The sequence below is a fragment of the Pseudomonas maumuensis genome (assembly GCF_019139675.1).
GTDB classification, from domain to species: Bacteria; Pseudomonadota; Gammaproteobacteria; order Pseudomonadales; family Pseudomonadaceae; genus Aquipseudomonas; species Aquipseudomonas maumuensis.
In genome coordinates, this window is record NZ_CP077077.1 from 4719838 (window position 1) to 5642583 (window position 922746).

The window sequence follows — 922746 nt, forward strand, 5'->3', positions numbered from 1 at the left end:
CGGCCAGGTCGAGGGCCAGGGCGCCGCGTAGCGACCAGGAGGAATACAGCTTGTCGCCGATGATCAGGTGATAGCTCATGGTTCGGCTCCATAGAATTCGGGATATTGGGGCTGCTGTGCAGCCCCTATGACATCAGGTGCGGTATTCGGCGTTGATCTTCACGTACTCGTGGGACAGGTCGGTGGTCCAGATGGTTTCGCTGCACTGGCCACGGCCGAGGTCGATGCGGATGGTGATCTCTTCCTGGGCCATCACCGCCGAGCCCTGCGCCTCGGTGTAGCTCGGGCTGCGCCCGCCTTTGCTGGCGATGCACACGCTGTCCAGATACACGTCGATCAGGCTGACATCCAGCTCGGGCACGCCGGCGCGACCGACAGCTGCGAGAATGCGGCCCCAGTTGGGGTCGGAGGCGAACAGCGCGGTCTTGATCAACGGCGAGTGAGCCACTGCATAGCCGACGTCCAGGCACTCCTGGTGGTTGCCACCACCGTTGACCTGCACGGTGACGAACTTGGTGGCACCTTCGCCGTCACGGACGATGGCCTGCGCCACTTCCATGCACACTTCGAACACCGCCTTCTTCAGCGCTTCGAACAGCGCGCCGCTGGCCTCGGTCACTTCCGGCACATCGGCCTTGCCGGTGGCGATCAGCATGCAGCAGTCGTTGGTCGAGGTGTCGCCGTCGATGGTGATGCGGTTGAACGACTTGTTGGCGCCGTCGAGCATCAGGTCCTTCAACACCGCCGGGGCGACCTTGGCGTCGGTGGCGATGTAGCCGAGCATGGTGGCCATGTTCGGGCGGATCATCCCCGCGCCCTTGCTGATACCGGTGACGGTGATGGTCTTGCCGTCGAACTGGAACTGACGGCTGGCGCCCTTGGGCAGGGTGTCAGTGGTCATGATGCCGGTGGCGGCTTCGGCCCAGTTGTTTTCCGACAGGTTGTCCAGGGCGGCCTGCAGCGCGCCCTCGATCTTCTCGACCGGCAGCGGCTCGCCAATCACGCCAGTGGAGAACGGCAGGACCGACTCGGCCGGCACGCCGGCCAGTTCGGCCAGCTTGGCGCAGGTGCGCTCGGCGGCGGCCAGGCCCGGTGCGCCGGTGCCGGCGTTGGCGTTGCCGGTGTTGGTCAGCAGGTAACGCACGGTGCCCTGCACGCGCTGCTTGGAGAGGATCACCGGGGCCGCGCAGAAGGCGTTGAGGGTGAACACGCCGGCGACGCTGGAGCCTTCGGCGCAGCGCATCACCACCACATCCTTGCGCCCTGGGCGCTTGATGCCCGCCGAGGCGATACCGAGTTCGAAACCGGGAACCGGGTGCAGGGTGGGCAGGGGACCAAGACCAACAGCCATTAGAGCGCTCCTAGATAAATCGGTTGAGAACAAAAAGCGGGGCCGCAAAGCGGCCCCGGATGTGTCACGTTACTGCAGGTGGTTCAGATCATTCAATCTGACCATGGCAATGCTTGAATTTCTTGCCCGAGCCACACCAGCAAGGCTCGTTACGGCCCAGCTTCATGTCGTTGCGCACAGGGGCCGATGCGACGGCGACTTCAGCGCCCTCCTCGGCCAGTTGCTCGCCTTCCAGGCCAGGTGCGGCGGCGTGCTGGAACTGCATGCGGCTGGCCAGTTCCTCGGCCTCGCGGCGCAGACGGGCTTCCTCCTCGACCGGGTCTTCGCGACGGACCTGAACGTGCGACAGCACGCGGATGGTGTCGCGCTTGATCGACTCGAGCAGTTCCTGGAACAGGGTGAAGGATTCGCGCTTGTACTCCTGCTTCGGGTTCTTCTGCGCATAGCCGCGCAGGTGGATACCGTGGCGCAGGTGGTCCATGGTCGACAGGTGGTCTTTCCACAGGTCGTCCAGCACGCGCAGCAAAATCTGCTTCTCGAAGGTGCGCAGGGCGTCGATGCCGGCCTGGTCTTCCTTCTCGTTGTAGGCGTCGGTGATTGCCTTGAGCAGCTTCTCGCGCAGGGTCTCCTCGTAGAGGTGATCGTCCTCGTCGAGCCACTGCTGGATCGGCAGCTTCATGGCGAAGTCGCTGGACAGCGAGGCCTCCAGGCCGGCCACGTCCCACTGCTCGGGCAGCGACTGCGGCGGAATGTGCTGGCTGATGGTGGCATCGAGCACTTCCTGGCGGAACTCGGCGATGGTGTCGCCAATGTTTTCAGCCGCCAGCAGGCTGTTGCGCATGTGGTAGATCACCTTGCGCTGTTCGTTGGCCACGTCGTCGTATTCGAGCAGCTGCTTACGAATGTCGAAGTTGCGACCCTCGACCTTGCGCTGCGCCTTCTCGATGGCGTTGGTCACCATGCGGTGCTCGATGGCCTCGCCGGACTGCATGCCCAGGGCCTTCATGAAGTTCTTCACCCGGTCGGAGGCGAAGATGCGCATCAGGCTGTCTTCCAGCGACAGGTAGAAGCGGCTCGAGCCGGCATCGCCCTGACGGCCGGCACGGCCACGCAGCTGGTTGTCGATACGGCGCGATTCGTGGCGCTCGGAAGCGATCACGTGCAGGCCACCGGCCTCCAGCACCTGCTGGTGACGCTTCTGCCAGTCGGCCTTGATCTGGGCGATCTGCTCGGCGCTCGGGTTTTCCAGGGCGGCGACTTCGGCCTCCCAGTTACCGCCCAGCAGGATGTCGGTACCACGACCGGCCATGTTGGTGGCGATGGTCAGGGCGCCCGGCGCACCGGCTTGCGCGATGATCTCGGCTTCTTTCTCGTGGTACTTGGCGTTCAGGACCTTGTGGTCGATACCTTCCTTCTTGAGCAGGTTGGACATGTGCTCGGAGGTTTCGATGGTCGCGGTGCCGACCAGGACAGGACGGCCCTGGGCCATGCTTTCCTTGATGTCGGCGATGATCGCCGCGTACTTCTCGTCGGCGGTCAGGTACACCAGGTCGTTGAAGTCCTTGCGCGCCAACGGCTTGTTCGGCGGAATGACCATCACGTTGAGCGCATAGATCTGCGCGAACTCAAACGCCTCGGTGTCGGCGGTACCGGTCATGCCGGACAGCTTGGTGTACAGGCGGAAGTAGTTCTGGAAGGTGGTCGAGGCCAGGGTCTGGCTCTCGGCCTGGATGTTCAGGTTTTCCTTGGCCTCGATGGCCTGGTGCAGGCCTTCGGACAGGCGACGGCCCGGCATGGTGCGGCCGGTGTGCTCGTCGATCAGGAGGATCTGGCCGTCCTGGACGATGTACTCGACGTTGCGGTGGAACAGCTTGTGCGCACGCAAGCCAGCGTAGACGTGGGTCAGCAGGCCCAGGTTGTGCGCGGAGTACAGGCTCTCGCCCTCGGCCAGCAGGCCGGATTGGGTGAGCATGTCCTCGATGAACTGGTGGCCGGCCTCGTTCAGTTCGACCTGGCGGCTCTTCTCGTCGATGCTGTAGTGACCCTCTTGGGTCACCTGGCCTTCGACTTCCTCGATGTGCTGGGTCAGGCGCGGGATCAGGCGGTTGATCTCGATGTACAGCTTGGAGCTGTCCTCGGCCTGGCCGGAGATGATCAGCGGGGTACGCGCTTCGTCGATGAGGATCGAGTCGACTTCGTCGATCACCGCGAAGTTCAGTTCACGCTGGAACTTCTCATCCTGGCTGAACGCCATGTTGTCGCGCAGGTAGTCGAAACCGAATTCGTTGTTGGTGCCGTAGGTGATGTCCGCGGCGTAGGCGGCGCGTTTCTCTTCCGGCGGCTGGAAGGCCGAGACGATGCCCACGGTCAGGCCGAGGAACTCGTACAGCGGGCGCATCCAGTTGGCGTCGCGGCGGGCCAGATAGTCGTTCACCGTGACCACATGCACGCCCTTGCCGGACAGCGCGTTGAGGTAGACGGCCAGGGTACCGACCAAGGTCTTGCCTTCACCGGTACGCATTTCTGCGATCATGCCTTCGTGCAAGGTCATGCCGCCGATCAGCTGGACATCGAAGTGACGCATGCCCATCACGCGCTTGCCGGCCTCGCGGGCCACGGCGAAGGCTTCGGGCAATAGCTGGTCGAGGGTCTCGCCTTTGGCCAGGCGCTCTTTGAACTCTGCGGTCTTGCCCCGCAGCTGCTCGTCGGAGAGGGCCACCATCTTCTCTTCGAAGGCATTGACGGTGCTCACCGTCTTGAGCATGCGCTTGATTTCACGCTCGTTCTTGCTTCCAAAAAGTTTTTTTAACAAAGGCGCAAACATATCGGCAGGATCTTCCACACGTAGGGATGGAGGGCGGCCCCATGAGTCGCCCGTGCAGCCCAGAGGCCGCATGCGAACGAGCATTCTACCCGGAAACGATGGTGAGGAAAGTGGTGGATTTCCACGATGCTGGCACAGCGCTTTTAGGGGGCCTGACTAACATAGGGGCTTTTTCGCCAAGTTCAAGGTGGCGAAAGATGAAACGTATCGAGAATGACTTGCATCAAAGTACTGGAACATCGGCTGCCTTTTCGGGCGCTGTAGCCGGTGCCGGCAACGCATCTGTTAGACTGCCGGTCTTGTAACCAACTGCGTATTCCATGGCCTACAAACCAACCCCTGCCCGCCTACCGGCCGAACTGCTGCGCAAAGCCCGCCCACTGCGCCTGCTGCTCAACCAGGCCGAGCGCATCGAGCATCTGCAGCGCCTGCTCGAAAGCCAGCTGCAACCCGCCGCCCGCGAGCATTGCCATGTAGCGTCCTGGAAGGAAGGGACCTTGTTGCTGGTGGTTACCGACGGCCATTGGGCCACCCGCCTGCGCTACCAGCAGAAGCGCCTGCAACGACAGCTCCAGGCCATGGAAGCCTTCGCCAACCTCAGCCGCATCCAGTTCAAGGTACAGCCGCCGCTGGTGCCGGCCAGGCGTGAAGGTCATGGGCCTGAACTGTCGAGCAATGCCGCCGAGAGCATTCGTGGTTCCGCCGAGGGGATCAACGATCCCAAGCTGCGCGCCGCCCTGGAACGCCTGGCCGCGCATGCGCAGGGCAAAGGTAACAACTGAGGCGCTCGAGCCTGCCCACGGGTTGCCACCTGTTCCTCAACGGCACCAGGCCAACTCCGCGCCATAAAAAAGGCCACCCGAAGGTGGCCTCAATCACTAGAGAGAGTGTTCGAACTTACACAGCCGCAACAGGGCGCATGTACGAGATCGGTGCCGTGCTGGCATCTTCGAAGGTGACCACTTCCCAGGCGTCGGTTTCCGCGATCAGCTTGCGCAGCAGCTGGTTGTTCAGCGCGTGTCCGGACTTGTAGCCCTTGAACTCGCCGATCAGGCTGTTGCCCAGCAGGTACAGATCGCCGATGGCGTCGAGGATCTTGTGCTTGACGAATTCGTCATCGGAACGAAGGCCGTCTTCGTTGAGCACACCGGTTTCGTCGACGACGATGGCGTTCTCGACACTGCCGCCCAGCGCAAGGTTGTGCTTGCGCAGGTACTCGATGTCACGCATGAAACCGAAGGTACGGGCACGGCTGACTTCCTTCACGAACGAGGTGCTCGAGAAGTCGACGACCGCGCTTTGGGTCTGGCCCTTGAGGACCGGGTGATCGAAGTCGATCTCGAAGCTCACCTTGAACCCGTCGAAGGGCAGGAAAGTGGCGCGCTTGTCGCCCTCTTCCACTGTCACTTCACGCAGGATGCGGATGAACTTCTTCGGTGCGTCCTGTTCTTCCAGGCCGGCCGATTGGATCAGGAATACGAAGGGTCCGGCACTGCCATCCATGATCGGCACTTCCGAGGCGGAGAGCTCGACGTAGGCGTTATCGATGCCCAGGCCCGCCATGGCGGAGAGCAGGTGCTCGACCGTATCGACTTTGACGTCACCGTTGACCAGCGTGGTGGACATGGTGGTCTCGCCGACGTTGGCCGCGCGCGCCGGGATTTCGACCACAGGGTCGAGGTCGGCGCGACGGAAGACGATGCCGGTGTCGACAGGCGCAGGCTTGAGGGTCAGGTAGACCTTCTCCCCGGAGTGCAGGCCGACACCTGTGGCACGGATGGTATTCTTCAGGGTGCGTTGTCTAATCATGGCATTGGCCGCTTCAGCGCAAATTGCGAACAGGTATCAACAAAGGCTGGGGATGATAACAGACCCGGCCTTTGCTGAACACCAATCACCCTTATACCCCTGATAAATTCCATTAATCGGCCTGACGACGCAGGAACGCCGGGATATCCAGGTAGTCCAGATCATCCTGAGGGTTGAGTTTAGCGGCTGCCGCAGCACCTGCATGGGCCTGGTTGCGCATCACGGTCGGACGCTCCAGGTCACGGTAGTTGACGGCCGACTGCTCCTGGCGAACCGGGGCCGGATTGGAAGCCTCGTACGCCTGCTGGGCGGTCTGCAGGGTGTTGTCGACCACCTTGACCGGTTTCTCGATGCGCGCGCCCAGGCCGGTGGCCACGACGGTCACGTGCAGCTCGTCGCGCATGTCCGGGTCGATCACGGTGCCGACCTTGACCATCGCGTGGTCGGAGGCGAAGGCCTCGATGATGCTACCCACGTCGGAGTACTCGCCCAGCGACAGGTCAGGCCCTGCGGTGATGTTCACCAGGATGCCGCGGGCGCCCTGCAGGTTGACGTCTTCGAGCAACGGGTTGCGGATCGCCGCCTCGGTGGCTTCGCGAGCACGGTTCGGGCCGCTGGCGCAGCCGGTCCCCATCATCGCCATGCCCATCTCACCCATCACGGTGCGCACGTCGGCGAAGTCGACGTTGATCATGCCCGGACGCTTGATGATGTCCGAGATGCCGCGCACGGCGCCGGCCAGCACGTCGTCGGCCTTGGCGAAGGCGGACAAGAGGCTTGCATCCTTGCCCAGGATGGTCAGCAGCTTCTCGTTGGGGATGGTGATCAGCGAGTCGACGCTTTCAGCCAGCATGCGGATGCCTTCGTCGGCGATCTGCATGCGCTTGCGGCCTTCGAACGGGAACGGACGGGTCACCACCGCAACGGTGAGGATGCCCATTTCCTTGGCCACTTCGGCGATGATCGGCGCTGCGCCGGTACCGGTACCGCCACCCATGCCGGTGGTGATGAACACCATGTTGGTGCCCTGCAGCACTTCGGCGATGCGCTCACGGTCTTCCAGCGCGGCCTGACGGCCGACTTCCGGATTGGCGCCAGCACCCAGGCCCTTGGTCACACCGGTGCCCAGTTGCAGGATGGTGCGCGCGCCGATGTTTTTCAGCGCCTGAGCATCGGTGTTGGCGCAGATGAATTCCACGCCCTCGATGCTGCTCTTGACCATGTGGTTGACGGCGTTGCCGCCGCCACCGCCGACGCCGATCACCTTGATGACCGGACTTTGCGGGACGTTGTCTACGAGCTCGAACATTTTCCCTCTCCTTACAGTTCTCTAGTTGTCGCGCCTACCACTACTGCTTTGAAACTCAGAAGTTGCTCTGGACCCAACGCTTGAGTCGCTCAAGCACTGGACCCTTGGGTTCATCGCCATAGCTGTTGTTGCTGCTGTTGCTGTTGCTGATACCGGTCAGGGACAGGTCCTCGGACTGCTTCTGCAGGCCGTAGGTGAGCAGACCCACGCCGGTGGAATAGATCGGGTTGCGGACCACGTCGCTCAGCCCGCGGACGCTGTGCGGCACGCCCAGGCGTACCGGCATGTGGAAGATTTCCTCAGCCAGTTCCACGGCACCTTCCATCTTCGCGGTGCCGCCGGTGAGGACGATGCCGGCCGGAACCAAGTCCTCGTAGCCGCTGCGGCGCAGCTCGGCCTGGATCAGGGTGAACAGCTCGTCGTAACGAGGCTCCACCACTTCGGCCAGGGCCTGGCGCGACAGCTCGCGCGGCGGGCGATCACCCACGCTCGGCACCTTGATGGTCTCGCCGGCACCGGCCAACTTGGCCAGGGCGCAGGCGTAACGGATCTTGATTTCCTCGGCGTACTGCGTGGGGGTGCGCAGGGCCATGGCGATGTCGTTGGTGACCTGGTCGCCGGCGATCGGGATCACCGCGGTGTGACGGATCGCGCCTTCGGTGAAGATGGCGATGTCGGTGGTGCCACCACCGATGTCCACCAGGCACACGCCCAGCTCTTTCTCGTCGTCGGTCAGCACCGAGTAGGCCGAGGCCAGTTGCTCGAGGATGATGTCGTCGATTTCCAGGCCACAGCGGCGCACGCATTTTTCGATGTTCTGCGCCGCGTTCACCGCGCAGGTAACCACGTGGACCTTGGCTTCCAGGCGCACGCCCGACATGCCCAGGGGCTCGCGCACGCCTTCCTGGTTGTCGATCACGTAGTCCTGCGGCAGGGTGTGCAGCACCCGCTGGTCGGCCGGGATGGCCACGGCCTGGGCTGCGTCGAGCACGCGCTCGAGGTCGGCGGTGCTGACTTCGCGGTCGCGGATGGCGACGATGCCGTGGGAGTTCAGGCTGCGGATATGGTTGCCGGCAACACCGACGAACGCCGAATGGATGCGGCAGCCGGCCATCAGTTGGGCCTCTTCGACGGCGCGCTGGATCGACTGCACGGTCGATTCGATGTTCACCACCACGCCCTTCTTCAGGCCGCGTGACGGATGGGTGCCGATGCCGACGATCTCCAGGGTACCGTCCTCGCCGACTTCACCCACCAGCGCCACCACCTTGGAGGTGCCGATGTCCAGCCCGACGATCATTTTGCCGCTATGCGCGTTTGCCATGGTCCTGCCTCTCTCTAATTCTTCGCAACGGCGGGTTGGGCCGTCGTCGGTGCATTCGGTTCCCGCCAACCAACGGCAAGTCCGTTGGAATAACGCAGATCGATGCGGGCGATATTGGTGATCTGGTCTTTAAGCGATTTGTCGTAAATGGCAATGAAACGGCGCATCTTCTCCACCAGATGGTCGCGCCCCAGCAGCAGCTCGATGCCTGGGCCGGCGCTACCCGCGCCAGTGGTCAGGAACCAGCTGCCTCGCTCGCGCAGCTCCAGGCGAGCGATGGAAAAGCCCATGGGGCGCAGCATCTGGCTCAATACCTGATACTGCTGCATGACTTGTTGCTGAGCGCGCTGCGGCCCGAACAGCTGCGGCAGGTGCTCGTAGTTGGCCAGTTCGCGCGGGGTGAAGGCCTGGCCCTGGTTGTTGAGCAAGGCCTCGTCACCCCAGCGCGCCACCGGCAACTGTTCTTCCAGGCGGATCACCACCTCGTCCGGCCACACCCGGCGCACTTCGGCGTGGGCGATCCAGGGCATCTGCTCGAGCTCGACGCGCATCGCCGCGAGGTCGACGGTGAAGAAGCTCGCCGCCACGTAGGGCGCGATCCGCTGTTGCACCGATTGCTGGCTGATGTAGCTGAGGTCGCCCTGCACGTCGATCTTGGTGATCGGCCGGTCGGCGTAGGGCATCAGGCGAATGGCACCCTCATAGGCGCCAAAGCCGGCGGCCACCAGCAACACCGGCCACAGCAGACGCTTGAGGCCGCCGAAGCTTGGCCGCGGCAGGCGCGCCGATACGGGCTCGTCGGCCACCAGTCGGCTGGCACCACGCGGTACCGGCTTGCTACGGCCGGTAACGGGTGGCTGCTGACGTATCATCGCGCCTTGCATGGCTATTAACCTCTCGTCGCTACGCTGTCGGCCAGGATCGCCAGCACCAGCTGCTGGAAGTCCAGGCCGGCGGCACGGGCCGCCATGGGCACCAGGCTATGGTCGGTCATGCCCGGTGCGGTGTTGACCTCGAGCAGCCAGAAACGGCCCTGCTCGTCCTGCATCACGTCCAGACGGCCCCAGCCCTCGATGCCAACGGCATCGCAGGCGCGCGCGGTAAGGTCGATCAGCTCCTGCTCCTTGACGCTGTCCAGGCCGCACGGGATGCGGTACTGGGTGTCATTGGCGATGTACTTGGCGTCGTAGTCGTAGAACACGTGCGGCGTGCCCAGCGCGATCGGCGGCAGCACCTGGCCACGCAGCACGGCGATGGTGAATTCCGGGCCGTGGATCCATTGCTCGACCAGGACTTGCGAATCGTAGTTGGCGGCGTCTTTCCAGGCGGCGACCAGCTCTTGCTCGCTGTTCACCTTGGCCATGCCGATGCTCGAACCTTCATGGGCTGGTTTGACGATCAACGGGAAGCCCAGTTCCGCACTGGCGGCCACGCAATCCTGCTCGCTGGCCAGCACGGCGTGACGCGGCGTGGGGATACCCAGGCTCTGCCACACCTGCTTGGTGCGCAGCTTGTCCATGGCCAGCGCCGAGGCGAGGATGCCACTGCCGGTGTAGGGAATCCCCAGGCACTCGAGCAGGCCCTGCATGCTGCCGTCCTCACCGCCACGGCCGTGGAGGATGATGAAGGCGCGGTCGATCTTCTCGCTCTGCAGGCGGGTCAGCAGGTCGTCGCCGACGTCGATGGCGACTACGTCGACACCAGCGTTGGTCAGCGCCTCGATCACTGCCTTGCCCGACTTCAGGGAAACCTCACGCTCGGCACTCTTGCCTCCGTACAGCACGGCGACGCGGCCAAAGGCCTTGACGTCCAGGGTCGAGTGCAACTTGTCGTAGGCGCTGGTCATTTCGACTTCTCCTGCTTGGCGCCTGCGAACAGCGGGCTTTTCATCAATTGCGGGGCCAGGCCGCCGACATCGCCGGCACCCTGGCAGATCAGGATGTCGCCGGCACGCAGCAGCGGCTTGACCAGCGGCGCGAGCTCGGCGCCGCGTTCGATGTAGATCGGGTCGAGCTTGCCGCGCTGGCGGATGCTGTGGCACAGCTGGCGGCTGTCGGCGCCGGGGATCGGCTCTTCGCCGGCCGGGTAGACCTCCATCAGCAGCAGCACGTTGGCATCGCCCAGCACCTGCACGAAATCGTCGTACAGGTCGCGGGTGCGGCTATAGCGGTGCGGCTGGTAGACGATCACCAGGCGGCGGCTCGGCCAACCGCCACGCACGGCCTTGATCACCGCGGCGACCTCGGTCGGGTGGTGGCCATAGTCGTCGACCAGCATCACGCTGCCACCCTCGACCGGCAGTTCGCCGTATACCTGGAAGCGTCGACCGACGCCCTGGAAGCCGGACAGGCCCTGGACGATGGCCTCGTCGCTGATGCCTTCGTCGGTGGCGATGGCGATGGTCGCCAAAGCGTTGAGCACGTTGTGGTTCCCCGGCATGTTTACCGACACTTCCAGCGGCTCGCAGTCACGGCGCAGCACGGTGAAGTGGGTCTGCATGCCCTGCTGGCGCACGTTGATGGCGCGGATGTCGGCCTCTTCGCTGAAGCCGTAGGTGACCGTCGGGCGCTTGACCTGCGGCAGGATCTCGCGCACCACCGGGTCGTCCAGGCACATCACCGCCAGCCCATAGAACGGCAGGTTGTGCAGGAACTCGACGAAGGTCTTCTTCAGCTTGTTGAAGTCGCCTTCGTAGGTGGCCATGTGGTCGGCGTCGATATTGGTGACCACGGCGACCATCGGCTGCAGGTGCAGGAAGCTGGCGTCGCTCTCGTCGGCTTCGGCGATCAGGTAACGGCTGGTGCCCAACTGCGCGTTGGTCCCCGCCGCAGTCAGACGACCACCGATGACGAAGGTCGGGTCCAGGCCACCGGCGGCGAACACCGAGGCCAGCAGGCTGGTGGTGGTCGTCTTGCCGTGGGTACCGGCCACCGCCACACCATGGCGATAGCGCATCAGCTCGGCGAGCATCTCGGCACGCGGCACCACGGGGATACGGCGCTCCAGTGCGGTGGCGACTTCCGGGTTGGCCGGATTGATCGCGCTGGACACCACCAGCACATCGGCGTTGGCGGCGTTCTCGGCGCGGTGGCCGACGAAGATCTCGGCGCCGAACGACTCAAGGCGCTCGGTGACCGGCGACACCTTGAGGTCGGAACCGGACACTTCATAGCCGAGGTTCAGCAGCACTTCGGCGATGCCGCACATGCCCACGCCGCCGATACCGACGAAGTGGATGCGACGGATACGGCCCATCTTCGGATGCGGCATGGCTTTCTGGCTCTCAACCATGGGCCACCTCCAGGCAGATATCCACCACGGTGCTGGTTGCGGCAGGTTTGGCCAGGCGGCGGGCGGTGCCGGCCATGGCGTTGAGTTTCTCGGGTTGCATCAGCACCTCGTTCAGGCGTTCAGCGAGCTGCGCTGCGCCAGTAGTCGCTTGTGGCATCAGGAAGGCGGCGCCTTCACGTGCCAGGTATTGGGCGTTGTGGGTCTGGTGGTCGTCGATGGCATGGGGCAAGGGCACCAGCATCGAGGGCAGGCCCGCCGCCGCAAGTTCGCTTACGGTCAGGGCGCCGGCCCGGCACACCACCATATCGGCCCAGCCATAGGCATGGGCCATGTCCTTGATGAACGGTTCGACCTGGGCCTCGACACCCGCCTCGTGATAACGCTCGGCGGTGACGGGGGCATGGTTTCTCCCAGCCTGGTGGAACACCTCGGGGCGCAGGTTTTCCGGCACTTCGGACAGGGCCTTAGGCAACAATTTGTTCAATGGTTCCGCACCCAGGCTACCGCCCATGACCAGCAGCCGCGCACGGCGCTCGGCCAAGGGCGCGCGCGCCGCGTCCATGAACAGCTCCGGGCGCACCGGATTGCCGGTGGTGCGCAGCTTGTCGCTGGCGGCAAAGGTGTCCGGGAAGGCTTCGCATACCCGCGCAGCCAACGGCAGCAGCAGGCGATTGGTAGTGCCGGCGCGGGCATTCTGCTCGTGGATCACCAGCGGCACCCCGCACAACCGGGCGGCGACGCCGCCCGGGCCGGTCACATAGCCACCAAAACCGATCACGCAGACCGGCTTGAGCTCACGGACGATGCGCCGCGCCTGCAGCACGGCCTTGACCAGGGTGAACGGCGCCTTGAGCAGCGACAGCTTGCCCTTGCCGCGCAGGCCGGTGACCTGGATCAGGTGCAGCGGCAGACCGGCCTGGGGCACCAGGTCGTTCTCGATGCCACGCGGAGTACCCAACCAATGCACGCTGTAGCCGCGCGCCTGGAACTCGCGGGCACAGGCCAGGGCCGGGAACACGTGGCCCCCGGTGCCACCGGCCATGATCAGGACGTTCTTGCCGTCAGCGGCCATGGCTGGTCTCCTCGGCAAAATCGCTCTCCTTGAATTCGTGTTCCTCGCTGCCCAGATGGGTGCGGCTCTCCCACTCGATGCGTAAAAGCAGCCCGACACAGGCGCAACAGATCACCAGGGAGCTGCCCCCGTAGCTGAGGAACGGCAGGGTCAGGCCCTTGGTCGGCAGCAGGCCGACGTTCACGCCGATGTTGATCAGGAACTGGCCGATCCACAGGAATGACAGGCCAAAGGCCATGTAGGCGGCGAAGAACTGCTTGGCCTTCTCGGCCCACAGGCCGATGTACAGGGCACGCACGGTGATGAACACGAACAGCGCGATGGTCAGCAGCGAGCCGACCACCCCCAGCTCTTCGGCCAGTACCGAGAACACGAAGTCGGTGTGCGCCTCGGGCAGGTAGAACTGCTTCTGCACGCTGTTGCCCAGGCCCACGCCCAACCATTCGCCACGCCCGAAGGCGATCAGCGCCTGGGTCAGCTGGTAGCCGGAGCCGAACTGGTCGCTCCAGGGGTCGGTGAAGGTGATCAGCCGCGCCATCCGGTAAGGCTGGGCCTGGACCAGCACCACCACCGATATGACCGCCAGCACCACCATCAGCGAGAAGCGGAACAGCCCCACCCCGCCGAGGAACAGCATGGCCGCCGCAGCGCCCATCATCACTACCGTGGCGCCGAAGTCCGGCTCCATCAGCAGCAGGCCGGCCATTGGCAGCAGCACGATGAACGGTTTGAAGAAGCCCATCCAGCTCTCGCGCACCTCGGTCTGGCGACGCACCAGGTAGCCGGCGAGATAGATGACCACGAAGACCTTGGCGATCTCCGACGGCTGGACGTTGAAGAAGCTGAAACCGATCCAGCGCATCGACCCGTTCACCTCGCGGCCGATACCGGGCACCAGCACCAGCACCAACAGGCCGAAGGCACCGATCAGCATCATGAAGCCCATGCGCTGCCAGGTGGCGATCGGCACCAGCATGGTCATCAGCCCGGCGCCCAGGCCAAGGGTGACGTACACCAGGTGGCGGAACATGTGGTACAGCGGGTTGCCCGACTGCACCGCAGCCACTTCGGAGGAGGCCGAGGTGATCATCACCAGGCCCAGGCCGAGCAGCGCCAGGCAACCGGCCAGCAGCGGGAAGTCGAGGTCGATGCCACGGCCGCTGATCAGCGGCGACGGGTAAGGCTTGAGGATGCCGAAGATCATGCCAGCCCCTCCGCTGCCTGGGCGAACAGGCGCCCGCGTTCTTCGAAGTTCTTGAACATGTCGAGGCTGGCGCAGGCCGGCGACAGCAGCACCGCGTCACCGGCGCGGGCCAGCTCGGCGCAACGCTGCACGGCCTCATCGAGGGTCTGCACAGGCACCAGTTGCACGGCGTCCTTCAGGGTTTCGGCCAAGCGTGCGGCATCGCGGCCGATCAGCACCACGGCGCGGCAATGCTGCGCCACCGGGGTACGCAAGGCCGCAAAATCGGCGCCCTTGCCATCGCCGCCGGCGATCAGCACCAGTTTGCCCTCGATATCGGCACCCAGGCCTTCGATGGCCGCCAGCGCGGCACCGACGTTGGTGGCCTTGGAATCGTCGTACCAGTTCACGCCGCTGCGCTCGCGCACCCACTGGCAACGGTGGGCCAGGCCCTTGAATTCGCGCAGGGCTTCGAGCATTGGCTCGAAGGGCAGGCCGACGGCGTGGCCGAGAGCCAAGGCGGCCAAGGCATTGCTCTGGTTATGGGCGCCGCGAATCTTCAGCTCGCGCACCGGCATGAGGGTCTGGAACTCGAACGCCAGGTATTTCTCGCCATCCACTTCACGCAGGCCGAAGGCCTTGAAGTCCGGTGCGTTGAGGCCAAAGGTCCAGCTCGGCCGGCCTTCGACCGGCAACGGACGACTCAGGGCATCCTGACGGTTGACCACCACCTGGCGGGCGCCGCGGAAGATCCGGTGCTTGGCCAGGTGATAGGCCGGCAGGCCGCTGTAGCGGTCCATGTGGTCTTCGCTGATGTTCAGTACGGTGGCCACTTCGGCGTTGAGTTGGTCGGTGGTCTCCAGCTGGAAGCTCGACAACTCCAGGACGTACAGCTCGACGTCGTTGGCCAGCAGGTCGAGGGCCGGCGTGCCGAGGTTGCCACCGACTGCCACACGTTTGCCTGCCTTGGCGGCCATTTCGCCGACCAGGGTGGTCACGGTGCTCTTGGCGTTGGAGCCGCTGATAGCGATGATCGGCGCCTTGGCGTGGCGGGCGAACAGCTCGATGTCGCCGGACAGCTTGACGCCGCGCGCGGCGGCCTGCTGCAGGGCAGGCGTGGCCAGGGCCAGGCCGGGGCTCACGTACAGCTCGTTGGCTCGGCACAGGAAGTCCACGTCCAGCTCGCCACAGCGCACTTCCACCTGCGGGTAATCACGGCGCAGGGTGTCCAGTTCCGGCGGTTGCTCACGGGTGTCGGCGACCGCAAAGGCAATGCCCCGGCTCGCCAGGAAGCGAACCAGGGACATGCCGCTCTTGCCGAGGCCGACAACGATGCGGAATTGGTCGGAAGCGATCAGTGACACGCTCGTTTACCTCAGTTTCAGGGTGGCAAGGCCAATCAGCACGAGAATCACGGTGATGATCCAGAAGCGGACGATCACCCGTGGCTCGGGCCAACCCTTGAGTTCAAAGTGGTGGTGGATCGGCGCCATGCGGAACACGCGCTTGCCGGTCAGCTTGAACGAGGCCACCTGGATGACCACCGACAAGGTTTCCATCACGAACACGCCGCCCATGATGAACAGCACGATTTCCTGGCGGACGATCACCGCGATGGTGCCCAATGCAGCGCCCAGCGCCAGCGCGCCGACGTCGCCCATGAATACCTGGGCCGGGTAGGTGTTGAACCACAGGAAGCCCAGGCCCGCGCCGATCAGCGCGCCGCAGAACACGATCAGCTCGCCCGCGCCCGGCACGTACGGGATCAGCAGGTATTCGGCGAACTTCACGTTGCCCGACAGGTAGCAGAAGATGCCCAGCGCGCCGCCGACCATCACCGTCGGCATGATCGCCAGGCCATCGAGGCCGTCGGTCAGGTTGACCGCGTTGCTCGAGCCGACGATGACGAAATAGGTCAGCACGATGAAGCCAGCGCCCAGCGGGATGGCCAGGTCCTTGAGCATCGGGATGATCAGTGTGGTCTCGACGCTGGTCGGCGCGGTCTTGTAGAGGAAGATCGCCGCGGCCAAGCCGAACACCGACTGCCAGAAATACTTCCAGCGGCTCGGCAGGCCGCGGGAGTTCTTCTCGATCACCTTGCGGTAGTCGTCGACCCAGCCGATGGCGCCGAACGCCAAGGTGACGATCAGCACCACCCACACATAGCGGTTGCTCAGGTCGGCCCACAGCAGTGTGCTGATGGCGATGGCGGAGAGGATCAGCGCCCCGCCCATGGTCGGGGTGCCGGACTTGGACAGGTGCGATTGCGGGCCGTCGTTACGCACGGCCTGACCGATCTGGCGGATCTGCAGGGTACGGATCATCCACGGGCCCAGCCACAGGGCCAGGGACAGCGCGGTCAGCACACCCAGGATCCCGCGCAGGGTCAGGTACTGAAAGACCGCGAAGCCTTTGTGGAACTGTTGCAGATACTCAGCCAACAGCAGCAGCATTAATGTTTCTCCCCGCTGGCACCGCACAGTGCGGCCACGACGTTTTCCATCGCAGCGCTGCGCGAGCCCTTGATCAAGATAGTGGTGTCGCTGGCGGTCTCGGCCTTGACGGCTTCGATCAGCTCAGCTTGAGTGGCGAAATGGCGACCATTGGTACCGAATGCCTGAACGGCGTAGGCCATATTGGTGCCCACCGCGTACAGCGCATCGACCTTGCCACGTGCATAGTCACCTACCTGGCGGTGACCTTCCTCGGCCCATTGCCCCAGTTCGCCGATATCCCCGAGCACCAGGACGGTGCGGCCGGAAAAGCCGGCGAGTATATCAATGGCGGCACACATCGAGGTGGGATTTGCGTTGTAGCTGTCGTCGATCACCCGCGCGCCGCTAGGCGCAATCTGCGCAACGGTACGGCCCTTGACCGGTTGCACGGCGCCAAGGCCGGCGGCGATGCCGCTCAGGCTCAGACCAACGGCATAGGCTGCGGCGGCGGCGGCCAGGGCGTTGCTGACGTTATGGATGCCGAGCAGGTTCAGTTGCACCGGGACGCTGCCGTCCGGGCCGTGCAGGGTGAACGAGGGGCAGCCACGGGCGTCGCGGCCGATATCGCTGGCGTGGAAGTCGGCCTGCGGATTGTCCAGCGCGAAGCTGAGAACACGGTGCTGCCCGGCGCGCCGGCGCCAGATGTCGAACGCCTTGTCGGCCAGGTTGAGGATGGCCGTGCCGCCCTCGCCCAGGCCTTCGAGGATCTCGCCCTTGGCCTCGACGATCTTCTCCGGGCCGCCGAACTCGCCAACGTGGGCGGTACCGGCGTTGTTGATGATGACTACCTGCGGCCGGGTCAGGCCGACGGTGTAGCGGATCTCGCCGATGCGCGAGGCACCCAGTTCGATCACCGCGGCGCTGTGCTCCGGGGCGATCTCCAGCAGGGTCAGCGGTGCGCCGAGGTCGTTGTTGAGGTTGCCACGGGTGGCATGCACCGGCCCGCGGGTACGCAGGATCGCGGCGAGCATTTCCTTGACCGTAGTCTTGCCGCTGGAGCCGGTGATGGCCACCACCGGCTTGTCGAAGGCTGCACGATTCAGCGCACCGAGCTGGCCAAGCGCTACGCGGCAGTCGGCGACCACCAGTTGCGGCAGATCGACACCGGCGATTTCGCGCTCGACCAGCGCGGCGACCGCCCCCTTGGCCTTCACATCGGCCAGGTAGTCATGGCCATCGAAGCGCGGCCCGCTGAGGGCGACGAACAGTTGACCGGCAGCGACGCTGCGGCTGTCGATGCTGACGCCGGTGAAGCTGGCGTCGGCGCCTGCCAGGCGCGCATTCAAGGCAGCAGTCAACTGGCTGAGCATCATGGGCTTAAGCATGTGGAGCCTCCCAGGCGGCAAGGGCCTTCTCGGCTTCGACCAGATCGGAGAAGTCATGGCGCTCGCCATTGATCTCCTGGTAATCCTCGTGGCCCTTGCCGGCCAGGACGATCACATCCTCGGCAGCAGCAGTGGCGACCAGGTGGGCAATGGCCTGGCCACGGCCAGCGACGAATTCCACGCTGTCGGGCTGGGCAAAGCCGGGGCGAATGTCATCGAAGATGCGCTGCGGATCCTCGGTACGCGGGTTGTCATCAGTCACCAGCACACGATCGGCCAGGCGCTCGGCGACTGCCGCCATCAGCGGGCGCTTGCCGGCGTCACGGTCACCACCACAGCCGAACAGGCACAGCAACTTGCCGTGGGCGTGCGGGCGCAATGCCTCGAGCACCTTTTCCAGGGCATCCGGGGTGTGGGCGTAGTCGACCACCACCAACGGCTTTTTACCGCCACCCAGGCGCTGCATGCGGCCGACCGGCCCATGCAGTTGCGGGGTGACCTTGAGAATTTCGTCCAGCGGGTAATCCAGCGCCATCAGCGTGGCTACCGCCGCCAGCATGTTGCTCAGATTGAAACGCCCCAGCAGGCGGCTACGCAGGACATGCTCACCCTGTGGGGTAACGATCACGGCGCGCACGCCATCATCGTTGAAGACTGCCTCTTTGCAGAACAGCGTCGCCGCCGAATCCTGCAGGCTGTAGCAGATCAGGCGCGATGTGGCAGGAGCGTCTGCCAGGCGACGCCCAAAGTCATCATCCAGGTTGACCACCCGGGCACGCAGGCTCGACCAGGCGAACAACTTGGCCTTGGCGGCCTCGTAGGCCTCCATGCTGCCGTGGTAGTCCAAGTGGTCGCGGGACAGGTTGGTCATCACCGCGATATCGAAGTCCAGCGCGGCGACCCGACCCTGCTCGAGCGCATGGGAGGATACCTCCATGGCCACGGCCTTGGCCCCGCCCTTCTTCAGGTCGCCCAAGGTCGATTGCACAGCGATCGGGTCCGGCGTGGTCAGGCGGCCGCTCTGCAGTTCGCCATAAAAGCCGGTGCCGAGGGTGCCGATCAGGCCACAGCGCTTGCCCAGGGCGTCAAGCGCCTGGGCCAGCAGTTGGGTCACGCTGGTCTTGCCGTTGGTACCAGTCACGCCGACCAGGTCGAGCTGACGACTTGGCTCGCCATAGAAGCGCCCGGCAATCTGCGACAACTGGCCGATCAGGCCCTTGACCGGAATCAGAGGCGCATCAGTGAGCGGCAGCACGCTGGCGCCCTGCTCTTCATAGGCCACCGCAGCGGCGCCACGGGCCAGGGCATCGGCAATATGCGCGCGGCCATCGACCTTGGCTCCCGGCACCGCCAGGAACAGGTCACCCGGACGCACGGCGCGGCTGTCCAGGGTCAGCTCGCGGATCAACGGATCGCGGCTGGCATGGGCGAACAGTTTACTCAATGGCATCGTCATCAACCTCGCCCTCCCTTGGCGGGTACTGCGCTGGCTTGCTGCGTCGAGGGCGGCAGGTTGTCCGGCGGTACATTCATCAGGCGCAGGGTGCCCGACATCACTTTGCTGAATACGGGGGCCGAGACCAGGCCGCCGAAGTAGCCGCCCTTGCTCGGCTCGTCGATGACCACGACGATGGCGTAGCGCGGGTCGCTCATCGGGCCAAAGCCAGCGAACAGCGAACGGTAGGCGTTCTCGGTGTAGCCCTTGGAGCCGACGGTGGCTTTACGCGCCGTACCGGACTTGCCACCCACGTGGTAGAACGGCACCTGGGCACGGAATACCCCGCGCGGTGCTTCGATTACCTGCTGCAGCATGCCCTGCACGGTTTCGGCGGTTTCCTTGGGGATCGCCTGGACCGCTTCCGGGGTCTTGTCGACCTTTAGGATCGACAGCGGCACCATCTTGCCGTCGTTGGCCAGGGCGGCGTAGGCATGCACCAGTTGCAGGGCGGTCACCGACACGCCGTAGCCATACGACAAGGTTGCGGTCTCGGCCTTGCGCCACTCGCGGTGGTTGGGCAGGTTGCCGACGCGCTCGCCCGGGAAACCGAGGCCGGTGTACTGGCCCAGACCGACTTGGGACATCACCCGGTAGATGGCCTCGCCACCGATATCGAAGGCGATCTTGCTCATGCCGACGTTGGACGAGTTGATCAGGATGCCGGTCAGGTCGAGGATCGGGCCCTCGCTGCGCGAAACGTCCTTGATGGTGTAGCGGCCGATCTGCAGGCTACCCGGGTACACCTCGACCTTGTCGGTGGGCTTCCAGCGACCACTTTGCAAAGCGGCGCTCATGGAAATCGGCTTGACCGTCGAGCCTGGCTCGAAAACGTCGATGATCGCCCGGTTGCGCATCGCCGCCGGGAACATGCTGCGGCGGTTGTTCGGGTTGTAGGTCGGCTGGTTGACCATGGCCAGGACCTCGCCGGTCTTGACGTCCATGATCACCAGGCTGCCAGCCTTGGCTTCCTGTTCGGCAATGGCGTTGCGCAGCTCGCGGGTGGCCAGGTACTGCAGACGCAGGTCTATCGACAACGCCAAGGTCTTGCCGGCCTTGGCGTTCTTGGTTACCTGGATGTCCTTGATCAGCCGGCCACGCCGGTCCTTGATCACCTGCCGCTTGCCGGGCACCCCGGCGAGCCATTCGTCGTAGGCGAGCTCGACGCCTTCACGACCATGGTCATCCAGGTCGGTGAAGCCGACCATGTGCGCGGTGACGTCACCGGCCGGATAGAAGCGGCGGAACTCTTCGAGGCCGTATACGCCCGGAACCTTCAGGTCGAGCACGTGCTGGCCCTGCTCAGGGGTCAGGCCGCGGACCAGGTAGATGAACTCCTTGCTGGCCTGCTGGGTGAGGCGCTCGCTCAACTGCTGTGGGTTCTGCCCAAGCGCAGCCGCCAGCTGCGGCCAGCGGTCCTTGGCCGCCTGCATTTCCTTGGGGTTGGCCCACAAGGTGGTGACAGGCGTACTGACAGCCAGCGGCTCGCCGTTGCGATCGGTGATCAGGCCGCGGTGCGCGGGGATGGGAATATGGCGCAGGCTGCGAGCGTCGCCCTGCCCCTTGAGGAAGTCGCGGTCGACGACCTGCAGGTCGATGATGCGCCAGCAGATGGCACCGACCATCAGCGCCAGCAAACCGACCACCACCCGGAAGCGCCAGGGGTAGAGTGCGCCTTCGAGCTTCATCATGGCGCGACCATCCGCACTTCGTCGGCGGCGGGCACACGCATCCTGAGCTGTTCCGAGGCCAGGCTCTCGATACGGCTGGAGGCGGTCCAGGTGCTTTGCTCGAGGATCAACCGGCCCCACTCGGCCTGAGCCTTGTCGCGCTCGTTCAATTCACCGTACAGGGTGTTGAGCAACTGACGGTTCCAGTGGGCGCTGTAGGAAACGGCGATCGACGAAATCAGGACGGCGACGAACAGCAGAAGCATCAGGAAGCTTCCGCCTGGCAGCGGCTTGGCAAACAGCCTGCTCACCGCAATTTCTCCGCTACCCGCATGACGGCGCTACGCGACCGCGGGTTGGCCTTGAGTTCGGCTTCGGAGGCGAACTGCGCCTTGCCGATCAATTTGATCTTCGGCTCGAAGGCCTTGTGCTGGACCGGCAGGTTGCGCGGCAAATTGTCTGCCTCGCCCTTGACCAGCTTGCGCATGAACAGTTTGACGATACGGTCTTCCAACGAGTGGAAGCTGATCACTGCCAGGCGGCCACCCACCTCAAGGGCGTCGAGCGCGGCTTCAAGGCCGGTCTCGAGGTCGCCAAGCTCGTTGTTGACATGGATACGCAGGCCCTGGAAGGCGCGGGTCGCAGGGTTCTTGCCCTTTTCCCAGGCCGGGTTGGCGACCTTGAGCACTTCCGCCAGGTCGGCGGTACGGGTGAACGGCTGCTTCTCGCGACGCTCGACCACCGCGCGCGCCATACGACCGGCGAAGCGCTCCTCGCCGTACTCCTTGAACACGCGGGCAATCTCTTCGACGGGGGCGGTGGCGACGAACTCGGCGGCGCTGATGCCCTGGCCCGGGTTCATGCGCATGTCCAGCGGGCCGTCGTTAAGGAAGCTGAAGCCACGCTCGGGGTCGTCCAGTTGCGGCGAGGATACGCCCAGGTCGAGCAGGATACCGCTGACCTTGCCATCCAGGCCGCGGGCGCGCACCTCGTCGCCGAGTTCGGCAAAGCTGCGCTGCACAATGACAAAGCGGCCGTCTTCGGCCGCCAGCGCTTGCCCGGTGGCAATCGCCTGAGGATCCTTGTCGAACCCCAGCAACCGCCCTTGCGGCCCGAGCTTGCTGAGGATCAGGCGGCTGTGGCCGCCACGCCCGAAGGTGCCGTCCAGATAGCAACCGTCGGCGCGCAGGGCCAATGCCTCGACGGCTTCGTCGAGGAGGACGGTGATGTGGTTGAAGCCGCTATCTATTGTCACAGGATCAGGTCACGCAAATCATCGGGCATGGCGCCCGGTTGTTGAATAGCTGCAAGGTCGGCTGCCGAAACCGCGTTCCAGGCATCCTCGTCCCACAGCTGGAATTTGTTCAGCTGCCCCACCAACATCGCCTTCTTGTCCAACTTGGCGTACTCACGCAGGCGCGGCGGCACCAGGAAACGCCCGCTGCCATCGAGCTCCAGGTCCACCGCATTACCAATCAGCAATCGCTGCAGGCGACGGTTTTCCTCACGCAGCGACGGCAAGGCACGCAACTTGGCTTCTATCTGTTCCCACTCATCGAGGGGGTAAACACACAAGCAGGGGTCAACGGCGTCGATGGTCACGATCAGTTGACCATTGCAACGCGAATCGAGCTCGTCACGGTACCGGCTCGGCATGGCGAGACGGCCCTTGGCATCGAGGCTGACGGCGTTGGCTCCGCGGAACACGGCTGCGATTCCCCACAATGTTAGCTTTTTTGTGCCAGAAAACCCACTTCATCCCACTTTCTGCCACTTGCGCACACTATAGGAATCCGCCCGCCACACCGTCAAGGCACGTTCATAGGGAAATCCCTTACAGGACGGCGATTTAGCTCAACAAAGGAAGGTGGAAGGAGTACAAGAGAGAAAAACTGACGGAAAAAATCAAGCACACTCAAGTGGATAGAGTGGGAAGTTAAAGTAAATTATTAAGAGTAAGATTTTTTCGGTATTACCAGGACGCATCTGCTATCGATTCAAGCAGGAAAGGAAGAGGTGGAGAGTCGATCTGTAAGCCGGGTTTTGTCGAGGACAGTCATTCCTCTACGACGGCCATCACTGGACGCCTCTAGCAACCTACCCGGTTCCGACGCGGGCCACGCCGTATGGAACCCTATTTGGTCTTGCTCCGAGTGGGGTTTACCTAGCCACGGACTGTTGCCAGCCGTGCGGTGCGCTCTTACCGCACCTTTTCACCCTTACCGGCACCGAAGTGCTTAGGCGGTTGTTTTCTGTGGCACTTTCCGTAGGCTCGCGCCTCCCAGGCGTTACCTGGCACTCTGCCCTATGGAGCCCGGACTTTCCTCCCCCGCCTTTTGCGGAACAAAAGACGGCAGCGACTGTCCGATCGACTCTCCGCGAGCAAGGTTACCGGTAGCCACGCTCAAGAACAAGCGGCGCGATGAATAATACCATTGCGCCACTATTGGGATTTCTGCTTTTCCAGGGCCAACTGATAGAGCAGATTCTTGCGCACGCCAGTAATCTCGGCAGCCAATGCCGCAGCCTTTTTCAGTGGCAACTCCGCCAGCAGCAGGTCCAGTACCCGCTGCGCCTCGGCGCTGATCGCCTGCTCACCCTCCGGCGCACTCCAGCCAGCCACCAACACCACACATTCACCACGCTGCTGGTTGCTGTCGCCCTGTACGAATGCGCGCAACTCGGCCAGCGGTAAGCCTTTGAGGGTCTCGAAGGTCTTGGTGATCTCGCGCGCCAGCAGCGCCGGGCGCTCGCCGCCGAACACCGCCTCCATGTCTTCAAGGCACTCGAGGATCCGGTGTGGCGCCTCGTAGAAGATCAGGGTGCGCGGCTCTTCCTTGACCTGCTCCAGACGCGCACGGCGCCCGGCGGCTTTGGCCGGCAGGAAGCCTTCGAAGATGAAGCGGTCCGACGGCAACCCTGCCGCCGACAGCGCGGCGATCAACGCACAGGCACCCGGCACCGGCACCACCTGCACGCCCGCAGCACGCGCCTGGCGCACCAGGTGATAGCCCGGATCGGAAATCAGCGGCGTGCCGGCATCGGACACCAGCGCCACATCGTCGCCAGCCAGCAGGCGGGTGATGAAGCGCCCGCCCTCGTCACGCTCGTTGTGCTCATGGCAAGCGGCCAGCGGCGTGTCGATGCCGAAGTGTTGCAGCAGGCGCACCGAGTGACGGGTGTCCTCGGCGGCGATCAGACTGACATCCGCCAGCACCTTCAGCGCCCGGGCGCTCATGTCGTCGAGGTTGCCGATGGGCGTGGCAACGACGTAAAGCTTGCCCAACGTGGATTTCGAAACCCCTGCAACATCAGTCACTGCGCACACCTGCTTTCCGGATCAAAGGTCGCCATTGTAGCCCGAGCACCGGTAACAGGGCGCAAAGAACTTCGCCCCGGGCACACCACGGGCCACCTATAGTGAAGGTTCGTTGTCGGCGAGATCGCGCCGTGCCCCCCGCTTGGGTACAATTGCCGGCCAACTTGATCGAGTAACAGGACCTTTACATGATCGCTTGTCTGCGGCTGCTCACAGCCCTCTGCCTCGCTGCCCTGCTGGCAGCCTGCGCCAGCTCGCCCTCATCCAGCCTGGGCGAACTGCCACGCACCCCGGACGCCAGCATCGAGCAACTGCTCGAGAAGGCGGCCTCCAGCAAGTCCGCCGAGGATGCAGCCCTGCTGCGCTTGAGCGCCGCGGACCTGGCATACAAGCAAAAGGACTTCCCACGCGCCGCGCGGATTCTCGAGCAGGTCTCGCTGGAGCCGCTCAAGCCCGCCCAGCAGGTGTTCGCCTCCACCCTGGCCGCCGAGCTCGCCATGAGCCGCAACCAGCCCAAGGCCGCCCTGACCGCCCTCGCCCACCCGAGCCTGCAACGCGTCGGCGAACTACCGACCGAGCAGCAGGTCCGCACCTACAGCGTTCACGCCGCCGCCCTCGAAGCGGACGGCCAGGCCCTGGCCGCCGCCCAGCAGCGCGTACTGCTGGCCCCCCAGCTCAGTGGCCAGGCTGCCGCTGGCAACAATGACGCGATCTGGGCCCTGGTCGCCTCGCTGCCCGCCGAGCAGCTGCAGCAACCGGCCACCAACGAGACACTGGCCGGCTGGACCAGCCTGGCCCTGGCCGTGAAGCGCGCCGGCACCCTCGAACAACAACAGGCCGCCATCGACACCTGGCGCCAGCAGCACTCCGAGCACCCGGCGGCCAAGCAATTGCCGACAGCCCTGGTCAAACTCAAGGAGCTGGCCAGCCAGCCACTGACTAAGATCGCCCTGCTGCTACCCCAGGAAGGTGCCCTGGCCGGCGTCGCCCGAGCCCTGCGTGACGGCTTCATGGCCGCTCACTTCCAGGCCCAGCAAGGTGGCCAGCCCGCCCCTGCAGTACAAGTGTTCGACAGCTCGCGCATCACCTCGCTCGACGACTTCTACCGCCAAGCCCAGGCTGCCGGCGTGCAACTGGTGGTCGGCCCGCTGGAAAAGCCGCTGGTCAAGAAACTCGCCGCCTACCCGCAACTGCCTATCACCACCCTGGCCCTGAATTACGCCGACGCCGGCCAGAAAGCGCCGCCACAACTGTTCCAGTTCGGCCTGGCCGCCGAGGACGAAGCCCGCGAAGTGGCACGCCGTGCCCGCGCCGATGGCATGGTTCGCGCCGTGGCCCTGGTACCGAGCGGTGAATGGGGCGACCGCGTGCTCGCCGCCTTCCGCCAGGACTGGGAAGGCAATGGCGGCACCCTGATCACCGCGCAGCGTATCGCCCAGCCCGTCGCCCTCGCCCAACAGATCGCCGATCTGTTCCAGCTGCGCCAGAGCGAAGGCCGCGCCAAGAGCCTGCAGAGCACCGTCGGCGGCACCATCGCCGCGCAACCTTCGCGCCGCCAGGACATCGACTTCATCTTCCTCGCCTCGACGCCACAGCAGGCCCAGCAAATCAAGCCGACGCTGAACTTCCAGTACGCCGGCGACGTGCCGGTCTACGCCACCTCCAACCTGTACAGCGCCAGCGGTGACGTGAACCAGTACAACGACATGAACGGCATCCGCTTCTGCGAAACGCCTTGGCTGCTGGACACCACCAACAGCCTGCGTCAGCAAGTCGTGCAGCAGTGGCCCCAGGCCGCCGGCAGCCTCGGTCGCCTGTACGCCATGGGCGTCGACGCCTACAGCCTGGCTCCGCGCCTGGGTCAGCTCAAGGCACTGCCGGACAACCGCATCGAAGGCCTGTCCGGTAGCCTGAGCATGAACCCCAGCCAGCGCATCGAACGCCAGCTGCCATGGGCCGAATTCGCCGGCGGCCAGGTCAAGCGCCTGCCGGACACCCCTCGCTGATGCCCGGCGCATCGCCCAGCCTTGCCGGCCAGGCAGCCGAAGATCACGCCCTTGAATACCTTCAAGGGCAAGGTCTGCGGCTGCTGGAGCGCAACTGGCGATGCAAGGGGGGCGAGCTCGATCTGGTCATGCTCGATGCCGATACAGTAGTATTCGTCGAAGTCCGCTACCGGTTGCATGCGGAGTTCGGCGGAGCGCTCGCCAGTATCGATGGGCGCAAGCAGCAACGACTGGCGCTTGCCGCCAACCTCTTCCTGCAGCACGAACCCCGCTGGGCCACCCGACCCTGCCGCTTCGACGTTGTCGCCCTGCAGGGCCGGGGGCATGCGGGGCAACCGCTTCAATGGCTGAAAAATGCCTTCGAATGCTGAACCCATTTCGATTTTCTAGCTCTATGTTTCGCGGGCTGGTCACTGTTGCGCGTAGCAAAGGCCACCGCCCCTCTTAAGGTCACCCAGATGGACATGCAATCCCGAATTCGCCGGCTGTTCCAGGCCAGCATCGACACCAAGCAACAGGCAATGGACATCCTGGCACCCCACATCGAGCAGGCCAGCCTGGTCATGGTCAACGCCCTGCTCAACGACGGCAAGATGCTCGCGTGCGGCAACGGCGGCTCGGCAGGCGATGCCCAGCACTTCTCCTCGGAGTTGCTCAACCGCTTCGAGCGTGAGCGCCCGAGCCTGCCGGCCATCGCCCTGACCACCGACAGCTCCACACTGACCTCGATCGCCAACGACTACAGCTACAACGAAGTCTTCTCCAAGCAGATCCGCGCCCTGGGCCAGCCCGGCGATGTGCTGCTGGCGATCTCCACCAGCGGCAATTCGGCCAACGTGATCCAGGCGATCCAGGCCGCCCACGACCGCGAAATGATTGTTGTCGCCCTGACCGGGCGCGATGGCGGCGGCATGGCCTCGCTGCTGCTGCCCGAGGACGTCGAGATCCGCGTCCCCGCCACGGTCACCGCGCGCATCCAGGAAGTCCACCTGCTGGCGATCCACTGTCTGTGCGACCTGATCGACAGCCAACTGTTCGGGAGTGAAGAATGATCTCCAAGCGTATCGGCCTGATGGCCCTGACCCTGTGCCTCGGCGTATCGGGCTGCAGTTCCGTGCTCACCTCGGCGCGCAACTCGCCTATCGAGGATGACCGCGGCACCCGCACCATCGGCAGCAAGATCGACGATTCGCTGATCGAGACCAAGGTCTCGGTCAACATCGCCAAGGCCAACCCAGAGCTGGACAAAGGCTCGCACATCGTCGTCAGCAGCTACAACAGTGTCGTGCTGCTTGCCGGCCAGACACCACGCGCCGACCTCAAGTCCCTCGCCGAGCAGACCGCAGGCCAGGTGCAGCGAGTCAAGAAGGTACACAACGAGCTGCAGGTGATGCAGCCATCGTCGATCCTGGCACGCAACAACGACGCCTGGCTGACCACCAAGATCAAGACCCAGATGCTGACCGACGAAAGTGTCCCTAGCTCGCGCATCAAGGTGATCACCGAAAACGGCATCGTCTACCTCCTCGGCCTGGTCAGGCAGCAGGAGGCAAACGCCGCCACCAACGTGGTGCAGGGCGTGTCGGGTGTGCAGAAGATCGTCAAGCTGTTCGAATACATCGACTGACTACCATGCGGCGGGTGTCGTGACACCCGCCTTTCCCTCTGATCCAGGAAGTACCCCATGAAAAATCTGCTGCTGCCCGCCCTGCTGATCGGCACCTTCGCCACCCTGGCTGGCTGCTCCACTCCGAGCGTGATCACCCTCAACGATGGCCGCGAACTGCAGACCACCGACACGCCGCATTTCGATCGCAATTCCGGTTTCTATGAGTTCAAGCAACTTGACGGCAAGCCGACCCGCATCAACAAGGACCAGGTTCAGAGCATCAAAGACCTGTAATTGCGGCAGTAATGAAAAAGGCGATCCCTGCGGATCGCCTTTTTTGTCTCTGCCTGTTACTTCACGACTTTCAGGCTCGGACGACCACTGGGGCGCGGCGGCTCGGGCGGACCATCGTCATCCGGCTCGACGCCGTCGTCCTCAAGGTCATCCTCATCCGCGAGCGGCGGCTCCAGCTCGAACACCATGCCCTGGCCATTCTCCCGGGCATAGATCCCCAGGATGGCACCAATCGGCACATACAGCGAGTGCGCCACGCCACCGAAGCGCCCTTCGAAGCTCACCGCCTCGTTGTCCATATGCAGGCTGCGCACGGCACTGGGGGAGATGTTCAGGACGATCTGGCCATCACTGGCGAAACCTTGTGGCACCTGGACCGCCGGGTACTCGGCATTGACCAGCATATGGGGCGTGCAATCGTTGTCGACGATCCACTCGTACAGCGCGCGAACCAGATAGGGGCGACTGGAGTTCATCAACGGCTCCTCTTTAAACCTTGCGCATTTCACGTTCAGTAGCAGACAGGCTCGCCTGGAAAGGCTCGCGGGCGAACTGTCGCTCCATGTAATCCAGCAGCGGCTTGGCCTGCCGCGGCAATTCGATACCCATCACCGGCAAGCGCCAGAGTATGGGCAGTAGACAGCAATCGAGCAGGCTCTGCTCCTCGCTCATGAAACAGGCCATTTCGCCGAAAAGCGGCGCAACGCCAGTCAGGCTCTCGCGCAACTCCTTGCGCGCCTGGGCCCGTGCCGCGTCGCTGCTGCGCGAGTCCAGTACGGTGTCGGCCAGGCTGCACCAGTCACGCTGGATGCGGTACATCAGCAGGCGAGTGTTGCCACGGGCCACCGGATAGACCGGCATCAGCGGCGGGTGCGGGTAACGCTCTTCGAGATACTCCATCACCACAGTCGACTCGTACAACGCCAGGTCACGATCGACCAGGGTCGGCAGACTGCCATAAGGATTCACTTCGACCAGCTTGGGCGGCAGGCGATTGCGGTCGACATCGATGATCTGCACCGCGACGCCTTTCTCCGCGAGCACCAGGCGTACCCGATGAGAGTAATGGTCAGCGGGGTCGGAATAGCAGGCTAACCTGTTGGTTGCGCCCATGTAGCGCCTCCTCGCACGGGATGCTTGTAAAACTGCAAATGAAAACGCGCCCGGGGCACCCCAGCGACTTGGCTGGGGCACCCCGGGCGCGTTCAACTACCAGAAACTACTGCGTGATCAGTGCACGTCCTTCCAGTATTCGCGCTTGAGCAAGTAGGCGAACACGAAGAAGAAAGCCAGGTACAGCAACACGTAGGTACCGATGCGCTGGCTTTCCAGTTTGACCGGGTTGGCCGAATAGGCCAGGAAGGTCACCAGGTTCTTGACCTTCTCGTCGAACTGCTCGGTCGTCAGGGTACCGGATTTCTCCTCGACGGTCAGCTGGTCGCACGCTTCATGGGTCAATGGGCTGCCGGTTAGCGGGTCGTACTGCTTCTTGCCGTCGACCACACTCTGCACCTGCTTGCAGCCAATCACTTGGTTGCCCTGCAGGCCAACCAGCACGTTTGGCATGCCGACATTGGGGAAGACCTTGTTGTTCACCCCGTATGGCCGCGCCTTGTCTTCATAGAAGCTGCGCAGGTAGGTGTATAGCCAGTCGTTGCCACGCACCCGAGCCACCAGAGTGAGGTCGGGCGGCGCGGCGCCGAACCAGGTCTTGGCATCGTTGGGTTGCATGCCGATCTTCATGTGGTCGCCGATCTTGGCGCCAGTGAATACCAGGTTCTCGAGCATCAGCTCGTGGGGGATCCCCAGGTCGTCGGCGACACGCTCGTAACGCTGGAACTTGGCGCTATGGCACCCCATGCAATAGTTGGCGAAGGTGCGCGCACCATCCTGCATCGCGGCCTTGTCAGTCAGGTCGATATCGACCTTGTCCAGCTCCAGGCCGTGTTCGGCGGCGAACGAGAGGCCAGGCATCAATGCCAGCAAGCATACTGCAATAAACTTTTTCATCAGCCAGTCACCCTTTCCGGAACCGGTTTGGTCTTCTCAAGCCTTGTGTAGAACGGCATCAGCAGGAAGTAGGCGAAGTACAACACCGTGCATAGCTGCGACAGCAAGGTACGTCCCGGGGTCGGCGCCAGTACGCCCAGCACGCCAAGGATGACGAAGGACACGCAGAACACCAGCAACCAGATCTTGCTCAGCCAGCCCTTGTAGCGCATGGAGCGCACCGGACTGCGGTCAAGCCAGGGCAACACGAACAGCACCGCGATCGCCGCGCCCATGGCGATCACCCCGAACAGTTTGTCCGGCACCGCACGCAGAATCGCGTAGAACGGCGTGAAGTACCACACAGGGGCGATATGCTCAGGCGTCTTGAAGGCGTTGGCCTGCTCGAAGTTCGGTTTTTCCAGGAAGTAGCCTCCCATTTCCGGGAAGAAGAACACCACCGCGCAGAACACGAAGAGGAACACCACGACGCCGGCGATATCCTTGACCGTGTAGTACGGGTGGAACGGGATGCCATCCAGCGGGATGCCGTTCTCGTCCTTTTTCTTCTTGATGTCCACGCCATCTGGGTTGTTCGAACCCACTTCGTGCAGCGCCAGGATATGCAGCACCACCAGGCCCAGGATCACGATCGGCAAGGCCACCACGTGCAAGGCGAAGAAGCGGTTCAGGGTGATCCCGGAGATCAGGTAGTCACCACGGATCCACTGGGTCAGGTCATCACCGATCACCGGGATGGCGCCGAACAGCGAGATGATCACCTGGGCCCCCCAGTACGACATCTGGCCCCAGGGCAGCAGGTAGCCCATGAATGCCTCGGCCATCAGCGCCAGGTAGATCAGCATGCCGAACAACCAGACCAGCTCGCGCGGCTTCTGGTAAGAGCCGTAGAGCAGCCCACGGAACATGTGCAGGTAGACCACGATGAAGAACGCCGAAGCGCCGGTGGAGTGCAGGTAGCGCAGAATCCAGCCGTATTCGACGTCGCGCATGATGTACTCGACCGAGGCGAAGGCCTCTTCCGCCGAGGGGGTGAAACTCATGGTCAGCCACACGCCGGTGACGATCTGGTTGACCAGCACCAGCAACGCCAGCGAGCCGAAGAAGTACAGGAAGTTGAAGTTCTTGGGCGCGTAATACTTGCTTAGATGGTCTTCCCACATCTTCGTCGCGGGGAAGCGCGCATCGATCCACTCCATGAACTTACTCATCATGCGTTCTCCTGATCGACGCCGATGACGATGATTTCGTCCGACTCGTACGAGTGCGGTGGCACTGGCAGGTTGAGAGGCGCCGGCTGGGATTTGTAGACACGCCCGGCCAGGTCGTAGTGCGAACCGTGGCAGGGGCAGAAATAGCCACCGACCCATTTCGGACCCAGGTCAGCCGGAGCGACTTCAGGGCGGAAGGTCGGCGAACAACCCAGGTGCGTGCATAGGCCGACCAGGATGAGAATCTCGGGCTTGATCGAGCGAACTTGCGGGTCGACGTAGGTGGGCTGCACCGACGCCTTGGATTCAGGGTCGGACAGCTCGCCGGTGATCTTTTTCAGATTGCCGAGGATCTCTTCAGTTCGCCGCACGATGAATACAGGTTGCCCACGCCATTCAGCGACCATCTGCTGGCCAGGTTCGACCTTGGCGATATTGACCTTCACCGGTGCCCCTGCAGCTTTCGCCTTGGCACTGGGAAACCATGACCCCACGAACGGTACCGCTGCCCCCACTGCCCCCGCCGCCCCGACCACGGATGTCGCGGCTACGAGGAAGCGGCGCCGGCCTGCGTTGACGCCGTCATTGCTCATTCAGTCCTCTCCCATCAGCTTACTTGGCCTGTTTGAACAGGCATCTACTTAGGTACGTCTGTGGCACTAAAAATTGGCCGCAATGGTAAGGAACAAATCCACACGCTGACAAGGTGATTACCCGCTCGTCGGGCCACTACCCTCGCTTTGCTTGATCTGTGTCTATGCGACAAACGGCCACGGACTAGCAGACAGGTTAGTTGAAGACATAAAAAAAGCCCGGTTCCAAAAAGGAACCGGGCTTTTTTCGACTGCCGAAGCGCTATTAACGCTTGGAGTACTGAGGACGCTTACGCGCTTTACGCAGACCCACTTTCTTACGCTCAACTTCACGAGCGTCGCGGGTAACGTAACCAGCACGACGCAGAGCGCCACGCAGGGTTTCGTCGTATTCCATCAGGGCGCGGGTGATACCGTGGCGGATTGCACCGGCCTGACCGCTGACACCACCACCGGAAACGGTGACGTAGATGTCGAACTTCTCAACGGTTTCGGTCAGTTCCAGCGGCTGGCGAACAACCATGCGAGCGGTTTCGCGGCCGAAGAACACGTCCAGAGAACGGTTGTTGATGGAGATGTTACCGGTACCTGGACGCAGGAAAACGCGAGCGGTTGCGGTCTTGCGACGGCCAGTGCCGTAGTTTTGAGTCGCCGACATAATGAACTATCCCGTTAGATCTTCAGTTCTTGAGGCTGCTGAGCAGTGTGTGGGTGAGCAGCACCCGCGTACACTTTCAGCTTGCGGTACATGTCGCGACCCAGCGGGTTCTTCGGCAGCATGCCTTTGACCGCGGTTTCGATAACACGCTCAGGGGCCTTGGCGATCAACTTCTCGAAGTTGATTTCCTTGATACCGCCCGGGAAGCCGGAGTGGGAGTAGTACATCTTGTCGGAAGACTTGGCACCAGTCACACGGATCTGCTCGGCGTTGATGACGACGATGTAGTCGCCGGTGTCAACGTGAGGGGTGTATTCTGGCTTGTGCTTGCCACGCAGGCGGCTAGCGATTTCGGTAGCCAGACGACCCAGGGTCTGACCAGCGGCGTCGACTACGAACCACTCGCGCTTTACTGTTTCCGGTTTAGCAGTAAAAGTTTTCATTCTCTAAAGCCTCAGAGGCCGCCCAGCGAAAAATAGACGGCGAATCTTACTGGATAGTGCACAGCTTGCCAAGGGCAAGCGCGCAGCCGAACGCTGACGCTTTTGGGGGCTCGGGTCGGGCACGCCAATGTTCGACAAGGGTTCCCTGCATGGTGGTGCATCACTTCCGCCACACGGAGAGGGGCAGAATTATCCAGATTGCAGGAAAAATTTCAACCTGCTTTTATGGGTCTCTTTGCCACGGAGCGTCTTCCCGATGGAATACCGCAAGCTTGGTCGTACCGACCTCAACGTCAGCGCCCTGTGCCTGGGCACCATGACCTGGGGCGAGCAGAACACCCAGGACGAAGCCTACGCCCAGATTGCCATAGCCAAGGCCAGTGGCATCAACTTCATCGACACCGCCGAGATGTACCCGGTACCACCGCGCCCGGAGACCTACGCCGCCACCGAACGCATCATCGGCAACTGGTTCGCCGCCAACGGCGACCGTGACGACTGGATCCTCGCCAGCAAGGTCGCCGGCCCCGGCAACGGTATCAGCCATATCCGCGACGGCCAGCTCAAACACAACCGCCAGCACATCGTCGCCGCGCTGGACGAGAGCCTCAAGCGCCTGCAGACCGACCGCATCGACCTCTACCAGTTGCACTGGCCCGAGCGCAGCACCAACTTCTTCGGCAAGCTCGGCTACCAGCACCTGCCCCAGGACATCTTCACCCCGCTGGAGGAAACCCTGGAGGTGCTCGATGAACAGGTGCGCGCCGGCAAGATCCGCCACATCGGCCTGTCCAACGAAACCCCGTGGGGCACCCTGAAATTCCTGCACCTGGCCGAAACCCGCGGCTGGCCCCGTGCGGTGTCGATCCAGAACCCCTACAACCTGCTCAACCGTAGCTTCGAAGTGGGCATGGCAGAGGTGGCAATCCGTGAGCAGTGCGGTTTGCTGGCCTATTCGCCGCTGGCCTTCGGCATGCTGTCGGGCAAGTACGAAAACGGCGCCCGCCCGGAAAACGCCCGCCTGACCCTGTTCAGCCGTTTTGCCCGCTATTCCAACCCGCAAACCGTGGCCGCCTGCGGCCGCTATGTGCAGTTGGCCCGCGAGCATGGCCTGGACCCGGCGCAGATGGCGCTGGCGTTCGTGACCCGGCAGCCGTTCGTAACCAGCAACATCATCGGCGCGACGAACCTCGAGCAACTGCGCAGCAACATCGACAGCCAGGCGTTGAACCTGGGCGATGAACTACTGGCGGCAATCGAGGCGGTCCATCAGGAGCAGCCGAACCCCGCGCCTTGATGCAACGCAGGCGCTGCACTGCTCTTTCGTGGGGTAGACACAATCGCCAAAAAATAAGACGATCCAGCCGGTGATTGACCACTCTACCCTATAAGAACAATGACAATGATGTTTACCCAACCCTCCGCGTCCTTGCGGCGCGTTAGCATCCTGGCCGTGGACAAAGTGTTCGCGTCGACACTCATGCAGGCCAAGGATTTCTTCCATTTGGCCAGCTTGCGCTACAGCAAGCAGCTGGGCCTGGGCCTGCAGCCGATGTTCGAGATCGGCCTGGTGAGCCCGGACGGTTTGCCCGTGGACAGCTTCAGCAACGTGCAGTTGCCGGTCGACAGCGGCCTCAACGATGCCGACGTGATCATCCTGCCGGCCTTCTGGGACGACTTCGACAACCTGCTGCAACGCTATCCGCAGGTGCTGCCCTGGCTGCGCGCGCAACATGCCCGCGGCGCGGTGCTGTGCGCCGAGGCCAGCGGCGTGTTCTGGCTAGCCGAGTCGGGGCTGCTCGACGGCAAGGAGGCGACCACCTACTGGCGCTTTTTCAGCAGCTTCGCCGAGCGCTTCCCGAAGATCCGCCTGAACCAGGACAAGCACCTGACCGACGCCGACAATCTCTACTGCGCCGGCGGCACCACCTCGGCCTGCGACCTGTACATCTACCTGATCGAACGCTTCTGCGGCGCCAACGTGGCCCGTGCGGTGGCCCGCGACATCCTCTACGAGGTGCAGCGCAGCTATACCCCGGGGCGGATGGGCTTCGGCGGCCAGAAGCTGCACCAGGACCTGATCATCCTGCAGATCCAGCACTGGCTCGAAGAACACTTCGCCGACAAGTTCCGCTTCGAGGATGTGGCACGCAACCACGGCATGAGCATCCGCAACTTCATGCGCCGCTTCCAGAGCGCCACCGGCGACAAGCCCCTGCACTACCTGCAGCGCCTGCGCATCGAGACCGCCAAGGGCCTGCTGTCGAGCACGCGCAAGAGCATCAAGACCATCAGCTACGAGGTGGGCTACGACGACGCGAGTTTCTTCGCCCGGCTGTTCCGCCAGCACACCGAACTGTCGCCGAACCAGTATCGCCAGCAGTTCATGCAAGAGGCCTGAATACGACAAGGGCCGCTTCGCGCCCCATCGCCGGCAAGCCGGCTCCCACAAGTTACGTACTGATCTTGTGGGAGCCGGCTTGTCGTGGCGACGAACCGCAGCGATAGGGCGCGAAGCGGCCCCGTTTCATCAGCCCTTAAGGCTTGTGCGCCCGCGACAGGAACTCGTGGGACTGCATTTCCAGCAGACGGCTGAGTGTGCGCTGAAACTCGAAGCTCAGGCGCCCGCCGGTGTACAGGTCCTTGAGCTCCACTTCGGCCGAGATGATCAGCTTCACGTTGCGGTCGTAGAACTCGTCGACCATGTTGATGAAGCGCCGGGCGATGTCGTCGGTGGTCACGCCCATCTGCTCGACATTGCTCAGCAGCACGGCATGGAAGATCTTGCCCAGCTCGATGTAATCGTTCTGGCTACGCGGCCCGTCGCACAGGGCGCGGAAGTCGAACCAGGCGACATCGTCGCAGGTGCGCAGGGCATGAATCTCACGGTTCTCGATCATCAGCACGTCGTTCTCGACGGCCTGGGTGCACTCTGGGGTCAACGCCTTGAAGCTGGCGCGCAGGCTTTCATGCGCAGCGTCATCGAGCGGGAAGTGGAACAGCTCGGCCTGCTCCAGGTGACGCAGACGGTAGTCCACGCCGCTGTCGACGTTCACCACATCGGTGTACTGCTTGATCATGGCAATGGCCGGCAGGAAGCGCGCGCGCTGCAGGCCGTCCTTGTACAGGCCATCGGGGACGATGTTGGAAGTGGCCACCAGCGACACGCCGTTCTTGAACAGCTCTTCCATCAGGGTGCCGAGGATCATGGCATCGGTGATATCAGAGACGAAGAACTCGTCGAAGCAGATCACCTTGGCTTCGTCGCTGAAACGCTTGGCGATGATGGTCAGCGGGTTCTTCTCGCCCTTGAGGGTCTTCATCTCCTCGTGGACGCGCTTCATGAAGCGGTGGAAGTGCGTGCGCATCTTCTGCTTGAACGGCAGCGCTTCATAGAAGGTGTCGACCAGGTAGGTCTTGCCCCGGCCCACGCCGCCCCAGAAGTACAGGCCCTTGACCGGCGTCTGCTCCTTCTTGCCGAACAGCTTGCCGAACACGCCCGGCTTGTTGTTCTGCGCTTGTACCAGGTCGTCGTACAGGCGCTGCAGGTGACGCACCGCAGTTTCCTGCGCCGCGTCATGGAAGAAGTCGGGGCGTTTCAGATCGGCTTGGTATCGTTCTAGGGGCGTCATGATTTCGTTAGCGAGGCAACAAAAAACGGGCCGTCACTGTAGCGACCGGCCCGCTTAATGGCAATCAGACTTGCGTCAAAGTGACTCAGTCCGCCTGTGGCGCCAGAGCCTCGCGCAGGCTGGTGATGGCCGCGTCACGGGCCTCGGCGGCCTCGAACTGCGGCCCGTCGGCAACTTGCTCACCGTTCAGCCAGAGCGAGAAGCCCAGGCCCTCGACCCGCACGTCGGCCTCGCCGCCCTGTTGCAGTTGCTTGCTCACCGCCCCCGCGCTCTTGCCATCGGCGAAGCTGCGCGACAGCAGCAATTGCTCGCCATCGGCGGCCAGCAGGCGGAAGCGGAAGCTGCCATCCTCGTCACGGAAGCTGACGAAGCGGGCGCTCTTGGCGGCCTTTTTCTTCACCTCGGTGCTGGCCTGCACGGTGGTGCGGAACGAGCGCAGGCCAACTGCCTCGCGCAGTTGCTCGAGGAACGGCGTGGCGATCTTGCGGGCCTTGGCGGCGCCGGTCAGGAGGATGTCCTCGAGGTCCGACGGGCGCGAGATCAGCTGGTGATAGTGCTCGCGCTTTTCGGCCAACTGCCCGTCGAGCAGCTGGAACAGGCGCTGCTTGGCATCGCCCCAGCCCAGGCCCTGCAGCAGCTCTTCGCGGAACTCGGCGCATTGCGCCGGTGTGGAGAAGGCCTGGAACAGGGTGAACAGGTGCGAATTGTCCGGATCCTTGGCCTCGCCAGGGGCCTTGGAGTCGGTGACGATGCGCGAGATCGCATCCTTCATGTCCTTGGCGCTGGTGAACAGCGGGATGGTGTTGTCGTAGCTCTTGGACATCTTGCGACCGTCCAGGCCCGGGAGCGTGGCCACGCTCTCCTCGATCACCGCCTCGGGCAGGGCGAAGAAGTCCTTGCCCTGGCCGAACAGGTGGTTGAAGCGCTGGCCGATATCGCGGGCCATCTCCACGTGCTGGATCTGGTCGCGACCAACCGGCACCTTGTTGGCATTGAACATCAGGATGTCGGCGGCCATCAGCACCGGGTAGCTGAACAGGCCCATGGTCACGCCGGCGTCCGGGTCTTCGCCGGCCTCGACATTCTTGTCCACCGACGCCTTGTAGGCGTGAGCGCGGTTGAGCAGGCCCTTGGCGGCGACGCAGGTCAGCAGCCAGGTCAGCTCCGGGATCTCGGGGATGTCCGACTGGCGGTAGAAGGTCACTTTGGCCGGGTCCAGGCCACCGGCGAGCCAGGTGGCGGCGATCTCCAGGCGCGAACGCTGGATGCGCTGCGGGTCGTCGCACTTGATCAGGGCGTGGTAGTCGGCCAGGAAGTAGAACGAGTCGACGCCGGGCTGCTGGCTGGCGAGGATGGCCGGGCGGATGGCGCCGGCGTAGTTGCCCAGGTGCGGGGTGCCGGTGGTGGTGATACCGGTGAGGATGCGCGTGGTCATGGGGGTTCGCTTATTCAGGCTTGGCTCAGTTCGAAAGGCGCGGCAGCAGCAGATCCTTCAGATCGGTCAGCTTGCCATGGAAGAAGTGTCCGCATTCTGCCACTTTCAGCAGCTCGTGGGGGCGCGACAGCGTATTTGACCACTCGTAGACCAACTGCGGATCGACCACTTCGTCGGTGTCCGGCTGCACGACGGTCAGCGCGACGCGCTCGGGCAGCGGAAACTGTTCGCTCAGGCGCATCACCGCCGGGGCGATCATGAACAGCTGTTGCAGCTCGACATCCGCCGCCTCCAGGCGACCGGCCAGGCTGGCGGCAACGAAGCCGCCGAAGGAGAAGCCCATCAGCACCAACGGCAGCTCGGGATGCTGCTGGCGCAGCCAGGCTGCGACAGCCTGGGCATCGTCCACCTCGCCAGCGCCCATGTCGTGGCTGCCGGCGCTCTGGCCAACGCCGCGGTAGTTGAAGCGCAGGGTGACGTAACCTGCATCACGGGCGGTACGCTGCAGGGTCGAGACCACCTTGTTGAGCATGGTGCCGCCCTGGACTGGGTTGGGGTGGCAGATCAGCACCGCGCCACGGGCATCGGCCACGTCCAGGTACAAAGCCTCGAGCTGGCCGGTCGGGCCATCGATGAACAAGGGGGTTTCGCGGATAAGCAAGGTACTACTCCGTGACCTCGTGAAGGGTCGACTCGTCTAGCAAAGGAATTCTGTTCTGATTTGCGATCGCTCGCGGTATACAGCGCAGGTCTGAGCCGTTAACGTAAAGCAAAGCCGTTTATAGAGGAAGGACTCGTGGAACACTCGCTCCTTGTTTGGTTGCTACCGACCCTGGCCCTGGTTGTCGGTGTCGTCGTCGGTTTCGCGCTGGCCCGCCTGCTGCCCAACGCGGCACCGAGCAATACCCAACGCCAGCTGGATGACATCCAGCAGCGCTTCGACAATTACCAGAACGAAGTGGTGACCCACTTCAACAGCACTGCCTCGCTGGTCAAGAAACTGACCCAGAGCTACCAGGACGTGCAGGATCACCTGGCCGACGGCGCCAACCGTCTGGCCCTCGACGAGCTGACCCGCCAACGCCTGCTGGCCGCGCTGCACTCCGAAGCCGCGCAAGGCCCGCGCGATCGCCTGACGCCGCCGAAGGATACCGCCGAAGTGCCACGCGACTACGCACCGAAGTCGCCGAACTCGCCGGGCATGCTCGATGAGAGCTACGGGCTCAAGCGCTGAATCGATGACATGAAGAAGGCCTCGCAAGAGGCCTTTTTTGTGGGCGTCTACTCGCCCTATCACCCCGCGACTGGCCGACCCAGATCACCTCAGCGATACCAGGCCGCCCCCTCCTCGCCGATGCCATAAAGCACCCGCGCCTGCCCCAGCACATCCATCGGCAACATGCCCTGGCACACCAGCCCATGCAACGCTGCCAGCACTACGGCATACCGGTCCACCTCGAAAAGCCGTCGCAGCTGCTGGCGCGTATCGCTGCGCCCGAAACCATCGGTGCCCAGGGTGGTATAGGGCGCCTGCACATACTCGGCGATCAACTGCGGCCAGGCGCGGACATAGTCGCTGGCCGCGATCACCGGGGCATCGCCGGACAGGCAACGACGCACATGGCAATCCGCCTGCTGCCCGGTCATCGCCAGGCGTTGCGCATCCCTGGCCCCACGCGCCAGTTCGCTGAAGCTGGTGACGCTGAACACCTCACTGTCGACCTGCCAGTCACTGGCCAGCAACTCGCCGGCGGCAATCACCTCGCGCAGGATGGTGCCCGAACCCAACAAGCGCACCTGGCCACGGGGTGTGCCCGAGGAATGCCGGGCAAAGCGATACATGCCTCGCAGTACATCGTCGTGCATGTCTTCGGGCAACGACGGCTGCGGGTAGTTTTCATTCATCACCGCCACATAGTGGAACTCGTCCTGCAGCTCCACCAGCATGCGCCGCGCGGCATGGTCGAGGATCACCGCCAGCTCGCCGGCAAAGCACGGATCCCAGGCCCGACAGTTGGGCACCATCGACGCCATGACCAGGCTCGATCCATCTTGGTGCTGTAGCCCCTCGCCACCCAGCGTGGTGCGCCCTGCGGTAGCCCCCAGCAACAGGCCCCGGGCGCGCTGGTCGGCGGCGGCCCAGATCAGGTCGCCGACCCGCTGGAAGCCGAACATCGAGTAGTAGATGTACACCGGCAGCATCGGCTCGCCATGCACCGCGTAGGCGGTCGCTGCCGCGACCCATGAAGAGATCGCCCCGGCCTCGGTGATGCCCTCCTCCAGCAACTGGCCGTCCCGCGCCTCCTTGTAGACCAGCAACGAGCCAGCGTCCTCCGGCTCGTAGCGTTGCCCGTGGGGCGAATAGATGCCGATCTGGCGGAACAGGCTGGCCATGCCGAAGGTGCGCGCCTCGTCGGCAACAATCGGCACCACTCGCGGCCCCAACCCCGGCGCCTTGAGCCAGTTGCCCAGCAAGCGCACCGCGGCCATGGTGGTGGACATCTCCTTGCCCTCGGCGTGCAGGGCAAAACCGCCGAACGCCTCCAGTTCCGGCACGGGCAAGGTGGCGCAGTCGTTGCGCCGCAGCGGCAGCGGCCCACCCAGTGCCTGGCGGCGCTGGCGCAGATAGACCATCTCCGGGCTGTCTTCGGCCGGGCGATAGAAATGCAGTTGCTCCACCGCCTCATCCGACAACGGCAGATGGAAACGTTCGCGGAAGGCCAGCAGCGCCTGCACGTCGAGTTTCTTGGCCTGGTGCGCGGTCATCCGCGACTCGCCGGCACTGCTCATGCCATAGCCTTTCTTGGTCTTGGCCAGGATCACCGTTGGCCGGCCCTTGCAGGCCCTGGCGGCGGCATAGGCGGCATGCAGCTTGCGAAAATCATGACCACCGCGCTTGAGGGCGTTGATCTCTTCGGCGCTCATGTGTGCCACCAGGCGCTGCAAGGCCGGGTTCTGCTTGAAGAAGTGCTCGAGGTTGTAGCTGCCGTCCTTGGCGCCGAGGGTCTGGAACTGACCGTCGGGCGTCGCCGCCAACTGGCGCAGCAGCGCATGCTCGTGATCGCGGGCGAACAGTGCGTCCCACTCCGAGCCCCACAGCACCTTGATCACGTTCCAGCCGGCACCGCTGAACAACGCTTCGAGTTCCTGGATGATCTGGCCATTGCCGCGTACCGGGCCGTCCAGGCGCTGCAGGTTGCAGTTGACGATGAAGGTCAGGTTATCCAAGCCTTCGCGGGCAGCCAGGGTCAGGCCGGCGGTCGACTCCGGCTCGTCCATCTCGCCATCGCCGAACACGCCCCAGACATGCCGGGCAGAGGTGTCGAGCAGCCCGCGATGCTGCAGGTAGCGCATGAAGCGCGCCTGATAGATCGCATTGAGCGGGCCGATGCCCATGGAACCTGTGGGAAACTGCCAGAAGTCCGGCATCAGCCAAGGATGCGGATAGGAGCACAGCCCGTTGCCGCCGACCTCCTGCCGGTAGTTGGCCAGCTGTTCCTCGCTCAGGCGCCCTTCAAGAAATGCGCGGGCATAGATGCCAGGCGCCGAGTGCGGCTGGAAGAACACCAGGTCGCCGCTGCGCTGCACGCCACCGCCCTCGCCGCGAAAGAAATGCTGGAAGCCGACCTCGAAGATCTCCGCCGCCGAGGCGTAGCTGGCGATATGCCCGCCCAGCTCGCCATAGGCGTGGTTGGCCCGTACCACCATGGCCAGTGCGTTCCAGCGCAGGATGCCGGTAATACGCTCGTCCAGCTCAAGATCGCCGGGATAAGCGCCCTGCTGCTCCACCGGCACGGTGTTGCGGTAGGCCGAGAAGGCCTGGGCCTCGCGTTCCAGGCCCAGCTCCAGGGCATGGGCCTGCAGGCGCTGCAGCAGGTAGCGGGCCCGCGCCGGGCCGCAGTGGGCCAGGGTCGAGGCCAGCGCCTCGCACCACTCGGCGGTTTCCGTTGGATCGCTGTCCAGGGCGGCATCAAGGGCCGTCAACGGCTCGTTCGGGTTCATCATCGCTACCATCGCGCAGGCCTCGTCCGTGGCGATTCAGGCACAGGCCTTCAGGGCCTGGGTAATGTCGGCAAGCAGGTCGTCGATGTCTTCCAGCCCCACCGACAGACGCACCAGTCCTTCCGAGATGCCATGCTCGGCACGCTCCTGCTGGGTATAGCTGGAGTGAGTCATGCTCGCCGGGTGCTGGGCCAGCGACTCGGCATCGCCCAGGCTCACCGCGCGGCTGAACAGCTCCAGGGCGTTCATGAAACGGCGCCCGGCTTCGATCCCACCCTTCAGCTCGAAGGCGATCATGCCGCCCGGCAGGCGCATCTGCCGTTTGGCCAGCGCGTACTGCGGGAAGGATGGCAAGCCTGGGTAATGCAGCAACTCGACCTGTGGCTGCTGCGCCAGGAACTCGGCCACCTGCTGGGCATTGGCGCAGTGGCGGTCCATGCGCAGGGCCAGGGTCTTGATGCCGCGCATCAACAGCGAGGCGTCGTGGGGCGAGAGCACGGCGCCGGTCATGTCCTTGAGCCCTTCCAGGCGGATGCGGTCGATCAGCGCCTTGCGCCCGACTACCAGCCCGGCAGTGATGTCACCATGCCCGGACAGGTACTTGGTGGCCGAATGCACCACCAGGTCGACGCCCAGTTCCAGCGGGCGCTGCAGGTAGGGTGTGCAGTAGGTGTTGTCGACCACGATGCTCAGGTCATGGCCCTGGGCAGCCTCGACCACCGCGGCGATATCCACCAGCTGCATGTTGGGATTGGCCGGCGACTCGAAGTAGATCATCCGCGTCTTGGCGGTGATCGCGGCCTTGAGTGCCGGGATATCGTTGAGGTCGACATGGCGGATCTTCACGCCGAACTCGCCGATGCCGTGGTGCAGGTAGGCGAAGGTGCAGCCATACAGGGTGCTGCCGACGATCAGCTCGTCACCCGGGCGTAGCAGGGTCCATAGCGTGGCGGTGATTGCGCCCATCCCGGAGGCCAGCGCCAGCCCGGCCTCGCCGCCTTCGAGCGACGCCATGCGTTGCTCCAGCAGGGCCAGCGTCGGGTTGGAAATACGGCTGTAGAAGTGCCCCGGCTCTTCGCCGGCGAAGCACGCGGCGCCGTACTCGACAGTCGGAAAAGCATAGGTGGCGGTCTGGTAGACCGGCGGCACCAGCGCGCCGCCGTGGGACATCGGGTCATAGCCATGGTGAATGGCCCGGGTGGAGAAACCGGTGTTGTTGTTGGAGTCGCGCATGGCAACAGCCTCTTGTGGTTTGTTATAAGCTTATGCCACCAAGCTGCCGCGCTTTTTCCAAACTTGCCCACGCAATCAGGCATGTTTTGAAAGAAAAACAACAAAAATAAAAACAGGAGGGCAAGATATGCCTTCAGCTCTCGACCGTACCGACCGCGCCCTGCTCGCCGCCCTGCAGGACAACGCCCGCCTGACCGTTTCCGAGCTCGCCGACCAGGTCGCCCTGACCACCTCGCCCTGCTGGCGGCGGGTCAAGTTGCTCGAGGACAACGGCTACATCACCGGCTACCAGGCCATTCTTTCGCCCAAGTCACTGGGCTTCGGGGTGACCGCGTTCGTCAGCATCATGATGGACTCGCACACCAAGGAAATGGCCCTGGCGTTCGAGAAACGGCTGATGGAGATCCCCGAGATCGTCGCCTGCCACAACATTTCCGGGCGCTATGATTTTTTGCTGGAGATCCTGGCGCGGGACCTGGAATCGTTTGGCGAATTCACCCGGGAGGTGCTGCAGCGGTTGCCGGGGGTGAAGGAGATCTATTCGAGCTTTTCGTACAAGGCGGTGAAAGAGCGGCGGGTGATTCCGGTGTCGGAGAAGCATATCTAAGGCCGCAAAGCAGCCCCAAAATCCTGCCTACCGACGTCATACAAATGAAAAACCCCGCCGAAGCGGGGTTTTTCACATCAGGCAATCAATCAGATCGCCCCACGCTGACGCAGCACATCCAGCACCAGCTTCACGCCTTCATCGACGCTGACCGACTGGGTGTCGATCACCAGGTCCGCATCCAGCGGCACATCGAACGGGAAGCTCTCGCCCGGGATGTTGTCGCCACCGGCGGCGTACAGGCCCTGCGGGTCACGCTCGCGGCAGGCCAGCGGCGATGCCTGGACGTAGACCGTCACCAGACGCTCCTTGCCGATCAGCGCCTTGGCCTGTTCGCGGCCTTCGGCGTCCGGGGCCACAAATGCAGCCAGGGTCAGCAGGCCGGCTTCGTTGAACTGGCGCGCCACATGGGCGGCGCGGCGCCAGTTCTCGGTGCGCCCGGCGCGATCCTGCGGCAGGCCCTTGTTCAGGTCGTGACGCAGGTTCTGGCCGTCGAGCACGTAGACGGCACGGCCCATGTCGAACAGCTTGCGCTCCACGGCGTAGGCCAGGGTGCTCTTGCCGGCGCCCGACAGGCCGCTGAACAGCACGGTGGCTGGCTGCTGGCCGAAGCGCAGCGCGCGCTCTTCGGTGGACACATGGGCCAGCTTGCCGTGTTGGCCAGTGCCGCCGTGTGGCAGGACCGGCGGGGCGATGATCATGCCGGCGCCGACGGTGCCGTTGGTCAGGCGGTCGATGACGATGAATGCGCCGGTGGTGCGGTTGCTCTCGTAACCGTCCAGGGCGATGGCGCTGTCCAGGGCGACCTTGACCCGGCCGATCTCGTTGAGTTGCAGCGCGCTGGCGGCGCCCTGCTCCAGGGTGTTCACATCGACCTTGTGGCTGATGCTGGCGATCGAGCCCGGCACATAGCTGGTGGCGCGCTTGATGTCGTACTTCTTGCCCGGAAGCATCGGCTCCTCGGCCATCCACACCAGCATGGCGTCGAACTGGTCGGCCACCGTTGGGACATTGTCGGCATGCACCAGCAGGTCGCCACGGGAGATGTCGATCTCGTCTTCCATGGTAAGGGTCACCGCCTGGCCAGGCCCGGCGTTCTCCAGTTCACCTTCGTAGGTGACGATGGACTTGACCCGGCTGCTCTTGCCCGACGGCAGCACGACGATCTCGTCGCCCTTGTGCACCACGCCACCGGCGATGGTGCCGGCGAAGCCGCGGAAGTTGAGGTTCGGGCGGTTGACGTACTGCACCGGGAAACGCAGGTCGGTGACATTGCGGTCGGCGGCGATCTCGACAGTCTCGAGGATCTCCATCAACGCCGGGCCCGTGTACCACGGCGAACGCTCGCTGCGGTTGACCACGTTGTCGCCCTTGAGCGCCGACATCGGCACGAAGTGCAGGCTGCTCGGCTTGAGGTCGATGCCCTCGGCGAACTTCAGGTAGTCGGCCTTGATCGACTCGAAGACCTGCTCGTCGAAGCCCTTGAGGTCCATCTTGTTGACCGCGACGACGATGTGCTTGATGCCCAGCAGGGAGGCGATGTAGCTGTGCCGGCGGGTCTGGGTCTGCACGCCGTAGCGGGCGTCGACCAGGATGATCGCCAGGTCGCAGGTCGAGGCGCCGGTGGCCATGTTGCGGGTGTACTGCTCGTGGCCCGGGGTGTCGGCGATGATGAACTTGCGCTTGGCGGTGGAGAAGTAGCGGTAGGCGACATCGATGGTGATGCCCTGCTCGCGCTCGGCCTGCAGGCCGTCGACCAGCAGCGCCAGGTCGACTTCCTCGCCGGTGGTGCCGGACTTCTTCGAGTCACGGGTGATGGCCTCGAGGTGGTCCTCGTAGATCATCTTCGAATCGTGCAGCAGGCGCCCGATCAGGGTGCTCTTGCCGTCGTCCACGTTGCCGCAGGTGAGGAAACGCAGCAGTTCTTTGCGCTCGTGCTGAGCCAGATAAGCGAGGATGTCTTCGCTGATCAAATCGGATTGGTGCGACATGGAGTAACCCTGAAAATTAGAAGTAGCCCTGACGTTTCTTGTCTTCCATGGAGCCTGCGCCATCGTGGTCGATGACCCGGCCCTGACGCTCGGAAGTCCGCGTCAGAAGCATTTCCTGGATGATGTCGGTCAGCGTTTCGGCTTCGGACTCGACCGCACCCGTCAACGGGTAGCAGCCCAGGGTACGGAAACGCACCTTCTTCTTGACGATGCGCGCCTTCTCTTCCTCGGAGAGGTGCTCGAGGATGCGCTCGTCGTCGATCATGATCAGGGTGCCGTTCTTCTCGATCACTTCACGCTCGGCGGCGAAGTACAGCGGCACGATCGGGATGCCTTCGAGGTAGATGTACTGCCAGATGTCCAGCTCGGTCCAGTTCGACAGCGGGAACACGCGGATCGACTCGCCCTTGTTGACCTTGCCGTTGTAGATGTTCCACAGCTCCGGGCGCTGGTTCTTAGGGTCCCAGCGGTGCTTGCTGTCACGGAACGAGTAGACGCGCTCCTTGGCCCGAGACTTCTCTTCATCGCGGCGCGCGCCACCGAAGGCGGCGTCGAAGCCGTGCTTGTCCAGCGCCTGCTTCAGGCCCTGGGTCTTCATGATATCGGTGTGCTTGGAACTGCCATGGGTGAACGGGTTGATGCCCTGCGCCACACCCTCGGGGTTGACGTGGGTGATCAGCTCCAGGCCCATATCTTCGACCATCTTGTCGCGGAAGCGGTACATCTCCTGGAACTTCCACTGGGTGTCGACGTGCATCACCGGGAACGGCAGCTTGCCCGGGAAGAACGCTTTGCGCGCCAGGTGCAGCATGACCGCGGAATCCTTGCCGATCGAGTACAGCATCACCGGGTTGTCGAACTCGGCGGCCACCTCGCGGATGATGTGGATGCTCTCCGCCTCCAGCTGTTTCAAGTGCGTCAGATTGTCGACCATGGCTACTCACGAAAAACGATCTTATGGACGGCCTGCGGGCCGTGTTCGAGCGAGCCACTTTATCACAGCACCTGATTCTATTTAGGAGGCTGCCTAGATCGAAACAATCTAACGATATGACTGGGGGTTTGGGGCATCTTCACGGCCCAATCGCCGGCAAGCCGGCTCCCACAATGACAGCGCTGCCCCTGAGAATGGCGCTATCCCTGTGGGAGCCGGCTTGCCGGCGATTGGCCATTAACGCTAGATCGGGTTGGGGCAATCGATGAACAAATGCTCCAGCGCAAACCGCCGCGCCAGGTAATCACCCAAGGCCTGCACGCCATAGCGCTCGGTGGCGTGGTGGCCGGCAGCGATGAAGCTGACGCCGTTCTCGCGGGCACTGTGGAAGGTCTGCTCCGACGCCTCGCCACTGATGAACAGGTCGACCCCCGCGGCGATGGCGGTGTCGATGTAGCCCTGCCCGCCCCCGGTGCACCAACCGACCCGGCGGATCATCTGCTCACCCTCGATGAGCAGCGGCTCACGCCCCAGCGCCTCCTGTACACGGCGGGCGAAATCCCGCGCCGATACCGGTTCGGCCAGCGAACCGACCAGGCCGACCACCTTGGGATTGTCCGGGTCCAAGGGGCCTTCGACGGTGATATCCAGCTGGCGCGCCAACTGCACGTTGTTGCCCACCTCCGGATGCACGTCCAGCGGCAGGTGGAAGGCCAGCAGGCTGATGTCGTGCTTGAGCAAAGTTTTCAAGCGCCGCTGCTTGATGCCGGTGACGCAGGGGTTTTCGCCCTTCCAGAAGTAGCCGTGATGGACCAGTACCAGATCAGCCTCGGCCTCGACTGCGGCGTCCAGCAGCGCCTGGCTGGCGGTCACGCCGCTGACGATGCGGCTGACCTGGGGGCGGCCCTCGACCTGCAGGCCATTGGGGCAGTAATCCTGGATCCTCGCGCTGGCCAGGTAGCGCTCGGCTTCCTCGACCAGGGTATTGAGGGCTACGGCCATGAAAAATCTCCTCGAATTCGGCGTTGCGGCGGGCGTCAGGCCCTATAATGGCCGCCATTATGGGCCGTCGCCGGCGCGGGGGAAACCGCTGGCGAGCGCTCGGGGTGTCCAGCCATCGCCGTTCGGTTTCTTCAGGTGTATGATCGCGCCCGCTCGCGCCCCGGGCCACATTGACACGGCCCCCGCCCTACTCCCAGGATCGATTCATGCTCAAGGCTCTGCGTTACTTCGGCTGGCCCCTGCTCACCGGTGTGCTGATCGCCATGCTGGTCATCCAGCGCTTCCCCGAATGGGTTGGCCTGCCCAGCCAGGACGTCAACCTGCAACAAGCCCCACAAACCACCAAGCTCATGCAGGGCCCGGTCTCCTACGCCGATGCCGTGACCCTGGCCGCGCCCGCGGTGGTCAACCTCTACACCACCAAGGTGGTGAACAAGAGCGCCCACCCGCTGTTCGAGGATCCACAGTTCCGCCGCTTCTTCGGCGACAACCTGCCCAAGCAGCGGCGTTGGGAGTCGAGCCTGGGCTCGGCGGTAATCATGAGCCCGGAAGGCTACCTGCTGACCAACAACCACGTCACCAGCGGCGCCGACCAGATCGTCGTGGCCCTCAAGGATGGCCGCGAAACACTCGCGCGGGTGATCGGCAGCGATCCGGAAACCGACCTGGCGGTACTGAAGATCGACCTCAAGAGCCTGCCGGCGATCACCATCGGCCGCTCCGACAGCATCCATATCGGTGACGTGACCCTGGCCATCGGCAACCCCTTCGGTGTCGGCCAGACCGTGACCATGGGCATCATCAGCGCCACCGGCCGCAACCAGCTGGGCCTGAACAACTACGAAGACTTCATCCAGACCGACGCTGCGATCAACCCGGGCAACTCCGGCGGTGCGCTGGTGGATGCCAACGGCAACCTGGTGGGTATCAACACCGCGATCTTCTCGAAGTCCGGCGGCTCCCAGGGCATTGGCTTCGCCATCCCGGTCAAGCTGGCGCTGGAGGTGATGAAGTCGATCGTCGAGCATGGCCAGGTGATTCGTGGCTGGCTGGGCATCGAAGTGCAGCCGTTGAGCCAGGAATTGGCCGACTCGTTCGGCATGCAGGGCCGCCCCGGTATCGTCGTGGCGGGGATCTTCCGCGATGGCCCGGCGGCGCGCGCCGGGTTGCAGCTGGGCGACGTGATCCTGAGCATCAATGGCGAACCGGCCGGCGACGGGCGCAAGTCGATGAACCAGGTGGCGCGGATCAAGCCCAACGAGAAGATCACCATCGAGGTGGTGCGCAATGGTCAGCAGCTCAAGCTGGTGGCCGAGGTGGGGTTGCGGCCACCACCAGCGCCGGTGACCGCAAAAGAAGAGAAGTAAGGCTACAGGAGTGGGAGCAACTGCCCTGTGTCGTTTGCAAGGGCCTCATCGCTGGCAAGCCAGCTCCCACAGGAACGGCGCTTGACTCGAGGGCAGCGCGGTCGGAGTGGGAGCCGGCTTGTCGTGGCGACGAACCGCGGCGAAAGGGCCGCGAAGCGGCCCCTGGTACATCAATGCAGGATCTGGCTCAGGAACAGCTTGGTCCGGTCACTGCGCGGTCGGTCGAAGAAATCATCCGGCGCCGCCTGCTCGACGATCTCCCCCTTGTCCATGAAGATCACCCGGTTCGCCACGGTGCGGGCAAAGCCCATCTCGTGGGTCACGCAGAGCATGGTCATGCCATCTTCGGCCAGGCTGACCATGGTATCCAGCACCTCTTTGACCATCTCCGGGTCCAGCGCCGAAGTCGGTTCGTCGAACAGCATGATCTTCGGTTTCATGCACAGCGCCCGGGCAATCGCCACCCGCTGCTGCTGACCGCCGGACAACTGCCCTGGGTACTTGTGCGCCTGCTCCGGAATGCGCACGCGCTCGAGGAAGTGCATGGCGATTTCCTCGGCCTTGCGCCGCGGCAGCTTGCGCACCCACATGGGCGCCAGGGTGCAGTTCTCGAGGATGGTCAGGTGCGGGAACAGGTTGAAGTGCTGGAACACCATGCCCACCTCGCGGCGGATCGCCTCGATCTGCTTGAGGTCGTTGGTCAGCTCGACGCCGTCGACGACGATACGCCCCTGTTGATGCTCTTCCAGCCGGTTGAGGCAGCGGATGGTGGTCGACTTGCCCGAGCCCGAAGGCCCGCACAGCACGATGCGCTCGCCCTGGCGCACATTCAGGTTGATGTCCTTGAGCACATGGAACTGGCCGTACCACTTGTTCACGCCCTGCATCTGGATGATGCCTTCGGGGCCGGCAGGCTGCTTGATCGCTTCACTCATTTCGAAACTCCTAACGCTTGTGGCCAGTGTCCAGCTTGCGCTCCAGATGCATGGAGTAGCGGGACATACCGAAACAGAAAATCCAGAACACCAGGGCGGCGAACACATAGCCCTCGGTCGCCATGCCCAGCCAGGCAGGGTCGGCAGCGGCCTGCTTGACGCTGTTGAGCAGGTCGAACAGGCCGATGATGATCACCAGGCTCGTGTCCTTGAACAGGGCGATGAAGGTGTTGACGATGCCGGGGATCACCAGCTTGAGCGCCTGGGGCAGGATCACCAGGCCCATCGCCCGCCAGTAGCCCAGGCCCATGGCTGCGGCGGCTTCGTACTGGCCCTTGGGGATGGCCTGCAGGCCGCCGCGCACCACCTCGGCGATGTACGCCGACTGGAACAGGATCACGCCGATCATCGCCCGCAGCAGCTTGTCGAAGCTCATGCCTTCGGGTAGGAACAACGGCAGCATCACCGAGGACATGAACAGCACGGTGATCAGCGGCACGCCGCGCCAGAACTCGATGAAGGTCACGCAGACCACCTTCACCGCCGGCATGTTCGAGCGCCGCCCCAACGCCAGCAGGATGCCCAGTGGCAAGGCGCCGACAATGCCGACCGTGGCGATCACCAGGGTCAGCATCAGGCCGCCCCATTGGCTGGTGGGCACTGTGTCCAGGCCCAGCGTGCCACCGTGCAGCAGGATGTAGGCCAGGATCGGGTACAGCACCAGGAAGCCCAGGCCGTACACGGCCTTGCGTGGGAAGCGCTTGATGAACAGCGGGGCAGCGCCGAGCACGGCGAGCCACACCGTCAGGTCGACGCGCCAGCGCAGTTCCGTCGGGTAGTAGCCGTACATGAACTGGCCGAAGCGCTGCTGGATGAACACCCAGCAGGCGCCCTCCTTGGTGCAGTCGGCGCGGGTGGTGCCGACCCAGTTGGCGTCGATGAACGCCCACTGCACCAGCGGCGGCACGATCAGCCACACCAGGTACAGCGCGAACAATGTCAGCAGGGTGTTGAGCCAGCTGGAAAACAGGTTGGCCCGCATCCAGGCGAGCACGCCAACGGTCTTCACCGGTGGCGGCATGTCGGGTTTGAAAACATGGGCTGTCACGGAAGTACCCTCACCGTTCGATCAGCGCAATGCGCTTGTTGTACCAGTTCATCAACAGCGAAATGCTGATGCTGATGGCGAGATAGACGCTCATGGTGATGGCGATCACCTCGATGGCCTGGCCGGTCTGGTTGAGCACGGTACCGGCGAACAGCGAAACCATCTCCGGGTAGCCGATACCGGCGGCCAGCGACGAGTTCTTCGCCAGGTTCAGGTACTGGCTGGTCAGCGGCGGGATGATCACCCGCAAGGCCTGGGGAATGATCACCTTGCGCAGCGTCGGGCCTTCGCGCAGGCCCAGCGAGCGGGCCGCCTCGGTCTGGCCGTGGCTGACCGAACGGATGCCCGAACGCACGATCTCGGCGATGAACGCCGCGGTGTAGATGGTCAGCGCCAGGGTCAGCGCCAGCAGCTCGGGGATCAGCACCCAGCCACCAACGAAGTTGAAGCCCTTGAGCTGCGGCACTTCCCAATGCACCGGGCTGCCGAACAGCAACGCGCACACGCCGGGGATGCCGATCAGCAGCAGCAGGCCCACCCAGAACTTGTGGAATGGCTGGCCGGTTTCATCGAAACGCTTGTTGGCCAGGCGCACCATCAACACGATGGCGACGATCGCCAGTACCAGCGCGATCACGAACGGCCAGAAGCCCTCGGCCATCGAGGCGCCGGGCATGTTCAGGCCACGGTTGCTGATGAAGAAGGTGTCGTCGATATTGATGCTGCCCCGTGGCCCCGGCAGGGTCAGGAACACGGCGAAGTACCAGAACAGGATCTGCAGCAGCGGTGGAATGTTGCGGAAGGTCTCCACGTACACCGTCGCCAGCTTGTTGATCATCCAGTTCGGCGACAGCCGCGCCACGCCGATGATGAAGCCCAGCAAGGTTGCCAGGATGATGCCGATGAAGGTCACCAGCAGGGTATTGAGCAGACCGATGACGAACACCCGGGCGTAGCTGTCCGATTCCACGTAGGGGATCAGGTGCTGGGCGATGCCGAAGCCAGCGCTGCGCTCGAGGAAGTCGAAACCAGAGGTAATGCCCCGGTGCTGCAGGTTGGTCTGGGTGTTGTGGAACAGGTACCAGCCCAGGCCCACCACGAACACCACGGTGAGGATCTGGAACAGCCACGCGCGCACACGTGGATCGCTAAGGGAAAACCCTTTCCGTGCGCCGATTTGATTTTGCATGAAGTGCCCCGAAAAGAAGGGATTCGAACGACCCGCGGCGGCAGGATGCCGCCGCGGGTGCAGCCATCAGCGCACAGGTGGCGCGTACTGGATGCCGCCGTTGTTCCACAGGGCATTCATGCCACGGTCGATCTTCAGGTCGGTGCTCTGGCCCAGGTTCTTCTCGAACACTTCGCCATAGTTGCCGACTTGCTTGACGATCTGCACTACCCAGTCCTTGGGCAGCTTGAGGTCCTTGCCGTACTCGCCATCGGCGCCCAGCAGGCGGGCGACGTCAGGGTTCTTGGTGGACTTGGCCTCGGCCTCGACGTTCTTCGAAGTGACCCCTGCTTCTTCCGCGTTGAGCATGGCGAACAGGGTCCACTTGACGATGCTGAACCATTCCTCGTCGCCCTTGCGCACGACAGGGCCCAGGGGCTCCTTGGAGATGGTTTCCGGCAGCACCACGTACTCGGTCGGCGCGGCCAGCTTGGAGCGCTGGGCGAACAGCTGCGACTTGTCCGAGGTCAGCACGTCGCAACGGCCGGACTCCAGCGACTTGGCGCTCTCGTCGGAGGTGTCGAAGGTGATCGGGGTGTACTTCAAGCCATTGGCACGGAAGTAGTCGGAGACGTTCAGTTCGGTGGTGGTACCGGCCTGGATGCAGATGGTGGCGCCGTCGAGCTCCTTGGCGCTGGAGACACCGAGCTTCTTGTTGGCGAGGAAACCGACGCCGTCGTAGTAGGTGACGCCGGCGAACACCAGGCCCATGCCGGCATCGCGCGAGCTGGTCCAGGTGGTGTTGCGCGACAGCACGTCGACCTCGCCGGACTGCAGCGCGGTGAAGCGCTCCTTGGCGTTGAGCTGGCTGAACTTGACCTTGGTCGCATCGCCGAACACGGCGGCGGCCACGGCGCGGCACACATCGGCGTCGATGCCGACGATCTTGCCCTGTGCGTCAGGCACCGAGAAGCCGGGAAGACCATCGCTCACGCCACACTGGACGAAGCCCTTCTTCTTCACCGCGTCGAGGGTGGCGCCGGCCTGGGCGAAGCTGGTGGCGCCCAGCGCGGCGGCGGCGGTCAGGACTGCCAGGGTGGTTTTCAACATCTTCATCAACAACCTCCAAATCGCTCTTGTTGTATGAGCCGGAATTGCACCGCACCCTTATGAGGCGCATCCGACCCCTTGTTGGCTTGTTTTTGGGTCAATTGGCGCAATGGGCTGTTCTATGACAGCCTTCGATCCACACGAGGGGTGTTACCGGGACCGGCCCACCTCTTCGCATGGCAAGGACATAGCAAAGGGCGTACCACAGTCGAAGGCTTAAGCGATTAAGCGGTAGTCAAGTAGTAAAAGTTGTAGAGTTGCGACATCTTTTTCTGGCATTAACCGCCAATGCCTTCTTTTTACGCACTACATCAGTACGCAAGCACTCTTTCGGAGCAGTCATGACCAACCCGCTGATTCTCGAACCTCAGAAAACCGCCGACGCCTGTGTGATCTGGTTGCACGGTCTGGGGGCCGACCGTTACGACTTCCTACCTGTGGCGGAATTTCTTCAGGAGCGCCTGCTGAGCGCTCGCTTCATCATGCCCCAGGCCCCCACCCGCCCCGTGACCATCAACGGCGGCTACGAAATGCCCAGCTGGTACGACATCAAGGCCATGACCCCGGCGCGGGCCATCGACGAAACGCAGCTGGAGCAATCGGCTGATCAGATCATTGCCCTGATCAAGGCGGAACAGGCCAAGGGCATCAACTTGTCACGCATCTTCCTCGCCGGCTTCTCCCAAGGCGGCGCCGTGGTGCTGCACACCGCCTATATAAAGTGGCAGGAGGCGTTGGGCGGGGTGATCGCGCTCTCGACCTACGCGCCAACTTTCACCGATGGCCAGCAACTGAGCGCCTGCCAGCAGCGCACACCGGCACTATGCCTGCACGGCGTGCATGACCCGGTGGTGATCCCCGCGATGGGCCGCACGGCGTTCGAGTACCTCAATACCTGGGGCGTGGCCGCCCAATGGCATGAGTACCTGATGGAGCACGAAGTGGCGGTGGCGGAGCTGAACGACATCCACGATTGGCTGAGCCGTCAGTTGCAGTGATTCTGTAGCCCACCCTGCATTGCACTACGCCGCGCCCGATTCTTGCATTACACTGCCCGGCGTACATTCCTTAACCAGTTGACGAGACGACCGTGCTCAAGGCACTCAAGAAAATTTTCGCCAAGGGAGACGCCGCGCCACAGGCCGCCGAGCCCGTCGCCGCGACCCCGCCCGCGCCAGCCGCGCAACCGGTTGCCGCCAAGGCCCCGGCGCGCCAGTCCGCCAAGCCCAAGGCCGCCTCCAAGGCCCAGTCCGAGCCGCAGCCAGCAGGCCAACCACGTGCCGAGCAAGCGCCCAAGGACAAACCGCGCCGCGAACGCAAGCCCAAACCCCAGGCCAGCCTGTGGAAGCCCGAGGACTTCGTGGTCGAGCCGCAGGAAGGCAAGACCCGCTTCCACGACTTCAAGCTCTCCAACGAGCTGATGCATGCCATCCACGACCTCGGCTTCCCCTATTGCACGCCGATCCAGGCCCAGGTCCTGGGCTACACCCTGCGCGGCCAGGACGCCATCGGCCGGGCCCAGACCGGCACCGGCAAGACCGCCGCGTTCCTGATCTCGATCATCTCGCAGCTGCAGCAGACCCCACCGCCCAAAGAGCGCTACATGGGCGAGCCGCGGGCGCTGATCATCGCCCCGACCCGCGAGCTGGTGGTGCAGATAGCCAAGGATGCCCAGGCCCTGACCAAGTACACCGGCCTGAATGTGATGAGCTTTGTCGGCGGCATGGACTTCGACAAGCAGCTCAAGTCACTGGAAGCACGCCATTGCGACATCCTGGTGGCCACCCCGGGCCGCCTGCTGGACTTCAACCAGCGCGGCGAGGTGCACCTGGACATGGTCGAGGTGATGGTGCTGGACGAGGCCGACCGCATGCTCGACATGGGCTTCATCCCCCAGGTCCGCCAGATCATCCGCCAGACCCCGCCCAAGAGCGAGCGCCAGACCTTGCTGTTCTCCGCCACCTTCACCGACGATGTGATGAACCTGGCCAAGCAGTGGACCACCAACCCGGCCATCGTCGAGATCGAGCCGGAAAACGTCGCCAGCGAAACCGTCGAACAGCACGTCTATGCCGTGGCCGGCAGCGACAAGTACAAGCTGCTGTACAACCTGGTCACGCAGAACAAGTGGGAACGGGTGATGGTGTTCGCCAACCGCAAGGACGAGGTTCGGCGTATCGAGGAAAAGCTGGTGCGTGACGGCATCAACGCCGCCCAACTGTCGGGCGACGTGCCGCAGCACAAGCGGATCCGCACCCTGGAAAGCTTCCGTGAAGGGCGTATCACCGTGCTGGTGGCCACCGACGTGGCCGGCCGTGGCATCCATATCGACGGCATCAGCCATGTGATCAACTTCACCCTGCCGGAAGATCCGGACGACTACGTGCATCGCATCGGCCGCACCGGCCGCGCCGGTACCAGCGGCGTGTCGATCAGCTTTGCCGGTGAGGACGATTCGTACCAGTTGCCGGCGATCGAAGAGTTGCTGGGGCGCAAGATCAAGTGCGAGATGCCGCCGGACGAGCTATTGAAGCCCGTGCCGCGCAAGCATCACTGAATGGCAGGATCGGGGCCGCTACGCTGCCCTATCGCCGGCAAGCCGGCTCCCACAGAGATACGCGCTCCTGTGGGAGCCGGCTTGCCGGCGATCCGGGGCGCCGCCCCGGCCAGCGAATAGAGCATCACCAGCGGCCCGCCGCATCCTGGTCGCTCTGCTTGCCTTCCACCCAGCGCGGCCCTTCCTGGGTATTCTCCTTCTTCCAGAACGGCGCCCGGGTCTTCAGGTAGTCCATGATGAAGTTGCAGGCATCGAACGCTGCCTGCCGATGCGCGCTGGCCACGCCGACAAAGACGATCGGCTCGCCCGGTTCCAGGGCGCCGATGCGGTGCAGTACCTCGACCTTGAGCAGCGGCCAGCGCCCTTCGGCCTCGACCACGATCTTGGCCAGGGCCTTCTCGGTCATGCCCGGATAGTGCTCGAGGAACATCCCCGCCACCTCCCGGCCATCGTTGAAGTCACGCACATAGCCGACAAAGCCGACCACCGCGCCCACGCCGACATTGGCGGCGTGCATGGCGTTGACTTCGGCGCCCGGGTCGAAGGCCGCCTCCTGAACGCGCACGGCCATGGTCAACCTCCGGTCACGGGTGGGAAGAACGCGATCTCGTCACCCTCTTCCAATGGCTCATCGAGCCGGCACAGCTCTTCGTTGCGGGCACACATCAGGTTCTGCTCGGCCAGCACCGCGTAGTGCCCACCCTTGCCCGCCAAGGCCTGGCGCACGTCGTCCAGCACCTTGAAGTCGCCTTCCAGGCGCTCGGCGTCGATGCCCAACAACTCACGGTAGCGGGCGAAATACATGACCTTGACCTTCATCACCCCTCCACCTTGTAGTGCCCGCTCTTGCCACCGGTCTTCTCCAGCAGGCGCACCTGCTCGATGACCATGCCTTTGTCCACTGCCTTGCACATGTCGTAGATCGTCAGCGCGGCGACGCTGGCGGCGGTGAGCGCCTCCATTTCAACGCCGGTCTGCCCGGCCAGCTTGCAGCGCGCGACGATATGCACCACGTCCTCGCCCTCGGCGGCCAGCTCGACCTTGACGCCGGTGAGCATCAGCGGATGGCACAGCGGGATCAGGTCGCTGGTCTTCTTCGCCGCCTGGATGCCGGCGATGCGCGCCACGGCGAACACGTCACCCTTGGGGTGTTGGCCATCGACGATCATGCGCAGGGTGTCCGGCAACATGCGCACCCGTGCCTCGGCAATCGCCTCGCGGGCGGTCACGGCCTTTTCAGTGACGTCGACCATGTTGGCGCGCCCCTGGGAATCAAGATGAGTCAGCACTGCTCTGCTCCTGGGAAGGGATAACAGAGTGTAAACCTGCCGGTCAGCTTTGAGCAGAGGGCAGAACAGCGCATCGCGGGGCAAGCCCGCTCCCACGGTGGGAACGGGCTTGCTGGCGACAGGTTACAGGTGCGATTCGGCGTACTCGGCCAGTACCGAGCGTGGCACGCCCTGCAGGGTGATATGAACGCCGTGGGGGAAGTCCTTGAAGCGCTCGGTGAGGTAGGTCAGCCCGGAGCTGGTGGCCGACAGGTAGGGGGTGTCGATCTGTGCCAGGTTGCCCAGGCAAACCACCTTCGAGCCGGTCCCGGCACGGGTGATGATGGTCTTGATCTGGTGCGGCGTGAGGTTCTGGCACTCGTCGATGAGGATCAGGCTCTGCTGGAAGCTGCGCCCACGGATGTAGTTCAGCGACTTGAACTGCAGCGGCACTCGCTCGAGGATGTACTCGACACTGCCGTGGGTGCTCTCGTCATCCATGTGCAAGGCTTCGAGGTTGTCGGTGATGGCGCCCAGCCAAGGCTCCATTTTCTCCGCCTCGGTGCCCGGCAGGAAGCCGATCTCCTGGTCCAGCCCCTGCACGCTGCGGGTGGCGATGATGCGCCGGTAGCGCTTGCTGACCATGGTCTGCTCGATGGCCGCGGCCAGCGCCAGGATGGTCTTGCCCGAGCCCGCCGCGCCGGTCAGGTTGACCAGGTGGATATCCGGGTCGAGCAAGGCGAACAGCGCCAGGCTCTGGTGGATATCACGTGGCTTGAGCCCCCAGGCCTCCTGGTGCAGCAGCGGTTCCTGGTGCAGGTCGAGCAGTAGCAGCTCGTCATTGCGGATGCCCTTGATCCAGCCGACGAAGCCCTGTTCGTCGATGATGAACTCGTTGACATGTACCGCCGGCAGGTTATCGATCAATTGCACCCGATGCCAGGTACGGCCACGCTCCTGGCGAGTATCGACCTTGCTCACACGGTCCCAGAATGAGCCCGTGACCGAGTGGTAGCCCTTGGACAGCAAGGACACATCGTCGACCAACTGGTCGGTGCTGTAGTCCTCGGCGGCGATGCCGCAGGCACGCGCCTTGAGGCGCATGTTGATGTCCTTGGTCACCAGCACCACGTCGAGGTCCTTGCGCTTGGCGCGCAGGTCCAGCAGCTGGTTGATGATGATGTTGTCGGCGAGGTTCTCGGGGAGCAGGCGGTTGGGCTCGTTGCGCGTGCTCATGAGGATGGACAGGAAGCCCTTGGGCCCGCTCTTGCCGCGCTGGATCGGCACGCCCTGCTCGACATCGCTGGGCGAGGCGTCGCCGAGGGTCTGGTCGATCAGGCGGATGGCCTGGCGACATTCGGCGGCGATCGTCTGTTTACCGGTCTTGAGCTTGTCGAGTTCCTCCAGCACCGTCATCGGTATGGCGACGTGGTGCTCCTCGAAGTTGAGCAGGGCGTTGGGGTCGTGAATCAGGACGTTGGTATCGAGCACATACAGGATTGGCTGGTTGGAGGAAGCGGTGCGTCCTTGGTCATCCATACTCGTTCACCTTATGTGAAAGCCACACGGCGCGAACGGCTGCGCCGCAGAGTGACTGCCGTTCTCCCCGTATCCGCGTCGTTACGGGCGGGAAGCTCACCTGGCAAGGAGGGCGTGGATGACGCCACCTGTGCTGCAGGGTTCGGCTGTCTGGTTCCTTGATACCGCAAAAACCATGACCGAAAAAAGTCTTTTTACGCTCAGGTGAAGTTTATTTTTCGGATTGACGAACAGGGCTTGGCGTGGGCCTGGAGCAGGACTACAGTCAAAGATCAGGTGCCGCAACAAGCCCATTCACGCGCGTACGAAACGCTGACGCAGCACGTCGCTCAGGGCATCCACCAACAGCACCAGCAGCAGCATGGCAACGATCACCGTGCTGGCCTGGGCCTCCTGGAACAAGCTCAAGGTCGCGTAGAGCATCTGCCCCAGCCCACCCGCGCCGACGAAGCCCAGCACGCTGGCCATGCGGATGTTGTTCTCCCAGCGATACAGGCTGTACGCCAGCAACTGCGGCCACAGGTTGGGCAAGGTGCCGAAGCAGAAGGCCGCCACTTGGCTGCCGCCCTGCAGGCGTATCGCTGCTGCCGGCTCGGGCGGTGCATTCTCCAGCGCCTCGGCGAACAGTCGCCCCAGTACCCCGGCGGTGTGCAGCGCCAGCGCCAAGGTGCCGGCATTCGGCCCCAGGCCTGCGGCCAGGACCGTGAGCGCCGCCCAGACCAGCTCCGGAACAGCCCGCAGCGCATTGAGCAGCAGCCGCGCCACGCCCTGCAACGGCCAACCGAAGCGACCGGCGGCGGGCAACGCCAGTAACAGGCCGAGCAGCATCGCCAGCAAAGTACCCAACCCAGACATCGCCAGGGTTTCCAGCGCGCCACGGCCTACGGCGCGCAAGTGTTCGAAGGAAAGATCCGGCTGCAGGAAGCGTCCGGCGTACTCCGCCATCTGGCCGAGCCCGCCATTACCGATTACTCCGTGCAGGTCCAGTTCCAGGTAGGCGAACGAAGCGCTCACCGCCACCGCGATTCCCAGCAGCACCAGCAGGTTGATCGCCCGGTTCATGCCAGCCTCCCGCGCAGCAGGCGGCTGAGCAGGTCGGCCAGCACCACCAGCACCAGGAACGCCAGCAACATGCTCGCCACCTGGTCGCCAGCGAACATGCGCATCGACAGGTCGATCTGCTGCCCCAGGCCACCGGCACCGACGAAGCCCATCACCACGGAAGCCCGCACCGCGCACTCCCAGCGGTAGACGGTGTACGACACCACCTCCGCCGCGGCGTTGGGGAGGATGCCGTAGCAGAACGCCGACAAGCGACCGCTGCCGGCCTGCAGCAAGGCATGCGCCGGGCGCTGGTCCACCGACTCGAAGATTTCCGCGTAGACCTTGCCGAGCATGCCGCTGTAGGTGATGGCGATGGCCAGCACCCCGGCGGTCGGCCCCAGGCCCACGGCGCGAACGAATAGCAGCGCCCAGACGATCTCCGGCACGCTGCGCAGGAACACCAGCAGGCCACGCACCGGCAGGCGCAAACCCCGTGACCAGAAGCCAGGGCGACCGCCCTGGGACGCCGCACGCAGTGACAGCGCGCGGCTGGCCAGCAGACTGGCCGGCACCGCCAGCAACAGGGCCAGGGCCATGCCGGCAGTCGCCACGGCCAAGGTCTGCAACGTGGCAGCCCAAAGCAGAACGAGAAAATCCGCATCATGGGCCGGCGGCCAGAAGGCGCCGACGAAACTGGCCATCTGTTGACGGTTTTCCGCCTGCAGCAGCACGCCGGGGTTCAGCTCGCTCAGGTGAAGTCCCGGCCACAGCAGCGCCAGGCACAGCAGCGTCAGCAGCAGACGAGGCAGCGCCGCGGGGTCGCGGGCGTCAGCGTTCAGCATCGCGGAATCTGCACGCTAAGGGCCGCTCCCGCACTGACCGGCGAGGCCAACTGTTCATTGGCATACAGCGCCTCGAGCAGGCTTTCGCTCACCGCCTGGGCCGGGCAGTCGAAGGCCACCCGCCCTTCGCGGATACCAATGACCCGTGGGAAGTGCGCCAGCGCCAGCTCCACCGCATGCAGGCTGGCGACCAGCGTCACGCCGTGCGCCTGGGCATGCCGGTTGAGCAGCGCCAGGCTATGATCGGCCAGGACCGGGTCCATCGCCGAAACGGGCTCATCGGCCAGCAGCACCTCCGGACGCTGGTACAGCGCCCGGGCGATGCCGACCCGCTGCAGCTGCCCTCCGGACAACTGCCCGCACTGGACGAACAGCTTGTCCGCCAGCCCCAGTTCAGCCAGGACCTGACGAGCCCCCGGCACATCGCCCGGATGCACCAGGTTGAGCAGGCCGCGCAACGTGCTCCATTGCCCCAGCCGACCGGCCAGCACCGCCGTCACCACACGCTGACGCGGCGGCAACGGAGGCGCCTGATGCACCAGGCCGATACGCGCGCGCAGGTGCTGGCGCGCGCGCGCCGACAACGCCCACGGCTGCGCGTCGAGCACATCGAGCTGCCCGGCGCTGGGCCTGGTGGCGGTGGCCATCACGTGCAGTAGGCTGGATTTACCGGCCCCGGAGGGCCCGATGATCGCAACCCGCTCACCCTTGTCGATACGCAGGTCGACAGCATTCAGGGCCTGTACCTTGCCGTGGCGCAGGCTGGCCTCGTGCAGACGAATACTCACTTCAGCAGGCCGGCCTCGCGTGCGGCCTGCTCGGTGCCCTGGTAGTTCTCAGGCTTGGTCTCGATGAAGCGGCTAGCGGCCTGCAGGTCGAGGATCGCCTTGTCCGAGGGTTTTGCCGGATCGAGGGCGAGGAAGGCTTGCTTGATCTTCTCTTTCAGCGCCGGGTCCAGATTGCCGCGCACGGTCCAGTTGTAGTCGTAGTAGGTCGGGGTGGTGGCGAATACCTTCACCTTGCCGGTATCGACCTTGCCAGCATCGACCAGTTTCTGCCATACGCTGGCGTTGAGTACGCCTGCATCGACCTTGCCCGCCGCCACCCAGGCCACGGTGGCGTCATGGGCACCGGAGTAGGCGACACGGCTGAAATAGCTCTCAGGCTTGATGTTGTCTTCCTTGAGCATGAAGTAGCGCGGCATCAGACTGCCGGAGGTGGACGAGATCGAGCCGAAGGCGAAAGTCTTGCCCTTCAGGTCGGCCAGACTCTTCACCTCCGGATTGGCGGTGATGAACTTGGAGGTGAACTGGGCGTCCTGTTCGCGCTGCACCAGTGGCGTGGCGGTCGGGTCTTTCAGGTGTACCTGGACGAAGGTGAAGCCCCCCAGCCAGGCCAGGTCCAGGCGATTGCTGGCCAGCGACTCGACCACCGCCGGGTAGTCGGCGACCGGCACGAACTGCACCTTCATGCCCAGTTGCTGCTCGAGGTATTCACCCAGCGGCTTGAATTTGCGCAGCAGTTCGGTCGGCGCTTCATCAGGGATGGCGCTGACGCGCAGGACATCGGCGGCCTGGGCGACGACCGCGCAGCAGGACAGGACGAGGCCGGCAGCGAGTGCCAGTGGGCGTTTGAGCATGGGGGTTCTCCGGTTGCATAGCGGGGAAAGCAGCCTGAAGCCTGGGCTTGCGACTGATCGAGGGAAGTATAAGAGCCGAAGGCACAAAGGTCAGCTTTGCTACAATCGCGCATCACGAAAATCCGAGGTGCGTATGAGCGAGCCGATTCGTCTGACACAGTACAGCCACGGCGCCGGCTGTGGCTGCAAGATTTCTCCCAAGGTGCTGGATGTAATCCTCGCCGAGAGCGGTACGCAGGCGCTGGACCCGAACCTCTGGGTCGGCAACGCTTCGCGCGACGATGCCGCGGTCTATGCCCTGGACGACGAACGCGGAGTAGTGTCGACCACCGATTTCTTCATGCCCATCGTCGATGACCCGTACGACTTCGGTCGCATCGCCGCCACCAACGCCATCAGCGACATCTACGCCATGGGCGGCGACCCGCTGATGGCCATCGCCATCCTCGGCTGGCCAGTCAACGTGCTGCCCCCGGAAGTGGCCCGCGAGGTGATTCGCGGTGGCCGCGCGGTCTGCGCCGAAGCCGGCATCCCGCTGGCCGGCGGCCACTCCATCGACGCCCCCGAACCGATCTTCGGCCTGGCCGTCACCGGCGTGGTGAACAAGCGCCACCTCAAGCGCAACGACACCGCCAGCGTCGGTTGCCGCCTGTACCTGACCAAGCCACTGGGCATCGGCATCCTCACCACCGCCGAGAAGAAGGCCAAGCTGCGCGACCAGGACCAGGGCCTGGCCCGCGACTGGATGTGTACCCTCAACACCCCGGGCAGCCGCTTCGGCAAGCTCGACGGCGTGCAGGCGATGACCGACGTCACCGGCTTCGGCCTGCTCGGCCACCTGGTCGAAGTCGCCGAAGGCAGCGGCCTCACCGCACGCCTGCAATTCGCTGCGGTGCCGCGCCTGCCCAGCGTCGAGCATTACCTGGCCGAGGGCTGCATCCCCGGTGGTACCCTGCGCAACTTCGACAGCTACGGCCATAAGATCGGCGCGCTGAGCGACCAGCAGAAGCACCTGCTGTGCGACCCGCAGACCAGCGGTGGCCTGCTGGTGGCGGTCAGCCCGCAAGGCGAGGCCGAGTTCCTCGCGGTGGCCCGAGAGCTCGGGCTCGAACTGGCGCCGATCGGCGAACTGGTCGAGCGACAGAGCCACGCAGTCGAGGTGATCTGATGCGTCCCGACTGCACCGAGCTGAAACAGCTGTTCCTCGACGACGTGCCGCTGATGGACATGCGCGCGCCGATCGAATTCACCAAGGGTGCCTTCCCCGGCGCGGTCAACCTCCCCCTGATGACCGACCAGGAACGGCAGAAAGTCGGCACCTGCTACAAGCAGCAGGGCCAGGCTGCCGCCATCACCCTGGGCCACCAGTTGGTCAACGGTGCGGTGAAGCAGCAACGCCTCGACGCCTGGGCGGCATTCGCCCAGGCTCATCCCGACGGCTACCTCTACTGCTTCCGTGGCGGCTTGCGCTCACAGATCGTCCAGGGCTGGCTGCAGGAAGCCGGTATCCAGTACCCCAAGGTGGTGGGCGGCTACAAGGCCATGCGCAGCGTGCTGCTGGAGACCACCCAGCAAGCGGTGCAGCACTGCGACTTCGTGCTGGTGGGCGGCCTGACCGGCACCGGCAAGACCGACGTGCTGCTCCAGCTGGACAACGTGCTGGACCTGGAAGGCCATGCCAACCACCGCGGCTCCAGCTTCGGCAAGCGCGCCACCGCGCAGCCGGCGCAGATCGATTTCGAGAATGCGCTGGCCATCGACATTCTGAAAAAACGTGACCGGGGCATCGGCCAGTTCGTGCTCGAGGACGAAGGCCGTGTGGTCGGCAGCTGCGCGGTGCCGCTGGAGCTGTACCAGGGCATGCAGCGCTATCCGCTGGTGTGGCTTGAGGACAGCTTCGAGCATCGCGTGGAGCGCATCCTGCGCGACTACGTGATCAACCTGTGCGCCGAGTTCATCGCCGTGCATGGTGCAGAGGCCGGCGGCGCGCTGTTCGCCGAACGCATGCGCCAGAGCATGACCAACATCTACAAACGCCTGGGCGGCGAGCGCTTCCAGCGATTGTCGGCGTTGCTCGACCAGGCGCTGGACGAGCAGTTGCGCAGCGGCGACGTGAGCCTGCACCGAGGGTGGATAGAAGGGCTGCTCAAGGAATACTACGACCCGATGTACGCCTACCAGCGTGCGGCCAAGGCGCAACGGATCGAGTTCGCCGGAGACGGGGTGCAAGTGCGTGAGTACCTGAAGGCCCGGGCGCTGCGTGAGCAACGCAGCACCTGATTCGCGGATGGCACATCACTGCCCCGGGCTGAGCACCCGTTCCAGCTCAGCCGCCCGGTCCTTGCTCATGTCCATCTCGCACATCGCACCTTCGATGCGGTAGATGCTGCCGTTGCTCAACTTGCCGTGGAACGCACAGTTGCCATCGCGGTATTTCATCCAGGTGCGCTGTACTTCGCGCAGGTCCTTCTGCTGCTGGCTGTCGAGCTTGGCCATGAGCTGCTTGTAGACCCGGTTCAGCCGGTCATCCTGCAACTGGGTTTCGGCCTGGATGCAGGCGCCCATGGCCAGGGTGCTGGAGGCCTTGTCCATGCACTGGGTGTAGGTGGGCGAATAGTCCTCGGCCTGGGCGCCGGCAACGATCAGCAGGGCGGCGGCGCCGACCAGGCAATGCTTGAACATGGGCTTTCCTTTTCGCGGATGAGTGCGGCACAGCCTAGCACCCTGCCGCGTCGTCGTTCACGCACAGCGCCTGGATTTGCGTCCGCAGCCAGCGGTGCCCGGCATCGCCGTCGCGCCGCGAGTGCCAGGCCTGGGCGAAGGCGAACGGCGAGATCGCCAGGGGCGGCGCGAACTGGCGCAGGGCGGGGTCCAGGCGAGCACCGGCGAGGCTGCGCCGGGCCACGGTGAGCACCAGGTCGGTCCCGGCAATGACACTTTGGGCCACGCCCCAATGCGGCAGGGTCAAGGCGATGCGCCGACGCGCGCCCAAGGTGGCCAGAGCCTGGTCGATCTCGTTGTCGATGCCGGGGCGCACCGCCACCAGCACGTGGGGCCGCGCCAGCCACGAGTCCAGCGCCAGGCCGCCACGGGACGGCAGGCTGGCGCGGTCGGCCAGGCAGACGAAGGACTCCTCGAACAGCACCTGCTGGGCCATTTCCGTCGGCAGCTCGGGAAACACACCCAACGCCAGGTCCGTCTCACCGTCGATCAGTTGGCCGAGCATCGCTTCGCGGCTGCCCTGGGACACCACCAGGTCGATACCTGGCGCTTCGCGGCGCAGCTGGCGCATCAGCGTCGGCAACACCACGCGGGCTCCGTAGTCGGACATGGCCAGGCGAAAGGTACGCCGAGCCCGCGCCGGCTCGAAGCCCGGCGTGCCGAGCAATCCGTCGAGTTGCTGCAAAGCCTCCTGCAAAGGTGCGTGCAGGGATTCGGCGCGGGCAGTCAGTTGCAGGCGGCCACCGCGTCGCACCAGCAGCGGATCGGCGAAGATCTCGCGCAACTGCGCCAACGCATGGCTGACCGCCGGTTGGCTGCGGTGCAGGCGCAATGCCGCACGCGAGACATGCTGCTCGCTGAGCAGGGCGTGCAGGGTCAGCAGTAGATTGAGGTCGATACGGCGCAAATCATCCATGCTACGAATACAGCCTGTGCAAAATTCGAATTTCCATCATTGAAGTGCATAGCGAAGACTAAGGCCAGTGTTTTGATCAGGAGTAGACACCATGCCCGCCAACCTCTTCGCCACCCTCCCCTTGCTCATCGCCCTGCTCGCCGGGGCGGCCGTGCCGTTTCAGGCGGGCAGCAATGCCGCGCTCGGGCGCCTGCTCGGCCATCCGCTATGGGCGGCCGGGGTGTCGTTGCTGGTCAGCCTGCTGATGCTGGTGCCGGCCCTGCTGCTGATGCGCGCGCCTCTGCCACAGGTGCAGCAACTGGCCCATGCGCCCTGGTGGGCCTGGTTCGGCGGGGTTGCCGGGGTGCTCTACATCACCGCCGCGCTGGTGCTGACGCCACGGCTGGGAGCCGCGGGGTTCATCGTTTGCGTGGTGGCCGGGCAGGTGCTGTCGTCGCTGTTGATCGACCAATTCGGCTTGATGGGGTTGCCGGAACGGCCGGTCAACCTGCTGCGGTTGGCCGGGGTGGGGATGATCGTGCTGGGAATGATCGTGGTGCAGTGGGGGACGGCGCGCTAAGACCATCACAAGGTTTGCGGCTGCTCCGGGGGCACGATCACCTTGTGCGGCTCGAAGCGCAGCGACGGCATCTGCGTACCGGCATACAGCGTCACGCTCAGCGCCGCGATCAACGCCACATCGAGCCAGCCCCAGCCCGGTACATCCGCCGCCGAACGGGCCTTCCAGCACCACCAGAGCTGCCCCAGGCAGAACAACAGAATCGCCAACAACCACAGGTAGAAACCCGCTCCGAAGCCCGTCACATCCTGGAAGGCATAACTCTGGTTATCCGGCAGCCGTTCGATGGTAAAGCTGCTAACCGCCAGGTACAACGCCAGCAAGCCGCAGCCCAGCGCCAGGCGCCGGAACCGCCGGTGGGCGAGGATCGCCAGTGCCAGCAGGGGGTTGGCCAACCACTGGTAGAGCCCGAAGGCGATGCCCCAAGGGCCGTAGAGCAGCATCTGCAAGGCCGGCACATGCCGCCCGGCGCCCGTCAGGGCGCCGTCGAAGGCCAGGCTCAGCAGGTACAGGGCGAGGCTGGTGGTCAGGTAGAAAGCGGGCAAGTCAGGCACCTGCTGAAAGCGGACGAGATGCGACCTTAACCCAGCACCTGCTGGCTTTCCAAACCCAAGACTGCCTGTGCCTGCTCCATCGGCTCATCGGAACTGCGAATTTGCACGCCTAGGCTGGGCATCTTGGTCGCCACGTAGATCGTGGTCATGAGCACCGCGATCAACAGCACATCGAACCAGCGCCAGCGCGGCATATCCTGCGCCGTTTGCGCCTTGCGGCACCACCACCCCTGCCCCAGGCAGAACAGCAGGATTGCCAGTGTCCACAGGTAGTAGCCGGGGCCGAAACCGGTCAGCGGCAGGAATTCATAGCTGCGGTTGTCCGGCAGCCGCTCGATACCCAGGCAACTGAGCGCCAGGCCCAGGGCGATCAGGCCAGCGCCAAGCGCCACCCGGCGAAAACGCCGACGGGCGAGGATCGCCAGCCCCAGCAACGGATTGGCAAACCACTGGTACAACCCGAAGGCAATGCCCCATGGGCCCATGACCAGTATCTGCAACGCCGGCATATGCCCGTCGACGCCCATCAGCAGGCCATCGAAACACAGGCAAAGCAGGAACAGCACAAGGGTGAACAGCACATACAAAGCAGGCACGCGCAGGCTCCATCCAGCAGCGAAAGGCGCGACCATAGCGCAAGCGGGCGTCAGGCGACAGGCGGCTCGAGCAGCAGACCATAAAGCCCCGAGTCAGACAGCTCACCGGCCACGCACCAGCGCGCACGCAAAGTGCCTTCCAACACGAAACCCTGGCGCTCCAAGGTGCGCGCCGAGCCCTGGTTACGCGGGTCGATTTCCGCCTCCAGGCGGCGCAGGTGCAGGGTGTGGGCGAGGTAGTCGATGAAGCAGGTCAGCGCTTCGTCCATGTAGCCCCGGCCCTGGGCGGACTTGGCCAGGCAGTAGCCGATCTCGCCCCGGCGCGAGCCCTCTTCGAGGTTGAACAGCTGGACCATGCCGATCAACTCGCCGTTGTCTCGGCGGTACATGCCCAGCTTGAGCAACTGGCCGGCGGCATAGGCCTCGCGGTCGGCGGCCAGGGCGCTCTCGGCCTCGGCCAGGGTCTGCCAGGGGGCGTGGTACCAGTAACGCATCACTTCCGGGTCGGCCATGATGGTCAGCCACTGCTGCGCATCGCCATGGCGCATGGGGCGCAGCTGCAGGCGTGGGCTGTCGAGGCACAGGTCGCTGGGGAAACTGCGGGGGTCGGGCACGCCGGGACTCCTGTCCGGTGGTGAGGAGATGACAGTCTAACGACAGTGGCTCGGTCTGGCATCCCTGGGGCCGCTTTGCGGCCCTTTCGCCGGCAAGCCGGCTCCCACAGGCATTACACAAAACCCGGTGGGAGCCGGCTTGCCGGCGAAAGGGCTGCGCAGCAGCCCCCATTCACCGCGCTCGATTCAACCCCAATTCCATGTCATCGATCAGCCCCTTGGCCAGCCCACTGAGAATCCGTGCGGCACTGCCGGCCATGAGGTCCCCTTCCATCTCCGCCTCGGTGGTGAAATGCGCCACGCAGCCGAGCAACACCGACAGGTCGCCGAAGGCGTGGTCGAACGGGATGCCGGGCTGGATACAGAAGATCGCGAGGCAGGTGGTCTTGCCCTGGGTCGGGCCGGGTTTGAAGTCGTCGCTCATACCGGCGCCCCCTTGGCCCGGGCGTGGCGGACCAGCGAGATGACCAGTTGGCCGAGGATCTCGATGCTGTCCATCATCACGTCGAGGCGCGCGTCGCGCTGGCAGACGGTGTAGGCGTGGACGGTGTCGCTGAGGATGTGCATCAGCTTGTTGGCATGGGCCATGGCGTCCTCGGGGTCGAGGTCGCTGATGATGGTGACGAAGGGGATTGGATAGGGTGGGTCGGGTACAAGTTTTTTCATGGTTACTCCTCGAAATTGAAATTCAGGAACAACCACCTTGATCCTTCTCACAGATTAGGGTGGCAGTCGTACGCATGGTGAGAAGCCCGTGTGTAACCATGAATCCACGGTCAGGCCAAAGCCTGCACGCGCACGACCGCCATTGACGAAATCGACATGGTTCACACAACGGGCTTCTCACACCCGGTCGCCATATGTGACGACCCAGTGACGGTACCCCTGATGTATTTCCCGGCCAATTCAGAGCCTTCCGGCAGGCGCGAAGGATAGGTCCGAAGCGCTGGCTGGCTGAAGGATTTGGTTTCAAATTCGGAAATGTCTTACGGGTGTGGGTCGAGGTTTTGATCGCGTTATGGCGGCCAGGTGCTTGACGATGGCCTTGCAGCGCCTATGAGACCGAGCGCCGCCCGCGCGGCGCATCGCTGGCAAGCCAGCTCCCACATTTGTTTCCGGCCAGTCTGTCCTGTGAAGTTGTCGCTGTCCGCCTTGGTGCATGTCTTGAGACAGGTGGGACACCAGTGGCGCCCACACTGAAACCGCGTCGTACCCACAAGGCGTACAGCCGCGGCAGCGCAGGCATAACTGGCCCGAAACAAATGTGGGAGCTGGCTTGCCAGCGATGCGCCGCGCGGGCGGCGCTCGATCTTGTAGGCGCTGCAAGATTTGCGGCGAACACCTGGTGGCCCTGATGCGGTCAACAACCCCCGCAGCCAAAAACCAGGAAAAGGCCGAACTTGAGGTCGCCGGGGACTACAAAGCAGCCCCCCGCAAACTACCTCAGAACCCCATGCTGAAGCTCACCACCACGCCATGGTCACGGTTCTCGCTGGACAGCTGCCCGGAGTACCCGACCCCGAGCTTGCCGCTCGCGCCCACCGACAGGTCCACCCCGGCCTCGACCACCGCCGCGTCCTTGGCAATCGGCACACCCTCGGTGCTGAAACCGTCGCCGCCACCGATGAAGCGCAGATCGGCATCGGGCTTGTCGTCACCGAAGGCATGACGCCAGCCCACCGACAACCGCGGCGTGATGGTGCTGCCGTTGTCGAGCAGGATGCGCTTGCCAGCCCGCACGCCCAGGGTGGAGAAGGTCACATCCTGGTCGACCTTGCCCTCCAGCCGCCCTGCCCCGCCCTTCTCATGGGCGGTGTCGCTGTCGTAGTTGACATACGCCAGCCCGGCGAACGGCTCCAGGGCAATGCCGCCGGCATCGATGGCGTAACCCACCTCACCGAACACCTGGGCGCTGCGCGCCTTGTACTTGGCCTTGAGGCGGTCGTCGTAGCTGCCGACGGTGACATCGCGCTTGGTGTCGATGTCGTGCCAGCTGTAGGCCACGCCCAGGCGAGCGGCGAAGGCATCCAGCTGGTAACCGAGATAGGTGGTCAGGTGGTAGCTGTCCACCGTGGCGTCCGAGCGGCGACGGTGCGCGTCGATGCTCGAGCGGGTGTAGCCGGCGGCGGCACCCACTTTCCACTCATCGTCCAGCGCGCGGTCCACACCGAGCATGAAGCCCGACAGGTCGCGGTCGACGCTGGCATGGCTGCTGCTGCCGTCGTAGGTGCCCCAGCCGCCGATGGCACGGATCCAGCCCACGGCCTGGCCCTGGCAGCCTTCGCTGGTCAGTTGCTGGTTGGCGGTCGGCGCCAGGGTGCGACGCGGGTCGTCCTGGTTGGTGCAATCGGCCTGACGCAGGCGGTCATTGACCGCGTCGCGGACGTAGCGTGAGTCCTCGATCAGCACGGTCGCGGTGCTGGCGTGGATCTCGCCGGACAGGCTGTCGAACGCCGCCTGGGCGCCCTGGCGGTCCAGCGGCAGCAGGTTGTTGACCAGTTCGGCCGGCGCTCCGGCACTGGCCAGCGCGGTGGCCACGCCACGCTGGTTGCCAGTAGCGGCGACATCGGCGAAGGAGTTGCCGTTGCGGCTGACGGACAGGGTCACCTGGTTGGCGCCGTAGTTCAGCGAGCTGTTGAGGAACGCCGAGTTGGCCAGGTTGGTGGTGGCGAAGGTGCCGTTCACCCCACCCGCCGCGCTGACCACGGTGTACTGGCCGTTGCCACTGGCCAGGTTGGCGACCATCAGGCTGCCGCCGAGGTTGGCGGTGCCGCCCACATTCAGGTAGTTCACCGGCGAGGTGCCGAGGTCGATCACCAGGGTGCCGGTGGCGCCGTTGGTGAAGTTGCCCGACACGTTCAGGTTACCGGCAGGCCCTGGCAGCACGGTGCCGTTGTTGGTCAGGCCGGCGACGGTGCCGTTGCCGGTCAGTGCGGCGCCATTGGCCACTGTGACCTGGGCTGCGAGGTTGCTGCCCGGATTGGCCGCATCGCCCACCTGCAACACGCCTTGGTTGACGTTGAAGGCGCCACTGAACGGCTGGTTGCCAGTCAGCAGCAAGGTACCACCGCCCTGCTTGGTGGTGGTGCCAGTACCGCTGAGAGTGCCGTTGAAGGTGCCATTGCTGCCTTGGGCGAAGACCAGGTTGGCATTGTTGAGGATGCTGCCCTGCAGGCTGGTGGTGTTGCCGACCAGGGTACCGCCACTGACGGTGGTGCCACCGCTGTAGGTGTTGGCGCCCGAGAGGATCAGAGTGCCAGCGTCGAGTTTCTCGATGCCGCCGCTACCGACCAGCGGCACGCTGACGGTGGCGGTGGCACCAGCGTTGACACGCACCGACGCCAGGCTGCCATCGGCACCGTTGACCGGCGTCAGGCTACCGCCAGCGCCAGGCACGACCTGGTAGCCGTTGCTGAGGAACTGCAAGCCCTCGAACGACTGGTTGCCGACCACGGTGACGGTGCCAGAGGTACCGCCGAAGACCGCGTAGCCACCACTCCAACCTTCGCTGCTGGTGCCACCGGCGTTGGTCCACCCGGTATTCGGCCCCCAGGTTCCGCTGCCACCGCCGATGCTGCCGTCGGGATTGATCTTGCCGCCATTCCAGAACTGCAGCTCTTCGCCGGCGTTCTGTACCACCAGGTTGATCTGGTTGGCGATGGCAGTCTGCAGGCTCAGGTCACCCAGAACCACGCTGCCCGGAATCGCACCGAACACCAGGCCGTTGTCGGTGAGCGTGCCGCCGTAGCTGAACAGTTGGTAGACACCGGTGCCGAAGCCACCGGCATCAGTGATGTTCAGCGTGCCGTCCAGCACCAGGTTGCCGTTGACCTTGACCACGGTGGTGGAGGCCGCCGGGGCGCCGAGGCTGAAGTCCAGGGCGCTGCCCGACGCCAGGTCGAGGCTGCCGACGGTGAGCGGCGTGGCGCTCTGGCCGGCGGCCAGGGTGGCGCCATTGGCGATCTGCACCGCGCCGCCATAGGTACCGCTGCCGCCCAGGCGGGCGCCGGTGGCGACCTGCACGGTGGCACTGTCGAGGCGGCCATTGACCAGCAGGCTGCCGGCGTTGACCTGGGTCGCGCCGGTCAGGCCATTGATGCCGGTCAGCAGCAGTTCGCCAGTGCCGTTCTTGGTCAGGGTGCCAGTACCGGTGAGGTTGCCGGTGTAGCTGCCGTTGGCGTTCTGCTCGAAGGTCAGGGCCGCGTTGTTGAGGATCGCGCCTTGCAGGCTGGTGGTATTGCCCACCACGCCGCCTGCGTTGACCTGGGTGCCGCCGGTGTAGGTGTTGGCACCGTTCAGTGTCAACAGGCCAGCGCCATTCTTGATCAGCCCACCGGTGCCGCTGACCACGCCGTTGAGGGTCAGGGCGTTGCTGCCGCCGATGGCCAGGGCGCCGTTGAGCACGGCATTGTTGGCCAGGGTCACGGCGGTGTTGCTGTCCAGCGTGGTGCCGCCCGCGGCCGTCAGGGCGCCACTGCCCAGCGCGCTATCGTTGCCTAGCACCAGAGTGCCGCCGTTGAGGGCGGTACCGCCGCTGTAGCCATTGGCAGCGTTGAGCACCAGGGTGCCGCCGTCTTGCTTGGCGACGCTGCCGGTGCCGTTGAGGGCGACGTTGAGGGTGGCGGTGACGCCGCTGTCGACCCGCAGGTTGGTGGTGCCGTTGCCCAGCAGTTCACCGGCCGTCCCTGCATTGAGCACGTAGCCGTCGGTGACGAACTGCAGGCCGGTGATGTTGTGGCTGCCGTTCACGGTGACGGTGCCGGGGGCGCCCTGGAACACGGCGAAGGTGTCGTTCCAGGTGCCGTTGAGCACGCCGTTGGCGTCGGTCCAGTTGGTGTTGGTGGCATCCCAGACGCCGCTGCCGCCCTCGATCACACCGTTGGCCACGGTCTGGCTGCCGTCCCAGAACAACACGTTGCTGGCGCCACCGACCACCAGGTTGACCTGGTTGGCCACGGCGGTCTGCACCGTCAGGTCGGTGACCGGCACCGGCGTGGTGCCGAAGCTCATGCCGTTGTTGGTGAGGCTGCCGCCGTAGGCGAACAGTCGATACACGCCGGCGCCGAAGCCGCCGATGTCGGTGACGTTGAGGGTGCCGCCCAGGGTCAGGTCGTTGGCCACGTTGACCAGCGGTGTGCTGCCAGCCGACGGTGCGCCCAGCGAAGCGTTGAAGTTGGCGCCGCTGTCGAGCACCAGGCTGCCGGCATTCAGGGTGCTGCCGCCGATGGCCGCCAGGTTGCCGCCATTGGCCACGGTCACCGCACCACCGAGGCTGCCGGCACCGCTGAGGGTGGCGCCGCTGGCGACGTTGACCGTGCCGCTGGCCAGGGACCCATCCACCTTCAGCCCGCCGCCTTGCACGTTGGTATTGCCGGTGTGGCTGTTGGCGCTGCGCAGCGCCAGGGTGCCGGCGCCGAGTTTGTTCAGGGTGCCAGTGCCACCGATATTGCCATCGAAGGTGCCGCCTTCGACGTTCAGGCTGTTGCCAGCGGCGATGGCGATCGCACCAGTGCCTCCTATGTCACCCAGTGTGGTGTTGCCGTCGAGGTTGAGGCTGGCGCCACTGCTGACGTTCAGCTCGCTCTGGGTGCCCAGGGCGGTGGTGCCGACGGTGCTCAGGCTGCCGGACAGGATATTGAGGATGCCGCTGAAGGTGTTGTTGCCCGACAGCGTCAGGTCAGCCAGGCCGCTCTTGTTCAAGGTACCTGCACCACTGAGCACGCCGGCCAGGTGCAGGTCGTTGCTGCCCAGCACGTTGAGCACGTCGCTGACATTCACCGAGTTGGCCAAGGTGACGGCACTGGCACTGTCGAGGTTGGCGTTACCGGTGACGTCCAGGCCACCGCTGCCAAGGGCGGCATCGTTGCCCACCACCAAGGTGCCGGCCTGCAGCTCGGTACCACCGCTGTAGGTGTTGGCGCCCATCAGCGCGAAGCGGGCGACGCCGGCCTTGAGCAGGCGGCCGCTGCCGCCGACGGTGCCGCCGAGGGTCAGGTCGTTGCTGCCCAGGATCGTCAGGTCACCGGTGGCGTTGACGTTGTTGGCCAAGGTCACGGCCTGGCTGCTGTCCAGGCTGGTGCCGGCCACGGTGTTCAGGCTGCCGCTGCCCAGTGCGGTATTGGAGCCCAGCACCAGGGTGCCGCCGTTGAGCGCGGTGTTGCCGGCATAGGTGTTGTTGCCAGCCAGCGCCAGCCGGGCGCTGCCAGCCTTGACCAGGCCACCGGCGCCGCCGATGTTGCCGCCCAGCGCCAAGTCGTTGCTGCCGGCGATGTTCAGCGGCCCCGCCAGGGTGATGGCATTGGCCAGCGTGACCGAGGCATTGCTGTCGAGGGTGGTACCCGCCGCGGTTTCAAGCGCACCGCTGCCCAGGGCCGTGTTGCTGCCGACGATCAAGGTACCGCCACTGAGCACGGTACCGCCGCTGTAGCTGTTGCTGCCGTTGAGCACCAGGGTACCGCTGTCGAGCTTGTTGAGCTTGCCGACGCCGGTCAGGCCGACATCGAGGGTCGCCGTGGCGCCCGGATCGACCCGCACGCTGGTGTCGCCACTCGCGCCGTTGATCAGGTCGAGCGCACCGGCGGTGCCCGCCAGCAGGCGGTAGCCATCGCTGACGAACTGCAGGCCGTTGACCGTCTGGCTGCCGTCGACGGTGACATCGCCGGCAGTGCCCTGGAACACCGCGAAGGTGCTGCCCCAGGTGGTGTTGGTCAGGCCGTTGAGGTCGGTCCAGTTGGTATTGCCGGCGTTCCACACGCCGGCACCGCCGTCGACCTGACCGTTGGCCACGTTCTGGCTGCCATCCCAGAACTGGATATTGAGCCCCGCAGCGCTGACCAGCAGGTTGACCTGGTTGGCCAGGGCGGTCTGCAAGCTCACGTCGCCCAGGCCCACACCCAGCGGCAGGCTGCCGAAGTCCAGACCGTTGTCGGTGAGGGCGCCGGTGTAGTCGAAGACGCGGTACACACCGTTGCCGAAGCCGCCGATACTGCTCACGTTGAGCGTGCCGTCGAGGGTCAGGTTGCCACCGACGTTGAATAGCGCGGTGCCGCCAGTGGACGGCGAGCCGAGGCCGATATCGACGATCGAACCGCTGTTGAGCACCAGGCTGCCGAGGCCCAGGGTCGCGCCGCTCTGCCCGGCCAGGTGGCCACCGTTGTCGATCACCACCGAGGAATTGGCGGTGCCGCTGCCGGTGAGGGTCGCACCACTGGCCACGGTCAGCAGGTTGCTGCCCAAGGTGCCATCGACCTTCAAGGTACCGGCGTTGACCAGCGTGTTGTCGGCCAGGTTGCTGGTGCCGGTCAGGGTCAGGGTGCCGCTGCCGACCTTGGTCAGGCCGCCCAGGCCGTTGAGACCACCGGCGAAGGTGCTGCTGAGGTTGTTGCCGCCCAGGCTCAGGACGCTGCCGCCCCCAACATCGACCAGGCCGCTGCCGGTCAGGCTGCCGAGGCTGGCGTTGCCGTTGAGTTTGAGCTGGCCGCTGGCGCCGACGTTGAGGGTGTCGACGTTGGCCAGCACACCGCTGCCGAGGGTGGTGAGGGAGCCCGCCTGGATGTCGACGTTGCCGGTGAAGGTCTTGACGCCGACCAGGGTGAGGTCGGCGACGCCGGTCTTGACCAGGTTGCCACCGCCGCCAAGGTCGCCGCTGAGGATCAGCGCATTGGCGGCTTCGATAGTCAGGTTGGCACCGTTGCTCAGGGCGATGGTGTTGCCCAAGGCCATGGCCGAGCTGTTGGCCAGGGTGGCGTCGGCGGTGACCGCCAGGGTGCCGGTACCCAGTGCGCCGCTGCTGCCCAGGGTCAGGCGCCCGGCGTTGAGCTGGGTGCCGCCCTGGTAGCCGTTGTTGCCATTGAGGGTCAGGTTGCCGCTGCCGTTCTTGGTCAGGCCTGCCGTGCCGTTGATCACGCCGTTGAGGGTCAGGTCATTGCTGCCATCGACTGTCAGGCCAGCGTTGAGGGTGACGTTGTTGGCCAGGGTGGTGCTGGCGCCGCTGCTGAGGGACGAGACCCCGGCGACGGTCAGGGCGCCCTGCCCCAGCGCGTTGTCGTTGCCGACCACCAGCCGGCCTGCACCGAGGGTGGTGCCGCCCAGGTAGCTGTTGGCGCCGTTGAGGGTCAGGGTGCTGGCACCGGCCTTGTTCAGGCCGCCGACGCCATCCACCACGCCGGTGAGGGTCAGGTCGGCGCTGCCCGGCAGGTTGAGGGTGCCGCCCAGGTGCACGTTGTTGGCCAGGGTAGCGCCCGCACCGCCAGCATCGAGGCTGGTGTTGGCGCCGGTGCTGAGGTCGCCGCTACCCAGCGCGGTGTTGCTGCCGACCACCAAGGTGCCGGCGTTGAGGGTGGTGCCGCCGCTGTAGGTGTTGTTGCCGTTGAGGGTCAGGCTGGCGGCGCCGTTCTTGACCAGGCCATTGCTGCCGGAGACCACGCCGTTGAGGGTCAGCGCCTGGCTGCCGCCGAGGGTCAGGTTGCCACCGGCGAGATTGACGGCATTGGCCAGTGCCAGTGCCTGGCTCGCGTCGAGGCCGGCTGCGCCGGTGACGGTCAGGGCGCCGCTGCCCAGGGCGCCGGCGTTGCCCAGCAGCAGGCTGCCGGCCTGCAGCGAGGTGCCGCCGGCGTAGGTGTTGCTGCCATTGAGCACCAGTTGCCCGGCACCCAGCTTGTTCAGCGCACCGGCACCGCTGATGACACCATCGAGGGTCAGGGCCTGGGTGTTGTTGACGCCGAGAGTGGTACCGGCGCCGAGGCCGATGGCGTTGGTCACCTGCAGCACGCCGGTGGTGGCCAGGGTGCTGTTACCGGTCACCGACAGGCTGCCCGTGCCCAGGGCGGTATTGTTGCCCAGCGTCAGGGTGCCAGCGCCTAGTGTGGTGGTGCCTTGGTAGGTGTTGGCGGCGCCGAGGGTCAAGTTACCGGTACCGGTCTTGGTCAGGCCGCCGGTACCGCTGATCACGCCGTTCAATGTCAGGTCGTTGGTGCCGGTCAGGCTCAGGGTGTCGTTCAGCGCCACCTGGTTGGCCAAGGTCAGGGCGCCGGTGGTGGCCAGGTTGCTGGCGCCGCCGACGGTCAGGCTGCCGGTACCCAGGGCCTGGTTGTTGCCCAGGGTGAGCGTGCCGGCATTGAGGGTCACGCCGCCAACCAAGGTGTTGGCGCCACTGAGGGTGAGGTTGCCGGCACCGTTCTTGGTCAGGCTGCCGGCCCCCGTGACCAGCCCGCCCAGGCCCAGGTCGTTGCTGCCGGCGATGGTGAGGTTGCCCCCCAGGTTGACGGTGTTGCCGATAGTGATCGTCGAGGCGCTGTCCAGGGTGGTCCCGGCAGCCGCGTTGAGCTGGCCGAGGCCGAGGGCGCTGGAGCTGCCGAGCACCAGGGTGCCGGCATTGAGATTGGTGTTGCCCAGATTGCCATTGGTGCCGTTCAGGGTCAGGGTGCCGCTGCCGGTCTTGGTCAGGCCGCCGACGCCGGTGACGTTGCCGCCCAGGGTCAGGTTCTGCGCCCCGGCGACGGTCAGGTTACCGGCCAGGTTGATCAGGTTGGCCAGGGTGACGTTGGCATTGCTGCTCAGGGTAGTGCCGCCGGCTGCGTTCAGGGCACCCGTGCCCAGCGCCGTGTTGCTGCCGACCACAAGGGTTCCGCCGTTCAGGCTGGTAATGCCCTGCTGGCTGTTGCTGCCGTTGAGGGTGAGCGTGCCGGCACCGCCCTTGATCAGGCCACCGGTGCCGCTCAGCGCACCGTTGAGGGTAAGGTCGTTGCTCCCCGGCAGGGTGAGGTTGGCGTTCAGGGCGATAGTATTGCCCAGCGCCAGGTTGCCGGTGGTGGCCAGGCTGGCGGCGCCGGTCACGGTGAGGCCGCCAGTGCCCAGGGCCTGGGCGTTGCCCAGGGTCAGGGTGCCGGCACCCAGGCTGGTGCCGCCGCTGTAGGTGTTGGCATTGCCCAGGGTCAGGTTGGCGCCGCCGTTCTTGATCAGGCTGCCAAGCCCCGAGACCACACCGGACAGGCCCAGATCGGCGGAGCCGGCGACGGTCAGGGCACCGCTGAGGCTGAAGGCGTTGCCGAGGGTGACGGATGTATTGCTGTCCAGGGTAGTGCCGTTGGCGGTGCTGACCGCGCCGGTACCGAAGGCGGTGTTGTTGCCGACCACCAGCGTGCCGCCATTGAACAGGGTGCCGCCGGTATAGCTGTTGGCGCCATTGAGCACCAGCGTGCCACTGTCGAGCTTGGCCAGTTGGCCGCTGCCAGAGAGGCCGACGTTGAGGGTCGCGGTGACACCCGGGTCGACACGCACGGCAAAGGCGCCGTTGCTGCCGTTGACCAGGTCCAGGCCACCAGCGCCGATCAGGCGATAGCCGTTGGTGACGAACTGCAGGCCAGTGACGGCCTGGGTGCCGACCACGGTGACATCGCCCGCAGTACCCTGGAATACCGCAAAATCGCTAGCCCAGCTGCCGTTGAGCACGCCGTTGACATCGGTCCAGTTGGTGTTGCCACCGTTCCAGGTACCGGAACCGCCATCGATCACGCCATTGGGCACGGTCTGCGCGCCATCCCAGAACTGCACGGTGCCACTGGCGCCGCCGACCAGCAGGTTGATCTGACTGCCAATGGAGGTCTGCACCTGAAGGTCGCCGGGCAACATGACGCCCGGCACGTTGCCGATCAGCAGGCCGTTGTCGACCAGCGCGCCAGTGTAGTCGAACAGGCGGTAGATACCGGTGCCGAAGCCGCCGAGGTCGGTGACGTTGAGAGTGCCGTCCAGGGTCAGGTTGCCATTGACGTTGACCAACGCGGTGCCGCCGGTGGCCGGCGATGCCAAGCCGAAGTCGAGGATCGAGCCGCTGTGCAGGGTCAGCGCACCGGTGCCGAGGGTCGCGCCGCTGTTGGCCAGCAGGTGCGCGCCGTCGGCGATGTCGACCGCGCCCAGCAAGCTACCGGTGCCGCCGAGGCTGGCGCCGCTGTTGACCTGCACGTTGGCGCTGGCCAGCGAGCCGGTGACGTTGAGCAGGCCGGCATTGACCGTGGTATTGCCGCCGAGCACGTTGACGCCGGACAGTTCGAAGCTGCCGGTACCGGTCTTGACCAGCCCGCCACTGCCGGCCAGGGCACCGCTGAACACGCTGTTGAGGTTGTTGCCGCCCAGGGTCAGGGCACCGCCGCCGGCGATGTTCACCGTGCCGGCCCCGCTCAGGCCACCGATGGTGGCGCTGGCGCCGAGATTGAGGCTGGTGCCGGCGCCGACGCTGACCGCCGAGGTATTGCCCAGGGCCGTGCTGCCGACCGTGGTGATGCTGCCGCCGAGCAGGTCGATGGCGCCGCTGAAGGTGTTGTTGCCAGTGAGTGTCAGGTCGGACACGCCGTTCTTGATCAACCCGCCGGTACCACTGAGCACACCGCCCAGGGTCAGGTTGTTGCTGCCGCCGAGGGTCAGGTTGGCGCCGAGGTTGACGTCGTTGCCCAGGGTCATCGCCACGCTGTTGGCCAGTGTCGAGGCGCTGCCGACGTTCAATGCGCCGGTGCCCAGCGCGGCGGCGTTGGCCAAGGTCAGGGTGCCGGCATTGAGGTTCAGGCCACCGCTGAAGGTATTGGCGCCGCTCAGGGTCAGATTGCTGCTGCCGTTCTTGGTCAAGGCCCCGGCACCGCTGATTACGCCGCCCAAGGTCGTGGTGTTGTTGCCTGGCAGGGTCAGGGTAGCGCCGTTGCCAAGGGCGATGGCGTTGCCGAGGTTGAGGGTGGCGCTGGAGTCGAGGCTGGCATTGCCGCCCACGCTCAAGGCGCCACCACCGATGGCGTTGTTGTTACCCAGGACCAGGGTGCCGGCATTTAGGGTGGTACCACCGCTGTAGGTGTTGTTGCCGTTGAGGGTCAGCGCGGCGCTGCCGTTCTTGACCAGCGCACCGCTACCGCTGATGAGACCGCCGAGGGTGGTGGCGTTGCTGCCCAGCACGGTCAGGGTATTGGCGCCGAGGTTGATGCCGTTGGTCACGGCGACGGCGGTGCTGGCGTCGAGGTTGGCGTTGCCGCCCACGGTCAGGGCGCCGATGCCCAGCGCGGTGTTGCTGCCCAGGGTCAAGGTGCCGGCATTGAGCTGGGTGCCGTTGGTGTAGAGGTTGTTGCCGCTCAGGGTCAGGTTGGCGTTGCCATTCTTGACCAGCGAACCGATGCCGCTGACCACGCCGCTCAGGCCCAGGTCGGCGCTGCCATCGATGGTCAACGGGCCGGCGATGTTCACGTCGTTGGCCAGGCTCACCGCCGTATTGGCATCCAGGTGGGTACCGGCCAGGGTACTGAGGGTACCGGTACCCAGCGCAGTGTTGCTGCCGACCACCAGGGTACCGGCGTTCAGGCGGGTGATGCCGCTGTTGCTGTTGTTGCCGGTCAGGGTCAGTGTGGTGCCGCCATTCTTGGTGATGCCGCCGGCACCGGCGATGACGCCGCTCAGGGTCAAATCGTTGCTGCCGGGCAGGATGAAGTTGCCCGCCAGGTTGAGCGCGTTGCCAAGGTTCAGCCCGGCCACGCTGGTGTCCAGCGTGGTGTTGTTGGCGGCGTTGAGCGCACCGGTGCCCAGTGCGGTGTTGCTGCCGACCACCAGGGTGCCGGCGTTGAGGGTGGTGGCGCCACTATGGGTGTTGTTGCCGCTCAGGGTCAGGGTGGCGCTGCCATTCTTGACCAGGCCGCCAGTGCCGCTGAGGGTGCCGGCCAGGGTGAGGTTGCTGGTGGTCGGCAAGGTCAGGTCGGCACCGAGGTTGACGGCGTTGTTCAGGGTCATCGCCGCCGAGTTGGCCAGGGTCGACGCACCACCGACCGTCAACGCGCCGGTTCCCAACGCGGCGGCGCTGGCCAGGGTCAAGGTACCGGCATTGAGCGTGAGGCCGCCGCTGAAGGTGTTGGCGCCGCTCAGGGTCAGGTTGGTGGCGCCGTTCTTGACCAGTGCGCCGGTACCGCTGATCACACCGCCCAAGGTGGTGGTGTTGCTGCCTGGCAGGGTCAGGGTGTTGCCGGCGAGGTTGATGGCGTTGCCCAGGTTCAGGGTGCCGCTGCCGTCGAGGCTGGCATTGCCGCCCAGGGTCAGGCCGCCGGTGCCCAGGGCATTGCTGTTGCCCAGGGTCAGCAGCCCAGCGTTCAGGGTGGTGCCGCCACTGAAGGTATTGTTGCCATTGAGCGTCAGGCTGGCACTACCGCTCTTGACCAGGGCGCCGGTGCCGCTGATCTGCCCGGTCAGGGTGGTGGCGTTGCTGCCCAGCACGGTCAAGGTGTTGCCGCCCAGGCTGATGCTGTTGGTCGCCGAAACGGCGGTACTGGTGTCCAGGTTGGCGTTGCCGCCCAGGGTCAGGCCGCCGATGCCCAGTGCGGTGTTGCTGCCGAGAATCAAGGTACCGGCATTGAGCTGGGTGCCGTTGGTGAAGGTGTTGCTGCCACTCAGGGTCAGGCTGGCATTGCCGTTCTTGACCAGCGAGCCGATGCCGCTGATCACGCCGCTCAGCCCGAGGTTGGCAGTGCCGTCGATGGTCAGGGGGCCGGCGGCAATGACGTCGTTGGCCAGGCTGACCGCGGTGCTGGCATCCAGGTGGGTACCCACGGCGGTGTTGAGGATGCCGGTACCGAGCGCCGTGTTGTTGCCGACCACCAGAGTGCCGCCGTTGAGGAAGGTGGAACCGCTGTTGGTGTTGGCGCCGGTCAAGGTCAGCGTGGTGTTGCCGGCCTTGGTCAGGCCGCCGCTGCCGGCGATGACGCCACTCAGGGTCAGGTCGTTGCTGCCGGGCAGGTTGAGGTTGCCGGCCAGGTTCAGGCCGTTGCCGATGTTCAGCCCGGCGACGCTGGTGTCCAGGCTGGTGTTGGCCGCGGCGTTGAGCACGCCGGTGCCCAGCGCGGTGTTGCTGCCCAGCACCAGGGTGCCGGCGTTGAGCGCGGTGGCGCCGCTGTGGGTGTTGTTGCCGCTGAGGGTCAGGCTGGCGCTGCCGTTCTTGACCAGGCCGCCGGTGCCGCTGAGGGTCCCGGCCAGGTTGAGGTTGTTGGCGCCTGTCAGGGTCAGGTTGCCGCCCAGGTTGACGGCGTTGCCCAGGGTCAGCGCCGCCGTGTTGGCCAACGTCGACGCGCCGCCTACGGTCAGAGCGCCGGTACCCAGCGCCGTGGCGCTGGCCAGGGTCAGGGTGCCGGCGTTGAGGGTGAGGCCACCGCTGAAGGTGTTGGCGCCGCCCAGGGTGAGATTGGTGCTGCCGTTCTTGACCAGCGCGCCGGTGCCGCTGATCACACCACCCAGGGTGGTTGCGCTGGTGCCAGGCAAGGTCAGGGTGTTTCCGGCCAGGTCGATGGCATTGCCGAGGTTCACCGCCACGCCCGCGTCGAGGCTGGCGTTGCCGCCCAGGGTGAGGCCGCCGGTGCCCAGGGCGTTGTTGTTGCCCACGGTGAGGACACCGCTGTTGAGGGTCGTGCCACCGCTGAAGGTGTTGCTGCCGTTCAGGGTCAACCCGGCGCTGCCGTTCTTCACCAGCGCGCCGGTGCCGCTGATCACGCCGCCCAGCGTGGTGCTGCTGGTGCCCAGCAGGTTCAGGGTATTGGCGCCGAGGTTGACGGCGTTGCCCAGGCTCACGGCGGTGCTGGCGTCCAGGCTGGCGTTTGCGCCAAGGGTAAGAGCGCCGGTGCCCAGGGCGTTGCTGTTGCCGACGGTGAGCTTGCCGGCATTGAGGGTGAGGCCACCGCTGAAGGTGTTGTTGCCGTTCAGCGCCAGGTCCCCTGCCCCGCTCTTGACCAATGCACCGGTACCGCTGATCACGCCACCCAGGGTGGTGGCACTGGTGCCGAGCAGGTTCAGGGTGTTGGCGCCAAGGCTGATGGCGTTGCCCAGGCTTACCGCGCTGCTGGCATCGAGGCTGGCGTTGCCACCCAGGGTCAGCGCGCCAGTGCCCAGCGCACTGCTGTTGCCGACGGTAAGCTTGCCACCCGCCAGGCTGGTACCGCCGCTGTAGGTATTGACGCCATTGAGGGTAAGGTCGGCGACGCCAGCTTTGGCCAACGCACCGGCGCCGCTGATGATGCCGCCCAGGGTGGTGGCATTGTTGCCGGCGAGGGTAAGCGTGCCGGCACTCAGGGCAATCGCGTTGCCCAGGTTGAGCGCCGAGGTGCTGTCCAGGGTGCCGCTACCGGTCACGGTCAGGGCACCACTGCCCAGGGCCGTGTCGCTGCCCAGGATCAGCGTCCCGCCATTCAAGGTGGTACCGCCGCTGAAGGTGTTGACGCCGTTCAAGGTCAGGTCACCGGTACCGCTCTTGACCAGTGAGCCGGCGCCGCTGAGCACGCCGCCAAGGGTCAGCGCGTTGCTGCCGGGCAGCGTCAGGGCCGCGTTCAGCGCTACCGCATTGTTCAACACCAGCGGCACGCTGCCTTGCAGGCTGCCGGCGCCACTGACCGTGAGCCCACCGCTGCCGAGCGCCGCGGCGCTGGTCAGGTTGAGGCCGCCGGCGGCCAGGGTGGTGCCGCCACTGTAGGTGTTGCTGGCGCCAAGGGTGAGCAGCCCGGCACCGGTCTTGGTCAAGCCGCCGACACCCGAGACCACGCCATTGAGGGCCATGTCGGTGGCGCCGCCCACGTTCAGGCCGGCATTCAAGGTCAGCGCGTTGTTCAGGCCCAGGCCTGCCACTGTGCCCGCGAGACCACCGCCGTTCACCGTGATGCCACCGCTACCGAAGGCACTGGCGTTGTCGAAATTGAGCAAGCCACCGTTGAGGGTGGTCTGGGTGGTGCCGTTGAGCAATTGCCCGATCAGCGACCAGGTACCGCTGTCGACGATCAGGCGGTTGAAGTTGATGTAGTTCGAGGCGTTGATGGTGCCGCTGCCCGTGGTGCCACTGCCGCCACCGATGGCGTTCTGCAGCGCCAGGGTGTTGGTGCCGCCGGCACCGCCGTCGACCACGCCAGCAGGCGCGAAGCCCAGGTTGGGGTTACTGGTGACCAACAGCGACACACCAACACCCGCCCCCGCGCTTAGGCTGGAGCCAGTGATGGCGTTGAAGCGGTTGGTGCTGCCCGCGCCCATGGACAGGCTGCCGGTCAGGCTCCCGGCGTTGGTGAAGGTGTTACCGGCCGCGGACGCCTGAAATGCCGTGCGCCCCAGCACGGTGCCGGTGTTGGTGAAGTTCACCGTGCCGCCACCGCTCACGGCGATGACCGGGGTGTCTTCGCTCACGATCGTCAGGCTGGCCAATGCCGTGGAGCCGATGCTGCCGGCGTTGCTGATGGTGGTGACACCACCGGCTGCGTTACGCACGTCCATCGCCATGCCGGTGAGGTTCAACAGGCTCGCGCCGAGCACCGCGCCGGTGCCGCGGATCACGCCCGTGGCATTGTTGGTGATGTTGATGGTACTGGCAGTGCTGGTGTTGCCAATCACGGCACCGGTGGACTGGATACTCAGGATCCCCAGCAATGACGGGTTGACGGTACCGGAGTTGTTCAACGTGATGTTGTTGCCGGTGAGCGACAGCGCGGTGCCGCCCACGCCCAGCAGCACGCCCAGGGAAGCACCGGTGTTGACGTTGACGGTAAGGCCACTGCCGCTGTTGGAATAGCTCGGCGCGAGCGGGTTGGCCGCGCCGCTACAGGTCACCGTGGAACCGGCCAGGCTGCAGGCGGCCAGCGCCTGTTCACCGTGCAGACCAAAGGCCATGGCAGTCACGGCCAGGCTGACGGCCAGTGACAGTTGCGAGAAACGGGCGGGCGAACGGGGGGCGGCACATCTGTCCACGGAGAGCTCCTTCGTGGATCAGGCACTTCAGTCCTTGAATGCGTGCACAGCGGGCGAAGAAAGAGCAGTGGAACACGCGACGGCCGAAACGCCTGATCTATGGCTACGAATATCCTTTGAGGAAATGTGTAGCCGCTCAGGCGCGGGCGGTAGGGCGCATGGCACGGTCAAATGGTGTTAATACTTTGTCGAGGCGGCACGTGTTTAGCGGGTTTCAGCCGCTTGCCCATTGGATCCAACCGACGAACGGTCATAGCCAATGGCCAGAATGCACGCCCAGGCCTTTTGCAGGCCTGGATGGCAGATCCCTCCTCAGGCGACCTCTGCTCCCTCGTTTGGCCAATGCGGCTCGTTAGCGCCCGGCGGCGTCAACGGTGGCAGGCCGTAGGCCGCCCGAGCAGCGTCACAGCTGGGGTTGTGTTCACCGTTCTCCCAGGATGCCTCGAACTCGCGGCACGGGCTTGAACGATTTTCGTAGATCGAGCACGCCACTTGCGTGCCGATCTCGCCGCCGAGGCTTACGCAACGGCAGGGCTTGGCGTCGGTGCCGATCATGGCGACGCGGGTCGGATTGATCTGCACGACCAGGTCGTCGGGCACCAGGCCACCGGCGGACTGGCACTCACCCCAGAAGAAAGACACACGAAAGTAGCCGCAGCAGGCGCCGCAGGTCAGGCAAGGGTTCTGTTCGGACATGATGGCCAGGGAAGGAGGTTGTTGTTATCGGGGCGAGCGCCCGCGGCGCTATTTGTAATCCAGGCGCGAACGGCTGAGAAGAGGGGTGACGCAAAAAAAGATCGCCGCTGATCGGCGCTCTGCAAGTCGTGATCGATATCGCCTGTACCGACCCATCGCCGGCAAGCCGGCTCCCACAGGGTCCGCTGCCATCCTGCGGGAGCCGGCTTGCCGGCGATGAGGTCGGACCTGCTTACCTGCTGGTCAGTCCATCGCTCCTGAACATCTGGCGGATCCCGCGAATAGCCTGGCGGATACGGTCCTGGTTCTCGATCAGGGCAAATCGCACATGATCATCGCCGTAGTCGCCAAAGCCGATCCCCGGCGACACGCAAACCTTGGCCTCGGCCAGCAGCTTCTTGGAAAACTCCAGCGACCCCAGGTGAGCGTACTGCTCAGGGATCTTCGCCCACACGTACATCGAGGCCTTGGGGTTCTCGACCATCCAACCCAGTTCATGCAGCCCCTTGACCAGCAAGTTGCGGCGCTGGCGGTACTGCTCGGCGATATCGCGCACGCACTGCTGGTCGCCTTCCAGGGCGGCGATGGCCGCCACCTGCAGCGGGGTGAAGGTGCCGTAGTCGTGGTAGCTCTTGATCCGCGCCAGGGCGCTGACCAGCTCGGGATTGCCGACCATGAAGCCGATCCGCCAGCCGGCCATGTTGTAGCTCTTGGACAGGGTGAAGAACTCCACCGCAATGTCCTTGGCGCCTGGCACCTGCATGATCGACGGTGCCTTCCAGCCGTCGTAGACGATATCGGCATAGGCCAGGTCGTGGACCACCAGCACATCGTACTGCTTGGCCAAGGCCACCACGCGCTCGAAGAAGTCCAGCTCGACGCACTGGGCGGTGGGGTTGGACGGGAAGCCGAGGATCATCATCTTCGGCTTGGGGATCGATTCGCGGATCGCCCGCTCCAGCTCGTTGAAGAAGTCCACGCCCGGTACCAGCGGCACGGAGCGTACCTGGGCGCCGGCGATCACCGCGCCGTAGATGTGGATCGGGTAGCTGGGGTTGGGCACCAGGACCGTATCACCGTGGTCGAGGGTGCCGAGCATCAGGTGCGCCAGGCCTTCCTTCGAGCCGATGGTGACAATGGCTTCGCTTTCCGGGTCGATGTCGACCTCGTAGCGCTCCTTGTACCAGTTGGAAATGGCGCGGCGCAGGCGCGGAATGCCACGTGAGGTGGAATAGCCATGGGTGTCTTCACGCTGGGCGACCTGCACCAGCTTCTCGACGATGTGCGGCGGGGTGGCACCGTCGGGGTTGCCCATGCTCAGGTCGATGATGTCCTCGCCACGGCGGCGGGCGGCCATCTTGAGCTCGGCGGTGATGTTGAAGACGTAAGGGGGGAGACGATCGATGCGCGCGAAGCGGCGCGGCGAACCTGGGTTGGCCATGGTTTCCTCTGAAGACGTAAGCGCCCGGAACCGTCCGAGCGACGCTGGCCGCTGCGGCGGCCGAAACAGAAGATAGTGCCGAAATAGTATTCTCGTAAAGGATAATTTCCTGTTTTGTTAGATCGTTTCAGATTGATTACTCGAAAATACAGAATTTATATTTTTCAGGCCCGACCCTATCGCCGGCAAGCCGGCTCCCACAGGGTTTTGCGATCCCTTGTGGTAGCCGGCTTGCCGGCGATGAGGCCAGACCAGGCAACCCAGCCGCAGGCCGGAACACAGGCATAAAAAAACCCCGGCACATGGCCGGGGTTCTTGGTGTAACAGCCCGCTGTATCAGCGTGCGTAGGTCATCAGCACGTCGGCCGCGGTCTGGCTGTCCACGCCCATCATCACGCTCAGGGCAGTGACGGTGAGGATGGAGAAGCCGAACACCTTGCGCGCCCACTTGCTGTCGTCCTCGGCCTTGTAGCCGCCCCAGGCCATGTACAGCCAGTACAGGCCCATGGCGGCCGCCACGGCGAGATAACCCAGGCCGGCGTAACCGCCGAGGGTCAGCATCAGGGTGGCGAGGACGAAGGCCAGCACGTACAGCACGATCTGCTTCTTCGCCGCGAGGATACCGCGCGCCACCGGCAGGACCGGGATGTTGGCGGCGCTGTAGTCCTTGAAGCGGAAGATGGCGATGGCGAAGCTGTGCGGCATCTGCCACAGGCTGAACATCACCAGCAGGGTGAACGCGGCCAGGTCGAAGCTGTTGCTCACCGCGCAGTAGCCGATCACCGGAGGCATGGCACCGGACAGGCTGCCGACCAGGGTGCCATGCACCGATTTGCGCTTGAGCCACAGGCTGTAGAAGCCGACGTAGACCACGAAGCCAACCAGGGCGCAGAACGCCGACAGCGGGTTGGCCTGGACATACAGCAAGCTGAAACCCGCCACCCCGAGCAGGGTGGCGTAGATCAGCGCCAGGGGCAGCGACATGCCGCCCTGGACCATGACGCGGTTCTTGGTGCGCTCCATCTTGTGGTCGATGTCACGGTCGATGCAGTTGTTGAACACGCATCCGGACGCGACCACCAGGGACGTACCGATCACCACCGCCAGGAACAGGGCGAAATCCACATGCCCCTTGGCGGCAAGGAAGAAACCGCCTGCCACGGAAAGCACGTTACCGAAAATGATCCCCGGTTTGGTGATTTGGATAAAGTGCTTCACGGACATGCAGTCTTACCTCACTTGGCCAGCATTTCGAAGTGGATGCTGAACATGATCCACAGCGACAGGCCGACCAGCAGTGCAATTACCAGAACGGTGAACAGGAACGTCGACACGTTGGAGCGCTGCTCTTTCGAGCGGTCCATGTGCAGGAAGTACACGAGGTGTACCACCACCTGGATGACGGCCATGGCCACCACGATCAGGACGGTCAGGTTCTTCGGCAGGCTTGGGTACATCACCAGGCCGAACGGGATCGCGGTCAGGATGATCGACAGTACGAAGCCGATCATGTAGGACTTCACGCTACCGTGATTGCCTTCGTGATGAGTGTCGTGTGCGCTAGCCATTACAGAACCCCCAGCAGGTAGACGACGGTGAACACGCAGATCCAGACCACGTCGAGGAAGTGCCAGAACAGGCTCAGGCAGCTCATGCGGGTCTTGGCGGTCGGCGTGATGCCGTGCTTGTTGATCTGGTACATCATGATTGCCATCCAGATCAGACCGGCGGTCACGTGCAGGCCGTGGGTACCGACCAGCGCGAAGAACGCCGACAGGAAGCCACTGCGCTGCGGGCCGTAGCCTTCGGCGATCAGGTGATGGAACTCATAGATTTCCATCGCGATGAAGCCTGCACCGAACAGGAAGGTCACAGCCAACCAGCCCAGTACACCTGCCTTGTTGCCGGCGAACATCTTCAGCATGGCGAAGCCGAAGGTGATCGAGGACAGCAGCAGGAACGCGGTTTCGACCAGCACGAAGTCGAGCTGGAAGATGTCGTGACCCGACGGGCCGCCGGCGAAACCGCCGGACAGCACCGCGTAGGTGGCGAAGAGCGACGCAAACAGGATGCAGTCGGTCATCAGGTACAGCCAGAAACCGAGTACGGTCATCTGGCCCGAGTCGTGGTGGTGGTCATCGTGCGCATGGTCATGACCATGCGCGCCACCGTGGATTACTTGACTGGACATTGATTACACCCGTTCAAACGATTCGACACGTGCGCCGCCGGCAGGCAGTGCACCAGCGTTGGCCAGCGCTTTCATGCGCTCGCCTTCGATGCGCGCCACTTCTTCGGCCGGCACCATGTAGCCCTGGTCGTCACGCGCGGCGTGGCGAACGAAGACAGCGATGGTCGCAACCAGGCTCGCACCCACCAGCCACCAGATGTGCCAGATGAAGGCGAAGCCGAACACGGTCAGCAACAGACCCATGAACAGACCGGTGGAGGTGTTGCTCGGCATGTGGATCGCTTCGTACTTGGCCGGAGCCTTGTAGGCGGCGCCGGCTTGCTTGGCTTCGTGCCAGGCGTCCAGGCCAACGTGCTCAGGCATGTGGGCGAAGTTGTAGAACGGAGGTGGCGACGAGGTCGACCATTCCAGAGTACGGCCGCCCCATGGGTCGCCGGTGACGTCCATGTTGTCCTTGCGATCGCGAACCGAGACGTAGATCTGGATCAGCTGGCAAGCGATACCGAACAGGATCAGCACGGCGCCGACCACGGCTACGTACAGGTAGGGTTCCCACAGCGGGTTGTCGGAGTGGTTCAGACGACGGGTCATGCCCATGAAGCCCAGGGCGTACAGCGGCATGAACGCTACGTAGAAGCCGGAGATCCAGAACCAGAAGGCAGCCTTGCCCCACTTCTCGTTCAGGGTGAAACCGAAGGCTTTCGGGAACCAGAAGGCGAAGCCGGCGATGTAGCCGAATACCGCGCCACCGATGATCACGTTGTGGAAGTGGGCGATCACGAACAGGCTGTTGTGCAGAACGAAGTCGGCACCTGGAACAGCCAGCAGAACGCCGGTCATGCCACCGATGGAGAAGGTGACCATGAAGCCCAGGGTCCACATGATCGGCGCGGTGAAGCGCAGACGGCCCTGGTAGATGGTGAACAGCCAGTTGAACAGCTTCACACCGGTCGGAATGGAGATCAGCATCGTCGCCAGGCCGAAGAAGGTGTTGACGCTGGCGCCGGCACCCATGGTGAAGAAGTGGTGCAGCCAGACCGCGAAGCCCAGGATGGCGATCGCGCCCGATGCGTAGATCATCGAGTGGTGACCGAACAGGCGCTTGCCTGCGAAGGTCGAGGTGACTTCCGAGAACACGCCGAAGGCCGGCAGGATCAGGATGTAGACCTCAGGGTGACCCCACGCCCAGAACAGGTTGACGTACATCATCGGGTTCCCACCAAGCTCGTTGGTGAAGATGTGGAAGTCCAGATAACGGTCAACAGTCAGCAGTGCGAGTGCGGCGGTCAGGATCGGGAACGAAGCGACGATCAGCACGTTGGCCCAGGTGCAGGTCCAGGTGAAGATCGGCATGTCCATCAGCTTCATGCCAGGGGCGCGCATCTTCATCACGGTGACGAGGAAGTTCACGCCGGTAAGCGTCGTACCCAGACCTGATAGCTGTAGCGCCCAGATGTAGTAGTCGACACCCACCCCAGGGCTGTACTGGATACCCGCGAGCGGCGGATAGGCAACCCAGCCGGTCTTGGCGAATTCACCAACGCCCAGCGAGATGTTGACCAGCAGCACGCCTGCCAGCAGCAGGTAGAAGCTCAGGGAGTTCAGGAACGGGAAGGCAACGTCACGTGCACCGATCTGCAGAGGAACCGCAAGGTTCATCAGGCCGGTGAAGAACGGCATCGCCATGAAGATGATCATGATCACACCGTGGGCGGTGAAGATCTGGTCATAGTGTTCAGGCGGCAGATAGCCTTCGGAGCCACCGGTGGCGGCGGCCAGCTGGGTACGCATCATGATGGCGTCGGCGAAGCCGCGCAGCAGCATGACCATAGCGACGATGATGTACATCACGCCGATTTTCTTGTGGTCGACCGTGGTCAGCCACTCGGTCCACAAGTAGGTCCACTTGCGGAAATAGGTGATGGCACCAACGACAGCGATACCACCGAGCGCGATCATGGCAAGCGTCACCATGACTATCGGCTCGTGATACGGTATCGCCTCCAGAGTTAATTTACCGAACATCTCTTACTCCTCTGCACCGGCAGCTGGTTGCATACTCGATTCCACACCCTTGGTAGTGGCCAGGTCTTTGCTGCCTGCTTCTTCGTGGTTCGGACGACCGCGGTTCATGCCTTCGTACTTGTCGACGATGCGCTGGAACTGGTCAGCCTGAGCCTCGCTGTACAGCGCGACTGGGTTGTTTTCGCTTGCTTTGGCCAAGGCGTCATATTCGGCCTGGTCCAGTTTCTTCGGCGAAGCCTTCACCTCGGCGACCCATGCATCGAAGTCGGCCTGGGAGGTGGCAACAGCCTTGAATTTCATACCGGTGAAGCCGGCGCCGCTGTAGTTGGCGGAGATACCGTCGAACTCACCGTTCTCGTTGGCGATCAGGTGCAGTTTGGTGGTCATGCCAGCCATGGCGTAGATCTGGCCACCCAGGCCCGGGATGAAGAACGAGTTCATCACGGCGTCGGAGGTGACACGGAAGTTGACCGGGGTGTTGGCCGGGAAGACGATCTTGTTGACCGTGGCGATGCCCTGTTCCGGGTAGATGAACAGCCATTTCCAGTCCAGCGCGACCACGTCGATCTGCACCGGCTTCACATCGGAATCCAGTGGACGGTACGGGTCCAGCTTGTGGGTGGAGTGGTAGGTGAAGTAACCCAGGGCGATGATGATCAGGATCGGGATGATCCACACCGCGGCCTCGATCTTGGTCGAGTGCGACCAGTCGGGGGTATAGGTGGCGGCCTTGTTGGACGCGCGATACTTCCAGGCGAACGCCAGGGTCATGATGATCACGGGCACGACCACCAGCAGCATCAGGCCGGTGGCGATCAGGATCAGGTTCTTCTGCTCAATGCCGACCTGGCCCTTCGGATCGAGCAGGGTCCAGTTGCACCCACTGAGTAAAAGCATGCCTAAAAAGGGCAATATGCCAAACAGTCTGGGGTAACGCTTTTTACTCATCTCACGACCTCTAGATCAGCTTGCTTCAATGCAATTTGTGTTTTGGTAGCCAACACTTCGTCCTGCCAAGTGCGGCAATTGGCGCCCGTACTCGCCCCTGCCAGGGATCCGACTGCTGGATCTTGGCGTCAAGCGGGTTGGCGGTGCTTATGGTTTCGTAGGCAACAGGCCTGTACTTCAGACCAAGTCCATTTGGTGCGGGAAAACGCGGAGGGGTGTCCGCCCGGTATCGCCGTTGGGCGAAACTTGTCGAAGTCAGCAAATGGAAAGCGCTGCGGCTCCCATCAATCCTGCGACTCGCAAGCAGTGCCGAACGGAAATTGGGGGCGATTGTAGATAGGTCGCCCCACGATGACTATGACTTATTGAGCAACAGTCTTTTACAGGATTCGCAACAATACTGGTCAAAAAATCAACTTCGCGACAGTTTGTCGCACCCCGCCTAGTAGCCCTGAAACCCTTGTCGCGCAAGGGTTGGTGGCTGACCTGGATCAATCATCCGGAGCGTTTGGCAGCTTATCCAACCGCGCAATAGACCCAGGTCAATTCGGGACTTTGGTCTAAGCGCGACGACGGTTTCGGTAGATTCCCAGAGGCACCAGAACCGCCGTCAGCACGAACGCCACCAGCGCCCACTGCGCGAGGGACAGGCCGAGAATCGGTGGGTAGGGCGTGGAGCAGAAACCATCGACCTGGAATGCCAGCGGCCAGAGCTTGGCCAGCGGCAGGTCGTCGACGATGGGCTGCAAGGTGTCGATACCGCAGCTGACCATCGGGTTGGCGAGTATATACACATGATTGCCGGCGGCAACGATGCCACCGATGGCGCTGAGCACCACCAGCGCCTCGAAGAACGTCAGGCTGCGGCGCCCGGGCATGGCGGCGGCGATGAAGGCGAAGATGGCGATGAACAGCAAGGCATAGCGCTGCAGGATGCACAGTGGGCAGGGGGCCTCGCCCAGCACCACCTGCATGTACAGGGCGCCGCCGATCAGCGCCAGGCAGATCACGCCGAGGAGCACCAGAAAGCGCCGTTCCCGATTCAGGCGCGATGAGAGTTCGTTCATTGCCGATTCCTTCGATGGAGAGTGGCAGCGCGGGCTGCCCGAGGGGCGCCCAGTCTACACGCTGGAGATGACCTTTGAATGCATCGAGGAGGGGCGTGCGCGGCTATCCACTGATGACCTAGGACCGAGCGGGTCGGTTTCGGTTCACTGGCCGACATGAAAAATGCGCCAGCCCGAGCGCCAGACAGGGGCAAGCCCCTCGACACCCGGGAGTGAAGGATACAGTGATTAAAGGAGGATTAAAGATGAAAGCGGGTGTAACCGCATTCATCTCTTCCTTATATAGAAGATCGGCTTTGGGCCCAATCGCTGCGGTTCGGCGCTCGGCCAGGCCAACAGCACCGAATGCCATCGTCCGCTTCGTTCTCGATTACCCACGGCCGGGAGCATCCGTGTGCTGGCGGCCCGACTGAACGCCGAACCGCAGCGATTGGGATGAATTACTCGTGGCCTGTCCCGGCCCCATCGCCGGCAAGCCGGCCCCACAGGTATCGCTGAACCCTGTGGAGCCGGCTTGCCGGCGATGGGGCCCGCCAGGCCTATCGCTTACTCCAGCGCCGCAGCCGGCCCGAAGAACTCGTAGCGGCTCTGCCCTTCCGGCACACCCAGGCCCTTGAGCTGACGTTTGATCGCCGCCATGAAGCCCTTGGGCCCGAGGAAGTAGGCGTCGATATCGCGCTCACGCGGCAGCCATTCGGCCAGCAGCTCCTGGTCCAGCAGGCCCACCGCATCGGCGGCCTGGCTGCCATCCTCCTCGGCGTAGCAGTAGAAGCGCTTGAGTTGCGGGTGGCGCGCCGCCAGGCCATCGATCCAGTCGCGGAAGGCATGCACCGCGCCGTTGCGCGCGCAATGGATGAAATGCACCGGGCGTTCTGTCTCGAGCGCCGCTTCAAGCATGGCCAGGGTCGGCGTGATGCCCACGCCGCCGCTGATCAGCACCAGCGGCTTTTCGCTGGCGACCAGGGTGAAATCACCGGAAGGCGGGAACAGTTGCAGGGTATCGCCGACCATCAAGCCATCATGCAGGTAGTTGGAGACCTTGCCGCCCGCCTCGCGCTTGACGCTGATGCGGTACTGCTCACCGTCGCACAGGGCCGACAGCGAATAGTTGCGGCGCTGCTCCTGGCCATCGATCTCCAGCTTCAAGCCGATGTACTGGCCCGGCTCGGCCTTGAGCACCGGCTTGCCATCGACCGGAGCGAAGTAGAACGAGACGATCTCGCGGCTTTCCTGCTCGCGGCGCACCAGGCGGAATTCGCGAGTGCCGCGCCAGCCGCCGGCGGCCTCTTCCTTCTGCTTGTACAGGTTCTCCTCGGCGCCGATGAGGATCTCGGCAAGCTGGCCGTAGGCCGCCGCCCAGGCGGCGATCACCTCGGCGGTGGCGATCTCTTTGCCCAGCACTTCCTCGATCGCGCGCAGCAGGCAGCTGCCGACGATCGGGTAGTGTTCAGGGAGAATCTGCAAGGCGACGTGCTTGTTGATGATCTGCCCGACCAGGCCACCCAGCTGCTCGAGCTGGTCGATATGCCGGGCGTACATCAGCACGCCGTTGGCCAGGGCACGCGGCTGGTCGCCGCTGGCCTGGTGGGCCTGGTTGAACAGCGGGCGTACCTCGGGGTACTCGCTGAGCATCAGTTTGTAGAAGTGGGTGGTCAGGGCCTCGCCACCGCTTTCCAGCAGGGGCACGGTGGCTTTGATGATTGCACGCTGTTCGGCATTGAGCATTACGACAACTCCTGAGCCTGTGGCTTCGAATGGTTGCGTAGACCATTTCAGCAATCGTGCCAACTTCGAACCTCAGTAAAACCGGGGGTTTTCATTGATCGATGTCAAAAGGACACACTCAGGCGTATAGTCATTCCGACCAACAGGAGTCCATATGACTGCAAAGCCCCTGCTCACCGCCCTCCTCCCCCTGGTGAGCGACTTGTCCCGCGACCTCCCCGACCAGGAACGCTACCGCCGGCTACTGCAGGCCATGCGCGGCCTGCTGCCGTGCGATGCCGCGGCGCTACTGCGCCTGGACGGTGAATGGCTGGTGCCGCTGGCGGTGGATGGCTTGTCGGCGGACACCCTGGGCCGACGCTTCCGGGTCAGCGAGCACCCGCGCTTCCAGGCCCTGCTCAGCCGCCCCGAACCCACCCGCTTTCCCAGCGACAGCCCGCTGCCCGACCCTTACGACGGCTTGGTCGACGCCGCCCATGTGGATCTCGAGGTCCACGACTGCATGGGTTGCCCGCTGATGGTCGACGAACGCCCGTGGGGCCTGCTGACCCTCGACGCGCTCGCCGCCGGCCAGTTCCAGAGCCTCGAACTCGACGCCCTGCAGGCCTTCGCCAGCCTCGCCGCCGCCACGGTGACCGTGGCCGAGCGCATCGAGCACCTGGCCCTGCGCGCCGAGGACGAACACCAGCGCGCCGAGGTATATCGCCAGGCCAGCGGCCAAGACCGCGAGCTGATCGGCCAGAGCAAGGCGCACAAGCGCTTGGTCGAGGAAATCCGCCTGGTCGGCGGCAGCGACCTGACCGTGCTGATCACCGGCGAGACCGGTGTGGGCAAAGAGTTGGTGGCCCAGGCTTTGCACCATGCCAGCCAGCGCGCCAGCAAGCCGATGGTCAGCCTCAATTGCGCCGCCCTGCCCGACACCTTGGTGGAAAGCGAACTGTTTGGCCATGTGCGCGGCGCCTTCACCGGCGCCCACGGCGAACGCCGCGGCAAGTTCGAGCTGGCCAACGGTGGCACGCTGTTCCTCGACGAGGTCGGCGAGCTGCCCTTGGCGGTGCAGGCCAAGCTGTTGCGGGTGCTGCAGAGCGGGCAGTTGCAACGCCTGGGGTCGGACCGCGACCATCAGGTCGATGTGCGCCTGATCGCCGCGACCAACCGCGACCTGGCCGAAGAGGTGCGCAATGGCAACTTCCGCGCCGACTTCTACCACCGGCTGAGCGTCTACCCGCTGCAGGTTCCGCCCCTGCGCGAGCGAGGCCGCGACGTGCTGTTGCTGGCGGGTTTTTTCCTCGAACAGAACCGCGCGCGCCTGGGCCTGGGCAGCCTGCGCCTGTCCACCGATGCCCAGGCCGCCCTGCTGGCGTACGGCTGGCCGGGCAACGTGCGCGAACTGGAACATCTGATCGGTCGCTCGGCCCTCAAGGCGCTGGGGCAGCACGGGCGGCGGCCGAAGATCCTCACTTTGGAGGCGGCTGACCTCGATCTACGCAATGTGGCACCGACTACTCGGGTAGAAACCGAGGCACCGTCGGCTGACGCGCCATTGCCCGAGGGTGGGCTGCGCGAGGCGGTGGATGATTATCAACGGCAGATCGTCGAAGCGTGCCTGGATCGTCACCAGGACAACTGGGCAGCCGCAGCTCGCGAGTTGGGGTTGGATCGGGCCAACCTGAGTCGGTTGGCCAAACGATTGGGGCTGCGCTGATGGGGCCGCTTCGCAGCCCATTCGCCGGCAAGCCGGCTCCCACAGGGATGGCGCTTGGCTGAGCTCAGCACAGCCGGCGAAAGGGTCGCAAAGCGACCCCACTGCAGATCCAATAGCAAACTAAGCTAAAGCCTGGCGCCAGAAAGCCGATAACCCGGCATCCTCCCCCTCATTCATAGCGAAGGTTGTCCATGGCCACGCAAAAAGCCCGCGCGGACTCGCTGTCCCTGCTGCTGTTCACCCTGCGCAGCGGCAAGCTGATGGCTATCAACCTGCTCAAGGTCAGCGAGATCATCCCCTGCCCGCCGCTGACCAAGCTGCCGGAGTCCCACCCGCACGTCAAAGGCGTCGCCACCCTGCGCGGCAACTCGCTGTCGGTGATCGACCTGTCCCGCGCCATCGGCGAAATGCCCCTGGCCGACCCCGACGGCGGCTGCCTGATCGTCACCGAGATCAGCCGCTCGCGCCAGGGCCTGCACGTGCAAGCGGTGAGCCGTATCGTCCATTGCCTGAGCACCGACATCAAGCCGCCGCCCTACGGCTCGGGCAATCGCTCGTTCATTACCGGCGTCACCCGGGTCGACAACACCCTGGTGCAGGTGCTGGATATCGAGAAGGTCATCCATGGCATCGCCCCGCCGCCCCACGAACCACACCCAGGGGAAGTCAGCGAAGAAGATGCGAGCCTGCTGGCCGCCGCCAACATCCTGGTGGTGGACGACAGCCAGGTCGCGCTGCAGCAGTCGGTGCATACCCTGCGCAACCTTGGCATCGAGTGCCACACCGCGCGCAGCGCCAAGGATGCGATCAATGTGCTGCTGGAGCTGCAAGGCACCGAAAGAGAGATCAACATCATCGTCTCCGACATCGAGATGTCCGAGATGGATGGCTTCGCCTTCACTCGCACCCTGCGCGAAACACCGGATTTCCAGCATCTCTATATTTTGCTGCACACCTCGCTGGACAGCGCGATGAGCGGTGACAAGGCCAAACTGGCCGGGGCCAATGCCATCCTCACCAAGTTCTCCTCGCCGGAGCTGACCAACTGCCTGGTGACGGCAGCGCGGGCGGTGGTGTTTGCCGAGCACTGACATATCAAGTCAGGATTTTCCTGACTTGATGAAGAAAAGGGTTCGGGCATAATTCGCGCCCTTCGCAGGTCCATTGCCGGTGTCGCGTATGAAAGTTCTCAATTCGCTCCTGATCCTTTGCGCCCTCGCCAGCGGCGCAGCCCACGCTTCGAGCAACCAGGCCTGGAGCGACCAGCGCCAGCACATGCTCAAGGCCTGCCTGGCCGCCAGCCAGTTCAAGGATGCCCATGCCTTGGGCAAGCCCGCCGAATTCGACGACCAGGTCGGTTACAGTGCGCTGCTGATCGAGGGCAGCTACCCCCAGAAGCACATGCAGAACCGCACCGGCACCGAGTTGTGCCTCTATGACCGCCAGCGTCAGCAAGCCTTCGTCACCGAATGGGAAGCCGGCAAGCGATGAGCGACAGCATTCGATTCGCCTGCACGGGTTGCGGCAAATGCTGCACCGGCCATCACGTACCGCTGACCCTTGCCGAGGCCCAGCAGTGGGCGATCTCCGGCGGCCAGGTGGTGGTGCTGATCGAAGGTTTTCTCGCCGATGGCCCCGGCATGCCGACCGACCAGCGTGAGCATGTGCTGCGCCGTTCGCACCCGGTGCCGTGCGGCGCCGGACAGTTGCAGGTGTCGATAACCTTCGCCGCATTCAACCCCGGGCGCTGCCGCAACCTCGATGACAATGACCTGTGCGGCATCTATGAAAGCCGACCGCTGGTCTGTCGCATCTACCCGGCGGAGATCAACCCACACCTGCCGTTGCGCCCGGAAAACAAGGACTGTCCGCCCGAAGCCTGGACGCAAGGGCCGCAGCTGATTCACGGCAGTCTGCCGGTGGATGAGGCGCTGCGTGCCCTGATCGAGGCCTCACGCCAGGCGGACCGCGACGATATCGCGGCCAAGGTGGCGATCTGTCAGGCGCTGGGGATGACCACCAGTGCGCTGAAGGGCAATGGGTTTACTGCCTGGTTGCCGGACATGGCGGCATTTGCCTCGGTGCTGGAGCAGGCGCCACAGGCGGTCGATGGACCGTGGGCGGTGCATGTACAGGACGAGGCGCTTGCGGCCGGTCTACAGGAACATCGGCTACAGGTGACGGGCGAAGCGCCGGTCTACTATGCGTTCATCGGTTTCTAAGCCATTTGTAGGAGCGGCTTCAGCCGCGATCACCCGCGAAGCGGGTGCCACAACGGCGTTGCCCGCATCGCGGCTAAAGCCGCTCCTACAAGCGCCGCCAGAACTCATCCGCCAGACGCCTTAGGTCCTTGGCCAGGTCCGCCACATCACTGGCGCTGCTGTGGCTGCGCTGCCCGACGCTCACCGTCGCCTCGCTGGCCTGGCGGATGCTGGTGATGTTGCGGTTGATGTTCTCGCTGACCTGGCTCTGCTGCTCCACCGCCGCGGCGATCTGCAGGCTCATCTCGTTGATCTGGTTGACCCGCACGCTGATGCTGTCCAGCGCATCGCTGGCCAGTTGCGCCTGCTCGACGCTGTGCCCGGCATGGGCGCTGCTCTGCTGCATCACCTGCACCGCCGCGCGGGCACCGTCCTGCAGGGCGCCGATCATGCGCTGGATATCGTGGGTCGACTGCGCGGTGCGCTGGGCCAGGCCACGCACCTCGTCGGCGACCACCGCGAACCCCCGCCCCTGGTCGCCCGCACGCGCCGCCTCGATGGCGGCGTTGAGGGCCAGCAGGTTGGTCTGCTCGGCGATGCCGCGGATCACGTCGAGCACCCCGGAAATCTCGCTGCTGTGGTTCTCCAGTTGCTGGATCACCTCGCTGGCCTCCACCAGCGAGCCGGCCAGGTCCTGGATCGCGCAGCGATTGCGGTCGACCAGTCGGTGCCCGGACTGGGTCTCGTCCTCGGCCTGGTCGGCCGCCATCGCCGCCATCTGCGCGCTGCTGGCCACCTGGGCGACACTGGCGCTCATCTGGTGGATCGCCGTGGCCACCTGGTCGGCTTCGCTCTGTTGCTCGAGGCTGTTGGCGTGGCTGCTGTGCAAGGCCTCGACCAACGAGCCCGAGTGCCCGGCCAGGCGCGAGGAGGTGTCACCGATACGCCCGACCACCGCGCCCAACTGTGCCTTGAGCATGCGCATGGCGAACTCGATCTGCCCCAGGCCGTCACGCCGACCGGTATACAGTCGCTGGCTGAGTGGGTTGTCGGCGATCGCCTGGGCTTGCTGGCGCAGCCGCTCATACGGGCGCAGCAACAACATGATCGCCAGGCTGCTCAAACCAATCGCCGCCGCCACCTCCAGCACCGACTCCAACAGCGGCGCGTCCAGCCACCACTGCCCAGCGCCCATCACCAACGCCAGCACCGAACCGACCGCCAACGACAGGCGGGTACCCAAGCCGAGCACCGGCAGGCGCTCGAGCCAACCACGCCGACCTTCACGCAAACGCGCATAGGCACGTTCGGCCGCCGCTACCTGTTCGGCGGCGGGCTTGGTCCGCACCGACTGGTACTCCAGCACCTGCCCACCGCTGCTGATCGGCGAGACGAACGCGCTCACCCAATAGTGGTCACCGTTCTTGCAGCGGTTCTTCACCAAGCCCATCCACGAACGCCCGGCCTTGAGCGTCTGCCACATCTGGGCGAAGGCCTGGGAAGGCATATCGGGGTGGCGGACGATGTGGTGGGCATTGCCCAGCAGTTCCTCGCGCACGAAACCGCTGACCCGCAGGAAATCTTCGTTGGCATAGGTGATGCGGCTGTCCAGGTCGGTGGTGGACAGGATATTGGCATCACCGGGGTAATCCACTTCGCGACCGGTAACAGGCATATTGCACTTCATCGGAGGCACTCGTTGTTGTTCGGGAGAATCGGCAGGGCGTACGACTCTAGGGGTAAACACCCGCGAACTATTGATCCACGGCAGGGTATTGGCACTTGGCCACCAACCCATCGAAACTGACAGCCATGACAGCCTGGCGTCACGCTGGTGACCCGGTCCGCGCGCTATAACCCTTTCACACCCGACTACCTTCCCTGCCCTCTCGGCCACGGTGCCCGCCCGATGCGACGTCCATCCCGCCTCCTCGTCCTTACCGCCCTTGTCCTCGTTCTGTTGGTCGCCATCGGCACCTGGCTGGGACAGCGCCGCGAAGCGCCGGCCAACCGCGGCGCCAGCGCCATACCGGTGCGCGTGGTGGCGGTGGCCCAGCAAGACGTTCCACGCTATTTGAGTGCCATCGGCTCGGTGCTGTCGCTGCACAGCGTCGAGGTGCGTCCCCAGGTCGAGGGCGTACTGACCCAGGTGCTGGTCAAGGAAGGCCAGTGGGTCAGGCAAGGCGACCTGCTGGCCACCCTCGATGACCGGGCGATCCGCGCCAACCTCGACCAGGCCCGCGCCCAACTCGGCCAGACCCAGGCGCAGTTGCAGGTGGGCAACGTCAATCTCAAGCGCTACCAACTGCTGAGCACCGATGACGGCGTATCCAAGCAGACCCTCGACCAGCAGCAGGCGCTGGTGAACCAGTTGCAGGCGACGATCAAGGGCAACCAGGCGGCCATCGACAATGCCGCGGTGCAACTCAGCTACACGCAGATCCGCTCGCCGGTGACCGGCCGCGTTGGCATCCGCAACGTCGACCCCGGCAATCTGGTGCGCACCAGCGACACCCAGAGCCTGTTCAGCGTTACCCAGATCGACCCTATCGCCGTGGCATTCGCCCTGCCCCAACAACAACTCCCGGTCCTGCAGGGTCTGCTGAAATCACCCACACCCGCCGAAGTCGAGACCTACCTGGACGCCGACGGCGAACGCAGTCTGCTCGCCAGGGGCCACTTGACGTTGATCGACAACCAGGTATCGGCCACCACGGGCACGGTGCGGGTCAAGGCCGAGTTCGACAACAAGGACGGCCGCCTGTGGCCCGGCCAACTGGTCAGTGTGCGCCTGCGCACCGCCGTGGACGAAAGCGCTCTGGTGGTGCCACCACCGGTGGTGCAACGCGGCCTCGACGGCCACTTCGTCTACCGCCTGGAGGGCGACAAGGTCACGGCAGTGCCGGTCAAGCTGGTGTACCAGGACAGCACATTGAACGTCATCGCCGGGGTCAAGGCCGGGGACCGCCTGGTACTCGATGGCCAATCGCGGCTCAAACCCGGTTCGACGGTGGAAGTCGTGCCCGATGCCGCAGCCCCCGCCGAAGTCGCCGACAGCAGGAGCCAGCCATGAACACCCGCAACGGCGTCTCGGCCTGGTGCATAGACCACCCCATCGCCACCCTGCTGCTGACCTTCGCCCTGGTACTGGTGGGGGCCATCGCCTTCCCGCGCCTGCCAGTGGCGCCGCTGCCCGAGGCTGACTTCCCGACCATCCAGGTCACCGCCCAGTTGCCAGGCGCCAGCCCTGAAACCATGGCCTCTTCGGTCGCCACCCCGCTGGAGGTGCAGTTCAGCGCCATCCCCGGCATGACCCAGATGACCAGCAGCAGCGCCCTGGGCTCGACCAACCTGATCCTGCAATTCACCCTCGACAAGAACATCGACACCGCCGCCCAGGAAGTCCAGGCAGCCATCAACACCGCCACCGCCCGGCTGCCCCAGGACATGCCCAGTCCGCCGACCTGGCGTAAGGTCAACCCGGCCGACAGCCCGGTGCTGGTACTGACGGTCAGTTCAACACAGATGCCCAGCAACGAATTGAGCGACTATGCCGAAACCTTGCTGGCTCGCCAGCTCAGTCAGATCGACGGCGTGGGTCTGATCAACATCACTGGGCAGCTGCGTCCGGCGATCCGCGTGCAAGCCCAACCAGAGAAGCTCGCCGCCATCGGCCTGACACTGGCCGACATCCGCCAGGCGGTGCAACAGACCAGCCTTAACCTGGCCAAGGGCGCGTTGTATGGCGAGCACAGCGTCTCGACGATCGCCGCCAACGACCAGTTGTTCCACGCCGAGGACTACGCCAGGCTCATCGTCAGCTACCGTAACGGCGCCCCGGTACACCTTTCCGACGTGGCCACGGTGATCTACGACGCCGAGAACGCCTACGCCAAGGCCTGGTCCGGCGACAAACCGGCGCTTAACCTGGTGATCTTCCGCCAGCCCGGCGCCAACATCGTCGACACCGTGGACCGGATGATGGACGCCCTGCCACGCCTGCAGGAGATGCTACCGGCGTCGGTTGAGGTGTCAGTGCTCAACGACCGTACCCAGACCATCCGCTCCTCGCTGCACGAAGTAGAGCTGACGCTGATCATCGCCGTGGTACTGGTGATTGGGGTGATGGCGCTGTTCCTGCGCCAACTGTCGGCGACCTTCATCGTTTCCAGCGTGCTCGGCGTATCGCTGATCGCCACTTGCGCCTTGATGTACGTTTTCGGCTTCAGCCTCAACAACCTGACCCTGGTGGCCATCGTCATCGCCGTGGGCTTCGTGGTCGACGACGCCATCGTGGTGGTAGAGAACATCCACCGTCACCTGGAGGCGGGGGACGACAGTCGCACCGCGGCGCTCAAAGGCGCCGGCGAAATCGGCTTCACCGTGGTATCCATCAGCCTCTCGCTGATCGCCGCTTTCATTCCGCTGCTGTTCATGGGCGGCGTGGTAGGCAGGCTGTTCAAGGAGTTCGCCCTGACCGCCACCGCCACCATCCTGATTTCGGTGGTGGTTTCGCTGACTCTGGCCCCGACCCTTGCCGCCCTGTTCATGCGCCGTCCGCAGCATGAACACAAGGATGGCCTCGGTCAGCGCCTGGTGCGCTGGTACGAGAAAGGCTTGGACCGCGCCCTGGCGCACCAGCGCATCACCCTAGGCGTGTTCGGAGTCACCCTGGCCCTGACGGTTGCAGGCTACATCGCCATTCCCAAAGGTTTCTTCCCCATGCAGGACACCGGTTTCATCCTCGGCACCACCGAGGCCGCGGCGGATGTGTCCTATTCATCGATGATCGAGAAACACCAGGCGCTGGCGAAAATCGTCGGCGCCGACCCGGCGGTGCGCGCCTTCTCCCATGCGGTCGGCGTCACCGGCAGCAACCAGACCATCGCCAACGGCCGCTTCTGGATTTCCCTCAAGCCCCGAGGTGATCGCGATGTGTCGGTCAGCGAATGGATCGACCGCATGCGCCCCCAACTCGCCCAGGTCCCGGGCATCGTCCTGTACTTGCGCGCCGGCCAAGACATCAACCTCAGCTCCGGCCCCACGCGCACCCAGTACCAGTACGTGCTCAAGAGCAACGATGGCGAGGCGCTGAACCTGTGGACCCAGCGCCTGACCGAGCGCCTGCGCGAAAGCCCGGCGTTACGCGACCTGTCCAACGACCTGCAGCTGGGCGCCAGCGTCACCCACATCGACATCGACCGCCAGGCCGCCGCGCGCTTCGGCCTGACCACCACCGACGTCGACCAGGCGCTGTACGATGCCTTCGGCCAGCGGCAGATCAGCGAGTTCCAGACCGAGACCAACCAGTACAAGGTGATCCTCGAACTGGACGCCCGTCAGCGCGGCAAGGCCGAGAGCCTCAACTACTTCTACCTGCGCTCGCCGCTGTCCGGCGAGATGGTGCCGCTGTCGGCCCTGGCCCATGTCGCGCCGCCCAGCACCGGGCCCCTGTCGATCAGCCACGACGGCCTGTTCCCAGCGGCCAACCTGTCATTCAACCTGGCGCCCGGCGTGGCCCTGGGCGATGCGGTGCGGATCCTCGAACGCACCCAGCGCGAACTGGGCATGCCCGACTCCATCGCCGGCAACTTCCAGGGCGCCGCCCAGGCGTTCCAGAGCTCGCTGTCGAGCCAACCGTACCTGATTCTTGCCGCGCTGGTGGCGGTGTATATCATCCTCGGCGTGCTCTACGAGAGCTTCGTACACCCACTAACCATCATCTCCACCCTGCCCTCGGCGGGCCTGGGCGCGCTGATCCTGCTCTGGGCCATGGGCCAGGACTTCACCATCATGGGCCTGATCGGCGTGGTGCTACTGATCGGCATCGTCAAGAAGAACGGCATCCTGCTCATCGACTTCGCCCTCGAAGCCCAACGCAACCACGGCATGACGCCCGAGCAGGCCATCCACCAGGCGTGCCTGGTGCGCTTCCGCCCGATCATCATGACCACCCTGGCCGCACTGCTTGGCGCGGTACCGCTGATGTTCGGCTTCGGCGCCGGTGCCGAGCTACGCCAACCGCTGGGCATCGCCGTGGTCGGTGGTCTGCTGGTGAGCCAGGCCCTGACGCTGTTCACCACCCCGGTCATATACTTGGCCCTGGAGCGTCTGTTCCACCGCCGCCAGGCCTCCGTCGCCCCCGCGCCGACCGCCAGTTGAGACAAGACCATGCGTGTGCTGATCATCGAAGACGAAGAAAAAACCGCCGACTACCTGCACCGTGGCCTCACCGAGCAGGGCTTCACCGTCGACCTGGCGCGCGACGGCGTCGACGGCCTTCACCTGGCGCTCGAAGGCGACTACGCGGTGATCGTGCTCGACGTGATGCTGCCCGGCCTCGATGGTTACGGCGTGCTGCGCGCGCTGCGGGCGCGCAAGCAGACGCCGGTGATCATGCTCACCGCCCGCGAGCGGGTCGAGGACCGCATCCACGGCCTGCGCGAAGGTGCCGACGATTACCTGGGCAAGCCGTTTTCGTTCCTCGAACTGGTCGCCAGGCTGCAGGCCCTGACCCGGCGCAGCGCCATTCATGAACCGTTGCAGATCCAGGTCGCCGACCTGTGGATCGACCTGATGGCGCGCAAGGCCAGCCGGGCCGGCCAGCGCCTGGACCTGACCGCCAAGGAGTTCTCGCTGCTCAGCGTGCTGGCGCGGCGCCAGGGCGAGATCCTGTCCAAGACCGCCATCGCCGAGCTGGTCTGGGACATCAATTTCGACAGTGACGCCAATGTCGTCGAAGTGGCGATCAAGCGCCTGCGCGCCAAGCTCGACGGGCCGTTCGACACCAAGCTGCTGCATACCATTCGAGGCATGGGCTATGTCCTGGAAAACCGTGGGTAGAGCGCGCGACATTACCCGCCCCCGCAATTGCGAAGGGCAATCGGAGATGACGCATTTGCGCACAACCCCCTGCAACTCCATTGCCCTGCGCCTGTCGGCCCTGTTCGCCCTGGTGGCTCTGGCCGTGTTCGTGCTGATCGGCAGCGCACTGTACCGCCAGGTCGACCACAGCCTCGACCTGCTGCCGGCGGCCGAGCTGGACGCGCGCTTCAGCGTGCTCGAGTCCACCCTCAACCGCTATGGCACTCCTGAGCATTGGGCCAAGATCAACAACAAGCTCAACCTGCTCGGCGAGGAAGACCGACGTATCCGCTTCTGGGTGGTGAGCGGCAATCCGGCCTTCGAGTATGGCCACCCCAGCGAGCAAGTCCGGGGTTTGGCCAAGGGCCCGGTGGGCATGCGCGACCTGCGACTGGCCGATAGCCCCTATCCGTACAAGGTACTGGTCAGCGCCCTGCCGGCACAGGGTGAGCGCCCGCCACTGCGTTTCCTGATCGGCATCGACACCGAGACGTTCTGGCATGCCCAGCACAGCCTGTTGGTGGCCATCGTCGGCCTGGCGGCCTTTGGCGTGGTACTGGCTTCGCTACTTGGCTATTGGGTGGCGCGCATTGGCCTGCGGCCACTGCGCGCCCTCTCCGACGAAGCCCAGGCCCTGGCCCCGCCGCGCCTGGACGGCCGCCTGCAGACCCGCGACCTGCCACCCGAGCTGGCCCGCTTTGCCGACGCCTTCAACGCAGCCCTGGACCGGGTCAGCCAGGCCTATTCACAGCTGGAAGCCTTCAACGCCGACGTCGCCCACGAACTGCGCTCGCCGCTGACCAACCTGATCGGCCAGACCCAGGTCGCCCTCACCCGCGGGCGCAGCGCCGAGCACTACTTCGAGGTGCTGCAATCGAACCTCGAAGAACTCGAGCGTTTGCGCAGCATCATCAACGACATGCTGTTCCTGGCCAGCGCCGACCAGGGCAGCAAGGCCACCGCCCTGACCCAGGCCTCACTGGCCGAGGAAGTGGCCACCACCCTCGACTACCTCGACTACATCCTCGAAGACGCCCACGTCAGCGTCACCGTCAGCGGCGATGCCCAGGCCTGCATCGAAAAGGCCCAGTTGCGCCGGGCACTGATCAACCTGCTGAACAACGCCGTGCAGCACACCGCGCCGCACCAGGCGATCCAGGTGCGCATCGAGGCGGATGACGAGCAGGTCAGCATCGCCGTGAGCAACCCGGGGCCGGCGATCGACGACGAACACCTGCCGATGCTGTTCGAACGCTTCTATCGGGTCGACGCGGCCCGTGCCAACAGTGGCGGCGGCAACCACGGACTGGGCCTGGCCATCGTCAAGGCAATCGCCTTGATGCACGGCGGCAGTGTTTTCGTGCATAGCGAGGCCGGGGCCAATACCTTCGGTATCAACTTGCCGAGCGCTCAACTACGCGGGTTTTCGGTAAAGGTCTGAGTGTTTTTGTTGCGATAATTACTTTTTACGCAACAGTGCTTATCTGAACAGCCTCTGTTTCCCCGCTGTTTACAGGACTAACTTCAGCCCTGTCTCCATTAGCACTTGCCCCGCAAGAAGGTTGTTTCAAATGTCCAACAGTATGGGTATTGCCAGCGTCTTCGTCCTGTCTTCCCTGTTGTTGTCGCCCCTGGCCATGGCGGAAGAATCCCCGGCCTTCGTCGCCCGCAACGCCGAACTCGCCGCGGTTCACCAGGAGGCGCGTGACGCCTACGCCGCGCAGCAGTCCGATGCGGCTAAAGACGCACAGCAGACCGCTTCCAAGGTATCTGTCGAAACCGATGCCGATAGTTGACCGGCCACGTCAGCTGTTTCCAGTTTTCCCTGGGCTACACCATGGGCACTGCCTGTGACGATATGTTAGCCTTTCAAAGCCGCTGCCTTTCAGCGGCTTTTTTTATGCGTCGAAAATCTCAGCCTGGCTGTTACGTCTCTAATAAGAACTTGCAGACACGACAATAAAAAACTGCCCCATCGCTTGACCAAAGGAGTTTGTACCGGTGTCTTTCGCGTTTCGTTTCACCCCGTTGTTCGTTGCATTGGCCGCAACGATGCCCGTGGCCGCACAGGCCGATGAAGACAAGGCTGATGGCTTCATCGAAGGCTCCACACTGAACCTGCATTTGCGTAATGCCTACTTCAACCGCAACGAGAAGAATGCCTCGACCAAGGACAAGCGCGAGTGGGGCCAAGGCGCCGTGGCGCGCTTCGAGTCCGGCTACACGCCAGGCGTGATCGGTTTCGGGCTCGACGCCCACGCCATGATCGGCCTCAAGCTCGACGGCGGTGGCGGCCGCGCCGGCACCTCGATCCTGCCGAGCGCACCGGAAGACAAGGCCCGTCACGCCTTCTCCACCGCCGGCGGAGCGATCAAGCTCAAGGGCTTCGACACCGAGTTCAAGGCCGGTGACCTGTTCCTCACCAACCCGGTGATCGCCGGTGGCGAAAGCCGCATGCTGCCGCAGACCTTCCGCGGCGTCGCGCTGACCAACAACAGCATCGACGGGCTGATGCTCGAAGGCGGCAAGGTCAGCTTCACCAAGCCGTACAACCAGAGCGGCCACCGCCGCATCAACACCTACTACAGCAACCAGACGCCCGAGCAGGACAGCCAGAACCTGAGCTGGGCCGGCGCGTCGTGGAGCGGCACCGAGGGCGTCACCGCCAACCTCTACGCCGCCGAGCTGAAGGACATCTGGAACCAGTACTACGCCGACTTCGACTACACCTACGCGGTCAACGACCTGGTCAGCCTGAACCCGGGCGTGCATTTCTATCACACCCAGGACACCGGGCAATCGAAGCTGGGCAGCATCGACAACAACACCTGGAGCGTGCATTTCACCGTCGCCGCCGGGTACCACAGCGTCACCGCCGCCTACCAGCGGGTCAACGGCGACACGCCGTTCGACTACATCAACCTGGGCGACAGCATCTTCCTCGACAACTCACGCATGTACTCGGACTTCAACGCGCCGAACGAGCGTTCGTGGAAGCTGCAGTACGACTACGACTTCGCCGGCCTCGGCATCCCAGGCCTGAGCACCTCGCTGTCGTACTCGCGCGGCAAGGCCGACCTGACCAAGGCCAGCCAGGACACCGAGTTCTATACCTTCTACAACGCGGACGGCAAGAATGCCCGGCACTGGGAACGTGACTTCGACCTGAAGTATGTGTTCCAGGAGGGTCAGATGAAGGACCTGTCGGTGCTGCTGCGCTATGCCACGCATCGGGCCAACGCGGCGTACTCGGGTGAGCAGGACAACAACGAATTCCGCGTGATCGTGGATTACCCGCTGAACGTGTTCTGATCCATCATCGCGGGCGAGGGCTACGCCCTCGTTTCGCCGGCAAGCCGGCTCCCACAGGTACAGCGCTATTTTTTGTGGGAGCCGGCTTGCCGGCGATGCTCTGCTTCAACTGTTTCTTTTCAGTCCTGTTTCCAGGTCATTGATCAGCGCCTTGGCCATGGCACTGAGCATCCGCGCCGCACTCCCTGCTTTCAGGTCCCCTTCCATTTCCGCCTCGGTGGTCAGGTGCAGGATGCAATCCTGCAATACCGACAGCTCATCGAATGCCCGGCTCAAGGGCACACCCGGCAGCACGCGATAACATTCCAGGAAGGTCTCGTCGCCAGCGGTGACGGGCATATCGGGCTGCTCGCTCATGGCTGCACCTCCAGCGACCTGGCGTGAGCCATCAGGCAGCTCAGCAGCCGGCTGAGGATGGAAATGTTCTCCACCAGGATCTCGGGACGCTCATCCACGGGAAAGGCCATGTAGACATCGCAGGTGCGGGTCATCATGGTCATCAGGACTGCGGCATGCTCCCAGACTTCGGCGAGGGGCAGATGGTCGATGATGGAGATGTAGGGGATGGGTGGGTCAGGTACCAGCTTTTTCATTTTGAATGGCTCATGTCGATTGAGGAAATCGCCACTTGAACCTTTCTCACGGGATTAGGTGGCAACCGTGCACGGGGTGAGAAACCGAGGACATGGAACCCGGCCAGACCAAAGGTCTGCCCGAACACGGCTGCCATTGAGTGGCCGAAAGACATATCGTCAGGTTCTCACACCCGGTCACCAAATTTGGCGACCCAACGACGTTAGCCCTGATGCATTTCCCGGCCTATCCAGCTCCTTCTGGCAGCCGCGTAGGATAGGTCGCAAGCACAGCGCGACTGAAGCACTTGGTTTCAGATTCGGAAATGTCGTACGCCGTATGGAAGCCGGCTTGCCGGCGATGGGCCGCAAAGCGGCGCCTGATACCCGAAATAAATCCCCCACTGAATCAATTCCGTCGGGCAAATCCGCTTTGATCTTGTCCGACAATCCCGCCTTGCCTAAAATACCGCCGCCGCTTTCCGGCCCACTCCCCATGGATCCCGGGGCTTATGCAGTTGCGAGCATGACGTTGCCCACCCGATCACCACGATCCGCCCTGTACAAGTCGCACCCCGAGCTGGTCCTCAACCTGGGCAGCTGCCTTGCCGTGCTCGCCATCGTGGCCATCGTCAGCTACCTGCTGGCCCGCGAGCGCGACAGCGTCGAGCAATCAGCGATGCGCTCGTCGAGCAACATCGTGCAGCTGATCGAAAGCGACATCCTGCGCAACGTCGAACTCTACGATCAGTCGCTCAAGGGCCTGATCTGGGCCGTGCAACACCCCGAGCTGCTCAACGTGCCGACCAAACTGCGCCAGCAGATCCTGTTCAACCAGGCCTTCTCCGCCCCGGTGCGCGGCGACATCCTCTGGCTCGATGCCAAGGGCGACGTGCTCGGCGACTCCACCAGCGCGGTGCCGCGCCAGGCCAACTTCGCCGACACCGTGGCCTTCCAGGCCCACCGCGACCGCCCGGGCCTGGGCCTGCTGATCAGCCCGCCGTTCAAGGCGCGGCTGGGCAACCTGGACTGGTGCATCAGCTTCAGCCGGCGCATCTCCGGCGCCAACGGCGAGTTCCAGGGCCTGGCCGCCGGTGCTCTGCGCCTGTCCTATTTCAATGAACTGTTCCAGCGCCTGGACATCGGCGTGGACAGCAGCATCAACCTGCTCAACACCGATGGCCAGCTGCTGGCGCGCCAGCCGACCCGGCCACAGGATCCACTGATCGGCACCAGCTTCAGCCAACGCCCCAACTTCAAGCGCATCCTCGGCGAGCGCAGCGGCAGTTTCACCGCCCGCTCGACGGTCTATGAAGGCCAACGCATCTACACCTTCGCGCGGGTCGCCGACCTGCCGCTGATCGTCCTGGTGGCCCATTCGGCCGATGAAGTGTTCCAGTCATGGCGGCGCACCGCGATCGTGGTCAGCGTAGCCACCAGCGTGTTGTGCATCGCCATCCTGTGGCTGACCTTGCTGCTGGGCCGCGAACTGCGTCGGCGCCACGATGCCGAACTGGGTTTGGCCACCCTAGCCGCCACCGACAGCCTCACCGGCCTTGCCAACCGCCGCCGCCTGGATCAGGTACTGCGCCAGGAATGGGCGCGCGCCCAGCGCAACCGCAAGCCGCTGGCGGTGCTGATGGTGGATGTGGACCACTTCAAGGCGTTCAACCAGCGCCATGGCCATGCCGGCGGCGACCATGTGCTGCGCGAGGTGGCCACCACCATCGAGCGGTGTATCCGCCGCCCCGCAGACTTGGCGGCGCGCTATGGTGGGGAGGAGTTCCAGGTAGTCCTGCCGGAAACCGAGCTGGCTGGCGCGCGTTTGCTGGCCGAGCGCATTCGCGCCAGTGTCGAGGCGATGCCGCCGTTCGGCGATGACGAGCGGTCGGTGACAGTCAGTGTGGGGATTGGTCTGCACACTCCAGGCAGCCATCAAGACCTGACGGCGCTGCTGGGTGATGCGGACGAGGCGTTGTACCGGGCCAAGGCCAATGGCCGGAATCGAGTGGAAGGGCCTGAGGGTTGAGTCATGGGGCCGTTACACGGCCCTTTCGCCGCGGTTCGTCGCCACGACAAGCCGGCTCCCACAGGGTTCGCTCCAGCTTCCAGCCATGCGCGATCCTGTGGGAGCCGGCTTGCCGGCGAAAGGGCCGCTCAGCGGCCCCTTGCTACTTACGACCGAGCGCGGGCTGCGTTACGCAGAGCCTTCACCTGGTCATGATTGCGCTGCACGCCCTGCAGCTGTTTCTCCACCAAGGCATACGAAGTGTCATTGGCCGAGCGCCCCAGTTTGACCAGCTTCTCGCGGGCTTCCTTGTAGGCCTTCAGCGCATGGTCTTCACCACGCTCCACTTCATTGAGCACCGCTTCTTCATCCTTGCCGGTTACCATCGACTTGAGGTTGACCCAGCCACGGTGCAGGTCGCCACTGATGCTGGTGCTGGTTTCCGGATCGCCGCCCAGTCGGCGCACTTCACTTTGCAGCTCGGCTGCGGCGCTGGCGCACTCGCTGGCGCGCTGCACGAAGAACGCTTTCAGTTCAGGGTTCTTCACATCCTCGGCAGAGGTCTTGAAGCCTTTCTCACCATCCTTGCTGTACTCGATAAGGTCGTTGAGTACGTCGATCGTGTCTTTGTTGGGATTACTCATGGCAACAAACTCCTTGGCAGGTGATAGTCACCTTGATCGGAGCAGGCTTCGTGCCAGGCCTAGTAAATAAAAATAATTCATGTAAATCAGTAACTTGAGGATTTCATAAACATGCCGTTCAACGGCGTTCTGCATGATCGCCGCTTGGGTCGTCGTGCAGTTTGCAGTAAGGTCGCGCTTCAACCGCCACAGGCCACCGCCCCGATGAAACCCGAAACCCTGCAACTGCTGGTCACCCGCACCATGCCTTTTGGCAAGTACCAGGGGCGGATCATCGCCGACCTGCCCGGGGACTACCTGGCATGGTTTGCCCGTAAAGGTTTCCCGCCCGGGGAGCTGGGCGGGTTGCTGGCGCTGATGCACGAGATCGACCACAACGGCCTGGGCGACCTGCTGGTGCCGCTGCGGGCAAAGATGCCACGCCGCTGAACGATCAAGAGCCCACGCCACCTGCCGAAACAATTAACATCGTTAACTCAAGGACGAACCACCGCTCATGCAAGCTCGCCAATCCGCCTCCTCGGCTTTCGTCATCTCGCTGCTCGTCGCCGGGTGGGGGCTTTACTACGTGGGCCGGCTGCGTTGGGCATTGATACTGCTGGGCCTGATCCTCACCGACTTTTTGCTGATCGGCCTGTTCGCCACGCCCAGGGCATTGATCGTCGGCCTGGGAGTCGCTCTGGCGCTGAAGTTCGGCTCGGCGTGCCTGGCCGCAGGCCTTGTGTGGCGCGGCCGCGCTGGGGCTGAACCCGCCGGCGCACGCCTGGTTGCCTACGCTGCGGCGGTGATAGGCGTGGCCGCCCTGCTGCTGGTGCTACGCGGGCCACTGTTCGGTTACCAACTCAGCCAGATCCCTTCGGGTTCGATGGAGCCGACGCTGCAGATCGGCGATCACATCATCAGCGACACGCGCTTGAGCGCAGCGCCCAAGGTGGGGGATATCGTGCTGTACCGCTATCGCAATGGCGAGGCATTCAAGCGTGTGGCGGGGGTTGCCGGCGACCGGCTGGAGATCGTCAATGGCGAATTGATCGTCAATGGGCGCAACCTGGGGCTGTTCCATGCAGCGCCCGAGCATGTACGCCGTCCTGAGTCGCTGAGCCTGGCGCCGACGGTGATCGAGCCCGGGCACATCTACCTGCTGGGTGACCGCCGCGACAACAGCAACGACAGTCGCTATGACGGCCAGGTAGCGGTAGCAGACGTGACGGCAAAAATCACCGGGATCTGGTACTCGAAGAACCGCCAGCGTATCGGCACCACCTTCGAGTAACCATCGCGGGGCCCTGCCGGATTAGCCCTTGGCCGGCGCCACGACCATCTCCACCTGCTCGCTCTTCTTGATCAGCGCGTACACCACCGCCGTCAGCAGGCTGCCGGCGACGATGGCCAGCAGGTACAACAGCGCATGGTTGATCGCGTTGGGGATCAACAGCACGAACAGCCCGCCATGGGGCGCCATCAGCTTGCAGCCGAAATACATCGACAAGGCCCCGGTCAGCGCGCCCCCGGCGATGCTCGCCGGAATCACCCGCAGCGGGTCCTTGGCGGCGAACGGGATCGCGCCCTCGGAGATGAAGCACAGGCCCAGCGCCAGCGCCGCCTTGCCGGCCTCGCGTTCGCTCTGGGCGAACTTGCGCCGGGCCAGGAAGGTGGCGATGCCCAGGCCGATCGGCGGCACCATGCCGGCGGCCATGGTCGCGGCCATCGGCGCGTAGCTCGACGAGGCCAGCAGCCCCACCGAGAAGGCATAGGCGGCCTTGTTGATCGGCCCGCCGAGGTCGACGCACATCATGCCGCCGAGCAGCAGCCCGAGCAGGATGGCGTTGGTGGTGCCCATGCTGTCGAGGAAATGGGTCAGTCCCTCGAGCATGGCCGCCACGGGCTGGCCGACCACGTAGATCATCACCAGGCCGGTGAACAGGCTGGCCAGCAGCGGGATGATGAGGATCGGCTTGAGCGCGTCGAGGCTGCTGGGCAGGCGTACCCAGCGGGCGATGGCCTTGGCGCTGTAGCCGGCCAGGAAACCGGCGACGATACCGCCGATGAAGCCGGCCCCAAGCGTGCTCGCCAACAGGCCGCCGATCATCCCGGGCGCCAGGCCCGGGCGGTCGGCAATGGACCAGGCGATATAGCCGGCAAGCAGCGGCACCATCAACTTGAACGCCGCCTCGCCGCCGATCTGCATCAAGGCGGCGGGCAGCGTGCCGGGTTCCTTGTAGGCCTCGATGCCGAACACGAACGACAAGGCGATCAGCAAACCGCCGGCCACCACCATCGGCAGCATGAACGACACCCCGGTCAGCAGGTGCTTGTAGACGCCGGTCTTCTCGGCCGGCGGCACTGCGCCGGTCGTCCCCGTCGCCTCCACCTTGCCCTCGGCCAAGGCCTTGTCCAGCGTAACGCGGGCCTGCTTGAGGGCGATGCCGGTGCCGCAGCGGTAGATGCGCTTGCCGGCGAAGCGCGCAGCCGGTACTTCGATATCAGCGGCCAGCAACACCACATCGGCTGCGGCGATAGCCTCGGCCGGCAGCGGATTGCGCGCGCCGACCGAGCCCTGGGTTTCCACGGTGAGCTGGTAGCCCATGGCCTGCGCCGCTTGTTGCAGGGCTTCGGCGGCCATGAAGGTGTGGGCCACGCCGGTCGGACAGGCGGTTACCGCGACAATCTTCGGCGCACCCTGCACCGGGGTTTGCGCCACTTGCACCTGGGCGCCAGCAGCGGCCTCGTCGAGGAAGCCTTCACGGTCGGCCAGCGCCTGGGCCGGCGTGCTCTGGTACAGGCGCTTGCCGGCAAAGCGCGCCAGGTCCACCGGCCCGGTGCTGACCACCAGCACCCAGTCGGCCTCGGCGATCTGCGTTGGCGTCAGGCGCAGCTCCGGGTGTTCGGCGTCATGCACCTCGACGCAGGTTTTCCAGCCCCGACGCTGGGCAGCGGCGGCCAACAAGCGGGCGCTGAGCACGCTGGACACCTGGCCGTTGGGGCAGGCGGTGACAATGGCAATGTTCATCAGCAGCCCTCTTCTTGTTGTTCTGTAAGGCGCACGGCGGCTTCCAGGCGCTCCAGTTGCTCACGGTCGTGAATGCCGAAGCCGACCTGGGTGACTGCCTGGGCGGCGATGGCGGTGGCGCGGCGCAAGGTAGCGGCGGGCGCTTCGGCCTGGAGCAGGCCATGGACCATGCCGGCAACCAGCGAATCACCGGCGCCGACGGTACTGGCGATGCGCACTTTCGACGGTTGCGCATGCAGCGCCAGGCCAGCGGCGAACCAGTTCACGCCCTGCTCGCCCTGGGACACCACCACATGCTCGACTCCAGTGGCGAGCAGCCGCCGTGCGGCCGCGCGTTGCTCGTCCGCGGCCTGCACCGGCAGCCCGAGGACTTCACCCAGCTCCTCGGTGTTGGGCTTGACCAGCCAGGGTGCGGCCTGCAGGCCTGCGCGCAAGGCTTCGCCGCTGCTGTCCAGGGCCACCTTCAGGCCCTGCGCCTTGAGCATCAGCAGCAGCTCGCGCAACCACTCGGGGCTGATCCCCCGTGGCAGGCTGCCGGCCACCACCACGGCGTCATGCCCCGGGGCCACGTGGGCCAGACGTTGCAGCAAGGCGTCGCGGGCGGCCTCGTCGACCTGCGGCCCTGGCCCGTTGATATCGGTGACCTGGCCATCGGCCTCGACCAGCTTGATGTTGCTGCGGGTCTCGCCCGGCACGCGGACGAAGCAATCGGCGAACCCGCGCCAGGCAATCAGCGCCTCGAACGGCGCCAGGTTGTCCTGCCCCAGGAAACCGCCGACGGTGACGCTGTGGCCCAGGTCGGCCAGCACCTGGGCGACGTTCAGCCCCTTGCCGGCGGCATGGCTGTGCTGGGCCTCGCTGCGGTTGACCGCGCCGGCTCGCAGGCGGTCGAGGCTGATGGTGATATCCAGCGCCGGGTTGAGGGTGAGGGTGAGGATCTTGGCCATCAATAACGCTCCACCAGCGCCCGGACTGCCTCGGCGCTGTCTTGTTGCAGGGCCTCGCGCGCCAGGGCGCGGGCCGTCGAAAGATCGGCCTGGCGCACCAGGGCCTTGACTTCAGGAATGCTGCGGGCGGCGACGCTCAGTTCGTCCACCTCCAGGCCCAGCAGCACGGCGACCGCCTGCGGGTCGGCCGCCAGCTCGCCGCACACGCCCACCCACTTGCCCTGGGCATGGGCGGCGCGCACGGTCATGTCGATCAGGTTCAGCACTGCCGGGTGCAGGCCGTCGGCCTGGGCCGACAGGCTCGGGTGACCGCGGTCGATGGCCAGGGTGTACTGGGTCAGGTCGTTGGTGCCGATGCTGAAGAAGTCCACTTCACGGGCCAGCTGCGGTGCCAGCAAGGCGGCCGACGGCACTTCGACCATGATGCCTACCTGCAAGTCGGCCACCGGGATCTCCTGACGCAGGCGCTCGACCATGGCCTTGGCGGCGCGCCACTCATGGAGCTGACCGACCATGGGGAACATGATGCGCAGCGGGCGGTTGTCCGCGGCACGCAGCAAGGCGCGCAGTTGGTCTTCCATCACCTGCGGGCGTTGCAGGGTCAGGCGCACGCCGCGCACGCCGAGGAAGGGGTTTTCCTCAGCCGCAATCGGCCAGTACGGCAAGGGCTTGTCGCCCCCGACGTCGAGGGTGCGCACCACCAGTGGCCGTCCGTCCAGGCCATCGAGCACCCGGCGGTACTCGGCTTCCTGGGTCGCCACATCGGGCAGTTGCGGGTGGGCCATGAAGATCAGTTCGGTGCGTAACAGGCCGATGCCTTCGGCGCCTTGCTCCACCACCTTGTCGATGCCGTTGCTCTGGCCGATGTTGGCGAACACTTCGACGGCATGGCCGTCGCGCGTCCGCGCGGGCTCATGGCGGTTGGCCCAGGCGATCTGCAGCCGGCGCTCGCGGGCGTCACGCTCTGCCAGGGCTCGTTGCAACTCGACCTCGGCTGGCGCAACCACGACCCGCCCGCGCTGACCATCGAGCAGCAGCGGCGTGCCGGTCTCCAACAACAGCACGGCCGCCCCGGCCCCGACCACCGACGGGATGCCCAGGGCGCGGGCAACGATGGCGCTGTGTGCGGTGGCGCCGCCCTGGGCGGTGACGATACCGGCGACCCGTGCCGGGTCCAGGCGCGCCACGTCCGAAGGGCCGACTTCGGCCATCACCAGCACATAGGGCTGCTCGGGCTCGGCGCTGTCCTTGACGCCGCACAGTTGCGCCAGCACCCGCCGACCGATGTCGCGCAAATCGGCGGCCCGCTCGGCCAGCAACGCATCGTGCAGTGCTTCCTGCTGACGGGCGGCGGCTTCGATCACCGCCATCCACGCAGCGGCGGCGCTTTCGCCCTGGGCCAGGCGCAGCTCGACGTCGTCGGTCAGGGCTGGGTCGGCGAGCATTTCCTGATGGGTGACGAAAATTTCGCCGATGGCCTTGTCGCTGCGTTGCACCAGGGCCTGAAGATCGGCATGCACCGTGTCGATGGCCTGGCGCAGCCTGGCCCGCTCCTGGGCAGGCGACTCGCCGCGCAGCGGGTAGTCGATCTCGCGCTCGACCTGGACATGGGCCGGGCCGCTGGCGATACCCGGCGCCGCAGCAACGCCTTGCAGCGTGCTGCCTGGCAGCGGAGCCTGCAGGGCTGGCAGCGCTGCCTCGTCCTGCATCGCTGTGGGCGGCAGTGCCTCGACCTCTTCGCCCAGGCCCTGCTCGATGGCCGCCAGCAGCACCGGCAAGGCATCGGCGGCGATACCGGGCTCGGCGATCAGCTCCAGGACCTGGCCACGGCGGGCACCCAGACTGAGCAGCTTGCTGAGGCTCTTGACCGAAACGGCGGGTTGGGCGCTGTCGTGCAGCCGTATGCGGATCTCGCCCTCGAAACCTTTGGCCAGCTGCGCCAGTACCTTTGCAGGGCGAGCATGCAGGCCATGGGCGTTGGCCAATACTATCCGGGCGCTGGGCCAGTCGGCGGGCGCCTCGCCGCCGAGCACTTCGAGCACGGCGCGGCTACTGGTGGCCTGGTAGAGCATCTGCCCACGGCCCTCGATCAGCACCTCGCACAGGCGCTCGAGCAGGGCTTGATGCGCCGCTCCGAGGCTGGCAAGGCAGAACAGGCCATTGAGCGGTTGATCGCGGTAGCGCAACGGTTGCTGCGGGGTGACGAAGGCCAGCCCCGGCTGGCGCACCTCACGTTCGCTGTGCAGCCACCACAGGCCCTCGCCCAGCGGCAGCGGCTCGGTCTGCTGCAGCACGGCGGCAAAGCCGCTGTCGGCACAACCGGCGCGTTGCAGCAGACGAGCGCCGCGCCAGGCCAGTTCGTCGAAGTCTTCCGCCGCCAGGTTGAGGCCGACCAGCTGGGCATCCAGCGCCAGCTCGCGTGGCGCCCCTTGCAGTAACTTGAGCAGTGCCTCGGCGCTGCCGGAGCGACGCAGCGCCTCGGCCAGGTCGGTTTCACCTAGGGCGCGGGTCAGCAGTTGCAGCAGGCGCAGGTGTTCGTCGGAGCGCGCGGCGATGCCGATGGCCAGGTAGACGATCTGGCCGTCGCCCCAGTCCACGCCGTCGGGAAACTGCAGCAAGCGCACGCCCGTGGCGAACACCAGCTCGCGGGTCTGCGGCGTGCCGTGGGGGATGGCGATGCCTTGGCCGAGGAAGGTCGAGCCCTGTGCCTCCCGGGCCTGCAGCCCCGCCAGGTAACCCTCGGCGACCAGACCATCGGCAACCAGTCGATCGGCCAGCAGCGCCAGTGCCTCACCCTTGTCGGCGGCATGCTGGCCCATGGCAATCTGCTCAACGGCAAGCTCGAGCATGACCCTCTCCTTTTGCGGCAGCCCCGTCGGCTACCGAGGTATTGTTGTGGAATTCGACGGCAAAAGCCGCCAAAACGATCAGCACAACGGGCAAATGCGCATTTCCAGGCAGGAAATTTCGTTTCGCTGAAACGTTTAATCTGACCAAGCGGCCACGTTACTCGATAATCTGCCAACGAAAAAGCCCCATCCTGTCGGACAATTGCGACAATGGTCGTCTGCGCGCGGGCCCGTCGATGGGTGAAACTAGCCGGTCAAGCCCCGCAGGCAGTCCCGGAAACAACAAGGAAAATTCGGTGAAACTCAGCGATATCGCCCGTCTGGCCGGTGTGTCCGTGACCACCGCCAGCTACGTCATCAATGGCAAGGCCGAACAGCAGCGCATCAGCAGCAGCACCGTCGAGCGCGTGCGTGCGGTGGTCGAGGCCCACGGCTTCACCCCGAACCCGCAGGCCGCCGGCCTGCGCAGCCGCCACACCCGCACCCTGGGCTTCATTCTCCCGGATCTGGAGAACCCCAGCTACGCCCGCATCGCCAAGCAACTGGAGCAAGGCGCCCGTGCCCGTGGCTACCAGCTGCTGATCGCCAGCAGCGACGACCAGCCCGACAGCGAACGCCAGTTGCAGCAGCTGTTCCGTGCCCGGCGCTGCGACGCGCTGTTCGTCGCCAGTTGCCTGCCGCCGGAAGACGAGAGCTACCGCGAGCTGCAGGCCAAGGGCCTGCCGGTGATCGCCATCGACCGGCGCCTGGACCCGGCGCACTTCTGCTCGGTGATCAGCGATGACCGCGACGCCAGCCGCCAGCTGGCCCAGAGCCTGTTGAAAACCCGCCCGCGCAGCATCGCCCTGATCGGCGCCCGCCCCGAGCTGTCGGTGAGCCAGGCCCGTGCCGGGGGCTTCGACGAAGCCCTGCAAGGTTTCGACGGCGAAGTGCGCCGCTGCCAGGGCGAAGCCTTCAGCCGCGAGTGCGGCCAACGCCTGATGCAACAGCTGATCGATGAACTGGGTGGCCTGCCGGATGCATTGGTGACCACGTCGTACGTGCTGCTGCAAGGCGTGTTCGACACGCTTCAGGCGCGCCCCGAGGACTCACGCCAGCTGCAGTTGGGCACCTTCGGCGACAACCAGTTGCTCGACTTCCTGCCGCTGCCGGTAAACGCCATGGCCCAGCAGCATGGCCTGATTGCCGCCACCGCGCTGGAACTGGCCCTGGCCGCCATCGAGGACAAGCGCTACGAGCCCGGCGTGCACGCCATTGGTCGCACCTTCAAGCAGCGGATCGCCAAGGCCTGAGCATGCGCCTGATCGACACCCACACCCACCTCGACTTCGCCGACTTCGACGCCGACCGCCCGCGCCTGCTGGCCAACGCGGCGGCGCGCGGGGTGGAGCGCATGGTGGTGCTGGGGGTGTACCAGGACAACTTCCAGCGAGTCTGGGACCTGGCCTGCGCCAACGAAGGCGTGCATGCGGCGCTGGGGCTGCACCCGATCTACCTCGAGCAGCACCTTCCTGAGCACCTGGCGCAGTTGCGCGACTGGCTCGAACGCCTGCGCGGCAATCCACGGCTGTGCGCGGTGGGTGAGTTCGGCCTGGACTTCTATCTGCCCGAACTGGACCCGGCGCGCCAGCAAGCGTTGTTCGAGGCCCAACTGCAGCTGGCCTGCGACTTCGAGCTGCCGTCGCTGCTGCACGTGCGCCGCAGCCACGCCCAGGTGATCGCCACGCTCAAGCGCTACAAGCCGGCGCGGGCGGGGATCATCCATGCCTTTGCCGGCAGCTACGAGGAGGCGCGCGAGTACATCAAGCTGGGGTTCAAGCTGGGATTGGGCGGCGCCGCGACATGGCCGCAAGCACTACGCCTGCGCAAGACCTTGCCGCGCCTGCCGCTGGACAGCGTGGTGCTGGAGACCGACGCGCCGGACATGGCGCCGGCGATGTTCCCGGGGCAGCGCAACAGCCCGGAGCACCTACCCGAGATTGCCGGGGCGCTGGCCGAAGTCATGGGGATCGAGACAGCGCTGCTGGCAGAAGCCAGCAGTCGCAATGCCTGCGAGGTGTTTGGCTGGTAGCGCGTTGCGATCCCTGCAATGCGTCGCCCCTGATTAAACCCTGAACGCCCCGATCAGCCGCTTGAGCTCCACCACCTGCGCCGACAACGCGCGGCTCGCATCCTCGGTCTGACAAGCGCCTTCGGTGGTGTCCTGCGCCGCACGGTTTATCGCCACGATGTTCTGGTCGATGTCGTGGGCCACGGCGGTCTGCTGCTCGACGGCGGCGGCGATCTGCTGGTTCTGCTCGACGATACCGCCGACCGCGCCAAGGATATTGCCCAGTGCCTGCTGCACCTGCCGCGCCTCGTCCACCGTACCGGCGGCCATCTGATGGCTGCTGCCCATCACCCGCACCGCCGCGCCCACACCATCCTGCAGGCGCTGGATCATCTGCGCGATCTCCTCGGTGGAGTCCTGGGTACGCCTGGCCAGGGTGCGCACCTCGTCGGCGACTACCGCAAACCCCCTGCCCTGCTCGCCGGCCCGGGCCGCTTCGATGGCGGCGTTCAGGGCCAGCAGGTTGGTCTGCTCGGCGATGCTGCGGATCACTTCCAGCACTCGGCCGATGGCCTGGCTGTCGCCCGCCAGCTGATTCACCGCCGCCACGCTCTGGTCGATCTCGCCCGCCAGGCGGGCGATGCTGCCCTGCTGGCTCTCCACCAGGTCGCGGCCCGAGGCGCTCTCATGATTGACCCGCTGCGCACCTTCGGCGGCCAGGGCCGCGCTGCGGGCGACCTCCAGCGCGGTGGCGCTCATCTGGTTCATGGCCGTGGCCACCTGTTCGATCTGCTCGCGCTGGCCACTGACCGCCTGGTTGCTGCGACTAGATACCGACAGCACCTGCCCGGCCTGTTCCTCGACCGTGGTCACGGTCTTGCCGACCTGCTCGATCAGCCCGCGAATGCGCCTCACCGTCTCGTTGAAGCCACGCCCCAGTTCACCCAGTTCGTCCCGGCTGCGGGCCTGGAAGCTGATGGTCATGTCACCGGCGGCCACCTTGTCCATGGCGTTGCCCAGGTTACCGAGGGTTTCCCGAGTGGAGACGTAGAAGCCGCTGTACAGGTAGATGATCAGCGCGAAGACGCTGGCCAAGGCCGCCACCAGCGCGACCGTGCGCAGGCGGTGCTGACCGAGGCGCTCTTCCAGTTGCCCGTGCAGATGGGCCAGCACGGCATCGTTCAAGCGGTAGGTCTGCGCCATCAGGTCGCTGGTCTGCTGGTAGAAACCGGCCCACGGCGCGTCCAAGCTCTCGGCCACCACCACCTGGTCCTCGAACAGGGTCGCCGCCTGCTTGACGGTGGCCTGGCTGGCCTGGGCGCTGCTGGCGAGCGCGAGCTTGAGCCCTGCATCGGTTGCCAGGGCGTCATCCAGGCGAATGGCGTAATCGGCGGACAAGCGCTCCAGGCGCTGCAGCAGGTCTTCGAAACGCGCGCTGCCCGAGGAGTCCATGAAGCCACGGCCCAGGGCCACCGCGCCCATTGCCCGGCCCTCACCAATGGCCTGGGTCACCTGGGCCGTGGCATTGCCGAGCAGCTCGCTCAACTGACGCACCGAGGCCTGGCTGTCTTGGCTGAGGCCCGACTGGCTGGCCACCAGCTTGCCCAGCACCTGGGCCTGGGCCAGCAACTTGTCGAACAGCGCCGCCTTGTTCTGCAGCGAGCTTTCGTCTCGGGCACTGGCGAAGGCCTCGGCCAGCTCGGCACGCTTGGCCTCGAGCGCAGGGTCGCTGCCTTTGAGGCTGTCGAGCCGGGCCTGGACCTTGTCCTGCAGCGCCGCGATGCGGCTTTCCACATCGCCGGCCTGGCCCGACTGGCCCAGCACGGCGTTGATCTGCAGCAGGTTGCCGAGGGTCTCCAGGTCGCCGCGCAACGTCAGGCTCTCGGACAACGGCGCCAGCCCCTGCAGTTCGCCATGGGTGGCCTGGAGCTGGTTGTAGGCGTCGCGTACCAGATAAAAGCTGGTGACCAGCATGGGCAGGAAGAACAGGACGCTGATCAGGCTGAACTTCATGCCGAAGCTCAGCCGGTTCATCAGTGCGATGGCCGGATAGAGCAGACGCTTCACAGGTCACCTCCTTGAATTCTTGTTGTTCTGCGGGGTAGCACTAGGCCATCTAGGGCCAGTGGCTTTGTATAGCGCAGATTGGAATCAAGGTTTGTAACTTATGGTTAAGCGATCGAACTCAGACCAGCACGGTCCACAGGGCAAAGCAGGCATACCACAACACCGCGCAGCGCAGCAGCAGCTCCCACAGGCTGTCCAGCCGCTCCAGGCCGCGCTGGCGGTCCTCTTCCTCGGGAATGTCGTCGGCCACCCGGCCAACCTTGGCCACCAGGTGTCCGGCGCTGACGTGCCAATCGAGCAGTTCGTGCAGCATCACGCGGGTCACCGCGACGAAGTTGCCGACCAGGGCGAAACTCACCGTCATCACCCGTACCGGCAGCCAGTCCATGGCGTGGCGCAGTTGCCCGGCCAGGGTCTGCAAGGCCGGCTGGCGACTGTTGTCCATGGTCAGCGCCAGCAGGCGGTAGGCCAGTGCCGCCGCCGGACCGAGCAGGAAGTACCAGAAGATCACCGCGAAGAAGCTCTGGTAGGCCTGCCACAGCAGGTGGCCCTGAACCCGCTTGATCAAGCTCTGGGCGTCGTCGGCGGCCAGCCCCAGGTCGCGCTCGGCCACATGCAGCGCGGCCTGTTCGTCACCCCGGCGCCAGGCGTCGCGAAACGGCCCCAACGCCGCCTTCACATCGCCGCGCCCCAGGCTGTAGACCAACACCAGCAAATGCACCGGCAGCGCCAGCAAGCCGTAGGCCACCGGCTCCAGCACATGCAAAAGCAGCACGAGCAGCGCCACCGGCGCCAGGATCAGGATACTCAGCGTCCACCACGGGTGGACCTTGCCGCTGTGCTCCAGGCGTACCAGCTCGCCCAGGTAGAAGCCGTCGCGCTGCAACCGCTGGCGCAGGGCCGAGAATTTCTCGACCCACAGCGCCAGCACCAACACCAGAAAACTCATGCCTTGTCCTCGTTGCGTTGCAGCGCGGCCCGGTAGCGCGGCCAGTCGAAGGCCGGGCCCGGGTCGGTCTTGCGCTGCGGGGCGATATCGTTGTGGCCACAGATGCGCTGGGCGTCGATCACCGGCCAAGCCGCACGGATCTCGCGGGTCAGCAGCTCCAGGGTGGCGTACTGCGCATCGGTATAGGGCAGCTCGTCGGTGCCCTCCAGCTCGATACCGATGGAAAAGTCGTTGCAACCCTCGCGCTCGCCGAAGCGCGACACACCGGCGTGCCAGGCGCGGTCGAGCAACGAGACGAACTGGGTTACCGCGCCATCGCGCTCGACGAACAGGTGCGCCGATACGGTCAGATGGTTGATGGTCGCGAAATACGGATGCTCGTCCGGGTCCAGGCGGTTCTGGAAGAACTCTTGCACCTTGCCGGTGCCGAAGCAGGCCGGAGGCAGGCTGATGTTGTGGATGACCAGCAGCGAGATGGCCTCGCCTTCGGGGCGGGCATTGAAGTTCGGCGAGGGGCAGTGGCTGACGCCGGTGAACCAACCGGTCGCGCGGTCCAATTGCATGGTGCAGATCCTGAAATGACGCCTGAGACAGGGAGCCAGTATGCCGTGGGCGACCAGCGCTTGCATGTAAATGATTGTGTAGGAAGATTCAGCTTTGCTGCGCCTGCTGTCCACGCAACCGCTCCAGCACCGCCTCTAGCGCCCGCTCGAACAGCAGGCCATCGTCCAGCAGGCGTACCTCGCCACGGCGCAGTGCCATGGCCAGCCCCATGCGGTTCCATTCGCGTACCTTCATGCCGGTGCGGTTGCTGAAGACCAGCCGGTCGTTGCTGTCGATACGCGCCACCAGCTTGCAACGCAGCGGCTCGTCGTCGTCCATCACCTCGACCCAGCTACCAACCTGCAACCGCTGTACCTGATGAACGGCAGGGTCATGCTCGTCGAGGGGCAAGCCAGTGTCCAACTCGGACTCATCGCTGACCACCAGCACGATATCGTCCTCCACCCAAACGTCGTCCAGCGCCGCATCCGCCTGCGGTGCGCCGCCACAGGCGCGCTGGTGCAGCTTCTCCAGTTGCAGGAAGAAGTCACGGGTGGCGGCGGAGTCCAGCGCCACCCCCGCCAGTCCGTTGCGCAGCGCCTTGAGCAGGCCCGGCACCTGCTCCAGCAGGCGTTGCGGCTCCCGGTACGGGGCAATGCTGACCAACAGATCATCCACGGTCGCCAGGGCTTCGGCCCAGGCCGCCGAGGCCTCGCCCTGCTTGAGCCAGGCCAGCAGCAGCACCTGGCTCCAGGACTGCACCAGCATCTGCACCACCACCTGCGGCAGCACCCGGCCATGCAGGCGGTCGTTCAGCTCCTGCTGCACACGCTGGCGGGCCAGCAGCGTACGGGCGCGGCCCTCCTCGGCGTCGCGGGTGCGCTGCTCGAGCAGTTCGTTGCGCCGACGTTCATCCTGGCTGAAAGCGAGAAACTCTTCGAGCAACTCGTCAAACACCACGCAATCATCGGAAAAGTCATTGAGTAGGCGCTGGACGATGCGCTCGACGCGCAGGTGCAGGCTATCGCGCAGCCCTTCGGCCTCGGCCTCCCAGCCAATGGCTGCGGCGGCGATTTCGTTGAGCAGGCGGCGCGCCGGGTGGCTGCCGCGGCTGAACACGCCCTTGTCGATCAACGCAACCTTGAGCATTGGGATGTGCAGGCGGGCGATCAACGCCCGCAGGCTAGCCGGCAAGTTGTCGTCGTCTTGGATGAAAACGAACAGCAAGTCGACCAGATTGATCGTGTCTTCGTCATCGACGGCAATGCGCCGCCGCGTGCCACTGCGCACACTGACCCGCAGCAGCAGTTGCTCCAGCTGCTGACCGAGGTTGAAGTCATCCGGCTCGCCAGGGGCCGGTACATAGTGCTGCAAGTGAGTGAGCAAACGCAGCAAGTCGCCGGTACTGGTCGGCTGCGCGGAACCTGCCGCCTGTAGCCGCGGCGCGACACGTCCGCGCACCGGTGCCAGCAGCGCCTGCACCGAGGCGAAGAACGCCTGCCCGGCGGAGTCGGGCAGCCCCCCCGGCAAAACGCTGGCCGGCACGCGCCTGGCAATGCCGCGCCGGTCTTCGGCACGGCGTCGTGGCGCGGGCAACAGGTCCGGCAGCACCCCAGCGCTGGCGAGCAACTGGCTGGCCTCGCCGTAGAGCAGGTCGAGGTCGCGCAGCACATAGCGCTCGAACAGCTTGAGCAGCACCATCTTGACCCTGGCGCCAACCCCCAGGTTGCGCCCGGCATCCAGGAAGTAGCCACAGAGGTTGCTGGGCCCAAGCGGATTGTTCGCGGCCTCCAGCGGCACCTCCAGCAACGTGGTGAAACGCAGATTCAGTTGCTCCAGCAGAAACCCGTCACGCGACAGTACCCGATCGACCATGGCCTGCACGGCGACCGAACGCTCCAGCATCGACTTGTCCCGGATCTGCGACCTGACCAGGGCCTCGAGCCCACCGCCCTGGCCAATTCGCGTGAAAGCGTCGTAGAAGGTATCGAGGAAACCCCGCTCGATGCTCTTGCGCTTCAGGCGCAGGTCACGCATGGCTTCGAAGTAGAGGTTCTGGTCGAGGCGGCCACTGGCCTTGTCGGCCATTTCGAACAGGGTGTCGTCAGCATTGTCGAACAACGCCTGCAAACCCTGGCGCAATTGCAGCGCGGCCTTGTCGCGCACTTGCAGGAGCAAGACCGGAAGGCAGGGCGAGGGCGCGCGCGCACCCCGGTCGATGGCAGCCGCCAAGGGCACCACCTTGCCTTCATCATGCATCCCGGACTCCTTGCTGGATGTTGCGTTGTTCGACTGGAAGGGGGATCGTCAAAGCTATGACGCCAATTACAAGGCGCTATTATCAGTGAAAATCCTGACAGCTGCTAGCACGCCGTTCGCGCGCCTCAACTGACAATGCATTCACGCGATTGCTCAAATCCCCTGACCAAAGGTCATCGACCCGGCAGCTGTACACGCCGCCCCCCTGCCCTATAATCGCCGGCACCTAGCTTGTGGAGCCGACCATGCCGAACCTACGCCTCGCCGACCTGACCGCCGAAATCGAAGCCAACGTGCGCCGCGCGCTGCTCGAGGACATCGGCAGCGGCGACATCACCGCCCAGCTGATCCCGGCCGAGCGCCTGGCCAAGGCGACCATCATCACCCGCGAAGACTGCGTGATCGCAGGCACCGCCTGGGTCGATGCGGTGTTCCGCCAGCTCGACCCGCGGGTGGCGGTGCATTGGCAGGTGGCCGATGGCGAACGCGCCACCGCCAACCAGGCGCTGTTCCACCTCGAAGGTCCGGCACGCTCGCTGCTCAGTGGTGAACGCTCGGCACTGAACTTCCTGCAACTGCTCTCAGGCGTGGCGACTCGCGCGCGCTTCCTGGCCGACCTGGTCGAGGGCACCCAGGTGCGCCTGCTCGATACCCGCAAGACTCTGCCGGGGCTGCGCCTGGCGCAGAAGTACGCGGTTACCTGCGGCGGCTGTCACAACCACCGCATCGGCCTGTACGACGCGTTCCTGATCAAGGAAAACCACATCGCCGCCAGTGGTGGCGTGGCCGAGGCCGTGGCGGCGGCGCACCGCATCGCCCCGGGCAAGCCGGTGGAAATCGAGGTGGAAAGCCTGGACGAACTGCGCCAGGCGCTGGCGGCGGGCGCCGATATCGTCATGCTCGACGAACTGAGCCTGGATGAAATGCGCGAAGCGGTACGCATTACCGCGGGCAAAGCCAAGCTCGAGGCCAGCGGCGGGGTCAACGAGACCACCCTGCGGGTGATCGCCGACACCGGTGTGGACTACATCTCGATCGGTGCGATGACCAAGGATGTGAAGGCGGTCGACCTGTCGATGCGCCTGAGCCTGTGAGCTGAATCGCAGGTACAAAAAAACCGGCCTGATGGCCGGTTTTTTCATTGCGGGGCAAGCCCGCAAAGGCTGGATCAGTGCGCGGCGTTGGCCAGGCCGTCCAGGTAACGCTCGACGTCCAGGGCCGCCATGCAGCCGGCACCGGCCGAAGTGATGGCCTGACGGTAGACGTGGTCGGCCACGTCGCCGGCGGCGAACACGCCCTCGACGTTGGTGGCGGTGGCGTTGCCTTCACGGCCGCCGTGGACCACCAGGTAGCCGTCCTTCAGGGTCAGCTGGCCTTCGAACAGCGAGGTGTTCGGGGTGTGGCCGATGGCGATGAACACACCGTCGACCTTGATTTCGTCGAAGCTGCCGTCGTTGTTCTTCAGGCGCGCACCGGTCACGCCCATGTTGTCACCCAGCACTTCGTCGAGGGTGGCGTTGAGCTTGAGCTCGATCTTGCCTTCGGCGACACGGGCGTGCAGCTTGTCGATCAGGATCTTCTCGGCGCGGAAGGTGTCGCGACGGTGTACCAAAGTCACCTTGCTGGCGATGTTGGCCAGGTACAGCGCCTCTTCCACGGCAGTGTTGCCGCCGCCGACCACGGCGACTGGCTTGTTGCGGTAGAAGAAACCGTCGCAGGTGGCGCAGGCCGAAACGCCCTTGCCCATGAAGGTCTCTTCCGACGGCAGGCCCAGGTAGCGGGCGCTGGCGCCAGTGGCGACGATCAGCGCGTCGCAGGTGTAGGTGCCGCTGTCACCGCGCAGGGTGAACGGCTTGTTGGCCAGGTCGACGGCATTGATGTGGTCGAAGACGATCTCGGTCTCGAAACGCTCGGCGTGCTCCTGCATGCGCTGCATCAGGGCCGGGCCGGTCAGGCCGTGGGGATCGCCCGGCCAGTTGTCGACTTCGGTGGTGGTGGTCAGCTGGCCGCCGGCCTGCATGCCAGTGATCAGCAGCGGCTTGAGGTTGGCGCGGGCGGCGTACACCGCGGCGCTGTAACCGGCAGGGCCGGAACCGAGAATGATGACGCGCGAATGACGTACTTCAGACATGTCGAACTCCTGTCGAGCGGGCCGCACGGGGCCGGCATCCGGGTGCCGGTTGCGCCAGCTGGAATTAAAAGGGACCCACGCAGCACTTGGGGAAGGCTACAACGCGTTGGTCCAAAACCGAAAAAGTTGAGCGCACTGTAGCGAGGCCGCAGAGATTAAGGAAATATCCTTCGACAATCCACCTTATAGACAGTCTCTATCCGCTGAGGAAATCCATAGGCATTGTCACCGCCCTTTGTTACACGCCGTTTCCCAAACGCGCCACGCCTTTCGTCGGCGCACCAAACTCGGTAAGGTCAGCGCGTTTTCCTCAAGCGGAGCACTCCGATGCAAGCCCCCGTCCTGTCCGGCCCGCAGTACCTGCGCGAAGGCCTGAAACTGATCCTGAGCCCGGGCCTGCGCCTGTTCGTACTGCTGCCCCTGGCGGTCAACCTGCTGCTGTTCGGCGGCCTGATCTACTTCGCCGGTCACCAGTTCAGCCTGTGGGTCGATGCGCTGATGCCCACCCTGCCTGACTGGCTGAGCTTTCTCACCTACATCCTGTGGCCGCTGTTCGTCGCCCTGGTGCTGTTGATGGTGTTCTTCACCTTCACCCTGCTGGCCAACATCATCGCCGCGCCGTTCAACGGCTTCCTCGCGGAAAAGGTCGAGGTGGTGGTGCGTGGCCAGGACAACTTCCCACCCTTCAGCTGGGGCGAGCTGGTAGCCATGGTGCCACGCACCCTCAGCCGCGAGATGCGCAAGTTGGGCTACTTCCTGCCACGGGCCATCGGCCTGTTCATCCTCTCGTTCATCCCGGTGGTGAACGTGATCGCCGCGCCGCTGTGGCTGGTGTTCGGTATCTGGATGATGGCCATCCAGTACATCGACTACCCGGCGGACAACAACAAAATGAGCTGGCAGGACATGCTCGCCTGGCTGCGCCAAAAGCGCTGGCAATCGATGGGCTTTGGCGGGATCACCTATCTGGCGCTGATGATTCCGGGGGTCAACGTGCTGATGATGCCGGCGGCAGTTGCCGGGGCGACGTTGTTCTGGGTGCGTGAGCGCACTTGAAAGGGCCGGGGGCGCGTTGCGCCCCTTTCGCCGGCAAGCCGGCTCCCGCAGGCACAGCACAACCCTCTGTAGCAGCCATCTCGCCGCGGCAGCTAAAGCAAGACGCTGAACGGATCAGTGGCTCAGCTGGCTGGAAAACTGCCCCACCGCATCCACCACCTTCTTCGCCCCTTCCTGGATCTCGACGATCACTCCACCGGTATCGGCGGCCAGAGCCAGCCCCTGCTCAGCCTGGCGCTTGCTGGTGTCGATGATATCCACCGCGGCCTGGGCCAGCTGTTCGTTCTGCTGCACCACCTTGGCGATTTCCTCGGTGGCGCTGCTGGTGCGCGAAGCCAACTGGCGCACTTCGTCGGCGACCACGGCAAAGCCACGCCCCTGCTCGCCGGCACGGGCGGCCTCGATGGCGGCGTTGAGCGCCAGCAGGTTGGTCTGCCCGGCGATATCGCTAATGGTCTTGATGATCGCGCCGATCACTTTCGACTGCTTGTCCAACGCCTGGATGCCCTCGGCGGCGTCCTGCATCGAGCCTTCCAGGCCACGCATCACCTCGACGGTCTGGGTCACCACGTCGGTGGCCTTGCGCGCACTGTCGTCGGTTTCCAGCGACGTGGTGTAGGCGATGTCGGCGGCCTGGGCCACGGCCAGTTCCTGGTTGACCTGGTCGGTGATCACGGTGGCGAACTTGACCACTTTGTAGAGCACGTCATGAGCGTCGATGATCGGGTTGTACGAGGCCTCCAGCCATACCACCCGGCCATGGGCGTCGATACGTTTGAAGCGCTCGGCGACGAATTCGCCGCGACGCAGCCTGTTCCAGAACTCCTGGTAACCCGCCGAGTTGGCCTCTTCCGGCTCACAGAACATGCGGTGCGACTTGCCGCGAACCTGCTCCAGCGTGTAGCCCATGGTCTGCAGGAAGCGGTCGTTGGCGGTCAGCACCTGGCCTTCGAGGTTGAACTCGATCACCGCGGTGGAGCGCATCAGGGCCTTGATCAGGCTCTCATGCTCGCGAGAAGTCTCGATGGTGCGGGTCAGGTCGCTGGAGTGCAGGGAGAAGTACTTGATACGCCCGTCACCATCCTTGACCGGCTGCAGGATCGAACGCAGCCAGGCCTCGTCGCCGTTGCCACGCAACAGGCGGAAAGCACCGTTGAGGTGTTCGCCACGGGTGATGGCATGCTTCATGCGCTGGTAGAAATCGAGCTTCTTCACATGGGCCGGGACGATTTCCTCGATATTGCGGCCGATCAACTGCTCGGCGCGATAACCCATCTCTGCCTCGAAGTTGCCATTGACCGACTCGATGCGCCCCTGGGGGTCGAGCTGGAGCACCAGCATCTCGCTATCGAGGCTGTTCTTGACCTGCTCGATGGACATCAGCTCTTCGCGCAGTTGCTGGATTTCTTTCTTAAGTTTGCTATTGAACATGGCCGCTCTCCCGGAGCGCATTCCCGTAGTCGAATGCATCTGCATCGGCTGCGTCCCGAGAGTTCTTGAGTACGCTGCAAGGAAATATTCATACAGACGAAACTGCCGGGAATCAGGCGTCATCCGCACGTCACAAAGACGTCATATAGCCGCAACGGAGGCGTCGGAGACTTTTCGTCATGAACACACCTTCCTTGCGCATCACCCTGGTCAGCGAAACCTTCCCACCCGAGATCAACGGCGTGGCCAACACCCTGGGTCGCCTCAGCGAGGGGCTGCGCCAGCGCGGTCACCAGGTCGAGCTGATCCGCCCGCGCCAGGCCTGCGACCATGCAACGGGCAGCGATGACGCGTTGCTGCTGTGTCGGGGCTGGCCACTGCCCGGTTACCCCGGCCTGCAGTGGGGCGAAGTATCGATGCACAAACTATGGCGTCGCTGGCGCCGGCAGCGTCCGGACGTGCTGTACATTGCCACCGAAGGTCCGCTGGGCCTGAGCGCCCTGCGCGCCGCCCGGCGCCTGGGCGTGGTGGTAGTCAGCGGTTTTCACACCAACTTCGCGCAGTACTCGGGGCAATATGGCCTGGGCCTGCTATCGCGGCTGCTCACCCACTACCTGCGCTGGTTCCATCGGCGTACCGCCATCACCCTGGTGCCCAGCATCAGCCAGCGCCTGGAACTGGAACGCCGCGGCTTCGAACGCCTTGGCCTGATGGCTCGTGGGGTTGACGCCAGCCTGTTCACCCCGGCAAGGCGCAGCCAGGCACTGCGCGAACAGTGGGGGCTGGGCATGGATGAGCTGGCCGTGCTGCATGTCGGGCGGCTGGCCGCGGAAAAGAACTTGGCGCTGCTGCGTCCCTGCATGGAAGCCCTGCACAAGGCCTATCCAGACCAGCGGCTGCGCCTGGTGATCGTCGGCGATGGCCCACTGCGCGGCCAGCTCGAACAACAGCTGCCCGATGCGGTGTTCTGCGGTGCGCAGCGCGGCGAGGTGCTGGCCGAGCACTACGCCAGTGGTGACCTGTTTCTGTTCCCGAGCCTGACCGAGACCTTTGGCAACGTGGTACTAGAGGCGCTCGCCTCAGGCCTTGCCGTGGTCGCCTACGATGAAGCCGCCGCCGCCCAGCACATCCGCCATGGCCACAGCGGCGCGCTGGCCATGCCGGGTGATCAGGCGGCGTTCATCGACGCAGCCTGCTGGTTGCTGGAGGAAAGCGAAACCCTGCGTCGGGTACGCCTCAATGCCCGCCAGCACGCCAGCCGCCAGGGCTGGCCGGCGATCATCGAGCAGTTCGAGGGTTACCTGTACGATGCCTGCCGCGGGTTGCAGGATACCCGCGAACAGCCGTCGCCCTTGATGATCAAGCCAGGGTCGTCAGCGCCTCACGGCTGAACGGCAGCACGTCTCCCTCGCGCCCCTCTCGAACCTTGCGCGCCCATTCGGCATCCACCAGCAAGGCACGGCCCACGGCCACCAGGTCGAACTCCTGGTCCTGCAAGCGTTGCAGCAAGCCTTCGAGGCTGGCCGGCTTGGCCACTTTGTCGGTGGCGACCATGAACTGCAGGAACTCGCCATCCAGGCCGACACTGCCCACGGTGATGGTCGGCTTGCCGGTGAGCTGGCGGGTCCAACCGGCCAGGTTCAGCTCGCTGCCCTCGAATTCCGGCTCCCAGAAGCGCCGGGTAGAGCAGTGGAAGATATCCACACCCGCGTCACACAAGGGCTTGAGGAATGCCGCCAGGGCCTCCGGGGTCTGTACCAGGCGTGCGTTGTAGTCCTGCTGCTTCCACTGCGAAAAGCGCAGGATGATTGGGAAGTCCGGGCCGACGGCTGCGCGCACCGCCTGGATAAGCTCGATGGCGAAACGCGAGCGTCCGGCCAGGTCACCGCCGTATTCGTCGTCGCGACGGTTGCTGGCCTCCCAAAAGAACTGGTCGATCAGGTAGCCGTGGGCACCGTGGATTTCCACGCCGTCCATGCCGATGGCCTGGGCATCGCGCGCGGCCTGGGCGAAGGCGGCGATCACCTCGCGAATGTCGTCGTGGCTCATCTCCTGAACCAATACCTGGCCATCCTTCTCCTTGCCGCTCGGCCCGTAGCCAGGCACCTCGGCATCCGGCTCGGTGCCCAGGCGGCGCACACTGCCCACGTGCCACAGTTGCGGCACGATGCGCCCGCCTTCGGCATGTACCGCGTCGACCACACGCTTCCAACCGGCCAGGGCATCTTCGCCATGGAAGCGCGGCACATTGGCGTAGCCATTGGCGGCCTTGTGCCCGACCGTGGTGCCTTCGGTGATGATCAACCCGACACCGGCGGCGGCGCGGCGACGGTAATAGTCGACCACTGCGTCATGGGGTACGCCACCGGGGCAGAAGGTACGGGTCATCGGTGCCATGACCACGCGGGTCGGCAGATCGAGGGTGCCGAGGGTGAAGGGCTGGAACAGAGGGTTGCTGGACATGCGGCGCTCCCGACGGGTGAGTAAATGCGCCTGAGCTTAGGGGCCGCCTGGCGGATGGCCCAGCATTATTGATTGCAGTGATCGGCTGTCATCGTTGTGAGCGGAACGAATTGCAACAGGAAATTTATTTTCAGAAAGGGCTTGAATTCGTCCGGCGCTTGCCTGACTTTAGAGTCAAGAGGCGCAGAAAAACCAACGCCCTCAGTGGCCTAGGCGCGCCTCTCGCGAGCAAGCTGAATAAGGATTGAATCATGCAAATCCAGGTCAACAGCAGCAACCATATCGAAGGCAACATCCGTCTCGACCAATGGGTCCGCAGCACTCTGCAAAGCAGCCTCGAACGTTACGAGGACGACCTCACCCGCATTGAAGTCCACCTGCGCGACGAAAACGGCGCCAAGCCCGGTCCCCACGACAAACGCTGCCAGATGGAGGCTCGCCCGAAGGGTCACCAACCGATTTCCGTGACCCACACCGCCACTTCGCTGGAACATGCCGTCGATGGCGCCGCCAGCAAACTGAACCACGCCCTGGAGCACTTCTACGGCAAGCTGCGCAGCAAGCGCGGCGCCCTGGAACTGAGTGACCCAGACGCCTGACCGACAACGGTTCAGACAAGAACGCCCGGCCTTGCGCCGGGCGTTTTCATTGTTCACCGATCAGCGGGCCTGAACCAACCTCGGCCGCGCCCGGTCAACTTCTGCAATCACTCATTGCAGAACCCGACCATGAACAACCCTTTCGATCACATCAGCGCCGCCTTCGCCCCGGAGTACCGGGTCAACCTGAGCATCGAACGCCTGGACGGCAGCATCATGCTGACCCTCTCCGACGACAGCGGCGTGGTTGCCAAGCGCCTGATCAGCCAGGCCCAGCGCAATGACCCGGTGCGCCTGCAGCGGGTCATCGACAGCATCCGCCTGGGCCTGGCCATCGAGCTGGGGCAGAACCCGCTGGAAGTGCTCGCCGCCCTGACCCGCCCCGCGCACAGCGAGCGCCGCTTCCCTGGCGCCGGTCTGGCCAACTGAGGGCTATTTGCCCTCGTCCACTTCCTTGCCGCTGGCATCCAGCGCCTTGGTCGACGGGTAGCGGTACGACGCATAGCGCACCACCAGGATGGCGAAGGCCAGCAGCAGGATACCGCCGCACACATACAGCAAGCCGACATCCGGCGCCTTGTGGTGCGAGACATCGCCGATCAACAAACGCGTAAGCGCGGTGATCGCCACGTAGAGCAGGAAGCGGATCGGCATGTGGTTGGTCTTGAAGTAGATCCCCACCATCGCCCCCAGCTCCAGGTAGATGAACAGCAGCAGGATGTCATCGACGCTGACCCCGCCCTTGCCCAGCATGTCCAGGAAGGTCACCACTGCCGCATAGGCGGTGATCGCGCCGATACCGAACAGCGCCAGGTAGTGGAAGGCCTCCACACACAGGTTGCCCAGCGAGTCGGCGGAGCCGTGCAGGCCCTTGCGCAGCTTTTCTGCCCATTTGATGTTCACGATGTTCGATTCCCCGATACGGCTGAAAGTCTTGTGCCATGCAGTTAAAGGGCCACGGCCCCTGTCTTGGAAGGCGGTCGATTGCCGCAGGGCACCTGTGGGCTACGCTGATTTTCAGTTTGCCTGGCCATCATTGCGGTTGCAGGGTGATGGCCTGGCGATGTACTGTATAAAAATACAGTTATCCGCAACCCAATCAGCAAAAAGGCACAGAGGTGATGAATGGCCGTCGAAGTGGTGTACCGCAGCAGCCGCGACCCGGAGCGCTTGTTCATGGATAAGGCCGAAGCAGACCGTCACGACAAGATGCTCGAGCTGGCCGAACGCCTGGCCGAGGTATTGCACAAGGCCGTGCCTTCGATGAGCGAGCAGCAGGTCGAGGAAGCCGGCATCTACATGGCCAAGAACCGCGATGTGTTCGCCCGGGCATTCAAGAGCCAGCCCGATGCGCTGGCGGAGCTGCTCGAAGGCGGCGCGGTGGAATGACGCCATCGCGGGGCAAGCCCGCACGGCCCGCATCCATGGAAAATCTCGTGGGCGCGGGCTTGCCCCGCGAAATGGCTTTCAGCCGTACAGCAATCTTTCCGCCAGCATCTGCGCCACCCGTGCCGGCGAACGTTTCTCCGCCTGGGCATGGGCGAACACTTCGGTCAGCCGCGAAGGTATCCGCGCGAGGTGCGCGGTAATGGTCCCCAGCCCCTCGCCCCGATGGGTCAGCGCCACATAGATCAGCCCACCGGCATTGATCACGTAATCCGGCGCATACAGGATGCCCCGGCTCTCCAACTGGTCGGCCACCTGCAGCGTGGTCAACTGGTTGTTCGCCGACCCCGCCACCGCCGCGCAGCGTAGTTGCATTACGCTCTGCCCATTCAACACCGGCCCAACGCCACACGGCGCAAAGATATCGCACGGCGTACTGATCAAGGCCTCATGGGCCACCGGGTGGGCATTGAGCTGCTCCACCGCCAGGCGAACCTTGCCTGAATCCAGGTCGCTGACCAGCAATTCGGCACCCGCCGCATGCAGTTGCTCGGCCAGCGCATAGCCGACGTTGCCCAACCCTTGCACCGCCACTCGCAGCCCCTCCAGGTTGTCACTGCCAAGCCTGGCCATGGAGGTGGCGCGGATGCCGGCGAACACGCCCAGCGCCGCATGGGGCGAAGGATCGCCCGAGGCAGTGGTGCTGGTGACGTAGGGAGTGGCCTGGGCGATGCAGTCCATGTCGAGGGTCGAGGTGCCGCTGTCCACCGCAGTGATGAAACGTCCCTGTAGCGTGTCGACGAAGCGCCCGAATGCCTCGAACAGCGCTGCACGGTTCTCCACATGCGGATTGCGCACGATCACCGCCTTACCGCCGCCCATCGGTAGGCCAGCCAAAGCCGCCTTGTAGCTCATGCCCTGGGCCAGGCGGATGGCATCGGTCATGGCGCTCTCGTCATCGGCATAGGGCAGGTAGCGACAGCCGCCCATGGCCGGGCCCAGTTGCTCACTGTGAATCGCCACCACTGCCTTCAAACCCGTGGGCGGGTCGATGAACAGGTGCAGTGACTGGGTGCGGGTGCTTTGCATGAGCGCGAACATCGACGGGCTCCCCCGAGAGGTGCTCCCACCAGTATAAACAGGTCAAGGCCGCACACCGCGCCGGCGGACCACTGGACGAAAAGCCGCGCCAGGGCTACAAGTTAAGCGTGATGGAGAAGCCCCATGAACCCACGCCAAGCCTGCCTGGCCTGCCTGGAACGCGAGCCGGTCGCCCTGCTGGAAGCCGCCCTGTGGATCGCCGCCGAGCATGACCGCACTGTCGAGCCCGCGGCCAGCCTGGCCAGGCTGCATGAGCTGCAACGCGAAGTCAGCACCAGCCTGCCGATGCTACCGGTCAACGAACTGGCCCAGCCCCTGCTGCGTCAACTCAACGCACTGGGCTACCAGCAGGACGAGTACCACCCGTTGCGCCCACACGTGGCCTTGATGGACAAAGTGCTGCAACGCCGACGTGGCCAACCTCTGCTGCTGGCGATCCTCGCCCTTGAACTGGCTCGCCGCCTGTCGATCCCCCTGGAGGGCGTGAACTTTCCCGGCCACTTCCTGCTGCGCGTGCCCGGTGCCGACCACCTGCTCGACCCTTGCGGCGGCCGGCGCCTGTACCCCAACGACTGCCGCGAACTGCTCGCCCGCCAGTTCGGCCCACAGCTGCCGCTAACCGCCGAACACCTGCGCAGCGCCTCGCCGATGCAGATGCTCCAGCGCCTGTCACGCAACCTTCGACAGTTGCATATCAGCAACGACAACGACCTCGCGGCGCTGGTCGATGCCGAACGGGTCATGCAACTGGGCCCGGCACAGGTCGGCGACTACCTGGCCCGGGCCACGCTGTACCAGCACCTGGACTGCCCCCAGGCAGAGCGCTTCGACCTGGAGCACGCCCTGCTGCTGACCGACGACCCGGTGCAGCGCCTGAAACTCACGGAACGCCTCGGCCAGTTGCCCAACGGCAAGCGCTCAATCCACTAATGCCTCGCCCTTGACCGTCGCTTCGCGCGGCTGCGGTGCGCGTACCCGGCTGATCAGCAGCGCGCCGAGCAGCGCCGGCACGGCGCAGAAGAAGAAGATCTGCTCCACAGGCATGTGCAACGTCAGCAGCAGACTGCCAAGCAACGGTCCGAGGATCGAGCCGAAACGCCCGACACCCAATGCCCAGCCGGTACCGGTGGCGCGCACCTGGGCCGGATAGAAGTTGCTGACGAAGGCATTAAGCGTCAACTGCCCGCCAATGATGCAGAACCCGGCGGCGAACACACTGGGCACCAGCCAGCGCGGGTCGTCATGATTGAGGCCGACCAGTACGCTAAAAAGCGCCGCACCCAGTAGCACACCGGCCAGCAGATATGCCTTGTTGGCCATACGGTCGGCACACCAGGCCAGGCACACCGCGCCGAAGGTGCCGGCGAACAGGAACAGCGAGGTCACCAGGTTGGCCTGGTTCAGCGCCAGCCCGCTTTCCTGCAGCAGCGACGGCAGCCAGCTGATCATGAAGTACAACAGGATCAGGCTGACGAAGAAAGTGCTCCACAGCAGCAGGGTCGGGCGGGCAAAACCGTCGCGGAACAACGCCACCACGGTGAGCTTGCTGTCCGTCGGCTCGTCGGTGGCGATGCGCGCCGCCGGCACCTGCCAGCCCGGCAGCAGGCGAGCGGTAACCCGTTGCAGCCGTGCATAGGGCGGGGCGTCGCGCAGCAGGCGCGGCAGCGACTCGGGCAGGAACAGCGCCAGGAACGGAAACAGCAGCAAGGGCGCCACGCCGCCGGCGAGGAACACTGCCTGCCAGCCGTAATGATCGATGAAGCCCGCGGCGACGAAGCCCCCAGCAGCGCCACCCAGCGAGAAACCGCAGGCCGCCAGGGTGACCATCAAGGTGCGCAGTCGGGGCGGCGCATAGTCGGCCATCAGCGCCATGGCGCTGGGCATCGCGCCGCCCATGCCGATACCGCAGAGAAAGCGCGCCAGCATCAGGCTGTCGAGGGATGAGGCGAACACCATCAGCAGCGTCAGGCTGGCGTACAGCAGCACGCAGCACAGCAGCACCCGGCGCACGCCGAAGCGGTCGGCCAGTGGCGTCACCGCCAGCGAACCGACCGTCAGCCCCAGCAGGTTGGCGCTAAACACCGGCCCGAACGCGGCCTTCTCCAGGCCCCAGTCCTGGGCCAGCGCGGGGATCACATAGCCCAGCACCTGGGCGTCATAACCATCGGTGACCAATAGCAGGATCAACAGCAGCAGCAGGCGCCACTGGTAGGGTGACACCGGGCGCGCGTCGAGCGCCGCGCGAAAGCTGGCTATCTGGTTGTGCATCGCAAGGTCCCTGTCTTTTGTTGTTATGAGTGCAGGTGCGGGCGGTGGCGATCAGTCGGGCGTGTCGGGCTGCCTCGCCGGATGGGCCTGATGGAAGGCCGGGTGCTGCTCGGCCAGGGCGGCCACCCGGCGAATGCGCGGGTAGCCACCGAGGTCGATGTTGAAACGCTCGGCCGCGTACAACTGCGGGATCAGGTAGACGTCGGCCAGGCCTGGCGTCGCCCCGAAGCAGAAGCCCTCATCGCCGATCAGCTGCTCCACCGCCGCCAGCCCCTGGCTGATCCAGTGGCCGATCCACTGGTTGACCTGGGCCTCGTCGTGCCCCAACTGACGCAGCTGGTTGAGCACGCTGACGTTGTGCAACGGATGAATGTCGCAACCAATGATCGCCGCCACGCCGCGAACCTTGGCCCGAGCCTCGGCAGCGGCCGGCAGCAGCGCCGGCTGTGGATACGCCTCTTCGAGGTATTCGATGATCGCCGGCGACTGCACCAGCAACTCGCCAGCGTCAGTACGCAGGGCCGGCACCCGCCCTTGCGGATTGAGCGCCAGGTAGTCCGCGCCGCGCTGCTCGCCCTTGAGCAGGTTCACAGGCTCGGCCTGGTAATCCAGGCCCTTGAGCGCCAGGGCGATGCGCACCCGATACGAAGAGGTGGAGCGGTAGTAGGTGAACAGTTCCATCGCCCTGCCCTCCTCAGCCGGCCGCGACGATGGTGCCACGGCATTCGCCGAAGCCGATGCTGGCCACGCCATCGCGCACGCAACGGGCGCGCAGGATGATCTCGTCGCCGTCCTCGAGGAACTTGCGCACTTCGCCGCTGGCCAGCTCCACCGGTTGCTTGCCGCCTTCAGTGATCTCCAGCAGGCTGCCGAACGAGCCCGGCGCCGCGCCCGACAGGGTGCCCGAGCCGAACAGGTCGCCCGGTTGCAGCTGGCAGCCGTTGACGCTGTGGTGGGCGACCATCTGTGCCACGGTCCAGTACATGCTGCGGGTGTTGCTCAGGGTGAGGCGGTGGGCCGGCAGGCTCTGCTCGCGCATGTTCGCGGTCAGCAGCAGCACTTCCAGTTCGATGTCGAAGGCGCCGCCGGCCTGGTCGCGCTTGTCCAGCAGGTACGACAGCGGCTGCGGGTCACCCTCCGGACGGGCCGGCTGGGCGCAACGGAACGGCTCCAGGGCTTCGGCGGTGACCACCCACGGCGACACCGTGGTGATGAAGCTCTTGGACAGGAACGGGCCCAACGGCTGGTATTCCCAGGCCTGGATATCGCGCGCCGACCAGTCGTTGAGCAGGCAGAAGCCGGCCACGTGTTCGGCGGCGTCACCGATCGGGATCGGCTGGCCCATGTCGTTGCCCTGGCCAATCCAGATGCCCAGTTCCAGTTCGTAGTCCAGGCGCGCACACGGGCCGAAGCTCGGCTCGGCCTGGCCCGCCGGCAGGGTCTGGCCCTTGGGCCGGCGCACGTCGGTGCCGGACGGGCGGATGGTCGAGGCGCGGCCGTGGTAGCCGATCGGCACGTGCTTGTAGTTGGGCAGCAACGGGTTGTCCGGGCGGAACAGCTTACCGACGTTCTTGGCGTGCTCGATGCCGACGTAGAAGTCGGTGTAGTCACCGATCTTCGCCGGCAGGTGCAGCTGGCATTCATCAGCCGGGTACAGCGCGGCCTTCAGCGCCGCCTGGTCCTCGCTACCCTCGCCCAGCAGCACCAGCAGGCGCTCGCGCAGGGCGACACGGGCCCCGCGGCCAAGGGCGAAGAAGGCATTCAGCGCACCACCGACGGTGGCTTCGACGGCAGCCTTGGCCGCCCCCTCGAACAACCCGGCGGCCAGCACGGCCTCGAGGTCGAGGATCGCGTCACCGATGGCCACGCCGCAACGTGGCGCCTGCCCTGGGCGGCTGAAGATGCCCAGGGGCAGGTTCTGCAACGGGAAGTCGCGGTGCCCGTTGGCGTGCTCGACCCAGCTACGGGCAATGGCGGTATGGTTCATCGGTTATCTCCGGTTCGGGTTGAAGGTGCTCGGCAAGGTGGCCCAGCAACTATCGTAGTCGGCCTGCAACTGCGGGCTTTCGAGGGCCTGGCGGCTCGGGCGCAGCACCTGGCTGGTCTCGAACATGAAGGCCATGGTGTTGTCGATCTTGTGCGGCGCCAGGTCCACCGAGATGGCCTTGTCGCAGGTCTCGGCGTCGGGGCCGTGGGCGCTCATCACCCCGTGCAGCGAAGCGCCACCAGGCAGGAAGCCTTCGGCCTTGGCGTCGTAGGCACCGTGGATCAGGCCCATGAACTCGTTCATCAGGTTGCGGTGGAACCATGGTGGACGGAAGGTGTTCTCGGCCACCATCCAGCGCGGCGGGAAGATCACGAAGTCCATGTTGGCCATGCCATGCACGCTGGTCGGCGAGGTCAGCACGGTGAAGATAGACGGGTCGGGGTGGTCGAAGCTGACCGTGCCGATGGTGTTGAAGCGGCGCAGGTCGTATTTGTACGGCACGTTGCTGCCGTGCCAGGCGACCACGTCCAGGGGCGAGTGCTGCAGCTCGCAGGCCCAGTGTTCGCCGAGGAATTTCTGCACCAGCTGCACCGGGCCGGTGCTCTCTTCGTAATGGGCGACCGGGGTGAGGAAGTCACGCGGGTTGGCCAGGCCATTGCTGCCGATCGGGCCAAGGTCAGGGATGCGCAGCGGCGCGCCGTGGTTCTCGGCAATGTAGCCACGGGCCTGGGCATCGAGCAGTTCGACCCGGAACTTCATGCCCCGCGGGATCACCGCGATCTCCAGCGGCTCGACCTCAAGCACGCCCAGTTCGGTGGCGATGCGCAGGCGGCCTTGCTCGGGCACCAGCAACAACTCGCCATCGGCGTTGAAGAACACCCGCTCCATGGAACGGTTGGCGCGGTAGATGTAGATGCTCACCCCGGCAGGTTTTTCCGACGCCGAGTTAGCCACCATCGGCAGCCAGCCGTCGATAAAGTCGGTCGGTTCGGACGGGATCGGTTGCGGGCTCCAACGCAGGCGATTGGGATTGACGCCTCCCAACGGCCCGGTCAGCGGCTGGCGCTCCAGACGCTCGAAGCGCGGGTGCAGGGCCGACGGACGAATGCGGTACAGCCAGGTACGGCGCAACTCGCTGCGGGTCATGGTGAAGGCAGTGCCCGACAGCAGCTCGGCGTACAGCCCATAAGGGGCCTTCTGCGGCGAGTTCTGCCCGATCGGCAGGGCGCCGGGCAAGGCTTCGCTGGCGAATTCGTTGCCGAAGCCGCTCAGGTACTCGAGTGAAGGGAAAGTGTCGCGGGTCATCGGTGCCTCCGGGCTGCTGGGAGCCGTTTCAGGCAGCTGGCTGCGCAGCCCGATCCTGAAACCGGCACCAAGGGCGGCAGCGCGTCTGCATTGTTTTTATCGTAATCAGATTACGAATAACGTAATTTGCCCGCGCGCAGGCGTCAAGCTATAAAGGCGCCACCCCATGAAATCTGCATAGAAGTCGCCCATGGCCAAAGCCAGCAGTAGCACCGACAACGGCAAACAGAAGGTCCGCTCGGCGGAAGTCGGTACCGACATCCTCAAGGCTCTGGCCGAACTCTCCCCCTCCACCTCGCTATCGCGCCTGGCCGAACATGTCGACATGCCGGCGAGCAAGGTGCATCGCTACCTGCAGGCGCTGATCGCCAGTGGCTTCGCCGAGCAGGATGCGGCCACCAACCACTACGGCCTCGGCCGCGAGGCACTGCGCGTTGGCATGGCGGCACTGGGCAGCATCGATGTGCTGAAGGTGGCGGCGCTGCCGCTGTCGCAACTACGCGACGAGCTCAACGAAAGCTGCTTCATCGCCGTGTGGGGCAACCAGGGCGCAACGGTGGTGAGCATCGAGCCGGCGGTGCGGGCGGTGACGGTGGTGACCCAGATCGGCTCGGTGCTGCCGTTGCTCAGCTCGTCCACCGGGCTGGTGTTCGCCGCGCACCTGCCCGAGCGCGAGACCGTGGAGTTGCGCGACCGGGAACTGGCTGCGCTCGGCCAGACGGCGAACGACTATGCGCCCCTGCTCGAGCAGATCCGCCAGCGCGGCCTGCACCATGTACATGGCTTGCTGATGCCGGGAGTGGACGCACTGTCCGCGCCGGTGTTCAACGCCATGGGCCAGATCGCCGCGGTGATGACCGTAGTTGGCCCTACCTCGATCTTCCATGCTGACGAGCACGGCCCAGCTGCGCGGCGTCTACTTGCCGCCACCCAGGCCACCAGCTGGCGAATGGGATACGGCGCGGATCAGTGAAATGGCTTACAAAGCATTACGGACTTTTCCTGCGAAGGCTGACTATAGTTCGCCTCGCACTTTTACCCGAAACGTAAAGGTGAATGTCATAAGCCACTATTTTTCCCACGGGATCATGCGCTTATTCTGATGTCACTGGCCGGCACGAAGGGCTCTCCCCCCTGCTTTTCGGGCCCGCCCAGGTTCACCGACGTTGATTTTGAAGCTCCTTGATCTAACGTCTCGATTGGCCGCTGCGATTGCAGCGGCCTTTTTTATTTCTGCAAGAATCGCAAGGTCGGCGCCAGGCTCATCACCGGCAAGCCGACCACAAGCTGGTGCGATCTCTGTGGGAGCCGGCTTGCCGGCGAAAGGGCCGCAGCGCGGCCCCGGCATTGTTCAACCCAACGGATACTTCTGCAGGTTCGCCATCATCTGCTGCAACGCCTGCAGGCTGTCCTGCGGGTGCCCTGCTCCCTCGAAATCACCAATCCGCGCCCAGTTGTCCGCCACCTGCTCGGGCGTGAACCCTTCACGTGGATCGAAGCCCACACCCTGGCTGCGCTCCCAGCGCAGCTTGCCCACCCAGCCGCCACCCACCTCGAACAGCTCACCGCTGTCCTGGCACTGCTCGCTGCCCAGGTACACCACCAACGGGCTGATCAACTCAGGCTGCAGCCGGTCGAACACCTGCGGCGGAATCAGCCCCTCGGTCATGCGCGTGCCACCGGTCGGGGCGATGGCGTTGACCAGGATGCCGTGCTTGCGGCCTTCGATGGCCAGGGTGCGGGTCAGCCCGTAGAGGCCGAGCTTGGCCATGCCGTAGTTGGCCTGGCCGAAATTGCCATAGATGCCCGAGGTGGACGAAGTGAAGATCACCCGCCCCCAGTTCTGCGCCCGCAGGTGCGGCCAGGCGGCGTGGGTGACCTTGTAGGCGCCTTCGACATGCACGCGGTAGACCAGCTCCCAGTCGCTGTCTTCCATCTTGTGGAAGGTCTTGTCGCGCAGGATGCCAGCGTTGTTCACCAGTACATCGACCCGGCCAAAGGTGTCCAGGGCCTGCTCGACAATGCGCGCGCCGTCGGTCACCGAGTCATGGTTGGCGATCGCCGAACCGCCCGCGGCGCGGATTTCCTCCACCACGCGATCGGCCGCCGAGGCGTTGGCGCCTTCACCATGGGTCGACCCGCCCAGGTCATTGACCACCACCCGCGCGCCGCGCGCGGCGAACAGCAGCGCATGGGCCCGGCCCAGGCCGCCGCCGGCCCCCGTGACAATGACCACTCGATCCTGCAGACGTACTGGCTCGCTCATGCTCAAGGCTCCTGGCAATGAAGGGATGCAACGCAGTCTCCGCCAGCCGCCCGGGCCGGGCAATCAAGCGCACCATGGCGAATGCCGCCCGATAACGCCCGACGATGATCACCGTTCAGGACCACGCGACCTTCAGCGGCACATAACTCATCGGCTGTTCACGAAAGGCCAGATAATGGCGCAGCACCTGCACCGGCGCCTCGGTATGCGGATAATGGCCAATGCCCTGCAGCACCACGGTGTCCGGGTCCGGGACGATTTCCCGGTAGCGCTCGACCATATGCGCGCCGGACAACGGATCGACCGCGCCATTGATGAAGCGCAGCGGCACGCCCGGGCGTTGCAGCGCGGCAACCCAGCGCTCGCGCTGAACCCGGCGCTCCGGCAGGAAGCTGACCAGTTTATGCAAGATCCGTGGGCCACGGTTGGAGGCGATCAGGCTCCAGTAGTCATCCAGGGCGCTCTCGCTGGGATGGGTGCATGGGCCATAGATCTGGGTGACGTTACGCACCAGGTCGTCACGCCCGAACGAGCGCCCGACCAGCCAGCCGAGGCGGCTAAGCAGCAGTTTCTGGACCAGCAGCACCCGGCAGCTCTCGGGGAAAAGCCCGCTGTTGAGGAACACGCAACTGGCCACCTCGAGCCGCCGTTCGTGGTGCCGGGCCAGTAGTTCCTGGGCAACGCTGCCGCCGTAGTCGTGAGCCAGCAGATGCACCGGTCGGTCGATATGCAGGTGCGCCAGCAACGCTTGTTGCAGGTCGGCCTGCTCGAGCAGGCTGTAGTCGTGGTCCGCGGGCTTGGCCGAATCGCCAAAGCCGAGCATATCGCAGGCCACCACGCGAAAGCGCTGGGTCAGGGGTGCCCACAGGTAGTGCCAATCCCAGCTGGCCGTGGGGAAACCGTGAAGCAATAGCAGGGGCTCTCCTTGCCCTGCCGTCCAGTAGCGGATGCTCTGGCCCCGGAAGGTGAAACCCTGGCTCCGGGTGCGCCAGACGCACAATGGAATTTCGGCCAGTGGCATCACGGTCGTCCCGGTGGATAAGTGTTGGAAGAAGGCAAGGCTGCGTTCATTGCATGGCACCTCGGCACTTACATGTGCTCTCTATGTCGAGGCTCAGTCTAGAAGCCAATACGAAGGTGATAAGTCGCCTTGGCAGCCAGCCTGATGACCGTACGAGTCAGTGGCACGAACGGTCAGATCAGCTTCATCAGCAACGGCGCGGCCAGCAGGTTGAGCAGCCCGGTCAGGACCATGACCAGCCCGGCCACCGAGCCCTCCTCGCGACCGACCTCCTGGGCGCGGCTGACCCCCGCGCCATGGGCACCGACGCCGAACAGCGCGCCCCGCGCCAGCGGAGTGCGCAAGGGCAACCAACGCAGGAGGATGCCGCCGAACAGCGCCCCGAGCACGCCGGTGAACATCACGAACACTGCCGTCAGCTCCGGCACGCCGCCCAGGTCCTGGGCCACGGGCATGGCGAAGGGCGTGGTGATCGAGCGCGGCAGCAACGACAGGCTGACCGAGTCGTCCAGCGCCAGCAGGTGCGCCAGCGCCCAGGAGCTGCCGATGGACGCCACGCTGCCGGCCAGCATGCCCATCAGCAGCGCCGGCCAGTGCCGCGCCAGCAGTGCTCGTTGCTGCCAGATCGGCACCGCGAAGGCGACGGTGACCGGGCCCAGCACGCCCATCAGCCAATGCGTGTTGCGGGCGTACTCGGCGTAGGCGGTGTGCAGCGGCACGGCCACTGCCAGCAGCAGCGCCGGCACCAGGATCAGCGGCGACAGCAGGTAGCGCCCGCTGCGCCGGTACAGCCAGCGGCTGCCCAGGTAGGCGCCCAGGGTCAGGGCCAGCCAGAACAGCGGCATGGGTTCAAGGCTCATGGCGCAACCTCCAACGGCACACCAGCTCGACCGTGACCGCGGTGACCACCATCACCAGCAGCGTGCTCAGCGCGATCACCAGCAGGATGCGCCAGCCTTCGCTGCGCAGCAGGCTGCCGTAGTCCAGCAGGCTCATCAGCGCGGGAATGAAGAACAGCAGCATCTCGGCCATCAGCCAGCCGGCACCCAGTTGCAACGTGGCCGGTTTGAGCAGGCCGGTGGCGAACAGTGCCAGCAGTAGCGCCAGGCCCATTACGCCACCAGGAATCGGCCAGCCAAGCCAGGCGGCCAGCTGGCCACCGATCAGGAACAGCGCCAGCAACACTGTCAGCTCGGCGAGCAGGCGCAAGGTCTTTTTCAATAATGCAGGATTCATGGGCGGGAGTTCCTCGACAACGGGCCCATTGTAAAAGTCGGTCCCCTAGGCCAGAAGCGAATTGTTAGACTGGCAGTCATTCCAAAACGGAATCCGGCATACATGGAATTCAAACAGCTGCGCAGTTTCATCGAAGTCGTCCACAAAGGCGGCTTCACCCAGGCGGCGGGTACCTTGCACATCAGCCAGTCGGCGGTGAGCAAGCAGGTCGCCCAACTGGAGCAGGACATCGGCCAGCCACTGCTGGAGCGCCAAGGCTCACAGTTACTGTTGACTGCCGCCGGGCGCATCGTCCTGGAACGCGGCGAGGCGCTGCTACGCCAGCGCCAGGAACTGCTGAGCGAACTGGACGACCTCAGCCAGATGGCCCGCGGCGAACTGCGCCTGGGCCTGCCGCTGCTGGGCAGCGATGCGCTGTTCGCCGGGTTGTTCGCCGAGTATCGGCGGCGCCATCCGAATATCTCGATCCAACTGCTCGAAGGTGGCAGCCGCATGGTCGAGCAGGCGGTCAAGAATGGCGAGCTGGAGCTGGGCGGCAGCCTTACACCGAACGATCCGGCGTTCGACTACCAGCCGTTCTGCAATGAGCCGCTGGAGGCCTTGTTACCGGCTGACCACCCTTTGGCCGGGCAAGCGGACGTCGCCCTGGCGCACCTGGCCGACACGCCATTCCTCTTGTATCAGCGCAGCTTCGTGCTCAACGATCGGCTACTCAGCGCCTGCCAGCAGGAAGGCTTCACGCCCAAGGAGGGTGGGCGTAGCGGCCAGGCGGACTTTCTTGCCGCGCTGGTGGCCGCCGGGCAAGGGGTGGTGCTGCTACCGGCAATCGTCGCAAGGGCGCTGGAACGGCCCGGGGTGGTGCGCTTGCCGTTGCGCGCACCGGATTACCTTAGGTGGGACATCGCCTTCATCTGGAGGCGCGGGGCGTATCTGTCGCGGGCGGCGCAGGCGTGGCTGGCGTTGTTGCGTGAGGACTCCGCCATGCATTGAGGCGACCGACCCTATCGCGGGGCCGGTCCAGGCAATATCAGCCTTTCAGCGCAGCCGCAAACTCCGCCAGCCACGGTTCGGCATCGGTCTCCGGTGTTACGGTCTCACTGGCATCGAGTCGCAGCATCGGCAGCACTTCGATTACCCCAAGCTCGGCAAACAGTTCGCGCATCTGCTCGCCACCGCCGCAGTAGGTGTCGCCATAGCTCGAATCGCCCAAGCCGATCACCGCTCCCGGCAACCCGCGCCAGGCCGCCGGCAGCACGTCACGAATGGTGCTGTATAGCGGCATCAGGCTGTCGGGCAGTTCACCCATGCCAGTAGTCGATGTCACCGCCAGCAACGCGTCCGGGCCAAAGCCCTCGATGTCCTGCAAGGTGGCGCGTGCCGCGTGCCAGGCTTCAAGGCCGGCGGCCTTGAGCAACGACTCGGCGTGACGGGCGACTTCGTCGGCGGTGCCGTACACCGAACCGGAAATAATGGCGACTTTCATCGGGTGAGGATTCCGAAACTGAGTGAAAACGTAGGATACTAGCACTCGACAGTGGCAAAAGGCCGCATCCGGCTAAAGTCACAAGCTTCAGGATTATCCGACGAATGACAGGAACGAAGCAGACCGGCCACTGTCCACCGCCGTGAAGCAAATCGCCGTTACCGATCGACCCTTCGAGTCAGACCATGCAAGCAGACGCCCTACTCTCCCAGGACGAACTGGATTTCATCCAGGACATGCAGCATTCGCCCCAGTTGAACCTGGCCGACCCTATGTCGAGCCTGCTGGTCAATGGCGACCGTCGTCTGAAAGACCTGCTCACCCGTCTGGTGGCCAACGAGCAGGTAACCCTGCAGGCCAGTTTCAATAACCAGCAATTGAGCTTCCCCCTGCAACTGGTCGAGGACGAGTTCCACGCTCTGCACCTGCAACTGGGCTCGCCGGATATCTACGAGGACGGCCCCATGCTGAGGCCCTGGCGTCTTTCGCTGCAGCAGCCGACCGCGTTGCTGGACGATCACGGTCAGGCCAGCGACCTGTGGGTACGCGACATTTCCTTCAAAGGTGTGCTGCTGGAAGTGCGCGGTGGGGCTGAAGCCCCTGCGCAATTCAACCTGCGCTTCGCCGCCGAGGACATCCCGCCGATCGGCCTGCACGGCGCGCTGCGCAGACGCATCGGCCCGCGCCTGGCCGCCTACGACCTGACCCACACTCCGGCCGAAGAGGTCGAGCGCCTGCGCGAGTACATCCTCCAGGCCCACCGCAAGGCCCACCCCGAGCTGCACGCCCAGGCTCCCAACACCTTCTGACGACCGTCCACCCCCTGAAACTGACCGGTCATGATTGATCGGCGATAATCCGTGCCCGATTCTTGCAAGCCCGCCTGCGCCGCCCACCACCCCGGGCCGCAAGCCAAGGGGCCGGCTACCCGCCAGCTCCGTCGCCAGGAGATACACGATGTCTACCCCACCCGTCACCTTGATGGTGTCGCGCCGCGCCGCCTGCGGCCGCTACCAGGACCTGCTGGCCTGGCTGCACGAAGGCGAGCAGTTGGCCACCGACTTTCCCGGCTACCTGGGCTCGGGCATTCTCGCCCCGCCGAGCGAGGGCGACGAATTCCAGATCATCTTCCGCTTCGCCAGCGAACAGACCATGCACGCCTGGGAGCATTCTGCCTCGCGCAGGGCATGGCTGGAGCGCGGCAACGGCCTGTTCGAACGCCCCAAAGAGAGGCGCGTGAGCGGTATCGACGACTGGTTCGGCACCAATACGGTGCAGAAGCCACCGCGCTGGAAACAGGCCACCGCCATCTGGCTGGCGTTCTTCCCGGTCTCGCTGCTGTTCAACCTGCTGTTCGGCCACTGGCTGGCGCCACTCGACCTGCTGCCCCGTGTGCTGCTCAGCACCCTGGCCCTGACGCCATTGATGGTGTACCTGTTCATCCCGCTGTCCACCCGACTGCTGGCCGGCTGGCTGAACGCCACACCACGCGCCGCCGGGCGTTCCCAGGAGCTGCGCAGCCGCTGAGGTGCAGGCTCGCAAGGCCGTGCAGTTCGGGTATGCTGGGGCATCACGCACGGACAGACGAACAGACCGCCCGAACATGAACAGCCCAATCCTCATCACCGGCGCCAGCCAGCGCGTCGGCCTGGCCCTGGCCCTTGAGCTGGCCCAGGCCGGCCACACGGTGGTCAGCGCCAGCCGCACCTTGCAGGGGCAGGCTACCCACCCGAACATCCGGCAGTTCCAGGCCGACCTGACCCGCAGCGAAGATCGCCAGGCCCTGATCGAGTACCTGCAACGTGAGTACGACGGCCTGCGTGCGATCATCCACAATGCCTCGCTGTGGCTCGACGATGGTCTGGACAACCTCGATACCATGTTCCGCCTGCACGTCGAGGCGCCCTACCACCTCAACCTCGCCCTCGGCGAGCTGCTGAACAAGGTGGACAAGGCCGACATCATCCACATCTGCGACGAGACCTCCTCGCGCGGCAGCAAGAGCCATATCGGCTATGCGGCGACCAAGGCCGCGCTGCAGAACATGGTGCTGTCGTTCGCCGAAAAGTACGCGCCGAAGGTAAGGGTCAACGGTATCCTGCCGGGCCTGCTGATCCTCAAGGAAGGCGGCGACGAACAGTACCGCCAGCAGACCCTGAAGAAAGCCCTGCTCGAATTCGAGCCCGGCGCCCGCCCGCTGATCGACGCCGTGCTGTTCCTGCTGCAAAGCCAGTACAGCACCGGCAGCCAGGTGGTCATCAACGGTGGCCGCCATCTGAAGAACCGCATGACCTGAAGAGATCGCCCATGACCCCACAACAACAGCTCGAACTCGAAGCCGCCGCGTTCCGGCGCCTGGTCGACCACCTGCAAAAACGTACCGACGTGCAGAACATCGACCTGATGAACCTCTCCGGCTTCTGCCGCAACTGCCTGTCCAAGTGGCTCAAGGCCGCCGCCGACGATCGCCAGATCGAGCTGAGCCTGGACGATGCCCGCGAGCAGGTATACGGCATGCCCTATGCCGAATGGAAAGCCCAGTACCAGAACGAAGCCAGCGCCGAGCAGAAAGCGGCGTTCGAACAAGGAAAAACCCGTGACTGACCTGAACACCCTGCGCAGCAGCCTCGCCAGCGGCGAACACGTTTTCGCCGACACCCTGGCGTTCATCGCCGCGAACTACAGCTACCAGCCCCAGGCCTTCGACAATGGCGACGTGCATAACGCCGCCGGGCAGAACGAGGGCTCGTGCAAGACCCTGGGCCTGGCGCTGCTTGAAGGGTTGAGCGATCAGGAAGCACTGCTGGCCTTCGGTGAGCACTACCGTAGCGTGGTCGCCACGCCCGAGGGCAGCGACCATGGCAATATCCGTGCGCTGATCAAGCATGGGCTGGCCGGGGTGAAGTTCACCACCCAGCCACTTGCGCGCCTGGGCTGATAGCAAATGGGGCCGCTGTGCGGCCCCAACCAGACATCAACTGATGAGCCGGCCTGGTGTACCAGCCTCAAGGCGCCCCTTGTGCAACCACTCCAGCGCAATCGGCCACAGACTTTCGCGAAACCGATCGTGAAAGAACGCGAAGTGTCCGATCTCCCCGACCGAGATATCCACAGGCGCCACCCGCAGATGCCGCCGCTCGCCCGTTTGCAGGTACCCCAACAACCGTTCAGTGGCCGCCACCGTGCCAAACGGATCGTCGGTCAGGCTGATGGCCAGGGTCGCCGCCTGTACCTGGGCAAATGGCGTAGCCGACAATAGACGCCCACTGGGCCGCTGCTCGTAGCGCGGCGTACGGGCAACCCAATCGCGCACCACGCCGGCCGGAGTGTCTTCCAGCCAGCCCAGGCGCTTGCCGGGGAAATAGCCGAACATCCGGGTCAACAGCGGCATCACCACGTGCCATTTGCCGAACAGCTGCCAACGCTGCTCCGGCGCATAATCGCGCCAGTAGGCGAACTGCGCGCCCACCAGCAGCGCATGGCGCACCTGCCCCGCCGACGGCGCCAGCCCGAGCGCCCAGCCGCCGAAGCTGTGGCCGACCACATGCATCGGCTGGCCCGGATGCTCGGCGGCGGCCAGTTGCAACATCGCTTCGAAGTCCAGCCGGCCCCAATCGCTCCAGGACGCCTGGAAACCGCGCAGCGTGGCCGGGCGCGACTCGCCGATGCCGCGATAATCGTAGGTGAGCACGTCAAAGCCCTGGGCGAACAGGTAGTCGGCGAAACGCGAGTAGTAGCGGCAACGCACCGAGGTGGCGGCGTTGATGATCACCAGTGGACGCAGAGGGTCGGGTTCGGCGTGGCGCCAGCGAAATCCACCGAGGCCATAGCCGTCGGCGGCGACATGACGAAAGGCACAGGCGGGTTGGGTGAGGCTGCTCATGGCGCGCTCCCTGCGGCGTCGCGCCACGGTGGCGGACGGGCTGTTGTCGTGCGCCAACGCTAGCAAAAAAATTCCCGAACAGCTCAAGTTCCTTGTAGGAGCGGCTTCAGCCGCGATCACCAGCGAAGCTGGTGCCATACACCACGTTGGCTTCATCGCGGCTGAAGCCGCTCCTACAGGTCCTGTGCCCTCAGGTAGTCGGCAGCGCCCGCGCCACGCCCGGCTTGCGCAGCACCGCCAGGCGCGAGCCGTGGTAGCGGGTTTCGCGGAACAGCTTCCAGCGACCGAACAGGCCATACACATGCATCACCCGGCCCTGCTCGTGGTAGCCCATGCGCAGGTGCAGTTTCATTGCTGGCACGTTGTGGGTCTCCACCACGTCCACCACCTTGTGGCAGCCCTTCTCGCGCATGGTGTTCCACAGCTCGACCTGGGCTGTCACCGACAACTCGCTGCCAAAGTACGGCCGGGTCATCTCGCCGCCGAACTCGAAGAACTCACCGGGTTTCACCGGGAAGGTGCAACCGTAGTAATGCTTGTCGTGGTAATCGACCACGCTGGCCCAGATGAATGCCACGGCATCGCCCTGCTCATCCAGGTACATGTGCCCGGTATGGCCCTCGGCGGCCAGTTCGCGCATGGTCTCGACCCGGTCGCCGAAATACCGGGCGAAGGCATCGGCGTTGGCTGTGGTGATTTGCACCAGAGTGACCGGCGCATGCGCCTTGAGGCTGTGCGGTGGCACTGGACTGATCAGGTCGCGCTCCATCCACAACAATTCCCAGTGGAAAAACACGTAGCGCTCGAAAAAAGTCTTGAAGGTGCGCTTGAGGCCCTTCTGGCGGATGCGTTCTTGTAGTTTTTGCAGTACGCCCATTGCTCCCTCCTCGGCGCCAGCGAAATTGCCAGGCCAATAGCTGGGGTATAGATCAGGCGGAGGGTGCCCATGGCAAAGGGCCAGCGGGGGATTTGTTTCAGAATATTAACAAGTCGTCGGCGGGAACCGCGCAGCCGCCATGAACGGCTGCGCGGTCAAGGACTTGCTTACAGCTCGACGCAGTCGAACCGTACGTCGGTGGCCACGTCTTCGTCGTAGTTGACGTCAGCGCGCTCGAAACCGAACAGGTTGAGGAACTGCTTCTTGTAACCGGCGTAGTCGGTCAGCTCGAACAGATTCTCGGTGGTCACCTTCGGCCACATGGCACGGCAGGCGTCCTGCACGTCATCACGCAGCTCCCAGTCGTCCAGACGCAGACGGCCTTCGTCGTCCAGGGCAGCCGGCTCACCGTCCGCACGGTACATGCGCTCACGGAACATGCGATCCAGCTGGTGCTGGGTACCTTCGTGGATACCCTTCTCCTGCATGATCTTGAACACCATCGACAGGTACAGCGGCATCACCGGGATGGCCGAGCTGGCCTGGGTAACCACGGACTTGAGCACAGCCACGTTGGCACTGCCACCGACTTTCTTGCTCAGGCGCTGGGCGGTTTCGTCCAGGTCCTGCTTGGCCTTGCCCAGCGCGCCGTCCCAGTAGATCGGCCAGGTGATGTCGGAGCCGATGTAGCTGAAGGCCACGGTACGGGCCTGTGGCGCCAGAACACCGGCGGCATTCAGGGCGTCGATCCACAGCTCCCAGTCCTGGCCACCCATCACGGTGACGGTATCGGCGATTTCCTGCTCGGTGGCCGGCTCGATGCTGGCCTCGATGATGGTGTCCTTGTTGGTGTCGATGGCGGTCGACTTGTACGGCTGGCCGATCGGCTTCAGGGCCGAGCGGATCACTTCACCGGTCTGCGGCAGCTTGCGCACCGGCGAGGCCAGGGAGTAGATGACCAGGTCGACCTGGCCGCCCATTTCGTTCTTGATCAGCTCGATGACCTTGGCGCGGGCTTCGTCGGAGAAGGCGTCACCGTTGATCGACTTGCTGTACAGGCCTTCGGCCTTGGCGAACTTGTCGAAGGCGGCGGCGTTGTACCAGCCGGCGGTACCGGCCTTGGTCTCGGTGCCCGGTTTTTCGAAGAACACGCCCAGGGTGTCGGCCTTGAAGCCGAACGCCGCGGTGATGCGGGCAGCCAGGCCGTAGCCGCTGGAGGCACCGATCACCAGGACTTTCTTCGGACCATCCTCGCGCACGCCCAGCTTGCGGGTGGCTTCGATCTGGTCACGGACGTTGAGCTCGCAGCCCTTGGGGTGAGTCGTGGTGCAGATGAAACCGCGAACCTTGGGATGAATGATGGCCAATGTCTGTACCTCGTCAGGTTTAGGCTGGGGCAGCGCCCGGATTCGGGGTGCTGCCGTTTGATCTAGAGGGTGAGACTACCCTCGCAAGTCATCCGACACATATTACGGGGTGATCGGAGCAATGAAAAACCGCAGCGGCTCCAACAAGCGCTACGCCTGCGCCAGCGCGGCCTTCAACCACGCCAGGAACTGCCGAGCCAACGGATCCTCCTGGCTTTCCCAATGCACCAGGCAGCTCCACACCGGCCCGCGTACCCGCTGTGCCGACAGCGCCTGCAAGCGACCCTGCTCGACCAGCCGCCGCGCCAGCAACTGGCTGACCAGGGCGATCCCCAGCCCCTCGCCCGCGGCCTCCAGCAGCAGCCCCGGGTCAGAGAAGTTGAGCCCCTTGCCCTGCTGCCCTACCTCTTCGCCGCCCTCCAACTGCCAGTGGCTCCAGTCCATCTCCCGCTCGCCATGCAAGGTCGTGCGCCCGGTGTCGGGCAATGCGGGATGGCAAGCCGGATACAGCATGTCCTGATGCAACACGGTGAAGCTGCATTCGGCCTGCGGCCCGATATCGTCACGAATCGCCAGGTCGATGGTCTCGTTGGCCATGTCCGGCACCTCGAAGCTGGTGAACAGCCACAGGTCCACATCCGGGTGATGCTGGTGGAAATCCGCCAGGCGCGGCAATAGCCAATGCCGGGCGAAGGCCGGGGTGGTGTTGACCACCAGTTGGTTGGGTTTGCGGTACTGATCCAAGCGACGGATGCCCACCGCCAGTTGCTGCAACAGGGCCTGGGTGGTGCTAAGCAGATCGTGCCCGGCGTCGGTCAGGCTGACGCTGCGCCCGCTGCGGTGGAACAACGGTTGTTCCAGGTAACCCTCCAGGCTGCGGATCTGCTGGCTGATGGCCGACTGGGTGAGGTTCAGGGCCTCGGCGGCCTTGTGGAAGCTGCCCAGCCGGGCAGCGGCTTCGAAGCCGCGCAGGGCGTTGAGCGGGGGCCAATGCTTGAGCATGCTGATAAGCCTGACTGATCAGAAATACGCTAAATCTATCGTTTGTCGCTGCGTTTTCCCAGCCATAACATGGGCAGCAACACCCGCGACGGCGGGCTTCGTTGATAACAATCCCTAATAGATCGGAGTTCACTATGACCCTGTCCCTCGACAGCGGCTGGCGCATGCCCGCCGAATGGGCCCGCCACGCCGCCACCTGGATGATCTGGCCACACAACCAACCGCTGTGGGAGTCGGGCTGGGGCGTGACCCTGGCCGATGTGCAGCGCGACTACGCCCGGGTGGCCGCCGCCATCGCCCGCTTCGAGCCGGTGAAGATGGTGGTCGATCCGTCGGCCATGGCCATCGCCCGCGAACTGTGCGGCCCCGGCATCGAGCTGGTCGAGCTGGCCGTGGACGACAGCTGGTGCCGTGACAGCGGCCCGACCTTCCTGACCCACCCGCAACACGGCGTGGCCGGCCTAAGCTGGCGTTTCAACGCCTGGGGCGGCAAGTCCGAGCATGGCAAGGACCGCAGCCTGGCCCGGCGCATCCTCGATCACCTTGGCCTCGAAGGCCTGAGCACTCCGCTGTGCAACGAAGGCGGCGCCATCCATGTCGACGGCGAAGGCACCCTGATCACCACCGAATCGGTGCTGCTCAACCCCAACCGCAACCCGGGCCTGAGCAAGGCTGACTTCGAGGATTGCTTCGCCCGCCTGCTGGGCATCCGCAAGACCATCTGGCTGCCGGGCGACCCACAGTACGTCACCGGCGACATGACCGACGGCCATGTCGATGGCGTGTGCGCCTTCGCCCGCCCCGGCGTGCTGCTGGTCGACGCCACCCACGACCAGGGCTCGGTGTATGCCGAAGTGGCCCGCGAAAACCGCCGCGCGCTGGAACTGGCCACGGACGCCCAAGGCCGTTCGTTCGAACTGCTCGACCTGTTCGAGGCCACCGCGGCCGTGGACACCGAAGCCGAGGTGTTCTGCGCCTCGTACACCAACTTCTACCTGGCCAACGGCGCGGTGATCATGCCGGCCTATGGCATCGACGCCGACCAGGCCGCCGCGCAGCAACTGGCCCTGGCCTTCCCCGGTCGCGAAGTGGTACCGGTGCGCATCGACCATATCGCCCACGGCGGTGGCGGCATCCATTGCATCACCCAGCAGCAGCCGGCCTGGCAGGGAGCGCGCCCATGAGCACGCTGCGCATCGCCACCACGCAGATGGCCTGCAGCTGGGATCTGCCCGCCAACCTCGACCACGCCGAACAACTGGTGCGCCAGGCCGCTGCCAAGGGTGCCCAGGTGATCCTGTTGCAGGAGCTGTTCGCCACCCCGTACTTCTGCATCGAGCAGTGCCACAGCCACCAGGCCCTGGCCCAGGACTACCACGACAGCCCGCTGCTCAAGCGCTTCGCCGCGCTGGCCAAGGAACTGGGCGTGGTCCTGCCGCTCAGCTGGTATGAACGGGCCGGCAACGCCTTCTTCAACTCGCTGACCGTGGCCGATGCCGACGGGCGCCTGCTGGGTGTGTACCGCAAGACCCACATCCCCAACGCCATCGGCTACCAGGAAAAGGAATACTTCAGCCCCGGCGACACCGGCTTCAAGGTCTGGGACACCGCCTTCGGTCGCCTGGGCATCGGCATCTGCTGGGATCAGTGGTTCCCCGAGACCGCCCGCTGCCTGGCCCTGATGGGTGCCGAAGTGCTGCTGTTCCCCACCGCCATCGGCTCGGAGCCCGGCGCCGCCGAGTTGGACTCACGCGACCATTGGCAGATGGCCATGCGTGGTCACGCCGCCGCCAACCTGCTGCCGGTGGTCGCCGCCAACCGCGTCGGCCACGAAGTGGCCCGCACTGACGACAACCTGTCGATGCGCTTCTATGGCTCGTCGTTCATCTGCGACCACAAGGGCGCGATGCTGCAAGAGGCCGACCGTGACAGCGGCGGCGTCTGGCTGCACGACCTGGACCTGGCGCACATGCGCGAAGATCGCCTGAGCTGGGGCATCTACCGCGACCGCCGCCCCGATATGTATGCGCCGCTGCTGACCCTTGACGGCCGTACCCCACAGACCGCGAGGGCCTGAACCATGCCAAGCCGCCCATCGAAACTACTCGCCATCGCCGCCCTGGTGGCCTGCGCCGGCGTTGCCCAGGCCGAGCAGGACGCCCTGCGCCTGTACAACTGGGCCGACTATTTTGCCGAGGACACCCTCAAGCGCTTTACCGCCGAAACCGGTATCCCGGTGATCTACGACGTCATGGACGGTAGCGAGGTGCTCGAGGCCAAGCTGATGTCCGGGCGCAGTGGCTACGACCTGGTCTTCCCCGGCGATACCGTAGCCGAGCGGCTGATGCGTGCCGGCAGCCTGCGCACACTGGACCGCAAGCAACTTAGCGCGCTCGACGATATCGAGCCCGGCCTGCGCCAGTTGCACGACCGCTACCCCAAGGCCAGCCAGGCCACCGTGCCCTACACCTGGGGCACCATCGGCCTGACCATGGACGCGAAGAAGATCCGCGAGCGCATGCCCGACGCTCCGCTGAACAGCCTCGACCTGCTGTTCAAACCGGAGCTGGCGGCCAAGTTCGCCGACTGCGGCATCTCGATGATCGACTCGCCCGACGAAGTGCTGGCCGTGGTGCTTCACTACCTGGGTCGCGAGCCGCGCAGCGCCAAACGTGAAGACCTGGCCGCCGCCAGCGAGCTGCTCAAGGGCATTCGCCCCTATGTGCGCAAGCTGCAGTCGCAACCGGTCACCGAGCTGGTCAACGGCAACACCTGCCTGTCGCTGGGCTACAGCGGCGACGTGATCCAGGCCCAACGCACCGCCGAGGCCGCGGGCAAGGCCATCGACTTCCAGTACCGCGTGCCCCGCGAAGGCACCACGGTGTGGATGGACACCATGGCCATCCCCGCCGACGCCAAGCACCCGGAATACGCCTATCGTTTCATCAACTTCGTCATGCGCCCGGAAAACATGGCCGCGATCAGCAACTTCACCGGCTACCCCACCGCCAGTGCCAAGGCCCGGTCGCAGGTGGACGCGCGCCTGCGTGACAACCCGGATATCTACCTCAGCGATGCCACCTTCACCCGGTTGATCCCGGGCAAGGACATCCCCCAGGCCGACATGCGTGCGCGCATGCGCGTCTGGACCCGCTTCAAGACCGCACAGGACTGACCCCATGCCCACTCGCCGCACCTTCCTCCAACACATGAGCGTCGTCGCCGGCCTCGGTGCCGCCGCCAGCTTCGGCCTGCCCTTCGCCAGCAACAGCGCCCGCGCCGCCGAAGCGGGGCGCTGGTTCATGCCCGACGAGGGTGAAAAGCACCAGCGCGCCTACATCGCCTTCGGCGCCCAGGACGCCATCTGGGAAGACTTCACCGAAGACGTCCAGGCCGCGCTCGGGCGCATCGCCCGCGCCATCGCCGCCTACCAGCCAGTGACGGTGTTCTGCCGCGCCAGCGAGCGCGACATCGCCGAGGAGGAATGCGGCAGCCACAACATCACCTATGTCGAGACCGAACTGGACGACATCTGGATGCGCGATATCGGCGCCAACTTCGTCGTCGATGACGATGGCGCCCTGGGCGCCGTGGACTTCAACTTCAACGGTTGGGGCGGCAAGCAGCAGCATCGCTATGACGCCAAGCTTGCGGCCCGCGTTGCGAAGTTGGCCGGCGCCCAGTACCAGCGCAGCGAATTGGTGGGCGAAGGCGGCGGCATCGAGGTGGATGGCCACGGCACCGGGATCATGACCGAAAGCAGCTGGATCAACAGCAACCGCAACCCCGGCTGGAGCAAGGCCCAGGTCGAAGAGGAATTGAAGGAGCGCCTGGGGCTGCGCAAGATCATCTGGCTGCCGGGCATCAAGGGCAAGGACATCACCGACGCCCATGTGGACTTCTATGCGCGCTTCGCGGCGCCCGGCGTGGTGGTGGCGAACCTGGACAACGATCCGGATTCCTACGACCACGAAGTGACCCTCGAGCACCTGGAGATCCTGCGCAACGCCACCGATGCCGATGGCCGCAAGCTGCAGGTGCATACGATGTCGCCGCCATTGAAGCCACGACGCAGCAAGTTCAACGAGGACAATCCGGACTTCGCGGCGGGGTACATCAACTACTTCGTCATCAATGGCGCGGTGATCGCGCCGCAGTTCGGTGACCGCAGTGCCGACGAGAAGGCACGGGCGTTGCTGGTGAAGCTGTATCCGGGGCGCAAGGTGGTGCAGCTGGATATCGATGCGATTGCGGCGGGTGGCGGCGGGATTCACTGCGTTACCAATCAGTGTCCGGCGGTGTAGGCACGATTGCCGGGGCTGCTGCGCAGCCCCAGTTTCACGAGGCCTCGCGCCCCGTCATTGAGGGAAACCCGCCAAGCTTGGCCTTGCCAGATTGAAGGCAGCGCCGCGCGCCAATCATTCATTTGAATTTCAGATCAATGGCAAAGAAAAACAAACTTCTCAAATAAGCCCCGGGCGCGGATGCTGTGGGGATCACGCCCGCATCCCGGAGAACAACAATGAACGAAGTCGTCATCGTCGCCGCCACCCGTACTGCCATTGGCAGTTTCCAGGGGGCCCTGGCCAATGTGTCCGCCGTGGAACTGGGCGCCGCGGTGATCCGCCAGCTGCTGGCCCAGACCCAGCTGGACCCGGCCCAGGTCGACGAAGTGATCCTCGGCCAGGTGCTCACCGCTGGCGCCGGGCAGAACCCCGCCCGCCAGGCCGCCGTCAAGGCCGGCCTGCCCTACGAAGTGCCTGCCCTGACCCTGAACAAAGTCTGCGGCTCGGGCCTCAAGGCCCTGCACCTGGCCGCCCAGGCCATCCGCTGCGGCGATGCCGAGGTGGTGATCGCCGGTGGCCAGGAGAGCATGAGCCTGGCGCCCTATGTGATGCCCTCGGCACGTACCGGCCAGCGCATGGGCCACGGCCAGCTGGTCGACAGCATGATCAGCGATGGCCTGTGGGACGCCTTCAACGATTACCACATGGGCATCACCGCCGAGAACCTGGTGGACAAGTACGGCCTGACCCGCGAGCAGCAGGACGCCTTCGCCGCCGAGTCGCAGCGCAAGGCCGTGGCCGCCATCGAGGCCGGTCGTTTCAAGGACGAGATCACCCCGATCCACATCCCGCAGAAAAAAGGCGAGCCGCTGGTGTTCGACACCGACGAGCAGCCACGCCCCGGCACCACCGCCGAGTCCCTGGGCAAACTGCGCGCCGCATTCAAGAAAGACGGCAGCGTCACCGCCGGCAACGCCTCCAGCCTCAACGACGGTGCCGCCGCGGTGCTGCTGATGAGCGCTAGCAAGGCCAAGGCCCTGGGCCTGCCGGTGCTGGCGAAGATCGCGGCCTACGCCAGCGCCGGCGTGGACCCGGCGATCATGGGCATCGGCCCGGTGTCGGCAACCCAGCGCTGCCTGGACAAGGCCGGCTGGCAGCTCGCCGACCTGGACCTGATCGAAGCCAACGAAGCCTTCGCCGCCCAGGCGCTGGCGGTGGGTAAGCAGCTGGAATGGGATGCGGCGAAGGTCAACGTCAATGGCGGCGCCATCGCCCTGGGCCACCCGATCGGCGCGTCGGGCTGCCGGGTGCTGGTGACCCTGCTGCACGAAATGATCAAGCGCGATGCCAAGAAAGGGCTGGCTACCCTGTGCATCGGCGGCGGCCAGGGCGTGGCCCTGGCAATCGAGCGTTGATCTGAAGGCCCTCTCGCGGCTTGCCCCGCGAGAGGGCCGGCACAGGCAAGCCTTATTCAGCCACTTGCAGCATCGGCCACAACCTCAACCAATCCTTCTCCCGCATCCGCTTGGCCATCGCCTCACGCTTGCCCGGCGTAGCACGCACCACCATGCCGAACAGATCCTCCAACCCCAACGGCGCCAGCACCTCGCACCGGTCATCCTGCGTGCGCCGCACCGCTACCGCCGTGGCAGTCTCGGCCCAGTAGCACATGGCATCACGGGTCGACGCATAAGGCGCCTGGCCGTGACGCAAGTGCATACGCGCCTGGTTCTTCACCGACCACAGCACCTCCGGCGCCCAGGCCTGCAACCGAGCTTCCAGTTGCACATCCTCGGCCGAATCGCTGCGCCCCCGGTCGAACCACAGCACGTCCACATCCCCTTGCGGCGCGGTGATGGCCCGGCCATGCAGATAATCCCACACGGCATTGCGCACGAAACCCGCGCCGATCCACGCATCGGGCAAGCCAAGATCACGCACCAGCGCCAGCAACCGCCAGCGCACAGGGTCATTGTGAATCAGCGTCTGGATCTGTTGTTCAAAGCGCATCTCAGAAGCGCTCGTCGCGCAAGGCGGGCAAGGTGATGTCGCGCACATAGCTGGCCGACGACAGGTTCAGCATCATCCGGCACACCTGCACCACATCGTGCAGCGGGATCAGCGAGCCCTCGCCACGCCGTTCGGCCTCGGCCAGCGGCACGTCCAGGCCATCCTCGGTGTTCAGGTAGCCCAGGTTCAGGCAACTCACCCCCAGGCCCTGTTCGCGGAAGCCTTCGCGCAGGCTTTCGGCGATGCCGCGCAAGCCGAACTTGCTGGCACCGAAGGTCACCTCTGGGCGACCGCTGCCCGGCAGGCCGGAGGTGGAGCCGGTGAGGATGATCCGTGGGCGGGCACTCTGCAGCAGCAGCGGCAGCAGGCGCTTGATCAGCAGCAGCGGCGCGGTGATGTTGGTGTCGACCATGCGCTCGATCTGCGCCTCGTCATCATCGAGGAAGCTGTAGCCCTCCTCGAAGGCCTGCGCCTCCCAGATGCCGACGTTGTACACCAGCACGTCCAGCCCACCGTCGGCCACCGCCTCATGGATGATCGCCGCGGCCTGGCGCGGCTGGCCGAGGTCGGCCTCGATCCACTGCGCCGCGCCCGGCAACGCCACCGGCCTGCTGCGTGACACACCGATCAGCGTATCGCCATGCCCCCCCAGGCCCTGCACCAGCGCCTGGCCCAATCCCTTGCTTGCACCGACCACTAGAATTCGCATCGAATCACTCCCTATGGACTGCGCCGGATAGTACCCTGCCTGCCCCAGTAATTCAGTCGGAAATGCCAGGCAGCCCGTGAACAGAGAGCAACTCGAGCAAAACCAGATCCCCCTGTACTTCATCGCCGTGGCGCTGGCCGCCGTGTTTGGACTGCTCGCACCCGGCGGCGCCAGCGCCCTCGAAGCGCTAGTGACTCCGGCCATCGCCGTGCTGATGTACGCGATGTTCCTGCAGATTCCCTTCCTCGACCTGCGCGCAGGGCTTGGCAACCGGCGCTTCATGGCCGCGCTGTTGCTGGCCAACTTCGTGCTGGTGCCGCTGCTGGTCTGGGCTGGAACCCGCGGGCTGGTCGAGCACCCCGCCGTGCTGGTCGGCGCCCTGCTGGTGCTGCTGACGCCGTGCATCGACTATGTGGTGGTGTTCACCCACCTCGGCAAGGGCGACGCGCGCCTGACCCTGGCCGCCACGCCGGTGCTGTTGCTGGTGCAACTGGCGCTGCTGCCGCTGTACCTGGCGTTGATGCTCGGCGGCGCCAGCCATGTGGAGATTTCCGTGGTGCCCTTCGTCGAAGCCTTCGTGCTGCTGATCGCGCTGCCACTGCTGCTGGCCGTCGCCACCAGCGCCGGGGCGCGGCGCTCTGCGCTGGTTTCGAAGTGGAACGACGCCTGGGCGTGGCTGCCGGTGCCGGCCATGGCCCTGGTGCTGATCGCGGTGATCGGCTCGCAGATCGGCGTGGTGGCCAGCCGGCTGGACGACCTGCTGCCGGTGGTGCCGGTGTATGTCGGCTTCGCTTTGCTGGCGCCGCTGCTTGGGTGGTTTGTGGCGCGGATGTTCAGGTTGTCCACAGGCGAGGCCCGGGCGGTGACCTTCAGCGCCGCCACGCGAAATTCGCTGGTGGTGCTGCCGTTGGCATTGGCGCTGCCGGAGTCGATCCGGGCATTGGCAGCGGCGGCGGTGATTACCCAGACGCTGGTGGAACTGGTCAGCGAGCTGGTCTACGTTCGTGTTGTGCCGAGTTTGGTACGGGCCGATCATTCAAGCTGATGTCGTCGGGGCCGCTTCGCGCCCCTTTCGCCGGCAAGCCGGCTCCCACAGGGATGGCACTTGGCTTGTGAGCAGCGCGGTCGGGGTGGGAGCCGGCTTGCCGGCGAAAGGGGCGCGGAGCGGCCCCACAATACTCAGCCCAGTCGCACCCGCCATTGACCGTAATGGCTGAAGCGCAAGCAGGCCAGGGGCTGCACATCGATGCAATGGAAAGAGGTGAAAGGCGCGCCCAGCGCATGCAGCATTGCGGCGCGGATGACGAAGGGGTGGGTGACGGCTATCCACTCACCTTCGCCCAGGGCGCTGTCCATCCAATGGGCAACTCGCTCGCACAGCGCAGCCAGCGATTCGCCGCCGTGAGGCGCGGCATGGGGGTCGCTCAGCCACGCCTGCAACGCGGCTTCATCCAGATGCTTGAGCGGCTGACCTTTCCAGGTGCCCAGGTCGCAATCGCGCAGCCCCTCATCAACCGTCGCCCTCAGGCCCTCGGCTGTTTGCCGGGCACGCAGCTCAGGTGCGCTGAGGTAGCGGACCGCCGGTTCAGGCACAAGCGAGGGCAGCTCCAGCAACGGCTCGCCATCCTGGGCGAAGCGCCCCACCCTTTGCGCCTCGGTGCGGGCGTGGCAGATCAAGGTGAGGTGGATGGGCTTCATGGCAGGGCTTCGGCGGGAATGTCCGGGCACTCTAGCCGAAGTCCGGGGAACATGCGCAAGCCCTGCCAACCCCACTATCAGGCCGAAGCGCGCAACTCGCGGGCGGCGGCGACCATGTTCACCAACGCCGCCTCGGTCTCTGGCCAGCCACGGGTCTTCAAGCCGCAATCCGGGTTCACCCACAACCGCTCGGCCGGAATCCGCTGGGCGGCCTTGCGCAGTAGCGTGACCATCTCTTCCCTGGCGGGCACCCGCGGCGAATGGATGTCGTACACGCCCGGGCCGATCTCGTTCGGGTAGGCGAAACGCTCGAACGCCTCCAACAGTTCCATGTCCGAACGCGAGGTCTCGATGGTGATCACATCCGCATCCATCGCCGCGATCGACTCGATCACGTCGTTGAACTCGCTGTAGCACATATGGGTGTGAATCTGCGTCTCGTCCCGCACCCCCGAGGCACACAGGCGGAACGCCTCGGTGGCCCACTCCAGGTAGCACGGCCAGGCACTGCGGCGCAGCGGCAGGCCCTCGCGGAAGGCGGCTTCGTCGATCTGTACGATCCTGATGCCGGCGACTTCCAGATCGACCACTTCGTCACGAATGGCCAGCGCCAGCTGGCGTGCCTGCACTTCGCGGCTCACGTCCTCGCGTGGGAACGACCACATCAGCATGGTCACCGGGCCCGTCAGCATGCCCTTCATTACCTTGCGGGTCAGACTCTGGGCGTACGTGATCCAGGCCACGGTCATCGCCTTCGGGCGGCTCAGGTCACCGAAGATCACCGCTGGCTTCACGCAGCGCGAACCGTAGCTCTGCACCCAGCCGAATCGGGTGAACACGTAGCCGTCCAGCTGCTCGGCGAAGTACTCGACCATGTCGTTGCGCTCGGCCTCGCCATGCACCAGCACGTCCAGACCGAGGTTTTCCTGGATCTCAACCGCATGGCGAATCTCGCTGTGCATGGCCTCGATATAGTCGGCCTCGGTCAGCTTGCCCTGCTTGAAGGCCTGACGCGCCAGGCGGATGGCCGCGGTCTGCGGGAACGAACCGATGGTGGTGGTCGGAAACGCCGGCAGGTTGAGCCCGGCGCGCTGCTTGGCGATGCGCTGCTCGAAAGCGCTGGCGCGCTGGCTGTCGGTTGGCTTGATCGCGGCGACACGGGCCTGCACCGCCGGCTTGTGAATCCGTGGCGAGGTGGCGCGGCTGTGCTGCACGGCGCGGCTCTGCGCCAGCGCCGCCAGCACCTCGTCGGCCTCGGGCTGGTTCAGTGCCTTGGCCAGCAACGCCACTTCCTGGCACTTCTGCACGGCGAACGCCAGCCAGCTTTTCAGTTCGTCATCGAGCTGGTCTTCACGGGCCAGGTCCACCGGGCTGTGCAACAGCGAGCACGACGGCGCCACCCACAGGCGGTCGCCCAGGCGCTCATGGGCATGGCGCAACACCTCCAGCGCCTTGTCCAGGTCGCAGCGCCAGACATTGCGGCCGTTGACCACGCCCAGCGACAGCACCTTGTAGGCCGGCAGGCGGTCGAGGATGGTCGGGTACTGGTCCGGGGCACGCACCAGGTCGATGTGCAGGCCATCGACCGGCAGGTTGGCAGCCAGGCCGAGGTTGTCTTCGAGACCGCCGAAGTAGGTGGCGATCAGTTTTTTCAGCGGGGCGCGCTGGAGGATGTTGTAGACCCGCTCGTAGGCGTTCTTCCAGTCCTGCGGCAGGTCGAGGGCGAGGATCGGCTCGTCGATCTGCACCCACTCCACGCCCTGCACCGCCAGGCGGTTGAAGATATGGTCATACAGCGGTAGCAGGCGGTCGAGCAGCTCCAGCTTGTCGAAGTCGGCGCCCTTGGCCTTGCCCAGCCACAGGTAGGTCAACGGGCCGATCACCACCGGCTTGACCGCGTGCCCCAGGGCCATGGCTTCCTCGACCTCCTCGAACAGTTGCTCCCAACTCAGGGCGAACTGCTGGTCGGCGCTGAACTCGGGGACCAGGTAGTGGTAGTTGGTGTCGAACCACTTGGTCATCTCCTGGGCGTGAGCACCACCGCAGCAGCTGTCGCTTCGGTCCGTCGCCACGGCGCCTCGGGCCATGGCGAACAGGGTCTGCAGGGTCGGCTTGGCAGCGTCCTTGGCACGGAAGCGTTCGGGGATCACGCCAAAGGTCAGCGAGTGGGTCAGCACCTGGTCGTACCAGGCGAAGTCGCCGACCGGCAGCAGGTCGATGCCGGCATCCTTCTGCACCTGCCAGTGGGCGGCACGCAGCTCACGGCCCACGGCGCGCAAGCCGGCTTCGTTCAGCTCGCCCTTCCAGAACGCTTCCTGGGCTTTCTTCAACTCACGGTCGCGGCCGATGCGTGGGAAACCCAAGTTGTGTGCCAGTGCCATGTCGTGGTCCTCGAACCTTAAAATGAATGAGGGCGATTCTGGGCTGCGGTTTAATGTGAGACAAACTCATTAAATTTGAGATGAACTCAAGATTTGTTCATAGTGCCTTTTGGATGCCGTCGGCCCGGGCCCATATGTCTCAATCAACACATTCCCCCGCGCATTCAGACATGCCAAAGCCGCCCACCTGTCGCACACTGCCACCCTGCCCCAACCCGGTAGCCCACACCCCATGAGCCTGCTGAAAACGACCCTGGACGCCAACGCCTTCGCCTGCATCCTCGAGTTCGTGCCCAAGCCCAGCGCCGAGCGTTTCGCCACCCTCGACACCCTCATGGCCCGCACCCAGCTGTGCGGCTGGCCGCTGACCGTGGCCATCGGCGACCGCGTCGGCAGCGCCCTGGACATGTCGCCGCTGGACGCCTTCAACAGCCTGGCCGAGCCCGTCCCCACCCTGCTGCACTTCTCTGGCAAGGACCGCGAGCGCCGTGAGCTGCTGGCGCAATTGCAACGCATGGACGCCGCCGGCCTCGACCAGCTCCTGCTGCTTACCGGCGACCGCCTGCCCGGCCACGTCCCCGGCGAGCGCCCGGTGCGCTACCTCGAATCCGTCGCCGCCCTGCAGATCGTCCGCCAGGCCCGCCCGCACTGGCTGCTGGCCGCCGCGCTCAATCCGTTCAAGTACCAGGAGGCCGAAGGCGGCGCGCAGTACAGCAAGGCCGAGAAGAAACTCGCCGCCGGCGCCGACCTGTTCATCCTGCAACTCGGTTTCGATATCGACAAACACCAGGAAGCCTTCGACTGGATGCAGCGCCAGCCCCGCCCCAAGCCGCTGATGGCCTGCATCATGGCGCTGACCGAGGGCCGTGCCGGGATGCTCGAGCATGTCGCCGGGGTGACCGTCACGCCATCGATGCGCGCACTGCTGGCCGCCGAGGCAGCGGTTTCCAAGAGCTACGCCAAGGAGCGCGCCAACCAGCGCCTGGCCTTGCAGGTGATCGGCCTGAAATTGATGGGCTATGCCGGGGTGCATTTGTCCGGCATCCACGAGGTGGCGCAGTTCGAGGCGCTGGAGCAGGCCATCGCGGTGCTGCAAGCGCAGTTCAGCTCACTGCAGGACTGGACTCCGGCCTGGGAAGCGGCCTGGCAGGCACCTGGCCTGACGCCGGTCACCTTCCATCCACCCGGGCACGCCTGGCGCCTCGGGCAACGGCAGATCACCGCCTCCAACAAGGAAAAGGTTCGCTATCACCTGCTGTCGGCGATGCACCACCAGTTGTTCAGCCGCACCACCGCCTTGAGCAAGGCCTTCGGCTGGGCCGTGACCCGGCCGCTATGGGCCAACCCCACGGCAGCGCAGTGGCTGCACCAGCTGGAACGGCGTATCAAACGGCCGATGGTGGGCTGCGATACCTGTGGCAGTTGTCGGCTGGAGGACACGCTGTATATCTGCCCCGAGACTTGCCCCAAGGGGCTGGCAAACGGGCCGTGCGGCGGCACCAGCCTGGACCGTTGCGAATTCGGCGATCGGGAATGCGTGCACAGCGCCAAGTACCGGCTGGCGGTGAGCGTGGGCAGGACCGAGGTGTTGCGTGAGCGGCTGATTCCCTGTGTGCAGGTGGAGAACCGGCAGCGTAGTTCGTGGCCGGGGTGGTTCGAGCCTGCGCCGCTTGCCACGGTCGAGCCTACACTCACGAACGACGACGACCTGCTTGCCAAAACGCGGGATCGCCTGGCGACGCCACGACGCGAGAGAGTCTCGCTGGATGACCTGTAACCAGGAGCAAGCTGATCAGCCGCTGTGGTGAGACAGCAAGACCTCCAGCCCCTGCCAATCCCCAGCCTGCCCGGTAACGACCAGCAGCCGATTGCCGACGCCTGAAGAAGCCGCCACACACCGCCCCTGCTCGTCCCAGAACGCGCTGCGCCCTGCCGCCGCCCAGCCTCCCGTGCTACCACCATGGTTGGCCATGAGCACCGCCATGGCATGCCGCTGAGCGTGCCCCTGCAGCAATGCGCTATCCGTCGGATACCCGCCCTCCCCGATCAACACTCCCGTCGCATACACCTGCGCGCCACGCTGCGCCGCCTCGGCGGCATGCTCGGGATGGGTGAAGTCGGCGCACACCGACAAGGCCACCGACAGCCCGGCGAACGACAACAGTTCGCCCCCGCTCCCCGCGTCGAAGAACGCGTCCTCGCCGGTATGCAGATGCTGCTTGGTATAGGCCGCAATCGAGCCATCCGGGTGGAGGATGCAGGCTGCAATCCGCGGCTTGTGCTGGCCCGGCACCTTGAGCGGCATGCCGACCACCGTGGTCATGCCCGCTTCCTGGGCGAACTGTCGCAGGGGTGCCAGCAGCGGCGTGTCCAGCTCCTGCGCCAGGCCGCTGGCTACCGAAAGCGCGTAGCCGGTGAGGGACAGTTCGGGGAAGAGCAATAGCCCCACGCCGTGCTCGTGGGCCTGGCGCATGAACGCCAGGTGCAGGGCCAGGTTGGCAGGGATGTCGCCATCATGAATGGAGCATTGGGCAGCGGCGAATACGGCGTTTGGCATGGGCGACTCCTGTCGAAGGTGGCAGAACTTTGCTCGCCCTTCATCCAGAAGACAATATCTGCATCAACGCTGCGGGCCCTGCGCGGCAGGGAAGAGCGTGGGAGATTATTGTTGCTGCCCGTCAACGGCAGCAACAGTGCCGGGCAAGGCCCCCCTGGCCGGCAACCAAACAGTGAAGGTAGTGCCATAGGCCGCATCCGAGCGCATGCCGATCCTGCCGCCATGCGCCTCGGCAATCTGCTTGACGATGAACAAGCCCAAGCCCACCGAGCGCAGCGGATCCTCGCGCTCACTGCCCCGCGTCATCGGCTCGAACAGCGTCGGGATCAACGCATCAGCAATGGCCGGCCCGTGATTGTGAACGCTCAAGGTCGCGCCTTCATCCTTCAAGTCGGTGGTCACGGTGATCGGCAAGCCCGGGTCGCCATAGGCCACGCTGTTGGCGACCAGGTTGCCGAGCATCTGCTGCAAGCGGTCCTGGTCCACCTCGAAGGTGCCATGCCCGCGCGAATAATGGCGAATACTGGCCTGGGCGAAGGCCACCCTGAGCTCGCTCACGCACTGGTCCACCGCCTGGCGCAAATCGACCTGCTGACGCGTCACGCGGATGCCCTGCCCTAGCCTGACCGAGGCGAAGTCCAGCAGGTCGACGATCATCCGCTGCGCGCGGTCGGCGGCACTGCCGATGCTACCCAGCAAGCGCCGGGCCCGGTCGCTGTCGGCATCACGCTCGAGCAGTTGGGTCGCCATCTTGATGGCCGTCATCGGGTTCTTCAGGTCATGGCTGGCGACCGCGACCATCTGCTCGGCGAGGACGGCGCGGCGCTCGGCGTTTTCATAGGCAGCGGCAAGTTCGGCCTGTGCCCGTTGCAGGGCGGCCTCGGCGCTGACCTTCTGCGCCAGCAGCTCTTCGGCGCGCTGCATGGCCACGAGCGCCGCACGTTCGTTGCGATCCCGCTCACGGGTGCCGACCAGCGCCAGGTGGTAGCGCACCCCCTCGGCGGTTTCACGCCGCACCCCGTTGAGCAGCATGGCCAGCAGGTGCCCATCGCGATGGCGCAGCTCGAGCTTCACCTCCGACACCGAGCCCTGCAGGTTCATCAACGGCCCCCAGTGCGTGAGCTGGAACGCCCGCCCCGCAGCCGTCAGCAGCTGATCGAAACTGCGCGCCTGCAACGCCGCCGGGTCATGCCCCAGCCACTGGCTGAACGTCTGGTTGCAGCGCAGCACGGTGCCATCCGCGGCCATGACGACCAGCCCGCACGGCGCGTGCTCGAACAACGACTCATCGAACAACAAGGCAGCGTCATTCATGGCCAAACCCATGCTTTGAGAAGAAGGCATCCATCGCCGCCGCGCAGGCCCCTGGGGCGCTCAGCTGCGGGTAATGGCCCATGTTGTCGATAAGGCTCAGCTGGCTGTCGGGGAGCACGCGATGCAGGTACTCGCCCACGGCCACCGGCACCACCGGGTCGCCCGTACATTGCACGATCAGCGTCGGCACCGACAGGCCGCTGACCTCCTGGCGGTGGTCGCAGAGGAAGATGACCCGGGCAAAATGCCGGGCGATCTGCGCGTCGGTGCGGCAGAAACTGCTGGTCAGCTCCGCCTGCAGCAACGGTTGCCCTGGCGTGCCCATCAGCGTCGGGGCCATGGAACTGGACCAGCCGAGGTAGTTGTCATCGAGGGTGGTGAGCAGCGCCTGGATTTCATCCGGCGCAAAGCCACCGGTGTACCCCGTCGAATCGATGTAGCAGGGCGAGCCGCCGATCATCACCAGCCCGGCAATCCGCCCAGGCCGCTGACGCTCCGCCAGCACGCCGATCATCGCGCTCACCGAGTGCCCGACCACGATCACCGGCCCCTCGGCGTACGCATCGATGAGCTCGTTGAGGTCCGTGGCATAGCCCCAGAGCGACGCATATTTTTCCGCCGTGTAGGCCGCAAGGTCGGACTGACCGGCACCGACCAGGTCGTAGCTGACCACGCGAAAGCGCGTGACCAGATGAGGCAACAGGCAGCGCCACATCGACTGATCGCAGCCGAAGCCGTGCGACAGGATCAAGGTGGCACTGCCGTTGCCAGCGACGTGCACGTTGTTACGCTTTTGCAGGGTCATTACCTATCCCGATGTCGTGCAACGTTGTGCTGAGCAGTGCCGAGCGGTCCATGCTGCTGGTGAGAATAGTCGAGGCGTGGGGCGGGTGGCTTGGATTGGTCGGCAGGTTGGGGCGGCCAATGGAGCAGCGGTGCGCGGGGCTCGACGTCACGGGCGCACCGGGTGGATCAGGGTTGAACTGGTGGACACCATACGCGATATGGGTGGAAAGAGGGCGGATTCTGCGGCAAATAGCCGGGCGAACAGCGAGTTCAGCATTAGCGGCTCGGGAGCAGGATCGTGGAAGAGGACTTGCCCCACGATTGGGTCGACGAAAACCAACACGCGCGAGCTCAAAAAGACATCACTTATCGATAAAAATCATCCAGCCGTTGATGAGCAACTACCCATGGCAGGCGCCGCGCATTTGCCTGCATCCGCATATAGGCATCATGGGCCTGATCAACAGTGATCACCCCCTCTCGAACAAGCTCCTCAACCACCCAGAGCGTCCCCTTCACCTCAACGTTCTCCAGCAACGCCGCTTTGCGCAACGCCTCATCACCGGACAGCAGCGGGCATTTCTCCTGCCTGGCCAGCGCCAGGGCGAAGCAATCATTACGACTAGGCCCCCTGACCCGGCCAACCAACTCCACGGCGTAAAGCATGGTGGCAGCGTTGAGTTCAGCCAACTTGAGCCCTAGGCCCATCAGATGCCCATGCTGGGCTTCGAGCTCATCGAAGTAGAGGATATCTGGCACAGTGAACTGGTAAGGCAGCGTGAAGAGTTGAGCCAGCAGCTCGCCCTCTTCAAGGTCGATCAGGATGTTGGCATCACTGATGAGCAGCTGCATCCAGTAACTCCAATTTACGCGCCTGGTGGAACTGATAGACCGTCATGCCTAGCAACTCCGCCGCCTTGGACTCACTGAGGATCCCCTCCCCCAAGGCGCGATAGACCAGTTGCTGGAACAACCGCGTGGTTTCCTGCCGATACGCTGGTCCTGGCTCCTGCTTGCGCCAGCCCTGTTTGACGAACACCATGAACAGCCGCTCACGCACCGCCTGCGGGATGATCTCCAGGTCGCCAGCGCGATACAGGCAGCCCTGCATGCTGAGGCCAAATTCCGCCTTGAGCAGATACAACTCGCGCACCTCCAGCATGTGACGCTTGTTGCCCAGATGCTGCCGCATGGCGCTGGCCGGCACCAGCAATGCCGAGGCAAAACGGTTACAGGCCTTTTCCTCATCCAACCCCTCGGCCAACCGACCGTGCATCAGCAGATGGCCGAGCTCGTGGGCCAGGGTGAAACGCTGCCGGTCCCCCGGCCAGTCAGCCGACACCACGATGACCGGCTGCCCCGCCACGCTGGCCTGCAGGCCATCGAACTTCGCCTGCGCATCGACCTGGGTGATGATCACCAGAATCCCATGCGTCTCCAGCACGTCGATCAAATCGGGTATCGGGCTAGACCCCAGCCCCCACAGCTGCCGCACCTGGTCTGCCAGGTTGTCGACCGCCTGTAACGATTCCAACTGCGCAGGCAGCCCCGCCGGCGCGCTGAAGGCCTGCACGGGATAGTCCGGCCATAGGTTGATCAGCTCTTGCCAGCGCTCCGCCTGATCCAGCACATCAGCCTCGATGCGCTTCAGGATCGCCTTCGGCGTGCTGCAACGCTTGCGATATTCGACCCCCGCCAGCTCGACCTTGGCCGGACGGAAGAAATACTCGGCGCGCACCGACAGCGCCTTGCACAAACGCACGAGCACGCCAGAACTGGGCATGCTCTGATCATGTTCGTACTTCTTGATCATGTTGGCGCTCACGCCCACCTGCTCACCTAGCGCCTGCATCGACAGGCCAGCAGCAGCGCGGGCACGTTTGAGCCGCTCGCCGATCATCGGCGGCCTCCCTCGGTTTACGAAAAATAGAAATTCCAAAGAAATATAAACCTGATAACACTACCCGTCGAGACTTGGGCGACGACCGTTCTAGCGAGGCCGTGCCAAGGACTGGGCCAGTCACACTCGCCCGCTGATTCATCTGCGTCTCAAAAGAATGTATAAAGCGTCAGCGCCCTGCGACCCCGACGTCCGCACAAGGAAACCCCTCCATGCTTCGGCTCACCATGCCGGCCCTGCTCCTGGCTGTAGCCGGCTGTGCCACCAAGCCTCCCGCCAACCCCGAGAACCTCTGCGAGATCTTCCGCGAGAAGCCGAAGTGGCACGAGGCGGCGTTGAAGATGCAGGCGCGCTGGGGCGCCCCGGTGCAGGTGCCGATGGCGATGATGTACCAGGAGTCCTCGTTCAAGCACGACGCCCTGCCGCCGCGCTATTACTTCCTCGGCTTCATCCCCTGGGGCCGGGTCAGCACCGCCTACGGCTACGCCCAGGCCAAGGACGAGACCTGGGCCGACTACAAGCGCGAAGCCGGCGGCTGGGGCGCCGCCCGCGACGACTTCGCCGACGCCCTCGACTTCATGGGCTGGTACATGCAGAAGAGCCAGCGGGTGAATGGCACGTCCAAGTGGGACGCCTATGGCCAGTACCTGAATTACCACGAAGGCTGGGGCGGCTACCGCAACCGCAGCTACGACGCCAAGCCGTGGCTGAAGAACGTGTCGCAGAAGGTGCAGGCGCGGGCGTCGGTGTTTGGGGCGCAGTATCGGAGTTGTGAGCAGGAACTGGCTCGGGGTGGGTGGTTCTGGTAGGCGCTGATTCGGGGGTGATGAAACACCGGGCGAGCGATGCGTTGCTGACCGGGCACGCTCTTGCAAGACGCGATGGTTCAAGTGGAGTCCGCTCAGGACACACCCCGCAATAGGGCCGCAAAGCGGCCCCGATGATGTGCAGCATCAGCCTGTAGAAACACCCTCTTCTTTCATCACCTCCAGCTTGCCGAACTGCTCGCTGGCCAAGCGGCTGATGATCCGGATCGCCTGGTGAATGCCCGCTGTGTTGCGAAAGCTCAGTTGCGGGTTGTGCTCGCACTCGAGCACCTCGTCATGCTGGACCAGCGCCTCACCTAGCAGTTCGAGGGTCCAGACGTAGCTTTGCAGGGTAGACATGCGTTCGTGGTCAGTCATGGGGCACCTCGCGATTGGCGCGCTCGGCGAGGGACTGGCTGTCGATCGGGTAGAAGGTTGGGGATGGGGTGGCCGCACGGGTTGGGCGGCGGAGAGCGGATGCGAGGATCCTGTACAGATTTGCGATGAGCATGCATGAGGTCCTTTTCGGTTAAAGCACCACACCATCGTCGCCAAACGAATAGGGTGGCAGCTGTACGCAGGTTGGCGAACCGAGGAAAAGGAACCCGGCAGACCCGAAGGTCTCCCACGCACAGCCGCCATTACACGGAACTGCGGACACAAAAAAAGCGCCTGCAATCGTGATCGGGGCGCCGTTGCGCCTTTTTCGGTCGGGTCGCCAAACCCGGTCGCGGAAGTGGCCGCGACGGAGGGAATTTATTCCTTGGGGGCCGCTTATGCAAGCTTAGGATGCTTGGGAAAAGGCAATGGAGACTGCGGGAAATTGCCTACATCGTAGAGAGCGGGCAGTCGGCCTGTCATGAGACAGGCCCAACCTCACCACCTAGAGCTGAATCGGAGAAAGACACCCAGTGCAGAAACAGTAATAGTATCTAAATAATCTAAATTAAATGGTTAGTATTCTTCAGCGCAAGATTCTGTGCGGACGCATCATACTTTTTCAACTTGCCATTTAATCTGACGCCGCGCTGTGGCGATGACATCTGCGAACAAAAGACACCTTACGTTCGGTTCCACATAATGCACAGGGTAATCATGCGACCTCCGACCGCCTAGCATCAAGACAGTTATCGGCTTCGCTGTATACTTTGCAAATTCATGTCTATATTTTGTAGCTTGCTGGTAATCCTCATGGTTCAGAGCATGGGAAGGTCTCTTGAACTCGATGAGCAAGTACTCACCATTCAAATTCTCGTTGAGGAGGAGGTCTGGTCGATCAGCACCAGACCTACCTTGGTAAGTCACACCTAAGTATTCCTCAACCTGCCTCTTGAGCCCTTCGTTAGAGCTAAATGCAGTGTATTCCGCCCCAATGATCCAGAGAGCCTTTTCGATAGCTTTGTGAACCGTAGCCTCAAGACAGGACTTGTTTTCTACCAAGCTTTCCAACCAGTCGAGGAACGCTAGTCGAGCCTTTGCCTGCTCCACGAGGATAGCCATATCCGCGAGACCAAACTGCTCCAACGCCTCAGCGATTGCTGCAACGTCTGCCTTCTTCGCTTCGGCTAGATGTTCAATTACGGCTGCGTAGTCAGAGCGCTCTATGGCCTGAAGCACCACAAATGCGATTGCCTCGACCTTGTGCTCAGGCTCGTCGTAGTACTTGTCTAAGACCTTCTTGATAGCCTCCTCAGCAAACTGACGTTTGTGCTCAGGAAGTTTCGACATGCTCAGGTTCAACGCCTTTTTCAACCTGGCGTGCGCGAGCTGCATCTCCTGGGCATGAGATCGATGGAGCGCCTCCTTCACCGTCTGCTGGACATATTCAGCGACCCGCTGGTAGCTCTCGCTGTTCTCAATTACAGAGTCCCAACCGGCTGTGATGTAGTCCCTCAAGCCATCTGCATTGATTTCACCATAAAGCTTGCGCAGCAGCTTCGGCGGAACGTCATCGCATCCATCCAATCCAAAGAAACCGGGTTTACCGATGGCCTTACCATCGACGAGCAGCGTGATGCCTGGCTGTCGTAACCCCGCCTTCTTGTTGCTGATAGAAAAACGTAGCGATACGTTGCCCGCTGATGGCAGCGACTCGGATTCTTCTTTGTAGGTTCCTTCGAGGTCATCGATACCTAACGGCTTTCCATTGATGATGATGGCAAAGCCAGGTTGCCGGCCATATTCCTTGATAAGCTCTTGCCGAAGCTGGATAGGATTTGGGTAGCTGAGATCTTGTCGGAGATGCGAAAGGTGGATCGAAGTGCCATGCTCTCCTTCCCCACAGCTCGACACTGCTAACTCGATGGGAAGGTGCTCAATGTCAGCAGCCTGCTGAAGGCTGTCGACGCTCAAGGTGAATGACGCGGACTGGCCACGAGCCCGAGTGCTCAGGGTCATCACCGACGCAGCCATTAGACCAGCGAATTTCCCGATGCCCTTTCGACCTTTAATGACCCTCTGCTTTCCTAAAGTCCGCTCCCCTCGCCTGAGACGGCAATCGGATGCGATCTTCATGTACTGAGATTTCAGCTCGATCACAGTCATGCCATTGCCGTTGTCGTTGACGACGATGGGTTGATCGCTCAAGGGTTCCGGTAGAACGATGACGACTTCGTCTGCATCGGCATCCCATGCATTATCCACCAGCTCCTTAAGAGCTTTTTCTGTCGAAGAGTAACCCTGCCCTAGCAGAGTGGCCAGACGCGCATCGACCTGGAAATTGGCTTGCTCCATCACTCATCCTTGGATCCAATAATGGATGGCAATTTAATATTGCAATGCAGAGCATGTCACTACCCTTCGATCAGCTTTGACAGTCAAAGGTTTGCCCACTCCTAAGGGCGAGAAAGTGGCGACGGATCAGGGCATACCACGCAGTAGGGCCGCAAAGCGGCCCACGATGATGCCCTGCATCAGTCTTCGGAAACACTCTCGTCTTTCATCGCCTCCAGCTTGCCCAACTGCTCGCTGGCCAACCGGCTGATGATCCGGATCGCCTGGTGAATCCCCGCCGTGTTGCGGAAGCTCAGCTGCGGGTTGTGCTCGCACTCCAGCACCTCGTCATGCTGGACCAGCGCCTCGCCCAGCAGTTCGAGGGTCCAGACGTAGCTTTGCAGGGAAGACAGGCGTTCATGGTCAGTCATGGGGCGTCTCCCGGTTGGCGCGGTCGGCAAGGGACTGGCTGTCGATCGGGTAGAAGGTTGGGGATGGGGTGGCCGCACGGGTTGGGCGGCGGAGAGCGGATGCGAGGATCCTGTACAGACGTCTGATGGTCATGCATGAGACTCCAAGTTAGGTTGGAACCACCACGCACTGTCGCCAAACAATGGGTGGCAGCTGTACGCAGGTTGGCGAACCGGGAACTTGGAACCCGGCAGACCCGAAGGTCTCCCGCGCACAGCCGCCATGGCACGAGGCTGCGGACGCAAAAAAAGCGCCTGCAATCGTGTGGGGCGCTGCTGCGCCAAGTTTATCCGGGTCGCCAAACCCGGTCGCGGAATTTGCCGCGACTGGAGGGGAATTTATTCCTTGGGGGCTTCTAGTGCAAGGTTCTTGGAGATGGGAAATGGCGATTGGAAGCGTAGGAAATGGCTTGCACGACGGGGCTGGGTGGCAACAGTACGTGGGTTGGCCGACCGGGACGAAAGGAACCGGCACACCGGAGGTGTCCCACATACTGTCGCCATGATAGAAACGTGCCCGATATGGAAAGCCCCACGTGTGGAGGGGGGTGGCAGCTGTACACAGATTGGCGAACCGAGGAAAAGATAACCCGGCAGACCAGATGGTCTCCCGCTCACAGCAGCCATGTCACAGCAGACTCGTGCAGGTTAGCTACATCTGGAAATTAATGAGGCCTGCTGAGATAGCTAGAAACAAACGTCCGCGCTGCAAGGACGGCGGTAACTTCTAAGTGCTGGTGCGGAGACAGGAGTCGAATTAGGGACCTATAGACCCAGTTTTTATTGACCTTTGTCCACTATAGATCCGAACCGTATACCTAACCATATACCCAAAATCCAACTCACCCTCCCCTCCGCCTCGGAGGAGAGTCATAGCGCTAATGGCAATGTGCTCTATAGTGACTGAGTCATCAGGGAGGGGTGGTCAAAATGGCTGCGCATAGTGATGCAACAGGTTATCTTTTAGCTCACCGAGATTCGGTCAAAGAAGCATGGTTTCACGCGGTGTGTGAAGCCGCAATCAACTCAGACGGAGGCAACCTATCTCCAGATGAGCTTGAGCGCCTCTGGAGGCTGTTTTGCGGCCTGGAAACCTTTGCACCTGCGGCAGCTACTCCCCCGGCGCTGAAGGCATATGCACGCGACGCAATCCAACCGTTCCATCTGGAGAGTCTGTCGGACTTCTCCGGATTCAAGAAGTTAGGCGGCATGCTAAGGTTGGATCTATCGAAGCGTATCACACTAGTGTTTGGTCGGAATGGCGCAGGGAAATCGAGCCTATGCCAGGCATTTAAAATCTTGGCAAATCCTGAGAAGCCGAAAGAGCCCCTGAATAATGTTCGTTCTGCTAGCAAGGTTCTTCCGTCCTTTAGCTATAAGCTACGGGGCGGCTCTGTACAAAATTGGACAGAGCTGGACGGTTTTGGTGGCCAGGCTCAGGCTCTGAAATATTTTGATTCCGCAGTTGCATACAAACACGTCAATAGCTCTATCTCACCAGAAGCTGTCGTGGAGTTGAGTGCGTTCCGACTAGAGTGCTTCGATTATGCACGTGAGTATTTGAAGCAGTTTCAGGCTTACGGTGGATCTAAAATTACGGAGTACCGGCAGGATGTCGATAGGAAGATTGCCGAAATTAAGCTGGCCGTTCATGCAGTTATAGATACAAATACTGGGGTTTTTAAGGATTGGAGTGCAACCAATTGCGAGCCTATGCTTTCTTGGATAGGGACGGTGAGCTTTGGTGAAGAAAAGCGCCTGCAAAAGGCAGAAAAGCAGGCACGGCTAGATCAGCTTAAGGGTGCGTCGAGCGCCGAGGGGCAACAAGCCCTCACTCTGAGGAAAAGCCTGTTAGGCCAAGTAAAACAATCATTGGCCAATTTCGTTCAGCAGTGCGGGGGGTTTTCATACTCTGCCTACAATCAGATTCTGCTCTCAATCCAGCAAAAGCAGGCTGCAAGCATTGAGCTTGCAGGTGCTGTATTTTCCAAAGACCTGGATGTGGCAGGCCAGCAGAAGCTTCTCTCTGCAGCTGCTGCATTGCGGCCATTTGTTCCTGCTGAAAACTGCCCGCTGTGCCGTCAGACCCTAGAGAGTGATGCTAAGGCCCTCTTCTTGGCCTTCCATAATCACTTGATTTCAACGGTTCAAACGGAGCTATACGCCCTAAATACTAAACAGCAGGCTGAGCACTCCAAGAAAAGAATGATCGAGGGCTTCGCAGAGATAAATTACTCACAATATTCGAATGTGTTGAATGCCGATTTCTTGCGTGCAGCCTCGGATCTGATCACCTCAGTCAAAGCCTCATTGCAGGCACCTCTAATTGATCAGGCTGCGCTCGATGCTTACTCTCGTTACGCCGAGCTGAGTACTTATACCGAAGCGGTTAATACAGAGTACAACAAGGCGGACTCAGCTTTGACGTTAGCGTCGAATGGGTTGCAAGCGCTGAACGGGGAGATTTCAAAGCTCACAACAGAAATTGGTGTACTGAGCATCGATGAAACCGCATCTTCCGTGCGCCCTCAAATCGAAACGATTTGCCAAAACTCGATTTCCTTTGCTGGCATCGCCAATGTGGTGGAGTCCTATAACTTCACATCACGCCTGTCCGCGCTGACCGCGCGAAAGAAGGATGCGCACGCAGCACTCGTTCTAGGTTCGTTTGTACCGTATTTGGATGGAGAGTATCGCCGTCTCTGTGGTGCCTCGCTGGAACAAATTGGTGTCCGCCTGGCCAACCAAGGAGCTGATACGATAGTTCTTCCGAAAATAGGAGATGAACTGGTGAATCGCGTGCTGAGTGAAGGCGAGCTTAAGGTTCACGCACTTGCCTTGTTCATGTGTGAGGCGAGCGTCGCACCGCACCAAGTCCTGATTCTGGATGATCCAGTCACCAGCTTTGACTACAACTATATCTCTAATTTTTGTGAGCGCCTGCGTGACTACGCGAAGGATAATGCACAGTCGCAACTGATCGTATTGACACACAATTGGGACTTCTTTGCGAACCTCCAGAATACGCTAAATGGTTCAGGCCTGAGTGGCGCCTTCTCCGTGCAGGTGCTGGAAGACTGTGCGACGATATCTGAGTACGTAGAGAAATGGGAGGAACTATGTGAGCAAATTGATGGCTACATTGGCCCACAAGTCGAGATCAGTCCTGATGAAAAGTCCAAGCTTTCTGCTCTGCTAAGACGCTTGGTTGAGAGGTTAACGAACTCCTACGTATTCAATGAGCAACGTCACCAGTACAAAATCAGAACCTTGCAGGTTTCCAACTTTAAGGATTTCGTGAAGTTGGTGCCATTGCTTCCGACAGAGGCGGACAGGCTTAAGGACTTATACGCTAATCTGAGCCCGCTTGAGCATGATGATGTGCGCAACTATTACTCCACCAAATCCATCTATCAATTTGGCACCTGGTACGATGAGATTAAATCAATAAAGAATGCAGTTGAGGGACGGCGCACCTAACGTGCAACGTCCTTGGCAGATGGCGGTGCGGCTTTATCTATTGGTCAGTCGCCCGCATCAGAAAGCTCGCGGCCAAGAGGAATGAAGTACCCAGAGCTAGCTTGCACAGCGAAAAAGAGCGAAAAAGGGGACGAAAAAGGGGACAGGCCCAAGATTTATTTTCTCGCTTCGCAGTAGGTAAGCGAATCATTCAGGTCGTTCAGACGCACACGGCCGAGGAAGCACCACAGGGAAACACTCGGCAAATGTTCTCCAAGGAGCCCTGCCTCCATTTTTCCTTACCATAGCGGCCAGCAAAGGAGCCGCCGTGGTCACCACCCCCTCCCCCATTTTCAAGATGAAACCAGCCGCCCTCGTGGAGCACCCCACGGGCGGCATCGTCTTTGGCGTGATCCCTCCGATTTCAGCCATGAGTCTCAACCTCGCTGAGGGAAGGGTTTACGTCAAAGTCGGCCAGCATCACCAGGGCAAGGGCGTTCGAGCAAGTGGCCATGGGCTTCTGCACATCTGGCATGGCAAGAAAGCGTTTCTACGCAAAAGGGGGATCAAAAGCCCGGACCAACTGGCGGCTTTCATCGCATCACTCATGGCAAGGGGCACCGAGATCTACCACGACGCCAGTCATCCTCTAGCGGCTAAAAAGCGCATCACACTGTTGCGAACGGTAGACGGGACGCTGGCGCTAGAGCCGCGGGAAGGAGATCGCGTACTCGGATTCCACTACTCGGTAGTGACCTGGACGCCCCAACCCACTCCACGAGAAACCAAAGTCGGTGAAATCATGATTGATTGGGCAAAAGAAAAGGCGACCCTTGTGGGGTCGCCTTCGGATGTTAATGAGGCTGTAGTCGCAGCAATTCTTTAGTTTCCGGATCTACGATCCTTAAGGTCAGAACCCAGTCAAATCAACGGCCATATGGTGGGGCCTATCGACTGTCCCTACGTCAGTGAGTGCCAGCTTCACTGCTGCCAGATTCGGGGGGCCAATTACTGGCAAGCCATGCCCAAACATGCGCGGTTGCAGTCCTCGGTGCTCATTCTCGAAGATTTGCCTGGATAGGTCAAACCACCGGCACTCGGTAATTTGTTTCAGCGGGCAACTCGATTGCCCTGGACCTATCGCCTTTTTCGAGGCACAAAAAAGGCCTGCATCGCTGCAAGCCTTCTTGATATCTGGTGCCGGAGACAGGAATCGAACCTGCGACCTTCGCGTTACGAGTGCGCTGCTCTACCGACTGAGCTACACCGGCGTGTTGCGCAACGTACCACTGCCGTGTCGGTTACGCAAACCCCTGTTTCACCTCACTTTCATTGCACCGTGCAGCCGTTGGGCGCGAGGTCTTCCTCCACCGTGGTCACGCAGGTCCAGCCTGCCTGGGTACGCGCCAGGGTCACGGTCTTGCCCAGCACATTGGCCGGTGCGTCGGCCAGGGTGCAGGCGATGCTGGCGGTGCCGTCGGCCGCCGTGCCGCTTGCGGTGATCGCGCAATGGGCGGTGGTAGGCTGGCCGCCGAGGCTGGCGACGTCGGGCACGTCCTTGCCTTCGTTCAGGCTGATGTCCATCGGCGTTTTCAGCGCGGAGATTTCCAGCAGCGCCGCCGCGGCTTTGGCCCTGGCCTGGTGGTTGGTGTACATGGGGATGGCGATGGTCGCCAGGATGCCGATGATCGCGACGACGATCATCAGTTCGATCAGGGTGATACCTCGTTGCCCTTTCATGAACGGTCTTCCTTCGTAATACATGGAGGCGCGGTCGGCGCATGTTCATCTTTTCGGCGCCCCGGCCGGCAGGCGCGCAGTAGGCCTGAACCGACACCTTTTGTCACCCCTGCACGGCAGGGCGTCATCTTCGCTGAACTACTCTAGTGAGCGTCATGGAAACGCGCCCGCCCTCGGGCCCGGCAAGCTGTTACGGGGCTTGTCGCCGCACTGCAAAGGACCTTCGCATGCCACCGTCTACCCGCCTCTACGCCTGGGAGGGCATCGATGCCTCCGGCGCTCGTCAACACGGCCAGCAACCGGGGCGCAGCCCGGCGTTCGTGCAGGCCTGGCTGCAACGCCAGGGCATCCGGGCCACGCGGGTGAGGTTGGCGGGTGGGTTGCAGTGGCGCTGGCCGCAGCGGGCGGGCAAGGCGGATGCGCCGGGGTTCAGCCGCCAGCTGGCGACCTTGCTCACGGCGGGGGTGCCGCTGTTGCAGGCGTTCGAGGTAATGGCGCGCAGCACGGTGAACAGCGCCATGGCGGCGTTACTGGCGCGGTTGCAACAGGATGTGGCGGCGGGGTTGGGTTTGGCGGATGCCTTGCAGCGTCATCCGGCGTGGTTCGATGCGCTGTACTGCAACCTGGTGCGGGTAGGCGAGCAGTCGGGCACGCTGGACCGGCAGTTGGAGCAGATGGCGACCATGCTGGAGAAACGCCAGGCGCTGCGGCAGAAGGTGCGCAAGGCGATGCTGTATCCGGCGCTGTTGCTGCTGACGGGGTTGGGGGTGGCGGCGTTGTTGCTGCTGGAGGTGGTGCCGCGGTTCCAGGGGTTGTTCGCCAGTTTCGACAAGGCGCTGCCGGCGTTCACCCAGTGGGTGATCGATTTATCCACAGGGCTGGGCAATCACGTCGGGTGGTTGGTGCTATTGATAACAGCGCTGGGATTTGGCATGCGGGCGTTGTACCAACGGCATCTGCCGGCGCGCCTGTGGATATTGCGCGGGGTGTTGCGGGTGCCGGTGGTGGGCACCTTGCTCGGGCAGGCGGCGTTGGCGCGCTTTGCCCGCAGCCTGGCGACCTCTTATGCCGCCGGAGTGGCGTTGCTGGATGCGCTGGCCACGGTGGCGCCGGTGAGTGGGAACAGCCTGCACGAGCGGGCGATCCTCAAGTTGCGCCAGGACGTGGCCGGCGGCATGGGGCTGCAGCAGGCGATGGAGGCGGATGCGCTGTTCCCGCCGCTGTTGCGCCAGCTGGTGGCGGTGGGCGAAGCCAGCGGCACCCTCGACCGGATGCTGGACAAGGCCGCACTGCATTACGAAGAACAGGTGAGCCAGGCGCTGGAGCAGTTGACCACGCTGCTGGAGCCGGCCATCGTGCTGATCCTCGGGCTGCTGGTGGGGGGCCTCGTCGTGGCGATGTACTTGCCGATCTTCCAGTTGGGTAGCCTGATCTGAACATGAATGCCTGGACCGTAATCGTCGATCATCCGCCGTTCTTCTATACCTTGGCCGCGGTGCTGGGGTTGCTGGTGGGCAGTTTTCTCAATGTGCTGGCGTACCGCCTGCCGATCATGCTCGAGCGCCAATGGCAGCGGGAGGCGCAGGAGGTGCTGGGGCTGCCGCAGGCCGAGCATGAGCGCTTCGACCTGTGCCTGCCGGCTTCGCGCTGCCCGCACTGCCAGCGCCAGATCCGTGCGTGGGAAAACATTCCAGTGCTGAGTTACCTGGCCCTGCGCGGGCGGTGCGCGGGATGCAAGGCGCGGCTCAGCCTGCGTTATCCCCTGGTGGAGCTGGGCAGCGCCCTGCTCTCGCTGTTGGTGGCCTGGCATTTCGGGCCGGGTGTCGAGGCGCTGGGGGTAATGCTGCTGACCTGGGGGCTGATCGCCTTGAGCCTGATCGATGCCGATCACCAGTTGCTGCCGGATGTGCTGGTGCTGCCGCTGTTGTGGCTGGGGTTGATCGTCAACGCCTTCGGGCTGCTCGTGCCGCTGAGCGATGCGCTGTGGGGCGCGGTCGCGGGTTACCTGAGTTTGTGGTCGGTGTACTGGGTCTTCAAGCTGATCACCGGCAAGGAGGGCATGGGCTTCGGCGACTTCAAGCTGCTGGCCATGCTCGGTGCCTGGGGCGGTTGGCAGATCCTGCCGCTGACCTTGATGCTGGCGTCCTTGGTGGGGGCGCTGATCGGGCTGACGCTGGTGCGTTTCAAGCGCACGCAAATGGGCGCGGCATTGCCTTTCGGGCCTTATCTGGCCATTGCGGGGTGGATCGCATTGCTCTGGGGTGATGAAATAGTCGCCTCATACCTGCAACTGCTTGGAACCTGATGAGCACAGCGCCCTTCACACCCTGGATTCTTGGCCTCACTGGCGGCATCGGTAGCGGCAAGAGCGCCGCCGCCGAGCGTTTCGTCGAACTGGGCGTACACCTGGTCGATGCCGACCAGGCCGCGCGCTGGGTCGTCGAGCCGGGGCGCCCTGCCCTGGCCAGCATCGTCGAGCGCTTTGGCGCCGGCGTGCTGCAGGCGGACGGCCAGCTCGACCGTGGCGCCCTGCGCCAGCTGATCTTCGCCGACCCGAGCCAACGGCAATGGCTGGAACAACTGCTGCACCCGCTGATCGGCCAGGAGATCTTCAGCTACCTGGCCAAGGCCGAGACGCCCTATGCGGTGTACGTTTCGCCGCTGTTGATCGAGTCGGGGCAGCACCAGAAGACCCAGCGCATCCTGGTGATCGACGCGCCGACCGAGTTGCAGGTGCAACGCACCTTGGCCCGCGACAACACCAGCGCGGAACAGGTGCAGGCGATTCTCAAGGCCCAACTGGCCCGGGAAGAGCGCCTGCGCCATGCCGATGACGTGGTGGTCAATGATCGTGACCTGCAATCGCTGCACGACGAGATCGACCGCCTGCACCACTTTTACCTGACTTTACGAGGAGGCCAGCCATGAGCCAGCCGATGACCGTTGATTGCCCGACCTGCGGGGCGCCCGTGGAATGGGGCGAGCAGAGCCCGTTCCGGCCATTCTGCTCGGACCGCTGCAAGTTGATCGACCTGGGTGCCTGGGCGGCCGAGGAGCACAAGATCGCCGGGGCGCAGGAGTCCGAGGACGAGTTGTATTCGGGGGATCTGGAGCCACGGCACTAAACGGATCGCGCAGCCTTGACAACAGCTGCTGCTTGAATCCTGGGGCCGCGTTGCGGCCCATCGCTGGCAAGCCAGCTCCCGCAGGGACGGCGCTTGGCTTTAGGTTTACGCGGTCGGTGTGGGAGCCGGCTTGCCGGCGAGAGGCCGGGACAGGCCACTGGATAACGCTTTAGCGCTCTTCATCCTTCCACGGCGCCTGCAGATAGCGGCTGCGGTTGAAGGTCTCCAGCCACTCCGGGCAGAACACCACCAACGCACTGATCACCGTGCCGTTGATAAATGCCTCGGGGAACATCATCAGCCATAGGTAGCCAACGAAGTCGCTTAGCCATTCCGGCATGGCGAAACGCTCGTCCATCCACAGCAACCCCAACCCTGCCATCAGGCACAGCAACACCGTCAACGCCGCCGGGAAGAACCCGCAACAGAAGATATAAACGAACAGGTTGCGCGGCTGGGCGCGCTCGACCAGGATCGCGCACACCTCGGTGACCAGCACCGGCAGGCCGACGATCAGCAGGCCGTTGACGCCGATGGCGGCGAGGTCCTGCCGGCCCATCAGCAACAGGCCGAGCTGGGCGAGAAAGCCCCCGAGCACGGCCAATGGCCAGTCCAGCAGCAAGGTGACGGCGGTCATGCCGATGAAGTGGTACGACACCCCGGTATCGAAGTCGCGGCGCACCAGCCAGAGTATGAACAGGCAGAACACGGTGCCGAACAGCAGGTGCTGGCGGCGGGTGTCGGTGAACAGCTCGACCCAGCGGGTGCGGCTGGCGGCCCAGATCAGCAGGGGCACGTAACCTATCCAGCCAAGGGTAAGGCTGGTGCTGGACAAGACTTGTGCGCTGATCACCTGAACAATATCCCTGTCGGCCATGTGGACAAGCCTGAGTCTACACCCATTCTCCCTTGCCACCGGTTGCTATAGGCTGGCACCTCCTCTCGATGCAGGACGCATCCGCCATGCCTGAAGGACTTAACCTACCGCTGCTGCTCGGCGCGGCGTTCAGCGCCATCGCCGGCGTGCTTCACCTGGCGGTGATCGCCATTGGCCCGCGTTGGTACCGCTTGTTCGGCGCCGGCGAGCGCATGGCCAGGGCGGCGGAGCAAGGCCGCACCTACCCGGCCCTGGTCACTGCGGCGATCGCGGCGGTACTGCTCGTCTGGTCGGCCTATGCCTTGTCGGCGGCCGGGCTGATGCGTCCGTTGCCCTTGCTGTTGCCGGTGATCTGCCTGATCACCCTGGTGTACCTGGCGCGGGGCCTGCTGGGGCCTCTGGTGCTGGCCGGCACCGGGCGCAGCCGGCGGTTTATCGCGGTCAGTTCGGCCATTTGCCTGGGCGGTGGGCTGTTGCATCTGCTGGGGGTGGTGCAGCAATGGCTGGTGCTGGGCTGATTCCTGCGCACAAACAGCATCTTACCGTCATCAATTAGCGACTAAGCTTGTCCCCATGGATGACTCAGACTACCTCCGCCTGCTTACCATCCAGGCCGAGCAAGCCAATGCGTTCCTGTCCAATGCCCGCAAATGGGAGCGCGAGCGTTGGGTCTGCCAGCGCCTGCTGCAAGGGCTGAACATCCCCTACCGCAGCGAGGACTTCACCCCGGCCGGGCAAGAGCCGCCGGACGTGCTGTTCCGCGACGCTGCGTTCGAGGTGTTCTTCGTGCTCGACGAGGGCCGCCGGCTCAACGACGAATGGCGCGAGGAGCTGCAACGGCGGCGCAGCGCCTTCTCCCTGGCCCAGCTGGTGCGCCGCGAGCAGCGGCCCCGGCGCATCAGTGCCCAGGAACTGCTGGCGCGCCTGGCGCCGACCCTGCGCAAGAAGTCGCACAACTACCGCGAGCGCGGGCTGGACCTCAGCGAGCTGGACATCATCGCCTTCGCCAGCCTCAAGCGCGAGGTGCTCGACCTCAACAGCCACTTCCCGCCACCCACCGAGTACCTGCGCCAGGGCTGGCGGTCATTGTCGCTGGTGGGGCCGACCTTCGCCCGGGTGCTGTTCGCCCACCCGGACGCGCCGGATTTCCTGCGCGGCAACCTGGGGCGCAGCATCGTGTTCGACGTAGGCATCAGTCTTTGATCCAGTGCCGGGTGTCTTTGCGATCACGTACACTCGGCGCCAGGGATAGAAAGCATTATCATTCGACCCATGCGTTTGCGTGAACGCTGTGGCGTACACGCAGTCACGAACGTCTATCTGACGAGGCCCACCATGACCAGCCGCCTGAATCCTGAAGATCAGCGTCGCGTCGATGAGTATCTGAGCGCCCCCCAGCATCAAGTCGAGCGCCGGCCCTTCCGGCCGTGGCTGCTCCTGTTGCTGGTGGTGGCCGTGACCATCGGTCTGGGCCTGTTGAGCCGCCTACTGAGTGGACTGGTGCTATGAGCTGCCTTGCGCTCGCCCGCCCCTCATGCCGGATGCGGCCGGACCTTGTGTCCACGAATTCCGTAAAACTTGTGAGATATCCCCATGACTCATCGCATCGTGATTGTCGGCGGCGGCGCCGGCGGCCTGGAACTGGCGACCCGCCTGGGTAAAAGCCTGGGCAAGCGCAAACAGGCCGAGATCACCCTGGTTGATGCCAACCTGACGCACATCTGGAAGCCACTGCTGCACGAAGTGGCGGCCGGCTCACTGAACTCCTCGGAAGACGAACTGAACTACGTGGCCCAGGCCAAGTGGAACCACTTCAACTTCCAGATGGGGCGCATGAGCGGCCTGGACCGCGAAAGCAAATTGATCCAGCTGGCCGCGACCCTCGACGACGAGGGCCGTGAGCTGCTGCCTGCGCGCACCATCGGCTACGACACCCTGGTGATCGCCGTGGGCAGCAACACCAACGACTTCGGCACCCTGGGCGCGGCGCAGCACTGCCTGTTCCTCGACAGCCGCAAGCAGGCCGAGCGCTTCCACCAGCAACTGCTCAACCACTATCTGCGCGCCCATGCCGGTGATGTGGCCAGCGAGCAGATCAGCGTGGCCATCGTCGGCGCCGGCGCCACTGGCGTGGAGCTTGCCGCCGAGCTGCACAACGCGGCCCACGAGCTGGCGGCCTATGGCCTGGACAAGATCCAGCCGAAAGACATGCACATCACCATCATCGAAGCCGGCCCACGGGTGTTGCCGGCGCTGCCGGAGCGCATCAGCGTGCCGGTGCACAAGACCCTGGAAAAACTCGGGGTGACGGTGATGACCAACGCCGCGGTCAGCGAAGTGACCGCCGATGGCCTGAAGACCGCCTCGGGCGAAGTGATCCAGGCCAGCTTGAAGGTCTGGGCGGCGGGCATTCGCGCGCCGGGCTTCCTCAAGGACATCGACGGCCTGGAAACCAACCGCATCAACCAGCTGGTGGTGCGCCCGACCCTGCAGACCACCCTGGACGACAACATCTTCGCCTTCGGCGACTGCGCCGCCTGCCCGCAGCCGGGCACCGACCGCAATGTGCCGCCACGGGCCCAGGCCGCGCACCAGCAGGCCTCGCTGCTGGCCAAGAGCCTCAAGCTGCGCCTGGAGAACAAGGCGCTGCCGACCTACGAGTACAAGGACTATGGTTCGCTGGTATCGCTGTCGCGCTTCTCGGCGGTGGGCAACCTGATGGGTAACCTGATGGGCAGCGTCAAGCTGGAAGGTTGGCTGGCGCGGATGTTCTATGTGTCGCTGTATCGCATGCACCAGATGGCGCTGTACGGGACGTTCCGCACCTTGATGCTGATGCTGGGCAGCAAGATTGGCCGTGGCACCGAGCCGCGCCTGAAGCTGCACTGAGGCTTCAAGATCCTGGGGCTGCTGTGCAGCCCTTTCGCCGGCAAGCCGGCTCCCACAATCAATTCAGCGCACGATCCTGTGGGAGCCGGCTTGCCGGCGATGGCCTCGACGCGATTTATCTGACCACGCGATACGTGCTCTGTACGAACCCGCTCTCGTAACTGGTCGTTCTCATGTGCTGCAACAGCACATCCTTCGCCAACTCGCCGAACAACGGTATCCCCTGCCCCAGCAGCACGGGGATGCGGGTGATGGTCAGTTCATCCACCAGCCCCTCGCGCAAGAACCCCTGAATCAGCTTGCCGCCATCCAGGTACAGGCTCTTTGCGCCCGTGGCCTGCAGGTGCTCGAGCAACGCCGGGATCGGCCCCGGGTGCAGCTCGACGCGCTCCGATGCGCCCCTGGGCAGCGCCTCGAGGGTACTGCTGACCACTACCACTCGCGTATCCGGATAGGGCCACTCGCCAAAGGTCATGACCTTGTCGAAGGTGCCGCGCCCCATCACCAACGTATCGACACCCGCCATGAACCCGGCATAGCCATGGTCGTCAGCGGACTGGGTGGCGCCCATCAACCAATCGAGGCCGCCATCTTCACGGGCGATGTAGCCATCCAGGCTGGTGGCGATGAAAACACTGGCTTTGAGTGGCATGCGCGGGCGCTCCTGCGGGCAAAGGCCACAGGGTAGCAAAGGGCGGGGATATAAATCGCGGACAAAAGAAAAAGGGCATCTCAGTCGAGATGCCCTTTTTACATGGTGGGTCGTGTAGGATTCGAACCTACGACCAATTGGTTAAAAGCCAACTGCTCTACCAACTGAGCTAACGACCCGGAAAATGGTCGGGGTGAGGGGATTCGAACTCCTGACATCCTGCTCCCAAAGCAGGCGCGCTACCGGACTGCGCTACACCCCGAGATTGGCTCCGCGACCTGGACTCGAACCAGGGACCCAATGATTAACAGTCATTTGCTCTACCGACTGAGCTATCGCGGAACTGAACTTCGGTACATCTTTACTGCTTCGAAGTCTGTGTTAGCTTCGATCTCTTTGGCTATCCGCTTTCGCGTTGTCGCTGCTGAGGCCGGCTATTCTACATTCTTCGTTTTGCTTGTCAACCACTTTTTTTCGTTCAACTTACTGATTTGTAAGTTATTTTCAGATCGTCGGTGTTGCTGGCGATCTGCTCAGTGCCTGACAGCGGGGCGAATATTAGGGGCACTCTGATTTTTGTGCAAGCACTTTTTTCAAAATTTTCAGCAAGTTAGCTGGGAAGCCGAAAAATCAGGGGTTTGCGTCGCATGGACTGTCCTTATCACGGGGCAAGGCCGGACAGCGTGCATAAAAAAGCCCCGCTTACGCGGGGCTCTTCGTTTACTGCAGGTCAGCCAAAGACGATCTCGTCGCCCTCCACCTTCGCGGTGATCGCCGCACCCGGCAGGAACTCGCCCGCCAGGATCAGTTGCGCCAGCGGGTTCTCGATCCAGCGCTGGATCGCACGCTTCAATGGCCGTGCGCCGTACACCGGGTCGTAACCGACGGCGATCAGCTTGTCCAACGCCTCCGGGCTCAGGCTCAGCGACAGCTCGCGCTCGGCCAGGCGACCACGCAGGCGGCCAAGCTGGATCTCGGTGATACCGGCGATCTGCTCGCGGCCCAGCGGTTCGAACACCACCACTTCGTCGATGCGGTTGATGAACTCCGGACGGAAATGCGCGCCCACCGCGTCCATCACCGCCGCACGCTGTGCCTCGCGGTCACCGGCCAGTTCCTGGATCTGCGCCGAGCCCAGGTTGGAGGTCATCACGATCACGGTGTTGCGGAAGTCCACGGTGCGGCCGTGGCTGTCGGTCAGGCGACCATCTTCAAGCACCTGCAGCAGCACGTTGAACACATCCGGGTGGGCTTTCTCCACCTCGTCGAGCAGCACCACCGAGTACGGCTTGCGGCGCACGGCCTCGGTCAGGTAACCGCCCTCTTCATAGCCCACATACCCTGGCGGGGCACCGATCAGACGCGCCACGGAGTGTTTCTCCATGAACTCGGACATGTCGATGCGCACCATGGCCTCTTCGGTATCGAAGAGGAACTCGGCCAGCGCCTTGCACAGCTCGGTCTTGCCCACCCCGGTGGGCCCAAGGAACAGGAACGAACCACTCGGGCGGTTCGGGTCGGACAGCCCGGCGCGGGAACGGCGTACGGCGTTGGCCACGGCGGTCACCGCCTCGTCCTGGCCGATCACCCGTTCGTGCAGCAGGCTTTCCATCTTCAGCAGCTTCTCACGCTCGCCTTCGAGCATCTTCGCCACCGGGATGCCGGTCCATTTGGACACCACTTCGGCAATCTCTTCCTCGGTGACCTTGTTGCGCAGCAGCTGGTTGTCGGTCTTGCCGTGCTGGTCGACCATCTGCAGGCTGCGCTCCAGGTCCGGGATCACCCCGTACTGCAGCTCGGCCATGCGGCTGAGGTCGCCCTTGCGGCGCGCGGCTTCCAGCTCCTGGCGGGCCTGCTCGATCTTCTGCTGGATCTGCGCCGAACCTTGCACCTCGGCCTTTTCCGAAGCCCAGATCTCTTCGAGGTCGGAGTACTCGCGCTCCAGGCGCTCGATTTCCTCGGTCAGTTTCTCCAGGCGTTTCTTCGCCGCTTCGTCTTCTTCCTTCTTCAGCGCCTGGGATTCCACCTTCAGCTGGATCAGGCGACGGTCGAGGCGGTCGAGCACCTCAGGCTTGGAGTCGATCTCCATGCGGATGCGGCTCGCGGCTTCGTCGATCAGGTCGATGGCCTTGTCCGGCAGCTGGCGATCGGTGATGTAGCGGTGACTGAGCTTGGCCGCGGCAATGATCGCGCCGTCGGTGATGGCCACCTTGTGATGCACTTCATAGCGCTCTTTCAGGCCGCGCAGGATGGCGATGGTGTCTTCCTCGCTCGGCTCCTCGACCAGCACCTTCTGGAAGCGGCGCTCCAATGCGGCGTCCTTCTCGATGAACTGGCGGTACTCGTTGAGCGTGGTGGCGCCGACGCAGTGCAGCTCGCCACGGGCCAGGGCCGGCTTGAGCATGTTGCCCGCGTCCATGGCGCCCTCGCCTTTACCGGCGCCGACCATGGTGTGCAGCTCGTCGATGAACAGGATGATCTGGCCTTCCTGCTTGCTCAGTTCGTTGAGCAGGCCTTTGAGGCGCTCTTCGAACTCGCCACGGTACTTGGCGCCAGCGATCAGCGCGCCCATATCCAGCGCCAGCAGGCGCTTGCCCTTGAGGCCGTCGGGCACTTCGCCGTTGATGATGCGCTGGGCCAGGCCTTCGGCGATGGCGGTCTTGCCGACGCCGGGCTCGCCGATCAGCACCGGGTTGTTCTTGGTGCGGCGTTGCAGCACCTGGATGGTGCGGCGGATCTCGTCGTCGCGGCCGATCACCGGGTCGAGCTTGCCTTCCTCGGCGCGCTTGGTGAGGTCGACGGTGTACTTGTCCAGGGCCTGGCGCGACTCCTCGGCGTTGGCGTCGTTCACCGCCGCGCCGCCGCGCAGGTTGTTGATGGCGTTTTCCAGGGCCTTCTTGCTCACGCCCTGGCCGAGCAGCAGCTTGCCGACCTTGCTGTTCTCGTCCATGGCGGCGAGCAGCACCAGCTCGCTGGAGATGAACTGGTCGCCCTTCTGCTGGGCCAGGCGGTCGGCCTGGTTGAGCAGGCGCGCCAGGTCCTGGGACATGTTCACGTCGCCGGTGGGGTTCTGGATTTTCGGCAGCTGGTCGAGCTCTTTGGTCAGCGCCTTGCGCAGGCTGTTGACGTCGAAGCCGACCTGCATCAGCAGCGGCTTGATCGAGCCGCCCTGCTGGTCGATCAGCGCCTGCAGCAGGTGCAGGGGCTCGATGGCCGGGTGGTCCATGCCCACAGCCAGGGATTGGGAATCGGATAACGCGAGTTGCAGCTTGCTGGTCAGTCGGTCTATTCGCATGGGGGATACCTTCCTTTAAAGGGCAGGCGGAGCGATGGACAGCACCTGTAATGAAGAACCTGCCTGAGATGACCAATAGATAAGGGTAATTCTGGAAGATTCAAGCGTAGCGGGGTTGACGGAGGTCAGCAGGGTGGTGGTGGGATTGATATTGCCGGGGCTGCTGCGCAGCCCAATCGCCGGCAAGCCGGCTCCCACAGGGGCAGTACAGACTTTGGCATGTGGGAGCTGGCTTGCCAGCGATTGGGCCGCGAAGCGGCCCCAGGCTTAGCGAGGGCTGAGCCACACCAGTGAAGCAAACCGCCCACCCTGAGGAGTGCGGCGGTAGGAGAAGAACCGCGGGTCGCTGACCGTGCAGAAGCCACCACCATAAACGGCAGTAACCCCACGCGCGCCCAGGCGGATCCGCGCCAACTGGTAGATATCGGCCATCAGCTTGCCCGGCCGCTCGCCGTCGACGAACGCCGCGGCTGCCTCGGGATGCACGGCGGTAAAGGCATCGCGCACTTCCATGCCCACCTCGAACGCCTGCGGCCCGATGGCCGGGCCCAGCCATACCAGCACCTCTTCGGGTGGCAGGGCCAGGCGATCGAGGGTGGCTTCCAGCACGCCACCGGCCAGCCCGCGCCAGCCGGCATGGGCAGCGGCCACGCGGGTACCGGCACGGTCGCAGAACAGGGCCGGCAGGCAATCGGCGGTCATCACGGTGCAGGCGATGCCCGGCTGGTCGGTCCAGCTGGCATCGGCCTCGGCGACCACGGCGGGATCGGCGTCGGCCACCACCAACCCATGCACCTGCTTGAGCCAGGCGGGCTGGATGGCGAATTCATCGCTGAGGCGACGACGGTTCTCGGCAACCGCAGCGGGATCATCGCCCACATGGTCGCCAAGATTGAAGGATTCATAGGGCGGCAGGCTGACGCCGCCCTCGCGGGTGGTGACACAGGCGCGTACCGAGGCCGGGGCCGGCCAGTCGGGAACGATCAGCGCCTGCGTCAGGCCACTCATCCGATAAAGCTCTCGCGGTCGTCGTTGAGCAGCGACAGCAGCCAGAGGAAGTCGTCCGGCAGCGGCGAAGCCCATTCCATGCGCTCACCGGTGGTCGGGTGATCCAGGGCCAGGAAGCGGGCGTGCAGGGCCTGGCGCGGGAAGTTCTTCACCGCCTCGACCATGGCCACGCTGGCGGCCGGCGGAATGCGGAAACGCACGCCGTAGGTCTGGTCGCCGACCAGCGGATAACCGACATGCGCCATATGCACGCGGATCTGGTGGGTGCGGCCGGTTTCCAGCTTGACCCGCACATGGGTGTGCGAGCGGAAGCGCTTGAGCACGCGGTAGTGGCTGACCGCCGGCTTGCCGCCGTCGGTGACCGCCATGCGCTGGCGCTCGCCGCCGTGGCGGCCGATCGGGGCGTCGATCTTGCCGCCGGCGATCACCACGCCGACCACGATGCACTCGTAGATGCGGCTGACCGAGCGCTTCTGCAGTTGGTCGACCAGGTTGGTCTGCGCCTGCAGGGTCTTGGCCACCACCATCAGGCCCGTGGTGTCCTTGTCTAGACGATGCACGATACCGGCGCGCGGTACGTTGACGATGTCCGGCACATGGTGCAGCAGGGCATTGAGCAGGGTGCCGTCGGGGTGGCCCGCCGCCGGGTGGACCACCAGCCCGGCCGGCTTGTTGATCACCAGGATCTGGTCATCTTCATAGACGATGTCCAGCTCGATGTCCTGAGCCACCCATTCGCCCTGGGCCTCCTGCTCGGCCTCGAGGGCCAGGATGGAGCCGGTGTGGACGGTGTCGCGCGGCCGCAGCACCGCGCCATCGACGGTCAGGCGGCCATCTTTGATCCACGAGGACAGGCGCGAACGCGAGTACTCGGCGAACAATTGGGCGGCGACCTGGTCGAGGCGTTGGCCGCCCAGTTCGGACGGGACCTCTGCGCTAAGTTGAATGATCTCGGACATGCTCGAATCGACGGGCGTTCAGCCTTTGGTTTCGGCTGCGCGCTTGTGGTTAAATACGGCTTCTTTTGCCCCGGGGTTTGGCCGGGGGCGCTCATCATAACAGGACGGCACCGCCCAAGACAGCGGCCGTCAAAGGGACGCAAGCCGCCATGCAAGTGAAACACCTGCTGCTGATCGCCATCCTCGGGCTCACCGCTGCCTGTTCCTCGAACAAGGAAGTCATTGACGAGAACCTCAGCGAGGCCGAGCTGTACCAGCAGGCGCAGGCCGACCTGGACAACTCCAGCTATACCAGCGCCGTGAACAAGCTCAAGGCCCTGGAGTCGCGCTACCCGTTCGGCCGCTATGCCGACCAGGCCCAGCTCGAGCTGATCTACGCCAACTACAAGAACTCCGAGCCCGAGGCCGCCAAGTCGGCTGCCGAGCGCTTCATCCGCCTGCACCCGCAGCACCCGAACGTCGACTACGCCTACTACCTCAAGGGCCTGACCTCGTTCGACCAGGACCGCGGCCTGCTGGCGCGCTTCCTGCCGCTGGACATGACCAAGCGTGACCCGGGCGCCGCCCGCGACTCGTACAACGAGTTCGCCCAGCTGACCAGCCGCTTCCCCAACAGCCGCTACGCCCCGGACGCCAAGCAGCGCATGATCTACCTGCGCAACCTGCTGGCCTCCTACGAAATCCACGTGGCCAACTACTACCTGAGCCGCGAGGCCTATGTGGCCGCCGCCAACCGTGGCCGCTACGTGGTGGAGAACTTCCAGGAAACCCCGTCGGTGGGTGACGGCCTGGCGGTGATGGTCGAGTCGTACCAGCGCATGCACCTGGACGAGCTGGCCGCCACCAGCCTCGAGACCCTCAAGCTCAACTACCCGGACCACCCGAGCCTGGTCGATGGCCAGTTCGTCACCAAGGTCGACGAAAACGGCAACCGCTCGTGGCTGTCCAAGGCCACCCTGGGCCTGATCGAGACCAAGGCCCCGCTGCCGCCGGGCGAGACCCGCGCCAACCAGGACGTGGTCAAGCAGTTCCAGGACGCCCGCTCGGAAATGCCCGAGGAGCTGCTGCCCAAGGACGAAAACGGCGACCCGATTCTGCCGGAAGGTCCGAAGGAAGCCGAGAAGGACCGCAGCTGGTTCAGCTACATGACCTTCGGTCTGTTCGACTGATACACCGCATGCGCAGAAAGGGAGGCCCAAGGCCTCCCTTTTTTATTGGCCGCGTCCTAGACTGTCGCCTTCTTCATTCGACAAGCTGGACACCATGGTTCGCCTACTCTTCTGGATCGCCCTGATCGCCGCCGCGTTCTGGCTGTGGCGCAAGTTCAAGACCAGTCAGCAATCGCCTGCTGAGCCGCGCCTGCAGGACCCGCTGCAGATGGTGCGCTGCGCCCATTGCGGCGTGCATCTGCCCAATGACCGAGCGTTGCAGCTGGGCAAGGAGTGGTACTGCAGCCAGCAACATCTGGAGCAAGGGCCGGGGCAACAGCGCTGAGCGAGGGCCGCCCTGCGGCCTTTCGCCGGCAAGCAGGCTCCCACAAGGTTCGAAGCCAGCACAGTCATTGTGGGAGCCGGCTTGCCGGCGAAAGGCCCGTATAACGGACCCGACGAACTTAAGCCAAACGCCCTTGCAGCGCATATGGCGCCGGATCGATGATCGGCGCACGCCCCAGCAGCAGGTCGCTGAACAGCTGGCAAGACGCCGGCGCCAGCACCAGCCCGTTGCGGTAATGGCCGCAGTTCAGCCATAACCCCTCATGCCCCGGCACCGCGCCAATGTAGGGGATGCCTTCCGGCGACCCAGGGCGCAGGCCAGCCCAGTGGCCCACCACCTCGGCATCCGCCAGCGCCGGCAGCAGTTCCACCGCCGAAGCCTTCAGGCTCTCAAGCGCATCACCGGTCGGGGTCTTGTCGTAGCCGGCATGCTCCAGGGTGCTACCAACCAGGATATGCCCGTCGCGGCGCGGGATCGCATAACGGCCCTTGGCCAGGACCATGCTCGGCAGGAAGTCCTCGGCGCACTTGAACAGGATCATCTGCCCTTTCACCGGCTCCACCGGCAGGCTCAGGCCCAGGGTCTGCAGCAGGTCGCCGCTCCAGGCTCCGGCACTGAGCACCACCTCGTCGGCAGTCAGCACGCCCTGCTCGGTGCGCACGCCGGCGATACGCCCGTCTTCATGGACGAAACCGCTGATCTGGCAATGCTCGCGCAGGGTCACGTTGGGCAGCTCCAGCAGTGCGGCCTTGAGCGACTTCACCAGGCGTGGGTTACGTACGTTGGCCACGCCCGCCATGTAGATGGCATGGCGGTAGCCTGGCCCGAGCATCGGCACCGCGTCGTAGGCAGCCGAGATATCCACGGCGCTGAGCGGGCGTTGCTCGCGGGCGGCCCAGGCCAGGGCCTCGGCTTCGTCGTCCAGGTCCAGCCAGTACAGCCCGGTGGTGTGGACCTCAGGGTCGATGCCGGTGCTGGCGAACAGGCGCTCGCCCAGCTGTGGATAGAAATCCTGCGACCAATGCGCCAGCGCCGTTACTGCAGGGCTATAGCGCCAGGGATACAACGGCGAGACGATGCCGCCACCGGCCCAGGACGACTCACGCCCTACTTCGCCCTGGTCGCACACCACCACCCGGTCGACGTCCGTCGCCAGGTTCAACGCCGTCAGCAGGCCGATGACGCCACCGCCGACAATCACTACTTGCTTGCTCATCGTTCGATCCAACACCTGAAGTAATTCCACGGTGCGCGGGCACCTTTTGATCTTCAGCTTCCCCAGCACGTCTGCTCGTCTTCGCTGCCGCCCGGATTATCACGCACGCCAGCGTGATCGAGGCGGAAGTCGCCACAGCGATCGTCCACCATGAACGTCTCCGTCACACGGCGGGCAAGCAGTATGAAAGCGTCTTCGTCGCGCTGTGCCTGCAGGCGGTAGTAGCGGCTGCCAGCCGACAATACCGTGACAAGTTGCTCGGTATCGGCATAGCCGCCGACATACGCGCGATGCTGTTCCAGGCGCAACGCCGCATCCTGCAGCAGCCCGACCACCTCGCCGCGCGCGGCACGGCGTAGCTGGTCGCTGTAACTGGGGTAGGCAATGGTTGCCAGCATGCCGATCAGCGCCACGACAATCAATAATTCGATCAGACCAAGACCCCGCTGCATGTCAGCCCTCCTCCAGGCGCTGACGCCAACTGATGCGCCCGATATTGCCCTGCCCGTCCACGGCATAGACCGCTTCCAGGAATTGCCGGCCCCGCAACTGACGGCTCAGCGCTGTGATCCGCACGAGGTCGACCCGCTCGTCCGGCGGCAGGCCGACGGCGCGGAGGGTTTGCCCCAGGTGCTGGAGCAGCACGTAGCCACTGTCGGTGCTTCGCCACGGCGCGGCAGGCGATACCGTCGGCAACTCAGGCGGCAGGCAGTTAATGCACAGCGCAGGCAACCCGCCTTGCAGCAATGCGGCCCCTTCCACCAGGCTCGCCTCGGCCTGCTCGAAAGCCTGCGCCCTACGCCATTGTTCGCCAACCTGCCGTGCCTGCAGCAATGCCTCGCGCATGCCCAGCGCGGTCAACAGGCCAAGCAGCAGGCTGAGGTTCAGGGCCAGCAACAGGACCACACCGCGCTCGCGACTCATACGCCTCCCTCAGGGTTGCGTACAGCCACACTCAACGTATGGCGCTGCTCCAGACCGTGATCGCGGTCCTGCATGAGCAGCTCGATATCGACACGACCGTCGTCATGGCGTATCCGCAGGGCCTGGACATTGTCGACCAAGCTGGCGTGCTGGACATTACTGGTAAACAACAAGCTGCCATTGCGCACCCGGTAGGTAACCCGGCGCACTGGCAAAGCCAGCAAGGCATCACCAGACACATGCTGCCCACGCTGGACCCGCGCCCAACTACGACAGTCGGTGAGCACGGTCCAGTCCGGCGCACCGAGCAACCCCGGTAGCTCGGCGCCCACCAGCGTCAGGCTGTCCGCGTTGACTTCGATCGGCCTGGCGAACGCCAACGCAGCCTCTGGATCGGCGAAGTCCGCCGCGTCCAGGCGCAGACAGCCGAACATGCCCGCCATACGGATATCCTCGGCCAGGCGCTGCAGGACCAAGCGAGCATCGTCCTGCAGCCTCGCCGAGGCGCCGTGCAGCCGCCAGGCCTGATAGGCCTGGCCGAACAACTGGCCCGCCGCCACCAGCAACAACGCTCCCAGAGCCACGGCCAGCAACACCTCGACCAACCCGACGCCCGCTTGCCCACGTCTCATGGCAGCACCCTGCCCTGTAGCTGCAAGGCAGGGCGCCCCCCAGGCAAGGCAGGCCAATGCACCTCGAGCGCCAGCATGTCGGCGTGACGCCTGATTCTCCCTTGCGCCGAGGTGCCGAGCGCCTCGGTGACCCGCACCCGCCAGGCACTCTCCTCCCCCGCGTCGAGCGTGCCGCTCGCCCTCACCCGCTCGAGCATGCCCTGGGCCAACTGCAACGCCTGACCGTCGCGCTGGGCACGCTCGACCGCCTGCATGCCGCGCACCTGCAAGGCCGCCGCGGCGAACATGCCAAGCGCCAGCACCATCATCGTCAACAGCACCTCCAGCAGCGTCATCCCGCCTTCCTTCGCTCGCATCATCACCCTCCAGGGATCTTTCCTCGCCCTCTGCCCGAACCGGCTGACTGGTGCCTTACACGGCCAGACCGGAAGCTACAGCGAAGCACTTCCAGGGAGGAATGCACGGTGAGGCAACAAGGCGTAACACTGCTACAAATGATGTGCGCACTGACGATTGGCAGTCTGCTGACACACCTAGGGATAACGGCCTACACAAAGCTCGGCGAAACCCTGCAACTGGCCGCCGTGGCCCGGGAACTGGCACAGGCGTTACGTGCTGCGCGTAACCAGGCCGCGCTGCAACGGCAGGCGCTGACGGTTCACCCATTGGAAGGTGACTGGGGCAAGGGTTGGCGTGTGTCGCAGGAACGCGACGGCCAGGTATTGCGCGAACATCGTCTGGCCAGGCCGGTGAAGGTAGTGGCCAGTTCCACGCGGGAGGTGCGCTTCAGCCGGCGGGGGGCGCCGGTAGGGGTCGGCTTTGGCGGCATCACGCTGAACATCTGCCAACGCAGCGGGCCTGGCAGCCAGCATCAGGTGGTGCTGAGCCCCAGTGGCCGGGTCAGCCTGCGCAGCGACGAGGGCCGCCGCTGTGCAGGTGACTGAGTCAGATCAGCGAGCGAACCCGCAGCTCCTTGGGCATCGAGAAGGTAATGTTCTCTTCGCGCCCGTCGAGCTCTTCGGCGCCGGTGGCGCCCCAGGCCTTGAGCTGCTCGATCACGCCACGCACCAACACCTCGGGCGCCGAGGCACCGGCGGTGATACCGATGCGTTCAGCACCGTCGAACCAGCTGCGTTGCAGGTCCTCGGCACCGTCGATCAAGTAGGCCGGCGTGCTCATGCGCTCGGCCAACTCGCGCAGGCGGTTGGAGTTGGAGCTGTTGGGGCTGCCGACCACCAGCACCACGTCACATTCGTCGGCCAGTTGCTTGACGGCGTCCTGGCGGTTTTGCGTGGCATAGCAGATGTCGTCCTTGCGCGGGCCGCCGATGTTCGGGAAGCGTGCGCGCAGGGCATCGATCACCCGGCTGGTATCGTCCATCGACAGGGTGGTCTGGGTGACGAAGGCCAGGTGATCCGGGTCGTTCACCTGCAACTGGGCGACATCCTCCTCGTCCTCGACGAGGTAGATGGCGCCGCCGTTGCTGGCGTCGTACTGGCCCATGGTGCCTTCGACTTCCGGGTGCCCTTCGTGGCCGATGAGGATGGTCTCACGGCCGTCGCGGCTGTACTTGGCAACTTCGATATGCACCTTGGTCACCAGCGGACAGGTGGCGTCGAACACCTTCAGGCCACGGCCGGCGGCTTCCTGGCGCACGGCCTGGGAAACACCATGGGCACTGAAGATGACAATGACGTCGTCCGGCACCTGGTCCAGCTCTTCGACGAAGATCGCGCCACGGTTGCGCAGGTCTTCGACCACGAACTTGTTGTGCACGACTTCGTGGCGCACATAGATCGGCGGGCCGAAGACTTCCAGGGCGCGGTTGACGATCTCGATCGCCCGGTCGACCCCGGCGCAGAAGCCGCGCGGGTTGGCGAGTTTGATTTGCATGCTCGGCTCCAGGCTCACACGGCCTTCACGTCGAGGATCTGCACCTCGAAGTTCAGGGTCTTGCCAGCCAGTGGATGGTTGAAATCGATGGTCACCTGGTTGTCGTCGAACGCTTTGACCACACCCGGCAGCTCGGTGTTGGCGGCGTCGTTGAAGATCACCAGTAGCCCTTCGGACAGCTCCATGCCTTCGAACTGCGAGCGCGGCATCACCTGCACGTTCTGCGGGTTGTGCTGGCCGAAGGCGTTCTCCGGGGCGATGCTCAGCTTGCGCTGGTCACCGGCCTTGAAGCCGAACAGGGCGTTCTCGAAGCCCGGCAGCAGGTTGCCGTCGCCGACCTTGAACGTGGCCGGGGCCTTGTCGAAGGTGCTGTCGACGGTGTCGCCGTTTTCCAGGTGCAGCGCGAAGTGCAGGGTGACTTCGGTGTTCTGGCCGATACGGGTCTCAGTCATGGACGGCTTCCTCGGACTTCTTGCTCTTGAACATATCCAGCGCCAGCATCACCGCGCCCACGGTGATGGCGCTGTCGGCCAGGTTGAAGGCCGGGAAGTAGTAGCGGTTCTGCCAATGCACCAGGATGAAGTCGACCACATGGCCGAGCACCACGCGGTCGTACAGGTTGCCCAATGCACCGCCCAGCACCAGGGCCAGGGCCACGGCCAGCCAGGTTTCGTCACGCCCCAGGCGCTTGAGCCAGACCACCAGCACGGCACTGACCACCACGGCGATCACGGCGAACAGCCAACGCTGCCAGCCGGAGCTATCGGCCAGGAAGCTGAACGCCGCGCCGGTGTTATAGGCCAGGGTCCAGCTGAAGTAGTCGGGGATGACCACGATCTGCTGGTACAGGCTCAGCGCGCCCTCGAAGTAGACCTTGGTGGCCTGGTCGAGGACCAGCACCACCAGGCTCAGCCAGAGCCAGGCAAGGCGCCCGAAGCGCCCCGCGGAAAGCTTAGGCATAGTGGCGCACCTCACCGGAACCGCTCAGGTTGTCGACGCAACGGGCGCAGATTTCCGGATGCTCCGGGTGGCTGCCAACATCGGCGCGGAAGTGCCAGCAACGGCCGCACTTGGCATGGCCAGACTTGACGACCTTCAGCTTGAGCCCTTCGACCTCGGTTGTCACGGCATCGGCCGGGGCCTGGACGAACGGCACCACGCTGGCCGCGGAGGTGATCAGCACGAAGCGCAGCTCGTCGCCGAGCTTGTTCAGGTCGGCGGTCAGGCCCTCTTCGGCGAACAGGGTGACCTCGGCCTGCAGGTTGCCGCCGATGACCTTGGCGGTACGCTGGTTCTCCAGCTCCTTGTTGACCGCCGCCTTGACTGCCATCACGCGGTCCCAGTAGGCACGGTCCAGCTCGGCGTCGGTCGGCAGTTCCGTCAGGCCCTGGTACCAGGTGTTGAGCATCACCGACTCGTTGCGCTCGCCCGGCAGGTACTGCCAGATCTCGTCGGCGGTGAACGCCAGGATCGGCGCGATCCAGCGCACCAGCGCCTCGCTGATGTGGTACAGCGCGGTCTGGCAGGAGCGGCGGGCGACACTGTTGGCGCCGGTGGTGTACTGGCGGTCCTTGATGATGTCGAGGTAGAAGCCACCGAGTTCCTGCACGCAGAAGTTGTGGATCTTCGAGTAGACGTTCCAGAAACGGTACTCACCGTAGTGTTCTTCCAGCTCGCGCTGCAGCAGCAGGGTGCGGTCGACCGCCCAACGGTCCAGGGCCAGCATGTCCTCGGCCGGCAGCAGGTCGCGGGCCGGGTCGAAGCCGGACAGGTTGGAGAGCAGGAAGCGCGCGGTGTTGCGGATGCGGCGGTAGGCGTCGGCGCTGCGCTGCAGGATCTGCTCGGAAACGGCCATCTCACCGGAGTAGTCGGTGGCGGACACCCACAGGCGCAGGATGTCGGCACCCAGGGTGTTGTTGACCTTTTCCGGCTCGATGGTGTTGCCCAGCGACTTGGACATCTTGCGGCCGTTCTCGTCCACGGTGAAGCCGTGGGTCAGCAGCTCGCGGTACGGCGCGTGGCCGTCGATGGCGCAGCCGGTCAGCAGCGAGGAGTGGAACCAGCCACGGTGCTGGTCGGAGCCTTCCAGGTACAGGTCGGCGCGCGGGCCGGTGGCGTGGCCGATATCGTGGGAGCCACGCAGCACGTGCCAGTGGGTGGTACCGGAGTCGAACCAGACATCGAGGGTGTCGGAAATCTTGTCGTACTGGCCGGCTTCATCGCCCAGCAGTTCTGCAGCATCCAGCTTGAACCAGGCCTCGATGCCTTGCTGCTCGACGCGCTTGGCCACTTCCTCCATCAGCTCGACGGTACGCGGGTGCAGCTCACCGGTCTGCTTGTCCAGGAAGAACGGGATCGGCACGCCCCAGTTACGCTGACGCGAGATGCACCAGTCCGGGCGGTTGGCGATCATCGAGTGCAGGCGCGCCTGGCCCCAGGCCGGAACGAACTTGGTCTCTTCGATGGCCTTGAGCGAGCGCTCGCGCAGGTTGTCGCCGCTGGTGGGCTGCTTGTCCATGCCAACGAACCACTGCGCGGTGGCGCGGTAGATCAGCGGGGTCTTGTGGCGCCAGCAGTGCATGTAGCTGTGGCTGATGGTCTCGGTGTGCATCAGCGCGCCGACTTCGCTGAGCTTGTCGACGATGGCCGGGTTGGCCTTCCAGATGAACTGGCCGCCGAAGAACGGCAGCGACTCGACGTACACGCCGTTGCTCTGCACTGGGGTGAGGATATCGTCGTTGACCATGCCGTAGCGCTTGCAGGTGACGAAGTCGTCTTCACCATAGGCGGGCGAGGAATGCACCACGCCGGTACCGGCGCCCAGCTCGACGTATTCGGCCAGGTAGATCGGCGACAGGCGATCGTAGAACGGGTGACGGAAGTTGATCAGCTCGAGGGCCGAACCCGGGGCGGTGGCGATCACCGAACCTTCCAGCGCATAGCGCTTCAGGCACGACTCGACCAGCTCCTCGGCGAGCACCAGCAGGCGCTCGCCGGTATCGACCAGGGCGTAGGTGAAGTCCGGGTGGATGTTCAGCGCCTGGTTGGCCGGGATGGTCCACGGGGTGGTGGTCCAGATCACGATGGCGGCGGGCTTGGCCAGCGCGGCCAGGCCGAAGGCCGCGGCCAGCTTGGCCTCGTCGGCGACCGGGAAGGCGACGTCGATGGTCTGGGATTTCTTGTCGGCGTACTCGACTTCGGCTTCGGCCAGGGCCGAACCGCAATCGAAGCACCAGTTCACCGGCTTCAGGCCCTTGAACACGAAGCCTTGCTTGACCATCTCGGCCAGGGCGCGGATCTCGCCGGCCTCGTTGGCGAAGTTCATGGTCTTGTACGGGTTGTCCCAGTCACCCAGCACACCCAGGCGGATGAACTCGGTCTTCTGCCCCTCGATCTGCTCGGCGGCGTACTCGCGGCACAGCTCGCGGGTGCGGTCGGCGGTCAGGTGCTTGCCATGGGTGACCTCGACCTTGTGCTCGATCGGCAGGCCGTGGCAGTCCCAGCCCGGTACGTACGGGGCGTCGAAGCCCGACAGGGTCTTCGAACGGACAATCATGTCCTTGAGAATCTTGTTCAGCGCATGACCGATATGGATCTTGCCGTTGGCATAGGGCGGGCCGTCGTGCAGGACGAACTTCGGACGATCCTTGCCAATTTCGCGCAGCTTCTGGTACAGGCCAATGCTGTCCCAGCGCTGCAGGATCTGCGGTTCGCGCTGAGGCAGGCCGGCCTTCATGGGGAAGGCGGTGTCCGGAAGGTTAAGCGTGGCTTTGTAGTCGGTCATTTCAGGCTCTTCGTTAGCGGTTGAGCGTGCCAGTGGGCACGTGCGGCGGCGATGTCCGCGTCGATCGCCGACTTCAGCGCCTCCAGGGAGGCGAAACGCTGCTCTTCACGCAGCTTGTGGTGGAATTCCACCGTCAGGCGCCGGCCATAGAGGTCACCGGCGTAGTCCAGGAGATGAATCTCCAGGTGAGGACGCCCGTCACCGGCGACGGTGGGACGTACTCCGATATTGCCGACACCCGGCCACTGCTGGCCGTCGATCTCGATGCTGGCCAGGTAGACCCCGGACAGCGGCACGCGACGGCGCTTGAGCTGGATATTGGCGGTAGGTGTGCCGAGCTGGCGGGCCAGCTTCTGGCCATGCAGCACGCGGCCGGTAATGCGGTACGGGCGGCCCAGCAGATGTTCGGCCAGCTCGAAGTTGCCATCGGCCAAGGCCTTGCGCACTTCGGTGCTGCTGACCCGCAGGCCGTCCTGGATGACGGTGTTGGCCGCCTCGACGCTGAAACCATGGCGTTTTCCGGCTTCGGTGAGGAAGGCGAAATCACCGGCGCGGTCGCAACCGAAGCGGAAGTCGTCGCCCACTTCTAGGTGGCGCACGCCCAGGCCATCGACCAGCACCGCCTTGACGAACTGCTCGGCGCTGAGCTGGCTCAGGCGCTGGTTGAACGACAGGCACAGCACCCGGTCGATGCCCTCGCCGGCCAGCAGCTCGACCTTGTCACGCAGGCGCGCCAGGCGGGCCGGCGCGGTGTCCGGGGCGAAATACTCGCGAGGCTGTGGCTCGAAGATCACCACGCAGGTGGGTAGGCCGAGTTCCTGGCCACGTTCGCGCAGGCGTGCGAGGATCGCCTGGTGGCCGCGGTGGACCCCGTCGAAGTTGCCAATGGTGGCGACACAGCCCCGGTGCTCGGGGCGCAGGTTGTGAAGACCTCGAACCAGCTGCATAACGCGCTTCTTGCTCATAAAGTGGCCGATTATAACCACACCCGGGCGCTGGTGACAGGCAGCAGCGCCACCCTGGAGTGTGGAATGCGAAAAACCGACGCCTGACCCTTTTCGCGCCTCAGTGCAACGCCTTGCGGGCGAAGTGCCGTGGGCGGAAACCACACAGGTACAGGCAACCAAAGTAGGTCACCACGCCGGCGACGATCAGGGCACCCAGGCGCACGAAGCGCTCGAGCATGTTGCCCTGCTCCCAGGCCGGCAGGTAGTGCATGCCCAGCAACAGCACGCCCGACATCAGCGCCACCGCCAGCACCAGCTTGAGCAGGAACATCGCCCAGCCAGGTTGCGGCTGGAACAGTTGCTGGCTGCGCAGCCTCCAGTACAACAGGCCGGCGTTCAGGCAGGCACCCAGGCTGATCGCCAGGGCCAGCCCGGCATGGGCCAACGGGCCGACCAGGGCCAGGTTAAGCAACTGCGTGCAGACCAGGGTAAAGACGGCGATCTTCACCGGTGTGCGGATATTCTGCTGCGCATAGAAGCCAGGTGCCAGCACCTTGACCAGGATGATCGCCATCAGCCCCACCGAATACGCGACCAGCGCGCGCTGGGTCATCGCGGCGTCGAAGGCAGTGAACTTGCCGTACTGGAACAACGCCACGGTCAGCGGTTCGGCGAGGATGCCCAGGGCCAGGGTGCAGGGCAGCACCAGCAGGAAGCACAGGCGCAGGCCCCAGTCGAGGATCCGCGAATACTCCTCACGATCCTTATTTGCGTAGGTCTTGGCCAAGGTCGGCAGCAGGATGGTGCCCAGGGCCACGCCCAGCACGCCGGAGGGCAGCTCCATGAGGCGGTCGGCGTAGTACATCCACGATACCGAGCCGGCCACCAGGAAGGAGGCGAAGATGGTGTTGATGATCAGCGAGATCTGGCTCACCGATACGCCGAGGATCGCCGGCAGCATCTGCTTGAGCACGCGCCACACGCCGGTATCGCGTAGGTTCAGGCGCGGCAGTACGAGCATGCCGATCTTCTTCAGCGCCGGCAGCTGGTACAGCAGTTGCGCCAGGCCTCCGGCCAGCACGCCCCAAGCCAGGGCCATGATCGGTGGGTCGAAGTAGGGAGTGAGCAGCACGGCGAAGGCGATCATCGCCACGTTGAGCAGCGTGGGGGTGAACGCCGGCACGCTGAAGCGGTTCCAGGTGTTGAGGATCGCGCCTACCAGCGACGACAACGAGATCAGCAATATATAAGGAAAGGTCACCCGCAATAGCGACGTGGTCAGCTCGTATTTCTCCGCGCTGTCGACGAAACCCGGTGCCGTGACCCAGACCACCCAGGGCGCGGCGAGGATGCCAATGGCGGTGACCAGCGCCAGGATCAGGGTCAGCAGGCCGCTGACGTAGGCAACGAACGTACGCGTGGCCTCCTCGCCCTGCTGGGTCTTGTACTCGGCGAGGATCGGCACGAAGGCCTGGGAGAACGCGCCTTCGGCGAAGATCCGCCGCAGCAGGTTGGGTAGTTTGAAAGCGATGAAGAAGGCGTCGGTGGCGATGCCGGCGCCAAACACCCGCGCCAGGATGGTGTCGCGTACGAAGCCGAGCACCCGGGAAATCATGGTGATGGAGCTGACCGCGGCCAGGGATTTGAGCAGGTTCATCGAAAAGTTTCACGCCAGGGGCAGAGGACGCTGCCAGACAGCGTCCGAATGTGCGATACTCCCGCGCCTTCGCAGGGTAGCCAAAACTCCCGAGTTTACAGGTCGTGCGACAGAAAGGAATATTTCCCTCCTGTTGGCTCACCACTCGGCGGAACCTTGCAGGTGGCCTTGACATCCGCTCGACTCATCGGCATGATTCGCGGCCTATTTTGTTTGCTATTTACCTAAAGTCTTTCGAGGAGCTCGACGGTGGCCAACTCACCTTCCGCCAAGAAACGTGCAAAACAGGCTGAGAAGCGTCGCAGCCACAACGCCAGCCTGCGTTCCATGGTCCGTACCTACATCAAGAATGTAGTCAAGGCCATCGACGCAAAAGACGCCGAAAAAGCGCAAGCCGCTTACGTTCTGGCTGTACCTGTAATCGACCGTATGGCCGACAAGGGCATCATCCACAAGAACAAAGCTGCTCGCCACAAAGGCCGTCTGAATGGCCACATCAAGGCACTGAAAGAAGCTGCAGCTGCCTAAGCGACGTTCTTGTCGAAAAAACCGACCCTAGGGTCGGTTTTTTTATGCCTGTGATTGTCTCGTTACTCGCCAAACCTGCATCAGCGTTAGTGCCTTTGAGTTAGCCGGCAAGCCTGCGGCGACAGAATGTCGTATGGCCTGAGCCCTACGCGGTCGGTGTGGGAGCCGGCTCGCCGACGAAAGGGCCGCATAGCGGCCCACTCCATCATTACTTGCCGATCTGAATCTTCGGCGCCCACTGCATCCACTCATCCTCCGGCTTGTCGAACAGCGCGAAGGTCTGTTGCGGGCGCGCCGGGTTACCCATCTGCTCGCCATCGGGCGTGGCGAAAGCAATCCCACCCTCGATCAAGGTCTCCACCGACTCGGTGCGCACCGTGGCGCCCTTGAACAAGCCCCAGTCGAAGCCGAACCCACTGCTGTTCCAGAAGCGGCTGCCGCCACGCACCAGGCCGGCGTAGCGGGGCTCGATAAGGATGTGGATAAGTACCCGGTCGGCGGTCTGGCCCAGCTCGAAGCCGGTGACCTTGCCCACTGCGATCTCACGGTAGGTGACCGGCACGCCCGGCTTGATCGAGCCACGACGCGCCGCGCTCAAGGTCAGCGGCAGGCCGACCTCCTCGCCTTTCACCTCGGGAGCATCGCTCAGGGCGATGAAGTCTCGCTGCGGCCCCTTGTCCTTGAGCGCTGGCAGCACCTCCAGGTATTGGCCGCCGATCAGCGTGTCGAGATTCTGAGTACGCACCAGCCCCAAGGCAGGCTTGACCACCCAGAACTGCGTACCGGTGCGGGCGATACGCTCGGCCGCCTGGGTAATCCGCGCACGGAGCAGGACCGCCTGCAGGTCGCCGGTCAGGTCGACGCTCTCGACGCTGCCCACGTCCAGGCCGCGGAAGCGGATCGGCGTGCCCGGCTTCAGGCCATCGGCGCGGTCCACGCGAATGGTGATCAGGGTACCGGCCCGGTTGGCCGCGTCCTGGCTTTCATGCAGGCGGAATCGCGGAATACGACGCTTGAGCGGTACATCCGGCTTCGGCGTGTCGAAGGCGATACCACCGGCCATGAGCGTCTGCAGCGACTCACTCTTGACCTGGATACCCGACAGGCCACCGGTCAGGGTGATGCCACTGGCATTCCAGAAACGCGTGGAACCGTTGACCAGGTTGGCGTATTCCTTCTCGATATGCACACCGATCAGGATGCGCTTGCTGTTGCGGGCGAACTGGTAGCTCTGCACGCTGCCCACGCGCACCTGGCGGTACATCACCGGGCTGCCCACTTCCAGCGAGCCCAGGGTGTCGGCGAACAGCACCATATGCAGGCCAGGGGCCTTCAGGTCCAGTGGTGGTGCCTTGGGACGCGCCTCGAACTCGCGCAGGGGCTTGGCGCCCGGCTCGCCCGGGCGCACCGCAATGTAGTTACCCTTCACCAATGCCTCGAGGCCTGTGATCCCGGCAAGCGAGATCGACGGCTTGACCACCCAGAACTGCGTGCCTTCGACCAGGTAGTCCTCGGCCAGCGGATCCAGGGTCAGCTCGGCCGTTGCGCTGGTAAGATCACCTTCGACCTTGAGATCCTTGAGCGTGCCCACCTGGATGCCCTTGTACAGCACCGGTGTACGCCCCTTCTGCAAGCCTTCGAAGTCACTGAGCTTGACCTTGACGCGGATGCCGGCCTGGGCCGCGTCGAAGTCCTCGTACAAGCGGAACGGCAGGCTTGGATCGGTGGGCGGGCTGTCCTTGCGATTCTCCGGCGTTGCAAAGGCGATGCCCCCGGCCACGATGCTCGACAGCGATTCAGTGCGCACCTTGACCCCGGACAGGTCGGCATCGATGCTGACGCCGCTGGCGTTCCAGAAACGCGTGTGCTTGCGCACCAGGCTGGCGTAGGCCGGTGCGATGAACACCTTGATCTCCACCGTGCCCTGATCCTCGGACAGGCGATAGCTCTTCACCCGACCGACCTGGATCTGCTTGTAGAAGATCGGGCTGTCGCGGTTTAGCGAGCCCAGTCGCTCGGCCTTGAGCGTCAGGTGCAAGCCAGGCTCGGCATCGGACAATGGCGGTGCTTCCTTGAGCGCGGTAAAGCGCTTGGTCGGTTCACCCTCCCCGGGATCGACGGCGATGTAGTTACCTGAAACCAGCGTCTCCAGGCCCGAGATACCTGCCAGGCTGACGCTTGGCTTGACCAGCCAGAAGCGCGTGCCCTTGGTCAGGTGCGGACCGGCTTCCTTGCGCATCTCGATGGTGGCGACGACGCCACGGTTGTCCCCTTTGTCATCCAGCACCAGGGCGACCACCTTGCCCACCGACATGCCTTTGTAGATGACCTCGGTCTTGTTGGCGACGATGCCCTCGCCACTCTCGAAGCGTACCTGGATCTCGATGCCGGCATCCTTGTAGGCTTGCCAGGCCAGCCAGCCACCGATCGCCAAGGCAATCAGCGGCAGGATCCAGATGGCCGACCAGTTCGAAGCTGGGCGGGTTTTAGCCGTAGGCAAGTCACTCATGGTCGTCATCCGACTCCGTGTTGTCCCAGATCAGTCGGGGATCGAAAGTTAAAGCGGCGAGCATCGTCAGGATCACCACGGAGGCGAAGGCGACGGCGCCCAGGTTGGCTTCGACACTGGCGATGCGGCCGAAATTCACCACGGCCACGAGAATGGCGATGACGAAGATATCCAGCATCGACCAGCGGCCGATGAACTCGATGAAGCGGTACATCAGGATGCGCTGCCGCGCCGACAGCGGCTGGTGGCGTTGCACCGAATAGAGCAGCAGGGCGATACCCACCAGCTTGAAGGTGGGCACCAGGATGCTGGCGATGAACACCACCGCGGCGATCGGCAACATGCCGTGCTTCATCAGGGTGATGACGCCAGACATGATGGTGTCCGGGCTGCCCTGCCCCAAGGCGCTGACGGTCATGATCGGCAGCACGTTGGCCGGGATATAGAGGATCATCGACGTGATCAGCAGCGCCCAGGTGCGCACGATGCTGTTGGGCCGCCGAGCATGCACCACCGCCCCGCATCGGGTGCAGGTCTGCGAGGTGCTGCCGGGCTCATGGCGGTTCAGCTCATGGCATTCATTGCAGACCAGGATGCCTGCATCAATCGCCCGCATGGACGTCCTCCCCCGACAAGGCCACCCAGATCTGGTGCGGCGACATCACCACCTCGAGCCAGACCTGCACCAGCAGCAGGCTGATGAAGCAGAACAGGCCCAGGCCGATGCTCAGCTCGGCCAGGTCGACCAGCTTGACGATGGCCACCAGCACGCCCATGAAGTAGACCTCGAGCATCCCCCACTCACGCAGGTGGTGGTAGATACGATAGATCAGCAGGCCATAGCTGCGGCCGAAGTCGAGCCGGATGCTCAGCAACACCGCTAGCTGGCACAGCAGCTTGAGCAGGGGAATGGCCATGCTGCACAGGAACACGACCACGGCAATGCCGCGCATCCCTGAATTGTACAGGCCGAGCACGCCGCTCCAGACCGTGTCGTCGGAGGTCTGGCCAAGCAGGTGCAACTGCATGATCGGCAGGAAGTTGGCCGGCACGTACAGCAGCAGGGCCGTCAGCACCAGGGCGAGGCTGCGGTTGACCAGGTTGTGGCGATGGGCATACAGCTCGTAGCCACAACGTGGGCATTGCGCCTTTTCGTCAGTCTGCAGCGAGACTTTGCGCATCAGCAGGTCGCACTCGTGGCAGGCCACCAGTTCATCCAGCGGCAGCTGCGCGAGCGCTTCGGGTTCGACAGGGTTAGGCATAAAGGGGTTCTGAATGGATGCGTCGGCTCTATTCTAGTGTTCCGACTCGAATTGTGGGAGATGGCCAGTATGAGGAACTGTATCGGTATTCGAGTCACATTTTCCGTGAGCACGACGCATCGCCGGCAAGCCGGCTCCCACAGTGTTTTCCAGGCACAAAGACAAAACCCCTACCTGCTCGCGCAGATAGGGGTTTTGCGAAATGAATCTTGACGATGACCTACTCTCACATGGGGAAACCCCACACTACCATCGGCGATGCATCGTTTCACTGCTGAGTTCGGGATGAGATCAGGTGGTTCCAATGCTCTATGGTCGTCAAGAAATTCGGTTGCCAGTATGTCCTTGCAGACATGCCAGCCAATTCGGATATGCGATATTTGTGGTCTTACGAATCTTCGGTTGCTTCGTCTTCACCACCACAATTCGGCTTACGCGCAAATTGCTTGGGTGTTATATGGTCAAGCCTCACGGGCAATTAGTATTGGTTAGCTCAACGCCTCACAGCGCTTACACACCCAACCTATCAACGTCGTAGTCTTCGACGGCCCTTCAGGGAGCTCAAGGCTCCAGTGAGATCTCATCTTGAGGCAAGTTTCCCGCTTAGATGCTTTCAGCGGTTATCTCTTCCGAACATAGCTACCCGGCAATGCCACTGGCGTGACAACCGGAACACCAGAGGTTCGTCCACTCCGGTCCTCTCGTACTAGGAGCAGCCCCTCTCAAATCTCAAACGTCCACGGCAGATAGGGACCGAACTGTCTCACGACGTTCTAAACCCAGCTCGCGTACCACTTTAAATGGCGAACAGCCATACCCTTGGGACCGGCTTCAGCCCCAGGATGTGATGAGCCGACATCGAGGTGCCAAACACCGCCGTCGATATGAACTCTTGGGCGGTATCAGCCTGTTATCCCCGGAGTACCTTTTATCCGTTGAGCGATGGCCCTTCCATACAGAACCACCGGATCACTAAGACCTACTTTCGTACCTGCTCGACGTGTGTGTCTCGCAGTCAAGCGCGCTTTTGCCTTTATACTCTACGACCGATTTCCGACCGGTCTGAGCGCACCTTCGTACTCCTCCGTTACTCTTTGGGAGGAGACCGCCCCAGTCAAACTACCCACCATACACTGTCCTCGATCCGGATAACGGACCTGAGTTAGAACCTCAAGGTTGCCAGGGTGGTATTTCAAGGATGGCTCCATGAGAACTGGCGTCCCCACTTCAAAGCCTCCCACCTATCCTACACAAGCAAGCTCAAAGTCCAGTGCAAAGCTATAGTAAAGGTTCACGGGGTCTTTCCGTCTAGCCGCGGATACACTGCATCTTCACAGCGATTTCAATTTCACTGAGTCTCGGGTGGAGACAGCGCCGCCATCGTTACGCCATTCGTGCAGGTCGGAACTTACCCGACAAGGAATTTCGCTACCTTAGGACCGTTATAGTTACGGCCGCCGTTTACCGGGGCTTCGATCAAGAGCTTCGCTTGCGCTAACCCCATCAATTAACCTTCCGGCACCGGGCAGGCGTCACACCCTATACGTCCACTTTCGTGTTTGCAGAGTGCTGTGTTTTTAATAAACAGTCGCAGCGGCCTGGTATCTTCGACCGGCGTGGGCTTACGCAGCAAGTGCTTCACCCTCACCGGCGCACCTTCTCCCGAAGTTACGGTGCCATTTTGCCTAGTTCCTTCACCCGAGTTCTCTCAAGCGCCTTGGTATTCTCTACCTAACCACCTGTGTCGGTTTGGGGTACGGTTCCCAGTTATCTGAAGCTTAGGAGCTTTTCTTGGAAGCATGGCATCAACCACTTCGCGCTCTAAAGAGCACTCGTCATCAGCTCTCGGCCTTAAGATCCCGGATTTGCCTAAGATCTCAGCCTACCACCTTAAACTTGGACAACCAACGCCAAGCTGGCCTAGCCTTCTCCGTCCCTCCATCGCAATAACTGGAAGTACAGGAATATTAACCTGTTTTCCATCGACTACGCTTTTCAGCCTCGCCTTAGGGACCGACTAACCCTGCGTCGATTAACGTTGCGCAGGAAACCTTGGTCTTTCGGCGTGCGAGTTTTTCACTCGCATTGTCGTTACTCATGTCAGCATTCGCACTTCTGATACCTCCAGCAAGCTTCTCAACTCACCTTCACAGGCTTACAGAACGCTCCTCTACCGCATCACCAAAGGTGATACCCGTAGCTTCGGTGCATGGTTTGAGCCCCGTTACATCTTCCGCGCAGGCCGACTCGACTAGTGAGCTATTACGCTTTCTTTAAAGGGTGGCTGCTTCTAAGCCAACCTCCTAGCTGTCTAAGCCTTCCCACATCGTTTCCCACTTAACCATGACTTTGGGACCTTAGCTGACGGTCTGGGTTGTTTCCCTTTTCACGACGGACGTTAGCACCCGCCGTGTGTCTCCCATGCTCGGCACTTGTAGGTATTCGGAGTTTGCATCGGTTTGGTAAGTCGGGATGACCCCCTAGCCGAAACAGTGCTCTACCCCCTACAGTGATACATGAGGCGCTACCTAAATAGCTTTCGAGGAGAACCAGCTATCTCCGAGCTTGATTAGCCTTTCACTCCGATCCACAGGTCATCCGCTAACTTTTCAACGGTAGTCGGTTCGGTCCTCCAGTCAGTGTTACCTAACCTTCAACCTGCCCATGGATAGATCGCCCGGTTTCGGGTCTATACCCAGCGACTAAAGCGCCCTATTAAGACTCGCTTTCGCTACGCCTCCCCTATTCGGTTAAGCTCGCCACTGAATATAAGTCGCTGACCCATTATACAAAAGGTACGCAGTCACCTAACAAAGTAGGCTCCCACTGCTTGTACGCATACGGTTTCAGGTTCTATTTCACTCCCCTCTCCGGGGTTCTTTTCGCCTTTCCCTCACGGTACTGGTTCACTATCGGTCAGTCAGTAGTATTTAGCCTTGGAGGATGGTCCCCCCATGTTCAGACAAAGTTTCTCGTGCTCCGTCCTACTCGATTTCACTGGCAAGAGATTTTCGTGTACGGGGCTATCACCCACTATGGCCGCACTTTCCAGAGCGTTCCACTAATCTCAAACCAGCTTAAGGGCTGGTCCCCGTTCGCTCGCCACTACTAAGGGAATCTCGGTTGATTTCTTTTCCTCAGGGTACTTAGATGTTTCAGTTCCCCTGGTTCGCCTCTTGCACCTATGTATTCAGTACAAGATACTCAGCTTATGCTGAGTGGGTTCCCCCATTCAGAGATCTCTGGATCACAGTCTGTTTGCCGACTCCCCAAAGCTTATCGCAGGCTACCACGTCTTTCATCGCCTCTGACTGCCAAGGCATCCACCGTATGCGCTTCTTCACTTGACCATATAACCCCAAGCAATCTGGTTATACTGTGAAGACGACATTCGCCGAAAATTCGTACGTCGCGCTTTCGCGCAGAACTCACAAATTTTACCTTAGCCTGATCCACCAGCAGTGAAACTGGTGTTCAGTCTATTTCTATCACATATCCGAATTTTTAAAGAACGATCTGACAAAAGTCAGAAATCAACATTCATCACCGAATGTTCATTTCTAAGTTCTGAGCAGTGCTGCGAAACCTGAAAGAGTGGTGGAGCCAAGCGGGATCGAACCGCTGACCTCCTGCGTGCAAGGCAGGCGCTCTCCCAGCTGAGCTATGGCCCCATTGACCAGCCGCACCAAGTAATTGGTAGGTCTGGGCAGATTTGAACTGCCGACCTCACCCTTATCAGGGGTGCGCTCTAACCAACTGAGCTACAGACCTATAACAGGGTCGCGTTACAGCATCGTCTTTACACAATGAATCAAGCAATTCGTGTGGGAGCTCATCAGCAGGCTGATGTCTTCGATTAAGGAGGTGATCCAGCCGCAGGTTCCCCTACGGCTACCTTGTTACGACTTCACCCCAGTCATGAATCACACCGTGGTAACCGTCCTCCCGAAGGTTAGACTAGCTACTTCTGGTGCAACCCACTCCCATGGTGTGACGGGCGGTGTGTACAAGGCCCGGGAACGTATTCACCGCAACATTCTGATTTGCGATTACTAGCGATTCCGACTTCACGCAGTCGAGTTGCAGACTGCGATCCGGACTACGATCGGTTTTGTGAGATTAGCTCCACCTCGCGGCTTGGCAACCCTCTGTACCGACCATTGTAGCACGTGTGTAGCCCAGGCCGTAAGGGCCATGATGACTTGACGTCATCCCCACCTTCCTCCGGTTTGTCACCGGCAGTCTCCTTAGAGTGCCCACCATAACGTGCTGGTAACTAAGGACAAGGGTTGCGCTCGTTACGGGACTTAACCCAACATCTCACGACACGAGCTGACGACAGCCATGCAGCACCTGTGTCAGAGTTCCCGAAGGCACCAATCCATCTCTGGAAAGTTCTCTGCATGTCAAGGCCTGGTAAGGTTCTTCGCGTTGCTTCGAATTAAACCACATGCTCCACCGCTTGTGCGGGCCCCCGTCAATTCATTTGAGTTTTAACCTTGCGGCCGTACTCCCCAGGCGGTCAACTTAATGCGTTAGCTGCGCCACTAAAATCTCAAGGATTCCAACGGCTAGTTGACATCGTTTACGGCGTGGACTACCAGGGTATCTAATCCTGTTTGCTCCCCACGCTTTCGCACCTCAGTGTCAGTATCAGTCCAGGTGGTCGCCTTCGCCACTGGTGTTCCTTCCTATATCTACGCATTTCACCGCTACACAGGAAATTCCACCACCCTCTACCATACTCTAGCTCGCCAGTTTTGGATGCAGTTCCCAGGTTGAGCCCGGGGCTTTCACATCCAACTTAACGAACCACCTACGCGCGCTTTACGCCCAGTAATTCCGATTAACGCTTGCACCCTCTGTATTACCGCGGCTGCTGGCACAGAGTTAGCCGGTGCTTATTCTGTCGGTAACGTCAAAATTGCACGGTATTAACGTACAACCCTTCCTCCCAACTTAAAGTGCTTTACAATCCGAAGACCTTCTTCACACACGCGGCATGGCTGGATCAGGCTTTCGCCCATTGTCCAATATTCCCCACTGCTGCCTCCCGTAGGAGTCTGGACCGTGTCTCAGTTCCAGTGTGACTGATCATCCTCTCAGACCAGTTACGGATCGTCGCCTAGGTGAGCCATTACCTCACCTACTAGCTAATCCGACCTAGGCTCATCTGATAGCGCAAGGCCCGAAGGTCCCCTGCTTTCTCCCGTAGGACGTATGCGGTATTAGCGTTCCTTTCGAAACGTTGTCCCCCACTACCAGGCAGATTCCTAGGCATTACTCACCCGTCCGCCGCTGAATCAAGGAGCAAGCTCCCGTCATCCGCTCGACTTGCATGTGTTAGGCCTGCCGCCAGCGTTCAATCTGAGCCATGATCAAACTCTTCAGTTCAATACTGCTTGGGTTTTTAAGAAACCCTAAACTTGGCTCAGCAATCTCAAATGACTATGTGATTTCTCGCATGGCCACTTGTGATGCTGATAATCTTGGCGACTATCAGTCCATACTCACAAGCACCCACACGAATTGCTTGATTCAATTTGTTAAAGAGCGTTTGGTTAAGAGCTTTTCGCCTCAACCGAGGCGCGCATTCTACGCTTTCCTCATTTGCTGTCAAGCGTTTATTTCGAAGTATTTTGCGAGAAACCCGTTCAACTTCAAACACTTGACTCGCTGCGATCTCTCGTAGCGGGAGGCGAATCATACAGCGTTACAACCTGCTGTCAACTGCCTTTTTCACCGCTGCCGATCAGATGATCGAAGCACCTCCGCAACCCTCTTGATCGATCAACTAGTTGATATTCAAGGAGTTTTTCGTTCCGATGTCGCTGGAAGTGGGGCGCATTATAAGGGGATCTGAGAGGGCGTCAACCTTTTATTAAAGAAAGATTTCAGGCCGCCCTCCCCCGCCCCGCCAGCCGTGGAACACGCCGCCACACCGGGGGTATACGCAGCACCAGCAAGAAGACCCCGATAGCGGCATACACCGCCCACTCCTTCAGGTCCGAGCGTACGATCCACAGGAAGTGCAACAGTCCAAGCCCGAGAACCACATAGACCAGCCGATGCAGTTTCTTCCATCGCGCCCCAAGGCGCCGCTGGCTATACCGGTTGGACGTGACCGCCAACGCCAGCAAGCCAAGAAAACCCAATGCACCGACAATGATGTAGGGCCGCTTGCGCAGCTCGACGCCAAACTGCCCCCAGTCCAGCCCCAGGATGAACACCAGGTACGCCGTCAGGTGCAGCACTATATAAGCAAAGCACCACAACCCCAGCTGCCGCCGCACCACGATCCACCCCGACCACCCCGTCAACCGCTGCAGCGGTGTCATGCTCAGGGTAATCAACAGGAACACCAGCGCCCCCAGGCCAAGGCGATCGACCATGATCTTTCCCGGATCCGGGCCGAGCGCCCCCATGGCTGCCTCATACAACCACCACACGGGAAACAGACACCCGATCACGAAGATCACCAGGCGCAGCCACGGATAGCGCATCAATAGTTCTTCCGCAGGTCGAGGCCGGTATACAGCGACGCCACTTCATCGGCATAGCCGTTGAACATCAGCGTATCGCGCACATTGGGGCTGAACAGCCCGCTGGGCAGGCGCCGCTCGCGGGCCTGGGTCCAGCGCGGGTGGTCGACCGTTGGGTTGACGTTGGCATAGAAGCCGTACTCATCCGGCGCCAGGCCCTGCCAGGTAGTTGCAGGCTGCTCCGCCACCAGGCTGATGCGCACGATCGACTTGATGCTCTTGAAGCCGTACTTCCAAGGCACCACCAGGCGTAGCGGCGCGCCGTTCTGGTTGGGCAGTTCACGGCCATACATGCCCACCGCCAGGATCGCCAGCGGGTTCATCGCCTCATCCAGGCGCAGCCCTTCCACATAGGGCCAGTCGATCAGGGCGAAGCCGGAGCGCTGCCCAGGCATGCGCTTGGGGTCTTCCAGGGTTTCGAAACGGATATAGCGCGCCTTGGAGGTTGGCTCGACCTGCTTGAGCACCTCGGCCAAAGGGAAGCCCAGCCAGGGAATCACCATCGACCAGGCCTCCACGCAGCGCAGGCGATAGATGCGCTCCTCAAGCTGGTACGGTTTGACGAAGTCCTCCAGCGCATAACGCCCGGGCTTGGCCACTTCGCCATCGACCACCAGGCTCCACGGCTCGGTCTTCAGGCTGCCGGCATTGGCCGCCGGGTCGCCCTTGTCGGGCCCGAACTCATAGAAGTTGTTGTAGTGGGTGGCGTCCTTGAACGGCGTGATGGCTTCGCCGCTGACGGTGACCGCCTGCCAGCGCGTGGCGCCGAGCTTGTCGCTGAACCAGCCAGGTGCGTTGCCCGCCTCGACATCGGCATAGCGGGAAACCTCCGCCGCGGCGCCCAATCGGGGCAAGGCGCCCAGGGCTGCACCTGCAAGGCTGGCGCCCAGCAGCTTGCGACGGGAGAGGTAGAAACTTTCGGGGGTGATCTCGGACGACTTGCAGTCGCTGGACCGGGGAAGCTTGATGAGCATGGCGGCTCCACAGTACGGGTAACTGATGTACACGTAAGACTATGGAGCCGGCAGGTTATTCCGCGATTAAATCCTTGTCAGGATTTGCGACGGCGCGCCCGCAACAGAAACTGGATCGGCCCCGATGCAGCATAGGCGAGGAAGATCAGCAGCAGGATGCGCGGCGGATCGCTGAACACCACGGCGAACACCAGCACCACGGCAAGGATCGCGACAAAGGGCACGCGGCCCTTGAGGTCGAGCTCCTTGAAGCTGTTGTACTTGATGTTGCTGACCATCAGCATGCCGGCGGCCGCCACCAGCAGCGCCACCAGGAACGACAGCTTGGAACCCTGGATGCCGTAGTCGCTGAACGCCCAGACGGTACCGGCCACCACGCCGGCCGCCGCCGGGCTGGCCAGGCCGATGAAGTAGCGTTTGTCGGCGGTGCCGACCTGGGTGTTGAAACGCGCCAGGCGCAGGGCCGCGCCGGCCACATAGATGAAGGCGACCATCCAGCCGACCTTGCCCATGTCGCCCAGGGCCCAGCCGAACGCCAGAAGCGCCGGGGCCACGCCGAAGGCGACCATGTCCGACAGCGAGTCGTACTCGGCACCGAAGGCGCTTTGCGTGTTGGTCATGCGCGCCACGCGGCCGTCGAGGCCGTCGAGGACCATGGCGACGAAGATGGCGATGGCGGCGAAGGCGAAGTACTTGCTCGCCTCGCGTGGATCACCCGCGCTCAGGGCGCTCTGCGCGCTCATCGAGCTGATGATGGAATAGAAGCCGGCGAACAAGTTCGCGGTGGTGAACAGGTTGGGCAGCAGATAGATACCGCGGTGACGCACCTTGCGCCCTTCGGCATCGTGGCCTTCTTCAACGTGCTCATCGACAGGTAGCAGGCTTTCGGCGTCGGAGGGCTTGTTCGGCTCTTCGGGACGTTCGCTCATGAAAAGTACCTTGCAACAGGGTGGAATATGTTCGACATGGGCCCGGGAAAACGGTTCTAACAGCGAGCCACTGGTCGCTTTATACCAGAAGCTGACCGCGCAAACGAAAAAACGCGGCCGAAGCCGCGTTTTTCATTATCGACGCAAGACTCAGTTCTTGGTCTTGTCGACGATCTTGTTGGCCGAGATCCACGGCATCATCGAACGCAGTTGCTCGCCGATGATCTCGATGCCGTGAGCGGCGTTGTTGCGGCGCTTGGCGGTCATCGAAGGATAGTTGGTGGCGCCTTCGCTGATGAACATCTTCGCGTACTCGCCGTCCTGGATGCGCTTCAGAGCGTTGCGCATGGCCTTGCGGGATTCTTCGTTGATGACTTCAGGGCCGGTGACGTACTCACCGTACTCGGCGTTGTTAGAGATCGAGTAGTTCATGTTGGCGATGCCGCCTTCGTACATGAGGTCAACGATCAGCTTCAGCTCGTGCAGGCACTCGAAGTAGGCCATTTCCGGGGCGTAGCCCGCTTCGACCAGGGTTTCGAAACCGGCTTTGACCAGCTCGACGGTACCGCCGCAGAGAACGGCCTGCTCACCGAACAGGTCGGTTTCGGTCTCGTCCTTGAAGGTGGTTTCGATGATGCCGGTACGGCCGCCACCGACGCCAGCGGCGTAGGACAGGGCGACGTTCTTGGCGTTGCCCGAAGCGTCCTGGTAGATGGCGATCAGGTCAGGGATGCCGCCGCCTTTGACGAACTCGGAACGCACGGTGTGGCCCGGGGCCTTCGGCGCGATCATGATCACGTCGAGGTCGGCACGCGGCACGACCTGGTTGTAGTGGATCGAGAAGCCGTGGGAGAAGGCCAGGGTGGCGCCCTTCTTGATGTTCGGCTCGATCTCGTTCTTGTACAGCTGGCCCTGGAACTCGTCCGGGGTCAGGATCATGACCAGGTCGGCGGCAGCGACGGCGGTGGCCACGTCGGCCACTTTCAGGCCGTGGGCTTCTGCCTTGGCAACAGTGGCCGAGCCTTTACGCAGACCGACGGTAACGTCCACACCGGAGTCCTTCAGGTTGCACGCCTGGGCGTGACCCTGGGAGCCGTAGCCGATGATGGCGACTTTCTTGCCCTGGATGATGGAGAGGTCGCAGTCTTTGTCGTAGAAAACTTTCATGAAAATACCCCTGGTTATATCTCGGCCCCTGCGGAGCCATCGCTATTTTTGAAGTTAGATGCTGAGCACTTTGTCGCCACGGGCAATGCCGGTGACGCCACTGCGCACGGTTTCGAGAATCGATGCGGTGCCGATAGCCTGGATGAAGCTGTCCAGTTTGTCGCTGGTGCCGCTCAGCTGCACGGTGTACACGCTGGCGGTCACGTCGACGATCTGGCCACGGAAGATATCCGTGGTGCGCTTGATCTCGGCGCGCTGGGCACCCGTGGCCTTGACCTTGACCAGCATCAGTTCGCGCTCGATATGGGCGCTTTCCGACAGGTCGACAAGCTTGACCACTTCGACCAGCTTGTTGAGGTTCTTGGTGATCTGTTCGATCACTTCGTCATGGCCAACGGTGGTCAGCGTCAGACGCGACAGGGTCGGGTCTTCGGTCGGCGCCACGGTCAGGCTTTCAATGTTGTAGTTGCGCTGGGAGAACAGGCCGACCACGCGAGACAAGGCACCGGGTTCGTTTTCCAGCAGCAGGGAGATGATGTGCCGCATGTCAGGTACGCTCCGTCTTGCTCAGCCACATGTCACGCATCGAGCCGTCCTTGATCTGCATCGGATAGACGTGCTCGGTCCGGTCGACCGCGATGTCGATGAACACCAGGCGGTCCTTCATCGCGAAAGCCTCTTCCAGTTTCGGCTTGAGGTCTTTCAGGCTGGTGATGCGAATGCCCACATGGCCATAGGCCTCGGCCAGCTTGACGAAGTCCGGCAGCGACTCGACGTAGGAGTGCGAGTGGCGACCGTTGTAGGACATGTCCTGCCATTGGCGAACCATGCCCAGCACACCGTTGTTCAGGTTGACGATCTTCACCGGCAGGCCGTACTGCATGCAGGTGGACAGCTCCTGGATGTTCATCTGGATGCTGCCTTCACCGGTAACGCAGGCCACGTCCTGGTCGGGGAAGTTGAGCTTGATGCCCATGGCCGCGGGGAAACCGAAGCCCATGGTGCCCAGGCCACCGGAGTTGATCCAGCGGTTGGGTTTGTTGAAGCGGTAGTACTGCGCCGCGAACATCTGGTGCTGGCCCACGTCGGAGGTGACGAAGGCATCGCCCTTGGTCACTTCGCACAGGGTCTCGATGACCTGCTGCGGCTTGATGATGTTGCCGTCGCCCTTGTCGTAGGGGAACAGCTCACCGTCGCCACGCCATTCGTCGATCTGCTTCCACCAGGCATCGAGCGCTGCCTTTTCGGGCTGCTCGCCGATTTCCTTGAGGATGCCGAGCATTTCGCTCAACACGCTCTCGACCGGGCCGACGATCGGCACGTCGGCCTTGATCATCTTCGAGATCGACGCCGGGTCGATGTCGATGTGGATGATCTTGGCGTTCGGGCAGAACTTGGCCGGTCCGTTGACCACGCGGTCGTCGAAACGCACACCGACAGCGAAGATCACGTCAGCGTTGTGCATGGCCAGGTTGGCGGTGTAGCTGCCGTGCATGCCGAGCATGCCGAGGAACTGGCGGTCGGTGCCGGGGAAGCCACCAAGGCCCATGAGGGTGTTGGTGACCGGCAGGTTCAACGACTTGGCGATTTCGGTCAGGGCTTCGGAGCCGCCGCCGAGAATCACGCCGCCGCCGGAGTAGACCACCGGGCGCTTGGCCGCGAGGAGCATTTCGGCTGCCTTGCGGATCTGCCCGGAATGGCCGCGCAGGGCCGGGCTGTAGGAACGCAGCTTGACCTTTTTCGGGTAGATGTACTCGAACTTCTCGGCCGGGTTGGTCATATCTTTTGGAATGTCGACCACGACCGGGCCGGGACGGCCGGACTGCGCCAGATAGAAGGCTTTTTTCAGGACTTCGGGGATTTCCGAGGCGTGCTTGACCATGAAGCTGTGCTTCACGATCGGTCGGGAGATACCGATCATGTCGGTTTCCTGGAACGCATCGGTGCCGACCATGGTGCTGGGCACCTGGCCAGACAGGATGACCATCGGGATGGAATCCATGTAGGCGGTGGCAATGCCGGTGATGGCATTGGTCGCGCCTGGGCCGGAAGTCACCAGTACCACGCCGGCCTTGCCGGTGGCACGGGCGTAACCGTCCGCCATATGGGTGGCAGCCTGCTCGTGACGAACCAGGATGTGCTGGACTTCCGGTTCCTTGAACAAGGCATCGTAAACATGAAGGAGAGCACCGCCAGGGTACCCGTAGATGTGCTTAACGCCTTCGTCGCGCAAGAAGCGGACGACCATTTCAGCGCCGGATAAGAGCTCCACGTTGTTCACCTCTAAAACGCCAGAATACCGCCCTCACTGAGCGGGTCTTATTAGGTTTACTGCCAAGCAGAGCATGAGCGAACGTCAGCACTGACTGAGCAAGTATTGGGAATACCCTGGTGTGTTGCGGGCCTTCCCACCCAGCGCGAGGTAACGCGTTGCGGGGTGTTACAAGTCGGCGCGGGTGTGCGCCTCATGATCTGCTTAGCGGGTCTGCTTCTGGCAGTCCCTCTACAGCGGAATCTGGATTCTTGTGATTCGGCGCTCACAAGTCAAGAGAAATTATTGCCAATTTTTCATCAAGATGAATTCTCACCACCACTAATAGCGCGAGCAGCAGCAGGAAAAATAAGATTTCCATAAAAAAGGGCCACAATCTGCGGCCCTTGAAGAAAAAACGGTAGAAATCAGGCGGAAGGCGCGATCAATTGGTCGAAGATTGCGAGCAAACGCCGTAGCTCGCGGCTTTGTTCCGGGCGGTCGACGAACACCGTCTCGGCCATCACCAGGATGCCCGAGGCGTTGGGCAACGGGTGCCCGTGCTCTAGGATCAGCTTCATGCGCGGCAGGAAGATCCACTGCAGCCATTGTTCGAAGCTCATGCGGTCCACCGCGAACGGCTCCACGCTGGCCAACGCATCGGCACTGGGGGTGGCGTCGCTCCACCAGCCCTGGACCTTGAGTTCCTGCTCGATCAGCAGAAGCTGATCGGCGATATCGAGAATGCGCTGCTCCATCACAGGTTGACCCGCGCCTTCTGCCGCGCCAGGGCGGCACCTGCGCTGTCACCTTGTTTTTCACGGGCCTGGGCGATGGTGTTCCACAGCTGGGCCTGCAGGTCTGGGCGACCGTTGGCGTAGGTCAGGGCACGGCGCGCCAGTTGCTCGGACTGCGCCGCATCGCCCTGGGACAGGCGCACCTGGGCCAGGCGGAACAGCACCTGCGGCTCACGCGGGGCGATGCGCTGGGCACGCTCCAGGCTCGAAGCGGCACCGTTGAAGTCGCCGCTGCCCTGCTGCTGCTGGGCAGTGGTGAGCAAGGCCAGCACCGGGCCGTCGAGCTGCTCGTCGGCCGACAGGCCACCACTGGAGGCGTTGCCACGCGGGATACCAGTCGGGGCACTGGTCACCGGCGCCGGGTTGCTCATCGAGGCGATGTCGAACGGTTCGTCGGCGATCGGGTTGGGGTTGGTCGTGATCGGCCCGCTGCTGACCGGGCCCGGGGTGATCGGGCCGGTGCTGATCGGCGCAGGCCCGGTGCCTGCCGGGAACGACTGGATCGGCGCGCCGCCTGTCCCCTGCGGGATCATCACGGTGACGCCGGAGTCTTCCGGCAATGACTGGGCCTGGCTGCTGCCGCCGCTGGTCGGATAGGCCGACGTGCGGTTGGCCGAGACGCGCTCGCTGTTGGAGACACGGGTGCTCGAATCGACCACCGGAATGTTGCCACGCGGGACGCTGGCACAGCCGTGCAGAACGGTCACTGCCGCCACGGCAGGAATCCACCACTTGTTCACTTCACACCCTCTTCAGAAGCTCGCGCTCAATTCATCCAGCCCTTGACCCAGTCCATCACCTCTTCGGCCGGGTTCTGCTCGCCGCCACAGGCGGCGCCTGCGGGCGGTTCACTGCCACGAATATACGGCATCTGCACCGCTCCCGGACAGCTGCCGTCGGAACCCTGGCCGCTGTAAGGGTCGATCCAGGCCTGCACCACGTTGTCCGGCTGCGGCATGTCCAGCGGCAGCGGGTCGGCCTTCTTCATGAAGCTGGTCCACACCTGCAACGCGCCGGTGGCACCGGTGAACGGTGTCTTGCCGTTGTCGTCGCGGCCCAGCCAGACCACCGCCAGCAAGTCCTGGCTGAAGCCGGAGAACCAGCTGTCGCGCGAGTCGTTGCTGGTGCCGGTCTTGCCGGCCAGGGTCAGCGAGCTCGGCAGCGTGCTGTAAACCGAGCGCCCGGTACCTTCGCGCATCACCCGCTGCATGGCGTTCTGCACCAGGTAGATAGAGCCCGGGTCGAAGGTCTGCTGGATCTGGAACGGGTAGCGCTTGAGCGGCTCGCCTTCGGCGGTGAGCACGCTGCGGATACCGCGCATCGGCGTGTTGAAGCCGCCGTTGGCGATGGTCTGGTACATGGTCGCCACCTGCATCGGCGACATGCCGCCGGCACCCAGCAGCATCGACGGGAACGCCGGCCAGTCGACCTGCACGCCGAGCCGGGCGATGGTCTTGATCACGTTGGGCACGCCCACTTCAAGGCCCAGCTTGGCGGTGGACAGGTTGTAGGAGTTGGCCAGGCCCTGGTACAGGTAGATGGTGCCATGGGGGCGACGGTCGTAGTTCTGCGGCCGCCATACCTGGCCGTCGGCGCCCTTGACCGAAAACGGCTCGTCCTGCACCCAACTGGTGAGGGTGAATTTGCTCGGCTGTTCCAGCGCGGTCAGGTAGACCGCCGGCTTGACCAGCGAACCGATCGGTCGCACCGCGTCGATGGCCCGGTTGAAGCCGGCGAAGCCCGACTGGCGGCTGCCGATCAGCGCCTGCACTTCACCGGTTTCCGGGTTGGTGACGACCATCGCCGATTCGACTTCGTCGGCGCCCTTGCGCCCGGCCAGGCGTTTGAAGGTCTCGCTCATGGCGGTTTCGGCCTTCATCTGCAGGATCGGGTCGAAACTGGTGAAGATGCGCAGGCCTTCTTCGGTAAGGTCTTCGTCGCGGTAATCCTGGCGCAGCTGACGCTTGACCAGGTCGAGGAAGGCCGGGAACGAGCTGTCGGCCAGGCTGCCGCGCTTGGTCACGCCCAGGGGCATTTTCTTCGCCGCGTCGACCACGTCCTGAGTGGCCACGCCTTGCTCGGCGAGCAAGTCAAGCACCAGGTTGCGCCGTTGCAGGGCGCGCTCGGGGTGACGGCGTGGGTTGTAGTAGGACGGGCCCTTGACCATGCCCACCAACAGGGCGATCTGGTGCAGCTTGAGCTCCTGCAGCGGCTGGCTGAAGAAGAACTGGCTGGCCAGACCGAAGCCATGCACGGCGCGCTGGCCGTCCTGGCCGACGAATACCTCGTTGAGGTAAGCCTCGAGGATCTCGCGCTTGTCGTAATGCACCTCGAGCAGCACCGACATCATGGCTTCGGTGAGCTTGCGGCTGAGGCTGCGCTCGTTGGTGAGGAAGAAGTTCTTCACCAACTGCTGGGTGAGGGTACTGCCGCCCTGGCGCATGGCCCCCGAAGAGGTGTTCACCCAAACGGCCCGGGCGATGGACTTGGGCGACACGCCGAAGTGGCTGTAGAAGTCGCGGTCCTCGGTGGCGATCAGGGTTTCCACCAGATACGGCGGCACCTGGTCGATCTTGACCAGGATGCGGTCTTCGAGGTTCTTCGGGTAGATGCCGCCGATCATCAGCGGCTCAAGGCGCACCACGTCGAGCTTGCCGCCATTGGCGCCGCTGAGGCCCGCGACGTAATCACCGGAGAAGCGCACGCGCACGAATTGCGCCGGTTCCATGCCCTCGTAGAACTGGAAGCCACGAGTATTGAGGTCGACGGTATTGCCGTTGACCGACGCCGCGCCCGGGCCGTTGGCCGCGCTTTCGCGACGGTAGCCGAGGGCATCGAGTTCGGTGAGGAAGTCGTTGCGGCTCAGTTTCTGGCCGACGAACAGCTCCAACGGCCGGGCATACACCTTGGCCGGGATGGTCCAGCGCTTGCCGGAGAACTTCTCCTGGACAGTGGCATCGAGGTAGACCGCGAAGCCGGCGATCAGTACCAAACCGACCAGGCTGAGCTTGAGCGCCCAGCCCAGCCAGGCACGGGCGCGGCCGGGCGGGCGTTTTTTAGGGGTGCGGGAATTTCGGGTACGAGTCATGGCGGCGGATTATACGCACTTTGGAAAAGGGAGGCAGACGCCCCTCGGCGGTTTGCAGGGACGGCACCATTGACCATAATGTTCGATTCGAATTCCCTGACCCCTGAAGGATGATCCGTGAGCCAAGCCCTGATCAGCGCGCTGCAGAACCCCGCCCTCTATCCGCACCCTGTCGCGGGCTTCGAGCTCATCGAGACGCATATCTCCTGGGTCCTGCTGACCGGCGAGTTTGCCTACAAGATCAAGAAGCCGATGAATTTTGGCTTCCTCGACTTCACCGGCCTCGACCAGCGCGGGCATTTTTGCAACGAAGAACTGCGCCTGAACCAGCGCCTGACCGAAGGTCTGTACCTGGAAGTTCTGCCGATCACCGGCAGCGTTGAAGCGCCGCAGATCGACGGCGAAGGCCCGGCGATCGAGTACGCGCTGAAAATGCGCCAGTTCCCCCAGGGCCATATGCTCAGCACCCTGCAGGCCAATGGCGAGCTGAATGCCGGCCACATCGACCAGATGGCCCGGCAGATCGCCGAGTTCCACCTGCAGGCGCCAAAGGTGCCTGTCGAGCACCCACTGGGCACCCCGGACGCGGTGATGGCGCCGGTGCAACAGAACTTCGAACAGATCCGCCCGTTCCTCAGCGACAAGGCCGACCTGCAGCAGCTCGACGCACTGCAAGCCTGGGCCCAGGACAGCTTCAAACGCCTGCACGGCCTGCTGGAGGCGCGCAAGGCCAACGGTTTCATTCGCGAATGCCACGGTGACATCCACCTGGGCAACGCCACCCTGATCGACGGTAAGGTGGTGATCTTCGACTGCATCGAGTTCAACGAGCCATTCCGTCTTACCGACGTCTACGCCGACGTCGGCTTCCTGGCCATGGACCTCGAGGACCGCGGCCTGAAATGCCTGTCGCGCCGCTTCGTCAGCCAATACCTGGAGCTGACCGGCGATTACCAGGGCCTGGAACTTCTAAATTTCTACAAGGCATACCGCGCCCTGGTACGGGCCAAGGTCGCGCTGTTCAGCATGCCGGCCGAGGCCGACGGCGTGCAGCGCGCCACCACCCTGCGCACCTACCGCAACTATGCCAACCTGGCCGAGAGCTACAGCGCCATCCCCTCGCGCCTGCTGGCCATCACCCAAGGCGTCTCGGCGGTAGGCAAGAGCCACGTGGCAATGCGCCTGGTCGAGGCTCTCGGCGCCGTGCGCGTACGCTCGGACGTGGAGCGCAAGCGCCTGTTCGGCAAACAATCGGCGGCCGATGCCGGTCACCTGGAGGCCGGCATCTACGACAAGCAGGCCAGCGTTGCCACCTACCAGCGCCTGCACGAACTTGCAGAGATCATCCTCCACGCCGGGTTCCCGGTGGTGCTCGACGCCACCTACCTCAAGCATGAGCAGCGCAAGGCCGCGGCCGAGGTCGCCAGCGAGACCGGCGTGCCGTTCCTGATCCTCGACTGCCAGGCCCCGGACGCGGTGATCGCCAGCTGGCTGGCGCAGCGTCAGGCCGAGGCCATCGACCCGTCGGATGCCACCCTGGAGGTGGTCAAGGCGCAACAGGCCAGCCGTGATCCGCTCGATGCCGAGGAGCAAAAGCACAGCAAGCGGGTGAACACCCAGGAAAGCGCCAGCATGGACCAGTTGATCGAGCAGATCCGCCAGCACTTCCCCGGCTTTTGAGCCGTCAGGCGTGAAGCAGTCGACAGTTCACGCCTGAAGTCCGGCGCCCCTCCAGTGATGTCATTACAATATCATCACACCCCACGGAGGAGGCGCCGCCATGAATCAACCCCGTCAGCTGGACAACGTCCTGTACTCGATGATCCGCGACGAGAAGATCGCGGCGTTCAATCGCGAGAAGCCCAGCGACTCACCGATCGACTTTCGCGCCGGCGATTTCCGCGGCCTCGACCTGCGCGATCTGGATGTACGCGGCATCGACTTTTCTGACGCCTACTTCCGCGCCGCCGACCTGCGTGGGCTCGACCTGCGGGAAAACGGCCTGGAGGGGGCGAGCCTCGCCCATGCGCAGATCTCCGGCACGTATTTCCCGGCCGAGCTGAGTGCCGACGAGATCCTGATGTCGGTGAAGTTCGGGACACGGATGCGCTATCGCAGCCCACACCAAAGGTAAGCGTCTGGCCTGTACCAGGCTGTGGGAGTGAGCCCGCCCCAACAAAGCCCACTCCCATACGACCCCATCCCGCCACGTACTGCATCCCGTCGGCGCCGATGGCAAAAGGCCGCGTAATCCACAACCCCCGCTACACTCCTCATTGACCTGCTCGCGATTTATCCCCACGACCCGTTCAGCCATCGCAAGGAGGCTCGATGAACGATGAATTGCAGCATCTGAAAAACCTTGGCAAGACCTCCGCGCAATGGCTGCATGCCGTCGGCATCCACAGTGCATCGGACCTGCGCCGGCTCGGCGCGGTGGGTGCCTATCAGGCCGTGAGAACGCGAGGATTCCGGGCTTCGAAGGTGTTGTTGTACGCCATCGAGGGCGCCCTGCTGGACATGCACTGGAATGACCTGCCGGTCGAACGCAAACAAGCGCTGAACCAGCAGCTCGATGCCAAGTACACAGCCCAATCACAAAAGAACGAAAAATAATTGTGCAAAGGCATTGACTCCGAAATGAGAATCGTTATGATTATCACAACTGGTCGCGAGACTGGTTGGGTAACCTGAATGCTCCCTGGTTCGGACGCTCAGATTATCTCCTCATCAGGCTAATCACGGTTATTGACCCGGCTTTTTGCCGGGTCTTTTTTTGCCTGCGATTCAGTGTCCCTTGCGCAGTTGGGCGCAGTAGTCCTGCTCCGGTGTCGCCGGGGTGTACCAGACGAAATCAGCCATGGTCGGCTCGACCGTCTCCCCCACTTCCGCCAGCAACAGCACCTTGTCCTCGGGCTTGGCGTCGAGGTCGGCCAGGTGCAGCGGCACGCCCAAATCCTTGCGCGCATGGTAGCTGCCGGTGAGCAGCAGCGCCGGCTGCGGCGCGGCCAGCAAGCGCTCGGCGATGCGCCGGTCACGCTGCTGCTGCACCGCCAGCATCGCCGGCAGCTGGCTTTCCGGTAGCAGGTTGCAGTGGCCGGCACGCACCTGAGCCAGCAGCGCCTGCACCACTGCCGGCGCATTGGAGCGTTCGCCAGGTGGTGTCGCTGGCTGGCGATAGGCCTGGCGGATTTCATCGGGCGACAGGTTCGCCGCCAGTAGCGGGTATGGCTGGCCAAGGGCCTCGCGCACGATAGGCCCGTACAGCGCCCAATCCCAGCCGGGTTGCCAGGCGAGCGCCTTCGGCAGGTCGGCTGTAGGCGTTACCTTGCCCTTCTGCGCATCGACCAGCGCCTGCTGTTGCGGCTCGAGCATTTCCAGCAGCAGGCTGCCCTGTGCGCGGCGGCTCTCCAGGGCGCGCAGCAGCCACAGCTGCAAGCGGTGGTGGTCGGGATTGTCGTGCTTTTCACCAACCAGCACCCGTGGCGCATCGGCCAGGCGCTGGACCAGTTGCCCAGGGCCCAATACCTGGCCGCTGGACAACTCGATGATCTGCCCCAACTGGACGTTGTCGCGGCCCTCGGTCCCCTGCCAGGCCGGCACGGGCGGCAGACTCGCCTGGCAACCGCCGAGCGCCAGCGCCAGGCAAATGGACAAGCCGGACAGCAAGGGATGGCGCATGGCGAATGGCTCCTAGCGAGTGATGATCAGCGGATGGCCGCGCTCCGGGTGAGGTTGCACCAGGACGTCGATACCGAACACCGCGCGCAGCGCCGTCGGAGTCAGCACTTGTTGCGGTGTGCCCAGTGCATGGCTGCGGCCCTGCTCCAGCAAGAGAATATGGTCACAGTAGCGCGCCGCCAGGTTCAGGTCATGCAGGATCACCAGCACCGACGCGCCTCGGTCGGCGAAACTGCGTACCGCCTGCAGCGTGGTGTGCTGATGCAGCGGGTCCAGCGCAGAAGTGGGTTCATCCAGCAACAGCGTGGTGCCGGGCTCGCCCGGCCACAGCTGGGCCAGCACCCGCGCCAGATGCACGCGCTGACGCTCCCCGCCGGACAGCGCCAGGTAGCTGCGCTCGACCAGGTGCTGAGCATCCGCCGCCGCCAGCGCCGCCTCGACGATTTCCCTGTCGCGCTGACGGCCGCTGGCATGGGGCAGGCGGCCGAGACCGACCACCTCCGCGACACTGAACGCAAAGCCAAGGCTCGACGCCTGCGGCAGTACCGCCAGGCGCCGGGCCCGCTCCTGGCCCGGCCAATCGCCCAGTCCACGGTCCTCGAGATGCACGCGCCCGGCAGTGGGCGCCAGTTCGCCACACAGCACGCCGAGCAGGCTGCTCTTGCCGGCGCCATTGGGCCCGAGCACGCCGAGCACCTGCCCTGGCCGCAACGTGAGGTTGATGTCGTGCAGCACCTGGCTGCCACCACGTTTGAGAGACAGCCCTTGGACGTCGAGCATCAGTTGCGCACCTTCACCAGCAGGAACAGGAAGAATGGCGCCCCGATAAAGGCGGTGACGATGCCGATCGGCAACTCTGCCGGGGCCAGGGCCAGGCGCGCGATCAGGTCGGCGAACAGCAGCAAGGTACCGCCCGCCAGCAACGAGGCCGGCAGCAGCACCCGGTGATCCGGCCCCGCCACCAACCGCACCAGGTGCGGCACCACCAGGCCGATGAAGCCGATCAGGCCGGCCGCGGCAACTGCCGCCCCCACACCGAGCGCGGTGCAGAACACCAGCTCGCGCTTGAGCTTTTCCACCTCGATACCCAGGTGCCGGGCCTCCGACTCGCCTAGCAGCAAGGCGTTGAGCGCCTGCGCCCGGCGCGGCAGCCACAAAGCCACGGCCGCCGCCACCAGCAGCAAGGGCCACAGCCGCTCGTAGCTGGCGCCATTGAGGCTGCCCAGGTTCCAGAAGGTCAGGGTGCGCAGGGTGGCGTCGTCGGCCAGGTACGTGAACAAGCCCACCGCCGAACCGCCCAGCGCGGTCATCGCGATACCGGCCAGGAGCATGGTCGCCACGTTGGTCTGGCCGTCGCGGCGCCCCAGGCGATAGACCATCGCCGTCACGCCCAGGCCACCGACGAAAGCACACAACGACAACAGATAAGGCGCGAACCAGTCAGGAATACCGCCCAGCCAACTGCCGCCGACGATCGCCACCGCAGCTCCCAGGGCGGCGCCACTGGCGACACCGACCAGCCCCGGATCGGCCAGCGGGTTGCGGAACAACCCCTGCATCGCCACGCCGGACAACGCCAGCACCGCGCCGACCGCCAGCCCCAGCAGGGTACGCGGCAGGCGGATCTGGCCGAGGATCATCTCGGCCTGTTCCAGGCCCTCGCCACTGACCGGCACCCCGACCAGGCGCAGGCCGGCGCGCAGCGTATCGAACAACGGCAGGCTGACCGGCCCCAGCGCCAGCGACAACCACACCGCCAGCAGGCACAACAAAGCCAGGGTAATGAACAACGTACGTGGTCGAACCCGCGGCATCATGGATTGAGGCTGGCCTTGGCGGCGGGATAGAAGCTGACGGCCAGCTCATGCAGGGTAGCCGGCAGGCGCGGGCCGAGGCCGCCGACCAGCAACGTCGGGTCGAGCGACAGCAGGCGCTTGTCGCGCACCGCACGGGACGTCGCCAGGGCCGGGTTTTCCTTGATCAGTGCCTGCAAGGCCTGTTCGCCACTGAGGGCCCGGTCGGAGAACACCACCACGTCCGGGTTCAGCGCGGCGAGGGCCTCCACCGAGAAGTTCTTGTAGCCCTGGTGGTCGGCGAGATTGCGCCCTCCCGCCTGACGCAGCACCCAGTCCCCGGCAGTGCCCTGCCCGGCGATCATCGGCTTGGCGCCGGCATGCCCGACCAGCAGCAATACGCCAGGCGCCTTCTGCCCGACCTGGGCCTGCTCGACCCGTTTGTGCAACGCCTCCAGCTGCTGGCGGTAATCGGCAGCCAACGCATTGGCCTTGGGCTCGTCGCCGAGCAATGCCCCCAGGTGCTTGAGGTTCTCGTCAACCGCGCCCACTTCGGCCTTGCTGGAGAACAGCTCGACCCGCACCCCGGCCTTGCGGATCTGCGCCAGCACCGGCGGTGGCCCCATTTCCTCGGTGCCCACGAGCACGTCAGGGCGCAGGCTGAGGATGCCTTCGGCCGACAACTGGCGCTGGTAACCGATGCTGGGCAGCGCCTTGAGCGACTCGGGGTGCTGGCTGGTGGTGTCGACGCCGACCAGGCGCTGCTCACCGCCCAGGGCGCTGATCCACTCGGTCAAGGCACCGCCGGCGCTCACCCAGCGCTGTGGCAGCTCGGCGGCCATGGTGTGGGTAGACAGGGCAAGACCGGCGCACAGGGCAATCAAGGCAGCGGGACGGCGCATCATCGGATTCCTTTGCAGAGGGCGGGCAGCACACCTTGTGGCGGGCGGCACAAGTGCGCACCATAGACAGCCTGGCGCGACGAATGCGGGCAATTTGATAATTATTCGCATTGAAGCGTCAAGCCATCCCTTTGTCACACGGCTTAACCGGAAGACTCCGCTGCAATGCATTTTCTCTGCACTTCCAACGACCTCGCCGAGGGCCACAGCCGCGCCTTCAGCGTAGCCGGCATAGCGCTGTTCGGCGTGCGCCGCCAGGGCGCGGTCCACCTCTACCGCAACCGCTGCCCGCACCGGGGCATCCCGCTGAACTGGGCGGCGGACAGCTTTCTCGATGACAGCGCAAGCCTGATCCAGTGCGCCCATCACGGGGCCCAGTTCCTGGTAGAAAGCGGCGAATGCATCACTGGCCCCTGCGCGGGCGAATGGCTGGAGGCCCTGGGCTGCCGAGAAGACAGCCAGGGCATCTGGCTTACGGATTGAGCAATACCGGCAGCGGCCGGTCGATGACCAGTTGTTGGGCATCCAGGCGCGTGCCATAAGCCAGCACCTCGACCCCTTCCGCCACCGCGGCGCGCAGTGCCTGGGCGTAGGCGGCGTCGATCTCCTGGGCCGGGCGCACGGCCTCGATGCCGGTCAGGTTCACGCAATACAGCTGCACCGCACGGATGCCCTGGCGTGCCAGAGCGGCCAGCTCGCGCAGGTGTTTGGCCCCACGCTGGGTGACGGCGTCGGGGAACGCCGCCACGGCGGTATCGGGGTAACCGAGGGTCACGCTCTTGACCTCGACATAGGCCTTGTCGCCATTGGCGAACTCCAGGTAGAAGTCGATACGGCTACGCTCCTCGCCATACGCCACTTCACGCTTGAGCGTGGTGAACCCGGCCAGTTCGCTGATCACCCCGGCCCGCAGTGCTTCCTCCACCACCGCATTGGCGCGCCCGGTGTTGACGCAGGCCAGCCGCCCCTGGGGCGTTTCGCTGATCTCCCAGGTACCGGGCAGCTTGCGCTTGGGGTCGTTGGAGCGGCTGAACCAGACCTGCCCGCCCTCGCGCATGCAATTGAGCATGGAGCCAGTGTTGGGGCAGTGAATGGTCAACTGCTCGCCAGTTGCCAGTTCGATGTCGGCCAGGAAGCGTTTATAGCGGCGCAGCAGGCGCGCCTGTTCCAGTTGCGGAAACAGCATCCGTCAGCCCTGCCAGCTTTGCAGGCCACGGGCGATGCGCTGCACCGCCTCCTCCAGGCGCGACAGGCTCTGGGTGTAGGCAAAACGCACATGGTGGCCGGCCTGGTGACGACCGAAGTCCAGCCCCGGGGTGAATGCCAGGTGCTCGGTTTCGAGGAAGTGCCGGCAGAACGCGAAGGCATCGCCACCGAACGCGCTGATATCGGCGTACAGATAGAAGGCGCCTTGCGGCTCCACGGCGATACCGAAGCCCAACTCACGCAATGCCGGCAACAGGTAGTCGCGGCGGCGGGCAAACTCGGCGCGGCGCTCCTCGAGGATGGCCAGGGTTTGCGGCTCGAAGCAGGCCAGCGCGGCATGCTGGGCCATGCTCGGGGCACTGATGTAGAGGTTCTGCGCCAGCTTTTCCAGGTCCGCCACCGCCGACGGCGGCGCCACCAGCCAGCCCAGGCGCCAGCCGGTCATGCCGAAATATTTGGAAAAACTGTTCAGGACGAAGGCCTCATCGTCGACTTCCAGCACGCTCGGCGCATCCATGCCGTAGGTGAGGCCGTGGTAGATCTCGTCCACCACCAGATGCCCATGGCGCTCGCGGGTGGCCGTGGAAAGGCTGGCCAGCTCGTCGCGGTCGAGCACCGTGCCGGTAGGGTTGGCCGGCGATGCTACCAGCGCGCCGACGGTGTCCTTGTCCCAATGGCGATCGACTAGGTCGGCGGTCAGCTGATAATTGACTTCAGGCCCCACCGGCACCAGCTGCGCGCCGCCTTCGACCAGGCGCAGGAAGTGGCGGTTGCACGGGTAGCCCGGGTCGGCCAGCAGCCAGTGCTTGCCCGGATCGACCAGCAGGCTGCTGGCCAGCAGCAGCGCGCCGGAACCGCCTGGGGTGATGAGCACGCGCTCCGGGTCGAGGTCCACACCGTAGCGTTGGCCATACAATCCAGCGATTGCCTCACGCAGTTGCGGCAAGCCGCGGGCTGCGGTGTAACGGGTGTGACCATCGGCCAACGCCCGCTGGCCCGCGGCGACGATCGGCGCGGCGGTGGTGAAGTCCGGCTCGCCGATCTCGAGGTGGATCACGTCGTGGCCCGCAGCCTGCAACTCGTTGGCACGCGCCAGCAGGGCCATCACGTGGAAGGGTTCGATGGCGCGACTGCGCGCACTGTGTGGCTGAGCCATGGGCCTTCTCTCAATTGGGTCTAAACTGGTGATTCTACCTGTGCACCGCAGCGAACGTGCCGCCCGCCCTGCTGTCAATAGCAGGCATAGGGCGGGGTAGCGCACCCCGGATCTATCTGGTAAGTTCGGCGGCTCGCAGTCGCAGGGCCGGCGGGTGCCGGCGATGGAAGCAAGCCTGCGCATTGGATCAGATGAGTGAGAGGCGGTCTATTCATGTCCACCGTAGAAAAGCAAAAAGTCCAGACCATGTACGGTGTCGAACCCTACGTAGAGACCAAGGGTGAGGAGTACATGGGCGAGCCCATGAAGAAGCACTTCATCAAGCTGCTCAGCGCTTGGAAAGGCGAGCTGATGGTCAGTGTGGATCGCACCGTGGACCACATGAAGGACGAAGCAGCCAACTTCCCCGACCCGGCCGACCGTGCCAGCCAGGAAGAAGAGTTCGCCCTGGAACTGCGCAACCGCGATCGCGAGCGCAAGCTGATCAAGAAGATCGACAAGACCCTCGACAAGATCAAGGCCGACGAGTATGGCTGGTGCGACTCCTGCGGCATCGAGATCGGTCTGCGCCGCCTTGAAGCTCGCCCGACCGCCGACCTGTGCTTCGACTGCAAGGAAATTGCAGAGAAGAAGGAAAAGACTGTCGGCAAAGGCTGATCCCGGATCCCTCGCAGACGGGGCGTATCGGTTGTGGAAGCGGGTTTGCTCGCTTCCACGGCTGGTACGCCCCGTCTTCATTTATATAGCTGTGCAATACCATGATCGACTCCCGCTACATCGGCCGCTTCGCTCCCACCCCCAGCGGCTTCCTGCACTTCGGCTCGCTGGTGGCCGCCCTCGCCTCCTGGCTCGACGCCCGCGCCGTCGGTGGCCGTTGGCTGCTACGCATGGAGGACACCGACCCGCCCCGGGAAATGCCTGGCGCCCGTGACGCCATCCTGCAGACTCTGGAGCGCTACGGCCTGGAATGGGACGGCGAGGTGGTATTCCAGAGCCAGCGCCACGAGGCCTATGCCGCCGTGGTCGACCGTTTGTTCAGCATGGGCCTGGCCTATGCCTGCACCTGCTCGCGCAAGCAACTGGAAGGGTACGACGGTATCTACCCAGGCTTTTGCCGTAACGCCGGGCATCCCCGGCAAGGCGCGGCCATTCGCCTGCGCGTGCCGGAACTGATCTACCGCTTCACGGATCGCGTCCAGGGTACTTTCGAACAGCACCTGGGGCGCGAGGTGGGCGACTTCGTCATCCAACGCCGCGACGGGCTCTATGCCTACCAGTTGGCAGTGGTACTGGACGATGCGTGGCAGGGCGTCACCGACATCGTGCGCGGCGCCGACCTACTGGACAACACACCACGCCAGCTGTACCTGCAGGAGCTGCTGGGCTTCTCGCAGCCGCGCTACCTGCATATTCCATTGATCGTGCAACCCGACGGACACAAGTTGGGCAAGTCGTATCGCTCGCCGCCACTCGCGACCGACCAGGCCACGCCCTTGCTGTTGCGAGCGTTGCGTGCGCTGGGGCAGCAGACCGATCCAGCACTGGCGGGAGCCAGCCCGGCCGAGGTGTTGGCGGTGGCGCGCCAGCAGTGGCGACCGGAGCACATCGCTCGACAGATGACGGTACCCGAAGCCAATCTGCGCTAAGGCGCAGAGCGCTACGCAACTTCAAAAGCCCAACAAATTCAAACCCTTGGCTAACAGCCCCGATTCCCGCTAGCATCGCCCCAGCCATTTGCGCCAATAATAAGTCCAAACCGCAGCGCCCAACCCTTCGAGGCCAGCATGTACATCTATCGTTTGGTCCTGCTTCTGGTGGTGGGGATCTACCTGTTCTCCCCCGCCATCATGGACTGGTGGATCGAGCCGACCGGTGCCTGGTACCGCCCCTACCTGCTCTGGCTGATCCTCATCGTCGTCACCTTCATTCTGCAGAGCCAACGAGATGCCGATGAGCTTTAGCCTGACTCAGATGATCCTGATCAGCGCCGCCTACCTGCTGGTGCTGTTCGGCGTGGCTTGGGTCAGCGAGCGCGGGCTGATCCCGCGGGCGATCATTCGCCACCCCCTGACCTACACCTTGTCGCTGGGCGTCTATGCCAGTGCCTGGGCCTTCTACGGCTCGGTCGGCCTGGCCTATCAATATGGCTACGGCTTCCTTGCCTGCTACCTGGGGGTGTCCGGGGCCTTCCTGCTGGCCCCGGTGCTGCTCTATCCGATCCTCAAGATCACTCGTACTTACCAGCTGTCGTCACTGGCCGACCTGCTGGCGTTCCGTTTTCGCAGCACCTGGGCCGGCGCGCTGACCACCATCTTCATGTTGATCGGCGTGCTGCCCTTGCTGGCGCTACAGATCCAGGCAGTGGCCGATTCGATCAGCATCCTCACCGGCGAGCCGGTCAAGGCGCGGGTGGCTTTCGCCTTCTGCATGCTGATCATCCTGTTCACCATCTTCTTCGGCTCACGCCATATCGCCACCCGCGAGAAGCATGAAGGCCTGGTGTTCGCCATCGCCTTCGAATCGGTGATCAAGCTGTTGGCCCTGGGCGGTGTCGGCCTTTACGCACTGTACGGTGTGTTCGGTGGCCCCCATGGGCTGGAAGTCTGGCTGTTGCAGAACCAGACCGCTCTCGCCGCCCTGCACACACCGCTGCAGGAGGGCCCATGGCGCACCCTGCTGCTGGTGTTCTTCGCCTCGGCCATCGTCATGCCGCACATGTACCACATGGCCTTCACCGAAAACCTCAGCCCGCGCTCGCTGGTCAGCGCCAGCTGGGGCCTGCCGCTGTTCCTGCTGCTGATGAGCCTGGCCGTGCCGCTGGTGCTGTGGGCGGGCCTGCGCCTGGGCGCCAGCACCAACCCGGAATACTTCACCCTGGGCCTGGGCATCGCCGCCAACAATGAAGCGCTGGCGTTGCTGGCCTACGTCGGGGGATTGTCGGCCGCCAGCGGGCTGATCATCGTCACTACCCTGGCGCTATCGGGCATGGCCTTGAACCACCTGGTCCTGCCGCTGTACCAGCCGCCGGCCGAAGGCAACATCTACCGTTGGCTGAAGTGGACCCGCCGGGCGCTGATCGTCGCCATCATCACCGCTGGCTTCGTCTTCTACCTCACCCAGAACAATCACCAGAGCCTGGCCAACCTCGGCATCGTCGCCTTCGTCGCCACCTTGCAGTTCCTCCCCGGGGTACTCTCGGTGCTGTACTGGCCGACCGCCAACCGACGAGGGTTCATCGCCGGGCTGCTGGCCGGCATGCTGGTGTGGATGGTGACCATGCTGCTGCCGTTGCTGGGCAACCTGCAGGGCTTTTACATCCCGTTGCTGGACATGATCTACGTGCTGGACGACACCAGCTGGCATATGGCGGCCATCGCTTCGCTTGCTGCCAACGTCCTGCTGTTCACCCTGATCTCGCTGTTCACCAATGCCAGCAGCGAAGAGGTCAGCGCCGCCGAGGCCTGCGCGGTGGACAACGTGCGTCGCCCGCAACGCCGCGAACTGCACGCCGCCTCGCCCCAGGAGTTCGCCACCCAGCTGGCCAAGCCGCTGGGCGCCAAGGCCGCGCAGAAGGAGGTCGAGCAGGCCCTGCGTGATCTCTACCTACCGTTCGACGAGCGCCGCCCCTACGCCCTGCGGCGCCTGCGCGACCGCATCGAAGCCAACCTCTCCGGCCTGATGGGCCCGAGCGTGGCGCAGGACATGGTCGAGACCTTCCTGCCGTACAAGTCCGGCAACGAAAACTACGTCACCGAAGACATCCACTTCATCGAGAGCCGCCTCGAGGACTATCACTCGCGCCTGACCGGCCTTGCCGCCGAGCTCGACGCCCTGCGCCGCTACCACCGCCAGACCCTGCAGGAGCTGCCCATGGGCGTGTGCTCGCTGGCCAAGGACCAGGAGATCCTGATGTGGAACAAGGCGATGGAGGAACTCACCGGCATCGCCGCCAAGCATGTGGTCGGCTCACGCCTGGTGACCATCGCCGAGCCCTGGCGCGGCCTGCTGCAAGGCTTCATCAACGTGCCCGACGAGCACCTGCACAAACAGCGCCTGGTCCTCGACGGCCAGCCGCGCTGGCTGAACCTGCACAAGGCGGCCATCGACGAGCCACTGGCTCCGGGCAACAGCGGCCTGGTGCTGTTGGTCGAAGACCTTACCGAGACCCAGGCGCTGGAGGACAAGCTGGTGCATTCCGAGCGCCTGGCCAGCATCGGCCGCCTCGCCGCTGGCGTGGCCCACGAGATCGGCAACCCGATCACCGGCATCGCCTGCCTGGCACAAAACCTGCGTGAGGAGCGCGAGGGCGATGGCGAGATCATCGAGCTGTCCAGCCAGATCCTCGAGCAGACCAAGCGCGTGTCGCGCATCGTTCAGTCGCTGATGAGCTTCGCCCACGCCGGTGGCAGCCAGCAGAACAGCGAGGAGCCGGTGTGCCTGGCCGAGGTGGCGCAGGATGCCATTGGTCTGCTGGCATTGAACCGGCGCAATTTCGAAGTACAGTTCTTCAACCTTTGCGACCCGGAACACTGGGTCGAAGGTGACCCGCAACGCCTCGCCCAGGTGTTGATCAACCTGCTCTCCAACGCCCGCGACGCATCAAATCCCGGCAGCGCCGTGCGCGTGCGCAGTGAAATCAGCGAGCACACCGTCGACCTGGTGGTCGAGGACGAAGGCAGCGGTATCCCGAAAAGCATCATGGACCGCTTGTTCGAACCCTTCTTCACCACCAAGGACCCAGGCGAAGGAACCGGACTGGGGCTCGCGCTGGTCTATTCCATCGTGGAAGAGCATTATGGGCAAATCACCATCGACAGCCCGGCCGACATCGAGCGCCAACGTGGTACCCGGATCCGCGTGACCCTGCCCCGGCATGTCGTAGCGACGTCCCCTGAAATTCGAGACCGTCGAGAGAATTGAATCAATGCCGCACATTCTGATCGTCGAAGACGAAACCATCATCCGCTCGGCCCTGCGTCGCCTGCTCGAGCGGAACCAGTACCAGGTCAGCGAAGCCGGCTCGGTGCAGGAAGCCCAGGAACGCTTCAGCATTGCCACCTTCGACCTGATCGTCAGCGACCTGCGTCTACCGGGCGCCCCGGGCACCGAGCTGATCAAGCTTGGCCAGGGCACGCCGGTACTGATCATGACCAGCTACGCCAGCCTGCGCTCGGCGGTGGACTCGATGAAAATGGGCGCGGTGGACTACATCGCCAAGCCCTTCGACCACGACGAGATGCTCCAGGCCGTGGCGCGTATCCTGCGCGACCGGGTGAACGCCCCAGCCTCGGCGCCGGCCGGCGAACCCCGGGCCGCCAATGGCAAGGCCAGCACGGACAAGGCCAGCCCCGCCGCCGCCAACGGCGAGATCGGCATCATCGGCTCCTGCCCGCCGATGCAGGACATGTTCGTGAAGATTCGCAAGGTCGCGCCAACCGATTCCAATGTGCTGATCCAGGGTGAATCCGGCACGGGTAAAGAGCTGGTCGCCCGCGCCCTGCACAACCTCTCGCGCCGGGCAAAGGCACCGATGATTTCGGTGAACTGCGCGGCGATCCCGGAAACCCTCATCGAGTCGGAACTGTTCGGCCACGAGAAGGGCGCCTTCACCGGCGCCAGCGCGGGCCGTGCGGGGCTGGTCGAAGCCGCCGATGGTGGCACCCTGTTCCTCGACGAGATCGGCGAGCTGCCACTGGAAGCCCAGGCCCGCCTGCTGCGCGTACTGCAGGAAGGCGAGATCCGCCGGGTGGGCTCGGTGCAATCGCAGAAGGTCGACGTGCGCCTGATCGCGGCCACTCACCGTGACCTGAAGAACCTGGCCAAGGCCGGGCAGTTCCGTGAAGACCTTTACTACCGCCTGCATGTGATCGCCCTGAAATTGCCAGCCCTGCGCGAGCGCGGCAGCGACGTCAACGAGATCGCCAATGCCTTCCTTGCTCGCCAGAGCGCACGGATTGGCCGCGACGACTTGCATTTCTCCCACGATGCCGAGCAAGCCATCCGCCACTACAGCTGGCCGGGCAACGTGCGCGAACTGGAAAACGCGGTGGAGCGAGCAGTGATTCTCAGCGAAAGCGCGGAAATTTCCGCCGACCTGCTGGGCATCGACATCGAGTTGAGCGACCTGGAAGACGACGACATGCTGGACAACCTGCCGGCGCTGGCCAGCAGCAACAGCGCCAGCCATGAGCCGACCGAGGACCTTTCGCTGGAGGATTACTTCCAGCACTTCGTGCTCGAGCACCAGGACCACATGACCGAGACAGAGCTGGCCCGCAAGTTGGGCGTCAGCCGCAAATGCCTGTGGGAACGCCGCCAGCGCCTGGGCATCCCCCGGCGCAAGAGCAACGCCACCAGCGACAACTGATTCAGCGTAAAAGCATCGCGGGGCAACCCCGCTCCCACAGCGCGTGGGAGTGGAGTTGCCCCGCGATGCGTTTGGGCGGTAACACATCAGTTCCCGGGAAAATCTGTTACCCACCCTGTCAGCCGTAACATCCCCCGAGGCGTAAGGTAACGAAATTTCTACATTTGCCCCGCGGCAAAACCTGCCTGAAACGCTGAAACCCCCGATTTCACTGGATTTTCAAAAGTTGGCACGGCACCTGCTATATGTCTGGTACAAGAACAATAACAAGCACTGCAACTCAGAATAAGAACAAGACGAAACGGCTCACGCACAATAAAAACAAGACGGCGGAGGCGCAGCTAACTGATTCTTTTGGAGAGGCGTTGTGTTTGGGGCTTGCCCCACGATCAGGCAGAGAACAACAAAAACTGCACTCAAAAGCAGCACCTGAACTGATTGGATCGACAGATCAGCATCAACTCGGCGACCAAAGCAATCCGTTTGCTCTTCACCCCCGGTTTGGGGGGCGTCCACAAGCTTTGTGATTTGTGGACAGGGCATTCAACAAAAACAAAAAGCCCAACAGAAGAACAATAAGAGCACGCAACGACTTGATGGGGAGCTTCGGCTCCCCATGTCGTTTCTCACATCTGCATCACCCTTGCCACACCGCCTACACCATTCCCCCAGTAAATGCTAGAATCCCCGCCCATCATGCGGCCATTCTCCTATCCTTGGCCGATCATTCCTTCAAACAGTGCATCCCATGCTGAAGAAGCTGTTCCAGTCGTTCCGCCCGCCCGTTCGTGGCCAGCACCACAGGCGCACCACGCCTGAAGTGATCAACAAGAGCCAGCACTCGCTGCAACGCAGCCAGTTCAGCCGCCATGCCGTGAGCATCGTCGAGCGTCTGCAGGCAGCCGGTTACCAGGCCTATTTGGTCGGTGGCTGTGTGCGCGACCTGCTGTTGGGCATCACGCCCAAGGACTTCGACGTCGCCACCAGCGCCACGCCCGAGCAGATCCGCGCGGAATTCCGCAACGCCCGCATCATTGGCCGGCGCTTCAAGCTGGTCCACGTGCATTTCGGCCGTGACATCATCGAGGTCGCCACCTTCCGTGCGCCTCACTCCGATGACGACCAGTCCGACAGCCACCGCTCGTCGCACAATGCTAGCGGTCGCATCCTGCGCGACAATGTGTACGGCACCCTGGAAGAAGACGCGCAACGCCGCGACTTCACCATCAACGCCCTGTACTACGACCCGGTCAGCGAACGCATCCTCGATTACGCCAACGGTGTCCACGACATCCGTAACCGGCTGCTGCGCCTGATCGGCGATCCGACCCACCGTTACCAGGAAGATCCGGTACGCATGCTGCGCGCCGTGCGCTTCGCCGCCAAGCTGGACTTCGGCATCGAGAAGCACACCGTGCAGCCGATCCGCGAGCTGGCGCCGATGCTGCGCGACATCCCGCCCGCGCGCCTGTTCGAGGAAAGCCTCAAGCTGTTCCTCAACGGCCAGGGCGCGATCACCTTCGAGATGCTGGTCGACCTGCAACTGTTCGAGCCGTTGTTCCCGGCCAGCAGCCACGCCCTGGAAGAACGCCCGAGCTACACCCACAGCTTGATCAGCCAGGCATTGGCCAACACCGACCTGCGCGTCAAGCAGGGCAAGCCGGTGACGCCCGCCTTCCTGTTCGCCGCGCTGCTCTGGCCAGCCCTGCCAAGCCGCGTACTGTACCTGCAGAGCCAGGGCGTGCCGCCGATTCCAGCCATGAACGGCGCGGCCCACGACCTGATCGCCGAACAGTGCGCACGCATCGCCATCCCCAAGCGTTTCACCCTGCCGATCCGCGAGATCTGGGACATGCAGGAGCGCCTGCCAAGACGTAGTGGCAAGCGCGCCGACATGCTGCTGGACAACCCGCGTTTCCGCGCCGGCTACGACTTCCTGCTGCTGCGTGAAAGCGCCGGCGAGGAAACCGATGGGCTGGGCCAATGGTGGACCGACTACCAGGATGCCAACGACAGCCAGCGCCGCGACATGATCCGCGAGCTGGGCAACCGTGACGACGCCGCTGGCGCCGGTGCCGGCCCACGCAAGCGCAAGCGCAGTGGCGGCAAGCGCAAGCGTGACGACGAGCAGGCCTGGGACTGAGCATGACCACCCGTGCGTACATCGGCCTGGGCAGCAACCTGGATGAGCCCGCCGAGCAGCTGCGCAGCGCCCTGCAGGCGCTGGACCTGATCGCCGAGACCCGCCTGGCGGCGGCCTCGGCGCTCTACACCAGCGATTCGCTGCTGCCGGGCCAGCCACGCTATACCAACGCCGTGGCGGCCATCGACACGGCGCTGGCGCCGCTGGACCTGCTGGACGCCCTGCAGGCCATCGAGAACGGCCAGGGCCGCATACGCAAGGAACGCTGGGGCCCACGCACCCTCGACCTGGACATGCTGCTGTTCGGCGACCAGGTCATCGACGTGCCGCGCCTGAAAGTACCGCACTACCATATGCAGGCCCGCCCCTTCGTGCTGTACCCGCTCGCCGAGCTGGTCCCCGCCACCTTCTGCCTTGCCGACGGCCGGCCCCTGGCCCAGTTGCTCGAAGGCTGCCCGTTCGTCGGCCTGGAACGCCTGTAATTCGGGCGTTTCAAACGACGGTAACGCCAGTAACACCCACGCCGTAACAATGCGGTAACACGGCTGGTTGACTTCCCCCACCTCGCTCACGACTATAGGCGTCCCGCGGCGCCACTATGCCGCAATCACCCATTTAGGCTCGGACGGACCTGTGCCCGAACATCACGACCGATGATGTGCCGCTCCGGAAGATGAATACACGCGTTGTACGCAGTTGTTGTTCACAGCGCCTGAACGAGGACTCCCCTACATGCCTGAAGTAACCCTGACCACCCTGCACGGCCTGAAGGCCAAGGGTGAAAAAATCACCATGCTGACCTGCTATGACGCGACCTTCGCCAAGGCCGCCAGCCAGGCCGGCGTGGAAGTGCTGCTGGTGGGCGACTCCCTGGGCATGGTCCTGCAGGGCCATGACAGCACTCTGCCCGTCACCAACCGTGACATGGCCTACCACACCGCCTGCGTCAAACGCGGCAACGATGGCGCATTGATCCTCGCCGACCTGCCATTCATGGCCCACGCCACCCCTGAGCAGGCCTTTGCCAACGCCGCCGAGCTGATGCGCGCCGGCGCCCACATGCTCAAGATCGAAGGCGCCGCCTGGCTGGGCGAGACCATCCGCCTGCTGGCCGAACGCGGCGTGCCGGTGTGCGCGCACATGGGCCTGACCCCGCAGACAGTCAACGTGCTGGGCGGCTACAAGGTCCAGGGGCGCCAGGAAGCCCAGGCGCGGCAGATGCGCGCCGACGCCATCGCCCTGGAACAGGCCGGCGCGGCCATGCTGCTGCTCGAGTGTGTGCCCAGCGAACTGGCCGCGGAAATCTCCCAGGCCGTGGGCATCCCGGTGATCGGTATCGGCGCCGGTAGCGCCACCGATGGCCAGGTGCTGGTACTGCACGACATGCTCGGCCTGTCGCTGAGTGGCCGCGTGCCAAAGTTCGTGAAGAACTTCATGGCCGGCCAACCGGACATCCAGAGCGCCCTGGCCGCCTATGTCCGCGCGGTCAAGGAAGTCAGCTTCCCCGGCAGCGAACATGGGTTCAGCGCATGAATACCGTCAAGACCGTCCGTGAACTGCGCGCCGCCGTGGCCCGCGCCCGCGGCGAGGGCAAGCGCATCGCCTTCGTGCCGACCATGGGCAACCTGCACAGCGGCCACGCCGCCCTGGTGACCAAGGCCGCCCAGCGCGCCGACTTCGTGGTCGCCAGCATCTTCGTCAACCCGTTGCAGTTCGGCGCCGGCGAAGACCTGGACAAGTACCCGCGCACCCTCGCCGCCGACCAGGAGAAGCTGCTCCAGGCCGGCTGCCACCTGTTGTTCGCCCCCACCGTCGAGGAAATGTACCCCGACGGCATGACCGTGCAGACCCGCGTCAGCGTGCCGCAACTGTCCGAAGGGCTGTGCGGCGCCAGCCGTCCTGGCCACTTCGAAGGCGTGGCGACCGTAGTCAGCAAGCTGTTCAACATGGTCCAGCCGGACCTGGCCGTGTTCGGCGAGAAGGATTTCCAGCAACTGGCCGTGATCCGCGCCATGGTCCGCGACCTGAACATGCCGATCCAGATCATCGGCGAGCCGACCGTGCGCGCCGAGGATGGCCTGGCGCTGTCGTCGCGCAATGGCTACCTGACGCCGGAACAGCGTGCCGCCGCGCCGGCGCTGTACCGTGTGCTGGGCGACATGGCCGAGGCCCTGCGCCGCGGCCAGCGCGACTACGCGGCGCTGATCGCCGAGGGCCAGGCGCAACTCGAAGCCGCCGGGTTCCGTAAGGATTACCTGGAAGTACGCCATGCCGTCACACTGCGCCCGGCTCAGGTCGATGACCGTGACCTGGTGGTGATCGCCGCGGCTTACCTGGGCAACACCCGGCTGATCGACAATCTCTATCTGCATCTGGAAGAGCAGACCGCCTGAGCTCGACGCGTGGGAGCGGCTCGATGCCGCCCCACGCGTGCCTTGGGTATCAGGCCGGTGACAATTTTTAATCCGCGCCGCCCGCCTCCCCCCATTCCCGCCTTGGCGCCAATGCCTATAATGTCCAGCTTGCAACCGGCAATGACTGCCGCTGTCCAAGCCTGACCATGCAACAAGGAAACCACCCGCAATGGCGTATTACCGTACCCCCCACGATGTGACGGCGCTGCCCGCCTGGCAGGCGCTCCAGCAACACCGCGACGCCATGCAGGGCTTCAGCATGCGCGAAGCCTTCGCCGCCGACGGCAAGCGCTTCGAACAGTTCTCCTTGAGCAGCTGCGGCCTGTTTCTCGACTACTCGAAGAACCTGATTACCGAGCAGACCCGAGACCTGCTGGTCAACCTGGCCAAGGAAGTCGACCTGGAAGCGGCCATCAAGTCGATGTTCAGCGGCGAGATCATCAACGCCTCCGAAGGCCGCCCGGTGCTGCACACCGCCCTGCGTCGCCCGGTCGGCGACAAGCTCAGCGTGAACGGCGTCAACGTGATGCCCGAAGTGCATAAGGTGCTCAACCAGATCACCGAACTGGTCGGGCGCATCCACGACGGCCTGTGGCGCGGCTACAGCGAGAAGCCGATCACCGACGTGGTCAACATCGGCATCGGCGGCTCGTTCCTGGGCCCGGAGCTGGTCTCCGAGGCTCTGCTGCCCTACGCCCAGCGCGGCGTGCGCTGCCACTACCTGGCGAACATCGACGGCAGCGAGTTCCATGAACTGTCGGCCAACCTGCGCGCCGAGACCACCCTGTTCATCGTGTCGTCGAAGTCGTTCAACACCCTCGAAACCCTGAAGAACGCCATGGCCGCGCGTACCTGGTACCTGGCCCAGGGTGGCTCGGAAGCCGAGCTGTACCGCCACTTCATCGCCGTGTCGAGCAACAAGGCCGCGGCCGTGGCCTTCGGCATCCGCGAAGAGAACATCTTCCCGATGTGGGACTGGGTCGGCGGGCGTTACTCGCTGTGGTCGGCCATCGGCCTGCCGATCGCCCTGGCCATCGGCACCGCCAACTTCAAGGAGCTGCTGTCCGGCGCCTACACCATGGACCAGCACTTCCAGACCGCGCCGTTCGAGAAGAACATGCCGGTGCTGCTGGCCCTGCTGGGCGTGTGGTACGGCAACTTCTGGGGCGCCCGCAGCCACGCGATCCTGCCGTACGACCACTACCTGCGCAACATCACCAAGCACCTGCAGCAGCTGGACATGGAGTCCAACGGCAAGAGCGTGCTGACCGATGGCACGCCGGTGCAGACCGAAACCGGTCCGGTGATCTGGGGCGGCGTCGGCTGCAACGGCCAGCATGCCTACCACCAGCTGCTGCACCAGGGCACCCAGCTGATCCCGGCCGACTTCATCGTGCCGGTGGTGAGTTTCAACCCGGTGGCCGACCATCACCAGTGGCTATACGCCAACTGCCTGTCGCAGAGCCAGGCACTGATGCTCGGCAAGACCCGCGAGGAAGCCGAGGCCGAACTGCGCGCCAAGGGCCTGAACCAGGACGACATCGCCAAGCTGGCGCCGCACAAGGTGATCCCGGGCAACCGCCCGAGCAACACCCTGGTGGTCGAGCGCATCAGCCCGCGCCGCCTTGGCGCGCTGGTGGCAATGTACGAACACAAGGTGTTCGTGCAGAGCGTGGTCTGGGGCATCAACGCCTTCGACCAGTGGGGCGTGGAGCTGGGCAAGGAACTGGGCAAGGGCGTGTACCAGCGCCTGGTCGGCGCCCAGGAAGACAGCGCCGAGGATGGCTCGACCCAAGGCCTGATCAACTACTTCCGCGGCCGTCATCGCGGCTGATCGACCAGTAGCCGTCAATCGCGGGGCAAATCGCATCGGTGCGCCGATGCGGCTTGCCCCGCGATGCTTTCCGCCCGGGAACACCCCCACCCTCTACACTGTCCATCGAATAGCCGTTGCAGTCCCTCGCCCCTAACAAGAGCAGGACCACCCGCCATGTTCGATATCCGCGACTATCCCGAGGCACTGGCCGTCAGCCAGGCCGCCACACTCTCCGACGACGACTACGGCCGCCTCTATCGCCAGTCGGTTGACGACCCCGACACCTTCTGGGCCGAGCAGGCCAAACGCCTGGACTGGATCAAGCCCTGGTCGAGCGTGCAGCAATGCGACCTGAAGACCGGCACGGCGCGCTGGTTCGACGGCGCCCAGCTGAACGTCAGTCATAACTGCATCGACCGCCACCTGGCCACCCGCGGCGAGCAGACCGCCCTGCTCTGGGAAGGCGACGATCCCAACGACAGCAAGGCCATCAGCTACCGCGAGCTGCACCGCCAGGTGTGCCGGCTGGCCAATGCCCTGAAAGCCCGGGGCGTGAACAAAGGCGACCGGGTGTGCATCTACATGCCGATGATCCCCGAGGCCGCCTACGCGATGCTCGCCTGCACCCGCATCGGCGCCATTCACTCAGTGGTGTTTGGCGGCTTCTCCCCCGATGCCCTGCGTGATCGTATCCTCGACGCCGATTGCCGTACCGTGATCACTGCCGACGAAGGAGTGCGCGGCGGCAAGCGCATACCGCTCAAGCAGAATGTCGACAAGGCGCTGGCCAGCTGCCCGGCCGTCAGCAGCGTGCTCGTGGTCAAGCGCACCGGCGGCGACGTCAGCTGGAGCGAAGGCCGTGACCTCTGGTACCACGAGGCAACGGCAAAGGCCGGTGACGACTGCCCACCCGAACCGATGAACGCCGAGGACCCGCTGTTCATCCTCTACACCTCCGGCAGCACCGGCAAACCCAAGGGCGTGCTGCACAGCACCGCCGGCTACCTGCTGCAGGCCACGATAACCTTCAAGGTGGTGTTCGATTACCGCGACGGCGAGGTGTTCTGGTGCACCGCCGACGTCGGCTGGGTCACCGGCCACAGCTATATCGTCTATGGCCCGCTGGCCAACGGCGCGATCTCGCTGATGTTCGAAGGCGTGCCCAACTACCCCGACACCTCGCGTTTCTGGCAGGTGGTGGACAAGCACCAGGTGAACATCTTCTACACCGCGCCCACCGCGTTGCGGGCCCTGATGCGTGAAGGCTCCGGTCCGCTGCAGGGCACCTCGCGCCAGAGTCTGCGCCTGCTCGGCAGCGTCGGCGAGCCGATCAACCCAGAGGCCTGGGAATGGTACTTCGAGGCGGTCGGGCAGAAACGCTGCCCCATCGTCGACACCTGGTGGCAGACCGAGACCGGCGGCATCATGCTCACGCCCCTTCCCGGCACACAAAGGCTCAAGCCCGGTTGCGCCACCCAGCCGATGTTCGGCGTACAGCCGGTGCTGCTGGATGAAAAGGGCAAGCTCATCGAGGGGCCAGGCGCCGGCCTGCTGGCGATCAAGGCCAGCTGGCCCGGGCAGATCCGCAGCGTCTACGGCGATCACCAGCGCATGGTCGACACCTACTTCAAGCCCATGCCCGGCTATTACTTCACCGGCGACGGCGCCCGCCGCGACGCCGATGGCGACTACTGGATCACCGGGCGCATCGACGACGTGATCAATGTCTCCGGCCACCGCATCGGCACCGCCGAGGTGGAGAGCGCGCTGGTGCTGCACGACAGCGTCGCCGAAGCCGCGGTGGTCGGTTATCCCCATGACCTCAAGGGCCAGGGCGTCTATGCCTTCGTAACCCCCATGAACGGCATAGAACCGGATGAGGCGCTCAAGGCCGAACTGCTGGCCCTGGTCAGCAAGGAAATCGGCAGCTTCGCCAAGCCCGAGCTGATCCAGTGGGCGCCCGCCCTGCCCAAGACCCGTTCGGGCAAGATCATGCGGCGCATCCTGCGCAAGATCGCCTGCAACGAGCTGGACAACCTGGGGGATACGTCCACCCTCGCCGACCCCAGCGTGGTCCAGGGGCTGATCGACAAACGTCTCAACCAGTAGAACCCTCGGGGCGGCCACCGCCGCCCCGATCATCGTTTCCCACATTGACATATCGGTAAATCCCGATATTATCGCGCCATGGAACTGCTCGACATATTCAAGGCACTCTCGAACCGTACCCGTCTCGAGATCCTCAAAGGCCTGAAAGACCCGGTGAAACACTTTCCTCCCCAGGACGAAGGTGACGTTCATACGGTCGGCGTCTGTGTGAGCAGCATCCAGGAAGGCGTCGGGCTGTCGCAGTCGACGGTGTCCGACTACCTGGCCACCCTGCAGCGCGCAGGCCTGGTCGAAGTCCGGCGCATTGGCCAGTGGACCTATTACAAGCGTAACGAAGCAGCCATCAGCGCGCTCGCCGAGCTGATCGGGAGCGAGTTGTAGGTTTTACTTTTATCTTTATTCATCGACTTTTCTCGATATCCCGTTTTATCGAACTCAAGGAGGCAATAACTGCGGCACCTGGCAGGTGCCAAGGCACAGAACAGCAACTTCGCTCTACTTGATACATCGATATTTCCCGATATCCCTTTTTATCGAAACGAGGAAACACCATGAACGCGTTGATACTGGATTCCTTTGGCGGCCCGGACGCATTCGCCTATCGCGATGTCGCCAAACCGGTGCCGCAGGCCGGACAGGTGCTGGTCCGGGTGCATGCCACCTCCATTAATCCCCTGGATTACCAGGTTCGGCGTGGCGACTACCCTGACCTGGTGCCCCTCCCGGCCATTACCGGGCACGACGTTTCCGGCGTCGTCGAAGCCGTCGGGCCGGGCGTGACCGCGTTCAGGCCAGGCGACGAGGTGTGGTACACACCGCAGATCTTCGACGGGGCGGGCAGCTATGCCGAGTACCACGTCGCCGCCGAAGGCATCGTCGGCCTGAAGCCACCTTCGTTGAGCCATCTGGAGGCCGCCAGCCTGAGCCTGGTCGGCGGCACGGCCTGGGAGGCCCTGGTCGTGCGTGTGGCGCTCAGGGTGGGCGAGCGCATTCTGGTTCACGGCGGCGCAGGCGGTGTCGGCCACGTGGCGATCCAGCTGGCCAAGGCCATGGGCGCCAGGGTGTTCACCACCGTGCGCGAGGCCAATGCCGAATTCGTGCGGCAAATGGGCGCTGACGTGGTCATCGACTATGAGCATCAGGATTATGTCGATGTCGTCCTGCGGGAAACCGGGGGCCAAGGCGTCGACGTGGTCTTCGACACCATCGGTGGCGATACCCTGGCACGCAGCCCGGACGTCCTGGCACAACTGGGGCGCGTGGTGTCGATCGTGGACATCGCGCAACCGCAGAACTTGATCCAGGCCTGGGGCCGCAACGCGAGTTACCACTTCGTCTTCACCCGGCAGCACCGCGGCAAGCTCGACGAGTTGAGCGCGCTGGTCGAGCGCGGGCAACTGAAGCCACACGTGGGCGCCGTCTACACCCTCGCTGAGGTTCCACTCGCCCACGCCCGGCTGCAAAGCGCCAACAATGGCCTGCAGGGGAAGATCGCCATTGCGGTCGTGCCCATGGCCGATCCCGCCAGCGCTTGAAGTACCTGCCACTCTTTTCGACTTCAAGGACCGCCATGATCTACGAAATTGCCCTGCTTCCCATTCGTCCGTCCCACGTCGATGCCTTCAAGCACGCATTCGCCGAGGTCGCCCCGTTGCTCAGCCGAGCCAAGGGTCACGTCAGCCATATGCTCGCGCAAGGGATCGAGAGTCCCCATCAATTCAACCTGATCGTGCAATGGCAAACACTCGAGGACCACGCGCCGGGTTTCGAGGCCAGTGAAGACCACCAAGTCTTCATGGCCCACCTGACACCATATTTTTCCGCGGAGCCCACGGTTTATCATGTGCAGGGCGGCGCGTTCGAAACGCACGCGCCCACCAGCCCGGACAGTGCCCGACTGGACGACAATCGCCCAATCCCTTAGACGGCCGCCATGGCGGCCAGCACAGGTCGCCATGGAAGCCTTGCGTCGCCGCATCGAAACCCAAGTCATGAGCCTCACCGGGCTGGCCCTCGGCCAGCTCGACCTGGAGTCGCCCAAGGGCGATCCCGGCCTGTTCGGCCCACAGAGCATCAGCTGGCAGGTGCATGGCGACTTCCCCAGCATGCTGGTAGGCGGGATCAGCGCGCTGATGCTGCAACTACTGCATCCGCTGGCCCTGGCCGGGGTCTGGGACCATTCGAACTTTCGCCAGGACCTGCTCGGCCGCCTGCGCCGCACCAGCCAGTTCATCTCCGGCACCACCTTCGGTTCGACCCGTGACGCCGAGTGGCTGATCGACAAGGTCCGCACCATCCACCTCAAGGTAGTCGGCACCGCGGCCGATGGCCGCCCCTATGCCGCCAGCGACCCCGACCTGCTGACCTGGGTGCATGTGGCTGAAGTCAGCAGCTTCCTCGCCGCCCACCTGCGCTACCGCAATCCTGGCCTGCCGCGTAGCGCGCAGGACGCCTACTACAACGAGATCGCCCTGATCGCCGAGCGCCTGGGCGCGCGCGACGTGCCCCGCTCCTGTGCCGAGGTCGATGCCTACCTGCAGCGCATGCGCCCGCAGTTGCAGTGCGATGCGCGCAGCCTCGAGGTGGTCGATATCCTGCTCAAGGCCCCGGCCCCCAGCCGCCTTGCCGAGCCGGTGGGCAAGCTGATGCTCAAGGCCGGCATCGACCTGCTGCCGGATTGGGCCAGCGCAATGCTCGGCCTGCATCAGGGTGCGATCGAGCGGCGCATGATCCGTCTGGGCCTGAGCAACACCGCGCCGGTGCTGCGCTGGGCCATGCGCAATGGTTCGGCGCACCGCGCCAGGCGGCGCATGGGCGTCGAATGAGGTATTTTGGCCCGTTCATCGGAACCGATTTAACGTGCCATACTCCAAGCACTCCAGCCTGATACAGACGAAGCGACACATGCCCAAAGGATTGACCCGCGCTATTGGCGCACTGCTGGCCCTCGTGGCCCTGTACGGCCTGCTCGGCTTTTTCATTCTCCCCGGCGTCGCCCTGCGCATCGCCAACCAGCAACTGGCGCAGTACGCCACGGTGCCGGCGCACCTGCAGCGCATCGAACTCAATCCGTTCAGCCTCGAGCTGACCCTGTGGGGCCTGCAGATCGGCGAGCCCGGCAAGGAGCAGGTCGGCTTCGAGCGCCTCTACGCCAACCTGTCCCTCGACAGCCTGTGGACCAAGGCCCTGCGCCTTGACGCGGTGGAACTGGACAAGCCGCGCACCGAGCTGCTGTTCGCCAAGGACGGCAGCCTCAACCTGGCCCAACTGTTCAAGATCCCCCCCAGCGAGCCCAAGGCCGAAGAGCCGCCAAGCGACCCGTTCCCGCTGCGCATCGCCAGCATCAAGCTGAGCGAGGGCTACCTGCACTTCCAGGACCTGCGCCCGAGCGAGCCGATCGAGTTTCTCTACGACTCGATGAACCTGGAGCTGAAGAACCTCAGCACCCTCCCCGACGACAACGCCGACATGACCCTGGTGGCCAACGGCCCGGCGGGTGGGCGTATCGACTGGAGCGGCACGCTCAGCCTGACGCCAATCGCTTCCGAGGGCACGCTGAAAGTCACCGACGGCAAGATGAAGCTGTTCTGGCCTTACGTGCGCGACGCCGTGCCGCTGGTGCTGGAAGACGGCACGGTCAGCCTCGACACCCACTACAAGCTCAACCTTTCCAAGGAAACCGAGCTGCTGCTCGACAACACCTCGGTGCGGGTCGCGCCCTTCGCCATCAAGGCCCCGGACGGCCGCCCACTGGCGCGCCTGGCCAGCCTGGAGGTCAGTGAAACCTCCATCGACCTGGCCAAGCAGCTGGTCACCGTCGGCAAGATCCGCAGCGACAAGCTGGAAACCTGGGCAGCCCTGGAGAAGGACGGCCAGCTCGACTGGCAGAAGCTGTTCGCCAGCCAGCCGGCCAAGGCCACGCCAAAGGAAAAGGCCGAGCCCGCCGCCGCCGAACCCACCCCGGAAGAACAGGCTGCCAAAGAGCCGAGCAAGCCCTGGCAGGTCCTGCTCAAGGACGTGCAGGCGCGCAACTACATGGTCCACCTGGCCGATCGCAGCCAGAAAGAGCCGGTGGCCCTGGATGTCGGCCCGCTCAACCTCGACCTGCAGAATTTCGACAGCCTCAACCAGTCGCCCTTCACCCTCAAGCTCGACACCGGCGTGGGCAAGCAGGGCAAGCTGCAGGCCGCAGGCCAGGTCAACCTGGCACCGGTCTCGGCCAAGCTCGACGTTGCCACCCGCGATATCGACCTGCGGGTGGCCCAGGCCTACATCAGCCCGTTCATCCGCCTGGAACTGCGCAGTGGCATGCTCTCCAGCGACCTCAAGGTCGACCTCAAGAGCACCGAGCCCCTGGCCTTCAGCATCACCGGCAAGGCCCAGGCCAACCAACTGCACACCCTGGACACCATCAAGAACCGCGACTTCGTCAAATGGCAGCAGGTCAACGTCGATGGCCTGTCGTACGTGCATGGCGATGCCCTGTCGATCGACAAGGTCACCCTGCTGCAACCTTACGCACGCTTCATCATCAACGAAGACCGCACCACCAACGTCGACGACCTGCTGATCCCGCAACCCGCCGACAAGCCTGCCCCGGCCCCGAGCAAGCCCGCCGCTGCCGGCAGCGGCAAGGAGCTGGGCATCCACATCGGCCAGATCAGCATCAACGACGGCTCGGCCAACTTCGCCGACCTGACCCTGACGCCCAACTTCGCTACCGCAGTACAGCAGCTCAACGGCCAGATCGGCACCATCGACAACCGCAAGCCGCTACCGGCCAAGGTCGATATCAAGGGCAAGGTAGACCGTTACGCACCTGTGACCATCAAGGGCGCGCTCAACCCGTTCAACCCACTGGCCAGCCTCGACATCGCCACCAGCTTCAAGCGTGTCGAGCTAACAACCCTGACGCCCTACTCCGGCAAGTTCGCCGGTATGCGCATCCGCAAGGGCCGGTTGAACCTCGACCTGCATTACCTGATCACCAACGGCCAGCTCAAGGCCGAGAACAAGGTGGTGATCGAGCAACTGCAGCTGGGCGAGAAGGTCGACAGCCCGGATGCCGTGGACCTGCCGATCCGCCTGGCGGTGGCCTTGCTCAAGGATACCGAAGGCAAGATTTCCATCGAGTTGCCGGTGTCGGGCGACCTCAACAACCCGCAGTTCAGCGTGATGCCGATCGTCTGGCAGACCTTGCGCAACCTGGTGCTGCGCGCGGCGCAGGCGCCGTTCAAGCTGCTCGGCGGGCTGGTCTCGGGGGGTGGCGCGGAAGATCTCGGCAACGTGTCTTTCGCCGCCGGCTCGAGCGACCTTACGCCCGAGGTGCAAACGTCCCTGGACAAGCTCGCCTCGGCTCTCAAGGAGCGCCCTGAACTGCGCCTGGAAATCGAAGGCACGGCGGCCCAGAGCAGTGACGGCCCGCTGATCGCCCAGCAGCGCCTGGAGCGCGAGTACCAGGCGACCTGGTACAAGATCCTCCAGCGTCGGGGCGACAAGGTGCCAGCCAATGCTTCGTTGCTGGTGGTGGACGACAGCGACAAGCCGGCGATGCTCGAGGGCATCTACCGTACCCGCCTGAAACAGCAGCCCCCGGCTGAATGGCAGGACCTGGGCCGTGACGAGCGTAGCGCCAAGCTGCGCGAGGCAGTCATCAAGTCCTGGGCGGAAAGCACCGTGTTGCTGCGCAACCTGGGCCAGGAGCGGGCCAGCAGCATCAAGGACTATCTGGTGGACAAGGGCCAGTTGGAAGATGACCGGGTGTACTTCATCGACACCAACCTCGGCCAGGCCGAGAGCGATGGCCGCGTGGTGACGCCGATGCATCTGGATGCCGAGTAAACCTTCTCGACCGAGTCGCCCTCATCGCCGGCAAGCCGGCACCCACAGATACAGACTGTACCTCTGTGGGAGCCGGCTTGCCGGCGATGAGGGCAGCTCAGGCGATCAATACCATCAGGCCAGCCGTTGCCCCGATACCGCCGGGTGATACAGCGGCTGCACCTTGTTCCCCGCCGGGTCCAGCAAATGGAAGCTACGCGCGCCATCGCCGTGGTTGAACGGGCGATCCAGCAGCGTCACGCCATGGGCCTTGAAGTACTGGTACCAGGCTTCCAGCTCCTCCACGCTGTCGACGATGAAGCCATAGTGATCCAGGGTCTGCAGCCCGTTGGCCGCGCCTGCGCCGCGCCCGAGCGACAGGTTGTCGTTGCCGCAGGTGAGGTAGACCAAGTCTTCGTTGGCACGGTTGAGCACCTCCATGCCCAGCACATCCACGTAGAAGCGCTCGCACTCCTCCAGGTTGGGGACCAGCAGGGCGATGTGCCGCAGGCCATTGAGACGGCCTGGGCGGGCAGGTAGATCGGACATGAGTGCGGCTCCTTTTTTGTATACAATTCACAATAGAATTTAAAACAAAAGGAATGTCATGTGTACTGCCTATTTATCAAGACGCTGGTGAAACCCGGCACCGCCGATGCCTTCCTGGCAGCCATCAATGCCAACGCCGCGGCGTCGGTCGCCACCGAGCCGGGTTGCCTGGTATTCGATGTCTCGCAGGACCGGGAGGATGCCAATGTCATCTACCTGTACGAGATCTACCAGGACGATGAGGCGTACGAGGCGCATACCCGGACCGCGCATTTTCGCGACAGCCGCCCCTTGGTGGAGCCGCTGATCGAAGAGCAGGTGTGCTTCGAGAGCAATGTGATCGCCCGAAACCCGGTGAGCTGAAGCCGGCTTCCTGAATGCCAAAAGAAAAGCCCCGGCGATGGCCGGGGCTTTTGCTTGAAGGGGTGGCCAAATCCTTTTGGCCGACGGGACAATCCTTATTCGGCTTTCAGGCCATCAGCCGAGACGGCCTGTACGCCTTTGATCTTCTTGGCGATGGCAACCGCCATGTCTTTCTGTGCATCGGTAATGGCCACGTCCGAAGACAGGGACACTACGCCTTTGTTGGTTTCGACCTTGATGTCACTGCCAGGCACGCCTTTCTCGGTCATCAGGTCAGCCTTCACCTTGGTGGTGATCCAGGTGTCGGAAGTGGCTTCCTTGGCTTTGGTCACCTCACCGGCCGCAAGCGTCATCGGGGCCTGGGTGGACTGGGCAGCAAATGCCGCGTTAGCCATGGTCAGGGTCAGAGCGGTAGCAGTAGCGGCAGCAATGGCGAACTTCTTCATGTGGGTCACTCCTGTTTTTTCGAAAGGTCTGCGCCTTGGTTCCTGGCGTCAGGTAGTAAGGTAGTTGCAGGGGCTGTGCCAGTTTTTGCACACCCTATAAACCCTTTGAAATCAATGAGTTAAACAAAGCAATCAGAAGCCCGTACCGTGCATTTTGCAATCCCGGCAAAAAAGCCACGTGCAAGATGCATGCTCTCAACTATTTTGCGGCAGGCATAAAAAAAGGACCCCGAAGGGTCCTTCCTTTAGCCTCGAAAGGCTTAGACGCCCGATGCCTTGGCAGCGGCAACGTCCTTGATCGACAGCTTGATACGGCCGCGGTTGTCCACGTCCAGTACCAGTACTTCGACTTCCTGGCCTTCCTTCAGCACGTCGGTGACCTTCTCGACGCGAGCATCGCTCAGCATGGAGATATGCACCAGGCCGTCCTTGCCCGGCAGGATGTTGACGAAGGCACCGAAGTCAACGATGCGCTCGACCTTGCCGACGTAGATCTTGCCAATCTCGGCTTCGGCAGTGATGCCCAGGATGCGCTGCTTGGCAGCGTCCGCGGCTTCCTTGGTTTCGCCGAAGATCTTGATCGAGCCGTCGTCTTCGATGTCGATCGAAGCCTTGGTCTCTTCGCAGATGGCGCGAATGGTGGCGCCGCCTTTACCGATGACGTCACGGATCTTGTCGGTGTCGATCTTCATCGCGATCATGGTCGGTGCGTTGGCCGACAGCTCGGTACGCGACTCGCCGATGATCTGGTTCATCTGGCCGAGGATGTTCAGGCGCGCTTCCAGGGCCTGGCCCAGGGCGATTTCCATGATCTCTTCGGTGATGCCGTTGATCTTGATGTCCATCTGCAGCGCGGTGACGCCTTTGGCGGTACCGGCTACCTTGAAGTCCATGTCGCCGAGGTGGTCTTCGTCACCCAGGATGTCGGTCAGTACGGCGAACTTCTCGCCTTCCTTGACCAGGCCCATGGCGATACCGGCAACCGGCGCCTTCATCGGCACGCCCGCGTCCATCAGCGCCAGGGAGGCACCGCAGACCGAAGCCATGGAGCTGGAGCCGTTGGACTCGGTGATTTCCGATACCACGCGGATGGTGTACGGGAACACGTCAGCGGCCGGCAGCATGGCCTGTACCGAACGACGGGCCAGACGGCCGTGGCCGATTTCACGACGGCCAGCACCGCCCATGCGACCACACTCGCCTACCGAGAACGGCGGGAAGTTGTAGTGCAGCATGAAGGGGTCTTTCTTCTCGCCTTCGAGGGTGTCCAGCAGCTGGGCATCACGGGCGGTACCCAGGGTCGCGACGACCAGGGCCTGGGTTTCGCCACGGGTGAACAGGGCCGAACCGTGGGTCTTCGGCAGAACGCCGACTTCGATGTTCAGCGGGCGCACGGTCTTGGTGTCGCGACCGTCGATACGTGGCTTGCCGTTGACGATGTTTTCGCGAACGGTGCGGTATTCGATCTCGCCGAAGATGTCTTTGACTTCACCAGCCGATGGCTGGCCTTCTTCACCGGAGAACTTGGCGATCGCTTGATCGCGCAGCTCGCCCAGGCGCGCGTAGCGGTCGGCCTTGACGGTGATGGTGTAGCCCTGCGACACCGCTTCGCCGAACTCGGCGCGGATGGCGTTGAACAGCTCGGTGTTGGCAACGGCAGGTTTCCAGTCCCAGGTCGGCTTGGCGGCTTCGGCAGCCAGCTCTTTGACAGCCTTGATCACGGCCTGGAATTCGTCGTGGGCGAACAGCACGGCGCCCAGCATCTGGTCTTCGGTCAGCTCTTTGGCTTCCGATTCAACCATCAGTACGGCCGACTCGGTACCGGCAACGACCATGTCCAGGCTCGAAGCGGCCTGCTGCTCGTAGGTCGGGTTCAGCAGGTAGCCAGTGCTTTCGTGGAAGGCAACGCGGGCGGCGCCGATCGGGCCTTCGAACGGAATGCCGGAGATGGCCAGGGCAGCCGAGGTACCGATCATCGCAGCGATGTCCGGATCGGTCTTCTTGCTGGTGGAAACCACGGTGCAGACAACCTGCACTTCGTTCATGAAACCTTCAGGGAACAGCGGGCGGATCGGACGGTCGATCAGGCGCGAAGTCAGGGTTTCTTTTTCGGATGGGCGGCCTTCACGCTTGAAGAAACCACCTGGGATCTTGCCAGCGGCGTAGGTCTTTTCCTGGTAATGCACGGACAGCGGGAAGAAGCCCTTGCTCGGATCGGCATGCTTGGCACCAACCACGGTCACCAGCACGGTGACATCGTTGTCGACGGTGACCAGCACGGCGCCGGTGGCCTGACGGGCAATGCGGCCCGTTTCGAGGGTAACGGTCGATTGACCGAACTGGAATTGCTTGATTACCGGGTTCACGGTTTCCTACCTTTTTCAGTGGCTCTTGGGGGAACTGGTTCTTGCGAATTCTTGGGCAGAACGGGGAATCGGCCCCATTGACCGTCCAGATACAACACGAGGCTGGGAGCCTGGCGCCGGGCGGATAAACCGCTCGGCACACCAGGCTGCCAACCTCGCAGATCGCGTGGCGTGTCCAACGGCGACGCTGACAGGCAGCGTTGCCGAAGAATGCGACACACCATGCAACACCACTGGCCAGGCCGCTATTAGCGACGCAGGCCCAGGCGACCGATCAGGGCGCTGTAACGAGTGGTGTCTTTGCCCTTCAGGTAATCCAGCAGCTTACGACGCTGGTTGACCATACGGATCAGACCACGACGGGAGTGGTGGTCTTTATCGTTGGCCTTGAAGTGGCCTTGCAGCTTGTTGATGTTGAAGGTCAGCAGGGCAACCTGTACTTCCGGGCTACCGGTGTCGCCGGCGGCTTGCTGATAGTCTGCAACGATCTGAGCTTTTTCTTCGACGCTGAGGGCCATTTGGCTTCTCCTGATATACGGATCCCGCGAACGGTCTCCAATAGGCCGGGAACAAGTCCCGTATTAGTAAGAAGAGGTGTGACCGTGCCTAATAACAGCCACCCTCGTATCCACCGGTTTCGGCCGAAGCCTCTGCCGGTGGTATCGGTCATTCCGACCGAATCAGTCGACGTGGCGCAATGCGCCCGTCTTCGCTCACTTCACCGATACCGATGAAGCGACCATTGTGATCCTGTACGCGGACCATGCCGAATTGCGGCGCGTCCGGCGCACGTACTGCCTGGCCATGCAGCCAGTAAAACGCGCTGTGCTCGGACAGCTGCACCAGCGGCCAGTCCTGCAGCCCGCTATCTGACGGCATCAGGAAACGATCAAGCGCTTCGTTGCCACCTTCGGCATGGGCCTGCTCGAGCTCCTCGAGCGTCACGGTCTGTGCCAGCGCGAAAGGCCCGGCCTGGGTGCGACGCAGTTCGGCGACGTAGGCACCACAGCCCAACGCCTCACCGATATCCTCCACCAGGGTGCGGATATAGGTGCCTTTGCTGCACCCGACAGACAGGCGCGCACGCGTGCCTTCGCACTCGAGCAACTCCAAGCGGCCAATAGTAACAGAACGCGCCTCGCGCTCCACTACCTCTCCTGCACGGGCCAGCTTGTACAGCGGCTGACCGTCACGCTTGAGGGCAGAGTACATCGGCGGTACCTGAAGGATTTCACCGCGAAAACGCGGAATGACCGCTTCGATGTCGGCGCGACCAACGGTCACGTCGCGGGTCTTCAGCACCTCGCCCTCGGCGTCACCGGTGTTGGTAGTCTGCCCCAGCTGCATGACCGTTTCGTAGCCTTTGTCGGACTCGAGCAGGTACTGTGAGAACTTGGTCGCCTCACCAAAGCACAGTGGCAGCACGCCGGTGGCCAGCGGGTCGAGGCTGCCGGTGTGGCCGGCCTTCTCGGCGTTGAGCAGCCAGCGAACCTTCTGCAGCGCGGCGTTGGAGGTGAACCCCAGTGGCTTGTCGAGCAGGATGATGCCGCTGACGTTGCGGCGGATACGTTTGACCTGGGCCACCGCTTACTCCTTGGTGTCCAGCTCGTCGGCATCCTTGTGCAGGCGGTCTTCGGCCACCGCACGCTCGATCAGTGCAGACAGGTGGACACCTCGGCTGACACTCTCATCGAAGTGGAAATGCAACTGCGGCACGCTGCGCAGTTGCATGACGCGGCCAAGGTGCAGGCGCAGGAAGCTCGCGGCACTGGTCAGGGCCTTGAGGGTCTGCGGCACGGCATCGGCTCCGTCCTGGCCCATCACGGTGATGAACACCTTGGCATGGCCCAGGTCACGACTGACATCCACAGCGGTGATGGTGACCAGACCGACACGAGGGTCTTTGACTTCACGGCGGATCAGCTCTGCCAGCTCACGCTGCATCTGATCCCCGATACGTTGGGTACGGCTGTATTCTTTTGCCATTCTTGCTACCTGTATCTTAAAGCGGCAAACGCCCGGTCAAGCTCGAAGCCTGACCGGGCGCCACCTTCAGAGGTACAGGCAACCGCCCTGGGGCGGGGCCTGCACCACGCTCGGCCCTTACAGGGTACGAGCCACCTGGACTTTCTCGAACACTTCGATCTTGTCGCCGACCTTGACGTCGTTGTAGCTCTTGACGCCAATACCGCACTCCATGCCGTTGCGTACTTCGGACGCATCGTCCTTGAAGCGACGCAGCGATTCCAGCTCGCCTTCGAAGATCACCACGTCGTCGCGCAGAACGCGGATCGGACGGTTGCGGTACACGGTACCCTCGATGACCATACAGCCAGCGATGGCGCCGAACTTCGGCGAACGGAACACGTCACGGACTTCGGCGACACCCAGGATGTTCTCGCGAACATCGCTGCCGAGCATGCCGGTCAGGGCTTTCTTGACGTCTTCGATGATGTCGTAGATCACGTTGTAGTAACGCATATCCAGACCTTCCTGCTCGACGATCTTGCGCGCGCCGGCATCGGCACGCACGTTGAAGCCGAACAGTACAGCATTGGACGCCAGCGCCAGGTTGGCATCGCTTTCGGTGATACCACCGACGCCGCCACCGATGACGCGAACCTGAACTTCGTCGTTGCCCAGGCCGCCGAGCGAACCTTGCAGCGCCTCGAGGGAGCCGCGCACGTCGGTCTTGAGGACGATGTTGAGGGTCTTCTTCTCTTCCTGACCCATGGTCTCGAAGATGTTTTCCAGCTTGCCGGCATGAGCACGGGCCAGCTTGACCTCGCGGAACTTGCCCTGACGGAACAGCGCAACTTCACGCGCTTTCTTCTCGTCGGCAACCACCGACATCTCTTCGCCAGCGTCGGGCGTGCCGTCCAGGCCGAGGATCTCGACCGGGATCGACGGGCCAGCTTCCTTCACAGGCTTGCCGTTCTCGTCGAGCATGGCACGCACGCGGCCATAGTTGGAGCCGACCAGGACCATGTCGCCCTGACGCAGGGTACCGTCCTGAACCAGGATGGTCGCCACCGGGCCACGGCCCTTGTCCAGACGCGACTCGACCACCACACCACGACCAGGTGCGGTCGGAGTGGCCTTGAGTTCGAGGATCTCGGCCTGCAGCAGGACCGCTTCGAGCAACTCGTCGACGCCGGTACCCATCTTCGCCGAAACCTTGACGAACGGCGTGTCACCACCCCATTCCTCGGAGGTCACGCCTTCGACGGACAGCTCGTTGCGGATGCGGTCGAGGTCTGCGCCTGGCTTGTCGATCTTGTTCACTGCAACGACCAGCGGTACGCCAGCTGCCTTGGCATGCTGCACGGCTTCGCGGGTCTGCGGCATCACGCCGTCGTCCGCCGCCACCACCAGGATGACGATGTCGGTCGCCTTGGCACCACGGGCACGCATCTGGGTGAACGCAGCGTGGCCTGGGGTGTCGAGGAAGGTGACCATGCCACGGTCGGTTTCGACGTGGTAGGCACCGATGTGCTGGGTGATACCACCGGCCTCGCCAGCAGCAACCTTGGCACGACGGATGTAGTCGAGCAGCGAGGTCTTGCCGTGGTCGACGTGGCCCATGACGGTCACGACCGGCGCACGCGAGGTGGTCTCGCCTTCGAACTTCAGCGATTCGGCCAGGGAGTCTTCCAGGGCGGTGTCGCTGACCAGGGTGACCTTGTGGCCCAGCTCTTCTGCTACCAGCTGAGCGGTTTCCTGGTCGAGCACCTGGTTGATGGTCACCGGGGTACCGAGCTTGAACATGAACTTGACGACTTCAGCGGCCTTGACCGACATCTGCTGCGCCAGTTCCGAGACCGTGATGGTCTCGCCGATGGTCACGTCACGGATGACCGGACCGGTCGGGCTCTGGAAGCCATGCGCGTTGCGCTTCTTGCCTTTGCCCTTGCCACCGCGACCGCGACGGAAACCATCGCTTTCTTCATCGGTGGTGCGTGGTGCGGCGCGCGGAGTCGGAGCCTTTTCCTTCTCCTTGACCTTGACCTTGACGGACATGCGCGGCGCATCGCCACGACCGGCAGCGGCTGGGCCACCACCGCGACGATCGTCATCACGGGTACGGCTTTCGTTGCGACGGGTCTCGTCTTTCTTGCGCTCGGCAGCACGCGCGGCGGCGTCTTCGGACACCGGTGCGTTGGCCACTACCGGGGCAGCGGCAGGTGCCGGCTCGGCCTTGGGCGCTGGCGCGGCGGCTGGAGCCTCGGCGGCCTGACGGCGTGCCTGCTCCTCGTTGCGCTGGCGAACTTCGGCTTCAACCTTCTCGCGCGCGGCGTTTTCCGCGGCGCGACGCTCTTCCTGCTCGCGTTTCTGCTCAGCCTGGATCTCTTCCGGGCTGCGCTGCACGAAGACTTTCTTCTTGCGTACTTCTACGCTGATGCTCTTGCTACCGGCGACACGCAGAGTGCTGGTGGTCTTGCGCTGCAAGGTAATCTTGCGCGGCTCTTCCGCCTTGCTCTTGTGGCTGCTCTTCAAATGAGTCAGCAGGGTCTGCTTCTCATTGTCGGTCACTACCTGACCGGCGTCGGTGTGCGGCAGACCTGCCTCACGCATCTGCTGCAGCAGGCGCTCTACCGGTGCCTCGACCTCTTGGGCCAGTTCTTTCACCGTGACTTGCGTCATGCACTTCTCTCCTCAGGCCGCGCCTAATTACTCGAACCAGTGGGCTCGGGCGGCCATGATCAACTTGCCGGCACGCTCTTCGTCGATGCCGTCGATGTCGAGCAGGTCGTCGATCGACTGCTCGGCCAGGTCTTCGCGGTTAACCACGCCGCGCACCGCCAGTTCCGCCGCCAGGTCCTTGTCCATGCCCTCGAGGGAGAGCAGGTCTTCGGCCGGATGGGCGTCTGCCAGTTTTTCTTCGGTAGCGATGGCCTTGGTCAACAAACGGTCCTTGGCTCGAGCGCGGAGCTCATTGACGATTTCCTCGTCAAAGCCATCGATGTTGAGCATTTCTTCCAACGGTACGTAGGCAATTTCTTCGAGGCTGGTGAAGCCTTCGTCGACCAGCACTTGTGCCAGCTCCTCGTCGACTTCCAGTTCCTCGACAAAATTACGCAGGATGTCGCCGGTTTCAGCTTGTTGCTTGGCCTGGATGTCCTTCTCGGTCATCACGTTCAGGGTCCAGGCGGTCAGCTGGCTGGCCAGGCGGACGTTCTGGCCGCCACGGCCGATCGCCTGGGCCAGGTTGTCCTCGGCAACGGCGATATCCATTGCATGGGCGTCCTCGTCAACGATGATCGCGGCAACCTCTGCCGGCGACATGGCGTTGATGACGAACTGCGCCGGGTTCTCGTCCCAGAGGACGATATCCACACGCTCACCACCCAGCTCGCCGGATACGGCCTGGACGCGCGAACCACGCATGCCGATACAGGCGCCTTGCGGGTCGATGCGCTTGTCCTTGGAGCGGACGGCGATCTTGGCGCGCGAACCCGGATCACGGGAAGCGGCCATGACTTCGATGAGGCCTTCGGCGATTTCCGGCACTTCGATGCGGAACAGCTCGATCAGCATCTGCGGCGCGGTGCGCGACAGGATCAGCTGTGGGCCGCGGTTCTCGGTGCGGATTTCCTTGAGCAGCGCGCGCAGACGCACGCCGACACGGAAGGTCTCACGGGGGATGATGTCTTCGCGGGCCAGCAGCGCCTCGGCATTGTTGCCCAGGTCGACGATGACGTTGTCGCGGGTGACCTTCTTCACGGTACCGGAGATGATCTCGCCCACGCGCTCGCGGTAGGCATCGACCACCTGGGCGCGCTCGGCCTCGCGGACCTTCTGCACGATGACCTGCTTGGCGGTCTGGGCGGCGATACGACCGAACTCGATCGACTCGATCTTCTCTTCGATCACGTCACCGATCTTGGCATCCGGGTGCGTGTCCTGGATCTTTTCCAGCCAGGTCTCGATTGCCGGATCGTCCAGGTCGTTTTCGTCGACCACGGTCCAGCGGCGGAAGGTCTCGTAGCTACCGGTGTGGCGGTTGATTTCCACACGCAGGTCGACTTCGTCCTCAAAACGTTTTTTGGTCGCAGTGGCCAGGGCCACTTCCAGCGCTTCGAAAATGACGCCGGGCGGTACACCTTTTTCGTTGGATACCGATTCAACAACCAGCAGTACTTCTTTGCTCATCGTACGCCTCGCCTTGCGCAAGCCATTGGGCCCGGAAAGTCCGCCGGGCCCGGCACGTCTCAGTCAAAACTGGGAATAATATTGGCCTTGTCGATCGAGTCGATCGGCAACAGGAACTCGTGTTGGTCCACTTGCACCACCACATCCTGCTCCTCCACACCGCGGAGAAGGCCCTGGAAGTTACGACGGCCCTCGAAGGGCGTACGCAGCTTGATCTTCACCTGCTCGCCGGCATGCGCTGCAAACTGTTCTAAGGTGAACAGCGGGCGGTCCATGCCTGGAGAGGAAACCTCGAGGGTATATTCAGAGCTGATCGGATCTTCCACATCGAGGATGGCGCTGGCCTGACGGCTGACGGCTTCGCAGTCTTCCACCAGGATACCGCCTTCCTTGTCGATATAGATACGCAGTACCGAATGCTTGCCTTGGGAGACGTATTCGATCCCCCAGCATTGGTAGCCCAGGCCCTCGACAACCGGGGCCAACAAGGCCTGCAACTGTTCTAGCTTGCTCGACACCTGAACCCCCTCGTGCATGCTGTGCAAATAAAAAATGGGCGAAGCGCCCATCCCTGAAAGCGCCGTTGGACAACGACGCCTAAAACTGTTCGGCTAGCAAAAAGCCCCTGAAAAGGGGCTCTGCTGAAGCTGGTTGCGGGGGCTGGATTTGAACCAACGACCTTCGGGTTATGAGCCCGACGAGCTACCAAGCTGCTCCACCCCGCGACAAAGCTGGGGCGAAAGTATAAGACTGAACCCTGTGCAGGGTCAATCCGACCTCCACCTGCAAGAAAGCCCGCTCAAAGCGGGCTTTCATGCTTCAATTGGTACCGAGAAGGGGACTCGAACCCCTACACCCTATGGGCACAACCACCTCAAGGTTGCGTGTCTACCAATTCCACCACCTCGGCAATACTACATTTGAAACCCGTTACTGCTGCTCTTTGGCTGGAGGAGGTACATCACCAGAGTTGGTGGTTTCGCTCTTCTGCTGCTGGAGCACCGGTACATCATCATTGACTGCCGGCTTTTGCTCTTTGACTTCCAGCACTGCTGGATCTGGCAGACCAGCTTGAGTCAGCTGGTGTGCTTGCTGCTTGGCGAAGTATCCTAACCCAAGTGCAGTCAAAAAGAAAGTGGCAGCAAGTATAGCAGTAACTTTACTCAAAAAGGTAGCGGAACCTTGGCTTCCGAACACAGTATTTGAAGCACCTGCGCCGAAAGATGCACCTGCTTCCGCACCTTTACCCTGTTGCAACAACACCATAACTACCAGTGACAGTGCCGCCAACAGATGAAAAACAACTACGACTGTTTCCAGCATTTTTCAGTTTCCTGCGGCGCGACAAATTGCACCGAATTCGTCTGCGTTCAGGGACGCTCCACCAATGAGCCCCCCATCGATATCCGGCATGCCGAACAGTTCGGCCGCATTAGCCGCCTTCACGCTGCCGCCGTAGAGAAGCTGCACCTTACGGGCAACTTCGGCGTCCTTCTCCGCCAACTGCTTGCGGATGGCTGCATGCACATCCTGGGCTTGTTGGGGCGAGGCCGTCAAACCTGTACCAATGGCCCATACAGGCTCATAGGCAATTACTGCATTGGCAAAAGCAGCGATACCGAACGCGTCGATCACACTGCTTAGTTGACGCCCTACAACTTCGAGCGTCTTGCCTGCTTCACGCTCGGCGAGAGTTTCCCCTACACAGAGCACTGGCGTCAAACCACTTTTTTGTGCGGCTGCAAACTTTTGATTCAGCACTTCGTCACTTTCGCCGATAATCTGGCGACGTTCCGAATGGCCGATCAACACCAACTTGCAACCGACTTCAGACAACTGACTCGGTGCAACTTCACCGGTCAATGCACCCTGCTCGGGCTGCACTGCAGAATTCTGTGCTCCAACGATGATTCCCTTGCCTTTCAGCCCATCAACAACGTCATTGATGAACAGGGCCGGTGGAAACACCGCAACTTCGATACCGTCGGGAATGAGCATTTTGCCCAACCCCTGAGTCAGCTCAGCGACGCTGGCGCGGGTACCGTGCATCTTCCAGTTACCAGCTACCATGGGGCGACGCATGCTTTACCTCGTCGGTCAAAGTGGGCGCAGATCTTACCCAACCCGATCTGCGCTGGCAAGCCTCTTTCAGGCACAAACTTCTTCAACGAGCTTGGCCAGGGCTTCGGCATGGCCGCGCACCTGGGTTTCGTCGTCACCTTCGACCATCACCCGCACCAACGGCTCGGTACCGGACTTGCGCAGGAGCACACGGCCGCGACCGGCCATTGCCTCGGTCGCCTTGGCACTGGCTTCCTTGATCAATGGATTCTCCAAGGGGTCGTTCTTGCCCGCAGCGAAACGCACGTTGATCAGCACCTGAGGACACTTACGCACGGCTTGACGCGCCTGGGCGAGGTTCTCGCCACGACGCTTGAGCGCCATCAACACCTGCAGCGCGGCGATGATCGCATCGCCCGTGGTGGTATGGCTGCCGCACACCACGTGCCCGGAGTTCTCACCACCCAGCAACCATTCGCGCTCGAGCAGTTCGGCCATGACATAGCGATCACCGACCTTGGCCCGCACGAACGGAATATCCAGTTCCTTGAATGCCAATTCCAGGCCCAGGTTGCTCATCAACGTGCCGACCACTCCACCCTGAAGCTTGCCGCGCTCCTGCATGTCGCGACCAATGACGAACAGCAACTCATCACCGTCGACGATCGCACCGGTATGGTCGACCATCAGCACCCGATCGCCATCGCCGTCAAAGGCGATGCCCAGGTCAGCATGACCGACCAGCACCGCCGCCTGCAGCGACTCGATATGGGTCGAACCACAACTTTCGTTGATGTTCAGACCATCCGGCGCAGCGTGCAGCACGGTAACATCGGCACCCAGCTCACGGAACACACTCGGGGCCACCTTATAGGTCGCACCATGGGCGCAGTCGACGACGATCTTCAGACCTTCAAAGCTGGTGCTGCTGGGCACACTGCTCTTGCAGAACTCGATGTAGCGCCCCGCCGCGTCGTTGATCCGCGAAACCTTGCCCAGCTTGCTCGACTCGACCACGCTCATCGGCTGATCGAGGAGTTCCTCGATCATCAGCTCGACTTCGTCCGGCAACTTGGTGCCGGCACCGGAGAAGAACTTGATGCCATTGTCGTCGTGCGGGTTGTGCGAGGCACTGATGACGATGCCGGCTTCGGCATGGAAGGTGCGGGTCAGATAGGCGATGGCCGGCGTCGGCATCGGCCCGAGCAGCATCACGTCGGCACCGGCCGCGGAGAGACCGGCCTCCAGCGCGGACTCGAACATGTAACCGGAGATACGCGTATCTTTGCCGACCAGTACACGGCAATTACCCTGCTTACGGAAGGCCATGCCTGCCGCCCAACCGAGTTTCAGCATGAAGTCCGGCGTGATGGGGAATTGGCCGACGCGACCACGGATACCATCGGTACCAAAGTATTTTCTGCTCATAGTGACTCCAATGTTCTTATTCGGCGCTCTGCACGGCCGCAATCATGCGCACCACGTCGACGGTTTCCGTCACGTCATGCACCCGCAGGATGCTGGCACCCTTGGTCATGGCCAATGCCGCCAGCGCCAGGCTGCCGTATAGGCGCTCACCGACGGGACGACCCAGCGCGAGGCCGATCATGCTCTTGCGAGAGACGCCCACCAACAACGGTCTTCCCAAGCGGTAGAGCGCTTCCATGTGTTTGAAAAGGCTAAGGTTGTGCTCAAGGGTCTTGGCAAAGCCGAACCCCGGGTCGAGGATGATGCGCTCAGCCCCGATGCCAGCCGCCGCACAGGCAGCCATACGCCGTTCAAGATAGCGCGTAACATCAGCTGTCACATCTTCATATTGCGGATTGTCCTGCATGTTGCCCGGCTCGCCGCGCATGTGCATGAGGCAGACCGGGAGACCGGCATCCGCCGCTGCATCAAGCGCGCCGTCGCGCTCCAAGGCACGCACATCGTTGATCAATCCGGCGCCAAGACGCGCAGATTCGCGCATGACCGCAGGCGTCGAGGTATCGACCGAGATGACCACATCGAGCCGACTGTTGATCGCCTCGACAATCGGCGCTACACGCTCCAGCTCCTCGGTAGGAGAGACGGCGCGGGCACCGGGACGGGTAGACTCGCCACCCACGTCAATCAGGGTCGCACCGGCCGCGACCATTTCCTCGGCATGACGCAGGGCCGCATCGCGCTGGCTGAAGCGCCCACCATCGGAGAATGAGTCTGGAGTGACATTGAGGATACCCATGACATGGGTACGGGACAAATCAAGAACCCGGTTGCCGCAAGGCAACCGGGTCGGGTACTGCACTGAGCTCATAGGTGCCCTTAGTGTTGAGCCGCTGGACCGCCGATCGGCGACTCCGGACGATCATCCTGGGACGCCTGGTTGCCGGAGGTGCCAGAATCATTATCCCAGTCACGAGGCTCACGCGGAGTGCGACCAGCCATGATGTCGTCGATCTGATCGGCATCGATGGTTTCGTACTTCATCAAGGCCTCGGCCATGGCATCGAGCTTGTCGCGGTTGTCAGTGAGAATTTGTTTGGCCGTGGCATAGCACTGGTCGATGATGCTGCGCACTTCGGAGTCGATCATCTTCGCCGTCTCACCGGAGACGCTGGCATGCTGGCTACCTGCGCTACGTCCCAGGAACACCTCGCCCTCTTCCTCGGCGTACATTAGCGGCCCGAGCTTTTCGGAAAGACCCCACTTGGTGACCATATTGCGGGCAATCTGGCTCGCACGCATGATGTCGTTGGAAGCGCCAGTGGTCACACCATCGAAGCCCAGGGTCATTTCTTCGGCGATACGACCGCCATACAGCGAGCAGATCTGGCTGATCAACGCACGCTTGGACAAGCTGTAACGGTCTTCTTCCGGCAGGAACATGGTCACGCCCAGGGCACGACCCCGCGGAATGATCGACACCTTGTACACCGGATCGTGCTCGGGCACGACACGACCAACGATGGCGTGGCCAGCCTCGTGGTAAGCGGTGTTCTGCTTCTCCTTCTCGGACATGACCATGGTCTTGCGCTCGGCGCCCATCATGATCTTGTCCTTGGCCAGCTCGAACTCCTTCATCTCGACCACACGCTTGCTGGCACGCGCAGCGAACAGCGAAGCCTCGTTGACCAGGTTGGCCAGGTCGGCACCGGAGAAGCCAGGCGTACCACGAGCGATGACCGCAGCGTTGACGTTCTCACCGATCGGCACTTTGCGCATGTGGACTTTGAGAATCTGCTCACGACCACGAATATCCGGCAGGCCAACCACCACTTGGCGGTCGAAGCGGCCGGGACGCAGCAGCGCCGGGTCGAGTACGTCTGGGCGGTTGGTAGCCGCAATGACGATGATGCCATCGTTCATCTCGAAACCGTCCATTTCGACCAGCAGTTGGTTAAGGGTCTGCTCACGCTCGTCGTGACCGCCGCCCATGCCGGCGCCACGGTGGCGGCCAACGGCGTCGATCTCGTCGATGAAGATGATGCATGGTGCGTGTTTTTTGGCCTGCTCGAACATGTCGCGCACGCGGCTGGCGCCCACGCCGACGAACATCTCGACGAAGTCGGAACCGGAAATGGTGAAGAACGGCACCTTGGCTTCGCCGGCGATGGCCTTGGCCAGCAGGGTCTTACCGGTACCGGGCGGGCCGACCATCAGCACACCACGGGGGATGCGGCCACCCAGGCGCTGGAACTTGCCCGGGTCACGCAGGAACTCGACCAGCTCGCCAACCTCTTCCTTAGCCTCGTCGCAACCGGCGACGTCAGCCAGGGTAGTCTTGACCTGGTCTTCGGACAGCAGGCGCGCCTTGCTCTTGCCAAAACTCATCGGGCCACCCTTGCCGCCCGCCCCGCCTTGCATCTGGCGCATGAAGAACATGAAGACGGCGATGATCACCAGGATCGGGAAGCTGGCGACCAGCAGCTGCGTCCAGATGCTCTGCTGCTCCGGCTGCTTGCCTTCGACAGTGACGTGGTTATCGACCAGGTCGCCGATCAGGCCGTTATCCGTGATGGCCGGGCGGACGGTCTTGAAGTTGTCGCCGTCGGTACGCTTGCCGGTAATGATGTAGCCGTCGACGGTCACGCGCTCGACCTTGCCATCCTTGACCTGCTGAATGAAGTCGGAATAGTTGAGGGTCTGCGGCTCGTTAGGGCTCGAGAAGTTGTTCATCACCGTCACCAGGACGGCGGCGATGATCAACCAGAGGATCAGATTCTTTGCCATGTCGTTCAATTCGCTACCCTCTGAGGCCGGCGCACGACGCAGCCGTGCCTCGCATGATATTCATCGCCCTAACTTACTACATTGCCCACGCATCCGCAGGCACCGTCTGTAACCCTTTGTGAAAGCTAGACTACACGAAGTTCGGACGATCCAGACGGGGCAGCCGATTGGAAATAACTATCGGCAACCCCGCAGCACACCTTTCATGCTCCCTTGAAACCTTTGCCCAACAGGTACTGTTCACGGGAGCGATCCCGCGAGGACGACGGCTTGCGCATCTGCACCTTGTCGAACTTGGAGCGCACGTCCTTCAAGTACATGTCGAAACCTTCGCCCTGGAAGATCTTGATCAGGAAATCCCCGCCGGGCTTGAGCACGCGGGTCGCCAGATCCAGGGCCAGTTCGCAGAGGAACATGGCACGCGGCATGTCCACCGCAGGCGTACCACTCATATTGGGGGCCATATCGGAAATCACAAGGTCTACGTGCGAATCACCGACCGCCTGCAGGATCTGTTGCAGTACTTCATCCTGGGTAAAGTCGCCCTGAATGAAGGTAACGTCCGGGATCGAGTCCATTTCCAGGATGTCCGAGGCGATCAACCGCCCTTGGCCGCCAATCAGACGACTGGTCACCTGCGACCAGCCACCTGGCGCTGCGCCGAGGTCGATCACGCTCATGCCAGGGCGGATCAGGCGGTCTTTCTCCTGGATCTCCAGCAGTTTGTAGCTCGCACGCGAGCGGTAGCCATCCTTCTGCGCTTGCTTCACAAAAGGGTCGTTGAAATGTTCGCGCAGCCAGTTGGCGCTGCTTTTGGAACGTTGTACCACGGGGCACCTCGATGATATGCGTCGTGTTTGACTGGGCGGAGCCGGGGGCCCTCGGGTAAAATGCCCGTCAATTTTACAGAATCAGACGAAAAGGGTCAGATTATGCCGCTCAATAACGAGCAGAAGAAGCAATACAAGTCCATTGGTCATGACCTGAAGCCGGTCCTGATCGTTGCTGGCAACGGCGTGAACGAAGGCGTTGCCGCCGAACTGGAGCGCGCCCTGGCCGATCACGAGCTGATCAAGGTCGAAATCCGTTCCGAGGATCGCGAAGAGCGTGCAGCCGCCATCGCGGAACTGTGCAAGGTCGGCCGCGCCGAACTGGTGCAGACCATCGGCAAGAAGGCGCTGATCTACCGTAAGAACCCGCAGCCAAACAAGCAGCTGTCCAATATCCACCGCTACAAGTAACGGTGGCTCCGCTCAGTGGCGCGCATGCCGCGCCCTGACCGGGACCGGCTGGGCCACCAGCACGATGCCGGAGAAGCCCAGCACCAGGATGCAGAACATCTGCCAGCGCTCACCCACGGAGATCCCGTAGCGTAGCGTGTAATAGCTGACACAGGCGCCGAAACCGAGCAACAGCATCTGACCGCGGAATTGCCGCCACCAGGCCGCCAGGCCATCCACCCTCGCCAATACCGCCAGCTGGGTCAACAGCCCGAGCAGCGCCACGCCAATCAACCAGCGGTCGATCTGCACGGCGATATCCTGCACCAGCAACGGCGCCAGGCTACTGACTTTCAGCGCCGGCACCAGCCCCACATGGAACACCCACAGGCCGCCAACCCAGAAAACCTGGGCCAGCTGCCAGAGGATCCCCTCGAGGGATGGCGCCCGCAGGCGCCGGTCAGATGTGTTTGACTTCGACAATCTCGTACTCGACCGTACCGTTCGGCGTCTTCACCACCACCGTGTCACCTTCTTCCTTGCCGATGATGGCACGGGCGATAGGCGCACCGCTGGAAAGCTTGCCCTTCTTCACGTCGGCTTCATCTTCGCCAACGATCTGGTAAGTCACCTGATCGCCGGTTTCAGTGTTCTCCAGATCGACAGTGGTGCCGAAGATGACCTTGCCGGTGTGGGCAATGGTGGTCACGTCGATCACCACCGAGTTCTGCAGGCGGCCTTCGATATCGCGAATACGCGCCTCGACCATGCCCTGCTCCTCACGGGCGGCATGGTATTCGGCGTTTTCCTTGAGGTCGCCCAGCTCGCGGGCCTCACCGATCGCCTGGCTCAGGCGCGGGCGCTCGGTCTTGCTCAGGAACAGATGCTCTTCTTCCAGGGCGCGAGCGCCCTGGACGGTCATCGGGTACTTGGTAATGCTCATGCTTTGAGTCCTGCATGCAGATCCTGCAGGCGACGAACGGTCTTTTCCGGACCGAATTTCAGCGCCTCGCAGATGGCTTCACCGGCCGCAATGGTGGTGGTGCAGTAAATCTTGTGCTGCAGCGCATTGCGACGAATCGAGTAGGAATCGGCGATCGACTGGCGGCCTTCGGTGGTGTTGATGATCAGCGACACTTCGTCGTTCTTGATCATGTCGACCACGTGCGGGCGACCCTCGGTCACCTTGTTCACACGGCGCACTTTCAGGCCGGCCGCCTCGATAACCTTGGCGGTGCCTGCAGTTGCAACCACTTCGAAGCCCAGGGCGATCAGGTCGCGGGCAACGCCAGCCACTTGTGGCTTGTCGTCGTCGCGCACGCTGATGAACGCGGTACCGCCGGTCGGCAGCACTTCGCTGGCGCCCATCTGGGCCTTGGCGAAGGCTTCACCGAAGCTGTCGCCGACACCCATGACTTCACCGGTGGATTTCATCTCAGGGCCGAGGATCGGGTCAACCCCCGGGAACTTGGCGAACGGGAAGACGGCTTCCTTGACGCTGTAGAAGTTCGGGATGATTTCCTGGGTGAAGCCCAGTTCTTTCAGGGTTTTGCCTGCCATGACGCGTGCGGCGATCATCGCCAGCGAGGTGCCGATGCACTTGGACACGAACGGCACGGTACGCGAGGCGCGCGGGTTGACCTCGATCACGTAGATCTTGTCGCCCTGCAAGGCCAGCTGCACGTTCATCAGGCCGACCACGCCCAGTTCCAGGGCCATTTTCTTGACCTGTACGCGGACTTCGTCCTGAACTTCCTTGCTCAGCGAGTAAGGAGGCAGCGAGCACGCCGAGTCACCGGAGTGAACGCCGGCCTGCTCGATGTGCTGCATGATCGCGCCGATCACCACGTCGGTGCCGTCGCAGACCGCATCCACGTCCATCTCGATGGCGCAGTTGAGGAAGTGGTCGAGCAGCACCGGGCTGTCGTTGGACACTTGCACCGCTTCACGCAGGTAGCGCTTGAGCTCGTCCAGCTCATAGACGATCTCCATCGCACGGCCGCCCAGTACATAGGACGGGCGCACCACCAGCGGGTAGCCGATAGTGCCGGCGGCCTTGATGGCTTCGTCTTCGCTGCGCACGGTGGCGTTTGGCGGCTGCAGCAGATTCAGGCGCTGAACCATCTGCTGGAAACGCTCGCGGTCTTCGGCGCGGTCGATGGCGTCCGGGCTGGTGCCGATGATTGGCACGCCGGCTTCTTCCAGGGCACGGGCCAACTTCAGCGGGGTCTGGCCGCCGTAGTGGACGATGACGCCCTTCGGCTTCTCGACGCGGCAGACTTCCAGCACGTCTTCCAGGGTCAGCGGCTCGAAGTACAGACGGTCGGAGGTGTCGTAGTCGGTGGAGACGGTTTCCGGGTTGCAGTTGACCATGATGGTCTCGTAACCGTCTTCACGCAGTGCCAGAGCGGCATGCACGCAGCAGTAGTCGAACTCGATGCCTTGGCCGATACGGTTCGGGCCACCGCCCAGGATCATGATCTTGTCGCGGGTCGACGGGTTGGCCTCGCACTCTTCCTCGTAGGTCGAGTACAGGTAGGCGGTGTCGGTGGCGAACTCGGCGGCGCAGGTGTCGACGCGCTTGTACACCGGGAACACCTCCAGCTTGTGGCGGTGACGGCGCAGGTTCTTGTCGGTGATGCCGAGCAGCTTGGCCAGGCGCTGGTCCGAGAAGCCCTTGCGCTTGAGGCGCAGCATGTAGTCCTTGTCGATCGCCGACAGGGCCAGGGTCTTGACCTTCTCTTCTTCCTTGATCAGGTCTTCCATCTGCACCAGGAACCACAGGTCGATACCGGTCAGTTGGAAGATTTCCTCGATGGTCATGCCCGAACGCATGGCGTCGGCCACGTACCAGATACGCTCGGCACCCGGCACGGTCAGTTCGCGCTTGAGGATGCTGGCGGCTTCCGGGTTGGCCAGGTCGACTTTCGGGTCGAGGCCGCAGGCGCCGACTTCCAGGCCGCGCAGGGCTTTCTGCAGGGATTCCTGGAAGGTACGGCCGATGGCCATGACTTCACCGACAGACTTCATCTGGGTGGTCAGGCGGGCGTCGGCCTTGGGGAATTTCTCGAAGGCGAAGCGTGGCAGCTTGGTGACGACGTAGTCGATCGACGGTTCGAAGGACGCCGGGGTACGGCCGCCGGTGATGTCGTTCTGCAGTTCGTCGAGGGTGTAACCGATGGCCAGTTTGGCGGCGATCTTGGCGATCGGGAAGCCGGTAGCTTTCGAAGCCAGAGCCGAGGAACGCGATACGCGCGGGTTCATCTCGATCACGACCATGCGGCCAGTGTTCGGGCAGATACCGAACTGCACGTTGGAACCGCCAGTCTCGACACCGATCTCACGCAGCACCGCCAGCGAGGCGTTGCGCATGATCTGGTATTCCTTGTCGGTCAGGGTCTGTGCCGGAGCAACAGTGATCGAGTCACCGGTGTGTACGCCCATCGGGTCGAAGTTCTCGATCGAGCAGACGATGATGCAGTTGTCCTTCTTGTCGCGGACCACCTCCATCTCGTATTCCTTCCAGCCGATCAGCGATTCGTCGATCAGCAGCTCTTTGGTCGGCGACAGGTCCAGACCACGGGTGCAGATTTCTTCGAACTCTTCACGGTTGTAGGCAATACCGCCACCGGTGCCGCCCATGGTGAAGGACGGGCGGATGATGCACGGGAAGCCGAGCTTCTCGAGGACCGCATTGGCCTCTTCCATGCTGTGGGCGATACCCGAGCGCGGGCACTCAAGGCCGATGTCCTTCATGGCCTTGTCGAAGCGCGAGCGGTCTTCGGCCTTGTCGATGGTGTCGGCGTTGGCACCGATCATTTCCACGCCGAACTTTTCCAGAACGCCATGGCGCTCCAAGTCCAGGGCGCAGTTCAGCGCGGTCTGGCCGCCCATGGTCGGCAGGACGGCGTCCGGGCGCTCTTTCTCGATGATCTTGGCCACCGACTGCCATTTGATCGGCTCGATGTAGGTGGCGTCGGCCATGGCCGGGTCGGTCATGATGGTGGCGGGGTTGGAGTTCACCAGGATGACGCGGAAACCTTCCTCGCGCAGGGCCTTGCAGGCCTGGGCGCCGGAATAGTCGAACTCACAGGCCTGGCCGATCACGATCGGGCCAGCGCCGAGAATCAGGATGCTTTTGATGTCTGTACGTTTTGGCATGGTGGTCACTCAAATCCGGGGTCAGTCGGCAAGCCGCTTTGAACAATCTGGGTCAGGCGCTTCCGGGCGCGGCACACGCCGGCCCGGGGCCTTGAAGCAGGATGCTCAGCGGCGCTTGGCCATGGCATCGGTGAAACGATCGAACAGTGGCGCGACGTCGGTCGGGCCCGGGCTCGCTTCAGGGTGGCCCTGGAAGCTGAACGCGCTCTTGTCGGTGCGCTCGATACCCTGCAGGGTGCCGTCGAACAGCGACTTGTGGATGGCGCGTACGTTAGCCGGCAAGGTGGCTTCGTCGACGGCGAAGCCGTGGTTCTGGCTGGTGATCATGACCACGCCGGTGTCCAGGTCCTGGACCGGGTGGTTGGCACCGTGGTGGCCATGGCCCATCTTCACGGTCTTGGCGCCGGAGGCCAGGGCCAGCAGTTGGTGGCCGAGGCAGATGCCGAAGACCGGAATCTCGGTTTCGAGGATTTCCTTGATCGCCTGGATGGCGTAGTCGCATGGCTCCGGATCACCAGGGCCGTTGGACAGGAACACACCATCGGGGTTGAGCGCGAGCACTTCGCTGGCCGGAGTCTGGGCAGGCACCACGGTGACGCGGCAACCACGCGCGACCAGCATGCGCAGGATGTTCAGCTTGACGCCGTAGTCGAAGGCAACCACGTGGTACGGCAGGTCGGCAGCGTCGATGGTCGGGTGGCTGTCGGTCTTCAGTTCCCACACGCTGGAACGCCACTCGTAGCGCTCCTTGGTGGAGACGACCTTGGCCAGGTCCATGCCCTTAAGGCCCGGGAAGGCACGGGCAGCGGCGATGGCCTGCTCTTCGGTGATGTTGTCACCGGCGAGGATGCAGCCGTTCTGGGCGCCCTTTTCACGCAGGATACGGGTCAGACGACGGGTGTCGATGCCGGCGATGGCGACAACGTTGTTGGCCTTGAGGTACTCAGGCAGCGACTGGGTATTGCGCCAGTTGCTGGCCAGCAGCGGCAGGTCGCGGATGACCAGGCCGGCGGACCAGACGCGGTTGGATTCGGCGTCTTCCGGGGTGGTGCCGGTATTGCCGATGTGCGGGTAGGTCAGAGTGACGATTTGCTGCGAGTAGGAAGGGTCTGTAAGGATTTCCTGGTAGCCGGTCATAGCGGTGTTGAATACCACCTCGCCAACGGTCTGACCGTCGGCACCAATAGCTTCACCGCGAAAAATACTGCCGTCGGCAAGGGCGAGTATGGCTGGCTTTGTCAAGAAGACCTCCCGTAAATCAAGCATGAAAGGGCGATCGCAGGTTGCAAAAAAGCGGAGTGACGTATGGACACGTCACCCCGCTTTTAAGTGCTGAATTCAATTCGCTGCGCGCTTTTAGTGGACACACTAAAGCTGTAGCTTACAGAAAAGTGCGTTTTCGGTCTACCGTAGATGTGTCTCTAAAACACACCAATGCGACAAGGGGCTGCCAGGCAGCCCCGCGACATCAACGCAGTTCGAGTACGTCCTGCATGTCGTACAGGCCAGGCTCGCGCCCTTCCAGCCACAGCGCAGCGCGCACGGCGCCCTTGGCGAACGTCATGCGGCTGGAGGCCTTGTGGGTGATCTCCAGGCGCTCGCCTTCGGCGGCGAACAGCACGGTGTGGTCACCGACCACATCACCGGCACGCACGGTGGCGAAACCGATGGTCTTGCGATCACGGGCACCGGTCTGGCCTTCACGACCGTAAACCGCCACTTCCTGCAGGTCGCGCCCCAACGCATTGGCAACCACTTCACCCATGCGCAGCGCGGTCCCCGACGGCGCGTCGACCTTGTGCCGGTGATGGGCCTCGATGATCTCGATATCCACATCGTCGCCCAGCACCCGGGCCGCCATATCCAGCAGCTTGAGGCTGAGGTTCACGCCCACGCTGAAGTTCGCGGCGAAGACGATCGGGATCTCCTTGCCCGCCTCCGCCAGCAGCTCTTTCTCTTCCGGCGTGAAACCGGTGGTGCCGATGACCATGGCCTTGCCCGCCTTGCGGCAGAACGCCAGGTTCTTCAGGGTCACCGAAGGATGCGTGAAGTCGATCAGCACATCGAACTCGTCGGCGACCTTGGCCAGGTCATCGGAAATCGGTACGCCGATACGCCCAAGGGCCGCCAGCTCACCGGCATCGGCCCCGACCAGCGAGCTGTCCGGGCGATCGATCGCCGCGGTCAGCCCGGTCTGGGGCGCCTGCTGCTGCACAGCCTCGACGAGGGTCTTGCCCATCCGCCCCGCCGCGCCCATTACCGCAATACGTCGCATAGCCTGTTCCTTCTCAGAGATCGCCGAAGAAGCGCTTCATACCCTCGAACCAGCCGCTGGCCTTGGGCGAATGGGAGCTGTCGCCTTCCAGCGAATCGCGCAGCTCTTCGAGCAGCTCGCGCTGGCGACGGCTGAGGTTGACCGGCGTTTCCACCGCCACACGGCACAGCAGGTCGCCTGCCGCGCCACCGCGCACCGGTGCCACGCCCTTGCCGCGCAAGCGGAACTGCTTGCCGGTCTGGGTGCCTTCGGGGATCTTCAGCTTCACGCGACCATCGAGGGTCGGCACTTCCAGCTCGCCACCCAGGGCGGCATCGGTATAGCTGATCGGCACTTCGCAGTAGAGGTGCTTGCCGTCGCGCTGGAAGATCGGGTGCTCGCGCACATTGACGACCACGTACAGGTCGCCGGTCGGGCCGCCATGGGCACCCGCCTCGCCTTCGCCGGACAGGCGGATGCGATCGCCGGTATCGACGCCAGCCGGCACCTTGACCGACAGGGTCTTGTATTCCTCGACACGACCTTCGCCGTGGCACGAGCCGCAAGGGTCGGTGATGATCTTGCCCTGGCCATGGCAGCGCGGGCAGGTCTGCTGCACCGCGAAGAAGCCCTGCTGCATGCGCACCTGGCCGATACCGCCACAGGTCGGGCAGGTCGACGGGGTCGAACCCTTCTTGGCGCCGGAGCCGTCGCACGGCTTGCAGTTGACCAGCGTGGGGACGCGGATATTGACCGTGGTACCGCGCACCGCCTCCTCGAGATTGAGCTCGAGGGTGTAGCGCAGGTCGCTGCCACGCTGGGCGCCGCCACGACCACCACCACGGCCACCGCCGAAGAAATCACTGAAGACATCGCCGAAGATATCGGAGAAGTTGGCACCACCGAAGCCGGCACCGCCACCACCCATGCTCGGGTCGACGCCGGCATGGCCGTACTGGTCGTACGCCGCACGCTTGCTGGCATCCGACAGCACTTCGTAGGCTTCGTTGGCTTCCTTGAACAGGTCTTCGGACTCTTTATCACCCGGGTTACGGTCAGGGTGGTACTTCATCGCCAGACGGCGGTAGGCCTTCTTCAGATCACCTTCGCTGGCGCCACGCTCGACACCCAGGACCTCATAAAAATCACGCTTTGCCATAGGTCATATGCACTCTTGGGGGCGTTCGGCATACCTCGGCGCATCGTGCGCCATGCCACCAGCACCTGCCGCCATAGGCGAAAACGCCCCGACAGATGCCGTAAATAATTCTCGTGTTCCAGACACGCCAACGCGGGAGCAAGCTCCCGCGCGGCGACATCCTACCAGCTCACCGACAAACGACGGTGAACTGGGCGACAACATGCAGGAATTACTGCTTGTTGTTGTCTTTTACTTCTTCGAACTCGGCGTCAACCACGTCGTCGTGCTTGGCTTCCGGCTCGGCCTGCTGGGCGCCGCCCTGCGGTTGCTCGGCCTGCTGCTCGGCGTACATCTTCTGGGCAACAGGGGCCGAAACCTTGGACAGCTCCTCGACCTTGGCGTCGATGGCAGCCTTGTCGTCGCCCTTGACGGCGGCTTCCAGGGCAACCACGGCGGCCTCGATGGCAGTCTTCTCTTCGGCAGTGACCTTGTCACCCGCTTCAGTGACCATCTTGCGGGTCGAGTGGACCAGCGCGTCACCCTGGTTACGGGCGGCGGCCAGCTCTTCGAACTTGCGGTCTTCCTCGGCGTTGGCCTCGGCGTCACGCACCATCTTTTCGATTTCTTCGTCGGACAGGCCGGAGTTGGCCTTGATCACGATCGACTGGGCCTTGCCGGTGGCCTTGTCCTTCGCACCGACGTGCAGGATGCCGTTGGCGTCGATGTCGAAGGTCACTTCGATCTGAGGCACGCCACGTGGTGCTGGCGGAATATCGGCCAGGTCGAACTTGCCCAGCGACTTGTTCTGCGAAGCTTGCTTGCGCTCGCCCTGCAGCACGTGAATGGTCACGGCGCCCTGGTTGTCGTCGGCGGTCGAGAACACCTGCGACTTCTTGGTCGGGATGGTGGTGTTCTTCTCGATCAGCGCGGTCATCACGCCACCCATGGTTTCGATACCCAGGGTCAGCGGGCTGACGTCCAGCAGCAGTACGTCCTTCACGTCACCGGCCAGAACGGCGCCCTGGATGGCAGCACCCATGGCGACGGCTTCGTCCGGGTTGACGTCCTTGCGCGCTTCCTTGCCGAAGAAGTCGGCAACGGCTTTCTGCACCATCGGCATACGGGTCTGGCCACCGACCAGGATCACGTCGTCGATCTTGCTGGCATCGATACCGGCGTCCTTCAGGGCGATGCGGCATGGCTCGATGGTACGGTTGACCAGGTCTTCGACCAGCGACTCCAGCTTGGCGCGGGAGATCTTCACGTTCAGGTGCTTCGGACCGGTTGCGTCTGCAGTGATGTACGGCAGGTTGACGTCGGTCGACTGGGCCGAGGACAGCTCGATCTTGGCTTTTTCAGCTGCTTCTTTCAGGCGCTGCAGAGCCAGGGGATCGTTCTTCAGGTCCATGCCGGACTCTTTCTTGAACTCGTCGACGAGGTAGTCGATCAGGCGCATGTCGAAGTCTTCGCCACCCAGGAAGGTGTCGCCGTTGGTAGCCAGTACTTCGAACTGGTGCTCACCGTCGACTTCGGCGATTTCGATGACCGACACGTCGAAGGTACCGCCACCCAGGTCATAGACGATGACGGTGTGGTCGCCCTTGCCCTTGTCCATGCCGTAGGCCAGCGCGGCGGCGGTCGGTTCGTTGATGATGCGCTTGACGTCCAGGCCAGCGATGCGGCCGGCGTCCTTGGTCGCCTGGCGCTGGCTGTCGTTGAAGTAGGCCGGCACGGTGATGACCGCTTCGGTGACAGGCTCGCCGAGGTAGTCTTCGGCGGTTTTCTTCATTTTCTTCAGGACTTCGGCGCTGATCTGCGGCGGAGCCATTTCTTTGCCGGAAGCTTCGACCCAGGCATCACCATTGTTCGCCTTGACGATCTTGTAAGGCACCAGCTTGATGTCTTTCTGAACGACGTCTTCTTCGAAGCGGCGGCCGATCAGGCGCTTCACTGCGAACAAGGTGTTGTGCGGGTTGGTGACTGCCTGGCGCTTGGCCGACTGGCCAACCAGGATTTCGCCGTCGTTGGCGTAGGCGATGATCGAAGGCGTGGTACGCGCGCCTTCGGCGTTCTCGATGACCTTGGCGGTGCCGTTTTCCAGCACGGAGACGCAGGAGTTGGTGGTCCCCAGGTCGATACCGATGATTTTACCCATGATGATTCTCCCGAAACTTGAATTTGGTAGCAGTGACTGCTTTGGCCATCTGCGCTAATACTTGAAGGCTTGACACCTAGATGGGGGCGCCCGGAAAGATTTCAAGCCTTTTCATTGATCGAAGGCTGTGGAGCGCTCGGCGCCTTGCTGACCACCACCATGGCGGGGCGCAGCAGGCGGCCGTTGAGCAGGTAACCCTTCTGGAACACGTTGATCACGCTGTTCGGCTCAACATCGGCGCTTTCCTGCATGGCCATCGCCTGGTGGTGTTCGGCGTTGAACGGCTGACCGTGCGGATCGACGGCTTCAAGGTTGTAGCGCTTGAGGGTGTCCTGGAACATCTTCAGGGTCAGCTCGACACCTTCACGGATCTTCTTGACGTTCTCGTCTTCGGCGCTGGAGTGCGCCAGGGCCAGCTCCAGGCTGTCGATCACCGGCAGCAGGTCGGAGGAGAATTTCTCCAGGGCGAACTTGTGCGCCTTCTCGACGTCCTGCTCGGCACGGCGACGGATGTTCTGCAGATCGGCGGCGGCGCGCAGGGATTGGTCCTTGGCGGCGGCCAGCTGCTCTTCGAGCTCCAGAACGCGCGCGTCGGCGGTTGCTGCACCGGCTTCTTCGGAATTCAGGTTCTTCTCATCCAGCTGTTCGTCAGCCATTGGGTTTCTCCTCCACGATTTCTGTCGTGCGAGCCAGGCTCGCCATGTCTTGCCGGCTATATGGGGTCGGAAAAACCAGGTTCAAGGGGGCAGGCGCTTTTCCACATTCGTCGACCGGCTATTGGCAGACTCGCGAAAAGCACTGTATAAATATCCAGACACGACCCCTCGGGAGCCGCCCCAATGCTGGTGCACCTGTCCATCCACAACTACGCCATCGTCGAACACCTCGACCTCGAGATCGCCCGAGGCATGTCCGTCATCACTGGTGAGACCGGGGCCGGCAAGTCGATCATGCTCGACGCCCTCGGCTTGGCCCTTGGCGATCGCGCCGACAGCGGCGTGGTGCGCCCGGGCACCGACAAGGCCGACATCCTCGCCACCTTCGACCTGGTCGACATCCCCGAGGCGCATGCCTGGCTCGCCGAACGCGACCTGGAAAGCGACGGCCCGTGCATCCTGCGCCGGGTGATCACCGCCGAGGGCCGAAGCCGCGGCTACATCAATGGCACCCCCTGCCCGCTGGGCGATCTCAAGGCCCTGGGCGAGCTACTGATCGACATCCACAGCCAGCACGAACACCAGTCGCTACTGAAAACCGACACCCACCGCCGCCTGGTGGACGAGTACGCCGGCGCCACCGACCTGGCCCGCCAGGTCCAGCTGGCCGCCAAGCGCTGGAACCAGACGCGCCAGGAGCTGGAGCGCCTGAGTAGCTCCGGCGACGAGCAACGGGCACGCCACCAGCTGCTCAGCTACCAGCTGGAAGAGCTGGACAACCTGGGCCTTGGCGAGAACGAGCTGGAACAGCTGGAGCAGGAGCACAAGAACCTGACCAACGCCGAGGCACTATTCGGCATCTGCCGCCAGGTCATCGACCAGTGCAGCGAAAGCGACTCGGGCAACGTACTGAGCGCCCTGACAGTCAGCCTCAACCGGCTCACCGCGGTCGTCAACGGCCCCAAGGCACTGGGCGAGGCGGTCAACCTCATCGCCAGTGCGCAGATCCAGGTGGAGGAAGCCGTCGGCGAGCTCAACCGCTTCCTCGACAACTTCGACGCCGACCCGATGCGCCTGCAGGCCCTGGAAGAGCGCCTGGACACCATCTATACCCTTGCCCGTAAGCACCGCATGCACCCTACCGAGCTGCCGAACCTGCAACAGCGCCTGATGGAGGAGCTGGAAGGCCTGAACGCCAGCGACGAATCGATCGAGCGACTGGGCGAGGAGCTGGCGGCCTTCGCCCAGCACTATAAAGAGAAGGCCATCGAGCTCAGCACCCTGCGCCAGCAGGCGGCCAAACAGCTGGCCACCGCCGTGGAGCAGGAAATCCAGCGCCTGGGCATGCCCGGCGGGCGTTTCTGTATCGAACTCACCCCCTTCGAAAGCACAGACCTCTCCCCCCACGGCCTGGAGCAGATCGAGCTACTGGTCAGTGCCAACCCCGGCCAGCCGCTCAAGGGCCTGGCCAAGGTCGCCTCGGGCGGTGAGCTGTCGCGCATCAGCCTGGCGATCCAGGTGATCACCGCACAGACTTCACGTATTCCGACACTGGTATTCGACGAAGTGGACGTGGGGATCGGCGGCCCGACGGCAGAAATCGTCGGCCAACTGCTCCGCCGCCTCGGCGAGCGCGGCCAGGTGCTGACCGTGACTCATCTGCCACAGGTAGCCGCCCAGGGGCATCACCACCTGTTCGTACACAAGGTGCGCAACAGCGACACTACACACACCGCCGTGGCCAGCCTGGGCAAGCGCGAGCGGGTCGAGGAAGTGGCGCGGATGCTGGGCGGCATCGACCTCACCAAGGAGTCGCTGGCCCATGCGCGCAAGATGGTGGTGACCAGCAAGAGCTGAGCGACCGAAGCGAGCCCAGGCCAGAAAACACAAAGGCGACCCGAAGGTCGCCTTTGTCGTCAATAACGATTAAATCGTTACTTCTTTTTACGCACATAGAGGACCAGATTGTGGTCCACCAGCTCGAAGCCATGCTCCGCCACGATCTCTTTCTGGCGCTTCTCGATTTCGGCATCGAAGAATTCAATGACTTCACCGCTGTCCACGTTGACCATGTGATCGTGGTGCTTGCCATCCGCCAGCTCGAACACCGCGTGGCCGCCATCAAAGTTGTGGCGCTCCACCAGGCCCGCCGCTTCGAATTGGGTCAGTACGCGGTACACGGTCGCCAGACCGACATCCTCGCCAGCTTCCATCAGCGCCTTGTACACATCCTCGGCACTCATGTGACGCTGCTCGGCGGAGTCGAGCATCTGAAGAATCTTTACTCGAGGCAGGGTTACCTTGAGGCCCGCTTTGCGCAATTCGCTATTTTCAACCATGGTCAGCTTTCTCGCCGATGCTGCTTCGCAGCTTCTCTTAATACGGGTATGATCGGGGTTTACGTTGTCCAGCCAAGATAGTGGAAGTCGCCCACCGATGCAAAACACCAAGCTCTTGCTAACCAGCCTCACCCTCGTGGGACTGCTCGCACTCGCCGGTTGCTCGTTTCCCGGGGTTTACAAAATCGACATCCAGCAGGGCAATGTCGTCACGCAGGACATGATAGACCAATTGCGTCCGGGAATGACCCGCCGACAAGTAAGGTTTATCATGGGCAACCCGCTGCTGCAGGACACTTTCCATACCAATCGCTGGGATTATCTCTACAGCCTGCAGCCTGGCGGCGGCCAGCGCCAGCAAGAGCGCATGAGCATTTTCTTCAACGAGAACGACCAGTTGGTCAACCTTTCCGGCGACTTCATGCCAGGCGTCAGCCGCGACCAGGAAATCCTCGGCGGCAGCGGCGACACCACGGTCAACCCAGACCAGCAGCCGAGCCAACCCGAGAAGCCAGCCAAGCCAGGCTCGCTGGAAGACTCGCTGCAAAAAGAAATCGACAACGTCGAGACCACCCCGGTACCGACACCAGCACCGCTGGAAACTTCGCCGCAGTAAATGCGCCGACACTAAAAAGCCCGGACAGGATCCGGGCTTTTTATTGCCTGCATGAATGGCGGGGTTTACTCACCCGCCACTTGCACCCTCAACCATTGAGCTGCTTGGCCCGCTGGCAGAAGGCATCGACCATCGTGTTGGCCGCCTGGTTGAACAGTGGCCCCAAGGTGGCCCGCACCAGGGCACCGGCGTAGTCGAACGAAAGGTCGAGGCTGATCTTGCAGGCCTTTTCTCCCAGCGGCTTGAACACCCAAAGCCCATGCAACTGGGTGAACGGCCCCTCTTCCAGATTCATCTCGATCGACTGCCCCGGCACCAGCACATTGCGCGTGATGAACTGCTGGCTCATGCCACCCTTGGCCACTTCCAGCCTGGCCCGCATGTGCGTGTCACTGGTCTCGAGCACCGTGGACGCCGAGCACCAGGGCAGGAACTCCGGGTAGCTCGCCACATCGTTGACCAGGTCGTAGAGCGCCTGGGCAGGGTACGGCAGCAGAGCGGAGCGTTGAATATGGGTAGTCATCCAGGCGTCACTTCCAAACTGGGCGGCAGCGCTTGTCAGCGCCTTGAAAACGGCTCTGCGCGGCAGAGCGTGGGTTGCATTGTCCGGGATTCACACAACAGGCTCAAGCGCAGCTAAACCCCGTAGCCGAGGACGCGGCGACTGCCTATAATGCCGCCCCTATGGCTAAACAAAAGAAGCATCCGACCGGGACCATCGCGCAGAACAAGAAAGCGCGACACGATTACTTCATCGAACACAAGTTCGAGGCCGGGCTGGTCCTGTCCGGTTGGGAAGTAAAAAGCCTGCGGGCCGGCAAGGCGCACCTGACCGACAGCTACGTGCTGCTCAAGGATGGCGAAGCCTGGCTGTTCGGCAGCCACATCACCCCGCTGAACACCGCCAGCACCCACGTCATTGCCGACCCCATCCGCACCCGCAAGCTGCTGCTGAACAAGCGCGAGCTCGAGCGCCTGGAAGCGGCCGTGGCGCAGAAGGGCTACACCTGCGTGGCGATGTCGCTGTACTGGAGCAAGCACCTGATCAAGTGCGAGATCGCACTCGGCAAGGGCAAGAAAGAGTTCGACAAGCGCGATACCGTGCGCGAGCGCGACTCCAACCGCGAGCTGCAGCGCACGATGCGCAACAAGGGCAAGGAAGAGTAAGCAGCCCTTCGCATTGCGGCCTGCCTCGCGGATGAATCCGCTCCTACAAGTTTCACCCCCTGTAGGAGCGGATTCATCCGCGATAAGCCACGATGCTCAGCGCCCGCTGCGCCGCTCCGCCCGCGCCACCCGCTGCGCTTCCTGCTGCGCCTCCTGCAGCACTTCCTGCACATACAGAATGTGCCGGCTGGACACCTCCCGCGCGTCCTCAGCACGCCCCTCGACAATCGCCAGATACAACTCGCGATGCTGGCTGATCAGCATGTCGCGGGTCTCCGTGCGTTGCTGGTACATGCCGCCAATGTTGGTCACCACATTGCGCTTGAGCAGGTCGAACAACCCGCGAATGGTGTGCAACAACACGGCATTGTGACTGGCCTCGGCAATGGCCAGATGGAAGCGCGCATCCGCCGCCCCCTCCTCTGCCCGGTCCACTTCACCGACACGGTTGTAGCAGTCCTGCAACGCATCGAAGGCAGTCTTGAGCCGCTCGCGATCCGGCTCGGTGGCGCGCTGCGCCGCGTAGTAGGCACAGGACGCCTCCAACGTGTGGCGAAACTCCAGCAGGTCACGCTGCGCCTCAGGACTGGATTCGAGCAGCTTCAGCAAGGGGTCGCTGAAGGTCGAGCCCAATGACTCGGCCACATAGTTGCCACCGCCCTGACGACTGACCAACAACCCTTTGGCCACCAGCTTCTGGATCGCCTCGCGCAACGACGGCCGCGACACGCCGAACTGCTCGGCCAGGGCGCGCTCGGCCGGCAGGCGCTGACCCGAGGTGAGGGTGCCTTCGAGAATCATCCCTTCCAACCGATCGACGATGTCGTCGGACAGGCGCCGCTGGCGGACCTGATCAAAAACCATCACATGCTCTCCACGAACCCCGGGGATGCGAATCCGGGGGCGCCTATTCTGCGCCTATCCGGCTTGCGCCGACACCCGTCAGGCGGCGTTTTTCCCAGCCAATCAGATGCCCGCTCATCGGCATCCGACCAAAGTTTCCCACAGGACAAATTGACACACCCTGCGTGGCGCTCTTAACCTAGCGACCAGCCATTGTAAATTGGTCTTACCAATTATCCAATGCCAGTGCCTTGACCAACAACAATTAGGGGCCACCCCATATGCAAACCTGGCAACAACTCTATACCCCGCTTGGTAGCCTTGGCCTGTCCGCGCTGGCGGCGGTCATCCCAATCGTGTTCTTCTTCCTCGCCCTCGCCGTGTTCCGCCTCAAGGGCCACGTCGCCGGCAGCATCACCCTGGCACTGTCGATCCTGGTGGCGATCTTCGCCTTCCAGATGCCTGTCGACATGGCGCTGGCCGCTGCGGGCTATGGCTTCCTCTACGGCCTGTGGCCGATTGCCTGGATCATCGTCGCCGCGGTGTTCCTCTACAAACTCACGGTCAAGAGTGGCCAGTTCGAAGTCATCCGCAGCTCGGTACTGTCGATCACCGACGACCAGCGCCTGCAGGTGCTGCTGATCGGCTTCTGCTTCGGCGCCTTCCTCGAAGGCGCGGCCGGCTTCGGCGCCCCGGTGGCGATCACCGCCGCGCTGCTGGTGGGCCTGGGCTTCAACCCACTGTACGCCGCCGGCCTGTGCCTGATCGCCAACACCGCCCCGGTGGCCTTCGGCGCCCTGGGCATCCCGATCATCGTCGCCGGCCAGGTGACTGGTATCGACGCCTTCCACATCGGCGCCATGACCGGTCGCCAGCTGCCGCTGCTGTCGCTGTTCGTGCCGTTCTGGCTGGTGTTCATGATGGACGGCGTGCGCGGCGTGAAAGAGACCTGGCCTGCCGCCCTGGTGGCCGGCCTGAGCTTCGCCGTCACCCAGTACTTCACCTCCAACTTCATCGGCCCGGAGCTGCCCGACATCACCTCGGCCCTGGCCAGCCTGATCGCCCTGACCCTGTTCCTCAAGGTCTGGCAGCCCAAGCGCGCGTTCGCCGAGGCCAAGGGCAGTGTCGGCGCCGCCGTCGTGCAGTCGAGCGGCAGCCAACCGAGCCCGTACAGCTTTGGCGAGATCTTCAAGGCCTGGTCGCCCTTCCTGATCCTCACCGTGCTGGTGACCATCTGGACCCTGAAACCGTTCAAGGCGGCCTTCGCCCCGGGCGGCGCGATGTACAACTTCGTGTTCAACTTCGCCATCCCGCACCTCGACCAGCTGGTGGTCAAGACCGCACCGATCGTCACAGCGCCCACCGCCATGCCGGCGGTGTTCAAGCTCGACCCGATCTCCGCCACCGGCACCGCGATCTTCCTCTCGGCACTGATCTCGATGTGGGTGCTGAAGATCAACTTCAAAACTGGTCTGACCACTTTCAAAGAGACCTTCTGGGAACTGCGCTGGCCGATCCTGTCGATCGGCATGGTGCTGGCCTTCGCCTTCGTCACCAACTACTCGGGCATGTCCTCGACCATGGCCCTGGTGCTGGCCGGCACCGGCGCGGCGTTCCCGTTCTTCTCGCCGTTCCTCGGCTGGCTGGGCGTGTTCCTGACCGGCTCGGACACCTCGTCCAACGCCCTGTTCAGCTCGCTGCAGGCCACCACCGCGCACCAGATCGGCGTCAGCGACACCCTGCTGGTGGCGGCCAACACCAGCGGCGGCGTGACCGGCAAGATGATCTCGCCGCAGTCGATCGCCGTGGCCTGCGCGGCCACCGGCCTGGTCGGCAAGGAATCCGACCTGTTCCGCTTCACCGTCAAGCACAGCCTGTTCTTCGCCACCATCGTCGGCCTGATCACTCTGGTCCAGGCCTACTGGCTCACTGGCATGCTGGTTCATCACTAAAGTGACAGGGGCCGGGCGCCTTGACGCGCCCGGCACTCCCCACAAGCAACGCTGCGAGAATCCATGATCATTTCCGCCTCCACCGACTATCGCGCCGCGGCCCAACGCAAGCTGCCCCCCTTCCTGTTCCACTACGCCGACGGCGGCGCCTACGCCGAGCACACCCTGCGCCACAACGTCTCGGACCTGGCCGGCATCGCCTTGCGCCAGCGCGTACTGAAGAACATGTCCGAGCTGAGCCTGCAGACAAAACTGTTCGACGAAACCTTGAGCATGCCCGTGGCCCTGGCCCCGGTCGGCCTCACCGGCATGTACGCCCGCCGTGGCGAAGTGCAGGCGGCACGCGCAGCGGCGGCACACGGCATCCCGTTCACGATGTCGACGGTATCGGTGTGCCCGATCGAGGAAGTGGCCCCGGCCATCGACCGGCCAATGTGGTTCCAGCTGTATGTGCTCAAGGACCGCGGCTTCATGCGCAACGCCCTGGAGCGCGCCAAGGCCGCCGGAGTGAAGACCCTGGTGTTCACCGTCGACATGCCCGTGCCCGGCGCCCGCTACCGCGATGCCCACTCCGGCATGAGCGGCGCCAACGGCCCGCTACGCCGCGTGCTGCAAGCCATGACCCACCCACAATGGGCCTGGGACGTCGGCGTGATGGGCCGCCCGCACGACCTGGGCAATATCTCCGCCTACCGCGGCAACCCCACGGGCCTGGCCGACTACATCGGCTGGCTGGGCAACAACTTCGACCCGTCCATCTCCTGGAAAGACCTGGAGTGGATCCGCGAATTCTGGAACGGCCCGATGATCATCAAGGGCATCCTCGACGCCGATGACGCCCGTGACGCGGTCAAGTTCGGCGCCGACGGCATCGTCGTCTCCAACCACGGCGGCCGCCAGCTCGATGGCGTGCTGTCCAGCGCCCGCGCCCTGCCGGCCATCGCCGACGCGGTGAAGGGCGATATCAAGATCCTCGCCGACTCCGGCATCCGCAGCGGCCTCGATGTGGTGCGCATGATCGCCCTGGGCGCCGACAGCGTGCTGATCGGCCGCGCCTTCCTCTATGCCCTGGCCACCCATGGCGAAGCCGGGGTGAAGAACCTGCTGGAGCTGTTCGAGAAGGAGATGCGCGTGGCCATGGTGCTGACCGGCGCCAAGTCCATCGGCGAGATCAGCAAAGACTCGCTGGTCCGCGAACTGGGCGCCTGAGCGCGCCCGCCAACGCCTGAATACCCGGGGCACGCCGCGCGCCAGACGCCGCGGCCCCGCGAGGAGACTGCATGAGCCTGCCCGCCGCGTTCCTGCGTGATGCCGAGCGCCTGATCCCCGCCGAACGCCGCTTCGACGACCCGACCTCGACCCTGGCCTTCGGCACCGACGCCAGCTTCTACCGGCTGATCCCCAAGCTGGTGCTGCGCGTGGAGTCCGAGGACGAAGTGGTCGAGCTGATCCAGCTGGCACAGCGCGAGCGGGTGCCGGTGACCTTCCGCGCCGCCGGCACCAGCCTGTCCGGCCAGGCCATCAGCGACTCGGTGCTGATCGTGCTCGGCGACAACTGGAATGGCCGGGAGATTCGCCACCAGGGCGGGCAGATCCGCCTGCAACCCGGTGTGATCGGCGCCCAGGCCAATGCCTGGCTGGCCCCCTATGGGCGCAAGATCGGACCGGACCCGGCGTCGATCAACGCCTGCAAGATCGGCGGCATCGTCGCCAACAATGCCAGCGGCATGTGCTGCGGCACCGCGCAGAACACCTACCACACCCTCGCCGGCCTGCGCCTGGTGCTGGCCGATGGCACCCGCCTGGACAGCGAAGACCCAACCAGTGTCGCCGCCTTCGAGCACAGCCACGCCGGCCTGCTGGACGAACTGGCCCGCCTTGGCCGCGAGACCCGCGCCAATACCGCGCTGACTGAGCGCATCCGGCACAAGTACCGGCTGAAAAACACCACGGGGCTATCACTCAATGCACTGGTGGACTACGACCAGCCGCTCGATATCCTGCAGCACCTGCTGGTCGGCTCCGAAGGCACCCTTGGTTTCATCAGTGCCGTCACCTACAACACCGTGCCCGACCACCCGCACAAGGCCAGCGCGCTGCTGGTGTTCCCCAGCGTCGAAAGCTGCTGCCGCGCCGTGACCGTGCTCAAGCGCCAGCCTGTCTCCGCCGTGGAGCTGCTCGACCGCCGCAGCCTGCGCTCGGTGCAGGAGATGCCGGGCATGCCGGCATGGGTCAAGGGCCTGTCGGCCAACGCCTGCGCCCTGCTGATCGAGTGCCGCGCCGCCAGCCAGAGCCTGCTGCACGAGCAGCTCGAGCAGGTGATGGCGTCCATCGACGACTACCCGCTGGAGCAGAAGGTCGCGTTCAGCGAAGACCCGGCGGTGTACAACCAGCTGTGGAAGATCCGCAAGGACACCTTCCCCGCCGTCGGCGCCGTGCGCCAGACCGGCACCACGGTGATCATCGAGGACGTGACCTTCCCCATCGAGCAACTGGCCGAAGGCGTCAACCGCCTGATCCAGCTGTTCGACAAGCACCGCTACGACGAGGCGATCATTTTCGGCCACGCCCTGGAAGGCAACCTGCACTTCGTCTTTACCCAGGGCTTCAACAGCGCCGAGGAAGTGGCGCGCTACCAGGCCTTCATGGACGACGTGGCGCAGCTGGTGGCAGTGGAATTCGGCGGCTCGCTCAAGGCCGAGCACGGCACCGGGCGCAACATGGCGCCCTTCGTCGAGCTGGAATGGGGGCATGACGCCTACCAGCTGATGTGGAAGCTCAAGCGCCTGCTCGACCCCAACGGCATCCTCAACCCCGATGTGGTGCTGAGCGAGGACCCCGACATCCACCTGAAGAACCTCAAGCCGCTGCCGGCTGCCGACGAGATCGTCGACAAGTGCATCGAGTGCGGTTTCTGCGAGCCGGTGTGTCCGTCGAAAGGGCTTACCTTGAGCCCACGCCAGCGTATCGTCATGTGGCGCGACATCCAGGCGAAGAAACGCGCCGGCGTTGATACCCGCGAACTGCTGCGCACCTACCAGTACCAGGGCATCGACACCTGCGCCGCCACCGGCCTGTGCGCCCAGCGCTGCCCGGTGGGCATCAACACCGGCGAGCTGGTGAAGAAGCTGCGCGGTCAGGCGGCCGAGCACGGCAAGGCCGCCGACTGGCTGGCCGAGCATTTCCACGCCACCCTGCGCGGCGCGCGCTTCACGCTGGCCGCCGCCAATGGCGCGCGCAAGCTGCTCGGCGCCCCGCGCATGAGCCGGCTCAGCGCCCGCCTGAGCAAGGCCAGCAAAGGTCGCCTGCCGCAGTGGACCCCCGCCATGCCGCAGCCGCTGCGGGCCGTCGAGCTCAGCACCGCGAGCCACGACGCCCGCCCTCGCGTGGTCTACCTGGCCGCCTGCGTTTCGCGGGTGATGGGCCCGGCCTTCGCCGACCGCGAGCAGAGTTCGCTGCTGGACAAGACCCGTGCCCTGCTGGAGAAGGCCGGCTACCAGGTAGTGTTCCCGGACAACGCCGACAGTCTGTGCTGTGGCCAGCCGTTCGCCTCCAAGGGCTACCCCGAGCAGGCCGAGCACAAACGCCAGGAACTGATCAATGCGCTGCTGCACGCCAGCCGTGGCGGCCTTGACCCGATCTACTGCGACACCAGCCCCTGCACCCTGCGCCTGGTCCAGGACCTGGGCGAATCGCGGCTGGACCTGTACGACCCGGTGCGCTTCATCCGTACCCACCTGGTCGACAAACTGGAGTTCACTCCCCAGGACGAGCCCGTGGCGGTGCATGTGACCTGCAGCACCCAGCACCTGGGCGAAAGCCAGGCGCTGATCGACCTGGCGCGGCGCTGCAGCAAGCAGGTAGTGATCCCCGAAGGCATTCATTGCTGCGGCTTCGCCGGCGACAAGGGCTTCACCACACCGGAGCTCAATGCCCATTCGCTGCGCACGCTCAAGGACGCGGTGCAGTATTGCAACGAGGGGATCTCCACCAGCCGCACCTGCGAGATCGGCCTGTCCAGCCACAGTGGCATCGACTATCACGGGCTGGTCTACCTGGTAGACCGAGTGACGCGGGCGCGCAGTCTCTGAGGCCAGGGCTTTCTCGCACCGGCCTCTCGCCGGCAAGCCGGCTCCCACCCCGACCGCGCTAGCCCAAAGCAATGTGCCTTCCTGTGGGAGCCGGCTTGCCGGCGAGAGGCCGGTGCAGGCAAACAAGCCAGTTGCTCCCACAGGTATGGCGCATGCCGGCATGCGACTTCTGCACAAACCCCACGCACTCAAGTAAACTGGCGGCCTTTTCGCGCAGCCTCGGGCTGCCCCTGTCGATTTACCAAAGGTGCCCGCCATGCCCTGGCTGCAAGTACGCCTGGCCATCAGCCCGGAACAAGCCGAAACCTACGAAGACGCCCTGCTTGAAGTGGGCGCCGTCTCGGTGACTTTCATGGACGCCGAAGACCAGCCGATCTTCGAACCGGACCTCAACACCACTCCGCTGTGGTCGCACACGCACCTGCTGGCGCTGTTCGAGGCCGATGCCGAGCCCGAGCAGGTGTTCGCCCACCTGCGCCTGCTGACCGGCGCCGAGCTGCCCGAGTACCACGCCGAGGTGATCGAGGACCAGGACTGGGAACGCAGCTGGATGGACAACTTCCAGCCGATGCGTTTTGGCCAGCGCCTGTGGATCGTGCCGAGCTGGCACGAAGCCCCGGAAAAGGACGCGGTCAACCTGCTGCTCGACCCGGGCCTGGCCTTTGGCACGGGTACCCACCCGACCACCGCGCTGTGCCTGGAATGGCTCGACGGCCAGCAGCTGCAAGGCACGCAAGTGCTCGACTTCGGCTGCGGCTCGGGCATCCTGGCCATTGCCGCGCTGCTGCTCGGTGCCCGCCACGCGGTCGGCACCGACATCGACGTGCAGGCTATCGAAGCCTCGCGTGACAACGCCCAGCGCAACGGCATTGCCGACGACACGTTCGACCTGTACCTGCCCGAGCAGATGCCGGCCATGCAGGCCGACGTGCTGGTCGCCAACATCCTGGCCGGCCCGCTGGTATCGCTGGCGCCGCAGCTGTCCGGCCTGGTGCGCCCCGGCGGCCTGCTGGCGCTGTCGGGCATCCTCGCCGAACAGGGCGAGGAAGTGGCCGCCGCCTATGCCGCCGACTTCGACCTGGACCCGATCGTCGTGCGCGACGGCTGGGTACGTATCAGTGGTCGCCGCCGCTAAGCGCGCCTAGACTCATCTCCTGCACAGCTTCCCGGACAGCCGCATGACCGACAGTTTCGTCACCCAGTGCCCGCATTGCCAGACCAGCTTTCGCGTCACCCATCACCAGTTGAGCGTGGCCCGCGGCGTGGTGCGCTGCGGCCAATGCCTGCAGGTGTTCAACGCGGCGAAACAACTGCTGGAGCAGAACCGCGCCGCGGCTGGTGAAGCCGACTCCCCTGCACCGGTGCCGGCACCGGCAGTCGAACCGGTCGTGCCAGCACCGGCAGCCGTGCAACCGGAGGTTGCCCCACCAGCACCGAGCGAGGACAACTGGACGGTCACGGCCGAGGAGCTGGATGCCCTCGACCTCGACCAGGAGCTGGCGCGCCTTGAACGGCGCAGCCCGGGTGATCGACGCGCGGCCCCGGCCAAGGGCCTGTTGCAGGCACGCCGCGACGACCAAGTCAGCGATGGGCCAGGCGACGAACCTTTCGGCACAGCCACCGATGACGACCGCGAGCCGGAGCAGGAGCGCGAGGACGCGCCGATGCTGCTCGAGCAGGAGCCGCTGGACCTTGCGCCAGCAGCCGACGCACGCACCGAGCCCACCCTCGGCTCGACCAGCCTCGATTTGGACGATGAGCCGCCAGTACGCCATCAATCCCTCGCCGACGACTTCGACATACCCGCCGAGCGCCTGTCCAGCCGCGACGAGCCTGTTGCGGAAAAAGGCTTTTCGGCGCTGGATGACGAGGTACGCAGCGAAGCGCTCTCGGCCCGCGAAGATGCCCCCGACGAACACCCCGAGCCACGCCTGGAACCGAGCCTGGCCGCCAAGCCCGAGCGTTCGCGTAAGGAGCCGCTGGTCGACGTGGTCGACGACCCGCTGCAACTGGGCTGGGAAAAGCCCGCCCCGAACTGGGGCAAGCGCCTGCTGTGGGGTTTCCTGACCCTGCTGGCCGCCGGCCTGCTGGCATTCCAGTACGTCTGGTTCCACTTCGACGAGATGGCCCGCCAGGACCAGTACCGCCCATGGTTCCAGCAGCTGTGCCCGGTGTTCGGCTGCCAGGTGCCGACCCGCGTCGACATCTCGCGGATCAAGAGCAGCAACCTGGTAGTGCGCAGCCACCCGGACTTCAAAGGGGCGCTGATCGTCGATGCGATCATCTACAACCGCGCGCCCTTCGCCCAGCCCTTCCCGCTGCTCGAGCTGCGCTTTGCCGACCTCAACGGTCAGTTGATCGCCAGCCGGCGCTTCAAGCCCAGCGAGTACCTGTCGGGCGAGCTGGCCGGGCGCGGTGAAATGCCCAGCCAGACGCCGATCCACATCGCCCTGGACATCCTCGACCCCGGGCCGAAGGCGGTGAACTACAGCCTGAGCTTCCGCTCGCCGGAATAAGCGACAAGCGGCAAGCTTCAAGCCGCAAGTAAAAGCCCGCCTGCAGGCCTCTTGCAGCTTGAAGCTTGCCGCTAGGCACTGGGTGTCATAACGCCGCAACTGTTCAGATTTTATCCAGATTCATCTTTATCCGGTCATCGAGAGCGGGTATCATGCCATCCCTTTTTCGAACTCCAATGATTCGGCCCCACAACAGGGAACACCTATGTCGGCGGTACGCATCGGCCCTTACACACTGCAGAACAACCTGATCCTGGCCCCCATGGCCGGCGTCACGGACCAGCCTTTCCGCACCCTGTGCAAACGCCTGGGGGCGGGCATGGTGGTATCGGAGATGGTCTCCAGCGACATGCGCCTGTGGAACAGCCGCAAGTCGAGCCTGCGCCGTATCCACGAGGGCGATCCCGAGCCACGCTCGGTGCAGATCGCCGGTGGCGACGCGCAGATGATGGCCGAGGCGGCCCGGGCCAACGTCGAGGCCGGCGCGCAGATCATCGACATCAACATGGGCTGCCCGGCGAAAAAAGTCTGCAACAAGGCCGCAGGCTCTGCTTTATTGAGAGATGAAGCCTTGGTCACCGAAATCCTCCATGCCGTCGTCGGCGCCGTGGACGTGCCGGTGACGCTGAAGATCCGCACCGGCTGGGACCGGGCGAGCAAGAACGGCCTGAACGTGGCGAAGATCGCCGAACAGGCCGGCATCCAGGCGCTGGCGGTGCATGGCCGCACACGCGCCGACCTGTACACCGGTGACGCCGAGTACGACACCATCGCCGCGATCAAGCAGGCGGTGTCGATCCCGGTATTCGCCAATGGCGACATCACCTCGCCGGAAAAGGCCCGGGCAGTGCTGCATGCCACCGGCGCCGACGGCCTGCTGATCGGCCGCGCCGCCCAAGGGCGGCCGTGGATTTTCCGCGAGATCGAGCATTACCTGCGCACGGGCGAGCACCTGCCCGCCCCGGCGCTGGACGAAGTGGAACGCATTCTGCTGGAGCACCTGGCCGCGCTGCATGCCTTCTATGGCGATGTGATGGGCGTGCGGATCGCCCGCAAGCACGTTGGCTGGTACCTGGCAACCCGACCTGGCGGCAAGGAGTTCCGCAGCCAGTTCAACGCTTTGCAAGACACACAAGCGCAGTGCGCCAACGTTCAGGCGTTTTTCGCCGAACGTCGACAGAGCCTTGGGACAGAGGACGAACAAGGGGTGGCCGCATGACGATGATGACCGAGACATTAGTGAGTGGAACAACGCCCGTGAGCGACAACGCCAACCTCAAGCAGCACCTGAACACGCCGAGCGAAGAGGGCCAGACCCTGCGCGACAGCGTCGAGAAGGCGTTGCACAACTACTTCGCCCACCTGGAAGGCGCTACCGTCACGGACGTGTACAACCTGGTGCTCTCGGAAGTCGAGGCGCCCTTGCTCGAATGCGTGATGAACTACGTCAAGGGCAACCAGACCAAGGCCAGCGAGATGCTCGGGCTCAACCGAGGCACGCTGCGCAAGAAGCTCAAGCAGTACGATCTGTTGTAAGGCCAGAACCCCAACCAGAAAAGGCGCTCATGCAAAAAGGCGCCTTTTTTGCTGACTCCACCGCGTTATGGAATCTGAAATGACCGACCAGACTACCCGCCTGCCGATCCGCCGCGCCCTGATCAGCGTCTCCGACAAGACCGGTATCCTCGAATTCGCCCGTGAGCTGCAGCAGCTCGGTGTCGAGATCCTGTCCACCGGCGGCACCTACAAGCTGCTCAAGGACAATGGCGTGAACGCGGTGGAAGTGGCCGACTACACCGGCTTCGCCGAAATGATGGACGGCCGGGTCAAGACCCTGCATCCGAAGATCCACGGCGGCATCCTCGGCCGTCGCGGCACCGACGACGCCATCATGAACGAGCACGGCATCAAGCCGATCGACCTGGTCGCGGTCAACCTGTACCCGTTCGAAGCCACCATCAGCAAGCCAGGCTGCGACCTGCCGACCGCCATCGAGAACATCGACATCGGCGGCCCGACCATGGTCCGTTCGGCGGCGAAGAACCACAAGGACGTGGCCATCGTGGTCAACGCCAGCGATTACGCCGGCATCGTCGAAGGCCTGAAAGCCGGTGGCCTGACCTACGCCCAGCGCTTCGACCTGATGCTCAAGGCCTTCGAGCACACTGCCGCCTACGACGGCATGATCGCCAACTACATGGGCACCATCGACCAGGCCAAGGACACCCTGTCCACCGAAGACCGCAGCGAGTTCCCGCGCACCTTCAACAGCCAGTTCGTCAAAGCCCAGGAAATGCGCTACGGCGAGAACCCGCACCAGAGCGCGGCGTTCTACGTCGAGGCAAAGAAGGGCGAGGCCAGCATCTCCACCGCCATCCAGCTGCAAGGCAAGGAGCTGTCGTTCAACAACGTGGCCGACACCGATGCCGCGCTGGAGTGCGTGAAGAGCTTCGTCAAGCCGGCCTGCGTGATCGTCAAGCACGCCAACCCGTGCGGCGTGGCCGTGGTGCCTGAGGACGAAGGCGGTATCCGCAAGGCCTACGACCTGGCCTACGCCACCGACACCGAGTCGGCCTTCGGCGGCATCATCGCCTTCAACCGTGAGCTGGATGGCGAAACCGCCCAAGCCATCGTCGACCGCCAGTTCGTCGAAGTGATCATCGCCCCGAAAATCTCCCAGGCCGCCCGCGACGTCGTGGCCGCCAAGCAGAACGTGCGTCTGCTGGAGTGCGGCGAGTGGCCAGCCGAGCGCGCCGCCGGTTGGGACTTCAAGCGCGTCAACGGTGGCCTGCTGGTGCAGAGCCGCGATATCGGCATGATCACTGCCGACGACCTGAAGATCGTCACCAAGCGTGCGCCGACCGAGCAGGAAATCCACGACCTGGTGTTTGCCTGGAAAGTGGCCAAGTTCGTCAAGTCCAACGCCATCGTCTACGCCAAGCAGCGCCAGACCATCGGCGTCGGCGCTGGCCAGATGAGCCGCGTCAACTCCGCGCGCATTGCCGCGATCAAGGCCGAACATGCCGGCCTGCAGGTGCAGGGCGCGGTAATGGCTTCGGATGCGTTCTTCCCGTTCCGTGATGGCATCGACAACGCGGCTAAAGTGGGTATCAGCGCCGTGATCCAGCCAGGTGGTTCGATGCGTGATGCCGAGGTGATTGCCGCTGCCGACGAAGCCGGTATCGCCATGGTGTTCACCGGCATGCGCCACTTCCGCCACTAATCAGATACCAGGCCGATCCCAGGCTCCGTAGAAGCGGATTCATCCGCGATTGCGATGCTGGATTCACCGCCGCAATCGCGGATGAATCCGCTCCTACAAGGGCCGGGGATCGCCGCTACACAGAGGTTTTGACATGAAAGTTTTGATCATCGGCAGCGGCGGTCGCGAACACGCCCTGGCCTGGAAAGTCGCCCAGGACCCACGGGTCGAGAAAATCTTCGTGGCGCCGGGTAACGCCGGTACCGCCAGCGAAGCCAAGTGCGAGAACGTCGCCATCGATGTCACCGCCCTGGAGCAACTGGCCGACTTCGCCGAGAAGAACGTCGACCTGACCATCGTCGGCCCGGAAGCGCCGCTGGTGATCGGTGTCGTGGACCTGTTCCGCAGCCGTGGCCTTGACTGCTTCGGCCCGACCAAGGGCGCGGCCCAGCTCGAAGGCTCCAAGGCGTTCACCAAGGACTTCCTGGCCCGTCACAAGATCCCGACCGCCGACTACCAGAACTTCACCGAGATCGAGCCAGCCCTGGCCTACCTGCGTGAGAAAGGCGCGCCGATCGTGATCAAGGCCGACGGCCTGGCCGCCGGTAAAGGCGTGATCGTCGCCATGACCCTGCAGGAAGCCGAAGACGCCGTGCGCGACATGCTCGCCGGCAATGCCTTCGGCGAAGCCGGTTCGCGCGTGGTGATCGAGGAGTTCCTCGACGGCGAGGAAGCCAGCTTCATCGTCATGGTCGACGGCCACAACGTGCTGCCCATGGCCACCAGCCAGGACCACAAGCGCGTCGGCGACCAGGACACCGGCCCGAACACTGGCGGCATGGGCGCTTACTCCCCTGCTCCGGTGGTCACCGCCGACGTGCATCAGCGCGTGATGGACCAGGTGATCTGGCCGACCGTGCGCGGCATGGCCGAGGAAGGCAACGTCTACACCGGCTTCCTGTATGCCGGCCTGATGATCGACAAGGCGGGCAACCCCAAGGTCATCGAGTTCAACTGCCGCTTCGGCGACCCGGAAACCCAGCCGGTCATGCTGCGCCTGGAGTCGAGCCTGGTGCTGCTGATCGAAGCCGCCTTCGCCAAAGCCCTGGACAAGGTCGAAGCGCAGTGGGATCCGCGCCCGAGCCTGGGCGTGGTGCTGGCCGCCGGTGGCTACCCGGGCGACTACGCCAAGGGCGCCGCGATCAGCGGCCTGGACGCCGCCGCCAAGCTGCAAGGCAAGGTGTTCCACGCCGGCACCGCACTGAAGGACGGCCAGGTGGTCACCGCCGGTGGCCGCGTACTGTGCGCCACCGCCATGGGCGACACCGTCGAGGCTGCCCAGCAGCAGGCCTACCGTCTGGCCGAGCAGGTCAAATGGGACGCCAGCTTCTACCGTAGCGACATCGGCTATCGGGCCATTGCCCGCGAGCGCGGTGAACACCAGTAGTAAGAAAGTACCGAACGGTCGCAGCGCTCCGGGCGCGCGGCCTTCGGCTCGTCGTCAAGGCCCCGTCGGGGCCTTGCCTTCGCCTTGGCGCGCCGCGCATAGTGATTATCCGGCACATTAGCTAAGAAGGGATTTCGTCGTGCGTCGGCTTCGGATTGCCATAGCCCTGATCGTCAGCCTGCTGACCCTGCTCTGCCTGCTCCCGGCGCATGCCGAACAGGTCGGAGGCTGGTCGGCGCTGCTCGATGAACAGGCCAACCTGCAGCTGTCCGACGTGCGCTCCGAGCGTTACCGCAACCAGTTCAGCCCTTTGGCCCTCGAAGAGCTGGATGCCGCCCTCCCCGACCAGGCCCTGTGGTTGCACTACCGCCTGGATCCGAGCGACCAGGAACAACTGGTACGCATTTTCGCCCCCGACCTGTCACGCCTGGACCTCTACGCCCTGGAAGGCGGCAAGTTGCTGCGCCAGTTGCACCATGGCCGGCAGGGCGACGGCCTCAGTCCCACCCTGCGCGGCAGGGACCACGTGCTGCCACTGCCGCACAGCAGCCAACCGCTGGATATCTATCTGCGGCTGGTTTCCGAACACCAACTGCGCCCGGCCATCACTGTCGAGACCACCGCCCACGCCGCCGCCGACCAGCGCCAGTCGCTGCTGTTCGGCCTGTTGTTCGGTGGCCTGGTGATGCTGATCCTGCACAACCTGATCCGCTTCGGTTACACACGCTCGAGCACCACGCTGGTACTGGCGCTGTACCACGGCCTGATGCTGCTCAGCGCGCTGATCCTGCTCAATCTCAGTGGCCCCTGGTGGCACCTGTGGCACAGCGCGCAGACCCCGGCGGCCTACCTGACGCTGGTACTGGCAGGCCTGGCCGGGTTGTACTTCACCCTGCACTTCTTCTCCCCCTGCAGTTCGGCGCGGCTCAACCGCCTGCTGCACATGGAGATGCTGGTGGCCGCCGTCAGCGGCCTGGTGCTGCTGTTCGTCGACACCCTGCCGCTGAACCTGATGACCTATGCCCTGCTCGCCCTGGGCAGCGTGAGCATGCTGCTGGTCAGCGGCTATCACTGGTACAAGGGCTACGGCCCGGCACGGCTGTTCAGCGTGGCGATGCTGGTGTTCAACCTCGGCGGCCTGGTGCTGCTGCCGGCCCTGCTGGGCCTCACCCGCACCCCCACGCCCTGGTTGCTGTGCATCCTCATGGCGCTGACCGTGGTCAGCGGCTTGTTGCTCAACCTCGCGGTCAGCGAGCGCCTGCGCCGGATCAGCGAGGAGCGCTTCCGCGCCAGCCGCGCCCTGGCCGCCAGCGACGCCGAGATCAACGCCAAGGCCGAGTTCCTGGCCAAGATCAGCCACGAGATCCGCACCCCCATGAACGGCGTGCTGGGCATGACCGAACTGCTGCTCGGCACGCCGCTGTCGGTCAAGCAGCGCGACTATGTGCAGACCATCCACAGCGCCGGCAACGAACTGCTCACCCTGATCAACGAAATCCTCGACATCTCCAAGCTCGAGTCGCGGCAGATCGAGCTGGACGACGTGCAGTTCGACCTCAATGCCCTGATCGAGGACTGCCTGAACATCTTCCGGGCCAAGGCCGAGCAGCAGAACATCGAGCTGATCAGCTTCACCCAGCCACAAGTGCCGCGGGTGGTCAGCGGCGACCCGACGCGCCTGCGCCAGGCGTTGTCGAGCCTGCTCGACAACGCCCTGAAGAACACCAGCCAAGGCGAGATCCTGCTGGTGGTGGCCCTCGACCAGCGTGGCGACAGCCCGCGCCTGCGCATCGCCGTGCAGGACAGCGGCGAGCCCATGCCGCCTGCCGAGCGCGACGCCTTGCTGCAGGCCGAGCTGCACAGCCGCCACTTCCTCTCCAGCAACAAGCTCGGTGGCCACCTCGGCCTGGTGATCGCCAAGCAACTGATCGGCCTGATGCAAGGCGAGTTCGGCATCAAGACCAGCACCAGCATGGGCAACACCCTGTGGCTGACCCTGCCGCTCGACCCGCTGCGCCTGGAGCAGCCGCCCACCGACCTCGACGGCCCGCTGCGCGACGCCCGGGTACTGGTGGTGGACGACAACGATACCTGCCGCAAGGTGCTGGTGCAGCAATGCAGCGCCTGGGGCATGAACGTCAGCGCGGTGCCGTCGGGTAAGGAAGCGCTGGCGCTGCTACGCACCAAGGCGCATCTGCGCGACTATTTCGACGCGGTGCTGCTCGACCAGAACATGCCTGGCATGACCGGCATGCAACTGGCGGCCAAGATCAAGGAAGACCCGAGCCTGAACCACGACATCCTGGTGGTCATGCTCACCGGCATCAGCAACGCGCCGAGCAAGATCATCGCCCGCAACGCCGGGGTCAAGCGCATCCTCGCCAAGCCGGTGGCGGGCTATACGCTCAAGACCACCCTGGCCGAGGAGTTGGCGCTGCGTGGCCGCGAGCAGGCCGCGCCGCCGCTTCCGACCGGTACCCCGCCCCCGCTGGACCTGCCCGGCGACTTCCGCATCCTGGTGGCCGAGGACAACAGCATCTCGACCAAGGTCATCCGCGGCATGCTCGGCAAGCTCAACCTCGAGCCGGACACCGCCAGCAATGGTGAAGAGGCCCTGCAGGCGATGAAGACCAAGCACTACGACCTGGTGCTGATGGACTGCGAAATGCCGATACTCGACGGTTTCTCCGCCACCCAGCAGCTACGCGCCTGGGAGACCGCCAACCAGCGTCCGCGCACCCCGGTGGTGGCATTGACCGCACATATCCTCAACGAACACAAGGAACGCGCGCGCCTGGCCGGCATGGACGGGCACATGGCCAAGCCGGTGGAGCTGTCGCAGTTGCGCGAGCTGGTGCAGTTCTGGGCGGGGCAACGGCAGGCGGTGTCCGACGACACCACGCAGATCCTGTAGGAGCCGCTTCAGCCGCGAGGCAGCCACCTCAGAATCTGGCACCCGCTTCGCGGGTGATCGCGGCTGAAGCCGCTCCTACGGGTTCCGTGCTATACAGGTGCCACCCATTCCCGCCGCGGACCCAGCGCCATGCTCCATGAGTTGTTCAGCGTCTACCTGAAGATGCTCGTGCTCTACAGCCCGTTCTTCGTGCTCTCATGTTTCATCGGCCTGACCCGCGGCCACTCCAGCAAGGAGCGCAAGCAACTGGCCTGGCGCGTGGCCATCGCCACGCTGGTCGCCAGCGTGCTGCTCTACCTGTTCGGGCGGGTGATCTTCGGCGTGTTCGGCATCACCGCCGACGCCTTCCGCATCGGCGCAGGCTCGGTGCTGTTCATCTCCGCGCTGGGCATGGCCCAGGGCAAGTCGGCGGTGCAGACCGATAACGTGCAGCAGGACGTGACCATCGTGCCGCTGACCATTCCGCTCACCGTCGGCCCCGGCACCATCGGTGCGTTGCTGGTGATGGGCGTAGGCCAACCGCACTGGGACGACAAGCTGCTGGCCATCGTCAGCATCGCCCTGGCCAGCTTCACCGTGGGCCTGGTGCTGTACCTCTCGCACCGTATCGAGCGGATCCTCGGCGACCAGGGCCTGCAGATCGTAAGCCGCCTGATGGGGCTGTTCGTCTGCGCCCTGGCGGCGCAGATCATCTTCACCGGGATCAAGGGCTACCTGCTGCCCTGACCCCGGCTGCGCTCAGGGCTTGGCGGGGTACCAGCGCGGCGTGTACACCCACTGGCCGCCATCGGCACGGGGGAAGGTGCAGGTGGTCGAGGAGCCGACCAGCACCATGGTGCGCATGTCGACCATCTCCGGCAGCAGCTCGCCCAAGGTCACCACCCGCAGGGTCTGCCCCGGCCTGCCGATATCACGGCCCAGCACCACGGGAGTGCCTGCGTCGCGATGGCGGCGTACCACCTCCAGTGCCATACCCAGCTGATGCGGCCGGGCCTTGGAGATCGGGTTGTAGAACGCCAGCACCAGATCCGCCTGGGCCGCCAGGTCGAGGCGCTTCTCGATGATCGACCAGGGCTTGAGGTTGTCCGACAGCGACATCACGCAGAAATCGTGGCCCAGCGGCGCCCCCGCCTGAGCGGCGGTAGCCAGCGAGGCCGAGACGCCGGGCAGGATCTCCAGCTCGACGCGCTGCCAGGCCGGGTCACTGGATTCGTGGAGCGCTTCGAGCACCGCGGCGGCCATGGCAAACACGCCCGGATCGCCCGACGACACCACCACCACCGAACGCCCTTGCGCCGCCAGCTCGAAGGCATGGCGGGCGCGCTGCATCTCTTCGCGGTTGTCGGTGCAATGCAGCACCTGATCGTCGCGGAAGGGGCCGGCCATGCGCACGTAGGTTTCGTAACCCAGCACATCCTGCGCCCGCGCCAGCTCCGCCTTGACCGCCGGCACCATCAGCTCGGCGGCACCAGGGCCCAGGCCGATCACGGCCAGGCGACCACGGCGCCGGCCAATGCGGTCGATGTCGACAGGTGCCGGGCAAACGGCATGGGCGAGCCCCACGGACGAACCAACACGCGCTTGCGGCACTGCATCAGCCAGCATCCGCTCCAGGCTTTCGGCAGCCGGGGCGAAGCGCAGGGCAACATTCAGTGCCTGAGCAGCCTCATGCAGGGCCGGTTCGGCCATCTCGGTTTCGCTCGCCAACAGGCAGGCCAGCGCGGGCTCGGCGATGTTCGCCCGCAGCAGTTCCTCGCTGACCTGTTGCACCAGGTCAGCGCCACCGGCCGTGACCGCCACCACCACGCAACGCGCATGGATCAGCAGTTCGTCCCGGCTGGCCGGACGCAGTGCGCTGCCCACGTGGATAGTGCGCTGCGCCTCGTCACTGGCGGGCAACTGCGCGTATTCGAGCCACGGCGCGTCGCCTTCGACACGCACCGTCTCGCCCGCCAGCAGGTCGGAGACGAAGCGCTTGCCCTGCTCCAGGTCCGCCAGTGCGTAACCCTCGGGCGGGTTGAGCAGGCAGGTGCCGAAGCGTAGTTCGCCACTGGTGGTGATCGCCGCGCTCACACCCAGCGCCTCGCCGATCTCTCGGGCCATGACGTTGACCCCACCCAGGCCACCGAGCAGCGGCACCACGGCGCTGCCGTCCTCGGCCACCACCAGTACCGGTGGCTCGACACCTTTTTCGCTCAACAGCGGCGCCAGGGTGCGAATGACGATACCCGCCGCGCACAGGGCGATGATCGGCGTGTCCTGCTGGTACAGCGCACGCAGGGTGTCGCCAAATACTGCGTAGTATCGGTCGACCCCTTCCACGCGCCCTTCCAGGCCATGGATCAGCGCCTGTGGATAACAGGCCTGGATACGCCGCGCAGTGGCCAGGCTGCCCGGGCCGAGAATGACGATTGCCGGAGCCTTGTTCATCCCTGCCATTTCTCACCCGGCACGATGATCAGCGAGAAGTATGGCGAGGACTGCGGATCGACCTCATCCAGCGCGACGATCTTCTGGTTGGCCATGGTCGCCCGCTCCACGTACAGCGCACGGCTATCCATGCCCAGCTCGGCGAGTACCTGGCGCACCTTGGGGAAGTTGCGTCCCAGTTTCATGATCACTGCGGCGTCGGCATCGGCCAGACGGCGCTTGAGCTCCTCATGGGGCAACACACCGGATAGCACGGTGAGGGTCTGGTTGCGATACACCAGCGGCGCTCCGAGCACCGAGGCGCCGCCGAGCATCGAGCACACGCCCGGGATCACCTGGGCCTCATAGCGCGAGGCCAGGCGGTCGTGCAAATACATGTAGGAGCCGTAGAAGAACGGGTCGCCCTCGCAGATTACCGCCACGTCACGGCCGGCATCCAAGTGTTCGGCCACTTGTACACTGGCTTCGTCGTAGAAGTCGCTGATCACCTGTTCATAGGAAAGCGGCGCCGGCAGAGCCTCGGTGGTCACCGGGTACACCAGCGGCAACAGGGTCTGTTCGGCTTGCAGGTGCGCTTCGATGATGCCGAAGGCATTGCCGCGCTTGCCCTTGGCGACGAAGTACGCCACCACCGGCGCCTCGCGCAGCAGGCGCAAGGCTTTGACCGTGATCAGCTCGGGATCGCCCGGGCCCACGCCCAGGCCCAGCAGTCGTCCGCGTGCCTGCATCATTCCACCTCCGTGGCCAGGGCGTTGACTGCCGCGGCGGCCATCGCGCTGCCGCCCAGGCGCCCCTGCATGATCACGAATGGCACACCGCGGCTGTCGGCGGCGAGCATCGCCTTGGATTCGGCGGCGCCGACGAAGCCGACCGGGAAGCCGAGGATCAACGCCGGCTTCGGCGCGCCGGCATCGAGCATTTCCAGCAGGTAGAACAGCGCGGTCGGCGCGTTGCCGATCACCACCACGCTGCCTTCCAGGTGCGGGCGCCACAGCTCCAGGGCCACGGCGGAGCGGGTGTTGCCTTCGGCCTTGGCCAGGTCCGGCACGCTCGGGTCGCGCAGGGTGCAGATCACCGGGTTGTTGGCCGGCAGACGGGCACGGGTGATGCCTTCGGCGACCATGTGCGCATCGCAGAGGATCGACGCGCCCTTGGCCAGGGCTTCACGCCCGGCGCTGCCGGCGCCTTCGGAGAACTGCAGGCCATCGATGGCCTCGACCATGCCGCAGGCATGGATCACGCGCACGGCGAGCTTTTCGAGATCGGCGGGGATCCGCTCGAGCCGGGCTTCCTCGCGGATGATGCGGAAGGAATTGCGATAGATCTCCTGACCATCGCGGATGTAATCAATCATCAAGGTGCTCCGTCGGCAGGTCGAGCATGGCGCCTGCTTCTTCTGGGGTGAGGTCGGCGCCGCGCAGCCTGCCGAAGCCCGGCTGGCGCGCATCGCGCAAGTAAAGGTCATAGCGGCCCGGTGCGCGGGCCAGCAGGGTGGCCGGGGCCGTGTGGGCCATGGCACAGGAACGTGGGCAGGCGGACAGATGCACGCTGCCCGGAGCACCGTGGTGCAGCAAGGCGGCCAGGGTCATGGCATCGGCCTTGGTGTCGGCCTGGCCCTTGGCGCAGCCGCTGGCGCCGGTGCAGGCGACCACCCGCGCCAGCGGGTGCTCGTTGTGACAGAGCAGGCCCAGGGCTGCAAGGTGTTCGCGGGCCGGCTCCAAATGGGCCGGGTTCAGGTTGGTCAGTACCAGGCTCTGCCAAGGCGTCAGGCGCAAGCTGCCATCGCCCCATTGGCGGGCGACATGGGCGGCGCCGCGCAGCATGGCTGGGGTCAGGCGACCAAGGGGTGGCGCGACGCCCAGGGCCACGCCCTGGCGCTGGGGCAGCACGCCAAGCCAGGCACTTGTCGTTGCCGGGCGCTGCAGCGATGAGGTGTCGATTTGCAGGGGCAGCCCTTCAAGGAAGTGCTCCACCGGGCACACCTGCAGCAATTGACGCATGCGCGACTGCTCGGGCGTCGCCAGGTCGAGGAAGCGCTCCAGCACTGCACGCACCAACGCCAGCCCTTGCTCCAGCGGTACCGCACCCAACGCCAGGCCATTCGACAGGCTGCTGGCAAGTCCGAACCGCAACCAAATGCGTCCTTCGCGTTGCATCGCGGACAGCCACAGATCATGGGCGTGCTCGAGCATCGCCAGCGCTTCGCCGCCATCGAGTTGCACGGCGAACTTGGCCGACAGCTTGTGGAACCTGGGTGTGCTTTCCAGCATATCGAGGATCTGCCCGGCCAGTGGCCGGGTGTCGAAAAGCATGGCCGGGTCGAGCCCGGCCAGTGGGCTGAGCATGAGGTTGCGCACATCATCGCCCGCCGCGTCACGCGGGCCGAGGCCAGCGGCCAGCAGATGCTCGACCAGGCCCCGGTGATTATCACCGATGCCTCGAATCTGCAGATTGGCTCTGTTGGTCGCTTCGATCACCCCGCCGGCGAAGCGCTCGGCGGCGTCGGCCACCGCATCGGCCTGGTCGGCCAGCAGCAGGCCACCTGGCAGCTTGATCCGACAGATGCCACCGTCACGCGCGGCAACGATGCGCCACAACCCCGGACAGGCCGAGGGACGGGGCGAAACTTCGGGGGGCAGGGGCGGCGTCAAGGGGGCATCCGGCAATCGTGAAAGTGCGCTTCAGTGTAGAAGGCGCGGTATTATGCCTGCTTTGTCCGGCGGCATGAAAAACCGGTGGTCGAACGCTTAGACGAATGAACGGTACGAGGAACAGATGGCCCCCTGGCTGACAGTAATAGGCATCGGCGAAGACGGCTTCAGCGGCCTGGGCAAACAGGCCCGGCGCGCCCTGCTAGCGGCCACGCGCATCATCGGTGCCCCGCGCCAGCTGGCCCTGCTGCCCCGCTGCGTCACCGCCGAGCAACTGCATTGGCCCAGCCCCTTCTCCCTGGCGCCGGTGCTGGCCCTGCGCGGCGAGCCGGTATGCGTATTGGCCAGCGGCGACCCGATGTTCTACGGCGTCGGCGCCAGCCTGGCGCGCCAGCTGCCCGCCGAGGAACTGCAGGTGCTGCCGATGCCCTCCTCCTGCGCCCTGGCCGCCGCCCGCCTGGGCTGGCCGCTGCAGGACGTGCAGGTGGTCTCGGTGGTCGCCCGCCCGCTGGCGGCGCTCAATGCCCACCTGTACAGCGGCATGCGCCTGCTGGTGCTGAGCAACGACGAAAGCAGCCCGGCGGCCATTGCCGCGCAGCTGCGCGAACGTGGCTTCGGCCCCAGCCGTCTCCAGGTGTTCGAACACCTCGGCGGCCCACTGGAACGAACGCTGAGCGGCACCGCCGACGATTGGCCACATACCGACATCGCCCTGCTCAACCTGGTCGCCATCGAATGCCAGGCCTCGCCTGATGCCCCACGCCTGCCTCGCGTGGCCGGCCTGCCCGACAGCGCCTTCCGTCACGACGGCCAACTGACCAAGCGCGATGTCCGCGCCATCACCCTGGCGCGCCTGGCCCCGCAACCCGGCGAGCTGCTGTGGGACGTGGGCGCCGGCTGCGGCTCCATCGGCATCGAATGGATGCGCGCCCACCCCAGCTGCCGCGCCCTTGCGATCGAAGCCGACGAAGGCCGCCAGGGTTTCATCGAATACAACCGCGACAGCCTTGGCGTGCCCGGCCTGCAGCTGATCCGCGGCAAAGCACCCGATGCCTTGGTTGGGCTGCAGCGTCCGGACGCGATCTTCATCGGTGGCGGCGTCACCCGCGAGGGCGTGCTCGACCTGTGCTGGGAGCGCCTGCTGCCGGGCGGACGCCTCGTAGCCAACGCCGTCACGCTGCAAAGCGAGGTCGCCCTGGCGCAGTTTCGCGACCAGCATGGCGGCGAGTTGACCCGTATCCATATCGCCCACACCCAGCCGCTGGGCAGTTTCGACACCTGGCGCCAGGCCCTGCCGATCACTTTGCTCGACGTGGTGAAGCCCGTCGATGCGTGAAGAAACCCGCGAACAGCCCGCGCCCCTGCGCAGCGGCCTGACCACCGGCAGCTGCGCCACCGCCACCAGCCTGGCGGCGGCGCAACTGCTGCTGACCGGGCAACGGCATGACGCGGTGGAAATCACCTTGCCCAAGGGCAAGGCGGTGCAGATGCGCCTGGAGTTCTGCCACCTCAAAGGTGACATCGCCGAGGCCGGCACCTTGAAGGATGCCGGTGACGATCCGGATGTCACCCACGGCGCCCTGCTCTTCAGCCAGGTGCGCCTGCGCGCCGAGCCCGGCGTTCGCTTCGTCGCGGGCGCGGGCGTGGGTACCGTGACTCGCCCGGGGCTGGTGCTGGCAGTCGGTGAACCGGCCATCAACCCGGTACCGCGCAAGATGATCAGCGACCATCTGCTGCAACTGGCTGGCGATTGCGGCTACCTGGGCGGCTTCGAAGTGACGGTCAATGTGCAGGGCGGCGAGCAGTTGGCCCTGAAGACCATGAATCCGCGCCTAGGTATCCTCGGCGGGCTGTCGATCCTCGGTACCAGCGGCATCGTCCGGCCATTCTCCTGCTCGGCCTACATCGCCTCGATCCACCAAGGCATCGACGTCGCCCACACCAACGGCTACACGCACATCGCCGCCTGCACCGGCAACGCCAGCGAAGACACCATGCGCCGGGTCTATGACCTGCCCGAGATCGCCCTGATCGAAATGGGCGACTTCGTCGGTGCCGTGCTCAAGCACCTGCGCAAGGTGCCGGTGCCGCGCCTCACGCTATGCGGCGGCTTCGGCAAGATCAGCAAGCTGGCCGCCGGACACATGGACCTGCACAGCCGCCATTCGAGCATCGATCTGCCGCAACTGGCGGGCTGGGCTGCCAACATTGGCGCCGACTCAGCGTTGCAAGCGGCGATCGTCGGCGCCAACACCAGCCAGCAGGCCCTCGCCCTGGCCCATGCCGCCGGTATCGCCTTGGGCGACGAAGTCTGCCGTCATGCGCTGAACTTCGCCCAGAGCGTGGTGCCGGCCCTGGTCCAGGTGGAAGTGTTCGCCATCGACCGCCAGGGCGGCATCGTCGGCAAGGCGGGTGTGCAATGAACGGGCGCATCCTGCTGCTGGGCGGCGTTACCGAGGCCCTGGCCATCGCCCGTACACTCGGGCCGCAGCATGTCTACAGCCTCGCCGGCATCGGCCGTATTCCCCAGGACCTGGCCTGCCAGGTGCGGGTCGGCGGCTATGGCGGCGCCGAAGGCCTGGCCGAGTACCTGCGCGTCGAAGGCATCGACCTGCTGATCGACGCCACCCATCCCTATGCCGCGCAGATCAGCCGCAACGCCGCCCTCGCCGCACACAGCGCTGGCATTCCCTGCTGGGCCCTGCGCCGCCCGGCATGGCAGGCGCAGCCTGGCGATGACTGGCGCGAAGTCGAGGACTGGGCCGGACTGATCGAGGCGCTGGCCCCGTTCGAGCGCCCCTTGTTCACCCTTGGCCGCGAACCCCTGCAACATCTGGACGAAATCCCCCCACACCAGTTCTGGACCCTGCGCGCCCTCGAAGCGTGTCCCGGCAATGAACGCTGCGAGGTGATCGGAGCGCGCGGACCATTCCTCATCGACGATGAGCGTGCCCTGTTCGAACGTCGGCGGATCGACGTGCTGGTGAGCAAGAACAGTGGCAGCACGGCCACCGAGCCGAAGCTGGAAGTGGCGCGTGAACGAGGGGTGCCGGTGCTGGTGCTCAAGCGGCCTCAGTTGCCGGAAGTGGAGCGGGTTTTCGAAGATCAGAAGGTGCTGTTGGAGGCGCTGGAAACATATCGCGTCAGGGCTGCCAAGTGCTCGCCGAAAGGCTTGCAGCGCTCTTGAGATCGAGCGCCGCCCGCGCGGCGCATCGCTGGCAAGCCAGCTCCCACAGTTTGTTTCGGGCCAATCCATCCTGTGAGGTCTCCACTGTCCGCCTTGGTGCATGCCTTGAGTCATATGGGGCGGCGGTAGCGTCCACACAGAAACCGCGTAGTACAAATAAGGCGGACAGTGGAGATGGACCAGGAGTAACTGGCCCGAAACAGATGTGGGAGCTGGCTTGCCAGCGATGCGCCGCGCGGGCGGCGCTCGATCTCAAGAGCGCTGCAAACCTTTCGGCGAGCACCTGTCAGCCCTGACGCAAACATCCTGCTGAACAACTAACCCCGCGCGCGCTCATTCCAGAGCAGCGCGCAACAGATGGCCCTGTGCCTTTATCCTGCCGTACAATCACCTTCCCTCTTCTGGAAGGCTCCACCCATATGGAAATGCAATGGTGGATCTGGCTCGTCTTCGGCGTGGCCCTGATCCTGCTGGAACTGGTGCTCCCCACCTTCTTCATCCTCTGGTTCGGCATCGGTGCCGTGCTGGTTTCTTTCATTTCGCTGCTTGCTCCCGGCCTGCAACTCGATATGCAGGGCCTGCTGTGGGTGGTGCTCTCATCGATCACCACCGCCCTCTGGTTCAAGGTGTTCCGGCGCAAGAAGCCGGACGTGCGCTGGACCGCCGACAGCGTGATCGGCGAGGTCGGCCTGCTGACGGGCGCCGTGTCGCAGTTCCAGAAAGGCCGCGTGCGCTTCCAGAAGCCGATCCTCGGCAACGAGGAATGGACCTGCGTCGCCGACAGCGACATCCCCGCCGGCGAGCGCGTGCGCCTGGCCGCCATCGAAGGCAACACCGCCCGGGTCACCCGGGCCTGAATCCGCACTAAAAGGAAGTTCGCAAGCATGACCAGCCTCATCGTCGTCGCCACCCTCGCTGTATTCGTACTGATCACCGTATTCAAGGGCGTGCGCATCGTGCCCCAGGGCGAGGAATGGATCGTCGAGCGCCTGGGCCGCTACCACAGCACCCTCAAGCCCGGCCTGAACATCGTCATCCCGTACATGGACGTGGTCGCCTATCGCCTGCCGACCAAGGACATCATCCTCGACGTGCAGCAGCAGGAAATCATCACCAAGGACAACGCGGTGATCGTCGCCAACGCCCTGTGCTTCGCCAAGGTGGTCGACCCGCAGAAGGCCTCGTACGGCGTGCAGAACTTCTCGTTCGCCGTCACCAGCCTGACCATGACCTCGCTGCGCGCCATCGTCGGCGCCATGGACCTGGACGAAGCGCTGTCCAGCCGCGAGCAGATCAAGGCGCGCCTGCGCGAGGCGATGTCCGAGCAAACCGAAGACTGGGGCGTGACCGTGCGCTCGGTGGAGATCCAGGACATCAAGCCGTCGCCGAGCATGCAGACCGCCATGGAGCGTCAGGCCGCCGCCGAGCGTGAGCGTAAAGCCGACGTGACCCGCGCCGAAGGCAACAAGCAGGCAGCGATTCTCGAGGCAGAAGCGCGGTTGCAGGCGGCCAAACTGGATGCCGAGGCCCAGGTGAACCTGGCCGAGGCGTCGGCGCGGGCGATCACCTTGGTTAAGGAGGCGGTGGGTAGCGAGACCGTGCCGGCCATGTACCTGCTGGGTGAGCGTTACATTGGCGCGATGGAGAACCTGGCGGCCAGCGACAATTCGAAAGTCGTGGTGCTGCCGGCGGACCTGCAGGAAACCGTGCGTGGCCTGCTGGGGCGCGGCAAAGCTTGATGTCGTCGGGGGCGCTGTTCGTCGCCACGACAAGCCGGCTCCCACAGGGTTCGCCACAACACCTGTGGGAGCTGGCTTGTCGTGGCGACGAACCGCAGCGAAAGGGCTGCAAAGCAGCCCCAGGTGCGGCACTTCACCGCACCCCGGCTTTTTTACCTATACTCCGCCGTACAATAGCCCTCACGATTCCTGACCGGATCTCTCCATGCCCCCACGTCGGCACATTGCCTGGATAGCCTGCCTTGCAGTGCTGTTCAACCTGCTGGCCATGCCGCTGTCCTCGGCCGCGCCCAAGGGCCCGGCCGAGCAGCTGCTGTGGGGGGCTTTCTGTTCGAGCATGGCGAACAAGGCCAAGGTCGATGTCCAGGCCCTGGCCAAGATCGACCTCGGTACGCAAAGCGACGACAGCGCCAGCATGATGAACTGCTGGTGCTGCTCGGGCGCCGCGCCGCTTCTGGCCCTCCCCGGCTACCCGCCGCAGTTGCACACCCCTCCCGTACACCCTGCGAGTCACTCACCGTGTCTTGCCGACTACCAACCCACGCCGCGCCAGCTCTGGCCCGCGCTCAACCCCCGAGCTTCTCCCCTGGCTTGAGTTCACTAAGCTGTCTGCCTGAACCTCAACAGAACGGAGACTCACCCATGCTCAAGCAAGCCCTCGTCCTGGCCGCCCTACTGGTGCCCAGCGCCTTTGCCAATGCCCATGAATACAATGTCGGCGACCTGCATATTGCCCACCCCTGGTCGCTGGAACTGCCGCCGAACGCGCCCAACGTCGCGGCGTACTTCGTCGTGCATAACAATGGCAAGGCCGACGACCGTCTGCTCTCGGCGGACACCCCGATCAGCGCCGACGCCCAGTTGCACGAGCATGCGATGAGCGCCGCCGGCGCCATGAAGATGCAACAGGTGCAAAGCGTGGTGGTACCCGCCGGCAAAGACCTGACCTTCGCCCCCAGCGCCTATCACGTGATGATCATGCAGCCCAAGGATCGCAGCCTGTTGACCGACGGCAAGCGCTTCCCGCTGACCCTGCACTTCGAGAAGGCCGGTGACATCACCGTCGAGGTCGCCGTGCAGAAGCAGCCGCCCGCCGACCAGGCCGCGCACGAGCACGCGCACTGACTTGATCGACTGACAGGCGCTCGCCATGAGCCTGCCGCGCTACAGCTCCGCCCGCAGCACCCGCCCTGATCGCAGGCGCGTCGGTGGCGGCTGGCTGAGCCTGTTCGCCATGTGGATGATCTTCATCGGCCCGCTGGTTTCCCAGTCGATGCCGATGGAGCACCACGCCGGCATGGCCATGCCCATGGACATGTCGCTGAGCATGCCCATGGCGCAGGGTCACGACGAGCACCATGGCCACAGCAACGATGGCCAGCTGCATGTCATGTGGGAGAAGTGCGGCTACTGCAGCCTGCTGTTCAACTGCCCCGCCCTGCCCCAGACCCTCAGCCCGCTGACTGCGGGCAGCCAAATCCCCCCTGTCCACCTCACCAATGCCACGCGCCAGGGCCATGCCCGGCAGGCTGTTTTCCCCGGCGCCCGCAGCCGCGCGCCACCCCGTTCGATCGTCGCCTGAACACAACGCGATAAACGCCCGAAGCCAGGAGGCTTCGCGCTGACTCATGACTGATCGACTGGAATCATTATGTCCGGCTGCACCCCTGTTTTTGCCCTTTCCCTGCGTGGGACCATCGCCGTGCTGTGCGGCTCTCTGTTCGCGCCGCTGGCCTTTGCCGCCGAAACCGGCCACGAAGGCCATATGCACGACCTGGCCGAACTGAGCCCAACGGTAATCACCGCCATCGCCCCGAGCTCGCCACTGACCGTCGTCACCAATCCCAAAGATCCGCGCCAGCCCGTACCGGCCAGCGATGGCGGCGACTACCTCAAGACCATCCCAGGCTTCTCGGTGATCCGCGCCGGCGGCACCAACGGCGACCCGGTGCTGCGCGGCATGTTCGGCTCGCGCCTGAACATCCTCACCAACGGCGGCATGATGCTCGGCGCCTGCCCGGGCCGCATGGACGCCCCGACCTCGTACATCTCCCCGGAAACCTACGACCGCCTCACTGTGATCAAGGGCCCGCAGAGCGTGATCTGGGGCCCAGGCGGCTCCGCTGGCACCATCCTCTTCGAGCGTGAGCCGGAGAAATTCGGCGAGCTCGGCAGCCGGGTCAACGGCAGCGTGCTGGCCGGCTCCAACGGCCGCTTCGACAAGGTACTCGACGCCGCCGCCGGCAACCAACTCGGCTATGTGCGCTTCGTCGGCAACCAGTCGCACTCGGATGACTTCGAAGACGGCAACGGTGACACCGTGCCGTCACGCTGGGACAAGTGGAACGGCGATGTCAGCCTCGGCTGGACCCCGGACGCCGACACCCTGCTCGAACTGACCGCCGGCAAGGGCGATGGCGAAGCCCGCTCCGCCGGGCGTGGCATGGACGGCTCGCAGTTCAAGCGTGAAAGCCTGGGGCTGCGCTTCGAGAAGTCCAACCTCGGCGAGGTGCTCGACAAGGTCGAGGCGCAGGTCTACTACAACTATGCCGACCACGTAATGGACAACTACACCCTGCGCTCGCCCGTCGGGATGGCGATGGCCAGCAACGTCGACCGCCGCACCCTCGGCGCACGGATCAAGGCCACCTGGCGCTGGGCCGATGTACAGCTGATCAGCGGTATCGACGCGCAGACCAACGAACACCGCAGACGCAAGGGCATGGGCATCGATACCTACAAGAACGCGCCCTGGGACAAGGACGCCGACTTCCACAACTACGGCGTTTTCGGTGAACTGACCTGGTACGCCACCGGCGAGGACCGATTGATCACCGGTGCGCGCCTGGACCGGGCCTCAGCCCGCGATTTCCGCAAGGGCATCGCCACCAGCGGTGACACCCGTGCCGATACCTTGCCCAGTGGCTTTGTGCGCTATGAGCACGACCTGGCCGCCGTGCCGGCCACCACCTACATCGGCCTGGGCCACACTCAGCGCTTCCCGGACTACTGGGAGCTGTTCTCGCCCACCCTGGCCCCAACCGGTTCGGTGAACGCCTTCGACGGTATCAAGCCGGAGAAGACCACCCAGCTCGACTTCGGCATCCAGTACCGCGACGAACGCCTGGAGGCCTGGGCTTCGGGCTACGTCGGCCAGATCCGCGACTACATCCTGTTCGACTACGTGCCTGGCATGGGCGGTATGGGCAGCCGACTCGTTTCCCAGGCGCAGAACATCGACGCCCGCATCATGGGCGGCGAACTGGGCGCGGCCTACAAGCTGACCGAGAACTGGAAGGCCGACGCCACGCTCGCCTACGCTTGGGGCAAGAACAGCAGTGATGGCAAGGCGCTACCGCAAATGCCACCGCTGGAAAGCCGCCTGGGCCTGACCTACAGCCGCGACACCTGGAGCGTCGGTGCCCTATGGCGCCTGGTGGCCGAGCAGAACCGCATCGCCCAGAACCAGGGCAACGTGGTGGGCAAGGACTACGACAAAAGCGCCGGCTTCGGCGTGTTCTCGCTCAATGGCGCCTACAAGGTGAACAACAACCTCAAGCTCAGCGCGGGCGTCGACAACCTGTTCGACAAGGCCTACGCCGAGCACCTGAACCTGGCCGGGAACGCCGGGTTCGGCTACCCGGCCAACAGTACCCAGCCGGTCAACGAGCCAGGCAGGACCTTCTGGACCAAGGTCGACTTCAGCTTCTGACAACAACAAACGGGCGCGGGGCCTGACCGCGCCCACACAAGGTCTACGGGAGGCTCCCATGAGCAAACCAAACGTTTCCTTCTACAACCTGGCGTGGCGCTGGCATTTCTATGCCGGGCTGTTCGTGGCGCCGTTCATGATCCTGCTGGCGCTTACCGGGATCGTCTACCTGTTCAAGCCGCAGCTCGACCCGTTGATGTACCGCGAGCTGATGGTGGTCGAGGCCGGCCATCACCGGCAAAGCGCCGACACCCTGCTGGCCAACGTGCGCCAGGCTTATCCACAGGGGCAGGTGGGCCAGTACCTACCCGCGATCAACGCCGAGCGCAGCGCGCAGTTCGTGATGCACGACGGCGGTCGCGAGCTGAATGTCTTCGTCGACCCGTACAGCGGCAAGGTGCTGGGCGAGCAGGATGGTAAGCAGAACCTGCAGGCCATCGCCCGCGCCCTGCATGGCGAACTGATGGTCGGCACGGTCGGTGACCGGCTGGTGGAACTGGCGGCGGGCTGGGGCATTGTCCTGGTGGTGTCCGGGCTCTATCTCTGGTGGCCACGCGGGCGCAGCAGCGCAGGCGTGCTGTGGCCACGTTTCAGCGCGCGCGGCCGCTTGCTGTGGCGCGACCTGCATGCCGTCACCGGTTTCTGGGGCTCGGCCCTGCTGCTGTTGATGCTGCTTAGCGGCATGACCTGGACCGGGCTGTGGGGCAAGCAGTACGCCGACCTGTGGAACCGCTTCCCGGCGGCCATGTGGAACGACGTGCCGAAGTCCGATAAAGAAGCGCGCGACCTCAACAGCGCCCACCGCCAGACCGTGCCGTGGGCGATGGAGAACACCCCGATGCCGGTGTCCGGCGCCCATGCCGAGCATGCCGGGCATCACATGCAGGATCACGCACCTGCGGCGCCTCAGGTCAGCCTGCAGCAGGTCGAGAACATCGCCAACCTGCGCGAGGTCGAGCCGGGCTACAGCATCACCCTGCCCACCAGCGCCGAGGGGGTGTTCACCATCGCGGTGTTCGCCGACGACCCGCGCAACGACGCCACCCTGCATGTCGACCAGTACACCGGCCAGGTGCTGGCCGACGTGCGCTGGCAGGACTACAGCCCGGTGGCCCGCGCCACGGAGCTTGGGGTGATGCTGCACGAAGGCAAGATGTTCGGCACGCTGAACCAGCTCGTCATCCTGCTGGTGTGCCTGATGATCCTGCTGGGTTCGGTAAGCGGGCTGGTGATGTGGTGGAAGCGCAAGCCGACCGGTGGGCTTGGAGTACCGCCGCTGCGCCATGACCTGCCGCGCTGGAAGACGGCGGTGGGAGTGATGCTGTTGCTGGGCGTCGCCTTCCCGCTGGTGGGGTTGTCCATGGTGGTGATGTGGGTGGTCGACAGCCTGGTGGTGAGGCGCCGTCGGGTGCTGGCCAGCGCCTGAGGGTTGACCTGTATTGGCCCTTTCGCGGGGCAAGCCCGCGCCCGCAGAGTAACGCGATACCTGTAGGGGCGGGCTTGCTCCGCGAAAGGGTCGGCACAGGAGAAAGATGTTGATCCGCTGGCGCGATGCCCGCACGGCATCGCACTTTGGGGCAGCATGACGGCGCCCCTGAAAACCAGTCCTTTACCGCAGGATCCCACCTAGCATTTCTGCCAGTTGTTCCACTTTTTTTGGCCCCATACCGTACTTGCTCGAACGCGATGGCAATCATCAGCGATGTTCATTGACCCTCTGGAGTCTTGACATGACCGAGCAATCCGCCTCAGCTCATACCTACGCCGCCCTGTTCCCGGAACAACTTGCCAACCCTTGCAGCCCCGACTCCCCAGAGTCCAACACGGGGCCCATTGCCTATCTGCATGCCCTGTACCAGAAGGCACTGGAACTGGAAAACGCCAGTTCCAGCACTACCCGCCTGACCTTGGCAAAGCGGCGCCCGGATATCGGCGAGTTGGTCATCGATCCGAAAAACCTTGAGCAGCCCATCAGCGCCCTGGCGCTGGCCGTCCGCATCTTGTCTCGGCATGCCCAGGAACGAGCAGGGGCATCTGCCTATCTGCCCGAAACGCTCGCAAATGCCGGGCAGCACGTCTGCGTGCCTTACCATCAGGCACAGGAACAGATCAAGGCGGTACTGAAGCACCGGAAAATTCCGCATTTCGAGTTGCTGCAGCAGGCTAAATACACCTACCCGAATTTCTGCCACGACGCGCTACACACGCCCGAACTGCGTCAGGTCATGCGTAATGCCTGCGGACTCAGCCCTGCACTGCAAGCGCTACTGACGGACAGTAAAACGATGCTTTGGAGCGGTGACCCATGGCGAAAGTTGTATGGCATGGACGGTGTCGGTGCGACTGCTGCAAAAAACGCCCTGCTGGACGTCAATACCTTTCAACGTCGCACCGGGCTGAGCTTTGAGCAGGTCTTGGAGTTGCTGGCAGTCGCAGGCGTGGATGACAACGCCACGAGTGCCTACACCCTGGTACGCAGTTCTACTGCCTATCAGCCCGCTGGCCAGCCGGCCACTGATCGTTATCACTACGGCGCAGCCTATATCAATGCCGAGCGCGCGAAGCCGCTGACCATCAAGGACTCGATGGACGGCCCAGGCATCGCACCGATGTTCGATGCCCTCGACTACAAATGCCTGCCGCGGATCTATCATATGATTCACCTGCAACGGGCACTTGGCTTGCCATTCGGGGAGGTGGACCTGCTGTTGATGTCGATTCTTCGAGCCGAAGGCCAAATGAAGAATTGGCATGTCACGCCCACTACACTGAGTGCATTCGGGGTATTCCGCTACCTGAACGAAGCCTACGGCATCAGCGCCGAACAATTCGCCGCTTTGGTCATGGAAATCAACCCATTCACCAATGGCGAACAAGCACCGTTGCTGGACCGGGTGCTCGATGGCCCGGGCGCCAGTGAAGTCGACCCACTGAAATCCTTGATTCTGGATGACCGTGCATTCGATCCGGCAGATGGCGCCGAAGGCCAGTTCAAGGTGGTACCCGCACTCTGCAAAGCACTGGGGACCAGCGAAGACACCACTTTGATTTACCTTGCGCAGGCCAAACAGGCCCTGGGGCTGAAGAGGTTCACCGTCTCGCTGACATTGTTATCCTCGCTGTACCGCCTCAGCCGCTTGCACAGGCTACTCAAACGGCCGCAACGAGAAGCAGATGCACTGATCGCCCTGCTGGCAAAAGCCGGGACCGACGTGATTGCGCAACTGGCGGGAAAACCATCCATCAGCGCGATTGGCGCAACCGATGTACTGGATACCTTGGTTGCCTTGACCAACCTCGATCAATGGCTACGGCAAGAGCGAATCACCCCTAGCCATTTGCTGGAGGCACTGGCGGAACCACCTGAAGCAGACGTGCCAGTAAGTGCCAAACTGAGAGACATCGTCAACGCACAGCGTGTTGCGATAGTCGAAGCAGTGGGTAATTCCTCGCATTCAGCAGACGGCAACACTCAAGAAAGCCTGGCAGGATCGATGATGATCAGTCTGTTCGGCAATCTATCAAGTACGCATCCACTGACAGCCACGCATGTACGGCCCTTGCTCGCGTGGAGTGGCTACAGCGCCGCCCAGGTATTGAGTGCGGCCATCACTCTGTTCCCGGGCAGCACCGCAACCCCAGCTGCAGCCGACGAGGCTGAAAAAAAGCGGGCATCCCAGATTTGGTTCACCCTTGAAAGACGTTGCGCTTTGATCCAACTTTTGCGCTTGAGCCCAGGTGCAGTAAGGGTATTCAACAACAATGCGGCCTTCTTCGACCTTGAGCAGACAGGTAGCCATCCGGCGAACCTTGACCTTTGTTATCAACTCAGCCGCTTTCGGGCCTGGGTCGAGGTAGCCAGGGCAGAGGGTGCCGACGAAGAAGATGTTGTTCGCTACGTCGCCACGCATCGCGACAGCAGCGCACCTGCGCGGGTTTCCGAGGCCAACCAGGCCTTGGGCGCACTGATTGGATGGCATCCTACGGAAGTAGCCGAGGCTGCTCCACATGTAGATGAACTCATGTTGTTCGAACGAACTGAAAGAACATTTGATGACTTCCTGGAGGAGCTGTCTGATGAACAGCGGAATATTTACGAAAAAAGGACGCCAAAAACTTTCATCACGGAGGCCGTGGTTCGCCCTGTCGGCATGCATCGATACAAAAACGACCTCCAAGACCTCATAGACAAATTACTAGCATTCATAGATCAACAACAGGGCACGCTGTTTGTCACAGCAAATCAATACAGTACCATGTACGACCCGGAGAATTGGAGAAGACATTACGATAATATGCAATCTGGCAAGTATCGGGATCACAATGGTTATCATCCCTTCAAAATCGAACAGCTGCCTGAGCGACCTGGCATGGTCCACCGATCGGTTGGTATTGCCTGCGTACCTTCAACCATCAGTGATATCGACTTCATTCTCCGGCTGAAAATGCTCAGCGAAAAAACCGGCCTGGCGTGCGCTTCATTGTTGAGCCTTGCCGAACTTGACGAAACATCCTCTTATGTGGAGTTCGAAGGTGCAAGCAACCTGCTGATGGCCGGGGCCGATGACGCGCTACGCAGCATCATCGAAACGCAATCGCTTGCAGACCGCCGTGACGCGCTGGCGGGCTACCTGATCGGCCACTGGATGCCGCCTGAATCCAATGCCGTGGCCTGCATTACGGGCTTCGAAGATTTGTCGAGCTACTGCCTATATGACATTGGCGTTAGCAGCGCGGTCCAAACCACGCTGTTCAACCAGACCATTGGCAGCTTGCAACATTATTTGTCACGTTTGTTCGCGCGCCTTGAGCCTGGGTATGGGGGCAACGCGCCATCCAGCGCCGCGCAAATCGAATGGCAAAGCGGGCTGGGGCAATATGGCACCTGGAAGCGCTCCAGGGACCAGCATAATCACCCCGCCAACCTGATTTATTACGCCAATCGGCCGAACAAGAGCGTTGCTTTCCAGGAGCTGGAAGTTGAACTCAATCAAGGCAAGATGGACACGGCACTCCTGCATAACGCGATTTGCAGCTACCTGGCCAAATTCGAACGTGTCAGTAACTTGCAAGTGATTAGCGGCTATCTCGATGGGCATGATCCTAAGCAGGACATGTATCACCTAATCGCCAGAACCAATAGCACCCCCGTCGAATACTACTGGCGTACGTTCGATATCAGCCTGCGCGACGATCAACAGCGCCTGAACCCGCTGGCCTGGAGCGAGTGGGAAAAGATCAATGTAGCCGCCTCGGCGGAGATCGCCCAAAGCGAATGGAACGGCAAACGCTGTGATGCCGTCCGCCCCGTGGTGATCGCGGGGCGCCGGTACGTGTTCTGGGTGGAGCGCAGCACCACGGACCTGCCCAACGGCGCCAAATCAGGCGAGCTGTTGGCCAACAAGCGCAAGCTTTCAGTGAGTTACGGCTTCCAGCAAAGCGACGGTACGTGGAGCACCGCCAACGAACTGATGAGCCTGGATGGTTACAAAGAGGGTAAGTGGGAATCAAAACGGGCTAAGAGCCGCGACTTTTTGCCGGGGTTGATCGTCGTTGTAAACGACGAAGGTGAACGTGCGAAGGACCCTTGGCTGACCGCCATGCTGTTTGATTGCATTAATTGCACCAAAAAGGACGCTAAGCCTACTTATGATGACGATTATTTCATCGAGGCGAGGGATTTGCTTTTGATCGAAAGGCAGAACATTGACGCAGGCACTGCCCAAACGCTTAGCCGCGCCTTACTTAGCTCTTACAAAAAGACACAGGCAATCCAACACCCCTATAACGGGAAACCCATCTACTTAAAGAAACCCCAGACCATTTCATATAGGTACCCCCACCCACTCCACTTGAATAAAAAGATTGAGGGACTTCTAAATATCCCAGAATTAAGCGGGAAAAAATTCTCCCTTTATTATGACAAGCTTGAAGATATTAGTTCGCACCTTCGCCACATTGTCGAAAATAAAGAAGTCAACATCAACCAAACATTATACATAACGCTTTTAAGCAACAACCTCCAAAAAAATAATCCCAACAGCGAAACAGAAGCTTCACCCCCATTCACTTTGGAAACCAAAATAGCTGCACATTCAAAAACCCTGACGATCGAAGCAGAGATTAAAAGAGAGCACCAAGAAACCCACAAACTCAACATCGCCATTACACCAAAGCAAAAAACCAAAATACATGAAACTATTTTCAAAACCCGCACCCGGGCACACATTCAAACCTTTAGCACAGAAGACATTAGCGAAATTGAGATCCTCATAGAGAGTTACATCGATAAAAACGTGCCAACCAGACCATCAGTAGACAAAAGCGCCGAAACTCAAGATGAAGCCTCGACAAAAGAAATACCAAAAGAAGTAGCCGAATCCATTTATCATCTAATCGCGTACAACTACGACATCGAAAAGCTCAGCTCAGACGAAACCTGGGATATCTACATCGATAGCATCAACCAGGCTCAGTATCTGGACCTCGGTTCAGTCTCAGAAACTGCACCGATCCTCAAGCAAAACAAGATTCGGCTGAACACCCTCTTTGGTAAAAACCTCGTCGCGCGGGCCAGCCAGGGCGTTGAGCGAGTACTCGCCTGGGATACACAGAAACTACCCGAACCCAGTCTCGAGGCCGGGGCACCCGCGGTGGAAGTCGATTTCCATGGGGCGAACGCACTCTATTTCAGAGAGCTGTTCCTGCATGTGCCCGCGCTGGTAGCGATGCGCCTGACCGAACAGCAGCAGTTCGAGGAGGCCGAAGACTGGTACCTGCGCTACCTGTTCAACCCCTACCGGACTGAGCCAGGCGACGACGGCCGGCCCGCCCCCTGGGGCACACGGCCTTTGGCGCAAGTGGGCAGTCTGAGTTCGACGTTGAACAAGGATGTGGACGTCATCAGCCGAGTGTTCACACTTTCACGGCACTATCAGCAGGCCGTCTACCTGTCGTTGCTGGAAAATTGGCAACAACAAGGCGATCACTGGTACCGCCAACTTACATTGAGCACGCTGAATCAAGCCTGGTTGTGCTATCAGCAAGCCTTGCAATTGCTCGGCCCGTTGCCCGCAGGCAGCCTGGTATCACGATTCAGTCCGATTACCCTCGCTGCCCTCAACGATGGTGCGTTCCGCAGACCGATCAACCCTCGCGTGATCGAGCTGCGCAAGACACTGGAAAGACGGGTACACAACTTGCGCCATGGTCTTACCCTGGACGGCAAACCATTGCAACCTTTGACCTGGAGCGACGAAAGCCTGGACGCTTTTGCCAGCACCCGGGGCGGAGTCAGCAACCTGCCAATCCCTTACCGAGGCCCGCAGCAGGCTATTCCACACTATCGCTTCCGCCAGCTACTGCCTATGGCCAAAGCTGCAGCTCAGCAATTGTCGGACTTCGGGCGGCACTACATGGCATTGATGGAGGAAGAGTTCAATACCAGCCTATCCGTGCAACTGAAAGCACAGGATATTAAAATGTCAGACTTTGCAGTTCGCATACAGAAAGAGGCTATCGATAGCATTCGCGCCAAAAAGTCAACTTTACTTCTAAGTCGAGACAAGGCCGCTGCACAAAAGGACTATTTAACCGACTTGATCGATGTCGGCCGCTCTGCCGAAGAAGAGGCAGCTACAGCGTTCACTTGGATTTCGAACTACAACAAGATGGGCAGCATTGTGTTCGATATACTTGCGGGTGTTACTGGAACCGTGATACCGACTATATTTGGCTTCTCCAATGGAGGCCACTCGCCTCAGGCTATTTCAAAGGCCGCCGCGCAAGATCTGAGGTCAACTGCTGATATAGCCGCCATGATCAGCAATGAGCTGAAGACCCAAGCAGACTATAACCGTCGTGCCGCAGGATGGGCGTTTGACAAAAGCCAAGTCGAATGGGACATCAAGATCCTGGATCAGCAACTGGCAGAAACAAACATCGAACTCAACGCCAGTACCATTGCCCTGGCCCAATGCGAACAGGACCGCATAAACCTGCAAGAAGCCTATGTATCCATGACCACCGGGTTCACCATCATTCCGGTGTACAACTGGCTGGTCGCCCGCCAGGAGCAGATTTACGGCGCCGCCTACGATGCTGTTCGCTCGCTGTGTCAGGCCGTGGAAACGGCTTGGCGTTACGAGATCGGTGATTACCGACGCGACACCTTCATAGACACCACGGCGTGGCGAGAAAACTACAAGGGCATGCTGATGGGCGAGTCGTTGCTGGTCAACTTGCAGCAGATGGAAAACGAGTATCTGTTGAAGAACGAGCGCCGCCTGACCATCAAGAAATCGTTCAGCCTCAAGAAAAAACTGGGAGAAGCCACCTGGGGGCAGCTGTTTACTAGAAAGACAAGCCGTACTGCTCCGTTCACTCACAACTTCGCCTTCAATGCCGCTGACTTCGACCGCAGTTACCCAGGCCAGTACCTGCGCCAGCTTAAATACGTATCGGTCACCTTTATCCTGAAAAACGATGTTGCGCTCGACGAACTGTGCGCAACGCTGACTCAGACCGGCAGTACAACGTTGCTGGAGGCCAACGAACATGCCGCTCGCTCGCTTTATCCGTCATCGGTAGCAGCGGACACCAGCGAAACCGTAGACACAGTGCCGCAGGCCGAGAGCGCCGGTAAAGATCCAAAACTGGTGCTTCGCAACCCGAGCGTAAAACAGCAGATCGCGCTGTCATCGGCGGTGGCCGAAGACGGCCTGGGGTATGACGCAGGCACCTGGGTTTACGAACTGATGTTCCACGACGGGCGATACCTGCCCTTCGAAGGTACAGGTGCGATTTCCGAATGGTCCCTCGAGATCCTGGGCAACGAGACGCTGCTCGAAGATCTTTCGGTTATCGAAGACATCAAGATCAATATGGTCTACACCGCCAAAGCGGGGGATGAACACTTCACCAGTAAAGTCAGGTCATTGTTGAAGGCAGCCAAAGGGCCGCTGGAAGTCACCCAGTAGCCCCGTAGCGCGACTGCTTCACAGGTGAACGCACCATCCCGGCGCGATCACCTGTGAAGCCACTACCCTCCCCCTTGTCATCCCCCCGGTCGATCTGTCGCGCCTCTTATCTGACACGCGCGTGTTAGCCTATCCGGCTACCTCCGACAAGAAGACTGACCACTCAAGGGAATGTAGCCTGATGACGCAACCTGCCCCCACAACGCCAGATGATCAACACCTGCAACGCAACCTGACCAACCGCCACATCCAGCTCATCGCCATTGGCGGCGCCATCGGCACCGGCCTGTTCATGGGCTCGGGCAAGACAATCAGCCTGGCCGGCCCATCGATCATCTTCGTCTACATGATCATTGGCTTCATGCTGTTCTTCGTCATGCGCGCCATGGGTGAGCTGCTGCTGTCGAACCTCAACTACAAGTCGTTCATCGATTTCTCCGCCGACCTGCTCGGCCCCTGGGCCGGCTACTTCACCGGCTGGACCTACTGGTTCTGCTGGGTGGTCACCGGCATCGCCGACGTGGTGGCGATTGCCGCCTACACGCAATTCTGGTTCCCGGACCTTCCGCAGTGGATACCGGCGCTGAGCTGCGTGGCGCTGTTGCTGTCGCTGAACCTGGTCACGGTGAAGATGTTCGGCGAAATGGAATTCTGGTTCGCCCTGATCAAGATCATCGCCATCATGGGCCTGGTCGCCACCGGCCTGTACATGGTCATCACCGGCTTCCAGTCGCCGAGCGGGCACACCGCCACCCTGACCAACCTGTGGAATGACGGCGGCATGTTCCCCAACGGCCTGCTGGGCTTCTTCGCCGGCTTCCAGATCGCCGTGTTCGCCTTCGTCGGCATCGAACTGGTAGGCACCACCGCCGCCGAAGCGAAGAACCCCGAACGCACCCTGCCGCGGGCGATCAACTCGATCCCGATCCGCATCATCGTGTTCTACGTGCTGGCGCTGATCGCCATCATGGCCGTGACCCCATGGCGCGACGTGGTGCCGGGCAAGAGCCCGTTCGTCGAGCTGTTCGTGCTGGCCGGCCTGCCAGCGGCGGCGAGCATCATCAACTTCGTGGTGCTGACCTCGGCGGCCTCGTCGGCCAACAGTGGCGTGTTCTCCACCAGCCGCATGCTGTTCGGCCTGGCCCAGGAAGGCGATGCGCCCAGGGCGTTCGAGAAACTCTCGCGCCGCGCGGTGCCGGCCAACGGCCTATACTTCTCCTGCACCTGCCTGCTGCTGGGCGCGGTGCTGATCTACCTGGTACCCAATGTGATCGAAGCCTTCACCCTGGTGACGACGGTGTCGGCGGTGCTGTTCATGTTCGTCTGGACGCTGATCCTGCTGTCGTACCTGAGCTACCGCAAGCAACGTGCGGCGCTGCATGAGCAATCCACCTACAAGATGCCCGGCGGGCGCTTCATGTGCTACGTGTGCCTGGTGTTCTTCGCCGGCATCCTGGTGCTGTTGAGCCTGGAGGCCGACACCCGTTCGGCGCTGGTGGTGACGCCGATCTGGTTTGTGATCCTGGCAGTGACCTACCAGTTCGTGCGTAGCAGGCGCCAGCCGCGCAATGCGGTGAGAGGCGCGTCGAGCCGCTGATCGCAGGGGGCTGCTGCGCAGCCCTTTCGCTGGCAAGCCAGCTCCCACAGGGTCAGGGTTGCGCAGTACCTGTGGGAGCCGGCTTGCCGGCGATTGGGCCGCACAGCGGCCCCGGCGATGGTCAAAAGTGTTCACTGCCCCCGGCCCCAATCCTGTGCAGGCCTGTGCAGCAAGCACCATCCTGGCCCCACCCCGCGCCCCGATTCGTCGCACAACCGCTCTATCACGCACATTCCAACGCCCGGCACAGCCCTTGCAATCTCCGATCTGGCCAACACCCACCATCACATCGGAGTGAGCACATGAAGCGACGCAGTCTGATCAAGGCCTTCACCCTCAGCGCATCGATCGCCGCGATGGGCCTGAGCTGGAGCATCCAGGCCGCCGAGACCATAAAGGTCGGCATCCTGCATTCGCTGTCCGGGACCATGGCCATTTCCGAGACCTCGCTCAAGGACATGGCGCTGATGACCATCGACGAGATCAACGCCAAGGGCGGGGTCAACGGCAAGCAGCTCGAGGCGGTGGTGGTGGACCCGGCGTCCAACTGGCCGCTGTTCGCCGAGAAGAGCCGCCAGCTGCTGACCCAGGACAAGGTGGCGGTGGTGTTCGGCTGCTGGACCTCGGTGTCGCGCAAGTCGGTGCTGCCGGTGTTCGAGGAGCTCAACGGGCTGCTGTTCTACCCGGTGCAGTACGAGGGTGAAGAGATGTCGCCGAACGTGTTCTACACCGGCGCGGCGCCCAACCAGCAGGCGATCCCGGCGGTGGAATACCTGATGAGCGAAGACGGCGGCAGCGCCAAGCGCTTCTTCCTGCTGGGCACCGACTACGTCTACCCGCGCACTACCAACAAGATCCTGCGCGCCTTCCTGCACAGCAAAGGCGTGGCCGACAAGGATATCGAGGAGGTGTACACGCCTTTCGGCCACAGCGATTACCAGACCATCGTCGCCAACATCAAGAAATTCTCGGCTGGCGGCAAGACGGCGGTCATCTCCACGGTCAACGGCGACTCCAACGTGCCGTTCTACAAGGAACTGGCCAACCAGGGGCTGAAGGCCACCGATGTGCCGGTGGTGGCGTTCTCGGTGGGTGAGGAGGAGCTGCGCGGTATCGACACCAAACCGCTGGTGGGCCACCTGGCGGCGTGGAACTACTTCGAGTCGGTGGATAACCCGGTGAACCAGAAGTTCGTCGCCGACTGGAAGGCCTACGCCAAGGCCAAGGGCCTGCCGGGGGCTGACAAGGCGGTGACCAACGACCCGATGGAGGCCACCTATGTGGGGATCCACATGTGGGCGCAGGCCGCCGAGAAAGCCAAGTCCACAGACGTCGACAAAGTGCGTGAAGCATTAGCCGGGCAGAGCTTCAAGGCACCGTCGGGCTTCACCCTGAGCATGGACAAGAGCAACCACCACCTGCACAAGCCGGTGATGATCGGCGAGATCCAGGATGACGGGCAGTTCAGCGTGGTGTGGCAGACCGAACAGCCGCTGCGGGCGCAGCCTTGGAGCCCGTTCATTCCGGGCAATGACAAGCGGCCGGATTATGCGGTGAAAGGGAACTGAGTGTACTGGGGCCGCTCTGCGGCCCATTCGCCGGCAAGCCGGCTCCCACAGGGATCGCGCCAGCCCTGAGAACAGCACTGAACCTGTGGGAGCTGGCTTGCCAGCGATGAATCCACCGCCGATATTCCAGGACTGCCCTTATGCTCAGATTCCTGCTCACCCTTCTGTTGCTACTGCCCCTGGCCGCCCAAGCCAGCGAGGGCGAATTCTTCCTCAGCGCCAAGCCCGCCGAGCAAGCCAACCTACTCGAAACCTGGGCCGCACAACCCGATGCCGCGCGCCTGCCGCTGCTGGAAAACCTGCGCCAAGGCCGTATCGCCGAAGGCGACACCCGCAAGCTGCGCCTGAACAACCGCCTGCGCGGCCTGATCGACAATACCCTGGCCAGCCACCAGCTACTCAGCGACCAGGCCAATGTCCGCCTGGCCGCCGCCCAACAACTGCAAAAATCCGCGCAACCGGCGCAGATGGCCTTCCTCGAACGCCGCTTCGCCGCCGAGCCGGACGCCGCCGTCCACGCCGCCCTGGGCCTGGCCCTGGCCAACCTGCAACTGGGCGCCAGCGAACCCGCCGTGCGCCTGGCCGCCGTGCGCCTGCTCGGCGAAACCGGCGACCCACTGGCCCGCACCCGTCTCGAGGCGCTGCTGCAACCGGGCGCCGAAACCGATGCCGCCGTGCGCACCGCCGCCGAAACCAGCCTGGCCCAGGTACAGCGCAAGCTGCTGGTCGGAGAGCTGCTCGGCCAGGCCTTCAGCGGCCTGTCGCTGGGCTCGATCCTGCTGCTGGCGGCACTGGGCCTGGCGATCACCTTCGGCCTGCTCGGGGTGATCAACATGGCCCACGGCGAGATGCTGATGCTCGGCGCCTACAGCACCTACATGGTCCAGGTACTGCTGCAGCGCTATGCCCCCGGTGCCATCGAGTTCTACCCGCTGATCGCCCTGCCGGTGGCCTTCGCCGTCAGCGCCGGGGTCGGCATGGCCCTGGAGCGCACGGTGATCCGCCACCTGTATGGCCGCCCACTGGAAACCCTGCTGGCCACCTGGGGCATCAGCCTGATCCTGATCCAGGCCGTGCGCCTGCTCTTCGGCGCGCAGAACGTCGAGGTCAGCAACCCGGCCTGGCTGTCCGGCGGCATCCAGGTGCTGCCCAACCTGGTGCTGCCGTACAACCGCCTGGTGATCATCGGCTTCGCCCTCGCCGTGGTGCTGCTCACCTGGCTGCTGCTCAACCGCACGCGGCTGGGCCTGAACGTGCGGGCTGTCACCCAGAACCGCAACATGGCGGCCTGCTGCGGGGTGTCCACCGGGCGCGTCGACATGCTCGCCTTCGGCCTCGGCTCGGGCATCGCCGGGCTCGGTGGCGTGGCCTTGAGCCAGGTCGGCAACGTCGGCCCGGACCTGGGCCAGAGCTACATCATCGACTCGTTCCTGGTGGTGGTGCTCGGCGGTGTCGGGCAGCTGGCCGGCAGCCTGTGGGCCGCCTTCGGGCTGGGCATCGCCAACAAACTGCTGGAGCCGCAGATCGGTGCGGTGCTGGGCAAGATCCTTATCCTTGCGCTGATCATTCTGTTCATCCAGAAGCGCCCGCAAGGCCTGTTCGCCCTCAAGGGACGGGTAATCGACTGATGAACCAGCCATTGATTGTCACTGCCACGCGCAAGGCCGGCACACGGGTGTCGCTGGCCGTCGGCGCCGTCGTCGTTGTGGTGCTGCTGGCCCTGCCGCTGCTGTCGCTGCTGCCCGACGGGCACGCCTTGCAGGTCTCGGCCTACACCTTGACCCTGGTCGGCAAGATCCTCTGCTACGCCATCGTCGCCCTGGCCCTGGACTTGGTCTGGGGCTACGCAGGCTTGCTGTCTTTGGGCCACGGCCTGTTCTTCGCCCTGGGCGGCTACGCCATGGGCATGTACCTGATGCGCCAGGCGGCGGGCGACGGCCTGCCAGGGTTCATGACCTTCCTGTCGTGGAGCGAACTGCCCTGGTACTGGGCCGGCACCCAGCACTTCGCCTGGGCGCTGTGCCTGGTGGTGCTGGCGCCGGGGCTGCTGGCGCTGGTGTTCGGCTTCTTCGCCTTCCGCTCGCGGATCAAGGGCGTGTACTTCTCGATCATGACCCAGGCCCTGACCTTTGCCGGGATGCTGCTGTTCTTCCGCAACGAAACGGGCTTTGGCGGCAACAACGGCTTCACCAATTTCCGCACCATCCTCGGTTTCGACATCACCGCCCAGGGCACCCGGGCCGTGCTGTTCCTGCTCACGGTGAGCCTGCTACTGGGCAGCCTGTTCCTGTGCTGGCGCCTGACCCAGAGCAAGTTCGGGCGCCTGCTCACCGCCGTGCGCGACGCCGAGAACCGCCTGATGTTCTGTGGCTACGACCCGCGCGGCTTCAAGCTGCTGGTGTGGGTGCTCAGCGCCGTGCTGTGCGGCCTGGCCGGGGCGCTGTACGTGCCGCAGGTGGGCATCATCAACCCCAGCGAGATGTCGCCCACCAACTCCATCGAAGCCGCCGTGTGGGTGGCTTTGGGCGGACGCGGCACGCTGATCGGGCCGCTGCTCGGCGCTGGTTTGGTCAATGGCATGAAGAGCTGGTTCACCGTGGCGTTTCCCGAGTTCTGGCTGTTCTTCCTCGGCGCGCTGTTCATCCTCGTCACCCTGTACCTGCCCAAGGGCGTGGTCGGCCTTGTGAAGAAAAGGAGCCAGCCATGAGAAGCGTGCCCCCGGTGCATCCGGAATTCATGCTGGAACCGATCTTCGACCAGGTCGGCAGCGGTCGCGAGGCCATCGGTCTGGGCCGGCGTCGCGAGGCCGGGCTCGACACCCGCCATGGCACGGTGCTGAGCCTGGAGGGCATCAGCGTCAGCTTCGATGGTTTCAAGGCGCTCAACGACCTGAACCTGTACATCGGCGTCGGCGAGCTGCGCTGCATCATCGGCCCCAACGGCGCCGGCAAGACCACGATGATGGACGTGATCACCGGCAAGACCCGTCCCGACGCGGGCACCGCGTTTTTCGGCGACACCCTCGACCTGACCCGCATGAGCGAATGCCAGATCGCCCAGGCCGGCATCGGCCGCAAGTTCCAGAAACCCACGGTGTTTGAAGCGTTGACAGTGTTCGAGAACCTGGAGCTGGCGCTCAAGGCCGACAAGTCGGTGTGGGCCAGCCTGCTGGCACGCTTGAGCGGCGAGCAGCGCCAGCGCATCGATGAGGTGCTGGCGACCCTGCGACTGCTGCCCCTGGCCCAGCGTCAGGCGGGGTTGTTGTCCCACGGGCAGAAGCAGTTCCTGGAGATCGGCATGCTGCTGGTGCAGGAGCCAAAGCTGCTGCTGCTCGACGAGCCGGTGGCGGGGATGACCGACGCCGAGACCGAGTTCACCGCCGAGCTGTTCCGCTCGCTGGCAGGCAGGCATTCGCTGATGGTGGTGGAGCATGACATGGGCTTCGTCGGCAGCATTGCCGACCATGTGACGGTGCTGCACCAGGGGAGTGTGCTGGCCGAAGGGTCGCTGGCGCAGGTGCAGGAGGATGAGCGGGTGGTCGAGGTTTATCTGGGCCGCTGATCTTCGTTATCTGCACCGGCCTCATCGCCGGCAAGCCGGCTCCCACAAGGGCTGCAGTTGCACAAACCCTGTGGGAGCCGGCTTGCCGGCGATGAGGCCCGAACACCCAAAGCCGATTCGACAAGGACAACACATGCTCAAGATCGACACCCTGCACCAATACTACGGCGGCAGCCACATTCTGCGCGGCCTGTCCTTCGAGGCCAAGGTCGGCGAGGTCACCTGCCTGCTGGGCCGCAACGGCGTGGGCAAGACCACCCTGCTGCGCTGCCTGATGGGCCTGCTGCCGGCCCGCGAAGGCCGCGTGGAGTGGGAAGGCAAGCCGATCTCCACGCTCAAGCCCCAGCAACGGGTCCAGGCCGGCATCGCGTACGTGCCCCAGGGCCGCGAGATCTTCCCGCGCCTGACCGTGGAGGAAAACCTGCTGATGGGCCTGTCGCGCTTTCCCGCCCGCGAGGCACGGGAAGTACCCGCCTTCATCTACGAGCTGTTCCCGGTGCTGGAGCAGATGAAGCAACGCCGTGGCGGCGACCTCTCCGGTGGCCAGCAGCAACAGCTGGCCATCGGCCGCGCCCTGGCCTGCCGCCCACGCCTATTGATCCTCGACGAGCCCACCGAAGGTATCCAACCCTCGGTGATCAAGGAGATCGGCGCAGTGATCCGCAAGCTCGCCGACCGGGGCGACATGGCCATCCTGCTGGTGGAGCAGTTCTACGACTTCGCCGAAGAGCTGGCCGACCAGTACCTGGTCATGGCCCGCGGCGAGATCGTCCAGCGCGGCCGCGGCGAAAACATGCAGGCCGAAGGTGTGCGCGGCCTGGTTACCATTTAATCTGCAACCACTTCCCTTGCGAGACGCTGTCATGAGTTACCAGATCCGCGACGCCCTGATCGACGACGTGCCGGGCATCCTCGACATCTACAACGACGCCGTGGCCAACACCACGGCGATCTGGAACGAAACCCCGGTGGACCTGGCCAATCGCCTGGCCTGGTTCGAGGCCCGTGCGCAGCAGGGCTATCCGATCCTGGTGGCGGTGGATGACAGCGGCGTGCTGGGCTATGCCTCATTTGGCGACTGGCGACCGTTCGAGGGTTTTCGCCATACCGTCGAACATTCGGTGTACGTGCGTGGCGACCAGCGCGGCAAGGGCCTGGGGCCTGTGTTGATGGAAGCGCTGATCGAGCGGGCACGCCGTTGCGACAAGCATCTAATGGTCGCCGCCATCGAAAGCGGCAATGCCGCGTCGATCCGCCTGCACGAACGCCTGGGCTTCAGCACCACCGGGCAGATGCCGCAGGTGGGGGTGAAATTCGGACGCTGGCTGGACCTGACCTTCATGCAACTTTACCTGGATGACAACACCCTCCCCCCTTCAAGGAACTGAAGCCCATGAACACTGCCCAGCTGCACCGCGTGACCCACGAAGGCCTGGCGTACTACCGCGACGGTCTGGTGGCCCTGTTGCTCGATGCGGTGCGCCAGGGCGCGTCTGTGGGGTTTCTAGCCGATATCGACGAGCGTCAGGCCAAGGCGTACTTCGATGAGGTGAAGGCAAAGCTGGCCGGTGGCGAGCAGTTGCTCTGGGTCATTGCCCAAGGCCAGGAGGTGCTGGGCAGCGTACAGTTGGGGCTGTGCCTCAAGCCCAACGGGCTGAACCGAGCCGAGGTGCAGAAGCTGCTGGTACACAGCGATGCGCGGCGGCGTGGGCTGGGGCAACAGTTGATGAACGCGCTGGAGGCCGAGGCGCGGCGGATCGGGCGGGGGATGCTGTTTCTCGATACCGAGGCAGGGTCAGGGGCGCAGGCGTTCTATCGGGCGCAGGGGTACAGCAAGGCAGGGGAAATTCCAGATTATGCCTGCGGGCCGGAAGGGGTTTACCGGGCGACAGCTCTGTATTTCAAGGTACTGAAGCCGGCTTGAAACGGAGTCGCCATCTTCGCCTACAAGCCGGCTCCTACAGGATCAGGTAGGCGCCGGCTTGCAGGCGAACGGGCCGCCATGGCGGCCCCGGCTCACATCTGGGTAAACCTGCCCAGCCGCTGGCGCAACATGCTGTTCTCAGTGCGCAACTGCTGCACCTCTTCCAACAGCTCCAGCGCCAGCGCCACCCCTTCCCACTCGAGCTCCAGTTGATCATGCAGCTTCACCGCACGCTTGAGGGTGACTGGCGCGCGGTCATCGAACACCCATTCCTCCGGCGTTCGCCCCGACGGTTCAACAATGCCGTGCTCGACGATCTCGATCACGCAATCGGCCGTAAGGTCGGCCTCCTGACACAGGGTACGCATGTCCAGTTGAACGATCAGGGTGCTGCTCATGATCACTTACTCCATTGAGTCCTCGGATTGAACGCGGCTTTCTCGGAGAGCTGGGTCCACAGTGCGCGCGTTGCGTCATCGGATTGGGCCGGCATCACGACTTTGAGCTGGGCGTACAGGTCGCCGCGCTCGCCCTGCTTGTTCAGCAGGCCCATGCCCTTGACCCGCAGGCGCTGGCCGCTCTGGCTGTCGGGGCGGATGGTCAGGTTGATCTTACCGGTCAGGGTCGGCACGGCCACCTTGGCGCCGAGCGCCGCTTCCCACGGGGCCAGCGGCACCGTAATGATCAAGTCATGACCTTCGACATCGAACAGCGGATGCGGTGCCATGCGGATGGTCAGGAACAGGTCGCCATTGGCGCCACCGCCCACGCCCGGCGCGCCCTGGCCCTTGAGGCGAATGCGCTCGCCGTCGGTGACCCCGGCGGGGATCTTCACATTCAGCGTTTTCGTGGTGAACCCGGTGCGCTGGCCGGCGGCATTGGTCTGCGGCACCTGGAAGCTGATCTGCTTGGATTCCTTGTTCAGGGTTTCCTCGAGGAAGACCGCCAGTTCCAGTTCCACGTCCTGCCCTCGTCTGCCGGCGCTGCGTTGTTGCCGGCCACCGCCGCCACCGAAGGGATTGCCGCCCCGGGCGCCGAAGATCGAGCTGAAGAAATCGGAAAAATCGCCGCCCTCGAAGCCACCGCCAGCACCGCCGCGGGACTCCCAGCCAGGCGGTGCCTGGAATGGCCGGCCATGCTGGCCGCCGTACTTGCGGATCTCGTCGTACTCGGCGCGCTTGTCCTTGTCGCCAAGCACTTCGTAGGCCTCGTTGGCCTCCTTGAATTTGTCCTCGGCGTCACGCTCCTTGCTGACGTCGGGGTGATACTTGCGCGCGAGCTTGCGGTACGCGGCTTTGATCGCCTTGTCGTCCGCGCTCGCCTCGACGCCGAGTATCTTGTAATAGTCTTTGAAGTCCATCTATGGATCACCGATGTGAATGTACGTATTGCTACTGAAGATTGGGGTCAAGCATAGCCTTTCAAGGTTCATCCGGGGTTGCGCTATCGCAGACGACCGGTCTTGATTTAGCCGCAGACTGGCATAAACTGCGCGGCCGTTTTGCCTCCGGAAGCTTTCTTCATGTCTGACGTATCCCCGGCCCGTGCCCTTGGCATCGACTTCGGCACCTCCAACTCCACGGTCGGCTGGCACCGCCCGGGCGTCGAATCGCTGATCGCCCTGGAAGACGGCAAGATCACCTTGCCGTCGGTGGTCTTCTTCAACATCGAGGAGCGTCGCCCAGTGTATGGCCGCCTGGCCCTGCACGAGTACCTGGAAGGCTACGAAGGCCGCCTGATGCGCTCGCTCAAGAGCCTGCTGGGCTCCAAGCTGATCAAGCACGACACCAGCGTGCTGGGCAGCGCCCTGCCGTTCAAAGACCTGTTGGGCATGTTCATCGGCGAACTGAAAAAGCGTGCCGAAGCCGATGCCGGTCGCGAATTCGACCAGGTGGTGCTGGGCCGCCCGGTGTTCTTCGTCGACGAAGACCCGGCTGCCGACCAGGAGGCCGAGGATACCCTGGCCGACGTGGCGCGCAAGATTGGCTTCAAGGACGTGTCGTTCCAGTACGAACCGATCGCCGCGGCGTTCGACTACGAGTCGGGCATCAGCAGTGAAGAGCTGGTACTGATTGTCGATATCGGCGGCGGTACCTCGGACTTTACCCTGATCCGCCTGTCGCCCGAGCGCCATCTGGTGGCCGAGCGCCAGGACGACATCCTCGCCACCGGCGGCGTCCACATCGGCGGCACCGACTTCGACAAGCAACTGAGCCTGCAGGGTGTGATGCCGCTGTTCGGCTACGGCAGCCGGATGAAGAGCGGCGCGCTGATGCCCACCAGCTATCACCTCAACCTGGCCACCTGGCACACCATCAACGCCCTGTATGCGCAGAAGTCGCAGCTGGCCCTGGGCAGCATGCGCTACGACATCGAGGACACCCTCGGCATCGACCGCCTGTTCAAGCTGATCGAGCAGCGCGCCGGGCACTGGCTGGCGATGGAGGTGGAGGCCAGCAAGATCGAGCTGACCGAGCGCGACAGCCGGAGCATCGACTTTGGCCGCATCGAGCCGCAGCTGTCGGCCGAGCTGACCCGGGCACTGTTCGAAGATGCAATTGAAGGTTTGCTCGAGCGCGTGCGCGGTAGTGTGAGCGAGTTGCTGGCCAAGGCCGGTGTGAGCGAGAGCCAGGTGGACACGGTGTTCTTCACCGGCGGCTCCAGCGGCATTCCGGCGCTGCGCAACAGCGTGGCGGCGATGCTGCCCAATGCACGGCATGTGGAAGGCAATATCTTCGGCAGCATCGGCAGCGGCCTGGCGATCGAGGCGCGCAAGCGCTACGGCGTGATCTGATCGATTTGGGGCCGCTTTGCGGCCCTTTCGCCGGCAAGCCGGCTCCCACAAAAGCTGGGTACGCACCTCTCCTGTGGGAGCTGGCTTGCCAGCGAAAGGGCCGCAAAGCGGCCCCGGCGATCCTCAGACCAGCTCAGCCCGCTTCAACTCGCTCTTAAGGTAGGCGTAGTAGATCGGCCCCGCCACCACCCCCGGCAGGCCGAACGCCGCCTCGAACACCAGCATCGCCAGCAACAGCTCCCAGGCCTTGGCACTGATCTGCCCGCCGACGATCCGCGCGTTGAGGAAGTACTCGACCTTGTGGATCACGATCAGATAGCCCAGCGCCGCGATCGCCACCCAGATCGACAGCGACAAGCCGACGATGGTGATCAGCGTGTTGGACATCAGGTTGCCGATCACCGGCAGCAGCCCAAGCAGGAAGGTCAGCACGATCAAGGTCTTGGTCAACGGCAGGTGGACGCCGAACAGCGGGAACACCACGGCGAGGAAGATGCCGGTGAAAAAGGTGTTGAGCAGCGAGATCTTGATCTGCGCGAAGACGATGTTGCGAAACGCCTGCACCAGCAGGCTCAGGCGCTCGAACAAGGCTGCGGCCAGGGGCTTGCGCCGGGAGATGTCGGGGATGCGCTGCAGGGCGACGATGGCGCCGAGGATCATGCCGATCAACAGGGTCACGAACATGTGCGCCATGCCTTTGCCGACCAGTTGCAGGTCGCTCAGGTGGCTCTTGATCCATTCGCCGATGGCCACCTTGAACTCGGCGGCACTGGCCGGCAGGTAGGCTTCGATGAACGGCGGCAGCTGGCCACGGGCACGCTCGACCAGGCCCATGAACTTGTCCAGCGAGGCGCCGGGGTTCTCGGCTTCGTGCAGGAGGAAACTGAAGGCGCCGGCAATCAGCAGGGTGAGCGTGCTCACCACCAAGGTGCCGAGCAGCGCTACCGCCAGCCAGCGCGCACGCTGCCCGGCGATCAAAGGCTGCAACCTGGGGGTGAGCATATTGACCAGCTCGAACACCAGCAAGCCGGCGAGCAGGCTCGGCAGCAGCTTCAGAGGCAACGCCAGCAACAGGCCGGCCATGACGATGATCCAGCTGGCCAGGGTGACCTGGCGGGGGGTGAAGGTCATACAGCCTCGACGGCAGACAGCGGAAAGTCCCGCAGTCTGCCAGCCTTCACGGCAGAGGCATAGGCGCAGGTCATTTCTTCTTCAGGCAGTCGCTCATGAAGGTCTTGCGTTCATCGCCCTTGAGCGCCTTGGTGGTGGCGTCGGCGTTACAGGTCTTCATCTTCTCCTGCTGGGTCTGCGGCACATCCTTCTTCAGGCAGGTGCTCATGAACGCCTTGCGTTCGTCGCCCTTGAGCGCCTTGGCGGTGGCGTCGGCGTTGCAGGTCTTCATCTTTTCCTGTTGCGCGGTGGCGGCGAATCCTTGCCCGGCGATCAACAGGCCCAACACCAGCAGGGGTACGTGCAGCAGCTTCATGGAGTTGTCTCCTTGCCTGCGCGCCGGATGCGCGCTCGTCGCTGCTGAGTGTAGACAAGAATTCTTACATCTCTGTCCGCGCCCGCCGCCGGTACTGCTCCGGGGTGCAATTGGCCTGGCGCTGGAACATGGCGATGAAGGCCGAGGCGCTGCTGTAGCCGAGGTCGAAGGCGATGGCCTGGATCGCGGTGCCCGCCTCGAGCGCCTCGATGGCGCGTAGAAAGCGCAGGCGCAAGCGCCATTCGCCGAAGCTCATACCCAGCTCACGGAGAAACTGCCGGGCCAGGGTGCGTTCGCTGACATGCACCTGCCCGGCCCACTGCGCCAGCGGGCGGTTGTCGCCGGGTTCGGCCTGCAACGCTGCGAGTACCTGGCGCAAGCTGTCGCTGCGGGCGAACGGCAAGTAGCAGGTCTGGGTCTGCGCCAGGTGCAACTGGTCGAGCAGCACCTGCGCCAGGCGCTGGTCGCGCTCGTCCTGGGCGATGCGCAGGTCGCGGCGGGCGAAGTCGCCGAGGATCGCCTTGAGGATGTCGCTGATCACCAGGCTGCAGGGTTGCGCCGGCAGCCCGGCGCACAGGCTGCGGTCAAGGTAGACCGAACGGTAGACGATGGCCTGGGGGTTGTAGCAGCCGTGCTCGGTATCCGGCGGCACCCACACGGCGTAGTGCGGCGGCGAGATGAAACGCTGGCCTTCGACGTCCAGGTGCATCAGGCCATGGGATGCGTAGTTGAGCTGGCCCCAGGGATGACGGTGCGGCGCGCTGTGGGTGTCGGCGCCGAACTCGTCGTAGCGAAAGTACACCGGTGCCGGGAGCTGGTCGAAGCGCGGAATGTCGAGGTACTTGCGGGCCATGCTGTCTGCTTCGCGGGGTAGGTTGTCTGGATGGAAGTATAGGCATGCAAGCAGACAAGCGATAATACGCGCTGTCACCCTCCCAGCAGCAGTGGGCTCCACTCCTGCAGGAGACACCCGTTACCTGAGAGTCCCAATGAACTACCTCTTCCCCCTCATCGCCATCCTCATCTGGGCCGGCAACACCGTGGTCACCAAGATGTCCGCGGGGGCGATCTTCCCGGCCGAGATCGGCTTCTACCGCTGGCTGCTGGCCGGCCTGCTGTTCACGCCCTTCCTGCTGCCCCAGGTCTGGCGCAACCGCGCGGCGATCCGCCCGCACCTGGGCAAGGTGTTCGTGCTGGGCGTGCTGGGCATGGCCATCTACCAGAGCCTGGCGTACTTCGCCGCCAGCATCACCAGCGCCACCAACATGGGCATCATCCTCTCGCTGATGCCGCTGATGTCACTGGCCCTGTCCATCGCCTGGCTGGGCCAGCGCCTGAGCTACGGCGCGCTGCTGGGCGCGATCGTGTCGTTCTTCGGCGTGCTGGAAGTCGTCTCGGCCGGGCAGCCTGGCACGCTGCTGCACCAGGGTCTGAACAGCGGCGACCTGATGATGCTGGTGGCCACCCTCGCCTATGCGCTGTACAGCTTCCTGCTGAAGAAATGGCAGCTGCGCCTGCCACCGCTGCAGTTGCTCTACCTGCAGGTGCTGGTGGCGATCCTGGTGCTGCTGCCGCTGTTCGTGCTGTCACCGAAGACCGGGCTGAACGGCCACAACTTCGGCCTGGTGCTGTATGCCGGCCTGCTGGCCTCGATGGTGGCGCCACGGGTGTGGATGCAGGCCGTGCATCGCCTGGGCCCGAGCCGCACCACGCTGTTCTTCAACCTGCTGCCGGTGGTCACGGCGGTGATCGCCGCCGTGGTGCTGGACGAGCAACTGGCCAGTTATCACCTGGTCGGCGGCTTGCTGACACTGGTCGGCGTGCTGCTGGCCGAGCGCTGGACAACGCCTGTACGTCGCACGGTCACAACCCCGCGGCCTTGAGCCGCGCGGCGTGTTCGGTGAACAGCCGCACCGGCTCGGCGCCCTTGCCCACCGCGCCGAGGGACTGGTTGACGATGTCCAGGTGGTCGAGCGGATAGTCGTCGCCGATCACCTGGCCCAGGTGCGAGCTGAAACGCCCGACCATGCCGTCGCAGTGGCCCTTCTCGCGCACGAAGCTACGGGCGAACAGACGGCAGAAGCGATTGCTGCCGTCGAAGCGGTTCAGCCCCTGGTCGGTGCGCCCCGGCTGCAAGGTGCCCGACCAGGAGTAGTAACGCACGCCATTCACCTCGGCCGGCCCCTCGCCGCCCCAGACCTCGGGCAGCCCCTGTGGATAAGCCTGGTTGAACAGCGCCACCCCGGCGCTGGTCAGCGACTGGTGCGAGGCATGCACGTCGATCGGCAGCGGATCCCGGCGCCAGCCGGTCTCCAGCCAGCCCAGCAGCACGGCGAAACCATGCAGCACGGCCTTGAGGATGCGCCCCTTGGCGGAGTCGCCCGGCGCCGTGCGCTCAAGGTGGTCGGCCAGCTCCGAGCCATGGTTGGGGCCGGCCACCGAGGTCACCGAGGCCACCCGGTCCGGCCGCTTCGCCGCCGCGTAGCGGGCACTGAGCGCGCCCTGGCTGTGGCCGATCAGGTTGACCTTCTCGGCCCCCGTTCGCCGGCAGATCTCCTCGATGATGATCAACAACTGCTCGCCGCGCACCTCGCTGGAATGCAGCGGCGACACCTGCACCGGATACACCTGCGCGCCGCCCCGGCGCAACGCCGGGACAATGCCGAACCAGTAGGGATACAGCAGCGCCCGCACGAAACCGAGCATGCCCGGCACCAGCACCAGTGGATAACGCGTGGCCTGTTCCTGACTCATCACCCTGCCCTCTTCCATGGACGACCGGCCCACACTACAGCGCGCCCTGTGTCATTCGCAATCGAACTCCCGGCGCGCCGTGCGGTTCCAAGCAGAACAGACCCTGAGCAAGGAGCGGGACCATGTACAAGCAGACCCTGGCCATCCTTCTGGCAAGCGCCACCCTCGCCGCCTGCGGCAGCCGCCCGGAAAACCCGGTGGACTACGTCACCTACCGCGACGAGCCGCTGGTCAAGCAGGTGGAGCACGGCATGACCATGCAGAAGGTCATCGCCATCGGCGGCAGCCCGTCGAATGTCAGCGACCTGCCCCACGGCGGCACCTGCAACGACTACATCCTCAACCGCGATGGCCAGCAGCAGCCGTACTACGTGCGCTTCGACGCCACCGGCCATGTCGACGCCAAGGGCTTCAAGACCTGCAAGCAACGCCAGGAAGACAGCGACGCCGTCCACGGCGCATGACACCCCATGACCACCCTGATCCTTTCGGAGATGAACATGAGCGCTGAACTGACCGATGTGAAAACCCTGCGCGAACGTGCCCGCCAGCATGTCGAGCAAGGCGCGGTGACCGAGGGTTACCACGCCGATCGCGAAAAGATCCTGCGCCTGCTCAACGAGTCGCTGGCCACCGAACTGGTCTGCGTGCTGCGCTACAAGCGTCACTACTTCATGGCCAGCGGCATCAAGGCCAGCGTTGCCGCCGCGGAGTTCCTCGAGCACGCCACCCAGGAAGCCGAGCATGCCGACAAGCTGGCCGAGCGCATCGTGCAACTGGGCGGCGAGCCGGACTTCAACCCCGACAACCTGACCAAGAACTCCCATGCCCAGTACGTGGCAGGCAGTTCATTGAAGGAGATGGTGCTGGAGGACTTGGTGGCCGAGCGGATCGCCATCGACAGCTACCGCGAGATCATCCAGTACATCGGCGACAAAGACCCGACCACCCGACGCATCTTCGAGGACATCCTGGCCCAGGAAGAAGAGCACGCCGACGACATGTCGGATCTGCTCCAAGGGCTTTGAGCCCTCGGCAAGCCCGCTGGCACTGCAGCGGGCTTGCCCGCCTCAACGTATCGGGGCGAACGCCCGCCACAGTTCCTCGGCGAACAGCTGCGGTTGCTCGAACGCGGCAAAGTGCCCGCCCTTTTCCACTTCGTTCCAGTAGAACAGCTTCTCGTAGGCCGCCTCGGCCCACGCCCGCGGTGGCCGGAACGTCTCTGCGGGAAACACGCTGGCAGCCATGGGCAAGCCAATGGGCTGATCCGAAGCGCGCACCGCCGAGAAGAAGCTGCGATCACGAATCGTGCTGCCGACACCTTCCCAGTACAAACGGGCACTGGAAGCGCCGGTGCCGGTGAACCAATACAGCGAGATATCGTCGAGCATCTGGTCACGGCTCAGCGCGTCCTCTGGGCGCCCGCGATTATCGGTCCATTCCCAGAACTTCTCGTACATCCACATGGCCAGCGCCAGGGGCGAATCGTTCAGCGCATAGCCGATGGTCTGCGGGCGGGTGTTCATCTGGTCGGCGTAGCCGGACATCTGGTCCAGGTAGAAATCCACATCGCGCAGCGCCTGACGTTCGTCCTCGCTGGGCTGTTCGGGGGCCTGCTCCGGCACCACCAGCAGCAGATTGACATGGGCCGCGAGCAAGCCTTCCGGGCGCTGGCTGGCCAAGGCGTGGGTAATCGCCGAGCCCCAATCGCCCCCTTGCGCGACCCAGCGACGATAACCCAGCCGCTCGTTCATCAGCACCGTCCAGGCTCGGGCGATGCGTTGCGGGTTCCAGCCCAGGTCGGTGGGTTTATCGGAAAAACCGTAGCCGGGAATAGAGGGCACCACTACATCGAATGCGTCCTCTGCTCGGCCACCGAAACGCACAGGGTCGGTCAGACGCTCGATCACGTCGAGGAACTCCACCACCGAGCCTGGCCAGCCATGGGTCAGCAGGATCGGCAAGGCACCCGCGTGGGGCGAGCGGGCATGAATGAAATGGATGGCCACGCCATCGATGCGGGTGCGGAATTGTTCGAAGCGATTGATGCGCGATTCGAAGCGCCGCCAATCGTAGCGCTCAAGCCAATGTTCGATCAGTTCCCGGGCAGCCTGCAGCGGTACACCCTGGGACCAGTCGTCGACCAGCTCCCGGTCCGCCCAGCGGATGGCCGACAGCCGTTGCCGAAGATCGTCGAGGGCGGCCTGTGGCACCTCGACACGGAAGGGTTCAAGCACAGGACTATTGGGGGTAATGGACATATTCGGCTCCACTGAGGGCTTATTTGTAGTGATCGCTACAAAAAGTAAAGCGCTCGCCCAAAGCCTGTCAATTAAATCTTTAACGAGTGCTACAAGTGATGTATGGTGCCCGCCATGACACGAAAGATCTCATTCGATTACGATCAGGCGCTGGCCACCGCCACCGACCTGTTCTGGCAGAGCGGCTACGCCGCCACGGGCCTGCGCCATTTGCTCAAAGCCATGGATATTGGCGAGGGCTCGTTCTACAACACCCTGGGCAGCAAGAAGCAGCTGTACCTGGCCTGTCTCGAGCGCTATGAGCACGAAGTGGTGGATGAGCGGATCCAGGTGCTGCTTGCCGCCCCCAGTGCTGCCGCAGGTATTCGTGGGTTCTTCGACCGCGTGCTGGCGCGCCTGGACGACCCGGCAACCCCTTCAAGGATGTGCATGCTGGCGGCAATGCAGAGTGCCGAGGTCCTGGCCGATGCCGAGTTGCGCGAGCGCGCCGAACGAGGGCTGACGGACCTGCAGGCATTGATCCGCGAACGGCTGCGCGAGGATATCGAGCGCGGCCTGTTGCCTGGCACCTTGGACGCCGATGCCAGCGCCTCGCTGATCGTCACTTATCTACAGGGGCTTTGGCGCACCGCCTTGGTCACGTTCGAGCGGTCGGCAGCGCAACGGCAGATCGATGTGTTGCTGACCGCGCTGGGGCTCTAGAAGCACTCAGCGCCGCTTGGGCACGGCTTGCGGCGCCTTGCCCGAGCGCATCTGCTGCAACAACGGTGTGCATTGGTTGGGCACATCGCCGCTGCTCGGCGCGATCAGCGCCAGCAGCCCCGCCGCCGGGCCCGCCACCACACCCAAGGCCACCATCCCCGCACCGCGCAATGCCAGCGGCACCGCCTGCACGCCGGCACTGGGTTTGGCGAACGGCCCGCGCACATACAACGGCGAGCGCAGCGAGAACAGCCGTAGCCCTTTCGATTCCGGGGTGATCTTCAGGTCCAACTGCTCGCTGGCGAAGTTGGCCGTGCCATCGATGTGGATGATCGCGTTCTCGGTATCGAACACGAACAGGCGGGTGGTCGCCAGGCCCTCCTTGATGCCGACATCGGCCGCGGCACAGTTGATCTTCACCTCCTCATCGCCAAACAGCTTGCCGATCACGTAGTTGCCCACGTTGAGCCCGGCGATCTCCATCAGGCTGCGGCTGATGGCGCCATCGTTGATCAGCAGGCGCAGGTCGCCGTTGGAAGTGCCGAGCAGCGCCGCCACCGAGTTGCCCCGGCCGCTGATATCGGCGTCGCCATTGAGCTCGCCGAAGCTAGTCTGCATGGGCGCGAAGCTGGGGAACAACTGCTTGAGCTTGAAGCCTCGGGCGGTGAGCTGGGCGCGCCCCTGCATCGGCGTGCTGCGTCCGTCCAGGCGGATATTGGAATCGAGGTTGCCCCCGGCTACGCCGAAGCGCAGCGGTTCCAGGCGCAGCAGGCCGTCCTCGAGAATCACATGGGCCGACAGGTCATTGAACGGCAGTTTCTCGCTATGCACGATGCGCTTGCCGGCAAAGGTCACGTCGGCATCCATCGCCCTCCAGCGCTCGGTGCGGAACTCCTCTACCGGCAACACCTTGTTGGCCGGCTGCTTGCTGGCGCCGCCGCGAGCCTTCTGCTCGGCGTTGGAATCGGCGCCGATCAGCGGTGCCAGGTCCTTGAACAGCAGTTGATTGGATACCAGGTTGCCGGACAGTTTCGGTCGGGGCTGGCTGGCGACGAAGGCCAGGTCGCCGTGGATATCACTGTCGCCGATCTTGCCGTTGAAGCCTTCATAGCGAAAATGCGCGCCTTCGGCGGCATGCAGGTTGGCGCTCAGGTGGCCGTCGGTGGCGTAGGGTGGCGTGTCGGGCAGGGTCACGCCGGTCAGCGGGTAGAGGTTGCCCAGGCTGCTGCCGGAGAGTTTCAGGCGCAGGTCGAGGGCCCCCAGGTTGCGCGGATCGGTCAGGGTGCCGGCCAGGGCGACATGGGTATCGCCGATGCGTACGTCGGCCTGCAGCGGGAATGGCTGACTGGCGTCCTGCAGTGCCAGCAGGCCACCGATCTTGCCGCTGCCGGCCACCGCCTGGCCCTTGAAGCGCCCCTGGGCCTTGAAGCCGAAGGCATAGTCCTGGGCATTGCCGGCCTTCTCGGCGCGGGCCTTGCCGACGATGTCGCTGAACGGGATCGGCTTGCCCAACGGGTCGACCTGCACCTTCATGCTGGTTTTCAGGGTCTGGTCGTCGAAGCTGACATTGCCCTGGTCGAAGCCTATCGCGCCGATGTCCAACACCCATTTCGACGGTTCTTCGTGCTCATCCTTGGGCCCGAAGTCGAACACCCAGTTGGCCCTTCCATCGGCCAGGCGAGTCAGGCTGGCGCTGGGCTTGACCAGGTCGATGCGCGGGATGCTGATGCGCTGGACGATCAGCGGCAACGGCGCCAGGCGAAAATCCACCCGCTCCAGGCCCACCATGCGCGGCTCCTTGAGCCATTCGGGGTTGCCCAGGGTGAGGTCTTCGGCGGTGAAGTGCGGCCAGGGCACAAAGGCACGCCAGCCACCCTCTTCAGGCTCGGTACGCCAGCGCACGGCAAGATTGCCGTTGATCGCGAAAGGCCGGTGCAGGGCTTCGGAGACTTTCTCGTTGAGCAACGGCTTGACGCGATTCCAGTCGAAGGTGGCGATCACCACCACCAGGATTGCCAACAGGGTGGCGAGGGTGGCGAAGGTCCAGACGAGGATTCTGGCAGGGCGCGTCATTGCGTGATTCTCCTGACTGCATGGCACAAGGCGGCGCGACGATGGCACTTATTATGTCGGACTGATGAAAACCCGCCGGGTTTAATCCGCGCAGCATGATAACCAAGATTTTCCTGACGATTTTCTCAGCTTTGGATCTAAGGAGCGTGGCAGTGTTACCGGGGACTCAACGTACCTCAACGCTCGGAGCATCGCCGAAACCATTGAGCCAGAGCGCTCTACGCACAGTATCAATCCCGTCGATTGTTACCATTATCCTGATGAACTTTTCTCTGGAGTTACCGGGCGTAGCATTGGCTCCGTACCCACTTTCCAGCCCCCCAGAGGAGCACCGAATCATGAAACGCCAACTGCTGCTGAGCCTGACCCTGTCCGTACTTGCCGCCAACGCCTTTGCCCTGCCGGCCGAAGACCAACACCTGAGCGCCGAGGCGCGCTCCAGCGCCGTCACCGTCAGCCAACCCCTGAACACCCTGGCAGAAGGTGGCGCCGAGCGCCTGCAGGAACGCGCAGGCCGCGTGGCCGAAGGCGGCTCCGATCGCCTGATCGAGCGTAACAACCGCGTTGCCGAAGGTGGTTCGGATCGCCTGATCGAACGCAACGACCGTGTTGCCGAAGGTGGTGCCGATCGCCTGAACGAACGCAACAACCGTGTAGCCGAGGGTGGTTCGGATCGCCTGATCGAACGCAACGAGCGTGTCGCCGAAGGTGGTGCCGATCGCCTGAACGAACGCAACAACCGTGTAGCCGAGGGTGGCTCCGATCGCCTGGTCGAACTCAGCCGTGTGAGCTGATCGCCATGGCCGAAAACAACAACCCTCCGCGCGGCACCTGCTCCCCTCCAAGCCCGGTCCATTGACCGGGCTTCGTTTTTTTATCCAGAATGCCCAGCCGTACAGTCATAGAATTCTCTCCCATGCTGCCGCGCGCCGAACAGAAGCTACAAACCCGCCAGGCCCTGCTGGATGCCGCCTGCCTGCTCATGGAGAGCGGCCGGGGTTTCGGCAGCATCAGCCTGCGCGAGGTGGCCAAGGCCGCCGGCATCGTGCCCACCGGCTTCTACCGCCACTTCCCCGACATGGATGCCCTGGGCCTGGCCCTGGTCGCCGAGGTGGACACCACCTTCCGCCAGACCATCCGCCTGGTGCGCCATAACGAGTTCGAGCTGGGCGGCATCACCGATGCCTCGGTGCGCATCTTCCTCGACGTCGTCACCGCCCACCGCGCGCAGTTCCTGTTCCTCGCCCGCGAGCAGTACGGCGGCTCGCAACCGGTGCGCCAGGCCATCGCCCGCCTGCGCCAGGACATCAGCAGCGACCTGGCCACCGACCTTGCGCGCATGCCGCGCTGGCGGCACCTGGACGGCGCCGCCCTGGCGGTGATGGCCGACCTGGTGGTCAAGACCGTGTTCGCCACCCTGCCCGAGCTGATCGATAGCCCCGAGCCGGGTCATCCACAGGCGCTGACACCGCAGGAAAAGATCACCCAGCAGCTGCGCTTCATCTTCGTCGGGGCAAGGCATTGGCAAGGCCTGGGCAATCCAGGTTGAGGTGATTGCCGTGGGAGCGGGCTTGTCCCTCGAACCGCTTGCCACTTCTGCTACCATGGCGCCCTGCCCGACCGTCCACGAGCGCCACCATGTCCGACCCCCGCCCCGCATTGACCCGTTTCCAACAGCACTTCGCCGAGCGCATCGTGCCGCTGTGGCAAGGCCCGGGCTGGAACGCCGACATGGCTTTGCCATACGAGGCCCTGGACACCCAGCACCGACCGCTACCGGTGCAGCGCTATCGGGCCATGGCCTGCGCCCGTCAGTTATACCTGTTCAGCAGCCGCATCGAACAACCCGGCGCGGCCGAACGCGCCGCGGCATTGTTCCGTTCGTTGCAGAAGCACTTCCATGACGCCGAACACGGCGGCTGGTTCTATAGCATCGACGCCCAGGGCAGGCCGCTGGACCGGCGCAAGGACCTCTACACCCACGCCTTCATCGTCTTCGCCTGCGCCCATTACCTGGGCAAGGTCGGCGAAGGGCTGGTGGAAGCCACGCTCAATGGCGCCCTCGAGGTGATCCACGAGCAGTTCGCCCGCGACGATGGCCTGTACGAGGCCAGCCTGGGTGAGGACTGGGCAGACCTGGGCAGCGGCCCGCTGCAGAACCCGCAGATGCACCTGGCCGAGGCTTTCCTGCAGGTGCTGGCCGTGCGCGAGGACGACGACGTTCGCGATTCGCTGCTGCAGCTGTGCGAAGCGCTGCAGGCGCAGTTCGTCGAACCGGCCCATGGCCTGATGCTGGAGAAGCCGCGCGGGGCTGTGGATAACTGGTTCGAGCCGGGCCACCAGTTCGAATGGTTCTACCTGCTCGACACTTCCGAGTTGCTGCGCGGTACTGCGCTGCATGCCTCCATCGAGCGGGCCTTCGACTTCGCCGAACAGTGCGGCGTGAAGGATGCTGCGGTACTGGCAATGCTGGATGTGGACGGCAAGGTGATCGACGCGACACAGCGTATCTGGGCCCAGGCGGAGTACCTGCGGGCACTGGCCCTGCGCCCGGGAAGCGAGGCGCGGCTGCTGGAGCAGCTCACGGCGCTGGAGTCACGCTTCCTGCATGAAAGCGGCTGGCATGAGTGCCGCGATGGCGAGGGGGCGGTGAGCCGCCATGACATGCCGTCGACCACGCCCTATCATCTGGCGACCTGCCTCGAAGGTCTGCAGCGCCTCTGACGCTATTGCGTGGCAAGTCGCAGCGGCGGTGCCAATGCGACTTGCCCCGCGATCATCAGCGAATCAACCTTTAGCCGACCGGTCGATCGAGAACCCTGCCCAGTCCTGGCTCACCGGCATCAGCTCAAGGCTGTTGATGTTGATATGCGCCGGCTGGTTGAGGATCCAGAAGATGGCCTCGGCGATATCTTGCGGCTGGATCGGCTCAGCACCGGCGTAGGTGGCGTCGTACTTGGCCTGGTCGCCGCCGAAACGCACCAGCGAGAACTCGCTTTCGCACAGCCCCGGCTCGATGTTGCTGACCCGCACGCCAGTGCCGCGCAGGTCGCAGCGCAGGCTCAGCGAGAACTGGCCGACGAAGGCCTTGGTGCCGCCATACACATTCGCGCCCGGATACGGGTAGTTACCCGCCACCGAGCCGACATTGAGGATCGACGCGCCGCGCCCGTGGGCGATCAGGCGCGGCAGCAACAGGCGGGTGGTGTACATCAGGCCCTTGATGTTGGTGTCGACCATGGTTTCCCAGTCGTCCAGGCTGCAGTTCTGCGCCGCATCCACACCCAGTGCCAGGCCGGCATTGTTGACCAGGCCCTGGAGCTTGTCGAAGCTCGGCGGCAGGCTGGCGATGGCGGCCTCCATGGCCTGGCGATCACGCACATCGACCACCAGCCCATGCACCTCGGTCTTGGCCGAGAGTTCTTGGCACAGCGCATCCAGGCGCTCCTTGCGGCGACCGGTGAGCACCAGCTTCCAGCCGGCATCGGCGAAACGGCGGGCGGTGGCTTCACCGAAACCGGAGGTCGCGCCAGTGATGAATACGGTGGATGTCATGCTCTTCTCCTTGGGTATGCTCGGCAGGCCTTGCAGCATGCCCGGCGCAAGCGTTGGCGACAACCGTTTCAGCTACTGGTCAAAAAACGTACAGATGCTGAAAAGCCCCGTGATAGCGGGCTTTCGTCAGGCTATGCGCATCTTATCCACAAGGCTTTCCCCACAGATTGGGGGCAACTTGTCGGTTCCAGGGAACCTTTGCTTGCTGTGGACATCTGCCCGTGATGGCGCAACGCTTTCAACCTGCCGTCTGCGGCGGTCTGTCCAAAGTTTTTTCACAGACTTATCCACAGAATCCGAACAACTGTGGATGAACCGCGCGACTGCTAAAAACCCTCAATAAATCATGCACAAGCAAGACCTGATCAAAAAACGAACAGATCCTTAGAAGCGTTGGTACACAAGGGATTGAGCAAGGTGCCACCATGTTTTCCACAGGCGGTTCCACATAATCCGTGGAAAGTTTTGCAGCTGTGGAAACAATGGCTTGCGTGGGAGTTGTGGAGTGCTTCGAGAAAGATATGCGACAAGTTGTCCACATCTCGACTGACGTGGGTTGGGGCTGCATGGCAGCCCCCTTCGCCGGCAAGCCGGCTCCCACTCCGGTTGCATGGCCCTCAAGCCAAGCGCCACCCTGTGGGAGCCGGCTTGCCGGCGAAAGGGCCACGCTGCGGCCCCAGTGCTGGATCAGTGCCCGCCCAGGTAGGCGTTACGCACCTCCTCGTTGACCAACAGCTCCTGCCCCGTCCCGGTCATGCGGATCTGCCCGTTGACCATCACATAGGCCCTGTCCGACAGCTTCAACGCATGGTTGGCATTCTGCTCGACCAGGAAGATGGTCATCCCGGTCTGCGCCAGCTCGCGCAGCGTGGAGAAGATCTGCTTGACCACGATCGGCGCCAGCCCCAACGAGGGCTCGTCGAGCAGCAACAACTTGGGCCGGCTCATCAGCGCCCGGGCAATCGCCAGCATCTGCTGCTCGCCACCGGACATGGTCATGGCCCGCTGGTTGCGCCGTTCCTTGAGCCGTGGGAACAGCTCGTACATGCGCTGCATATCCTGGTCGGCATGCTTGTCGCCGATCGGGATGGTACCCATCATCAGGTTTTCCTCGACGGTCATGTCGGGGAACACCCGGCGCCCCTCCGGGGACTGGGCGATGCCGTTGGAGGCAATGTAGTGCGACGACTTGCGGGTGATGTCGGTGCCGCGATAGACGATCTGCCCGGACGCCGCCCGTGGTTGGCCGAAGATCGACATCAGCAGCGTCGACTTGCCGGCGCCATTGGCGCCGATCAGGCTGACCGTCTCGCCTTCGTTGATGTGCATCGAGACCTTCTTCAGAGCCTGGATCGGTCCATAGAACACATCTAGGTCCTTCAGCTCGAGAATGGGTGCGCTCATGTCAGTTCCTCTTCGTCGGCACCCAGGTAGGCGGCAATCACCGTCGGGTTGTGGCGGATATCCTGCGGTGACCCTTCGGCGATCACGTTGCCGTGGTCGAGCACGACGATATGGTCGGAGATGCTCATGACCATGCCCATGTCGTGCTCGATCAGCACCACGGTGATGTCATGCTCATCGCGCAGCACACGGATCATGCGGCTCAGCGCTTCGGTTTCCTGGGGGTTGAGGCCGGCAGCCGGTTCGTCCAGGCAGATGATCTTGGGGCGGGTACACATGGCCCGGGCAATCTCCAGGCGGCGCTGCTGGCCGTAGGAAAGCTCACCGGCCAGGCGGTTGGCGCAGTCCACCAGGTCGACCACCTCCAGCCAGTAGAACGCATGGTCGAGTGCATCGCTCTCGGCCTTGCGGTAGCCCGGGGTGTTGAGCACCCCGGCCAGCAGGTTGCGGTTGACCCACATATGCTGGGCCACCAGCAGGTTCTCCACCACCGACATTTCCTTGAACAGGCGGATGTTCTGGAAGGTGCGCGCCAGCCCGGCGCGGTTGACCAGGTGGGTACCGCCGAACATCTTGTAGTACAGACGGTTGGCGAAACGTGCAGGCGAAACGAAGTCCGCCGCCTGGAAGCGCTCGCCGAGCAGCTGGATGACATTGGTGTGGCTGCCACGCACGTTCAGTTCGATCCGCCCGCCGCTGGCCTTGTAGAAGCCGGTGAGGCAGTTGAACACCGTGGTCTTGCCGGCGCCATTGGGGCCGATCAGGGCGAAGATCTGGTTGCGTTTGACCTGCAGGCTGACATCGCTGAGCGCCTTGATCCCACCGAACTGCATCATCAGGTTGTCTACAGACAGAATGACTTCGTCGCTCATGGCGCCACTCCTTTACGCGGGACTACACCGGTACGGCTGATGCGGATCAGCCCCCGCGGTCGCCAGATCATCATCAACACCATCAGCACGCCGAACAGCAGCACCCGGTACTCGGAGAAGCTGCGCAGCAGCTCCGGCGCCACGGTCAGCACGAACGCCGCGATCACCACACCCACGGTCGAGCCCATGCCGCCGAGCACGACGATGGCCAGGATCAACGCCGATTCGAAGAAGGTGAACGAGGACGGGTTGACGAAGCCCTGGTAGGTGGCGAAGAACACCCCCGCCAGACCGGCAGTGGAAGCACCCAGGGTGAATGCCGAGAGCTTGACCAGCACGTGGTTCAGGCCCATCGAGCGGCAGGCGATCTCGTCCTCGCGTAAGGCCTCCCAGGCGCGGCCCACCGGCATGCGGGTCAGCCGGTGCTTGATGTACAGCACCGCCAGCACCACCAGGAACAACACCGCGTAGATGAACACGAACTTGAGGTTGGCGTTGTATTCGAAGCCGAAGAACTCGTGGATCGGCACCCCGCCGTCCTTGGCCCGGCGGCCGAACTCCAGGCCCAGGAAGGTCGGCGACGGTGCCGGCATGCCGTTGGGGCCGCCGGTGAAAGACAGCCAGTTGTTCAGCACCAGGCGGATGATCTCGCCAAAGCCAAGGGTGACGATGGCCAGGTAGTCGCCGTGCATGCGCAACACCGGGAAGCCGAGGATGCACCCCGCCAACGCCGCGGCAATGGCCGCCAGCGGCAGCACGCTCCAGAAGCCCAGGCCCAGGTACTGGTAGCCCAGCGCCAGGCCGTAGGCACCGATGGCGTAGAACGCCACGTAGCCCAGGTCGAGCAGGCCGGCCAGGCCGACCACGATGTTCAGGCCCAGCCCCAGCAGCACGTAGATCAGGCCGAGGATGACCACGGTCAGCAGGTACTTGTTGGCGAAGATCGGGAACACGATGGCGATGACGATCAGCGCCGGGATGATGTAGCGCAGGCGCGACTTGTAGTTCGGCGCCAGCACATGCACGCCCGAGCCACCGCTGTCGAAGCCCTGGAGCATGCGTTGGCCGGTCGGCGTCTGCAGGAACAGGCTGAGGATGAAACGCCCGATCATCACGCCGCCGACCAGCCAGGCGACGCGGGCGGGTTCGGCGTTGAACGTGTAGCCATCGAGCACCACGCCGACGACGGGGCCGAAGACGATAAGGGCCAGCAGGCCGGCGACGATGGTCTCCAGCAGGCTGCGTTTAAGGTCGAAACCCTTGGTTTGCGAAGCAGAGGCAGTATTGGCAACGGACATGTTTCACACCTTAGCCACGAGCGGGCGACCCAGCAGGCCTTGGGGACGGAAGATGAGGATCATCACCAGCAGCGAGAAGCTGAACACGTCCTTGTAGTCGGAGTTGATCAGGCCGGAGAACAACGACTCGGAAATCCCCAGGATGATCCCGCCGAGCATGGCTCCCGGCAGCGAGCCGATGCCGCCGAGCACCGCGGCGGTGAAGGCCTTGATGCCGATGATGAAGCCGGCGTAGAAGTCGAAGGTGCCGTAGTTCATGGTGATCAGCACGCCCGCCAGCGCGGCCATCACCGCACCGATGACGAACACGTAGGAAATCACCCGGTCGGTATTGATGCCCAGGATCGAGGCCATCTTGCGGTCTTGTTGTGTGGCCCGGCACATGCGCCCGAGCTTGGTGTACTTGATCACGTAGGTGAGCAGGCCCATGCCGACGAAAGCGGCCACCAGGATGAAGATCTTGGTGTAGGTGAGCTGCACGAAGCCGGTGCCCACTTCGACGCGCATGGCGCCTTCGAGCAGGGTCGGCACGCCTTGCTGGCGGGCCCCCTGGCTGATCTGCGCGTAGTTCTGCAGGATCAGCGAAATGCCGATGGCGCTGATCAAGGGCGCCAGGCGGGTGGAGTTGCGCAGGGGTTTGTAGGCGATGCGTTCGATGGTGAAGCCATAGACGCCAGTGACGACGATGGTGAACAACAGGGTGCCCAGCATCAGCAGCGGAAACGACTCGATACCGAAGTAGGCCAGCAATGCCAGGCTGATCGCCGCGAGGTACGCGGAGATCATGTACACCTCGCCGTGCGCGAAGTTGATCATGCCGATGATGCCATAGACCATTGTGTAGCCGATGGCGATCAGGCCGTAGACCGACCCGAGGGTCAGGCCGTTGACCAGTTGCTGCAGGAAAATACCATCCATAACGCAATCTCACCTGATTGAGATTGCACGAGCGCCGACCACGCAGGGCCCGGATGCGGCGGCCCTCGCAGCGCAGAACTGTGCATATCTACTGACAAAGACAGGTACCGCGGGGCTATGGCCCGGGGCAGTGCGCGCCCGGGCCGTCAGCCATTGTTATTGTTGTTTTTCCAGCTGGTGGTACTTGCCGTTGGCATCCCACTGGTAGACCACGTAGTCGGAGACGGTCAGGTCGCCCTTCTGGTCCCACTTCTTCTCGCCCATGACGGTCTTGACCGGGTTGGCCTTGAGCCACTTGGCGGCGTCCTCGCCCTTGTTCGACTTGGCGCCGTTGAACGCGGCGGCCAGGGCCTGGACCGAGGCGTAGGCATACAGGGTGTAGCCTTCAGGCTCGGTGCCGTTCTTGCGGAATTCCTCGACCACCGCCTTGCTGTCAGGCAGCAGGCGCGGGTCGGCACCGAAAGTCATGTACACGCCGTTGGTGTACTGGGCGCCGCCGGCGGTGGCCACCAGTTCGTCGGTGACGATGCCGTCGTCGGACATGAACGCCACGTCCTTCAGGCCCTGCTCGCGCAGCTGGCGTACCAGAGGGCCGGCCTCCGGGTGCAGGCCGCCGAAGTAGACGACATCGGCACCGGCGGCACGGATCTTGGTGACCACGGCGCTGAAGTCCTTCTCGCCGCGGGTCAGGCCCTCGTACAGTACCGGCGTGACACCGCGTTTGATCAACTGCGCCTTGGTCGCATCGGCCAGGCCCTGGCCATAGGTGTCCTTGTCGTGCAGCACCACGACCTTCTTGCCCTTGAGCACATCGACGATGTAGTTGCCGGCGACGATGCCCTGCTGGTCGTCACGGCCGCACATGCGGAACATGGCGTTCAAGCCGCGCTCGGTGACCTGCGGGTTGGTGGAGCCGGGGGTAATGGCGATCACCCCGGCCTCGTCGTAAACCTCGGAGGCCGGGATGGTGTTGGAGGAACAGAAGTGGCCGACCACACCGATCACCTTGTCCTGGTCGACCAGACGGTTGGCCACGGCCACGGCCTGTTTTGGCTCGCAGGCGTCATCGCCCTTGACCAGGACGATCTTCTCGCCGTTGACGCCGCCGGCCTTGTTGATCACGTCGGCCGCTGCCTGCGCACCTTTCATGTACTGCTCGCCAAACGCTGCGTTGGCTCCGGTCATCGGGCCCGCGACGCCGATCTTGATGTCGGCCTGAACATACGAAGAAACACCCAGTGCGGTGGCTACAGCCAGTGCCAGGAAACCTTTCTTGTAAAACGTCTGCGACATGAGGTGGTGCTCCTAGAATATTTTTTTTGGTTGGCACTACAACTTCTCAGCCCTGTGCTCCGAGCAAGGGCCGTGCCAGTGGTTTTGTCTTCTGGGAAAACACACGACAAGGGGTGAACAGAGGCGACCGGCGGCCTTTTCTTTATTGAGCGTGCAACCGTCTGCCGCACGGCAAGTGGCACCCACACGCCTAGACAAGGAGCAACCGACGCCCGCCATCATTGCAACCCTCGCAAGTGTTAACGTGCAACCGCGCTGTAACAGCGGACGTCACCGAACTGCACACCACTGGTGCGCGACTGCTACAGGGAGCACTGTTTGAAGGCTAGCTGGCACACGGAAAATTACCTGCAGAGGCCAATATCGCGGGCGGCGTGGGAGCGGGCTTGCCCCGCGATCTGGCACAATGGTCGCCATTGCCGCCTTGGAGCTTCCCCCTGATGAGCGAGAGCGCATTCGCCGAGCGCATCGTGCATAACCTGCTCGACACCGACTTCTACAAGCTCACGATGATGCAGGGCGTCCTGCACAACTACCCGGACGCCGATGTCGAATGGGAGTTTCGCTGCCGCAACGGCGAGGACCTGCGCCCCTATCTGGGCGAGATCCGCAACCAGCTCGAGCTGCTCAGCGAGCTGACCCTGGATGACGGCCAACTGGCCTTCCTCGAGCGCATCAGCTTCCTCAAGCCGGACTTCCTGCGCTTCCTGCGCCTGTTCCGCTTCAACCTGCGCTACGTGCGTGTCGGCATCGAGAACGACCAACTGTTCCTGCGCCTGAAAGGCCCATGGCTGCACGTGATCCTGTTCGAAGTGCCGCTACTGGCCATCATCAGCGAAGTGCGCAACCGCCACCTGCACCCGCGCATGCGCCTGGCCGAAGCCCGCGACCAGCTATATCGCAAGTTCGACTGGCTGCGTGCCCACGCCAGCGACGACGAACTGGCCGAACTGCAGGTAGCCGACTTCGGCACCCGTCGGCGCTTCTCCAGCCGCGTGCAGGAGGAGGTGGTACGGGTGCTGCGCGATGAGTTCCCGGGCCGCTTCGTCGGCACCAGCAACGTCGACCTGGCATGGAAACTGGATATCAAGCCCCTGGGCACCATGGCCCATGAATGGATCATGGCCCATCAGCAGCTCGGCCCACGCCTGATCGACAGCCAGATCGCCGCCCTGGACTGCTGGGTGCGCGAGTACCGGGGACTGCTCGGCATCGCCCTGACCGATTGCATCACCATGGATGCCTTCCTGAAGGATTTCGATCTGTACTTCGCCAAACTGTTCGATGGCCTGCGCCACGACTCGGGCGAGCCGGTGGCCTGGGCGGAAAAGGCCATCGCCCATTATCAGAAGCTCGGTATCGACCCGATGACCAAGACCCTGGTGTTCTCCGATGGCCTGAACCTGACCCGCTCGCTGGAGATCTTCCGGGCCCTGCGTGGGCGCATCAATGTCAGCTTTGGCATCGGCACCAACCTGACCTGCGACATCCCCGGCGTGGCGCCCATGAGCATCGTGCTTAAAATGACCGACTGCAACGGCTCGCCGGTGGCGAAGATCTCCGACGAAGCCGCCAAGACCCAGTGCCGTGACGAAAACTTCGTCGCCTATATGCGCCACGTATTCAAAGTCCCCAGCAAGGAGTAACCCATGCAAGCCGTTCAGCAAGAGATTGCCCAGGCGCTCAAGGTGCAGCCGCCGTTCGCCGATACCGCCGCCCTCGAGCAGGAAGTGGCCCGGCGCGTGGCGTTCATCAAGGACTGCCTGGCCAATGCCCGGCTCAAGACCCTGGTGCTGGGCATCAGTGGCGGTGTCGATTCGCTGACCGCCGCCCTGCTCGCCCAGCGCGCCATCAACGAACTGCGCGCCGAGACCGGCGACAAGGCCTATACCTTCATCGCCGTGCGCCTGCCATACCACGTGCAGCACGACGAGCACGACGCCCAGGCCTGCCTGGAAGTGATCAAGGCCGACGAGGTGCATACCATCGACATCGCCCCAGCCGTAAAAGCCTTGGCGGCGGAGGTCGAGGAACTGAAAAACGGCTCGCCGACCCTGGTCGACTTCGTCGTCGGCAACGTCAAGGCGCGCACGCGCATGGTCGCCCAATACACCGTCGCCGGCGCCCGTGCTGGTCTGGTGATTGGCACGGACCATGCGGCCGAAGCGGTAATGGGCTTCTTCACCAAGTTTGGTGATGGTGCCTGCGACCTGGCGCCGCTGAGCGGGCTGGTGAAAAACCAGGTGCGGGCCATTGCGCGCAGCTTTGGCGCGCCGGAATCGCTGGTGGAGAAAGTACCGACCGCGGACCTGGAAGACCTCGAACCGGGCAAACCGGACGAAGCGTCCCACGGTGTGACCTACCAGCAGATCGACGCCTTCCTGCACGGTGAGCCGGTGAGCCAGGAGGCGTTCGACATCATCGTCGCCACCTACCGCAAGACCCAGCACAAGCGCGAGCTGCCGTTTGCGCCTTGATCAAGCTGTAGAAACAATTGTGGGAGCGGGCTTGCCCTGCGATGACGTGGTGGATTCACCATCGCCATCGCGGGGCAAGGCCGCTCCCACAAGGTATTGCGTCAGGTTTTGATTACTTGACGACGACCTTGCCCTTCATCATCGAGATGTGGCCCGGGAAGGTGCAGAAGAAGCTGTAGTCGCCACCGGCTTCCAGCTTCGAGGTGTCGAGCTTGATGGTGTCTTTCTCGCCAGCACCGATCATCTTGGTGTGGCCGATGATCGCGGCGTTGTCGGCCTTGATGTAGTCCTTGTCCAGGCCTTGCGCCATGCCTTCGGTGGCGATGGCCTGCATGTCGGCGGTCTTGCTGATGACCAGGTTGTGGCCCATGACGTTCTTCGGCAGGCTGCCACCGTGGGTCAGTTCGATCTCGACAGTCTTGCAGCTCTTGTCGACAGTGAATTCCTTGGTGTTGAACGACATCTGGTCGGTCGAGTCGACAGTCACCTTGCAGTCGGCGGCAAAGACGGAGGCGCTGGCGAGGGTCAGCAGGGATACCGCTACAGCTTTCGCAAACATCATGAATCTCCTTGGCAGGGTTTTATCAATTGCGAGACTGCCTGAAAACCGGACGCCCGTACCTGATATGGGTCAAGGGGTGTCAAGTCGCCAGCCAGTAGATTTGTTCAATGGATTGTATACAACCAATCAAAGTGCACATCATGCCCTCTTAATGGACGATGAGACAACCTCTCAATTAGGAGCAAATGTCATGACATTGAGCAACATGATGCGCAGCCTGCTGGCAGCCTACGCCTGCGGCGCCGCAGGTTCAGCGGTCTGCGAGTTCGCCCGTCCCGAATGATCCCCTTGGAACCGACAGGCATGCGCCGTACCCTGTGCGCGCATGTAAAGGGAGATAAGCAATGCCTGTTCGTTCCGTTTGTGTCTTCTGTGGCGCCAGCATCGGCGCCAACCCTGCCTACCGTGAAGCCGCCGTCGCCCTTGGCCAGGCCATCGCCCGCCGTGGCCTGACGCTGGTCTATGGCGGCGGCGCGGTCGGCCTGATGGGCACCGTGGCCGATGCAGCCATGGCTGCCGGAGGTGAAGTCGTCGGCATCATCCCGCAAAGCCTGATGAACGCCGAAATCGGCCACAAGGGCCTGACCCGCCTGGAAGTGGTGGACGGCATGCATGCGCGCAAGGCGCGCATGGCCGAACTCAGCGACGCCTTCATTGCCCTGCCGGGTGGCCTGGGCACGCTGGAGGAGCTGTTCGAGGTATGGACCTGGGGGCAACTGGGCTATCACGCCAAGCCGCTGGGGCTGCTGGATGTGAATGGTTTCTACGCGAAGCTGGGCGGGTTCCTCGACCATATTGTCGAGGAAGGCTTCGTGCGGCCGCAGCACCGGGCGATGCTGTTGCTCGGGGAGCAGCCTGAGGCGCTGCTGGAGGGGATGGATCGGTTCGAGTCGCCGGTGTTGCCGAAGTGGGTGGACAAGAAGCCTGATTAATCGAAAAGGGGCTGCGCTGCAGCCCATCGCCGGCAAGCCGGCTCCCACGGGTGCAGCACATGCCTTGCCCTAGTGGGAGCCGGCTTGTCGTGGCGACGAACCGCGGCGATGGGCCGCAACGCGGCCCCTTTTATGATCAGCGCGGGATGACAGGCTGGCGCGGCTTCTTGCCCTTGCCACCCTTGGCCGCTTCCTTGCGCTCCTTGGCTGCCTGCTGGTTGCGGGCGAACGCCTCGGCCTTGGCCTTCTCGCGCTTGTCCCACGGCTTGCTGCCATCGCTGGCGCGCGGCGGCAGGCCGGTGTGCTGGGTGAGGATCTTCTGGTCCTTGCCCACCTTGTGGCTGCCGGCCGGGGTCGAGTTCTTGCGCCGCGCACTCTGGTAAGTGTCGGTCGCCGGCTGGTGCAGCGGGATCAGCTGATGCTTGCTTGGCCCGATCAGGTCGGCGCGGCCCATGCGCTGCAGCGCTTCGCGCAGCATCGGCCAGCCCTTCGGATCGTGATAACGCAGGAACGCCTTGTGCAAGCGGCGCTGCTCCTCGCTCTTGACGATCTCCACCCCTTCGCTCTTGTAGGTGACCTTGCGCAGCGGGTTCTTGCCCGAGTGGTACATGGCCGTGGCCGAAGCCATCGGCGACGGATAGAACGCCTGCACCTGGTCGGCACGGAAGCCGTTGCCCTTGAGCCACAGGGCCAGGTTCATCATGTCTTCGTCGGTGGTGCCCGGGTGCGCGGCGATGAAGTACGGAATCAGGTACTGCTCCTTGCCCGCCTCTTTCGAGAACTTCTCGAACATGCGCTTGAAGCGGTCGTAGGTGCCGATGCCCGGCTTCATCATCTTGTCCAGCGGGCCACGCTCGGTGTGCTCCGGGGCAATCTTCAGGTAACCGCCGACGTGGTGGGTAACCAGCTCACGCACGTACTCCGGCGACTCCACCGCCAGGTCGTAGCGCAGGCCCGAAGCGATCAGGATCTTCTTCACCCCAGGCAAGGCGCGGGCCTTGCGATACAGCTCGATCAGCGAGCTGTGGTCGGTGTTGAGGTTCTCGCAGATACCCGGGAACACGCACGACGGCTTGCGGCAGTGCTTCTCGATGTCGTGGCTCTTGCAGGCGATGCGGTACATGTTGGCGGTCGGCCCGCCGAGGTCGGAGACCACGCCGGTGAAGCCCGGTACCTTGTCGCGCATCTCCTCGATCTCGTGCAGGATCGATTCGTGCGAGCGGTTCTGGATGATCCGGCCTTCGTGCTCGGTGATCGAGCAGAAGGTGCAGCCACCGAAGCAGCCACGCATGATGTTCACCGAGAAGCGAATCATCTCGTAGGCCGGGATGCGCTCCTTGCCATACGCCGGGTGCGGGATGCGCGCATAGGGCATGCCGAACACGTAGTCCATCTCTTCGGTGGTCATGGGAATGGGTGGCGGGTTGAACCACACATCCACGTCACCATGCTTCTGCACCAGGGCGCGGGCGTTGCCCGGGTTGGTCTCCAGGTGCAGCACGCGGTTGGCGTGGGCATAGAGCACCGGGTCGTTGCGTACTTTCTCGAACGACGGCAGGCGGATCACCGACTTCTCGCGGGTGACGCTCGGGCTGTCGAGGATCTGCACGACCTTGGCTTCGTTCGGGTCTTCCTGGTCGCCCTTGGCCTGCTCGATGGCACAGGCCTGGGTGTCCTGGGTGTTCACGTACGGGTTGATGATCTTGTCGACGCGGCCCGGGCGGTCGATACGGGTGGAGTCGATCTCGAACCAGCCCTGCGGGGTGTCGCGACGAATGAACGCGGTGCCGCGCACATCGGTGATGTGCTCGATGCTTTCACCCTGGGACAGGCGCTGGGCAACCTCGACGATCGCGCGTTCGGCGTTGCCGTACAGCAGGATGTCGGCGCTGGCGTCGACCAGGATCGAGTGGCGGACCTTGTCCTGCCAGTAGTCGTAATGGGCAATGCGGCGCAGCGAGGCCTCGATGCCGCCGAGCACGATCGGCACGTGCTTGTAGGCCTCCTTGCAGCGCTGGCTGTACACCAGGCTGGCGCGGTCCGGACGCTTGCCGGCCATGCCGCCAGGCGTGTAGGCGTCGTCGGAACGGATTTTCTTGTCCGCGGTGTAGCGGTTGATCATCGAGTCCATGTTGCCCGCCGCGACCCCGAAGAACAGGTTCGGCTCGCCGAGCTTCATGAAGTCGTCCTTCGACTGCCAGTTCGGCTGGGCGATGATGCCCACCCGGAAGCCCTGGGCCTCGAGCAGGCGGCCGATGATGGCCATGCCGAACGACGCGTGGTCGACGTAGGCGTCACCGGTCACGATGATGATGTCGCAGGAATCCCAGCCGAGCTGATCCATCTCCTCCCTGCTCATCGGCAGGAACGGCGCTGGCCCGAAGCATTCGGCCCAGTACTTGGGATAGTCGTAGAGTGGTTTGGCTGCTTGCATGTCAGTGACCGGTTCTAATGTGCAGGAAAATCGCGGGCGCGGAATATAGCACAAATTTTGACCAAATCCGACGGTGGTGGTCGGATTCATCTGTAGCTTCCACTGGCCCTATCGCCGGCAAACCGGCTCCCACAGGAGCGCTGCTGCCGGCGATAGGCTCAGTGATTACTCGTCGTCGTCGAAGTTGTACATGCCCGGCGCGAGGTTCTCGAAGCGGGTGTACTTGCCGATGAACGCCAGGCGGATGAAGCCGATGGGGCCGTTACGCTGCTTGCCGATGATGATCTCGGCCACGCCTTTGTGCTCGGTCTCGGGGTGATACACCTCGTCACGGTAGACGAACATGATCACGTCGGCGTCCTGCTCGATCGCACCCGATTCACGAAGGTCGGAGTTGACCGGGCGCTTGTTGGGGCGCTGCTCGAGGGAGCGGTTGAGCTGTGACAGGGCGATTACCGGGCAGTTGAATTCCTTGGCCAGCGCCTTGAGCGAGCGGGAGATCTCGGAAATCTCGTTGGTCCGGTTGTCACCGGCAGAGCCCGGGATCTGCATCAGCTGCAGGTAGTCGACCATGATCATGGCGATCTCGCCGTGCTCGCGGGCCAGGCGGCGGGTGCGCGCACGCATTTCCGATGGGCTGATGCCAGCGGTGTCGTCGATGAACAGCTTGCGGTCGTTCAGCAGGTTGACCGCCGAGGTCAGCCGCGGCCAGTCGTCGTCGTCCAGCTGGCCGGAACGCACCTTGGTCTGGTCGATGCGCCCGAGCGACGACAGCATACGCATGATCAGCGATTCACCGGGCATCTCGAGGGAGAACACCAGCACCACCTTGTCGCTGCGCAACACGGCGTTTTCCACCAGGTTCATGGCGAAGGTGGTCTTGCCCATCGACGGACGGCCCGCGACGATGATCAGGTCGGCGGCCTGCAGGCCGCTGGTCTTCTCGTCCAGGTCGGTGAAGCCGGTGGATACGCCGGTGATATCGCTGTCGGAGTTGAACAGCGTGTCGATGCGGTCGATGGCCATGGTCAACAGTTCGTTGACCCCCACCGGCCCACCGGTCTTCGGCCGCGCCTCGGCGATCTGGAAGATCTGCCGTTCGGCGTCGTCAAGGATCTCCTCGGCGTTACGCCCCTGCGGGTTGAAGGCGTTGTCGGCGATATCGGTGCTGATGCTGATCAGCTGACGCAGCGTGGCCCGCTCGCGGATGATCGCGGCGTAGGCCTTGATGTTGGCCACCGACGGGGTGTTCTTGGCCAGCTCGGCCAGATACGCCAGGCCACCGACCTGGGTGGACACGCCCTCCTTGTCCAGCTGCTCGTGCAGGGTGACCACGTCGAACGGCTGGTTCGCATCCACCAGCTTGTGGATAGCGCGGAAGATCAGGCGATGGTCATGCCGATAGAAATCGCCGTCCGACACCTGATCCAGCACCCGTTCCCAAGCGTTGTTGTCCAGCATCAGGCCACCGAGCACGGCCTGTTCGGCCTCGATGGAATGCGGCGGCACCTTCAGGGCAGCGGTTTGCAGGTCGAGTTGTTCGGGGGTGGTGATCTCGTTCATGGCCACGAAAGAATTCTGGAAGATGAAAAAGACAAAGGGCACGGCCTGCGCAAAACAGGACCGTGCCCGATGTTAACCGTCTGGCCCGCGAGGGACCAGCCGATTACGCAGCTTAGGCAGCTACGACGACCACACGTACGGTGGCTTCAACGTCGCTGTGCAGGTGCACGGCTACGTCGTATTCGCCAACCTGACGGATGGTGCCGTTCGGCAGACGAACTTCAGCCTTGGCCACTTCAACGCCGGAGGCGGTCAGGGCGTCAGCGATGTCGTGGGTGCCGATCGAACCGAACAGCTTGCCTTCGTCGCCAGCGGTGGCAGTGATGGTCACTTCCAGCTCGGCCAGTTGGGCAGCGCGGCTTTCAGCCGAAGCTTTCTTGTCTGCTGCGGCTTTTTCCAGCTCGGCGCGGCGTTCTTCGAACGCGGCCAGGTTGGCGGCGTTGGCAACGGTGGCCTTGCCGAATGGCAGCAGGAAGTTACGGCCGTAACCAGCCTTAACGTTTACTTTGTCGCCCAGGTTGCCCAGGTTGGCGACTTTTTCCAGCAGGATCAGTTCCATTTGGTAAAACCTCTTAACTTTTAACCTTCACCGTTCGCGGAGTCGTCACCCTGTGAAGGGGACTTGCGACCGCGAAAATCAATCAGGCTGTCGACAATGGCCAGAACCACGAGCAACGGATACATCAGCTGCATGAGCAGCGGCAACGTCACGTACATCCCCACCAGCCAGAAACCGGCCAGTCGCCCTTGTGCCACCAGCCCGTGAATCAGGGCGATGCCAGCGAGCAGCAGCACCAGGCTGGACGCACTGGCCAGGACGATGAACTGCGACCCGATGAACGGGCCCAACACCATCAATGACACCAGCACCAGCATGGGTACCAGCGGCAGCCTCAGTTCGCGAAACTCGCGCCCGAAACCACCGGGGTTGTACAACGCAGCCTGCCAATAGCGCGCCAGCATCAAGGCCAGCAGGCTGAACAGCTGCAGCATTACCGCACTGGAAGCGACCAGCAAAGGGCCGATCAGCTCACCAGGTAGTACCGGTTGGCCCTCGAACTGCGGCAGGGCTTTTTCAAGCGCCTTGGCCAGCACCTCGAAGGTTTCGCGCATCACCGCATCCAGGATCAGGCTGTACAGCAAGCCTAATGCGACACTGGACAGCAGTACCCGGGTCCAGGAATGCCCGGCGCGCAACGAGGCGGCCAGACCCAGCGTTCCCAAAAGCACCAGCAAGGTGCTCGGTTCGCCGAAGAAGCCCATGATCAACGCTGGCAAAAGGCCCCAGGCGATGACCGATGAAGCGTCCTTGAACCCGCGCCGCAGGAGCACAAGGCTACCGGCGGCGGCACTCAACCAGAACAGCAGCGGCAGTACCGCGCTGATGACCACCACGAGGGTGGCCTGCACACGACCGCGCATGATGAAACTTGCCAACGCTCGCATGCTTATCCCTTGCTACTTAGTCGACGACCCGGTCTCAGCGGCCGTGGCTGTCGGTGTAGGGCAGCAGGGCCAGGAAGCGGGCGCGCTTGATAGCGGTGGCCAGCTGACGCTGATAACGAGCTTTGGTACCGGTGATGCGGCTTGGAACGATCTTGCCGGTTTCGGATACGTAAGCTTTCAGGGTGTTGAGATCTTTGAAGTCGATCTCTTTCACGTCTTCAGCAGTGAAGCGGCAGAATTTACGACGACGGAAGAAACGTGCCATGTAATAGGCTCCTCAAAAGGTCCGTGGATTACTCGTCAGCGTTATCGCTGTTGTCGCTGTCATTGCTGTCGTCGCCTTCGGCGCCATCAGCATGCTCAGGACGTTCGCGACGCTCACGGCGCTCGCTGCGGTTCTCTTCTGCCTTGAGCATCTCGGACGGGCCGGTAACGGCTTCGTCGCGACGGATGACCAGGTTACGGATCACGGCATCGTTGTAGCGGAAGTTGTCTTCCAGCTCGGCCAGGGCCTTGCCGGAGCACTCAACGTTCAGCATCACGTAGTGAGCCTTGTGAACATTGTTGATTGCGTAGGCCAGTTGACGACGGCCCCAGTCTTCCAGGCGGTGGATCTTGCCACCATCTTCTTCGATCAGCTTGGTGTAACGCTCAACCATGCCGCCGACTTGCTCGCTCTGGTCCGGGTGAACCAGGAAGATGATTTCGTAATGACGCATGAATGCTCCTTACGGGTTAGTAGTCTGCCAGCAACCTGGTCAGACAAGGAGTGAATGACACTGTATGTCTTGCCCTAGAGAGAAGGCACATGCGCGCCTGCCAGCTCGGCAAGGGGCGCAATTGTAGAGAAGCCGAGAAGGACAAGCAAGGAGGTTGGCGAATATTTGAACAGCCGGAAACATATTCGCCCAATAGGCCGCAAGCCTGAGAAACAACGTGGGAGCGGCGGTGCGCCGCTCCCACACACGGTCAGATCAGCGCTTGACCTGACGCTGCCTCACCGCCTCGAACAGGCACACCCCGGTGGCCACCGAAACGTTAAGGCTGCTGACGCTGCCACCCATCGGCAGCTTCACCAGGAAATCACAGTGCTCACGGGTCAGGCGGCGCATGCCCTTGCCTTCTGCCCCCATGATCATCACCAGCGGGCCGGTCAGGTCCTGCTGGTAGATTTCCTGCTCGGCCTCGCCAGCGGTACCGACCACCCACAGTCCGCGCTGCTGGAGTTTCTCCAGGGTCCGCGCCAGGTTGGTCACGGCCACCAACGGCATCACCTCGGCGGCGCCGCAGGCAACCTTGCGCACCACGCCGGTCAGGGTCGCGGACTTGTCCTTGGGGATCACCACGGCGGTCGCCCCGGCCGCATCGGCGGTGCGCAGGCAGGCGCCGAGGTTGTGCGGATCGGTGACGCCATCGAGCACCAGAATCAAGGGCGGCGTCTCGGTACGCTCGAGCAGCTCGTCGAGCATCGCCTCGCCCCATACCTGGCTCGGGCTCACCTCGGCAACCACCCCCTGGTGAACGCCTTCGACCCAGGAGTCGAGTTCACGGCGCTCGGCCTGCCCGACCTGGACACGGTTCTGCGCAGCCAGCTCCAGCAGGGCCTGGATGCGTGGCTCACTGCGCCCTTCGGACAGCCAGATCTGCTTTACCCGCTTGGGGTGGTGTTGCAGCAGTGCCTGCACGGCATGCACGCCGTAGATCTTTTCCAGCTGACTCATGACTTGTTCTTGCCCTTGCGTGGCGCGCCGGACTTGGGCGGCCCCTTGCGATGCTTGGTCGGCTTGCCGGACGACTTGCCACCTTTTTCCGACTTGCCGCCGGCATGGCCGCTGGCACGCGCCTCGCCCATCAGCGCCTTCTTCATTTCACGGCTCTTGCGCACCTCGGCATTGCGCTGCACCGCGTCTTTCGGGAAGTACGCCTCGGAGGCCTCGCTCTTGCGGCTGCGCGGCTTGGGCGAAATCTTCGCTTCGACGGCAGGCACCTGCTCGGCAACCGGCTGCGCGGCAGCGCGTGGCTTGCGGCCGACCGGTGCGGTGACGGTCTTCTCCGACATTTCGAAGTCGATCTTGCGCTGTTCGAGGTCGACACGCATGACCTTCACCTCGACCGTGTCGCCCAGGCGGAAGCTGCGGCCGCTGCGCTCACCGGACAGGCGGTGATGCACAGGATCGAAGTGGTAGTAGTCACCCGGCAGGGCGCTGACATGTACCAGGCCTTCGACATAGATGTCGGTCAGCTCGATGAACAGGCCAAAACCGGTCACCGCGGTGATCACACCAGGGAAGGTCTCGCCGACGCGATCACGCATGTACTCGCACTTGAGCCAGTTGACCACGTCGCGGGTGGCCTCGTCGGCGCGGCGCTCGGTCATCGAGCATTGCTCGCCCATCTGCTCGAGGCTGTTTTCGTCGTACGGGTAGATACGCGCCTTGGGAATGCTCATGGCACCGGCGCGCTTGACGTGCGGGGTGTCGATCTTGGAGCGGATCACACTGCGGATGGCACGATGCACCAGCAGGTCCGGATAACGACGGATCGGCGAGGTGAAGTGGGTGTAGGCCTCGTAGTTCAGGCCGAAGTGGCCGTTGTTCTCGACGCTGTACACCGCCTGGCTCAGCGAGCGCAGCATGACGGTCTGGATCAGGTGGAAGTCCGGGCGCCCGGCGATGCTTGCCAGCAGCGCCTGGTAGTCCTTCGGCGAAGGGTCCTTGCCTTTGTGCAGGCTCAGGCCCAGCTCACCAAGGAATGCGCGCAACTTCTCCAGGCGCTCGGGCGGCGGGCCGTCATGCACGCGGTACAGCGCAGGCACATTGTGCTTCTGCAGGAACTCCGCGGTGGCGACGTTGGCCGCCAGCATGCATTCCTCGATCAGCTTGTGGGCGTCGTTGCGCACGGTCGGACGAATTTCGTCGATCTTGCGGTCTTCGCCGAAGATGATCCGGGTTTCCTGGGTCTCGAAGTCAATCGCGCCGCGGGTATGACGGGCCGCCAGGAGCACCTTGTACAGGGCGTACAGGCTCTTCAGGTCCGGCAGCACCGCGCTGTATTCCTCGCGCAGGGCCTTGCCTTCACGGGTACGGGAATGCTCGAGCATGCTGCTGACCTTGTTGTAGGTCAGGCGCGCGTGGGAGTGGATCACCCCCTCGTAGAACTGGTAGTCGACCATCTGGCCGGCCTTGTTGATGGTCATTTCGCAGACCATGGCCAGGCGATCGACGTGCGGGTTCAGCGAGCACAGGCCGTTGGACAACTCTTCGGGCAGCATCGGCACGACGCGCTCGGGGAAGTACACCGAGTTACCCCGTTGCTGCGCTTCGGTATCCAGGGCCGAGCCCAGGCGCACGTAGCTGGAAACGTCGGCGATCGCCACGTACAGGCGCCAGCCGCCGGAGAACATGCGCAGCTTGCCCAGCGGTTCGCAATACACCGCATCGTCGAAGTCGCGGGCGTCTTCGCCGTCGATGGTGACGAAAGGCAGATGACGCAGGTCGATGCGCTTCTCTTTATCTTTCTCCTCGACTTCGGAGCGGAACTTGCGCGCTTCCTTGATCACCTCCTGCGGCCAGACATGCGGGATGTCATAGCTGCGCAGGGCGATGTCGATCTCCATGCCCGGAGCCATGTAGTTGCCGATCACCTCGACCACATCACCCTGCGGCTGGAAGCGCGGGGTTGGCCAGTGGGTGATCTTGATCGACACGAACTGGCCGATCTTGGCGCCACCGTTGCGCCCGGCGGTGACCAGCACTTCCTGCTGGATCTTCGGGTTGTCGGGGGTCACATAGCCGATGCCGCCCTCTTCGAAGTAACGGCCGACCACGCTTTCGTGGGCGCGGGAGATGACTTCCACCAGCACACCTTCGCGGCGGCCACGGCGGTCCACGCCGGAAACCCGGGCCAGGCCGCGGTCGCCGTCGAACACCAGGCGCATCTGCGACGGGCTGAGGAACAGGTCTTCGCTACCATCGTCGGGAATCAGGAAGCCGAAACCGTCGCGGTGGCCGGACACGCGGCCACAGATTAGGTCGAGCTTGTCCACCGGGGCATAGGTGCCGCGCCGGGTATAGATAAGCTGACCGTCGCGCTCCATGGCACGCAGGCGGCGGCGCAGGGCTTCGATCTGGTCTTCTTCGTAAAGACCGAACTCTTCGGCCAGCTGTTCGCGGGCAGCCGGCTCGCCACGGTCGGCGAGGCGCTGCAGGATCAGCTCACGGCTGGGGATGGGGTTGTCGTATTTTTCCGCTTCGCGAGCGGCCTCGGGATCGAGGGATTGCCAATCGGCCATCAGAAAGGATTCACCTTGGGATATATAGAGTGGAATTCTGGCATAGGCGTATTGAAACCGGAAATGTCAGCCTTGGACAGCCCCGGCAGCGTGTCCGTCGCGCAGCAATAGCCCAGCGGAATCAACAAGTTGAATTTTTTGAAATTTTTTTCGTTCGGGGGCTTTACAGCCATCAGGAGCGTCCGTATAGTGCGCACCACAACGACGGACAACCCCGAAGTTGTAGTAGAGATGAATGGCGCTGTAAAGCATCTTTTAATCTCGAATGTGTGCCCAGGTGGCGGAATTGGTAGACGCGCTGGTTTCAGGTATCAGTGACTTAACGGTCGTGGAAGTTCGAGTCTTCTCCTGGGCACCAAAAATTTTCAAGTAACAGATGACCAAGGATCTGTTACTACTGTGTGAAAGCAGACGATAGTCGCCTTCACCAGACGATGCAAAGCTTTGCCCAGGTGGCGGAATTGGTAGACGCGCTGGTTTCAGGTATCAGTGACTTAACGGTCGTGGAAGTTCGAGTCTTCTCCTGGGCACCATACAAAAACCCACTAGCTTGCTAGTGGGTTTTTTCTTGCCTGCGATTTCATGTCGCCGGGCAGCCCCCTCCTTCGTCTACCCATGAATTTCCCGTCATGCGCCCATTTGAGAAACTATTTCGTTTACCATTGTTTCCAAATATGTAGCCGTAAGCGAGGAAATACCCGCATGACGATCCGCCCGCAACCGCTGATGCGCACCCTGGCCGCCGCAGTTCTGAGCCTGGTGATCGGCGCTCCGGCCGCCCTGGCAGACGAACCGGTCACGTTGACTATGTACAACGGCCAGCACAAGGAAATCGGCGAAGCCATCGCCAAGGCCTACGAGGCCAAGACCGGTATTCATATCAATATTCGCAAGGGCAGCAGCAACCAGCTGGCCAGCCAGATCATCGAGGAAGGCGAACGCTCGCCGGCCGACATCATCTATACCGAAGAGTCGCCACCGCTGAACAACCTGGGCGAACTGGGCCTGCTGGCGAAGATCGACGACGCCACCCTGAACATGCTGCCCAAGGAGTATGTAGGCGCCAACGGCACCTGGATGGGCGTCACCGCGCGCACTCGCGTGGTGGTCTACAACCCGAAGAAGATCGATGAGAAAGACCTGCCGACCACGGTTATGGATTTCGCCGGACCCGAGTGGGACGGTCGCGTCGGCTACGTCCCCACCAGCGGCGCCTTCCAGGAACAGGCGGTGGCCATCCTCAAGATGCACGGGCGCGAAGCCACCGAAGAATGGCTTACCGGCCTGAAAGCCTTCGGCAAGACCTACACCAACAACATGGTCGCACTGAAGGCCGTAGAGAAGGGCGAAGTCGCCGCCGTGCTGGTGAACAACTACTACTGGTACGCCCTGGAGCGCGAGCGCGGCAAGCTCGATTCCAAGCTGTACTACCTGGCCGACGGCGACGCCGGCAACCTGGTGACCATCTCCGGTGCCGCCGCGGTCAAGGCCAGCAAGCACCCGAAAGAGGCACAGGCCCTGCTCAACTGGATGGCCAGTGAAGAAGGCCAGCGCGTGATCACCCAGACCACCGCCGAATACCCGCTGCATAAAGGCATGGTCTCAGACCGTGGCCTGAAGCCGTTCGATGAGCTGCGCCCGCCGAAGATCTCGCCGGCCGACCTTGGCAACGCCGAGGAAGCCATCGAACTGGAACGTGAGGTTGGCCTGCTCTGATGACTGCCGCCCTGCCCTCGCCCGCCTTGGCGCGCTTCATCCCCAAGCGCAAGCGCCCGTCCATCTGGGTGGTGCTGCCCGTGCTGTTCCTGGTGGCCATGAGCCTGCTGCCATTGCTGTACGTCGGGCTCAAGGCCTGGGATGCCGGCTGGCATGAAGCCCTGCGCCTGCTATGGCGTCCGTTCGTGTGGGGCTTGCTGCGCAACACCCTGCTGCTGATGGTCGGCGTCACCGCGCTGTGCCTGGTGGTGGGCGTGGCCCTGGCCTGGCTGCTGGAGCGCAGCGACCTACCGGGCCGACGCCTGTGGGGCGTGGTGCTGTGCCTGCCATTTGCCGTGCCATCGTTCGTCAGCAGCTTCACCTGGGTGTCGCTGAGCTCGGACTTCGAAGGGCTGGGCGGGGCGATCCTGGTGATGGCGCTGTCGAAATACCCGCTGGTATTCCTGCCGGTGGCCGCCACCCTGCGCAACCTCGACACTTCGCTGGAGGAGTCGGCGCGCACTTTGGGCTGCAGCCGCTGGGGCGTGTTCCACAAGATCACCCTGCCGCTGCTGTGGCCGTCGATGCTCGGCGGCGGGCTGCTGATCGCCCTGCACATGCTGGTGGAGTTCGGCGCCCTGTCGATCCTTGGCCTGCAGACCTTCACCACGGCGATCTACCAGCAGTTCGAGCTGGAATTCAGCAACGCCAACGCCGCGATGCTTTCGGCGGTGCTGCTGGCGCTGTGCCTGGCGATGCTGTGGCTGGAACTGCGCGTGCGTGGCAAGGCGCGTCATGTGCGCATTGGCCAGGGTGTGGCACGCCGCGCCCAACCCTTGCGACTGCGCGGCTGGATGCCACTGGGGCAGCTGTTCTGCCTGGCGCTGGCGGTGCTGGGCAGCGGCATTCCGCTGGCCATGCTCGGCTACTGGCTGAGCGTGGGCTCATCGGCGGCCTTCCCGGTCGCGGCCATCGGCAAAGCCCTGGGCACCTCACTGTCGGTGTCATTGGGTGGCGCCGGCTTCTGCGTGCTGCTGGCCCTGCCAATCAGCTTCCTGGTGGTGCGCTACAAGGGGCGCCTGGCGATCTGGGCCGAGCGTTTGCCGTACCTGCTGCACGCCCTGCCCGGGCTGGTGATCGCGCTGACCCTGGTGTTCTTTGCCCTGCACTATGTACCGGCGCTGTACCAGACCACGGCACTGTTGATCTTGGCCTATGCCTTGCTGTTCCTGCCGCTGGCACAGTCGCCGGTGCGCACCGCACTGAACAAGGCCTCGCCAACCCTGGAAGAGGCGGCGCGCACCTTGGGCGCCAGCAGCTTTGCAGCCTTCTGCCGGGTTACCTTGCCGATCATCTTCCCGGCAATGGCGGCGGCGTTCGCCCTGGTGTTCCTGGATGCGATGAAGGAGCTGACCGCCACCCTGCTGCTCAGCCCGACCGGGATGACCACCTTGGCCACCGAGGTGTGGGCGCATACCGCCAACGTCGAGTTCGCGGCGGCGGCGCCTTATGCGGCGTTGCTGATCGTGGTTTCGGGATTGCCGGTGTATCTGCTGACTACCAGGATGTACCTGAACAAGGCGTGACAGCCTCCTCTTGGGGGCGCGTTGCGCCCCTTTTGCCGCGGTTCGTCGCCACGACAAGCCGGCTCCCACCCCTACCGCGTCGCTCTCAAGCCCGCACTGTAATTGTGGGAGCCGGCTTGCCGGCGATGAGCCCCCACCTTTCCTCAGGCCCTGAACTGCCCCAGGCTGGCACGTAACTGCGCCGCCAGGTCATCCAGTACCTTGCTGCTGGCGGTGGTCTGCATTACCACCTCGGCCGAACGCTCGGCCTGGGCATGGATGGTTTCGACTCGCCCACGCACGGCTTGCGCGCCGCTGGCCTGCTGCTCGGCCGCTCGCGTGGCCAGGCCGATCGCCGCATGCACCTGCTCGACCGCAGCCTGCACCGATTGCTGGCGCCGCTCATTGTCGCGCAACACCAGCAAACCTTCACTGGCCTGGCGCCCGGCCTGGCTGATGGTCGCCACCGCCTCCTTGGCGCCTTGCTGCAGCGCAGCGATATGCGACTGAATATCCCCGGTCGAGCTCTGCGTCTTGCTCGCCAAGGCTCGCACCTCATCGGCCACCACGGCGAAACCGCGCCCGGTCTCTCCGGCCCGCGCCGCTTCGATGGCGGCGTTGAGCGCCAACAGGTTGGTCTGTTCGGCAATGCCATGGATCACCGTCAGCACCACCTCGATCTGCTCGCTCTGCTTGGCCAGCCGCTCGATCACCTGGGAGCCGGTCTGCACTTCGCCAGCCAGGTTCTCGATCAACCGCGCCAGCTGCGTCGAAGCACGGCTGTTTTCGTCGGTCGCCTGGCGAATATCCACCACCTGCTGCAATGCCGCCTGCATGGCATGGCTCTCGGCCTGGGCCTCGTCAGCCATGCTCGACAGGTCGCGCAGGCTGGCAGCCACTTCGTCGCGCTGCAACGCCGCGGCGGCGTCGGCCCCGGCGTTGCGCTGGGCCATGCTGTCGATCTCCACGCCAGTACGCTGCGCCACTTCGCCGGCTTCGCGGACGATGGGCTGCAGCTTGTCTACGAAGCGATTGACCGCCGAGGCCATGTCGCCGATCTCGTCACGGCTGTCGAGCTTGACGCGCTTGGTCAGGTCGCCTTCGCCAGCGGCCAGGTCGTTCAACGCGGCGATCAGCAGGCCAAGCTTGCTGAGGACGCGACGCCCGAGCACCACGGCCACCACCAGCAGCACACCCAGACCGACCAGCACCAGGCCGAGGCCGATGCGCCAGCGCAGCTCGGCGGCGGCATCACGCACGGTCTGCGCGGTATTGGCCTGCATCGCCGTGGCGCTGTGCTGGGCTGTCTCCAGGCGCGCACGCAAGGCCTTGCCACTGTCGGCGGCGGCGGCCACCAGGCTGTCTCCGACCAGTTGCTCGCCACTGGCGATCAAGGCCGCGAAGCGCTGATCCAGGGCCTTCAGTTCCTGGTCGATGCCCGCGGTGGACACGCCCATCAGCACCTTGCCGATCTCTGCGCCATTGGGGTTGATCGATGCTTCGACGAAGTACACCGACGGATCCTTGCGTGCGGCATCCAGCACCTTGTCCAGCGCCCGCTCACCCTGGCCCTTTTCCATCAATGCCTGGTTGATCGGGTTCTGCCGGTTGAGGTAGCGAGTCAGGTGCTGGCCCTGGGCATCGTCGTAGATCACGAACAACACGTTGGGATTGCGCTGGGCACGGCGAGCGAAGTCCGAGAGCATCGGCACGTCGTTGTCCCAGATCGCCCGTGGCGCGACCGAGGCCAACAGATCGGCCATTTCATGGGCCGAGTCCCTGAGATTTTCCTCCAGCGTTGCGCGCAACTGCTGCTGCTCATCCTGCAGACGACTGGACAGGCCCGCACTCAAACGTTGACGCGTACTGACGGAAAGGCTGTCGAGCCCAGCCCGGACATCCTCCCCGGCCTGCTCCAGTTCGGCAGCCAGTTTCTGGCTGTCATTGCCCAGGCGCGCCCCCAAATCGGCCTCCAGGGCGGTGACCGTGCTCCGCGTCAGTGCAACGGCAACCAGCACCTGCACCAGAAGAGCGATACCAAGCGCAACAAACACAGGCCGCAAGAGGCGGCTTCGTAACAGTGAAAGGATGGCAGACACGTTGTAACCCTCGTGTTTCTGGCGCCATTACTTTGATGGCATCTACAGAAGCTTCTTACAGCAAGGGTTGTGCCTGAGACAGCAGGTATAAATGCCAAAGATATGAGGCAATTATCCATGGCAGCGAAATTGCCTGCGCCGATGCCACGCGTGGGGCAAGCCCGCCGCTACTTCGTACCCCATATGAAAACGCCGCGCCTCCTTGCGGGGGCGCGGCGTTCAGTCAGCTAGCGAGTAGCTGATCAGGCGAACGGATGACGCAGCACGATGGTCTCGTTGCGGTCCGGGCCAGTCGAGATGATGTCGATCGGCGCGCCGACCAGCTCCTCGATGCGCTTGATGTAGTTGCGCGCGGCCTGCGGCAGCTCTTCCAGGGTTTTCACACCCAGGGTCGACTCGCTCCAGCCTGGCATCTCTTCGTACACCGGCTCCAGGCCGATGTAGCTGTCGGCATCGGAAGGCGCGTCAATGACGGCACCGTTCTCATTCTTGTAGCCAACGCAGATGTTGATGGTCTCCAGGCCGTCCAGCACGTCCAGCTTGGTCAGGCAGATGCCCGAGATGCTGTTGACGTCGATGGCGCGACGCAGGATCACGGCATCGAACCAGCCGCAACGACGGGCACGGCCGGTGGTGGAGCCGAACTCGTGGCCACGCTTGGCCAGGGTGGCGCCGGTCTCGTCGAACAGCTCGGTCGGGAACGGACCGGAACCGACACGGGTGGTGTAGGCCTTGGTGATGCCCAGGATGTAGTCCAGGTACATCGGGCCAACGCCGGAGCCGGTGGAGATGCCGCCGGCGGTGGTGTTGGAGCTGGTGACGTACGGGTAGGTACCGTGGTCGATGTCCAGCAGCGAGCCCTGGGCGCCTTCGAACATGATGTCCTTGCCGGCGCGGCGCAGGTTGTGCAGTTCGGCGGTGACGTCGAGCATCATCGGCTTGAGCTGCTCGGCGTAAGCCATGCACTCGTCCAGAGTCTGCTGGAAGTCGATGGCCGGCTCTTTGTAGTAGTTCACCAGCTGGAAGTTGTGGTAATCCAGCAGCTCACCGAGCTTGGCGGCAAAACGCTCACGGTGGAACAGGTCGCCGACGCGCAGGCCGCGACGGGCCACCTTGTCTTCGTAGGCTGGGCCGATACCACGACCGGTGGTGCCGATCTTGGCTTCGCCACGGGCTTTTTCACGGGCCTGGTCGAGGGCCACGTGGTACGACAGGATCAGCGGAGCCGCCGGGGAGATACGCAGGCGCTCGCGCACCGGTACGCCCTTCTCTTCCAGCTTGGTGATTTCACGCATCAGGGCATCCGGGGCAACGACCACGCCGTTGCCGATCAGGCATTGCACGCCTTCACGCAGGATGCCGGACGGAATCAGGTGCAGAACAGTCTTCTCACCGTTGATCACCAGGGTGTGGCCCGCGTTGTGGCCACCTTGGTAGCGCACGACGGCGGCAGCATGTTCGGTCAGCAGATCGACGATCTTGCCTTTGCCCTCATCACCCCACTGGGTGCCCAGGACGACGACATTCTTACCCATTACATTTGTCCTCATTCACGCAAACTTGGTGCCGGCCCATTGCCGGCGAAGAATCTCAATGGGTCAGCGGCAGAACCTGCCAGCGCCCGTCTTGCTGAATCAATTGCCGATCACAATCCGCCTCGAGGGCAGCACTCAGCGGCTGGCCAGGCAAAGCCTGGACCACTCGCTGGCCCTCGTTGCGCAACTGGCAGACCATCTGCCAGAGGGCCGCATCGCTGCTGTCGGGCATCCAGATGCCGCCAGCAGGCAATACGACCTCCGCTCGCCCCAGTGTGACCAGGGTCTTCAAATCCGTGGAGAATCCGGTGGCCGGGCGTGCCCGGCCAAAATCGGCGCCGATGTCGTCATAGCGGCCGCCCTGGGCGATCGATTGACCTTCGCCAGGCACGAACACGGCGAACACCACGCCGGTGTGATAGTGGTAGCCGCGCAGTTCGCCGAGGTCGAAGTACAGCGGCAGGTCCGGGTAGCGCGAAGCCAAGCGATCGGCGATCGCCAACAGGTCGTCCAGCGCCGCCAGCACGCTGGCCGGGGCGCGGCCCAGGCGCACACGGGCCTCGGCCAGCACTTCACGACCACCGCACAGCTCGCACAGGGCGCGCAACATGTTGCCCAGGTCCTTCGGCAGGTCTGCGGTCAGCGCCTGCACTTCATCGACGGCCTTGCGCTGCAGGGCATCGAACAGCTGCTGCTCGACCGCGCCGGACAGGTTGGCGGCACGGGCCAGGCCGCGGTAGATACCGACATGGCCAAGGTCCATGTGCACATCGGCGACATCGGTCAGCTGCAGCGTGGCGAGCATCAGGCTGATGACTTCGACATCGCTGGTAGGGCTGGCGTCGCCGTACAGCTCGGCGCCCAGCTGGATCGGGCTGCGCGAGGTCGACAGGGCACGCGGCTGCGCATGCAACACGCTGCCGGCATAGCACAGGCGGCTCGGGCCTTCACGGCGCAGGGTGTGGGCGTCGATGCGCGCCACCTGCGGCGTAAAGTCGGCACGGAAGCCCATCAGGCGGCCGGACTGCGGGTCGACGACCTTGAAGGTACGCTGGTCCAGGTCCTGGCCGGCGCCGGTGAGCAGCGACTCCAGGTACTCGATATGCGGGGTGACGACCAGTTCGTAACCCCAACTCTGGAACAGGTCCAACACCTGACGACGCGCGATCTCGATGCGCGCCGCCTCAGGTGGCAGTACTTCCTCGATGCCATCTGGCAGTAGCCAGCGGTCTACCGTTGCCATTACGCCATTTCCCCTCTGGTCCGGGCGGCCTGCCAGCTGGCGAGCCGTGAGTAAAGCAGGCATTGACGCACAACAGCGGGCAGCACCGATCCCAGCGCAACCACCGTAGCCAATACCCTCGAATTGCCTTGCGACCTGACCAAACCGTCAACTGGCCGTTTGCCAATCAACCTTGCAGACGCAAAAAAGCCGGGAATTTCCCGGCTGACTCATCATACACCCCTTTTCATTCAGGATGCACCCCGCCAGGCATTTTAGCTGCCCGGCGGGGCGAATCCCTCATGAGAGCACGATCAGGGCTTGCTCTTGTCCAGGAAGCGGAAGAACTCGTTCTTCGAATCCAGGACCAGCACATCGCTCTTGCTGGAGAAGCTTTCGCGGTAAGCCTTGAGGCTACGGTAAAACGCGTAGAAATCGGCGTCCTGCGTGTAGGCCTTGGCATAGATGGCAGCTGCCTGGGCATCGCCATCACCGCGGGTCTCTTCCGCTTCGCGGTACGCTTCGGCCAGCAGCACGCGGCGCTGACGGTCGGCGTCGGCACGAATACCTTCGGCCAGCTCGTTACCCTTGGCACGGTGTTCGCGGGCTTCACGCTCGCGCTCGGTGCTCATGCGGTCGAACACACTGCGGTTGACTTCCTTGGGCAGGTCGATGGCCTTGACGCGAACGTCGACCACTTCGATACCCAACTCCTTGCTGGCCATGCGGTTCAGCGAAGCGGTGATATCCGCCATCAGCGCATCACGCTCACCGGAAACCACTTCGTGCAGGGTGCGTTTACCAAACTGGTCACGCAGGCCGCTCTCCAGACGACGCGACAGGCGCTCGTCGGCGATCTGCTTCATACCCGAAGTTGCGGTATAGAAGCGCTCGGCGTCCTTGACCCGCCATTTGGCGTAGGCATCGACCATCACCGCTTTCTTCTCCAGCGTCAGGAAACGCTGGGTCGGTGCGTCGAGGGTCATCAGGCGGGCGTCGAACTTGCGCACCTGGTTCACGTACGGCACCTTCACGTGCAGGCCAGGCTGGACATCGGCCTTGACCACGCGGCCGAACTGCAGCAGTACCGCGCGTTCAGTCTGCGAAACGATGTAGAAGCAGTTCCAGGCGGCGATCGCCAGCACCACGGCGCCGATCAGGGCGAACAGTGACTTATTGCTCATCAGCGGCTCTCCCTGGAACGCAGCGGCGGTTGTGGTTGCAGGTCCTGCGCGGCACGCGCGGCGGCGTCATTGACCGACGGCGATACGCTGCTGGCCGGCGCTGCACTGTTGCCGCGACTGCCTTCGACCATCTTGTCCAGCGGCAGGTAGAGCAGGTTGTTCTGCCCGTCCTTGGCCGTGACCAGGACCTTGCTGGAGTTGCTGTAGACCTCCTGCATGGTGTCCAGGTACAGACGCTGGCGCGTGACCTCCGGCGCCTTGCGGTACTCGGCGACCAGCTTGGTGAAGCGATCGGCCTCACCCTTGGCGCGGGCGATGACTTCATCGCGGTAGCCGTTGGCGTCCTCGATGATGCGCTGCGCCTGGCCACGGGCCTCCGGCACCACGCCGTTGGCGTAGGACTCGGCCTGGTTGCGCGCACGCTGCTCGTCCTCACGGGCACGGATCACGTCGTCGAAGGCTTCCTGCACTTCACGCGGGGCTGCCGCGCTCTGTACGTTGACCTGGGTGACGGTGATACCGGTACGGTAGGTGTCGAGGAAACGCTGCAGACGCTCGCGGATGTCCACGGCCATCTGCTCGCGGCCTTCGGTCAGCACCTGGTCCATCGAGGTGGAACCCACCACGTGGCGCAGGGCGCTGTCGGTCGCATGCTGCAGGCTGACTTCCGGCTGGTCGACGTTGAGCACGAAGTCCTGCAGGTTGCTGATGCGGTACTGCACGGTCAATGGCACTTCGACGATGTTCTCGTCTTCGGTGAGCATCTGCCCCTGCTTGGTGTAGGCCCGCTCGCGGGTCACGTTTTCCATGTACTTGCGGTCGATCGGCGGGAAGTAGATATTCAGGCCGGGACCGACGGTCTCGTAGTACTTGCCGAAGCGCAGCACCACGGCCTGCTCCTGCTCGTCCACGACATAGACGGCGTTGTACAGCCAGATTGCCGCCAGAGCCGCCAGGCCGATGCCCAGCAGGCCGTAGCCGCCACCCTTGCCGATATTGCGGTCACCGCCGCCGCCGCGTTTCTTGCCACTGCCGAACATGCCGTTCAGGCTGTCCTGCAGCTTGCGGAAGGCCTCGTCCAGATCCGGTGGACCTTTCTTGTCGCCACCACCGCCGCCGCCATTACGGCGACCGCCCCAGGGATCCTGATTGTTCGAGTTGCCACCCGGCTCGTTCCAAGCCATAGCGCTCTCCATCTGATAAAGCAAAGACGCGCCCACGGCGCGCCGTCCAATGCTACAGAATGCCTGTCACGGCTGCCCGGCGACCTCGACGGGCATTTATTGCAAAGTGTGTTGCTCGACAAACACTTGCGGCTCCATGCCTTCGCGGCTGACCAGGCGATTCAGCTCGACCCTGGGCAGTCGCACGCTCAGCAGGCTGCGCCCTTCTTCATCATGCTCTTCACTCTGCACGGCGCCCAGGGCAAAGAATTGCGCGCGCAGGCGGGCAAACCGTTGCTCCAGGCACAGGGTTCCGACATACAGATCGTCCCCCAGCAACTCGGCAATCGCCTGGCCAACCAGCTCCAGGCCTCGTCCATCGCGTGCCGATACCCAGACCCGCTGCGGCTTGCCGTCGGCATCGCGCTGGATCTGCGGCTCGACATCTTCGAGCAGGTCGAGTTTGTTATAGACCTCGAGGATCGGCAAGCTCTCGGCACCGATCTCGCCCAGCACCGCCAGTACCTGTTCGATCTGCTCCATGCGCTCGGGCTCATGGGCATCGATCACGTGCAGCAGCAGGTCGGAGTTGCTCGACTCTTCGAGCGTAGCCCGAAATGCCTCGACCAGCTTGTGCGGCAGGTGGCGGATGAAACCTACGGTGTCGGCCAGCACGATCGGCCCCAGGTCGGCCAGCTCGAGCCGGCGCAAGGTCGGGTCGAGGGTGGCGAACAGCTGGTCCGCGGCATACACATCGGATTGCGTGAGTGCGTTGAACAGGGTCGATTTACCGGCGTTGGTATAACCCACCAGCGACACCGAAGGAATGTCGGCGCGCTTGCGCCCACGACGGGCCTGCTCGCGCTGGCTGCGCACCTTCTCCAGGCGTGCCTTGATCTGGCGCAGGCGTACCCGCAGCAGGCGGCGGTCGGTTTCGAGCTGGGTTTCACCCGGGCCACGCAGGCCGATACCACCTTTCTGTCGCTCAAGGTGGGTCCAACCGCGTACCAGTCGCGTGCTCATGTGCTCGAGCTGGGCCAGTTCGACCTGCAGCTTGCCTTCGTGAGTACGCGCCCGCTGGGCGAAGATGTCGAGAATCAGCCCGGTACGGTCCAGCACGCGACACTCGAAGACGCGCTCGAGGTTGCGTTCCTGGCTGGGCGTGAGGGTGTGATTGAAAATCACAAGGTCGGCTTCGGCCGAATGGACCAGGTCGCGCAACTCCTCGACCTTGCCACTGCCGATCAGAAACTTGGCGGTGGGCTGATGCCGCGCCACTGTCACCAGCGAAACGATATCGGCTCCGGCCGACAGCGCCAGCTCCTGAAACTCCTGCGGGTCTTCGCGCGCCTCAGGGTTCTGACCTTCCAAGTGAACGAGCAACGCTCGCTCACCACCACCGTGGCGCTCAAAGAACAATGCAGGCTCCTACTTTTTTCAAGCGTTGCCTGGCTCGCTGTCGCCGTGCTCACCATCGGTCGGGCTTGGCAGACGAACCGGGCGTGCGGGGACGACGGTCGAAATGGCGTGCTTGTAGACCATCTGGCTGACGGTGTTTTTCAGCAGCACGACGAACTGGTCGAAGGATTCGATCTGGCCCTGCAGCTTGATCCCGTTGACCAGATAGATCGAAACCGGGACTTTTTCTTTTCTCAAGGTGTTCAAGTAAGGGTCTTGTAGCGAATGCCCTTTTGACATATGCCGCACTCCTGTAAGGATCAATAATAGAAAATCAAGAAAATCGATAAATTATGCCGCCCCTTCGCAAGAATAGACGGCAACTGGCAGGGACTCAGCTCAATATGGAGACGGTCCCCAGGTATTTCAAGGTGCGGGACAGATTGTCGCAGGCCAGGCTATCCAGCCAGTGGACGTCGGACCAGCCGCGCAACCAGGTGAATTGCCGCTTGGCCAGCTGACGCGTGGCAATGATACCGCGTTCACGCATCTCATTCTCAGTCAGCTTGCCGTCGAGGTAGTCCCAGACCTGCCGATACCCCACTGCCCTTATAGACGGCAGCTCGGTGTGCAAGTCACTTCTGGCCCGCAGCGTTCGGACCTCGTCGACAAAGCCCTGTTCCAGCATCTGTGAAAATCGTAACGCAATTCGCTGATGCAAAATGTGACGATCTGTAGGCGCTATCGCCAGGCTGGCGACAGTATAGGGCAAATGCTCGCCCGCGCCTGCGTCTGCGCCGCTACTTTGCGCGTATTGACGCTGACGGTGGGCGGTCATGCTCTCGCCGCTCACTTTGTACACTTCAAGCGCACGGATCAGCCGCTGCGGGTCATTCGGATGAATACGCGCCGCCGACTCCGGATCGACTTCGGCCAGTTGCCGGTGCAATTCGGCCAGGCCGAGGGCCTGCGCCTGTGCCTCGAGCTCGGCGCGCACCGTGGCATCGGCTGGTGGCATGTCCGCCAGGCCATCGACCAGTGCCTTGTAGTAGAGCATGGTGCCGCCGACCAGCAGCGGGATCTTGCCGCGCGCGGTGATCTCGGCCATGGCTTGGAGAGCATCGGTGCAGAAACGTTTGGCCGAGTAGCTTTCGGCGGGGTCGAGAATGTCGATCAGGCGGTGCGGATGTGCGGCCAGCACTTCCTTGGAGGGTTTGGCGGTACCGATGTCCATGTCGCGATAGACCAGCGCCGAGTCGACACTGATCAGCTCGCAGGGCAGCTTGCTGGTCAGCTCGATCGCCAGGTCGGTCTTGCCGGCCGCGGTCGGGCCCATGAGGAAAATCGCCGGAGGTCTGTCACTCATGTTATCGGCCCCGCAGGAACAGCTTGTCCAGATCGTCCAGGCCCATCTGGGTCCAGGTCGGTCGGCCGTGGTTGCACTGGCCACTGCGCTCGGTGTTCTCCATGTCGCGCAGCAATGCGTTCATTTCGGGGATGGCCAGGCGCCGGTTGGCCCGCACCGCGCCATGGCAGGCCATGGTCCCCAGCAGCTCGTTGAGGTGCGCCTGGATACGGTCACTGGTGCCGTACTCCATGAGGTCGGCCAGCACATCCTGCACCAGGCGATTGGCCTCGGCCTGCTTGAGCAAGGCCGGGATCTGGCGGATCGCCAGGGTTTCCGGGCCCAGGCGCTGCAGTTCGAAGCCCAGGCGCTGGAACCATTGGGCATGTTCCTCGGCGCAGTCGGCTTCGCGCTGGCTCAACGCCAGCGACTCGGGCACCAGCAATGGCTGGCCGCTCAAGCCTTCACTGGCCATGGCCACTTTCAGACGCTCGTACATGATCCGCTCATGGGCGGCGTGCATATCCACCAGCACCAGGCCGACGGCGTTCTCGGCAAGGATATAGATCCCCTTGAGCTGCGCCAGCGCGTAGCCGAGCGGTGGAATATCGCCCTGGCTTTCCGGCAACGCGCTCGGCGCGGCGGCGGCATTGTCCAGAGGGGCGTAGAACTCGCGGTAGGCCGCCTGGGCCTCGCCGGCATTCAGCGGCTGGGAGGGCCTGGGTGTGTACTGGTACTGATAGCCCGCGCCCGAACCGCTCGAAGCGAACCCCCGCTGCTCGCCCTGAGGCTGCTCGAGCACTGGCGAGGCCAGGCGCATTTCGCCCTGGGGGCCGAACTCGCCGGCCTGCAAGCCGCTGGGGCGGACCAGCTCGTCGCTGGCCGCCGGCGCCGCAAGCTGGTCTTCCGGGCGCACATCGGCCAAGGCACGGTGCAAGGTGCCGTAGAGGAAGTCATGAACCATGCGCCCTTCACGGAAGCGCACTTCGTGCTTGGTGGGATGGACGTTGACGTCCACGCCGGTCGGGTCGCACTCGAGGAACAGCACGAAGGTCGGGTGCCGACCATTGAACAGCACATCCCGATAAGCCTGGCGCACCGCATGGGCGACCAGCTTGTCGCGCACCGCGCGGCCATTGACGAAGAAGTACTGCAGGTCGGCCTGGCTGCGCGAGAAGGTCGGCAAGCCGACCCAGCCCCACAGGCGCAGACCATTGCGCTCGACATCGATCGGCAGCGCCTGCTCAAGGAAGCCCGGACCGCAGATGGTGCCGACGCGCCGCGCCCGCGCCATCTCGTCGGCGGCCTCATGCAGGCTGAAGATGGTCTTGCCGTTGTGCCGCAGGTGAAAGCCCACGTCGAAACGCGCCAGCGCCAGGCGCCGGATCACTTCCTGCAGGTGATCGAATTCGGTCTTTTCGGCCTTGAGGAACTTGCGTCGGGCCGGGGTATTGAAGAACAGGTCACGCACTTCGACCGACGTGCCGACCGGATGAGCCGCCGGCTGCACCCGCGGGAGCATGTCGCGCCCCTCGGTCTCCACCTGCCAGGCCTCGCTGGCCTCGGCAGTACGCGAGGTGAGGGTCAGACGGGCGACCGAACTGATCGATGCCAGCGCCTCGCCGCGAAACCCCAGGCTCAGCACGCCTTCGAGGTCTTCCAGCTCACGAATCTTGCTGGTGGCATGACGCGCCAGGGCCAGCGGCAGGTCATCGGGGGCAATGCCACCGCCGTTGTCGCGCACCCGCAGCAGCTTCACACCGCCCTGCTCGACTTCGACCTCGATGCGCCGGGCACCGGAGTCGAGGCTGTTCTCCAGCAGTTCCTTGGCCACCGACGCTGGGCGTTCGACGACCTCACCGGCAGCGATCTGGTTCGCCAGCCGCGGGCTGAGCAGCTGGATGCGCGAGCCGCCACTCATTGCTGGGACGCCAGAGTGGTGGGCGGGATGTCGAGGTGCTGGCCGACCTTGAGCTCGTCGGTCTTCAGGTTGTTGCTGCTGCGCAGACCAGCCACGCTGACCTGGTAGCGCACCGCAATCATCGCCAGGGTCTCGCCGGGCCGCACGGTATGCTCACGCGGTCCCTGGGCGATCTTGCCGCTGTCACGCAGCCAGGCAATGTAGGTGCCTGGCGGCGGGTTCTGCTGGAAGAACTGACGCACACCGGTATGAATCGAACGCGCCAAGGCCTGCTGATGACTGCGGGTAGCCAGCTTGGCCGCCTCGTTGGCATTGGAGATGAACCCGGTTTCAACGAGGATCGACGGGATGTCCGGCGACTTCAACACCATGAACCCGGCCTGCTCCACCCGCTGTTTGTGCAGCGGCGTGACCCGGCCCATGTTGCCCAGCACCTTCTGCCCGACATTGAGGCTGGAACTGAGGGTGGCGGTCATCGACAGGTCGAGCAGCACGCCGGCCAGCATGCGGTCCTTGTCGTCGAGGCTGACGTTGCCGGCACCGCCGATCAGGTCGGAGCGGTTTTCCGTGTCGGCCAGCCAGCGGGCGGTCTCGGAGGTGGCGCCGCGGTCGGACAGGGCGAACACCGAGGCGCCGAAGGCAGCCTTGGACGGCGCGGCGTCGGCGTGGATCGAGACGAACAGGTCGGCGCCCTTCTTGCGGGCGATCTCGGTGCGCTTGCGCAGCGGGATGAAGTAGTCGCCGGTGCGGGTCAGCTCGGCGCGATAACCCTTCTCGGAGTTGATCTGGCGCTGCAGTTCCTTGGCGATATCCAGCACGATGTCTTTTTCGTGCTGGCCACGCGAGCCGGACGCGCCCGGGTCTTCGCCGCCGTGGCCGGCGTCGATGGCGACCACGATGTCACGCTTGCCACTCGGTGCCGGTGGCAACTTGATCGCCGGCTGCGCCGGGGTGACGGGTACCGCCGGCGTGGTGGCCGGTGGCTGCGGTGTCGGCGGCGGTGTCGGATTGCTCGCGGCGATGGCGTCGGCTTCCTGGTCGTACAGGTCGACCACCAGGCGATTGCCGTACTGGGCGTTCGGGGCCAGGGTGAAGCTCTTCGGCGACACGGCTTTCTTCAGGTCGACCACCACGCGCAGGTCGGTTGGCGTGCGCTGGGCCGAACGTACGCTGGTGATCGGCGTGTTCGAGGTGGAGACGTTCAGCGGCGCCCCCAGGGCGGCACCGTTGATGTCGATCACCAGACGATCCGGAGCGGTGAGGGTGAAGACGCTGTGCTGCACAGGCCCGGACAGGTCGAAGACCAGCCGCGTGTTGTCCGGAGCGCGCCACAGGCGCATGCTCTTGACTTGAGTGACGGCCAGAGCGTCAACGGTCACCGCGGTCAGCAGCAGCCCAACGACAGCGACCAGTGCGCGTATGCGCATACCTTTCCCCACTTACTGTATGAATTCTTTGGCCAGAACGGCACACCAGGCTTCGCCGCGTGCCCCCTGCGGCGACAGGCTCAGCGAACGTCCGCCCGCTTGCGGGCTTATGGTAATGGTCAGGTCGGGCTTTGGCAAAACGCCCGCGCCTTTATCTGGCCACTCGAACAGGCACAATGCATCGCCCTCGAAATAATCGCGAATGCCCATGAATTCAAGCTCTTCCGGGTCGACCAGGCGATAGAGGTCGAAATGGAAGGCGCGAACCTCACCAATCTCGTAGGGTTCAACCACGGTAAATGTCGGACTTTTTACCGGGCCGGTATGACCCAGGCCACGGATCAGCCCGCGGGACAGGGTGGTTTTGCCGGCCCCCAAGTCGCCCTCGAGAAAAATCACACCATGACCTTTGGTCACTTCGGCCAGTTTCGCGCCAAAGGCGACGGTGGCGTCTTCGTCGCCCAGAAACAGGGTTATACCTGACACGCTGAATGCTCCTCCAATAACGCTCTAATGACCGGCACCAGATCACTGGCCGCCAGCCCTCTACCTTTGACACCCAACCGCTCGCCCGCGCACGCATGCAGCCACACCCCCAGGCACGCGGCCTGCCAGGCATCCAGCCCCTGGGCCAGCAAGGCGGCCAGCACGCCTGTCAACACATCGCCCAATCCGGCACCGGCCATGGCTGGGTGCCCACGGCCGCAAAACGCCAACTGCCCGGCAGGGTCGGCCACCAACGTGCCGGCGCCCTTGAGCACGCAGACGCTGGCGTAGCGGCGCGCCAGCTTGCGCGCCGCACCCGGCCGGTCGGCCTGCACCGCCTCGGTGGAAATCCCCAGCAGGCGCGCGGCCTCGCCGGGGTGCGGGGTGAGGATGCTGCCGCTGGGCAGTGCCAGTGGCGTGCGCGCCAGCAAGTTGAGCGCATCGGCGTCCCACACCTGTGGCCGGTGGGCATTGGCCACCGCCGACAACAGGCTGCGCCCCCACCCGGCCTGGCCGAGGCCAGGGCCGACCACCAGCACCGTGGCACGCTCGAGCAGCGCCATCAACTGGTTGGCCGAGCTCACGCCCAGCCACATGGTCTCGGGCAGGCGTGTCAGCCCCGCAGCTACGTGCTCGGGGCGGGTGGCCACGCTGACCAGGCCGGCGCCGCAACGCAACGCCGCTTCGCCACTGAGCATCACCGCGCCGCCTGTGCCGAGGTCGCCGCCGACCACCAACACATGGCCGAAATCGCCCTTGTGGGCATCAGCGGCACGTGGCGGCAACCTGGCCAAGGTCAGGCTGCTGAGCGGTAATGGGGGGTGTTTGGTCTGAGGCATGGGGTCAAAGGCTCCGATGTCTGGCAGAATTATACGCACCTCCGCTTGTAATGCTTGTTCATCCATGTCCGCCGACCTTCCAGACATCGCCACACTGGCCCAATCGATCAAGGATTGGGGCCGCGAACTCGGTTTTGCCCATGTCGGCATCGCCGGTGTCGACCTTGGCGAGCACGAACAGCACCTGCAGCGTTGGCTGGCCGCCGGCCACAACGGTGAGATGGAGTACATGGGCGAGCATGGCAACAAGCGCTCGCGCCCGGCCGAGCTGATACCCGGCACGTTGCGGGTGATCTCGATGCGCATGGACTACCTGCCCGGCGACACGCAGATGGCCAAGCGCCTGGCAGAGCCGGAAAAAGCCTACATCTCGCGCTACGCCCTGGGCCGCGACTACCACAAGCTGGTGCGCAAGCGCGTGCAGCACTTCGCCGACCGCATCCAGGAAGCCATCGGCCCGTTCGGCTACCGCGCCTTCGTCGACAGCGCCCCGGTGCTGGAGAAAGCCCTGGCCCAGGAGGCCGGCCTTGGCTGGATCGGCAAGAACACCCTGCTGCTCAACCGCAAGGCGGGCAGCTATTTCTTCCTCGCCGAGCTGTTCGTCGACCTGCCGCTGCCGATCGACGGCGTGCAGGGCAGCGATCATTGCGGGCGTTGCCAGGCCTGCCTGGACATCTGCCCGACCCAGGCGTTCGTCGGGCCTTATCAGCTCGATGCCCGGCGCTGCATCTCGTACCTGACCATCGAATTACGCGGGGCCATTCCACTAGAACTGCGTTCATTGATCGGTAACCGTGTGTTTGGTTGCGACGATTGCCAGATCGTTTGCCCGTGGAACCGTTTCGCCAAGACCACGACCGAAGACGACTTCATGCCCCGCCGGGGGCTGGACAATATCGAGCTGGCCGAACTGTTTCTGTGGGATGAAAAGCGTTTTCTCGGCTGCACCGAAGGCTCGCCATTGCGCCGGGCGGGGTATGAACGGTTCTTGCGCAACCTCGCGGTGGGGCTTGGCAACGCACCGTCGACCATCCCCGTGCTGGAGGCGCTCAATGCCCGTAGGGATGATCCTTCGGAACTGGTACGCGAACACGTGGAATGGGCCCTGGCTCGCCACAACGCCCTTTGACGCTCGCTGCTTTGCCTTTTGCGACCAGAAGGTTAACCCCTTAGGCGGCGAGCGACAGCTACGCCAGTGCAGGCGTAGCCCGTAACTTCGCGATTTCAGGAGACAGAACGCAGGCCTCCCGGGAGCAAGCCCTGCGTTCGGCCTCCTGAAGTCGCAATTTGTGTCGCCTGAACTATCGCGCGCTTAGAAGCAACATCAAGATCAAGCAAGTCTTCTGAACAACGGTTGTATGACTACAGTTACAGTCCTGCCAGAACAATTCTGAATACGGTGGCTGCGCCGCAGAAAGCCACTATTGCTGATCATTGTAATGAAACTTCGGCATCTCCCAATGAAACCGAATCGCCAACAACCGCACCAGAAAACCACCAAACAGTGTCAGCAGCATGGCCTGCTCCGCCGGCACCTTGAAGTAAACACACCCCAGATAGAACCAAGCCGCCGCGAACGAAACACTGGCATACAGCTCACGTCGAAACACCAACGGAATATCGTTGCAGAAGATGTCCCGCAGGATGCCGCCAAACACCCCGGTAATCACCCCGCTGATGGAGGCGACAAGGAACCCCTGCCCCATCTCCAGCGCGGTCATGCAGCCGATCAGGGTGAACGCCACGAGACCCAGGGCGTCGAGCACCAGGAACAGCGACCGCAGGTGGCGCATCAAGGGTGCGATAAAAATGGTCAGCAGCGCCGCGAAGCTGGTCAGCACCAGGTACTCGGGATGCTTCACCCAGGTCAGCGGATAGTGCCCGAGCAGCACGTCACGCACCGAACCGCCACCCAGCGCGGTAACGCAGGCGATCAGCACCACGCCGAACCAATCCATGCCGCGACGGCCAGCGGACAGGGCGCCGGTCATGGCTTCGGCGGTGATGGCGATGAGATAGAGCATCAGCAACATGGTGCAGGTCCGTGCGGGAAAGGCGCGCAGTCTACCCAGTCACGCGGGGCACCAAAAGGGGCGCGCCGACGATCATCGGCGCACTAAGGTCAGACCTTGATGAAATGCTCGCGGTAGTGACGCAGTTCGCCAATCGACTCACGGATATCATCCAGCGCCAAATGGGTGTTGCCCTTCTTGAAGCTGTCACGCACTTCCGGCGCCCAGCGCGCGGCCAACTCCTTGAGCGTGGACACATCGAGGTTGCGATAGTGGAAGTAGTTTTCCAGCTCGCGCATGTGCCGATAGAGGAAACGGCGGTCCTGGCAGATGCTGTTGCCACAGATCGGCGACTTGCCCCTAGGCACCCATTGTTCGAGGAAAGCGATGGTCTGCGCCTCGGCCTCGGCCATGCTCACCTTGCTCTCGCGCACGCGCTGGGTCAGGCCCGAGGCGCCGTGGGTGCGGGTATTCCACTCGTCCATGCGCGCCAGCACTTCGTCGCTGTGGTGGATGGCGATCACCGGGCCTTCGGCCAGGGTGTTCAGCTCGCTGTCGGTGACGATGGTGGCCATCTCGATGATGACGTCGTTGTCCGGATCCAGGCCGGTCATCTCCAGATCGATCCAGATCAGATTCTGTGGGTTCTGCATGAAAAGGCTCCTCGAATAGCCCGTCATATTAGCCTAGCCAGGCCGGTCATGGGCGCGCCGTGCTAAACTGCTCGCCGTTTTCTTTCTGCCCCGCCGACACGGAACCTTCATGGCCAAACGCCAGCTCAACCGCCGCCAGAATTGGCGCATCGAAAAGATCCAGGGTGAACGCGCCGCCCGTGCCGCCAAACGCGAGCAGCATGTGCTGCAGGAACTGGAAGGTGGCGATCTGGGGCCGGAGCAACTGGGCCTGGTGATTGCCCACTTCGGCGTACAGGTCGAGGTCGAGGCCCAGGACGGCGAGGCCGCTGGCCAGGTGTTCCGCTGCCACCTGCGGGCCAACCTGCCGGCGCTGGTCACCGGCGACCGGGTGGTCTGGCGCGCCGGCAACCAGGGCATCGGCGTGATCGTCGCGCAGATGCCGCGCAGCACCGAGCTGTGCCGGCCGAACAACCATGGCCAGCTCAAGCCGGTGGCAGCCAACGTCGACCTGATCGTCATTGTCTTCGCTCCTGCGCCCGAACCGCACCCCAACCTGATCGACCGTTATCTGGTCGCCGCCGAGCATGCCGGCATCCGCCCGCTGCTGTTGCTGAACAAGGCCGACCTGATCAACGACGAGAACGCTCCGACCCTCAACGCCATGCTCGAGGTCTACCGTGGCCTGGGCTACCCGCTGCTGGAAGTTTCGGCGCATCAGGGCGATGGCATGCAGCGCCTGCAACAGACGCTCGACGGCCATATCAGCGTATTCGTCGGCCAGTCGGGCGTGGGCAAGTCCTCGCTGGTCAACAGCCTCTTGCCCGACGCGGGCACCCGTGTCGGCGACCTGTCGGAATGGTCCGGCCAGGGCACCCACACCACCACCACCGCGCGCCTGTACCACTTTCCCAACGGCGGCGACTTGATCGACTCGCCGGGTATCCGCGAATTCGGCCTCGGCCATGTCAGCCGTGACGATGTTGAAGACGGCTTTATCGAATTCCGCGAACTGATCGGCAACTGCCGCTTCCGCGACTGCAAGCATGACCGCGAGCCCGGCTGCGCACTGCTCAGGGCACTGGAGGACGGCAACGTCACGCAGCAGCGAATGAACAGCTACCGCTCGATCATTGCCAGCCTGCCGGAAGACACCTACTGAGTCGACGGGCTTGGTCGCACGCTTTTGTAGGAATCTTTACCTAAACAGGTAGGGCTGCTCCTGTTTCGCAGCCGCCTGTTGTCCCTCCCCTTGCTTTCCCTGAAGGTCATGGCTTTGTCGTCGATCAGGGAGGGCAGCACAGATGCCGGTATTTATCAGTTACCACCAGAACGAACGGCTTGACGCCTTCATCCTGAACGAGCGGCTGCTACTCGAAGGCATTCCCACCCAACTCGTGCCCTTCGACAGTGAAGGGCAGACCCACGACGACCTGCATGGCAGCTTTTGCCAGCACATGAGCGATGCCACCCACTGGATCGGGGTACTCTGTGACGCCAACGCCGAGGACTGGTGGACGGCCTGGCTGCTGGGCGCGGCGGCCATGGTGAATCGGCGGGTGAGCTTCTACTACACCGGCTGCAACGAGATGCCGGAACGGCTGGGAAAATGGCCTGCGATGCGGGAACGAGAGCATATCGACCTGTTCGTTCGGGCCTACCATGACGAACAAACCTTTGGCCGGGCTATGGCTTCGGCGACCGGCAACAGCAGCGTGACGGACAGGGATAATGCGGATTTCTTCCATGCCGATCTCAAGGCCAAGATCAGGCGGGGATTCTGAAATGCGTCGGGGCCGCTAGGCGGCCCCGATCGCTTATTGGTCCTTGGACTCGTCCATCTTCAACACGCCATCCTCGAAGATGTTCAGCTTCTGACGCAGCTCGCGCGGCTGCATCGGCGTGTCCCCCGGCGCGGCACCAGGCGCGGTGCCCGCTGGCTCGGCCGGGTTGGCCGGCGAGGTACTTTCTGGCTTGCCCTGCTCACCCTCGATATCGCGCTGGGCTTTCTTGGTAAGGACGATGATGTCGATACGACGGTTGACCGGGTTGAACGGATTGGCACGGTCGAACAGCGACGACGATGCATAACCGACCACGCGGGCCACCTGCTCATCCGGATAGCCACCAGCGACCAGTGCGCGACGCGCCGCGTTGGCACGGTTGGCCGACAGCTCCCAGTTACCGAAATCGCCGGTACCGGAATACGGCTTGGCATCGGTATGGCCACTGATGCTGATCTTGTTGGGCACCGCCTTGATGGTGTCGGCCATGGCCAACAGGATGTCTTCGAAGTACGGCTGCAGGCGTGCGCTGCCCAGGTCGAACATCGGCCGGTTCTCGGCGTCCATGATCTGGATGCGCAGGCCGTCCTGGGTGATCTCGAACAGGATCTGGTCCTTGAACTTCTGCAGCTGTGGGTTTTCCTCGACCTTGTTCTGCAGCTCCTGCAGCAGCAGCTCGAGGCGCTCGCGCTCGACCTGTTCGGCCATGGTCTCGACCTTGTCCTTGTCCAGTTGCAGGCTGGTATCCGGCGTCGGCTCGGACTTCACTTCCGGGTTGATGGTCTTTTCCGGCGCCAGTTCTGGCGAACCACCCAGATCGATGATGTAGGGCGTGCCGCTTTCGGAGAAGCCGATCGGGTCCTTGAAGTAACCGGCGATGGCGATCTTCTGCTCGGGCGTGGCGGTCGACAGCAACCACAGCACCAGGAAGAACGCCATCATCGCCGTGGCGAAGTCGGCGAAGGCGATTTTCCAGGCGCCGCCGTGATGGCCGTCGCCAAAGCGCTTGACGCGCTTGACGATGATGGGCTGATTGTTCTCCATGGCTTAGCGACCGCGTACTGCTTGTTCCAGCTCGGCGAAGCTCGGGCGGTGCGCCGGGTACAGCACCTTGCGACCGAACTCGACCGCCAGCGACGGCGGCATGCCGGAAGCCGAGGCCACCAGCGAGGCCTTGATCGCCTCGTAGACGTTCAGCTCTTCCTTGGCATCGTGGCGCAGGGCATTGGCCAACGGGCCGAAGAAGCCGTAGGCAGCAAGAATACCGAAGAAGGTACCGACCAACGCCGCACCGACGTGCAGGCCGATGGACTTCTGGTCACCGTCACCCAGCGAGGCCATGGTCACCACGATACCCAGTACCGCCGCGACGATACCGAAGCCGGGCATGCCGTCGGCGATCCCGGTCACTGCGTGGGACGGATGCTCGAGCTCTTCCTTCATGCTCAGCAGTTCCATGTCGAACAGGCCTTCGAGCTCGTGGGGCGCCATGTTGCCGGTGGACATGATCCGCAGGTAGTCGCAGATGAACGCGGTCATGCGCTCGTCGCCCAGCACCGCCGGGTACTTGGCGAAGATCGGGCTGGCCGCGGCGTCCTCGATGTCGCCTTCGATCGCCATCATGCCTTCACGACGGCTCTTGTTGAGGATCTCGTACACCAGGCCCAGCACTTCCAGGTAGAAGGTGTGGGTGAAGCGGGTGCCGAACATCTTCAGCGACTTCTTGATTACATGCATGGTCATGTAACCAGGGTTGGCCTGGAGGAACGCACCAAAGGCCGCGCCGCCGATGATCAGCACTTCGAACGGCTGGATCAGTGCCGCGATCTTGCCGTGGGAAAGCACGTAGCCGCCGAGCACGCTCGCGAATACGACGATGATGCCGATAATTTTAGCCATAAGTTGGAAGCACTTGCTGTCGTGGTCAGGATAGGGAACGGAAGCTTGAAAACTCTTCTTCTACTTATCGGCAGAACTGCGCCAGACTATAGCCACTCATTGCGAAAAGCCAGTTCGGACTGATGTCAATATGCCAATTGAAACCAAGGTGCCAAGTCAGATTCCGTCGAGTCTAGAGGCCTGGATCAAGCTGCTCGACGGGGTCCGCGTGCCGATCCCGAAAGAGAGCCACGACCGTGTGCTGCAGGCCATCAACGACAACCGCCGCTCCCTGCGCGATATCGCCGAACTGATGCAGGACAGCCCCGCGCTGGTGCTCTGCGTGCTGCGCGAAGCCAACCACCCGGCCAACGCCAGCCAGGCCGAGCCTGCCGAGAGCTTGGAAATCGCCCTAAACCGCCTCGGCCTGGCCCGCACCAGCCAATTGCTCGCGCGCCTGCCCTCGGTGCCAGCGGATGAGATCCCGCCGGTGCTGCGCCAGTTCCTGCTGATCAGCCAGCATGCCACCCAGCAGGCCAATGGCCTGTTCGCCAGCCGTCTGGCGCGGCTATGGCAAGAGATCCACTGGGGCAGCCTGTTGTTCCTCTCGCCCCTTTGGCCACTGGCCCTGGCCTATCCCAAGCTGCTGGACACCTGGGAGCTGCGGGTCATCCACAAAGGTGAGGACGCCGGCGAAGTCGAGCAGGCACTGTTCGGTGTGCGCCTGATGCAACTGTGCCAATCCATGGCCGAGCACTGGCGCTTGCCCGAATGGGTGACCCAAGGCTACCGCCTGCTGATGGACGAGCGCGAACAACTGGCCCAAGTGCTGAATATCGCTCGCGAGCAGGATCCGCTTGTGCAACAACAGCGCCTGGACGAAGAGCCGGCCCTGCGCCGCTGGTTCAACCAGCCGCCTAACACCGTACTGCTGGCCAACGGCCTGGCGCTGGCGGCCCAGGTCGGCTGGGACAACCCGCACCTGCTGCGCTGGCAACTGCTCACCGCCTTGTATCTGCAAACCACGCTGGACGATGTCCAGCAACAGGTCCACCAGCAGGCCGCCGCCAGTGCCCGTCATCACGCCCGGCATGCCCTGTTCCACCCGGCCGAAGCCTTGATCTGGCCCTGGCACCAGCGCCGTCCGCACCCGGACATGCTGACAGCGCCACCGCCCAGCACCGAGGACCTCGGCCGTTGGCGTACGCTATGCCAGGAGCTGCTGGCCCAGCCCAGCCCGTTCAGCAATACGGTACATCTGGCCACCCAGGCCCGCGAAGCGTTGCTGGCGTGCGGCATGCAACGCCTGATGCTGCTGAGCCTGGACAAGGCCAGCGACTACCTGCGGGTGCAGCAGACCGCGGGGCTGCCCAAAGAGGCCAGTGCCGTCGCGTTGCCCATCGCGCAGAACAAGCTCCTGCAAAAACTGATGAACAAGGCCGGGCAACTGCGCTTGACGCCCGAGAACCACGCCCAGTTCACAACGTTGCTGCCCGCGCCACTGCGCGCCTTCTTCCGCAGCGAACATCTGCTGCTGCGTTCGCTGGCGGTCGGCGATCAGGTGCTGATGCTGGCGGTGGCGGACCAGGACGGCAAACCGCTGGCCGATGTCAGCGTGCAGGCGTTCGGCAAGACCGCGCAATGCATCGAGCGCGCCCTGGCCCTCTTCGGTAACCGCCATTCATGATTGCCTTGCGCTACAATCGCCCCCTTTGCACCCTGGAGACCGTGGATGACTGACTTTTCCGGCTTGCCCCTGGTGATCGAAGCCGAGGACCTGCTGCCGCGCCTGGACTCGCCGCGACTGATCCTGGTCGACCTGACCAGCGCCAACCGCTATGGCAGCGGCCACATCCCCGGGGCGCGCTTCGTCGATCCCAAGCGCACCCAGCTGGGGCAGCCGCCTGCCCCCGGCCTGCTGCCGGCACACGCCGACCTGGAAAAGCTGTTCGCCGAACTCGGTCATCGCGACGACGCGGTCTACGTGGTGTATGACGACGAAGGCGGCGGCTGGGCCGGTCGGTTCATCTGGCTGCTCGACGTGATAGGCCACCGGGGTTACCACTACCTCAATGGCGGCATCCAGGCCTGGCCGGCGGACAAGCTGAGCACCGAAGTGCCCGTGAGCGTGAGTGGCACGGTGAAGCTGCGACTGCACGCAGAGCCCACCGCCACCCGAGAGTACCTGCAAAGCCGCCTGGGTGCCGCCGACCTGGTCATCTGGGACGCCCGCGGGCCACTGGAATACAGCGGCGAGAAAGTGCTGGCCGCCAAAGGCGGGCATATTCCCGGCGCGATCAACTTCGAGTGGACCGCCGGCATGGACCTCAACGACCATCTGCGCATCCGCAAGGACATCGCCGAAGTCCTGCAAAATCTGGGCATCACCCCCGACAAGGAAGTGATCACCCACTGCCAGACCCACCACCGCTCCGGTTTCACCTACCTCGTGGCCAAGGCCCTCGGCTATCCACGGGTGAAGGGCTATGCCGGTTCCTGGGGCGAATGGGGCAACCACCCCGACACGCCCGTCGAAGTTTAAGGACGCTCAATGAAATCCCGCTTGTTCATCATCAGCCAGTACCTGCTGCCGCACCACCTGCTGTCACGGCTGGCCGGCTGCGTCGCCGAGTGCCGCGCACGCTGGTTCAAGAACGCCTTCACCGCCTGGTTCGCCAAGCGCTACCAGGTGAACATGTCCGAGGCACTGGTCGAAGACCTGAGTGCCTATGAGCACTTCAACGCCTTCTTCACCCGTGCCCTGAAGCCCGGCGCCCGTCCGCTGGACGAAACCCCCGGTGCGATCCTCTGCCCGGCCGACGGCGCGGTCAGCCAGCTTGGCCCGATCGAGCATGGTCGCATCTTCCAAGCCAAGGGCCACGGCTACAGCGCCCTGGAACTGCTCGGCGGCGATCCGGCCCTGGCGGCGCCGTTCATGGGCGGCGAGTTCGCCACCATCTACCTGTCGCCCAAGGATTACCACCGCGTACATATGCCGCTGGCCGGCACCCTGCGCGAAATGGTCTATGTGCCAGGCCGGCTGTTCTCGGTCAACCAGACCACCGCGGAGAACGTCCCGGAGCTGTTCGCCCGCAACGAGCGCGTGGTGTGCCTGTTCGACACCGAACGTGGGCCGATGGCGGTAGTTCTGGTCGGCGCGATGATCGTGGCCTCGATCGAGACGGTCTGGGCCGGCCTGGTCACGCCGCCGAAGCGCGAGCTGAAGACCTTCCGCTACGACGACGCCAGCCGTGCGCCGATCCATCTGGAGAAAGGCGCCGAACTGGGCCGCTTCAAGCTGGGCTCCACCGCCATCGTGCTGTTCGGGCCGGAGCAGGTGAAGTGGGCCGAGAGTCTCGGTGCCGGCTCCGCGGTGCGCATGGGTGAGTTGCTGGCGCAGCCGGCGCAGGCCTGATTGACTGCTTCAACAAGAAAGGCCCTGCTCAGCAGGGCCTTTTTTATTGGGACCGCTACGCGGTCCATCGCCGGCAAGCCGGCTCCCACAGTAAGAATGCAAACCTCTGTGGGAGCCGGCTTGACGGCGAAAGGGCTGCAGCGCAGCCCCAGGGCTCGAGATCAACCGCGCGCTTCGCGATCACGTACGCCGAGCAGGTACAGCACACCATCCAGGCCCAGGGTCGAGATCGCCTGCCTGGCCGACTGACGCACCAGCGGCTTGGCACGGAAGGCTACACCCAGACCGGCCAGGGACAGCATTGGCAGGTCGTTGGCGCCATCGCCGACGGCAATGGTCTGCTCGAGCTGCAACCCCTCTTCGCTGGCCAGTTGCTGTAGCAAGTCGGCCTTGCGCTGAGCGTCGACGATCGGCTCGACGGCCACACCAGTGACCTTGCCATCGACCACCTCCAACTCGTTGGCGAACACGTAGTCGATGCCCAGGCGCGCCTGCACCTGCTTGGCGAAGTAGGAGAAGCCGCCGGAAAGGATCGCGGTCTTGTAGCCCAGTCGCTTGAGTTCGGCGAACAGGTGTTCGGCCCCCTCGGTCAAACGCAGCGAGGCGCCGATCTGATCGAGCACGCCCACATCCAGACCTTTGAGCAAAGCCATGCGCTCTTTGAAGCTGGCCCGGAAATCCAGCTCGCCACGCATCGCGCGCTCGGTGATCTGCGCCACCTGTTCACCAACACCGGCAGCCTTGGCCAACTCGTCGATGACTTCGGCCTCGATCAGCGTCGAATCCATATCGAATACCGCCAGGCGGCGATTGCGACGGAACAGGTCGTCGCGTTGGAAGGCGATGTCGATGTTCAGCTCTTCGGAAAGGGCGAAAAAGTCGGCGCGCAGCGCCTGGGCATCGCTGGCCTCGCCGCGTACGGAAATTTCCAGTGCGGACTTGCCCTTCTCCGTCTGCACATCAAGTGCCACGCGGGCCGACAGGCGCTCGATGCGCTCGATGGTCAGGCCGTACTGGCTGATGACCGCGCTGACCCGCTGCAACTGCTGTGGGGTGACCCGACGGCTGAGCAAGGTGACGATATGGCGGGCCTCGCCCTGGCTGTCGGCCCAGTGCTGGTAGTCGGCCTCGGAAATCGGCGTGTAACGCGCCTGCAGGTTCAGCTCATGAGCCTTGGCCTGCACGCTCTGCAGCAGCGCGGTGGCCACCTCGTTGTCGGGGATGTCGACCAGGATGCCGAACGATAGCGTGCCATGCATGACCGCAAGGCCGATGTCGAGAATGTTCACACCGCCCTGGAGCAGTACGCCGGTGATGGCCGCGGTTAGACCTGGACGGTCTTCACCAGTGATGTTGATCAGGACGATTTCGCGCAAGACCGGGCTCCAACTCGATGAAAAATGCGCATTCTACCGTTTTTCCATGACCATCGGGCGCCAAGGATACTTTGCCGACAAAACACGTATCGCTATACTGCGCAGCAACTTTCTCGCCATAAAGAGCCGCGCTCTGTGAACCGGCCCACGCCCGTAAAACCCGACAACTTCTTCCTGATGATCTACCGAGCCCTCAGCCAGCGCCGCATCCCCCTGGCCCTGCGCATTGCCAGCCATAACATCTTCCTGGTGGCCCTGGCCTTGGTGATCTATGCCTGTGTGATGGGTTTGCAGTTCAAGCAGGCCATGCATGAACAGGCCGATGCCGTTGGTCAGAGCCTGACCACGCAGACCGCCACTTCGGCCACCGAGCTGCTGGTGTCCAACGACATCCTCAGCCTCAACGTCCTGCTGGGCAACCTGGTGAAGAACCCGCTGGTGGCTCATGCCGCCATCTACAGCGTGGACAACCGCATTCTCGCCGAGGCCGGCCAGCGCCCACGCAACAGCTTGCTTGGCGAAACCGAAGGGGTCTATCAGACCAAGATCACCTTCCAGGACGTGACCGCCGGTCAGTTGCGCATCAGCCTGGACATGAGCCAGTTCCAGCAACCGATGCTGATCAGCCTGCAGAGCATGGGCATCCTCGCCGCGATCCTGCTGGCCCTGGCACTGACCCTCAGCCTGCGCCTGGGCCGTTTCATCTCCACTCCGCTGCTGCAACTGCGCGTCTGGTTGCGTGACCCGCACCCTTACACCCCGGGCATCGATCGCCAGGACGAAATCGGTGACCTGGCGCGCCAGCTGCACGCCCGCCTCGCCCCGCCGCCGCCACCGGAGCCTGAAGAAGAGGACGAGGAAGACGACTTCGATGACGTGCCCGCCCCCAAGGCCGCTCCGCACACGAAAGTGGCGGCGCAAGCACCCGAGCATGAAGAAGACGACGATGCGTTCGCCGGCCTGATGGATGAGCAAAGCGCCCCGACCAAACCCGTCATCGTCGAGTCCGACGAACCCCAACACAGTGCCGTGCTGGCCGTGCAGCTGGGTTCCCAGGAACAACTGCGCCGCCTGCCGCGTACTCGCCTGACCGAGTTGCTGGAGCGCTACCGCGACTGCTTGGATCAAGCCGCGTCACTGTATGAAGGCGAGGTCCATACCCTGAACGACGGTAGCACCTTGCTGATGTTCCACAGCCGAGACAGCGGCGAGGACTACCTGACCAACGCCATCTGCTGTGGCGAGCTGCTGCGCGCCTTGGGCCACGCCCTGCAGATCGAGGTGGCCGACAGCGGCATCACCCTACAGCTGCAGCTGGGCCTGGTGCTGGCCGACGACCTGCAAGGCATGGATCAGGTCGACTTGCTGATGACCGAGCAGGCCCAAGACGCCCTGGCCCTGTCGCAGCACAGCCGCAACCTGCTGCTGGTGGAACGGCGCATCAGCGATGATGCCTTGGTGCGCCAGCGTGCGCGTATTCGACCGATAGCCAGCCCTGAAGGCGCGTGCTGCGTCGAGCGGTTGATGGAGCCCTATCCGTCGATGTTGGAGCGGCAGTTGGCGCGCATGCACGAACGGCGGGCCTGAACACCGAACGCTAAAGCCGATGGATGCCTGTGCAGCCATCGGCCCAAGCGTTCGGCACATGACAGATCAGGGCCCTAGGCTGCACCTGGGCCCAGACCCTGGATTTAGATCAAGTCTGCATCCAGGTATGCGCATTACCCGATCTGATGCCCATTTGCCCACCCACGGCGCGGAATGGGAACCAGTGCGCGATCACTTCATCCCAGAACTCCTGATACACCTTCGAGCGCACCCAGGCATACGCTGGAAAAGGCTTTGTCTTCATCAAAGCAAAGTAGTCAGGCCGCAACATCCTCATACCCTTGTTAAAGGCATCAGGGCCGGCCAGGTTGGAAATAACCTGCATGTAGGCATACATCTGCTTGCGCTGAACAGGGTTGGCCAAATTGTCGAATACCGGTCGCGGGGTATTCTTGAAGGAGTCCGGAAGCGCGTCGTATCGCGCGTTCGCGTCCTCCAGTAGGCGTTTGAGTACAGGGTTGTTGCGGTGGCTGGCAAAGTGCGAGTTATTGACCATTCCCTTTTTGCTCCACGGCATCACGTACTGATTGCCACACAGGACATCGTTCGGCGCAGCCATCAGCGGTGGCGCCGTGCCGGCCAGCAGCTCATCATCGATGTCCATGTAACAGCCGCCGAACTCATCGACGACCCTGATGCGCAAATAATCCGAGGCAGCCGCATAATTGCGCGACGCAGCAGTTGGATTGCGAAAATAGTTGTAGGCACGCCCCTGTGGGCCTTGGACGAACTCTTGGAAAAAGGGCTGTTCCCGCAAGTTGCGGGCCTGTATACCCACTTCTTCGCACCACGCTGTATTGGCCTCCATTGCCGGCGCAGCGTTGTCGAGGTGCATGATGAATCTCAGAGGCTTGTGCCGAAGGTTCTTGACTATCGTTTGCTTGATCTCAACACCCAGCTCCTTTTCCCCGACCCAAATCATGTGGATGTCCTGCGGGATCGGCGCCATTTGCTTGGGTAACTGTGGCAAATCCGGGAAACGATAATCGGTCACATAGGTCTCAGGGACCACCTTGTGCCGCACACGCTCGTAATCCCTAGCCGAACCCTTGCGCCAACGGTACGTGCCCTTGGAACCATGCGCCTCCCGCCATACGTACTGATCGTCGCCAGATCGCCACGCCACGGAATCGGCGTCGTACCAGACCTTGAGACGCGTGGATTCCCCTTCTACAGAGTTGCTGCCTGAGCCCAAGAAGACATCAGCCTGGTAGCAGTTAAACTCCTCACTCCAGATCAAATCATCGACCGCAATACTGACCTCGACCTTGGGAATCAGCGGCTGGCGCTCGATGCCTGCGACCAACTCCACAGGCAGCGGCGCCGGGTCGAACACCTTGGTATTGTAAGAACCTCCGCGCAGCCCCAAGCGCGGGTCGATGTCCCAATAGCCATTGTCCATGCAGGTCAGGAACGGTCCCCACACCACTGGCTCGCCTTCGGAGCGGATGCGAAACTGCTGCTCGTTCTCCAGCCATTGCACCCGATACACCTCGGGGCGAATCCTCACATAGAGCTTGCCTTCATCGAGGAACGTCCCTTTGCCACCGCCCAGCACCCGCACCCGCCGGGTGACCGCGATAGTTTTCAACAAACTCCGTTTATCGGACTGCAGCGAATCATGGACGGGGCGCACCGCCTTGTACTCCGCCGTCTCTGGGGCGTGGCTCGGAATGCCGCCGTCATTCGTGTCCCGTGCCGCCTGAGCGGCGTGCTCGGTCTCGGCAGCTTCTGCCGCCGCCCGCTCTGCCTCGCTGAGCGTGGCCTTGGCCGCCTTGGCCTGCGAGAGTTCACCTGCAAGCGGCAAGGCGTTGAGCAAGCCGAACGCGATGCGCTGGGCACCTTCGGTCTGCTCCTGGGGCGTATGCGCAGTGATCATCTCGCCTGCCCCCACTGCCAGCAGGCCAGCTCCGAGAGCGACGGCTACCGGTGCCAGTGCGGGCACGGCCAAGGCGATCGCGCCAATCACATTGGCCGCCATTTCCACACCGTAGGCCGTTAGCTTGCGGTAGTAGGCGCCCTGGGTGCCGATGTCATACTCGGCGTCGCTGTGCAGGCGATCTTTGATCCGATCACGAAAATGACTCATAGGGTACGGGTACAGTGCATCACCGAAGCTGATGGTGCTGCTTGGATACCAATGCCCTGTAGCGTCGTTCAAGCGCCGCGGGTAGGCAGCCAATCCGGCAAGGGCCGTATCGACGCCGCTGAAGAAGTTGCCGTCTGCCCTGTCCTTGGTACAGAAATGACTGGCCAGCGCTGCCCGCTTGCGAGGGTCGCAACATTGCTGGGTGATCCAGTCACGCAGCTCGTGAGCGCTTGCGAAACCATGCAGCGGCGAAGAGTTACCTGGGATGTACAGCACCTTGTGGTCTTGGCCATGCTCGCCGAAGACCATGATGTCACTGGCCTCATAGCCATAAATCTTGAGCGCAGAGATGGTTCGACTGGGCGATACCGGGTTATCGGCGAAATAACGGAACGAAGTGCCCTCCCAGCTGGTGTTAGGGTTGAGCATCAGACTTTTGAGCACCAGTTCCACATGCTCGGTACCCAACGAGCCTTCCTCGCGTTGCAGCAAGGCGGCATGCACGAGGTTGCCCTTGAGCAACAGATGGTAGCTATGCCCCTGCTGGCTCCAGAAGTGCCGCAGATACGTAAGGTAATGCCCCTGCAGTTCGGCATCCCAGACAAACTTGCGAAACGCGACCGGGTCCAGGTTTACCTGGGTGGCAGCCCCGAATGTCTGTGGGGTGGTGCGGCGATATATGCCATCGTAGGCAGCACTGTCAGCCAGCTGCCCAGCCGCCAGGGTGGTGGTCTGGCTTACTTCGTAACCCTCTCGCCGCCAGGCCTTTGGATAGCCCAGATGATCGTCCCAGCTGCCGCTGCCCTGCTGCTGCCAGTTACCGATCAACGCCTGGGTCAGGGTCATCGAATGCGCCACCTGAGCTCGCCAAGGCCCGGCATGCATGTTGGCGTTTTCCAGATACAGCGTGGTGAGGATCAGGTCATCGGGGTCGTCGGCGATGCCTTGCTTGTCGAGGTATTCCCGCAAGCTGGCAGCAGCGAAATCGTGGGGTGTCTGCAGGACGATGCGCTCGCGCTCGAAGCCTTGCTTGATCGACAGGAGGATTTCTTCGTCTTGCTCCGTTTTGGCCGGGATGAGCGAAACGAGATGGTGGCGCCCGGGCTCAAAAATGTCATCGGGGTGGGTCGCCGCTTCCGCGCTGTAGGGTTCGCCTGGCGCGGGGTATTCCGGAGTGGGTGGCTGGTAAATCATGGAGTAGGCTCCTTGTGCCTTTCAAGTGAGAGGCCAAGGTAGCGCTGCGTAGGATGGGTCCTGGGGTACTTAATTAATGCATCGCGATGGGGAGGCCGTTAGTGAAACAGCTGATCTGAACATCGGCAGGAGGATTGAGTCACGCAAGGATGTCGGGCGTTGGCCACCTATCGCGTACCAGCACGCATGGCCCTGCAAGACAGATACTGGGGGGAGTTTGACCAAGAGAACAACAGGCGCGTTGTCGATGACTAGCGCGCCTGCCTGGCAAAGCATCAGAAGCGAAACACTTCCATATCAGTACGGATCGGCGAAGCCATCGGAATCTTCGGTTTCTCCGGTTCTTTCTTCACCTGCACCGGCGCTGCCGGCTTGCGAGGCGCCTCCTCGGCAATAGCCGGCTGGTTGGCCAGCGGCTTGACCGTGGCGCTCAACTGCTCGACCAGCTTCTGCAGCAGCTGCCCCTGGGCTTGAACCTGCGCCGACTCGCTGCCCGCATGGGGCTGTTCGAGGTGGACGATACGGTTGTCACGCACCTGGCCACGGCGGTCCAGCACGCGCCACTGCGCATCGAGGATCGCCGGCTGGTTCTTGCCCGAGTCCAGGCGGGTGATCGACAGCAACACTTGCACATCCGGAGTGAAACCAGCACTTGCCGGCGCCAGCACCACACGTTGGCTGTCCAGGCGCCAGGCCAGCTGGCGTACCAACAACTGATCGATATCCGACGAAAGGCTGCCGGCCCAGCGACCGTCGGTCGCCGCGGTCAGGCTGCCATCGGTCTGACGCTGCAAAAAGGTTTCGCGTTGCAGGTAGTCGGCCACCGATACCGGGCCAAGTACCACCGCCATGCCCGCAGCCTGGGTCGGCTGACCGGGATCACCGCTGTCGAGCTGATACAGGGCAACCGGCTGGTGCATGCTGCACCCGCTCAGGCCCAGCAAGCCAGTCATCAGCAGCGCAAATGGAAGGCGCAGAAATTTCATTCATCCCATCCAAGCGGTCGTCACCAGACTGACCGCAGTGATACTCATGTAGATTCATCCGGGCACTCGGCCACGCCGGCGCCAACGAGGGCCCTATCATCCGCGAAATAGTCGCCCGACTCCAGCATTTCCGCCCGAAGCGGCGTCGAAAACGCCGCAACAGACGGTCCATTCGATCAAGCGGGGGTTTCCACCAGCAACCCATCGACGCGCTGGAAGCCGCGTGGCAATTTGCTACCACGGCGACCCCGCTCGCCCTTGTAGTGCTCAAGATCATCCGGCTTGAGCGAAAGGGTACGCTTGCCAGCTTGCAATACAAGGGTCGAGCCTTCGCTGATCACCGCAAGATCGGTCACGTATTCCTCACGGCTGGCCACCCGGTCACCCGGCACGCCGATGATCTTGTTGCCCTTGCCTTTACCCAGCTGCGGCAGGTCGGCAACCTTGAACACCAGCAGGCGACCCTCGGTGGTCACCGCTGCGAGCCAGTCCTGCTCGCGATCGGCCACCGGACGCGGGGTCATCACCTTGGCGCCGTTGGGCAGGCTGAGCAGGCCCTTGCCGGCCTTGTTCTTGGCCTGCAGGTCCTCGCCCTTGACCACGAAGCCGTAGCCGGCGTCGGAAGCCACGACGTACAAGGCATCGTCCTCCGGCAGCAGCACGCACTCGAAGGTGGCGCCCGGTGGCGGGGTCAGGCGGCCGGTCAGCGGCTCGCCCTGGCCACGGGCCGACGGCAGGCTGTGGGCGGCCAGCGAGTAGCTGCGGCCGGTGGAGTCGATGAGCACGGCAAACTGATTGGAACGTCCGGCGGCGGCGGCCTTGAAGCCGTCGCCAGCCTTGTACGAAAGCCCCGTGGCATCGATATCGTGGCCCTTGGCGCAGCGCACCCAGCCCTTCTCCGACAGCACCACGGTAACCGGCTCGGTCGGCATCAGCTCGTTTTCCGACAGGGCCTTGGCCTCGGCGCGCTCGACGATTGGCGAGCGGCGGTCGTCGCCGTAGGTCTCGGCGTCCTTGATCAGCTCGCTGCGCACCAGCTTGCGCAGTTTGCTGTCGCTGCCCAGCAGCGCTTGCAGTTGCTTCTGTTCCTTGAGCAGTTCGTCCTGCTCGCCGCGGATCTTCATCTCTTCCAGACGCGCCAATTGACGCAGGCGGGTCTCGAGGATGTAGTCGGCCTGGATCTCGCTCAGGTCGAAACGGGCGATCAAGGCCTGTTTGGGATGCTCCTCGGTGCGGATGATGTGGATCACCTCATCCAGGTTGAGGAACGCGGTAAGCAAGCCTTCCAACAGGTGCAGGCGCTTCTCGACCTTGTCCAGACGGTGCTGCAGGCGGCGCCGCACGGTACCGATGCGGTACTCCAGCCACTCCAGCAGCAGCGCCCGCAGGTTCTTCAGCTGCGGACGGCCGTCGAGGCCGATGATGTTGACGTTGACCCGGTAGGTGCTCTCCAGGTCGGTGGTGGCGAACAGGTGCTGCATCAGCTCGGCTGCATCCACGCGGTTCGAGCGCGGGATGATGACGATGCGGCAAGGGTTCTCGTGGTCCGACTCGTCGCGCAGGTCGGCGACCATCGGCAGTTTCTTGGCCTGCATCTGCGCGGCGATCTGCTCGAGCACCTTGGCGCCGGAGACCTGGTGCGGCAGCGCGGTGACGACGATGTCGCCGTCCTCGATGCGATACACCGCACGCATGCGGATCGAGCCTTTGCCGCTCTCGTAGATCTTCTGGATATCGGCGCGCGGGGTAACGATCTCGGCTTCGGTCGGATAGTCCGGCCCCTGGATATGCTCGCAGAGCTGCTCGATGGTGGCCTTGGGCTCGTCAAGCAGGCGCACGCAGGCGCTGGCCACTTCGCGCAGGTTGTGCGGCGGCACGTCGGTGGCCATGCCCACGGCGATGCCGGTGGTGCCGTTGAGCAGGATGTTCGGCAGACGCGCGGGCAGCACGGCCGGCTCCTGCAAGGTGCCGTCGAAGTTCGGTACCCAGTCGACGGTGCCCTGGCCCAATTCGCTGAGCAGCACCTCGGAGTAGCGCGACAGGCGCGCCTCGGTGTAACGCATGGCGGCGAACGACTTCGGATCGTCCGGCGCACCCCAGTTGCCCTGGCCGTCGACCAGGGTGTAGCGGTAGCTGAACGGCTGGGCCATCAGCACCATGGCCTCGTAGCACGCCGAGTCGCCGTGGGGGTGGAACTTGCCGAGCACGTCACCGACGGTACGCGCCGATTTCTTGTGCTTGGAGTCGGCATCGAGCCCCAACTCGCTCATGGCATAGACGATGCGTCGCTGGACCGGCTTGAGGCCGTCGCCGATGTGCGGCAGGGCGCGGTCCATGATCACGTACATGGAGTAGTTGAGGTAGGCCTGTTCGGTGAAGTCAGCCAGGGAACGGCGTTCGACGCCGTCGAGACTGAGTTCGAGTGAGTCGCTCATGCGGGCCTCGTCATTTCAGGTTCTGGCGCAGCAGCATGGTGCCGCCGCGCTGGGTAAATTCAAGTTGTTTCAGGGCACTCATGCCCAGCAGCACGCCCTGGCCATCCAGGCCGGGCACCACCAGCGCGCGTACGTCGCGCAGGTGGATATCGCCCAGTTGCAGGCTGTCGAGCCGCGTGCGGTAGCCTTGGGTACGGCCATTGGCGGTGCTCAACTGCACCGCGGCGCCACGCGCCAGGTCCAGGTCGCGGGCCAGCGCCTCGGGGATCGCCACGTCGGTGGCGCCGGTGTCGAGCATGAAATGCACCCGTCGCCCATTGATCGCGCCATCGGCGACGAAATGGCCCTGGCCGTTGCTCAGCAGGCGCACCTCGACGAAGCCGTCGCCCTGCTCGCTCTGCACCACGCTGTTGGGGTTCTGCTGACGTTCTTCCCATTGGCCGAAAAAGCGCGTGGCAAGGAACATCGCCGCCGCCCAGGCGACAATCATCAATACCCTGCCCGCGCGCTTGCCCGGTGGCTGGCTCATGGCTTGGCGCTCCAGCCGCCCTGCGGCGCGTCGAAGCGCCAGACGATCGGCCGTGTTTCACCATCCACCCGCGGGCGGTCGTTGTTGTCCACGCCGATCCAGGCACCGCCTTTGTCGATCACCAGCGTCTCGGCCAAGCCGTAGGGCTGCGAGTAGCGCCGCGATTCCATCAGGGCGTCGGCGGCGAACGACCAACAGCGCTCCACGGCGCCTGTGTCGGCATCTCGTCGGCAAATGCGGTAGGCATTGCGCTCGAGGGTGAACAGCTTGCCTTCGAACCAGGCCAGGTCCGCAAAGTCACGTGATACCGGGCGTGCCTCGGGGAATTGCGGCGGCTGCATCTCGACACCCGCCTCGCTGAGCAGCACGCAGCCGCGCCCGCAGGTCCACACCGATTGCTGGCGCTGCACCGCGAGCAGGCCCCGGCGCTCGCGCTCGGCGGCCAGCCACAGGCGGTCGCCCGCCGGGTTGATCGCCAGCCCCTCGAACAGCGCGTTGAAATGCAGCAACATGCCGCTGGCCCGTGCCTGGCGCACCATGGCCTGATCGATCTTCAGCCAGTCCGGCTCACCTTCCACGGGCAACTGCAGCACGGCGGCGTGGGCCTCGCTGACAACGTACAGGTTGCCGGCCTGATCACAGGTGATGCCCTCGAAATCCAGCGCTCCACCACGGATATAGGATGCCGCCCACGTGCGCGACCTGAGCCCCCAGGGCAGACCCGTATCGGGTGCCGCCGGAGCAGTGAAGGTCAGTGGCTGGGCCTGCCACGTCGCCCCTGCCTGGTCGAGGCGGTAGATCCGGTCGTCATCGCGGTCGGACACCGCCCACAGTGCCCCACGGCACCAGGCCAGGCCCGACAGGTTGCCGCCGCGCATGCCATCGACCGCATGCTCGGCGCTGAGCTTGAGCTGCGGCCAATCGCCGGCCTGGGCCTGCAGGGCAAACCACGCCAGGCAGGCCAGGAGCAACGGACGAATCAAACCAGGACCTCGGCCAGGTTGCCTTTGGTCTCCAGCCAGCTCTTGCGATCGCCCGCACGCTTCTTGGCCAAGAGCATGTCCATGATCTCGGTGGTGCCCTGCACATCGTCCAGGGTCAACTGGACCAGGCGCCGGGTGTTCGGGTCCATGGTGGTTTCGCGCAGTTGCGGCGGGTTCATCTCGCCCAGGCCCTTAAATCGGGTGACCTGCGGCTTGCCGCGCTTCTTCTCGGCGACCAGCCGGTCGAGGATGCCGTCACGCTCGGCTTCGTCCAGGGCGTAGTAGATCTCCTTGCCCAGGTCGATGCGGTACAGCGGCGGCATGGCCACGTAAACGTGCCCGGCCTCGACCAGCGGGCGGAAGTGTTGGACGAACAGCGCGCACAGCAAAGTGGCGATGTGCAGACCGTCGGAGTCGGCGTCGGCGAGGATGCAGACCTTGCCGTAGCGCAACTGCGAGAGATCGGCTGCGCCCGGGTCGACGCCGATGGCCACGGCGATGTTATGCACTTCCTGGCTGGCCAGGACTTCACCGCCATCGACCTCCCAGGTGTTGAGGATCTTGCCGCGCAGCGGCAGGATGGCCTGGAATTCCTTGTCCCGCGCCTGCTTGGCCGAGCCACCGGCCGAGTCACCCTCGACCAGGAACAGCTCGGCGCGCATTGGGTCCTGGCCGGCGCAATCGGCCAGCTTGCCCGGCAATGCGGGGCCCTGGGTGATGCGCTTGCGCTCGACCTTCTTGCTCGCCTTCAGGCGCCGGCCGGCGTTGCTGATGGCCAGTTCCGCCAGTTGCATGCCCAGTTCAGGGTGGGCATTGAGCCACAGGCTGAAGGCGTCCTTGACCACGCCGGAAACGAACGCGGCCGCCTCGCGGGACGACAAGCGCTCCTTGGTCTGGCCGGAGAACTGCGGCTCCTGCATCTTCATCGACAGCACGAAGCTGATGCGCTCCCAGACGTCCTCGGGGGCCAGCTTGACCCCGCGCGGCAGCAGGTTGCGGAACTCGCAGAACTCGCGCATGGCGTCCAGCAGGCCCTGGCGCAGGCCGTTGACGTGGGTGCCGCCCTGGGCGGTGGGGATCAGGTTGACGTAGCTTTCCTGGATGCTGTCGCCACCTTCCGGCAGCCACAACAGAGCCCAGTCCACGGCCTCCTTGTTACCGGCCAGGCTGCCGCAGAACGGCTCGTCGGGCAGGCGCTGGAACTCGCTGACCAAATCGACCAGGTAGGAACGCAGGCCATCCTCATAGTGCCACTCGACTTTCTCGCCCGTGCCCTTGTCCTCGAAGCTGATGGACAGCCCAGGGCACAGTACCGCCTTGGCCTTGAGCACGTGCTTGAGGCGGCTGATGGAGAACTTTGGCGAGTCGAAATACTTCGGGTCGGGGCTGAAGTACACGCTGGTGCCGGTGTTGCGCTTGCCGACGCTGCCGACCACCTCCAGTTCGCTGGCCTTGAAGCCGTCGGCGAAGGTCATTTGGTACTCGTTGCCGTCGCGCTTGACGCGCACGCGCACCTGGCTCGACAGGGCGTTGACCACCGAGATACCGACGCCGTGCAGGCCGCCGGAGAATTGATAGTTCTTGTTGGAGAACTTGCCGCCGGCGTGCAGCTTGGTGAGGATCAGTTCGACGCCGGAAACGCCCTCTTCGGGGTGGATGTCCACCGGCATGCCGCGGCCATCGTCGCTGACTTCCAGCGAATGGTCGGCGTGGAGGACGACCTGCACCGAACGGGCGTGGCCGGCCAGTGCTTCGTCGACGCTGTTGTCGATGACTTCCTGGGCCAGGTGGTTGGGCCGGCTGGTATCGGTGTACATGCCCGGTCGCTTGCGGACCGGGTCAAGGCCCGAGAGGACTTCGATGGCGTCTGCGTTATAGGCGCTAGCGCTGGGATTGGCCATGGGTTCTCGTCGTCAGTCTGGTGAATGCAAAAGTCAAAATACAGAAAAGTCCAGCGCCGCGTATTGCCTGCGGGCAATGCCGGCGAACGCCAGCAGGGCCGGCAGCTGTTCGGCGAAGCCCTGGTAACTGTGGTCGCCACCGGCCTGGATACGCAGGGCGCAGGCGCGGTAGTAGCGCTCGGCCTGGCGATAGTCCAGTGTTTCATCGGCGGTCTGCAACCACACTTGATAGCGGGCGGCATCCTGCGGTGCTGGCACTTCCAGCTCGGCCAGGGCGTCCACGTGGTCGTGGGTGAGCTCCCAGGCTTCATCGGTATAGAGGTTGCGCTGGGTGCCGAGGTAACCGTCGAACAGCTTGTGCGGGGCCACCGCCGGGTTGATCAACAGCGCCTTGAGCCCGTGCCGCTCGGCCAGGTGGGTGGCATAGTAGCCGCCGAGGGAGCTGCCGACCAGCAAGGGCGCGCCAAGCTCGACGATGGCGGTCTCCAGCTGGGCAATGGCCTGGCGCGGATGATGGTGCAGGGCCGGGACGCGCAGTTGCTCGGCCAGGCCAAGCTGCTGCATCACCGCTTCGAGCTGGCGTGCCTTCTTCGACAGCGGCGAGCTGTTGAAGCCATGGATATAGAGGATGGAACCCGACATGCTGCCCCCGGACGCAAAGACGCGCAGTGTAGCGTGTTCGACGGGTAGTGGCGCAGCGTGGGGATTTTCGCAACAAAATCTTCAAATCACAGGGGCAGCTGCGCAGCCCTTCAGTAGCCCGGGCTGTCGAAATCCAGCTTCACCACGAAATCCCGCGCCCGCTCCACTCCGGTCTCCAACCGCCCGTCGGCATGCAGACGCAGCCAGCGGTAACCCGGTTGCTCCTCGCTCACCTTGAAGTCCTCGCTGCGCGGCGCGAACTGGATACAGGTCGAAGGTGTGGCGAGGAAACGGATACCGTCACGCACTTCGTCCCATTCCTGGTGGATATGCCCCCACAGCAGCGCCCTCACCTGTGGATAACTGCGCAGACACCGCAGCAGCTCATCGGCATTACGCAAACCGATCGGCGCGATCCAGGCACAGCCAATATCCACCGGCTGGTGGTGGCAGCACACCAGGCAATGACGTTCGCCAGCGCTGGCCAGCGCGTCATCCAAGGCGGCCAGCTGTCGCTCATCCAACAGCCCGAAGGTGGCACCGACCACTGCCGAGTCGAGCATGACGATGCGCCAGGCACCGATGTCGGTGACCGTGCGCACCAACTCGGGCGCCACCTCAGCCATCACCCGCGCCTCGTCATGGTTACCCGGCAGCCAGCGCGCTGGCGCGCCGAGCATCGACGTCAGCTCGCGAAAGGCGGTGTAGGACTCGACGCTGGCATCCTGGGAAAGATCGCCCGTACACAGCAGCAGGTCGATGCGCGGCTGCTCGCGGCGAACCTGGCCGACCACGTGCCCGAGGCTTTCGCGGGTATTGAGGCCCAACAAGGTGCCCGCCGGGTCGGCGAACAGATGGGCATCGGTCAGTTGCACCACATGGACAGGTGACAGGGGTGAAAGTGGTTGCGGCAACGGCCGTCTCCTCGAACGGATTCAGCACGGATTATGGCGGCGGATCGCATTCGAGCAAATACTCGAAACCGACGCACGTCACATTTCAGCGCACCGCTGCAAGTTCGTGGCCGCAGGCCAGGCAGTGGCTCAGCCATTCGCCGAGGAACAGATTGAGCTGGGCCTTCTCGTCCGGCTGGTGCATCGCCGTGTTGGGATACGGATAGATGCTGCGTAGGCGGCGCGCATGCTCGGCGCTGACCACCTCGGCCATCCGCGCGTCATGGTAAACCTGCACCTCCAGCTCCGGCACCGGCAGCCAAGGCAGGCTGTGCTCCTGGCGCACCTTGAGCGTGGTGGTGTAGGGGCACGCCAGCAACACCTCAAGCACCAGCACGCCGAGCATCTGGTCGCCCTGGGTCATGCCGATGCGCCGCGAGCTTTGCGTGGTGCGCATGTCGGGCAACAGGCGCATCAGGCGGGCATAATTGGCCTCGCAGGCGGACTGCAGCCCGACCAGGTCGACTCGATAACGCTCGCGCAGCAGGTTCACTTCCACATACCTCGTACTTCGTCACGGTTCAGCGCCAGCCATTGCAACCCGATGATCGCGGCGGCGTTGCATATGCGCCCGTCGCGCACCGCCTGCAGGGCATCCTCGAACGCCCACACGCGCACGCGGATGTCCTCGCTCTCTTCTTCCAGGCCGTGCAGGCCGCCGGCGCCCTCACTGGTGCAACGGCCCAGGAACAGATGAACGTACTCATCGCTGCCGCCAGGCGACGGGAAGTAGCGTGTCATCGGCCACAGCGCCGAGAACGTCAGGCCGGCCTCCTCCTCGGCTTCGCGATGGGCAACCTCCTCGGGCTGCTCGTCCTTGTCGATCAGCCCGGCGACCATCTCGATCAGCCAGGGGTTGGCTACCTTGCCCATGGCGCCCACTCGGAACTGCTCGATCAGCACCACTTCATCGCGCTGCGGATCGTAGGGCAGCACACAGACCGCGTCATGGCGCACGAACAGCTCACGGGTGAACTCACGGCTCATGCCGCCCGCGAACAGCTCGTGGCGCAAGTGCAGCTTGTCGAGCTTATAGAAGCCCTTGAACAGCTGCTCGCGTCGGGCGATCTCGACCTGGGTAGGCACTGAATTCAACGTGTCCGTCATGCAAACTCCTTATTACCTCGTTTACCGCATCGCGCAATCCTACTCTGCGCGCCGCCCGGTTTCATCCCTTTCCGCTGACCGTTCGGGCAGCCGGGACAGGCGTGTCACTCTCTGTTAGCTTAGTGGCGAACTGAAGGCCGCGCAGGCGGTCCAAGGCCGATCATCACCGTTGTGAAAGAGGCAACATGACGCTTGTCAAACTGACTTCCGTGGCCGTCCTGGCACTGGCGCTCGGCGCCTGCCAGAGCCTGTTCACGCCCAATTACCGGGCCCCGCTCGAGGTCAAGCGCGAGGCCTGGGAGCACGTCAAACCGGGCTGCAGCGAAAGCGATTGCCCGCTGGTCAACATCGACGTCGTACACTTTCCAGCCCTGCCCAAGCTCGACGGCATTGTCGAGAAGCGCCTGCTGATGCTGACCGAGGACAACCAGCGCGGCACCCCGCCGGCCTCGCTGCAAACCTATGAGCAGCAGTACCTGGCCCGCGCCGACAAGCGCAACAGCAGCTATCTGCAGGCCAAGGTACGCGAGCAGCATGACGGGCTGGTGATCGTCGAGCTGTCCAGCTACCTGGACAGCGGCGGTGCCCACGGCATGCCTGGGCGCGGCTTCATCAACTATTCACGCAAGCTGGACAAGGTACTGACCCTGGACGACATGCTGGTGCCCGGCCAGGAGGCGACCTTCTGGAAGACCGCCGAGGAGTCCCACCGTGCCTGGCTGATCAGCACCGGCATGGACAAGGACCCCGAGTTCGTCAAAACCTGGCCGTTCAAGCAGTCCCCGCACATCGCCCTGACGTACGGCGCTGTCGTGATCAAGTACGAGGTCTACGCCATCGCGCCCTACTCCATGGGCCACGTCGAGCTGAAGATCCCCTATCCGCGCCTCAATGGCGTGATCAAGCCCGAGCTGTTTCCCGGCCGCGGCTGAGCGATAGCAGCAAGTGCAGTACCCCTGCCAGCAACAGTGCCGGCAGGGTCGCCCCCAGCTCCGGCGCCTGGCTGGCCATCAGGTGATAGGCCGCCACTCCCGCGCCCCAGGCCAGCAGCGCCTGCCAGTGCAAACCCTCGACCAGCGCCGGCAGGCGACGGCGGCGAATCACGAAGTGATCCACCAGCACCACGCCGAACAGCGGCGCGAACACCGAGCCGATCAGCAACAGGAAGTTCTGGTACTGGGCCAGCGGCGCCAGCAAGGCTATCAGCGTGCATAGCACGCCGATAGCCAGGGCCAGGTGCTCGACCTTCATTTTCACCAGCAGGCCGGTGGACACCGCCGCCGAGTGGATGTCGGCAAAGGCGTTTTCCGTCTCGTCCAGCAGGATCAGCAACAGCGGGATCCCCAGCCCGGCGCCGGCCAGCGCCAACAGCAGGGCATTCACCTCGCCGCTTGGCGCGAATGCTAGGGTGTAGGCCACGCCCAGGCTCATCAGCCAGGCATTGCCGATGAAGAAGCCCAGCGCGGTACCGCCGAACACCCGGCTGGCGCGCTGGCCAAAGCGTGAATAGTCGGCGATCAGCGGCAACCACGACAGCGGCATGGCGATCACGATGTCGAAACCCAGGGGCAGGGACAGCGAACCATCCCCTGGGCGCTGCCACAGAGCGGCCAGGTCGGCCTTGGCGAACAGGTTCCAGGTCAACCAGGCGCAGGCGCCCAGCAGCAGCCAGATGCCCCATTTGCGCAAGACCTTGCGCACGAAAGCCAGTGGCCCGCTGACCGCCAGCAGAGTGGCCAGGGCGCCAAAAGCCAGGGTCCACAGCAACGGGCTGCTCCAGCCGCTACCCTCGCCGAACGCACGTGTACCCAGCAGGCTGGCGGCATCACGCATGACGATGATCTCGAACGAACCCCAGCCCACCAATTGCAGCAGGTTGAGCAAGGCCGGCAGGCGCGCGCCGTGACTGCCGAGCGTGAGACGCAGGGTCGCCATGGCCGACAGCCCGGTATCGCTGCCGATCACCCCCACCGCCGCCAGCAGCAAAACCCCTACCGCCGTGCCCAGGGTGATCGCCAGGATCGAACCGGCCAGGCCAAGGCCCGGCGCCAGCAGGCCACCGACCTGCAGGACCATCAGGCCGATGCCGAGGGAAAACCACAGCGAGAACAGATCACGGGCGCCGAACTGGCGATGGTGGGCGGGGACCGGGTGGTCGGGGGAGAAGTGGCTGGGGGTGGTCATGCTCGGGCGCTCGACGGAAGAATTGGGGTGAACCCATCGCTGGCAAGCCAGCTCCCACTGGGGCCGCATCGCAGTCTCTGTGGGAGCTGGCTTGCCAGCGATGCGGTGCGCATCGCGCACCGCCTGGGCCTGGTACTCAGACTTTCTGGTACAACTGGCTGCCTTCCTGGCGGAACCGCTCGGCCTGCTCGCGCATGCCCTGCTCGACCGTCACGTCGACGGTCTCGATCTTGGCCGCGTACTCGCGTACTTCCTGGGTGATCTTCATCGAGCAGAACTTCGGCCCGCACATCGAGCAGAAGTGCGCGACCTTGGCCGACTCCTTGGGCAGCGTCTCGTCGTGGAATGCACGGGCGGTGTCCGGATCCAGGCCGAGGTTGAACTGGTCTTCCCAACGGAACTCGAAGCGCGCCTTGGACAGCGCGTTGTCACGGATCTGCGCGCCCGGGTGGCCCTTGGCAAGGTCGGCGGCATGCGCGGCGATCTTGTAGGTGATGATGCCGGTCTTGACGTCGTCCTTGTTCGGCAAGCCCAGGTGCTCCTTGGGCGTGACGTAGCAGAGCATGGCGCAGCCGAACCAGCCGATCATCGCCGCGCCGATGCCGGAGGTGATGTGGTCGTAGCCCGGGGCGATATCGGTGGTCAACGGGCCGAGGGTGTAGAACGGTGCCTCGTCGCAGCATTCGAGCTGCTTGTCCATGTTTTCCTTGATCAGTTGCATCGGCACATGGCCGGGGCCTTCGATCATGCACTGCACGTCGTGCTTCCAGGCGATCTTGGTCAGCTCGCCAAGGGTTTCCAGCTCACCGAACTGCGCGGCGTCGTTGGCGTCGGCGATCGAGCCCGGACGCAGGCCGTCGCCCAGCGAGAAGCTGACGTCGTAGGCCTTCATGATTTCGCAGATCTCGTCGAAGTGCGTGTACAGGAAGTTTTCCTTGTGATGCGCCAGGCACCACTTGGCCATGATCGAGCCGCCACGGCTGACGATGCCGGTGACGCGCTTGGCGGTCAGCGGCACATAGCGCAGCAAGACGCCGGCGTGGATGGTGAAGTAGTCCACGCCCTGCTCGGCCTGTTCGATCAGGGTGTCGCGGAACAGCTCCCAGGTCAGATCCTCGGCAACGCCATTGACCTTTTCCAGGGCCTGGTAGATCGGCACGGTACCGATCGGTACCGGCGAGTTGCGGATGATCCACTCGCGGGTTTCGTGGATGTGCTTGCCGGTGGACAGGTCCATGACCGTGTCCGAGCCCCAGCGGATGCCCCAGGTCAGCTTGGCCACTTCTTCCTCGATGGAAGACCCCAGGGCGCTGTTGCCGATGTTGCCGTTGATCTTCACCAGGAAGTTGCGGCCGATGATCATCGGCTCCAGCTCGGTGTGGTTGATGTTGGCCGGGATGATCGCGCGACCGCGGGCGATCTCCTCGCGGACGAACTCGGGGGTGATCTCTTTCGGAATGCTGGCACCGAAGCTGTGCCCGGCGTGCTGCTGGTTCAGCAGGCCGGCGGCGCGGGCTTCCTGCAGCTTCATGTTCTCGCGGATGGCGACGTATTCCATCTCGGCGGTGATGATGCCCTGGCGCGCGTAGTGCATCTGCGAAACGTTGGCGCCGGCCTTGGCCCGGCGCGGGTTGCGCACGTGGGCGAAGCGCAGCTTGGCCAGCTCGGCGTCGTTCAGGCGCTGCTGGCCGAAGTTCGAGCTCAGGCCATCCAGGCGCTCGGTGTCGCCACGTGCGTCGATCCACGCCGAGCGCACATCGCCCAGGCCCTTGCGCACGTCGATGATGACATTGGGGTCGGTGTACGGGCCGGAAGTGTCATACACCAGCACCGGGGCGTTCTTTTCGCCGCCGAAGTCGGTGGGGGTGTCGTGCAGGCTGATCTCGCGCATGGGCACGCGGATGTCGGGGCGCGAACCTTCGACATAGACCTTGCGCGAATTGGGTAGCGGTTGCACGGACTGTTGGTCGACTTGGGCCGACTCGCTCAGACTGATCGTTTTTTCTTGTTTGCTCATCACAGGCTCTCCAGACAGCTTCCTAGCGGGCGGAATGTCGGGGTGAACCTGAAAGGCGCGGACGCACCCGTGTTGACGGGTGCAGTGCCGGACAAGGGGTGCCGTGGGCTGCAAGCAGCTGTGGCGATCCCGGACCTGGCACAAGAGGCTCCCGGGACATGAGAGCAATCTTGTTCCCTACGCAGGCGCTAACCTGATCAGGTTCAACGGGATCCGCAACTTTGCGATCTCAGCCTTTGCATCAAGGCACCCCGACAAGAACCTGCGCAGTCTAGACTGGAGTGGTCGACAAAGCCAAGCGGGTAAAACCCTGGCGTGATAAATGGCGCAGGTGGCGGATTGTTGATGGCGGCGCACGGCACTACACTGGCGTGCTCGATACCCGACAGTACAGTAAATACATCTTGATCAAGGATTGCCCTATGCTGCGCAAACTCTCACTGGCGATTGCCGTGTCTTGTGCGTCCAACGGAGTGGCCTGGGCAGTGGATACGCCCACGACGGTGAAGACCGACCTGGTCAGCGTCTACCAGGAAGCGGTGGACAACAATGCCGACCTGGCCGCCGCCCGCGCCGACTACGGTGCCCGCCGCGAGGTGGTGCCCCAGGCCCGCGCCGGCTTGCTGCCCAATCTTTCGGCAGGCGCCGAGATGATGAATACCCGCACCAAGCTCGACGAACCGTCGGTCACCTCCAACCGCAGCGGCAATGCCTGGAGCGCCACCCTGGCGCAGCCAATCTTCCGCGCCGACCGCTGGTTCCAGTTGCAGGCTGCCGAGGCGGTCAACGAGCAGGCCGCGCTGGAATTGTCGGCCACCGAGCAGAACCTGATCCTGCAAAGCGCCGAGAACTACTTCGCGGTGCTGCGCGCCCAGGACAACCTGGCCTCGACCAAGGCTGAGGAGTCGGCCTTCAAGCGCCAGCTCGACCAGTCCAACGAACGCTTCGATGTCGGCCTTTCGGACAAGACCGACGTGCTCCAGTCCCAGGCCAGCTACGACACCGCCCGGGCCAACCGGATCATCGCCGAACGTCAGGTGCAGGATGCCTTCGAGGCACTGATCACCCTGACCAACCGCCAGTACAGCGCCATCCAGGGCGTGGTCCACACCCTGCCGGTACAAGTGCCGACGCCCAACGACGCCAAGGCCTGGGTCGAGACCGCCGGGCGGCAGAACCTCAACCTGCTGGCCACCAACCACGCCGTGGCAGCGGCCGAGGAGACCGTACGCCAGCGCAAGGCCGGCCATGCACCAACACTGGATGCCGTGGCCAAGTACCAGAAGGGCGATAACGACAACCTCGGATTCACCAACCCTTCGCAGAACGGCGTGCGCTACGGCGGTGACGTGGAGCAGACCAGCGTCGGCCTGCAGCTGAACATTCCGATCTACAGCGGCGGGTTGACCAGCTCCCAGGTGCGCGAGGCCTATGCGCGCCTGACCCAGAGCGAGCAGCAGCGCGAAAGCCTGCGCCGTCAGGTGGTAGAGAACACCCGTAACCTGCACCGCGCGGTGAACACCGACGTGGAACAGGTACAGGCGCGCAAGCAGTCGATCATCTCCAACCAGAGCGCCCTGGAAGCCACCGAGATCGGCTACCAGGTCGGCACCCGCAACATCGTCGACGTGCTCGACGCGCAGCGCCAGCTGTACACCTCGGTGCGCGACTACAACAACAGCCGCTACGACTACATACTCGACAACCTGCGCCTCAAGCAGGCGGCCGGCACCCTGAGCCCGCAGGACCTGCAGGACCTGGGGCGGTACTTGAAGGCCGACTACAACCCGGACAAGGATTTCCTGCCGCCGGACCTGGCGGCTGCGGCGGCGAAGAACTTCGAACGCAGGCCGTGACAGGGGGCGCTAAGCGCCCCATCGCTGGCAAGCCAGTTCCCACATGAACAGCGTCGCTTTCTGTGGGCGTTGGTTTGCCAGAGATGGGGCCGTGAAATTCAGGGCCGCTTCCACAGGCGCGCCAACCCATCGAGCAACCGCTGCAACGCCCCCTGGTTGGCCTGCATCACCGCCCTGCCCGCCTCGCCCATGCGCCGCGCATCCTGCGGCAGCTCGACCAAGCGGCGTACCGCCGCGACCAGGCCCTCGGCATCGTCCACCTGCTGCAACGCCCCCGCCTCGCGCAGCATCGCGCTGATCTCGAGGAAGTTGAACACATGCGGCCCCATCAGCACCGGCAGCGCCAGCGCCGCCGGCTCCAACGGGTTGTGCCCGCCCGTGGCGACCAGGCTGCCGCCGACGAAGGCGATATCGGCCAGGGCGTACAGGAACAGCAGTTCGCCCATGGTGTCGCCCAGCAGTACCTGGGCCCGCGCCGTCACGACATCGCCCGTCGAACGACGCACCGTGGAGAACTGGCCGGCGCACAGTTCATGTACCGTCGCGAAACGCTCGGGATGGCGCGGCACCAGCACCAACAGTGCATCGCTGTGTACGTTCAGCAGTTGCCGGTGGGCTTCGAGGATCAACCCATCCTCGCCATCGTGGGTACTGGCGGCGATCCAGATCGGGCGCTGGCTGGCCCCCCACTGCTCGCGCAACTGTCGGGCGCGAAGCATCAACTGGTCGTCGACCTTCAGGTCGAACTTGATCGAACCGGTCACCTGCACGCATTCCTGGCGCGCACCGAGCACACGAAAACGCTCGGCCTCGGTTGCGGTCTGTACCGCGATCAGACTCATTTCCTCGAGCATCGGCCGGGTCAGGCCGGCGAAGCGCGCATAGCCTCGGGCCGAGCGTTCGGACAGCCGCGCATTGGCCAACGCCACCGGAATGCCGCGCCTGGCGCACTGATGGATATGGTTAGGCCACAGTTCGGTTTCCATGATGATGCCCAGGCGCGGGCGCACATGGTCGAGAAAACGCCCCGCCGCCCATGGCAGGTCGTACGGCAGGTAGCAGTGCTGCACCCGTGGCTCGCCATCGAACATCGCACGGATGCGCTCGGAGCCGGTCGGGGTCATGCAGGTCAGCGTAATCGGCAGGTCCGGATACTGCTTGAGCAGCGCCCGGACCAATGGCGCGGCGGCGATGCTCTCGCCCACCGAGACCGCATGCACCCAGATGCCGCCCTGGCGCATGGGCGGCAAGCCACAAGCGAAGCGCTCGGCGATCCGCGCACGGTAGGCTGGCGCCTTGCGCCCGCGCAGGAACAGGCGCAGCGCGACCAGCGGCAGGCCCAGATGGAAAAGCAGGGTATAGAGGGTTCTGTTCATGGCGGCGGAGTTTACTAGGAACTGGATGAAAAGGCCTGTCAGCCAATCGCTCGCAGGTGCATTGCGAAGCGCTCGGCCAGCCACTGCGCCGCAGGGCCTAAGGGCTCGTCGCGGCGCCAGGCCAGTTCCGCCACCAGTGCCGGCGGGCGCCACTCGCTGTCCAGCTCGACCATCTGCGTCTGGTAGGTGGGGTACTGCACTACATGCCGCGGCAGCCAGGCCCAGCCCAGGCCGCGCATCAACAACTCGGCCATGGCGTAGAAACTGTCGGCGCGCCAGACCTGCGGGCTGATCGCCTCACCGCCCGGGTAGCCGCTCTGCTGCGGAGTGATCAACAACTGGCGGTGGCGGGCCAGTTGCTGGCGGCTGACCTTGGCCAGGTGTGCCAGCGGATGATCGATGGCACACACCGTGACCATCTCGACACTGCCCAGGGCGCGCCGCTCCAACGAGGCCGGGATGCTTTCGTGGTGGAAGAACAAGCCCAGGTCGGCGCGCCGCTCCACCAGCTTGCGCGCCACATCGCCTTGGGCACCGCTGGCCAGTTGCACTTCCAGGTAAGGGTAGCGCGCCGCCAACTCGTCGAGGCTGTCGATCACCGGCTGGTAGGGCATGGCTTCGTCCTGGGCCACTCGCAGCAGCGCCTCCTGGCCACGCATCAATGCGAGTGCCCGACCGTCCAGACGCTCGCACTGGCGCAACAGCTCGCGGGCGTCCTCCAGCAGCGCGGCGCCGCTTTCGGTCAGGCGCGGCTGGCGCCCGCTGCTGCGCTCGAACAGCATCACGCCCAGGTCCGCCTCGAGCAGAGCGATGGCGTTGCTCACCGCCGACTGCGCCTTGTGCTGCTCACGCGCCACGGCGGAAAACGAACGCAGCTCCGCTGCCCGCACGAACAGGCGTAGTTGTTCCAGGTTCCAGTGCTCGGTCATCATCAACCTATCTCCATAGCAGATAGGTAATGACTTTACCGCATTCGGAGATCCTCTAGAATGCCCATCCAGTACCGGAGGACCCGCACCATGAACGCCTATACCTATCTCGCCATCGCCATCTGCGCCGAAGTCATCGCCACTGCTTCCATGAAAGCGGTCAAAGGCCTGAGTACGCCTCTGCCGCTGCTGCTGATGGTGTGCGGCTATGGCGTGGCGTTCTGGATGCTCACCCTGGTGGTACGCAGCATTCCGGTGGGGATCGCCTATGCGATCTGGTCGGGGCTGGGGATCGTCCTGATCAGCGTCGCGGCGCTGGTGATCTATGGGCAGAAGCTGGATGTGCCGGCGATGGTGGGTATGGCCATGATCGTCGGCGGGGTGGTAGTGATCCAGGTGTTTTCCAATACCGCAGGGCACTGAGCCTGAGCCCATGGGGCCGCTGCGCGGCCCTGTCGCCGGCAAGCCGGCTCCCACAGGGGTCAGCACGACGCCACAGCCTGTATACTGCGCACCTGTCCCAGTTTTCGAGGTGCCCGCATGCCATCTGCCATTACCACTGACGTGCTGATCGTCGGCGCCGGGGTCGCAGGCCTCTGGCTCAATGCCCGGCTGCGCCGCCTGGGCTACTCGACGGTACTGGTGGAACGCGCCAGCCTCGGTGGCGAGCAGACCATCAAGTCGCAAGGCATCATCCACGGAGGCACCAAGTACGCCCTGCACGGGGCGCTGACCGGCGCCTCCGAAGCCATCGCCGACATGCCGCGGCGCTGGCGCGAAGCGCTGGCCGGCAACGGCGAGCTGGACCTGAGCGGCACCCGCCTGCTGTCCGAGGCCCATTACCTCTGGTCCCCCGGCACCCTGGCCGGCAACCTCACCAGCTTCTTCGCCAGCAAGGCCGTGCGCGGTCGAGTCGACCAGGTCAAGGGCGAGCAACTGCCGCCGGCCCTGCAGGACCGCGCCTTCAAGGGCAAGGTCTACCGCCTGGCCGAACTGGTCATCGACGTACCCAGCCTGCTGGCCAACCTCGCGCAGCTCGCGGGTGACAGCCTGCTGGCCGGCGAGCGTATCGAACCGCTGCGCGACGGCGAAGATCTGGCAGGCCTGGTGGTCGATGGCCGCGAGATCCGCGCCCAGCGCATCGTCCTCAGCGCCGGTGGCGGCACCGCAGACCTGCTGCACGCCCTGGGGCTGAACCAGCCGGCCATGCAGCGTCGCCCGCTGCACATGGTCCTGGCCAAGGGGCCCAACCTCAAGCCCCTGTATGCCCACTGCCTGGGCGGTGGCCCCAAGCCGCGCATCACCGTGACCACCCACCCCGCCGCCGACGGCCAATGGGTGTGGTACCTGGGTGGCGATATCGCCGAAGCCGACGGCGTTGCCCGTGAGCCCGCTGCGCAGATCGCCGCGGCGCAGAAGGAGGTCGCCAGCCTGTTGCCTTGGGTCGATCAGAGCCTGGTGCGCTGGGCCACCCTGCGCGTCGATCGCGCCGAGCCCGCGCAATCGGGCCTGGTGCGCCCGGACAACGCTTTCCTTGCCGACCAGCAGCGCCTGCTGGTCGGTTGGCCGACCAAGCTGGCCCTGGCGCCGGACTTCGCCGATCGCGTGCTGGCCAGCTTCGAACGTGACGGTATCCGCCCGGCGAGCCAGCCGAACCTCACCGACCTCCCCCGCCCACCGCTGGCGCTGCCTGCCTGGGAGCAACTGCTGCCATGAGCCTGCCAACCCTGCACGATCACCACCGCCCCTTGGGCAGCACCGGCCTGCGGGTATCGCCACTGGGCCTGGGCACGGTCAAGCTGGGCCGCGACCAAGGCGTCAAATACCCCAACGGCTTCACCATCCCCGATGACGAGGCCGCGCGCCTGTTGCTCGCGCAAGCCCGCGAGCTGGGCATCAACCTGATCGACACCGCCCCGGCCTATGGCCGCAGCGAGGAGCGCCTCGGCCCGTTGCTGCGCGGCCAACGCGAGCAATGGGTAATCGTCAGCAAGGTCGGGGAAGAGTTCGAGGATGGCCAGTCGCATTTCGATTTCAGCGCCGCCCATACCCGTCGCTCGGTCGAACGCAGCCTCAAGCGCCTGGAGACCGACCGCATCGAGCTAGTGCTGGTGCACTCCGATGGCAACGACCTGGCGATCCTCGAGCAGGAGGGGGTGTATGAAACCCTGGCCGCGCTCAAGCGCGAGGGCAAGATCCTCGGCTACGGTTTCTCCGGCAAGACCGCCGCAGGTGGCCTGAAGGCCCTGGAACGGGGTGATTGCGCCATGGTCACCTACAACCTCAACGAGCAGGCGGAGCGGCCCGTGCTCGACTACGCTGCCGAACACGGCAAGGCCATCCTGGTGAAGAAAGCCCTGGCCAGCGGCCATATCTGCCTGGCTCCGGGTATCGATCCGGTGCAGGCCAGCTTCGAGTTGCTGTTTGCCCACCCCGGCGTATGCAGTGCCATCGTCGGCACCATCAACCCAGTGCATCTGGCCCACAACGTGGCCACCGTCGCCCGCATCCTGGGTCGGCCCTGAGCCGCCCGGGCGGGGGCCCAACGCAAGGAGGAGCCTCGTGCCGCGTACGCTGATCCGCAAGAATCCGAGCAATTTCAAGACCCTGCCGCTGCATGTCGAGGCCACTCCCGATGGCCTGACCTACCAGAGCATTGGTATGCCGCTGAACTTTGCCCAGACCCTGCAGCGGCGCAAGGCCATTCAGGTCGCCGACCCCGAGCATTTCGTGGCCGAACTGGCCAACCTCGGCGTATCGGTGCGCCTGACCCTGCACTGGCAGGGCCGCGACTACTGGGTGCTGGTGCGCCAGCGCCGACAGGACCGTGGCGATGTGGTGCTCAAGCTGATTTCCGGCTATGTACCGGCCCATGAGCTGAACCTGCCGCTGCACACGGCGATCCAGGAAGTGGCCGAGGAGTGCCTGCTGGAAACTCCTGAAGGCTGGCTTGGCGGACGTTTCAACGACACCTGGCTACCGGCGCCCTATGCCGACGCCCTGCACTACCGAGAAGCGCTGCCGTTCGTGCTTACGCCCGAGTCCGGTGCCGCCCGCCCGGTGCATTGCGCCAGGCTGATCCTGTTGGAGCGACCACGGGCCTACGTGCACCTGCCCACCGCATCGTTGCAGTTGATCTACGACCTGCGTCTGCAGGTGCCAAAAGAGGCCAAGTCACTGAGCCTGTTCCATGTCGACGAGAGGCTCGAAGGCGACCAACTGGTGGCACGGCTCGATCGCAAGCGACCAGACCTTTACCTGATGCCGTTGAAGGACGGCCAGCCCGTGGCGGAGCTGTTCACACTGAGGAAGGACCAGTTGCTACCGGCAAGCACGCGCGGCCTATGGCTGGCCGAGAGCTTTGCGCAGCAGGAAGGCTGGGTGGTACGCGAAGAGCGGATACGCTGGAAGGACTGGTTGAAACGCCAGGGCTTGGTAGAACACAAGCGTGAACCGGCTTCGCACCTGGAGCGCTTCAGTGACAAGGCCCGGGCATTACTGGAGCGGGCGCGGGACACGCTGCACAAATGAGCGCGGGGCAAGCCCACAGCCACGAGTATCTTGGCAGCGGGCTTGCCCCGCGATTGCAGCTGAGTCAGTGCTTACGAATCTTCTCGACGATCGCCGTGGTCGAGCTGTTCTCCACCAGGCCCAACACCTTTACCGTACCGCCATAGGCCTTGACGATATCGGCGCCGACCACCTGGTCGATACCGTAGTCGCCGCCCTTGACCAGCACATCCGGCTTGACCTGGCGCAGCAGGTTTTCGGGGGTGTCCTCGGGGAAGCTGATGACCCAGTCCACCGCACCGAGCCCGGCCAGCACGGCCATGCGCCGATCGACGCTGTTGATCGGGCGCCCCGGGCCTTTCAGGCGGCTGACCGACGCATCGTCGTTGATCGCGACAATCAGGCGGTCGCCCTGGGCACGGGCCTGCTCCAGGTAGGTCACATGACCTGCGTGCAGGATGTCGAAGCAGCCATTGGTGAAGACGATCTTCTCGTTGTGCGCCCTGGCGTCATCGATGGCCAGCAGCAGCTGCTCCAAGCCCAACACACCGCGCTCGGAGCCTTCCTCACGCTGGATCGCGCGGCGCAGTTCGGGGGCGCTGATAGCCGCGGTACCCAATTTGCCGACTACGATACCGGCGGCCAGGTTGGCCAGGGCGACCGCGTGAGGCAGGTCTTCGCCAGCGGCAATGGCGGCAGCAAGGGTCGAAATCACTGTATCGCCGGCACCGGTGACGTCGAACACCTCACGGGCTCGGGCCGGCAGGTGCAGCGCCGGGTGGCCGATACGCAGCAAGGTCATGCCGTGCTCGCCACGGGTCACCAGCAGCGCGCCCAGGTCCAGCTCTTCGAGCAGCTTCAGGCCCTTGGCCACCAGTTCGGCCTCGTCGGCGCAACGGCCGACGATGGTCTCGAACTCGCTGAGGTTCGGGGTGATCAGGCTGGCGCCGCGATAGATCGAAAAATCCTTGCCCTTAGGGTCGGCCAGCACCGGGATGCCTTTGCCGCGGGCGGCCTGGATCAGCGATTGGTGGTTCTTCAGTGCGCCCTTGCCGTAGTCGGACAGTACCAGCACCTTGACGCCTTCGAGCAACCCATCCACTTCCGCACCTAGCGACAGCGGGTCGGTGGCGAAGGGTTCTTCGAAATCGATGCGCAGCAACTGCTGGTGGCGGCTCATGACCCGCAGCTTGACGATGGTCGGCTGATGGGCGATGCGCTGGAAGATCGAGCGTACGCCTGCGGCCTGCAGGCTGTTGGTCAGGCTATCGGCGGCCTCGTCCTGGCCAGTGACACCGACCAACGCGGCTGGGGCACCGAGCGCGGCGATGTTCAAGGCCACGTTGGCAGCGCCGCCGGGGCGATCCTCGATCTGATCGACCTTGACCACCGGCACCGGCGCCTCAGGCGATATACGCGAAGTACCGCCATGCCAGTAGCGGTCGAGCATGACATCGCCGACCACCAGTACCGGGGCTTGATCGAAACGCGGCATGGACAACTTCATGGGCAACCCATTATTGGAAAAGTGAACAGGGGCAGGATATTAGCACAGGGTTGAGGAGGGCTTTACGGCCAGCTTCGCTGTGGAAAACTGCAGTGACAATCGGGGCCTTGCCGGCCCCGATCTCAGGAACTTCAAGTGATATCGGCGTTTTCTGGCGCATCCAGCCCCATCGCGTGCAGGCGGGCATAATAGCCATTGGCCTCTAGCAGCGCTGCATGAGTACCGCGCTCCACCAGACGGCCCTGGTCCATGACCAGGATCATGTCCGCCTTCTCGATGGTCGACAGTCGGTGCGCAATGACCAGCGTGGTGCGTCCCTGCATGACATGGTCAAGGGCCGCCTGGATATGCCGCTCGGACTCGGTGTCGAGCGCCGAGGTCGCCTCGTCCAGAATCAGCAACGGCGCGTTCTTCAGCAGGGCACGCGCTATCGCCAGGCGCTGGCGCTGGCCGCCGGACAACAGCACGCCGTTTTCCCCGACCTCAGTATCGAAGCCTTTGGGCAGTTGCTCGACGAACTCCTTGGCGTAGGCATCGGCGGCGGCGGCCTCGATGTCGGCCCGAGGGGCCCCAGCCAGATCGCCATAGGCAATGTTGTTGGCCACGGTGTCGTTGAACAACGTGACGTGCTGAGTGACCTGGGACACATGCCGACGCAGGTTACGCAGGCGATAGTCCTCGATCTCCACGCCATCGAGCAGGATCTGCCCTTCGCTGTGATGGTAGAAACGCGGAATCAGCGCCGCCAGCGTCGACTTGCCGCTACCCGACCGGCCAACCAGGGCGATCATCTGGCCCGGCTCGGCGGTGAAGCTGATGTCGCTAAGCACCTGGCGCTCGGTGCCCGGGTAGGTGAAGCTGAGGTTGCGAACCTCAAGGCGGCCCTGCACTCGTTCCTTCTCCACAGTGCCTTTGTCCACTTCGGGCTCTTCGTCCAGTTGCTCGAATATGCTCTCGGCGCCCGCCAGGCCCTTCTGAATGGTCGAGCTGACTTCCGATAGCTGGCGGATCGGCTTGGGCAGCAAGCCGGCGGCGGTGATGTAGGCCACCAAATCACCCGCTGACGCGTCCCCTCGCAGGAACAGCACCAGGAACATCAGCGTGGCCATGGCGGTATAGATCACCAGTTGCAGCAGCGGCGTGTACAACGCGCCGGTCTTGGTCATACGCAGCTGCTTGTCGGTGTTGCTCTGGCTGGCCTGGCTGAAGCGCTGCTCCTCGTAACGCTCACCGCCGAAACTGCGCACCACCCGATAACCCTGGATGGTCTCGGAGGCAACGTGCGTCACATCCCCCATGGCCACTTGGATCTTCTTGCTCTGCTTGCGGAATTTCTTGCTGGCGGTGCTTACCATCACGGCGATCACCGGCAGGATCGCCAGCATGACCAGGGTCAGCTTCCAGTTCATCCACAGCAGGTAGACGAACAGGAACACCACCGTCAGTCCTTCACGGATCACCACTTTGATCGCATCGGTGGCGGCACCGGTGACCATGGTCACGTTGAAGGTGATGCGCGAAATCAGGTGGCCGGAGTTGTGGTTGTCGAAATAGCGATTGGGCAGGACCAGCAGCTTGTTGAACAGCTCCACACGCAGGTCATGCACCAGGCACAGCGACACTTTGGCCAGGAAGTAGTTGCCGAGGAACGATCCCAGCCCCTGCCAGGCGGCGATGAGGATGATCAGCAGCGGCACCGCCTGCAGCAGTTGCAAGTCTCGCAGGTAGGGCACGTCGGGGAAGAGAACGGCCTGGGGGTTGCTCAGGCCGTCGACGAAATACTTGAGGATCCCGGCCAGCATCGGCTGGGTCGAGGCGAAGATCACGAACCCCACGATGCTCAGCAGGAAGATGCCGATGTAGGGTTTCACGTAGCTCAGCAGCCTGAAGTAGATCTTCAGGCTGGAGGTGTTCTCCGCCGGTAGCGGTGTTTCGGCCATCATCGAGCTCGCTGTTCAGATTGAACCGGCGATTTTACCACAGCGTCGATTCTGGTCATCTGCCCATGGCAACAACATCGCCAGGCCCACCGGCAACCAGCTGATGAACCACTCGGCGCGCGGGGTGGCGGTCAGGCTGGCGGCGTCGAACTGCATGGCCAGGGTGGAAAACACCCAGAGGCCAAGCAGAGCCTTGCCAAAGGCCGTGTGCCGGGCGCGGACGATCTCGCCCAGGGTGAACAACCAGACCGCCAGCCACAGCAGCATGCCCGGCAAACCCAGCTCCACGGCGACATGGGTGAACATGTTGTGCGTATGCTCGAACAGCTCGCCAAGCGCCTCAACGCGGTAGTAGGCGCCAAGCCCCAGTCCAGTGAGCGGATGCTCGGCGATCATGTGCATGGACGACACGAAGATTTCTGGGCGATAGGAGGAACCGCGCGCCATGATCAAGTCGTACATCAGGTAGAACGCCGCCCCCGTCGCCAAAGTGGCCAACAGCGCGAAGCACTGGCTGGCACGATCACGGTGCCACAGAACACCCAGGATGACCGTCGCAACCAACGCCAATGCGGCGCCTCGGCTCTGGCTGAGAATCACGAACGCCCCCAGGCAGCCCAGCCCCAGTGCCCAGGCCAGTTGCAGACCACGGTGACGCGGGCAGGCATACAGCATCCACAGGATAGCGGCGGCAATGACATAGGCGCCTAGAATCGGATGGGAAATCTCACCAATGCCGGCCAGACGCTCGACCAATGGCTGGCCAGATACTCCGTAAAACTCCACGATCGAAATCAACGCGGCTACCGCCAACAGGGCACCGCCTAGCTGCAGCAGGCGCCAGGCAGCTGATAGCCCCATGCTTCCCAGCAGCGGAAAGGCCATTAGAAACAGCAGGATGTACAGCAGCCGCTTGGCTTCGCGTACACCGTCTTCAGCAGCCGACCAAAACAGCGTCACAGCGCTCCAGATCAGCAATGCAGCGATACCGATCCACAATGCCGGCTGTCGACACCAGGCCTGAAGGAACACCCGCCTGGCGGACCACGCCAACCCCAGGGTGGGCAACCACAGAAACAGGATCATGCCCTGTTGGTACAACTTGTTGGTTGGCGCCAACGCCACCGCCGCCAAAAACCAGACAAAACCCGTTGCCAGCCAAGCCTTCGCCCAGCTTTTCTCGTACAACATCCCTTTCCCCCGGTGAAACACAAATACACCAACATGGTGCTGACAGATAATTTTCGGCATTATTGCCGGTCATTTTGCCTGCTCTTAAGACAAGGCTCTAATCACATGCATTGCTCCCGGCTCTCCCAGGTCGAATTCGACTACATGACACTCGGTGCCAAGGTGCTCGAGGCAGATAGCCATGGCGCCAAAGTCTACCTGCTTGAGGATGGAAATATTCTCAAGGTTTTCCGTCGCAAACGCCTTATTTCATCTGCGCTGCTGCGCCCTTACTCGCAGCGCTTCATCGACAATGCCGCGCGCCTGACCCTGGCAGGCTTCCCGACCCTGGAAGTGCTCAGCCACCACAAGCTGCCACTGCCGGGACGCACCGCGGTACTTTACCGTCCCTTGCCGGGTCAAACATTGTTGCAATTGTCACGCACCCCTGGTTTCAGCTGGGAGCGGGAACTGCCCCGCCTCATCGAGCTGATCCATCGCCTGCATCGCGCAGGGATCTACTTCCGTTCATTGCATCTGGGCAACGTGGTTGAAACCCCCGAAGGGTTGCTGGGGCTGATCGACGTGGCCGACATGCGCTTCCTGCGTGCGCCGTTGTCGTCGCGATTGGTGCAACGCAACGTGCAGCACATGGTCCGCTACATCGAACGGGAACCCCTCGCCAGTACATTTCCCCTCGAGCAATTCCAGACAGCCTTGACCAGTCAATGACCGTCAGCGCTCCAGCAGGCCAGCCGAGCCAGCCTTGAAGGCCTGCCAACCCTCATCCGGGGCCAGGGCTTTCCATTGTTCGGACGCCTTTGCCTCGGCGTTCCACTGGTGACAGTCGCTCATGGCAGCGGTCCAAGCGTGCTCATCGCCAACGGGAAGGTAGCATCCGCTCTCGCCCAACTGCTCGCGGAACACCGGCAAGTCGCTGCAGACCACAGGCACCCTGGACAGCACGGCCTCCTGAACCACCAACCCCAGCCCCTCGGCATGGGAAGGCACGAACAACCAGTCGAATGCCGGATACAAACGTGTCGAGTCCTTGCGATGACCATAGAGGCGTACGCTGTCACCCACGCCGAGTGACCTGACCCGAGCCTCCAGTTTTCCTCGCAGCGGGCCATCGCCCAAAATCGCCAGTTGCATGCCGGGCTGCGCTGCGTTTGCCTTGGCGAAAGCCTCGATCAGCAGTTCGAATCCTTTGCTCTCGACCAACCGCCCGACAGCACCCAGCACGGGGGCCGACGCCTGGGACGCGAGGCCCAACCCGCGCCTCGCCTCGGCCCGACTCGGCAACTGACTGCCGAATGCCTCGGGGTCGAGCGCCACGCGCAAGGTACGTACCGGGCGTCCCAGATCCAGTTCGAGCGCGCCGGCGAGCGTAGCGGAGACGGCAGCGACCCTCAGGCGCTCGATGGGAAACCGGCGAAACAAAGCAATGTCACGCCCGGTCAAACGGGTCGCGCCATGAAACAGGACGGAGATTCTCACTTCAGGAAAATGCTGCATCAGGGGCAGCAACAGCCGCGCCACGCCTAAGCCGTCGATCAACAAGACATCAGGCGCCACATCTCTCAGCGCGCGACGCAGACGCCAGCGAACCCAGGCCAAGGTCAGGCGATGAGGCAGTCGCCCCTTGAGAACCCGAGCGGGCAAATGCCAATTGCGCACCTGCCCCACACCGCTGCACAGACCATCACCCAGCAACAGCCAATTATGCACCTGGGCTCCCGCACAAGCATGCGCCAGCACCTGCCGATGAACGCTGTGGATGGATGAGAAAGGCGCCCCGCCCGACCACATCACGTTGAGGATATTCAACGGCTTCACGCCTCTCTGAAATTTCGATAAATCCTGAAACCAGTCACTTGCTGGAGCCGCAACGCCTCAGAAGCCGAGGCGCAAGCGCAAACGCTGCCAGGCGGTCAACGGTGGATGCGGGCGCAGCGCAGGCTTCATATGCTCGACAATGCTTCGACCGACCTCGGCGAAACTGAAGCCAGAGGTCGCCAGCGCACGGCCATTGGCGGCGATGCGCGCCGCCAGCGCCGGGGCCTCGCGCAACTGCCGCAGCTTGGCCTGCAGTGCCGGAATGCTGTCGTACAGCACCACGTTGTGCATGTCCACAAGGCCCAGCGCACGGTTTTCCTCATTGCCTTGGTCGTAGGCCAGCAGCACGCAACCGCAGGCCATCGCCTCGAAGTTCTTGATCATGTACTCGCCCATGCCGACATCGGCGCTGACGAAGAAGCGGATACGGTTGAGTGTGTTGCAGTAATCCTCGCCCGACTTGGTACGGGTAACGACCAGGTTCTCCACTTGCCCCAACTCATCCAGCAGCGCCTTGCGACCGCTATAGGCAACGCTCTTGGTACTGCCGACGAACGCCAGTTCGATATCGCGCTCACGGCCCTGATCGGTCAACAACTGCTCGTCGTATCCCTTGGGCACGAACACCGCGTCGAACCCTTCCTGGCGCAGGCGCTCGCTGACCATGTAGCCGGAGCTGATCACCCGCGCCCACGGCAGTTGCCGATAGTGCTCGCTGAACTTGCCGGTGTACTTGCAGGGGATGTAGTTCTGGTAGGCGTCGTGCTCGAGGATCACCAGGTTGGGCACGCTGCGGATGAACGCGACCTGACGGATCTCCTGCTTGAAACGCAGGAAGAACACGATGCGGTCGTAGCGCGTGACGTCCACTTCGCGCTTGAAATAGCGTCGCAGGTCACGCTGGTCCTGGTCGGTAAGCCAACGCAGGTCGCAGTCGCAATGGGCGGCCACGCCATCGTACAGGCGATCGAGAATCGCCCGTTGTTCCTTCTGCACCAGAAATAGGACTTTCATTGCGTTCCTTGGGCGCTCGGCGCTATCGCAGTCATCATGCTTCGGGGTCACAGGTCGCGACGCCAGAACAGTTCATGCCGACGCACAGCCTTGCGGAAGAACTCGTTCTCTCCATAAGGCGACGGTCGGCGGCCTGCCAGCCAGCGCTGCAGCACACGGCGCAGGCGGCGCTTGAAAGGCGCCGGGGGTTGCAAGTCGTGCATCATGCCCAAGGCCATGGCCTTGTCGCGCTGAGTCGCGGTGTCCAGCAGCAGGCTGCACGGCAGCCAGGCCTCAGTGCTTTCCAGCTGCGGCGGCAAGGCCACGCCATCGCCGCTGTCGCCCATCGGCCAGCGGTCATTGTCATGCAGATGGTTGGCGTAGCACAGCAGCGTCTCCGGCTGCCAGGCCAAACCTTGCAGCGCTTCGCGCACGGCAGCCTGGGCACAGATGTGATCGGGGTGCGGGTCGAGGGTCGGGTGCGGCATCACCAGCACCTGCGGCCTGGCCATTTCCAACAGCGCACGCAGGTCGGCCAGCAGGTTATGCCAGGTCGGCGCGCCATCGGCATCGGCGGGCAACGGGAACGGATTGAAGCAACGGAACGGGCGGATATCCGCCATGTCCGCTTCACGCGAGACCTGCGGCTGGGCCGGCGCCGCTTGCATGGCGGGCAGTTGCAGGCAGAAATAGCCCAGTTGCACGCAACGTGACTCCGCCACCCCTGCCCAGCGGGGCACGGCAATGCTGTCCCAGGCCCGCAGCCGACCCTTGAGCCGCGCGGCCTCGGCCCTTTCCAGGCCCATGCGCTGGTAGTGCTCGGCCTCGATTTCACCGGCGGTCAGGGTTACCACCCAGGTTTCCTCGGCCTGGCTGTACAAGCCGTAGGCGGCAAGCTCGGCGTCGTCGGCGTGGGGCGCAATGACCATCACCCGCCGCTTGCGCAGCTCGATGGCCGGGGTTATCCACAGGCGCGGACTGCCCTGCAAGCGGCAATGGCGCCCGCGCAAGCGCAGCGTGCCCGCCGCCAGCGGCTCGGCCAGGCCGGTCAGGTTGAGGTAGCGCACACCCCGGGCGCCACGCTCGAAGGTCTGCGCATCACTCGCCGTGGCACCCAGCAACTCGACCCGAGGGTCGAGCAAGCGCCCCAGCCAAGTGCTCTTGATACCGATTTCGAGTATCAGTGTCTCGTCGCCATGCAAGGCGGCATCGGTGCGCAGCAGGTCGCCCTGCAACGTAGCAATCGCTTCGCGGGTCTGCTCGCCGAAGCGGTAGGTGTAGTCTTCGCTGGGCGCATAGAACAGGTGGTCGGCGAACCACGCTTCATGAGCGGCCCACAGCAGTGGCAACAGCAACAGCGGCAGCCACCACCAGGTGAGCCCTCCCAGCGCAACCAACAGCACCAGCGCGACCAAAAGGCCCAGGCGCTTGTTGCGCCGGTGGCGCTTGAGCAATTGCTGCTTGCGGCTCACGACTGGAACACCGGCACAGGGTTGCACCAACGGTCCTTGTACTCGCGGTCGGCACGGCCGAAGGAGAAACGCAGCGCCTTGCCGCGCGCATTGGCGTCCTCCCAGGCAGCCTGTGTGTTGAGGAAGCTCAACACACTACCGGGGCTGAAGGCCTTGGTCTCGGGGTCGACGCCGCCATTGACGTACTCGATGCTGATCCACGCCGGAGCCTCGACGCGGTACACCAGCTGGATCGCGATCGGTTTGTCCTCCAGGAACAGCACCGAGCCGATCAACAGCTCACGCAGGCGCTCGACCACCTCGGCCATTCGCGCCGCGCCAGTGGCCGGGAAACCCCAGCGGCGCTGGAACAGCTCGCAGTACATGGCAGCGATCTCGGCAGCGCTGAAATCGCTGATCGGCCGCACCTGCCCGCCCGCCTCCTCCAGCAGGCGCAACTCGCGACGCTGGTTGTAGCGAAACTTCTTCGACAGGTCTTCGTGAGCGCGAGCCATCGCCAGTTGCTCGGGCTGCACCTTCAGGCCGCTGAATCGACCCTGGTTCAACGCCGACAGGTAACGCCCGGCATGACGCAGCGGCGCGGCGCAATCATCGGCAGCCGGTAGGATGATTTCGGCATTGCCCAGGTCGAACAGGCCCTTCTTGCCGTGGCGCTTGAGCACCTCCTTGGACAGCGCCAGGTGGCGCCCCCACGTCGGCAGCGCAGCCTTGAATTCGCCGCCCTGTGGGTACCCCAGGTAGCGCACCGGGATCTGTGCCAGCTCGGCCAGTTGCTCGATCACCAGCGGGTGGGTGGCGACACTGCCGCCAAAGCGCTGCCAGGCCTCGCCGTAAGCGGCCGCATCGATGACCTGCCAACCGCGTTCGCGCCAGCCTTGGATGAAGTTGAGCATCAGGCCTCCGCTACCAGCGCACGGACTTGCGGCAATTGCCAGAACGTATCGCGCACCGCCTGATCGCTGAAGCGCTCGCGCAGGCGTTGCAGCATATGCTGCGCACACGCCGCCTGCTGCTGCTCATCCAGCCCGGCCAGGTGCTTGAGGCCCTGGGCCAGCTGCGCGGCATCGCCCAGCGGGAACAGCACGCCGACCCCCTCGACCACCTCGCGCGCACCACCGCAGGCGGTGGCCAGCAGCGGTACACCAGCGACCATGGCTTCGAGCAGGACCATGCCGAACGGCTCGTGGTCCGAACTCAACGCGAAGACATCAAACGCCTGAAAGTAGCGACGGGCATCCGCCACCTGGCCAAGGAAATCCACCTGCGCGGCAATACCTAGCTCGGCAGCCAACGCCTTGAGATTCGCCTCCAGCCGCCCCTTGCCCAGGATCGCCAGCCGCGCGCCGGGCGGCAACCCTGGCAGCGCTTGGGCAAATCCGCGCAGCAGCGTGGCCTGGTCCTTGTCCGGATGCAGGCGACCGACATTGCCGACCACCCAGGCCTGCTCATCCAGCCCCAAGGCCCGGCGCGCTTCATCGCGAGGGACCAGGCTGGCCTGCAGCGTCTCGATGTCGATGCGGTTGTAGAGGGTCTGGATGCGCTCGGCAGGCCAGTGCGCCAGGCAACGGCGCATGTCATCGCGCACCGCATCCGACACCCCCAGCAAGCTCAGGCGCTTGCGCAACAGGTTGGCGAACAGCCGCCGCCCCTTGCGCTGATAATCGCCGAACGCATGATGCACACCGATCACCGGCAAACCGGTGCCCAGCAGCGCGACATAGATCGGCTTGAAGCGGTGAGCGATGCAGAAGCTGAAGTTGCGCTGCGCGGCAATCTTGCGCAGCGCGGCGATGGCGCCCAGCTTCAAGCCGCGCACGGCCTTTGAACTGAACTCTAGGAACAACACCTCGTCCGAGGCGCAGCCAGCCGCGACCTGCGCGTCAGCCGCCCCGGTGAGGAACACGGTGGTGACCTTGTAGCCGCTGCCCTGGAACAGGCTGGCGTACTGACGGGCGCAATCGAGGAAGGGCCCGTCATAGCCGTGGCAGAACTGCAGGATCCGCGGTTCAGAGCGGCTGGTCATAAGGCGCAGCGCCGTCCTTGACCACCAGGATGTCTTCCATGATCAGGTACTGCAGATCCGAGCCGAAGAACATGTTCAGGGCGTCGGTCGGCGAGCAGATCATCGGTTCGCCACGGCGGTTGAGCGAGGTGTTCAGCGACACGCCGTTGCCGGTCAGGCCCTCAAGGGCCTTCATCATGTCGTAGTAGCGCGGGTTGTACTCGCGCTTGAGCACCTGGGCGCGGGAAGTGCCGTCCTCGTGAACCACCTCCGGTACCCGGCTCTTCCACTCTTCAGCCACTTCGAAGGTGAAGGTCATGAAGGGTGCCGGATGATCGATCTTGATCATCTGCGGGGCAACGGTGTCGAGCATCGACGGGCAGAAAGGCCTCCAGCGCTCGCGGAACTTGATCTGGTGGTTGATGCGGTCGGCCACGCCCGGCACGCTCGGGCAACCGATGATCGAACGACCACCCAGCGCACGCGGGCCGAACTCCATGCGGCCCTGGAACCAGGCCACCGGGTTGCCGTCGACCATGATCTTGGCGATCTGCTCGGGCATGTTCTCAAGCTTGCGCCATACCGGTTTGCTCGGGTGACGGGCGCAGGCGGCGATCACGTCTTCGTTGGAGTACGCCGGGCCGAGGTAGACGTGCTCCATCTTCTCGACCGGCACGCCGCGGGCGTGGGACACATAGGCAGCAGCACCCACCGCAGTACCGGCGTCGCCGGAGGCCGGCTGGACGAACAGCTCTTTCACGTCATCGCGGGCGATGATCTTCTGGTTCAGCTTGACGTTCAGAGCACAGCCGCCGGCGAAGGCCAGCTTGCCGGTCTCTTTCAGGGTATCGCCCAGGTAATGGTCGATCATCTGCAGGGCCAGCTTCTCGAACAGTGCCTGCATGCTGGCCGCGTAGTGGATGTACGGCTCGTCGGCGATGTCGCCTTCGCGTTTCGGGCCCAGCCACTCGATCAGCTTGGGCGAGAAGTAGAAACCCTTGCCCTTTTCTTTATAGCGGCGCAGCCCAATGACGTTGGCGTACTCGGTGTTGATCACCAGTTCGCCGTTTTCGAAGCTGGCCAGGCGCGAGAAGTCGTACTTGCTGGCGTCGCCATACGGCGCCATGCCCATCACCTTGAACTCACCGTCGAGCATCTCGAAGCCGAGGAACTCGGTGATCGCGCCGTACAGGCCACCCAGCGAATCCGGGTCGAAGAACTCCTTGATCTTGTGGATCTTGCCGTTCTCGCCGTAGCCGAAGAAGGTAGTGGCGTATTCGCCCTTGCCGTCGATACCGAGGATCGCGGTCTTCTCTTTGAAACCCGAGCAGTGGTAGGCGCTGGAGGCGTGGGCCAGGTGGTGCTCGACCGGTTCGATCTTGATCTTCTTCGGATCGAAACCCAGCTGCTCCAGGCACCAGACGATCTTCTTGCGGTAGCGCTTGTAACGGCGGTTGCCCATCAGCAGCGCGTCGAGGGCGCGGTCCGGGGCGTACCAGTAGCGTTTGGCGTAGTGCCAGCGGGCCTTGCCGAACAGGCTGATCGGGGCGAACGGAATGGCCACCACGTCGACGTCCGACGGCTTGATGCCGGCCTGCTCCAGGCAGAACTTCGCCGACTCGTAGGGCATGCGGTTCTTCGCATGCTTGTCACGCACGAAGCGCTCTTCTTCGGCGGCGGCAATCAGCTTGCCGTCGATGTACAGGGCCGCGGAAGGGTCATGGCTAAGGGCGCCGGACAGGCCAAGAATCGTCAGTGCCAAGGGGTTAGCCTCTCAAATCGGTATGAAGTGCGCCAACGGCCATTCGGGCGGATGGCGGCTAAAGGGGCGGGATTATAACGCAAAGATGGCCAGGCGCGATGCACTCGCGTGGCAGCGGGCTTGCCCCGCGATAGCGGCGAATCCACCGGCGCCATCGCGGGGCAAGCCCGTTGCCATGAGGGTATCGTGCCGCCCGCTTACTCGGCGATCAGCCAGTCCATGCGGAAGCTGCCGGCGGTCTGCGCCAGTTCCTTGGCCAGCCAGGGCAGCAGCGTCTTGAGCTCGTCCTCCAGGCCCCACGGCGGGTTGGCGATAGCCAGGCCCGAGCCGTTCAGGCCCTGCGGGCTGTCCTGGTGATGGACGTACAGCTCGACCCGCAGCAGCTTCGGCGCGCCGGTGCTGGTCAGGTCCTGATAGAAGCGGGTCAGCGAGCGCTGGTCCTTGATGGGGTACCAGATCGCCGCGACGGTCTGGCGCATGCGACCGATCGCCTCCTTCATGGCAATGGTGCAACGCTTGAGCTCGTCGGCCTGCTCGAACGGCGGGTCGATCAGCATGATCGCGCGCTTCTCCTGCACGGGCAGCAAGGCCCGCGGAATGTGCCATCCCTCACCCAGGTGTACGGTGACGCGCGGATCCTTCTTCATGTTCTCTTTGAGCAGCGCGCCATCTTCGGGGTGCTTTTCGTTGAGCTGCGCGCGGTCCTGCTCGCGCATCAGGCGGCGGGCCAGCTCGGGAGAGCCCGGGTAGTAACGCAGCTCGCCGTTCTTGTTCAGGCGCTTGATAACGCCTAGATAGTCGGCGGTGACGGCCGGCAGATCATCGCGATTCCACAGACGGGCCACACCTTCGAGGTATTCGCCGGTACGACTCGCCTGGTCGCCCTGCAGGTCGTAGAGACCCAGGCCGGCGTGGGTGTCGATATAGGCGAACGGCTGCTCCTTGCGCGACATCAGGGCGATGAGGCGGGTGAGGACGATGTGCTTGAGGACGTCGGCGTGGTTGCCGGCGTGGAAGGCGTGACGATAGTTCATGGCGGCTCCTGCGGGGGCGGCAAGTTTACCTTGTCGCGAGGGAGACGTCAGGTACGGCGGTCGAACGATTTGAACCTCATCGCCGGCAAGCCGGCCCCCACAGACTTGAGGTGATCCCTGTGGGGGCTGGCTTGCCGGCGATGAAGGCGACGTCGATTCAGCAGGCGTTACTTGTCAGCGTGGTACGCCGCATCAGCGGTTTCAAAGCGCGAAACCATGCTGTTCGACGGGCTGCCCAGCTTGCTCACCACGAAGATGGCGATGCTGGCGAACAAGAAGCCCGGGATGATCTCGTACAGGCCCAGGCCCACGTAGTTCTTCCACAGGATCACGGTCAGCGCGCCGACCACGATACCGGCCAAGGCGCCGTTGCGGGTCATGCCCTTCCACAGCACCGAGATCAGCACCACCGGACCGAAGGCGGCACCAAAGCCCGCCCAGGCGTAGGCCACCAGGCCCAGCACGCGGTTCTCGGGGTTGGCGGCCATGGCGATGGCGATCAGCGCGACGGCCAGGACCATCAGACGACCGACCCAGACCAGCTCGGTCTGCGAGGCGTTCTTGCGCAGGAACGACTTGTAGAAGTCTTCGGTCAGGGCGCTGGAGCACACCAGCAGCTGGCAGCTCAGGGTGCTCATCACCGCGGCCAGGATGGCCGACAGCAGGATACCGGCAATCCACGGGTTGAACAGGATCTTGGCCAGCTCGATGAACACGCGCTCGTGGTTCTCGGTGACCGGGCCCGCCAGCTCAGGATGCGCCGAGAAGTAGGCGATACCGAAGAAGCCCACCGCGCAGGTACCGGCCAGGCACAGGATCATCCAGGTCATGGAGATGCGACGGGCGTTGGCGATCGACTTCACCGAGTCGGCGGCCATGAAGCGTGCCAGGATGTGCGGCTGGCCGAAGTAGCCCAGGCCCCAGCCCATCAGCGAGATGATGCCGATGAAGGTCGCGCCCTTGAACATGTCGAAGTGCGCCGGGTTCACCGCATCGATGGCGGCGAAGGTCTGGTCGAAGCCGCCGGTGGAGATCAGCACGATCACCGGCGTCAGGATCAGCGCGAAGATCATCAGCGAGGCCTGCACGGTGTCGGTCCAGCTCACCGCCAGGAAACCACCGACGAAGGTGTAGGCGATGGTCGCGGCGGCACCGGCCCACAGGGCGGTCTCGTAGGACATGCCGAAGGTGCTTTCGAACAGGCGGGCGCCGGCAACGATGCCGGAGGCGCAGTAGATGGTGAAGAACACCAGGATGACGATCGCCGAGATGATCCGCAGCAGGCCGGTCTTGTCTTCGAAACGGCTGGAGAAGTAGTCCGGCAGGGTCAGGGCATCACCGTTGTGCTCGGTCTGCACACGCAGACGGCCGGCGACGAACAACCAGTTCAGGTAGGCGCCGACGGTCAGGCCGATGGCGATCCAGGCCTCGGAAAGGCCCGCGAAGTAGATGGCGCCCGGCAGGCCCATCAACAGCCAGCCGCTCATGTCCGATGCGCCGGCGGAAAGCGCGGTGACCACGCTGCCGAGACTACGGCCGCCGAGAATATAGTCGGAAAGGTTCTTGGTGGAGCGATAGGCGGCGAAGCCGATCAGCACCATTGCCGCAATGTAGATCACGAAGGTGATCGTTAGTGGATTGCCCATGAGTTGTGCCCTGGCGTTGTTTTTATCTCTTGCGACCGTCGCGCACGGCGGTTGCACCCAGGCGGCGAATCCTATGCAACAACATGAACCAGGTGCAACCATTTTTCATTTGCAAGTTGCACCCAGCCCTGTCTTTTCGGATAAACCCCCTTTTTTGCTCCTTTTCGGAGCAAACACAGCGCTTTACATAAGCAAAAGCAGCAAAAAAAACGCTTTCGGCTGCCCGGAAACATCCTTCAGACGAGTTGCACCTTTGCCATGAAGATTTCGGGTTGCACCCGGTTGCACCCGAATTGTCCTACAGGCTAATCTTGCCTTCAGCTTAGGCCACATCCGTGGCCAATAACGAGGATAAGAAATGGCGACGACCACCCTTGGGGTCAAACTCGACGACCCGACCCGTGAGCGACTCAAAGCAGCTGCGCAGTCCATCGACCGCACGCCGCACTGGTTGATCAAGCAAGCGATCTTCAACTATCTCGAGAAGCTCGAGGGTGGCGCCACCCTGAACGACCTCAACGGCCATGCCGCCGCTGGCGACGACGCCGGCGAAGTCGCCGCCGACCACGCCCACCAGTGCTTCCTGGAATTCGCCGAAAGCATCCTGCCGCAGTCGGTACTGCGCTCGGCGATCACCGCAGCCTACCGTCGCCCCGAGCAGGAAGTGGTGCCGATGCTGCTGGAGCAGGCACGCCTGCCGGCGGCCCAGGCCGAAGCCACCAACAAGCTGGCTGCGAGCCTGGCCGACAAGCTGCGCAACCAGAAGAGCGCCGGTGGCCGCGCCGGTATCGTCCAGGGCCTGCTGCAGGAGTTCTCGCTGTCCTCGCAAGAAGGCGTGGCGCTGATGTGCCTGGCCGAAGCCCTGCTGCGCATCCCCGACAAAGGCACCCGCGACGCGCTGATCCGCGACAAGATCAGCACCGGCAACTGGCAGCCGCACCTGGGCAACAGCCCGTCGCTGTTCGTCAACGCCGCCACCTGGGGCCTGCTGCTGACCGGCAAGCTGGTCAGCACCCACAATGAATCCGGCCTGACCTCCTCGCTCACCCGCATCATCGGCAAGAGCGGCGAGCCGATGATCCGCAAGGGCGTCGACATGGCCATGCGCCTGATGGGCGAGCAGTTCGTCACCGGCGAAACCATCGCCGAGGCCCTGGCCAACGCCAGCAAGTTCGAAGCCAAAGGCTTCCGTTACAGCTACGACATGCTCGGCGAAGCCGCGCTGACCGAGCATGACGCGCAGAAATACCTGGCCTCCTACGAGCAGGCGATCCATTCGATCGGCAAGGCCTCGCACGGCCGCGGCATCTATGAAGGCCCGGGCATCTCGATCAAGCTGTCGGCCCTGCACCCGCGCTACAGCCGCGCCCAGTACGAGCGCGTGATGAGCGAGCTGTACCCGCGCCTGCTGTCGCTGACCCTGCTGGCCAAGCAGTACGACATCGGCCTGAACATCGACGCCGAGGAAGCCGACCGCCTGGAGCTGTCGCTGGACCTGCTCGAGCGCCTGTGCTTCGAGCCTTCGCTGGCCGGCTGGAACGGCATCGGCTTCGTTATCCAGGCCTACCAGAAGCGCTGCCCGTACGTGATCGACTACGTCATCGACCTGGCCAAGCGCAGCCGCCACCGCCTGATGATCCGCCTGGTGAAGGGCGCCTACTGGGACAGCGAGATCAAGCGCGCCCAGGTCGAAGGCCTGGAAGGCTACCCGGTCTACACTCGCAAGGTGTACACCGACGTTTCCTACGTCGCCTGCGCCCGCAAGCTGCTGGCGGTCCCGGAAGCCATCTACCCGCAGTTCGCCACCCACAACGCCCACACCCTGTCGGCCATCTACACCATCGCCGGGCAGAACTACTACCCGGGCCAGTACGAGTTCCAGTGCCTGCACGGCATGGGCGAACCGCTGTACGAGCAAGTAGTGGGCAAGATCTCCGAGGGCAAGCTGAACCGTCCGTGCCGTGTGTACGCACCGGTCGGCACCCACGAGACCCTGCTGGCCTACCTGGTCCGCCGCCTGCTGGAAAACGGCGCCAACACCTCGTTCGTCAACCGCATCGCCGACCACTCGATTTCGATCCAGGAACTGGTCGCCGACCCGGTCGCCAGCATCGAGCGCATGGGTACCCAGGAAGGCAGCATCGGCCTGCCGCACCCGCGCATCCCGATGCCGCGTGAGCTGTACGGCAGCGAGCGGGCCAACTCGGCCGGCATCGACATGGCCAACGAACACCGCCTGGCGTCGCTGTCGTGCGCCCTGCTGGCCACCGCCCACAACGACTGGAAAGCCGCCCCGTTGCTGGCCTGCGCCGCCAGCGAGCAAGCCGCCGTGGCGGTACTCAACCCATCGGATCACCGCGATGTGGTCGGCCATGTGCAGGAAGCCACCGTCGCCGACGTCGACAACGCCATCCAGTGCGCACTGAACGCCGCGCCGATCTGGCAGGCCACCCCGCCGGCCGAGCGCGCCGCGATCCTCGAACGCGCCGCCGACCTGATGGAAGCCGATATCCAGCCGCTGATGGGCCTGCTGGTGCGCGAAGCCGGCAAGACCTTCGCCAACGCCATCGCCGAAGTGCGCGAGGCCGTGGACTTCCTGCGCTACTACGCGGTGCAGGCACGCAACGACCTGCGCAACGACAGCTGCCGCCCACTGGGCCCGGTGGTGTGCATCAGCCCGTGGAACTTCCCGCTGGCGATCTTCTCCGGCCAGGTGGCCGCGGCCCTCGCCGCCGGCAACCCGGTACTGGCCAAACCGGCCGAGCAGACCCCGCTGATCGCCGCCCAAGCCGTGCGCCTGATGCTCGAAGCCGGCATCCCCGAAGGCGTGCTGCAACTGCTGCCGGGCCAGGGCGAAACCGTCGGTGCCGGCCTGGTCGGTGACGAGCGCGTCAAGGGCGTGATGTTCACCGGTTCCACCGAAGTCGCCCGCCTGCTGCAACGCAACATCGCCGGGCGCCTGGACAACCAGGGCCGGCCGATCCCGCTGATCGCCGAAACCGGCGGCCAGAACGCCATGATCGTCGACTCCTCGGCGCTGACCGAGCAGGTGGTGATCGATGTGGTGTCGTCGGCCTTCGACAGCGCCGGCCAGCGTTGCTCGGCCCTGCGCGTGCTGTGCCTGCAGGAAGACTCCGCCGACCGCGTGATCGAGATGCTCAAGGGCGCCATGGCCGAAAGCCGCCTGGGCAACCCGGAGCGCCTGTCCGTGGACATCGGCCCGGTGATCGACGCCGAAGCCAAGGCCGGCATCGAGAAGCACATCCAAGGCATGCGCGACAAAGGCCGCAGCGTTTACCAGGTGGCCATCGCCGAGGGTGAAGAGATCAAGCGCGGCACCTTCGTGATGCCGACCCTGATCGAACTGGAAAGCTTCGACGAGCTCAAGCGCGAAATCTTCGGCCCGGTGCTGCACGTGGTGCGCTACAACCGCAAGGACCTGGACCAGCTGATCGAGCAGATCAACGCTTCCGGCTATGGCTTGACCCTGGGCGTGCATACCCGCATCGACGAGACCATCGCCAAGGTGGTGGACAACGTCAACGCCGGCAACATGTACGTCAACCGCAACATCGTCGGTGCCGTGGTCGGCGTTCAGCCGTTCGGCGGTGAAGGCCTGTCGGGCACCGGCCCGAAAGCCGGCGGCCCGCTGTACCTGTACCGCCTGCTGTCGACCCGCCCGGCCGATGCCATTGCCCGCCACTTCCAGGCCGACGATGCGCGCAGCCAGGCCGACACCACCCTGCGCGACCAGCAGCTCAAGCCGCTGACCACCCTCAAGACCTGGGCGGTAAGCAGCCAGATGAGCGACCTGGCCGCACTGTGCGAGCAGTTCGCCGAGCAGTCGCAGAGCGGCATCACCCGCGTGCTGCCAGGCCCGACCGGCGAGCGCAACACCTACACCGTACTGCCACGCGAACACGTGCTGTGCCTGGCCGACAACGAGGCCGACCTGCTGGCTCAGCTGGCAGCGGTACTGGCCGTGGGTAGCTCGGCGGTGTTCCACGACGGCGAGCCGGCCAAGACCGTGCGCGCTCGTCTGCCGAAGGAACTGCAGGCGAAGATCAAGCTGGTGGCAGACTGGAGCAAGGATGAGGTCGCCTTCGACGCGGTCATCCACCACGGTCACTCCGACCAGTTGCGCGGCGTCTGCGAGCAGGTGGCCAAGCGTGCCGGCGCGATCGTCGGCGTGCATGGGCTGTCGAGCGGCGATCACCAGATCGCCCTGGAGCGCCTGGTGATCGAGCGGGCGGTGAGCGTGAATACCGCGGCAGCGGGTGGTAACGCCAGCCTGATGACCATCGGTTAAGGCCGCTGACGTCATCGCGGGGCAAGCCCGCTCCCACAAGGTCGCATGCAGGCCTTGGCGGGAGCGGGCTCGCCCCGCGGTGTTTTTGCGCTCAGCGCAGGGCACGCAAGCGCTGAACGAAACCCTTGCAGCGCTCGACTCACAGGCGCCTGAAGGCTATCGGGCTTTTAAAGCCATATCACCCAAACCAATTAACCTGTCCCCCGCGCCACCACCCCACCTAGACTCGCTGCATCCCGAACCAGGAATGCCGCTATGTCCGAGCAACTCCTCAGCAGCCGCAACCTCGCCTTCGAACTCTACGAAGTCCTCGACGCCGAGGCCCTGACCCAGCGCCCGCGCTTCGCCGAGCACAGCCGCGAGACCTTCGACGCCGCGCTGACCACCGCCCGCACCATCGCCGAGAAATTCTTCGCCCCGCACAACCGCAAGGGCGACGAGAACGAACCGCGCTACGTGAATGGCCGCGCCGAGCTGATACCGGAGGTAAAGCCGGCAGTGGATGCGTTCCTTGAGGCGGGCTTCCTCAACGCCAACCGCGACTTCGAAGTCGGCGGCATGCAACTGCCCAGCCTGGTATCGCAAGCCTGCTTCGCCCACTTCCAGGCGGCCAACGCCGGCACTACGGCCTACCCGTTCCTGACCATGGGCGCCGCCAACCTGATCGAGAGCTTTGCCAGCGAAGAACAGAAGCGTCTGTTCCTGCACCCCATGATCGAAGGCCGCTACTTCGGCACCATGGCCCTGACCGAGCCTCACGCCGGCTCCTCGCTGGCCGATATCCGCACCCGCGCCGAGCCTGCCGGCGATGGCAGCTACCGAATCAAGGGCAACAAGATCTTCATCTCCGGCGGCGACCATGAGCTGTCCGAAAACATCGTGCATATGGTCCTGGCCAAGCTGCCCGACGCGCCAGCCGGAGTGAAGGGCATCTCGCTGTTCATCGTGCCCAAGTACCTGGTCAACGCCGACGGCAGCCTCGGCCCGCGCAACGATGTGCTGCTGGCCGGGCTGTTCCACAAGATGGGTTGGCGCGGCACCACCTCCACCGCGCTCAACTTCGGCGACAACGGCCAGTGCGTCGGCTACCTGGTCGGCCAGCCGCACCAGGGCCTGGCCTGCATGTTCCAGATGATGAACGAGGCACGTATCGGCGTCGGCATGGGCGCGGTGATGCTCGGCTACGCCGGCTACCTGTATTCACTGGAGTACGCCCGTCAACGCCCACAGGGCCGCCTGCCGGACAACAAAGACCCGCACAGCCCCGCCGTGCCGATCATCCAGCACAGCGACGTCAAGCGCATGTTGCTGGCACAGAAGGCTTACGTGGAGGGTGCCTTCGACCTTGGCCTATACGCGGCCCGGCTATTCGACGACACCCACACCGCTGCGGATGCAGAGGCACGCCGGCAAGCCCTGGAGCTGCTCGACCTGCTCACGCCCATCGTCAAGTCCTGGCCTTCGGCGTTCTGCCTGAAGGCCAACGAACTGGCAATCCAGATCCTCGGCGGCCACGGCTACACCCGCGAATACCCGGTCGAGCAGTACTACCGCGACAACCGCCTCAACCCGATCCACGAAGGTACCGAAGGCATCCAGTCCCTCGACCTGCTCGGGCGCAAGCTGGCGCAAAACAACGGCGCCGGGCTCAAGCAACTGATCCGCCTGATCGCCGGCACCTGCGAGCGCGCCAGCCATCACCCGAACCTCGACACACTGCGCCAGCCGCTGGAGCAGCTGGTCAATCGCCTGCAAAGCGTGACCCTCGCCCTGCTCGGCGATCTAGCCCAGGGCAAGGTCGCCGGAGCACTGGCCAACTCGGCGCTGTACCTCAAGGTATTCGGCCACTGCGTGATCGGCTGGCGCTGGCTGGAGCAGGCCATTCATGCCGACGTTGGCCTGCTCAAGGGCAGCGACCGCGACTTCTACCAAGGCAAGCTCCAGGCCGCGCGTTATTTCCTCACCTGGGAAGTGCCGGGCTGCCATAATGACCTCGCTTTGCTCGAGGCCCGCGACGACACCTGCCTGGGCATGCAAGAGGGGTGGTTCTAGGGGGAGCCACCGTACACACGGAGGTTTCCCATGTTCGACTCCAGCACCCTGCTGCGCCAGCGCTTCGCCGCGCTGCGCAGCACGGCCGAATTGTTCTCGCTTCGCCATGTGAAGCAATCGCATCAGTCATTGTCGGTGCGGCGCAATGTCGCCGAGCCGCCCTTCTTCAGCCAGGACGAAGGCGCCATGCTCACCGTGCGGGTCAACGGCGTCGAGGCCTACGCGGCCACCGCCGACCTCTCGCAAGCCGGCCTGCAACGCGCCCTGGAACAGGCCGAGGCACTCGCCCGGCGGATCAAGGCCAGCAGCCTGCTCGACCTGAGCGGCCAAGCCGCCCCGAGCGGGCGTCACGATCATGTCTCGCCCAACTTCGAACAGTCCCTGCCCAACCTCGCCGACTGCCTGGACCTGCTCGCCGCCGAGTCCGCCAGCGTACCCAGGGACGAGCGCCTGGTGGACTGGCAGGCGAGCCTGGGCTTCAGTGTGGTCGAACAGACCTACCTGAATTCCGCCGGCGCCGAGCTGCGTCACGCCCAGCGCTTCGTCTACCCAGGCCTGGGCGTCACCGCCAGCGACGGCCAGGACAGCCAGAGCCGCAGCCTGGGCCGGGAGAACTTCGGCCAGCAAGGCGGCTTTGAAGTGGTCGAGCGCTGCGGCCTGGTCGGCGCGGCCCGCCGGGTGGCCGACGAGGCGCTGCAACTGCTGCTGGCGCCGAACACCCCGGCCGGTCAGCGCGATCTGTTGCTGATGCCCGACCAGATGATGCTGCAGATCCACGAATCCATCGGCCATCCGCTGGAGCTGGACCGCATTCTCGGCGATGAGCGCAACTACGCCGGCACCAGCTTCGTCAAAGCCGGCGACTTCGGCCACCTGCAATACGGCTCGAAACTGCTCAACGTGACCTTCGACCCGACAATCCACGAGGAGCTGGCCAGCTACAGCTTCGATGACGACGGCACCCCAGCCAGCAAGCAGTTCCTGATCCGTGATGGCCTGCTGGTGCGCCCCCTGGGCGGTGCCCTGTCGCAACTGCGCTCGGGCCTGGACGGCGTGGCCAACAGCCGCGCCTGCAGCTGGAACCGCGCGCCGATCGATCGCATGGCCAACCTCAACATCGAGCCGGGCGACCAGTCGCTCGAGCAACTGATCGGGGGTATCGAGCACGGCATCCTGATGCGCACCAACCGCTCCTGGTCCATCGACGATGCGCGCAACAAGTTCCAGTTCGGTTGCGAGTGGGGGCAGTTGATCGAAAACGGCGAGCTCAAGGGCGTGGTGAAGAACCCGAACTATCGCGGTATCTCCGCCGAGTTCTGGCGCAACCTCTCGGCAGTCGGTGACCGCAGCACCTTCCAGGTACTCGGCACGCCCAACTGCGGCAAGGGCGAACCCAACCAGGTGGTACGAGTCGGCCATGCCTCGCCGGCCTGCGTGTTCCGCCAGATCGACGTATTCGGAGGGGACGCCTGATGAGCACCGTCTACCAGCAACGTTTCGAAAGCTTGCTCGATAGCCTAAACGCCGCCGTGCAGCCCGGCGAGCAGTTCACCCTGGGCTATAGCGCCGAGCACTCGCAGTTCGTGCGCTTCAACCATGCCAAGGTGCGCCAGGCCGGGCTGGTCAGCCAGGCCAGCGTGCAGTTGCGGCTGGTCCGCGAAGGGCGTCAGGCCGAGCAACAGATCACTCTGGGCGACGATCCAGAACTGGACCGCCAGCGCCTGCACGACGCCCTCGCGCAACTGCGCCAGACCCTGCCGCTGCTGGCTGTGGATCCCTACCTGAACCTCGACGACAGCGCCTGGCACAGCCATAGCCTGCTGGAGCAGCCACTGCCCGAGCTGGACGAAGTGCTGGCCTTGGTCGAGCGCGAAGCCGGCGACCTGGATCTGGTCGGCATCTATGCCGCCGGCCCCATCTGCCGTGGCTTCGCCAGCTCGTTCGGCGCCTTTGGCTGGCACCAGGCCAACAGTTTCAACTTTGACTGGAGCCTGTTCCACGCCAACGGCCAGGCCGTCAAAGCCAACTACGCAGGGCAGGCCTGGAGCGGCGAGACCTTTGCCGCGCGCCTGCGCCTGGCCCGCGAACAGCTGACGCACCTGGGACGCCCAGCCATTACCCTCAAGCCTGGCAGCTACCGCGCCTACCTGGCGCCGGCGGCGATGGACGAAATCGCCGGCATGCTGTGCTGGGGTGGGTTCTCGGCACAGGCCCTGGCCACTGGCAACAGCCCGTTGCAGCGCCTGTACAACGGCGATGCGCAGTTGAGCCCGCTGGTGAGCTTCAGCGAACAGGTCAGCGGCTCGCTGAGTCCGGCCTTCTCCGACGAGGGCTCGCCGCGCCGCGACCTGCTGCTGATCGGTGAAGGCCGGGCGCTGGAAAGACTAGTGAGTGCGCGCAGCGCTGTCGAATTCGGCCAGCAGGCCAATGGCGCCGACAGCTACGAGTCGCCCTGCGCGCTTAGCCTGGCGCCAGGCAACCTGCCCGGCGAGCAGATTCTCGAACGCCTGGGCACCGGCCTTTACATCAGCAACCTCTGGTACCTGAACTACTCGGACCTGCCGGCCGCGCGCATGACCGGGCTGACGCGCTTCGCCACCTTCTGGGTGGAGAACGGGCAGATCCAGGGCCCGGTGAGCACCATGCGCTTCGACGACAGCCTGTACAACCTGCTGGGCAGCCAGCTTGAAGACCTGAGCCAGGAACGCGAGATGATACTGTCGACCAGCACCTACGGGCAGCGCAGCACCGGGTCGAGTCATCTGCCGGGGGCGTTGGTGAAGGGGTTGACCCTGACACTGTGATTCGCAGGACCGACCTCATCGCTGGCAAGCCAGCTCCCACACTGAACGGCGTGCGTTGCCCCTGTGGGAGCCGGCTTGCCGGCGATGAAGCCGGCACAGGCAAACAGCAGAATTGAGGTAACCCATGCCAGACCGCGCCCCGCTGGACCCCGTCACCGCCCGCTGGATCCCGTGGGTGGTGGCCATCGCCTTCTTCATGCAGTCGCTCGACGGCACCATCCTCAACACCGCGCTGCCGGCCATGGCCCGCTCCCTGGCCGAAGACCCGCTGCGCATGCAGGGGGTGATCATCGCCTACATGCTCACCGTGGCCCTGCTGATCCCGGCCTCGGGCTGGATCGCCGACCGCTTTGGCACCAAGCGCATCTTCTTCAGCGCCATCGTGCTGTTCAGCTTCGGTTCGCTGTTGTGCGCCATGGCCAACAGCCTCGGCTTCCTGATCCTGGCCCGGGTGATCCAGGGCCTGGGCGGCGCGCTTATGCTGCCGGTCGGGCGCCTGGTGGTGCTGCGCGCCTATCCACGCTCGGAGCTGGTGCGGATCATGAGTTTCATCACCATCCCCGGCCTGCTCGGCCCGCTGCTCGGCCCGACGCTGGGCGGCTGGCTGGTGGAGATCCTGACCTGGCACTGGATCTTCCTGCTCAACCTGCCGGTAGGCGCCCTCGGTTGCTATGCGGTGTGGAAGTACATTCCCGACCTGCGCGGCGCCGAGCGTACCCGCTTCGATACCCCGGGCTTCCTGCTGTTCGGCGCAGCGATGGTGCTGATCACCATCGCCATGGAGGGCCTGGGCGAACTGCACCTGCCGCACCTGCGGGTGATGCTGTTGCTGTTCGCCGGCATGGCCTGCCTGGCCGCGTACTGGCTGCGCGCCGGACGCGATCCGGAACCGTTGTTCTCGCCTTCGCTGTTCCGCGTGCGCACCTTCGCCATCGGCATCCTCGGCAATCTGTTCGCCCGCCTGGGTAGCGGCGCCCTGCCCTTCCTGGTGCCGTTGCTGCTGCAAGTGGCACTAGGGTATTCGCCGGCCCAGGCCGGGATGAGCATGATCCCGCTGGCGGCGGCGGCAATGGTCGCCAAATCGGTAGCCCGGCCATTGATCGAACGCCTGGGCTACCGCATCGTGCTCACCGGTAACACCTTGCTGCTGGGCCTGCTGCTGGCCAGCCTGGGGCTGGTCGACGGACAGACGCCCTACGCCGTGCTGCTGGTGCAACTGGCGCTGCTGGGCGCGGTGAACTCGATGCAGTTCACGGCAATGAACACCGTGACCCTGATCGACCTGGACGACGCCAGCGCCAGCAGTGGCAACAGCTTGTTGTCGGTGGTCGCGCAGCTGTCGCTGAGCCTAGGCGTGGCCTGTGCCGGCGCCTTGCTCGGTGGCTTCACCGCAGCCGGCAACAGCGATGCCGTGGAAAGCACCCTGGGCGCGTTCCAGCTGACCTTCGTCACCATTGGCGTGATGGCCATGCTGGCGGCGGCGATCTTCCTGCAATTGGCGCCGACAGACGGAAGGCGCGCCCGTCGTCCGGAAGAACACGTCGAGTCGTAGGGCGAATGGCCATGAGGCTGGTAGACTGTGCGACATTTTTCGCTTCGCACCGCAGGCCCGCCTCGTGACCGTTGAAACCACCGCTTTTGCCACCCTACCGCTGTCCGCCGCCATGCTGGCCAACCTGGACGCCCTGGGCTACGCCTCGATGACTCCGATCCAGGCCCAGAGCCTGCCGGTGATCCTCAAGGGCCAGGACCTGATCGCCCAGGCCAAGACCGGCAGCGGCAAGACCGCCGCCTTCGGCATCGGCCTGCTCAACCCGATCAACCCTCGCTACTTCGGCTGCCAGGCCCTGGTGTTGTGCCCGACCCGCGAACTGGCCGACCAGGTAGCCAAGGAGCTGCGCCGCCTGGCCCGCGCCGAGGACAATATCAAGATCCTCACGCTGTGCGGCGGCGTCTCGCTGGGCCCGCAAATCGCCTCGCTGGAACACGGCGCGCACATCATCGTCGGCACGCCGGGGCGCATCCAGCAGCACCTGGACAAAGGCACCCTGGTGCTTGACGGGCTCAACACCCTGGTGCTCGACGAAGCCGACCGCATGCTCGACATGGGTTTCTTCGACGCCATCGCCAGCATCATCGGCAAGACCCCGTCGCGCCGCCAGACCCTGCTGTTCTCGGCCACCTACCCGGCTGGCATCGAGCAACTGGCCAAGGCCTTCATGCGCCAGCCACAGCAAGTCAAGGTCGAGGCGTTGCACAGCGACAGCCAGATCGAACAGCGCTTCATCGAGATCGACCCGCAACAGCGCCTGGAAGCGGTGACCCGCGTGCTCGGCCACTACCGCCCGCAGTCCTGCGTGGCGTTCTGCTTCACCAAGCAGCAGTGCGAGGACGTGGTTGCCCACCTTACCGCCAAGGGCATCGTCGCCCAGGCCCTGCACGGCGACCTGGAGCAACGCGACCGCGACCAGGTGCTGACGATGTTCGCCAACCGCAGCAGCTCGGTGCTGGTGGCCACCGACGTGGCCGCCCGCGGCCTGGACATCGATGGCCTGGACATGGTCATCAACGTCGAACTGGCGCGTGACGCCGAGATCCACGTACACCGCGTCGGCCGTACCGGCCGGGCCGGCGAGAAAGGCGTGGCGATCAGCCTGGTGGCGCCGGCCGAGGGCCATCGCGCCCAGGCCATCGAGGACTTGCAGAACAAGCCGCTGCGTTGGGAGCAACTGGACAACCTCAAGAGCAAGGGCGGCGAGCCGCTGCTGCCACCGATGACCACCCTGTGCATCGGCGCCGGGCGCAAGGACAAGCTGCGCCCGGGCGATATCCTTGGCGCACTGACTGGCGATGCCGGGTTGCCAGGCAAGCAGGTGGGCAAGATCGCCATCTTCGATTTCGTCGCGTTCGTGGCCGTGGAGCGGGCGGTGGCCAAGCAGGCCATGCAGCGGCTGAACAGTGGCAAGATCAAGGGTCGCGCGCTGAAAGTCCGTATCGTCTGAAGTCTTTTTGGGGCCGCTGCGCAGCCCATCGCCGGCAAGCCGGCTCCCACAGGGTTTGGTGTTATCCCTGTGGGAGCCGGCTTGCCGGCGATGGGCCACGCAGCGGCCCCGGTTATTGAAGAGGTAACACCGTGCATTCCACCGACGTGATCATTCTCGGCGCCGGCGCCGCTGGCTTGATGTGCGCCTTGCTCAGCGCCCAACGCGGGCGCAGGGTGCTGGTGCTCGACCACGCCAACAAACCGGGCAAGAAGATCCTCATGTCCGGGGGCGGGCGCTGCAACTTCACCAACATGTACACCGAGCCGGCCAACTTCCTTTCGCACAACCCGCACTTCTGCAAGTCGGCGCTGGCCCGCTACACCCAGTGGGACTTCATCGAGCTGGTGTGCAAGCATGGCGTGCCATACCACGAGAAGAAACTCGGCCAGCTGTTCTGCGACAACAAGTCCAGCGACATCCTCGACATGCTCCTCGCCGAGTGCGACCAGGCCGGCGCCGAGCTGCGCATGAACACCAGCATCGACAAGATCGAAAGGACCGAGGCCGGCTACACCCTGCAGACCAGCGCCGGCCCATTCGCCTGCCAATCGCTGGTGATCGCCACCGGCGGCCTGTCGATCCCGACGCTTGGCGCCAGCGGTTTCGGCTACCAGGTCGCTCGCCAGTTCGGCCACGAACTGCTGCCGACCCGCGCCGGCCTGGTGCCGTTCACCATCACCGAGCCCCAGCTCAAGGCACTGTGTACCGAGCTGTCCGGCACCTCGCTGGACTGCATCGCCAGCTGCAATGGCACGAGCTTCCGCGAGAACCTGCTGTTCACCCACCGTGGCCTGAGCGGCCCGGCGATCCTGCAGGTCTCGTCGTTCTGGGAAGCCGGCGACACGGTGGAGATCAACCTGCTGCCGGATCGCGACGCACTGGAATGGCTGCAGGGCCAGCAGGTCGAGCGCCCAAACAGCGAACTGAAGACGGTGCTGGGCGAGGTCTTCACCCGCAAGCTGGCCAACCTGCTGGCCGAGCAGTGGTTCGTTTCGAAACCGCTGAAGCAGTACACCCCGGCGGAATTGACACAGATCGCCGAAAAACTGGCGGCTTGGCAGGTGGTCCCGGCCGGTACCGAGGGCTATCGCACCGCCGAGGTCACCCTGGGTGGCGTCGATACCCGCGAGGTGTCGTCCAAGACCATGGAATCGCTGAAAAGCCCCGGGCTGTACTTCATCGGCGAAGTGCTGGACGTGAGCGGGCACCTGGGCGGTTTCAACTTCCAGTGGGCCTGGGCTTCGGCCAACGCGGCGGCGCAGTTCGTGTAGAGTAGAATCCATTCAGCAGCACGGAACGCTTCTTGCTGGTTTGTGCTGGAGTGCCAAGAATCGGGGCCGCTTCGCAGCCCATCGCTGGCAAGCCAGCTCCCACAGGTTTGGTGTGATCCCTGTGGGAGCTGGCTTGCCAGCGATGGGGCGCGCAGCGGCCCCCAGCGGCCTCGAAGGTATTCATCCGCTCACAGCCCAGGGCCATCATGTCATCGAGCTCGTTCCGCCATTCATTGCGTCGCCTGTGGGGCCAAGACAAGTTCAGCTACGCCATCCGCGTGACCATCGCCCTCACCGGCAGCATGGCCTGGTGCTGGTACCAGAACGAGATGAGCCTGCTCATCCCGCTGTTTCTCGGCATCATCGCCAGCGCCCTGGCCGAGACCGACGATGGCTGGCAAGGCAGGCTCAGTGCCCTGCTGGTCACCCTGGGCTGTTTCGCCATCGCCGCGCTGTCGGTCGAGCTGCTGTTCCCCTACCCCTGGATCTTCGCCGTCGCCCTGGCCCTGGCGGCATTTTCCCTGACCATGCTCGGGGCCCTGGGCGAACGCTATGGGGCGATCGCCTCGGCCACCTTGATCCTCTCGGTCTACACCATGATCGGTGTCGACCAGCGCGGGGGAGAAGTCAGCGATTTCTGGCACGAGCCCTTGTTGCTGGTGACGGGTGCGGCCTGGTACGGACTGCTGTCGGTGCTATGGCAGGCGCTGTTCTCCAACCAGCCGGTGCAGCAGAGCCTGGCCAAGCTGTTCTTTGAGCTGGGCAGCTACCTCAAGCTCAAGGCCAGCCTGTTCGAACCGGTCCGCACCCTCGATGTCGAGGCCACGCGTCTTGAACTGGCCAAGCAGAATGGCAAGGTAGTGGCCGCGCTGAACGCCGCCAAGGAAATCATCCTGCACCGGGTCGGCAACAGCCAACCCAACTCCAAGGTCAGCCGCTACCTCAAGCTGTATTTCCTGGCCCAGGACATCCACGAACGGGTCAGCGCCTCGCATTACCCCTACAACGCGCTGACCGACGCCTTCTTCCACAGCGACGTGATGTTCCGCTGTCAGCGCCTGCTACGCAAACAGGGCTCATCCTGCCAGGAGCTGGCACGCTCGATCCGCCTGCGCCAGCCGTTCGTGCTGGCCAGCGGGTACCCCGAGGCACTGGAAGACCTCAACGCCTCGCTGGAGCACCTGCGCACCCAGAACAACCCGGCCTGGCGCAGCCTGCTGCGCTCGCTGCGGGCACTGGCCGCCAACCTGGCCACGCTGGACCGGCTGCTCAGCGCCGCGAGCAACCCGGACAGCCTGGCCGATGCCAGCGACAGCAGCCTGCTCGATCGCTCGCCGCGCAACTTCAAGGATGTGTGGAAGCGCCTGCGCACCCAGCTGACTCCCACCTCGTTGCTGTTCCGCCACGCCCTGCGCCTGTCGCTGGCATTGTCGGTGGGCTATGGCATGGTTCACCTGATCCACCCGACCCAGGGCTACTGGATCATCCTCACCACATTGTTCGTCTGCCAGCCCAACTATGGCGCGACACGGCGCAAACTGGTGCAACGGATCATCGGCACCGCCATCGGCCTGACCGTGGGCTGGGCGCTGTTCGACCTGTTCCCCAATCCGATCATCCAGTCGCTGTTCGCGGTGGTCGCGGGGGTGGTGTTCTTCGTCAACCGCACCACCCGCTACACCCTGGCCACGGCGGCGATCACCCTGATGGTGCTGTTCTGCTTCAACCAGATCGGCGATGGCTACGGGCTGTTCCTGCCGCGCCTGTTCGATACCCTGGTCGGCAGCCTGATCGCCATCCTCGCGGTGTTCCTGTTCCTGCCCGACTGGCAGGGCCGACGGTTGAACAAGGTACTGGCCAACACCCTCGCCTGCGCCAGCGAGTACCTGCGCCAGATCATGCAGCAATACGCCCATGGCAAGCGTGACGATCTGGCCTACCGCCTGGCCCGGCGCAATGCGCACAATGCCGACGCGGCGCTGTCGACCACCCTGGCCAACATGCTGATGGAACCGGGGCATTTCCGTAAGGAGGCCGACGTCGGCTTCCGCTTCCTGGTGTTGTCGCACACCCTGCTCAGCTATCTGTCGGGGCTGGGTGCCCATCGTGATACCGCCTTGCCAGCGGAGGTGCATGAACATCTGATCGAAGGCGCAGGGAAGACACTGGCAGCAAGCCTCGACGAGTTGGCCAACGGGCTGGCGGCGCGGCTACCGGTGGCGATCCACAGCGATGCCGAGGAAGCACTGGCCAACGCCCTGGAGCAGATGCCCGAGGAACTGGACGAGCATCAGCGCCTGGTGCAGACACAGCTGGCGCTGATCTGCCGCCAGTTGGGACCATTGCGGACATTGGCGGGCCATCTGCTCAAGGAGAGCCAACCCGCCTGATCACGGGCAACGCTACGCCCCCGCTATCAGAAACCATGCTGATGCAGCAGGCGGGCGTAACTGCCGTCTGCCTTCATCGTGGCGATGGCCTTCTCGAAACGCGCCACGATCTTCTGGTGCTCCGGGTGCTTGAGGCTCACCAGAATATGCAGGCTGTTCTCCCCCAGCGGCGGATCGACGAAGGTCACGCCCTCGCGCACCTGCTGTGGTTCGCGCTGCAGGTTGTAGCGCGCCACGTACTCATCCTCCACCGCCAGGTTCACCCGCCCGGCCGCGAGCATGCGTACCGCCGAGGAAAAGTTGCGCACCAGCACCTTGTTCAGGCGCTCGTCGCTGTCGAACTCGGGGGAATAGGCGTAGTCGCGCACCACGGCGATGGTATAGGGGTACAGATCAGCCTGGCGTGCATAGGCAAAGGCATCGCCTTCACGCTTGAGCAGGCGGATGCGGTTGACCAGGTAAGCGCCGGAGAACTGCCCGATCAAGGTGCGCTCCTGGTTGAACCAGGCATTGATCAGCACATCGTAACGCCCTTCGCCCACCCCCATCAGTGCCCGGGCCCAGGGCACCTCCTCGAACTCGGTGGCATAGCCGGCGCGGGTCAGCGCCGTGGTGACGATGCTGGTGGCCAGGCCGCCACCGGGCATGTCGGTATCGGTGAACGGCGGCCAACTGTCGGCCACCAGCCGCAGCTTGCCATGGGCCAGGGCAGGCCCCGCGCACAACAGTCCCAGTAATCCAAGAACGCAAAGCAGTGGCCGCATGCTCAAATCCTTTCGCAGTTGGGGGCCCACGCTGGTGACGGCGATCTCTAACTAGCAACAGAGGTTGCAGATTACACAAGCCGCATCCTGGCGACAGCGGACGATAATGTCATTTAGCCTCTATTTTTGCCGAATTCTGGACGGCCTCATTCGCCCTCGTCGTGTCCGCCTGGATTTGCGATGATCGATGGTCAACCGAAGGAGTCCTCCCCCCATGTCCATCGAGTGGATTTGCAAGCACCACACCGATCTCGCCAAGGAACAACTCTACGCCATCCTGCACCTGCGTACGGAAGTGTTCGTGGTCGAACAACGCTGCGCCTACCAGGAGGTCGACGGGCTCGACCTGCAAGGCGACACCCTGCACCTGATGGGCTGGGAGGATGACCGATTGGTGGCCTACCTACGCTTGCTCGACCCGCAGTCGCAGCACGGCGACGTAGTCATTGGCCGAGTGGTCACCGCGCCGCACGCGCGTGGCGGCGGCCTGGGGCACCAGTTGCTGCTCAAGGGGCTGGAATGCGCGGCGCACTGCTGGGCGGGAACGCCGGTATACCTGTCGGCCCAGGCGCATCTGCAGGGGTACTACGCACGCCATGGCTTCGCGGTGGTAGGCGAGGAGTACCTTGAGGACGATATTCCCCATATCGGCATGCGCAAGGGCTGAGGCCATTAGCCGGCAAGGCTTACGGGTAGCCCAGCACGTCACGGATCTGCCGCAGGTGCTGGATGATCCACTGCTTGTCGATCGCGCCCCAGTCGCGGATCCGGTAATGCCCGGCATGATTGCGCGCCCCCGGCTGCTGCTCGAATTCGCAGAAGATGTCCAGATCGGCCAGGGCGGCAATGGTGTCCTGGGCCGTGCGCCGGGGCATGCCGGTAGCCTCCATCAGCGCCGGCACACTGGTGGCGGTCTGGCTGTCGATCAGCCACGCCACGTAAAGGCGGCGGTAGAAGCTGCTGCGGGTCTTGCTCACTTCCGTGGTCATGGGGTGCTTGTCCCTCAGGTGTTGCCCGGCAGTTCCCGATAGGTCAGGTAGACGCGCAGGTCGAACTCAAGTTGATGATAGTCCGGCTCCATGTGCTGACAGAGCTGGTAGAACGCCTTGTTGTGATCGCGCTCCTTCAGGTGCGCCAGCTCATGCACCACGATCATGCGCAGGAACTGCGGCGCCGCCTCGCGGAACAACGAAGCGACGCGGATCTCCTTCTTCGCCTTGAGCTTGCCACCCTGTACCCGCGATACCGCCGTGTTCAGGCCCAATGCACGGTGAGTGAGGTCAAGGCGGCTGTCGAACAGCACCTTGTCCAGTGGCGGCGCGCTGCGCAGGTACTGCTGCTTGATCTCCTGGGCATAGCCGTACAGGGCCTTGTCGCTCTGCACGTCATGGCGTTCGGGATAGCGCTGGCGCAGGTAGTCGCCCAGGCGATCGCTGGCGATCATCTGGCGCACCTGTTCCTGCAGGTGCGGCGGGTAGGCTTGCAGGTAACGTAGAGCGGTCATGGCAGGCGTTCGGAACGAGAAGACGCGAGTTTAGCCAATCACGACGCCCATGGGAAAAACGCTGGGAAATCGCCGGCGGCTTCGGCGGTGAGCGGCCGCGCTACGAGGAACCCCTGCACATAGGCGCAACCGGCGCCCTTGAGCCATTCGGCCTGGGCCCGGGTCTCGACGCCCTCGGCGATTACCGTGATGTCGTAGGCCGCGCACAGGTCGATGACACTGCGCACCAAGGCGATATCCGCCGCCGAGTCCGGCAACCGCGCGACCAGGTGGCGGTCGAGCTTGAGCGTGTCGATAGGCAGGTCGCGCAGCATGCGCAGCGAGCAGTCGCCAGCGCCGAAGTCGTCCAGCGCCACGCGAATGCCCAGCTCCCGCAGGCGATGCACCTGCTTCACCGCCGCGTCGATGTTGTACATCAGCGAAGTCTCGGCGACCTCCACCTCCAGCTGGGCGGGTTGCAGTTGATGCGTGTCGATCACCTGGGCCAACTCATCGACCAACCCAGGCATGGTGAACTGCGCACGGCTCAGGCTGATACCCAGCACCAGTTGCGCATCGAAGCGCTCGCCCCAGCCCTTGCGCTGTGCGGCCCCCTTGCGGTAGATCCAGCTGGCCAGACGGTTGATCAGTCGGGCCTCCTCCAGCAACGGAATGAACAACCCGGGCGGCACATCGCCCACGCTCGGGTGCTGCCAGCGCAACAGCGCCTCGAAGCCCCGCAGCCGGCCATCGGCGAACGCCACCTGAGGTTGGTAGACCAGGCTGAAATCGTTTTGCTCGATGGCCGTGCGCACGCTGTCCTCGAGCATCAACCGTGAGCGGGCGCGGCCATTGAGCTCCTGGTCGTAGAAGCGGTACTGCTGGCGCCCAGCCTGCTTGGCCGCGTACATCGCCGCATCGGCGGCGCGCAACAGGCCCTCCACGTTGGCGCCGCAGTCGGGGTAGGTGGCAATGCCGATGCTCACGCCCAGATTGACCTCCAGCCCATCCACCTGCTGGAAGCTCGACATCCGCTCCAGCAGTTTCTCGGCGTAGCGACCGGCCTGTTCGGGGTACGGCAACCCATCGAACAGGGCGGTGAACTCATCGCCGCCCATGCGCGCCAACAGCGCCTCGCTGCCCAGGCACTCCTTGAGCTGGTCGGCCACCCAGCGCAGAACCTTGTCGCCGGCCTCATGGCCAAGTAGGTCGTTGATCCGCTTGAAGCCGTCCAGATCCATGTACATCAAGGCCTTGGCCTTGTCCGAACGCTCGTTGCGCAGCAGCGCGCTCTCGGCGGCCTGATAGAAACCACGGCGGTTGAGCAGCCCGGTCAATGGGTCGGTCACCGCCTGGTACTCCAGTTGCTGATGCAGACTACGCACCACCGACATGTCCAGCACCGTCACCACCATGGCTTTCTGCTCGGCGGGCAACGGCGCGCAGGACAGCGCCACCGGCACCAACTGGCCACCGAGAGTACGCAGCTGGGCGTCATGCACGCGGAAGATCTGCCGTCCCAGATAGGCCTGGTAGAAGTCTGATTCGTGCCACAGGTTGGCGCAGGGCAGCTGGATCAGATCGAGCATATGCGCGCCTTGCAGCTTCTCCACCGGCGCATCGAGCAGGCGCGAAATGGCCGGGTTGGCGAACCCGATGCAACCCGCCTCGTCCACCACCAGGATGCCCTCGGCGGCGTTTTCCAGGATCGAGGCGTTGAACGCGCGGGCCGACTCCAGCTCACGTGTCAGCCGTTGCAGCATGCGCCTGTTGCGCTGCTGCTCCAGCAGGGCCTGGACCTTGGGCTTGAGTATCTGCGGATCGAAAGGTTTGAACAGGTAGTCCACCGCACCGCTGGCATAACCCTTGAGCACTGCAGCGTCGGACTGCTCGTTGGCGGTGAGGAAAATGATTGGCGTCAAGCGCGTGCGTTGGCTGCCACGCATCAGGCGGGCAACCTCGAAGCCATCCATCTCGGGCATCTGCACGTCGAGCAGAACCAGGTCGACCTCGTGCTCGAGCAAGGCGCTCAGGGCTTCCATCCCTGAACTGGCGGTCAATACCTGCCAATCCTGGCGGGACAACAAAGCCCGCATGCTGATGAGGTTCTCCGGATAGTCGTCTACGACCAGCAGAACCGAACTGCTTTCCGGTGTTTGAGAATAAGCGCCATCCATGTTGCTTCTCTTGGTAAGTCCAACTGCGACTTGTGATTGGATCCGATTGTTACTCTAGTCTCGGCATCCGAAGACGCAATGCAGGCGGATGGCCATAAGCCATCGGAAATGATGTTAGCCGACTAACGGTATAAGCGGTGAACATGCGACATACGGATCGCCATGGCACACGCGACCTGCGCCCACAAAAAAGCCCGCATCGCGGCGGGCTCTTTCGTGGAACGGTGCCGGATCAGTTGATCTTGGCAGCCAGTTCACCTTTGGCGTAACGCTGGAACATGCCTTCCAGGGAGATCGGCTTGATCTTCGAGGCGTTGCCGGCGGTGCCGAAGGCTTCGTAGCGGGCGATGCACACGTCACGCATGGCCTTGACGGTTTCACCGAAGAACTTGCGTGGGTCGAACTCGCTCGGGTTCTGCGCCATCAGGCGGCGCATGGCGCCAGTGGAGGCCAGGCGCAGGTCGGTGTCGATGTTGACCTTGCGGACACCGTACTTGATGCCTTCGACGATCTCTTCGACCGGCACGCCGTAGGTTTCCTTGATGTCGCCACCGTACTGGTTGATGATCGCCAGCCACTCTTGCGGCACCGAGGACGAGCCGTGCATCACCAGGTGGGTGTTGGGGATGCGCTTGTGGATTTCCTTGATACGGTCGATCGCCAGCACGTCACCGGTAGGCGGCTTGGTGAACTTGTAGGCGCCGTGGCTGGTACCGATGGCGATGGCCAGGGCGTCCACTTGGGTCTTCTTGACGAAGTCGGCCGCTTCTTCCGGGTCGGTCAGCATCTGGCTGTGATCCAGCACGCCTTCGGCGCCGATACCGTCTTCTTCACCTGCCATGCCGGTTTCCAGCGAACCCAGGCAGCCCAGCTCGCCTTCCACCGAAACCCCACAGGCGTGCGCCATGGCAACGGTCTGCTGGGTGACGCGGACGTTGTACTCGTAGTCGGTCGGGGTCTTGCCGTCTTCACCCAGCGAGCCGTCCATCATCACCGAGCTGAAGCCCAGCTGGATGGAGCGCTGGCACACGTCGGGGCTGGTGCCGTGGTCCTGGTGCATGCACACCGGAATGTGCGGGAACTCTTCGATGGCCGCCAGGATCAGGTGGCGCAGGAAGGGAGCACCGGCGTATTTGCGAGCGCCAGCGGAGGCCTGGACGATAACCGGGGAGTCGGTCTTGTCGGCGGCTTCCATGATCGCGCGCATCTGCTCGAGGTTGTTGACGTTGAAAGCCGGAACGCCGTAGCCGAATTCGGCGGCGTGGTCCAGCATCTGGCGCATGCTAATGAGTGCCATGGTGTATCTCTCTCCCGACAAGCGTCGTTTGTTTCGTGCAAGCCTGCCGCAGGGGCGGTTGCTGTTCAAGTAGTGTGGGCCACCGTGGCGGCCCGGCCAGTCACGGTGCCTTGCAGCCCCGCCCAATCAGATCGTTGGTCGCCACCCAGTACACCAGGCCTTCTTCGCCCTTGGCGTGGAAAGCCAGCATGCCATCGCTGTACAGCGCGCCAGAGGCGCCCGGTTCGGCCTTGAGCCGGTAGACCTGGTCGCCGCCGCCCAGGCGTACGTCGACCGCATCCTGTTTCGCGTCGGCGAAACGCCACAGCACTTCAGCCTGGCTGTCGCAGACCCAGCGGGTCCATTTGTCCGCCGGGGCGGGTTGGGCAGGTTGCAGCAGCGAGCAGCCTGCCAGGGTCGCCAGGGCCAGTACGGCCAGAAGCGCTTTCATCCAGTTACTCCGCTAGGGGCTGCTATGCAGCCCATCGCCGGCAAGCCGGCTCCCACAAGGTTTGGTGCGATTCCTGTGGGAGCCGGCTTACCAGCGATGGGCCGGGCAGCGGCCCCATGTTCAAGACCACAAAACAGCCTTCAGGTTGCCTGCCACCCGATCAAGGGCAGCCCGGCGCCTTGCGCTGGTGCTCGTCATCGTACTTTTCCAGGCCGTCCGGGCCCAGGCGCTTGTTGATCACCGGTGCCGTCTCCGCCTGCCACTGGGACTGGTAGCAGCCGCCCTTGGGCGCCTGCGCCGGATCGGCCTCGCTGCCCTTGTTGCTGGCGCAGGCGCCCAACAACAAGACCACGATCATCACAGGCAATTGCTTGACCATCGGGTCGCTCCCTTTGCCAGACGCCCTCACGCTCAGGCCTTGGCCCGTTCTTCCAGGATTGCCACGGCAGGCAGGACCTTGCCTTCGACGAACTCGAGGAACGCGCCGCCACCGGTAGAAATGTAGGAGATATCGGCACCCACGCCATACTTGTCGATGGCTGCCAGGGTGTCGCCGCCACCGGCGATGGAGAATGCGGCGCTGTCGGCGATGGCCTTGGCCAGGACCTTGGTGCCGTTGCCGAACTGGTCGAACTCGAATACACCGACCGGGCCGTTCCACAGGATGGTCTTCGAGGTCTTGAGCAACTCGGCGAACTGCTCGGCGGTCTTCGGACCGATGTCCAGGATCATATCGTCGGCGGCCACGTCGGCGATCGCCTTGACGGTGGCTTCGGCGCTCTCGGCGAACTCCTTGGCGACCACCACGTCCACCGGCAGCGGCACGCTGACCTTGGCAGCGATGGCCTTGGCGGTGTCGACCAGGTCAGGCTCGTACAGCGACTTGCCGACCGGGTGACCGGCGGCGGCGAGGAAGGTGTTGGCGATGCCGCCACCGACGATCAGCTGGTCGCAGACCGTGCTCAGGCTGTTCAGCACGTCCAGTTTGGTCGACACCTTGGAGCCGGCGACGATGGCGGCCATCGGCTTGGCCGGTGCCTTCAGGGCCTTGCCCAGGGCGTCCAGCTCGGCGGCCAGCAGCGGGCCGGCAGCGGCGACCTTGGCGAACTTGGCGACACCGTGGGTCGAACCTTCGGCGCGGTGGGCGGTGCCAAAGGCGTCCATGACGAACACGTCGCACAGGGCAGCGTACTGCTGCGCCAGTTCGTCGGCGTTCTTCTTCTCGCCCTTGTTGAAGCGCACGTTCTCGAACAGCACCAAGTCACCGGCCTTGACCTCGACGCCGCCCAGATAGTCGGCGACCAGCGGTACGTCGCGGCCCAGGGCCTTGCTCAGGTAGTCGGCAACCGGCTTGAGGCTGTTCTCGGCGGAGAACTCGCCTTCGGTCGGGCGCCCCAGGTGCGAGCAGACCATTACCGCCGCGCCCTTCTCCAGGGCCAGCTTGATGGTCGGCAGCGCTGCCAGGATACGCGCATCGCTGGCGACCACGCCGTCCTTCACGGGGACGTTGAGGTCTTCGCGGATCAGTACGCGCTTACCTTGCAGGTCGAGGTCGGTCATCTTCAACACGGTCATGAATGCAGTCCTTCAGGGCTGTTTGCTGCGGGTTGGGTGGACGACGTGCAGATAGTGTTCGGCAACGTCGAGCATACGGTTGGCAAACCCCCATTCGTTGTCGAACCAGGCCAGCAGGTTCACCAGGCGGGGGCCTGAGACACGGGTCTGGCTGGCATCGACGATGGCCGAATGCGGGTCATGGTTGAAATCACAGCTGGCGTGGGGCAGCTCGGTGTAGGCCAGCAAGCCTTTGAGCGGGCCATCCAGGGCGGCCTCGCGCAACACCCGGTTGACCTCGGCCGCGCTGGTGTCGCGGGCGGTCTGCAGGGTGATGTCCAGGCACGACACGTTGACGGTCGGCACACGTACGGCTTTGGCCTGGATTCGCCCGGCAAGTTCCGGCAGCAGGCGCTCGATACCCCGCGCCAGACCAGTGGACACCGGGATCACCGACTGGAACGCGGAGCGAGTACGGCGCAGGTCTTCATGGTGATAGGCATCGATCACCGGCTGGTCGTTCATCGCCGAGTGGATGGTGGTGATCTGTACGTACTCGATGCCAAAGGCCTGGTCCAGCACCCGCAACAGCGGCACGCCGCAGTTTGTGGTGCAGGACGCGTTCGATACCAGCAGTTCGTTGCCGGTCAGGCAATCCTGGTTGACGCCGTAGACCACCGTGGCGTCGACGTCGGCTTCGCTGGCCATTGGCTGCGAGAACAGCACCCGCGGCGCACCGGCATCCAGGAAGCGCTGGCCGTCGGCGCGGGTGTTGTAGGCGCCAGAGCACTCCAGCACCAGGTCGACATCCAGGGCGGCCCAGTCGATGCCTTCGGGGGTGGCGCTGCGCAGCACTTTCACGCAGTCGCCATTGATATGCAGACAGTCGCCGTCGACTTTCACCTCACCGGGGAAACGCCCGTGGGTGGAGTCGAAGCGCGTCAGGTATTCCAGGCTGGCCTGGTCGGCCAGGTCGTTCAGCGCGACGATCTCGAAACCGGCCTTCGCCCCTCGCTCGAACAGTGCGCGCAGGACACAGCGGCCGATGCGGCCGTAACCGTTGAGTGCAACTTTGTAGGGACGCGGGTGGGGCATTCGATACTCACGTGCAGGTGCGTTGAACGACCATCGCGGGGCAAGCCCGCTCCCACAAGGCACCGGGATGCCTTGTGGGAGCGGGCTTGCCCCGCGATCAGGCGGGAGGCACGGAGCCTCCCGGGTGCATCAGTCTTCCAGCAGCTCTTCGGCGGTGCCCAGGATGTTGTCCAGGGTGAAGCCGAACTCCTCGAACAGCGCGGAGGCCGGTGCCGACTCGCCGTAGGTGGTCATGCCGATGACGCGACCTTCGAGGCCGACGTACTTGTACCAGAAGTCGGCATGGGCAGCCTCGATGGCGATGCGCGCGCTGACTTCCAGTGGCAGGACCGACTGCTTGTAGGCTGCGTCCTGGGCGTCGAACACGCTGGTGCTCGGCATCGACACGACGCGGACCTTGCGGCCCTCGGCGCTCAGCTTGTCGAACGCCTGGACGGCCAGGCCCACTTCGGAACCGGTGGCGATCAGGATCAGTTCAGGCTCGCCGGCGCAGTCCTTGAGGACGTAACCGCCACGGGCGATATCGGCGATCTGCTGGGCATTGCGATCCTGATGCTGGAGGTTCTGGCGCGAGAAGATCAGCGCCGATGGGCCGTCCTTGCGCTCCAGGGCGTGCTTCCAGGACACGGCGGATTCCACCGCGTCGGCTGGGCGCCAGGTGTCCAGGTTCGGCGTGCTGCGCAGGCTGGTCAGTTGCTCGATCGGCTGGTGGGTCGGACCGTCTTCGCCCAAGCCGATGGAGTCGTGGGTGTAGACGTGGATCACGCGCTGCTTCATCAGCGCCGACATGCGCACGGCGTTACGGGCGTATTCCATGAACATCAGGAAGGTCGCGCCATAAGGCACCAGGCCGCCGTGCAGGGCGACGCCGTTCATGATCGCGGTCATGCCGAACTCGCGCACGCCGTAGAACACATAATTACCGCTGGCGTCATTGGCCTCGACACCCTTGCAACCTTTCCACAGGGTCAGGTTGGAGCCGGCCAGGTCCGCCGAGCCACCGAGGAACTCCGGCAGCAGCGGGCCGAAGGCGTTCAGGGTGTTCTGGCTGGCCTTGCGGCTGGCGATGGTTTCGCCCTTGGCGGCGACTTCGTTGATGTACTGCTGGGCCTTCTCGGAGAAGTCGGCCGGCAGGTCGCCGGCGCTGCGGCGCTTGAACTCGGCAGCCAGCTCAGGGTAGGCAGCGGCGTAGGCGGCGAAGCGCTGGTCCCACTCGGCCTCAGCCTTGGCACCGGCTTCCTTGGCGTCCCACTCGGCATAGATGTCGGCTGGGATCTCGAACGGACCGTGGTTCCAGTTCAGTTCCTTGCGGGCCAGGGCGATTTCGTCGTTGCCCAGCGGCGCGCCGTGGCAGTCTTCCTTGCCCTGCTTGTTCGGCGAGCCGAAGCCGATGATGGTCTTGCAGCAGATCAGGGTCGGACGGTCGCTCTTGCGAGCGGTGTCGATGGCCATCTTGATCTCGTCGGCATCGTGACCGTTGACGTTGCGGATCACCTGCCAGTTGTAGGCCTCGAAGCGCGCCGGGGTGTTGTCGGTGAACCAGCCGTGGACTTCACCGTCGATGGAAATGCCGTTGTCGTCGTAGAAGGCGATCAGTTTGTTCAGGCCCAGGGTGCCGGCCAGCGAGGCGACTTCGTGGGAGATGCCTTCCATCATGCAGCCGTCGCCGAGGAACACATAAGTGTTGTGGTCGACGATGTTGTGGCCTTCACGGTTGAACTGGGCGGCCAGCACTTTTTCCGCCAGGGCGAAGCCCACGGCGTTGGCGATGCCCTGGCCGAGTGGGCCAGTGGTGGTCTCGACGCCCGGGGTATAACCGTATTCCGGGTGACCCGGGGTGCGGCTGTGCAGCTGGCGGAAGGCCTTGAGGTCGTCGATGGTGACGTCGTAGCCGGTCAGGTGCAGCAGCGAATAGATGAGCATCGAGCCGTGGCCGTTGGACAGCACGAAGCGGTCGCGGTCGGCGAAGCTCGGGTTGCTCGGGTTGTGCTTCAGGTAATCGCGCCAAAGCACTTCGGCGATATCCGCCATACCCATGGGGGCACCTGGGTGGCCGCTGTTGGCCTTTTGCACGGCATCCATGCTGAGGGCACGAATGGCGTTGGCACGTTCACGACGGCTGGGCATCGCTGAGTCTCCTGGGGCTTGAAATTGGTGGTGAAGCGAAAAAAGGCGACCATTTTCGCCCACAGGGGGGGGCGGGGGCAATGACGTATGGTCGCAGTCGGGCTTTTTTCCTGTGTTTGGCCCGCTTTTCACGAGAAATGCCCCTGCTCGGCCACCACCCATCCAGCAATATCAAAACTTTTTGATATTGCTATTGCGACGGCAGCATCCCCTGACTAGACTCCCGCCCCATGAACCTCAATGCGCCCATCACACCACAACGCAGCGACGAGCTGGCCGCCCTGTGCAAGGCCGGCGGCGACCCGCTGCGCCTGAACGTGCTGCGCGCATTGGCCAACGACTCGTTCGGCGTGCTGGAGCTGGCGCAGATCTTCGATATCGGCCAGTCAGGCATGAGCCACCACCTCAAGGTACTGGCCCAGGCCGACCTGGTGGCGACCCGCCGCGAAGGCAACGCGATCTTCTACCGCCGCGCCCTGCCCGACAGTCAGCGCCTGGGTGGCCGCCTGCACTCGGCACTGCTCGAGGAAGCCGACGACCTCGCGCTACCCGTGGATGTGCAGGCGCGCATCGCCCTGGTGCAACAGCGCCGCGCCGCCACCAGCCAGGATTTTTTCCAGCGCGTCGAAGAAAAGTTTCGCGCCCAGCAGGACCTGATCGCCGGCTTGCCGCAGTACCGCGAAAGCCTGCTGGCGCTGCTCGACAAGCTCAGCTTCGGGGTCGGCGCCAGCGCCCTGGAAGTGGGGCCTGGCGACGGCGGTTTCCTGCCTGACCTGGCCCGTCGCTTCGGCCAGGTCACGGCCATGGACAACAGCCCGACCATGCTCGAGCTGGCGCGCCAGGTCTGCGAGCGCAATGCACTGAACAACGTGAACCTGCAGTTGGCCGATGCACTGGGTGCAACGGATGTGGAAGCCGACTGCGTTGTGCTGAACATGGTCCTGCACCATTTCAGCGACCCGGCCCTGGCCTTGCGCCTGCTGGCCAAACGGGTGAAGGCGGGCGGTAGCCTGCTGGTCACCGAGCTGTGCAGCCATGACCAGGGGTGGGCGCGCGAAGCCTGCGGCGACCTGTGGCTTGGCTTCGAGCAGGACGACCTGGCCCGTTGGGCCAACGCTGCGGGGCTGACCCCCGGGGACAGCCTCTACGTGGGCTTGCGTAACGGTTTTCAGATCCAGGTCCGGCATTTCCAGCGGGCCATTGGCGACATACAACATCGGTAAATTTCAGGAACCCATCGAGATGAGCGAATACTCCCTTTTCACCTCCGAGTCCGTGTCCGAAGGGCATCCGGACAAGATCGCCGACCAGATCTCCGACGCGGTGCTGGACGCCATCATCGCCCAGGACAAGTATGCCCGCGTGGCCTGCGAGACACTGGTCAAGACCGGTGTCGCCATCATCGCCGGCGAAGTCACCACTTCGGCCTGGGTCGATCTGGAAGACCTGGTGCGTAACGTGATCATCGACATCGGCTACAACAGCTCCGACGTCGGCTTCGACGGCGCCACTTGCGCCGTGATGAACATCATCGGCAAGCAGTCGGTGGACATCGCCCAGGGCGTCGACCGCTCTCGCCCGGAAGACCAGGGCGCTGGCGACCAGGGCCTGATGTTCGGCTATGCCAGTAACGAGACCGACGTGCTGATGCCGGCACCGATCTGCTTCTCGCACCGCCTGGTCGAGCGCCAGGCCGAGGCGCGCAAATCCAAGCTGCTGCCTTGGCTGCGCCCGGACGCCAAGTCCCAGGTCACCTGCCGCTACGAAAACGGCAAGGTCGTCGGCATCGACGCGGTCGTGCTGTCGACCCAGCACAACCCCGAGGTCTCGCAGAAAGACCTGCAGGAAGCGGTGATGGAACTGATCGTCAAGCACACCCTGCCTGCCGAGCTGCTGCACAAGGGTACCCAGTACCACATCAACCCGACCGGCAACTTCATCATCGGTGGCCCGGTGGGCGACTGCGGCCTGACCGGCCGCAAGATCATCGTCGACTCCTACGGCGGCATGGCCCGCCACGGTGGCGGCGCGTTCTCCGGCAAGGACCCGTCCAAGGTCGACCGTTCCGCCGCCTACGCCGGCCGCTACGTGGCCAAGAACATCGTCGCCGCCGGCCTGGCCGAGCGTTGCGAGATCCAGGTGTCCTACGCCATCGGCGTGGCCCAGCCGACCTCCATCTCGATCAACACCTTCGGCACCGGCAAGGTCTCGGACGAGAAGATCGTGCAACTGGTGCGCGAGTGCTTCGACCTGCGTCCGTACGCCATCACCACCATGCTCGACCTGCTGCACCCGATGTACCAGGAAACCGCGGCCTACGGTCACTTCGGCCGCACCCCGCAGCAGAAGACCGTGGGTGATGACACCTTCACCACCTTCACCTGGGAGCGCACCGACCGCGCCGCCGCCCTGCGCGACGCCGCTGGCCTGTAAGCCTCCTACAGCAGTGAAGGAAAGCCCCTGCCGAGCGATCGGCAGGGGCTTTTTCGTGACATATCGCCTGACAATGCGGCACGTCGCACCGAGCAACCGACACCTAGGCTGAGGACTCCTTCCCGCCTCGCAAGGATGCCGGCCATGCCTTTGCTGTCGATACTCATGCTCCTGCCGACTCTTTTCGCCAGCGCGCTGGCCGGCGAATGTCCGGATTGGAGCGCGCCCCAGGCGCAAGCCGAAATGGCCCGGCTGGGCGAGACCCTGGCCCGCTGGGACGATCACTACCATCGCCAGGGCAAGTCATTGGTGGCGGACGAGCTCTATGACCAGAGCCGCCAGCACCTGCTGCGCCTGCAACGGTGCTTCAACCTGCCAGACGCGGCGCCCGACCCGCTGGCCAGCGCACGTGGCCCGATGCCCCATCCGATCGCACACACCGGCGTCGACAAGCTCCCCGACGAGCAGGCGATGCGCCGTTGGCTGGCCGGCAAGCACGACGTCTGGATGCAGCCCAAGGTCGATGGCGTCGCGGTTTCCCTGATTTTCCAGCAGGGCCGGCTGGTCCGCCTGCTCAGCCGCGGCGATGGCGTCCAGGGCCATGACTGGAGCCGGCATATTCCCGCGCTGGGCGCCGTTACCCGGCAACTGCCGCAGCCCATGGACCTGGTGCTGCAAGGGGAGCTGTACAAGCGCCTGGATGGCCACGTGCAGGCCCAGGCAGGCAGCGTCAACGCACGGGGCAGCGTGGCCGGGCTGCTGGCACGCAAGCAACTGGACACTGACCAGGGCGCCAGCATCGGCCTGTTCGTCTGGGATTGGCCGCAGGGACCGCAATCGCAGGAGGCGCGCCTCGAGCAGCTGGCCGCCATGGGTTTTGTCGACAGCCAGCGCTACAGCATCGCCATCGACAGCCCGGAGCAGGCCGCCGAGATGCGCCTGCGCTGGTATCGCTCCGCCCTGCCCTTCGCCACCGATGGAGTGATCCTGCGCCAGGGCCGCCGCCCGCCCGCCGAACGCTGGCAGGCCAAGCCCCCCTACTGGATCGCGGCCTGGAAATACCCCTTCTCCCAAGCACTGGCCGAAGTGCGCGAAGTGCGCTTTCGCGTTGGGCGCACGGGCAAGGTGACACCGATCCTGCACGTGGCCCCTGTCGAGCTGGATGACCGTCGGATTTCACAGGTCAGCCTGGGCTCCCTGGCGCGCTGGCACAAACTCGACATTCGCCCGGGCGACCAGGTGGCTATAAGCCTTGCCGGCCTCACCATTCCGCGGTTTGACGCCGTGGTACATCGCATGCTCGTACGACGGCCCGTCGCGTCACCGCCAGCGGGCCGGTACGACGCCCATAGTTGCTGGCAAGCCGGCGCTGACTGCGACGATCAATTCATCGCCCGCCTGAGCTGGATGAGCGGCAAGCAGGGACTAGCCATGCAGGCGATCGGGCCGGGCACCTGGCGGCGACTGGTGGATGCCGGGCTGGTGACCACCCTAGTGGACTGGCTGGAGCTTGATACCCAGGCCCTGGCGGCGGTGCCGGGCCTCGGCGCTGCCAGGGCCCGACAGCTTCATGACAATTTTGCAGCGGCTCGCTTGCAACCCTTCCGCCAGTGGTTGACGGCGCTGGGCGCGCCCTTGCCTCAGGGAGTGCCGCTGGAGGCCGACTGGTCGACACTTGCCGCGCGGTCGGCTGATGCATGGCAAGCCTTGACGGGCGTCGGTGGCGCAAGATCGAAACAGCTCGAGGTATTTTTTGCAACAGAAGATGTTCAAGCCATTGCTACGCAACTGGGCGGGTATCGTATCGCCGGTTTCCAGCGCTCGAACGACACCGCCGAACAATGACGACCGTAGGGTAACTCCGAGTTTGCCGGCTAAAGACCCACCAAGGGTTCCTAAATCCGGCAAACCAAGGCAGGATTCCACCAACTTTTGCTGCCCCGCCCCGCTCAGGAGGCTTTTCATGACACGTTTCACCGCTCTTTTCCTGCTGGCCACCCTTGGCCTGGCGACCGGCGCCGCGCAAGCCGCCCAGCCGGATGCAGGCTTGACCGGCTGCGCCGCCAAACGCAGCGCCATCGAGAACCAGCTGAAGATTGCCCGTGACCATGGCAACAGCGACCAGATCGCCGGGCTCGAAGAGGCGCTGCGTGGCGTGGACAACTGCACCGACGCTGGCCTGCGCAAAGAGCGCGAGCAGAAAGTGCTCGATGCCCGCCACGAAGTGAACCAGCGCACCAAAGACCTGGACAAAGCCATGAAGAAAGGCGACGCGGAAAAGATCAACAAGCGCAAGGACAAGCTGGCCGAGGCGAAGAAAGAACTGCAGGAAGCCGTGGACGAGCTCGAGCGCTGACCGAACACCCCTCGATGTGGGAGCGAACCAGCTCCCACAACAGCCTCCCACGGCTCAGTGATTGCGAAACTCGCTATGACAGGCCTTGCACGCCGCCTCGACCTTGTCCATCGGTGCCTTCATCTGCGCTGCGTCCAGCGACGGGTTGCGGGTCACCGTCACCAGCTCGCCGGTAACGCCCTCCAGCTGCCGGGCCAGGTCCTGGAACCGCGCCTGGCGCTCCCAAACTTCCGCTCGGGCGCTGCTATCACCCTCGTCGCGCACCTGCGGGAAGTGCTGCCAAGGCTCATGGGCCAGGGTATCCAGCTTCACCGCGCCCTCGGCGAACTTCACGCCGTCGAACGGCAAACGCCCGCGCAGCATGCCACCCATGTCTTCACTGGTCTTGAGCATCTGCTTGAAGATCGCCTTGCGCTGGCCCAGCGGCGAGTTGGGGTCGACTCCATCGCAGGCGGTCAAGGCGAGGGTGGCGAGCAGTACTACGGTCAATCGCTTGAACATCACGGTCTCTTTGGCCAGGCAAACGGGCCGCCAGTATCGCTGCCTGCCGGGCAAAGACCAATAGCCACACAGAAAACAAGGGCGAATGTTCATGTTTCGCCCAGCACAGGACCCACCCGATGAAATCTGCATTGCGTCATCTCGCCTGGGCCCTGCCCGCCCTGGCGCTCCTGGTCGGCTGCAACGGCGGCGAAAGCGCCAAGCCCGAACCTCATGCCCTCGCCACCTATGTGCCAGCCACCTGGAAGGACCTGCCCCAGGTCAGCGACGACGACCTGCTGGCCGGTTTCTATGCCTGGCGCAACGGTTGCGAGAAGCTCAAGCGCGATTCGGTCTGGGCCGCAACCTGCGAGGCAGCCGGTTCAGCCACGACGAACGCTGATCAGGTACGCACCTTCCTCGAGCAGAATCTCCAGGTGTACGGGCTACGTTCGGCAGAGAACAACGCCAACGGCCTGATCACCGGGTACTACGAGCCGGTCTACCCCGGCAGCCTGGAGCGCACTGAAGCCGCGCATGTGCCGGTTTACGGCGTACCCGAGGACATGATCGTGGTCGACCTGGCCAGCGTTTATCCCGAGCTCAAGGGCAAGCGCCTGCGCGGGCGCCTCGATGGCCGGGTGCTCAAGCCCTATGACACCGCCGAAGTGATCAACCGCGACGGTGCCAAGGCGCCGGTACTGGCTTGGCTGACCGACCCGATGGACTTGCAGTTCCTGCAGATCCAGGGCTCCGGTCGCATCCAGCTGGAAGGTGGCCGCCAGTTGCGGCTGGGGTATGCCGATCAGAACGGCCATCCCTACCGCCCGATCGGCCGCTGGTTGGTGGAGCAGGGCCAACTGCCCAAGGAGCAGGTGACCATGGGCAGCATCCACGCTTGGGCCGAGGCCAACCCGCAGCGGGTGCCAGAGCTGCTGGCGAGCAACCCGAGCTATGTGTTCTTCAGTACCCGACCGGATAGCAACGAAGGCCCTCGCGGCTCGCTCAACGTACCGCTGACCGCTGGCTACAGCGTGGCTATCGACCGCAAAGTGATCCCCCTTGGCAGCCTGTTGTGGCTGTCGACCACGCGGCCTGACGGCGCGCCCGTCGTGCGCCCGGTGGGCGCTCAGGACACTGGTGGCGCCATCACTGGTGAGGTCCGCGCAGACCTGTTCTGGGGCACCGGGCCAGAGGCCGGCGAGCTGGCAGGGAACATGAAGCAGCAAGGACAGATCTGGATGCTTTGGCCCAAGGGCCAGCCTCTGCCCGACGTCCCGAAGGTGCTTTGATCGGCTTTGTCGCGGGGCAAGCTCGCTTCCATCGTTGGAGCGAGCTTACCCCGCGATGCATTCAGACCGAAACGACAAAGAACGAGACGATCAACGCCATCCCGACGAACCACACCAACGACCGCAACACCGCCCAATCCGCCAAGTAGCAGATGATGTAGAGCAACCGGCTGGTGATGTACATCACCCCCAGCACGTCCTGGGTCACCTGTTCGGCATTACCCACGATATCGGCCACCAATACCGCAGCGGCAAAGGCGGGAAACGCCTCGTAACCGTTCAATTGGGCGGCATGGGCACGCCGAGGCAAGCCTTCGAGCTTGTCCAGAAACGCGCGCGGATCGTGATTGGCGCGCAGGCCGAAATAGCCGCTGCTGAGCTTGGCGATCAACGCACACAGCGGGGGCAGGATCAGGGCGATCAGGATGCACCAGAGTGCGACGGTCATGGGTAGGACTCCTTGTTCTCAAATAATCGGTTCACAGTTTCATCACCAGCATGCCGGCCAGCACCAGCCCGCAAGCTAGGAGTCTTGGCCCGCCAAAAGGTTCTTTAAGGTAGCGCATGCCCAACAGCACCACGAGGATCACGCTCAGTTCGCGCAGCGCCGCCGCCTCGGCCACCGAGCCCAGGTGCATGGCCCAGAGCACCAGAGCGTAGCTGAACAGTACGCAGAATCCGACCGCCAGGCCCAGCTTCCATTGGGTCCGCCAGAACAGCATGAACGGCCCGCGTCGGGCCACCCCGGCCAGCAGCGGGAACGGCCAGGAACTGAGCAGGCTCAGCCACACCAGGTAATCCCACGGTTTGCCCCACAGGCGTACGGCCTGGCCGTCGAACCAGGTGTAGCAGCCGATGCACAGGCCGATCAGCGCCACCACCGGCAGCATCGACCAGGGCAAGCGGTCGCCGCCGCCGCCCTGCCAGAGCAAGCACGCCATGCCACAGGGGATCAGCAGGATGCCGATGATCTGCTGCTGGCTCAGCGATTCGCCGGCAAAAGCCAGGGTCAGGCCCAACACCACCAATGGCGACAGGCCACGCATCAACGGATAGACCAGGCCCAGGTCGCCAACCCGATAGGCCTGGATCAGCAGAAAGCGGTACAGCTGCTCGGCCAGTGCCGAGGCCAGCAGCCAGGGCCAGATCTCGGCGGGCGGAAAATCGACGAAGGCCACCGCCAGCAGGGCGAACAGCAGTGCCACTACGTCCATGCTGGCGATCACCAGCAAGCGCTCGGCGCTGAACTTGATCAAGGTATTCCAGGTGGCATGGAGCAGGGCTGCGACCAGTACGAGGGAAGTTGCCAGCACGCCTTGGAATCCTTGTTGTCGTTTGGTGGGGACCACTATATAGCGCCTGGGCCGTTATGGCCTCATCGCGGGACAAGCCCTCTCCCACGCCATCGCCTGACAGGAACCAATTGGAGAAATCCGGTCATAAGGTGTGTCCCGAGTGCCGCGCCAGGTCATCAAAGAACTGCCCGAGCCTTTCGGGTAATGACTTGGAAGCCACTGTCACAGGATTCGGGATGCTTGAATTAGTTGCCGCGTTTATCTGCCTCACCACCCTCCTCACTTATGTGAACTACCGCTTCATCGGCCTGCCGCCGGCCATCGGCGTGATGGTCACCGCACTGCTGTTCTCCCTGATGCTGCAGGGCCTGAGCCTGATTGGCTTCCCTGGCCTGGAAGAGCGCGTCGAAGGCCTGATGAACCAGATCGACTTCAACGACCTGCTGATGCACTGGATGCTGTCGTTCCTGCTGTTCGCCGGCGCGCTGCACGTCAACCTCGCCGACCTGCGCAGCTACCGCTGGCCGATCGGCCTGCTGGCCACCCTGGGCGTGCTCATCGCCACCGTGGTGATCGGCTACCTGGCGCACTGGGTGTTCGCCCTGTTCGGCTGGAACGTGCCATTGATCTACTGCCTGCTGTTCGGCGCGCTGATCTCGCCGACCGATCCGATCGCCGTGCTCGGCGCACTGCGTACCGCCAATGCCTCCAAGCCGCTGAAAACCACCATCGTCGGTGAATCGCTGTTCAACGACGGCACCGCGGTCGTGGTGTTCACCGTGCTGCTGGGCATCATCCAGCTGGGCGAGACGCCAAGCGTTGCCGACACCGCCATCCTGTTCGCCCGCGAGGCCATTGGCGGCATCGTCTTCGGTGGCCTGATCGGCTACGCCACCTACCGCATGATCAAGAGCGTCGAGCAGTACCAGGTCGAAGTCATGTTGACCCTGGCATTGGTGATCGGCGGTTCTGCCATGTGTTACGAACTGCATGTCTCGGCGCCGATCGCCATGGTGGTGGCCGGCCTGATCATCGGCAACCTGGGGCGCAACCTGGCGATGAACGACATGACCCGCCGCTACATGGACGGTTTCTGGGAGTTGATCGACGACATGCTCAACGCGCTGCTGTTCGCCTTGATCGGCCTGGAACTGTTGCTGCTGCCGTTCAACTGGCTGCACCTGGCGGCAGGTGGTGTGTTGGCGATTGCGGTGCTGGCTTCGCGCCTGCTGACCGTGGCACCGGCGATCGTGCTGCTGCGACGCTGGCGCAGCGTGCCGCAAGGCACCATTCGCGTACTGACCTGGGGCGGCCTGCGCGGTGGCGTGTCGGTGGCCCTGGCGCTGTCGCTGCCGCAGGGCGATGAGCGTGACCTGCTGCTGTCGATCACCTACATCGTGGTGCTGTCGTCGATCCTGGTGCAGGGGCTGACGGTCGGCAAGGTGGTACGCAAGGTCAGCACACAGCCATGAAAACGCCGGGGCCGCGCTGCGGCCCCGGCTTTATCACTCGACCGCAGAATCGGGGAACTGGTCCTGGATGTACTTGATTTCGGTGCGCCCGTGGGCAGCCGGCAGGCCATCCTCACCCAGGTTGACGAACACCATCTTGTCGACGGTCAGGATCGCCTTGCGGGTGATCTTGTTGCGCACTTCGCACTTGAGGGTGATCGAGGTACGGCCGAACTCGGTGGCGGTGATGCCCAGTTCGATGATGTCACCCTGGCGCGAGGCACTGACGAAGTTGATCTCGGAAATGTACTTGGTCACCACGCGCTGGTTGCCCAGCTGGACGATGGCGTAGATCGCCGCTTCTTCGTCGATCCAGCGCAGCAGGCTGCCACCGAACAGGGTGCCGTTTGGGTTGAGGTCTTCGGGCTTTACCCATTTGCGGGTGTGAAAGTTCATCTGTACTCCTGACCGGCTTGGCTGACGTGGGGTAATGATGGCAGACCGCTCGGTCACGCTCCATTGAACATCGACTATCGTCTCGATTAATCGACAGAAAGTCTTGGGTGTGTCACACGCCCGCGGCTATAATCTCGCCGTTTCACATGGTCCCCCGCAGTGGTGGCCATCCCGCCACCCATCCGAGGGGCGCTGCAGCAGGCTTGGCCTGTCAGGCTCGGTTGGGGCGTTGTCCGCGCGAGCGGACGCTCAACGCACAACGGCGCCCATTCGCACACTACGAATGGAGGCTCTCAATGAGCGCTGTAAACACGCCTGCAGGTTTTTCCGACTTCAAGGTCGCCGACATCTCCCTGGCCGACTGGGGCCGCAAGGAAGTCATCATCGCCGAATCGGAAATGCCCGCGCTGATGGGCCTGCGCCGCAAGTATCAAGCCGAGCAACCGCTCAAGGGCGCGAAGATCATCGGCTGCATCCACATGACCATCCAGACTGCCGTGCTGATCGAGACTCTGGTCGCCCTGGGCGCCGAAGTACGCTGGTCGTCGTGCAACATCTTCTCCACCCAGGACCAGGCCGCTGCCGCCATCGCCGCCGCCGGCATCCCTGTATTCGCCTGGAAAGGCGAGACCGAGCAGGAATACGAGTGGTGCATCGAGCAGACCATCCTCAAGGATGGCCAGCCATGGGACGCCAACATGGTCCTGGACGACGGCGGTGACCTGACCGAGATCCTGCACAAGAAATACCCGGCCATGCTGGACAAGATCCACGGCGTGACCGAAGAGACCACCACCGGCGTGCATCGCCTGCTGGACATGCTGGCCAAGGGCGAGCTGAAAGTCCCGGCGATCAACGTCAACGACTCGGTCACCAAGAGCAAGAACGACAACAAGTACGGCTGCCGTCACAGCCTGAACGACGCCATCAAGCGCGGCACCGACCACCTGCTGTCGGGCAAGCAGGCCCTGGTGATCGGCTACGGCGACGTGGGCAAGGGTTCGGCCCAGTCCCTGCGTCAGGAAGGCATGATCGTCAAGGTCACCGAAGTCGATCCGATCTGCGCCATGCAGGCCTGCATGGACGGCTTCGAAGTCGTCTCGCCGTTCAAGGACGGCATCAACACCGGTACCGAAGCCGGCATCAACAAGGACCTGCTGGGCCGCATCGACCTGATCGTCACCACCACCGGTAACGTCAACGTCTGCGACGCCAACATGCTCAAGGCCCTGAAAAAGCGTGCCGTGGTGTGCAACATCGGCCACTTCGACAACGAGATCGACACCGCCTTCATGCGCAAGAACTGGGCGTGGGAAGAGGTCAAGCCACAGGTACACAAGATCCACCGCACCGGCGCCGGCGTGTTCGATCCGCAGAACGACGACTACCTGATCCTGCTGGCCGAAGGCCGCCTGGTGAACCTGGGCAACGCTACTGGCCACCCGAGCCGCATCATGGACGGTTCGTTCGCCAACCAGGTCCTGGCGCAGATCTTCCTGTTCGAGCAGAAATTCGCCGAACTGCCCGCCGCGAAGAAGGCCGAGCGCCTGACCGTGGAAGTGCTGCCGAAGAAACTCGACGAAGAAGTGGCCCTGGAAATGGTCCGCGGCTTCGGCGGCGTGGTCACCCAACTGACCCCGCAGCAGGCCGAGTACATCGGTGTGACCGTCGAAGGCCCGTTCAAGCCGGACGCTTACCGCTACTAAGCGGCTGGTTGCCAGTGCCAGGCACATTGCCCGGCACTGGCAGGCAACGTTTCGAACCGATGTCCGAGCCAGGCCGGCCCCCACCGTCCTGGCTTTTATTTGCAGGCAGCAGCCCATGGCCCGCTGTCGAAGGAACCAGAGATGTCACAAGAACGCCGCTACAGTTTCGAGTTCTTCCCCACCAAGACCGACGCCGGTCACGAAAAGCTGATGGGCGTCGCCCGTCAGCTGGCCAGCTATAACCCGGACTTCTTCTCCTGCACCTATGGCGCCGGGGGCTCTACCCGCGATCGCACGCTCAATACCGTGCTGCAGCTGGAAAGCGAAGTGAAAGTCCCCGCCGCCCCGCACCTGTCCTGTGTGGGTGACAGCAAGGACGACCTGCGCGCCCTGCTGGCCGAGTACCAGGCCGCCGGCATCAAGCGCATCGTCGCCCTGCGTGGCGACCTGCCGTCGGGCATGGGCATGGCCAGCGGCGAACTGCGCTACGCCAGCGACCTGGTCGAGTTCATCCGCCAGGAAACCGGCAACCACTTCCACCTGGAAGTCGCCGCCTACCCGGAGATGCACCCGCAGGCGCGCAATTTCGAGAGCGACCTGGCCAACTTCGTACATAAGGTCAAGGCCGGTGCCGACAGCGCCATCACCCAGTACTTCTTCAACGCCGACAGCTACTTTTATTTCGTCGAGCGCGCGCAGAAACTGGGCGTCGAGATCCCGGTGGTGCCCGGCATCATGCCGATCACCAACTACAGCAAGCTGGCGCGTTTCTCCGACGCCTGCGGCGCCGAGATCCCGCGCTGGATCCGCAAGCAGCTGGAAGCCTACGCCGACGACACCGCCAGCATCCAGGCTTTCGGCGAGGACGTGATCACCCGTATGTGCGAACAGCTGCTGCAAGGCGGCGCGCCGGGGCTGCACTTCTACACCCTGAACCAGGCCGAGCCGAGCCTGGCGATCTGGAACAACCTGAAGTTGCCACGCTGAAAAAACGCTGCCACTAGCAATTAGTTGCAGCCAGGAAGAAGGCTTTGGCTTAGGCTAAGGCCTTCTTTACTTTTGCTTCCCAACAGGTTACCGGCCAGCATGCAGCACCCAAACTCCGCCCATCCTCAACTCGTCTACCTGGCATTCGGTCCGGCCACCTATCATCAAGAAGCCTGCTTCAGCATCATCAGTGCCCTGGCGCACCTGCGCAGCACACCCGGCGCGACCATGGATATCCAGGTCTACACCGACAACACCGAGCCCTATCGCGACCTGCCGGTAACGGTGCATCTGCTCGACGAGGCAACGCGCACGGCCTGGAACCAGCCACATGGCTATCACTTCCGCAGCAAGCACGTCCTGCTACGCCAGGTCCTGACCCAGCACCCGATGGCGGTGCTCATCGACACCGATACCTTCTTCCGCGCCTCGCCCATGCAGTTGTTCGACCGGGTCGCACCCGGCAGCCTGTTGTGCAACGCCATTGGCGGGCGCTATGGCGAGAATCAGAAGTGCCTGCTGTACAAGAACCTGCTGCACATCCTTGAGGAGCGCGGTCTGGCCGACCGTGAGATGCCACTGGTCAATTCCGGAGTGATCGGCCTGACTGCGCAGGACGCCTCGATACTGGATCGCTCCATCGCCCTGATGGACGAGTTCCACCCCCTGGCCCGGGAGGCCTACACCCTCGAAGAGTTCTGCCTGGCGGTGGTGGCCTACCGCACGCTCGAACTCAATGCATGCACCGACGTCATTCATCACTACTGGAGCCGCAAGGCGCAGTTCCGCGCCAAGATCCAAGCCTGGTTGCGCAAGCACGCTGACGCCCCTCTCAGCGAGGCGGCGCTGGCAGACGTGGCGCGGGTAAACGATCAACTGCCACGCCCCCCGGCGCTGCAACGCCTCGGCTACAAAGCGCTGACCCTGACACTGCCTGCCAAGCAGCGGCAGTTCGCCCGCGAACTGCTCAATGGCTGCTATCCCTACGAAAACGAATTCGACCGCGCCTGCGCCTCGGCCTGGTGGGACAAAGCCCTGGAAAACTTTGCACAACGCCAGGGCGTACCCGACCCAGAACAGCTACGCCAGTGCCTGCGTCAGCCCGCCCTGCGCCTGGCGCTGGGCAAGCGGCTTCAGGAGGTCGAGGACCACCTGCTGCAGAAACGGCAGGCCTGAATCCATGACGGGCATGTCGCCATGCGGGTGTGAGCCATGTCCCTGACAGGCCGCCTGTCCAGGCGCATGCGCCTCCTCGGCCTGGTGGTGCTTGTCGGTCTTAGCTCGCTGGCCCACGGCGAGCGCCTGCGGATCGTCAGCGACGATTGGGCACCGTACCTCTACCAGGAAAATGCCCAACCCAAGGGCATCGACTACGAAGTGACCAATGAGGTGTTCAAACGCCTAGGCGTCCAGGTGCAGTGGGAGTTCATGCCCTGGAGGCGATGCCTGGCCATGGTCGAACAGGGCCTGGCGGACGGGGTGATGGATATCTTTCAGGTCGACTCGCGCCAGGACTACCTGATTTACCCGGACGAGCCCATGTCCCAGGTCGAGTTCGTTCTCTACCAGGCCCGCTCGCGCCCTCACCCGATCGAGCGTCTCGAGGACCTGGCCGGTCTGACCATCGGCACCTCGCCGGGGTACACCTACGACGGCGCCTTCGCCGAATCGCCGCTGTTTCGCCGCGAGCCGGCGCCCAGCCACGAGGCCAACTTCGGCAAGCTGGCGCTCGGGCGTATCGACCTTGTGGTGACCGATCGCCGGGTCGGCCGCTATGTGAGCCGCCGCCTGGGCCTGGAGCAGACCGTGGAAGCGCTGCCCCTGGTGGTCAGCCGGCGCCCACAGTATCTGGGACTGGCCCGCAAGCCCGGCCGCGAGCAGTTGGCCCAGGCCTTCAGCGAGGAGCTGCGGCGCTTCAAACAGGAGCCGGCCTATGCGGCGATCAGTGCCCGCTATCTCGGCAATCAGGATTTTCCTTTCGCCGTTGAGCAGCAGGAACGCGGCACACGCTGATTGCTCTGTTATACTCGGGCCTTCCCGCCCGGCTCACGCCCGGACGCTCGGCCTCGCAACAGGCATCTCGACCCGCAGCCGCGCACCTTTGGTGCCCGCCCGCCGGTTCCAGGATGCGCAGTGAACGCCCAGCTGGACCGGACGCGATCGCATCCCTCCGATGCCCGTCGCGCCAGGCAGAACACCCCATCGGGCCTAGCCCCCACGAGAACAGGATTGCCCATGTCCTTTGCTTCCCTCGGTCTCTCCGAGGCTCTTGTCCGCGCTATCGAGGCTGCGGGCTATACCCAGCCCACTCCGGTGCAACAGCGGGCCATTCCCGCCGTGTTGCAAGGTCGCGACCTGATGGTCGCCGCCCAGACAGGTACTGGTAAAACCGGCGGCTTCGCGCTTCCGATCCTTGAGCGTCTGTTCCCGGGCGGCCACCCCGACAAATCGCAACGCCATGGCCCTCGCCAGCCGCGCGTGCTGGTGCTGACCCCCACCCGCGAGCTGGCTGCCCAGGTGCATGACAGCTTCAAGGTCTATGCCCGCGACCTCAACTTCATCAGCGCCTGCATCTTCGGCGGTGTCGGCATGAACCCGCAGGTCCAGGCCATGGCCAAGGGCGTCGACGTCCTGGTCGCCTGCCCGGGTCGCCTGCTCGACCTGGCCGGCCAAGGCAGCGTCGACCTTTCGCGGGTCGAGATCCTGGTGCTGGACGAAGCCGACCGCATGCTCGACATGGGCTTCATCCACGACGTCAAGAAAGTGCTGGCGCGCCTGCCGGCCAAGCGCCAGAACCTGCTGTTCTCGGCGACCTTCTCCAAGGACATCACCGACCTCGCCGACAAACTGCTGCACAACCCCGAGCGCATCGAGGTCACGCCGCCGAATACCACCGTCGAGCGTATCGAGCAGCGCGTCTACCGCCTGCCGGCCAGCCACAAGCGCGCCCTGCTGGCGCACCTGATCACCCTGGGCGCCTGGGAACAGGTGCTGGTGTTCACCCGCACCAAGCACGGCGCCAACCGCCTGGCCGAATACCTCGAGAAGCACGGCCTGACCGCCGCGGCGATCCATGGCAACAAGAGCCAGAACGCCCGCACCAAGGCGCTGGCCGACTTCAAGGCCAACACCGTGCGCGTGCTGGTCGCCACCGACATCGCCGCCCGTGGCCTGGATATCGACCAACTGCCCCACGTGGTCAACTTCGAGCTGCCCAATGTCGAGGAAGACTACGTTCACCGCATCGGCCGTACCGGCCGTGCCGGTCGCTCGGGCGAAGCCATCTCGATGGTCGCGCCGGACGAGGAAAAGCTGCTCAAGAGCATCGAGCGCGTCACCAAGCAGAAGATTCCGGATGGCGATCTGATGGGCTTCGACGCCTCCCAGGTCGAGGCCGAGAAGCCAGAGGTGCGCGAGCGCCAGCCGAACAATGGCCGCGGTGGCCGCAACCAGCAACCGCGCGGCGAAGGCGGCAAGGAAGGCAGTGGCGGGCGCAAGGACAAAGGCAAGGACAAAGGCCGCAACAAGCCTTCGTCCGAAAAGTCTGCGGAAAAGGACAAGTCCGGCGAGAAACAACAGCAGGGCCAGCAGCGCAAGCCGCGCGATCAGAAGCCACGTCAGCAGCAGAATAACGGCCAGAAAGCCGCGCCTGTCGCCGCCCCCAATCGCGATCCAGAAGAGTTCCTCGACGACGACGTCGACAACTTCGGCAACCGCGCCGACTACGTCAGCCCCTACCAGAACGCCAAAAACCAGGGGCGCAACCGTCGCCCGGGTGGCAACGGGGGGCAAGCCCAAGGGCAAGGCCAGCGCAGTGGTGGCGGCCAGGGGCAAGGCCAGGGCCGTGGCAATGGCCAGCAGCGCCAGGGCTCCGGTGAAAAGCGCCCACGCAACGGCGGCGGCAGCAATGGCGGCGCCCGACGCGACAACAACGGCGGCCGTGCCCGCCGGGAAGACGCGTCCCGCCAGGAACCGGCTGTCCGCAACCCCCGCGAGTCGCAGAGCGCGCCAGTGATCATCCGCAAGGAATCCAAGCTCGACCGTTACCCGACGCCCGAGCAACTGGACGACCTGCCAAGCCGCCCACGCGGTGAGCGCCCGGCACTGCTGACCCGCAAGGGCTGAGCCCGCTATCGCGGGGCCTACCCCGCGATGAGGCCATGCAAAGCCAACAAAAACGCCGCCCATTGGGCGGCGTTTTTGTTGCTGGCGAAACGAATTACTTCTGCTTCACGCCTTCGACACTGATATCCAGGTCCAGGGTCTGCGAAGTTGGGCCTGGGCCCTTGATGCCGAAGTCGTTCAGGTTCAGCGTGGTGGTGGCGTTGAAGCCAGCGCGCTCGCCGCCCCACGGGTCCTTGCCCTCGCCATTGAACACGGCCTTGAAGGTGACCGGCTTGGTCACGCCGTGCAGGGTCAGGTCGCCGGTCACATCGGCGGTCTTGTCACCGGTCGACTTGACGCTGGTGGAGACGAACTTGGCCTCTGGGTACTTCTTGACGTCGAGGAAGTCCTTGCTGGCGATGTGCTTGTCACGCTCGGCGTGGTTCGACCACAGGCTGGCGGTTTTCAGATCGACATTGATCTTGCTGGCCTCGGGCTTGGCGCTGTCCCAGGTGAAGTTGCCGTCGAAGTCCTTGAAGGTGCCGTGGATGAAGCTGTAGCCCAGGTGGCTGATCTTCCAGTCGACGAACGCGTGCTGGCCTTCCTTGTCGATCTTGTATTCGGCGGCCATGGCCTGGCCGGCGGAGATCAGTGCGGTACCGAGCGCCAGAGCGGCAAAAGTCTTTTTCAACATCCTTACTTCCTTCCTTTGCAATTGAGGTTGAGAGTCAAGCTTTGCGGCCCAGCATGCGGGTCAGGGTCGCGTCACGGTCGATGAAATGATGCTTGAGTGCCGCCACTGCGTGCAGCACGGCGAAAATCACCAGGCCCCACGCCAGCCACAGGTGGATCACCCCCGCCAGGTCGGCCTGGTCGGGCAGGTCGCTGACCAGCGCGGGGACTTCGAACAAGCCAAACACAGGAATGCCCACGCCGTCGGCGGTGGAAATCAGATAGCCCGCGATCATCACCGCGAACAGCCCCAGGTAAAGCGCCAGATGGCCCAGCTTGGCGGCCAGACGGGTGACCTTGCCATGGTTGGCAGGTGCCGGTGGCGGCGGGCTGACAAAACGCCAGAAGACTCGCAGCAGCATCACTGTCAGTAACACCAGGCCGATGCTCTTGTGCAAGTCCGGGCCGGACTTGCGCCATGGGTCGTAGTAATCAAGGCCGACCATCCACAAGCCAAGGCCAAACAGCCCGAAGACCGCCAGCGCCACACCCCAGTGCAACACGATGCTGACCAGGCCATAGCGAGAAGGTGAGTTGCGCAGTTGCATGATTGGTGTATTTCCCCGTGAAAGCTGTGCGCAAGACTAACGCGTAATGCATCGAATAAAAGCGTAAAAAATTGCTTTGGATTATCGAAAAACTCGATATCTATTCTGCAAGCTTCCTATTAAGGAAGCGTTAACGATAGTCGTTTGGAAGTACTGACGCCATCGGGGCAAGCCCGCTCCCACAAATTGCAGAAGCAGGTTGCCCGGCGATACACGGTGTGCCGACTGTCAGCTAGCCTTGGCCTGGCTATTTACCAGCGGTTTCTTCGCCGGCTCGGACTTGGCGGTAGCTTTCTTCACAGGTGCCGGCTTGGCTGCAGGCTTTTGCACTTGCTTTGCTGCAGGCTTGGCAGGGGCTGGCTTGGTGGCTGCCGGCTTCACTGGCTCTTCCTTGACCGCGGGCGATGGCGCAGCCGACGCGGGTACCGGTGCAGGCGCTACTTCCTCGGCCTTGGCAATCGGCGCGGCCTTGACCTCTGGCTTGTCGCCGCCACCGAACAGGCGCGAGAAGAAGCCCGGCTTATCCTGCTTGGCCTCCTCGACCTTCACCGACTCGGCCTTGGCCGGGGCCTTGTCGGAGGATCCGCCGAAGAGGTTGGAGAAGAATCCGCCCTTGTCCTTCGCGGCAGCGACACCGACTGCTCCAGCAGCTGCCGCGGCGGCGACCGGTGCAGCCTTGGCCGGGTCGAAGGATTTGCCCGCAGCCAGGTCCTGGACCTGCCCCGCGGCGCGCTGGCCACTACGCAAGGCCCCTTCAAGGGTACCGGGGTAAAGCGCATCGGTGTGCTCGCCAGCAAAGGCTATCCGCTGCACCGGGCGCTCCCACAGCCGCCAGTACTTGCTGATCTGCCCCGGGCCGTAGGCCAGGTAAGCGCCGCCCATACCGGCGTCAGTGCTGTAGCGGCGCACTTCGTAGCCGGTGAACGCACCACGCGCCTGCGGGTAGAAGGCATGCAGGCGGATCAGCACCTGATCGACCATCTGCTTGTCACCAAAGGCCTGCAGTAGGCGGGCATTGTCGCCGGACAGGTTGATCACCACATTGGCGCCGCCCTTGAGCGCCGGCTCGATCCACAACATGCCCAAGCCTGCGTTGCTGAAAATTTCGCCGGACATGCGCGCACGGCTTTCCCACACCGGGTTCTTGAACTTGAGCATCAACTGGTCACGCCAGCCGTAGTTGGTGCCCTTCAACGCCGCCAGGTGCTGGTTGTCCAGGCCTGGGGTCATCTGGATCTTGGCCAGCGCCCGCAGCGGCACGGCCATTACCAGGTAATCGGCCTGATAGCCGACGCTGCCAACCTTGACGGTCACGCCGTCCTTGTCCTGGACAATGGCGGTGACCGGCGAGCTGGTCTTGATGGTCTTCAGTTGCTTGACGAAGGCCTGGGCCAGCACCGGGCTGCCGCCCGGCAGGCGCGCGGCGCGCAGGTCACGGTCGCTGACGTTACGGTAGACGCGGCTCTGCTGGGCGAAGTACAGCAGCGACAGGCGCGATGGCTCGTCATAGCGGGTGCGGATCTGCTGGTTGACCAACTGACGGGCGGTCGCCGGCAATTGCAGCTTGTCCAGCCAGGTGGACACGTTCATCTGGTCGAGGGCGAACAGGGTGCTGTTTGCCGCGGGATTGAGCGGGTCGTCAATAGAGCGGGCCAGGTCGTCGAGGGTTTTCTCGAAACGCTTGAGTGCTTCGGCAGTAGCGGGCTGCTTGGTCGCGAGATCGCTGGCGCTGAAGTACTCACCGTCGATCAGGTAGCCAGGATTGCGCACGAATTCCGGGGCCGGCAGGGTGCCGACCTTGAACTGCTCCAGGTACTGGTTGAGCACCGGCTGGGTCTTGCTGTTGCCGATCCACTCGCTGGTGGCCAGGCCCGAACGCCCGCCCATGCCGGACTTGGCTTCCAGCAGCGTCACCTGCCAGCCCTTGCTTTGCAGCTCGTAGGCTGCGGTCAAGCCCGCCAGGCCACCACCGACGACGATCGCCGTCTTGTCCTTGGCCAGCGCGGCACCGCTGGACACCCCGATCAATACCAACGCGCACAGGCGCACCCAAGCAGCAGCCATGATGGCGAACTCCGGTTAAAGAAGCGATAGAAGAGACGGGGAGCGATGCCCCGGGAGAGATGCGTTAAGAATACGTCACCTCTGCCCACCCTGCCACCGCAGTGACATCAAGTGCCTTTGGCAACTGGTATTTTTGTCAGTAGCGGTTTTATGCAGGGCCATACAGGCTTGGCTGGCACTCCAGAACCAGGTCGAGGGAAACAGCGGTGATCTACACGGAAGACTTCGCCAGGTGGCAGCCTTCGGCGCCGATGCCCGAAATCAGCTGGCGCACCCCCACCGGCCTGAGCATCGTCTCCAACGGTATCGCCTACAGTTCGCGCTACCAGACCGACGAGGGGCGTATCGGCACGGAACTGATCATCCAGGGGCAGTGCGACGTAGAGATCACATTCGGCCAGACGATCGACTGTCTGCTGCTCGAGGTGGACATCAACACGCTCGGCACAGCTGTCTCGACGGCCTACTGGCTGACCCTGCGCGACCAGGACTACACCGAGTTCATGCCCGGTCCAGATACCCTCGGTACGTTCTGGCACGACGTGCCCGGCCCGCTCGACCGCCTGACCCTGTCCACCCTGCCGCTATGCACCGTGCATATCCGCCAGCTGGAGTGGCGCCCGGCCTGGCGTCATTGAGCGGTTGTCCTGCCTCCCGGCATTGCTTAGGCTTACGCGGTCAAACCGAGCCGTAACGCCAGGAGAAGTGCCCATGGGCCTCAACGATCAGTGGATGCAGCGTGACCTGAAGGTCCTTTGGCATCCCTGCACCCAGATGAAAGACCACGAGCAACTGCCGCTGATTCCGATCAAACGCGGTGAAGGCGTGTGGCTCGAGGACTTCGAGGGCAAGCGCTACCTGGATGCCGTCAGCTCCTGGTGGGTCAATGCCTTCGGCCATGCCAACCCGCGCATCAACCAGCGTATCAAGGACCAGGTCGATCAGCTCGAACATGTGATCCTCGCCGGCTTCAGCCATCAGCCGGTGATCGAGCTGTCCGAACGCCTGGTGGCGATCACCCCGGCCGGCCTGGAGCGGGTGTTCTACGGCGACAACGGCTCGTCGTGCATCGAAGTGGCGCTGAAGATGAGCTTCCACTACTGGCAGAACACCGGTAAGCCGCAGAAGAAGCGCTTCGTCACCCTGACCAACAGCTACCACGGCGAGACCATCGCCGCGATGTCGGTCGGCGATGTGCCGCTGTTCACCGAGACCTACAAGGCGTTGCTGCTGGACACCATCAAGGTGCCAAGCCCGGACTGCTACCTGCGCCCGGAAGGCATGGGCTGGGAAGAGCACTCGCGGAACATGTTCGCGGCCATGGAGCAGACCCTGGCCGAACACCACGCCAGCATCGCCGCGGTGATCGTCGAGCCGCTGATCCAGGGCGCCGGCGGCATGCGCATGTACCACCCGGTGTACCTCAAGCTGCTGCGCGAGGCCTGCGACCGTTACGACGTACATCTGATCCACGATGAGATCGCCGTCGGCTTCGGCCGCACCGGCACGATGTTCGCCTGCGAGCAGGCCGGCATCACCCCGGACTTCCTGTGCCTGTCCAAGGCCCTGACCGGCGGTTACCTGCCGCTGGCCGCCTGCCTGACCACCGACAAGGTCTACCAGGCGTTCTACGACGACTACCCGACCCTGCGCGCCTTCCTGCACTCGCACAGCTACACCGGCAACCCGCTGGCCTGCGCCGCGGCCCTGGCCACTTTGGACATCTTCGAGCAGGACAACGTGATCGAGGCCAACAAGGCCTTGTCGGCGCGCATGGCCAGCGCCACCGCGCACCTGGCCGACCATGCCCACGTCGCCGAGATCCGCCAGACCGGCATGGTCCTGGCCATCGAGATGGTCCAGGACAAGGCCACCAAGGCCGCCTACCCCTGGCAGGAGCGCCGCGGCCTGAAAGTCTTCGAGCACGCCCTGAGCCGTGGCGCGCTGTTGCGCCCGCTGGGCAGCGTGGTGTATTTCCTGCCGCCTTACGTGATCACACCCGAGCAGATCGACTTCCTGGCCGAGGTGGCCAGCGAAGGCATCGATATCGCCACCCGCGACAAGGTCAGCGTTGCCGTGCCGGCCGACTTCCATCCGGATTTCCGCGATCCGGGCTAGCCCCAGACCAACCCGAAACCTGTAGGAGCCGGCGCGTCCGCTCCTACAGGATCTGCGTCAGCCTTTTTCCAGAGCAAGCCCATGAGACTCTCCCGCTTCTTCATCGACGCCCCACTGGGCCTTGGCGAGCACGAGCTCCCCGAAGCCCAGGCCCACTACATTGGCCGCGTGCTGCGCATGGCCGCTGGCGACGCCGTGCAGCTGTTCGACGGCAGCGGCCAGGAATACCTCGGCCAACTGCTCGAAGTCGGCAAGAAAACCGTGCGCGTCAGCCTCGACCAGGCCCTCCCCGGCCAGGCCGACTCGCCTTTGCACATCCACCTCGGCCAGGGCCTGTCCCGCGGCGAGCGCATGGACTGGGCAATCCAGAAAGCCACCGAGCTGGGTGTCAATGAAATCACCCCGATCGTCAGCGAGCGCTGTGAAGTACGTCTGAAGGACGAGCGCGCCGACAAGCGCATGGCCCACTGGCGCCAGGTGGCGGTCAGTGCCTGCGAGCAGTGCGGGCGCTCGACCTTGCCGGTGATCCACCCGCCCGTGACCCTGGCCGAGTGGCTGAAAAGCACCGAAGCCGACCTCAAGCTGGTGCTGCACCCGGTGGCCGAGCCACTGACCAGCCATGCCAAACCGGCCAGGCTGGCCTTCCTGATCGGCCCCGAGGGCGGCCTGAGCGAAGCGGAAGTCGAGCAGGCCAAGACCGCCGGCTACCACGCCGCCCGCCTCGGCCCGCGCGTGCTGCGTACCGAGACCGCCCCTGTGGTGGCCCTGTCGGTGGCGCAGCAACTGTGGGGCGACTTCTAACGCACGTAGAAAAACACCGCGACGAAGTGCATCAGGCTGCCGGCAATCACGAACAGGTGCCAGATACCGTGCCAGTGGCGGAAGCGGCTGTCGAAGGCGAAGAAGATGATGCCGACGGTGTAGAACACACCGCCGGCCGCCAGCCAGGCGAAGCCGGCGGCCCCCAGGCTGTGCAGCAGCGGCTTCACCGCCACCAGCACGATCCAGCCCATCAGCGCGTAGATGACGATCGACAGGATCCGCGCCTCGGAGCGCGGCTTGATCTCCTGCAACATGCCAATCAACGCCAACCCCCAGACCACCCCGAACAGGCTCCAGCCCCAGGGCCCGCGCAGGCTCACCAGGCAGAACGGCGTGTAGCTGCCGGCAATCAACAGGTAGATCGACAGGTGGTCGAGCTTGCGCATGACCCGCTTCGCCCGCCCACGGGTACTGTGGTAGAGGGTGGAGATGCTGTAGAGCAACAGCAGGGTGAAACCGTAGATGGAGAAACTGACGATCTTCCAGGGATCGCCCTGCAGACCCGCCACGACGATCAGCCAGCTCGCGCCGATGCAGGCCAGTACCGCGCCGACCAGGTGGGTCCAGGCGTTGAAGCGTTCACCGTAATACATGCAAGCACAGACCTCCCGCAGCGGTCAGGGTTCCTGAGCCCCGCGACAGGGCCCGCTCAACCATCATCCTAGCCAGCTGCAGATTGCAGATCAGCGTCACGCACCAATCTTTCCAGCCCGGCCAGGTCCGGCACCCGCGCCACCTGCTCGCCCACCTGCACTGCCGCCAGCTCCAGCGCGGCCAGCGGCACATCAACATAGTTCAACTGGCTGTCGAGCTTGCACGAGCGCGGAATACCTTGCAGCAACAACGCCAGGAAGCGCAGGCCGGTATCTCCCAATGCGTTGAGCACCACCACCCGGGCCCGCTCGCCGCAGGTGGTCTGCCCGCCACAGGCGGCCTCGAAGCCTATCAGCGGCAGCCGCTGCTGGCGCCAGTCCACCCAGCCAAGGTGCCAAGCCGGATCTCCCGGCTCGCAGGCGATGGCGCGATGGCCGATCAATTCGGCCACCGCCACGTTGGGCAACACCAGGGTGCGATCGCCCAAGGGCAGCAGCAATCCGGTGAGGCTGCTGCGCTGGCCGGCGATATGTTCAAGCATGGGGTGGGCTCCACTGGGCGATGCTTTGCAACAGGACCGACTCCTGATAGGGCTTGCCGAGGTATTCATTGACACCGATGGCCATGGCCCGGTCACGGTGCTTCTGTCCGGTGCGCGAGGTAATCATGATGATCGGCAACTGTTTCAGGCGTTCATCGCGGCGGATGCGCGTGGCCACCTCGAAACCGTCCATGCGCGGCATCTCGATATCCAGCAGCAACACGTCCGGGCGGTGCTCTTCGAGCAGCGCCATGGCGTCCACCCCGTCCTTGGCGGTCAGCACGCTCATGCCATGGCGCTCGAGCAGGCGGCTGGTGACCTTGCGCACGGTCACCGAGTCGTCCACCACCATCACCAGCAATGGCCGACGCGGCACCGGACCGGTCAACATATGCTGCCCCTGCGCCGCGCCTGGCAGGCGCGCCAGGCGCCGTTGCTGGCCACGCAGTTGGCCGAGCAGGTCGAGGATCAGCACCACCCGCCCATCGCCAAGCAGGGTGGCACCGGACAGCCCCGGCACCGCGGCGAACTGCGGCCCCAGGCTCTTGACCACGATTTCGCGACTGGGCGACAGGCTGTCGACCTGGATCGCGAACGATTGTTCATGCGAATGGGTGAGCAGCACCGGCAGCGGTACGCTCTGGCCCAACAAATTGGGCTGCACGCCCTCCTGCAACAGCTCGCCGAGGTAACGCAGCGCGTAGTCATGGCCGGCATAGCTGTAGCGCGGTGGATCGAGCCGGTAGCAGGCTTCCAGCTCCGCCGGCGGCACGCGCACGATGCCCTCGATGGTGTTCAACGGGATCGCGTATTGCTCATCCTCCACATGCACCATCAACGCCCGGTTCACCGACACGGTGAACGGCAGGCGGATCAGGAAGCGCGCGCCCTTGCCGGGGCTGGACTCGATGCTCATCGAACCGCCCAACTGCTTGACCTCTTCATGGACCACGTCCATGCCCAGGCCGCGCCCGGAGATCTGGGTGATCTTTTCGGCCGTGGAAAATCCCGGGCGCAGGATGAACTGCAGGATCTCATGGTCGCTCAAGCGTGCCTGCGGATCGAGCAGGCCGCGTTTGATCGCCTTGTTGCGTACCGCTTCCAGCGGCACCCCGGCACCGTCGTCGCTCATCTCGATGACGATGTCGGCGCCTTCGTGCAGCAGATTCAGGTGGATGGTGCCCTGCTCCGGCTTGTCCGCCGCCAGGCGCGCCTCGCGGCCCTCCAGGCCGTGGTCGACGGCATTGCGCAGCATGTGCTCCAGCGGCGCGACCATGCGTTCGAGCACGCTGCGGTCCAGCTCGCCCTCGGCATTGCCGACCACCAGTTCGACCTGCTTGCCCAGCTCGCTCGCCACCTGCCGCACCACCCGCTGCAGGCGCGGCACCAGGCGCTCGAACGGGACCATCAGGGTAGCAGTCAGGCCCTCCTGCAGCTGACTGTTGACCCGCGCCTGCTGCTGCAACAGGCTATGCGCCTCCTGGGCCCGCTGCAGCAGGGTCTCCTTGAGGTCGAGCAGGTCCGAGGTGGATTCGAACAGCGCCCGCGAGAATTGCTGCAACTGCGAATGGCGGTCCATCTCCAGGGGGTCGAAGTCGTCATAGGCGTCCGCCTCGAACTGGTGCCGGCTCGAGATCCGCCCCTGGGTCTCGATATCCAGGCGCAACAGCTGGTCGCGCATGCGCTCCAGCGTGGTCTCCATCTCGTTGAGGGCGAACTGCGCATCGTTGACCTGCTGCTCGATGCGCCCGCGGATCACCGAATGCTCGCCGGCCAGGTTGCCCAGGTCGTCCAGCAGTTCGGCATCGACCTTGACCATGTCCCCGGCCCGCTCGGGGGCGACAGCCGGGGCTTCGGCCGGGGCGGGCTCGGCCTGGGGCTGCCCGGCGGCGCTGTCGGTCAGCGCGGCGCTGGAGAAGTTGCGGATATAGTCGATCAGCGCCGTCGCCGCATGCAGCGGCTCGCCCAGGCGCGCCGCGTCGAGCATGTGCGCCAGGCGGTCATGGCAGTTCTGCAGCAGGCTGAACAAGGCCGGCGTCGACGGCAGCCGTGCGGCCGCCAGCAGCTCGTAGAGGAATTCCAGCTCATGGGCCAGGTCGCCGATGGCGGCGATCTCGACCATGCGCGCGCCACCCTTGAGGGTGTGCAGGTCGCGCAACAGGTTCTCCACCTCGACCGTGTTGCGCGGGTCGGCCTGCCAGCGCGCCAGGGACTGGGCCGCGCTTTCGAGGATATCGGAGCTCTCCTCGAGGAAAACTTCCAGCAGTTCCTTGTCGCCTTCGCTTTCCTGCGCGTCCCCCTGCGCCTCGACCGGGCCAGGGGGCGGAGCGTTGTGGCGGAAATCGCGCAGCTCACCCAGCAGCTCCACCGCCGACAGCGGTGGCTGGCCCTCGCGCAAGCTGCGCAGCATCTGGGCCAGGGCGTCATGGCTGCGTGCGAGCAGCTCGAACAGCCCCGGGCTTGCCCCGATCCGCCGGTCCACCAGCCCTTCGTAGAGCAGCGCTAGCTCCTGGGCTAGCACTTCGATGGCACCGATCGCCGCCATCTGCGCGCCGCCCTTGAGGGTCAGCACATCATGTTGCAACGCAGACAGCGGTGACAGGCTTTCGGGATCGTCCTTCCATTGCCGCAGCGCCTGGTCGGCGCCCTCGAGAATGTCGGCGGCTTCCTCGAGGAACAGTTCGACGACCGCGGGGTCCGGTAGCTGACCTGCGATAGGCAGCGTTGTCGCGCCAGCTGCGCCAACCAGCCCCAGGGCCGCCGGGTCGAGGGCATCATCAAGCAAGCCGTGCAAGGCGGCCAGGCAATCGGGGCGTGCTGTCGGATCCTGACCGGCGGCTATTTCGTCGAACAGGTCGAACAGCGCTTCGTGGGCCTGCCGGGCGATAGCGAAGAAACGCGGCGTCACCGCAAGGCTGCCCTCTTCGACCGCGCCATACAGGTCGAGCAGGCCTTCGCAGACTTCATCCACCTGCCACAGCTCGGCCTGGTGCGCGCCATGGCTGAGGGTGGTCATTTCCTCGAGCAGCAGGTGCAGTTCATGGTGCTGCGTGGGGTCGGCCTGCCAGTTGGCCAGCCGCGCCTCGGCGTCGAGCAGGATATCCATGCCCAGGGTCAGGAAAGTGGCCGTCAGTTGCGGGTCACGCCGGGCCCGGCGTGCCGGGTGCGCCTCGGCCTGGTGCCTGGCCAGCCTGGCATCGACCGCCTGTCCGACCTGTTCGATCAACTCCGCCGCCCCCGGGATGGCAGCCAATGGCGTGCTGTCCAACTGGGCCAGCCCAAGGTGAAACAACGCACGCGCAGCCTCCAGCAGCGCGATCTCGGCCTGCTGCAAGGGCAGGTGATGGCCCTTGTACTCGCGCACCAGGCGGTCGAGCGCGGTGGCCAGCTCCGCCACCGGCATCACCCCAGCCATGGCGGCACTGCCCTTGAGGGTGTGCAGGGCACGTTGCAGGCTGTCGCTGACCACCGTGCCTTGAGCATCAGCCACCAGCAGGAAAGCATCGAGCCCGGCCAAGTGCCCGTGGGCCTCGTTACGGAAAATCTCCAGCAACTGTGGGTCGAGCCCATCGATGCTGGCGCTGGTCGGCGCGTCATTGAGCGCCAGCGCATGCAGATGCCCGGCCAGTTGCTCGATCTCCGCAGTGGGCGGCAGTTGGCTGGCGGCGAAGTCGGCGAGCAGGTCGGGCAGGCGCACGAACACCTGCTGCAGGGCCACCAGGCCTTCGGCGCTGAGCGTGATGCGCCCCTCCAGCACCCGGTTGAGCAGGTGCTCGGCGCCCCAGGCAAGCTCCGCCACGGCTTCGGCGTGGACCATCCGCCCGCTGCCCTTGAGCGTATGCAACGCGCGACGCACCTCGATCAGCGCCTCGCGCAGGCCGTTGTCGGCGCGCCAGCGCAGCCATTGCCGCTCGATCTCCGGCAGCAGTTCGCCGGCCTCATCGAGGAATACCTCACGCAGCTCGTCATCGATACCGTCGGCCGCCTGGGCACCTGCCAGTGGCCGCTCGATACGCGGGCATTGCACACCCAGCGCGCTCAGGCTGGCGTGGGCCATGTCGATGAAACGCTGGGCATCGGCCAGCGGATCGGCCACCCGCCACTGCAACCAGGCCTCGCCGGCGCACAGGGCATCGGCCAGATGGGCCAGCTCATCCGCCAGCGGCTCATCCTCCACATGCCCCAGCCAGCCCTGCACGTAACCCGCGCACCCACCGAACACCTCGGCGGCAGCCGGCAGCATCAACATCACCAACGCCCCGCGCACCTGTTGCAGCAAACCGGGCAAGGCCTGCAGGCGCTGACGCGACCAGTCCGACTCCAGGCAGTCGCCGATCAAATCCTTGGCCTGTTGCAGCACGTTGAGCGACTCGTTGAGTACCAGCTGGCGAATCTCGGCAAGGTCCGAACCGGGCAGGTTCCCTGGCGAGGTCTCCTCCAGCGGGCCGACCATGCCGTTGAGGGTCGCCTCGACGTACAGCAGCGCCCCGGCGACATCCATCAACAGCGCCTCGTCCACCGCGCCGTCCTTCTCGACCTGCGCCTGCAGCGCCAGCACCTGGTCGATGATCACCCGTCGTGGCTGCTGGAAACCCAGCACTGCCAGGGTATCTGCGACATGGCGCAGGGGCGGTAGCAGCGTCTCCAGCGGTTCGCGTGACGGATGCTCGCCATTGACGAACGGGTCCAGGCGGTCCTTGATGCGCATCAAGTCGTCGCACAGGGCCATCACCACCGAACGCAACGCATCGCGTCCGGGACCGGCCTGCATGTGCTCACGCCAACTACCCAGGGAAAGATCGAGATTGGCGAGGTCGGCGGCGCCCGCCAGGCGCTGCCCGAGCTCGCCCAGCAGGCTGCCCTGGGCCAGAGGCTCGGCGCCGCGGCAGACCCGCAGCTGGTTGAGCAGCGGCATCACCACCAGCGGCAGGTCGTGGCGTGCCCCGCGCAGGCGGTCAAGGTAAGGCGGCAGTTGTTCGAGCCCGCGAAACAGCGCGCCCAGGCAGTCACCGCGGGGGCTCACCTGGCCGTCGGCCATGGCCCGCCCGAGCAACTCCAGTTCTTCGGCCAGACGCGTCGCGCCCGGTAATTCGAGCAGGTGCAGGCAACCGTGTACCTGGTGCAGGTTGTCGACGAAGAACGCCAGCATCGACAGGTCGCCCGGGTCCGCCGAGAAACGCTCCAGGGCCTGGCGCGCCTGCGCCAGGCAATCGAGGATGGGCGCCTTGATCCAGGCCAGGGCCACCGTGTCGTGGCGCTCGCCGGGCGCGCTGCCCAGGCCGGCCATGCTTACCCCACTCACGACCGCTCCACCGGCTTGGGCAGGGTGAAACCGGATACCGAACGGCGCATCTCGCTGGCCATGCGTGCCAGGTGGCGGATGCTGTCGGCCGTTGCGCCGGAACCGGCGGAGGTCTGCGCGGTGATCTGCTGGATCACTGCCATGGTGTGGGAAATCTGCCCGGCAGAAGAGGTCTGTAACTGAGCAGCATCGGAGATGCTGTGAATAAGGTCGGCCATCGTCTGCGATACGCCTTCGATCTCTGCCAGGGCCACGCCGGCGTCCTGGGCCAGGCGCGCGCCGCGCACCACTTCGGCGGTGGTCTGCTCCATGGAGATCACCGCCTCGTTGGTGTCGGCCTGGATGGTGCGCACCAACGCCTCGATCTGCCGGGTTGCCGAGGACGAGCGCTCGGCCAGGCGCTGCACTTCGTCGGCGACCACGGCAAAGCCGCGGCCGGCCTCACCGGCGAGGGATGCCTGGATGGCCGCGTTGAGGGCGAGGATGTTGGTCTGCTCGGCAATGTCATCGATCAGGCTGACGATATCGCCGATCTCCTGGGAGGACTCACCCAGGCGCTTGATCCGCTTGGCGGTGTCCTGGATCTGTTCGCGGATGTTGTCCATGCCGTGGATGGTGTTATGCACCACCTCGTTGCCTTTGTTGGCGATGGCCACCGAGCGCTCGGCCACCTTGGCCGATTCATAGGCATGCGCGGAAACCCGGTCGATCGACTCGACCATGTCGCCCACCGCCTCTGATGCCTCGCTGATCTGCTCGGCCTGGTGCTCGGAAGCCTTGGCCAGTTGGCGGGCAGTGTTCTGGGTGTCCTGCACGGCAGCGGCGACCTGCTCGGCACTGTGGTTGATGGTGGCCACCAGGTCGCGCAGTTGGTCTACCGAGAAGTTGATCGAATCGGCGATGGCCCCGGTGAAGTCCTCCGTCACCGAGACGGTGACGGTCAGGTCGCCATCGGCCAGTTCCTCGATCTCGTCGAGCAGGCGCATGATCGCCTGCTGGTTGCGCTCGTTCTTCTCGGCAGTCTCGCGGAGCTGGCGGTGGGTGGCGCGTACCATCACCAGGCCGATGAGGATGATCGAGGCCAGTGCCAGCAGGCCGAGCACGTAGCCGCCGACGGTGTCGAGGGTACGCCCGCCGGCCAGGTTCTCGAAGCCGTTGGCCAGGTGCGAGGCCTCGTCGAGCAAGGTCTGCGACAGGCTGAAGATGTTGCCGGCGGCCTCGCGTACGCGGAACAGCTCGGGCGAAGTCTCAAGGATTTCGTCCACCGAGCCCGAGACGAACTGGAACAGTTCGGCGATCTCGGCCAGGCGCGCCCGGGCATCGGCGTCTTCGACGCGGGTGACCTGGATTGCCGGGTTGCCGGCGAGCATGCCCTCAAGCACCTGGCCGAAACGGCTGGCGTCACGGCCGAAGGCATCGGCGGCCTGCACCGAGGTGTCGTCACCGGCGAGCACGGTGTTGACCGAGCCGAGAATACGCTCGGCCAACAGCAACTGGCGCTGGGCCACGGCCACTTGGTTGGCCGGTGCGCCGTTCTGCAGCAGGATTTCCACCACTTTCTCGTACTCGACCTGTAACTGCGGAACAGTCTCGGCCAGGGTGGCCGCAACCTGATGCAGCGACAGCACGGTCTGTTCACTGGCAAGAATGGTGTCGGTGTTCTTGCGCAGGTTCTCCCAGTCCTGGCGCACTGCGTCCATTTCGTCGCGCACCGCCACGGGCGCGGCGGGCAGGCCGGTGGTCTTGTCCCCTTCGCGCAGGTAGCTCCAGCGCCGCTCGAAGTCGTTGCGCGCATCGCTGAGCAACCTGAAGGCCAACGTCTTGCCCGCCGCCGCCTCGGTGGCGTTCTTGGCGATGCGCTGGGACAGCACGCGCAGCTCGCCGGCATGGCCGATGTACTGCTTATCGTGGTTGGCCTGGGTGTTGAGGTAGGCGAAGTTGGCGAACAACAGGACGATCGACAGGATCAGCACCACGAACAGCACGGTGATCTGCGCGGTGCTGCGCGGACGTTGGGCCACGGCGGCAGGCGAGACGCCGGCTACGGCTACGGTGGGTCCTGGCTTGTTCACGTCGAAAGTCCTCTACAACGCCACATCGAGAAAGCCCGGCGCCTGGGCCAGGGCGAACGGGCTGAAGATCGCCCAATTGCGTTCACGGGGGAAATGCCCCTGCACGAAGGGTGCCGCCGCACGGATCAACGGTTGCGGCGGTGACAGCTCGAGGCTGCTCAGGGCGAAGTGCTGCAGGCCGACCACTTCGTCCACCAGCAGCCCGGCGAACAGCTCTTCATGATCCAGCACCAGCACCCGCCGTTGCTTGCCCGCTGCAGCCGGGCCGAGGCCAAAGAATGCACACAGGTCCATCACCGGCAGCAGGCGCCCACGCAGGTTGGCCACCCCGCGTACCCAGGGCTGCACACCCGGCACCCGGCTACCACGGGGTTCGCGCAGCACTTCGGCGACTTCACCCATGGGTGCGACGAACCACTGTCCGGCAACACGAAAGCCGATGCCGCTCCATTGTTGCAGGCGGATGTCCTGCGGTGGCTGGTCGGCCACCAGCAGGCGGCAGCGCCGGTCGATGTCCAGCAGCAACTCGAAGGCGGTCAGCGACGCGCCTTGGGGCCGGGTGGTCAAGCCTTGAGCACTTCTTTGAGCTTGGCGATCAGCGCGTCTTCTTCCACTGGTTTGGTCAGGAAGTCGCGGGCACCCTGGCGCTGGGCCCAGATCCGATCGGTTTCCTGGTCTTTGGTGGTGACCACGATCACCGGGATGGCGCTGGTTTCCGGATCCTTGCTCAACTGGCGGGTAGCCTGGAAACCGTTCATGCCGGGCATGACGATGTCCATCAGCACCGCATCGGGCTTCTCCTGGCGGGCCAGGGCCACGCCGTCGGCGCCGTTGTCGGCCTTGAGCACCCCATAGCCGTGCTTCTCCAGCCATTCGGTCAATCTGTACATCTCTGTCGGCGAGTCGTCGACAATCAGAACTCGGGCCATGCTGTTTCCCCATCAGGAAATAGAGACGCCGCCCTGCGTGGGCGGCGTCAGGGTGCGTGTGGATCCTGCGCGGCGAAACCGGGCACGCAGGCACGGATTGCGTCGAGCAGTTCTTCCTTGCTGAAAGGTTTGGTCAGGAACTGGTCGGAGCCGACCACCCGGCCGCGGGCCTTGTCGAACAGGCCGTCGCGCGAAGAGAGCAGGATCACCGGGGTGTCCTTGAACGCGCTGTTGTGCTTGATGATGGCGCAGGTCTGGTAGCCGTCGAGGCGCGGCATCAGCACGTCGACGAAGATGACCCGCGGTTTGTGGTCGACGATCTTGGCCAGGGCGTCGAAGCCGTCACTGGCGGTGATCACTTCGCAGCCTGCCTCGCCGAGCAACATCTGCGCGGTGCGGCGGATCGTGCGGGAATCGTCGATCACCATCACCTTCAGGGGTTGTTCCATAGTTGCGCTTCTGCCTGGAATTCGCCAAAAGGCCGTGCAGGCCATGTGCCTGGCCTTTTTAGCACACTCGCGAAGGCCATTCCATCCGCCCGCCCCTTGACCGTAGGCGCGCCCGGCGCCACCCTGAGCCACTTTTCTTTCGTGCCATGCGGCCAAGCGCCGCCAAGAGGAACTACCCCATGAGCGTTCGCCTCGGGATTGTCATGGACCCCATCGCGTCCATCTCCTACAAAAAGGACAGCTCGCTGGCCATGCTGCTGGCCGCCCAGGCCCGCGGCTGGAGCATGTTCTACATGGAGCAGCGCGACCTGTACCAGGGCCAGGGCAAGGCCCGCGCACGCATGCGCCCGCTCAAGGTTTTCGCCGACCCGGCCCGCTGGTTCGAACTGGGCGAGGAGCAGGACAATACCCTGGCCGAACTGGACGTGATCCTGATGCGCAAGGACCCGCCCTTCGACATGGAGTTCGTCTACAGCACCTACCTGCTGGAACAGGCCGAGGCCGAAGGCGTACTGGTGGTCAACCGCCCGCAGAGCCTGCGCGACTGCAACGAGAAGCTGTTCGCCACGCTGTTCCCACAATGCACACCCCCCACCCTGGTCAGCCGTCGCCCCGACATCATCCGCGAGTTCGCCGCCGAGCATGGCGATGTGATTCTCAAACCACTGGATGGCATGGGCGGCACTTCGATCTTCCGCCACCGGGTCGGCGACCCCAACCTGTCGGTGATCCTCGAGACCCTGACCGCACTCGGCGCCCAGCAGATCATGGCGCAGGCCTACCTGCCGGCGATCAAGGACGGCGACAAGCGCATCCTGATGATCGACGGCGAGCCGGTGGACTACTGCCTGGCGCGCATCCCGGCCAGCGGCGAGACCCGCGGCAACCTGGCCGCCGGCGGTCGCGGCGAAGCCCGCCCGCTGAGCGAGCGCGATCGCTGGATCGCCGCCCAGGTCGGCCCGACCTTGCGTGAAAAGGGCCTGCTGTTCGTCGGCCTGGACGTGATCGGCGACTACCTCACCGAAATCAACGTCACCAGCCCGACCTGCATCCGCGAGATCGACGCCGCCTTCAACACCAATATCGGCGGGCAATTGATGGACGCCATTGATCGCAAGCTTCAGGCGCGCTGACCGAGGACACGTGGCAACGCCGCACAGTGGGGTATGATGCCGGTCCTTTTCGACTGAGCTGCTGCCCCGCTTAGCGGTTGCTGGATACCCGATGACGCTCCCCGCCGACATCCCGCCCGACCTGCTGCCACCCCGCGTCCGCCCGGTGGACCGGCTCGGCTTTACCCTGTTCCTGGCCGCCCTGGTACACCTGGCGCTGATCCTGGGTGTGGGATTCACCGTGGTCAAACCGGCCGAGATCCGCCACGCCATGGACATCACCCTGGCCACCTTCAAGAGCGAGAAAGCGCCCGAGAAGGCCGATTTCCAGGCCCAGGACAACCAACAGGGCAGCGGCACCCTGGACAAGAAGGCGGTGCCCAAGACCACCGAGGTCGCGCCGTTCCAGGACAGCAAGATCAACAAGATCACCCCGCCCCCGGCGGCGAAGCCGCAAACGCCCCCGGCACCAGCCAAGTCCGTGGTCGCCACCCAGGCACCGAAACCGCAGAAAGTCGAGCCCAAGCCAAAGGAAAGCAAGCCGCAGCCCAAGCCTGAGGCCAAGGTGCCGGACTTCGACAGCTCGCAGCTGTCCAGTCAGATCGCCAGCCTCGAGGCCGAGCTGTCCCATGAACAACAGCTGTACGCCAAGCGTCCGCGCATCCACCGCCTGAACGCCGCCTCGACCCTGCGCGACAAGGGCGCCTGGTACAAGGAAGAGTGGCGCAAGAAGGTCGAGCGCATCGGCAACCTCAACTACCCCGAAGAGGCTCGACGCCAGCAGATGTATGGCAGCCTGCGGATGATGGTGTCGATCAACCGCGATGGCTCGCTGTACGAAGTGCTGGTGCTGGAGTCCTCCGGCCAGCCGGTGCTGGACCAGGCCGCCCAACGCATCGTGCGCCTGGCGGCGCCGTTCGCGCCGTTCACCGGCGACCTCGCGGAGTTCGACCGCCTGGAAATCATCCGCACCTGGCGCTTTGCCCGTGGGGACCGCCTGCAGAGCAACTGATATCAGGGCTTACCTGATGGCAAAACAATAGCCACTCTGTAATCATGCGCGCCTTTGGATCCAACAGAGAAAGGACTCTTCCATGGCACGCTCCCCCTTCGCCCGCAATACCGCTGCCTTTGTCTTCGCCCTAGGCGCCTTCGCACTGCCAGCCGTGGCGTGCGCCGATGCCGCCGCCCTGACGCAGAAACTGGTCGACGAAGTGGGCGAATACCACTACGACGAAACTCCGCAGCGCCTGGCCGCCATCAAGGCCCTGCTCGACCAGGGCGCCGATCCTGATGGCCAACCGGTTTTCCTGGCAGCCTCCTACAAGGCGACCGCACCTTTCGAGCTGTTCCTGCCGAAAGTGAACGTCAATGCCCCCGTTCAGGAAAACGGCGAAACCCTGCTGCTGCTGACCCTCAACCAGGCTGAGCAGCCGGCCTCCAAGGCCGACCTGAGCATGGTCAAGGCACTGATCGCGGCAAAAGCCAATGTGAACGTGCAGGCCCAGGAAGACACGGCGTCGCCCCTCAACACCGCTGCGGAAAAGGGCTCGCCAGAGCTGGTCAAACTGCTGTTGAGCGCCGGCGCCGATGCCAAGGCCACCCTGGCCAACGACTTCACGCCTCTGACCGGCAAAGCAGCCTCGAACCTGGAGGTGATCAAGCTGCTGGTCGAGGCCGGCGCCAACCCCTACCAGGTGACCGGCGCTGGTTCCACCCCGCTGCACTTCGTCTGCCAGCGCCCCTACGAACTCAATGGCCAGCCGGACCCACAGGCGAACCAGCGCATCGCACTGCTGCTGAAGAAGGGCAGCTCCATCGATGCCATTCACGAGCAGCAAGGCACCTTCCCGGTCGGTACGCCGCTCAAGGAAGCGCTGCTGAGCAACAACCCCGACTGCATCGCCGCCCTCATCAAGGCCGGCGCCAGCACCCAGGCCCCGGTGTACCCGACGAGCTACCTGACACAGAACCCGACCGCCAGACAACAGACGATCCAGGCCTACGTGTTGTCCCAGGCCGACGCCGAGCCGGACCTGTATCCCGCCGAAGTCGTCAAGCTGTTCAAGTGATTTCCCCAGGCACGGCGCATTCGCCGACCTACATGAAGAACTTCCCGGATACCGAGCAAGAAACGGTCAGGCAGTACATCCTGTCCGCTGCAACGGAACCCCGCAGCCTGTACTCGCCCGAAGTGGTGAAGCTGTTCCAGTAACCCGCCGTGCCGCTGACAAGGTGACCCTGGCACCTTGTCAGTCTCGCCACCTGGCGCCACACTAGCGCTCATGAAGACCCTCGCCCCCAGCTACCTCAAGCACCAGTTCCTGATCGCCATGCCGCACATGGCCGATCCGAACTTTGCCCAGACCCTCACCTACATCGTCGAGCACAATGCCCACGGCGCCATGGGCCTGGTGGTCAACCGACCGCAGGAGCTGAACCTGGCCGACATCCTCGAGCAGTTGCGCCCGGACGACGAGCCGCCCGCCAGCACCCTGCACATCCCGATCTACCAGGGCGGCCCGGTGCAGACCGACCGCGGTTTCGTGCTGCACAGCAACGACCGCAGCTACCAGGCCACGGTCGAGCTGGAGGGCCTTTCGCTCTCCACCTCCCAGGACGTGCTGTTCGCCATCGCCGCTGGCGACGGTCCGCGCAAGAGCCTGATCACCCTGGGCTACGCGGGCTGGGAAGCCGGCCAGCTGGAGGCCGAGCTTGCCGACAACGCCTGGCTCAACTGCCCCTTCGACCCCGAGATCATCTTCGGCATGGCCAGCGATATGCGCCTGGGCGCCGCCGCCGCCAGCCTGGGGATCAACCTCAGCCTGCTGACCAGCCAGGCGGGCCACGCCTGATGGCCGAACTGCGCTTGCTGCTTGGCTTCGACTATGGCACCCGGCAGATCGGCGTGGCCGTCGGCCAGGTGATCACCGGCCAAGCCCGTGAACTGTGTACGCTCAAGGCGCAGAACGGCGTGCCGGACTGGAACCAGGTCGAGAAGCTGATCAAGGAATGGAAACCCGACGCCATCGTCGTCGGCCTGCCGCTGAACATGGACGGCACGCCCAGCGAGATGAGCGAGCGTGCCGAGAAATTCGCCCGGCGCCTGCACGGCCGCTACAACCTGCCGGTACACACCCACGACGAACGCCTGACCACCTTCGAAGCCAAGGGCGAGCAGATGGCCCGAGGCGGTCGCCACGGCAGCTACCGCGACAACCCGGTCGATGCCATCGCCGCCGCCCTGCTGCTGCAAGGCTGGCTGGAGGCCAACACTTAAATCCGCTTTGCCGCCGGGCCTATCCGGCGCCCGCCTTCCGAGGAGCACGCAATGAGCCTACCCAATCCCGCCGACCTGATCCGGCAGATGGCCGTCGACCTTCGCGCCCACCTGGCCCGCCGCGCCATCGCCGAGCCACGCTTCATCGGTATCCGCACCGGCGGCGTGTGGGTGGCCCAGGCGCTGCAGACCGAGCTCGGCGACCAGAGCCCGCTGGGCACCCTGGACGTCTCCTTCTACCGTGACGACTTCAGCCAGAACGGCCTGCACCCGCAGGTGCGCCCCTCGGAACTGCCTTTCGAGATCGAAGGCCAGCACCTGGTGCTGGTAGACGACGTACTGATGAGCGGGCGTACCATCCGCGCTGCCCTCAACGAGCTGTTCGACTACGGCCGCCCGGCCAGCGTGACGCTGGTGTGCCTGCTCGACCTGGATGCCGGCGAACTGCCGATCCGCCCGAATGTGCTTGGTGCCACGCTGTCCCTGGCCGCCCATGAACGGGTAAAATTGACCGGACCCACGCCGCTCGCCCTCGAGCGCCAGGACCTCGCTCCCGCATCCGCCCTTTAAGAGTCCCCCGCGATGACGCCATTCGACGCCAAGCGCCCGCTGCAGCTCAATGATCAGGGCCAGCTGCGCCACTTCCTCTCGCTCGACGGTTTGCCCCGCGAACTGCTCACCGAGATTCTCGACACCGCCGACTCGTTCCTCGAAGTCGGCGCCCGGGCCGTGAAGAAAGTCCCGTTGCTGCGCGGCAAGACCGTGTGCAACGTGTTCTTCGAAAACTCCACCCGGACCCGCACCACCTTCGAACTGGCCGCCCAACGACTGTCGGCCGATGTGATCAGCCTGAACGTGTCGACCTCCTCGACCAGCAAGGGCGAGACCCTGTTCGACACCCTGCGCAATCTGGAGGCCATGGCCGCCGACATGTTCGTCGTGCGCCACTCCGATTCCGGTGCCGCCCACTTCATCGCCGAGCACGTGTGCCCGGACGTGGCCGTGATCAACGGCGGTGACGGTCGCCACGCCCACCCGACCCAGGGCATGCTCGACATGCTGACCATCCGTCGGCACAAGGGCAGCTTCGAGAACCTGTCGGTGGCTATCGTCGGCGACATCCTGCACTCACGTGTAGCCCGTTCCGACATGCTCGCGCTCAAGGCCCTGGGCTGCCCGGACATCCGCGTGATCGGCCCGAAGACACTGATCCCGATCGGTATCGAGCAGTACGGCGTGAAGGTCTACACCGACCTCGCCGAAGGCCTCAAGGACGTCGACGTGGTGATCATGCTGCGCCTGCAGCGTGAGCGCATGGCCGGTGGCCTGCTGCCCAGCGAGGGCGAGTTCTACCGCCTGTTCGGCCTGACCACCGCGCGCCTGGCCGGCGCCAAGCCCGACGCCATCGTCATGCATCCGGGCCCGATCAACCGCGGCGTGGAGATCGAGTCGGCGGTGGCCGACGGCCAGCATTCGGTGATCCTCAACCAGGTCACCTACGGCATCGCCGTGCGTATGGCAGTGCTGTCCATGGCCATGAGCGGGCAGAACGCGCAACGTCAATTCGAGCAGGAGAACGCCCAGTGACCCTAAGCATCATCGGCGCCCGGGTCATCGACCCTGCCAGCGGCCTGGACAGCATCACCGACCTGCACCTCGATGGCGGGCGCATTGCCGCCATCGGCGCGGCGCCAGCCGGCTTCAGCGCCAGCCGTACGATCCAGGCCGATGGCCTGGTCGCCGCCCCAGGCCTGGTCGACCTCGGCGTCTCCCTGCGTGAGCCGGGCTACAGCCGCAAGGGCAACATCGCCAGCGAAACCCGCGCCGCGGTCGCCGGCGGCGTCACCAGCCTGTGCTGCCCGCCGCAGACCAAGCCGGTACTGGACACCTCGGCGGTCGCCGAGCTGATCCTCGACCGCGCCCGCGAAGCCGCCAACAGCAAGGTCTACCCGATCGGCGCCCTGACCAAGGGCCTGGAAGGCGAACAACTGGCCGAACTGGTGGCCCTGCGCGACACTGGCTGCGTGGCCTTCGGCAACGGCCTGAAAGAGATCCCCAACAACCGCACCCTGGCGCGCGCCCTGGAATACGCCGCCACCTTCGACCTGACCGTGGTGTTCCACTCCCAGGACCGCGACCTGGCCCAGGGCGGCCTCGCCCACGAGGGCCCGATGGCCAGCTTCCTCGGCCTGCCGGGCATCCCTGAAACTGCCGAAACCGTTGCCCTGGCCCGTAACCTGCTGTTGGTCGAGCAGACTGGCGTGCGCGCCCACTTCACCCAGATCACCAGCGCCCGTGGCGCCCGGCTGATCGCCCAGGCCCAGCAGCTGGGGTTGCCGGTCACCGCCGACGTGGCGCTGTACCAGCTGATCCTCACCGACGAGGCCCTGCGCGACTTCTCCAGCCTGTACCACGTGCAGCCGCCACTGCGCACCGCCGCCGACCGCGACGGCCTGCGCGAGGCGGTGAAGTCCGGGGTGATCCAGGCGATCTCCAGCCACCACCAGCCCCATGAACGCGATGCCAAGCTGGCGCCGTTCGGCGCCACCGAGCCAGGCATCAGCAGCGTCGAGCTGTTGCTGCCACTGGCCATGACCCTGGTCGAGGATGGCCTGCTCGACCTGCCGACCCTGTTGGCGCGCCTGAGCAGCGGCCCGGCCAAGGCCATGCGCCTGCCGGCCGGCGAGCTGAAAGTCGGCGCCGCCGCCGATCTGGTGCTGTTCGACCCGAAAGCCTCGACCGTGGCCGGCGAAAACTGGTTCTCCCGCGGCGAGAACTGCCCGTTCATCGGCCACTGCCTGCCGGGTGCGGTGCGTTACACGTTGGTCGATGGGCATATCTGCCACGAGGCCTGAGTAGGCCTTCCTGGCCCCATCGCCGGCAAGCCGGCTCCCACAGGAAACCACTGAGCTCATGCCTGTGGTACTCCTGTGGGAGCCGGCTTGCCGGCGATGAGGCCGGAGCTGGCAACATCAACCATTCATCCCCCTCGGTTGAAATCCTTCCTCCCTCCCCCCATATGAGTCTGCATCAGGCATTTTCGCCCCGCTGCGTGGAGACTCTCCCTTGACTACCATCGTTTCTGTCCGCCGTAACGGCAAAGTCGTCATGGGCGGCGACGGCCAGGTTTCCCTCGGCAATACCGTGATGAAAGGCAACGCCAAGAAAGTCCGGCGCCTGTACAACGGCCAGGTCATCGCCGGTTTTGCCGGTGCCACCGCCGATGCCTTCACCCTGTTCGAGCGCTTCGAAGCCCAGCTGCAGAAACACTCCGGCCACCTCGTGCGCGCCGCCGTCGAGCTGGCCAAGGAATGGCGTACCGACCGCTCGCTGAGCCGCCTGGAAGCGATGCTGGCCGTGGCCAACAAGGACGCATCCCTGATCATCACCGGCAACGGCGACGTGGTCGAACCCGAGGACGGCCTGATCGCCATGGGTTCCGGCGGTGGCTATGCCCAAGCCGCGGCCCGCGCCCTGCTGAACAAGACCGACCTGTCGGCCCGCGAGATCACCGAGGCCGCCCTGAACATCGCCGGCGACATCTGCGTGTTCACCAACCACAACCTGACCATCGAGGAGCAGGACCTGGCCGAGTGAATCAGTTGTTTTGGCGTCCCGCCCACCGCGGGACTTTTCCACACTGATCACGCTGCTTGAGGACCCCATACATCATGTCCATGACCCCACGCGAAATCGTCCACGAACTCAACCGCCACATCATCGGCCAGGACGACGCCAAGCGCGCCGTCGCCATTGCCCTGCGCAACCGCTGGCGGCGCATGCAGCTCCCCGCCGAGCTGCGTGCCGAAGTGACCCCCAAGAACATCCTGATGATCGGCCCCACCGGCGTGGGCAAGACCGAAATCGCCCGCCGCCTGGCCAAGCTGGCCAATGCGCCGTTCATCAAGGTCGAGGCGACCAAGTTCACCGAGGTCGGCTACGTTGGCCGTGACGTCGAGTCGATCATCCGCGACCTGGCCGACGCCGCGCTGAAGATGCTGCGCGAGCAGGAGATCGTCCGCGTGCGCCATCGCGCCGAGGACGCCGCCGAGGACCGTATTCTCGATGCTCTGTTGCCCCAGGCCCGGGTCAGCAGCTTCAGCGAGGAAGCCCAGCAGAGCAGCAGCGACTCCAACACCCGCCAGCTGTTCCGCAAGCGCCTGCGCGAAGGCCAGCTGGACGACAAGGAAATCGAGATCGAAGTCGCCGAGAACATGGGCGTCGAAATCGCCGCGCCGCCCGGCATGGAAGAGATGACCAACCAGCTGCAGAGCCTGTTCGCCAACATGGGCAAGGGCAAGCGCAAGGCGCGCAAGCTCAAGGTCAAGGACGCGCTGAAGATGGTCCGCGACGAAGAAGCCGGCCGCCTGGTCAATGAGGAAGAGCTCAAGGCCAAGGCCCTGGAAGCGGTCGAGCAGCACGGTATCGTGTTCATCGACGAAATCGACAAGGTTGCCAAGCGTGGCAACGTTGGCGGCGCCGATGTCTCCCGTGAAGGCGTGCAGCGCGACCTGCTGCCGCTGATCGAAGGCTGCACCGTCAATACCAAGCTGGGCATGGTCAAGACCGACCACATCCTGTTCATCGCCTCCGGCGCGTTCCACCTGAGCAAGCCGAGCGACCTGGTGCCCGAGCTGCAAGGCCGCCTGCCGATCCGCGTCGAGCTCAAGGCGCTGACCCCGGAAGACTTCGAGCGCATCCTCAAGGAGCCGCACGCCTCGCTGACCGAGCAGTACAGCGCCCTGCTCAAGACCGAGGGCCTGAACATCGAGTTCGCCGACGAGGGCCTCAAGCGCCTGGCCGAGATTGCCTTCCAGGTCAACGAGAAGACCGAGAACATCGGTGCCCGCCGCCTGCACACGCTGCTCGAGCGCCTGCTCGAAGAGGTGTCGTTCAGCGCCGGCGACCTGGCCAGCGCCCACGACGAAACGCCGATCCACATCGACGCCGCCTACGTCAACAGCCACCTGGGTGAGCTGGCACAGAACGAAGACCTCTCGCGTTACATCCTGTAAGACCGCACGGGGCCGCTGCGCGGCCCATCGCCGGCAAGCCGGCTCCCACATCGACCATTGTGGGAGCCGGCTTGCCGGCGATGGCTGCAAAGCAGCCCCCTTGCACAATGGCCAAAATCACTCGAAGCTGATTGCCTGATGCCTAGAGAGAGCCCCCAATGGCCCGCCTGCCCACCGCGATCAATCTGCACAAAGCCTCCAAGACCCTCACCCTCACCTATGCCCCCGGCGAGGTCTACCACCTGCCCGCCGAGTTCCTGCGGGTACACTCGCCTTCCGCTGAAGTCCAGGGCCACGGCAATCCCATCCTGCAGTTCGGCAAGATCAACGTCGGCCTCAGCGGTCTGGAACCGGCCGGTCAATATGCACTGAAACTGACCTTCGACGACGGCCATGACTCAGGATTGTTCACCTGGGAATACCTCGAGCAGCTGTGCCTGCGCCAGGAGCAGCTATGGGCCGAGTATCTTGACGAATTGCACAAGGCCGGCAAATCCCGCGACCCGTCCGAATCGGTGGTGAAATTGATGCTCTAGCTCAAGCCCCGCAAGCTTTAGAGCGCATTTTCTAATCTCATCTGCTTGAATGCCTGGATGACCGCCAAAGATTGGCTGTCTTGCGCATTACACGAAAGTCGGGTAACCAATGGAGCTGGCAAGTTCCCTGCATCGCCTCCGGGCAGGCAGGGCCAGGCCGGTATGTAGAGGTCGCGAGCGAAAGCAGGTTGTCTTCACACGCAGAAACCCCCGCAGCTCATCATCGGCACGCATCCGGTCGCAGCACCGCTGTTCCTTATCACTGGTCACCCGAGTAGCAGTACCGGGCTGTCACAGCACACCGGTACTCGTCTCAGGACAACGGAGCGTCGTAGATGAGTAACAAGAACAACGATGAGTTGCAGCGGCAGGCCTCGGAAAACACCCTGGGGCTCAACCCGGTCATCGGCATTCGCCGCAAGGATCTACTTACATCGGCGCGCACGGTGTTGCGTCAGGCCGTACGCCAACCCTTGCACAGCGCCAAGCACGTGGCGCATTTCGGCCTGGAACTGAAGAACGTGCTGCTGGGCAAGTCGGCCCTGCAGCCAGAGGGCGACGACCGCCGCTTCGTCGACCCGGCGTGGAGCAAGAACCCCCTGTATCGCCGTTATCTGCAGACGTACCTGGCCTGGCGCAAGGAGCTCAACGACTGGATCGGCGAAAGCGACTTGTCGCCGCAGGACATCAGCCGCGGGCAGTTCGTCATCAACCTGGTGACCGAGGCCATGGCCCCCACCAACACCCTCTCCAACCCGGCTGCAGTCAAACGCTTCTTCGAGACCGGCGGCAAGAGCCTGCTCGACGGGCTGTCCAACCTGGCCAAGGACATCGTCAACAACGGCGGCATGCCCAGCCAGGTGAACATGGAGGCCTTCGAGGTCGGCAAGAACCTCGGCACCAGCGAAGGCGCGGTGGTGTACCGCAATGATGTACTGGAACTGATCCAGTACAGCCCCATCACCGAGCAGGTGCATAGCCGCCCGCTGCTGGTGGTGCCGCCGCAGATCAACAAGTTCTACGTCTTCGACCTGAGCCCGGAAAAGAGCCTGGCGCGCTTCTGCCTGCGCTCGCAGCAGCAGACCTTCATCGTCAGCTGGCGCAACCCGACCAAGGCCCAGCGCGAGTGGGGCCTGTCCACCTACATCGACGCACTCAAGGAAGCCGTCGACGCGGTGCTGGCAATCACCGGCAGCAAGGACCTGAACATGCTCGGCGCCTGCTCCGGCGGCATCACTTGCACCGCACTGGTGGGCCACTACGCCGCCCTCGGCGAGAAGAAGGTCAATGCCCTCACCCTGCTGGTGAGCGTGCTCGACACCACCGTCGACACCCAGGTGGCGCTGTTCGTCGACGAACAGACCCTGGAAGCGGCCAAGCGTCACTCCTACCAGTCCGGCGTGCTCGAAGGCAGCGATATGGCCAAGGTGTTCGCCTGGATGCGCCCCAACGATCTGATCTGGAACTACTGGGTCAACAACTACCTGCTCGGCAACGAGCCGCCGGTGTTCGACATCCTATTCTGGAACAACGACACCACCCGGCTGCCGGCCGCCTTCCACGGCGACCTGATCGAGATGTTCAAGAACAATCCGCTGACCCGCTCCAACGCCCTCGAGGTGTGCGGCACCGCCATCGACCTGAAGCAGGTCGACTGCGACATCTACAGCGTTGCCGGCACCGCCGACCACATCACGCCCTGGCAGTCGTGCTACCGCTCGGCGCACCTGTTCGGCGGCAAGATCGAGTTCGTGCTGTCCAACAGTGGCCATATCCAGAGCATTCTCAACCCACCGGGCAACCCCAAGGCGCGCTTCATGACCGGCGAGGATCGCCCGGACGACCCGGTGGCGTGGCAGGACAACGCGGTCAAGCATGCCGACTCCTGGTGGCTGCACTGGCAGGCCTGGCTGGGTGAGCGCGCCGGTGAACTCAAGAAAGCGCCTACGCGCCTGGGTAACCGCGCCTATACCGCGGGCGAGGCTGCGCCGGGAACATACGTGCACGAGCGTTGAGCCGAACCGCCGCGATGCGCCTGGTGGCGCAGCGCGGCGCTCCTTTCACCACAGAGTCACGCGCATGCCGCAACCGTACATCTTCAGGACCGTCGAGCTGGACGACCAGTCCATCCGCACTGCGGTCCGCCCGGGCAAGCCACACCTGACGCCGCTGCTGATATTCAACGGCATCGGCGCCAACCTCGAGCTGGTGTTTCCATTTATCGAGGCCCTGGACCCGGACCTGGAGGTCATCGCCTTCGACGTGCCCGGGGTGGGCGGCTCGTCCACGCCTCGCCATCCCTACCGTTTTCCCGGCCTGGCCAAGCTAACCGCAAGGATGCTCGACTACCTGGACTACGGCCAGGTCAATGTCATCGGCGTGTCCTGGGGCGGCGCCCTGGCCCAGCAGTTCGCCCACGACTACCCCGAGCGCTGTAAGAAACTGGTGCTGGCCGCCACCGCCGCAGGCGCGGTGATGGTGCCCGGCAAGCCCAAGGTGTTGTGGATGATGGCCAGCCCACGGCGCTACGTGCAGCCCTCCCATGTGATCCGCATCGCGCCGCTTATCTATGGTGGCGGCTTTCGCCGGGATCCGGAGCTGGCCATGCACCATGCCTCGAAGGTACGTTCGGGCGGCAAGCTGGGCTACTACTGGCAACTGTTCGCCGGCCTTGGCTGGACCAGCATCCACTGGCTGCACAAGATCCACCAGCCCACCCTGGTGCTGGCCGGCGACGACGACCCGCTGATCCCGCTGATCAACATGCGCCTGCTGGCCTGGCGGATTCCCAATGCCCAGCTACACATAATCGATGATGGCCACCTGTTCCTGATCACCCGGGCCGAGGCCGTCGCCCCGATCATCATGAAATTCCTCGAGCAAGAACGCCAACGCGCGGTCATGCACCCTCGGCCAGCGGCACGGGGGTAGGAAGGCTTTTTATTGCGTCAGCACGGGCCTTTGCGGGCACCCCAGGCAGGTGATGCGAACCTGCAGGGCTGGCTTTACCCGCATCAAGGCCAACGCGGAAATGGATCTGACGAAGGAGTGTTGGCATGAAGGACAAACCGGCCAGAGGATCGACACCGGTCCCCGCCACGAGCATGAACGTGCAGAACGCCATCACCGGCCTGCGCGGTCGCGACCTGTTCTCGACCCTGCGCCAGGTCGGCCGGATCGGCCTGCGCAATCCACTGCACACCGCGCATCACCTGCTGAGCCTGGGCGGCCAGTTGGGGCGCGTGCTGATCGGCGACAGCACCTACCAACCCCACCCGCGGGACGCCCGCTTCAGCGACCCGACCTGGAGCCAGAACCCGTTCTACCGCCGCGGCCTGCAGGCCTACCTCGCCTGGCAGAAGCAGACGCGCCTGTGGATCGAGGAAAGCAGCCTGGCCGACGACGATCGGGCCCGGGCGCAGTTTCTGTTCAACCTGGTCAGCGACGCCTTCGCGCCCAGCAATTCATTGCTCAACCCGCTGGCGGTCAAGGAACTGTTCAACACCGGCGGCCTGAGCCTTCTGCGCGGTGTCAGCCACCTGCTCGACGACCTGCGCCACAACGACGGCCTACCACGGCAGGTGGACGAACGGGCCTTCGAGGTTGGCGGCAACCTGGCGGCCACACCGGGCGCAGTGGTGTTTCGCAACGAGCTGCTGGAGTTGATCCAGTACAAGCCCATGAGCGAGAAACAGTACGCCCGACCGCTGCTGGTGGTGCCGCCGCAGATCAACAAGTTCTACATCTTCGACCTGGGCCCGACCAACAGCTTCGTCCAGTACATGCTCAAGCAGGGCCTGCAGGTGTTCATGGTCAGCTGGCGCAACCCCGACCCACGCCACCGCGAGTGGGGCCTATCCAGCTATGTGCAGGCCCTGGAAGAGGCGCTCAACGCTTGCCGTAGCATCAGCGGCAGCCGCGACCCCAACCTGATGGGCGCCTGTGCCGGCGGCCTGACCATGGCCGCGCTGCAAGGCCACCTGCAGGCGAAGAAGCAGCTGCGCAAGGTGCGCAGTGCCACCTACCTGGTGAGCCTGCTCGACAGCCAGTTCGACAGCCCCGCCAGCCTGTTCGCCGACGAGCAGACCATCGAGGCGGCCAAGCGCCGCTCCTACCAGCGCGGCGTACTCGACGGCGGCGAGGTGGCACGGATCTTCGCCTGGATGCGCCCCAACGACCTGATCTGGAACTATTGGGTCAACAACTACCTGATGGGCAAGACGCCGCCGGCCTTCGACATCCTGTACTGGAACGCCGACAGCACGCGCCTGCCGGCTGCGCTGCACGGCGACCTGCTGGATTTCTTCAAGCTCAACCCGCTGACCTTCCCCGAAGGCCTGGAGGTGTGCGGCACACCTATCGACCTCACCCAGGTCGGGTTGGACAGCTTCACCGTGGCCGGCAGCAACGACCACATCACCCCCTGGGACGCGGTGTACCGCTCGGCCCTGCTGCTCGGCGGCGACCGCCGCTTCATCCTGGCCAACAGCGGCCATATCCAGAGCATCATCAACCCGCCTGGCAACCCCAAGGCCTACTACCTGGAAAACCCCAAGCTCTCCAGCGACCCGCGGGCCTGGTTCCACGACGCCCAACGCCGCGACGGCAGCTGGTGGCCCCTGTGGCTGGAATGGATAGAGCAGCGCTCCGGCACGCTCAGGACGCCACGCGACGAGCTGGGCAACAGCACTTATCCACCGCTGGGCCCCGCGCCCGGCAGCTACGTACTGGCACGCTGATCGGATGAAGACCCGCGACCGTATCCTCGAATGTGCCTTGCAGCTGTTCAATCGCCAGGGCGAACCCAACGTCTCGACCCTGGAAATCGCCAACGAACTAGGGATCAGCCCAGGCAACCTGTACTACCACTTCCACGGCAAGGAGCCGTTGGTGATCGGCCTGTTCGAACGCTTCGAAGAGCAACTGATGCCGCTGCTCGACCCGCCGCTGGACGTACGCCTGGACGCCGAGGACTACTGGCTGTTCCTGCACCTGATCGTCGAGCGCATGGCCCAGTACCGCTTCCTGTTCCAGGACCTGTCCAACCTGACCGGGCGCCTGCCCAAGCTGGCGCGGGGCATGCGCAGCCTGATCAACGCCCTCAAGCGCACCCTGGCCGCGTTGCTGGCAAGTCTCAAGGGCCAGGGCCAGGTGACCAGCGAGACCCAGGCACTGGGGCAGTTGGTGGAACAGATCACCCTGACTCTGATGTGCTCGCTTGATTATCAGCGCGTGCTTGGCCGCGAGGGCGATGTCGGCGTGGTGGTGTACCAGGTGATGATGCTGGTGGCGCCGCACCTGCAGGCCCCGGCGCGCATGGCGGCGGAGCAGTTGGCAATGAGGTATCTGGAAGGCTGAAACGATCGCGGGGCAAGCCCGCTGCCACGAGCCCTATGCAGGCTTCGTGGCAGCGGCCTTGCCCCGCGATGAGTGCGACCCGGTATCAGGCCTGGGTGGCCGCGTTCACCGGTGCCGACGGGGTGCTGCTGGCCGGCGCCGCGCTCGGTGCCGGGGCTGCGGTGGCGGCAGGCGCCGGTGCGGCGGGCTTGGCTGCCGCAGGTTTGGCCGGTGCCGCTTTCTTCACGGCCGGCTTTTTCGCCGCAGCCGGCTTGGCCGCAGGTTTTGCCGCTGCAGGCTTGGCTGCAGGCTTGGCGGCTGCGGTTTTCGCCGCAGGTTTTGCCGCAGCGGTCTTGGCCGCAGGCTTGGCGGCCGCCTTGGCCAATGGCTTGGCGGCCGTCTTGCTGGCGCTGGCCTTGGAGATCGGCGTGACCGAGGCACCGGTCAGTTTCTCGATCTGCTTGGTCAGCGAATCGACCTGCTGGTGCAGGGCCTTGATCTCATTGCGGCTGGGCACGCCCAGGCGCGAGATGGCGCTGTTCAGACGCTTGTCGAAGGCTTCCTCCAGCTCGCTCCACTTGCCCAGCGCACGATCCTTCACGCCCGACACTCGCGAGTTGGTCGACGACTTGGCGCTTTCGGCCACGTCTTCGGCGGTTTTCTTCGCCTGCTTCTCGGCTTTCTCGCCGTCCTTCACCAGCGAATCGAACAGCTTCGGACCATCCTGGTCGACCTTGGAGTAGATACCCAGGCCAGCTAACCAGATCTTGCGGGAGTACTTCTCGATTCCGCCGATCCAGGAGCTGCCTTCTTTCTCGGTGTTCTTCTTGCCAGCCATCCTGCTCTCCTTATGGTTTGTGCGCGACGCGCTCGAGCAGCTCGTGCAGCTGTTCAAGCTTGATGGACAACGCCTCAACGTCATGTTTAGACGGAATGCCGAGGCGATTCAAGGCGCGACCGACACGGGCGTCGAAGGCACGTTCGATTTTGTCCAGCTGCGCTTCGACCCGACCCGGTACGCGGGTGACTTCCTGGGTGGCTTCGTCGATCTGGGTATTGGCGGCTTCGACAGCCTTGTCGAGGCGTTTCTTGCCACGCTTCTCGACGCCTTCGCCGGCTTTCACCAGCTCCTTGAAATAGTCGGAGCCTTCCTGGCCGACACGGGCGTAGGCACCGATGCCCGCCAGCCAGATCTTGCGCGCGTAGCCGCGCACCTCGCCCAGCGTGCTGCCTTGGGCGTCGTCTTTCTGCTTGAGATTCACTTTGGCCATGCTCTGCACCTCATGCTCATTTAAGGGAGGGAGGAACTGCCCGGGGTGGTAGGGCTTGAGCGTGAAGGTAGGCGGAAAAATTAGAATCCTCACCCTAAGGTGCGGTCACACGGTGTTTGCTGGGGAGCGGGGCAAGCCCGCACCCACGAGATTGCTACAAGCCTCAGGCCAGCGCCTTGTCCAGCGCCCGCTCGATCTCGCCCTTGATGGTGCCGCTCATCATCGCCAGCATCATGCCCAGCTTGAGCTCGACGCGGATGGTGTCCTCACCGATATGCACGCTGCCGTTGGCGCCGCTGCGTTTCACATCGACGCGATCACCGTTCCAGCTGGCCTTGAGGTCGTATTCGCGGGTCAGCTTGTCCACCAGCGCCTCGGCCTTGGCGCGGGCGGCTTCACGGCCGAGGGTGTGTTTGCGTTCGACGCTGATCTGGGTCATGCGGGTGATCCTGGGTATGAAGACATAATCGCCATTATGCCCGCCCCCTTTGCATGACACACCCCGCCAAGACAAATCCGCCCGTAGCCCCTAGAATGGCCGTAATTTTTTTCTGGTGAAGCGATATGACCGACCAGCGCAAAGGCGACCACGCCGAACCCACCACCCACTTCGGCTACCAGGACGTTCCCGAGAGCCAGAAGGCGAAGAAAGTCGCCGAGGTGTTCCACTCGGTGGCCGCCAAGTACGACCTGATGAACGACGTGCTGTCCGGCGGCATGCACCGCCTGTGGAAGCGCTTCACCATCGAGCTGTCCGGGGTGCGCAGCGGCAACCGCGTGCTGGACATCGCCGGTGGCACCGGCGATCTGGCCGCCAAGTTCTCGCGCCTGGTCGGCCCGACCGGGCAGGTGGTGCTGGCCGACATCAACGAATCGATGCTCAAGGTCGGCCGCGACCGCCTGCTCGACCGCGGTGTGTCGGGCAATATCGAATTCGTCCAGGCCGACGCTGAAAAGCTGCCGTTCCCGGACAACCACTTCGACTGCGTGACCATCGCTTTCGGCCTGCGCAACGTGACGCACAAGGATGCGGCCATCCGCTCCATGCTGCGCGTCCTCAAGCCCGGTGGCCGCCTGTTGATCCTGGAATTCTCCAAACCGACCAACAAGCTGATGTCCAAGGCCTACGACGCCTACTCGTTCGCCTTCATGCCGCTGGCCGGCAAGCTCATCACCAACGACTCGGAAAGCTACCGTTACCTGGCCGAATCGATCCGCATGCACCCCGACCAGGAAACGCTCAAGAGCATGATGGTCGAGGCCGGCTTCGACCGCGTCACCTACCACAACATGACCAGCGGCATCGTCGCCGTGCATCGGGGGATCAAGCCCTGATGCTCCTGGCCGGCCTGCTCGCCAGCGTCGAGCACGGGCTCAACCGTGTCCTGCGCCTGGACAGCACCGCCCTCCCGCGCTTGGCGGCGCTGGAAGGCAAGGTGATCGAGATCGACTGCGTGCAGCCGGCCCTGAAGCTGTTCGTGCTGCCCGACGAGGAAGGCCTGATGCTCGCCGCCCACTGGGAAAGCGAGGTCGACTGCACCCTGCGCGCCCCCGCCGGGCGCCTGGCGCAGCTGGCGCTGGCCAAAGACAAGACCGCGGTGCTGCACAGCCCGCAGGTCGAGCTGCATGGCGACAGCGCCGTGCTGCTCGACCTGTTCGGCATCCTGCAGGACCTGGAGCTGGACTGGGAACACGAGCTGCAGCGTTGGCTGGGGCCGGTCCCCACCGCACTGATCGCCGGCCACCTGCGCCTGCGCGCGCGCTGGACCCGCCAGGGCCTGGCCCGCTTCGGCGAGAATCTCTCCGAGTACCTGGCCGAGGAATCGCGTACCCTGGTCGGCAAACGCGAAGCCGAAGCGGCATTCAGCGAGCTCGATGCGCTGAAGGTCGATATCGAACGCATCGAGGCACGCCTGCGCCGCCTCGCCCACACTCTTGATACCAGCGATAACGCATGAAGCTGCTCGCCGTCCGCCGTCTGTTGCGCATCCAGCGCGTCGTGATCCGCTACCGCCTCGATGACCTGCTGTTCGAACAACCCCTGCTGCCCTGGTGGCTGGCCAGCCTGCGCCTGCTGATGCCCTGGCGCTGGTTGCCGCGCAAGCCCCTGGAGCTGAGCCGCGGCGCCCGCCTGCGTCTGGCGCTGCAGGACCTGGGGCCGATCTTCATCAAGTTCGGCCAGTTGCTCTCCACCCGCCGCGACCTGCTGCCCACCGACATCGCCGACGAGCTGATGCTGCTGCAGGACCGCGTGCCACCGTTCGACCCGCAGCACGCCGTGGCGCTGATCGAAGCACAACTCGGCGCCAAGGTAGGCGAGGTGTTCAGCCGTTTCGACGTTGAGCCGCTGGCCTCGGCTTCGGTGGCCCAGGTACACGCCGCACGCCTGAAGAGCGGCGAGGAAGTGGTGGTCAAGGTAGTGCGCCCGGGCCTGAAACCGGTCATCGCCCAGGACCTGGCCTGGCTGTTCCTGATCGCCAAGGCCGCCGAGCGCGCCTCGGCCGATGCCCGTCGCCTGCATCCGGTGGAAATCGTCGGCGACTACGAAAAGACCATCTACGACGAGCTCGACCTGCTGCGCGAGGCCGCCAACGCCAGCCAGCTGCGGCGCAACTTCGAAGGCTCCGAGCTGATGTACGTGCCCCAGGTCTACTGGGACTTCTGCCGGCCCAAGGTGCTGGTGATGGAGCGCATCTACGGCGTGCCGGTCACCGACATGGCGACGCTGGCCGACCAGCGCACCGACATGAAGATGCTGGCCGAGCGCGGCGTCGAGGTGTTCTTCACCCAGGTGTTCCGCGACAGTTTCTTCCACGCCGACATGCACCCGGGCAACATCTTCGTCAGCACGGTCAAGCCGTGGAGCCCGCAATACATCGCTATCGACTGCGGTATCGTCGGCAGCCTCACCGCCGAGGACCAGGACTACCTGGCCCGCAACCTGATTGCCTTCTTCAAGCGCGACTACCGCCGCGTGGCCCAGCTACACATCGATTCGGGCTGGGTACCGGCGCAGACCAAGGTCAACGAGTTCGAAGCGGCGATCCGCACGGTGTGCGAGCCGATCTTCGAAAAACCGCTCAAGGATATCTCCTTCGGCCAGGTGTTGATGCGCCTGTTCCAGACGGCCCGGCGCTTCAACATGGAAGTCCAGCCACAACTGGTGCTGCTGCAGAAGACCCTGCTCAATATCGAAGGCCTGGGTCGTCAGCTCTACCCCGACCTGGACCTGTGGAGCACCGCCAAGCCGTTTCTCGAACGCTGGATGCGCGAGCGCATGAGCCCGAAGGCGGTAATCGGCAACCTCTACAGCCAGGCCGAGCAACTACCGCACCTGGCCGACATGACCCGCGACCTGCTCGAACGGCTGTCGCAACCGCACCTGCACGACCCGCAACTGCCCGAACGGCGCCGCGCCGGCGATAACTGGGCGCTGCGCCTGCTTGGTGCCGGCCTGCTCGGCGGTGGCGCCACCCTGGCGGCCGGCGCGGTCAGCCTCAGCGCCCCGGCCGCCTGGCCCGCGTGGTTGATGCTGGCAGCGGGCCTGTACCTGATCGTGCGCCGATAGCCAGCCGCGCCGCTGGCTGGCACACTAGCGCACAGGGGCCCGGTACGGGAGCGGGCCCGGTTTGGAGTCGACGATGAAAGACTGGCTGGACGAGATCAAGTGGAACAGCGATGGCCTGGTACCGGCGATCGCCCAGGACCACAAGACCGGGCGCGTGCTGATGATGGCCTGGATGAACCGTGAATCCCTCGCCCTGACCGCCGCCGAGCATCGCGCCATCTATTGGTCGCGCTCGCGGGGCAAGCTGTGGCGCAAGGGCGAAGAGTCGGGCCATGTGCAGAAACTGCACGAAATGCGCCTGGACTGCGATGCCGACGTGATCATCCTGATGGTCGAGCAACTGGGCCATATCGCCTGCCATACCGGTCGCGAAAGCTGCTTCTATCGCGTGTTCGAAGACGGCCAGTGGAAAATCGTCGATCCGGTCCTCAAGGATCCGGACGCCATCTATAGCGCAGGGCATTGACATGAGCGACACGCTAGACCGCCTCGCCGAGGTGCTGGAAGAACGCAAGCACGCGGCGCCCGACAGCAGCTACGTGGCCAGCCTGCATCACAAGGGCCTGAACAAGATCCTCGAGAAGCTCGGCGAAGAGTCCATCGAGACCATCCTTGCCGCCAAGGATGCTGCCGTCAGCAAGGATTACAGCGATGTCATCTACGAAACCGCAGACCTGTGGTTTCATAGCCTGGTCATGCTCAGCGCGCTGGGCCAGCATCCCCAAACGGTGCTCGACGAACTGGAGCGCCGCTTCGGCCTTTCCGGCCATGACGAGAAGGCCGCCCGTCAGCCCCAGGCCTGACCGCACACATTTGTAGGAGCGGGCTAGCCCCGCAATAGCGCCGGCCCCGGCTGACATACATTTTTCAGGAGTACGAAATGGGTATTTTTGACTGGAAACACTGGATCGTCCTGCTGGTCGTCGTGGTGCTGGTGTTCGGCACCAAGAAACTGAAGAACTTCGGCAGCGACCTGGGCGAATCGATCAAGGGCTTCCGCAAGGCCATGAACGAAGAAGAAGCCAAGCCCGCCGAACCGACCCCGCCGCCGGCGCAACCGGTTCCGCCGGTGCAGAACACCGCCCAGCAGGCCCAGGGCCACACCATCGAGGGCCAGGCCCAGCCGGTCCAAGAGCCGCAGCGGAAAGACTGACCCATGTTCGGCATCAGTTTCAGCGAGCTGCTGCTCGTTGGCCTCGTCGCCCTGCTGGTGCTCGGCCCCGAGCGCCTGCCGGGTGCCGCGCGCACTGCCGGGCTATGGATCGGTCGCCTCAAGCACAGCTTCAACGCGATAAAGATGGAGGTCGAGCGCGAGATTGGCGCCGACGACATCCGCCGCCAGCTGCACAACGAGCACATACTGCAGATGGAGCAGGAGGCCAAGCGCATCCTCAATCCGCTGACGCCGCCCACACAGCCACCGGCAAACGCTGATACACCCGCCACGCCTGCCGACGCTGCGCCCGCGCAGCCGGCCGCAGCCCCACCCTCCGAACCGCCACAACCGCCGCGAGCCCCATGAGCGAGAATCCGGAAACCGACCAGCCGATGCCGCTGGTCTCGCACCTGACCGAGCTGCGCACCCGCCTGCTGCGCTGCGTCGCCGCCATCTTCCTGATCTTCGCCGGGCTATTCTCCTTCGCCCAGCAGATCTACACCCTGGTCTCGGCGCCACTGCGTGAGCACTTGCCGGCCAACGCGACAATGATCGCCACCGACGTGGCCTCGCCGTTCCTGACGCCGTTCAAGCTGACCATGATCGTTTCGCTGTTCCTGGCGATCCCGTTCATCCTCCAGCAGATCTGGGGTTTCATTGCCCCCGGCCTGTACCGCCATGAGAAGCGCATCGCCATCCCGCTGTTGGTGTCGAGCATCTTCCTGTTCTACGCCGGCATGGCCTTCGCCTATTTCCTGGTGTTCCCGCTGATCTTCGGCTTCTTCGCCAGCGCCACTCCCGAAGGCGTGTCGATGATGACCGACATCTCCAGCTACCTCGACTTCGTCATGACCCTGTTCTTCGCCTTCGGGGTCGCCTTCGAGATCCCGGTGGCGGTAGTGCTGCTGGTATGGATCGGCGTGGTCGACGTGCAGTACCTGAAGAAGATCCGCCCATACGTAATCATCGGCTGCTTCGTGGTCGGCATGATCCTCACCCCACCGGATATCTTCTCCCAGACCCTGCTGGCCGTGCCCATGTGGATGCTGTTCGAGGTCGGCGTGCTGTGCGGCAGCCTGATTCGCAAGCGCAGCCACGCGCATGAAGAAACCGGCAACGACCACAACGACCAGCCGCCTGCGACCCAACCGTGAACCTGTTGCTCCTTGAAGAGGCCGACTTCACGTCGGCCAACCGCGTTGTCCTGGCTGATCGCCGCTTCACCCACATGCAAGAGATCCACCGCGTGGCGGTGGGCGACAGCCTGCGCGTAGGCCGCGTCAACGGCCTGATGGGCAAGGCCGAGGTAGTGCGCCTCGAACATCACGAAGCTGAACTGCAGGTGGCCTTCGACCAGCCACCACCCGCCAAGCTGCCGCTGACACTGGTGCTGGCGGTGCCGCGTCCGAAGATGCTGCGTCGGCTGTTCCAGACGGTCGCCACCCTGGGCGTGCCACGGCTGATCCTGGTCAACAGCTACAAGGTCGAGAAAAGCTTCTGGCAGACGCCCTTCCTCAACCCCGAGAGCATTCGCGAGAACCTCATCCTTGGGCTCGAGCAGGCCCGCGACACCGTGCTGCCCGAGGTCATCATCGAAAAGCGCTTCAAACCGTTCGTCGAGGATCGCCTGCCCGCCATCGCCGCCGACACCCTTGGCCTGGTCGGCCACCCTGGCCCCTACCCCGCCTGCCCACGGGCTGTTGACGGCCCGGTGACCCTGGCGATCGGCCCGGAGGGTGGCTGGATCCCCTACGAAGTTGAGCTGCTGGCCAAGGCTGGCCTGACACCTGTGCAGTTGGGGGATAGGATCCTACGCGTGGAGACGGCCGTAACGGCCATGCTTTCGCGAATTTTCTGACAATCCAGTCAGCTTCTTCTCATCAAGTTTCCCCGCCGTGCGCCGATGCCCTATGCAACAAAACAATAATCCGCACTGCCGCGCGCCGGGGAGTCGTCTATGTACCGTTGGTTTGCCCAGTCACTGGGAAATGTAAGCGTCAATCGCAAGTTGGGAATCGGCTTCGGCCTGGTACTGCTGCTCACCCTCGGTATCACCTTTACAGGTTGGCTGGGCATCGACAGCGTCACCAGCCGTGGCGACAAGCTCGGCAACATCTCGGTGATCCACCAGTACACCCAGGACTTGCGTCTCGCCCGCCTGGCTTACGAACGCAACCGCGACGCCGCCGCCGTGGCCGACCTGGAGAAGGCTCTGGGCAACCTCGAGCGCCAGGTGCAGTTGATGCTCGGCCAGATTGAACTTTCCGCCGACCGCCAGCGCCTGGACAAGCAACAGGATGCCGTACGCCAGTACCAGCAAGCCTTCGCCGAGCTCAGGCAGGCCGGCCAGCGCCGCGAGGCCAGCCGCGGCACCTTGGGCGACAGCGCCGACAAGGCCGCCGACCTGATCGGCAAGGTCCAGCAGCGCCTGTTGCAGGGCGGGGACATCCAGCAGTACCAGGAGGCCGTACAGGTCGCGGCGCTGCTGCAGCAGGCGCGCTTCCAGGTACGCGGCTACACCTACAGCGCCAAGGCCGAATTCCAAGAGACCGCGCTCACCGCCATCGACCAGGCCCTGACCGTGCTCAAGGCCCTGCCCACCAGGCTCCCGGCCGAGTTCGCCGCCAGCCTGGACGACGCCGCCAGCGCGCTGGCCGCCTACCGCGACGCGGTGAACCAGTTCGGTAACGCCCAGGCCGCCAGCGAGCAAGCGTTGACGCGCATGTCCGCACAGGGCCAGGTGCTGCTGGACGCCAGCCAGCAAATGACCGTTTCGCAAACCACCGTGCGCGACCAGGGCACTCAGCAGGCCAAGACCCTGTTGGCCGGTGCCACGACCCTGGCGTTGCTGTTGGGGGTGCTGGCCGCCTTTACCATTACCCGGCAGATCATCGTGCCCCTGCGTCAGACCCTCGCCGCCGCCGAGCGCGTAGCCAGCGGCGACCTGCGCCAGGACCTCAAGGCCAATCGCCGCGACGAACTGGGGCAGTTGCAGGCGAGCATGCAGCGCATGACCCAAAGCCTACGCGAGCTGATCGGCGGCATTGGCGACGGCGTGACGCAGATCGCCAGCGCCGCCGAGGAACTGTCGGCGGTCACCGAACAGACCAGCGCCGGGGTCAACAACCAGAAGGTCGAGACCGACCAGGTCGCCACCGCCATGAACGAAATGGCCGCCACCGTCCAGGAAGTGGCGCGCAACGCCGAACAGGCCTCGGAAGCGGCACTGATGGCAGACCAGCAGGCCCGCGAAGGTGACAAGGTAGTGGGCGAGGCGATCAGCCAGATCGAGCGTCTGGCCAGCGAAGTGGTCAACTCCAGCGAAGCGATGAACCAGCTAAAGGCCGAGAGCGACAAGATCGGCAGTGTGCTCGATGTGATCAAATCGGTGGCCCAGCAGACCAACCTGCTGGCGCTCAACGCCGCCATCGAGGCGGCTCGCGCCGGCGAGGCAGGCCGTGGCTTCGCGGTGGTCGCCGACGAAGTGCGCAGCCTGGCCCAGCGGACCCAGCAGTCCACCGAAGAAATCGAAGATCTGATTGCCAGCCTGCAGAATGGCACCGAACGCGTGGCCGGCGTCATGGACAGCAGTCGCGCCCTGACCGACAGCAGCGTGGAACTGACCCGCCGCGCCGGCGATTCGCTGGGCACCATCACCCGCACCGTGTCGTCGATACAGTCGATGAACCAGCAGATCGCCACCGCCGCCGAGCAGCAGAGCGCCGTGGCGGAAGAGATCAACCGCAGCGTGATGAACGTGCGCGACATCTCCGACCAAACCTCGGCAGCCAGTGAAGAGACCGCCAGCTCCAGCGTCGAACTGGCGCGGCTTGGAACGCATCTGCAAGGGCTGGTCGGGCGCTTCCACCTCTAATCTAGGACACAGTGGGTCGCGGGATTAATCCTGCGACCCGACGCGATTTTTCCTACCCAATTTGCAGGTCGAGTCCGACAGCTTCTGTGCCGATGACCAATGACCATGACGGCATTGTGCCGCTATGGCCATTTCTCAACTGGACGGAGACCTGCCATGCTCGGATACCTCGATCGCACACTCGGCAACCTGGGGGTCGGTTTCAAACTTGCCCTGGGCTTCGCCGTGGTGCTGATGCTGACGCTCGCCACCACGATCAGCGGCTGGCGGGCACTGGACGGCGCCATCAACCGCTCGGAACAGCTCAGCGAAATCGTCGCCATTACTGACCTGGTCAAGGACCTGCGCGCCGAACGCATCACCTATCGCGTGCTCGCCGATGACACCAGCAGAAACAGCATCACACGTATTCTCGACGAACTGCATGACCGCCTGACCACACTTCATCAGCGCAGCACGGTCGATCAATCCCGCCAACTGCTAGCACAGAAGTTGGCAATGCTGCAGCGGCTCAGGGAGGACTACATCCAGTTACAGCAGGCTGTCGACAAGCGGCAGACCTTGCGCACCGACATGCTCCAGCAAGTAAAGGCCCTGGAGCAGGTGATCGACGACTTACAGACCCAAGCGCTGCTGAAAATGCCAGGTGACGGCCAGCAAGGCAGCGTACTCGGGGCGATGGACACCTTGAGCCGACATATCGATTCAGCCAACCAGCAAAGTTTGATTCCCGCGTACGCTTTTTCGCCCAGAGAGGCTTTCAACGAGGTCGGCGATACTGCCCTGAACGCCGCCGACACTAGCCTGGAGCAACTCCTGCGCAGCCTGGCCCCCCTTGGCCTTTCGCGCTCGCTGCTGGCACGACCGCAGACCGAGCTTGCCCGTTACCGCCAGGTCTTGGCGCAGTATCGTGACGAAGCCATGCGCGTCGAGGGCCTGCAGGAGAGCATGGAGAAGATGGGTGAAGAACTCGCCACCGTCAGCCTGGAGCTAAGCCAGCGCAAGATCGACCAGCGCGACAGCGAGGCACTCGCTGCCCGTACGCTCCTCAGCAGCGTCGCCGTTCTCGCGTTACTGGTCGGTGTACTGGCGGGGTGGCTGATCACCTTGCAGATCACACGCCCACTACACCAGGCCCTGGCCCAGGCTTCGCGCATCGCCAAGGGCGACCTCAGCAAGGTGGAAACGGTCTCGCGGCGTGACGAGATGGGGCAATTGCAGGGCAGCATGCGCGAGATGACCCTGAGCCTGCGCGAACTGCTGGGCGGGATCGACCAAGGCGTCGATCATCTCTCGAAAGCCGCGGCCGAGCTCGCCACCTCCAGCGTGGACACCCGCGAACGCATAAATCAGCAACGCGAGGAAACCGATCAGGTCGCCACTGCGATGAACCAGATGAGCGCCACTGTCCAGGAGGTGGCGCAGAATGCCGAGCAGGCATCGATGGCGGCCTCCGATGCCGACACACAGGCGCAAATGGGCGACCAGGTGGTCGCCGAGGCCATCGCACGGATCGAGCAACTGGCACGACAGATGGACCACTGCCTGGAAGCGATGGGCCATCTGGCCGGTGAGAGCAACCGCATCGGCTCGATTCTCGACGTCATCAAGTCCGTTTCGGAACAGACCAACCTGCTGGCGCTCAATGCTGCTATCGAAGCGGCCCGCGCCGGCGAGGCAGGTCGTGGCTTCGCCGTGGTCGCCGACGAAGTACGGGGCCTGGCCCAGCGAACCCAGCAGTCGACCGAAGAGATCGAGCAGTTGATCGACAATCTGCATCGTGGCACCGACGAAGTCACTGGTCTGCTCGACAATAGCAAGCAGCTCACCGAGCAAAGCGTCGAACTCAGTCGCAAGGCCGGTGATGCCTTGGGCCAGATCACCGCGACAGTGTCGACCATCCAGGGCATGAACCAACAGATCGCCACGGCCAGCGAGCAACAGAGCGTTGTCGCCGAACAGATCAACCGCAGCGTGATCAATGTACGCGATGTGTCGGACCGCACCAGCACAGCCAGTGAGCAGACCGCGGCTTCGAGCGGGGAGCTGGAGCACTTGGGGCAGCAGTTACGGGGCATGGTGGGGCGGTTCAGCCTTTAGGCCTTCCGGCCGTGCGTTCAAATCTCCAGCCCCGGGGTTTGGGTTTGGCTTTGGCTTTGGCTTTGGCACTTACAACTATAAAAACTGACGCCGATTGACTTTGACTCTCAGAGCGTGTGTTTTCAAAGTTGTATGCGCATTCATTTGCGATGTCGACGCACAGTCACCTTTTCGCCTTTACGGCGACCTTCTTTTGCACGCGGGCAAAGAAGGCAAAAACCGCTCGCTCCATTCATCCGGCCCCTACGCTTCGCTCCGGGGTCCCCTCACTCCGGGCTCGCTCCGGGAGGACGCGCCGACGGGCCATCCATGGCCTGATCGGCGCTTGACGGGCATCCATGCCCGTCACCTTCCTGCGCAAGCCCTCCGTTCGGCCTCCTGAAGTCGCAATTGGTGGCGCCTGAACTATCGCGCGCTTAGAAGCAAGATCAAGAGCAAATAAAGAGCAGATATGTTGGTTTTGCTAGGGCATGTTATGCACGGCGACAAGCATGAATGAAAAGTCGCCTGCCCGGGACTCAGCGCGGGCTCGCTCGACCTGCCATTTTTGTCAGTTTACCGAGTTCCGGGGCCTGGACGATACTCCGTGAGTATTCTCCTTTCACGACCGGAGTATGGCAGGTGGATAAAAAATACGTACCTTATACAAAGAACTCCATTTTCGCGTTGGGTAGTCCACCGCATACGCGACGATATGCGCTGGCCCAATCCAGACTTCTGGCGACCGACTTATCCAAGTCCATACTGCTGACCGCCCAGGGCAAAGCCCAGCAAAACAACGCCTATTCGCCCTATGGTGAACTGCGACCCGGTTGCGCGCGGAACCTGTTGGCTTATAACGGCGAATACCTGGAGCAGGCAGGCTTTTATCTGGCGGGACATGGTAACCGTGTTTACAGTTACAAGCTCATGCGTTTTTTATCTCCGGATCGGACCGGAGTATTTTTACAGCGAAACTACAATGCCTATGCCTATTGCAACGGCGACCCGATCAATTATAGCGACCCATCTGGAAACGTTGGAACCCTTAAGCAACTCGCTCAAAAAACCCTTATTTCACATGGAGACAACCCTATCGCTGCCGCAGAGATAACAAGACAAAGATTTAATGCCAGACTCATTAAGACCGGGAAACTCCTCGAGGAATTTAAATCCACTACAGACTCAAAAAAACAACTCACAGAGATACTATCGATATCGATGCAATACCAAGATGAAAAAATAGACACCGCAACAGCAGAGCAATCACTGCATAAACTGCTACCCTTTACACTTGAGGGCGGGGCGGCACATAAAAAAATGCTCAACCTCAGCCCAGAAGAAATAAAAAAATATACCAAAACCACCGAGCATAAAGCTTTCAAAGTTGAAAAAATACGCCGAGAAATAACTGACCTAATACCGTTGCTGGAGGCTGAGGCAATTGCATATTTCGACGCGTTGAGCACCGTGAAAGCGGCTATGAGCGCTATTTATCGCCAACACTGGCAATCAGCAAATGAAAACCTCCGTATACGGCAGTAGCCCTGGTTAAAGCTTCACAGGGTTCGTGAGAGCGGTGTTGCACCGCCCCCACACCGTTGCTGCCAGGCGGCCATTACCGGGCATGAGCAGTTGCTCCCCCTACAGCACCTGGCGCAAGAACGCCTGGGCCCGTGGGTCCTTCGGCGCATCGAAGAACGCCTTTGGCGGCGAATCTTCCAACAGCTTGCCGTGATCGAAGAACAACACCCGATCCGCCACTTCCCGGGCAAAGCCCATCTCGTGCGTCACGCAGACCATGGTCATGCCTTCCTGGGCCAGGGTCTTCATTACATCCAGCACCTCGCCGACCATTTCCGGGTCGAGCGCCGAAGTCGGCTCATCGAACAACATCACCTTCGGATCCATCGCCAGGGCACGGGCGATGGCCACCCGCTGCTGCTGGCCACCGGAGAGGCGCGACGGGTACTCGTTGGCCTTCTGCGCGATACCGACCTTTTCCAGCAACGCCCGGGCCTTGGTTTCTCGCTCGGCCTTGTTGCGCTTGCGTACCACCTTCTGCGCCAGGCACAGGTTTTCCAGCACGGTCATGTGCGGGAACAGGTTGAAGTGCTGGAACACCATGCCGACTTCACGGCGGTAGGCGTTGATGTCGGTCTTCGGGTCGTCCAGCTGCACGCCGTTGATGGACACATGGCCCTGGTCGAAATGCTCCAGGCCGTTCAGGCAACGCAGGAAGGTGGACTTGCCCGAGCCGGACGGGCCCAGCACCACCACCACTTCGCCCTTGGCGACCTGGGTGGTGACGCTGTCCACCGCACGCACCACCTGGCCACGGGTGTCGAAGACTTTAAGCAGGTCACGGACTTCAATCACTTTGCGCAAGCCTCCGCTCGAGCCGGCTGGCGATGTGCGACAGCGGCAGGTTGATCAGCAGGTACAGGCCCGCCACGCAGAACCAGATCTCGAAGGTCGAGAACGAGGTGGTGATGGCCTCGCGACCGCTCTTGGTCAGCTCGGTGATGGCGATCACCGACACCAGCGAGGTGTCCTTGACCAGGCTGATGAACTGCCCGGCCAGCGGTGGCAGCACGCGCTTGAACGCCTGCGGCAGGATCACGTGGCGCATCGACTGGGCGCCGTTCAGGCCCAGCGAGCGCGCCGCCTCGTTCTGGCCCTTGGCAATCGACTGCACGCCGGCGCGGACGATCTCGGCCACGTAGGCGCCGGTGAACAGCGCCAGCGCCGCCACCCCGGCAAACTCGCGGCTCAGGTTGAGCACGGTGCCGATGAAGAAGTAGAAGATGAAGATCTGTACCAGCAGCGGAGTGCCGCGCACCAGTTCGACATACACCGTGGACAGGTCGCGCAGGGTGGGGTTGCTCGACAACCGGCAAAGCCCGGCGAACAGGCCGATCACCAGGCCCAGCGCGCCGGATATGACCGAGATCCACAGCGTGGTCCAAAGACCCCAGGCCAAAGGGCCAGCGGCCCAGTGACGGGTGACGCCGATGGCATCGCCCTCGGCGACGTCGTCGCCACGGGCCAGCAGCATGCTGTCCTTGGCCACTTCGACGACCTGGGTGTCGCCGCTCTCGTCCTTCAGGGTGACCCGGGCGTTGTCGCCGGACACCACGATTTCCTCGACCGTGCCAGGGTTGGCGGCACGCTGGGTTTCCTCGGCCTTGTAGGCGAAGTATTGCGGAACGCGGTTCCAGCGCCACTCGTAGGAAATCATCGAGGTGGCCAGGTACAGGCTGATCGCCAGGCCCACCAGGACCAGCGCGGTCAGCCCGTGCCAGGGCCACTGTGCTTTCTTGTGTTTGATCACGTGGGGTACTTCCGTAAATGCGAACGCGCAGGGCTTGCCTGCGCGTCGAGGTCAGCGCTTGGGTTTTTGACCCGGGCCTTATTCCATTTCCTTCAGCCAGTCCTTGTTCTTGAACCACTTGTCGTGAATACGATCGTAGGTCCCGTCATGCTTGATCTGGTGCAGGAAGTTGTTGATGTAGTTGATGCTGTCGTAGTCACCCTTCTTCAGGCCAAAGGCCAGCGGCTCGTAGGTGAAGGGTTCTTCCAGGAACACCAGCTTGCCGGCACCGGCCTTCTCCACCGCCACCACGTTGTAGGGCGAGTCATACACGAAGGCGTCGGCCTTGCCGTTGACCACGTCCATCACCCCTTCCTGCTCGTTGTCGTAGCCGTGGTACTTGGCCTTGCCGATCAGCTTCTTCGCGACCATTTCGCCGGTGGTGCCGAGCTTGGAGGTGAGGCGGTACTTCTCGTTGTTCAGGTCCTTGTACGACTTGATCTCGCCCGCCAGCTCCTTGCGGATCAGCAGGGTCTGGCCGACGACGATGAAGGGCTCGCTGAAGTTCAGGCGCAGGTTGCGCTCCTGGGTCAGGGTCATGCCACTGCCGATGAAGTCGAACTTGTCGGTCATCAACGCAGGGATGATGCCGTCGTAAGCGGTGGAGACCATCTCCAGCTTGACGCCCATGGACTTGGCCATGGCCTTGAGGATGTCGACCTCGAAGCCGATGATCTCGCCACGTTTGTTGGTCATTTCGAACGGCATGTAGGTCGGGTCCATGCCCACACGCAGGGTGCCGCGCTTGACCGCGTCATCGATGGCGCCGGCCTGGGCGGTGGCTACCGCAATCAGGGCGGTCGCACCTACCAGCAGTCGCGACAGGTATTTCTTCATCATCACCAAGTCCCCTAGCAAGAAGTACGCAGATTTTTCTTGTAAGCACGGTCCGACAGACCGATGCGCAATATCGGGACGGATGCTAACGCATGCGTGAGCTGGGACCTAGAGCCGGGGGGGACTTTGTTGGCCAAAAGATGGCGAAGAGCGAGGGCTTTGCCCTCGTATCGCCGGCAAGCCGGCTCCCACAAGAATAGTGTTGCACCTGTGGGAGCCGGCTTGCCGGCGAAAGGGCCGCGAAGCGGCCCCAAGGAAGGGTCAGGCGCCCGCCAAGGCTGGCTGGACCATGTGCTCCGGATGCAGCGGCAGCAACGGCGAGTGCGGGTCGTTGGCGATGGAAGCGCGCCATACATCGATCCACGCCGTGTTGTGGCCGGCCCATACCTGCTCGTGCAGGCGCGACAGCGCCACCGGGTCGCTGAGCAGCGCCAGGCGGGTGTTCAGGTCCAGGCCCTGTGGCCCCACTTCCAGCGCCTTGGCCACGCGCTCAACGCGCAGCGCCTCGATCGGCGCCGCCTGGCCGTGACGCGCCGTGGCCATGGCGCAGGCCAGGGCGTTCTGGCGCGGGTCGACCACGGCCCGGACGAAGCCGTCGTGCAGGGCATGCCAGCGGTTCTCGTGGGTGTACTGGTCGGTGGCAAGCAGCTCCTGCGGCGTCGCGTACTCCTCAGGGATGAGGAACAGCTTCTCGTCCTTGGCCGCCAGGCCCAGGCGGGTGCGGCTGGAGATCACCGAAACCGGGATCGACAGCACCAGCGAGCCGACGATCGGCGCCAGCCACCACAGGAAGCTCGGGTTCAGCCAGGCCACCAGCCCGGCCCAGGCGATGCCCAGCAGGGTCTGCGGACCATGGCGACGCACCGCCTCGCTCCACGGGGTCGAATCGTCGTCACGCTGCGGCGAGTTCCAGGTCGCGGCCCAGCCGAGGAACGCGGCCAGGACGAAACGGGTGTGGAAGATCATCCGCACCGGTGCCAGCAGCATGGAGAACAGCATCTCCATCAGCATCGACAAGGTGACCTTGATCCGCCCGCCGAACTCGGTGGCGCCCTTGGCCCAGATCAGGATGACGCTGAGCAGCTTGGGCAGGAACAGCAGCACGATGGTGGTGGAGAACAGCGCGATGGCCTTTTCCGGATGCCACTGCGGCCACAGCGGGTAGAGCTGGAACGGCTCGATGAAGTACTGCGGCTCCATCAGGGTGTTGGTCGCCAGCAGCGCGGTCGACAGCACCAGGAACAGGAACCACAGCGGCGCCGACAGGTACGACATCACCCCGGTGAGGAACACTGCGCGATGCACCGGGTGCATGCCCTTGACCAGGAACAGGCGGAAGTTCATCAGGTTGCCGTGGCACCAGCGGCGGTCACGCTTGAGCTCGTCGAGCAAGTTCGGCGGCAGCTCTTCGTAGCTGCCCGGCAGGTCGTAGGCAATCCACACGCCCCAGCCGGCACGGCGCATCAACGCGGCTTCGACGAAGTCGTGGGAAAGGATCGCACCGGCAAACGCGCCCTTGCCCGGCAACGGCGCCAGGGCGCAGTGCTCGATGAACGGCTTCATGCGGATGATCGCGTTATGGCCCCAGTAGTGCGACTCACCTAGTTGCCAGAAGTGCAGACCGGCGGTGAACAGCGGGCCGTACACGCGCGTGGCGAACTGCTGCATGCGCGCATAGAGGGTATCCATGCCCGAGGCTTTCGGCCCGGTCTGGATGATGCCGGCGTCCGGGTTGGCCTCCATCAGGCGCACCAGGCTGCTCAGGCACTCGCCGCTCATGACGCTATCGGCGTCGAGCACGACCATGTACTTGTAATCGCCGCCCCAGCGACGGCAGAAGTCGTCGAGGTTGCCGCTCTTGCGCTTCACCCGGCGCCGGCGGCGACGGTAGAAGATGCGACCGAAGCCCTTGGTCTCGCGACACACGTCGAGCCAGGCCTGTTGTTCGGCCACGGCGATATCGGTGTCGTTGGTGTCGCTGAGCACGAAGAAGTCGAAACGATCGAGGTTGCCGCTGGCGGCCACCGACTCGAAGGTCGCCCGCAAGCCTGCGAACACCCGTGGCACGTCTTCGTTGCAGATCGGCATCACCAGCGCGGTACGCGCCTCGGCGGGAATCGGCTCGTTGCCGGCGCTGCTGCCGGAGATGCGGTACTTGTCACGCCCGGTGAGCAGCTCGAGGAAGCCCATCAGCGCGGTCCAGAAGCCCGCCGACACCCAGCAGAACAGGATGCCGAAGAGGATCAGGATGGACGTCTGCAGCGCATACGGCCACACCTGCACCACGGTGTCCCACAGCGGCTGGTGGATGACTTCGTCGAGGTCGACGAACGACCAGCCCTGGTAAGGCAGGATGCCTTTCATGTACCAGCCGGCGACGATAGTCTGGCCGATCATCAGGGTGAGCAGGATATAGCGGCGGATCGAGCCGACCGTGCGCCAGCGCGCCGGCGGCAGCTCGCGCTTGGGCGGCTGCGGGGCGTTGGTGCGACCGGTCATGCGCCGCCACATGCGGATCAGCACGTTGGTGCGCCACGGCTCGGGCACGACCTTGGTGCGTTTGATCGGTGGGGCGATCTTCAGGCACAGGCGGCCGCTGCCATCGACGCCGAGCATCTCGGCCTCTTCCAGTTCGGCGGCGCTGCCTACGGTAAGACGGGCCCCCACCGAAGCCTGGACGGCCTCGGTGGTGGCGGCGGCCGGGTTGGCCGCCAGGCGTTGGTGCAGCTCGCTGAACGAGGTGCAACGGGCGAGTTCCGCGCGCTGCTCGTCGCTCAGGGGGAGGTGGGCCAGGTATTCGCCAAGCGATTCCGGCCTTGCGCTTGAGTTACTCATCGGCAGGCAACTGATAGCTCCAGGTCTCGGTCAGCACCTTCTCGGTGGTGGCCGGGGCCCCGTTGGTGGATGCCGCGTCGGCGGCGGGTTGCTCGGCAGCCTGCTCGGCCTTGGCTTTCTCAGCCTTGGCGTGGGCGTGCTTGGCCGCGGCCTTGTCCTGCTTGGTTTCCTTGGCGGGCTTCGGTTGCTCGACCGGCACGTCACGCAGCAGCGCGGCGCGCATCTCGGTGGACTTCTTCGGATCCTGCACCTTCAGGCGCAGGGTCAGGCGCCAGCCTTTGGTTTCCGGGTTGTAACGCAGGTTGTTCTCGACCACTTCGGCATTGTCGCCGACGCTGACCTGGCTGCGCACGGCGGTGTCCGCCGGCAACGCCGCAAGGTTCGGGCCGATGAAATCGACCAGCAGGGCAACGCTGCCGTCGGTCTGGCGGATCAGGTTGGACTGCTTGACGTCACCGGCAGAGCGCAGGGTCTGCTTGACCCAGCCCAGCTCCTGCGAGTGCAGCTGGTCTTCCTTGATGGTCCAGCGCAGGCGGTAGTCGTACTCGAACGGCTTGCCTGGCTCAGGCAGCTTTTCCGGGCTCCAGAAGGCCACGATGTTGTCGTTGGTCTCGTCGGCGGTCGGAATCTCGACCAGGTCGACGGTGCCTTTGCCCCAATCACCCTTTGGCTCGATCCAGGCACTCGGACGCTTTTCGTACTCGTCGTCGAGGTCTTCATAGTCGCTGAAGGCGCGCTGGCGCTGCAGCAGGCCGAAACCACGCGGGTTCTCGACGCTGAAGTTGCTCACGGCCAGGTGTTTCGGGTTGTTCAGCGGACGCCACAGCCACTCGCCGTTGGCGGCATGGATAGCCAGGCCTTCGGAATCGTGCAGGGCCGGGCGGTAGTTCATGACCTTCGACGGCTGGTTGGGGCCGAACAGGTACATGCTGGTCAGCGGGGCGATGCCCAGGCGGCTGACGTTTTCACGCAGGTAGACGCGCGACTTGACGTCGACCAGGGTGTCCTCGCCCGGACGCAGGGTCAGCTTGTAGGCACCGGTGGAGCGCGGCGAGTCGAGCAGCGCGTAGATCACCAGGTGCTTGTCGTTCGGCTTGGGCTTCTCGATCCAGAATTCGCGGAAACGCGGGAATTCCTCGCCCGACGGCAGTGCGGTGTCGATGGCCAGGCCACGGGCCGACAGGCCATAGCGGTGGCCCTTGCCGACCACGCGGAAATAGCTGGCGCCAAGCAGGGTCATGATCTCATCCTGCTTGTCGGCCTTGTTGATCGGGTAGAGCACACGGAAACCGGCATAGCCGAGGTTCTTGGTGGCATCAGCGTCATGGGGCACGTCACCGAACTCGAAGCGGCTCGGGTCGTATTTGATTTCCTTGACCTTGTTGGCGGTGATCTCGTTGATGGTCACCGGCGTGTCGAAGTGCATGCCCTGGTGATAGAAGGACAGCTTGAACGGCGTCTTGTCCTTGGCCCACTCGGCCTTTTCCTGCAGGAAGCGGATCTTCTGGTAGTCGGCGTACTTCATGTCGCGGAACACCGGTGGCAGGTTGCTCTTCGGTGCCTCGAACTTCTGACCGGCCAGATCCTTTGCCTTGGCTGCAACATCGTCCAGATTGAATGCCCACAGCTGGCCCGCGCTCATCAGGCCGACCAGCGCCACGCCGGCCAACAGGGCCTTGCGCAGCCGGGTACCGGGGATTCTAGGTGCAATACAGGGGCTTACAATCACGAGCAATCCTCGCCGAAAACAGATCATGAAACCAACGGCCAGCGACAAATGCCGGGTTGGCGAGCACTGTTCGGACCCCGTGAGGGCGTAATGATTCCCCAAACGGATCCTGACAATGCTCGAGTCAAAGTGAAACGAACCTGCGAACGCAGGTTCATGCAGCGCGCGATTATCCAGCAGGTCGCGTTACAACGCATCAGGCTGAACAAACTATTTATCGTACAAAACCCCTTGTTTTTCGACAAACAAAGGGTTTTTTGACCTCATATTTGTAACATAAATGTTACCGGGCCATCATTGACCAGATGCACCTGCATGTCGGCACCGAAGCGACCACTGGCCACAACCGGGTGCTGTCCCTGTGCCTGAAGCAGCAAATAGTCGAAAAGCTCGGCACCGAGCGCCGGTGGCGCAGCCGTCGAAAAGCTCGGGCGCATGCCGTTGCGGGTGTCGGCGGCCAGGGTGAACTGCGACACCAGCAGCAAGCCGCCGCCGACATCCTTGAGCGAGCGGTTCATCTTGCCCTGCTCGTCGCTGAACACCCGGTAGTTCAGTAGCTTGTGCAGCAGTTTGTCGGCATGCTCGGGCGAATCGCCAGGCTCGACCGCCACCAGCGCCAGCAACCCTTGGTCGATGGCCCCGACGATCTCCCCCGCCACTTCCACCCGTGCGCCGCGCACACGCTGGATCAGCCCTTTCATGCCTCTTCCAGAGGCAGGTCGAGCAGACGCCGAGCCATCTGGTCGGCGGCGCGCACCAGGGCGTCGGTGATGCCCGGTTCGGAGGCGGCGTGACCGGCGTCGCGAATCACTTTCAATTCACTGTTCGGCCAGGCCTGGTGCAGCTCCCAGGCGTTGTCCAGCGGGCAGATCACATCGTAGCGGCCATGCACGATCACGGCCGGCAGATGGGCGATCTTCGGCATGTCGCGGATCAGCTGATCCTGCTCGAGGAACGCGTTGTTGGTGAAGTAATGGCATTCGATGCGGGCGATGGACAGGGCGCGCTGGGGTTCGGAGAAGCGGTCGACCACCAACGGGTTCGGCCGCAGGGTGGCGGTACGGCCTTCCCAGGTGGACCAGGCCTTGGCCGCGTGCATCTGGGCGATCTGGTCGTTGCCGGTCAGGCGCTTGTGGAAGGCCTTGACCAGGTCGCCACGCTCTTCCGGTGGAATCGGCGCGATGTAGTCCTGCCAGTAATCGGGGAACAGACGGCTGGCGCCCTCCTGGTAGAACCAGCTGATTTCCTGCGGGCGGCACAGGAAGATCCCGCGCAGGATCAGACCATGCACGCGCTCGGGATGGGTCTGGGCATAGGCCAGCGCCAGGGTGGAACCCCAGGAGCCGCCGAACAGCACCCACTTGTCGATGCCAAGGTGCTCGCGAATGCGCTCCAGGTCCTCGACCAGGTGCCAGGTGGTGTTGTTCTCCAGGCTCGCATGGGGCGTGGAGCGACCGCAGCCGCGCTGGTCGAAAGTAATGATGCGATACAGGTTGGGGTCGAAGTAGCAACGGCTCTGAGCGTCGCAACCGGCGCCCGGGCCGCCGTGGATGAACACCACGGGCAGACCTTCAGGCGAGCCGCTTTCGTCGACATACAGCACATGCGGCGCTTCCACGGCCAGATCGTGCCGGGCGTAGGGTTTGATCTGCGGGTAGAGGGTCTGCATCGCGCACTCCGTGTGAGGTTTGGTTCGGCCGTGGGCCATCATAAACCTGAATTGCCCTTTGAGCATGCCCCTCGTCCTGCCCGGGGCAAATAGATACCACTTGGCGAGGCCAGGGCCAGGAATAGTGCCGGCGGTCTTTCACTGCTCGAGAACCTGCACATGCCACCGGATTCGAAGCCCCAGACCGTTCCTCATTACGCACTGATCGAAAGCAAGACGCCAGCATGGATCAAGGCTGCGTCAGCGCCGACAGCCGACAAGTTGCGCGCGGCACTCAACACAGCCCTCGCCTCGCTCGAGCCGGCGTGCCTGCGACATCCTGAAGTCGCCAGGGCGCTGGCTCGCGAACATGCGCGCTACCAGGCAGCGATCCCGGCGGCAAAAGATCTGTTCAGCACCTTGCCCGACCTGGAAACATTCGCCACACAGCAGCTCACAGCGGCCATAAAGAAAGAGTTCCAGCTTGATATCGACGTGACGAACACGTTCCTGTTCGATGCGGTGGGCTATGCCCACCAACGCCAACTAGGCGCGGCCGAGCCTCGACAGTTCACCCGTTCCCTGAAGCAGCACGCGCTACAGAACTTCGAAAGCACCTCGACCATAGCTGGCGGCATGGAGGTGCCGATGCCACGGATGCGCTCGGTCATTCTCGACCAGCGTGGTTATCAAAACGGTCCGCCGTTCGACAACGTCGTGAACATCGAGCCCACGGCCTTCGCCGCGTTGTGTCGAAAGCTCGATGTTGGCGGCCAGTATCAGACCCTGATCGATGCCATCTACTACCCCTGCGCGCAATTGCCACCGGGCCAGTCGAGCACATGGGAAACGCGCCTGAGCGCCCAGGCGCCAGTGCTCGATACACTGGGCCAGGTCGAGCTTTCGGCGTTCAGGCAAAGCCTGCACCTTGCCTACCTGCAAGCCCAGGTCGGCAAAGCTGCCTATGAAGCCCTGCTGGCCACCCCGCTGGACAAGCTCGACTCGACCGCACCGGCCAGCTTCAGCTTCTTGATGCTGTGGCAGACCGAGCTGAACGGCATGCTGCTGATCCAGTTCAGGTCGCTGGCCTGTGTGATGCTCTATACCCCCCATGTGGTCGAATCGCCGCTGGTGGAGTATCCGTCCCTCAAGGCGCTGACCGAGCAGCTGCGGGACTTGGCCCAGAAGAACCTGACGGCGCTCACGCGCCACATTCCGGATGCCGCGAAGGCACGGTTAGGCACCAAGCTGCAGGATCTCCTCACACCACAGACCTTCACATTGAGGAATGTCTACGAGCGGGTCGCCGACCCAAAGGCAAAACTGCCCTTGGTGCCACGCACGTTCAGCCGCCCGTTCCAGGCCGAGGTGCTCTACCAGAATTTCACCACGTTACGCGACAACGCCAGGTTCCACGCGGTGCCGACCCTGGCCATGGACATCAAATCCTTCCACGATCGCCTGGCCTATTTCGAGTCGATCGCTGCGAACGTGCTGAACATCGTGGGCTTCGTGTTACCGGGAATAGGCCTCGTGGTGCCCGGCATCGCTATCGCGGCAACCGCCGCCAACGACCTGTTGCTTGGCTTGACAGTCCTGCAAATGGGCCATGAAGTGTATGAAGGTATCGAGAGCTGGAAGCAGGACGACCGCCAGCAAGCCTATGCCTACCTGATGGATGTCGTGGGGAACATGGTCGTCATGGCCATGCTCAAGGCGGGTGCGGGGGCGCTGAAGGCAGAGATGTCCAGTGGTGCCGAGGAACCGAAACCCGCCCCTCCCCCCCTCAGCGCGCCATCGTTCATCGAGGAGTTGGTGGAAGTAGAGCTGCCAGATGGCAGCATACGCCTGTGGAACGCCGACCTGACCCCCTTCGAGCAGAACGTGCCGCTCCAGCCGGGGCTGCAGGCCGACGACCTGGGGTTGTACCGGCAGGATGACAAGCTGTGGCTGCGTCTCGATGGCAAAACCTACGCGCTGAAATGGGCATCCGAAACCGGCACCTACCATATCGAGCATCCCAGCAAGGCCCTCAGTTACGAACCTTTGCTGCGCCACAACGGCGAAGGGACGTGGCTGCACGAGCTTGATCGCCCGAAGGAATGGTCGGCCCAGCGCTTGCTGAGGCGGCTGGGACCAGAGGTTGCGGCGCTCAGCGATGAGGATGCCACGCGCCTGCTGGCGATCAGCGGTGTCGACGAAGCCGCGCTACGGCGCTGCCTGGTCGAAAACCAGAAACCGCCGGCACTGCTGCAAGACACCCTGACACGTTTCAAGCTGGATCAGACGCTGCGCTCAATGCAAGGTACGCCAGGTGATATGCAGCGGGCGTTCGAAAAGCGCTATGGGCAGTTGAACGTCGAGCCCGACGCCGAGGCTGACCCGCTCCGTCGACGCTATCCAACCCTTCCGGCACCGGTCATAAACGAATTGATACGGCACGCCGATGCGCAAACGCTGCTTGCCCTTGCCGAGGGCAAGGTTCGGCAACCACTGGCCGAAGAGGTTCGCACCTACCAGCAAGCGGTACGCCTGGCACGCGCCTATGAAGGGCTGTACCTGGATACAGTGCGCAACTGGGATGCCGACCGGTTGATCCTGCATACGCTCGGGCAAATGCCGGAATGGCCCGCGGACGTCGCCATCGAACTGGAGCAACACACCCACCTGCCCGCAGACAGCATGCGCATAGGCGCAGGTCTCGGCGACCCTCACGCCAGCATCCTCTGCACGGAGCACGGCTACATCGTGTTGGGCGACAGCCAGGCAAAAGCCTCGGAGCAGGTTCATGACACACTGTTCAGCGCCCTCGCAGCAGCCATACCTGCCTCTGTACGCCTGACTCCAGGCGTTGCTGGCGTGGAAAGCGCTGCGGCTCTCAAGCAGGTGTTGCAGGCCAGGCCATTGCTACCGCGCGCACAGCTGAGGCAGGTATTGCGCATGCAGCCTGTGCGTCCGGGCTACCGTTCGCCGATGCGCTTGGCCGACGGCCGCCTGGGCTACCCGATGGGCGGTGGCAACCCCGCCGGAAACTACATCAGGAGGCCCACGCTGATGCGCATGATCAACCAGCTCGGTCTGCCTCAGCATCTGTCCCAAGGCGCCGCGGACATACTCCACACCCTGGAGAGAAGAGGGTTGAACTTACGCCAGATAAACGATGATCTGCTGCGCCTGATCCGCGAGCGCAATGAGCTGACCCTGCATCTGGACGCATGGCAAAACGCCCTACCCGGCTCAAGTGGCAATGTTGACGCGATCCGTTCGTTGCGCGATCAGCTCATGCAATGCTGGTATGACCATGCGCCGCCGTTCGAAAGCACCGAACTACCGACCTTGCGCCTGGAAGGTGTCTATCTGGAAACATTCCCCGCCAATCTACCCGTGTTCCTCGGCGAACGGATCACCCGCCTGGAGCTCATCGCCCACACCTACGATAACGCGATGGGCGTACAGCGACGCGCGCGCAGTCTCGCCCGCTTGCTGGAGCATTTCCCTCTCTTGCGTTCGCTGGAGATCTCCCGCCCTGTTGACGAGGGTGAGACAGGCGTCAGGGCAAGCCACGATGTTCTGCGCTCGATCGCCGCGAGCCTCCATGAGCTGGAATCGCTCAACCTGAGCAATCAGAGCCTGATTCTGACAAACCAAGATTTCGAGCGGTTGAGGGGAATGCCACGGTTGCGCCGGCTCACCCTCGATGGCAACCGGATTTCCCCGTTCGCCACCGAGGAATTCGGAAGACTTGCGCTCGACTATCTCAGCCTTGAGGGCATGGCGCTGGACAACTGGCCTCGAAGCCTGAACCAGCGGGCGTTGAGCCAGATCGCAGTAGTTTCACTGCGCCGCAACCAAATTCGCTCACTGCCGGACTTTCTGATTGGCAATGAGCAATCGACCCTGCCGCACACTGTCTTGTCGCTGGAGGGCAACGACCTCATCGACGATCAGTTGCTGCGCATCCTGCTTAGCCACGAGAGCAACCCCGAACGCATCCGCTTCGATCGTTCGGCTGCCTTGAACGAGCAAATGCGCCACTACACCGACCAGCGCGAGCAGTTGCACGAGGCCACTTACGGCTGGGCCAATGCGTCCAGTTCCACGGCACCGCTGAGCCCTGCGGCCAGGGCAATGCGTAATCGCGTCGGCATGACCCTCAATACTTACTGGCGCGGTGTGGAACGCGGCGCGCGAAGCCCCCTACGCCTGGACAACATCGCTCTGGAGCACTTCCCGCCGCGGCTTCCGACGTTCTTCTACGCGCAGGTCCGTGCCTTGTCGATGGAGCGGACCAGCGCCACGGCCGCGCAGCTGGAAGCATTCTTGCAGCGCTTCAGTGCCGTGGAAGTCCTCAGTCTCGGTCATCATGCCCAACCGAGTCCGACACTGGCATCATCGCTACTGAACCTGCCGCGGCTCAGTTACCTCTCTTTGCATGAAATGGGCCTGGAGATCGATACCAGCCTGCTGGCCACCCTCGGCCAGCTGGGCAACCTGCGCACACTGGAACTGGCCGGCAATCGCCTGGGCGAGATCACCCAAGTACCCCAGGCAATGTGCAACCTCAATCGTCTGGACCTGAGCAACATGTCCATCAGCCAGTGGCCCACCTGGGTCGACACCCTGTTACCTCTGGAATTGCTCAACCTCAGTGACAATCAGCTGACCGTGCTACCCGAATACATCCTCAGCAATCCCGACACCAACGCTCAGGTAACGTCGGTTGCGCTGTTCGACAACCCGCTCACCCCAGAGACCGTGGACCGTGCAAGGAGATCCTCCGCGACCCAGCGGCGCTTTACCTTCGCCTTCAGCCCATCGGCCGATGCACCCAATAGCAGGCACCTGCATGCCCCCCAACCCATCAACAGTGAAGACACACCGGACCTGGCACGCTGGCTCCTGGGCACGCCGGATCAGAATGACGCGCTGCGCGATGCCTGGCAGCAACTCAAGCAGGCGGGAGATGCACGTAACCTGCTGACATTCGTGGGACGTTTGCAGCAATCGGCGCCATTTCGCAATGGCGGTACACGCGCAGCGTTCGCCGAACGGGTGCGGATGGTGCTGATAAGGGCGGTCGTCAACCAGGAAGATCGCATCTTGTTCGATCACATTGCGCAAGAGGGGCTGGTGCAGCCGGACACAGGTGACCAGACCTGCCACGACGGCGTTTTGCTGGTTTTCCAGAACCTGGAGTTTCTCATCGCGGGTCGATGTATGACGATCGAGACAGCCGACACCGAGCAGAACCTGTATCAGGAACTCAGGCGACTCTACCGCATGAACCGACTCGATGAGATCGCCCGTGTAAACGCCGGTGAGCGCGACGAGGCGGAGGTGCGCCTGGCTTATCGCCGGGGTTCGAACGACTCATTGAAACTCGGCATACCTAACGACGACATGCTTTTCGAGGCGATCGCCGAAGTCAGCCGCAATGAGCTGACCCGTGCGATAGAGCAAGTGCTGCAGGACCAGCAGGGCGAGGACTTTCTGGAGTACGCAATGAACAATCAGGAGTGGGGCCGTTACATGCGTACATTCCACGCGGAGCAATTCGACCGTGTCGAGCAGGCGTACCAGGCCAACGTGATAGACCTGCCCAACCACTACCCGGAAGAAGTCGCCATTGAAGACCTGTCCTGCGAGTACGAGGCACTGCTACGCGCCAAGACAGCGCAGGAACGGCTACTGATTCGCGAGCTCACACTGCTTGCCAACCCAGACCGTATCTGAGGCCGGCGGCCCACAGCGCGATACGAAGTCAAGCGCCGTATCGCGCCTTTCCCCATGCCAACGCAGCCGCCAGCAGCCGTTCCAGCACCTCGCGCGTGAGTGGCGCCAGATCCTCGCGGTAGGCAAACGGCTCCGTTTCATCCATGTAGGTGCATTGAGCGAGTTCCAGCTGCACAGCGTGTATGTGGTTTTCCGGGTTACCGTAGTGCCGGGTGATATGCCCACCCTTGAAGCGGCCATTGAGCACGTGGCTGTACTGCGGGAATTCGGCGCACACGCCTTGCAGTCGCTCAGCCAGCGCGGGGTCGCAACTGGCGCCGTTGAAGGTGCCGAGGTTGAAATCCGGCAGCTTGCCGTCGAACAAGTGCGGAATCAGCGAGCGGATCGAGTGGGCGTCCCACAACAGCGCATAACCGAACGTTGCGCGCAGGCGCGCTAGCTCATGACGAATCGTATCGTGGTACGGGCGCCAGATCCTCTCCAGGTACGTCGCCCGCTCGTCGGCGCTCGGCACTTGGCCATCCTTGAACAACGACTCACCCTCGAACAATGTCGCCGGGTACAGACCCGTGGTAGCGCCGGCGTACAGCGGCTTGTCATCATCGGGACGGTTCAGGTCGATGACGAAGCGCGAATACTCCGCCGCCACCACGCTGGCGCCCAATTCAAGGGCGAAATCGTACAAACGCGGGATGTGCCAGTCGGTGTCAGGCAAGCTGCGGGCTTGCTCGACCAGCCCCTGCTCCACGGCCGGGGTCAACGCGAGGCCAGCATGGGGCATGCTGATCAGCAGCGGCAGACGCCCCTGATGGAAACTCAATACCTTGTCCATATACCCTCGCTCAATTGGATATCTCATGGCCCAGGCGCACCACGCGCTTGGGCAGATCACCGCCGAGCCAGTAGCTGAGGTCGGCGGGGCGCTCGATCTGCCAGGCGATGAAGTCTGCGACCTTGCCCTCTTCCAGCGAGCCATGGCTATCGCCCAGGCCCAGCGCCGTGGCGGCATGCACGGTGACACCGGCCAAAGCCTCCTCCGGGGTCATGCGGAAACAGGTGCAGCCCATGTTCAACATCAGACGCAGCGACAGCCCCGGCGAGGTACCGGGGTTGAGGTCGCTGGCCAGGGCGATCTTCACACCGTGCCGGCGCAGGGCATCCATCGGCGGCAGCTGGGTTTCGCGCAGGAAGTAGAACGCCCCCGGCAGCAGCACCGCCACTGTGCCGGCCTCGGCCATGGCAATGGCGTCTTCTTCGGTCATGAACTCCAGGTGATCGGCCGACAGAGCCTGGTAACGCGCCGCCAGGCTCGAACCGTGCAACGATGACAGTTGCTCGGCGTGCAGTTTCACCGGCAGTCCCAACTCACGAGCCTTGACGAATACCCGCTCGACCTGGGCTGGGGAGAACGCCAGGTGCTCACAGAAGGCGTCCACCGCGTCCACCAGACCCTCAGCAGCCAATGCCGGGAGCATGACGTCGCAGATATGGGCGATGTAGTCGTCGGCCCGCCCCGCATATTCGGGCGGCAGGGCATGGGCCGCCAGGCAGGTGCTGCGCACGGTCACGGGGAGCTCCTCGCCCAGGCGCCGGGCGACACGCAACATCTTGCGCTCGCTCTCGAGGTCCAGGCCGTAGCCGGACTTGATCTCGATCGTGGTCACACCGTCGCGCATCAGCGCCTGGACGCGCTGACGTGTACTGGCCAACAGTTCGTCCTCGCTGGCGGCACGGGTAGCCCGCACGGTGCTGGCGATGCCGCCGCCCTGGGCCGCGATCTCGGCATAGCTGACGCCTTGCAGGCGCTGCTCGAACTCGCCGCTGCGGTTGCCGCCGAACACCGCGTGGGTGTGGCAATCAATCAACCCCGGGGTAACCCAGGCACCGCCGAGGTCGACGATGCGGTCGGCCGCCACTGGCGGCACCTCGTCACGCGGGCCGATCCATTCGATCAGGCCGGCGCTGGTGACGATCGCCGCGTCCTCGATGATCGAGTAGCGGCCCTCGGCCATGGTTGCCGCATGGCAGTGCTGCCAGAGGGTTCTCATCAGGTTCTCCTTGTAAGACTCAGCGGTGCAGCTCGGCAGGCTCGCGAACCGGCTCGCCATCGCCTGCGCGCGGCTTGCACCACAGCAGGTAGGAAGCGACCAGGAACACGACCCAGATAACGCCGACGATCAATGCCGCCTGGGTATCCGGGAAGTAACCCAGCACACCGAAGATGAACAACATGAAAGCAATGGCCATGGCCGGGCCATAGGGCCAGAACGGCACAGGGAACTTGAGCTGGGCGACTTGTTCGCGGCTCATGCTGCGACGCATGGCTACCTGGGTGACCAGGATCATCAGCCACACCCACACGGTGGCGAAAGTCGCGATCGACGCGATCAGCAGGAACACGTTCTCCGGGATCAGGTAGTTGAGCAACACGCCGACAAGCAGCGCAGCGCCCATCACCACCACGGTCATCCACGGCACGCCGTGCCTGGACAGCTTGCCGAAGCCACGCGGCGCCTGGCCGTGTTGGGACAGGCCGTACATCATCCGGCCAGCGCCGAAGATGTCGCTGTTGATCGCGGAAATGGCTGCCGAAATCACCACGATGTTAAGCACCGCCGCCGCCGAGCCAATCCCCAGGTTGCTGAAGATCTGCACGAACGGGCTGCCTTGGCTGCCGATCTGCGGCCAGGGGTACAGGCACATCAGCACGAACAGGGTCAGCACGTAGAACAGCAGGATGCGCAGCGGCACGGCGTTGATCGCCTTGGGGATAACACGTTGCGGGTCTTTCGCTTCACCTGCGGTGACGCCGATGATCTCGATGCCGCCGAAGGCGAACATCACCACGGCGAACGAGGCGATCAGGCCACTGACGCCGTTGGGCATGAAGCCGCCATGTTCGAACAGGTTGCTCACCCCGACCGCATGCCCGCTGCCCACCTGGCTGAAACCGAAGGCCATGATGCCAAGACCTGCCAGGATCATCGCGACGATGGCGCCGACCTTGAGCAGCGACAGCCAGAACTCCATCTCGCCGAACACCCGCACGTTACACAGGTTCAGGCCGCCGATCAGGAACACGATTCCGAGTACCCAGATCCAGCGCGCAACCTCGGGGAACCAGAAGCCCATGTAGATCCCGAAGGCCGTGACGTCGGCGATGGCGACGATGACCATCTCGAAGGCGTAGGTCCAGCCGAGGATGAAGCCGGCCATGGGGCCGAGGTAGGTGCTGGCGTAGTGGCCGAAGGAGCCGGACACCGGATTATGCACGGCCATTTCGCCGAGGGCGCGCATGACCATGAACACCGCGGCGCCGCCGATCAGGTAGGCCAGCAGCACGGCCGGGCCGGCCATCTGGATGGCCGAGGCCGAACCGTAGAAAAGCCCGGTACCGATTGCCGAACCGAGCGCCATGAAACGGATGTGCCGGGCCGATAGCCCGCGCTTGAGACCTTGAGCTTGTTGCATGTCACGTCCTTATTGTTGTTCTGGTCGTGATATCGGGATGGGGTCTGCTGCGCAGCCCAATCGCCGGCAAGCCGGCTCCCACAGGGAGTGGCGCTGCACCTCTGTGGGAGCCGGCTTGCCGGCGAAAGGGCCGCACAGCGGCCCCAGCGGCATCACAGGCTTGGCAGAACGCCCACCGGCAGCAGCCCGGTCAGCGTGCCTTTGGCCAGCAACGCGGCAGCCGCCTCGATATCCGGCGAGAAGAAACGGTCGCGGTCATAGTGCGGCACTTCGCGACGCAGCGCCTGGCGCGCCTGTTCCAGTTTGGCGGAGGTCTTCAGGCCCTTGCGCAGGTCCAGGCCCTGGCAGGCGCCCAGCCATTCGATGGCCAGCACGCCACGGGTGTTCTCGGCCATTTCCCACAGACGCTTGCCGGCGGCCGGGGCCATCGACACATGGTCTTCCTGGTTGGCCGAAGTGGGCAGGCTGTCGACACTGTGCGGGTGCGACAGTGCCTTGTTCTCGCTGGCCAGGGCGGCAGCGGTGACCTGGGCGATCATGAAGCCGGAATTCACACCACCGTTTTCCACCAGGAACGGCGGCAGCTGGGACATGTGCTTGTCCATCATCAGCGAGATGCGGCGCTCGCTCAGCGAGCCGATCTCGGCGATGGCCAGGGCCAGGTTGTCGGCAGCCATGGCCACGGGCTCTGCGTGGAAGTTGCCACCGGAGATCACGTCACCTTCGGCAGCGAACACCAGCGGGTTGTCCGACACGGCGTTGGCTTCGATGCCCAGCACTTCGGCGGCCTGGCGGATCTGGGTAAGGCAGGCGCCCATGACTTGCGGCTGGCAGCGCAGGGAGTACGGGTCCTGGACCTTGTCGCAGTTCTTGTGCGACAGCGAGACTTCGCTGGAATCGCCCAGCAGGTCGCGGAAGCAGGCGGCGGTATCGATCTGGCCACGCTGGCCGCGCACTTCATGGATGCGCGCATCGAACGGCGAGCGCGAACCCAGCGCCGCCTCGACGCTCAGGCCGCCACAGGCGATGGCCGCGGCGTACAGGTCTTCTGCCTGGAACAGGCCACGCAGGGCGTAGGCGGTGGAGGCCTGGGTGCCGTTGAGCAAGGCCAGGCCCTCTTTCGCTGCCAGGGTCAACGGCTCCAGGCCGGCGACGGCCAGGGCTTCGGTGGCCGGCAACCATTGGCCCTTGTAGCGGGCCTTGCCCTCGCCCAGTAGCACCAGCGACATGTGCGCCAGCGGCGCGAGGTCACCAGAGGCGCCGACCGAACCTTTCAGCGGGATGTGCGGATAGACTTCGGCGTTGACCAGGCCGATCAGCGCATCGATGACTTTGCGGCGGATGCCGGAGAAGCCACGGCTGAGGCTGTTGATCTTGAGCACCATGATCAGTCGCACCAGGTCGTCATCCAGCGGCGCGCCGATACCGGCGGCGTGGGACAGCACCAGCGAGCGCTGCAGGTTTTCCAGGTCGTGGCTGGCGATGCGGGTCGAGGCCAGCAGGCCGAAACCGGTGTTGATGCCGTAGGCGGTACGGTCTTCGGCGATGATCTGCTCGACGCAGGCGACGCTGGCGTCGATGGCGGGCGCGGCGCTGGCATCGAGCTGCAGGCGCACGGGCGCGGCGTGGATGGCGCGCAGCTGGGCCAGGGTCAGGGTGCCGGGCTTGAGGGTCAATTCGGTCACTTCGCTACTCCAATCGCATGGGGGCCATGGCCCCCTTCTTGTTGTTCAGTATCACCCGTGCAGGGTGCGATCCAAAGCGCGACGATCAGCCGGTGATCATCGGCAGGTCCAGGCCCTGCTCCTTGGCGCAGTCGATGGCGATCTGGTAGCCGGCGTCGGCGTGGCGCATCACGCCGGTGCCCGGGTCGTTGGTCAGTACGCGGGCGATACGCTCAGCGGCTTCGTCGGTACCGTCACAGACGATGACCATGCCCGAGTGCTGGGAGAAGCCCATGCCCACGCCACCGCCGTGGTGCAGCGAAACCCAGGTGGCGCCGCCCGCGGTGTTGAGCAGGGCGTTGAGCAGTGGCCAGTCGGAGACCGCGTCGGAGCCGTCGCGCATGGCTTCGGTTTCGCGGTTGGGGCTGGATACCGAGCCCGAGTCCAGGTGGTCACGGCCGATGACGACGGGTGCCGACAGCTCGCCGCTGCGCACCATCTCGTTGAACGCCAGGCCCAGCTTGGCGCGCAGGCCCAGGCCAACCCAGCAGATGCGCGCCGGCAGGCCCTGGAAGCTGATGCGCTCGCGGGCCATGTCCAGCCAGCGGTGCAGGTGGGCGTCGTCGGGGATCAGTTCCTTGACCTTGGCGTCGGTCTTGTAGATGTCCTCGGCATCGCCGGACAGCGCGGCCCAACGGAATGGGCCGACGCCGCGGCAGAACAGCGGGCGGATATAGGCCGGGACGAAGCCCGGGAAGTCGAAGGCGTTGGCCACGCCTTCTTCCTTGGCCATCTGGCGGATGTTGTTGCCGTAGTCGAAGGTCGGGATGCCCTGCTTCTGGAAGTCGAGCATGGCTTGTACATGTACGGCCATCGACTGTTTGGCGGCCTTGACCACGCCTGCCGGGTCGGTCACAGCGCGGTCGCGGTACTGCTCCCAGGTCCAGCCAGCCGGCAGGTAGCCGTTGAGCGGGTCGTGGGCGCTGGTCTGGTCGGTGACCATGTCCGGGCGCACGCCACGCTTGACCAGCTCAGGCAGGATTTCGGCGGCGTTGCCGTGCAGGGCGATGGAGATGGCCTTGCCTTCGGCGGTGTACTTGGCGATGCGCGCCAGGGCGTCGTCCAGATCAGTGGCCTGCTCGTCGACGTAGCGGGTCTCGAGGCGGAAGTCGATGCGGCTCTGCTGGCACTCGATGTTCAGCGAGCAAGCGCCGGCAAGTGTTGCCGCCAGTGGCTGCGCGCCGCCCATGCCGCCCAGGCCCGCGGTTAGTACCCACTTGCCCTTGAGGCTGCCGTTGTAGTGCTGGCGGCCGGCTTCGACGAAGGTTTCGTAGGTACCCTGGACGATGCCCTGGCTACCGATGTAGATCCAGCTGCCGGCGGTCATCTGGCCGTACATGGCCAGGCCCTTGGCATCCAGTTCGTTGAAGTGTTCCCAGTTCGCCCAGTGCGGCACCAGGTTGGAGTTGGCGATCAGCACGCGTGGGGCGTTGCTGTGGGTCTTGAACACGCCGACCGGCTTGCCCGACTGCACCAGCAGGGTTTCGTCGTCTTCCAGGCGGGTCAGGGTTTCGACGATCTTGTCGTAGCACTCCCAATTGCGTGCGGCGCGACCGATGCCACCGTATACCACCAGCTCTTTGGGGTTTTCGGCGACCTGTGGGTCGAGGTTGTTCATCAGCATGCGCAGCGGCGCTTCGGTCAGCCAGCTTTTGGCGGTCAGCTTGTTGCCACGCGGGGCACGGATTTCTACGTCACGGTACTTGTTGTTGTCAGTCACGGGGATGTCCTCTGCGGTCGTCCGACGGCATGTGTGTGTCGTGGCGACTATACAAACACACCTTTACTTGTATGTACAAGCATAGGCAACTAAAAAAGAGTGACCATTCCTCGGATGAAAAACGAAAAAGGGGCCGCTACGCGCCCCATCGCTGGCAAGCCAGCTCCCACATGGGTCAAGTGAACCCTGTGGGAGCTGGCTTGCCAGCGATGGGGCTGCACAGCAGCCCCCTTTCAGCAATGACAGATCAGTGTGAAATCAGCTCGATCAGGCAGAATCGCCCCTGTACATCCATTTCCAGCAACCCTTCATTGCCATCGACACGCAGGCAGTCATAGCGCCCAAGCTGCTGCGTCTCCTCCCCAGCCAGCCCCACCTCGACGTGAGTGCTGGCGGCAAACAGCAACAGCGTCGAAGCCGAGCTGAACAACCGATTCGAACCATCGAACCACTGCAACCGCGTCCCATACCGCTGCGGCGCATAGATCAGGTTGAAATCGCGGATCGCCCCGCCCAACAGCTTGCAGCTCACCTGGCTTTCGCCACTGAAGGCGAAGGCGTCGAATGGCAGCAACGGCCGGCTGGCCTGGCCATCGACCAGCAGGCGCATACCGTCGCCCTGCAACACGGTGATGATCCGCTGGTACCCGGCGAAGCTGGAAAAACCACCAGACTCCTCGATATCGGCGATCGACAGGCGCCAGCCAAAACCGTCCAGGCTGTCGCCAGCGTCGCGGGTGATCTCTTCGGTGAAACCGCCACCGTTCTTCCAGGGCATGCGCGGATAATCCTGGGCACGCAACAGCTGCAACTGGGTCATTTGCTGAATCGTCCTTCCAGACGGTGACGGGAACCTGGGTGGATAAGGCGCGCGGCGGTGACCGGCTGGCGCCCCGACCAAGTACGGCGGCGGATCAGCAGGCACGGCTCGCCCCGCTCGATCTGCAACAGCTTGCATTCTTCAGCCTCGGCAAGAATCGCCTCGACCACGTGCTCGCCTTCAGTCAGCGGCGCAACCTGCGACAGATAGGCGTAGGGCGTCTGCCGGGTGAAATCCTGCTTGAGGTAATCCGGAGCGATGGCGGCGTTGACGTAGCGGTCCTCGATCTGCACCGGCACGCCATTTTCGTAATGCACGATCAGCGAGTGGAACACCCGCTGACCTTCGCGCATGTCCAAGGCCAGGGCGCGCTCGGAGCCGGCGGCTTCCTCGGCGAGCTTGATCACCTGGCAGCTATGCTGGTGGCCACGCCCGGCGATCTCGTCGGCGATGTTGTTGACCTCGAACAGCGCCGAGCGGCTCTTGGGTTCGGCGACGAAGGTGCCGACGCCCTGCATGCGCACCAGCAGGCCTTCGGCGGTGAGTTCGCGCAGGGCGCGGTTGATGGTCATACGGCTGAAACCCAGCTCGCTGACCAGTTCGCTTTCCGAGGGCACCCGGTGATGAGGCGGCCAGCTGCCGCTCTCGATCTGCTGGATGATCATCTGCTTCACCCGGGCGTAGAGCGGCGCCGGCCCTTCGCCCATCTGGGCAACCAGCGCGGAGACAGGAAGTGTCGGCACGGCGTTGAATCCTTGTGCGGTTGGAGTGAACGGTAGCTTGCCGGAGTTTACCCGGCAGGCAAACGGCTGTATATGTATATACAAGTTAACAATAACAGGATTTTACCGATGCCCGCCTACTTCGCCGAACGCGCCTTGCTCCCTTCGGGCTGGGCCCGCAATGTCCGCCTGGAGGTCGCTACCGACGGTCGGCTGGCCTCGATCGAGGCCGATGCCAGCGCCGATGGCGCCGAGCGCCTGGCCGGGCCTTTGCTGCCGGGCATGCCCAATCTGCACTCGCACGCGTTCCAGCGGGCCATGGCCGGGCTGGCGGAAGTGGCCGGCAACCCCAACGACAGCTTCTGGACCTGGCGCGAGCTGATGTACCGCCTGGTAGGCCGCATCACACCCGGACAGCTGCAGGTTATCGCCCGCCAGCTATACATCGAGATGCTCAAGGCCGGCTATACCTCGGTGGCCGAGTTCCACTATGTGCATCATGACCAGAACGGCCACGCCTACGCCGACCCCGCCGAACTGTCGCGACGCATCAGCGCCGCCGCCGCCACCAGCGGCATCGGCCTGACCTTGCTGCCGGTCCTGTACAGCCATGCCGGGTTCGGCGGCCAGGCGCCCAATGACGGCCAACGGCGCTTCATCAACTCAACCGAACAATACCTGCAACTGCAACAGCAGCTAGCGCCATTGCTGGCACAACAGCCGGCGCAGGCGCTGGGACTGTGCTTCCACTCGCTGCGCGCCGTGACACCAGGGCAGATCGCCGATGTGCTCGGTGCCAGCGACAAGTCCTGCCCGATCCATATCCACATTGCCGAGCAACAGAAGGAAGTCGATGACTGCCTGGCCTGGAGCCGCCGCCGTCCGCTGCAATGGCTGTACGAGCATGTCGATGTCGATCAGCGCTGGTGCCTGGTCCACGCTACCCACGCCGAAGCCGACGAAGTCGCCGCCATGGCCCGCAGTGGCGCGGTGGCCGGCCTGTGCCTGACCACCGAGGCGAACCTGGGTGACGGCATCTTCCCGGCGGTGGACTACCTGGCCCAGGGCGGGCGGATGGGTATCGGCTCGGACAGCCATGTGTCCTTGAGCGTGGTCGAGGAACTGCGCTGGCTGGAATACGGCCAGCGCCTGCGTGACCAGCGGCGCAATCGCCTGTATCGCGCCGATCAGCCGATGGTTGGGCGCACCTTGTACGACGCCGCGCTACTGGGCGGTGCCCAGGCGCTGGGGCAGCCGATCGGCGAACTGGCCGTGGGCAAGCGGGCGGACTGGCTGGTACTGGATGGGCAGGATCCGTATCTGGCCGTGGCCGACGGCGATGCCATTCTCAACCGCTGGTTGTTCGCGGGTTCTGATCGCCAGGTGCGCGATGTGATGGTCAACGGGCAGTGGGTGGTGCGCCAAGGGCGGCATGAGCAGGAGGAGCAAAGCGCGGCAGCGTTTGTACAAGTGCTGCGACAGTTGCTGGACTGACAGTCGAAACATCGCGGAGCCCGCTCCCACAGGTACGTATGGGGAGCGGGCCCCGCGATGGCGTCCTCAATGCCGGGCGACGATGCTCTTGTCGGGCGTGCGCCAGATCAGGCGGCTGGTATCGAAGCCCTGCTGCCGCGCCTTGGCCAACAGGTTTTCCCGCTCCCACGCCGGCAACGATGGCGTACGCGAAAGAATCCACAAGTACTTGCGGTCCGGGCTGCCGACGATCGCCGTGCGATAGCGCTCGTCGACGAACAGGATCCAGTAGTCCCCCTTGGCCACCCCGGGCACCAGGCGGGTGAACCAATTGTCGAACTCCACCCACAGCTTGTCGGTGTGGCCCGCCTGCTGCGGCGTGGCATGGCCCTCTGCACGCAGCCATTCGTCACCCAGGGTACGGCAGCGATTAAGCACGCCGACCGTGCCATCGGGCTTGAGGTTGTAATGGGCCTCGGACTGGGCGCAACCGTCCTGGTACTTCATTGGCAGGCGCGCCAGCTCGAACCATTTGCCCTGGTAACGCTTGAGGTCGACCGCACCTGCGGTCTTCGGCGCCAGCGGGTCGGTGGCCGAGGTGGCGCAGCCACCCAGCAGCATCACCAGGCACACGCCCAGCAGCAGGTGCAGGTGCCTCATTTGAGGCCCTGCCCGGAATACATCAGCACCTTGTCCGCCGCGTACTGCACGCTGATGAAGCTCTTCTCGTCACCCCAGGTGCAGCTGCTCATGCCCAGCGCGCCGGAACACTCCTTGGGCGTGCCGAGCAACTGCTCGACCTCGGCCTTGTTCATGCCGGCCTTGAGCTTGGAATAGTTTTCCTGGTTGATCTTGCTGCAAGCGGTCAGGACGACGCACAAGGACAACAGGGCGAGGGAACGCAACGACATGAAGGGACACTCCTGGAGATGGATACACAGGCGCGAGGGCCTGCAGGGAGCTTAGAAGGGAAAAACGCTCCTCGGTTCCCTGGCTTGCGAGGTTTCGTCGTGCGCCGTTGGTCGCCTGGCGCGCAAACGATTAATGTTTTATCCCTGCGCGTCGACATAGAGCGGTGGTGTGGCCTTTTGCCGCACCCCTCCCCTTCGTGCCCGTGCGCAGATTCCAAGAAAAATGACCAAGAACCTCAAGTTCAGCCACAAGATCCTGCTGGCCGCCGCCCTGGTGGTGGCCGTCGCCTTCACTTGCTTCGTCCTGTTCAACGACTACCGACAGCGTCAGTCGCTGCGTAGCGACACCGAATCGACGCTGCAATCGCTGGGCAACCTTACCGCCGGCAACATCCGCACCTGGCTCGACAGCCGCATCCAGCTGGTGAACTCGGTGGCCCAGCAGGTTGCCGTCGACGGTCCCGCCAAGAGCAGCCTCGAGCGCATCCTGGCGCTGCCGGTGTACGGCAGCAACTTCATCCTCACCTACTTCGGCGGCCAGGACGGCAGCATGCAGTCGGTGCCGGTGGGCAACCGCGCTGCCGACTACGACCCGCGCGTGCGCGGCTGGTACAAGGCGGCCAGCGCCGCAGGCCAGACCATCGTCACCGAACCGTACATCTCGGTATCGGCCGGCAAGCTGGTAATTACCCTGGCCACTCCGGTGCAACAGGGCGGGCGCATGATCGGCGTAAGCGGTGTCGACACCGATCTGCAGACCATCAGCAACCTGATCAACACCCTGGACTTCGGCGGCCATGGGCACGCCTTCATCGTCAACGGCGAGGGCAAGGTGCTTATCCACCCCAAGGGCGAACTGGCGCTCAAGCCCCTGGCGGAGGTCTACCCTGGCAGCAACCTGCGCATCGGCAGCGGCCTGAAGGAAGTGGAGGTCGAGGGTCGCAAGCAGTTCATCAGCTTCACCCACGTCGATGGCGTGCCGTCGGCAGATTGGTACGTGGCGCTGGTGTTGGACCAGGATGCGGCCTTCGCCATGCTCGGCGAACTGCGCACTTCGGCCGTGGTGGCGACACTGATCGCGGTGGTAGTAATCATCGCCCTGCTCGGCTTGCTGATCCGTGTGCTGATGGAACCGCTGCACGTCATGGGCCGCGCCATGCGCGACATCGCCGAGGGCGAAGGCGACCTGACCCGGCGCCTGGCCATCCACGCCCAGGACGAGTTCGGCAGCCTGGCGCAGTCGTTCAACCGCTTCGTCGAGCGGATCCACGATTCGATCCGCGAAGTGGCCTCGGCCACCGGCCAGGTGAATGCCGTGGCCGGTCAGGTGGTCAGCGCCTCGAACGCCTCGATCCACAACGCCGACCAGCAGTCCAGCCGCACCAGCAGTGTCGCCGCGGCGATCAACCAGCTCGGTGCCGCCGCCCAGGAAATCGCCCAGAACGCCGCCCTCGCCTCGCAGCACTCCAGCGCCGCCCGCGGCCTGGCCGAGGAAGGCCAGCAAGTGGTCGGCGAGACCATCGATGTGATGAACCAGCTATCGGCGCGCATCAGTGATGCCAGCGGCAACATTGAGACGCTGAACAACCACACGGCGAACATCGGTCAGATCCTCGATGTGATCAGCGGCATTTCGCAGCAGACCAACCTACTGGCGCTCAACGCGGCCATCGAGGCAGCCCGTGCCGGCGAAGCCGGGCGCGGTTTCGCGGTGGTGGCCGACGAGGTGCGCAACCTGGCACACCGCACCCAGGACTCGGCACAGCAGGTCCAGCGCCTGATCGAGGAGCTGCAAGCCGGAGCCCAGGTGGCCGTGAGCACCATGAACCAGAGCCAGCAGCACAGCGACCGCAGCGTCGGCATCGCCAACCAGGCTGGCGAACGCCTGGGCAGCGTCACCCAGCGCATCGGCGAGATCGACGGCATGAACCAGTCGGTGGCCACCGCCACCGAAGAGCAGACGGCCGTGGTCGAGTCGATCAATGTCGACATCACCGAGATCAATACGCTGAATCAGGAAGGGGTGCAGAACCTGCAGAGCACCTTGCGTGCCTGCACCGACCTGGAGCATCAGGTCGAGCGGTTGAAGCATCTGGTGGGCAGCTTCAGGATCTGAGATGGCTGGGGCCGCTCCGCGGCCCATCGCTGGCAAGCCAGCTCCCACAGGCCGAGGGCAGCGCTTATCCTGTGGGAGCTGGCTTGCCAGCGATAGGGCTGCAAAGCAGCCCCACTGGCACTAGAACCTGGACCCAGGCTCCAGCAAGAAGTCCATCTCTTCACTGGTGCTCGGGCGGTTCAGCACCAGGTTGCGGTGCGGGAAGCGCCCGAAGCGGGCGATCACCCGCTGGTGCTGCTCGGCATAGTCGAGGAAACCTTCGAACAACCGACGGTTGGCCTCGGGCTGCTCGTCCAGCAAGGTCCGGTAACGCTCGACGCACAGGTTCTGCCAGTCCAGCACCTCGGCATGCTCCAGCACCAGCAGCACGAACACCCGCTGGATCGGCAGCAGCTGGTAGTCCCAGCCCTTCTGCAACCCCTGCATGGCCACTACCTGGGCACGCCGGTCGCCCTCGAAGGCACGCGGCGTGTCGCGATAGATCATGCGCGGCAGCTGATCCAGCAGCAGCAGCAGACCGAGCCAGCCCTGGGGGCTCTGCTGCCACTCGTCGAGCCCGCCCGCCAGGGCTTGCTCGACCAGGTCGCCGAACAGCGCCTGGGCATCGGCGTCGTGATGCTTGCCGAACCACAGCGTGTTCTTCTCGTCAGCCACGGCCTGGGGACTCGTGCCCCAACCGAACCACCATTCCAGCAACGGCTGCCAAGGTGCGAGCATGACTTACTCCTTGTGATAGGCGGTGACGCGCTCGACCTCTTCCTTCGAGCCGAGGATCACCGACACGCGCTGGTGCAGGCTCTCCGGCTTGATGTCGAGGATACGCTCGTAACCGTTGGTGGACGCGCCGCCGGCCTGTTCGATGATGAACGACATCGGGTTGGCTTCGTACATCAGGCGCAGCTTGCCCGGCTTGCTCGGCTCGCGGGCATCGCGTGGGTACATGAACAGGCCGCCACGGGTCAGGATGCGATGCACATCAGCGACCATCGAAGCGATCCAGCGCATGTTGTAGTTCTTTTTCAGCGGCCCGGTCTCGCCGGCCAGCAGCTCGCCCACATAGCGCTGCACCGGGGCTTCCCAGTGGCGCTGGTTGGACATGTTGATGGCGAACTCGGCAGTGGTTTCCGGGACGCGGATGTTCTCGTGGGTCAGGACGAAGCTGCCCAGTTCACGATCCAGGGTGAAGCCCTTGACGCCGTTGCCCAGGGTCAGGATCAGCATGGTCTGCGGGCCGTAGATGGCATAACCGGCGGCGACCTGCTGGGTGCCCGGCTGCAGGAATGCATTCTCGTTCAGGGTTTCGTTCTGGCTCAGGTACTCGTTAGGGCAACGCAGCACCGAGAAGATGGTGCCGACCGAGACGTTGACGTCGATGTTCGACGAGCCGTCCAGCGGGTCGAAGACCAGCAGGTAGGCGCCTTTGGGGTACTTGCCCGGGATCTGGTAGGCATTGTCCATCTCTTCGGAGGCCATGCCGGCCAGGTGACCGCCCCACTCGTTGGCCTCGAGCAGAATGTCGTTGGAGATCACGTCGAGCTTCTTCTGCACTTCGCCCTGCACGTTCTCGGTGCCCATGCTGCCCAGCACGCCGCCCAGGGCGCCCTTGGACACGTGGTGGCTGATCTCCTTGCACGCACGCGCCACCACTTCGATCAGGAAGCGCAGATCGGCAGGGGTATTGTTGCTGCGGGTCTGCTCAATCAGATAGCGACTCAGGGTAACGCGGGACATGTATGGCTCCGAAAAGGAAAGGGGGAGAAAAACCCCCGCAGTTTACAGGGAGAGTGACGGGCTAGCGAGCAAAGAGACTCGTGTGGCAGATCAGAGGGCTCATTGGGCTTTGAGTTCACGCAGCTTGTCGATTAGGGCTGCTGCGCAGCCATCGCCGGCAAGCCGGCTCCCACAGAGTTTGGCGGTGCTGTGGATCTTTGTGGGAGCCGGCTTGCCGGCGATGGGCCGCAAAGCGGCCCCGATGTGCTAATCCAAGGCCTTCCAGATCTCGGTCGCATACTCGCGAATGGTCCGGTCCGACGAGAACCAGCCCATCCGCGCCGTGTTCAGCACCGCCACGCGCCACCAGTCCTGCGGCGCATGCCACAGTTCCTCGACCCGCCGCTGGGCGTCCCAGTAGGCATCGAAGTCGGCGCACACCAGGAAGCGGTCATAGGCGATCAGACCGTCAACCAACCCGGCATAGCGCGCCGAATCATCAGGCGAGAACACACCGCTGCGAATCGCCTGCAGCACGTCGCCCAGGCGATGGGAAGCGGCGATTGCCGACGCGGCGCCAAAGTCGCCGCTGCGTTTGCGCGCCTCCACCTGCTGGGCGGTCAGGCCGAAGATGAACATGTTCTCCGCCCCCACCTGCTCGCACATCTCGACGTTGGCACCGTCGAGCGTGCCGATGGTCAGCGCGCCATTGAGGCCGAACTTCATGTTGCTGGTGCCAGAGGCCTCGTAGCCGGCGGTGGAAATCTGCTCGGACAGGTCCGCCGCCGGGATGATGCTCTCGGCCAGGCTGACGTTGTAGTTGGGCAGGAACACCACCTTGAGCAGGCCGCGCACGGTGGGGTCGTTATTGACCACCCGGGCGATGTCGTTGGCCAGCTTGATGATCAGCTTGGCCTGGTGGTAACTGGCCGCCGCCTTGCCGGCGAAGATCTTCACCCTCGGCACCCAGTCGGTGCCGGGGTCGTTGCGGATCGCCTGGTACAGCGCCACCGTATGCAGCAGGTTGAGCAACTGGCGCTTGTACTCGTGGATACGCTTGACCTGGACGTCGAACAGCGCCTCCGGATTCACCGTCACCCCCAGCCTGTCCTGGATGATGCTGGCCAGGGCGCGCTTGCTGTGCAGGCGCTGGGCGGCGAACTGCTTGCGGAAGGTGGCCTTGTCGGCGAAAGGCGCCAGGGCCTTGAGCTTGCCTTCCGGGTCATCCAGCACTTCCGGCCCCAGCGCTTCGATCAGCATCGCCGTGAGCGGTGGGTTGGCCTGGTACAGCCAACGGCGGAAGGTGATGCCGTTGGTCTTGTTGTTGATCCGCTGCGGGTAGAGCTTGTGCAGCTCGGCGAACACCGTGCTTTTCATCAGCTTGCTGTGCAGCGCCGACACACCGTTGACGCTGTGCGAGCCGAGGAACGCCAGGTTGCCCATGCGCACCCGCCGGCCATTGTCCTCCTCGATCAACGACACCGCGCGCAGCACGTCGAAGTCGTGCAGGCCTTTGGCCCGCAGTGCGTCGATATGGTAGGCGTTGATCAGGTAGATGATCTGCATGTGCCGCGGCAGCATGCGCTCCATCAATGCCACCGGCCAGGTTTCCAGGGCTTCGGGCAACAAGGTGTGGTTGGTGTAGGCCAGGGTGCCGACGGTCAGCGCCCACGCTTTGTCCCAGGGGATTTCGTGCTGGTCGACCAGCAGGCGCATCAGCTCGGCCACGGCAATCGACGGGTGGGTGTCGTTGAGCTGGATGGCCGCGGCGTCCGGCAGGTTGAGCAGGTCCTTGTGCATGTTCAGGTGGCGCCGCAGCAGGTCCTGCAGCGAGGCCGAAACGAAGAAGTACTCCTGACGCAGGCGCAGTTCCTGGCCCGCCTCGGTGCTGTCGGCCGGGTATAGCACCCGCGAGATGCTTTCGGCACGGGCCACCTCGGCCACCGCGCCCAGGTGATCACCGGCATTGAAGCGCTCCAAGTGCAGCTCCTCCAGCGCCCGGGCACGCCACAGGCGCAAGGTGTTGACACTGGAACCGCGCCAGCCGACCACTGGCGTATCGTAGGCCACCGCCCGCACCGTCTCGCCCGGCCACCAGACCTGACGCTGCTGACCATTGCCTTCATGCACGGTCTCGACGCTGCCGCCGAAACTGATCGGGTAGATCACCTCGGCCCGCTCGAACTCCCAGGGGTTGCCGAAATCCAGCCAGTTCTCGGTCTGCTCCTGCTGCCAGCCATCGACCACCGCCTGACGGAACAACCCATGCTCGTAGCGGATGCCATAACCATGGGCGGCGATACCCAGGGTCGACATGCTCTCCATGAAGCACGCCGCCAGGCGCCCGAGGCCACCATTGCCCAGCGCCGCATCGGGCTCGAGCAGGCGGATGCGCTCCAGGTCGACATCCAGCCCTTCGAGGGCCTCGCGGGCGATCTCCAGGTAACCGAGGTTGCTCAGGCTGTCGTACAGCAGGCGGCCGATGAGGAATTCGAGGGAGAGGTAATACACCCGCTTCTGGCTACGTCGATACGCCTGGCGAGTGTGATCCATCCAGTGATCGACCATATGGTCGCGGGCAGCCAGGGCAATGGCCTCGAACCAGTCGTGGTCGAAGGCGTGTTCCGGGTCCTTGCCAACGGCGTAGGTCAGCTTGGCCAGCACGGCGGCGCGGAACGCGGCCACCTCGTCGGTATGAGCTTTGGCCTCACGGGCCTTGTTTTCCTGGGACATGCGGCATCCTCGGGCAAGTAGGCGAAAGCGCAGGGAGAGTGTTCAGCCTAGACGCTCTGACACACAGCGACAGCGAGCGTTCGCGGTTTTCATCAACCGCCAGGGGAATCGGGCAAAAGGTTGTTCACAAATTGAACAACTCCGGTATGATCGCGCGCCCCAAGACCGTGATTCACCCCATAACCATGAAAACGACCCTGATCGCCGCCGCCGAAGTCGACCGCCTGGAAACCTGGCAGCGCTATGCCAGCCATATGTGCGGTGGCTGCCACTCGACCTGCTGCACCCTGCCGGTGGAGGTGAAGATCAAGGATCTGATCCGCATTGGCGTGGTGGACGAATTCGAGAAAGACGAGCCGCCGAAGAACGTGGCCAAACGCCTGCAGAAGGAAGGCATCATCGAGCGTTTCAACCAGAAGTCGGGGATCTTCACCCTGACCCGGATGAGCAACGATGACTGCATGTACCTGGATCGCAAGAGCCGTCTATGCACCATCTACGACAAGCGCCCGGATACCTGCCGCAACCACCCCAAGGTCGGGCCGCGGCCGGGGTACTGTGCGTACAAGCCCAAGGTGGTCGGGCGCTGAGACTGCGCCACGCCGGAAATGCCGGGGCTGCATAGCGGCCCGTATTTCTGAAGGCAAACAAAAACGCCCCCGGCCTTTCGACCGGGGGCGTTTTCATTGCGCCTGAGCTAACTCAGTTCTTGGCTTTCTTGGCAGCGCGGGTACGCTCGCCTTCGTCCAGGATCTTCTTGCGCAGACGGATCGACTTAGGAGTCACTTCGCACAGCTCGTCGTCCTGGATGAATTCCAGGGCCTGTTCGAGGGTGTGGCGAACCGGCGGAACCAGGGCGATGACTTCGTCCTTGCCCGAAGCACGCATGTTGTCGAGCTTCTTGCCTTTGGTCGGGTTCACGCCCAGGTCGTTGTCACGGCTGTTCAGGCCGATGATCTGACCGTTGTAGATCTCCTGGCCGTGCTCGACGAACAGCTTGCCGCGCGCCTGCAGGGTTTCCAGGGAGTAGGTCAGTGCCTTGCCGGTCTCGACCGAAACCAGAACACCGTTCAGACGGCCGGACATCTGGCCCGACTTCATGGTGTCGTAGCGATCGAAGATCGAGGTCAGGATGCCTGCACCGTTGGTCAGGGTCAGGAACTGGTTACGGAAACCGATCAGACCACGGGCTGGAATGTTGTATTCCAGGCGCACACGGCCCTTGCCATCCGGCACCATGTTGGTCAGGTCGCCTTTACGCAGACCCATTTCTTCCATGACCTTGCCCTGGGATTCTTCAGGGATGTCGATGGTGACGTTCTCGAACGGCTCCTGCTTGACGCCGTCGACTTCGCGGATGATCACTTCAGGACGGCCTACGGCCATCTCGAAGCCTTCACGGCGCATGGTTTCGATCAGAACGGACAGGTGCAGCTCACCACGGCCCGAGACCTTGAACTTGTCTGGGGAATCGGTTTCCTGAACGCGCAGGGCAACGTTGTACAGCAGCTCTTTGTCCAGACGGTCCTTGATGTTACGGCTGGTGACGAACTTGCCTTCCTTGCCGCAGAACGGCGAGTCGTTGACCTGGAAGGTCATCGAGACGGTTGGCTCGTCGACGGTCAGCGGCTTCATCGCTTCTACCGCGTCCGGGGCGCACAGGGTGTCGGAGATGAACAGCTCGTCGAAACCGCTGATGCAGACGATGTCGCCAGCCTGGGCTTCTTCGACGTCAACGCGGTGCAGACCGTGGTGACCCATCAGCTTGAGGATACGGCCGTTACGCTTCTTGCCGTCGACATCGATGGCAACAACCGGGGTGTTCGGCTTGATGCGGCCACGGGCGATACGGCCAACGCCGATAACGCCGAGGAAGCTGTTGTAGTCCAGTGCCGAGATCTGCATCTGGAACGAACCGTCACGGTCAACGTCCGGCGCCGGTACGTTGTCGACGATCGACTGGTACAGGGCGGTCATGTCTTCGCCCATGGCGGTGTGGTCCAGACCTGCGATGCCGTTCAGGGCCGAGGCGTAGACGACTTTGAAGTCCAGCTGTTCGTCGGTGGCGCCGAGGTTGTCGAACAGGTCGAAGATCTGGTCCAGAACCCAGTCAGGACGCGCGCCCGGACGGTCGACCTTGTTGATCACGACGATTGGCTTCAGGCCAGCTTCGAAGGCCTTCTTGGTCACGAAGCGGGTTTGCGGCATCGGGCCGTCCTGGGCGTCGACCAGCAGCAGCACGGAGTCGACCATCGACATTACACGCTCAACCTCGCCACCGAAGTCGGCGTGGCCGGGGGTGTCGACGATGTTGATGTGGTAGCCGTTCCAGTTGATGGCGGTGTTTTTCGCCAGGATGGTAATGCCGCGCTCTTTTTCCTGGTCGTTGGAGTCCATGACGCGCTCGTCGTTGAGCTCGTTACGCTCCAGGGTGCCGGACTGGCGCAGGAGTTTGTCGACCAGGGTGGTTTTACCATGGTCAACGTGGGCGATGATGGCGATGTTACGCAGATTTTCGATCACAACTGTATCTCGATCAGAGGATTCGGTTGCCGCCCAGTGTAGGCGGCCAATATGTACGGTTTACGGCTCAGCGGGCCCGGTGGTCGGGAGGGCGATGGCGGATGCTGCCGCCATACAGCCCTGGCGTCTTATGTCGGACGATAAACACGCACATTGGCATGTCCCTCACTGAGCAGGTGGTGTGCGTGCAGACGGCTCATCACACCCTTGTCGCAATACAGCAAGTACTGGCGCGTGGGGTCCAGGTGCTTGAACTTGCTGTTGATGGCGTAGAACGGCATGGCCTGAACTTCGATGCCTTCCAGCACCAGAGGTTCGTCTTCCTGGGCATCGGGGTGACGAATGTCGATGACGATCTGGCCTGGCAGCGCCTCGGCCACTTCCTCGATTTCGATGTCCTTGCCCAACTCGTCGATCACATGGTCGATGGAGATGAACTTGGCACGCTCCAGGGCGCGCTCCAGCACGGCCATGTCGAACTGCTTCTCTTCGTGCTCCATGCGGTGACGCTTGGCATGGGTAGTCGGGTTCACCGAGATCACGCCGCAATATTCGGGCATGTGCTTGGCGAAGTCGGCGGTACCGATTTCGGTGGCCTGGTCGATGATGTCCTGCTTGTGGCTGGCCAGCAGGGGGCGCAGCACCAGCTTGTCGGTGGCCGAGTCGATGATCGACAGGTTCGGCAAGGTCTGGCTCGACACCTGGGAGATCGCTTCGCCAGTGACCAGCGCATCGATCTGCAGACGGTCGGCCATGTGCGCGGCGCCGCGCAGCATCATGCGCTTGAGGGTGACGCCCATGTAGCTGTTGTCGACCTTGTTGAGGATCTCGCCGACCACTTCCTCGAACGGCACGCTGATGAACAGCACGCGCTGGCTGCTGCCGTACTTCTTCCACAGGAAGTGGGCCACTTCCATCACCCCCAGCTCGTGGGCACGGCCGCCTAGGTTGAAGAAGCAGAAATGGGTCATCAGGCCACGACGCATCATCTGGTAGGCCGCCACGGTGGAGTCGAAACCACCGGACATCAGTACCAGGGTCTGCTCCAGGGCGCCCAGCGGGTAGCCGCCGATGCCGTCGTGCTGGTTGTGGATCACGTACAGGCGCTGGTCGCGGATCTCGATGCGCACCAGGACTTCCGGCTTCTTCAGCTCGATGCCGGCGGCGCCGCACTGCTGGCGCAACTGGCTGCCAACGTAGCGGTCGACGTCCATCGAGGTGAAGTCGTGGTGGCCGCCGCGCTTGCAACGTACGGCGAAGTGCTTGCCGGCCAGCAGGTGACCGAAGTGGTGCTTGCACTTGGCGACGATGTCATCGAAGTCGCCCAGGGGATACTCCTCGACCTGCAGGAAGTGGGTGATACCCGGCGTGCAGGTGAGGCGCTCGATCATCTCGCGCTGGATCCTTTCGTCCTCGACGCGGGTGACCACCTCGAGATTGTCCCAGACACCATCGACCGCGAGCTCGGGATCAAGGTCCTTGAGCACGTTGCGGATGTTCTTGGCGAGCTGGCGGATGAAGCGCTTGCGCACCGGCCGGCTCTTGATGGTGATTTCTGGGAAGACTTTGACGATAAGTTTCATTGGTTTAACAGCGCGCCCAGGGCCTACCGAAAATGAGGGGCGCGAATTATAGCGGAAATTGCTCAGCTTTTGAGCAACTTTTGTACAGAGGCTTGGATTTATATCGCCTGCACCGTCCTCATCGCCGGCAAGCCGGCTCCCACAGGGGTATGCAATCTAGTGAGGGGGCCGGCTTGTCGGCGATGAGGCACTTTAAGGGAACTGCGGCAGCAATTTAGCGCACCATATTGGTGCGCACGCGCGGAGATCCGCCTCTAAAGAGTGCATTGTTATTGCTCGACCTCAGGCCAAATACCCGCCAACGCCCTTTTTTATTCCAGCTTGGCCATTTTCGGGCACTGGCATGCAATTTGCTCCCTTGTGAGGCAGGTAAGCTTGGCCGACTATCCGCGCCCAGCGACACCCTTTTTCCAGGGCAGCGGCCAACTGCGCCCTAGACCATCCGGAGGACAACATGTCGAAGTCGGTTCAACTCATCAAAGATCATGACGTCAAGTGGATTGATCTGCGTTTCACGGACACCAAAGGCATTCAGCATCACGTGACCATGCCGGCGCGCGATGGCCTGGACGAAGACTTCTTCGAAGTCGGCAAGATGTTCGACGGTTCCTCCATCGCTGGCTGGAAAGGCATCGAAGCCTCGGACATGATCCTGATGCCGGTCGACGACACCGCTGTGCTCGACCCGTTCACCGAAGAGCCGACCCTGATCATCACCTGCGACATCGTCGACCCGTCGAGCATGCAAGGCTACGATCGCGACCCACGCGCCATCGCCAAGCGCGCCGAAGAGTACCTGAAGAGCACCGGCATCGGTGACACCGTGTTCGCAGGCCCAGAGCCTGAGTTCTTCATCTTCGACGAAGTGAAGTTCCAGTCGGACATCTCCGGTTCGATGTTCAAGATCTTCTCCGAGCAAGGCTCGTGGATGACCGGCGCTGACGTGGAAGGCGGCAACAAAGGCCACCGTCCGGGCGTCAAAGGCGGCTACTTCCCGGTTCCGCCGTTCGACCACGACCACGAAATCCGCACCGCCATGTGCAACGCCCTGGAAGAAATGGGCCAGACCGTCGAAGTTCACCACCACGAAGTGGCGACTGCCGGCCAGAACGAAATCGGCGTCAAGTTCAACACCCTGGTCAAGAAGGCTGACGAAGTACAGGCCCTGAAGTACGTCGTGCATAACGTTGCCGACGCCTACGGCCGTACCGCCACCTTCATGCCCAAGCCGCTGTACGGCGACAACGGTTCGGGCATGCACGTGCATATGTCGATCTGGAAAGACGGCAAGAACACCTTCTCCGGCGAAGGCTACGCCGGCCTGTCCGATACTGCCCTGTACTTCATCGGCGGCATCATCAAGCACGGCAAGGCCCTGAACGGCTTCACCAACCCGTCGACCAACTCCTACAAGCGTCTGGTCCCAGGCTTCGAAGCTCCGGTGATGCTGGCCTACTCGGCGCGCAACCGTTCCGCCTCGATCCGTATTCCTTACGTCGGCAGCCCGAAAGCCCGCCGTATCGAAGCACGCTTCCCGGACCCATCGGCCAACCCGTACTTGGCCTTCGCGGCCCTGCTGATGGCAGGCCTGGACGGCATCCAGAACAAGATCCACCCAGGCGATGCCGCCGACAAGAACCTGTACGACCTGCCGCCTGAAGAGGCCAAGGAAATCCCGCAAGTCTGTGGCAGCCTGAAGGAAGCCCTGGAAGAGCTGGACAAAGGCCGTGCGTTCCTGACCAAGGGCGGCGTGTTCTCCGACGACTTCATCGATGCCTTCATCGAGCTTAAGAGCGAAGAAGAGATCAAGGTCCGCACCTTCGTGCATCCGCTGGAATACGAGCTGTACTACAGCTGCTGATCGGATCGGCGCTTTGCGTCGATGAAATCAGGACGGCCTCCTTCGGGAGGCCGTTTCCATTTTTGCATCGGCATCATCGGACTAACCCTACAGCCGTATCTGGCGGCACTGCGACACTCGGTTCTCCATCAACCCAGGAGATCACCATGCGTACCACCCGCCTCGCCCTCACCTGCTGCCTCGCCCTATCCGGCTGCAACACTGCGCCACCGCCCCCTTCAGACCTCGACACCTTGCTCGACACCATCGAACGTCGCCTTGACCTTGCCGAAGCCGTCGCGCTGCACAAATGGGACCGAGGGCAGCCGGTGCAGGCCGTTGACCGCGAGCATCAGGTACTGGCCAGCGCGCGCCAGGCCGCAAGCGCTTTCCAGCTGGACCCGGCACGCGCCGAAGCGTTCTTCGCCGACCAGATCGAGGCCAGCAAACTGCTTCAGTACCACCTGCTGGACAGTTGGCACCGCGCACGGCAGGCGCCGGACCTGCCTCGACGGGATCTAAGTCAGGACGTTCGCCCTGCATTGGATCAGCTTCAGACGCAACTGCTCGCTGCCCTTGCCCGGTTCGACCGGGCAGCCACGATCGACTGCCCTGGGCTTTTGGCCGATGCCCTGCACCAGCGCAGGCACGCAGCCGCACGGCACCTCGCCCTTGTTCGCGCCAGCGGCCAGCTGTGCAAAACCACCTGAGCCCCCTATGCTCCATATTGGTGCATTGCATAACCAGGCGCCTCGGGATACACCCCACTTTGGGTCACAAGAATCGTTTAACCAGGGTTTTGTGTGCCGACTTTGCGCGCATACAGGACTTTATCCGGAAATTCCGCTTCTTTTCGGAGCCTTGGTTTGGTTCTTGCATTTTCATCGCATCCAGCACGTCATCCGTGCGCGCCCCAGGTCTGGCCGGGGCGCCAAAAGAGTGCCAACAGAGGTCAACGACGCCTTATGACCATCAGCGATGCACAGCACCGTCTGCTTCTGGACAACCTGACCACGGCGACGCTCCTGCTCAACGCCGAATTGCGCCTGGAGTACATGAACCCAGCCGCGGAAATGCTCCTGGCCGTCAGTGGCCAGCGTAGCCATGGCCAGTTCATCAGCGAGCTGTTCACCGAATCGACCGAGGCCCTCAACTCGCTGCGCCAGGCAGTGGAGCAGGCGCATCCGTTCACCAAGCGCGAAGCCCAGCTGACCTCGCTGACCGGCCAGAGCATCACCGTCGACTACGCCGTCACGCCTATCCTGCACCAGGGCCAGACCCTTCTGTTGCTGGAGGTGCATCCACGTGACCGCCTGCTGCGCATCACCAAGGAGGAGGCCCAGCTGAGCAAGCAGGAGACCACCAAGATGCTGGTTCGCGGCCTCGCCCACGAGATCAAGAACCCCCTGGGCGGGATTCGCGGCGCGGCGCAGTTGCTGGCCCGCGAGCTGCCCGAGGATGGCCTGCGCGACTACACCAACGTGATCATCGAAGAGGCCGACCGCCTGCGTAACCTGGTCGACCGCATGCTCGGCTCGAACAAACTGCCGTCGCTGACCCTGACCAACATCCACGAAGTGCTCGAACGTGTGTGCAGCCTGGTCGAGGCGGAGAGCCAGGGCGGCATCACCCTGGTGCGCGACTACGACCCGAGCCTGCCGGACGTGCTGATCGACCGCGAGCAGATGATCCAGGCCGTACTCAATATCGTGCGCAACGCCATGCAGGCCATCGCCGGGCAGAACGAACTGCGCCTGGGCCGGATCACCCTGCGCAGCCGCGCCGTGCGCCAGTTCACCATCGGCCATGTGCGCCACCGCCTGGTGGCGCGGATCGAGATCATCGACAACGGCCCCGGCATCCCCGCGGAACTGCAGGACACGCTCTTCTATCCCATGGTCAGCGGCCGCCCGGACGGCACCGGGCTGGGCCTGGCCATCACCCAGAACATCATCAGCCAGCACCAGGGCCTGATCGAATGTGAAAGCCACGCCGGCCACACCACCTTCTCGATCTACCTGCCCCTGGAACAAGGAGCCACCGCCCCATGAGCCGAAGTGAAACCGTCTGGATCGTCGATGATGATCGTTCCATCCGCTGGGTCCTGGAAAAGGCCCTGCAGCAGGAAGGCATGACCACCCAGAGCTTCGACAGCGCCGATGGCGTGATGGGCCGCCTGGCCCGTCAGCAACCGGATGTGATCATCTCGGATATCCGCATGCCCGGCGCCAGCGGTCTCGACCTGCTCGCCCAGATCCGCGACCAGCACCCTGGGCTACCGGTGATCATCATGACTGCCCACTCTGACCTGGACAGCGCCGTGGCGTCGTACCAGGGCGGTGCCTTCGAGTACCTGCCCAAGCCGTTCGATGTCGACGAGGCGGTGTCGCTGGTCAAGCGCGCCAACCAGCACGCTCAGGAGCAGCAGGCCCTGGAAGTACCACAGGCGTTGGCCCGCACCCCCGAGATCATCGGCGAGGCGCCGGCGATGCAGGAGGTGTTCCGCGCCATCGGCCGCCTCAGCCATTCCAATATCACCGTGCTGATCAATGGTGAGTCCGGCACGGGTAAAGAGCTGGTGGCCCATGCCCTGCACCGCCACAGCCCGCGTGCGGCATCGCCTTTCATTGCCCTGAACATGGCGGCGATCCCCAAGGACCTGATGGAGTCCGAACTGTTCGGCCATGAGAAGGGCGCCTTCACCGGCGCCGCCAACCTGCGTCGTGGGCGTTTCGAGCAGGCCGATGGCGGCACGCTGTTCCTCGACGAGATCGGCGACATGCCCGCCGATACCCAGACCCGCCTGCTGCGAGTGTTGGCCGACGGCGAGTTCTACCGGGTCGGCGGCCATGTACCGGTGAAGGTGGATGTGCGCATCATCGCCGCCACCCACCAGAACCTCGAGTCCCTGGTGCAGGCCGGCAAGTTCCGTGAAGACCTGTTCCACCGCCTCAACGTGATCCGCATCCATATCCCGCGCCTGGCCGACCGGCGCGAGGACATCCCGGCGCTGGCCCGCCACTTCCTCGGCCGCGCCGCCCAGGAGCTGGCGGTGGAGCCCAAGCTGCTCAAGCCCGAGACCGAGGAATTCATCCGCAACCTGCCATGGCCGGGCAACGTGCGCCAGCTGGAGAACACCTGCCGCTGGATCACCGTGATGGCCTCCAGCCGCGAAGTGCTGGTCGGCGACCTGCCGCCGGAACTGCTCAACCTGCCCCAGGACGCCGCGCCGGTGACCAACTGGGAACAGGCCCTGCGCCAGTGGGCCGACCAGGCCTTGGCCCGTGGCCAGACCAACCTGCTGGACAGCGCCGTGCCCAGTTTCGAGCGGATCATGATCGAGACCGCGCTCAAGCACACCGCCGGGCGGCGTCGTGATGCGGCGCTGTTGTTGGGCTGGGGGCGCAATACCTTGACACGCAAGATCAAGGAGCTAGGGATGAAGGTGGATGGCTCCGATGAGGACGACGGCGAAGACAACTGAGCATCGACCTGCTGCAAGCTAGGGAGGGCCAACCATGGCCCTCTCGTAGGCAACGCATGAAACCGGCCAGTTGACGGTTCATCTGCCAATAGAGCCCAACAGACATGAGACGTGAATAGATAGACCTAATTCATGTTCCTCAATTCATCAGCAGCCAGAAGAACGTCATCGTGCGCCTTCTGTATCACTACCTCGGACAGATCCGAGGCCGTGTTGGCGCTGATTGCATCCCTCACTTGCCCGAACAACGCCGGAATTTTCTGTTCCGATTTCACGCTACTCAGCGTCAGATAGTGCAAAGGATCTTGCGCCTGCCTTGCCTCACGATACTGCGCAACTTTCTTCGCTACCCAGAGCGCAAATCCCGTCCATGCCGCCACACTGCCCACAACAGGGTTGACCGCCACTCCCGCCAACTGGAGCGCATTAGTGACAAACGCAAGCCCTCCCAAGGCGACCTCACCACTATCCACGGTGAACCGTGTCAGGCTAGGGGCCACCTCATTCAGTACACGATGATCGATAGAATGTGCCTTTTTCGCCTGCACGTCCCTTCTGGTCAGGAGGCTTTTGTGCAGATCCCTTGCTCCATCCTGGAAGACGAGGCCCGAGAAGACGGCATCCCTCACCAACCCCCACCACCGCCCCCCAGGATCACTCCGATTGACTGGATCACCGCCACAATAGCCATATGCGTTAAGCCCCCCTCTGCCGAATGGGCTGAAGCGATCAGGGGACAGGAAGCGCAATGCGGTTGGAGAATAGCAACGGTAGCCGCTGCCCAGTTGATAGATGCCCATCGGCCTTTCACGGAGCTGCCCGCAGAAGCCGAGAACTGGACCTCCTGCCATTGCAGCGGCACCGTATGGCGTATACGCCCTGAAGTACGTGCTCGCACCGAAAGATGATCGCTGGTGATCAAGCATTGCCAAGGACAGGCTCATGAACAATCCCTCCCACGGGACCATGATTCATGAGCAGAAACTTAACCAAGGCGAGCAGTGGCCGAAACTGGCAAATTTATCAGGCCCCACTTGCACAGTTGCTGTGCCGCACGCACCAGTACAAGGCAAATTAGCCTTCAGAAACAAAAAAAAAAGGCCATAACGCTACATTTATGGCCTATCTAGTATCTGGCACGCTCCCTGCAACGTACAACGTAACTTCCATTTCGGGGACCTCGGTACAGGCAGGCCGGGATATCCCCTCTTTTATTCGTGCAGCCTGACCTGCACCCGCCAACGCCCCGCCTCCTGCGCACCGGTCCATTCGCCACGCAGGGGGCGCGCAGCGACCAGCGTCAACAGCAAGCCTTCCTCGCTCTTCTGCAAGCGCCAGCCCACCGGCTTGCCCTGCAACATCAACTGGCCCCGCGCGGCCTTGCCTTCGGCCTGGAACACCACGGCCACGGTACCCTCGACATTCTCGCCATGCAGTTGCGGCTCTTCGTTGAACCACAGGTCCAGCCCGCCCTGCACCACCTCGACCTGCTCCAGCAACCGCTCCTCGGGCGCCGTCAGCCGGCCGATCATCAGGCCCACGAGCATGCCGAAGATCGCCAGCGACAGCAGCACCCGTGGCCAAGCCTTCGAACGCGGGTCGGGTTCGGGGGTAGAATGCTCGTCATCTTCACGCTTGGAGCCGTGCATGTTTCACGTCATCCTTTTTCAACCAGAAATTCCGCCGAATACCGGCAACATCATCCGCCTGTGCGCCAACAGCGGCTGCGCCCTGCACCTGATCGAGCCCATCAGCTTCGAACTGGACGACAAGCGCCTGCGCCGCGCGGGGCTGGACTACCACGAGTATGCCACGCTACAGCGCCACCAAAGCCTGGCCGAATGTCTGGAAAGCCTGAATCAGCCTCGACTGTTCGCGTTCACCACCAAAGGCTCGCACCCGTTCCATGAGGTCGAGTACCAGCCCGGTGACGTCTTCCTGTTCGGGCCCGAAAGCCGTGGCCTGCCGGCCGAGGTGCTGGACAGCCTGCCTGCCGAACAACGCCTGCGCCTGCCGATGCGGCCGGGGTGCCGGAGCTTGAACCTGTCCAATACCGTGGCGGTGACGGTGTACGAGGCGTGGCGCCAGCAGGGGTTCGCCGGAAGCTGATGCGCTTGCCGCTCGGGCCCTATCGCCGGCAAGCCGGCTCCCACAGGATCTGTGCTGTTTTCCAGGCCCACACAATACCTGTGGGAGCCGGCTTGCCGGCGATAGGGCACGAGCAGAATACATGACATGAAAAAGGCGACCACGAAGGTCGCCTTTTGCTTTACCGGCAGAAATTACTGCACGGTCGGCACTTCACCGGCTTCCTGCATGCGCTGCATCTCTTGCGCGTACAGGGCGTCGAAGTTGACCGGCGACAGCATCAGCGCCGGGAACGAACCACGGGTCACCAGGCTGTCCAGGGTCTCGCGGGCGTACGGGAACAGGATGTTCGGGCAGAACGCGCCGAGGGTGTGGCTCATCGAAGCGGCATCGAGGTTGGCGATCAGGAAGATGCCGGCCTGTTGCACTTCGGCGATGAACGCCACTTCGTCACCGTTCTTGACGGTCACCGACAGGGTCAGCACCACTTCGTGGAAGTCGCCTTCCAGGGCTTTCTGGCGGGTGTTCAGGTCCAGCGATACGCTCGGCTCCCACTGCTGGCGGAAGATCTGCGGGCTTTTCGGCGCCTCGAACGACAGATCGCGCACGTAGATACGCTGCAGGGAGAATTGTGGTGCGGTTTCTTCAGCACCAGCGCCGTTGTTCTGTTGGTCAGTCATGGCAGATCCTTTTCCTAATGTTCTTGAATGCAGTGCGAATCAGGCCGCCAGCAGCGCGTCGAGCTTGCCCGCGCGCTCCAGGGCATAGAGGTCATCGCATCCACCGACGTGCGTGCTGCCGATCCAGATCTGCGGCACCGAGGTACGGCCGGCCTTCTGGCTCATTTCGGCGCGAACCTGGGGTTTGCCGTCGACCTTGATCTCCTCGAACGCCACGCCCTTGCTCTCGAGCAGGTACTTGGCGCGCATGCAGTAGGGGCAGTAGTCGCTGGAATAGACGATGACGGGCTTCATATCACTTCACCAGGGGCAGGTTATCGGCTTTCCAGCTGGAAACGCCACCGCTGAGCTTGGCGGCGGTGTAACCAGCCTTGAGCAGTTCGCGGCACAGGGTACCGGACTGCTGGCCCATCGCGTCGACGACGATCAGGGTCTTGTCTTTGTGTTTTTCCAGCTCGGTCATGCGGCCGGCCACTTTGTCCTGCGGCATGCTCAGCGCGCCGACGATATGCCCGGCCGAATATTCCTTGGCGGTACGGATGTCGATCACCACGGCCTTGTCGGCGTTGACCAGGGCGGTCAGCTGGCCGTTGCTCAGGCTCTGGCCGCCACGGCGGACTTCATTGACCAGCAGCAGGACCAACAGGACGACGAAAATGGCCACCAGGATGAAGTGATCTGTCGCGAATTGAATCAGGTGAGCAACCATCAGGGGTGTTCCAGGCGATTGAAAATGGCGGCCAGTATACACAGCCCCCCATGACCGCCAAAGCCCACTGGGCTTGCGGCAAACGCGCCTTCATGTTGCATGCCTGACCGCGCTGGTCGGGCAATGGGAGGAATATTCGCCGTCGCTGGCGGATTTGCCCTAAAATGCGTGTCTTTATCATCTTTGAACAACCGTGAGTTTGATTGATGACGAGCACGCCTAAACCCCTGGTCCTGATCATCCTGGATGGCTTCGGTCACAGCGAAAGCCCCGAATACAACGCCATCTTTGCTGCCAACACGCCGGTCTACGACCGCCTGCGCGCCACCCAGCCGCACGGCCTGATCTCCGGCTCCGGCATGGACGTGGGGCTGCCCGACGGGCAGATGGGCAACTCGGAAGTCGGCCACATGAACCTCGGCGCCGGGCGCGTGGTGTACCAGGACTTCACCCGGGTGACCAAGGCCATCCGCGACGGCGAGTTCTTCGAAAACCCGGTGCTCGTCGGTGCCGTGGAAAAAGCCGCCAGCGCCGGCAAGGCCGTACATATCCTCGGCCTGCTCTCCGACGGCGGTGTACACAGCCACCAGGACCACCTGATTGCCATGGCCGAACTGGCCGCGCAGCGTGGCGCCGAAAAGATCTACCTGCACGCCTTCCTCGATGGCCGCGACACGCCGCCACGCAGCGCACAGTCGTCCATCGAACTGCTCGACGCCACCTTCGCCAAGCTCGGCAAGGGCCGCATCGCCAGCCTGATCGGCCGCTACTACGCGATGGACCGCGACAACCGCTGGGACCGCGTCAGCGCCGCCTACAACCTGATCGTCGACAGCGCCGCCGAATACACCGCAGCGACCGCCGTAGCTGGCCTTGAAGCCGCCTACGCCCGCGACGAGAGCGACGAATTCGTCAAGGCCACCCGCATCGGCGAAGCGGTGAAGGTCGAAGACGGCGACGCCGTGATCTTCATGAACTTCCGCGCCGACCGCGCCCGCGAGCTGTCCCGCGTGTTCGTCGAACCCGATTTCAACGAATTTCCGCGCGCGCGCCTGCCCAAGCTGGCGGCCTACATCGGCCTGACCCAGTATTCGGCGAAGATCCCGGCCCCGGCGGCTTTCGCCCCGGCCAGCCTGAACAACGTGCTCGGCGAGTACCTGGCGAAGAACGGCAAGACCCAGCTGCGCATCGCCGAAACCGAGAAATACGCCCACGTCACCTTCTTCTTCTCGGGCGGACGCGAAGAGCCGTTCGAAGGCGAAGAACGCATCCTGATCCCGTCGCCGAAGGTCGCCACCTACGACCTGCAGCCGGAAATGAGCGCCCCGGAGGTCACCGATCGTATCGTCGAGGCCATCGAGCAGCAGCGTTATGACGTGATCGTGGTCAACTACGCCAACGGCGACATGGTCGGCCACACCGGCGTGTTCGATGCCGCGGTCAAGGCCGTGGAGGCGCTGGATGGCTGCGTTGGCCGTATCGTCGCGGCGCTGGACAAGGTCGGCGGCGAAGCGCTGATCACCGCCGACCACGGCAACGTCGAGCAGATGGAAGACGAATGCACCGGTCAGGCGCACACCGCCCACACCACCGAGCCAGTGCCGTTCATCTATGTCGGCAAGCGCAACGTGAAAGTCCGTGACGGCGGCGTACTGGCCGATGTGGCACCGACCATGCTCGAGCTGCTGGGCCTGGAAAAACCGGCGGAGATGACCGGCACCTCGATTCTGCTGAATGCCTGATCGACGCAATAGGGCCGCTTTGCGGCCCCAAAACATTTGAATTCCAGACCAACGCCCCGCCGCACACGCCGCTGGGCGTTTTTTTTGCACGCCCGCGCGGGCATACTAGGCCAGTCTCCATCCCTGGTACGCCCAACCCCATGCTCCGCGCCCTTCTCTTACTAGCCCTGTCATGCCTGCTCACCCCGGCCTTCGCCGACGAGCGCGCGCAGACCCAGCAACAGCTGGACGCCACCCGCCAGGACATTGCCGAGCTGAAAAAGATGCTGGGCAAGCTCCAGGAGGAGAAAGCCGGCGTGCAGAAAGACCTCAAGTCCACCGAGACCGACATCGGTACCCTCGAGAAACAGGTGGAGGCATTGCAGCAAGAACTAAAAAAGACCGAGGGCGAGCTGGAGCGCCTTGACCACGAGAAAAAAAAACTCCAGAGCGCCCGCGTTGAACAGCAACGCCTGATTGCCATCCAGGCCCGTTCGGCCTACCAGAACAACGGTCGCGAGGAATACCTCAAGCTGCTCCTCAACCAGCAGAATCCCGAGAAGTTCGCCCGCACCCTCAGCTACTACGATTACCTGAGCAAGGCGCGTACCGAGCAACTGCGCACCTTCAATGAAACCTTGCGTCAGTTGGCCAACGTCGAGCAGGACATCGGCCGCCAGCAAGAACAGCTGCTCAGCCAGCGCGCCGACCTCGACGGCAAGCGCCAGGCGCTACTCGCCGAGCGCGACAAGCGCCAGCAGGTGCTGGCCAAGCTCAGCAGCGATATGAAGGAACGCGACCAGAAACTGCAGAGTCGCGAACAGGACCAGGCCGACCTGAGCAAGGTGCTCAAGACCATCGAGGAAACCCTCGCCCGTCAGGCACGCGAGGCCGAAGAGGCACGCCAACGGGCCCTGCTGGCCAAACAGGAAGAAGAGCAGCGCCGCAAGGCGCAGGCCCTGGCGGCGGCCACGGCCCGTAACCAGGAACCCGAGGAAGCCCCCAAAAAGGCCCGCACCACCCTCGGCCCGGTGGTGTCCAGCGACACGGCCAGCTACGGCGGCGCATTTTCTTCCGCCCGCGGAAAACTTCCATGGCCGGTCAACGGTCGATTACTGGCACGCTTCGGTGACACCCGCGGCGGTGATGCGCGGGCCAAGTGGGACGGGGTGATGATCAGCGCCAGCGCGGGCACCCAGGTGCGCGCCGTGCATGGCGGGCGGGTGGTGTTCGCCGACTGGTTGCGCGGCGCCGGACTTCTGGTCATTCTCGACCATGGCAATGGCTACCTGAGCCTGTACGGCCACAACCAGAGCCTGCTCAAGAGCGCCGGCGACATCGTCAAGGCCGGTGAAGCCATCTCCACTGTCGGCGACAGTGGCGGCCAGGACAGCGCCGGCCTGTACTTCGCGATTCGCCAGCAGGGCCAGCCCACCGACCCCGCGCAATGGTGTCGCGGTTAGTTAGTGCTACTTTTACGGCGCCGCCCACGAAACGGCGACGCCGATGCTCCCGATGGGAGCACCAACAGGATCAGGAGTTCGTTCGACATGCTGCACTCGCCTCGCCTCACCCAGCTGGCCCTGACCATCGCCCTGGTCATCGGCGCGCCCTTGGCCATTGCCGCCGAACCGGCCAAGCCAGCGGCCAAGCAGGCCGCGGTGCCGGCCACCGAGGTGACCGCCAAGGCGCCCCTGCCGCTGGAGGAGCTGCGCACCTTCGCCGAGGTCATGGACCGCATCAAGGCGGCCTATGTGGAACCTGTCGACGACAAGACCCTGCTGGAGAACGCCATCAAGGGCATGCTCAGCAACCTCGACCCGCACTCGGCCTACCTCGGCCCCGAAGACTTCCAGGAGCTGCAGGAGAGCACCAGCGGCGAGTTCGGCGGCCTGGGGATAGAGGTCGGCATGGAGGACGGCTTCGTCAAGGTGGTCTCGCCCATCGACGACACCCCGGCCTCCCGCGCCGGCATCGAGGCCGGTGACCTGATCGTCAAGATCAACGGTGCGCCGACCCGCGGCCAGAGCATGACCGAAGCCGTGGACAAGATGCGCGGCAAGATCGGCGAGAAGATCACCCTGACCCTGGTGCGCGACGGCGGTACGCCATTCGACGTGACGCTGGCCCGTGCGGTTATCCAGGTCAAGAGCGTCAAGAGCCAGCTGCTGGAGAACGACTACGGCTACATCCGCATCACCCAGTTCCAGGTCAAGACCGGTGACGAAGTGGGCAAGGCCCTGGCCAAGCTGCGCAAGGACAACGGCAAGAAGCTGCGCGGCGTGATCCTCGACCTGCGCAACAACCCAGGCGGTGTGCTGCAGTCGGCGGTGGAAGTGGCCGACCACTTCCTCACCAAAGGTCTTATCGTCTACACCAAGGGCCGCATCGCCAACTCCGAGCTGCGCTACTCCGCCGACCCAGCCGATGCCAGCGAAGGCGTGCCATTGGTGGTGCTGATCAACGGCGGCAGCGCCTCGGCTTCGGAAATCGTCGCCGGCGCCCTGCAGGACCAGAAGCGCGCCGTGCTGATGGGCACCGACAGCTTCGGTAAAGGTTCGGTGCAGACCGTCCTGCCACTGGCCAACGACCGCGCGCTGAAGCTCACCACCGCGCTGTACTTCACCCCCAATGGCCGTTCGATCCAGGCCCAAGGCATCGTTCCGGACATCGAAGTGCGCCCGGCCAAGCTCACTGCCGAAGCGGACAACGACAACTTCAAGGAAGCCGACCTGCAAGGCCACCTGGGCAACGGCAACGGTGGCGCCGACCGCCCGAGCGGCGGCGCCAAGCGCAAGGACCGTCCGCAGGACAACGACTTCCAGCTCAGCCAGGCGCTCAGCCTGCTCAAGGGCCTGAACATCACCAAGGGTGACTGAAGCCTCCCATGCGTTATCTGCTGTCCCTGCTGTTCTGCCTGCTGGCTGGTGTCGCGCACGCGGCACCGGTCGGCAAGGCCTACATGAGCATCATCATCGACGACCTCGGCCAAAGCAGCGAGCGTGACAGCCGCACCCTCGCCCTCCCCGGGCCGGTCACGATGGCTATCATGCCCGACACCCCGCATGCCACCGACTTCGCCCGTCAGGCCCACAAGGCCGGGCGCACGGTGATTCTGCACATGCCCATGGACCCAGCCACCGGCCCCTATGCCTGGCACCCAGACATCGCCATCGAGGAGTTGGCCCGACGGCTGGATGCCGCCCTGGCCAAGGTGCCGTACGCTGCCGGCCTCAACAACCACATGGGCAGCCGCATGACCGCGCAACGCGAGCCCATGGCCTGGCTGATGGGTGAGCTGCAACGACGCCACCTGTTCTTCGTCGACAGCCGCACCAGTGCGGCCACCGTGGCCGCGGCCGAAGCCCAGGCCGTTGGGCTGGCGCACGTTTCACGAGACGTGTTCCTCGACGATGTACGTACTCCCGAGGCGATTGCTGGCCAGTTACGCTTGGGGGTCGAACAGGCGCGCAAACAAGGCTCGGCGGTGCTGATCGGCCACCCTTACCCGCAGACACTGGACGTGCTGGCGCGGGAGATTCCCCGGCTCAGGGCGCAGGGAATCGAGCTGGTCAGCCTGCGCCAGATGATCGCCGAACGCGGTAACCAGGCCATGCCAGGCCACGGCCATAAAGGCCGCTACACCCATGCCAGGCAGCTCGCAAACCCGTAGCCGGCAAGGCAGCGATCTAGCGCGAACTCAAGCGCAATGCCGGCAAAAGTGAACAGCTTTTTCCAAGACCTGCCCCCAGAGCACCTGCAGATGCATGCACAGAGGCCAGGGGCCGCCTTGGTCATGCTTGCTCCAGGTCAATGATACCGTTCAGGTCCTCCCTCAGCAGATTGCCACGATAGACGCTCGACAACCGGCCCGGGGTAGCGGCCATCAGCGCCTGCTCGAAGCGAACAGCTCGCTGAGCCCAGGTCTTGAGGTGGGCCTTGGTGAATTCGTGTGGAGGATCATCATGCCGGGCGTAATGCAGGTGCGCCTCCCACAAGCCGTTGCCGGTGGCTTCTTGCGGGCGCTCGTTCCAGATCACCTGGTATTTGTCTACGAAATCACCCGCAGCCAGCGCCACCCGCCGCGCACCGGCACGTATCGCTACCAGCCCCTGGCCGTGCAGGTAGCGCAGGCCAGCCGCCGACGGATGGGGCGTGCGCAGATAGAGGCGCACAAGCAGTGCCTGCTCCTGGGCTCGCAAGGTCCGGATACCCTCGCCGAGGGCATGAGCCTCTTCCTCTGCCCCGACGCGCTCGAGGATGGTCTGAGTCTCTGACATACGCTCGACATGCCCATCGATAACCGATGACAAGCCGATGGGCTCCAGGCTGCGTACATAAAGACCGGCCAAGCGGATGACCGCGCCCATCTCCCCGAGCAACTGCCGAGCGAGCCGTCTCGCGCGCGGCAATTGCGCGGCATCCACAGTCGCCGCCGGCTCCGGCGCCTCATCGTCACGGACCCAGTCGCCCGCCTGTTCACGGTACGTCGCAATCACGGTGTCGTTGATTGGGTCACGCTGCTGAATCCGCCGCACACCGCTGGTTTCGGTTTCTTCGCCAATGATTACCCGCCCGCGTCGGGTACGCACCACCCGACGGCGCAGAGGGGATACGGCATAGGCTCGGGCACGCTGGGCGGGATGCCCGGTGGTGAGCTTCTCATGGATGGCATCGTTCAGTGCCAGACGGGCCGAGCCACGCAACAGCTCGATCTGCGCCTTGAAACGCTCGAGCATGGCCAGGTCGAGTTGCTCGCCGAACGTCACCTCCAGGCGCTCGGCCGAGGCCAGCGTAGCCAGGTACGTTCGCTCCGACGACTCCAGCACGGCAATACGCTCTTCCAGGGTGACGTCCGCCTTGGCGAGCTCGGCGTGGGCGCTGCCAGCACTGAGCAAGCTGTCGCTGTCGAAGGTCTGCTTGAGGCTGATGCTGGCGTTGCTTTCCAGGTCAGCGCCGCGATCGAGCGCAAGCTCCGCCAGGCACATGGCCTGGTGCAGGTCGAGGTTCACGGTGGTGTAGGTCCGTCGCTCGATGTACTCGCGTACCCGCTCTTGCTTGTCGGCGATCACGAAGCCCGGATCATTGAGTGTTTCCGGCAGCAAGTCATCCAGCATCTGATTGACCTTGCGCAAACGCACCTGCACCGCGACAAGACCTTGCAGTTTGTCGCGGAACACCTGGTATCGCTGCTTCAGCTCGGTGCTGACCTCCTGGCCCTCCAGCTCCGCCGCCATGCGGTCCATACCGGGATAATCGGCCAACGCCCAGAGCCCATCGAGCAGGCCGTCGAGCCAGCTGATCATCTGCTTGCGCAGGTTCCCGCGCAATACCGTCACAGCATCAGCGCGCATGGCCACATCCGGGCGGTCGTACTTGCCCTGGCTCATCGCCTTGAGCGTCGCTTCCTGCTGCTCGCCCAGCGCCACCAACTGCTCCATGGTCGGCACGAGTGTCGACCAGTACCGGTTCAACTCGGCGCCGACCACCTCGATACGCTGGCCGAATCCAGCCAGCAACGCCTCGCTGCCCGGGGCGGCGGTGCCGTCGCGCAAAGCCTGCGTCAACCTGGCGTGGTGCAGTTTCGCGGTATCGAATTTGCGCACAGTCGCCTTGACCTGTTCGATCAAGGGATTCTGCCGTAGGACCAACGGCCGCATCTGCTCTACCCGTTGCCGCATCTGCTGGTGCAGCTCGGCGAACTGGGCCAACAGGCGTTCCCGCACCCGCCCTCGAGCGTCCGGCTGGCCGCCACGCAGCCGCAGCCCGGTGTCGATGTCCCAATTGCCCTGACGGCGCAGCAGGTAAGGACCGGGCTCATCGCCAGGGCCGACAATCCACACATCGGTATCTTCGGACAACACCTCGAAGTGCTCTCCCATCAGCAGCACATAGTAGCGCCCAGCCAAGCTACGCAGGCCCTGCAACGGCCCCTTGGTTTCAAGGCGCGCCCCCGTCAACGCCACCTTGACGCGCAGCTGCCTCAATGTGGCCTTCTGTACGCTGGACAACCCCTCCAGCCCCCTGGCGGGCGCAAAGGAAAAATCCACCGGCTGCGCATCACGCACAGTCGGCATCGCTTGATTCAGCGGCACCGGCGCGCTCTGCCTGGGCTGTGTCGCACCGTCACGCGATGCAGGCCCCTCCAGCGCCGGGCTTACCGCAACCGGGCCGGGGCCCCGCGAGGAAGGCAGGTGCAAATGCAACAATGCCAGCCCGACATTGAGCAGCAAGTCGGCCAGCGCCTGACGCTGCTGCGCGGGGCTGCCTTCATCGAGCATGGTGAAATCCTGGCGCAGGCTATGCACGCCCTGGCTGATCCAGCCGAGCAGGGCCACCGGCGCTGGCAGCAGCGGCAGGAACAGGTTGAAGATCAGCCAGGCGCCCTCGAGCAAGGTTTGCCAGCGCTGCTCGGCGTTCGAGACGCTCTGGCGCCCAGCCAGCTCCAGCATCACCTGGCGTCGGGCCATGAACATCCGCCGGTCTACCTCGTCGTCCCAAGGGTCCAGTGCCAACGTCGCGGGCTTCACCGGCGCGGGCCAGAGCGACGTGTCGAGGATGCCGCCGATGTGGGGTTCGCTGAACCCTCCGTAGGCATAGACCTTGCGGGCCTCGTCCGACAACCAGGGCAGGATGCTGTCGCGCAACGCCTGGTCCTTGCGCAGCGTTGCCATCAAGACCTGGGCATTGGCGAAGACCAGCAGCCGCCGTTCGCGTTGCAATGGGCGATACAGCAGCAGCTGCTCTTGCCGGGTCGTGCCGATCACGAACATGCAGGTGGCCACGTCGCTGGCCGAGCTATCGGGCTCCCGCCGGAACGCCAGCGGCATGAGCGTGGCAAATGCCGGGGCGGCGTCCTCCTGCGTCAGGTCCGCGATGGTCTGCCAGGCGGGCTCGTCCAGTTGGCCGGCCACTTTGGTCTCCAGGGCATCGAACCGTAACTGAGCCCGCCATTCTCTGGCGAACCTGCGGATACGCGTGGCCTGTGTGGCAATGTCATCGAGCTTTTGCGCCACATAGGTGGGGTAGCGAGCGCCTATGTCGGCACGCTGGATAAGACCAGCTACGTAGTCCGGCGTCAGCCAGGCGGCAATGGGCGCACCCCGTGCATGGCGGATAGCGGTGATGTTGCCACCACCCAGCGCGGCGAGATTGCCCACCGCCAGCGAGGTCAAGGTCAGGCCGGAATGCTCCACCAAACCGCCTCCTGGCCCCACGCCCGCGCCACCCGGCATGCCCCGCGCGACAGTCACGTCAAGGATCAGGTCGTCCGCACAATAGTCGCCGTCCACCGGATGGTCGCTCAGCATGCGCTGGCGCAACTGCTCGGCGGCGTAGACCATCAACGCATCGACGTCGCCCAGGGAGGAGCCAGCGTTCGACTCCACCTGGTCCTGCGCCAAGCGCCGCACGCCCTCCAGGTAGGCCAGGGAGTCGGTAGGCGATGCCGAGCCAAGCCACGCCGGCAACGTCAACCCGGGGACGGGAGTATCGGCCGTATACCCTGGGATCAACCATCGCGACGGATCGCTCAATGCGCCCAAGACACGCTCCAGATTGTCGAGATCGGCCAGCGTGCGCCAGCGTAGCCGGCGAATTTCGTCCAGGCTGGCATTGAGCAACAGGCCCACCTGCCGGGCGATGGCGTCTCCCGAAACATCATGCACAAACCACTGCATGCGCTCGAAGCGGTAGCGCTCGGCCAACTGGATCTGCAGCCCGGCAGCGAAAGACGCCGACGAATCATAGGCGGTTACCACACCGGAAGGTTCGCACCACAGCAGCACCTTACGTTCATCCCACTCCGCGCTCACCAACAGACCTGGCAGCCACAGACCATCGCTTTGCCCGGCCTGCTCGAGCACGACTTCCACCCACCCGACTGGCGGGCTCTGGGCTCCACCGCGCAGCAGCCCCAACAGTGCATCCTGCTGCTGGCTGTCCAGCTGCTGCAAAGGAAGATTGCGCAACAGCAGCAGCCGCAAGGCTTCACCCAGCCAGAGGGCTGGACTGTCGGCGGCGTCGTCCGCGCGCCAGAAATCGACCTGGGCCTCCAGGAAAGCCCGGCGTATGCGCTCAGGAAACGCGCCAAGCGCTGCCAGCAACTTAGGGTTGGCGCTCTGGGCGGACGCGAAAGGTTGCCCGACAAAGCCGAAGCGGCAATCGGTATACGGGGCTGTATCGAAATGAGGCGGCATGCCGGACAGCATGGCGCGCAGCAGATGATCGGCCAGTGGCTCCTCACGAGCGGGCTGACCTGGCGTGGTCAGCCATAGGCATGGCACAGGCTTGTGTCGCACGTCGGATACGTGGACAGGCTCGGCGAGCAGCCGGCTCAGTTCTCGGTTGGCCACTGCGCGCAGCGTGGGACGGGCGGCGAAGCGGGCAGCGACGCCAGCCTGGATGTCCAGGCTGGCGGCAGGTTGACAAGACATGACATGAGCTCCACGAACAGGAGCCAGTACGGTAAGTCGAGCCTGGCCGACAAAGGCTTTAAATAACGCTTGCGGCGAATGGTCAGTCGAACGGAATCAAGCCCTCCACATCCTTGAGGCGCAAGTCTCCTCGATAGATCTTCAAGAACTCTCCGCGCACCTTTGCGGCACGCAGCTGCGCTTCGTGACCGAGCCGGCGCTGCGACCACAGCTTCAGGTGGCCCTTCACGAATGCACGGCGCGGCGTGTCGCTGTCGGGGTAATGAAAGTGCGCCTCCCACAACCCGATACCCTGGGTATGGCCGGCCAAGGGACGTCGCCGAATCTCGTAGGTGTCCAGGTAATCATGCTCGAGCAAAGTCTGGCGGTCGACCGTACGCGTTATGCTCACCTGCCCGTTCTCCAGCAGAAACCGCAGGCTTTCTGCCGTGGGATGGCTGGTGGAAAGATAGATGGCCGTCAACAGGTCCCTTCGTAGAGACTCCAGGCGCTCGACACTGTCCTGCAATTCTTCGCGCAACGCCTGGCTGCTCCATGACAACCTGTTCATCGCCCGCTTCAGCTTTTCGACATGTTGTTCCACCACTGTGATCAACCCTTTCGGTTCATCCGCTTCAACGTAGCTTCGCGCAAGGCGCACGACCTTATCGACCTCCGACAGCAACCCTCGAGCTCGCCTGCTCCATACTTGCGGCTCGATCGTTGGCGATGGCGGCACCGACGGCGGCGCAGCGTCCTGGACCTGCTCGACCCACTCGCCGCCCTGCTGTTTGAACGTCTTGAGCACCGAGGCGTTTTGCGGGTCGAGTTGCTGTACGACCTGCTCCCCCTCGACCATGCGCTCTTCACCGACCACACTGCGGCCTCGCTGCGTGCGGACCACCCGACGCTTGCCGCCGCGCATGGCGTATACCGCCTGGCGCTGGGGCCTGGGCTCGGCCAAATCCTGCTCCCGCAGCAGACTGGTCAATTCATCCTTCGCAGCCTCATGCACGCTCTCCAACACCATGCGGTACTTAACCAGCACGTCACCGCGCACGGCCTCACCACCAAAGCCCAACAGGTACTTGCTCATCACATCGGCCTGTTCGTAGGCCTCGATCGCGCCCTTGAGCACATCGATCTGTTGCTGTGGAGTAAAGCCGCCACCGGCGAGCTCGCCATGCGCGGCACCGGCACTCTTCAACTCTTCGCCGTACAGATAATCCGAGTAAGCCAACATCGTCTTCTCGTCGATATCAACCTGACGGTTCAGGCTGAACTCGGCCAGGTCCATCAATGCCTGGAACTCCAGGTCGATACCGGTCATGCGCCGCTGCTCGATGATCTCGCCAAGCCAGGCGACTTTGTTGCGCCGGCTCCCGTCCTTGTTGGTAAAGGTGACGCTGGTATCGCGCAAGGTCTCCTCTAGCAATCCATCGAAGCGTTTGCATATGCCTACCAGTTTTTCCTGCCACTCAACCACTTGCCGCAACCCTGCATAGAAGCGTTGGTAGATGGCTACTTCCACCGGCGTTTCAGCAACCACCGAGACTGATTCGACTAGTTCGTTCAGGTTGGAATCATTGATCAACGTGGCCAACTGGTTGTAGTAGAGGTTGCAGTCTTCTATCAGGTCCCTGCGCGTATCGTTGCGCTGCAAACGTATAGCCTCGCTCATTTTGGGGTCGGCCTGCTTCATCGGTGCCAGCTGCGAGACCACATCGTCATGCTCGAAGCTCGTAGCGATGTAATCCTCCACATATTGCAAGACCCTCAACCTGACGCGCGTATGCAAGTTGCGCAGCAGTTTCAACTGCTCTTCATCACGCTCGCCTTTGGCACCTTCGAGGGTAGCGATGTCCTCGGCCACTTTCGCCTGCTGTTCGCGCTGCTTGTGCAACTCGCGCTCTTTGGCGATGAGGCTCTGCATCAAGGTGCTCTCCTGATCCATGAGCTGCTTGTACTTCTGCTCATTTTCTTTCTTGCGCATCTCCAACCGCGTCTTCGGGCCCTGCCCCGCCAGCCGCAGGTCAGTGTCGATACGCCAGGCTCCGGATCTGAACCGCAGCCAGGGACCTGGCTCACCTTGCTCACCGAGGATCCGTAGGCCGTGTTCGACGGGCTCGACGCGATAAGCGCAACCCGCCATCCAGAGGTAACGCTTCCCTTCGACTTCATACAGCCCCTTGCCCGCCCCGCTGGCCAGAGGTTGCCGCCCCTCGAGCACCACGGTGGACGCCAGCGCACGCAATCTCTGCTTTGCCTCCCTGGGCATCCAGTTGAACCCCTGGTTTGCCCGATAGGAATGGTCCTGCTGTGACGCGAAACGTGTGCCCATCAAGCCAACCCGGCCTTCCATCGCCACCTGGGGGCCCATGCGCCCCACCCTGAAGGTGGCCGCCAACGGATCGGTGAACGCCACTCGCAGCGGCCGTTCGTGCTCAGGTCGTGCCGACGGCAAGCGGGCATGCAACATTGCCATGCTGAGATTGAGCAGCACATCGACCACCACCGACGAGCGCTCGAAGGCGGAACCCTGGCTGAGGGCCTGCACCTGGTGCTCCAGGCCGGCAACGGCTTGAACCAGCCAGGTGACGGTCGCTACTGGCCCCCGCAACGACAAGGTGACTGTGTCGAACAGCAGCCATGCCCCCTGAGCGAGCGTTCGCCAACGGCTTTCGGCGTTGGAGACGGTCTGCCGGTCCGCCAGGTCGACCAACAGATCGCGATTGGCCTGGTAGAGCTTTTCATCCATATCGGTCAGCCAGACCTGGGACGCGAGGCTGGCGGGCTCAGGTGTGGCCGGCAGATTGAACGGGTCGATACCGATGCTGGTGACATGGGGCTCGGCGAATCCACCCGCCGCATAAATAGGCCTTACCTGGGGCGACATCCAGGTCAGCAGGCTGTCCTGCAGCTCCAACGACCCGACGATGCCCGCCATCATCGCGGCGGCACTGGAGAATTCCAGGAGTGGGTCTTTGGGAAAGAGCGGGCGATACAGCAATACGAGCGACGGCCTCGCCAGGAAAATCACGTACATGCCCTGAACAAGGTCCCGTCGCGTCGACTGCGGTTGACGCTTGAGCAGCAAAGGCATCAGACCGATGTCTGCCGCTTCCTCATCGAACATACCCCGGCACAGATCGGTCACGCACTGCAAACCCGCTTCGCTGATCTTGCCACCGAGCTTCGCGGCCAACGCGCTGAACAACAGGCTGATACGCCACTCACGAGCAAAACGGCTAACCCGATGCGGGCGTGCCTGAGGCTCGTCCAGGGTCTTCGCCACATAGTCAGGGTAGCGACAACCTACATCGACCTTGCTCACCAAGGTCTTGGCATAGTCGATACTCATCCAGGCAGGCAACGCCTGCTGATCGCGGCGCGACAGGCGCTTGATGAAAGCGCCCTGAAGGCCCACCAGATTGCCGATGGCGAACTCCGTCAAGGTCTTGCTCGGCAGCACCTCCAGCGATTCGCCGCCGGCGGCGCCAACACCCGCGCCGCCCGGCATGCCCCGCGCCACGGCGAGTTCCACGATCAACTCGTCCGTGGGAATCGTGGCATGCACGGGATGATCCAGCCGAATCTGCGCCTCAAGCTGCTGCCGGGTATAGGTTGCCAGGTCAAGCACTCCGTCCAAGGCGGCGATACCCTCGGACTCGCTCTGGTTCAGCGCCAGCTCGAACACCGCGGCCTGGAAGGCAAACCTGTCGCTTGTCGTTGCACCGAGCATCCCCGGCGGCGTCTGTATCTCGGCCAACGCCTCCAGGTGGTATCCCGCGATGAACCCGTTTCCCGGGTCGCTGAGGTGTTCGAACAGTCGCTCCAACTCCGCCACATCGGCCAGCATCGGATAGCGCACGCGATCGAAGGCTTCGAGCATTTGCTGGAGCATCAGAGTCGTCTGCTGAGCGAACACATTGCCATCCAGCACCTGGCGATCCCAGGTCATCGTATCGAAGACATGGTTCTCGGCGAGTTCGTCGCGCAGCGCCACGGTGAACTGATCCAGACAATCGAATGCGCGGATCACGCTCGAGGGCGAGCACCAGAGCAGCACCTGCTGCTCGTCCCATTCGCCGCTCACCAGCAGGTTGCAAGGCCTGACGCTCGTCAGCTGCCCGGCCAGGCTCAATCGTGCCTCCACCACAGCCACGATCGGCAGGTGGGTGCCCCCTTTGAGCAACCCATAGATACAGGCCTGTTGCCGAGCATTCAGTGACTGCAAAGGAAGATTGCGCAAAAGAGCCGTCTTCATCACCAATTGCAACCATTCGTCGCGGCTCACGCCGGCTGAGCCTTGAGCGTTCCAATAATCGACCTGAGACTGGCGGAAATACTCGATCGCCAGCTCGATCAGTTCATCCAGGGCGCTGCTTAGGTCGCCCAGTTGCAGTGCCCCGAAGTTGTCCTGCTGCTCGGCATAACGGTAAGGCGCACGCAGTGCCAGGTGGGGACGACGACCATTGACCTCGGCAAGCTGCACCGACCGGCCCGTCAACAAGGCCTGCAACAGCACATCCACGAAAGATTGCGACACCCAGTGCGGCTCGCCGGGATGGGGACTGACCAGCAACAAGGCATCACCATCGATCAGTGGTGGCTGTACCCGAGCCAAGACCGGGTGGTGCTCGAACAACAGCACCCTGAGCCGCTCGCCAATGACCTGGCGCAGAGTGGGCCTGCTGGCGAACTGCCGGGCGACCGCCGTTTTGAAATCAAGATGCGCGGGAAGGATAGGCATGCTGCTTGCTCTTGGAGAGTGGACACCCAAGGTGCCGCATGCAGGCCGATACCCGGTGGTAGAAAGGTATTGCTGGCACCCATCCTTGGACGCCAAGGCGCCATTGAAGGGACGCCGGACGGCACAGGCCGTCCGGCGCCCACGCTCAATTGAACGGGATGATGCCCATCGCCTGGACGAGGGTCAGCCGGCCGCGATGGATTCGCTGTCCCTGGCTGGCGAGCTCCGCCGCTTCCGACTTGCCAAAGCGGCGCTGGGCCTCGGTCTTGAGATGGCCCTCGACGAAATCGGTGGCCGGATCGCCCTGGTTGGCGTAGTGGAAGTGCGCGACCCAGATGAGCTTGCCTTTACTCGCAGTTGGCGACTTGAGCAGACGGATCTCGTATTCATCCAGGCTATCGTGTGCCAAGACCTTGCGTGGCCCCACGTAGTCGATCTTCAAAAGCCGCTGCTCATGCAGATAGCGCAGCGCCTCGGCATCCGGGAAAGGTGTCTGCGAGTAGAGCCTGATCAACAGCGCTCGGCGCCGTTCCGGCCAGGCGGCGAGTTTCTGCCTGATCAGCTGGGTGGAAAGGTCAGGGTCATCACCCAGCTCGTCCGTGTAAGACTTGAGCCTGTCGACATGCTCGTCGATCAGCCTTTCCAGCAAGCGGTGGTTGACCGCGCCGACGACATACTCGTCGGCTTTCCTCTGCATCGAGGCTTCATCGGCCAGGAGCTGCAATGCCTTGTCGAGCTGTCGCTTTCTTTCCTCGGCAGGCGGCCTCGACGTGCCCTCATTGGCTGCTGGATCTGGCTGCGGTTCGCCTTGATCCTGGCTCACAGGCCGGCCCCAAGTATCGCCGACCCGTTGAAGACGCGTGAAGTACCTGCCCGTGAGCAAGTCACGTACTTCGAGTACTTCCTTGCCATCGACCATCGCCTTGTCGCCCACGACGATCTGCCCGTTTTTCAGGTAGGCCACCTCACGCGGCGTGGCATTGCGCTGGTAGGCGCCAACGCCAGGGTCGGAGGCGCCACTGTCGCCATCGGCCGTTTCGGCCAGGCGCGCCCCCGCATCGTCCTTGAGCTGTTGCAAGACCTGCTCGTAACGTTCCAGCGAGGGTCGATCGACCAATTCTCCACCGTCGCGCTTGATATCGATACTGTTGATCAGCGCCGCACTGTACTCGTCCCAAGCGCTTTGCAGCACTTCGGTGCGGTTGGTACCGGCTAGATTGCCCTTTTGCACTTCGGCATGAGCCAGGGCGCTGCCCATGAGGTATGGACTCAGCAGCGCCTTGCGAAAGCCATTGAGGATACGCCACGAAACGCCCAGCTCGTACTTCAAGGCCTGGTCACGGTAAAACTGCGCCTGGACCAACAGTAGATTCACGCTGGTCCAATGCCGATCGCCTTTCTTCATCGCGATCGTCACTGGCGTATTGCTTATGAAAGTGACGCAAGCATCTTCGGGGATTAAAGGAATGTATTTGTCCAACAGCAAGCTGAGCCGCACAAGCTTGGCCTGCATCGGCAACGTTTCAGTTATCGCTGTCTTCAAAGCGAGGCGCCCGGCGACCCCTGGAACCTGCTCGAGGCGGGTGATCCTGGGATAGTCGACCATGTCCAGCAACCGGAAGTATTGCGCCCAGGAGAGCCGAACGATGGCGACGCTGGCATCCAGCCGTGCGTCCAGGTGCGAGTTCACGCTTTCGGCGGTGACGATGTTGCGCCGCCGCTGCAGGTCGAGCTGTTGGTCGATCGTCTCGACGACGGCTTCACTCCAGCCAAGATCCTGTTCCAGACCATCCATGTACAGTTGGCGCGCCTGCTTGTAGTCGACCAGTTTCAGCTCCATCTTCTGCTCATAGAGCGCAACCAGTCTCGCCACTTGCTCGTCGCTCAGACTTGCCTCGTTTTGCTGTGCGCGGGTCTTTAGGTCCAGCAGGTCCATGTATTGGCTGTAAGCATTCGTTTCAGCCAAGGCCAGCGATTCGATCGTTGGGCGATGCCGTTCGACGTTAGCCAGCAGCTCGACGACCCGCCCCGACAACGCATCGAACCTGGCCTGGTCCCGGGCCATGCTGGTCTGCCGCCTGAGGCTGTGCATGCCGCCCAGGGCGAATCCGTCATCGCGAATACGCATGCGTTCGCCATCGTCGAACAACCACGGGCCCCACTTGCCATCGGGTCCGAGTATGCGGCGGCCGGCATCGTCATGCCCCACTTCGTAGTTTTCGCCATGCAGGATGACGTAGAAGCGTTCGCCAAGATGGTAAAGGCCGTTGCCACGCGGCACGCCAGTCAAGTCCACCTGTGCACGATAAGGCGACAATGACTTGCGTTGGGCGACGGGGCCCGAGCCCCAACCGTGGCCCAGCGCCGCGATCCCTTCATAGGCACGTAACGAAGCGATGCCTGGGTCGTGAAGAATGCTCACCGGCGCCGGCGGTGGCTGCCACGGCTCACGGGCAACCGGGTCCGACAGGGCAGGCCGGCAGGCATCCGCGGGCGTGGTCGGCCCCTGAATATGTGGCAACCTGGCATGCAACAGGGCCATCGCCAGATTGACGGCCAGATCGACGGCCAGTGTCGTGTCTGCCCCTGCCACCGGCTCGCCGCCCTGCTCCTTCAGCAAAGGCGCCAGCAACCCGACGACCCACGCAACCTTGCCCAGCGGGCCAGGTAATACCGGCGCCAGCAGGTCGAACAGCAGCCAGCCGAAGCGCTTGGCCATACTCCAGCGATGCTCGGCATTACTGACGGACTCGCGGTCCGCCAGGGCCATCAATGCCTCGCGCTTGTCTTGATACATCCGGTTGTCGATATCCGCCAGGAAGGGCTTGAGCGCAAGCTTCACCGGCTTGACCGGCGTAGGCCAGATCGAGGTATCGAAGATCACCCTGCGCAGGTGCGGCTCGAGGAAACCACCACGGGCATAGATGTCGAACACCGATCGCGGCAGCCAGTCCAGCACACTGTCCTGCAACTCGCCCGGCTGGGACACGGCGGCCATCAAGCCGGCCTGATCGGCAAAGTGCAAAAGCCGCTGGCGGCCGTAGAGCGGCCGGTACAGCAGCACCGCTTGAGGTTGATGCAGCGTCACCACATACATGCAGGTCACTTCGTCGCGTTGCTGGCGACCTTCCTGCGCGCGAAAGCCCAAAGGGGCGATATCGACATTGCTCTTCAAATCAAGCCCACTGCGGCAGAACTCCGCCACGGCCTGCCAACACGGACTATCGATCACCCCATCGACCTTGGCGCGCAAGACATCGAACAACAAAGCGCAGCGCCACTCGCGGGCAAAGCGTTGGATGCGCAGTGGACGCTGGTTCGGCTCATCGAGCAAGGCCGCGACATAGCCAGGGTAGCGCCCCCCGATATCGACGGCCTCGACCAGCCCAGTGGCGTAGCGAGGCGTCATCCATGGCGTGATCAACTGCTCGTTACGATGGGTGATGGCCGTCACCACCGCATTTTCCAGGCCATCCAGGCGATCGATGGCGAACTGGGTCAAGGTCACGCTACCGACAGGCTTGAGCCGCACGGGCAGTTGCGGGTCGGTAGCAGGGTCGGGAACCGCTACATCGAGCAACAGGTCATCGGGAAAGTAATTGGCCTCCACCGGATAATCCTCGAGCAGTTGCTCACGTAGCCGCCGTGCCGCGTAGGTATGCAGGTCTTCCACGCCATCGAGGGATGAGCGGCCATCCGCCAGGACCTGGGCCAGGGCCAGGTCGAGCGTTGCCACCTGATGTTCGAAACGATCGGTGCTCGACGCATCGATCAGCCAGCGAGGCGGCTGAGGCCTGGGCGTGTCCACCCTGAACAGGTCGTCGTTGAAAAAGTACCGCGAAGGATCGCTCAGCGCCGCCATCGCCGTTTCGAGCGCCTCGCTACTGGCCAGCGCAGACAGTCGCAGTCGCTCGAGATCGTCGAGCAGGTTTTCCAACAGCAGGCCGGACTGTTGCAGGAATGCATCGCCTTCCAAGGCGCGCCGCCGCCAGGACAGCCGATCGAAACGCAGGCGCGTAGCCTGCTCGCCACGCAGGTGCTCGCCGAGCGCCTGCGGTGAATCGAATGCCTGGAGATGGCCGGACGGTGGACATCGCACCAGTAGCCGGCGCTCCTCCCGTTCGGCCTCGATCAGTAAGTCCGGCATCAGTGCGGTAAACGTCTGGTCGCCATCACTGTAGGTGAGTTCGATGGCGTATACCGACGGAGCACCGGCACTTCCAAGCAGCACCTCATAAACGCACGTCCGCTCTTCAGCCGCCAGCTCAGACCTCGCCACATAGTTCGTCAATGCCAGCCTCAATGCCTGGCGCATCCAACCGTGCCGGCCAACGCCGGAAGGCACTGGCGCAAAGGTGTCATCGGCGTTCCAGAATGCCAGCTGAGCACGCTGAAACGTCGGGATCAGCGCGCTGAGCATGGCGTTCAAGTCGTCGTTCATAGCCGCCAGCGGCAACCCCGAATCGGCGACCACCGGCCCAGGTTTCGCTCCCGAGGCACCATCGCGCGCCACTTCGCTGCAAGGCCTTATACGTAACAGATCCTTGGCGCCGAATGCGAGGGTGAAACCCTCTACGAAAGCCTCGAGCAGGACCGAGAGAAAACCTTCGGGCCGAGCACAGTCCTGCGTATCGGGGCGTATCAGTGTGTAGGGTTCTTCGTCGGAGTAATCGATCTGCAGGACAGCAAAATTAGGGTGATGCTTGACCACGACGTCGAAGACGCGTTCGCCGAGCACTCGACGCAGCGTGGGGCGATCGACGAACTGCAGGGCTACCGCCTCTTTGAGCGTGGTCGGGGATGAAAGCGTAAGGGGCATCTCGGGCTACCTCGCTATGAATGAGGTAGCCACCTTCGGTCACCCGCCATGTCGAGCGGTGTTACTTGTGTAGGACAGTGCTCCAGCCAGGAGCGGAGCAGCTTGGTGGCCAGCCGAACGGATATCGGCAGGCCGACACCAAGGACGGCCCTATCAGCGATCGAAGGGAATGATACCCGCGACCTGCCAAGCGTCCAGCCGACCGCGATGCAGGATCTTCCCTTGCTCGCGCAACCTGGCTTCGTCATCCCGACCGAATCTTCACTCGGACCAGTTCTTCAGATGCCCAACGCTGAAATCAGCCGCGCTGGCATCCTGGCTGTCCAGGTGGAAGTGGCCGGCCCAGGTGGCCGAGACCTGCTTGCCACCGGGCTGGACCAGCACCTGAATCCGATACTCATCGAAGGCAACGTGATTGGCGCTGGTTTCGCGTCGGACATAAGCGACATTCAGCAAGTTACGCTCGTGCAGGAATGCGAGTGCGGCGGCGCCGGGCTTGCGCGTCTGACTGTGCAATCGGGTCAGCCAGGCGACCTTGTTGCCTTTCCACTGCGCCACAGCCTCGACCAGGCGGCCATGAAGCGCCTCGTCATCCCGAACCGAGTCACGTGCGGCCTGCAACGCTTCGATCTGCCCGTCCACCAGTGTTTCCAGGTCGCGGTGGTCCAGGTCCCGGGCGAGATAGTCGCGCACCCGTTCCTGTAGCGCACCGCCTTGTTCGAGAACGTTGCGCGCGTGCTCCGCGGCCTCGCTGGCCGGCACCCAGGCAGGATCCTGCGCCTGCGGCTCAGGCAGCGTTTCGACCCAAACACCTTGCCGGCAATGGAAACGATGCAGAACATCGCCACCCACGGGGTCGCTCACCACCAACTGCTCGCCACCGTCCTCGGTCGCCTGCTGCGTGGCGATCAATAGTTCACCGGTCGTGGTGCGTACTGCCCTGTGCATACCCTCGCTCACCGCGTAGGCGGCGCGCATCGGCACATTCATGCCGGCGAACTCCTGGGACGCCTGGATCAGCAGATGGTTGGCGGATTGCTTCAGCAGTTCCATGTGCTGCAGGTACTCCCCCAGCATCGTGGCATCGATCGCTGGGCTGCCCATGTTCAACTGCACCAGGGCCTCGTGAGCAGCCTTCGAGTAGTGGTACCAAGCCTCCTGCAGCACTTCGAGCCTATCGACATGCGGCAGGTTGCTGGTCAGCACCATCGCATGGTTGGCGGCGGCGGCGCGCAATCGGTTACCCGAGAGTCTATCCACCACCTTGTGCCAGCGAAGCAGGTTGCTCGTGGGTGAAGGCAGCAATGAAAGCTCGGCGAGCGCAGCCAGATGTTCGAAGCGCATATCGATGATGTTGAAATGATGATTGTCGATGAACGTACGAACCGTCTTGACCTGGTCACCGTGATAGAAAGTGGCGGCTTCGGGCATTTCGACCACCAGTTCATCAATGAGCTGCATGGCGACCAGCATCCGTTTCATCAACGGCACGCAACCAGCCAGGTCAGCGCGATAGGCGGCCAACGGCTCGCCGATTTCACTGAACAGCTTTCCGTTCAATGCGTTGGCCTTGGCGTACAAGGCCTGCCGGTCGCTGAGCCGATGCAGCTCATCGCGCACATACAAGGCGTCAGTCAAATTGAAGCAACGCCACTCGTCGCGCCTGGCCTGCACCGCCGACCGTGCTTCCTCGGGTGTGAGCCTGGCGAGCCGGCTCAACAGCTCGTCCTGCTTGCCCGCCTCTGCCAGGCCTTTTTCCTTCGCCTGCACCGCGCCGTGGCGCAGCGCACGCTCTTCAGCCTGCAGGCCGACGATCAAAGCCTCACTCGCCTCCACCCGTGTCGCGATCTCCTGTTCTGTCAGCCGGCCCCCCGGGTTCTGCCTGACCAGTGCCTGCCGCTTGTGCTCGCGGTCGATCGCGTCATCCTTGGCGATCAGCTGTCCAAGCAGGCCCTGGAATGACTTCTGGGCTTCCTCGGCGGCGGTATGGTGCCTGGCGACCCTCGCCCGCAGGGCCGTTCGCGTCTGCTCCAGCGCCCGTGACGGCTGCCCCGCTCTGCCACTGCCACCGAAAAAGCCGCGCTTGATGAACCAGCCATGGCCATGCCATAGCGCCGGCCCCAGGCGTCCATCTTGCGCGACGACCCTCAACTCCCCTGCATCGCGGCGCACCTGGTACGCCACGCCATCGAGCTCGGCGTAGACATGGCCATCGACACGATGCAGCTGGCTGGCTGGGTCCAGTGTCGCGGGACCAAGCCGCACCGGCGCCGCATAGACCGCCAAGGCCTTGCGCCTGCTGCTCGGTCCCTCGCCCCAACCCGAGGCGATCAACAGCGTCTGCTGCTCGCGCGACTCCAGCGTATCGACGCCGTGGACCGTGCCTCGGGCCGGTGTGAGCGCGGCTCTGTAGCGCTCGGAAGGCGACGCCGGAGCGCCGTCGATATCGACCAAGGACTCTGATACCAATGTGTCTGCGAAAGCCGCGGCTCTGCGTACCAGCAGCCCCCACGCCAAATCGGTGAACAGCCCCAGCAGACGATGCGGCAACAACACTGTACTGCCGTGCTGGTAATCATCGAGCACGGTATGCAACTGCTCCAGGGAAAAGATCGCGCTCAGCGCCTCGCCAATCGGACCTGGCACGAGACTCACCAGGCGGGAAAAGTTGAGGATGTACTCACCGACACTCGCCCAACGCGCTTCGCTATTGGACACCGTGGCGCGATCGGCCAATTGCACGAGCAGCGTGCGCAGGCCTTGGTACATCCTGAGGTCGGCATCCGCCAGCCAAGGGGTGAAGACGATCTTTGCCGGCTCGGGAACATCGATGGGCTGCTCGACCAGCGGGGTACCCAGCCCCTGGGTGAGATGAGGTTGCACAAAGCCATTGTTGTCGTAGGTGGCCTTGGCCGCGGGAGAAACCCAGTCCAGGATGCGCGAGCTCAAGGTGGCAGATTGCCTGATGGTGGCCATGAGGCTGTCGAGGTCGTTCGCGCAGGTCAGGCTGTCTTTTTCATAGTAGGGGCAGTAGAGCAAGACGAACGCCGGCTCATGGAAGCGGATCACGAACATGTAGGTAGCTTCGTCGCGAGTCCTGAGATGCTTGACGCCGAATGCCAATGGCGCGAGGTCGACATTGCCCTTGAAGTCACTGGCACTGCGGCAGAACTCAGCCAAAGCCTGCCAGCGCGACTCGCTCAAGCGACACTTCGACCATGCCTGGAGCCCCACGGCCAAAAGCTGCAAGCGCCACTCACTGGCGAAGCGTTGGATACGCAGGGAAGATCGAGCGGGGTCGTCCAGTTGCGTCGATACATAGCCGGGGTAGCGCCCTCCGATGTCCACGTCATCGATCAACTGCCTCAGCCCCGATACGTCTACCCATGCAGCCAATTGAGTAGCGGCAAGCCGGTGCTCCACGGTGACCGGCTCCTTACGACCAAGCGCCTGCTGTTTGTACAAAGCCCATTCAGTCAGCGTGACAGTGCTCCGCGCCTCGGGGTCCGCGCCGCCCTCGAGCACGATGAGCAAATCGTCCGGGTCGTAGGGCGTGACGCCAGGGTGCAATACCTGCATCCGTTCCCGCAGGCACCGTAGGGTGTAGGTGCGTGGACCCTCGATGCCTTCGAGCGAAGTACGCCCGTTCGAGCTTGCCTGGTTCGCGCCCAATTCGAGCAGCATCCGCCCTGCCCTCAGATGCCCCTTGCTGTCGGCCCGTCCGATCCATTCGGGCAGTTCCAGGATGACCTCAGCTCCGCTATCGAGATCCAGATTCAGCATGAGCCCAGCGGGGTCGGTCAGCCCATGCAGGTTCTTCTCCAGCGCCGGTACACTGTCGAAAACCTGCACCTGCAGACTGCCGACCTGGTCGAGCAGGTATTCCAGCACCAGCCCGGACTGCTGCATCAGGACATCCCCTTCAAGCTGGTAACGCGTCCAGCCAAAGGTCTCGAAGGTGTAGCGCTGGCCCATCATTCGCTCGAAGGCCTGGGCGAACGCGTCTTCATCGTCGAAGCCACGGACGAACCCGGCAGGCGAGCACCAGAGCCATTGTTGCTGTATTTCATCCTGGGCATGGATCAGCAAGTCGGGCTGCAGCACATCGACCGGATCATCATCGCGCCTGTGCAGCGAGGCCTGCACCGCGAAGATGGCAAAGCCTTGGGTCTTGCCAAGCAGCAGGTCCACCAGGCAGGCACGTTGGCCGACGGTCAACGCTTCGCCATCCACGGCTCGCGCAAGATGGGTTCGCAACACTTGGCCCAACCACTGGTGACGGGTGACGTCGCCGAGCTGCGCATAGCCCTCGACGGCTTGGTTCCAGTAGGCGATCTGCGCTTGCCGAAAACGTTCGACAGCGTCCTTCACCAACGCGCCAAGGGGAGCATTCAGTACCGCGGGATTCAAGATCACCTGCCTCAGGAAAGTCCCGTCCTCGCGAGGCACATCACAGAAAAGCGTCCCATCTACCTGGGTTCTGAACACGTGCTCCGCGGTAAAGATCAGCGTTCCTCCCCGCAGGATGGCCTCCATGAGCACATCGAGCAGAGGCCGGACGGCCATCCAGCCTTTCTCATCCATCGGAAACTGCACGTAGATGTCCTTGGCGCAGCGCAGTGTCGGCTGGTGGTCAAGCAGCGAAGGCACTCGCGCAATGATCGTTTTGTAGGCCTCTAGCTCCACGACCTGACGCAATGTAGGGCGAGACCTGAAAACATGGGCCACAGCCTGACGCAGGGTCAGCGCAGCGGGGGGGGAGACAGCTGACATGATCGTTACCTCATCATCGAAAATGAGGACGGAGGGTGCTCAAGACACGGCTTGGCGAAGCGTTACATAAAGCAGCCAGCCACAAAAAAGGCCCTGTTCCTGCGAACAGAGCCTTTTTAGCTGCCAGCCGAGCGAAATCAGCTGTATACACGCCCCAGCAACTGGCGATGGCTCTCGAACTGATCGAGCACGTCACGCACCACCTGATCGCGGGTGAAGCCCATCAGGTCATATTCCTGGCTGCCGTCGTGCAGGTATACCTCGGCGCGGTAGAAGCGCTGGCGCACTTCCGGCTCACCCTCGATCGGCGCCTCGCTCGGCGCGGCCATGTAGCCGTCCAGACTGACTTCGTAGACGAAGGGGTTGCCCTCTTCCATCATCACCCGCAAGCCCATCATGTTGCGCGACTGGCCAACACGGGTCTCGACCTCGAAGCCCAGGGTACGCAGTTGCTCGGCGGCTTCTTTCAGCGCCGGGCTGACCTGTTTGTCCATGAACCGCTGGACAACGGCCTGGGTCGGCTGCAGGTCCAGCTGGCTGAGGCGCTCGCTGAAACCGCGGCGGCCACGGGCGGCCAGTTCGGCGCGTTCGCTCTCGACCGCGACGTCCTGCTTCATGGCCTTCATCAGGCCGAACATGAACAGTACCAGGACCACCGAGAACGGCAGGCCGGCCAGTACCACCATGGTCTGCATGGCTTCGAAGTTACCGGCGAACAGCAGGCCGATGGTGACCAGGGTGATGACCACCGACCAGAACACCACCATCCAGTGCGGGGCATCCTCGTCGACCTTGCCGCCTTTGCACGACAGGTTGGCCATCATCACCGCGCCGGAGTCGGCTGGGGTCAGGAACAGCACGAAGCCGACGAACACCGCCACACCGATGACGATCTTGGCCGCCGGGAAGAATTCCAGCAGCTGGTAGATCGACATCGACGGCTGTTCGAGCGCCGTCTTGCCCAGCTCCACGGCGCCTTGGTTGATCACCAGGTCCAGCGCGGTGTTGCCGAAGATCGACAGCCAGGCCAGGGTGAAGCCCAGCGGGATCAGCAGCACGCCGCTGACCAGCTGGCGCACGGTACGGCCCTTGGAGATACGGGCGATGAACATGCCGACGAACGGGCCCCAGGAGATCCACCAGGCCCAGTAGAACACGGTCCACAGGCCCAGCCAGCGCTCGGACTTGTCGTTGTCGCCTTCATAGACATAGAGGTCGAAGGTCTTCAGTACGACACCGTTGAGGTAGTCACCGACGTTCTGCACGAAGCCGTTGAGCAGGTGCAGGGTATTGCCGGCCAGCAGCACGAAGATCAGCAGGCCGCTGAACAGCAGGATGTTCAGGTTGGACAGGCGGCGGATACCGTTCTCCACGCCCGACACCGCGGCCACGGTGGCCACGCCGGCCATGACCAGGATCACCACCAGCAGGTTGGTCTTGCTGTGGTCCATGCCGAACAGGTATTCCAGGCCCGAGGCCACCTGCATCGAGCCGATGCCCAGGTTGGTCACCAGGCCCAGCAGGGTGACGAACATGCCGAAGATGTCCACGGCATGACCGGCGCCACCCTTGACCCAACGCTCGCCGACCAGCGGGTACAGCGCCGAGCGCAGTGCCAGCGGCTGATTGTGGCGGTAGGCGAAGTAGCCCACTGCCAGGCCGACCAGGGCGTAGATCGCCCAGCCGTGCAGGCCCCAGTGCAGGAAGGTTAGCTGCAGGCCCTGGCGCGCGGCCTCGAGGCTGGCAGGCGTACCTTCCGGTGGGTTGAAGTAGTGGTCCAGCGGCTCGGAGGCGCCGAAGTACAGCAGCGAGATGCCGATACCGGAGGAGAACAGCATGCCGGCCCAGGCGCCGTAGCTGAAGTCGGGGGTGTCGTCCTTGCCGCCCAGCTTGAGCTTGCCGAAGTCGGAGAAGGCCAGGTAGACGACGAACAACAGGTAACCGCAGATGACCAGCATGTAGTACCAGCCAAAGGTGCGGGTCAGCCATTTCTGGGCGACGCCCAGCGCCTGGCCGGCGGCTTCGGGTACAGCGATCAGCAAGGCAGTCAGAACGAGGATCATCAGCGCCGAGGTGTAGAACACCACGCGATTGACCCGTACCCGCTCGGCGGGGGGCTTTGTCAGGGAGGCAGAACTCATTGCACGAATGCTCCGGGCAGTGCGGCAGTGGAGGCTAAACAGTTATTTCCCACGCAATTGGTGCAATAGCCCTACTGCGACAGGTGTTATAAAAGCACCCTGGAAACCGTGATCCCGAATAGAAACGTTGCAAAAAAATCAGACCGGTCGCCTGTGGAAAACCATGCCCTCCATAAGGAGGTGCGCGCATTCGCCACAGACACCTGGCCCGCTCCAAGGGCCGACCGCGCAGCCAGTGACTGCTCGGCAAAATCTGTCTTTCGCATCGCTCATGCCCGTCAACGCCTTGTATTCCGGGGGTTACGCGATTTCCTGGGGTGTCGATTCGTGCTTCTGTGACCGTCCGAAAAACTGTCAATGGCACAAATTGTCGCAGAGCTTATTCTTTATTGATTGAACGTTCAATCAAAACAAAATAGACTGGCCTTCGCCGAGGCAGCCGCTTGTCGTCTGCCCGCAGGCCTGAGGAGATAGCAAGATGCCCAAGGTCGGTATGCAACCCATCCGCCGCCAGCAGTTGATCGAAGCCACCTTGCAGGCGGTCGATCAGGTCGGACTGGGAGATGCCAGCATTGCGCTGATTGCCCGTTTGGCCGGTGTGTCGAACGGCATCATCAGTCACTACTTTCAGGACAAGAACGGCCTGATCGCAGCGACGATGCGCTACATCATGAACATGCTCAACGAGGGTGTGATCGCGCGTCGTCAGGCCCTCACGGACGACAGCCCGCGTGCCCACCTGAAGGTGATCATCGAAGGCAACTTCGATGCGAGCCAGGTGAATGGCCCGGCAATGAAAACCTGGCTGGCCTTCTGGGCCTCCAGCATGCACCAGCCGTCTTTGCACAGGTTGCAGCGGATCAACGACCACCGCCTGTATTCCAACCTGTGCTGCCAGTTCCGCCGCGTCCTGCCGCTCTACCATGCGCGCAAGGCTGCCCGCGGCCTGGCAGCGTTGATCGACGGCCTGTGGTTGCGTGGCGCCCTGTCGGGTGACGCATTCGACACCGAGCAGGCAATACGCATCGCTTACGAATACATGGATCTACAACTGGCTAAGCAGCAGACCCTGGGCACAACCGACCAGGCCGCTGAACAGCCGCGCGCAGCGACCAGCCAAGCGGCGGGAGCGTGACGCGGTAGCCAACCACACACTGCACTTGCGAGGACACTATGGCCCGTTTCGGAACGCAAAAACTCTACATCGATGGCGCTTACGTCGACGCTGGCAGCGATGCCACCTTCGAAGCCATCAACCCAGCTACCGGCGAAGTCCTCGCCCACGTGCAGCGCGCAACTCAAGCTGACGTCGAGAAGGCCGTCGAAAGCGCCGAGCGTGGCCAGAAAATCTGGGCAGCCATGACCGCCATGCAGCGTTCGCGCATCCTGCGCCGCGCCGTCGACATCCTGCGCGAGCGCAACGACGAGCTGGCCATGCTGGAAACCCTGGACACCGGCAAGTCGTACTCCGAGACTCGCTACGTCGACATCGTCACCGGCGCCGACGTGCTGGAATACTACGCAGGCCTGGTACCGGCCATCGAAGGCGAGCAGATCCCGCTGCGCGAATCGTCCTTCGTCTACACCCGCCGCGAGCCACTGGGCGTGACCGTCGGTATCGGCGCCTGGAACTACCCGATCCAGATCGCCCTGTGGAAATCCGCCCCGGCCCTGGCCGCCGGCAACGCGATGATTTTCAAGCCGTCGGAAGTCACCTCGCTGACCACCCTGAAACTGGCCGAGATCTTCACCGAAGCCGGCCTGCCGAACGGCGTGTTCAACGTCCTGACCGGCAGCGGCCGCGAAGTCGGCACCTGGCTGACCGAGCACCCGCGCATCGAGAAAGTCTCCTTCACCGGCGGCACCACCACCGGCAAGAAAGTCATGGCCAGCGCCTCGAGCTCGTCGCTCAAGGAAGTCACCATGGAACTGGGCGGCAAGTCGCCACTGATCATCTGTGACGATGCCGACCTGGACAAGGCCGCCGACATCGCCATGATGGCCAACTTCTACAGCTCCGGTCAGGTTTGCACCAACGGCACCCGCGTGTTCATCCCTGCCGCGATGAAGTCTGCCTTCGAAGCCAAGATCGCCGAGCGCGTCGCCCGCATCCGTGCCGGCAACCCGGAAGACGAGAACACCAACTTCGGCCCGCTGGTCAGCTTCCAGCACATGGAAAGCGTGCTGTCGTACATCGCCAAGGGTAAAGAAGAAGGCGCCCGCGTCCTCTGCGGCGGTGAGCGTCTGCTGGACGGCGACTTCGCCAAGGGCGCGTTCGTCGCCCCGACCGTGTTCACCGACTGCACCGACGACATGACCATCGTCAAGGAAGAGATCTTCGGCCCAGTGATGAGCATCCTCGGCTACGAGACCGAGGAAGAAGTCATCCGTCGCGCCAACGACACCGAATACGGCCTGGCCGCCGGTGTCTGCACCAACGACATCAGCCGCGCCCACCGCATCATCCACAAGCTCGAAGCGGGTATCTGCTGGATCAACGCCTGGGGCGAGTCGCCGGCCGAAATGCCGGTTGGCGGTTACAAGCAGTCGGGCGTCGGCCGTGAAAACGGTGTCAGCTCGCTGGCTCAATACACTCGCATCAAGTCGGTTCAGGTCGAGCTGGGCGGCTACAACTCGGTTTTCTAAACCTGGTCCCGCCACGCCCGCGCCCTTGAGTGCGGGCGTTTCCGCTCCCTGACAACTCCAACGAGGGTACTTCAATGTCCCAAGAATTCGATTACATCATCGTCGGTGCCGGTTCGGCCGGTAACACCCTGGCCACCCGCCTGACCGAAGACGCCAGCGTCACCGTCCTGCTGCTCGAAGCCGGCGGCCCGGACTACCGCTTCGACTTCCGCACCCAGATGCCAGCCGCCCTGGCCTTCCCCCTGCAGGGCCGTCGCTACAACTGGGCCTACGAGACCGACCCGGAGCCGCACATGGACGGCCGCCGCATGGAATGTGGTCGCGGCAAGGGCCTGGGTGGCTCCTCGCTGATCAACGGCATGTGCTACATCCGCGGCAACGCCATGGACTTCGACGGCTGGGCTGAACTGCCGGGCCTGGAAGACTGGACCTACCTGGACTGCCTGCCGTACTTCCGTAAAGCCGAAACCCGCGACATCGGCCCGAACGACTACCACGGCGGCGAAGGCCCGGTCAGCGTGGCCACGCCGAAAGCCGGCAACAACCCGCTGTTCCACGCCATGGTCGAGGCCGGTGTGCAGGCCGGTTACCCGCGTACCGAAGACCTCAACGGCTACCAGCAGGAAGGCTTCGGCCCGATGGACCGTTCGGTGACCAAGAAAGGCCGCCGCTCGAGCACCGCTCGCGGCTACCTGGACCAGGCCAAGAAACGTCCGAACCTGACCATCGTCACCCACGCCCTCAGCGACCGCGTGCTGTTCGACAACAAGCGCGCTGTTGGCGTGACCTACCTGGTCGGTGATAGCGAAGAGCGCGTCGAAGCCCGTGCGCGCAAGGAAGTCATCGTTTCTTCCGGTGCCATCGCCTCGCCGCAACTGCTGCAGCGCTCCGGCGTCGGCCCGCGTGCCCTGCTGGAAAGCCTCGACATCCCGGTGGTCCACGACCTGCCGGGCGTCGGCGAGAACCTGCAGGACCACCTCGAGCTGTACCTGCAGTACGCCTGCACCCAGCCGGTGTCGCTGTACCCGTCGCTGCTGTGGTGGAACCAGCCGGCCATCGGTGCCGAGTGGCTGTTCAACGGCACCGGCATCGGCGCCAGCAACCAGTTCGAGGCCGGTGGTTTCATCCGCACCCGTCCTGAATTCAAGTGGCCGAACATCCAGTACCACTTCCTGCCGGTGGCGATTAACTACAACGGCTCGAACGGTGTGAAAGAGCACGGCTTCCAGGCGCACATGGGCTCCATGCGCTCGCCGGCCCGTGGTCGCATCCAGGCCAAGTCGAAGAACCCGCGCCAGCACCCGAGCATCCTGTTCAACTACATGTCCACCGAGCAGGACTGGCAGGAATTCCGCGACGGCATCCGCCTGACCCGCGAAATCATGGCCCAGCCGGCGCTGGACCCGTACCGCGGCCGCGAGATCAGCCCGGGCGCGCACGTGCAGACCGATGAAGAGCTGGACAAATTCATCCGCGAGCACGCCGAAACCGCCTTCCACCCGTCCTGCTCGTGCAAGATGGGCACCGACGACATGGCGGTGGTCGACGGCGAAGGCCGTGTGCATGGCATGCAGGGCTTGCGCGTGGTCGACGCATCGATCATGCCGCTGATCATCACCGGCAACCTCAACGCCACCACGATCATGATCGCCGAGAAGATCTCGGACAAGATCCGTGGCCGCAAGCCGCTGCCGCGCAGCACCGCCAAGTACTACGTGGCGGGCGATGCACCGGTGAAGGGCAAGCCGATGCGTGAGGTGAAGCAGGCCTGAACCTGCGCCGACTCAATCGCGGATAAATCCGCTCCTACAAACGCGTAGCACCTTGTAGGAGCGGATTCATCCGCGAAGGGCCAGCACTGACCACACAAGAAAAGGCACCTTACGAGGTGCCTTTTCTACATCTGCAGAAACGCTTTACAGGCTGCCAATTCATCAGGTTAGAATCGATTGGCACGCGACCTGCTAGTTCACAGTTGCAAGTTCCTTTCCCCGCTGTCCCGGAGTACCTGCCTTTGGATGCAAGCACCATCAACAGCCTGTTCCTGATCGGCGCATTGCTGGTGGGCGCAAGTATCCTGGTCAGCTCGCTGTCATCGCGCCTGGGCATCCCCATCCTGGTCATCATCCTCGCCGTCGGCATGGTCGCGGGCGTGGACGGTGGCGGCATCATCTTCAACAATTACCCGACCGCCTACCTGGTGGGCAACCTGGCCCTCGCCGTCATCCTGCTCGACGGCGGCCTGCGCACCCGCGTGGCGAGTTTTCGCGTGGCGTTGTGGCCGGCGCTGTCGCTAGCCACGGTGGGCGTGTTGATCACCACCGGCCTGACTGGCATGGTCGCCGCCTGGCTGTTCGACCTGAGCCTGATCCAAGGCCTGCTGATCGGCGCCATCGTCGGCTCCACCGACGCCGCGGCAGTGTTCTCGCTGCTCGGCGGCAAGGGCCTCAACGAACGGGTAACCGCCACCCTGGAGATCGAGTCGGGCAGCAACGACCCGATGGCGGTGTTCCTCACCGTGACCCTGATCGACATGATCGCCAGCGGCCAGACCGGCCTGCACTGGAGCCTGCTCACCCACCTGCTGCGCGAGTTCGGCATCGGCGGCCTGCTGGGCCTGGGCGGCGGCTGGCTGATGCTGCAACTGGTCAACCGCATCAACCTGGCCGGCGGCCTGTACCCGATCCTGGTGGTGGCCGGCGGCCTAGTGGTGTTTTCCCTGACCAACACCCTGCACGGCAGCGGCTTCCTCGCCGTGTACCTGTGCGGCCTGGTGCTGGGCAACAAGCCGATCCGCAGCCGCCACGGCATCCTGCACATGCTCGACGGCATGGCCTGGCTGGCCCAGATCGGCATGTTCCTGGTGCTCGGTCTGCTGGTCACGCCCCACGATCTGCTGCCCATCGCCCTGCCGGCCCTGGGCCTGGCACTGTGGATGATCCTGGTGGCCCGGCCCCTGTCGGTGGTCGCCGCCCTGCTGCCATTCAAGGCCTTCCATGGCCGCGAGAAAGGCTTCATCAGCTGGGTCGGCCTGCGCGGTGCGGTGCCGATCATCCTGGCGGTGTTCCCGCTGATGGCCGGCCTGCCCCAGGCCCAGCTGTTCTTCAACCTGGCGTTCTTCATCGTGCTGGTGTCGCTGTTGGTGCAAGGCACCAGCCTGCCGTGGATGGCCAAGCTGCTGAAGGTCACGGTACCGCCGGACCCGGCACCGATTTCCCGCTCCGCGCTCGAAGTGCATGTCACCAGCGAGTGGGAGCTGTTCGTCTACCGCCTGGGCGCCGAAAAATGGTGCATCGGCGCCGCCCTGCGCGAGCTGAAGATGCCTGAAGGCACACGGATCGCCGCACTGTTCCGCAGCGAGCAACTGCTGCATCCGTCGGGCAGCACGGTGCTGGAAGTCGGCGACATGCTTTGCGTGATCGGCCACGAACATAACCTGCCGGCGCTGGGCAAGCTGTTCAGCCAGGCGCCACAGCGCGGCCTGGACCTGCGCTTCTTCGGCGACTTCGTCCTCGAAGGCGATGCCGAGCTGGGCGCGGTGGCTGCACTTTATGGCCTGAAACTCGATGGCCTGGATGCGAAAATGCCGCTGGCACAGTTCATCCGACAAAAGGTCGGAGGCGCTCCAGTAGTAGGCGACCAGATCGAATGGCACGGCACGATCTGGACCGTCGCGGTCATGGACGGGAACAAGATCCAGAAAGTGGGCGTCAGATTCCCCGAAGGTACCCGCCCCGGCCCCGGGCTGTTCCTCTAAACTCCGATTTGCCGCGTAACACAAGAACTCTGCCTATGTCCCTGCGTGACCATTGCCGCGCAGCCCTGTTGGGGCTGTGCCTGACCCTCTCGTTCGCCGCCGGCGCGGTGGAAATCCCGACCACTCCGGGCATCCAGAGCAGCCTGAGCAAGATCGCCGAGCGCAAACTGCCGGAAACCGAGCAGAAAGCCGTGCAGCAGGTGCTGGAGCAGACCCTGGCGCTGCTCAACGCCCGCGACGACAGCGAAAGGAAGCTCGAAGCCCTCAAGCAGCAGTTGGCCAACGCCCCCCAGGAGATCCGCGACAGCCAGCGCGAGCTGATCAAGCTCAAGGCCTCCAGCGTCGTGCCCGTGGCGCAGCGCTACGCCAACCTGACGGTGCCGCAGCTCGAGCAGATGCTCAGCGAACGCAGCACCCAGCAGGGCGATCTGCAGAAGGCGCTGTCCGAAGCCAACAGCCTGATCATCAACTCCCAGACCCGTCCCGAGCGAGCCCAGGCCGAGATCAGCGGCAACCAGATGCGTGCCCAGCAGATCAACAACAGCCTCAAGAGCGGCAAGGACAACGGCAAGTCGATCAATGCCGACCAGCGCAACCAGCTCAACGCCGAGCTAGCCTCGCTCAACGCCCTGACCCTGCTGCGCCGCCAGGAACTGGCCGGCAACAGCGTGCTGCAGGACCTGGGCAACGCCCGCCACGACCTGCTGATCGAACGCGCCGCAAGGCTGGAACAGGAAATCCAGGACCTGCAGACGCTGATCAACGAAAAGCGCCTGGCACAGTCGCAACAGGCCGTCACCCGCCAGTCGATCGAGGCGCAGAAGGCCGGCGGCAGCAACTTGCTGGCCACCGAAAGCACCGCCAACCTGCAGCTGTCCGACTACCTGCTGCGCAGCACCGACCGCCTCAACGAGGTGACCCAGCAGAACCTGCGCACCAAGCAGCAGCTCGACAGCCTCACCCAGGCCGACCAGGCCCTGGACGAGCAGATCAACGTGCTCAAGGGCAGCCTGTTGCTGTCGAAGATCCTGTACAAGCAGAAGCAGGCCCTGCCGCACCTGAAGCTCGACCGCAACCTGGCCGACCAGATCGCCGATATCCGTCTGTACCAGTTCGAGATCAACCAGGAACGCGAACAGATGAGCAGCCCGTCCAACTATGTGGACAAGCTGCTGGCCAACCAGCCCGAGGAAGATGTCACCCCGCAGTTGCGCAAGGCCCTGCTGGAAGTGGCGATCACCCGCGGCGACCTGCTTGAGCGGTTGAACCGCGAGCTGTCGGCGCTGCTCAACGAATGCATCACCCTGCAACTGAACCAGAAACAACTGCTGAGCACCGCCCAGAACCTGCGCACCACGCTGGAAGAGCAGATGTTCTGGATCCCCAGCAACAAGCCGCTTGACTGGCAGTGGCTGCGCCAAGTGCCCGAGGGCCTGGCCTACCAGGTGGCCAGCCTGCCCTGGGGCGCCGGCATCAAGGAACTGGGCGACGGCCTGGTGCAGCAGCCGCTGCTGTTCCTGCCGCTGATCCTGGTGATCGGCGCCCTGCTGTGGCGGCGCAAGGCCCTGTACCGGCGCCTGGGCAAGGTCCACCAGGACATCGGCCACTTCAAGCGCGACAGCCAGTGGCATACGCCCCAGGCGATCCTGATCAACATCCTGCTGGCAATGCCGGTGGCCCTGGCGCTTACCCTGGGCAGCTACGCCCTGCAACTCGACGCCCGCGGGCAGAACGCCAACCTCGGCGCCGCCCTGTGGCAGATCGCCCAGGCCTGGCTGGTGTTCTACACCGCCTACCGCATCCTTGCCCCGGGCGGCGTTGCCGAGATTCACTTCCGCTGGCACAAGCCCCAGGTCGAGTTCCTGCGCGGCTGGGTGCGCCGGCTCGGTACCGTGGTGCTGGCCCTGGTCGGCGTGGTGGCGGTGGCCGAGCACCAGCCCTCGGCGCTGGCCGACGATGTGCTCGGCATCGGCGTGGTGCTGACCTGCTATGCACTGATGGCCTGGCTGCTCAGCCGACTGCTGCTGAGCAGCCCCGCGCACCAGGACACCTCGCTGTTCCGCAAGGCGGTCGGCGTGGCCTTCACCGCCCTGCCCATCGCCCTGTTCGTGGCAGTGTGCTTCGGCTACTACTACACCGCCCTCAAGCTTACCGACCGGCTGATCTACACCCTTTACCTGCTGTTGTTCTGGCTGGTGATCGAGGCCGCGTTCGTGCGTGGCCTGTCGGTGGCGGCGCGGCGCCTGGCCTACCAGCGCGCCCTGAGCAAACGCCAGGCCGCCAAGGAGGGCCTGGATGGCGAGGTGGTGGTCGAGGAGCCGACCCTGGACATCGAGCAGGTCAACCAGCAGTCACTGCGCCTGATCCGCCTGGCTCTGCTCGGCGGCTTCATCGGCGGTTTGTACTGGGTCTGGGCGGATCTGATCACCGTGTTCGCCTACCTCAACAACATCACCCTGTACGAGTACAGCAGCGGCACCGGCGCGGCTGCCAGCATGGTGCCGATCAGCCTCGGCGACCTGCTTGGTGCCATGGTCATCGCCGGCATCGCCGTGGCCCTGGCCAGCAACCTGCCCGGCCTGCTCGAAGTGCTGGTGCTGTCGCGACTGAACCTGGCCCAGGGCAGCGCGTACGCCATTACCACGCTGTTGTCCTATGTGATCGCCGGGGTCGGTATCGTCAGCACCCTGGCCACCCTCGGAGTCAGCTGGGACAAGCTGCAGTGGCTGGTCGCGGCCCTGTCACTGGGCCTGGGCTTCGGCATGCAGGAGATCTTCGCCAACTTCATCTCCGGCATCATGATCCTGTTCGAACGCCCGGTACGCATCGGCGACACCATCACCATCGGCAACCTGTCCGGCACGGTGAGCAAGATCCGCATCCGCGCCACCACCATCACCGACTTCGATCGCAAGGACATCATCGTCCCCAACAAGACCTTCATCACCGGTCAGCTGATCAACTGGTCGCTGACCGATACGGTCACCCGGGTGACATTGAAGCTGGGCATCGACTATGGCTCGGACCTGGACCTGGTGCGCGACCTGCTGCTCAAGGGCGCCCACGAGAACCCACGGGTGCTCAAGGACCCGGAACCGCTGGTGTACTTCCTCAACTTCGGCGAAAGCTCGCTGGACCACGAGCTGCGCATGCATGTGCGCGACCTCGGTGATCGCAACCCGACGCTGGACGAGCTCAACCGCTATATCAACCGTGAGTTCAAGGCGCACAACATCAAGATCTCGGTGCGCCAGGTGGAGGTGTTCCTCATGGACGCGAAGAACGGCAAGCAGCAGTTGATCCCGATGGACAGCAAACCAGACAGCACGCCGCCGAGCTGAGTGGACTGCGACAGGCATGCCCTCCAGAATGCAGGCGAGGGCTTTGCCCTCGATCGCCGGCAAGCCGGCTCCCACAAGATGGCATGCCTTGCCCTGTGGGAGCCGGCTCGCCGGCGAAAGGGCCGCACAGCGGCCCCAATGGCACCGAATTCAGGAGCAGGCCCCGTGAAGTCCCTCGACCAACTCACCTTCGACAACCGCTTCGCCCAACTCGGCGATGCCTTCTCCACCCAGGTCCTGCCCGAGCCGATCGCCGACCCACGCCTGGTCGTTGCCAGCGATTCGGCAATGGCCCTGCTCGACCTAGACCCCGCCCAGGCCGAACTGCCGGTGTTCGCCGAGCTGTTCAGCGGGCACAAACTTTGGGAAGAGGCCGACCCGCGGGCGATGGTCTACTCCGGGCACCAGTTCGGCTCCTACAACCCGCGCCTGGGCGATGGCCGCGGCCTGCTGCTGGGCGAGATCCTCAACGAGGCCGGCGAACACTGGGACCTGCACCTCAAGGGCGCCGGCCAGACGCCTTACTCACGCATGGGTGATGGCCGGGCCGTGCTGCGCTCGTCGATTCGCGAGTTCCTTGCCTCCGAGGCCCTGAGCGCGCTGGGCATCCCCAGCAGCCGCGCGCTGTGCGTGATCGGCTCGAGCACCACGGTGTGGCGGGAAACCCGCGAAAGCGCCGCGATGCTGCTGCGCCTGGCCCAGAGCCATGTGCGCTTCGGCCATTTCGAGTATTTCTACTACACGAAACAGCCAGAGCAGCAGCGAGTGCTCATCGACCATGTGCTGCACCAGCACTATCCCGAATGCCGCGACGCTGAACAGCCTTACCTGGCCATGTTCCGTACCATCGTCGAACGCAACGCCGAGCTGATCGCCCGCTGGCAGGCCTACGGCTTCTGTCATGGGGTGATGAATACCGACAACATGTCGATCCTCGGCATCACCTTCGACTTCGGCCCCTACGCCTTCCTCGACGACTTCGACGCCAACTTCATCTGCAACCACTCCGACGACCGCGGCCGCTACAGCTACGCCAACCAGGTGCCGATCGCCCACTGGAACCTCAGCGCCCTGGCCCAGGCCCTGACCACGGTGATCGAGGTCGAGCCGCTGAAGGATACGCTGGCGCTGTTCCTGCCGCTGTACCAGGCCCACTACCTGGACCTGATGCGTCGCCGCCTGGGCCTGACCACCGCCGAGGACGACGACATGGCCCTGGTCGAACGCCTGCTGCAACGCATGCAGAGCGGCGGCGTGGACTACACGCTGTTCTTCCGCCGCCTGGGCGAGCAACCGGTGGCCGAGGCCCTGCAAGTGGTGCGCGACGATTTTATTGACCTGGCAGGTTTCGATGCTTGGGGTGCGGACTACCTGGCACGCTGCGAGCGTGAGCCGGGTAATGCCGAAGGTCGCCGTGAGCGGATGCATGCGGTCAACCCGCTGTACATACTGCGCAATTATCTGGCGCAGAAGGCCATCGAGGCGGCAGAGGCCGGTGACTACAGTGAAGTGCGTCGGCTGCATCAGGTGCTGAGCAAACCGTTCGAGGAACAGCCCGGGATGCAAGCGTATGCCGAGCGACCGCCGGAGTGGGGCAAGCACCTGGAGATCAGCTGTTCGTCCTGATCTCATCGCTGCACGTGAAACCCTGCGAGGGCTTCGCCCTCGATCGCCGGCAAGCCGGCTCCCACAATGATCGCGTCTGGCCCGTGGGAGCCGGCTTGCCGGCGATTGGGCCGCATAGCGGCCCCTGCATTTTTCGACTGGAGACTCCAATGTCCAATCCGCTGGTAATCCCCTGCCCCCACTGCAACGGCCTCAATCGCATCCCCGCCGACCGCCTGGGCGACACGCCGAAATGCGGCCGCTGCAAACAGAACGTGCTGCTGAGCACCTCGTTCGAGCTGACCGAGGGCAACTATGCCGCCCAGATCAAAGGTGATCTGCCGCTACTGCTGGATGTCTGGGCCGACTGGTGCGGCCCGTGCAAGAGCTTCGCCCCGACCTTCGAACAAGCCGCACGGCAGCTAGCGGGCCGCTGCCGCCTGGCCAAGCTCGACAGCGAGGCCAACCGCAACCTAGCCGGCCAGCTGGGTATCCGCTCGATCCCCAGCCTGATCCTGTTTAGGAACGGCCGCGAAGTGACCCGCCAGGCCGGTGCGTTTCCACTTCAGTCACTACTGGAATGGCTACGCAGCCAAGGGATCTAGGCGCTGCGCTCCAGCAGATCATGCAATTCGACGAACTGCTGGGTCAGCTTGTGCCGTGGCTCCAGGTGGATCAGCGGCAGGCTGGCGTGGTGCGACTCACGCATCTTCACCGAACTGCCGAGGTAAACCGGTAGCACCGGCAGGCCCTCGGCCAGCAGCTCATCGAGCATCTGCTGGGGCAGGCTGGCGCGGGACTGGAATTGATTGACCACGATGCCCTCGACCATCAGGTCATCGTTATGGTCTTCCTTGAGCTCATCGATCTCGGCCAGCAGGCCATACAGGGCCTGACGCGAGAAGCTGTCGCAATCGAAGGGGATCAGCACGCGATCAGCGGCGATCAATGCGGAAACCGCGTAAAAATTGAGTGCTGGAGGGGTGTCGATATAGATCCGCTCGTAATCCTCGTCCAGCTCGTCGAGCAGTTTGCGCAGCTTGTTGATCTTGTGTTTGGCCTCGAGCTTGGGCTGCAGGTCGGCCAGCTCTGGGGTGGCAGTCACCACGTGGAGGTTGTCGAAGGGCGTTTCGTAGATATCGACTTTGTTCTTCTTGGCGAACGGCCCGCTGGACAGCGACTGTTTGAAGAAATCGGCGATGCCCATGGGGATGTCGTCACCGGTCAGGCCAGTGAGGTACTGGGTCGAGTTGGCCTGGGCATCCAGGTCGATCAGCAAGGTCCGATAGCCTTCACTGGCACTGACCGCCGCAAGATTGCAGGCAATGCTCGACTTGCCCACGCCACCTTTCTGATTGAACACCACGCGCCGCATCTCAGACCTCCGTGTATCAACGAATGCCCGAGTATGTGGCCAGCGCGGCGGTTTAGCCAGCACCTTCGGGCTGCTCCAGCCCGGCCAGCAACGCGACGAAGGCATTGGCCATGGCAGAGCCAGACGCTTCGCGGCGCACCAGCCACACGGCGGTCATGGCCTGCTCGTCGAGCAGTGTGCGATACACCACTCCCTCGATGCGCATGCGCTGGAACGACGCTGGCAGCACTGACACACCCAGCCCCGCCGAGACCAGGCCGATGATGGTCATCGCCTCCCCGGCCTCCTGGGCAAAATGCGGGCTGAAACCCGCCTGGCGCGCCAGGCTCAGCAGTTGGGCATGCAAGCCGCTGCCATAGCTGCGCGGGAAGAACACGAAGGGCTCGTGGGCCAGAGCCTGCATGTACAGCCCCTGCTCGCTGCCACTGGCCAGCGGATGCGATGCGTTGAGCACGGCCACCAGAGGTTCGCGGAACAGTTCGGTACAAACGATCCCTTCGGGCAGTGGCATCGGCCGCATCAGGCCTACTTCGATGGACTCGTCGAACACCGCCTCCACCACTTCCCGGCTGCTCATTTCTTTCAGATTCAGATGCACCGAGGGGAAACGCTGGCGAAAGGCATGGATAGCCTGGGGAATCCGCGAGGTGAAGGGCGCCGACGAGGTGAAGCCGATCTTCATCTCACCCAGTTCGCCCAACTGCGCCCGACGCGCCACATCGGCAGCCTTTTCCACCTGCGCCAGCACCAGGCGTGCCTCGTCGAGGAACAACCGCCCGGCCTCGCTGAGCTCGACCCGACGGTTGGTGCGCTCGAACAGCCGTGCGCCCAGCTCCTGTTCCAGGGCCTGGATCTGCTGGCTCAGCGGCGGTTGCGAGATGCCCAGTTGCTGGGCGGCGCGGCCGAAGTGCAGCTCTTCGGCCACAGCGATGAAATAACGCAGGTGACGCAGCTCCATGGCCGGCTCCGAATAGGTCGTCAAGCATCTTAAACAGGTCGAACAATATATTGGATCTAATCATTAGCCAGCTATATGATTTTTTCATCGCAACACCTGGCCCCAGCGCCCGAGGTACCCCGCCGTGAGATCTGCCGTCGCCCCCCTGCCCGTCGAACCTGAACCTGCCTTCAACGACACGTGGATCGAGAAAGGTACGCCCGCCTTCATGAAAACCGTGCTGGCCCTGTTCAGCGGCGGCTTCGCCACCTTCGCCCTGCTGTACTGCGTGCAGCCGATGATGCCGCTGCTTTCCCAGGAGTTTTCCATCAACGCCGCGCAGAGCAGCCTGGTGTTGTCGGTGTCCACCGCCATGCTCGCGGTCGGCCTGCTGATCACCGGCCCCATTTCCGACCGTATCGGCCGCAAGCCGGTGATGGTCTTCGCCTTGCTGTGCGCGGCGCTATCGACCCTGGCCAGCGCGGTGATGCCGAGTTGGGAGCTGGTGCTGGCGACTCGCGCCCTGGTGGGCTTGTCGTTGAGCGGCCTGGCCGCGGTGGCGATGACCTACCTGAGCGAAGAGATCCACCCGCAGCACATCGGCCTGGCCATGGGGCTGTACATCGGCGGCAATGCCATCGGCGGGATGAGCGGGCGCCTGATCACCGGGGTGTTGATCGACTTCGTCAGTTGGCACACGGCGATGCTGGTGATCGGCGGCCTGGCCCTGGTGGCGGCCGTGGTGTTCTGGAAAGTGCTGCCCGAATCGCGCAACTTCCGGGCTCAGTCATTGAAGCCCCGCAACCTGCTGGACGGTTTCGTCATGCACTTCAAGGATGCCGGGCTGCCCTGGCTGTTCCTTGAGGCCTTCCTGCTGATGGGCGCCTTCGTCACCCTGTTCAACTACATCGGCTATCGCCTGCTCGCCGGCCCCTACCATATGAACCAGGCGCTGGTCGGCCTGCTGTCGGTGGTGTACCTGTCGGGGATCTACAGCTCGGCGCAGGTCGGCGCGCTGGCCGACAAGCTCGGGCGGCGCAAGGTGTTCTGGGCCAGTATCGTAGTCATGGCCTGCGGCCTGCTGATGACCCTGGCCAACCCGCTGGCCATGATTATTCTCGGCATGCTGGTGTTCACCTTCGGCTTCTTTGGCGCGCATTCGGTGGCCAGCAGCTGGATCGGCCGCCGGGCGTTGAAGGCCAAGGGGCAGGCTTCTTCGCTGTACCTGTTCAGCTATTATGCGGGGTCGAGTGTCGCCGGGACGGCGGGCGGGGTGTTCTGGCACCAGTGGGGCTGGAACGGTATCGGGCTGTTCATCGGCAGCCTGTTGGCGGTGGCGTTGCTGGTGGCGTTGCATTTGAGCAGGTTGGCGCCGAAGACTGCCTGAGTGGGGCTGCTTCGCAGCCCATCGCCGGCAAGCCGGCTCCCACACCCTTGTGGGAGCCGGCTTGCCGGCGATGAGGCCTTTGGATCAGTTGATGATCTCGACGATATCCACATCCACTTCACGGCTCATCAGGTGCTTTTCCACCTCGCCGGTCAGCTTGACCTTGGTCTTGTCGTTGAACGGCGTCGCTGGCAGGTCTTCGTCGTCGATCTCGACGGTGATGGTGCCGGTGTTGTCCTTGAACTCGTACTTGTCGTCGTTGTTGATCTTCTTGGTCACGTAGCCTTGCAGCACCACCGGGGTATCGTCGGCGGCATCGTTGGCGGCAGCCACCGTGGTCACGGACTGGGCACCGGGACCGGTGTAGCCGGCGGCCAGGGCGGCGGTGCTGAACAGCGGGGCGAGGATCAGGGGCAGGTAACGGGCTTTCATGGTGATCGGGTCCTGTTTGCGTTTTGATGCCACCAGATTACCGACGATCGCTGAATTGAAACTTAATGCAAAAAAAGCCCGGCACTTGGCCGGGCTTTTTCGCGTTGTGCTGCGGCTTACTGGTGGTACTGCGCCGACAGCTCATGCACGGCGTTGATGAACACGCCGGCATGCTCCGGGTCCACCTCTGGGGTAATGCCGTGGCCCAGATTGAATACATGGCCGCTGCCCTTGCCGTAGCTGGCAAGGATTCGCGCCACTTCGTTGCGGATGGCTTCCGGCTTGGCGTACAGCACGGTCGGATCCATGTTGCCCTGCAAGGCCACCTTGTCACCGACGCGGCGACGGGCGTCGCTGATCTCGCAGGTCCAGTCCAGGCCCAGCGCGTCGGCGCCGGCCTCGGCGATGCTTTCCAGCCACAGGCCGCCGTTCTTGGTGAACAGGATCACCGGCACCTTGCGCCCTTCGTGCTCGCGGATCAGGCCGCTGACGATCTTACGCATGTAGGCCAGGGAAAACTCCTGGTAGGCCGCCGCCGACAGGTTGCCACCCCAGGTGTCGAAGATCTGCACAGCCTGGGCACCGGCCAAGATCTGGCCGTTGAGGTAGCTGGTGACCGACTGGGCCAGCTTGTCCAGCAGCAGGTGCAGGGCTTGCGGGTTGTCATAGGCCATGGCCTTGGTCTTACGGAAGTCTTTCGACGAGCCGCCTTCGACCATGTAGGTGGCCAGGGTCCAAGGGCTGCCGGAGAAGCCGATCAACGGTACACGGCCGTTGAGCTCGCGGCGGATGGTGCTGACCGCGTCCATCACGTAGCCCAGGTCTTTCTGCGGGTCGGGGACCGGCAACGCCTCGATGTCGGCCGGAGTGCTGATGACCTTCTTGAAACGCGGGCCTTCGCCGGTTTCGAAGTACAGGCCCAGGCCCATGGCATCGGGGATGGTGAGGATGTCCGAGAACAGGATCGCCGCGTCCAGCGGGTAGCGGTCCAGCGGCTGCAGGGTGACCTCGCAGGCGAACTGCGGGTTCATGCACAGGCTCATGAAGTCGCCGGCCTTGGCGCGGCTGGCGCGATACTCCGGGAGGTAGCGGCCGGCCTGGCGCATCATCCATACCGGGGTGACATCTACAGGTTGCTTGAGCAATGCACGCAGGAAACGATCGTTCTTCAGGGCAGTCATGTCGGCATCCGGAAAAAAAGTGCGGGCATTTTCTCAGACGCGGACGCAAAAGGCACGGCCATGGCCATGCGTTTTGTCTATTGGGTGCCTTGGATCAAGCATTTTTGTATACAAAACGAGGTCTCGGGGTTGCATCTGATGGCCTCATCGCCGGCAAGCCAGCTCCCACAGGGTAAGGCACTGCCTTTGTGGGAGCCGGCTTGCCGGCGATGAGGCCGGTTCAGGCAACGTCAGACTTCGAGGTAATCCAGGATGCCTTCAGCCGCAGTACGCCCTTCGAAGATCGCCGTTACCACCAAGTCCGAACCCCGCACCATATCGCCACCGGCAAACACTTTCGGGTTGCTGGTCTGGTGCTTGAACTTGCCCTTCTCCGGGGCCACCACACGGCCCTGGCTGTCCATCTGGATACCATGCTGCTCGAACCACGGCGCCGGGCTGGGGCGGAAGCCGAAGGCGATTACCACGGCATCGGCCGGCAGGATTTCCTCGGAGCCCGGGATCGGCTCGGGGCTGCGGCGGCCACGGGCATCCGGCTCGCCGAGACGGGTCTCGACCACCTTCACGCCCTCGACCTTGTCCTCGCCAACAATGGCGATGGGCTGGCGGTTGTAGAGGAACTTCACGCCCTCTTCCTTGGCGTTCTTCACCTCTTTACGCGAGCCCGGCATGTTGGCTTCGTCACGGCGATAAGCGCAGGTCACAGCCTTGGCGCCCTGACGGATCGAGGTGCGGTTGCAGTCCATCGCGGTGTCGCCACCGCCGAGCACCACGACCTTCTTGCCCTGCATGTCGACGAAGTCTTCCGGCGACTTTTCAAAGCCCAGGTTGCGGTTGACGTTGGCGATCAGGAAGTCCAGCGCGTCATGCACGCCCGGCAGGTCCTCGCCCGGGAAGCCGCCCTTCATGTAGGTGTAGGTGCCCATGCCCATGAACACCGCGTCGTATTCGGCGAGCAGTTGCTCCATGGTGATGTCGCGGCCCACTTCGGTATTCAGGCGGAACTCGATGCCCATGCCGGTGAAGACTTCGCGGCGATTGCTCAGCACAGTCTTTTCCAGCTTGAACTCGGGGATGCCGAAGGTCAGCAGGCCACCGATCTCGGGGTTCTTGTCGAACACCACCGGGGTCACGCCGGCACGCACCAGCACGTCGGCGCAGCCCAGGCCAGCGGGGCCGGCGCCGATGATGGCGACGCGCTTGCCGGTGGGTTTGACCTTGGACATGTCCGGGCGCCAGCCCATGGCGAAGGCGGTGTCGGTGATGTACTTCTCAACCGAGCCGATGGTCACCGCGCCGAAGCCGTCGTTCAGGGTACAGGCACCCTCGCACAGGCGGTCCTGCGGGCACACGCGACCGCAGACTTCTGGCAGGGTATTGGTCTGGTGCGACAGCTCGGCTGCCGCCAGGATGTTGCCCTCGGAAACCAGCTTCAGCCAGTTCGGGATGAAGTTGTGTACCGGGCACTTCCACTCGCAATACGGGTTGCCGCAGCCCAGGCAGCGGTGCGCCTGCTCCACGGACTGCTGCGGCTTGAAGGGTTCGTAGATTTCGACGAACTCTTTCTTGCGCTGGCGCAGCAGCTTTTTCTTGGGGTCTTTACGCCCCACTTCGATGAACTGGAAGTCGTTGCTCAGACGTTCAGCCATTTTTCAAAACCTCTTTACCGCAGTTGCCAGCTACACGCTGCAAGCTGCAAGACGATCACGTAAGCCCGACGAACCCCGCACACGGGGCCCGTCACTTGCAGCTGTTCTTACTGCGGGTTGGCACGGGTGCTGGACAACAGGTGCTTGAGGTTGGCCGCCTTCGGCTTGACCAGCCAGAAGCGCCGCACGTAGTCGTCCAGGTTCTCCGAGAGCTCACGCCCCCACTCGCTACCGGTCTCTTCCACGTACTCGCCCAGGACCCGCGCCAGGTGGCTGCGGTAGGCTTCCATCGCCTCACCACTGATGCGCTGGATTTCCACCAGCTCGTGGTTGAGTTTGTCGAAGAAGCTGTTGTCCATGTCGAGCACGTAGGCGAAGCCGCCGGTCATGCCAGAACCGAAGTTGTAACCGGTCTTGCCCAGGACGCAGACAAAGCCACCGGTCATGTATTCACAGCAGTGATCGCCGGTGCCCTCGACCACAGCGTGGGCGCCGGAGTTACGTACAGCGAAGCGCTCGCCCGCGGTGCCAGCGGCGAACAGCTTGCCGCCGGTGGCGCCGTACAGGCAGGTGTTGCCGACGATGGCGCTGTGCTGGGTTTCGAACGGGCTGCCGGCCGGTGGCACGATGGTCACCTTGCCCCCGGTCATGCCCTTGCCGACGTAGTCGTTGGCATCGCCTTCCAGGTGCAGGTTCAAGCCGCCGGCGTTCCACACGCCGAAGCTCTGGCCCGCGGTGCCCTTGAAGCGGAAGGTGATCGGCGCCGCGGCCATGCCCTGGTTGCCGTGCAGCCTGGCGATTTCGCCGGAGATGCGCGCACCGATGGAGCGGTCGCAGTTGCAGATGTTCATGGCGAACTCGCCACCGGCCATGTCGCGAATCGCCGGCAACGCCATGGCGACCATCTTCTCGGCCAGTTCGCCCTGGTCGAACGGCGGGTTCTTGTCCACTTGGCAGAACTGCGGCTTGTCGGCCGGGATGTGCGAGCTGCCCAGCAGCGGCGTCAGGTCGAGGTGGCCCTGGCGCTCGGTGTCGCCCGGCAGCACGTCGAGCAGGTCGGTACGCCCGATCAGCTCGCCCAGGCTGCGCACGCCCAGCTTGGCCAGCCACTCGCGGGTCTCTTCAGCGACGAAGGTGAAGAAGTTGATCACCATGTCGACGGTGCCGATGTAGTGGTCCTTGCGCAGTTTGTCGTTCTGGGTGGCAACGCCCGTGGCGCAGTTGTTCAGGTGGCAGATGCGCAGGTACTTGCAGCCCAGCGCGATCATCGGCGCGGTGCCGAAACCGAAGCTCTCGGCGCCGAGGATCGCGGCCTTGATCACGTCCAGGCCGGTTTTCAGGCCGCCGTCAGTCTGCACCCGCACCTTGCCGCGCAGGTCGTTGCCGCGCAGGGTCTGGTGGGTTTCGGCCAGGCCCAGTTCCCACGGGGCTCCGGCGTACTTGATCGAGGTCAGCGGCGAAGCGCCGGTGCCACCGTCGTAGCCGGAAATGGTGATGAGGTCGGCATAGGCCTTGGCCACGCCAGCGGCGATGGTGCCCACACCGGCTTCGGCAACCAGCTTGACCGAGACCAGGGCCTGCGGGTTGACCTGCTTGAGGTCGTAGATCAGCTGGGCCAGATCTTCGATCGAGTAGATGTCGTGGTGCGGCGGTGGCGAAATCAGGGTCACGCCCGGCACCGCGTAGCGCAGCCTGGCGATCAGGCCGTTGACCTTGCCGCCCGGCAACTGGCCGCCTTCGCCGGGCTTGGCGCCCTGGGCGACCTTGATCTGCAGCACTTCGGCATTGACCAGGTATTCCGGGGTCACGCCAAAGCGGCCGGTGGCCACCTGCTTGATCTTCGAGCTTTTGACGGTGCCATAGCGGGCCGGGTCTTCACCGCCCTCGCCGGAGTTGGAGCGCGCGCCCAGGCGGTTCATCGCTTCGGCCAGAGCTTCGTGAGCCTCTGGCGACAGCGCGCCCAGGGAGATGCCGGCGGAGTCGAAGCGCTTGAGAATGGCCCCCAGCGGCTCGACTTCATCCAGTGCCAGGGCCTGGTCAGCCACTTTCACTTTCAGCAGGTCGCGGATCATCGACACCGGGCGCTGGTCGACCAGCGTGGTGTATTCCTTGAACTTGGCGTAGTCGCCCTGCTGCACAGCGGCCTGCAGGGTATTGACCACGTCCGGGTTGTAGGCGTGGTACTCGCCACCGTGGACGAACTTGAGCAGGCCACCTTGCTGGATCGGCTTGCGCGCGCTCCAGGCTTCGGCGGCGAGCAGCTTCTGGTCGCTCTCCAGATCTTCGAAACGCGCACCCTTGATGCGGCTCGACACGCCCTTGAAGCTCAGGCCGACCACTTCCTCGGACAGGCCGATGGCTTCGAACAACTGGGCGCCACGGTACGAGGTGATGGTGGAGATGCCCATCTTCGACAGGATCTTCAGCAGGCCCTTGGAGATGCCTTTGCGGTAGTACTTGAACACTTCGTCCAGATCGCCCAGCACTTCGCCGGTGCGGATCAGATCGGCCAGCACTTCGTAGGCCAGGTACGGGTAGACGGCCGAGGCACCGAAGCCCAGCAGCACGGCGAAGTGGTGCGGGTCACGGGCGGTGGCGGTCTCGACCAGGATGTTGCTGTCGCAACGCAGCCCTTGTTCGGTCAGGCGATGGTGTACTGCGCCTACGGCCAGCGAGGCATGCACCGGCAGTTTGCCCGGGGCAATGTAGCGGTCGCTGAGTACCAGCTGGGTCTTGCCGCTGCGCACCGCTTCTTCGGCCTGGTCGGCGATGTTGCGGATAGCCGCTTCCAGGCCAACGCTCTGTTCATAGTTGAGGTCGATCAGCTGGCGGTCGAAGCCTTCGCGCTCCAGGTTCATCAGCGAACGCCACTTGGCGGGCGAGATGACCGGCGAGCTGAGGATCACCCGCGAGGCGTGCTCGGGGGACTCTTGGAAGATATTGCGCTCGGCGCCCAGGCAGATTTCCAGAGACATGACGATCGCTTCGCGCAGCGGGTCGATCGGTGGGTTGGTCACCTGGGCGAACTGCTGGCGGAAGAAGTCGTACGGCGAGCGCACGCGCTGGGACAGCACGGCCATCGGCGTGTCGTCGCCCATCGAGCCGACCGCTTCCTGGCCTTGCTCACCGAGCGGGCGCAGCACCTGGTCACGCTCCTCGAAGGTGACCTGGAACATCTTCATGTACTGCTTGAGCTGGTCGGCGTCGTAGCTGGCCACGCCCTGGTCGTCGCTCAGGGTCGCCTGGATGCGCGTGGCGTGCTGACGCAACCAGCGCTTGTACGGGTGGCGCGACTTCAAGCGGTTGTCGATGGCGTCGGTGTCGAGGATCTGGCCGGTCTCGGTGTCCACGGCCAGGATCTGGCCTGGGCCGACACGGCCCTTGGCCAGGACTTCCTCGGGCTGGTAGCCCCATACGCCGATTTCCGAGGCGATGGTGATGTAGCCGTTGGTGGTAGTCACCCAGCGCGCCGGACGCAGGCCGTTGCGGTCGAGCAGGCACACCGCGTGGCGGCCTTCGGTCATGACGATACCGGCCGGGCCATCCCACGGTTCCATGTGCATGGAGTTGTATTCGTAGAAGGCACGCAGGTCGGCGTCCATGGTCTCGACGTTCTGCCAGGCTGGCGGTACCAGCATGCGCACGCCGCGGAACAGATCGATGCCGCCAGTGACCATCAGCTCGAGCATGTTGTCCATGCTGGATGAGTCGGAACCGACGCGGTTGACCAGCGGGCCGAGCTCTTCGAGGTCGGGGATCAGGTCGTTGGCGAACTTGGTGCGACGGGCCATGGCCCAGTTGCGGTTGCCGGTGATGGTGTTGATCTCGCCGTTGTGGGCGAGGAAGCGGAAGGGCTGCGCCAGCGGCCACTTCGGCAGGGTGTTGGTGGAGAAGCGCTGGTGGAACACGCAGATCGCGGTCTGCAGGCGCTCGTCACCCAGATCCGGATAGAACGCCGCGAGATCGCGCGGCATCATCAGGCCTTTGTAGATGATGGTCTTGTGCGAAAAGCTGCAGATGTAGTGGTCGGCGTCGTGAGCGTTGGCCACGGACGAACGGCGACGGGCACTGAACAGCTTGATGGCGAATTCCTGATCGCTCAGGCCTTCGCCGCCGATGAACACCTGCTCGATCTGCGGCAGACGCTCCAAGGCCAGGCGGCCCAGAACGCTAGTGTCGATCGGCACTTTGCGCCAGCCGACCAGCTTGAGGCCGGCGTTGACGATCTCGCGGTCCATGTTGGCGCGAGCAGCTTCGGCTTTGACCGGGTCCTGGTTGAAGAACACCATGCCGACGGCGTACTGCTTGGGCAGCTCGACGGCGAAGTGATCCTGAGCCACGGCGCGCAGGAATTGATCGGGCTTCTGCATGAGCAGACCGCAACCGTCGCCGGTCTTGCCGTCGGCATTGATGCCACCGCGGTGGGTCATGCAGGTCAGCGCCTGCATGGCGGTTTGCAGAAGGTGGTGACTCGGCTCGCCCGTCATATGGGCGATCAGGCCGAAACCACAGTTGTCCTTGAATTCTTCGGGATGGTACAGACCTGTTTTCATAGACACTTTCTCACCAGGTTCACCTCTCAACCGGAGGCAAATCTCTTTTTTAACAACCACTTACCATCCACGCCGATCAAATGCCAGCTTTTTTGCGGTGGTCATGGAAAACCATTGTTGCACAGCGACAGCGACGCCCACAAATTTTCATGTCTCGCCATTGAAAATTTATGTCGCAATTTTGAATGTTTTTAAGTCGTACGCCGTGATAGCGGCTTGACTGAAGTCTGAAGCGTTTCAGCCAGGACTGCAAGAAAGGGCTTGTGGCCGGCAGTCTGGGACAGAAAAGCCTGCCGCGCTCGGGCGCAGCAGGCTAGTTGAAAGCTAGAAGTCGCTCAGCAACTGGGCGGCGGGGTGATGCCGCCCGGAAGGTATCAGCGGGCCGTGGCCAGCTCTTGTTGGACGCTGCCCACGGTACGTGGCCAAGGTTTACCAGCCTGGACCTTGGCTGGCAAGTTCTTGATTGCCGCAGCGGCCGCGTCGCGGCTGGCGAAGTTGCCGTAGGTCACCACGTACAGCGGCTTGCCCTGCAGGTTTTTCCTGAAGTAGCGATAGTCGCCACCCTGCGCCTTGACGAACGACTGCGCCGACGCCTCGGAGCTGGTGCCGAAGATCTGCACCACGTAATTACCGGGCTTCTGGCCAGCATACCAGCTGCTGTTGCCGGCGCCGCCGGCAGCCGGTTTCTCGGCGGGTTTGGCTGCAGGCTTGGCGCTCACGACCTGGGTCGGGGCCGGGGCTGGCTTGACAGGTGCAACCGGTTTTGCCGGCTGGGTTGCTACTGGCTTCGTCGCAGGCGCAACCGGCTGTACCGGAGCGCTGGTCACCGGCTGGGCCGGAGTCGGCGCAGGGCTGGCGGTGGCACCTTGCGGCGGCGCGATGGTGGTCACGGTCGGCGGCACGGCAGCCGATGGCGTGGCTGGCTGCAGCGCAGTGTTGTCGGCCGGCCCGCCGTCTTCACCTTCACCCATGCCAGCGGCCTGGGCCAGCGGTTCGCGCATCACCGGCTGCGACTGACCGACCAGCGGCAACGGCATCGGCTGCGAGGAGCCGGAGAACTCGATGGCGGGCGCGCCGCCGTTGCCGCCCTGACCCAGTGGTAGTTGGGCCTGGGCAGCGGGTGTGTCAGTAGGGGCCTTGTCGCCTTTCTTCGGCATCAGGACAGCCGCACCAACGGCGACCACGACCACAGCGGACAACGCAAGCACGTGTTTCTTAGGCATTTTGAACCCCATGGATGGTCGCTTGACCGTGGTACGGCTGGCGATCATGGCTTCGATCAAGGTATCGCGGGCGACCTGGTTGATGTTCCCAGGCCAACCGTCGGAGTTTTCGTGGATGTCGACGATCTGCTCGGCGGTGAACACCTCGATGCCCCGGCCAGCGCCCTCCAGGCGCTGCTCCAGGTACTCGCGGGTTTCTTCCTCGCTGTACGGGGCCAGCTCGATGACGTGGAAGCGCTCGCCATCGGCATTGAGCTCATCCAACCCGGCGATCAGCGAAGGCTCGCCGAACAGGAACACGTGCGGGCGCCCTTCGGCTACGCCTGCCGCCAACTCCAGCAACGCTTGGAGTGCCGACTCGTCCAGTTGTTCCGCATCGTCTACCAGCAGATAGACTTCCTGGCCGGTCAACGCCAGTTGCACCACCTGCGAGAGGACCGCCTGCACTTCCGGCTGCGCCACGCCCAGCGACTGCGCCACCTGGCCGAGCACGCTGGCCGCGTCACTGGCGCCACGGGCGGATACCACCACGCTTTGCACCGACTGCTTGTTGGTGCTGGCCACCAGTGCCTGGCGCAGCAAGGTCTTGCCGCTGCCCACAGGGCCGGTGACCGCCAGCATCAACTGGCTGTAGCGCGCCAGGTGATGCAGCTGGCCAAGCACTGGTTTGCGCTGGGCGGGGAAGAACTTGAAACCGGGCACCCGGGGTGCGAACGGATCGTGGCTCAGCTGGTAATGATCGAGAAACGCCTCATCGGCATGCAGACTGGTCATTGCGTTGTCACAACCTCAAAGCTGGGCCACGATCGCGCGGTAATCCGCCGCCAGCGTGGCCTGAAGAATCTCTGTCGAATAGTCGTCGGTGACGACGGCCTCGCCCAGCTGGCGCAACAGCACCAGACGCAAGCGCCCGTCGAGCACTTTCTTGTCGACCGCCATGTGCTCCATGAAATGCGCCGGGGTCATTTCCTGTGGTGGCACCACCGGCAATCCTGCGTCCTGCAACAGGCGAATTCCGCGATCACGCGCCGACTGGTCGATCCAGCCCAGGCGCATGGACATTTCCAGGGCCATGACCGTGCCGGCCGCCACGGCTTCGCCGTGCAGCCAGACGCCATAGCCCATGTGTGTTTCGATGGCATGGCCGAAGGTGTGGCCAAGGTTGAGCGTGGCGCGCACGCCCGATTCGCGCTCATCGGCGCCGACCACGGCGGCCTTGGCCGAGCACGAGCGACGGATGGCCTCGGTCAGGGCGACGGAGTCCAGCGCACGCAGCGCCTGCATATTGTCCTCGAGCCAGGCGAGGAAAGGCTTGTCGCAGATCAGGCCGTACTTGATGACTTCGGCAAGACCGGCGGACAGCTCACGCGCGGGCAGGGTCTTCAGGCTGGTGGTATCGATCAATACCGCATTGGGCTGGTAGAAGGCACCGACCATGTTCTTGCCCAGCGGGTGGTTGATACCGGTCTTGCCGCCCACCGAAGAGTCCACCTGGGACAGCAGCGTGGTCGGCACCTGGATGAAGTCGACCCCCCGCTGGTAACAGGCTGCGGCGAAACCGGCCATATCGCCGATCACGCCGCCGCCAAGGGCGACCACGGTGGTGCGGCGATCGTGGCGGGCGGTGAGCAGCGCGTCGAAGATAAGTTGCAGGGTTTCCCAGTTTTTGTGGGCCTCGCCGTCGGGCAACACCACCGGCAGCACCGAATAGGCACCCAGGGTCTTGCTCAGACGTTCGAGGTACAGGGGGGCGACGGTCTCGTTGGAGACGATGGCGACCTGCCGGCCGACAATGTGCGGCGCTAGCAGCTCGGGCTGGTCAAGCAGGCCTTCGCCAATGTAGATCGGGTAGCTACGCTCGCCCAGGTCGACCTTAAGTGTCTGCATGTATCCCCACAATGTACTTGGGCACGGCGGCGTCGTGGCCCCGCGCAGTGACGTTCAACCCCGTCTCGGCGTTGGTCGCCGAGGATAGACCCCGCTCAGCGGGGCGGCAACTTCTGCAGGCGCTCGAGAATGTCGAGCACGACCATACGCGGTGGCCGTTCGTCGGTTTCCACCACCAGGTCGGCAATCTCGCGATAGAGCGGGTCGCGTGTTTCAAGCAGGGCCCGCAACGTGGCTTCCGGATTGGCGGTGCGCAGCAGCGGTCGGTTGCGGTCACGGGAGGTGCGCCCCACCTGCTGCTCCACCGAGGCATGCAGGTAGATTACCCGGCCACCGGCATGCAACGCGGCACGGTTGGCGTCGCGCATCACCGCGCCGCCACCGGTTGCCAAGACCACGCCGTCGAGTGCGCAGAGCTCGGCGATCATCGCCTGCTCGCGGTCGCGAAAGCCCGGCTCGCCTTCCTTGTCGAAGATCCACGGGATGTTGGCGCCAGTTCGCAGCTCGATTTCCTTGTCGGAATCCTTGAACAGCAGGCGCAGCTCTTTGGCCAACAGGCGCCCGATGGTGCTTTTTCCAGCGCCCATGGGCCCTACAAGTATCAAATTTCGCACAGAATCAACGACTCACAGCAATCGCCTGGTCACTCATGATACGCGGAGTCAGGAAGACCAGCAGCTCGGATTTTTTCTCTTGTAGTGCATCGCGTCGAAATAGCCGCCCAACATACGGCAGATCGCCGAAAAATGGCACCTTGTCGACCACTTTGTTCTGCGACGTCGAATATACCCCGCCAATCACAATGGTCTGCCCGTCGGCCACCCGAACCTTGGCGTTGACCTCGTTCTTGCGAATCGGCGGCACATCGTTCAAAGCATTGACGAAGTCGGGCTCGTCCTTGGTCACCCGCACCGCCATGATCACCTTGCCGTCCGGCGTGATCTGCGGCGTCACCTCAAGCGACAGGGAGGCCTCGCGAAAGGACACGGAAGTGGCGCCACTGCGGGTGGTTTCCTGATAGGGCACTTCGGTGCCCTTGAGGATACGGGCTGTTTCCTTGTCGGCGGTTACCACTTTTGGCTGGGAGATGATCTCGCCGTTGCCGCTTTTTTCCATGGCAGTGAGCTCCAGGTCCAGGAGGATGTCGCTGCGCAGCAGCCCCAACCCAAGCCCGGCGCCAGCCCGCTCGACGCCGAGGTCGACGAACAAATCACTACCCAACCGACTCTCCGCACCATACAACGGACCACCCCAACGCACACCGAGCGCCTTCTCGTAATCGACGCTGGCCTCGACGATGCGCGCCTCGATCATGACCTGGCGCACCGGCACATCCAGTTCCGCCACCAGCCTGCGTAGTTCGACTAGCCGTCCGGCGGGCTGTGTGACCACCAGCGTGTTGGTGCGGGCATCTACACCCAGGCTGCCACGCCCAGCCAGAATGCCATCATCGGCCAGGCTGGCCAGCAGTAACTCCACCAACTCGCCGGCCTTGGCATGGAAGACCGGGATCAGCTCGCGCCGCAATGGCTCCATCGACACATCCTGCGCCATTCTACGCGCCTGGTCGGCGAGTTCGGCCAGCGGGGCAATCAGCAGCACATTTCCCTCCTGCCGCTTGCCCAATCCCTTGCTGCGCAGCACCAAATCGAGCGCCTGGTCCCAAGGCACTTCTTCCAGGCGCAGAGTTATTCGCCCCTGCACCGAATCGCTGGCCAGCAGGTTGACGCCGGCATGCTCCGCCATGACCTGAAGCACCGAGCGCAGCTCGACATCCTGGAAGTCGAGCGACATCGGCTCACCCTGAAACTCCGCTGCCTGCACCCCCAGGATGCTCACCAGACCCATGCCGCTCAACCATCGCCTCGGTCTCATCCCTGACCTCCCCCTGCTCACGCTTTTTAAGTACCAGATACCTCGGACGGCTCTGCCAGCGCCCACCGACGTACATACGCTCGCTGACTTCCACACGTTCGGCATCGATTGTTACCACGACCCCCTCATCCAACCCGACCCGGTCGCCCTCCCCGACCCGATACAGACGGCCAGCCGAGCGCAGCAACGCGTGGCGACGCCCGGCCTGGGAAAGGGAGCCGACCATTTCCAGTTGCGCCAAGGGAACATGCCGTAACCCCCTGCCATCCGCGGCAGACATCCAGGCGTGAAACGGATCGAACCCGCTTTTCGAAAGGGCAACCCGAGCGGGCTCATCCGCCAGCGCCACTGGCACCGGCAGCTCTTCCCCGGGCTGATAGGCATGTATCAGCAGCTGCGCGCTAACCACCCCTACATCGCCTTCCTGCAAAGCCAGCCTGAGTCGGACCACGTTCAGCAAACGCAACTGCTCCAGCCACTGTTCCAGCCACAAGCGCAGTGCCGGGTAGCGACCCTGTACGCTGACTTCCAAGGGCTGCAAGCGGTACCCCGACGCCTGCTGCGCTTCATGTACCTCGATGCGCTCGAATGACAAGCCATGCTCATGCCCCGACAAGGCCAACTGGTCGAGCAGTTCACTCATGCCCTCCCCCGCAGCCAGCCGCCACCGCATCGTTTGCAGGCCTGTCCGGGCCCGCTCCAGCGCCTGCTGTTCCCGCTCCAGCTCGACGAGCTGTGCCCCCCTTTGCGCCAAGGCGCTCTGTAGTTGCAACTGTTGCTGGAACGCCTCCGAATAGCTCAGGAGCGGTGTACGCAGACGAGCGAAATAACCCACGAAGGCGACCAGGAACACCAGCCCGATTGCCGTCAGGCACCTGAACATCCGGGACCGGGCTGCAAGACCCTGCCAATCCTGAACCCACAGACGACTCATGACTCGCTCCCCAGCAATCGCGCCGCCAGCAAGAACTCGTCGCCCTGGTCGTAACGCCGCAGGCTGACAAGCTCCAGATCCCGCACCATCTTTGCCTGTTCCAAGTCGCGCATCAGCCGGGCCACCACTGAAGCAGAGGCCGCCAACCCGGCAAGGCGCACACGCCCGTCCTCCACGCCCACCTCAGTCAAGCGCGCACCTGCGGGCAGGGCCTGCTCCAGCGCCAGAAACAGCCCAGGCAGTCGAGCCCGCTCTGCACCCAGCGCGCATACCACCGCCTGCTCAGCCAACAACGCATCCCGCGCTTCGCGCATCTGCTCAAGCTGCCCCTGCGAGGCAACCAAGCGCTCAACGGCCGCCTGATGCGAAGCGACGATCTGCGCTTGCCTGGCCAGACGCGACCGTGCCATTCGATCCAGCAACATGACCCCACACAGCGCCACTACCAACGTGGCGACCAGCGTGATCCGGAATCGCCGCACAACGCTTGCCCGGCGCTGTTCGCGCCAGGGCATCAGGTTCAGTCTTTCCTTCATCCCAGCCCTCCCATTGCCAATCCACAGGCCAGGGCCATGGCGGCAGCGGGCACGCGTGCCGCATCCGGTCCACTGACCAGCGGCTTCGGACAACCGACATGGCAATCCACACCCAGGCGCTCAGATAGGTCCGCGGCCCGAACGCCATCGGCGCAGGAACCGAACAACACAACCTTCTCGACCTCAGCCTGGACCGCCAGCGGCCAGAGCCCATCGACAGCCTCGGACCAACGTGTTGGCGATGGCAAGGCAATATGGCGGCGCTGCGGTAAGAGCCCTCCCTGCCAGCAGTGCAAGACCACCTCGTCCGGTTCCAACTGCATCAGCGCCGTGGCGCTTGCCTGCACCTCGGACATCAATGCGCGCCGCAAAGCAAAACTGTCCACCTCCACGGCCACCAGCTGCAGACCGGCTTGCTCGAACGTGCGCTCCAACGGGTCGAGCTGACTCTGCCGACAGGCGACCACCACTACCTCGACCTGGCCAGCGGCATCGGGGCATGGGCCACGCACCTGAAAATCCAGGGCAAGGTCTTCCACCGTAAAGGGAAACAGCTGCTCGGCTTGCGCAAGCAAAGCGGCCTCGACTCCATGCTCGGTGAGCCCGGCAGGCAACCGGCACACCTTGCAGATGACCTGTGATGAAGGCAGCGCGACAGCGACTTGGGACTGCACTGTCCGGCACCGGGTATGGGCCTGCCGCAACCCCGCGACCAGGCGCTCCCCAGGATCGCACAACCATGAACGGCCTGGCGCGACGCCAATGCGCTCATTTGCCCAGCCCGCCACGCGACCGCCAGGCTGGCGGTGCAAATGCAACATTCGTATGGAATCGGAGGTGATTTCCACCCCCAGCAGTGAACCGGCGTCCCTGCCAAAGCGTCCAAGCATGGCCGTTCCTTCCTGGTCATTGACAGCCCGAACCCTTGCGGCGCAGGCGGCCGTCCTCAGCCCGGGCGGTCACCCGGCGGGACGAAAAATGCTTATAATGGCCAGCGTTTTTTCTGTCCGCCGGCCCCGCGCGCAACCCACTCTCAACCTGGACACCCAAAAGCCTTGATACGCCTGCTGAAGTTCTTCTGGTGGTCTCTCGTCGCCGTCATCTGCGCGCTCGTGCTCGGTGTGAGCGGTGCGTTTCTGTATCTTAGTCCCAGCCTGCCCTCGGTCGACGCGCTCAGAAGCGTCCAGTTGCAAATCCCCCTGAGGGTCTACAGCAGCGACGGCAAGCTGATCGCCGAGTTCGGCGAAATGCGGCGCTCGCCGATCAAGTTCCAGGAAATTCCCCCACAGTTCATCCAGGCGCTTCTGTCCGCCGAGGATGACAATTTCCTCAATCACTATGGCGTCGACCCCAGCAGCCTGATGCGTGCGGCCTCGCAGTTGGTCAAGTCCGGGCATATCCAGAGCGGCGGCAGCACCATCACCATGCAGGTGGCGAAGAACTTCTTCCTCACCAGCGAACGCAGCTTCTCACGCAAGACCAACGAGATTCTCCTGGCCCTGCAGATCGAACGTGAGCTGACCAAGGACGAGATCCTCGAGCTGTACGTCAACAAGATCTACCTGGGCAACCGCGCCTACGGCATCGACGCCGCGGCGCAGGTGTACTACGGCAAATCGATCCGTGACGTCAGCCTCGCGCAGATGGCCATGATCGCCGGCCTGCCCAAAGCGCCATCGCGCTTCAATCCGCTGGCCAACCCGGTACGCGCGAAGGAGCGCCGCGACTGGATCCTCGGGCGCATGTACAAGCTTGGCAAGATCGACGAAGCCAGCTACCAGACCGCCCTGGCCGAGCCGCTGAATGCCAGCTACCACGTGCCGACCCCAGAGGTGAATGCGCCCTACGTCGCCGAGATGGCCCGCGCCGAGATGGTCGGCCGCTACGGTAGCGACGCTTACACCGAAGGCTTCCGGGTCACCACCACCGTCCCGAGCGACATGCAGCAGATGGCCAATAGCGCAGTCCTCAACGGCCTCAGCGAGTACGACGAACGCCACGGCTACCGCGGCCCCGAGGCGCGCTTCCCTGGCAAGACGCGTGCGGCCTGGCTGCAGGAGCTGAGCAAGCAACGTACCCTTGGCGGCCTGGAGCCCGCCATCGTCACCCAGGTCGAGAGGACCGGACTGAAGGTGATGACCCGTGGCGGACTGGAGGAAAACGTCGCCTGGGACACCATGAAGTGGGCCCGCCCATACCTCAACAGCAACTCGCAGGGGCGCTCGCCGCAGTCGCCGGCGGATGTGTCCCAGGTCGGCGACCTGGTACGCCTGCAACGCCTGGACGATGGCAAGCTGAAGTTCAGCCAGGTGCCCGGCGCCCAGAGCGCGCTGGTCACCCTCGACCCTTACAACGGCGCCATCCGCGCCCTGGTCGGCGGTTTCTCCTTCGAACAGAGCAACTACAACCGCGCCATGCAGGCCAAGCGCCAGCCTGGCTCGAGCTTCAAGCCATTCGTCTACAGCGCCGCCCTGGACAACGGCTACACCGCCGCCAGCTTGGTCAACGACGCCCCGATCGTGTTCGTCGACGAGTACCTGGACAAGGTCTGGCGGCCGAAGAACGACACCAATACGTTCCTCGGCCCGATCCGCATGCGCGAGGCGCTGTACAAGTCGCGCAACCTCGTATCGATCCGCCTGCTGCAGGCGATGGGCGTGGATCGCACCATCGACTACATCGCCAAGTTCGGCTTCAACAAGCAGGACCTGCCACGCAACCTGTCGCTGGCGCTGGGCACCGCAACACTCACGCCGATGGAGATCGCCACAGGCTGGAGCACCTTCGCCAACGGCGGCTACAAGATCAGCCCATACCTGATCGAGCGTGTCGAGAGCCGCAACGGCGAAACCCTGTTCACCGCAAACCCGCCACGCGTGCCGCAGGGCAGCCAGGACCAGGCCGGCCTCGCCGCACCTGAGGCCCCCATCAGCGCCGCTCCGATGCCAGGCGAGGCGCCGTTGGCCGCAGGCCAGATCACCCCGGCACTCCAAGTACCCCAGGCCCCCGCCGTGGCCGAGCAGATCATCGATGGCCGCACCTCGTACATTCTCACCAGCATGCTGCAGGACGTGATCAAGCGCGGCACCGGCCGCCGCGCCTTGGCCCTCGGCCGTTCGGACCTGGCGGGCAAGACCGGTACCACCAACGAGTCCAAGGACGCCTGGTTCTCCGGCTACAACGCCGACTACGTAACCACCGTCTGGGTCGGCTTCGACCAGCCGGAAACCCTGGGGCGCCGCGAATACGGTGGTACCGTGGCCCTGCCGATCTGGATGAGCTTCATGGGCGCCGCGCTCAAGGGCATGCCCGAGCACCCGCCAGCCGAACCCGAGGGCATCCTCAGCCTGCGCGTCGACCCGATCAGCGGCCGCGCCGCCACGCCGAGCACACCGAACGCCTACTTCGAACTGTTCAAGGCCGAGGACTCGCCACCGTCGGCGGACGAACTGGGCAACGGCGCAGCACCGGGCAGCCCGCTGCCGGCAGATGAAGCAGCGCCGATGGATCTGTTCTAAAGGGCAACCTTTGCAGGTTTTCGGTGAGGGCCGCCAGGTGCTCGCCGAAAACATTGCAGCGCTCTCAAGATCGAGCGCCGCCCGCGCGGCGCATCGCTGGCAAGCCAGCTCCCACATCTGTTTCGGGCCAGTTATGCCTGTAAAGGTACCGCTGCCCGCCTTAGTTCATGCCTCAAGTCTTGTGAGGGGCCGGCGACGCCCACCTCGCCACCGCGTTATGCCACCAAGGCGGACAGTGGAGATGGACCAGTAGTAACTGGCCCGAAACAAATGTGGGAGCTGGCTTGCCAGCGATGCGCCGCGCGGGCGGCGCTCGATCTGGTAGGCGCTGCAAGGCTGTCGGCGAGCACCAGCAAGCCCTGACGCGATCGCCCTGAAAGGGATGACATTGAACTCCGCGTGCGCAGGCCTGCCCCGCAATAACCCAGGCCCAACAAAAAGCCCCGACTCTCGCGAGCCGGGGCTTTTTCATGACACTACGACTGGATCAGCCGTTGAACACGTCATCCACGCTCTTGAGCGGGTAGTGCTTCGGATACGGCAGGGTGGCCACACCGGACTCGATGGCGGCCTTGGCCACGGCATCGGAAACCACGGTGATCAGGCGAGCGTCCAGCGGCTTCGGAATGATGTACTCACGGCCGAACTCCAGGGCTTGCACGCCATAGGCTTCGCAGACTTCCTTCGGCACCGGCAGCTTGGCCAGGTCCTTCAGGGCGATGGCGGCAGCGATCTTCATCTCTTCGTTGATGCGCTTGGCGCGAACGTCCAGGGCACCACGGAAGATGAACGGGAAGCCCAGTACGTTGTTGACCTGGTTCGGGTAGTCGGAACGACCGGTGGCCATGATCACGTCGCTGCGGGTGGCGTGAGCCAGCTCCGGGGCGATTTCCGGGTCCGGGTTCGAGCAGGCGAACACGATCGGGTTGGCGGCCATCGACTTCAGGCCTTCTGCGCTCAGCAGGTTAGGGCCGGACAAGCCGACGAACACGTCTGCGCCGTCGAGGGCGTCAGCCAGGGTGCGCTTGTCGGTGGCGTGGGCGAACTGGGCCTTGTACTGGTTCAGGTCGTCGCGGCCAGCGTGGATCACACCGCTGCGGTCGATCATGAAGATGTTCTCGACCTTGGCACCCATGCTCACCAGCAGCTTCATGCAGGAGATGGCCGCGGCACCGGCGCCCAGGCAGACGATCTTGGCGTCTTCGAGCTTCTTGCCGGCGATTTCCAGAGCGTTGATCATGCCGGCCGCGGTAACGATCGCGGTGCCGTGCTGGTCATCGTGGAAGACGGGAATGTCGCACTGCTCAATCAGCGTGCGCTCGATCTCGAAGCACTCAGGTGCCTTGATGTCTTCCAGGTTGATGCCGCCGAAGGTGATGGAGATACGGCGAACGGTGTCGATGAAAGCCTGCGGGCTCTCCGACTCGACTTCGATGTCGAACACGTCGATACCAGCGAAACGCTTGAACAGAACACCCTTGCCTTCCATGACCGGCTTGGAGGCCAGTGGGCCGAGGTCACCCAGACCGAGGATGGCGGTGCCATCGGAGATCACCGCAACCAGGTTGCCCTTGCCGGTGTACTTGTAGGCCAGCTCCGGATCACGGCCGATCTCGCGCACAGGCTCGGCGACACCCGGGCTGTAGGCCAGGGCAAGGTCACGGGCGGTGGCGGTTGGCTTGGAGAGCTCGACGCTCAGTTTCCCCGGACGAGGCTGAGCGTGGTATTCGAGAGCGGCGGTTTTCAGGTCTGACATGATGGGCATTCCGCTATTTACTGTTCTGACGGACCGCCGAGGATACGCAAAGAGCCGGGGGGCGACAAGACTGCCCGGTCACTATGTGTCAAGGCCTTTGGCCTACGACTTTACGCTATAACCCACGGGGCTTACGGGAGCCAGTGTGTACAATCCAATAGCAAAATGTCTACAACTATTTAGCCAGAAACAAGCGCCAACATGCTTGGATCGGTCAATGGCAACAGCCAGCGTCGCTGCCCAGGCTTGAGCCCGCCCTTGCGGGAACGATCCAGCACCCAGCCACGCGCCTCGACCTGGCGTCCCTTGAGGTTAGCGAAGAAGCTGGCGGGGAAGTTGCGCTGCAGACGAGCGGGAACCTGCAGAACCACGCCCTCGTCAAGTTCCAGCCAGATGCCGCCGCGATTGCGCTCGATCCCGTTGATCCTGCCGCCGATCACTGCGAATCCGGATTGCCGCACATCGCGCCCGCGGGTGACCGGCGATTGTCGCCACAGCCCGGCCCTGGCCTTGCGCGCCTGCTGCTCGGCCTGCTGCTGGCAGCCCGATAGCTGCACATTGGGTGCAATGGCCACCTGGTAGCCCAGCCCCTCGCTGAGCAGTTGTGCTTCCAGATTGTTGCCAGCGCGGCCATAGATATGCGCCAGGATACGGCCGTACTTGTCCTTGGGTTCTACGCCCGGAACCAGCCCGACACGACCATCGCTGGCCTTCACCAGTGCCTGCAAGCGCCTCTTGGCAGCCTCGGCATAAGGTTCGCTGGTACGCCCCTTGCGGCCGATCTCTGGCGCATTGATGCCGATCAGCCGCACGCTGCGCCCATCGACCAGGCGCAGGGTGTCGCCATCGACCACCTGGCGCACTGCCACCGTTTGCGGTTTGTCAGGCGACGGACAGAAGGCCAGGGCCGGGAAATGCCAGATCGCGCCCACAAAAAAGGCGCCCACAAGGGGCGCCTTCTTTTGCAACAGCGCGAATCCCGAAGGCTTCGCCATGCGCATGATTACTTCTTGGCACCGAACATGCCGAAGCGATCGGCGAACTTCTGTACGCGGCCGCCGGTGTCCAGGACTTTCTGCTTACCGGTGTAGAACGGGTGGCACAGGTTGCAAACGTCGATCGCCAGGACGCTGCCCATGGTCGAACGAGTTTCAAACTTGTTGCCGCAGCTGCAGGTGACTGCAACTACTTCGTAGTTCGGATGAATATCTGCTTTCATGGTCACTTCCTCGAGCTGCGTGCCGCCACCCAACACCTATTGTTGAATACCGCACGTAATTAGGCGGCGAATAATACCAGAGAGCAGCCGTAGCGCAAGTTGTCGCTTGCACCGACCGTCGTCTGCTAGGCTCGCCTGATTTGTGAAACGCCCTCCAGAGACCTTCCGCGTGTCCGACGTCATTCTGCGCCTTGCCCTGCCCTCGCCCCTGCGTCGCCTGTTCGACTACCGGGCGCCCGCGAGCATGGCGCGCCAGGCGCTGACGCCCGGTATGCGTATCCGCGTACCGTTCGGGCGCCGCGAGATGATCGGCGTGCTGGTGGAGGTCGCGCAGCAGAGCGAAGTCCCGGCCGACAAGCTCAAGCCGGCCAGCGCCTTGCTCGATCCTGTCTCGCCCCTGCCACCAGCCTTGTTCAAGCTGTGCCTGTGGACCGCGCAGTATTACCAGCACAGCCTGGGGGACACCCTCAACTGGGCGCTGCCGACACTGCTGCGCCAGGGCGAACCGGCGGAGGCACGCCAAGAGCGTTTCTGGCATGTCGCACCCGGCGCACGCCTGGAAGACCCACGCATCGCCCGCGCCCCCCGCCAGCGCGACGCCCTAAAGACGCTGTCGCAACACCCCCACGGCGTTGCCCACAGCCTGCTGAGCAAGCTCGGCCTGAACAAAGACAGCCTCGACCTGCTGCTGGCCAAGGAACTGGTGGAAGTCGAAGTGCGCCGCCACCTGCCAGCGGCGCGCCACGAGCACTGGCTGGCCCAACCGGAACTGCCGCTCAACGAAGAGCAGCGCGCTGCTTTCGAGGCCGTGCGCTCGGGCTTCGGCGCCTTTCACGCCTACCTGCTGGCTGGCGTCACCGGCAGCGGCAAGACCGAGGTCTACCTGCAGCTGATCCGCGAAACCCTCGAAGCCGGCAAGCAGGCGCTGATCCTGATCCCCGAGATCAATCTCGGCCCGCAAACCCTGCAACGCTTCGAGCAGCGCTTCAACGCGCGCATCGCCCTGCTGCATTCGGCGGTGGGTGATCGCGAGCGCCTGGACGCCTGGCTGGCGGCCCGCGATGGCGATGCGGACATCATCATCGGCACCCGCTCGGCGCTGTTCACCCCGATGAAGAACCCGGGCCTGATCATCATCGACGAAGAACACGACGGCTCCTATAAACAGCAGGAAGGCCTGCGCTACCACGCCCGCGACCTGGCCGTGGTGCGCGCGCACCAGGAGAACATCCCGATCCTGCTGGGCTCGGCCACACCGTCGCTGGAAAGCCTGCACAACGCCCACAGCGGCCGCTACGGCCTGCTGCGTATGAACCAGCGCGCCGGCGGCGCCAAGGCGCCGCGCTTCCTGCGCCTGGACGTGCGCAGCCTGCCGCTGGACAGCGGCATCAGCGGCCCGTTGCAACAGGCCATCCGCCAGACGCTCGAGGCCGGCCAGCAGGTGCTGGTGTTCCTCAACCGCCGCGGCTTCGCCCCAACATTGCTGTGCCACGACTGCGGCTGGCTCTCCGAATGCCCGCGTTGCGATGCGCGCATGACCGTACACCAACGCTCCGCGGTACTGCGCTGCCATCATTGCGGCTACGACGAACGCCTGCCACTGCAATGCCCACAATGCGCCCATGTCGACCTGCGCCCGGTGGGCGCTGGTACCGAACGTGCCGAGGAGCGGCTGAAGGTGCTGTTCCCGGACTACCCGATCCTGCGTGTGGACCGCGACAGCACCTCGCGCAAGGACGCCATGCACAACCTGTTCGCCACCATCCAGCGCGGCCAGCCGAGCATCCTGGTCGGCACCCAAATGCTCGCCAAGGGGCACCACTTTCCTCGCGTCACCCTTGTCGCAATCCTGGACGCCGATGGAGGGCTGTTCTCCGGTGACTTCCGCGCCAGCGAACGCATGGCCCAGCTGATCGTCCAGGTCGCTGGCCGCGCCGGGCGCGCCGAGGAGCCGGGCAAAGTCATTGTGCAGACCCACCTGGCCGACCACCCACTGCTGGTGCAATTGACCGAACAGGGCTACTTCGCCTTCGCCGAACAGGCCTTGAGCGAGCGCCGGGCGGCCGGGTTGCCACCCTTCGCCCACCTGGCGCTGCTGCGCGCCGACGCGCACAAGCCGGGCCAGGCGGAAGGCTTCCTTGACGAAGCCTGCGCCGCCGCCGAGCGCGTACTTGCCGAGCAGGGCCTGCACGGCATCGAGTTGCTCGGTCCGGTCCCGGCCCCCATGGAACGACGGGCGGGCAGGTTCCGTGCGCAACTATTGCTCCAGGCCAATGCCCGGGCACCCCTGCATCGACTGATCAGTGCCTGGTTGCTAGTGTTGGAGCAGATGCCGTCGGGGCGCCAGGTGCGCTGGTCACTGGATGTCGATCCTGTGGACCTGTATTGAGCGACAAACTGCAAGCCTCAAGCTGCAAGAAACAGCTGGCTTGCGCTGGGGCCTCTACTTGCAGCTTGCCGCTTGAAACTTGCAGCTCGCCGCTCAAAGGTTGGCAACCCGCGCCCGGCAACGGATAATGCCCAGTTTTTCCACCTGCGCATCGAAGCGCTCACCGCGCTTGCGGTCGAAAAGAGAACCCCATGAAAGACACCATTCGCCAGCTGATCCAGCAAGCCCTCACCCAACTCGTCGCCGACGGTGTGCTGCCTGAAGGGCTGACGCCGGCGATCCAGGTGGAAAACGCCCGGGACAAGACCCACGGCGACTTCGCCAGCAACATCGCCATGATGCTGGCCAAGCCGGCCGGCATGAAGCCGCGCGACCTGGCCGAGAAAATCATCGCCAGCCTGCCGACCAGCGCCGACATCAGCAAGGCCGAGATCGCCGGCCCCGGCTTCCTGAACTTCTTCCAGAACACCGACGCCCTGGCCAACCGACTCGACGCCGCCCTGGCCGACGAGCACCTGGGCGTGCGCAAGGCCGGCCCGGCAGAAAAGGTGGTGATCGACATGTCGGCGCCCAACCTGGCCAAGGAGATGCACGTCGGCCACCTGCGCTCGACCATCATCGGCGACAGCGTCGCCCGCGTGCTGGAATTCCTCGGCGACAAGGTCATCCGCCAGAACCACGTGGGCGACTGGGGCACCCAGTTCGGCATGCTGCTGGCCTACCTGGAAGAAAATCCGATCACCAGCGACGAACTGTCGGACCTGGAGAATTTCTACCGCGCCGCCAAGAAGCGCTTCGACGAGTCCGAAGAGTTCGCCACCCGCGCCCGCGGCCTGGTGGTCAAGCTGCAGGCCGGTGACCCTGAGTGCATGGCTCTGTGGACGCGCTTCAAGGACATCTCGCTGTCGCACTGCCAGAAGACCTACGAGCTGCTCAACGTCAAACTGACCATGGCCGACGTCATGGGCGAGAGCGCCTACAACGCCGACCTCGCCAACGTGGTCGCCGACCTCAAGAGCAAGGGCCTGCTGGTCGAGGACCAAGGCGCCCAGTGCGTGTTCCTCGAGGAGTTCAAGAACGCCGAGGGCGAGCCGCTGCCGGTGATCGTGCAGAAGGCCGACGGCGGCTACCTGTACGCCACCACCGACCTGGCCGCCGTGCGCTATCGCAGCAACAAGCTGCAGGCCGACCGTGCCCTGTACTTCGTTGACCAGCGCCAGGCCCTGCACTTCAACCAGGTGTTCGAAGTGGCCCGCCGCGCAGGCTTCGTCGGCCACCCGATGAAGATGGAGCACATGGGCTTCGGCACCATGAATGGCGCCGATGGCCGCCCGTTCAAGACCCGCGATGGCGGCACCGTCAAGCTGATCGACCTGCTCACCGAGGCCAAGGACCGCGCCTACGCGCTGGTCAAGGAGAAGAACCCGTCGCTGGCCGAGGACGAACTGCGTCACATCGGCGAGGTGGTCGGCATCGGCGCGGTCAAGTACGCCGACCTGTCCAAGCACCGCACCAGCGACTACAGCTTCAACTTCGAGCTGATGCTCAACTTCGAAGGCAACACCGCGCCGTACCTGCTGTACGCCTACACCCGCGTGGCCGGTGTGTTCCGCAAGCTCGGCAAGGGCTTCGACGAGGTCGACGGCAGCATCGTCCTGCAGGCAGCGCATGAGCAGGACCTGGCCGCGCGCCTGGCGCAGTTCGGCGAGATCCTCAACAACGTCGCTGAAAAAGGCACGCCTCACGTGCTATGCACCTACCTGTACGACCTCGCCGGCCTGTTCTCCAGCTTCTACGAGAACTGCCCGATCCTTTCCGCCGAAACCACCGAACAACAGCAGAGCCGCCTGCGCCTGGCTGCCCTGACCGGCCGCACCCTCAAGCAGGGCCTGGAACTGCTCGGCCTGGAAACCCTGGAGCGCATGTAAGTTGGCTGCAAAGAAAAAACCCGCACCCAAGCGCGGCGCCAGCCGCTCCCAGCCGCCTGCCAGCAAGCAGCCGATTCCGGGCTGGGTGTGGCTGGCGGTCGGCCTGACCGTGGGGGCGTTCATCGCCTTCCTGATGAAGCTCGAACCCGGTGGCGCCGATATCAAGCGCACCAAGCCCGAGCAGCAGAAGCAGGAGAAGGTCGCCGAAGCGAGCAAGACCACCACTCCGACGCCACAGCAGCCGGTGAAGCCGAAGTACGACTTCTACACCCTGCTGCCGGAGTCGGAAGTGATCGTGCCGCCCGAGGCAGTGCCGGAGAAAACTCCGCCGGTACCGGCGCAGCCGCCCGTGCCGAGCACGCCGGTCACTCCGGCGGAAGCGGCGAAGATCGATACCGCCCGCGCCCAGGCTGCGCTGCTGGGGCAGACGCCGCCACCGGCACCACCGGTGATCAAGCCAGCGGCCACCACCCAGTTCTTCCTGCAGGCCGGTTCGTTCCGCAAACAGGCCGATGCCGACAAGGTCCGTGCGCAAATCATTCTGCTTGGCCAGGCGGTCAAGGTGGAGTCGGGCACGGTGAAGGAAGAGACCTGGTACCGCGTGATGGTCGGCCCGTTCAGCAACCGCGAACAGTTGACCGTGGCGCAGAAACAACTGGCCGGTGCAGGCTTCAGCAACCTGCTGCTGCAACAGCGGCGTCAGTAACAGAAAAAGGCCTTGCCGCTCGCAGCGACAAGGCCTTTTTTCATACCCGGCGACGCTCGGCGTTGACCTGGGAAATCTGGCTGTTGAGCGTCCAGAAGTCATACAGCACGCCCAACAGGAACAACCCGCCGGTGAACAGGTAGATCAGCGCACTGATCCACTTGCCCTGATACAGCCGATGCACGCCGAAGATGCCGAGGAAGGTCAGCAGGATCCACGCCAGGTTGTAATCCACTCCGCCCGACTCGAAACGCATGTCCGCCTCACGGTCCATCGACGGGATCAGGAACAGGTCGATCAGCCAGCCGATGCCCAGCAGCCCCAGAGTGAAGAACCAGATGGTGCCGGTGATCGGCTTGCCATAGTAGAAGCGGTGCGAGCCGGTAAAGCCGAAGATCCACAGCAGGTAGCCAAGAACCTTGCTATGGGTGTCGTGCGAGGGTGTGCCCTGTTGATAACCATTCATTCGAAGCCCTCGTGGGATAGCCGAAAATTTTCTAAGGAAAAATGTGACTTTTTCGTTTTGACCCGACATATGGTACGTGCTTGAGCGACCAACGGATCAGAATTTGATCAAAAAGCTGTTATAAAGTTGCGCGCCAACACCTATAAGAGCTTCATCTATGCCACCTTTTCTCAAGACATGGCTGACCCTCTGCCTTTTGTTACCCCTGGCCGCCCACGCCACCAACCGTGAGCAACGACTTCCCAGCGGATTCACCGGCTATACCAGCAACGCTGACGCCACGGTGAAACGCACCCCGGTTCAGTATCGCAGCACCTCCTTGCGCGCTCGGCCGGCCAACGCCGCCAAACAGCACACCGTGGGCATGCAGGCCGTGGCCATGTCGCCCAAGCAGAGCAGCGAAGTGCTCAGTCGCGCCGTGAACGTGCTCGGCACGCCCTATCGCTGGGGCGGCAGCAGCCCGAAGAAGGGCTTCGACTGCAGCGGCCTGGTCAAGTACGCATTCAACGACGTGGCCGATGTCGACCTGCCACGCACTTCCAACGCCATGGCCCAGGGCCAGGGCGTGAAGGTGGCCAAGAGCGATCTCAAGCCAGGCGACCTGATCTTCTTCAACATCAAGAGCCGTCGGGTCAATCATGTCGCCATCTACCTTGGCAACGACCGCTTCATCCATGCGCCGCGCACCGGCAAGCGGGTGAGCATCGACAGCCTGGAAAAGCCTTACTGGCAGAAGCACTACGTGGTGGCCAAGCGCGTATTGCCGAAGGACCAGCAGCAGCAAGCGCTGCGCCTGGCCAAGCGCTGAACTGGCCATCGCGGGCTTGCCCCGCGATGGCGCTCACGCCCCCAACGCCCGCATCGCCGCCTCCATCGTTCGCATCCCGACCGCCCCTCCTGACTGCATCAACGAATAGACCTGCGCCATCCGCCCCTCACGGACCAGGTTGCGTACCGCAGGCGTCACCACCAGCACCTCGCGCGCCGCTACACGCCCGCCACCCCGCCGCCTGACCAGCACCTGCGCGACCACCAGGCGCAGCGACTCGGCGAGCATGGTGCGCACCAACGGTTTTTCCTCGGGCGCGAACACCTCTACCAGCCGGTCGACACTGTTCACCGCCGAACGCGTATGCACGGTGGCAAGCACCAGGTGCCCGGTTTCCGCTGCCCGCAACGCCAGGCGAATACTCTCCAGGTCGCGCAACTCACCGATCACGATCACGTCTGGATCCTGACGCAGGGCACTACGCAGGCCCTGGGCAAGGTCGCGGCTATGACTGCCGACCTCTCGTTGATTGACCAGGCTGCGCTGCCCGCTGTGGATAAACTCGATCGGGTCTTCGAGGGTGACGATGTGCAGCGCATAGTCGCGGTTGAGCCGGTCAACCAGCGCCGCCAAGGTGCTGGACTTGCCGCTGCCGGTCGGTCCACCTATCAGCACCAGGCCATCCCGGCACCCGGCGATATGCTCGAAGAGCTCCACCAGTTCAAGCGCTTCGATAGTTGGCAGCTGCGGCGGAATCAGACGCACGCTGACACCCAGCCCCTTGCACTGGCGGAACAGGTTCAGCCGAAAGCGTCCCACTCCAGACAGGCTCAAGACCAGGTCCAGCTCATCCCCAGCCAGCCATTGCCGGCACTGTTCATCATCGAGCAGCGCAGCCATGCCCTGCTCCAGCGCCCCCGCGGTCAAAGGCAGCAGGTCCAGGCGCCGAAGCTCGCCATCCAGACGCAGCAACGGCACCTCCCCCACAGCCAGGTGCAGGTCGCTGGCACCTGCGGCAGAGGCCTGCCCCAATAACTCAGTCACATCCATGAGACTCCCCAACGACGTTCAAGCAGGTAGAATGCCGCAGACCCCAAAGCCGTCGGCGACGAACCATGTCCACCCTAGCAGACAACATTTCCGTCATTGCCCGCCGCATCGACAGTGCGGCCCGGGCCGCCGGGCGCGACCCGGCCAGCGTGCAGCTGCTGGCGGTGAGCAAGACCAAGCCGGCCAGCGCCATCCGCGAGGCCTATGCGGCCGGCTTGCGCGATGTGGGTGAGAATTACCTTCAGGAAGCCCTGACCAAACAACAGGCACTTTCCGACCTGCCCTTGATCTGGCACTTCATTGGCCCCATTCAGTCGAACAAGACCAAGGCCATCGCCGAGCATTTCGACTGGGTACACTCCGTGGACCGCCTGAAGATCGCCCAACGCCTCTCGGAGCAGCGACCTGCCGAGCTGCCACCGCTGAACATCTGCCTGCAGGTGAATGTCAGCGGCGAGGACAGCAAGTCCGGTTGTTCGCCCGCCGAACTGCCAGCACTTGCGCAGGCCGTGAACGCCCTGCCCGGCCTGCGCCTGCGCGGGTTGATGGCAATCCCGGAACCTACCGAGGACCGCGCCGAGCAAGAGGCCGCTTTCGCCACGCTACGTGAACTGCAGGCGCAGCTCGATCTTGGCCTGGACACCCTGTCCATGGGCATGAGCCATGACCTGGAAGCGGCCATCGCCCAAGGTGCGACCTGGGTCCGCATCGGTACCGCCTTGTTCGGCGCCCGCGACTACGGCCAGGCCTGATTCCATGCTTAACTCACTCTTCCCCCACAAGGACCCGACATGAGCAAGACTCGTATTGCCTTTATCGGCGCCGGCAACATGGCCGCCAGCCTGATTGGCGGCCTGCGCGCCCAGGGCCTGGACACCGCGCTGATCCGTGCCAGCGACCCGGGTGCCGAAACCCGCGCACGGATCACCGCCGAGCACGGCATCGAAGCCTTTGCAGACAACGCCCAGGCCATCGATGGCGTGGACGTGATCGTCCTGGCAGTCAAACCGCAAGTCATGAAAGCGGTCTGCGAAACGCTGAAACCGAGCCTGAAACCGGGCCAACTGGTGGTTTCCATTGCCGCCGGCATCACCTGCGCCAGCCTGCAGGCCTGGCTGGGCGCGATCCCGCTGGTACGCTGCATGCCGAATACGCCGGCACTGCTGCGCCAGGGCGTCAGTGGCTTGTACGCAACCCGGGAAGTTTCCATGGAACAACGCCGCCAGGCCGAACAGTTGCTGTCAGCCGTGGGCACCGCCCTGTGGCTTGAGCACGAACAGCAACTGGACGCCGTCACTGCCGTCTCCGGCAGCGGCCCGGCGTACTTCTTCCTGCTGATCGAAGCCATGACCGCTGCCGGCGAAAAACTCGGCCTGCCGCGCGAGACCGCCTCGCAGCTGACCCTGCAGACCGCCCTGGGCGCCGCCCGCATGGCGGTTTCCAGCGACGTCGACGCCGCCGAGCTGCGTCGCCGCGTCACCTCGCCGGCCGGCACCACGGAAGCGGCGATCAAATCGTTCCAGGCCAACGGCTTCGAGGCCATCGTCGAACAGGCCCTGCAAGCCGCGGCGAAACGCTCGGCCGAGCTGGCCGAGAAACTGGGCAAATAAGGAGCTTTTGATGAATGCACTGTCCGGCGCCGCGATCTTCGTGGTGCAAACCCTGGTCAGCCTGTACCTGGTGATCGTCCTGCTGCGCTTCGTGCTGCAGCTGGTCAAGGCCGACTTCTACAACCCGCTGAGCCAGTTCGCCGTGCGCGCCACCCAGCCACTGCTCAAGCCGCTGCGCCGCATGGTCCCCAGCATCGCCGGCCTGGATACCTCCTCGTTGCTGCTGTCGATCATCATCCAGGCGCTGCTGATGGCCTTCGTGCTGATGGTCACCTACGGCACCTTCGGCGACATCTTGCACCTGCTGATGTGGTCGATCCTGGGCATCACCTCGCTGTTCCTGAAGATCTTCTGGGTGGCGATGATCGTCATGGTGATCGTTTCCTGGGTCGCGCCGAACAGCCACAACCCGGCTGCGGAACTGGCCTACCAGATAAGCGAACCGGTGCTGGCGCCGTTCCGCCGCCTGGTGCCGAACCTCGGCGGCATGGACATCTCGCCGATCTTCGCCTTCATCGCCATCCAGGTGATCCAGTCGTTCCTCATGCCCCAACTGGCCGCCTACGCCGGCATGCCGCAAGAGCTGTGGCGGATGATCTGACCCACCCTGCATCCAGCGGCAAGCCTTTGCTTGCCGCTGGGGGTAGCGCTCTTTAGACTTACGCCTCCGTCAAGCGTGAGCAGGGTCGATGTCCACTGTCCTTCCCGAAGATTCCGTTGGTCTGGTCACACCGCAGATCGCCCGGTTCGATGAACCACTGGCCCTGGCCTGTGGCCGCGCCCTGGCCTCGTACGAACTGATCTACGAAACCTATGGCACCCTCAACAGCAGCGCCAGCAACGCCGTGCTGATCTGCCATGCGTTGTCCGGCCACCACCATGCCGCCGGCTACCATGCCACCACCGACCGCAAGCCGGGCTGGTGGGACAGCTGCATCGGCCCCGGCAAGCCGATCGACACCAACCGTTTCTTCGTGGTCAGCCTGAACAACCTCGGCGGCTGCAATGGCAGCACCGGCCCCAGCAGCATCAACCCCGCCACTGGCAAGCCCTACGGCGCCGACTTCCCGGTACTGACCGTGGAAGACTGGGTACATAGCCAGGCGCGCCTGGCCGATCGCCTGGGGATCCGGACCTGGGCCGCCATCGTCGGCGGCAGCCTGGGCGGCATGCAAGCGCTGCAATGGACCATCACCTACCCGGACCGGGTGCGCCACTGCGTGGACATCGCCTCGGCGCCCAAGCTGTCGGCGCAGAACATCGCCTTCAACGAAGTGGCGCGCCAGGCCATCCTCACCGACCCCGAGTTCCACGGCGGCTCGTTCCAGGACCAGGGCGTGATCCCCAAGCGCGGGCTGATGCTGGCACGCATGGTCGGCCATATCACCTACCTGTCCGACGACTCGATGGGCGAGAAATTCGGCCGTGAGCTCAAGAGCGACAAGCTCAACTACGACTTCCACAGCGTCGAGTTCCAGGTCGAAAGCTACCTGCGCTACCAGGGCGAGGAGTTCTCCGGGCGTTTCGACGCCAATACCTACCTGCTGATGACCAAGGCGCTGGACTACTACGACCCGGCCGCCGCCCATGGCGGCGACCTGGCGGCAACCCTGGCACATGTCACGGCGGACTTCTGCATCATGTCGTTCACCACCGACTGGCGCTTCTCGCCGGCCCGTTCGCGGGAAATCGTCGACGCCCTGATGGCCGCGCGCAAGAACGTCTGCTACCTGGACATCGACTCGCCCTACGGCCACGACGCCTTCCTCATCCCCACCCCCCGCTACATGCAGGGTTTCGCCAACTACATGAACCGCATCGCCGTCTGAGGACCCCATGAGAGCCGACCTGGAAATCATCCAAGACTGGATCCCCGCCGGCAGCCGGGTACTCGACCTGGGCTGCGGCAACGGCGAACTGCTGGCCTCGCTGCGCGAGCGCAAGAACGTCACCGGCTACGGCCTGGAGATCGACCCCGACAACATCGCCGCCTGCGTGGCCAAGGGTGTCAACGTGATCGAGCAGGACCTGGACAAGGGCCTGGGCAACTTCGCCAGCAACAGCTTCGACGTGGTGGTCATGACCCAGGCCCTGCAGGCCGTGGAGTACCCTGACCGGATCCTCGACGAAATGCTGCGAGTGGGCCGCCAGTGCATCATCACCTTCCCCAACTTCGGCCACTGGCGCTGCCGCTGGTACCTGGCGACCAAGGGTCGCATGCCGGTTTCGGACTTCATGCCGTATACCTGGTACAACACGCCGAACATCCACTTCTGCACCTTCGAGGACTTCGAGAACCTGTGCCATGAGCGCAAGGCCAAGGTCCTCGACCGCCTGGCCGTCGACCGCCTGCACCGTAACGGGTTGGGCGGTCGGCTTTGGCCTAATCTTCTAGGTGAGATCGGTATCTATCGGGTCAGCAGCCCCGGCCTGCAGGAGCATCAGCTCGCAGTCTGACCCTCAACGGAGGAATAGCATCATGCGTCGACTAGCACTGTTTCTGATCAGCCTGTGCCTGGCCTTGCCGGTACTGGCTGCCGATGCCGCCAGGCCCGAGCGCAAGGAAGTGTTCGGTGATGTGACGGTCCACTACAGCGCCTTCACCTCGAGCATGCTGCAACCCGACATCGCTGCCGCCACGGGCCTGACCCGCAGCAAGAACCAGGGCGTGCTCAACATCGCCGTGATCAAGGCCGGCAAACCCGCGATGGCAGTGGTCAGCGGCACGGTGAAAGACCTCACCGGGCGCAGCAGTCGGTTGTCGTTCAAGCAGATTACCGATCAGGGTGCGATTTACTACATCGCCCAGTTCAAGATCGACCGGGCCGAAACCGTCACCTTCGACCTTAACGTCGAGACCGGCGGGGTCAGCAATAAACTCAGCTTCAACCAGGAAGTGTTCCCAGGCGAATGATGAATATCCAGCAACTCGTATTGGCCAGCCACAACGCCGGCAAGCTCAAGGAACTGCAGGCCATGCTCGGCGAGTCCGTACACCTGCGCTCGATCGGTGAGTTCAGCCAGGTAGAGCCGGAAGAGACCGGCCTGTCGTTCGTCGAGAACGCCATCCTCAAAGCACGCAACGCCGCACGCATCTCCGGCCTGCCGGCGCTGGCCGACGACTCGGGCCTGGCGGTGGACTTCCTCGGCGGCGCGCCGGGTATCTACTCGGCGCGCTATGCCGACGGCAAGGGCGACGCGGCGAACAACGCCAAGCTGCTCGATGCGCTCAAGGACGTGCCTGAAGAGCAGCGCGGCGCGCAGTTCGTCTGCGTCCTGGCCCTGGTGCGGCACGCCGACGACCCGCTGCCGATCCTCTGCGAAGGCCTGTGGCACGGCAGCATCCTGTTCGAGGCCAGCGGCGAACACGGCTTCGGCTACGACCCGCTGTTCTGGGTGCCGGAGCGCAAATGCTCCAGCGCCGACCTCGCCCCGGTCGACAAGAACCAACTCAGCCACCGCGCCCGCGCCATGGCCCTGCTGCGTCAGCGTCTGGGCCTGGCATGAGCGAAAAGCTGTTGGTACAGCCGGCGGGCCTGATCCTTCCCGAACTCCCGCCGCTGTCGCTGTACATCCACATTCCCTGGTGCGTGCGTAAATGCCCGTACTGCGACTTCAACTCGCATCAGGCGGGGCCGACCCTGCCGGAAGCCGAGTACATCGACGCCCTGCTCGCCGATCTCGACCAGGAAATGCATGCCGTCCAGGGCCGTCCGATCAGCACCATCTTCTTCGGCGGCGGCACCCCCAGCCTGTTCAGCGCCGATGCGCTGGGCCGCCTGCTGCGTGGTGTCGAGCAACGCATTCCGTTCGCCCCGGACATCGAGATCACCCTCGAAGCCAACCCGGGCACCTTCGAGCAGGAGAAGTTCAAGGCCTACCGCCAGACCGGCATCAACCGGTTGTCCATCGGCGTGCAGAGCTTCCAGCCCGCCAAGCTCGAAAGACTCGGGCGCATCCACAATGGCGCCGAAGCGGTACGCGCCGCCGATATGGCCCGCGCGGCGGGCTTCGACAACTTCAACATGGACCTGATGCACGGCTTGCCAGACCAGTCGCTGGACGACGCCCTGGGCGACCTGCGCCAGGCCATCGAACTGGCTCCAACGCACCTGTCCTGGTACCAGCTGACGGTAGAACCCAACACGGTGTTCTGGAACCAGCCGCCTGAGCTACCCGAGGACGACATCCTCTGGGATATCCAGGAAGCCGGCCAGGCGCTGATGGCCGACCACGGTTACCGCCAGTATGAAGTCTCGGCCTACGCCCAAGCCGGTCGTGCCGCGCGGCACAACCTCAACTACTGGCGCTTCGGCGACTTCATCGGCATCGGTGCCGGCGCCCATGGCAAGCTGTCGTTCCCGGACGGACGCATCCTACGCACCTGGAAGACCCGCCTGCCCAAGGACTACCTGAACCCGTCCAAGCCGTTCAAGGCCGGCGAAAAGCTGTTGCCGCCCGATGAGCTACCTTTCGAGTTCCTGATGAACGCGCTGCGCCTCACCGACGGAGTGGAGGCCGAGCTGTTCAACCTGCGTACCGGCCTGCCCCTTGCACAACTGGCCGAAGCCCGCCGTGAAGCCGAACAAAAAGGCCTTTTGCGGGTCGAACCGGATCGGCTGGCCGCCACGCCGCGCGGTCAGTTGTTCCTCAATGACTTGCTGCAGTACTTCTTGAATTAAGGATGACCCATGGACCTGGTACTTGACCTGCTCTCGACCGTTTCCCGCTGGAGCCGCAGCAACCTCTCGGAAATCTCGCTGGCCCTGGTGGGCTGCCTGCTGGTGCTGTTCGGCACCGATATCAAGGGCTGGGTGGAAGGGCGCCTGGGCGGCCTGGCCGGCGCCTTGCGCGTGCCGTTCATGGCGCTGCTGGTGATGATCGGCAGCGGCGCGGCGCTGATCTATGCGACGCCGTGGATCGTCAAGGGACTGGGGCAGTTCAACAACTATGCGCTGGCGCCGGTGCTGCTGGTGGTGCTGGTTTTGATCGGCGTGGTCGCTGATCGGCGGGGGTGAGCGTCAGCTAAAAGCCGCCCTGGCGGGCCAGGGCGGCTTCTCACCCGACTAACCCCTTAATGGGCATCGTCGAAGTGATCACGCAGGAAGTCCCTGACGGCCCTGAAAACGATCAGGATCCGAATGAGCTTCCAGACGCGGCTCAGCGTATTCAGCAAACGCTTCATATGCCTTGGCCTCCGTGTTGGCTGGGCCAATCTTCCAGCGTCTGACCGGCACTTCGACGCCTTCGGTGATCATGTGGGTTATCGCCAGTGAAGTGGCCAGGTGGATGGCCCTTCGAAAATCACACCGGCGCGGTTCGTAGGCCGCGTCGAAGGGGCCGAGACAGCAAAGTCATTGGTTTCCCGGCCCGCCACTGGATATCCTTACATGAGAGCGCAGCGATCTTACGACAATCGAAAGTTCAAGACTGTTACCAGCTCAGTCACAGATAATGCCGAATATTTCCATGATTGACGCTGTTTTGAGGCTGCCCTAATATCTCTCCCGTGGGTTGTCTCCAGTGAAACCAAAGTACGCAGGCCAAGGATTCGTAACCCAAAGCCCGCATAAAAAAACCGCCCTTCGCCAGGCGGTTTTTTTATGTCTGCAGACAGGCTTCGCTGGTGCCCTGTCGATGCCTTTCAGAATGCTGGTGTTGGCCGATCAGCAGGGCTGAGCGCCTGCTTTAAGCCGCCCTAGCAGGCCAGGGCAGCTCCTCTTTCCAGCATCTACACCGGCTGTCGTAGGCCGCGTCAGAGGGACCGAGAGAAGCTTCTGGTATTGGGGGAGCCCCGCGAGCTGACGTAAGTCGATCACCATGAGCACAATCAGGATCGCTCACGCGCCAATTCCGACTCCAGCCTTTGCCTCCAGCGCCCCCCTTTTTTGCACCCCAAGACTTCCGACTGACGCAGCAGCGCCAAACGCTCGGATAATGCCAAATCAGGCTGCATGGCCAAGAGATACAACCCCTCGGCCTTGTACATGTCGTATGTCAGCGAACGTGTGGATGCCTCCACGGCTTCGGCGAACCAGCGGGGACCTCCTGGCAGCTGAACGGAAAAGGCGTTTGGCGGGGTTGAACACCTACTTTCACGCAAAACCTGCGGATAAAGCGACAGGAACGGATCGTCTCGCTCCAACGCACGCCTAAGTGCCTGGAACTGCTCGGCCTGTTCCACGGTGTACTCAAAACTCTTAGCCGCGGGCCTGCACCGGTACTGATAAGCGATCGCCGCTGCCAGGAATCCTCGATCCACCGCCTGATGCAAGCGAACACAAGACGCTGACTGCGGCGTTTCGTCATGCCCGCCAGTAAGGGGGTGGAGACCTGACTGCCAGAACAGCGCCAGCACCTCGCCCGCATCAGCCGCCTGATCGATGTGAGCACGCGCCTCGGCAATGGCGACGTTCATTGCCAAAAGGCGCTCAAGGTCGTCGGCCTCCCCTCTTGCTTCGCCTGCGGCAAGCTCCTTGAGCTGCTCATTGGCCTGCTGCATCAGCGCTTGGGCATGTACCAGGTGCTGTTGTGAAGAAAGTGGGGGCGCACTCAACAGGTCGGCGATCCCAAAACAGACAACAAGGACGAGTCCTGTCAGCGGCAGCACAACACGAAGTTTCAAAGCGCAGTCCTTTACGCACAGGGAAGGGGCCAGAGGCGCAACGACACCTCTGGCAGGGAGAGGATCAAGCCAGCTTTTCGAACTTCAGGTCCCACACCCCATGCCCAAGACGCTCACCGCGACGCTCGAACTTGGTGATCGGCCGCTCTTCCGGGCGTGGCACGTAGGTACCATCAGCCGCCTGGTTGCGATAGCCGGGCGCTGCGCTCATCACTTCCAGCATGTACTCGGCATAGGGCTCCCAGTCGGTCGCCATGTGGAACACGCCACTGGGCTTGAGTTTGCGGCGCACCAGCTCGGCGAACTCCAGCTGAACGATCCGGCGCTTGTGGTGACGCGCCTTGTGCCACGGATCGGGGAAGAACAGCATCAGACGGTCAAGGCTGTTGTCCGCCACGCAGCGGTTGAGCACTTCGATGGCATCACAGTCGTACACCCGCAGGTTCTTCAGCCCCTGTGTCAGCACGCCATTAAGCAGCGCGCCGACACCCGGGCGGTGCACTTCGACACCAATGAAGTCCAGCTCGGGCGAAGCGGCGGCCATTTCCAGCAGCGAGTGGCCCATGCCGAAGCCGATCTCCAGGGTACGCGGCGCCGAACGGCCGAACACCTGGTCGTAGTCCACTGGGCTGTCGGCCAGCGGCAGGATGAACAGGGGGCCGCCCTGATCCAGGCCGCGCTGCTGGCCTTCGGTCATGCGCCCAGCGCGCATCACGAAGCTCTTGATACGGCGGTGAGGGCGGGTTTCGCCGTCTTCGGAGATCGGCGTTTCTTGCGATTCAGTCATCAGGAGCTCTTACTTGATCAGACCATCCAGCGGCGACGAGGCGCTGGCATAGAGTTTCTTCGGCATGCGGCCGGCCAGATAGGCCATGCGACCGGCAACGATGGCATGTTTCATGGCTTCGGCCATCAGTACTGGCTGCTGGGCATGGGCGATGGCCGAGTTCATCAGCACCGCTTCGCAACCCATTTCCATGGCGATGGTGGCGTCGGAGGCGGTACCCACACCGGCATCGACCAGCACCGGCACCTTGGATTCTTCCAGGATGATCTGCAGGTTGTAAGGGTTGCAGATGCCAAGGCCGGTGCCGATCAGGCCGGCCAGCGGCATGACGGCGATGCAGCCGGCTTCGGCCAGCTGACGGGCGATGATCGGGTCATCGCTGGTGTAGACCATCACATCGAAACCTTCCTTGACCAGCACTTCGGCGGCCTTGAGGGTTTCGATCACATTGGGGAACAGGGTTTTCTGGTCGGCCAGCACTTCCAGCTTCACCAGCGTCCTGGATTCATGGGACTTGCGGCCATCGAGCAGTTCACGGGCCAGGCGGCAGGTGCGCACCGCTTCCGTCGCATCGAAGCAACCGGCGGTGTTCGGCAGGATGGTGTACTTGTCTGGCGACAGCACGTCGAGCAGGTTCGGCTCGCCCGCGTTCTGGCCCAGGTTGGTACGGCGCACGGCGACGGTGACGATCTCGGCACCCGAGGCCTCGGTGGCCAGGCGGGTTTCTTCCATGTCACGGTACTTGCCGGTGCCTACCAGCAGGCGCGACTGGAAAGTGCGCCCGGCCAGGATGAAGGGCTTGTCGCTGCGAACGTTGCTCATCGTTGTTCCTCAGGAAAGATTGCGGGACTTTGCAGGCGAGGTTTCAGGGGCGGTTAGCCGCCACCGATGGCGTGGACCACCTCGACCTGGTCGCCGTCCTTGAGCTGCGTGCTCTCGTGCTGGCTGCGCGGCACGATGTCCAGGTTCAGTTCCACCGCCACCCGGCGACCGGCCAGCTCCAGCCGGCCCAGCAGTGCTGCGACGCTCTCGCCCGCGGGCAGTTCGTAAGGTTCACCGTTCAATTGAATGCGCATGCGCACGGCCACCATTGTTCTTTGGGGGCCCGCATTCTAGCCCCGATCCGCCCTGCAACCCAAGGGCGACACGCGCCATTAGTCGCGATTGTGGACCGACCGGTCAGCCCAGCCGCCAGGCGGCCAGCCCCAGGCAAAGCCAGCCAGCAAGGAAGCACAGGCCGCCCAGCGGGGTGATCATGCCGAGCTTGCCCAAGCCGCTGAGCGTGAGGGCGTAGAGGCTACCGGAGAACAGCAGGATACCTACGGCGAACAAGCCACCGGCCCAGCCGACCAGGCGCCCGGGCAAGTGCGCCGACAGCACCGCCACGCCAAGGATCGCCAGGGCATGCACCAGTTGGTAGGTGACACCGGTATGGAAGATCGCCAGGTAGTCGGCGCTGAGGCGGTTTTTCAAGCCATGAGCGGCGAAAGCGCCGAGGGCGACGCCGGTAAAGCCGAAGAACGCGGCGAGCATCAGGAAGCTGCGAAGCATGGGACGACTCCTCGGGAGGGGTCTGTATAATGGCCCGTTCCAACGGTCCGGCCAAGCCATCACCATGCTGTCATCCCTTCTTCGCCGCCTTTCCCGCGCCCTGCTCTGGTTCGCTGCTGGCAGCATCGCCGTGGTCCTGGTGTTGCGCTGGGTGCCGCCGCCCGGCACCGCGCTGATGGTCGAGCGCAAGGTGCAGTCATGGGCCAGCGGCGAGCCGATCGACCTGCAACGTGACTGGACGCCCTGGGAGGATATCTCCGACGAGCTCAAGGTGGCGGTCATCGCCGGCGAAGACCAGAAGTTCGCCAGCCACTGGGGCTTCGATATCCCCGCGATCCAGGCGGCGCTGGCCTACAACGAGCGTGGCGGCAAGGTACGCGGCGCCAGCACGCTGACCCAGCAGGTGGCCAAGAACCTGTTCCTGTGGTCCGGGCGCAGTTGGCTGCGCAAGGGGCTGGAAGCCTGGTTCACCGCCCTTATAGAGCTGTTCTGGTCAAAGGAGCGGATACTCGAGGTCTATCTGAACAGTGCCGAATGGGGCAAGGGCGTGTTCGGTGCCCAGGCGGCGGCGCGTTATCACTTCGGCGTGGATGCCAGCCGCCTGACGCGACAACAGGCCGCACAGCTCGCGGCCGTACTGCCAAGCCCGATCAAGTGGAGTGCCAGCCGCCCCAGCGCCTATGTGGCAAGCCGGGCGGGATGGATCCGCCGGCAGATGAGCCAGTTGGGTGGACCGAGCTATCTGATGCAATTGAAGAGTTCGCATAGCCCATAAGGACACGTGACAATCAATCCCACAGATATCTAGGCTCTGTATGAAAAGCCTTGATACTCAGTGGTGCTACGTTGATAACAGCCTCGGAACTCTCATTTACAACCCGAAAAGTCCGCGACTCCGACCGTTCCTCGGCTGTTTTCACCTTGCCTGACCTTCGTCTCAAATGCCCTGCCCTCTGTCTGAGGGCAGGGCATTTGAAGACCTAGTGGCAGGCCATTGAAAACATTACAGCAACCGCCTCTCAATACTATTTGGAAGGGTAAAAACTCGCAATATACCCCCTACGCTCGTTAAGGAATCGCGCAGCATCAAATTTTTCGACGATACCTACTGGCACCCCTTTGTACTTCACACTCGGATTGGAAAAGTAGGGTATAGCATCGCGCCAATCCACCATTATAGTATGGAATTCTGGTGACGAATGCTTGTAGCCTCTTGCATACGGTGGATCAAAGATCGGGGCATCCTCATTCCAACCTGTTCGCACTCCAATATTCAAAGCCAAGTGCGTTGCCAGTGCGCCAAAACAACCAACCACTGAAAAGGCATTTTCTTTTCTCGCCTGAAGAAAACTCACACCACACTTATCATCAGCAGCTATCAGCATTGACACCAAATGCGCCTGCTCTTTCTCTCGCTTCTCAACGACTCCTTCAACATCACCTTGCCGCAACGCCCTAACAAGCTCAGTAGCTCCCCTTCCACCTTCATTATAATTCGCATCATAAAAGGCTTTCGGCTGATAGCAGATCTCTACCTGACTATTGATAAAATATTGGTTAGCGTCTTGCAACGCCTGCAGCAAATGCAGCTTATATTCAGGGTGTTTTACTCTAGAGTTTTCTGTAGTTACGAACAGCAGGTTAATTGTGGTAATACCTGAAGCTTTTAAAACCACCCCGTCATCCTTAAGCTCCTCACCCATCACGCCCCCATCCTGTGGCAGCTTGGATTCATCAAGCTTCACGAGCACATGCTTCCCCTCTCCTCGTGGCTCAATGTGATAAAGCTGCTCGTCGACGTGAATACGGCCAACGAGTTTTTTTCCATCGCTTACCAAAGACGCCCATGTAAGCGGATCCATCGGCCTTTTGGTGTTCAGCCCAATCGATGCATCTCCCACCCAACCATGAGCCTTAAAGCCATCCACATCATATTTCTCACTACGCAATGCACTTAAACGTATTTCTCCTTTACCTGGGAGACAGAAACTTAGTTCCGAGGGTATCCCAGACGATAGATCTACATTGATGCCCCAGCTCTCTTCCACGACACCGGCGCTTATCTGAGCATCTTTTTCAGCATTCCCCGGCAATAAAGTAAACAGTTCACGCACGTCAGATCCAGGTGTTGAATCATAAGTAGCCATGCTATTACCCTCACAGATGTTGAGTAGTAATCTATACATGACCCCAAAAAATCGACAACTAGCAAAATTATCAGGTTGGCGTAGAAGGCAGCCTCTGATTGGAAATCTATTCACGCTTTTAAAACACAAAAAAAGCCGCTTACCAATGGTAAGCGGCTTTCGATCCCGCCAGGGCGCCGATCAGATCGTGATCAGTGCCTTGACCTTGTTCATCGCGTTCTTCTCCAGCTGGCGAATACGCTCGGCCGACACGCTGTACTTCTCTGCCAGCTCATGCAGCGTAGCCTTTTCTTCGGCCAGCCAACGCTGGTAGAGGATGTCGCGGCTGCGATCATCCAGGCCCTGCAGCGCTTCATGCAGGTTGCTGGTGGAGTTGTCGCTCCAGTCAGCGTCCTCCAGCTGCACGGCCGGGTTGTAGCGGTGGTCTTCCAGATAATGCGCAGGCGACTGGAAGGCGCTGTCGTCGTCGGCTTCCGCCGCCGGGTCGAAGGCCATGTCCTGGCCGCTCAGGCGGCTTTCCATCTCACGTACTTCACGCGGCTCGACACCCAGGCTCTCGGCAACGCGATGGACTTCGTCATTGTTCAACCAGGCCAGGCGTTTCTTCTGGCTGCGCAGGTTGAAGAACAGCTTGCGCTGGGCCTTGGTGGTGGCCACCTTGACGATGCGCCAGTTGCGCAGGATGAACTCGTGGATCTCGGCCTTGATCCAGTGCACGGCGAAGGACACCAGACGCACGCCCATTTCCGGGTTGAAGCGCTTTACCGCCTTCATCAGGCCAACGTTGCCTTCCTGGATCAGGTCGGCCTGGGCCAGCCCGTAGCCCGCATAGCTACGCGCGATGTGTACGACGAAACGCAGGTGGGCCATCACCATTTGCCGAGCGGCCTCGAGATCCTGCTCGTAATAGAGACGCTCGGCCAGTTCACGCTCCTGCTCCGGTGTCAGCAAGGGGATGCTGTTAACCGTATGCACATAGGCTTCCAGGTTTGCACCGGGAACCAGGGCATAGGCAGGTTGCAACGAATTGGTCATTCAAGTACCTCCGGCTTACAGACTCATGCCTTTTGGGCACTGCCAGCATAGACAAGGAAACCGTTGTACAAGTTCCAGGATGAAAAATTTGTCAATACTGGCCATGAAACATTTATCGCGGTGCAAGCTCGTTCAGGTGACGAGCGACTGCGATCCATGCACCGATATACCCCAACAGCACCGCCCCGATCAAGAGTGAAAGGCCATCCGAGGCCGGTACGCCACCCAGGGCGAAATCACTGCCATACAGGCCGGAAAGCCCGACCACCGCGTCGTTCAGCCAGTTCAGGCCGAACGCCAGGATGCCCCAGGCCAGCACGCCCGCACCCAGTCCATACAAGGCGCCCATGTACAGGAATGGCCGACGTACGTAGCTGTCGGTGCCACCGACGAGCTTGATCACTTCGATCTCGACCCGACGGTTTTCGATATGTAGACGAATTGTGTTACCGATTACTAACAGCAGCGCGGAAATCAGCATCACCGCCAGGCCGAAGACGAACCGGTCACCCAGCTTGAGAATCGCCGCCAGGCGCTCGACCCACACCAGGTCCAGCTGCGCCGCTTCCACGCGAGGTAGCTCGGAGAGGCGCTGACGCAAGGCTTCCAGGGCTGGCTTGTCGACCTCGGTCGGGGTCACCACCACCACGCCGGGCAGTGGGTTGTCCGGCAGTTCGCGCAGCGCCTCGCCCAGGCCCGACTGTTGCTGGAACTCTTCCAGCGCCTGCTCGCGGCTGACGTATTGGGCCTCGGCGACGCCGGGCATGCCCTTGATCTCGTCACGCAGGGCCTCGCCATCGCGGCTGCTGGCATCGAGCTTGAGGTACAGCGAGATCTGCGCCGCGCGCTGCCACGAGCCGCCGAGTTTCTCGACGTTCTTGAGCAACAACGACAGGCCCATGGGCATGCTCAGCGCCACCGCCATTACCAGGCAGGTGAAGAAGCTGCCGATCGGCTGCTTGCCCAGGCGGCGCAGGCTGTCGGCCAGGCTGGCACGGTGGCTTTCCAGCCAGGCGTGCAGGAGGCTGCGGAAGTCCGGGCCATCGTCATCGTGATCGCCACGCTTTTTCTTCGACGGCTGCGGATCGGCGGCTTTCGGCGCGACGCGCTCGGAAACCTTTGGTGTACGTGTGGTGCTCATTGCCCGGCCTCCCCATCGCCGATCAAGCGGCCGCGTTGCAGCGTCAGCATGCGGTGGCGCATGCGCGCGATCAGCGCCAGGTCGTGACTGGCGATCAGTACCGTGGTGCCCAGGCGGTTGATGTCCTCGAACACGCCCATGATCTCGGCGGCCAGACGCGGGTCGAGGTTACCGGTGGGCTCATCCGCCAGCAGCAGGGCCGGCTGATGCACGATGGCCCGGGCAATGCCGACCCGTTGTTGCTGGCCGGTGGACAGGTCGGCCGGGAACAGCTCGCCCTTGTCGCTCAGCGACACGCGCTCCAGCGCCGAATCGACGCGTTTGGCGATCTCGGCCTTGGACAGCCCGAGGATCTGCAACGGCAGCGCGATGTTGTTGAACACCGTGCGGTCGAACAGCAACTGGTGGTTCTGGAACACCACGCCGATCTGCCGGCGCAGGAACGGGATCTGCGCGTTACTGATCTGGCCCAGGTCCTGCCCGGCCAGCAGCAGCTTGCCGCTGGTCGGACGCTCCATGGCCAGCAGCAGCCGCAACAGGGTGCTCTTGCCGGCGCCGGAGTGGCCGGTGACGAACAGGAACTCGCCACGACGCGCCCGGAAGCTCAGTTCGTGCAGGCCGACATGGCCGTTGGGATAGCGCTTGGCTACCTGTTCGAATCGGATCATGAAGGTTCACGCTCGGCGAACAGCGCCTTGACGAAAGGTTCGGCTTCGAAGGTGCGCAGGTCGTCGATACCCTCGCCCACACCGATGAAGCGGATCGGGATGTTGAACTGCTTGGCCAGGGCGAAGATCACGCCGCCCTTGGCGGTGCCATCCAGCTTGGTCAGGGCCAGGCCGGTCAGCTCGACGCTCTGGTTGAAATACTTGGCCTGGCTGATGGCGTTCTGCCCGGTACCGGCGTCGAGCACCAGCAGCACCTCGTGCGGCGCCTCGACATCAAGCTTGCCCATGACCCGACGGACCTTCTTCAGCTCTTCCATCAGGTTGTCCTTGGTGTGCAGACGACCGGCGGTGTCGGCGATCAGCACATCGACGTTACGGGCCTTGGCGGCCTGCACCGCGTCGAAGATCACCGAAGCCGAGTCGGCGCCGGTGTGCTGGGCGATCACCGGGATCTGGTTGCGCTCGCCCCACACCTGCAACTGCTCCACCGCGGCGGCGCGGAAGGTGTCGCCGGCCGCGAGCATGACTTTCTTGCCCTCGAGCTGCAGCTTCTTCGCCAGTTTGCCGATGGTGGTGGTCTTGCCGGCGCCGTTCACGCCGACCACCAGGATCACGTAGGGCTTGTTCTGCGCCTCTATCTTCAGCGGTTGCTCGACCGGGCGCAGCAGCGCTGCCAGCTCTTCCTGCAGCGACTTGTACAGCGCGTCGGCGTCGGCCAACTGCTTACGGGCAACTTTCTGGGTCAGGTTCTGGACGATGGTCGAGGTAGCCTCGACACCGACGTCGGCGGTCAGCAGCCGGGTCTCGATTTCGTCGAGCAGGTCGTCGTCGATGACCTTCTTGCCGAGGAACAGGCTGGCCATGCCCTCGCCGATGCTGGCGCTGGTCTTCGACAGGCCCTGCTTGAGGCGGGCGAAGAAACCAGGTTTGGCCGGCTCGGCGGCCGCCACGACGACAGGTTCAGGGGCGACGGGAGCCGGCACAACGACCGGCGCGGTTTCGACAACCGGTACTGGAGCGACAATGGCAGTGGCTACAGTTTCGACGGGCGGTCGGGCAGGGATGACAGGCGGCGCCTTGGGTTCCAGGTCCTCAACCAATGCCACCGGCTCTTCGGCGACAGGCAAGACCAGGTTGCTGACCGGGGCCGCAGTTACTTCGACCTCGAACGGTTGCAGCGTTGCAACCACCGGCTCTGGCGCGGGTTCTGGCTGCGGTGCAGCAACCACCGGCTCAGCCACGGGCTCCGGCTGCGGCGCTACAACCACCGGCTCTGGCACGGGCTCCGGCTGCGGCACTACAACCACCGGCTCAGGCACAGGCTCCGGCTGCGGCGCTACAACCACCGGCTCTGGCACGGGCTCCGGCTGCGGCGCGGCAACCACCGGCTCTGGCACAGGCACCTGCAACGGCTCGGCAGCCGGTGCGGTCTGCTCGACGGGCGCTTGCGGTGCAGGGGTTTGCGGCTGTTCGGCGGCAGGTTGTTCCGGCTTCTTGCGGAACCAGCTGAACAGGCCTTTCTTCTCGCCAGCCGCGGCCGGCGCTTTTTTGTCGTCGTTGGAACCAAACATGGAAGACGGCTATCTCAGGGTAGCGATGGGCCAGCAGCGGCGCATCGGGAATTCTTAACTCACGCAGAACAGACTACTGTGAAGCCAGCGGGTTCATGCGCAACGTTTTGTCGTAAGGGCCTGCGGGCCAGAACGGCGACAGGCATGGTCGCCAGGCAACCGGATCAGTATCCTAGCACCTCCTGGCCCGCCGACGCTAAACCCAAGCGGGCCGCCGAACAGGTTGAACACCGTATGAATGCTCTAGCCCGCCGCGCCGCTGGCCTGTTGCTCGGCACACTGTGCCTGCCGCTGGCGGCTTTCGCCGCCGATGTGCAACCCACCCACGAATTCATCCTCGACAACGGCCTGAAAGTGGTCGTGCGCGAGGACCACCGGGCGCCGGTGGTGGTTTCGCAGATCTGGTACAAGGTCGGCTCCAGCTACGAGACACCGGGCCAGACCGGCCTGTCCCATGCCCTGGAACACATGATGTTCAAGGGCAGCGCCAAGATCGGCCCCGGCGAGGCCTCGCGCATCCTGCGCGATCTCGGCGCCGAGGAGAACGCCTTTACCAGCGACGACTACACCGCCTACTACCAGGTGCTGGCCCGCGACCGCCTGCCGGTGGCCCTGGAGCTCGAAGCCGACCGCCTGGCCAGCCTGCGCCTGCCGGCCGACGAGTTCAGCCGCGAGATCGAGGTGATCAAGGAAGAGCGCCGTCTGCGCACCGACGACCAGCCCAACGCCAAGGCCTTCGAGCTGTTCCGCGCCATGGCCTACCCGGCCAGCGGCTACCACACGCCGACCATCGGCTGGATGGCCGACCTCGAGCGCATGAAGGTCGAGGAGCTGCGTCATTGGTACGAATCCTGGTACGCCCCGAACAACGCCACCCTGGTGGTGGTCGGCGACGTCAAGCCAGACGAGGTCAAGGCCTTGGCGCAGAAGTACTTCGGCCCCATCCCCAAACGCGCCGTGCCGCCCAGCAAACTGCCGCTGGAACTGGCCGAGCCGGGCCAGCGCCTGCTCACCCTGCACCTGCGCACTCAACTGCCCAGCCTGATCTACGGCTTCAATGTCCCGGCCCTGGCCACCGCCAAGGATCCACGTAGCGTCAACGCCCTGCGGCTGATCTCGGCCCTGCTCGACGGAGGCTACAGCGCCCGCATGCCGGCACGCCTGGAGCGCGGCCAGGAGCTGGTGGCCGGCGCCTCGTCCAGCTACAACGCCTTCACCCGCGGCGACAGTCTGTTCATGATCTCGGCCACGCCCAACGTGCAGAAGCAAAAGACCCTGGCCGAAGTGGAGAAAGGCATCTGGCAGCTGCTCGACGAGCTCAAGACCACGCCACCCACCGCCGAAGAGCTCGAGCGCGTACGCGCCCAGGTGATCGCCGGCCTGGTCTACGACCGCGACTCGATCAGCAGCCAGGCCACCACCATCGGGCAACTGGAAACGGTCGGCCTGTCCTGGAAACTGATCGACAGCGAACTCGACGACCTCAAGCGCGTGACCCCGGAGGACATCCAGGCCGCCGCCCGCACCTATTTCACCCGCGAACGCCTGAGCGTTGCCCATGTACTGCCCGAGGAGTCCGCTCATGAGTGATCGCAGCGCACCGCGCTACACCCTGTTCGGCCTGGCGATCATCGTGCTGGTGGTGGCCATCGCCGCGCTGCTGGCGCGCCCGGCCCAGTCCGACAGCCAAGGCAAGGCGGACACCGCGGCCCGCCCGGCCAACACCCTGCAATCGCTGGCCGAACTGGACGGCAAGGCCCCCAGCCGGCGCCAGTTGAACATCCAGCACTGGACCACCGCCGAAGGCGCCCGGGTGCTGTTCGTCGAGGCCCGCGAGCTGCCGATGTTCGACCTGCGCGTGACCTTCGCCGCCGGCAGCAGCCAGGACGGCGGTACCCCGGGCCTGGCCACCCTGACCAACGCCATGCTCAACGAGGGCGTGGCCGGCAAGGACGTCACCGCCATCGCCGAAGGCTTCGAAGGCCTCGGTGCCGACTTCGGCAATGGCTCCTACCGCGACATGGCCGTGGCCTCGCTGCGCAGCCTCAGCGCCTCGGACAAGCGCGAGCCGGCGCTGAAGCTGTTCACCGAGGTGGTGGGCCAGCCGACCTTCCCCGAGGACGCCCTCAAGCGCATCAAGAACCAGCTGCTGGCAGGCTTCGAGTACGAGAAGCAGAACCCCGGCAAGATCGCCGGCAAGACGTTGTTCGCCAACCTCTATGGCCAGCACCCCTATGCCAGCCCCAGCGACGGTACCGCCGAATCCGTCCCGGGCATCACCCTGGCGCAGCTGCGCACTTTCCACGGCAAGGCCTACGCCGCCGGCAACGCGGTGATCGCCCTGGTCGGCGACCTCAGCCGCGGCGAAGCCGAGGCCATCGCCGCGCAGGTCTCCGCCGGCCTGCCCAAGGGCGCGGCACTGGCCAAGCCGGAGCAGCCTGTCGAGCCCAAGTCGGGGACCACGCATATCGACTTCCCGTCCAAGCAGACCCACCTGATGCTTGCCGAACTGGGCATCGACCGTAACGATGCGGACTGGCCGGCGCTGTCGCTGGGCAACCAGATCCTCGGCGGCGGCGCCTTCGGCACCCGCCTGATGAGCGAGGTCCGCGAGAAACGCGGCCTGACCTACGGCGTGTACTCGGTATTCAGCCCGATGCAGGTGCGCGGCCCGTTCATGATCAACCTGCAGACCCGCGCCGAACTCAGCGAGGGCACGCTCAAGCTGGTCCAGGATATCCTGGCCGACTACCTGAAGAACGGCCCGACCCAGCAGGAACTGGACGACGCCAAGCGCGAGCTGGCCGGCAGCTTCCCGCTGTCCAATGCCAGCAACGCCAGCATTGTCGGGCAGTTGGGCGCGATCGGCTTCTACAACCTGCCGCTGAGCTGGCTGGAGGACTTCATGCAGCAGTCCCAGGCGCTGAGCGTCGAGCAGGTCAAGACCGCCATGAACAAGCATCTCGCGGCGGACAAGCTGGTGATCGTCACCGTCGGCCCGAAGGTGGCGCAGCAACCGCTGCCGGCCCCCACTGACAAACCCGCCGAGCAGCCGCTCGGCGTACCGGAGCACTAATGGCAAGACCCAACACTCCCGCGCGCCCGGCCCCGGGCGCCAGCAAGGGCCCCGGCCAGTTGCGCATCATCGCCGGCGAGTGGCGCAGCCGTCGCCTGGCCGTGCCGGAAGGCGAAGGCCTGCGCCCGACCCCTGATCGCGTACGCGAAACCCTTTTCAACTGGCTGGCGCCCTACATCGAGGGCGCCCTGGTGCTCGATGCCTTCACCGGCAGCGGCGCCCTGGTGCTCGAAGCGCTGTCCCGTGGCGCGAAGGATGCCGTGGCGCTGGACAGCAACCCTGCGGCCACCAGCAACCTCAAGGACAACCTCGAAGTGTTGCGCTGCCCGCGCGGGCAGATCCTGCAGACCGACGCCCTGCGCTACCTGCAAGGCCCGGCCAAGCAGCAATTCGACGTGGTGTTCCTCGACCCGCCGTTCCACCAGGACTTGCTGGCCAATACCTGCAACCTGCTGGAGCAGGGCCAGTGGCTGCGCGAGCAGGCGTGGATCTATACCGAAAGCGAAGCCGTGCCCTCCTCGCTGCCGATGCCGGGTAACTGGCGCCTGCACCGCGAGAAGAAGACCGGCCAGGTGCATTACGCCCTGTGGCAGCGTGCGGCTGGCGACCAATAGCACAGGCGCGGCGGCGGTGTTTCATGGCACTCTAAGCGGGCACATCACGAGCCGCCCAGCATGACCAGCCTCACCGCCACCTTCCGCCCGGCTTCCGGCCTGTCCAACCCCCACTTGCAGACGTTGTGGGGGCCGCTGTGGCGCAAACTCCCCGCACTTGAGCGCACCCGCGAGCGCCTGTGGCTGGCCGACGGCGACTTCCTCGACCTCGACTGGCACGGCCCGCACCAGGCCGAAGCGCCCTTGGTGCTGGTACTTCACGGCCTGACCGGGTCGTCCAATTCGCCGTATGTCAAAGGCCTGCAGCTGGCCTTGCAGACACGCGGCTGGGCCAGTGTCGCGCTGAACTGGCGCGGTTGCTCGGGCGAACCCAACCTGTTGGCGCGAAGCTACCATTCCGGGGCCAGCGAAGACCTGGCCGAAACCATCCGTCATCTGCGGGCGCAGCGGCCGCTGGCGCCGCTGTATGCCGTGGGCTACTCGCTGGGCGGCAATGTGCTGCTCAAGTACCTGGGGGAAAGCGGCGCGGCCAGTCAGTTGGAGGCGGCGGTGGCGGTGTCGGTGCCGTTTCGCCTGGACCAGTGCGCCGACCGTATCGGCCTGGGTTTCTCGAAGGTCTACCAGGCGCATTTCATGCGCGCGATGCTGGCCTACGTGCAAGACAAGCAACGGCACTTCCGCGACCAGGGGCATCATGAAGGGCTGGCCACCCTCGAGCGTCTGGGCCCATTGCGCAATCTGCGCACCTTCTGGGACTTCGATGGCAAGGTGACAGCGCCGCTCAATGGCTTCAGCGATGCCCACGACTACTACCGGCGCGCCTCCAGCCGCTATTACCTGGGCGAGAACCGCACACCGACGCTGATCATCCACGCCAACGATGATCCGTTCGTGTTTGGCCACAGCCTGCCCGATGCTAGTGAGCTGGCGGCGCAGACTCAATTCGAACTGCACAGCCGAGGTGGGCATGTGGGGTTTGTCGAGGGCAGCCTGCGCAATCCGGGGTATTACCTGGAACGACGAATTCCGCAGTGGCTGATGGAAGGGCGATAGGCCCCATCCATGATCATCAGATGAAGAAAGGCTTTGTGGGCGCGGCGGTGCGCCGCTCCCACATCAGGATTCACTCGCCAGTGGCTACGCCGCGCCTCGGATCATTGATCCATTCGCTCCACGACCCGGCGTACAACCGCCCCAGCGGATAACCCGCCAACGACAGGGCGAACAGGTTGTGGCAAGCCGTCACGCCAGAGCCGCAATAAGCCACCAAGTCCTGCGGCCCCCGGTCGCCTAGTTTTTCGGCAAAACGCTGCTTCAGCTGATCGGCCGGCAGGAACCGCCCGTCCGCGCCCAGGTTGTCGGTGAACGCCGCGCACTGGGCGCCAGGGATATGCCCGGCCACCGGGTCGATCGGCTCGACCTCACCGCGGAAGCGCGGCAGGCCGCGAGCGTCGATCAAGGTCATCGCGGGGTCGTCCAGGCGCTTGGCGAGGTGGGCGGCATCGATCAGCAGCGCCATGTCCGGCTCACCGCTGAAATTGCCTTCGCGGCGTACCGGCGGGTCCAGGCTCAGCGGCAGGTGAGCGGCGTGCCAGGCCTTGAGGCCGCCATCGACAATGAACACTGCATCGCGTTTGCCCAGCCAGGCCAGCAGCCACCAGGCGCGGGCGGCAAAGGCGCCTGCGCCGTCGTCGTAGAGCACCACCTGGCTGTCGTTGTCCACGCCCCACTCGCGCAGGCGCGCCACCAGCCGCTGCGGATCGGGCAGCGGGTGACGCCCGGTGCGGCCCTTGACCACCGCCCCGCTCAGGTCGCGTTCGAGGTCGGCGAAATGCGCCCCGGCGATATGCCCCTCAGCGTAGCTACGTTGACCGTAATCGACATCTTCCAGGGCAAAGCGGCAGTCGAGGATCACCAGGCCGGGCGCGTCCAAGCGTTCGGCCAGTTGTTGCGGGGTGATCAATTGCGCAAGGGGCATGACAATCTCCTGATGAATGGCTCGAAACCCCGGATCACTGCTCCAGGGCCTGGTTGAACGGGACATGGAACTCATCGCACAGTGCCTGCACCGCGCCGCGCGCGGTCGGGGTGACATACCCCAGCTCCAGCACCACCACCTGATAGACGCCGCGCTTGAACGCTTCTTCACCCAGGTGCGCGGAATGCTCGCGGGTGGTGCTGAGAAACCGCACCCAGGAAGTCAGCACGATCCAGGCGTTGATGGTCAGCGACTCCACCTGCGCGGCGTCCATGTTCAGGATGCCGGCCTCGACGAAACCGCGGTAGATGGCCTGCCCCTGCTGCAGGCAGCGCTGCGAGAAGCGCCGGTAGCGGGCCGCCAGGTCCGGGTCGCTGTCGAGCAGATGCTCGAGGTCGCGGTGCAGGAAGCGGTAGTTCCACATCGCCGCCAGCAAAGCCTTGAGATAGAAGCGCTTGTCTTCGACGGTAGCGGTGCGGCCCTGGGGCGGGCGCAGAAAACTGTCGACCAGTTCTTCGTACTGGTTGAACAGCACGGCGATGATCGCCTGCTTGTTGGGGAAGTGGTAGTACAGGTTGCCGGGCGAGATTTCCATGTGCGCGGCAATGTGATTGGTGCTGACGCAACGCTCGCCCTGCTGGTTGAACAGCTCCAGGCTGCTCTGCACGATGCGCTCTCGGGTCTTCATGCGCGGGGCCATGCTCAGCTCCAGTCTCCAGCGTGTAATGATCGGTCCATCTTACGGCTTCCAGCCCGTCGGATGCACCGCCGGCCAAGTGAAAAAGAATGCACCATGGTACCAATTAGAGTATATGCTCTATTCACTCGTCAGCCCCGGAGCCGCCATGACCTCGCCTGCCGTACTTCCCCCTGTGCAATCCGACCTTGACCTGCAGGCGACGTTCGACGCCCAGCGCCGTGCGTTCGCCGGCAACCCGATGCCCCCGGCCACGCAACGCCGACAGTGGTTGAAAAGCCTGCGCGAGGCACTGCTGGCGGACCAGGAGCAACTGATTACGGCTATCGATGACGACTTCAGCGGCCGCAGCCGTGACGAAACCCTGCTCGCCGAACTGATGCCGTCGGTCATGGGCCTGCGCGACGCGGAGAAACAACTGGGCCGCTGGATGCGTCCATCGCGGCGCAAGGTCGGCCTGGCCTTCCAACCCGCCAGCGCCCGGGTGCAATATCAGCCACTGGGCGTGGTGGGGATCATCGTGCCGTGGAACTACCCACTGTTTCTCGCCATTGGCCCGCTGACCGGCGCCCTGGCCGCCGGCAACCGGGTGATGCTCAAGCTCAGCGAGTCGACCCCGGCCAGTGGCCAGGCCCTGAAGAACATGCTCGAGCGCGTGTTCCCAAGCGATCTGGTCAGCGTGGTGCTGGGCGAGGTGGAGGTCGGCCAGGCTTTTGCCCGCCTTCCCTTCGATCATCTTCTGTTCACCGGCGCCACCAGTGTCGGTCGCCATGTGATGTTGGCCGCCGCGCAGAACCTCACGCCGGTGACCCTGGAGCTGGGCGGCAAGTCGCCGGCCATCGTCTCGGCCGACGTGCCGCTGGACACCGCCGCCGAACGCATCGCCTTCGGCAAGACGCTCAACGCCGGCCAGACCTGCGTCGCCCCCGACTACGTCCTGGTAAACCGCGAGCGCCTGGGCGCCTTCGCCGAGGCCTACCAGCGCGCTGTGCGCCGCCTCTATCCGCGCCTGACCGGCAATCTCGACTACAGCGCGATCATCAACGAGCGCCAGCTTGGCCGCCTGAACCGGCTGCTGGACGATGCCCGTGAACAGGGTGCCCAGGTGATCGATCTTTACCCCGACGAGCCACGCCAGGGGCGCCGGTTGCCCCCTCACCTGCTGCTGGAGGTAAACGACAGCATGCAGGTGATGCAGGACGAAATTTTCGGCCCGTTGCTGCCCGTGGTGCCCTACGACCGCCTGGACGACGCGCTGGCCTACATCAACCAGCGCCCTCGCCCGCTGGCGCTCTACTACTTCGGCTATGACCGTGGCGAGCAAGCCCGCGTGTTGCGCGACACCCACTCCGGCGGTGTCTGCCTCAACGATACCCTGCTGCATGTGGCCCAGGATGACCTGCCGTTCGGCGGTGTCGGCCCCTCCGGCATGGGCCACTACCACGGTCACGAAGGCTTCCTGACCTTCAGCAAGGCCAAGGCCGTACTGGCCAAGCAGCGCATCAATGCCGCCAAGGTGATCTACCCGCCCTATGGCAAGGCCTTGCAACGGCTGGTCTACAAGCTGTTTATCCGCTGATGCAGCGCCGCGACCTGCTGCGCTTCAGCCTAGGCGCCAGCCTGTTTCTGGGAGCGACCAGCCTGGTCGGCTGCAGCCAGCAGACGCCGTCGACCGGTTACCAGGCGCTGCGTGACGACGACCTGCCGCTGTTGCAGGCCCTGATTCCTGTCGTGCTGGCCGGCACCCAAGCCTCCACGGAACAGGTGCTGCAAAGCCTCGACCACAAGCTGGCGGCGCTGTCGCCTGCCATGCTCAAGCTGACCCGACAGTTGTTCGACGTGCTCACCCTGCCCCTCACCCGAGGCCCGCTGACCGGGGTCTGGGGCAGCTGGACAGAGGCCACCGACGCCGGGGTTGAGCGCTTCCTCGAACGCTGGCGCGACAGCTCGTTGAACCTGCTGCGCCAGGGCCACGCCTCGTTGCTGCAACTGCTGCTGATGGCCTGGTACGAACGCCCCGAAGCCTGGGCGGCGTGCGGCTACCCCGGCCCACCAAAGATCTGAACACCAGACAAGAGCACCGCCAGATGCCCGTCCCCGACCCATTCCGCCTAGGCCTCGAACGAGGCTGGATCACCCACGACGGCTCGCGCCTCGATCAGGACATCACCCTCGCAGCCGACGTCGCCGTGATCGGCAGCGGCGCGGGCGGCGCCACCACCGCCGAACGGCTCAGCGCCGCCGGCTTGAAGGTGCTGCTGATCGAAGAAGGTCCGCTGAAGACCAGCAGCGACTTCCACCTGCTCGAGCACGAAGCCTACGCCGAGCTCTACCAGGAGGGCCTGGGCCGTCTGAGCAAGGATGGCGCCATCACCATCCTGCAAGGCCGGGCGGTAGGTGGCACCACCCTGGTCAACTGGACATCGAGCTTTCGCACACCGCCGCAGACCCTGGAACACTGGGCCCGCGAGCATGGGGTCGCGGGCCTGGACAGCGACACCCTGAAGCCGTGGTTCGAGCGTATGGAACAGCATCTGGGCATCAGCCCCTGGGCGATGCCGCCCAATGCCAACAACGACGTGTTGCGGCGCGGCTGCGAGGCGCTTGGTCACCGCTGGGCGGTGATTCCGCGCAACGTGCGCGGCTGCTGGAATCTGGGCTACTGCGGCATGGGCTGCCCGGTCAACGCCAAGCAGTCGATGCTGGTCACCAGCATCCCGGCCACCCTGGAGCACGGCGGCGAGCTGCTCTACCTGGCCCGTGCCGAGCGGTTCAGTCATGACGGCCAGCGCATCGACCACTTGCAATGCCAGGCCCTGGACGCCCGGGGTATTCAGCCCACGGGCCGCCAGATTCGCGTACGTGCCCGCCACTATGTACTTGCCGGCGGCGGTATCAACAGCCCGGCACTGCTGCTGCGCTCAGACGCGCCTGACCCGCACCAGCGCCTGGGCAAGCGCACCTTCCTGCACCTGGTCAACTTCAGCGCAGCACGGTTCGAAGCGAAGATCGACCCGTACTACGGGGCGCCGCAATCGATCTACAGCGACCAGTTCCAGTGGCAGGACGGTGTCACCGGCCCGGTGGGCTACAAACTCGAAGTACCACCGTTGCACCCGGCCCTTGCCAGCACCCTGCTCGGCGGCCATGGCCAGGACAACGCCCAGCGCATGGCCGAACTGCCCCACACCCACGTGATGCTGGCGCTGTTGCGCGACGGCTTCCACCCCGACAGCTCCGGCGGCCAGGTGGAGCTGCGTGGCGATGGCTCACCGGTGCTCGACTACCCCGTCACCGACTACCTGCGCGATGGCCTGCGCCGGGCCTGGCACAGCATGGCGCAAATCCAGTTCGCCGCCGGTGCCCGCCAGGTGATGCCGGTGCATGGCGATGCGCGCTATGTCAGCGTCCCGGCACAAGCCCGGGCACTGATCGACGGCCTGCCCCTGGAGCTGCTGCGCATGCGCCTGGGCAGCGCCCACGTCATGGGCGGCTGCGCCCTGGGCGAGGACCCGCGTCAGGCCGTGTGCGACAGCCTGGGCCGGCATCACCAGCTGGAAAACCTGTCGATCCACGACGGTTCGCTGTTCCCCACCAGCATCGGCGCCAACCCGCAGCTGTCGGTCTACGCCCTGACCGCCCTGCTCAGCGAAGCGCTGGTCGGCCGCCTGGCACGCGGCACATGACAGCCAATAGCCACGCTGTCTATAGTGCCATCAGCCAGCCACGCGACTTGGCCGAGCGCAATCGCTGCGCTACCATCCGACTCCCCAACGCACTCCAGCCAGGATGACGCGATGAACCGAGTGTTGTACCCGGGTACTTTCGACCCCATTACCAAAGGTCATGGCGACCTGGTCGAGCGTGCCTCGCGCCTGTTCGACCACGTGATCATCGCCGTGGCGGCCAGCCCGAAGAAAAACCCCCTGTTCCCCTTGGAGCAACGGGTAGCACTGGCACGCGAGGTCACCAAGCACCTGCCCAATGTCGAAGTCATCGGCTTCTCCTCGCTGCTGGCGCATTTCGCCAAGGAACAGAATGCCAACGTCTTCCTGCGCGGCCTGCGCGCGGTATCGGACTTCGAATACGAGTTCCAGCTGGCCAACATGAACCGCCAGCTCGCGCCGGACGTCGAGAGCCTGTTCCTTACGCCGTCGGAACGCTATTCGTTCATTTCCTCGACGTTGGTTCGGGAAATCGCCGCGTTGGGCGGTGATATCAGCAAGTTCGTCCATCCGGCCGTGGCCGACGCGCTGACCGAGCGCTTCCGCAAGTAATCCTCGCGGCCCCGATGTCGCGCCCGCGTGCACTGCGGGCGCGAATCCGGCACAATTGCGCCCATCGCTTTGAAACATGCCCGGGCCCGATGCCCAGGCCGGAGTCCCCATGTCCCTGATCATCACCGACGATTGCATCAATTGCGACGTCTGCGAACCCGAGTGCCCGAACGCCGCCATCTCGCAAGGCGAAGAGATCTACGTGATCGATCCGAACCTATGCACCCAGTGCGTGGGCCACTACGACGAGCCCCAATGCCAGCAGGTCTGCCCGGTGGACTGCATCCCCCTGGATGAAGCCCACCCGGAAACCGAAGACGAACTGATGGCCAAGTACCGCCGGATCACCGGCAAGGCCTGATGTCGTTCGCCGCCGCGTTACAGCGCTTAGCCCTCGGCGCCTGCCTGGCCCTGCTGGCCTGCGCCGCCCAGGCGCAAGGCCCTGGGCATGCGGCCATCGCCAGCCCGCACAGCGAAGCGACCTCGGCGGCGCAGCGGATCCTGCAACAAGGCGGCAACGCCTTCGACGCCGCCGTGGCCATCAGCGCCACCCTGGCCGTGGTCGAGCCCTATGGCTCGGGCCTGGGTGGCGGCGGCTTCTTCCTGCTGCGCGAGAGCGGCGTCACCCCACGGTACACCTTCCTCGATGCGCGCGAACGCGCACCGGCCTCGGCCCGGGCGGACATGTACCTCAAGGACGGCAAGGTGCAACCCGGCTTGTCGGTCAACGGGCCGCTGGCCGCCGCGATCCCCGGCCTGCCCCAGGCCCTGGCCGACCTCGCCAGCACCCACGGCAAGCTGCCGCTCAAGGACAGCCTGGCCCCGGCCATCCGCCTGGCCAACCAGGGCTTCGCCGTCGACCGCATCTATCGCGATCGCGCCACCATGCGCCTGAGTGCCCTGCGCGACGATGCCGAAAGCGCACGGCTGTTCCTCAGTGGTAATGAAGTACCGGCCCTGGGCACGGTGATCCGCCAACCCGAATTGGCCGCCACCCTGCAAGCCATGGCCGAGCAGGGCCGCGACGGCTTCTACCGTGGCCCGATGGCCCGCCGCCTGGTCGAAGGCGTGCGCCAGGCCGGCGGTATCTGGACCCTCGACGACCTCGCCGGCTACCGTACGGCGTGGCGTGAACCGCTGCGTTATCCACTGGCCGACCAGCGTGAACTGATCAGCAGCCCGCCGCCCTCGGCCGGCGGCGTGGCCCTGGCACAAAGCCTGGCCATGCTGCAGCGCCTGCCCTGGCAGAGCGCCGAGCCCGTGCAACGCAGCCACTATGTGATCGAAGTGTTGCGCCGCGCCTACCGCGACCGCGGCCTGCTCGGTGACCCGGACTATGTGAACAACCCGATCAACAAGCTACTGGCGCGGCAGTACCTGACAGGGCTGGCCGACAGTATCGATGTGTACCAGGCCACCCCCAGCAGCGCGCTGCCGCCCTCACCCCCCTGGCGTGAGGGCGACCACACCACCCATTTCGCGGTGATCGATGGCGACGGCAACGCCGTGTCCGCCACGCTGTCGGTCAACCTGCCGTTTGGCGCGGCCTTCAGCGTGCCGGGGACCGGCGTGGTGCTGAACAACGAGATGGACGATTTCGCCGCCGACCCTGGCGGCAGCAACAGCTATGGCCTGGCCGGCAGCCAGGCCAATGCGGTGGCGGCGGGCAAGCGGCCCTTGTCGAGCATGAGCCCGACCTTCATCGAAAGCCCCAGCCAGTTCGCCACTTTCGGCACGCCGGGCGGTAGCCGGATTCCGAGCATGGTGCTGCTGTCGGTACTGGGGTTCCTTGAGGGCCAGCCGGTGGCCGAGTGGCCGGCGACACCGCGTTATCACCATCAGTACCTGCCGGATGTGGTGGAGCATGAGCCTGGGACGTTCAGTGCGCGGCAGAAGACCGAGCTTGAAGGGCGGGGGTATCGGTTGAAAGATGTCGGGCGCCAGTATGGGAATCAGCAGGTGCTGTACTGGGACAAGGCTGGCGGGACCGTGGAGGCGGCCAGCGACCCACGGGGCGTAGGGCGGGCGGCGATCGTCGACTGATCCGCTCTCGCCTGTACCGACCTTATCGCCGGCAAGCCGGCTCCCACAGGGACCACGCATGCCTTCAACTTGTGGGAGCCGGCTTGCCGGCGATAGGCCGCAACGCGGCCTCGGAACTCACCGCTGGCATTTGGGGCAGAACACGCTCGCCCGCTGGCCCAGCTTCACTTCGCGCAGTTCGGTGCCGCACAGTTTGCACGGCTGCCCACGACGCCCATACACGAACAGCTCCTGCTGGAAGTAACCCGGCTGACCATCGCCACCGATGAAATCACGCAAGGTGGTCCCGCCCTGCTCGATGGCCGCCGCCAATACTCGTTTGATCTCGACCGCCAGCTTCAGATAGCGCGCCCGTGAAATCCCGCCCGCTTCGCGGCGCGGGTCGATCCCGGCGGCGAACAAGGCCTCGGTGGCGTAGATGTTGCCCACGCCAACCACCACCGCGTTGTCCATGATGAACGGCTTGACTGCCATCGACCGCCCCCGGGACAGCTGGAACAGGCGCTCGCCGTCGAACAGGTCGGTCAGCGGCTCAGGCCCCAGGCGAATCAGCAGCTCGTGGTTGAGTGGATCGAGACTCCACAGCATCGCCCCGAAGCGTCGCGGGTCGGTGTAACGCAGCATCAGCCCCGACTCGAGCTCGATATCCACATGCTCGTGCCTGGCCGCCGGCAAGCCCAACTCGACCAGGCGCAAGTTGCCCGACATGCCCAGGTGGCTGATCAGGGTGCCGACCTCGGCGTTGATCAGCAGGTACTTGGCACGGCGCTCGACACTGACGATGCGCTGCCCCGACAGGCGCACATCGAGGTCTTCCGGGATCGGCCAGCGCAGGCGCCGGTCACGCACCACCACGCGGCTGACCCGCTGGCCCTCCAGATGGGGCGCGATGCCGCGTCGCGTGGTCTCGACCTCTGGCAGTTCCGGCATGGCTCAGTGCCCGCCCATTTCGCGGATGTTCTGCTTGAGCTGCTCGAAGTCGTATTCGGTCAGGCCGATGTAGTCCAGCACCAGAGGGCCCACCAGGTTCCACTCGTGATCGACGCTCTGGTTGCCCAGCACACGGTACGAAGCGCAGATGTGCTCGGACATCTTCAGTACCGCCAGCAAGTTCTTCAGCTGGGTCTGGGTGTTGCGCGAGGATTCGTCGCGGAACACCGCCAGGGCGTTGTGGTGGTTGGCGATAGCCGCGCTGATGTGTTCCGGCAGACGCCAGGACTTGGCGGTGAAGTAGCCGACCACCGAATGGTTGGTGTTGAACACGCGGTTCTCGGTGTCCACCACGCGGACCTCGTCATTGGCCTTGGCGTAGGACTCCTCCAGCACTTCCATGTAGTTGGGGAAGCGCTTGTGCATCAGCGGCACGCCGCAATCGTGGAACAGGCCCAGGGTGTAGGCCTCGTCCACTGCCTGGATACCAGTGCGCTTGGCCAGGGTCAGGCAGGTCATGGCCACGTCCTGGGCGGTGTCCCAGAACGGGTTGAGGGTGACGATGGTCTCGTCGCTCATCTCGCCCCTGATCGATTGCGCGTTGATCAGGTTGATGATCGAACGGCTGCCCAGCAGGTTTACCGCGCGCTGGATCGAGCCGATCTTGTTCGCCAGGCCGAACTGCGCCGAGTTGACCAGCTTGAGCAAGGCGCCGGACAGGCCTGGGTCCTGGGCGATCAGCTTGGCGATGGTCTCCAGGTCCGGGTCGGGCATGTACTGCTCGAACTGCAGGTCGACCATGATCTGCGGCTGTGGCGGGATGGTGATGCCCTGCAGGGCTTGCTGGATCTGTTCGGCGGTGAGTTCCTGGGACATTCGTGCATTCTCGCTGGGGACGGGGGATTCTAACCCTGTACGCCGGCAGGGTGACTATCAGTGAATCGTTGGATCCAAGAATTTCTTTAGCCGTGGGCGCGGACCACTTGGTCGCACCCACCAGCGAACCTGGGGCCAACACGGTATACTCCCGCTCTTTTTTCCCGGAGCGACGTCATGTCCCTGCCCAGCCTTCGCCTCAAAGCCAATGCCGACCGCCGCCTGCGCGCCGGCCACCTGTGGGTCTACAGCAATGAAGTCGACGTTGCCGCGACCCCGCTGCAAGGCCTGAAGGCCGGCCAGCAGGCCATCCTCGAAGCTGCCAACGGCAAGCCGCTGGGCGTGGTGGCCATGAGCCCGAACAACCTGATCTGCGCCCGCCTGCTGTCGCGCGACGCCAAGCTGCCGCTGGACAAGTCGCTGCTGGTACACCGGCTGAACGTGGCGCTGTCGCTGCGCGAGCGCCTGTTCGACAAGCCGTGCTATCGCCTGGTGTATGGCGACTCCGACCTGCTGCCGGGCCTGGTGGTCGACCGTTTCTTCGACATCCTCGTGGTCCAGCTGGCCTCGGCCACCATGGAAGCGCACAAGGACGAGGTGATCGCCGCGCTGGTGCAGGTGCTCAAGCCCAGCGGCATCCTGTTCAAGAACGACTCCGCCGCCCGCGACGCCGAAGGCCTGGAGCGTTATGTCGAGACCGTCTACGGCGAAGTGCCGGACTGGGTCGCGCTGGAAGAGAACGGCGTCAAGTTCGAAGCCCCGGTGCGTGAAGGCCAGAAGACCGGCTGGTTCTACGATCACCGTATGAACCGCGCCCGCCTGGCCCCCTACGTCAAAGGCAAGCGCGTGCTCGACCTGTTCAGCTACATCGGTGGCTGGGGTGTGCAGGCCGGCGCGTTCGGCGCCAGCGAAGTGTTCTGCGTGGACGCCTCGGGCTTCGCCCTCGACGGCGTCGAGCGCAATGCGGCGCTCAACGGCATCGGCGAGAAGCTGACCTGCATCGAAGGCGACGTGTTCGAAGCCCTGCGCGAGCTGAAAGCCGCCGAAGAGCGCTTCGACGTGATCATCGCCGACCCACCCGCCTTCATCAAACGCAAGAAAGACCTGAAGAACGGCGAGGCCGCCTACCGCCGCCTCAACGAACAGGCCATGCGCATGCTCACCAAGGACGGCATCCTGGTCAGCGCCTCGTGCTCGATGCACCTGCCCGAGGACGACCTGCACAACATCCTGCTGACCAGCGCCCGTCACCTGGACCGCAACCTGCAGCTGCTCGAACGCGGCGGCCAGGGCCCGGACCACCCGGTGCATCCAGCCATCGCCGAGACCCGCTACATCAAGAGCATCACCTGCCGCTTGCTGCCAAACAGCTGATATCTGCTAAAAAGGGCCGCCGAGCGGCCCTTTCCTGCCGCAATCTCTCCGACACCCCTCCACATCCGCATTCCCTCGCCGCGCCAGCGGTGTAGAATCGGGCTATTCATCGCCAGTCATCCCCGGCGGGTTTATGAGCTCTGGTCGAGCCTGCGGCGATCCCGCGCGGTCCTTCGACCCCCATCCGTGCCTGTGGCAACCGGCCTTCGGCGTATTTAGGACAAGAGAAGCTCACTCCCCTATTAGTGACCTGATTAAGCCGCCAGGAGCGCTCCATGCCTGATTACCGTTCCAAGACCTCCACCCAAGGCCGCAACATGGCCGGCGCCCGAGCCCTGTGGCGCGCCACCGGGATGAAGGACGAAGACTTCAAGAAACCGATCATCGCGATCGCCAACTCGTTCACCCAGTTCGTCCCAGGTCACGTACACCTGAAGGACCTGGGCCAGCTGGTCGCCCGCGAGATCGAACGCGCCGGTGGCGTGGCCAAGGAATTCAACACCATCGCCGTCGATGACGGCATCGCCATGGGCCATGACGGCATGCTGTACTCGCTGCCGAGCCGCGAGATCATCGCCGACGCTGTCGAGTACATGGTCAATGCCCACTGCGCCGACGCCATCGTCTGCATCTCCAACTGCGACAAGATCACCCCCGGCATGCTGATGGCCGCGCTGCGCCTGAACATCCCGGTGATCTTCGTTTCCGGCGGCCCGATGGAGGCCGGCAAGACCAAACTGGCCAGCCACGGCCTGGACCTGGTCGACGCCATGGTCATCGCCGCCGACTCTACAGCCTCCGACGAGAAGGTCGCCGAGTACGAGCGCAGTGCCTGCCCGACCTGCGGTTCGTGCTCCGGCATGTTCACCGCCAACTCGATGAACTGCCTGACCGAGGCCCTGGGCCTGGCCCTGCCGGGCAACGGCTCGACCCTGGCTACCCACGCCGACCGCGAGCAGCTGTTCCTTACCGCTGGCCGCACTATCGTCGAGCTGTGCAAGCGCTATTACGGCGAGAACGATGCATCCGTGCTGCCGCGCAGCATCGCAAACTTCAAGGCGTTCGAGAACGCCATGATGCTCGACATCGCCATGGGCGGCTCGACCAACACCATCCTGCACCTGCTGGCCGCGGCCCAGGAAGGCGAGGTGGACTTCGACCTGCGCGACATCGATCGCCTGTCGCGCAAGGTGCCGCAACTGTGCAAGGTGGCGCCGAACATCCAGAAGTACCACATGGAAGATGTGCATCGCGCCGGCGGCATCTTCAGCATTCTCGGCTCGCTGGCCCGTGGCGGCCTGCTGCACACCGACCTGCCGACCGTGCATAGCCCCAGCATGGAAGAAGCCATCGCCAAGTGGGACATCACCCAGACCGATGACGAAACGGTGCACACCTTCTTCAAGGCAGGCCCGGCCGGTATCCCGACGCAAACCGCGTTCAGCCAGTCGACCCGCTGGGAAACCCTGGACGACGACCGCGAAAACGGCTGCATCCGCAGCTTCGAGCATGCCTACTCGCAAGAGGGCGGCCTGGCCGTGCTCTACGGCAACATCGCCCTCGACGGTTGCGTGGTGAAGACCGCCGGCGTGGATGAGTCGATCCACGTGTTCGAAGGCAGCGCGAAGATCTTCGAGAGCCAGGACAGCGCCGTGCGCGGCATCCTCGCCGACGAAGTGAAGGCCGGCGATATCGTCATCATCCGTTACGAAGGCCCGAAAGGCGGCCCGGGCATGCAAGAGATGCTCTACCCGACCTCGTACCTGAAGTCCAAGGGCCTGGGCAAGGCATGCGCGCTGCTCACCGATGGCCGCTTCTCCGGCGGCACCTCTGGCCTGTCGATCGGCCATGCCTCGCCGGAAGCTGCCGCAGGCGGCGCCATTGGCCTGGTGCGCGATGGCGACAAGGTGCTGATCGACATCCCCAACCGTTCGATCAACTTGCTGGTCAGCGATGAAGAGCTGGCCGCGCGTCGTGTCGAGCAGGACAAGAAGGGCTGGAAGCCGGCGGAAGTGCGCCCACGTAAAGTGACCACTGCGCTGAAGGCCTATGCCCTGCTGGCCACCAGCGCCGACAAGGGTGCGGTGCGCAACAAGGCGATGCTCGAAGGGCTGTGAGGTTCTGAAGGCATAAAAAACCGGCGCCTGGTGCGCCGGTTTTTTTTATGCCTGAGGAGGCCTCATCGCCGGCAAGCCGGCTCCCACAATGTAATCGCAGGCCTTGGCATTGCACCTGTGGGAGCTGGCTTGCCAGCGATTGGGCCGGAACGGGTTATGCGTATTTCACTGAATCTGCTCCGGCGTCACGATCACCCAGTTCTTGTCCGCCGTCACCGGCAAGCCTTCCTTGGCCTGAGCCGCCGCGTTCTTGGCGATCATCCCGTTCAACTGATCCATGTACTTGGCCTTGCGGTTTATCCACAGGTGGATGCCGCCTTTGTTCACATCGACGCCGTGGAACTGCATGTAGCCATCGCTGGTCGGAGTGTCGCCACCCACCAGGACCGGCTTCTTCCATTCGTCGATATAGGTGAGGATTGCCGCCTGCTTGCCCGCCATCCAGGTGGCCGGCGTCCACAGGTACGGGGTCAGCTCCAGGCCTTCGTTGGCCTTGGGATCGTACTGCCCGGCGCTGATCTGCTTGCGCGCCGTGGTCAGCTGGCCATTGGCGCGATCCTTGAGCAGCAGGCTCACACCGATCACGTTCTGCGGTTTGACGTTGTAACCGTACTTGGGATCGGAGGCGACCATGCGTACCAGCTCTTCGGACGCCGCCGAGATCACATAGACCTCGATGCCGTTCTCCATCAGCTTGTTGTACAGCTCGGCCTGGCCGGTGAACACCTTCGGCGGCTGCACCTCGATACTCTTGACCTGGTCGCCCTCGAAGTAGGTGCTGGGGATCGGCTTGCCCGAGGCCATCAGCTCGTCGACCTGCTGCTTCAGTTCCTTGAGAGTGAAGCCCGAGAACACCTGGGCCACCCAGGGGTAGCAGACCATGTCGTCGAGTTCGCACAGTCGGTAGTAGTAACTGAACAGGCTTTCCTTGTGCTCGGCGCTGTCCTTGAACGGGATCAGCTTGAGCGAGGGGTCGAGCTTGTCGCGGGTCAGCAGGCCCTTGTTCTCCATGAACGGCAGCAGTGCCTCTTCGAGGTCGAAGCGGTAGCTGGTGTTGTCCATGTCGAATACCGCGTAGTTACCCTTGTTGGCGTTGGCGGCAATCATCGCGTCGAGCTTCTGCGCGGCTTCGGCCGGCCAGTGCTTGAGCTCGGTGGCCGCCCAACTGCTGGCACTGAGCAACAGGGCAAGGCCGCCGGCAAGGATTTTCGGAGCTGACATCATGTGCGGTTCTCCCAAAGACGTGGCCGCTCAACCCTAGACCTGTTTTGTGACAGGCAGGCGCGCGCGACCGACCCCGAAGCAACCGCAAACGCCATGTTCATTGCCAAAAACGACAAGGCGTTATTCCATAAACGACTATGCAAATTCCTTTTAGGTATAAATTCGTTTGTTTTCAGGCTGTTAGCATTTCCGTTCGTAATCGCTCACAGAGGCGATGCCTCTTTTGCCTTTTTCCGGAGCTTCAATGAACCTGCCGCTGTCACTCAACCTGCTGGCGTTCCTGGCCCTGCTGCTGGGCCTGGCGCAAACCCGCCGCACCGACTGGAGCCTGGCCAAGAAGGTGCTGCTGGGCCTGGCCCTCGGCGTCGGCTTCGGCCTGGTGCTGCATACGATCTACGGCGCCGGGCACCCCGTGCTCAAGGCCACCATCGGCTGGCTCGACCTGGTCGGTAATGGCTACGTCGGTTTGCTGCAGATGATCGTCATGCCGCTGATCTTCGCCTCGATCCTCAGCGCCGTGGCCCGCCTGCACAACGCCTCGGCGCTAGGCCGCATCAGCGTGCTGAGCATCGGCACCCTGCTGCTGACCACCGCGATCGCCGCGCTGATCGGCATCGCCCTGACCAACCTGTTCGGCCTGAGCGCCGAGGGGCTGGTGGCCGGCGCCCAGGAAAGCGCCCGCCTGCAGGCCATCCACAGCGACTACGCGGGCAAGGTCGCCGACCTCAACATCCCGCAACTGCTGCTGTCGTTCATCCCGACCAACCCGGTGGGCGACCTGGCGCGGGCCAAGCCGACCTCGATCATCAGCGTGGTGATCTTCGCCGTGTTCCTCGGCCTCGCCGCGTTGCAGCTGATCAAGGACGACAAGGACAAGGGCGAGCGCGCCCTGTCGGCCATCGACGTGCTGCAGGCCTGGGTCATGCGCCTGGTGCGCCTGGTGATGAAGCTCACCCCCTACGGTGTGCTGGCCTTGATGACCAAAGTGGTGGCCAGCTCCAACCTCGACGACATCCTCAAGCTGGGCAGCTTCGTGGTGGTGTCGTATATCGGCCTGGGCCTGATGTTCGTGGTCCACGGGGTGATCCTGGCGCTGACCGGCGTCAGCCCGCTGCGTTTCTTCCGCAAAGTCTGGCCGGTGCTGACCTTCGCCTTCACCAGCCGCTCCAGCGCCGCCAGCATCCCGCTGAACATCGAGGCGCAGACCCTGCGCCTGGGCGTGCCGCAGTCGATCGCCAGCTTCAGCGCGTCGTTCGGTGCCACCATCGGCCAGAACGGCTGCGCCGGCCTGTATCCGGCGATGCTGGCGGTGATGGTCGCCCCGGCGGTGGGCATCGATACCTTCGACCCGCTGTGGATCGCCACCCTGGTGGCCATCGTCACCCTCAGCTCGGCAGGCGTTGCCGGCGTCGGCGGCGGCGCGACCTTCGCCGCGCTGATCGTGCTGCCAGCCATGGGCCTGCCAGTGGAACTGGTGGCGCTGCTGATCTCGGTGGAGCCGCTGATCGACATGGGCCGCACGGCGTTGAACGTGAATGGTTCGATGACAGCGGGCGTGGTTACCAGCCAGTTGCTCAAGCAGACCGACCAGCAGGTGCTGGCCGGGGATGAGCATGCGCAACTGAGCCACTCCTGAGAGATTATCGGGGGCGCTTTGCGCCCCCGGCGATCCAGGCTCAATACGTCGCGCGCAGCTTGAGCGTCAGGTTGCGCGGCTCGCCATAGAAGTTCGAGCCCCAGGCACTGTCCACACGCTCGTAATACACACGGTCGAACAAATTGTTGGCCGTGAGTGTCGCCGACAGGTGCTTGTTGAAGCGATAGCCCACCTGCGCCGTGGCCACGCTGTAGCCACCCTGCACGAAGTCCACGCTGTTGCGCGTGTAGTAGGTGGAACTGACCACCCGCACGCCGCCTCCGACACTGAACCCTTCCAGCGGCCCATCGGCGAACGCATAGCGCGTCCACACATTGAAGTTGTGCTTGGGCGTGATGCTGATGCCCTGGTAGTCGGCCTGACGCCCCGACTCCAGGCGGGTGAAGGCATAGCCGGTGCTGATGCTCCAGTTGTCGGTGAGGTTGCCGGACAGCTCGGTTTCCCAACCCTGACTGCGCACCTTGGCCTGGGCCTCGTAGAACGGCGTCTGGTCGATTTGCTGGGCGCGGTTTTCGTCGTAGATGCGGAACACCGCCACGCTGCCGTTCAGGCGGCCGTCGAAGAACTCCCGCTTCAGGCCCAACTCATACTGTTTACCCTCGCGCGGTGCCACCGTGCTGTTGCCGCCGGCCATCTGCGTCTGCGGCTTGTACACCGTGGTGTAGCTGGCATAGGCCGACAGCTCGGGGGTGAGCTTGGCGACCAATGCGCCATAGGGGATCACTTTGCGACGGATGCTGGTGTGAGGGTCGGAGAACTCGTTGAAGAACGGGTTGGCATTGTGGCCATCGCTGTCGAACCAGATCACCCGGCTGCCGAGGATCACGTCCAGCCAGTCGTTGGCGCTGACCTTGGTGCGCGCATACAGCCCGTACTGGTTCGACTTGGACGAATTGCCGTTGTCCATCGTGTAGTCGATCTTGGGGATGTCGATGCTGCCAGGGTCGAACACGTTGATGTCGAACCACTCCCGGCCACCGTAGCGGAAGTCCTTGTCCACATGCTGGTAGTCGGCGCCCACGGTGAGCTCATGGGTACGCCCGAACGCTTCGAACGGCCGCGTGACGAAGCTGTCCAGGCCCAGGGTCTTGATGTGGGTGTAGTAGTTGTAGGCCACCGCGGAACTGGCACCGGTCACCGGGTCCACGGCGCCGTCGGTCCAGGTAAAGTTGCGCGTGGGGGCCTCGGCGTCGCGATAGGTCAGCGAGGTCTTGAACTGGCCGCCATCGTCCAGCGCATGGTCGACCTCGAAGAAGCTTTCCCAGACCCGCTCGTCCAGTTCGTTCCACTTGGCGTCGACGAAGGTCGAGCGCTTGACGTCGAGCAGCTTGCCGCTGTCGTAGGCCGGCAGACCGAACGCGGGCACCGACTTGTTGCGCTGGTAGGCGCCGCCCAGGGTCAGGGTGGTGGCCGGCGACAGGTCGTACTCCAGGCGCCCGTACATCATTGGGCGCTCGTTCTGGGCATAGTCGACAAAGGCCTGGTTGTTCTCGTAGGCAGTGACGAAACGCCCGCGCAGGCTGCCATCGCTGTTCAGCGGCCCGGTGACGTCAACCGTGGAGTGGTAACGGTCATAGGTGCCCGCCGACAGCTCACCAGACAGGGCAAACTTGCCCAAGGCGCGTTTGCGCACCAGGTTGATGGTGCCGCCGGGTTCGCCCGCGCCCTGGTACAGACCGGATGGCCCGCGCAGCACTTCGACACGGTCATACATGGCCAGGTCGAACGCCGTGGCCATGTCGCCTTGCCCGGTGGGCTGGGTGACGCCATCGACCTGCACCAGGTCGACCGGGAAGCCGCGCATGTAAACGTCATTGAGGTTGGAGCCGGTGTTGTAGCTCTTGATCGTGGTACCGGTGACCTGCCGCATGGCGTCCTGCAGGCTGTTCATGTTCTGGTCGTCCAGGCGCTGGCGGGTCATTACCGACACCGACTGCGGGATGTCCTTGAGCTTCTGCTCGCCCTTGCCAAGGGTCAGCGACCCAGTGGTGTAGGAGCCGGTGCCTTCGGTGGTGGTGCCCAGCTGGCTGCTGTCGATCTTCACCGCGCCCAGTTGCATCGCGTCGTCGTTCCCGGCGCGCTGGCGCTCCAGGGTGACGCTGTCGTTATCGATGTAGGCGGCATTCAGGCCAGTGCCCTGGAGCAGACGGGCCAGTGCCTGGTCCTGTGGATAACTGCCACTCAGGCCCGGCGAGCGCAGGCCCTGGGTGAACTCACCGGGTACCAGCACCTGGATCCGGGTAACCGCACTGAAGGCCGCCAGGGCCGAGTCCAGCGACTGCGCCGGGATGTCGAAACGGTAGACCTGCGCCTGCGCGGCGGCCAGGGCTTGCCCGGGCCCGATCAACGCGGCGCTGCCAAGCGCGATGGCCAGGCCGAGCACGGCCCGAGTGGCGGTGGTTTTCATCAATGGGGCTCCCCGAAAGCGTCAAAGTGATCGACTGGCGCGGCACTGTCTGAGAGTGCTTATTATTTGCGCCTACGAAATCAAGGACGTCGGCCCGGCGGGAATCCCCGAAAAAATTTTCAATCAACCTTCGCGCAGGATGCGCAGGTACGGTGTGTACTGGTCGGCACGCACGCCCAGGGTATGGGTCAAGGCCTTGAGCACGGCCTCCGGCTTGTCGATGTCGAACACCCCGGAAACCTTGCGCTGACGCAGGCCGTCGCCCAGCACCAGGGTCTGTCCGGGCCAGTAACGGTTGAGTTCGGTGACCACCTCGCCCAGCGGCTGCTGGCTGAACACCAGTTGCCGCTCGCGCCAGGCGAACGCGCGGCCAGGCTCGAAGCCATGCACCGCGCCCGGCCCGCCGGCTGCGTACTCCAGCGCCTGCCCCGGCTCGAGGAATACGCCCTGGCCGGTACCGGCACGGACCTCGACTTTGCCTTGGGCCAGTTGCACACGGGTCTGCCCGTCTGCCTCGGCCACGCTGAAGCGCGTGCCCACCACCCGCACCCAGCCATCCCCGGCACGCACCACAAAGGGCCGGGCCGGGTCGCGGGTCACCTCGAACCAAGCCTCGCCGCGCAACAGCCGAACACGTCGCTCGGTGGCCCCCTGCTCGACCTGCACGGCGCTGTCGGTGTTGAGCTGAATGCGCGAGCCGTCCTCCAGTTGCAGGCTGCGGGTTTCACCCGTGGCGGTGGCGTAATCGGCGCGCCAGCGGTCGAGCCAGGGCGTCTGGACGAGCAGCACACCCAGCAGCACCGCCGCCGCGGCAGCGCTTGCCAGCTTGGGCCAGATCCGCCGTCGGGGAGCACGCCAAGCCGCCTGCTGGTCTTCCCGCAGGCGCCTGGCCGGGCCCTGCAAAGCCCCCAACAGGTCGAGCACTTGCTCCCAGGCCCTGGCATGCGCCGGCCCTTGCGCGCGCCACACGGCGAACGCCTGGCGCTCGTCCAGGGTGACGTCCTCGGCGTGCAGACGGTAATACCAGGCTGTGGCTTCGGCGAACAGGCGCTCGCTGTCGGGCAGGTCGCTCATGGGATCGGGCGCACTCTCGGAATGACGGCTCATGGACGTTGCCCTCTCGCGTCACCGGCCAGCCGCGCCTGGATGAAGGCGCGGCAGTCGAGCAATGCCCGGCGCAGCTGGTACTCGACACTGCGGGGCGTGACGTTCATGCGCTCGCCGATCTCGCGGTAGGTGCAACCGTCGACATGATAGAGCAGGAAGATGTGCCGGGTCGCCTCGGGCAGGGCCTGGATCGCCGCCTGCATCAGCGCCTGCTCCTGCTGCGCGGCCAACTGGTCGTCGGCGCCGGGGGCATCGCTGGCCAGTTCGTCGCTGGGTTCGCCGCCATCCAGGCGTTCACGGCGAATGGCCTGACGCTGATGATCGCGCACCAGGTTGCTGGCAATCGTGAAGAGGAAGGCCGGCAGGTTGTCGATCTGCTTGTCGGCAGGCAGCCGCGCCAGGCGCAGGAAGGACTCCTGGGTCAGGTCGGCGGCCACTTGGCTATTGCCGGTGCGCCGTGCGACGAACGCCTCCAGGGCCTTCTTGTGCTCGGTGAACAACCGGGCGATCTGCTTGTTCCACGAAGACACGGCACATCCTGGCTCTGGGTCTCAAGAGGAGCGAACGCTAGCAGAAGATGAGATGGATTCGCAATTGCTTGAACTGAGCAATACAAGCTACCAACCTGTGGGAGCCGGCTTGCCGGCGAAAGGGCTGCAACGCAGCCCCAGTACTTCAGACCTTGTCCCAAACCTCGAAGTGATACTCAGGCCCGCTGGTTTCAGCAGGCTGCGGAGTCATCTTTGTACGGTTCCACTGGCCCTTGTCGAATTCGGGGAACCACGCATCGCCCTCCCCAGAGTAGTCCACCTGCGTCAGATACATTCGATTGACCAGGCCTTTCTCCAGCGCTTCGCCATACAGCTGCGCACCACCGATGAGCATCAACTCATCAACGCCTTTATCTCGTGCCCACTCGTCCGCTCGTACCAAAGCTTCCTCTAAAGAGGAGAAAACCTCTGCGCCATCGAGCTCTAGGTTTGCCTGACGGCTGACGACGATATTCAGCCTTCCGGGCAAGGCACGTCCTAAAGAGTCCCAGGTCTTACGCCCCATGATGATGGGCTTATTCATGGTCTGAGACTTAAAGAACCTGAAGTCCCCCGGCAGGTGCCAGGGCATTTGGTTGCGTAACCCGATTACTCGCTGCAAGCCAATGGCAGCAATCAGGCAGAGAGGAAGTGGTCTGTTCATGGCGGCGAGAATACCAAACAACCCATAAGAAGATATCTAATCATCTGACGAAGATAGCTCATAAAACGAGTTATCCGACGTCTGGGTTATGCTTGCGCCCTGACCTGTGCAATGGAAGAGCTTGTGACTGCACCGACTCCACTCGACAAGCGCTGGCTCACCGAAGCGGTACGCCTGCGCGAGGAACACGCCGGGCCCCTGGAAGACCAGGAAGCCAACCGCCGCGCCCGCCAGCAGGGCGGCGACCTGGCCACGCGCATCGAAGCCCGCGCCCTGTGGCTGGCCGAGCGCGACGGCATGGACACGGCGCTGCGCCACTGGAAGCAGGGCGCACGGCTGGCACTGCTGAGCTTGATGGTCCTGGCCCTGTTCAGTGGCGCCGGCCTGGGGCTGGCGGCCCTGAGCGACGGCCAGCGGCCGGTGAACGTGTTCTGGGCCCTGGGCAGCCTGCTCGGGCTGAACCTCGTGCTGCTGCTTGGCTGGGCCGTGGGTTTCTTTTTCGCCGGTGAGCAAGGCGCGGCGCTGGGCCGCCTATGGCTGTGGCTAAGCGAGCGTTTTGCCCGTGACGCCAAGGCCGCGCAACTGGCCCCCGCGCTGCTGGTGCTGCTGCAGCGCCAGCGCCTGAACCGCTGGCTGCTCGGCCTGTTGGTGCATGGCCTGTGGTCACTGACGATGCTCGCGGCGCTGGGCATGCTCCTGGCCCTATTGGCGACGCGACGCTACGGCTTCGTCTGGGAAACCACGCTGCTTGCCGCCGAACCTTTCATCAGCCTCACCCAGACCCTCGGCACACTGCCCTCGCTGCTTGGTTTCGCCGTGCCCGACGAGGCGATGATTCGCGCCAGCGGCGACACCCTGCCGGCACTCGATCTGGCCCGTCAGGCCTGGGCCAGCTGGCTGCTCGGCGTGGTCCTGGTCTACGGCCTGCTGCCGCGCCTGGCTCTGGCCGCGCTGTGCCTGTGGCGCTGGCGCCAGGGCCGCGAGCGCCTGGCGCTGGACCTCAACCTGCCCGGCTACGCGCAGTTGCGCGAAGCCCTGATGCCGCGCAGCGAACGCCTCGGCGTGCAGGACGCAGCCCCCGACACGCTGCCCCGCTTCGAGGCCGGCCAGCTGGAGCGCGACAGCGGCGGTGCCCTGCTGGTCGGCCTGGAGCTGGACGACCAGCGCCCCTGGCCGCCCGCACTGCCCCGCTCGGTCACCCATGCGGGCGTGCTCGACAGCCGCGAGTCGCGCAACAAGCTGCTCGAGCAACTCAGCCGTTTCCCCCCGGCGCGCCTGGCCATCGCTTGCGACCCGCGTCGCTCGCCCGACCGTGGCAGCCTGGCCTTGCTCGCTGAACTGGCGCGCAACGCCGGCGCCACGCGCATCTGGCTGCTGCAGGCACAACCCGGCCAGGCCCTGGATGCGGCGCGCCTGGGCGACTGGCACGAGGCCCTCGACCGCCTGGGCCTGCCCCATGCCGACACCTCGCCCCTGACCTGGCTGGAGCATGGCCATGACTGAGCCGCTGAAACTGGCCGTGGTCGGCCACACCAACGTCGGCAAGACCTCGCTGCTGCGCACCCTCACCCGCGATGTCGGCTTCGGCGAGGTCTCGCATCGCCCCAGCACCACCCGCCATGTCGAAGGCGCCCGCCTGTCGGTGGACGGCGAGCCGTTGCTGGAGCTGTACGACACCCCTGGCCTGGAGGACGCCATCGCCCTGCTCGACTACCTGGAGCGCCTCGAACGCCCGGGCGAGCGCCTGGACGGTCCCGCTCGCCTTGAACGTTTCCTCCAAGGCAGCGAGGCGCGGCAGCGCTTCGAGCAGGAAGCCAAGGTGCTGCGCCAGCTGCTGGCGAGCCATGCCGGCCTGTATGTGATCGACGCCCGCGAACCGGTGCTGGCCAAGTACCGCGACGAGCTGGAGGTGCTGGCCAGCTGCGGCAAGCCGCTGTTGCCGGTGCTCAACTTCGTTGCCAGCAGCCAGCACCGCGAGCCCGAGTGGCGCGAGGCACTGGCGCGCCTGGGCTTGCATGCGCTGGTGCGTTTCGACAGCGTGGCCCCACCCGAGGATGGCGAGCGCCGCCTCTACGAAAGCCTGGCGCTGCTGCTGGAAGAGGCCCGTCCTGCCCTGCAACGGCTGATCGATGACCAGCAGGCCCAGCGTGAAGCCCGCCGCCACAGCGGCAAGCGTTTGGTCGCCGAGCTGCTGCTCGACTGCGCCGCCTGCCGACGCAGCGTAGAGGCCGAGCCCGCCGCCGAGGCGCAGGCCATCGAAGCCCTGCGCCAGGCGGTGCGCCAGCGCGAGCAACGCTGTGTCGAGGCGCTGCTCAAGCTGTATGCGTTCCGCCGCGAGGATGCAAATGCCGGCGACTTGCCGCTGCTCGATGGGCGCTGGGGCGACGACCTGTTCAATCCGGAGACCCTGAAGCTGCTCGGTGTGCGCCTGGGCAGCGGCGTGGCGGCGGGCGCGGCGGCAGGTGCCGGCGTCGACCTGCTAGTTGGCGGTCTGACCCTGGGCGCCGCCGCGCTCGCCGGGGCCATTGCCGGCGGCGCGCTGCAGACCGCGCGCAACTATGGCTCGCGCCTGATGGGCAAGCTCAAGGGCCAGCGCGAGTTGACGGTGGATGACGCCGTGCTGCGCCTGCTGGCGCTGCGTCAGCAACAGTTGATGCTGGCCCTGGAGGCACGCGGCCACGCGGCGCAGGACAGCATCCGCCTGGCGGCGCCGGAGGACAAAGGCTGGCGCGAAGGCAAGCTGCCCGAGGCCTTGCGCAAGGCGCGAGCGCATCCGCAGTGGTCCACGCTCAATCCCGGGGCGCGGGTCAACCAGGCCGAGCGGCAGGAGCAAATCGACGCCCTTGCGGCGGATCTGTAGAAGCGGGCTAGCGCCTCTTCTTGCGCAGTTCCACCAACAGCCGGCGCATCTCCCGATGCCGCTGGCTGTTGAACACCAGCATTGCCAGTAATGGCAGCACCAGCGCCGCGAGCTGCAACACTGTATGCAGACTGCTCCCGATCAAGCTCAACGCCGTCAGCAAGGCAACCGCCAGCACTGGCAATATCATCCACAGTGCCCCATTCAGCCCGCGAACCATAGCGATATGACCCAGGCACAACAGCACTACCAGCCCACCAGTGACCATCACGGAGTAGAGAGGGTTGTCCGGATGGTTACGCCAGTAGGTGTCGAACCAAAGCGTCGCCGTCATGGCCACCGGAAGGATCGACATGAAGATGCCCAGCAAAAAGACAGGAAAGTAACGGGCCATGAACCGTGCCGAGCTATCCGAGCTCATCGGCGCGCCTGTCGCGCCAGGCGTCTCTTCGCCCGATACTCCGCCAGGCGGATACGCATCTCCCGGTATCGTTGGCAGTTGAGCAACAGCAAGGTCACCAACGCAGCCAACAGGCTGCTGGTGTAGATGAACAGGTTGGGACGATGCCCATAGGTCGCAAGCGTGAGCACCATGCATCCCACGCACAGCCCTGCCACCAACCATGCACCCCAGGCGCGCCCGCGAACCACGGCGCCGTGTCCCAGCATGAAGATTGTCAATGTCGCCAGCAGGCTCCAGGGAAGTACCCCGTCCTTCGAGCAGCTTCGGCAATAGGTGCTCCACACCAATGCAAAGGTCCAGGCCACGGCGATGATCGACGAAAAATAGGCACCGATGAACACGCCGAAGTAACGCTGGAGAAAACCCTTCAGCTCAGGATGCCGGGTCATTCGGTTATTTCCTCGTAAAGCCCTACAGCCATCCCCTGCACAGTACCGCTGCCGGCAAGGCCAATGAAGCCACCCAGTGAGTCCTTGATCAGCGTCTGCGTGGAATGACTGATCTGCGTAGGCGTGAAGCGTTTGACCAGCTCACCCGCACTTTGTCGGAGTTTCAACTGCTTGGCCGTCAGAGTCGGATGCTTGATCATCAGCAATTCCGTGGTGAGTGCCTTGCGTTGCTGTCGACTCAGCGAACGGGTCAGCTGATACCAGCTGTTGCCGGTCGCCGCCTTGCGCACCTGGAGAAACTTCAGCGTCGTAAGCCCTGAAGCCCCCACGCCCATCAGCGACACGGCATCGAGCACAGGAGTGGCCGCCTGGTACCACGCCTCCTGGTCCAGCGCGTCATTGAGCGAAGGGTCGGTTGCCTCGAAAGCGGTCCTCACCAGGCCGATCCCGCATTGCGCGGTACTGGCGGTTGCCGCGGCATAGCCTGCGACAGTCAACGCCAAGCTGGCTCCGCCGGAAAACGGCACGGCGATGGTGCCGCTGAACATGACGATCCAGCCCAGCACGGCGCCGGCGCAGGACAATGTGGTGTTGACTGCTTCCTTCACCACCCGAGCTTCGCGTGGGTTGGTCTGCAACTGGTTCATGAACTGCTCGGGCGAGGTGTAGCGAGGCGCCTCGCGCAGAATGATGCGCTTGGGCTTGATGCTGCAGATCGGCTGGAACTCGCGCAGGGTGATGACGTTGTAATCGGCATCGATGTACACGACACCTGCGCCGACGATGCCGGGGTCGGCGTCGATGGCCTTGAACAGCTTCTGCTGATCGATGCGGCCCTGCATGCGCTGGCGCGCCATGAATTGCGAAGTGCTGCCCAGGGGATTGGAGAGCAGGTCTGTCACGAATCGTTTTCCTTACACAATGCTCGGTGTCCTCGGGGGCTGCTTCGCAGCCCATTCGCTGAGGCTTGTCGTGGCGACGAACCGCAGCGAATGGGGCGCAAAGCGCCCCCTGCTGCGGTATCACACGTTCGGGCACGGCACCGGCGCCCAGTCACCCATGTCCGGGTTGCGGCACATGGCGTTGACCTGGTCGGTACCCGCCTTGGCCACCTGCTGGGCCTCGGCTTTCTTGCCGTTGGCGTTCTGCAGGGTCTTTTCGGTGGCCACCGCTTCCTGTGGCACCTTGGTGTTGGTCTTGGCCGGCTGGACCTTCTTCACATCCTTCTTCTTGCCGGTGGTCGCCACCTTCGGCGGCTCGGCCACGGCGACCACTTCGGTGCGCTGCACGCCCACTTGCTTGAGATCCTGCTCGTAGGCCTGGGTGTAGTTGTTGAGGTTCTCACCCAGACGACCGTTCACGGTGGTCAGCAGGTTGTTCGACTCCTGCAGGCCGGCGACGATCTCGGCCAGGCGCTTACGGCCCTCGGTGTCATTGATGCGACCAGCCTTGCGGTTCTGGATCAGGCTGGCGAACTCACGCTGGTAGCAGCTCTGCGAGGACTTGGCGTAGGCCGTGGTGCGGTCCATGTCGGCTGCGCTCTTGTCGATGTCGGTCGCATAGGACGCGATGCGCTGCTTGTCGTCGCTGATCTGCTTCTGGCGTTCGGTGTAGTAGCCGGCGGCACCACCGACCAGGGCGCCGCCAGCGGCACCGATGGCGGCGTTGCGGCCGCGGTTTTCCTTGTCGACCAGGGCGCCGGTCAGCGCGCCGCCGACCGCGCCGAGCAGTGCGCCGGTGGCCACCGAGCGGGTCATGTCACCGTCGGTGGAGCGCAGGTGCTGCACCGGCTCGTAGCAGTTGGGGTAGTACTCGACCTTGGTCGTGGCGCCGACCTTGGACGCCGGCGAGCTGGCGCAACCGCTCAACAGCACGGTGCTGAAACCGGCTGCCAGCAGCAGCGCGGTACGGGCCTGGGATGCAGTGATCAGGGGTTTGCGGGTGGACATGGTCTGGTTTCTCTTCTTGGGTTTCTCGGTATCCGGGGGCCTCGTGCCACCCGGGAGTCCTTTCTGTGGGAACTGTCCTTAGGGTCGCGGGGCGGCCGATGCCAGCAGCTCCTTGAGGATCGTCGCCGGATCGGCCCGCCGGTTCTGGCGGTACTCCCCGACGTGGCGGACGAACAGGGTGGCGCGGGTGACCAGGCTGTTGCCCAGCACCGGCTTGCGATTGAGCTCTTCCTTGACCCGCTGGAACTGCGCCTGGATCACCGCGTCGGTGTAGCGCGTGCCGCTGGCCAGGTTGTCGATGTAGATCGCCACGGCGCCGTCGAGGGCGGCGCGGCCATTGGCGATGGCGGCGCCGTACATGCGCGCGCTGGTCTGGTCGCCGGAGGCCTCGGCCTTGGCCTGGGTGTTCTGCAGGTTGGTCAGGCGGATGTTGTAGTTGTTGACGGTCTCGGCCACCAGGGCGGCGGACTGGATCAGGTTGCCGGCCGCTTCTTCGCGCTGGCGGGCGATCAGCGAAACGTTGCGCTTGAGCTCTTCGTTGACCAGCCCCAGCTCGGCCTGCTGGCGCGGGTCGGTGGCGGCGGCGATGATGCTGTCCAGGCGCTTGGTCGGATCCTGCACGGCATCGATGTCATCGGTCAGGCCGGCCAGGCGACCTTCCTTTTGCCACTGCTCGAACAGCGTCTGATAGCGCGAACGCGGCGCCGACAGGGCGCCGATAGCCACGCGGAAACCGGTGGTCTCGTTGCGCTGCTCGGTGCCGTCGACGCCGAACAGCGGGTACTCGCGGCGCATGCCGGTGAACAAGGTGCCCTCGCCTTCGAGGTAGTTGCCGCCCTTGACCACGAAGCCGCCGTAGGCGCCCTGCAGGCGCCCGGCGTTGACCAGCTGGAACGACTCCTGGACCATCTCGGCGGCGTTGCCGATCACATCGAACAAGCCCAGCGGGTTGGGCTGTTTGGTGCCGATCGGCATCAGCCGCGCCGCCTGCCCGGTACCACCGGCGACCTGGTTGAACACCGCGAAGTCGCCCAGCGGCCCTTCGCTATCGGCGCCTTCGACCTTGCGCGGGAACAACCGCCCTTCCAGCTCCTGGCGGCTGACCGCCGAACCGCCACGGGCGGCGAACTCCCATTCCACTTCGGTGGGCAGGCGCACGAAGCCCATGCCGCCATCCTCGGCCTTGCTACCACGGCCACTGACCGGCAACAGATCGCGGTGGTGCTTCAGCAACCAGGCACTGTAGACGGCGGCAAAGCGCTCGGCCTCGAAGCGCGAGAGCTTGACCTTGGGCAGGCGCCCGGCGGCATCGTTGCTCGCCGCGCAGGCCGGCGCCGCCTCGCCACTGGCCAGCGACTGCGCCTGGGCCATCACCTGGGCGTACTGGCGGGCGGTCACTTCGTACTTGCCGATGAAGTACATCATCGGCGTGAGCGGGCTGCCTTTCTCGACCTTCGGCAGGCTTGGCGCAACCGCCTTCTGCCACTGTGGCGCCAGGTCCTGCAGGCTGAACTGGCCGTTGATGAAGTCGCGTCGGTAACCGGAGATGAACGACTGCTTGTAGCCGGCCTCGCCCTCACTGAACGGGTAGCCGAGATTGACCTCGCGGTCGTCGAGGCTGCCCTGGGCCAGCACATAGACGCTGCGCAGCACCAGCTCACCGCCACAGGGCAGCGGCAGGCTGACATCGCCCGGCAACGGCTTGGGGTTGTCGAACTTGCTTTCAGTCCCCGGCTGCGCCTGGGTAACCGGCTTGGCCTTGTCGTCGCCATCGGCCTGAGAGCAGGCCCCCAGGCTCAGCGCGGTGAGGATCAGGGCGGCAGCCCCGAGACGGCGATCAGACATCACGTATTCCTTGGCAAGCCTCGATGCGCGCCACCCGCCAGCCGCCCAGGGCGGCGGCGGCGGTGCTGGCCAGCAGCACGGCACACAACGCAACGAGGTAGTGCATGGGCAGCAGATGGCTGGCGAACTCGCCCGGCACCTGCATGAAAAGTCGGTTCAGGCCGTGTTCGGCGAGCAGGTACAACAGCCCCGCCACGGCGGCGGCCAAAAGGCCGCTGTAGAGCGCCTGGAGCACTACGAACAACAGCAGCGCAGCAGTGCCGAAACCCAGCAGACGCAGCACTGCCAGCTCGCGCTGCTTGCGCTCGACCGCCGCCACGGCGCCGGCAGCGATGGCTGCCAAGGCACCGGCCACAGCCAGGCTGGCGATGATCCAGAACACCAGGTCGAGATTGCGGCTGAGCGATTGCACCTGGGCGATCTGCGCGGCCTGGGTGGAGACCAACAACTTGCGTTCGGCGAAGAACCGACGCAGCGGCTCGACATCGTTCAGTTCGCGGGCATACAGGCGAAATGCCGGGTACACCCGCTGCGCCACGCTGCCCTGCGCCTCACCCTGCCAGTCCAGTGCCGGCACCGCGCGGCCATCGCGGTAGTCCTCGACGGCTTCGAGCAACTGCAACGATGCGAAAAGACCATCGCGCTCGAACGCTGCCAGGGGCAACACGCTGCTGACCTGCAGGCGCGTCTGCCGCCATTGCATCTGCCCGGCCTGCTGGCGGCTGAAGCTGGCCTGCAGTTCGTCCCCGGCCTTGGCACCGAGCTTTTCCGCAGCGGTAAAGCTCAGCACCACCTGTTGCAGCCCCGACGGCGAAGCGACCTGCGCCAGCAAGGGGTCGCCCTCGGCGGTGGGCAGCATCTCAACCGTCAGGCCACGCCCGTGGGCGGGCAGCAGCAGTTCGGCGGTGGCGGCGATCTGTCGGGTCCGCGGGATGGCGAAAGCCACCCCCGGGCGCTGTGCCAGTTCCGCGATGAACTCAGCGCGAAAGCGCCCACCGCCCAGGGGAATGATCTCGCGCACCCCCGGGTCGCGCTGCAGGCGCTCGGTCAGGCTGCCGACCAGGCCGAACTTCAGGCCAAACAGCACCAGCAGCGGCGCGATCACCGCCACCAGCGCCAGCACGGCGCACGCCGACAGCCGCGCATCGTTGCGGTAGTCCTGCCAGGCCAGCCCGGCGATCAGCAGCGGGCGCATCAGGCGGCCCTCTCCAGGCTCGCCGTGACGCCACCGTCGGCCTCGCGCCGGCAGGCCATGCGCAGCACCGCCAGCCCGGCCTGGCGGGCCAGGGCTTCGTCATGGGTGGCGACCACGCAGGTCACCTGGCGCGCTTCGGCCTCGCGCAGCAACAGTTGCATCACCCGCTCGGCGTTGACCGGGTCGAGCGCGGCGGTCGGTTCGTCGGCCAGCAACAGCGTCGGGCCATGGGCCAACGCACGGGCACAGCTGACCCGCTGGCGCTGGCCGAGGGACAAGGTGGCGGGCTTCTTGCCCAACTGGTCATGCACATCCAACGCTTCGGCCAGGCGCTCGACGCTGCCATCATCGCCAAGCCCCAGCAGTTGACGAGGCAGGCGAATGTTGCCGCGCACATCGAGAAAACCCAGCAACCCACCGGCCTGCAGCACATAGCCCAGGTGACGGCTGCGCCAGCTGGCCAGGCGATCGAGCTGGCGGGTACGCCATAGCCCGGCGACATCCTCGCCGCCCAGGGCGAAGCCCTGCGCCGCATCCGGTGCCAGCACCAGCGCCAGCAGGTCGAGCAAGGTGCTCTTGCCGCAGCCGCTGGGCCCGACCAGCGCCACCCGCTCGCCCGCCGCCAGGTGCAACCGGTCGATCTGCAGGCTGTAACGCTGGGCACCCTGCCCGCGCGTCTTGCGCACCCCGTCCAGGCGGATCATCACGGCAGCGTCGACAGCGGGACACGGTACAGGGCATCGCCAGGCTCGGCCTTGCCGAAGCGCACCCAGTTGGCCATGTCGTTGTGGAAGGTTTCGTACAGGCGGATCTTCGAGTCCAGTTCGTCGATGAAGTCTTCCTGCTCGGCCACCGACAGCGACAGCCACAAGTCCTGGGTCATGCTCAGGGACTTGCTGCGGTACGGCAGGCCGTCGAGGTACTCGCCGAGCACGCCGCCCTGGGCCAGGTTGGCGCCCTTGCGCAACGCGCCGGGGTCGCGGCTCATGTAGGCACTGGCGCTGGCGATCTCGTTGAAGAAGTCGCCCGGCGAGCTGCGCGTCTTGCGCGCGGCATCGACGATCAGCTTGAGCGACTGTTGCAGGTCGTTGAGCTGCAGCTTGGTCAACATCACGCACACCTGCAGGGTCGGCAGCGTCGGGTTGGTCAGGTCGCGGTCGGCAGTCCAGGCGCTGACCAGTTGCGGCGCCTGGCTGGCGCCGTGGCGGCCAAGGAAGTCCATGTGCATGGCGTAGCCGATGGCCTGCGACTTGGCCGCCAGGCCCGAAGCCGAGGTCAGCAGCGGTACCGGTTGCGGTTGCTGGTTGCGCACCTGATGCACCAGCTCGGCGAAGGTCGAGCCGATCTCGCGCACGCGATCGCCGAAAGCACCGACTTCACCGCCCGGCACGCTGACGTAGAGGTCGCCGATCTGCGGGTTGCTGTCGGCGGTAAGTACGCGGTACTGGGTCTCGGCCGCGCCATGGTTCTTGACCCCGGCGGGGGTTCGCAGGTGCAGGGCGTAGATCTTGATCTGCTTGCTCAACGCGGCCTGGCGCACTTCGGCTTCGTTCATCTGGGTGCTGCTGAACGGGTCGTTCTTGCGCAGCGCGCCAGCATCGCTGACCAGCAGGATCAGGCGCCCACCGTAACCGGACCAGTCCATGCCCTCGACCGCCTGCATCACCCCGGCGAAGGCGTCCTCGTTGAACGAATGGCTGGAAACGCTGGTGGCCTTGACCTGCGAGGCGGCCTTGAGGAAACGCGCCGGATCGCGGCCCTGCTCCAGGCTGACCAGGGTCTTGCTCAGGTACTCCAGGCCCGGGGTGCGCTTGACGCTGTTGCGAAAGCCGACCAAGCCGAAGCTGACGCTGTCCAGCTCGCCACGGGCCGCCAGTTGCTGCTGCAGCTCGCTGACCACCTGGCGCACCCGATCGATGTACGGCTGCATGGACACCGAGGTGTCCACCACCAGGACGATGCCGGTACGGAAGCTGTTGTCGCCGACCGCCGTGACGCCGGCCGCCTTCGGCGCGCTGTCGCGGGCGCTGGCACCGGGGTCGATGGAGGCGATGTTGAGCAGTTGCACCGGCTGGCCGCCGGCGTCGAAGCTTTCGCGGTAGTCGAAGATCGGCATCAGGTAGAACTGGTTCTGCGGCACGGCGCTGGCCGCCGGTTCCAGGGCCATCACCTGGGGCACCTGGTCGGGGTTGTTCTGCGCCTTGAGCAGGCTGTCGCGAGCCAGCGGGGTGTCGTCGAGCAGATGCTGCACATCGTCCACCTGGCGCATGAACATCACCGGCGAGCGGCCCGAGCGTTCGGTGAACTTGAGCACCAGGCTCTGTTTCCAGTCGCTGGTCTGTGCTGCTGGCAGCCAGCCGTCGCGCTGGCCGTCGCTGGCAGCACCGACCTGGACCCAGGCCTGGCCGCCGACGTCCTTGCGCTGGTAGACATAGAGCACGGAGAACGCCGGCAGTGTCTCGCCGGCGGCATCACCGGGCTGGGCCACCAGCTGGGCGTCGGGCTTGGTCAGCACACGCTGGAACAGGGTCTTCTTGCCGGGCATCAGCAGTGGACGACCGTCGTCCGAGGCGGCCACCGGCGTGATCTTGGGTTCGGTGGGGACCACGCTGTCGGCGGGCGCCTGCACCACCGGCGTTTCAGGCGCGGGCGCGTCATTGCCGCCGAGCAACCAGAAGAACGCGCCCCCCAGACCCAGCGCCGCCGCTATCGCCACCGCCAGCACGGCCTTGGCCGGCTTGTTCGAGGCGGGCTTCGCAGCGGGCGCGGGCTTGGGTTCGGAGCGCCGGGCAGGCTCGCTCACCGGAGCGGCAACGGCCTGTGGAATGTCGATGGACACCGGCTGCGGGATGGCCGGTGGCGGGATCGGCAGCGGACGGACCAATGTGCTGTCGTTGCCCTCGACCGGCGCCTGGACCGTCAGGCGATCCAGCGCCGCCAGCAACGCCGCCGCGTCGGCGAAGCGCTGGTTGGGGTCCTTGGCCAGCAGACCGCGCAGGATGTCCTGGTAGCGGCCATGTTCGATGGGCAGCTCCGGCAGCGGCTCGGTCAGGTGCGCCAGCGCCGTGGACAACGCATCGGTGCCGTTGTACGGCAGCTTGCCGACGAGGATTTCGTACAGCACCACACCCAACGCATACAGGTCGGCGCGCCCATCGATCTCCAGGCCGCGCGCCTGCTCCGGGCTCATGTAGCTCGGCGTGCCGACGGCGAAACCGGCCTGGGTGAACTGGGTGCGGTCATCCAGCGACTTGGCGATGCCGAAGTCCGACAGCACCGCGGTGCCGTCGGCGCGGAACAGGATGTTGGCCGGCTTGACGTCGCGGTGTACCAAGCCCTGGGCATGGGCATAACCCAGCGCCTGGGCGATCTGGCGCACGTAGACGAGGCCCTGCTCGGGCGTCAGCCCCTCGGCGATCCGCTCCTTCAGCGTGCCGCTGGGCAGGTACTCCATGGCCATGTAGTACAGCTCGCCGACATTGCCGATGTCATGGATGGTGGCGATGTTCGGGTGCGCCAGCCGTGCCAGGGTGCGGCCCTCGCGCAGGAAGCGCTCGCAGAAGGTCGGGTCGGCGGCCAGGCTCGCCGCCATGATCTTCAGCGCCACCTTGCGCTCCAGGGAGCGCTGGGTGGCGAGGTACACGCTGGCCATGGCGCCCTGGCCAAGCTCGCTGTCGATGTCGAATCCGGGAATCTGCATGTCCATGATGTCTTCAGCTGGCCTTCACGACGACGGCGGTGATGTTGTCGGGGGCGCCACGGGTCAGCCCCAGGTGTACGAGGCTGCGCACCACCTCATAAGGGTCGGCGTGGCCGAGCACCTCGGCGATCTCGTGGTCCTCGGCGGTCTTGGTCAGGCCGTCGCTGCACAGCAGGTAGGTGTCGCCGGGCTGCACCTGCAAGGCGACGGCCTGCAGCTCGAGGTGGTCCTCGACGCCGATGGCGCGGGTGACGATGTTGCCGCGAGGATGCACACGGGCTTCGGCTTCGTTGAGCAGGCCGCTGTCCTGCAGCTCCTGGACGTAGCTGTGATCGTGGCTCAGGCGTTCGATACGGCCGTCGCGCAGGCGGTACAGGCGGCTGTCGCCGGCCCACAGGCCGATGGCCTGGTCGCCTCGGGCGGCCAGCACCACCACGGTGCTGCCCATCATCGCCACGCCGCGGCGCGCGGTTTCCTCGCGCACGATGCCGTTGACCCAGGCGAGGCCGTCGCGCACTTCGCCGGCAAAGTCGTCCAGGGAATCGAGCATCGGCAGGCTGCGCAGGCTATCGACCGCCAGGCTGCTGACATAATCGCCCGCCGCATGGCCGCCCATGCCGTCGGCCACCGCCCACAGGCCCGCCCAGGTCAACTCCAGGCAGGCGTCCTCGTTGATCTTGCGCACCATGCCGACATGGCTGTAGCTGGCCGCTGTGTACTGCATGCCGGTCATCCGATCCGCGCCTCGCTACCCAATAGAAAACCGGCGAAATCCTCGCTACGCGGCAAGCCCGCACAGCGCATCAGCCCCGGGGCGATCCGTTCGGAACCCCTGCCCCACCAAAGGCTCATGCCTTCGCAGGCGCATTCGGCCAAGGCCAGTGCGCGCCCCTGCGGCGTGGTTGCATCCAACCGCTGCAGCCCGCCCACCGTCGCACGCGGCTCCTGCACAAGCGGCCTCGCGCCGCGAAAAGGCTGCAAGGCAGCCTCGAAATCCTCGAAGGCAGCACCCGGCTCAAGCGTCGCCAGCAAGGTCTCCTCGACCGCCTCGAACCATTCCTCGGCCCCGGCCACCACAGGTGCCAGCGGCTCCCCCGGTTCCAGCACCTGGGCCACGGTCAGCGGGAAGTACCGTCCCACCCGGTCGATGCTCGGCATCAGCACCCCGACCACCGCCTCGGGCCCACAAAGCCCCGGCGCCAGGGCGAAACGCCACAAAGGGCTGACCAGATAGGCCTCGAGCCAGCGCTCGCCCAGGGCCTGCTGGCTCGCCTGGATGCCCGCCGCCAGCCACTGGTCCCAGGGCTGGATGAAACCGTGCGGCAAACCGCGGCTGACGAAGTCGCCGCGACTGGCCAGCTTTCCGTAGAAACCCACGTCGTTCACAGATGCTCCGGCAGGCTGAAACCGCTGAGCACTCGGCTGCGGAACGGGTTGAAGGCGCTGCTGGCACGCAGCTCGTAGGACACGCTGGCGCCGTCGACGCGCAGGCGCAGGTTGAAGCGTTCCGGCGAGCCACCTGCCACCAGGTCGGACTGGTCGAGCAGGCGGAACCAGGCCCACGGCCCTTCCACGGTCAGCCCCGAACGACCGCTGGCCGAGGGCGGCGAGATCGACAGGCGAACCACGCCGATGCTGTTGGGGTTCGGCCACTGCAACGCCACCGGCCGGCTCGGGCCGTGGTCGTAGCTCACCTGCTGGCCGTCGAGGTCGAGCAGGAACTGGGTGATGGTCGCGTCCATCGCCACCGGCTTGAGCTCGAAGCGCACCCCCGGCTGCACGCCGTTGCTGTTGCGGAAGAACGCGTCGCGGATGCTCGCCGCGCGCTGGAAGGTGTACAGCACGTTGCTGTTGATCCCCAGTTTCTGCGCCGCGCCCGGCTGCCAGCTCCAGGGCGTGCTGGACGTATTGACGTAGGGTTGCAGGTACTTGCGGAAGTAGTTGTCCATCACCCCGCCGACGCCGAAGAACTGGCCGAAGTCCTCCAGGGTCGCATCCCGCGAACTGCCGGCCACCAACGGATAGCGGCCGCTGAGGGACTGGCGGTAGATGTTGACCACTTCGCTGGTCCAGGCGGCGTTGAGCTGGTTGCGCACCCCGCCCATGACCAGGTTGTGGGTCGAGCCGAGTACCGAGCTCACCAGGTTCTGCACCACCTTCGGCTGCCTCGCGGCCCCCAGGGCAACACGCTGCGCGGCGGCCTGGGCCTGGTTCTTGGCCTCGCCCAGCAGCGCCTCGCCACTGGCACCGACCATGGCGCTGACCTGCACGTACAGGGCGTTGAGGTCGGTGAGCAGGCCGTCGATGGCCGCGGGCTGGCCTTCGCCGGTTTCCACCAGGCTGGCCAATTCAGCGAAGTGCGCGGTCACCGGGTCCACCTCGCGGGCAGCCGGATTGTCACTGGGCAGCGGCGCATCACCGAGCAGGCCGCCCAGGCGTTGGCGCAACTGATCGACGCCGGCCTGTTCGGCCTTGGCCTGGACCTTGTCGAGGGTGCTCGGCTGCGCCAGGTTGGTCTCCTTGGCAACCGCCTGCAGCAGCTTCTTCATCGGCGAGGTCGGCCCGGACAACACCCGCAGCACATCGGCAGCCTGTCCAACGCTGGTGATCGGCACGAAGTCCAGGTCGGCCAACAGGGCATCCCAATGGCGGATGTAGTCCTGGTAGTACAGCTGCAGCACATCGTCGGCCAGGCGCTTGGCATCGGCCGACTCGCTGGCCTCGCGGCCCAGCACCCAGCGCTCCTCGGCCAGGGTTTCGCTGTGGGCCAGGCTGGCGGCGAGGAAGGCCTTGCGGTAGCCCTCGACGGTGAAGATGCCCGGCAGCGGCTCGCTCAACGGCTTGCCGTTCTTGAAGCGGAACACCAGCGCGGCGTCACGCCCGGCGGCATCGCTGACCCGGAAGTCGCCGACCCCGGCGGGCAGCTTCTGGCGCTTGACCCGGTCGTAGACCCGTTGCGCCAGCGGCAGTTGCTGCAGCTGGCGACGGGTGTCGTCGATCAGCCGCTGGTCCAGGCGGGCGTTCGGCGGGCGCTTGTCGAACAGCGCCGCCAGGTGCTGCTCCAGGGCCTGGCGCAGGTCCGGGGCCAGGTCGCGCGGCAGGCTGCGTTCCCAGTCGAGGGTGACCCAGGCCTTGATGAACTCGGCGTCGTAGTGTTCGCCGTCGGCCAGCATCAAGTAGGCCTTGAGCCCCTCGTAGAGGTAGTCGGACGGACCACCGGCGTACAGCTGCTCCTCGATGCGGGTGACCAGGCGCGGGGCGAAGATGGCGATCAGCAGCTTGCGATAGACGCTGTCCGACTCGCCTTCGAGCATGTCGCCCTGGTACAGCCCCAGGCCCTCGGCCCAGCCGGGCGGATCCTCGGCCAGGCGGCGCACGCCATTGAGCAGCGGCAGCACCTCGACCACGTTGCGCTGCGCCGGGCTCAGTTCCTGCACGCTCTTGCCCAGCGGCTTGAGGCGGCTGTCGACCTCGGCGATGTATTGCTGGTTGGCGCGGTAGCTCAGGGTCCACAGGGTACCGACCACCAGCACCAGGGCCACGCTCAGGGCCAGGGCGCCACGGGCGATCCACTTGCGCCGCTGCTCGACCTTCGGGTTGCTGCCGACCAGGCCGCGCTCGGCAAAGGCCACAGCGCTGAACAGCTTCTCGATGAAGTAGCTGCGCCCGGTGCCGTTCTGCCGCGCCAGGTGTGTACGGTCCAGGCCCATGCTCTGGGCCATGCTGCCGATCAGGCGGTCGATGGGGCTGCCTTCCTGGGTACCGCTGGTGAAGTACACGCCGCGCAGCAATGCACGCTCTTCGAAGGCGTTGGGCTTGAAGATACCGTCGAGGAAGGTTTTCAGGTTGCCGCGCAAGGCGGCGAACTGCTGGACGAAACCGTAGACCAGGTCGCGCCGCGCCGGATCGCGCTCCTGCTGCAGGCGCTCGACCAGGCGTTGGTTCAGGCGCTGCTCCAGCAAGGCGAATTCACTGGCGAACTGCGCCAGAGGCCCGTCGCCCTGCTGGCCGTCGTCGAGCGGGAAAGTCATGCCCCACACCTGGGCGCGCTCTTCCTTGCTCAGGGTGTCGAAGAACTCCATGAACCCCGGCACCAGGTCGAGCTTGGTCAGCATCAGGTAGATCGGGAAGCGCACGCCCAGCTGGCTGTACAGCTCCTGGATGCGGGTACGGATCGCCGCCGCATGGGCGGCGCGCTCGGCGTCGCTGCCCAGCAGCAGGTCGGACAGGCTGATGGCGATGAACGCACCGTCGATGGGGCGGCGTGAGCGTTGGCTCTTGAGCAGGTCGAGGAAGCCCAGCCAGGCCGCCTTGTCCACCTGGACATGGCTGTCCTGGGTGGTGTAGCGGCCAGCGGTGTCCAGCAGCACGGCCTGGTCGGTGAACCACCAGTCGCAGTTGCGCGTACCGCCAACGCCACGGATGGCGCCCTCGCCCAGTTGCGCCGCCAGCGGGAAGTGCAGGCCGGAGTTGACCAGCGCGGTGGTCTTGCCCGAGCCGGGCGGGCCGATGATCACGTACCACGGCAGTTCATACAGGTTGCGTCGCTCATCGCCGCCCAGGCGTGCTTTCTTCAGCAGCACCAGGGCTTCGTCCATGCGCTGGCGCAGGGTCGCCAGCTCTTCGGCGGTGGCCACGCTGGCGGGATCCGGCGCGGTCTCTGCGGCCAGGCTCTGCATGACCTTGGCCGCCTGACGGCGGGCCTGGACGATGCGCCACACGCGGTAGGCGATCCACACCGTGAACAACAGGCCGATCAATACCAGGCGCGGGGCTGCCGGCACCAGCATGTCCAGCAGCGGGCCAAGGAACCAGATGATCAGGCTCAGGGCCAGCAGGCCCAGCAGCGGAATCACCCAGCGAATGACAAAACTGAAAAACGCCTTCACTCGACGCCCTCCGCCAGAACGGTGATTTCAACCCGGCGATTCTTCGCCCGGCCTTGCGCGCTGTCGTTCGACGCCAGCGGTTCGGTGTCGCTCAGGCCCTGCGCGGTGAAGCGCTCGGGCTGGCCGGTGCGGGCGGCGAGGAGGTTCTTCACCTCTTCGGCGCGGGCCTGGGACAACGCCCAGTTGGACGGAAAGCGCAGCGTGGCGATGCGCTGGTTGTCGCTGTGGCCAGTGACTTTCACGTTGCCTTTCACCTTCGCCACGGCTTCGGCGATGCGCAGCATCAACGGCTCGAAGTCGCCCTTGATGCTGGCGCTGGCCGAGGCGAACAGTTCGTCGCCACGGATGGTCACCACCGAACGGTCCACCGCGTCCTGCACGGCGACCCGACCGGCCTTGATGTCTTCGGCGAGGAAACCGGCCAGGCGTGGACGCTCCACGGGCTTGGGCTGCACCACCGGACGGTCCATGGCCTGCACCGGGATCTCGCCCAGGGCATGAATGCCGCGGAACACCGGCTCCGCGTCGGCCGCCAGCTTCAGGCGCAGGCCGAACAGCACCAGCAGCAGCAACGCCAGGGCCACCGCCAGGCCGACCCAGGGCGGCACGAACTGCGCCAGGCGATCGCGGGCCACGGTGACACCGCGCCAGTGCGGCGACAGCTCGCGCTCGAACTCGCCACGGGCGCTGCGGATGGTCGCGGCGGTGCGCTCGCGCAGGGCCTCGAGCTGGGCGCGGCCACCGTTCATGACCCGGTAGCGGCCTTCGAAGCCAAGGCTGGTACACAGGTACAGCAACTCCAGCAGGTGCAGGCGTTCGCGCGGGCTCTGCAGGCAATGCTCCATCAGCTGGAACACCTTCTCGCCGCCCCAGGCCTCGTTATGCACGGTGATCAGCAGGCTCTGCTTGCCCCAGTCGCTGGCGCTGCCCCAGGGTGTGCTGAGCACCGCCTCGTCGAGCGCGGTACACAAGGCATAGCGCGCCAGCAGCACCTCGTTGCGCGGTACGCCGGCGGCCTCGGCGCGCTCTTCGAACTGGCGCAGATAGGCCAGCAGTTGCGCACGCAGGCTGGCCGGGGCCGGATGGGCGATGGTGTTGCGCAGGCGCGTGAGCAGCGCCAGCAATGGACCGGCCGCCTGCTCCAGCGGGTTCAGGCCCGCCGCCTGACCCGGCGCCAGTGGTTCGGCCGGCACGTTCAATGGTGGTGGTGGCGCAGCTTGCGCAGGCCCCGGCGCTGCCGGTTGCGGGCCTCGGCCACCGGGGCGCGGCATGAACTGGGTGCGGTCGTTGGCGAGCGGATCGTCCGATTGCATCGCGGCTTATCCTCGAATGGCCCAGAAGGCCAGGTTCAGGCCGGGGAACTCGCCGGCGACGTAGAAGGCAAAACCACCGGAATGCTGCAGCTGCTTCCAGTGTTCGCTGCCGCGGTCGAGTTCGAAGTAGGTGGAACCGGCGTGGAACGGAATCTGCCGTGGCGCCACCGGCAGCGGCAGCAGGCCGATGCCCGGCAGTTGCAGGTTGACCAGGTCGCGGATGTGCTCCACCGCGCCGATCTTGCTCTGCTGGCCAAAGCGGCTGCGCAAGGTCTCGCTGGGCACGTCGGCGCGCACCACCAGCACGAAGCTGGCGCTGTCGAGCAGGCTGCGGTCGGCGAGCATGCCGACGTGGATGCCGTAGGCCTTCTCGACCAGGGGGATGGCCACGGCCTTGCTGTCGATCAGCATCGACAGCGCCTCGCGCAGCGCGGCCATTAGCGGGGCGAAGGTCGCCGCCAGGTCGTCGTGCTGGTACACCGGATAGCTTTGCGGCCGGCGACCATCGCGGGTGAAGGTGGCGAACTCGCCGGCCAGGGCCACCAGCTCGCTGTACAGCCGCTCGGGGTGCAGCGGCGTCAGCTGGTTGAGGTGCTCGACCAGCGGCTGGGCGCGGTTGACCAGTTGCAGCAGCATGAAGTCGGCGATCTCCGAGGCGCCGCCATTGGCCGAAGCGACCACGCGCCCAGCCAGGGCTTCGCCACGCTGGTGCAGCAGACCCAGCAGCTCGCCACGAAAGCCTGAGAGCTGGGTGCTGGCGGCCACGTCGAGCAGCGGCGGGATGTAGCTGTCATCCAGTACGAGGGCGCGGTCGGCACGCTTCTCGCGGATACGCACCACGCCCAGCGCGGCATAGTCGCTCAGGCCATCCTCGGCGCGCAGCAGGCGCAGGGCACGGCTGCCCAGGGCAAGCGGCGCGCGGTTTTCGAACGGGGCATTGTCGTCGCGCACTTCGCTGACGCGGCTGACGTAGCGCGCACCGTCAGGCACCTCGCCGTCATCGACGGTATCGCGGGCGCCGGCACGCTTGAGCGGCAGGCCGAGGTAGATCACACCGTTGCGCAGGTCGTCGGGAATCTCCAGCGGCGCGGGCGGCAGGTCGTCACGGGGAATATCGAACGGCGTGCCATCCGGCAGCAGGCCACGGGCGCTGAGGATCGCCAGCTTGCCCTGGGCCAGCAGGCCCTGATCGATCAGCAGTTCGGAAAAGCCCCAGGCGGCGGCACTGAGCGGCCGGCTGCGGGCATCGACGAAGTTTTCCAGGTAGCGGTCGTGTTGCTGGAAGTGCTGGGTGGTGATGAACATCCCTTCCGACCAGACCACGCGATTGTTCCAGGACATGCTTTCTCCGATTGCCTAGCGGGCAGGCTCAGGTTGTGGGGTGGCCACGGCGCTGCGCACGGCGCGCACATCGAGGCTGATCTGGTAGTCACGGGGCGGTACCGGCAGCACGCTGCGCCACTGGGCGCGGTCGACCTCGCGGTAGCCGACCACCAGGCCGACCTGACGCGTGGCCGGGTCGAGCGGGCGCTCCAGGCGCAGCTGCTCGCCGGGCTGGAGCAGGACTTCATCCTGATCGATCAGGTCGGCGGCCAGGGTGGCCTGGGCACGCTCGGCCAGGGCGAAGTAGTCGGCGCGGGCAAAGGCGGCGCTGTTCTTCAACTCGTAGATGCGCACCCGCACCGGCGCGGGCATGCCGCTGGCACCGGGGTTGAGCCCGGCGGCGGCGCTGAAGTACAGGGTGACGCCCGTGGCAGGCGCCGCCTCGGGGGCAGGCTCGCTCGGCGTGTCCTTGCTGCAGGCACTGAGCAGCACCATGGCCAGGGCTGCGATCAGTCTTGTTGCACTCATCCTCGTCCTCATGACGTCTTGTGTTCTTCCTGTGTCCCGGGCGTTGGCCTCAGGAACGTTGCATGCGTTGGCTGTGGGCCTCGTAGGCGCGGCTGAACTCGCGGCCGAACAGGTCCTGGAAGTCGTCTTCGGCTTCCCGGGAAATCTGCTTGTAGAGCTCGGTGAACTGCTGCCAGCAATGGGCCTGGCGCGAACCGCCGAACAGCTTGGCCAGCCCGGCGGCGGGGGCCAGGCGCTCCTCCAGGCGGGCGGGTTCGAAGCGTTTGAGCAGGTGCTTGAGCGCCGCCTCGATGCCGGCCATCACCGCGAGCTGGTGGGCGCGTAGGTCATCGAAGCTGTCGCGCACTGCCTGGTCGGGGGCCATGAACGCCTGGTTGCCCTCGCGCAGTAACAACAGCAGTGCTTCGTCGGCATTGGGAGCGAATTTCAGCGGGTTGTTGCGCACCGGGGCGATGCTGGTCTGCTGCATGCGGAACTCGCCTTTCAGGCTGCTGCGCGCGCGCAACACATCGATCAGGCCCTCGACCATGAGCCGGTAGCTGCGGCCAATGGCCTCCATCTGCGCGGCGGCATCGACGGCGTCGATGCGCAGGTGCTCGATGCCTGCGCCACGCAGGAAAGCCTGGAGCAGCACATCGCTGCCCGCAGGCGGTGCCACCGTCACGGCGGGCTGCGGTCGGACAACAGGCTCACTCGGAGTCAGTGGCTCCGCCAGCGGCGGTGGCGGTGCTGGCGCCAGTGCAGGGGCGGGCTGAAGAACAGGTGCCGGGGTTTCGTCGAACAGGTTCCAATCATCGGGGATCACGCCCGGCGCGCCGGGGGTGACGACCGGTACAGGCGCGGGCGGCGGCACCACCGGCGTGGGTGGCCGAAAGTCATGCTGCTGCGCGGGGACATGATCCGGCTGGCTGACCGGCGGCACGCTTGAAGGGCCGAGAAAATCGAACAGATCCGGCAGGGTGTCGTGGCTCGACGCCCCCTGCAGGAAGGCCGCAGGCGCACCGGCAATGGGTGCGCTCGGGGTGGCCACCTGGTTGGCCATCAGGGCCTCGAAACTATGCACCTCCGACTGCCCGGCAAACGGGATCGACAAGCCGGAATCAATACGTGCCTGGATCTCGTAATCGCCAATTCGAATAACTTCGCCATCCATCAACGGCTCACTGTTACCGCGACGCAGGCGAATACCGGCATGCACCAACTCCACGCCATTGGTGCTGTTATCGGTCAAGTAATAACGGCCATCCTTGAACTGGATCACACAATGTTTCGAAGAAACAAGGCGTTCCGGATCTGGAAGTACCCAATCATTATCCGCGGCCCGACCGACGCTGATGGCACCGTTTTCCAGCAACTTCTCCGGACATTGACCCGGGGTGATCTTGTGATAACTGGTAATGGTCAGGCAAAGTGCCATCATGCCTCCTTGCATATATATGAAACACTCATCTATCCGTTTGAGTGGATAAACGAGCCCGACCTGGCATTTCGACCAAGCCCTTTAAAATCAAGGGCCAGACGCCAAAATACGCTTCCCGAAAGGTCGTATTAAACCCCATCGGCAAGGCACTTTGATGGCACCTGACCAATGGACGCCAAGGGTTGCCAACTGGTTCACAGTCGCCTTGCGCGGCGCATAGCTTACCTTGACAGCAATTTGGAAATAAACCATAAATGCGCAACTTAAGAGTGCCAAAGTGATATCACCGTGATATCAACTTCGCATTCTTTGACAAGTTTGTGCGCCAATTCACATTTGTAACTTGGCGCATACGAAGCCCTCGCCAAGGGCCGATATGGAGATCGATTTCTGGTGAACTCACCGCAGCTGCTCGCCGCTGTTTCCGCAGACTTCCCGTGCGGCGACGACCTCGAATACGATGCCGATTTCCTGCAACTGGAACGCGATGCCCAGGGCCGCCCCGAGCGCGTGATGGGCGATGCCGTGCAAGCAGCCGAACCGCCGCAGTGGCGCGCCATCGAACAGTCCTGCACCGACCTGCTGCAACGCAGCAAAGACCTGCGCATCACCCACTTCCTGGTCCAGGCCAACCTGGCCCTGCACGGCCTGCCGGGGCTGGCCGCCAGCCTCGAGTTGATCCGCGACCTGCTCGGCGAATACTGGCTGCACCTGCACCCGCAGCTGGATGCCGCCGACGACAACGACCCTACCGTACGCATCAACGCCCTGGCCGGCCTTACCTGCGACACCAACATCGGCCTGCTGCGCGACGCAGTGCTGGTGCGCTCCCGGGCGTTCGGCCCGGTGACCCTGCGCGCCGCCCTGCATGCCGCCGGTGTGCAGCACTTCGCCAGCGAACAGCTGAGCGCCGAGGAACTGGCCGCCGCCCTGCGCGATGCCGACCCCGAGCAGCTCGAACAGTGCCGCCAGGCGCTGCAACTGGCCCGCGACGCCCTTGACGTCATCGAGAGCCGGGTCAATGACCAGGTCGGCTCGTCCAGCGGCGTCGATCTGTCGGCGTTGCGCCAGCCGCTGCGTCAGGTCCAGCAGGTGCTGGCCGACTACAGCCCGGAAGGCGCAGCGCCGCCTTCGAGCAGCAGCGAAGAGCAACCCGCCAGCAGCAGCCATGACGACCGGCAACCCGTTGCCAGCGCCGCCGCACCCCGCCCGACGGCGCGGCCCGGCGAAGTGAACAGCCGCGACGACGTGCTGCAGAGCCTCGAACGCCTGCTCCAGTACTACGCCCGCCACGAGCCCTCGAGCCCGTTGCCGGTGCTGCTACGCCGGGCGAAGAACCTGGTCAACGCCGATTTCGCGACCATCGTCCGCGACCTGATCCCCGAGGGTCTGTCGCAATTCGAGAACCTGCGCGGCCCCGAAGGCGACTGACGCCTCGACACCGCATCAACACCGACGCCCGCAACAAGCAACGCCGCCGTACCGGCGACCAGGAGGAACAACGTGGCGAAAGACAGCTCCCAGAAGTTCATCGCGCGCAACCGTGCGCCGCGGGTGCAGATCGAATATGACGTCGAGCTGTACGGCGCCGAGAAGAAGGTCCAGCTGCCCTTTGTCATGGGCGTGCTCTCGGACCTCGCTGGCAAGCCCGCCGAGCCACTGCCGGCGGTGGCCGACCGCAAGTTCCTGGAGATCGACGTCGACAACTTCGACTCGCGCCTCAAGGCCATGAAGCCCCGCGTGGCGTTCAACGTGCCCAACGAGCTGACCGGTGAAGGCAACCTGAGCCTGGACATCACCTTCGAGAGCATGGACGACTTCAGCCCCGCCGCCGTGGCACGCAAGGTCGACGCCCTGAACCAGCTGCTCGAAGCCCGCACCCAGCTGGCCAACCTGCTGACCTACATGGACGGCAAGACCGGTGCCGAGGACATCATCCTCAAGGCCATCAAGGACCCGGCCCTGCTGCAGGCCCTGGCCAGCGCGCCGAAACCCGCCGACACCGAGCCGAAGGCCTGAGGAGACCGACCATGAACGATCCGTTGCGCGACAGCCAGGCCCCGCAGGCGGCCACCCAGGACCCGAGCGAGTTCGCCAGCCTCCTGCTGCAGGAGTTCAAGCCCAAGACCGAGCGGGCCAAGGAAGCCGTCGAGAGCGCCGTGCGCACCCTCGCCGAGCAGGCCCTGGCGCAGACCAGCCTGGTGTCCAACGATGCCATCGGCTCGATCGAGCAGATCATCGCCGCCATCGACGCCAAGCTCACCGCCCAGGTCAACCAGATCATCCACCACGATGACTTCCAGAAACTGGAAAGCGCCTGGCGTGGCCTGCACTACCTGGTCAACAACACCGAGAGCGACGAGCAGCTGAAGATCCGCGTGCTCAACATCTCGAAGAACGACCTGCACAAGACCCTGAAGAAGTTCAAGGGCACCGCCTGGGACCAGAGCCCGGTGTTCAAGAAGCTCTACGAAGAGGAGTACGGCCAGTTCGGCGGCGAGCCGTATGGCTGCCTGGTGGGCGACTACTACTTCGACCAGTCGCCGCCCGACGTCGAGCTGCTTGGCGAAGTGTCCAAGGTCTGCGCCTCGATGCACGCACCGTTCATCTCCGCCGCCTCGCCGACGGTCATGGGCATGGGCTCGTGGCAGGAGCTGAGCAACCCCCGCGACCTGACCAAGATCTTCACCACCCCGGAATACGCCGGCTGGCGCTCGCTGCGCGAATCGGAAGACTCGCGCTACATCGGCCTGACCATGCCGCGCTTCCTGGCGCGCCTGCCCTACGGCGCCAAGACCGACCCGGTGGAGGCCTTCGCCTTCGAGGAAGACACCGACGGCGCCGACAGCAGCAAGTACACCTGGGCCAACGCCGCCTACGCCATGGCGGTGAACATCAACCGCTCGTTCAAGCACTACGGCTGGTGCTCGCGCATCCGCGGCGTGGAGTCGGGCGGCGAAGTCGAAGGCCTGCCGGCACACACCTTCCCCACCGACGACGGTGGCGTGGACATGAAGTGCCCGACCGAGATCGCCATTTCCGACCGCCGCGAGGCGGAGCTGGCCAAGAACGGTTTCATGCCGCTGCTGCACAAGAAGAACACCGACTTCGCCGCCTTCATCGGCGCGCAGTCGCTGCAGAAACCGGCCGAGTACGACGACCCGGACGCCACCGCCAACGCCAACCTGGCCGCGCGCCTGCCGTACCTGTTCGCCACCTGCCGCTTCGCCCATTACCTGAAGTGCATCGTTCGCGACAAGATCGGCTCGTTCAAGGAAAAGGACGAGATGCAGCGCTGGCTGCAGGACTGGATCCTCAACTACGTCGACGGCGACCCGGCGCACTCCACCGAGACCACCAAGGCCCAGCACCCGCTGGCGGCCGCCGAAGTGGTGGTCGAGGAAGTCGAAGGCAACCCGGGTTACTACAACTCGCGCTTCTACCTGCGCCCGCACTACCAGCTCGAAGGGCTGACCGTGTCGCTGCGCCTGGTGTCGAAGCTGCCTTCGGCCAAAGGGGCCTGACAGCCCCGAGGGGCCGCGCCGCGGTCCCTGTGGGAGCGGGCTTGCCCGCGAAAGGGCCGCAATGCGGCCCCCATAGCATCGCCAACCGACCGGAAATCCCGAGGACATCATGGCTGTAGATATTTTCATCAAGATCGGCGACATCAAGGGCGAGTCCCACGACAAGGCCCACAAGGACGAAATCGACGTGCTCAACTGGAGCTGGGGCATGTCCCAGTCCGGCAACATGCACCTGGGCAGCGGTGGCGGTTCGGGCAAGGTCAACATCCAGGACCTGTCGATCACCAAGTACATCGACAAGTCCAGCCCCAACCTGATGGCCCACTGCTCCAGCGGCAAGCACATCGACAAGGTCAAGCTGACCGTGCGCAAGGCCGGTGGTGAAAGCCAGGTCGAGTACCTGATCATCAACCTCGAAGAGGTGATCATCAGCTCGCTGAGCACCGGCGGTTCGGGCAGCGACGACCGCCTGACCGAGAACGTGACCCTGAACTTCGCCAAGGTCACCGTCGACTACCAGCCGCAGAAAGCCGACGGCACCAAGGAAGGCGGCCCGATCAAGTACGGCTGGAACATCCGCTCGAACGTCAAGATCTGATCGACCGCGCCCGTGCCGCGCCTGGGCGCGGCGCGGGCGCACCTCCCCACGCGTCACCCGCTCACGGTGAACATCATGGCCAAGCCTTCTTTCATCAACCTGTGGAATGCCTACCCCAGCGTGTCCTCGCCCTGCGACGGCCCGTGGGACAACCAGTGCGCCATCCGCATGAGCATCGCGCTCAACGGCGAGATGAGCCTCAAGGTCAACAAATCGACCTATACCGAACCCAAGTGCGCCCACGAGCATGCCCGTGGCGCCGAATCCCTGGCCAACTGGCTGGAGACACGATTGTTCTACCCGCTGAAGATTGCCGGTACCGCCCAGGCCCGCGAAGCGCTCAAGGCCAAGACCGGGATCATCTTCTACAGGGACTGCTTCGCCCGCAACGGGCAGAGCCAGGAGAACCGCACGGGCGACCATATCGACCTGTGGAACCGCGGCCTGACCAAGGGCTTCTCCGACCACAACTACCAGTCCAAGCAGGTCTGGTTCTGGGAGCTCACATGACCCGCGCTGCCCTGGCCGGCGCCCTGCTGCTGGCCCTGAGCGCCTGCGCCGACGCCGAACTGCTGAACCAGGCGAACCTGGGCGGGCAGGCCGTGAAGCTGAGCGAGAACGCCGGCCAGTGTGTGCTCGATCGCGGCGAACAGCGTTTGGCGCTGGACATGCAATGGCCCTGCGGCCTGAGCCCGGACCGCGCCGGCAAGGCCCGGGTCGAGCAGTTCAATGGCACGCCGATCGTGCTGGTGACCCATGTGCAGCCGCACCCGACGCTCAAGGGCGAATGCCTGAAGACCTCGCGCGCCGTGCGCCTGACCCAGGCCGGCCTGGAGGCCTCAACCCCGGCGCCGAGCGCCTCGTGCGACACCGGCTTCGAAGACCAGAAAATGTTCACAGGGATGTTCCAGTGGTAGCCGAAATCGCCACCCGCGACCGCCTGCAGCCTTCGCTGCTGGATCGCCTGACCGACGATGACCCGGGCAACCCACAGGAAGCCCCAGACAAGCGCGTGCTCAGCCTGCAGCAGCTCAAGGCCTCGGTACTGCGCGATTTGGCCTGGCTGCTCAACACCACGTCGCTGCTCGACGCCAGCGCCACGCTGAACTCCCCGGCCGGCGCCTCGGTGATCAACTATGGCCTGCCGGCACTGGCCGGCAACAGCGCGTCGAACATCGACCTCAACGCACTCGAACGCATCATCCACCAGGCCATCGCCACCTATGAGCCGCGCATCCTCGCCCATACCCTGAAAGTACGCGCCCAGGCCGCACCCGGCGAGATGAATGCCAACGCCCTGAGCTTCGAGATCGAAGGCGACCTTTGGGCCCAGCCGGCGGCCCTGCCGCTGCTACTGCAGACCGACGTCGACCTGGAATCCGGGCACGTGCGCGTGGCCCCTGCCGACCGCCGGAGGCGCGCATGAACCCGCGCCTGCTCGAGCTGTACAACCAGGAACTGCAGCACATCCGCGAGGGTGCCGCCGAGTTCGCCAAGGAATACCCGAAGATCGCCGGGCGCCTGACGCTGTCCGGGATCGAGTGCGCCGACCCTTACGTCGAGCGCCTGCTCGAAGGCTTCGCCTACCTCACCGCGCGGGTGCAACTCAAGCTCGACGCCGAGTACCCGACCTTCACCCACAACCTGCTGGAAATCGCCTACCCGCACTACCTGGCGCCGACGCCGTCGATGACCGTGGTGCAACTGCAGACCGATCCCGACGAAGGCTCGCTGGCCGCCGGATTCCAGCTACCCCGTGACAGCGTCCTGCGCGCCAATCTCGGGCGCAACTCGCAGACGCCCTGCGAATTTCGCAGCACCCAGGACGTCACCCTGTGGCCGTTGCAGGTGGCCCGGGCCGAGTACTTCGGCAACCCCGGCGCCGTGCTCGGCCGCCTGGCCGCCAGCGAACCGAAAGCCCGCGCCGGGCTGCGCCTGACCCTGCGCAGCGGCGCCGAGATTCCGTTCTCCAGCCTGCCGCTGACGCACTTGCCGCTGTACCTCAACGGTGCCGACGAAACCCCGTTCCGCCTGTACGAACAACTGTTGGGCAGCGCCTGCGCGGTGTTCGTGCGCCAGCCGGGCGCCGACTGGGTCGAACGCATCCCGCTCGAGGAGGCCTTGCTGCCCTGTGGCTTCGATGACCGCGAAGCGGCGTTGCCGGTGGTGCCGCAGGCCTTCCAGGGCTATCGCCTGCTGCAGGAGTACTTCGCCCTGCCCCAGCGCTACCTGTTCGTCGACTTCGCCGGGCTGGAGCGCGCGGTCAAGCGCTGCGACGGCCAGGAGCTGGAGCTGCTGGTACTGTTCGAGCGCATCGACGCCGCGCTGGAAAGCAGCGTAGGGGCCGCGCAGTTCGTGCCGTTCTGCACCCCGGCGATCAACCTGTTCCCACGCCGGGTGGATCGCCTCCACCTGACCGACCGGGTCCACGAGCACCACGTGATCGCCGACCGTACCCGGCCCACCGATTTCGAGATCCACTCGCTGCAGCGCGTCACCGGCCACGGTACCGGGCCGGACCAGGAATTCCTGCCGTTCTACGCGGTGCGCGACCCGTCGCGCTATGGCCGTGACCAGGCGTACTACCTGGTGCGCCGCGAACCGCGCGTGCTCTCCAGCGAGCAGCGGCGCAACGGTACGCGCTCCAGCTACATGGGCAGCGAGACCTTCGTCAGCCTGGTCGATGGCAACCAGGCGCCGTACCGCCATGACCTGCGCCAGCTGGGCATCAGCGCGCTGTGCAGCAACCGCGACCTGCCGCTGTTCATGAATGTCGGCGACGGGCGCAGCGACTTCAGCCTGGCCGACAGCGCGCCGGTATCCGCCGTGCGCTGCCTGGCCGGCCCCAGCCGACCGAAGGCCAGCCACGCTCACGACAACCGGGCCTGGCGCCTGATCAGCCAGTTGTCGCTGAACTACCTGTCGCTGGCCGAGCAAGGCCAGGGCGCAGCCGCCCTGCGCGAGCTGCTGCGCCTGTACGGCGACCAGCAGGACAGCGCCCTGCAGCTGCAGATCGATGGCCTGCGCGAAGTCAGCTGCAAACCCTGCACGCGGCGCCTGCCGATGCCCGGGCCGATCGTCTTCGGCCGTGGCCTGGAGATCACCCTGACGTTCGACGAGAACGCCTTCCGCGGCACTGGCGTGTTCCTGCTGGGCGCGGTGTTCGAGCGCTTCCTGACCCGCTACGTGTCGATCAACAGCTTCACCGAAACCGTGCTGCGCACCAGCGAACGTGGCGAGATCATGCGCTGGAAAGCCAAGCCCGGGCGCAGGCCGAACCTGTGAACACGCTACAGGCCATGCAGGCCGAGCCCTGGGAATACGACTTCTTCCAGGCGCTGCGCCGTCTCGAGGCGGAGAACCCCGAGCTGCCCCGCTTCGGCCACTCGCTGCGCCTGGCCGACGAACCGGTGCGCCTGGGCCAGCGCCTGGACTGCGGCTTCGCCCCGGCGACGCTGGCCTCGGTCACGGCCAACGACGACCAGCCGGCGCGCCTGGAGCAGTTCTTCTTCGGCCTCGGCGGCCCCAACGGCCCTCTGCCGTTGCACCTGACCGAGTACATGCGCGAGCGCCAGCGCAACCACACCGACCCGACCAGCAAACGCTTCCTCGATGTCTTCCACCATCGCCTGCTGAGCCTGTTCTATCGCGCCTGGGCCGAAGCCCGGCCCACCGTCAGCCATGACCGCCCGGGCGACGATTACTGGGCCGCACGCCTGGCCGCCCTCAGCGGCCGCGGTCAACCGGAGCTGCAAGGCCAGGGGCCGCTGGCCGATACCGCCAAGCTGCACTGGTCCGGCCACCTGGCGGCGCAGACCCGCTACCCGGATGGCCTGTGCAGCATCCTGGCCAGCTACTTCGGCGTGCCGGTGAAGCTCGAGGAATACGTCGGCCAGTGGCTGGAACTGCCTGAGCGCAGCCAGCTCGGCGTGCGCGCCAACCGCCTGGGCGTCGACCTGTGCCTGGGCCGCTACGTCTGGGACCGCCAGCACAAGTTCCGCCTTTGCCTGGGCCCGCTGACCCTCGACCAGTACCACGCCCTGCTCCCCGGCGGGCAGGCGTTCGTCGAACTGGCCGCGTGGGTCGCCGAGTACCTGGGCCAGGAACTGGACTGGGACCTCAACCTCATCCTCGCGCAGGGCCAGGTGCCCGCGCTGCAACTCAATGCCGGCCAACGCCTGGGGTTCGATACCTGGCTCGGCCGGCCGTCGCACGATGCCAACGACCTGAAGCTTGCCCGGTACTACGCCGAGCGGCCGGTCAACGCCCCGCCAACAAGGAGTCAGGACCATGGGTGAAATCAGCCGCGCCGCGCTGTTCGGCAAACTCAACAGCGTCGCCTACAAGGCCATCGAGGCCGCCACGGTGTTCTGCAAGCTGCGGGGCAACCCCTATGTCGAGCTGGCGCACTGGTTGCACCAGCTGCTGCAGCTGCAGGACAGCGACCTGCACCGCATCATCCGCCAGTTCAACGTCGAGCCGGCACGCCTGGCCCGCGACCTGACCGACGCTTTGGACCGCCTGCCGCGAGGCTCGACGTCGATCACCGACCTGTCCTCCCAGGTCGAGGAAGCCGTCGAGCGCGGCTGGGTGTACGGCAGCCTGATGTTCGGCGAAAGCCAGGTGCGCACCGGCTACCTGCTGGTCGGCATCCTCAAGACCCCGAGCCTGCGCAACGCCCTGCTGGGGCTGTCCAGCGAATTCGCCAAGCTGAAGGTCGAGGCCCTGAGCGAGCGCTTCGACGAGTACGTCGGCGACTCGCCGGAAAACAACCTGGCTGCCAGCGACGGCTTCAGCGCCGCCGCCCCGGGCGAAGCCAGCGGCGCGGTGGCGCCGGCGGCGATGGGCAAGCAGGAGGCGCTCAAGCGCTTCACCGTCGACCTCACCGAACAGGCGCGCAGCGGCAAGCTCGACCCCATCGTTGGCCGTGACGAGGAGATCCGCCAACTGGTGGACATCCTCATGCGCCGCCGCCAGAACAACCCGATCCTCACCGGCGAGGCCGGCGTCGGCAAGACCGCCGTGGTCGAAGGCTTCGCCCTGCGCATCGTCGCCGGCGACGTGCCGCCGGCCCTGAAAGACGTCGAACTGCGCAGCCTGGACGTCGGCCTGCTGCAGGCCGGCGCCAGCATGAAAGGCGAGTTCGAGCAGCGCCTGCGCCAGGTCATCGAAGACGTGCAGGCCTCGCCCAAGCCGATCATCCTGTTCATCGACGAAGCCCACACCCTGGTCGGCGCCGGCGGCGCGGCCGGCACGGGCGATGCCGCCAACCTGCTCAAACCGGCCCTTGCCCGTGGCAGCCTGCGCACCGTGGCGGCGACCACCTGGGCCGAGTACAAGAAGCATATCGAGAAGGACCCGGCGCTGACCCGCCGCTTCCAGGTGGTTCAGGTGGACGAGCCGAGCGAAGCCAAGGCACTGCTGATGATGCGCGGCGTGGCCTCGACCATGGAGAAGCACCACCAGGTGCAGATCCTCGACGAAGCGCTGGAAGCCGCCGTGAAGCTGTCGCACCGCTACATTCCGGCGCGCCAACTGCCCGACAAATCGGTGAGCCTGCTCGACACCGCCTGCGCCCGCGTGGCCATCAGCCTGCACGCGGTGCCGGCCGAGGTAGACGACAGCCGCCGACGCATCGAAGCGCTGGAGGTGGAACTGCAGATCATCGCCCGCGAAGCCGCCATCGGTGTGAACACCGGACAACGTCAGACCCAGGCCGACAGCCTGCTGGCCGAGGAGCGCGAGCGCCTGGCCGCCCTGGAAAGCCGTTGGGCCGAGGAGAAAGCCCTGGTCGACGAGCTGCTGGCCACTCGCGCGCAACTGCGTGAACAGGTCGGCGTGGTTGACCAGGAAGTGGACGTGCAGGGCAGCCATGAACTGCGCGAAAAACTCATCGACCTGCAGCAGCGCCTGAGCCAGCTGCAAGGCGAGAGCCCGCTGATCCTGCCGACCGTGGATTACCAGGCGGTGGCCTCGGTGGTCGCCGACTGGACCGGTATCCCGGTGGGGCGCATGGCGCGCAACGAGATCGAGACCGTGCTCAACCTCGACTCGCACCTGGCCAAGCGCATCATCGGCCAGGATCACGCGCTGAAGATGATCGCCAAGCGTATCCAGACCTCCCGCGCAGGCCTCGACAACCCGAACAAGCCGATCGGTGTGTTCATGCTCGCCGGCACCTCCGGCGTGGGCAAGACCGAAACCGCCCTGGCCCTGGCCGAGGCCATGTACGGCGGTGAACAGAACCTGATCACCATCAACATGAGCGAATTCCAGGAAGCCCATACCGTCTCGACCCTCAAGGGCGCGCCACCCGGCTACGTCGGCTACGGCGAAGGCGGCGTGCTGACCGAGGCCGTGCGCCGTCGTCCGTACAGCGTGGTGTTGCTGGACGAGGTGGAAAAAGCCCACCCCGACGTACACGAGATTTTCTTCCAGGTGTTCGACAAGGGTGTGATGGAAGACGGCGAAGGCCGCCAGATCGACTTCCGCAATACCCTGATCCTGCTCACCACCAACGCCGGCACCGAGCTGATCGCCAACACCTGCAAGGACCCGCAGGCCCTGCCCGACCCCGAGGCCGTGGCCACCTCGCTGCGCAAGCCGCTGCTGGAGATCTTCCCGCCGGCGCTGCTTGGCCGCCTGGTGACCATCCCCTACTACCCGCTCAGCGACACCATGCTCAAGGCCATCACCCGCCTGCAGCTGGAGCGCATTCGCAAGCGTGTGGAAGGTACCCACAAGGTCGGCTTCGCCTACGACGACGAGGTGGTCGAGCTGATCGTCTCGCGCTGCACCGAGACCGAAAGCGGTGGCCGCATGATCGACGCCATCCTCACCAACGGCCTGCTGCCGGACATGAGCCGCGAGTTCCTCACCCGCCTGCTCGAGGGCAAGCCGTTGGCCAGCGTCAGCATCAGCCGCCGCGACAACGACTTGCACTATGACTTCGGCGCCGCCGACTGACAGGACCGACCATGCTGTTCAAGCAGTTCACGCGCCTGGCGCAAATCAACAGCCCCCTGGGGCCGGACAAGCTGATCCTCGCCGAGATGGGCGGCAGCGAGGAGCTTGGCCGCCTGTTCGACTATGAGCTGCAGCTGACCAGCGACGACCCGGCCATCGACCTCAACCAACTGCTGGGCAAGCCGATGAGCCTGAGCGTGCAGCAGAACGTCGGCAGCTCGCGGCACTTCCACGGCATCGTCGCCCGCTGCAGCCAGTCGGTGGACCAGGGTCAGTTCGCCAGCTACCGCGTCACCCTGCGCCCCTGGTTGTGGTTGCTGACGCGCACCAGCGACTGCCGGATCTTCCAGCACCTGAGCGCGCCGCAGATCATCAAGCAGGTGTTCCGCGACCTGGGCTTCTCGGATTTCGAGGATCTGCTCAGCCGCAGCTACCGCGAGCGCGAGTACTGCGTACAGTACCGCGAGACCAGCTTCGACTTCGTCAGCCGGCTGATGGAGGAGGAAGGCATCTACTACTTCTTCCGCCACGAGCAGGAGCGCCACGTGCTGGTGCTGGCCGACGCCTATGGTGCGCACCAGAAGGCGCCGGGCTACGAGACCGTGCCCTACTACCCGCCCGACGGCCAGCACCATGAGCGCGACCATATCAACGACTGGCACCTGGCCCAGGAGGTCCAGCCGGGCTCGCTGGAACTCAACGACTACGACTTCCAGCGTCCCAGCGCGCGCATCGACGTGCGCTCGGCCATGCCGCGCCCGCACCAGGCCGGCGACTACCCGCTGTACGACTACCCCGGTGCCTACGAGCAGACCCAGGACGGCGAGCACTACGCTCGCACCCGCCTGGAGTCGCTGCAGAGCCTGCACGAGCGTGTCGAGCTGCGTGGCAACGCCCGGGGCCTGGGCAGCGGCCACTTGTTCAGCCTGAGTAACTTCAGCCGCCAGGACCAGAACCGCGAGTACCTTATCGTCGCCGCCCGCTACTACGTACACCAGGAGCGCCTGGAAAGCGGTGGCGGCAGTGGCGCGGCGCAGTTCGAGAGCAATCTCAGCTGCATCGACGCGCAGCAGAACTACCGCCCGGTGGGCAGCACCCTGCGACCGATCGTCAAGGGGCCGCAGACCGCCGTGGTGGTCGGCCCATCCGGCGAGGAGATCTGGACCGACCAGTACGGTCGGGTGAAAGTACACTTCCACTGGGATCGCCACGACCAGTCCAACGAGAACAGCTCGTGCTGGATCCGCGTGTCCCAGGCCACGGCCGGCAAGAACTGGGGCTCGATCCAGGTGCCGCGGATCGGCCAGGAGGTGATCGTCAGCTTCCTCGAAGGCGACCCCGACCGGCCAATCATCACCGGGCGGGTGTACAACGCCGAACAGACGGTGCCCTACGACCTGCCCGGCGGCGCCACCCAGAGCGGCATGAAGAGCCGTTCGAGCAAGGGCGGCAGCCCGGCCAACTTCAATGAAATCCGCATGGAGGACAAGAAGGGCGCCGAGCAGCTGTACATGCATGCCGAACGCAACATGGACACCGTGGTCGAGCAGAACGAGACGCTGTCGGTGGGCGTCAACCGTACCCAGACCGTCGGCATGCTCGAAACCATCACCATCGGCCAGGACCGCATCCGCGCCGTGCGCCGCGACGACATGCTGCTGGTCGGCGCCAGCAAGACCGACAGCGTCAGCACCAGCTACCTGATCGAAGTAGGCGACAACCTGCGCCTGGTCTGCGGCAAGAGCGTGATCGAGCTCAACGCCAGCGGGCAGATCAACATCAGCTGCGAGCAGTTCAGCTTCCACGCCAACGCCGACGCCGAGATCAACACCGGCGGCACCCTTGACCTGAACGTGGGCAGCGGCGCGCAGACCGACCCGAAGAATCAGGGCGTGAAAACGACCATCGACGGCGCGGTGAAGGCCCTCTTCCCCGGCGCCGGCAAGTAACGAGACCGAACCATGAGCTACCGCCTCAACGAATTCCGCTTCGCCCTGCCCGATGCGCAGGTACGCGACACCAGCATCAACATCCTGCGCTTCGAGGCCCTGGGCACCTCGCTGATCGTCAGCCGCAGCCTGCTCGAAGAGGGCGAGACCCTGCAGAGCAACTTCGACGGCCAGTTGCAGCGCCTGCAGCAACAGGTCAAGGACCTGCAGTTCCAGCCGGCCCGCGCCACCCAGGTAGGCGCGGCCCAGCCGATCGAGGCAATCGAGCTGAGCAGCCAGTTCAGCAAGGGCCAGGAGAAGGTCTACCAGTACCAGCTGGCGCTGGTGCTGCCGGGTACGCGCAAGATGTTCGCCCTGAGCTACGTCAAGCCCACCCCGCTGGGCGAAGCCGAGGCGGCGCACTGGGCGGCGCTCAAGCAGTCCCTCGACTTCGACAACCTGGGCTGACCCCGCACCATGTCCGACGCACTCTGGGCCGCCCGCGAGGGCGATGCGCTGCTGCACACCTCGGTGATGGCCGACATCATCGGCGGCGTGCTGGAAGTCGCCGCCAACGTCGCCATCGGCGCCCTGGCCACCGCCGCGGTGGCCGCGGCACTGGGCATTACCGTGGTCACCGGCGGCCTGGGCTGCTTCGTGCTTGGCGCGGTAGTCGGCCTGGTGGTTGGCGTGGTGATGGCCAAGACCGGCGCCGACACCGGGCTCAGTCGATTATGCGAGGGCATCGGCAACGCCCTGTTCCCGCCGACCGTGCAAGCCACCATCGCCAGTGGCTCGCCAAACACCAAGACCAACGGCAAGCGCGCCGCGCGCGCGGCCGGCGTGGTCACCGCGCCCTCGGCCCCGGCCAGTGGCGAGGGCGGCGGCGCGCAGGCCGAGGAACAGGAAGAGACCTTCCTCGACATGGCCAAGGGCTTCTTCTCGCAGATGTGGCGGCCAACCGTCGCCAGCCCCGCACCCAACACCCAGGAAGCCCCCGACGACAAGGTGCTGTGTACCAAGCACCCACCGATGCCGCCGCAGTACCTGGCCGAGGGCTCGAGCAAGGTGCTGATCAACGGCCACCCGGCCTGCCGCAGCGGCGATCGCAGCACCTGCGAGGCGGTGATCGTCGATGGCGGGCTGGTGTCGGACAACGTGCGCATCGGCGGCGAGCCGATCGTGGTACGCGAGATCCGCAGCGGCAAGACGCCGGGGATCGGCCTAGCGATCACGGCGCTGATGATGTTGCGCGGGCGCGGGGGCAAGTTCTACAGCAAGTTTGGCTGCATGCTGGTGGGGGGCGTGGTCAGCTTTGCCAGCAGCCAAGTGACCGCAGCCCTGACCTCGGCCATCGTTGGCTCACCCAACCCGGTCCACGTCCCCACCGGCGCCAAGATCCTGAGCGATGAGCACGATCTCGACTTCACGCTGCAGGCCATGATCCCGCTGGATTGGCAGCGCTACTACAACAGTCGCGACGAACGTCGCGAGGGACTGTTCGGCGCCAGCTGGAGTGTCCCCTACGAAGTGTCCGTGAGGGTCGAGCACGACCGCCTGCTGTATACCGACGAGCAGGCCCGCGTCATCGACATGGGCATGATCGCCCTCGGCGACGCGGTCTTCAGCGCCGGTGAAGGCATGAGCGTGAGACGCGCCCTCGATGGCGAACTGCTGATCGAGGACATCAGCAGCGGCCTCTATCGATTGTTCGAGCCCAGTGCGCAGGACGCCAACCAACTGCGCCTGGCGAAACTCGGGGATCGCAACGACAACCGCATCCACCTGGACTACGACGATCTCGGGCGCCTGACGTGGCTGCGCGACACCTTTGACCGCGTACGGATCAAGCTGCATTACAGCGCTGCCTGGCCAGGCCGGGTCAGCCACATCGAGCGGGTCTTCGCCGATGGCGACACGGAGACGCTCGCCAGCTATCGCTACGATACGGCGGGGGATCTGGCCGAGGTTTACGATGCCCTGGGGCAATTGCAGCGTCGATTCCAGTATGACCAAGGTCGGCGCATGATCGAGCATCAAACGGCCAATGGCCTGCTTTGCCATTACCAGTGGCAGAAGCTGGACGACTGGCGGGTGATCCGCCACTGGACCAATGCCGGCGACGAGTATCACTTCGAATACGACATCGAGGCTGGCATCACCTGCGTCACCGACCCGCTGCTGCGCACCAGCGTGCGGCGTTGGAACCCGCAGTACCAGGTGATCGAGTCGAGCAATGCGCTGGGCCAGACCTGGCGCTTCCACTGGAACGATGAACGCCAGCTGCTGGCGGCCACCGATCCTGAAGGCGGTGAGTGGCGCTTCAGCTACGACGAGTCCGGCAACCTGTGCGAAACCATCGATCCGTTAGGGCGCAGTGAGTCGACCCAGTGGCTCGAGCATTGGGCGCTGCCCCGCAGCGAAACCAATGCCGCCGGGGCGACCTGGACCTATCGCTACGACCCGCACGGCAACTGTATTCGCGCAACCGATCCCTTGGGCGAGGTGACGCGCTACCGCCATGACGAACAGGGCCTGCTCCTGGAAACCATCGATGCGACGGGCAAGCACCAACGCCAGCGCTGGAGCGAGCAGGGTCTGCTGATCGAGCAGGTGGACTGCTCAGGCTACGCCACACGCTTGCGCTACGACCGGCGCGGCCATTTGCAGAGCCTGACCAATGCCCTTGGCCAGACCAGCCATTTCCAACACGACGCCCTGGGGCGCAGGGTACGCCAGGAGCTGGCGGACGGGCGCGCGGTCCAGTACCGGTACACGGCCTCGGGCCTGCTCGAATGTTTCATCGACCCGCTCGGCAACACCGAGCATTTCCGCTACGACCTCAATGGCCAGCTCATCGAACAGCGGGACAACCTTGGCCGCCCGATACTGTTCAGCTACGACCGCTGCACACGGCTGGTGGCACTGACCAACAGCAACGGTGAGTCCTATCGTTTCACCTGGGACGAGGCGAACCGCCTGGCCATGCACGAGAACCTCGACGGCAGCCGCAAGGCCTACCGCTACGATGGACTGGGCCAGATCATCGCCATGGACTTCATCCCAGTGCCTGGCGCCGCCGAAGCGCCGATCCATCAGCGCCTTCGGCGTGACGCCGCCGGCAGGCTGGTTGCGCTGCACACCGAGGACGACAGTACCACCTACCGCCTCGATCCGATGGACCGATTGCTGGAGGTGATCTGCGAGGATCGTCTGGGCAATGTGCAACGCGTCGCGTTCGAACATGACGCCTGCGGACGCCGCACCGCCGAAAGCAACAGCGCCGGAAGGCTGGAGCACGTCTACGATGCGCTGGACAATCGCCTGCGCACACGGCTGCCCGATGGCCGTCAGCTGAACCGCCTGGTTTATGGCTCGGGACACCTCCATCAGATCAATCTCGATGGGCAGGTGCTCTGCGATTTCGAACGTGACCGCCTGCACCGCGAGGTCTCGCGAACCCAGGGACGGCTGCTGACGCGAAGCCAGTATGATCTCAGTGGCCGGCCGAGTGCTCGTCTGCGCAGGGACACCGAGCACAACGAGCGTCTGCCGGCGCCCTGGCAACAGCGCTTCGACTTCGATGATCGCGACAATCTGGTGCGCTACCTGCGCCAGCAAGCCGATCATCAATATCAGTCGCTGATGCACTACGATGCGACGGACCGCCTGCTCGCCAACCAGGGACCGCTGCCAGGGCAAAACGAACAGTACCGCTACGACGCCGCGGCTAACCGTGTGCCCAACGCCGGCCAAGTCGCCCGCCATGACCAGTTGCTACACCTGGAAGATCGCCACTACCGCTATGACGGTTTCGGACGTCTTTCGGAAAAGCGCAGCACGCTGTATGGCGAGCAGCATATGAGCTACGACCAGCATCATCGCCTCGTTCAGGTGCGCTCTGTGCGAGGTGGGCGCGAACGCATCGTCAAGTTGCACTACGATCCGCTCGGGCGCCGCATCGGCAAGACCGAGCACGACGATCAGGGCAATCTGCTGGGCAGCACCGACTTTGGCTGGGACGGGCTCAAACTGCTGCAAGAGCGCTGCAACGGCCATCTCACCCTGTATGTCCATGAACCGGGCTACAGAGTCCTGGCACGAGTCGACGGGCAAGGCGCGCATCAACGCACGCTCCACTACCACAACGCCCTCAACGGCCTGCCCGAGCAACTGACCGACAGTGACGGCACGCTGGCCTGGGAGGGCGAGTGCTCCGCCTGGGGCATGACGTTGCGCGAGTGGCGGGCCGACGACTTCATCGAACAGCAGAACCTGCGGTTCCAGGGTCAGTACCTGGACCGTGAGACAGGCCTGCACTACAACCTGTTCCGCTACTATGACCCACAGAGCGGCCGCTTCACCCAACCTGACCCGATTGGCCTGGAGGGCGGCATCAACCTGTACCGCTACGCGCCGAACCCGATCGGTGGGATCGATCCGCACGGGTTGGACTGGAGTTACTTCCTCTCCGACGAGAAGGGCAACCCGTACTACAACGGGCGGGCTTCGGACAACGACACCCTCGAAGGCGTGGTGCGACGGCACATGCAAACCGAGGGCGCGGATGGTCCGAGGCTCAAGGAGGGTGACCGCATCAACCGTGTCACCCCGATAGGTACCGACTACGACACCATACGTGGCATCGAGGACGCTGGTATCCGCGAGCGGGATGTGCTCGGCAGGAAAAATCCGAACGTGCGCGGCAACAAGATCTACGGTATCTCCGACGCCAAGGCGAAGAAGGAACTGGGCATCGAGCGGATATCGCGCGCCAACGAGTTCCTCAAGGCAAACGGCGTCAGCAAAGTCACGCAACTGCCCGTGCTCGACAGCCGCGGCGCCCTGCCACCGAAGGCCAACAAAAGCTCCTGCGGGAAATGAACATGACTGTAAACCCGGAACATCTGTGCAAGATCCTCAAGGCGCAGCCTCCAACCGAACCGCCAAGCCCGGCGCTGTTGGCGACAGGGCTGGCGACCAGAACGTGCAGGATGAGCCATGACCAGGTGCTTGCCTGGCTACTCAAGGAGCGGGCGCTGGTGGCCAAGGATGCGTTGGTAGCCAACTTTCTCACTGGCGTCGAACGCAACCAGGCCTACCTGCGCGCAGCCCTCTCGGCCTTTGCCTGCGCCACGCACCTGCAGCAACACTCCTTCACGGCACAGGATCAGCTGACTTGCCAGATCTGCAGTTTCTTCAAGGAACGCGACATCAACTTCATCGCGCTTAACAGGGTACGCTTCCTGGTCGGGGCGGCGCTGTCGGGCAGTATCGCGAACATCGCGTTCTTGCTGCAGGAGCATAATGCTGGGCCGAAAGAGCAACCGGGCAGCCTCGACCTCATGCGCTCGATCCTGGAGCTGATCCGTGATGTGCCCCCGGCTACCAAACCCAAGGACCTGCTGAAGCTGCTGCGCAAACTGCCCGGCATCAAGATGAGCGAAGAAGAAGGACGGGGCTTCCTCGACCTGCTTGGGCACTGCGGGATACTGCAGACGCCGGAGCATCCCGGCCTGCTCTACCGCTATATCAATTTCGGCCTGGCGCCACGCAGCGCACGCTCGTCGGACTGGAGCTACCCGGTGGACTTCTGGCGCGGTGAGCATGGGCTCAATGAGGATGCCCTGAACTACTGGTTCGCTGACTATCCCGCGCTGCTCAAGGCGTAGAGCGTGACAGCCTGACGCCACAGGCGAAGGGGAGATCGCGGTGGCGGGTGTGGTACGCCGAAAAGAAACAGCCCCGGCATAGGCCGGGGCTGCGGGTCACGCGTGATCAGAATCAGAAGATGCTGATCGGGTACTCGACGAATACGCGGACTTCGTTGCCGTCGTCGTTGTACTCGCTCTGGCGGGTAGCGGTGTTGGTACGCACGAACGAGCTACGCAGTTTGACGGACAGGTCCTTGGCCGGGCCTTCCTGAACCACGTAACGGATCTGGTTGAAGATCTCGCGCTCTTTACCTTCACCGTAGCCGTCCGGCTTGCCGGCGGTACGGGTATTGATGTTGTCACCCACTACATAGGCGAACTTGTAGGTCAGGCCCGGCACGCCGAAGGCGCCGAAGTCCAGGCCGTAGCCCAGCTGCCAGGAACGCTCGTCCTCGGCGTTGAAGTCGGACCAGTAGGAGTTGGCCAGGTAGATGGTCGAGCCACCGTCACCCACGCCACCTTCGTTCTGGTACCAGCCGTAGTTGTAGCCGGTGCTGCCGGTGCTGCGCTGGTGCGCCAGGGTGAACGAGTGCGGGCCGTAGGCGTAAGTGGCGGCCAGGCTCCAGATGGTGTTGGAATCGCCGTTGAGCTTGGCGGCACGCACGTACTTGTTGTCGATGTCCGACTTGTAGCCGTTGAAGTCCAGGGTCAGGGACTGGTCGCTGGCGATCGGGAAGACATAGTTCAAGCCCAGGTAGTGCTTCTTCATCACGTCTTCGTTGTCGGCGGTGTACAGCGACGCGGTGAAGTTGTCGGTGAACTTGTAGCTGCCGCCGAGCACGTTGATCGACTTCAGGCCACCGCCGTCACGGCGCTCGGCACTTTTGCGCGCTTCCTGGGTGAAGCGGCCGGCGTTGATTTCCAGACCCTTGATTTCCTTGGAGGTAATCATGGTGCCGGTGAAGCTTTCCGGCAGCAGGCGACCGTCGTCGTACTGCAGTACCGGCAGGGCCGGCATCTGGTCACCGTACTTGAGCACGGTGTTGGAGACACGGAACTTCACCGCTGCGCCACCACGGGCCAGGTTGTGCGAAGCGTTGGTTTTTTCGTCAGGACGGGAGGGGTCCGAGCGCTTGAAGAAGTCGACACCGCCACCCTGGTTACGGCCTTTGCCGCCATCCAGGCGCAGCGCGTACAGACCGAACGCGTCGACACCTACACCGACGGTGCCTTGGGTGAAGCCGGAAGAGAAGTTGGCGATGACGCCCTGGCCCCACTGGGACTGGTCGTTGGTGCCGTGCTTCTTGTCACGATTGATGAAGGCGTTGCGCAGCAGGACGTTGGCGTGGCTGTCCTCGATGAAGCCCTTGCTGTCGGCCTGGTCATTGGCCTGTGCCTGGGTCGCGGCGATCATCGCCAGGGCGACCAGGCTGATCCTGGTTTTCAACATGTTATTTTCCTTATTTCGTATTCAAAAACGCTCTGCATCAGAACGCCAGGAACCAACGCCCCTTCGTAGGTTCGACGCTATGCGGATCCAAGCCGAAGGCCCGCCAATGGTCTGCAACGGGCCTTGCAGCCGCATGGCCAGAGAATGGCCAGCAGGCGTAGAGGCCGAATCCTAGCCCTGCCTGCTTATACATGTCAAAAAAACGTGAAATGCAGGTTGATATAACCAAAAACAAGGTCAGCGCTGGTGCATTTCCATGCATATCTGCCGTGGGTCAGCGCAAATTTGTCTCTTTTGTGGAAAACGCTCGAAATCCATAAGACCGTCATACAACCCTGGGTCAGCAGGCCTACCGAAAGCCTGTTTGAAGTGCCCTGCTCTTCCCGCTGCGCTGTCACGCAGAGAGCAACGTTGCACGCACCGCCGCTCCCATAAGCCATTCCGAAACGCACCTCCATGAATGCCTAGGTGTTTCAAATCAATCCAAACGAATAGCAACATCTTGATACATATGTAAAGACAACCCTTTACAAATGTCGATGCAACAGCAAATAGCAAGCATTACCATTCGCGCCCAATTTCTCACTCCCTTCCTTGGACGCCTTCGATGCCTGCCCCCTGCCGCCTTTCACCCTTGACCCTGGGCCTGTCGCTGCTGTTCAGCGCCGGCCTGGCCAGTGCTGCCACCACGACCCTGCCGGAAACCGCGGTGACCGCCGACAGCACCCGCGAAGAGGACAACCCGCGGGTCAAGGACGTGACCACCGCGACCCGCACCTCGACGCCCGCGCGCTACGTGCCGCAGGCCATCGATTCGGTGAAGACCCGCAACGTTCTGGACTATGGCAGCAGCAACCTGGGCAAGGCGCTGGAAGGCATCCCTAACGTCAGCAGCGGCGCCGACACCCGCTTCGACAGCCTGCGCATCCGCGGCTTCGACGCCAGCAACGACTTCTACCTGGACGGTGTCCGCGACGACAGCCAGTACACCCGCGACCTGCATAACATCGAGCGCGTCGAAGTGCTGAAGGGCCCGGCGGCGGTGCTCTATGGCCGTGGCAGCCAGGGCGGCATCGTCAACCGGGTGAGCAAGGCGCCGGAGCACGGCCGCCGCTCGACCATCGAGGCGCAAGGTGGCAGCCAGGACCTGCGCAGCCTGTACGCCGACCTCAGCGCCGACCCCAGCGACACCCTCAGCCTGCGCCTGAACCTGGGCAACGAGGACAAGAACAGCTTCCGCGACGGCATCGACGGCAACCATCGCCAGCTGTTCGCCCCCTCGATGAGCTGGCAGATCACCCCCGAGCTGAACTGGCTGGTGCAGTACGAGTACAGCCGCTACGACCGCACGCCCGACCGTGGCATCCCCGGCAACCCCCTCACCGGTCGCCCGGCCGATGTCAGCCGCAAGACCACCTACGGCGACACCCAGCGCGACTACATCAACGACCGCGCCGAGTCGCTGCGTTCGCGCCTGAACTATGAGCTGAACGACCAGTGGCAACTGCGCCACACCTTCAGCCTGTTCACCCTGGAGAGCGACTTCGATAACACCTACCTGACCGGCTATACCCCTTCCACCGGTCTGGTTGGCCGCCAACGCTGGCAGCAGGACCTGAGCACCCGCAATCTCTACAACACCATCGAACTCGAAGGTCATGTAGAAACCTTCGGTCTGGAGCACACGCTGCTGGTGGGCCTGGAAATGGGCGAGCAGCGTCGCAACTCGCTGCTGAGCCAAGGCGTAGGCGTTCCCTCGGTACCGCTGCAGGGGGCCACGGCCCGCCAGCAGCACAACGGCACCATGCGGGTGTCCAGCAACAACCACACCGACGTCGAGAGCCGAGGGATCTACCTGCAGGACCAGATCCGCCTCAACGACCAGTGGCAGCTGCTGGCCGGCGTGCGCTTCGACCAGTTCGAAGTGGACACCACCAACAAACTGCGCAACATCTCGGAAAAGCAGAAGGACAACAGTTTCAGTCCGCGTATCGGCGTGGTGTACACCCCCTGGCAGGACCACTCCTTCTATGCCTCCTGGAGCAAGACCTACTCTCCGGTCGGTGGCGGCCTGATCGGCATCACCCCCGGCGCGGCCGGCAACGCCAACCAGACCGACCCGGAACAGACCCGGCAAAAGGAAATCGGGGTCAAGAGCGAATGGTTCGACGAGCGCCTGAGCACCACCCTGGCGATCTACGAACTGGAACTGTACAACCGCCGTACCCGTGACCCGATCATTCCGGACCTGATCCAGCTCAGCGGCCTGCAGCGCTCGCGCGGCATCGAGCTGACCGCCACCGGCAACGTGGTAGGCAACTGGTACGTGCGCGGCGGCATCGGCCTGCAGGACGCGACCATCGTCAAGGACAACAACGGCCAGCAGGGCAACCGCATCAACGACGTGGCCAAGCGCAACGCCAGCCTGTTCGTCACCTGGAAGCCGGAGCTGGGCTGGTACGCCGAAACCGGCCTGACCCTGGTCGGCGACCGCTACGCCGACAACCAGAACACCGTGATCCTGCCGGGCTACGGCCGTTGGGACGCGCTGGCGGGCTATCGCACCCACGACTGGGATGTACGCGCGGCGCTGAGCAACATCACCGACAAGACCTACTACAGCTCGGCCACCAGCGCGGCGCAGATCCAGGTGGGCGATCCGCGCAGCCTGGTGGTGACCGGGACCTACAGCTTCTGAGTTGTGACAGGTGCGAGCAAGGACGGGTCGCCCAAACGAAAACGCCACCGCAATTGCGGTGGCGTTTTTTTCTGCGACGGGTTCCTTCCCGGTCAATGCCAGACAGCCAGCAGAGCTTCGAGCTCTTCCTCGCTGATCAGGCCTTGGGGGTATCGCCCATCCAGCAGGCGTCGTGGGTCGGTCGTCCTGACCCGATCGTCTCCATGACGTTTTAACCACTGAACCAGGATTCTGAGCGATTGGTGACTGGCCGCCGTCAAGGGCAAAGCCGACTCACTTGCTGCGTTCATTTCCTCACGTACTCCCTGGGCCGAGTGAGCGGCTAAGGTACTTCAGGCACGTTACAAAACGGCATAGGCCGTTTCCTCTAAAGTACGAGGAAAAATCAATACAAATGCTGTGCCATCCCCAGCGTCCGACTATCGCCAGCAAAAAAAAACCCGTCTTGCGACGGGCTTTTCTCTTCAGTGGCCGATCAACGCTTGAGCGGGGCCGGTTGCTGCTGGGTCAGGCAGTGGATGTTGCCACCACCGAGCAGCAGTTCACGCCCGGGGATCATCACCACTTCATGATCCGGGAAGACCTTGGCCAGGATCGCTCTGGCTTGCGCATCAGCCGGGTCATCGAAGCTCGGGGCAATGATGCCGCCGTTGACGATCAGGAAGTTCACGTAGGAACCGGCCAGGCGCACCGAAGGGTCACGCTCCTGGCTGCCCACCACATGATCGACGCCGTCGCATTCTGCCTGGGTGGCGTACAGCGGCCCCGGGATCGGCATCTTATGCACGACGAACTCGCGCCCCTTGGCGTCGCGCGTATTTTTCAACACCTCGTAGGCGGCGTGGCAGCGCGCGTAGTTGGGGTCATTGGAATCATCGGTCCAGGCCAGTAACACTTCGCCCGGGCTGACGTAACAGCAGAAGTTGTCGACGTGGCCATCGGTCTCGTCGTTGTACAGGCCGTCCGGCAGCCAGACGATGGTCTCGACCGCCAGGTGCTCGCGCAGGACGTCCTCGATCTGTTCGCGGTTCAGGTGCGGGTTGCGGTTGTGATTGAGCAGGCATTCCTCGGTGGTGATCAGCGTACCTTCGCCGTCGACGTGGATCGAACCGCCCTCGAGCACGAAACCTTCGGTGTGGTAACGCTGCACACGCTCCATCTCCATGACCTTGGCGGCCAGCTCCTCGTCACGGTTCCAGGGCGCGTAAAGGCCACCCTCGAAACCACCCCAGGCATTGAAGCCCCAGTCCACGCCGCGCACTTCGCCGTGGTCATTGATGACGAAGGTCGGGCCGGTATCACGCACCCAGGCGTCGTCGTTGCTGATCTCGACCACGCGGATATTGGGCAGGTCGAGTTGGCGACGGGCGTTCTCGTACTGGCCGGCGGACACCGCCACGGTGACCGGCTCGAAGCGGGCGATGGCCTTGGCCAGGGTCACATGCGCGGCCTGCGCCGGCTTGCCGCCCAGGCGCCAGTTGTCCGGACGCTCCGGCCAGACCATCCACACCTGGGTCTGCGGGGCCCATTCGGCAGGCATGTGGAAACCGTCGGCGCGGGGGGTCGAGTTGAGGGTCTTCATGGGTAACCTCTGCGAAGGCCCGGGGCCAGGGGGCGCCAGGTCGGTGATCGAAAAAGGAGCAAGCTCGCCAGTATAGGCAGCGTGATGATCCGCCGATATTACAATCGATAAATATCGACTTTAAATAGCTCAAGGCAAAATATTTAGGCATAAAGAGCCTAGCAAACCGATAACAATCGACTTGCCAGGCCGCAATGCCTTGATTCAAAGCCCTTCGCCGAGGATCCGCTCCACGCTGTCGACGAAGAAGTCTACGCTGGCGCGCGTGGTACACATCGGCGGCTTGATCTTGAGAATGTTCAGGTAGTCGCCGGTCGGCTGCATGAAGATCCCCAGGTCGCGCAGGCGCTCGCAGAGCATCATGGTCTCCTCGGTCGCCGGCTCCAGCGTCTGGCGATCGCGCACCAGTTCCAGGCCCAGGTAGAACCCAGACCCATGGGCGGCACCGGCAAGCGGATATTTATCGACCAATGCCTGCAGACGTGCCTTGAAGTAACGGCCTACGTCACGGGCGTTGTCCCACAACCCTTCATCGCGCATCACATCCAGCACCGCCAGGCCGATACGGCAACTGACTGGGCTGCCACCAGCCGACGAGAAGAAGTAGCCCTCGGCCTCCAGCGCTTCGGCAATCTCGCGCCGGGTGATCACCGCGCCCAGCGGCTGGCCGTTGCCCATGCCCTTGGCCATGGTGATGATGTCCGGCACCACGCCCTGCTCTTCGAAACCCCAGAAGTACTCGCCCAGGCGACCGTAGCCGACCTGCACCTCGTCGGCGATGCATACCCCACCGCGTTGGCGCACCTTGGCGTAGGCCTCGCGCAGGTAGCCCGGCGGCAGCGAGATGCCCCCGGCGTTGCCGTACACCGGCTCACAGATCATCCCCGCCAGCTGGCGACCACGGGCGTCGAGGTCGGCCAGCTTGGCATCGACATCGCGCAGGTAATCGGCGGCGCTTTCCGGCCCGCGATAGCGGCCACGGAAGGTATTCGGCGCCTCCACCGGATGCACCCAGTCCGGCCGGGTCTCCAGGGCCTGGGGGTTGTCGGCGATGGAAGTGGAGATCGCGTCGGTGGCTACCGACCAGCCGTGGTAGGCCTCCAGCACGCTGAGCAGGTCGCGCCCGCCGCTGTAGGCCCAGGCCAGACGGATCGCCAGATCGTTGGCCTCGGTGCCACTGTTGACCAGGAACACCCGGTCGAAGCCCTCCGGGGCCACCTCCAGCAGGCGCTCGGAAAACTCGGCGATGGCCGCGTAGTGGAAGCGCGAGTTGGTGTTGACCAGCGACCACTGGCGCGCCGACTCGGCGACCATGCGCGGATGACCATGGCCAAGCACCGCGACGTTGTTGAGCATGTCCAGATAGGACCGCCCCTGCATGTCGATCAGGTAGTTGCGCCAGCCTCGCTCGATATGCGGAGGTTGGGCGTAGTAGTGCTTCTGCGAGCGGGCGAAGCTGGCATCGCGACGGGCCAACAGCTCCTGCGGGTCGGCCAGCGGCTCGGCATCGCAGGCGAAGCCCAGCAAGGCTTGCGGCGACGGGCACAGAGCCAGCCAGGCGGCAGCGTGGGAAGGCGTGGCAAAGAAGGGTGGCCGAGCATCGGTATCCAGGCACAGTTGCACGCGCAACAAACCACAGGTCGCGCCGATCGCCTGCCCCTTGAGTAGCGCCTGGCCATCGGCCGGTGCCTCTTCCAGTCCATCGAGCCAGAGGTTCCAGTGCGCGGTGCGCAGACAACCACGGTCATCGCCGGAACGTTGCCATTCCCCCGCCTCGGGCGCTTGCAACGCGGTGCCAGGCAGCAGGTTCAACTCCACGCCCAGGGCGCAGGTAGCCGGCTCCTCAGGTTGGTCGATATGGGTTTGCGACAGGCGGTATTGCCCATGCAGGCTGCACGCCGGCCCGGGTTGAGCAACCAGCAGGCGCTGGTCGAAGCCGGGCTGCTCCCAGTTGCCCGCCTCGCAGTGGGGACTGAGCACACCCAGGTCGACCCTAGCCACCGACTGGCCGGCGAGCGACGGCAGCAATACGGCGCAAGCGCCAAGATCGATGCCGGCTGGCTTACGCCCCGCCGCCTGGAAGACCGCCGCCTCCATCAAAACGGCGGGCATGGCACAGGCGGTATCGAAGATGGCCCATTCATGGGCGATGTTGTCGCGGGTGTATTGGTTGTCCGGATCGATGGCCAGTTGTTGCTCGCTGCTGAGCACCAGCACGGCGGCGCGGTTCAGCACCAGCGGCCAGAGGGCGCGTAACTCCGCGTCCTGCAGAGGATTCACGGCATGGTAGGCGCTGACCGCCGGGAGGATACGCAGCGGGTCGCCCTCGGCGTGATGCAGCAAGGCCGCGCAGGTTACCGACAGGTCGGCGATGCGCCAGGTACGTACCAGGTCACCGAAGTCGATGACGCCCTGTACCTGCCATTGGCGCTCGGCATCGCGGGCCCAGACCACGTTGTCGTCGGTGATGTCCAGGTGTACGGCCTGGGTCGGCAGCAGGTCGAGCAGTGGTTGCAGGCGTGCGGTCGCCGCCTGGGCGACCTGCTCCACCTGCGCCCGGCGCTGGGCATCCTGCAACACGGGCAACAAATGCTGGATCAGAACCTGGGCGTGGCGCGGATCCCACTGCAAGGTGCGCTCGAGGCCTGGGTGGTCGAAACCAGCCAGCGCCTGGTCGACCTGGGCACACAGCGTGCCAAGCTCGGCCATCACCCGCGCGGGCAAATGCCCCAGGCGCGTCAGAGGCTGGCCGTCGATGTAGTCGAGCAGACGCAAACGCAGCGGTTGGCCATCGAGCTCGAGGTCCAGCAAGCGCTCGCCCGAGTTCGCCGCACGCACCCGCGGCACCGGCAAGCCTTGCCCGCGCAGAAAGTCCAGCGCCGCATGCTGGGCCTGCAGCTCGACCGCCGCGTAGCTGCCGTGGCAGACCTTGAGCACGAAGCGGCCCTGGTCACTGTCCACGCGAAAGTTGAGATCCTGCTGGCTGCCCAGCTCCTGCAGCGTGCCCTGCAAGTCGTAATGCGACCTCAGCAAGGCATGGGCCTGGGCCTCGCCGAGTGAAGGACCGGGCTGGCTCGAACGCTGGATCAAGGTACTCAGGGGCATGGACGGGGAACCTCGTTTTTTTGCCGCCTATATCGCCACCACCGAGGGTGATAAGCAAGTGGCAGCCTTGCACAGACGACAGGCCGTCGTGCATTCACGACTTGCCACGAGCGGCGCCAGCCAACAAGCTAGGCACCTGGCAATACGCTTTCCGCACAGGCACCCGCACATGCGCATTCTCGTCACCGGCGGCGCCGGCTTCATCGGCTCGGCCCTGGTCCGCTATCTGATCGAACACACCGATCATGAAGTGCTCAACCTCGACAAGTTGACCTACGCGGGCAATCTGCAGTCGCTGCGGCGGATCGCCGACAACAGCCGCCATGAATTCGTCCAGGCCGATATCGCCGACCAGGCCTGCGTCAGCGCCGTGCTTGCCAGATTCCAGCCAGACGCCATCATGCACCTGGCTGCGGAATCGCATGTCGACCGCTCCATCGATGGCCCGGCGGACTTCATCCAGACCAACATCGTCGGCACCTACAGCCTGCTGGAGGCCACCCGCGGCTACTGGAGCACGCTGGACGAAAACGCCCGCGACGCGTTCCGTTTCCACCATGTTTCGACCGACGAGGTCTTCGGCGACCTGCAAGGCACCAACGCCCTGTTCGATGAAAACACGCCGTACGCGCCCAGCTCCCCCTACTCGGCCAGCAAGGCGGCAGCTGATCACCTGGTCCGCGCCTGGCACCGTACCTATGGCCTGCCGACAGTGATCAGCAATTGTTCCAACAACTACGGTCCGTACCACTTCCCCGAAAAGCTGATCCCGTTGACCATCCTCAACGCCCTGGCCGCCAAGCCGCTTGCGCTGTACGGCGATGGCCAGCAAGTCCGCGACTGGCTGTACGTCGACGATCACGTCCGCGCCCTGCTCCGGATCGTAACCACTGGAGAGGTCGGCCAGACCTACACCATCGGCGGCCACAACGAGCAGAAGAACATCGACGTGGTGCAGGCCGTGTGTGCGCTGCTGGAAGAGCTGGCCCCTGCGCACCCCGCCGGGGTGACCCGCTACGCCGACCTGATCACCCACGTCCAGGACCGCCCGGGGCATGACCTGCGCTACGCTATCGATGCCGGCAGGATCGAGCGTGAGCTCGGTTGGGTACCGCAGGAAACTTTCGCCTCGGGCTTGCGCAAGACCGTGCAGTGGTACCTGGACAATCTCGAGTGGTGCCGCCAGGTCCAGGACGGCAGCTATCAAGGCCAGCGCCTGGGCAATTCGGACTTCAAGGACCTGATCGCATGACCAAAGGCATCGTCCTTGCCGGCGGCACCGGCACCCGCCTGCACCCCATCACCCTCGGCGTCTCCAAGCAGCTGCTGCCGATCTACGACAAACCGATGATCTACTACCCGATCTCGGTGCTGATGCTCGCCGGCATCCGCGACATCCTGCTGATCTCCACACCACAGGACCTGCCGCAGTACCGCCAGTTGTTCGGTGACGGCAGCCAGTTCGGCATTCACATAAGCTATGCCGAACAGCCGTCCCCCGACGGGCTGGCACAGGCGTTCCTGATCGGCGAATCGTTCATCGGTGACGATGCCGTATGCCTGATCCTCGGCGACAACATCTTCCACGGCCAGGGCTTCAGCGAACAGCTGCAACGTGCGGTGCGGCAGCGCTCGGGCGCCACCGTGTTCGGCTACTGGGTCAAAGACCCGGAGCGCTTCGGCGTGATCGAGTTCGCCGCCGATGGCCGGGCGTTGTCGATAGAGGAAAAACCCACGCAACCCAAGTCCAGCTATGTCGTGACCGGCCTGTACTTCTACGATAACGATGTGGTGAACATCGCCAAGAGCATCCGCCCGTCTGCCCGCGGCGAACTGGAGATCACCGACATCAACAACGCCTACCTGGCACGCGGCGACCTGCGCGTAGAACGCTTCGGCCGTGGCTTCGCCTGGCTCGACACCGGCACCCACGACAGCCTGCTGGAAGCCTCGCAGTACGTGCAGACCCTCGAACATCGCCAAGGGCTGAAGGTGGCCTGCCTGGAAGAGATCGCCTTCCAGAACGGTTGGATCAGCCGTGAGCAACTTCTGGCCAAGGCCTGCGAACTGCAAAAGACCGGCTACGGCCAATACCTGAGCCAACTGGCCGAAGAACAGCCATGAATGTCATCGCCACCGCACTCCCCGACGTCCTGATCATCGAGCCCAAGGTGTTCGGCGACAGCCGCGGGTTCTTCTACGAAAGCTACAACGCCCGCGACTTCGCCCTGCGCACCGGCATCGACACGCCATTCGTCCAGGACAACCATTCTCGCTCCCGACACGGCGTGCTACGTGGGCTGCACTACCAGTTGCAGAACGCCCAGGGCAAGCTGGTCCGCGTGCTGCAGGGCGATATCCTCGACGTGGCGGTGGACATCCGTCGCAGCTCGCCGACCCTGGGTCAGTGGGTGGCGGTGCGGCTGTCCGCCGACAACCACCGCCAGCTGTGGCTGCCACCGGGTTTCGCCCATGGTTTCCGGGTGTTGAGCGAGTCGGCCGAAGTGCTCTACAAAACCACCGACTACTACAACCCCGACGCCGAGCACAGCATCCGCTGGAACGACCCGCAGTTGGCCATCGACTGGCAGCTGGACGGTCGGCAGCCGTTGCTGTCGGCCAAGGACCAGGCCGCCACATCATTTGCCGATGCGCAGCTGTTCCCATGAAGATCCTCGTCTGCGGCCGCCACGGCCAGGTTGCACTGGCACTCCAGGAAGCATTGCGCGGCCTGGGCGATGTGCAGCGGCTCGGTCGTGACGGGTTCGACATGGCCCGACCGGAGCATCTGCGCGCCGTGCTGCGCCAGATGGCGCCCGACCTGATCATCAACGCCGCAGCCTATACGGCAGTCGACCGGGCCGAAAGCGAAACGCAGCTGGCCCACGCCATCAACGCCGAAGCGCCCAGGATTCTGGCCGAAGAAGCCGCACGGCTCGGCGCACCGCTGATCCACTACTCCACCGACTATGTCTTCGACGGCAGCAAGCCAGCCCCCTACAACGAGGATGACGCCCCCAATCCACTGGGCGTCTATGGCAGAAGCAAGCTGGCGGGCGAACAGGCCATCACCGCTGTCGCCGGTGAACATCTGATCCTGCGCACCAGTTGGGTCTATTCGCTGCATGGGCGCAATTTCCTGCTGACCATGCAACGCCTGCTGCAGGAACGCGCACAACTGAAAGTGGTGAACGACCAGATCGGCGCCCCGACCTGGGCAGCCACCCTCGCCGCCAGCACCCGCGCGCTGATCGAGCGCTGGCGCAACGGCCAGGCTGGCGCCTGGGGCACCTACCACCTGACCGCCCAGGGCGAGACCTCATGGTTCGGCTTCGCCCAGGCCATCGGCGACCAGCTCAAGGCGCGCGGCCTGCCCTGCGCCGAACTGCTGCCGATCCCCTCCAGCGAGTATCCGACACCGGCAAGACGACCGCTCAACTCACGCCTGGATTGTTCCCGCCTGACCCATGAATGGCACGTCAGCCAGCCACACTGGCGCGATGCGCTCATCGAGTGCCTCAAGTAGCGCATAATTGCGCCAGATCCTACTGGCGCAATTATCGCGATGATCCCAAAACCCACCCTTCCCCGCCGCCCCCGCTGGCGCAGCCTGGCCCTGCTGGCGCTGTGCCTGGCCCCGCTGCTGTGGCCACTGCACCACCTGGCCGAGCGCTACTACCAGGACGAACTGGCCTCGCAGAACCGCCAGACCCTCGACCTGTACGTCGCCAACCTGCTGGGCACCCTGCACCGCTACGAAACACTGCCGCAGATCCTCGGCGACCTGCCGGCGCTGCGCGGCGTCCTGGCCGATCCGTTGCGCCTCGAACGGGTGACCAACGCCAACCGCCTGCTCAAGGACATCACCCGCCAGACCGGGGCCGAGGTGATGTACCTGATGGATGTCAGCGGCAACACGCTGGCGGCGTCCAACTGGGACAAGCAGGACAGCTTCGTCGGCCGCAACTTCTCGTTCCGCCCCTACTTCATCGAGGCGATGGAGGGCCATCTGGGACGTTTCTTCGGCCAGGGCACCACCTCGGCCAAGCGCGGCTACTTCTTCGCCGCCGCCGTGCATGATCGCGACAAGGTCATCGGCGTGCTGGTGGTCAAGGTCGACCTCGACCACACCGAAACCCTGTGGGGCCGCACGCCGGAGCAACTGCTGCTGACCGACCAGAACGGCGTGGTGGTGCTCACCTCGCGCCCGGATTGGCGTTTCCGCGCCACCCGCGAACTGACCGAGGCCGAGCGCCAGGCCATCGTCGCCATCCAGCCTTACCCGACCCAAGCCCCGCAGCCGCTGAGCCTCAACCGCGACGCCTGGCTGATCCAGACCCGCGACATCAAGGAAACCGGCTGGCAGGTGAGCATCCTTGCTCCCCGCCTGCTGGTCGATCGCTCGGTACAAACGGTCATGGCCATCGGCGGTGGCGCGCTGCTGGTGACCATGCTCCTGGCCGGCCTGGTCATGCAGCGCCGCCGCCACTACATCGACCGCATCGACTTCGAGGCCCTTGCCCGCCAGGAGCTGGAGAAGCGCGTGATCGAGCGTACCGCCGACCTCGAAGGCCTCAACACCCGGCTCAAGAGCGCGGTACTCGAGCGCGAGAGCGCCCAGCAGGAACTGGTACGCGCCCAGGACGAACTGGTCCAGGCCGGCAAGCTGTCGGTGCTCGGCACCATGTCGGCGAGCATCAGCCATGAACTCAATCAGCCGCTGGCGGCGATTCGCAGTTATGCCGAAAACGCCGAGATTCTCCTCGACCACCAGCGTACCGAGGACGTGCGCGGCAACCTCAAGCTGATCGGCGAACTGACCGGGCGCATGGCCTCGATCATCGCCCACCTGCGCGCCTTCGCCCGTCGCGACCAGCACGCGCCGGAGAGCGTCGCCCTGCAACCAGCCCTGGATGACGCCCTGGCGCTGTTGGCCAAGCGCCGCCGGGCCATGGCCGTGGAGCTGGTGCGCGACCTGCCCGAGGCCACTCTGTGGGTACAGGCCGGCGAAACCCGCCTGCGCCAGGTACTCGGCAACCTGCTGGCCAACGCCCTCGATGCCCTGACCGAAAAAGCCAACCCGCGCAAGCTGTGGCTGAGTGCCGAACGGCGGGACGACTGCGTCTACCTGTGCATCCGCGACAATGGCCCAGGCTTCAGCCGTCAGGCCCTGGAGCACGCCAAGGAGCCGTTCTTCACCACCAAGACCCGCACCCAGGGCCTCGGCTTGGGGCTGGCGATCTGCGAAAGCCTGATGCACGCGCTCGGCGGCGAGCTGCTGCTGGGCAACCACCCCGAGGGCGGCGCCCTGCTGACCCTGAAACTGCGCGTGGCCAAGCCTGGCGCCAACCTGCAATCTTCGGAGGACACCTCGGCATGAGCACCGAGACACCGATCGACAGCCGTGCCCAGGTGCTCCTGGTCGATGACGACCCGCACCTGCGCCAGGCCCTGAGCCAGACCCTGGACCTGGCCGGGCTCAAGGTGGTGGCCTTGGCCGACGCCCAGGGCCTGGCCGAACGCCTGGAGGAGGACTGGCCGGGCGTGGTGGTCAGCGATATCCGCATGCCCGGCATCGATGGCCTGCAACTGCTGGAGCAACTGCACGCCCGCGACAGCGAGCTGCCGGTGCTGCTGATCACCGGCCACGGCGATGTGCCACTGGCGGTACAGGCCATGCGCGCCGGGGCATATGACTTCCTGGAGAAACCCTTCGCCAGCGACGCGCTGCTCGACAGCGTGCGCCGCGCCCTGGCCCTGCGCCGCCTGGTGCTGGACAACCGCAGCCTGCGCCTGGCCCTGAGCGACCGCCAGCACCTGGCCACGCGCCTGGTCGGCCAGTCGCCCGGCATGCAACGCCTGCGCGAGCAGATCGGCGCCCTGGCCGGCACCCGCGCCGACGTGCTGATCCTTGGCGAGACCGGCGCCGGCAAGGAGGTGGTGGCGCGAGCCCTGCACGACCTGTCGAGCCGGCGCGACGGCCCGTTCGTGGCGATCAATGCCGGCGCCCTGGCCGAGTCGGTGGTCGAGAGCGAGCTGTTCGGCCACGAGCCGGGCGCTTTTACCGGCGCGCAGAAACGCCGCATCGGCAAGTTCGAGTTCGCCAATGGCGGCACGCTGTTCCTCGACGAAATCGAGAGCATGAGCCTGGATGTGCAGGTCAAGCTGCTACGCCTGCTACAGGAGCGGGTGGTCGAGCGCCTGGGCGGCAACCAGCTGATTCCGCTGGATATACGCATCATCGCCGCCACCAAGGAAGACCTGCGCCAGGCCGCCGACCAGGGTCGTTTCCGCGCTGACCTGTACTACCGTCTGAACGTCGCGCCGCTGCGTATCCCCGCGCTGCGCGAGCGCGGCGACGACATCCTGGTGCTGTTCCAGCACTTCGCCGACGCCGCCAGCGAACGCCATGGCCTGCCGCCCCACAACCTGCAACCGGCGCAGCGTGCCATGCTGCTGCGCCATGACTGGCCGGGCAACGTTCGCGAGTTGCAGAATGCCGCCGAACGCTTTGCCCTTGGCCTGGAGCTGGCCCTTGATGGCCAGGCGCCCGCGGCGGCCAACGATATCCAGGTTGCGGCGTCGACCGGCAACCTCAGCGAGCAGGTCGAGCAGTTCGAACGCTCACTGATCGCCGCCGAGCTGATGCAGCCGCACAGCTCCATGCGCAGCCTCGCCGAGGCCCTTGGCATCCCACGCAAAACCCTGCACGACAAGCTGCGCAAGCACAGCCTGAGCTTCGGCGGGCACGACGACCAGGAGGACAACCGTCAATGAGCAACGACAGCCAGTACCTGCAGTCCGTACTGCACAGCGATATTCCGCTGACCCGCGAGATGGGCATGGAAGTCATCGATTGGCAGGCGCACACCTTGCGCCTGAAGCTGCCATTGGCGCCCAACGTCAACCACAAGAGCACCATGTTCGGCGGCAGCCTGTACTGCGGCGCGGTGCTGGTGGGCTGGGGCTGGCTGCACCTGCGCCTGCGCGAGCTGGGAATCGATGACGGACATATCGTCATCCAGGAGGGGCAGATCAGCTACCCGCTGCCAGTCACCGGGGCTGCCGTGGCGCGTTGCCCGGCGCCGGACGAGAAGACCTGGGAGCGGTTTCTGACGATGTATCAACGTCGTGGACGGGCACGGCTGACGCTGGAGACGGTGGTGAGCAACGAGGGTAGTGACGAGCCTGCGGTGACGTTCAGCGGGCAGTACGTGCTACATAGGTAGCTTGATTTTCAACTCCGATAAGTTTGTAGCAACACGATCAACAAGATCGTCCCAGCTCCTGTAAAGCCTTGCGTTCAAACTAGTAAACTGAGGAACACCTTGAGTTACTTTTAACCTTTCCCCCGCCTGATACATCGTATCTTTTATCTTTAAAATTGTTGGCGTATAGTCCCTGAACGATGGAGCCTGAAAAGTATTTATATAACCAAGCCTTAAAAGACTATCTAACCGCTTACAAAAATCTGCTCGATTCGCCTTTGCCTTCTCTGAGCTTTCTATTCGCCCTGATTCAAATGCCTTCTTAAAGTCTTGTAACTCACCCCCACATCTATCAAAAAGACCTTTATCAACAATACTTAGATCAAAATCAGAAGAAACACTAAACGTATTCCCAAATTTGTGAGGCGCCATTGAGAAACCTATTCGACCACTACCCTGCAGAGTAACATCAACACTACTGATACCTAAAATGCTAGCAACCCAAAAACGCATCTCATCGTAAACACCTGCTCCCTCTTTGAAAGCAAATGGTATCCCTTCGCTTAACCACAACCTAGCCAGCGACTCCAGATCGTATTTAGATGAAGTTTTTAATATATGCTTAAACTCATGAGACTCAGGATGGTGCGCCAACTTTCTCAACATCGGGTTTGACTGATCGAATGGCTGCCAAGAAGTCATAATACCCCATCTCCTTATGTTTAGCATAAAGCCGAATAATATGAAGCTCTCTATTAACTATCTTAGCTTTTTTACTCTCACTCATCTTCAAAGGCTCTGGATATTTTAGTCGAGCAACCACCATCGCGGCTTCTTTAATAGATAGAATATCTCCATGCAGCCCAAGGCGCTTGCAAACCGCAGCATACCCTACCACTCCAGTCCCAAAGTAAGCCACACTCAAATACACAGGCGGAAATACACTTCTTTCCAGGCGGGCGGAAACCAAACACGACAATACGATTTCTTTAAACTTTCGCCTTAATGTACGCTCATAACTAGAACTCAAGACCCGCACGAGCTGCTGAACTATAGTACTACCACCTTCAGTGCCAATACCCAGTATCTTTTTTACACAAGCCCTGACTATTGACACAACATCAAAACCAGGATGACTATAGGCTCGATGGTCCTCGGCCGAGACTAAAGCACATTGTACCATAAACGAAGGCCGACATACTTCATAACCTAACCCATCATGTATTTTCAAAATACTCTGAGAAAGCCGATCCGCCTCACTACCATACAGTCGCTCAAAAAGCAGTCTGACCAAAAAACCCAGAAACATCCTACATCTCCATAATCATCTTCTTATTAATCTCTCCCAACCAAAACCATGAGGAAAAGCTAGAAAATAAGGGTTCAAATTATTAGCAACAGGACTGTACGTCAACCTCTCTCCTAGCATATTAACAACAGTACCTCCCGCCCCCTCTAATACTCCCTGAGCGGCGGCAGTATCCCATTGACAGGTAGGTGCTAAGCGAGGGTAGAAGTCAGCCTTTCCCTCAGCTAGCATGCAGAATTTCAGCGAACTGCCAATACTAGCTAACTCCAACTCGCCCACGACACTGCTGAGCCCAGCCAAAAGCGCATCCTGGTCCAAGCTGGAATGTCGGCGGCTAGCAACGACAGTGAAGCAGCCATCTGGCGGAGGTCCATTACGCACCTGGATCATCCGCGCCTCTTTATCGAGCTCCACTTTCCAGGCACCCAATGCACAGCCACCGAAATAACAATATCCATTGGTCGGCATCGCCACTACCCCGAACACCACCTCGCCGTTCTCGACCATCGCGATGTTGACAGTGAACTCCTCGCTACCGGCGATGAACTCCTTAGTGCCATCCAGCGGGTCAACCAGCCACCAGCGCTGCCAGCCTTGGCGGATGGTCAACGGAATCTCGCAGTCTTCCTCGGACAGCACCGGAATCTGCGGTGCCAGGGCCCGTAGGCCATCGACGATAACACGATGTGCCGCCAGGTCGGCAGCGGTTACCGGTGAATCGTCGGCCTTGCTGGTGACCGCCACATCGGCGCGCCAGAACGGCAGGATCGCTTCGCCGGCCAAGCGAGCGAGTGCCACCACGTCGAGCATCAATTGCCGATCATTCATACGCTCAGCACCCCACGCTGAATCAGCAGATCACGGGCCAGGTACAACGCCGCCAGCGCCCGACCTTCGCTGAACTGCGGGTGCATAGCCAGGGCCGAGAGCTCGCGCAGGTTGACCTTGTCGACACGCATCGGCTCGGGTTCGTCGCCTTCCAGACGCTCTTCATAGAGGTCGCTGGCCAGGACCACCTGGATCTTCTGGCTCATGTAGCCGGGCGACAGCGACAGCTCGGTCAGGTGCTCGAGCTGACGCGCGCCGAAGCCTGCCTCTTCCTTGAGCTCCCGGTCGGCGGCGGCTAGTACGTCCTCGCCCGGCTCGATCAGCCCCTTGGGCAGGGACAGCTCGTACTCGTCGGTACCGCCGCAATACTCCTCGACCAGCACCGCGTGCTCGGCGTCGAGCATGGCCACGATCATCACCGCGCCATAGCCGTTGCCACGGCCGACCAGTCGCTCATAGGTGCGCTCGGTGCCGTTGGAGAAGCGCAACTGCACGGCTTCGACGCGGAACAGGCGGCTGCTGGCGACGATCTCGCGACTGAGGACGGTGGGTTTCTGGCGCATGGGGCGGCTCCTTGGCGTGAACGGGTTACTATACCGTGGCTTGCCGACTGATCGAGAATTTCCCATGCCTGTTCTTCCCTGGTCCGCCATCGATACCGTCCTGCTGGACATGGACGGCACCCTGCTCGACCTGCATTACGACAACCGCTTCTGGCTGGAGCACCTGCCCCAGCGCTATGCCGAGCTGCATGGCGTGAGCCGGGCCATGGCCGAGCTCGAGCTGCGCCCTTTGTTCGAACAGCATGCCGGCACGCTCAACTGGTATTGCCTGGACTTCTGGAGCCGTGAACTGCGCCTGCCGATCCGCGAGCTCAAGCTGGAGATTGCCGACCTGATCGCCTTGAAGCCGGATGCCGATACCTTCCTCGCCGCCATTCGCAAGGCTGGCAAGCGGGTGGTGATGATCACCAACGCGCACCGCGACTCGCTGTCGCTGAAGCTGGAGCGGGTGGAACTGGAGCCGTACTTCGAACGACTGATCAGCTCGCACGACTATGGCTATCCGAAGGAGAGCCCGCAGTTCTGGGATGCGCTGCAGGCGGACATAGGTTTTGAACCGGCGCGCAGCCTGTTCATCGACGACACCTTGGCGATTCTGCGCAGTGCTCGGCGGTTTGGCGTGGGATACCTGTTGGCTGTACGCCAGCCGGATAGTCGGGCCGAGCTGCGGGATACCCAAGAGTTTGCGGCGGTCGAGAATTATCGGGATTTGTTGACTGGGCTGTAGGCCTTATCGCGGGACAAGCCCGCTTCCATGAGTGCTCCGTCGTGGAAGCGGGATCGTCGACAAACTCAATCAGGAATACGCAGCACCTGTCCCCGATAAATCTTGTCCGGATGTTTGAGCATCGGCTTGTTCGCTTCAAAGATCTTGTTGTACTTGTTAGCGTCGCCATAGACACGCTTGGATATAGCACTCAAGGTGTCACCCTTCTCGACCTCGACGAACCGAGCCGCCTGGGCCACCGGCCCGGTAACGGTTATCTGGTCATCCACCGAGGCCACACCGGCGATGTTGCCTGCAGCCAGGATGATCTTCTCCTTCTCTTCCTGGCTCCTCACCTCGCCCTTGAGGATGACCTTGTCACCCTCTACAGTGGCCGAGATGTTCGGATTGCCCAGACCAACGTCCTGGACGTGTTTCTTCAACTGTTCCTCGGCATTGGCGTTACCCGGCGTCAGCAGGTCGATCAATTCCTCGCCGGCTTCCTTCACGAAACTGAACAGGCTCATGTGGCGCTCCTTTGATGGTGAATCCGTGGAAGCAGGAGTCTAGGCCAGGATCGGCCAACCCGCCCCGGTGCGACCAATCGACGCGCTCTATCACGGGATAGACGCTAGCGATTAGACGCCATCTGCACAGGGGCCTAGGCTTGTGGGGTCAAACTGCCAGCCGGTATTCGAGCCGATGAACAGCAAGCCACCGGTCTGCGCGGCGCCCACGCCTCTGGCCCTGCCCGCCGCCAGCAATACCTACGACTACGTCCAGCTTTCCGATGCCGCCCGCGACAATACCCCGCTGGCCGAGGAAGTGGCGTTGGCGATCGTCTACAACGGCCTGAACCAGGCGGTAATGCTGGTCAGCCCGACCGACCTGGAAGACTTCGCCGTCGGTTTCAGCGTCGGCAGCGGCATCGTTGCCGGTACCGAAGAAATCTATGACGTGAAGCTCTCCGGCAGCGGTTCGGCGCTCTACGCCGACCTGGAGATTTCCAGCCGCGCCTTCTGGAACCTGAAGAACCAGCGCCGCCAACTGGCCGGCACCAGCGGCTGCGGCCTGTGTGGCGTCGAGGCATTGGAGCAGGCGCTGCCCGAACTGGACGTGCTGCCCGGCGCGCCGCTGCCGCCCGCCCACTGGCTGAAAGACCTGCGCCAGCGCATCGACGCCTTCCAGCCTCTCGGCCAGCACTGCGGCGCGGTACATGCGGCGTTGTTCATGGACCGCGACGGCCAGCTGCTGCTGGGCCGCGAGGACATTGGCCGGCACAACGCCCTGGACAAGCTGATCGGCGCCCTGCTGCGCCAGCGCATCGAGACCCAAGGGGGGCTGGCCATCGTCACCAGCCGCTGCAGCCTGGAGCTGATCCAGAAAGTCCTGCGTGCCGGCATCCAAACCTTGGTCAGCCTCTCCGCGCCCACCGGCCTGGCCCTGCAATGGGCGCGCAAGCACAACCTCAACCTCATTCATCTGCCCAAACACAGCGCACCGCGGGTGTTCAGCCCAGCGGCGGAGTAGTAACAGCCGTGACCTCCTACGAAAAACTGCCAGACAACGCCCCCGCCTCCACCCCTCGCTACAAACCCTACCCCGGCCCTGCCGGCGGCTGGGGCGCGCTGCGCAGCGTGGCCAAGGCCTGGGTGGGCAGCGACAATGCCCTGAAAAACATTCGCGCCCTGCTCAAGACCAACCAGAACGGCGGTTTCGACTGCCCCGGCTGCGCCTGGGGCGACTCGCCCGAGAGCGGCATGGTCAAGTTCTGCGAGAACGGCGCCAAGGCGGTCAACTGGGAAGCCACCAAGCGCCGGGTGGACGCCGCGTTCTTCGCCCGCTACAGCGTCAGCGCGCTGCTCGGACAGAGCGACTATTGGCTCGAGTATCAGGGCCGGCTGACCGAGCCGATGGTCTATGACCCGACCACCGACCGCTACCAACCGATCGACTGGGACGCCGCCTTCGCCCTGATCGCCCGGCATTTGAACAACTTGTCCAGCCCTGACCAGGCGGAGTTCTACACCTCCGGCCGGGCCAGCAACGAGGCGGCCTATCTCTATCAGCTGTTCGTGCGCGCCTACGGCACCAACAATTTCCCCGACTGCTCGAACATGTGCCATGAGGCCAGTGGCGTGGCCCTGGGCCAGAGCGTCGGCGTGGGCAAGGGCACGGTCACCTACGACGACTTCGAGCACGCCGACACGATCTTCGTCTGGGGCCAGAACCCCGGCACCAACCACCCGCGCATGCTCGACCCGCTGCGTGACGCGGTGAAACGCGGCGCCCAGGTGGTGTGCGTCAACCCGCTCAAGGAGCGTGGCCTGGAGCGCTTCCAGCACCCGCAGAACCCGCTGGAGATGCTGACCAACAGCGACCGCCCGACCAACACCGCATTCTTCCGCCCGGCGCTGGGCGGCGACATGGCGCTGCTGCGCGGCATGGCCAAGTTCCTGCTGCAATGGGAGCGTGAGGCCCAGGCCAGCGGCGCGCCGGCGATCTTCGATCATGCGTTCATCGCCGAACACGGCCATGGCGTGGACGAATACCTGGCGGTGGTCGACGCCACGCCATGGGAACAGATCGAGGCACAGTCCGGACTGACCCTGGCCGATATCGAGCTGTCGGCACGCATGTACTGCAAAGGCAAGCGGGTGATCATGTGCTGGGCCATGGGCATCACCCAGCACCGCCATTCGGTGCCGACCATCCAGGAAATCGTCAACCTGATGCTGCTGCGCGGCAACCTCGGGGCCCCTGGCGCCGGCCTGTGCCCGGTACGCGGCCACAGTAACGTGCAGGGCGACCGCACCATGGGCATCAACGAACGCCCACCGGTGTTCCTGCTCGATGCCATCGAAAAACGCTTCGGCTTCCCAGTACCACGCCACAACGGTCACAACACCGTCGAGGCCATCCACGCCATGCTGGAAGGCCGGGCCAAGGTGTTCATCGGCTTGGGCGGCAACTTCGCCCAGGCCACGCCGGACACTGAGCGCACCGCCCAGGCGCTGCGCAACTGCGAGTTGACCGTGCATATCAGCACCAAGCTCAACCGCAGCCACCTGATTCACGGCAAACAGGCGTTGATCCTGCCGTGCCTGGGCCGCACCGATATCGACCTGCAGGGCGAAGGCCCGCAGGCAGTGACGGTGGAGGACTCGTTCAGCATGGTCCACGCCTCCAACGGCCAGCTCAAGCCGCTGTCCAGGCAGATGCGCTCGGAGCCAGCGGTGGTTGCCGGCATCGCCGCCGCCACCCTGGGCAAGCAGCCGGTGGACTGGCACTGGCTGGTGGCCGACTACGACCGCATCCGCGATCTGATCGCCGACACCATCCCGGGCTTCGCCGACTTCAACGAGCGTCTGCGCCTGCCCGGCGGCTTCTACCTGGGCAACAGCGCCGGCAGCCGCCAGTGGAAGACCGCCAGCGGCCGCGCCAACTTCAAGGCCAATCTCCTACCGGACAGCCTGCTCGACGAGCGCGTGCGCGCCAGCGGCCAGCTACCGGACCTGATCATGCAGTCGATGCGCTCGCACGATCAGTACAACACCACCATCTACGGCATGGACGATCGCTACCGCGGCGTGCGCGGCCAGCGCGACATACTGTTCGCCAACGAAGCCGATATCGTCCGCCTGGGCTTCCAGCCGGGGCAAAAGGTCGACATCGTGTCGCTCTGGGGCGATGAGCATGTGCGCCGGGTGCATGGCTTCACCCTGCTGGCGTTCGACATCCCCGCCGGCCAGGCGGCGGCCTACTACCCGGAGGTGAACCCGCTGGTGCCGCTGGAGAGCATCGGTGACGGCAGCCACACGCCGACGTCGAAGTTCATCGCCATCAAGCTGGAGCGCGCGCGGGACGACGGGCGCATCATCTGACTCGCGCCCGGCAAAGCTGAACGCCACCCACAAAAAAGCCCTGTTCCGCAACGGTTCAGGGCTTTGTCATAAGTACCTCAGACAAGCAAAAATCGAGAAAGTTTCATACATAATTCAATAACTTAGAGAATTGTGTACAACTCGTGCTACTCGTCGGATTCCGATTGCCAGCCGCTTCGCCGAGCCTCAAATTCCGCTTCGTCATCCCTCTGAGGCTCTCTTGATGAAGAAGTACTCCTCGATTCTGTTGTTGTCTTTCGGTCTGCTCAGCGGCGTTGCCATGGCAGGCGGCACCACCGAGGCCGGCATTGGCGGCGCATTGGGTGGGGTACTGGGCTCCGTGGTGGGCAACTCCATCGGTGGTAGCACCGGCGGCGCCATAGGTGCCGGCCTGGGCGGCGCGGCCGGCGGTGCCCTGGGTGCCGACAAGCGCCAGCGCGGCGAGGCGGCCATCGGTGGCGCGCTTGGCGCGGCCGGCGGCAACGTGGTCGGTCGCTCGATGGGCGGCACCACCGGTAGCTACATCGGTGCGGCGGCCGGCGGTGGCGCTGGTGGCGCTCTGGGTAACTACATGGGCAACAAGGCCGACGAAGACGAGCGCCATGAGTCGCGCCGCTACCGTCGTGACTACGATGACCGCCGCCACTACGATCGCGGCCACCACTACGGCCACCGCAAGCACAAGCGTCACTGGCGCGACTGATCGCCAGGCGTACGCCTGACGCCTAAGGCCCTGCCCCCACCGGCAGGGCCTTTTCGTTTGCGGACCCGCCAGGGGATTAAGGGCCACCCCGATATGGAGGCCACTAGCCACTAGCTATCATCGCAGTTTCGACCACGCACAGGACGCAGGGAATGCGCGCGACCTTCACCGATCTCATCTGTCTGCCCCGGGCCAGGAGAGGCTGAAGGATGCCCAGCCGCCGCCCGCCACTGCTCAGCGAAGCCAACTTTGCGTCGATACGCCAACGGGTGATGCAGGCTACCGGCGTGCAACTGGCCGATGACCGCCGGGCCGTCGTCGCGGCGCGCCTGCACAAGCGACTCAAGACCTTGGGCCTGGTGGATTTCGAGCATTACCTCGCCTTGCTCGAGAGTGCCGAGGGCCAGGATGAGCACGACAACCTGCTCCGCTTGCTGGTTGCCCGCGACAGCTACTTCTTTCGCGAGCATCGCCATTTCGAATGCCTGGCCCGTTGGCTGGCCGAGCTCGACCACCCCGCTCGCCTGTGGAGCGCAGCCTGCGCCACCGGCGAAGAAGCCTGGAGCCTGGCCATGGTCGCCGCCGAACATGCCCATCACCCTGGCTGGCAGGTGTTGGCCAGCGACTTCGACCCACAACTGCTGGAATGCGCAGGCGCCGGCATCTACGACATCGCCCAGGCGCGCTACTTTCCCGAAGGCTGGCTGGCCCGTCACTGCCTGTGCGGCGTCGGCGCGACGGCCGGACGACTATCCGTGGCACCGGCCCTGCGCAAGCAGGTACGCTTCGAGGCGATCAACCTCATCCGGCCCCTGCCTGCGCATCTCGGCAGTTTCGACGTCATCCTGTTGCGCAACCTGTTGTCGAGCCTGGCGCCCCGCTACAAAAGCGAAGTCCTCCAGCACCTTTTGGCACACCTGCGCCCCGGCGGCCTGCTGATCATCGGCCACAGCGAAAGCGTCCATGCGCTGGGCCTACCCCTGCGCCCCCTACTGCCATCGGTGTTCGAACGCCTATGATAAGAGGCACTGCCGCGCCCATCGGCAGACAAGGACTGATCGCGCAGTTGCGCGGCAGTGCGCTTTCGGATCGAGCAAGCCTGCCGCCCCCCTTCCCTTGCGAAACAGGCCCTTTTCCATGCCCTGCCGAATCCTGCTTGCCGATCACTCGCCCCTCTTCCGCGCCGGCCTGCGTGCCTTGCTCGAGCAGAAGAAAGACTTCGTCGTGGTGGGCGACACCGGCGATGCCATGAGTGCCGTGAGCCTGGCCGAAAAACTCAAGCCGGACATCGTGGTGCTCGACATGAGCGGCGAACTGGACAGCCAGCAAGCCCTGCAGGAGCTGTTCATCCGCGCCCCTGCCAGCCGAGTGCTGATGTTCTCGCCGCGCTCGGAACTCGAGCATGTGATGAGCTGCCTGCAGCTCGGCGCCCATGGTTTCCTGCTCAAGAACGCCACGGTAACCGAGCTGGAGCAGGCCCTGCAGACCCTGCGCGGCGGTGGCCAGTATCTGTCGTCGGCGGTGCTGCCGATGGTCATCGGCCAGGCGCTCAAGCACAGCCGCAAGCGCGTTGCCAATCAGGTCCAGCCGCCGCCCCTGACCACCCGCCAGCTGGAGATCCTGCGCCTGATCGCCCGCGGCGAGACCACCCGCTCCATCGCCGACGGCCTGGGGTTGAGCATCAAGACGGTCGAGGCACACCGCTCGCAGATCATGCACCGTCTGCAGATCCACGACGTGCCCGGCCTGGTGCTGTTCGCCGTGCGCGAAGGGATCATTCGCCTCAACGATTGAGCGACAGCCCGGCGAGGATCAGTTGCAGTGTTTCCGGCAGTGCCGCCGGGCGGCCTGACGCACGCTCGATGAACACCTTCACCACGCTGCCCGCCGCACAGGCCTCGGCCTCGCCCGGGCGGAACAGCGCCAGGCGGAACTCAACGGTGCTGCCCGCCAGACGGGTCACCCCCAGGCCCACCTCAAGCACGTCGGGAAAGCCAGGCAAGGCGAAGAAGTCTGCCGCCGAACTCACGACGAAACCGGCCAGTTCACCGTCACGCAGGTCCAGCTCGGCCTGTTCGACCAGGAAGGCCTGGATCGCGGTTTCGAAGCAGGCATGCACGGTAGAGCCAGCGAGGTGGCCGTTGTGGTCATTGTCCTGAGGACGGGTGAGGATGGGGTGGAAATGGGAGAAGGCGGAGCGTTGAGGGGATTCTGTCATGAGAACAACCTTATTTCCTTTGCATGTCAGCGAAGCTTCCCACATAGGCTTGGGGACGCCTATAGTCGCAATCAACAATAGATTGCATAAGATAGTACGCGTCCCATGAAACCGAGACATACCCCCGTGCCGACCCTGCAAGTGGATCATGCCAACCTCAGTTGCCTGGCTGAAAGCCGTCGAATCAACGCCACCCACATCGTTGGGCAACCCGGAGGCTGGGCTGTTCAGGTGGATGTCGACGATCAGGAGCACGTACTCACCGCTCAGCGTAGCGGCAACGTGCGGCTGTTCAAGAAGCTAGAGACGCTGGTCAGCTACCTGCATGACCTGGGTATCGACCATTTCGAAGTCGATAGCTCGATATGGGATGCGCGACAGACCACCACCTATCAGCGGCCGGATCGCGCCAAGGCACTTAAAAGGGCCCATGAGGCGGCGGCCTACGACGCCTGGTTCAGCGAACAGGTCGAAGCAAGCCGTCGCGATTCATCACCTGCGCTGGATGACGAAGAGGTCGAGAAGTTCTTTGCCGCCCGCCGAGCCGAGCTGAGAGCCAAAAACCGCTGATGCGCCTTGAAGGCCAGGCCGAGGTGTTCGACGATTTGGCTGTAGCGCCTATCAGATCGAGCGCCGCCCGCGCGGCGCATCGCGGATGAATCCGCTCCTACATTCGTTGCAACGTACCGAACCTGTCTGGCCATGGTTGCCAGCCTTGGCGCAAGGCCCAAGGCAGGTGAGGCGGCGGCAATGCCCCCGAAAAATCGCGTCGAGCGCACAAGGCTCACAACCATGGCTTATCAGGCATGGCCACGTTGCAAAAAATGTAGGAGCGGATTCATCCGCGATGCGCCGCGCGGGCGGCGCTCGGTCTCACAGATACCACAGATCTGACGCCGAACACCTTGAAAGGAATGGCCATGATTTCAACCACGAAAAAGCCGCCCCGAGGGGCGGCTTCCTTTCCGAACCGGCAGCAGCTTACAGCTGCGGACCAGCGGCCTTGATGGCGTCGGAAACGTCGAACTTCTTGAAGTTCTCGGTGAACAGCGTGGCCAAGCCCTTGGCAGCTTCGTCGTAGGCAGCCTTGTCAGCCCAGGTGTTGCGCGGGTTGAGCAGTTCGGTCTCGACGCCCGGAACGGCCTTCGGCACGTCCAGGTTGATGATGTCCAGGTGCTCGGTCTCGGCACCGACCAGCGCGCCGCTCTGGATGGCGGCGATCACGCCACGGGTAGTCGGGATGCTGAAGCGCTTGCCAACGCCATAGCCACCACCGGTCCAGCCAGTGTTGACCAGGTAGACCTTGGAACCGAACGCCTTGATGCGCTTGATCAGCAGCTCGGCGTAGACGCCGGCTGGGCGCGGGAAGAACGGTGCGCCGAAGCAGGTGGAGAAGGTCGACTTGATGCCGCTGCCCGAACCCATTTCGGTGGAACCGACCAGCGCGGTGTAGCCGGACAGGAAGTGGTAGGCCGCCTGCTCGTTGTTCAGGATCGACACTGGCGGCAGCACGCCGGTCAGGTCGCAGGTCAGGAAGATGACCGCGTTCGGCTCGCCGCCCAGGTTCTTCTCGGAGACCTTGGCTACGTGGGTCAGCGGGTAGGCTGCACGGCTGTTCTGGGTCAGGCTCACGTCGGCGTAGTCGGCGTGCTTGGCGTCGTCGATGACGACGTTTTCCAGCACTGCGCCGTGCTTGATGGCTTTCCAGATAACCGGCTCGTTCTTCTCGGACAGGTCGATGCACTTGGCATAGCAACCGCCTTCGATGTTGAAGACAACGCCTTCGCCCCAACCGTGCTCGTCGTCACCGATCAGGTAGCGGCTTTCGTCGGCCGACAGGGTGGTCTTGCCGGTACCGGACAGGCCGAAGAACAGGGTGACGTCACCCGCTTCGCCGATGTTGGCGGCGCAGTGCATCGGCAGCACATCGGCGGCCGGCAGCAGGAAGTTCTGCACCGAGAACATGGCTTTCTTCATTTCACCGGCGTAACGCATGCCGGCGATCAGCACTTTCTTCTGGGCGAAGTTGATGATCACGCAGCCGTCGGAATTGGTGCCGTCACGCTCTGGCACGCACTCGAAGTTGGCGACGTTGAGAACCTGCCATTCATCGCGGCCAGCCGGGTTGTATTGGGCCGGGTTGATGAACAGGCAACGGCCGAACAGGTTCTGCCAGGCGGTCTGGGTGGTCATCTTGACCGGCAGGTAGTGCTCGGCGGCAGCGCCTACGTGAACGTAGGAAACGAAGTGATCCTGGGCGTTGTTGAACGCCTCGACACGGTCCCACAGGGCATCGAACTTGTCGGCCGGGAACTTGCGGTTGATCGGGCCCCAGCCAATCTGGTCCTGGGTGGAAGGTTCTTCGACGATGAAACGGTCAGCCGGCGAACGGCCGGTGCGGTGACCGGTTTCCACCACCAGCGCGCCAGTATCGGCCAGCACGCCTTCACCGCGGGACAGCGCTTCTTTTACCAGCTCATCGACGCTCAGGTCGGTGTACACGGTGTTGTTGGCTTGCGTCATGAGATACCCCATCCGGCCCGAGGCCGAGTGCTCCAAACGTTTTGTAGTTGTCTCGAAAAAACTACTACAGCGAAAAAAGTGGCCGGATTATGCCAGAAACGCCCAAAAAAAGTAGGCCCCTCCTGTCAGAACTGCGCTTTTGCGCAATTCGACAGGAGTATTTCCTGTAGTGAACCGTTTCAGTGCTGAGTTTCTGACGGCGCCTCGGTACCACCGCCAGCAAACAATTGCGCAACATCGCTCGCGTCGAACACATAGCGCTCGTTGCAGAACTGGCAATCGATCTCGACCTGACCGCCGCATTCGGCCACCAGCGCCTTGGCATCCGGCTCACCGAGGCTGACCAGAGCGTTGCCGGAACGCTCGCGCGAGCAGCTGCAGCGGAAGCGTAGCGGCTGGATATCGAACAGGCGAACCGCGTCCTCGTGGTACAGGCGGTGCAGCACGGTTTCGTTGTCCAGGCCGAGCAGTTCCTCGATCTTCACGGTGTTGGCCAGGGCCTTGACGTGGGCCCAGCTTTCCTCGCGCTCCTCGCTGTCCTTGTGGATCTCGGCCGGCAGCTGCTGCACCAGCAGGCCACGGGCGCGGGTGCCATCGGCGGTCAGGGAGATGCAGGTGTTCACCTGCTGCGACATGACGAAGTAGTTGGTGAAGCACTCCGACAGGTCCTTGCCGTCCAGCTCGACGGTGCCCTGGTAACGCTGGCCGTTGACCGGAATGATGGTCAGCACCAGATGACCGCCCGGCATCAGATCGGCAAGGCTGGCATCCGCCTTGATCTGCTCGGCCTCGTAGCGCGCCAGGCCACGGATGTCGTGCTCGCTGGTGTACTCGATGGCTAGCAGCGGAACCGGGCCCTGGGACTGCGCCTGGAGCACCAGCAACCCATCGAACTTCAGGGTGCCGACCAGCAGCGCGGCGGCGGCCATCAGTTCACCGAGCAGATGCTTTACCGGCTGCGGGTAGTCGTGCTTGGCCAGCACCTCGGCGTAGCTGCGTTCCAACGCGACCATCTCGCCGCGCACGTCGCGGTCGTCGAACAGGAAGCGTTGAGTGAAATCGGTATCTGGCAAGTCGCTCATGGTTGTCTGGCTTTCTAAAAATGATTACAAAATAATTACAGGAGACCGAAAGGTCCGTCGCAGAGCGCTCACAAGGCGCTCACTTCCTGCTGGATATCGAGGTATTTTATGGACAATCGACCGCTGTTCCAAGCAAGGTGGTCCTGGGGACCTTTGGCAGCCTGCACCCTGCTACCCATCGCACTACTGTGTTTCTGGTTGTGGCCCGTTGGCCAGATCCTTTGCCTGACATTCGACGAGTGGCTGTTCCACAGCCTCAATGCGCCGCTGGCCGACAACACCACCTGGCGCTACATCTGGACAGTTGGCAGCCTGCGCCCGTTCGACATCGTCGTCGGCCTGATCCTTCTGGCAGTGCTTATCCGTGGCGACTGGGTGTTCAAGGCAGCCCAGGTCCGCCAGGCCTTTTTCGGCTTTCTGGTCACGCTACTCCTCTTAGTGGTGATTCGCGCGCTGTTTTCCAAGTGGGTGGATGCAGCCGGGTGGCAACACAAGAGCCCGTCGATGATGTTCGACGACGTGGTGCATCTAAGTGACTACTACCCGAACCTCGAGGCAGCCTGGGAGCTGAAGGACCGCTCGAGCAAGAGTTTCCCGGGGGATCACGCCTCGGTGTTGCTGGTCTGGGCACTATTCATGAGCCTGTTCAGCCGTCGCCCGCTGCAGTACCTGCTGGTGTGGGGGCTGGCGCTGCTATTCATGCTGCCGCGCCTGGTTGCCGGTGCCCACTGGGGACAGGATGACTACATCGGTGGTTTGCTGATGGCGGTACTGGCGTTGGGCTGGAGCTGCTACACACCGCTGGCTGCAAAAGGCAGCGCAGCGTTGCTGCGCTGGACGACGCCGCTGTTCGACCTGCTGGGCAAGTTACCGTTGATCGGGCGGATGAGCGTGGTTCGCGCCGCCTGATCGTTCTCGGGGGCCGCTATGCGGCCCCGTCACTCGAAACTGCCGTGCAACTGGTGAATCTGCCGACGCTGCTTCTTGTTCGGCCGCCCATCGGTGGTCATGCCCAGCGCACCCGCCTTGCGCAGCTCGGCAGCTTGCTCGCGGCGCTTCACACTCTCGGCGGTTTCCTCATACAAGGTCTGTGCCTCGGGCGCACCACGGCGCACCACCGACAACGCCCTGACCACCACAGTGCGCTCGTCGAAGCCGGTGCGCAGCACGAACTCCTCACCCACCCGTGGTTCCTTGCCGGGTTTGCAGCGCTCGCCCCGGCAATGCACCTTGCCGCTTTCGATGGCCGCCTTGGCCAATGCGCGGGTCTTGTAGAAGCGCGCCGCCCATAGCCACTTGTCCAGGCGTACCTTGTCGTCGTCTTCAGGCTTTTGTGCCATGGTTTTTCCTCGAATTCTGTCTTTCACGGAACTGTACTACCGTGACTGACAGATGCAAAAAGTCCGTGCCGTCATTACAGTTCACCTCCTTATCCACAGGGCGCGCTTAGTGAAGACTTTTGACCACCTGACTGTGATCGGCCTGCGCGAGTGGGTCGCCCTGCCCGGCCTCGGCGTTGCTGGCCTGCGCGCCAAAATCGACACCGGCGCCAGCACCTCCAGCCTGCACGCCACGGAGGTCGAACCATTCGAACGCGATGGCCAGCAATGGGTACGCTTCACCGCCCACCTGGGTTCGGTGGTGCAACTGCGCCATCGGCGCTGCGAAGCGCCAATGGTCACCATGAAGACGATCAAGAGTTCCAACGGCCATGCCCAGACCCGCTATGTGATCCGTACGCCCCTGGCGCTCGGAGACCGGGTCTGGGAGGTCGAATTCACCCTGGCCTGCCGCAAGAGCATGCGCTATCGGCTGCTACTCGGGTCCAAGGCGCTTATCCACGGCCAACTGGTGGTCAACCCCGGCCTCAAGTACGTTCAGGACAAACCGGCCTTCACGGCCACCCTTTCCCCTGTCACAGGTGCTGCATGAAGATCGCTGTGCTGTCGCGCAATCCGCGTCTGTATTCCACCCGCCGCCTGGTCGAGGCCGGCATCCAGCGGGGCCATGAAGTGGTGGTGATCGACACGCTCCGGGCCTACATGAACATTGCCAGCCACAAGCCGCAGATCCACTACCGCGGCAAACCATTGGAAGGCTTCGATGCAGTGATCCCACGCATTGGCGCGTCGGTTACCTTCTATGGCTGCGCGGTGCTGCGCCAGTTCGAGATGATGGGCGTCTACCCGCTCAACGAATCGGTGGCCATCGCCCGCTCGCGGGACAAGCTGCGCTCGCTGCAGTTGCTGTCGCGGCGCGGTATCGGCCTGCCGGTCACCGGCTTCGCCCACTCGCCGGACGACATCCCCGACCTGATCCAGATGGTCAACGGCGCGCCGCTGGTGATCAAGGTACTGGAAGGTACCCAGGGCATCGGCGTGGTGCTGTGCGAGACCACCAAGGCCGCCGAGTCGGTGATCGAGGCGTTCATGGGCCTGAAGCAAAACATCATGGTCCAGGAGTACATCAAGGAGGCCGGTGGCGCCGATATCCGCTGCTTCGTGGTCGGCGACAAGGTGATCGCCTCGATGAAGCGCCAGGCCAAGCCGGGCGAGTTCCGCTCCAACCTGCATCGCGGGGGCGTGGCCAGCTTGATCAAGATCACCCCCGAAGAGCGCATGACCGCGATTCGCGCAGCCAAGGTAATGGGATTGAGCGTGGCGGGTGTGGATATCCTGCGTTCGAATCATGGGCCACTGGTGATGGAAGTGAACTCGTCGCCGGGCCTGGAGGGGATCGAGGTGACTACCGGCAAGGACGTGGCCGGGATGATCATCGAGCACCTGGAGAAGAACAGCGGGCCGAACCAGACCCGGACCAAGGGCAAGGGTTAACCGCATCGCGGGGCGACTTGCCCCGCGATTGATTTCACACAGCGTTACGCGGCAGCAACAAACCCAACGGCAACCGCACCCGCGCCTCGATCCCGCCACCGGAGCGGTTGCGCAATTCAACATTGCCGCCATGCTGCGCGGCGATCCGTTTGACGATCGCCAACCCCAGCCCGGTGCCCTTGCCGCCCCGCGCCCGGTCGCCACGGATGAACGGGTTGAAGATGGTCTCCAGCTCCGACTCGTCGATCCCCGCCCCCCGATCCAGCACGCTGAGCACCACATAAGGCGCGCTCTGGTCACCCGACACATAGGCCGCCACCTCAACCCCCTTGCCGGCGTGATGCAGGGCGTTGCCGATCAGGTTGCCGAGCATGCGCTTGAGCGAGACACGGCGCAGAGGGAATGGCGGAATGGGCTCGAGACACAGGCGCACCTGTTCCTCATGCTGGTTGTAGGGCGCCACCACTTCGTAGATCAGATCGTTCAGGTCGACCTCTTCCACCGGCTCGTCACGCCCGTCACGGATGAACGCCAGGAACTGGTCGAGGATCGCGTCCATGTCTTCGATATCGCGGACCATGTCCTCGCTGAGGTCGCTTTCGTTGCCCATCAGCGACAACGACAGGCGCAACCGGGTCAGCGGCGTGCGCAGGTCGTGGGAAACGCCCGCCAGCATCAGCTCGCGCTCGCGCCCGGCCTGCTCGACATCCTCGGCCATCTGGTTGAACGCCCGGTACACTTCGGTCATTTCGCTGGGGGTGTCGCTGATCGGCAAACGCACACTGCGCCCCTGGCCCAGCTGGCGGGCGGCGAACACCAGGCGCTTGAGCGGCTGGTTGAGCTGGCGCACGAAGATCCAGGCCGAAGCCGTGGACAACAAGCCGATGGCCAGGAACCAACCAAGCACGTTCCAGATCTTCTGCCCGCGCAGCGGATGCGGATACAGCGGCACCTTGAGCCAGCCCGGGCCCAGGCTTGGGGCGTTCACCCATAACGCGGGCGGCGCGTGGATACGCAACCGCACTTCGGTATCCTCCCCCAGCTCAGCCTGCATCTGGCGCTGGTAGATCTCGCTGTAGGGCCAGTGCTGCTCGCCCTCCGGCACGCCGGCGCCGGTCACACGGATCAGGCCGGCGGCCTCGGCAATCTGGTCGCGGTTCTCTTCATCCGCCGCCCAGTAGGCGCGCAGCGTCAGGGCCACACCGTGGCTGTACTGGCGGTCGACCAGCACATCCTCGTTCATCAGCAGGTACACAAGCGTCAGTGCCTTGGAGAACAGCACGACGATCAGCACCAGCCAGAGGGTGCGGGCGAAGAAGCTTTGCGGGAACCAGAGAGGCGTTTTCATCGATCAACTACTGTGCTGAAAAGGCCGGTCGCCATAGACGAAAACAGGGCGACCCACTTGGGTCGCCCTGCTGCCTCCTGACGAGCCGGCAGGCTCATTTGCCGGCGTTTCCGTCCGGCACGAAGACGTAGCCCACACCCCATACGGTCTGGATGTAACGTGGTTTGGAAGGATCGGGCTCGATCATCCGGCGCAGGCGCGAAATCTGCACATCGATGGAGCGCTCGAGGGCATCCCACTCGCGACCACGGGCCAGGTTCATCAGCTTGTCGCGGGTCAGCGGCTCGCGAGCGTGCATCACCAGGGCCTTGAGCACGGCGAACTCGCCGGTGGTGAGCATGTGCGTCTCGTCGCCACGCTTGAGCTCGCGGGTGGCCAGCGACAATTCGTAGTCGCCAAAAGTGACGGTCTCTTCCTCGCTGCCCGGCGCACCCGGTACGGACGGGGCCTGGCGGCGCAGCACGGCCTTGACTCGAGCCACCAATTCGTCGGGATTGAACGGTTTGGCCAGGTAATCGTCGGCGCCCAGCTCCAGGCCCTTGATACGGCTGAGCTCATCGCCCTTGGCGGTGAGCATGATGATCGGGATCTGATTGTTCGAGGCGCGCAGGCGTTTGCAAGCGGACAAGCCGTCCTCGCCGGGTAGCATCAGATCGAGCACCACCATGTTGAACACTTCACGGGCCAGCAGGCGATCCATCTGTTCGACGTTGGGCACGGTGCGCACACGGAAGCCCTTGCTGGTGAAGAAGCGGTCCAGCAGGCTGCTCAGGCCCGGATCGTCGTCGACGATGAGAATCTTGTCGCCTTCTACGGCGTTTGCGGTGCTGGTCATGAATGTCTCCTCTGATATCGCCGCGCATTATGGCGTAGCCATTGCCGCGCGTGCCGTGTGCATTGTTAGCAGATTTTTCCCGCCGTGCCACTGCCGCCCCACCGACAGCTGGCGCCGCGCCATCACCGCAAGCCCGGCACGATGGGTATAATGCGCGGCTTTCACCCAGTGTCGCCGGGGCTGAACGCCCACCCGCGGCCTTGCATTCACTATTTGTCAGGTGGTTTTCATGGACAGCATCAACAGCCGTATCGCCGAGGAACTGGGCGTGCGCCCACAGCAGGTCGAAGCGGCCGTGGGCCTGTTGGACGAAGGATCGACCGTGCCCTTCATCGCCCGTTACCGCAAGGAAGTGACCGGCAGCCTGGATGACACCCAACTGCGCCACCTGGAAGAGCGCCTGCGCTACCTGCGCGAGCTCGACGAGCGTCGCGCCAGCATCCTGGCCAGCATCGAGGAGCAGGGCAAGCTGACCCCCGAGCTGGCCCGCGAGATCAAGCTGGCCGATACCAAGACCCGCCTCGAAGACCTCTACCTGCCGTACAAGCAGAAGCGCCGCACCAAGGGCCAGATCGCCCTGGAAGCCGGCCTGGGCGAGCTGGCCGATGGCCTGTTCAACGACCCGCAACTGAACCCGGAAACCGAAGCCGCGCGCTTCGTCGACGCGGACAAGGGCGTGGCCGACGTCAAGGCTGCGCTGGAAGGCGCCAAGTACATCCTCATGGAGCGCTTCGCCGAAGACGCCGGCCTGCTGGACAAGCTGCGCAACTTCCTCAAGCAGGAAGCGGTGCTCACCGCCCGCGTAGTCGCCGGCAAGGAAGACGAAGGCGCCAAGTTCCGCGATTACTTCGCCCATGACGAGCTGCTGCGCAGCGCGCCGTCGCACCGCGCCCTGGCGATCTTCCGCGGGCGCAACGAAGGCGTGCTGAGCGCCTCGCTGAAGGTCGGTGAAGAACTGCCGGGCACCCTGCACCCGTGCGAGCTGATGATCGGCAACCATGTCGGCATCGAGAACCGCAACCGCCCCGCCGACAAGTGGCTGGGCGAGGTGGTGCGCTGGACCTGGAAGGTCAAGCTCTACACCCACCTGGAAACCGACCTGTTCGGCGAACTGCGCGACAACGCCGAAGGCGAGGCGATCAACGTCTTCGCCCACAACCTGCACGATCTGTTGCTGGCCGCCCCGGCCGGCCCGCGCGCCACCCTCGGCTTCGACCCGGGCCTGCGTACCGGCTGCAAGATCGCCGTGGTCGATGCCACCGGCAAGCTGCTGGACTACACCACGGTCTACCCGCACGCGCCGAAGAATGACTGGGACCGCACCATTTCCGTCATGGCCGCGCTGTGCGCCAAGCACTCGGTGGAGCTGATCGCCATCGGCAACGGCACTGCCAGCCGCGAGAGCGACAAGCTAGTTGCGGAGCTGGTCAAGAAGTACCCAGCACTGAAGATCACCAAGATCATGGTTTCCGAGGCTGGCGCTTCGGTGTACTCGGCCTCTGAACTGGCCGCCCGCGAGTTCCCGGACCTGGATGTGTCGATCCGCGGCGCGGTGTCCATCGCCCGCCGCCTGCAGGACCCGCTGGCCGAGCTGGTGAAGATCGACCCGAAATCCATCGGCGTCGGCCAGTACCAGCACGACGTGTCGCAGGTGAAACTGGCCCGTGGCCTGGACGCCGTGGTCGAGGACTGCGTGAACGCCGTGGGCGTGGACGTCAACACCGCCTCGGTGGCCCTGCTGACGCGCATCTCCGGCCTCAATGCCACCCTGGCGCAGAACATCGTCGCCCACCGCGACGCCAACGGCCCGTTCGCCACCCGCGCGGCGCTGAAAAAGGTCAGCCGCCTGGGCGAGAAAACCTTCGAGCAGGCCGCCGGTTTCCTGCGCGTGATGAACGGCGACAACCCGCTGGACGCCTCGGCGGTGCATCCGGAGGCCTACCCGCTGGTGCAGCGCATCGCCGCCGACACCGACCGCGACATCCGCTCGCTGATCGGCGACAGCGGCTTCCTCAAGCGCCTGGATCCGAAGAAATTCACCGACGAGTCCTTCGGTCTGCCGACCGTCACCGACATCCTCCAGGAACTCGACAAGCCAGGTCGCGACCCGCGCCCGGAGTTCAAGACCGCCACCTTCCAGGACGGCGTCGAGGACCTCAAGGACCTGGAACCCGGCATGATCCTCGAAGGCGTGGTGACCAACGTCACCAACTTCGGTGCTTTCGTCGACATCGGCGTGCATCAGGATGGCCTGGTACACATCTCGGCGCTGTCGGAGAAGTTCGTCAAGGATCCGCGTGAGGCGGTCAAGGCCGGCGACGTGGTCAAGGTCAAGGTCATGGAAGTGGACATCCCGCGCAAGCGCGTCGGCCTGTCCATGCGCATGAGCGACACCCCGGGTGAGAAGGTCGAGGGCAATCGTGGTGGCAACCGTGGCAACGGCGGCAATCGCCAGCAGCAGGCGCCGCGCCAGCGCGAGACCGCCACCGCCGCACCAGCCAACAACGCCATGGCGGCGCTGTTCGCCAACGCCAAGCAACTGAAGAAGAAGTGATGGTAGTACCGAAGGAGTATGTCGAAAGCGCCTTCAGCCAGCTCCTCGGCTGCCGCCTGCAACGCCTGGAAGCGGGTGTTGCAGAAGTGGCCCTGGCGCTCGAGCCGCACCTGCGCAATCGCGGCCAGAAGCTGCACGGCGGGGCGATCTTCAGCCTGGTGGACATCAGCATGGGCCTGGCCTGCTCGGCAAGCCATGGTTTCGACCAGCAGAGCGTGACCATCGAGTGCAAGATCAACTACATGCGCGCCGTCAGCGAGGGCGAGGTCGTGTGTACCGCCCGGGTACTGCACGCCGGTCGGCGCACGCTGGTGGTCGACGCCGACGTGCTTCAGGACGACAAGCTGGTGGCCAAGGCGCAGGGAACCTTCGCGGTTCTCTAGCTGATTTAGCTAAATCTGCGGTATTTTCGAGCTACTCGGGGCCGCTTCGCGCCCCATCGCCGGCAAGCCGGCTCCCACAGGGGTATGCATGCTCTGTGGGAGCCGGCTTGCCGGCGATGGGGCGCGAAGCGGCCCTGGAATCGACGCTGAACCGAGCCGGAACCGCGTAAACCAGGCGACAACGCCAGTTCCTTTCCCAACTACCCTTGTAGACCGTCATCCCTACCCCCATATTGGGGCGACTGACGCGTGAAGGAATCCATCTTGAGCGACCTCCTCAACCGCCGCCTGAGCCTGCTCGGCGACAATATCGACCTGCTCAAGCAGTGCCTGCACGGCATTGAGCGCGAATGCCTGCGCGTGACCGACCAAGGTCGCCTGGCCCAGACCCCGCACCCCGAGGCCCTGGGTTCGGCGCTGACCAACGAGCAGATCACCACCGACTATTCCGAATCGCTGCTGGAGTTCATCACCCCGGCCCTGGCGGACCCCGCCGAGGTACTCGAAAGCCTCGAGCAGATCCACCGCTTCGTCTATACCAAGCTGGGCGCGGAATACCTGTGGAGCCCGTCGATGCCCTGCACTCTGCCGGCCGAGGAAGACATTCCGATCGCCGAGTACGGCAGCTCGAACATCGGCAAGCTCAAGCACGTGTACCGCAAAGGCCTGGCCCTGCGCTACGGCCGCACCATGCAATGCATCGCCGGCATCCATTACAACTTCTCGCTGCCCGACGCGCTGTGGCCGCTGTTGCGCGACGCCGAAGGTGGCGAACAGGACGACCGCGATTACCAGTCCTCGGCCTATATCGCGCTGATCCGCAACTTCCGCCGCTACAGCTGGCTGCTGATGTACCTGTTCGGCGCATCCCCGGCCCTGGACAAAGGCTTCCTGCGCGGCCGCGCGCACCAGCTCGAAGAGCTCGACGCCGAAACACTGTACCTGCCCTACGCCACCAGCCTGCGCATGAGCGACCTGGGTTACCAGAGCAACGCCCAGGCGGGCCTGACGCCCTGCTACAACAACCTGGCCAGCTACACCGACAGCCTGCGCAAGGCCGTCGGCACGCCCTACCCGCCCTATGTCGAGGTCGGCACGCACAAGGATGGCGAGTGGGTGCAGTTGAACACCAACATCCTGCAGATCGAGAACGAGTACTACTCGAACATCCGCCCCAAGCGCGTCACCTACACCGGCGAGCGGCCGATCCAGGCCCTGACCTCGCGCGGCGTGCAGTACGTGGAAGTGCGCTGCCTGGATATCAACCCGTTCCTGCCAGTGGGCATCGACCTTACCGAGGCACGCTTCCTCGACGCGTTCCTGCTGTTCTGCGCCCTCGAAGAGAGCCCGCAGCTGGACAACGGCGAGTGCGGCCAATGCACCGACAACTTCCTCACCGTGGTCAAGGAGGGCCGTCGTCCAGGCCTGGAACTGCGCCGTGACGGCCAGCCGGTCGCGCTGAAGGCATGGGCGAGCGAACTGATCGAACGCATCGGCCAGCTGGCCGGGCTGCTCGACCGCGCCCAGGGCGGCAACGACCACGCCAAGGCCCTGGAAGCGCAGCAGGCCAAGGTCGACGATCCCGAGTTGACCCCATCCGCCCAGGTACTGGCGCGCATGACCGAACACGATGAGAGCTTCGTCCAGTTCTCCCTGCGCCAAAGCCGCCTGCACGCCGATACCTTCCGCGAGCAGCCTCTGCCCGCCGAGCGCCAGCAGGCCTTCGAGACCCTCGCCCGTGAATCCCTGGCCGAGCAGTCGCGCCTGGAGCAGCAGGAAGTCGGCGACTTCGATCTGTTCGTCGGTGCCTACCAAGCCAGCATCCTGGCGATCAGCAACTGATGACCCGCCCCGTCGCCACTCGCAAGCCACGCGCCAGCAGCCAGGCCAGGATCGCAACGATCCTGGCGGCGGCTCGCGAACTGCTGGCCGGGCAAGGGGTAGCGGGCTTGTCGATCTACAGCGTGGCCGAGCGGGCGCAGATCCCACCGTCATCCGTGTACCATTTCTTCGCCAGCGTACCGGCGTTGCTGGAAGCCTTGACGGCGGACGTACACCGGGCCTTTCGCGAGGCACTGAGCGCGCCGATCGACGCTGCGGCGTTCGGCACCTGGCACGAATTGTCACGGCTGATCGAGCAACGCATGCTCGACATCTACAACGAAGACGCCGCAGCGCGCCAGTTGATCCTGGCCCAGCATGGGCTGAGTGAAGTGGTGCAGGCCGACCGGCAACATGACCTGGAGCTGGGCGAGCTGATGCACAGGTTGTTCGACCGGCATTTCCAGCTGCCGGCGATGCCCAGGGACATGGATGTGTTCGCCTTGGCGATGGAACTGAGCGACCGGGTGTATGCCCGCTCGATGCAGCTGCATGAAGCGATCACCCCGCGCATGGCGGAAGAAGGGATGCGCGTATTCGAGGCGTACCTGGGGCTGTACCTGCCGCCTTACCTGGCCAAGCGCCAACCCTGAGCCTGGAAAATGCTCCTGTAGGAGCGGGCTTGCCCCGCTCCTACAGGGGTCCATGCCCGACCTCACAGCTTGGCGATGGACACCTCCGTCGACTTCACGAAGGCAATTACCTCACTCCCCACCTGCAGTTCCAACTCCTTCACGGAACGGGTGGTGATCACCGAGGTGACGATGCCAGAGGCGGTCTGCACGTCGATTTCCGACAGTACCGGCCCTTCGAGGATTTCCTTCACAGTGCCTTTGAACTGGTTGCGAACGTTGATGGCTTTGATGGTCATGGCGTCATTCCTTTTGCGGCTTCGAGGATTCAATGGGCCCAACGCAAATGCGTGGGCAAAGGGGCTACAGGCTCCGGCTCGGGCGGGGTGCCCGGGACGGACAGAACGCGGTCGAGCACTTCGCTTTCCAGCGCCGCCAGGCGGTGCGAACCCCGCACCCGCGGCCGTGGCAGGTCGATGACCAGGTCCAGGCCGACAGCGCCGTCTTCGATCAGGATCACCCGGTCGGCCACGGCGACGGCTTCGCTGACGTCGTGGGTGACCAGCAGCACGGTGAAGCCATGCTGGCGCCACAGGCGCTCGATCAGTTGCTGCATCTCGATACGGGTCAGGGCATCCAGCGCGCCGAGCGGTTCATCCAGCAACAACAGGCGCGGTTGGTGGATCAATGCCCGAGCCAGGGCCACGCGCTGCTTCTGGCCACCGGACAAGGCCGCCGGCCATTCATGGGCGCGATCGACCAGGCCGACCGCCTCCAGGGCTTCCAGGGCGCGGGGCCGCCAATTGCCGGACAAGCCCAGGCCAACGTTGTCGATCACCTTCTTCCAGGGCAGCAGGCGCGCGTCCTGGAACATCAGCCGCGTGTCCTCGCGAGCCTCGGCCAGTGGTGCGGCTCCGGCCAGCAGTTGCCCGCCGCTGGGTTGGTCGAGCCCGGCCAGCAGGCGCAGCAGGGTGCTTTTACCGCAACCACTGCGCCCGACGATGGCGACGAACTGGCCGGCCGGAATGTGCAGGTCGATACCACGCAGCACTTCACGCTGACCGAAGGTACGACGCAGCTCCTGGGCCGCCAGGGGGATACCACGCAGCAGGCGTGGCGGTTGTTCCTTGAGCAGCGTCATCACGCGCCCTCCTTCTTCGCCACCTGGTACGCCGGGTGCCAACGCAGCCACACCCGCTCCAGGCCACGGGCGGCCAGGTCGGCCAGCTTGCCGAGCACCGCGTACAGGACGATGGCCAGCACCACCACGTCGGTCTGCAGGAACTCACGGGCGTTCATCGCCAGGTAGCCGATGCCCGAGTTGGCCGAAATGGTCTCGGCGACGATCAGCGTCAGCCACATGAAGCCCAGGGCGAAGCGCACGCCGACCAGGATCGACGGCAGCGCACCCGGCAGGATCACCTGGCGGAACAGTGCGAAACCCGACAGCCCGTAGCTGCGCGCCATCTCCACCAGCGCCGGATCGACGTTGCGAATGCCGTGATAGGTGTTGAGGTAGATGGGGAACAGCGTCCCCAGGGCCACTAGGAAAATCTTTGCCGACTCGTCGATGCCGAACCACAGGATCACCAGCGGGATCAGCGCCAGGTGCGGCACGTTGCGGATCATCTGCACCGAACTGTCGAGCAGGCGCTCGCCCCAGTTCGACAGGCCGGTGATGAAGCCCAGCAACAGGCCGAGGCTGCCGCCAATGAGAAAACCAAGGCCCGCGCGCCAGCCGCTGATGGCCAGGTGGGTCCAGATCTCGCCACTGCGCACCAGCTCGACCCCGGCATTCACCACCGCGCTGGGCGCCGGCAGGATGCGTGTCGACAGCCAGCCTGAGCTCACCGCCAACTGCCATACCACCAGCAGCAGCAGTGGCAAGGCCCAGGGTGCCAGGCGCTTGCTCCAGGTAGTCGAGGTTGCACGACTCATGGCCCCGGCCCTCAGCTCTGCGACACGGACTTGGGCAGGATGTCGTTGGCAACCATTTCACCGAATGGGCTTACATAGCCACCTGTTTTCGGCTGCTCCGGACGCTGCACGTCCAGATGCGGGAACAGCAGCTCGGCGACCCGGTACGACTCCTCAAGGTGTGGATAACCGGAGAAGATGAAGGTGTCGATGCCAAGATCGGCGTATTCCTTGACCCGCGCCGCGACCGTCGGGCCATCGCCCACCAGCGCGGTACCCGCGCCCCCACGCACCAGGCCGACGCCGGCCCACAGGTTCGGCGCCACTTCGAGCTTGTCGCGCTTGCCGCCGTGCAGGGCGGCCATGCGCTGCTGGCCGACCGAATCGAAGCGCGCCAGCGAAGCCTGGGCGCGGGCGATGGTGTCGTCATCCAGGTGCGAAATCAGCTTGTCGGCGGCGGCCCAGGCCTCGGCGTTAGTTTCACGCACGATCACATGCAGGCGAATACCGAAGCGCACTTCACGGCCTTGGGCAGCCGCTTTCTCACGCACCGCGGCAATCTTCTCGGCTACGGCGGCCGGTGGCTCGCCCCAGGTCAGGTACAGCTCGACCTGTTCGGCGGCAAGGTCCTGGGCAGCCTCGGAAGAGCCACCGAAGTACAGCGGCGGACGCGGCTGCTGGATCGGCGGGTAGAGCAGCTTGGCCCCTTTGACCTGGATGTGCTTGCCATCGTAATCGACCACTTCGCCTTCCAGCACCTTGCGCCAGATGCGGGTGAACTCCACGGACGCCTCATAGCGTTCCTGATGGTTCAGGTGCAGGCCATCACCGGCCAGCTCGTCCGGATCGCCACCGGTCACCAGGTTGAACAGCGCCCGGCCATTGGACAGGCGATCCAGGGTAGCGGCCTGGCGCGCGGCCACGGTCGGCGAGATGATCCCCGGGCGCAGGGCGACCAGGAACTTCAGGCGCTCGGTCACCGGGATCAGCGAGGCGGCTACCAGCCAGGAGTCCTCGCAGGAGCGTCCGGTGGGGATCAGCACGCCGCCGAAACCGAGGCGGTCGGCGGCCTGGGCAACCTGCACCAGGTAACCGTGGTCGACGGCGCGGGCGCCTTCGCTGGTACCCAGGTACTTACCGTCACCGTGGGTGGGGAGGAACCAGAAGATGTTCAGGCTCATTGGAGTTGTCTCCTCAAGGGTGGCTCAAGCCGGAGCGACGCTCCGGCACAGGCGAATCGTTCAAGGCGCGCTGGCGACCTTGGCCGGGGGTGTCCAGATCACGTCCTTGATGCTCAAGGGCTTGGGAATCAGCTTCAGGGCCTGGAAGGTGTCGGCGATCTTCTGCTGCGCGGCGATCACCTCCGGGGTCAGCGGCACGGCACCGTAGCCTTGGCGTTTCACCGAGGTCAGGGTGATATCGGCGGGCAGTCCGAGCAGCGGGGCGACTTGCTCGGTGACCTGCTGTGGATTGGCCTGGGACCACTCGCCCACGGCGCGCACTTCTTCGACCAGGGCGTTGATCACCGCCGGATGCTGGGTGGCGTAGCTGCGGGTGGCCAGGTAGAACTGGTGGTTGTCGACCAGGCCCTTGCCGTCACGCAGGGTGCGAGCCTGCAGTTGTTGTTCGGCGGCAGCCTGGTACGGGTCCCAGATCACCCAGGCATCGACACTGCCACGCTCGAAGGCGGCACGCGCGTCGGCGGGAGGCAGGTAGACCGGCTGGATATCGGTATACGTGAGGCCGGCGTCCTCTAGGGCGCGAACCAGCAGATAGTGAACGTTGGAGCCTTTGTTGAAGGCGACTTTCTTGCCCTTGAGTTCTTTCACCGACTGGATCGGCGAGCCCTTGGGCACGAGGATCGCTTCGCTGTGCGGGGCGGGCGGCTCGTAGGCGACGTAGAGCAGGTCGGCCCCCGCGGCCTGGGCGAACACCGGTGGCGTTTCGCCGGTCACGCCGAAATCGATGGAGCCGACATTGAGCCCTTCAAGCAGCTGCGGGCCGCCGGGGAACTCGGTCCACTGCACCTGGATCCCCTGCTCGGCCAGGCGTTTTTCCAGCGAGCCCTTGGCCTTGAGCAGCACCAGGGTGCCGTATTTCTGGTAACCGATGCGCAGGCTCTCGGCCTGGGCTTGGGTGATGGCGCCGAAGGACACAGCCGCCGCGAACAGGGCGACCAGACCACGACGCAAGAAGACTGTGCGCATGGCGCTCTCCTGTGCGAGTTGGGTTCGGGTAGCACCTGCTTGCCTCGTTGGCGGGCGAGTAAGGTGGGGACAGCGATGGAGCGGTCAAGCCTGGTTCAGATACTCCAGCGGGCACTGATCAGGCGTTCGTTGAGCACGCCGGGGGCGACAGGTTGGGGCCGGCGCGCCATGGCACTGTGAAATGTTTCCAGCGAATCCTGCAGGCGCTGCTCCAGGGCAGCGGCCAGTTGCGCGGGCCTGGCGCCCTCACCGTAGGCAATCTGGCTGTCGTCGGCGAAGATCCCTTGCAGGGTCTCCTGCGCCTTGAGGGCCGACAGCACGGGTTTGAGCGCGTAGTCCACGGCCAGCATGTGGGCGATGCTGCCACCGGTTGCGATCGGCAACACCACCTTGTGTTCCAGGGCCCGCTCGGGCAGCAGGTCGAGCAAGGTCTTCAAGGCCCCGGCGAAGGACGCCTTGTACACCGGGGTGGCCACCACCAGGCCGTCGGCCTGAGCTACAAGTTCGTTGAAGTGGCGCACCTGCGGGCTGTCGAAACGGGCATGCAGCAAATCCTCGGCGGGAAACTCACGCACCTGGAAGGTCACCACTTCGACACCCCGCTCCTGCAGCCAGTCGCGCGAGCGCTCTAGCAGCACGCCGGAGCGTGAACGAAGACTGGGGCTACCACCGACAGAGACAACCAGCATTGAAAGCGCTTCCTTCGATTCGATTGCGGGGCCGCGAGGGGTTGTCCCCGCTGGATGTAACGACATTAACAGCTCGTCACATATACCTATAAATCATATTTATTTATGTATTTATTCCATATAGAGATATATATGTACCACCCCTGTAGGAGCGGCTTCAGCCGCGATCACCCGCGAAGCGGGTGCCAGGTACTGCGGTGCTTGCATCGCGGCTGAAGCCGCTCCTACAGGGATCGTGGATACCGTTCGGAAGGTATAAAAAAGGGCCGTCGAAACGGCCCGAAGATCCCTGCTTGGCTAAGAGCAATGCAACGAGGAATGCTTCAACGATTGGGTTGCGGGGTCAGCCGCAGATAGGGTTTAACCGCCCGGTATCCTTTCGGGAAACGACGTTTGATTTCATCTTCGTCCTTGAGCGAAGGCACGATCACTACCTCATCGCCGTCCTGCCAGTTGCCCGGCGTGGCGACCTTGTAGTTGTCGGTCAGCTGCAGCGAGTCGATCACCCGCAGGATCTCGTTGAAGTTGCGCCCGGTACTGGCCGGATAGGTAATGGTCAGGCGCACCTTCTTGTTCGGGTCGATGACGAACAGCGAGCGTACGGTCAGGGTGTCGCTGGCATTGGGGTGGATCAGGTCGTACAGGTCGGACACCTTGCGGTCGGCATCGGCGATGATCGGAAAGTTGACCACGGTGTTCTGGGTCTCGTTGATGTCGTCGATCCACTTGTGGTGCGAGTCCACCGGGTCCACCGACAGGGCGATGGCCTTGACCCCGCGCTTGGCGAAATCATCCTTGAGCTTGGCGGTCAGGCCCAGTTCGGTGGTGCATACCGGGGTGAAGTCCGCCGGGTGGGAGAACAGCACGCCCCAGCTGTCGCCCAGCCATTCATGGAAGCGAATCTTGCCGGCGCTGGAATCCTGTTCGAAATCGGGGGCGATATCGCCGAGTTTGAGGCTCATGGAAGCGGCTCCTGTGCTGTGTCTGGCCTTGTGGGTTCAATGTGCCTGCTTCCGAATAAAAATAAAAAGAATAAATATCGATTTATTTATAACCATATTGCATACGGATTCGCAGACACAAAAAAGCCTCGCACTAGGCAAGGCTTTCTTTGTGCAGCTACGACTTACATGAAGGCGTAAGTGTAGTTGACGATGAAGCGAGTCTGGTCCTGGTCGTTCGCGGAGCCCGAACCGGTACCGCGGTAGACACCCTGGCGCAGGCTGAAGCCCAGGCCTTTGAGGGTACCTTCCTGCAGAACGTAGTCGACGCGTGCATCACGCTCCCACTCGCTGAAGGTGCCATGGCCATCGGTGCTACGACCATCCTGACCACGCAGGTAGGCTACCGACGCTTTCAGGCCCGGCACGCCCAGACGGGCGAAGTCATAGGAGTACTGACCGAAGGTGGTGTTCTCACCCGCCTTGGCGAACTGGTTGATCATGCTGTCGGTGAACAGGTAGAAGCTGGCGCCGCCAGCACCTTCGGCACGGCCGTTACCATCAACGACACCGCCTTGGTTCAGCCATACGAAGCCACCATCATCGTTGACCTGCTGATGACCGAGCATCAGCGCATGGCCACCGAGGGTATAGGTGAACATCGCGGACCAGGTCTTGTTGTCGACCTTGCCGGTTTCCTTGGCGTAACCACCGTTGTTGTTGAAGTTGTAGCCGCCACCGTGGCCGTTCTTGCCGTCGCTGCTGCTGTCGAAGTAGCGCAGGTCGGTCTTGAACGACTGATCGTCAGCGATCTTGAACACGTGGGTGGCACCCAGGAAGCTCTGCTTGTAGAAGTCTTCCAGGTTCGAGTAGTAGTACTGCAGGGTCAGGTCTGGAGTGAGCTTGTAGTCCAGGCCACCGTAGCGGAACTTGTTGCTGTCAGCGCTCGCGCCGTTGACCGACAGGCCGGTACGGTTGCTCGACGCACGACCCATCGCGTGGGTCAGTTGACCGGCGTTGATGGTCAGGTTGTCGATTTCCTTCGAGGTGATGGTGGCACCTTCGAAGGTTTGCGGCAGCAGTCGACCGTCGTTGGAGACAAGAATCGGCAGCATCGGTGCGAGGGCGCTACCGAAGTGTGCTTCAGTCTTGGAGAAGCGAGCCTTGGCGTTGGCGCCGACACGGGCCCACTGGCTTACCGAGGAGCCATCGCTGTCGTCTGGGAGGAAGCCGGTCTTGTGGTAGCCCTTGCCACCATCCAGGTGAATACCCCATACAGCTTGGGCATCGACACCGAAGCCAACCGTGCCTTCAGTGAAACCGGAAATGTAGTCCAGTTTGAAACCTTGACCGGTTTCACGCTGGTCCGGACGCTTGCCGGCCGGGCGAGTCGCGGTCGCCGGAGTGGCGTGCGCTTCACGGTTGTTGTTATCGAAGTACATGGTGCGCGAGCTCAGGGACAGCTTGCTGTCCTCGATGAAACCGGCAGCGCCTGCTTGTTGGGCGAGAACCCCCAGTGCCACGGCCAGGGCCAGGCTGGACTTGTACATGTTTTGCTCCTCTACGTTCTAATTTTTGTGCGTCTCAAGCGGCGGAGTCTGCTGCCCCACTCACCCGGATTGGCGATTTAGCACCAAAGCGTGACCGCCAAGTCAATCGCTAACGATCGATTCGCGACTTTGGTCTAACCCGCCGACCTGCGCTACAGGATAATGACAATCCTATAAATCCAAAATGACCGTTTTATGAATCTGTAAGATTTTTACGGAATAACATCGGAACCATTCCTGCAAATCGTTGTATCGACGCCGTCAATCATACCTTTAGGTTATGTGCAAACGTTTGCAGCGATGGCGACCGACGGTCGCCAGTCGGAACCGATCAAGCGTAGCTGGCTTGGGAGATTCCGCCACCAGCACTGCCGCGCCCATGGCGAGGGTCAGAGCGATTGGCTTTTAAGCTAATTCTAAAAAGTTATTTATTTCATATTTCTTAGATCATCTAGTCTTCTCGCCATCTATCCCCGAATGCCTGACGAGAGGTTCAACCATGATCCCGCATGCTCCGCTGCGCCTGTTCGCCGCCCTGACCCTCGCCAGTGCCAGCTGGCTGGCCCAGGCCGCCGACCTGACCGTCGCTTACCAGACTACCGTCGACCCGGCCAAGGTGGCCCAGGTCGATGGCACCTATGAAAAGGACAGCAAGGCCAGCATCGACTGGAGAAAGTTCGATAACGGCGCCGACGTGATCACCGCAGTCGCCTCGGGCGACGTGCAGATCGGCTACCTCGGCTCCAGCCCCCTGGCCGCCGCCGCCACCCGTAAGTTGCCTGTGGAAACCTTCCTGATCGCCACCCAGATCGGCGCCGGCGAAGCCCTGGTCGCCCGCGACAGCATCAAGACGCCGCAGGATCTGGTGGGCAAGAAAGTCGCCGTGCCATTCGTTTCCACCGGCCATTACAGCCTGCTGGCCGCGCTGAAGAGCTGGAACATCGACCCGTCGAAAGTGCAGATCCTCAACCTCGCGCCACCGGCGATCATCGCCGCCTGGAAACGCGGCGACATCGACGCCACCTACGTGTGGGACCCGGCCCTGGGCGTAGCCAAGGAGAACGGCAAGGTGCTGATCACCTCCGGCGAGCTGGCCGAGAAAGGCGCGCCGACCTTCGATGCCTGGATCGTGCGCAAGGACTTCGCCGGCAAGCACCCGGAGATCGTCAAGTCGTTCGCCAAGGTCACCCTCGACGCCTACGCCGACTATCGCAAGGATCCGAAAGCCTGGCTGGCCGACAAGGACAACGTCGCCAAGCTGGTCAAGCTGTCCGGCGCCAAGCCCGCCGACATTCCGGTGCTGCTGCAGGGCAACGTCTACCCGCTGGCCGCCGACCAGGCCAGCGCCCTGGGCGCGCCGACCACCCAGGCACTGACCGACACCGCCACCTTCCTCAAGCAACAGGGCAAGGTCGACGCCGTGCTGCCCGACTATTCGCCCTACGTCAGCGCCCAGTACCTGCCCAACTGATCCGGAGCCCGTCATGGCCTTGCTCGAACTGGAGCGCATCAGCGCACAGTACCCCGGCGCCACCACCCCGGTGCTGGCCGACATCAACCTGAGCCTGGGCCCGCGCCAGCTGCTGGTGGCCCTCGGGCCGTCCGGCAGCGGCAAGACCTCGCTGCTCAACCTGATTGCCGGCTTCGTCGCCCCCAGCGGCGGGCGCATCACCCTCGATGGCGCACCGGTGCAAGGCCCGGGCGCCGAGCGCGGCGTGGTGTTCCAGGACGACGCCTTGCTGCCCTGGCAGGACGTGCTCGGCAACGTCGCGTTCGGCCTCGAGCTGGCCGGTGTGCCGCGGGCCCAGCGTGAAACCAAGGCTCGCGAGATGCTGGCGCTGGTCGACCTGGCCGGCTTCGGCGACCGGCGTATCTGGCAATTGTCCGGCGGGCAAAAGCAGCGCGTGGGCCTTGCCCGGGCGCTGGCCGCCGACCCGCGGGTGCTGTTGATGGACGAACCGTTCGGCGCCCTCGATGCCTTTACCCGCGAACAGATGCAGGAGCTGCTGCTGCAAGTCTGGCAGCGCACCGCCAAACCGGTGTTCCTGATCACCCACGACATCGAGGAAGCCGTGTTCCTCGCCACCGAGCTGGTGCTGCTGGCGCCCAATCCGGGGCGCGTGGTCGAGCGCCTGCAACTGGACTTCGGCCAGCGCTACGCCGCCGGTGAGTCGGCCCGGGCGATCAAGTCCGATCCACGCTTCATCGAAACCCGCGAGCACGTGCTGGCGCGGGTGTTCTCGCAACGTCAGGAGTCCGCATGAGCAGCATCGAATTGCCAGCCACAGCCAAGCAGGCAGCCCGGACGCCACCTGTCGTGAAAACCCGCAAGCCCTTGCCGACCCGCTGGATCAGCGCCCTCACCCTGGCCTCGCTGCTGTCGGTATGGTGGCTGGTTACCGCCGCCGGCTGGATCGAGCCGCTGTTCCTGCCCTCGCCCGCCGATATTCTGGCCAAGGGCTGGACGCTGCTCACCCAGGGCTATATGGACGCCAGCCTGTGGCAGCACCTGGGCGCGAGCCTGGGGCGCATCGGCCTGGCGCTGCTGGCCGCCACGTTGACCGCCATTCCGGTAGGCATCGCCATCGGCTACAACCGCGTAGCCCGCGGCATCCTCGACCCGCTGATCGAGTTCTACCGGCCGATCCCGCCGCTGGCCTACCTGCCACTGATCGTCATCTGGTGCGGCATAGGCGAGCTGTCGAAAGTGCTTTTGATCTACCTGGCGATCTTCGCCCCGATCGCCATCGCTACCGCCACCGGCGTGCGCACCGTCGACCCGGCCAAGCTGCGTGCCGCGCAGTCGCTGGGCGCCAGCAAGGCGCAGTTGATCCGCCACGTGATCCTGCCCAGCGCCCTGCCCGACATCCTCACCGGCATCCGCATCGGCCTCGGCGTGGGCTGGTCGACGCTAGTGGCCGCCGAGCTGATCGCCGCCACCAGTGGCCTGGGCTTCATGGTGCAGTCGGCGGCGCAGTTCCTGGTCACCGATGTGGTGGTGCTGGGGATCCTGCTGATCGCCCTGATCGCCTTCGCCCTGGAGATGGGCCTGCGCGCCCTGCAGCGCAAGCTGGTGCCCTGGCACGGCCAGAGCCATTGAGCAACGAATGACCACGCCGGCAACCCGGCACCTGGAACGAGAAAAGACATGAGCCTGACCGTTACCCCCTTGAGCCCGGCACTGGGCGCGCAGATCAGCGGCGTGGACATCAGCCGCGACATCACTGCCGAACAGCGTGATGCCATCGAGCAGGCGCTGCTCGAACACCAGGTGCTGTTCTTCCGCGACCAACCGATCACCCCCGAGCAGCAGGCGCGCTTCGCCGCCCGCTTCGGCGACCTGCATATCCACCCGATCTATCCCAATGTGCCGGAGACACCGCAGGTGTTGATCCTCGACACCGCAGTCACCGACGTGCGCGACAACGCCGTGTGGCACACCGACGTGACCTTCCTGCCAACCCCGGCGCTGGGCGCGGTGCTCAGCGCCAAGCAGTTGCCGGCCTTTGGTGGTGACACTCTGTGGGCCAGCGGGATCGCTGCGTTCGAGGCGCTGTCGGCGCCGCTGCGCACGATGCTCGACGGCTTGACCGCCACCCACGACTTCACCAAGTCGTTCCCGCTGGAGCGTTTCGGCACCACGCCCGGGGACCTGGCGCGCTGGGAAGCCACCCGGCGCAACAACCCGCCGCTGTCGCACCCGGTGGTGCGCACCCATCCGGTCAGCGGGCGCAAGGCGTTGTTCGTCAATGAAGGCTTCACCACGCGGATCAACGAATTGAATGAGCAGGAGAGCGAGGCGCTGCTCAAGCTGCTGTTCGCCCATGCGACGCGGCCGGAGTTCAGCATTCGCTGGCGTTGGCAGGAAAATGACGTGGCGTTCTGGGATAACCGCGTGACCCAGCATTTCGCGGTGGATGATTACCGGCCCAACCGGCGGGTGATGCATCGGGCGACCATCCTGGGGGATGCGCCGTTCTGAAAGATCCTGAGAGGCCTTCGGCCTCCTTTCGCTGGCAAGCCAGCTCCCACAGGTTTTGCAACAACCCTGTGGGAGCCAGCGCAAGGGCCGCAAAGCGGCCCCAGCGATCTACCTGACCAGGTGCAGGTACTGCATGTGCCGCTCGTACTGGTCGAGGATGTCGTTGATGATCTGTTCCTTGCTGTAGCCCACCAGGTCGTAGTTCTGGCTGCCCTCGGACAGATGCACCTCGGCGCGGTAGTAGCGGCGGTTCTTCAAGTCCTGGGTGCCCAGCCCGCCCAAGGCGAACGATGGCGTGAAGTAACCGCGCATCTGCACCTGGTAGATGAACGGCTGTTCCTCGCCATGACCGATCTTCAGGCTGACGTTGTCGTGGCTCGGGTCGTCCTGGGTAATCAGCACCAGCCCCTTCTGCTCGAACACCTCGCGCACCTCGGCGATGGCCGGGCGCACTACGTCGTCCATGAAGCGATACACCTCATCCCGTGACGGGAAGTGTACGGCCTGGCTCAGGCGTTGGCGCCAACCGCCACGCCCGCGTCGGGACTGGGCGAAGGGCGCCAGCGAGTGCATCTGCGCGATCTGCCGCTGACTTTCCAGGTAGAAGGCCTTGTGCAGCCCCCACATCATGCATAGCAGGATCAGCGAGAACGGCAGCGAGGTCAGCACCACCGCCGACTTCAGCGAGTCGATGCTGCCGGCGAACAACAGGCCGCTGGTAATCAGCGCGGTCATCGCGCCCCAGAAGATCCGCAGCCAGTTCGGGCCGTCCTCGTCGGCGCCGCCGCCCTTGGCCGACAGCGTCGACAGCACCACGGTGCCGGAGTCGGCCGAGGTGACGAAGAACACGAAGCTGATGAACACCGTCACGGCGATCACCGTCTTGCTCCACGGGTAGGTCTCCAGCAGCAGGTACAGGCTCATCGACGGGTTGTCGAGGGCCGACTGGCCGAGCGCGGTCATGCCGTGGTTGATCACCTGGTCCAGGGCGCTGTTGCCGAAGATCGACATCCACGCCAGGGTGAAGCCCAGCGGAATCAGCAGCACGCCGAAGACGAACTCGCGGATGGTGCGCCCGCGCGAAATGCGCGCGATGAACAGCCCCACGAACGGCGCCCAGGCAATCCACCAGGCCCAATAGAACACCGTCCAGCCACCCAGCCAGTCGCGTTGCTCGCCGTAGGCGTATACGTCGAAACTCTTGCGCGGCAAGGCGCCGAGGTAGTCGCCAAGGTTCTGGATCAGAGTATTGAACAGGTGCTGGGTAGGCCCGGCGAACAACACGAACAACAGCAGCGCGCAGGCCAGGAACAGGTTGATGTCGCTCATCACCCGCACGCCTTTCTCCACCCCGGCGACCGCCACCGCGACTGCCGCGCCCATCATCAAGGTAATGAGGATCACCTGGACCCACTGGCTGTGGCTGATGCCGAACAGATAGTCCAGGCCTGCGTTCAGGTGCAGCACGCCGAAGCCCATGTCGGCGCCCAGACCAAACACCGTGGCGATGATGCCGAAGCCGTCCACCGCGTAGCCGATCGGCCCGTTGATGCGCTTGCCGATCAGCGGATACAGCGCCGAGCGCAGGGCCAGCGGCAGGTTGTGGCGGTAGGCGAAGTAGGCGAGCGCCATGCCGACGAAGGCGAACACGCCCCAACCATGCAGGCCCCAGTGCAGGAACAGGATCTGCATCGCCTGGCGCCCGGCCTCGGCCGTGCCCGCCTCGCCCTGTGGCGGCTGGAGCATGTGGGTCAGCGGTTCGGAGACGCAGAAGAAGAACAGCGTGATGCTGATGCCGGCGGCGAACAACATGCCGGCCCAGGACAGGTAGCTGAACTCGGGCTCGTCGTGGTCGGCACCGAGCTTGATCTTGCCGTAGCCGGACAGCGCGGTGACCACCACGAACACCAGGTACAGGGTCATGGCCAGCATGTAGTACCAGCCGACCGTGTTCGCGGCCCAGTTCTGCGCGGCCAACAACCACTCGCCGGCTGCCTGGGGCTGGGCGATGACGATCAGGCCGAAAATAAGGATGAAGCTTGCCGCGAAGTAGAACACGGGGGGGTTCATGCGGATCTTGCCGTTGGCAAGGTCGGGGGTCGGTGCACTCATTGAACAGGCACCTCGTCACGGGACATGAGGTTCGGATTGAACGGGTTCAGCAAAGGCAATTCCTCCTTTTGAACACCGGCAATGGACCAGCGTTTTTCGTTGAACAAGCGTTCAAGTTAAACATGGATCGGATTTCAATGCGACCCAATGCCGCTCCAGGGTCGGTCGACGTGGGCGCAGGCTTGCCCGCCCCCACGCGACTTAACCCCCGAGTTAGAGGGCTTTCTTGCCCTCGCAATCCAGCTGCAGGTTAGCTTGGGTAATGTTGCTGTCAGCTGGCACGCTGCGGGTCAGCCAGACGTTGCCGCCAATGGTCGAACCCTTGCCGATGGTGATCCGCCCAAGGATGGTTGCGCCGGCGTAGATCACCACGTCGTCCTCGACGATCGGGTGCCGCGCCAGACCCTTGTGCAAGGTGCCGGACTCGTCGCTGGGGAAGCGCTTGGCGCCCAGGGTCACGGCCTGGTAGATACGCACCCGCTCACCGATGATCGCGGTCTCGCCGATCACCACGCCAGTGCCGTGGTCGATGAAGAAACTCGGGCCGATCTGCGCGCCGGGGTGGATGTCGATGCCGGTGGCCGAGTGCGCCAGCTCCGAGCTGATTCGCGCCAGCAGCGGCAGGCCGGCCCGGTAAAGGTGATGGGCCAGCCGGTGGTGGATGATCGCCAGAATGCCTGGGTAGCACAGCAGCACCTCGTCGACGCTGCGCGCCGCCGGGTCGCCGTGGAAGGCGGCGAGTACGTCGGTGTCCAGCAGCACGCGCAGCGCCGGCAGGGCAACGGCGAAATCCTGGATCAGGCGCAGGGCGTGGGCATCGACATCGATCACATCGGTCTTGCCATGGCGCGCCGCGTAGCGCAGTTCCAGGCGGGCCTGGGCCAACAGCGCGGTGAGGGCGGCATCGAGGGTGTGGCCCACATAGAAGTCTTCGCTCTCCTCGCGCAGGTCCACCGGCCCCAGGCGCATGGGGAACAGCGCGCCGCACAGCTGCTCGAGGATCTGCCGTAGCGCCTCGCGCGACGGCAGCTCGCGCCCACCCTGCTCGCCGCTGCTGCGGCCATTGCTGCTGCGCCACTGTTCACGGGCACTGCGCAGACCACTGACGATCCCCTGCAGTTGCCAGTGCCCGGTTGATGGTTGTTCGCTCACGGTGCTTCTCCTGCCAGGCGGCTTTCTCGATATGCATACGCTCCTACAAAGGAGGTGCAAAACACGATACGTCAAATCTGCCTCTTGGAAAAAACAACGCTTTATTCCATCCTGAGCTAAGTCGGGTATAAGCCACTGCAATTTGCAGAATAGGTATAACAACCTGATTTTTTATTATTTCCCGGCCTATGAAGCCCACCTCTATAGTCGCCACCTCACTACTTCCACAACAAGCGCGGGGCATGCCATGACCAAATTCGCCAAACCCCTTCTCAACGCCAGCCTGGCGCTCCTGCTCGGCACCGGCCTGCTCGGCCAGGCTTTCGCCGGCGAGCAGTTGAAGACCATCCAGGAAAAAGGCGTGATCAACGTCGGCCTGGAAGGCACCTATCCACCGTTCAGCTTCCAGGACGAGAATGGCAAGCTGACCGGCTTCGAGGTCGAGCTGTCCGAGTTGCTGGCCAAGGAGCTGGGAGTCAAGGCCAAGGTCCAGCCGACCAAGTGGGACGGTATCCTCGCCGCACTGGAATCCAAGCGCCTCGACGTGGTGATCAATCAGGTGACCATCTCCGAAGAGCGCAAGAAGAAGTACGACTTCTCCCAGCCCTACACCGTTTCCGGCATTCAGGCCCTGGTGCTCAAGGGCAGCGACAACGAAAAGAACATCAAGACTGCCGCCGACCTTGGCGGCAAGAAGGTCGGTGTCGGCCTGGGCACCAACTATGAGCAATGGGTGAAACAGGATGTGCCGACAGCCGATGTGCGCACCTACGAAGATGACCCGACCAAGTTCGCCGACCTGCGCAACGGCCGTATCGACGCCATCCTGATCGACCGCCTGGCTGCACTCGAGTACGTGCAGAAAACCGCCAAGGACAAGAAGCCGACCGCACTCGCTGGCGAGAAATTCTCCAAGCTGGAATCGGGCGTGGCCTTGCGCAAAGGCGAACCTGAACTGCTCGATGCGCTGAACAAGGCCATCGACAAGCTCAAGGCCGACGGCTCGCTGGCCAAGCTGTCCGAGAAATACTTCGGTGCCGATGTCACCAAATGATCGCTGAAAGCCTGCAACTCGTTGTCGACTCCGCGCCCTTCCTGTTGAAGGGCGCGGGTTATACCGTGCTGCTCAGCGTCGGCGGCATGTTCTTCGGCCTGGTGCTGGGCTTTGCCCTGGCGCTGATGCGGCTGTCGAAGATCCTGCCGCTGGACTGGCTGGCGCGCATCTATGTGTCGTTCTTCCGCGGCACGCCGCTGCTGGTGCAGCTGTTCGTGATCTACTTCGGTCTGCCGCAGATCGGCATCGAGCTCGATCCGATCCCGGCCTCGCTGATCGGCCTGTCGCTGAACATGGCGGCATACATCTGCGAAATCCTCCGCGCGGCGATCTCCTCGATCGACCGTGGCCAGTGGGAAGCCGCGGCCAGCATCGGCATGACCCGCACCCAGGCCATGCGCCGGGCGATCCTGCCGCAGGCCCTGCGCACTGCCCTGCCACCGCTGGGCAACAGCTTCATCTCGCTGGTCAAGGACACCGCCCTGGCGGCGACCATCCAGGTGCCCGAGCTGTTCCGCCAGGCGCAGCTGATCACCGCCCGGACCTTCGAGGTCTTCACCATGTACCTGGCTGTCGCGGTGGTCTACTGGATCCTCTGCAGCATCCTGGCGCACTTCCAGAACCGCATGGAAGCGCGGGTCAACCAGCACGACCAGGAGCACTGAGATGATCGTAGTAGAAGGCCTGACCAAGCAGTTCAAGGGCCAGACCGTGCTCAACGGCATCGACCTGAGCGTGCAGCCCGGCGAAGTGGTGGCGATCATCGGCCCCAGCGGCTCCGGCAAGACCACCTTCCTGCGTTGCCTGAACCTGCTGGAAACCCCCGATGCCGGGCGCATCCAGATCGGCGATATCAGCATCGACGCCAACCGCCCGCTGGGCGGACAGCAGGGTGCGATCCGCCGCCTGCGCCAGCAGGCCGGGTTCGTGTTCCAGAACTTCAACCTGTTCCCTCACCGCACCGCCCTGGAGAACGTCATCGAAGGGCCGGTGATCGTCAAGAAGACGCCCCGCGACAAGGCCATCGAACTGGGCAAGCGTCTGCTGGCCAAGGTCGGTCTGGCGGGCAAGGAAGACGCCTACCCCAGGCGCCTGTCCGGTGGCCAGCAGCAACGGGTGGCGATCGCCCGGGCCCTGGCCATGGAGCCGGAAGTGATCCTGTTCGACGAACCCACCTCGGCACTCGATCCGGAGCTGGTGGGCGAAGTGCTGGAAACCATCCGCGGCCTGGCGGAGGAAAAGCGCACCATGATCATCGTCACCCACGAAATGAGCTTCGCCCGCGATGTCGCCAACCGGGTGATCTTCTTCGACAAGGGCGTGATCGTCGAGCAGGGCGAGGCCAAGGCGCTGTTTGCCAACCCGAAGGAAGAGCGCACGCGCCAGTTCCTGCGCAAGTTCCTCGGGACCGCTGCCGCCCAGGAGTGAGCCCCCGGGCTCACACTTCACGCAGGTTGTGACAACGCCTGAAGCGCGCTTCCAGGTTGCGATCGGGCATCTGGTGGCTGCGCAAGGCGTTGAGGGTCTGCTCAACGTAGTCACGCGTGGTGCCGTAGCGCCCTTTGGCACTGGCGAGAATCTGGCTGAGCAGGGTGTCCGGCAGGTTGCCCGCATAGCACGGCAGGTGCCGCTCCAGCACGAAGCCCAGTGCCTGAACTTTGCTGCCGTCGTCCAGACGGCAGCTGAGCCAATGCGGGCGGTAGGCGGGGTACGGCATCTCGCGCTGCCACAGGGCCATCAGCGAATCGTGCAGGTTGGTTTCGTCCAGACGGAAGGCGAAGCCGCTGCACGAGCCACCACGGTCGAGACCGAACACCAGCCCCGGACATTCCGGGGTGCCACGATGCTCGTGGGACCACAGGTACAGACCACGGTGATAACCATGCACCCGTGCCCGCTGACGCTCGACCGAGTTGCATTCGGGGCGCCAGATCAGCGAGCCGTAGGCGAACAACCAGACTGGGCCGCCTTCGTGCTGGGACATGGTGTCCTGCATCGAACGATGCAATTGTTCGGCGGTGAGTTGTTGACCGAAGTCGAGCGACGGCGGATAGGAGACTTGCCAGGATGAACTTTCAAGTGTCGACATGAGCTGCCGCCATTATTTCCTGTGAACTACCAAAGTGCGGGTATCGCAGTGCCTGTTCGGACGCTGTCGCGGGGCAAGCACGCCTGCAAAATCAGTGTAAGCCCGTAGGTGCGGGCTCGCCTCGGGATGAGCCTTGCGCTTAACGTAAGACAGAATGCACTTATCGCTCAACCCTGAATGCGCAATTTAATTTAAACGTCCGCCGAACGGAGTGAGTTATTGCGAGTATAGCGAAAGTTCCTAGTTAAACCGGGAACACTCCGCACTATATAATCGAACGGAAAAACTTTGGTTATTAAGCACGGCACGCCCTTGCAGCGTGCCATGCTACTTCAGCCGCGTGGCGCGTAGGCAAACACATCGGCACGCATGCGGTGGGCATCCATGCCGGCCTCGACCAATGCGTCGAGGGTCGCGTAGACCATGTTCGGTGAGCCACTGGCATAGACATGCACCTGGTTGAGGTCGCCGATGTCCTCGCATACCGCTTCGTGCAGCAGGCCACAGCGCCCTTCCCAACCGCACAGGTCGCTGACCACCTTGTGCAGGAACAGGTTCGGCAGGCGCTCCCACTCGGCCCAGTGCTCGATCTGGTAGAAGTCTTCAGGCCGGCGTACGCCCCAGTACAAGTGCACCGGATGCTTGAAGCCCTGCGCGCGGCAGTGCTCGACCAGGCTATGCATCTGGCCCATACCGGTGCCGGCGGCGATCAGTACCAGCGGGGCGTCGGGCAACTCCGCCAGGTGAGCGTCGCCAAATGGCAGTTCAATGCGCGCCAGGCCACTACGCTGCAACTGCTGGATCAACTGCACGGCGCTGCTTTCGCGGGCCAGCACGTGCAGCTCCAGGTCACGGCCACCGTGGGGCGCCGAGGCGAGCGAAAAAGCCGCCTTGTCCATGCCCTCGCGCTCGATCATCAGGTATTGCCCGGCGTGGTAGCGGGGCGGCTTGCCGGCCGGCGCGCGCAGGCGCACGCGCCAGACGTCGCCACCGACCTCGACGCACTCGCTCACGGTACAGGCCAGCTTGCGCAGCGGCAGCTCGCCCAGGGCCAGCACACCATCCCACAGCAACACACAGTCCTCCAGCGGCTCGGCGATGCAGGTGAACAGCTCACCGTGATCGCGCACCTGGCCTTCCTGGCGAACACTGCCTTCCACCAGCAGCGCGGCACACACATGGCAGTTGCCGTTGCGGCAGCTGTTCGGGCATTCATAGCCCAGGCGCCGCGCGGCATCCAGAATCCTTTCACCCGGTTCGACCGCCAGTACCGCCCCGGAAGGCTGCAAGGTTACCTGCATCAATCTATTCCCAACTGGTCCCACAGCTCATCGATACGGCGGGTGACGGCCTCGTCCTTGACGATGACCCGGCCCCATTCGCGTGTAGTCTCGCCCGGCCACTTGTGCGTGGCGTCCAGGCCCATCTTCGACCCCAGCCCCGACACCGGCGACGCGAAGTCGAGGTAGTCGATGGGGGTGTTGTCGATCATCACCGTATCACGCTTGGGGTCCATGCGCGTGGTGATGGCCCAGATCACATCGTTCCAGTCACGGGCGTTGATATCGTCGTCGGTGACGATAACGAACTTGGTGTACATGAACTGTCGCAGGAACGACCACACACCCAGCATCACGCGCTTGGCGTGGCCCGGGTACTGCTTCTTCATGGTCACCACCGCCATGCGGTACGAGCAGCCTTCCGGCGGCAGGTAGAAGTCGGTGATCTCGGGGAACTGCTTCTGCAGGATCGGCACGAACACTTCGTTCAGCGCCACGCCGAGAATCGCCGGCTCGTCCGGCGGACGGCCGGTGTAGGTGCTGTGGTAGATCGGCTTTTGCCGGTGAGTGATGCGCTCGACGGTGAACACCGGGAAGCTGTCCACTTCGTTGTAGTAGCCAGTGTGGTCGCCATACGGGCCTTCCGGGGCCATCTCGCCGGGGTGGATCACGCCTTCAAGGATGATCTCGGCGGTGGCCGGTACCTGCAGGTCGTTGCCACGGCACTTGACCAGTTCGGTACGGTTGCCACGCAACAGGCCAGCGAAGGCGTACTCGGAAAGCGTGTCCGGGACCGGGGTCACGGCACCGAGGATGGTCGCCGGGTCCGCGCCCAGCGCCACGGCCACCGGGAACGGCTGGCCAGGATGCTTCTCGCACCATTCGCGGTAGTCCAGCGCGCCGCCGCGATGGCTCAGCCAACGCATGATCACCTTGTTGCGGCCAATCACCTGCTGGCGGTAGATGCCCAGGTTCTGGCGGTCCTTGTTCGGCCCGCGGGTCACGGTCAGGCCCCAGGTGATCAGCGGCGCAACATCGCCCGGCCAGCAGTGCTGTATCGGCAACTGGCCGAGGTCGACGTCATCGCCTTCGACGACGATTTCCTGGCATACCGCATCCTTGACCACCTTCGGTGCCATGGACACGACCTTCTTGAAGATCGGCAGCTTCGACCAAGCGTCCTTCAGACCCTTCGGCGGCTCGGGCTCCTTGAGAAACGCCAGCAGCTTGCCGATTTCGCGCAGTTCTTCGGTCGACTCGGCGCCCATGCCCATGGCCACGCGCTCGGGGGTGCCGAACAGGTTGCCCAGCACCGGCATGTCGAAGCCGGTGGGTTTTTCGAACAGCAAGGCCGGGCCCTTGGCGCGCAGCGTGCGGTCGCAGACTTCGGTCATTTCCAGAACTGGGGAGATGGGAACCTGGATGCGCTTGAGTTCACCGCGCTGTTCCAGGCCACGAATGAAGTCGCGTAGATCGCGATACTGCATGCAAGGGCCTCGTGTTGGGCGTATCGGTCGGGGTGCAGAGTGTAGCGCCGTTGGCGGGGTAAAGGCCAAGAATGACTTGGGGCCGCTTCGCGCCCCATCGCCGGCAAGCCGGCTCCCACAAGGTCAGTGTGAGCCCTGTGGGAGCCGGCTTGCCGGCGATGGGCTGCAAAGCAGCCCCAATCAGTTCCAGTCTGAAACGCTTACTTGCGCTTCATCGACAGGAAGAACTCATCGTTGGTCTTGGTCTGCTTGAGCTTGTCGACCAAGAACTCGATGGCGGCGATCTCGTCCATCGGGTGCAGCAGCTTGCGCAGGATCCACATGCGCTGCAGTTCGTCGTCGGCGGTCAGCAGCTCTTCGCGGCGGGTACCGGACTTGTTGATGTTGATGGCCGGGAACACACGCTTCTCGGCGATGCGGCGGTCCAGGGGCAGTTCCATGTTGCCGGTACCCTTGAACTCTTCGTAGATCACTTCGTCCATCTTCGAGCCGGTTTCGACCAGCGCGGTGGCGATGATGGTCAGCGAACCGCCTTCCTCGATGTTACGGGCGGCACCGAAGAAGCGCTTCGGCTTCTCCAAGGCATGGGCATCGACACCACCGGTCAGCACCTTGCCGGAGCTTGGGATCACGGTGTTGTAGGCACGCGCCAGACGGGTGATGGAGTCGAGCAGGATGACCACGTCTTTCTTGTGCTCGACCAGGCGCTTGGCCTTCTCGATGACCATCTCGGCAACCTGCACGTGGCGGGTCGGCGGCTCGTCGAAGGTCGAGGCGACCACTTCGCCGCGCACGGTGCGCTGCATCTCGGTCACTTCTTCCGGGCGCTCGTCGATCAGCAGGACGATCAGGTGGCACTCGGGGTTGTTGCGGGTGATGTTGGCCGCGATGTTCTGCAGCATGATCGTCTTACCGGCTTTCGGCGGTGCGACGATCAGGCCACGCTGGCCTTTGCCGATCGGGGCGCACAGGTCGATCACGCGACCGGTGAGGTCTTCGGTGGAGCCGTTACCGGCTTCCATCTTCAGGCGCTTGTTGGGGAACAGCGGCGTCAGGTTTTCGAAGAGGATCTTGTTCTTCGCGTTTTCCGGACGGTCGAAGTTGATGGTGTCGACCTTCAGCAGCGCGAAGTAACGCTCGCCTTCCTTCGGTGGACGGATCTTGCCGACGATGGTGTCGCCGGTGCGCAGGTTGAAGCGACGGATCTGGCTGGGCGAAACGTAGATGTCGTCAGGGCCGGCCAGGTAAGAGGCATCCGCCGAACGCAGGAAACCGAAACCATCCTGGAGAATCTCCAGCACGCCGTCACCCGAGATCTCTTCGCCGCTTTTCGCATGCTTTTTCAGCAGGGCGAAAATCACGTCCTGTTTGCGCGAACGGGCCATGTTTTCGATGCCCATCTGTTCGGCCATTTCCAAAAGATCGGTAATCGGCTTTTGCTTGAGTTCTGTCAGGTTCATAAGGGGAGTGACGTAATCATGTAAGGAAGGGAAAAATTAAGCAGTTGGCTTAATGAGGCCGCGCCGCTAGATGGCGACAGGATCGCGTACTGATTCGAATTAGGGATGCTTCGGCGACGGCGTGCAGAGGGCACTGGAGAAGCAGTGCGAGGCCGAATGTAACACTTGCTTTTTTCGACGTCTAGTGGTTTTGGCCAGTGTTTTATGGGGCTATCCGAGTGGATGGCCGCAAGGCCGGGGCTCGCCAGCCCTCAGGGAAACCACCTACAACAGATAAAGAAAAGCCCCGCATTTGCGGGGCTTCTTCACATCACAGGCTGGCGTCGAGGAACGCTTTGAGCTGCGACTTGGACAACGCGCCGACCTTGGTGGCCTCGACGTTGCCGTTCTTGAACAGCATCAGCGTCGGAATGCCACGCACGCCGTGCTTGGCCGGGGTCTCGGCATTTTCATCGATGTTCAACTTGGCGATGGTCACCTTGCCTTGATATTCCGAAGCGATGTCGTCCAGTACCGGCGCGATCATCTTGCATGGGCCGCACCATTCAGCCCAGTAGTCGACCAGCACCGCGCCTTCAGCCTTGAGTACGTCGGCTTCGAAGCTGGCGTCGGTGACATGTTTGATAAGATCGCTGCTCATGGATATCTCCAGGTCGTAAGCACAAAAAAACGTTGCCCATCATAGCCGCACCCAGGCGCGACAGGAAGCCACAGACGATTGAGTGTAACTATAGTTGTGCAAGACGCCACGAATCGAAACTGTCATGTCACGGTCATAACATTGCTATGACATTGCCATGCATCAAGCCTTGCCGTGCCGCTCGTTGGCGTATGGCCGCGATCGTGGCACGATTGCCGGGTTAACGACCGAGAACCTCCAAACCATGCCGCATACCACCGCGAAGAACCTGTCTCTGATCGCCGCCATCGACCTGGGCTCCAACAGCTTCCACATGGTCGTGGCCAAGGCCCATCACACGGAAATCCGCATCCTCGAAAGGCTTGGAGAAAAGGTTCAGCTCGCCGCCGGCATCGACGAGGAGCGCAAGCTCAGCGAAGAAGCCATGCAGCGCGGCCTGGAATGCCTAAAGCGCTTCGCCCAGCTGATCAACGGCATGCCCCAGGGCTCGGTGCGCATCGTCGGCACCAACGCCCTGCGCGAAGCACGCAATCGTAACGAATTCATCCTGCGCGCCGAGGCCATCCTCGGCCACCCGGTCGAGGTCATTTCTGGCCGCGAAGAAGCGCGCCTGATCTACCTGGGCGTGTCCCACACCCTGGCCGACACCCCGGGCAAGCGCCTGGTCGCCGACATCGGCGGCGGCAGCACCGAGTTCATCATCGGCCAACGTTTCGAGCCGCTGCTGCGCGAAAGCCTACAGATGGGCTGCGTAAGCTTCACCCAGCGCTACTTCCGCGACGGCAAGATCACCCCGGCGCGCTATGCCCAGGCCTACACCGCCGCGCGCCTGGAGCTGATGAGCATCGAGAACGCCCTGCATCGCCTGACCTGGGACGAGGCCATCGGCTCGTCCGGGACCATCCGCGCCATTGGCGCCGCCATCAAGTCCGGCGGTCTGGGTAATGGCGAGGTCAACGCCGAGGGCCTGGCCTGGGTCAAGCGTAAGCTGTTCAAGCTGGGCGAAACCGACAAGATCGACTTCGAAGGGGTCAAGCCCGATCGCCGCACCATCTTCCCGGCGGGCCTGGCCATCCTCGAGGCGATCTTCGATGCGCTGGAGCTGCAGCGGATGGAGCACTGCGACGGTGCCCTGCGCGAAGGTGTGTTGTTCGACCTGCTGGGCCGCCACCATCACGAGGATGTGCGCGAGCGCACCCTGAACTCGCTGATGGAACGCTACCACGTCGACCAGGGCCAGGCCGCTCGAGTCGAGCGCAAAGCACTGCACGCCTTCGACCAAGTGGCCAAGGCATGGGATCTTGAACAGGGCAACTGGCGCGATCTGCTAGGCTGGGCAGCGAAAGTGCATGAGGTGGGCCTGGACATCGCTCATTATCACTACCACAAGCACGGCGCCTACCTGATCGAGCACTCCGACCTTTCCGGCTTCTCCCGCGAGGACCAGCAGATGATGGCCCTGCTGGTGCGCGGCCATCGACGCAACATTCCCAAGGACAAGTTCGCCGAACTGGGCGATGAAGGCGTCAAGCTGCTGCGCCTATGCGTACTGCTGCGCTTCGCCATCCTCTTCCACCATATCCGTGGCACCCAGCAGATGCCGAAAGTGGTGCTTCAGGCCGGCGACAACAGCCTCGAAGTGGTCTTCCCTGGAAACTGGCTGGAAGAAAACCAGCTGACCCAGGCCGACTTCGCCAACGAGGCGGAGTGGCTGGCCCGGGTCGGCTTCGTTCTCAGCGTACGTTGAGGACCGGGTTGCTCAGGCGCTCCAGCAGGGTCGCCTGGGCACTGCGCGGGTTCTGGTTGCCGGTCGGCGTGCTGCGCACGTAGCGCCCGTCCGGTTGCAGGGTCCAGGCCTGGGTGTTGTCGGTCAGGTACCCCTCCAACTCCTTCTTGACCCGTAGCAACAGCTTCTTGCCCTCCACCGGGAAGCAGGTCTCGACGCGCTTGTCGAGGTTGCGCTCCATCCAGTCGGCACTGGACAGGTAGATCTGCTCCTCGCCGCCGTTGAGGAAGTAGAACACCCGGGTGTGCTCGAGGAAGCGGCCGATGATCGAGCGCACGTGGATGTTGTGCGACACCCCCGGGATGCCCGGACGCAGGCAGCACATGCCGCGCACCACCAGGTCGATGCGCACGCCCGACTGGCTGGCCTTGTACAGCGCCTTGATGATCTTGGCGTCGGTCAGCGAGTTGAACTTGGCGATGATGTGCGCAGGCTTGCCCTCCAGGGCGAACTGGGTCTCCCGGGCGATCATGTCGAGCATGCCCTTCTTCAGGGTGAAGGGCGCGTGCAGCAGCTTCTTCATGCGCAGGGTCTTGCCCATGCCGATCAGCTGGCTGAACAGCTTGCCGACGTCCTCGGTGAGGGCGTCGTCGGAGGTCAGCAGGCTGTAGTCGGTGTACAGGCGGGCGTTGCCGGCGTGGTAGTTGCCGGTGCCCAGGTGCGCGTAACGGACGATCTCGCCCTGCTCGCGGCGCAGGATCAGCATCATCTTGGCGTGGGTCTTGAAGCCCACCACCCCGTAGATCACCACCGCGCCGGCAGCCTGCAGGCGGCTGGCCATCTGCAGGTTGGACTCTTCGTCGAAGCGTGCGCGCAATTCGATCACTGCCGTGACCTCCTTGCCGTTACGCGCCGCGTCCACCAGGGCGTCGACGATCTCCGAGTTGGCACCCGAGCGATAGAGCGTCTGGCGCACGGCAAGCACATGCGGGTCCTTGGCGGCCTGACGCAGCAGGTCGATCACCGGGGTGAACGATTCGAATGGGTGCATCAGCAGGATGTCCTGCTTGCCGATCACACTGAAGATGTTGTCGGCATTGACCAGCAGTTTGGGGATCGCCGGGGTGAACGGCGTGTACTGCAGCTCCGGGTGGCTGTCGAGCCCGGTGATGCTGAACAGGCGGGTCAGGTTGACCGGGCCGTTGACCTGGTACAGCTCGCTCTCGCTCAGGCTGAACTGTTTGAGCAGATAGTCGGAGAGGTGTTTCGGGCAGGTATCGGCTACCTCGAGGCGCACGGCATCGCCGTAGCGGCGCGAGAACAACTCGCCGCGCAGGGCACGGGCCAGGTCGTCGACCTCTTCCGAGTCCAGCGCCAGGTCGGCGTTACGGGTCAGGCGGAACTGATAGCAGCCCTTGACCTTCATGCCCTGGAACAGGTCATCGGCATGGGCATGGATCATCGACGACAGGAACACATAGTTGTCGCCAGGCCCGCCCACGTCTTCCGGCACTCGGATCACCCGCGGCAGCAGGCGCGGCGCCGGGATGATCGCCAGGCCCGAATCGCGGCCGAAGGCGTCGACACCCTCGAGCTCGACGATGAAGTTCAGGCTCTTGTTCACCAGCAGCGGGAACGGGTGGGTCGGGTCGAGGCCGATCGGGGTGATGATCGGCGCGATCTCGTCGCGGAAAAAGCGCCGGACCCAGGTCTTGAGCTTGGGTGTCCAGTAACGGCGACGGATGAAACGAATGGCGTGTTTTTCCAGCTCCGGCAGCAGCACGTCGTTGAGGATCGCGTACTGGCGATCCACTTCGAGGTGCACCAGCTCGCTGATCCGCGCCAGCGCCTGGTGCGGCTGCAGGCCGTCGGCGCCGGCCTGTTCGCGGGCGAAGTTGATCTGCTTCTTAAGCCCCGCCACGCGGATCTCGAAGAACTCGTCGAGGTTGCTAGAGAAGATCAACAGGAACTTCAGGCGCTCGAGCAGCGGGTAGGATTCGTCCAGCGCCTGTTCCAGCACGCGGATGTTGAACTGCAGCTGCGAGAGCTCGCGATGAATGTACAGGCTGCTGTCGTCCAGGCTCGGCACGGCGATCGCCGGGGCCGGCGCAGGCGCAGGTGCCGGGGCTGCTTCGACGACCGGTTCCGGCTCTACTACCGCCGGCAGGTCGGGTGGGGTCTGCACCATTTCTTCGGGCACGGCCTGGGCATCCTTGATCTCGACAGGGGTTAGCACTTCATTATTCATCTGACGTTCCTGGAGGGCGTTACTGCCCTCTCATCAATTGAGCGGCACGCACGGCGAAATAGGTCAGGATGCCATCAGCGCCTGCCCGTTTGAAAGCGGTGAGGGATTCGAGGATCACGGCTTCGCTGAGCCAGCCGTTCTGGATGGCAGCCATGTGCATGGCGTACTCGCCGCTGACCTGATAGACGAAGGTCGGCACCTTGAACTCGGTCTTCACGCGGTGAACGATGTCCAGGTACGGCATGCCCGGCTTGACCATGACCATGTCGGCACCTTCGGCGAGGTCGGTGGCCACTTCGTGCAGGGCCTCATCGCTGTTGGCCGGGTCCATCTGGTAGGAGGCCTTGTTGGCCTTGCCCAGATTCAGCGCCGAGCCGACCGCGTCGCGGAACGGGCCATAGTAGGCACTGGCGTACTTGGCCGAGTAGGCCATGATGCGCACGTTGACGTGGCCGGCCACTTCCAGGGCTTCGCGGATCGCGCCGAGGCGGCCGTCCATCATGTCTGACGGCGCGACCACCTGGGCACCAGCCTCGGCATGGGACAGCGCCTGACGCACCAGCGCGTCGACGGTGATGTCGTTCTGCACGTAGCCTTCCTCGTCGAGGATGCCGTCCTGACCGTGGGTGGTGAACGGGTCGAGGGCCACGTCGGTGATCACCCCCAGTTCCGGGAAGCGGGCACGCAGGGCGCGGGTGGCGCGCTGGGCGATGCCGTCCGGGTTCCAGGCTTCGGCGCCATCGAGGGATTTCTTTTCGGTCGGGGTCACCGGGAACAGCGCCAGCGCCGGAATGCCCAGCTCTACCCAACCCTGCGCGGCTTCCAGCAGCAGGTCGATCGACAGGCGCTCGACGCCCGGCATGGACGGCACTTCTTCGCGGCGGCCCTCGCCGTCCAGTACGAATACCGGAAGAATCAGGTCATCGACAGTCAGGGTGTTTTCGCGAACCAGGCGACGGGAGAATTCGTCCCGGCGGTTGCGACGCAGACGGGTGGCAGGAAACAGACGATTGGCGGGGGTAAAGCTCACGGCAGACTCCTGAGCCCGCGCAGGCGGGCGAGCGCGACAGTTATAAGCGGCCATTATGACGCCTGTGTGACACCCGAGGGCAACCCTGCGACTTGTGGCCGCAGTCATTGTCCTTGTAGGAAATGTTCACGTCGAGACACATTTGGACACTTTCCCGATCGCGCCCGAAGGGGTAGGCTGCGCGTTCATTTCGCCAGCACGCCAGAAAATGCTTCAACAATTCCTGAACGATTTCGGCTACTTTGCCCTTTTTCTCGGCACGTTCTTCGAAGGCGAGACCATCCTTGTGCTCGCAGGGTTTCTTGCATTCCGCGAATACATGGACATCAAGCTGGTAGTGCTGGTGGCATTCTGCGGCAGCTATGCCGGTGACCAGCTGTGGTACTTCATGGGGCGCCGCCACGGGCGCAAGATTCTCGCCCGAAAGCCGCGCTGGCAGGCCATGGGCGACCGCGCGCTGGAGCATATCCGCCGCCATCCGGATATCTGGGTGCTGAGCTTCCGCTTCGTCTACGGCCTGCGCACGGTGATGCCGGTGGCCATCGGCCTGTCCGGCTACCCACCACGCCGCTACCTGCTGCTCAATGGCATCGGTGCCGCGGTCTGGGCTCTGGCCCTGGGCCTGGCCGCCTATCACTTCGGCGCCATCCTCGAAGGCATGCTGGGCAGCATCAAGAAATACGAACTATGGGTGCTCGGTGGCCTGCTGGTGCTGGGCCTCGCGCTCTGGCTGCGCCGGCGCTTTCGCAACAGCCGCGCCGAGCGGCGCGCGGCGGCAGAGGGCCAGGCCGCCGAGGCTGAGCAGGCTGTAACCCAGGAGCAGCAGCCAGAACAGGGGCGTGACCGGCACTAAGCCCAGCGCGCCGGCCAGGTACAGCGCTGGCGCATTCGACAGCAGGCGCGCCAGCTCCAGGCGCGCTGCCCAAGGCCGGTCCTCCAACGCCACGCCCAGCACGAACAGCCCGAACGCCATTACCGTCCAGCCCAATGCCAGGGCCGCGGGCATCACCTGTTCGGCCACGTCCATCAGATAACTGCCCACCGCCACGTAGACCGCGAACTGCGCCGTGACGTACAGCTGCTGTGCAGCGCCCAGCGGGATCGCGAACTTGCGAAACGCGGCAAGATCCTGCTTGGCCTGTGGATAAGCGGCGGCCACGTCCGCCGGCCGCCAGCCAGTGGGCATGAACCAGATACGCAGCTTGTCCCACCAACGGGCCGTTCGCCGGGCGTCGTCCCACAGCTGGGCGTAGAACTGCACGTTGGCCCACAGCGGGTTCCAGCTCGCCAAAGGCGTGGTCACGCCGAAGATCACCGGCTCGTGCTCGTCCTCTTCCTGAAAGGTGCCGAACAGCCGGTCCCAGATTATGAACACGCCGCCGTAGTTGCGATCCAAGTACAGAGGATTCTGCGCATGGTGGACGCGATGGTTGGACGGCGTGATGAAAATCCATTCGAGCCAGCCCAGCTTGGGCACATGGCGAGTGTGTACCCAGAACTGGTAGAGCAGGTTCAGCGAGGCCACGGTGATGAACACCAGGGGCGGCACGCCCAGCAACGCCAGCGGCAGGTAGAAGATCCAGGAAAACAGAAAACCGCTGCTGGTCTGGCGCAAGGCGGTTGTGAGGTTGTACTCCTCGCTCTGGTGATGCACCGAGTGCGCGGCCCACAACACGTTGCGCTCGTGGCCCAGGCGGTGCAGCCAGTAATAGCAGAGGTCGTAGAGCACGAAGGCGACCACCCACACCCACCAGGCATCCGCCGGCAGCCGCAACCAGGCCAGGTGCTCCCAGGCCACGGCATAGGTGACCAGCCCTATCCCTTTGGTCAACAGCCCGGTGCTGGTGGACAGCGCACCGGTGCTCAGGCTGTTGATCGAGTCGGCAAGCTGGTAGTTGCGCCGCCCGCGCACGCGGTCGGCGATCAGCTCCACCGCGATCAGCACGAAGAAGAACGGCACGGCCAGCAGAATCAGGTCCATGAACGGCCACCTCCAAGGTTGTCCACGAAGATTAGGCCTGCACTGGGGCAAATCCCATGGCTACATCTGCCAAACTAGAGGACATTTAGCGCCTCGACACTGGAGTATTGAGCATGACGAAAAAAGTTGCGGTGATTCTGTCCGGTTGCGGCGTATACGACGGCGCCGAAATCCACGAGAGCGTGATCACCCTGCTGCGCCTCGATCAGCGTGGCGCCCAGGTGCAGTGCTTCGCGCCGAACATCGCGCAGATGCATGTGATCGACCACCTGACCGGAGAACAGATGCCGGAATCGCGCAATGTGCTGGTGGAGTCGGCGCGCATTGCCCGTGGTGAGGTGAAGGACATTCGCGAAGCCAAGGTCGAGGACTTCGACGCCCTGATCGTGCCGGGAGGCTTCGGCGCGGCGAAGAACCTGTCGAACTTTGCCGTCGAAGGCGCCAACTGCACCGTGCAACCGGACGTGCTGGCGCTGGCCGAGGCCTTTGCCGACGCCTGCAAGCCGGTCGGGCTGATCTGCATCTCGCCGGCCCTGGCGGCGAAGATCTATGGGCCGGGCGTGGTCTGCACCATCGGCACTGACGCCGGCACCAGCGCGGCGGTGGTGAAGATGGGCGGCACCCATGAAGAGTGCGATGTGCATGACATCGTCGAAGATACCCAGCGCAAGCTGGTGACTACCCCGGCGTACATGCTGGCCAAGTCGATCAGCGAGGCGGCGGGTGGCATCTACAAGCTGGTGGACCGGGTGCTGGAGCTGACCCACGAAAACGACTGATTCCTACGGCCCCTAGCGTTTGGAAAGCCGTCCAAGAATCCGGTCCAGGGCATTGGCGAACGCCTGCTTCTCGCGTTCGCCATAAGGTGCCTGCCCGCCACCCACCTGCCCCTGCTCGCGCAGTTCGGTGAACAGGTTGCGTACCGCCAGGCGCTCGCCCATGTTGCGCTCATCGAACTCGCGGCCACGTGGGTCCAGCGCGGCCACGCCTTTCTTGATCAGGCGGTCGGCCAGCGGCACGTCGCTGCAGATCACCAGCTCGCCGGGCTCGGCGTTGTCCACCAGGTAGTCGTCGGCCGCGTCCATGCCGCTGGGCACCACGATAAGCCGCACGCAGGCGAAGGCTGGCTTGATCTGTGGCTGGCCGGCCACCATCACCACCTCCAGCTTGCGCTTGAGGGCGAACTTGACGATCAGGTCCTTGGCCGCCTTGGGGCAGGCGTCGGCATCGATCCATACACGCATGGGATTAATCCTGTACTCCGGGCAGTGGCGTCGTGGGAACGGGTTTGCCCCGCGATAGCGCCTGAACAGGTGGACATTATGCCAGCCTCATCGCAGGGCGGGGCGACGGCGAACCGCCCCTTCCCCTGCACGGACTCAGCTGGCCGCCGCCCGGCGCTTCTCGGCCAAGCGGCTGCGTCCATAGAGGAACACGATAGCCAGCAACGCCACCGCCTGCGCGCTCAGTGAGTAGAGATCGGCATGGATCCCCAGCCAGTCGAATTCGAAGAACGCCACCGGCCGCGTACCCAGCACGCCAGCCTCCTGCAGCGCCTTGACGCCATGCCCGGCGAACACCACCGACAACGCGCAGAGCAAAGCCGCGTTGATGCTGAAGAACAGCGACAGCGGCAGCTTGGCCGAGCCGCGCAGGATCACCCAGGCCAGGCCCACCAGCAGCACCAGCGCCGTGGCACCGCCTGCCAGAACCGCCTGGTGGCCAGCCGGCCCGGCCTGCAGCCACAGGGTCTCGTAGAACAGGATCACCTCGAACAGCTCGCGGTACACCGAGAAGAACGCCAGCACGGCAAAGCCGAAGCGCCCGCCGCCACTGACCAGGCTGCTCTTGATGTAGTCCTGCCAGGCGGCGGCGTGGCGGCGGTCGTGCATCCACACGCCGAGCCACAGCACCATCACCGCGGCGAACAAGGCCGTACAGCCTTCGAGCAGCTCACGCTGCGCGCCACCGACGTCGATCACGTAGGCCGCCAGGGCCCAGGTAGCGAAGCCGGCGACCAGCGCCAGGGCCCAGCCAACGTTGACGCTGCGCACCGCCGACTGCTGGCCGGTGTTGCGCAGGAAAGCGAGGATCGCCGCCAGCACCAGGATCGCCTCCAGGCCCTCGCGCAGCAGGATCAGCAGGCCGGAGATGTAGCTCAACGACCAGCTCAGGCCATCGCTGCCCAGCAGCTTCGAGGCCTGTTCGAGCTTGACCTTGGCTTCGCCCAGGCGCTGTTCGGCCTGGGCCACCGGCAGGCCGTCCTGCAGCGACTGCCGGTAGGCCATCAGCGACTTCTCGGTGTCCTTGCGGGCCTGGGTGTCGATGTTGTCGAGCGAGCTTTCCACCAGCTCGAAGCCTTCCAGGTAGGCCGCCACCGACAAGTCGTAGGCCTGGTCGTGGTCACCGGCGCGATAGGCCGCCAGGCTCTTGTCCAAAGTGCTGGAGGTGTACTCGAGCAGTTGCGCCGGACCACGCTTGACCTGCGGCGGTTGCGCCCGCTGGGCGCGGAACGCGGCCACGGCATTTGCGCCTTCGTTGGCGGCGACCTCGGCCGGAGTCTGTCGGGCCAGGTCGGCGAGGTTCCAGGTCTTGTCGCTCTTTGCCGCCTGCGGATCGGCGGTGAAGCTGGCGATATAGGCCGCCACGTCCCAGCGCTGGCGCTCGTCGAGCTGGTCGGCGAACGAGGGCATCTCGGTGCCCTCGATGCCCAGCCCGAGGGTGTTGTACAGGTCGAACAGGCTGAGCTGGTCGAGGCGCGCAGCATCGCGCAGGTTGGCCGGCGCAGGCTCCAGGCCGACGCCGGCCGGGCCATCGCCCAGCCCGGTATCGCCGTGGCAGATCGAGCAATTCTGGGCATACAACGATGCGCCACGGGCCGGGTCCGGGGTGATCACCGGCGCCTGGCTGACCTCGTAGGCCACCGCCAGGCGTGCGCCCAGCTGGCGGGCCTGGCGGGCAACGCCGGCACCGTCCTGACGCTGGTCGATGGCCTGGCGCAGGCTCTGGACACCCTGCTCCAGCGCGCCGCGTTCGGCATGCTCGGGCAGCCCCTTGACCAGCTCAGCCAGCACGCCGCTGAACTCCTGCTGCTCACGGTACTCGCCGTCGTCCACCACCTTGCCGTCGCGCACTGTCGGCGGGTAGTCGGCACCGATGTAGTCCAGCAGGTGCAACGCCTTGGTCGCCTCGGCCGGTGCTTCGGCCAGCGTCGGGGTGCTGCACAGCGCCAGCATTGGGCCAAGCAACAGGGCAGGCAGCCAGGCAAGCAGACGGGAACGGGAAATCATGGCCAATCTCGACGGGAATACGAAAGAGAACATTGTTCACTTCCACTCTCCCCCGCTCAAGGCTCACCGGCAGATTTCATGAAAAATCTTGCGACAAATTGACCGGTCGACAGCCTGGAAAGCGCTTTTCCGACTGATGGCACGCCTGCAGAAAATGCGAAGCAATTCGCCATCACGTGGCTATTACTTTGGGTATAATCCCGCGCCGCCGTAATAGCCATCAGCAATCAAGGCGCCTCCATCGAGAGGTTCTGGCGATAAAACAGAGGGATCTGCCGCCCCCGCCCATGCGGCCAACCGTTTCAGGGAAAGAAGAAGTCCGATGGTATCCCGCGCCCTCACCCTGGCGACCCTGGTCGCCGCCGTGCAGCTTACCGGCTGCTCGGTGTTCCGCAGCTACGACAGCGAACTGCAGGAGACCAACAAGCAGTTGGCCGCCGGTAATGTCGACGCCGCCCTCGCCCTGCTGGAAAGCAACAACAAGGGCGACAAGAAAGACCTGCTCTACTACTTCGAAAAAGGCGAGCTGCTGCGCTCCAAGGGCGACCTCAAGGGCAGTCAGGACGCCTGGCGCTCGGCCGACAGCGTAGTGTTCCAGTGGGAAGAGTCGGTCAAGCTCGACACCGACAAGTACCTGAGCCAGTTCGGCAGCTACCTGGTCAACGACAAGGTGCGCCGCTACGAAGGCTACGACTACGAAAAAGTCATGCTGACCACGCAGATGGCCCTGAACCTGCTGGCGCAGAACGATTTCGACGGTGCCCGCACCGAGATCAAGAAGACCCACGAGCGCGAAGCGATCATCGCCGAGCTGCGCGACAAGGAATACCTCAAGCGCGAGGAAGAGGCCGAGAAGGAAGGCATCAAGACCGAATACAAGGACCTGCAGGGTTACCCGGTCGCCAGCCTCGACGCCCCTGAGGTGGTCGGTCTGAAGAACAGCTACCAGAGCGCGTTCAGCCATTACCTGTCCGGTTATGTCTACGAGGCCCTCGGCGAGAAAGGCCTGGCCGCGCCGGGCTACCGCAAGGCCGCCGAGCTACGCCCGAACACGCCGCTGCTGGACCAGGCGCTGCTCGAACTGGACAAGAACAGCGCCAAGGCCGGCGAAAGCGACGTGCTGATCGTGGTGCAGACCGGTTTGGCCCCGGCCCGCGATTCGATCCGCATCCCGTTGCCACTGCCGATCCAGGACAACCTGGTGATCACCCCGCTGTCGTTCCCGATCATCAAGGAAGACACCTCCACCGCGCACCTGAGCGAGATCCAGCTCAACGACAAGGCCCTGGCCCTGACCGCGCTCAACAGCACCACCGCCATGTCGCGCCGCGCCCTGCGCGACGACATGCCGGGCATCATCCTGCGCACCAGCGTGCGCGCCATCAGCCGTGGCGTGGCGCAGAAAAACCTGAACAAGACCAACCCGATGGCCGGGCTGGTGGTGGGCATCGCCTCCACCGTGCTGGAAGGTGCCGATACCCGCACCTGGCGCACCCTGCCCGACGAAACCCAGGTGGCCCGTGTACGCCTCAAGCCGGGCGAACATCACCTGAGCCTGCCGTCGAGCCTCGGCGGCACCCAAGTCACGGTGAAGATCGATCGCCCCTATCAGGTGGTCACCCTGCGCGTGGTCGGTAACCGCGTATTCGCCGGCGGCCCGTCCGTCGAAATCGCCCCGCAGGCCGCAGCCACCGCTGTCGCCAGCCTCAAGTAACCCAAGGATCGAACATGCGCAAAACATGCCTCGCCCTGGCCGCCGTGGCCCTCCTGGCCGGCTGCGCCACCCCACCCCCTGCCCCGGGCAGCGCCGCCAGCAAGGTGGTGACCATGGGCCAGCTGGATGACATCGAAGTCGGCCAGATGCGCGTCGCCCGCGAAAACGGCTACCTCACCGTCAATGTTGCGCTGACCAACACTAGCCGCAGCAACCAGACCCTGTTCTACCGCTTCGCCTGGCTGGGCAGCGACGGTTTCCCGGTGGCCGATGAAGAGAGCTGGAAGGCCCTGCCGCTGTACGGCAAGCAGGCCAAGTTCCTGCCCGCCATCGCCCCGACCCCCGCTGCCCGCGACTTCCGCCTCGAAGTCCACACCCGGTAACCCCTTTCAGGAGCACGTTCCATGTTTGCACGCCTTTCCCTCGCCGCCATCGCCATCGCCCTGGTCAGCGGCTGCAGCACTCCTTCGCCGGTTCTCGGCGGCAAGAACATCAGCTACGGCGACAGCAAGGCCGTCGAGCTGGTGACCAACGAGTTCGGCTCCACCGACCTGCAGATGATCGCCGAGAGCATGACCCGCTCGCTGGCCCAGTCCGGCGTGCTGCACGGCCGCCCGGTGGTGCAGGTGTACGACGTGAAGAACAAGACCAGCGAGTACATCGATACCCGCGAGATCACCACCTCGATCAAGACCCAGCTGATGAAGTCCGGCGCCGCCCGCTTCGCCAGCGACAACACCGACATGCAGAGCCAGGTCGACCAGCTCAAGCTGCAGAACCAGAGCGGCCTGTACAAGAAGAAGACCGTGGCCAAGACCGGCAACATGATCGCCGCCAAGTACCGCCTGGAAGGCTCCATCAGCTCGATCGTCAAGCGCAGCAGCGACTACAAGGACGTGTTCTACAAGTTCAGCCTGCAGCTGATCGACGTGGAAAGCGGCCTGGCCGAGTGGATGGACGAAAAAGAAATCCGCAAGACCACGGAGCGCTGATCGATGCGTGCATGGATGGCAATCATCGGCCTGGCCTGCGCCTTCGGCGTGCAGGCGGCCCCCAAGGTGGCGGTGACCGACCTGGCCTACCAGGCGCAGGTGGAGGAATACATCCACACCATCAACGCCCAGAGCAGCGGCCAGGCCGGCATGTATCACGCCAGCGGCCAGTCGAGCTACAGCGAGTACGAGAGCCTCAACAGCTACATCGAGCAGACCGAACTGCGCAAGTTCGGCGGCGACATCAAGGGTGAGATCCTCAAGACCGGCATGTTCCAGCTGGTCCAGGGCCGCCCCTACACCGCCGACTCGAAGGAAGACGTGTACGACGTGATCCGCCGCATCAAGAACGGCGCGTTCAAGGGTGCCGACTACGTGCTGTTCGGCACCCTATCGGACATCGACTTCCAGCAGGACATCAACTCGCTGGACCACACCGACAGCTACTCGGCGGTGCTGGGCCTGACCGTGGTCGCCGACTTCAGCCTGATCAACACCCGCACCTACGAGATCACCTCGGCGTTCACCGCCATGGGTGAAGGGCAGGACACCAAGCTGGTGAAAAGCCAGGACCGCCGCGTGACGTTGAACCGTCCGCGGGTGGTGCGCGATGTGTCGAAGGCGCTGGGCGAGGATGTGGCGCAGCAACTGGCCGAGCAGTTGGGCGGTTCGGTGCCCGGACAGGCGAAGCAGCCGCGTGGGCGGGACAACCTGCCCCCGGATGAGCCGGCGCGGGTGCTGAACTAAGCCTCCTGAGCCAAACGCAATCCCTGTACTGCAGAGCTGCCCCAAGATCTCTGTACCAAATCAGAATTGCCGGGGCCGCTATGTGGCCCTTTCGCCGCGGTTCGTCGCCACGGCTAGCCGGCTCCCACAGGGATCGGAGCAGCTTTTGTGGGAGCAACTGTCTTGTGTTGCTTGTAATGGCCTCATCGCTGGCAAGCCAGCTCCCACAAGGATGGCGCTTGGCCTGAGGGCGGCGCGGTCGGGGTGGGAGCCGGCTTGCCGGCGATGAGGCCAGCACAGGCAACCATGACAGCTGCCATTCAAAGCCAGATGGCATCCCAATGCGGATAATCGCCGATCCTCTCAACCAAGCCTGCCCGTTTGGGATTCATGACAATGTAGCGCGCAACAGCGCGCACATCTTCCTCACGCCGCAATGCCCGATCATGAAAGCCTTGCTGCCACAGGCGACCGGTGCGCCTCTGATATCCATTGATCATCCGCGTACTGCGCGACTTGACCCTGCGCATCAGCGTTTTCAGATCCACGTCCCCAAGCTCCACAAGCCAGTGAAAATGATCTGGCATCACAACCCAGGCCAGCGAACGGGCGATGCCTTCTTGCTCCACAGTGCGCAACTGCGCAATCAGCAACCGAGCCGATCGCAGATCGACCAGATACGGCACGCGGTTCAAGGTCTTGCTGGTGAGCAGATAAAGCCTGCCTGGTTCGGAGAACCTGCCACGCCTGAGTTGATCGGAATGAGGACTATTCATATGCCTGCTCCTGGTGATGACAGGTCAGGCTAGTTCCCTCAGCGGACGAGGCGTAAATGGAGTGACACGTGATGTTGCTGTGTTGCCTCCATCGCCGGCAAGCCGGCTCCCACCCCGACCGCGCCGCCCTCAGGCCAAGCGCCATCCTTGTGGGAGCTGGCTTGCCAGCGATGAGGCCATTACAAGCAACACAAGACAGTTGCTCCCACAGGGATCTGTGCAGCCTTTGTGGGAGCCGGCTTGTCGTGGCGACGAACCGCGACAAAAGGGCCGCACAGCGGCCCCAGGGATTTCAGGGCCTGGCGCTATTCTTCCAGCCGCCACCCAAGGCCAGGAACACGCCTATCTGCCCCATCGCCACCTGACTGTTGGCCGCCGCCAGCTGTGCCCGTACGTCGGTGTAGGTCCGCGTCGCCTGCAGGTCCGCCAGGAACGACTCACGCCCTACCTGATAGCGCATGTGGGTCTGGTCCGCCGACTCCTTGGCGGAGCGCTCCGCCTCGGCCAGCGCGTCGCGTCGATCCAGCAGTGCGCTGTATTGCGCCAGGCGGGTCTGGGTTTCGCGAATGGCATTCAGTACCACCCCATCGAAATGTGCCAGCGCCGCCTGGGTCGAGGCCTCGGCCATGCGGATGCGCGCGCGGGTGCCGTTGGTGGGGATGTTCCAGCTGATCTGCGGGCCGAAGCCCCAGCGGTTGGTGGCCGGCTCGCCGAGATTGTCGAGGATGCCGATGGTGCCTACCTGGGCGCCGATGCTGATATCCGGGTACAGCGCGCCGGTAGCCACACCGATGGTGGCGGTGGCTGCGGCCAACTGGCGCTCGGCCTGGCGCACATCGGGGCGGCGCTTGAGCAGAGCGGCGCCATCGCCGACCGGAACCAGTTGCGACAGCTGTGGCAGCTCGGCGCAATCGGCGGTGCCGGCAGGCAATTGCTCGACAGGCTTGGCCAGCAACGCGGCCAGCGTGTAGAGGCCCGCCTCGCGCTCGGCCTTGAAGCGCGGCAGCTCGGCGCGCAAGGACTTGAACTGGGTCTGCGAACGAGTGACCTGGCTCTCGTCGCCACGCCCGGCGTCGCGCAGACGCTGGGTCAGTTGCACGCTCTGCTGCTGCAGGTCCAGCGACTCGCGGGCGATGTGGTACTCCTCGTTGGCCGAGCACACCTGGGTATAGGCCTTGACCACATCGGCCACCAGGGTGATACGCGCGGTGTCGGCGGCGGCCTGCACGGCATCGGCATTGGCCTTGGCGGCCTCGGTGCCGCGCTTGAAGGTGCCCCACAGGTCGAACTGGTAGCTGGCGCTGATGATCGCCTCGCCAATGTTGGCCACCGGCACTTTCTCCGGCAGCAGGAACGCTTCGCCGGACTCCTGCAGGCGCTGCGCACCCAGCTTGACGCCACCATTGAAGCCACCCTGCGACTCGGCCACCTCCACCTGGGCGCGGGCCTTGGCGATGTTGGCGGCAGCCACGCGCAGCTCGGTGTTGGCGCCGAGCGCCTCGCGCACCAGCTGGTTGAGCCGTTGATCCTGATACAGCTGCCACCAGTCCTCGGGCACCGGCGCCGAGACCACGCTGTCGGCGTCCTGGCGCAGCGGGCCGTTGAGGTCGCCGCGCTGCACTGCGGCCTCCTTGGGCAGCTCGTAGTCCGGGCCGACCATCATGCAGGCGCCGAGGGACAGGCACAGCCCCGCCAGGATCAGCTGTTTCATGGGCGCTGGCCCTCGACGATCGACACCGTGGCGGTGCGCCCGGCGATCATGCGAAAGTCCGCCGGCACCTCGTCGAAGGTGATGCGTACCGGGATCCGCTGGGCCAGGCGCACCCAACTGAACGCCGGGTTGACGTTGGGCAGCAGGTTGGCGCCGCTGCTGCGGTCGCGGTCCTCGATACCGGCGGACAGGCTCTGCACTCGGCCGCGCAGGCGGGTGGGGTCGCCCATCACACGGATATCCACGGCGTCGCCGATATGGATACCGCCCAGCTTGGTTTCCTCGAAGTAGCCATCGACGTGGTACGAGGCGCTGTCGACCACCGACAACACCGGGCGACCGGCGCTGACGAACTCGTGGGCACGCGGGGCGCGGTCGTTGAGGTAGCCATCCACCGGGCTGCGCACCACCGAACGGTCGAGATTGAGCTGGGCGACATCCACCTGCACCTGGGCCTCGCTCACCGCCGAACGGGCGCGGGCCTCGCGGGACTGGCTCTCTTCCAACTGCTCGGCCGCCACCAGGTTGCCCAGCTTGCGGTTGCGCTGGGCCTCGCGGGAGGCCTGGGCCAGGGTTTCCTGGCGTTCGGCCAGGGTTGCCTTGGCCTGGCGCAGGGCCAGGGTGAAACGGTCCTGGTCGATGGTGAACAGCACGTCACCGCGTTTGATGGTCTGGTTGTCGCGCACCTCGACCTGCTGGATCAGCCCGGAGACATCCGGGGCGATCTGGATCACGTCAGCGCGGATATGACCGTCGCGGGTCCAGGGGGCGAACATGTAGTACACCACCATCTGCCACACGAGCACGGCGGCGAAGGTCACTACCAGCAAGGTCAGGACCACGCGGCCCAGGGTCAGCAAAGGTTTTTTCATGGCAGCATCAGGCTTCGGCAAAAGTGGTCCACCGCGCCAAGCAGCACGGCATACAGGGCAACGTTGAATAGCGCCCGGTGCCAGACCAGGCGGTAGAAATGCAGGCGCACCAGCACTGCGTGTACCCCCAGGTACAACAGGTAGGTGCCAAACATCATCACCAGCAGCGTGGGCAGGAACACCCCGCTGATATCCAGTTCACCAATCACAGGGGTGCTCCGTCGAGGCCCGGGGGCAGTTGCGTTTGTTCGGCGGGCTCGAGCATCACCTCGACACCTGGCAGCAGCGCCAGACGCAAACCGGCCAGGGCGTGCAGCAGGTGGGTGCGGGCATCGCCGCGCTCGTAAAGCTCATCGAGGTTCAGCGCCAGGCGCGCGCGCTCCATGTTGCGCAGCAGTGCCGCCGGGGCATGCAGGCGCTCGCCGGCGCGCAGGCAGGCGGCGTAGTGCGCGCCGACTTCCTCGATCACCGTCTGCAAGCGCTCGCGAGCCTGGGCGCCGGCGCGCGGCATGTACGCCAGTAGGTCGAGCAGGTTCAGGCCCACGCGCAGGTCGCGCAGGGCCACGCCGCTGTCCTGGCCGGTCTGCGACAGGCGAGGCAGGTGCTGCATCAGGCGGTCGAGCATCTGCACGCCAACCTGGCGGTGCTCGGCCAGGGTGGCCGGCACGGTCATCTCGACGATGTCGCGCCAGGCGAAGCGGGTCATGCGCTTGGCCGCCAGCTCCACGCCGAACGGGCGTACCACCAGGGTCCAGATGAAGGCGAACAGCAGCCCCACGGGGCCGGCCAGGTTGGAATTGAGGAAGGTGAAGAAGTCGGCGTCGTAGGCGCCCTGGATGCTGATGAAGGTCGAGGTGTTGACGATGGTCAGCAAGGTGCCGAGGTAGAAACGCGGCTGCACGGTCAGGGTGCCGACGCAGATGAACGGCACTGCGAACGCCAGCACCAGCATGGCGAAGTCGTGCAGGTTGGGCAGCACCAGGAACAGGTACAGGCTGGAGAAGATCACCGACATCAGGGTCCAGAAGAAGAACCGGTAGATCTGCGGCGCCGGGTCGTCCATGGCGGCGAAGAAACTGCACGACACGGCGGCGAGGATCACCGCGCTGGCGCCGTCGTTCCAGCCCAGGCCGATCCACAGGCCGCAGGCGACGACGATGGCGGTGACGGTGGAAAACACCGAGTAGAGCATCAGGCCGCGGTCGAAGAACGGCGTCAGCCGGCCCAGGCGCCAGTGGCGGTAGACCGCGCGCCAGGGCGTGGCGTCGTCCTTGCGCAGGGCGTGCTGCAGGGTGCAGCAGTCCTGCCACAGGTCGGCCCATTCGGTCAGGCGATAGAGGGCGTTGGACAACAGCAGCTCGGCGCGCTGGTCGATGGCGGCAGCGCCGGGCTGTAGGCGATCGATCTGCTCGTGCAGGGCGGTCCAGCGCGCCACCGAGGCGCTGTCGGCAGTGCCCTTGAGCCATTCACGGGCAGCGTCGAGCACCGGCTTCAACTGAGCGAACTGGGCAGGGGCGCGGCCCTCGAGGGCGATCAGGGCGTCGTCCAGGGCATCGATCACCGGCAACAGGTGGATCATCCGGCCACGCAGCTCACGGGCATTTTTCAAGGTGTGCGGGCCGGCGCCTTCGTGGCCGAGCTGCCCGATCATCAACTCCAGCGAGTTGAAGGTGGCGACCATCGCGCCACGCATGCCGCCGACCTTGTCGGCGCCGGCTTCGCGGCCCAGATAGGTATCGCAGTAGCGGATCGCCTCGCCGAACCAGCTGCCAGTGGCGCCGACCACCACGGGCGCCAGCCGGCGCGGCCAGAACACCGCGCCAACCACTGCCGCGCAGACGATCCCAAGGCAAATCTCCTGGGCCCGGGACGAGGCCACGTCGAACACTGCCAGCGGGTTGTCGACCACCGCCAAGGCGATCATCGGCAGGGTGTAGCCGGCCAGCATCAGCACGTAGTTGTTGGCCGTGCGCAGGTTCAGCGAGAGGAACAGCAACGTGCCGGTCCACAGGGCGATGGCGATGCTCAGCAGCAGCGGGGATTGCACCAGCGGCGGCACCAACAGGATCGCCCCGCCAGCACCCAGCAAGGTGCCCAGGGCGCGGTACAGCGCCTTGGAGGTGGTCGGGCCGAGGAATGGGCTGGAGACGATATAGACCGTGGCCATGGCCCAGTAAGGGCGTGGCAATTGCATCAGCAGGGCGATGTACAGGGCGATCATCGACGCCGCGAAGGTGCGCACGCCGTAGAACCAGTCGCGGGCCGGCGGCACCGAGCTGAAGAAGCCATTCATGGCTGCATGCCTGCCTGTTCGAAGGCGTGGATGACCCGCAAGGTGGCCTCCAGGTCGGCCTGGTCGATGCCCCCAAGCACCTCACGACGCAGGCGCACCAGCTCGCCCTCGATGGATTCGGCCAGGGCGCGGCCTTCGACGGTCAGGCTCAGCGCCTTGGCGCGACGGTCCAAAGGATCCTCGCTGCGGCACACCAAGCCAGCCTTGCACAACTGGTCGAGCAGACGCACCAGCGACGGACTTTCCAGGCCGGCCGCCTGGGCCACCGCCACCTGATGCACGCCATCGCCCAGGCGCACGATCATCAGCAAGGGGACCGCGCAGGCCTCGGAAATACCGTAGCCGGTCAGGGCGCCCTGGCACAGGCGGCGCCAGTGACGGGCAGCCACGACCATGCCGCTGCTGATTTTCAGGTGCAGTGCGTCGAGGGACATGTGAGAACCGAGGATATTCATAGTTTGCTAACTATCAATATACGCCCTGCCCTCCCCCTGTCGTCAACCGCAGGTGACGGAGGGAAAAGATGAAAGGTTGTTCATGATCGCTGCAGTCGCGCTGTCTCAAGGCTGGATCTGGTCTTCCAGCTTCATGGTCAGCGCCAGCGTGCTGCCCAGCTGGATCGCCTGGTCGCGCCAGCCCATGTAGCGCGCCGCGTCACGGCTGCTGAAATGCACCGCCAGCTCCTCGGCGGCCTGCATCACCCCGGTCGCCGCCGCCAACTCCAGCCAGTACAGCCCGGCCTTGGTGTCAGCCTCCACGTACAGGCCATGCAGCAGACGGTATCCCACCTCGAAGCGGCAGCGCTTCTCGCCACGCTCGGCGCCGCGCAAGAACCATTGGTAGGCCTCGAGCGGATCGACCTGCCACACCTGGTCACCCTCGCACACCTCTTCCTCATACAGATCGCCCAGCGCTGCGGCGGCATGCACCATGCCCCGCTCGAAGGCATGGCGGTAGTATTCCGCCGCATTGACATAGGAAACATCCACACCTTTGCCGAAGTAGTGCTGCTGCCCGAGGTTGAACCAGGCGGCAGCGTTGCCCTGCAACGCCGCCATGCGCAACAGGTGTCCAGCCAGCACCGTGTCACCCCGCCAGTACTTGCCATTGAGCCAGATCCAGCCTAGGTCGTTGAGCGCCGCGACGTTGCCCAGCAGGGCCTGGCGACACAGGTCGTGGTAGATGGCCTGCAGGTCGACCGCCTCGTCCAGGCGGTCGACCAGGCCGAAACGCTCGCCGCTCAAGGCCTGCTGGGCGGGCATGCCAACCCCGGCGAAGAGCCGGTGGCGCTGTCCGGGGCGGGCCGGCGCCGGGACGATCCGCTCGGGTAGAAGCCGGGCAAGCAGCGAATGGATATTGCTGGCGGCAGACATGTTCATCCTCATTGAACGACCCACAGCTCCAACCTCCACTGTGATGAGGCGTGATTCTGCGCGATGCCACGACAAAACCTGTCGCGAACGAATTGATCCCAGGCAACCAATTGCATCTTCCTTGATCTGAGCAGGCTGTGGCCAATTGCCATGCCCTGCCCGTGCCGCCATCCTATGTCGGCAAGCCTAGACAAGGACGTTTCCTTTTGCCGTTCGCCACCACCCGCGCCACTCTCAGCCGCCAGTGGGCATTGCTGCGCCAGCTGCCCAGCCGCTCTCCCGGGATCACCAGTGCCGAACTGGTGTGGCGCCTGCGTGACGTGGGCTTCAACATCAGCAAACGCACGGTCGAGCGCGACCTCAACGAGCTGTCGCTGATCTTTCCACTGGAGCGCAACGACAAGAGCATTCCGTTCGGCTGGCACTGGTCGGCCAACGCCGGTGGCGAGTTGCGTGGAAACTTCGACCTGCAGGGGTATCTGCGCGGCGATACGTTGCAGCCTGGACACGGGGAAGGCATCGAACTGCAGGCGTGGATCAGCGACTTGCTGGCCCGCCGTCTGCGCGAGACGCCGCTAACCGCCGACATGCAGTTGACCGCGCTGGATCAGGGGCACCGATTGCGGGCAACCGTGGCGGATGGCTGGCCCTTGCGCTGGTGGTTGCTGAGCCAGGGGGATGGGCTGGTGGTGGAAGCGCCGCAGGCATTGCGCGAGGAGATTGCGCGGACATTGGCCAGTGCGGCGGCCAAGTATCGGGACTAGACCCCGATTTCGCAGCTGGCTGATCTGGCCTCTCGCCGGCAAGCCGGCTCCCACACCGACCGTGCGGTCCTCAAGTCTTGCGCCCTACCTGTGGGAGCCGGCTTGCCGGCGAGAGGCCGCTACAGGCAACACACTAGCGCTGCATCCCCCAGCGCCGCACGGTCAGCCGTTCGAGGGTGTTGAACACCAGCCCCTCCACCAACAGGCCGATCAGGATCACCACTGCCAGCCCGGCGAACACCTTGTCGGTGTACAACTCGTTGCGGTTCTGGAAGATGTACCAGCCAAGCCCGCCTTTGCCACTGCTGGCGCCGAACACCAGCTCGGCGGCGATCAGGGTGCGCCAGGCGAAGGCCCAGCCAATCTTCAGCCCCGACAGGATCGACGGCAACGCCGCTGGGACCAGGATGTGCAGCACCAGGCGCAGGCCACGCAGCCCGTAGTTGCGCCCGGCCATGCGCAGGGTCTCGGACACGCCGAGAAAGCCTGCATAGGTGTTCAGCGCCAAGGCCCACAGCACCGAATGCACCAGCACGAAGATCAAGCTGTTGTCGCCCAGGCCGAACCAGAGCAAGGCCAGCGGCAGCAGGGCGATGGCCGGCAGCGGGTTGAACATCGAGGTCAGCGTGCCCAGCAGGTCGCGCCCCAGTTGCGTCGAGACGGCCAGGCTGGTCAGGCCGAATGCCAGGACGATGCCCAGCACATAGCCCTTGAGCAGCACCAGCAGCGAAACGCCGACCTTGGCTGGCAGCTCGCCGCTGAGCAACCCGTCCCACAATGCGCTGGAGGTCTGCAGGAAGCCCGGCAGCAACAGGTCGTTGCCGGTATAGCGAGCCACCGCCTCCCAAGCCGCCGCGAGCAGCATCAGGATCGCGGCCTTACGCAGCCAACCCTGTTGCCACAAGCGTTGCACCAGCGGCAGCTCACGCTCCAGCGGCACACCCGGGAGGGGTTGCAGCGGCACTTCGTATTCCTGGCGTACAGGTGTCGTGGTCATGTCCTGGCTCCTGTTCAGTAGGCAATACGGATATCGTTGAAGCCCAGATCACCCGTGCTTTCCGGCGCGTCGGCCTGGTCGAACAGCAACCGGTGGATGCGCCGGGCGCTGGCCTGGAAATCACTGGCGCCGAGGCTCCCGAGGTCGTACTGATGGCTATGCACCTCGGCCCGCACCCGCCCGGGATGCGGCGACAGCAGCAGGATGCGATTGCCCACCACCAGCGCCTCCTCGATGGAGTGGGTGACGAACAACAGGGTGAAGCGCACCTCTTCCCACAACAGCAGCAGCTCTTCCTGCATCTTTCGCCGAGTAAGTGCATCGAGCGCGGCGAACGGCTCGTCCATCAGCAGGATCTTCGGTTGCGTGGCCAGTGCCCGGGCGATCGCAACACGGGCTTTCATGCCGCCGGACAAGGTATGTGGGTATGCGTCGGCGAAGGCGGCCAGGCCGACCTTCTCCAGGTAATGCAGCGCCCGCTCTTCGGCCTCGGCGCGCTTGAGCTGGCCAGACACCAGCAGCGGGAACATCACGTTCTGCTTCACCGTCTTCCACGGCGGCAGCTGGTCGAACTCCTGGAACACCACGATGCGGTCGGGGCCGGGGCCGCGCACCGGCTGGCCCTGGAGCAGGATCCGCCCTTCCCGGGGTTCGATGAAGCCAGCCACGGCCTTGAGCAAGGTGGACTTGCCGCAGCCGGACGGGCCGAGCAGGACGAAGCGGTCGGCGCGATCCACCTCAAAGCTGACCTGGTGGGTGGCCCGCACCACGCGTTGGGCGGTGCGGTATTCAAGGCTCAAATTGTCCACCGCCAGCAGCGGTGGCGTGGCGACACGGCTCAGTGTGCTGACCGTGTGGCCTGGCAATGGGGCGGTCATTGGCGCTCAGCTCCCTTGCAGCGGGCGTTCATCCTGGAAGAAGTAGTCCTTCCACGATTCGGGCTTGTGCTTGATCGCGCCGACCCGGTAGAGGAACTCGGCCAGTTTGTAGGTGTTCTTCGGCGTGACGGTGAATTCGTACTGCGGATTGTCGATCAGCTTGATCAGTGCCTCGCGGTCGATCTTGGCCTTGGTTACGCGGATGTAGGTGTCGGCGGCGGCGGCCTTGTCTTTCTGGGCGAAGTCGGCGGCTTCGGCCAACGCATCGACGAACGCCTTGTAGGTCTTGGGGTTGTCCTTGCGGAACTGCTCGGTGGCGAACAGCAGGGTCGGTGAGTTGGGGCCGAGCAGGTCGTAGCTGTTGAGCACCACGTGCACGTTCTTGTTGGCCAGTACCTGGTCCTGGAACGGCGGGTTGGAGAAGTGCCCGTTGAGCTCGGTGCCACCGGCCAGCAAGGCCGCTGTGGCGTCCGGGTGCGGCACGGCCAGGGTGTACTTGTCGAGGCGGTTGTACTCCTTGTCGCCCCACTGCCGTGCGGCAGCGTACTGCAGGAAGCGCGACTGTACTGAAACGCTCACCGCCGGGACGGCGATACGGTCCTTGTCGGAGATATCGGCGATGGTCTTCACATTGGGATTGCTGCTGACCAGGTAGTAGGGGAAGTTGCCCAGTGAGGCGACGGCCTTGACGTTCTGGCGACCCTTGGTGCGATCCCACACTGTGAGCAGCGGCCCGACGCCAGCGCCGGCGATGTCCACCGAGCCGGACAGCAACGCGTCGTTGATCGCCGCGCCACCGGAGAGCTGGGCCCAGTCGACCTTGATGTCGATACCCTGCTCCTTGCCGTGCTTCTCGATCAGTTGCTGGTCACGAACCACATTGAGCAGCAAGTAGACGATGCCGAACTGCTCGGCGATGCGGATCTGTCCTTCGGCGTGGGCCACGGTGGGCGCCGCCAGGCTGCCTAAGCCCAAGCTAACGCCCAGGCCGATACTTGCCGCCAGGCGGCTGATGGATTTGCGCATGGTGTATTTCCTCAGTCGTCAGAACGGGGCATCGCCCTGGATGGTGGTGCGGTACAGCTTGCGGCGCAGGTGCGCGGGGCAACCGGCGGCCAGGTGGATCAGCGAGCGGTTGTCCCAGAACACCAGGTCGTGGGGCTGCCATTGATGGCGGTAGATGTTCTGCTCCAGCACGCTCAGGGCGTACAGCTGTTGCAGCACGTCGCGGCTTTCGTCATCCGGCAGGCCGACGATGCGGGTGGTGAAGCCTTCGCTGACGAACAGCGCCTTTCGGCCGTTCTCCGGATGAGTACGTACCACCGGGTGGATGACCTCCTGGACCTGGGCCAGTTGCTCGGCGGTCAGCGTCGGGCGCCAGTTGCCTTCGAACTTGGTCTCGGCGTAGCGGGCGGTATAGGAATGGGCTGCACTGCGGCCCTCGACGATGCGACGCAGGGCCGCGGGCACCGCGTCCCAGGCCTTGTGCATGTCGGCGAACAAAGTGTCGCCGCCCTCGCTGGGCAGCTCCTGGGCGTGCAGCATCGAGCCCAGGCTCGGCAGCTCCTTGTACGACAGGTCCGAGTGCCAGAATTTGCCAGCGTCACCTAAGCCGACGTTGCGACCGTTCTCGACGATGTTGGATACGATCAGGATCTCGGGATGGCCGGCGAGCAGGAACTGCTTGAGCACATGGATCTGCAGCTCGCCGAAACGGCGGCTGAAGGCGATCTGTTGTTCGGGGGTGATGCGCTGGTCGCGAAACACCAGGACATGGTGGTCCAGGTGGGCGCGGTGAATGCGGGTGAAATCCTCGGCATTGACCGGACTGGCAAGGTCGAGGCCGATGATCTCGGCACCGACGGCGCCGGGAAACGGGCGGATGTCGAAGGTTTGCGGTTGGGCGCTGTCGATGGTCGACAAGGCGTTCGAGGCGGCTGGCATTGTTCACTCCCACGCAATGCGCGACGTCAGGGCGCGCAACGATCGGAAACGCACGGGGATTACCCGTGTGGGTTCGAGTCGTGCGGCGCGCCGATTGGTCGGCGGGTACGCAGTGGGGTGACTATAAAGTCATAAGAAAAGTAATTTAAATACCTTTATTGCATATTCATATGAATATGTTCCGGCCCTGCGCCAGTGGCAAAAGTGAAAGCGTGGGAGCGGGCTTGCCCCGCTCCCACGAGCGATCAACGCTCGCGCAAGGCTTCCGAACGGGCCTTGATGATCGGCTTGAGCAGGTAGCTCATGATGGTCTTCTTGCCGGTCATGATATCCACGGTGGCCACCATCCCCGGGATGATCAGCAGCGGCTTCTCGTCGCTGCCCAGGTGGCTCTTCTCGGTGCGCAGCTTGATCAGGTAATAGGTGGTCTTCTTGTCTTCGTCGGTGATGGTGTCGGCACCGATCTGCTCCAGCTTGGCTTTCATCCCGCCATAGATGGTGTAGTCATAGGCGGTGAACTTGACCGTGGCTTCCTGGCCTGGGTGCAGGAAGGCGATGTCCTTGGGCAGGATCTTCGCCTCGACCACCAGGGTGTCGTCCAGCGGCACGATCTCGATGATGTCGCTACCCGGCTGGATCACGCCGCCGATGGTATTGACCAGCAACTGCTTGACGATACCGCGCACCGGCGAGGTGACCATAGTGCGATGCACCCGGTCATCCAGCGCCTTGCTGGTGGCGGTGGCCTTGTTCAGCTCGGTGCGCGCCTCGTTGAGCTGGGTCAGCGCCTCGCTGCGGAACTTGCCGCGGGTCTCCTCGATCTTGCTCTCGACCTCCTTGATCGCCGCCTCGGCCCGCGGAATGGCCAGGGCGGTGGAGTCCATCTGGCCACGGTTCTCGACCTCGGCACGGCGCAAGCGCAGCACCTCGACCTGGGAGATCGCGCCCTGGGCCACCAGTGGCTCGGACATCGAGATTTCCTGGCGCAGCAGCTGCAAGCTGTTGGCGTACTGGGCGCGCTTGGAGTTGAACTCGCGCAGCTCCTGCTGTTTCTGCACCAGTTGCTGTTGCAGGCCGCCAATCTCGTCCTGCAACTGCTGACGACGGCTCTGGTACAGCGACTGTTCGTTGGCGGCCTGGCTTGGGGCGGCCTTACGCAGCTCTTCGTCGATCTGCAGCGGCTTGTCCTCGACCTCGGCGTTCAGGCGCTGCACGCGCAAGGCCATGGCCAGGCGCGAGGCCTCGGTCTCGTCGACGTTGGAGGCGAAGCGGGTCTCGTCCAGGCGCAGCAGCGGCTGGCCGACTTCGACGATCTCCCCCTCCTTGGCGAAGATCTCGGCAACGATGCCGCCTTCGAGGTTCTGGATCTTCTGCACCTTGGACGACGGGATGGCCTTGCCCTCCCCGCGCGTCACCTCGTCGATGGGCGCGACGCTGGCCCAGACGATGAGGAACAGGAAGAACGCGATAACGCCCCAGATGGTCAGGCGCACCACGCGCGGCGCATCCTCGATCAGCGCCTTGTTGACCTCGGGCAGCGGCTGGCCGGCCAACGACTCGGAGCCCTTGAAGTAACGGCGCAGGTTGTCCCTGAAACGCCCCATATCCAGCTTATGCAACACTGATCTGCCCCTTCTTCAGCGCATCCATGACGGCGGCTTTCGGGCCATCCGCGACGATCTGTCCACGATCGATGACGATCAACCGGTCCACCAGCGACAACAGCGACGCCCGGTGGGTGACCAGCAGCACGGTCTTGTTCTCGATGACCGCGGCCAGGCGCTGTTTGAGGCGCTCCTCGCCGGTGTTGTCCATGGCGCTGGTGGGTTCGTCGAGCAACAGGATCTGCGGGTTGAGCAACAGCGCCCGACCCAGGGCGACGTTCTGTCGCTGGCCACCGGAGAGGTTCTGGCCGCGCTCGCCGACCTGCAGCTCGTAACCATCGGGGTGCAGGCGAGCGAACTCATGTACGCCGGCCAGCTCCGCGGCTTGCAGGATCAACTCGTCCTCGATGTAGCGGGCGCCGCTGACCAGATTGTCGCGCAGGGTGCCGGCCAGCAGCTGGATATCCTGGGGCACGTAGCCGATGTTGTGGCGCAGTTCGCTGACATCGATCTGGCGAATGTCCACGCCATCGACCAGCAGCGAACCGTTGTCCGGTTCGTACAGGCCGACGATCAGCTTGGCCAGCGAGCTCTTGCCCGAGCCGCTGCGACCGATGATGCCGACCTTTTCGCCCGGGCGGATGTTCAGGTTGATGCCCTTGAGTGCCTGGTTCTGCTGATTCGGGTAGGTGAACTCGACGCCGCGGAACTCGATGGCGCCCTGCAGCACCTGGCGGCTCAGCGGGCGCTCCTCGAAGTTGCGCTCCTGGGGCAGTTCCATCATCTGGTCGGTGGCGACCATGGTCACCTTGGCTTGCTGGTAGCGGGCCAGCAGGCCGTTCAGCGAGCCCAACGGGCCAAGGGCGCGGCCGCTGAGCATGTAGCAGGCCACCAGGCCACCCATGCTGAGGTTACCGTCGATGATCAGGTAGACGCCCACGCAGATCATCGCCACGCCGGCCAATTGCTGGATCAGCGCGGTGATGTTCATGGCCAGGCCCGACAGCACCTTCACCCGCAGCTCGAGGCGGCTGAGGGTGCCGAGCGTCTGCTCCCACATGTACTGGCGCTCGCTCTCGGCGTTGTTGACCTTGATCCCGTCCAATCCGGCCAGGGTCTCGATCAGGCTCGACTGGCGCTCGGAGGCTAGGGCCATGGTGCGCTCCATGGTCGCCATCAGCGGCTTCTGCAACGCATAGCCGATGCCCAGGGCCAAGGGGAACGCCAGGATCGGAATCCACACCAGGTGTCCGCCGATGATGGCGATGACCATCAGGATCAACAGGGTAAATGGCAGGTCGATCAGGCTGGTCAGTGTCAGCGAGGCGAGGAAGTCGCGCAGGCCCTGGAACTCGTGGATGTTCTGGGCGAAGCTGCCGACCCGGGCCGGGCGGTACTTCATGGCCATGCCGACGATGCGCTCGAACAGCGTTGCCGAAATGATCAGGTCGGTCTTCTTGCCGGCCAGGTCCAGGCAGAGGCTGCGCAGCCCCTTGAGAATCAGGTCGAAGACGTAGGCGCCGGCGATACCAACCGCCAGCACCCACAGGGTCGAGGTGGCCTGGTTGGGCACCACGCGGTCGTACACGTTCATCACGAACAACGGCGCAGCCAGGGCGATCAGGTTGATCACCAGGCTGGCGGCGATGGCATCGATGTACAGCCATTTGCTGCGCAGCAGCGTGTCGCGGAACCAGGAGCGCGCGCGGGGAATCAGGTTGCCGTGGTTGACGTCGAACTTGTGCTGCGGCTGGGCGAAGAACACCTTGCCGCTGTAGTCGCCCAGCAACGCCTCACGGGTGACATGCACCTCGCCGCCGTCGCTCTCGCTGAGCAGCAGCCGCGCGGTGTCCTCGTTTTCCCAGCCCAGCAGCACCGCGCAGCGGCCTTCCTTGAGCAGCAGCATCGCCGGCATGGCGATGCTGGGTATCTGCTCCAGTTTGCGCTGCAACAGGCGCCCCTGCAGCCCGGCCCGGGCCGCTGCACGCGGCAGCAGCTCAGCGGTCAGGCGTTGCGAGGGCAAGGGCAGCCCGGTGGTCAGCATGGCCCGACTGGCGGGTTTCTGATGCAGGACACACAGGGTCAACAGACTGTCCAGCAGCGGGTCGTCATGCTGACTGCGTGGATCGTGGCTGAGTTGGACTCGACTGACTTCGGATTCCACGCGGCGCTCTCTTCATCCTTGCGGGGGTGGGTTCAAGGCGCCTTTCAGTTCATGCCTGGCAGGTTCACCTTGGGTTTCAGGTCGTTCTGCACAACGGTAGCCATCGGGGCTACGACACCCTGGCTCTTGAGCAGCTGGCCAATGGTCGCCTTGATTCGGTACTGAGTAAACATTTGTGTGTTCTTCACCTCTACCAGACGACGCTGGGCGGTGAAGGTTTCATTCTCGCTATCGAGCAGGTCGAGCAGGGTTCGTTCGCCCAGGCCGAACTGCTGCTGGTAGGCGCTGCGCACCCGGTTGCTGTGATCGACGTACTGCTGGGCGATCGGCACCTGGGCGTTGGCGTTCTCCAGAGCATTCCATGCCAAGCCTAACTCCTCATTGAGCTGGCGCAAGGCGTTGTTGCGAATGTCCAGCGCCTGGTTGGCCAGGTACGACTTCGATTCCAGGTCCGCCTTGTTGCTGCCGCCGGCGTACAGGTTGAAGTTCATGCGCAGCATGGCCTGCCACTCGTTGTTGTGGCCGACCGCGCCATCGAGGTTGTTGTCGGCCGTTCGTCCGAGTTCGGCATCGAAACGTGGATAGAAAGTAGACTTTGCCGCTTCGTATTGCTTCTCTGCGGCCGCGATATCCGACTCGGCCGAGCGCAGGATCGGGCTCTCTTCGACCAACTGGTGGCGAGCTTCGTCGAGGGTCGCCGGCAGCAGGTCGACAAATGGCGCCGGCGTGCTTAACTCGTCGGGCATTTGCCCGACGACGCTCAGGTAGTTGGTATTGGCATCGGCAAGGTTGGTCTGCTCGGTGATCAGGTTGTTGCGGGCCTGGGCCTGGCGCGCTTCGGCCTGGTCGAGGTCGGCCATACGGCCGACGCCACGGCTGGTACGCAGTTTGATCTGGTCGAGGATACGATCATGGTTGCGCAGGTTTTCTTCGGCCAGGCGCACCATCTCACGGCGCGACAGCACGTCCAGGTAGACCTGGGCGACGGTCAGCGCGGTGCGCTCGGAGGTGCCCAGCAGGGAGTAGGCGCGAGCGTTGACGGTGGCTTGTTGGCGCCCGACCTCGCTGGAGGTGGCAAAACCGTCAAAGACCATCTGCCGCAGGCGGATCGCCGATTCGCCACGGTTGAGCGTCTCCCAGCGGTTGCGGGTGCTTGGGCTGTCGGTGCCCTCGCGGCCATAACCGGCCGTCACATCGACCCGCGGCAAATAGCCGCCCTGGGCTGCACGCAATTGATAGTCCGCGGCCGTGCGTGCGTTCACGCCGGCCTGGATTTCAGGGTGTACCTCGAGGGCCTTCTGCATGGCTTCGGGCAACGTCTGGGCTTGAGCAACAGTAGTGATGAAAGTGAAAGGCAGGGCGGCGAACAAGGACACACGCATTCAACTGATTCCCGAAAAAATACTGGCACAGCTATAAAATCTAACTACCCCTAATCTTTTAAGATGAAAACTCACTTGTAGTCGTAAGAATATTTTCTCAATCATGTACGGTATGTAGGAATGCTCTTCAGGCACACGATTACCAATATGAAGAGCACAAATTATTGCTTAGCATTATCCGAAACATGTCAACGACCCAGGCATTCCCTATGGGCATAGTCAGACCTAAGGTTTGTACGAGTAATAGTTGAGCGGCAATCAGGCAAGGCAAAAACAGGCGAGAAGCGGTCGCAGTCGTGCTCAAAACCACAGGCCATAAATGAGCATTCCAAGCCTACTTCCCATGCTGTCTGCTCGTCGAACAGGCAGTGCCTGAAGCTTGCGCCAAACACTTGAGTACGCCAAGTCCAAGTTTCACACCTACATGGCCGCCATTATGGCAGACCACTGCATGAAAGTTTGGAGAATTAAATGAGCACTGTTGTCGCCATCGTCAAAAGCCTTGTTGGCCAGGTTATCGCCGTGTCCCCAGAGGGTATTCAGCGTGTATTGATCGAGGGTGACCGCTTGCTTGCCGGAGAGCAACTGGACACCGGCATCGGTGGCTCGGTGACCCTTGAACTGGTCGATGGCCGCATCCTCGAACTGAGTCGCGAGACCCGGTGGACCGGTACCCCCCCAGACAGCAGCAACCTCAGTAAGGCCGCATTGTCGATTGAAGCGCTGCAGCAGACCATCACGGCAGGCACAGAGGCGACTATCGAGTTCGAAAACACAATCGTCGCCCCAAACACCCCTGATGACGGTGGCCACAGCTGCGTGATGCTACAAGAAACGGCGGGGATGGTTGCCCCAAGCATCGGCTTCCCAACCGAGGCAGGCATGCAATCGAGCGGTAACGATCTCCACGAGTCGCCTGGCAATGCATATACCATAGGCACTCAGGTGCTCAACACGATCCATGCATCTACCGCGACGCCATCCTCTACTCATCAGCCGCAGGCCTATGTCGCCATCAACCTGAACGAGGGAGATGACAGCTACACCGGTATCGCTGATCACAATATCGTTGTGGCAGACATCGCGGGCTGGCGTGTCCTGCCCGGGCAGAACTACAACCTTGCGTTCATCGTCGACACCTCTGCCAGTATGAAAGAGGAAGGCGTAGGTGCGGCGAAAAAGTCCCTCGAGTCAGTATTCAAGGTATTGGCCGCCAGTGCCCAAGGCGCACACTCTGGCAGCGTAAACATCCTACTGGTGGATTTCTCCTCCCAGGTCAACAGCATCGTTTCGGTACCCCTGAACGAAGCAGGTCTACAGCAATTGCTCGGCGGCTTGAACACCCTCAAAGTGGGAGAGGGTCTAAATGGGGGCACAAATTATGAAGATGCGTTCAAGATAACTGCCAACTGGTTCAACAATCTCCAGAGCGCTGGCAAATCCGCTAGTAATCAAACGTTCTTCATCACCGATGGCGTGCCAACCCATTACCAAGAAGAGCGCATCAATCCGACACTGGGTGACTCAGGCATTACCCTGGACATTTTCTTGAGCACTATAGACTATCAGCAGGGCATGACATACAACGCCCCCCTAGACAGGGGCACTACCACTGTAAGCATCGATAACGATGGCAGCCTGAGGCTGAGTTATTTCAGCGATAAAACATGGAAGCATGAGTTACTTGGAAAGCTACACGCAAATGGCAATGGCGCTTTCGAGCTTTCTACTGTCGTACATGAAAATCCAAAGCAAGGCCCTAACTCCCACATCAACGCACTTTCCAGCTTCAAACTGCTGGCAGACCTGTCCAATGTCGAAGCCATCGGCATGAATGACAGTATCAAGCTTATGGAACTGAACCCTTTTGATTCCGACGGCGAGCCGCAGGCCAATATCGACCCCAGTAAGCTGGCCGGGGCTATCTTCGGAAATACCGAGTACGTCCGACCGGGTAACGATACCGTCTATGGTGGTGGCGGCAATGACATTCTTTTCGGCGATCTGATCACCTTCGACGACATCACCAGCGCTGGTGTCCATGCGATTCAAGCTTACGTCGCCGACAAGTTGAGCATGCCAGTAAATACTGTAACTATCGAAACCATGCACAATTTCATTACCGAGCACAGCGCCGAGTTTAACGTTTCGAGCAGCAATGATGGAGCCGACACCCTGCAGGGCGGTGCTGGCCAGGACATTATCTTCGGCCAGGGTGGCGACGATCACATAGAGGGTGGCAAAGGTGACGACGTGATGATCGGAGGCAAGGGGGCCGATACCTTCGTGTGGAGGGTCGGCGACGAAGGCAAGGATGTGATCAGGGACTTCAACGTCCGGGAAGGTGACCGACTCGATCTGCGCGACCTGCTACAGAGTGAGAAGGACATTGCCATCGACAACTTCCTCAGAATCACCACCATCGACGGCGAGACCACGCTACAGGCGAGCAGCGACGGTAAACTGAACGCTGCCGGCGGCTTGGCAAATGCCGATGTCAGCATCAAACTCGAGGGTGTCAACTGGTCGAACAGCACGATCCAGTCACTGATCAGCGGTGCCGATCCGACCATCAAGATCGACCATTCCAACAGCTGAACCCGCTCCAACCAACGGCCTGCAGCCACCGCCGGAAGGAGCCGGAAATACTCAAGACTTCCCTCAGTTCATGCCCGGCAGATTCACCTTGGGCTTCAGGTCGTTCTGCACAACGGTAGCCATCGGGGCTACGACACCCTGGCTCTTGAGCAGCTGGCCAATGGTCGCCTTGATTCGGTACTGAGTAAACATTTGTATGTTCTTCACCTCCACCAGACGACGCTGGGCGGTGAAGGTTTCATTCTCGCTGTCGAGCAGGTCGAGCAGGGTTCGCTCGCCCAGGCCGAACTGCTGCTGGTAGGCGCTGCGCACCCGGTTGCTGTGATCGACGTACTGCTGGGCGATCGGCACCTGGGCGTTGGCGTTCTCCAGAGCATTCCATGCCAAGCCTAACTCCTCATTGAGCTGGCGCAAGGCGTTGTTGCGAATGTCCAGCGCCTGGTTGGCCAGGTACGACTTCGATTCCAGGTCCGCCTTGTTGCTGCCGCCGGCGTACAGGTTGAAGTTCATGCGCAGCATGGCCTGCCACTCGTTGTTGTGGCCGACCGCGCCATCGAGGTTGTTGTCGGCCGTTCGTCCGAGTTCGGCATCGAAACGTGGATAGAAAGTAGACTTTGCCGCTTCGTATTGCTTCTCTGCGGCCGCGATATCCGACTCGGCCGAGCGCAGGATCGGGCTCTCTTCGACCAACTGGTGGCGAGCTTCGTCGAGGGTCGCCGGCAGCAGGTCGACAAATGGCGCCGGCGTGCTTAACTCGTCGGGCATTTGCCCGACGACGCTCAGGTAGTTGGTATTGGCATCGGCAAGGTTGGTCTGCTCGGTGATCAGGTTGTTGCGGGCCTGGGCCTGGCGCGCTTCGGCCTGGTCGAGGTCGGCCATACGGCCGACGCCACGGCTGGTACGCAGTTTGATCTGGTCGAGGATACGATCATGGTTGCGCAGGTTTTCTTCGGCCAGGCGCACCATCTCACGGCGCGACAGCACGTCCAGGTAGACCTGGGCGACGGTCAGCGCGGTGCGCTCGGAGGTGCCCAGCAGGGAGTAGGCGCGAGCGTTGACGGTGGCTTGTTGGCGCCCGACCTCGCTGGAGGTGGCAAAACCGTCAAAGACCATCTGCCGCAGGCGGATCGCCGATTCGCCACGGTTGAGCGTCTCCCAGCGGTTGCGGGTGCTTGGGCTGTCGGTGCCCTCGCGGCCATAGCCGGCCGTCACATCGACCCGCGGCAAATAGCCGCCCTGGGCTGCACGCAATTGATAATCCGCGGCCGTGCGTGCGTTCACGCCGGCCTGGATTTCAGGGTGTACCTCGAGGGCCTTCTGCATGGCTTCGGGCAAGGTTTGTGCTTGAACGAAAGAGGCGGCGAGAGCGAAAGGAAGAGCGGTGAACAGTGACGCACGCATTTTTACTGGTTCCCGAGAGAGCTGTTGTTCCAAATCACAGCCGAAGCCGTGCCTGCCTTGGAAAATGGCGAACCCTGATCTGTATGTAGGAAGCTTCCAAATAGGCAGTGCGATTAATACAAAAGAAAGGGGTTGGCTGGCCAAATATCAATGTGACATTACCTTGGCGATTGTTTAGGATGGCAGCCAGAAGGTCAATAGTTTGGCATAAACTTAATAGCCAGAAATTATAGACGTAAAATTGACGCATTTACGCGTCAAAAACATTATTGAAACATTCCATCAGTCGCCGCCTTCGAATGCCGGCCGGGCATGGAAGCCAACTGAACGGGTAGTCCGGAGAGTCCAATGAGCACTGTTGTTGCCATCGTCAAAAGCATTGTTGGCCAAGTCATCGCAGTTTCCCCAGAAGGCATCCGGCGCGTACTGATCGAAGGCGATCGCCTGCTTGCCGGTGAACAGGTAGACACCGGCACTGGCGGCGCGGTCACCCTGGAGCTGGCCGATGGCCGTGTGCTCGACCTGGGCCGCGACACCCAATGGAGCGCCGACGCGCCCGACAGCAGCACCGACTTGAGCCAGGCCACCGCACAGGCGGCGCCCTCGGTCGAAGAGCTGCAACAGGCCATCGCCGCCGGTGTCGACCCGACCACCGAGCTGGAAGCCACTGCAGCCGGCCCGGCTGCGGCGGGCGGCGGTTCGGTAGGTGGCGGGCATAGCTTCGTCCTGCTCCAGGAAACCGCCGGAGTGGTCGACCCGACCATCGGCTTCCCCACCGGCCCGATAGGCTTCACTAACGGGCTGGCCGTCGATGAGCTGGGCGGACTGGACGGCAACGCTGCCAGCACCAACACGACCAACGTCCCGCTCACCACCGGTCTGACCCTGAGCGCCACCCCCACGATAACCGAGGCGGGTGGCGTCATCGTCTATACCGCCACCGTCGGCCAGCCTCCGCTGACCAACCTGACCGTGACCCTGTCCAACGGCGCCGTCATCGTGATCCCGGCCGGCCAGACCACCGGTACCGTCAACGTCAATATCCCGGCCAACGACACGCCCTACATTGATGGCGGCCAGATTTCCGCGACCATCACCGGTACCAGCGGTGGCAATGGCTTGATCGTCACGCCAAGCACCACGCCAGCGGTGACCCAGGTCACCGACACCATCGACACCACCAGCGCCACGCTGACCGCCAATCCAAGCGTGACCGAAGGTGGCGTAATCACCTACACCGTGACCCTGACCAACCCGGCCCAGACCCCGGTCACCGTCACCTTGTCCAATGGCCAGACCGTCACCATCGAAGCCGGCAAGTCGTCAGGCAGCGTTGATTTCCAGACCCCGGCCAATGACGTCTATAACAATGGCAGCACTGTAAGCACTACGATCACGGGGGCAACGGGCGGCAACTTCGAGAATCTGGTGCCGAACCCGGCACCAGCGGAAACGAAGATCAACGACTCCGTCGACACTACCACCGCCACCCTGACCGCGACCCCAAGCGTGACTGAAGGTGGCGTAATCACCTACACCGTGACCCTGACCAACCCGGCGCAGACCCCGGTCACCGTCACCCTGTCCAATGGCCAGACCGTCACCATCGAGGCTGGCAAGTCGTCCGGCAGCGTCGATTTCCAGACCCCGGCCAACGACGTCTATAACAATGGCAGCACTGTAAGCACCACGATCACGGGGGCAACGGGCGGCAACTTCGAGAATCTGGTGCCGAACCCGGCACCAGCGGAAACGAAGATCAACGACTCGATCGACACCACCACCGCCACTCTGACCGCGACTCCAAGCGTCACCGAAGGCGGCGTGATCACCTACACCGTGACCTTGACCAACCCGGCCCAGACTCCGGTCACCGTCACCCTGTCCAATGGCCAGACCATCACCGTCAAGGCCGGTGAAAGCACCGGCAGCGTCGACTTCCAGACCCCGGCCAACGACGTCTTCGTCAACGGCAGTATGGTCAGCACCAGCATCACCGGTGTCACCGGCGGCAACTTCGAGAAACTGGAACCCGACACCACGCCGACCCAGACCGTGATCAGCGACAGCATCGACACGGTGACCGTCAGCATCGCCAGCAATGGCAACGTGACCGAGGCCGAACAGCCGACCTTCACCGTGTCGGTCAGCCAGAAGCTCGACCATGACCTGACCGTGACCCTGTCCAATGGCGCCACTGTGGTCATCAGCGCCGGCCAGACCCAGGCCACCTACAGCCTGCCGGCCCAGGGCGACGACGTGTTCAAGGACGCCAGCTCCGTGACCCTCGGAGTGGCCGATGCCAGCGTGGCGGGCAAAACCTTCGAGAAGCTTGAACTGGGTGGCGATGCCACCGTGCAGATCACCGACACCGTCAGCGAAGTGGTCGCGACCCTCACCGCCGACAAGACCACCGTCACCGAAGGCGGCCAGATCACCTACACCGTGACCCTGACCAATGCCCAGGGCCTGTCGGTCACTGGCCATAACGGCCTGACCTTCACCTTGACCGATGGCACCAAGGTCACCATTCCGGCCGGCAGCGCCAGCGGTACCTTCACCATCACCGCACCGGATGACGTGTTCGTCGGCGGCCAGCCTTCTATCGTCAACAAGATCGAATCGGTCGCCGGTGGCGACAACTTCGAGAAACTGACCCTCGGCGACAACTCGGTCACCACGACCGTGACTGACGAGCCGGGCACTGGCACTCCAGGCACCGACAACCAAGGCGACAAGGTCACCGTCACCATCGTCGGCAAGGGCGATGTCACCGAAGACCAGCAGCCTGCCTTCACCGTCAAGGTCAGCCAGAAGCTCGACCACGACCTGACCGTGACCCTGTCGAACGGTGACAAAGTCGTCATTCCAGCCGGTCAGACCGAAGCCGAGTACAAAGCCAAAGCCCAGGGCGACGACGTCTTCAAAGACGGCGATACCCTGACTGTCGGCATCACCGATGCTGCCGTTGACGGCAAGTCCTTCGAGAACCTGGAACTGGGTGGCAACGCCTCGGTACAGATCACCGATACCGTCAGCGAAGTGGTCGCGACCCTGACCGCCGACAAGACCACCGTCACCGAAGGCGGCCAGATCACCTACACCGTGACCCTGACCAATGCCCAGGGCCTGTCGGTCACTGGCCATAACGGCCTGACCTTCACCCTGACTGATGGCACCAAAGTCACCATTCCTGCAGGCAGTGCCAGCGGCACCTTCACCATCACCGCTCCGGATGACGTGTTCGTTGGTGGTCAACCAACCATCACCAACAAGCTGGAAGGCGTCAGCGGCGCAGACAACTTCGAAAAACTGACCTTGGGTCAGGACGAAGTGAAGACCTCCGTCACAGACGAGCCGGGCACTGGCACTCCAGGCACCGACAACCAGGGCGACAAGGTCACCGTCACCATCGTCGGCAAGGGCGATGTCACCGAAGACCAGCAACCGGCCTTCACCGTCAAGGTCAACCAGAAGCTCGACCACGACTTGACCGTCACCCTGTCCAACGGCGACAAGGTGGTGATCCCGGCTGGCCAGACCGAAGCCGAGTACAAAGCCAAGGCCCAAGGTGATGACGTCTTCAAAGACGGCGATACCCTGACCGTCGGCATCACCGACGCTGCCGTTGACGGCAAAGCTTTCGAAAATCTGGAGCTGGGTGGCAATGCCTCGGTGCAGATCACCGACACCATCAGCGAAGTGGTCGCGACCCTGACTGCGGACAAGACCACTGTCAACGAAGGCGGCCAGATCACCTACACCGTGACCTTGACCAATGCCCAAGGTCTGCCGGTCAACGGCCACAATGGCCTAACCTTCACCCTGACCGATGGCACCAAGGTCACCATTCCGGCGGGCAGCGCCAGCGGTACCTTCACCATCACCGCACCGGATGACGTGTTCGTAGGTGGCCAACCGACCATCACCAACAAGCTGGAAGGCGTCACCGGCGCCGACAACTTCGAAAAACTGACCCTGGGTCAGGACGAAGTGAAGACCTCCGTCACAGACGAGCCGGGCACTGGCACTCCAGGCACCGACAACCAGGGCGACAAGGTCACCGTCACCATCGTCGGCAACGGCGCGGTCACCGAAGACCAGCAGCCGTCGTTCACCGTCAAGGTCAGCCAAAAACTCGGTCAGGACCTGACCGTGACCCTGAGCAACGGCGACAAGGTTGTGATCCCAGCCGGTCAGACCGAAGCCGAATACAAAGCCAAGGCCCAGGGTGATGACGTCTTCAAGGACGGCGACACCCTCACCGTCGGCATTTCCGATGCTGCCGTTGACGGCAAGTCCTTCGAGAACCTGGAACTGGGTGGCAACGCCTCGGTACAGATCACCGATACCGTCAGCGAAGTGGTCGCGACCCTCACCGCCGACAAGACCACCGTCACCGAAGGCGGCCAGATCACCTACACCGTGACCCTGACCAATGCCCAGGGCCTGTCGGTCACTGGCCATAACGGCCTGACCTTCACCCTGACTGATGGCACCAAGGTCACCGTTCCGGCCGGCAGCGCCAGCGGTACCTTCACCATTACCGCGCCGGATGACGTATTCGTTGGTGGTCAACCGACCATCACCAACAAGCTGGAAGGTGTCACCGGCGCCGACAACTTCGAAAAACTGACCCTGGGTCAGGACGAAGTGAAGACTTCCGTCACTGACGAGCCAGGTACCGGCACTCCAGGCACCGACAACCAGGGCGACAAAGTCACCGTCACCATTGTCGGCAAAGGCGATGTCACCGAAGACCAGCAGCCTGCCTTCACCGTCAAGGTCAGCCAGAAGCTCGACCATGACCTGACCGTGACCCTGTCGAACGGCGACAAAGTCGTCATTCCAGCCGGTCAGACCGAAGCCGAGTACAAAGCCAAAGCCCAGGGCGACGACGTCTTCAAAGACGGCGATACCCTGACCGTCGGCATCACCGATGCTGCCGTCGATGGCAAAGCCTTCGAGAACCTGGAACTGGGCGGTAATGCTTCCGTCCAGATCACCGACACCATCAGCGAAGTGGTCGCGACCCTGACCGCCGACAAGACCACCGTCACCGAAGGCGGCCAGATAACCTACACCGTGACCCTGACCAATGCCCAGGGCCTGTCAGTCACCGGTCACAACGGCCTGACCTTCACCCTGACCGATGGCACCAAGGTCACCGTTCCGGCCGGAAGCGCCAGTGGCACCTTCACCATCACCGCGCCGGACGACGTGTTCGTCGGCGGCCAGCCGAGCATCGTCAACAAGATCGAGTCGGTCGCCGGTGGCGACAACTTCGAGAAACTGACCCTCGGCGACAACTCGGTCACCACCACCGTGACTGACGAGTCAGGTACCGGCACTCCAGGCACCGACAACCAAGGCGACAAGGTCACCGTCACCATCGTCGGCAAGGGCGATGTCACCGAAGACCAGCAGCCTGCCTTCACCGTCAAGGTCAGCCAGAAGCTCGACCACGACCTGACCGTAACCCTGTCGAACGGCGACAAAGTCGTCATTCCAGCCGGTCAGACCGAAGCCGAGTACAAAGCCAAAGCCCAGGGCGACGACGTCTTCAAAGACGGCGATACCCTGACCGTCGGCATCACCGATGCTGCCGTTGACGGCAAGGCCTTCGAGAATCTGGAACTGGGCGGCAACGCCTCGGTGCAGATCACCGACACCATCAGCGAAGTGGTCGCGACCCTCACCGCTGACAAGACCACCGTCACCGAAGGTGGTCAGATCACCTACACCGTGACCCTGACCAATGCCCAGGGGCTGCCGGTCAACGGCCACAACGGCCTGACCTTCACCCTGACTGACGGCACCAAGGTCACCATTCCCGCCGGCAGTGCCAGCGGCACCTTCACCATCAATGCGCCGGACGACGTATTCGTCGGCGGTCAGCCGACCATCACCAACAAACTGGAAGGCGTGACCGGTGCCGACAACTTCGAAAAACTGACCCTGGGTCAGGACGAAGTGAAGACCTCCGTCACCGACGAGCCGGGTACCGGCACTCCGGGCACCGACAACCAGGGTGACAAGGTCACCGTCACCATCGTCGGCAACGGCGCGGTCACCGAAGACCAGCAACCAAGCTTCACCGTCAAGGTCAGCCAGAAACTCGGTCAGGACCTGACCGTGACCCTGAGCAACGGCGATAAAGTCGTGATCCCGGCGGGTCAAACCCAGGTTGAGTACAAGGCTACCGCCCAAGGCGATGACGTCTTCAAGGATGGCGACACCCTCACCGTCGGCATTTCCGATGCGTCGGTCACCGGCAAGATCTTCGAGAACCTCGAGCTCGGTGGTAACGCCAGCGTTGAGATCAACGACACCATCAGCGAAGTGCTCGCAACCCTGACCGCCGACAAGACTACCGTCAGCGAAGGCGGCCCAATCACCTATACCGTCACCCTGACCAACGCCCAGGGCCTGTCGGTCACCGGCCATAACGGCCTGACCTTCACCCTGACCGACGGCACCAAGGTCACCGTGCCAGCGGGCAGCGCCAGCGGGACCTTCACCATCACCGCACCGGATGACGTATTCGTCGGTGGCCAGCCGAGCATCGTCAACAAGATTGAATCCGTTGCCGGTGGCGACAACTTCGAGAAGCTGACCCTCGGCGACAACTCGGTCACCACCACCGTGACTGACGAGCCGGGCACTGGCACTCCAGGCACCGACAACCAGGGCGACAAGGTCACCGTCACCATCGTCGGCAAAGGCGATGTCACCGAAGACCAGCAACCGGCCTTCACCGTCAAGGTCAGCCAGAAGCTCGACCACGACCTGACCGTGACCCTGTCGAATGGCGACAAGGTGGTGATCCCAGCTGGCCAGACCGAAGCCGAGTACAAAGCCAAGGCTCAAGGTGATGACGTCTTCAAAGACGGCGACACCCTCACCGTCGGCATCACCGATGCTGCCGTTGACGGCAAGTCCTTCGAGAATCTGGAACTGGGCGGCAATGCCTCGGTGCAGATCACCGACACCATCAGCGAAGTCGTCGCAACCCTGACCGCCGACAAGACCACAGTGTCCGAAGGTGGCCAGATCACCTACACCGTGACGCTGACCAATGCCCAAGGTCTGCCGGTCAACGGCCACAACGGCCTGACCTTCACCCTGACCGATGGCACCAAAGTCACCATTCCGGCTGGCAGCGCCAGCGGTACCTTCACCATCACCGCTCCGGACGACGTGTTCGTTGGTGGTCAACCGACCATCACCAACAAGCTGGAAGGCGTCACCGGTGCCGACAACTTCGAAAAACTGACCCTGGGTCAGGACGAAGTGAAGACCTCCGTCACTGACGAACCGGGCACTGGTACTCCAGGCACCGATAACCAGGGCGACAAGGTCACCGTCACCATCGTCGGCAAGGGCGATGTCACCGAAGACCAGCAACCGGCCTTCACCGTCAAGGTCAGCCAGAAGCTCGACCATGACCTCACCGTAACCCTGTCCAACGGCGACAAGGTGGTGATCCCAGCTGGCCAGACCGAAGCCGAATACAAGGCCAAGGCCCAGGGCGACGACGTCTTCAAAGACGGCGACACCCTGACTGTCGGCATCACCGATGCTGCCGTTGACGGCAAGTCCTTCGAGAATCTGGAACTGGGCGGCAACGCCTCGGTGCAGATCACCGACACCATCAGCGAAGTGGTCGCGACCCTGACCGCCGACAAGACCACCGTCACCGAAGGTGGTCAGATCACCTACACCGTGACCCTGACCAATGCCCAGGGCCTGTCGGTCACCGGTCACAACGGCCTGACCTTCACCCTGTCGGACGGCACCAAAGTCACCGTTCCAGCCGGCAGCGCCAGCGGTACCTTCACCATCACCGCCCCGAGCGACGTATTCGTCGGCGGCCAGCCCTCGATCGTGAACAAGCTCGAAGGTGTCAGCGGCGCAGACAACTTCGAGAAGCTGACGCTCGGCAAGGAGACACTCACCACTACCGTCACTGATGATCCGGATACCGGCAACAAGGTATCTGTCACCATCGTCAGCAACGGCGATGTCACCGAAGACCTGCAGCCGTCCTTCACCGTCAAGGTCAACCAGAAGCTGGACCAGGACCTCACTGTCACCCTGAGCAATGGCGCCAAGGTGGTGATTCCGGCTGGCCAGACCCAGGTCGAGTACAAGGCGGATGCCCAGGGCGATGACGTCTTCAAGGATGGCAGTTCGCTGACCGTCGGCATCACTGATGCAGTCGTTGATGGCAAGACCTTCGAGAACCTGCAGCTGGGTGGCGATGCCACCGTGCAGATCACCGACACCGTCAGCGAAGTCGTCGCGACCCTGACCGCCGACAAGACCACCGTCACCGAAGGCGGCCAGATCACCTACACCGTGACCCTGACCAATGCTCAGGGCCTGTCGGTCACCGGCCACAACGGCCTGACCTTCACCCTGTCGGACGGCACCAAAGTCACCGTTCCAGCCGGCAGCGCCAGCGGCACCTTCACCATCACCGCACCGGATGACGTGTTCGTCGGCGGCCAGCCTTCGATCGTCAACAAGCTCGAAGGCGTTAGCGGCGCAGACAACTTCGAGAAACTGACCCTCGGCGACAACTCGGTTACCACAACCGTGACCGACGAGCCGGGTACCGGTACCCCAGGCACCGACAACCAGGGCGACAAGGTCACCGTCACCATCGTCGGTAAAGGCGATGTCACCGAAGACCAGCAGCCTGCATTTACCGTCAAGGTCAGCCAGAAACTGGACCATGACCTGACCGTTACCTTGTCGAACGGCGACAAAGTCGTCATTCCAGCCGGGCAGACCGAAGCCGAGTACAAAGCCAAAGCCCAGGGTGACGACGTCTTCAAAGACGGCGATACCCTGACCGTCGGCATCACCGATGCTGCCGTCGATGGCAAGGCCTTCGAGAACCTGGAGCTGGGTGGCAACGCCTCGATACAGATCACCGATACCGTCAGCGAAGTCGTCGCGACCCTCACCGCTGACAAGACCACCGTCACCGAAGGTGGTCAGATCACCTACACCGTGACCCTGACCAATGCCCAGGGGCTGCCGGTCAACGGCCACAACGGCCTGACCTTCACCCTGACTGACGGCACCAAGGTCACCATCCCCGCCGGTAGCGCCAGCGGCACCTTCACCATCACGGCCCCGGACGACGTGTTTGTCGGCGGTCAGCCTTCGATCGTCAACAAGCTCGAAAGCGTCAGCGGCGCGGATAACTTCGAGAAGCTCACGCTCGGCAAGGACACCCTCACCACAACCGTGACCGATGAGCCAGGTACTGGCACTCCGGGCACTGGCAACGAAGGCGACAAGGTTTCCGTGACCATCGTTGGCAACGGCGCGGTCACCGAAGACCAGCAACCAAGCTTCACCGTCAAGGTCAGCCAGAAACTCGGTCAGGACCTGACCGTAACCCTGAGCAACGGCGATAAAGTGGTGATCCCGGCGGGTCAAACCCAGGTTGAGTACAAGGCTACCGCCCAAGGCGATGACGTCTTCAAGGATGGCGACACCCTCACCGTCGGCATTTCCGATGCGTCGGTCACCGGCAAGACCTTCGAGAACCTCGAGCTCGGTGGTAACGCCAGCGTTCAGATCAACGACACCGTCAGCGAAGTGGTCGCAACCCTGACCGCCGACAAGACTACCGTCAGCGAAGGCGGCCCGATCACCTACACCGTGACCCTGACCAACGCCCAGGGCCTGTCGGTCACCGGCCACAACGGCCTGACCTTCACCCTGACCGATGGCACCAAGGTCACCGTGCCAGCGGGCAGCGCCACCGGCACCATCACCATCAATGCGCCGGACGACGTATTCGTCGGCGGTCAGCCGACCATCACCAACAAACTGGAAGGCGTGACCGGTGCCGACAACTTCGAAAAACTGACCATGGGTCAGGACGAAGTGAAAACCTCCGTCACCGACGAGCCGGGTACCGGCACTCCGGGCACCGACAACCAGGGTGACAAGGTCACCGTCACCATCGTCGGCAACGGCGCAGTCACCGAAGACCAGCAGCCGTCGTTCACCGTCAAGGTCAGCCAAAAACTCGGTCAGGACCTGACCGTGACCCTGAGCAACGGCGATAAAGTCGTGATCCCGGCGGGTCAAACCCAGGTTGAGTACAAGGCTACCGCCCAAGGCGATGACGTCTTCAAGGATGGCGACACCCTCACCGTCGGCATTTCCGACGCCTCGGTCACCGGCAAGACCTTCGAGAACCTGGAGCTGGGTGGCAACGCCTCGGTACAGATCACCGATACCGTCAGCGAAGTCGTCGCGACCCTCACCGCTGACAAGACCACCGTCACCGAAGGTGGTCAGATCACCTACACCGTGACCCTGACCAATGCCCAGGGGCTGCCGGTCAACGGCCACAACGGCCTGACCTTCACCCTGACTGACGGCACCAAGGTCACCATCCCCGCCGGTAGCGCCAGCGGCACCTTCACCATCACGGCCCCGGACGACGTGTTTGTCGGCGGTCAGCCGACCATCACCAACAAACTGGAAGGTGTGACTGGTGCCGACAACTTCGAAAAACTGACCCTGGGTCAGGACGAAGTGAAAACCTCCGTCACCGACGAGCCAGGTACCGGCACTCCGGGCACCGGCAACGAAGGTGACAAAGTCTCCGTCACCATCGTCGGCAACGGCGCAGTCACTGAAGACCAGCAGCCGTCGTTCACCGTCAAGGTCAGCCAAAAACTCGGTCAGGACCTGACCGTGACCCTGAGCAACGGCGATAAAGTCGTGATCCCTGCGGGTCAAACCCAGGTTGAGTACAAGGCTACCGCCCAAGGCGATGACGTCTTCAAGGATGGCGACACCCTCACCGTCGGCATTTCCGACGCCTCGGTCACCGGCAAGACCTTCGAGAACCTCGAGCTCGGCGGCAACGCCAGCGTTCAGATCAACGACACCGTCAGCGAAGTGGTCGCAACCCTCACCGCCGACAAGACCACCGTCACCGAAGGTGGCCAGATCACCTACACCGTGACCCTGACCAACGCCCAGGGCCTGTCGGTCACTGGCCATAACGGCCTGACCTTCACCCTGACTGATGGCACCAAAGTCACCATTCCTGCCGGCAGTGCCAGCGGCACCTTCACCATCACCGCTCCGGACGACGTGTTCGTCGGTGGCCAGCCTGCGATCGTCAACAAGATCGAAGGCGTCAGCGGCGCAGACAACTTCGAGAAGCTTACCCTCGGCGACAACACCGTCACCACGACCGTGACCGACGAGCCAGGCACCGGCACTCCAGGCACTGGTAACGAAGGCGACAAGGTCACCGTCACCATCGTCGGCAACGGCAATGTCACCGAAGACCAGCAGCCGTCGTTCACCGTCAAGGTCAGCCAGAAGCTGGCGCAGGACCTGACCGTGACCCTGAGCAACGGCGACAAGGTCGTGATTCCGGCCGGTCAGACCCAGACCGAGTACAAGGCTGCCGCCCAGGGCGACGATGTGTTCAAGGATGGCAGCTCGCTGACCGTCGGCATCACCGATGCCGCAGTCACCGGCAAGACCTTCGAAAACCTGGAGCTCGGTGGCAACGCCACTGTGCAGATCACCGATACCATCAGTGAAGTCGTCGCGACCCTCACCGCCGACAAGACCACTGTGTCCGAAGGTGGCCAGATCACCTACACCGTGACCCTGACCAACGCCCAGGGTCTGTCGGTCACTGGTCACAATGGCCTGACCTTCACCCTGTCCGACGGTACCAAGGTCACCATCCCGGCCGGCAACGCTACCGGCACTGCCACCATCAATGCACCGGACGATGTTTTCGTCGGCGGCCAGGCAACCATCAGCAACAAGATTACCGGCGTCACCGGTGCCGACAACTTCGAGAAACTGACCCTCGGCCAAGGTGAGGTGCAGACCTCCGTGACCGACGAGCCGGGCACTGGAACCCCGGGTACCGACAACCAGGGCGACAAGGTGTCCGTCACCATCGTCGGCAATGGCAATGTCACCGAGGACCAGCAGCCCTCGTTCACCGTCAAGGTCAGCCAAAAGCTTGGATACGACCTGACTGTCACCCTGTCCAACGGCGACAAGGTGGTGATCCCGGCCGGTCAGACCCAGACCGAGTACAAGGCTGCCGCCCAGGGCGACGACGTGTTCAAGGACGGCAGTTCGCTGACCGTCGGCATCACCGATGCCACGGTTCCGGGCCATACCTTCGAGAACCTGGAGCTGGGTGGCAACGCCTCCGTCCAGATCACCGACACCATCAGTGAAGTGGTCGCCACGCTGTCCGCCGACAAGACCACAGTCACCGAAGGCGGCCAGGTCACCTACACCGTGACCCTGACCAACGCCCAGGGCCTGTCGGTCACCGGCCACAACGGCCTGACCTTCACCCTGACCGATGGCACCAAGGTCACCATCCCGGCCGGCAGCGCCACTGGCACCGCCACCATCAATGCACCGGACGACGTGTTCGTCGGTGGTCAGCCGACCATCAGCAACAAGATCACCGGCGTCACCGGTGCCGACAACTTCGAGAAGCTGACCCTGGGTCAGAACGAAGTGAAGACCTCCGTCACCGACGAGCCAGGTTCGGGCACCCCGGGCACCGGCAACCAGGGCGACAAGGTGTCGGTCACCATCGTCGGCAACGGCAACGTTACCGAAGACCAGCAGCCAAGCTTCACCGTCAAGGTCAGCCAGAAACTGGCGCAGGACCTGACCGTCACCTTGTCCAACGGCGCCAAGGTGGTGATCCCGGCCGGCCAGACCCAGGTCGAGTACAAGGCTGCCGCACAGGGCGACGACGTGTTCAAGGACGGCAGCTCGCTGACCGTCGGCGTCACCGATGCCGTAGTCACCGGCAAGACCTTCGAAAACCTGGAGCTGGGTGGCAACGCCACCGTGCAGATCACCGACACCATCAGTGAAGTGGTCGCCACGCTGTCCGCCGACAAGACCACAGTCACCGAGGGCGGCCAGGTCACCTACACCGTGACCCTGACCAATGCCCAGGGCCTGTCGGTCACCGGCCACAACGGCCTGACCTTCACCCTGTCCGATGGCACCAAGGTCACCATCCCGGCCGGCAGCGCCACCGGCACTGCCACCATCAATGCACCGGACGATGTGTTCATCGGTGGCCAGGCCACCATCAGCAACAAGATCACCGGTGTCACCGGTGCCGACAACTTCGAGAAACTGACCCTGGGTCAGAACGAAGTGAAAACCTCCGTCACCGACGAGCCGGGCTCGGGCACTCCAGGCACCGGTAACCAGGGTGACAAGGTCTCGGTCACCATCGTCGGCAACGGCGATGTCAACGAAGCCCAGCAGCCATCGTTCACCGTCAAGGTCAGCCAGAAGCTCGACCAGGACCTGACCGTCACCCTGAGCAATGGCGCCAAGGTGGTGATCCCGGCTGGCCAGACCCAGGTCGAGTACAAGGCGCCGGTCCAGGGCGACGACGTGTTCAAGGACGGCGGCCCGCTCACCGTTGGCATCAGCGATGCCAGCGTGGTCGGCAAGACGTTCGAGAACCTCGAGCTGGGCGGCAACGCCACCGTGCAGATCACCGACACCATCAGCGAAGTCGTGGCCACCTTGTCCGCCGACAAGACCACCGTGTCCGAAGGCGGCCAGGTCACCTACACCGTGACCCTGACCAACGCCCAGGGCCTGTCGGTCACCGGCCATAACGGCCTGACCTTCACCCTCACCGATGGCACCAAGGTCACCATCCCGGCCGGCAGCGCCACTGGCACCGCCACCATCAATGCGCCGGACGACGTGTTCGTCGGTGGTCAGCCGACCATCAGCAACAAGATCACCGGCGTCACTGGCGCGGACAACTTCGAAAAACTGACCCTGGGTCAGAACGAAGTTAAGACCTCCGTCACCGACGAACCAGGCTCGGGCACTCCCGGCACCGGCAACCAGGGTGACAAGGTCTCCGTCACTATCGTCAGTAACGGCAACGTCACCGAAGACCAGCAGCCGTCGTTCACCGTCAAGGTCAGCCAGAAACTGGCGCAGGACCTGACCGTGACTCTGAGCAACGGTGCCAAGGTAATCATTCCGGCTGGCCAGACCCAGGTCGAGTACAAGGCTGCAGCCCAAGGCGACGACGTGTTCAAGGACGGCAGCTCGCTGACCGTCGGCATCACCGACGCCGCAGTCACCGGCAAGACCTTCGAGAACCTGGAGCTGGGCGGCAACGCCACCGTGCAGATCACCGACACCATCAGTGAAGTGGTCGCCACGCTGTCCGCCGACAAGACCACCGTCACCGAAGGCGGCCAGGTCACCTACACTGTGACCCTGACCAACGCCCAGGGCCTGTCGGTCACCGGCCATAACGGCCTGACCTTCACCCTCACCGATGGCACCAAGGTCACCATCCCGGCCGGCAGCGCCACTGGCACCGCCACCATCAATGCACCGGACGACGTGTTCGTCGGTGGTCAGCCGACCATCAGCAACAAGATCACCGGCGTCACCGGCGCGGACAACTTCGAGAAGCTGACCCTGGGTCAGAACGAAGTGAAGACCTCCGTCACCGACGAGCCAGGTTCGGGCACCCCGGGCACCGGCAACCAGGGCGACAAGGTGTCGGTCACCATCGTCGGCAACGGCAACGTTACCGAAGACCAGCAGCCAAGCTTCACCGTCAAGGTCAGCCAGAAACTGGCGCAGGACCTGACCGTCACCTTGTCCAACGGCGCCAAGGTGGTGATCCCGGCTGGCCAGACCCAGGTCGAGTACAAGGCTGCCGCACAGGGCGACGACGTGTTCAAGGACGGCAGCTCGCTGACCGTCGGCATCACCGACGCCGCAGTCACCGGCAAGACCTTCGAGAACCTGGAGCTGGGCGGCAATGCCACCGTGCAGATCACCGACACCATCAGTGAAGTGGTCGCCACGCTGTCCGCCGACAAGACCACAGTCACCGAAGGCGGCCAGGTCACCTACACCGTGACCCTGACCAACGCCCAGGGCCTGTCGGTCACCGGCCATAACGGCCTGACCTTCACCCTGACCGACGGCACCAAGGTCACCATTCCGGCCGGCAGCGCCAGCGGCACCTTCACCATCACCGCCAAGGACGACCCGTACCTCGGTGGCCAGCCGAACATCGTCAACAAGATCGAGTCGGTCGCCGGTGGCGACAACTTCGAGAAGCTGACCCTGGGCAGCAACACCGTCACCACCAGCGTCACCGACGAGCCGAGCGGCCAGGGCGACCTGACCACCGTCGGCATCAGCGGCGACACCTCGGTGACCGAAGGCGACACCGCCCACTACAACCTGACCCTGAGCAATCCGTCGAAGTCCGAGGTGACCATCACCCTGACCTACAGCGGCACCGCCACCGACGGCCAGGACTTCACCGGTGTGGTAACCGTGAAGATCCCGGCCGGTAGCAGCGGCACCACCTTCGACATCAAGACCATCGACGACAAGCTGGTCGAGGGCTCGGAGAACTTCACGGTCAAGATCAGCGGCGCCACGGGCGGCGGCTTCGAGAACCTGCAGGTCGACGCCGGCAAGTCCAGCGTCACCACCACCATCATCGACAACGATCATGCGCCGGTATCGACCGGTGGCGCGGTGACCGGCAGCGAAGACACCGACTACGTGTTCAAGTGGGGCGACTTCAACGTCAGCGACGCCGATGGCAACACCGGCCTGTCGGTGACCATCAGCAAGCTGCCAGACCTGGGCAGCCTGAAGTTCTTCAACGGCACCTCATGGGTGGATGTCTCGCTGAACCAGAACATCAGCCAGGCCGACATCGCCGCCGGCAAGCTCAAGTTCGTGCCGCTGGCCAACCAGTCGGGCGTCGACGGCTATGGCGGCAGCGGCGTGGGCAACAAGCAGGCCGACTACGCGCAGATCAAGTACAAGCCCAACGACGGCACCAACGCCGGCGGCGAAGTGACCATGAAGGTCGATATCGCCCCGGTGGCCGACAAACCTGACCTGAACATCGGCAACAACAACGTCAACTCGATCGGCCTGCTCAAGGAAACCTGGAACAGCCTCACCGGCCTTGGCAGCAACGGCAACGGCATCACCGGCGATGCGCTGAAGAATGTCTTTGCCAACTCCGGCAATGCCAGCAAGAGCGAGACCGTCACCGGTGTCGACACGGTTGCCAGCGTGACTGCGGGCAGCGGCTCGAAGACCTCCGGCCTGATCTACCTGGAAGCCGGCAAGACCTACGCGTTCAGCGGTACCGCCGACGACAGCCTGCAGATCGTCGTGGGCGGCAAGAACGTCGCCAGCGGCACCTGGGGCTCGGGCAGCGGCGCCATCTCCGGCAGCTTCACCCCGACCACCAGCGGCTACTACACCCTGGAGATCTACAATGCCAACCAGGCCGGCCCAGGCAGCCTGGACGTCAACATCAAGGTAGGCAACGGCGCGGTTACCGACCTCAACAGCTCGAACATCCCGATGTACCCGAGCGTCAAGGACCTCAACAATGCCGGCGTGACCGTCTCCGACCTGCACGGCACTGACGGCAAGGGCTACTACGACGGCTACAAGCTCAACGAAGGCAGCGAGAACGGCGCCCCGGTCAAGCTGGTGGGCATCAGCACCAACCTCACCGACACCGACGGCTCCGAGTCCCTGAGCGTCAAGCTCAGCGGCATCCCGGCAGGCTCGGTGCTGGCCGATAACGCCGGCCATACCTTCACCGTCGGCAAGGACGCGGTGGACGTCACCGGCTGGAACCTGGGCAGCCTGACCATCAAGCCGCCGGCTTACTACCAAGGCCAGTTCGACGTGAAGGTCAGCTCGACCTCCACCGAGAGCGTCGGCGGCAGCACCGCGACCAGCGAAGGCACCATCAAGGTCACCGTCTACCCGCAGTCCTACACCACCAGCAACCTGTCCTCGGACAGCGACAACATCACCGGCACCGACGGCAACGATGTGGTGGTGGCCGACGTCACCGGCCTGCACGTGGTGCCGGGCCAGGACTACAACCTCGCCTTCATCGTCGACACCTCGGGCAGCATGGGTTCGTCCGGCGTGGATGCGGCGAAGAAATCCCTGGAGTCGGTGTTCAAGACCCTGGCCGCCAGCGTCAAGGGCGACCAGTCGGGTACCGTGAACATCCTGTTGGTGGACTTCGCCACCCAGGTCAAGAGCAGCGTTTCGGTGACCCTGAACGATGCCGGCCTGCAGCAGCTGCTCAACGCCCTGAACAACCTGCGGGCAGACGGCGGCACCAACTACGAGGACGCCTTCAAGACCACCGCCAACTGGTTCCAGAACCTCAAGGATGGTGGCAATACCGGCAGCAACCAGACGTTCTTCATCACCGATGGTAAGCCGACCTACTACCAGACCAACGAGAACTCCAACCCGACCCTGGGCACCTCGGGCATCACCCTGGACACCTTCCTGGCTTCGATCAACTACAAGCCGGGCATGGCGTACAACGGCTACATCGACAGCAGCAACACCAACTACGTCAGCATCGACAACGCCGGTAACCTGCAGGTGCAGTACTACCGCAACGGTTGGAAATACGGCGTATCGGGCGAGCTGCACGCGGAAGGTAACGGTACCTACGAGCTGTCTTCGCGTGGTGGCCTGGGCTACGACACCAACAGCACCACCACGAGCAACTCGCAGGACAGCTTCAAGTTGCTCTCGGGCCTGTCCGAGGTCGAGGCCATCGGCCTCAACAATGGCGTCAACACCAACGACCTGAAACCGTACGACACCGACGGCAAGCCACAGACCAACATCGACCCGAGCAAGCTGGCCGAGGCCATCCTCGGCCATACCGAAGTCACCCAGCCGGGCAACGACACGGTCAATGGCGGCGACGGCAACGACATCATCTTCGGCGACCTGATGGTCTTCGACGGTGTTGCCGGCACCGGTGTCGAGGCGATCCGCGGCTATGTCGCCGACAAGCTGGGCGTAGACGCGGGCAGCGTGGACGCACGGGCGATGCACAAGTACATCACCGAGCACTACACCGAGTTCGATGTCTCGCGCAGCAACGACGGCGCCGACACCCTGCTGGGCGGTAACGGCAACGACATCATCTTCGGCCAGGGTGGCAACGACTACATCGACGGCGGCAAGGGCAACGACATCCTGCTCGGCGGCACCGGCAACGACACCCTGCTCGGCGGTGAAGGCAACGACATCCTGTTTGGCGGTGCCGGCAATGACATCCTCATCGGCGGCAAGGGCGATGACACCATGACCGGTGGCAGCGGTGCCGACACCTTCGTGTGGAAGTCCGGCGACCTGGGCAATGACGTGATCAAGGACTTCAAGGCAAGCGAAGGCGACCGCCTCGACCTGAGAGACCTGCTTCAGGGCGAGAAGGCCAGCACCATCGACAACTTCCTGAAGATCACCACGGTCAATGGCGAGTCGACCCTGCAGGTCAGCACCGAAGGCAAGCTCAACGCCGCCGGTGGCCTGGCCAACGCCGATGTGAGCATCAAGCTCGAAGGGGTGAACTGGTCCAACACCACGATCAACTCGTTGATCAGCGGTGCCGACCCGACCATCAAGATCGACAACTCCAACAGCTGATCCCCCACCCCCGCGGCCGCCGGCAACGGCCGCCGCGTCGGGGATGGGCTTTCCCAGCTAACGCTTCACGCGCATACTCGTGCATCGGGCCTTACACGCCCGGTGAACTTTGCCTATGCTGCTGACTACCAACAAGGAATCATCGTGACGAGGGATGCCGCCATGTTCTATGTGCAACGCGACGCCACTGGCCAGTTGCTGCGTGTGGAAGCCGCCGCGTTTGATGAATTTACGGACATGGTCCCGGCCGACAGTGCCGAGATCCAGGAATGGTTCGCCGACGACGTCGTGGAGAACAGCCTCAAGCAGCTCAAGCAGAGTGACCTGGACATGATCCGGGTACTGGAAGACCTGATCGAGGTGCTCACCGCCAAGGGCGTGTTCAGCATCACCGACCTGCCGCCCGGCGCCCAGGCCAAGTTGCTCAACCGCTCCACCGCGCGCAAGGCGCTGGGCAGTCTGAACAACCTGATCGAGGAAGACGAGGAAGGCGGGTTGATCTGATCACGTAAGCGCCTTATCGCGGGGCAAGCCCGCGATAAGGCCGCACCGGCTCAACGCCAGGGCGCCGGTCCACCTACGAGTTGCCCCTGGATCCCCTGCACACCCATCTCCCGCAATACCTTCAGCTCCCCTTCGGTCTCCACCCGTTCGGCGATCAACGGCAGGTCGATGCTATGCGCCGCCCGCTGGATGGCTTCGATGAACAGACGCTTGTGCCGCTCCTGATCGATGTTGCGGATATAACCCCCATCGATTTTCAGGTAGGCCAGGCCCAAGTGGGCAAGGTTGCCGATCATGCTGAAGCGCCCGCCGAAGCGCTGCAGCGCCAGGCTGAAGCCCAGCGTGCGCAGACGCCGGGTCAGTTGCTCCAACACCGACTGCTCGGGCAGTTGCTCCTCACCGATCTCGAACGTCAGCCGCCGCCCCAGCGCTCCATGCTGCCCCAGTAGCTCATAGACTCGTTGCAACGCCTTGGGATCGCCCAAGGTCGCGGCCGACAGGTTCAGCGCCAGCGCTTCGCCATGCCCTTGCAGATGCTTGAGCACCTTCTCCAGCACCAGCAGGTCCAACCGCGCCATCCAGCCGAAACGCTCCAGCCAAGGCAGGAAACGGCCGGCCGCCAGGGCTTCGCCCTGCTCGTCGTGCAGGCGCGAGATGACCTTGTAATGCAGCACCCGCTCGGGCGCCCGGGCATCGACGACAGGTTGGAAAAACAGTTCGAACTGCCCTTTGCCCAGCGCGTGGTTCAAGCGCGTGTGCCAGGCGTGATGGCTGTCGGCGGCCTGGCCCGCGGCACCCTGTTCAAGGCAGACCCAGCCCGGTGTCGGCTGGCTCTCGGCACGGGCCAGCGCCTCGTCGGCAAGCTTGAGCAGCGCTTGCGGGGCATCACCGGGGCTGTAGGGGGCAAGGCCGATGCAGGCCACCGGGTCGACATCGCTGGCGCCGGTTTCGTGCAGGCTCTGCAAGGTGGTTTCCAAGGCCTGGGCCAGCTGGATCGCCTCGTCATGAACCATGCCCGGCGCCAACACGGCGAACTCGCCACCTCGGCTGCGAGTGATCAGGTCATTGGTTTCGGGATAGTTCGCACAGGTGCGGCGTAACTGTTCGCCCACAGCCTGCAGCAACTGGTCGGTGCGCTGACCGCCCAAGCGGGCGTTCAGTCCGGCCAGGTCCTGGACCCGCAGCAACAGCAGGTAGCCAGCACGGGCCTCTTCGAGGTTGCTGACCCGGGTATTGAGCTGCATCTCGAAGTAACGACGGTTGGCCAGCCCGGTGAGGCTGTCCTGGTATGACTCGGCACGCAGCTTCTCGCTGCGCTCGGCCTGCTCGGTGAACAACGCCTTGAGCTTCTCTACCATCTGGTTCATCGCCTGCACCACTCGGCGCAGCTCGGGAGTGCGTGGCAGCTCGGGCAGGCTGAGGAACTCACGGCGGGCGATGGCGTGGGACTGCGCCACCATGTAGTCGAGTGGGCGCAATTGACGACGCAGCAGCAGGGCCCCGAGCACAGCACTCACCGCGCCACACAACAGCAGCCAGCCAAGGCTGCCCAGGGCGCTCTGCCAGAGTTTGCCCAGGGCGAACATCGGGTGGCTGACTACCTCGACCCGCGCCGCCTGCTGCCAGCCGCGGCTGACGAGGGCATCGCCACCAGCCGGCTCCAAGCCAATGAGCTGGATGAACCAACCCGGCACGCCACCGGCGTCGGGCTCTGCGTGGCGCTCGACCAGCACGGCGTTGGAGTCCAAGTCGATGACCTTGATGCTCGAGTAGTAGCCACTGTCGAAAATCGAGCTGACCATCAGTTCGACCATCGCCGGATCGTCGATGTTCGGCGTCAGCGACAGCGCCAAGGCGGTCGCCGCATCCTGGGCATGGGAACGCAGCTGGTTGACGTACTGGCTGCGCGAGCTCTCCAGGCTGACCATGAAGCTGCCACTGAAGGCGACCACCAGGAACAGGCAAATGGCTAGCAGCAATTGTTTGAACAGTGACATCTGTGCTCCTTCAGTAAACCGGTTCGGCCGGGAACCCTTCGGCCTGCATTTTCTTCAGCAAGTCCTGCCAACGCGACAGGCGCTTGGTGTCGCCGACCTTCTTGTTGCCGCCCGCGCCGGTCAGCCACAGGCCTTCGCCGTTGAAGGCATACACCGGCAGCAGGTCGGTTCGCTGGCTAGCCGGCTTGATCGCGTCCATCAGGCTGTCGAGCACCAGCGGCTGGGCCTGTGGGCTTGAATAATAGGTCAGGACCATGTGCGCACGATTCTGGCGCAAGGCCTTGACGTAGGTGATGCGCAGCTTCTCGGCCGGAACGCCCATGCGGCGCAGGCTGAAGTACTTGGCGATGGCATAGTCCTCGCAGTCGCCCGCACCCTTTATCAGCGATTGGACTGGCGTGGCCCAGTAGTCGACCTCGTGCCACAAATCGATGTCCTCGACGTAACGCAGCTGCTTGTTGAAGAACAGGTTGACTACCCGCAGTTGTTCGAGCTCGCTGCCCTGCTTCTGCGCCGTCAGTAGATTCTGCCAAGCATCGATGCGCCCCTGGCCCGGCCCCAATGGGCCATACAGGGCCTGGGCCCGACGACTGATCTGCGAGAAATCCCAATCCGCCTGAGTGACACCCAGCCACAGGCAGCCGAGCAGCACGGCAAGGCCGAGCCGGCGTGCGGTCGCATTGAGAGGCCAAGGTATCGCCACTGCGCACACCCGTTCAGATTCAGTCGAAAGCAGCGATGGTGCGGGCTGGAGGCGCAAAAAACAATGGCACCGTGCGATCATGCTGCCAACTGTCGGCAAACCCGCTTCGTACAAGGGCTGGCGACCTTGGCTATCTTCCCAATGTCGGCAACTTGCTTCACGATAGCCGCGTTTCGTGAGTACGCCACGGCGTCCTCCTTGATCAATCCGTTTGACAAGCGGCCTCTTCCCTCACTAGGGTTATTGGATCCAATTTTCATGTTGCCGAGGCAAACCCCGCGTGGCTGAGAAAACCAAACTCCTGAGCACCGTACTGGGCAGCGAGCAAGTCCCGCCGCACCTGGCCCGCGGTGTCATAGAAGAGCGCCTGCGCAGTGCCATCCTCGACGGCCGCCTGCCCCCGGGCACCGCCGTGCGCCAGCAAGAGCTGGCGACCCTGTTCGGTGTCAGTCGCATGCCCGTGCGCGAGGCGCTGCGCCAACTTGAGGCCCAATCCCTGCTGCAGGTAGTGATGCACAAAGGCGCCGTGGTGGCGCCATTGATCGGCGAGGACGCCGTCGACACGTACGCCCTGCGCGTGCTACTCGAGACCGAGGCGTTGCGCCAGTCGATCCCCTTGCTCGATGCCGATGACATCGCCCAGGCCAGGGCATACATCCGCCAGCTGGAGATCGAGACCCGCCATGCCGAGATCGGCCGGCTCAATCGCCTGTTCCACATGGCCCTCTATAGCAAGGCGCAGAACCAGAAGCTGCTGCGCATGATCGAGATCGAGCTCAACGAAGAAGAACGTTTCCTGCGCTTCCATCTGTCCTCGATGGGGCTGGGCAAGCTCACCCAGGATGACCACATCGCCCTGGTCGATGCCGCCAGCGACAGGCTGGTGGACGAAGCAGTGAAGCTCCTTGAAGAGCACCTCAACCACGCCGCGCGTACCATCAGGAAGTACCTCGACAGGCAATCGGCGAACTGAACCTGCTCAACCGCGCAGCCGCCCCTGGCGACCATTTCGCTGCGCCGACACGATCCGCCATAAGGAACGGCAGTGCACGTGCAGACTCGACAGGACACCACGCCCGACCAGCCGCCCAGGATCCGCCTGATCTGCCTGGCAAGCACCCGACAGCAACTTGCCCAATATCGTACATGGGCAAGAACCCTTAGCGATCCCATCGAGCTGGTCGCGGTCGATGTTCCCTCCATCGCCGACCCCGAACAATCCCTCCCCGTTTCCGGGCGCCTGACCCAGATCCTGCTCGAGCAGCTCCAGCCCTACCTCGTGCAGCCACACGCCGTGTTTGCCCAAGGGCTGGGCGCGCATATCGCATTGGCCCTGATACAGCAGGTACAGAGTGCTTGCCAGGGACTGACCCGGCACTTGTTTGTTTCAAGCTGTGACAGCCCACAATTCAGCTCCCCCCATCAGCCCCTCCATGTCCCCATGACCGTGCTCTATCCGCCAGGGTCGCTGGCGGCAATGCTCGGCTGGCACAGCCTGGCACGCCGGGAGCTGGAACTGATCGAACTACCGGTGCAGGCGGTCGACTCCTCGCTGCTCAACCAGCGCCTGGTACGCATCTTCAACGCCCACCTGGGGTTGCTCAGCTACTAATCCTTCCTCTGCCATCCATGCACTGATCAAGGCTTTTCCGCTGCCTGGTCAGTGCCTGGCCATGGCAGTGCCAGTATTTTGGGCACACTCTACTCCCCGCAGCGGCCGCTGATCATCAGACGTGGACCTGGCCGTCTGCCTCCTCATTCACCTGCAGAAGGAATCTGGCACCGGGGCAAGGACCTCAAGCGATCAGCCGCCCCCTAACAGTCACTCTCTCCGTCTCCGTTCACCCGTGCTCCGAGTGAGGCATTCACTCTGTGTCTATTTTTCTGATCGTTAATTATCGGAAGGAGCACGCATTGCCAAAATAAAACTTACTCCAAGTTTTATTCGACTACTTGCATTTAAAGAAAAGTCCGAATGCAAAATAATCAAAAAAACAATTGCGGCGAACTTTGAAGTTGTTCTAACTTTTATATCGCCAGCCAGGGGAGACCAAAAGTCAACATGGAAGCCCCGCCAGGCAAGGCCTGCCGGCCTCTGCTCGTTGCTCTAATTCGAATTTTCATTCGAGGCCGTCGCACGCCGGTGCATTTATAACCACCATAACTTACAACGCAACAAACAACCCTGTAAGCCAGCCATAAAGGACCCATCATGAGCATATTGAAGTGCACTCTTTCCGACAAAAAACATCAACTTGCCCAACACCCGCTCTTTTCCGAAATCGACTCCGTGGAGACACTGCGTCGGTTCATGGAAACCCATGTGTTCGCCGTCTGGGACTTCATGTCGCTGACCAAGCGCCTGCAACAGGAGCTGACCTGCGTCAGCCTGCCCTGGTTGCCACCGACAGACCCGGCCGCTGCGCGCCTGATCAATGAAATCGTATTAGGCGAGGAATCGGACGATCGCCTCGACCATGGACACTACAGCCACTTCGAGCTGTACCTGGACGCCATGCGCGAAGTCGGTGCCCGTACCCAGGCCATCGAACACTTCGTCAGCCTGCAGCGACGAGGCATCGGCGCACTCGATGCACTGCAACACTGTGGCGCCAGTGAAGCCGCACAGCGATTCGTGCGCGACACGCTCAAGGTCGCCATTGAAGCACCGGCCCACCGCGTTGCCGCGGCCTTCCTGCACGGACGGGAAAGCGTCATTCCAGCAATGTTCCAGCAGATTCTCGACAGGTGGCGCATCGGTACCGAGCAGGCCCCCGCCTTCCGCTACTACCTGCAGCGCCATATCGAGGTCGATTCCGAGGACCATGGGCCCGCTGCCGAGCAATTGCTGGCGCGCCTGGTCGGTCACGACTCTCAGCGCCAGGAGGATGTCTACATTGCGGCCATCGCCGCGGTGGACAGCCGCATGGCCCTGTGGGACTGCCTGCGTGCGTCGCTGAAAACGGCTGTTGCCGAGGTCACCCCATGAGCGCCCTCGAGTACCGCTCATTTGCCGAGGCCTGGGAGGCCCGGGCGACCATCCGCACCCGGCCTCGCCGCCTGGTGGAGGATGATCAGCGTCTGATCTACCCCCTGAGCCGCCAACCGCTGGTGCTCGGAGCGACGTTCCAGCGCGAATGCCCACAGCTACGCGACTTCGTGCTGGTGCAAAGCCTCTACAAGTTCATCAACGACGTAGTGATCTTCGAGACCGAGATCGTCGACCGCACCGCCCGGCGCATCGCCAAGGACCGTTTTGCCGTGCGCTTTCCATTCGCCTGCCGCTACGACGCAATGACCGTGGTGGTGGACGAGGACTATCACGCCTTGGTGGCGATGGACTTCCTGCAGCAAACCATCGCCCTGACCGGGATCGAGCCGATCGCCCTTCCCCAGGAGATCGAACTCAGTCGTGCCATTCCAACCGTGCTGGAGCGTGTACCCGAGGCACTGCGCGACGCCCTGGAAATGATCTGCGTAGGCATCGCCGAGAACACCCTGACCGACGATGTCGCGGCCTTTGCCCGCGACGACTCGGTCAAATCCTCGGTAAAGGGCCTGATGGCCGATCACCTGCTGGACGAAGGCCGCCACTCGAGCTTTTGGGCGCGCCTTACCCACATCTACTGGCATACCGCGCCAGAGGAGGACCGCCGAACGATTGCCAACATGCTGCCGTTGTTCCTGGAGCAGTACCTGACCAGCGACATCCAGCAGGCGTTCGATTGCACCCTGATCGACGCTTTGCCGGTAAGCGAGACGGTGCGCCAGGCACTGCGTGAGGAAGCGCAGGGACTGGCCTACCCGATCAACCACCAACATCCGCTGCTGGGCAACATCCTGCGCTTCTTCCGCAGCAGCTCGATGCTGGAGTCGCCCTGCGTACAGGACGCCCTGCGCGACTATCTGCCCTGAGGACCTAGATATGAGACGCCTCGACATACTCCTGGTGGGCAGCAGCCCGCCCCTGGAGAAGTTCGCCCGCCTGCTCGACGAGCATGGCCATGGTTCGGCCAGGGCCGACAGCACCCAGACCTTGCGCCGGTATTTGTCGACCCAGCCTGACCTGGTGGTGGAGGATGGCAGCCTGGTACTGAGCAGCAGTGACTGGCAGCTCCTGGGTCACACGCCGCTGCTCAGGCTACGCCTGGGTGCGAGCTTCAGCGAAACCCTGCCGCAACTGGAGGCCCTGTGCTGGTGCGGCAGTGCCAGCGCCCAACGGCTGATTCATCGGGTAGCGATACCCACCCCGCGCTCGGGTAATGGCCAACAGTTGCGTGAGGACGCTTTGCAAGCCCTGTGCGAGCAACTGGCCCTGCAGGTCACCCGCTTCGCGCGCAACCCGTTGCATCTGCAGGAAACGCCCGCGGTAAGCCCAGCAGACCAGGAGCGCGAGCACGGCCTGGACTGGCTGGAGACTCTGGCCTATCAGCACCCATTCAACCGTACGTTGCGCACCGACCTGCTGGAGAGCGCCGAATCAAGCCTGATCGCGAATCTGGAGCAGAGCCTGCGGCTGCACGCCGGGTGTCACGCCGTAAGCCACAACGGGCAGCGCTGCACCTATCAACAACTGCATGCGCACGCCGCCGTGATCCAGCAGGCCTTGTTGCCGCTGTTACCCAAAGCCGGGGAACAGCCGCCGGTGGTCGCCGTATGCATGGGCAAGTCACCCAAGCTCTATGCCAGCTTGCTGGCGGTGCTTGGCTGCGCCGCCATCTACCTGCCACTGGATCCGGCCACACCGGCCGAGCGACGCCAGCTGATCCTCGCCGACGCCGGCGCCTGCGTCGTGCTGCATGACGGGCTGGCACCTGTGGATATCCCCAATGTGGATGTCCGTAGCCTCCCTTCGGCGCAGGGCCTGCCGCTGCCCAGCCTGGCGTTGCGCGAGGTCGGCGCCGAACAGGCTTGCGTGGCGATCTACACCTCCGGCACTACCGGCCAGCCCAAGGGCGTGTTGCTCAGCCAGCGCAATCTGGCGCACTTCACAGCCTGGTACCGCGAGCACGTGGGCCTCGACGGACACAGCCGAGTCCTGCAGTTCTCCACCATCGGCTTCGATGCCTCGCTGCTGGATATCCTGCCGACCTTCGTCTGCGGTGCCGAACTGGTACTACCCAGTGAGGACCAGCGCCGCGATCCCCAGCTGCTGGTGCAACTTATCCACAGCGAGGAAATCAGCCATGCGTTCCTGCCACCGGCGCTGCTAAGCATCCTGCCTCGAGATACCCATCTGGGCCTGCGCCACCTGGTCACCGGGGGCGACGTCTGCGAGCCGGAAGTCATCGCCCGACTGGCCGGGCAGTGCCGGATGCATAACATCTACGGGCCGACGGAAACCACCGTGCTGGCCACGACGCGGGTGTTCGGCGCAGGAGACAACAACCGCAACCTGGGGCAACCGCTCGCCAACACTCAGGTTCTGATACTCGATCACGACCTGCAGCCGGTACGTGAGCAGATCCCCGGCGAGCTTTACATCACCGGGCCGGGTGTCGGTCTGGGTTACCTGAACAACCCCGAACTGACCGCCGAACGTTTCGTCGAGCTGAGCCTGCCCGCAGGCCGAACACTGCGCGCCTACCGCACGGGAGACATCGGCAAATGGACCGAGCAGGGCATCGAGCTGTGCGGCCGTCGAGACAATCAGGTGAAGATCCGTGGGTTCCGGGTCGAGCCCGAAGAAATCGAGCATTGCCTGCGCGATAGCCAGCTGTTCGCCCAGGTGGCGGTGGTGATCGACACTCAACGGCGGGTCCTGGCCTTCCTTACCCACCCGGAACGGGTCGATGCCGAACGCTTGTTGCGCGAGCATGCCGAGCGACACCTGCCCGACTATATGCGCCCGGTGTTCTATCAGGTGCTGGAGCAGATGCCCTACACCGCAAACGGAAAGGTGGATCGCCGGGCACTTTCCTCACATCCGTTGGCCTTGCCGACCAGCCAGCGTGTCGAACCACGGACAGCGACCGAAGAACGTCTGCGCCATTTGTGGAGCGCTCTGCTGGAGCTGCCGCAGGCCGACATCTCTGTCGACGACAGCTTCTTCAACCTCGGCGGTCACTCCATCCTGCTGTCGCGTCTGCTGCTGGAGGTCAGGGAGCACTTCGGTCAGGAGGTTGCCATTAACCGCTTCATCGAACAGCCGACCCTTCAGCGCCTGGGCGCGCTGCTCGACGGCGATCACCAGGCCTTGCAGACGTCCCTGGCACGCCTGGAGCATGACGCCAACCGTGCGCTGGACCTGCAGGTGCAGCCGATGGAGCGGCTGGGCGATATGCACAAGGTGATCGTCACCGGAGCCAACAGCTTCCTCGGCGTGCATCTGGTCGAGTCTTTGCTGGAATGGGGGGCGAGTGAAGTCGCTTGCCTGGTACGCAGCGCCGGTGGGTTATCCGCCGATGAGCGTTTCTCCCAAGCGCTGCAGGACAATCACATCACCTTGGATCTGAGCCGCGTGCGGGTTTTCCAAGCGGACCTGCGCAAACCACTGCTAGGCCTGGCACAGGCCGACTATGACTACCTGGATAGCAACTTTGGCGCGCTGCTGCATAACGCCGCACAGGTCAACCATGTGCTCGACTACGAGGTGCTGGCCGCCGACAACATCGAGCCATTGTTCGAATGCCTAAAGCTGTGCGAAGGCCGGCGCAAGAAGATCTTCAACTTTGTCTCGACCCTATCCGCCTGCAGTGCGGTGGATGGCGACGGACGCGTGCTGGAGAGCGATCCGACCGACTCCCCGCCGATCTACATTCGCAATGGCTACAACCTGAGCAAATGGGTTGGCGAGCGCATTCTAAGCCGCGCTCGTAAGCAGGGCGTGTGGGTCAATCTGTTCCGCCCCGGCAACATCACCTTCGATAGCCGCACCGGGGCCTGCCAGCCTCAGCGCAACCGACTGATGCTGATGCTCAAGGGTTCACTGCAATTGGGCCAGGTGCCCGGACTGGAGATCGACTTCGATCTCATGCCGGTGGACTTCCTGTCTCGCTTCATCGCCTTCCACGCCAGCCGCTACCAGGCCGGCCAGTGTGTGTTCAACCTGCACAACCCCGAACCCCTGCGCTGGCGCGACTACATGGCGTCGTTCCACGCCCAGGGCCATGCCTTCGAACTGGTCAGCATCGAGCAATGGCAACGTCAGTTGGCGCGGGTTGATCGCGACAACGCGCTGTATGACGTCCTGGGCTTCTACCTGGACGGTTTCGAGGAAGACATCGGTGACATCTCCGGCATCGTCCACGACAACGCCCGCGCCGGTGTCCAGCGCATGGGCGCCCATTATCCGAGCAAGGACCCCGCGCTGCTCAGCCGCGGTTGCCGCTACCTGGCGGACATCGGCTTTATCTGACCCCTTTCATACACAACAGGAGCAACATTCCAATGCAAACACTCAAACCCGATACCCTGATCCATAACCCACAAGGCTGCCAGGTAATTTCCAGCGTGGAGATCGCCGCGCCGGCGGCCAACGTGTGGAGCATCGTCGGCAACTTCGCCGGTTTCCCTGTGTTCATCCCTGCGCTGGCGCATATCGAGATGACCGGCAGCGGCGTGCGCTCGGTACGCAAGAAGCTGTTCAAGGATGGCAACGTGGTGATCGAGCAGTTGAATTCTCGTGACGAACAGGCCATGAACATGACATGGAGCTTGATCTACACCAGCCTGAATATCGGCAATCTGTGGGCGGCCATGGAAGTTCAGGTGATCGATAGCGATCACAGCCGCGCGATCTGGACCATCCAAGCCGAGCCCTGGGAAGGCGGACCGGACGCCCTGCCGGGCTTCCAGGCGTTCCTGCAGGGGTTTGCCGATGAAGCGATGGGCAATGTGCGTAACCTGCTGAGCTGATACCACTGGCAGGGGCATATGCCCCGATAGCAAAAAGGCCGCTCCCAACCGGGAGCGGCCTTTTTTTGTCTTGAACATCAGGGGTCGGGGATAGCTCTTCGGGCTGTGCTGTCGCACAGCAAAAAGAGAGCTCTGTAGGAGCGGCTTTAACCGCAATGCAAGCAACTCGGTGTCTGGAGCCACTTCGCGGGTGATCGCGGCTGAAGCCGCTCCTACAGGAACCGTGCTGTGTTTGTGAGTACTGTTCCCTTCGTGCCAGCGCAGGGAGCTGGACGATCTCATACGGGAACTTCACGCATCGATACCCTGAAAAGACAAAGCCCCCGACCGCATCGCGATCAGGGGCTTCGGAATTGAATCTTGACGATGACCTACTCTCACATGGGGAAACCCCACACTACCATCGGCGATGCATCGTTTCACTGCTGAGTTCGGGATGGGATCAGGTGGTTCCAACGCTCTATGGTCGTCAAGAAATTCTGTGTGCTGGCCCGTCTTGGGGACGTACCTGCGAATCTCTGTAGTCTCTACTTAAAGACAAAACCCCTACCTGCTCGCGCAGATAGGGGTTTTGCGAAATGAATCTTGACGATGACCTACTCTCACATGGGGAAACCCCACACTACCATCGGCGATGCATCGTTTCACTGCTGAGTTCGGGATGGGATCAGGTGGTTCCAATGCTCTATGGTCGTCAAGAAATTCGGTTGCCAGTACGTCCTTGCAGACATGCCAGCCAATTCGGATATGCGATATTTGTGGTCTTACGAATCTTCGGTTGCTTCGTCTTCACCACCACAATTCGGCTTACGCGCAAATTGCTTGGGTGTTATATGGTCAAGCCTCACGGGCAATTAGTATTGGTTAGCTCAACGCCTCACAGCGCTTACACACCCAACCTATCAACGTCGTAGTCTTCGACGGCCCTTCAGGGAGCTCAAGGCTCCAGTGAGATCTCATCTTGAGGCAAGTTTCCCGCTTAGATGCTTTCAGCGGTTATCTCTTCCGAACATAGCTACCCGGCAATGCCACTGGCGTGACAACCGGAACACCAGAGGTTCGTCCACTCCGGTCCTCTCGTACTAGGAGCAGCCCCTCTCAAATCTCAAACGTCCACGGCAGATAGGGACCGAACTGTCTCACGACGTTCTAAACCCAGCTCGCGTACCACTTTAAATGGCGAACAGCCATACCCTTGGGACCGGCTTCAGCCCCAGGATGTGATGAGCCGACATCGAGGTGCCAAACACCGCCGTCGATATGAACTCTTGGGCGGTATCAGCCTGTTATCCCCGGAGTACCTTTTATCCGTTGAGCGATGGCCCTTCCATACAGAACCACCGGATCACTAAGACCTACTTTCGTACCTGCTCGACGTGTGTGTCTCGCAGTCAAGCGCGCTTTTGCCTTTATACTCTACGACCGATTTCCGACCGGTCTGAGCGCACCTTCGTACTCCTCCGTTACTCTTTGGGAGGAGACCGCCCCAGTCAAACTACCCACCATACACTGTCCTCGATCCGGATAACGGACCTGAGTTAGAACCTCAAGGTTGCCAGGGTGGTATTTCAAGGATGGCTCCATGAGAACTGGCGTCCCCACTTCAAAGCCTCCCACCTATCCTACACAAGCAAGCTCAAAGTCCAGTGCAAAGCTATAGTAAAGGTTCACGGGGTCTTTCCGTCTAGCCGCGGATACACTGCATCTTCACAGCGATTTCAATTTCACTGAGTCTCGGGTGGAGACAGCGCCGCCATCGTTACGCCATTCGTGCAGGTCGGAACTTACCCGACAAGGAATTTCGCTACCTTAGGACCGTTATAGTTACGGCCGCCGTTTACCGGGGCTTCGATCAAGAGCTTCGCTTGCGCTAACCCCATCAATTAACCTTCCGGCACCGGGCAGGCGTCACACCCTATACGTCCACTTTCGTGTTTGCAGAGTGCTGTGTTTTTAATAAACAGTCGCAGCGGCCTGGTATCTTCGACCGGCGTGGGCTTACGCAGCAAGTGCTTCACCCTCACCGGCGCACCTTCTCCCGAAGTTACGGTGCCATTTTGCCTAGTTCCTTCACCCGAGTTCTCTCAAGCGCCTTGGTATTCTCTACCTAACCACCTGTGTCGGTTTGGGGTACGGTTCCCAGTTATCTGAAGCTTAGGAGCTTTTCTTGGAAGCATGGCATCAACCACTTCGCGCTCTAAAGAGCACTCGTCATCAGCTCTCGGCCTTAAGATCCCGGATTTGCCTAAGATCTCAGCCTACCACCTTAAACTTGGACAACCAACGCCAAGCTGGCCTAGCCTTCTCCGTCCCTCCATCGCAATAACTGGAAGTACAGGAATATTAACCTGTTTTCCATCGACTACGCTTTTCAGCCTCGCCTTAGGGACCGACTAACCCTGCGTCGATTAACGTTGCGCAGGAAACCTTGGTCTTTCGGCGTGCGAGTTTTTCACTCGCATTGTCGTTACTCATGTCAGCATTCGCACTTCTGATACCTCCAGCAAGCTTCTCAACTCACCTTCACAGGCTTACAGAACGCTCCTCTACCGCATCACCAAAGGTGATACCCGTAGCTTCGGTGCATGGTTTGAGCCCCGTTACATCTTCCGCGCAGGCCGACTCGACTAGTGAGCTATTACGCTTTCTTTAAAGGGTGGCTGCTTCTAAGCCAACCTCCTAGCTGTCTAAGCCTTCCCACATCGTTTCCCACTTAACCATGACTTTGGGACCTTAGCTGACGGTCTGGGTTGTTTCCCTTTTCACGACGGACGTTAGCACCCGCCGTGTGTCTCCCATGCTCGGCACTTGTAGGTATTCGGAGTTTGCATCGGTTTGGTAAGTCGGGATGACCCCCTAGCCGAAACAGTGCTCTACCCCCTACAGTGATACATGAGGCGCTACCTAAATAGCTTTCGAGGAGAACCAGCTATCTCCGAGCTTGATTAGCCTTTCACTCCGATCCACAGGTCATCCGCTAACTTTTCAACGGTAGTCGGTTCGGTCCTCCAGTCAGTGTTACCTAACCTTCAACCTGCCCATGGATAGATCGCCCGGTTTCGGGTCTATACCCAGCGACTAAAGCGCCCTATTAAGACTCGCTTTCGCTACGCCTCCCCTATTCGGTTAAGCTCGCCACTGAATATAAGTCGCTGACCCATTATACAAAAGGTACGCAGTCACCTAACAAAGTAGGCTCCCACTGCTTGTACGCATACGGTTTCAGGTTCTATTTCACTCCCCTCTCCGGGGTTCTTTTCGCCTTTCCCTCACGGTACTGGTTCACTATCGGTCAGTCAGTAGTATTTAGCCTTGGAGGATGGTCCCCCCATGTTCAGACAAAGTTTCTCGTGCTCCGTCCTACTCGATTTCACTGGCAAGAGATTTTCGTGTACGGGGCTATCACCCACTATGGCCGCACTTTCCAGAGCGTTCCACTAATCTCAAACCAGCTTAAGGGCTGGTCCCCGTTCGCTCGCCACTACTAAGGGAATCTCGGTTGATTTCTTTTCCTCAGGGTACTTAGATGTTTCAGTTCCCCTGGTTCGCCTCTTGCACCTATGTATTCAGTACAAGATACTCAGCTTATGCTGAGTGGGTTCCCCCATTCAGAGATCTCTGGATCACAGTCTGTTTGCCGACTCCCCAAAGCTTATCGCAGGCTACCACGTCTTTCATCGCCTCTGACTGCCAAGGCATCCACCGTATGCGCTTCTTCACTTGACCATATAACCCCAAGCAATCTGGTTATACTGTGAAGACGACATTCGCCGAAAATTCGTACGTCGCGCTTTCGCGCAGAACTCACAAATTTTACCTTAGCCTGATCCACCAGCAGTGAAACTGGTGTTCAGTCTATTTCTATCACATATCCGAATTTTTAAAGAACGATCTGACAAAAGTCAGAAATCAACATTCATCACCGAATGTTCATTTCTAAGTTCTGAGCAGTGCTGCGAAACCTGAAAGAGTGGTGGAGCCAAGCGGGATCGAACCGCTGACCTCCTGCGTGCAAGGCAGGCGCTCTCCCAGCTGAGCTATGGCCCCATTGACCAGCCGCACCAAGTAATTGGTAGGTCTGGGCAGATTTGAACTGCCGACCTCACCCTTATCAGGGGTGCGCTCTAACCAACTGAGCTACAGACCTATAACAGGGTCGCGTTACAGCATCGTCTTTACACAATGAATCAAGCAATTCGTGTGGGAGCTCATCAGCAGGCTGATGTCTTCGATTAAGGAGGTGATCCAGCCGCAGGTTCCCCTACGGCTACCTTGTTACGACTTCACCCCAGTCATGAATCACACCGTGGTAACCGTCCTCCCGAAGGTTAGACTAGCTACTTCTGGTGCAACCCACTCCCATGGTGTGACGGGCGGTGTGTACAAGGCCCGGGAACGTATTCACCGCAACATTCTGATTTGCGATTACTAGCGATTCCGACTTCACGCAGTCGAGTTGCAGACTGCGATCCGGACTACGATCGGTTTTGTGAGATTAGCTCCACCTCGCGGCTTGGCAACCCTCTGTACCGACCATTGTAGCACGTGTGTAGCCCAGGCCGTAAGGGCCATGATGACTTGACGTCATCCCCACCTTCCTCCGGTTTGTCACCGGCAGTCTCCTTAGAGTGCCCACCATAACGTGCTGGTAACTAAGGACAAGGGTTGCGCTCGTTACGGGACTTAACCCAACATCTCACGACACGAGCTGACGACAGCCATGCAGCACCTGTGTCAGAGTTCCCGAAGGCACCAATCCATCTCTGGAAAGTTCTCTGCATGTCAAGGCCTGGTAAGGTTCTTCGCGTTGCTTCGAATTAAACCACATGCTCCACCGCTTGTGCGGGCCCCCGTCAATTCATTTGAGTTTTAACCTTGCGGCCGTACTCCCCAGGCGGTCAACTTAATGCGTTAGCTGCGCCACTAAAATCTCAAGGATTCCAACGGCTAGTTGACATCGTTTACGGCGTGGACTACCAGGGTATCTAATCCTGTTTGCTCCCCACGCTTTCGCACCTCAGTGTCAGTATCAGTCCAGGTGGTCGCCTTCGCCACTGGTGTTCCTTCCTATATCTACGCATTTCACCGCTACACAGGAAATTCCACCACCCTCTACCATACTCTAGCTCGCCAGTTTTGGATGCAGTTCCCAGGTTGAGCCCGGGGCTTTCACATCCAACTTAACGAACCACCTACGCGCGCTTTACGCCCAGTAATTCCGATTAACGCTTGCACCCTCTGTATTACCGCGGCTGCTGGCACAGAGTTAGCCGGTGCTTATTCTGTCGGTAACGTCAAAATTGCACGGTATTAACGTACAACCCTTCCTCCCAACTTAAAGTGCTTTACAATCCGAAGACCTTCTTCACACACGCGGCATGGCTGGATCAGGCTTTCGCCCATTGTCCAATATTCCCCACTGCTGCCTCCCGTAGGAGTCTGGACCGTGTCTCAGTTCCAGTGTGACTGATCATCCTCTCAGACCAGTTACGGATCGTCGCCTAGGTGAGCCATTACCTCACCTACTAGCTAATCCGACCTAGGCTCATCTGATAGCGCAAGGCCCGAAGGTCCCCTGCTTTCTCCCGTAGGACGTATGCGGTATTAGCGTTCCTTTCGAAACGTTGTCCCCCACTACCAGGCAGATTCCTAGGCATTACTCACCCGTCCGCCGCTGAATCAAGGAGCAAGCTCCCGTCATCCGCTCGACTTGCATGTGTTAGGCCTGCCGCCAGCGTTCAATCTGAGCCATGATCAAACTCTTCAGTTCAATACTGCTTGGGTTTTTAAGAAACCCTAAACTTGGCTCAGCAATCTCAAATGACTATGTGATTTCTCGCATGGCCACTTGTGATGCTGATAATCTTGGCGACTATCAGTCCGTACTCACAAGCACCCACACGAATTGCTTGATTCAATTTGTTAAAGAGCGGTTGGTTAAGAATCTTTCGTCTCAACCGAGGCGCGCATTCTACGCTTTCCTCATTTGCTGTCAAGCGTTTATTTCGAAGTATTTTGCGAGAAACCCGTTCAACTTCAAACACTTGACTCGCTGCGATCTCTCGTAGCGGGAGGCGAATCATACAGCGTTACAACCTGCTGTCAACTGCCTTTTTCACCGCTGCCGATCTGACGACCGAAGCACCTCCGCAACCCTCTTGATCGATCAACTCATTGATATTCAAGGAGTTTTTCGTTCCGATGTCGCTGGAAGTGGGGCGCATTATAAGGGGATCTGAAACCTCGTCAACCATTAATTTCATAAAAATCAAAAAGATCGCGTCAGGAGCATTGGTACCTATATAAGCAGCCCCAAAAAAGCGGGGAGGCCTATCGGCCTCCCCGCTTCGCCCTCTATAGATAGCGCGTCACAGCACCCCGGCAGCCCGGAGCCGCTGCACCGCCGCCCCATCCAACCCCAGCACATCGCCAAGCACCGCTTCTGTATGCTCCCCCAGCAGCGGCGGCGCCTGCCGATACTCCACCGGCGTCTCCGACAACCGGATCGGGCTGGCCACCTGCGGCACACTACCCGCCAACGGATGGGGAACCTTCACCGCCAGCCCACGGGCCAACACCTGCGGATCCTGGAACATCTGCGCCAGATCGTTGATCGGCCCGCACGGCACGCCCGCCTCCTCCAGTTCACTCACCCACTCGGCCGTGGTTTTGAACACCGTGGCTTGGCGAATCAGCGGAATCAACTCGGCTCGGTTGGCCACTCGCTGTTTATTGGTGGCAAAGCGCGGATCATCCGCCCACTGCGCTTGCCCGGCCACTTCCGCGAACTTGCGGAACTGCCCGTCGTTACCCACGGTAAGAATGAAATTGCCATCCGCCGTCGGGAAGTCCTGGTAGGGCACGATATTGGGGTGCGCATTGCCCAGCCGCCGGGGCGGGGTGCCAGTGGTGAGGTAGTTCATCGCTTGGTTGGCCAGACAGGCCACCTGCACATCCAGCAACGCCATGTCGATGTGCTGGCCGATACCGGCCTGGTCACGATGCGCCAGGGCCGCCAGGATCGCCACGGTGGAATACAGCCCGGTGAGGATGTCGGTCAGCGCCACCCCGACCTTCATCGGGCCGGCCCCTTCCTCACCCTCCGGGCGCCCGGTCAGACTCATCAGCCCACCCAACCCCTGGATCATGAAGTCGTAACCGGCACGCTTTGCATACGGCCCGGTCTGGCCGAAGCCAGTTATCGAGCAGTAGATGAGCTTGGGATTGACCGCCTTCAGACTTTGATAGTCCAGCCCATAGGCCGCCAGCCCGCCTACCTTGAAGTTCTCGATGACGATATCCGACTTCGCCGCCAGCTCGCGCACCAGGCGCTGGCCTTCCGGCCGGGTGAAGTCGATGGTCACCGAGCGCTTGTTACGGTTGGCCGACAGGTAGTAGGCCGCCTCGCTGGTGTTCTCGCCCTGGACATCGCGCAGGAAAGGCGGCCCCCAGGAACGGGTGTCATCACCCGCGCCAGGGCGCTCCACCTTGATTACATCCGCCCCAAGGTCGGCGAGGATCTGGCCGGACCAGGGGCCGGCCAATACCCGGGAAAGATCCAGCACCCGCAGATGGGAAAGCGCGCCCATGGCCTGGCTCCTCTATTAATAGAACGCCTGGATGCCGGTCTGCGCACGCCCAAGGATCAGCGCATGCACGTCGTGAGTACCTTCATAGGTGTTGACCACCTCGAGATTGACCAGGTGACGAGCCACGCCGAACTCGTCGGAGATGCCATTGCCACCCAGCATGTCGCGCGCCAGGCGAGCGATGTCCAGGGCCTTGCCGCAGGAGTTGCGCTTCATGATCGAGGTGATCTCGACCGCCGCGGTCCCTTCGTCCTTCATCCGACCCAGGCGCAGACAGCCTTGCAGGGCCAGGGTGATCTCGGTCTGCATGTCGGCCAGCTTCTTCTGGATCAGCTGGTTGGCAGCCAGTGGGCGGCCAAACTGCTGACGATCCAGGGTGTATTGGCGAGCGGTGTGCCAGCAGGCCTCGGCGGCACCCAGCGCGCCCCAGGAGATGCCGTAGCGGGCCGAGTTCAGGCAGGTGAACGGGCCTTTGAGGCCACGCACGTCCGGGAAGATGTTCTCTTCCGGCACAAATACGTTGTCCATGACGATCTCGCCGGTGATCGAAGCACGCAGGCCGACCTTGCCATGGATGGCCGGAGCACTGAGGCCGTCCCAGCCTTTCTCCAGCACGAAACCGCGGATATCGCCGGCATCGTCCTTGGCCCAGACCACGAATACATCGGCGATCGGGCTGTTGGTGATCCACATCTTGCTGCCGCTCAGGCGATAACCACCATCGACCTTGCGGGCGCGGGTGATCATCGAGCCCGGGTCGGAGCCATGGTTGGGCTCGGTCAGGCCGAAGCAGCCGATCCACTCGCCACTGGCCAGCTTCGGCAGGTACTTCTGCTTCTGTGCCTCGGTACCGAACTCGTTGATCGGCACCATGACCAGCGACGATTGCACGCTCATCATCGAACGGTAGCCAGAGTCGATACGCTCCACCTCGCGGGCGATCAGGCCGTAGCAGACGTAGTTCAGGCCACTGCCGCCGTACTGCTCGGGAATGGTCGCGCCGAGCAGGCCGACTTCACCCATCTCACGGAAAATCGCCGGATCCGTCTGCTCATGGCGGAACGCCTCCAGCACACGGGGCGCCAGCTTGTCCTGGGCGAACTGATAGGCGCTGTCACGGACCATGCGCTCTTCTTCAGTGAGCTGCTGATCCAGCAGCAGCGGGTCGATCCAGTTGAAGCTTGCCTTGCCAGCCATGTGCGGATTCCTCGAAAGATGGGAACGAATTGTTGTGCTGGATTGATCCTAGGCCTGTTTGGCGTGAGGGACAAACGAGGATTGCGCACCGTTTAGTGATATTTTCTCACTTCGTAATCATCAAAATGCCCTACTCAACGCCTGACATGTGAGGTTCACGTACATGCGCCGCAAGATCCCCAGCACCACCGCCCTGGTCTGCTTCGAGGCGGCCGCACGTCACGAGAGCTTCACCAAGGCCGCCCAGGAACTGGCCCTGACCCAGGGCGCCGTCTGTCGGCAGATCGGCGGCCTGGAGGCCTTCCTCAATGTCGAACTGTTCCGCCGCTCGCGCCGGGGCGTGAAATTGACCGAAGCCGGGATATCCTACAGCCGCCAGGTGGCCGCCCAGCTGGATGCGGTGGAGCGCGACACGCTTTCGGTGATGCGTCAGCAAGGCGCCAATGTGATCGAACTGGCGGTGGTGCCGACCTTCGGCACCCAGTGGCTGCTGCCGCGCCTGAAGGACTTCCAGCAGCGTCACCCGGAGGTCACGGTCAACCTGACAAACCGCACCCGCCCCTTCCTGTTCGCCGACACGCCCTTCGATGCCGCCATCTACTTCGGCGACGCCGACTGGTCGGGCACCCAGTCCCACCGACTGATGGGCGAGAACCCCATGCCGGTGTGCAGCCCTTCCCTGCTGGAAGGACAAGCCAGCCTCGACGCCCAGCACATTGCCGGCTTGCCGCTGTTGCAGCAGACCACCCGCCCCTATGCCTGGCGACAATGGTTCGACGGCTTGGGGATGAGCGTCGAACGCGACATGACCGGCCCGCGCTACGAGCTGTTTTCGATGCTGGCCCAGGCCGCCATGCATGACATGGGCATTGCGCTGATTCCGCCGTTCCTGATCCAGCGCGAGCTGCAGGAGGGCCGACTGGTGGTCGCTAACAGGCATGCCCTCTCCAGCGACAAGGCCTACCATCTGATGATCCCCGAGCGGAAGGTCGAGTCCGCCTCGCTACGGGCGTTCCGCGACTGGCTGGTTGAGCAGGCGCAACGGTATACCGCCACGGAATAGGGTGACAGGGGTAAAACTGACCCCGTAGTCAATTATTTTGAACACCTACAGATATATGGATTTGTCGCAAATCCGTAATCTGTTCCGTTAACCCTGAAAAACCTAGCAACCCTAGTAACTGCGCGGGTTTGCAGCTGATTTTGCGACATTCAGCAAACTGAGAACGAAAATAGCGGAATTTTTTTCAAAATTTCTCCTAAGCTCCGCATAGCGCGTGTTTGACAGGCTGAGACCAGATCGTTGCGACATACGGTCACAGGGTGACTTGTAGTTTTAACTTCGTTTCGCTTCAGAACCGGTTGAAGGCCCTCGGGTTCGTCTGCAAAATGCCTCCCCCGCCCTGGATCCGGCGGGGTCGTGCTCTACGACCACCCAGCCGCACCACCCGAAGTGCGCTGGTTCCTATAAAGACAAAAGGTCACCGCAGGAGACAAAGTCGTGCACATTGGTGTTCCTCTCGAGACGCAGACGGGTGAGACAAGGGTCGCCGCGACCCCGGAAACCATCAAGAAACTGGTAGGCCAAGGCCATCAGGTCACCGTGCAACGGGGGGCAGGGCTCAAGGCCAGCATTCCGGACAGTGCCTATGAGGCCGTGGGCGCCAACTTGGGCGAAGCCGCCGACGCCTTCGGCGCGCAGCTGGTGCTCAAGGTGGTCGCGCCCAGTGACCAGGAACTGGCGCTGATCAACAGCGGCAGCCTGCTGGCAGGCATGCTCAACCCGTTCAACAACGAACTGATCGCCAAGATGGCCGAGCGCGGCATCACTGCCTTCGCCCTGGAGGCCGCACCGCGCACCTCACGTGCGCAGAGCCTCGACGTGCTGTCGTCGCAAGCCAACATCGCCGGCTACAAGGCCGTGCTGCTGGCAGCCCACCACTACCCGCGCTTCATGCCCATGCTGATGACCGCGGCCGGCACCGTGAAGGCCGCCCGTGTGCTGATCCTCGGTGCTGGCGTTGCCGGCCTGCAGGCCATCGCCACGGCCAAGCGCCTGGGCGCGGTGATCGAGGCGTCCGACGTGCGCCCGGCGGTGAAGGAGCAGATCGAGTCGCTCGGCGCCAAGTTCATCGACGTACCCTACGAGACCGACGAGGAACGCGAGTGCGCCGAAGGCGTGGGCGGCTACGCCCGGCCAATGCCGGCCAGCTGGATGCAGCGCCAGGCCCAGGCCGTACACGAACGTGCCAAGCAGGCGGACATCGTCATCACCACCGCGCTGATCCCCGGACGCAAGGCACCCACCCTGCTCAGCGCCGAAACCGTGGCACAGATGAAACCCGGTTCGGTCGTCATCGACCTGGCCGCGGCCCAAGGCGGCAACTGCCCGCTGACCGTAGCCGACCAGGTGGTGATGGCGCACGGCGTGACCCTCGTCGGCCCGACCAACCTGCCGGCCCAGGTCGGTGCCGACGCCTCGGCGCTGTACGCGCGCAACCTGCTGGACTTCATGAAGCTGCTGTTCGACAAGGACGGCAACCTGGTCATCAATCTCGAAGACGACATCGTCGCCGCGTGCCTGATGTGCCGCGACGGCCAAGTCGTGCGCAAGAACGGCTGAGGAGCACGACAATGGAAGACATGCTGATTTCCCACGGCATCTACAACCTGATCATCTTCGTGCTGGCCATCTATGTGGGCTACCACGTGGTGTGGAACGTCACTCCGGCCCTGCACACGCCGCTGATGGCAGTTACCAACGCCATTTCCGCGATCGTCATCGTCGGTGCCATGCTGGCCGCCGCGCTGACCGTGACCCCGGCCGGCAAGGTCATGGGCACCCTGGCCGTGGCGCTGGCCGCGGTCAACGTGTTCGGTGGCTTCCTGGTCACCCGCCGCATGCTTGAGATGTTCAAGAAGAAAACCAAGAACGAGGCGCAGAAGTAAGCATGAGCATGAATCTGGTAACGCTCCTCTACCTCGTCGCCTCGGTGTGCTTCATCCAGGCGCTCAAGGGCCTGTCGCACCCGACCACTTCGCGGCGCGGCAACCTGTTCGGCATGATCGGCATGGGGATCGCCATCCTCACCACGGTTGGCCTCATCTATAAGCTTGGGGCTGAGCTTGCGACTGCGGGTATCGGCTACGTAATCGTCGGCCTGCTGGTCGGTGGTACTGCCGGTTCGATCATGGCCAAGCGCGTCGAGATGACCAAGATGCCGGAACTGGTCGCCTTCATGCACAGCATGATCGGCCTGGCCGCAGTGTTCATTGCCATCGCCGCCGTACTGGAGCCGCAGTCGATGGGCATCGTTGCTGCCATCAGCGACCCGATCCCCACCGGCAACCGTCTGGAACTGTTCCTCGGTGCTGCCATCGGTGCCATCACCTTCTCCGGTTCGGTGATCGCCTTCGGCAAGCTGTCGGGCAAGTACAAATTCCGCCTGTTCCAAGGCGCACCGGTACAGTTCGCCGGCCAGCACAAGCTGAACCTGATCCTGGGCCTGGCCACCATCGCCCTGGGCCTGCTGTTCACCTTCACCGGCCACTACAGCGCCTTCACCCTGATGCTGGCCCTGGCCTTCGTCATGGGCGTGCTGATCATCATCCCGATCGGCGGCGCCGACATGCCGGTGGTGGTGTCGATGCTCAACAGCTACTCAGGCTGGGCGGCGGCTGGTATCGGCTTCTCGCTGAACAACTCGATGCTGATCATTGCCGGCTCCCTGGTCGGGTCCAGCGGTGCGATCCTCTCGTACATCATGTGCAAGGCGATGAACCGCTCGTTCTTCAACGTCATCCTCGGCGGCTTCGGCGGCGATACCGACACCGGCGCGGCCCAGGGCTCGAAAGAGCAGCGCCCGGTGAAGTCCGGCTCGGCCGACGACGCTACCTTCCTGCTGAGCAACGCCGACAGCGTGATCATCGTCCCGGGCTATGGCCTGGCGGTGGCCCGTGCCCAGCACGCGCTCAAGGAGCTGACCGAGAAGCTGACCCACAACGGCGTGACCGTGAAGTACGCGATCCACCCGGTGGCGGGGCGCATGCCCGGGCACATGAACGTGCTGCTGGCCGAGGCCGAGGTGCCGTACGACCAGGTGTTCGAGATGGAGGATATCAACGCCGAGTTCGGCCAGGCCGACGTGGTGCTGGTGCTGGGCGCCAACGACGTGGTCAACCCGGCGGCGAAGAACGATCCGAAGTCGCCAATCGCCGGCATGCCTATCCTCGAAGCCTTCAAGGCCAAGACCATCATCGTCAACAAGCGCTCCATGGCCAGCGGCTATGCCGGCCTGGACAACGAGCTGTTCTACCTGGACAAGACCATGATGGTGTTCGGTGACGCCAAGAAAGTCATCGAGGACATGGTCAAGGCCGTGGACTGACCCGGCCTTGCCCCTATAGAAACGCATAAGGCCCCTGGGGAGATATTCCCAGGGGCCTTTCATTTGCTTGATCCAGATCAACGGCTCTACTTCCGGCCTTCGCCTACGACCATGGTCGCGGGACGGCTCCGGGCGAAATCTCTAGACTGCGCTTCCAGTAGCTTCAGTAGCCTGAGATAACAATCCATGTACCGTGATCGTATCCGCTTGTCCTCCCTGCACAGCAAGGTAATGAGTGCGGCTGACGCCGCTGGCCTGATCGAGGACGGCATGACCGTCGGCATGAGCGGCTTCACCCGCGCCGGCGAAGCCAAGGCCGTGCCTCACGCACTGGCCGAGCGCGCCAAGCAGTCGCCGCTGAAGATCAGCCTGATGACCGGCGCCAGCCTGGGCAACGACCTGGACAAGCAACTGACCGAGGCCGGCGTACTCGCCCGGCGCATGCCGTTCCAGGTCGACAGCACCCTGCGCAAGGCCATCAACGACGGCAAGGTGATGTTCATCGACCAGCATCTGTCGGAAACCGTCGAGCAGTTGCGCAACAAGCAACTGACCCTGCCGGACATCGCGGTCATCGAGGCAGTGGCGATCACCGAGCAGGGCCATATCGTGCCGACCACCTCGGTGGGCAACTCGGCCAGCTTCGCGATCTTCGCCAAGCAGGTCATCGTCGAGATCAATCTGTCGCACAACGCCAACCTCGAAGGCCTGCACGACATCTACATCCCGACCTACCGCCCGACCCGCACGCCGATCCCACTGGTGAAGGTCGACGACCGCATCGGCAGCACCGCGATCCCGATCGACCCGGCGAAGATCGTCGGCATTGTCATCAGCGACCAGCCGGACTCGCCGTCCACCGTGCTGCCGCCTGACCACGAGACCCAAGGCATCGCCGACCACCTGATTGCCTTCCTCAAGGGCGAGGTGGACGCCGGCCGCATGAGCAACAACCTCGGCCCGCTGCAGGCCGGCATCGGCAGCATCGCCAACGCGGTGATGTGCGGCCTGATCGAGTCGCCGTTCGAAAACCTGACCATGTACTCCGAAGTGCTGCAGGATTCGACCTTCGACCTGATCGACGCCGGCAAGCTGAGCTTTGCCTCGGGCAGCTCGATCACCCTGTCGAGCCGCCGCAATGCCGATGTGTTCGGCAATCTGGAGCGCTACAAGGACAAGCTGGTGCTGCGTCCGCAGGAGATCTCCAACCACCCTGAGGTGGTGCGTCGCTTAGGGATCATCGGCATCAACACGGCGCTGGAGTTCGACATCTACGGCAACGTCAACTCGACCCACGTCTGCGGCACCAAGATGATGAACGGCATCGGCGGCTCGGGCGACTTCGCCCGCAACGCCCACCTGGCGATCTTCGTCACCAAGTCGATTGCCAAGGGCGGCGCGATTTCCAGCGTGGTGCCGATGGTCAGCCACGTCGATCACACCGAGCACGATGTGGACATCCTGGTGACCGAGGTAGGCCTGGCCGACCTGCGCGGCCTGGCGCCGCGCGAGCGCGCCCGGGTGATCATCGACAACTGCGTGCATCCGGACTACCGCGCGGCCCTCAACGACTACTTCGAGCGCGCCTGCCAGCGTGGCGGGCATACCCCGCATATCCTGCGCGAGGCACTGAGCTGGCACGAGAACCTGGAAGAAACCGGGCGCATGCTCGCCGGTTGATCAGGCCAACAGGGCGCCGCTGACGCGGCGCATCGCCGGCAAGCCGGCTCCCACAAGGACGGCGCAACACCTGTGGGAGCCGGCTTGCCGGCATGGGGGCTAAAGGGTCTGCACCAGGCCCGGAGCCGGCACCTGCAACAGGTACTCGATCAACGCCTCCACCGGCAACGGCCGGCTGACCAGGAAGCCCTGCACCTGGTCACAGCCGAACACCCGCAGCAGCGCCAGCTGCTCCTCGCTCTCCACCCCTTCTGCCACTACCTCCAGGTTGAGGTTGTGCGCCAGGTTGATCATGGCGTGTACCAGCTTGGCGTTCTCTTCGCGCTGTTCCATGCCACCGACGAAGCTGCGATCGACCTTCAGCAGGGTAATCGGCAGGCTGTTCAGGTGTACGAACGAAGAGAAACCGGTGCCGAAGTCATCCAGCGAGAAGCGCACCCCCAGGCGCCCGAGGGCATCCATGGTCTGACGCACCAGCTCGTTGCGCCGCATCACGGCGGTCTCGGTCAGCTCGAACTCCAACCAGCGCGCATCGACGCCGTGCTCGACGATCAACCGGCTCAGGGTCGCCAGCAGCTGACTGTCCTGGAACTGGCGGAAACTCAGGTTGACCGCCATATGCAGCGGCGCCAGACCGCGTTCGCGCAGGGCCTGCATGTCGCTCAGGGCCCGCGAGATCACCCAGTAACCCAGTGGCACGATCAACCCGCTCTGCTCGGCCAGCGGCACGAACTCGCTGGGTGCCAGCAGGCCGCGTTCGGGATGGTTCCAGCGCACCAGCGCCTCGAGCCCGACGATACGGCCGTCGGCGAGGTTGAGCCGCGGCTGGTAGTGCAGCTCCAGCTCGTCGCGGCGCAGGGCACGGCGCAACTCGCTTTCCAGATCGGCGAGGCTGCGGGCGTTGCGATTGATCCGCTCATTGAATACGTGGAAGGTGCAGCCCTGGCTGCCCTTGGCCTGGCGCATGGCGATGTGGGCGTGCCACATCAGCGGGTCGGCGCCGGCCTGGGCGCGGGCATGGGCGATCCCCAGGCTGCAGCCGAGCAACAGGCTCTCGCCGTCGATCCAGTAGGGCTCGGTCAGCGCCTCGGTGATGCGCTCGGCCATCCACTCGGCGCGGTTGGGGTCACGCCGGGTGTCGATCAACAAGGCGAACTCGTCGCTGCCAAGGCGCGCCAGTTGGTCGCTCGCCTCCAGTTGGTGCTTCAGGCGGGCGACCACCTGCAGGATCAGGCGGTCACCCCCCTGGTGGCCGAGGGCGTCGTTGACGTGGCGGAAGTTGTCCAGGTCGAGATGGCCGAGGGCCAGGCCGCGACCTTCGTTCTCGGCCAGCCGAGCGGTCAGCAGGGCCTGGAAACCCTGGCGGTTGGCGATGCCAGTCAACGGATCCTGCTCGGCCAGACGCTGCAGAGTGGCCACCAGCACGCCGCGCTCACGCACATGGCGTAGCGAGCGACGCAGGGTGTCGGTGGTCAGCTGCGCCAGCACCAGCCAGTCACTTGCGCCCAACGGTGCAGTGGGTGGCTCCTGCTCAAGCAGCAAGATCGTCGGCAGTTCGCAACGCCCCGGCGCGGGCTGCAGCTCGGGCGTGGCCAGCACCACGGCCTGACGGTCGTTGGCGAACAGACTGTCCACCGCCGCCCAGTTCGGCGCGGTCAGCAGCACGACGCCGCCGCCCATCGGTTGCAGGCATTCGCGCAGATGCACGGCCCACTCCGGCTCATCAGCCAACAGCAGCAAACGCAGGGGTTCGACAGGCGTGGACAAGCGGGCTCCTTAGATGTGGGCGGTGGAACGGCGAGCGCGGGCAATCCTACCCGATTAATTGGAAATGATTTTCACTTTTAGTCATTGCCTGTCCCTGGCCACCATCCCGACGCAATCTGACGTGCATCCTGCGCGAAAGTAGCAGATGCGGCAAATCCGATTCGCGCTATGCATCACAACGTCAGACGGTCGCGCATTAACCACCCCATGCCTGCTAGAATGCGCGGCTATTTTCTGGTTACCCCCGGTTTCTAGCATGTCCCGACTCAATCCCCGGCAACAGGAAGCCCGCGACTACGTCGGCGGCCCTCTTTTGGTGCTCGCCGGTGCAGGCTCCGGCAAGACCAGCGTGATCACGCGCAAGATTGCCCACCTCATCCAGAACTGTGGTATCCGTGCCCAGTACATCGTCGCCATGACCTTTACCAACAAGGCCGCGCGCGAGATGAAGGAGCGAGTCGCCACCCTGCTGCGTCCGGGGGAAGGCCGTGGCCTGACCGTGTGCACCTTCCACAACCTGGGCCTGAACATCATCCGCAAGGAGCATGACCGCCTGGGCTACAAGCCGGGGTTCTCGATCTTCGACGAGTCCGACATCAAGGCATTGCTGTCGGACATCATGCAGAAGGAATACTCCGGCGACGACGGCATCGACGAGATCAAGAACATGATCGGTGCCTGGAAGAACGACCTGATCCTGCCGCCCGAGGCCCTGGAAAAGGCGCGCAACCCGCGCGAGCAGACCGCGGCCATCGTCTACACCCACTACCAGCGCACGCTCAAGGCGTTCAACGCGGTGGACTTCGACGACCTGATCCTGCAGCCGGTGAAGCTGTTCCAGGAGCACCCCGATGTGCTCGAACGCTGGCAGAACCGCGTGCGCTACCTGCTGGTGGACGAATACCAGGACACCAACGCCAGCCAGTACCTGCTGGTGAAGATGCTGATCGGCATGCGCAACCAGTTCACCGTGGTCGGCGACGACGACCAGTCGATCTACGCCTGGCGCGGCGCCCGCCCCGAGAACCTGATGCTGCTCAAGGAGGACTACCCCTCCCTGAAGATCGTCATGCTCGAGCAGAACTACCGCTCCACCAGCCGCATCCTGCGCTGCGCCAACGTGCTGATCGCCAACAACCCGCATGCCTTCGAAAAGCAGCTGTGGAGCGAGATGGGCATCGGCGACGAGATCCGCGTGATCCGCTGCAAGAACGAGGAAGCCGAGGCCGAGCGCGTGGCCATGGAAATCCTCACCCTGCACCTGCGCACCAACCGCCCGTACAGCGACTTCGCCATCCTCTACCGCGGCAACTACCAGGCCAAGCTGATCGAATTGAAGCTGCAGCACCACCAGGTGCCGTATCGCCTGTCCGGCGGCAACAGCTTCTTCGGCCGCCAGGAGGTCAAGGACCTGATGGCCTACCTGCGCCTGCTGGTGAACCCCGACGACGACAATGCCTACCTGCGCGTGATCAACGTGCCGCGCCGCGAGATCGGCTCGACCACGCTGGAAAAGCTCGGCAACTATTCCACCGAGCGCGGCATCTCGATGTACGCCGCCAGCGAGGAGATGGGCCTGGGCGAGCACCTCGACGCCCGCTACACCGAGCGCCTGCAGCGCTTCAAGCACTGGCTCGACGGGGTACGCCACAAAGTCGCCCTGGACGACCCGATCGCCGCGCTGCACGAGATGATCCGCGACATCGACTACGAGAACTGGATCCGCCAGCAGACCGCCAGCGACAAGGCCGCGGAATTCCGCATCAGCAACGTCTGGTTCCTGGTCGAAGCGCTGAAGAACACGCTCGAGAAGGACGAAGAGGGTGACATGACCATCGAGGACGCCATCGGCAAGCTGGTGCTGCGCGACATGCTCGAGCGCCAGCAGGAAGAGGAAGAAAACGCCGAAGGCGTGCAGATGATGACCCTGCACGCCTCCAAGGGCCTGGAATTCCCTTACGTGTTCATCATGGGCATGGAGGAGGAGATTCTCCCCCACCGCTCAAGCATCGAGGCCGACACCATCGAGGAAGAACGCCGCTTGGCCTACGTGGGCATCACCCGCGCGCGCCAGACCCTGGCCTTCACCTTCGCCGCCAAGCGCAAGCAGTACGGCGAAATCATCGACTGCACGCCAAGCCGGTTCCTGGATGAACTGCCGCCGGACGACCTGGCCTGGGAAGGCCTGGACGATGCGCCCGTTGAAGTGAAAGCCGCGCGGGGCAACAACGCCCTGGCCGATATCCGGGCAATGCTCAAACGCTGATCAACCATTATTCTTAAACTTTGCCGCTATTTGCGGCCACCTTTGTTACATCGGAGACACACAGTGGAAGCACTGCAGCAGAAGATTCGCGAAGAAGGCATCGTGCTTTCCGACCAGGTACTCAAAGTCGATGCGTTTCTCAACCACCAGATCGACCCTGCACTGATGCAGCTGATCGGTGACGAGTTCGCCCGTCTGTTCGCCGACTCCGGCGTGACCAAGATCGTCACCATCGAAGCTTCGGGCATCGCCCCGGCGGTGATGACCGGCCTGAAGCTCGGCGTGCCGGTGATCTTCGCCCGCAAGCACCAGTCGCTGACCCTGACCGAGAACCTGCTGACTGCCTCGGTGTATTCCTTCACCAAGCAAACCGAGAACACCGTGGCCATCTCGCCGCGCCACCTCAACAGCAGCGACCGCGTGCTGGTGATCGATGACTTCCTGGCCAACGGCAAGGCGTCCCAGGCGCTGATCTCGATCATCAAGCAGGCCGGCGCCACCGTGGCCGGCCTGGGCATCGTCATCGAGAAGTCGTTCCAGGGCGGCCGCGCCGAGCTGGACAGCCAGGGCTACCGCGTCGAGTCGCTGGCCCGGGTGAAGTCGCTGGAAGGTGGCGTGGTCACCTTCATCGAGTAAGCCTGTACCGGCCTCATCGCCGGCAAGCCGGCTCCCACAGGTACCGCACAAGGTCAAAGCCCTGCGGTACTGCTGTGGGAGCTGGCTTGCCGGCGATTGGGCTGCAAAGCAGCCCCGGCAATCTTTCAGGTCGCCGCCAAGCCCGCCAGCAGCAGCCGCTGGTACAACTCCTCCTTCAGCCCCTGTGGCTCCCCAAGCCCCATGCGCGCCAACTGCGCTGCATAGGCATCGGGCGCCGGCGCATCCAGCGCCGCCTTGCCCAGTTCCAGCACCTCGCTCAGCTTGAACTTGCTCTTGAGCCAATTCAGCGCCCGCAACAAGTCGCGCTCCTCGGCCGTGAAATCGCTGCCCAGCGGATATTCCGGGAACAATCGCGCATGCCGCGCGCGGGTTGCCTCCAGGCGCTCGGGAGTGTTGTCGGTATAGCGCGCATCCAGCACGAAGTCCTTCGCCAGCTTGCCCGCCGCCTTGGCCTGCTCCATCAGCTCGCGCTGAAAACGAGAGTCACTGATCGCCAGCAACCGCGCAATCACCTCGCTGTCGGTCTGCCCACGCAGGTCGGCGATGCCGTACTCGGTGATCACGATATCTCGCAGATGCCGGGGTATGGTGCAGTGGCCGTAGGTCCAGTAGAGGTTGGAAGTGACCTCGCCCCCGGCCTCGCGCCAGCTGCGCAGCAACAGGATCGAGCGACCGCCCTCGAGCGCGTGCCCCTGGGCGACGAAGTTGTACTGCCCGCCAACGCCGCTGAGCACCCGGCCATCTTCGAGCTGGTCGGCGACACCGGCACCCAGCAAGGTCATGCCGAATACCGTATTGATGAAGCGCGCATCCCGGCGCTGACGACGCTTGCGCTCTTCCTGGCCGTACAGCTCGTTGATGTAGCTGATGGCGGTCATGGCGAAGCGTGCGCGCTGCTCCAGCGGCATCTCGCGCAGGCGCTGGTAGAACGCCCGTGGGCCAAGGAAGAAGCCGCCATGCACCAGCACGCCGTGCTCGTCGGCCGGGCGGCGCACCACCCCGGCTTCGGCCAGGGCAAGCAACCCGTTGACGAACATTTCGCTGCAGCCATACAGCCCCTGGGCGAAGGTATCCAGCCCCCCTTCCCGCTCGATCAGTGCCTGCCATGGGCCGACATCCAGCTCATCGAGCAGCGCACGATAGCCTTCGTTGTCGCCCTGGCGCGCCAACAACGCCGCCGCCACCGCATCGCCCATGGCGCCGATGCCAATCTGCAGGGTGCCGCCGTCGCGCACCAGGGTGCTGGCATGCAGGCCGATGCAATGGTCCTGGGTGTTCACCGGCATGTTTGGCGTGGAGAACAACCGGCGACTTTCGGGCTGGTCGATCAGCAGGTCGAACTGCTCCAGATTCAGCTCCGCGTCCCCAGGCATGTAGGGCAGTTCGTCGTGGACCTGGCCAAGCACCAGGATGGTCTCGCCCTCAGCGCGGCGCCGGGCGATCATCGGCAGCAGGTCGAGGGTGATATCGGGGTTGCAGGCCAGGCTCAGGTGATCGGGCCGCTCCGGCGTGGCCGCCACCAGTTGCGCGATCAGGTTCAAACCCTTGGCGTTGATGTCCCGTGCGGCGTGGCTGTAGTTGCTGCTGACGTAGTCCTGCTGGGCCGCTTCGCTGTGCAGCAGGCTGCCGGGCTGCATGAAGAACTGCTCGACGCGGACGTTCGGCGCGAGCTTGTCGGCCCGCAGGTCGGCCAGGTAGGCAAGCTCTTCATAGTCGGCGAATACACGCTCGACGAAAGGCTCAAGGAAGCGTCGTTGCAAGCCATCGCCCAACGGCGGGCGGCCGAGGGACAGGGCGGTGTAGATGGTCAGACGACGCTCCGGCAACTCGCGGATGCGGGCGTACAGCGCATTGACGAAGGCGTTGGGCTTGCCCAGGCCAAGCGGCAGGCCCATGTGGATATGGCTGGGCAGTCGGGCCAGGGCCTGTTCGACAGCCTGGTCGATGGAGCAGCGATACATCTGGGCCTCCTGAGTCATCCGTGGATTCACGGGTTGGACACAAGTCGCAGCGAGTTGGTTGCCTGCGCCGCGATGGGCCATCAGCGCCGCAAAAAAAACCCGCCATCAATGGCGGGCTTTACTCGAGTCAGATCAGGCTCACAGCCCCGACATCTTCTTGATCGCACCCTTCAGGTCTTCATCCGAGCAATCGGCGCAGGTGCCCTTCGGTGGCATGGCGTTGATCCCGGTGATGGCCTTGGCCAGGATGCCGTCGAGGCCGCCCTGGTGATCGGCGCGCTCTTTCCACGCGGCGGTGTCACCAATCTTCGGCGCATTCAGCAGGCCAGTGCCATGGCAGGCGTTGCAATGCTTGGCGATGATCTCGTCCGGCGTCTTGGCACCGCCGCCGCCGGCACTGGCGGCCACTTCCATGCCTTTGCATTCCTGGCCCTGGACGCACACCTGGCCAACCGGCTCGAGGCGCTTGGCGATGTCGTCGTTGGTTGCAGCGGTTGCGCTCATTGCCCAAAGGGCGAATACGGCTGCTGGTACGGCCAGCATCTTCTTGATTTGGTTCACGCGAACACCCTCATGGTGGCTAATCACGCCCGCGGCCACGGAATTGCGAGCGTTGAAAAGTATAGCGGGAACCTGGAAGGCGTGAAACGACCCCACTCAGGGAAAGGGTATTGACCAATCATTGCACTGCGCTGGATCAAAAGTTCGACGGGGTAGCCGCACTGATCAGCCGGGCCGGCTCCTCGAACGGGTTGCGAAAGCGGTGCGGGCGGGTGCTTTCGAAGTAGTAGCTGTCGCCGGCCTCGAGGATGAAGATCTCGGTGCCGACCACCAGTTCCAGGCGGCCTTCGAGAAGAATGCCGGTCTCTTCGCCATCGTGGGTGAGCATTTCTGCCCCCGTGTCGGCGCCCGGCGGGTAGACCTCGGTCAGAAACGCGATGGCACGATTAGGGTGCGACTTGCCCACCAGCTTCATGGTCACCGCGCCATCGGAGATGTCGATCAGCTCGTGGGCCTTGTAGACGATCTGGGTCGGGCTTTCCGGCGCCAACTCCACGGAAAAGAACTCGACCATGGACATGGGGATACCGCTGAGCACCTTGCGCAGGGAGCTGATCGACGGGCTCACGCTGTTCTTCTCGATCATCGAGATGGTGCTGTTGGTCACCCCCGCGCGCTTGGCGAGTTCGCGCTGGGACAGGCCCTTGAGCTTACGGATGGCTTGCAGTCGTTCACCGACGTCCAAAGCGGGAGCCTCCTGAAACGGTCGAGGTGGGGGATGTGTGAACGATATGATGGCAATGCCGTTCAGTATTTACAACACACAGCCCCGCAGCCTGTCCGCTTCAGCGCCTCATTCGCCGATATAGTCCAACGGCACACGCTTGAGATTGCAGAAGATCTGGTACGGGATGGTCCCAGCCTGCATGGCCACGTCGCTGGCCAGTACCTGCTTGCCCCACAGTTCGACCGGGCTGCCGACGGTGGCCTCGGGCACTTCGGTGAGGTCGACGCAGAGCATGTCCATCGACACGCGGCCGATCAGCTGGGTGCGCTTGCCGGCTACCACTACCGGGGTGCCGGTGGGTGCCTGGCGCGGATAGCCGTCGGCATAGCCCATGGCGACCACGCCGACCCTGGTCGGCCGCGGGCTGACGAACTTGGCGCCATAGCCTACAGGCTCGCCGGCAGGCAGCTCGCGCACGCTGATGATGCGCGATTGCAGGGTCATCACAGGCTGCAAACGAGCAGCCTCGGCCTGCGCCACTTCGAACGGCGAGGCGCCGTAGAGCATGATGCCCGGGCGTACCCAGTCGCTCTTGATGCTCGGCCAGCCCAGCACGGCCGGCGAGTTGCGCAGGCTGCACTCGGCGGCCAGGCCTTGGCGGGCTGCCTCGAACACCGCGACCTGCTGCTCGGTGGCGGCGGCATCGAGTTCGTCGGCGCGGGCGAAGTGGCTCATCAACACAATGCGCGAGACCTTGCCGCTGGCCAGCAAGCGCTGGTAAGCATCGCGGTAGTCCTTGGGGTGAACGCCGACGCGGTGCATGCCGGTGTCCATCTTCAGCCATACGGTCAGCGGCTTGTGTACCGAGATCTTCTCGATCGCCTCCAGCTGCCACAGCGAATGCACCACGCACCACAAATCATGTTCGGCGATCAGCGCCAGCTCGCTGGCCTCGAAGAAGCCTTCGAGCAACAGCACCGGTGCCTTGATGCCCGCCGCACGCAGCTCCAGGGCTTCCTCGATGCAGGCCACGGCAAAACCGTCGGCCTCGGGCTCGAGCGCCAGGGCACAACGCACAGCGCCGTGGCCATAGGCGTCAGCTTTGACCACGGCCAGGGCCTTGGCGCCGGTCAGCTCACGGGCCAGACGATAGTTGTGACGGAGGGCTTGGAGGTCGATCAGGGCACGGGCGGGACGCATGGCGGCAGCCTTCTGGCAGTTCTGGTTATCGGTAAAGCCCCGGCGCGGCAGATGGGGGTAGGTACCCACCGCACCGGGGTGAGGGAACAGGTCAATCGTTTCCACTTCTCATCGCCGGGCAAGTCGCATCGGCGCACCGCCACACCCACCAGACCTCTTCAGTGTACGTGGGCGCGGCAGTTTGCCGATGCGACTTGTCCCGCGATGAAGCCAGCAGCGCTTACTGGTGCGCAGGCGCCGGCTGGCCGTGCTTGGCGATCTCGCGGCTGTTGCCATACCGCGAGATGTCCAGGCCTTCGGCGCTGATCTGCGGTTTCTTGCGCGCGATCAGGTCGGCCAACAGGCGACCGGAGCCGCAGGCCATGGTCCAACCCAGGGTGCCGTGACCGGTGTTGAGGAACAGGTTACGGAACTTGGTCGCCCCGACGATCGGGGTGCCGTCCGGGGTCGCCGGGCGCAGGCCGGTCCAGAAGCTCGCCTGGCTCAGGTCGCCGCCGCGAGGATAAAGGTCGTTGACGATCATCTCCAGCGTTTCGCGCCGACGCGGGTTCAGCGACAGGTCAAAACCGGCGATTTCAGCCATGCCGCCAACTCGGATGCGGTTGTCGAAACGGGTGATCGCGACCTTGTAGGTTTCGTCGAGGATGGTCGAGGTCGGCGCCATGTCGCCATTGGTGATCGGCACAGTCAGCGAGTAGCCCTTGAGCGGGTACACCGGGGCCTTGATACCCAGCGGCTTGAGCAGCTGCGGCGAGTAGCTGCCCAGGGCCAGCACGTAGCGGTCGGCGGTTTCCAGCTTGCCGTCGATCCACACACCGTTGATGCGGTCGCCGGCGACGTCCAGGCGCTGGATGTCCTGGCCGAAGCGGAACTCGACACCCAGCTTGATGGCCATCTCGGCGAGCTTGGTGGTGAACATCTGGCAGTCGCCAGTCTGGTCGTTGGGCAGGCGCAGGGCGCCAGCGAGGATACCCTTCACGCTCTCCAGGGCCGGTTCGACCCGGGCAATGCCGTCACGGTCGAGCAGTTCGTACGGTACACCGGACTGCTCCAGCACTGCGATGTCCTTGGCCGCGGCGTCCAGCTGCGCTTGGGTGCGGAACAGCTGGGTGGTGCCCAGGCTGCGGCTTTCGTAGGCGATGCCGGTTTCGGCGCGCAACTCGTCGAGGCAATCGCGGCTGTACTCGGACAGGCGCACCATGCGCTCCTTGTTCACCGCGTAGCGGCTGGCGGTGCAGTTGCGCAGCATCTGCGCCATCCACAGGTACTGGTCGATATCGCCAGTCAGCTTGATGGCCAGGGGCGCGTGGCGCTCCAGCAGCCACTTGATGGCTTTGAGCGGCACTCCCGGGGCGGCCCAGGGCGAGGCATAGCCGGGCGAGATCTGGCCTGCGTTGGCGAAGCTGGTTTCCATGGCCACCGCTGGCTGGCGATCGACCACCGTCACCTCGAAACCTTGCCGGGCCAGATAGTAGGCACTGGCGGTACCAATCACACCGCTACCAAGTACCAGAACTCGCATTGTTGTATCCCTCGCACGCGGCTCGCCGCAGTCTTTTGTTGATATGGCATGGATGCGCGCAGTATAAGAATCTCCGACCAGTGCTATTCACTATATAAGCAGCTATATTTGGCGAGAATTCTCGGCAAAAACGCCTTTCACGGAGGGGCATCCCCTATGAGAACCCAGCACCAGAGCAAGCGTGAACTGGACAAGATCGACCGCAACATCCTGCGGATCCTGCAGAATGACGGGCGTATTTCCTTCACCGAACTGGGCGAGAAGGTCGGGCTGTCCACCACCCCCTGCACCGAACGCGTGCGGCGCCTGGAGCGCGAGGGGATCATCATGGGCTACAACGCCCGGCTCAATCCGCAGCACTTGAAGGGCAGCCTGCTGGTGTTCGTCGAGATCAGCCTGGACTACAAGTCCGGCGACACCTTCGAGGAGTTCCGCCGCGCCGTGCTCAAGCTGCCCCACGTACTGGAATGCCACCTGGTATCGGGCGACTTCGACTACCTGGTGAAGGCACGTATTTCGGAGATGGCCTCGTACCGCAAGCTGCTCGGCGACATCCTGCTCAAGCTGCCCCATGTGCGCGAGTCGAAGAGCTACATCGTGATGGAAGAAGTAAAAGAGAGCCTGTGCCTGCCGATTCCGGACTGAACCTTCAGACCAGCACCTGGCGGGTGCTGGCGATATAGGTGTGGATCAGTTGTTCGGCCGCCGGATCGATCGGCTGATCCGGACCCCGTCCCCTGGGGCAGGCCAGACGCGGCGTGGTGCCGAACAAGCGACAGATCATCGGGCGCTCTGCATAGACCGTGCAGCCGTTCGGGCCAAGGTGTACGCAGTCCAGGCGCTCCAGCGCGGCGTCCTGCTCGGCCTGGGTCTTGCGCGGCAGGCGGGCCATTTCCTCGGCCGAGGTGGTGACCGGGCCGCAGCAATCATGGCAGCCGGGCTCGCACTCGAACGAGGGGATGAGTTCGCGCAGGAAGTGAATCTTGTGGCGGTTGCAGGACATGAGGCGGCGTATCTGGAGAATGTTGCCGAATTATAGGGCCAATCGCTGGCAAGCCGCTTTAACTGTGGGAGCCGGCTTGCCGGCGATGGGCCCGGATGCCTATCCTGCCCATTTGGCCTCAGCCTCAGGAATCGATAGATGGTCCACAGCGCGCAACACGCCGCCTCCTACTACGCCGCCAGCAGCGCGCCACACGCCGACCACCCGTTCCTGCAAGGCGAGCACAACGCCGACGTATGCATTGTCGGCGGTGGCTACTCGGGCCTGAACACCGCCATCGAACTGGCCGAACGCGGCCTGTCGGTGATCCTCCTGGAAGCACGCAAGCTCGGCTGGGGCGCCAGCGGCCGCAACGGCGGCCAGCTCATCCGGGGCGTCGGCCACGGCCTGGAGCAGTTTCTCCCGGTTATCGGTGAAGAAGGCGTGCGCAGCATGAAGCTGATGGGCCTGGAGGCGGTGGAAATCGTCCGCGAGCGCGTCGAGCGCCATGGCATCGACTGCGACCTGACCTGGGGTTACTGCGACCTGGCCAACAAACCCGCCGAGCTGGCAGGCTTCGCCGAGGAGGCCGAGGCACTGCGCAGCATCGGCTACCGTCACGAATTGCGCCTGGTGCAGCCCGGCGACATGCACTCGGTGGTCGGTTCCGACCGCTATGTCGGTGGCCTGGTCGACATGGGGTCGGGCCACCTGCACCCGCTCAACCTGGCACTCGGCGAAGCCGCCGTGGCCAGTCGCCTGGGCGTCGGCTTGTACGAGCAGTCGGAAGTGACCCGCATCGAGTACGGCCCGCAAGTGCAGGTACATACCGCCCAGGGTCGGGTGCGCGCCAAGACGCTGGTGCTGTGCTGCAACGCCTACCACAACGATCTCAACCGCGAACTGGGCGGCAAGGTGCTGCCCGCCGGCAGCTACATCATCGCCACCGAGCCCTTGGGTGAAGAACGCGCCCGCCAGTTGCTGCCGCAGAACATGGCGGTATGCGACCAGCGCGTGGCGCTGGATTACTATCGCCTCTCTGCCGACCAGCGCCTGCTGTTCGGCGGCGCCTGCCACTATTCCGGGCGCGACCCGCAGGACATCGCCGCCTACATGCGGCCAAAGATGCTCAAGGTATTCCCGCAACTGGCCGATGTGCGCATCGATTACCAGTGGGGCGGCATGATCGGCATCGGCGCCAACCGCTTGCCACAGATCGGCCGCTTGGCCAGCCAACCCAACGTGTACTACGCCCAGGCCTATTCCGGCCACGGGCTTAACGCCACCCACCTGGCCGGACGTCTGCTGGGCGAGGCGATCAGCGGCCAGCAGAGCGGACGCTTCGACCTGTTCGCCAAGGTACCGCACAGCACCTTCCCCGGCGGCCAGCTGCTGCGCTCGCCGCTGCTGGCGCTGGGGATGCTCTGGTATCGGCTCAAAGAGCTGGTCTAGTCACGCCAGAAGGGCTTGCTCGCCTCATGCCGAGCCTGCTCCCAGCTGATGCCGATATCGCGCAGTTGGTAATCCTCCAGCTGCAACAGGGCCCTGCGGGTACGCCAGCGATGCAGCATCAGCCCCCAGCGCCCCAGGCCTTGGGGCGCGCTGAAGACCCTGGGACGCTGTTCCGACTCCAGTTCGCTGGCCAACAGTTGCAAGCGCACATCGCTCATGCCACCCATCACCATGTCCTCCCGTTCTGTATCTGACATGGAGACAGCATGCGCGCGCACGCCCTAGGCAATACAGAGCCAAAGTCCTCTTATTATTCCCATACAGAATTGGCGCCAAGAGGCCTGCATGTCGTATTTTTAGCCAATCTGTACTGCTCATTCGTCACCCGCCACACAGGAGTATGCCGTGACCCTCTACCTCAACCTAGCCGAAATGCTCGGCTCACGTATCGAGCAGGGCCTCTACCGCCCAGGCCAGCGCTTGCCCTCGGTGCGCGCTCTGAGCGTCGAGCACGGTGTCAGCCTGAGCACCGTACAGCAGGCCTATCGCCTGCTGGAGGACAACGGACTGGTGTCGCCACGGCCCAAGTCCGGCTATTTCGTCGCCGAGGATCGCCACCTTCCCGCCCTGCCCGATATCAGTCGCCCCGCCCAACGGCCTGTGGATATCTCCCAGTGGGAACAGGTGCTTGAGCTGGTCCGCGCCACCCCGCGCGCGGATGTTATCCAGCTCGGTCGCGGCATGCCCGACGTCGACAGTCCCACGCTCAAGCCCCTGTTGCGCAGCCTGGCGCAGATCAGCCGACGCATGGACATGCCCGGCCTGTACTACGACAACATCCACGGCAACGCCCAGCTGCGCGAGCAGATCGCCCGCCTGATGCTCGACTCCGGCTGCCGTCTGGGCCCGGCTGACCTGGTGGTGACCACCGGCTGTCACGAGGCGTTGTCGTGCAGCATTCGCGCGGTGTGCGAGCCCGGCGACATCGTCGCGGTCGATTCGCCCAGCTTCCACGGTGCCATGCAGACCCTGAAAGGCCTGGGCATGAAAGCCCTGGAGATCCCCACCGACCCGATCACCGGCATCAGCCTGGAGGCGTTGGAGCTGGCCCTGGAACAGTGGCCGATCAAGCTCATCCAGATCACCCCCAGCTGCAACAACCCGATGGGCTACATCATGCCCGAGGCGCGCAAGAAGGCCCTGCTGACCCTCGCCCAGCGCTACGACGTGGCGATCCTCGAAGACGATGTGTATGGCGACCTGGCGTACACCTATCCACGCCCACGCACCATCAAGTCGTTCGACGACGATGGCCGTGTGCTGCTCTGCAGCTCGTTCTCCAAGACCCTGGCACCAGGCCTGCGAATCGGCTGGGTGGCCCCGGGGCGCTATCTGGAGCGGGTGCTGCACATGAAGTACATCAGCACCGGCAGCACCTCTTGCCAGCCGCAACTGGCGATCGCCGACTTCATCGCCGAAGGCCACTATCAACCGCACCTGCGGCGCATGCGCAGCCAGTACCAGCGCGGCCGCGATCAGATGTGCGACTGGGTAACCCGCTACTTCCCGCCAGGTACCCGTGCCAGCCGCCCGCAAGGTGGCTTCATGCTGTGGGTGGAACTGCCAGAAAGTTTCGATACGCTGCGCCTGAACCGCGCTTTACTGGAGCAAGGCGTACAGATCGCCGTGGGCAGCATCTTCTCAGCCTCGGGCAAGTACCGTAACTGCCTGCGCATGAACTTCGCCGCCCGGCCCACGGCGCAGATCGAAGCCGCCGTGCGCAAGGTCGGGGAAACCGCCCTTCGTCTACTGGATGCCGAACACCCTGACGGGTAACTTTGCGCCGCCCGCCACGGTCCAACCTCATAAGCCCTTGCCGCACAGGACGATCCACCCTTGAGACTCCAGCGAGCCCTGCCCCCGCTGCTCGCGCTGCTGCTCGGCCTGTCGGGCTGCGCCAGCGTAGGCACACCGCGTGAAGTCAGCCAGGCGCTGCCTGCGGCCGACTCGGCATTCGGTCGTTCGGTGCAGCGCCAGGCCGCGCCCTACGAGGGGCGCTCGGGCTTTCGCCTGCTGCCCAACAGCAACGAGGCATTCCGCGCCCGCGCCGAGCTGATCCGCAACGCCCAGGCGAGCATCGACCTGCAGTACTACATCGTCCACGACGGCCTCAGCACCCGCGCCCTGGTGCATGAACTGCTGCGCGCCGCCGACCGCGGCGTGCGCGTCCGCATCCTGCTGGACGATACGACCAGCGATGGCCTCGACAACCTAATGGGTACACTCGCCGCCCACCCGAACATCCACATCCGTGTATTCAACCCGCTGCACCTGGGACGCAGTACCGGGGCGACCCGGGCCGTCGGCCGGCTGTTCAACCTGTCGCGCCAGCACCGACGCATGCACAACAAGTTGTTCCTGGTGGACAACAGCATGGCCATCGTCGGCGGCCGCAACCTGGGCGACGAGTACTTCGACGCTGAGCCCAACCTCAACTTCACCGACATCGACCTGCTGGGTGTGGGGCCGGTGGCCGAACAGCTCGGACACAGCTTCGACCAATACTGGAACAGCGCTTTGAGCCTTCCGATCGGCGACTTCCTCTGGCGTCAGCCCGACGCCGACGACCTGTTCAGTAGCCGTCAGCGCCTGGAGGTTTCCCTGGCCGAAGCACGGATCAAGCGCAAGGCCTTGTACGACCGCTTGATGTCATATCAGTCGCAGCCACGCCTGGATGTGTGGCGCAATGAGCTGATCTGGGCCCATAGCCAGGCCCTGTGGGACGCCCCCAGCAAAGTCCTGGCCGACGGCGAACCGGACCCGCAACTGCTGATGACTCAGCAACTGGCCCCCGACCTGAACCGCGTACACAAGGAGCTGATCCTGGTGTCCGCCTACTTCGTACCCGGCGAACCTGGCCTGCTGTACCTGACCAGCCGCGCCGACGCCGGCACCTCGGTCAAGCTCCTGACCAACTCGCTGGAAGCCACCGATGTGCCAGCGGTCCATGGCGGCTACGCACCTTATCGCCGCGCCTTGCTGGAGCATGGCGTGCAGTTGTACGAGTTGCGCCGCCAGCCTGGCGATCCACGACCACGGCTGGGCTTCCACGGTAGCTCCGACTCAAGCCTGCACAGCAAGGCGATGGTGTTCGACCGACGCAAGACCTTCATCGGCTCGTTCAACTTCGACCCGCGCTCTGTATTGTGGAACACCGAGGTGGGCGTGATGGTGGACAGCCCGGAGCTGGCCGAGTACACCCGCGAACTGGCGCTACAAGGCATGGCACCAGCGCTGAGCTACCAGGTGAAGCTGGTGGAGGGGAAGATGGTCTGGGCGACAGAAGACAACGGCCAGCGGCATATGCTGGTGACCGAGCCTGGGGGAATATGGCGGCGCTTCAATGCCTGGATCAGCAAGGCGGTCGGGCTGGAGAAGATGCTGTAGTACCCATGGCGGAGCGATCGCTTAGACCGCCGCCGCCTCGAAGGCATCCTTGCGCCGCGTCAGCAGCACCAACCCCGCCGCGCCCACCGCCATCAGCAACGGCAGTGCATGTCCGCTGATCCACTGGCTTCCCGCCCCGGCCAGCAAAGGCCCGAGCAGGCAACCGATGCCCCACAGCTGCGCCACATGGGCATTGGCCCGCACCAGTTCGTCATCCCGGTAGCGCTCGCCGATCAGCACCAGCGACAGAGTGAACAACCCACCCGCACTGGCACCGAACAGTACCCACAACGGCCAGATCACCGGTGTATGCAACAGCAGCGGAATCGCCAGGCTGGAAACCATCAAGGTCAGTGCGCAACCGCTGAACAACGTGCGCCGCGACATGCGGTCGGCCAAGGCGCCAATCGGCAATTGCAACACCGCATCCCCCACCACCACGGTGCTGACCATGAACAACGCCACCTCCGTGGTGAACCCTTGCTGCAGGCAGTACACCGGCAGCAACGTCAGGATCATCGCCTCGAATGCCGCGAACAGCGCGATGGCCCAGGCGATCACCGGCAGCCGGCGACAGAAGCCGAACAGGTCGGTGAAGGTGACGCTGCATGCCTCGGTAGTCGGTGCCCCGCCGCGCCCCAACAGAACCAACGGCGCGATCAGCAACAGGCCGGTCGCGGCCCAGAAGCCGAAATCGTCGTCCGAACCCAGGAACCCCAGCACCAGCGGCCCGGCCAATTGGCTCAGGGCATAGCTGCTGCCATACAGCGCCACCAAACGGCCACGCCACTGTTCGACAACCAGCTGGTTGATCCAGCTCTCGCCAAGGATGAACACCACCGTCAGCGACATACCGATCATCAAGCGCAGTACCAGCCATAGGGCATAGCTGGGCAGCACCGCCACCAAGCCGATCGACAGCGCCCCGCCCCACAGGCACAGGCGCATGGCCATGGGCACGCCGACCAAACCGGCAAGGCGGCTGGCCAGGCTGGCACCGACCAACACACCAAGGGCCGGCATCGCCGCCATCACACCGATGGCGAACCCGCCGTAGCCCCAGCCCTCCAGGCGCAGGGACACCAGCGGCATGCTCACGCCGAGCGCAAGCCCGACACTGAGCACCGCCGCCAGGACGGCAAAGTAGGTTCCCCAACGCATGATGGCCTCCGAGGCGCATGATCTTTAAACGGCAGAGACGACACAGCCGGGGCGGCATGAACCGTCCCGGCTGTAGTTAGGGCTGCCATTCAGCCCTTTCGCCGACAAGCCGGCTCCCACAGGGTCTGCATGTAGCTTGTGGGAGCCGGCTTGCCGGCGAAAGGGCCGCAAGGCGGCCCCATCGATTACAGCTTGATCCAGGTCGCCTTCAGCTCGGTGTACTTCTCCAGCGCGTGCAGCGACTTGTCACGGCCGTTGCCCGACTGCTTGAAGCCACCGAACGGCGCGGTCATGTCGCCGCCGTCGTACTGGTTGACCCAGACACTACCGGCGCGCATGGCACGGGCGGTCTTGTGCGCCTTGGAGATGTCCGAGGTCCAGATGCCCGCCGCCAGGCCATACGGCGTGTCGTTGGCAATGGCGATGGCTTCCTCGGCGGTGTCGAAGGTGATCACCGACAGTACCGGGCCGAAAATTTCTTCCTTGGCGATCTTCATCGCATTGGTCACGCCGTCGAAGATGGTCGGCTCGACGTAGGTGCCACCGGTCTCTTCGAGGATGCGCTTGCCACCGGCCAGCAGTTTGGCGCCATCCTGGTGACCGGCCTCGATGTAGGACAGCACGGTGTTCATCTGCTGGGTGTCGACCAGTGCGCCGACGGTGGTCGCCGGGTCCAGCGGGTTGCCCGGTTTCCAGGCCTTGAGGGCCTCGACCACCATGGGCAGGAACTTGTCCTTGATCGAGCGCTCGACCAACAGGCGGGAACCTGCGGTGCAGACTTCGCCCTGGTTGAAGGCGATGGCGCTGGCGGCGGCCTCGGCGGCGGCCTGCAGGTCAGGGGCGTCGGCGAAGACGATGTTCGGGCTCTTGCCACCGGCTTCCAGCCAGACCCGTTTCATGTTCGACTCACCGGCATAGACCATCAGCTGCTTGGCGATCTTGGTCGAACCGGTGAACACCAGGGTGTCGACGTCCATGTGCAGGGCCAGGGCCTTGCCCACGGTGTGGCCATAGCCTGGCAGCACGTTCAGCACGCCCGCCGGGATACCGGCCTCGATGGCCAGCTGGGCGATGCGGATCGCGGTCAGCGGCGATTTTTCCGACGGTTTCAGGACGATGGAGTTACCGGTGGCCAGGGCTGGGCCCAGCTTCCAGCACGCCATCAGCAGCGGGAAGTTCCACGGTACGATGGCACCGACCACACCCACTGGCTCGCGGGTCACCAGGCCCAACTGATCGTGCGGGGTCGGGGCGACTTCGTCGTAGACTTTGTCGATGGCTTCGGCAGTCCAGTGGATGGCCTGGGCCGCCCCCGGGATATCGATGGTGGAGGAGTCACCGATCGGCTTGCCCATGTCGAGAGTTTCGAGCAGGGCCAGCTCCTCGACGTGCTTACGCAGCAGGTCGGCGAAGCGGATCAGCTTGGCCTTGCGCTTGGCCGGGGCCAGGCGCGACCAGGCGCCGGATTCGAACACGGCGCGGGCGTTGTCGACGGCGCGGTTGGCGTCGGCCAGGTCGCAGCTGGCGACCTTGGCCAGGAAGCGTCCGTCCACCGGGCTCAGGCAGTCGAAGGTTTCACCGGATGCGGCATCGGTGTATTCGCCGTTGATGAAGGCGCGGCCTTCGATCTTCAGTTGCTGGGCACGCTGTTCCCAGTCCGCACGAGTCAGGGTGGTCATAGGAAACTCCTCTCTTGTTAAGGTGCAACGCCGCACTGAGGACTCACGGGCGCTGTCAGAAATTCTGGCCAGGTGACGAACGCACACTGGCATCCGACACCCTAAACCAGGGCGTGGAAACTATCAATATATTTGACACCAATGGCCTAAAAGCCTACTGATGTGCATTTTATTAAACAACAACAGGGTATCAACCATGAGCATCGCCAGCATCGTCGACTTCGCCCAGGTATTGACCGAAGCCGAACGCTACCGCCCGGCAGCGGAGAAAATCATCAAGGGCGAGCCTGACCAGGCCGTCTACAACCACTACTCCAGCCCATGTGGGCAGTTCGCCGCCGGCGTCTGGGAAGGCGAGGTGGGGCAGTGGACGGTGAACTATACCGAGCACGAGTACTGCGAAATCGTACAGGGCGTGTCGGTGCTGCGCGACCTGGACGGAGGCGCCAAGACCTTGCGTGCCGGCGATCGCTTCGTGATCCCCGCAGGCTTCACGGGCACCTGGGAGGTGCTGGAGCCGTGCCGCAAGATCTATGTGATGTTCGAGCAGAAGTAAGCCCGATCGCGGCCCCCGCGATGACTTTCCTGAAGGCATAAAAAAACCCGCCACCTTGCGGTTGCGGGTTTTTCAGGTTGCCGATCAATTACTTGATCTTGGCTTCCTTGTACACCACGTGCTTGCGGACGACCGGATCGTACTTCTTGATCTCGATCTTGTCCGGAGTGGTGCGCTTGTTCTTGTCGGTGGTGTAGAAGTGGCCGGTGCCGGCACTCGAAACCAGACGGATCAATTCACGCATGACGTTCTCCTTAGAACTTTTCGCCGCGAGCACGCAGCTCGGCCAGCACTACGTCGATACCACGCTTGTCAATGACGCGCATGCCTTTGGCGGATACGCGCAGACGCACGAAACGCTTCTCGGACTCAACCCAGAAACGGTGGTGCTGCAGGTTCGGCAGGAAACGACGACGGGTTTTGTTGTTTGCGTGGGAAATGTTGTTCCCGGTTACTGGACCCTTACCAGTAACTTGACAGACTCTCGACATGACTCAGCCCTCTAAAACCACATGCCCAACCCGGCATGGGTTGGCCGCTTAATCTCTCAGTCTTTGGCGCCAGGCGCCGTGATTCTGGAGGTCTTATCGACCGTATCCGCTGACGCGACAGGCCGAGCCCCTAGAAAAGAGCGCTGCTTTATACCAGAAAGACTCTGCCGCAACAACAGAATATGAGAGTTCAGGTCGGGCCGAGTGCGCCTGGGCAGCATAACGACTAGGGCGACAAGCTGTCGACCGCCCGTCGCCGAATTAATGCGAAAGGGTGTGGTCATTTGCCAATACCCGCACTAGGGTAGGACATTTCCTTAATTTTCCAGACTGCACCGGCAGATGGGCCACCGACCAGCCAAGGAGCCACCATGCGTGCCGCCGCCCTATCCCTCCTGTTCACCACCCTGTGCGCCGCAGGCCTGGCCCAGGCCGCACCGCTGTCGGTATGCACCGAAGCCAGCCCCGAAGGCTTCGACGTGGTGCAGTACAACTCGCTGACCACCACCAATGCCTCGGCCGATGTGCTGATGAACCGCCTCGTCGAGTTCGACGCAGGGCTCGGCAAGGTCGCACCCAGCCTGGCCGAAAGCTGGAGCGTGTCACCCGACGGCCTGATCTATGACTTCAAACTGCGCAGCGGTGTGAAGTTTCACACCACGGCCTACTTCAAGCCCAGCCGCGAACTGAACGCCGACGATGTGCTGTTCAGCTTCCAGCGCATGCTCTACCCCGCCCACGCCTGGCACAAGACCGCCCCGGGCGGCTATCCGCATGCTCAGTCGCTGCAACTGGGCAGTCTGATCAAGGCCATCGATGCGCCAGATCCGCACACAGTGCGTTTCACCCTGAGCCATGCCGACGCCACTTTCCTCGCCACCCTGAGCATGGGCTTCGCCTCGATCTACTCCGCCGAATATGCCGACAAGCTGCTCAAGGCCGGCACCCCCGAGAAACTCAACAGCCAGCCGGTGGGCACCGGCCCGTTCGTCTTCCAGCGTTTCCAGAAGGACGCCGTGGTGCGCTACCGCGCCAACCCTGACTATTTCGCCGGCAAGCCGTCGATCGACCCGCTGATCTACGCCATCACCCCGGACGCCAACGTACGTCTGCAAAAAATCAGGCGCGGTGAATGCCAGGTGGCCCTTTCGCCCAAACCGCTGGACATCGCCGAGGCCGGCAAGGACGGCAACCTCAAGGTGGCCACCACACCGGCATTCATGACCGCCTTCGTCGCCATCAACAGCCAGCACCCACCACTGGACAAGCCTGAAGTGCGCCAGGCCATCAACCTGGCCTTCGACAAGCCGGCCTACCTCAAGGCCGTGTTCGAAGACACCGCCACCGCCGCCAACGGCCCCTATCCGCCGAACACCTGGAGCTACGCCAAGGACCTGCCCGGCTATGCCCTGGACCAAAAGAAAGCCAAGGCATTGCTGGCCAAGGCCGGGCTGGCCAAGGGTTTCGAGACCACCATCTGGACCCGTCCGTCGGGTAGCCTGCTCAACCCCAACCCGAGTCTGGGCGCGCAGATGCTTCAGGCGGACCTAGCGAAGGTCGGCATCAAGGCCGAGATCCGTACCATCGAATGGGGCGAGCTGATCCGCCGCGCCAAGGCCGGCGAACACGACCTGCTGTTCATGGGCTGGGCCGGTGACAACGGCGATCCGGACAACTTCCTCAGCCCGCAGTTTGCCTGCGCGGCGGTCAAATCCGGGACCAACTTCGCCCGATTCTGCGACAACCGCCTGGACCAGCTGATCAATGCCGGGCGCACCACCAACGACCAGAGCGTGCGCAGCCGGCTGTACCAGCAGGCCCAGACGCTGATCCAGCAGCAGGCGCTGTGGCTGCCGCTGGCGCACCCGACGGCGGCCGCGCTGCTGCGCCAGGATGTGCAGGGTTACCAGGTGAGCCCGTTCGGGCGGCAGGACTTCAGCAAGGTCTCAGCCGACCGTTGATATCCAACCGCGTGGCAAGCCCACTCCCACAGTCTTTGTGGGAGCGGGCTTGCCACGCGCGGCCTAACTGGCCAGCCAACCATGCTCGACCATCGACAACGGCTCGCCATCGCCCACGATGACATGGTCCATCACCCGCACATCGATCAGCGCCAGCGAGCGCTTGAGCATCATCGTCAGATGCACGTCATCCTGACTCGGCTCACAATTTCCCGACGGATGGTTATGGCAGAGGATCAGGGCCGCTGCGTTGTGCAGCAATGAGCGACGCACGACTTCGCGGGGATAGATACTCGCGCGGTCGATGGTGCCGCGAAACAGTATCTCGAACGCCAGAGGTCGATGCTTGGTGTCCAGAAACAGGCAGCCGAACACCTCGCTGGCCTCGTGCCGAAGCATGGACTTGAGATAACGCCTCACTGAGGCCGGGCTCTCCAGGACCGACGCGCGCTCGATGTGCTCGTCCAGGTAGCGCCTGCCTATTTCCAGCAATGCCTGCAACTGCGCATACCTCACCGGCCCCAGGCCTGGCTCGCGCAGTACCGTGACCCGATCCGCTTCGAGAAACTGGCGAAGTCCGCCGAATTTCGCCAGCAGCCCACGTGCCAGATCAAGCACATTGCGCCCGGCAACCCCAGATCCCAGCAACACGGCCAGCAATTCCGCGTCAGAAAGGATCGCCGCCCCACGCTGCAGCAACTTCTCCCTCGGCCGCTCTTCAAGCGGCCACTCCCTGATGTTCATTTCCCCTCCTCGCCTGCCACTACGGCCCTTTTGGGCGCTGTGTTAATCTAGTTCGCTTCGAAAATGCGACGATCTGCCGCAGGCAGCTGTCGTCGCCGCCCGCTTTCACTGGAATAAGGCAAGGCCTATGCAGCGGTTGTATCGCAAGCGCATCGTTCTCGGCGTGGGTGGCGGCATCGCCGCCTACAAGAGCGCCGAGCTGATTCGCCGACTCCTGGAACACGGCGCGCAGGTGCGCGTGGTCATGACCCGTGGTGGCGCCGAGTTCATCACCCCGCTCACGCTGCAGGCGCTGTCCGGCCACCCGGTCCACCTGGACCTGCTCGACCCCGCCGCCGAGGCGGCCATGGGTCATATCGAACTGGCCAAGTGGGCCGACCTGGTACTCATCGCCCCAGCCACCGCCGACCTGATGGCACGCATGGCCCAGGGCATGGCCGACGACCTGTTGACCACCCTGGTACTGGCCACTGACGCCACCGTGGCGGTCGCCCCGGCGATGAATCAGGCCATGTGGCGCGACCCGGCGACCCAGGCCAACCTAGAGCTGCTCAAGAGCCGTGGCATCCAGGTATTCGGCCCGGCCTCCGGCAGCCAGGCCTGTGGCGACGTCGGCCTGGGCCGCATGCTCGAAGCCACGGACCTGGCCTGGTGCGCCGCCGAGAGCTTCAAGCGTCAGGCCCTGACCGGCAAGCACGTGCTGATCACCGCCGGCCCTACCCAAGAGAACATCGACCCGGTGCGCTACATCACCAACCATAGTTCAGGGAAGATGGGCTTCGCCCTGGCCGAGGCCGCCGCCGAAGCCGGGGCCCGGGTGACCCTCGTCACCGGACCGGTACACCTGCAGACGCCTGACCGGGTCAGCCGCATCGACGTGGTCAGCGCGCGGGACATGCTCGCAGCCTGTGAAGCAGCCATGCCATGCGACCTGTTCATCGCCTCGGCCGCGGTCGCGGACTACCGTCCCGAAGTCGTCGCACCGCAGAAGCTCAAGAAGGATCCCACCACCGGCGACGGCATGCTGCTGCAGATGGTGCGCAATCCCGATATCCTTGCGACCATTGCCGGCCGCGCCGACCGCCCGTTCAGCGTCGGCTTCGCCGCCGAGACCGAGCACCTGCTCGACTACGCCACGCGCAAGCTCAAGGACAAGAACCTCGACCTGATCGTCGCCAATGATGTGGCCAACCCCAGCATCGGCTTCAACAGCGAGGAAAACGCCCTGACCGTGATCGACCGGCAACAGCATCAAACCCTCTTCGCGCAGACCAGCAAAGGCAAGATCGCCCGCCAGCTGGTCGCCTTCATCGCCGAACGGCTCAACCAGGTTCAATAAGTTACATGCACGCTCTTCAAGCCAAGATCCTCGACCCACGCCTGGGCACCGAATTCCCCCTGCCGCAGTACGCCACCCCCGGTTCCGCCGGGCTGGACCTGCGCGCCCTGCTCAAGGAGGACACCGTCCTCGAACCGGGCCAGACCCTGCTGATCCCCACCGGCCTGTCGGTGTACATCGGCGACCCGGGCCTTGCGGCCATGATCCTGCCGCGCTCGGGCCTGGGCCATAAGCACGGCATCGTGCTGGGCAACCTGGTCGGCCTGATCGACTCCGACTACCAGGGCGAGCTGATGGTGTCCTGCTGGAACCGCGGCAACACGCCGTTCACCATCACCGTCGGCGAGCGTATCGCGCAGCTGATCCTGGTGCCGGTGGTGCAGGCGCACTTCGATATCGTCGAGCAGTTCGACGAAACCCAGCGTGGCGCCGGCGGCTTCGGTCACTCCGGCACCCGCTGAGCCGACAGCAGACCGTTCGGGCCATGGATGGCGAACTCTGCGGCGAAACCACCGTCCAAGCGTTCAGTTTGTGCCTGCCCAGAAGCCTTTGAATACTTGGAGTCCCCAGAGATGAACGACATGGCCCAGCTGGTCCCCGCACTGCCCGACAGCATCTTCCGCGCCTATGACATCCGCGGCGTGGTCGGCAAGACCCTGCATGCCGAGACCGCCTACTGGATCGGTCGCGCCATCGGCGCCCAGACTCTCGCCCAGGGCGAGCCACAGATCTCGGTCGGCCGTGACGGTCGCCTGTCCGGTCCGATGCTGGTCGAGCAACTGATCAAGGGCTTGGCCGACGCCGGTTGCCAAGTGAGCGATGTCGGCCTGGTGCCAACCCCGGCGCTGTACTACGCCGCCAACGTGCTGGCCGGCAAGTCTGGGGTGATGCTCACCGGCAGCCACAACCCGTCGGACTACAACGGTTTCAAGATCGTCATCGCCGGCGACACACTGGCCAACGAACAGATCCAGGCCCTGCTGACACGCCTGAAGACCAATGACCTGACCCGTGGCGACGGCCACGTGAAAAAAGTCGAGATCCTCGATCGTTACTTCCAGCAGATCGTCGCCGACGTGAAACTGGCCAAACGCCTGAAGGTGGTGGTCGACTGCGGCAATGGCGCCGCCGGCGTGGTCGCACCGCAACTGATCGAAGCCCTGGACTGCGACGTCATCCCGCTGTTCTGCGAAGTCGACGGCAACTTCCCCAACCACCATCCGGACCCGGGCAAGCCCGAGAACCTGGAGGATCTGATCGCCAAGGTGAAGGAGACCGGCGCCGATATCGGCCTGGCCTTCGACGGCGACGGTGACCGCGTGGGTGTGGTGACCAACACCGGCAGCATCGTCTACCCCGACCGCCTGCTGATGCTGTTTGCCCAGGACGTGCTGTCGCGCAACCCTGGCGCCGAGATCATCTTCGACGTCAAATGCACGCGCCGCCTGACGCCGCTGATCGAACAGCACGGTGGTCGTGCCCTGATGTGGAAGACCGGTCATTCGCTGATCAAGAAGAAGATGAGGCAGACCGGCTCGCTGTTGGCTGGCGAGATGAGCGGCCACATTTTCATCAAGGAACGCTGGTACGGTTTCGACGACGGCATCTACAGCGCCGCACGTCTGCTGGAGATCCTCAGCAAAGCCGGCCAGGATGCCGAAAGCCTGTTCGCCGCGTTCCCGAACGATATTTCCACGCCGGAAATCAACATTGATGTGACCGACGAAGGTAAATTCAGCATCATTGATGCTCTGCAGCGCAATGCCGACTGGGGCGATGCCAACCTGACCACCATCGACGGTGTGCGGGTCGACTATCCCAACGGCTGGGGCCTGGTTCGCGCCTCCAACACCACACCGGTGCTGGTACTGCGCTTCGAAGCCGACAGCGCCGCAGAACTCGACCGAATCAAGGCTGTATTCCGCACGCAGTTGCTGCGGGTCCAACCAGGCCTGCAACTGCCGTTCTGACGACTTTACGTTCCTTACCTGGAGCCCTGCATGACCCTCGATCGCGATGCCGCTTCCCATGTAGCCGAGGTTTTGTCCGAAGCACTGCCTTACATCCGCCGCTTCGTCGGCAAGACCCTGGTTATCAAGTACGGCGGCAACGCGATGGAGAGCGAGGAGCTCAAGACCGGCTTCGCCCGGGACATCGTGCTGATGAAAGCCGTGGGCATCAACCCGGTAGTCGTGCATGGTGGCGGCCCGCAAATCGGCGACCTGCTCAAGCGCCTGTCGATCGACAGCCACTTCATCGATGGCATGCGCGTGACCGACGCGGCGACCATGGACGTGGTGGAGATGGTCCTGGGCGGCCAGGTAAACAAGGACATCGTCAACCTGATCAACCGCCACGGCGGCAGCGCCATCGGCCTGACCGGCAAGGATGCTGAGCTGATCCGCGCCAAGAAACTCACCGTCACCCGCCAGACTCCGGAAATGACTACGCCGGAAATCATCGACATCGGCCACGTCGGCGAGGTCGTCAGCGTCAACACCGACTTGCTGAACATGCTGGTCAAGGGTGACTTCATCCCGGTGATCGCGCCGATCGGCGTGGGAGCCAACGGCGAGTCGTACAACATCAATGCCGACCTGGTGGCCGGCAAGGTGGCCGAGGCGCTGAAGGCCGAGAAGCTGATGCTGCTGACCAACATCGCCGGCCTGATGGACAAGCAGGGCGAAGTCCTCACCGGGTTGACCACCGAGCAGGTCAACGAACTGATCGCCGACGGCACCATCTACGGCGGCATGCTGCCGAAGATCAAATGCGCGCTGGACGCCGTCCAGGGTGGCGTGAACAGCTCGCACATCATCGACGGTCGCGTGCCGAATGCCGTGTTGCTGGAGATCTTCACCGACAGCGGCGTGGGCACCCTGATCAGCAACCGCAAGCCACGCTGACCCTGCCAGCCCATCGCGGGGCAAGGCCGTACCCACGCATGACAGTGGGAGCAGCCTTGTCCCGCGATGGGTAATGGCACACACACGCAAAAAGATGGCTCAAAGCCATTATTCTTCATATTTGACCATCAAGAATCCCGGTAATCTGCCGAAACAACGTGGCAGAATGCACGCTCATTGCAAATAGTTTCTATTTACCTGGAGAACACGCGTGAAATACGCATCACATGGACTCGTGCTGGCAGCCGCCCTGGCTGTCGGGTCCCTCGCCGGCTGTGCTACCGAAACCTCTACCGCTGTTGCCGTGCAACAGGTCGAAAGCGTCAACCGCCCCTACAGCGGCGTGCGCACACCGATCGCCGTGGGCAAGTTCGACAACCGCTCCAGCTATATGCGTGGCATCTTCTCCGATGGCGTCGACCGCCTCGGCGGCCAGGCCAAGACCATCCTCATCACCCACCTGCAGCAAACCAACCGGTTCAACGTGCTGGACCGCGACAACATGGGCGAAATCCAACAGGAAGCTGCCATCAAGGGCCAGGCCCAGCGCCTGAAGGGCGCCGACTTCGTGGTGACCGGCGACGTCACCGAGTTCGGCCGCAAGGAAGTCGGCGATCACCAGCTGTTCGGCATCCTCGGCCGCGGCAAGACCCAGATCGCCTACGCCAAGGTCGCCCTCAACATCGTCAATATCAGCACCTCCGAAGTGGTCTATTCGAGCCAGGGCGCCGGTGAGTACGCTCTGTCCAACCGTGAAGTCATCGGCTTCGGCGGCACTGCCAGCTACGACTCGACCCTCAATGGCAAAGTCCTCGACCTGGCCATGCGCGAAGCCGTGAACAAGCTGGTCGGCGCGGTCGAAGGCGGCCAGTGGAAGCCGCAAGCCCAGTAACACGCACAACACAACAAGGAAGACCTTTCGATGAGCATCACCACCCCAGCCTGGCGTACTGTCGCCGGGCTGCTGCTGGGCAGCGTCCTGCTGGCCGGCTGCAACTCGCCCAAGACCCTGTACCAGTGGGAAAGCTACCAACCCCAGGTGTATGGCTATCTCAAGGGCGACTCCAAGGAAGAACAAGCCACCGCCCTGGAGCGTGACCTGGAGAAGATCAAGGCCAAGAACGGCGCCGTGCCGCCGGGCTACCACGCGCAGTTGGGCCTGCTGTACTCCAGCCTGGGCAAGGATGACCAGATGATCCAGCAGTTCCGTACCGAGAAGGCACTGTTCCCCGAGTCCGCGGCATACATGGACTTCCTGATGAGCAATGCCAGCAAGGGGACCAAGCAATGATCAAGCGCCTGACCCAACTGATCGTCGGCGCCTGCGTGCTGGCCCTGTTCGCCGGCTGTGCCGAGCGCAAAAGCATCGACTATTCGGCCTACAAACAGAGCCGACCGAAGTCGATCCTAATCCTGCCGCCGCTGAACGAGTCGCCCGACGTGAAGGCGACCTATAGCATGCTGTCCCAGGTCACCTACCCGCTGGCCGAAGCCGGCTACTACGTGATGCCGGTGGCGCTGGTGGATGAAACGTTCCGCCAGAACGGCCTGTCCACGCCGGCCGACATCCACCAGCTGCCCACCGCCAAGCTGAACGAGATCTTCGGCGCTGACGCCGGCCTGTACGTGACCGTCAGCGACTACGGCACCCGTTACATGGTGCTGAGCAGCGCCACCATCGTCACCGCCAGCGCCAAACTGGTCGACCTGAAGACCGGCGCCACCTTGTGGACCGGCAGCGCTACGGCCTCCAGCGAGGAAGGCAAGCAGAACCAGGGCGGCCTGATCGGCATGCTGGTGGCGGCGGCCATCAACCAGATCATCAGCAGCGTTCAGGACGATGCCGGTTACCCGATTGCCGGCATGACCAGCGCGCGCCTGCTGACGCCTTATCCGAATGGTGGGATCCTCTACGGGCCACGCTCACCGAAGTACGGCACCGATTGACGCGATGCGCAGGCGACCCCAGGGTCGCCTTTTTGTCGTTAAGAACTATCCTACCGGCGACACCGACAGATACTACAACACGCACCCATGCCAGCCGACTAGCATTCCGACTCCACCACACTGGAGATACAGCGATGCAGAAAGACCTGGTCAAATATGGCAGCGATGTTTCCGCAGGCAGCTACGAATGCGCCGACTGTGGGCGCCCGTACTCCAACCAGGGCAAAACTTCGATGCCGCCCTGCCCTGACTTCACACCCGGCACACACCCCAAGCGTGGCTGGAAGATTCTCACCGGCGTCGGTGATGCCGTGCAGGACCCTTACCCAAACCGCCGCTGAACCGCGGGCATGAAAAAGGCGACCTTCTGGTCGCCTTTTTCATGCCCGCGAATCTGCTCAGATACCGTATTGCGCGCGGTAAGCCTCTACTGCTGGCAAATGCTGCTTGAGCTGCGGGTCATCAGCCAGGAACTCCAGCACCTGGGTCAGCGAGACGATACTCACTACCGGGATGCCGAAGTCGCGCTCGACTTCCTGGATCGCCGACAGCTCGCCATTGCCGCGCTCTTCGCGGTTCAGCGCGATCAGTACGCCGGCGGCCTTGGCCTGCTGGGGGTTGATGATCTGCATCACTTCGCGGATGGCGGTACCGGCGGTGATCACGTCGTCGATGATCAGCACGTCGCCGGCCAGCGGGGCGCCGACCAGGCTGCCGCCCTCGCCATGGTCCTTGGCTTCCTTGCGGTTGAAGCACCACGGCACGTCGAGCTGGTGCTGCTCGGCCAGCGCCACGGCAGTGGCCGCCGCCAGGGGGATACCCTTGTAGGCCGGGCCGAACAGCACGTCGAAGGGGATCTTGCTGTCGACGATGGCCGCCGCGTAGCAACGCCCTAGCTGCGCCAGGGCGGACCCGGTGTTGAACAGGCCGGCATTGAAGAAGTACGGGCTGGTACGCCCCGATTTCAGGGTGAACTCACCGAAGCGCAGAACGCCGCGATCGATGGCAAAACGGATGAAGTCGCGCTGATACGGCTGCATGAAAGGTCCCGGACACCACGGATTTAGCTAAATGTGTTGAGCTCGGGTATCATACACGCACGAGATTTTTGGGGCCATTTATGCGGATCATCAGTGTGAACGTAAATGGCATTCAGGCTGCGGCCGAGCGTGGATTGCTCAGCTGGTTACAAGCCCAGAATGCCGACGTCATCTGCCTTCAGGATACCCGCGCCTCGGCCTTTGAACTCGACGACCCAGCTTTCCAGCTCGATGGCTATTTCCTTTACGCCTGCGACGCGGAGGTGCCCACCCAAGGTGGCGTGGCACTTTACTCGCGCATGCAGCCCAAGGCAGTCATCACCGGCCTGGGCTTCGAGACAGCCGACCGCTACGGGCGTTATCTGCAAGCAGATTTCGACAAAGTCAGTATTGCCAGCCTGTTGCTGCCTTCGGGCATGAACGGCGACGAAGACTTGAACCAGAAGTTCAAGTTGATGGACGACTTCGCCAAGTACCTGGACAAGCAGCGCCGCAAGCGTCGCGAGTACATCTACTGCGGCTCGTTCTACGTGGCGCAGCAGAAGCTCGATATCAAGAACTGGCGCGACAGCCAGCAGTCGCCGGGCTTCCTACCGCCCGAACGCGCCTGGATGGACGCCATCGTCGGCGACATGGGCTATGTCGACGCCCTGCGCGAAGTCAGCCGTGAAGGCGACCAGTACAGCTGGTGGCCGGATAACGAGCAGGCCGAGATGCTCAACCTGGGTTACCGGTTCGACTACCAGATCCTCACCCCAGGCCTGCGCCGCTTCGTGCGCAACGCCCGTCTGCCGCGTCAACCGCGCTTCTCCCAGCATGCGCCGCTGATCGTGGACTACGATTGGACGCTGACCATCTGAGGATGGCACGCACAAAAAAGCCGACCTCCAGGTCGGCTTTTTTGTGTCTATCTGATCGGCCGCCAGATAAAGGGGTAGCGATACGACTTCCCTTCGTTGGCCCTGACCGCCGCCAAGATGATCAGGATCAGCACCGCCACCATCAGCACGGCGAACAGCAGAATGCCGATGAACACGAACATCAGCAGGAAGCATACGAAGCTGGCGATGGTCACGCTGATCTGAAAGTTCAGCGCCTCCTTGCCCTGGGCATCGATGAACGGGTCCTGTTCGCGCTTGAGGTGCCAAAGCACCAGCGGACCCAGTAAATGCCCAAGTGGCAGCACTAGCCCCAGGAGCGCCGAGAGGTGGCAGAACATAGCCCATTGCCGGACATTGGCGCTGGGCGGGGTGATCGGCAGATCGGTATCGTTCATGTGCTGCACCTCCCTGGCGTCTGGTCAGTCGGCCAGCGCGGCCTGCTGCAGTTCGAAGATTTCGGCCATACCCTTCTGCGCGAGCGCCAGCATGGCGTTGAAGTCCTCAGGCTGGAACGGCGCGCCTTCGGCGGTGCCTTGCACCTCGATGAAACCACCGGCACTGGTCATGACCACGTTCAGATCGGTCTCGGCAGCGGAGTCCTCGAGGTAGTCGAGGTCGAGCACCGCCTCGCCCTGGTACATACCCACCGATACCGCGGCGATCATGTGCTTGAGCGGGTTGCCGCCCTTGAGGCCGCCACGTTTCTTGATCACCGCCAGGGCGTCGCACAGGGCGACCATGGCACCGGTGATCGAGGCAGTGCGGGTGCCGCCGTCGGCCTGGATCACGTCGCAGTCGACGTACAGAGTGATGTCGCCGAGCTTGCTCATGTCCAGCGCAGCGCGCAGGGAACGGCCGATCAGGCGCTGGATCTCGAGGGTGCGGCCGCCTTGCTTGCCACGGCTTGCCTCGCGCTGGTTACGCTCGCCTGTGGAGCGCGGCAGCATGCCGTACTCGGCGGTCAGCCAACCTTGACCCTGGCCCTTGAGGAAGCGGGGAACACCGTTCTCGACGCTGACCGTGCAAATGACCTTGGTGTCACCGAACTCGACCAGAACCGATCCTTCGGCGTGCTTGGTGTAGTTGCGGGTAATGCGGATCGAGCGGAGCTGATCGGCGGCGCGACCACTTGGACGTTTCATCTGGAATACCTGTACGGGGACTTTGAATCTGCCGAGCATTATAGAGCCCGACACCCGGCGAAGGCACGCCTGTCGTCGCGCTCGCACAGCCTGTCGTCTTTTCCGACAGGTTTCGGCAAGGCCGGTAGCATGGCCGGATTGGGCGCCCGCGCCGCACTGCGCTACAATCCTGCGCCTTGCAGCCGACAGGCTTCCCGTTCACCTGATTACGCGAGGTACTCCCCATGGTGCATAGCATGACCGCTTTTGCTCGTGTCGAGCGCGCTGGCAGCCAAGGCACCCTGATCTGGGAGCTGCGCTCGGTCAACCACCGCTATCTCGAACCCCACCTGCGCTTGCCCGAAGCCTTGCGCGACCTCGAAGGCGCCGTGCGCGAAGGCCTGCGCCAGGGCCTCTCGCGGGGCAAGGTCGAATGCACCCTGCGCCTGAGCGAAGACAGCACCGGCAAGCCACTGCAAGTCGATCGCGAACGCGCCGCGCAGCTGGTCGCCGCCGCCGAAACCGTCGCCAGCCTGATCAAGCAACCGGCACCGTTGAACCCACTGGAAGTGCTGGCCTGGCCGGGCGTGCTGGTGGCCGACGCCAGCGATCCGCAAGCGCTCAACGCCGAGGCCATCGCACTGTTCGACGAGGCCCTGACCGAACTCAAGGCAGGCCGTCAGCGTGAAGGCGCCGAGCTGGCCCGACTGATCAACGAGCGCCTGGACAGCATGACCAACGAGGTCGCCACGCTGCGCGCCCTGGTGCCGCAGATGCTGGCCGCGCAACGGCAGAAGGTTCTAGACCGCTTCAGCGACATGCAGGCCGAGCTCGACCCGCAGCGTCTGGAACAGGAGATGGTCCTGCTGGCGCAGAAGAGCGACGTCGCCGAAGAGCTGGACCGCCTCAGCACCCACGTCACCGAGGTGCGCCGCGTGCTCAAGTCGGGCGGTGCCGCCGGTCGGCGCCTGGACTTCCTGATGCAGGAACTCAATCGCGAAGCCAACACCCTCGGCTCCAAGGCATTCGACCCACGCAGCACGCAGGCGGCAGTCAACCTCAAGGTGCTGATCGAACAGATGCGTGAACAAGTACAGAACATCGAGTAAGGCCACCCCTACCATGAACCACAGCAGCGGCACCCTCTACATCGTCTCGGCCCCGTCCGGCGCCGGCAAGACCAGCCTGGTCACTGAGCTGGTCAAGCAAGACCCGCGTGTGAGCGTCTCGGTATCGCATACCACGCGCAAGATGCGCCCAGGCGAAAAGCATGGAACGAACTATCACTTCGTCAGCCATGACGAATTCAAGACACTCATCGCCAAGAATGACTTCCTTGAGCATGCCGAGGTATTCGGCAATTTCTACGGCACTTCCCGCAGCGCGATGCAGCAGACGCTGAACAAGGGAAAAGACCTGATACTGGAAATCGACTGGCAAGGCGCCCGTCAGGTACGCAAGCTAATGCCAAAGGCGCGCTCGATCTTCATCCTGCCACCGAGCCAGCAGGCCCTGCGCCAGCGCTTGGACGGTCGTGGCCAGGACAGCGAAGAAATCATCGCCGGACGCATGAAGGAAGCGGTCAGCGAGATGGAGCATTACAACGAGTACGAGTACGTCATCATCAACGACGAGTTCGATGATGCACTCGAAGACCTCAAGGCGGTGTTCCGCTCGAACCGCGAAGATGGTGCGGATGCCGTGCCGCATGCCGAAAAGCTGAAGCTGGATAACCAGCAGCGAGTACACCGAGCATTACTCAAAGAGCTGATCGGCTGAAGATAGCCAAGGCCTCTATAAGACCCATTCGCCACGACAAGCCGGCTCCCACAAGGGCATGCAATCTCCTGTGGGAGCCGGCTTGCCGGCGATGGGCTGCACGGCAGCCCTTTTGCGTTATTCCTGCAATTGCAAGGTCGCCTGCTGACGCAGGGTAGCCCCCAGGAAATACGCCGGCGCACGTAGACGCGACAGCAGCATCAGCACGATGCCCAGCGCCGAGATGATCGCCGCGATCACGAATACCAGCCCCAAGCCGCCCACATGCGAGCCGCTGCCGAAGTCCGGCGAGGCGCTGTCGATCGCCGTGCGCAGGAAGATCACCGACAGGATCAGGCCTCCCAGCAACGGGCACACGCCGCGCATGAAGAAGTGGCGCACGCTGTCGAACAGGCTACGGCGGAAGTACCACACGCAGGCGAAGGCGGTCAGCGAGTAGTAGAAGCAGATCATCATGCCCAAGGCGGTGATGGTGTCCGCCAGCACGTTCTCGCTGAGGGTGCGCATGGTCACGTAGAACAGACCTGCGGCAATACCGGCACAGATGGTCGCGTAGCGTGGCGTCTGCGAACGCGGACAGACCTTGGCGAAACGTTGCGGCACGGCGCCGTAGTACCCCATGGCGAGCAAGGTGCGCGCCGGCGAGACGAAGGTCGACTGCAGCGAAGCGGCGGTGCTGGCCAGTACAGCGATGGACATCAGGATCGCCAGTGGCCCCATGACCGGCCCGGCCAGGTGGGCGAACACGTTTTCCTGGATCCGCGGATTGCCCAGGCCCAGGCCCTGCTCGCTGATGCCGGCGAACTGCAGCGTGGCGATGGCGGTAAGCAGGTACAGGCCGAGGATCAGCAGCACGGTCCAGGTGGCGGCCTTGCCCGGCACCTCTTCACTGCCGATCGACTCTTCGCTGACGGTCAGGCACACGTCCCAGCCCCAGAAGATGAAGATCGACAGCGACAGCCCAGCGGCGAAGGCCGAGAACGACTCGACGCCGAACGGGTTGAACCAGGCCAGATCGAACGCCAGCGGCGGCGGCGCGGTAGTCTCGCCGAAAGCGGCGAAGGCGAAGCCGATCAGCACCAGCAACTGCAAGGCCACCAGACCGTACTGCACCGTCATGGTGGTGGCCATGCCGCGACAGCAGATCCACACGGCCAGAGCGATGAACACGCAACAGGTGGTGACGTTGATCAACAGATTGTCGGCCAACGCGGCCAACTCCTGGTTGCCGGTGATCTGCGCCAGGAACAGGTAGAAGAAGTCCACCGCCACGCCTGCCAGGTTGGACAGCACGATGGTGGTGGCGACCACCAGCCCCCAGCCGCCGATCCAGCCGATCATCGGGCCGAAGGCCCTGGCAGACCAGGTGAAGGACGTGCCGCTGTCGGGCTCCGCCGAGTTCAGCTCACGGTAGCCCAGGGCGACCAGCAGCATCGGCAGGAAACCGACGATGAACACCGCCGGCAAGTGGGCACCGACTTCACGCACGGTCGGGCCGAGCGCGCCAGTCAGGGTATAGACCGGTGCAATGGTGGAAATGCCCAGCACGACGCTGGCCAGCAGGCCGAGGCGGCCCTTGGCCAGGCCCTTGCTGCGCTGGGTGTTGCCCGAGTCGGCCGCCACGTCGGGGGGGCGGCCGGCTTCTGTGTAATCGCTCATGAGTATGTGCCGTAACTATTGGAATTGTTTTCACAGGCCCGCCGTAGAGGGCCCGCTTCCACTCATTGAAAGCTCACTGCCGGGGTGGGTCATCCGAGACTACCGGGTGACGTCAGAGAATCTTCTGGCGCACACCCTCCCGTGCAGCATGGGCAATGCAGGCCTCGCGGAACGCCTCGAACAGGCGCAGCGAGACCGGGTTTTCGGCGAAACGCCATTCAGGGTGCCACTGCACGCCGAGTACAAAGCCCGGCGCATCAGGCATCGACACCGCTTCAATCAGGCCATCCGGGGCCCGTGCCTCGACACGCAGGCCCGGGGCCAGGCGGTCGATGCCCTGGCTGTGCAGCGAGTTGACCTCGAATCGCGCAGCCAGGCCCAGGCGCTCGAACATCCCACCCGGCTCCAGGCCGACGGGGTGACGAGGGCCGTATTGCACCTCCAGGGGTGCGTCCTCAGGTTCGCGGTGGTCCAGGTAGCCGGGCAATTCCTGCACCCGTTGGTGCAAGCTGCCACCGAGGGCCACGTTCAGTTCCTGGAAGCCACGGCAGATGCATAACACCGGCACACCCGCGGCAATAGCCGCGTGCAGCAGCGGCAAGGTCAGGCGGTCACGTGCAAGATCGTGCCGGGTGCCTTCCGCGCTGGGCGCGCCATTGTAATGATGCGGCTCGACATTTGAAGGCGAACCGGTAAAAAGAATGCCATCGAGCCGGGCCAGCAACGCCTGCGTATCGCTACCGCCGTCACGGGCAGGCAGGATCAGCGGCATCCCGGCAAAGCCCGCGGCCTCGACATACTTGTCGCCCACCGTGTGCGACGAGTTCTTCCCCACCTGCTGGCGGCAGGCGCTGACACCGATCAAGGGGACCGCAATTGCGCTCATGGGCTTACACCGTGTGCAGGTACCAGTTGTACTCGAGGTCGGAGATCGACACTTCGAACTCGGCCAGCTCGCTCTCCTTGCAGGCCACGAAAATGTCGATGTAGTCCGGGCTGATGTATTGGTTGAGGACTTCGCTGTCATCCAGCGCGCGCAACGCATCGCGCAGGTTGTTCGGCAGGCTCTGCTCCAGCTGCTCGTACGAGTTGCCTTCGATCGGCGCGGCCGGCTCGACCTTGTTGGTCAGGCCGTGGTGGATACCGGACAGAATCGCGGCGAGCATCAGGTACGGGTTGGCGTCGGCGCCGGCCACACGGTGCTCGATACGCACGTTTTCACGGCTGTCGGTCGGCACGCGGACGGCCACGGTACGGTTGTCCACGCCCCAGCTCGGCGCATTGGGCACGTAGAACTGGGCGCCGAAGCGGCGGTACGAGTTGATGTTCGGGCAGAGGAAGGCCATCGACGCCGGCATGGTCTCCAGCACACCGCCGATGGCGTGGCGCAGGGTGTCGCTTTCGAGCGGGTCATCGCTGGCGAAGATGTTCTTGCCGGTGTTCTTGTCGATCAGCGAAATATGCACGTGCAGGCCATTGCCGGCCTGGCCCGGGTAGGGCTTGGCCATGAAAGTGGAGTCCATTTCATGGTCGTAGGCGACGTTCTTGATCAGGCGCTTGAGCAGGATCGCGTAGTCGCAGGCCTTCATCGGGTCGGCGACGTGGTGCAGGTTCACCTCGAACTGCGCCGGGGCGCTTTCCTTGACGATCGCGTCGGCAGGCAGGCCTTGTTCCTTGGCCGCTTCGAGCATGTCCTGCAGGCAGTCGGCGTATTCGTCGAGGTCGTCGATGAGATAGACCTGAGTGGACTGCGGGCGCTTGCCCGAGATCGGCGAGCGCGGCGGCTGCGGACGGCCATTTAGGTTGTCCTGATCGATCAGGTAGAACTCCAGTTCGAACGCGGCGCAGATATCCAGCCCCAGGTCGTCGAACTTGCTCACCACCTGGCGCAGCACCTCACGCGGGTCGGCGAAGAACGGCGCGCCGTCCAGTTCATGCATGGTCATCAGCAGCTGCGCGGTCGGGCGCTTCTGCCAGGGTTCGTCGCACAGCGTGCCGGGAATCGGCAAACAGATGCGGTCGGCATCGCCGATGTCCAGGCCGAGGCCGGTGCTTTCGACGGTCGAGCCGTTGATATCCAGGGCGAAAAGGGAGGCCGGCAGGTTGATGCCCTTCTCGTACACCTTGTGCAGGCTGGCGCGCTCGATGCGCTTGCCGCGCACCACGCCGTTCATGTCGGAGATCAGCAGGTCGACGTACTGGGTATCCGGATGGGCATCCAGGAACTCATTCATCTCGCGGGAAGAACTGGCGCACGGGGAGACCGACGTCATGGCTGTACATCCTTTGATTCGGAGCGGCGATGTGGGGAACTGCGGATGACGCCTCGAAAGGCGACGATGGTGCTGCTGTTGTTCTTTTCACTGGCCCATCGTGGGGGGCTGGTTGCCGACCGGCTGCATTGATTCCCGGGGGCCGTTTCACTATAAAATGGCCCCAACGCAACAGACATTGGCATTTCGGCAAGCAGAGCGTGCATCGATGCAATATCAGATCAACCATGCGGACCTCGCCCTGGTCCTCGCACTGGAGCGCGGTCGCTCCCTGGCCAAGGCCGCCGAACTGCTCAAGGTCGACGTTTCGACGGTGTTCCGCTCGATCCGCCGGCTGGAGTCGGCGCTGGGCACCGCCTTGTTCGTCAAGAGCCGCAAAGGCTACCTGCCCACCGACACCGCCCAGGCCCTGGCCGAGCAGGCCGAGCGCGCCGAACAGGCACTGGATGCGGCACGCATCGCCCTGACCAGCGGCGAACAGGTGGTCAGCGGCACCGTGCGCCTGACCTGCACCGAAGCCGTGCTGCACAGTCTGCTGCTGCCTGCACTGGCCGACTTCATGGCCAACTACCCGGCGTTGTCGCTGGAGATGGGCACCTCCAACACCTTCGCCAACCTCAGCCGTCGCGATGCCGATATCGCCCTGCGTCTGACCAACACGCCGCCGGAGCATCTGGTGGGCCGTTGCCTGGGTTCGACCTCGTACGTGGTCTGCGGCCAACCGGCGTTGCGCGAGCGCTTGCAGGAATCCGCCGCCAGCGTGCCATGGATCGCCCCCGACGACTCCATGCAGGACCACGCCACCGTGGTCTGGCGCAACCAGCATCATCCAGGGCTGATTCCGCGCTACCAGTGCAGCGGCATGTCGACTATCGCCCAACTGGTGACCACCGGCCTGGGCGTAGCGGCGCTGCCCGACTACATGGTCCACGACCTTCCCGGCGTCGAGGCCCTGAGCGGCCCGCTGCCTGGCTGCGATACCCAACTGTGGCTGCTGACACGACCTGACTGCCGCGCCCTGCGCTCGGTGCAGACGCTGTTCGAGGAGCTGACCCCGCGCCTGCGCGACGCAATGTTGCGTTAACGCGTCAAGGGCAGTTGTTTTCGGGTAACAAGAACCGTTATCGTCCGACTCATGCTTGGTGTGAACCTTTTCGTGGGCAAGCCCGCTCCCGCAGGGCCCGCGAAAACGACTCGAACAGCACCGGCGCAAGGGCATCCGACAAAACAGCCCTTCCCTATTGGCTGGTGATTTTTTAAACTATCGAGTCCGCCTGCCCATTCTGGGCTGCACGCCTAACCGCATTTGCTACTGAGGAAGACCATGGCCCGCGTAACTGTTGAAGACTGCCTGGAACACGTGGATAACCGCTTTGAGCTGGTCATGCTCTCGACCAAGCGCGCCCGCCAGCTGGCTACCGGCGGCAAAGAGCCACGCGTTGCGTGGGAAAACGACAAGCCGACCGTCGTTGCCCTGCGTGAAATCGCCGAAGGCATCGTCACGCCAGAATTCATCGCCGCCGAAGAGATCGTCACCGAGGATCCGGTATTCGCCGCGTTCGAGGACGAGAACAACGAGGCCGTCTGATTGATGCCCAGTCGACAACGTGCGGCGCAAGGCCCTCTTCTACAGCAAGAGGTGAAACCATGCCGGGTATAGAAGCCCTCGCCGAACGGCTGTCGACTTATCTGGGCCCCGAACAGGTCAACCTGGTCCGTCGCGCCTACTTCTACGCCGAACAGGCCCACGATGGCCAGCGCCGCCGCAGCGGCGAGCCCTACGTGACCCATCCGCTGGCGGTCGCCAGTATCCTCGCCGACATGCATATGGACCATCAGAGCCTGATGGCGGCCATGCTGCACGACGTGATCGAAGACACCGGCATCGCCAAGGAAGCCTTGAGCCAGCAATTCGGCGAGACCGTCGCCGAGCTGGTCGACGGGGTCAGCAAGCTGACCCAGATGAACTTCGAGACCAAGGCCGAGGCGCAGGCCGAGAACTTCCAGAAGATGGCCATGGCCATGGCTCGCGATATCCGCGTGATCCTGGTCAAGCTGGCCGACCGCCTGCACAACATGCGTACCCTGGAAGTGCTGTCCGGCGAAAAACGCCGACGCATCGCCAAGGAAACCCTCGAGATCTACGCCCCCATCGCCAACCGCCTGGGGATGCACACCGTGCGTGTGGAGTTCGAGGACCTCGGCTTCAAGGCCATGCACCCGATGCGTTCGTCGCTGATCCACCGGGCGGTCAAGAGCGCGCGCGGCAACCGCAAGGAAATCGTCGCCAAGATCGAGACCTCGCTGGCCAATTGCCTGGCCGCCGACGGCATCGAGGGCGAGGTCAGCGGTCGGCAGAAACACCTCTATGGCATCTACAAGAAGATGCGCGGCAAGCGTCGTGCCTTCACCGAAATCATGGACGTGTACGCCTTCCGCATCATCGTCGACAAGGTCGACACCTGCTACCGCGTGCTCGGCGCCGTGCATAACCTGTACAAGCCGCTACCAGGCCGCTTCAAGGATTACATCGCGATCCCCAAGGCCAACGGCTACCAGTCGTTGCACACCACGCTGTTCGGCATGCACGGGGTGCCCATCGAAATCCAGATCCGCACCCGCGAGATGGAAGAGATGGCCAACAACGGCATCGCCGCGCACTGGCTGTACAAGTCCAATGAGGAAGAGCAGCCAAAAGGCAGCCATGCCCGCGCCCGCCAGTGGGTCAAGGGCATCCTCGAGCTGCAGCAGCGCGCCGGCAACTCGCTGGAATTCATCGAGAGCGTGAAGATCGACCTGTTCCCGGACGAGGTCTACGTCTTCACCCCGAAAGGCCGGATCATGGAGCTGCCCAAGGGTTCCACCGCCGTCGACTTCGCCTACGCGGTGCATACCGACGTTGGCAATAGCTGCATCGCCTGCCGCATCAACCGCCGTCTGGCGCCGCTATCCGAACCGCTGCAAAGCGGCTCCACCGTCGAGATCGTCAGTGCGCCGGGCGCCCGACCGAACCCGGCCTGGCTCAATTTCGTGGTCACCGGCAAGGCACGCACACACATTCGCCACGCCCTCAAGCAGCAACGTCGCTCCGAGTCGATCAGCCTCGGCGAACGTTTGCTGAACAAAGTGCTGACCGGCTTCGACAGCAGCCTGGAGGCCATCCCCCAGGAGCGCATCCAGTCGATCCTCACCGAGTACCGCCTGGAGCTGGTCGAGGACCTGCTCGAAGACATCGGCCTGGGCAACCGCATGGCCTACGTGGTCGCCCGCCGTCTGCTGTCCGCCGAAGGCGAGCAACTGCCGGCGCCGGAAGGCCCACTGGCGATCCGCGGTACCGAGGGCCTGGTGCTTAGCTACGCCAAGTGCTGCACGCCGATCCCGGGCGACCCGATCGTCGGCCACCTGTCGGCGGGCAAGGGCATGGTCGTCCACCTGGAAGACTGCCGCAACATCAGTGAAGTCCGCCACAACCCGGAGAAGTGCCTGCAACTCTCCTGGGCCAAGGACATCACCGGCGAGTTCAACGTCGAGCTGCGCGTCGAGCTGGAGCACCAGCGCGGCCTGATCGCCCTGCTGGCCAGCAGCGTCAATGCCGCCGACGGCAACATCGAAAAAATCAGCATGGACGAACGCGACGGCCGTATCAGCGTGGTCCAACTGGTGGTCAGCGTGCATGACCGCGTGCATCTGGCCCGTGTGATCAAGAAGCTGCGCACCTTGACCGGCGTGGTCCGCATCACCCGGACGCGTGCGTAGTCCGCCAACCGCAAGGAGTCATCATGAGCAAGACCGTCATCACCAGCGACAAGGCCCCAGCCGCTATCGGCACCTACTCGCAAGCGATCAAGGCCGGCAACACCGTGTACATGTCGGGCCAGATCCCGCTCGACCCGAAGACCATGGAGCTGGTCGAAGGCTTCGAGGCCCAGACCGTCCAGGTGTTCGAGAACCTGAAGTCGGTGGCTGAAGCCGCTGGCGGTTCGTTCAAGGACATCGTCAAACTGAACATCTTCCTCACCGACCTGAGCCACTTCGCCAAGGTCAACGAGATCATGGGCCGCTACTTCGAGCAGCCTTACCCGGCCCGCGCCGCCATCGGCGTGGCTGCCCTGCCCAAGGGCGCCCAGGTCGAGATGGACGCCATCCTGGTCCTCGAGTAATACCCCGGTGACGGGCCAAAGCCCGTCACCCCCCTCCTGCCTCAAGGTTTTCACCATGCGCCACGCATTGCCTCTCACGCTGGCAGCCCTGCTCCTGGGCGGCTGCGCCAGCCACAAGCCTGAAGATTTCAACGGCACCTGGATCAACCAGGCCGCCATCGACGCCGCCAGCGAAGGCACCAGCCTGCGCCAGGCCCTAGATGCGAAAGGTCCGGTGTTCGAGTGGAAGATCGATATCAAGAACCAGCAGGCCAGCTTCAGCAATGGCTTCGAGGCCGCCGACGGGCGCCTGAGCGCCAACGAGAAGGACTGGCAGGTCAACTTCGAAGGTGACCTGACCGAACAGCTTAAGCTCGATGGCGACGAACTGGTGGCGATCGACCCCTCCGGCCATGAGCAAACGTTCGTGCGCAGCAAGGCGCCAGAAGGCGCTGCGTTGGGCGCCAGCTTCGAGAAGGCGCTGTACCAGCAGTACTTGGGCGGCGACTGGAAGATCGTCGAGGGTCAGGGCAAGGGCGCCGTGGTGCGCTTCAGCGACACCGGCACCGTCACCGGCCTGCCCGGCCCCGACCGTTTCGCCCTGTGCCTGGCGGGCGACTGCGCGACCATGGGCGATGGCAACGACAGCCTGTGGTTGGAGCGCAATCAGCGTGGCGCGCCGTGGATCTTCAAGCGCGACGGCGACACCCTGGAGATCTTCCAGGCGGTGAACCGCGCCCAGCCGGATGAAATGCCGCAACTGACTGCCGGCGCCCGGCAGTGGGTGCTGGAAAAGGATTAGCCATCATCGCGGCGACCCGACTGGCGCCGCGATAAGGCCGGCTCTCTTAACCACGCCCTTGCAGAATGGCCGCATAGCCTTCTTTATAGCTCGGATACTGCGGCGCCCAGCCCAGTGCCCGAGCCCGCGCATTACGGCACCGCTTGCTGCCGGTACGCCGCACCCGTTGCTCGTCCGACCACTCGGTGACCCCCAGGTACTCGCGCAGCCAGCCCACCACCTCGGCCAGTGGCGCCGGATCGTCATCAACGCCGATGTAGCAATCGTCCAACGCCACACCCCGGGCATCGGCCTGCAGCAGGTGCGCCAGCAAACCAGCGGCATCCTCGGCGTGAATGCGGTTGCCGTACAACGGCGGCTCCTCGGCCACTCGGTAGCCTTGACGCACCTGGCTCAGCAACCACTCACGACCCGGCCCATAAATTCCAGTCAGGCGCACGATACTGGCGGGGATGCCACTGTCTAGTGCCAGACGCTCCGCCGCGAGCATCACCCTGCCCGAATAGCCCTCGGGCGTGGTGGCAGCGGTCTCGTCGATCCATTCGCCATCCTGTTGCGCATAGACACTGCTGCTGGAAACGAACAGCAGGCGACGTGGCCGCTGGCCTTTGCTCTCAAGCCAATCGAGCACATGGCGCAAACCGTCGACATAGGCGGCCTGGTAGCCCGCTTCGTCATGCTGGTTGGCCGCCACGCAGTACACCAGGTAGTCCGGCGCGCGCGCGGGCCACGCTTCCGGCAGGCGCGGGTCCGACAGGTCGGCGGCAATGGGCCGCACCCCTTCGGGCAGGTCCCGCACCGAGCGGCGCAGGCCATCGACCTGCCACCCATGGGCGAGCAACTGGCGGGCCAGACGGCCTCCCACATCGCCGCAGCCGACGATCAACGCACTGAGGTCCGACATCATGAAACTCCAAATCCAAAGGTTCACGCTAACCGGATTTAGCGATCAGCGGCTAGACAAAGGTTAAAAAAAGCGCTCTCCATTCTTTTGTTAACAAGAATTACTTGCAATAATGGCGACCCTGTCTGTTCTCGGCCTGCTTCGAGGCCTTGAAGAACTCAACCCATTTCTCTTCATCAGGTCCGGCCAGCATGACACGTACTCAACCTTCCGCTTCGCCAACCCCGTCGCGCGCCTGGCGCGCCATTGCCGCGCTGATGTTCAGCCTGGTACTGGCTCCCGTGGCCATGGCCGATGAGCCCGCCGCCACTGCCGCCGCACCGGCAGCCGCCAGCGCCCCGGCCGCGCCTGCCGCCGAAGGCCAGGCACCGGTAGCTGCGCCAACCGACGCGCCTGCCGACGCCAACGCCCCAGTGGATGGCCAGGCCCCAGCCGACGAGAACGTGCAGGCGATGGTCGAAGACACCTCGCTGGGCATGGCCCACGACCTGTCCCCATGGGGCATGTACAAGAACGCCGACGTGGTGGTGAAGGCCGTGATGATCGGCCTGGCTATCGCCTCGATCATCACCTGGACCATCTGGATCGCCAAAGGCTTCGAGCTGATGGGCGCCAAGCGCCGCCTGCGTGGCGAGATCGCCGCCCTGAAACGCTCGGTGAGCCTGAAAGAGGCCAGCGAGGTGTCGAACAAGGAAGGCACCCTGGCCCACACCCTGGTGCATGACGCCCTCGAAGAGATGCGCCTGTCGGCCAACGCTCGCGAGAAGGAAGGCATCAAGGAGCGCGTCAGCTTCCGCCTCGAGCGTCTGGTGGCCGCCAGCGGCCGTACCATGAGCAGCGGCACCGGCGTGCTGGCCACCATCGGCTCCACCGCTCCGTTCGTCGGTCTGTTCGGTACCGTGTGGGGCATCATGAACAGCTTCATCGGCATCGCCAAGACCCAGACCACCAACCTCGCCGTAGTCGCCCCAGGCATCGCCGAAGCCCTGCTGGCTACCGCCCTGGGCCTGGTTGCCGCGATCCCGGCCGTGGTCATCTACAACGTCTTCGCCCGCTCCATCGCCGGCTACAAGGCACAGGTGTCCGACGCCTCCGCCCAGGTCCTGCTGCTGGTCAGCCGTGATCTGGACCACCAGGGTGGCGAGCGCGCCGCCCCGCACATGGTGAAAGTGGGGTAAACCATGGGCCTGCATCTCAACGAAGGTGGCGACGACCTCGCCGAAAACCACGAAATCAACGTCACGCCGTTCATCGACGTGATGTTGGTGCTGCTGATCATCTTCATGGTCGCGGCTCCCTTGGCCACGGTCGACATCAAGGTCGACCTGCCCGCCTCGACCGCCAAGCCGGCGCCGAGGCCCGAGAAGCCGGTGTTCGTCAGCGTCAAGGCCGACAAGAAGCTCTACCTCGGCGACGACGAGGTGGCCCAGCGCGACCAGCTTGGCGCCATGCTCGACGCCAAGACCAAGGGCGACAAGGAAACCACCATCTTCTTCCAGGCTGACAAGGGCGTCGATTACGGCGATCTGATGGAAGTGATGAACACCATGCGCGCCGCCGGCTACCTCAAGGTCGGCCTGGTCGGACTCGAGACGGCAGCCAAGAAATGACGAAAACGCGCTCAAACATGGCGCGCTACGGTGGCAGCCTGGCGATCGTGCTGGGTGTGCACGCGGTCGCCGTGCTGCTGACGCTCAACTGGTCGGTGCCCCAGGCCCTCGAGTTGCCGCCGGCAGCGATGATGGTCGAGCTGGCACCGCTGCCAGAGCCCGCGCCACCGCCACCGCCCAAGGCCGCCCCGAAACCGCCGACGCCGGTCGAGGAGCCGCCGCTGCCGAAGCTGGCAGAGGCGCCGAAGCCGAAGATCGCCATCCCCAAGCCGCCCAAGCCCAAGGCCAAGCCACAGCCGCCCAAGCCCGAGAAGAAGCTTGAGCCGCCGAAGGACGAGCCACCGGCCAAGGACGATGTGGCGGACACACCGCCAAGCAACACGCCACCGCAAAAGTCGGCGGCACCGCAGCCGAGCATCGCGTCCAACAGCAACGCCCTGCCGAGCTGGCAGAGTGACCTGCTGCGCCACCTGGCCAAGTACAAGAAGTACCCCGAAGACGCTCGCCGTCGTGGGTTGCAGGGCATCAACCGCCTGCGCTTCGTGGTCGACGCCGAAGGCAAGGTGGTGTCGTACACGCTGGCCGGTGGTTCGGGTAGCGCGGCGCTGGACCGGGCCACGCTGGAGATGATCCGCCGTGCCGGCACGGTGCCGAAGCCTCCGGCGGAGCTGCTGAACAATGGCACGATCGAAGTGGTCGCGCCGTTCGTCTACTCGCTGGACCGACGCTGACGTTTTTGTTTCTGTCACAAAACGGCAAGTCTGATAACGTGCGTCTATCGATTGCAGCCGCTATGCTGGGGCCGCAACTTCATGGACGCACGTTATGACCCTCACCGAACTTCGCTACATCGTCACCCTCGCGCAAGAGCAGCACTTCGGCCACGCAGCCGAGCGTTGCCACGTCAGCCAGCCGACCCTTTCGGTGGGCGTGAAGAAGCTCGAGGACGAACTTGGCGTGCTGATCTTCGAGCGCAGCAAGAGCGCGGTGCGTCTCACGCCGGTTGGCGAGAGCATCGTCGCCCAGGCGCAGAAGGTGCTGGAGCAGGCCCAGGGCATCCGCGAGCTGGCCCAGGCCGGCAAGAACCAGCTGACCGCACCGCTCAAGGTTGGCGCCATCTACACCGTCGGCCCCTATCTCTTCCCACACCTGATCCCGCAACTGCACCGCGTGGCGCCGCAGATGCCGCTGTACATCGAAGAGAACTTCACCCACGTGCTGCGCGAGAAGCTGCGCAATGGCGAACTGGACGCGGTGATCATCGCCCTGCCGTTCAACGAGGCCGACGTGCTGACCCTGCCGTTGTACGACGAACCGTTCTGTGCGCTGATGCCGGCCGACCACCCGTGGACCGCCAAGGACACCATCGACACCGCCATGCTCAACGACAAGAGCCTGCTGCTGCTGGGCGAGGGGCACTGCTTCCGCGACCAGGTGCTCGAAGCCTGCCCGACGCTGAACAAGGGCGGCGAAGGCGCCAAGCACACCACGGTCGAATCCAGCTCACTGGAGACCATCCGCCACATGGTCGCCTCGGGCCTGGGCGTATCGATCCTGCCGCTGTCGGCGGTGCATAGCCATCATTACGCGCCGGGCGTCATCGAAGTCCGTCCGCTGACCGCGCCCGCACCGTTCCGCACCGTGGCCATCGCCTGGCGTGCCAGCTTCCCGCGGCCGAAGGCCATCGAGATCCTCGCCGACTCGATCCGCCTCTGCTCGGTGGCCAAGCCGCCGGTGGAACAACCGGCCTGAGCCCATGACCGAGCTGTCGAACGTCCCGGTCACCACGCTCAAGGGTGTTGGTGAAGCCATGGCAGAGAAACTCGCCAAGGTCGGTCTGGAGAACCTGCAGGATCTGCTGTTCCACCTGCCGTTGCGCTACCAGGATCGCACCCGCGTGGTGCCCATCGGCCAACTGCGTCCCGGTCAGGACGCGGTGATCGAAGGCGTGGTCAGCGGCGCTGACGTGACCATGGGCAAGCGTCGCAGTCTCGTGGTGCGCCTGGGCGATGGCAGCGGCACGCTGAGCCTGCGCTTCTACCATTTCAGCAATGCGCAGAAGGAAGGCCTCAAGCGTGGCACCCACCTGCGTTGCTATGGCGAAGCGCGCCCCGGCGCCTCGGGGCTGGAGATCTACCACCCGGAATACCGAGCGCTGAACGGCGACGAAGCACCGCCCCCGGTCGAACAGACGCTGACGCCGATCTACCCGACCACCGAAGGCCTCACCCAGCAGCGCCTGCGCCTGCTGTGCCAGCAGAGCCTGGGCCTGCTCGGCCCGCGCAGCCTGCCCGACTGGCTGCCCGACCAACTGGCCCGCGACTACCAGCTGGCGCCATTGAGCGATGCCATCCGCTACCTGCACAACCCGCCGGCCGATGCCGATCTGGACGAGCTTGCCGAGGGCCATCACTGGGCCCAGCACCGCCTGGCCTTCGAGGAACTGCTGACCCATCAGCTCTCCCAGCAGCGCCTGCGGGAAAGCCAGCGCAGCCTGCGTGCGCCGGTACTGCCCAAGGCCACCCGTCTACCTGCTCAGTACCTGGCCAACCTTGGTTTCAACCCGACCGGTGCCCAGCGGCGCGTCGGCAACGAGATCGCCTACGACCTCAGCCAGCCCGAGCCGATGATGCGCCTGGTACAGGGTGACGTGGGCGCCGGCAAGACCGTGGTCGCCGCCCTCGCGGCGCTGCAGGCACTGGAGGCCGGCTACCAGGTGGCGCTGATGGCCCCCACCGAGATCCTCGCCGAGCAGCATTTCATCACCTTCAAACGCTGGCTCGAGCCGCTGGGCATCGAAGTGGCCTGGCTGGCCGGCAAGCTCAAGGGCAAGGCCCGCGCCAGCGCCCTGGAGCAGATCGCCAATGGCGCGCCGATGGTGGTCGGCACCCACGCGCTGTTCCAGGACGAAGTGCAGTTCAAGCACCTGGCCCTGGCGATCATCGACGAGCAGCATCGCTTCGGCGTGCAGCAGCGCCTGGCCCTGCGCAAGAAAGGCGTCATGGGCCAGCTGTGCCCGCACCAGTTGATCATGACCGCCACCCCGATCCCACGCACCCTGGCCATGAGCGCCTATGCCGACCTGGATACCTCGGTCCTCGACGAGCTACCACCCGGACGTACCCCGGTGAATACCGTGCTGGTCGCCGACAGCCGCCGCTTCGAGGTGGTCGAGCGGGTGCGCGCCGCCTGTGCCGAAGGTCGCCAGGCCTACTGGGTATGTACTCTGATCGAAGAATCCGAGGAACTGACCTGCCAGGCCGCCGAGAGCACCTTCGAGGAGCTCGGCAGCGCACTGGGCGAGCTGCGCGTGGGGCTGATCCACGGGCGCATGAAGCCTGCGGAAAAAGCGGCGGTGATGGCCGAGTTCAAGGCCGGCGAGCTGCAACTGCTGGTGGCCACCACGGTGATCGAGGTCGGCGTCGACGTACCCAATGCCAGCCTGATGATCATCGAGAACCCCGAGCGCCTGGGCCTGGCCCAGTTGCACCAGCTGCGCGGCCGGGTCGGCCGGGGCAGCGCGGTGAGCCACTGCGTGCTGCTCTACCATCCACCGCTGTCGCAGATCGGCCGTGAGCGCCTGGGCATCATGCGGGAAACCAACGACGGATTCGTCATAGCAGAGAAGGATCTGGAACTGCGTGGCCCCGGCGAGATGCTCGGGACCCGCCAGACCGGCCTGCTACAGTTCAAAGTCGCCGACCTGATGCGCGATGCCGACCTGTTGCCGGCCGTACGCGACGCCGCCCAGGCCCTGCTGGCGCGCTGGCCCGACCACGTCAGCCCGTTGCTCGACCGTTGGTTGCGCCACGGCCAACAATATGGCCAGGTGTGACGCCCGTCCCATAATGGATCCAGCTTGGCGGCCAGGCTGGTTATACTTCGCGTTTACAGAAATGATTGGATACAGGCCATGACTGAAGTTGCCCTGGATACCGCAACCCTACACGCACCGTCTGTCATCCGGCTGTTGCTCGACAAGCTCGGCGTCAGCTTCCGCGAGGTGCCCGAGCACCCGGGGCTGCCGGCCAACTCGCGCGTACAGGCCGTGCTGCTCGATGACGAGATCGGTGCCTTGATGGTGCTGTTCCCGCAAAGCCAGTTGCTGGACCTCAAGCGCCTCGAGGAACTGACCGGTCGCAAGCTCAAGGCCGTGCCGCTGGAGCGCTTGAAGCAGATGCTCGACAAGCATCACCTCAAGGCCCTGCCCGCCATTCCCGCGCTGACCAGCTCGCCGTGCCAGTACGAAAAGAGCCTGCTCGACAACGAAACCCTGCTGATCCAGTCCGGTGAAGCCGGGCTGCTCCTGGAAATCGGCAGGACGGCGTTCAAGAAGATGCTGGTCAAGGCCAGCGCCAGCACCTTCGGCCAGCCGATCAGCGATATTCGTCTCAGTTTCGATCAATTGGACGGTCCTCCCAAGGAAGTGATCCGCGCAGTCCAGGCCTTCACCGCCCGGCGCATCCAGCAACGCCTGGAGCAGACCATCGAGATTCCGCCGCTGGCCGACACCGCGCAGAAGATCATCAAGCTGCGTGTCGACCCCAATGCCAGCATCGACGACATCACCGGCGTGGTGGAGACCGACCCGGCCCTGGCCGCGCAGGTGGTCAGCTGGGCTGCCTCCCCGTACTACGCCTCGCCCGGCAAGATCCGTTCGGTGGAAGACGCCATCGTCCGGGTACTGGGCTTCGATCTGGTGATCAACCTGGCGCTGGGCCTGGCCCTGGGCAAGACCCTGAGCCTGCCCAAGGACCACCCGCAACAGGCCACGCCGTATTGGCAGCAGTCGATCTATACCGCTGCCGTGATCGAGGGCCTGACCCGCGCCATGCCGCGCGCCGAGCGCCCGGAAGCGGGGCTGACCTACCTCGCCGGCCTGCTGCACAACTTCGGCTACTTGCTACTGGCCCACGTCTTCCCGCCGCATTTCTCGCTGATCTGCCGCCATCTGGAGGTCAACCCGCACCTGTGCCACAGCTATGTGGAGCAGCACTTGCTGGGGATCAGCCGTGAGCAGATCGGTGCCTGGCTGATGAAGCTGTGGGACATGCCTGACGAACTGTCCACAGCCCTGCGCTTCCAGCACGATCCGACTTACGACGGCGAGTACGCGGCGTTCCCCAACCTGGTGTGCCTGGCGACGCGCCTGCTGCGCGCCCGGGGGATCGGCTCGGGGCCGAAGGACGAGATCCCGGATGCCCTGCTCGAGCGCCTGGGGCTGACCCGGGACAAGGCCGAAGAGGTGGTGAACAAGGTGCTGGAGGCCGAGGCATTGCTACGCGAGCTGGCGTCGCAGTTCCACGCGCCGCATTCGCATTAAGGCCGCCCCGTAGGAGCGGCTTCAGCCGCGATCACCCGCGAAGCGGGTGCCAGAAACCGCGGTGCTTGCATCGCGGCTAAAGCCGTTC

Annotated in this window: 765 protein-coding genes, 12 tRNA genes, 7 rRNA genes, 1 other RNA gene, 9 pseudogenes and 2 riboswitches (1 of these 796 only partly in view); of the genes and pseudogenes, 351 read left to right on the forward strand and 443 right to left on the reverse strand. The window is 63.9% G+C overall.

Going from position 1 to position 922746, the window contains the following annotated elements; translation table 11 throughout:
* The 3 genes from KSS90_RS21085 to secA form a co-directional block, all read right to left on the reverse strand.
* A protein-coding gene (locus tag KSS90_RS21085; protein ID WP_217867134.1) for a glutathione S-transferase family protein crosses the window boundary here: on the reverse strand, positions 1–79 show its beginning. It extends 554 nt beyond the left edge of the window; 79 of the gene's 633 nt are visible here — the first part of the coding sequence; its start codon is at positions 77–79; its stop codon lies beyond the left edge, outside the window.
* 54 nt (positions 80–133) lie between these two features.
* Positions 134–1351, reverse strand: coding sequence for a bifunctional glutamate N-acetyltransferase/amino-acid acetyltransferase ArgJ (argJ, locus tag KSS90_RS21090; protein WP_217867135.1), 1218 nt, complete (start codon positions 1349–1351; stop codon positions 134–136).
* Between the two features lie 88 nt (positions 1352–1439).
* Positions 1440–4175, reverse strand: coding sequence for a preprotein translocase subunit SecA (gene secA / locus KSS90_RS21095; protein ID WP_217867136.1), 2736 nt, complete (start codon positions 4173–4175; stop codon positions 1440–1442).
* Positions 4176–4495: 320 nt separating this feature from the next.
* Here secA and KSS90_RS21100 point away from each other — a divergent pair, with 320 nt between their 5' ends.
* Entirely contained in the window at positions 4496–4957 is a 462-nt protein-coding gene (locus KSS90_RS21100) for a DUF721 domain-containing protein (RefSeq protein ID WP_217867137.1), read from the forward strand.
* Positions 4958–5072: 115 nt separating this feature from the next.
* Here the strand turns inward: KSS90_RS21100 and lpxC are convergent, their stop codons facing one another.
* The 18 genes from lpxC to rsmI form a co-directional block, all read right to left on the reverse strand.
* Positions 5073–5984, reverse strand: a complete 912-nt coding sequence (gene lpxC / locus KSS90_RS21105; protein ID WP_023629817.1) for a UDP-3-O-acyl-N-acetylglucosamine deacetylase — start codon at positions 5982–5984, stop codon at positions 5073–5075.
* 112 nt (positions 5985–6096) lie between these two features.
* Positions 6097–7293, reverse strand: coding sequence for a cell division protein FtsZ (gene ftsZ / locus KSS90_RS21110; protein ID WP_016395521.1), 1197 nt, complete (start codon positions 7291–7293; stop codon positions 6097–6099).
* Positions 7294–7348: 55 nt separating this feature from the next.
* Positions 7349–8617, reverse strand: coding sequence for a cell division protein FtsA (gene ftsA / locus KSS90_RS21115; protein ID WP_094010215.1), 1269 nt, complete (start codon positions 8615–8617; stop codon positions 7349–7351).
* Positions 8618–8631: 14 nt separating this feature from the next.
* On the reverse strand, positions 8632–9501 hold the full coding sequence (locus KSS90_RS21120) for a cell division protein FtsQ/DivIB (protein ID WP_217867138.1): 870 nt from the start codon (positions 9499–9501) through the stop codon (positions 8632–8634).
* 5 nt (positions 9502–9506) lie between these two features.
* Positions 9507–10463, reverse strand: a complete 957-nt coding sequence (locus tag KSS90_RS21125; RefSeq protein ID WP_046857006.1) for a D-alanine--D-alanine ligase — start codon at positions 10461–10463, stop codon at positions 9507–9509.
* Positions 10460–11908 (reverse strand): UDP-N-acetylmuramate--L-alanine ligase, encoded by a 1449-nt coding sequence (murC, locus tag KSS90_RS21130; protein ID WP_217867139.1) that lies wholly within the window; start codon positions 11906–11908, stop codon positions 10460–10462. Before murC ends, KSS90_RS21125 begins: the two co-directional genes overlap by 4 nt.
* Positions 11901–12980: an undecaprenyldiphospho-muramoylpentapeptide beta-N-acetylglucosaminyltransferase gene (murG, locus tag KSS90_RS21135; RefSeq protein ID WP_217867140.1), complete on the reverse strand. Its 1080-nt coding sequence runs from the start codon at positions 12978–12980 to the stop codon at positions 11901–11903. The genes murC and murG overlap by 8 nt, the downstream gene beginning before the upstream one ends.
* Positions 12970–14184 (reverse strand): putative lipid II flippase FtsW, encoded by a 1215-nt coding sequence (gene ftsW / locus KSS90_RS21140; protein ID WP_023632511.1) that lies wholly within the window; start codon positions 14182–14184, stop codon positions 12970–12972. The genes murG and ftsW overlap by 11 nt, the downstream gene beginning before the upstream one ends.
* Positions 14181–15527 carry a UDP-N-acetylmuramoyl-L-alanine--D-glutamate ligase gene (gene murD, locus KSS90_RS21145; protein ID WP_217867141.1) on the reverse strand — a complete coding sequence of 449 codons (1347 nt, stop codon included), beginning with the start codon at positions 15525–15527 and terminating at the stop codon, positions 14181–14183. Before murD ends, ftsW begins: the two co-directional genes overlap by 4 nt.
* A gap of 6 nt (positions 15528–15533) precedes the next feature.
* Entirely contained in the window at positions 15534–16616 is a 1083-nt protein-coding gene (mraY, locus tag KSS90_RS21150; RefSeq protein WP_217867142.1) for a phospho-N-acetylmuramoyl-pentapeptide-transferase, read from the reverse strand.
* The gene (locus KSS90_RS21155) at positions 16616–17983 is read right to left on the reverse strand and encodes a UDP-N-acetylmuramoyl-tripeptide--D-alanyl-D-alanine ligase (RefSeq protein ID WP_217867143.1); all 1368 of its coding nucleotides are present in this window, start codon (positions 17981–17983) and stop codon (positions 16616–16618) included. Before KSS90_RS21155 ends, mraY begins: the two co-directional genes overlap by 1 nt.
* Positions 17976–19439: a UDP-N-acetylmuramoyl-L-alanyl-D-glutamate--2,6-diaminopimelate ligase gene (locus KSS90_RS21160; RefSeq protein WP_217867144.1), complete on the reverse strand. Its 1464-nt coding sequence runs from the start codon at positions 19437–19439 to the stop codon at positions 17976–17978. Before KSS90_RS21160 ends, KSS90_RS21155 begins: the two co-directional genes overlap by 8 nt.
* Positions 19439–21166: a peptidoglycan D,D-transpeptidase FtsI family protein gene (locus KSS90_RS21165; RefSeq protein WP_217869835.1), complete on the reverse strand. Its 1728-nt coding sequence runs from the start codon at positions 21164–21166 to the stop codon at positions 19439–19441. Before KSS90_RS21165 ends, KSS90_RS21160 begins: the two co-directional genes overlap by 1 nt.
* Positions 21166–21459, reverse strand: a complete 294-nt coding sequence (ftsL, locus tag KSS90_RS21170; protein WP_046857013.1) for a cell division protein FtsL — start codon at positions 21457–21459, stop codon at positions 21166–21168. The genes KSS90_RS21165 and ftsL overlap by 1 nt, the downstream gene beginning before the upstream one ends.
* Positions 21456–22403, reverse strand: coding sequence for a 16S rRNA (cytosine(1402)-N(4))-methyltransferase RsmH (gene rsmH / locus KSS90_RS21175; protein ID WP_046857014.1), 948 nt, complete (start codon positions 22401–22403; stop codon positions 21456–21458). Before rsmH ends, ftsL begins: the two co-directional genes overlap by 4 nt.
* Positions 22400–22855 (reverse strand): division/cell wall cluster transcriptional repressor MraZ, encoded by a 456-nt coding sequence (mraZ, locus tag KSS90_RS21180; protein WP_011535546.1) that lies wholly within the window; start codon positions 22853–22855, stop codon positions 22400–22402. The genes rsmH and mraZ overlap by 4 nt, the downstream gene beginning before the upstream one ends.
* A gap of 309 nt (positions 22856–23164) precedes the next feature.
* Positions 23165–23524: RNase P RNA component class A (gene rnpB, locus KSS90_RS21185), an RNA gene on the reverse strand.
* 67 nt (positions 23525–23591) lie between these two features.
* Positions 23592–24467 carry a 16S rRNA (cytidine(1402)-2'-O)-methyltransferase gene (gene rsmI / locus KSS90_RS21190; RefSeq protein ID WP_217867145.1) on the reverse strand — a complete coding sequence of 292 codons (876 nt, stop codon included), beginning with the start codon at positions 24465–24467 and terminating at the stop codon, positions 23592–23594.
* A 188-nt stretch (positions 24468–24655) separates the two neighbouring features.
* On the opposite strand from rsmI, the gene KSS90_RS21195 reads away from it, so the two are divergent.
* The 5 genes from KSS90_RS21195 to KSS90_RS21215 all read left to right on the forward strand — a co-directional run bounded on the left by KSS90_RS21195 (position 24656) and on the right by KSS90_RS21215 (position 28376).
* Complete coding sequence (locus KSS90_RS21195) at positions 24656–26473, forward strand: penicillin-binding protein activator (RefSeq protein WP_217867146.1); 1818 nt, start codon at positions 24656–24658, stop codon at positions 26471–26473.
* Positions 26473–26844, forward strand: coding sequence for a YraN family protein (locus KSS90_RS21200; RefSeq protein WP_217867147.1), 372 nt, complete (start codon positions 26473–26475; stop codon positions 26842–26844). Before KSS90_RS21195 ends, KSS90_RS21200 begins: the two co-directional genes overlap by 1 nt.
* 87 nt (positions 26845–26931) lie before the next feature.
* Entirely contained in the window at positions 26932–27525 is a 594-nt protein-coding gene (locus tag KSS90_RS21205) for a phosphoheptose isomerase (protein WP_046857018.1), read from the forward strand.
* Complete coding sequence (locus tag KSS90_RS21210; RefSeq protein ID WP_217867148.1) at positions 27522–28100, forward strand: BON domain-containing protein; 579 nt, start codon at positions 27522–27524, stop codon at positions 28098–28100. Before KSS90_RS21205 ends, KSS90_RS21210 begins: the two co-directional genes overlap by 4 nt.
* Before the next feature lie 57 nt (positions 28101–28157).
* Positions 28158–28376: a YgdI/YgdR family lipoprotein gene (locus tag KSS90_RS21215; RefSeq protein WP_217867149.1), complete on the forward strand. Its 219-nt coding sequence runs from the start codon at positions 28158–28160 to the stop codon at positions 28374–28376.
* A gap of 56 nt (positions 28377–28432) precedes the next feature.
* Here KSS90_RS21215 and KSS90_RS21220 read toward each other — a convergent pair whose 3' ends face one another.
* The 7 genes from KSS90_RS21220 to rplM form a co-directional block, all read right to left on the reverse strand.
* Positions 28433–28852, reverse strand: coding sequence for a ClpXP protease specificity-enhancing factor (locus KSS90_RS21220; protein WP_217867150.1), 420 nt, complete (start codon positions 28850–28852; stop codon positions 28433–28435).
* Between the two features lie 13 nt (positions 28853–28865).
* The gene (locus tag KSS90_RS21225) at positions 28866–29489 is read right to left on the reverse strand and encodes a glutathione S-transferase N-terminal domain-containing protein (RefSeq protein ID WP_217867151.1); all 624 of its coding nucleotides are present in this window, start codon (positions 29487–29489) and stop codon (positions 28866–28868) included.
* Positions 29490–29606: 117 nt separating this feature from the next.
* Positions 29607–30386: a cytochrome c1 gene (locus KSS90_RS21230; RefSeq protein WP_023628713.1), complete on the reverse strand. Its 780-nt coding sequence runs from the start codon at positions 30384–30386 to the stop codon at positions 29607–29609.
* Positions 30386–31597: a cytochrome b gene (locus KSS90_RS21235; protein WP_217867152.1), complete on the reverse strand. Its 1212-nt coding sequence runs from the start codon at positions 31595–31597 to the stop codon at positions 30386–30388. The genes KSS90_RS21230 and KSS90_RS21235 overlap by 1 nt, the downstream gene beginning before the upstream one ends.
* Positions 31597–32190 carry a ubiquinol-cytochrome c reductase iron-sulfur subunit gene (gene petA, locus KSS90_RS21240; protein WP_023628711.1) on the reverse strand — a complete coding sequence of 198 codons (594 nt, stop codon included), beginning with the start codon at positions 32188–32190 and terminating at the stop codon, positions 31597–31599. The genes KSS90_RS21235 and petA overlap by 1 nt, the downstream gene beginning before the upstream one ends.
* Before the next feature lie 265 nt (positions 32191–32455).
* On the reverse strand, positions 32456–32848 hold the full coding sequence (gene rpsI / locus KSS90_RS21245; protein ID WP_003260797.1) for a 30S ribosomal protein S9: 393 nt from the start codon (positions 32846–32848) through the stop codon (positions 32456–32458).
* A 14-nt stretch (positions 32849–32862) separates the two neighbouring features.
* Positions 32863–33291 (reverse strand): 50S ribosomal protein L13, encoded by a 429-nt coding sequence (gene rplM / locus KSS90_RS21250; RefSeq protein WP_008097538.1) that lies wholly within the window; start codon positions 33289–33291, stop codon positions 32863–32865.
* Positions 33292–33547: 256 nt separating this feature from the next.
* Here rplM and KSS90_RS21255 point away from each other — a divergent pair, with 256 nt between their 5' ends.
* Together KSS90_RS21255 and KSS90_RS21260 are read left to right on the forward strand one after the other, a co-directional pair.
* Positions 33548–34588 (forward strand): NADP(H)-dependent aldo-keto reductase, encoded by a 1041-nt coding sequence (locus tag KSS90_RS21255; protein WP_217867153.1) that lies wholly within the window; start codon positions 33548–33550, stop codon positions 34586–34588.
* 207 nt (positions 34589–34795) lie between these two features.
* A complete protein-coding gene (locus tag KSS90_RS21260; RefSeq protein WP_167335949.1) occupies positions 34796–35692 on the forward strand; it encodes a GlxA family transcriptional regulator in 897 nt (298 codons plus the stop codon).
* A gap of 136 nt (positions 35693–35828) precedes the next feature.
* On the opposite strand, the gene zapE is transcribed toward KSS90_RS21260, so the two are convergent.
* The 3 genes from zapE to KSS90_RS21275 all read right to left on the reverse strand — a co-directional run bounded on the left by zapE (position 35829) and on the right by KSS90_RS21275 (position 39019).
* Positions 35829–36923, reverse strand: coding sequence for a cell division protein ZapE (gene zapE / locus KSS90_RS21265; protein WP_217867154.1), 1095 nt, complete (start codon positions 36921–36923; stop codon positions 35829–35831).
* 85 nt (positions 36924–37008) lie between these two features.
* Positions 37009–38358 (reverse strand): tryptophan--tRNA ligase, encoded by a 1350-nt coding sequence (locus KSS90_RS21270; protein ID WP_217867155.1) that lies wholly within the window; start codon positions 38356–38358, stop codon positions 37009–37011.
* A 25-nt stretch (positions 38359–38383) separates the two neighbouring features.
* Positions 38384–39019: an alpha/beta hydrolase gene (locus KSS90_RS21275; protein WP_217867156.1), complete on the reverse strand. Its 636-nt coding sequence runs from the start codon at positions 39017–39019 to the stop codon at positions 38384–38386.
* Between the two features lie 135 nt (positions 39020–39154).
* Between KSS90_RS21275 and KSS90_RS21280 the strand changes: the two genes are divergently transcribed.
* Complete coding sequence (locus tag KSS90_RS21280; RefSeq protein WP_023630140.1) at positions 39155–39592, forward strand: Z-ring associated ZapG family protein; 438 nt, start codon at positions 39155–39157, stop codon at positions 39590–39592.
* A gap of 89 nt (positions 39593–39681) precedes the next feature.
* Here the strand turns inward: KSS90_RS21280 and mdeB are convergent, their stop codons facing one another.
* Together mdeB and KSS90_RS21290 are read right to left on the reverse strand one after the other, a co-directional pair.
* Positions 39682–42363, reverse strand: coding sequence for an alpha-ketoglutarate dehydrogenase (gene mdeB / locus KSS90_RS21285; RefSeq protein ID WP_225933202.1), 2682 nt, complete (start codon positions 42361–42363; stop codon positions 39682–39684).
* Positions 42364–42396: 33 nt separating this feature from the next.
* Positions 42397–43593, reverse strand: coding sequence for a methionine gamma-lyase (locus tag KSS90_RS21290; RefSeq protein WP_217867158.1), 1197 nt, complete (start codon positions 43591–43593; stop codon positions 42397–42399).
* A 127-nt stretch (positions 43594–43720) separates the two neighbouring features.
* On the opposite strand from KSS90_RS21290, the gene KSS90_RS21295 reads away from it, so the two are divergent.
* The gene (locus tag KSS90_RS21295) at positions 43721–44200 is read left to right on the forward strand and encodes an Lrp/AsnC family transcriptional regulator (RefSeq protein WP_046857027.1); all 480 of its coding nucleotides are present in this window, start codon (positions 43721–43723) and stop codon (positions 44198–44200) included.
* 89 nt (positions 44201–44289) lie between these two features.
* Here the strand turns inward: KSS90_RS21295 and cysN are convergent, their stop codons facing one another.
* From cysN to KSS90_RS21310, 3 genes are all read right to left on the reverse strand, one after another.
* Entirely contained in the window at positions 44290–46191 is a 1902-nt protein-coding gene (gene cysN / locus KSS90_RS21300; protein WP_217867159.1) for a sulfate adenylyltransferase subunit CysN, read from the reverse strand.
* Positions 46192–46207: 16 nt separating this feature from the next.
* Positions 46208–47125, reverse strand: a complete 918-nt coding sequence (gene cysD, locus KSS90_RS21305; protein WP_217867160.1) for a sulfate adenylyltransferase subunit CysD — start codon at positions 47123–47125, stop codon at positions 46208–46210.
* A gap of 243 nt (positions 47126–47368) precedes the next feature.
* Positions 47369–48127 (reverse strand): Nif3-like dinuclear metal center hexameric protein, encoded by a 759-nt coding sequence (locus KSS90_RS21310; protein WP_217867161.1) that lies wholly within the window; start codon positions 48125–48127, stop codon positions 47369–47371.
* Between the two features lie 206 nt (positions 48128–48333).
* Between KSS90_RS21310 and algW the strand changes: the two genes are divergently transcribed.
* On the forward strand, positions 48334–49494 hold the full coding sequence (gene algW, locus KSS90_RS21315) for a Do family serine endopeptidase AlgW (protein ID WP_217867162.1): 1161 nt from the start codon (positions 48334–48336) through the stop codon (positions 49492–49494).
* A 170-nt stretch (positions 49495–49664) separates the two neighbouring features.
* Here the strand turns inward: algW and KSS90_RS21320 are convergent, their stop codons facing one another.
* From KSS90_RS21320 to KSS90_RS21335, 4 genes are all read right to left on the reverse strand, one after another.
* Positions 49665–50429, reverse strand: coding sequence for an amino acid ABC transporter ATP-binding protein (locus KSS90_RS21320; RefSeq protein ID WP_050703824.1), 765 nt, complete (start codon positions 50427–50429; stop codon positions 49665–49667).
* Positions 50430–50439: 10 nt separating this feature from the next.
* Positions 50440–51537 (reverse strand): amino acid ABC transporter permease, encoded by a 1098-nt coding sequence (locus KSS90_RS21325; RefSeq protein WP_023629379.1) that lies wholly within the window; start codon positions 51535–51537, stop codon positions 50440–50442.
* 10 nt (positions 51538–51547) lie between these two features.
* Complete coding sequence (locus tag KSS90_RS21330) at positions 51548–52726, reverse strand: amino acid ABC transporter permease (protein WP_217867163.1); 1179 nt, start codon at positions 52724–52726, stop codon at positions 51548–51550.
* A gap of 66 nt (positions 52727–52792) precedes the next feature.
* The gene (locus KSS90_RS21335; RefSeq protein ID WP_023629381.1) at positions 52793–53821 is read right to left on the reverse strand and encodes an amino acid ABC transporter substrate-binding protein; all 1029 of its coding nucleotides are present in this window, start codon (positions 53819–53821) and stop codon (positions 52793–52795) included.
* A 335-nt stretch (positions 53822–54156) separates the two neighbouring features.
* On the opposite strand from KSS90_RS21335, the gene KSS90_RS21340 reads away from it, so the two are divergent.
* Together KSS90_RS21340 and rhlB are read left to right on the forward strand one after the other, a co-directional pair.
* A complete protein-coding gene (locus tag KSS90_RS21340; RefSeq protein WP_217867164.1) occupies positions 54157–54813 on the forward strand; it encodes an alpha/beta hydrolase in 657 nt (218 codons plus the stop codon).
* 92 nt (positions 54814–54905) lie between these two features.
* Positions 54906–56372, forward strand: a complete 1467-nt coding sequence (rhlB, locus tag KSS90_RS21345; protein ID WP_217867165.1) for an ATP-dependent RNA helicase RhlB — start codon at positions 54906–54908, stop codon at positions 56370–56372.
* Between the two features lie 124 nt (positions 56373–56496).
* Here the strand turns inward: rhlB and moaE are convergent, their stop codons facing one another.
* The 8 genes from moaE to KSS90_RS21385 form a co-directional block, all read right to left on the reverse strand.
* Entirely contained in the window at positions 56497–56943 is a 447-nt protein-coding gene (moaE, locus tag KSS90_RS21350; RefSeq protein WP_139668757.1) for a molybdopterin synthase catalytic subunit MoaE, read from the reverse strand.
* Positions 56944–56945: 2 nt separating this feature from the next.
* Entirely contained in the window at positions 56946–57191 is a 246-nt protein-coding gene (gene moaD / locus KSS90_RS21355; RefSeq protein ID WP_023629385.1) for a molybdopterin converting factor subunit 1, read from the reverse strand.
* Complete coding sequence (gene moaC / locus KSS90_RS21360; protein ID WP_046857035.1) at positions 57191–57661, reverse strand: cyclic pyranopterin monophosphate synthase MoaC; 471 nt, start codon at positions 57659–57661, stop codon at positions 57191–57193. Before moaC ends, moaD begins: the two co-directional genes overlap by 1 nt.
* A gap of 123 nt (positions 57662–57784) precedes the next feature.
* On the reverse strand, positions 57785–59179 hold the full coding sequence (locus KSS90_RS21365) for a PhoH family protein (RefSeq protein ID WP_217867166.1): 1395 nt from the start codon (positions 59177–59179) through the stop codon (positions 57785–57787).
* Positions 59180–59473: 294 nt separating this feature from the next.
* Positions 59474–60241, reverse strand: coding sequence for a phosphonate ABC transporter, permease protein PhnE (phnE, locus tag KSS90_RS21370; protein WP_217867167.1), 768 nt, complete (start codon positions 60239–60241; stop codon positions 59474–59476).
* Positions 60238–61065 (reverse strand): PhnE/PtxC family ABC transporter permease, encoded by an 828-nt coding sequence (locus KSS90_RS21375; protein WP_217867168.1) that lies wholly within the window; start codon positions 61063–61065, stop codon positions 60238–60240. The genes phnE and KSS90_RS21375 overlap by 4 nt, the downstream gene beginning before the upstream one ends.
* The gene (locus KSS90_RS21380; protein ID WP_217867169.1) at positions 61059–61853 is read right to left on the reverse strand and encodes a phosphonate ABC transporter ATP-binding protein; all 795 of its coding nucleotides are present in this window, start codon (positions 61851–61853) and stop codon (positions 61059–61061) included. The genes KSS90_RS21375 and KSS90_RS21380 overlap by 7 nt, the downstream gene beginning before the upstream one ends.
* A complete protein-coding gene (locus tag KSS90_RS21385) occupies positions 61850–62704 on the reverse strand; it encodes a putative selenate ABC transporter substrate-binding protein (RefSeq protein WP_217867170.1) in 855 nt (284 codons plus the stop codon). The genes KSS90_RS21380 and KSS90_RS21385 overlap by 4 nt, the downstream gene beginning before the upstream one ends.
* Positions 62705–62837: 133 nt before the next feature.
* Between KSS90_RS21385 and selD the strand changes: the two genes are divergently transcribed.
* Both selD and mnmH read left to right on the forward strand, forming a co-directional pair.
* Positions 62838–63872, forward strand: a complete 1035-nt coding sequence (gene selD / locus KSS90_RS21390; protein WP_217867171.1) for a selenide, water dikinase SelD — start codon at positions 62838–62840, stop codon at positions 63870–63872.
* Positions 63872–64984 carry a tRNA 2-selenouridine(34) synthase MnmH gene (gene mnmH, locus KSS90_RS21395; protein WP_217867172.1) on the forward strand — a complete coding sequence of 371 codons (1113 nt, stop codon included), beginning with the start codon at positions 63872–63874 and terminating at the stop codon, positions 64982–64984. The genes selD and mnmH overlap by 1 nt, the downstream gene beginning before the upstream one ends.
* A 15-nt stretch (positions 64985–64999) precedes the next feature.
* Here the strand turns inward: mnmH and KSS90_RS21400 are convergent, their stop codons facing one another.
* Complete coding sequence (locus KSS90_RS21400) at positions 65000–65386, reverse strand: lysozyme inhibitor LprI family protein (RefSeq protein ID WP_094010239.1); 387 nt, start codon at positions 65384–65386, stop codon at positions 65000–65002.
* 34 nt (positions 65387–65420) lie between these two features.
* Positions 65421–66341 carry a LysR family transcriptional regulator gene (locus KSS90_RS21405; protein ID WP_217867173.1) on the reverse strand — a complete coding sequence of 307 codons (921 nt, stop codon included), beginning with the start codon at positions 66339–66341 and terminating at the stop codon, positions 65421–65423.
* Between the two features lie 91 nt (positions 66342–66432).
* Here KSS90_RS21405 and KSS90_RS21410 point away from each other — a divergent pair, with 91 nt between their 5' ends.
* On the forward strand, positions 66433–66900 hold the full coding sequence (locus KSS90_RS21410; protein WP_217867174.1) for a DMT family transporter: 468 nt from the start codon (positions 66433–66435) through the stop codon (positions 66898–66900).
* A gap of 5 nt (positions 66901–66905) precedes the next feature.
* Here KSS90_RS21410 and KSS90_RS21415 read toward each other — a convergent pair whose 3' ends face one another.
* The 15 genes from KSS90_RS21415 to hmpA all read right to left on the reverse strand — a co-directional run bounded on the left by KSS90_RS21415 (position 66906) and on the right by hmpA (position 95485).
* A complete protein-coding gene (locus KSS90_RS21415) occupies positions 66906–67445 on the reverse strand; it encodes a hypothetical protein (protein WP_217867175.1) in 540 nt (179 codons plus the stop codon).
* A gap of 35 nt (positions 67446–67480) precedes the next feature.
* Complete coding sequence (locus KSS90_RS21420) at positions 67481–68050, reverse strand: hypothetical protein (RefSeq protein ID WP_225933101.1); 570 nt, start codon at positions 68048–68050, stop codon at positions 67481–67483.
* 50 nt (positions 68051–68100) lie between these two features.
* On the reverse strand, positions 68101–68664 hold the full coding sequence (locus KSS90_RS21425; RefSeq protein WP_134690010.1) for a GNAT family N-acetyltransferase: 564 nt from the start codon (positions 68662–68664) through the stop codon (positions 68101–68103).
* Positions 68665–68836: 172 nt separating this feature from the next.
* The gene (locus KSS90_RS21430) at positions 68837–69088 is read right to left on the reverse strand and encodes a DUF3077 domain-containing protein (protein ID WP_217867177.1); all 252 of its coding nucleotides are present in this window, start codon (positions 69086–69088) and stop codon (positions 68837–68839) included.
* Complete coding sequence (locus tag KSS90_RS21435) at positions 69085–69330, reverse strand: hypothetical protein (protein ID WP_217867178.1); 246 nt, start codon at positions 69328–69330, stop codon at positions 69085–69087. Before KSS90_RS21435 ends, KSS90_RS21430 begins: the two co-directional genes overlap by 4 nt.
* 777 nt (positions 69331–70107) lie before the next feature.
* Positions 70108–85314, reverse strand: a complete 15207-nt coding sequence (locus tag KSS90_RS21440) for an autotransporter-associated beta strand repeat-containing protein (protein ID WP_217869836.1) — start codon at positions 85312–85314, stop codon at positions 70108–70110.
* Between the two features lie 390 nt (positions 85315–85704).
* Complete coding sequence (locus KSS90_RS21445; RefSeq protein ID WP_217867179.1) at positions 85705–86088, reverse strand: YkgJ family cysteine cluster protein; 384 nt, start codon at positions 86086–86088, stop codon at positions 85705–85707.
* Between the two features lie 232 nt (positions 86089–86320).
* Positions 86321–87529: an alanine transaminase gene (gene alaC, locus KSS90_RS21450; protein ID WP_217867180.1), complete on the reverse strand. Its 1209-nt coding sequence runs from the start codon at positions 87527–87529 to the stop codon at positions 86321–86323.
* A gap of 336 nt (positions 87530–87865) precedes the next feature.
* Entirely contained in the window at positions 87866–88753 is an 888-nt protein-coding gene (cyoE, locus tag KSS90_RS21455; RefSeq protein ID WP_023629877.1) for a heme o synthase, read from the reverse strand.
* Positions 88754–88764: 11 nt separating this feature from the next.
* On the reverse strand, positions 88765–89097 hold the full coding sequence (gene cyoD, locus KSS90_RS21460; RefSeq protein WP_023629876.1) for a cytochrome o ubiquinol oxidase subunit IV: 333 nt from the start codon (positions 89095–89097) through the stop codon (positions 88765–88767).
* Complete coding sequence (locus tag KSS90_RS21465) at positions 89097–89720, reverse strand: cytochrome o ubiquinol oxidase subunit III (RefSeq protein ID WP_023629875.1); 624 nt, start codon at positions 89718–89720, stop codon at positions 89097–89099. Before KSS90_RS21465 ends, cyoD begins: the two co-directional genes overlap by 1 nt.
* Before the next feature lie 3 nt (positions 89721–89723).
* The gene (gene cyoB, locus KSS90_RS21470; protein ID WP_023629874.1) at positions 89724–91745 is read right to left on the reverse strand and encodes a cytochrome o ubiquinol oxidase subunit I; all 2022 of its coding nucleotides are present in this window, start codon (positions 91743–91745) and stop codon (positions 89724–89726) included.
* A gap of 3 nt (positions 91746–91748) precedes the next feature.
* Positions 91749–92693 (reverse strand): ubiquinol oxidase subunit II, encoded by a 945-nt coding sequence (gene cyoA, locus KSS90_RS21475; RefSeq protein WP_038707394.1) that lies wholly within the window; start codon positions 92691–92693, stop codon positions 91749–91751.
* 560 nt (positions 92694–93253) lie between these two features.
* Positions 93254–93760 (reverse strand): disulfide bond formation protein B, encoded by a 507-nt coding sequence (locus tag KSS90_RS21480; RefSeq protein WP_023629873.1) that lies wholly within the window; start codon positions 93758–93760, stop codon positions 93254–93256.
* 546 nt (positions 93761–94306) lie between these two features.
* Positions 94307–95485 (reverse strand): NO-inducible flavohemoprotein, encoded by a 1179-nt coding sequence (hmpA, locus tag KSS90_RS21485; RefSeq protein WP_217867181.1) that lies wholly within the window; start codon positions 95483–95485, stop codon positions 94307–94309.
* Positions 95486–95639: 154 nt separating this feature from the next.
* Between hmpA and norR the strand changes: the two genes are divergently transcribed.
* From norR to KSS90_RS21505, 4 genes are all read left to right on the forward strand, one after another.
* Positions 95640–97190 carry a nitric oxide reductase transcriptional regulator NorR gene (norR, locus tag KSS90_RS21490; protein ID WP_217867182.1) on the forward strand — a complete coding sequence of 517 codons (1551 nt, stop codon included), beginning with the start codon at positions 95640–95642 and terminating at the stop codon, positions 97188–97190.
* A 191-nt stretch (positions 97191–97381) separates the two neighbouring features.
* The gene (locus KSS90_RS21495; RefSeq protein WP_217867183.1) at positions 97382–98281 is read left to right on the forward strand and encodes a chemotaxis protein; all 900 of its coding nucleotides are present in this window, start codon (positions 97382–97384) and stop codon (positions 98279–98281) included.
* Between the two features lie 88 nt (positions 98282–98369).
* Positions 98370–98681, forward strand: coding sequence for a hypothetical protein (locus KSS90_RS21500; RefSeq protein ID WP_217867184.1), 312 nt, complete (start codon positions 98370–98372; stop codon positions 98679–98681).
* Positions 98678–99412: a YkgJ family cysteine cluster protein gene (locus tag KSS90_RS21505; protein WP_217867185.1), complete on the forward strand. Its 735-nt coding sequence runs from the start codon at positions 98678–98680 to the stop codon at positions 99410–99412. Before KSS90_RS21500 ends, KSS90_RS21505 begins: the two co-directional genes overlap by 4 nt.
* 85 nt (positions 99413–99497) lie before the next feature.
* On the opposite strand, the gene KSS90_RS21510 is transcribed toward KSS90_RS21505, so the two are convergent.
* Complete coding sequence (locus KSS90_RS21510; protein ID WP_437180099.1) at positions 99498–100586, reverse strand: methyl-accepting chemotaxis protein; 1089 nt, start codon at positions 100584–100586, stop codon at positions 99498–99500.
* A 210-nt stretch (positions 100587–100796) separates the two neighbouring features.
* Positions 100797–101189: pseudogene (locus KSS90_RS25980) on the reverse strand (PAS domain-containing protein); the annotation flags it as partial.
* 111 nt (positions 101190–101300) lie between these two features.
* Here KSS90_RS25980 and KSS90_RS21515 point away from each other — a divergent pair.
* The 6 genes from KSS90_RS21515 to KSS90_RS21540 all read left to right on the forward strand — a co-directional run bounded on the left by KSS90_RS21515 (position 101301) and on the right by KSS90_RS21540 (position 109567).
* Entirely contained in the window at positions 101301–102464 is a 1164-nt protein-coding gene (locus KSS90_RS21515) for an efflux RND transporter periplasmic adaptor subunit (RefSeq protein ID WP_217867187.1), read from the forward strand.
* Positions 102461–105553, forward strand: coding sequence for a multidrug efflux RND transporter permease subunit (locus KSS90_RS21520; protein ID WP_217867188.1), 3093 nt, complete (start codon positions 102461–102463; stop codon positions 105551–105553). The genes KSS90_RS21515 and KSS90_RS21520 overlap by 4 nt, the downstream gene beginning before the upstream one ends.
* A gap of 9 nt (positions 105554–105562) precedes the next feature.
* The gene (locus tag KSS90_RS21525; RefSeq protein ID WP_217867189.1) at positions 105563–106234 is read left to right on the forward strand and encodes a heavy metal response regulator transcription factor; all 672 of its coding nucleotides are present in this window, start codon (positions 105563–105565) and stop codon (positions 106232–106234) included.
* 55 nt (positions 106235–106289) lie between these two features.
* Entirely contained in the window at positions 106290–107696 is a 1407-nt protein-coding gene (locus tag KSS90_RS21530; protein ID WP_437180043.1) for a heavy metal sensor histidine kinase, read from the forward strand.
* Between the two features lie 130 nt (positions 107697–107826).
* Positions 107827–108051: a hypothetical protein gene (locus KSS90_RS21535; protein ID WP_217867191.1), complete on the forward strand. Its 225-nt coding sequence runs from the start codon at positions 107827–107829 to the stop codon at positions 108049–108051.
* A 205-nt stretch (positions 108052–108256) separates the two neighbouring features.
* Positions 108257–109567, forward strand: a complete 1311-nt coding sequence (locus tag KSS90_RS21540) for an OprD family porin (protein ID WP_217867192.1) — start codon at positions 108257–108259, stop codon at positions 109565–109567.
* Positions 109568–109672: 105 nt separating this feature from the next.
* Here KSS90_RS21540 and KSS90_RS21545 read toward each other — a convergent pair whose 3' ends face one another.
* Complete coding sequence (locus KSS90_RS21545) at positions 109673–109924, reverse strand: DUF3077 domain-containing protein (RefSeq protein ID WP_102682501.1); 252 nt, start codon at positions 109922–109924, stop codon at positions 109673–109675.
* Positions 109921–110160: a hypothetical protein gene (locus tag KSS90_RS21550; RefSeq protein WP_023631630.1), complete on the reverse strand. Its 240-nt coding sequence runs from the start codon at positions 110158–110160 to the stop codon at positions 109921–109923. Before KSS90_RS21550 ends, KSS90_RS21545 begins: the two co-directional genes overlap by 4 nt.
* A 511-nt stretch (positions 110161–110671) precedes the next feature.
* On the opposite strand from KSS90_RS21550, the gene KSS90_RS21555 reads away from it, so the two are divergent.
* Positions 110672–112168: a GGDEF domain-containing protein gene (locus KSS90_RS21555; RefSeq protein ID WP_217869837.1), complete on the forward strand. Its 1497-nt coding sequence runs from the start codon at positions 110672–110674 to the stop codon at positions 112166–112168.
* Positions 112169–112314: 146 nt separating this feature from the next.
* Here KSS90_RS21555 and KSS90_RS21560 read toward each other — a convergent pair whose 3' ends face one another.
* On the reverse strand, positions 112315–112791 hold the full coding sequence (locus KSS90_RS21560) for a ferritin-like domain-containing protein (RefSeq protein WP_046857067.1): 477 nt from the start codon (positions 112789–112791) through the stop codon (positions 112315–112317).
* 204 nt (positions 112792–112995) lie between these two features.
* Between KSS90_RS21560 and KSS90_RS21565 the strand changes: the two genes are divergently transcribed.
* Together KSS90_RS21565 and lepB are read left to right on the forward strand one after the other, a co-directional pair.
* A complete protein-coding gene (locus tag KSS90_RS21565) occupies positions 112996–113220 on the forward strand; it encodes a DUF3820 family protein (RefSeq protein ID WP_102682503.1) in 225 nt (74 codons plus the stop codon).
* A gap of 67 nt (positions 113221–113287) precedes the next feature.
* Positions 113288–114064 carry a signal peptidase I gene (gene lepB / locus KSS90_RS21570; RefSeq protein WP_217867193.1) on the forward strand — a complete coding sequence of 259 codons (777 nt, stop codon included), beginning with the start codon at positions 113288–113290 and terminating at the stop codon, positions 114062–114064.
* Positions 114065–114085: 21 nt separating this feature from the next.
* Here lepB and KSS90_RS21575 read toward each other — a convergent pair whose 3' ends face one another.
* The 3 genes from KSS90_RS21575 to ptsP are packed head-to-tail and all read right to left on the reverse strand — an operon-like array spanning position 114086 to position 119597.
* On the reverse strand, positions 114086–115801 hold the full coding sequence (locus KSS90_RS21575) for a PTS fructose-like transporter subunit IIB (RefSeq protein WP_217867194.1): 1716 nt from the start codon (positions 115799–115801) through the stop codon (positions 114086–114088).
* The gene (pfkB, locus tag KSS90_RS21580) at positions 115801–116748 is read right to left on the reverse strand and encodes a 1-phosphofructokinase (RefSeq protein WP_217867195.1); all 948 of its coding nucleotides are present in this window, start codon (positions 116746–116748) and stop codon (positions 115801–115803) included. Before pfkB ends, KSS90_RS21575 begins: the two co-directional genes overlap by 1 nt.
* A complete protein-coding gene (gene ptsP / locus KSS90_RS21585) occupies positions 116748–119597 on the reverse strand; it encodes a phosphoenolpyruvate--protein phosphotransferase (protein ID WP_217867196.1) in 2850 nt (949 codons plus the stop codon). Before ptsP ends, pfkB begins: the two co-directional genes overlap by 1 nt.
* A 296-nt stretch (positions 119598–119893) precedes the next feature.
* Between ptsP and cra the strand changes: the two genes are divergently transcribed.
* Together cra and KSS90_RS21595 are read left to right on the forward strand one after the other, a co-directional pair.
* Entirely contained in the window at positions 119894–120889 is a 996-nt protein-coding gene (cra, locus tag KSS90_RS21590) for a catabolite repressor/activator (RefSeq protein ID WP_046857071.1), read from the forward strand.
* A gap of 2 nt (positions 120890–120891) precedes the next feature.
* The gene (locus KSS90_RS21595) at positions 120892–121668 is read left to right on the forward strand and encodes a TatD family hydrolase (RefSeq protein ID WP_217867197.1); all 777 of its coding nucleotides are present in this window, start codon (positions 120892–120894) and stop codon (positions 121666–121668) included.
* Between the two features lie 33 nt (positions 121669–121701).
* On the opposite strand, the gene KSS90_RS25985 is transcribed toward KSS90_RS21595, so the two are convergent.
* From KSS90_RS25985 to KSS90_RS21615, 5 genes and pseudogenes are all read right to left on the reverse strand, one after another.
* Positions 121702–122415 carry a methyl-accepting chemotaxis protein gene (locus KSS90_RS25985; RefSeq protein WP_437180100.1) on the reverse strand — a complete coding sequence of 238 codons (714 nt, stop codon included), beginning with the start codon at positions 122413–122415 and terminating at the stop codon, positions 121702–121704.
* Positions 122416–122559: 144 nt separating this feature from the next.
* A pseudogene (locus KSS90_RS25990) lies at positions 122560–123681 on the reverse strand (HAMP domain-containing protein); the annotation flags it as partial.
* Positions 123682–123832: 151 nt separating this feature from the next.
* Positions 123833–124663, reverse strand: coding sequence for a regulatory signaling modulator protein AmpE (ampE, locus tag KSS90_RS21605; RefSeq protein WP_217867199.1), 831 nt, complete (start codon positions 124661–124663; stop codon positions 123833–123835).
* A complete protein-coding gene (ampD, locus tag KSS90_RS21610; RefSeq protein WP_217867200.1) occupies positions 124660–125226 on the reverse strand; it encodes a 1,6-anhydro-N-acetylmuramyl-L-alanine amidase AmpD in 567 nt (188 codons plus the stop codon). The genes ampE and ampD overlap by 4 nt, the downstream gene beginning before the upstream one ends.
* Before the next feature lie 88 nt (positions 125227–125314).
* Complete coding sequence (locus KSS90_RS21615) at positions 125315–127465, reverse strand: DUF1631 domain-containing protein (RefSeq protein ID WP_217867201.1); 2151 nt, start codon at positions 127463–127465, stop codon at positions 125315–125317.
* Positions 127466–127710: 245 nt separating this feature from the next.
* On the opposite strand from KSS90_RS21615, the gene nadC reads away from it, so the two are divergent.
* On the forward strand, positions 127711–128559 hold the full coding sequence (gene nadC, locus KSS90_RS21620; RefSeq protein ID WP_038707378.1) for a carboxylating nicotinate-nucleotide diphosphorylase: 849 nt from the start codon (positions 127711–127713) through the stop codon (positions 128557–128559).
* A gap of 74 nt (positions 128560–128633) precedes the next feature.
* Here nadC and trxB read toward each other — a convergent pair whose 3' ends face one another.
* Positions 128634–129596, reverse strand: a complete 963-nt coding sequence (trxB, locus tag KSS90_RS21625; RefSeq protein WP_028689829.1) for a thioredoxin-disulfide reductase — start codon at positions 129594–129596, stop codon at positions 128634–128636.
* A 327-nt stretch (positions 129597–129923) separates the two neighbouring features.
* On the opposite strand from trxB, the gene cysZ reads away from it, so the two are divergent.
* The gene (gene cysZ, locus KSS90_RS21630) at positions 129924–130652 is read left to right on the forward strand and encodes a sulfate transporter CysZ (protein ID WP_217867202.1); all 729 of its coding nucleotides are present in this window, start codon (positions 129924–129926) and stop codon (positions 130650–130652) included.
* Between the two features lie 114 nt (positions 130653–130766).
* On the opposite strand, the gene KSS90_RS25995 is transcribed toward cysZ, so the two are convergent.
* Together KSS90_RS25995 and KSS90_RS26000 are read right to left on the reverse strand one after the other, a co-directional pair.
* On the reverse strand, positions 130767–131198 hold the full coding sequence (locus tag KSS90_RS25995; RefSeq protein WP_437180101.1) for a methyl-accepting chemotaxis protein: 432 nt from the start codon (positions 131196–131198) through the stop codon (positions 130767–130769).
* A gap of 162 nt (positions 131199–131360) precedes the next feature.
* A pseudogene (locus tag KSS90_RS26000) lies at positions 131361–132206 on the reverse strand (PAS domain-containing protein); the annotation flags it as partial.
* Between the two features lie 56 nt (positions 132207–132262).
* Here KSS90_RS26000 and KSS90_RS21640 point away from each other — a divergent pair.
* Entirely contained in the window at positions 132263–133474 is a 1212-nt protein-coding gene (locus KSS90_RS21640) for a glycosyltransferase family 4 protein (RefSeq protein ID WP_217867204.1), read from the forward strand.
* Here KSS90_RS21640 and KSS90_RS21645 read toward each other — a convergent pair.
* Positions 133443–134546, reverse strand: a complete 1104-nt coding sequence (locus tag KSS90_RS21645; RefSeq protein ID WP_217867205.1) for an NADH:flavin oxidoreductase — start codon at positions 134544–134546, stop codon at positions 133443–133445. The genes KSS90_RS21640 and KSS90_RS21645 overlap by 32 nt on opposite strands.
* 251 nt (positions 134547–134797) lie before the next feature.
* Here KSS90_RS21645 and KSS90_RS21650 point away from each other — a divergent pair, with 251 nt between their 5' ends.
* Both KSS90_RS21650 and KSS90_RS21655 read left to right on the forward strand, forming a co-directional pair.
* Positions 134798–135145 carry an HPF/RaiA family ribosome-associated protein gene (locus tag KSS90_RS21650; RefSeq protein ID WP_023630676.1) on the forward strand — a complete coding sequence of 116 codons (348 nt, stop codon included), beginning with the start codon at positions 134798–134800 and terminating at the stop codon, positions 135143–135145.
* A 129-nt stretch (positions 135146–135274) separates the two neighbouring features.
* A complete protein-coding gene (locus tag KSS90_RS21655; protein WP_217867206.1) occupies positions 135275–135574 on the forward strand; it encodes a DUF3509 domain-containing protein in 300 nt (99 codons plus the stop codon).
* A gap of 3 nt (positions 135575–135577) precedes the next feature.
* Here the strand turns inward: KSS90_RS21655 and KSS90_RS21660 are convergent, their stop codons facing one another.
* Complete coding sequence (locus KSS90_RS21660) at positions 135578–136048, reverse strand: phosphate-starvation-inducible protein PsiE (RefSeq protein WP_031315617.1); 471 nt, start codon at positions 136046–136048, stop codon at positions 135578–135580.
* A 222-nt stretch (positions 136049–136270) separates the two neighbouring features.
* Between KSS90_RS21660 and KSS90_RS21665 the strand changes: the two genes are divergently transcribed.
* Complete coding sequence (locus KSS90_RS21665; RefSeq protein WP_023631474.1) at positions 136271–136534, forward strand: YebG family protein; 264 nt, start codon at positions 136271–136273, stop codon at positions 136532–136534.
* Between the two features lie 78 nt (positions 136535–136612).
* On the opposite strand, the gene KSS90_RS21670 is transcribed toward KSS90_RS21665, so the two are convergent.
* Positions 136613–137632 carry a Leu/Phe/Val dehydrogenase gene (locus tag KSS90_RS21670; protein ID WP_217867207.1) on the reverse strand — a complete coding sequence of 340 codons (1020 nt, stop codon included), beginning with the start codon at positions 137630–137632 and terminating at the stop codon, positions 136613–136615.
* A gap of 123 nt (positions 137633–137755) precedes the next feature.
* On the opposite strand from KSS90_RS21670, the gene KSS90_RS21675 reads away from it, so the two are divergent.
* A complete protein-coding gene (locus KSS90_RS21675) occupies positions 137756–138562 on the forward strand; it encodes a SirB1 family protein (protein ID WP_217867208.1) in 807 nt (268 codons plus the stop codon).
* On the opposite strand, the gene KSS90_RS21680 is transcribed toward KSS90_RS21675, so the two are convergent.
* The 4 genes from KSS90_RS21680 to hmgA are packed head-to-tail and all read right to left on the reverse strand — an operon-like array spanning position 138551 to position 143192.
* A complete protein-coding gene (locus tag KSS90_RS21680) occupies positions 138551–139900 on the reverse strand; it encodes an MFS transporter (RefSeq protein WP_217867209.1) in 1350 nt (449 codons plus the stop codon). The two genes, KSS90_RS21675 and KSS90_RS21680, sit on opposite strands and share 12 nt — an antisense overlap.
* A 51-nt stretch (positions 139901–139951) precedes the next feature.
* Positions 139952–140581, reverse strand: coding sequence for a maleylacetoacetate isomerase (maiA, locus tag KSS90_RS21685; protein ID WP_217867210.1), 630 nt, complete (start codon positions 140579–140581; stop codon positions 139952–139954).
* A 13-nt stretch (positions 140582–140594) separates the two neighbouring features.
* Positions 140595–141887: a fumarylacetoacetase gene (gene fahA, locus KSS90_RS21690; protein ID WP_217867211.1), complete on the reverse strand. Its 1293-nt coding sequence runs from the start codon at positions 141885–141887 to the stop codon at positions 140595–140597.
* A gap of 3 nt (positions 141888–141890) precedes the next feature.
* A complete protein-coding gene (gene hmgA, locus KSS90_RS21695; RefSeq protein ID WP_217867212.1) occupies positions 141891–143192 on the reverse strand; it encodes a homogentisate 1,2-dioxygenase in 1302 nt (433 codons plus the stop codon).
* A 190-nt stretch (positions 143193–143382) separates the two neighbouring features.
* Here hmgA and KSS90_RS21700 point away from each other — a divergent pair, with 190 nt between their 5' ends.
* Complete coding sequence (locus KSS90_RS21700) at positions 143383–144165, forward strand: IclR family transcriptional regulator (protein ID WP_217867213.1); 783 nt, start codon at positions 143383–143385, stop codon at positions 144163–144165.
* Between the two features lie 378 nt (positions 144166–144543).
* Here the strand turns inward: KSS90_RS21700 and KSS90_RS21705 are convergent, their stop codons facing one another.
* The 4 genes from KSS90_RS21705 to KSS90_RS21720 all read right to left on the reverse strand — a co-directional run bounded on the left by KSS90_RS21705 (position 144544) and on the right by KSS90_RS21720 (position 147715).
* Complete coding sequence (locus KSS90_RS21705; protein ID WP_217867214.1) at positions 144544–145458, reverse strand: SDR family oxidoreductase; 915 nt, start codon at positions 145456–145458, stop codon at positions 144544–144546.
* A 115-nt stretch (positions 145459–145573) separates the two neighbouring features.
* Positions 145574–146479 carry an alpha/beta fold hydrolase gene (locus KSS90_RS21710; RefSeq protein WP_217867215.1) on the reverse strand — a complete coding sequence of 302 codons (906 nt, stop codon included), beginning with the start codon at positions 146477–146479 and terminating at the stop codon, positions 145574–145576.
* A 173-nt stretch (positions 146480–146652) separates the two neighbouring features.
* On the reverse strand, positions 146653–147339 hold the full coding sequence (locus KSS90_RS21715) for an LrgB family protein (RefSeq protein ID WP_217867216.1): 687 nt from the start codon (positions 147337–147339) through the stop codon (positions 146653–146655).
* The gene (locus tag KSS90_RS21720; RefSeq protein WP_217867217.1) at positions 147329–147715 is read right to left on the reverse strand and encodes a CidA/LrgA family protein; all 387 of its coding nucleotides are present in this window, start codon (positions 147713–147715) and stop codon (positions 147329–147331) included. The genes KSS90_RS21715 and KSS90_RS21720 overlap by 11 nt, the downstream gene beginning before the upstream one ends.
* Before the next feature lie 102 nt (positions 147716–147817).
* Here KSS90_RS21720 and KSS90_RS21725 point away from each other — a divergent pair, with 102 nt between their 5' ends.
* Positions 147818–148705, forward strand: a complete 888-nt coding sequence (locus KSS90_RS21725) for a LysR family transcriptional regulator (protein ID WP_217867218.1) — start codon at positions 147818–147820, stop codon at positions 148703–148705.
* A gap of 37 nt (positions 148706–148742) precedes the next feature.
* Here the strand turns inward: KSS90_RS21725 and KSS90_RS21730 are convergent, their stop codons facing one another.
* Positions 148743–149198, reverse strand: a complete 456-nt coding sequence (locus KSS90_RS21730) for a flavodoxin (protein ID WP_217867219.1) — start codon at positions 149196–149198, stop codon at positions 148743–148745.
* Positions 149199–149383: 185 nt separating this feature from the next.
* On the opposite strand from KSS90_RS21730, the gene KSS90_RS21735 reads away from it, so the two are divergent.
* From KSS90_RS21735 to KSS90_RS21755, 5 genes are all read left to right on the forward strand, one after another.
* Entirely contained in the window at positions 149384–150007 is a 624-nt protein-coding gene (locus KSS90_RS21735) for a hypothetical protein (RefSeq protein ID WP_046857096.1), read from the forward strand.
* Positions 150008–150155: 148 nt separating this feature from the next.
* Entirely contained in the window at positions 150156–150725 is a 570-nt protein-coding gene (locus tag KSS90_RS21740) for a putative antibiotic biosynthesis monooxygenase (protein ID WP_217867220.1), read from the forward strand.
* 76 nt (positions 150726–150801) lie between these two features.
* Complete coding sequence (folM, locus tag KSS90_RS21745) at positions 150802–151494, forward strand: dihydromonapterin reductase (protein ID WP_217867221.1); 693 nt, start codon at positions 150802–150804, stop codon at positions 151492–151494.
* Positions 151495–151505: 11 nt separating this feature from the next.
* Positions 151506–151802 (forward strand): DUF1244 domain-containing protein, encoded by a 297-nt coding sequence (locus KSS90_RS21750; RefSeq protein WP_217867222.1) that lies wholly within the window; start codon positions 151506–151508, stop codon positions 151800–151802.
* Positions 151795–152136 carry a HopJ type III effector protein gene (locus KSS90_RS21755; protein ID WP_023630528.1) on the forward strand — a complete coding sequence of 114 codons (342 nt, stop codon included), beginning with the start codon at positions 151795–151797 and terminating at the stop codon, positions 152134–152136. The genes KSS90_RS21750 and KSS90_RS21755 overlap by 8 nt, the downstream gene beginning before the upstream one ends.
* A gap of 36 nt (positions 152137–152172) precedes the next feature.
* Here KSS90_RS21755 and KSS90_RS21760 read toward each other — a convergent pair whose 3' ends face one another.
* From KSS90_RS21760 to KSS90_RS21775, 4 genes are all read right to left on the reverse strand, one after another.
* Positions 152173–153081 carry an alpha/beta hydrolase family protein gene (locus KSS90_RS21760; protein ID WP_217867223.1) on the reverse strand — a complete coding sequence of 303 codons (909 nt, stop codon included), beginning with the start codon at positions 153079–153081 and terminating at the stop codon, positions 152173–152175.
* Positions 153082–153271: 190 nt separating this feature from the next.
* Positions 153272–153958: a GNAT family N-acetyltransferase gene (locus tag KSS90_RS21765; RefSeq protein ID WP_217867224.1), complete on the reverse strand. Its 687-nt coding sequence runs from the start codon at positions 153956–153958 to the stop codon at positions 153272–153274.
* Between the two features lie 167 nt (positions 153959–154125).
* Positions 154126–155325: an enoyl-ACP reductase FabV gene (fabV, locus tag KSS90_RS21770; RefSeq protein ID WP_217867225.1), complete on the reverse strand. Its 1200-nt coding sequence runs from the start codon at positions 155323–155325 to the stop codon at positions 154126–154128.
* A 150-nt stretch (positions 155326–155475) separates the two neighbouring features.
* Positions 155476–156327, reverse strand: a complete 852-nt coding sequence (locus KSS90_RS21775) for a LysR family transcriptional regulator (RefSeq protein WP_217867226.1) — start codon at positions 156325–156327, stop codon at positions 155476–155478.
* Positions 156328–156461: 134 nt separating this feature from the next.
* Here KSS90_RS21775 and KSS90_RS21780 point away from each other — a divergent pair, with 134 nt between their 5' ends.
* The 5 genes from KSS90_RS21780 (at position 156462) to KSS90_RS21800 (ending at position 162028) form a co-directional block, all read left to right on the forward strand.
* A complete protein-coding gene (locus KSS90_RS21780) occupies positions 156462–157511 on the forward strand; it encodes an agmatine deiminase family protein (protein ID WP_217867227.1) in 1050 nt (349 codons plus the stop codon).
* A complete protein-coding gene (gene aguB / locus KSS90_RS21785) occupies positions 157508–158404 on the forward strand; it encodes an N-carbamoylputrescine amidase (protein WP_217867228.1) in 897 nt (298 codons plus the stop codon). Before KSS90_RS21780 ends, aguB begins: the two co-directional genes overlap by 4 nt.
* Positions 158405–158407: 3 nt before the next feature.
* Positions 158408–159502, forward strand: coding sequence for an extracellular solute-binding protein (locus KSS90_RS21790; protein WP_217867229.1), 1095 nt, complete (start codon positions 158408–158410; stop codon positions 159500–159502).
* A gap of 4 nt (positions 159503–159506) precedes the next feature.
* Complete coding sequence (locus tag KSS90_RS21795; RefSeq protein WP_217867230.1) at positions 159507–160631, forward strand: agmatine deiminase family protein; 1125 nt, start codon at positions 159507–159509, stop codon at positions 160629–160631.
* A gap of 218 nt (positions 160632–160849) precedes the next feature.
* Positions 160850–162028 carry an acetyl-CoA C-acetyltransferase gene (locus KSS90_RS21800; protein WP_217867231.1) on the forward strand — a complete coding sequence of 393 codons (1179 nt, stop codon included), beginning with the start codon at positions 160850–160852 and terminating at the stop codon, positions 162026–162028.
* Positions 162029–162080: 52 nt separating this feature from the next.
* Here KSS90_RS21800 and KSS90_RS21805 read toward each other — a convergent pair whose 3' ends face one another.
* Both KSS90_RS21805 and KSS90_RS21810 read right to left on the reverse strand, forming a co-directional pair.
* The gene (locus tag KSS90_RS21805; protein WP_217867232.1) at positions 162081–162623 is read right to left on the reverse strand and encodes a nucleotidyltransferase family protein; all 543 of its coding nucleotides are present in this window, start codon (positions 162621–162623) and stop codon (positions 162081–162083) included.
* Between the two features lies 1 nt (position 162624).
* Positions 162625–163332, reverse strand: a complete 708-nt coding sequence (locus KSS90_RS21810) for an SDR family NAD(P)-dependent oxidoreductase (protein ID WP_217867233.1) — start codon at positions 163330–163332, stop codon at positions 162625–162627.
* A gap of 76 nt (positions 163333–163408) precedes the next feature.
* Between KSS90_RS21810 and KSS90_RS21815 the strand changes: the two genes are divergently transcribed.
* Positions 163409–164377, forward strand: coding sequence for an arsenic resistance protein (locus KSS90_RS21815; protein ID WP_217867234.1), 969 nt, complete (start codon positions 163409–163411; stop codon positions 164375–164377).
* Between the two features lie 134 nt (positions 164378–164511).
* Here KSS90_RS21815 and KSS90_RS21820 read toward each other — a convergent pair whose 3' ends face one another.
* Positions 164512–165030: a histidine phosphatase family protein gene (locus tag KSS90_RS21820; protein ID WP_217867235.1), complete on the reverse strand. Its 519-nt coding sequence runs from the start codon at positions 165028–165030 to the stop codon at positions 164512–164514.
* A gap of 77 nt (positions 165031–165107) precedes the next feature.
* Complete coding sequence (metE, locus tag KSS90_RS21825) at positions 165108–167411, reverse strand: 5-methyltetrahydropteroyltriglutamate--homocysteine S-methyltransferase (protein WP_217867236.1); 2304 nt, start codon at positions 167409–167411, stop codon at positions 165108–165110.
* A gap of 232 nt (positions 167412–167643) precedes the next feature.
* Here metE and KSS90_RS21830 point away from each other — a divergent pair, with 232 nt between their 5' ends.
* Entirely contained in the window at positions 167644–169188 is a 1545-nt protein-coding gene (locus tag KSS90_RS21830) for a methylenetetrahydrofolate reductase C-terminal domain-containing protein (protein ID WP_225933103.1), read from the forward strand.
* A gap of 15 nt (positions 169189–169203) precedes the next feature.
* Here KSS90_RS21830 and KSS90_RS21835 read toward each other — a convergent pair whose 3' ends face one another.
* The 5 genes from KSS90_RS21835 to KSS90_RS21855 all read right to left on the reverse strand — a co-directional run bounded on the left by KSS90_RS21835 (position 169204) and on the right by KSS90_RS21855 (position 173968).
* Complete coding sequence (locus KSS90_RS21835) at positions 169204–169968, reverse strand: carbon-nitrogen hydrolase family protein (RefSeq protein WP_217867237.1); 765 nt, start codon at positions 169966–169968, stop codon at positions 169204–169206.
* A 105-nt stretch (positions 169969–170073) separates the two neighbouring features.
* On the reverse strand, positions 170074–171282 hold the full coding sequence (locus KSS90_RS21840) for a PAS domain-containing sensor histidine kinase (RefSeq protein ID WP_225933104.1): 1209 nt from the start codon (positions 171280–171282) through the stop codon (positions 170074–170076).
* Positions 171275–172087: an alpha/beta fold hydrolase gene (locus KSS90_RS21845; RefSeq protein ID WP_217867238.1), complete on the reverse strand. Its 813-nt coding sequence runs from the start codon at positions 172085–172087 to the stop codon at positions 171275–171277. The genes KSS90_RS21840 and KSS90_RS21845 overlap by 8 nt, the downstream gene beginning before the upstream one ends.
* Before the next feature lie 347 nt (positions 172088–172434).
* Positions 172435–172920: a PIN domain-containing protein gene (locus KSS90_RS21850; protein ID WP_217867239.1), complete on the reverse strand. Its 486-nt coding sequence runs from the start codon at positions 172918–172920 to the stop codon at positions 172435–172437.
* The gene (locus tag KSS90_RS21855) at positions 172901–173968 is read right to left on the reverse strand and encodes a helix-turn-helix domain-containing protein (RefSeq protein ID WP_217867240.1); all 1068 of its coding nucleotides are present in this window, start codon (positions 173966–173968) and stop codon (positions 172901–172903) included. Before KSS90_RS21855 ends, KSS90_RS21850 begins: the two co-directional genes overlap by 20 nt.
* 212 nt (positions 173969–174180) lie before the next feature.
* Between KSS90_RS21855 and KSS90_RS21860 the strand changes: the two genes are divergently transcribed.
* On the forward strand, positions 174181–174777 hold the full coding sequence (locus KSS90_RS21860; RefSeq protein ID WP_038706804.1) for a transglycosylase SLT domain-containing protein: 597 nt from the start codon (positions 174181–174183) through the stop codon (positions 174775–174777).
* Between the two features lie 144 nt (positions 174778–174921).
* Here KSS90_RS21860 and KSS90_RS21865 read toward each other — a convergent pair whose 3' ends face one another.
* From KSS90_RS21865 to KSS90_RS21875, 3 genes are all read right to left on the reverse strand, one after another.
* Positions 174922–175152, reverse strand: a complete 231-nt coding sequence (locus KSS90_RS21865) for a hypothetical protein (RefSeq protein ID WP_046854186.1) — start codon at positions 175150–175152, stop codon at positions 174922–174924.
* Positions 175153–175764: 612 nt separating this feature from the next.
* Complete coding sequence (locus tag KSS90_RS21870; RefSeq protein ID WP_217867241.1) at positions 175765–177507, reverse strand: ATP-binding protein; 1743 nt, start codon at positions 177505–177507, stop codon at positions 175765–175767.
* A 179-nt stretch (positions 177508–177686) separates the two neighbouring features.
* On the reverse strand, positions 177687–177917 hold the full coding sequence (locus KSS90_RS21875) for a hypothetical protein (RefSeq protein ID WP_217867242.1): 231 nt from the start codon (positions 177915–177917) through the stop codon (positions 177687–177689).
* Between the two features lie 969 nt (positions 177918–178886).
* Here KSS90_RS21875 and KSS90_RS21880 point away from each other — a divergent pair.
* Positions 178887–181436 carry an AAA family ATPase gene (locus KSS90_RS21880; protein ID WP_217867243.1) on the forward strand — a complete coding sequence of 850 codons (2550 nt, stop codon included), beginning with the start codon at positions 178887–178889 and terminating at the stop codon, positions 181434–181436.
* 307 nt (positions 181437–181743) lie between these two features.
* Entirely contained in the window at positions 181744–182301 is a 558-nt protein-coding gene (locus KSS90_RS21885) for a hypothetical protein (protein WP_217867244.1), read from the forward strand.
* Between the two features lie 309 nt (positions 182302–182610).
* Here the strand turns inward: KSS90_RS21885 and KSS90_RS21890 are convergent.
* Positions 182611–182686, reverse strand: a tRNA-Thr gene (locus tag KSS90_RS21890).
* A 58-nt stretch (positions 182687–182744) separates the two neighbouring features.
* Positions 182745–183155 (reverse strand): pilin, encoded by a 411-nt coding sequence (locus tag KSS90_RS21895; RefSeq protein WP_217867245.1) that lies wholly within the window; start codon positions 183153–183155, stop codon positions 182745–182747.
* A 227-nt stretch (positions 183156–183382) separates the two neighbouring features.
* Here KSS90_RS21895 and KSS90_RS21900 point away from each other — a divergent pair, with 227 nt between their 5' ends.
* From KSS90_RS21900 to yacG, 4 genes are read left to right on the forward strand one after another with little or no spacing between them, the layout of a single operon-like run.
* A complete protein-coding gene (locus KSS90_RS21900; RefSeq protein WP_217867246.1) occupies positions 183383–184591 on the forward strand; it encodes a type II secretion system F family protein in 1209 nt (402 codons plus the stop codon).
* Positions 184592–184593: 2 nt separating this feature from the next.
* The gene (locus KSS90_RS21905; protein ID WP_217867247.1) at positions 184594–185460 is read left to right on the forward strand and encodes a prepilin peptidase; all 867 of its coding nucleotides are present in this window, start codon (positions 184594–184596) and stop codon (positions 185458–185460) included.
* Positions 185460–186083 (forward strand): dephospho-CoA kinase, encoded by a 624-nt coding sequence (gene coaE / locus KSS90_RS21910; RefSeq protein ID WP_038706809.1) that lies wholly within the window; start codon positions 185460–185462, stop codon positions 186081–186083. The genes KSS90_RS21905 and coaE overlap by 1 nt, the downstream gene beginning before the upstream one ends.
* Positions 186080–186280: a DNA gyrase inhibitor YacG gene (gene yacG / locus KSS90_RS21915; protein WP_217867248.1), complete on the forward strand. Its 201-nt coding sequence runs from the start codon at positions 186080–186082 to the stop codon at positions 186278–186280. Before coaE ends, yacG begins: the two co-directional genes overlap by 4 nt.
* 169 nt (positions 186281–186449) lie before the next feature.
* Here yacG and KSS90_RS21920 read toward each other — a convergent pair whose 3' ends face one another.
* A complete protein-coding gene (locus tag KSS90_RS21920; protein ID WP_217867249.1) occupies positions 186450–187157 on the reverse strand; it encodes an energy-coupling factor ABC transporter permease in 708 nt (235 codons plus the stop codon).
* 86 nt (positions 187158–187243) lie between these two features.
* On the opposite strand from KSS90_RS21920, the gene KSS90_RS21925 reads away from it, so the two are divergent.
* The 4 genes from KSS90_RS21925 (at position 187244) to KSS90_RS21940 (ending at position 190046) form a co-directional block, all read left to right on the forward strand.
* A complete protein-coding gene (locus tag KSS90_RS21925; RefSeq protein ID WP_217867250.1) occupies positions 187244–187675 on the forward strand; it encodes a hypothetical protein in 432 nt (143 codons plus the stop codon).
* 55 nt (positions 187676–187730) lie between these two features.
* Positions 187731–188360, forward strand: coding sequence for a DUF1780 domain-containing protein (locus KSS90_RS21930; protein WP_038706811.1), 630 nt, complete (start codon positions 187731–187733; stop codon positions 188358–188360).
* A gap of 132 nt (positions 188361–188492) precedes the next feature.
* Positions 188493–188666: a DUF3094 family protein gene (locus KSS90_RS21935; RefSeq protein ID WP_023631877.1), complete on the forward strand. Its 174-nt coding sequence runs from the start codon at positions 188493–188495 to the stop codon at positions 188664–188666.
* Between the two features lie 84 nt (positions 188667–188750).
* Positions 188751–190046: an NAD(P)/FAD-dependent oxidoreductase gene (locus KSS90_RS21940; RefSeq protein WP_046854169.1), complete on the forward strand. Its 1296-nt coding sequence runs from the start codon at positions 188751–188753 to the stop codon at positions 190044–190046.
* Positions 190047–190161: 115 nt separating this feature from the next.
* On the opposite strand, the gene KSS90_RS21945 is transcribed toward KSS90_RS21940, so the two are convergent.
* The 7 genes from KSS90_RS21945 to rluD all read right to left on the reverse strand — a co-directional run bounded on the left by KSS90_RS21945 (position 190162) and on the right by rluD (position 195960).
* Positions 190162–190698: a dihydrofolate reductase family protein gene (locus tag KSS90_RS21945; protein WP_217867251.1), complete on the reverse strand. Its 537-nt coding sequence runs from the start codon at positions 190696–190698 to the stop codon at positions 190162–190164.
* Between the two features lie 103 nt (positions 190699–190801).
* A tRNA-Lys gene (locus tag KSS90_RS21950) sits at positions 190802–190877 on the reverse strand.
* Between the two features lie 6 nt (positions 190878–190883).
* A tRNA-Pro gene (locus KSS90_RS21955) sits at positions 190884–190960 on the reverse strand.
* A 4-nt stretch (positions 190961–190964) separates the two neighbouring features.
* Positions 190965–191040 (reverse strand) — tRNA-Asn (locus KSS90_RS21960).
* Positions 191041–191428: 388 nt separating this feature from the next.
* Entirely contained in the window at positions 191429–193993 is a 2565-nt protein-coding gene (gene clpB / locus KSS90_RS21965) for an ATP-dependent chaperone ClpB (RefSeq protein ID WP_023631670.1), read from the reverse strand.
* Between the two features lie 267 nt (positions 193994–194260).
* Positions 194261–195001 (reverse strand): peptidoglycan editing factor PgeF, encoded by a 741-nt coding sequence (pgeF, locus tag KSS90_RS21970; RefSeq protein WP_217867252.1) that lies wholly within the window; start codon positions 194999–195001, stop codon positions 194261–194263.
* Positions 194998–195960, reverse strand: coding sequence for a 23S rRNA pseudouridine(1911/1915/1917) synthase RluD (gene rluD, locus KSS90_RS21975; protein ID WP_110604838.1), 963 nt, complete (start codon positions 195958–195960; stop codon positions 194998–195000). The genes pgeF and rluD overlap by 4 nt, the downstream gene beginning before the upstream one ends.
* A gap of 149 nt (positions 195961–196109) precedes the next feature.
* Here rluD and KSS90_RS21980 point away from each other — a divergent pair, with 149 nt between their 5' ends.
* Together KSS90_RS21980 and KSS90_RS21985 are read left to right on the forward strand one after the other, a co-directional pair.
* Positions 196110–197129: an outer membrane protein assembly factor BamD gene (locus KSS90_RS21980; protein ID WP_217867253.1), complete on the forward strand. Its 1020-nt coding sequence runs from the start codon at positions 196110–196112 to the stop codon at positions 197127–197129.
* Between the two features lie 94 nt (positions 197130–197223).
* Positions 197224–197454 (forward strand): PP0621 family protein, encoded by a 231-nt coding sequence (locus tag KSS90_RS21985; RefSeq protein ID WP_023632576.1) that lies wholly within the window; start codon positions 197224–197226, stop codon positions 197452–197454.
* Positions 197455–197572: 118 nt separating this feature from the next.
* On the opposite strand, the gene thiO is transcribed toward KSS90_RS21985, so the two are convergent.
* The 5 genes from thiO to pilV are packed head-to-tail and all read right to left on the reverse strand — an operon-like array spanning position 197573 to position 200582.
* Positions 197573–198670 (reverse strand): glycine oxidase ThiO, encoded by a 1098-nt coding sequence (thiO, locus tag KSS90_RS21990; RefSeq protein ID WP_217867254.1) that lies wholly within the window; start codon positions 198668–198670, stop codon positions 197573–197575.
* Positions 198671–198723: 53 nt separating this feature from the next.
* Positions 198724–199122 carry a type IV pilin protein gene (locus KSS90_RS21995; protein ID WP_217867255.1) on the reverse strand — a complete coding sequence of 133 codons (399 nt, stop codon included), beginning with the start codon at positions 199120–199122 and terminating at the stop codon, positions 198724–198726.
* 1 nt (position 199123) lies between these two features.
* Positions 199124–199594: a hypothetical protein gene (locus KSS90_RS22000; RefSeq protein WP_217867256.1), complete on the reverse strand. Its 471-nt coding sequence runs from the start codon at positions 199592–199594 to the stop codon at positions 199124–199126.
* Positions 199591–200226: a PilW family protein gene (locus KSS90_RS22005; RefSeq protein WP_217867257.1), complete on the reverse strand. Its 636-nt coding sequence runs from the start codon at positions 200224–200226 to the stop codon at positions 199591–199593. The genes KSS90_RS22000 and KSS90_RS22005 overlap by 4 nt, the downstream gene beginning before the upstream one ends.
* Positions 200223–200582: a type IV pilus modification protein PilV gene (gene pilV / locus KSS90_RS25700; RefSeq protein ID WP_217867258.1), complete on the reverse strand. Its 360-nt coding sequence runs from the start codon at positions 200580–200582 to the stop codon at positions 200223–200225. Before pilV ends, KSS90_RS22005 begins: the two co-directional genes overlap by 4 nt.
* Positions 200583–200720: 138 nt before the next feature.
* Here pilV and KSS90_RS22015 point away from each other — a divergent pair, with 138 nt between their 5' ends.
* Positions 200721–201170, forward strand: a complete 450-nt coding sequence (locus KSS90_RS22015; RefSeq protein ID WP_217867259.1) for a GspH/FimT family pseudopilin — start codon at positions 200721–200723, stop codon at positions 201168–201170.
* A 1-nt stretch (position 201171) separates the two neighbouring features.
* On the opposite strand, the gene ispH is transcribed toward KSS90_RS22015, so the two are convergent.
* The 6 genes from ispH to murJ all read right to left on the reverse strand — a co-directional run bounded on the left by ispH (position 201172) and on the right by murJ (position 208507).
* Positions 201172–202119 (reverse strand): 4-hydroxy-3-methylbut-2-enyl diphosphate reductase, encoded by a 948-nt coding sequence (gene ispH, locus KSS90_RS22020; RefSeq protein WP_217867260.1) that lies wholly within the window; start codon positions 202117–202119, stop codon positions 201172–201174.
* A gap of 14 nt (positions 202120–202133) precedes the next feature.
* Positions 202134–202571 carry an FKBP-type peptidyl-prolyl cis-trans isomerase gene (locus KSS90_RS22025; protein ID WP_023629753.1) on the reverse strand — a complete coding sequence of 146 codons (438 nt, stop codon included), beginning with the start codon at positions 202569–202571 and terminating at the stop codon, positions 202134–202136.
* Positions 202564–203079, reverse strand: a complete 516-nt coding sequence (lspA, locus tag KSS90_RS22030; RefSeq protein ID WP_217867261.1) for a signal peptidase II — start codon at positions 203077–203079, stop codon at positions 202564–202566. The genes KSS90_RS22025 and lspA overlap by 8 nt, the downstream gene beginning before the upstream one ends.
* Positions 203072–205903, reverse strand: a complete 2832-nt coding sequence (gene ileS / locus KSS90_RS22035; RefSeq protein ID WP_217867262.1) for an isoleucine--tRNA ligase — start codon at positions 205901–205903, stop codon at positions 203072–203074. The genes lspA and ileS overlap by 8 nt, the downstream gene beginning before the upstream one ends.
* Complete coding sequence (gene ribF, locus KSS90_RS22040; protein ID WP_102682160.1) at positions 205900–206850, reverse strand: bifunctional riboflavin kinase/FAD synthetase; 951 nt, start codon at positions 206848–206850, stop codon at positions 205900–205902. The genes ileS and ribF overlap by 4 nt, the downstream gene beginning before the upstream one ends.
* Positions 206851–206968: 118 nt before the next feature.
* Positions 206969–208507, reverse strand: coding sequence for a murein biosynthesis integral membrane protein MurJ (murJ, locus tag KSS90_RS22045; RefSeq protein ID WP_217867263.1), 1539 nt, complete (start codon positions 208505–208507; stop codon positions 206969–206971).
* Between the two features lie 249 nt (positions 208508–208756).
* On the opposite strand from murJ, the gene rpsT reads away from it, so the two are divergent.
* Complete coding sequence (rpsT, locus tag KSS90_RS22050) at positions 208757–209035, forward strand: 30S ribosomal protein S20 (protein WP_023533220.1); 279 nt, start codon at positions 208757–208759, stop codon at positions 209033–209035.
* A gap of 208 nt (positions 209036–209243) precedes the next feature.
* Here rpsT and KSS90_RS22055 read toward each other — a convergent pair whose 3' ends face one another.
* The 17 genes from KSS90_RS22055 to mrcB all read right to left on the reverse strand — a co-directional run bounded on the left by KSS90_RS22055 (position 209244) and on the right by mrcB (position 228554).
* The gene (locus tag KSS90_RS22055) at positions 209244–211544 is read right to left on the reverse strand and encodes a PqiB family protein (protein WP_046854157.1); all 2301 of its coding nucleotides are present in this window, start codon (positions 211542–211544) and stop codon (positions 209244–209246) included.
* The gene (locus KSS90_RS22060) at positions 211537–212160 is read right to left on the reverse strand and encodes a paraquat-inducible protein A (RefSeq protein ID WP_217867264.1); all 624 of its coding nucleotides are present in this window, start codon (positions 212158–212160) and stop codon (positions 211537–211539) included. Before KSS90_RS22060 ends, KSS90_RS22055 begins: the two co-directional genes overlap by 8 nt.
* Positions 212147–212806 carry a paraquat-inducible protein A gene (locus KSS90_RS22065; protein ID WP_046854155.1) on the reverse strand — a complete coding sequence of 220 codons (660 nt, stop codon included), beginning with the start codon at positions 212804–212806 and terminating at the stop codon, positions 212147–212149. The genes KSS90_RS22060 and KSS90_RS22065 overlap by 14 nt, the downstream gene beginning before the upstream one ends.
* A gap of 207 nt (positions 212807–213013) precedes the next feature.
* Positions 213014–213129: ribosomal RNA gene (rrf, locus tag KSS90_RS22070) — 5S ribosomal RNA — on the reverse strand.
* 134 nt (positions 213130–213263) lie between these two features.
* Positions 213264–216156, reverse strand: a 23S ribosomal RNA gene (locus KSS90_RS22075).
* Between the two features lie 245 nt (positions 216157–216401).
* Positions 216402–216477, reverse strand: a tRNA-Ala gene (locus tag KSS90_RS22080).
* Between the two features lie 23 nt (positions 216478–216500).
* A tRNA-Ile gene (locus KSS90_RS22085) sits at positions 216501–216577 on the reverse strand.
* Positions 216578–216663: 86 nt separating this feature from the next.
* Positions 216664–218200 (reverse strand): 16S ribosomal RNA (locus KSS90_RS22090).
* The 16S, 23S and 5S rRNA genes sit together here with 2 tRNA genes alongside, the layout of an rRNA operon.
* Before the next feature lie 500 nt (positions 218201–218700).
* The gene (gene msrQ / locus KSS90_RS22095; RefSeq protein ID WP_217867265.1) at positions 218701–219309 is read right to left on the reverse strand and encodes a protein-methionine-sulfoxide reductase heme-binding subunit MsrQ; all 609 of its coding nucleotides are present in this window, start codon (positions 219307–219309) and stop codon (positions 218701–218703) included.
* Positions 219309–220322, reverse strand: coding sequence for a protein-methionine-sulfoxide reductase catalytic subunit MsrP (msrP, locus tag KSS90_RS22100; protein WP_217867266.1), 1014 nt, complete (start codon positions 220320–220322; stop codon positions 219309–219311). The genes msrQ and msrP overlap by 1 nt, the downstream gene beginning before the upstream one ends.
* Positions 220323–220399: 77 nt before the next feature.
* Positions 220400–221251: a CDP-diacylglycerol--serine O-phosphatidyltransferase gene (pssA, locus tag KSS90_RS22105; protein WP_028691215.1), complete on the reverse strand. Its 852-nt coding sequence runs from the start codon at positions 221249–221251 to the stop codon at positions 220400–220402.
* A gap of 150 nt (positions 221252–221401) precedes the next feature.
* The gene (ilvC, locus tag KSS90_RS22110; protein WP_027917653.1) at positions 221402–222418 is read right to left on the reverse strand and encodes a ketol-acid reductoisomerase; all 1017 of its coding nucleotides are present in this window, start codon (positions 222416–222418) and stop codon (positions 221402–221404) included.
* A 54-nt stretch (positions 222419–222472) separates the two neighbouring features.
* Positions 222473–222964 (reverse strand): acetolactate synthase small subunit, encoded by a 492-nt coding sequence (gene ilvN / locus KSS90_RS22115; protein ID WP_003250040.1) that lies wholly within the window; start codon positions 222962–222964, stop codon positions 222473–222475.
* Between the two features lies 1 nt (position 222965).
* Positions 222966–224690 carry an acetolactate synthase 3 large subunit gene (locus tag KSS90_RS22120; protein ID WP_217867267.1) on the reverse strand — a complete coding sequence of 575 codons (1725 nt, stop codon included), beginning with the start codon at positions 224688–224690 and terminating at the stop codon, positions 222966–222968.
* A gap of 407 nt (positions 224691–225097) precedes the next feature.
* Positions 225098–225430: a YqcC family protein gene (locus tag KSS90_RS22125; protein ID WP_217867268.1), complete on the reverse strand. Its 333-nt coding sequence runs from the start codon at positions 225428–225430 to the stop codon at positions 225098–225100.
* Positions 225427–226206, reverse strand: coding sequence for a tetratricopeptide repeat protein (locus KSS90_RS22130; protein ID WP_046854095.1), 780 nt, complete (start codon positions 226204–226206; stop codon positions 225427–225429). Before KSS90_RS22130 ends, KSS90_RS22125 begins: the two co-directional genes overlap by 4 nt.
* Before the next feature lie 26 nt (positions 226207–226232).
* The gene (gene mrcB, locus KSS90_RS22135) at positions 226233–228554 is read right to left on the reverse strand and encodes a penicillin-binding protein 1B (RefSeq protein ID WP_217867269.1); all 2322 of its coding nucleotides are present in this window, start codon (positions 228552–228554) and stop codon (positions 226233–226235) included.
* A 117-nt stretch (positions 228555–228671) separates the two neighbouring features.
* Here mrcB and KSS90_RS22140 point away from each other — a divergent pair, with 117 nt between their 5' ends.
* The 3 genes from KSS90_RS22140 (at position 228672) to KSS90_RS22150 (ending at position 231170) form a co-directional block, all read left to right on the forward strand.
* On the forward strand, positions 228672–230234 hold the full coding sequence (locus KSS90_RS22140; protein ID WP_217867270.1) for a bifunctional aminoglycoside phosphotransferase/ATP-binding protein: 1563 nt from the start codon (positions 228672–228674) through the stop codon (positions 230232–230234).
* A gap of 100 nt (positions 230235–230334) precedes the next feature.
* Complete coding sequence (locus KSS90_RS22145) at positions 230335–230688, forward strand: pentapeptide repeat-containing protein (protein WP_217867271.1); 354 nt, start codon at positions 230335–230337, stop codon at positions 230686–230688.
* 197 nt (positions 230689–230885) lie between these two features.
* The gene (locus KSS90_RS22150; RefSeq protein WP_217867272.1) at positions 230886–231170 is read left to right on the forward strand and encodes a TfoX/Sxy family protein; all 285 of its coding nucleotides are present in this window, start codon (positions 230886–230888) and stop codon (positions 231168–231170) included.
* A 171-nt stretch (positions 231171–231341) separates the two neighbouring features.
* On the opposite strand, the gene KSS90_RS22155 is transcribed toward KSS90_RS22150, so the two are convergent.
* From KSS90_RS22155 to KSS90_RS22170, 4 genes are read right to left on the reverse strand one after another with little or no spacing between them, the layout of a single operon-like run.
* On the reverse strand, positions 231342–232235 hold the full coding sequence (locus KSS90_RS22155) for a ChaN family lipoprotein (RefSeq protein WP_217867273.1): 894 nt from the start codon (positions 232233–232235) through the stop codon (positions 231342–231344).
* A gap of 12 nt (positions 232236–232247) precedes the next feature.
* Complete coding sequence (locus KSS90_RS22160; RefSeq protein WP_217867274.1) at positions 232248–233015, reverse strand: heme ABC transporter ATP-binding protein; 768 nt, start codon at positions 233013–233015, stop codon at positions 232248–232250.
* Complete coding sequence (locus tag KSS90_RS22165) at positions 233015–233998, reverse strand: FecCD family ABC transporter permease (protein ID WP_217869839.1); 984 nt, start codon at positions 233996–233998, stop codon at positions 233015–233017. Before KSS90_RS22165 ends, KSS90_RS22160 begins: the two co-directional genes overlap by 1 nt.
* Before the next feature lie 50 nt (positions 233999–234048).
* Positions 234049–234933, reverse strand: coding sequence for a heme/hemin ABC transporter substrate-binding protein (locus KSS90_RS22170; RefSeq protein ID WP_217867275.1), 885 nt, complete (start codon positions 234931–234933; stop codon positions 234049–234051).
* A gap of 162 nt (positions 234934–235095) precedes the next feature.
* On the opposite strand from KSS90_RS22170, the gene KSS90_RS22175 reads away from it, so the two are divergent.
* On the forward strand, positions 235096–235413 hold the full coding sequence (locus KSS90_RS22175) for a Rieske (2Fe-2S) protein (protein WP_217867276.1): 318 nt from the start codon (positions 235096–235098) through the stop codon (positions 235411–235413).
* Here KSS90_RS22175 and sfsA read toward each other — a convergent pair.
* Positions 235403–236116 carry a DNA/RNA nuclease SfsA gene (gene sfsA / locus KSS90_RS22180; protein WP_139673678.1) on the reverse strand — a complete coding sequence of 238 codons (714 nt, stop codon included), beginning with the start codon at positions 236114–236116 and terminating at the stop codon, positions 235403–235405. The genes KSS90_RS22175 and sfsA overlap by 11 nt on opposite strands.
* A gap of 3 nt (positions 236117–236119) precedes the next feature.
* On the reverse strand, positions 236120–237292 hold the full coding sequence (locus tag KSS90_RS22185) for a pyridoxal phosphate-dependent aminotransferase (RefSeq protein ID WP_217867277.1): 1173 nt from the start codon (positions 237290–237292) through the stop codon (positions 236120–236122).
* Positions 237293–237505: 213 nt separating this feature from the next.
* Here KSS90_RS22185 and dksA point away from each other — a divergent pair, with 213 nt between their 5' ends.
* From dksA to KSS90_RS22265, 16 genes are all read left to right on the forward strand, one after another.
* Complete coding sequence (gene dksA / locus KSS90_RS22190) at positions 237506–237949, forward strand: RNA polymerase-binding protein DksA (RefSeq protein ID WP_023631563.1); 444 nt, start codon at positions 237506–237508, stop codon at positions 237947–237949.
* Positions 237950–238053: 104 nt separating this feature from the next.
* Complete coding sequence (gene gluQRS, locus KSS90_RS22195) at positions 238054–238938, forward strand: tRNA glutamyl-Q(34) synthetase GluQRS (RefSeq protein WP_225933203.1); 885 nt, start codon at positions 238054–238056, stop codon at positions 238936–238938.
* 138 nt (positions 238939–239076) lie between these two features.
* Complete coding sequence (locus KSS90_RS22200) at positions 239077–239253, forward strand: hypothetical protein (RefSeq protein ID WP_003250005.1); 177 nt, start codon at positions 239077–239079, stop codon at positions 239251–239253.
* Positions 239237–242212 (forward strand): sensor histidine kinase, encoded by a 2976-nt coding sequence (locus KSS90_RS22205; RefSeq protein WP_217867279.1) that lies wholly within the window; start codon positions 239237–239239, stop codon positions 242210–242212. The genes KSS90_RS22200 and KSS90_RS22205 overlap by 17 nt, the downstream gene beginning before the upstream one ends.
* 4 nt (positions 242213–242216) lie before the next feature.
* Positions 242217–243659 carry a sigma-54-dependent transcriptional regulator gene (locus tag KSS90_RS22210; RefSeq protein ID WP_110701728.1) on the forward strand — a complete coding sequence of 481 codons (1443 nt, stop codon included), beginning with the start codon at positions 242217–242219 and terminating at the stop codon, positions 243657–243659.
* 748 nt (positions 243660–244407) lie between these two features.
* Positions 244408–245802, forward strand: coding sequence for a polynucleotide adenylyltransferase PcnB (locus KSS90_RS22215; protein WP_217867280.1), 1395 nt, complete (start codon positions 244408–244410; stop codon positions 245800–245802).
* Positions 245803–245804: 2 nt separating this feature from the next.
* Complete coding sequence (folK, locus tag KSS90_RS22220; protein WP_217867281.1) at positions 245805–246284, forward strand: 2-amino-4-hydroxy-6-hydroxymethyldihydropteridine diphosphokinase; 480 nt, start codon at positions 245805–245807, stop codon at positions 246282–246284.
* A gap of 250 nt (positions 246285–246534) precedes the next feature.
* Complete coding sequence (gene panB, locus KSS90_RS22225; protein ID WP_217867282.1) at positions 246535–247335, forward strand: 3-methyl-2-oxobutanoate hydroxymethyltransferase; 801 nt, start codon at positions 246535–246537, stop codon at positions 247333–247335.
* Positions 247332–248195: a pantoate--beta-alanine ligase gene (gene panC, locus KSS90_RS22230; RefSeq protein WP_217867283.1), complete on the forward strand. Its 864-nt coding sequence runs from the start codon at positions 247332–247334 to the stop codon at positions 248193–248195. The genes panB and panC overlap by 4 nt, the downstream gene beginning before the upstream one ends.
* A gap of 190 nt (positions 248196–248385) precedes the next feature.
* Entirely contained in the window at positions 248386–250050 is a 1665-nt protein-coding gene (pgi, locus tag KSS90_RS22235) for a glucose-6-phosphate isomerase (protein ID WP_217867284.1), read from the forward strand.
* Between the two features lie 156 nt (positions 250051–250206).
* Positions 250207–252141, forward strand: a complete 1935-nt coding sequence (gene acs, locus KSS90_RS22240) for an acetate--CoA ligase (RefSeq protein WP_217867285.1) — start codon at positions 250207–250209, stop codon at positions 252139–252141.
* 78 nt (positions 252142–252219) lie between these two features.
* Positions 252220–252522 carry an ArsR/SmtB family transcription factor gene (locus KSS90_RS22245; RefSeq protein WP_023631021.1) on the forward strand — a complete coding sequence of 101 codons (303 nt, stop codon included), beginning with the start codon at positions 252220–252222 and terminating at the stop codon, positions 252520–252522.
* A 170-nt stretch (positions 252523–252692) separates the two neighbouring features.
* Positions 252693–253676: a zinc-dependent alcohol dehydrogenase family protein gene (locus KSS90_RS22250; RefSeq protein ID WP_217867286.1), complete on the forward strand. Its 984-nt coding sequence runs from the start codon at positions 252693–252695 to the stop codon at positions 253674–253676.
* A 35-nt stretch (positions 253677–253711) separates the two neighbouring features.
* Positions 253712–254065 carry an antibiotic biosynthesis monooxygenase family protein gene (locus KSS90_RS22255; protein WP_217867287.1) on the forward strand — a complete coding sequence of 118 codons (354 nt, stop codon included), beginning with the start codon at positions 253712–253714 and terminating at the stop codon, positions 254063–254065.
* 31 nt (positions 254066–254096) lie between these two features.
* Positions 254097–254966 (forward strand): oxygenase MpaB family protein, encoded by an 870-nt coding sequence (locus KSS90_RS22260; RefSeq protein WP_217867288.1) that lies wholly within the window; start codon positions 254097–254099, stop codon positions 254964–254966.
* A gap of 79 nt (positions 254967–255045) precedes the next feature.
* Positions 255046–257982, forward strand: a complete 2937-nt coding sequence (locus KSS90_RS22265; RefSeq protein ID WP_217867289.1) for a DUF748 domain-containing protein — start codon at positions 255046–255048, stop codon at positions 257980–257982.
* A gap of 114 nt (positions 257983–258096) precedes the next feature.
* Here KSS90_RS22265 and KSS90_RS22270 read toward each other — a convergent pair whose 3' ends face one another.
* Positions 258097–258510, reverse strand: coding sequence for a VOC family protein (locus tag KSS90_RS22270; protein ID WP_046854071.1), 414 nt, complete (start codon positions 258508–258510; stop codon positions 258097–258099).
* 60 nt (positions 258511–258570) lie between these two features.
* Between KSS90_RS22270 and KSS90_RS22275 the strand changes: the two genes are divergently transcribed.
* Positions 258571–258873: a heme-binding protein gene (locus KSS90_RS22275; RefSeq protein WP_217867290.1), complete on the forward strand. Its 303-nt coding sequence runs from the start codon at positions 258571–258573 to the stop codon at positions 258871–258873.
* A gap of 95 nt (positions 258874–258968) precedes the next feature.
* On the opposite strand, the gene KSS90_RS22280 is transcribed toward KSS90_RS22275, so the two are convergent.
* The 16 genes from KSS90_RS22280 to rlmE form a co-directional block, all read right to left on the reverse strand.
* Positions 258969–259319, reverse strand: a complete 351-nt coding sequence (locus KSS90_RS22280) for a BON domain-containing protein (protein ID WP_046854069.1) — start codon at positions 259317–259319, stop codon at positions 258969–258971.
* 260 nt (positions 259320–259579) lie between these two features.
* Positions 259580–261685 carry a polyribonucleotide nucleotidyltransferase gene (pnp, locus tag KSS90_RS22285; protein ID WP_023629334.1) on the reverse strand — a complete coding sequence of 702 codons (2106 nt, stop codon included), beginning with the start codon at positions 261683–261685 and terminating at the stop codon, positions 259580–259582.
* Positions 261686–261933: 248 nt separating this feature from the next.
* Entirely contained in the window at positions 261934–262203 is a 270-nt protein-coding gene (gene rpsO, locus KSS90_RS22290; RefSeq protein ID WP_203648087.1) for a 30S ribosomal protein S15, read from the reverse strand.
* A 148-nt stretch (positions 262204–262351) separates the two neighbouring features.
* On the reverse strand, positions 262352–263269 hold the full coding sequence (truB, locus tag KSS90_RS22295) for a tRNA pseudouridine(55) synthase TruB (protein WP_217867291.1): 918 nt from the start codon (positions 263267–263269) through the stop codon (positions 262352–262354).
* A gap of 3 nt (positions 263270–263272) precedes the next feature.
* Positions 263273–263671, reverse strand: coding sequence for a 30S ribosome-binding factor RbfA (gene rbfA / locus KSS90_RS22300; RefSeq protein ID WP_217867292.1), 399 nt, complete (start codon positions 263669–263671; stop codon positions 263273–263275).
* A 117-nt stretch (positions 263672–263788) separates the two neighbouring features.
* Positions 263789–266329: a translation initiation factor IF-2 gene (infB, locus tag KSS90_RS22305; RefSeq protein ID WP_217867293.1), complete on the reverse strand. Its 2541-nt coding sequence runs from the start codon at positions 266327–266329 to the stop codon at positions 263789–263791.
* Positions 266330–266356: 27 nt separating this feature from the next.
* Positions 266357–267838: a transcription termination factor NusA gene (gene nusA / locus KSS90_RS22310; RefSeq protein ID WP_038706865.1), complete on the reverse strand. Its 1482-nt coding sequence runs from the start codon at positions 267836–267838 to the stop codon at positions 266357–266359.
* A 59-nt stretch (positions 267839–267897) separates the two neighbouring features.
* Complete coding sequence (rimP, locus tag KSS90_RS22315) at positions 267898–268356, reverse strand: ribosome maturation factor RimP (RefSeq protein WP_038707604.1); 459 nt, start codon at positions 268354–268356, stop codon at positions 267898–267900.
* A gap of 130 nt (positions 268357–268486) precedes the next feature.
* Positions 268487–268563: transfer RNA gene (locus KSS90_RS22320), tRNA-Met, on the reverse strand.
* Between the two features lie 99 nt (positions 268564–268662).
* A tRNA-Leu gene (locus KSS90_RS22325) sits at positions 268663–268748 on the reverse strand.
* A gap of 20 nt (positions 268749–268768) precedes the next feature.
* Complete coding sequence (gene secG, locus KSS90_RS22330; RefSeq protein WP_046854066.1) at positions 268769–269161, reverse strand: preprotein translocase subunit SecG; 393 nt, start codon at positions 269159–269161, stop codon at positions 268769–268771.
* Positions 269162–269164: 3 nt separating this feature from the next.
* Positions 269165–269920 carry a triose-phosphate isomerase gene (gene tpiA / locus KSS90_RS22335; protein WP_217867294.1) on the reverse strand — a complete coding sequence of 252 codons (756 nt, stop codon included), beginning with the start codon at positions 269918–269920 and terminating at the stop codon, positions 269165–269167.
* Between the two features lie 66 nt (positions 269921–269986).
* Positions 269987–271327, reverse strand: coding sequence for a phosphoglucosamine mutase (gene glmM, locus KSS90_RS22340; protein WP_217867295.1), 1341 nt, complete (start codon positions 271325–271327; stop codon positions 269987–269989).
* A 16-nt stretch (positions 271328–271343) separates the two neighbouring features.
* Positions 271344–272195 carry a dihydropteroate synthase gene (gene folP, locus KSS90_RS22345; protein WP_217867296.1) on the reverse strand — a complete coding sequence of 284 codons (852 nt, stop codon included), beginning with the start codon at positions 272193–272195 and terminating at the stop codon, positions 271344–271346.
* 8 nt (positions 272196–272203) lie between these two features.
* Complete coding sequence (gene ftsH, locus KSS90_RS22350) at positions 272204–274111, reverse strand: ATP-dependent zinc metalloprotease FtsH (RefSeq protein ID WP_217867297.1); 1908 nt, start codon at positions 274109–274111, stop codon at positions 272204–272206.
* 203 nt (positions 274112–274314) lie between these two features.
* Positions 274315–274941 carry a 23S rRNA (uridine(2552)-2'-O)-methyltransferase RlmE gene (rlmE, locus tag KSS90_RS22355; RefSeq protein ID WP_011532133.1) on the reverse strand — a complete coding sequence of 209 codons (627 nt, stop codon included), beginning with the start codon at positions 274939–274941 and terminating at the stop codon, positions 274315–274317.
* A 102-nt stretch (positions 274942–275043) separates the two neighbouring features.
* On the opposite strand from rlmE, the gene KSS90_RS22360 reads away from it, so the two are divergent.
* Positions 275044–275352, forward strand: coding sequence for a YhbY family RNA-binding protein (locus KSS90_RS22360; protein ID WP_102683191.1), 309 nt, complete (start codon positions 275044–275046; stop codon positions 275350–275352).
* A gap of 12 nt (positions 275353–275364) precedes the next feature.
* Here the strand turns inward: KSS90_RS22360 and KSS90_RS22365 are convergent, their stop codons facing one another.
* The 8 genes from KSS90_RS22365 to grpE form a co-directional block, all read right to left on the reverse strand.
* Complete coding sequence (locus KSS90_RS22365; RefSeq protein WP_217867298.1) at positions 275365–275814, reverse strand: MFS transporter; 450 nt, start codon at positions 275812–275814, stop codon at positions 275365–275367.
* On the reverse strand, positions 275792–276274 hold the full coding sequence (greA, locus tag KSS90_RS22370) for a transcription elongation factor GreA (protein ID WP_082120346.1): 483 nt from the start codon (positions 276272–276274) through the stop codon (positions 275792–275794). The genes KSS90_RS22365 and greA overlap by 23 nt, the downstream gene beginning before the upstream one ends.
* Entirely contained in the window at positions 276271–279492 is a 3222-nt protein-coding gene (gene carB, locus KSS90_RS22375; RefSeq protein WP_217867299.1) for a carbamoyl-phosphate synthase large subunit, read from the reverse strand. The genes greA and carB overlap by 4 nt, the downstream gene beginning before the upstream one ends.
* 105 nt (positions 279493–279597) lie before the next feature.
* Entirely contained in the window at positions 279598–280734 is a 1137-nt protein-coding gene (gene carA, locus KSS90_RS22380) for a glutamine-hydrolyzing carbamoyl-phosphate synthase small subunit (protein ID WP_023629348.1), read from the reverse strand.
* A 226-nt stretch (positions 280735–280960) separates the two neighbouring features.
* Positions 280961–281767, reverse strand: a complete 807-nt coding sequence (gene dapB, locus KSS90_RS22385) for a 4-hydroxy-tetrahydrodipicolinate reductase (protein ID WP_217867300.1) — start codon at positions 281765–281767, stop codon at positions 280961–280963.
* Between the two features lie 13 nt (positions 281768–281780).
* Positions 281781–282905, reverse strand: a complete 1125-nt coding sequence (gene dnaJ / locus KSS90_RS22390; protein WP_102683186.1) for a molecular chaperone DnaJ — start codon at positions 282903–282905, stop codon at positions 281781–281783.
* A gap of 211 nt (positions 282906–283116) precedes the next feature.
* Positions 283117–285042, reverse strand: coding sequence for a molecular chaperone DnaK (gene dnaK / locus KSS90_RS22395; RefSeq protein WP_217867301.1), 1926 nt, complete (start codon positions 285040–285042; stop codon positions 283117–283119).
* A 101-nt stretch (positions 285043–285143) separates the two neighbouring features.
* Entirely contained in the window at positions 285144–285698 is a 555-nt protein-coding gene (gene grpE / locus KSS90_RS22400; RefSeq protein WP_217867302.1) for a nucleotide exchange factor GrpE, read from the reverse strand.
* A gap of 183 nt (positions 285699–285881) precedes the next feature.
* Between grpE and recN the strand changes: the two genes are divergently transcribed.
* Positions 285882–287555, forward strand: a complete 1674-nt coding sequence (recN, locus tag KSS90_RS22405) for a DNA repair protein RecN (RefSeq protein ID WP_217867303.1) — start codon at positions 285882–285884, stop codon at positions 287553–287555.
* Positions 287556–287632: 77 nt separating this feature from the next.
* Here recN and fur read toward each other — a convergent pair whose 3' ends face one another.
* The gene (gene fur, locus KSS90_RS22410) at positions 287633–288037 is read right to left on the reverse strand and encodes a ferric iron uptake transcriptional regulator (protein WP_028691268.1); all 405 of its coding nucleotides are present in this window, start codon (positions 288035–288037) and stop codon (positions 287633–287635) included.
* A gap of 97 nt (positions 288038–288134) precedes the next feature.
* Here fur and KSS90_RS22415 point away from each other — a divergent pair, with 97 nt between their 5' ends.
* Entirely contained in the window at positions 288135–288653 is a 519-nt protein-coding gene (locus KSS90_RS22415) for an outer membrane protein assembly factor BamE (RefSeq protein ID WP_217867304.1), read from the forward strand.
* A gap of 88 nt (positions 288654–288741) precedes the next feature.
* Here the strand turns inward: KSS90_RS22415 and KSS90_RS22420 are convergent, their stop codons facing one another.
* The gene (locus KSS90_RS22420; RefSeq protein WP_046854056.1) at positions 288742–289176 is read right to left on the reverse strand and encodes a type II toxin-antitoxin system RatA family toxin; all 435 of its coding nucleotides are present in this window, start codon (positions 289174–289176) and stop codon (positions 288742–288744) included.
* Positions 289177–289337: 161 nt separating this feature from the next.
* Here KSS90_RS22420 and smpB point away from each other — a divergent pair, with 161 nt between their 5' ends.
* Positions 289338–289820 (forward strand): SsrA-binding protein SmpB, encoded by a 483-nt coding sequence (gene smpB / locus KSS90_RS22425; protein WP_023629355.1) that lies wholly within the window; start codon positions 289338–289340, stop codon positions 289818–289820.
* A 96-nt stretch (positions 289821–289916) separates the two neighbouring features.
* Here the strand turns inward: smpB and KSS90_RS22430 are convergent, their stop codons facing one another.
* A complete protein-coding gene (locus KSS90_RS22430) occupies positions 289917–290684 on the reverse strand; it encodes an FCD domain-containing protein (protein ID WP_023629356.1) in 768 nt (255 codons plus the stop codon).
* Between the two features lie 260 nt (positions 290685–290944).
* On the opposite strand from KSS90_RS22430, the gene KSS90_RS22435 reads away from it, so the two are divergent.
* The 11 genes from KSS90_RS22435 (at position 290945) to KSS90_RS22485 (ending at position 307511) form a co-directional block, all read left to right on the forward strand.
* A complete protein-coding gene (locus KSS90_RS22435) occupies positions 290945–292615 on the forward strand; it encodes a lactate permease LctP family transporter (RefSeq protein WP_102683181.1) in 1671 nt (556 codons plus the stop codon).
* Positions 292616–292678: 63 nt separating this feature from the next.
* Positions 292679–293824 carry an FMN-dependent L-lactate dehydrogenase LldD gene (gene lldD, locus KSS90_RS22440; RefSeq protein ID WP_217867305.1) on the forward strand — a complete coding sequence of 382 codons (1146 nt, stop codon included), beginning with the start codon at positions 292679–292681 and terminating at the stop codon, positions 293822–293824.
* Positions 293825–293895: 71 nt separating this feature from the next.
* A complete protein-coding gene (locus KSS90_RS22445; RefSeq protein ID WP_217867306.1) occupies positions 293896–296706 on the forward strand; it encodes an FAD-binding and (Fe-S)-binding domain-containing protein in 2811 nt (936 codons plus the stop codon).
* Positions 296707–296962: 256 nt separating this feature from the next.
* The gene (prmA, locus tag KSS90_RS22450; protein ID WP_046854052.1) at positions 296963–297841 is read left to right on the forward strand and encodes a 50S ribosomal protein L11 methyltransferase; all 879 of its coding nucleotides are present in this window, start codon (positions 296963–296965) and stop codon (positions 297839–297841) included.
* 43 nt (positions 297842–297884) lie between these two features.
* A complete protein-coding gene (locus KSS90_RS22455) occupies positions 297885–299222 on the forward strand; it encodes a DUF3426 domain-containing protein (RefSeq protein WP_217867307.1) in 1338 nt (445 codons plus the stop codon).
* Between the two features lie 205 nt (positions 299223–299427).
* The gene (gene dusB, locus KSS90_RS22460) at positions 299428–300441 is read left to right on the forward strand and encodes a tRNA dihydrouridine synthase DusB (RefSeq protein WP_217867308.1); all 1014 of its coding nucleotides are present in this window, start codon (positions 299428–299430) and stop codon (positions 300439–300441) included.
* A complete protein-coding gene (gene fis, locus KSS90_RS22465) occupies positions 300438–300758 on the forward strand; it encodes a DNA-binding transcriptional regulator Fis (RefSeq protein ID WP_011535876.1) in 321 nt (106 codons plus the stop codon). Before dusB ends, fis begins: the two co-directional genes overlap by 4 nt.
* 79 nt (positions 300759–300837) lie before the next feature.
* Positions 300838–302445, forward strand: a complete 1608-nt coding sequence (gene purH, locus KSS90_RS22470) for a bifunctional phosphoribosylaminoimidazolecarboxamide formyltransferase/IMP cyclohydrolase (protein WP_217867309.1) — start codon at positions 300838–300840, stop codon at positions 302443–302445.
* 133 nt (positions 302446–302578) lie between these two features.
* Complete coding sequence (gene purD, locus KSS90_RS22475) at positions 302579–303871, forward strand: phosphoribosylamine--glycine ligase (RefSeq protein WP_217867310.1); 1293 nt, start codon at positions 302579–302581, stop codon at positions 303869–303871.
* Positions 303872–304010: 139 nt separating this feature from the next.
* On the forward strand, positions 304011–306785 hold the full coding sequence (locus KSS90_RS22480) for a hybrid sensor histidine kinase/response regulator (protein WP_217867311.1): 2775 nt from the start codon (positions 304011–304013) through the stop codon (positions 306783–306785).
* A gap of 129 nt (positions 306786–306914) precedes the next feature.
* On the forward strand, positions 306915–307511 hold the full coding sequence (locus tag KSS90_RS22485) for a MarC family protein (protein WP_023633040.1): 597 nt from the start codon (positions 306915–306917) through the stop codon (positions 307509–307511).
* Positions 307512–307523: 12 nt separating this feature from the next.
* Here KSS90_RS22485 and cobJ read toward each other — a convergent pair whose 3' ends face one another.
* The 4 genes from cobJ to cobG are packed head-to-tail and all read right to left on the reverse strand — an operon-like array spanning position 307524 to position 311881.
* Positions 307524–309224 (reverse strand): precorrin-3B C(17)-methyltransferase, encoded by a 1701-nt coding sequence (cobJ, locus tag KSS90_RS22490; RefSeq protein ID WP_217867312.1) that lies wholly within the window; start codon positions 309222–309224, stop codon positions 307524–307526.
* A complete protein-coding gene (locus KSS90_RS22495; RefSeq protein ID WP_102683173.1) occupies positions 309212–309946 on the reverse strand; it encodes a precorrin-2 C(20)-methyltransferase in 735 nt (244 codons plus the stop codon). The genes cobJ and KSS90_RS22495 overlap by 13 nt, the downstream gene beginning before the upstream one ends.
* Entirely contained in the window at positions 309943–310569 is a 627-nt protein-coding gene (locus KSS90_RS22500) for a precorrin-8X methylmutase (RefSeq protein ID WP_217867313.1), read from the reverse strand. Before KSS90_RS22500 ends, KSS90_RS22495 begins: the two co-directional genes overlap by 4 nt.
* Positions 310562–311881: a precorrin-3B synthase gene (cobG, locus tag KSS90_RS22505; RefSeq protein ID WP_217867314.1), complete on the reverse strand. Its 1320-nt coding sequence runs from the start codon at positions 311879–311881 to the stop codon at positions 310562–310564. The genes KSS90_RS22500 and cobG overlap by 8 nt, the downstream gene beginning before the upstream one ends.
* A 109-nt stretch (positions 311882–311990) precedes the next feature.
* Here cobG and cbiE point away from each other — a divergent pair, with 109 nt between their 5' ends.
* From cbiE to KSS90_RS22600, 19 genes are all read left to right on the forward strand, one after another.
* Complete coding sequence (cbiE, locus tag KSS90_RS22510; RefSeq protein ID WP_217867315.1) at positions 311991–313202, forward strand: precorrin-6y C5,15-methyltransferase (decarboxylating) subunit CbiE; 1212 nt, start codon at positions 311991–311993, stop codon at positions 313200–313202.
* Positions 313195–314289 (forward strand): cobalt-precorrin-5B (C(1))-methyltransferase, encoded by a 1095-nt coding sequence (locus KSS90_RS22515; RefSeq protein ID WP_217867316.1) that lies wholly within the window; start codon positions 313195–313197, stop codon positions 314287–314289. Before cbiE ends, KSS90_RS22515 begins: the two co-directional genes overlap by 8 nt.
* Complete coding sequence (locus tag KSS90_RS22520) at positions 314286–315053, forward strand: cobalt-precorrin-6A reductase (protein ID WP_217867317.1); 768 nt, start codon at positions 314286–314288, stop codon at positions 315051–315053. The genes KSS90_RS22515 and KSS90_RS22520 overlap by 4 nt, the downstream gene beginning before the upstream one ends.
* 419 nt (positions 315054–315472) lie before the next feature.
* Positions 315473–315910, forward strand: coding sequence for an NfeD family protein (locus KSS90_RS22525; RefSeq protein WP_217867318.1), 438 nt, complete (start codon positions 315473–315475; stop codon positions 315908–315910).
* A gap of 27 nt (positions 315911–315937) precedes the next feature.
* Positions 315938–316792, forward strand: coding sequence for an SPFH domain-containing protein (locus KSS90_RS22530; protein ID WP_217867319.1), 855 nt, complete (start codon positions 315938–315940; stop codon positions 316790–316792).
* A gap of 205 nt (positions 316793–316997) precedes the next feature.
* Positions 316998–317387, forward strand: coding sequence for a DUF2946 domain-containing protein (locus KSS90_RS22535; protein WP_217867320.1), 390 nt, complete (start codon positions 316998–317000; stop codon positions 317385–317387).
* Positions 317388–317434: 47 nt separating this feature from the next.
* A complete protein-coding gene (locus KSS90_RS22540) occupies positions 317435–317917 on the forward strand; it encodes a copper chaperone PCu(A)C (RefSeq protein WP_217867321.1) in 483 nt (160 codons plus the stop codon).
* Between the two features lie 25 nt (positions 317918–317942).
* Positions 317943–318374 (forward strand): DUF2946 domain-containing protein, encoded by a 432-nt coding sequence (locus KSS90_RS22545; protein ID WP_217867322.1) that lies wholly within the window; start codon positions 317943–317945, stop codon positions 318372–318374.
* Between the two features lie 69 nt (positions 318375–318443).
* Positions 318444–320504, forward strand: a complete 2061-nt coding sequence (locus KSS90_RS22550; RefSeq protein WP_217867323.1) for a TonB-dependent copper receptor — start codon at positions 318444–318446, stop codon at positions 320502–320504.
* Positions 320505–320562: 58 nt separating this feature from the next.
* Positions 320563–321930 (forward strand): PepSY-associated TM helix domain-containing protein, encoded by a 1368-nt coding sequence (locus KSS90_RS22555; protein WP_217867324.1) that lies wholly within the window; start codon positions 320563–320565, stop codon positions 321928–321930.
* A gap of 304 nt (positions 321931–322234) precedes the next feature.
* Positions 322235–329482: a Tc toxin subunit A-related protein gene (locus KSS90_RS22560; protein ID WP_217867325.1), complete on the forward strand. Its 7248-nt coding sequence runs from the start codon at positions 322235–322237 to the stop codon at positions 329480–329482.
* Between the two features lie 181 nt (positions 329483–329663).
* A complete protein-coding gene (gene cycA, locus KSS90_RS22565) occupies positions 329664–331079 on the forward strand; it encodes a D-serine/D-alanine/glycine transporter (protein WP_217867326.1) in 1416 nt (471 codons plus the stop codon).
* A 302-nt stretch (positions 331080–331381) separates the two neighbouring features.
* Positions 331382–332647 (forward strand): urea ABC transporter substrate-binding protein, encoded by a 1266-nt coding sequence (urtA, locus tag KSS90_RS22570; protein ID WP_217867327.1) that lies wholly within the window; start codon positions 331382–331384, stop codon positions 332645–332647.
* 140 nt (positions 332648–332787) lie between these two features.
* A complete protein-coding gene (urtB, locus tag KSS90_RS22575) occupies positions 332788–334275 on the forward strand; it encodes an urea ABC transporter permease subunit UrtB (RefSeq protein WP_217867328.1) in 1488 nt (495 codons plus the stop codon).
* On the forward strand, positions 334275–335354 hold the full coding sequence (gene urtC, locus KSS90_RS22580) for an urea ABC transporter permease subunit UrtC (protein ID WP_217867329.1): 1080 nt from the start codon (positions 334275–334277) through the stop codon (positions 335352–335354). The genes urtB and urtC overlap by 1 nt, the downstream gene beginning before the upstream one ends.
* Positions 335351–336208 (forward strand): urea ABC transporter ATP-binding protein UrtD, encoded by an 858-nt coding sequence (urtD, locus tag KSS90_RS22585; RefSeq protein ID WP_217867330.1) that lies wholly within the window; start codon positions 335351–335353, stop codon positions 336206–336208. The genes urtC and urtD overlap by 4 nt, the downstream gene beginning before the upstream one ends.
* A 133-nt stretch (positions 336209–336341) precedes the next feature.
* A complete protein-coding gene (urtE, locus tag KSS90_RS22590) occupies positions 336342–337040 on the forward strand; it encodes an urea ABC transporter ATP-binding subunit UrtE (RefSeq protein ID WP_217867331.1) in 699 nt (232 codons plus the stop codon).
* 31 nt (positions 337041–337071) lie between these two features.
* Positions 337072–337596 (forward strand): GNAT family N-acetyltransferase, encoded by a 525-nt coding sequence (locus KSS90_RS22595; protein WP_217867332.1) that lies wholly within the window; start codon positions 337072–337074, stop codon positions 337594–337596.
* Positions 337597–337601: 5 nt separating this feature from the next.
* On the forward strand, positions 337602–338132 hold the full coding sequence (locus KSS90_RS22600) for a GNAT family N-acetyltransferase (protein ID WP_217867333.1): 531 nt from the start codon (positions 337602–337604) through the stop codon (positions 338130–338132).
* A 92-nt stretch (positions 338133–338224) separates the two neighbouring features.
* Here the strand turns inward: KSS90_RS22600 and KSS90_RS22605 are convergent, their stop codons facing one another.
* Entirely contained in the window at positions 338225–338530 is a 306-nt protein-coding gene (locus KSS90_RS22605) for a chaperone modulator CbpM (RefSeq protein WP_217867335.1), read from the reverse strand.
* Between the two features lie 2 nt (positions 338531–338532).
* Positions 338533–339492, reverse strand: coding sequence for a curved DNA-binding protein (gene cbpA, locus KSS90_RS22610; RefSeq protein ID WP_217867336.1), 960 nt, complete (start codon positions 339490–339492; stop codon positions 338533–338535).
* A 162-nt stretch (positions 339493–339654) separates the two neighbouring features.
* Here cbpA and KSS90_RS22615 point away from each other — a divergent pair, with 162 nt between their 5' ends.
* On the forward strand, positions 339655–340926 hold the full coding sequence (locus KSS90_RS22615; protein WP_217867337.1) for an Hsp70 family protein: 1272 nt from the start codon (positions 339655–339657) through the stop codon (positions 340924–340926).
* A 123-nt stretch (positions 340927–341049) separates the two neighbouring features.
* On the opposite strand, the gene KSS90_RS22620 is transcribed toward KSS90_RS22615, so the two are convergent.
* The 3 genes from KSS90_RS22620 to KSS90_RS22630 form a co-directional block, all read right to left on the reverse strand.
* A complete protein-coding gene (locus KSS90_RS22620) occupies positions 341050–342057 on the reverse strand; it encodes an AI-2E family transporter (RefSeq protein WP_217867338.1) in 1008 nt (335 codons plus the stop codon).
* A gap of 70 nt (positions 342058–342127) precedes the next feature.
* On the reverse strand, positions 342128–342412 hold the full coding sequence (locus tag KSS90_RS22625) for a PsiF family protein (protein WP_217867339.1): 285 nt from the start codon (positions 342410–342412) through the stop codon (positions 342128–342130).
* A gap of 64 nt (positions 342413–342476) precedes the next feature.
* Complete coding sequence (locus KSS90_RS22630; protein ID WP_217867340.1) at positions 342477–343265, reverse strand: AraC family transcriptional regulator; 789 nt, start codon at positions 343263–343265, stop codon at positions 342477–342479.
* Positions 343266–343401: 136 nt separating this feature from the next.
* On the opposite strand from KSS90_RS22630, the gene KSS90_RS22635 reads away from it, so the two are divergent.
* On the forward strand, positions 343402–344295 hold the full coding sequence (locus tag KSS90_RS22635) for a DMT family transporter (protein ID WP_023632532.1): 894 nt from the start codon (positions 343402–343404) through the stop codon (positions 344293–344295).
* Here the strand turns inward: KSS90_RS22635 and KSS90_RS22640 are convergent.
* Positions 344276–345166: a lipase family alpha/beta hydrolase gene (locus KSS90_RS22640; protein WP_217867342.1), complete on the reverse strand. Its 891-nt coding sequence runs from the start codon at positions 345164–345166 to the stop codon at positions 344276–344278. The genes KSS90_RS22635 and KSS90_RS22640 overlap by 20 nt on opposite strands.
* Before the next feature lie 122 nt (positions 345167–345288).
* Here KSS90_RS22640 and osmE point away from each other — a divergent pair, with 122 nt between their 5' ends.
* Both osmE and KSS90_RS22650 read left to right on the forward strand, forming a co-directional pair.
* Entirely contained in the window at positions 345289–345630 is a 342-nt protein-coding gene (gene osmE / locus KSS90_RS22645; RefSeq protein ID WP_023631201.1) for an osmotically-inducible lipoprotein OsmE, read from the forward strand.
* A 6-nt stretch (positions 345631–345636) separates the two neighbouring features.
* On the forward strand, positions 345637–346194 hold the full coding sequence (locus KSS90_RS22650) for a ferritin-like domain-containing protein (protein WP_437180044.1): 558 nt from the start codon (positions 345637–345639) through the stop codon (positions 346192–346194).
* Between the two features lie 42 nt (positions 346195–346236).
* On the opposite strand, the gene KSS90_RS22655 is transcribed toward KSS90_RS22650, so the two are convergent.
* The gene (locus KSS90_RS22655; RefSeq protein WP_217867343.1) at positions 346237–347427 is read right to left on the reverse strand and encodes an epoxide hydrolase family protein; all 1191 of its coding nucleotides are present in this window, start codon (positions 347425–347427) and stop codon (positions 346237–346239) included.
* Between the two features lie 114 nt (positions 347428–347541).
* Here KSS90_RS22655 and KSS90_RS22660 point away from each other — a divergent pair, with 114 nt between their 5' ends.
* Positions 347542–348129: a TetR/AcrR family transcriptional regulator gene (locus KSS90_RS22660; protein WP_217867344.1), complete on the forward strand. Its 588-nt coding sequence runs from the start codon at positions 347542–347544 to the stop codon at positions 348127–348129.
* Positions 348130–348135: 6 nt separating this feature from the next.
* Here KSS90_RS22660 and KSS90_RS22665 read toward each other — a convergent pair whose 3' ends face one another.
* Entirely contained in the window at positions 348136–350202 is a 2067-nt protein-coding gene (locus KSS90_RS22665; protein WP_217867345.1) for an AsmA family protein, read from the reverse strand.
* A 338-nt stretch (positions 350203–350540) separates the two neighbouring features.
* On the opposite strand from KSS90_RS22665, the gene KSS90_RS22670 reads away from it, so the two are divergent.
* The 3 genes from KSS90_RS22670 to KSS90_RS22680 all read left to right on the forward strand — a co-directional run bounded on the left by KSS90_RS22670 (position 350541) and on the right by KSS90_RS22680 (position 352926).
* Complete coding sequence (locus KSS90_RS22670; RefSeq protein ID WP_217867346.1) at positions 350541–350996, forward strand: phage infection protein; 456 nt, start codon at positions 350541–350543, stop codon at positions 350994–350996.
* Between the two features lie 122 nt (positions 350997–351118).
* Positions 351119–351751 (forward strand): TetR family transcriptional regulator, encoded by a 633-nt coding sequence (locus KSS90_RS22675; protein WP_217867347.1) that lies wholly within the window; start codon positions 351119–351121, stop codon positions 351749–351751.
* Positions 351752–351840: 89 nt separating this feature from the next.
* A complete protein-coding gene (locus KSS90_RS22680; RefSeq protein ID WP_217867348.1) occupies positions 351841–352926 on the forward strand; it encodes an AGE family epimerase/isomerase in 1086 nt (361 codons plus the stop codon).
* A gap of 63 nt (positions 352927–352989) precedes the next feature.
* Here KSS90_RS22680 and KSS90_RS22685 read toward each other — a convergent pair whose 3' ends face one another.
* The 6 genes from KSS90_RS22685 to KSS90_RS22710 form a co-directional block, all read right to left on the reverse strand.
* Positions 352990–353757 (reverse strand): SDR family oxidoreductase, encoded by a 768-nt coding sequence (locus KSS90_RS22685; protein ID WP_217867349.1) that lies wholly within the window; start codon positions 353755–353757, stop codon positions 352990–352992.
* Positions 353758–354444: 687 nt separating this feature from the next.
* Entirely contained in the window at positions 354445–355161 is a 717-nt protein-coding gene (locus KSS90_RS22690) for an ABC transporter ATP-binding protein (protein ID WP_023629375.1), read from the reverse strand.
* The gene (locus tag KSS90_RS22695) at positions 355158–356033 is read right to left on the reverse strand and encodes an ABC transporter ATP-binding protein (RefSeq protein WP_217867350.1); all 876 of its coding nucleotides are present in this window, start codon (positions 356031–356033) and stop codon (positions 355158–355160) included. The genes KSS90_RS22690 and KSS90_RS22695 overlap by 4 nt, the downstream gene beginning before the upstream one ends.
* On the reverse strand, positions 356030–357331 hold the full coding sequence (gene livM / locus KSS90_RS22700; RefSeq protein WP_046854015.1) for a high-affinity branched-chain amino acid ABC transporter permease LivM: 1302 nt from the start codon (positions 357329–357331) through the stop codon (positions 356030–356032). Before livM ends, KSS90_RS22695 begins: the two co-directional genes overlap by 4 nt.
* A gap of 3 nt (positions 357332–357334) precedes the next feature.
* Complete coding sequence (locus KSS90_RS22705) at positions 357335–358249, reverse strand: ABC transporter permease subunit (RefSeq protein WP_019098910.1); 915 nt, start codon at positions 358247–358249, stop codon at positions 357335–357337.
* Between the two features lie 156 nt (positions 358250–358405).
* Positions 358406–359542 carry a branched-chain amino acid ABC transporter substrate-binding protein gene (locus KSS90_RS22710; protein ID WP_217867351.1) on the reverse strand — a complete coding sequence of 379 codons (1137 nt, stop codon included), beginning with the start codon at positions 359540–359542 and terminating at the stop codon, positions 358406–358408.
* A 440-nt stretch (positions 359543–359982) separates the two neighbouring features.
* Between KSS90_RS22710 and pncB the strand changes: the two genes are divergently transcribed.
* The gene (gene pncB, locus KSS90_RS22715; protein ID WP_217867352.1) at positions 359983–361188 is read left to right on the forward strand and encodes a nicotinate phosphoribosyltransferase; all 1206 of its coding nucleotides are present in this window, start codon (positions 359983–359985) and stop codon (positions 361186–361188) included.
* Between the two features lie 3 nt (positions 361189–361191).
* Positions 361192–362019, forward strand: a complete 828-nt coding sequence (gene nadE, locus KSS90_RS22720) for an NAD(+) synthase (protein WP_217867353.1) — start codon at positions 361192–361194, stop codon at positions 362017–362019.
* Positions 362020–362131: 112 nt separating this feature from the next.
* On the opposite strand, the gene azu is transcribed toward nadE, so the two are convergent.
* On the reverse strand, positions 362132–362578 hold the full coding sequence (azu, locus tag KSS90_RS22725) for an azurin (protein ID WP_217867354.1): 447 nt from the start codon (positions 362576–362578) through the stop codon (positions 362132–362134).
* Positions 362579–362925: 347 nt separating this feature from the next.
* On the opposite strand from azu, the gene KSS90_RS22730 reads away from it, so the two are divergent.
* A complete protein-coding gene (locus tag KSS90_RS22730) occupies positions 362926–363513 on the forward strand; it encodes a cytokinin riboside 5'-monophosphate phosphoribohydrolase (protein WP_217867356.1) in 588 nt (195 codons plus the stop codon).
* 136 nt (positions 363514–363649) lie between these two features.
* Here the strand turns inward: KSS90_RS22730 and KSS90_RS22735 are convergent, their stop codons facing one another.
* The 9 genes from KSS90_RS22735 to KSS90_RS22775 form a co-directional block, all read right to left on the reverse strand.
* Positions 363650–365947, reverse strand: coding sequence for a YgiQ family radical SAM protein (locus KSS90_RS22735; RefSeq protein ID WP_217867357.1), 2298 nt, complete (start codon positions 365945–365947; stop codon positions 363650–363652).
* A 165-nt stretch (positions 365948–366112) separates the two neighbouring features.
* Complete coding sequence (gene dnaB, locus KSS90_RS22740; RefSeq protein WP_046854007.1) at positions 366113–367510, reverse strand: replicative DNA helicase; 1398 nt, start codon at positions 367508–367510, stop codon at positions 366113–366115.
* A 112-nt stretch (positions 367511–367622) separates the two neighbouring features.
* Entirely contained in the window at positions 367623–368069 is a 447-nt protein-coding gene (gene rplI / locus KSS90_RS22745) for a 50S ribosomal protein L9 (protein ID WP_011535934.1), read from the reverse strand.
* A gap of 20 nt (positions 368070–368089) precedes the next feature.
* The gene (locus KSS90_RS22750) at positions 368090–368956 is read right to left on the reverse strand and encodes a hypothetical protein (RefSeq protein WP_046854005.1); all 867 of its coding nucleotides are present in this window, start codon (positions 368954–368956) and stop codon (positions 368090–368092) included.
* Between the two features lie 34 nt (positions 368957–368990).
* Positions 368991–369221, reverse strand: coding sequence for a 30S ribosomal protein S18 (rpsR, locus tag KSS90_RS22755; RefSeq protein ID WP_003249563.1), 231 nt, complete (start codon positions 369219–369221; stop codon positions 368991–368993).
* A gap of 28 nt (positions 369222–369249) precedes the next feature.
* Positions 369250–369675, reverse strand: coding sequence for a 30S ribosomal protein S6 (rpsF, locus tag KSS90_RS22760; protein ID WP_023629370.1), 426 nt, complete (start codon positions 369673–369675; stop codon positions 369250–369252).
* A 255-nt stretch (positions 369676–369930) separates the two neighbouring features.
* Positions 369931–370677: a 23S rRNA (guanosine(2251)-2'-O)-methyltransferase RlmB gene (gene rlmB / locus KSS90_RS22765; RefSeq protein ID WP_217867359.1), complete on the reverse strand. Its 747-nt coding sequence runs from the start codon at positions 370675–370677 to the stop codon at positions 369931–369933.
* Positions 370674–373247: a ribonuclease R gene (gene rnr / locus KSS90_RS22770; RefSeq protein ID WP_217867360.1), complete on the reverse strand. Its 2574-nt coding sequence runs from the start codon at positions 373245–373247 to the stop codon at positions 370674–370676. Before rnr ends, rlmB begins: the two co-directional genes overlap by 4 nt.
* The gene (locus tag KSS90_RS22775) at positions 373247–373420 is read right to left on the reverse strand and encodes a hypothetical protein (RefSeq protein WP_217867361.1); all 174 of its coding nucleotides are present in this window, start codon (positions 373418–373420) and stop codon (positions 373247–373249) included. The genes rnr and KSS90_RS22775 overlap by 1 nt, the downstream gene beginning before the upstream one ends.
* A gap of 98 nt (positions 373421–373518) precedes the next feature.
* Here KSS90_RS22775 and KSS90_RS22780 point away from each other — a divergent pair.
* The 4 genes from KSS90_RS22780 (at position 373519) to KSS90_RS22795 (ending at position 376528) form a co-directional block, all read left to right on the forward strand.
* Positions 373519–373605, forward strand: a tRNA-Leu gene (locus KSS90_RS22780).
* Between the two features lie 88 nt (positions 373606–373693).
* A tRNA-Leu gene (locus KSS90_RS22785) sits at positions 373694–373780 on the forward strand.
* A gap of 169 nt (positions 373781–373949) precedes the next feature.
* Complete coding sequence (locus tag KSS90_RS22790) at positions 373950–374963, forward strand: extracellular solute-binding protein (protein ID WP_023629373.1); 1014 nt, start codon at positions 373950–373952, stop codon at positions 374961–374963.
* Positions 374963–376528, forward strand: coding sequence for an ABC transporter permease (locus KSS90_RS22795; protein WP_217867362.1), 1566 nt, complete (start codon positions 374963–374965; stop codon positions 376526–376528). The genes KSS90_RS22790 and KSS90_RS22795 overlap by 1 nt, the downstream gene beginning before the upstream one ends.
* Before the next feature lie 143 nt (positions 376529–376671).
* Here the strand turns inward: KSS90_RS22795 and KSS90_RS26005 are convergent, their stop codons facing one another.
* The 13 genes and pseudogenes from KSS90_RS26005 to KSS90_RS22855 all read right to left on the reverse strand — a co-directional run bounded on the left by KSS90_RS26005 (position 376672) and on the right by KSS90_RS22855 (position 391126).
* On the reverse strand, positions 376672–377556 hold the full coding sequence (locus KSS90_RS26005) for a methyl-accepting chemotaxis protein (protein WP_371041632.1): 885 nt from the start codon (positions 377554–377556) through the stop codon (positions 376672–376674).
* A 21-nt stretch (positions 377557–377577) separates the two neighbouring features.
* Positions 377578–378270 (reverse strand): annotated as a pseudogene (locus KSS90_RS26010) (methyl-accepting chemotaxis protein); the annotation flags it as partial.
* A gap of 578 nt (positions 378271–378848) precedes the next feature.
* Complete coding sequence (locus KSS90_RS22805; RefSeq protein ID WP_028688256.1) at positions 378849–380141, reverse strand: adenylosuccinate synthase; 1293 nt, start codon at positions 380139–380141, stop codon at positions 378849–378851.
* A 55-nt stretch (positions 380142–380196) separates the two neighbouring features.
* Positions 380197–381384, reverse strand: a complete 1188-nt coding sequence (locus KSS90_RS22810) for an ATP phosphoribosyltransferase regulatory subunit (RefSeq protein ID WP_038706891.1) — start codon at positions 381382–381384, stop codon at positions 380197–380199.
* Positions 381385–381677: 293 nt separating this feature from the next.
* A complete protein-coding gene (hflC, locus tag KSS90_RS22815; protein ID WP_023629896.1) occupies positions 381678–382547 on the reverse strand; it encodes a protease modulator HflC in 870 nt (289 codons plus the stop codon).
* Positions 382547–383731 carry an FtsH protease activity modulator HflK gene (gene hflK / locus KSS90_RS22820; RefSeq protein ID WP_046853999.1) on the reverse strand — a complete coding sequence of 395 codons (1185 nt, stop codon included), beginning with the start codon at positions 383729–383731 and terminating at the stop codon, positions 382547–382549. Before hflK ends, hflC begins: the two co-directional genes overlap by 1 nt.
* Positions 383732–383827: 96 nt before the next feature.
* Positions 383828–385129, reverse strand: coding sequence for a ribosome rescue GTPase HflX (gene hflX / locus KSS90_RS22825; RefSeq protein WP_023629895.1), 1302 nt, complete (start codon positions 385127–385129; stop codon positions 383828–383830).
* Positions 385130–385147: 18 nt separating this feature from the next.
* The gene (hfq, locus tag KSS90_RS22830) at positions 385148–385408 is read right to left on the reverse strand and encodes an RNA chaperone Hfq (protein WP_023629894.1); all 261 of its coding nucleotides are present in this window, start codon (positions 385406–385408) and stop codon (positions 385148–385150) included.
* Between the two features lie 94 nt (positions 385409–385502).
* Positions 385503–386474, reverse strand: a complete 972-nt coding sequence (miaA, locus tag KSS90_RS22835; RefSeq protein WP_217867364.1) for a tRNA (adenosine(37)-N6)-dimethylallyltransferase MiaA — start codon at positions 386472–386474, stop codon at positions 385503–385505.
* Position 386475: 1 nt separating this feature from the next.
* On the reverse strand, positions 386476–388374 hold the full coding sequence (gene mutL / locus KSS90_RS22840) for a DNA mismatch repair endonuclease MutL (RefSeq protein WP_217867365.1): 1899 nt from the start codon (positions 388372–388374) through the stop codon (positions 386476–386478).
* Entirely contained in the window at positions 388371–389801 is a 1431-nt protein-coding gene (locus KSS90_RS22845; RefSeq protein ID WP_217867366.1) for an N-acetylmuramoyl-L-alanine amidase, read from the reverse strand. Before KSS90_RS22845 ends, mutL begins: the two co-directional genes overlap by 4 nt.
* 12 nt (positions 389802–389813) lie before the next feature.
* On the reverse strand, positions 389814–390287 hold the full coding sequence (tsaE, locus tag KSS90_RS22850) for a tRNA (adenosine(37)-N6)-threonylcarbamoyltransferase complex ATPase subunit type 1 TsaE (protein ID WP_217867367.1): 474 nt from the start codon (positions 390285–390287) through the stop codon (positions 389814–389816).
* Positions 390275–391126: an NAD(P)H-hydrate dehydratase gene (locus KSS90_RS22855; protein WP_217867368.1), complete on the reverse strand. Its 852-nt coding sequence runs from the start codon at positions 391124–391126 to the stop codon at positions 390275–390277. Before KSS90_RS22855 ends, tsaE begins: the two co-directional genes overlap by 13 nt.
* 64 nt (positions 391127–391190) lie before the next feature.
* Here KSS90_RS22855 and queG point away from each other — a divergent pair, with 64 nt between their 5' ends.
* Entirely contained in the window at positions 391191–392255 is a 1065-nt protein-coding gene (gene queG, locus KSS90_RS22860) for a tRNA epoxyqueuosine(34) reductase QueG (RefSeq protein ID WP_217867370.1), read from the forward strand.
* 292 nt (positions 392256–392547) lie between these two features.
* On the opposite strand, the gene KSS90_RS22865 is transcribed toward queG, so the two are convergent.
* Both KSS90_RS22865 and orn read right to left on the reverse strand, forming a co-directional pair.
* Positions 392548–393159, reverse strand: coding sequence for a trimeric intracellular cation channel family protein (locus KSS90_RS22865; protein ID WP_023630647.1), 612 nt, complete (start codon positions 393157–393159; stop codon positions 392548–392550).
* Positions 393160–393248: 89 nt separating this feature from the next.
* On the reverse strand, positions 393249–393791 hold the full coding sequence (orn, locus tag KSS90_RS22870) for an oligoribonuclease (RefSeq protein ID WP_217867372.1): 543 nt from the start codon (positions 393789–393791) through the stop codon (positions 393249–393251).
* A gap of 109 nt (positions 393792–393900) precedes the next feature.
* Between orn and rsgA the strand changes: the two genes are divergently transcribed.
* On the forward strand, positions 393901–394932 hold the full coding sequence (rsgA, locus tag KSS90_RS22875; RefSeq protein ID WP_217867373.1) for a small ribosomal subunit biogenesis GTPase RsgA: 1032 nt from the start codon (positions 393901–393903) through the stop codon (positions 394930–394932).
* Between the two features lie 142 nt (positions 394933–395074).
* The gene (locus tag KSS90_RS22880; RefSeq protein WP_217867374.1) at positions 395075–395554 is read left to right on the forward strand and encodes a molecular chaperone Tir; all 480 of its coding nucleotides are present in this window, start codon (positions 395075–395077) and stop codon (positions 395552–395554) included.
* 33 nt (positions 395555–395587) lie between these two features.
* Here the strand turns inward: KSS90_RS22880 and motB are convergent, their stop codons facing one another.
* Both motB and motA read right to left on the reverse strand, forming a co-directional pair.
* On the reverse strand, positions 395588–396598 hold the full coding sequence (gene motB / locus KSS90_RS22885) for a flagellar motor protein MotB (RefSeq protein ID WP_217867375.1): 1011 nt from the start codon (positions 396596–396598) through the stop codon (positions 395588–395590).
* Positions 396599–396601: 3 nt separating this feature from the next.
* A complete protein-coding gene (motA, locus tag KSS90_RS22890) occupies positions 396602–397453 on the reverse strand; it encodes a flagellar motor stator protein MotA (RefSeq protein WP_023630652.1) in 852 nt (283 codons plus the stop codon).
* 130 nt (positions 397454–397583) lie between these two features.
* On the opposite strand from motA, the gene KSS90_RS22895 reads away from it, so the two are divergent.
* Genes KSS90_RS22895 through asd form a run of 3 tightly spaced genes read left to right on the forward strand, consistent with a single transcriptional unit; the run spans position 397584 to position 400847 of the window.
* Positions 397584–399119 (forward strand): HDOD domain-containing protein, encoded by a 1536-nt coding sequence (locus KSS90_RS22895; RefSeq protein ID WP_217867376.1) that lies wholly within the window; start codon positions 397584–397586, stop codon positions 399117–399119.
* Positions 399120–399164: 45 nt separating this feature from the next.
* On the forward strand, positions 399165–399974 hold the full coding sequence (gene rhdA, locus KSS90_RS22900; RefSeq protein ID WP_217867377.1) for a thiosulfate sulfurtransferase: 810 nt from the start codon (positions 399165–399167) through the stop codon (positions 399972–399974).
* Positions 399975–399983: 9 nt separating this feature from the next.
* The gene (asd, locus tag KSS90_RS22905) at positions 399984–400847 is read left to right on the forward strand and encodes an archaetidylserine decarboxylase (RefSeq protein WP_038706897.1); all 864 of its coding nucleotides are present in this window, start codon (positions 399984–399986) and stop codon (positions 400845–400847) included.
* 161 nt (positions 400848–401008) lie between these two features.
* Here asd and serB read toward each other — a convergent pair whose 3' ends face one another.
* A complete protein-coding gene (serB, locus tag KSS90_RS22910; RefSeq protein ID WP_217867378.1) occupies positions 401009–402223 on the reverse strand; it encodes a phosphoserine phosphatase SerB in 1215 nt (404 codons plus the stop codon).
* A 135-nt stretch (positions 402224–402358) separates the two neighbouring features.
* On the opposite strand from serB, the gene KSS90_RS22915 reads away from it, so the two are divergent.
* Positions 402359–403810 (forward strand): histidine kinase, encoded by a 1452-nt coding sequence (locus KSS90_RS22915; protein WP_217867379.1) that lies wholly within the window; start codon positions 402359–402361, stop codon positions 403808–403810.
* Between the two features lie 109 nt (positions 403811–403919).
* Here KSS90_RS22915 and KSS90_RS22920 read toward each other — a convergent pair whose 3' ends face one another.
* From KSS90_RS22920 to KSS90_RS22965, 10 genes are all read right to left on the reverse strand, one after another.
* A complete protein-coding gene (locus KSS90_RS22920) occupies positions 403920–407114 on the reverse strand; it encodes a dermonecrotic toxin domain-containing protein (protein WP_217867380.1) in 3195 nt (1064 codons plus the stop codon).
* A 275-nt stretch (positions 407115–407389) separates the two neighbouring features.
* On the reverse strand, positions 407390–408100 hold the full coding sequence (locus tag KSS90_RS22925) for a PqiC family protein (protein WP_217867381.1): 711 nt from the start codon (positions 408098–408100) through the stop codon (positions 407390–407392).
* 176 nt (positions 408101–408276) lie between these two features.
* Positions 408277–410535 carry a DNA topoisomerase IV subunit A gene (gene parC, locus KSS90_RS22930; protein ID WP_217867382.1) on the reverse strand — a complete coding sequence of 753 codons (2259 nt, stop codon included), beginning with the start codon at positions 410533–410535 and terminating at the stop codon, positions 408277–408279.
* Positions 410536–410545: 10 nt separating this feature from the next.
* Positions 410546–411064: a retropepsin-like aspartic protease family protein gene (locus KSS90_RS22935; RefSeq protein ID WP_217867383.1), complete on the reverse strand. Its 519-nt coding sequence runs from the start codon at positions 411062–411064 to the stop codon at positions 410546–410548.
* Entirely contained in the window at positions 411061–412047 is a 987-nt protein-coding gene (locus tag KSS90_RS22940; protein ID WP_217867384.1) for an esterase-like activity of phytase family protein, read from the reverse strand. The genes KSS90_RS22935 and KSS90_RS22940 overlap by 4 nt, the downstream gene beginning before the upstream one ends.
* Positions 412044–413948 (reverse strand): DNA topoisomerase IV subunit B, encoded by a 1905-nt coding sequence (gene parE / locus KSS90_RS22945; RefSeq protein WP_217867385.1) that lies wholly within the window; start codon positions 413946–413948, stop codon positions 412044–412046. The genes KSS90_RS22940 and parE overlap by 4 nt, the downstream gene beginning before the upstream one ends.
* Before the next feature lie 33 nt (positions 413949–413981).
* Positions 413982–414590: a YqiA/YcfP family alpha/beta fold hydrolase gene (locus KSS90_RS22950; RefSeq protein WP_217867386.1), complete on the reverse strand. Its 609-nt coding sequence runs from the start codon at positions 414588–414590 to the stop codon at positions 413982–413984.
* A 110-nt stretch (positions 414591–414700) separates the two neighbouring features.
* Positions 414701–415504: a 3',5'-cyclic-AMP phosphodiesterase gene (cpdA, locus tag KSS90_RS22955; protein WP_217867387.1), complete on the reverse strand. Its 804-nt coding sequence runs from the start codon at positions 415502–415504 to the stop codon at positions 414701–414703.
* Positions 415505–415589: 85 nt separating this feature from the next.
* On the reverse strand, positions 415590–416042 hold the full coding sequence (locus tag KSS90_RS22960; protein ID WP_110702017.1) for a DUF1249 domain-containing protein: 453 nt from the start codon (positions 416040–416042) through the stop codon (positions 415590–415592).
* Positions 416033–416650 carry an NUDIX domain-containing protein gene (locus tag KSS90_RS22965; protein ID WP_217867388.1) on the reverse strand — a complete coding sequence of 206 codons (618 nt, stop codon included), beginning with the start codon at positions 416648–416650 and terminating at the stop codon, positions 416033–416035. The genes KSS90_RS22960 and KSS90_RS22965 overlap by 10 nt, the downstream gene beginning before the upstream one ends.
* A 185-nt stretch (positions 416651–416835) precedes the next feature.
* Here KSS90_RS22965 and KSS90_RS22970 point away from each other — a divergent pair, with 185 nt between their 5' ends.
* Complete coding sequence (locus KSS90_RS22970) at positions 416836–417582, forward strand: RsiV family protein (RefSeq protein ID WP_217867389.1); 747 nt, start codon at positions 416836–416838, stop codon at positions 417580–417582.
* Here the strand turns inward: KSS90_RS22970 and cytX are convergent.
* Positions 417551–418834 (reverse strand): putative hydroxymethylpyrimidine transporter CytX, encoded by a 1284-nt coding sequence (gene cytX, locus KSS90_RS22975; RefSeq protein WP_217867390.1) that lies wholly within the window; start codon positions 418832–418834, stop codon positions 417551–417553. The two genes, KSS90_RS22970 and cytX, sit on opposite strands and share 32 nt — an antisense overlap.
* 136 nt (positions 418835–418970) lie before the next feature.
* Positions 418971–420851: a phosphomethylpyrimidine synthase ThiC gene (thiC, locus tag KSS90_RS22980; protein WP_217867391.1), complete on the reverse strand. Its 1881-nt coding sequence runs from the start codon at positions 420849–420851 to the stop codon at positions 418971–418973.
* 157 nt (positions 420852–421008) lie between these two features.
* Positions 421009–421115, reverse strand: a riboswitch (TPP riboswitch).
* A gap of 158 nt (positions 421116–421273) precedes the next feature.
* Here thiC and KSS90_RS22985 point away from each other — a divergent pair.
* Entirely contained in the window at positions 421274–422707 is a 1434-nt protein-coding gene (locus KSS90_RS22985; RefSeq protein ID WP_217867392.1) for a TolC family outer membrane protein, read from the forward strand.
* 98 nt (positions 422708–422805) lie between these two features.
* Here the strand turns inward: KSS90_RS22985 and waaA are convergent, their stop codons facing one another.
* Both waaA and KSS90_RS22995 read right to left on the reverse strand, forming a co-directional pair.
* Positions 422806–424083 carry a lipid IV(A) 3-deoxy-D-manno-octulosonic acid transferase gene (waaA, locus tag KSS90_RS22990; protein ID WP_217867393.1) on the reverse strand — a complete coding sequence of 426 codons (1278 nt, stop codon included), beginning with the start codon at positions 424081–424083 and terminating at the stop codon, positions 422806–422808.
* Between the two features lie 38 nt (positions 424084–424121).
* Positions 424122–425012 carry a LysR family transcriptional regulator gene (locus tag KSS90_RS22995; RefSeq protein WP_217869841.1) on the reverse strand — a complete coding sequence of 297 codons (891 nt, stop codon included), beginning with the start codon at positions 425010–425012 and terminating at the stop codon, positions 424122–424124.
* Positions 425013–425102: 90 nt separating this feature from the next.
* Here KSS90_RS22995 and KSS90_RS23000 point away from each other — a divergent pair, with 90 nt between their 5' ends.
* From KSS90_RS23000 to KSS90_RS23015, 4 genes are all read left to right on the forward strand, one after another.
* Positions 425103–425435, forward strand: coding sequence for a DMT family transporter (locus tag KSS90_RS23000; RefSeq protein ID WP_217867394.1), 333 nt, complete (start codon positions 425103–425105; stop codon positions 425433–425435).
* 117 nt (positions 425436–425552) lie between these two features.
* Positions 425553–426728: an NAD(P)/FAD-dependent oxidoreductase gene (locus KSS90_RS23005; RefSeq protein WP_217867395.1), complete on the forward strand. Its 1176-nt coding sequence runs from the start codon at positions 425553–425555 to the stop codon at positions 426726–426728.
* On the forward strand, positions 426725–427537 hold the full coding sequence (locus tag KSS90_RS23010) for an aldo/keto reductase (protein WP_217867396.1): 813 nt from the start codon (positions 426725–426727) through the stop codon (positions 427535–427537). The genes KSS90_RS23005 and KSS90_RS23010 overlap by 4 nt, the downstream gene beginning before the upstream one ends.
* Before the next feature lie 37 nt (positions 427538–427574).
* On the forward strand, positions 427575–428543 hold the full coding sequence (locus KSS90_RS23015; protein WP_217867397.1) for a metal ABC transporter ATPase: 969 nt from the start codon (positions 427575–427577) through the stop codon (positions 428541–428543).
* A gap of 64 nt (positions 428544–428607) precedes the next feature.
* Here the strand turns inward: KSS90_RS23015 and hldE are convergent, their stop codons facing one another.
* The 3 genes from hldE to KSS90_RS23030 all read right to left on the reverse strand — a co-directional run bounded on the left by hldE (position 428608) and on the right by KSS90_RS23030 (position 433160).
* Positions 428608–430029: a bifunctional D-glycero-beta-D-manno-heptose-7-phosphate kinase/D-glycero-beta-D-manno-heptose 1-phosphate adenylyltransferase HldE gene (gene hldE, locus KSS90_RS23020; protein ID WP_217867398.1), complete on the reverse strand. Its 1422-nt coding sequence runs from the start codon at positions 430027–430029 to the stop codon at positions 428608–428610.
* Between the two features lie 131 nt (positions 430030–430160).
* Positions 430161–431969, reverse strand: a complete 1809-nt coding sequence (gene msbA, locus KSS90_RS23025; protein WP_217867399.1) for a lipid A export permease/ATP-binding protein MsbA — start codon at positions 431967–431969, stop codon at positions 430161–430163.
* A gap of 15 nt (positions 431970–431984) precedes the next feature.
* Positions 431985–433160 (reverse strand): O-antigen ligase family protein, encoded by a 1176-nt coding sequence (locus KSS90_RS23030; protein WP_217869842.1) that lies wholly within the window; start codon positions 433158–433160, stop codon positions 431985–431987.
* Between the two features lie 105 nt (positions 433161–433265).
* Between KSS90_RS23030 and KSS90_RS23035 the strand changes: the two genes are divergently transcribed.
* Entirely contained in the window at positions 433266–433871 is a 606-nt protein-coding gene (locus tag KSS90_RS23035; protein WP_217869843.1) for a BUD32 family EKC/KEOPS complex subunit, read from the forward strand.
* A gap of 3 nt (positions 433872–433874) precedes the next feature.
* On the opposite strand, the gene KSS90_RS23040 is transcribed toward KSS90_RS23035, so the two are convergent.
* The 8 genes from KSS90_RS23040 to putP all read right to left on the reverse strand — a co-directional run bounded on the left by KSS90_RS23040 (position 433875) and on the right by putP (position 443887).
* Positions 433875–434969 (reverse strand): glycosyltransferase, encoded by a 1095-nt coding sequence (locus KSS90_RS23040; RefSeq protein WP_217867400.1) that lies wholly within the window; start codon positions 434967–434969, stop codon positions 433875–433877.
* A 66-nt stretch (positions 434970–435035) separates the two neighbouring features.
* Complete coding sequence (locus KSS90_RS23045) at positions 435036–435992, reverse strand: glycosyltransferase (RefSeq protein ID WP_217867401.1); 957 nt, start codon at positions 435990–435992, stop codon at positions 435036–435038.
* Between the two features lie 47 nt (positions 435993–436039).
* Positions 436040–437443, reverse strand: coding sequence for a PIG-L deacetylase family protein (locus tag KSS90_RS23050; protein WP_217867402.1), 1404 nt, complete (start codon positions 437441–437443; stop codon positions 436040–436042).
* Positions 437440–438336: an antimicrobial resistance protein Mig-14 gene (locus tag KSS90_RS23055; RefSeq protein WP_217867403.1), complete on the reverse strand. Its 897-nt coding sequence runs from the start codon at positions 438334–438336 to the stop codon at positions 437440–437442. The genes KSS90_RS23050 and KSS90_RS23055 overlap by 4 nt, the downstream gene beginning before the upstream one ends.
* A complete protein-coding gene (locus KSS90_RS23060) occupies positions 438336–439466 on the reverse strand; it encodes a glycosyltransferase (protein ID WP_217867404.1) in 1131 nt (376 codons plus the stop codon). Before KSS90_RS23060 ends, KSS90_RS23055 begins: the two co-directional genes overlap by 1 nt.
* Complete coding sequence (locus KSS90_RS23065) at positions 439450–441207, reverse strand: carbamoyltransferase family protein (RefSeq protein WP_217867405.1); 1758 nt, start codon at positions 441205–441207, stop codon at positions 439450–439452. The genes KSS90_RS23060 and KSS90_RS23065 overlap by 17 nt, the downstream gene beginning before the upstream one ends.
* A gap of 197 nt (positions 441208–441404) precedes the next feature.
* Positions 441405–442241 (reverse strand): 23S rRNA (adenine(2030)-N(6))-methyltransferase RlmJ, encoded by an 837-nt coding sequence (locus KSS90_RS23070; RefSeq protein WP_217867406.1) that lies wholly within the window; start codon positions 442239–442241, stop codon positions 441405–441407.
* 167 nt (positions 442242–442408) lie between these two features.
* Positions 442409–443887: a sodium/proline symporter PutP gene (gene putP, locus KSS90_RS23075; protein WP_217867407.1), complete on the reverse strand. Its 1479-nt coding sequence runs from the start codon at positions 443885–443887 to the stop codon at positions 442409–442411.
* Between putP and KSS90_RS23080 the strand changes: the two genes are divergently transcribed.
* From KSS90_RS23080 to yccS, 9 genes are all read left to right on the forward strand, one after another.
* On the forward strand, positions 443886–444149 hold the full coding sequence (locus KSS90_RS23080; protein WP_217867408.1) for a hypothetical protein: 264 nt from the start codon (positions 443886–443888) through the stop codon (positions 444147–444149). The genes putP and KSS90_RS23080 overlap by 2 nt on opposite strands.
* 96 nt (positions 444150–444245) lie before the next feature.
* Positions 444246–448196 (forward strand): trifunctional transcriptional regulator/proline dehydrogenase/L-glutamate gamma-semialdehyde dehydrogenase, encoded by a 3951-nt coding sequence (gene putA, locus KSS90_RS23085; RefSeq protein WP_217867410.1) that lies wholly within the window; start codon positions 444246–444248, stop codon positions 448194–448196.
* Positions 448197–448451: 255 nt separating this feature from the next.
* Positions 448452–450248, forward strand: coding sequence for an acyl-CoA dehydrogenase (locus KSS90_RS23090; RefSeq protein ID WP_217867411.1), 1797 nt, complete (start codon positions 448452–448454; stop codon positions 450246–450248).
* Positions 450249–450278: 30 nt separating this feature from the next.
* Complete coding sequence (locus KSS90_RS23095; protein ID WP_217867413.1) at positions 450279–451721, forward strand: TldD/PmbA family protein; 1443 nt, start codon at positions 450279–450281, stop codon at positions 451719–451721.
* Positions 451721–453052: a TldD/PmbA family protein gene (locus tag KSS90_RS23100; protein ID WP_217867414.1), complete on the forward strand. Its 1332-nt coding sequence runs from the start codon at positions 451721–451723 to the stop codon at positions 453050–453052. Before KSS90_RS23095 ends, KSS90_RS23100 begins: the two co-directional genes overlap by 1 nt.
* A gap of 124 nt (positions 453053–453176) precedes the next feature.
* Positions 453177–454604: a multidrug transporter subunit MdtD gene (mdtD, locus tag KSS90_RS23105; RefSeq protein ID WP_217867415.1), complete on the forward strand. Its 1428-nt coding sequence runs from the start codon at positions 453177–453179 to the stop codon at positions 454602–454604.
* Positions 454605–454716: 112 nt separating this feature from the next.
* Positions 454717–456054: an ATP-dependent RNA helicase DbpA gene (gene dbpA, locus KSS90_RS23110; RefSeq protein WP_263975117.1), complete on the forward strand. Its 1338-nt coding sequence runs from the start codon at positions 454717–454719 to the stop codon at positions 456052–456054.
* Positions 456055–456185: 131 nt separating this feature from the next.
* Positions 456186–457367, forward strand: coding sequence for a BaiN/RdsA family NAD(P)/FAD-dependent oxidoreductase (locus KSS90_RS23115; RefSeq protein ID WP_217867417.1), 1182 nt, complete (start codon positions 456186–456188; stop codon positions 457365–457367).
* 206 nt (positions 457368–457573) lie between these two features.
* The gene (gene yccS, locus KSS90_RS23120; RefSeq protein WP_217867418.1) at positions 457574–459757 is read left to right on the forward strand and encodes a YccS family putative transporter; all 2184 of its coding nucleotides are present in this window, start codon (positions 457574–457576) and stop codon (positions 459755–459757) included.
* Positions 459758–459783: 26 nt separating this feature from the next.
* Here yccS and KSS90_RS23125 read toward each other — a convergent pair whose 3' ends face one another.
* Positions 459784–460521, reverse strand: a complete 738-nt coding sequence (locus KSS90_RS23125) for a substrate-binding periplasmic protein (RefSeq protein WP_217867419.1) — start codon at positions 460519–460521, stop codon at positions 459784–459786.
* Between the two features lie 214 nt (positions 460522–460735).
* Between KSS90_RS23125 and KSS90_RS23130 the strand changes: the two genes are divergently transcribed.
* On the forward strand, positions 460736–461188 hold the full coding sequence (locus KSS90_RS23130; protein ID WP_217867420.1) for a GNAT family N-acetyltransferase: 453 nt from the start codon (positions 460736–460738) through the stop codon (positions 461186–461188).
* A gap of 19 nt (positions 461189–461207) precedes the next feature.
* Here the strand turns inward: KSS90_RS23130 and KSS90_RS23135 are convergent, their stop codons facing one another.
* From KSS90_RS23135 to tkt, 9 genes are all read right to left on the reverse strand, one after another.
* Positions 461208–461510 (reverse strand): winged helix-turn-helix domain-containing protein, encoded by a 303-nt coding sequence (locus tag KSS90_RS23135; protein WP_217867421.1) that lies wholly within the window; start codon positions 461508–461510, stop codon positions 461208–461210.
* 14 nt (positions 461511–461524) lie between these two features.
* The gene (locus KSS90_RS23140; RefSeq protein ID WP_217867422.1) at positions 461525–462025 is read right to left on the reverse strand and encodes a M48 metallopeptidase family protein; all 501 of its coding nucleotides are present in this window, start codon (positions 462023–462025) and stop codon (positions 461525–461527) included.
* A gap of 38 nt (positions 462026–462063) precedes the next feature.
* Complete coding sequence (locus KSS90_RS23145) at positions 462064–464181, reverse strand: putative bifunctional diguanylate cyclase/phosphodiesterase (RefSeq protein ID WP_217867423.1); 2118 nt, start codon at positions 464179–464181, stop codon at positions 462064–462066.
* Between the two features lie 232 nt (positions 464182–464413).
* Entirely contained in the window at positions 464414–465478 is a 1065-nt protein-coding gene (gene fba, locus KSS90_RS23150; protein ID WP_023631710.1) for a class II fructose-bisphosphate aldolase, read from the reverse strand.
* A gap of 100 nt (positions 465479–465578) precedes the next feature.
* On the reverse strand, positions 465579–465908 hold the full coding sequence (locus tag KSS90_RS23155) for an MliC family protein (RefSeq protein ID WP_217867424.1): 330 nt from the start codon (positions 465906–465908) through the stop codon (positions 465579–465581).
* A 160-nt stretch (positions 465909–466068) separates the two neighbouring features.
* Complete coding sequence (locus KSS90_RS23160) at positions 466069–466287, reverse strand: hypothetical protein (RefSeq protein ID WP_217867425.1); 219 nt, start codon at positions 466285–466287, stop codon at positions 466069–466071.
* Between the two features lie 32 nt (positions 466288–466319).
* Entirely contained in the window at positions 466320–467483 is a 1164-nt protein-coding gene (locus KSS90_RS23165) for a phosphoglycerate kinase (RefSeq protein ID WP_217867426.1), read from the reverse strand.
* A gap of 12 nt (positions 467484–467495) precedes the next feature.
* On the reverse strand, positions 467496–468557 hold the full coding sequence (gene epd / locus KSS90_RS23170; RefSeq protein WP_217867427.1) for an erythrose-4-phosphate dehydrogenase: 1062 nt from the start codon (positions 468555–468557) through the stop codon (positions 467496–467498).
* Positions 468558–468686: 129 nt separating this feature from the next.
* Positions 468687–470684 (reverse strand): transketolase, encoded by a 1998-nt coding sequence (tkt, locus tag KSS90_RS23175; RefSeq protein ID WP_217867428.1) that lies wholly within the window; start codon positions 470682–470684, stop codon positions 468687–468689.
* A 230-nt stretch (positions 470685–470914) separates the two neighbouring features.
* Here tkt and KSS90_RS23180 point away from each other — a divergent pair, with 230 nt between their 5' ends.
* The 4 genes from KSS90_RS23180 to KSS90_RS23195 all read left to right on the forward strand — a co-directional run bounded on the left by KSS90_RS23180 (position 470915) and on the right by KSS90_RS23195 (position 475473).
* On the forward strand, positions 470915–471907 hold the full coding sequence (locus KSS90_RS23180; protein ID WP_217867429.1) for an ArsR/SmtB family transcription factor: 993 nt from the start codon (positions 470915–470917) through the stop codon (positions 471905–471907).
* A gap of 19 nt (positions 471908–471926) precedes the next feature.
* Positions 471927–473117 (forward strand): methionine adenosyltransferase, encoded by a 1191-nt coding sequence (gene metK / locus KSS90_RS23185; protein WP_038706913.1) that lies wholly within the window; start codon positions 471927–471929, stop codon positions 473115–473117.
* Between the two features lie 135 nt (positions 473118–473252).
* On the forward strand, positions 473253–474962 hold the full coding sequence (gene ligB, locus KSS90_RS23190) for an NAD-dependent DNA ligase LigB (protein WP_217867430.1): 1710 nt from the start codon (positions 473253–473255) through the stop codon (positions 474960–474962).
* 118 nt (positions 474963–475080) lie between these two features.
* Positions 475081–475473 carry a DUF1090 domain-containing protein gene (locus tag KSS90_RS23195; protein WP_217867431.1) on the forward strand — a complete coding sequence of 131 codons (393 nt, stop codon included), beginning with the start codon at positions 475081–475083 and terminating at the stop codon, positions 475471–475473.
* Positions 475474–475527: 54 nt separating this feature from the next.
* Here the strand turns inward: KSS90_RS23195 and KSS90_RS23200 are convergent, their stop codons facing one another.
* On the reverse strand, positions 475528–475974 hold the full coding sequence (locus tag KSS90_RS23200) for a c-type cytochrome (protein ID WP_217867432.1): 447 nt from the start codon (positions 475972–475974) through the stop codon (positions 475528–475530).
* A 119-nt stretch (positions 475975–476093) separates the two neighbouring features.
* Here KSS90_RS23200 and mltA point away from each other — a divergent pair, with 119 nt between their 5' ends.
* On the forward strand, positions 476094–477245 hold the full coding sequence (gene mltA / locus KSS90_RS23205; RefSeq protein ID WP_217867433.1) for a murein transglycosylase A: 1152 nt from the start codon (positions 476094–476096) through the stop codon (positions 477243–477245).
* A gap of 61 nt (positions 477246–477306) precedes the next feature.
* Here mltA and KSS90_RS23210 read toward each other — a convergent pair whose 3' ends face one another.
* Positions 477307–477693 (reverse strand): MAPEG family protein, encoded by a 387-nt coding sequence (locus KSS90_RS23210; protein WP_217867434.1) that lies wholly within the window; start codon positions 477691–477693, stop codon positions 477307–477309.
* 31 nt (positions 477694–477724) lie between these two features.
* On the reverse strand, positions 477725–478558 hold the full coding sequence (locus KSS90_RS23215; protein ID WP_217867435.1) for an EamA family transporter: 834 nt from the start codon (positions 478556–478558) through the stop codon (positions 477725–477727).
* Positions 478559–478776: 218 nt separating this feature from the next.
* Between KSS90_RS23215 and KSS90_RS23220 the strand changes: the two genes are divergently transcribed.
* Positions 478777–480012, forward strand: a complete 1236-nt coding sequence (locus KSS90_RS23220) for a cation:proton antiporter (protein ID WP_217867436.1) — start codon at positions 478777–478779, stop codon at positions 480010–480012.
* 33 nt (positions 480013–480045) lie between these two features.
* Here the strand turns inward: KSS90_RS23220 and KSS90_RS23225 are convergent, their stop codons facing one another.
* A complete protein-coding gene (locus tag KSS90_RS23225; RefSeq protein ID WP_003257757.1) occupies positions 480046–480447 on the reverse strand; it encodes an acyl-CoA thioesterase in 402 nt (133 codons plus the stop codon).
* Positions 480448–480625: 178 nt separating this feature from the next.
* Positions 480626–480722, forward strand: a riboswitch (S-adenosyl-L-homocysteine riboswitch).
* Between the two features lie 21 nt (positions 480723–480743).
* Between KSS90_RS23225 and ahcY the strand changes: the two genes are divergently transcribed.
* The 5 genes from ahcY (at position 480744) to rhlE2 (ending at position 487265) form a co-directional block, all read left to right on the forward strand.
* A complete protein-coding gene (gene ahcY / locus KSS90_RS23230) occupies positions 480744–482153 on the forward strand; it encodes an adenosylhomocysteinase (protein WP_028688336.1) in 1410 nt (469 codons plus the stop codon).
* 141 nt (positions 482154–482294) lie between these two features.
* Positions 482295–483140: a methylenetetrahydrofolate reductase [NAD(P)H] gene (metF, locus tag KSS90_RS23235; protein ID WP_217867437.1), complete on the forward strand. Its 846-nt coding sequence runs from the start codon at positions 482295–482297 to the stop codon at positions 483138–483140.
* Positions 483141–483239: 99 nt separating this feature from the next.
* The gene (locus tag KSS90_RS23240; protein ID WP_217867438.1) at positions 483240–484316 is read left to right on the forward strand and encodes a hypothetical protein; all 1077 of its coding nucleotides are present in this window, start codon (positions 483240–483242) and stop codon (positions 484314–484316) included.
* A gap of 36 nt (positions 484317–484352) precedes the next feature.
* On the forward strand, positions 484353–485153 hold the full coding sequence (locus KSS90_RS23245) for a substrate-binding periplasmic protein (protein WP_225933105.1): 801 nt from the start codon (positions 484353–484355) through the stop codon (positions 485151–485153).
* 222 nt (positions 485154–485375) lie between these two features.
* Positions 485376–487265, forward strand: coding sequence for an RNA helicase RhlE2 (gene rhlE2, locus KSS90_RS23250; protein WP_217867439.1), 1890 nt, complete (start codon positions 485376–485378; stop codon positions 487263–487265).
* A 94-nt stretch (positions 487266–487359) separates the two neighbouring features.
* Here the strand turns inward: rhlE2 and KSS90_RS23255 are convergent, their stop codons facing one another.
* The 3 genes from KSS90_RS23255 to KSS90_RS23265 form a co-directional block, all read right to left on the reverse strand.
* On the reverse strand, positions 487360–487938 hold the full coding sequence (locus KSS90_RS23255; RefSeq protein ID WP_217867440.1) for a YceI family protein: 579 nt from the start codon (positions 487936–487938) through the stop codon (positions 487360–487362).
* A gap of 34 nt (positions 487939–487972) precedes the next feature.
* A complete protein-coding gene (locus KSS90_RS23260; protein WP_217867441.1) occupies positions 487973–488524 on the reverse strand; it encodes a cytochrome b in 552 nt (183 codons plus the stop codon).
* 228 nt (positions 488525–488752) lie between these two features.
* Positions 488753–490588 (reverse strand): flavin monoamine oxidase family protein, encoded by a 1836-nt coding sequence (locus KSS90_RS23265; protein WP_217867442.1) that lies wholly within the window; start codon positions 490586–490588, stop codon positions 488753–488755.
* Positions 490589–490794: 206 nt separating this feature from the next.
* On the opposite strand from KSS90_RS23265, the gene KSS90_RS23270 reads away from it, so the two are divergent.
* The 3 genes from KSS90_RS23270 (at position 490795) to KSS90_RS23280 (ending at position 493507) form a co-directional block, all read left to right on the forward strand.
* On the forward strand, positions 490795–491226 hold the full coding sequence (locus KSS90_RS23270; RefSeq protein WP_217867443.1) for a hypothetical protein: 432 nt from the start codon (positions 490795–490797) through the stop codon (positions 491224–491226).
* A gap of 73 nt (positions 491227–491299) precedes the next feature.
* The gene (locus KSS90_RS23275) at positions 491300–492706 is read left to right on the forward strand and encodes an adenosylmethionine--8-amino-7-oxononanoate transaminase (protein ID WP_217867444.1); all 1407 of its coding nucleotides are present in this window, start codon (positions 491300–491302) and stop codon (positions 492704–492706) included.
* Between the two features lie 81 nt (positions 492707–492787).
* The gene (locus KSS90_RS23280) at positions 492788–493507 is read left to right on the forward strand and encodes a 16S rRNA (uracil(1498)-N(3))-methyltransferase (RefSeq protein WP_217867445.1); all 720 of its coding nucleotides are present in this window, start codon (positions 492788–492790) and stop codon (positions 493505–493507) included.
* Here KSS90_RS23280 and trhA read toward each other — a convergent pair.
* The 7 genes from trhA to pilG all read right to left on the reverse strand — a co-directional run bounded on the left by trhA (position 493504) and on the right by pilG (position 503415).
* Positions 493504–494121 carry a PAQR family membrane homeostasis protein TrhA gene (trhA, locus tag KSS90_RS23285; RefSeq protein ID WP_046853930.1) on the reverse strand — a complete coding sequence of 206 codons (618 nt, stop codon included), beginning with the start codon at positions 494119–494121 and terminating at the stop codon, positions 493504–493506. The two genes, KSS90_RS23280 and trhA, sit on opposite strands and share 4 nt — an antisense overlap.
* Before the next feature lie 68 nt (positions 494122–494189).
* Positions 494190–494663: a chemotaxis protein CheW gene (locus tag KSS90_RS23290; protein ID WP_217867446.1), complete on the reverse strand. Its 474-nt coding sequence runs from the start codon at positions 494661–494663 to the stop codon at positions 494190–494192.
* Complete coding sequence (locus tag KSS90_RS23295; protein WP_217869845.1) at positions 494656–499950, reverse strand: Hpt domain-containing protein; 5295 nt, start codon at positions 499948–499950, stop codon at positions 494656–494658. The genes KSS90_RS23290 and KSS90_RS23295 overlap by 8 nt, the downstream gene beginning before the upstream one ends.
* A gap of 11 nt (positions 499951–499961) precedes the next feature.
* A complete protein-coding gene (locus tag KSS90_RS23300; protein ID WP_217869846.1) occupies positions 499962–501986 on the reverse strand; it encodes a methyl-accepting chemotaxis protein in 2025 nt (674 codons plus the stop codon).
* A gap of 63 nt (positions 501987–502049) precedes the next feature.
* A complete protein-coding gene (locus KSS90_RS23305; RefSeq protein ID WP_046853926.1) occupies positions 502050–502604 on the reverse strand; it encodes a chemotaxis protein CheW in 555 nt (184 codons plus the stop codon).
* Positions 502601–502966, reverse strand: a complete 366-nt coding sequence (pilH, locus tag KSS90_RS23310; RefSeq protein WP_217867447.1) for a twitching motility response regulator PilH — start codon at positions 502964–502966, stop codon at positions 502601–502603. The genes KSS90_RS23305 and pilH overlap by 4 nt, the downstream gene beginning before the upstream one ends.
* Before the next feature lie 47 nt (positions 502967–503013).
* On the reverse strand, positions 503014–503415 hold the full coding sequence (gene pilG / locus KSS90_RS23315) for a twitching motility response regulator PilG (protein ID WP_102682258.1): 402 nt from the start codon (positions 503413–503415) through the stop codon (positions 503014–503016).
* A 179-nt stretch (positions 503416–503594) separates the two neighbouring features.
* Between pilG and gshB the strand changes: the two genes are divergently transcribed.
* The 16 genes from gshB to KSS90_RS23395 all read left to right on the forward strand — a co-directional run bounded on the left by gshB (position 503595) and on the right by KSS90_RS23395 (position 518716).
* The gene (gshB, locus tag KSS90_RS23320; protein WP_217867448.1) at positions 503595–504548 is read left to right on the forward strand and encodes a glutathione synthase; all 954 of its coding nucleotides are present in this window, start codon (positions 503595–503597) and stop codon (positions 504546–504548) included.
* A 91-nt stretch (positions 504549–504639) separates the two neighbouring features.
* A complete protein-coding gene (locus KSS90_RS23325; protein ID WP_217867449.1) occupies positions 504640–505539 on the forward strand; it encodes an energy transducer TonB in 900 nt (299 codons plus the stop codon).
* Positions 505540–505621: 82 nt separating this feature from the next.
* Positions 505622–506599 carry an ankyrin repeat domain-containing protein gene (locus KSS90_RS23330; RefSeq protein WP_217867450.1) on the forward strand — a complete coding sequence of 326 codons (978 nt, stop codon included), beginning with the start codon at positions 505622–505624 and terminating at the stop codon, positions 506597–506599.
* Positions 506596–506742 (forward strand): hypothetical protein, encoded by a 147-nt coding sequence (locus KSS90_RS23335; protein WP_217867451.1) that lies wholly within the window; start codon positions 506596–506598, stop codon positions 506740–506742. Before KSS90_RS23330 ends, KSS90_RS23335 begins: the two co-directional genes overlap by 4 nt.
* A gap of 70 nt (positions 506743–506812) precedes the next feature.
* The gene (locus KSS90_RS23340) at positions 506813–507382 is read left to right on the forward strand and encodes a YqgE/AlgH family protein (protein ID WP_102682234.1); all 570 of its coding nucleotides are present in this window, start codon (positions 506813–506815) and stop codon (positions 507380–507382) included.
* Positions 507382–507807 (forward strand): Holliday junction resolvase RuvX, encoded by a 426-nt coding sequence (ruvX, locus tag KSS90_RS23345; protein ID WP_028688357.1) that lies wholly within the window; start codon positions 507382–507384, stop codon positions 507805–507807. Before KSS90_RS23340 ends, ruvX begins: the two co-directional genes overlap by 1 nt.
* 51 nt (positions 507808–507858) lie before the next feature.
* Entirely contained in the window at positions 507859–508377 is a 519-nt protein-coding gene (gene pyrR / locus KSS90_RS23350) for a bifunctional pyr operon transcriptional regulator/uracil phosphoribosyltransferase PyrR (RefSeq protein ID WP_217867452.1), read from the forward strand.
* 12 nt (positions 508378–508389) lie between these two features.
* On the forward strand, positions 508390–509394 hold the full coding sequence (locus KSS90_RS23355) for an aspartate carbamoyltransferase catalytic subunit (RefSeq protein WP_102682236.1): 1005 nt from the start codon (positions 508390–508392) through the stop codon (positions 509392–509394).
* Positions 509391–510662: a dihydroorotase gene (locus KSS90_RS23360; protein ID WP_217867453.1), complete on the forward strand. Its 1272-nt coding sequence runs from the start codon at positions 509391–509393 to the stop codon at positions 510660–510662. Before KSS90_RS23355 ends, KSS90_RS23360 begins: the two co-directional genes overlap by 4 nt.
* A 211-nt stretch (positions 510663–510873) precedes the next feature.
* A complete protein-coding gene (hslV, locus tag KSS90_RS23365; RefSeq protein WP_011536056.1) occupies positions 510874–511404 on the forward strand; it encodes an ATP-dependent protease subunit HslV in 531 nt (176 codons plus the stop codon).
* A 74-nt stretch (positions 511405–511478) separates the two neighbouring features.
* Entirely contained in the window at positions 511479–512822 is a 1344-nt protein-coding gene (gene hslU, locus KSS90_RS23370) for an ATP-dependent protease ATPase subunit HslU (RefSeq protein ID WP_217867454.1), read from the forward strand.
* Positions 512823–512980: 158 nt separating this feature from the next.
* Positions 512981–513358, forward strand: a complete 378-nt coding sequence (locus KSS90_RS23375; RefSeq protein WP_011536058.1) for a gamma-butyrobetaine hydroxylase family protein — start codon at positions 512981–512983, stop codon at positions 513356–513358.
* Between the two features lie 335 nt (positions 513359–513693).
* The gene (gene phaC / locus KSS90_RS23380; protein WP_217867455.1) at positions 513694–515373 is read left to right on the forward strand and encodes a class II poly(R)-hydroxyalkanoic acid synthase; all 1680 of its coding nucleotides are present in this window, start codon (positions 513694–513696) and stop codon (positions 515371–515373) included.
* Positions 515374–515437: 64 nt separating this feature from the next.
* Entirely contained in the window at positions 515438–516289 is an 852-nt protein-coding gene (phaZ, locus tag KSS90_RS23385; protein WP_028688364.1) for a poly(3-hydroxyalkanoate) depolymerase, read from the forward strand.
* A gap of 125 nt (positions 516290–516414) precedes the next feature.
* Complete coding sequence (gene phaC, locus KSS90_RS23390; protein WP_217867456.1) at positions 516415–518097, forward strand: class II poly(R)-hydroxyalkanoic acid synthase; 1683 nt, start codon at positions 516415–516417, stop codon at positions 518095–518097.
* 4 nt (positions 518098–518101) lie between these two features.
* On the forward strand, positions 518102–518716 hold the full coding sequence (locus tag KSS90_RS23395) for a TetR/AcrR family transcriptional regulator (protein ID WP_046853913.1): 615 nt from the start codon (positions 518102–518104) through the stop codon (positions 518714–518716).
* Positions 518717–518801: 85 nt separating this feature from the next.
* Here the strand turns inward: KSS90_RS23395 and KSS90_RS23400 are convergent, their stop codons facing one another.
* The 3 genes from KSS90_RS23400 to KSS90_RS23410 form a co-directional block, all read right to left on the reverse strand.
* The gene (locus KSS90_RS23400; RefSeq protein ID WP_217867457.1) at positions 518802–519533 is read right to left on the reverse strand and encodes a phasin family protein; all 732 of its coding nucleotides are present in this window, start codon (positions 519531–519533) and stop codon (positions 518802–518804) included.
* Positions 519534–519543: 10 nt separating this feature from the next.
* A complete protein-coding gene (locus KSS90_RS23405; protein WP_023632554.1) occupies positions 519544–519966 on the reverse strand; it encodes a phasin family protein in 423 nt (140 codons plus the stop codon).
* A 163-nt stretch (positions 519967–520129) separates the two neighbouring features.
* Entirely contained in the window at positions 520130–520405 is a 276-nt protein-coding gene (locus KSS90_RS23410; RefSeq protein ID WP_217867458.1) for a polyhydroxyalkanoic acid system family protein, read from the reverse strand.
* A gap of 125 nt (positions 520406–520530) precedes the next feature.
* Between KSS90_RS23410 and ubiE the strand changes: the two genes are divergently transcribed.
* From ubiE to KSS90_RS23470, 13 genes and pseudogenes are all read left to right on the forward strand, one after another.
* Positions 520531–521301 carry a bifunctional demethylmenaquinone methyltransferase/2-methoxy-6-polyprenyl-1,4-benzoquinol methylase UbiE gene (gene ubiE / locus KSS90_RS23415; protein WP_023632556.1) on the forward strand — a complete coding sequence of 257 codons (771 nt, stop codon included), beginning with the start codon at positions 520531–520533 and terminating at the stop codon, positions 521299–521301.
* On the forward strand, positions 521301–521924 hold the full coding sequence (locus KSS90_RS23420) for a ubiquinone biosynthesis accessory factor UbiJ (protein WP_217867459.1): 624 nt from the start codon (positions 521301–521303) through the stop codon (positions 521922–521924). Before ubiE ends, KSS90_RS23420 begins: the two co-directional genes overlap by 1 nt.
* Positions 521921–523534 carry a ubiquinone biosynthesis regulatory protein kinase UbiB gene (gene ubiB, locus KSS90_RS23425; protein WP_038706931.1) on the forward strand — a complete coding sequence of 538 codons (1614 nt, stop codon included), beginning with the start codon at positions 521921–521923 and terminating at the stop codon, positions 523532–523534. The genes KSS90_RS23420 and ubiB overlap by 4 nt, the downstream gene beginning before the upstream one ends.
* A gap of 73 nt (positions 523535–523607) precedes the next feature.
* Complete coding sequence (gene hisI / locus KSS90_RS23430) at positions 523608–524000, forward strand: phosphoribosyl-AMP cyclohydrolase (protein ID WP_023632585.1); 393 nt, start codon at positions 523608–523610, stop codon at positions 523998–524000.
* 1 nt (position 524001) lies between these two features.
* Positions 524002–524337, forward strand: a complete 336-nt coding sequence (locus tag KSS90_RS23435) for a phosphoribosyl-ATP diphosphatase (RefSeq protein ID WP_217867460.1) — start codon at positions 524002–524004, stop codon at positions 524335–524337.
* Positions 524338–524414: 77 nt separating this feature from the next.
* A complete protein-coding gene (locus KSS90_RS23440) occupies positions 524415–524687 on the forward strand; it encodes a twin-arginine translocase TatA/TatE family subunit (RefSeq protein WP_217867461.1) in 273 nt (90 codons plus the stop codon).
* Positions 524688–524690: 3 nt separating this feature from the next.
* Complete coding sequence (gene tatB, locus KSS90_RS23445) at positions 524691–525056, forward strand: Sec-independent protein translocase protein TatB (protein WP_217867462.1); 366 nt, start codon at positions 524691–524693, stop codon at positions 525054–525056.
* Positions 525053–525844: a twin-arginine translocase subunit TatC gene (tatC, locus tag KSS90_RS23450; RefSeq protein WP_023632588.1), complete on the forward strand. Its 792-nt coding sequence runs from the start codon at positions 525053–525055 to the stop codon at positions 525842–525844. The genes tatB and tatC overlap by 4 nt, the downstream gene beginning before the upstream one ends.
* Positions 525841–526548, forward strand: a complete 708-nt coding sequence (locus KSS90_RS23455) for a 16S rRNA (uracil(1498)-N(3))-methyltransferase (protein ID WP_217867463.1) — start codon at positions 525841–525843, stop codon at positions 526546–526548. Before tatC ends, KSS90_RS23455 begins: the two co-directional genes overlap by 4 nt.
* A gap of 99 nt (positions 526549–526647) precedes the next feature.
* Positions 526648–527709: pseudogene (locus KSS90_RS26015) on the forward strand (methyl-accepting chemotaxis protein); the annotation flags it as partial.
* Positions 527710–527850: 141 nt separating this feature from the next.
* Complete coding sequence (locus tag KSS90_RS26020) at positions 527851–528564, forward strand: methyl-accepting chemotaxis protein (RefSeq protein ID WP_437180102.1); 714 nt, start codon at positions 527851–527853, stop codon at positions 528562–528564.
* A gap of 156 nt (positions 528565–528720) precedes the next feature.
* Positions 528721–530664 (forward strand): methyl-accepting chemotaxis protein, encoded by a 1944-nt coding sequence (locus KSS90_RS23465; protein WP_217867465.1) that lies wholly within the window; start codon positions 528721–528723, stop codon positions 530662–530664.
* A gap of 495 nt (positions 530665–531159) precedes the next feature.
* On the forward strand, positions 531160–532188 hold the full coding sequence (locus KSS90_RS23470; RefSeq protein ID WP_217867466.1) for an RHS repeat-associated core domain-containing protein: 1029 nt from the start codon (positions 531160–531162) through the stop codon (positions 532186–532188).
* 99 nt (positions 532189–532287) lie between these two features.
* On the opposite strand, the gene KSS90_RS23475 is transcribed toward KSS90_RS23470, so the two are convergent.
* From KSS90_RS23475 to pip, 7 genes are all read right to left on the reverse strand, one after another.
* Positions 532288–533022 (reverse strand): amino acid ABC transporter ATP-binding protein, encoded by a 735-nt coding sequence (locus KSS90_RS23475; RefSeq protein WP_217869847.1) that lies wholly within the window; start codon positions 533020–533022, stop codon positions 532288–532290.
* Entirely contained in the window at positions 533015–533977 is a 963-nt protein-coding gene (locus KSS90_RS23480) for an amino acid ABC transporter permease (protein WP_046853904.1), read from the reverse strand. Before KSS90_RS23480 ends, KSS90_RS23475 begins: the two co-directional genes overlap by 8 nt.
* 78 nt (positions 533978–534055) lie before the next feature.
* Complete coding sequence (locus tag KSS90_RS23485; RefSeq protein ID WP_167335937.1) at positions 534056–534853, reverse strand: transporter substrate-binding domain-containing protein; 798 nt, start codon at positions 534851–534853, stop codon at positions 534056–534058.
* A 261-nt stretch (positions 534854–535114) separates the two neighbouring features.
* Positions 535115–537688, reverse strand: coding sequence for a glucans biosynthesis glucosyltransferase MdoH (gene mdoH, locus KSS90_RS23490; protein ID WP_217867467.1), 2574 nt, complete (start codon positions 537686–537688; stop codon positions 535115–535117).
* Positions 537681–539417 carry a glucan biosynthesis protein G gene (locus KSS90_RS23495; RefSeq protein ID WP_217867468.1) on the reverse strand — a complete coding sequence of 579 codons (1737 nt, stop codon included), beginning with the start codon at positions 539415–539417 and terminating at the stop codon, positions 537681–537683. The genes mdoH and KSS90_RS23495 overlap by 8 nt, the downstream gene beginning before the upstream one ends.
* Before the next feature lie 263 nt (positions 539418–539680).
* Complete coding sequence (gene dtd / locus KSS90_RS23500; protein ID WP_217867469.1) at positions 539681–540118, reverse strand: D-aminoacyl-tRNA deacylase; 438 nt, start codon at positions 540116–540118, stop codon at positions 539681–539683.
* A complete protein-coding gene (pip, locus tag KSS90_RS23505) occupies positions 540115–541086 on the reverse strand; it encodes a prolyl aminopeptidase (protein ID WP_046853900.1) in 972 nt (323 codons plus the stop codon). The genes dtd and pip overlap by 4 nt, the downstream gene beginning before the upstream one ends.
* A 159-nt stretch (positions 541087–541245) precedes the next feature.
* Between pip and KSS90_RS23510 the strand changes: the two genes are divergently transcribed.
* The gene (locus KSS90_RS23510; protein WP_217867470.1) at positions 541246–546798 is read left to right on the forward strand and encodes an NEL-type E3 ubiquitin ligase domain-containing protein; all 5553 of its coding nucleotides are present in this window, start codon (positions 541246–541248) and stop codon (positions 546796–546798) included.
* Positions 546799–546826: 28 nt separating this feature from the next.
* Here the strand turns inward: KSS90_RS23510 and hutG are convergent, their stop codons facing one another.
* From hutG to hutC, 7 genes are all read right to left on the reverse strand, one after another.
* On the reverse strand, positions 546827–547630 hold the full coding sequence (gene hutG / locus KSS90_RS23515) for an N-formylglutamate deformylase (protein ID WP_217867471.1): 804 nt from the start codon (positions 547628–547630) through the stop codon (positions 546827–546829).
* A gap of 10 nt (positions 547631–547640) precedes the next feature.
* Positions 547641–548846: an imidazolonepropionase gene (hutI, locus tag KSS90_RS23520; RefSeq protein WP_217867472.1), complete on the reverse strand. Its 1206-nt coding sequence runs from the start codon at positions 548844–548846 to the stop codon at positions 547641–547643.
* 19 nt (positions 548847–548865) lie between these two features.
* Entirely contained in the window at positions 548866–550269 is a 1404-nt protein-coding gene (locus KSS90_RS23525; RefSeq protein WP_046853896.1) for an amino acid permease, read from the reverse strand.
* Positions 550270–550421: 152 nt separating this feature from the next.
* Positions 550422–551954: a histidine ammonia-lyase gene (hutH, locus tag KSS90_RS23530; protein WP_217867473.1), complete on the reverse strand. Its 1533-nt coding sequence runs from the start codon at positions 551952–551954 to the stop codon at positions 550422–550424.
* Between the two features lie 85 nt (positions 551955–552039).
* A complete protein-coding gene (gene hutU, locus KSS90_RS23535) occupies positions 552040–553713 on the reverse strand; it encodes a urocanate hydratase (protein WP_038706939.1) in 1674 nt (557 codons plus the stop codon).
* Positions 553714–553960: 247 nt separating this feature from the next.
* Positions 553961–554533: a HutD/Ves family protein gene (locus KSS90_RS23540; RefSeq protein WP_217867474.1), complete on the reverse strand. Its 573-nt coding sequence runs from the start codon at positions 554531–554533 to the stop codon at positions 553961–553963.
* Positions 554530–555240, reverse strand: coding sequence for a histidine utilization transcriptional repressor HutC (gene hutC / locus KSS90_RS23545; RefSeq protein WP_217869848.1), 711 nt, complete (start codon positions 555238–555240; stop codon positions 554530–554532). The genes KSS90_RS23540 and hutC overlap by 4 nt, the downstream gene beginning before the upstream one ends.
* A 144-nt stretch (positions 555241–555384) precedes the next feature.
* Between hutC and KSS90_RS23550 the strand changes: the two genes are divergently transcribed.
* Positions 555385–556749 (forward strand): formimidoylglutamate deiminase, encoded by a 1365-nt coding sequence (locus tag KSS90_RS23550; protein ID WP_217867475.1) that lies wholly within the window; start codon positions 555385–555387, stop codon positions 556747–556749.
* A 66-nt stretch (positions 556750–556815) separates the two neighbouring features.
* Here the strand turns inward: KSS90_RS23550 and KSS90_RS23555 are convergent, their stop codons facing one another.
* Complete coding sequence (locus KSS90_RS23555) at positions 556816–557388, reverse strand: lipocalin family protein (protein WP_023631132.1); 573 nt, start codon at positions 557386–557388, stop codon at positions 556816–556818.
* A complete protein-coding gene (gene bamE, locus KSS90_RS23560) occupies positions 557385–557639 on the reverse strand; it encodes an outer membrane protein assembly factor BamE domain-containing protein (RefSeq protein WP_011536093.1) in 255 nt (84 codons plus the stop codon). The genes KSS90_RS23555 and bamE overlap by 4 nt, the downstream gene beginning before the upstream one ends.
* Positions 557640–557862: 223 nt before the next feature.
* On the opposite strand from bamE, the pseudogene KSS90_RS26025 reads away from it, so the two are divergent.
* Together KSS90_RS26025 and KSS90_RS26030 are read left to right on the forward strand one after the other, a co-directional pair.
* Positions 557863–558900 (forward strand): annotated as a pseudogene (locus KSS90_RS26025) (cache domain-containing protein); the annotation flags it as partial.
* A gap of 66 nt (positions 558901–558966) precedes the next feature.
* Entirely contained in the window at positions 558967–559755 is a 789-nt protein-coding gene (locus KSS90_RS26030) for a methyl-accepting chemotaxis protein (protein ID WP_372241261.1), read from the forward strand.
* 120 nt (positions 559756–559875) lie between these two features.
* On the opposite strand, the gene KSS90_RS23570 is transcribed toward KSS90_RS26030, so the two are convergent.
* The 3 genes from KSS90_RS23570 to KSS90_RS23580 all read right to left on the reverse strand — a co-directional run bounded on the left by KSS90_RS23570 (position 559876) and on the right by KSS90_RS23580 (position 564198).
* Positions 559876–560472 (reverse strand): DUF924 family protein, encoded by a 597-nt coding sequence (locus KSS90_RS23570; RefSeq protein WP_217867477.1) that lies wholly within the window; start codon positions 560470–560472, stop codon positions 559876–559878.
* 3 nt (positions 560473–560475) lie between these two features.
* Complete coding sequence (locus KSS90_RS23575; RefSeq protein WP_054895279.1) at positions 560476–561486, reverse strand: class 1 fructose-bisphosphatase; 1011 nt, start codon at positions 561484–561486, stop codon at positions 560476–560478.
* 246 nt (positions 561487–561732) lie between these two features.
* The gene (locus KSS90_RS23580) at positions 561733–564198 is read right to left on the reverse strand and encodes a glycogen/starch/alpha-glucan phosphorylase (RefSeq protein ID WP_217867478.1); all 2466 of its coding nucleotides are present in this window, start codon (positions 564196–564198) and stop codon (positions 561733–561735) included.
* Between the two features lie 185 nt (positions 564199–564383).
* On the opposite strand from KSS90_RS23580, the gene KSS90_RS23585 reads away from it, so the two are divergent.
* On the forward strand, positions 564384–564788 hold the full coding sequence (locus KSS90_RS23585; protein ID WP_016712459.1) for a YkgJ family cysteine cluster protein: 405 nt from the start codon (positions 564384–564386) through the stop codon (positions 564786–564788).
* Between the two features lie 112 nt (positions 564789–564900).
* Here the strand turns inward: KSS90_RS23585 and typA are convergent, their stop codons facing one another.
* On the reverse strand, positions 564901–566721 hold the full coding sequence (gene typA, locus KSS90_RS23590) for a translational GTPase TypA (RefSeq protein ID WP_194789520.1): 1821 nt from the start codon (positions 566719–566721) through the stop codon (positions 564901–564903).
* Positions 566722–566849: 128 nt separating this feature from the next.
* The gene (thiI, locus tag KSS90_RS23595) at positions 566850–568304 is read right to left on the reverse strand and encodes a tRNA uracil 4-sulfurtransferase ThiI (protein ID WP_217867479.1); all 1455 of its coding nucleotides are present in this window, start codon (positions 568302–568304) and stop codon (positions 566850–566852) included.
* Positions 568305–568758: 454 nt separating this feature from the next.
* Here thiI and glnA point away from each other — a divergent pair, with 454 nt between their 5' ends.
* The 4 genes from glnA (at position 568759) to ntrC (ending at position 573628) form a co-directional block, all read left to right on the forward strand.
* Positions 568759–570165: a type I glutamate--ammonia ligase gene (gene glnA / locus KSS90_RS23600; protein WP_217867480.1), complete on the forward strand. Its 1407-nt coding sequence runs from the start codon at positions 568759–568761 to the stop codon at positions 570163–570165.
* A 146-nt stretch (positions 570166–570311) separates the two neighbouring features.
* A complete protein-coding gene (aroQ, locus tag KSS90_RS23605; RefSeq protein ID WP_217867481.1) occupies positions 570312–570854 on the forward strand; it encodes a gamma subclass chorismate mutase AroQ in 543 nt (180 codons plus the stop codon).
* A 255-nt stretch (positions 570855–571109) separates the two neighbouring features.
* The gene (glnL, locus tag KSS90_RS23610) at positions 571110–572195 is read left to right on the forward strand and encodes a nitrogen regulation protein NR(II) (protein ID WP_217867482.1); all 1086 of its coding nucleotides are present in this window, start codon (positions 571110–571112) and stop codon (positions 572193–572195) included.
* On the forward strand, positions 572192–573628 hold the full coding sequence (gene ntrC, locus KSS90_RS23615; RefSeq protein ID WP_217867483.1) for a nitrogen regulation protein NR(I): 1437 nt from the start codon (positions 572192–572194) through the stop codon (positions 573626–573628). Before glnL ends, ntrC begins: the two co-directional genes overlap by 4 nt.
* Before the next feature lie 125 nt (positions 573629–573753).
* Here the strand turns inward: ntrC and KSS90_RS26035 are convergent, their stop codons facing one another.
* Positions 573754–574572 (reverse strand): RHS repeat-associated core domain-containing protein, encoded by an 819-nt coding sequence (locus tag KSS90_RS26035; RefSeq protein WP_225933106.1) that lies wholly within the window; start codon positions 574570–574572, stop codon positions 573754–573756.
* Between the two features lie 267 nt (positions 574573–574839).
* The gene (locus KSS90_RS23625) at positions 574840–575277 is read right to left on the reverse strand and encodes a hypothetical protein (RefSeq protein WP_217867485.1); all 438 of its coding nucleotides are present in this window, start codon (positions 575275–575277) and stop codon (positions 574840–574842) included.
* Between KSS90_RS23625 and trmL the strand changes: the two genes are divergently transcribed.
* On the forward strand, positions 575276–575737 hold the full coding sequence (gene trmL / locus KSS90_RS23630; RefSeq protein WP_217867486.1) for a tRNA (uridine(34)/cytosine(34)/5-carboxymethylaminomethyluridine(34)-2'-O)-methyltransferase TrmL: 462 nt from the start codon (positions 575276–575278) through the stop codon (positions 575735–575737). The genes KSS90_RS23625 and trmL overlap by 2 nt on opposite strands.
* A 173-nt stretch (positions 575738–575910) precedes the next feature.
* On the opposite strand, the gene secB is transcribed toward trmL, so the two are convergent.
* From secB to KSS90_RS23645, 3 genes are read right to left on the reverse strand one after another with little or no spacing between them, the layout of a single operon-like run.
* Entirely contained in the window at positions 575911–576396 is a 486-nt protein-coding gene (gene secB, locus KSS90_RS23635) for a protein-export chaperone SecB (protein WP_023628821.1), read from the reverse strand.
* A 39-nt stretch (positions 576397–576435) separates the two neighbouring features.
* Positions 576436–576690 carry a glutaredoxin 3 gene (gene grxC / locus KSS90_RS23640; RefSeq protein ID WP_003249204.1) on the reverse strand — a complete coding sequence of 85 codons (255 nt, stop codon included), beginning with the start codon at positions 576688–576690 and terminating at the stop codon, positions 576436–576438.
* 1 nt (position 576691) lies between these two features.
* Positions 576692–577105: a rhodanese-like domain-containing protein gene (locus KSS90_RS23645; RefSeq protein WP_023628822.1), complete on the reverse strand. Its 414-nt coding sequence runs from the start codon at positions 577103–577105 to the stop codon at positions 576692–576694.
* 206 nt (positions 577106–577311) lie between these two features.
* Between KSS90_RS23645 and gpmI the strand changes: the two genes are divergently transcribed.
* The 4 genes from gpmI (at position 577312) to KSS90_RS23665 (ending at position 582499) form a co-directional block, all read left to right on the forward strand.
* On the forward strand, positions 577312–578847 hold the full coding sequence (gene gpmI / locus KSS90_RS23650) for a 2,3-bisphosphoglycerate-independent phosphoglycerate mutase (protein WP_217867487.1): 1536 nt from the start codon (positions 577312–577314) through the stop codon (positions 578845–578847).
* Positions 578848–578987: 140 nt separating this feature from the next.
* Positions 578988–580289 (forward strand): murein hydrolase activator EnvC family protein, encoded by a 1302-nt coding sequence (locus KSS90_RS23655; RefSeq protein WP_217867488.1) that lies wholly within the window; start codon positions 578988–578990, stop codon positions 580287–580289.
* Between the two features lie 87 nt (positions 580290–580376).
* Entirely contained in the window at positions 580377–581705 is a 1329-nt protein-coding gene (locus KSS90_RS23660; protein WP_217867489.1) for a S41 family peptidase, read from the forward strand.
* Positions 581706–581713: 8 nt separating this feature from the next.
* The gene (locus KSS90_RS23665) at positions 581714–582499 is read left to right on the forward strand and encodes a divergent polysaccharide deacetylase family protein (RefSeq protein ID WP_217867490.1); all 786 of its coding nucleotides are present in this window, start codon (positions 581714–581716) and stop codon (positions 582497–582499) included.
* Between the two features lie 121 nt (positions 582500–582620).
* On the opposite strand, the gene KSS90_RS23670 is transcribed toward KSS90_RS23665, so the two are convergent.
* The 5 genes from KSS90_RS23670 to KSS90_RS23690 all read right to left on the reverse strand — a co-directional run bounded on the left by KSS90_RS23670 (position 582621) and on the right by KSS90_RS23690 (position 603726).
* A complete protein-coding gene (locus KSS90_RS23670) occupies positions 582621–587261 on the reverse strand; it encodes a dermonecrotic toxin domain-containing protein (RefSeq protein ID WP_217867491.1) in 4641 nt (1546 codons plus the stop codon).
* Between the two features lie 82 nt (positions 587262–587343).
* Positions 587344–591993, reverse strand: a complete 4650-nt coding sequence (locus KSS90_RS23675; protein ID WP_217867492.1) for a dermonecrotic toxin domain-containing protein — start codon at positions 591991–591993, stop codon at positions 587344–587346.
* A gap of 145 nt (positions 591994–592138) precedes the next feature.
* Positions 592139–596812, reverse strand: a complete 4674-nt coding sequence (locus KSS90_RS23680) for a hypothetical protein (RefSeq protein ID WP_217867493.1) — start codon at positions 596810–596812, stop codon at positions 592139–592141.
* Positions 596813–597073: 261 nt separating this feature from the next.
* Positions 597074–601585, reverse strand: coding sequence for a DUF6543 domain-containing protein (locus KSS90_RS23685; RefSeq protein ID WP_217867494.1), 4512 nt, complete (start codon positions 601583–601585; stop codon positions 597074–597076).
* Between the two features lie 137 nt (positions 601586–601722).
* A complete protein-coding gene (locus KSS90_RS23690; protein ID WP_217867495.1) occupies positions 601723–603726 on the reverse strand; it encodes a BCCT family transporter in 2004 nt (667 codons plus the stop codon).
* A gap of 478 nt (positions 603727–604204) precedes the next feature.
* Between KSS90_RS23690 and betI the strand changes: the two genes are divergently transcribed.
* The 7 genes from betI (at position 604205) to trxC (ending at position 615680) form a co-directional block, all read left to right on the forward strand.
* On the forward strand, positions 604205–604861 hold the full coding sequence (gene betI, locus KSS90_RS23695; RefSeq protein WP_186656587.1) for a transcriptional regulator BetI: 657 nt from the start codon (positions 604205–604207) through the stop codon (positions 604859–604861).
* 38 nt (positions 604862–604899) lie between these two features.
* Positions 604900–606372 carry a betaine-aldehyde dehydrogenase gene (betB, locus tag KSS90_RS23700; RefSeq protein ID WP_217867496.1) on the forward strand — a complete coding sequence of 491 codons (1473 nt, stop codon included), beginning with the start codon at positions 604900–604902 and terminating at the stop codon, positions 606370–606372.
* Between the two features lie 74 nt (positions 606373–606446).
* A complete protein-coding gene (gene betA / locus KSS90_RS23705) occupies positions 606447–608144 on the forward strand; it encodes a choline dehydrogenase (RefSeq protein WP_217867497.1) in 1698 nt (565 codons plus the stop codon).
* A gap of 242 nt (positions 608145–608386) precedes the next feature.
* A complete protein-coding gene (locus KSS90_RS23710) occupies positions 608387–610129 on the forward strand; it encodes a potassium/proton antiporter (protein WP_217867498.1) in 1743 nt (580 codons plus the stop codon).
* 35 nt (positions 610130–610164) lie between these two features.
* A complete protein-coding gene (mscK, locus tag KSS90_RS23715; protein ID WP_217867499.1) occupies positions 610165–613470 on the forward strand; it encodes a mechanosensitive channel MscK in 3306 nt (1101 codons plus the stop codon).
* Between the two features lie 165 nt (positions 613471–613635).
* Positions 613636–615096: a protein adenylyltransferase SelO gene (gene selO / locus KSS90_RS23720; RefSeq protein WP_217867500.1), complete on the forward strand. Its 1461-nt coding sequence runs from the start codon at positions 613636–613638 to the stop codon at positions 615094–615096.
* A 149-nt stretch (positions 615097–615245) separates the two neighbouring features.
* Positions 615246–615680 (forward strand): thioredoxin TrxC, encoded by a 435-nt coding sequence (gene trxC / locus KSS90_RS23725; protein ID WP_217867501.1) that lies wholly within the window; start codon positions 615246–615248, stop codon positions 615678–615680.
* On the opposite strand, the gene KSS90_RS23730 is transcribed toward trxC, so the two are convergent.
* The gene (locus KSS90_RS23730; protein ID WP_094011035.1) at positions 615677–616450 is read right to left on the reverse strand and encodes a ParA family protein; all 774 of its coding nucleotides are present in this window, start codon (positions 616448–616450) and stop codon (positions 615677–615679) included. The two genes, trxC and KSS90_RS23730, sit on opposite strands and share 4 nt — an antisense overlap.
* A gap of 52 nt (positions 616451–616502) precedes the next feature.
* A complete protein-coding gene (locus tag KSS90_RS23735; protein ID WP_217867502.1) occupies positions 616503–617408 on the reverse strand; it encodes a LysR family transcriptional regulator in 906 nt (301 codons plus the stop codon).
* 124 nt (positions 617409–617532) lie between these two features.
* On the opposite strand from KSS90_RS23735, the gene KSS90_RS23740 reads away from it, so the two are divergent.
* Positions 617533–618774 carry an MFS transporter gene (locus tag KSS90_RS23740; RefSeq protein ID WP_217867503.1) on the forward strand — a complete coding sequence of 414 codons (1242 nt, stop codon included), beginning with the start codon at positions 617533–617535 and terminating at the stop codon, positions 618772–618774.
* An 84-nt stretch (positions 618775–618858) separates the two neighbouring features.
* On the opposite strand, the gene KSS90_RS23745 is transcribed toward KSS90_RS23740, so the two are convergent.
* From KSS90_RS23745 to pilM, 11 genes are all read right to left on the reverse strand, one after another.
* The gene (locus tag KSS90_RS23745; RefSeq protein ID WP_046853850.1) at positions 618859–619206 is read right to left on the reverse strand and encodes a YgiW/YdeI family stress tolerance OB fold protein; all 348 of its coding nucleotides are present in this window, start codon (positions 619204–619206) and stop codon (positions 618859–618861) included.
* 116 nt (positions 619207–619322) lie between these two features.
* Positions 619323–620387, reverse strand: coding sequence for a uroporphyrinogen decarboxylase (hemE, locus tag KSS90_RS23750; RefSeq protein WP_217867504.1), 1065 nt, complete (start codon positions 620385–620387; stop codon positions 619323–619325).
* A 230-nt stretch (positions 620388–620617) separates the two neighbouring features.
* Complete coding sequence (locus KSS90_RS23755; protein WP_217867505.1) at positions 620618–622036, reverse strand: FAD-dependent oxidoreductase; 1419 nt, start codon at positions 622034–622036, stop codon at positions 620618–620620.
* A gap of 107 nt (positions 622037–622143) precedes the next feature.
* On the reverse strand, positions 622144–626589 hold the full coding sequence (gene gltB, locus KSS90_RS23760; RefSeq protein ID WP_217867506.1) for a glutamate synthase large subunit: 4446 nt from the start codon (positions 626587–626589) through the stop codon (positions 622144–622146).
* A gap of 374 nt (positions 626590–626963) precedes the next feature.
* Entirely contained in the window at positions 626964–628586 is a 1623-nt protein-coding gene (locus KSS90_RS23765) for an AAA family ATPase (RefSeq protein ID WP_217867507.1), read from the reverse strand.
* Between the two features lie 15 nt (positions 628587–628601).
* On the reverse strand, positions 628602–629699 hold the full coding sequence (gene aroB / locus KSS90_RS23770; protein ID WP_217867508.1) for a 3-dehydroquinate synthase: 1098 nt from the start codon (positions 629697–629699) through the stop codon (positions 628602–628604).
* A 95-nt stretch (positions 629700–629794) separates the two neighbouring features.
* On the reverse strand, positions 629795–630313 hold the full coding sequence (aroK, locus tag KSS90_RS23775; RefSeq protein ID WP_038706967.1) for a shikimate kinase AroK: 519 nt from the start codon (positions 630311–630313) through the stop codon (positions 629795–629797).
* A 4-nt stretch (positions 630314–630317) separates the two neighbouring features.
* The gene (locus KSS90_RS23780) at positions 630318–631547 is read right to left on the reverse strand and encodes a type IV pilus secretin PilQ (RefSeq protein ID WP_225933107.1); all 1230 of its coding nucleotides are present in this window, start codon (positions 631545–631547) and stop codon (positions 630318–630320) included.
* On the reverse strand, positions 631498–632508 hold the full coding sequence (locus tag KSS90_RS23785; protein WP_217867510.1) for a pilus assembly protein PilP: 1011 nt from the start codon (positions 632506–632508) through the stop codon (positions 631498–631500). The genes KSS90_RS23780 and KSS90_RS23785 overlap by 50 nt, the downstream gene beginning before the upstream one ends.
* Complete coding sequence (locus tag KSS90_RS23790; protein WP_217867511.1) at positions 632505–633044, reverse strand: PilN domain-containing protein; 540 nt, start codon at positions 633042–633044, stop codon at positions 632505–632507. The genes KSS90_RS23785 and KSS90_RS23790 overlap by 4 nt, the downstream gene beginning before the upstream one ends.
* A complete protein-coding gene (pilM, locus tag KSS90_RS23795; protein WP_217867512.1) occupies positions 633041–633934 on the reverse strand; it encodes a type IV pilus biogenesis protein PilM in 894 nt (297 codons plus the stop codon). The genes KSS90_RS23790 and pilM overlap by 4 nt, the downstream gene beginning before the upstream one ends.
* Before the next feature lie 165 nt (positions 633935–634099).
* Between pilM and KSS90_RS23800 the strand changes: the two genes are divergently transcribed.
* The gene (locus KSS90_RS23800) at positions 634100–636562 is read left to right on the forward strand and encodes a penicillin-binding protein 1A (RefSeq protein WP_217867513.1); all 2463 of its coding nucleotides are present in this window, start codon (positions 634100–634102) and stop codon (positions 636560–636562) included.
* 487 nt (positions 636563–637049) lie between these two features.
* Here the strand turns inward: KSS90_RS23800 and KSS90_RS23805 are convergent, their stop codons facing one another.
* The 3 genes from KSS90_RS23805 to rpmE all read right to left on the reverse strand — a co-directional run bounded on the left by KSS90_RS23805 (position 637050) and on the right by rpmE (position 639537).
* Positions 637050–638318 carry a malic enzyme-like NAD(P)-binding protein gene (locus KSS90_RS23805; RefSeq protein WP_046853841.1) on the reverse strand — a complete coding sequence of 423 codons (1269 nt, stop codon included), beginning with the start codon at positions 638316–638318 and terminating at the stop codon, positions 637050–637052.
* Between the two features lie 179 nt (positions 638319–638497).
* Entirely contained in the window at positions 638498–639319 is an 822-nt protein-coding gene (locus KSS90_RS23810) for a thermonuclease family protein (RefSeq protein WP_217867514.1), read from the reverse strand.
* Between the two features lie 2 nt (positions 639320–639321).
* On the reverse strand, positions 639322–639537 hold the full coding sequence (rpmE, locus tag KSS90_RS23815; RefSeq protein WP_031315083.1) for a 50S ribosomal protein L31: 216 nt from the start codon (positions 639535–639537) through the stop codon (positions 639322–639324).
* A 169-nt stretch (positions 639538–639706) separates the two neighbouring features.
* Here rpmE and KSS90_RS23820 point away from each other — a divergent pair, with 169 nt between their 5' ends.
* From KSS90_RS23820 to KSS90_RS23830, 3 genes are all read left to right on the forward strand, one after another.
* Positions 639707–641926, forward strand: a complete 2220-nt coding sequence (locus tag KSS90_RS23820; RefSeq protein WP_217867515.1) for a primosomal protein N' — start codon at positions 639707–639709, stop codon at positions 641924–641926.
* 191 nt (positions 641927–642117) lie between these two features.
* On the forward strand, positions 642118–643854 hold the full coding sequence (argS, locus tag KSS90_RS23825; protein WP_217867516.1) for an arginine--tRNA ligase: 1737 nt from the start codon (positions 642118–642120) through the stop codon (positions 643852–643854).
* A gap of 1 nt (position 643855) precedes the next feature.
* Positions 643856–644560 carry an SPOR domain-containing protein gene (locus KSS90_RS23830; protein ID WP_217867517.1) on the forward strand — a complete coding sequence of 235 codons (705 nt, stop codon included), beginning with the start codon at positions 643856–643858 and terminating at the stop codon, positions 644558–644560.
* Positions 644561–644600: 40 nt separating this feature from the next.
* Here the strand turns inward: KSS90_RS23830 and KSS90_RS23835 are convergent, their stop codons facing one another.
* Positions 644601–645026, reverse strand: coding sequence for an NINE protein (locus tag KSS90_RS23835; protein WP_217867518.1), 426 nt, complete (start codon positions 645024–645026; stop codon positions 644601–644603).
* A 157-nt stretch (positions 645027–645183) separates the two neighbouring features.
* Here KSS90_RS23835 and KSS90_RS23840 point away from each other — a divergent pair, with 157 nt between their 5' ends.
* Positions 645184–645834 (forward strand): C40 family peptidase, encoded by a 651-nt coding sequence (locus KSS90_RS23840; RefSeq protein ID WP_217867519.1) that lies wholly within the window; start codon positions 645184–645186, stop codon positions 645832–645834.
* Between the two features lie 33 nt (positions 645835–645867).
* Here KSS90_RS23840 and KSS90_RS23845 read toward each other — a convergent pair whose 3' ends face one another.
* Positions 645868–646845 (reverse strand): type IV pilus twitching motility protein PilT, encoded by a 978-nt coding sequence (locus tag KSS90_RS23845; RefSeq protein ID WP_217867520.1) that lies wholly within the window; start codon positions 646843–646845, stop codon positions 645868–645870.
* A gap of 65 nt (positions 646846–646910) precedes the next feature.
* On the opposite strand from KSS90_RS23845, the gene KSS90_RS23850 reads away from it, so the two are divergent.
* The 9 genes from KSS90_RS23850 to KSS90_RS23890 all read left to right on the forward strand — a co-directional run bounded on the left by KSS90_RS23850 (position 646911) and on the right by KSS90_RS23890 (position 653473).
* The gene (locus tag KSS90_RS23850) at positions 646911–647597 is read left to right on the forward strand and encodes a YggS family pyridoxal phosphate-dependent enzyme (RefSeq protein WP_217867521.1); all 687 of its coding nucleotides are present in this window, start codon (positions 646911–646913) and stop codon (positions 647595–647597) included.
* Positions 647598–647636: 39 nt separating this feature from the next.
* A complete protein-coding gene (proC, locus tag KSS90_RS23855) occupies positions 647637–648455 on the forward strand; it encodes a pyrroline-5-carboxylate reductase (protein ID WP_217867522.1) in 819 nt (272 codons plus the stop codon).
* Between the two features lie 10 nt (positions 648456–648465).
* Positions 648466–649056: a YggT family protein gene (locus tag KSS90_RS23860; RefSeq protein ID WP_217867523.1), complete on the forward strand. Its 591-nt coding sequence runs from the start codon at positions 648466–648468 to the stop codon at positions 649054–649056.
* An 88-nt stretch (positions 649057–649144) separates the two neighbouring features.
* Positions 649145–650284, forward strand: a complete 1140-nt coding sequence (metX, locus tag KSS90_RS23865; protein ID WP_217867524.1) for a homoserine O-succinyltransferase MetX — start codon at positions 649145–649147, stop codon at positions 650282–650284.
* Between the two features lie 7 nt (positions 650285–650291).
* Complete coding sequence (gene metW, locus KSS90_RS23870; RefSeq protein WP_217867525.1) at positions 650292–650912, forward strand: methionine biosynthesis protein MetW; 621 nt, start codon at positions 650292–650294, stop codon at positions 650910–650912.
* A gap of 22 nt (positions 650913–650934) precedes the next feature.
* Entirely contained in the window at positions 650935–651369 is a 435-nt protein-coding gene (locus KSS90_RS23875; protein WP_217867526.1) for a DUF4426 domain-containing protein, read from the forward strand.
* Positions 651366–651962, forward strand: coding sequence for an RdgB/HAM1 family non-canonical purine NTP pyrophosphatase (gene rdgB / locus KSS90_RS23880; protein WP_217867527.1), 597 nt, complete (start codon positions 651366–651368; stop codon positions 651960–651962). Before KSS90_RS23875 ends, rdgB begins: the two co-directional genes overlap by 4 nt.
* The gene (hemW, locus tag KSS90_RS23885) at positions 651959–653137 is read left to right on the forward strand and encodes a radical SAM family heme chaperone HemW (protein ID WP_217867528.1); all 1179 of its coding nucleotides are present in this window, start codon (positions 651959–651961) and stop codon (positions 653135–653137) included. Before rdgB ends, hemW begins: the two co-directional genes overlap by 4 nt.
* Before the next feature lie 9 nt (positions 653138–653146).
* Positions 653147–653473, forward strand: a complete 327-nt coding sequence (locus KSS90_RS23890) for a DUF3392 family protein (protein WP_011531731.1) — start codon at positions 653147–653149, stop codon at positions 653471–653473.
* Positions 653474–653551: 78 nt separating this feature from the next.
* Here the strand turns inward: KSS90_RS23890 and KSS90_RS23895 are convergent, their stop codons facing one another.
* The 6 genes from KSS90_RS23895 to KSS90_RS23920 all read right to left on the reverse strand — a co-directional run bounded on the left by KSS90_RS23895 (position 653552) and on the right by KSS90_RS23920 (position 657418).
* Positions 653552–653713 carry a hypothetical protein gene (locus KSS90_RS23895; RefSeq protein WP_217867529.1) on the reverse strand — a complete coding sequence of 54 codons (162 nt, stop codon included), beginning with the start codon at positions 653711–653713 and terminating at the stop codon, positions 653552–653554.
* Between the two features lie 572 nt (positions 653714–654285).
* On the reverse strand, positions 654286–655080 hold the full coding sequence (locus KSS90_RS23900) for a hypothetical protein (protein WP_217867530.1): 795 nt from the start codon (positions 655078–655080) through the stop codon (positions 654286–654288).
* A gap of 64 nt (positions 655081–655144) precedes the next feature.
* Positions 655145–655867 carry a tRNA (guanosine(46)-N7)-methyltransferase TrmB gene (gene trmB, locus KSS90_RS23905; RefSeq protein ID WP_217867531.1) on the reverse strand — a complete coding sequence of 241 codons (723 nt, stop codon included), beginning with the start codon at positions 655865–655867 and terminating at the stop codon, positions 655145–655147.
* A 9-nt stretch (positions 655868–655876) separates the two neighbouring features.
* Positions 655877–656689: a thiazole synthase gene (locus KSS90_RS23910; RefSeq protein WP_046853827.1), complete on the reverse strand. Its 813-nt coding sequence runs from the start codon at positions 656687–656689 to the stop codon at positions 655877–655879.
* Between the two features lie 53 nt (positions 656690–656742).
* Entirely contained in the window at positions 656743–656943 is a 201-nt protein-coding gene (gene thiS, locus KSS90_RS23915) for a sulfur carrier protein ThiS (RefSeq protein WP_038707614.1), read from the reverse strand.
* 103 nt (positions 656944–657046) lie between these two features.
* Positions 657047–657418: a DUF423 domain-containing protein gene (locus KSS90_RS23920; protein ID WP_094011016.1), complete on the reverse strand. Its 372-nt coding sequence runs from the start codon at positions 657416–657418 to the stop codon at positions 657047–657049.
* A gap of 64 nt (positions 657419–657482) precedes the next feature.
* Here KSS90_RS23920 and mtgA point away from each other — a divergent pair, with 64 nt between their 5' ends.
* Positions 657483–658193 (forward strand): monofunctional biosynthetic peptidoglycan transglycosylase, encoded by a 711-nt coding sequence (mtgA, locus tag KSS90_RS23925; protein ID WP_217867532.1) that lies wholly within the window; start codon positions 657483–657485, stop codon positions 658191–658193.
* Between the two features lie 250 nt (positions 658194–658443).
* Here mtgA and KSS90_RS23930 read toward each other — a convergent pair whose 3' ends face one another.
* From KSS90_RS23930 to ftsY, 5 genes are all read right to left on the reverse strand, one after another.
* On the reverse strand, positions 658444–659532 hold the full coding sequence (locus tag KSS90_RS23930; RefSeq protein WP_217867533.1) for a hypothetical protein: 1089 nt from the start codon (positions 659530–659532) through the stop codon (positions 658444–658446).
* 213 nt (positions 659533–659745) lie between these two features.
* The gene (rpoH, locus tag KSS90_RS23935; RefSeq protein WP_023630664.1) at positions 659746–660600 is read right to left on the reverse strand and encodes an RNA polymerase sigma factor RpoH; all 855 of its coding nucleotides are present in this window, start codon (positions 660598–660600) and stop codon (positions 659746–659748) included.
* A 112-nt stretch (positions 660601–660712) separates the two neighbouring features.
* Positions 660713–661741 carry a permease-like cell division protein FtsX gene (gene ftsX, locus KSS90_RS23940; protein ID WP_046853825.1) on the reverse strand — a complete coding sequence of 343 codons (1029 nt, stop codon included), beginning with the start codon at positions 661739–661741 and terminating at the stop codon, positions 660713–660715.
* Positions 661738–662409 carry a cell division ATP-binding protein FtsE gene (gene ftsE / locus KSS90_RS23945; RefSeq protein ID WP_011531723.1) on the reverse strand — a complete coding sequence of 224 codons (672 nt, stop codon included), beginning with the start codon at positions 662407–662409 and terminating at the stop codon, positions 661738–661740. Before ftsE ends, ftsX begins: the two co-directional genes overlap by 4 nt.
* Positions 662406–663980: a signal recognition particle-docking protein FtsY gene (gene ftsY / locus KSS90_RS23950; RefSeq protein ID WP_217867534.1), complete on the reverse strand. Its 1575-nt coding sequence runs from the start codon at positions 663978–663980 to the stop codon at positions 662406–662408. The genes ftsE and ftsY overlap by 4 nt, the downstream gene beginning before the upstream one ends.
* A gap of 234 nt (positions 663981–664214) precedes the next feature.
* Between ftsY and KSS90_RS23955 the strand changes: the two genes are divergently transcribed.
* The 4 genes from KSS90_RS23955 to KSS90_RS23970 are packed head-to-tail and all read left to right on the forward strand — an operon-like array spanning position 664215 to position 668723.
* Positions 664215–665570 (forward strand): M16 family metallopeptidase, encoded by a 1356-nt coding sequence (locus KSS90_RS23955; RefSeq protein ID WP_046853823.1) that lies wholly within the window; start codon positions 664215–664217, stop codon positions 665568–665570.
* The gene (locus tag KSS90_RS23960; protein WP_217867535.1) at positions 665563–667056 is read left to right on the forward strand and encodes a M16 family metallopeptidase; all 1494 of its coding nucleotides are present in this window, start codon (positions 665563–665565) and stop codon (positions 667054–667056) included. Before KSS90_RS23955 ends, KSS90_RS23960 begins: the two co-directional genes overlap by 8 nt.
* On the forward strand, positions 667056–667670 hold the full coding sequence (rsmD, locus tag KSS90_RS23965) for a 16S rRNA (guanine(966)-N(2))-methyltransferase RsmD (RefSeq protein ID WP_038706977.1): 615 nt from the start codon (positions 667056–667058) through the stop codon (positions 667668–667670). Before KSS90_RS23960 ends, rsmD begins: the two co-directional genes overlap by 1 nt.
* Before the next feature lie 60 nt (positions 667671–667730).
* Positions 667731–668723 carry a hydrolase gene (locus KSS90_RS23970; protein ID WP_217867536.1) on the forward strand — a complete coding sequence of 331 codons (993 nt, stop codon included), beginning with the start codon at positions 667731–667733 and terminating at the stop codon, positions 668721–668723.
* Between the two features lie 70 nt (positions 668724–668793).
* On the opposite strand, the gene KSS90_RS23975 is transcribed toward KSS90_RS23970, so the two are convergent.
* Together KSS90_RS23975 and KSS90_RS23980 are read right to left on the reverse strand one after the other, a co-directional pair.
* Positions 668794–669648, reverse strand: a complete 855-nt coding sequence (locus KSS90_RS23975; protein ID WP_217867537.1) for a sulfurtransferase — start codon at positions 669646–669648, stop codon at positions 668794–668796.
* 34 nt (positions 669649–669682) lie between these two features.
* A complete protein-coding gene (locus KSS90_RS23980; protein WP_217867538.1) occupies positions 669683–670348 on the reverse strand; it encodes a TetR/AcrR family transcriptional regulator in 666 nt (221 codons plus the stop codon).
* 145 nt (positions 670349–670493) lie between these two features.
* Here KSS90_RS23980 and KSS90_RS23985 point away from each other — a divergent pair, with 145 nt between their 5' ends.
* The 6 genes from KSS90_RS23985 (at position 670494) to ggt (ending at position 676665) form a co-directional block, all read left to right on the forward strand.
* Entirely contained in the window at positions 670494–671924 is a 1431-nt protein-coding gene (locus KSS90_RS23985; RefSeq protein WP_217867539.1) for a coniferyl aldehyde dehydrogenase, read from the forward strand.
* Positions 671924–672409, forward strand: coding sequence for a twin-arginine translocation pathway signal protein (locus KSS90_RS23990; RefSeq protein ID WP_217867540.1), 486 nt, complete (start codon positions 671924–671926; stop codon positions 672407–672409). Before KSS90_RS23985 ends, KSS90_RS23990 begins: the two co-directional genes overlap by 1 nt.
* A 23-nt stretch (positions 672410–672432) precedes the next feature.
* Complete coding sequence (locus tag KSS90_RS23995; protein WP_217867541.1) at positions 672433–674031, forward strand: GMC family oxidoreductase; 1599 nt, start codon at positions 672433–672435, stop codon at positions 674029–674031.
* 111 nt (positions 674032–674142) lie between these two features.
* Positions 674143–674622, forward strand: a complete 480-nt coding sequence (gene coaD / locus KSS90_RS24000) for a pantetheine-phosphate adenylyltransferase (RefSeq protein ID WP_028689146.1) — start codon at positions 674143–674145, stop codon at positions 674620–674622.
* Positions 674623–674731: 109 nt separating this feature from the next.
* The gene (locus KSS90_RS24005) at positions 674732–674983 is read left to right on the forward strand and encodes a YfhL family 4Fe-4S dicluster ferredoxin (protein WP_011531711.1); all 252 of its coding nucleotides are present in this window, start codon (positions 674732–674734) and stop codon (positions 674981–674983) included.
* The gene (gene ggt, locus KSS90_RS24010) at positions 674983–676665 is read left to right on the forward strand and encodes a gamma-glutamyltransferase (protein ID WP_217867542.1); all 1683 of its coding nucleotides are present in this window, start codon (positions 674983–674985) and stop codon (positions 676663–676665) included. The genes KSS90_RS24005 and ggt overlap by 1 nt, the downstream gene beginning before the upstream one ends.
* A 117-nt stretch (positions 676666–676782) precedes the next feature.
* Here the strand turns inward: ggt and mutM are convergent, their stop codons facing one another.
* Both mutM and KSS90_RS24020 read right to left on the reverse strand, forming a co-directional pair.
* The gene (mutM, locus tag KSS90_RS24015; RefSeq protein ID WP_217867543.1) at positions 676783–677595 is read right to left on the reverse strand and encodes a bifunctional DNA-formamidopyrimidine glycosylase/DNA-(apurinic or apyrimidinic site) lyase; all 813 of its coding nucleotides are present in this window, start codon (positions 677593–677595) and stop codon (positions 676783–676785) included.
* 3 nt (positions 677596–677598) lie between these two features.
* Positions 677599–678417, reverse strand: coding sequence for an HDOD domain-containing protein (locus KSS90_RS24020; protein WP_217869849.1), 819 nt, complete (start codon positions 678415–678417; stop codon positions 677599–677601).
* 231 nt (positions 678418–678648) lie between these two features.
* On the opposite strand from KSS90_RS24020, the gene KSS90_RS24025 reads away from it, so the two are divergent.
* Together KSS90_RS24025 and ilvD are read left to right on the forward strand one after the other, a co-directional pair.
* Positions 678649–679845: a class I SAM-dependent rRNA methyltransferase gene (locus KSS90_RS24025; RefSeq protein ID WP_046853814.1), complete on the forward strand. Its 1197-nt coding sequence runs from the start codon at positions 678649–678651 to the stop codon at positions 679843–679845.
* A 275-nt stretch (positions 679846–680120) separates the two neighbouring features.
* Positions 680121–681962, forward strand: coding sequence for a dihydroxy-acid dehydratase (gene ilvD, locus KSS90_RS24030; RefSeq protein WP_217867544.1), 1842 nt, complete (start codon positions 680121–680123; stop codon positions 681960–681962).
* Between the two features lie 165 nt (positions 681963–682127).
* Here the strand turns inward: ilvD and KSS90_RS24035 are convergent, their stop codons facing one another.
* Positions 682128–683183: an HAD family hydrolase gene (locus KSS90_RS24035; protein ID WP_217867545.1), complete on the reverse strand. Its 1056-nt coding sequence runs from the start codon at positions 683181–683183 to the stop codon at positions 682128–682130.
* A 247-nt stretch (positions 683184–683430) separates the two neighbouring features.
* On the opposite strand from KSS90_RS24035, the gene KSS90_RS24040 reads away from it, so the two are divergent.
* Complete coding sequence (locus KSS90_RS24040; protein ID WP_217867546.1) at positions 683431–684822, forward strand: L-cystine transporter; 1392 nt, start codon at positions 683431–683433, stop codon at positions 684820–684822.
* Positions 684823–684862: 40 nt separating this feature from the next.
* Here the strand turns inward: KSS90_RS24040 and KSS90_RS24045 are convergent, their stop codons facing one another.
* The 4 genes from KSS90_RS24045 to KSS90_RS24060 form a co-directional block, all read right to left on the reverse strand.
* The gene (locus KSS90_RS24045; RefSeq protein WP_437180045.1) at positions 684863–687253 is read right to left on the reverse strand and encodes a TonB-dependent siderophore receptor; all 2391 of its coding nucleotides are present in this window, start codon (positions 687251–687253) and stop codon (positions 684863–684865) included.
* 120 nt (positions 687254–687373) lie between these two features.
* Positions 687374–688357, reverse strand: coding sequence for a FecR family protein (locus tag KSS90_RS24050; RefSeq protein ID WP_225933108.1), 984 nt, complete (start codon positions 688355–688357; stop codon positions 687374–687376).
* Complete coding sequence (locus tag KSS90_RS24055; protein ID WP_217867548.1) at positions 688354–688887, reverse strand: RNA polymerase sigma factor; 534 nt, start codon at positions 688885–688887, stop codon at positions 688354–688356. The genes KSS90_RS24050 and KSS90_RS24055 overlap by 4 nt, the downstream gene beginning before the upstream one ends.
* A gap of 145 nt (positions 688888–689032) precedes the next feature.
* On the reverse strand, positions 689033–689551 hold the full coding sequence (locus KSS90_RS24060) for a dihydrofolate reductase (protein WP_217867549.1): 519 nt from the start codon (positions 689549–689551) through the stop codon (positions 689033–689035).
* A 111-nt stretch (positions 689552–689662) separates the two neighbouring features.
* Here KSS90_RS24060 and KSS90_RS24065 point away from each other — a divergent pair, with 111 nt between their 5' ends.
* Positions 689663–691054, forward strand: coding sequence for a DUF2868 domain-containing protein (locus tag KSS90_RS24065; RefSeq protein WP_217867550.1), 1392 nt, complete (start codon positions 689663–689665; stop codon positions 691052–691054).
* A complete protein-coding gene (locus tag KSS90_RS24070; RefSeq protein ID WP_217867551.1) occupies positions 691047–692411 on the forward strand; it encodes a GTPase/DUF3482 domain-containing protein in 1365 nt (454 codons plus the stop codon). Before KSS90_RS24065 ends, KSS90_RS24070 begins: the two co-directional genes overlap by 8 nt.
* 7 nt (positions 692412–692418) lie before the next feature.
* Here KSS90_RS24070 and KSS90_RS24075 read toward each other — a convergent pair whose 3' ends face one another.
* The 15 genes from KSS90_RS24075 to tagH form a co-directional block, all read right to left on the reverse strand.
* Positions 692419–692805, reverse strand: a complete 387-nt coding sequence (locus KSS90_RS24075; RefSeq protein ID WP_217867552.1) for a hypothetical protein — start codon at positions 692803–692805, stop codon at positions 692419–692421.
* A gap of 23 nt (positions 692806–692828) precedes the next feature.
* Positions 692829–693263, reverse strand: a complete 435-nt coding sequence (locus tag KSS90_RS24080; protein WP_217867553.1) for a hypothetical protein — start codon at positions 693261–693263, stop codon at positions 692829–692831.
* Positions 693260–694120: an Ssp4 family T6SS effector gene (ssp4, locus tag KSS90_RS24085; RefSeq protein WP_052062269.1), complete on the reverse strand. Its 861-nt coding sequence runs from the start codon at positions 694118–694120 to the stop codon at positions 693260–693262. The genes KSS90_RS24080 and ssp4 overlap by 4 nt, the downstream gene beginning before the upstream one ends.
* A gap of 165 nt (positions 694121–694285) precedes the next feature.
* Positions 694286–695212: a type VI secretion system-associated lipoprotein TagQ gene (gene tagQ, locus KSS90_RS24090; RefSeq protein WP_217867554.1), complete on the reverse strand. Its 927-nt coding sequence runs from the start codon at positions 695210–695212 to the stop codon at positions 694286–694288.
* Between the two features lie 78 nt (positions 695213–695290).
* The gene (locus KSS90_RS24095; RefSeq protein ID WP_217867555.1) at positions 695291–697057 is read right to left on the reverse strand and encodes a formylglycine-generating enzyme family protein; all 1767 of its coding nucleotides are present in this window, start codon (positions 697055–697057) and stop codon (positions 695291–695293) included.
* Entirely contained in the window at positions 697050–698252 is a 1203-nt protein-coding gene (locus KSS90_RS24100) for an FtsX-like permease family protein (protein WP_217867556.1), read from the reverse strand. The genes KSS90_RS24095 and KSS90_RS24100 overlap by 8 nt, the downstream gene beginning before the upstream one ends.
* The gene (locus tag KSS90_RS24105) at positions 698252–698956 is read right to left on the reverse strand and encodes an ABC transporter ATP-binding protein (RefSeq protein ID WP_217867557.1); all 705 of its coding nucleotides are present in this window, start codon (positions 698954–698956) and stop codon (positions 698252–698254) included. The genes KSS90_RS24100 and KSS90_RS24105 overlap by 1 nt, the downstream gene beginning before the upstream one ends.
* Complete coding sequence (locus KSS90_RS24110; protein WP_217867558.1) at positions 698956–701958, reverse strand: serine/threonine-protein kinase; 3003 nt, start codon at positions 701956–701958, stop codon at positions 698956–698958. Before KSS90_RS24110 ends, KSS90_RS24105 begins: the two co-directional genes overlap by 1 nt.
* A gap of 7 nt (positions 701959–701965) precedes the next feature.
* Positions 701966–702685: a PP2C family protein-serine/threonine phosphatase gene (locus tag KSS90_RS24115; RefSeq protein WP_217867559.1), complete on the reverse strand. Its 720-nt coding sequence runs from the start codon at positions 702683–702685 to the stop codon at positions 701966–701968.
* Positions 702682–703338: a type VI secretion system-associated protein TagF gene (tagF, locus tag KSS90_RS24120; protein WP_217867560.1), complete on the reverse strand. Its 657-nt coding sequence runs from the start codon at positions 703336–703338 to the stop codon at positions 702682–702684. Before tagF ends, KSS90_RS24115 begins: the two co-directional genes overlap by 4 nt.
* Positions 703335–706841: a type VI secretion system membrane subunit TssM gene (tssM, locus tag KSS90_RS24125; protein ID WP_217867561.1), complete on the reverse strand. Its 3507-nt coding sequence runs from the start codon at positions 706839–706841 to the stop codon at positions 703335–703337. Before tssM ends, tagF begins: the two co-directional genes overlap by 4 nt.
* Positions 706838–708154, reverse strand: a complete 1317-nt coding sequence (locus KSS90_RS24130; protein ID WP_038707182.1) for a DotU family type VI secretion system protein — start codon at positions 708152–708154, stop codon at positions 706838–706840. The genes tssM and KSS90_RS24130 overlap by 4 nt, the downstream gene beginning before the upstream one ends.
* A gap of 6 nt (positions 708155–708160) precedes the next feature.
* Positions 708161–709495: a type VI secretion system baseplate subunit TssK gene (tssK, locus tag KSS90_RS24135; protein WP_217867562.1), complete on the reverse strand. Its 1335-nt coding sequence runs from the start codon at positions 709493–709495 to the stop codon at positions 708161–708163.
* A 15-nt stretch (positions 709496–709510) separates the two neighbouring features.
* Complete coding sequence (gene tssJ / locus KSS90_RS24140) at positions 709511–710005, reverse strand: type VI secretion system lipoprotein TssJ (protein ID WP_094011582.1); 495 nt, start codon at positions 710003–710005, stop codon at positions 709511–709513.
* Positions 710006–710054: 49 nt separating this feature from the next.
* On the reverse strand, positions 710055–711422 hold the full coding sequence (tagH, locus tag KSS90_RS24145) for a type VI secretion system-associated FHA domain protein TagH (RefSeq protein WP_217867563.1): 1368 nt from the start codon (positions 711420–711422) through the stop codon (positions 710055–710057).
* A gap of 396 nt (positions 711423–711818) precedes the next feature.
* Between tagH and tssA the strand changes: the two genes are divergently transcribed.
* The 14 genes from tssA (at position 711819) to KSS90_RS24215 (ending at position 730113) form a co-directional block, all read left to right on the forward strand.
* On the forward strand, positions 711819–712856 hold the full coding sequence (gene tssA, locus KSS90_RS24150) for a type VI secretion system protein TssA (protein WP_217867564.1): 1038 nt from the start codon (positions 711819–711821) through the stop codon (positions 712854–712856).
* Positions 712857–712928: 72 nt separating this feature from the next.
* Positions 712929–713444, forward strand: a complete 516-nt coding sequence (tssB, locus tag KSS90_RS24155; RefSeq protein ID WP_023632506.1) for a type VI secretion system contractile sheath small subunit — start codon at positions 712929–712931, stop codon at positions 713442–713444.
* Positions 713445–713455: 11 nt separating this feature from the next.
* Entirely contained in the window at positions 713456–714949 is a 1494-nt protein-coding gene (gene tssC / locus KSS90_RS24160) for a type VI secretion system contractile sheath large subunit (protein ID WP_046857484.1), read from the forward strand.
* Between the two features lie 109 nt (positions 714950–715058).
* Positions 715059–715547: an Hcp family type VI secretion system effector gene (locus tag KSS90_RS24165; RefSeq protein WP_023632508.1), complete on the forward strand. Its 489-nt coding sequence runs from the start codon at positions 715059–715061 to the stop codon at positions 715545–715547.
* Between the two features lie 75 nt (positions 715548–715622).
* On the forward strand, positions 715623–716057 hold the full coding sequence (locus KSS90_RS24170; protein WP_046857485.1) for a type VI secretion system amidase effector protein Tae4: 435 nt from the start codon (positions 715623–715625) through the stop codon (positions 716055–716057).
* Complete coding sequence (locus tag KSS90_RS24175) at positions 716054–716464, forward strand: hypothetical protein (RefSeq protein WP_217867565.1); 411 nt, start codon at positions 716054–716056, stop codon at positions 716462–716464. The genes KSS90_RS24170 and KSS90_RS24175 overlap by 4 nt, the downstream gene beginning before the upstream one ends.
* Positions 716458–716973 (forward strand): type VI secretion system baseplate subunit TssE, encoded by a 516-nt coding sequence (gene tssE / locus KSS90_RS24180; RefSeq protein ID WP_217867566.1) that lies wholly within the window; start codon positions 716458–716460, stop codon positions 716971–716973. The genes KSS90_RS24175 and tssE overlap by 7 nt, the downstream gene beginning before the upstream one ends.
* Positions 716970–718832, forward strand: a complete 1863-nt coding sequence (gene tssF / locus KSS90_RS24185) for a type VI secretion system baseplate subunit TssF (protein WP_217867567.1) — start codon at positions 716970–716972, stop codon at positions 718830–718832. The genes tssE and tssF overlap by 4 nt, the downstream gene beginning before the upstream one ends.
* Entirely contained in the window at positions 718796–719845 is a 1050-nt protein-coding gene (tssG, locus tag KSS90_RS24190) for a type VI secretion system baseplate subunit TssG (protein ID WP_217869851.1), read from the forward strand. The genes tssF and tssG overlap by 37 nt, the downstream gene beginning before the upstream one ends.
* Positions 719838–722513, forward strand: a complete 2676-nt coding sequence (tssH, locus tag KSS90_RS24195; protein WP_217867568.1) for a type VI secretion system ATPase TssH — start codon at positions 719838–719840, stop codon at positions 722511–722513. Before tssG ends, tssH begins: the two co-directional genes overlap by 8 nt.
* An 11-nt stretch (positions 722514–722524) precedes the next feature.
* The gene (locus KSS90_RS24200) at positions 722525–724462 is read left to right on the forward strand and encodes a type VI secretion system Vgr family protein (RefSeq protein ID WP_217867569.1); all 1938 of its coding nucleotides are present in this window, start codon (positions 722525–722527) and stop codon (positions 724460–724462) included.
* A 12-nt stretch (positions 724463–724474) separates the two neighbouring features.
* On the forward strand, positions 724475–724909 hold the full coding sequence (locus KSS90_RS24205) for a DcrB-related protein (RefSeq protein ID WP_217867570.1): 435 nt from the start codon (positions 724475–724477) through the stop codon (positions 724907–724909).
* Between the two features lie 9 nt (positions 724910–724918).
* On the forward strand, positions 724919–729325 hold the full coding sequence (locus KSS90_RS24210) for an RHS repeat-associated core domain-containing protein (RefSeq protein WP_217867571.1): 4407 nt from the start codon (positions 724919–724921) through the stop codon (positions 729323–729325).
* Positions 729326–729327: 2 nt separating this feature from the next.
* Positions 729328–730113, forward strand: coding sequence for a hypothetical protein (locus KSS90_RS24215; protein WP_217867572.1), 786 nt, complete (start codon positions 729328–729330; stop codon positions 730111–730113).
* A 112-nt stretch (positions 730114–730225) separates the two neighbouring features.
* Here the strand turns inward: KSS90_RS24215 and KSS90_RS24220 are convergent, their stop codons facing one another.
* Together KSS90_RS24220 and KSS90_RS24225 are read right to left on the reverse strand one after the other, a co-directional pair.
* Positions 730226–731545: an OprD family porin gene (locus tag KSS90_RS24220; protein ID WP_217867573.1), complete on the reverse strand. Its 1320-nt coding sequence runs from the start codon at positions 731543–731545 to the stop codon at positions 730226–730228.
* Positions 731546–731739: 194 nt separating this feature from the next.
* Positions 731740–731985, reverse strand: a complete 246-nt coding sequence (locus KSS90_RS24225) for a hypothetical protein (RefSeq protein WP_217867574.1) — start codon at positions 731983–731985, stop codon at positions 731740–731742.
* Positions 731986–732152: 167 nt separating this feature from the next.
* On the opposite strand from KSS90_RS24225, the gene KSS90_RS24230 reads away from it, so the two are divergent.
* Positions 732153–734243, forward strand: coding sequence for a TonB-dependent receptor (locus KSS90_RS24230; protein ID WP_217867575.1), 2091 nt, complete (start codon positions 732153–732155; stop codon positions 734241–734243).
* A 475-nt stretch (positions 734244–734718) separates the two neighbouring features.
* Here the strand turns inward: KSS90_RS24230 and aguA are convergent, their stop codons facing one another.
* Together aguA and KSS90_RS24240 are read right to left on the reverse strand one after the other, a co-directional pair.
* Positions 734719–735825, reverse strand: coding sequence for an agmatine deiminase (gene aguA / locus KSS90_RS24235; RefSeq protein ID WP_217867576.1), 1107 nt, complete (start codon positions 735823–735825; stop codon positions 734719–734721).
* A 204-nt stretch (positions 735826–736029) separates the two neighbouring features.
* Positions 736030–738930, reverse strand: coding sequence for an aminotransferase (locus KSS90_RS24240; RefSeq protein ID WP_217867577.1), 2901 nt, complete (start codon positions 738928–738930; stop codon positions 736030–736032).
* A 169-nt stretch (positions 738931–739099) separates the two neighbouring features.
* Between KSS90_RS24240 and rfbB the strand changes: the two genes are divergently transcribed.
* Genes rfbB through KSS90_RS24275 form a run of 7 tightly spaced genes read left to right on the forward strand, consistent with a single transcriptional unit; the run spans position 739100 to position 746159 of the window.
* A complete protein-coding gene (rfbB, locus tag KSS90_RS24245; RefSeq protein ID WP_217867578.1) occupies positions 739100–740182 on the forward strand; it encodes a dTDP-glucose 4,6-dehydratase in 1083 nt (360 codons plus the stop codon).
* On the forward strand, positions 740179–741054 hold the full coding sequence (gene rfbA / locus KSS90_RS24250) for a glucose-1-phosphate thymidylyltransferase RfbA (protein WP_217867579.1): 876 nt from the start codon (positions 740179–740181) through the stop codon (positions 741052–741054). The genes rfbB and rfbA overlap by 4 nt, the downstream gene beginning before the upstream one ends.
* The gene (gene rfbC / locus KSS90_RS24255) at positions 741051–741599 is read left to right on the forward strand and encodes a dTDP-4-dehydrorhamnose 3,5-epimerase (protein WP_217867580.1); all 549 of its coding nucleotides are present in this window, start codon (positions 741051–741053) and stop codon (positions 741597–741599) included. Before rfbA ends, rfbC begins: the two co-directional genes overlap by 4 nt.
* Complete coding sequence (gene rfbD / locus KSS90_RS24260; protein WP_217867581.1) at positions 741596–742456, forward strand: dTDP-4-dehydrorhamnose reductase; 861 nt, start codon at positions 741596–741598, stop codon at positions 742454–742456. The genes rfbC and rfbD overlap by 4 nt, the downstream gene beginning before the upstream one ends.
* Positions 742457–742495: 39 nt before the next feature.
* Positions 742496–744310, forward strand: a complete 1815-nt coding sequence (locus tag KSS90_RS24265; protein WP_217867582.1) for a sensor histidine kinase — start codon at positions 742496–742498, stop codon at positions 744308–744310.
* Complete coding sequence (locus KSS90_RS24270; protein WP_217867583.1) at positions 744307–745707, forward strand: sigma-54-dependent transcriptional regulator; 1401 nt, start codon at positions 744307–744309, stop codon at positions 745705–745707. The genes KSS90_RS24265 and KSS90_RS24270 overlap by 4 nt, the downstream gene beginning before the upstream one ends.
* A complete protein-coding gene (locus KSS90_RS24275) occupies positions 745704–746159 on the forward strand; it encodes a thioesterase domain-containing protein (RefSeq protein ID WP_023630349.1) in 456 nt (151 codons plus the stop codon). Before KSS90_RS24270 ends, KSS90_RS24275 begins: the two co-directional genes overlap by 4 nt.
* Here the strand turns inward: KSS90_RS24275 and KSS90_RS24280 are convergent.
* The 4 genes from KSS90_RS24280 to nudE are packed head-to-tail and all read right to left on the reverse strand — an operon-like array spanning position 746148 to position 748838.
* Positions 746148–746840, reverse strand: a complete 693-nt coding sequence (locus tag KSS90_RS24280) for a hypothetical protein (RefSeq protein ID WP_217867584.1) — start codon at positions 746838–746840, stop codon at positions 746148–746150. The genes KSS90_RS24275 and KSS90_RS24280 overlap by 12 nt on opposite strands.
* Positions 746776–747447, reverse strand: a complete 672-nt coding sequence (locus KSS90_RS24285) for a biosynthetic peptidoglycan transglycosylase (protein ID WP_217867585.1) — start codon at positions 747445–747447, stop codon at positions 746776–746778. The genes KSS90_RS24280 and KSS90_RS24285 overlap by 65 nt, the downstream gene beginning before the upstream one ends.
* Positions 747448–747462: 15 nt before the next feature.
* Complete coding sequence (gene cysQ, locus KSS90_RS24290) at positions 747463–748275, reverse strand: 3'(2'),5'-bisphosphate nucleotidase CysQ (protein WP_217867586.1); 813 nt, start codon at positions 748273–748275, stop codon at positions 747463–747465.
* Positions 748272–748838, reverse strand: coding sequence for an ADP compounds hydrolase NudE (gene nudE, locus KSS90_RS24295; RefSeq protein ID WP_153785640.1), 567 nt, complete (start codon positions 748836–748838; stop codon positions 748272–748274). Before nudE ends, cysQ begins: the two co-directional genes overlap by 4 nt.
* Before the next feature lie 64 nt (positions 748839–748902).
* Here nudE and yrfG point away from each other — a divergent pair, with 64 nt between their 5' ends.
* Positions 748903–749565 (forward strand): GMP/IMP nucleotidase, encoded by a 663-nt coding sequence (gene yrfG, locus KSS90_RS24300; protein ID WP_217867587.1) that lies wholly within the window; start codon positions 748903–748905, stop codon positions 749563–749565.
* A gap of 65 nt (positions 749566–749630) precedes the next feature.
* On the opposite strand, the gene lysM is transcribed toward yrfG, so the two are convergent.
* Positions 749631–750071 (reverse strand): peptidoglycan-binding protein LysM, encoded by a 441-nt coding sequence (lysM, locus tag KSS90_RS24305; protein WP_217867588.1) that lies wholly within the window; start codon positions 750069–750071, stop codon positions 749631–749633.
* A 175-nt stretch (positions 750072–750246) separates the two neighbouring features.
* Between lysM and fdhD the strand changes: the two genes are divergently transcribed.
* The 5 genes from fdhD (at position 750247) to KSS90_RS24330 (ending at position 755925) form a co-directional block, all read left to right on the forward strand.
* Entirely contained in the window at positions 750247–751074 is an 828-nt protein-coding gene (gene fdhD, locus KSS90_RS24310) for a formate dehydrogenase accessory sulfurtransferase FdhD (protein ID WP_217867589.1), read from the forward strand.
* A gap of 8 nt (positions 751075–751082) precedes the next feature.
* Positions 751083–753428, forward strand: a complete 2346-nt coding sequence (locus KSS90_RS24315; protein WP_217867590.1) for an FdhF/YdeP family oxidoreductase — start codon at positions 751083–751085, stop codon at positions 753426–753428.
* A 223-nt stretch (positions 753429–753651) separates the two neighbouring features.
* Positions 753652–754131 (forward strand): glycine zipper domain-containing protein, encoded by a 480-nt coding sequence (locus KSS90_RS24320; RefSeq protein ID WP_217867591.1) that lies wholly within the window; start codon positions 753652–753654, stop codon positions 754129–754131.
* Positions 754132–754340: 209 nt separating this feature from the next.
* Positions 754341–755150, forward strand: a complete 810-nt coding sequence (locus KSS90_RS24325; RefSeq protein ID WP_217867592.1) for a CheR family methyltransferase — start codon at positions 754341–754343, stop codon at positions 755148–755150.
* 118 nt (positions 755151–755268) lie between these two features.
* Positions 755269–755925: a response regulator gene (locus tag KSS90_RS24330; RefSeq protein ID WP_046857507.1), complete on the forward strand. Its 657-nt coding sequence runs from the start codon at positions 755269–755271 to the stop codon at positions 755923–755925.
* On the opposite strand, the gene KSS90_RS24335 is transcribed toward KSS90_RS24330, so the two are convergent.
* Positions 755915–756349 (reverse strand): acyl-CoA thioesterase, encoded by a 435-nt coding sequence (locus KSS90_RS24335; RefSeq protein WP_217867593.1) that lies wholly within the window; start codon positions 756347–756349, stop codon positions 755915–755917. The genes KSS90_RS24330 and KSS90_RS24335 overlap by 11 nt on opposite strands.
* Before the next feature lie 126 nt (positions 756350–756475).
* On the opposite strand from KSS90_RS24335, the gene KSS90_RS24340 reads away from it, so the two are divergent.
* Positions 756476–756919 (forward strand): ParC-related protein, encoded by a 444-nt coding sequence (locus KSS90_RS24340; RefSeq protein WP_217867594.1) that lies wholly within the window; start codon positions 756476–756478, stop codon positions 756917–756919.
* 411 nt (positions 756920–757330) lie between these two features.
* On the opposite strand, the gene KSS90_RS24345 is transcribed toward KSS90_RS24340, so the two are convergent.
* Both KSS90_RS24345 and hslO read right to left on the reverse strand, forming a co-directional pair.
* A complete protein-coding gene (locus KSS90_RS24345) occupies positions 757331–758872 on the reverse strand; it encodes a phosphoenolpyruvate carboxykinase (protein WP_217867595.1) in 1542 nt (513 codons plus the stop codon).
* A 179-nt stretch (positions 758873–759051) separates the two neighbouring features.
* A complete protein-coding gene (gene hslO, locus KSS90_RS24350; RefSeq protein ID WP_217867596.1) occupies positions 759052–759954 on the reverse strand; it encodes an Hsp33 family molecular chaperone HslO in 903 nt (300 codons plus the stop codon).
* A gap of 108 nt (positions 759955–760062) precedes the next feature.
* Here hslO and KSS90_RS24355 point away from each other — a divergent pair, with 108 nt between their 5' ends.
* Entirely contained in the window at positions 760063–760863 is an 801-nt protein-coding gene (locus KSS90_RS24355) for a phosphatase PAP2 family protein (protein WP_217867597.1), read from the forward strand.
* Between the two features lie 29 nt (positions 760864–760892).
* Here KSS90_RS24355 and KSS90_RS24360 read toward each other — a convergent pair whose 3' ends face one another.
* Complete coding sequence (locus KSS90_RS24360) at positions 760893–761294, reverse strand: RNA-binding S4 domain-containing protein (RefSeq protein WP_217867598.1); 402 nt, start codon at positions 761292–761294, stop codon at positions 760893–760895.
* Between the two features lie 109 nt (positions 761295–761403).
* On the opposite strand from KSS90_RS24360, the gene rimB reads away from it, so the two are divergent.
* Together rimB and rimK are read left to right on the forward strand one after the other, a co-directional pair.
* On the forward strand, positions 761404–761886 hold the full coding sequence (rimB, locus tag KSS90_RS24365; RefSeq protein WP_225933110.1) for a retropepsin-like aspartic endopeptidase RimB: 483 nt from the start codon (positions 761404–761406) through the stop codon (positions 761884–761886).
* Positions 761883–762788: a 30S ribosomal protein S6--L-glutamate ligase gene (gene rimK, locus KSS90_RS24370; protein WP_217867599.1), complete on the forward strand. Its 906-nt coding sequence runs from the start codon at positions 761883–761885 to the stop codon at positions 762786–762788. Before rimB ends, rimK begins: the two co-directional genes overlap by 4 nt.
* Positions 762789–762822: 34 nt before the next feature.
* Here the strand turns inward: rimK and KSS90_RS24375 are convergent, their stop codons facing one another.
* Positions 762823–764136: an ATP-binding protein gene (locus KSS90_RS24375; RefSeq protein WP_038707161.1), complete on the reverse strand. Its 1314-nt coding sequence runs from the start codon at positions 764134–764136 to the stop codon at positions 762823–762825.
* A gap of 94 nt (positions 764137–764230) precedes the next feature.
* A complete protein-coding gene (gene ompR, locus KSS90_RS24380; RefSeq protein ID WP_217867600.1) occupies positions 764231–764971 on the reverse strand; it encodes an osmolarity response regulator transcription factor OmpR in 741 nt (246 codons plus the stop codon).
* 229 nt (positions 764972–765200) lie between these two features.
* Between ompR and KSS90_RS24385 the strand changes: the two genes are divergently transcribed.
* From KSS90_RS24385 to KSS90_RS24400, 4 genes are all read left to right on the forward strand, one after another.
* Complete coding sequence (locus KSS90_RS24385) at positions 765201–767525, forward strand: Tex family protein (protein WP_217867601.1); 2325 nt, start codon at positions 765201–765203, stop codon at positions 767523–767525.
* Positions 767525–767908 carry a PaaI family thioesterase gene (locus tag KSS90_RS24390; RefSeq protein WP_217867602.1) on the forward strand — a complete coding sequence of 128 codons (384 nt, stop codon included), beginning with the start codon at positions 767525–767527 and terminating at the stop codon, positions 767906–767908. The genes KSS90_RS24385 and KSS90_RS24390 overlap by 1 nt, the downstream gene beginning before the upstream one ends.
* Positions 767909–768172: 264 nt before the next feature.
* Complete coding sequence (gshA, locus tag KSS90_RS24395; RefSeq protein ID WP_217867603.1) at positions 768173–769750, forward strand: glutamate--cysteine ligase; 1578 nt, start codon at positions 768173–768175, stop codon at positions 769748–769750.
* Complete coding sequence (locus tag KSS90_RS24400; RefSeq protein ID WP_217867604.1) at positions 769750–770382, forward strand: TetR/AcrR family transcriptional regulator; 633 nt, start codon at positions 769750–769752, stop codon at positions 770380–770382. Before gshA ends, KSS90_RS24400 begins: the two co-directional genes overlap by 1 nt.
* A gap of 62 nt (positions 770383–770444) precedes the next feature.
* On the opposite strand, the gene KSS90_RS24405 is transcribed toward KSS90_RS24400, so the two are convergent.
* The 8 genes from KSS90_RS24405 to KSS90_RS24440 all read right to left on the reverse strand — a co-directional run bounded on the left by KSS90_RS24405 (position 770445) and on the right by KSS90_RS24440 (position 777665).
* Entirely contained in the window at positions 770445–770660 is a 216-nt protein-coding gene (locus KSS90_RS24405) for a TOBE domain-containing protein (protein ID WP_008095172.1), read from the reverse strand.
* Positions 770661–770689: 29 nt separating this feature from the next.
* Positions 770690–771502, reverse strand: coding sequence for an aliphatic sulfonates ABC transporter ATP-binding protein (gene ssuB, locus KSS90_RS24410; RefSeq protein WP_217867605.1), 813 nt, complete (start codon positions 771500–771502; stop codon positions 770690–770692).
* Complete coding sequence (gene ssuC / locus KSS90_RS24415) at positions 771502–772299, reverse strand: aliphatic sulfonate ABC transporter permease SsuC (RefSeq protein WP_217867606.1); 798 nt, start codon at positions 772297–772299, stop codon at positions 771502–771504. Before ssuC ends, ssuB begins: the two co-directional genes overlap by 1 nt.
* An 11-nt stretch (positions 772300–772310) precedes the next feature.
* Positions 772311–773459 carry an FMNH2-dependent alkanesulfonate monooxygenase gene (gene ssuD / locus KSS90_RS24420; protein ID WP_217867607.1) on the reverse strand — a complete coding sequence of 383 codons (1149 nt, stop codon included), beginning with the start codon at positions 773457–773459 and terminating at the stop codon, positions 772311–772313.
* Between the two features lie 60 nt (positions 773460–773519).
* On the reverse strand, positions 773520–774485 hold the full coding sequence (locus KSS90_RS24425; RefSeq protein WP_217867608.1) for a sulfonate ABC transporter substrate-binding protein: 966 nt from the start codon (positions 774483–774485) through the stop codon (positions 773520–773522).
* A gap of 95 nt (positions 774486–774580) precedes the next feature.
* Positions 774581–775174, reverse strand: a complete 594-nt coding sequence (gene ssuE / locus KSS90_RS24430; RefSeq protein ID WP_104444633.1) for an NADPH-dependent FMN reductase — start codon at positions 775172–775174, stop codon at positions 774581–774583.
* 323 nt (positions 775175–775497) lie between these two features.
* Positions 775498–776136 carry a peroxiredoxin gene (locus tag KSS90_RS24435; protein ID WP_046857522.1) on the reverse strand — a complete coding sequence of 213 codons (639 nt, stop codon included), beginning with the start codon at positions 776134–776136 and terminating at the stop codon, positions 775498–775500.
* Between the two features lie 164 nt (positions 776137–776300).
* Entirely contained in the window at positions 776301–777665 is a 1365-nt protein-coding gene (locus KSS90_RS24440; protein WP_217867609.1) for an OprD family porin, read from the reverse strand.
* A 499-nt stretch (positions 777666–778164) separates the two neighbouring features.
* Between KSS90_RS24440 and tauA the strand changes: the two genes are divergently transcribed.
* The 4 genes from tauA to tauD are packed head-to-tail and all read left to right on the forward strand — an operon-like array spanning position 778165 to position 781647.
* Complete coding sequence (gene tauA / locus KSS90_RS24445; RefSeq protein WP_217867610.1) at positions 778165–779136, forward strand: taurine ABC transporter substrate-binding protein; 972 nt, start codon at positions 778165–778167, stop codon at positions 779134–779136.
* Positions 779137–779149: 13 nt separating this feature from the next.
* Positions 779150–779929 (forward strand): taurine ABC transporter ATP-binding subunit, encoded by a 780-nt coding sequence (gene tauB / locus KSS90_RS24450; protein ID WP_217867611.1) that lies wholly within the window; start codon positions 779150–779152, stop codon positions 779927–779929.
* On the forward strand, positions 779926–780765 hold the full coding sequence (gene tauC / locus KSS90_RS24455) for a taurine ABC transporter permease TauC (protein ID WP_217867612.1): 840 nt from the start codon (positions 779926–779928) through the stop codon (positions 780763–780765). Before tauB ends, tauC begins: the two co-directional genes overlap by 4 nt.
* A gap of 48 nt (positions 780766–780813) precedes the next feature.
* Complete coding sequence (gene tauD, locus KSS90_RS24460) at positions 780814–781647, forward strand: taurine dioxygenase (RefSeq protein ID WP_217867613.1); 834 nt, start codon at positions 780814–780816, stop codon at positions 781645–781647.
* Between the two features lie 108 nt (positions 781648–781755).
* Here the strand turns inward: tauD and betT are convergent, their stop codons facing one another.
* Both betT and epsC read right to left on the reverse strand, forming a co-directional pair.
* Entirely contained in the window at positions 781756–783717 is a 1962-nt protein-coding gene (gene betT / locus KSS90_RS24465) for a choline transporter BetT (RefSeq protein WP_217869853.1), read from the reverse strand.
* Positions 783718–783972: 255 nt separating this feature from the next.
* Positions 783973–784911 (reverse strand): serine O-acetyltransferase EpsC, encoded by a 939-nt coding sequence (gene epsC / locus KSS90_RS24470; RefSeq protein WP_217867614.1) that lies wholly within the window; start codon positions 784909–784911, stop codon positions 783973–783975.
* 247 nt (positions 784912–785158) lie between these two features.
* On the opposite strand from epsC, the gene tcyJ reads away from it, so the two are divergent.
* Genes tcyJ through tcyN form a run of 3 tightly spaced genes read left to right on the forward strand, consistent with a single transcriptional unit; the run spans position 785159 to position 787393 of the window.
* On the forward strand, positions 785159–785965 hold the full coding sequence (gene tcyJ / locus KSS90_RS24475; RefSeq protein ID WP_217867615.1) for a cystine ABC transporter substrate-binding protein: 807 nt from the start codon (positions 785159–785161) through the stop codon (positions 785963–785965).
* On the forward strand, positions 785962–786630 hold the full coding sequence (gene tcyL, locus KSS90_RS24480) for a cystine ABC transporter permease (RefSeq protein ID WP_046857530.1): 669 nt from the start codon (positions 785962–785964) through the stop codon (positions 786628–786630). Before tcyJ ends, tcyL begins: the two co-directional genes overlap by 4 nt.
* 1 nt (position 786631) lies before the next feature.
* Complete coding sequence (gene tcyN, locus KSS90_RS24485) at positions 786632–787393, forward strand: L-cystine ABC transporter ATP-binding protein TcyN (protein ID WP_217867616.1); 762 nt, start codon at positions 786632–786634, stop codon at positions 787391–787393.
* Positions 787394–787403: 10 nt separating this feature from the next.
* On the opposite strand, the gene KSS90_RS24490 is transcribed toward tcyN, so the two are convergent.
* The 5 genes from KSS90_RS24490 to trxA all read right to left on the reverse strand — a co-directional run bounded on the left by KSS90_RS24490 (position 787404) and on the right by trxA (position 792921).
* Positions 787404–788054 (reverse strand): gamma-glutamylcyclotransferase, encoded by a 651-nt coding sequence (locus KSS90_RS24490; RefSeq protein ID WP_217867617.1) that lies wholly within the window; start codon positions 788052–788054, stop codon positions 787404–787406.
* A 332-nt stretch (positions 788055–788386) separates the two neighbouring features.
* A complete protein-coding gene (locus KSS90_RS24495) occupies positions 788387–789355 on the reverse strand; it encodes a CDP-6-deoxy-delta-3,4-glucoseen reductase (RefSeq protein WP_217867618.1) in 969 nt (322 codons plus the stop codon).
* Positions 789355–790821, reverse strand: a complete 1467-nt coding sequence (gene ubiD, locus KSS90_RS24500; protein WP_046857534.1) for a 4-hydroxy-3-polyprenylbenzoate decarboxylase — start codon at positions 790819–790821, stop codon at positions 789355–789357. Before ubiD ends, KSS90_RS24495 begins: the two co-directional genes overlap by 1 nt.
* 200 nt (positions 790822–791021) lie before the next feature.
* A complete protein-coding gene (rho, locus tag KSS90_RS24505; RefSeq protein WP_011536308.1) occupies positions 791022–792281 on the reverse strand; it encodes a transcription termination factor Rho in 1260 nt (419 codons plus the stop codon).
* Between the two features lie 310 nt (positions 792282–792591).
* Positions 792592–792921 (reverse strand): thioredoxin TrxA, encoded by a 330-nt coding sequence (gene trxA / locus KSS90_RS24510; protein ID WP_217867619.1) that lies wholly within the window; start codon positions 792919–792921, stop codon positions 792592–792594.
* 244 nt (positions 792922–793165) lie between these two features.
* Here trxA and ppx point away from each other — a divergent pair, with 244 nt between their 5' ends.
* A complete protein-coding gene (ppx, locus tag KSS90_RS24515; protein WP_217867620.1) occupies positions 793166–794668 on the forward strand; it encodes an exopolyphosphatase in 1503 nt (500 codons plus the stop codon).
* Here ppx and ppk1 read toward each other — a convergent pair.
* Entirely contained in the window at positions 794655–796835 is a 2181-nt protein-coding gene (gene ppk1, locus KSS90_RS24520; RefSeq protein ID WP_217869854.1) for a polyphosphate kinase 1, read from the reverse strand. The two genes, ppx and ppk1, sit on opposite strands and share 14 nt — an antisense overlap.
* A gap of 79 nt (positions 796836–796914) precedes the next feature.
* Positions 796915–797925 carry a porphobilinogen synthase gene (gene hemB / locus KSS90_RS24525; RefSeq protein WP_217867621.1) on the reverse strand — a complete coding sequence of 337 codons (1011 nt, stop codon included), beginning with the start codon at positions 797923–797925 and terminating at the stop codon, positions 796915–796917.
* Between the two features lie 208 nt (positions 797926–798133).
* Here hemB and KSS90_RS24530 point away from each other — a divergent pair, with 208 nt between their 5' ends.
* Positions 798134–798778, forward strand: a complete 645-nt coding sequence (locus tag KSS90_RS24530) for a DedA family protein (protein ID WP_082120495.1) — start codon at positions 798134–798136, stop codon at positions 798776–798778.
* Positions 798779–799279: 501 nt separating this feature from the next.
* Here KSS90_RS24530 and KSS90_RS25640 read toward each other — a convergent pair.
* Positions 799280–799906: pseudogene (locus KSS90_RS25640) on the reverse strand (sterol desaturase family protein); the annotation flags it as partial.
* Between the two features lie 113 nt (positions 799907–800019).
* Between KSS90_RS25640 and elbB the strand changes: the two are divergent.
* The gene (elbB, locus tag KSS90_RS24540; protein WP_217867622.1) at positions 800020–800685 is read left to right on the forward strand and encodes an isoprenoid biosynthesis glyoxalase ElbB; all 666 of its coding nucleotides are present in this window, start codon (positions 800020–800022) and stop codon (positions 800683–800685) included.
* A 12-nt stretch (positions 800686–800697) separates the two neighbouring features.
* On the opposite strand, the gene KSS90_RS24545 is transcribed toward elbB, so the two are convergent.
* Both KSS90_RS24545 and KSS90_RS24550 read right to left on the reverse strand, forming a co-directional pair.
* The gene (locus tag KSS90_RS24545) at positions 800698–801150 is read right to left on the reverse strand and encodes a YaiI/YqxD family protein (protein WP_023630873.1); all 453 of its coding nucleotides are present in this window, start codon (positions 801148–801150) and stop codon (positions 800698–800700) included.
* 135 nt (positions 801151–801285) lie between these two features.
* Positions 801286–803229, reverse strand: coding sequence for a cytochrome c/FTR1 family iron permease (locus tag KSS90_RS24550; RefSeq protein WP_217867623.1), 1944 nt, complete (start codon positions 803227–803229; stop codon positions 801286–801288).
* A 289-nt stretch (positions 803230–803518) separates the two neighbouring features.
* Here KSS90_RS24550 and KSS90_RS24555 point away from each other — a divergent pair, with 289 nt between their 5' ends.
* From KSS90_RS24555 to KSS90_RS24570, 4 genes are read left to right on the forward strand one after another with little or no spacing between them, the layout of a single operon-like run.
* A complete protein-coding gene (locus KSS90_RS24555; RefSeq protein WP_217867624.1) occupies positions 803519–804910 on the forward strand; it encodes a COG3014 family protein in 1392 nt (463 codons plus the stop codon).
* 14 nt (positions 804911–804924) lie between these two features.
* The gene (locus KSS90_RS24560) at positions 804925–805293 is read left to right on the forward strand and encodes a YcfL family putative periplasmic lipoprotein (protein ID WP_217867625.1); all 369 of its coding nucleotides are present in this window, start codon (positions 804925–804927) and stop codon (positions 805291–805293) included.
* A gap of 21 nt (positions 805294–805314) precedes the next feature.
* Positions 805315–805902 carry a penicillin-binding protein activator LpoB gene (gene lpoB / locus KSS90_RS24565; RefSeq protein ID WP_028689243.1) on the forward strand — a complete coding sequence of 196 codons (588 nt, stop codon included), beginning with the start codon at positions 805315–805317 and terminating at the stop codon, positions 805900–805902.
* Positions 805903–805905: 3 nt separating this feature from the next.
* The gene (locus tag KSS90_RS24570; RefSeq protein ID WP_217867626.1) at positions 805906–806649 is read left to right on the forward strand and encodes a penicillin-binding protein activator LpoB; all 744 of its coding nucleotides are present in this window, start codon (positions 805906–805908) and stop codon (positions 806647–806649) included.
* A gap of 299 nt (positions 806650–806948) precedes the next feature.
* On the opposite strand, the gene KSS90_RS24575 is transcribed toward KSS90_RS24570, so the two are convergent.
* The 7 genes from KSS90_RS24575 to KSS90_RS24605 form a co-directional block, all read right to left on the reverse strand.
* Positions 806949–807404 (reverse strand): REP-associated tyrosine transposase, encoded by a 456-nt coding sequence (locus KSS90_RS24575; RefSeq protein ID WP_217867627.1) that lies wholly within the window; start codon positions 807402–807404, stop codon positions 806949–806951.
* Positions 807405–807696: 292 nt separating this feature from the next.
* Positions 807697–809115: an efflux transporter outer membrane subunit gene (locus tag KSS90_RS24580; RefSeq protein WP_217867628.1), complete on the reverse strand. Its 1419-nt coding sequence runs from the start codon at positions 809113–809115 to the stop codon at positions 807697–807699.
* Positions 809112–809987, reverse strand: coding sequence for an efflux RND transporter periplasmic adaptor subunit (locus KSS90_RS24585; protein ID WP_094011623.1), 876 nt, complete (start codon positions 809985–809987; stop codon positions 809112–809114). Before KSS90_RS24585 ends, KSS90_RS24580 begins: the two co-directional genes overlap by 4 nt.
* Complete coding sequence (locus KSS90_RS24590; RefSeq protein WP_011531590.1) at positions 809984–810196, reverse strand: DUF1656 domain-containing protein; 213 nt, start codon at positions 810194–810196, stop codon at positions 809984–809986. The genes KSS90_RS24585 and KSS90_RS24590 overlap by 4 nt, the downstream gene beginning before the upstream one ends.
* Positions 810193–812280 (reverse strand): FUSC family protein, encoded by a 2088-nt coding sequence (locus KSS90_RS24595; RefSeq protein ID WP_217867629.1) that lies wholly within the window; start codon positions 812278–812280, stop codon positions 810193–810195. Before KSS90_RS24595 ends, KSS90_RS24590 begins: the two co-directional genes overlap by 4 nt.
* Positions 812277–812714 carry a MarR family winged helix-turn-helix transcriptional regulator gene (locus KSS90_RS24600; protein WP_110700120.1) on the reverse strand — a complete coding sequence of 146 codons (438 nt, stop codon included), beginning with the start codon at positions 812712–812714 and terminating at the stop codon, positions 812277–812279. The genes KSS90_RS24595 and KSS90_RS24600 overlap by 4 nt, the downstream gene beginning before the upstream one ends.
* A 126-nt stretch (positions 812715–812840) precedes the next feature.
* Positions 812841–813653, reverse strand: coding sequence for a tetratricopeptide repeat protein (locus KSS90_RS24605; RefSeq protein WP_217867630.1), 813 nt, complete (start codon positions 813651–813653; stop codon positions 812841–812843).
* A gap of 206 nt (positions 813654–813859) precedes the next feature.
* Between KSS90_RS24605 and KSS90_RS24610 the strand changes: the two genes are divergently transcribed.
* Entirely contained in the window at positions 813860–814417 is a 558-nt protein-coding gene (locus KSS90_RS24610) for a WYL domain-containing protein (RefSeq protein WP_217867631.1), read from the forward strand.
* Positions 814418–814550: 133 nt separating this feature from the next.
* Here the strand turns inward: KSS90_RS24610 and KSS90_RS24615 are convergent, their stop codons facing one another.
* From KSS90_RS24615 to KSS90_RS24645, 7 genes are all read right to left on the reverse strand, one after another.
* The gene (locus KSS90_RS24615) at positions 814551–815414 is read right to left on the reverse strand and encodes an ABC transporter permease (protein WP_217867632.1); all 864 of its coding nucleotides are present in this window, start codon (positions 815412–815414) and stop codon (positions 814551–814553) included.
* A 14-nt stretch (positions 815415–815428) separates the two neighbouring features.
* Positions 815429–816292 carry an ABC transporter ATP-binding protein gene (locus KSS90_RS24620; protein ID WP_217867633.1) on the reverse strand — a complete coding sequence of 288 codons (864 nt, stop codon included), beginning with the start codon at positions 816290–816292 and terminating at the stop codon, positions 815429–815431.
* Positions 816293–816298: 6 nt separating this feature from the next.
* On the reverse strand, positions 816299–817318 hold the full coding sequence (locus tag KSS90_RS24625) for an ABC transporter substrate-binding protein (RefSeq protein ID WP_217867634.1): 1020 nt from the start codon (positions 817316–817318) through the stop codon (positions 816299–816301).
* 18 nt (positions 817319–817336) lie between these two features.
* Complete coding sequence (locus KSS90_RS24630) at positions 817337–818236, reverse strand: TauD/TfdA dioxygenase family protein (protein WP_217867635.1); 900 nt, start codon at positions 818234–818236, stop codon at positions 817337–817339.
* Positions 818237–818481: 245 nt separating this feature from the next.
* Positions 818482–819840 carry an HlyD family type I secretion periplasmic adaptor subunit gene (locus KSS90_RS24635; RefSeq protein WP_217869855.1) on the reverse strand — a complete coding sequence of 453 codons (1359 nt, stop codon included), beginning with the start codon at positions 819838–819840 and terminating at the stop codon, positions 818482–818484.
* Positions 819841–819847: 7 nt separating this feature from the next.
* On the reverse strand, positions 819848–822004 hold the full coding sequence (locus KSS90_RS24640) for a type I secretion system permease/ATPase (RefSeq protein ID WP_217867636.1): 2157 nt from the start codon (positions 822002–822004) through the stop codon (positions 819848–819850).
* A 44-nt stretch (positions 822005–822048) separates the two neighbouring features.
* Complete coding sequence (locus tag KSS90_RS24645) at positions 822049–823386, reverse strand: TolC family outer membrane protein (RefSeq protein ID WP_217867637.1); 1338 nt, start codon at positions 823384–823386, stop codon at positions 822049–822051.
* A 471-nt stretch (positions 823387–823857) separates the two neighbouring features.
* On the opposite strand from KSS90_RS24645, the gene KSS90_RS24650 reads away from it, so the two are divergent.
* Complete coding sequence (locus tag KSS90_RS24650) at positions 823858–825984, forward strand: retention module-containing protein (protein ID WP_217867638.1); 2127 nt, start codon at positions 823858–823860, stop codon at positions 825982–825984.
* 63 nt (positions 825985–826047) lie between these two features.
* On the opposite strand, the gene KSS90_RS24655 is transcribed toward KSS90_RS24650, so the two are convergent.
* Entirely contained in the window at positions 826048–827385 is a 1338-nt protein-coding gene (locus KSS90_RS24655; protein WP_038707140.1) for a TolC family outer membrane protein, read from the reverse strand.
* A 348-nt stretch (positions 827386–827733) separates the two neighbouring features.
* Here KSS90_RS24655 and KSS90_RS24660 point away from each other — a divergent pair, with 348 nt between their 5' ends.
* Together KSS90_RS24660 and KSS90_RS24665 are read left to right on the forward strand one after the other, a co-directional pair.
* Complete coding sequence (locus tag KSS90_RS24660; RefSeq protein ID WP_217867639.1) at positions 827734–845946, forward strand: immunoglobulin-like domain-containing protein; 18213 nt, start codon at positions 827734–827736, stop codon at positions 845944–845946.
* 162 nt (positions 845947–846108) lie between these two features.
* Positions 846109–846450, forward strand: coding sequence for a tryptophan synthase subunit beta (locus KSS90_RS24665; protein WP_217869856.1), 342 nt, complete (start codon positions 846109–846111; stop codon positions 846448–846450).
* 50 nt (positions 846451–846500) lie between these two features.
* Here KSS90_RS24665 and lapD read toward each other — a convergent pair whose 3' ends face one another.
* The gene (gene lapD, locus KSS90_RS24670; protein ID WP_217867640.1) at positions 846501–848447 is read right to left on the reverse strand and encodes a cyclic di-GMP receptor LapD; all 1947 of its coding nucleotides are present in this window, start codon (positions 848445–848447) and stop codon (positions 846501–846503) included.
* Positions 848448–848457: 10 nt separating this feature from the next.
* Positions 848458–849220: pseudogene (gene lapG / locus KSS90_RS24675) on the reverse strand (cysteine protease LapG).
* Positions 849221–849430: 210 nt separating this feature from the next.
* On the opposite strand from lapG, the gene KSS90_RS24680 reads away from it, so the two are divergent.
* The 6 genes from KSS90_RS24680 (at position 849431) to KSS90_RS24705 (ending at position 857007) form a co-directional block, all read left to right on the forward strand.
* Positions 849431–850123 (forward strand): GntR family transcriptional regulator, encoded by a 693-nt coding sequence (locus tag KSS90_RS24680; RefSeq protein ID WP_217867642.1) that lies wholly within the window; start codon positions 849431–849433, stop codon positions 850121–850123.
* Positions 850124–850201: 78 nt separating this feature from the next.
* Positions 850202–850762, forward strand: a complete 561-nt coding sequence (locus KSS90_RS24685) for a thioesterase domain-containing protein (protein ID WP_217867643.1) — start codon at positions 850202–850204, stop codon at positions 850760–850762.
* A gap of 600 nt (positions 850763–851362) precedes the next feature.
* Entirely contained in the window at positions 851363–852139 is a 777-nt protein-coding gene (locus KSS90_RS24690; RefSeq protein WP_217867644.1) for a DUF3050 domain-containing protein, read from the forward strand.
* Positions 852136–853065, forward strand: coding sequence for a diiron oxygenase (locus KSS90_RS24695; protein WP_217867645.1), 930 nt, complete (start codon positions 852136–852138; stop codon positions 853063–853065). Before KSS90_RS24690 ends, KSS90_RS24695 begins: the two co-directional genes overlap by 4 nt.
* Positions 853066–853075: 10 nt before the next feature.
* Positions 853076–856507, forward strand: coding sequence for an amino acid adenylation domain-containing protein (locus KSS90_RS24700; protein ID WP_217867646.1), 3432 nt, complete (start codon positions 853076–853078; stop codon positions 856505–856507).
* Between the two features lie 32 nt (positions 856508–856539).
* Entirely contained in the window at positions 856540–857007 is a 468-nt protein-coding gene (locus tag KSS90_RS24705) for an SRPBCC family protein (RefSeq protein WP_217867647.1), read from the forward strand.
* 358 nt (positions 857008–857365) lie between these two features.
* Here the strand turns inward: KSS90_RS24705 and rrf (KSS90_RS24710) are convergent.
* The 8 genes from rrf (KSS90_RS24710) to KSS90_RS24745 form a co-directional block, all read right to left on the reverse strand.
* A 5S ribosomal RNA gene (rrf, locus tag KSS90_RS24710) occupies positions 857366–857481 on the reverse strand.
* 109 nt (positions 857482–857590) lie between these two features.
* A 5S ribosomal RNA gene (rrf, locus tag KSS90_RS24715) occupies positions 857591–857706 on the reverse strand.
* A gap of 134 nt (positions 857707–857840) precedes the next feature.
* A 23S ribosomal RNA gene (locus tag KSS90_RS24720) occupies positions 857841–860733 on the reverse strand.
* Positions 860734–860978: 245 nt separating this feature from the next.
* Positions 860979–861054, reverse strand: a tRNA-Ala gene (locus KSS90_RS24725).
* Positions 861055–861077: 23 nt separating this feature from the next.
* Positions 861078–861154 (reverse strand) — tRNA-Ile (locus KSS90_RS24730).
* An 86-nt stretch (positions 861155–861240) separates the two neighbouring features.
* Positions 861241–862777 (reverse strand): 16S ribosomal RNA (locus tag KSS90_RS24735).
* 598 nt (positions 862778–863375) lie between these two features.
* Complete coding sequence (locus tag KSS90_RS24740) at positions 863376–864596, reverse strand: CaiB/BaiF CoA transferase family protein (protein WP_217867648.1); 1221 nt, start codon at positions 864594–864596, stop codon at positions 863376–863378.
* Positions 864597–864611: 15 nt separating this feature from the next.
* Positions 864612–865793 (reverse strand): acyl-CoA dehydrogenase, encoded by a 1182-nt coding sequence (locus KSS90_RS24745; protein WP_023630017.1) that lies wholly within the window; start codon positions 865791–865793, stop codon positions 864612–864614.
* A gap of 163 nt (positions 865794–865956) precedes the next feature.
* Here KSS90_RS24745 and KSS90_RS24750 point away from each other — a divergent pair, with 163 nt between their 5' ends.
* The 5 genes from KSS90_RS24750 to scpC all read left to right on the forward strand — a co-directional run bounded on the left by KSS90_RS24750 (position 865957) and on the right by scpC (position 871861).
* Entirely contained in the window at positions 865957–866856 is a 900-nt protein-coding gene (locus KSS90_RS24750) for a LysR family transcriptional regulator (RefSeq protein WP_217867649.1), read from the forward strand.
* Positions 866857–867294: 438 nt separating this feature from the next.
* Positions 867295–868416, forward strand: coding sequence for a Re/Si-specific NAD(P)(+) transhydrogenase subunit alpha (locus KSS90_RS24755; protein WP_038707135.1), 1122 nt, complete (start codon positions 867295–867297; stop codon positions 868414–868416).
* Positions 868417–868427: 11 nt separating this feature from the next.
* Positions 868428–868742 (forward strand): NAD(P) transhydrogenase subunit alpha part 2, encoded by a 315-nt coding sequence (locus KSS90_RS24760; protein WP_008097413.1) that lies wholly within the window; start codon positions 868428–868430, stop codon positions 868740–868742.
* Between the two features lie 2 nt (positions 868743–868744).
* Entirely contained in the window at positions 868745–870181 is a 1437-nt protein-coding gene (locus KSS90_RS24765) for an NAD(P)(+) transhydrogenase (Re/Si-specific) subunit beta (protein WP_217867650.1), read from the forward strand.
* A 186-nt stretch (positions 870182–870367) separates the two neighbouring features.
* Positions 870368–871861: a succinyl-CoA:acetate CoA-transferase ScpC gene (gene scpC, locus KSS90_RS24770; RefSeq protein WP_023631270.1), complete on the forward strand. Its 1494-nt coding sequence runs from the start codon at positions 870368–870370 to the stop codon at positions 871859–871861.
* Positions 871862–871960: 99 nt separating this feature from the next.
* Here scpC and KSS90_RS24775 read toward each other — a convergent pair whose 3' ends face one another.
* Positions 871961–873628 carry a putative bifunctional diguanylate cyclase/phosphodiesterase gene (locus KSS90_RS24775; RefSeq protein ID WP_217867651.1) on the reverse strand — a complete coding sequence of 556 codons (1668 nt, stop codon included), beginning with the start codon at positions 873626–873628 and terminating at the stop codon, positions 871961–871963.
* A 256-nt stretch (positions 873629–873884) separates the two neighbouring features.
* On the opposite strand from KSS90_RS24775, the gene rep reads away from it, so the two are divergent.
* Both rep and KSS90_RS24785 read left to right on the forward strand, forming a co-directional pair.
* Entirely contained in the window at positions 873885–875894 is a 2010-nt protein-coding gene (rep, locus tag KSS90_RS24780) for a DNA helicase Rep (RefSeq protein WP_023629135.1), read from the forward strand.
* Between the two features lie 63 nt (positions 875895–875957).
* Positions 875958–876530 (forward strand): xanthine phosphoribosyltransferase, encoded by a 573-nt coding sequence (locus tag KSS90_RS24785; RefSeq protein WP_011536381.1) that lies wholly within the window; start codon positions 875958–875960, stop codon positions 876528–876530.
* Between the two features lie 125 nt (positions 876531–876655).
* Here KSS90_RS24785 and KSS90_RS24790 read toward each other — a convergent pair whose 3' ends face one another.
* From KSS90_RS24790 to dadA, 5 genes are all read right to left on the reverse strand, one after another.
* Complete coding sequence (locus KSS90_RS24790; RefSeq protein WP_217867652.1) at positions 876656–878512, reverse strand: acetyl-CoA hydrolase/transferase C-terminal domain-containing protein; 1857 nt, start codon at positions 878510–878512, stop codon at positions 876656–876658.
* Positions 878513–878650: 138 nt separating this feature from the next.
* The gene (locus KSS90_RS24795) at positions 878651–879055 is read right to left on the reverse strand and encodes a c-type cytochrome (RefSeq protein WP_110697524.1); all 405 of its coding nucleotides are present in this window, start codon (positions 879053–879055) and stop codon (positions 878651–878653) included.
* 154 nt (positions 879056–879209) lie between these two features.
* Complete coding sequence (locus KSS90_RS24800; RefSeq protein ID WP_023629132.1) at positions 879210–879758, reverse strand: cupin domain-containing protein; 549 nt, start codon at positions 879756–879758, stop codon at positions 879210–879212.
* Between the two features lie 108 nt (positions 879759–879866).
* A complete protein-coding gene (gene alr, locus KSS90_RS24805; protein ID WP_217869857.1) occupies positions 879867–880940 on the reverse strand; it encodes an alanine racemase in 1074 nt (357 codons plus the stop codon).
* Between the two features lie 220 nt (positions 880941–881160).
* Positions 881161–882462 (reverse strand): D-amino acid dehydrogenase, encoded by a 1302-nt coding sequence (dadA, locus tag KSS90_RS24810; RefSeq protein WP_217867653.1) that lies wholly within the window; start codon positions 882460–882462, stop codon positions 881161–881163.
* 156 nt (positions 882463–882618) lie between these two features.
* Here dadA and dadR point away from each other — a divergent pair, with 156 nt between their 5' ends.
* A complete protein-coding gene (dadR, locus tag KSS90_RS24815) occupies positions 882619–883107 on the forward strand; it encodes a transcriptional regulator DadR (RefSeq protein ID WP_003258963.1) in 489 nt (162 codons plus the stop codon).
* 4 nt (positions 883108–883111) lie between these two features.
* Here the strand turns inward: dadR and KSS90_RS24820 are convergent, their stop codons facing one another.
* Complete coding sequence (locus KSS90_RS24820) at positions 883112–883465, reverse strand: YkgJ family cysteine cluster protein (protein WP_217867654.1); 354 nt, start codon at positions 883463–883465, stop codon at positions 883112–883114.
* Between the two features lie 138 nt (positions 883466–883603).
* On the opposite strand from KSS90_RS24820, the gene KSS90_RS24825 reads away from it, so the two are divergent.
* On the forward strand, positions 883604–884896 hold the full coding sequence (locus KSS90_RS24825) for an NAD(P)/FAD-dependent oxidoreductase (RefSeq protein ID WP_217867655.1): 1293 nt from the start codon (positions 883604–883606) through the stop codon (positions 884894–884896).
* On the opposite strand, the gene KSS90_RS24830 is transcribed toward KSS90_RS24825, so the two are convergent.
* Complete coding sequence (locus KSS90_RS24830) at positions 884893–885123, reverse strand: DUF1127 domain-containing protein (RefSeq protein WP_217869858.1); 231 nt, start codon at positions 885121–885123, stop codon at positions 884893–884895. The two genes, KSS90_RS24825 and KSS90_RS24830, sit on opposite strands and share 4 nt — an antisense overlap.
* Positions 885124–885301: 178 nt before the next feature.
* Here KSS90_RS24830 and KSS90_RS24835 point away from each other — a divergent pair, with 178 nt between their 5' ends.
* Positions 885302–886732, forward strand: coding sequence for an aminotransferase-like domain-containing protein (locus KSS90_RS24835; RefSeq protein WP_217867656.1), 1431 nt, complete (start codon positions 885302–885304; stop codon positions 886730–886732).
* Positions 886733–886792: 60 nt separating this feature from the next.
* Positions 886793–888343, forward strand: a complete 1551-nt coding sequence (locus tag KSS90_RS24840) for a phospholipase D family protein (protein WP_217867657.1) — start codon at positions 886793–886795, stop codon at positions 888341–888343.
* Positions 888344–888364: 21 nt separating this feature from the next.
* On the opposite strand, the gene KSS90_RS24845 is transcribed toward KSS90_RS24840, so the two are convergent.
* Together KSS90_RS24845 and KSS90_RS24850 are read right to left on the reverse strand one after the other, a co-directional pair.
* Positions 888365–889504, reverse strand: a complete 1140-nt coding sequence (locus KSS90_RS24845; protein ID WP_217867658.1) for an MFS transporter — start codon at positions 889502–889504, stop codon at positions 888365–888367.
* A 185-nt stretch (positions 889505–889689) separates the two neighbouring features.
* Positions 889690–891183: an aldehyde dehydrogenase gene (locus KSS90_RS24850; RefSeq protein ID WP_217867659.1), complete on the reverse strand. Its 1494-nt coding sequence runs from the start codon at positions 891181–891183 to the stop codon at positions 889690–889692.
* Positions 891184–891379: 196 nt separating this feature from the next.
* Between KSS90_RS24850 and KSS90_RS24855 the strand changes: the two genes are divergently transcribed.
* A complete protein-coding gene (locus KSS90_RS24855) occupies positions 891380–891739 on the forward strand; it encodes a cupin domain-containing protein (RefSeq protein WP_217867660.1) in 360 nt (119 codons plus the stop codon).
* Between the two features lie 88 nt (positions 891740–891827).
* Here KSS90_RS24855 and rpmG read toward each other — a convergent pair whose 3' ends face one another.
* Both rpmG and rpmB read right to left on the reverse strand, forming a co-directional pair.
* Positions 891828–891983: a 50S ribosomal protein L33 gene (gene rpmG, locus KSS90_RS24860; RefSeq protein ID WP_003253507.1), complete on the reverse strand. Its 156-nt coding sequence runs from the start codon at positions 891981–891983 to the stop codon at positions 891828–891830.
* 10 nt (positions 891984–891993) lie between these two features.
* Positions 891994–892230 carry a 50S ribosomal protein L28 gene (rpmB, locus tag KSS90_RS24865; RefSeq protein WP_003258972.1) on the reverse strand — a complete coding sequence of 79 codons (237 nt, stop codon included), beginning with the start codon at positions 892228–892230 and terminating at the stop codon, positions 891994–891996.
* A gap of 371 nt (positions 892231–892601) precedes the next feature.
* Between rpmB and KSS90_RS24870 the strand changes: the two genes are divergently transcribed.
* Positions 892602–894191, forward strand: coding sequence for an ABC transporter substrate-binding protein (locus KSS90_RS24870; protein WP_217867661.1), 1590 nt, complete (start codon positions 892602–892604; stop codon positions 894189–894191).
* Positions 894192–894254: 63 nt separating this feature from the next.
* Here KSS90_RS24870 and radC read toward each other — a convergent pair whose 3' ends face one another.
* A complete protein-coding gene (gene radC, locus KSS90_RS24875) occupies positions 894255–894935 on the reverse strand; it encodes a RadC family protein (RefSeq protein ID WP_217867662.1) in 681 nt (226 codons plus the stop codon).
* Positions 894936–895062: 127 nt separating this feature from the next.
* Here radC and coaBC point away from each other — a divergent pair, with 127 nt between their 5' ends.
* The 8 genes and pseudogenes from coaBC to KSS90_RS24915 all read left to right on the forward strand — a co-directional run bounded on the left by coaBC (position 895063) and on the right by KSS90_RS24915 (position 901468).
* Positions 895063–896274, forward strand: coding sequence for a bifunctional phosphopantothenoylcysteine decarboxylase/phosphopantothenate--cysteine ligase CoaBC (gene coaBC / locus KSS90_RS24880; protein ID WP_217867663.1), 1212 nt, complete (start codon positions 895063–895065; stop codon positions 896272–896274).
* 5 nt (positions 896275–896279) lie between these two features.
* Positions 896280–896735, forward strand: coding sequence for a dUTP diphosphatase (gene dut, locus KSS90_RS24885; RefSeq protein ID WP_050707525.1), 456 nt, complete (start codon positions 896280–896282; stop codon positions 896733–896735).
* Positions 896736–896870: 135 nt separating this feature from the next.
* Positions 896871–898244 (forward strand): annotated as a pseudogene (locus KSS90_RS24890) (phosphomannomutase/phosphoglucomutase); the annotation flags it as partial.
* 30 nt (positions 898245–898274) lie between these two features.
* The gene (gene argB, locus KSS90_RS24895; RefSeq protein WP_217867665.1) at positions 898275–899180 is read left to right on the forward strand and encodes an acetylglutamate kinase; all 906 of its coding nucleotides are present in this window, start codon (positions 898275–898277) and stop codon (positions 899178–899180) included.
* Between the two features lie 211 nt (positions 899181–899391).
* The gene (locus tag KSS90_RS24900) at positions 899392–900072 is read left to right on the forward strand and encodes a CsgG/HfaB family protein (protein ID WP_217867666.1); all 681 of its coding nucleotides are present in this window, start codon (positions 899392–899394) and stop codon (positions 900070–900072) included.
* A 30-nt stretch (positions 900073–900102) separates the two neighbouring features.
* Positions 900103–900471 carry a DUF4810 domain-containing protein gene (locus tag KSS90_RS24905; protein WP_217867667.1) on the forward strand — a complete coding sequence of 123 codons (369 nt, stop codon included), beginning with the start codon at positions 900103–900105 and terminating at the stop codon, positions 900469–900471.
* Complete coding sequence (locus tag KSS90_RS24910; RefSeq protein WP_217867668.1) at positions 900468–901127, forward strand: DUF799 domain-containing protein; 660 nt, start codon at positions 900468–900470, stop codon at positions 901125–901127. The genes KSS90_RS24905 and KSS90_RS24910 overlap by 4 nt, the downstream gene beginning before the upstream one ends.
* Positions 901128–901261: 134 nt before the next feature.
* Positions 901262–901468: a hypothetical protein gene (locus KSS90_RS24915; RefSeq protein WP_217867669.1), complete on the forward strand. Its 207-nt coding sequence runs from the start codon at positions 901262–901264 to the stop codon at positions 901466–901468.
* Between the two features lie 57 nt (positions 901469–901525).
* Here the strand turns inward: KSS90_RS24915 and pyrE are convergent, their stop codons facing one another.
* On the reverse strand, positions 901526–902167 hold the full coding sequence (pyrE, locus tag KSS90_RS24920; protein WP_217867670.1) for an orotate phosphoribosyltransferase: 642 nt from the start codon (positions 902165–902167) through the stop codon (positions 901526–901528).
* A gap of 80 nt (positions 902168–902247) precedes the next feature.
* Here pyrE and crc point away from each other — a divergent pair, with 80 nt between their 5' ends.
* Positions 902248–903027, forward strand: a complete 780-nt coding sequence (gene crc / locus KSS90_RS24925) for a catabolite repression control protein Crc (protein WP_023629898.1) — start codon at positions 902248–902250, stop codon at positions 903025–903027.
* A 47-nt stretch (positions 903028–903074) separates the two neighbouring features.
* On the opposite strand, the gene KSS90_RS24930 is transcribed toward crc, so the two are convergent.
* Together KSS90_RS24930 and rph are read right to left on the reverse strand one after the other, a co-directional pair.
* Positions 903075–903443 carry a DUF4870 domain-containing protein gene (locus tag KSS90_RS24930; RefSeq protein WP_217867671.1) on the reverse strand — a complete coding sequence of 123 codons (369 nt, stop codon included), beginning with the start codon at positions 903441–903443 and terminating at the stop codon, positions 903075–903077.
* Between the two features lie 24 nt (positions 903444–903467).
* Entirely contained in the window at positions 903468–904190 is a 723-nt protein-coding gene (gene rph / locus KSS90_RS24935) for a ribonuclease PH (protein ID WP_217867672.1), read from the reverse strand.
* A gap of 224 nt (positions 904191–904414) precedes the next feature.
* Here rph and KSS90_RS24940 point away from each other — a divergent pair, with 224 nt between their 5' ends.
* Positions 904415–905278, forward strand: coding sequence for a YicC/YloC family endoribonuclease (locus KSS90_RS24940; protein WP_217867673.1), 864 nt, complete (start codon positions 904415–904417; stop codon positions 905276–905278).
* Between the two features lie 13 nt (positions 905279–905291).
* A complete protein-coding gene (gmk, locus tag KSS90_RS24945) occupies positions 905292–905948 on the forward strand; it encodes a guanylate kinase (protein ID WP_217867674.1) in 657 nt (218 codons plus the stop codon).
* 117 nt (positions 905949–906065) lie between these two features.
* Here gmk and KSS90_RS24950 read toward each other — a convergent pair whose 3' ends face one another.
* The 3 genes from KSS90_RS24950 to KSS90_RS24960 form a co-directional block, all read right to left on the reverse strand.
* Positions 906066–907607, reverse strand: coding sequence for an APC family permease (locus KSS90_RS24950; protein ID WP_217867675.1), 1542 nt, complete (start codon positions 907605–907607; stop codon positions 906066–906068).
* A 112-nt stretch (positions 907608–907719) separates the two neighbouring features.
* Entirely contained in the window at positions 907720–908493 is a 774-nt protein-coding gene (locus KSS90_RS24955; protein WP_217867676.1) for a gamma-glutamyl-gamma-aminobutyrate hydrolase family protein, read from the reverse strand.
* A gap of 4 nt (positions 908494–908497) precedes the next feature.
* Positions 908498–909880 carry a glutamine synthetase family protein gene (locus KSS90_RS24960; protein ID WP_217867677.1) on the reverse strand — a complete coding sequence of 461 codons (1383 nt, stop codon included), beginning with the start codon at positions 909878–909880 and terminating at the stop codon, positions 908498–908500.
* Positions 909881–910088: 208 nt separating this feature from the next.
* On the opposite strand from KSS90_RS24960, the gene KSS90_RS24965 reads away from it, so the two are divergent.
* The 5 genes from KSS90_RS24965 to KSS90_RS24985 all read left to right on the forward strand — a co-directional run bounded on the left by KSS90_RS24965 (position 910089) and on the right by KSS90_RS24985 (position 914821).
* Complete coding sequence (locus tag KSS90_RS24965; protein ID WP_217867678.1) at positions 910089–910964, forward strand: LysR family transcriptional regulator; 876 nt, start codon at positions 910089–910091, stop codon at positions 910962–910964.
* Positions 910965–911204: 240 nt separating this feature from the next.
* Positions 911205–911468, forward strand: a complete 264-nt coding sequence (gene rpoZ, locus KSS90_RS24970) for a DNA-directed RNA polymerase subunit omega (protein ID WP_008091595.1) — start codon at positions 911205–911207, stop codon at positions 911466–911468.
* Positions 911469–911527: 59 nt separating this feature from the next.
* Complete coding sequence (gene spoT, locus KSS90_RS24975) at positions 911528–913636, forward strand: bifunctional GTP diphosphokinase/guanosine-3',5'-bis pyrophosphate 3'-pyrophosphohydrolase (RefSeq protein ID WP_217867679.1); 2109 nt, start codon at positions 911528–911530, stop codon at positions 913634–913636.
* A gap of 23 nt (positions 913637–913659) precedes the next feature.
* A complete protein-coding gene (locus tag KSS90_RS24980) occupies positions 913660–914040 on the forward strand; it encodes a RidA family protein (protein ID WP_028689951.1) in 381 nt (126 codons plus the stop codon).
* A 55-nt stretch (positions 914041–914095) separates the two neighbouring features.
* Positions 914096–914821: a hypothetical protein gene (locus KSS90_RS24985; RefSeq protein WP_217867680.1), complete on the forward strand. Its 726-nt coding sequence runs from the start codon at positions 914096–914098 to the stop codon at positions 914819–914821.
* Between the two features lie 46 nt (positions 914822–914867).
* Here KSS90_RS24985 and KSS90_RS24990 read toward each other — a convergent pair whose 3' ends face one another.
* Complete coding sequence (locus KSS90_RS24990; RefSeq protein ID WP_217867681.1) at positions 914868–915725, reverse strand: SDR family oxidoreductase; 858 nt, start codon at positions 915723–915725, stop codon at positions 914868–914870.
* 191 nt (positions 915726–915916) lie between these two features.
* On the opposite strand from KSS90_RS24990, the gene exbB reads away from it, so the two are divergent.
* From exbB to KSS90_RS25020, 6 genes are all read left to right on the forward strand, one after another.
* Positions 915917–916903, forward strand: coding sequence for a tonB-system energizer ExbB (exbB, locus tag KSS90_RS24995; RefSeq protein WP_046857595.1), 987 nt, complete (start codon positions 915917–915919; stop codon positions 916901–916903).
* A 3-nt stretch (positions 916904–916906) separates the two neighbouring features.
* The gene (gene exbD, locus KSS90_RS25000; RefSeq protein WP_023632733.1) at positions 916907–917335 is read left to right on the forward strand and encodes a TonB system transport protein ExbD; all 429 of its coding nucleotides are present in this window, start codon (positions 916907–916909) and stop codon (positions 917333–917335) included.
* Entirely contained in the window at positions 917332–918066 is a 735-nt protein-coding gene (locus KSS90_RS25005) for an energy transducer TonB (RefSeq protein ID WP_217867682.1), read from the forward strand. The genes exbD and KSS90_RS25005 overlap by 4 nt, the downstream gene beginning before the upstream one ends.
* Before the next feature lie 94 nt (positions 918067–918160).
* The gene (locus KSS90_RS25010; protein WP_050707539.1) at positions 918161–919087 is read left to right on the forward strand and encodes a hydrogen peroxide-inducible genes activator; all 927 of its coding nucleotides are present in this window, start codon (positions 918161–918163) and stop codon (positions 919085–919087) included.
* Positions 919088–919091: 4 nt separating this feature from the next.
* Entirely contained in the window at positions 919092–921170 is a 2079-nt protein-coding gene (gene recG / locus KSS90_RS25015; protein WP_217867683.1) for an ATP-dependent DNA helicase RecG, read from the forward strand.
* 78 nt (positions 921171–921248) lie between these two features.
* A complete protein-coding gene (locus tag KSS90_RS25020) occupies positions 921249–922658 on the forward strand; it encodes an aminoacyl-tRNA deacylase and HDOD domain-containing protein (RefSeq protein ID WP_217867684.1) in 1410 nt (469 codons plus the stop codon).
* Positions 922659–922746 lie beyond the last annotated feature (88 nt).

Bases quoted from the DNA above. Each gene is read 5' to 3' on its own strand.
- KSS90_RS21225 (WP_217867151.1), bottom strand. From the start codon at position 29,489: ATGGGCGCAACCAACAGGTTAGCCTGCTATTCCGACCCCGCTGACCAT.
- trmB (WP_217867531.1), bottom strand. From the start codon at position 655,867: ATGACTGAATCGCAAGAAACGCCGATCTCCGAAGACGGCGAAACCCGC.
- tssF (WP_217867567.1), top strand. From the start codon at position 716,970: ATGAACCCGCGCCTGCTCGAGCTGTACAACCAGGAACTGCAGCACATC.
- KSS90_RS22660 (WP_217867344.1), top strand. From the start codon at position 347,542: ATGACACGAAAGATCTCATTCGATTACGATCAGGCGCTGGCCACCGCC.
- rnr (WP_217867360.1), bottom strand. From the start codon at position 373,247: ATGGCCGATTGGCAATCCCTCGATCCCGAGGCCGCTCGCGAAGCGGAA.
- KSS90_RS22805 (WP_028688256.1), bottom strand. From the start codon at position 380,141: ATGGGTAAGAATGTCGTCGTCCTGGGCACCCAGTGGGGTGATGAGGGC.
- dtd (WP_217867469.1), bottom strand. From the start codon at position 540,118: ATGAAAGGGCTGATCCAGCGTGTGCGCGGCGCACGGGTGGAAGTGGCG.
- KSS90_RS24950 (WP_217867675.1), bottom strand. From the start codon at position 907,607: ATGAGCGATTACACAGAAGCCGGCCGCCCCCCCGACGTGGCGGCCGAC.
- KSS90_RS26035 (WP_225933106.1), bottom strand. From the start codon at position 574,572: ATGAGCCTGTCCTTGGCAATGCTTGATCACCAGCGATCATCTTTCGGT.
- KSS90_RS21830 (WP_225933103.1), top strand. From the start codon at position 167,644: ATGAGCCTGCTGAAAACGACCCTGGACGCCAACGCCTTCGCCTGCATC.
- hmpA (WP_217867181.1), bottom strand. From the start codon at position 95,485: ATGCTCAATGCCGAACAGCGTGCAATCATCAAAGCCACCGTGCCCCTG.
- coaD (WP_028689146.1), top strand. From the start codon at position 674,143: ATGAACCGAGTGTTGTACCCGGGTACTTTCGACCCCATTACCAAAGGT.
- KSS90_RS23780 (WP_225933107.1), bottom strand. From the start codon at position 631,547: ATGGGTCTGGTGAGCATCCTGGGGGTGCAGGCAGCGGAGTTTCAGGGT.
- phaC (WP_217867456.1), top strand. From the start codon at position 516,415: ATGAAGGACAAACCGGCCAGAGGATCGACACCGGTCCCCGCCACGAGC.
- aguB (WP_217867228.1), top strand. From the start codon at position 157,508: ATGAGCACGCTGCGCATCGCCACCACGCAGATGGCCTGCAGCTGGGAT.
- KSS90_RS24005 (WP_011531711.1), top strand. From the start codon at position 674,732: ATGTCCCTGATCATCACCGACGATTGCATCAATTGCGACGTCTGCGAA.
- KSS90_RS24070 (WP_217867551.1), top strand. From the start codon at position 691,047: ATGACTGAGCCGCTGAAACTGGCCGTGGTCGGCCACACCAACGTCGGC.
- KSS90_RS23005 (WP_217867395.1), top strand. From the start codon at position 425,553: ATGCCATCTGCCATTACCACTGACGTGCTGATCGTCGGCGCCGGGGTC.
- lpoB (WP_028689243.1), top strand. From the start codon at position 805,315: ATGTTTGCACGCCTTTCCCTCGCCGCCATCGCCATCGCCCTGGTCAGC.
- KSS90_RS21895 (WP_217867245.1), bottom strand. From the start codon at position 183,155: ATGAAAGGGCAACGAGGTATCACCCTGATCGAACTGATGATCGTCGTC.
- rplM (WP_008097538.1), bottom strand. From the start codon at position 33,291: ATGAAAACTTTTACTGCTAAACCGGAAACAGTAAAGCGCGAGTGGTTC.
- KSS90_RS22630 (WP_217867340.1), bottom strand. From the start codon at position 343,265: ATGGCCCGCAAGTACCTCGACATTCCGCGCTTCGACCAGCTCCCGGCA.
- KSS90_RS24530 (WP_082120495.1), top strand. From the start codon at position 798,134: ATGCTTCAACAATTCCTGAACGATTTCGGCTACTTTGCCCTTTTTCTC.
- KSS90_RS22620 (WP_217867338.1), bottom strand. From the start codon at position 342,057: ATGACCTTCACCCCCCGCCAGGTCACCCTGGCCAGCTGGATCATCGTC.
- KSS90_RS21535 (WP_217867191.1), top strand. From the start codon at position 107,827: ATGTCCAACAGTATGGGTATTGCCAGCGTCTTCGTCCTGTCTTCCCTG.
- KSS90_RS21615 (WP_217867201.1), bottom strand. From the start codon at position 127,465: ATGCATGATGAAGGCAAGGTGGTGCCCTTGGCGGCTGCCATCGACCGG.
- KSS90_RS23260 (WP_217867441.1), bottom strand. From the start codon at position 488,524: ATGCAACTGCGCAACTCACCTTCTCGCTATGGCCTGGTCAGCATCGTG.
- KSS90_RS21850 (WP_217867239.1), bottom strand. From the start codon at position 172,920: ATGCAGCTGCTCATCAGTGATGCCAACATCCTGATCGACCTTGAAGAG.
- dut (WP_050707525.1), top strand. From the start codon at position 896,280: ATGCACGCTCTTCAAGCCAAGATCCTCGACCCACGCCTGGGCACCGAA.
- folM (WP_217867221.1), top strand. From the start codon at position 150,802: ATGAACAGCCCAATCCTCATCACCGGCGCCAGCCAGCGCGTCGGCCTG.
- KSS90_RS22175 (WP_217867276.1), top strand. From the start codon at position 235,096: ATGCATTTTCTCTGCACTTCCAACGACCTCGCCGAGGGCCACAGCCGC.
- hfq (WP_023629894.1), bottom strand. From the start codon at position 385,408: ATGTCAAAAGGGCATTCGCTACAAGACCCTTACTTGAACACCTTGAGA.
- KSS90_RS24320 (WP_217867591.1), top strand. From the start codon at position 753,652: ATGAAGAAGTACTCCTCGATTCTGTTGTTGTCTTTCGGTCTGCTCAGC.
- folP (WP_217867296.1), bottom strand. From the start codon at position 272,195: ATGAGCTCAGTGCAGTACCCGACCCGGTTGCCTTGCGGCAACCGGGTT.
- KSS90_RS24040 (WP_217867546.1), top strand. From the start codon at position 683,431: ATGAACCTGCCGCTGTCACTCAACCTGCTGGCGTTCCTGGCCCTGCTG.
- fahA (WP_217867211.1), bottom strand. From the start codon at position 141,887: ATGAACCATACCGCCATTGCCCGTAGCTGGGTCGAGCACGCCAACGGG.
- KSS90_RS23220 (WP_217867436.1), top strand. From the start codon at position 478,777: ATGCTTGAATTAGTTGCCGCGTTTATCTGCCTCACCACCCTCCTCACT.
- KSS90_RS22215 (WP_217867280.1), top strand. From the start codon at position 244,408: ATGCTGAAGAAGCTGTTCCAGTCGTTCCGCCCGCCCGTTCGTGGCCAG.
- KSS90_RS24580 (WP_217867628.1), bottom strand. From the start codon at position 809,115: ATGAAACAGCTGATCCTGGCGGGGCTGTGCCTGTCCCTCGGCGCCTGC.
- KSS90_RS24490 (WP_217867617.1), bottom strand. From the start codon at position 788,054: ATGTCGACACTTGAAAGTTCATCCTGGCAAGTCTCCTATCCGCCGTCG.
- ahcY (WP_028688336.1), top strand. From the start codon at position 480,744: ATGAGCGCTGTAAACACGCCTGCAGGTTTTTCCGACTTCAAGGTCGCC.
- glnA (WP_217867480.1), top strand. From the start codon at position 568,759: ATGTCGAAGTCGGTTCAACTCATCAAAGATCATGACGTCAAGTGGATT.
- hflK (WP_046853999.1), bottom strand. From the start codon at position 383,731: ATGGCTTGGAACGAGCCGGGTGGCAACTCGAACAATCAGGATCCCTGG.
- cbpA (WP_217867336.1), bottom strand. From the start codon at position 339,492: ATGGACTTCAAAGACTATTACAAGATACTCGGCGTCGAGGCGAGCGCG.
- rluD (WP_110604838.1), bottom strand. From the start codon at position 195,960: ATGTCCGAGATCATTCAACTTAGCGCAGAGGTCCCGTCCGAACTGGGC.
- KSS90_RS21560 (WP_046857067.1), bottom strand. From the start codon at position 112,791: ATGAGTAATCCCAACAAAGACACGATCGACGTACTCAACGACCTTATC.
- KSS90_RS24695 (WP_217867645.1), top strand. From the start codon at position 852,136: ATGAGCGCCCTCGAGTACCGCTCATTTGCCGAGGCCTGGGAGGCCCGG.
- KSS90_RS23890 (WP_011531731.1), top strand. From the start codon at position 653,147: ATGGACCTGGTACTTGACCTGCTCTCGACCGTTTCCCGCTGGAGCCGC.
- KSS90_RS23765 (WP_217867507.1), bottom strand. From the start codon at position 628,586: ATGACCAGTCTGCATGCCGATGAGGCGTTTCTCGATCATTACCAGCTG.
- KSS90_RS23435 (WP_217867460.1), top strand. From the start codon at position 524,002: ATGAGCGACACGCTAGACCGCCTCGCCGAGGTGCTGGAAGAACGCAAG.
- rpmB (WP_003258972.1), bottom strand. From the start codon at position 892,230: ATGTCGAGAGTCTGTCAAGTTACTGGTAAGGGTCCAGTAACCGGGAAC.
- metW (WP_217867525.1), top strand. From the start codon at position 650,292: ATGAGAGCCGACCTGGAAATCATCCAAGACTGGATCCCCGCCGGCAGC.
- KSS90_RS22750 (WP_046854005.1), bottom strand. From the start codon at position 368,956: ATGCGAGCGTTGGCAAGTTTCATCATGCGCGGTCGTGTGCAGGCCACC.
- murC (WP_217867139.1), bottom strand. From the start codon at position 11,908: ATGGTTGAGAGCCAGAAAGCCATGCCGCATCCGAAGATGGGCCGTATC.
- recN (WP_217867303.1), top strand. From the start codon at position 285,882: ATGCTGGTGCACCTGTCCATCCACAACTACGCCATCGTCGAACACCTC.
- greA (WP_082120346.1), bottom strand. From the start codon at position 276,274: ATGAGCATTACCAAGTACCCGATGACCGTCCAGGGCGCTCGCGCCCTG.
- grxC (WP_003249204.1), bottom strand. From the start codon at position 576,690: ATGAAGCCCGTCATCGTCTATTCCAGCGACTACTGCCCCTACTGCATG.
- KSS90_RS22270 (WP_046854071.1), bottom strand. From the start codon at position 258,510: ATGTCCGATCTACCTGCCCGCCCAGGCCGTCTCAATGGCCTGCGGCAC.
- yacG (WP_217867248.1), top strand. From the start codon at position 186,080: ATGAGCCAGCCGATGACCGTTGATTGCCCGACCTGCGGGGCGCCCGTG.
- motB (WP_217867375.1), bottom strand. From the start codon at position 396,598: ATGGAGAACAATCAGCCCATCATCGTCAAGCGCGTCAAGCGCTTTGGC.
- rlmB (WP_217867359.1), bottom strand. From the start codon at position 370,677: ATGAGTCAGCTGGAAAAGATCTACGGCGTGCATGCCGTGCAGGCACTG.
- KSS90_RS23280 (WP_217867445.1), top strand. From the start codon at position 492,788: ATGAGACTCTCCCGCTTCTTCATCGACGCCCCACTGGGCCTTGGCGAG.
- tcyL (WP_046857530.1), top strand. From the start codon at position 785,962: ATGATCGCTGAAAGCCTGCAACTCGTTGTCGACTCCGCGCCCTTCCTG.
- ligB (WP_217867430.1), top strand. From the start codon at position 473,253: ATGCCGGCCATGCCTTTGCTGTCGATACTCATGCTCCTGCCGACTCTT.
- trxC (WP_217867501.1), top strand. From the start codon at position 615,246: ATGTCCAATCCGCTGGTAATCCCCTGCCCCCACTGCAACGGCCTCAAT.
- mtgA (WP_217867532.1), top strand. From the start codon at position 657,483: ATGCTGTCATCCCTTCTTCGCCGCCTTTCCCGCGCCCTGCTCTGGTTC.
- rsmD (WP_038706977.1), top strand. From the start codon at position 667,056: ATGGCAAGACCCAACACTCCCGCGCGCCCGGCCCCGGGCGCCAGCAAG.
- KSS90_RS23955 (WP_046853823.1), top strand. From the start codon at position 664,215: ATGAATGCTCTAGCCCGCCGCGCCGCTGGCCTGTTGCTCGGCACACTG.
- KSS90_RS21945 (WP_217867251.1), bottom strand. From the start codon at position 190,698: ATGCCACTCAAAGCCAGTGTTTTCATCGCCACCAGCCTGGATGGCTAC.
- KSS90_RS23785 (WP_217867510.1), bottom strand. From the start codon at position 632,508: ATGAGTCGTCTGTGGGTTCAGGATTGGCAGGGTCTTGCAGCCCGGTCC.
- hemE (WP_217867504.1), bottom strand. From the start codon at position 620,387: ATGACTGCCCTGAAGAACGATCGTTTCCTGCGTGCATTGCTCAAGCAA.
- mutL (WP_217867365.1), bottom strand. From the start codon at position 388,374: ATGAGTGGCGGCTCGCGCATCCAGCTGCTCAGCCCGCGGCTGGCGAAC.
- KSS90_RS24990 (WP_217867681.1), bottom strand. From the start codon at position 915,725: ATGTCGGACCTCAGTGCGTTGATCGTCGGCTGCGGCGATGTGGGAGGC.
- KSS90_RS24170 (WP_046857485.1), top strand. From the start codon at position 715,623: ATGGCCAAGCCTTCTTTCATCAACCTGTGGAATGCCTACCCCAGCGTG.
- thiO (WP_217867254.1), bottom strand. From the start codon at position 198,670: ATGAGCAAGCAAGTAGTGATTGTCGGCGGTGGCGTCATCGGCCTGCTG.
- KSS90_RS21935 (WP_023631877.1), top strand. From the start codon at position 188,493: ATGACCAGCCGCCTGAATCCTGAAGATCAGCGTCGCGTCGATGAGTAT.
- ftsW (WP_023632511.1), bottom strand. From the start codon at position 14,184: ATGATCTTCGGCATCCTCAAGCCTTACCCGTCGCCGCTGATCAGCGGC.
- KSS90_RS23355 (WP_102682236.1), top strand. From the start codon at position 508,390: ATGACGCCATTCGACGCCAAGCGCCCGCTGCAGCTCAATGATCAGGGC.
- motA (WP_023630652.1), bottom strand. From the start codon at position 397,453: ATGGCTAAAATTATCGGCATCATCGTCGTATTCGCGAGCGTGCTCGGC.
- asd (WP_038706897.1), top strand. From the start codon at position 399,984: ATGAAATCCCGCTTGTTCATCATCAGCCAGTACCTGCTGCCGCACCAC.
- KSS90_RS24930 (WP_217867671.1), bottom strand. From the start codon at position 903,443: ATGAACGATACCGATCTGCCGATCACCCCGCCCAGCGCCAATGTCCGG.
- KSS90_RS22710 (WP_217867351.1), bottom strand. From the start codon at position 359,542: ATGTCGCAGACGTTTTACAAGAAAGGTTTCCTGGCACTGGCTGTAGCC.
- KSS90_RS24550 (WP_217867623.1), bottom strand. From the start codon at position 803,229: ATGTTCTCTTTCGTATTCCCGTCGAGATTGGCCATGATTTCCCGTTCC.
- ftsZ (WP_016395521.1), bottom strand. From the start codon at position 7,293: ATGTTCGAGCTCGTAGACAACGTCCCGCAAAGTCCGGTCATCAAGGTG.
- KSS90_RS21715 (WP_217867216.1), bottom strand. From the start codon at position 147,339: ATGAGCCTTGAACCCATGCCGCTGTTCTGGCTGGCCCTGACCCTGGGC.
- KSS90_RS22735 (WP_217867357.1), bottom strand. From the start codon at position 365,947: ATGCAAGCAGCCAAACCACTCTACGACTATCCCAAGTACTGGGCCGAA.
- KSS90_RS21220 (WP_217867150.1), bottom strand. From the start codon at position 28,852: ATGAACTCCAGTCGCCCCTATCTGGTTCGCGCGCTGTACGAGTGGATC.
- KSS90_RS21740 (WP_217867220.1), top strand. From the start codon at position 150,156: ATGTCTACCCCACCCGTCACCTTGATGGTGTCGCGCCGCGCCGCCTGC.
- pyrR (WP_217867452.1), top strand. From the start codon at position 507,859: ATGAGCCTACCCAATCCCGCCGACCTGATCCGGCAGATGGCCGTCGAC.
- KSS90_RS23180 (WP_217867429.1), top strand. From the start codon at position 470,915: ATGAACCTCAATGCGCCCATCACACCACAACGCAGCGACGAGCTGGCC.
- tssH (WP_217867568.1), top strand. From the start codon at position 719,838: ATGGGTGAAATCAGCCGCGCCGCGCTGTTCGGCAAACTCAACAGCGTC.
- KSS90_RS24745 (WP_023630017.1), bottom strand. From the start codon at position 865,793: ATGGCTGGCAAGGCAAGCTTCAACTGGATCGACCCGCTGCTGCTGGAT.
- KSS90_RS24200 (WP_217867569.1), top strand. From the start codon at position 722,525: ATGCTGTTCAAGCAGTTCACGCGCCTGGCGCAAATCAACAGCCCCCTG.
- KSS90_RS24050 (WP_225933108.1), bottom strand. From the start codon at position 688,357: ATGAGCCGTCATTCCGAGAGTGCGCCCGATCCCATGAGCGACCTGCCC.
- KSS90_RS22455 (WP_217867307.1), top strand. From the start codon at position 297,885: ATGACCGACAGTTTCGTCACCCAGTGCCCGCATTGCCAGACCAGCTTT.
- rfbB (WP_217867578.1), top strand. From the start codon at position 739,100: ATGCGCATTCTCGTCACCGGCGGCGCCGGCTTCATCGGCTCGGCCCTG.
- mutM (WP_217867543.1), bottom strand. From the start codon at position 677,595: ATGCCGGAACTGCCAGAGGTCGAGACCACGCGACGCGGCATCGCGCCC.
- mltA (WP_217867433.1), top strand. From the start codon at position 476,094: ATGAAATCTGCATTGCGTCATCTCGCCTGGGCCCTGCCCGCCCTGGCG.
- KSS90_RS25985 (WP_437180100.1), bottom strand. From the start codon at position 122,415: ATGAACCAGATGAGCGCCACCGCGCTGGAGGTCGCCCGCAGCGCGGCC.
- KSS90_RS23340 (WP_102682234.1), top strand. From the start codon at position 506,813: ATGAAGACCCTCGCCCCCAGCTACCTCAAGCACCAGTTCCTGATCGCC.
- KSS90_RS23745 (WP_046853850.1), bottom strand. From the start codon at position 619,206: ATGAAAGCCCGTTACCTGCCCCTGATCCTCGCCCCGCTGTTCAGCACC.
- metX (WP_217867524.1), top strand. From the start codon at position 649,145: ATGTCCACTGTCCTTCCCGAAGATTCCGTTGGTCTGGTCACACCGCAG.
- rhdA (WP_217867377.1), top strand. From the start codon at position 399,165: ATGACTGACTTTTCCGGCTTGCCCCTGGTGATCGAAGCCGAGGACCTG.
- KSS90_RS23045 (WP_217867401.1), bottom strand. From the start codon at position 435,992: ATGAAAGTCCTATTTCTGGTGCAGAAGGAACAACGGGCGATTCTCGAT.
- ileS (WP_217867262.1), bottom strand. From the start codon at position 205,903: ATGACCGACTACAAAGCCACGCTTAACCTTCCGGACACCGCCTTCCCC.
- cyoA (WP_038707394.1), bottom strand. From the start codon at position 92,693: ATGAGTAAAAAGCGTTACCCCAGACTGTTTGGCATATTGCCCTTTTTA.
- ggt (WP_217867542.1), top strand. From the start codon at position 674,983: ATGTCGTTCGCCGCCGCGTTACAGCGCTTAGCCCTCGGCGCCTGCCTG.
- KSS90_RS21165 (WP_217869835.1), bottom strand. From the start codon at position 21,166: ATGAAGCTCGAAGGCGCACTCTACCCCTGGCGCTTCCGGGTGGTGGTC.
- KSS90_RS23840 (WP_217867519.1), top strand. From the start codon at position 645,184: ATGCCACCTTTTCTCAAGACATGGCTGACCCTCTGCCTTTTGTTACCC.
- rimK (WP_217867599.1), top strand. From the start codon at position 761,883: ATGAAGATCGCTGTGCTGTCGCGCAATCCGCGTCTGTATTCCACCCGC.
- smpB (WP_023629355.1), top strand. From the start codon at position 289,338: ATGGCTAAACAAAAGAAGCATCCGACCGGGACCATCGCGCAGAACAAG.
- KSS90_RS24025 (WP_046853814.1), top strand. From the start codon at position 678,649: ATGTCCCTGCCCAGCCTTCGCCTCAAAGCCAATGCCGACCGCCGCCTG.
- KSS90_RS23680 (WP_217867493.1), bottom strand. From the start codon at position 596,812: ATGCCCCTTACGCTTTCATCCCCGACCACGCTCAAAGAGGCGGTAGCC.
- KSS90_RS22775 (WP_217867361.1), bottom strand. From the start codon at position 373,420: ATGGCTGTAAAGCCCCCGAACGAAAAAAATTTCAAAAAATTCAACTTG.
- ssuD (WP_217867607.1), bottom strand. From the start codon at position 773,459: ATGAGCCTGAACATCTTCTGGTTCCTCCCCACCCACGGTGACGGTAAG.
- KSS90_RS22245 (WP_023631021.1), top strand. From the start codon at position 252,220: ATGGAACTGCTCGACATATTCAAGGCACTCTCGAACCGTACCCGTCTC.
- KSS90_RS22615 (WP_217867337.1), top strand. From the start codon at position 339,655: ATGTCTGACGTATCCCCGGCCCGTGCCCTTGGCATCGACTTCGGCACC.
- KSS90_RS22730 (WP_217867356.1), top strand. From the start codon at position 362,926: ATGCCTGTTCGTTCCGTTTGTGTCTTCTGTGGCGCCAGCATCGGCGCC.
- KSS90_RS21200 (WP_217867147.1), top strand. From the start codon at position 26,473: ATGCCCGGCGCATCGCCCAGCCTTGCCGGCCAGGCAGCCGAAGATCAC.
- KSS90_RS21565 (WP_102682503.1), top strand. From the start codon at position 112,996: ATGAAACCCGAAACCCTGCAACTGCTGGTCACCCGCACCATGCCTTTT.
- betA (WP_217867497.1), top strand. From the start codon at position 606,447: ATGTCCCAAGAATTCGATTACATCATCGTCGGTGCCGGTTCGGCCGGT.
- hutG (WP_217867471.1), bottom strand. From the start codon at position 547,630: ATGGACAAGGTATTGAGTTTCCATCAGGGGCGTCTGCCGCTGCTGATC.
- gshB (WP_217867448.1), top strand. From the start codon at position 503,595: ATGAGCGTTCGCCTCGGGATTGTCATGGACCCCATCGCGTCCATCTCC.
- KSS90_RS23290 (WP_217867446.1), bottom strand. From the start codon at position 494,663: ATGCTTGAACATATCGCCGGCCAGCGCAGCAGCCTCACCGGATTGCTG.
- KSS90_RS24980 (WP_028689951.1), top strand. From the start codon at position 913,660: ATGAGCAAGACCGTCATCACCAGCGACAAGGCCCCAGCCGCTATCGGC.
- KSS90_RS23210 (WP_217867434.1), bottom strand. From the start codon at position 477,693: ATGACCGTCGCACTCTGGTGCATCCTGATCGCCCTGATCCTGCCCCCG.
- putP (WP_217867407.1), bottom strand. From the start codon at position 443,887: ATGGGCAATCCACTAACGATCACCTTCGTGATCTACATTGCGGCAATG.
- maiA (WP_217867210.1), bottom strand. From the start codon at position 140,581: ATGGAACTGTTCACCTACTACCGCTCCACCTCTTCGTATCGGGTGCGC.
- dnaJ (WP_102683186.1), bottom strand. From the start codon at position 282,905: ATGGCAAAGCGTGATTTTTATGAGGTCCTGGGTGTCGAGCGTGGCGCC.
- phaC (WP_217867455.1), top strand. From the start codon at position 513,694: ATGAGTAACAAGAACAACGATGAGTTGCAGCGGCAGGCCTCGGAAAAC.
- betB (WP_217867496.1), top strand. From the start codon at position 604,900: ATGGCCCGTTTCGGAACGCAAAAACTCTACATCGATGGCGCTTACGTC.
- ilvD (WP_217867544.1), top strand. From the start codon at position 680,121: ATGCCTGATTACCGTTCCAAGACCTCCACCCAAGGCCGCAACATGGCC.
- KSS90_RS23030 (WP_217869842.1), bottom strand. From the start codon at position 433,160: ATGTTGTACGAGAAAAGCTGGGCGAAGGCTTGGCTGGCAACGGGTTTT.
- dnaB (WP_046854007.1), bottom strand. From the start codon at position 367,510: ATGAACGAGATCACCACCCCCGAACAACTCGACCTGCAAACCGCTGCC.
- rplI (WP_011535934.1), bottom strand. From the start codon at position 368,069: ATGGAACTGATCCTGCTGGAAAAAGTCGCCAACCTGGGCAACCTGGGC.
- KSS90_RS23405 (WP_023632554.1), bottom strand. From the start codon at position 519,966: ATGGCCAAAGTGAATCTCAAGCAGAAAGACGACGCCCAAGGCAGCACG.
- KSS90_RS24075 (WP_217867552.1), bottom strand. From the start codon at position 692,805: ATGGCCCGTTACTTTCCTGTCTTTTTGCTGGGCATCTTCATGTCGATC.
- KSS90_RS23200 (WP_217867432.1), bottom strand. From the start codon at position 475,974: ATGTTCAAGCGATTGACCGTAGTACTGCTCGCCACCCTCGCCTTGACC.
- KSS90_RS22520 (WP_217867317.1), top strand. From the start codon at position 314,286: ATGAACGGGCGCATCCTGCTGCTGGGCGGCGTTACCGAGGCCCTGGCC.
- KSS90_RS21100 (WP_217867137.1), top strand. From the start codon at position 4,496: ATGGCCTACAAACCAACCCCTGCCCGCCTACCGGCCGAACTGCTGCGC.
- KSS90_RS22655 (WP_217867343.1), bottom strand. From the start codon at position 347,427: ATGTCCATTACCCCCAATAGTCCTGTGCTTGAACCCTTCCGTGTCGAG.
- KSS90_RS23485 (WP_167335937.1), bottom strand. From the start codon at position 534,853: ATGAAGAAATACCTGTCGCGACTGCTGGTAGGTGCGACCGCCCTGATT.
- KSS90_RS23670 (WP_217867491.1), bottom strand. From the start codon at position 587,261: ATGTCTTGTCAACCTGCCGCCAGCCTGGACATCCAGGCTGGCGTCGCT.
- norR (WP_217867182.1), top strand. From the start codon at position 95,640: ATGACTGCAAAGCCCCTGCTCACCGCCCTCCTCCCCCTGGTGAGCGAC.
- ampE (WP_217867199.1), bottom strand. From the start codon at position 124,663: ATGAGTTTTCTGGTGTTGGTGCTGGCGCTGTGGGTCGAGAAATTCTCG.
- KSS90_RS21920 (WP_217867249.1), bottom strand. From the start codon at position 187,157: ATGGCCGACAGGGATATTGTTCAGGTGATCAGCGCACAAGTCTTGTCC.
- KSS90_RS25020 (WP_217867684.1), top strand. From the start codon at position 921,249: ATGACTGAAGTTGCCCTGGATACCGCAACCCTACACGCACCGTCTGTC.
- KSS90_RS23970 (WP_217867536.1), top strand. From the start codon at position 667,731: ATGACCAGCCTCACCGCCACCTTCCGCCCGGCTTCCGGCCTGTCCAAC.
- KSS90_RS22690 (WP_023629375.1), bottom strand. From the start codon at position 355,161: ATGAGCGCACCCATTCTCGAGCTGAAGGACCTAGATGTGTTCTATGGA.
- osmE (WP_023631201.1), top strand. From the start codon at position 345,289: ATGTACAAGCAGACCCTGGCCATCCTTCTGGCAAGCGCCACCCTCGCC.
- KSS90_RS21445 (WP_217867179.1), bottom strand. From the start codon at position 86,088: ATGTCCGAACAGAACCCTTGCCTGACCTGCGGCGCCTGCTGCGGCTAC.
- dnaK (WP_217867301.1), bottom strand. From the start codon at position 285,042: ATGGGTAAAATCATCGGTATCGACCTGGGGACCACCAACTCCTGCGTC.
- infB (WP_217867293.1), bottom strand. From the start codon at position 266,329: ATGACGCAAGTCACGGTGAAAGAACTGGCCCAAGAGGTCGAGGCACCG.
- KSS90_RS21210 (WP_217867148.1), top strand. From the start codon at position 27,522: ATGATCTCCAAGCGTATCGGCCTGATGGCCCTGACCCTGTGCCTCGGC.
- petA (WP_023628711.1), bottom strand. From the start codon at position 32,190: ATGAGCAATGACGGCGTCAACGCAGGCCGGCGCCGCTTCCTCGTAGCC.
- rpsF (WP_023629370.1), bottom strand. From the start codon at position 369,675: ATGCGTCATTACGAAATCATCTTCCTGGTTCACCCGGACCAGAGCGAG.
- KSS90_RS24645 (WP_217867637.1), bottom strand. From the start codon at position 823,386: ATGCGTGTGTCCTTGTTCGCCGCCCTGCCTTTCACTTTCATCACTACT.
- KSS90_RS23055 (WP_217867403.1), bottom strand. From the start codon at position 438,336: ATGCTCAACTTCATCCAAGGCTGGCGCGAACGCGGTTGGCAGGTCATC.
- clpB (WP_023631670.1), bottom strand. From the start codon at position 193,993: ATGCGAATAGACCGACTGACCAGCAAGCTGCAACTCGCGTTATCCGAT.
- lspA (WP_217867261.1), bottom strand. From the start codon at position 203,079: ATGCCTAAGCTTTCCGCGGGGCGCTTCGGGCGCCTTGCCTGGCTCTGG.
- cysQ (WP_217867586.1), bottom strand. From the start codon at position 748,275: ATGAATGATCGGCAATTGATGCTCGACGTGGTGGCACTCGCTCGCTTG.
- mscK (WP_217867499.1), top strand. From the start codon at position 610,165: ATGTCCCTGCGTGACCATTGCCGCGCAGCCCTGTTGGGGCTGTGCCTG.
- KSS90_RS23140 (WP_217867422.1), bottom strand. From the start codon at position 462,025: ATGACCGCTCTACGTTACCTGCAAGCCTACCCGCCGCACCTGCAGGAA.
- ftsE (WP_011531723.1), bottom strand. From the start codon at position 662,409: ATGATCCGATTCGAACAGGTAGCCAAGCGCTATCCCAACGGCCATGTC.
- ptsP (WP_217867196.1), bottom strand. From the start codon at position 119,597: ATGCTCGAGCTTGCCGTTGAGCAGATTGCCATGGGCCAGCATGCCGCC.
- KSS90_RS24100 (WP_217867556.1), bottom strand. From the start codon at position 698,252: ATGCGCCCGCTGCTGATCGCCGGGCTGGCCTGGCAGGACTACCGCAAC.
- KSS90_RS24495 (WP_217867618.1), bottom strand. From the start codon at position 789,355: ATGCAGGTAACCTTGCAGCCTTCCGGGGCGGTACTGGCGGTCGAACCG.
- KSS90_RS23080 (WP_217867408.1), top strand. From the start codon at position 443,886: ATGAGTTGTGCCCTGGCGTTGTTTTTATCTCTTGCGACCGTCGCGCAC.
- thiI (WP_217867479.1), bottom strand. From the start codon at position 568,304: ATGAAACTTATCGTCAAAGTCTTCCCAGAAATCACCATCAAGAGCCGG.
- KSS90_RS22650 (WP_437180044.1), top strand. From the start codon at position 345,637: ATGACCACCCTGATCCTTTCGGAGATGAACATGAGCGCTGAACTGACC.
- KSS90_RS24855 (WP_217867660.1), top strand. From the start codon at position 891,380: ATGAGCATCGCCAGCATCGTCGACTTCGCCCAGGTATTGACCGAAGCC.
- cobJ (WP_217867312.1), bottom strand. From the start codon at position 309,224: ATGGCAGGGATGAACAAGGCTCCGGCAATCGTCATTCTCGGCCCGGGC.
- KSS90_RS23165 (WP_217867426.1), bottom strand. From the start codon at position 467,483: ATGACCGTGTTGAAGATGACCGACCTCGACCTGCAAGGTAAGCGCGTA.
- KSS90_RS23070 (WP_217867406.1), bottom strand. From the start codon at position 442,241: ATGAACTATCGTCACGCCTTCCACGCCGGCAACCACGCCGACGTCCTC.
- lpxC (WP_023629817.1), bottom strand. From the start codon at position 5,984: ATGATTAGACAACGCACCCTGAAGAATACCATCCGTGCCACAGGTGTC.
- exbD (WP_023632733.1), top strand. From the start codon at position 916,907: ATGGGCCTGCATCTCAACGAAGGTGGCGACGACCTCGCCGAAAACCAC.
- KSS90_RS24665 (WP_217869856.1), top strand. From the start codon at position 846,109: ATGTTCTATGTGCAACGCGACGCCACTGGCCAGTTGCTGCGTGTGGAA.
- KSS90_RS22025 (WP_023629753.1), bottom strand. From the start codon at position 202,571: ATGACTGAGACCCGTATCGGCCAGAACACCGAAGTCACCCTGCACTTC.
- ftsA (WP_094010215.1), bottom strand. From the start codon at position 8,617: ATGGCAAACGCGCATAGCGGCAAAATGATCGTCGGGCTGGACATCGGC.
- cysN (WP_217867159.1), bottom strand. From the start codon at position 46,191: ATGTCGCACCAATCCGATTTGATCAGCGAAGACATCCTCGCTTATCTG.
- livM (WP_046854015.1), bottom strand. From the start codon at position 357,331: ATGTCCGTTGCCAATACTGCCTCTGCTTCGCAAACCAAGGGTTTCGAC.
- KSS90_RS24575 (WP_217867627.1), bottom strand. From the start codon at position 807,404: ATGAATAGTCCTCATTCCGATCAACTCAGGCGTGGCAGGTTCTCCGAA.
- KSS90_RS21900 (WP_217867246.1), top strand. From the start codon at position 183,383: ATGCCACCGTCTACCCGCCTCTACGCCTGGGAGGGCATCGATGCCTCC.
- KSS90_RS23525 (WP_046853896.1), bottom strand. From the start codon at position 550,269: ATGCAACAAGCTCAAGGTCTCAAGCGCGGGCTATCGGCCCGGCACATC.
- KSS90_RS22515 (WP_217867316.1), top strand. From the start codon at position 313,195: ATGCGTGAAGAAACCCGCGAACAGCCCGCGCCCCTGCGCAGCGGCCTG.
- rho (WP_011536308.1), bottom strand. From the start codon at position 792,281: ATGAACCTGACAGAACTCAAGCAAAAGCCGATTACCGATCTTTTGGAA.
- KSS90_RS22360 (WP_102683191.1), top strand. From the start codon at position 275,044: ATGCCGCTCAATAACGAGCAGAAGAAGCAATACAAGTCCATTGGTCAT.
- fis (WP_011535876.1), top strand. From the start codon at position 300,438: ATGACGATGATGACCGAGACATTAGTGAGTGGAACAACGCCCGTGAGC.
- KSS90_RS23225 (WP_003257757.1), bottom strand. From the start codon at position 480,447: ATGAACTTTCACACCCGCAAATGGGTAAAGCCCGAAGACCTCAACCCA.
- KSS90_RS23465 (WP_217867465.1), top strand. From the start codon at position 528,721: ATGCTCGGATACCTCGATCGCACACTCGGCAACCTGGGGGTCGGTTTC.
- ubiD (WP_046857534.1), bottom strand. From the start codon at position 790,821: ATGCAGTATCGCGATCTACGCGACTTCATTCGTGGCCTGGAACAGCGC.
- hmgA (WP_217867212.1), bottom strand. From the start codon at position 143,192: ATGACCCGCGACACTTTCCCTTCACTCGAGTACCTGAGCGGCTTCGGC.
- KSS90_RS21905 (WP_217867247.1), top strand. From the start codon at position 184,594: ATGAATGCCTGGACCGTAATCGTCGATCATCCGCCGTTCTTCTATACC.
- queG (WP_217867370.1), top strand. From the start codon at position 391,191: ATGTCCGCCGACCTTCCAGACATCGCCACACTGGCCCAATCGATCAAG.
- KSS90_RS21405 (WP_217867173.1), bottom strand. From the start codon at position 66,341: ATGGATGATTTGCGCCGTATCGACCTCAATCTACTGCTGACCCTGCAC.
- trxB (WP_028689829.1), bottom strand. From the start codon at position 129,596: ATGTCTGAAGTACGTCATTCGCGCGTCATCATTCTCGGTTCCGGCCCT.
- KSS90_RS24765 (WP_217867650.1), top strand. From the start codon at position 868,745: ATGAGCATGAATCTGGTAACGCTCCTCTACCTCGTCGCCTCGGTGTGC.
- dadA (WP_217867653.1), bottom strand. From the start codon at position 882,462: ATGCGAGTTCTGGTACTTGGTAGCGGTGTGATTGGTACCGCCAGTGCC.
- KSS90_RS21940 (WP_046854169.1), top strand. From the start codon at position 188,751: ATGACTCATCGCATCGTGATTGTCGGCGGCGGCGCCGGCGGCCTGGAA.
- pfkB (WP_217867195.1), bottom strand. From the start codon at position 116,748: ATGGCCAAGATCCTCACCCTCACCCTCAACCCGGCGCTGGATATCACC.
- KSS90_RS24605 (WP_217867630.1), bottom strand. From the start codon at position 813,653: ATGTCTGCCGCCAGCAATATCCATTCGCTGCTTGCCCGGCTTCTACCC.
- miaA (WP_217867364.1), bottom strand. From the start codon at position 386,474: ATGAGTGACAGACCTCCGGCGATTTTCCTCATGGGCCCGACCGCGGCC.
- panC (WP_217867283.1), top strand. From the start codon at position 247,332: ATGAATACCGTCAAGACCGTCCGTGAACTGCGCGCCGCCGTGGCCCGC.
- KSS90_RS23755 (WP_217867505.1), bottom strand. From the start codon at position 622,036: ATGGCTGAACGTCTGAGCAACGACTTCCAGTTCATCGAAGTGGGGCGT.
- rpmE (WP_031315083.1), bottom strand. From the start codon at position 639,537: ATGAAAGCAGATATTCATCCGAACTACGAAGTAGTTGCAGTCACCTGC.
- KSS90_RS23195 (WP_217867431.1), top strand. From the start codon at position 475,081: ATGACACGTTTCACCGCTCTTTTCCTGCTGGCCACCCTTGGCCTGGCG.
- KSS90_RS24115 (WP_217867559.1), bottom strand. From the start codon at position 702,685: ATGACCGGCATGCAGTACACAGCGGCCAGCTACAGCCATGTCGGCATG.
- hslU (WP_217867454.1), top strand. From the start codon at position 511,479: ATGTCCATGACCCCACGCGAAATCGTCCACGAACTCAACCGCCACATC.
- elbB (WP_217867622.1), top strand. From the start codon at position 800,020: ATGACGAAAAAAGTTGCGGTGATTCTGTCCGGTTGCGGCGTATACGAC.
- rpmG (WP_003253507.1), bottom strand. From the start codon at position 891,983: ATGCGTGAATTGATCCGTCTGGTTTCGAGTGCCGGCACCGGCCACTTC.
- KSS90_RS24850 (WP_217867659.1), bottom strand. From the start codon at position 891,183: ATGACCACCCTGACTCGTGCGGACTGGGAACAGCGTGCCCAGCAACTG.
- KSS90_RS22185 (WP_217867277.1), bottom strand. From the start codon at position 237,292: ATGGCTCAGCCACACAGTGCGCGCAGTCGCGCCATCGAACCCTTCCAC.
- dadR (WP_003258963.1), top strand. From the start codon at position 882,619: ATGAGAACCCAGCACCAGAGCAAGCGTGAACTGGACAAGATCGACCGC.
- KSS90_RS22445 (WP_217867306.1), top strand. From the start codon at position 293,896: ATGAGCCTGCCCGCCGCGTTCCTGCGTGATGCCGAGCGCCTGATCCCC.
- mdtD (WP_217867415.1), top strand. From the start codon at position 453,177: ATGCCAGACCGCGCCCCGCTGGACCCCGTCACCGCCCGCTGGATCCCG.
- KSS90_RS21385 (WP_217867170.1), bottom strand. From the start codon at position 62,704: ATGCTCAAACGCCCACTGGCACTCGCTGCCGGCCTCGTCCTGTCCTGC.
- KSS90_RS21710 (WP_217867215.1), bottom strand. From the start codon at position 146,479: ATGCCACTGGCCGAAATTCCATTGTGCGTCTGGCGCACCCGGAGCCAG.
- grpE (WP_217867302.1), bottom strand. From the start codon at position 285,698: ATGGCTGACGAACAGCTGGATGAGAAGAACCTGAATTCCGAAGAAGCC.
- KSS90_RS26020 (WP_437180102.1), top strand. From the start codon at position 527,851: ATGAACGAAATGGCCGCCACCGTCCAGGAAGTGGCGCGCAACGCCGAA.
- argS (WP_217867516.1), top strand. From the start codon at position 642,118: ATGAAAGACACCATTCGCCAGCTGATCCAGCAAGCCCTCACCCAACTC.
- KSS90_RS21440 (WP_217869836.1), bottom strand. From the start codon at position 85,314: ATGGCCTTTGGTCTGCACGGTGAACAGGCGCTGGCCGCCTGCAGCCTG.
- KSS90_RS24615 (WP_217867632.1), bottom strand. From the start codon at position 815,414: ATGACCACGACACCTGTACGCCAGGAATACGAAGTGCCGCTGCAACCC.
- rfbC (WP_217867580.1), top strand. From the start codon at position 741,051: ATGAATGTCATCGCCACCGCACTCCCCGACGTCCTGATCATCGAGCCC.
- KSS90_RS22855 (WP_217867368.1), bottom strand. From the start codon at position 391,126: ATGCCTCAGACCAAACACCCCCCATTACCGCTCAGCAGCCTGACCTTG.
- KSS90_RS21545 (WP_102682501.1), bottom strand. From the start codon at position 109,924: ATGAGCGAGCAGCCCGATATGCCCGTCACCGCTGGCGACGAGACCTTC.
- tauB (WP_217867611.1), top strand. From the start codon at position 779,150: ATGGCCTTGCTCGAACTGGAGCGCATCAGCGCACAGTACCCCGGCGCC.
- KSS90_RS25005 (WP_217867682.1), top strand. From the start codon at position 917,332: ATGACGAAAACGCGCTCAAACATGGCGCGCTACGGTGGCAGCCTGGCG.
- zapE (WP_217867154.1), bottom strand. From the start codon at position 36,923: ATGACGCCCCTAGAACGATACCAAGCCGATCTGAAACGCCCCGACTTC.
- KSS90_RS22995 (WP_217869841.1), bottom strand. From the start codon at position 425,012: ATGACCGAGCACTGGAACCTGGAACAACTACGCCTGTTCGTGCGGGCA.
- thiC (WP_217867391.1), bottom strand. From the start codon at position 420,851: ATGAGCAAACAAGAAAAAACGATCAGTCTGAGCGAGTCGGCCCAAGTC.
- KSS90_RS21995 (WP_217867255.1), bottom strand. From the start codon at position 199,122: ATGCAGCGGGGTCTTGGTCTGATCGAATTATTGATTGTCGTGGCGCTG.
- ftsY (WP_217867534.1), bottom strand. From the start codon at position 663,980: ATGTTTGGTTCCAACGACGACAAAAAAGCGCCGGCCGCGGCTGGCGAG.
- cycA (WP_217867326.1), top strand. From the start codon at position 329,664: ATGACGCAACCTGCCCCCACAACGCCAGATGATCAACACCTGCAACGC.
- KSS90_RS24655 (WP_038707140.1), bottom strand. From the start codon at position 827,385: ATGCGTGCGTCACTGTTCACCGCTCTTCCTTTCGCTCTCGCCGCCTCT.
- KSS90_RS24285 (WP_217867585.1), bottom strand. From the start codon at position 747,447: ATGTTTCTGGGTTTTTTGGTCAGACTGCTTTTTGAGCGACTGTATGGT.
- pssA (WP_028691215.1), bottom strand. From the start codon at position 221,251: ATGAGCGAACGTCCCGAAGAGCCGAACAAGCCCTCCGACGCCGAAAGC.
- KSS90_RS24400 (WP_217867604.1), top strand. From the start codon at position 769,750: ATGACCCGCCCCGTCGCCACTCGCAAGCCACGCGCCAGCAGCCAGGCC.
- KSS90_RS24790 (WP_217867652.1), bottom strand. From the start codon at position 878,512: ATGTATCGCTGCTCCATCGACCAGGCTGTCGAACAGGCCCTGGCCCGA.
- rep (WP_023629135.1), top strand. From the start codon at position 873,885: ATGTCCCGACTCAATCCCCGGCAACAGGAAGCCCGCGACTACGTCGGC.
- aguA (WP_217867576.1), bottom strand. From the start codon at position 735,825: ATGAAGACCCTCAACTCGACCCCCCGCGCCGACGGTTTCCACATGCCT.
- KSS90_RS24230 (WP_217867575.1), top strand. From the start codon at position 732,153: ATGCCTGCCCCCTGCCGCCTTTCACCCTTGACCCTGGGCCTGTCGCTG.
- selD (WP_217867171.1), top strand. From the start codon at position 62,838: ATGAGCGAGCCGATTCGTCTGACACAGTACAGCCACGGCGCCGGCTGT.
- mnmH (WP_217867172.1), top strand. From the start codon at position 63,872: ATGCGTCCCGACTGCACCGAGCTGAAACAGCTGTTCCTCGACGACGTG.
- KSS90_RS22150 (WP_217867272.1), top strand. From the start codon at position 230,886: ATGAACGATGAATTGCAGCATCTGAAAAACCTTGGCAAGACCTCCGCG.
- KSS90_RS22640 (WP_217867342.1), bottom strand. From the start codon at position 345,166: ATGAGTCAGGAACAGGCCACGCGTTATCCACTGGTGCTGGTGCCGGGC.
- KSS90_RS22560 (WP_217867325.1), top strand. From the start codon at position 322,235: ATGACCGAGCAATCCGCCTCAGCTCATACCTACGCCGCCCTGTTCCCG.
- KSS90_RS23960 (WP_217867535.1), top strand. From the start codon at position 665,563: ATGAGTGATCGCAGCGCACCGCGCTACACCCTGTTCGGCCTGGCGATC.
- KSS90_RS24705 (WP_217867647.1), top strand. From the start codon at position 856,540: ATGCAAACACTCAAACCCGATACCCTGATCCATAACCCACAAGGCTGC.
- KSS90_RS24700 (WP_217867646.1), top strand. From the start codon at position 853,076: ATGAGACGCCTCGACATACTCCTGGTGGGCAGCAGCCCGCCCCTGGAG.
- rdgB (WP_217867527.1), top strand. From the start codon at position 651,366: ATGATGAATATCCAGCAACTCGTATTGGCCAGCCACAACGCCGGCAAG.
- KSS90_RS23875 (WP_217867526.1), top strand. From the start codon at position 650,935: ATGCGTCGACTAGCACTGTTTCTGATCAGCCTGTGCCTGGCCTTGCCG.
- KSS90_RS24660 (WP_217867639.1), top strand. From the start codon at position 827,734: ATGAGCACTGTTGTTGCCATCGTCAAAAGCATTGTTGGCCAAGTCATC.
- hflC (WP_023629896.1), bottom strand. From the start codon at position 382,547: ATGAGCAATAAGTCACTGTTCGCCCTGATCGGCGCCGTGGTGCTGGCG.
- rhlE2 (WP_217867439.1), top strand. From the start codon at position 485,376: ATGTCCTTTGCTTCCCTCGGTCTCTCCGAGGCTCTTGTCCGCGCTATC.
- KSS90_RS22795 (WP_217867362.1), top strand. From the start codon at position 374,963: ATGACTGCCGCCCTGCCCTCGCCCGCCTTGGCGCGCTTCATCCCCAAG.
- lepB (WP_217867193.1), top strand. From the start codon at position 113,288: ATGCAAGCTCGCCAATCCGCCTCCTCGGCTTTCGTCATCTCGCTGCTC.
- ftsH (WP_217867297.1), bottom strand. From the start codon at position 274,111: ATGGCAAAGAATCTGATCCTCTGGTTGATCATCGCCGCCGTCCTGGTG.
- KSS90_RS23850 (WP_217867521.1), top strand. From the start codon at position 646,911: ATGTCCACCCTAGCAGACAACATTTCCGTCATTGCCCGCCGCATCGAC.
- KSS90_RS24335 (WP_217867593.1), bottom strand. From the start codon at position 756,349: ATGACAGAATCCCCTCAACGCTCCGCCTTCTCCCATTTCCACCCCATC.
- dbpA (WP_263975117.1), top strand. From the start codon at position 454,717: ATGCTGGCCAACCTGGACGCCCTGGGCTACGCCTCGATGACTCCGATC.
- KSS90_RS23510 (WP_217867470.1), top strand. From the start codon at position 541,246: ATGCCACCGGATTCGAAGCCCCAGACCGTTCCTCATTACGCACTGATC.
- KSS90_RS23400 (WP_217867457.1), bottom strand. From the start codon at position 519,533: ATGGCTGGCAAGAAGAACACCGAGAAAGAAGGCAGCTCCTGGATCGGC.
- secB (WP_023628821.1), bottom strand. From the start codon at position 576,396: ATGACTGACCAACAGAACAACGGCGCTGGTGCTGAAGAAACCGCACCA.
- KSS90_RS23550 (WP_217867475.1), top strand. From the start codon at position 555,385: ATGCCCGCCTACTTCGCCGAACGCGCCTTGCTCCCTTCGGGCTGGGCC.
- KSS90_RS22550 (WP_217867323.1), top strand. From the start codon at position 318,444: ATGTCCGGCTGCACCCCTGTTTTTGCCCTTTCCCTGCGTGGGACCATC.
- KSS90_RS24740 (WP_217867648.1), bottom strand. From the start codon at position 864,596: ATGGGCGCGCTTTCCCATCTGCGGGTGCTGGATCTTTCCCGGGTATTG.
- KSS90_RS23665 (WP_217867490.1), top strand. From the start codon at position 581,714: ATGCGTTATCTGCTGTCCCTGCTGTTCTGCCTGCTGGCTGGTGTCGCG.
- KSS90_RS24225 (WP_217867574.1), bottom strand. From the start codon at position 731,985: ATGGCTTATGGGAGCGGCGGTGCGTGCAACGTTGCTCTCTGCGTGACA.
- gpmI (WP_217867487.1), top strand. From the start codon at position 577,312: ATGACGAGCACGCCTAAACCCCTGGTCCTGATCATCCTGGATGGCTTC.
- ubiE (WP_023632556.1), top strand. From the start codon at position 520,531: ATGACCGACCAGCGCAAAGGCGACCACGCCGAACCCACCACCCACTTC.
- KSS90_RS23010 (WP_217867396.1), top strand. From the start codon at position 426,725: ATGAGCCTGCCAACCCTGCACGATCACCACCGCCCCTTGGGCAGCACC.
- KSS90_RS22005 (WP_217867257.1), bottom strand. From the start codon at position 200,226: ATGAGACGTGGGCAAGCGGGCGTCGGGTTGGTCGAGGTGTTGCTGGCC.
- KSS90_RS23920 (WP_094011016.1), bottom strand. From the start codon at position 657,418: ATGCTTCGCAGCTTCCTGATGCTCGCCGCGTTCTTCGGCTTTACCGGC.
- KSS90_RS21780 (WP_217867227.1), top strand. From the start codon at position 156,462: ATGACCCTGTCCCTCGACAGCGGCTGGCGCATGCCCGCCGAATGGGCC.
- KSS90_RS24275 (WP_023630349.1), top strand. From the start codon at position 745,704: ATGAGCAACGACAGCCAGTACCTGCAGTCCGTACTGCACAGCGATATT.
- panB (WP_217867282.1), top strand. From the start codon at position 246,535: ATGCCTGAAGTAACCCTGACCACCCTGCACGGCCTGAAGGCCAAGGGT.
- KSS90_RS23155 (WP_217867424.1), bottom strand. From the start codon at position 465,908: ATGAAAGCGCTTCTGGCCGTACTGGCCCTGGCGACCCTGGCAGGCTGC.
- purD (WP_217867310.1), top strand. From the start codon at position 302,579: ATGAAAGTTTTGATCATCGGCAGCGGCGGTCGCGAACACGCCCTGGCC.
- KSS90_RS21120 (WP_217867138.1), bottom strand. From the start codon at position 9,501: ATGCAAGGCGCGATGATACGTCAGCAGCCACCCGTTACCGGCCGTAGC.
- KSS90_RS23995 (WP_217867541.1), top strand. From the start codon at position 672,433: ATGCCCGTCCCCGACCCATTCCGCCTAGGCCTCGAACGAGGCTGGATC.
- nadE (WP_217867353.1), top strand. From the start codon at position 361,192: ATGCAAGCCGTTCAGCAAGAGATTGCCCAGGCGCTCAAGGTGCAGCCG.
- KSS90_RS21810 (WP_217867233.1), bottom strand. From the start codon at position 163,332: ATGCGAATTCTAGTGGTCGGTGCAAGCAAGGGATTGGGCCAGGCGCTG.
- KSS90_RS24795 (WP_110697524.1), bottom strand. From the start codon at position 879,055: ATGCTGGCCGTACCAGCAGCCGTATTCGCCCTTTGGGCAATGAGCGCA.
- KSS90_RS21925 (WP_217867250.1), top strand. From the start codon at position 187,244: ATGCCTGAAGGACTTAACCTACCGCTGCTGCTCGGCGCGGCGTTCAGC.
- KSS90_RS23570 (WP_217867477.1), bottom strand. From the start codon at position 560,472: ATGCTCGCACCTTGGCAGCCGTTGCTGGAATGGTGGTTCGGTTGGGGC.
- hemW (WP_217867528.1), top strand. From the start codon at position 651,959: ATGAGCGAAAAGCTGTTGGTACAGCCGGCGGGCCTGATCCTTCCCGAA.
- KSS90_RS24385 (WP_217867601.1), top strand. From the start codon at position 765,201: ATGGACAGCATCAACAGCCGTATCGCCGAGGAACTGGGCGTGCGCCCA.
- KSS90_RS23690 (WP_217867495.1), bottom strand. From the start codon at position 603,726: ATGAGTTCTGCCTCCCTGACAAAGCCCCCCGCCGAGCGGGTACGGGTC.
- KSS90_RS21750 (WP_217867222.1), top strand. From the start codon at position 151,506: ATGACCCCACAACAACAGCTCGAACTCGAAGCCGCCGCGTTCCGGCGC.
- KSS90_RS24175 (WP_217867565.1), top strand. From the start codon at position 716,054: ATGACCCGCGCTGCCCTGGCCGGCGCCCTGCTGCTGGCCCTGAGCGCC.
- KSS90_RS22705 (WP_019098910.1), bottom strand. From the start codon at position 358,249: ATGGATGGTATTTTCCTGCAGCAACTGGTCAACGGCCTGACCCTCGGG.
- KSS90_RS24825 (WP_217867655.1), top strand. From the start codon at position 883,604: ATGGTCCACAGCGCGCAACACGCCGCCTCCTACTACGCCGCCAGCAGC.
- KSS90_RS24065 (WP_217867550.1), top strand. From the start codon at position 689,663: ATGGAAGAGCTTGTGACTGCACCGACTCCACTCGACAAGCGCTGGCTC.
- algW (WP_217867162.1), top strand. From the start codon at position 48,334: ATGCTCAAGGCTCTGCGTTACTTCGGCTGGCCCCTGCTCACCGGTGTG.
- KSS90_RS21705 (WP_217867214.1), bottom strand. From the start codon at position 145,458: ATGAGCGAGCCAGTACGTCTGCAGGATCGAGTGGTCATTGTCACGGGG.
- gltB (WP_217867506.1), bottom strand. From the start codon at position 626,589: ATGAAAACAGGTCTGTACCATCCCGAAGAATTCAAGGACAACTGTGGT.
- trxA (WP_217867619.1), bottom strand. From the start codon at position 792,921: ATGAGCAGCGATCTTATCAAACATGTCACCGACGCCAGCTTCGAAGCC.
- KSS90_RS21365 (WP_217867166.1), bottom strand. From the start codon at position 59,179: ATGGATGACCAAGGACGCACCGCTTCCTCCAACCAGCCAATCCTGTAT.
- pilV (WP_217867258.1), bottom strand. From the start codon at position 200,582: ATGCGAGCGAAGGAAGGCGGGATGACGCTGCTGGAGGTGCTGTTGACG.
- tcyJ (WP_217867615.1), top strand. From the start codon at position 785,159: ATGACCAAATTCGCCAAACCCCTTCTCAACGCCAGCCTGGCGCTCCTG.
- rfbA (WP_217867579.1), top strand. From the start codon at position 740,179: ATGACCAAAGGCATCGTCCTTGCCGGCGGCACCGGCACCCGCCTGCAC.
- hldE (WP_217867398.1), bottom strand. From the start codon at position 430,029: ATGAAGTTGTCCATGCCGCGTTTCGATCAAGCCCCGGTACTGGTGGTC.
- moaE (WP_139668757.1), bottom strand. From the start codon at position 56,943: ATGGCCGTGCGCGTTCAGGAGGCGGCCTTCGACCCGGGCGCCGAAGTC.
- KSS90_RS23160 (WP_217867425.1), bottom strand. From the start codon at position 466,287: ATGGTCAAGCAATTGCCTGTGATGATCGTGGTCTTGTTGTTGGGCGCC.
- KSS90_RS21880 (WP_217867243.1), top strand. From the start codon at position 178,887: ATGGCTGCGCATAGTGATGCAACAGGTTATCTTTTAGCTCACCGAGAT.
- KSS90_RS22055 (WP_046854157.1), bottom strand. From the start codon at position 211,544: ATGAGTGACTTGCCTACGGCTAAAACCCGCCCAGCTTCGAACTGGTCG.
- KSS90_RS23790 (WP_217867511.1), bottom strand. From the start codon at position 633,044: ATGAAGGAAAGACTGAACCTGATGCCCTGGCGCGAACAGCGCCGGGCA.
- KSS90_RS23255 (WP_217867440.1), bottom strand. From the start codon at position 487,938: ATGTTGAAAAAGACTTTTGCCGCTCTGGCGCTCGGTACCGCACTGATC.
- KSS90_RS22675 (WP_217867347.1), top strand. From the start codon at position 351,119: ATGCTGCCGCGCGCCGAACAGAAGCTACAAACCCGCCAGGCCCTGCTG.
- KSS90_RS23000 (WP_217867394.1), top strand. From the start codon at position 425,103: ATGAACGCCTATACCTATCTCGCCATCGCCATCTGCGCCGAAGTCATC.
- KSS90_RS24105 (WP_217867557.1), bottom strand. From the start codon at position 698,956: ATGATCCGCCTGGACGGGGTGCGCAAGACGCGCGGGCAGGGTGCCCAG.
- KSS90_RS24570 (WP_217867626.1), top strand. From the start codon at position 805,906: ATGCGTGCATGGATGGCAATCATCGGCCTGGCCTGCGCCTTCGGCGTG.
- KSS90_RS23125 (WP_217867419.1), bottom strand. From the start codon at position 460,521: ATGCGGCCACTGCTTTGCGTTCTTGGATTACTGGGACTGTTGTGCGCG.
- gmk (WP_217867674.1), top strand. From the start codon at position 905,292: ATGAACCACAGCAGCGGCACCCTCTACATCGTCTCGGCCCCGTCCGGC.
- KSS90_RS23395 (WP_046853913.1), top strand. From the start codon at position 518,102: ATGAAGACCCGCGACCGTATCCTCGAATGTGCCTTGCAGCTGTTCAAT.
- epd (WP_217867427.1), bottom strand. From the start codon at position 468,557: ATGCCCCACCCGCGTCCCTACAAAGTTGCACTCAACGGTTACGGCCGC.
- sfsA (WP_139673678.1), bottom strand. From the start codon at position 236,116: ATGCTGTTTCCGCAACTGGAACAGGCGCGCCTGCTGCGCCGCTATAAA.
- KSS90_RS24060 (WP_217867549.1), bottom strand. From the start codon at position 689,551: ATGAACAGACCACTTCCTCTCTGCCTGATTGCTGCCATTGGCTTGCAG.
- KSS90_RS22540 (WP_217867321.1), top strand. From the start codon at position 317,435: ATGCTCAAGCAAGCCCTCGTCCTGGCCGCCCTACTGGTGCCCAGCGCC.
- pip (WP_046853900.1), bottom strand. From the start codon at position 541,086: ATGCAGACCCTCTACCCGCAGATCAAACCCTACGCCCGGCACGATCTG.
- aroQ (WP_217867481.1), top strand. From the start codon at position 570,312: ATGCGTACCACCCGCCTCGCCCTCACCTGCTGCCTCGCCCTATCCGGC.
- rpoH (WP_023630664.1), bottom strand. From the start codon at position 660,600: ATGACCAATTCGTTGCAACCTGCCTATGCCCTGGTTCCCGGTGCAAAC.
- KSS90_RS24345 (WP_217867595.1), bottom strand. From the start codon at position 758,872: ATGACGCAAGCCAACAACACCGTGTACACCGACCTGAGCGTCGATGAG.
- murJ (WP_217867263.1), bottom strand. From the start codon at position 208,507: ATGAACCTGCTCAAATCCCTGGCCGCGGTCAGCTCCATCACCATGATT.
- tauC (WP_217867612.1), top strand. From the start codon at position 779,926: ATGAGCAGCATCGAATTGCCAGCCACAGCCAAGCAGGCAGCCCGGACG.
- cytX (WP_217867390.1), bottom strand. From the start codon at position 418,834: ATGACCACCCCCAGCCACTTCTCCCCCGACCACCCGGTCCCCGCCCAC.
- hisI (WP_023632585.1), top strand. From the start codon at position 523,608: ATGAAAGACTGGCTGGACGAGATCAAGTGGAACAGCGATGGCCTGGTA.
- KSS90_RS21645 (WP_217867205.1), bottom strand. From the start codon at position 134,546: ATGTCCAGCAACCCTCTGTTCCAGCCCTTCACCCTCGGCACCCTCGAT.
- msrQ (WP_217867265.1), bottom strand. From the start codon at position 219,309: ATGCGCTATCCGTGGCTGCGCCTGGTGATCTTCGTGATCGGGTGTCTG.
- KSS90_RS21465 (WP_023629875.1), bottom strand. From the start codon at position 89,720: ATGTCCAGTCAAGTAATCCACGGTGGCGCGCATGGTCATGACCATGCG.
- ruvX (WP_028688357.1), top strand. From the start codon at position 507,382: ATGGCCGAACTGCGCTTGCTGCTTGGCTTCGACTATGGCACCCGGCAG.
- KSS90_RS24240 (WP_217867577.1), bottom strand. From the start codon at position 738,930: ATGCCCCTGAGTACCTTGATCCAGCGTTCGAGCCAGCCCGGTCCTTCA.
- KSS90_RS24390 (WP_217867602.1), top strand. From the start codon at position 767,525: ATGGTAGTACCGAAGGAGTATGTCGAAAGCGCCTTCAGCCAGCTCCTC.
- KSS90_RS24595 (WP_217867629.1), bottom strand. From the start codon at position 812,280: ATGAATGGCTTCTTCAGCTCGGTGCCGCCGGCCCGCGACTGGTTCTAC.
- KSS90_RS22680 (WP_217867348.1), top strand. From the start codon at position 351,841: ATGTCCGACCCCCGCCCCGCATTGACCCGTTTCCAACAGCACTTCGCC.
- lysM (WP_217867588.1), bottom strand. From the start codon at position 750,071: ATGAGCCTGTTCAGTTTCGTGAAGGAAGCCGGCGAGGAATTGATCGAC.
- KSS90_RS22485 (WP_023633040.1), top strand. From the start codon at position 306,915: ATGCTCCATGAGTTGTTCAGCGTCTACCTGAAGATGCTCGTGCTCTAC.
- tcyN (WP_217867616.1), top strand. From the start codon at position 786,632: ATGATCGTAGTAGAAGGCCTGACCAAGCAGTTCAAGGGCCAGACCGTG.
- KSS90_RS21675 (WP_217867208.1), top strand. From the start codon at position 137,756: ATGAACCCACGCCAAGCCTGCCTGGCCTGCCTGGAACGCGAGCCGGTC.
- KSS90_RS21400 (WP_094010239.1), bottom strand. From the start codon at position 65,386: ATGTTCAAGCATTGCCTGGTCGGCGCCGCCGCCCTGCTGATCGTTGCC.
- KSS90_RS23420 (WP_217867459.1), top strand. From the start codon at position 521,301: ATGCTCCTGGCCGGCCTGCTCGCCAGCGTCGAGCACGGGCTCAACCGT.
- ntrC (WP_217867483.1), top strand. From the start codon at position 572,192: ATGAGCCGAAGTGAAACCGTCTGGATCGTCGATGATGATCGTTCCATC.
- ssuC (WP_217867606.1), bottom strand. From the start codon at position 772,299: ATGAGTCGTGCAACCTCGACTACCTGGAGCAAGCGCCTGGCACCCTGG.
- carB (WP_217867299.1), bottom strand. From the start codon at position 279,492: ATGCCAAAACGTACAGACATCAAAAGCATCCTGATTCTCGGCGCTGGC.
- KSS90_RS22965 (WP_217867388.1), bottom strand. From the start codon at position 416,650: ATGACGGACACGTTGAATTCAGTGCCTACCCAGGTCGAGATCGCCCGA.
- tagQ (WP_217867554.1), bottom strand. From the start codon at position 695,212: ATGTCCACCCGCAAACCCCTGATCACTGCATCCCAGGCCCGTACCGCG.
- KSS90_RS23295 (WP_217869845.1), bottom strand. From the start codon at position 499,950: ATGGCCGGCCTGGGCAGCGCGCCCGGCGAGCGCCACGACACGGTGGCC.
- KSS90_RS24870 (WP_217867661.1), top strand. From the start codon at position 892,602: ATGCGTGCCGCCGCCCTATCCCTCCTGTTCACCACCCTGTGCGCCGCA.
- coaBC (WP_217867663.1), top strand. From the start codon at position 895,063: ATGCAGCGGTTGTATCGCAAGCGCATCGTTCTCGGCGTGGGTGGCGGC.
- ftsX (WP_046853825.1), bottom strand. From the start codon at position 661,741: ATGAGCACCACACGTACACCAAAGGTTTCCGAGCGCGTCGCGCCGAAA.
- KSS90_RS22670 (WP_217867346.1), top strand. From the start codon at position 350,541: ATGAAACGCCAACTGCTGCTGAGCCTGACCCTGTCCGTACTTGCCGCC.
- ssp4 (WP_052062269.1), bottom strand. From the start codon at position 694,120: ATGGCGCGCCAGCGCATGCAGGGCCGCATCGATCAGCAGAAGCTGTTC.
- KSS90_RS24355 (WP_217867597.1), top strand. From the start codon at position 760,063: ATGGACAATCGACCGCTGTTCCAAGCAAGGTGGTCCTGGGGACCTTTG.
- KSS90_RS25995 (WP_437180101.1), bottom strand. From the start codon at position 131,198: ATGCGTGGCCTGGAAGGCTCGATGCAGGACGCCGCCGAGGGCATCCAG.
- pncB (WP_217867352.1), top strand. From the start codon at position 359,983: ATGAGCGAGAGCGCATTCGCCGAGCGCATCGTGCATAACCTGCTCGAC.
- cyoE (WP_023629877.1), bottom strand. From the start codon at position 88,753: ATGTCCGTGAAGCACTTTATCCAAATCACCAAACCGGGGATCATTTTC.
- KSS90_RS21410 (WP_217867174.1), top strand. From the start codon at position 66,433: ATGCCCGCCAACCTCTTCGCCACCCTCCCCTTGCTCATCGCCCTGCTC.
- KSS90_RS23675 (WP_217867492.1), bottom strand. From the start codon at position 591,993: ATGCCTATCCTTCCCGCGCATCTTGATTTCAAAACGGCGGTCGCCCGG.
- phaZ (WP_028688364.1), top strand. From the start codon at position 515,438: ATGCCGCAACCGTACATCTTCAGGACCGTCGAGCTGGACGACCAGTCC.
- coaE (WP_038706809.1), top strand. From the start codon at position 185,460: ATGAGCACAGCGCCCTTCACACCCTGGATTCTTGGCCTCACTGGCGGC.
- KSS90_RS21680 (WP_217867209.1), bottom strand. From the start codon at position 139,900: ATGCACAACCAGATAGCCAGCTTTCGCGCGGCGCTCGACGCGCGCCCG.
- KSS90_RS24620 (WP_217867633.1), bottom strand. From the start codon at position 816,292: ATGACCGCCCCATTGCCAGGCCACACGGTCAGCACACTGAGCCGTGTC.
- KSS90_RS22595 (WP_217867332.1), top strand. From the start codon at position 337,072: ATGAGTTACCAGATCCGCGACGCCCTGATCGACGACGTGCCGGGCATC.
- KSS90_RS22495 (WP_102683173.1), bottom strand. From the start codon at position 309,946: ATGATGCAGGCACGCGGACGACTGCTGGGCCTGGGCGTGGGCCCGGGC.
- KSS90_RS23375 (WP_011536058.1), top strand. From the start codon at position 512,981: ATGGCCCGCCTGCCCACCGCGATCAATCTGCACAAAGCCTCCAAGACC.
- KSS90_RS22985 (WP_217867392.1), top strand. From the start codon at position 421,274: ATGCTGCGCAAACTCTCACTGGCGATTGCCGTGTCTTGTGCGTCCAAC.
- KSS90_RS21510 (WP_437180099.1), bottom strand. From the start codon at position 100,586: ATGGGCGCTGGGCAGTGGTGGCTGGACGCGCCGCTGTTGGAGTCGGTG.
- KSS90_RS23810 (WP_217867514.1), bottom strand. From the start codon at position 639,319: ATGCGCATGGCGAAGCCTTCGGGATTCGCGCTGTTGCAAAAGAAGGCG.
- KSS90_RS21985 (WP_023632576.1), top strand. From the start codon at position 197,224: ATGGTTCGCCTACTCTTCTGGATCGCCCTGATCGCCGCCGCGTTCTGG.
- KSS90_RS22925 (WP_217867381.1), bottom strand. From the start codon at position 408,100: ATGAAATTTCTGCGCCTTCCATTTGCGCTGCTGATGACTGGCTTGCTG.
- KSS90_RS22545 (WP_217867322.1), top strand. From the start codon at position 317,943: ATGAGCCTGCCGCGCTACAGCTCCGCCCGCAGCACCCGCCCTGATCGC.
- KSS90_RS23735 (WP_217867502.1), bottom strand. From the start codon at position 617,408: ATGGAGCTGCGTCACCTGCGTTATTTCATCGCTGTGGCCGAAGAGCTG.
- rpoZ (WP_008091595.1), top strand. From the start codon at position 911,205: ATGGCCCGCGTAACTGTTGAAGACTGCCTGGAACACGTGGATAACCGC.
- KSS90_RS23845 (WP_217867520.1), bottom strand. From the start codon at position 646,845: ATGGATGTGACTGAGTTATTGGGGCAGGCCTCTGCCGCAGGTGCCAGC.
- tatC (WP_023632588.1), top strand. From the start codon at position 525,053: ATGAGCGAGAATCCGGAAACCGACCAGCCGATGCCGCTGGTCTCGCAC.
- KSS90_RS24095 (WP_217867555.1), bottom strand. From the start codon at position 697,057: ATGTCTGATCGCCGTCTCGGGGCTGCCGCCCTGATCCTCACCGCGCTG.
- ubiB (WP_038706931.1), top strand. From the start codon at position 521,921: ATGAAGCTGCTCGCCGTCCGCCGTCTGTTGCGCATCCAGCGCGTCGTG.
- acs (WP_217867285.1), top strand. From the start codon at position 250,207: ATGTTCGATATCCGCGACTATCCCGAGGCACTGGCCGTCAGCCAGGCC.
- hutI (WP_217867472.1), bottom strand. From the start codon at position 548,846: ATGAGAACCCTCTGGCAGCACTGCCATGCGGCAACCATGGCCGAGGGC.
- KSS90_RS23660 (WP_217867489.1), top strand. From the start codon at position 580,377: ATGCTGCACTCGCCTCGCCTCACCCAGCTGGCCCTGACCATCGCCCTG.
- KSS90_RS21195 (WP_217867146.1), top strand. From the start codon at position 24,656: ATGATCGCTTGTCTGCGGCTGCTCACAGCCCTCTGCCTCGCTGCCCTG.
- pyrE (WP_217867670.1), bottom strand. From the start codon at position 902,167: ATGCAGCCGTATCAGCGCGACTTCATCCGTTTTGCCATCGATCGCGGC.
- KSS90_RS22810 (WP_038706891.1), bottom strand. From the start codon at position 381,384: ATGGCAACGGTAGACCGCTGGCTACTGCCAGATGGCATCGAGGAAGTA.
- KSS90_RS24690 (WP_217867644.1), top strand. From the start codon at position 851,363: ATGAGCATATTGAAGTGCACTCTTTCCGACAAAAAACATCAACTTGCC.
- ppx (WP_217867620.1), top strand. From the start codon at position 793,166: ATGCCGCATACCACCGCGAAGAACCTGTCTCTGATCGCCGCCATCGAC.
- KSS90_RS22155 (WP_217867273.1), bottom strand. From the start codon at position 232,235: ATGCGCCATCCCTTGCTGTCCGGCTTGTCCATTTGCCTGGCGCTGGCG.
- KSS90_RS21730 (WP_217867219.1), bottom strand. From the start codon at position 149,198: ATGAAAGTCGCCATTATTTCCGGTTCGGTGTACGGCACCGCCGACGAA.
- KSS90_RS23325 (WP_217867449.1), top strand. From the start codon at position 504,640: ATGACGCTCCCCGCCGACATCCCGCCCGACCTGCTGCCACCCCGCGTC.
- lldD (WP_217867305.1), top strand. From the start codon at position 292,679: ATGATCATTTCCGCCTCCACCGACTATCGCGCCGCGGCCCAACGCAAG.
- KSS90_RS24585 (WP_094011623.1), bottom strand. From the start codon at position 809,987: ATGAAAAAACCTTTGCTGACCCTGGGCCGCGTGGTCCTGACCTTGCTG.
- fur (WP_028691268.1), bottom strand. From the start codon at position 288,037: ATGGTTGAAAATAGCGAATTGCGCAAAGCGGGCCTCAAGGTAACCCTG.
- KSS90_RS22430 (WP_023629356.1), bottom strand. From the start codon at position 290,684: ATGGTTTTTGATCAGGTCCGCCAGCGGCGCCTGTCCGACGACATCGTC.
- fdhD (WP_217867589.1), top strand. From the start codon at position 750,247: ATGAACAGCAAGCCACCGGTCTGCGCGGCGCCCACGCCTCTGGCCCTG.
- urtE (WP_217867331.1), top strand. From the start codon at position 336,342: ATGCTCAAGATCGACACCCTGCACCAATACTACGGCGGCAGCCACATT.
- KSS90_RS24955 (WP_217867676.1), bottom strand. From the start codon at position 908,493: ATGAGCGCAATTGCGGTCCCCTTGATCGGTGTCAGCGCCTGCCGCCAG.
- purH (WP_217867309.1), top strand. From the start codon at position 300,838: ATGACCGACCAGACTACCCGCCTGCCGATCCGCCGCGCCCTGATCAGC.
- KSS90_RS23240 (WP_217867438.1), top strand. From the start codon at position 483,240: ATGCAGCACCCAAACTCCGCCCATCCTCAACTCGTCTACCTGGCATTC.
- KSS90_RS24750 (WP_217867649.1), top strand. From the start codon at position 865,957: ATGCGCCGCAAGATCCCCAGCACCACCGCCCTGGTCTGCTTCGAGGCG.
- KSS90_RS21650 (WP_023630676.1), top strand. From the start codon at position 134,798: ATGCAAATCCAGGTCAACAGCAGCAACCATATCGAAGGCAACATCCGT.
- KSS90_RS24035 (WP_217867545.1), bottom strand. From the start codon at position 683,183: ATGTCAGCTCCGAAAATCCTTGCCGGCGGCCTTGCCCTGTTGCTCAGT.
- phnE (WP_217867167.1), bottom strand. From the start codon at position 60,241: ATGAACCGGGCGATCAACCTGCTGGTGCTGCTGGGAATCGCGGTGGCG.
- KSS90_RS22865 (WP_023630647.1), bottom strand. From the start codon at position 393,159: ATGTTGCTGATGCTCTATCTCATCGCCATCACCGCCGAAGCCATGACC.
- KSS90_RS22880 (WP_217867374.1), top strand. From the start codon at position 395,075: ATGCCGGTATTTATCAGTTACCACCAGAACGAACGGCTTGACGCCTTC.
- alr (WP_217869857.1), bottom strand. From the start codon at position 880,940: ATGCGTCCCGCCCGTGCCCTGATCGACCTCCAAGCCCTCCGTCACAAC.
- KSS90_RS23540 (WP_217867474.1), bottom strand. From the start codon at position 554,533: ATGACCCAGTTGCAGCTGTTGCGTGCCCAGGATTATCCGCGCATGCCC.
- KSS90_RS23645 (WP_023628822.1), bottom strand. From the start codon at position 577,105: ATGGTTGCTCACCTGATTCAATTCGCGACAGATCACTTCATCCTGGTG.
- pgeF (WP_217867252.1), bottom strand. From the start codon at position 195,001: ATGAGTGGCCTGACGCAGGCGCTGATCGTTCCCGACTGGCCGGCCCCG.
- KSS90_RS21160 (WP_217867144.1), bottom strand. From the start codon at position 19,439: ATGACGATGCCATTGAGTAAACTGTTCGCCCATGCCAGCCGCGATCCG.
- KSS90_RS21480 (WP_023629873.1), bottom strand. From the start codon at position 93,760: ATGAACGAACTCTCATCGCGCCTGAATCGGGAACGGCGCTTTCTGGTG.
- cyoB (WP_023629874.1), bottom strand. From the start codon at position 91,745: ATGTTCGGTAAATTAACTCTGGAGGCGATACCGTATCACGAGCCGATA.
- KSS90_RS23910 (WP_046853827.1), bottom strand. From the start codon at position 656,689: ATGAGCAACGTTCGCAGCGACAAGCCCTTCATCCTGGCCGGGCGCACT.
- KSS90_RS21700 (WP_217867213.1), top strand. From the start codon at position 143,383: ATGGCCAAAGCCAGCAGTAGCACCGACAACGGCAAACAGAAGGTCCGC.
- KSS90_RS24265 (WP_217867582.1), top strand. From the start codon at position 742,496: ATGATCCCAAAACCCACCCTTCCCCGCCGCCCCCGCTGGCGCAGCCTG.
- KSS90_RS24910 (WP_217867668.1), top strand. From the start codon at position 900,468: ATGATCAAGCGCCTGACCCAACTGATCGTCGGCGCCTGCGTGCTGGCC.
- tkt (WP_217867428.1), bottom strand. From the start codon at position 470,684: ATGCCCAGCCGTCGTGAACGTGCCAACGCCATTCGTGCCCTCAGCATG.
- KSS90_RS24330 (WP_046857507.1), top strand. From the start codon at position 755,269: ATGCCCTGCCGAATCCTGCTTGCCGATCACTCGCCCCTCTTCCGCGCC.
- trmL (WP_217867486.1), top strand. From the start codon at position 575,276: ATGTTTCACGTCATCCTTTTTCAACCAGAAATTCCGCCGAATACCGGC.
- nusA (WP_038706865.1), bottom strand. From the start codon at position 267,838: ATGAGCAAAGAAGTACTGCTGGTTGTTGAATCGGTATCCAACGAAAAA.
- azu (WP_217867354.1), bottom strand. From the start codon at position 362,578: ATGTTTGCGAAAGCTGTAGCGGTATCCCTGCTGACCCTCGCCAGCGCC.
- KSS90_RS24375 (WP_038707161.1), bottom strand. From the start codon at position 764,136: ATGAAAACGCCTCTCTGGTTCCCGCAAAGCTTCTTCGCCCGCACCCTC.
- KSS90_RS24405 (WP_008095172.1), bottom strand. From the start codon at position 770,660: ATGACCATCAAAGCCATCAACGTTCGCAACCAGTTCAAAGGCACTGTG.
- KSS90_RS21295 (WP_046857027.1), top strand. From the start codon at position 43,721: ATGCCTTCAGCTCTCGACCGTACCGACCGCGCCCTGCTCGCCGCCCTG.
- aroB (WP_217867508.1), bottom strand. From the start codon at position 629,699: ATGCAGACACTTAAGGTCGACCTGGGCGAGCGTAGCTACCCGATCTAC.
- KSS90_RS24440 (WP_217867609.1), bottom strand. From the start codon at position 777,665: ATGTACAAGTCCAGCCTGGCCCTGGCCGTGGCACTGGGGGTTCTCGCC.
- urtB (WP_217867328.1), top strand. From the start codon at position 332,788: ATGCTCAGATTCCTGCTCACCCTTCTGTTGCTACTGCCCCTGGCCGCC.
- KSS90_RS22500 (WP_217867313.1), bottom strand. From the start codon at position 310,569: ATGATTGATTACATCCGCGATGGTCAGGAGATCTATCGCAATTCCTTC.
- KSS90_RS23135 (WP_217867421.1), bottom strand. From the start codon at position 461,510: ATGACCACGGAAGTGAGCAAGACCCGCAGCAGCTTCTACCGCCGCCTT.
- KSS90_RS24560 (WP_217867625.1), top strand. From the start codon at position 804,925: ATGCGCAAAACATGCCTCGCCCTGGCCGCCGTGGCCCTCCTGGCCGGC.
- mdeB (WP_225933202.1), bottom strand. From the start codon at position 42,363: ATGATGAACCCGAACGAGCCGTTGACGGCCCTTGATGCCGCCCTGGAC.
- KSS90_RS22525 (WP_217867318.1), top strand. From the start codon at position 315,473: ATGGAAATGCAATGGTGGATCTGGCTCGTCTTCGGCGTGGCCCTGATC.
- KSS90_RS22160 (WP_217867274.1), bottom strand. From the start codon at position 233,015: ATGCTCGACGTCCAAGGGCTGTCTCTCAAACGTGGTGGCAGCCAGGTG.
- glmM (WP_217867295.1), bottom strand. From the start codon at position 271,327: ATGAGCAGAAAATACTTTGGTACCGATGGTATCCGTGGTCGCGTCGGC.
- KSS90_RS22415 (WP_217867304.1), top strand. From the start codon at position 288,135: ATGCAAAACACCAAGCTCTTGCTAACCAGCCTCACCCTCGTGGGACTG.
- KSS90_RS23585 (WP_016712459.1), top strand. From the start codon at position 564,384: ATGAAAACGACCCTGATCGCCGCCGCCGAAGTCGACCGCCTGGAAACC.
- scpC (WP_023631270.1), top strand. From the start codon at position 870,368: ATGTACCGTGATCGTATCCGCTTGTCCTCCCTGCACAGCAAGGTAATG.
- argJ (WP_217867135.1), bottom strand. From the start codon at position 1,351: ATGGCTGTTGGTCTTGGTCCCCTGCCCACCCTGCACCCGGTTCCCGGT.
- lapD (WP_217867640.1), bottom strand. From the start codon at position 848,447: ATGTCACTGTTCAAACAATTGCTGCTAGCCATTTGCCTGTTCCTGGTG.
- KSS90_RS21670 (WP_217867207.1), bottom strand. From the start codon at position 137,632: ATGTTCGCGCTCATGCAAAGCACCCGCACCCAGTCACTGCACCTGTTC.
- pilG (WP_102682258.1), bottom strand. From the start codon at position 503,415: ATGGAACAACCCCTGAAGGTGATGGTGATCGACGATTCCCGCACGATC.
- KSS90_RS23275 (WP_217867444.1), top strand. From the start codon at position 491,300: ATGGGCCTCAACGATCAGTGGATGCAGCGTGACCTGAAGGTCCTTTGG.
- KSS90_RS23410 (WP_217867458.1), bottom strand. From the start codon at position 520,405: ATGACCCAGATCAGCGTCGAACGCAAACACACCCTCGGCCGTGAAGCC.
- hslO (WP_217867596.1), bottom strand. From the start codon at position 759,954: ATGAGCGACTTGCCAGATACCGATTTCACTCAACGCTTCCTGTTCGAC.
- KSS90_RS22420 (WP_046854056.1), bottom strand. From the start codon at position 289,176: ATGACTACCCATATTCAACGCTCCGCTCTGCTGCCGTACCCTGCCCAG.
- tauA (WP_217867610.1), top strand. From the start codon at position 778,165: ATGATCCCGCATGCTCCGCTGCGCCTGTTCGCCGCCCTGACCCTCGCC.
- orn (WP_217867372.1), bottom strand. From the start codon at position 393,791: ATGCAGAACCCACAGAATCTGATCTGGATCGATCTGGAGATGACCGGC.
- KSS90_RS21820 (WP_217867235.1), bottom strand. From the start codon at position 165,030: ATGAAGCCCATCCACCTCACCTTGATCTGCCACGCCCGCACCGAGGCG.
- dksA (WP_023631563.1), top strand. From the start codon at position 237,506: ATGTCCACCGTAGAAAAGCAAAAAGTCCAGACCATGTACGGTGTCGAA.
- KSS90_RS22685 (WP_217867349.1), bottom strand. From the start codon at position 353,757: ATGACATCCACCGTATTCATCACTGGCGCGACCTCCGGTTTCGGTGAA.
- KSS90_RS21980 (WP_217867253.1), top strand. From the start codon at position 196,110: ATGCAAGTGAAACACCTGCTGCTGATCGCCATCCTCGGGCTCACCGCT.
- KSS90_RS21270 (WP_217867155.1), bottom strand. From the start codon at position 38,358: ATGACCACGCGCATCCTCACCGGTATCACCACCACCGGCACCCCGCAC.
- metK (WP_038706913.1), top strand. From the start codon at position 471,927: ATGAGCGAATACTCCCTTTTCACCTCCGAGTCCGTGTCCGAAGGGCAT.
- KSS90_RS21735 (WP_046857096.1), top strand. From the start codon at position 149,384: ATGCAAGCAGACGCCCTACTCTCCCAGGACGAACTGGATTTCATCCAG.
- KSS90_RS24600 (WP_110700120.1), bottom strand. From the start codon at position 812,714: ATGTCCCTCGACGCACTGCACCTGAAAATCAGCAGCGGCATGGTCGTG.
- bamE (WP_011536093.1), bottom strand. From the start codon at position 557,639: ATGTCGTTGCGTTCCCTCGCCCTGTTGTCCTTGTGCGTCGTCCTGACC.
- argB (WP_217867665.1), top strand. From the start codon at position 898,275: ATGACCCTCGATCGCGATGCCGCTTCCCATGTAGCCGAGGTTTTGTCC.
- KSS90_RS22000 (WP_217867256.1), bottom strand. From the start codon at position 199,594: ATGAGTCGCGAGCGCGGTGTGGTCCTGTTGCTGGCCCTGAACCTCAGC.
- ompR (WP_217867600.1), bottom strand. From the start codon at position 764,971: ATGACCAGCACCGCAAACGCCGTAGAAGGCGACAAGATTCTCATCGTC.
- KSS90_RS24280 (WP_217867584.1), bottom strand. From the start codon at position 746,840: ATGACTTCTTGGCAGCCATTCGATCAGTCAAACCCGATGTTGAGAAAG.
- KSS90_RS21340 (WP_217867164.1), top strand. From the start codon at position 54,157: ATGACCAACCCGCTGATTCTCGAACCTCAGAAAACCGCCGACGCCTGT.
- KSS90_RS22250 (WP_217867286.1), top strand. From the start codon at position 252,693: ATGAACGCGTTGATACTGGATTCCTTTGGCGGCCCGGACGCATTCGCC.
- KSS90_RS23835 (WP_217867518.1), bottom strand. From the start codon at position 645,026: ATGAATGGTTATCAACAGGGCACACCCTCGCACGACACCCATAGCAAG.
- KSS90_RS22625 (WP_217867339.1), bottom strand. From the start codon at position 342,412: ATGAAGCTGCTGCACGTACCCCTGCTGGTGTTGGGCCTGTTGATCGCC.
- KSS90_RS24630 (WP_217867635.1), bottom strand. From the start codon at position 818,236: ATGCCAGCCGCCTCGAACGCCTTGTCGACCATCGACAGCGCCCAACCG.
- KSS90_RS22265 (WP_217867289.1), top strand. From the start codon at position 255,046: ATGCCCAAAGGATTGACCCGCGCTATTGGCGCACTGCTGGCCCTCGTG.
- KSS90_RS22205 (WP_217867279.1), top strand. From the start codon at position 239,237: ATGCCGATGAGCTTTAGCCTGACTCAGATGATCCTGATCAGCGCCGCC.
- KSS90_RS21860 (WP_038706804.1), top strand. From the start codon at position 174,181: ATGCTTCGGCTCACCATGCCGGCCCTGCTCCTGGCTGTAGCCGGCTGT.
- KSS90_RS23860 (WP_217867523.1), top strand. From the start codon at position 648,466: ATGAATGCACTGTCCGGCGCCGCGATCTTCGTGGTGCAAACCCTGGTC.
- KSS90_RS21870 (WP_217867241.1), bottom strand. From the start codon at position 177,507: ATGGAGCAAGCCAATTTCCAGGTCGATGCGCGTCTGGCCACTCTGCTA.
- glnL (WP_217867482.1), top strand. From the start codon at position 571,110: ATGACCATCAGCGATGCACAGCACCGTCTGCTTCTGGACAACCTGACC.
- KSS90_RS23975 (WP_217867537.1), bottom strand. From the start codon at position 669,648: ATGCCCCTTGCGCAATTGATCACCCCGCAACAACTGGCCGAACGCTTG.
- KSS90_RS22255 (WP_217867287.1), top strand. From the start codon at position 253,712: ATGATCTACGAAATTGCCCTGCTTCCCATTCGTCCGTCCCACGTCGAT.
- KSS90_RS24215 (WP_217867572.1), top strand. From the start codon at position 729,328: ATGACTGTAAACCCGGAACATCTGTGCAAGATCCTCAAGGCGCAGCCT.
- KSS90_RS23035 (WP_217869843.1), top strand. From the start codon at position 433,266: ATGCATTGCTCCCGGCTCTCCCAGGTCGAATTCGACTACATGACACTC.
- KSS90_RS21525 (WP_217867189.1), top strand. From the start codon at position 105,563: ATGCGTGTGCTGATCATCGAAGACGAAGAAAAAACCGCCGACTACCTG.
- KSS90_RS23095 (WP_217867413.1), top strand. From the start codon at position 450,279: ATGTTCGACTCCAGCACCCTGCTGCGCCAGCGCTTCGCCGCGCTGCGC.
- KSS90_RS21575 (WP_217867194.1), bottom strand. From the start codon at position 115,801: ATGAACATTGCCATTGTCACCGCCTGCCCCAACGGCCAGGTGTCCAGC.
- KSS90_RS26005 (WP_371041632.1), bottom strand. From the start codon at position 377,556: ATGGCCTCGGCGGTCAATCGCTTCGTAGACAAGCTGCAGCCCATCGTC.
- KSS90_RS24210 (WP_217867571.1), top strand. From the start codon at position 724,919: ATGTCCGACGCACTCTGGGCCGCCCGCGAGGGCGATGCGCTGCTGCAC.
- fba (WP_023631710.1), bottom strand. From the start codon at position 465,478: ATGGCACTCATTAGCATGCGCCAGATGCTGGACCACGCCGCCGAATTC.
- KSS90_RS23555 (WP_023631132.1), bottom strand. From the start codon at position 557,388: ATGAGGCACCTGCACCTGCTGCTGGGCGTGTGCCTGGTGATGCTGCTG.
- KSS90_RS22790 (WP_023629373.1), top strand. From the start codon at position 373,950: ATGACGATCCGCCCGCAACCGCTGATGCGCACCCTGGCCGCCGCAGTT.
- KSS90_RS22280 (WP_046854069.1), bottom strand. From the start codon at position 259,319: ATGAAGAAGTTCGCCATTGCTGCCGCTACTGCTACCGCTCTGACCCTG.
- KSS90_RS21310 (WP_217867161.1), bottom strand. From the start codon at position 48,127: ATGGCCGTAGCCCTCAATACCCTGGTCGAGGAAGCCGAGCGCTACCTG.
- tssC (WP_046857484.1), top strand. From the start codon at position 713,456: ATGAACGATCCGTTGCGCGACAGCCAGGCCCCGCAGGCGGCCACCCAG.
- KSS90_RS23580 (WP_217867478.1), bottom strand. From the start codon at position 564,198: ATGTCCCAGGAAAACAAGGCCCGTGAGGCCAAAGCTCATACCGACGAG.
- metE (WP_217867236.1), bottom strand. From the start codon at position 167,411: ATGGCACTGGCACACAACTTGGGTTTCCCACGCATCGGCCGCGACCGT.
- ilvC (WP_027917653.1), bottom strand. From the start codon at position 222,418: ATGAAAGTTTTCTACGACAAAGACTGCGACCTCTCCATCATCCAGGGC.
- parE (WP_217867385.1), bottom strand. From the start codon at position 413,948: ATGGCCAATCCCAGCGCTAGCGCCTATAACGCAGACGCCATCGAAGTC.
- KSS90_RS23625 (WP_217867485.1), bottom strand. From the start codon at position 575,277: ATGCACGGCTCCAAGCGTGAAGATGACGAGCATTCTACCCCCGAACCC.
- prmA (WP_046854052.1), top strand. From the start codon at position 296,963: ATGCCCTGGCTGCAAGTACGCCTGGCCATCAGCCCGGAACAAGCCGAA.
- KSS90_RS23100 (WP_217867414.1), top strand. From the start codon at position 451,721: ATGAGCACCGTCTACCAGCAACGTTTCGAAAGCTTGCTCGATAGCCTA.
- KSS90_RS22950 (WP_217867386.1), bottom strand. From the start codon at position 414,590: ATGTCGGGTTCCATCCTCTATATCCATGGCTTCAACAGCTCGCCGCTG.
- KSS90_RS23575 (WP_054895279.1), bottom strand. From the start codon at position 561,486: ATGTCCCGCGTTACCCTGAGTCGCTATCTGATTGAGCAGACCCGCAGC.
- KSS90_RS24220 (WP_217867573.1), bottom strand. From the start codon at position 731,545: ATGTTGAAAACCAGGATCAGCCTGGTCGCCCTGGCGATGATCGCCGCG.
- proC (WP_217867522.1), top strand. From the start codon at position 647,637: ATGAGCAAGACTCGTATTGCCTTTATCGGCGCCGGCAACATGGCCGCC.
- KSS90_RS21875 (WP_217867242.1), bottom strand. From the start codon at position 177,917: ATGACTGACCATGAACGCCTGTCTTCCCTGCAAAGCTACGTCTGGACC.
- hutC (WP_217869848.1), bottom strand. From the start codon at position 555,240: ATGGGCGAAGGGCCGGCGCCGCTCTACGCCCGGGTGAAGCAGATGATC.
- cysD (WP_217867160.1), bottom strand. From the start codon at position 47,125: ATGGTCGACAATCTGACGCACTTGAAACAGCTGGAGGCGGAGAGCATC.
- betI (WP_186656587.1), top strand. From the start codon at position 604,205: ATGCCCAAGGTCGGTATGCAACCCATCCGCCGCCAGCAGTTGATCGAA.
- KSS90_RS21230 (WP_023628713.1), bottom strand. From the start codon at position 30,386: ATGAAAAAGTTTATTGCAGTATGCTTGCTGGCATTGATGCCTGGCCTC.
- alaC (WP_217867180.1), bottom strand. From the start codon at position 87,529: ATGGCCAACCCAGGTTCGCCGCGCCGCTTCGCGCGCATCGATCGTCTC.
- KSS90_RS22260 (WP_217867288.1), top strand. From the start codon at position 254,097: ATGGAAGCCTTGCGTCGCCGCATCGAAACCCAAGTCATGAGCCTCACC.
- rpsR (WP_003249563.1), bottom strand. From the start codon at position 369,221: ATGGCACGTTTCTTCCGTCGTCGTAAATTCTGCCGCTTCACTGCTGAA.
- KSS90_RS21520 (WP_217867188.1), top strand. From the start codon at position 102,461: ATGAACACCCGCAACGGCGTCTCGGCCTGGTGCATAGACCACCCCATC.
- KSS90_RS23330 (WP_217867450.1), top strand. From the start codon at position 505,622: ATGGCACGCTCCCCCTTCGCCCGCAATACCGCTGCCTTTGTCTTCGCC.
- KSS90_RS24905 (WP_217867667.1), top strand. From the start codon at position 900,103: ATGAGCATCACCACCCCAGCCTGGCGTACTGTCGCCGGGCTGCTGCTG.
- KSS90_RS23980 (WP_217867538.1), bottom strand. From the start codon at position 670,348: ATGGCCCCGCGCATGAAGACCCGAGAGCGCATCGTGCAGAGCAGCCTG.
- dapB (WP_217867300.1), bottom strand. From the start codon at position 281,767: ATGCGACGTATTGCGGTAATGGGCGCGGCGGGGCGGATGGGCAAGACC.
- rfbD (WP_217867581.1), top strand. From the start codon at position 741,596: ATGAAGATCCTCGTCTGCGGCCGCCACGGCCAGGTTGCACTGGCACTC.
- KSS90_RS22605 (WP_217867335.1), bottom strand. From the start codon at position 338,530: ATGAGCAGCACCCTGATCGTTCAACTGGACATGCGTACCCTGTGTCAG.
- tpiA (WP_217867294.1), bottom strand. From the start codon at position 269,920: ATGCGTCGCCCCATGGTAGCTGGTAACTGGAAGATGCACGGTACCCGC.
- KSS90_RS24820 (WP_217867654.1), bottom strand. From the start codon at position 883,465: ATGTCCTGCAACCGCCACAAGATTCACTTCCTGCGCGAACTCATCCCC.
- betT (WP_217869853.1), bottom strand. From the start codon at position 783,717: ATGAACCCCCCCGTGTTCTACTTCGCGGCAAGCTTCATCCTTATTTTC.
- KSS90_RS21760 (WP_217867223.1), bottom strand. From the start codon at position 153,081: ATGAGCAGCCTCACCCAACCCGCCTGTGCCTTTCGTCATGTCGCCGCC.
- tatB (WP_217867462.1), top strand. From the start codon at position 524,691: ATGTTCGGCATCAGTTTCAGCGAGCTGCTGCTCGTTGGCCTCGTCGCC.
- KSS90_RS23145 (WP_217867423.1), bottom strand. From the start codon at position 464,181: ATGGATGGCGCTTATTCTCAAACACCGGAAAGCAGTTCGGTTCTGCTG.
- KSS90_RS21640 (WP_217867204.1), top strand. From the start codon at position 132,263: ATGAACACACCTTCCTTGCGCATCACCCTGGTCAGCGAAACCTTCCCA.
- KSS90_RS24110 (WP_217867558.1), bottom strand. From the start codon at position 701,958: ATGGACATGCAGATTCCCGGATTCGACATCGACAGCGAGCTTGGCCAG.
- ispH (WP_217867260.1), bottom strand. From the start codon at position 202,119: ATGCAAATCAAACTCGCCAACCCGCGCGGCTTCTGCGCCGGGGTCGAC.
- KSS90_RS23805 (WP_046853841.1), bottom strand. From the start codon at position 638,318: ATGTCAGACCTGAAAACCGCCGCTCTCGAATACCACGCTCAGCCTCGT.
- KSS90_RS21495 (WP_217867183.1), top strand. From the start codon at position 97,382: ATGGCCACGCAAAAAGCCCGCGCGGACTCGCTGTCCCTGCTGCTGTTC.
- dusB (WP_217867308.1), top strand. From the start codon at position 299,428: ATGTCGGCGGTACGCATCGGCCCTTACACACTGCAGAACAACCTGATC.
- KSS90_RS21155 (WP_217867143.1), bottom strand. From the start codon at position 17,983: ATGCTTAAGCCCATGATGCTCAGCCAGTTGACTGCTGCCTTGAATGCG.
- KSS90_RS21255 (WP_217867153.1), top strand. From the start codon at position 33,548: ATGGAATACCGCAAGCTTGGTCGTACCGACCTCAACGTCAGCGCCCTG.
- urtA (WP_217867327.1), top strand. From the start codon at position 331,382: ATGAAGCGACGCAGTCTGATCAAGGCCTTCACCCTCAGCGCATCGATC.
- KSS90_RS23090 (WP_217867411.1), top strand. From the start codon at position 448,452: ATGTCCGAGCAACTCCTCAGCAGCCGCAACCTCGCCTTCGAACTCTAC.
- secG (WP_046854066.1), bottom strand. From the start codon at position 269,161: ATGCTGGAAACAGTCGTAGTTGTTTTTCATCTGTTGGCGGCACTGTCA.
- mrcB (WP_217867269.1), bottom strand. From the start codon at position 228,554: ATGACTCGTACCCGAAATTCCCGCACCCCTAAAAAACGCCCGCCCGGC.
- KSS90_RS24080 (WP_217867553.1), bottom strand. From the start codon at position 693,263: ATGACCCGGCATCCTGAGCTGAAGGGTTTTCTCCAGCGTTACTTCGGC.
- ssuE (WP_104444633.1), bottom strand. From the start codon at position 775,174: ATGCTGGTTGTCTCTGTCGGTGGTAGCCCCAGTCTTCGTTCACGCTCC.
- tagH (WP_217867563.1), bottom strand. From the start codon at position 711,422: ATGGCACTTTGCCTGACCATTACCAGTTATCACAAGATCACCCCGGGT.
- rsgA (WP_217867373.1), top strand. From the start codon at position 393,901: ATGGCCAAACGCCAGCTCAACCGCCGCCAGAATTGGCGCATCGAAAAG.
- spoT (WP_217867679.1), top strand. From the start codon at position 911,528: ATGCCGGGTATAGAAGCCCTCGCCGAACGGCTGTCGACTTATCTGGGC.
- cyoD (WP_023629876.1), bottom strand. From the start codon at position 89,097: ATGGCTAGCGCACACGACACTCATCACGAAGGCAATCACGGTAGCGTG.
- KSS90_RS21500 (WP_217867184.1), top strand. From the start codon at position 98,370: ATGAAAGTTCTCAATTCGCTCCTGATCCTTTGCGCCCTCGCCAGCGGC.
- KSS90_RS21595 (WP_217867197.1), top strand. From the start codon at position 120,892: ATGCGCCTGATCGACACCCACACCCACCTCGACTTCGCCGACTTCGAC.
- KSS90_RS22600 (WP_217867333.1), top strand. From the start codon at position 337,602: ATGAACACTGCCCAGCTGCACCGCGTGACCCACGAAGGCCTGGCGTAC.
- KSS90_RS21375 (WP_217867168.1), bottom strand. From the start codon at position 61,065: ATGCTGAACGCTGACGCCCGCGACCCCGCGGCGCTGCCTCGTCTGCTG.
- tssK (WP_217867562.1), bottom strand. From the start codon at position 709,495: ATGTCCTGGAACAATCGCGTGGTCTGGTCGGAAGGGATGTTCATCACC.
- folK (WP_217867281.1), top strand. From the start codon at position 245,805: ATGACCACCCGTGCGTACATCGGCCTGGGCAGCAACCTGGATGAGCCC.
- KSS90_RS21290 (WP_217867158.1), bottom strand. From the start codon at position 43,593: ATGCGCGACTCCAACAACAACACCGGTTTCTCCACCCGGGCCATTCAC.
- radC (WP_217867662.1), bottom strand. From the start codon at position 894,935: ATGAACATCAGGGAGTGGCCGCTTGAAGAGCGGCCGAGGGAGAAGTTG.
- KSS90_RS24270 (WP_217867583.1), top strand. From the start codon at position 744,307: ATGAGCACCGAGACACCGATCGACAGCCGTGCCCAGGTGCTCCTGGTC.
- KSS90_RS24625 (WP_217867634.1), bottom strand. From the start codon at position 817,318: ATGCGCAAATCCATCAGCCGCCTGGCGGCAAGTATCGGCCTGGGCGTT.
- KSS90_RS23895 (WP_217867529.1), bottom strand. From the start codon at position 653,713: ATGATCACCGAAGGCGTCGAAGTGCCGGTCAGACGCTGGAAGATTGGC.
- KSS90_RS21335 (WP_023629381.1), bottom strand. From the start codon at position 53,821: ATGAAGATGTTGAAAACCACCCTGGCAGTCCTGACCGCCGCCGCCGCG.
- KSS90_RS22845 (WP_217867366.1), bottom strand. From the start codon at position 389,801: ATGCGCATACGCGCACTGGTCGCTGTCGTTGGGCTGCTGCTGACCGCG.
- murG (WP_217867140.1), bottom strand. From the start codon at position 12,980: ATGGCCGCTGACGGCAAGAACGTCCTGATCATGGCCGGTGGCACCGGG.
- KSS90_RS21855 (WP_217867240.1), bottom strand. From the start codon at position 173,968: ATGATCGGCGAGCGGCTCAAACGTGCCCGCGCTGCTGCTGGCCTGTCG.
- KSS90_RS22635 (WP_023632532.1), top strand. From the start codon at position 343,402: ATGAACTACCTCTTCCCCCTCATCGCCATCCTCATCTGGGCCGGCAAC.
- KSS90_RS24940 (WP_217867673.1), top strand. From the start codon at position 904,415: ATGGTGCATAGCATGACCGCTTTTGCTCGTGTCGAGCGCGCTGGCAGC.
- KSS90_RS24915 (WP_217867669.1), top strand. From the start codon at position 901,262: ATGCAGAAAGACCTGGTCAAATATGGCAGCGATGTTTCCGCAGGCAGC.
- KSS90_RS21805 (WP_217867232.1), bottom strand. From the start codon at position 162,623: ATGCGCTTTGAACAACAGATCCAGACGCTGATTCACAATGACCCTGTG.
- KSS90_RS21320 (WP_050703824.1), bottom strand. From the start codon at position 50,429: ATGAGTGAAGCGATCAAGCAGCCTGCCGGCCCCGAAGGCATCATCCAG.
- secA (WP_217867136.1), bottom strand. From the start codon at position 4,175: ATGTTTGCGCCTTTGTTAAAAAAACTTTTTGGAAGCAAGAACGAGCGT.
- yrfG (WP_217867587.1), top strand. From the start codon at position 748,903: ATGCCTGTTCTTCCCTGGTCCGCCATCGATACCGTCCTGCTGGACATG.
- KSS90_RS21845 (WP_217867238.1), bottom strand. From the start codon at position 172,087: ATGACCCTGCAAAAGCGTAACAACGTGCACGTCGCTGGCAACGGCAGT.
- putA (WP_217867410.1), top strand. From the start codon at position 444,246: ATGGCGACGACCACCCTTGGGGTCAAACTCGACGACCCGACCCGTGAG.
- cbiE (WP_217867315.1), top strand. From the start codon at position 311,991: ATGGCCCCCTGGCTGACAGTAATAGGCATCGGCGAAGACGGCTTCAGC.
- KSS90_RS24360 (WP_217867598.1), bottom strand. From the start codon at position 761,294: ATGGCACAAAAGCCTGAAGACGACGACAAGGTACGCCTGGACAAGTGG.
- KSS90_RS24985 (WP_217867680.1), top strand. From the start codon at position 914,096: ATGCGCCACGCATTGCCTCTCACGCTGGCAGCCCTGCTCCTGGGCGGC.
- KSS90_RS21435 (WP_217867178.1), bottom strand. From the start codon at position 69,330: ATGAAAAAACTTGTACCCGACCCACCCTATCCAATCCCCTTCGTCACC.
- KSS90_RS21800 (WP_217867231.1), top strand. From the start codon at position 160,850: ATGAACGAAGTCGTCATCGTCGCCGCCACCCGTACTGCCATTGGCAGT.
- KSS90_RS23685 (WP_217867494.1), bottom strand. From the start codon at position 601,585: ATGTCAGCTGTCTCCCCCCCCGCTGCGCTGACCCTGCGTCAGGCTGTG.
- KSS90_RS24545 (WP_023630873.1), bottom strand. From the start codon at position 801,150: ATGCGTGTATGGATCGATGCCGACGCCTGCCCCAAGGCGGCCAAGGAC.
- ilvN (WP_003250040.1), bottom strand. From the start codon at position 222,964: ATGCGGCACATCATCTCCCTGCTGCTGGAAAACGAACCCGGTGCCTTG.
- KSS90_RS22015 (WP_217867259.1), top strand. From the start codon at position 200,721: ATGATGTGCGCACTGACGATTGGCAGTCTGCTGACACACCTAGGGATA.
- KSS90_RS24845 (WP_217867658.1), bottom strand. From the start codon at position 889,504: ATGCGTTGGGGAACCTACTTTGCCGTCCTGGCGGCGGTGCTCAGTGTC.
- KSS90_RS21795 (WP_217867230.1), top strand. From the start codon at position 159,507: ATGCCCACTCGCCGCACCTTCCTCCAACACATGAGCGTCGTCGCCGGC.
- msrP (WP_217867266.1), bottom strand. From the start codon at position 220,322: ATGCTCATCAAGCTTCCCCGGTCCAGCGACTGCAAGTCGTCCGAGATC.
- cysZ (WP_217867202.1), top strand. From the start codon at position 129,924: ATGCAAGCCCCCGTCCTGTCCGGCCCGCAGTACCTGCGCGAAGGCCTG.
- waaA (WP_217867393.1), bottom strand. From the start codon at position 424,083: ATGAACAGAACCCTCTATACCCTGCTTTTCCATCTGGGCCTGCCGCTG.
- parC (WP_217867382.1), bottom strand. From the start codon at position 410,535: ATGAGCGACTCACTCGAACTCAGTCTCGACGGCGTCGAACGCCGTTCC.
- KSS90_RS22935 (WP_217867383.1), bottom strand. From the start codon at position 411,064: ATGAGCCAGCCACCGGGCAAGCGCGCGGGCAGGGTATTGATGATTGTC.
- KSS90_RS24130 (WP_038707182.1), bottom strand. From the start codon at position 708,154: ATGCAATCGGACGATCCGCTCGCCAACGACCGCACCCAGTTCATGCCG.
- exbB (WP_046857595.1), top strand. From the start codon at position 915,917: ATGACACGTACTCAACCTTCCGCTTCGCCAACCCCGTCGCGCGCCTGG.
- KSS90_RS22555 (WP_217867324.1), top strand. From the start codon at position 320,563: ATGAGCAAACCAAACGTTTCCTTCTACAACCTGGCGTGGCGCTGGCAT.
- nadC (WP_038707378.1), top strand. From the start codon at position 127,711: ATGCCGAACCTACGCCTCGCCGACCTGACCGCCGAAATCGAAGCCAAC.
- KSS90_RS22060 (WP_217867264.1), bottom strand. From the start codon at position 212,160: ATGCGGGCGATTGATGCAGGCATCCTGGTCTGCAATGAATGCCATGAG.
- KSS90_RS21665 (WP_023631474.1), top strand. From the start codon at position 136,271: ATGGCCGTCGAAGTGGTGTACCGCAGCAGCCGCGACCCGGAGCGCTTG.
- KSS90_RS21790 (WP_217867229.1), top strand. From the start codon at position 158,408: ATGCCAAGCCGCCCATCGAAACTACTCGCCATCGCCGCCCTGGTGGCC.
- KSS90_RS23730 (WP_094011035.1), bottom strand. From the start codon at position 616,450: ATGCGGCGCGTGGTGTTCAATCAGAAAGGTGGCGTGGGCAAGTCGAGC.
- trhA (WP_046853930.1), bottom strand. From the start codon at position 494,121: ATGTATTACGGTGAACGCTTCAACGCCTGGACCCACCTGGTCGGCGCG.
- KSS90_RS21215 (WP_217867149.1), top strand. From the start codon at position 28,158: ATGAAAAATCTGCTGCTGCCCGCCCTGCTGATCGGCACCTTCGCCACC.
- rpsI (WP_003260797.1), bottom strand. From the start codon at position 32,848: ATGTCGGCGACTCAAAACTACGGCACTGGCCGTCGCAAGACCGCAACC.
- ppk1 (WP_217869854.1), bottom strand. From the start codon at position 796,835: ATGGTGCAGACCCCACCCGACCTGCCGGCGGTAGTAGAGCCGGAACCG.
- KSS90_RS23245 (WP_225933105.1), top strand. From the start codon at position 484,353: ATGTCCCTGACAGGCCGCCTGTCCAGGCGCATGCGCCTCCTCGGCCTG.
- KSS90_RS24555 (WP_217867624.1), top strand. From the start codon at position 803,519: ATGGTATCCCGCGCCCTCACCCTGGCGACCCTGGTCGCCGCCGTGCAG.
- mdoH (WP_217867467.1), bottom strand. From the start codon at position 537,688: ATGAGTAACTCAAGCGCAAGGCCGGAATCGCTTGGCGAATACCTGGCC.
- ribF (WP_102682160.1), bottom strand. From the start codon at position 206,850: ATGCAGCTGGTTCGAGGTCTTCACAACCTGCGCCCCGAGCACCGGGGC.
- KSS90_RS22665 (WP_217867345.1), bottom strand. From the start codon at position 350,202: ATGACGCGCCCTGCCAGAATCCTCGTCTGGACCTTCGCCACCCTCGCC.
- rbfA (WP_217867292.1), bottom strand. From the start codon at position 263,671: ATGGCAAAAGAATACAGCCGTACCCAACGTATCGGGGATCAGATGCAG.
- nudE (WP_153785640.1), bottom strand. From the start codon at position 748,838: ATGCGCCAGAAACCCACCGTCCTCAGTCGCGAGATCGTCGCCAGCAGC.
- KSS90_RS22435 (WP_102683181.1), top strand. From the start codon at position 290,945: ATGCAAACCTGGCAACAACTCTATACCCCGCTTGGTAGCCTTGGCCTG.
- metF (WP_217867437.1), top strand. From the start codon at position 482,295: ATGTCACAAGAACGCCGCTACAGTTTCGAGTTCTTCCCCACCAAGACC.
- KSS90_RS24435 (WP_046857522.1), bottom strand. From the start codon at position 776,136: ATGAGCCTCAAACTCGGCGATATCGCCCCCGATTTCGAACAGGATTCC.
- KSS90_RS22065 (WP_046854155.1), bottom strand. From the start codon at position 212,806: ATGCCTAACCCTGTCGAACCCGAAGCGCTCGCGCAGCTGCCGCTGGAT.
- KSS90_RS21515 (WP_217867187.1), top strand. From the start codon at position 101,301: ATGCGACGTCCATCCCGCCTCCTCGTCCTTACCGCCCTTGTCCTCGTT.
- recG (WP_217867683.1), top strand. From the start codon at position 919,092: ATGACCGAGCTGTCGAACGTCCCGGTCACCACGCTCAAGGGTGTTGGT.
- KSS90_RS21840 (WP_225933104.1), bottom strand. From the start codon at position 171,282: ATGAATGACGCTGCCTTGTTGTTCGATGAGTCGTTGTTCGAGCACGCG.
- KSS90_RS22170 (WP_217867275.1), bottom strand. From the start codon at position 234,933: ATGATGCGCCGTCCCGCTGCCTTGATTGCCCTGTGCGCCGGTCTTGCC.
- moaD (WP_023629385.1), bottom strand. From the start codon at position 57,191: ATGAAGGTCAAGGTCATGTATTTCGCCCGCTACCGTGAGTTGTTGGGC.
- KSS90_RS23060 (WP_217867404.1), bottom strand. From the start codon at position 439,466: ATGACCAGCCGCTCTGAACCGCGGATCCTGCAGTTCTGCCACGGCTAT.
- thiS (WP_038707614.1), bottom strand. From the start codon at position 656,943: ATGCGCATTCAATTGAACGGTGAACCTTACGAACTGCCCGCGGGCGAG.
- KSS90_RS21655 (WP_217867206.1), top strand. From the start codon at position 135,275: ATGAACAACCCTTTCGATCACATCAGCGCCGCCTTCGCCCCGGAGTAC.
- KSS90_RS24830 (WP_217869858.1), bottom strand. From the start codon at position 885,123: ATGGGTGGCATGAGCGATGTGCGCTTGCAACTGTTGGCCAGCGAACTG.
- tssJ (WP_094011582.1), bottom strand. From the start codon at position 710,005: ATGAGTGCAACAAGACTGATCGCAGCCCTGGCCATGGTGCTGCTCAGT.
- crc (WP_023629898.1), top strand. From the start codon at position 902,248: ATGCGGATCATCAGTGTGAACGTAAATGGCATTCAGGCTGCGGCCGAG.
- KSS90_RS21775 (WP_217867226.1), bottom strand. From the start codon at position 156,327: ATGCTCAAGCATTGGCCCCCGCTCAACGCCCTGCGCGGCTTCGAAGCC.
- KSS90_RS24205 (WP_217867570.1), top strand. From the start codon at position 724,475: ATGAGCTACCGCCTCAACGAATTCCGCTTCGCCCTGCCCGATGCGCAG.
- KSS90_RS23990 (WP_217867540.1), top strand. From the start codon at position 671,924: ATGCAGCGCCGCGACCTGCTGCGCTTCAGCCTAGGCGCCAGCCTGTTT.
- tauD (WP_217867613.1), top strand. From the start codon at position 780,814: ATGAGCCTGACCGTTACCCCCTTGAGCCCGGCACTGGGCGCGCAGATC.
- KSS90_RS22145 (WP_217867271.1), top strand. From the start codon at position 230,335: ATGAATCAACCCCGTCAGCTGGACAACGTCCTGTACTCGATGATCCGC.
- KSS90_RS22970 (WP_217867389.1), top strand. From the start codon at position 416,836: ATGACGCTTGTCAAACTGACTTCCGTGGCCGTCCTGGCACTGGCGCTC.
- KSS90_RS22695 (WP_217867350.1), bottom strand. From the start codon at position 356,033: ATGAGCGACGAAGTCATTCTGTCTGTAGACAACCTGATGATGCAGTTC.
- KSS90_RS21430 (WP_217867177.1), bottom strand. From the start codon at position 69,088: ATGAGCGACGACTTCAAACCCGGCCCGACCCAGGGCAAGACCACCTGC.
- pilM (WP_217867512.1), bottom strand. From the start codon at position 633,934: ATGCTTGGACGCTTTGGCAGGGACGCCGGTTCACTGCTGGGGGTGGAA.
- KSS90_RS21720 (WP_217867217.1), bottom strand. From the start codon at position 147,715: ATGAATCCTGCATTATTGAAAAAGACCTTGCGCCTGCTCGCCGAGCTG.
- KSS90_RS21725 (WP_217867218.1), top strand. From the start codon at position 147,818: ATGGAATTCAAACAGCTGCGCAGTTTCATCGAAGTCGTCCACAAAGGC.
- KSS90_RS21765 (WP_217867224.1), bottom strand. From the start codon at position 153,958: ATGGGCGTACTGCAAAAACTACAAGAACGCATCCGCCAGAAGGGCCTC.
- pilH (WP_217867447.1), bottom strand. From the start codon at position 502,966: ATGGCCCGAGTTCTGATTGTCGACGACTCGCCGACAGAGATGTACAGA.
- KSS90_RS21550 (WP_023631630.1), bottom strand. From the start codon at position 110,160: ATGAAAAAGCTGGTACCTGACCCACCCATCCCCTACATCTCCATCATC.
- KSS90_RS24425 (WP_217867608.1), bottom strand. From the start codon at position 774,485: ATGCGCACAGTCTTCTTGCGTCGTGGTCTGGTCGCCCTGTTCGCGGCG.
- rpsO (WP_203648087.1), bottom strand. From the start codon at position 262,203: ATGGCCCTCAGCGTCGAAGAAAAAGCTCAGATCGTTGCAGACTATCAG.
- KSS90_RS24635 (WP_217869855.1), bottom strand. From the start codon at position 819,840: ATGGGGCGTTTCAGGGACAACCTGCGCCGTTACTTCAAGGGCTCCGAG.
- KSS90_RS24760 (WP_008097413.1), top strand. From the start codon at position 868,428: ATGGAAGACATGCTGATTTCCCACGGCATCTACAACCTGATCATCTTC.
- KSS90_RS22210 (WP_110701728.1), top strand. From the start codon at position 242,217: ATGCCGCACATTCTGATCGTCGAAGACGAAACCATCATCCGCTCGGCC.
- KSS90_RS23655 (WP_217867488.1), top strand. From the start codon at position 578,988: ATGCTCCGCGCCCTTCTCTTACTAGCCCTGTCATGCCTGCTCACCCCG.
- KSS90_RS24965 (WP_217867678.1), top strand. From the start codon at position 910,089: ATGCAATATCAGATCAACCATGCGGACCTCGCCCTGGTCCTCGCACTG.
- KSS90_RS21125 (WP_046857006.1), bottom strand. From the start codon at position 10,463: ATGACCAGCGCCTACGACAAGTTGCACTCGACCCTGGACGTCAAGGCC.
- KSS90_RS24325 (WP_217867592.1), top strand. From the start codon at position 754,341: ATGCCCAGCCGCCGCCCGCCACTGCTCAGCGAAGCCAACTTTGCGTCG.
- KSS90_RS22895 (WP_217867376.1), top strand. From the start codon at position 397,584: ATGCCAATTGAAACCAAGGTGCCAAGTCAGATTCCGTCGAGTCTAGAG.
- KSS90_RS23265 (WP_217867442.1), bottom strand. From the start codon at position 490,588: ATGGCTGCTGCTTGGGTGCGCCTGTGCGCGTTGGTATTGATCGGGGTG.
- KSS90_RS22530 (WP_217867319.1), top strand. From the start codon at position 315,938: ATGACCAGCCTCATCGTCGTCGCCACCCTCGCTGTATTCGTACTGATC.
- yccS (WP_217867418.1), top strand. From the start codon at position 457,574: ATGTCATCGAGCTCGTTCCGCCATTCATTGCGTCGCCTGTGGGGCCAA.
- urtD (WP_217867330.1), top strand. From the start codon at position 335,351: ATGAGAAGCGTGCCCCCGGTGCATCCGGAATTCATGCTGGAACCGATC.
- KSS90_RS22535 (WP_217867320.1), top strand. From the start codon at position 316,998: ATGCCCCCACGTCGGCACATTGCCTGGATAGCCTGCCTTGCAGTGCTG.
- ssuB (WP_217867605.1), bottom strand. From the start codon at position 771,502: ATGACGCTGCTCAAGGAACAACCGCCACGCCTGCTGCGTGGTATCCCC.
- mraY (WP_217867142.1), bottom strand. From the start codon at position 16,616: ATGCTGCTGCTGTTGGCTGAGTATCTGCAACAGTTCCACAAAGGCTTC.
- rph (WP_217867672.1), bottom strand. From the start codon at position 904,190: ATGAAACGTCCAAGTGGTCGCGCCGCCGATCAGCTCCGCTCGATCCGC.
- KSS90_RS21505 (WP_217867185.1), top strand. From the start codon at position 98,678: ATGAGCGACAGCATTCGATTCGCCTGCACGGGTTGCGGCAAATGCTGC.
- KSS90_RS21235 (WP_217867152.1), bottom strand. From the start codon at position 31,597: ATGAGTAAGTTCATGGAGTGGATCGATGCGCGCTTCCCCGCGACGAAG.
- KSS90_RS22920 (WP_217867380.1), bottom strand. From the start codon at position 407,114: ATGATTTACCAGCCACCCACTCCGGAATACCCCGCGCCAGGCGAACCC.
- KSS90_RS24650 (WP_217867638.1), top strand. From the start codon at position 823,858: ATGAGCACTGTTGTCGCCATCGTCAAAAGCCTTGTTGGCCAGGTTATC.
- KSS90_RS21330 (WP_217867163.1), bottom strand. From the start codon at position 52,726: ATGCAAAATCAAATCGGCGCACGGAAAGGGTTTTCCCTTAGCGATCCA.
- KSS90_RS21930 (WP_038706811.1), top strand. From the start codon at position 187,731: ATGGATGACTCAGACTACCTCCGCCTGCTTACCATCCAGGCCGAGCAA.
- KSS90_RS21205 (WP_046857018.1), top strand. From the start codon at position 26,932: ATGGACATGCAATCCCGAATTCGCCGGCTGTTCCAGGCCAGCATCGAC.
- msbA (WP_217867399.1), bottom strand. From the start codon at position 431,969: ATGGCCGAAACACCGCTACCGGCGGAGAACACCTCCAGCCTGAAGATC.
- KSS90_RS22200 (WP_003250005.1), top strand. From the start codon at position 239,077: ATGTACATCTATCGTTTGGTCCTGCTTCTGGTGGTGGGGATCTACCTG.
- KSS90_RS24960 (WP_217867677.1), bottom strand. From the start codon at position 909,880: ATGACGTCGGTCTCCCCGTGCGCCAGTTCTTCCCGCGAGATGAATGAG.
- KSS90_RS21865 (WP_046854186.1), bottom strand. From the start codon at position 175,152: ATGACTGACCACGAACGCATGTCTACCCTGCAAAGCTACGTCTGGACC.
- KSS90_RS23440 (WP_217867461.1), top strand. From the start codon at position 524,415: ATGGGTATTTTTGACTGGAAACACTGGATCGTCCTGCTGGTCGTCGTG.
- KSS90_RS24165 (WP_023632508.1), top strand. From the start codon at position 715,059: ATGGCTGTAGATATTTTCATCAAGATCGGCGACATCAAGGGCGAGTCC.
- urtC (WP_217867329.1), top strand. From the start codon at position 334,275: ATGAACCAGCCATTGATTGTCACTGCCACGCGCAAGGCCGGCACACGG.
- pgi (WP_217867284.1), top strand. From the start codon at position 248,386: ATGGCGTATTACCGTACCCCCCACGATGTGACGGCGCTGCCCGCCTGG.
- KSS90_RS23985 (WP_217867539.1), top strand. From the start codon at position 670,494: ATGACCTCGCCTGCCGTACTTCCCCCTGTGCAATCCGACCTTGACCTG.
- KSS90_RS21835 (WP_217867237.1), bottom strand. From the start codon at position 169,968: ATGCCAAACGCCGTATTCGCCGCTGCCCAATGCTCCATTCATGATGGC.
- KSS90_RS23130 (WP_217867420.1), top strand. From the start codon at position 460,736: ATGTCCATCGAGTGGATTTGCAAGCACCACACCGATCTCGCCAAGGAA.
- KSS90_RS25010 (WP_050707539.1), top strand. From the start codon at position 918,161: ATGACCCTCACCGAACTTCGCTACATCGTCACCCTCGCGCAAGAGCAG.
- ampD (WP_217867200.1), bottom strand. From the start codon at position 125,226: ATGCAATTGGACCGCGCGACCGGTTGGTTCACCGGCGTCAGCCACTGC.
- KSS90_RS23470 (WP_217867466.1), top strand. From the start codon at position 531,160: ATGAAAAGTCGCCTGCCCGGGACTCAGCGCGGGCTCGCTCGACCTGCC.